The sequence below is a fragment of the Nocardioides daedukensis genome (assembly GCF_013408415.1).
Taxonomy (GTDB): domain Bacteria; phylum Actinomycetota; class Actinomycetes; order Propionibacteriales; family Nocardioidaceae; genus Nocardioides; species Nocardioides daedukensis.
Map to the genome: position 1 here is coordinate 1,351,988 of NZ_JACCAA010000001.1, position 909,507 is coordinate 2,261,494.

Sequence of the window (909,507 nt, forward strand, 5' to 3'; positions counted from 1 at the left end):
GTGGCGCTCGACCTGCTGAAGAACGTCAACATCTCCGCCGGTGGCGTGCTGCCGATGTGCCAGGACACCGGCACCGCAATCGTGATGGGCAAGAAGTCCGAGGGCGTGCTGACCGGTGCCGACGACGGCGAGGCGATCAGCAAGGGTGTCTACGACGCCTACACGAAGCTGAACCTGCGCTACTCGCAGCTGGCGCCGCTGACGACGTACGAGGAGAAGAACACCGGCACCAACCTCCCGGCGCAGATCGAGCTCTACTCGACCGCGCAGGGCGAGCACGGACCGGAGTACAAGTTCCTCTTCATGGCCAAGGGCGGTGGCTCGGCCAACAAGTCGTTCCTGTTCCAGGAAACCAAGGCGATCCTGAACCCGAAGCGGATGCTGGAGTTCCTCGACGAGAAGATCCGCTCGCTCGGCACCGCCGCGTGCCCGCCCTACCACCTGGCTGTGGTCATCGGCGGCACAAGCGCAGAGTTCGCGATGAAGACGGCGAAATATGCCTCCGCGCACTATCTGGACAACCTCCCGACCGAGGGCTCCATGAGTGCGCATGGGTTCAGGGACCTCGAGCTCGAGGACGAGGTGTTCAAGCTGACCCAGTCGTTCGGGATCGGCGCACAGTTCGGTGGGAAGTACTTCTGCCACGACGTGCGCGTGGTCCGGTTGCCCCGCCACGGCGCCTCCTGCCCGGTGGCGATCGCGGTCTCATGCTCGGCCGACCGCCAGGCACTCGGCAAGATCACCCCCGAGGGTGTCTTCCTCGAGCAGCTCGAGACCGACCCCGCGCACTACATGCCCGACGCGGGTGTCGCCGAGGACATCTCCGGCGGCGAGGTCGTCAAGATCGACCTGACCCAGCCGATGCCGGAGATCCTGGCCGAGCTGCGCAAGCACCCGGTCAAGACCCGCCTGTCGCTGACCGGTCCACTGGTCGTGGCCCGCGACATCGCGCACGCCAAGATCAAGGAGCGCCTCGACGCCGGCGAGGAGATGCCGGACTACCTGAAGAACCACCCGGTCTACTACGCCGGCCCGGCCAAGACTCCCGAGGGAATGGCGTCCGGTTCGTTCGGTCCGACCACGGCCGGACGGATGGACTCCTACGTCGAGCAGTTCCAGGCCGCAGGTGGCTCGATGGTGATGCTGGCGAAGGGCAACCGTTCCAAGGTCGTCACCGAGGCCTGCGACACCCACGGGGGCTTCTACCTCGGCTCCATCGGCGGTCCCGCCGCGCGGCTGGCCCAAGACTGCATCAAGTCCCAGGAGGTCATCGAATATCCCGAGCTCGGGATGGAGGCGATCTGGAAGATCGAGGTCGAGGACTTCCCGGCCTTCATCGTGGTCGACGACAAGGGCAACGACTTCTTCACCGATCCCTCCGGCGCAGTCACCGTGCCGCTGAGCTCGATCGGCGTTCCCGGCGTGAGGGTCCGCTCGCAGGAGAAGTAACCCCTGACGAAGGCAATCGGCACGGCCACCCAGTGCTGGGTGACCGGGCCGATCCAGGTGGTTGTGACGGGCGCGTCCACAACGGGTAGCGCCCGCGGCGTCAGCCGCGCAGCTTGCCGGAGAGCGCGATCACGGCGTCGAGGACGCCGGCGAGCTCGCCAGTGCGTCGCTCGAGGGGCGCGAGGCCGCTCTCGGCGAAGTCGGTGAACAGCCCCAGGGAGACCTGCGGGCGAACGGCGATCAGGTGCGCGTTGGCGGCGATGGTGCGCCAGTGCTCAACGGCTCGGACCCCACCGTCGGCGCCATAGGCGACCAGGCCGAGCGCCTTGCTGCCCCACTCGGGGTAGATCGAGTCGAAGGCGTTCTTCATCGCCGCCGGAACCGAGTGGTTGTACTCCGGGGTGACGAAGACGAACCCGTCGAGTTCGTCGATCTTCTGGCCCCAGGTGCGCACCTTCGGGTCGGCATACTCGCGGTTGGCGGCACCGGGAACCGTCGGGTCATTGAGGAGCTCGAGGTCGTAGTCGGCGAGCTCGATCAGCTCGAACTCGGCGCCGCCGTGTGCGAGAGCCTCGTCCAGGACCCACTTGCCGACGCTGCTGCCGAGACGGCCGGGACGGGTGCTGCCGATGATGATGCCGATCTTCACGTGTTCTCCTGTCGTTGGGTGCGTTCTCGGGGTGAACAAGTTGAAAGGTGTAGCGATTCCCCACCGGGGAACTGTTCACCCGCCCGATACGTTGACACGACAGGCAACGAGAGGAACTCCCCATGCAGTGCCCCACCGACGGCGCAGTCCTGGTCATGAGCGAACGCTCCGGCATCGAGATCGACTACTGCCCCACCTGCCGCGGCGTGTGGCTCGATCGCGGGGAGCTCGACAAGATCATCGAGCGCTCCCTGGGACAGCCGGGCCCCGCACCGGCCGCGCCGGCCGCTCCGCAGGCGCCCGCGCCCCAGAACGCCGCACCCCAGCAGCAGCGTCATGTCGACCGGTCCTACGACTCGGACGACCGGGGCCGGTCCTTCGACCGAGGCTCCTACCAGCCCGGCTTCGGCCAGCCCTATCGCAAGAAGCGCAAGGAGAGCTGGCTCAGCGAGCTCTTCGACTGAGGAGACTCGCTTGGTCGGTGCGCGATGATTCAGTCGTGCCCCTGACCCTGCCCTTCCCGCGCACCACTGGCGCCCAGCCCCGTGCCGGCGCGTTCCCCGATTCGCCGCAGTTCCGCGACGGCGTCTTCCACAACCGTCGGGAAGGGACCCGGGTGACTCCGGAGTCCGGGCGCGCCTCGATCGCTCGCGACTTCGCCCGCAAGGGCAACAGCGGCCGGCCCGGCAGATCGATCCCACTGGGTACGCCGTCCCTGCCGCCGGTTGCGGCGACCTGCGCGGCGACCTGGCTCGGCCACGCCACCGTGCTGCTGGAGGTCGGCGGACACTTCGTGCTGGCCGACCCGGTCTGGAGTGAGCGAGTCTCCCCGGCCACACGCGTCGGCCCCCGTCGCCACCACCCGGTCCCGTTGGCCCTGCGTGACCTGCCAACGCTCAGTGCCGTGCTGATCTCGCACGACCACTACGACCACCTCGACACCCGCACCATCGAGTGGCTCACCGCGAACCAGTCCGTCCCGTTCGTCGTCCCGCTCGGGATCGGCGCCCACCTGCGCCGCTGGGGCGTGCCCGAGCACCGGATCGTGGAGCTGGACTGGGGCCAGGAACACCTGATCGACGACCTGCACCTGGTCTGTGCCGAGGCCCAGCACTTCTCCGGTCGGCTGTTCACCAACAACACCACGCTCTGGTCGTCCTGGATCCTGTCGGCCGGCGAATCGAACATCTTCTTCGGTGGTGACACCGGCTATCACCCCGGTTTCAGCGCGCTCGGTGAGCAGCACGGACCGTTCGACCTGACCGTCCTGCCGATCGGCGCCTACGACAACCGCTGGCGCGACGTACACATGGACCCTGCCGAGGCGCTGCGCGCCCACGCCGAGCTGGGCGGCGAGGCGCTCCTGCCGATCCACTGGGCCACCTTCGACCTGGCCTTCCATGCCTGGGCCGACCCGATCGAGTGGTTGGTGCGCGATGCCCCGGCCGATCTCCGCCTGGCCACCCCGCGCCCGGGTGACAGATTCACCACGGACGGCGAGGTGCCCCGAAGCCCCTGGTGGAGATGAGCCTCAGGAATAGAGGCGTTCGATCTCGGCGGCATACTTCTTGTCGATCGGCTTGCGGCGCAGCTTCAGCGTCGGCGTGAGCACCTCGCTGCCCGGCAGCCAGAACTCCGGGAGCACCTCGAACCGCTTCACCTGCTCGACCCTGGACAGCTTCGCGTTGCCGGCATCGATGCCGGCCTGGATCGCGGCCACCAGGCCCGGGTCCTTGGCCAGGGTCGCCGGGTCGGCCGAGAGTCCGGCCTTGTCCGCGAAGGCGGCCGCACCGTCCGGGTCGAGGGTGACCAGGGCGACGTTGTAGGGCCGCCCGTCGCCGATCACCGTGATCGTCGCGGCCAGCGGCGTGGTCACCTTGAGCGTGTTCTCGATGTTGGACGGCGACATGTTCTTGCCGCCCGAGCTGATGATCAGCTCCTTCTTGCGATCCACGATCGTGAGGTAGCCGTCCCGGTCGATCGTGCCCACGTCACCGGTGTGCAGCCACCCGTCGGCGTCGATCGCCTCCGCGGTCTTCTCGGGGTCGAGGCGATAGCCGGGCATCACGCCGGGACCGCGGAAGAGCAGCTCCCCGTCCTCGGCGAGCTTGATCTCGGTGCCGGGGATCGGCAGTCCCACCGTGCCGACGCGCGCCTTGCCGGGTGGGTTGATCGTGCCCGCGCCGGAGAGCTCGGACATGCCCCACAGCTCGCAGACCTCCAGGCCCAGTCCCATGAAGAACTTGAGTGTCTCCGGGGCGATCGCGGCGGCGCCGGACCAGGCCCACTTGAGCTCGTCCAGGCCGAGCGCGGCCCGCACCTTGGCCAGCACCAGCTTGTCGGCGAGCTTGAACTGGAGGGCGTCCAGGCCGGCCAGCGGCTTGCCGGCCAGTGCGGCGTCGCCGTTCTTCTCGGCCATCGCCAGGCCCCAGGACATCAGGCGCTTCTTGACCGGTGACTCCTCGGCAGCCACCTTGGCCTCGACGCCGGCCTTGATCTTCTCCCAGACCCGCGGCACCGCGAACCAGATCGTGGGGCGGGCGTCGGGCAGCGCAGCCGCGATCGCCCGGGGGTCGGCCACATAGGTGACCTGGACGCCCTTGATCGCGGCGAAGTATTGCGCCGACGCGCGGTCGGCGATGTGGGCGGCCGGGAGGAACGAGGTGATCCGGTCGCCGAACTCGACGGCCACCACCTGCTCGGCTCCACGCACCGTCTCCATGATGTTCGCGTGGGTCAGCTGCACGCCCTTGGGCGGGCCGGTGGTTCCCGAGGTGTAGATCAGGGTGAGCAGGTCGGTGGGCTGTACGGCGCGCCAGGTGGCCTCGAAGTCGAAGTCCGGGGCGGCGAGGCCCTCGAGCTCGGCCAGTGTGTGCGTCGCGCCGTCGGGCTTCCCGTCGACGACCACGACGTGATCGAGGTCGACGCCCGAGGCCAGGATGCCGGGCAGCAGGGCAGCCTCGGTGACGACGATCCGGTTGCCGGCGTTGCCGAAGAGATAGTCGATCTGCTCGGGTGAGGAGGTGTTGTAGATCGAGAAGGCCGCCATGCCCAGGTGCATCGCCCCGGCGTCGACCCAGGCGAACTCCGGTCGGTTGGTGAGCAGGATGGCGAGCGTGTCGCCGCGCCGGTAGCCGAGTGCGGCCAGGCCGCCGGCGACCTGTTCGACATGACGGGCATAGTCGCGCCAGGTCACCGAGACCGCGTCTGCGGGGGTGCGCAGCGCTACGGCGTCGGGCTGGATGCGGGCGGTTTCTTGGAAGGCTTCGCAGACTGTCGTGGCGGTGGTCATCACTTGCTTCCTGCTCGGTGGCGGTGGTGGCGAATGTAAGCCACGTCACATGTCCGGGCAAGGAGTAGTTTCGAGGCATGACTGATTACCGCATCGAGCACGACTCCATGGGCGAGGTCAAGGTGCCTGCCGACGCACTCTGGCGCGCCCAGACGCAGCGCGCGATCGAGAACTTCCCGATCAGCGGATCGACCCTCGAACCTCGCCACATCAAGGCCCTTGCCCTGGTGAAGCGGGCCGCCGCCCGGGTCAACGCCGACCTCGACGTGATCACCGGCGACCAGGCCGAGGCGATCATCGCGGCCGCGGACGAGGTCGCCTCGGGTGCGCACGACGCGCAATTCCCCATCGACGTCTTCCAGACCGGTTCGGGCACGAGCTCGAACATGAACACCAACGAGGTCCTGGCCTCCCTGGCGAGCGCGGCAGGAGTCGACGTACACCCCAACGACCACGTCAACGCCAGCCAGTCCAGCAATGACACGTTCCCCACCTCGATCCACGTCGCCGCCGCAATGGCCGTGGTCGAGGACCTCTTCCCCGCCCTCGACACTCTCGCCACCTCCCTGGAGGCCAAGGCCGAGGAGTTCCGCGACCACGTGAAGTCCGGGCGGACGCACCTGATGGACGCCACCCCGGTGATGCTGGGCCAGGAGTTCGGCGGGTACGCCGCCACCGTGCGCTATGCCCGCGAGCGCCTGGACGCCGTGCTCCCCCGGGTGCGTGAGCTGCCGCTCGGCGGCACCGCGGTCGGCACCGGCATCAACACCCCTCTCGGCTTCTCAGCCACCGTCATCGGGGTGCTCAGCGACCTCACCGGGCAGGAGTTCATCGAGGCTCGCAACCACTTCGAGGCACAGTCGGCACGCGACTCCCTGGTCGAGCTCAGCGGTGTGCTGCGCACCTATGCCGTCGGGCTGACCAAGATCTGCAACGACCTGCGCTGGATGTCCAGCGGCCCGACCACCGGGCTGGCCGAGATCCACCTGCCCGACCTCCAGCCCGGCTCGAGCATCATGCCGGGCAAGGTGAACCCGGTGCTGCCCGAGGCGACGCTGCAGGTGTGCGCGCAGGTTGTCGGCAACGACGCGGCCATCGCCACCGGTGGAGCAGCCGGCAACTTCGAGCTCAACGTGATGCTGCCGATGATCGCGCGGAACCTGCTCGAGTCGATCCGGATCCTGGCCACCAGCTCGACCCTGCTCGCGCAGCGTTGTGTCGACGGGATCACGGCGGACGTGGAGCGGATGCGGAAGTATGCCGAGTCCTCGCCCTCGGTGGTCACGCCACTGAACAAGTACATCGGCTATGAGAACGCGGCGAAGGTGGCCAAGAAGGCGCTGGCCGAGCAGAAGACGATCCGCGAGACCGTGGTGGAGATGGGCTTCGTGGACGGCACCCGGTTGACCGAGGAGCAGCTCGACGAGGCACTCGATGTCGCCTCGATGACGCGCCCCTAGTCTGGGGCCATGCGCATCGCCGAGGGCCACCATCCGATCACCGTGGACAGCACCACCCTGACCCGCAGCGACCTGGTGGCCGCGGCCGGAGCGGTCAGTGGCGCGCTCGACAGCATCTCGCGGGTCGCCGTGCTCGCCACCCCCACGATGGAGACGGTCCTGGCCGTCGCTGGCGCGCTGCGGGCCGGCGTCGAGGTGGTGCCGGTGCCCTCCGACGCGGGCTCTGCCGAGCTCGCCCACATCTTGGCTGACGCCCAACCGCAGGCGTGGCTCGGTGCTGCCCCCGCGGACTCGCACGGACGGCCGGTGCTGCCGGTTGACGTGGACGCCCGGTCCGCGGCAGTCGAGGTGGACGTGCCGGCCGAGCAGGTGGCGTTCGTGCTCTACACGTCAGGAACGACCGGCGCCCCCAAGGGCGTGCTGCTCTCCCATGGCGCCATCATTGCCGGACTGGATGCGCTGGCCGAGGCATGGGCGTGGACCTCGCACGACGTACTGGCCCATGGTCTGCCGCTGTTCCACGTCCACGGCCTGATCCTCGGCGTGCTCGGGCCGCTGCGCACCGGTTCCGGACTGATCCACACCGGCAAGCCGACCCCCGAGGCCTATGCCCGAGCGTCGGCCTCGGGCGCAACCATGTTCTTCGGCGTGCCGACGGTCTGGTCGCGGATCGCCGCCGCTCCCGAGCAGGCTGCTGCCCTGCGTTCCGCGCGGCTCCTGGTCTCGGGGTCGGCCGGGCTCCCGGTGCCGGTCTTCGAGCGGATCCTGCAGTTGACCGGGCACGAGGTGGCCGAGCGCTACGGGATGAGCGAAACCTTGATCACGGTCGCGACCCGTGCCGACGGGGTACGCCGCGCCGGCTGGGTCGGAGTGCCCGTCAACGGGGTCGAGACCCGGTTGCGCGACGAGGCCGGGGCAGAGGTGCCGCACGACGGCGAGAGCATCGGTCGGCTCGAGGTGCGCGGCGACACCCTGTTCAGCGGCTATCTGAACCGACCCGAGGCCACCTCGGAGACCCGGACTTCTGACGGCTGGTTCCGCACCGGCGACGTCGCGGTGATCGATGCCGACGGGCTGCACCGGATCGTGGGCCGGGAATCAGTCGACCTGATCAAGTCGGGCGGATACCGGGTCGGTGCCGGCGAGATCGAGGCGAGCCTGCTGGGGCATCCTGCCGTCCTCGAGGTGGCCGTGGTCGGCGTGCCTGACGAGGACCTCGGCCAGCGCATCGTCGCCTTCGTGGTGCCTGCCACAGGTGTCTCCGGAAGCGACGAGCTCGCGGATAAGCTCACGGCGTACGTCGGCGACGAGCTCTCGGCGCACAAGCGCCCCCGCGCGATCGTCTTCACCGACGCGCTGCCGCGCAACGAGATGGGCAAGGTGCAGAAGAAGCGCCTGACTCGATAGTCCGGCGCTTTCTGTGGGGGGCGTAACTGATGGGTTGGCCGGTTCGGGGGGCGTAACTGATGGGTCCGTCGCCCAGAAGAGCCCGATCTGCTCCCCAACGCATCAGTTACTGGCCTGGCCGCTCCCAAGGCAGTAACTGATGGGCTGGTCGATCCGGGCTCGCCTAACTGATGGGTTGGTAATTCCCGAATGCGTAACTGATGGGTTCGTCGCCGAGAAGAGCCCGATCTGCTCCCCAACACATCAGTTACTGGCCTGGCCGCTCTCGAGGCAGTAACTGATGGGCTGGTCGGTCCGGGCTCGCCTAACTGATGGGCTGGTCGGTCCGGGCTCGCCTAACTGATGGGTTTGTCGCCGAGAAGAGCCCGATCTGCTCCCCAGGGCATCAGTTACTGGCCTGGGCGCCCCCAAGACATCAGTTGGTGTGCGCGGGGACCGCGGTGGAGCCGCTCAGTACCAGTTGTTGCCCTGTTTGAAGGACCACGCGTTGCACGGGGTGCCGTAGCGATCCTCGATGTAGCCCAGGCCCCAACGGATCTGGGTCACCGGGTTGGTCTCCCAGTCAGCTCCGGCGGAGGCCATCTTGTTGCCGGGCAGGGCCTGCGGGATGCCGTAGGCCGACGAGCTCGGGTTGTCGGCGTTGATCCGCCAGTCGCTCTCGGAGACATAGAGCTTGTCGAGGCAGCTGAACTGCTCGGGGCCGAAGCCGAACTCGGGCAGGAGGGACTTGGCGATCTCACGGGGGTCGTCATCCGTGGCGTCCTCGGTGCGGGCGACGCCGTTGGAGGTGGCCGTGGGTGCGGCGAGCTCAGCAGCCTTGACCGGGTCCGAGGACGAGCGACGGTCGGCGGAGCGCGAGACCTGGGGCGCGCGCTTCTCGGTGGCGGTCGACTCTGCTGCTGCGGGCGTGGTGTCGGCGGTCTTCGGGATGACTGCACTCAGGTCGGTGGCCACCGTGGCGAAGTTGGCGCCGTTCTCGGCGCTGCTCGAGGTGGCCACGCCGGACCCGACTGCGATGCCGGTGGCGGCCACTGCGACGGACGAGAAGACGACCGAGGTGCGGATGCCGGACTTGGCCACCTGACTGACAGATGCACCGGGTGACTTGCGGGCAGTGCGGTGCTTGGGCGTGTACTTCTTGTGCTTCGACAAAGGTCAACTCACGGCTAGACAACGTGGCAGTGTTCACGACCGGCGCTCCCCCGAGCGGTGCCGCCCCGATGCGGCAAGGTCACGAAACAATCTCAGCAACCATGCATCACACGAGCGGCACAGGCAAACCGACATCCCAGTGCGGGCGGACGAGTCCAGTCACATCACGCACACTGGCCCCGCCCGCCACACTGGTCGCCGTCGGCCCGCCTGCGCGGGCCTCAGGTGCACCCCGTCACATGGTGACGTTCTCGAGCATCTCGGTCACCAGGGCTGCGATCGGCGAGCGCTCGGAGCGGGTCAGGGTCACGTGCGCGAACAGCGGGTGGCCCTTCAGCTTCTCCACCACCGCCACCACGCCGTCGTGACGGCCGACGCGGAGGTTGTCACGCTGCGCCACGTCGTGGGTGAGCACGACCTTGGAGTTGGCGCCGATGCGGGAGAGCACGGTGAGCAGCACGTTGCGCTCCAGCGACTGCGCCTCGTCGACGATCACGAACGAGTCGTGCAACGAGCGCCCACGGATGTGGGTCAACGGCATCACCTCGAGCATGCCGCGATCCAGCACCTCCTCGATGACGTCACGCGAGGTGATCGCTCCCAGGGTGTCGAAGACGGCCTGGGCCCAGGGCGACATCTTCTCGTTCTCCGAGCCGGGCAGGTAGCCGAGCTCCTGGCCGCCGACGGCGAAGAGCGGACGGAAGATCACGACCTTCTTGTGCTGGCCGCGTTCGAGCACCGCCTCAAGGCCGGCGCACAGCGCCATCGCGGACTTGCCGGTGCCCGCACGGCCACCGAGGGAGACGATGCCGACCTCGGGGTCGAGCAGCATCTCCAGGGCGATCCGCTGTTCGGCGGAGCGACCGTGGACGCCGAACGCCTCGCGATCGCCGCGCACCAGGTGGACCTGCTTGTCCGCCCCGACCCGTCCCAGGGCGGTGCCCCGCTCGGAGAGCAGGACCAGACCGGTGTGGCAGGGCAGCTGCCGGGCGCTGTCCAAGTCGAGGACACCGTCGTCATAGAGCTCGTCGAGGTGCTCACTGCTCACCTCGAGCTCGGTCATCCCGGTCCAGCCCGCCTCGGACTCGGCGACGCCCTCGGCGCGATATTCCTGTGCGTCGAGGCCGACAGCGGATGCCTTGATCCGCAGCGGGAGGTCCTTGGAGACCAGGGTGACCACCGCGCCCTCGTTGGCGAGGTTCTTGGCCACCGCCAGGATGCGGGTGTCGTTGTCCCCCAGCCGGAACCCGCTGGGCAGCGAGGCGGGGTCGGTGTGGTTGAGCTCCACCCGGATCGAGCCGCCGGCGTCCCCGACCGGGATCGGGGTGTCGAGACGACCGTGGCTGACGCGCAGCTCGTCGAGCATGCGCAGGGCCGAGCGGGCGAAGTAGCCGAGCTCGGGATGGTGCCGCTTGCCCTCCAGCTCGGTGATCACTACGACCGGCAGCACGACTTCGTGCTCGTCGAAGCGGTTGATGGCACCCGGGTCGGCCAGCAGGACGCTGGTGTCGAGCACATAGGTGCGAACTGAGGACGCGGGCTGGGCGGTGCGCTCACTCTTGGGCTTGGTGGCCACGGTGTACCCCTCACGGGCCGGCACGCGCACTCGACGCCCCGGCCCTAGTTCATCAATACGGACCGGGAAGGATCCCGAAGACCGGAGTGCCGGCCTCCTCGCGCAGCAGTCACCTCGATGACTGTGCTTCGGTCGTGAGCTCTCACGGACGGGCCTCTCGATGCAGCGAGCTTCCCCACTCGCCGGTGATCCGAAATTACGCCTCGGCCCGTCGGGTTCTGCCAAAGACACGCCCGAACGCAGGGTGAAGGTTGAGTGACTCCCCGGGTCAGGGGTCAGGGCCAGCGGTCAGGCGCCGAAGCGTCGCTCACGCTCGGCGTACGCCCGGATCGCGCGCAGGAAGTCGACCTTGCGGAACTCCGGCCACAGGGCCTCACAGAAGTAGAACTCGCTCTTCGCGCTCTGCCACAACAAGAACCCGCCCAGGCGCTGCTCACCGGAGGTGCGGATCACCAGGTCCGGGTCGGGCTGGCCCTTGGTGTAGAGGTGCTCCCCGATCAGGTCGACGTCGATTGCCTGGGCGAGCTCCTCGGCACTGACACCGTCAGCCGCGGCCTGGAGGAGCAGGGAGCGTACGGCGTCCGCGATCTCCTGGCGGCCGCCATACCCGACGGCGATGTTGACCAGCATCCCGTCGACCTCGCGGGTGTCCTCGGCGGCCCGCTTGAGCTTCTCGGCGGTCTCCTGCGGGAGCAGGTCGAGCGCACCCACCGGGTGCAGTCGCCAGCGCTTCTGATCGGCAAGGGAGGCCACCGCCTCCTCGATGATCGGCAGCAGCGCGGCCAGCTCCTCGGGCGGCCGGTTGAGGTTGTCGGTCGACAGGAGCCACAAGGTGACCACCTCGATGCCGACCTCCTCGCACCAGCCGAGCAAGGGCTCGATGTTCGCGGCGCCGGCCCGGTGGCCGTGCACGGTGTCCCGCCCGACGGCCTTGGCCCAGCGGCGGTTGCCGTCGAGCATCACGCCGACATGCTTGGGCAGCTTGTCCTGCGGGAGGAACCTGGTGACGCGTGCCTCGTAGGCCGGGTAGAGCACCCGCCGGATCGCTCGCTTCAGATCTGCCACGCCTTCGATGTTAGGGCATGGCGGGCGCCGGTGACTTCTGCCTCATTCACCCGGAGCACTACCTACGGTGCCGTAGGTTTGAGTCATGAACGAAACGATCCACGACCGCTTCGACGACGCCGTCGACCGCGCCCACGAGAAGCTGTCGGAGATCAAGCCGAAGCTTCGGGGCTGGTTGCACCTCGCGACCGCGCCGCTCGCCCTGGCCGCCGGGATCGTGCTGATCGCGCTCTCCCCGACGCGCGACACCCGGATCGCCTCGAGTGTGTTCGCAGCCAGCGCGCTGATCCTCTTCACGGTCTCGGCCGTCTATCACCGTGGCACCTGGTCGCCGAAGGTCTGGGCCTTCCTGCGCAGGTTCGACCACGCCAACATCTTCGTGCTGATCGCCGGCACCTACACCCCGATGGCGGTGCTGTTCCTGCACGGCGGAGCCCGGATCACCCTGCTCACCGTGGTCTGGGTCGCCGCCCTCGCAGGGGTCTTCTTCCGGGTCTTCTGGACCGATGCGCCCCGCTGGCTCTACACCCCGATGTACATCGCGCTCGGTTGGGCCGCGGTGTTCTTCATCCCGCAGTTCATCGACGGCGCCGCACCGTTCCCGGACGGCATCGCGGTCAGCTCACTGGTCCTGGTGGCTGCGGGCGGAGTCCTCTACACCCTCGGCGGGGTGGTCTACGGCCTCAAGTGGCCTGACCCCGCGCCGTCGTGGTTCGGGTTCCACGAGATCTTCCACTCGTTCACGATCCTGGCCTTCGCCTGCCACTACGTCGCAGTCTCGCTCGCGACGTACTCCCTGCGCTGAGGATCGGCCAGCGCAGCACGCTCGGCCACCGTCGCGACGCCCATCCCGGCCAGCACGAAGATCCCTGCCAGCAGCAGCCAGCCCGGACCCTCCCACGCGATGGCGGTCGAGGTGATCACCAGGGGCGCCAGCATGTTGGCGATCGAATAGCCGGTGGAGCTCATCCCCTGGTAGGCGCCCGCGTTGGCCTGGTCGGCCAGCTCGAAGGCAAGCCCCCAGCCGCCCGCCTCGGTCGAGATCTCGGCGAAGGTCGAGAAGAGCTCGGCGACCACCAGCAGCACGATCGCCAGCGTCGCTCCGGTCTCACCTGAGGCGGCATAGACCACGCAGGCGACGGCAAGGAGCAGGCTGCCGCGACGCACCACCCGACCGGCCGCGCGTACGTCGTGCGTCCCCCGGGCGGCGCGCACCTGCAGCAGTGAGACCAGCACCGTGTTGGTCACCATCAACACCGAGACCATCACCAACGGGGCTTGCGTGTGGTGGGCGATCCACAGCGGGATGCCGACGTTCTGGATGCCGAACTGCATGGCCAGCACCGAGTTGAGTGCGACGGACGAGAGATAGGTGCGGTCGCGCCACGGCGAGCGCAGCCGCACCGGGTTCACCGCCCGGCGACCACGAGTCGGCGCCAGACCCTCGGCCAGCCCCGGGACCCGGGCTCGCAGCCCGAGCAGGGGCCAGACAGCCAGCAGGTTCACCAACCCCACCAGCACCATCGTGAGGCGGTAGGCATCGGCCGTCCCGATGACCAGGGCCACGGCGGCCAGGCAGGTGCCGATCCCGATGAAGACGTTGGTGACCACCCGGAGCCGCGCGCGGATGTCGACTCGCTCGGGACCGGTGAACCAGCGCGCCTGCAGGGTCGACTTGGCGGTGCCCTGCATGGAGCGCGCTCCCACCACGACGCAGGCGATCAGGACGAAGCTGAGCATGTCGTCAGCGGTGACGTAGGCGAGCAGCGCCAGGCCCTGGACGCCGGTGGTCCAGACCTGGAGGCGATCGGGGCCGAACGTGTCCGCGAGCGGGCCACCGGCATAGGAGGCGAGCACGCCGACTCCCCCGGCGATGGTGAGTCCGAGGCCGACGCTGGTGGCAGAAAGGCCGATCACGAAGGTGAAGTAGAGCGCGCTGACGCTGATGAACAGGCCGTTGGCCAGGGCCCCGGCCATGGTCGCGGCGGTGAGTGCACGACGTACGGCGTCGGCGGGGAAGAGGGTGTCTCGCACGAGGGCAGTAGTTCACGTCCTCCGGTGACGCGCATCAGATGTAGCGTATTGCTTCATGATCGAGTATCAGCTGGTCGGCATGGATCTGGGTGAGGTGAGGTTCGCGATCTCGCCGATCAACGAGGTTTCCCTTTCTTTACGGACATTTCGCGACCCCGGTCGCTATCCGTTGCACCTTCCGTGGCTCCAGATGACGGCGGAGCCGCGTGACGCACTCCACATCGAGCTGCTGACCGCGCTGACCAACACCGACCTGTGGACGCCGGACTTCCTGCACCCTCGGCCGCACTCACCGATGACCACCTTCCACGACGAGCTCGACCTGATCGCCTCCACGCCGGGAGCGATCGTGCGCAGCAAGCTCGCCGAGGTCCACGGCGACGACCTGCCACCTGTCCTGGCCGGCCGGCCTGACCGCGTGCTGAAGCGGATCGTGCGCGCCCTCGACGCCTACTGGAACAGTTGCTGGGAGCCCTGGTGGCCACGGATGCGAAGCGTGCTCGAGGCCGACATCACCTATCGCGGCCGCGTGGTGGCCCAACGCGGGATGGCCGCGATGTTCGCCGACCTGAGCCCCCGGGTGAGCCTGGTGGACGACGTGGTGCGCGTGCGGACCAAGACCCACGGCGGCTACCGTCGGACCACCCGGGGTGCTGGGCTCGCGCTGATCCCGTCGATGTTCTCGCGCGGCGGCTCGACGCCGATCACCGCGGAACAGGAACCCCAGATCATGTACGCCGCCCGCGGCGTCGGCACCTTGTGGGAGACCGACCGGGGCACACCACCGGACGCGGTGGCGAACCTGATCGGCGAGGTGCGGGCCAGTCTGCTCGACCTGCTCGCCTCCCCCTCCTCGACGACCGAGCTGGCACATCGGCTCAGGGTCACTCCGACAGCGGTCAACCAGCACCTGCGAGCGATGCGGGACGCCGGGTTGCTCACCTCGTCGAGGCACGGGCGCTCGGTTCTCTATCTCCGCTCCGAGCTCGGTGACCGGCTGATCAGCTCCGCCGGGTGACCAACCCGGCCACCTTCTCCGCGGCCAAGTAGAGGCCAGTCACGAGAAGCACCCCCGCGGTCACGTGCAACAGCACGGCAAGCCCGATCGCCATCACGAATCCTGCGCTCCGGAACCTGCCCCACAACAAGGCCAGGCACGCCGGGATCACGACTGCGCCCGCCAGGCCTCCGAGCAGCTCGGCCCACCACGGCCTGTCCCCCATCCACGGCAACGCGATCCCGGCCAGGTCGAACAGGTCGAGGGTGGCCAGGACACCGAGCGTCGCAACCAGCAGCAGAGTGACCACGACGGCGATCCGGTGCCGCCAGGTGGTGAAGCGGGAGAAGCCGGTGTCGACTCCCTTGACCATCGTGGCTGTCGTCACCGCCGACCAAACCAGCCAGCGCCGGACCAGGCCGGTGCCGGTGTCGGCCATCGCGTCGCGGAAGACGCGGTCGGCCTGCACCCTGTTGATCGGCCGGTCGGCGAGATAGGTGGGCGCTTCGGCGGGGTCATGCAGCAACCCGTCGTGGAGCAGGGCGGCCGGCAGGTGCGCGCCGGTGCGGGGCACCAGCCAGGTGAAGATCGTCGGGACCGAGGTGAGGTCGGTGCGGAAGGTCTCGATGTCCGCGGGGACGAGGATCTCCCCGAAGACGCGGTCGAGATAGCCGATCCGCCTGAGCAGGGCGAACTGCTCCTCGCCCTCGACGCTCAGCCGCTCGAGGACGATGCGTGGGTCGCGATCGGGATCGGGCGGAATCGCCTCGAAGTCGCCCAGCGCAGGCAGCCCGCCGTCATGGAACCGGCGAGGCTGCTTCTCCAGTGGTGCGTCCACACGCCCATCGTGGCAGATCGATGCCGGTTCAGGGCCGGCCCAGGACTCCAGGATCGGTGACCGGTCGCTCGCACACGAAGCCTCGACAGACGTAGGCGGCCGCCCGGCCGTCGACCTCGTCGCGCCCGACCAGCAGCGGGATGTCCTCGCGTCCCGGCTCGACGACCAGGACCACGGCGCCGTGGCGCCGCCGGGCAGCGAGTTCGAGATCGTCGCGCTGGGGGCCCGGTCGGCCGACGACCACGATCTCTTCGGGTCCCTCGAGCATCGCCTCGGCAGCCGAGAGCGCCCAGCCGGCGAACCGCGGTGCCCGTTCGGCAACACCGGCGAGCACGGCCAGGGTCGCCTCCGCCGCGTCGCGGTGGGTCCCGGAGCCGGCGACGGCGGCATAGGTGGCGAGGGCGTGCACCATCGCCGACTGGCCGGACGGGCTGGCGCTGTCGGAGAGCTCGCGTGGCCGGCTGATCAGGACCTCGGCGTCTGCGGCAGTGTCGTGGAAGCCGCCGTCGTCTGCCCGGAAGCGGGACAGCGCATCGTCGAGGAGTGCCTCGGCGCGGTCCAGCCAGACTTTGTCCCCGGTGGCCTGGAGCAGTGAGAGGAAGCCGCTGGCCACGCAGCCGTAGTCCTCGAGCACGGCGTCGTGTCGACCGACGACTCCGTCACGGGAGGCGCGGCGCAGCCTGCCCTCGACCAGGTGCACACCGACCAGCAGCTCGCCCGCTCGCGCCGCGGCGTCGACGTACTCCGGCCTGCGCAGCAGCGTGCCGGCCTCGCAGAGACCAGTGATGGCGAGCCCGTTCCAAGCTGCGATCACCTTGTCGTCGCGCTCGGGACGCACCCGGCTCGCCCGCGACTCGAAGAGACGGGTCTTGACCTGCTCGAGACGTTCAAGATCCTCGGGATCCGTCAGCAGCTGGAGGGTCGAGGAGCCGTGCTCGAAGGTGCCGGCCGCGGTCACCTCGAACGTCTGCGCCGCCCAGGCACCGTCGTCGGGGCCCAACGCCTCGACCAGCTCCTCAGGGGTCCAGGCATAGAACTTGCCCTCCACACCCTCGCTGTCCGCGTCGAGTGCGGAGGCGAAGCCACCCTGCTCGGTGCGGAGCTCGCGGAGAAGGAAGTCGGCAGTCTCCTCGGCTATCCGGTTGCCACCCCACCGGGCATAGAGACCGAGCAGCTGCGCATTGTCATAGAGCATCTTCTCGAAGTGCGGCACCACCCAGCCGGCATCGACGCTGTAGCGGGCGAAACCCCCACCGATCTGGTCATAGAGACCACCACGCGCCATCGCGGTGCAGGTCGAGTCGACCATTCGCTTCGCCGTCGGGTCGTCAGTGCGGGCGTGGTGACGGAGCAGGAAGTCGAGCACCATGCCCGGCGGGAACTTGGGCGCTCCCCCGAATCCGGCGTTCTGGCCGTCGAACTCCATCGTCAGCGACTTGACGCACTGGGCCAGCAGGTCGGCACTGATCGTCCCGGTCGCAAGGTCCCCGGTCACCTGCAGGTGCTCGCGAATCTGGCTGGCTGCATCGCGTACGTCGTCTGCCCGGTTGGTCCACACATCGACCAAGGCTTCGAGGACCTGCCGGAAGCTTGCGCTGCCGTGCCGGGGCTGGTCGGGGAAGTAGGTGCCGGCGAAGAACGGGCTGCCGTCGTGGTCGAGCACGCAGGTCATCGGCCAGCCGCCGTGGCCGGTCATCGCCTGGGTGGCACTCATGTAGACCGCGTCCACGTCCGGACGTTCCTCACGGTCGACCTTGATGTTCACGAAGTACTCGTTCATGTAGCCGGCGGTCGCCTCGTCTTCGAACGACTCGTGCGCCATCACATGGCACCAGTGACAGGCTGCATAGCCGACAGAGAGCAGCACCGGAACGTTGCGGCGCTTCGCCTCGGCAAAGGCGTCCGGTCCCCACTCCCACCAATCCACCGGATTGTCCGCGTGCTGCAGCAAGTACGGGCTCGTTGCCGAGGCGAGTCGATTGGCCATGGCCTCAGACTGTCACGTCGGTCGGTCGGGCCGCTCGATCGCGTCGGAGAGATGCCGTGGCGCCTGCAGGCAGTAGGAGTCGATGACCAGCTCCGCCACCTCGTCCCAGTCGGTCTGCTCCTCGAGGATCATCCCGACCGTGTTGGCGCCCCACTCCGTGCGGAAATAGGGATGACCGAGGTGCTCGAAGGCCATCACTTCGTCGGGCTCGGCACGCAGGACCACGCGGAACTTCTGGTCCTCACCGCCGAAGACATGGACCACCGACGCCGTGTGGACCTGCCAGCGAACCCCCACCCAGGCGTCCTGTTCGACGCACTCGGGCAGGGACTCACAGATGGCACGCAGGCGGGCGATCATCTCCTGCGGGACTTCTGGTCGCTTTGCCACGCGGACAGTCTGCCGCGTGACACCGACATCGGCTCACACAGGCGTGATCGGGATCGAGCGCCTCGGCTCGAAGACGAACGACGACCCCGTGCTGAACCTGGTCACCGCGACCTCGTCCGCCTCGGGCGCGGCATCGGTCCCACGCTGCACGGTCAGGCTCCACGCATCATCGAGGCCCGTCACCAAGACCGAGAGCGTCGGATCGACGGCGCGCACGATCGCATCGAGGGGCGCCACGCTGTCGGGACCACACAGAGTGATCCAACCGCCATCCTGGTGCGCCGGCGATGCAGCGACCGTGAGGGACTCACCGCTCATCGAGGAGACGACGTACGCCGTGGGGTTGAGCAGCGGGTGCAATCGCAACGTCTCCAGGGCGTCGACGCCCAGCGCCCGGTGGATCCGCTCGGCAGCGATCCCCGCGATGCCGGTCAGCTGCTTCAGCGCGATCTCCTGGACCTTCGGCTCATCGGTGCGCTTGCGCAGCGCGATCAGGAAGGCGAGGTTGAGCAGGTGCATCTGCACGCACACCTCGTCGGCGATCCGCACCAGTGCCGAGTGTGAGAAGTCCGCGAAGTCGAGGTCCGCCAGGAGCGGACCGGAGTAGTCGCCCAGTCCCTCGTCGTCAGGATCGATCGGATCCAGGTGCAGGCCCGCAGCGAGAGAGCGCGCGTTCTGGTGACACTCGGGGATCGCCTCGACCTCGGGGTGGGCGTCGTCGATGATCACTGTCCACGCGCAATGCGGGTTGCGGTCGACGGGCATCCGCGGCGGCCTGTGGATCGGGCGCACCTGCGCCTTCGGGTTGGTGGCGACGGCGGTCGCGTCGAAGGTGGGGTCCTCGATGTCGTGGCACATGGACCGGACGTACGCCGCTCCCATCGGCTCCACGTCCATGAGTGCGCCGCAGTGGTCGAGGTGGAACTCGCCGGCCCACCGGTCGTGGACCGTGTAGCGGAAGTCCATGAACTGCGGCGGAGCGCCGATGTCGAGCTGGAGGCCCTTGAAGATCGTGACCACGTCGCCCGTGCCCGGCTCCTCGGGTGCGAAGCCCAGGGCCTGCTGCATCCGGGGGGTGTAGATCGGGCTGGACGCAGCCCACTCCTCGATCGCGACCTGGGCCATCCCCTCACGCCCGAAGGCAGAGATGCACCACGCCATTCCGGAACGGTCGATGAGCTGTCCGATCAGCAACAACTCCGGGACCAGGACGGCGAGCTCCTCGCGCGACAGGTCGGCATATGCGCTACGCACCTCAGGCGGCCGCCGGCTTGCAGACGCGGCACACCGACAGGTGCAGGTTCTGCTCCCCCACCGGCACGAGGTCGTCGCGGTGCGTGATCAACGCGCAGTCGCGACGGTGCATGGTCTGTCCGTCCCGGGTGGTGACCGGGATGGCGCCCACGTCCACGCCACGGTCGTCGACCGCCGCGGCACGCGACGTCACGTCGGCCAGCACGAGCAGGGTGTCGGCCAGTCGCTTGGAGGACTCGCGCCCGTCCGCTGCGATCCGGGCCAGCCAGGCGCCGAAGTAGAGGAACCCACCGACGAAGGTCAGGCCCAGGCCGAGCAGACCACCCGAGACCAGGTAGGACAGCTGGTCATATTGATAGGGCGTGTTGGCGGCGCCGTACCACCCGAGCACGATCACGACCAGGCCGAGCGGCAGCAGGATGGCTCCGGCCCAGAACAGCACGATCTGGAGCAGGGCGTAGTGGTTGTCCCTCAGTGGCGCGGCGCCGGAACGCTCGCCGACCCGGGGCAGGCTGGTTGCAGTCATGTCACATCTTCCTCAGGTCGGGCAGGCCACTGTCGAGGCCGTGGGGGCAGGGAGCGCCGGCGCCGAGCGCCAGTGCCCCGATCTTGCGGAACCAGCTGCCGGCTGCGGCAGCCAGGGCGATGCCGCCGAAGAGCAGCATGCCGGGGATCGAACCGAGCGGCGGCAGACCGGGGCTCGCACTGACTGCGGCGGCATCGTCGAGAGTGCCGTCAGAGGCACCGGCACCGGCATCGGCGCCGCCGGCGTCAGGTGCGCTCGCGTCCGGCGCGCCAGCACCTGCGACGTCACCCGACGAGCCCGAGTCTCCGGACGGCGCCGCATCGCCGGTGTCGGCCGGCGGCGCAGTGTCGGTGTCCAGGTCACCAGCAGGTGCGTCCATCGAGATCTCCGGCACCGTGTCGACCTGGGTCTGGGAGAGGCCCAGGGTGACCACCACGCGCGGAGCCAGCTGGGACAGCGCCCCGACCAGGCCCTTGAGCGGCCCAGCCTCTTCAGGGATCAACTCGGCGAGCGCACCGGACGGGATCGCCGAGATCACCGGTCGCAGGAGCTTGGTGTCGATCTCGACGCGCAGACCCTCGATGGTGCTGCTCGCCTTGTCCCCCTCGACCTCGCGCTTGGGCTTGGGCACCTCGATCTTGAGTCCGAGCTGCTCCAGCGCCTTGGCCGGGTTGTCGTTGAGGCCGGGGATGGGCGTGGTCTTGCCGGTGGCCTCCACGCCGTGGGGGCCGATCGCGAACTTCTGTCCCGCGATGCTCAGCGTTCCGTAGGTTGCCTTGGACTTGTTGGTTCCGGTCTTGCCGTCGGAGGTGCTCGTCGAGGTCGTCTCCACACCGGAGATCGTGATGATTCCCGCGAGCAGCTTGACCTCACCCAGGTTGGACCGGGCGGTCGACGTCACCACGCCCTCCGCGGAGGAGGACTTGCTGGTGGAGACCAACCCGTCAACGTCCACGAGTGCGGCGAGCTCCTTGGGAAGCCCCGGCACCTGGGGTTCCGCCTTCGCCGTCGGCTTGGTGGTGGTGGCCTTCTCGAGTCCGCCGAGCAGCGGCGCGAGCAGGTCCTTGAGCGGTCCGAGGTTGTCCAGACCGCTGAGCTCACCGCCCTTCTGGGCGTCCACGTCGCTGTCCGAGGAGAACCCGGCCGACGCGCTCGACTTGCCGTCGCCCGCACTCGTGCGCATCACCATGCCCGGGAAGGGCTCGTCGGTCGCCTTCGGCTCGCCACTGGGGAAGCCCGAGTTGACCTGGACCGGATAACCACCGGCGACCAGGTCGCTGGGCAGGCCCAACTGCTCGAAGAAGACCTTGATGCCCTCGCCGATGGCGTCACCGGGCCAGAGGTATGACGCCCTGCCCTTTCCGCCGCCTGTCTCGGCCTCGGCCTTGGTGTAGGCCAGGCGGACCTCGAGCTGGGGCTCGGACGGGATCGGGATCGCCGGCTCGAAGATCTCGACACGCACCGGGGTGGCGTCGGCACTGGCACTGAACCCGCCGTAGGCAGCGGACTCTTCGGCGTGGGCGGGGGCCTGTGCAGCCAACGGCAGCACCGCTGCCACCAGGCCGGAGGCCGCCACGGCGATGAGGGGACGGATGGGACGACCGCTCATGCGGCACCTCCAAGGATGACGTCGGTCATGGCTTCGGTGATCTCGCCCGGCTCGCCGCTGGCTACGATCCGACCACCGGTCATCACCGCGGCATAGTCGGAGACCCGGAGCGCGGTGCGGGCGAACTGTTCGATGCACAGGATGGAGACACCGCTCTCGGCGATCTGCCGGACGGTGTCGTAGAGCTCGTCGACGATCAGCGGCGCCAGGCCCATCGAGAGCTCATCGAGCAGCAGCAGGGCAGGGTCGGCGGTCAACGCACGGGCCATGGCCAGCATCTGCTGCTCACCGCCGGACATCGTGCCGGCGAACTGGTTGCGGCGCTCGTGCAGTCGCGGGAAGTAGGAGTAGGCGGTGTCGAGGATCGCCGAGGCCGAGACACCGGCGTACGACATCAGTCGGAGGTTCTCGGCGACCGTGAGGTTCGGGAAGACCGAGCGGCCCTCGGGGATCGTGCACAACCCGGAGCGAGCGAGCTCCTCCGAGGCGGCCCCCTTCAGGTGCACCCCACCGAGGTGGATGTCACCCGACGTGGCCTTCTTCTGGCCGCTGATCACCTTGACCAAGGTCGACTTCCCGGCACCGTTGGGTCCGAGCAGCGCAACGACTGCGCCCTTGGGGATGGTCAGGTCGACCCCGCGGAGAACCTCGATCCGACCGTAGGCCGCGTGCAGGTCGATGACCTCGAGGATGGGGATGCTCATGATGCCTCCACTGCTGGGATGACCGTGGTGTCGCCGATCGCGTCGAGGTCGCTCCGGGTGCCCTCGACGTCGTCGGAATAGCCGAGGTACGCCTTCTGCACCGTCGCGTCCGCCCTGATCTCGGCCGGGGTCCCCGACGCGATCACGGAGCCGAAGTCGAGCACGTGGATCGTGTCGCAGACACTCATCACCAGGTCCATGTCGTGCTCGACCATCAGGATCGCGGTGCCCTCGGAGGCCAGGGACGCGAGGAGCTCTCCGAACGCATCAGTCTCCCGGTCGTCGAGGCCCGAGGACGGCTCGTCGAGCAGCAGCAGCCGGGGCTCACTGGCCAGGCAGCGAGCCAGCTCCAGCAGCCGCGCGGTGCCGGTGGGAATCGAGTCTGCGCGCTCCTGGGCGTAGTCACTGATGCCGACCCGCTCCAGCAGGGCATCGACGTCCGCGCCGGCAGGACGGATCACTCCGCGGAACCCAGCAGCGATGTCGTGGGCCACCCGCACGTTGTCGCGCACGGTCAGCGACCCGAACGCCTCCAGCCGCTGGAACGTCCGCGCCATACCGCGACGCGCCCGTCGGTGCACCGGCGTGGAGGTGATGTTGCGGCCGTCGAAGTGGACCGTGCCCGAGGTGGGCTTCTGCAGGCCGGTGATCACGTTGAAGCACGTGGTCTTGCCGGCACCGTTGGGGCCGATCAGCCCCGTGATCCGGCCGGCTTCTGCGGTGAAGTTCGCTTCGTTGACAGCCACGACGCCGCCGAAGCGGACAACCGCGTCCTGGACCTCAAGGAGTGGCATGGGCGGGTTCCTCCCCCGGCAGCGCCTCGCTGTCACGGGCATCCGGACCGGCGGCCAGGAGCTCGTCACGCGACGCGAGCGCCGGCAGTTTCAGATGTGGTGCGGCCATCGCTTTGAGCCGATGCCCGAGCTTGAACAGGTGGTTGGCCAGTCCGTTGGGATCGCGTCCCAGCAGGACCGCGCCGAAGCCGAGCACGACGAAGAAGAGCCCGGCGAGTCCGGGCTGCTCGCTCTGCAGCACCGGCAGCAGCATCAGGCCGACACCGCCGAGCGTCGCCCCGGTAACCGACGTCATGCCGAACACGACGAGCAGGAGCAACAACGGCAGACTGTTGAAGAACTGGAAGTCGGTGGCACCGATGGTGCCGCGCAACCCGGCGAAGAGCGCGCCCGCGATCCCCGCCATCCCCGCCGACATCGCGAAGAGCCCGACCCGGAACCAGCGCATGTCCAGGCCCAGCGTGCTGCACGCCGACGGGCTGTCGCGCATCGCGATGAGCACCCGGCCCAGAGTGCCTCGACGCAGGGTGAGCAACGCGATCGCCATCAGCACCAACGCCACGATCATCAGCATCACGTGGCCCCCGATGGAGGAGAAGGTGAAGCCGAAGATGGAGAGCCGGCCGGCCTCGAGCGTGCCGTTGTAGCCGAAGGCACGAGCGTCCTGGAACGCCATCTTGTCCATCAGCACGCCGAAGGCGAGGGTGGCCAGGGCGAGGTAGAGCCCGGTCAATCGCAGCACCGGGAGTGCCACCAGGCCCCCAACCAGTGCCGCGATCAGGCCGGACAGGACCAGACCGGTGATGTTGGGTTCGTCGAGCTTCGCGTAGGCCAGGGCACCGACCCCGGCGAAGGTGAACTGGGCCAGGGAGACGTGGCCCCCATAGCCGGTGAGGAGCACCAGCGACAGCATCACCATGGCGTAGGTCGCGGCGGTGCCGACCAGGAGCAGCTTGGAGTCGGGCATGACCATCGTCAGGACGCCGACGAAGAGGAACAGGACCAGTGCCCACGCCCCCGACTGCGGGAGCTTCGGCACCGGCGCCGAGACGATGCCCTTGACCTGGCCGATCCGCAGCTGTGCCTGTGGCATCGCGACCAGCACGACGAAGAGGAAGATGGCCGGGATGACCGGCCGGATGCCGGCCCAGAAGCCCTCGGTCGGAAGATAGGCCACGGCATAGGACTCGAGGATGCCCAGTCCCATCGCGCCGGCGAAGGTGAGCGGAAGGCTCTTCAGCCTTCCCAGCATCGCCGCCGCGTAGGCGTTGATCACCAGGAGAGTGAGCTGGTAGTAGTCCAGCCCGACGACCGGGGCAAGCAGGATCCCGGCCAACGCCGCCAGCGACATCCCGATCGCCCAGGAGAGGGCAGCCACGGTCTCGGGCTTGCCCCCGAAGAGCTTGAGCAGCTCGGGGTTGTCAACTGCCGCCCGCATGGCGGTGCCGATCCGGGTCCGGTTGAGGAGCACGAAGAGGAACACCGCGACCACACCGGAGAGCAGGATCGTGATCACCTGGTGCCCGGTGACGAAGGTGTCACCCACCGCCCAGCCCTGCTCGGGCAGGAACGGCTCGAGGGTCCTCGGCTCGGGGGGCCAGATGTATTGCGCCGCGCCGATCAGACCGACGAGCAGCCCGACCGTGACGACCAGTGCGACCGACACCGGCCCCTCGCCCAGGCCCTTGGTCACGAACCTGGAGATGAACCACCCGATCGCCGGTGCCACCACCAGGAGGACCAGGACCATCGAGAGCCAGACAGGCAGTCCTTGGCGCACCGAGAAGTCCCAGAAGGTGAAGGCCAGGATCATCCCGAAGGCACCGTGGGCGATGTTGAAGACCCTCGTGGTGGTGTAGGTCAGGACCAGGCCACTGGCGGCGATGGCATAGGCCGCACCAGTGAAGAGGCCGATGACGGTGAAGGCGAAGAGTGAGCCCATCCGGTCAGCCCCTGACCATGCTGCCGCACATGTAGTCGCCCGGGGAGACCTGCTTCCACTTGCCGCCCTTGAGCTGGATCACCTTCTGGCAGGTGGCGCCCTTGCCCTGTCCGACACCGAACGGCGCGTGCAGACCGTTGGAGGTCCACTTGTCGACCTTCTTCATGGCGTCGATCAGGCTGGATCGGTTGAGCTTGCCGCCCAGGGCCAGGGCCTCCTCGACGAAGAGGCGGGTGGCCGACCAGGCGAAGAGGCCGTAGAAGTTCGGGATCGCTCCCGGCTTCACCTGCTGCAGCCAGGAGAGGTAGAGCTGGACCTCCTTGTTCGAGGAGTTCTCGAACATCGCGTTGCTCATGAAGATGTAGGTGTTCTCGCCCAGGTCACCGGCCTGCTTGACATATTTCGCGTCATAACTGGTGGCGTCGAAGAACGTCACTGCCGGCTTGAAGTTCTGCTGCTGCATGGCCTTCTGCAGCTTCACACTGTTCTCGAGCGGGCCCATGTAGTGGACCATCTTGATGCCCTTGTTCTTCATCTGTTGCACATAGGTGGCGAAGTTGAACTCATCGACCTTGATGCCTTGCAGGTAGTCGACCTTCCAGCCCATCTTGCCCCAGGCCGCGGCCTGGGACTTCGCGTTGGGCGGGGAGGCGCCGGCCTCGATGTAGAGGACGGCGACGTGCTGCGTGGCGTCCTTGTGGTTCTTGAGGAACCACTTGGCCATCGCGTCCGGCACCATGCCCGTCTCGACGGCCTGGGCCGCGAAGCAGGTGGTGCACTTCTGCCGCTCGGGGTTGACGATCGTGGAACGGATGTCCGGGATGCCGCACTTCTGGGCGGTGCCGGCACCGCCGGAGTCGAAGCCCGACATCGAACCGACCGCCGCGAACGACGACTCGCAGGCCTTGGCGTAGGCCTGCTGGTCCGCGCCCGCATCGGTGCGGCTGTCCAGCGCCATCACCTCGAGCTTGCGTCCACAGATGTCGTTGGTCTTGTTGAAGTAGGCCGCGTAGGCCCGAGTCGCCTGCTGGGCCGCCTCGAAGATCCCGGGCACGGGACCCGAGATGTCGGAGACGTTCGCGATGGTGATCTTGTCCTTGGTGATGCCGGTCTGGTTCTTAAAACCGGCACAGCTGACCTTCGGCCCCGAACCCGCTGCCGAGTTGGCGCCGGTCTTCGGCGAGTCGGCGACATCGCCACCACCTCCGCCGTCGCCCCCGGCGCCACCGCCGGTGTCTCCTGAGGCCCCGGTGTCACCGCCGGTGCCACCCGTGTCCGTGCCCGGGTCGGCGCCTGCGTCGACGCCCGGCTCAGCACCGGTGGCGCCCGGCTCGCCGTTCGTGCCGACTTGGCCGCCGTTCGCGTCGGTGCCGCTGACCGAGGCCACGGTGTCGGGATCCAGCTGCGAGCCACAGGCGGCCATGGTCAGGGCGAGACCGATCGCAGCCACGATCCTGACCGGGGATCTGGTGCTCGACGGGTTGCTGTTCTGGAACATGAGACCTCACTGATATGGAATGCGCCACTGACTCAAACGAGTCACTGTGGCAAAGGTCACTGGAACGTGTTCTTATTTATTGCCTCTTCCACCACGGAGTTCAGCCGCGATCCGACCGGCCACCCGGCGTAGTGGCACAGGAAGATCACGATCTCGCGCAGGGCCTCTGCATCCAGTTCGCCGTTCTTCAGTGCCGCGGGAACCTGGATGCCCAGGACATCAGTGGCACCTTGGGCCGCCAACATCCCGATCAGGAGCAGGCGCCGGTCCCGGGTCGAGAGGCCCGGCCGGCACCAGATGTCGGCGAAGAGATGGTCGGCGGTGTAGCCGAAGAAGTCACCGGGGCCGTCGGCGAAGTCCCAGCCATAGACCTCCTCCATCTTCTCCAGCCCCTTGCGCCTGGTCTCGGGGAGTCCTGCGAACTTGTCACTGGTCGGGTCGGTCATGCGTGCTCCTTGGTCGTGGCGGGCAGGCCGAGGCCGGCGCCCAGTCGCTGGCTGGCGAGGCGTGCCAGGGGCACGTCCACATCGAGCTGGTCGGCCAGCTCTATCGCGAACGCCAAGTCCTTCTCCCCCAGCGCCCGGACATGCGAGAAGACCCCGAACCAGAAGTCGTCCGGGTCGATCGGAGCCGCGGTGTCGCGGTGCATGATCGCCCCGGGGCCACCGGTGATCGCGTCGGTGTGACGGACCACCTCGCCGAGCACCTTGAGGTCGAGCCCGGCCGACTCCGCGAGCCGCTGCGCCTCGGTTGCCGCCGTGAAGGAGATGAAGTGGAGCAGGTTGCGAGCCAGCTTCATCCGGGTCCCTGCTCCGGCCTCGCCGGCATGGACCACCTTGGTCCCGAGCAGCGCGAACGGAGCGGCACAGGCCGCGAAGCCCTCGTCGGTGCCGCCGACCATGATCGCCAGCGTGCCCTCGGCGGCTCCCATCGGTCCGCCGCTGACCGGTGCGTCGACGACGTGTACGCCGTGCTCCCGGGCCAGGTCGGCCAATCGCGCCGGTGTGCCCGGTGCGACCGTCGAGTGGATCGCCACGGTGAGGCCGGGGCGAGCCGTGTTGAGCGCCTGGTCCAGCACGTCGCGGACCTGGTCGTCGTCGCGGACCATCACGCAGAGCAGGTCGACCGCCCCGGCCAGCTCACCGACGCTGCCGGCGACACTCGCCCCGGCCGCGGCGAGCTCGTCGAGCGGACCCTGCGCCACGTCGTACGCGTGCAGGCCGTCGGGCCAGGCCAGCAGCCGGGTCGCCATCGGCTTGCCGATGTTACCCAGGCCAACGAACCCCACCGCACCCATCAGCGGAACACCTGACCGCCGTCGACCGCCAGCACCTGACCGGTGACCCACGCCGACTCACCCGAGAGCAGGTAGAGGCAGGCACCGACCATGTCCTCGGGCTGACCCATCCGCTTGAGCGCGAGGCCCTTGACCAGGTCCTTGGCCGCGTCGCCGGCCTGGGTCCGGGTCGCCGCAGTGTCGGTGGGTCCGGGGGCGATCGCGTTGACCCGGATCCCCATTCCGCCGAGCTCGTGCGCCAGCTGCTGGGTGAGGCCGTTGACGCCGACCTTGGCCAGGCCGTAGAAGCCGGAGTAGAGCCACGCGGCCGTGGAGCTCTGGTTGACGATCGCTCCCCCGCCGGCTGCCTGCATGTGCGAGAAGACCGCGCGGGTCATCACCAGGGCGCCGTCGAAGTTCACCGACATGAACTTCTTGTAGTAGTCCCAGTCGACGGTGATCAGCAGGTCGAAGGCCATCTCGCCATAGATCGCGGCATTGTTGACCAATCCGTGGATGGCGCCGAACTCCGCGACCGCGGCCTCCGCACAGGCTTGCGCCGAGGCGGCGTCCGAGACGTCGGTGCGCACGAAGATCGCCCGGCCGCCGTCGGCCTCGATCTGCTTTGCCACCTGGTTGCCGGAGTCCTCGTTGAGGTCGGCGACCACGACGTTCGCGCCCTCCATGCCCAGTGCCTTCGCATAGGCCTCGCCGATGCCTTGGGCGGCGCCGGTGACGATCACGGTGCGGTCGCCGAAGCGCTTGTCCATCAGTTGACTCCCTCTGCGATCGTCTTGGTCTCGAGGTATTCCTCAAAACCGGCCACACCCATCTCCCGGCCGAGGCCGGACTGCTTGTAGCCACCGAACGGCGCGTCGGCGCCGAACCACTGGCCGCCGTTGACGCCGATGGTCCCGGTACGGATCCGCCTTGCCACCGCCCTGGCCCGCGCCGGGTCTTTGGAGTCGACCGAGCCGGAGAGGCCGTACGGCGAGTCGTTGGCGATCCGGACCGCGTCGTCGTCCCCGTCGTGCGGGATCACGACGAGCACCGGGCCGAAGATCTCCTCGCGGGCAACCCGGGCGGTGTTGTCCAGGCCGGCGATGACGGTGGGCTCGATCCAGAAGCCCCCCTCAAGTTCACCTTCATGCGTGGCCACCCCACCGCCGGTGGCGAACCGACCGCCCTCCTCGAGCGCCAGGTCCAGATAGCCGAGGATGCGGTCCCGCTGCACCTCGGAGATCACCGGGCCGCAGATGGTGCCGCCATCGGCTGGGTCCTTGGCGCCCAGGGAGGCCATCGTCGCTGCGGCCACTTCGACGGCTTCGTCGTACTTCGCCCGCGGCACCAGGAGCCTGGTGGTCAGCGCACATCCCTGCCCGGCATGCACCGAGACCGCGAAGGCCGCGCCGCCGGCCGCGGAGGCCACGTCGGCATCGTCGAGGACGATCGCGGCCGACTTGCCGCCCAACTCCAGGAAGACCCGCTTCAGGGTCGGCGCTGCGGCCGCGGCGATGGCCCGGCCCGTGGCCGTCGACCCGGTGAAGGAGACCAGGTCGACCCTCGGGTCGCTGGCCAACTGGGCGGCGACCTGGTTGTCCCGCGGGGTGACCACGTTGAACACCCCGGCCGGCAGGTCGGTGTGCTCGGCAGCCAGTCGGCCCAGCTCGGCGGCCAGCCACGGCGTGTCCGGGGCCGGCTTGAGCACCACGGTGTTCCCGGCGGCCAGGGCGGGGCCGATCTTGGCCAGGTTGATCTGGTTGGGGAAGTTCCACGGAGTGATCGCGGCAACCACGCCGACGGCCTCGCGGCGGACGGTCCGGCGGCTCTGCAGGCCCATCACCTCACCGATACCGAGATCGGTCTCCCACAGATAGGACTCGGCCAGGTCGATGTTCCACTTGAACGTCTCCACCGGGATGTCGAACTGCGGACCGGCCACGAAGAACGCCGGCGCGCCCACCTCGGCGGTGGTCAGCTCACGCAGCACCTCGGCGTTGTCGACCAGGGCCTGGTGCAGCTGGCGCAGGCAGCGGATCCGCAGTGCCAGGTCGGTCGACCAGTCCGTCTCGTCGAAGGCGCGTCGAGCCGCGGCGATGGCGGCGTCCATGTCCTCCGCGGTGCTGTCGGGGGCCACCCCGATCTGCTGGCCGGTGGCGGGGTTGAGGATCGGGTAGGTGGCTGAGTCACTGGCACCGGAGAGCTTGCCGTCGACGTACTGCTGGGCCGGAGGGTTCTGCGGCAGGCGGGCGTTCACTGCGACACCTCCACCGGTGCCTGGGCCAGGTGGTCGCCACGCTCGACCGGCGGCGGCCACAGCGTCGAGGGCATCTCGTCGTAGTGGTAGTGCCCGGGAACGCCGTGCCCGGTGACCTCGAGCCGCTTCATCAGGGTGTCCGGCGCCTTGCCGGACTTCAGGATCTCCATGAACGTGTGACCCGTCGAGGGCAGGTCGAACCAGTCGCGCTGCCAGTCGATCTTCACGAGGCCGCTGTCTTCGCCCTCGGTGACCCGCTTCAGGCCGAACCAGGATCCGCCGATGCCGAGGATCTCGAACTCCTTGCCGGTCTTGTCGTCGATGATCCCGGCGCGCTGCTTCCAGAAGCCGAGCACCATCGACTTCGTCTCGTCGATCATCGTGCAGACGTAGTCGTAGTGCCAGCCGTCCAGGCCGTCCATCTCGATGCCGATCGCCCAGTCCCGGATCTGCTCGCGCCCGACCGCCATGAAGTGCTCGTCGGGGTGATACATCCAGCCGTACGTCGCGTCCTCGGCATAGAACTCGGCCAGCGGGCGCCAGTCGCCAGAGGCCTCGACGTCGCGGTTGCCCTGGAGCCAACCGGACCAGAACTCCTCGATCTCGGCCCTGCTCAACGATGTGCTCAGTGGTTCGGTCATCTCAATCCTCTTCCAGTGACAGTGCGAAGGCGGGGCAGTAGTGCACGGCCTGGGTCACTGCATGGCGCAGGGACTCGGCCGGGTGGGAATCAAGGACGACGACCACGTCGGCGGCCTCGTCGAAGCCGAAGACGTCGGGTGCCTCGCCCTGGCAGAGCTGGTGGCCCTGGCACACCGAGGTGTCAGCGCGAACCGTGAGGGCGCGCGCGTCCGGCTCGCTCATCGGGTGCGCCTGCGATAGCGGACCCGGCACGGCTGCTCGAGCTGGATCACCATCTTCGAGCAGTCGTCGCGGTAGGAGTCCAGGGGTTGGGCCGGCTCGAACTCGAAGTCACGCAGGATGACGGAGAAGATCGCCTTCATCTGCATCATCGCGAAGGCGTTGCCCACGCAGCGGTGCTTGCCGGCCCCGAACGGGATCCAGGTCCACCGGTTCTGCAGGTCGTCCTGGCGGGGGTCGATGTAGCGGGCCGGGTCGAAGGCCTCGGGCTCAGGGAAGTCCTCGCCGATCCGGTTGGACACCTTGGGCGAGGCGGCGATCAGCGACCCCGCGGGGATGGTGCGGCCCATCAGCTCGAAGTCCTCTCGGACCAGTCGCATCAGGATGATCAGCGGAGGATGCAGCCGCAGCGTCTCCTTCAGGGCGGCCTCCAGCACCGGGATCGAGCGGAGCGCCTGGAAGGAGACCTCGGCAGCGGTGCCGTCGGCGTCCGGGGCATAGAGCTCGTCGAGCTCGTCGACGACCCCGTTCATCACCTCCCTATTGCGCAGCAGCTCGATCATCGCCCAGGACGCCGTGCCGGACGACGTGTGGTGGCCCGCGAACATCAGCGAGATGAAGATCCCGGTCACCATCTCGGCGTCATAGCCCACCGCGATCAGCACGTCGAGCAGGTCGCGGTCCTCCTTGGGGATCGACCCACCCAGGGACTCGGCCTTGGCCACCCGTGCGGAGATGATCGCCTGCACCTTCTCGACCAGCTCCTCACGAGCCGTGTCCCGGGTCCGGAAGCTGTCGATGTCGGCGTGTGCGTCGACGTAGGCGATCGCATCGGTCCCGTGCTCGAGGCGGTGATAGATCTCGGCGAAGGAGGCGTCGAGCTGGTCGCGGAACGGCTTGCCGATCAGGCAGGAGGAGGTGGTGTAGATGGTCAGCTCGGCGAAGAAGTCGAGCAGGTCGACCTCGCCCTCGTCGCCCCAGTCGGCAACCATCCGGCGGATCTCGGCCTCGATCGTGCGCGCATGGCCGCGCATCATGTCGCCACGCAGTGCCTGGTTCTTCAGCATCTGTTGCCGTTCCTCCGGGGAGGCGTCGAAGACGACGCCCTTGCCGAAGATCGGGGTCATGAACGGATAGGCCGCGGCTTGGTCCAGCACGTCCTCGGGTGCGCGGAAGAACGCCTCGTTTGCCTCCGCACCGCTGACCAGGACGACGTCCTTGTCGGCGAGCCGGAAGCGGCCCACCTCACCACACTCCCGCCGCACACGATCAAAGAGCTCGATCGGGTCCACCCGCATCTCGGGCAGGTGGCCGGTCCCGTGCAGGAGCGTGGGCAGCTCCGGCGACTGGTCGTCCAGCACGGTGGACACCTCGGGGATCTGGGCCAACGCCGCCGCTCGGGTCGAGTCGAGGTCCTGCAGGGTCATGGTCGCTCCTCCACGGGGGCTTCTGGATTCACATCGATGACTGAGAGGTGTACGCCGCGGGGCGCGGACACGATGGTGGCGATCGCGTCGGCGTGGGCCCGGGCGTGCAGGAAGTTGCCGTGCCGGGCCTGGCCGAACTTGATCCACTGCTCGAGGACGAAGCCGCCGAGCTCCGCGTCCCAGTCGGAGCCCATCCCGCTCGCGGTCGGGCCGGGACGCACGATCGAGGCCCGCACCCCGGAGCCCTCGAGCTCCATCTGCAGCGCACCGACCATGCCTTCGAGGCCCCACTTGCCGGCCGAGTAGGCGGCCATGAACGGGCGGGGGCGCAGCGCCACGTCGGAGGAGACGAAGACCAGGTCACCGCGTTGGCGCTGGACCATCCCCGGCCCGAAGGTCGCGACCAGTCGGTGCGCCCCGACCAGGTTGAGGTTCAGCTCGTCGGCGAAGCGCTGCGCGGAGATGCCGACCAGTGCCCCGGGTGCCACCTTGCCGGCGTTGCTGATCACGACCTCGACCTCGCCGAGATCGGCGGCGACCTTCTCGGCGAAGGCGGCGACCGAGTCGTCGCTGGTCATGTCGAGCGGATGGGCGACGGCCTCTCCGCCGGCGGCCCGGATCGCCGTGGCGATCTGCTCACAGGCATCGGCCCGTCGCGCGCCGAGCGCCACGGGGTGTCCGGCCTCCGCGAGTGCGCGCGCGGTCTCCGCGCCGATTCCGGAGGACGCGCCGGTGATGACGGCGGGGCGACGTGTGGGATGTTCCATCACTGGTCTCCTGTGCGCTCGATGAAGGTGGTCGGCAGGCTGGCGAACCCGCGGACGCTGGTGGAGTGGACGCGTTGTGCCCGCTCGGTGTGGACCGTGAACCCACAGGTACGTCGTACGAGCTCGGCCAGCACGACTCGTGCCTCCAACCGGGCCAGGTTCGCGCCCAGGCAGAAGTGCCGCCCGGTGCCGAAGCTGAGGCTCTTGCTGAGCTCGCGCGGGTCGCGGTGGATGGAGAAGGTGTCCGGGTCGGTGAAGACCGCGGCGTCGCGGTTCGCCGAGCCGATCAGGACCAGCAGCTTGGCGCCGGCCGGGATCCTCTGCCCGTGCATCTCGACGTCGGTGGTGACATGGCGGGCGAGCATCTGCGACGAGGTGTCGAAGCGGAGCGTCTCCTCGACCCAGGCGGCCACCAGATCGGTCGGGTCCTGGTGATCGGCGAAGACCTCGGTCATCTGTTCCGGGTGCGCGGAGAGGTGCATGAGCGCGTTGCCGAGCAGCTTGGTGGTGGTCTCGTTGCCGGCCACCACCATCAGGATCAGGAAGGCGACGATCTCGGAGGTGGTCAGCCGGTCCCCGTCGATCTCGGCCAGGGTGAGCGCCGTGGTCAGGTCGGTGCGATCCGGGTTGCCACGGCACCGAGCGACCATCTCGCCGAGGTAGGTGTAGAGCTCGATCGCGGCCTCCATCCCGGAGGGAGGCACGTCGCGAACGCCGTCCTCGCGGTGCACCAGCAGGTCGGCCAGGCGGCGTACCTCGTCGCGGTCCGCCTCGGGGACGCCCATCATCTCGGAGATGACATCCATCGGGAGCTTGCCGGCAAGCATCGTGATCCAGTCGGCCTCGCCGTGCTGGGCGTTCTCCGCCAGGAGCTCGTCGAAGTAGCGCCCTGCCATACGCTGCACCTCGGGCTCGAGCTCGAGCACCCGACGTGGCGTGAAGCCCTTGGAGACGAGCTTGCGGAGCCTGGTCTGCTCGTGGCCGTCGAGGGCCAGGAAGCTCATCACCCGGTGCGCATCGAGGTTCCAGGCGCTGGCGTCCAGCGAGACGCCCATCCGATTGGAGAAGCTCGCGTCGTCGCGAAGCACGGCGAAGACGTCCTCGTGCCGGGAGACCACCCACAGGTCGTCGGCCTGCGCGTGGAAGACCGGGGCCCGGGCGCGCAGGTGCGCGTAGGTGGGGTAGGGATCCTCGTGGAAGTCGTAGTCGTAGGGATCGAAGGTGAGCTCGAGAGTGGTCACTGGTTGCCCTTCATGATCACGGCGATGACGCCGTCGAGGAGTCCGTCGAGCCGATCGGCGTCGACCAGGCCCATGCCGGACTGGAGGAGGGCCCCGGAGAAGGCCAACAGGATGGTGTCCAGGACACGCGGGTCGACCACGTCACCGTCGGGACCGGCCAGCGCCGATTCGAAACGGCGTACGAACTCCGCTCCGATGCGACGCCGCGGCCCCTCCACCTCGGGCTCTGGACCGAGGAGTGCGGGGGTCACCGCGGCAGCGACGGAAGGGCTTTCCCGGACCAGCTCGATCAGGGTGCCAAGTGTCGAGCGCAGACGCTCCTCAGCAGTCGTGCCCACGGCCACGTGGTCGGCGCTCTCCTGCAGTGCGCGCCAGTAGAGCTCGACGAAGAGGTGGCTCTTGGAGGCGAGATAGGTGTACGCCGTGGCCGGCGAGACGTGGGCGCGCTGGGCGACATGGCGGATCGTCAGGGCCTCGTGACCGACCTCGTCGAGCTCGACGCGACCGGCAACGAGCAACTTCTCGAAGGTCCCCTGTTGGCGGGTGTTGAGGGCTCGGCGGGCGGGGAGACTGGACACCTGACTGGACACGTGTCCAGTTATAGAACATGTTCCAGTTCTCTGGCAAGGGTCCAGTGGTGACGAATCGAGAGTGGAGGCACAATCAGGCCATGGACCCCATCGCCCAAGCCCGCCAGCACTCCCTCGGCGACCTCCCCCGCCGTACCGCGCAGCGCGTGCCCGGCAAGCTCGCCCTCGTCGACGGTGAGATCCGCTACACGCACCTCGAGTTCGCCGACCTGGTCGACCGGACCGCCGCCGGCATGTCGGCCGACGGGATCGCCAAGGGCGACCGGGTCGCCCTGCTCTCGCACAACTCCTGGCAGTTCGCCGCCGTCGCCTTCGCCGCGGCCCGCATCGGGGCGGTCCTGGTGCCGGTGAACTTCATGCTCGGCTCGGACGAGATCGCCTTCATCCTCGACCACTCCGGCGCCACCACGTTCGTGGTCGAGCCCGGCCTGGTCACCACCGCAGAGGCGGCCATCGAGGCGTGCGGGACCGACATCGCTCGCCGGGTGGCGCTCACCGGAACGGAGTCGCGCCCGGGCGATGGCCCGGCCGGCTGGACGCCGGCCGGGACCTGGTTCGAGAGCGCCGCCGAGGTCCCCTCGGTGAGTGTCGCCGACGACGACCCGCTGCGGTTGATGTACACCTCGGGCACCGAGTCCCGGCCCAAGGGTGCGCTGCTGTCGAGCCGGTCGCTGATGTGGCAGTACGTCTCCTGCATCATCGACGGGTCGATGTCGGCCGACGACGTCGAGCTGCACACCCTGCCGCTCTACCACTGCGCGCAGATGGACTGCTTCCTCGGACCCGACATCTATCTGGGCGCGACGAGCATCATCCTGCCGGGCCCCGACGCCGGAACCATCCTGGCCACGATCGCCGCGGAGAAGGTCACGAAGTTCTTCGCCCCGCCGACCATCTGGATCGCCCTGCTGCGCCACCCCGACTTCGACACCACCGACCTCTCCTCGCTGCGCAAGGGCTACTACGGCGCCTCGGCGATGCCGGTCGAGGTGCTGAAGGAGATCCGCGAACGACTCCCCGAGGTCGACCTGTGGAACTTCTACGGCCAGACCGAGATGGCGCCGCTCGCCACGATCCTCGGGCCGGACCAGCAGCTGACCAAGGCCGGCTCGGCCGGCCGACAGTCACTCAACGTCGAGACCCGCATCGTCGACGACGAGGACGTGGCCGTCCCGCAGGGCACGGTCGGCGAGATCGTGCACCGCTCCCCGCACGCCACGCTCGGCTACTACAACGACCCCGACAAGACTGCCGAGGCCTTCCGCAACGGGTGGTTCCACTCCGGCGACCTCGGTTATGTCGACGCCGACGGCATCCTGTTCGTGGTGGACCGCAAGAAGGACATGATCAAGACCGGCGGTGAGAACGTCGCGAGCCGCGAGGTCGAGGAGGCGATCTACACCCACGAGGACGTCGCCGAGGTGGCCGTGTTCGGTGTCAACCACCCGACCTGGGTCGAAGCCGTCACCGCCGTGGTCGTGCCGAAGCCCGGTGCCTCGCTGACCGCCGAGGTGGTGATCGAGCACGCGCGTAGGGTGCTGGCCGGCTACAAGACGCCGAAGTACGTCGTCATCGCCGACGCGCTGCCGAAGAACCCGAGCGGCAAGATCCTCAAGCGGCAGCTCCGCGACGACCACGCAGGCATCGCTCAAGAATGAGTCAGGAGTGATCAGGGACTGACCCCGGCGCTCCTCAGCCCGCCAGCGCCGCCGCGATCGGCACGTCACCGTCGTTGAACTCGATGGTGCGCCCGATCGTGGCGGGGTTGGTCAGGGTCTCGGCGACGACCAGCGCGACGTTCTCGCGGGAGACCTGGCCCGTGCCCTTCTCGGGCCCGAGCGCGATCTGTCCGGTCGCCGGCTCCAAGGTCAGGGCACTGGGCCCGAGCACGGTCCAGTCGAGGCTGCTGGCCCGCAGGTGCTCGTCGGCGGCGGCCTTCGCCTCGGCGTAGTGGAAGAACGGCTCGCTCTCAGGGATCCCGTGGTCCTTGCCGGCGCCGAAGTAGGACACGATCACGAACCGACGTACGCCCGACTTGCCTGCGGCATCGATGGCACGGATGGCGGCGTCGCGGTCCACGGCATAGGTGCGCTCCGGGCTGCCCCCTCCGGCACCGGCGGTGAAGACCACCGCGTCGTGGTCGGCCAGAAGCTCACCGATCTCGTCGGTGCTCAGGTGCTCGACGTCGGCGACCACTGCTTCGGCTCCGGTCGCGGCCACCTCGCCGGCGTGGTCGGGGTTGCGGAAGATCGAACTCACCCGGTCACCGCGGTCGGAGAGGATCCTGGTCAGGTGCAGGGCGACCTTGCCGTGGCCACCGATGACAGCTATTCGAGACATGTCTCGACCGTACGACGGTGGGTCAAGCCCTTGATCGGCCCGGATGCGTGCTCAGCCCGGTAACGTCTGAGGCATGGGGCGCAGGTCTGATCGTCGCAAGGTCGTGCGGGTGCACGGTGCCGAGGCGACCACCCGCCCGGACACCCTGGCGGTGGAGGAGCCCCTCGAGGTCCGGGTCGACGGAACTCAGCTCGCCATCACCATGCGCACTCCCGGTGACGACTTCGAGCTCGCCGTGGGCTTCCTCGTCTCCGAGGGCGTGCTGACCGCGCCATCGCAGGTGCGCACCGTCCGCTACTGCGAGGACGGCCGGCCGGACCCGACGTACAACGTCGTCGACGTGGTGCTCTCCCCCGGTGTCGCCGGACCACTCCACCACCGGCACACCTACGTCTCGAGTTCGTGCGGGATCTGCGGCAAGGAGAGCCTCGACGCCGTGCGTGGCCAGGCCCGCTGGACGCTGGACGAGGACACGCTGGAGGTCGACGCCGCGTTGATCAGCAGCCTTCCCGAGTTGTTGCGCCAGGGACAGGCCGTCTTCGAGCGCACCGGTGGGCTGCACGCCGCCGGCCTCTTCACGCCCGACGGCGAGCTGGTCTGCCTGCGTGAGGACGTCGGGCGGCACAACGCCGTCGACAAGGTCATCGGCTGGGCGCTGATGAACGACCGGCTGCCGCTGCGCGGCCACCTCCTCCAGCTGAGTGGTCGCGCCTCGTTCGAGCTGGTGCAGAAGGCGTGGCTGGCGGGGCTGCCCGTGCTCAGCGCGGTCTCTGCCCCGTCAACCCTGGCAGTCGACCTGGCCACCGAGGCCGGCATGACGTTGGCCGGCTTCGTGCGCGGCGAGTCGATGAACGTGTACGCCGGATCCCACCGGGTCCGGATCGGACCGGGCGCCTGAGCCGATCAGTGATCGGTGGGCTGGTCCTTGGCCTCGCGCACGTCACCGGGGCCGGCTCCGTAGACGCCGGCCTCCTTGGCCAGCTTGGCCTTGCGGATCTGGCGGGTGAAGCTCCAGCACAGCAGCGCAGTCGCGACGATCAGCCCCAGGAAGACCGCGAAGCCGGTCCAGCCCGCGACGACGTCCGCAGCCTCGGGAGTCTTCTTCTCCTCGGCAAGGACGGTGAGCAGGAACAACGTCTTCATGAGGACAACTCTCTCACTCGGTCCCGCGCGGGGCATCTGCGCCCCGGATGCCGGCGAACAGGTCGTCCTCGGGCTGGGTGGTCTCGACCAGGCTCTCCACCAGCTCGAACTCCTCGGTCGGCCAGATCTCCTGCTGCAGAGCCAGCGGCACCGCGAACCAGTGCCCGTCCGGATCGATCTGGGTGGCGTGGGCGAGCAGGGCTTGGTCCCGGGTCGCGAAGAACTCGCCGCACGGCACCTTGGTGGTGATCCGGGCGTCGTGCTCGGGGTTCGGCTTCCACTGCTCGAGGCGCTCGGCCCACGGCGACTCCAGCCCGGCAGCGACCAGGGCCTCGTGGATGGCCACGGTCCGGGGACGGTTGAACCCGTGCTGGTAGTAGAGCTTCAGCGGCTGCCAGGCCGGACCGGCCTCGGGATATTGCTCCGGATCGGAGGCGGCCCGGAACGCGTGCATCGAGATGTTGTGGCACTGGATGTGGTCGGGGTGCGGATAGCCACCGTTCTCGTCGTACGTCGTGACGACGTGCGGCTTGAACTCGCGGATCAGCTTCACCAAGGGGGCAGCGGCCTCCTCGACGGGGACCAGCGCGAAGCACCCCTCGGGAAGCGGCGGCTTCGGGTCGCCCTCGGGCCAACCGGAGTCGATGAAGCCGAGCCAGTCCTGGGTGACGCCGAGGATGTCGCGGGCCCGCTCCATCTCGACGCGGCGGATCTCGGCGATGTTCTCCAGCACGTCGGGGCGATCCATGCGGGGGTTGAGGACCGAGCCGCGCTCGCCACCGGTGCACGTGACGACGTGGACGTCGACGCCCTCGGCGACGTACTTCGCAGTGGTCGCGGCGCCCTTGCTGGACTCGTCATCCGGGTGGGCATGGACGTGCATGAGCCGGAGGCGCTCCGGCGGCTGGTTCTGCATGCTGAGGATTCTAGGTGCCGGTGGGTGGCATGGGATCATGGCCGGGTGAGTCTCGACCTGTCCGACCGTTATGGCACGCGCCGATCCGGCCAACGCGTCGTCCTGATCGCGGCCTCGGCCGTGCTCACCGTCGTCTTCCTGGTCTGGCTCGGTTGGGTCGCCTGGTTCCACGCCAGCCCTGAGGTGCAGTCGGAGATGATGGGCTTCACGATCCAGGGCGAGCACACCGCGACAGCCGTGGTCAGCGTGGAACTGAGCGATGTCGACGACGCGAACTGCAAGTTGCGCGCGCTGGCCCAGGACCATGTCGTCGTGGGTGAGCACAACTTCAGTCCTGTCGACGGCCGCAATGAGGTCGAGATCCGGACCGACCGCAAGGCAGATTCGATCGACTTGGTCGGCTGTACGTCGCCCGACCAGCCCCGCCCCCGCTGACCTGATCGGCAACAACGTGTCCCGATCGCGGGATTTTGGTAAAGTCTTCCATTCCACGCCTCGAGCAGGGCATGCTGTGCCGCCGACTGGAGCCGCACACGAGTAGCCCTCTGTGCGGAACGGTGAATACACCGACAGACCGTCGGAAAGACCGCCCGAGACGTCCCAACCGCACGCCTAGCAGGAGTTGACCCATGACCGAGCAGGGAACGATCTGGCTTACCCAGGACGCTTACAACAAGCTCCAGGGCGAACTCGAGGACCTCAAGGGACCGCTGCGCCAGGAGATCATCGAGAAGATCGCCGCTGCGCGCGACGAGGGCGACCTGAAGGAGAACAGCGGCTACCACGCCGCCAAGGACCAGCAGGGCCAGCAGGAGGCGCGGATCCGCCAGCTCGAGGACATCCTTCGTCGTGCCGAGGTCGGCGAGACCCCGCCCGACGACGGTGTCGTCGAGCCCGGCATGGTCGTCGACGTCAAGCTGCTGGACTTCGACGAGACCGAGAAGTTCCTCCTCGGCGCCCGGGAGAACCTGCGCGAGGGCGACAGCCTGACCGTCTACTCCCCCGAGTCCGCCATGGGTGCGGCCATCAACGGTCGTAAGAAGGGCGAGACCGTCGCCTACAACGCGCCCAACGGCAAGGAGCTCAAGGTCGAGATCCTCGACGCCGAGCCCTACCGCAGCTGACCCTTCGGGTCATCCGGGCCACCAGACCCGACTTCCGAGTGCCGCGCTTCCTCCGGGGAGCGCGGCACTCGGCCATTTCGCGCGAAGGCGACCGGACGACTGGGTCTGGTCCGTGTACCAGCGGGGCTCAGAACGTCAACTGGCGACGGGTCGGCGAACCTCGCAGCGTCAATTGGCGACGGGTCGGCGAACCTCGCAGCGTCAATTCGCGACGGGTCAGCGGGGGTCAGGATGGGTGAATTCACGACGGGTGGGCGGGTTACTCGTGGACGGTGTAGCCGCGTTCACGTAGCCGGGTGAGCAGGGTGCTCGCGTGGTCGGGGCCACGGGTCTCGAGCTGGACCTGGACCTCCACCTCGTCGAGCAGCAGCGTCGGGGAGATCCGCTCGTGCACCACCTCGAGCACGTTCGCCTGCAGCTCGGCGAGCTCGGTCAGCAGGGTGGCCAGGCCACCGGGTGCGTCCGGGATCAGCACCTGCAGGTTCAGGTAGCGCCCGGCCGAGGCCATTCCGTGCCGGATCACCTTGCCCAGCAGCAACGGGTCGATGTTGCCCCCGGAGAGCACCGCCACGGCGGGGGTCTCGAAGCGCTTCGGGTCGTCGAGCATCGCTGCCACTGCGGCCGCGCCAGCCGGCTCGACGACCATCTTCGCCCGCTCCAGCAAGGACAGCAGCGCGCGGGAGAGCGACTCCTCCGAGACGGTGAGCACCTCGTCGACTGCACCACGGATCGCCGCGAACGGGACCTCGCCCGGGCAGCCGACCGCGATGCCGTCGGCCATCGTGGACATCTGCTCCAGGGGTACGGGCTCGCCGGCCAGCAGCGATGCCGGCAGCGCCGCGGCGCCCTCGGCCTGGACCCCGATCACGCGTACGTCGGGGCGCAGCGCCTTGATCGCCACCGCCATCCCCGCGATCAGTCCGCCACCCCCGGTGGGGACCAGCACGGTGCGTACGTCCGGGACCTGCTCGAGGACCTCGAGGCCGGTCGTACCCTGCCCGGCGACGATGTCCTCGTGGTCGAACGGGTGGATCAGCACGGCGCCGGTCTCGTCGGCGAACTTCCGTGCTGCGACGAGCGCCTGATCGATGTACTTCCCGTGAAAGACCACGTCAGCGCCGTAGGCGCGAGTCGCCTTCTCCTTGGGGATGGGTGCCCCCTCGGGCATGAAGACCGTCGAACGAATGCCGAGCAGGCTTGCCGCGAGGGCCACGCCCTGGGCATGGTTGCCGGCCGAGGCAGCCACCACACCGCGCGCCCGCTCCTCCTCGCTGAGCCGCGAGATCCGCAGGTAGGCCCCGCGGATCTTGAACGAACCGGTGCGCTGGAGGTTCTCGCACTTGAGCGAGACCGAGCCACCGGCCAGCTGGGACAGCCAGCGTGACTCCTCCATCGGGGTCCGCACGGCGACCCCGGCAAGCACCTCTCGGGCAGCTTCGATGTCGGCCAGCCGGACGATGGGGACCTCACTCATGCTCGCTCCTGTCCGCGTCGTGTCTGTCCGCCATCGACTCGCGATCGTCCGGTCTGTCCGGCACCTCGTCCTCGAGCGCGTCCGAGGACTCCTCCCCCACCTCGGTGAAGGAGGCGAGGTGCTGGCCGACCGCGTTGACCACCGCCGCCAGCGGCACCGCGATCAGCGCGCCACCGATGCCGGCGACCAGGACGCCGCAACCGATCGCGACGATCACCCCGAGCGGGTGCACCGAGACGAATCGGCCCATCAGGAACGGCTGCAGGATGTGGCCCTCGACCTGCTGGACCAGGATCACGCCGCCGAGCATCAGCAACGCGTCCAACGGCCCCTCGGCCACCAGTGCGACCAGCACGGCGACGGAGCCGGCCACGGTCGCGCCGACCATCGGGATGAACGAGCCCAGGAAGACCAGCACACCCAGCGGCAGCACCAGCGGGACACCCAGCAGGTAGGCGACGATCATGATCCCGACCGCGTCGACCAGGGCCACGATCACGGTGGCGCGCACGAACTGGGTAAGCGACACCCACGCGACCTGCCCCGACGAGTCGACCCGCTCGCGGGCAGCACGGGGGAACATCCGCACGATCCAGGCCCAGATCCGGTGACCGTCGGCGAGGAAGAAGTAGGTCGCGAACAGCACGATGAAGATCCCGGCCAGGACGTGGCCCAGGGCGGTGCCGAGCTCGGTGACCTGACTGAGCACCTCACCGTCCTTGGTGCGCGAGGTGATGGTGTCCTGCGCCTGCTCGATCCAGCCGTTGATCTGTGAGTCACTGGCGTTGAGCGGTCCGTCGCGCAGCCAGGTGCGGATCTCCTCCAGCCCGGTGACCACCTGGTCTGCCAGCTGGGTTCCGCCCTTGATCACCTCGCGACCCACGAAGGTGAGCAGCGCGCCGAGCATGCCGAGGCCGGTCAGGGTCACCAGGCCGGCAGAGACCGACTGCGGGATGCCGATCCGCTTCAGGGCCCGGACTCCCGGGTTGGCCAGGGCAGCGATGAGCAGGGCGATGATCAACGGCAGCGTGATCACGGCGAAGTAGCGGAGCGCCCACAGGACGGCCAACAACGCAGCCGCGATGGTCAGGAACCGCCAGGCCCACGACGCGGCCAGGTCCAGTGCCCACGGCACCTGTGCCGGACGGAAGTTGGAGGGGCCGGTCTCGATCGGACGGACCTCGGTGCGACGCTCGGCACGCAACAGCGCCCACTGGTGGGCCAGCTGCTGGGTGAGCCGCTCAGAGAGGCGGTCCTCCTCGGCACCGTCCCGGTCACCGTGACGATCACTGCCCCGGTCAGCGCCTCTGCGGCTGCCCAGGATGCGGGGACGTCGCCGGTGCTCCTCCTCGCGCTGGGTCATCTCCGGGTCGAGTGCGGGATCGCCGCCGGTCTCGCCGGAGCCTGTCGTGTCGTCGGGCTCGTTGGTCACGCTCGACAGGCTATGTCAACGAATCAGGCGTTCGGGCGCGACAGGCTGCGCGCCAGTGCCCGCGCTGCGTGGGGATGGTCGGTGACCAGCAAACCGATCGCCGCGAGGACGTAGTCGCGGTCGACGACGACCCGCGGTGACTCCGGGAACTGCCAGCCACCGTCGGCATCCGCGGCCAGGATCCGTCGGGCGGTCGGCTCGTCCGCGGCGCGGAGCACCCCGCCCGAGCCGACCAGCAGGTCGACCTCGCGCAGGTCCGTTCCGGTGCGCTCCACCACCCGCCCGTCCGGGCCGAGCACGACGCGGGAACGACCGGCGTGGCGACGCAGGGCGATCGAGGTCGCCGTGGCGGCCAGGATGACGTCGTACTCGCGCTCGCGCTCGTCGAGCGGCAGCAGCCCCGGGTCCGCCAACCGGCGCCGCGCGGCGTCCTCAAGCCCGGACAGGTCACCCAGCACTCCGCCTGCGACCCCCTCCTCGACGGTGGAGACCGCTGACCAGCGCATCCCCAGGTCACCCTCGACCGTTCGCGTGACCGGGGTGGGTGCCACGACGTCGCGGGCCAACCCGTCGTCGGTGCGGGCGGTGTCGGGATCCACCTCGATCACCGAGTGGACGTCGGTGGTGGCGCCGCCGATGTCGACGACGGCGACGTCGCCCACCAGGGCGGCGACGACCTCGACGCCGGAGAGTACGACGTCCGGTGTCGCGCCCCGGACCATCGCCGGGAAGTCAGCCCGACGGCTCAGGCCCTTGCCGCCGATGACATGCGCCAGGAACATCTCGCGCACCGCCGACCGCGCCGGTGCCGGGTGGAGGACGCCGATCTGCGGAACCATGTTGTCGGCCAGGACGTGCGGCTGACCCGCAAGGATCTTCGCCACCCGATCCTGGGCCTCGATGTTGCCGGCGACCACGACGGGACCGCTCCACGCCGAGTCGGCGATCACCTGCGCGGCCGAGCAGATCGGCTCGGGGTTGCCCCCGTCCGTGCCGCCGGTCAGCAGCACCACATCAGGCCGCGACTCGAGCAGGACGTCGCTGAACCCGGGTGTCTGCGCCACCGCGACCACTGCGACCACCTTGCCGCCGCTGCTCAACGCGACCCGTCGGCCCGCTTCCGCGGTGACGAGCTCCTCGTTGCCGACCACCGCGATCCGCAGGCCCCCACCGGCCGAGGAGCAGGCCAGCACCTGCGCCGTACCTGCCCGGTCGTCCACCGCGGCCAGCTGCTCACGACAGTCGTCGAAGCCGTCCAGCACATCGGTCGTCAGGGTGGTCGGATGCGCGGCGGAGCCGACCACGGCGCCGTCCTCCAGGTCGACCAGGAGCGCCTTGGTGAACGTGGACCCGAAGTCCACGCAGATCGCGAGTGCCAAGGCAGTCGGTCATCCCAGGGCCCGGTCGAGGTCGGCGATCAGGTCGTCCGCGGTCTCGATGCCGACACTGAGCCGGACCAGGTCGGCGGGCACCTCGAGCTCGGTGCCCGCGACGGAAGCATGGGTCATCCGGCCCGGGTGCTCGATCAGCGACTCGACGCCGCCGAGCGACTCGCCCAGGGTGAAGACCTCGGCCCGGGCACAGGCGTCCAGCGCGGCTTGCTCTCCCTGGGCGACCCGGAACGACACGATGCCGCCGTACCGCTTCATCTGCCTGCTGGCGACGGCGTGGCCGGGGTGCTCCTCGAGGCCGGGGTAGATCACCTGGGCGACCTTCGGGTGTCCGGTGAGGAACTCGACGACCTTCTCGGCGTTGTCACAGTGCCTGTCCATCCGCACGCCGAGGGTCTTGAGCCCGCGGTGCACCAGGAAGGAGTCGAAGGGGCCGGCCACGGCGCCGATGGAGTTCTGGTGGAAGCCGATCGTGTCGGCGACGTCGAGGTCGCGGACCACGAGTGCGCCGCCGACCACGTCGGAGTGGCCGCCGGCATATTTCGTCGTGGAGTGCACGACGACGTCGGCGCCGAGGGTCAGCGGCTGCTGGAGGTAGGAGGAGGCGAAGGTGTTGTCCACGACGAGCAGGGCGCCGGCCTCGTGCGCGACTCCGGCCAGCGCCTCGATGTCACCGACGTTGAGCAGCGGGTTGGTGGGAGTCTCGAGCCAGACCAGCTTGGTCTGTCCCGGGCGGATCGCGGCCCGGACCGCGTCGACGTCGGAGACTGCGGCCGGGCTGTTCTCCAGGCCCCAGGCACGCTCGACCTTCTCAAACAGGCGATAGGTGCCGCCATAGGCGTCGTCGGGGACGACCACGTGGTCGCCGGGGCGGCACAGGGAACGGACCAGGGTGTCCTCGGCGGCCAGGCCGGAGGCGAACGCGAATCCGCGCTCCCCCTCCTCGAGTGCGGCCAGCACACCCTCGAGCGCAGTGCGCGTGGGGTTCGCCGAGCGACTGTATTCGTAGCCGCCGCGCAGGCCACCGACACCGTCCTGCTTGTAGGTGCTGGTGGCATAGATCGGCGGGATCACCGCGCCGGTCGCCTCGTCCGGCTCGTAGCCGGCGTGGATCGCACGCGTCTCGAATCCTGACTTGTTCCTGTGCTCCTGAGTGCTCACCCTCGCACCCTACTCACTCCGGGCCGATGACGAGCAGGGCGTGTCCCGGGGCCGCCGGTCTCGTTGGAGGCTCATGGGTCGCATTCGAGGTCGCACCAGGATCGTCGCCGCAGCAACCACCGCCGCACTGGCCGGAATCCTGCACGGTCCCGTGCCGGTGGCGGCCGAGCCGTCACCGCTCGTGGTCGGACTCGGCACCCTGCTCGACTCGACGATCGCCCTGCTCCCGCCCGCCCCGGCCGAGCACACGCCGTACGCCGGTCAGACCTGTCCCGACGGGTCCTCCACCTGCATCGACGCGACCATCGCGCGGATGCAGGAGCGCCTCGCCGGGCTGGCCGAGAGTTGCGAGCACTCGGTGATCTTCTCCCTGGCCTACCTGCGGGTCACCGAGGACGTGCGCGAGGCGGTCCGCGAGGGTGACTACGTCGACCCGGTGTGGCTGGGCCAGGTCGACGCCGTCTTCGCCGAGGACTACTTCGAGACCGTGGCGAACTGGGAGGCTGGCCGCAAGGACCTGGTCCCCAGGGCGTGGCAGATCGCATTGGCGGCCGAGGACGACCGGTCGATGAGCGCCTTGGGCAACTTCATGCTCGCGATGAACGCACACATCAACCGCGACTTCCCGCACGTCACCGCGGAGGTGGGGCTGACCGGCGCCGACGGGACCTCGCACAAGCGCGACCACGACATGTACAACAAGCGGCTCGACGCACTGCTGGACCCGGTCTTCACCGAGATGGCTGCGCGGTTCGACCCGACCTTCGACGACCTGGACATCTCGGTCCCGGCGGCGGTGATCATGCGCGGGTGGCGCGAGATGGTCTGGCGCCATGCAGAAGCCCTGGTGCTGGCCCCGACGCCGGCCGCGAAGCGACTGGTCGTCCAGGAGATCGAGGCGTACGCCGCCGCGCAGGCACTGATGATCCGCACGATGTTCGCCATCCCCGACTCCGCGAAGCGCGACGCCTGGTGCGCGCAGCACGGCCGCGGATGATCTGGCCCGCTTGGGTTGTTGTGGACACTGGAAGCATCACCGACCGACGAGGAGCCATGCGCATGTTCGGACGCAGCAAGACCGAGATCCCCACCCCCGACAAGGCACTGCCCGGTCGCACCGAGGCGTGGTTCCCGGTGCCCGAGCGGCACGAGGTCCTCAACGCACCCGTGCGCACCGACGAGGTCCCCGACGGCCTGGAGGTCGCGGTCTTCGGTCTCGGCTGCTTCTGGGGCGCGGAGGAGATCTACTGGGGCAAGCCGGGCGTCTGGTCCACCTCCGTGGGATATGCGGGCGGCTCGACGCCGAACCCCTCCTACGAGGAGGTCTGCAGCGGCCAGACCGGGCACACCGAAGCGGTCCGCGTCGTCTTCGACCCGGCCGTGATCTCCTACGCCGACCTGGTCAAGACGTTCTTCGAGGTGCACGACCCGACCCAGGGCATGCGCCAGGGCAACGACGTGGGCACCCAGTACCGCTCCGCGCTCTACACCTTGAGCGAGGCACAGCGCGCGACTGCGATCGAGCTGACCAAGGTCTATGGCGACGAGCTCGAGCGTCGCGGCCTGGGCACCATCACCACCGAGATCCGGCCCGCCGACATCTACTACTACGCCGAGCCGGTGCACCAGCAGTACCTCGCCAAGAACCCGAACGGCTATCGCTGCCACGCGAACACGGGTGTCGGATTTCCTGCATGATCGTGTCGATTCCTGCCGTTCCCGTTCGTCACTGAGGTGAGGGCGGGCACCCGGCCCGCGCGAGACGAGGAGCAGTCATGGCCGAATATCTCATCTACTTCAACCAGCAGTGGGTCGGCGACCACGACGAGGAATGGTTCCGCGGCCGGGTCGCGCCGTCGATGGCGGCCGTGCGCGAGATGGAGGCCGCCGGCGTCCTCGTCTTCGCGGGCGGTCTCGAGGAGAACGCCCCGGATGTGTTCAGCGTCGACCCGACCAGCGGAACGCCGGTGGTCAGCGACGGTCCGTTCGTGGAGACCACCGAGTTCCTGGGCGGCCTGACCATCGTCGACGTGCCGGACCACGAGACAGCGCAGAAGTGGGCCAGCCGGATCGCCGAGGGGTGTGGGTGGCCGATGGAAGTACGCCGCTTCGCCCCCAGCCCCCAGCTCTGACTCGAGTCGAGGTCTGACCCGGCCCCATCGGGCATGCTGGGACCCATGAGCACTCCCGCCGCACTGGGCCTGCCCCGCTGGCACGCCCTGGCCAAGTCCCGTGACACCAGTGCCTTGGGCGAGATGATCGCCCAGGACGCCGTCTTCCGCTCGCCCGCGGTGCACACCCCGCAGGCGGGCCACGACGTGGTCGCCCTCTACCTGACCGGCGCGGTCAACGTGCTCGGCGAGCACCTGGAATATCTCGACGAGTGGGTCCGCGAGCGAGACGCGATCCTGGAGTTCCGGACCCGCATCGGCGACGTGGAGATCTCCGGCATCGACCGGATCACCTGGGACGAGGCGGGCAGGATCGTCGACTTCACCGTGCTGATCAGGCCGCTCAAGGCGCTCAACACCGTGATCGAGAAGATGGGCGAGGAGCTGACCCGGCTGGTCGCCGAGGTCACGCCCGACTGATCGCGAAGGCCGTCACGAAGCCGAGAGTGGCGATCAGCCCAGCGTAGAGGTGCGTCCTCTCGAAGGCCTCGGGAATCATCGTGTCCGCCACCATCGCCAGGATCGCTCCGGCCGCGACGGCGGTGATCACCGCGATCAGCGACCCGGGAGCGCCGTCGAGCAGGAGCACCCCGAGCATCCCGGCCAGGCCGCTGGCCACAGCGATCGCGGTCCAGACCCCGAAGACATAACGGGCACTGCGCCCGTTGGCCTTCATCCCCGCAGAGCTGGAGAGACCCTCAGGCACGTTGGAGATGAAGATCGCGGCCAGCACCGGCACACCGATGCCTCCGCCGCCGAGCAGTGAGAGACCGAGCACCACCGATTCGGGCACCCCGTCGAGCAGCGCCCCGACGGCGATCGCCGTCCCGCTCCCGCCCTGCTCCTGCTCGCTCGGCTGCTGCTCGCCAGAACGCTTGCGGTGCCGGGCACCCCGGCGAGCCAGGGCGACGTTGGCCACGACATAGACTGCGGCACCGCCGAGGAAGCCACCGACCGTGGGCCACAGACCGCCGATTCTCTCGGCCTCGTCGACCAGGTCGAAGGAGAGCGCGGAGATCAGCACACCTGCACCGAAGGCCATGATCCCGGCCACCAGGTGACGCGGCACCCGGACGAACCAGGCGACCAGGGCGCCGAGCACCAGCGCTCCACCGGCCAGCAGGCCCCACAGGCCCGCCTGTGCCCAGACCGGCATCAGCGCATCCTCACTCAGACACCCAGGAGCCGCGGCCGCCGCCCCAACCACCGAAGTCGCGATAGCTGGCCCGGGGGCCACGCGAGCCGAGGTAGGAGCCGACCACGGCCGCACCGAGGTCGTCCAGCTCGGGCGCCACCACGTTGCCGTCCACGCGCTTGGCCATCGAGTCGATGAACCGGGCCAGTCCGGGATCGTCACCCAGCCGGAAGAACGTGGTCTGGGCGCCGAGCCGTCCGGCGTTGTCGAGCTCGCGGATGCTGTGCGCGATGGTCAGCGGGTGCGGCGGATATTCGAACCACACCTCGCCACTGGACTCCAGGTGCGCGGTCGGTTCCCCGTCGGTGACGATCAGTAGCACCGGCTGGGCGTTGGGGTGCTTGCGGAAGTGCCGGTTGGCCAGGAGCAGTCCGTGGTGCAGGTTGGTCCCCTTGTCCCAGAACGCGTCCTTGGCGGTCAGCTCCTCGATCTCCATCACCTGGGCGTGCCTACCGAAGCCGATCAGCTCCAGGTGGTCACCACGGAACCGGCTCTTGATCAAGGTGTGCAGCGCCAGGGCCGTCCGCTTCATCGGGACCCAGCGGCCGTCCATCGCCATCGAGAACGACGTGTCGACCAGCAGTGCCACGGCTGCCTGGGTGCGCGCCTCGGTCTCGGTGACCTCGACGTCGCGGATGTCGAGGCGTACGCCGGTGCGAGGGTCACCACCCTCCTCGACCGTGCGGAGTACGGCGTTGTTCACCGTGCGCGGGATGTCCCACGGCTCGGTGTCCCCGAAGGCCCACTCCCGGGTCGAGCCGCTGCGCTCGCCGGCAGCGCCTGACTGGCGCACGTCGCGCGCGCCCTGGCGACCCGACATCCGGTTGGCGACGTCCTTGAGCAATGCCTTGCCGAGCTGCCGCATCGCCTTGGGTGAGAGTCGGTAGTTGCCGGTCGAGTCCTTCTTCAGGTAGCCGGTCTCGCGCAGCGCCTTCTCCAGCTCGGCCAGCTTGCGGGCATCGACCGCCGCATCGTCGCCCAGCTGGCGGGCCAGCTTGTCGAGATCGAGATCATCCATCCGCGCTCCGGCATAGCTCTGCGACAGCTGGTCGAAGAGCTCGTCGAGCTCGGCCAGGTCCTGGAGGGCTCCGGTGCCGTCGCCCAGGCCCATCCCCTGCTCGCCCTCGAACCGCTCCGACCCGCTCCAGTCCTCGCCGGGCCGCGCGGCCTGCAGGTTGGCGTCGAGCCGGGAGAGCTGCTCGGCCAGCTGTGGCGAGCCGAACGCCTGGGCGGAGAGCTGCATCAGCTCCTCGCGCTGCTCGGGGCTCATCGAGTTGAGCATCCGCTGGGCTGCGGCGGAGCGCTTGGCCAGGGCGTCGAGCAGCTCGTCGATGTCGCGCGGGTTCTCCGGGAAGAACTCACCGTGCTTGTCCATGAACGCGGAGAAGGCCCTGTCAACTGCCTGGGTGTCCTCCTGTGTTCTTGCTTGGGCGTGCTTCTCCAGCAGGCCGTTGAGGTCCTCGAGCATCTCGTTGATGGCCTCGCGGTCCTCGTCGGTCGCGTTCTCCATCGCCTGCTTCATCCCGGCGAAGCGCTGGTCCAGCAGCTCGCGTCCGAGCAGGTCCTTGATCTGCTCGTAGGACTCACGCGCCGCGTCGCTCTGCCAGTCATAGCCGGACAGGTCGGAGACCGCAGCCGCGGTCGAGGCGGGCAGGTTCTCCAGCTGCATCTCCCTGAACGACCTGTCGTCGTCATCCAGGTGGATGTCGCGGGCCAGCTGCTTGCGCTCCTCCAGGACGGCCTTGTCGAGGAGCTCCTTGACCTCGTTCATCGTGCCGTCGAGGTTGTTGCGCTGGAGCAGGTCGCGCCTCTTCTCCGCGATCTTGCGGGCCAGGGCGTCCAGGCCGCGCTGGTCCTTGCTGCCGCGGCGCAGGAACTCGCTCATCGCTCGCTCCGGCGAGTAGCCGGCCATCACGTCCTCGCCGATGGCGTCCAGCGCCTCGGACAGGTCGACCGGGGGCGCCAGCGGATCTGGGCCGCCCGCATAGCGGCCATAGCGTGACGAGGCGGGACGCGAGGTCATTGGGCGTACGTCGTCTCGCCCGTGTCGGTGGACTCCTTGCTGACCTTGCGGGCCAGGAAGAGCCCTTCCAGTCCGAGCTCGATCGCGCTGGCCCGCTCACCGGCGTTGGTCGCCCCGAACCGCTCCATGATCACCTCATAGAGGTCCGACTCCCCCAGCACCGGCAGGGCGTCGAGCACCTCGAGTGCGGTGACCTGCTCACCGGTGGTGATCGCGGCACCGTCCTCGATGGCGTTGATCAGCAGCGCGAAGTCGATCCCGCGGAACTTGCCGCGGACGGTCTCGGCGATCGACGTACGCAGCAGGTGCTCGAGGATCTGCCGCTCCCGGCCCTCCTCGCCGGACTCGAACTCGATCTTGCCGCCGAGCACGTCGACCGCGGTCTCCAGGTCGACCACCCGCGCCACGGCGTTCTCCTCACCGCGGACGGTTGCCCGGCGCAGTGCGGCCGCAGCGATCGTCTCGGCACCTGCGATCGCGAACCGCGCGCTGACACCGGAGCGCTGGTCGACCGCGCTGGACTCCCGCAGGGCACGGGTGAACCGGGCCAGCACCTCGATCAGGTGGTCGGGCACGTTGGCACTCAGGTGCGCCTCCTGGCGGATCACCGACACCTCGGCGTCGAGTGCCGCCGGATAGTGGGTGCGGATCTCAGCACCGAAGCGGTCCTTGAGCGGGGTGATGATCCGCCCACGGTTGGTGTAGTCCTCGGGGTTGGCGCTGGCCACGACGAGCACGTCCAGGGGCAGGCGCAGCACATAGCCGCGCACCTGGATGTCGCGCTCCTCCATCACGTTGAGCATCGCCACCTGGATCCGCTCGGCCAGGTCGGGCAGTTCGTTGATCGCCACGATTCCCCGGTGGCTGCGCGGGATCAGGCCGAAGTGGATGGTCTCCGGGTCACCCAGCGAGCGTCCCTCGGCGACCTTCATCGGGTCGACGTCGCCGATCAGGTCGGCCACCGAGGTGTCCGGGGTGGCCAGCTTCTCGGCGTACCGCTCGTCGCGGTGACGCCACGCCACGGGCAGGTCGTCCCCCAGCTCGGCCGCGCGACGGATCGAGGCCGGGGTGATCGGATCGAAGGGGTGCTCGCCGAGCTCGCTGCCCTCGATGACGGGGCTCCACTCGTCGAGCAGGCCGACCATGGTGCGCAGCAGCCGGGTCTTGCCCTGGCCGCGCTCGCCGAGCAGCACGATGTCGTGGCCGGCAATGATGGCGCGCTCGACCTGCGGGATCACCGTCGACTCGAAGCCGTGCAGGCCGGGCCACGGGTCCTCGCCCTTGGCCAACAGGGCCAGCAGGTTGTCGCGGAGTTCACTGCGGAGGTCTTTGAGCTCGTGGCCGGAGGCGCGGAGCTCGCCGAGGGTCTTGATGTCGGGAGAAGTCACGGGCCCCACGCTAGCCCGCTCGTTCAACGGGCGCTGTCGGACGTGAGATCGCAGAACATCACGTGCAGGCCGACGAAGCCGTGCGCGGTGGAACGGAACGCTCCGGGCACCGTGCCGACGATCTCGAAGCCCAACGACTGCCACAGCCGCACTGCCGCCGTGTTCGTCTCGACCACGGCGTTGAACTGGATGCCGCGAAAACCGTTCTCGCGGTGCCACGCGACGACGTGCTCCCCCAGCCGGCGACCGACGCCCCGGCCACGCGCGGCCGGGGAGACGATGAAGCTCGCAGTGCCGATGTGGTCACCGAACGAGGGGCGGTTCGGGCCCATCTTGGCCGTGCCCAGGACGACCCCGTCCTCCTCGAGCACAACGGTGGCACCCGGTGGTTGTTCCACCCACAGTGCCTGCGCCTGCTCGCTGGTCAGCTCGATCGGATAGGCATAGGTCTCACCCGCCAGCACGGTCTCGATCCAGAACGGCCAGATCTGCGCCCAGTCCGCGTCGGTGACAGGGCGGATGGTCATTCGCCGGTCTGCCCGTCGATCGCCTCGCGGATCAGGTCGGCGTGGCCGTTGTGCCGGGCATATTCCTCGATCATGTGCAGGATGATCCAGCGCAGGCTGAACTTCCCCTCTCCGGTGCGCCGGCTGGTCTGCACCGAGGGCGTCTCCAGGGGGTCGCCCAGGTCGAGGATCGCGTCGCTGGCCGCCACCGACTCGTCGAAGAGGCGACGAAGGTCCTCGGGGCTGTCGTGCTTGGCGGAATGCCAGTCCCAGTCGGCATCGGCGTCCCAGTCGACGCTGTCCCACGGCGCCACGTCTGGGTTGCCCTTGAACACGTGGGAGAACCAGTTGGACTCGACCAGGGCGAGGTGCTTCATCATTCCGCCCAGGGTCATCTCGCTCGGCGCCAGCGCCGAGTCGAGCTGCTCGGCGTCGAGGCCGGCGCACTTGGAGCGAAAAGTGTCGCGGTGATAGTCGAGGAAGGCACGCATCATGGTGGCTTCGTCCCCGTACAGTGGCGGATCGATCCGTTCGGCGCTCATCCGGTTACGGTACCCACATGTCTGGCCTCCCCTTCGGCTCGCGCGGCGCTGCTGAGTGCCCGTGCGGCAGCGGAACGACGTACGACGCCTGCTGCGGGCGATTCCACCGCGGCGCCGAGGCTGCGCCCACCGCGCAGGCGTTGATGCGTTCGCGCTATGCGGCCTATGCGGTCGATGACCTCGACTACGTGTTCCGCACCTGGCATCCGCGGACCCGTCCCGAGCTCCCGAAGCAGCAGCCCGGCACGACCTGGCTCGCGCTGGAGATCCTCGACGTCGTCGACGGCGGCCGCAGCGACGAGACCGGCGTGGTCGAGTTCCGCGCGCACTATCGCGACGCCTCGGGCACCGACGCCCTGCATGAGCGGAGCACCTTCGCCCGCCGGGCCGGGCGCTGGTTCTACGTCACGGCCGAGTGATCAGGCGTCGACCCACCGAGAGCCGACCTCGAGCGGCTCTGCCACTCCGGCGGTGAGCTCGGCGAGCAGTCCGTCGAGGTCCGTCCCACCGTCTGCCGGCACGCCGAGCAACAGCGTGACGCTGGCGGCGTACGTCGTCTCCAGCACGGCCACTCCGCGCTGACGCAGCTCCGTCTCGAGGCGCCCTGCCTCGGCGTGCGAGACCTCGACCAGGTGCTCGATCACCAAGCGACGCTGGAGCGTTCCGGCCTGCTCCAGGCCGGCACGGACGGCGTCGCCATAGGCACGGACCAGGCCGCCGGCACCCAGCAACACGCCGCCGAACCAGCGGGTGACCACGGCGACGACGTCGCAGACCTCGTGGCCGCGGAGCACCTCGAGCATCGGCGCACCTGCCGTGCCGGCCGGCTCACCGTCGTCGTTGGAGCGCTGGAGGGCACCGTCGGGACCGAGCACGAAGGCCGAGCAGGTGTGCCGCGCATCCCAGTGCTCCTTGCGCAGCCGATCGATCACCGCACGGGCGGCGCCCTCGTCCTCGACACGGGCCAGAGTGCACAGGAATCGCGATCGCTTGACCTCGATCTCGACCGACGCGTCGCGGGCGAGGGTCAGATATCCGCTCACCACAGGCCCGCCACGTCGCCGCCGATCCGGACGATGAACGCGGACACCACCACGATGAAGAACACCCGCACGAACGTCGCACCCTTGGCGATCGCGCTCCGGGCTCCGATGTAGCCGCCGGCCAGGTTGGCCAGGCCCATCAACAGGCCGATCTTCCACATCACTGCACCCTGCGGGATGAAGACGACGAGCGAGGCCAGGTTGGTGGCCCAGTTGGCCAGCTTGGCCTTCGCGGAGGCCTCGAGGAAGTTGTAGCCGAGCAGGCCGACCAACGTGAAGACGAAGAAGGAGCCGGTTCCCGGTCCGAGCGCTCCGTCATAGAACCCGATCACCAGACCGGTGATCATCGCCCCGAACGTGTGGTGGCGACCTTCGAACCGGAGCTCGGTCAGCTGGCCCACATCCGGCTTGAACAGCACGTAGGCGCCGACCACCACCAGGACGGCGAGGATGATCGGGTTGAACGCCGATTCCGGGATCAGCGAGGCCACCGCCGCACCCGCTGCCGCGCCGAGGAAGGCGAACGCCATCAGCGGCAGGAACGTCTTCGGGTCCGGCTTGATCCGTCGATAGAAGGTCGCCGAGCTGACCGTCGTGCCGCAGAAGCTCGCCAGCTTGTTGGTCGCCAGCAGCTGCACCGGTGACGCGCCGGGCAGGCCGATGACCAGGGCCGGCAACTGGATCAGGCCACCGCCACCCACGACCGCGTCCACGAAGCCCGCAGCCACTGCGGCCAGCACCAGGAGCAGGACGACGGTCAAGGACGGCTCGGGCACCCACCGAGACTAACGGCGGGTGTCCGAGCGGTCAGACCGGCGGTCAGGTCGGTCGTCAGTCAGATCGTGCTGCACTCACATCCGGCGACACTGGCCCTCCTTGTTGCCCTGGACCTTGTTCCCCCAGCCCGTCGGAGCGGGGTAGTTGGACTTGCACTGCAGGTTTCCGTCGACCACGTTGCGGCTCACCGAGAACCGGCCACGGTTGCTGAACAGCTGGATGTCACCGTCCACGCGAGCCTGGTTGATGACTCCACCGCGATAACCGCTCGACCTGAGCTGGATGTTTCCCTCGATCGTCGAGTGCCGGGTCGAGCTCGACTTCACGTCGACGCGGCGAGTCTTCCAACCCTGGATGTCACCGTCCACCCGCACTCCGCGAGCGTTCAGGGTGGAGCTGCTGGAGAGTTTGATGTTGCCCTTCACGTTCGTGTGGACCAACGTGCACGTCGCGCCTGTGGGGACGTGGATGTTGCCGTCGACAGTGGTCCTTCCGATGGTGCCGCGGCAGGTCCGGTCGTCCGCGTTCGCGGGAGCCGCGACGCCGAGCGAGCCCAGGGCGGCGAGGATCGGCAGGGCGGCAATCAGGGCCAGGATGCGTTTCATCGTGGTCAGCCTTTCGTGGGGGGATGTGTGACCACCCTGATCAGTTCTGGTGAGGCATGCGTGAGGTGACGATGAGGCCGCTCTCATCGAGTGAACGCGCGGTGAACGGCCGCACCCGTGCGTTCTTGCGGATCTCTTGAGGATTCCCTGCGGAATCGCGAGCCGTTGGCTTGAGATGGCCCCGGCAGAGTTCTGTTTGTCAGAGAAACCGACCAGCGGGGCTGGTCTCACCGAAGGACTCACACCATGCGCACCAACACCAAGTCCGGCCGCAAGAACTCCGTCAAGATCCTCGCCTCCGCCGCCCTCGTGGTTGCCGCGGCCGGTGTCGCCGGGCTGGGCACCTACGGCTCGTTCACCTCCACCACCGCCGCCGACACCAGCGTCGGCACCGGCGTCGTCACGATGAACATGAGCTCGCAGGCCACCCGCGGCCTCGACGTGGCCGTCACCAACATGGTCCCGACCGACACCGCCCAGCGCGCAGTCCAGCTGACTCGCTCTGCCACCTCCGAGTCGTTCGGTGGCGTCACGCTCACCACGACGATGGCCACCGACAACCTGCTCAAGAGCGGCACGAACGGCATCAAGCTGGCCGTCGACGCCTGCTCGGTGGCGTGGGTCAAGAGCGCCACCACGAACGACCTCACCTGCTCCGGCACCACCACCTCGGTGATTCCCCAGGGAAGCCCGCTGCTGGCCAACGTCGCGATGCCGAAGGCGCTCACCGACCTGAACAGCTCCGCCAAGGCCGCCAACCTGCGGGTGACCCTGGCGTTGCCCGAGGCCGCCGACAACACCTACCAGGGCCTCAACAACTCGGTGAACTTCAGCTTCACCGCCACACAGCGTGCCGGCGAGGCTCGCTGACACACGGCCTGACTGATTGACCAGCCCCCGACAGACCCGACCAGCACCGGTGAAGGAGAAGACCATGAAGCAACTGCGCGACATCCTCGTCCGTCTTGCGAACGTCCTCTTCACCCTGGTGCTGGTCGGGTGTCTGTTGAGCTTCGGGCTGCTGGCCGTCGGACCTCACGTCTTCGGCTATCGCACGGCCACCATGCTCACCGGCAGCATGGAACCCGGGATCACCCCCGGCGACGTCGTCGTCTCGGTCCCGCGACCTGCGCAGGACGTCAAGGTCGGCGACGTGATCAGCTATCACATCCCGGTCGAGGACCACCGCGTCGAGACGCACCGGGTCATCGAAGTCATCAACAACGAGGACGGCACCATCGCCGTCCGCACCCAGGGCGACGCAAACGCCGAGCCGGACCCGTGGACCGCCACGCTGGAGGGTGACACGGTCTGGGAGATGCAGGCAGTCGTCCCGTGGATCGGCAACGGCATCCGGGCACTGCGCACACCATTCGTCCAGGACAACGTCTTCTGGGCCGCCATCGGCCTGGCCCTCATGCTCGGACTCAGCATGATCTGGAGCCGCAACGAGGACGAGGAAGAACTCATGCCCACCCCCGCACCCGCTCGTCTGCCCGTCTCGGTACCGGCAGCCACGGAGGCCTCCCATGCGTCGTACGTCGCAGCGCTCACCACCCTCGCAGAGGATCTCGACCCGGACTACGCCGTGTTCTATGCCGGTCAGTGGCGCGAGATGCTCCCGTCCCGTCTCGAGCGGGTCAGCGCGGCCGTCGACACGCGGGACTTCGATGCCGCAATGGACTCGGTGCTGAGTTTGAAGGTCTCCTCGGCCAGCGTCGGCGCGAGCGACCTCTCCGACGCCGCTGCCTTCATCGAAGCTGCCGTGCGTGAACGCAGCTGGGAGACGGCCGACAGTCTCGTCGCCATGCTTCCCCAGGTCGCCGAGCGCTCGCAGCAGGAACTCGTCAGCTGCCTCGCGGCCTGAGGCCTCAGCCGATCGGCTCCATCCGATAGCCGACGCCGCGGACGGTGCGGATCAGCACCTGACCCCCATGGTCCCCCAACTTCTTGCGGAGGTTGCCGACATGGACCTCGACCAGATGCGTGTCGGTGCTCCACTCGTTGCCCCAGACGGTCCGGAGCAGCGACTCACGGCTCCAGACCCGATTGGGTCGACGGATCAGCTCGACCAGCAGGTCGAACTCGATGCGGGTCAGATCTCGCTCCGCGTCGTTGACCCAGACCTGTCGGGCATCGACGTCGACCGCGACCGGGCCGTGTCGCAGCACTTCGTTGCTGTCCACCTCAGCAGCAACTGCCACCGGAGCGGTCGGCTGGTGGCGTGGTCGCCGGAACAGTGCCGTCACCCGGGCCTTGAGCTCGCGCGGACTGAACGGCTTGACCAGATAGTCATCTGCTCCGGTCTCCAAACCGATCAGCTTGTCGATCTCGTCCTGACGCGCCGAGACCATCACGATGTACGCGTCGGTGAACTCGCGCAGCCGGCGACAGACCTCGATCCCGTCGAAGCCGGGCAGGCCCAGGTCCAGGGTGACCAGGTCCGGACCAACCTCCCGGACCTTCTCCACCCCCGACGGGCCGTCCGCCGCGGTGCTCACCGCGAACCCCTGGCTGGCCAGGGTGTGCTCGATCAGGCCTCGAATGTCTGCATCGTCCTCGATGACCACTGCGCTGCGCTCCATGGTGCTGATCATGCCAGCGTCCTTGAGGAAACCTTGAGACGCGGCACCGCCACACTTGAACCTGAACCGGGAGACTGGATCCATGACCCGCTCTGATCTGCTCCGACGCACGCTCGCCGTGCTCGGAGCCGTGCTGTGCCTGCTGGCCGTCGCCGGCGTGGCGCAGGCACGGTTCAGTGCGCCGACGTCCGCCGGGATCCAGGTGGGAACCGCCAAGATGGTCGCTCCGACCGATGTCACAGGCACCTACACCTGTCGAACCGGTTTCTTCACCGAAGGGGTCAGGTTCGCCATCCAGTCGTTCACCGACGGCGGCCCCACGGGTGCGTCCTACCGGTTCCAGGTCACCAAGAACACCAGCAACACCAGCCAGGGGTTCAGCACGTCCGCGACCCGATCCGGAAGCGTGGAGTCGTCAATGTCGGGGATCGACATCGGCGCAACGAACTGGACGCTGACCGTCAGGAGCGAACTGTCCAACTGGACCAGCGAGGTGTGGACAAAGACCATCACCTGCGCGGCCCTGAGCACCGCCACCGGAAACCTCTGACCACGCGGTCAGCCCAGCTGGCTGAGCAGGTCCTGCCGCGTGATCACGCCGACCGGCTTGCCGTCCTCCTGCACCAGCAGGGCGTCAGCATCGTGCAGCAGCTGCACCGCTGCCGAGGCCGGCTCCGTCGAACCGATCGTCGGCAACGAGGGCGACATGTGCTGCTCGACGGAGTCACTCAACTTCGCGTCCCCGGCGAACAGTGCCTCGAGCAGGGTGCGCTCGGAGACCGATCCGGCGACCTCCGCGGCGACGATCGGGGGCTCCGCACGGACCACCGGCATCTGCGAGACGCCGTACTCCTGGAGGATGTGCACCGCGTCGGCGATCGTCTCGGCGGGGTGCGTGTGGACCAGGTCGGGCAGTCGACCGTCCTTGCCGCGCAGCACCTCGCCCACCGTGCGACCCGACGCGTCGTCGGTGCCGGTGGAGAAGCCATAGGTGGAGAGCCACTCGTCGTTGAACACCTTCGTCAGATAGCCGCGACCGGAGTCCGGCAGCAACACCACGATCACCGCGTCGGTGCGGCCTTCCGCGGCGAGCTCGGCGGCCAACTGCTTCGCGGCGTACGCCGCCATCCCCGACGATCCACCGACCAGCAGGGCCTCTTCGCGTGCCAGGCGCCGGGTGAAGGCGAAGGAGTCCGCATCGGAGACCTCGATGATCCGGTCGGCGACGGTGCGGTCATAGGTCTCGGGCCAGAAGTCCTCACCGACCCCCTCGACCAGGTAGGGACGACCGCTGCCGCCGGAATAGACCGAGCCTGCCGGGTCCGCGCCGATGACCTGGACCTCGGGGTTCTTCTCCTTGAGGTAGCGCCCGATCCCGCTGATCGTGCCGCCCGTGCCCACACCCGCGACGAAGTGGGTGATCTTCCCGTCGGTCTGCTCCCAGACCTCCGGCCCGGTTGTCTCGTAGTGCGAGCGCGGGTTGTTCGGGTTGGAGTACTGGTCCGGCTTCCAGGCGCCCGGCTGCGAGGCGAGCCGGTCCGAGACGTTGTAGTAGGAGTCGGGGTGCTCCGGCGCGACCGCGGTCGGGCACACCACGACCTCGGCGCCATAGGCCTTGAGCACGTTGCGCTTGTCCTCGCTGACCTTGTCGGGGCACACGAAGATGCACTTGTAGCCCTTGGCCTGGGCGACCATCGCCAGGCCGACGCCGGTGTTGCCGGACGTGGGCTCCACGATCGTGCCGCCCGGCTGCAGCGCACCGGAGGCCTCGGCGGCCTCGATCATCCGGGTCGCGATCCGGTCCTTAACCGAGCCGCCCGGGTTGAGATATTCCACCTTCGCCAGGAGCAGGGGTCCGTCCTCTGCCTCGTTCCCGGTGAGGTCGAGGGAGCGCTGGAGCCTCAGCAGCGGAGTGTTGCCGATGAGTTCGAGGAGAGAGTTCACGTAGTCCACGCCCTCAGGCTAGCCGCCCCTGTGCGCTTTGGCCCGCCCGCCCGGCGGACATCCCGGCGGACATCCTGGCGGACATGCTGGCGCGCATCCGGTGCGCACCCGCGCTGACCCGTAGCATTGCCGCCGTGGGGAAGGCCGAAGCAGCACGCAAGGTTGCCGCTGCCGCGATGTATGGCGGCGGCGGCCTCTCAGTCGTGGGCGCAAGCCTGTTCGGCGTGCTCAAGGCCGAGGCCAAACTGGCCCGCAAGGCGATCGGGCCGGCCGAGGGCGATCCGCCCAACGCCACCGGTTGGTACGGCCGCGGTCGTGGCGGGCCGGCCCTGAAGGTGGCCCTGCTCGGCGACTCGAGTGCCGCCGGTTATGGGGTGCACCACGTCGTGGACACCCCCGGTGCCGCCCTCGCCTCCGGGCTGTCCGAACGCTCCGATCGCCGCGTCTACCTGCGCTCGTTCGCCGTCGTCGGCGCTCAGACCAAGGACCTGGCCGCGCAGGTCGAGGCCGCACTGCCCGGCGAGCCGGACATCGCGGTGATCCTGATCGGCGCCAATGACGTCACCCACACCGTTCCTCCCTCGCAGTCCGTGGGTCGCCTGGCCGATGCCGTACGTCGTCTGCGCGGTGCCGGCGTCGAGGTACTGGTCGGCACCTGCCCGGACCTCGGCACCATCCAGCCGATCAACCCGCCGCTCAAGCAGGTCGCGCGAGCCTGGTCCCGACGACTCGCCGCTGCCCAGGCGATCGCCGTCGTCGAGGCCGGTGGCCGGACGGTGTCGCTCGGCTCGATCCTGGGACCCGAGTTCGCCGCCGCGCCGGCCCTGCTGTTCGGCCCCGACCAGTTCCACCCCTCGGCCGACGGTTATGCCTCGCTTGCCGCAGTGATGCTTCCTTCGGCGATGGCTGCCCTCGGGCTGATCCCCGAGGAGGACGCCAGCCCCGAGGCCCTGCGCGGGGAGGGCGTCCTGCCGATCGCCCGGGCGGCTGTCGAGGCCGCCCGTACGCCAGGTACCGAGCTCGACGGCACCGAGGTCGGTGGCCAGCGCCGAGGAGTGCGTGGGCTCTGGGTCGAGCTGCGGCACCGTCGCCGGCACCCCCGCACCGAGACCCATGCCCCCGAGGAGTCGGAGCCCGCGGAGGTCGTCGACCCGACTGCGGCCGACGGCAGTTGATCGGCTCGTGCACGGGACGAATGCAATCGGCGCCCGCCACCCGGAGGTGACGGACGCCGATCGGAGATGGCCAGGGATCAGTCCTGGCTGAAGAACGCCAGGATCCGCAGCAGGTTGGTGTAGATCCAGACCAGCGAGACAGTCATCGCGAAGGCCGCGCGCCACGACTCACGCTCCTCAAGCCCGGCAGCGATGCCGCGCTCGACGAAGTCGAAGTCCATGATCAGCATGAAGACACCGAGGATCAGGCCGGCGAAGGCCGTGACCATGCCGAGGCCGCTGACACCGAAGAGACCGATCTGGGCACCGAACAGGCTCAGCACCATCTCGAGGACGGCCAGGCCGATCATGCCGAAGACCGCGGCGGTGACGAACATCCGGAACTTGCCGCTGACCTTGATATTGAAGAACTTGTAGGCAGCGAGCGTGCCGGCGAAGGCGGCGAAGGTGCCGATCACGGCGCCCATCACCACGTTGCCCTCGTAGAAGACGTTGAAGTACTTGCTCAGCGCACCCAGGGCGACACCCTCGAGAGCCGCGAACGCCAGCACCAGCGGCGGGCTGATCACGCGCTTGAAGGAGTTCACCATCGACAGCGCGAAGGCGCCCAGGCTTCCGATCGTCATCGCCGCGATCAGCGGCGACAGGTCGGCCTGCGCGGTGACCTCGGGGGTCAGGATCCAGGTGGCCATCGCGACGACGATCACCACCCCGAGCGAGATGCCGGTCTTCTGCACGACGGAGTCGATGGTCATCCGGTCGGTGTGCTGCTGATAACCGGGAGCGCCGGTCCCCCACTGCGAGGGGTCGGTCATGGTCTGGCCGTAGCCGGCCTGACCGTTGAACTCGGCAGATCGGTTGAACACCGGGTTGTTGCTCTTCATGGTCTCTCCTTGGAGGCCTGGTGGGGTGGCCGTCTCGGGGTTGGTCCACCGCTTGCTGGTGCAAGTGTAGGCGGGCTACATGAAATGAACGTACGGGATGGGCTCCGTGTTCCCACGTGGTGCCCCCGGTGGGGTTCGAACCCACACTGAAAGGTTTTTAAGACCTCTTCCTCTGCCAGTTGGGACACGGGGGCGCGAGAGCGCACACCCTACAAGTAGGTCTTCCGGGCGTGGATCGCGTGGGCGCCGGCCACCCGGTCGAGGAAGAGCAGGCCCTCGCAGTGGTCGATCTCGTGCTGCAGCGCCCGCGCCTCGAAGGCGTTGGCCCGCAGGTAGACCTCCTCACCGGTGCCGGGCAGCTGGGCGCGCACGACCAGGCGCGTCGCGCGCTTCACGTCACCGGTGAAGTCGGGCACGCTCATGCAGCCCTCGCGGGCCTTCTCGTTGCGCGAGGAGTCGACGACCTCGGCGTTGCACAGCACATAGGTGCCGTGGTGGTCCCTGGTCTTGGGGTGTTCGGAGACATCGACGGAGAAGACCTTCACCGACTCCCCCACCTGCGGCGCGGCCAGGCCGACGCAACCGGGCGAGACCCGCATCGTGGCGACCAGGTCGGCGGCGAGCTGGACGATCTCGGGTGAGGTGGGGTCGACCTTCTCGCCGACGGTGGACAGCACCGATGCCGGCGCGGTGACGACCTCCAGCTCCCGGCCCTGGGCGTCGAGCTCATCGACCGACCAGGTCGCGACGCGCTCGTTCACGCCGTCCGGGATCTCAGCATCGCTCACAGCTCGTCGGCCTCGACCTCGTGCATGCTGACCCCGACGCCCAGCTCGCGCGCGGTCGCCTGGAGCGCGCCACGTAGGGCCTCGACGTCGCAACCGAGGGGCAGGTCGACCTCGGCGGTCAGGACATAGAGGTCTCCGGCCAGTCGCGTGGTCAGGTCGGTGACGTTGCCGTCGGCCTGCGCGACCTGGGCCACCACGGAGGAGACGATGCCGGACCGGTCGCCGCCGTGGACGCTGAGCACCCAGGAGGTGCCGCGGCTGGCGCTCGGCTCCTCGGCGGGCACCTCGTGCACCGCCACGGTGAGGTCGCCGGCGCTCGTCATCGGCGCGAGGGCCGACTCGATCGCGTCCGCGGACGCATCGCCCGCACTGATCAGGGTCATCGCGAAGTGTCCGCGCAGCAGGGTCATCGTGGAGTCCTCGATGTTGAGGCCCAGTGAAGCCAGGATGCTGGTTGTCTCTGCGATGATCCCGGGGCGGTCGTGGCCGAGGACGGTGATGGCGTGGAAGGTCACGCGGGCAATGATGCCAGTGTCCGTGCGCGAGCCAGCAGCTCGTCTGTCATCGACTCGGTGAGCCGGCCCGTGAAGGTGTTGTGCTGACTGGGGTGGTAGCAGCCGAGCAGGGTGACCCGATCGCTTCCGCCGGGTCGGGTCAGCACCACCTCGGCGCCGTGCCCGAACTTCGGCTTCGGCCGAGGGATCTCCCAGCCGGCCGCGCGAAGGCTGCGCAGGGTCGCGTCCCAGCCGTAGCCCCCGAGGGCGACGACCACTCTTATGCCGTGCGCGACCAGCTCGATCTCGCGCTGGATCCACGGCGCGCAGGTGTCCCGCTCGATGACGGTGGGCTTGTTGTCCGGTGGGGCGCACCGGACGCTGGCGACCATCCGGGCATCGATCAGCGCCAGACCGTCGCCGGCATGCCTGGAGGTGGGCTGGTTGGCGAGCCCGACCCGGTGCAGGGCAGCGAACAGCCAGTCGCCTGACTGGTCGCCGGTGAAGATCCGGCCGGTCCGGTTGCCGCCATGTGCGGCGGGGGCGAGGCCGACGATCAACACCGACGGGGTCGACGTACCCCACCCGGAGATGGGTCGACCCCAGTAGGGCTGGTCGGCGAAGCTCGCACGCTTGTCGGCGGCCACGTCCTCGCGCCAGGTGACCAGGCGCGGGCAGGCACTGCAGACCGAGACCCGCGCGTCGAGCTCGGCCAGGTCTGCGTCATCGGCAAGACGGCGTACGTCGTCCGCGGTGCGCGCCACCGGGGTCTGCGGCGTGGCCGGGTCGTCCGGCCAGCCGGTCCCGGGAGGGACCGGCGAGCCGAACGACTGGCCGGTGATCGGGTGCGGCAGCAATCAGGAACCGGTCCCGTTGAGGCCGGCCTCCGGAGCAACATGCTTGCCGGTCTCGCCGCCCCCGTGGCCGGGCAGCTTGTCCGTGGCCGCGTGGGCCGCGGTCGTTGCCTTCTCCTTGACGGCTTCGGCGACGACGGGCGCCTTCTCGGCGGCCTTGGCCACGCCACTCTGGACGGGGCCGCTGTTCTTCACCTTCTGTGCCGCCGCTGCGATCTGCTCATAGCGAGCCCGACCGGCCTGGGCGCCGAGCACATAGCCGAGCGCGATCCAGGGCAGGACCTTGAGGAGCTTGAAAATCATGGTGACCCTCCGAGATGTGTCGTTTGCGTTGAACGGATCGACCGTATCCCAAACGACTCAGAGCAATGACCACGCGATGCCGTCGAGGATGTCCGCCTCGGAGACGACGATCTCCTCGACGCTGGTACGACGCAGCACCCGGTCCAGGATCAGTGCTCCCGCCCCGATCACGTCTGCCCGACCCGGATGCATGTAGGGCAGCGCCAGGCGCTCCTGGACCGTCATCGCCAGCAGACGCTCGGTCGTCGCGTGGATGGCCGGGACCGGCAGGACCGACTGGTCGATGGCCTCGCGGTCATAGGCCGGGAGGTCGAGCACGCCGGCAGCCACGGTCAGGATGGTGCCCGCGACACCGACCACCGTGGCAGCCTCGGCGGCCGGGACCGGGCAGGAATCGAGGTGCGCGTCGATGTCCGCGATCGCAGCGGCGATCTGTGCGGCCGTCGGCGGCTCGGAGTGCAGGTGTCGCTCGTGCATCCGCACCGAGCCGATGTCCATCGAGTGCTCGCGCTGCGGTGTGTCCGTGCCGAGGATCAGCTCGGTCGACCCGCCCCCGATGTCGAGCACCAACACCGGCTTCTCGGGCGTGGCGCGCAGGTTGCGGATCGCGCCGGCGAATGCCAGCCGTGCCTCCTCGTGCCCGGCGACGACCTCGGGCTCGATGCCGAGCCGGTCACGCACGCCGGCCACGAAGACGTCGCTGTTGCTCGCGTCCCGGGTCGCGGAGGTGGCGCAGAACCGGATCCTCTCGACCGCGTGCTCGGCGATCAGGGCGGCGTAGTCGTCGATCGCCGCGAACGTGCGCTCCAGCGCCTCGTCACCCAGCCGTCCGGTGCGGTCGACGTCCTGCCCGAGGCGCACCATCCGCGACTCGCGGACCGCCACGTCGGGGAGATCACCGATCAGCAGCTTGATCGTGTTCGTGCCGCAGTCGATCGCGGCGACGATGCTCATTGATCGGCGGCGACGCAGGGACCGCTCGCCCACCACTCACCCAGGAGATCGAGGACCTCGTCCCCGAACGGGTTCACGCCGCGACCCTGCGCCAAGGCGTGCCCGGCGTGCACGTGCAGGCACTTGACCCGCTTCGGCATGCCCCCGGCAGAGATGCCCTCGATCTCGTCGACGTGGCCGATCTCCTCACGAGCGGAGAGGTAGGCCTCGTGCGCAGCGAGGTAGCGCTCGGCGAGCTCCGGATCGGAGGCCAGGCGCTGCTCCATCTCCTTCATCACGCCCTCCTGCTCGAGCGTACCGATCCTCTTCGCGGCGCGCGGGCAGGTGAGGTAGAAGGTCGTCGGGAACGGAGTGCCGTTCTCCAGGCGGGGCTTGGTGGTGACCACGTCGGGATTGCCGCACGGGCACCGGTGGCCGATGTCCTCGATAGATCGGGGCTCGCGCCCGAGCTGCGCCTGGATCGCGTCGATGTCCGGCTGCGTGATGTGGGGTGAGTTGGAAGAGTTCACTGTTCGGGCTCGATCTTCTGTGCGGGGGTGTTCGCCCGGCGTGTCTTCTCGGGGTTGCCGGCAGCCTCGATCGATCCCCAGGCGGTGTCCCACCAGGCATCGGGGATCTCGACCGGAGGCGCCTCGGGGTCGGCCAGCTCGTCGGGAGAGTCGAGCGGGTCGCCGTTCTCGTCGATCACCATGTAGGACGTCTCGCCGGGCATCACGTAGCCGAAGCGCTTGCGCGCCTGGGCCTCGATGAATGCCTCGTCCTTCCAGCGCCGCTTCTCGCGCTCGAGGGCCTTGATGTCCTTGCTGGTCTCGGCGATCTGGCTGCGCAGGTCGGCCTCGTGCTGCTGCTGCTGGAGATAGGCGCGCATGCTCGAGGCGTAGGACACCGCGAGCACCGCCACGACGACGATCAAGATCGCGGCCCGGCCGGTCAGCTTGGGTCGCTGGGCGCCGGCGCGGGAGCGGGGATCAGTCGGGCGTACGCCGCCCGGCCGGGGCGTGCGCGACCGTGCGGCGCTCCGGGGACCGGCGGGTCCCCGGGTGCCGCGGGGGCCGCTGCCCCGGCTCGGACGACGTTCGGCCATGGACGATCAGCCTCGCGTGAAGCGCGGGAAGGCCCCGGCGCCGGCATAGCGGGCGGCTTCGGCCAGCTCGTCCTCGATGCGCAGGAGCTGGTTGTACTTCGCAACGCGCTCCGAGCGTGCCGGGGCACCGGTCTTGATCTGGCCACAGTTGGTGGCGACGGCCAGGTCGGCGATCGTGGTGTCCTCGGTCTCGCCGGAGCGGTGGCTCATCATGTTGCGGAAGCCGGCGCGGTGGGCGAGGTCGACTGCGTCGAGGGTCTCGGTGAGCGAGCCGATCTGGTTGACCTTCACCAGCATGGCGTTGCCCTGTCCACCGTCGATGCCGCGCTGGAGGCGCTCCACGTTGGTGACGAACAGGTCGTCGCCGACCAGCTGGGTGCGGGTGCCGAGCTCGTCGGTGATCGTCTTCCAACCGTCCCAGTCCTCCTCGTCGAGGGGGTCCTCGATGGAGACGATCGGATAGTTGGCCACGAGGTCGGCGTAGTAGGCCGTCATCTCGGCGGCGGACTTGGCCACACCCTCGAACTGGTAGGCGCCGTCGGTGAAGAACTCCGAGGCAGCGACGTCGAGTGCCAGGGCGATGTCCTTGCCCAGCTCGAGGCCGGTGCTGCCGATCGCCTCGCTGATCAGGTCGAGCGCGGCGCGGTTGGAGTCGAGGTTGGGGGCGAAGCCACCCTCGTCGCCGAGGCCGGTGGCCAGGCCCTTCTTCTTCAGCACGGCCTTGAGTGCGTGGTAGACCTCGGTGCCCTGACGCAGCGCCTCACGGAAGGTGGTCGCACCGATCGGGGCGATCATGAACTCCTGGATGTCCACGTTGGAGTCCGCGTGCGACCCACCGTTGAGGATGTTCATCATCGGCACCGGGAGCACGTGGGCGTTGGGCCCACCGACATAGCGATAGAGCGGCAGCCGCGCGGAGTCTGCGGCGGCGCGGGCGACGGCCAGCGAGACGCCGAGGATCGCGTTCGCGCCGAGCTCGGCCTTGTTCGGGGTGCCGTCGAGGTCGAGCATGGTCTGGTCGACCAGGCGCTGGTCGTCGGCCTCGAGGCCCTCGATCGCCGGGCCGATCCGGTCGATCACGGCGTTGACGGCCTTCTCGACGCCCTTGCCGAGGTAGCGGTCCCCGCCGTCGCGGAGCTCCACCGCCTCGAAGGCGCCGGTGGAGGCGCCACTGGGCACGGCGGCCCGGGAGAAGGTCCCGTCGTCGAGCTGCAACTCGACCTCGACGGTCGGGTTGCCTCGGGAGTCGAGGATTTCGCGGGCGCCGACGGCAGCGATGGAAGCCACTAGGGATGCTCCTGGAAGGGTGATGGGATCGAGCCCGATCAGCCTAACCGGGTCGGTGCCCTCATCCCGGCAGCACCCGCGCGTGTGAGAAGCCCCGGCAGCCGCGGCGTACCGGCCCCGGATGATTCGTCACCGGGTGCGCCCCGTGCGTTCACCGCCCTGACACGACCCCGACGGAGGGCGGCGCCAGCATGCGTTCGATCCGTCTCGGGACCATCCGTCGAAAGGCACACCATGCTCGTACGCCGTGGAGCGGCCGCTGCCGCCCTCGCTGCGCTGCCCCTGTCAGTCCTGGCCCTCACCGACTCGTCGATCGCCGACAACTCGACCCCCGTCGGGTCGGATGAGGCCTTCCACCGGGTGTCGACATACCCGGTCTTCTCCAACGTCCCGGCTGGCGCCGACCCGGCGGACGCGACGGTCGCGGAGATCTCCTCGGTCTCCCGGGACGGAAGGACGGTGGCCTACACCGACGCCCTGGGCGGCCGGATCGGGTTCCTCGACATCACGGACCCGTCCGCGCCCAAGGGCATCGGCGCTCACGACGTCTCCGGCAGCACCAAGGGTGGCCAGCCGACGTCGGTCTCGATCACCGACTCCGGCGTCGGCGAGGTCGCGCTGGTCGTCGTCGACGAGAGCACCTACCCCGGCCTCGAGGACACCAAGTGGGAGGACCAGGCGCCGTCCGTCGGCGTGCGCGCCGGACGCCTCGACATCGTGAAGCTCGCGGGCGACCACGAGGAGGTCGCCTCCATCGATCTCGGTGGCCAGCCCGACTCCATCGCCATCTCCCCCGACGGCCGCTATGCCGCCATCGCGATGGAGAACCAGCGCAACGAGGCAGTCACCCCCGAGGGCGGCGACGAGGGCGATCTCCCCCAGGCACCCTCCGGCTTCGTCCAGGTGATCGACCTGACGAATCCTGACCCCACCACGTGGACCCCGGCCCCGGTCGAACTGCCCGCCGAGGCCCTGGCCGGGATGGACACCCCCGAGGACGCCGAGCCGGAATATGTAGACATCAACGACGACAACAAGCTCGCGTTGACCCTGCAGGAGAACAACGGCGTGGTCATCATCGACCTGCCGACCAAGGCGATCGACAAGGCGTTCTCCGCCGGCAACGCCAAGGTCGAAGGCGTGGACACCAAGAAGGACGGCCTCTTCGACCCCAGCGGCAGCATCAATGCACCCCGCGAGCCCGACTCGATCCAGTGGGTCGGCCCCAACCTGGTCGCGACCGCCAACGAGGGCGACTGGAAGGGTGGCACCCGCGGGTGGTCGGTCTTCGACACCACCACCGGTGAGGTGGCCTGGGATGCGGGCAACTCCTTCGAGCAGATCGCCATCCGCCACGGGCTGCACAACAACGGTCGCGCCGCGAAGAAGGGCGCCGAGCCCGAGGGCCTGGCCTTCGAGGTCATCGACGGCACGCCCTATGCCTTCGTAGGCTCGGAGCGCAGCAACTTCGTCGCGGTCTATGACATGACCGAGCCGACCGCACCCGCGTTCCGCCAGGCGCTGGCCACCACCAACGGCCCCGAGGGCCTGCTCCCGATCCCGTCGCGCGACCTGCTCGTCGTCTCCTCGGAGGAGGACGACGCATCGGCCAACGTGCGCGCCACGGTCGGCATCTACGAGCTCGGCAAGGGGCGCCCTGAGTTCCCGAGCGTGATCTCCGCCGACGTCGACGGCCAGCCGATCGGGTGGGGCGCGCTGGGCGCACTCAGCGGTGACCCGAGGGACAAGGACCGGCTCTGGGCCGCCAGCGACGCGGCCTATGCGACCGGTCGGATCCACGGCGTGGACGTGAGCAGGAAGCCGGCCGTGATCGACTCGGTCGTCGAGGTCACCGACGCCCAGGGCCAGCGCCCCAAGATTGACATCGAAGGACTGCACAAGCGCGCCTCGGGTGGCTTCTGGCTCGGCGTCGAGGGAGCGACGGGTCCGGAGAACAAGGTCCTCAAAGTCTCCAGCACCGGCAGGATCGTCGAAACCATCGCCTTGCCGGCCGAGGTCACCGCGAACCTCTCCAAGTGGGGCATCGAAGGCGTCTCGGCCTGGGGAAGCGGTCGCAACGAGCAGGTGTACGTCGCGTTGCAGCGCGCCATCGCCGGCGAGACCCGGGCCCGGATCGGTCGCTACAACGTGGCGGACAAGACCTGGGACTGGTTCGGCTACGCACTGGATGAGACCACTGCCGAGAACGACTGGATCGGCCTGTCCGAGATCACCGTCCTGGACAAGAACTCGGTCGCTGTCATCGAGCGCGACAAGCTCAACGGCCCAGATGCGCAGCTCAAGCGGGTCCGGGTGGTCAACGTGTCGACCAAGCCCACCAAGGACGTCGTACCGGTCACCAAGGCGGAGGCGATCGACGTCCTGCCGGAACTGCGCAAGTTCAACGGCTGGACGCAGGAGAAGCTCGAGGGCCTCGCCATCACCCGCGACGGACGGGTGTTCAGCGTGACCGACAACGACGGTCTCGACGACGCGACCGGCGAGACCCAGCTGGTGGAGCTGGGCACCCGCAACCGGCTGTTCCGCTCGGCCCTGGCCACCACGGCGAAGCTGTCGGCCGGCCCGCGGGCTGCTCGTGCGGGCCAGCGGGTGAAGCTCTACGCCTCGACCTCGCCCTCGTTCGCGACCGGGAAGGTCCAGTTCCTCGACGGCTCCGAGGTCGTCCGGACCGGCTGGCTGAGGAACGGCAAGGTCAGCGTGAGCCTTCGCCCCCGTGCCGGCGTGCACGAGTTCACCGTGAAGTACGTCGGCAACCGCGAGGCGCTCGCCTCGACGTCCGGCGCCGTCAGGGTGAAGGTGTCCGCCCGGCGCTGACCCCAAGCGTTGATCCACGCCTGGTGTTGTCCATCGCACACGGAGCCCCGGATTACTCCGGGGCTCCGTGTCGTTCCACCGAGGTCCAGGGCTGGGTGCGTGTCGGGGAACACGTGTCCGCATTCTTGGACACTGGAATGTCGATCAACTCAATGCACTTAGCATTGTCGACACCCCCCTGAAACCCGAGACCAGCAGCAAACCTGCGGTCGATCGCACGAAGAAGGAAGTCGATGTCGAACGACGCGCCTCTGATCGAGGCCCCGAAGAAGAACCCCCTCCCGCTGGTCATCGCCGGCGTGGTCGTCCTGGCCCTGATCGCCGGTCTGGTCTATGCCCTCTTCCTGCGGGGCGACGACGACAAGGAGACGGTCCGCATCGGCGTCGTCGGCGCCAGCGACCCCTACTGGGACATCTATGTGAAGGCAGCCAAGGACGAAGGCATCGACGTCGAGATCGTCGACTTCACCGAGTACAGCCAGCCCAACCCGGCCGTGACCAACGAGGACCTGGACCTCAACCAGTTCCAGCACATCGTCTACCTTGCCGACTACAACGTCTCCAACGACCAGGACCTGACCCCGGTCGGCGCCACCGCGATCTACCCCCTGGCGCTCTTCTCCGAGAGGTATGACTCGGTCGAGGACATCAAGGCCGGCGAGACCGTCGCCGTGCCCAACGACCCCAGCAACCAGGCCCGTGGCCTGCTGGTCCTGCAGTCGGCCGGCCTGATCAAGCTCAAGTCCGGCGGCTCGATCTTCTCCGACCTCGCCGACGTCGACGAGGACGCCTCGAAGGTCAAGGTCAAGGCACTCAGTGCCGAGCTCACCGTCACCTCGCTGAAGGACCTGGCCGCCGCGATCGTCAACAACGACTTCGTCGACAAGGCGGGCCTGAAGTTCGAGGACGCGATCGCGACCGACGACCCGTCAGACCCCAACGCGCTCCCCTACGTCAACATCTTCGCCGCGCGTGCCGAGGACAAGGACAACGCGACGTACAAGAAGCTCGTCGAGATCTACCAGGACACCAAGGCCGTCACCGACTCGGTCCAGGAGGTCTCCGGTGGCACCGCGATCCTGCTGAAGACCCCGGTGGAGGACCTCGAGGCCTCGCTGGCCAAGGTCGAGGCCGACACCAAGGCCCAGAAGAAGTAGCAGTGGCTCTCATCGAGATCAGCGCCGTGTCCCGGGAGTTCCCGGGGCGCGGTGCTGCCGCGCAACCAGTCCTCGCTCTCGATGAGGTCGACCTGCGGGTCGAGGAGGGCGACATCCTCGGCATCGTCGGCTATTCGGGTGCCGGGAAGTCGACCCTGCTGCGGCTGATCAACGCCCTCGACAAGCCCACCGCAGGCACGGTCACCGTCGACGGCCGCGAGGTCAGCTCGCTCAACGAGCGCAAGCTGCTGCCGGTCCGCGCGGACATCGGGATGATCTTCCAGCAGTTCAACCTGCTCTCGAACCGCACCGTGTGGGGCAACGTGCTCTATCCGCTGCAGGTCGCGAAGGTCCCCAAGGCGGAGCACCAGGCCCGGATCTCCGAGCTGCTGCACTTCGTCGGCCTGGCCGACAAGGCGCACGCCTATCCCAACGAGCTCTCGGGCGGCCAGAAGCAGCGCGTCGGCATCGCCCGCGCCCTGGCCACCAACCCCAAGATCCTGCTGGCAGACGAACCCACCAGCGCCCTCGACCCGCAGACCACCGACGAGGTGCTCGCGCTGCTGCGCCGGGTCAACGAGGAGTTCGGCATCACCATCGTGCTGATCACCCACGAGATGGAAGTGGTCCGCGTCCTGGCCCACAACGTCGCCGTGATGGAGAAGGGCAGGATCGTCGAGCAGGGGCCCGTCTACGACCTCTTCTCCAACCCCGCCCACCCAGCCACCAAGCGCTTCGTCAGCACCCTGGTCGAGGAAGGCCCACCCGAGCGGACCAGGGCGCGACTGCGGGACAAGCACGAGGGCCGGTTCATCACCCTCTCGTTCCGCGACGAGTCGGTGACCCCCTCGGACGTCTTCGCGCAGTTCATCGAGCGCGGCGTCCGCTTCGAGCTCATCCACGGCGGCATCGAGGACGTGCACGGCCGAACCTTCGGCCACCTGACCCTGGCCCTCACCGGTGAGGACGCCGCCGTCGCCGAGGCCGTGAGCGCAGTCAGCGCCATGGTCGAGACGAAGGAGGTGCCCTGATGGAACGGCTCAACGAGCTCCAGGACATCTACTGGCAGTCGACCTTCGAGACCCTCTACATGGTGGCCGGGGCGCTGATCCTCGGCGGCATCGCCGGCCTCGCCCTCGGCGTCGCCCTCTATGTCTCCCGTGCGGGTGGCATCAAGCCGGGACGGGTGGTCTCGTTCCTGCTCAACCTGGTGGTCAACACCTTCCGCCCGATCCCGTTCGTCATCCTGATCGCGGCCGCCCAGCCGTTGGCCCGGGTCGTCACCGGCACCGGTATCGGCAACAAGCCGGCGATCTTCGTGATGGCGCTGGCTGCCACGTTCGGCATCGCCCGCATCGTCGAGCAGAACCTGCTCTCCGTCGACCCCGGCGTCCTCGAGGCGGCGCGGGCGATGGGCGCCTCGCGCACCCGGGTGGTCTTCACCGTGCTGCTCCCCGAGGCGCTCGGGCCGCTGATCCTCGGCTACACGTTCGCCCTGGTGGCGCTGGTCGACATGTCCGCGATCGCGGGCGTCGTGGGCGGTGGCGGCCTCGGGAACTTCGCGATCGTCTATGGCTATCGGCAGTTCGACCAGTGGGTCACCTGGGCGGCGGTGCTGATGATCATCGTGATCGTGCAGTCGGTGCAGTTCCTCGGCAACGCCCTGGCCCGCAAGGTGCTCCGCCGCTGACCTGACCCGCGGCCCACGCGGGCTGCGGTGGATGGGACGTGCCGTGCGCGCTCGGGTGCGCGCCGGGTCGGCGATCGCTCAACCGAGACGGCGTACCACGGTGCGCAGGGCCCGCTCCGGGTCCACTCCCGCGCGACGGGCGTCCTCCACGACGCCGAGCAGTCGGCGCCCGATCTCGTCCTCTGCTCCGTCGCCTTGTGCGGACGCTGACGAGGTGGCGGACTCCGCGGGGGTCCCGGCCCGCTCGAGGCGCTCGAGGACCTTGTAGGCCAGCAACAGCGCAGGCAGGGTCGGCGGGATCCCGTCGAACACGGAGGTACGCCGCTTCTCCTCGGCCTTCATCTGCTGCCAGAGCTCGTCGATGGCGGCCGGATCCGTGGGGCGATCGCCGCCATCGGTGAAGATGTGCGGGTTGCGGCGGATCATCTTCTCGCTCAGGCCCGCCACGACGTCGTCGATGGTGAACTCTCCCGCTTCGCGGGCGATCTCGGAGTGGAAGTAGACCTGCAGCAGCAGGTCGCCGAGCTCCTCGCGCAGGTGCACCGGATCACCGGAGTCGATCGCCTCCAGGGTCTCGTGGGCCTCCTCGAGCAGGAACCGGGCCAGCGACCCGTGGGTCTGCCCCGCCTTCCAGGCGCACTCGGCTCGCATCCGCGCCATCAGCGCGATGAACTCGACCAGCGGCTCACCGTCGGCCACCGGAAGGGACCGGCGCGACTGCTCAGGCATCCGGCGTGGTGCCGCACTTCTGGGACTCGGGCAGGGAGGCCACGTAGGCGTCGTACTCCTGCTGGCTCTCGGCCGAGACCGCTGCTCGGGCCAGGTCGCTGACCGGCACCGACAGCTCGTTGGCCGTGGTGACCATGCCCTGTTCGTCGAGGGCCGGGAACCGCGGATCGCGTTGCACGTCGACCTCGGCCGCCCACTTCTTGTAGTCCTCGCCGCCGAGTCCCTGGACGATCTCGATGTAGCTCGACTTCGAGGCCATGTCCTCGAAGATCGGGCGCAGCGTCGACGGAACCTGCTCGAGCTGGGCCTCCATCCCCGATCGGGCCTCCTTGACCTGTGCGAGCAGGGTGGGGTCGTTCGCGGCGTCGATGTGCTCGACATATTGCTCGGCGAGCTGGTGGTCGACGTAGGCCTGGACGTAGGAGCTGCGCACCGAGGCCATCGGCACGGCCCCCTCGAGCTGGCCGGTCTCGACGCCGAACCGGCACAGCTGCTCGGACTTGTCGTCGACGGTGCTGATCGAGATGGACGAGTCCCCCACCGCCGCGGCCGTTCCCGGGTGCAGCTCGGGTCCGAGGTCGCCCCCGCACGCCGTCAGCCCGAACAGGGTCACGGCGCTCACGGCGGTGACGCTGGCAAGACGCCGCTGGATCCTCACGATGGTTCTCCTCGAGTCCGGTTGGTCAGCGTGCCCCATTCAAGCAGGCAGCGTGACCGTGCTCACGTCTGGCCCGTCGACTCACTCGACCTTCTTGGCCGGCGGGTCCAGGACCGCATCGATCACGTGCCTGGCCCAGGTCAGCAGCTCCTCGTCCCGGATGTGTCCGCCCGGCACCGTCGGGCGGGGCACCAGGACAGTGTCGGTGGCCGACTTGTAGAGGCTCTTCGGATAGATCATCCCGAGCCGGACCTGCCGCGACTCCGGCAGGGCCACCGGCGAGAACCTGATGTTCTTGCCGGCCAGGGTGACCTCGGCGATCCCGGCCTGGCGGGCACGCGCACGGAAGCTGGCCACCTCGAGCAGGCTGGAGACGCTCTTGGGCGGATTGCCGTAGCGATCCAGCATCTCCTCGCGGATCCGCGCCACGTCCTCGTCCGAGCGGACCTCGGAGAGGGCCTTGTACATCTCGAGGCGCAACCGCTCCGAGGGGATGTAGTCGTGTGGCAGGTGCGCGTCGATGGGCACCTCGATGCGAACCTCTGCCAGCTCCGGCTCGGCATCGCCACGGAACTCAGTGACGGCCTCCCCGACCAGGCGCACATAGAGGTCGAAGCCGACGTCGGCGATGTGCCCGGACTGCTCGCCACCGAGCAGGTTGCCGGCGCCGCGGATCTCGAGGTCCTTCATCGCGATCGCCATGCCCCCGCCGAGATCGGAGTGCTGGGCCAGGGTGGCCAGCCGCTCGTGCGCGGTCTCGGTGAGCGGCTTCTCGGTGGGATAGAGGAAGTAGGCATAGGCGCGCTCGCGTGAGCGGCCCACGCGGCCCCGCAGCTGGTGCAGCTGGGAGAGCCCGAGCGTGTCCGAGCGCTCGATGATCATCGTGTTGGCGTTGGAGACGTCGAGCCCCGACTCCACCAGCGTGGTGCAGACGAGCACGTCGAAGCGCTTCTCCCAGAAGTCGAGCATCACCTGCTCCAGCTGGCGCTCGTTCATCTGTCCGTGCGCGGTGGCGACACGGGCCTCGGGGACGAGCTCGGTCAGCTTCTGCGCGGCCTTCTCGATCGACTGGACTCGGTTGTGGATGTAGAAGACCTGGCCCTCGCGCAGCAGCTCGCGCCGGATCGCGGCCACGACCTGTCGGTCCTCGTAGCCACCGACATAGGTCAGCACCGGGTGCCGTTCCTCGGGCGGGGTGGCGATCGTCGACATCTCCCGGATGCCGGTGATCGCCATCTCCAGGGTGCGTGGGATCGGCGTCGCGGACATCGCCAGGACGTCGACGCTGGTCCGCAGCTGCTTCATCTTCTCCTTGTGCTCGACCCCGAAGCGCTGCTCCTCGTCGACGATGATCAGCCCGAGGTCCTTGAACCGGATGTCGGAGTTGAGCAGTCGGTGGGTGCCGATGACGATGTCGATGCTGCCGTCGGCCAGGCCCTCCAGGACGGCCTTGGCCTCCTTGTCGGTCTGGAACCGCGAGAGCGGCTTGAGGTTGACCGGGAACCCACTCATCCGCTCCTCGAAGGTGGACAGGTGCTGGGTGACCAGGAGCGTGGTGGGGACGAGGACGGCGACCTGCTTGCCGTCCTGGACCGCCTTGAAGGCCGCACGCACCGCGATCTCGGTCTTGCCGTAGCCGACGTCACCGCAGACCAGCCGGTCCATCGGGACCTGCTGCATCATGTCGGACTTCACCTCGTCGACGGTGCTGAGCTGGTCGGCGGTCTCCTGGAACGGGAACGCGTCCTCGAGCTCGCGCTGCCACGGGGTGTCGGGTCCGAAGGCGTAGCCCTTGGTGGCCTGGCGGGCGGCGTACAGCTTGATCAGCTCGGCTGCGATCTGCCGGACCGCCTTGCGTGCCTTGCTCTTGCGCTTGGTCCAGTCCGCGCCGCCGAGCCGGTCCAGGCTCGGCGCCTCGCCGCCGACGTAGCGGGTGACCTGGTCCAGCGCGTCGGCCGGCACGTAGAGTCTGTCGCCGGCGGCGCGCTGTCCGGACTTGGGCTTGGAGGCGCCATATTCGAGCACGAGGTATTCGCGGGTCGCGCCCTGCACCTCGCGCTGCTTCATCTCGACATAGCGGCCCACCCCGTGCTGCTCGTGCACCACGTAGTCGCCCGGCTTCAGCTCGAGTGGGTCGATCTGCTTCTTGCGGCGCGCGGGCAGCTTGCGCATGTCGCGCGTCGAGGACTTCTGGCCGGAGATGTCCTCGCCGGTGAGAACTGCGAAGTCGGGGCCGACCAGGCCCTGGATCAGCTGGGCGTGGACGACGGTCACGACGCCCGGGTCGGTGACGGTGCCGTCCTCGACCAGGCGGGCGGCGATCTCGTTCTCACCGAGGACCTCGACGGTGCGCTCGGCCGGGCCGAGACCCTCGCGGACCACGAAGACGCGCTTGCCCCGGTCCAGCCAGTCCTTCACGTCGCGCACCGCTGCCGCGACGTCGCCGCGATAGGCCTCGGCCGGGTTCACCTCGACCGTGCGTACGTCGGGGGCGTCCGGGTCGATGTTCCCGGGCACGGCCTCACCGGAGTCGTCGAGCCCGAACGGGCTGATCGACCACCAGGCCAGGCCGCGGCCGATGGTGTGCTCGCGCACCTCGCCGAGCGACTTGTAGGACGCCGCCCCGAGGTCGATCGGCGCCACGCCGCCGCTTGCCGCGGCCGCCCAGGAGGCGCCGAGGAACTCCTCGGACGTCGCGACCAGGTCGTGGGCCCGGGCCCGGACCCGCTCGGGGTCCAGGACGAGCACGCTGGTGTTGTCGGGCAGCAGGTCGACCAGGAGCTCCATCTCGTCGACCAGCACCGGGGCCAGCGACTCCATGCCCTCGACTGCGATCCCGTTGGCGATTTTCTCGGTCAGCTCCTTGAGCTGCGGGTGCGCCTCACCGAGCTCGGCCGCGCGTCGGCGTACGTCCTCGGTCATCAGGAGCTCGCGACACGGCGGCGCCCAGAGCCTCTCGTGGGGCTCGAGCGTGCGCTGGTCGGCGACGGAGAAGCTGCGGATCTCCTCGACGTCGTCGCCCCAGAACTCGATCCGGAGCGGATGCTCCTCGGTCGGCGGGAAGATGTCGACGATGCCACCGCGGACGGCATATTCGCCGCGCCGCTCGACCAGGTCGACACGGGAGTAGGCGGCGTCGCTGAGTCGTCTGGCGATGTCGTCGATCTCGACGGTGTCGCCCTTGCGGACCTCCACCGGCGCGAGGTCCCCGAGGCCCTTGACCTGCGGCTGGAGCACGCTGCGCACCGGCGCCACGACGACCTGGATCTCACCCTCGGCGGGGTGCGTGATCCGACGGAGCACGGCGAGCCGCTGGCCGATGGTGTCGCTGCGCGGGCTGAGCCGCTCGTGCGGGAGGGTCTCCCAGCTGGGGAAGTAGGCCACCTTGTCGGCGTCGACCAGCTCGTTGAGCGAGGCGACCAGGTCCTCGGCCTCGCGCTGAGTCGCGGTGACGGCCAGGACCGACCGGCCCTCGCGGACCAGCCCGGCCACCATGAACGGCCGGATGCCGGCGGGCCCGGTCAGGTCGAGGGCATTGACGCTGCGGGCATCTGCCAGTGCGCCGGAGAGCGCCTTGTTCGCGAGGACGACATCGGCCAAGCCTTGGAGACGCACGGTGGAACCTTCCGACAACACGGCAGCCCCCGGTCAGGCTGACAGGGGGTGGACGCAGGCCATCCTACGTCGCTGCTGGGACAGCCTCTTCGAGCGCGCCGACGACCGTCTGCACGGCCAACCGCTCGGCGCGGTCGGGGCGCATCACCGCGAAGATGTGCCGCGCGGTGGAGATCCCGCGCAATGGCCGCAGGACGACATCCTTGCCCTGGGGTGAGGTGAACCGGGGCAGGATCGCGACCTTGTCGCTGGCCACGACGAGCGCCTCGATCAGCCTGTTGTCGCGCATCCGCTGCACCACCCGGACCTGCTGTCCCGTTGCCTCCTCTACGGCGAGGCGGACCACGTCGAAGGGGAAGCCGATCGGCACGCCGATCCACTCCTGGTCCACCAGGTCCTCGGGACGTACGTCGTCGCGCGCGGCGAGCGCGTGGTTGGCGGCCATCGCCACGTCGAGGGGCTCACGGACCAGCTCGACGGTGACCAGGCCCTCGGTGCCGGCGGGTGCGTGCGAGGTGAGGCTGTGGGCGATCACGATGTCGTGCTCGGTGACCAGGTCGGCAAAGGCCCGCTCGGCGACGTCCACGTCGGTGAAGACCAGGTCGATCCCGGTCTCGTCGAGCGCACCGAGGGCCTTCGGGAGCAGGTAGGTCGCGGCACTGGGCAGGCCGGCGACCGAGACGGTGCCGGAGGGTTGGCCGCGGAAGGCGTCCCACCGGGCCTGCACCTGGGCCACCACCCGTGCGACGTCGTGTCCGCACTGGGCCAGCAGTTCCCCGGCCGGCGTGAGCCGGAGTCCGCGCCCGGCCGGCTCGACGAGCTGAGTCCCGAATTCGCGCTGCGCGGTGCGCAACTGCTGACTCACCGCAGACGGGGTGCGGTGGGTGGCCCGGGCCACCGCGGTGACGCTGCCACGCACCGAGAGATCACGGAGCAGCTCGAGGTGCCGAACATCCATGCAGGCAGCCTACAGAGTTCTTGAAGGACTATTCGCTTGTTCTTCACTGGCGACCCGGGAACCATGGTCGGCGTGCCCGTCAACCACCGTCTGCTCGCCTGCTCCGTCGCCGTCATGTGGGGGCTCAACTTCATCGCCATCCATGCATCGCTGGAGCACTTCCCGCCGCTGTTCCTGGCGGCGCTGCGATTCGCCTTGATCGCCGTGCCCACCGTGCTCCTGGTGCCCAGGCCGGCCGTGGAGCTGCGCTGGCTGATCGGCTATGGCCTCGGCTTCGGGACCCTGCAGTTCCTCTTCCTCTATTGGGGAATGGCCGCCGGCATGCCGGCTGGACTCGCCTCCCTGGTCCTCCAGGCATCGGCCCCGTTCACCGTGCTGCTGGGGGCCACCGTGGCGCGCGACCGGGTCAGCGGAAGTCGGGTGCTGGGGATCCTGGTGGCCGTCGCCGGCCTGGCCGTGGTCGGCTGGCAGCGCACCGAGGCCGCCTCGGTGCTGCCCTTCCTGCTGGTGCTGGCTGGCGCGTTCGGCTGGGCGATCGGCAACATCTGCAACGCCCGGGCCAAGGCGCCGGACCCGTTGGTCTTCACGCTCTGGATGTCCGTGGTGCCGGTGGCGCCGATGCTGGTCCTGGCCCTGGTCTTCGAGGGACCGGGCCGGATCACCGAGTCGATGACCACCCTGGACCAGCCCGGGGCGACACCCGCCCTGCTGGGCCTGGCCTACACGGTGCTGATCGGGACGATCGCCGGCTCGGGCGTCTGGTCCTGGCTGATGAGCCGTCACCCGGCCGGTGTCGTGGCGCCGTTCTCGATGCTGGTGCCGGTCGTCGGCATGAGCGCCGCCTGGCTCATGCTCGGCGAGACCACGAGCCCCGGCGAGCTCGCCGGGGCCGTGCTGGTGGTGAGCGGAGTCCTCCTGGGCAGTCGGCTGCCGACGACCCGGGCGGAGACCCCGCCCGCGGAAGTCAGCGAGCCACGATCACCGAGGAGCCGTGACCGAAGAGTCCCTGGTTTGCGGTGATCCCGACGCGCGCGCCCTCCACCTGCCGACCCTCTGCCTGGCCACGCAGCTGCCAGGTGAGCTCGCAGACCTGTGCCAGCGCCTGAGCGGGGACGGCCTCGCCGAAGCAGGCCAGCCCACCGGACGGGTTGACCGGGATCCGGCCACCGATGGTGGTGTCGCCGGCACGCAGCAGGGCTTCCGCCTCGCCGCGCTTGGCCAGGCCGAGGTCCTCGATCCAGTCCAGCTCGAGCGCGGTGGAGAGGTCATAGACCTCGGCCACGTCCACGTCGTCGGGGCCGATACCGGCTTCCTCGTAGGCAGCGTCGGCGAGCGACTCCTTGAAGGTCCGCTCGCCCGCGCCGACCACGTTGGTGGCCTCGGTCGAGAAGAGCGGCATGTCGATGACGGTCTGCGGGAACGTCGGGGTGACCGTCGAGATCGCCTTGATCCGCACCGGGTCGGTGAGGCCGTGCTTCGCGGCGTACTCCTCGGAGACCAGGACCACTGCCGCTCCCCCGTCGGAGGTGGCACAGATGTCGAGCAGGTGCAGCGGGTCGGAGACGATCGCGGAGTTCACCACGTCCTCGACGCTGACCTCCTTGCGATAGCGCGCGTTCGGGTTGGCCAGGCCGTGGCGGGAGTTCTTCGCCTTGACCGCGGCGAAGTCCTCGCTGGTGGCCCCGTAGAGGTCCATCCGGCGGCGGGCGTAGAGCCCGAAGTAGCCGGGGTTGGTCATCCCCATCAGCCGGAAGCGCAGCCAGTCCGGGTCGTCCCAGCGCTCACCGGCGTTGGGAGCCAGGAAGCCCTTGGGGGTGGTGTCGGCGCCGACCACGAGGGCGACGTCGCACTGGCCGGCGAGGATGCGGGAGCGAGCGGTGTCGAGGGCCTGCGAACCGGTCGCGCAGGCGGCGTACGACGTGGCAATGCGGGCCCCGTTCCAACCCAGCGCCTGGGCGAACGTGGAGCCGGCGACATAGCCGGCGTACCCGTTGCGAACGGTCTCGCCGCCGACCACCAGGCCGACGTCGCGCCAGTCGATCCCGGCGTCTGCGAGCGCGGTGCGGGCCGCGGCGACGCCGTACTTCACGAACGAGTGACCCCACTTGCCCCAGGGGTGCATGCCGACTCCGGCAACGACGACGTCCTTGGTCACTTGACCGACTCCTGCTCTGCTTCGTTGTCCGATCGGGTCGGCAGCCACTTCCACATCGTCTTCTCGCCGTCCTCGTCGGTCCAGGCGGTCTCCACGACCAGCTCGACCGGCGAGCCGACCTTGACGTCGTTCACGCCGAAGCCGTTGGCCAACTGGCCCAGGATGACCAGGCCCTCGGGGAGCTCGACCGCGGCAAGCGCGAACGGGACGTAGGGGTCCGCGGCGGGGATGTATGGGGCCGGCGGCTGGTACTGGGCGTCGGTGTAGGACCACACCGTGCCGCGGCGGGAGAGCTCGCGGGTCTCGAAGGACTCCCCCGAGCAGGCCGGGTTCTTGCAGAACTCACGCTCGGCGGGGAATGCGAGGTTGCCGCACTCCGTGCACGCCGACGCCAACAGCGCCGGCTCCGGGCCGGTGGTGAACCAGCCTTCGATGGCAGGTGTGCTCATCTCTCCCCTTCGGGCATGCGACGACAAAACTAGAACAGGTTCCTATTGTGCCATCGATCCACGTTCGTTGCCCGCGACGGTCCCACCCACCGGGCCGATCCCTCGTTGATGCCGGCCCCTGGACCGAGACCTGCACAGAACCTTCACGAGTCATCCGCACATCCTGACCACTCGCACTCCTAGGCTCGCTCACATGGCAGACGGCGCACCCAACACCACTACGGCCAGGATCCTCGTCGTCGAGGACGAGCCGGTCATCAATCAGGCCGTCACCGACCGGCTCCGCGGCACCGGCTATGACGTGGTCCAGGCCTTCGACGGGCCGGACGCGGTGGCCCGCTTCGAGGAGACTGCCCCCGATCTGGTCCTGCTCGACGTGATGCTGCCCGGCTTCGACGGACACGAGGTGTGCCGCCGCATCCAGGCCTCGCGTCCGGTGCCGGTGCTGATGCTGACTGCCCGCGACGACGAGGCCGACATCCTGGTCGGGCTCGGCGTCGGCGCCGACGACTACATGACCAAGCCGTTCCGGATGCGGGAGATGGTTGCCCGGGTCGCGGCCCTGCTCCGCCGGGTCGAACGGGCCGAGGAGCTTGCCTCGCGGACCGCGCCGAAGCCCGACCTCGGCGACCTGGACATCGACTCCGCGAGCCGCCGGGTGCGGGTTGCCGGCGAGGAGATCCACCTGACTCCGACCGAGTTCGACCTGCTGCTCTGCCTGGCCGCGGCACCGGGGACGGTGTTGGCCCGCGAGAGGCTGTACGCCGAGGTGTGGGGCTGGTCGGGCGCCACCGGGACCCGGACCGTGGACAGTCACGTGAAGGCACTCCGGGCCAAGATCGGTGCCCAACGGGTCCGCACCGTGCACGGCGTCGGCTATGCGCTCGAGCCGGTGGCCCAGCCATGAGCGGAACCAACAGGCAGCCGCTGCTGGACGGCGTACGGTCGGTCAAGATCAAGCTCGGTGTCCTCGTCGCGGCCAGCGTCGTGGTTGCGGCTTTGGTCGGCGCCCTCGGAGAACGAGCCGGGGTCCCGCTCTGGCTCGGGCTGCCGGTGACCGTCGGCCTCGCACTCGCCGTCACACAGCTGCTCGCCAGCGGCATGACCTCCCCCCTGCGTGAGATGACCGTCGCTTCCCGGCGGATGGCGCGCGGCGACTACTCCGTGCGGGTCACTGCCTCCTCCAGTGATGAGATCGGCGAGCTGGGCAGGGCCTTCAACCGGATGGCCGAGGACCTGGCCGGCGTCGACCGGCAGCGTCGTGAGCTGGTCGCCAACGTGAGCCACGAGATCCGCACCCCCCTCGCTGCGCTCTGTGCGGTGCTGGAGAACCTCGCGGACGGCGTCGCCGAGCCCGACCCGGAGACGCTGGGCACCGCACTCGAGCAGGCCGAACGACTCTCCGCCCTGGCCACCGACCTGCTCGACCTTGCTCGGGTGGATGCCGGGAAGGCCGCCCTGTCCACCGAGCCGGTTCCCCTGCGCGACCTCCTCGAGCGTGCCGTCGCCGAGGCTGGGTTCTCGAGTCGCGACGTGACCTACGCCGTGCAGGTCGAGCCCCGCGACCTGACTGCGTCCGCAGACCCGGCGCGACTGCGTCAGCTCGTTGCCAACCTGCTGGACAATGCGTCGCGGCACAGTCCTTCGGCCGGCCAGGTCAGGCTCACCGCAGCCGCCACTCCTGACGGCTGGGCGCTCGAGGTCACCGATCAGGGACCCGGCATTCCGGCCGCCGACCGCGAACGGGTCTTCGAGCGCTTCGGCACCCTCGGCGACAACCTCTCCGAGACCGGCGGAGGCGGCGGTACCGGCCTCGGGCTGGCCATCGCTCGCTGGGTCACCGACCTGCACGGCGGATCCATCGCCTTCGTCGACCCGGAGACCTCCGGGGCCCGCGTCCGGGCCACCTTCCCGCGCGAGCCGCACCGTCCCGGCACCGCCCGGGCACCCGCTCCGCTTGCGCTGCCCCCGACCGACCAGGAGGCCATCGTGCCCAGCCCCAGCAAACCGTCGTACCCGCCCGCCCCGCCGGCCCACCCCGGTGCGCCCGGCACGCGACCGGAACCCTTCCTGGACGACCTCTTCGGCAGGTTCTGGCCCGAGCGATCGATGCCCGCCAACGTGCCCGCGGTCCTTGCCTGCCTGGCCGTCGGCCTGCTCGCGGCTGCCATCCTGCCCTTCCGCGATCTCGGCCTCGGCACGGCGATCGTGCTGGTCGCGTCCGGCGGCGTCATCCTCGGCTTCAGCCGCAACCGCCGCTCGCCGTTCACCCTCACCTGCGCGGCACTGTGCCTGCTGCTGGCCAGCACGGCCGCCCTGCGGGACGCCGAGTGGATCGTCATCCTGTGCCTGCTGGCCGGTGGCGCGCTCTGCATGGCCGGACTCGCGAACGGGCGCACCCTGCCCGGTTTCATCATCTCCGGGATCGCGTGGCCGCTGGCCGGACTCCGCGGGCTGCCCTGGCTGGGTCGTTCGCTGCGCGCGCTCACCGGTGGCGGGGCGAGTGCCGCCGCCATCCGCACCGCACTCATCTCGCTGCTCGGAGTCAGTGTCTTCGCGCTGCTGTTCGCCTCTGCCGATGCCCTGTTCGCCGAGTGGGTCGACGCGCTCGTCCCCGACTTGACCATCGACACGTTCGTGCTGCGCGCCTTCATCACCGTCGCCGTCGGTGGCGTCGTACTGGCCGCGACCTACCTCGGGCTCAACCCGCCACAGGTCGAGGCCGCCACCGGCCGGGTGCGCCCGGTGGCAAGTCGATATGAGTGGCTGGTACCGGTGCTGCTGGTCGACGCGGTGTTCGTCGCGTTCCTGATCGTCCAGGCCACCGTGATCTTCGGCGGGCACGGCTACCTCGAGCAGACCACCGGGCTCACCTATGCCGAATACGTCCACCAAGGATTCGGCCAGCTGACGGTCGCCACGATCCTGACCCTGCTGGTGGTCTGGGCAGCTGCTCGCAAGGCGCCGGTGGCAACGAGTGCCGATCGCACCTGGCTGCGCGGATCCCTCGGCCTGCTGTGCGTGCTGACCCTGGTCGTGGTGGCCTCCGCGCTCTACCGGATGCACGTCTATCAGGAGGCCTACGGCTTCACCCAGCTGCGCCTGCTCGTCGACGTCTTCGAGGGTTGGCTGGGGCTGGTGGTGATCGCGGTGATGGTCGCCGGCACCACCCTGCGGGGTGCGTGGCTGCCTCGTGCGGCCCTGCTGAGCGGAGCCGGACTGCTGCTCGGGTTGGCCGTTCTCAATCCGGACGCCTGGGTCGCCCAGCAGAACATCGACCGCTATGCCGAGACCGGCAAGGTCGACTGGCTCTATCTGCAGGATCTCTCCGACGACGCGGTCCCGGTGCTGGCCACGCTCGACGACGACGTGGTCGAGTGCGCCCTGGACGGACGCTCCATCTCCGACGACGACTGGCTCGAGTGGAACCTCGGTCGGGCCCGAGCACAGAGTGAACTCAGCGGCGAACCCGCGTCACTGTCACCGACGTGCATCTCCACGGACACGACGAGACGGCCCTGAACGAGTGATCCGACTGGGTGATCCGAACAGCTCACCTGAACACTGACCCGGGCGGGTCAACCGATCGCGGCGACCTCCTCCTCGGAGCGCAGGATGCAGAACTCGTTGCCCTCCGGATCGGCCAGCACCACCCACCCCGAACCGGGACCGTACTTTCCGCGCTGGTCGTCGATCTGGGTCGCGCCGAGCGCCAGGACTCGCTCGACCTCCTCGTCGCGAGAGACGGCAGCTGGCCGCAGGTCGAAGTGGAGCCGGTTCTTCACCGATTTGGCATCGGGCACCTCGATGAACAGGATCCGGTGCTCACCGTCCGGACTCTGGATCATGCACTCCTCGTGCCCGGGCTCGTTGGGCTCGTCCTCCTCGTCGACATAGCCCAGCAGCGTCTTCCACCACTCGGAGAGCTCATAGGCATTACGGCAGTCGACGGACGTGTGCGACACGAAACAGGTCATGGCGCCACGCTGCCGTCCCGGACCCGAGAGGGCAAGGGCTCAATCGACCCCGTTGCGCTTGACGAAGTCCACGATCTTCTCGGCCAGCTCCGGTCGGCACACGATCAGGTCGGGCAAAGACACATCGTCCTTGTTGTAGACCAGCTCGGAGCCGTCCACACGTGAGCAGAACAGTCCGGCCGCGCGGGCCACCGCGACCGGTGCGGCGTTGTCCCACTCATATTGCCCACCGGCGTGCACATAGGCGTCGGCCACGTCCCGGACCACCGAGATCACCTTCACACCGGCCGAGCCCATCGGCACCAGCTCGGCATCGAGCTCGGCGGCCAGGGCTTCCACGAAGGCCGGTGGGCGCGAGCGGGAGACCGCGATCCGGGGGCGGTACGACGTACGCTCCGGTACTGCTGTCGGTGCGGCGGTGCTGAAGGTCTCCCCCAGCGCCGGCTGCGCGACGGCGCCGACCGTGAGCTCGCCGCGCTCCCACAGCGCGACGTGGACAGCCCAGTCGTCACGGGGCGGCTCGGAGAACTCGCGAGTGCCGTCGAGCGGATCGATGATCCAGACCCGGTCGGCGCCCAGGCGGTCCTTGTCATCGGTCGCCTCCTCGGACAGCACCGCGTCGTCGGGCCGGTGCTCGGCGAGCAGCTGCGCGATCAGCAGCTGTGCGGCGGTATCGCCGGCGTCCTTGAGTGCTCGGCCCTCGAGGCCCTCCTGGCGCACGGAGAGGAGCCGGACGCCGGCCTGCTCGGCCAGCCAGGCTGCGAAGTGGTGGTCGTCGGCGGGTACGTCGTTCACCCGACCACCCTAGTCAGGATCGGACCCGCCACACGGTCGTGTCAGGAGTTGAACCGGGACTGGGTCTTGGCCAGGCCCTCGCTGATCAGCATCTCGATCGCGTCGGCGGCATCGCCGATCTGGAAGGGCAGTTCCTTCTTCTCGGTCGTGGAGTAGTTGGAGAGCACGAAGTCGGCGACCGGCTGTCGACCCGGCGGGCGGCCGATCCCGGCCCGCACCCGGAAGAAGTCACCGGTGCCAAGCGACGAGCGCATCGAGCGCAGGCCGTTGTGGCCGTTGTCGCCGCCACCGAACTTGAGTCGCAGCGTGCCGAAGTCGATGTCCAGCTCGTCGTGGATCGCGATGATCCGCTCGGCCGGGACGCCGTAGAACTTGGCCACCGTCGAGACCGGACCACCGGACTCGTTCATGTAGCCGCGGCCGCGCATCAGCACCACTCGCGGGCCCGGTACGCCGGGTGGGGTCAGCCGACCCTCGACCACGTCGGCCCGGCCGGACTTGTGCGCGCGGAAGGGCGAACCCATCCGGGAGGCCAGCTCGTCGGTGACGAGATAGCCGATGTTGTGTCGGTGCCCGGCATAGGAAGGGCCGGGATTCCCCAGTCCGACCACGAGCCACACGTCCGTCTGCTCGGTCATGAACGAAGTATCCCGGCCTCTCCCGGTGATGCGTGACAGGGCCCTGCCCCAGGCGCGGCCCGGGGCAGTCCCTGCGAAGATCACGCCTCGGAGTCGCCCTCGGCGGCCTCTTCGCCGACCTCGGGAACCTCGGACTCGTCCTTCTCGATGCCGGCCTCGGCCTCGGCCTCTTCGAGCTCGGCCTCGATCTGCTCCGTGGTGGGCGCGTCGGTGATGTTGACGATCAGGAGCTCCTCGTCGGAGAGCAGCGTGGTGCCCTTGGGCAGCTCGACCTGGCTGGCCAAGATCTGGGTGCCCGACTCGAGGCCCTCGATGGAGACCTCGAAGGACTCGGGGATGTGGGTGGCCTCGGCCTCGACGGAGATCGACGGGTTCTCGAGGACGACCAGGGTCTCCTTGGCCGCGTCACCGACGAGCAGGATCTGGACGTCGACGGTGACCTTCTCGCCCTTGCGGACGGCCACGAAGTCGATGTGCTCGATCAGGCGCTTGATCGGGTCGACCTGGATGGCCTTGGTCAGCGCGAGCTGGGTGGTGCCCTCGATGTCGAGCTCGAGCAGGGCGTTGGCGCCACCGTGGCGCAGCGCCATCGTGGTCGCGTGGGTCGGCAGCACGATGTGCATCGGGTCGTTGCCGTGGCCGTAGATCACGGCGGGGATGGTGTTGGCACGACGCGCGCGGCGGGCGGCGCCCTTGCCGAACTCGGTACGGGTGGTGGCAGAGATCTTCTCGGCAGACATTTCTTCTCCTGATGGTGGTGAGAACGGTGGGCCCCGGCGTGATCGGGCCGTGGAACGACGAACGCCGCGCATCCGGATCGGAGCGCGGCGCAGTTCAACACACCCGCCCTGTCGATCACGGAGTCCCTGCGCAGTGCAGCGCTCCCTCGCCGAGGCAACCCCAGAAGTCTAGGCGAGAAGGGGTCCGCGTCGCGAATCGCTGCGCAGGTAGGTTCGGTGCCATGCCTTCGCTGACCCTTACCGAGTCCCGCACCCGTGCCGCAGACCTGGCGGTGACGGCGTACGACGTGCACCTCGACCTCACCTCCCCCGAGGCCTTCACCTCCTCCACGACTGTGCACTTCACCAGCCGCACCGCGCAGACGTTCATCGAGCTGGCCGACGCTGAGTCCGTGCAGGCCACGCTGAACGGCGTGACGCTGCCGGCACAGGCGTATGCCGATGGCCGGCTCGCGCTGTCGGACCTGCAGGAGCGCAACGAGCTCGTCGTGACCGCTCGGCTCCCCTATGTCACCAACGGCGACGGGATGCACACGTTCACTGATCCCGCCGACGGTGAACGCTACGTGTCGGCCTACTGCGGGATGGACATCGCCTCCACTGTCTTCGCCTGCTTCGACCAGCCCGACCTCAAGGCCCCGATCACCCTGACCGTGGACGCCGAGGAGCACTGGACCGTGCTGGCCAACGGTGCGGCCACCTCCTCGGAGGCCGGGCGCTGGAGCTTCACCAGCACCCCGCCGATCTCGACGTACCTCTTCGTGGTCTGTGCCGGGCCGTGGCACTCGGTGACCTCGACCCACAGGGGTCTGCCGTTCGGCTGGCACGCCCGTCGTTCGCTCGCCGACGACCTCGACCGTCAGGCGCCGGAGCTGGAGGCGATCACCCGCGACTGCTTCGACCACTACACCCAAGCGTTCACCGAGCCCTATCCGTTCGACTCCTACGAGCAGGTCTTCGTGCCCGGCCAAAACTGGGGCGCCCTGGAGACACCGGGGTGCGTCACCTTCCGCGACGAGTTCCTGTTCCGGGGCGAGCCGAGCGCGATGCAGCGACAGGCCCGCGCGATGGTGATCGCGCACGAGATGGCGCACATGTGGTTCGGCGACCTGGTGACCATGAAGTGGTGGGAGGACAGCTGGCTCAACGAGTCGTTCGCCGACTACATGGGCTATCAGGTCGCGGCGACCGCGGCGGGCTATGTCGACAGCTGGATCGCCTGTGCCCAGACCCGCAAGCCCCAGGGCCTGCGCGCCGACGCACTGCGCTCCACGCACCCGATCGCCGAGGACGCAGAGGCGATGGTCGACGTGGACACCGCCTTCGGCAATTTCGACATGATCACCTATGCCAAGGGCAACGCAGTGCTGCGCCAGCTGGTGGCCTGGCTGGGCGAGGAGCCCTTCCTGGCCGGGGTGAACGCCTATCTGGGCCGGCACCGATTCGGCAACGCCGATCTCGCCGACTTCCTGGACGCCCTTGACGCGGCCACCGACCGTGACGTCCGGGCCTGGGCCGAGTCCTGGCTGCGCAGCACCGGCTTCGACACGATCCGCATCGAGCGACGCGACGGCGTCCCGATCCTGCACCGCGACGGGTCACGGCCGCACCGTTTCACCGTCAACGGCTATGCCGCCGACGGCCAGCTGGTCGGCACCGAGCTGGTCGACCTGGCCGGCGAGCCGGTCGCCCTGCCCGCCTTCCGTGGCCTGGCCGTCGTCCCCAACGCCGGTGACGAGACGTTCGCGCAGGTCCAGCTGGACGTGGTCTCCAAGGAGTTCGTCGAGCAGCACCTGGGCCGGATCGCGGATCCGTTGGTCCGCGCGGTGCTCTGGCGCGGACTGGTCGAGATGACCCGGAGCGGTCGCACCTCGGTGGAGGACTTCCTCAAGCTGGTCGCACGGCACCTGCCGATCGAGGAGCACGCGATGGTGTTCGAGGGCGCGATCAACGCGGCCCAGGTCTTCGTGGTGAACGAGCTGCTCGACCCGGCCCGGCTCGATGAGGCGCACGAGGTGCTCGCCGCGACCTGCACCCTGGCCCGCCACCGGCACCCGGTGGTGGCCACCCGCGTGCTGACCTCGACGACCACCGACACCGAGCTGCTGCACGGCTGGCTCGAGGACGACGCCACCGACCTCGGTGCTGCGCTCGACCAGGAGCAGCGCTGGGCCGTCGTACGCCGGCTGGTCGAGCTCGGCGGGGATCCCGCGATGATCGCGACCGAGGAGGAGCGTGACCAGTCCGCTGCCGGGCGCCTTGCCGGGCTGCGGTGCCGCGCCGCGGTCCCCACCGCCGAGGCGAAGCAGGAGGCTTGGAGCCAGATGTTCGACGGTGAGCCGGCGAACCGTGACTTCACCGCCCTCAGTGACGGCTTCTGGACCCCCGGCCAGCACGACCTGGTTGCCGACTACCTGGCCCGGTTGGTCGCCGAGGCTCCCGGTCTGGCTGAGCGACGCGGTCAGGCCTTCTCCAAGGTGGTCGGGCACGCGTTCCCGCACATCGCCTGGCCGCTGGAGGTGGCCCGCGCGTTCCGCGAGGACCTGACCCGAGCCCTTGGCTCAGGCGAGCTGCCGACGGTGCTCGCCCGCGAGTGGAACGACCACCTCGACGAGCTGGACGTCACCCTCGCCGCCCGATCCCGCAACTCTTGATGCGCGAGCCTGCAGTTGTTGCGCGTCGAACCGGCAGTTGTTGCGGCTCGAACCTGCACTTCCTGCGCGTCGAACCGTCAGTTGTTGTGGCGCGAACCTGCAGTTGTTGCGGCCCCGACCGGAATCGGCCGCGTTCGCAACAGCAGGGTGGATCAGGCGTGACCGTCGAACATCGAGGTCACTGAGCCGTCCTCGAACACGGCGCGGATCGCGCTGCCCAGCAGCGGTGCGATCGAGAGGATCGTGAGCTTGTCGAAGCGCTGCTCCTCGGTGAGCGGCAGCGTGTCGGTCACGATGACCTCGGTGGCCGAGGAGTTCTTCAGCCGGTCCACCGCGGGGCCGGAGAGGATCGGGTGCGTGGCCGCGATGATCACACCGGCGGCGCCCTCCTCCATCAGCGCCTCGGCGGCCTTCACGATGGTGCCGCCGGTGTCGATGATGTCGTCGGTCAGCACGCAGTAGCGACCCTTGACCTCACCCACGACGCGGTTGGCGACGGTCTCGTTGGGGCGGTCGGTGCGACGGGTCTTGTGGATGAACGCCAGCGGCACGCCACCGAGACGGGCGGACCAGCGCTCGGCGACCTTGATCCGGCCGGCGTCGGGCGAGACCACGGCGAGCGGCTGGTCGCCGTACTTCTCCTTGACGTAGTCCGCCAGGATCGGCAGCGCCATCAGGTGGTCCACCGGGCCGTCGAAGAAGCCTTGGAGCTGGTCGGCGTGCAGGTCGACGGTGATCAGCCGATCGGCGCCGGCGCACTTGAACAGGTCGGCGATCAGGCGGGCCGAGATCGGCTCGCGGCCGCGGTGCTTCTTGTCCTGGCGCGAGTAGCCGTAGAACGGCATGACCACGGTGATCCGCTTGGCCGACGCACGCTTGAGGGCGTCGACCATGATCAGGTGCTCCATGATCCATTCGTTGATCGGAGCGGTGTGGCTCTGGATCACGAAGGCGTCGCAGCCGCGGACGGACTCCTCGTAGCGGACATAGATCTCGGAGTTGGCGAACTCATAGGCCGACGTGGGGACCAGACCGGTGCCGAGCTTCTCGGCGACGGCCGTGGCCAGTTCGGGGTGTGCTCGGCCGGTGAAGACCATCAGGTTCTTCTCGGTCGTCTTCTTCATTCCGCTCACGCCGGATTCTCCTCAGACTCGACTGGCCGCAGCTGACCCGCGCCACTGATTCTGCACCCAGTGTTCACCGATCAGCCAACCCGCACCCGCGCAGCGTGAGACGGGTCACTGCCCCTTGCGGTTCTTCCAGTCCTCGAGGTTCCGCTGGGGGCCGCTGGAGACGGCCAGTGCACCGTTGGGTACGTCGCGCCGCACGGTGGTCCCGCCGCCCGTCATCGCGTCGTCGCCGATCTGGACCGGCGCGATGAAGGTGTTGTTCGAGCCGGTCTTGGTGCGGTCGCCGATCTTGGTGCGGTGCTTGTTGACCCCGTCGTAGTTGGCGAAGATCGTGCCGGCCCCGATGTTGGTCTCCTCGCCGATCTCGGCGTCGCCCACGTAGGACAGGTGCGGCACCTTGGAGCCGTTGCCGATCTGGGCGTTCTTGGTCTCGACGAACGCACCGATCTTGCCCCGGGAGCCGAGGTTGGTGCCGGGACGCAGGTAGGAGAACGGGCCGACGTTGGCCTCGTCGCCGATCACCGCGAGCTCGCCGTGCGAGCGGACGACACGGGCGCCCTGGCCGATCTCACAGTCCTTGAGCGTGGTGTCCGGACCGACCACGGCGTCCTCGCCGACGACGGTCGCGCCGAGCAGCTGTACGCCGGGGAGGATGGTGACGTCGCGGTTCAGCACCACGTCCGCGTCGATCCAGGTGGTCTCCGGGTCCATCACCGTCACGCCGTCCTTCATCCACTGCGTGACGATGCGACGGTTGAGCTCACGCCCCAGCGCGGCGAGCTGTGCACGGTCGTTAGCGCCCTCGGTCTGGCTGACGTCGTCGATCGCGTAGGCGCCGACGGTGAGGCCGGCCTCGCGGGCGATGCCGACGGTGTCGGTGAGGTAGTACTCCGCGTTGGCGTTGTTGTTACTGATCCGGCCCAGCGCGTCGGTGAGGAACCCGGCGTCGAAGGCGAGGATGCCGGAGTTGATCTCGGCGATGTCGCGCTGGAGCGGGGTCGCGTCCTTCTCCTCGACGATCGCCTCCACGTCACCCTCCGCCGTACGCACGATCCGGCCGTAGCCGAACGGGTTGGGCACGATGCCGGACAGGATGCTGACCGCGCGCTCGGCGGCCTCGTGCTCCTCGGCGAAGGCGCGCAGGCTCTCGCCGCGCAGCAGCGGGGTGTCACCGGTGACCACGACGACGGTGCCGCTGATCGGCTCCGCGATGGACTCGAGAGCGACGCGTACGGCGTGCCCGGTGCCGTCCTGTGACTCCTGGACGGCCAGCACGACCTCGGGCATCTGCTCACTGATGTGTGGGCCGACCTGCTCACGCTGGGTGCCGATCACGGCGATGACGCGCTCGGGCTCCATCGCGCGCACGGCGTTGAGGACGTGGCCGATCATGCTTCGCCCGCCGACCTCGTGCAGCACCTTCATGGTCTTGGACTTCATCCGGGTGCCGCCACCTGCGGCGAGGACGACCACGGTGAGATTGCTCGGCATGCACACTCCTTGATTGGGCCCGATCATCGGTTCGGTTCCACCCCATGGGTGTGAACCGGACCACGATAACGTCGCCGGCCCGATGAGCGGTGGTCGGTGGCCACCGACCACCGCACTCAGGCAGTGCCGCCGACCGCTCCCGGGACGCTGTCCACCATGTCGTGGCCCATCCCCTGCTCGGCCTTCATCCGCACCAGTGCCTCGTCGCGGGCCGCATAGCCCGCTGCGGTCAGACGCTCCGCGCCGAGGAGTCCGTGCCTGGCCCGGTCGAGCAGGCGCAGGCCGGGCCGGGCGACGCGGAGCACGTGCTTTGCGGGGCCGTCGGGGACCGAGAGCTGGTCTGCCACCCGATCACCCAGGAAGACCCGGGACATGCCATAGACCAGGCTTCGCGACAACGCCGTCCGGAACCCCAGCGGGCCGAGCAGCAGCCCAGCGAACTGAGGCGCCAGGTAGTCCTCGGTGAGCGCGCGGGTGAAGTCCCGGGCGAAGTCGTCGGGACCCGGCGAGGTGATCCGGTAGAGGTCCTCGATCCGGATGTGATCGGCCTCGGACACCGGCGCCAGGGCCGGGTCGACACCGATCAGGTGGCCGACATAGCGCCACAGGTGATAGATCGAGTCGAGCTCGTCGCGACGCAGGTCGACGCCGAGCTTCTCCATCGCAGCAAGGGAGATGTGGCCGAACTCGGCGAGGGTGAACGCCATGTAGGGCTGCGGGATCGGGACGCCCCAGGCGGCCTCGTCCCACTCGTCGCCACGTCCGATGAAGCGGCGCACGTGGGCATGGATCATCCGCACCCGCACGGTGTGGGTGAAGCCCGGCGCGTCGATCTCCATGCCGCCGCGACGGACGACCGCGGAGAGCCACTCGCCGACCTCGATGGAGCGTACGGCGGGCTGGTTGCCATAGCGGCCGGTGAGCAGCAGCGGCTTGGCGGCGATCCAGTTCTCGGCGCCGGCGAGCAGTGAGGCGGCGCCGAGCACCAGGCCCCACTGCGCCGAATAGCGCACCAGTACGTCGGCTGCGTGGTCGAGGCGTTCGCGATCCAGCCAGACGGGATCGGTGGTGACCTGGTCGATCAGCGCGGTGACCGAGGCGGGCCTGTCCTCGAGTGCGCCGAGCCCTTCGGTCATCAGGGTGCGCACGGCCTTGCTGGCTGCGGGGTCGGCGGCGACCGCGTCGCCGAGTGGGTCGGCCTGCCACATCCCGTCGAGCCATGCCTGGCCGAAGGCGCCATAGCGGGCGACTGCCTGCTCCGCGCCGGGCAGCGCGGTGGGTGCCGGGCGGCTCATCGCTTCACCCCTGCCGCGAAGGTGTCCAGCTGCGGGCGGGCATAGAGGCTGCGCAGCTTCTCGTAGCGATAGCGGTTGAACGCGAGCGGCTCCAGCAGCAACCAGGCCGGGAGCCAGCGCCGCGCTGCCCGGATCGTCGCGGCATAGAAGGCGAACTCGCGCTTCTTTGCCGCGGTCCACTCGACTCCGAGGAGCTCGCGCATCCGCGGGTGTGCGGCGGCCTCGGCGCAGATCCGGGCGGGCCTGATCAGCGCCGGGGTGGCTGCGCGCCACAGCGGGGTGATCAGCAGGTGCAGCCAGCGCGGGCCGATCAGGGTGGGCACGGGAAGGGCGTCGAACGTCTTGTTGGCCCAGCGCAGGAAGTCGTTGTCGTGCAGGTCGTTGGCGGCCACCTGGTCGTAGTAGGCCTCCATCTCGGCGACGGTGCGCGGGACCTGGGACTGGTCGCTGTTCAGGTCGTAGTCACTGAGGGAGAGGACGGTCTGATAGACGACCTCGCGCTGCTCGTCGGTGAGGTCGCGGCCATAGGTGGTGACGTAGCCGGTGTAGAAGACCAGCATGCTGCTGGTGCCGACCCACTTCCACACCGCCGGCTTGAGCGCGCTGTAGCGCTCGTCGGCGAACTCGCCCTTGCCGCGTCCCTTGACCTGGCCGTGCATGGTCTTGAGCCGCTCGGCGGTGGCCCTGCGGTCGGCGTCGTCTCCGAAGAGCAAGAGTGGGCCCCACAGATAGCTGCGGATGCCGCGGTTGGTGAAGTTCTCGGCGAACCGTCCGGTGGCATCAACCGCCGCGGCCACCTCGCGATAGGCGACCTGGTCCAGGGCGAGCCGCCCATAGAGGCCGAAGGCCACCGGCATGCCCATCCACCAGCGCACGTCGGCGGCGAGCTCGTGGTGCGGCTGGCTCGGATGCCACGGAGGGACCCGCGCTCCATCCACCGATGGGGGTGCCGGGTGCTTGGCAGTGACCGTCATGCGGTCCTCCTTGGAGAGGCAATGAGACAACACCTGTTGACAGATGGAACTGTCACATCAGTCAACGCGTGTGTCAAGATGCATTCCATGACTTCGGGTGCGCGCCGCTATGGCGGGGCAAGTGCAGAGGAACGCGCCGCCGAGCGTCGCTCCCGGCTGCTTGCGGCCGGCCTCGAGCTGATGGGCACCCGTGGCCTGGTCGGGGCGACCGTCCGCGGCGTCGCGGAGGAGGCAGGGGTGGCCGCCCGCTACTTCTATGAGAGCTTCCCGACCGTCGACGACCTGCACCTGGCCGTGTTCGACGAGATCGCACAGGAGGCCTTGGTGCGCTCCTTGGCCGCACTCGAGCGCACCTCCGGGGACCCCGAGGCACGCCGCGAGCGCACCCGGGTCGTCCTGGCCGAGATGGTCGACCTGATGCTGGAGGACCCCCGCAAGGGACGGATCGTGCTGCTGGAGTCGACGGCCTCGGCCACCCTCGGTGCCCGAGCCCTGGCCGAGAGCCGACGGTTCGCCGGACTGCTCGCAGCCACCGCCTCGGGCAGCGATCCGGGGGCCGACACCGCACACGTCTCGGTGGAGCTCCGGCTCGTGGCCCAGTTCCTCATCGGCGGCGTCGCCCATGCCCTGGGCGCCGTCCTCCAGGGCGAGGTGGAGGCCTCGCGGGAGATGCTGGTCGACACCCTGACCATGCTCTTCACCACGGTCGACGCCACCTTGCAGGTGGGTGCACCTGAGCTGTGAGCACTCGGCGCCATCGCGAACAGCTGAGTGTGGAGCTCCCCGGGTAGGAGTCGAACCTACGTCGCTAATCCTGATTCAAAGTCAGGCGGGCCCTGCCGGCAGACCAACCGGGGAATGTCGTGCAGGCACACGATATCGGTCCGGCTTCGCGCGCGAGAATCCGCTCACCGCTTTGAGCAGGGGCAGCGCAGTGCCTCCCGAGCGCCGGTGGTTCCCACTAGCCTCAGGGACATGGACCTGCCCGTGATGCCGCCCGTCCGACCGATGCTGGCCAAGCCGGTCAAGACCATCCCCGATCCGGCCAAGCACGGCGGGCTCTCCTTCGAGCCCAAGTGGGACGGGTTCCGCTGCATCGTCTTCAAGGACGGGGACGAGGTCGAGCTGGCCTCGCGCAACACCAAGCCGCTGACCCGCTACTTCCCCGAGGTCGTGGCCGCCGCACGCGAGCAACTGCCCGAGCGTTGCGTCCTCGACGGCGAGCTCTTCGTCGCACTCACCCGCCCCGGGTCGGACCCCAGGCTCGAGTTCGAGGTGCTGCAGGAGCGGATTCATCCGGCGGCCTCACGCATCGAGATGCTCGCCGAGAAGACGCCCGCCAGCTTCGTCGCGTTCGACCTGCTGGCCCTGGGCGACACGTCGTACGTCGACCGCCCTTTCGCCGAGCGGCGCGCCGCCCTGGAGCAGGCGCTGGCCGGACTGGACGGGCCCTGCCACCTGACCCGCACCACCACCGACCCGGTCGAGGCCGAGCGGTGGTTCGAGCAGTTCGAAGGCGCCGGCCTGGACGGTGTGATCGCCAAGCCGCTGGAGGCGACCTACCAGCCGAACGCCCGCACCATGATGAAGATCAAGCACTCGCGAACCGCCGACGTGGTGCTGGCCGGCTATCGCGAGCACAAGACCTCGACGCCCGAGAACCCCTTGCTGGGCTCACTCCTGCTCGGTCTCTATGCCGATGGCGAGCTGCAGCACGTGGGTGTCTCGGCCTCCTTCACCGCCGTCCGGCGTGCCGAGCTGATGGCCGAACTGCAACCGCTGGTCTGCGACATCGCCGAGCATCCGTGGGGCCGGTGGAACGAGTTCCTCACCGCGAACCCCGATCGCATCCCGGGCACCCAGTCGCGGTGGAGCGCCGGCAAGGACCTCTCCTTCACGCCGCTACGTCCCGAGCGCGTCCTGGAGGTCGGCTACGACCACATGGAGGGGCGACGGTTCCGGCACACCGCACAGTTCAAGCGCTGGCGCCCGGACCGGGAGCCGACCTCGTGCGGCTATGACCAACTCGAGGAGCCGGTGGGCTATGACCTGAGTAGGATCTTGAGCACCACTCCTGGAGGTGAGTCATGACCGAACGCAATGACCGCATTGACGACGGGATCGGCACCTATGACGTCGTCCTGCTGGCGGAGCAGGCAATGTCCGACGAGGGCGCGGCCGAGGTCGTCGCCCTGCACGACGAGATCGCGGACCAGGTCGTCTACCACGTCCTGATCCCGGTCGAGGATGCTGCGGCACGGATCGAGGCAGCGATGGGGTCGCTGGCCACCGGCGAGGTGATGACCGCTCCCGCTGTCACTCTCAGCGAGACCGATCTGGCCGAGGTGCGCCGCGAGTGCCTCGAGCACTCGCAGCACCAACTGGACCTGGCCGTTGCCCGGCTGCAGGCAGCGGGCGTGGAGGCCAGGGGCACGGTGATCCACGAGCACCCGATCGACGCCCTGGCCACCGCCGTGGCGGCCCACGACGGTCGCGAGGCGATCATCCTGACCCGCCCGCACGTGGTCGCCGAGTTCTTCCACGTCGACTGGACGTCACGAGCGCGCCGCAAGATCGGGGTTCCGGTGCTGCACCTGCTCGAGCACGAGCAGGCCGACGACACTCCGTAGACCTCCTCGCGGTGCATGAAATAGGCCGGATCCGGCTACCTTCGAGTGAAAGCCGCTCCCTGTGGCTCCCCCGTAGGAGGAAACATGTTCAACATCCTGGGCCTCATCGTCGTCGGACTCGTGATCGGCGTGATCGCACGCCTGATCAAGCCCGGCCGGCAGAACCTGTCACTTCTCTGGACGTTCCTGCTCGGTCTGGCCGGCGCTCTCATCGGCGGCATCATCGCCAGCTGGCTCGGCACGGGCGACGTGTTCGAGTTGAACATCCTCGGCTTCATCGTCGCGGTGATCGCGGCGATCGTGTTGATCGGCGCAGCCGAGGGCTTCGCCGGCTCCAAGAAGCGCTGAGTCCGCACAGCAGCCAACACAACTGAAGCCCCTCCGGCACCCGGTGCCGGAGGGGCTTCAGTGATTTCACTCGATCCGGTTGCCGGAGGCATCCCAGTGCTCGGCGACCTTCTTGCTCGGCTGCACCCGCGGTGGCTCGCCGGGCATCTTCGGATAGTCGGGCGGATAGTTGAGCTCGGTCGGGTCGGCCTCCCACAGCTGCAGCAACGGTTCGAGGGAGTGCTGTACGTCGTCGATCGCCGCCCACGGGTCGCCGTCGGCCATCCGGTCCGGAGCGCTGAACAGGTTGAAGACCCGCGGGTCCTTCAGGTCGGCGAGCTCCTCCCAGGTCACCGGTGTGGAGACCGGCGCACCCGGCAGCGGCCGCAGCGAATAGGCCGAGGCGATGGTCCGGTCCCGTGAGTTCTGGTTGTAGTCCACGAAGATCCGCTCGCCCCGCTCCTCCTTCCACCACGCCGTGGTGACCCCCTCGTCACGCTTCTCCAGCTCACGCCCGAAGCCGATCGCGGCGTGCCGCACGTCGACGAAGTCCCAGCGCGGCTCGATCCGCACGAAGATGTGCACGCCCCGGTTCCCCGAGGTCTTCACGAACCCCCGGATCCCCTTCTCCTCGAGCAGCTCACGGGCCACGCCGGCCACCCGGACTGCGTCGCTGAACGACGTACCCGGTTGGGGGTCGAGATCGATCCGCAGCTCGTCGGGGTGGTCGACGTCTGCGCGACGGACCGGCCAGGGGTGGAAGGTCAGCGTGCCCATCTGCGCGCACCACACCGGCACCGCGATCTCGGTCGGGCAGATCTCATCCGCGGTGCGGCCGGACGGGAAGGTGATCGTGGCGGTCTCGAGATAGTCGGGCGCGCCCTTCGGCACCCGCTTCTGGTAGAACGCCTCGGCGTTCTTGTCCTGCGGGCCGGTGGCCAGTCGCATTCCCTCGCGTACGCCGCTGGGCCACCGCTCGAGCGCCGTGGGACGTTCCCGCAGCCCACGCATGAGTCCGTCACCCACGGAGACGAAGTATTCCGCCACCATCAGCTTGGTCACCTCGGCCGTGTCGCGAGTGGCCTCGAAAATGATCCGGTCCGGACTCGAGACGCGCACTGCGCGACCCCCTGCGTCGACCTCCGCGGCCGCTGCCTTCGCCATGGACGGCACGCTACCGGCATATGCTGCTGCGATGCAGCCCCGACGCCGCCGGTCGCGACTCCTTTGTTCTCGCGTCCTCCTGCTGGCCGCCACGGCCGCGAGCACCGCCCTCCTGGCCGGTTGCTCCGACGACGCACCCGGTGACCAGCGGGTGCTGCCCGACGACGTCGTGGCGATGCAGGAACGGGTCGACGACCTGGCCAACGACCTGGTCCCCAGCCTGCTCGAGACGAACGACGCCAGCATCAAGCACGCGGCCGGTCAGTACGCCCCCTGCCCGGCGGCGGGGCACTGGCGCTACTTCGCCACCTTCACCCTCGATCTGCCCCAAGGTGACGCCGGGTCCGTCCTTGCCACCGCTCGGACGAGCATGGAGGCGAACGGCCTCACCGGGATCGTCGAGAACGCCGACGGTCGCGGTGGTTGGACCACCACGGTCGATGGACTGCGAGTGTGGGTCGGCGGCCGCGACGCCGGTGACATCCAGGGCCTGCGGGTGGAGAGTGCCCAGTGCGTCAAGGTGGCCGACGAGGACGTCGCGGCCGTCGAGGCCGAGCCGAGGCACGACTACGACGACCTGCGCTGAGGCCAGCGCCCCTTGTGCCCGGCGTAGGCTTGGCACATGGGTTATCAGGTCGAGAAGAGTGACGCCGAGTGGCGTGAGCAGCTGTCCCCCGAGGAGTACGCCGTGCTGCGCAAGGCAGGCACCGAGAGGCCCTTCGTCGGTGAGTACACCGACACCGAGACAACCGGTGTCTACCGCTGCAAGGCCTGCCAGGCCGAGCTGTTCACCAGCGACACCAAGTTCCACTCCGGTTGCGGTTGGCCGTCGTTCTACCAGCCGATGACCTCCGAGCAGGGTGAGGCCACCGTCGAGTACATCGAGGACAACACGCTGGGGATGCAGCGGACCGAGGTGCGATGCATCAACTGCGGATCACACCTCGGCCACGTCTTCCCGGACGGTTTCGGCACCCCGACCGGCGACCGTTACTGCATCAACTCGATCTCGATGACCCTGGAGCCTCGCACCAGCGACTCTTGATCCGCGAACCTGCAGTTGTTGCGCACCGAACCGGCACTTGTTGCGCACCGAACCGGCACTTGTTGCGCGCCGAACCGTCACTTGTTGCGGCGCCGAGCCGTCAGTTGTTGACGGTCGGCATCCCCGCCTCGCGCCACGCGGCATAACCACCGATCACATCGGTGGCCCGCGAGACGCCGAGCTGTCGCAGGGCGGCCGCCGCCAGCGATGACGTGTAGCCCTCCTGGCACAGCACGATCACGCGGGCGTCGTACGCCGCCTGCTCGATCCGCGACGAGCTGCGCGGGTCGAGGCGCCACTCGAGCACGTTGCGCTCGATCACCAGCGGGCTGAGCAGCGGGTGCACCTCGCCCTCCTCGACGCGCTGCGCGGCGGGCCGGATGTCGACGAGGATCGCCCGCTGGGTCAGCGCCTCCTGGAACGCAGCCCGGGGGCTGGTCCGCACCAGGTTCTCGCGGGCATGGGCGAGCATGTCGTCGACGCCGTCGAAGTAGACCTCCTCGAAGCGCTGAGCCGTCATCGCGCTCACCACTGGACCCCAGCCTGCTCGACGCCGATCGCCTCGATGCGGCTGCCACTGAGCTGATAGCGCGTCATTGTGGTCAGCCGCGGCGAATAGGCGTGCACCGAGATCGCCGGTACGGCGCCCAGGTTGCGCACGTTGTGGATGTGCCCGGGCGCGAACGACCAGGCGTCGCCGGTGCCGATGCTGCGGATGTGCTCGGCACCGTCCCAGCTGTGCTCGGTCAGGCGACCGGCGATGGTGGTGAAGGCCCCGCCGGCAGTGCCGTGGTCGTGCCAGCCGGTCTCGGCCTCGGTGGGCCAGGAGATCAGCCAGATCTGGAGGTCATCGGTCGTGATGAGCTCGGTCCACTGCCGTTCGGTCGCAGTGGGGTCGTGCAGGTGGAGCAGATCGGGGTCGCGTGCGAACTCACGCAGGGTCTGCAGCAGTGGCAGGACAGTCAGGGTGGTCATTGGAGCTCCTGTGCTGGGAGTGGATGTCTGGGCTGGGCGACATCCACGGACACAGGTCACTGGCCGTGCGGAGCAGGTCGACGTGGCGACGTCGAATGGCTGCGAAGGTCATGCGTCTCGGACTTCCTCGGTGCGTCCCGACGGGGACGGTTTCGGCTGATGCAGATGCAGGTCAGGCGAAACGACAACACGCGCAGGACGCGGCGAGGCGCGTCGTACGAATGTCTAGTGCCGAGGTCATGATTCAAGTGTGCGCGAAGACGCCCCGCCACACAAGGCCATCTCAGCGAGTGATCAGGGCAGGCGCTCGAGGAGCTCGGCCGGGGTGGCCGCGGTGCCGGTGTAGAACGGCACCTCCTCGCGCACGTGCCTGCGGGTCTCGGATCCGCGCAGGTGCCGCATCAGGTCGACGATGCGATACATCTCGTCGGCCTCGAACGCCAGGATCCACTCATAGTCGCCCAGCGCGAACGACGGCACCGTGTTGGCGCGCACGTCGGGATAGTCGCGCGCCATGCCACCGTGCTCGGCGAGCAGCCGGCGGCGCTCGGCGTCCTCGAGGAGATACCACTCATAGGAACGCACGAAGGGATAGACGGCCACGTGCTTCTTCGGGTCCTCGGAGAGGAAGGCCGGCAGGTGGCTGCGGTTGAACTCGGCTGGGCGGTGCAGGGCCATCTGCGACCAGACCGGCGCCAAGCGGCGACCGAACGACGTACGTCGCAACCCGCTGTAGGCGGCCTGCAGCTGCTCGGAGGTCGAGGCGTGCCACCAGATCATCACGTCGGCGTCGGCGCGGAAGCCAGCGACGTCATAGGTGCCACGCACGACCACGTCGTCGGCGGCGAGCTTCTGGTAGAAGGCGTCCAGCTCTGCGGCCTCGGCCGCACGGTCTGCGTCGCCGAGAACGGTGTCGAGTCGGAAGACCGACCACATCGTGTAGCGGATGGTGTCGTTGAGCTCGCGAATCCTCGCGGCGTTGGTCTGCTCCGGGGCCTGGTCAGGGTTCGACATGACCCCATTGTGCCGCGTGCACCTCAGGGCTGGGCAGTGAGGTCGGCCACTGCACGCATCGCCGAGGCGATCACGGCAGGGATGCCGATCCCGTCGTACGCCGCACCGCACACGGCCAGCCCGGGCACGCTCGCCACACTGGCCCGGATCCGGGCTACCCGATCGAGGTGACCGACCGCATATTGCGGCAGTCCCCCACCCCAACGTTGGACGTGCCAGTCGACCGGACGAGCCGCAATCCCGGTGGCCGTGTGCAGGTCGGCCAGGGACTGCTCCACCAGCTCCTCATCGGGGAATTGCAGCGCGGCCTCCTCGCGGTGCCGGCCCAGCGAGGTCCGCAGGAGCCGCAGGTCCTCCCCCGCCTCCCGGACCCAGCCCCACTTGTTGAAGGAGAACGTCGCGGCCTTGATCCGGCGACCGTCGAGCGGCGGGACTAGGAAGCCGGTGCCCTCGAGGTGGTCCACGTCCTGCACGCGGAAGGCCATCGTGACGATCGCCATCGAGGCATGCTCGATGCCGGACAGCTCGTGCGCGGCGACCGGCGTCAGGTCGCCCAGCAGCCGTGAGGCCGGGCTCGCGGGAAGCGCCAGCACGACCCGGTCGGCACTGATCACCTCCGGGGCTGCGGTCGGGCCGACGACCAGCTCGAAGCCGGCAGTCGACGTACGCCGCAGCTCACGCACCATCGCGCCGGTGCGGATGGCGAAGCTCGCCTGGTCTGCGAGGACCTGCGGCAGCTGTCCGACGCCGCTGACCAGGCCGGCGAAGACCGGCACGTCGCTCGGCGCCGGAACCGCACTGGCTGCTTCGAGCAGGGAAGGCGAACGGTCCAGCAGGGCGACGACCTGCGGGATGGTGGCGCGGGTGGAGAGCTCGGTCGCATGGCCGGCGTACACCCCTCCCAGCAGTGGTTCGACGAGCCGGTCGACGACCTCGCGACCCAGCCGCTCGCCCACGAAGTCGGCGACGGAGACGTCCTCGTCGGGCGCGGGCAGAACCTTCTCCTCGCGCAGCCGGGCGATGCCGGCGTCACTCAGGACACCGGTCTGGACGAGCTGTTCGAGGTCGGCGGGGATGCCCATCACCGAGCGCGGCAGCGGCCGAAGTGCATCGCGGGTCCACAGCCGTGAGGAGAGCGTGCCGGGGTGGATCAGGTCCAGGCCCAGGTCGCGGGCCAGGCCGATCGCCTCGGGTCGCCGGTTGAGCATCGCCTCGGCACCGACGTCGACGGTGATGCCACCGACATCTTCCAGTCGCAGCTTGCCGCCGACCCGGTCGGAACCCTCAAGGAGCAGTACGTCGTGCCCTGAACCCGCCAGCTCGCGAGCCGCGGTCAGTCCCGCGATGCCGCCTCCGATGACCACGATGTTGACCACGACCCCAGATTGCCAGACCGACTGTCGCTGCCGGACCGCGGCATACGTGACGTGCTCGAATCCGAGCAAAACCCCTCCGGGGTGCACCGATCCGACATATCTTCTGGGTCGACCCAAGGAGGTGCGCGTCGGATGCGCGTTGGCCTGTTCCGTGCGCTCGCGCTCACACTCTTCGTCTCGACCGTCCTGGTCTCCGTCGGGCAGGCCCAAGCGGCGCCGGTCCGGGCACCGAGCACCTCACCCAGCAAGCCCTACGTCGGCGCCGTGGTGACCATCTCGGGGCGGGTGAGCACGAAGTTCCGGCGGACCGTGCGGCTGCAACGCTGGAGCAGCAAGGGTTACGTGACGCGCAAGACAACCACCACGGACTCCATGGGGCGCTATCGCTTCACCCAGACTGCGGCCGCGAGCAGCCAGGCCTTCCGGGTCCACGCACCGGCGTTGACTCGCAGCAAGAAGCGGTATGCCTCGATCGTCACCTCCTCGACGCGGGTCAAGGGCAGGGCTCATTCGGCGTCGCTCACCATCCCAGCGGTGGTCCGTCCCGGCACCACCTTCACTGCCAAGATCTCGATCACCCGCGCCCTCGCCGGACGCACGGTCCGGCTGCAGAAGCGCAGCGGATCGTCCTGGACCAGCGTGGCCACGGGGAAGACCAGCACCCGCGGCGGGGTCTGGCTGCGGACCAGCGCCGGGTCCCTGGGGTCGGCGTCCTACCGGGCCGTGGTCTCCAGCGCCGGCTCCCGACCCTCGATCACCTCGCCGACGCGAACCCACCAGGTCGAGCGCATCCCGGTCGCGACCCTCCGCATCACCACGAACGACGGCTCCCCGATCGATTCCCGCGAGGACTACGACCGGGCGCGGATGGTCCTCGACCCGATGGACAGCGGCCTGCCCGCCTTTGACGTGCCCACCCGGATCCGCCTGCGCGGCAACAGCACCTCCTGGATCTCGGTCAAGCCGCCATTCAAGATCAAGCTCGACACCAAGACCGCACTGGCAGGCATGCCGGCCAACAAGGACTGGGGGCTGCTGGCCAACTTCTATGACCGGTCCCTGCTCCGCAACACCGCCGGATTCGAGGTGGCCCGTCGCATCGGCATGCCGTGGTCGGCCCGGATGCAACCGGTGGAGGTGACGGTGAACGGGAAGTTCTACGGCCTCTATGACCTCGCCGAGACCGTGGCGGAGGGCAGCGAGCGGGTGGACCTGCCCAAGGGTGGAGTGCTCCTCGAGGCGGACTCCTGGGCCGACGATGACCCGCACTTCCGCACGGACCAGGGGCTGCAGGTCTTCCTCAAGGATCCCGACGACGAAGACCAGGCGTTCACCGACGATGTCGCAGCACAGGTGCAGGTGGCCGAGGACTCCCTCTATGCCGAGGACTTCCTCGACCCGGAGACCGGCTATCGCGCCCACTTCGACGTGGACTCCTTCATCGACTGGTATCTCACCAATGAGCTGATGAAGAACCTCGACTCGAACTTCAACAACAGTCTCTGGATGTCACTGGTCGACGGACGGGTGGCGATGGCTGCTCCGTGGGACTTCGACCAGTCCTCGGGGAACCGCAGGGGCGTCGACGTGGAGAAACCGACGGATTGGTTCCTCGGACGCAACTGGATCACCGAGGGCTTCGACCTCAGCCAGATCGACGACCCGCGTGGCCACTGGCTGATCCGGATGCTGGCCGACCCGTGGTTCCAGGAGAAGGTCGCCGCACGCTGGCGCGAGGTCTCCCCCGCCGTGCGCGGGGTCCCGGCGTACGTCGCTGCCCGGGCGGAGGTGATCAGCGGAGCGGCGGATCGCAACTTCGCACCGGTCGCGAGTGGCGGTGCGGGGCAGCCGCTCACGCTGACCTTCATCGAGCAGGCCGACTCCACGGTGCTCCAGGGATCCTGGGTCGCCGAGGTCGCACACCTTGAGGGGTGGCTCACGGCTCGCATCGCCTGGCTCGACCAGCAGTACGCCGCCTCGCAGCCGTAGGGGCCATCCTCAGTCGAGCGTGGTGGCCTGCCGATTCAAGGGTGAGCGTCGGCGGGTGGTCCCCCCATCCGATTGGGGTGTGACCGGAGTGCGTTCCCGAAGTGGGCGCCAAGAGGTATCCACTCACGTGCGGGTCAGGCCGAAGCTGGCCTCCCGCGCCAGGCCAGCAGTTGACGGGCAGCCAAAGCCAGAGCCTGCCACGCCAGGTGGCACGGGGTCGCGACGACCAAGCCGACCCACGCGGTGAGAACCCAGGTCGACGTCCCGCCATCGATGCCGCCGAGGACCCGCGCCCACAGCGCGACTGCCGCCAGCCACGGTGCCACCCACGCCGCAGCCTCCAGCCGCCTGGTGAGAGCCGGCCTCGCGTAGACCCAGCCGAGGAACAAGCTCGCCGCGGCGACGTAGCAGCCACCCACGACCGCCAGCAGCTAGGCCAGGAAGGCAGCGGGCACGAGAAACAAGCCGCCGGCAACGACGTTGCTGACAAGGACGGGGCCATCGACGCTGACGGGGGTCTGCTGCGGCGTGCTCGTGGCGTCGGTGCGGCTCATACGCGCCATTGTGCCCGCGAGGAGGGCCCACGAACCCCCTCTTCCGCACTTCGCCCCGCCGTGAAGACCCGCAGCGAATGGCGCGTGCTATCACGTCATTCGCATCGGGGGCACCAAACCATCTCTCTTCGCCACCACCGACTTTGTCCACGTATACGACGATTCTTGCCGCGAGCGGCGATCACGACATGTTTCGGGGCAAGGCGACCAAGAAGACGTAGAGCACCCGTACCAAGCCGGCGACCCCGCTACGAACTACGGCAGTTCAGTGCGCCGACCGCACTCGCCACGCTCAGAGGCGGACGCCTCGGTGCGAACTGCCGTAGTTGGACACAACCCGTTCTGGAACCGGGTCCGTCGCAGCAACGTCGTACTTCCATGAAGACGACCCGCAAGCATGCCGTAGCCCTCGCCGCCGCCGCACTCCTCGCCGTCGGCGGGTGCTCCGCGAGCGACGGGGCAGGCGAGACCAGCGAGCACAGTGAACCCGCCGCAACAGCCCAGGGCACCTCCGATGCGCACGTGGCCGAGTTGGCGCAGGGCACCGAGCCGAAACGCGCCGCCGGAGGCGCCGCCAAGGCGGAACGGGACACCACCGGCCCCGCCATCATCAGCACCGGCACCGTCTCCTTGCGCAGCAAGGACGTCGACCGCACCCGCTTCGACGTCCAGGAGCAGGTCGACACCCTGGGCGGCAGCATCGGAGAGGAGGAGACCACCACCGACGACGAGGGCAAGGCGGCGACGAGTCGTCTGGTCGTGCGGGTCCCCCAGAAGCACTTCGACAAGGCGATGAAGGAGATCAGCGACCTGGCCCAGCTCGCCCGCGCCACCCGCAGCGAGGAGGACGTCACCACCCAGGTGATCGACAACGAGGTGCGGATCCGCGCCCAGGAGAAGAGCCTGAAGCGGATCGAGGTGCTGCTCGCGCAGGCCGACGACATCGCCCAGATCGTGCGGATCGAGTCCGAGCTCTCCACCCGTCAGGCCAACCTCGACTCCCTCAAGCAGCAACAGACCTGGCTCAAGGACCAGACCTCGATGTCGACCATCACGGTCAACATCGCGCACACCTCCACCCCTGAGGAGAAGGAGGACGAGGAGCACAGCGCCTTCGTCGGAGGACTGATCGGAGGCTGGGACGCCCTGTCCACGCTGGGCAGAGCAATGGCCGGCACCGTCGGTGCGCTACTCCCCTTCGCCGTGCTGGCCCTCCTTCTCGGATGGCCGTCCCGGCTGCTGTGGCGCCGGTTCAGGCGAGCGGGTAGGCCTGCACGAACTCCGTCAGCCGCTTGAGCTGGTCCGGGTCGGTGGTCGGGATGACACCGTGTCCGAGGTTGAAGATGTGGCCCTTGGCCGCCCGACCGGCCTCGATGATCTCGCCGGCCCGGGCCAGCATCACGTCAGTCGGAGCGAAGACCAGCGTCGGGTCCAGGTTGCCCTGCACGCCGCGATCCCCCACCCGCGCGATGCCGTCGGCCAACGGCGTACGCCAGTCGACGCCGACCACGTCGGCCCCGGCCTCGCCCATCAGCGTGAGCAGGTTGGAGGTGCCCACACCGAAGTGGATGCGGGGTACGCCGAGCGTCCCGGCCGCCTCGAGCACCCGGGTGGAGTGCGGCATCACGTGCTCGGTGTAGTCGGCCGGGGTCAGCGCGCCGGCCCAGGAGTCGAAGAGCTGGACGGCCGAGGCGCCAGCCGCGACCTGGACCTCGAGGTAGGCGGTCGCGATGCCGGCGATCTTGCGCATCAAGGCCTCCCACACCTCAGGTGCGCCGAACATCATCGCCTTGGTCTTCGCGTGCTCCTTGGACGGACCGCCCTCGACCAGGTAGGACGCCACGGTGAACGGGGCACCGGCGAAACCGATCAGCGGGGTGGCGCCGAGCTCGGCGACCAGGTTGCCCACGGCCTGGGTGATGTAGGGAACGTGCTCCGGGGTCAGGTCGGGGATGCGCTGCACGTCCTCGAGCGTGCGCACCGGCTCGGCCACGACGGGACCGACGCCCGGCTTGATCTCGAGGTCGACGCCGACGGCCTTGAGGGGCAGCACGATGTCGGAGAAGAAGATGGCCGCGTCCACGCCATAGCGGCGCACGGGCTGCAGGGTGATCTCGGTGATCAGGTCGGCGTTCATGCAGGACTCGAGCATCCCGATGCCCTCACGCACCTTGAGGTATTCCGGGAGCGAGCGTCCGGCCTGGCGCATGAACCAGACCGGCGTGTGCGGCACTGCCTCGCCGCGGGCGGCCTTGAGGAAGGCGGAGTCGTCGAGTCCGGGATTGCGCTGCATCGTGGTCACAAACCGAATCTTCGCAGGTCAGGCGGCGTGGCACACATCGGCGAGGGTCTCGAGCGCCGTACGCTGGCTGGCATGGTGGTCCGTCAAGAGACGCACCCCGGTTCTGGTGCGGGCTCACTGCCCGAGGGATTCCGGGTGGCAGTCGAGAGCATGAAGTCCGCCCGGTTGCGACCGGAGGTCTTCTGCGAGTCCATGCCGGCACCGCAGCGGATCGCCCCCCATGCCAGCGCCCTGAGTGCTGACGTCACTGTCGACGGCGAGGACGTCGGCACCGGCCGGATCATCCTGCTCCACGACCCTGCCGGCAACGACGCCTGGGCAGGCACCTTCCGGTTCGTCGTCTACGCCCGCGCCGAGATCGACCCCGAACTGATCACCGACCCCCTGCTCGGCGGCGTCGGCTGGTCCTGGCTGACCGAGGCCCTCGACGCGCACGGCGCCCAGTGCGTGGCACCTTCGGGCACCGTCACCTCGGTCTCCACCGAGAACTTCGGCTCCATGGAGGACGAGGCCGCCTCGGCCCAGATCGAGATCCGGGCCTCCTGGACGCCGGTCGGCCCCGACGACGGGAATTTCGACGTCTCGGCCCACGTGGAAGCGTGGGGAGAGCTGCTGTGCACCACGGTCGGCCTCGAGCCCGTGCCTGAGGGCGTGGCAGTGATGCCGAGCCGACGCGGTCAGCGCCAGTGACCGACCACGAGCCGCAGGACGCCCCGGAGACGGAGCCAGCCCCGGTCGAGCTGCTGACCCTCCGCGACGGTCTCACCCCGGTCGTGGAGACCGAGGCCGATCTCGCGAAGGTTGCCGAGCGCTTCGCCGCGGGCACCGGCCCGGTGGCGATCGACGCCGAGCGCGCCTCCGGCTATCGCTACTCCTCGCGCGCCTATCTGATCCAGCTCCGGCGCGAAGGCTCCGGCACGGCCCTGATCGACCCGATCCCCTTCGACAACCTGGACCCGCTCGCCGAGGCCCTCGAGGGCGTCGAGTGGATCCTGCATGCCGCGACCCAGGACCTGGCCTGCCTGGCCGAGGTCGGACTGCGCCCGGCCTCACTCTTCGACACCGAGCTGGCCGGTCGTCTGCTCGGCTATCCCCGAGTCGGACTCGCCACCCTGGTCGAGACCACCCTCGAACGTCGCCTCCGCAAGGAGCACTCGGCCGCGGATTGGTCCACGCGCCCGCTGCCGGAGTCCTGGCTGGAATATGCCGCCCTCGATGTCGAACCGCTGGTCGAGCTGCGCGAAGTGATGGCTGCCGAACTGGAAGAGGCAGGCAAGGCCGAATGGGCCCGGCAGGAGTTCGAGCACCTCCTCGACTTCACCCCGACCAAGCGCGCCGAGCCATGGCGACGTACCTCCCAGATGCACAAGGTCCGCAGCCGTCGTTCCCTGGCCGCCGTTCGCGAGCTGTGGCTGACCCGCGACCGGATCGCTCAGGAACGAGACGTGGCCGGCGGACGCCTGCTCCCGGACTCGGCGATCATCGAGGCCGCCTCCGCCATGCCGGAGAACCGCCGCACACTGTTGGCCCTCAAGGGCTTCAACGGGCGGGGTGCCTCGCGCCACTCCTCGGAGTGGATGCGGGCGATCGACCTCGCGCGCGAGGTTCCCGAGGCCGACCTGCCGGTGCGCACCCAGCGCGGCGACGGACCGCCCCCGCCGCGCGCGTGGGCGGAGAAGGACCCCGAGGCCGGCCGTCGACTGGCCCACTCGAAGGAGGCGATGGCCGCACTCTCCGAGAAGGTCAACGTCCCGGTCGAGAACCTGATGACCCCCGACCTGCTGCGTCGCGCACTGTGGGCGCCCCCGCACACCCGCGAGCCCGAAGCCCTGTTGGCCGCGATCGGCGAACAGCTGACCGCTGCCGGGGCTCGACCCTGGCAGGTCGAGCTGGTCGCCCCAGTGGTGACCGAGGCGGTGCTGGTCGGTGCGGTTGAGCCCGACGAGTCCACCGAAGAGGACGCACCCGTCACCTCTGAGGACTGAGGCCGGTCACGGGGTGGGAGAGGGAGTGACCTTCTCCTCGTCGCGGATGACCAGCTCTGCCACCACGGGCGCCGAGAGCTCGTCGATGCGCTGGGTCAGCGTCTCAAGGTCGAGAACGGGCGCATAGAACAGCCGTTTGATGGAGGGCTCGACCGCTGCCTCGAGCTCCTGCATCGACTCCAGGAGCGGCGGCATCACGATGTCGCGGATCGAGGCGTTGAAGACCTCAGCGTTGGCGGGCTGCTGCGTGGGCTGCAGGAAAGCCTCACCCTCAGCGACCTCGTTGTTCGCCGGCACCAGATAACCGGCCTTGGCCACCTCGGCAACAGAGTCTGCGGAGACCGCGTGCGCGATCAGGTCGGCAGCGGCTGACTCGCTGACCGGGTCGACTCCCATGCACAGCCCGCTCACGTCACCGACGCTGGTCTCGGTGTCGAGGGTCGGCATCGGCATCACGTCGAAGTTGAGTCCCTCGGTGTTGCGCAGCGACGGCACCAGGTTGCGGTAGCCGGCGATCATCGCGAGCTTGCCCTCCTTGAACATCTCAAGGGCGGGCTGCTTCTCCACGTCGGCCTGGCTGGGGCTGAGCTGGTCGGTGCGCAGGACGTCGAGGGTGCGGGTAAGCGCGTCCTGGCTCTCGTCGCTGGAGAGCGCCAGGGTGGTCGGCTTCACCGAGTCGTCGAAGAGCTTCCCGCCACCGGAATAGATGAACGGGGCCAGACCCTCGAGCGACGGCTCGATGTAGACGCCCTTGACACCCTGGGTGGTCGAGGCCCAGGTGGCTGCGGCGGCGAACTGGTCGAGCGTCCACTCCGAGGCGTGCTCCAGGCCGTCGGGGATCTCGGGTACGTCGAGGTCCTCGGCGGCCATCGCGTCGAAGTCGATCAGGTCGGTGTTGTAGTAGATGACCATCGGCGAGACGCCGTAGGGCATGCACTGCAGGTGGTTGTCGAAGGAGAACGCCTGGATCGCGTCGCGCTTGTAGAGGTCGCTGAAGTCGACACCGCGGGAGTCGAGGAGCTCGTCGAGCGGCTGGTTCTTCGCATCGGCGGCGACCTGGGCGATGTCGCGCTGGGAGAGCAGGTAGACGTCCGGCGGGTCGTCGCCGGTGATGGCGGTGAGCACGTCCTCGCTGTCGGTGGCGGCCTCGAGGGTGACCTTGACGGTCTTGTTCTCCTCGTTGAAGGTGTCGACCATCGACTGCATGCCGGCGACCTCTTCCTTGGGGCCGTAGGCCAGGAAGGTCAGCGCGACCGGGTTGTTCACCGAACCGGTGGGATCGATCTTGGGTGGCTTCGCGTCGGTGTCACACGCACCGGCCAGCAACGCCACCATGGCCATGCCGCACGCCAGAGTTGCGCGTTTCCTCACGATCGAATGCCCTTCTTAGCCGGTCTGGTTGCGGACACGATATCGGTTGGTCGTGAGCCACCCGCCGTTGCCGGTCCCGGTGGCGCGGCGTGGGACGCACCTCGCGGTCCGCGTGCGCCCATAGTCTTGGGCCATGTCTTCGCCGCTTGCGACTCGTCGTGCTCACCCGCTGCCCCTCGCCCTGGCCGGTCTCGGCCTCGCCGCACTCCTCACCGGGTGTGGTGAATACACCGGCGAGGAGCCCTCCAACGTGGCCAGCGACCCCTCTGCGACCGCGTCGCCCTCCGAGTCGCCCTCTGAGTCCCCCACCGCGAGCGAGTCCCCCTCCCAGTCGCCCACTGCCTCCGAGTCCGCCACCGCCTCGGGTCCGGAGGGGATGCTGCTCACCGCCGAGGAGATGCCCGGGCTCAGCGACGCGACCACGTGGACGGAAGAGTCCACCGAACCCCAGGGCCTCGAGGCCGACGGCTCCAGTGCCGTCGGCGCCTGCCAGCTGACCCCGCTGCACGACATCGGCGCGACCGAGGCGATCCAGCGCACGTTCAGTGGTCCCGAGGGCGCCACCGCGACCCAGGTCATCGCCACCCTCGCCGACGACAAGTCGGTGCGCCAGACCCACCAGGTGCTGGTCAGCTGGCACGACAAGTGCGAGTCCACGATCGAGGGATCCTCGGTCACCGAGCTCGAGGAAGTCACCGTGCCCACCGGCACGGCCGAGTCCTATGTCGTCTCCTACGGCTCCGACGCCGAAGCGTCCACCTGGGAGAGCGTCGCGATCAACGTGAGCGGCACCCACATCTCGCTGGTCGTGATCGAGAACCAGGGAATGGACTACAACTACGAGAAGGACAAGACTCCGGCAGTCCTGGCCGCGAAGGCCGTCGCCGACAAGCTCTCCTAGCCGACATCGCGGTCCCTGCGGCGCAAGTGCGCATGGCTGCGGTCGTAGGCTGAGGCGATGACCAAGCGTTCCCACCACCGGCCGTCCCCACAGGGCGGTGAGTTCTTCGACGCGCTGATCGGTGCACAGGACCCCGCGCTCGTGGCCGAGGCCGCGGACCGGGCTGCGACGCTGCTGGTCCGGGGCGCCTCGAGCAGCGACGACGCACGGGTCGCCGAGCGCCTGCTCACCCTCGCCGACGACGAAGGCCTCGAGACCCTGGCCGAGCTGTGGTCCGGGGCCTCGCCGGACTCCCTGGCCGGGTGCCTGTGGCGCCTCTACGTGCTGCGGTCCTGGGTGTACGCCGATCCCGAGCTCGCCGCTCGCCAGTTCGAGGCAGGTCGCGGCAACGCCGAGGTCGCCCGCGTGGTGGCCGGTGTGGCCGACCCGCCCGGACCCGACCAGGTGCGGGCGATGATCGACGCCGTCCTGCGCGGCGTCGCCGACGGCGACTTTGCCGACGTCGTGCTCAGGGCGGCCGCGTTCAGCCGCGTGGTGGCCGTCGGACGCGCCCACCTCGGCGCCACCGACGCCAAGGCGATGCTGGTGCTGTCCGAGCAGTTCGAGGTCGCCGCGCACCTCGAGCTCGACCACGCACTGGCCTGATCGCGACACTGTCCCCGTGCGCTTGTCCGGGCGATCTGTCGGACTACACTTGCTCGCGTACGCCGGACCGCGGCAGCCCCGGGTCCCAAAATTAGCCGCTACGAGCGGCCACGCGCCGTGAGGCGCTCCCGGTCCGGCGTGCATCATCTTCGGCTTAGTGTGGGTCCCATGGACCACGCCCCAGTGCCGCAGCACGCGCCCGAAGTCGACGGAGAGCCGGATCCCGGTGAGGTCGTGTGGGGGTGGGTCCCCTATGAGGACGACCCGGCCCAGGGCAAGGACCGGCCGGTGCTGCTGCTGGCGCGCGACGGCGATCACTGGCTCGCCCTCCAGCTCACCTCGAAGGACCACGACTTCGACGAGAGCCAAGAAGCCCGGGCAGGGCGGTTCTGGATGGACATCGGCAGCGGCGCCTGGGACTCCAAGGGGCGTCCCAGCGAGGTGCGCCTCAACCGGCTGCTCCGCCTTCCCGACAGCGGACTGAGGCGCGAGGGCGGTCCGGTGTCGCGGGAGATCTTCGACGCGGTGCTGGTCGCGGCGCGCGAACACCTCGACCTGGGGTGAGGCTCAGGCCAGCGCCTTGCGGATCCGGGCGTCGCTGACCGTCTGCGCGGTGCCGAGCTGCTGGGCCCACAGCGAGACCCTGAACTCCTCCAGCATCCAGCGCACCTGCCGCAGGGACTCACCGGGCGGCCGGCCCTCCGGAAGCGCTGCGAGCCGGTGCAGGAAGGCCTCCTGCAGGTCACCGATCTGGTCCATCAGCTGGCGGTCCCGGCCCAGCTGCGACTCGAGCTGCGCGCGTCGACGATCGATCGCCGCGAGATAGCGCGGGAACTCACGCAGCTGCCGCGGTCCTGCCTCGGAGACGAACCCGCGCCGCACCAGGCGGTCGAGCTGTCCTCGCATGTCGCTCAGCGCCGAGAGCGTGGACATGTCCGTGCGTCCGCTGAGCACCTTGTCGGTGCCTCGCCAGGCCTGGAGCACCTTGAACACGTCGGTGAGCACGCCGCGGACCCTGGGCGCCAGGTCGACCCGGACGGCGGCGACGAGCGCGTCGAAGGCCGCCTCGTCGCGCACCGGTGGGCGGTTGTCCACGGCCTCCCCCAGCACGGCGAGCAGGCAGTCCTCGAGCAGCTCGGCCACCGTCGGATAGGGAGACCCTGCCAGCGAGAGCTTGTCGGTGTTGCTCAGCTGGTCGAGCAGCTCCTTGACCACGTCGCGCCGCTCGGACAGTGCCAACAGCAGCAGACGGCGTACGCCGAGACGGTGCCGGGCCGCCTGCTCGTCGGCCGAGCCGAAGACCTGCAGGCCCACGGTCTCGCCCTCGTCGACCAGCGCCGGGAAGCCCCGCACCTCGTGGCCGGCGCGGACCTGGGTGAAGGAGGACTCGATCACCCCGAACGTCCACCGGGTCTGCCCGGTGACGGTGATCCCGGATTCGGCCGCGGCCTCGGCCATCGCGGCGGCGAACTTCGGCCTCAGCGGTGCCTTGAGCGCCTCCAGGTCCTTGCCCCTGCCCTGCTCGCGACCGGTCTCGTCAACGACCCGGAAGGTCGGCTGCAGGTGCGAGGGCACCTTGGACCAGTCCCAGGCCTCTCTGGGTACGACGACGCCGGTCGTGGAGCGCAGCCACCGCTCCAGGGCGTCGAGCAGGGACTCGTCACCGGGCGGGACGGCCGCCAGGAACTCACGGGCCTTGTTTGGGGCGGGCACGAAGTTGACCCGCAGGTTCTTCGGCAGGCTCCGGATCAGGTTGGTGACCAGCTCCTCGCGCAGGCCCGGCACGTTCCAGGAGAACTGGTCGCTCTCGACCCGGTTCAGCGTCGAGACCGGCACGTCGATGGTGAGCCCGTCGTCGGCCGCACCCGGATCGAAGTTGTAGCCGATGGTGAAGGTCAGGCCCTCGCCCTGCCACAGCTCGGGATAGTCGGTGGCCCGCACCTCCTCGGCGGTGTCGTGGGTGAGCATCTCCGGGTCGAAGGTGAGGAGGTTGCCGTTCTTGCGGCGCTGCTCCTTCCACCACGAGTTGAAGTGCGCACCACTGACCACCTCGGCGCCGACGCGGGCGTCATAGAAGTCGAAGAGCGTGTGCTCGTCGACCACGATGTCGCGGCGCCGGGCCCGGTGCTCCAGCTCCTCGGCCTCGGCCAGCAGCTGCTGGTTCTTGATGTGGAACTTGTGCCGGCCCGACTCCAGCTCCGGCCACTCCCCGTGCACCAGCGCGTGCCGGATGAACAGCTCGCGGCACAGCTCCGGGTCGACGCGCGCATAGTTCACCAGGCGGTCGGCGACCAGTGGCACGCCATAGAGCAGCACCTTCTCGTGTGCCATCACCGCACCACGCTTGGCCGACCAGTGCGGCTCGGACCAGTTGCGCTTGACCAGGTGTGCACCGAGTCGTTCGGCCCACTCGGGGTTGATCGCCGCGTTCTGGCGCGCCCAGAGCCGGCCGGTCTCGACCAGCTCGGCGCTCATCAGGAACTCGGGGTTCTTGCGGGCCAGGCCGGAGCCGGGGAAGATCGCGAAGCGCGCGCCCCTGGCCCCGAGATATTCGCGGGGGCCACGACGCTCGGGCTTCTTCCCCTTCGCCGCCGGCTCGCGCTCCTCGAGTGCCCCGATGTGCGAGAGCAGGCCGGACAACAACGCCTGGTGGATGCCGTCGGCGTCGGGCTGGTCGGCAGGGTGACCGATCTCGAGCTTCATCTCCTTGCAGACCTGCCGCAGCTGTGACTCGAAGTCCTGCCACTCGCGCACTCGCAGGTAGTTGAGGAACTCGGCCTTGCACATCCTGCGGAACGCGCTCGAGGAGCGTTCCTTCTGCTCCTTCTTCAGGTGCCGCCACAGGTTCAGCAGCGTCATGAAGTCGGAGGTCGGGTCCTTGAAGCGGGCATGCAGCTGATCGGCCTGGGCGCGGAACTCCTCGGGCCGCTCACGCGGGTCCTGCAGTGAAAGGGCAGCCGCGACGACGATCACCTCGCGGACACAGCCCAGCCGCTCTGCCTCCAGCACCATCCGGCCCAGACGGGGGTCGATCGGCATCCGTGCCAAGCGCCGGCCGAGTCGGGTCAGGCCCGGACGCGCGGGTCCCTTGCGGGGACCCGGACGCCCGGGGTCATTCGAGGCCCCGAACGCGCCCAGCTCCTCGAGCAGCTGGGTGCCTGCGGAGATGTTGCGCTTGTCGGGCGGTTCCACGAACCCGAACCGCGCCACGTCCCCCAGCCCGAGCGAGGCCATCTGCAAGATCACCGAGGCCAGGTTGGTGCGCAGGATCTCCGGCTCGGTGAACTCGGGGCGCGACTCGAAGTCCTCTTCCGAGTAGAGCCGGATCGCGATGCCGGCCTCGACCCGCCCGCACCGTCCGGAGCGCTGGTTGGCGGACGCCTGGGAGATCGGCTCGATCGGGAGCCGCTGCACCTTGGTGCGTGCCGAGTAGCGGGAGATGCGCGCCAGACCGGAGTCCACGACGTACCTGATCCCGGGGACGGTCAGCGAGGTCTCGGCGACGTTGGTGGCCAGGACGACGCGTCGGCCGCGTCCGGCCTTCGGGGACTCGAAGACCCGGTGCTGCTCCGCGGCCGAGAGCCGCGAGTAGAGCGGGACCACGTCGAGCTTGTTGCGCAGGTTGAGGTCGTTGAGGGCATCGGCGGTGTCTCGGATCTCGCGCTCGCCGGGCAGGAAGACCAGGATGTCGCCGGGGCCCTCGCCGGAGAGCTCGCGCACCGCGTCGGCGATGGCCTCGGTCTGGTCGCGGGTGACGACCTCGCCGTCCTCGTCGCTGTCGGGCAGCTCCACCAGCGGGCGGTAGCGGACCTCGACCGGATAGGTGCGCCCGGAGACCTCGATGATGGGTGCGGGCTTGCCGCGGCTGTCGGCGAAGTGCGCGGCGAACCGCTCGGGATCGATCGTCGCGGAGGTGATGATCAGCTTCAGGTCCGGGCGCTTGGGCAAGAGCTGCTTGAGGTAGCCGAGGATGAAGTCGATGTTGAGGCTGCGTTCGTGGGCCTCGTCGATGATCAGGGTGTCGTACTTCTTCAGCAGCCGGTCGCGCTGCAGCTCGGCGAGCAGGATGCCGTCGGTCATCAGCTTGACCCGGGAGCTGCGCGAGGTGCGGTCGGTGAACCGGACCTGGTAGCCGATCACGTCGCCCAGCTCGGTCTCGAGCTCCTCTGCGATCCGTTCGGCGACCGAGCGGGCGGCGATCCGCCGGGGCTGGGTGTGGCCGATCAGCTTGCCGTCGCGCCCACCCTGTCCCCCTCCCTGTCCCCGTCCGAGCTCCAGGCAGATCTTGGGCAGCTGGGTGGTCTTTCCGGAGCCCGTCTCGCCGGCGACGATGACGACCTGGTGGTCGCGGATGGCGTCGGCGATGTCGTCTCGCCGGGCGCTGACCGGGAGGTCGGGATAGCTGATCTTCAAGGATGCGTTCACAACGTGGCCATTCTTCCCCACGCACCAACCCCTTTTCCGTCCGAGGGGTAGGTCGGCGGTGAGCCTCAGCCGACCGCAGCGACCAGAGCCGGCAGCGAGGAACTCATTGCCCGGACCACTTCCTCGCGCGTGACGCCGGCGGGTTCGCGCGCCCAGCCCAGCGCCAGGTCCTCGGCATAGGCGGACCACGCGTGCACGATCAATCGGGTCCCGGCGGTGTCCGGAAGGAGCATGTCGTCGTCCTCGATGAAGAGCCGCTCGGTGAGAGCTGAGCGGGCCTCCTCATAGATCTCGCGCAGCTGGGCGTTGCCACCGGCGGCACCCCGGACGAGCGAGAGATAGCCCTCGTAGTTCGCCACCACGTAGTCGAGGTAGGACTCCATCGAGACCAGCAGCCTGGTCAGCGAATCCCCTTCGGCGGGCGGCGCAGTCATCGCGATCAGGTCGTCGGCGGCACGGCGTACGACGGCCACGTGGAAGTCCTGCTTGTTGCCGAAGTAGTGGTAGAGCAACCCTCGGGAGATCCCGGCCTCCTCGGCGAGCATCTCGATGGAGATCTCGTCGAGCGAGCGGGTGGCCAGCAGGGAGACCCCCAGCTCGAGCAGCTGCTCGCGACGGCTTTCCGGGCTCATGCGGACGCGAGGGGAGCTGGCCATGTCGGCCATCCTAGTGAATTTCTGTCAACAGACTATTGACGCTGATTCAATAGCCCCCTAGCGTGAGTCCATGGCCCACGCGCTCGGCTCATGCCGACGTCGGGCCGCTCGGGTCACGACGACCACGCACCGACTCCAGGAGGTCCACGGATGAAGACGCTCAACGACAAGGTCGTGGTGATCACCGGCGCCGGATCCGGCATCGGCCGGGCCCTCGCCCTCAACGCCGCCGGCAAGGGCGCACTGCTCGCACTCTCCGACGTCGACGAGTCCGGTCTTGCCGAGACCGTGGACCTGGTCAAGAACGCCGGCGCCCGTGAAGTGCGCTCGGACCGCGTCGACGTGGCCGACCGCGCTGCGATGACGGCGTACGCCGCCTCGGTGGCCGACCAGTTCGGCCGCGTCAACGTGGTGGTCAACAACGCCGGAGTTGCCCTGGCCGGCAACTTCGAGGAGATGGACTATGCCGACATGGAGTGGATCGTCGGCATCAACTTCTGGGGCGTCATCCACGGCACCAAGGAGTTCCTGCCCCACCTGATCGCCTCGGGTGACGGCCACATCGTGAACCTGTCGAGCCTCTTCGGCCTGCTCTCCATCCCCGGGCAGAGCGCCTACAACGCGACGAAGTACGCCGTCCGCGGCTTCAGCGAGGCCGTCCGCGAGGAGTTGCTGATCGCCGGACACCCGGTGGGCGTGACCGTCGTGCACCCCGGCGGCATCAAGACCGCCATCGCCCGCAACGCCCGGGTCACCAGCAGCGAGGACCAGGCCGAGACCGCCAAGGTCTTCGACAAGAAGCTCGCCCGGATGACCCCGGACAAGGCGGCCGCGATCATCGTCGACGGCATGCTCGCCGGCAAGCCGCGTGTGCTGGTCGGGATCGACGCCCACCTGCTGCACAACTGGGCAAAGTTCACCGGTGCCCGCTATCAGGACATCGTCGCCAAGCTGGCCGGACGAATGCTACCGAAGAAGCGCGCCTGACTCTGGCACTGTGGCTCCCATGCAGCTCGGGACGCCGGTGATCATCGCGATGACCAAGTGGGGCGATCGGCCGCACTGGACCTACTCCGCCCGCTATCTCGGTAGCGACGAGCACGGTGACTGGGTCGGCGTCACAGCCGGCACCCTGATGTCGCGCCCGGGTGCCGAGCTGCTCGCACCGCTCCCCCAGGTCTGCCTGGCGCCGACGCTCGGCGCACCGGAGGTGAGTGGATGGTTCGCGACCTTCCACACCCGCTCGGCCCCCGGCGCCGGTGCCGGTGCTGATGCCGGGAGGGAGCCCTCCTTCCCGGTCGAGGTCTATGTCGACATCGCGACGCAGCCGGTCTGGGACGGCACCACGATCCGCGCGATCGACCTCGACCTGGACGTGATCCGTGGCTTCAGCCGCCGAGTGTGGATCGACGACGAGGACGAGTTCGCCGAGCATCGCGTCGCCTTCGACTATCCGTCAGCGACCATCGACCTGGCCCTGGCCAACTGCGAGGCGGTGCACCGCGCGGTGTCTGACCACGCCGCCCCCTATGACGAGGCGACGCCGGCACGGTGGGCCGAGGTGCTGGCCGCACTGGACTGAGTCAGCCGGTCGCGGTTGGGGCTCCCCGCCGGTCGCGTGGATGGGGTCAGAGACTGTCGCGCAACTCGCCGACCACGGAGTCGACGACAGCGACCAGGTCACCACCGGTCTCGGCGGCGACGGCGCGCTGGCGTTGGTAGGACGCCCCGCGCCGCGGGATCTCGGCGACCGAGCGGAGCTCCTCGACGCAGTCGAGCCGGCGCGCCACCGGCTCCAGGCGCTCAAGCAGGTCGTCGAGGTCGTCGGTGATCAGTCGCTCGTTCGACGCGGAGTCGAGGATGATGATCGCGTCGAGGCCATAGCGGGCCGCACGCCACTTGTTCTCCTGGACGTGCCACGGCGGCATCGAGGGCAGCGTTTCGCCGGCGCTGAGCCGGGTGTCGAGGTCGACGACCAGGCAGTGCATCAGCGCGACCAGGGCACTCATCTCGTGCAGGGTCGAGACCCCGTCGGCGACGCGGTTCTCGATGGTGCCCAGCTTCGCGGCAGGACGGATGTCCCACCGGATCTCCGACAGCTCGTCGACCACACCGGTGGTCAGCTGGTCGTGCGCGAACGCCTCGAACTCCGACCACTTCTCGAACTGGAAGGGCAGCCCGGCGGTCGGCAGCTGCTGGAACATCAACGCCCGGTTCGACGCATAGCCGGTGTCCGTGCCGGCCCAGACCGGGGACGAGGCCGAGAGCGCCTGGATGTGCGGATATTGGTTGAGCAGTGAGGAGATGATCGGCATCACCCGTGACTGCTCGGGGACCCCGACGTGCACGTGCACGCCCCAGATCAACATCTGGCGCCCCCACCACTGGGTGCGGTTGATCAGCTCCTGATAGCGGTGTCCCTCGGTCAGCTGCTGGGCCGACCAGTTCGCGAACGGGTGAGTTCCCGCTCCGAACAGGTCGACGCCGAGCGCGTCCGCGGCGGGCAGCACCACGTCCAGGGTCCCGCGCAGGTCGGCCATCGCCTCGCCGACGGAACCGCAGACCCCGGTCACCACCTCGACGGTGTTGCGCAGCAGCTCCTTGTGCAGCTTGTCCTGATGGGGCAGGTCCGGGCCCACCGCGGCGAACAGGTCCGCTGCGGAGTTGGTCAGGTCCCGCGTCTTCTTGTCCACGAGCGCGAACTCCCACTCGACCCCGAGGGTCGGACGAGGAGAGCCGCGGAAGTCGATGCGCACGGGACCAGCGTTCCACATCGAAGAGGACATGGGACCATTCACACATGGCAGATTCACCCGAGGTTGCTCACGTCGTCGACCTCAGCCTGAGGATCGGCGAGATGCTGCTCTCCTCGGGGGCAGGAGCAGCGGACGTCACGGCCACCATGCACTCGGTCGCCTTCCACATGGGTCTGCGCAACCCGATCGTGGACGTGACCTTCACCAGCATGTCGATGAGCTATCAGTCCGACGAGGACGTGCCGCTCGTGATGATCCGCCAGGTCAAGGAACGCGACATCGACTATGAGGACCTCTCCCGGGTCGACCAGCTGGTCCGCGACATCCTGGCCGACCGCGTCAGCCTCGCCGAGGCCCGCACCGTGGTCGCCCGGCTCAGCTCCTCGGGGCACCACCGCAATCGTTGGCTGGTCACCGCCGCCCTCGGTCTGATGGCGGGCGGGGTGGCCCTGATGCTCGGTGGGAACCCGCAGGTGTGCGGCATCGCGTTCCTGGCCGCGGCCAGCATCGACCGGCTGCAGAAATACATGGCGACCTTCCGGTTGCCGATGTTCTACCTGCAGGTCGCCGGTGGCGCGTTGGCCACCAGCTTCGCGGTCGCTGCTGCCGCCGCCGACATCGACGTGGATCCCTCCAAGGTGGTCACCGCCAACATCATCCTGCTGCTCTCCGGCATCGGCTTCATGGGTGGACTGCAGGACGCGCTGACCGGCTTCTACGTCACCGCCGGGGCCCGGATGACCGAAGCCTTCCTCTCGACGGCCGGCATCATCGCCGGTGTCAGTGGTGGCCTGACCCTGGGCACCGTGCTGGGCGTGAGCGTCGGGCAGTTCGAGCCCGGCGCCTCCGACCTGGCCACGGTGGCGGTCACCGGCCTCGGCGCAGCGATCTGTGCAGCGGCCTTCGCCTTCGCCTCCTACTCCCCCAAGCGCGTCCTGGTCCCGATCGGGCTGGTCGCCTGGTTCGCCATCGTGATCGCGACCTACATCGAGCAGGCGGGCTTCGGCCGCACCTGGGCGGTCGCCAGCGCGGCGTTCTTCATCGGGCTGGTCGCCTATGGCGTCAGTGGGCGGGTCCGGGTGCCGCCGCTGGTCATCGTCGTGTCGACGATGGTGCCCCTGCTCCCCGGCCTGTCCATCTATCGCGGACTGTCCCTGCTCTCCGAGGGCGAGCACGTCGGCCAAGGTCTGCTGGCCGTCATGACCGCCGCGTCCGTGGCGATCGCTCTGGCCAGTGGGGTGATCCTGGGCGAGTACGTCGCGCAGCCGGTGCGACGTGAAGCGCGCAAGATGGAGAAGCGGTTGGCAGGACCGCGGTTGGTCGGCCCGCTCCGCGCCCGCGCCAAGCGCTGATCCACCCCTGCCGACCTCCCCCGCCCGATCGGTCGCCGTCTCAGTCGTGCTGAGCGGCGATGTAGGCGTAGCGCAGTGCGGTCTTCATCCGCCTGAGCTCGCGGTACCAGACCCGGACCTCGGCATTGCAGCGAACCCGTTGGACCTTGGTGTCGTGTTCGGCGCACTCCGCCTTCGCCTCCGAGTCCGTCGGCGGGAAGATCGAGCTCCCGTCGTAGTAGTAGATGCCGAAGCCGTTGGCCGCGTCCCCCTCCACCGCGATGATCGTCTTGGCCGGCGGCGTCCACTGCGCCGGCTCGTCGGCGTTCGATCCGCTCATCGACACCATGAATGCTGCTCCCACCAGAAGGCCGATCACCAAGGACAGGCCGTGCTTGATCCGAGACATGCTCTTCTCCCGACTCCGGGGCCGGTTGATCCGGCCATACGGCAGGAAACGTAGGTGGGCGGGACCGGGGCTCGCCGGCGCCAGGGCACCACCTGTGGAGAACCCGCCCGCCGAAGCGCCCTGTGCACGAAATCCGGCCCTCCCGGCGCCGTAACCGGTGGTGATGCCGGACGTTCACCGTCTGTGGAGCCTCTCGACATCGAGACGCTGCCGCGCAAGGATCAACAGCGGCACGTCGAACATCGACGTACGCAGGGACACCCGGAGGGGGCAGCACGAGTGGCAACGCCGATCGACCCGACATCAACCGCGTTCCTGGTGGCAGAGAACCGGAGCATGCCGATGCATGTCGGGGGGCTGCAGCTCTTCGAACGTCCCGAGGGGGCGGGAACGCACTACGCCGCACAGCTCTATGAGCAGTTGAGCGCCCCGCAGGAGATCGCCCCGCTCTTCCTCAAGCACCCACGTCGCACCCTGGCCGGGCTCGGCAACTACGTGTGGGCCGAGGACGAGCTCTTCGACATCGAGCACCACGTCCGGCACAGCGCACTCCCCGAACCCGGTCGGATCCGGGAGCTCCTCGATCTCTGCTCGCGCCTGCACGGCACCCGGATGGCGCGTGAGCGGCCGCTGTGGGAGGCCCACGTCATCGAGGGCCTCAACGACGGCAGGATCGCGCTCTACACCAAGGTGCACCACTCCCTCGTCGACGGTGTCTCCTCGATGCGGCTGCTGCAGAGCGTCCTGAGCAGCGACCCCGACGAACGCGACATGCCGGCACCCTGGGCAGCCCGTCCGAGGCCCGCCTCGACCGCACTCCAGACCCAGGCAGAGGCCAACCGCAACCTGGCCGACCTGCCGGCCAAGGCGTACCGCACGGCACTCGGCCTCAGCTTCGAGGCCGCCGGGATGCCGTCGGCGCTGCTGCGCACCATCAACGCCGGCGTGCGCAACGAGACCAGCGCGCTCTCGCTGCACGCACCGCGGATGCTGTTCAACCAGTCCATCACCGGCTCCCGACGGTTCGCGGCGCAGGACTGGCCCGTCGAGCGGATGCGTGCCATCGGCAAGGCCACCGGCACCACCATCAACGACGTGGTCCTGGCCATGTGCAGTGGGGCGATGCGCAGCTATCTCGAGGAGATGGGCGAGCTGCCGGACACGTCGATGGTCTCCATGGTCCCGGTCGGCCTCAACGCCAAGCAGGCCCAGACCGCCTCGGCGGAGGGCGGCAACGCGATCGGGGTGGTGATGGTCAAGCTCGGCACCGACCTGCCCGACCCGGCGGATCGGCTCAAGAGCATCCACCGGTCGATGCTCGAGGGCAAGCGCGCCCTCAGCGCGATGACCTCCACCCAGATCCTGGCGATGAGCGCGATCGGGATGGCACCGGCCCTGCTGACGCCGATGCTGAGGATGCAGGGCATCGTGCGGCCGCCGTTCAACCTGATCATTTCCAACGTCCCTGGCCCGCGTAGCACGCAATACTTCAACGGCGCCAAGCTCGTCGGGATGTATCCCCTCTCGATCCCGATCCACGGGATGGCACTCAACATCACCTGCACGTCCTACAACGGCCAGATGGGCTTCGGCCTCACCGGCTGCCGGCGCACGGTCCCCCACCTGCAGCGCCTGCTCACCCACCTCGATGACGAACTCGCCGCACTGGAGAAGGCCGCGGGGGTCTGAGTCCCCTCAGAACCCCTGGGTGTTGTTGCCGGGGTTCGGGTCGACGTGACCGACAGCAGTCACGGCGGCGGTGCCAGTCATCGTGATTCCGAAGACGTCAAGTGACAGCGCCGGCGCCGGCGCATCCGCTGTGTACTCATAGCTGCAGGTGATCGTGGTTCCTGCCGGGAAGAAGTACGGCGTGCCGGCACCCACTGTGCCACCACCGGGCTCGCGGCAGGCCCAGCCCTGCCCGGACGCCGAGTTCAGGCCGAACTCATCATCGAAGGTGAACGCAAGGTCCACCACCACCCCGACCAGGCTCGAGCCAGACGTCACGTTGATGCCGGTAACCAGGTTCCATTCAGCCAGCAGGCCACCCCCTGTCTTGGTCACCCCGGACACGCCGAAGTCGTAGACAGGTTCGGGCTCGGGTTCCCACCCCGGCCCCGGCGCCGGTTCGGGCTCGGGCTCGGGCTCGGGCTCGGGTTCAACCACCGGCATCGGTTCGGGCTCAGGCGTCGGTGTCGGCGCGGGGGTCGGTGTCGGTGTCGGTGTCGGCGCGGGCGAAGGTCCGAGGTCAGCAGCCACGGGCTCGACATCCCGAACGGTCACGAGCGGCGGGAGCTCTTCCTCCTCGTCCTCGGCAGGCTGGGGCGACACGTCGGGCACACCACGTAGTGGCGGAAGGATCGACGCGGGAATCTTCTCGGCCAGTGGGGCGACGGACTCGTCGCGCACCACGAAGTAGCCCGGCACGGCAGCGGTCAGGACCAGGACGACCCCGAGGCCCAGCTTGACCTGCATGCTGAGGCGCCCCAACCAGCCTCCCAACTGACCCGCGAACCCGCCCATCAGGCCACCCGGAGCACCGGCCCCACCAGGAGCCGAGGTTGCCCCCCGATCGACCGCTCCGTGCGACGGCTGACCAGCCGTGGTTCCGTCTCGCGCCGCCGCAGCCGCGAACCCGAGCGCAGCCAGCCCACCAGCCGCCACGGTCCCGCCGACCGCACCGGCGGACAGCGAAGAGCCATGGGCGATGGGGCCGGAGCCGTCTGGTGACCCGCCGTCGCCTGAGGTCGCCGTACCGGAAAACTTCGCACCGCCGACCAATACGAGCGGCCAGAACAGGATGCCGATCTTGCGGTTGACCTGCTCCAGTTCATTGCAGGCACGCTGACAGTCCGGGCATCCGCCCAGATGCAGGCGGACCTTCCCGCTGCTACGCGGCGAGAGCTCCTCGCGGACATACTGGCTGAGCCTGTCCAGGGTCCACGTGCAGCCACTAGCACCGGTGGCAGGCAGGTGCTGGTCGAGATAGGCCTGACGCAGTCCCTCCCGTGCACGGTAGGCGAGCGAGGAGACAGCGGCCGCGGTCATTCCCGTCCCTGCCGCGACCTCGGCCGGCTTGCGCCCCTCGATCTCGAGTTGCCACAACACCTGTTGCCACTGTGCCGACAGGGTCGCGAAGGCACTGCTCGCCCGTTCCCCGTCGACACCGGAAATTGCCTGCTCGTCCTCGACGACCTCGCTCTCGAGCACCCACGGCTGGTTCGAGGCCGCCCGCTCGATGCTCTGACGTCGCGCGTTGGATCGGTGCACATTGCGCAGGCAGGCGAAGAGGTAGGACCGGAAGTCACTGCTCGGGCCACCACCGGCAGCGGTCTGGGTCAGGACACGGGCGAACGCATCGGCGACGAGTTCATCGGCATCGCCGTCCTGGGCCAGGGCACGAGCCATCCCTCGCGCGGAGGAGAGGTGACGTTCATAGAGCTGGGTGTACGCCGCATGGTCACCGGCGCGAACGCGCTCGACCAGGTCGTGGTCCGCGGGTGAGCCCTGCGGATCCGTGGCGGATATGGACATCTCTCGAGGCTCCTGGAGTCAGTCGACGTGCCTGCGTCGCGACGTCACGCCTCGCGCCCAGACAGGAACGACCGCTGCTCCCCACCGCAACCGTTGCCAGCGTCAAGTATGTGCGTTCGTTGTACATGCCACCGGCAAACACTCTGTGATCTGAGTCACAAATGTGTTTTCACCGTCAGATCCGTACGGCTCCCGGCTCTTGTTCTCCGACTTGGTCCACAACTCGGGAGGACGCACACCGCGTCCCCACCAGATGACAGGAGCAGAACGTGCACATGTCCACCGACCCGGCGGTCGCCTCGACCCCGAGCCGACCCACCACGTGTCCGGCCAGCGGAGGCAGCCGATGAACGCCGCACCGAACGCATCAGCATCGATCCTGCGGGCTCGCAGTCATGGCAGCCAGAGCAGTCCGGGCATCGGGACCCGTACGGCCGGAGGAAGCACAGTCATCAAGCGCGGTCCCGCGCCTCTCCAAGGGCACCAGGTCCGAGCACCCGAACCCCCGCGCCAGCTGCCGCCGTCGCAGGACAACGTCGTCCCGATCGGGCTGCACGCCCGGTCCCGGATGCTCGCCGCCCCGACAGACGCAGAACTGCTCGCCCGTTGCCGGCAGGCCGACTCGGATGCCTGGGACCTGCTCGTCTCCCGATACGAGCGGCTCATCTATTCAGTCGCCATGCGCAACGGGGTGACACCCGAAGACGCTGCAGACATCACGCAGACCACTTTCGTGGCTCTGATCGACTCTCTCGACCGGATCCAGGACGAGACCCGTCTCGCCTCGTGGTTGATGACCGTCGCCCGTCGCCAGGCCTGGCGGCTTCGCTCCAGTTCGCGGCGCACGATCGTCTCCGACTCGGTCCCCGACCGGGTCGAGGACCCGATCGCCGACTGGGCACTGCAGACCGCAGTCCACGATGCCCTCGGCCAACTGGGGGGCACCTGCCGTGACCTTCTCCTGGCCCTCTTCTTCGATCCCGAAGAACCCAGCTATGCCGAGATCGCCCGCCGCTTCGGCAGGTCCATCGGCGGTATCGGCCCACTGCGCGGCAGGTGCCTCGAGCGCCTCCGCAACCTCATGTCCGAAGGGGAGGACCAATGAACAACGACCATCCCAGCTCTCGCCGGTCACTCGACATGGCCAGCCTCGTCGACTGGGTCGAGGGACGCTCGGGTCGGCCAGCCGACGAGCGGGTCCACAAGGCCACAGCAGAGGACGCGGAGACCGGCGCGAAGGTGCTCTGGATCCGGGACTTCCTCCGAGCCGGCCGCTCCATGCCCCTGCTCACGCCTCCGCAAGAGTTGCGCAACGAACTCCGACTCGCCTTCCGGCGCTACGTGAGTCCCGGCCTGCCGGGCGATGCTCTTGAGGCCGCCCTGACCTTCGACAGCAGGGACTACGCCATGGCGTCGGGGATGAGATCACGCGGCGATGACGACGTACGCCACCTGGTCATGGAGCACGAGACTGCGCGCCTCTCCTTGACCGTAGTCAACAACGGCGCCGATGCCCCGGACATCCAGGGTCTGTTGACCTGGAGCGAGCCCGGCCCCGGCTACAGCGAACTCGTGTTCACTCGGGGCGACGCGTTCGAACGTGCCGTCCGACCGGGTGCCGACGGGCACTTCCAGATCGCCGGAATCTCCCGCGACGTTGACGAAGTCTGGATCTCGCGCGGTCCCCACCTCCTCCGTCTCGGGATCGATCTCACGAACCGAGAGTGACATGACCGAACGACAGAAGAGGGCCGACGCCCGGGCTGACGACGCGTCCTCCGTGCCGGAGGTGGAGCAAGGCATCAACGAGGCTGCCCGTCTGGCCAGTCGCGATCCCGGTCAGGCCCTGGTCCTCCTGGGGACGATCCTCACCCCCGCGCTGCGGCTGACGAACCCCGGGGCGAGCGGACGGGCGTGGCTGGTCCGCGCCGAGGCCCTGCTCGAGTCCGGCGCCCATCAGGCGGCAATGGCCGCAGCCCGGAGTGCGCACCGCGACCTGCTGGTCGCGGGTCTGACCAACGAGGTCCCCCGTACCTACCTGCTGCGGGCCACCGTTCTTCATCATCTGGGGGACCATCGAGGGGCACTCCATCTGGCCAACGGACTGGTCGACCCCGCTGCCACGCTGGACGGGATGCTGGGCCCGGTGTCCCCCAACCCGGAGACCCGGGCCGGGGCGCACCTCCTCGTCGCCAACTCCCTGACGCGACTCGGCGACAGCACCGGTGCGCTCCAGCACCACGACCTGGCCTGGGACCGATTCAGTGCCCTGGACAACGAGGAGATGCAGGCGCGCACCGAGCGCGATCGCGGTACGACGTACCTGCGTCTCGGCATGTCCCGGAGGGCTCTGGCCGACCTGACCCACGCCACGGGTCGGCTGCGCGAACTTGGGGCAGACCTCCACGCGTATCGGTCCGCGGTGCCCAAGTCGGAGGCGCTGCTCCAGCTCGGGCGACCCGCGCTGGCGATCCAGGTGCTGCTCGAGGCCGATGACTACTTCTCCGGCCTCGAGACCCGAGTCGACCTGGCCAGGGTCAAGCTCGCCCTGGGCAATGCGCTGCTCCACGCAGGCTTCTGCCACGACGCGCGCAGCGAAGCGCGACAAGCCGTGGAGTTGCTCTTCGAGGAGGACCTGGTCGACCTGCTGGGCCAGGCCCACCTGGTTGCCGGACTCAGCTCCCTCCCGCTGAAGGATCTGGCCGGAGCCCGCCAGGAACTCGCGTCGGCAGAACGGATGTTGCACGACAGCCAGGGCCAACACGACCGCGCGATGGTGTGGCTGGCCCAGGGTTGGCTGGCATTGCGCGAGCAGGACCTGCCGCGAGCCGCCCGACTGGCCGACGCTGTTCTGGGAATGCCGGGCTTGACCTCCGGGCAACTCCTCGCCTCCGCTCACCTCATCGGCGCCTGTGCCAGTGGCAGATGGGTCCCCTCGGCGCAGGCTCACATGACCGAGGTGGACCGACTGATTTCGGAGACTCCCGATCACTCCCTGCAGGTCTCGCGCCAACTCGTGGCTGCCGCTCTACACCTCGGCTCCGGCACCCTGGACGAGGCCCATTCGATTCTCCGCGAAGTTCTCGACGCGGGACCTGACTCCCTCGGCAACGGCACCCGGATGGCCCCACTCATCCGGACTTCCGACGTCATCGACCTGATGATCCAGGTGCTCCTTGCCGACGGAACCCACGCCTCGGTCTCCGAGGCGTGGCAGTGGGCGGCCGTCGGCCGGGTGATGTCGCTCGACACCCTGGACGCGGAGACCATCGATCCGCGCGAGCGAGAGAAGGTCCTGACAGAACTCTCCATCGCCTTGGACGGACTTGACCACCCGCACGACGACTTCGACCCCAACAGCGTGGAGACCGCCCAACGAGTGGCGCGCCGTACGCTGCGGAAGCGTCTGGTCCGCAGCGGCCACGGGCCCTGGGCCGCCGGCCAACCCCTCCCGGGAGTGCCGGAAGGTCCACTGGTCCATTTCCACATGCTCCAGGGCGACGTGATCGCCTTCGTCATCCGGGAAGGCCAGGTCCACGCACGCCGCCTCGCCGGAGCGGTCGCCCTCAGTTGCCGGGCACTCCGCCAGTGGAGTGTGGAGTGCTCACGCATGGCACACGTGGGCAGGCACGCGGGTGAGAGCCTCACCGGCGGCCCGGGGCTGGAGGCCCTGCACCAACTCAGCGAGTACCTGATCCATCCGATCGATGAACTCCTCCAGGACCTCGACAGCAGGCCGGTCGTCCTGGTCGGGGACGGCCATCTGAGCAGCGTCCCGTTCGAGGCTCTCGAAGTGGACGGGGAGCCGCTCGCTCGCCGCTATCGCCTGGCCTTCACCCACGACCCCACGCAGCCGGACCCCGGGCCTCCCTCGCTCGATCCGGTGCTGGTGCTCGCTGTGCCCGACGACGAGGCGCCCCGGATCGAAGCGGAGGCAGCCGCTGTGGCCGGCGTACACCCCGACGCGACCGCGGTGGTGGGACCTGGCGCGACAACCGAGGTCCTGGCCTCCCTCGGCGGATCGCACGGCCTCATCCACATCGCCTGCCACGGGATGTCAGCACCGGACCATCCCTTTCGCTCCGCGTTGCGACTGGCCGATCGCTGGCTCACTTCCACCGAGGTCTTCGAGCTGCAGCTCTCCGACAGCGTGGTGGTGCTCAACGCCTGTGCCTCCGGACGTGGCTGGGAGACCGCGACCGAGGCCGGCGGCCTCGTCTGGGCGTTCCTTGCCGCCGGATGCCGGGGCGTGGTTGCCACGCTGTGGCCCGTCGATGACGACACGGCCCTCGAATTTGCCCGGCTCTTCCACGGTCATGTTGCTGCTGGCTCGTCGCCGGCCGCCGCAGTGGAAGCGGCCTGCCTCTCGATCGCTCACGATCGTCCCCATCCGTGGCACTGGGCCGCGTTCCGCTACGTGGCCGGCTCCTGAAGCGACGTCTCAGTAGGCTCCCCGGGCCAGGAGCACGGCCGGCACAGTGCGGACCAGGATGCGCAGGTCGAGCCACAGGCTCCAGTGCTCCACGTAGTAGAGGTCCAGTGCGACTGCCTGGCGCCAACTCAGATCGCTCCGTCCGCTGACCTGCCACAAGCCGGTCAGGCCGGGCAGGACGCTCAGTCGAACCAGCCCCTCGGCGGGATAGCCCGCCACTTCGTCCGGCAGCGCAGGGCGGGGTCCGACGAGGGACATCGTGCCGAACAGGACATTGACCAGTTGCGGCAGCTCGTCCAGGGAGAACTTGCGCAGCCAGTGCCCGACGGGCGTGACGCGTGGGTCCCGGCGGATCTTGAAGAGCTGGCCGCCCTCGACCTCGTTCATCTCCTGCAGCAGGTCACGTTCGTGTTCCGCCCCGACCCGCATGGAGCGGAACTTGCGGACCAGGATCTCGCGGCCGTCCTTGCCGACCCGGACCTGCCGGTAGAGCGCCGGACCGCGGCTCGTGCACCGGACCAGAAGGGCCAGCGTCACCAGGAGCGGGACCAGCAGAAGCAGGAGCACGAAAGCGACCACGAGATCCACGGCGCGCTTGACCCACCGGTGCACCGTTTTCGACTCCGCCGCGACGCGCACGTGCCGGGTGGCCACGCTGACCCCCGGGAGTTCCGGGACTTCCGAAAGCTCCGGGAAGGCGTACGCCGAGCCGAAGGTCGATGAGTCACCCGGCAGCGGCGCCTGACTCGGTTGGGCGCTCATGGCGTGGGCTCGTCATCGTCATAGTCGTCGGCATCGGTGTCGGCATCGTCGGGGACGCCGAAGAGTCCGGTGTAGTCGGGCGAACCACGTGTCGAACCGAGTGCGGCCCTGCCCTCGGTGAGGAACGCACGGCGCATTGCCACCATCAGGTCGTCGGCCTCCTCGAGCCTGCTGCCGAGGGCCTCCAGGGAGAGCTGCCGTACGACGCTGACCCGTTCGTGGGCTGCGCTCAGGATCAGCTCGGCCTCACACTCGGCCTCCCGGATCCGCGCCACCGACAGGCGAACCACGGCCGTTCGCAACCGTTGGGCCTCCTTGGCGATGAGCTGCAGCAACTGACCGGCGTCCTCGGGTCTGGCCGACGCGACATCGTGCAGGTCGTCGATCAGTCGGTCGATCTCGGAGTGCGGGAAGTGCGGTGGCCAGGTCCCGTCCTGGCCGGCGGCCTGACTCGCAGCCTGTGCGGCAGGGCCGGTGCGGGTTTCGTTCTTGCTCACATGCGTCGCCTCATCAGTCGGTTTCACTTCTCACCCACTGGTGCGTCCAGAGGGTCACTTGATCCCGGCTGATGCCGGAATTTCGCAGAGATTTCTCAAGCCACAGGGCCGATCAGCGTCGGCGTGTGCCGAGCAGGACCGCGCCCAGGGTGCGGATCGGCACCACTCGCAGATCCGCGACCGCCTTGACCAGGACGTCGCGCTTGACCCGGCCTGCGGGGATCGTGATCAGCACGGCTCCGTCGATGCCGATGATGCGGGCGTCGTCGGACTCGGTGACCGGAGGCGCGTGGACGAGGATCACGTCGTACTGCGGGTCGATCTCCTCCATGAGTCGCCGAATCCGCATCTCGAGCAGGCTGGGGGCGGCCAGGTCCGGGTTGCCCAGCGGCACCACGGCAACGCCGTCGACGGGACCCGGCAGGGCGACCTCACCCACCGGTACGCCGGTGGCCAGCATGTCGTAGAGACCGGGCTTCCCCGGAGCATCAAGGGCTGGGTGTCGTCGCCGGTCGCCACGGTGGGCATCGATCACCAGCACCCGGTGGCCGACCTCGGCGAGGGAGACCGCCAGGTTGACCTCGAGCCAACCGCTCCAGGGGCCCGCCACCGCCGGTGCCACCACCAGAGTCCGCGTGGGCTGGTCACTGCTGGCGAACTCCAGCGCCACCCGGAGGGCCCGCAGCGCGGCGAACTCGGCGCTGTCCGGGTCCGTGGCGCTGACTCCCCCAGCATCCACGGGCCGTGGCAGGACTCCGAGGACACCCAGTCCCTGGGTCGCTTCCGCGACTTCCTCGGGGGTGTCCACCGTGCGGGAGACCCGGTCGCGCACGACTGCTGCGGCGACACCGAGAGCGAGCGCGAGAAGTGCGCCGGCCAGGACCGAGATCTTGATGTTCGGTGACGTGAAGTCGGTCGGGGTCGCCGCAGGATCGATCACGGTGAACACGAATTGCCCGTTGTCCAGAGCGAACGCCGGCAGCGCCGCCACCACGGCGTTCGCCACCTGGGCGGCGACCTGAGGATCCGGATCGGTGACGGAGACCTGGACCACCACGGTCCCCGTGACCACGGCGCTCTGGACCCGGTCCTGCAACTGCACCAGGGATCGGGTGCCGATCGCCGCGCTCACCTGGCTCAGCAGGGGACGGTTGACGGCGACGTCGGCCATGGTGCTGAGCAGGGTGTCGTATTCCACCAGCGTCTGCGACAGCTCCGGTGACGGAGTGACTGCCACGCGCGCGGTCGCGGTGAACTGGCGCTCAGCCAGGGCCAGACCGATGGCGATCACGGCAGCCACCAGGGCCACGACCAGCGCCATCACCAGACGGCGGCGCCAGAGCAGGGCCCCGAAGACCCGGAGATTCGTCCCGGTGGCGGCCACCGAGGGCTCGCGCAGGACCGGCATTCTCGACATGTTCGTTTCTCCTGTGTTCACGGGCATGCGTGACGGATGCCGATCGGCGTCCCGTCGGCGATGGGTAGGGCAAGAACCTTCGATATGCGGGTGCCGCTCGGCACCGGTCCCTTGAGTTGCATGCGGACCGTGCGCGGTCTGTCCCGGGTGAAGCAGTAGAAGCGCCCGGAGATCACGCCGACCAGACGGTCCCGACTGTCGACCAGGAACGCCTGACCGGCCACGAAAGCCCCCACGTCACCGTGCGCCTCCAGACGCACCGTGACCACGGCGTCATCCGCGCTTCGGGTCAGACGTGGCGCGGAGACCTCCACCCAGGCGGCGTCGTCAGGCCCCGCTGGCACGGTCTCCAGGTCGAGGTAGCGGACCACCACGTCCTCCACGTCCGCGACCGGCCCGGGCAGATCTATGAAGATGCCGAACTCCGCTCCGGGACGGAGGCTGACCACGGTGCAACAGGTCGTGTCCTCCGAACCGGTCGTGGTGGCGATCGGGACTCGGTTGGCTCCGAGCGCGGTGATCAGCAGCCGGGCGGAACGGATCTCGCGGTCGCCGGAGTTCTTGATCACCAGGGCGAGCTGGTCGCCGTACCCGCCCCAGGTGACGATCTCCGGTTCGACCGGCAGCGCTGCACCGGGTCGGGCCGGGGGCGTCGGAAGTGCGCTGGGCACCTCCGTGCCACGGTCCGCCTTCCCGCCGGGCATGTCGCCTCCCAGCATGGGGCGCTGGATCGCCAGCACGCAGATCATGAGTGCGCCGAGGCCGAGCCACAGCCACAGCCACAGCCTGCCGACCGGCCGCCCATCCCGTGGCCTGTCGCCGATCATCGGCTGCTCACCGGTCGTGCCGCCGTAGTGATGCGTCGGTGCAGGTCGTCGTAGGCATCGAGCATGGTTGTCGGACCGAAGCGGGCGTTGACCAGTGCGCGTCCACGGAGCCCGATGCCTGAGCGCAGTGCACGATCCCCGATTAGCTCGTCGAGAGCCCGGACCAGGGACTCCACGGAACCAGGTTCGACCAGCCGGACCGCCTCGCCCAAGGTCTCCACGACGCCGCCGACGCGGGTGACCACCACCGGCAGGCCGAGGCCCATCGCCTCGAGCATGCTGATCGGCATTCCCTCCCAGTCGGTGGAGAGCACGGAAAGGTCCGCGGCCGCCAGCAGCCGGTCGACATCGGTGCGCTCGCCGAGGAACAGGACTCGGTCGGTGATGCCCAGCTCTGCGGCGAGGGCTTCGAGCCCGGGTCGGTTGGGGCCGTCGCCCGCGAGCAGGAGCAGCGGCTCCCCGGCCACTCGGGCCCACGCTCGCAGGAGGATGTCGTGTCGCTTCTGAGGCACCAGCCTGGCCAGACACACCGCGACCGGACGCTCAGGTGCCAACCCCAGCTCGTCCCTGGCTGTGGCTCGGTCGTGGACCGGCGGCGGAACAACGGCGTTCTCGATCGTCGAGATCCGTTCCGCCGGGAAACCCTGTCCGGCCAGTTGGCCGGCCACGTGCGGCGAGACTGCCACCACGTGGTCGGCGGTGTGCCGCAGGATCCGGGCGGCTGCGGGAAGCTGCTCCGGGGGTACGCCGTGCAGCGTGGTCACCACGGGAACTCGTCGGCCCACCCCGATCCGGGCGACCAGGGTCGCCTTCACGTTGTGGCAGGTGACCAGGTCCGGACCGAGGCGGCCGGCCGCACCACGCAACCTGCGCACCGCCCCGGTCAGTTCGCGGGGACTTCGTCCGGTCATGGGTACGTCGACCAGCTCGACGCCGTGCGCTGCTGCACCGTCGGCCCGGAAGCCGCCGCTGCTGGCGAGCTGCACCCGGTGCCCTCGTTCGACCATGTCGCGGGCCAGGGTCGCCGCCACCACCTCTGCTCCTCCGGTACCCATGGTGGGAATCACCGACAGCACCTTCATGGCGCCACCTCCTCGTAGACCGACATCAAGTTCTGTGTGCAGCGGGTCAGGCTGAATTGCCCAGCCGCCCGCAGCCGTGCGCTCTCCCCCATCGCCCGGCGCATCGCCGGGTCGTCGTGCAGCGTGCGGAGTGCAGCGGCAAGGGCGCCGTCGTCACCGGTGGGGACGAGCAGCCCGTCGATGCCGTCGCGGACGACCTCCGGGATCCCCCCGGCACGCGAGGCCACCACCGGCAGGCCGCAGCTCATCGCCTGGAGGATCGCCATAGGGCAGGCCTCCGCGGCCGAAGGCAGCGCCAGCAGGTCCGCACCACGCAGGCGTCCGGCGGGGTCGGGGTCGAAGCCGACCAACTCGACCCGGTCATCGGACCCGGCGGCTGCCATCGTCTCCTCGACCCGACCGCGCTCCGGGCCGTCCCCGATCAGCAACAGACGGACCCCGGGCACACTCGCCGCGGCCCGCACGAGGGCTGGCACCCGCTTGACGGGAGCCATCACTCCCAGCCAGGCCACCGTGGTCGTCCGCTGGTCCGCGGGCGGCCGGGGGTACGACGTACCCTCGGCGCCCCAGGCTTCGTCGATGCCGTTGTGCACCGTGACCACCCGTTCGGGAGCGACCCCGACGTGGTCACGTGCGTAGCGGGAGATCGCCTCGCACGGAGTGACGACCCGGGAGCGAGGGATTCGCGAGAGCCAGCGTTCGGCGGTGAAGTTGGTGCTCCGCAGGGTGCGACTGGCGGCAACCAGGCGCAGGTTCCCCGGCACCAGGTCGGCCAGCGGATCAGGAACGCCGTGCAGGGTGTAGACCGTTCCGATCTCGTGTCGGAGGGCCAGCAGCCGACCGACCAGACCGGCACGGCGGTCCTGGCAGTGCAGGACGTCGGGACGGATCGAACTGATCGTGCGGGACACCGCCCGGGCTCCGGCAACGTCGAACTTGTCGCGAATCGCGGCCACGTGGACCCGCACCGTGGTGCCGGCCAAGGCCGACTCCAGGTCCGGGTCGGGCGTGACCAGGTGACTCTCATGGCCCAACCGGGCCAACTCGCGCGCGACGTCGACGGCGTGGTCGACAGGCCCTCCGCGTTCCTGGGTGACGAACTGGACTACGCGCATCGTGGACCTCCTGTCCGGCCACCCGGGTCCAGAGCCGCACCGAGCGCGGCCAACATCCAGATCGGGAGGTAGTACTGCTCACTGAGGAACGTCGCGGCACCCACCGTGCCGAACAGGGAGACACAGGTCGCGGCGGCGAGGAGCCGGTGCTGATCAGGCCCGGACCGGACGGCCCGGACCGCACCGCCACCACCCGCCGCAAGGAGCGCGAGGAAGGCGGCCAGCCCCAGCAGGCCCAGCTCGGCCGACACGTCGAGGAACATCTGGTGGACCACGTCATAGTGGGTGGGGTTGCTGCTGTCATTGGCCTGATAGGCAACGAAGTTGGTGCGGAAGCCCCCCGGCCCGGTGCCCAGCACCGGATGGTCGGCCGTCATCTCGGCGGCCATGCTCCAGGTGGCGAACCGGGAGGCGACGTTGGCATCGGCAACGTGCTGCTTCTCGTCCAGGCTTCGCTGCACCGTGGCCCCGACCGCCAGGAACCCGATGCCGACCAGGAGTGCCAGCACCCCGAGCGCGGCGACCAGATGACGAGGTCGCACCAGGCGCATGACCAGCGCCACCGGCACCATCCCGATCACTCCGAGGATCGCGCCGCGCGAGAACGTGGCAAGGATGGCGACCATGATGATGGCCGCCGCGACGGCAAAGACTGGCCGCCACCGCAGCGAGTCCCGCCACAGCAGGATCGCGAACGGCAGCGCGCAGGCCAGGTAGAACGCGAAGTCGTTTGCGTCCTCCATCGGGCCCGCTGCCCGTCCCCCGCCGGACTGGGCGAACGCGATGATCCCAACGACTGCTGCCGCGGTGCAGGAGATCACGAACGCAGTCACGACCCGGCGGGGCGGCAGTGAGTTGCGCATGGTGTCGACCAGCACCACCAGGACCGCCATGTAGGACAGGTAGCGCGAGGCAACTTCCATCCCCGCGGAGCCGTTCGGGTTCCAGGTCAGGGAGGCGAGCAGGACCACGAACAGGAAGCCCGTGGCCACGACCACGGGATGACGCACGGCCACCGGCCGCTGGTCCAACGCCAGCCGGACCAGCCAGGCACCGAAGAGCACCGCCCCGATGAGTTTCACCGAGGGACTGGCCAGTGCGGACAGGTAGTCGCCGAAGGGCTCGACGGCCACATAGGCGAGCACCGCCCATTCGACCCGGAGCACCATGGCGGCAAGCACACAGAGCCCGACCACCACGACGGTGACCTCCAGTGGATGCCACACCGCCGCGAGCCCGCCGGCAACGATCGCAAGCATGAGCAGGGCTGCGGCACTTCCTCGCGTTGCGAACCGGCCGACCAGCGTCGACCGGTTCGCGCGACTCCGCCGTGCCAGCGTCGGGGGAACGGCGGCACGGGAAGCAGTGGGGGGCGTTGTGGTCACGGGACCATCACCACCGGGGCGGCTTGCGGCTGCGCGACCGTTCGCGCAGGCGCATCCAAGTGAAGCCACCGTCGAGCTGGCGGCGGACGTCCTCGGGGCGGTCGAAGGCAAACGCGCGACGCAGCGCCAGCGGATCGTGTCCGACGGGGTTGCGGCCGCGGTCGACGGTGATCGCGACCTCATAGCCAGCGGCCTCGACCTGGTCGCGGATCGACGGGGTCCACCCACCCATGGGGTAGGCGAAGGAGAGCACCTCGCGGCCAAGCAGGTCCTCGAGCTGTGCTCGGGAGCGTGTGACCTCCTCGGCGACCTGGTCCGGTGAGAGTCCGGGCAGCCAACGGTGCGTGACCGTGTGAGATCCGATGTCGAAGCCGTCGTCGGCCACATCGCAGAGTTCCTGTCGGGTCGCCAACCGGGTCAGATGGCGGTCCTGCCCGGTGTCCCAAGGGAATGTCTTGTCACGACACAGGTAGCCACTGACGGCGAAGAGGGTGCCCGGCATGCCCCGGCGCTTCAGTTCGGGCCAGGCCACCTCCAGGACGCTGGCGTAGCCGTCGTCGAAGGTGAGCACGACCGCGCGCTCGGGCAGCTCACCACGCGCCAGCAGGCGCTGGGCCTCGAGCAGGGGCAGTACGGTTCCGCCCCACTCCTCGATCACGTCGAGCTGGCCACAGAAGTCGGACCGGCTCGTGGTGAGCCCGTCGGGCGCGTCTCCGACCCGGTGCCAACCGATCACGGTGAGGGTGGACGCACCCGAGACCGCGTGGGCGATCCGTGCCCCCGGTGTGGCGACGATTCCTAGCGCCCTGGTCATCGTCCTCATGGCCGACCTCCCGGGAGTTCGCCGGCGAGCAGGCCGGAGCGACGGCCCAGCAGCACGAGCGGCGACAGGTAGACCAGGACCATCAAGGCACCCACGAGCAGCAACCCGACCACCGAGATCACGCTGCCGGGGAAGAAGTGGTGCGCCACGAGTGCGGCCACCGTCATCAGCACCGCACCCACTCCGACCGGGGCCAGTCGGACCGCGATCGACCTCCAGCCGAAGCCGGTGATCTGCTTCCGACAGACCAGCACGGCCGCAACCAGCATGGCTGCGCCGGCGACGAGCTGAGCCATGGCCACCATCTCGATCCCCCGAGCCGACCACCAGAACAACAGGGCCGCCAACAGGACAAGGTGGAGCAGATTGAGCAGGAACCCGTCACGGGTACGGTCGACCGAGTTCAGGGCGACCACGGCGAGGTGGACGAGACTGAGCACCAGGCCGTAGACCGCCAGCACGCGGAGTGCCGGCACCCCCGGGCCCCACTGATGGCCGAGCAGTTCGAGTTGGGGCGCGAGCAGGATCATCCCGAGATACAAGGGAAGGGTGAGTGTCACGAGCACTGTGACCACCTGGGCGAGCGCACGTCCGACGGCATCCCCCTCCAGACGGCACAGATGCGCGAACGCCGCGCCACAGAGCACCACCGAGACGAGGAGGTAAGGCATGTAGGCGAGCCGGAAGGCCATCGAGTAGATGCCCAACGGTTCCGGACCCAGGACCCTCGCCACGATCAGATAGTCGAGATTGAGCATCAGCAGCTGCAGGATGTTTGCGCCCGCGAGGTGGCCGCCGTACGAGACCAGCCCCGTCACGTCCGAGCCACGCCACCCCGGCCGGACCGGGGGCCGCATCGCCCAGCACAGCACCATGATCAACGCGGCCTGCGCCAGTTGTCCGATGACCAGTGAGTAGACGCCGCGGCCGGACAGGGCGAGGAGGACTGCGAGCACCGAGCCCACCAGGGCGCCGATGATGTCCGGCACGACGCGCCGTTTGAAGGCCAGCTCACGACGGAGGAGTTCCTGGCTCACTCCCGCCACGCTGTAGAACGGCAGGCAGAGCATCAGCCCACGGATCACGTCGGCACCCAGGTCACCGGACCGGAGCGCGGAACTGAGCCACGGTGCCAGCACCCAGGCCAGTGCGGTCAGGCCGAGGCCGAGGCCGAGGGCCAGGGTCAGCGCGCTGCGCGCGGCCCGTTCGACATTGCCCCGCCAGTAGACCAGGGCAGTGCTGCTGCCCAGATCGGTCACCGCCGAGGTCACGTTGAGAACCAGCGCACCGATGGCCAGGACGCCCAGGGCCGAGGGGGCAAGGATCGCGGCCAGGATCAGCAGGACCACGGTCTGGGACAGTTTGACGACGCCTGCGCCGAGGCCCAGCCATCCGGCACCGCGGACGCTCTGCCCCAGGGCTCCCAGCGGGCTGACGGGTTCGTCGGGTACGTCGGTCACGTCGGGGTCGGCGGACGCGATCCGCACGGATCGGCTCTCCTCGATCACGGCCGAGCACCCGCCTTCTGGGGACGGGTGTGTCGAAGGACAGCGACGTCGTCCGGTCCGCCGACAAGATCGGCCGTCGTGCGCGCCACCGAGGACAGGGAGGTCGCGGTGACTGATGTCCTCGGGAGCTCCCCTCCGCAGGCTCGGGCATAGGCATCGCGGAGGTGCTCGCCCTGACGTTCGATCGAGTGCCGTTCGGCGACGGCGTACGACTCTCCCTGGGCCTTCAGCCATGCCTCTCGGTTGGTGAGGGAGACGAGTCGGGTGGCCATGGTGTCGACGTCGGCGGCCCGACCGGGCAGCGCAAGGCTGTCCAGCGCAGGAATGCTGCGCAGCACCAGCGGTACGCCGAGACCGGCAGCCTCGAGGATGCTGATCGGAGCGGCCTCCCAGGCCGCCGTGTGCACGTAGGCCTGAGCGTCGGCGAGACGGTCCAGCAGGGTGTCCCGGTCGATCCATCCCGTCACCCGGACCCCCGCTGCGGCGAGCTCACGCTCGCCCTCGGGGTCACCGCCTCCGAGCCACTCCCACTCGAGATCGGGGGCGACGTGCTGGTCGACGTACCGCTTGAGGTGCAGGAAGTAGCGCCAGTCCTTCTGATGACTGATCCGACCCACGGTCACCACTCGCAAGGGCTCACGGTGGACCGCCCGGGCATGCAGGTCGAGCGTGGTGCGGTTCGGAACGTAGGCGATCTCGTGGTGGCCGAGCTCCGCGGCAAGGTCCAGCTCGTTGGGGGCCACGGCCACGAGCAGGTCGGTGCGCGGGCTGAGCGCCCGCTCTACGGCAGTGAACAGGACGCGTTGCAGGGCAGAGATGTCACGTCGTTCGAAGGCGAAACAGTGTGGGCTGTAGACGATGCGCGTGCGATCGAGGCCAGCAGTGCGGACCAGCAGTCCGCCGACCGACGAGTGTGCGTGCACCACGTCCGGAAACAGCCGCCTCTGGAGGCGTCGCAGTTCTCGGATCGCCGTGACCGGATTGGTCGCCATCATGTGGACCGAGCTGAACCCGGTGGCCAGGTCAGCTCCCGTGTCGTGCTGGGAGCGTGGTCGGGCGTAGAGGTGGTGATCGACGTCGGGCGTCGACTCCACCATGGCCAGCACCGACGAGGTGACCCCGCCGCCCATGGCTTCGGTGACGTGCAGCACGCGCATGAGGTTCAGCGCCCCCGGACCGGCGAGTTGGCGTCACTGGGGCCACGGAAGAGCGAGCCCAGCGGGCGGCCCTCAGGTCCGGGTGCTGCCGCGGGAGCCGTTACGGAGTTGGTGTCTGAGGCAGCCTCGGGCGCGGGCTCTGCTTCGGGCTGGGGCACCGGCTGGGGCACCGGCTGGGGCACCGGCTGGGGTTCCGGCTTCGTGACCGGTTCCCAGTCCGCGGCACCGAGCTCGATCGCCTCGTCGGCGTGAGACGTCGCGGACCGGGCAGCCGCGTCAGTGGCGATGCTCCCGAGGTCATCGAGGTGACCGTCCATCGTGGTCAACAGGGTGGTCAGTTGATCGGTGAACGCCTGCATCGTTGCCTGGGCATCGGCAATCGACTTGGCCGACCGGTCGAGCACCTCACGAGCTTCCGCCCGGTGCTGCTCGGCGTCACGTGTCGCGATGGCGGCCGCACGGGCGACGTACGACCGAGCGGCAACTCTGGCCTGGGTCATCGCGTCCCGCTCGGCGTTCGAGCGGACCGCCTCCGCCTCCTGTGCGGCGGAATCGCGGATCTCGGTCACCACCTGGTCAATGGAGGCACGCTGCTCGGCGGCCCACGCCGACAGCTCTTCGCGGGCCTGCTCGGCATGCGCCTCGGCCTCTTCCTGAAGGCGGGCGGCGGCCGCACGGGCATCGTCCAGAAGCTTTGCGGACCGCTTGGCCGCGCGATCACTCTCCTGCGCGGCGGCGTTGAGGATCCGCTGAGCCTCCTTCCGCGCAGTGGCCGTGGCCGACACAGCTTCGGCCTGCTCGGAGGCATCCGAGGCGATCCGGCGCAGGGGCGAGGCACTGTCCTCGACCTCAGCGGTACGGACCACCTCGTCGTCGAGCCTGCGGAACAGAGACTCGATGTCCTTTCCGGTCAGCCCTGGGGGGACATCGGTGTTGCCACTCGGCTTGGCTTCGCCTGCCGGAGCGCATGGGGGCGGTTCGTTGTGTGACGCGGTGGCGTCACCTCGGTCTCTTCCACGATTGAACATGCCCCACTAGTGCGCGCAGAGATCCCGATGATCCATCCGACCCCGAACTTTTTTTCTGGACCATGCGACGCCACTGCCGGCCGACCGCGCTGCGCAGCGACGTACCTCCGACCAGGACAGCCAGAGCCATCCGCCCGCGGACCCCGTGGCCGGAGCGGAACCGCAACAGATCGCGTTCCGACGCGGCGAAGGAGCGCTTGAACGGCTCGGCTCCTCGCAGGAAATCGACCTCCACCAGGGCCGCACTGCACGCGTCCTCGATGGCGAGCGTGTCGATCACACTCCCGACGTGGTTGAAGATCGGGTCGAAGGAGCGGGCCGTCTGATAGACGTTGAGTCGTCCGCCCACGACGAAGTTCATCAGCACCGCTCCCCACACACCTTCGTGCTCCGCAACGTAGAACTCCACCTCACCGACGGCGGCGCCCGCCTCGGCAGCACGTCTGATCCGGGACATCTCCTGCAGCAGCTCGGCCCTGTCCTCGCGCACCGCGTGCAGCTCCGTGAACCTGTCCAGGGCCGGCCCCACTTCCTCGGGAGAGACCCGACGACACCGCACTCCGGAGGCCTCGAGACGCCGCTGCTGTTTGCGGACCCGCTTGAGGAAGGTCTTGGACCGTCGCGCGAAGTAGTCCTGGGCGGTTCCGGACAGGACTTCGTGGATCGCCACGTCCGAGGTGCTGACCCGCACTCCCGGGAGGGCATCAAGGAGCCAGGCATCCTCCCGGATCCCATCCAGGTCGAAGATTCGAGCGCCCGGTGAGGTGGCCCAGTCACGGAGGGCTGCGATCACCTCCGGAACGTGGTCCGGATCGGCAAGCAGGTCGAGATGATCCGGGCAGAGCTTGCCGCCTCCGAGGACCTCGAACCTGTCCACCCCCAGCCAGCGTCGACGCTCCAGGGCCAGTCCGCCCAGCAGGCGGTCGCCCTCGAGAACGAGGACGAAGTGCGCACCGGGGCCGGCCACGCCGGAGAGCCACCAGGAGCGCGAGAAGGGAGTGGGTAGCGCCGCACTCAGCACCAGCCGGTCCCAGTCGCTGCTCCACGCCCCGAGTTCCGAGGCCTCAACGATCCGTGTTCCCACGCCTGCTCACCCGTTTCCTGACCAGCCTTCGAGTGGTGCACACGATGCCCACCACCACCGCGCCGAGTGCCCATCCGGACAACACGTCGCCGACCCAGTGCACGTTGATCTGCACTCGGCTCCACCCGATCAAGAGCCACCAGAGGGTGCTCGTGATCCATGCCAACCCGACATTTCGGGGGTGACCGGACTCGGTCAGAAGGATCGCCAGCAAGCAGGCGATCACCAGGGCTGCCGCCGAATGACCGGACGGGAAGGCGCCACCCCACCCAAGATCAGCGTGTGGATCGACCGGGCCGGTGCGTCCGATCAGTGTCTTGGTTCCGAAGCCCAGCACCGCCAGCAGCACCAGCCCTCCACTGATCACGGCCACTGGCTCGATTGATCGGCGGACCAGGGTCAGGGCCACAGCGACACCCAGCGCCAGCGCTCCGGAGACCTCCCAGGCACCAGCCCGGGACAGCCATTGGGCAACGGTGGTGGCCGGCGATGCCGTGACCGGACTGACGAGATCGGCGGTCCAGCGGTCGACTCGGGTGATCGGTCCGTCGAGGACCAGGTCGACCCAGAGCAGACCGAAGACAACCAGGCCAATCACAGTCGGGCCGGTTGTGGTCGGGCCGATCGCAGTCGGGCGGACCCCATTCAGACGGGCCGGGACCATCAGACGCCGTACGAGGGCGGGGACACGGTCAGGGATAGCCGAGCACCTCGTGGCGTCGCTCGCCCCAGGCGAGCGCTGCGGCAATGGCGTCGGCGACCGTCAGCTCGGCACGCCAGCCCAGCACCTCAGTAGCCCGGTCCACGTTGGCGTAGGCACCCACAGCGTCCCCCGGCCGGGGACCCGACTCACGCACGGGAACCCGACTGCCGAAGACCTCCTCGAAGGCGGCCACCAACTCACGCACGGTGATCCCCGAGCCGGTGCCGAGATTGATCACGGTGCTCGGCCTCCCGGTCCCCACGACCTCGTCGAACCGTTCCACCGCAGCGACATGGGCGCGGGCCAGGTCCCACACATGGATGTAGTCGCGAATGCCCGTGCCGTCGCGCGTGGGGTGGTCGACGCCGGTGATGGTGAACGCGTCGATCTCGCCGCGGGCCGCAAGCACCAGCTGGCCCAGCACGTGGGAGGGCTCGCGCACGTAGATGCCGCTCTGCAGGTCCGGGTCGGAGCCGATCGGATTGAAGTAGCGCAGATTGATCGCGCGCAGATCCGTGGCTGCGGCCATGTCCTCGAGGACCTGCTCCATCATCCGCTTGGTGCGTGCATAGGGCGAGGCCGGCGCGAGCGGACTCTCCTCGTCGACCTCGAACTCCTCCGTGCGGTCATAGAGCGAGGCCGAGGAGGAGAAGACGATCCGGTGGATGCCGAGTGTCTCCAGTTCGTCGAAGAGCTCCAACGACTTGGCCGCGTTGTCCCGGTAGTAGGCATACGGCTGCGCCATCGACTCAGGCACCACGATCCGCGCTGCCATGTGGATCACCGCATCGATGTCAGGGTGCTCCGCAACGATGCGCCGGACCAGGGCGCGGTCGGCGATGTCGCCCTCATAGAAGATCCGGTCACGCACGAAGGCGCGCGGACCGCTGATCAGGGAGTCGAGGATGACCGGAGTGTGGCCCGCTTCGAGCAGCGCCTTCGCTGTCGTCGAACCGATGTAGCCGGCGCCACCGGTGACCAGAACCTTGTGCATGTCCCACCAGTGCGCGGTAGGACGGTTTTGATCCATCCGGATCAAAGTTTTTTCGTTGTCGCCGCCGTGGAACCCCTCAGCTCATCACCGCTGGTCGACGGTGAGACCGCCGCCGACCGTCTCTGCCACTTTCTCGAGGCGAGCAACGGTGATCGCAGAGACCGTCTCCAGCCCGGCAAGGGCGGCGTTCGATCCCGGTCGGGTCGGCTCCGCGGAATTGATCGAGATACAGGTACGTCGTCCTGCATCCGCAACGTTGGCGAGCGCAGTGGCGTGACCGGTGGTGCCGCTTCCGGCGAAGAAGTCCAGCACCGTCACGTCGTCGGGGAAACAGTCCAGGATCCGCCGGATCAGACCGGTCGGCTTCGGTGACTCGAACACGTGCCCGACGATCGCCTTGAGTTCGGCGACGGCAGTGTCGGTCGAGCCGACCTCGTCTGCCAACCAGATCGTCTTCAACTTCTTGCGCCTGCCGTCGTGCAGCCAGTCATGTTGGAAGATGTCGGCTCGCTCCCCCAGCCGCCCCTTGATCACCCGACAGCACAGGTCGTCGGGGCGTTCCTCCACCAACCGCGCCGACCAGCGCCACACCGCCGGAGCTCCGTCACCGAAGACCGGCAGGATCTCGATCGCGTCCTCGAACGGTGCCGTCGCGACCGAACCAGTGGTGGGCGAGCCCCACAGCGGATAGTGCAAAGTGCGCGAGGTGACCGGGTTGAACTTCTTGTTCGTGTTGCGCAAAGGGAGGTGACGGAACCGGCGACCGTCCGACGCAACCCGCGGGAAGTCCGTCTCCACCACCGTGTGGGGTGAACTCGCATCGAGCACGCAGTGGGAGAGGTCGCGGGCATAGACGAGAAGATATTCGTGCGAGGTCGCGAAGAACGGGCCCAACTGTCGGCCCTTGGGGTTGAGGTTCACCACCACCTGGGCAATGAAGTTCCGCTCGTCGAAGACCTCGTCCATCAGCAGTCGGAGATGGGCCACCTCGTTGTCGTCGATCGAGACGAAGATCGCTCCGCTCTCGGCCATCACCTCCCGAGCCAACTCCAACCGCGGCCGGATGAACTCTGTCCAGGCCCGATGCCGGTCCCGACCGATGCCCTGCTTGTCGCGATAGGCGAACTCGTTGCCGGTGTTGTACGGCGGATCGATGTAGACCACGTCGACACTGCCCGGGGCCAGGGTCGGCAGCACCTCGAGGTTGTCTCCCTCGATGAAGATGTTCCAGACCGACTCAGCCACGAGTGCGTCGCCCCAGATCGCAGAAGCTCATCGTCACCGCGCCTGCCCGGATCATGCCTTGGGCCTACCCAGCCTCTTCCTGGCTGACCCAATCAGACGGGACGAAGTGTTGGCAGGCGCCGGCTCGGGACGGACCCGGCGGGACAGGTCGGCATGGGCGAGCAGGACGACGTACGGCTGCTCTGCTGGCGGGTAGGTGGCGACCGGCTCCTCACCGGAGAAGACGACATAGGCCGTGGTCCCCTCGGGAGCGACCTTGAGCACCGAGCCGTCGACGACCGTCTCCGCGTGCCTCATCGCCTTGCGCCGTGCGGTCAGGCTGCGGGCCCCTCGGGTGGCTGCCTCGGCGGCCTGCTTGCCGCCCTTGTCCCAGGCGATCTTCGCCTGCGGGCCGTATTTCACCGCGAGCTTCGCACCGGTGCCGATCACGACCGCTGCCGTGCCGAGCTTCGTCTTGCCTGTCGACTTGGCCATCTCAGCCCAGCAGTTCCCGGTAGGTGGCGTCGACGATCTCGACGACGTTGTTCCAGTCTCGCTCGGCGAGCACCCACTCGCGGGCCCGCGCACCCATCTCGGTGCGCAGCTGCGGGGACTCGATGTAGCGCTCGATCGTCGCGGCCAGTGACTCGGCGTTGCCCTTCTCGAAGACCAGGCCGGTCACCTCGTCCTGGACGATCTCGGTCAGGGCGGCCACCGAGGAGGTGATCACCGCCTTGCCCATCGCCATCGACTCGAACGGCTTGATCGGCGAGATCGCCTCGCACACCGGAAGCGGCAGGCGCGGGAACGGGGTGATGTCGAAGAGCGAGAGATAGGAGGCGACCTCCTCGTGCGGCACCCGACCGGTGAAGGTCACCACGTCGGCGAGCTCGAGCCGGTCGACCATGGCGTGCAGCTTCGCCTGGAAGTGGCCGTCGCCCACGACGACGAGGTGGAAGTCGGCCTCACCGGCTGTGGAGCGGCGCGCCTTGAGCAGGGCCACGGACTCCAGCAGCAGGTCGAGCCCCTCGTAGTCGACCAGTCCGCCGGCATAGCCGATCACGGTCTTGCCGGTCAGGCCGAGGGAGGCGGCGAACTCCTCGTCCCGCTCACGGGGGGTGAACTTCGAGGTGTGTACGCCGTTGGGCAGCACGACCAGCTTCTCTGCCGGGATCCCGCGCTCGATCATCAGCTGTTTGAGCGCGTGGGTGATCACGAAGACCCGGTCCGCCGCGTGGCAAATCGTGTTCTCCAGCTCGGAGGTGAACCGATAACGGTCCGAGGTCTCGAAGCGTGGGTCACGCGAGACCTTCATCAGCTCCTCGAGGCCACGCATCTCGTAGACGAACGGGATGCCGAGGCGAGCCGCTGCCTTCTGCGTGGCGAGCCCGTTGACGTGGAACGACGAGGCGTGCAGCAGCGAGGCCCGGTGCTCGCGCGCCCGCTTCTCCACCTCGGCGGCATATTTGTCGATGTAGTCGCGGAGCGGATATTGCGGATAGACGCGGGCGTTGGTGAGGACGCGGTGATAGCGGATGCCGTCGACCTCGTCGAACTCGGCAACCTCCCTGGTGTCCTTCTTGGGCCAGCGGTCATATGGGAACCCGCGGCGGGTGATGCCCTCCATGTCCCAGCCCAGTCGGGCCAGACCGGCCATCACGCCGTGCGTGCGGGTGGCGTAGCCACCGGTCATGATCGGCAACGACTGCGCCAGCACGGACAGGACCGCGCGCGGCTCGGTCTCGTGCCGCAGCGGCACCCGCTCGGTCAGCTCCCAGCCCTCGCGGATCACGGCGAGCTGGTCGGAGGCGTTGAGGTAGGTCTCGCGAGCGAAGTTGTCATCCGGTCGCAGGGCCAGCGAGTGGTTGACCAAGGTCTCGGCCGCACTCGTGTAGCCGGCGGTCAACGCGCGCGACGCGGCGCGGCGCAGCTCCAGGGCGACCTCGCGGCGGTGGGGGTCGCTCTCGACCTCGACGGGGTTGGCGTCGACCCACGCCGCGAGACGGTCCCACTCGCGGATCCGGTCCAGGCCGCGGGTCAGGGCGGCGTGCGGGCGCTGCAGCTCGCCGGCCCACTTCTCCACGACGGCTCGCAGTGCGGCGTCGTCCTCGTTGCCGGTGTCGACGATGTCGATCTCCGCTTCGGTGGCGTCGAGCTCGTGCTCGAAGCCGGAGTAGTCCCACTCCAGGGTGTTGCGTCGGAACGCCTGGACCATCTCGCGGTCGCTGAGCCGGAGCGCGGCAACGATCTCCTCGGCCTGCGCCCGGTGGCGGGGACGGCGCGCGATGAGAGCCTGCAGGCTCACCCGGGCCTCGTCGGGAGCCGACACTGAGGCGATCCGGTGGTGGACCAGGAACGTCTCGGGCTCCGGGTCGAGCTCGATGGCCTGGCGGGCCTCCTCGAGCGCGACGGGCTGCTTGCCACCCTTGGCGTGGATCTCGGCGAGGAGCGCGAGCGCCCGGCCGCGGACCGCGGGAATCGCGTCGGCGGCGAGCAACGGCCCCAGCAGTGCCTCGGCCCCGGCAGGGTCACCGCCGTTGAAGGCAGCGCGAGCCTCGGCGATCCGGGCTCGGCCGGTGATCTCCTGGGCGCCTGCCGGACCGCGGTCGACGGGGAGCTTGCCCAGCACGGCACTGCCCTTGCGGCGGATCAGGCGCTTGGCACGGTTCTTGATGGACATCCTCAGACCTCCACGTGTTGGCGGGGGTCCCCATAGAACGCGAGACGGCCCGAAGCGGTCATGAAGGACGCGTCGTCGACGGTCCAGGTGTGGGCGTGCCGATCGACACCGCGCACGGATACATAGTTGAACCGGTCGGCAGACCAGATCTTCACCCCGGCCAGCATCGAGCGGTCGAGGATGTCGCTGTCGACGGCACGCGGGATGTCGGAGAAGCGGATCTCGCGCACGAGGTCCCCGACGAAGAGCATCGAGCCGCCTTGGATGCGGCGTACATAGGTGTTCTCCGCCTCCGGATAGCGCAGCACGACGGCCCCGTTGGACTGCAGCCACACGTAGTGCGCCCACTTGCCGACGATGCCGGCACCGCTGCTCTCGACCGAGTCGAGCAGGTCGGTGAGGAAGTGCGAGCCGTAGTAGTTGTCGTCGTCCATCTTGGCCACGAACGCGCCCTCGGCGACGTCGACGCCAAGGTTCATGCAGGTGCCCAGGGTGGCGGTGCGAGGGGCGTGCACCACCTTGAGGCGCGGGACCCCGGCCTCCTTCGCGCGGACCTCGAGGTCGGCGGCGTCCACGTCGATGCCGTGCAGCACCAGGACCAGCTCGAAGTCGCGGTGGGCCTGGCGACCGAGGTTGCTCAGCACGTTGTCGAGCTCGTGCGTGCGGTTGGTCGGCACGATCGCGCTCACCGAGCGGTCCGCGACACTGGCGGGACGGACGCCGGAGCGATCCAGCAGTTGGTCCACCCGTGAGCCCAGGGTGTGTCCGGCGTGGATGGCGCGGTGCAGCATGAGGGCCTCGCGGTCGCGGAGCTCGACCTGCTGGATCCGGGCGATGATCTCGCTGCGCAGGCCGCGAGCGTCGGCGGCGCTGTGCACCAGCGGCTCGATGTCGGCCGGGACCGGCAACCGGCCCAGCGTGATCGCGGCAGTGCGCAGCGCGCCCGCCTCGAGGATCGCGGTGGTGTCGTGCAGGTTGCGACGAGGGCCGTCGACGAGAACGGCCGCCTGGGCGATCGGGACCGGATCCCCGGTGCGCCTGCGCATCGGCAGGCTCAGCGGCACCTCCGGGTCCTCCTGGATGACGCTGATGTCCTCCAGGGGACGGATCGCCCTGGACAGGTGGGTGGCCACCATCCCGGCGACCTCGGGGGCGACCGGGCCGTCGACACGGATAGTGGCACCGTTGCGGATCGGGCCCATGTGCCCGTGGCGGCGTACGGACGTCCCCCGCGGCAGCACCAGCACGTCGGGAGCAACCGCTCGCCACGCCTCGACCTGGTGCTCGTCGGCCACGTGCACGAAGGGGGTGGCCGCGGCCAGCGCCTCGGCGCGCACGGGCGGACCACCTGCGGTCGCCCACACCACGACGGGCACGCCCGCGTTGGTCGCCTGGCGCAGCAGGATCGCGGCGTCTGACTCCTCACGGCCGACCAGCTCGCCGTCGACATATTCGAGGAGCATCACGTCGATGCCGGTGAACGCCTGGGCAGCGGTGACGCCGATCGGGTTGGCCGGGACCGTCTGGGTCCACTCGCGGGCCAGGCCCTGGGTCAGCAGCGGCCCGGCGAGCACCAAGGCGTGTACGTCGGGACGTGCGGCACCGCGCTCGGGCGGCGTGGCCCATTCCTCGACCACTGGTGCCGGAGCCGGGGTCAAGCCGTCGCGAAGGCGACGCAGCTGCCGGCGTCCTGTGGTCTTCAGGTCCTGGAGTGTCATTCGATTCCTGCCTTGGCCAGCGACTTCTCGAAGAAGGGAGCCAGCGTCTCGACATAGGTCTTGGTGATGTGCGATCCCTGACGGTAGACCAGAGCGTTGCCGATCACCGCAGCGCACCGCTCGGTCGGGCAGATCTGTTTCGTCATGTCGATCACGTAGTAGGGCCCGGTCGGGTCGGTCACGGTGCGCCCCGGGGAGATGTCGGTTGCCCCGACCTCCTTCGCGGCGGCCAGCTGCGACCGAATTCCGCTCATCTTGATCCCGCGCTCACGGTCGAAGGAGCACTTGGTCAGCTTCTTCGGGTTCTCCGCGACGCATTCATAGACCTTGCCCACACCGGCCGGATAGGGGTTGTCACCCATCGCGACGACCTTCACGCCGGCATCCGCGAGCCGCTTCCAGTAGTCGACCAGGCCGTCGACGCCTGCCTCGGGAGTGGCCTTCTGCTCGTCGTTGAAGGCACTGCCGCGGAAGTTCGAGGTGAACACCACGTCGGGCTTCTCGTCCCCGGTCAACCGGTCGATGACGTCCTTGCCCCAGGTGTGGCAGTTGTCGTAGGGCTTGCCGTCCAGCGAGATCTTGCGCGAGGAGAACGTGCACGCCGACATCGTGTAGGTCTTGACCTGCCAGTCGTGGGTCTCGGCCAGGACCTGGAAGGCAGGAGTCCACTGGCCGGCCTTGGAGTCGCCCACGATCGCGATCGTGGTCTCGGCATCGTCCGGTCCATAGGTGCAGGTCCGGACCTCGGTCTGGTCCTCGAGCACCTGGCAGTCCTCGGCATAGAGGTCGGGGACGTCCTCGGTGGCCAGCAACGGGTCCGGCGAGATCGCGCCGTCCACCACGTCGACGGGCGCTCCCGGCGGCGGGGCGTCGGGGTCAGGGGTCGCGGAGGGCGACGGCGAGGCTTCGTCCTTCGGGGTCGCGCTGGCGTTGTTCAGCACGGCCGCGCCCTTCACGTCGGCCGCACCCGAGGTGGTGGCCTGGTGGAAGCCGACGATCAGGAGCAGTCCGGCGATGACACCGGCCATCGTCACGCTCAGGCCGATCAGGCCTGCGGCGCGCAGGTTCTTCTTGACGAAGGTCGAGTAGCGGATCGGGTTCTCCACCAGGTGATAGGTCAGCCAGGCGGGAACGATCGAGAGGACCACGATGATCAGCCCGGTCGTCACCGAGATGCTGCCGCGGTGCTCGCGCGCGACGATCAGCATCGGCCAGTGCCACAGGTAGAGCGAGTAGGTCAGCGCTCCGAAGAACATCATCACCCGGTTGCCCAGGATCCGGATCGGTCCGGCCCTGCCGGCCGCGACTCCGCCAGCGATCAGCATGCCCGCGCCCACCGTCGGCAGCAGCGCGTTGTAGCTCGGCCAGGTGATCTCGGCGGTGAAGAACCGCCCGGCGAGCAGGATCATCACCAGCCCGACCCACGCCATCGAGGCGCCCAGCCACTGCGGCATCCGATCCAACCGGGTGGCCGCGATCGCTACCAGCGCACCGATGGCGAACTCGAACATCCGGGTGAACGTGTCGAAGTAGGCGAACTCGGGGTTGGCGGTGGCTTGGTGCAGTGCCCAGCCGAACGACGGGAGCGCGACCAGGAGGAGTCCGACCAGCATCCCGATCCGGGCTCGGACACCGAACTTCGTCGCGATCAGCACCGCGAGCAGCAGCACGATCGGCCAGACGAAATAGTATTGCTCCTCGACCGAGAGCGACCAGTAGTGCTGCACCGGGGAGGGAGTGACGTCCTCGGCGAGGTAGTCGACCGAGCGCTCGGCGAGTCGCCAGTTCACGAAGTAGAGCGACGAGGCGAAGATGTCGCCGCCGATCGTCTCCCACCGGATCTTCGGCACCCACAGCCACACCGCCACCGCAGTGCCGATCAGCACCACCGCGGACGCCGGCAGCAACCGCTTGGCACGCCGGGCATAGAACCCGATCAGGCCAATGCTGCCGGTACGGCGTACCTCTGAGATCAATCCGGCGGTGATCACGAAGCCGGAGATCACGAAGAAGACATCCACCCCGACGAATCCGCCGGGGAAGAGCATCAAGCCTGCGTGGTAGGGCAGCACCAGGAAGGTGGCGACTGCGCGGAGTCCCTCGATGTCACGGCGGATCTTCCCCTGCCGTGCGATCTGGGTTTCTTCAATTTCCTCGGCGGCGGTAGCTGCCATGGACATCAGGCCTCTGCGTGTGGGTATGGATTTCCGTAGAAGAGGAGCCGCGATGAACGTGCCATCAGCTGCTTCTCGGTGATCGGCCAGGTGTGACTGCCCGGGTCGACGCGACGCACCGACACAAAATTGAAACGGTCTGCGGAGTAGGTCTTCATGCCTCGAGCCTTGACCTTCTCCAGGAACGTGGTGTCGACGCGGCGCGGCAGGTCCTCGAACCTGACCTCACGGGCCAGGTCGCGCGACGTCAGCAGCGTGCCGCCCTGCACCAGGTCGACGAAGCGGTGCTCGGCGTGCTCGAACCGCAACAGGGTGGCGTCACTGGACTCCAGGTGGACGTAGTGCGCCCACTTTCCGGTGACGTCGGCTCCCGAGTAGTCCAGTGCCCGGACCAGGTCGGTGAGGTAGTGCTGGCCGTAGAAGTTGTCGTCGTCGACCTTGGCGACCAGGTCCCCGTCGGCGGCGTCGACACCCAGGTTCATCAGCGCGCCCAGGTTCAGCGACGAGTCGGCGTACTGGACGACCACGTCCTCGACGCCCTTCTCGGCGGCGCGGGCGACCAGGTCGGCCGGCGCCTCGAAGCCGTGGGTGACCAGCACCAGCTGGACCGGGCCGTGGCTCTGGCGGGCCATCGTGTCGATGACGTGGTCGAGCTGCTCGGGGCGCATCGTGGGCACCACGCAGCTGACCGACTTCACCGCGCCACGTGAGCCGGCCTCCGGCGACTGCGGAGCGGCCAGGCCGACCGAGCGCAGCACGGAGTCGACGCGGTGCGTGTAGAGGTGCTCGTCGAAGACCCGCCGGTGGGCGCGCAGGGCCTGACGGTCGCGATACTCGTCCTGGCCCAGCAGTACGTCGAGCGCGGCCCGGGCCTCCTCCTCGTTGGAGACGACCTCGATGTCGTCACCGAAGAACGGCTTGATGCTGGCCGCGGGGGCACTGAGCACGGCGGTCTGGCAGGCGGAGAGCTCGAAGAGTCGGCGCGAGCCCATCGAGGGCGAGCCGGTCACCGAGTTCACGTTCAGGAAGACCTTGTACGCCGTGTAGGCGCTGAGCATCTTCTCGTAGGGAAGCGAGCCGACCACGTGCTTCTTGTAGGGCTTGGGGAAGCGGTAGCGCTTGTCGCCCTTCTGCATCCGCGACCAGATGTGCAGGTCGCGCTCGAGCGCCGGCTTGAGCAGGTATTCCATCTGCTCGCGCCGCTCGGGGTGCTTCTCGGCGAACCAGGTGCCGGCGAAGGCGACCTCGTGCATCGGGCCCTTCATCCGGCGTACCGGGTTGTGCAGTCGCGGTTGGGCCGCGAACGGGAGCAGCGCGACGCGGTCGTGGCCGAGGTCCTGGTGATAGACCGGGATCCGGTCGGCGTCGACGGTGAAGACCTGGTCGAAGAGCTTCGCGGTCTCGATGAACACGTCGTAGTTGGGCGGGTCCTCCTTGTTCCAGAAGACCGTCGGGATGCCTTCTGCCCGGCACCACTCGACCAGGGCGCGCAGCTCGGCCGAGGGGCGCTTCTCCTTGGTCATGTGCAGGCGCCAGGCGCCGTTGTTGCCGTTCCAGGCGGACTCGACGAAGAGCATCGCGGGGCGTCGCGCGCCCAGCACGGTGCGCCAGTTCTCCGGGCCGAAGGTGATCTGCTGCCACTCGTAGCGCAACGCCATCTCCGAGAACGGATCGAGGATCACCGCCACCTCGAGCGAGCGGGTCGGCGCGGGCTCCGGCACTGGATAGGCGGGGGGCCTGGGTCGACGCAACCTCAAGGGGGGACTCCTGGTCTCGACGGTGGTGCAGTGGCGGTGCTCAGAGGCACGTCACGGAGTGATTCGTCCGCTGCGCCTCGCGGTAAGTTACCGTATTTGACGGTCCGGGACAGAAGCGGCGACGGTCAGGACCGGTCCCCAGGAGAGGAAGGAACGCCGCATGCCCCGCTCGCACGACCTGTTCGTGAAGGCCCGCAATGTGCCCGTTGCCGCCTCCGTCGTATGGCGTCATCTGGCCCGTGGACGCGGTCACGCAGCGACCATCGGCGCCCGCGCCGTCCCCCGGTTGGCGCCGGTCGCAGACAAGCTCGCCGCAGGGCAGTCGCCGTACGTCGTGTCGGCGAGCGCAGCACTGGCCGCCGGCGACCTGGGCGAGGCCCGTGAGCGTGCCGCGAAGGCTGGCTGGCGTGGTCGCCGGCTGCGCGGATTCATCGAGGGCGAGATCGCGCTGCTCTCCCCCAGCGGCCGAGCCCGGAGCGCTCCCAGCTCGGTCACCGAGCTCGGTGATGGGCCGGTCCTGCACCTGGTCACCAACTCGTTGCCGCACATCGTCGCCGGCTACACCACCCGCACCCAGGGCATCCTGGCCGGGCAGCGACAGGCCGGCCTCGACTCCCACGTCGTCACCCGGATAGGTTTCCCGGTCACCAAGGGCAACCTGGCCGCCGAGCCGGTCGACGTCGTCGACGGCGTGCCCTACCACCGACTCCTGGCCCCGCTGGCCGTGCGCAACGACCGGGCCCTGGCCCGGGACGTCGCCGAGACCGCCCGGTTGGTCGAGCAGCTGCGTCCCCGGGTGCTGCACGCGCACAGCAACCACCTCAACGGGCAGGTCGCGCTCGCCCTGCGCGATCGTTTCGGCATCCCGGTCGTCTACGAGGTGCGCGGCTTCCTGGAGGAGACGCGCAGCTCTCGCGAGGGCCAGAGCGAGACCTCCGAGGTGCACACGCTGACCCGTGCGGCCGAGACCTGGTGCATGGAACAGGCCGACGCAGTGGTGACGATCAGCGCGATCATGAGGGACGCGATCATCGCCCGCGGGATCGACGCCGAGAAGGTGCACATCGTCCCGAACGGGGTCGGACGGCAGTTCGTCGAGGCAGAAGCGGTCTTCCCCGCCCACGACGGCGGCCCGGGCGACAAGGTCACCGTCGGAGCCGTCGGCACGCTGAACTCCTACGAGGGCCTTGACGTCTTGATCGAGGCGATCGCCCAGGCGCCCGGCACCAGGCTCCTCCTGGTCGGGGACGGTCCTGCCCGCGGCGAGCTCGAGGCCCTGGCACGCGCACTGGGCATCGACGCCGAGTTCACCGGGCGAGTGGCGCCGGAGCAGGTGGTGGCCCAGCACCAGCGCATCGACATCTATGCCACGCCGCGCCGCGACCTGCCGGTGACCCGGCTCGTGCCGCCGATCAAGCCGGTCGAGGCGATGGCGCTGGGCCGCCCGGTTGTCGCGAGCGACCTGCCTCCGTTGCGCGAGATCGTGGGCGACGACCGCGGCCTCCTGGTCCCGGCCGACGACCCCACCGCACTGGCAGCGGTCATCCGCGAGCTCGCTGCCGACCCCGCCACCCGCCGTACGCTGGGTGAGGCAGGTCGCGCCGAAGTCATCGCGCGCCGCACGTGGTCGGGCGCCGCAGCGACGTACGCTCGGATCTACGCTTCCGTGATCGGCGTCTCCCCAGACGCGTCCGGAGTTGCCTCAACCGGCCCCACCCCCCACGATTCATCCAGCAGAAGTCCACAGTCTGAGGAGAACCCCACGTGAGCACCACCCCGGAGAACGCCGCCGTCGACCTCGTCGTCCTGGGTCAGGGCTACGTCGGCCTCCCGCTGGCCCAGGCTGCCACCGCGGCGGGCCTCACGGTCGTCGGCTTCGACGTCAACCAGAAGGCCGTGGACGGCCTCAACGCCGGCCGCTCCCACGTGGACGACCTCAGCGACGACGACGTCGCCGAGATGGTCGCCAAGGGTTATCGCGCCACCACGGACTCGGCTGTCTTCGCCGACTCCGCCGTGGCGATCATCTGCGTGCCGACCCCGCTCAGCGAGGACGGCGGACCCGACATGGGCCCGGTCACCGCTGCGTCGAGGAGCCTCGCCGAGCACGTGCACAAGGGACAGCTGATCGTCCTCGAGTCGACCACCTACCCGGGCACCACCGACGAGCTGCTCCGCCCCATCCTCGAGGAGTCCGGGCTGACGGCAGGCGTCGACTTCCACCTCGCCTTCTCCCCCGAGCGCATCGACCCGGGCAACCCGACGTACGGGCTGGTCAACACCCCCAAGGTCGTCGGTGGCCTCACCCCGGAGAGCACGAAGGCCGCCTCCGACTTCTACGGCCGCTTCGTCGAGACCGTGGTCGAGGCCAAGGGCACCCGCGAGGCCGAGACCGCCAAGCTGCTCGAGAACACCTACCGCCACATCAACATCGCGCTGGTCAACGAGATGGCGCGGTTCTGCCACGAGCTCGACATCGACCTGTGGGACGTGATCCGGGCGGCCTCGACGAAGCCGTTCGGCTTCCAGGCCTTCTACCCCGGCCCCGGCGTGGGTGGGCACTGCATCCCGATCGACCCGAACTACCTCTCGCACAACGTGCGCACCAAGCTCGGCTACCCGTTCCGCTTCGTGGAGCTCGCCCAGGAGATCAACTCCACGATGCCGACCTATGTCGCGCACCGGGCGCAGAACCTGCTCAACGACGCCGGCAAGGCGATCAACGGCTCCCGGGTGCTCATCCTCGGTGTCACCTACAAGCCGAACATCGCCGACCAGCGTGAGTCGCCGGCGGTGCCCCTGGCCCAGGCGCTCGGCCAGCTCGGCGCGATCATCACCTATCACGACCCGCGCGTGGAGAACTGGAACGCCGGCGTGGAGACCACCAGGGTCACCGACCTCGACTCCGGCATCGCCGAGGCCGACCTGGTCATGCTGGTCCAGAACCACACCGAGTACGACGCACCGGCGCTCGCCGAGAAGTCCACGATCTTCTTCGACACCCGTGGTGTGACCACCGGCCCGGGGGCGAATCGCCTGTGAGTGTGACCGCCTCCGACGCCACGTCGGGGTCGGCAGCCAACTCAATGACCTCCGAGGAGTTGGCCGCCCTCGCCCGCGAGTATGACCTGACCGCGGTCGGCGTACGGCCGCCGCTGAAGGACTACATCCGCACCCTGTGGGAGCGGCGCCACTTCGCGGTCAAGCTCGCCTCCTCGAAGTCCTACGCACGCAACCAGGGCAGCTATCTCGGCCAGGTCTGGGCCGTGCTCAACCCGGTGATGTGGGCGGCGGTCTACTTCCTGGTCTTCGGCATCATGCTGAACACCAGCCGGGGCGTCGACAACTTCATCGGCTTCCTGGTCACCGGTGTCTTCATCTTCCACTTCATGTCGGCCTGCATCAGCGCCGGCTCCAAGTCGATCACCAGCAACCAGGGCGTGATCACCTCGTTGCAGTTCCCGCGGGCGCTGCTGCCGATCGCGACCGTGCTCTCGGAGCTGTTCACGCTCCTGCCGGCGCTGCTGGTGCTGTTGGTGATCGTCCCGTTCACCGGCGAGCCGATCACCGCGACCATGCTGTTGATGCCGCTGGCCGTCCTGTTCGCCTGGCTCTTCGGCACCGGGATCGCGTTCATCTGCGCCCGGCTCGTCGTGCAGTTCCGCGACATCAAGCAACTGATCCCGTTCGTGCTCCGCGCCTTGATGTACACCTCGGGCGTCTTCTTCTCGATCGACCACTACGTCGGCACCGGCACTGCTGCCTCGGTGGTCTCCCACCAGCCGATCGCGGTCTACCTCGAGCTGGTGCGCTGCAGCCTGCTGGAGGAGATGGACGCCTCGATGTCACTGTGGCTGTGGGGCGCCGGCTGGGCGATCGGGGCCGTGATCATCGGGTTCATCTACTTCTGGCGGGCGGAGGAGAGCTATGGCCGAGGCTGACGACGACTTCACCACCGATGGCGACACACCTGCCACCGACTACGCCGACTCCGAGGAGGGGGCACCGGCACCCTCGCTGATCGTCGACGACGTACACGTCCACTACAAGACCTATGGCGGCAAGCGGCTGTCCAACACCCAGCAGCGCACCTGGCGTGCGATGGGCCGCCACGTCGGCGCCGTCGACTCGGTGCACGCCGTCAAGGGGATCTCGTTCGTGGCCCATCATGGCCAGTCGATCGGGATCATCGGCCACAACGGCTCGGGCAAGTCCACGCTGCTGCGGGCGATCGCCGGCGTGATGCCGACCTCCGGTGGACGGATCTGGGCCGACGGCACCGCCTCCCTGCTGGGCGTCAACGCCGCCCTGATGAGCGAACTGTCCGGTGAGCGCAACATCGTGCTCGGTGGCCTGGCGCTGGGCCTCAGCCCGCGCCAGGTCGAGGAGCGCTTCGACGAGGTCGTCGAGTTCGCCAACATCGGTGACTTCCTGCAGCTGCCGATGAAGGCCTACTCCTCGGGGATGGGTTCGCGGCTGCGGTTCGCGATCTCCTCTGCTGCTCGCCCCGACATCCTGCTCATCGACGAGGCGCTGTCCACCGGTGATGCCGAGTTCCGTGCGCGTTCTCGCGACCGGGTCGACGAGATCCGGGCCGAGGCCGGCACGGTGATGCTGGTCAGCCACTCGATGTCGACGATCCGGCAGATGTGCGACCGGGCGTTGTGGATCGATCACGGTCGGCTCTACATGGACGGCACCACCGACGAGGTCCTCGACGCCTATGCGGAGAAGACCGGCAAGCCGACCGCGCGCAACCTGTCCCGGCGCAAGCCGCTCGGGCACAAGCCGAACAAGGCCGCCGCTGCCGGGCCCGCCCAGGCGAGTGAGCCCAAGGCTGCTGATCCCAAGGCTGAGCCTGCCAAGGCGACCGGGACCGCACCGGCTGCCGACCCGAAGCCCGCCGGGGATGTCACCTCCTGATGTCCTCCACTGCCACGGGCACTGCCCTCGTCGTCACGGTCGTCCACCACCCGGAGGACGCCCGGATCCGACACCGGCAGATCGCTGCTCTGCTCGAGGCCGGCTGGCAGGTCACCTATGCGGCACCGTTCTCGGGCTATGGGCTGGAGTTGCCGTCGCTTCCCGGGTTGGACGTCATCGACCTGCCACGTGCCGTGGGGCGTCGCCGCCTGCGTGCCCTGCGGGCCGCGCGCCGGCTCCTGTCGGCCCGGGGCGGCGCACAGGACGTCATACTGCTGCACGATCCGGAGCTCCTGGTCGCAGTGCGTGGGCTGGGGCTCGACAACGTCGTGTGGGACGTCCACGAGGACCTGCCCGCGTCGCTCGCGATGAAGCCGTGGCTGCCGACCTGGCTGGCGCGGCCTGCCGCCGGCGCGGTACGCCGGGTCGAGCTGGGGGCGGAGAAGCGTCACGAGCTGTTGCTGGCCGAGCACGACTACCAGGCACGGTTCCGCCAGCCCCACCTGGTCGTGCCGAACACCACCCGGGTCCCCGCCGCACGCCCCGCCGGCGGTGGGCGACACGTGGTCTACGTCGGCCACAACTCGCGAGCCCGTGGCGTGCACGACCTGATCGCGCTGGGTGCCGCCCTGGCCGGGGACGACATCGCGGTGAAGGTGATCGGGCATGCCGACGGCGAGGCGACCTCCGCGCTCGAGGCCGCCACCGCGTCCGGGACGAACTCGATCGAGTGGCTGGGCTTCATGAGCCACGGCGAGGCGATGGCGCAGGTCGACGGGGCGCTGGCCGGCCTGTCCCTGCTCCACGACGAGCCCAACTATCGGCACTCCCAGCCGACCAAGGTCATCGAATACATGGCGCACGGGGTTCCGGTGCTCACCACTCCCCTGCCCAAGGCGGTCGAGGTGGTCGAGGCCGCCGACGCCGGGATCGTGGTGCCGTTCGGGGACACGATGGCCGCCGCGGACGCCGTACGCTCCCTGGCCGCCAACCCGGACAAGCGCGAGCAGTTCGCGATCAACGGCCATGCCCACGCTGCGGAGCACTATGACTGGACCTCCAAGGCCGCCGACTTCACCCGCGAACTGGCATCTCTTGCGCGCCGAACCGGCAGTTGTTGAGCGTCCAACCTGCACTTGTTGCGCGTCCAACCTGCACTTGTTGATGCGCGAACCTGCAGTTCTTGCGCGTTGAGCCTGCACTTGTTGTTGCGCGAACCTGCAGTTCTTGCGCGTTGAGCCTGCAGTTGTTGCGTTGCAAAGACGTCACCTGATGATTCGCTAACCGGCCCGGCAGACCCTCTGCTTGAGCACTGAGTGTCATCAGTAGCGCCGCACGACCAGCTTGACCACAGATCCATCCGACGCCTCGCCTTGGTCGCCGGCTCCCGTGACTCAGGCCCGGTCGGAGAACGACGGCAGGTCGCTGCTTGTCAGGGGTGCAGTACGTCGACCCGCAGCGCGACCGCACCAACTGTCCCCGGCCCGTGTTCAGCGTCGACAGCCCGAGGGCGCGCGTTGCGCCTCGTCGTGCCAGAGCTGATCTCGCTCGGACCGCAACAACTGCCGGTTCGACGCACAAGAACGGTCAAGTCCGAGGTAGTGGTGTAGTGCTGCGTTCTCCTTCTTGATGGTTCAGGCGGTGAGTGCGGGTAGGTCGTGGGCTCCGATCTCGGGTTCGGTGTTGGGGACGAGGTTCATGCGGCAGCGGGCGAGGACGTCGAGTCCGAGGTAGCGGCGGCCTTCGGCCCATTCGTCGGTCTGCTCGGCGAGGACGGCGCCGACGAGTCGGACGATCGCGGTGCGGTTGGGGAAGATCCCCACGCTGTCGGTTCTTCTCCGGATCTCGCGATTCAACCGCTCGGCGGGGTTGTTGGACCAGATCTGAGTCCACACGTCCTTCGGAGATCCGGTGAACGCGAGGATGTCCGCGCGGGCGCCGTCGAGGTGCTCATGGACCTCGGGGAGCTTCTCTTCGACGTAGTCCAAGAGCCGGTCGAACTGGGCGTTCACTGCCGGGGCGTCGGGCTGGTCGTAGACCGAGTGCAGCATCGCTTTGACCGCGGGCCACATCGACTTCGGGGTCACCGACATCAAGTTCGCCGCGTAGTGGGTGCGGCAGCGTTGCCAGGTCGCGCCGGCCAGGTTGGCCGCGATCGCGTCCTTGAGCCCGGCGTGAGCATCTGAGGTGACCAGCCGGACCCCGGTCAGGCCGCGGGCCACGAGGTCGGCGAAGAACTCGTTCCACGCCGGTCCGGTTTCGGAGGTGGCCACGCGCATGCCGAGGACTTCGCGGTGTCCGTCGCCGTTGACGCCGGTCGCGAGCAGCACGACGGCGTTGATCACGCGGCCGCCTTCGCGGACCTTCATCGTGAGCGCGTCGGCGGCCACGAACGTGAACGGTCCAGCAGCATCGAGGGGTCGGTGGCGGAAGTCCTCGACGATGCTGTCCAGGTCGCCTGCCATCCGCGAGACCTGGGACTTCGACAACGAGTCGATGCCCAACTGCTTGACCAACTTGTCCATCCGCCGGGTGGACACGCCGGCGAGGTAGCAGTCGGCCACGACGGTGATCAGCGCGGACTCGGCACGCTTGCGGCGCTCCAGGAGCCATTCGGGGAAGTAGGTGCCGGTGCGCAGCTTGGGGATCGCGACGTCGACGGTCCCGACGCGTGTGTCCAGGTCGCGGTGGCGGTAGCCGTTGCGCTGCGCCGTCCGGGACGCGGAAGGGCGGCCGTACTCGGCGCCGACGACCGCGTCGGCGTCCGCGCAGAGCAGCGCGTTGATGATCGTTTGCAGCAGCGAGCGCATCAGATCGGGGCTGGCTTCGGCGAGGGCTTCGCCAAGAAGGCCAGCAGGGTCGACAATGTGTGGAGCGGTCATCGTGTGGTCCTCGAGGATTCGGTAGAAGGTTGACTCGAAGGATCGCGCGGTGGCCGCGTCTGCGTCCGACGTACACGCCGGTAACGAACTCAGCGACCGCGCTACACCACTATCGGGGACTCAACTACAAGAACTGCCGGCTCGCGCAACAACAACTGCCGGTTCGACGCACAAGAAGTGCAGGCTCGCGCAACAACAAGTGCAGGTTGGACGCGCAACAAGTGCAGGTTCGTCAGCGGCGGAGGGACTTGGGGATGCCGCGCAGGAAGCCCCAGCCCCAGGCCAGGTGCATCGTGGCGATGACCCCGGGCAGGACGCGCCGGGCCTGCGGGGACAGGTTGTCCTGGCGGGCCAGTACGGCTGAGGCGGCAACCACGCCGGCGCCGTAGCCAGCAGGGACCACGAAGCCGAGCAGGCCCACACGGGCGCCGCGGACACCCGCAACGGAGCCGAGCACGCCCATGGCGCCGGCAGCAACACCGCCGGCCACCAGGGCGGTGACCACGGGCGGGGCGAGATAGCGGAACGAGGCCGTGTCGGGGTGCTCGGCGACGATCTGGCGCCGCCACTGCCCGGAGCCGAAGAACTGCCGGGCCAGGGCCTTGAAGTCGCGGCGCGGGCGATAGGTGACCGCAAGCGTCGGGTCGAACCACACCTCGTGGCCGGCCTTGCGGATGCGGTAGTTGAGCTGCCAGTCCTGTGCCCTGCGGTAGTGCTCGTCGAAGCCACCGACCTCTTCGAGCACGGAACGGCGGAACGAGCCGAGGTAGACCGTCAGCGCCGGACCCGGCTCACCACCGGTGTGGAACTTGGCGCCACCGATGCCCAGGGGCGAGGACATCGCCGAGGCGACCGCCTCACCGAACGGGGTGTCACCCTCGACGGCCATCAGGCCACCCACGTTGGCAGCCCCGGTCTCGTCGAGCAGTGCGACCACGCGCTCGACGTACCGCTCGGGCAGAAAGCCGTGGGCATCCACCCGCACGATGTAGTCGTGGCGGGCCACCGCCAGCGCGGCGTTGAGGGCGTTCGGCGTGAATCCGGTCGGGTTGGCGACCAGGGTGATCCGCGAGTCCTCCGCGGCGAGCCGGTCGGCGATCTCCTGGGTGCGGTCCTTTGAGGGACCGATCGCCAGGATCAACTCCCACTGCCCCGGATAGTCCTGGTCGAGGACGCGGCGTACCGACTCCTCGAGATAGAGCTCCTCATTGAGGACCGGCATCACCACCGACACCGGGGTAGCAGTGGCAGAACTGCTGGGCGAGCTGCTGGTCACGAAACTCCCAGGCCGCGGTAGGTCCAACCAGCGGCCTTCCACGCCTCACGGTCCAGGCAGTTGCGCGCATCGATCACGTTGGGCGCCGCGACGACCTTGGCCAGCTCGGCCGCGTCGATCTCGCGGAACTCGGGCCACTCGGTCAGGTGCAGCACCAGCTCGGCATCGGTGGCCGCCTCCACCGCGGAGTCCACGAACGTCAGCTCGGGCCGCGAGCGCTTGCCCGGAACAGCCGCAACCGGGTCATAGATCCGCACCTCGGCACCCGCCTCGTGCATCCGACGGGCCACGTCGAGAGCCGGCGAGTCGCGTACGTCGTCCGACTTCGGCTTGAACGAAGCCCCGAACACCGCAACCTTGCGACCGGTCAGGTCACCCAACAGCCCCTCGGCCATCGAGACGACCTTGGCACGGCGCGACAGGTTGATCTTGTCGATCTCGCCGAGGAACTCGAACGACTCACCCGCGCCCAGCTCGATCGCACGCGCCCGGAAGGCCCGAATGTCCTTGGGCAGGCAACCGCCACCGAACCCGATGCCGGCGTTGAGGAACTTGCGCCCGATCCGCTCGTCGAACCCGATCGCGTCCGCCAGCACGGTGACGTCGCCACCGGCCAGGTCACATACCTCGGACATCGCGTTGATGAAGGAGATCTTGGTGGCCAGGAACGCATTCGCGCTCACCTTGACCAGCTCGGCGGTCGCATAGTCGCTGACCACCACAGGGGTGCCCGTGGAGATGGTCTGCGCATAGACCTCACGCAGCTTCGTCTCGGCAGCCTCGGAGGCCACACCGAAGACGAGACGGTCCGGACGCAGGGTGTCCTCGACCGCGAAGCCCTCGCGCAGGAACTCCGGGTTCCAGGCCAGCTCCACGCCGGGTCCGGCGATCTCGTGCAGCATCTCCTGCAGCCGCGCCGCGGTGCCCACCGGCACCGTCGACTTGCCGGCCACCAGGGTCGTCCTGCCCTTCAGCTGCTCACCCAGGGCGCGCACCGCCGACTCGACATAGGTCAGGTCGGCCGCGTCAGAACCGGGTGTCTGCGGGGTCCCGATGCACAAGAAGTGCACCTCCGCGTCAGCCGCGGCGGAGAAGTCGGTGGTGAACCGCAACCGGCCACCCTCACCGATGTGCTTGCCCAGCAACGGCTCCAGTCCCGGCTCGAAGAAGGGCGCCTTGCCCTCCGACAACAGGGCAACCTTCGCCTCGTCGACGTCGATCCCGACCGTCTCGAACCCGAGCTCAGCCATCCCGGCAGCGTGGACAGCTCCGAGATAACCGGTGCCGATGACAGAGACACGCATGTGTGTACCCCTTGATGCAGGCAGTTGGCGGACACCTGTTCGGCGCCCACAGTCCGACCACTACCCGCAATCGGACACAGCAGGAGTTTAGGACGGAGCGGGTCGTTTGGCGCAACAGGGCGCGGCGGGGCGTGGCCCGGGTGGCGCGCGTCTCAGCCACTGAGCGTCCGGTGCAGAAGTCCACTTGGTTCCTAGACTTTCAACAACAGCCCGATCGTGCGCAACGAGGCGACACGAGTCCGAGAGGAACCATTGTGACCCACCGTCCCGAAACGATTGCCGTCCACGCAGGCCAGGAGGAGCCCGACTCCGCCACCAACGCCCGCGCGGTGCCGATCTACCAGACCACGTCCTATGTCTTCAACGACACCGAGCACGCCGCGAACCTCTTCTCGCTGGCCGAGCCGGGCAACATCTACACCCGGATCATGAACCCGACCCAGTCGGTCTTCGAGGAGCGCGTCGCCCAGCTCGAGGGCGGCGTCGGCGCCCTGGCCACGGCCAGCGGGTCGGCTGCGACGACGTACGCCGTCCTCAACCTCACCTACGCCGGCGACAACATCGTCGCGCTCTCCACGCTGTACGGCGGCACCTACGCCCTGTTCGCGCACACGCTGCCGCAGTTCGGCATCGAGGTCCGCTTCGTCGACCCCGAGAAGCCCGAGGAGCTCGCGGCTGCCGTCGACGAGAAGACCAGGCTGGTCTTCGCCGAGACCGTCGGCAACCCGAAGATCAACGTCGTCGACATCAAGGCCTGGGCCGACGCAGCCCACGCCCAGGGCCTGCCCCTGATCGTCGACAACACCGCACCCACCCCGTTGCTGTGCAAGCCGTTCGAGCTCGGCGCCGACGTCATCGTGCACGCCGCCACGAAGTACATCGGCGGCCAGGGCTCCTCCATCGGTGGCGTCATCGTCGACTCCGGCAACTTCGACTGGGCCGCCCACTCCGAGCGCTTCCCCGGCCTGACCCAGCCCGACGGCGCCTACCACGGCGTGGTCTGGACCGAGGCCGTCGGCAACCTGGCCTACATCATCCGGGCGCGCACCGTCCTGCTCCGCAACACCGGTGCAGCCATCGCCCCGCTCAACTCGTTCCTGTTCATCCAGGGCCTCGAGACCCTCCCGTTGCGCATCGAGCGACACAGCGAGAACGCGCTCAAGGTCGCCGAGTTCCTGCAGGGCCACGACTCCGTGTCCTGGGTGAGCTACCCCGGCCTGCCTGACTCGCCCTACAAGGAGATCGCCGACCGCACCTTCACCGGCCGCGGCTATGGCGGCCTGGTCAGCTTCGGCCTGAAGTCGGGTCGCGAAGGTGGCAAGACCTTCATCGAGGCACTCGAGCTGTTCAGCCACCTGGCCAACATCGGTGACACCAAGTCGCTGGCCATCCACAACGCCACCACCACCCACTCGCAGCTCACCCCCGAGGAGCTCGAGGCGGCCGGCGTTCCGGAGGAGGCCGTGCGCCTCTCGGTCGGCATCGAGCACATCGACGACATCATCGCCGACCTCGACCAGGCACTCGCTCAGGCCAAGTGAGGGTGATACTGGCGCCGTGACGTCACCATCTACACCCCAGCGGGTCCTGCTCTTCACCGAGCAGGACCCGCTGGTTCTTGCCAACGGCGAGCAGCTGACCGAGGTCGAGATCGCCTACCAGACCTGGGGCACCCTCAACGAGGACGCCTCGAACGCGGTGTTCATCGCGCACGCCCTCACCGGTGACGCCAACGCCGCAGGCTGGTGGTCGAGCCTGGTCGGCCCCGGGCGCCCGGTCGACACCGACCGGTTCTTCGTGATCTGTCCCAACCTGCTCGGCGGGTGCAGTGGCAGCACCGGCCCGCGCTCGACGAACCCCGCGACCGGTACGCCGTACGGCCTCGACTTCCCGCTGCTGGCGATGACCGATCTGGTCGCCGCGCACCGCCGACTGATCGCCCACCTGGGCATCACCCGGCTCCACGCCGCCGTCGGCGGATCACTGGGCGGCATGCAGCTGCTGCAGTGGTCGATCGAGGCGTCCGAGGAGATCGGGCGGGCGGTGCTTGTCGCGGCCACCAGCCGGCTCACGGCCGAGAACATCGCGTTCTCCGCCGTCGCTCGGGCCGCGATCACCGGCGATCCGGGCTTCGAGAACGGCCAGTACGCCGTGGGTGCGGGCCCCCGGCACGGGATGGCGATCGCACGGATGATGGCCCACATCACCTATGTCTCGCCGCAATCCCTGGAGACCAAGTTCGGCCGCAGGCTGCAGGGCGGCCAGTCGACGCCCGGGTTCGGTGTCGACTTCGAGGTGGAGTCCTACCTCGACCACCAGGGTCGCTCGTTCCTGGAGCGCTTCGACGCGCTCACCTATCTCTACTTCACCCGGGTGATGGACTACTTCGACCCGTTCGCCGACCCGGCAGCCGCCTCCGCGATCACCGACACCACGTTCCTGGTGCTCTCCTTCGACTCCGACTGGCGTTTCGGCACCCAGCACTCGGTGCGCATCGAGGAGGAGCTCGCGGCTGCCGGCGTCGAGGTCACCCGCCACGAGCTGCCCGCGCCGCACGGCCACGACTCGTTCCTCTTCACCGTGCCCGGCTACCAGGAGACGGTGCGCGACTTCCTGGCCTGAGCCAGCAAGTCACCCACGCTCAGCCGACAGGCACGTCCTTGTGCCAGGACTCGGTGACATATTTCGTCTTCCAGCCCATCCCGACATAGAGCTGGTCGGCCCCGGTCGAGGAGTCGGCATCCACCTCGAGGCCGACCCGGTCCCGGTCGCGGGCGGCAGCGTCCGCGATGATCGTCCTGAGCAGCCCGGTGGCCACACCGCGGCCACGGGCCGACTCGAGCACACCGAGGTAGGAGACATAGGACCCGTCCGGGCCGGTCGAGGACTCGGACACCGTGCCGACGAGCACGCCGGCCGCCTCGGGGGCACCCTCGCCGTCGACGATCTCGGCGATCCACCAGTGGTCCCAGCGGTGGCCGGGGTCCTCGCGGAGCCGGTGCACGAACTCCTGGAAGGTCTCCTCGGAGGAGTTGAAGTGGTCGGTGAAGGAGCTCTCCAGCACGTCGTGGACCGCGCGCAGGTCATCGATGTCGGGGAGGCCATCGCCCTCGCGACGAACCTGGCGGAATACCACGCCCTTGCGCTCCCAGTGCTCCGGGTCGGGGACCAGTGACGCCTCGTCAGCGGTGACCGGGCGGCTCATCTGCCACCAGGTGCGGACCCGGTTGAAGCCGGCGTCCTCGAGCATCTTGTGCTGGCGCTCGTCGTCGGCGAAGGCGCCGGTGTCGATCTGCTGGGTCTTCAGGCCCCTGGCGGCGCCGACCTCGCAGGCCTGCGCCTCGGCCCAGGCGAACATCACCTGCGAGCAGCGCTCGGCGGCGGCCTCGGAGAGGTCGCGCTCGATGATGTGGACATAGAGCATCCGGTTCACCGAGCGGTCGTGCACCGAGGCCCACGCACGGATCCGGTTGTTGCGGTCGCGGACCACCAGGTTCTCGCGCATCTTCAGCCCGTGCTCGGAGACCTCCACGAGCACGTCGTCCTGCGAGGCACCTGCCCAGCCGCGCCCGGCGTCCTCGTGGGCCCGCAGCAGCTCGGTCAGACGCCTGACGTCCATGATCGATCCGGGGTCCGGGGCGCTTGCCGTCCAACCGACCGGGAGCCCGGGGTCATCGGGCAGCACAACGCCGGGATCGCTCTCGAAACGGTTGTCGTCGTAGGGCAGGAGCACCTCTTCAGGCGTCCCCTCTGTCGGCTGGTTCTCAGGCGTCATCGGGCGCCATTATTCCGTACGTCGCCCCGACCCGCCCGGGTCGGGCCGAACCGCGGCCACATGGAGCAGCGACTCAGATGCCCAGGCGGGTCGCGACCTGGTCGCCGCCACAGGCACGAATGACACCCGGATCACCGACCACGACGAGCAGGTCCGTGGCGCGCGACATCCCGACGTACAGCCGCTCGCGCGAGCGATCGCGGGCCCGGTCCTCGTTGACGCAGAGCACCACCACGCGACGCTCGAGCCCCTTGCAGCCCAGGACGTGGCCGTAGAAGACGTCGTCGGTGTCCCACCAGGTCTCCCAATAGCCGTCCTGGGTGTGGTGGGTGGTCCGCTCGACCTGGACCGGGTGCCGCTTGCCGGTGGTCAGCAGCGCGACGTGCTCGGGGCGCCAGTTCTCCTCGAGCAAGCCCTCGATCGCGTCGTCGGCCGCCGCCAGGGCGTCCTCGGGGTTGGCGGCGATGAAGCGGACAGCCGGGCCGTCGCCGCCGCGTGAATACATCCTCGACGGGGCGAGCGGCCCGAAGGCCTCGTGGATCTGCTTGGTGTTGCGCAGGTTGTGGTCGAGCACGAGTGGCACCAGGGGCACCGGCGGGCGCCCGAATCGCGCGAAGATCCGCTGGTTCTCGTCCGAGTAGACATAGAGCCCGCCCTCCTCGTCGTCGCGCAGCGCCTTCATCACCGGCGACCACCACGAGTCCGCGAAGTCCTGCGCCTCGTCGACGATGATCGCGTCATACTTCTCGCGCTCCCCCAGCCCTGCGGCCAGGTCGTCCATCAGTGCGGGCAGCTCGTCCTCCCAGAAGGCCCCGTTGATCCGGTCGCCGTCGGGCGCGCCCCACTGCTTGCCGAAGTCGTGGAAGGTGCCGACGAACGCCGGGCGGTGCTTGCGGTGCCACGTCGCCACCTCGCGCCGGAGCCAGGAGGCGAGGCCGAGTGAGTAGCAGAGCACCGCCACCCGCTGCGGTGCGCGGCCCTGGCTGCCCCGGGTCAGCTCGCGAGCCTGGGCCAGTGCGAGCACGGTCTTGCCGGAGCCCGCTCCCCCACGCACCTCGACGCGGCGCAGCAGCCTGGTCACCTGCAGGATCATCAGCTGGTCCTGGGTCAGTCGCTCCGCCTCGGCCGCACGTGCCTCGCTCTCCGCGTTGACGTCGTACGACGTGTGCTTGCGGCCCTGCAGGATCGTGACGATCTCCTCGACGTCGTCGTGCGTGGGCGGCACCTTGCCCTGCTGCAGACCCCAGGTGTGCTCGCGCAGCCGGGCGGCGAGCGTGTCCATCTCGGTGCGGTCGTGCAGTGCCCAGCGCGGCAGTTCGGGCAACGAGAAGTCGTCCTCGAACTCCGAGTGCGGGAAGACCACCCCGTGTCCCCAGGCAACGTGGTTGCGGTTTCCCCAGCGGCCGTCGCGGGCGACGTAGCCGCGGATCGCATATTTCGTGGTGCGGACCTGCTCCACCGGGTCGATGCGGACCTCGCGACCACCGCGGGTCTGCTTCCACCCGTCGTCGTCGAACCACACCGAGCCGCCCTTGACCTCGAGCACCGCGATCCCGATGTCGGGCATCAGCACCACGAGGTCGGCCTCATGGTCCTTCTTCTCGTCGGTGAGACGCAGGTTGGCGATCACGACATCGTCGTCACCCAGTCCATCGCGCAGCGCCTCGAAGACCTCACGCTCCGCACCGTTGACAAAGCGGGGTTCCTCGGGAAACGTCCGGGCTGGCATACCCGCACGCTAGTCGAGCTCGGAGGCCTTCACGGCCACAATCGCGACAGTCGTGACTGCGGCGAAGCACTGCTTGTCCGGCTTGGCCGGCAGCCCGACGGGGTTGATGGTGACGCCGTTCTCCTTGTTGACCGTCACGCCGGTCGGCTCGTCGCAGCCGAGGGCGACCACGGTGCCGAGCAGCACCTCGTCGTCGGCGAGCTTGGCTCCGGAGACCGCGTCGGCGACCTGCTGGCCGATGGTGCGCCCCTTGAACTGGGCGGTGAAGTCGGCGACGGCCTGGTCGGAGTCGAGGATGACCGGAATCTGGGCGACCTCGCCTCCGGCGGCGGTCTCGGAGATCAGGGCCACCTCGGTGAAGTCGACCTCGGGACCGATCGACTCGCTCGGATAGACCAAGTCGCTGGGCTCCGGGGAGCGCGGTGACTCCTCGGTGCCCTCGCTCTCGCCGGCAGAGCCGGAGTCGTCCGGGGATTGCGAGCTCTGTTCCTTCGCGTCGTTCTCCTCGCCGTCGTCGGAGCAGCCGAGGAGGGTGAGGGCGAGGATGCTGGCCAGGAGGGGTCCGAGAAGTCGCTTCATGAGGACTATGACGATAGCCAGCGCGGCTCGGTTCCCGAAAGCCCTCGCCCGGGGCGGTGGATCAGAAGACGAACGGGATACCGATCAGGGTCGGGACCAGGCCGAGCAGCAGCCACGGGCTCAGCGGGTGTCGCTGGTGGATGGCCATCCCGGCCGCCACGGCGAGCATGCCGAAGATCGTCGCGATGACCATCAGCCCGACCTGGGCGTCGGTGTGCCCCTCGCCGATCGCCATCGCGCCGAGAATCAGCCCCACCTGCATGTGAACGATGGTGGTGACGGCGAGCACCGACATCACCCACTTCTGCACGTTGCCCAGGGATCGGTCCCCGGTGGAGACCGCGCGCTGGGGGTTGTTCGGGTCCATCAGGTGACGCGGCCGCTTCACTGCCTTCTGCTCGGACATGCCCCCATTGTCCCACCTGATCCGGTGCCGTGCGGGCGAGGTCCTTGCCGCTGGGTGACTTCTCGGTCACACCCGGCACGATGGAGGCATGCTGCACTGGCCACTCCCCGGCGGACACGACCTTCGCGACCGGCTGCTGTCCGCGTGGTCGACCGGTCGTGGCTATCACGACGTCCAGCACCTGGCCGAGGTGCTCGCCCGGCTCGACGAGCTGGGCGCGGGCGACAACGTCGAGGTGGTGCTGGCCGCCTGGTTCCACGACGCCGTGCATGACACCGCCGGCGACACTGCCGCGGACAACGAGGAGCGCTCGGCCCGGATGGCCGCGGACGAGCTGTCTGCGCTGTCCGCGCAACATGGGGCGGACGTCGATGTCGACCTCGACGTTGACATCGACGAGGTCGTCCGCCTGGTCCGGCTCACCGAGCACCATCGACCCGAGCCCGGCGACAGCAACGGCGAGCTGCTCTCCGATGCGGACCTGGCCATCCTCGCCGCCGGTCCGGTGCGCTACGCCGAATACGTCGCCGGCGTGCGAGCGGAGTACGCCGACATCCGCGACGCAGACTTCGCCCGGGGCCGGCTCGCGATCCTGCGTGACCTCGCCGCGAAACCGGCCCTCTTCCACACCGCGCATGCGCGCGAGCACTGGGAGGCCGCGGCCCGGGCCAACCTGGCCGCGGAGATCAAGAGCCTGTCGAACGACCCTGCTGTGGGGACTCCCGGCGATCCTGGCGACGACCCTTCCGGCGGCGCAGGCCCGCAGCCGTGAGTCGACGTACCAGCTCCCGGCTGCGCACCGGCTCCGCTCCGGCCGCCACCGCGGCGTCATAGTGCTCGGCCGGGATGTCGTAGTGGTCGCCGTCGAAGCCCCGCGCCGGCACGCCCAGGGCCGAGGCGAAGGCGTGCAGCTCCTCGAACGACTCGTCCGAGGCGAGGTGCGACCACAGTCGTCCCCGCCAGGGAACGTTGGGTGGATCGAGCATCAGGGCCATGCGGTGCATCTTAGATTCCGGGGACCAGGTGGCGGCCCAACCACAGTGTGGACATGATGTAGCCAGCCGACTGGAAGGTTCATCGATGCACCTGAAGCTGTCCCCGGAGGACGCCGCGTTCCGCGAAGAGCTCCGCACCTACTTCACCACCGAGATCCCGCAGGAGATCCGCGACGCGGTTGCGCAGCGACGTGAGCTCACCAAGGAGCAGATCGTCACCGCACACAAGATCCTGAACAAGGGCGGCTACGCCGTCCCGCACTGGCCCACCGAATGGGGCGGTCGCGGCTGGACCGACCTCCAGCGCCACATCTGGCACGAGGAGCTCCAGCGCGCCAACGTGCCGCTCCCGCTGGTCTTCAACTCCTCGATGGTCGGCCCGGTGATCGCCGCCTTCGGCTCGCAGGAGCAGAAGGAGAAGTTCCTGCCCGCCACCGCGAACCTCGACATCTGGTGGTCGCAGGGGTTCTCGGAGCCCGACGCCGGCTCCGACCTTGCTTCGCTGCGCACCACGGCGGAGTACGTCGAGGACGAGTCCGGCGCACGCTTCGTCGTGAACGGCCAGAAGACCTGGACCACGTTGGGACAATATGGCGACTGGATCTTCTGCCTGGTCCGCACCGACCCCGACGTGAAGAAGCAGGCCGGCATCTCCTTCCTGCTCATCGACATGACCACCCCCGGCGTCACCGTCCGCCCGATCGAGCTGATCGACGGCGGCCACGAGGTCAACGAGGTCTGGTTCGAGGACGTGCAGGTCCCTGCCGAGAACCTCGTCGGCGAGCTCAACCGGGGCTGGGACTACGCCAAGTTCCTGCTCGGCAACGAGCGCGTCGGCGTCGCCCCGGTCGGCGCCACCAAGCGGGTGCTGGCCAGCGCCAAGGAGTGGGCCGGTGACCTGGTCGCCGAGGACCCGTTCCTCGCCGCGCGCTTCGTGGAGCTGGAGAACGAGCTGCTCGCCCTGGAGCTCACCGCCCTGCGGGTGTCGGCCAACTCCGCGGATGGCAAGCCGCACCCGGCCTCCTCGGTGCTCAAGCTCAAGGGCACCGAGCTCCAGCAGGCCGTCAGCGAGCTGGTCGTCGACATTGCCGGACCGGGTGCGATCGCGTCCGGGGCCGGCGAGGGCAGCGACCTCGAACATTGGCAGGCCCGTTCGACACCGGCCTACCTCAACCTGCGCAAGGCATCGATCTATGGCGGATCCAACGAGGTCCAGCGCCAGATCATCGCCCGCACGATCCTGGGACTGTGAGGAGACGACATGGACTTCACCTATGACGACGAGCAGCAGGCGCTCCGCGACGCGGTCCGTGGGCTGATCGGCAAGAAGTACTCAGACTTCGAGACCCGCCGCCAGACCGTGGCTGCGGACCCCGGGTTCGACGAGACCACCTGGTCGCGCCTGGCTGAGCTCGGTGCCCTCGGGCTGCCGTTCAGCGAGGATGACGGCGGCGCCGGGGCAGGCCCGATCGAGGTCGCGATCGTGGCCCAGGAGCTGGGCCGGGTGATCGCACCGGAGCCCTACCTCACCTCGGTGGTGCTGGCCGGCGGACTGGTCGCCGACGCAGGTTCGGACACCCAGCGCGCCGAGATCCTCGGTGCGCTCTCTGCCGGGGAGTCGATCCTGGCCTTCGCCCACGACGAGCCCGGCTCCCGCTGGGCTCCGACCGCGTCGAAGGTCACCGCCTCAGGCTCCGGCGACGCGTGGACCCTCACCGGCGTCAAGGAGCCGGTCCTGGCCGGCGCCCGCGCCGACACGCTGATCGTCTCCGCGGCCCTGCCCGAGGGCGGCACCGGCCTGTTCGTGGTTGATCCCGCGAACACCGACCGCACCGGCTATCCGACCAACGACGGCGGCCGTGCGGCCCGGATCGGGTTCAACGGCACCGCCGCCGTTCCGCTCGGCGTCGGCGGGGACGCCACGTCGGTGATCGCGACCGGGCTCGACCGCGCACGCATCATCGCGGCCAACCAGGCCGTCGGCGCGATGGAGGTCTCGTTGCACGCGACCGCGTCCTACCTGACCAGCCGCAAGCAGTTCGGGGTCACGCTGAACACGTTCCAGGCACTCAACTTCCGTGCCGCGGACATGTACATCTCCCTCGAGCTGACCCGCAGCATCGTGGACTGGGCGACGATGGTGCTGGTCGAGGGCACCAGCGAAGAGATCGCGGATGCGGCCTCGCGGGCGGCACTCCAGACCAGCCGGGCCTCGCGCCACATCGGCCAGGAGGCGATCCAGCTGCACGGCGGCATCGGGATGACGGCCGAATACTCCATCGGCTCCTACACCAGCCACCTGACCGCACTGGACCACCTGTTCGGCGACGGCAACCACCACCTGCGGGTGCTGGCGGGGAAGGTCGGCGACCACGCGGACGTCGACCCACTGGGTTGATCCGTCGGGGTGAACCTGTCGGCCACGTCTCACCCGTGACACGTTTGCGCAGCCCCACCGGGGGGCCACAATGAACGCCATGGCTACCTCGGTGGGGAAATCGCGCGCGACCCGATTGACCGCGACCTACCTCACCGACCGCCCCTGGCTGTGGGTCGCCGCGGTGATCGGGCTGGGAGTCGTCCTCGAGTCGGTGCTGCGGGTGACCCGGTTCGCCCTTCCGGTTGCCCCTGCCTTCGTGGCGTTCGGGTTGATCGCACTGGTCCTCGCCGGGGTCCGTCCCCGGCACGTGCGCACTCCGGTCGACCTCGCGATCGGTGCCAGCGTCCTGGCCGGGATCATCGCCTTCGTCATCAACAGCCACGGCGGGCGCCGGCTGATTGCGTGCGTGATCATGGCCGGCGTCTTCTGGCTCCTGATCGGGGTGCAGCGGGCGTGGCGCAACGGTCGGATGGCCTTGGCGCTGACTGCCGCGCTCGCCGTCACGATCACCGCCGGCTATGCGGTGATCCAAGCCGTGTTCAGCATCGAGACCGGATATTGCCGGGCCAAGGTGGCCGGCGGCGCCGACGGCTGCTGGCGCGAGGACACCGCCATCCGGGTGATCGGCACGTCCTCGAACCCGAACCTGCTGGCGCCGGTGCTGGTGCTGCTGATCCCGATCGGTTGTGTCGCGCTGCGGATGACCTTCGGGAAGAAGTGGGGCCGGATCCTCTCCGCCTCCCTGGGCGTGCTGGGCGCGAGCGCACTCATGCTTACCCTGTCCCGCGGCGGAGCGGTGAGCATGGTCGTGCTCCTGGTCGCGGCACTCGCCCTGCGCAACCCGTCGCGACGTACCCTCGTCGGCACCGGGCTGGCTGTCGCGGCCGGCATCATCGTCGCCCTGGGCGCCCTGCTCGCGAAGTTCTCGCTCGGGCCGCGCAGCGACGTCTATCGCGAGTCCCTCGAGGTCTGGTGGGAGAACCCGTGGGGCGTCGGACTGGGCCGGTCCGGGCCCTTCATCGACCAACGCATCGAGGGCGACCAGCGGTTCTACCACTCGCACAACCTCTGGCTGACCTGGCTGGTGGAGACTGGGTTCATCGGACTCTTCGCTGCCCTGTGGCTCACCGTCGCCGTCACCGTGGCCGTCGTCCGGGGAGCTCGCCGGCACGACGCCATGATCGTCGCCGCCGGTTCCGGCCTGGCCGGCTTCGGCGTGATCAGCCTCTTCGACAACCCGTCCTTCAACGCCTACGTCTCGATGGCGATGTGGACCGTGGTGGCGATCGCGGTGAGTGTCCAGCACGAGAAGAGACCCAGACAGGCCTCGGGCCCCACCGAGGCCACCCCCTAGGCTCTGGGACATGACCAGCAGCGTCTACATCGCTTCGGCCGAGGGATTCACCGGCAAGTCGACCGTCGCCCTGGGGGTGCTGGAGCAGCTCTCCCGCGCCGTCGAGCGCGTCGGTGTCTTCCGCCCGATCATCCGCGCGGGTGCCAGTGGCGACGGCGAGAAGCGTGACTACGTGCTCGACCTGCTCACCGCGCACGATGCCGTGGAGCTCTCCTACGAGGAGTGCGCAGGCGTGTCCTACGAGGAGGTGCACGCGGACCCCGAGGCGGCGATGGACCGGATCGTGGAACGGTTCCACCAGGTCGCCGACCGGTGTGACGCGGTGCTGGTGATCGGCAGCGACTACACCGACGTCGCCACCCCCACCGAGTTCTCCTACAACGCCCGTGTCGCGGCCAACATCGGCGCCCCGGTGCTGCTCGTGGTCAACGGCTTCGGTCGCACCGCTGCCGAGTTGGCCACGATCACCTCAGTGATGACCTCCGACCTGCGCGCCCACCACGCGAAACTCTTCTCGGTAATCGCCAACCGCGTCGACGATCCCGACGTGCTCGCCGGGATCTCCGAGCTCGGCGGCGTCCCGGCGTTCGGCATCCCCGAGGAGCCGCTGCTCAACGCGCCGTCGGTCGGCGAGCTGATGGCTGCCTGCGGCGGCACCCTGGTCTCCGGTTCCGAGGAGCTGCTCTCGCACGAGGTGCCGGCGTTGATGGTCGCGGCGATGACTCTGCCGCACGTGCTCGGCCGGCTCACCGAGGGGATGGCCGTGATCACCCCCGGTGACCGTAGCGAGATCGTGATCGGCGTGCTCGCCGCCCACCAGTCGGCGAGCTTCCCGCAGGTCTCCGCGATCTTCCTCAACGGCGGCATCCCGCTGCCCGGCGAGGTCCGCAGCCTGGTCGACGGTCTCGGCACCACCACGCCGATCATCTCCACCGAACTCGGCACCCACGCCGCCTCGACGGCGTTGACCAACCGCCGCGGCCGGCTGACCAAGGACTCCGCGCGCAAGATCACCACCGCGCTGCGCCTCTTCGGCGAGTACGTCGACGGCCCCGGGCTGGTGGACCGCCTCGAGGTGGCCCGCACCGACGCGGTCACGCCGCTGATGTTCGAGCACCAGCTGATCGATGACGCGGTCGCCGCGGGTCGCCACATCGTGCTGCCCGAGGGTGAGGAGGCGCGGATCCTCAAGGCTGCCGACATCCTGCTCCGGCGCGGGGTCGCGCGCCTGACCCTGCTCGGCGACCCGGTGACGATCAACGCCAAGGCCGCCCAGCTTGGCGTGGACGTCAGCGGGGCGACGCTGCTCTCCCCGCGCGACGAGGAGCTCGTCGAGAAGTTCGCTGCCGAATATCACCAGCGGCGCAAGCACAAGGGCATCGACCTCGAGGAGGCCCGCGAGCGGGTCCAGGACGTGTCCTACTTCGGCACGATGATGGTCGAGCTCGGTCTGGCCGACGGGATGGTCTCCGGCGCGATCCACACCACCGCGCACACCATCCGTCCTGCGCTCGAGGTGGTGAAGACGGTAGAGGGCGTCTCCGTGGTCAGCTCGGTCTTCTTCATGTGCCTGGCCAACCAGGTGCTGGTCTACGGCGACTGCGCGGTGAACCCGGATCCGACCTCGGACCAGCTCGCCGACATCGCCATCTCCTCGGCCGCTACGGCCGCAGCGTTCGGGATCGACCCGCGGATCGCGATGCTCTCCTATTCCACCGGGTCCTCGGGTTCGGGCACCGACGTGGAGAAGGTGACCGCGGCGACCGCCCGGGTCCGCGAGCTGGCACCGGAGCTCCTGGTCGAGGGTCCGATCCAGTACGACGCCGCGATCGACGACGCAGTCGCAGCCACCAAGCTGCCGGACTCGCCGGTCGCGGGTGACGCGACGGTCTTCATCTTCCCCGACCTGAACACCGGCAACAACACCTACAAGGCCGTCCAGCGCTCCGCGAACGCGGTCGCGATCGGGCCGGTCCTGCAGGGCCTGCGCAAGCCGGTCAACGACCTCTCCCGCGGCGCGACAGTGCGCGACATCGTGAACACGGTGGCGATCACCGTCCTGCAGGCGGCCCGATGAGCACGCCGCACGTGCTGGTCGTCAACGCCGGCTCGTCGTCGTTGAAGTACAGCCTCGTCGACGCCACCACTGGTGAGAGTCCCGGCAGCGGCCTGGTCGAGCGGATCGGCGAGTCCTCGAGCACGGTGGTCCACCAGGGTCCCGAGGGTGAGAGCCGGATCGACGGTGCGGTGGCCGACCACGAGGAGGCATTCCGCCTCGCGCTGCACGCGTTCGAGGAGCACGGTCCCTCCCTGTCCGACTTCGACGTGGTCGCCGTCGGGCACCGCGCCGTCCACGGCGGCGAGCTGTTCTCCGCGCCGGTGCTGGTCACCGACGAGGTCACCGATGCGATCCGCGACCTGATCCCGCTGGCCCCGCTGCACAACCCCGCCAACCTGGAGGGGATCGCGGGCGCCCGCACGCTCTTCCCGGACCTGCCGCACGTCGCCGTCTTCGACACCGCGTTCCACCAGACCCTCGAACCGCACGCCTGGTCCTATGCCGTGCCCCGCTCCTGGGCCACCGAGCACGGGATCCGCCGCTACGGCTTCCACGGGACCTCGTTCTCCTTCGTCTCCCGGGCGAGCGCCGAGCTGTTGGGCACCCCGCTCGAGGAGACGAACCTGATCGTCGCCCACCTCGGCAACGGCGCCTCGGTCGCCGCCATCCACGGCGGGCGCTCGGTGGAGACGTCGATGGGCCTGACCCCGCTCGAGGGGCTGGTGATGGGGACCCGCTCGGGAGACGTCGATCCCGCGCTCCATGCCCACCTGCACCGCGAGCTCGGCTGGTCCCTGGACGAGATCGACCGCGAGTTGAACCGCGAGTCCGGCCTCAAGGGACTCGCAGGCGAGAACGACTTCCGCGAGGTGCTCCGACTCCGCGAGGAGGGCGACGAGGGGGCGGGCCTGGCCTTCGACGTCTATGTGCACCGGCTGCGCAAGTATGTCGGCGCCTACTACGCGGTCCTCGGCCGCGTGGACGCGATCGTCTTCACCGGCGGCGTCGGCGAGAACGCAGCTCTGGTCCGCAGCGCCGCCCTGTCCGGGCTGGAGCCGCTCGGGATCCAGGTCGACGCCGAGCTCAACGACGTACGCTCCGAGACGGCTCGCCTGGTCTCCTCCGAGCGTTCCCGAGTGGCGGTGGCCGTGGTGCCGACCGACGAGGAGTGGGAGATCGCGCGCCAGGCCGTCGACCTGATCGGCTGACGTCGCCGGGTGTCGATCGACCCGTGGTGAACCGCAGGACTCAGGGCGAGATGCGCAGTGAGTCGCGGACGTCGCCCAGCTTGTCGTCCCACTCCCCCTCGGCGGCGAAGAACCGCACCGTGGTGGTGGTGCCGTCCTGCAGGTCGATGTAGAGGCTCATCTCCTCCACGTCGCGCTTCTGACCGGCATAGGTGACGCTGCGGGTGAAGTGCACGAAGGCCGCCCGGTAGGCGCCCGGCACCTTGGCACTGCCTTCGTCGATCAGCGCGAAGTCGGTGCTGTCGCGTGCCTCCTCCAGGCCGAGGTCGCGGACCTCCTCGAAGCCGGCGGACTTGCCGGGTACGCCGGCATAGAACGACACGTAGGCAGGGACCGCGGTGCCGTCCTCGGGCTCGCCGATCGCCCAGTCCCAGGTGGTGCCGGACAGGGCGAGCCCCTCGGGGTCATAGATGTGCCAGCCCGGGTCGCTCTCCATCACCAGGCGGTGGCCGACCACCCACGACTTCTGGTCCCGCTCGATCACCTCGAACGGGTCCTCCACCGACGACTGCAGGGCTCGGGGAACGGGCGTCGTCGCCGGTTCCTCGTCGTCGGCGAACACCACTCGTCCCAGCACCGCAGCGATCAGGGCGAGCAGGACGATGGCGGAGCCGACGAGCAGGCGCCGGCGGCTCACTGCTCGGCCTTCCTCGTCCGGCCAGACGCCTCGGGCCGGCCGATCACGTCCTCGAGGAACCTGGCCAGCACCGATCCGGGCACGTCCAGGTCGGGTGGGAGTCCGAGGGCACCCCCGTCGACCAGGTCGAGGACCACGAACTCATAGGAGTCGCGGCCGCCGGTGCGCTCCAGGCGGACCCGCTCGACCGCGCTGAACGGCGTACGACGTCCGCGTGCGAGCAGCCCGTCGCGGTCCACGACCAGTCGCTCGTGCTGGAACAGGAGGCGGATCCCGAAGGCGGCGATCGCGGCGGAGAGCAGCACGGCCAGGGCGAGCCCACTCACCACCCGGGCGTCCCACTCCTCATCAGGGGTGGTGATCACCGATGCGACGGCGAGGGCGAGGAAGGCCAGGCCAACCACCGTCGAGGTGATCGACACCCAGCGGTTCGCTCCGATCCGCACCACGCCGTCGGCAACGTAGCCGGCCATCAGTTCCTCGGCCCGCTTGCGGACCCGTTCGTGGATCACTGGGCAGTCTCCTGCATCAGGCCCCGGCCCTCTCCTCGAGGGCCTCGGTGAGGATCGAGACCAGGGCCTCGAGCTGGACGTCGACCGAGGAGAACTCCTCCTCGGACCCGTCGAGCGCACGGGCGGCGAGCCCGGCCTTGGAGTCGATCAGCTCGGCGATGCGGGCATCGACCGTCTGTGCCGCGATGACCCGCCAGGCTGTCACCGGCATGTCCTGACCGATCCGGTGCACCCGGTCGATCGCCTGGGTCTGTTCGGCGTCGGTCCACGACAGCTCGGCGAGCACGACGTTGCTGGCGACCTGGAGGTTCAGGCCGACACCTGCCGCGGTCAGCGAGCAGACGATGATCTGCACGTCGGGGTCGTTGACGAAGGCGTCGATGTTCTTCTGGCGTGTCGTCGAGGACTGCTCGCCTCGGACCGCGGCCCAACCGATGCCGCGTGAGGTGAAGAGCTCCTGCGCCGCGTCCATCACGTCGACGTGCTTGGCGAAGAAGACCACCTTGCCGGCGCTGCGGGAGAGCTGCGCGGCATAGTCGGCGGCCAGCTGCGCCTTGGCCGACCCGATCCGGCGCACCATCGAGAAGACGTTCTCGCCGGTGGAGGTGTTGGTCTCGTCGGTGAGCTCGGCCTTGGCCACTCGGCGGATGAGCTCCGCGTCGATGCCCCGGGTCTCCTCCCCGCGGTTGCGACGGGCCTCGACGGCCGCGTCGTACCGGCCGGCCAGACGCTTGGCCAGGTGCCTCTCCGCCTCGCGGATGGAGCGGCCCTCGGCGCCGTCGAGCTCGACCGGCATGTCGGCGATACGACGGGCGGGGATGTCGGAGGCGACGTCGACCTTGCGCCGACGCACGATGCCCATGTCCACCACCGCCTGGCGCGCGGCCGGATAGAACCCGTGGTCGACCGGGGTCATCCCGGTCTCCTCCAGCTTGCCCATCAGCACCGGGCCGGGCTTCTTGGCGTCGATCCAGCCGAGGAACTCCCAGATCGCAACGAAGTCCTCGATGTCGTTGATCAGCGGGGTCCCGGTGAGCGCCATCAGCAGCGGCCGCGCGACACGGTGCTGGATGTGGTCGGAAATGTCGAGGACGTGCTGGGAGCGCTGCGACTTCTTGTTCTTGATGAAGTGCGCCTCGTCGACGACCATGCCGCGGAAGCCGTGCTCGCTCATCCAGCGGGCGTGCCGGTCGAGGATCTCGTAGTTGACGATGATGATGTCGGCGAAGCCGTCCACGGTGTCGCCGTCGCCGTGCACGACGCTGACCGAACGCTCCGGCGTCCAGCGCTCTGCCTCACGTGCCCAGTTGGTCTTGACGACGTTCGGCACCACGCAGAGCAGCGGATAGGCATCGGCGGCCTGGGCCGCGAGCAGCGCCTGGGCGGTCTTGCCCAGACCGGGCTCGTCGGCGAGCAGGAAGGTGCGGTGCCCCTTGGCGACCGCGGCGAGCAGGCGCGACTGGTGGTCCATCAGGTCCTGGCCGCGATAGGAGAGCGAGGTCTTCGGCTCCGGTAGTGCCATGCACGCGGGCGCACCGTTGGGAGCCTGCTCGAAGGAGTTCAGCAGCGGGGTGATCAGCTCCCAGCCGACCAGGCGGCGCTCGGTGAGCTTGCGCTTCTCGGCGTCGGTGAAGTCGGGGACCATGAACGGGTTCGCCAGCTGGGCGGCGCGGACGCTGGGCGGCACGACCTTGCGCTCGGCGCGCATCGTCTCGACCTCGGACAGGACGACCGGCTCGGGGTCCGGCTCAGGCTCGAGGCCACCCTCGATCTGCATCTCCTTCTTCACCCGACGGGCGGCGTCACTGATCTCGGCGTCCATGTCGAGCAGGTGGAAGAGCGAGGGCTCACGCGCGGCGGTCTGGGCGAGGATGGTGGCGATGCCGTCGAGACGCTTGAGCTGGCCCTCGCGTTGGGCGTCGCTGACCTCGGTGTCGGCCTTGACCCGGGCCCGCTCCTCGCGGGCCAGCAGGGCGCAGACCTGAAACCTGGTCCGGTGGCTGCTGGTGAGCTGGTTGCGTTGGGCACCGTGCTCGATGTCGCGCACTGCCTTGGCCAGCACCGGAATGATGCCGTCGTTGTCGCGCGGACGTCGCTGGTTGCTGCGACCGCGCTGGGCCGTCCCCCCGGACCGTCCGTTCCGGTTGCCTCCGGATCGCCGCTGACGTCCTGTGGCCACTCACATCTCCTCTGTTGCCCTTGCGTGACGACTGCCTTGCCGCCCGCTCCGGAACCGTGTCCCCACCGCGGCTGAGCCAGCACCGGCCGACAGGGCCGGGCGACGGCGTCGAGCCACGTCGTACGCCGTCTGGTTGCGCTTCATGCCGCACGGTTCCGCTGCACCGATCGTGTCCAACCGTCTCGATGAGACCGTGCAGACAGAACTGGGCGGTCCGACCGCCCTACATTGGGTCATCGGCGGCAGTCGCCGCCTGGAACACCCCGGTGCGCCACCCACTGTAGCCCGAAACCGTCCCGCACTCCCACATTCCGGACGCCTGTCCCGGATGCGTGGGTGACTCAGGAACGACTCAGCCGCGCAGTGCCCGGTTCACGCCCATCGCCAGGCCAATCAGTGCCAGCAGCACCACCAGGGCGCCGGCACCGGTGCCAGCCAGGACCATGGCTTGGGAGTCGTCGGCCGCGCTGGCGGACTCGTCCTCGTCCGTCCCGTCCCCGTCTGTCCCACCGTCTGCCCCGCCGCCACCGTTGGGGCCGACCGCTCCGCCGCTGTCCTTCGCGATCGCGGTCATCGGCTCCTGGGTGGTCGCGGTGAGGTCGCGGGTCCAGGTCACGTTGGTGCCGTCGACCTCACCGTTGGTCTCGGTGACCTCACCCGGGAACGTCAGCGAGACCTTCATCTCCGGTTTTCCGTAGACGGCGAAGAAGCCCTTCATCTCCGCGTCGCTCACCCCGCCCGCTCCAGCCTGGCCGGACAGGTCGAAGGATCCCTTGAAGACATAGGTGTCGTACTGGTGGGTGATGGTGAAGGCCCCGGACTCGCCGGAGTCCAGCACGCCACCCACTTCCTCGACGGGTACGGCGTCGAAGGTGATCCTGTCCCCGATGAAGTCGCCCTCCTCATAGGGCTCGACGGTGGCACCTTCGGGGAGGTCGTCATAGGAGTCCTCCTGCATCGCCTCCCAGACCGCTCGGGGGTCGTCGCCGGACGCGCCGCTGATCGGACCCATCGTGGTGATGGCGTCCTTGTTCATCGCCGTGATCATGGTGCCCGAGACGGTGCCGTCCGAGCCGATCTTGAGCTCCATCTCGACCTTGAGGCACCCGGTGAGGAGCATGAGCAGGCCGAGGACCGCCAGCACGGAGGCGATTCGGCGCAGCATCGGGTTTCCTTCTTCGTCGGTGGGGTTCGTCAGGGATCTTCCCAGACCCGGCTTCACCCAACCATCGCCCGGTGGCGACCCGGGGGCGTTTGGTGGCGGCCCGAGGGGCGTCTGGAGGTTTCGGGTGTGGGTCTTGCGTTGATCTGCAAGGCTGCTCCCCGTGGCATGGGGAGCGCAGGCGGCGAAGCGGATCGCACTCGAGATCATCGGCTGGACGTTGGTCCTCGCCGGGATCGCAGCCCTGGTGTTGCCCGGTCCCGGGTTGTTGATGCTGTTCGGCGGGATGGTGGTGCTCTCCCAGCAGTACGAATGGGCCGAACGGCGACTTGAGCCGATCGAGCGCCAGGCGTTGCAGACCGCTGCCGAGGGGGTCCGCACCTGGCCGCGAATCATCGGCTCCGGTCTCGGCGCGACCTGGCTCGTGGGTCTCGGCATCTTCTGGACGATCGGTCCGGACGCGCCGTCGTGGTGGCCACTGCGGGACTCGTGGTGGCTCCTCGGCGGCCCCGCCACCGGGATCACCTTGATCGCCTCCGGCTTCCTCGCCTGGGGACTGTTGGTCTACAGCTACAAGCGGTTCCGCCCACAGATCCTCGCCGGCGCCTCGAACGAAGAGGTCGTGGCGAACACCGGCGACGACGCCGACGAGGATTCGTTGTAGCGTCTGGCCCATGAAGAAGTCCGCGTGGATCGTTGCCGCAGCCTTGCCGTTGCTTCTTGCCGGATGCGGCGACGAGGGCTCAGAGGACCTCGGCGCAGTGAGCGGCAAGGCGGTCACCGAGGGTCCGACGGACCTGGCGACCGAGACGCCGAGCGCCCCCGCCCCGGCCCCCGCACCGTCGCTCTCGGCCCCGCCCTCGCCCTCGGCGCCGACGGACCCGAACGACGCGGAGAACACCGAGATCAAGCGCGTGGACCCACCGACCGACATCGACTGCCCCAAGGTCGTGGCCGCCGACGCGGCGCCCCTGAGCGGCGCAGCGACGTCCGGCACCGAGGTGCAGTTCGGCAAGGCCTACTCCTGGCCGAACCAGGTCACCGTGTCCATCTCGACCCCCAAGGCATACGACCCCACGCCGCAGGCCGCCGGCGTCGAGGGCCCCGGCCAGGTGGCGATGCGGATGACGGTCACGGTGCGCAACGACTCCTCGAAGGCCTATGCGATGAGCACCCCCTATGAGGTGGTCAACTCGGGTGGCGTGGAGTCCTCGCAGATCTTCGACCTGGGCCAGTGCATGGAAGGCAGCCCCAGCACCTCCCTGGCCAAGGGAAAGCAGGCTTCCTACATGGTCGCGTGGGTGATCAAGGACCCGAAGTCGATCAAGCTCACCTTCGAGCCCGGCAACGACCTCGACCCGATCACGTTCACCAACTGATGCGCGTGCGACGCGGGTTGGCCCGCGGACTGATCAGGCTCGCCGGCTGGAAGTCGGTCGGCACCGTGCCGCCGAGCGGCATCATGGTGGGCGCCCCGCACACCTCGAACTGGGACTGGGTCGCCACGGTCCTGCTGCTCTGGTCGCACGACGTCTCACCGCGGGTGCTGATCAAGCAAGACCTGTTCAAGGGACCGCTCGCGATCATCCTCCGAGCGACTGGTGGCATCCCGATCGACCGCTCCAACGCGGTGACGGTGGTCTCCGACCTGGCTGCGCGTGCGGCCGAGGACGAGAGCTTCGTGATCGTCCTCGCCGCGGAAGGCACTCGGTCGCACGGTGAGCACTGGAAGTCCGGTTTCCACCGCCTCGCCCGACAGACCGGTCTGCCGGTCTCGTTCGGCTACATCGACGGTCCGAGCAAGACCGTGGGCATGGGCCCGACGCTCGAGATGACCGACGACATCCAGGCCGACATGGACAAGATCCGCGCCATCTATGCGGACAAGCGCGGGATCAGGCCCGAGTACCGGATCGAGCCGCGACTGCGCGAAGAGGACCGCCCGAGCTGATCTGCCTGGCTGACCCGGCCGAACTGACCCGGCCTAGCTGATCAACTTGGCTGATCCGGCCTAGCTGATCCGCCTGGCCGATCCGCCTGGCTCAGGCGAGGGTCCAGGTCCCCGGCTTCGACTTGACCATGCGGCCGTCGGCAATCAGGCTCTGGCGCGCCTTGCGCGCGGCCAGGTGCCAACGCAGCTCACCGGTCGGCGACTTCTCGCGGTCACCCTCGGTGAGCCGATCGCCCAGCATCTCCTCGAGCGCCGCGAGGGCGTCGGCGTTGCTGAGCTCCCCACCGGCCTCGGTGAGCACCACGACGACGGCCACCGCCAGCTCCTCCGGCGGCGTCCAGCGACGCGGCGCGGTGCGGGTGGCCACGACCGGGGTCGTGGCTGCGCTCGCGCGCCGGGTTGTCGAGGACGTCGACTTGCGCGGCTTCGACTTGGGCGCGGGCTCCGGCTCAACTACGCGTTGAGGCCTGGGCTGCCCGTGCGGGCAGTAGGCCAGAGAGAGGTCACACAGATCGCAATGCGCACCGGTAGTCATCGTGGACCAGTCTAAAGGGTGTCCACAGGGCCGGTTGTCCTGGTCGGTGAACAGGTGAGCCGCGCCACGGCGCCTGATGATCACGTCACGGACGCTGTGCCCTCAGAGCTCGCCCGACTGGGGGTCGTCCCACACCACGTGCAGAGCACGAGGCAGCCCCCAAAGGCCGAGCTCACTCAGCCGACCCTGCTCGTCCAGGGCACCGAGGGCCTGCCAGCGCGGCATCATCATGCTCACCAACGACGAGAAGTGGGACTCGAGGGCATCCAGGTCCTCGACCTCTCCCTCGAGCTCGTCCATCGCCAGGAGATCGGCCACCGCCCGGGTGCCGGTCAGCTCGGCACCGACACCACGGCGTACGACGCCCAGCACGAGCGCGAGCCAGTCGGCATGGACCGTGCTGGCCAACAACGCCGACTCCTCGACGTCGAGCCCGCGCTCCTCGGAAGGATCGTCGAGCGGCGAGATGGTGCTGGCCGCGCAGTCGATCCACACTTCCCGGGCATCAGCGTGGGGCGGGAGTCCTTCGGCGAACTCGGGAGCGAAGTAGTCTCCGGGCCAGCTCCCGATGCCGACCCGGATCCGCTCGGCGACGGTCTCGATGACCGCGGGCGGCGCCTGGTCACTGAGGAGGTCGGGCCAGGCCTGCGCCAGGAGCGACGCGGCCTGCGCGTCGATCGCCGCACGTTGCTCCTCGAGCATGTCCGTGTCGGCGTCGTCGAGCAGGAAGTCGCTGGGGATCTCGTCAGTCATGGGGCCAACGTAGTCAGGCGCGGGCCCGGGCCAACAGGTCGCCCCACGCCGGGAAGCGGGTCCGCACGGTCGGCCCGCTCGGCACGCCGTCGCGTCCCTTGGCCCACTCCCGATAGCCGCCATAGCTCGCGCGCGACTCGGGGTCGGCGAGGTAGCGGCGTACGGCCTCGACAATGACCTCATCGGAGAACGCCGACTTCTTCGTCGTCGTGACCACTGTGTCCAGTCCAGCGCCCCGGCAGGCATCGGACCACTTGCCGAAGCGTCGGATGATCCCGATCCCCGACGGGCCACCGTGCGTCGCGCGCCAGGCGTCGTACGCCGTGACGGTGAGGGCACCGTCGTGTCCCGCAGCGGCTGCACGGATCGCGTCCAGCATCTCGATCTCGGACCAGCGACGGGCAGCCATGCTCGGCATCATCGCATCAGGCGTCGGCCTTGAGTCGGTAGGTCAGGAAGATGTTGCCGCGCGAGGATGCCCCGGAATCGACCAGGTCGAGGCGGGTCAGCGGCGTGGACTCGTCGAAGAGGCGGCGCCCGGTGCCGGTGATGGCGGGGTGCATGGTCAGGGTGAGCAGGTCGATGGCGCCGCCGAGGAAAAGGGAGCGGACCGTCTCCACTCCCCCGACGACTGCGATGTCACCGCCGTCGCCGTCCTTGAGCCGGTTGACGTAGTCGATCGCGTCACCGTCGACCAGCGTCGAGTTCCAGTCCAGGTCACCGGTGAGAGTGCTGCTGACGACGTGCTTGGGGATCGGGTTGATGAAGTCACCGAACGGGTCGTCGGCGGCGGCGGAGGTCCAGTAGTCGCGCCACTCGGACCAGAGCTTGCGGCCGATCACGACGTCGGAGACGGTCGAGATCGACGCACCCATCCGCTCGCCCTCCTCCTGGCCGAAGGCGTCGAACTGCCACTGGTCGGGTGCCTCGCTGACGCCGTTGAGCGAATAGAACAGGTGCGCGGTGGTCGTGCGGGTCATGGCTGTGGCCTTCCGGGTTGGCGGGACTGTCGGTGTGTTGACCATCGAGTACGCCGGAACTCATCGCTGTCGGCACGACTTTCGCCACCGGCACTGGATGCCGGAAATCGCTTGACGCGCAGTGCCGGTCCAGCGCTAGCGTCGACCCATGTTCGCTGCGCTGGGTCGCTTCATCTCCCGTCATCCTTGGTATGTCATCGCCACCTGGATCGTCCTGGCCGTCGTGGTGGTCGCCACCGCACCGGCCCTGACGTCCACCACGGACGAGTCGGAGTTCCTGCCCGACCACTACGAGTCCATCAAGGCCGCCGAGCTGCAGGAGAAGGCGTTCCCGAACGCCACCACCCCTGCCGCGATCCTCGTCTTCGAGCGCGAGGACGGGGAGAAGCTGACCGATGCCGACGTCAAGGACGTCCTGGCGATCAGCAAGGAGCTCGGCCCCAATCTCGGCAAGGACACCTTCGTCCCCCAGGTCACCGCGACCGGTCCGGACGGGAAGCCGTCGGTGTCCGAGGACGGCCAGATCGCGATCGGTTTCGTGGGCCTGGCGGATGGCGCCACGGGCTATGACACCCGGGCGATGGACGACGCCAAGGACATGCGGGCGCAGATCAAGCCACTGGTCGAAGGCACCGACCTCACCGTGCAGACCACGGGGGCCGCGGCGCAGGGGCTCGACTCGCAGGAGTCGACGGAGGCGACGATGGCGATCGTCGGCATCGCGACGGTCGTGCTGATCGTGGTGCTGCTTGCGATCATCTTCCGCAGCGTGATCATCTGCCTGATGCCGATCGTGGTGGTGACGATCGTGTCGATGATCGCCACCGGCCTGATCGGTGCCGCCAACGAGGCCTTCGACCTCAAGGCCGACTCCTCGATCCAGGTGATCCTGATCGTGGTGCTCTATGGCATCGGGACCGACTACATCTTGTTCTTCCTCTTCCGTTATCGAGAGCGACTCCGCCAGGGCGACGAGACCCGTTCCTCGGTGGTCCATGCGCTCGAGCGCGCCGGGGAGGCGATCGCGTCAGCCGGTGGTGCGGTGATCGTCGCGTTCCTCGCCCTGCTGCTCAGCTCGTTGAGCATCTTCCGTTCGATCGGACCGGCACTGGCCATTGCCGTGGCGGTCACCCTCCTCGCCGCGCTGACGCTGGTCCCGGCCGTCGTCACGGTCCTGGGCAAGGCCCTGTTCTGGCCCTCGAAGGGATGGAAGCGGGAGCCCGAGGCCGCCCGATTCGCCAAGGTGGGCCGCTCCCTGGGCCACCGGCCGGGTCTCTTCGCCGCTGCCTCGGGGCTGGTGCTGGCTGCTCTGGCCGTGTTCGGGCTGCAGTTCAACCCCAGCTTCGACTTCAACTCGAGCCTGCCCGACGGGGTCGAGTCCACCGAAGCGATCACCACCTTCCAGGAGCACTTCGCAGCCGGCGCGAGCGATCCCGTCCCGGTCCTGCTCACCTCCCAGGACGGCGTACCGCTCGAGGAGTCGGCGACCGAGGCGATGACCGCGGCCCTGGGTGAGGCCGAGGGTGTCGCCCAGGTGCAGGGTCCTCAGTTGTCGCAGGACAAGGCCACCGCGATGTTCTCCGCGGTGCTGGACAACGATCCGACCTCCGACGCGGCGCTCGACGACGTGAAGGGACCGATCCGTACGGCGGTGCACGACGCGGCACCCGCCGGGACCGAGGCCTATGTGGGTGGCACGCCCTCGGTCTTCGCCGACTTGCAGAAGGCGATGGCGCGGGACTACTCGGTGGTCTTCCCTGCGGCCGCGCTGGTGATCATGCTGATCCTCGCGCTGCTGCTGCGCAGCCTGGTCGCTCCTTGGTATCTGATGGCCGCGGTGGGTCTGGGCTTCGGTGCGACCCTGGGCGCGACGGTGATCGTGTTCCAGCACATCCAGGGAGAGCCCGGCCTGATCTTCATGCTGCCGATCTACATCTACCTGTTCGTCACCGCACTCGGCACCGACTACAACATCTTGATGGTGGCGCGACTCAGGGAGGAGGCCCGTGAGGGCCGAAGCCCACGCGACGCCGCCGCCGAGGCGGTCAAGCACGCCGGCCCGACCATCGCGGCCGCCGGCGTCATCCTGGCCGGCACGTTCGCCTCGTTGATGCTGGGCGGGAACGCCCTGATCGAGTCGATGGGCTTCGCCCTGTCGTTCGGCATCTTCGTGGCGGCGTTCGTGATGGCGATGTTCTTCACGCCGGCGCTGACGGCGTTGGTCGGCCACGCCGCCTGGTGGCCGGGACACAGTGATGAGCGGAAGGGCCAGCGCAGGGACGACACCGGAGCCGACGACTAGGCTGCGCGCCCTCAGCTCAGGGCTTGCCCTTGCCGGACGACTTGCCCTTCCCCGACGAGTTGCCCTTCCCCGACGACTTCGGGTTCTGCGACTTCTTCGGTTTGCCCTTCGTGTCCGATGGACCCGCGTCGTTCGAGGGGCCCTGATCGGCGGAGATCTGCGGCTCCGGGCTGATGGTGACCGGCTTGGCCGCCACCGTGAGCACCACGGTGGCCCCGTCCGTGACTCGTCCGGTCGGGGTGACGGCCATGACCCGTCCGGGGCGGTGCTCGTCCGTCGTCTGGGTGGCCTTGGACGCACGCAAACCGACCGCGGAGAGCTTCTTGGAGGCGCTGGCGAAGGACTCACCCTTCAGTCCGCGGGGCACCGTCACCTGGCCGGAAACGACCGTCAGGGAGACCCGGGTGCCGGGGTCCACCTCCGTGGAGGCCTTGGGGTCCTGGGCATCGACCGAGCCCGCCTCCTCCCCGGGCATGTCCCGGCTACGCACCTGCGCGGTGAGCCCCGCGTCGCTCAGCATCGCCCTGGCCTCGGCCTCGGACTTGCCGACCAGGTTGGGCACGCGCACGGAGTCTGAGGCGGCGCTCTGCAAGAACACCGCGCTGAGGACCAGGAGCCCGACCGCGATGGCTCCCGCGATGGTGCCGCGGCGTCGATCCCATGGGCGCAAGAAGGAAATCCTTACGCCGCGTCGACCGGAGCCGGACCGTGAGCTCGTCTCCGACGTGCGGCTGCCGAGTGCCATGAAAGCCGTCGGGAGGGGGTCGGCGCCCGACGGGTCCCTGCGCAGGGCGCTGGCCGTCCGGGAGACCTCGGCCGCGGAGGCCGGTCGGTCGGCTGGGTCCTTGGCGAGCAGGGCAAGCACCAGGGCCGCCACGTTCGGGTGTACGTCGTCCGGAAGCGCCGGTGGCTCCACCTGGATGTGCGCCATGGCGGTGCTTATCTCGTTGCCCGCATCGGCGAACGGGGCCCGTCCGGCCAGGCACGCGTAGGCAACCACGCCCAACGAGTAGAGGTCCGAGGCCGGTGTCGCCGTGTGGCCCTGTGCCTGCTCGGGGCTGATGTATTGCGGAGTGCCGACGATGGTTCCGGTACGGGTCAGCGGGGTCGCATCCATCGCCCGCGCGATGCCGAAGTCCGTGACCCGCACGGAGCCCGACTCATCGATGAGCAGGTTGCCGGGCTTGATGTCGCGGTGCACCAGTCCGGTGCGATGAGCAGCCTCCAGGGCCGCTGCGGTCTCGGCAACGATCTCCAGGGTGCGCTCGTCGCCCAGACGACCGGCACCTCGCAGCACCTCGGCCAGCGAGTCCCCCGCGACGTGCTCCATCACCAGATAAGCGATGCACCCGCCGGATTCGTCGTCTTCCTCACCGAAGTCGAAGACCGGGACGACGTTGGGGTGACTGACCGAGGCGGCAGCCTTGGCCTCGGCACGGAACCGCAACCGGGTCACCTCGTCCTGCGCGTGACCAGCCAGCAGCACCTTCAAGGCGACCCTGCGACCAAGTGCCAGGTCCGTGCTGGACCAGACCTCCCCCATGCCGCCGACCGCAATGCGATGGGTCAGTTGATAACGGCCGTCGATGATCGATCCGGCCTGCACAGTGCGTGCATCGGCCATGAGCCCTCCGCATGTCGCTTCTTGTCTGCCCGAAGGCCTCCCACCAAGGGTGTCGGTACCCCTCGTGGCCCAATTTAGCCCCGTGAGGGAGAACTCGGACAAAAACGCCAAGGTTCGTTTTCGGGCCAGTCTCCGCGTCGTGGGGACGCATGTAGCCGATCAGTGTGGATGGCGCCGAGATCATCCGCGCGGGACTCGTGTTGTGTGCCCAGCGCGGCGTCCTAGGCGCCCTTCCCGGGATGTGGGAGTTTCCTGGCGGGATGATCGAGCCCGGTGAGACCCCTCGCTCCGCGCTGGAGCGCGAGATCACCAAGGAGTTCCTCTGCAGCGTACGGATCGGTCGCTCAAGCCCGAAGGCAGCCAGCGGTGTCGCGAGGATCGTGGTCGGCCGAGGCCATGGCGACGCCGCCGACCGTCAGGCCCACCACTGCGATCGCGCCGGCGAGTCCCATAGGTTTCTGGGACTGTCGATCCTCGGAGGCCGATGACGTGGAGACTCAACCGAGCAGAGCGCTCGGCACCACTGTCACGGCGTACGGCGATGCTGCCGTCCAGGACTCATCGCCCTCCACGTCGGCAACCCGTTCGTAGACACCGGACTGCAGCAGCCACGCGATCAGACGTGGCTCCACCGGGTCGACAACCCAATAGGACGGAACGCCGGCCCGCTCATAGGCAGCCTTCTTCAGGTTGAGGTCCACGAGTCGCGTGCTGGGCGACAGGATCTCTATGGCGAGCAGGGGCGCTGTCGGCAGATTATTCTCCGTGAAGGCCCCGCGTCCGGCCACCAGCAGATCCGGCTGCACTCCCGTCTGATCGTCCAAGACCACGTCGAATGGTGCGGCGAGAACCTTCAGGTGCGGTGGGCACGCCTGACTGAGCAAGACGGACAACTCCATGCTGACCGTCTGATGGCGCAGGCTCGGGCCGGGCGTCACGAGGAGCGTCCCGTCGATGAGCTCGTAGCGATGCCCGTCATCGGGCATCGACTCGAGGTCGGCGACGGTCAACGCGCGCCCACGCGGCAAGGTGGTCACGGCTTCCATGGTGCCCCACTTTCACGCGCTCTGCGAGAGCACGATCGGCTCATTGAGTGCCTCCGCGAGGCCGGTTGGGTTGCCCGAGACGCGGACGAAGGCGTCGATCTGCTCGGGGGTGAAGTCACTGCGGTGTGTCAGCACGGTGGTCACCACCAGGCCCCAACCCTGAGCCAAGATCAGCGGCTCAGGGTGCAGCAGCTGCTTGACCATGAGGGCGGTGGAGAACGACATCCACTCCTGCGGGATCGGTGGGAAGCAAGCGCTGGTGACTGAGCGGGCATCGACACGGCTACGCAAGGAGGCGCAATGCTCATCGCCGTCTCGGGCCTTGTCCCATCCCAGGCTGGCCACAGCCAGACCATCAACGCCCAGCGGTGCGGCGACAGAGCGCAGTACGGCGACGACCTCAGGGGCAGCCAACCACTCCGGACTCGGCGCGACCGCCGGTCCGGTCAGGCCGCACAGGATCGGCCCGATGCCGTGGCTCATCACCCGCACGTCGAGGGCGTCAGCAACGGCCGTGGTGCACAGGAACCCGTGCAGGGCCTCGTCCAACACTCCACGGACATTTCGCAGTGTCCGGTCGCGGTCGTGGGAGTCCACCTTCATCCAGGTCATCAGGGCAGCACTCGCTTCCTTGCCCCAGCTCTTGCCGAACTCATGGACGGTCCCGTGGATGGCCTTCTGCAATCTCCGCATGCCGTCGGCGCGCCCGAGAGGCCTGGCTTTCGAGGCCGCGATGGAGCTCGGCCAGCTCAGGGAACCTTCCATGTCAACGCACAGGAGGTTGTAGAAGATGTCGACCATCTCTGTCGGATCGGCAGTCCACACAAGCGCTGCGCGAGCGAGCACCAGCGGCGTACACGCTCCGAACCTTGCCGTGGGCGACCAGTCCGGCGATGCAGGCAGCTCCCAACCAGCGGGGAGCGGCCCACGATCAGCGAGTACGTCGCACAGGTGTGCGTATTCAGACTGAGCCGCGGTCAGGGCGGCTGCCGCCATTGGGTGAGGCTCTCCGACCGGCTCCCGCTCGAGCGACCATCGGACGGGAAGGACCTTGGCTCCATCGGCGACTTGGAAGGCGTCGAGGTCCTCGGCGTCCTGTGCCGGGTCGAGCTGGAAGTGTGCGGTGACCTGGTCGTCGTCGTACGTCCTGCTCCAGGTGTCGCCGACCTTGAGTTCGCCGTCGAGAAGCTGCCAGGCCAGCTCGTTCAGGATCCTGGTGTTGTCGCGCATGCTGAACATCCAGTCGTCGCCGGGGTCACTGCCCAGGCACGGACGACTCCACATGTGCAGCTCGGGGAATCCACGCTCGGCGAGTCCAGCGGTGTAGGCGAAGTCGCTGCCCTCCCCGTCGGGATCGAAGATCGTGTAAACCGTCCAGAACGGGTGCTGCTCGTCGCCGTGCTGTCTGCTCATCGGGACCTCCTGGAGTCGTTCCCAAGAAGTTAGGTGAGATCACCGACAGGCCGCGGGCGTTATCCACAGGCTCGGTTCACCGTGCTCAGGCGTCCACATCCACGCTGGCATTGGGAATGCTCACCGACGCGCCGACCTCGCCCTCTTCAGGCTCAAAGCCACTGATGAAGATGTCGGTCAGTGCAGATCCAATCTGGCTGGCGTAGTGGTTCAGGACCCAGATCGCAGCGAGACACAAGGCAATCATCAGAAGGGCCCGGATCAGCTGCCTTGAAGCGCTCGCACGCCGTACGGGCCTGCGCTTCGCGGGTCCTGGACGCTTCGCTGAAGAACGGCTCGCAGCAGCAGGCTTGGTCGAGAATTGTCCACTACGTGGCTCGGTGGCGGGAGGCAGCGCGACCGCGGCTCGGCGTGCGAACCTGACGACGGCCTCTGCGTGCAGCGTCGGCGGTCGCGATAAGAGCATGTCGACGAGATTCGCTGTCGAGCAGACCATGACGTCGCGGGCCCAGCCCTCGATCGCATCGTCTCGCACGAAACACATGGCACCGGTAACAGGCAGTCCACCCATGGCCACGGAGACCGCAAGGGCAGCCTCTGCCGCTCCCACCACGGCCATCTCCCGGCTGCGGCCGTTCTGCCTGAGGACCTGATCACGTACGGCGATTGCGCCCGACCAGTTCTTGCTGTCGATGACGAAGGCACCACCAGGACCGATCACCACGTGGTCGATGTTCGCGCGGGGACGTCCCGGCCAAGCAACGTCGTGAAGCACCACCCAGCCTTGGTCGAGTAGCGGCTGAAGCACCGCTGCCGTTGCGTTTTCACCTTCTGCGCCGCGCTCGAAGCGTTCGGCCGCACGGGCATGACGATCAGCCTTCTCACGCTGCCTGCGCGCGTACTCGCGCGATGACTCCCCCGCCATTCAGTGCCTCCCAACACTCCTGATCAGGAGGGTAGGACAGCTTGCAGGCTCGCGGACCAGAATGCGCAGAGTGGGCTTACTGCTTCCGATTCATTTCCGACCCTGCCCCGTCACTCTCTGAAGGCGCTTACTGCATCCCACAATGCGCCGCGCCCGCGAGTGCTGGGCAGGGCCTTCCGCACAGCTTCGCGCGCCGTGGCCGGGTCCTCGTCGAGCAGCACCGAGAGGGTGACGGCGATGGAGGGCGTGCGTTGTTCGGCCGCGACACAGTGCAGGAAGACCGTGTGCCCCTCGGCTCGCAGTCCGCGCACCGCATCGGCGGCGTCGTACAAGGCGAAGTGCAGGTTGGGGTTGTCGGCCGGGTCGTCACGATCCATCAGCCGCGACTCGACGATGACAGCAGCACCCTCGTGGCAGGACTGGTCGCGGCCGACTCGACAGGCGGCGACGACGGCGGTGGCGCCGTGCCCGCGGGAACGATGGGTGCCGAGCAGCACGCCGGGGTCAACCGGGTGGGGTACGACGTCGCGCGATGCGCTCTCGGTGTAGCTCACGTCGGCGACACCGGGCCACCCCGCAGAATCGGGCTTCCCGCCACGCACGGTCAGGGTGCCCAGCTCGGTCAGGTCATGACCGTCTCGACCGGGCCAGCCGTGCACAGCACGGCGCCAGCGCCACGGGACCGCACTGGCGCCCCACCGCGCACCGAGCAGGCCGCCGGCGATGGCAGCAACGGTGTCGGTGTCGTTCCCGACGCGAACCGCCGCGTGCAGCGCGTCCTGGAGGTGCAGGCACGGGAATCGATGTGCAGCCGGGTCCAATTCGGGAACCGGCGTCGCGTGAATGGCGGCGACTGCGGCTTGCAAGGCGGTCACAGTGAAACCGTTGGGCGTGAACCGAGCAGCCGGACCTGCGATCGCCTCGTCGAGCCAGTCCTGCCACTGCTGGCGACGCTCGGGAGGAAGCAGGTCAAGGCCCGCACAGAAGTCGATGCGGCCTTCCAGCACGGCAACCCGGATCGCTTCTCCCCAGAGGATGCAGGACTCGGTGGCCAGCGGGTCGCCATGGGTCAGTGACGCGATCAGCTGGGCCGCGCGTGCTGCCTGCTCGCGGTCCTCGAGGTGGGCCAGCGCCACGGGCGCGGTGCGCATCAGTGCACCGTTGCCGGCGGAGCGTGGGTTGCGACGGGCGTGGTCCGCGGCGACCGCCGTCATCACGGTCGCCGTACCGCTCTCACCCGAGTCGAGACGTCGACGCGTGGCCCCGAGCACCGCGCTGGTCTGGATGCCGATGTCGGCAGGGCCGTCGTCGTACCAGCGCAGGAAGCCATCGGCGATAGCGTCGAGCGCCTCGACCGAGGCGAGGTCTGCACCGGTGGCAGCAACTTCGGCGATGCAGAGCGTCATCGATGTGTCGTCACTCCACTCCCCCGCCGCGAAGTTGCCCAGGCCGCCGCCCTTCATCTCGGCGAACTCATCGGCGGCCGGCGGCCGAGCGAACTCGTAGGGCACCCCGAGGGCGTCGCCCGACGCGAGGCCGAGGAGTACGCCGACGGCGCGGTCGGTCTGGGCAGTGGTGAGGTTCATGATCATCCCTTCCTACCCTGGGTGCGGAGCACCAGGTCGTCGATGACTTCGTCGCGCGTGGTGACGAAGTGTGGCAGCAGAGCTGCGAGGTGGTGGTGCGCGAACGGCACCGCCGGGATGGAGAGGACCAGCAGCACAGAGCGGCCCTGGAGCAGGAACTTGACCATCGAGTGGGTGCTGTTGAGCACGCTGACTTCGAGGGCGGCCTGCCGGCGGCTGCGGACGTCATGGGCCAGGCGGGTGAGGATCTCCACCATGGGCATCCCGTGACTGACGCGCACATAGATCGGCGTGCCGTCGTGGGTGATGACGAAGTCCCCATCCTCATCCTGCGGCGGCACCTCATCGAAGAGGTAGCCGAGGGATTCGCGGACCAGCTCGATGAGCTCTTCCCGCGAGTCGGAGCGCTGGGCCCATTCCGTCGGGGGCCCGATCGGTGGGCCGTCGTCGAGGTCCACGACGTCTGTCGGCACTTCACGGGAGGCGATGAGCCCGATCGCCGCGATGTCCTGGGCAGCTGGTCCCCAGCCGTTCACGGTGAGGAACTCGGGGAACGGCACCTGGAACTGACCGGACAGCGCCGCGCACGCCATCCGCGCCAGCGTTGCCGGGTCGTCGCCGTGAACCCAGAGGTTGGGGCACTTGTCGTCGTCCTCGGGCAGGTTCCACCCGAGGAGCATGAGCGCCTCGAGCGCCGCCGCTGACAGTTGGAACTGCTCAGCCAGCACCCGATTGCCGGAGACCTCCATGCGCCAGCCGTCGTCGCCGATGCAGCAGAACTGGACATAGGGAGTCACCTCCCCCGAGATGGTGGGAGTTTCGATGATCAGGTGGTCCTCGTCGCCACTCATGGTGGCGATGTATCCGGCCAACTGCTGGCCCAGCGTGACCCAGCCCAAGGTGACCTCAGGCAGTTCGTGATTGGTGTCGTTCATGGCCATACCCCCTTCGCGCACATTTGCGCCTTCTGTGAAGAGATTAGCACGCCGCTGCCATTCGGGCAGATGTGCACTAACCTTGTTCGTATGTCGCCGCCGAGCTCGTTGAGCAGCTACCCCCAACCAAGTGTCGCCGTCGATGTCGCACTTCTGACTGTAGACACGACCACCGACAGAAACGTCGGAAACCGACTCAAGGTGCTGGTCCAGCAGCGCTCCCGCAGTCCGCGCGGCCTGGTCCTGCCCGGCAGATTCGTGCGCAAGGGTGAGACTTTCGCCGACGCCGTACGAGCCACCCTGTCGGAGAAGGTCGGCATCGAGGACGCCGTCGCCGAGCCCCGCCTGCTCAAGATGTACGACGACCCGCGCCGCGACCAGCGCGGCTGGGTCATGTCCGCACTCCACGTGCTCGCGCTGCCGGTCCAGGCCCTCGCTGACGCAAGCGGAGACCTGCTCGCTGTTGACGAGGCGGGGCGCTTGGCCGACCGGCGACACCTGGTCTTCGACCACGACGACATGCTCGCCGCTGCGGTTCAGCGGATGCGCTCGCACTATGAGGCAACGCCCGATCCCTATCGCCTGCTTGGCAACTCGTTCACCCTCGGCCAACTGCGCGACCTGCACGAGTCCGTCCTGGGTGAGCCGCTGTTGAAGGACACCTTCAACCGGCGAATGAAGGGTTATCTGACCGAGAAGATGGTCAAGGGTGAGCCGGTCCGTGAGCAGGAGACGGGTGGGCGCCCGGCCCTCGTCTACGTGCGTTCCAAAGACACCGAACTCAGCCAGCGAGAGCGGCGGAGATTGCTGCTTCCGCGGCGCTGAGCGAATCAAGCCCCGCGCGGGACCGCAGAAAAATTGATCGGCGTAAGGGCCGACGATCTCTCAAGCGCGCCAGGCAGCTCGAAGAAGCCACCGCGACTGCGGCCGAATCCAAACAGGCAGATGAGCACAAACGAGTCAGATTCTTCGGCGGAGAACTCCACTTCGTTGCGGGACACTAGATAGGGCATTCGATCCGACCACCGCGTGGTCTTCACTTCAATGCAGCGTTCCCTCCCCTCGGGTGTATAGCTAAGGACGGCGAATCCAAGCCCATCACCTTCGTCCACCGATACATGCCTGACCGACTCCGCGAACCGATCCTGCCCAGCAACCCGCAGAGTTGCGCGCTCCAGCGCAACGACGGCTTCCTCGCCGGCAAGCCCGAGCCCTCGCCCACTCGCTGATCGTGTGGGTTCTGACGTGTCCCATACGTCAAAAGCCACACAATGATGCGGCCAGACCACCGATATCGAGAACGGGCCCGACACCCGAAGGTGTCGAGCCCGTTCAAGGGTTCAGCGGTTGATCAGCACCGATCAGCTGCAGCCGGAGGTGCTTCCGCAGCCCTCGCACACGTAGCACGAGCCTGCCGGACGCATCTTGGTGCCACAGGTGAAGCAGAGCGGGCTGTCGATCGCGGTGCCGCTGATCTTCTCGAGGAGCTCAGCCGTGGTGTGCGCCCCCTGGGTGTCGGTCTTGACCGCCGACTCGCTGACGCTCGCTTCGCGAGCAGCCGGGGCCTCGGTGGCCTCGACGACCAGCTCGGCCGCGTTGCCAGTCTCTTCGACGAGCTCATAGGAGCCGGTCTCGAGCTGGCGCTGGCGCTCCTCGGCGGAGTAGATGCCGAGCGCCGAGCGGTCCTCGAAGGACATGTAGTCCAAGGCAAGACGACGGAAGATGTAGTCCATGATCGACTGCGACATCCGCACGTCCGGGTCGTCGGTCATGCCGGCGGGCTCGAAGCGCAGGTTGGTGAACTTCGAGACGTAGGTCTCCAACGGCACGCCGTACTGCAGGCCGATCGAGACCGCGATCGAGAAGGCGTCCATCACGCCGGCCAGGGTCGAGCCCTGCTTGCCGAGCTTGAGGAAGACCTCACCGAGCTCACCGTCGTTGTGGGCACCCGAGGTCATGTAGCCCTCGGCGCCACCCACGGTGAACGACGTGGTCCGCGAGACGCGCGACTTCGGCAGGCGCTTGCGGGTCGGGGCGTAGACGACCTTCTCCACGACCTTCTCGACGACGTCCGCCGCGGCTGCGGCGTTCGAGTCGGCTCCCTTGTTCTCGCCCTTGCCGGACGAGAGCGGCTGGCCAACCTTGCAGTTGTCGCGGTAGACGGCGAGAGCCTTGATGCCGAGCTTCCAACCCTGCAGGTAGACGTCCTCGATCTCTTCGACAGTCGCCTCCTCGGGGAGGTTGACGGTCTTGCTCACGGCGCCACTCAGGAACGGCTGAGCAGCCGCCATCATCCGCACGTGACCCATCGGCTTGAGCGCCCGGGCACCCATCGCGCAGTCGAAGATCTCGTAGTGCTCCTGGCGCAGGCCGGGTGCGTCGATGACGTGACCGTTCTCGGCGATGTAGGCAACGATCGCCTCGATCTGCTCGGGCTGGTAACCCAGCTTCTTCAGCGCACGCGGGATCGTCTGGTTGACGATCTGCATCGAGCCGCCGCCGACGAGCTTCTTGAACTTCACCAGCGAGAAGTCGGGCTCGATGCCGGTGGTGTCGCAGTCCATCATGAAGCCGATGGTGCCGGTCGGTGCGAGCACCGAGGCCTGCGCGTTGCGGAAGCCGTTCTTCTCACCGATCTCGAGCACCTTCGCCCACTCGGCGGTGGCCAGCTTGTGCACGGCCAGGTCCTCGGTGTGCAGGGTGCGCACCGTGTCGTTGGCAGCCTGGTGCTTGCGCATCACGCGCTTGTGGGCGTCCGCGTTGCGGGCGTAGCCGTTGTAGGGACCGACGATCCCGGCCAGCTCGGCCGAGCGGCGGTACGACGTACCGGTCATCAGGCTGGTGATCGAGGCAGCCATCGAGCGGCCGCCGTCGGAGTCATAGCCCAGGCCCATCGCCATCAGCAGCGCGCCGAGGTTGGCGTAGCCGATGCCGAGCTGGCGGTAGTTGCGGGTGGTCTCACCGATCGGCTCGGTCGGGAAGTCCGCGAAGCAGATCGAGATGTCCATCGCGGTGATGATGAACTCCACGGCCTTCGCGAAGAGCTCACCGTCGAAGGTGTCGTCGTCGCGGAGGAACTTGAGGAGGTTCAGCGACGCCAGGTTGCACGACGAGTTGTCCAGCGACATGTACTCCGAGCACGGGTTGGATGCGGTGATCCGGCCGGTCTCGGGGTTGGTGTGCCAGTCGTTGATGGTGTCGTCGTACTGCAGGCCCGGGTCGGCACATGCCCACGCGGCCTCGGAGATCTTGCGGAACAGGCCACGCGCGTCGACGGTCTCGATGACCTCGCCGGTGCCGCGAGCCTTCAGGCCGAACTCGGTGCCGTCCTCGACCGCACGCATGAACTCGTCGGTGACGCGCACCGAGTTGTTGGCGTTCTGGTACTGCACGGAGGTGATGTCCTTGCCGCCCAGGTCCATGTCGAACCCGGCGTCGCGCAGCGCGCGGATCTTGTCCTCCTCGCGCATCTTCGTCTCGACGAACTCCTCGATGTCCGGGTGGTCGACGTCGAGGACGACCATCTTGGCCGCACGACGCGTGGCGCCGCCCGACTTGATGGTGCCCGCGGACGCGTCCGCGCCGCGCATGAAGGAGACCGGGCCGGACGCCGTACCACCGGAGGAGAGGAGCTCCTTGGAGGAACGGATGCGCGACAGGTTGAGGCCGGCGCCGGAGCCGCCCTTGAAGATGAAGCCCTCTTCCTTGTACCAGTTCAGGATCGAGTCCATCGAGTCATCCACGGAGAGGATGAAGCAGGCCGAGACCTGCTGCGGGGACGGGGTGCCGACGTTGAACCAGACCGGGGAGTTGAAGGAGAAGTACTGGTGCACGAGCAGCCAGGTCAGCTCGTGCTCGAAGAGCTCGGCGTCGGCGGTGGAGGCGAAGTAGCCGTGCTCGCGACCGGCGGCGGTGTAGGTCTTCACGACCCGGTCGATGAGCTGCTTGAGGCTCCACTCGCGGGTGTCGGTGCCGACGGCGCCGCGGAAGTACTTCGTGGTGACGATCGTCGAGGCGTTGACGCTCCAGAAGTCGGGATATTCCACACCGCGCTGCTCGAAGACGGTGTCACCGGTCTTCCAGTTCGTCTGTACGACGTCGCGGCGCTCCCAGTTGATCTCGTCGTAGGGGTGCACGCCCTTGGTGCTGAAGACCCGCTCGATCTTCATGCCCTTGCCCTTGGCCTTGGACTGCGCCTTTGCAGATCCGCCGCTGACCGTCTCCGTCATGTCTCCTCTTTCCTCGAACTCCGGCTGTTCCCTGGTCCTGCTGTGTGTCGTGCTGGTGCTGCTGATGTCTGTCGCTCCCCGTTGCGGGGGTCGCAGTGCTGCATCGGGGAGTGATGATGAGGGGTGCCCGGCACGCAGCTTCCCCACTACGTGCCGGGCAGTCTGTGTCAGCCCGTGGGCTGGGGTTGGTTGCGGGGCGAGCGCTCGAGGCTCTCCTCACCAACCTGGATGCGCTCCGCGCGCAACATGGCGATCTCGGCCTCGAAGTCATCCGCGGACTCGAACGCGCGGTAGACGCTGGCGAAGCGGAGATAGGCAACTTCATCGAGCTCGCGCAGCGGTCCGAGGATGGCCAGGCCGACCTCGTTGGCGGGGGCCTCGGCCCATCCGTCGCTGCGGAGCGTGTCCTCGACCGTCTGGCCCAAGCAGGCCAGCTGGTCCTCGGTCACGGGACGACCCTTGCACGCCTTGCGGGCGCCGTTGATCGCCTTGTCACGGTTGAACGGCTCGGTCGCGCCGGAGCGCTTGAGCACCATCAACTGCATCTGCTCCACGGTCGAGAAACGCTTGCCACACTGCGGGCACGAGCGCCGGCGACGGATCGAGCCGCCGTCGTCGCCGACCCGCGAGTCGAGGACCTTGGTGTCGGTGCTGCGGCAGAACGGACAGTGCATGTCTGGGCAACTCCCTTCCCTTGGTCAACGTCTGCGGATCAGGCGCCATTCCTCACTCGGGCACACCGAACAGAGCCCCTGTGCGGGGCCCGCTGGAGTGTCACCGATCTGTGGAGAACTACGCCTTGTTTGTGGACAAGTAGTGGCCAACCTGTGCGTTCAGCAGCCAATCCTGTGGACCGAATGACCCGGTTCTGTGGACTAGATGTGGAAAACCACAACGGTGTAACTACTAGATGTAGTGGTAACCGTACGTCGGAACCACGAGCGGATGCAAGCGGGTCCCAGGAGATTTTCGAGCTTGGTCCCCACCCGTTCCAAAACCGCAGGTCAGGGACGTGCGGCTGCCGAAATTGGTCTGCGGCATGCGTGTCGGCGACCGGTCACGAGTTCACTCGATCGGTTAGTGCGCCAACCGATTGCCTGACACAATGGGGGTGTGGCAGGGCAAGGGGCAGGGAAACGTGCGGGATCGCGTCGAGCGACGGCGAAGAAGTCCCGGATCGACCCTGTTTTCCTGCTGCTCTCCTTTGCCGTCACCGTCCTGGTGGTGGCGTGGGGCTATCTGGTGAAGGCCGCGATCGACTTCGGTTCAGAGGGCCGCGGTGGCGAGTCCTCGGCCTGGCTCTTCCTCGCCTTGGCCTGCGTAGGCGCGGCCGGGTGCTTGTTCATCGGCCTGATCCTGGTCGCCAAGCTGCTCGCCCTGGTCGGGGTCCTCCCCGAGACCGCAACCGGTCCCGCCGGCGTCGAGCTCGGCCAGCAGAGCGCCCGCTCCACTCCCTCGACCTACGTCCCGAACACGGGCACGTATGGCGACCGGATCGGCGACATCAGCTCCGAGCGTTCCCGGCGGCTCTTCCCTCTCCCGCCCGAGGACGCCGGGGAGACCCGGGAGACCGAGGCAGTGACTGACTCAGCCAAGGGGGCCAGCCAGAGCTTCGCACCCCCGACCCAGCGTCAGCCCGGAGCCACCCAGAACACCGACACCAACGAGACCACCGGCTCCCACGCCGCGATCGGCACCGACGAGAACGACACGAAGCGGGTGCCGAACCCGCGTTATCCCGGCGGCAAGCGCGCGGCTCGCTGAGCCCGGCCACAGGACGGGCCAGCGAGACAAGTTAGGCGACACTAACCAGCACGTGATAGCCATTGCCCGTGAGTGATTCGGCAGCCGCGCCTGCTTCTGCGTGGGCCCTGCTGCTGCGGGGACTGCGACGCAACAAGGCAAAACTCCTCGGCTCCTATGCCCTGCTCAGCCTGTGGCAGGCCTGCGAGACCCTCGTCCCGGTCTTCATCGGCCTGACCATCGACCGTGCCGTGTCCACCGGCGAGGTCGACCAGATGGTGATCTGGGGCCTCGCGCTGTGCGTGCTGTTCGGCTTCTTGTCCTACGGCTACCGGTACGGCGCCTGGATCGGCTTCCACGTCGTGTCGATGGAGATGCACCGGATCCGGGTCGAGATCGCCGCCCACTCACTGCACCCACGGGGTGCCAAGACAGCACTCCGTCCGGGCGAGACACTCTCGCTGGCCACGGCCGACGCCGAGCTGGTGGGGCAGTTCATCCGCTCCACCGGCTTCACCATCGCCGCGGTCATCTCGATCGTCGGGGCCTCCTGGTTCCTCCTCGCGATGGACCTCGTCCTCGGCCTCGTCGTGGTGATCGGCGTACCGACCGTGCTGCTGCTGACCCAGGTCATCACCCCGCGCATCTCGCGCCACACCGAGCACCAACAGGCCACCGTCGCCGAGGCGACCGGCGTGGCCACCGACCTGGTCCGCGGCCTGCGCGTGCTCAAGGGCATCGGCGCGGAACCGGTCGCAGGCGCCCGCTATCGGGTGCTCAGCGGACGGGCGCGTGACGCGTCGGTGCGGAGTACGTCGACCTATGGCGCAATGGCCGGCCTCACCGAGGGCCTGGCCGGACTGTTCCTCGCAGCCGTCGCGCTCGTCGCCGGGCACCGAGCCCTCTCCGGCGACATCACCATCGGCGAGCTGGTCGCGGTCGTCGGCCTGACCCAGTTCCTCGCCGAACCGCTCGGGATGCTGGGCGACATCTCCGCGCACACGGCGCGCGCCCACGCCTCCGCGCGACGCATCGTCGACTTCCTCGCCTCACCGCGACTGGTCGAGGAGGGCGAGTCCAGCCCGGTCTTCACCCCCGCAGAGCTGCGCCTGAGCGGTGTCAGCGCGCCCGGGCTCGACGCGGTCGACCTGGCGTCTCGGCCCGGGGAGATCCTCGGCATCGCCGTCACCGACCCGACCGCGGCCGCCACCCTGATGGGCCTGGTCAACGGGTCGATCACACCGACCTCGGGCACGATCTCGCTCGGCGGGCTCCCCCTGCGCGACCTGAGCAGCTCCGCACGCGAGGCGCACCTGCTGGTCAACCCGCACCACGTCGACCTCTTCGAGGGCACCCTGCGAAGCAACGTCGACCCGACCGGGCGCCTCAACGAGCGGGCCCTGGGCCTGCTGCTCGATGCGTCGGCCTGCGCCGACGTGGTGTCCCTGGTCCCCGAAGGACTCGACCAGCCGGTCACCCCGGACGGTGCCACCTTCTCCGGCGGCCAGCGCCAGCGGATCGCGCTTGCCCGGGCCCTGGCGATGGATGCCCCCATCTTGGTGCTCCACGACCCGACCACCGCGGTCGACGCAGTCACCGAGCACCGCATCGCGCAGGGCATCCGCAGGCTGCGCACGGCCGGCGCGTCACGACGTACGACCTGGTTGATCACCTCCTCCCCCGCCCTGCTGGCCCAGTGCCACCGCGTGGTGCTGGTGGCCGAGGGCCGTGTGCAGTCCGAGGGCACCCACCACGACCTTGCGTCGGAGTCGACCTATGCGGAGGTGGTGCTGCGATGAGCCGCAACATCCTCCCGATCGCCTCGCGCCAGGAGACCGCCCGGCTGGCGTGGCGACTGGTGGCCAGCCGTCGTCTCCCGCTGCTGCTGACCATCGCCTCGTTCATCCTGGCCGGGCTGTGCGCCCTGGTCGCACCGTGGATGCTCGGCACGATCGTCGACCTGGTCATCGACGGCGCACCCGAACGCGAGATCACCCGGGCCGCACTCGTGATCGCGGCGGCAGCCGTCGCCGGCGGGCTCTTCACCTGGGCCTCGGTCGCCTTCCTCGCCCGCGCCGGTGAGCCTGCTCTTGCCACGTTGCGCGAGGACGTGCTCGACAAGGCACTGGCCCTCGACTCGGCGCGCGTGGAGGAGGCCGGCACCGGTGACCTGCTCTCCCGGGTGGGTGACGACGCCCGGACGGTGGCCAACTCGCTGACCGAGATCGTGCCGACCCTGGTGAACTCGCTGGTCCTGGTCACGTTCACGGCTGTCGGCCTCTTCGCCCTCGACTGGCGACTCGGACTGGCCGGTCTGGGTGCGGCGCCGTTCTATGCGATGGCGCTGCGGTGGTACCTGCCGAAGTCCGGACCGTTCTATGCCCGCGAGCGAGTCGCCCAGGGCGAGCGGGCGCAGGTGATGGTCAGCGGGCTCCAGGGCGCCGCGACCGTGCGCGCGTTCGGGATGTCCTCGGGCCAGGTCGCCACGATCGAGAACCGATCCGCCCAGGCGCGTGACATCTCGATGACGGTGTTCCGGCTGCTCACCCGCTTCGGCGCCCGGTCCAACCGGGCCGAGCTGATCGGTCTGCTGCTGGTGCTGACCACCGGCTTCTGGCTGGTCCGCGCCGACTCGACCTCGGTCGGCGCGGTCACCGCGGCGGCGCTCTACTTCCACCGGTTGTTCAACCCGATCAACGCGCTGCTCTACATCTTCGACGCGGTGCAGTCGACGGGCGCCTCGCTCTCCCGACTGGCCGGCGTCTCCCTGCTGCCGGATGCTCCCGAGCGCCCGGGGTCACTGCCCGAAGCGCCCGGACCACTGGTGCTTACCGGCATCGACCACTCCTATGTGCCAGGACGTCCGGTGCTGTCGGGTGTCTCTCTCAGCATCGCTCCCGGCGAGCGGGTCGCACTGGTCGGCGCGACCGGTGCTGGCAAGACCACGCTGGGTGCCATCGCCGCCGGCGTACTGCCTCCCTCGTCGGGCTCGGTCACCCTGGCCGGCACCGCCATCGGCGACCTGTCCACGTCCCTGCTCCGCTCGCGGGTGGCGTTGATCAGCCAGGACTTCCACGTCTTCGCCGGCACCGTGCGCGAGGCGGTGACCCTGGTCGACGCCTCGGCCACGGACGCCCAGGTCCTCGCCGCCCTCGACCTGGTCCACGCGTCCCGCTGGGTCTCGTTGCTGCCCGAGGGCCTGGACACCGTGATCGGCACCGGTTCGCACCCGGTGACACCTGCCCAGGCGCAGCAGCTGGCGCTGGCACGGATCGCACTGGCCGATCCCTGGTACGTCGTCCTGGACGAGGCCACTGCCGAGGCAGGCTCGGCCGGCGCGCGCGAGCTCGAGGAGGCCGCACTCGCGGTCACCTCGGGACGTGGCGCCCTGGTCGTCGCCCACCGCCTGACCCAGTCGGCAACCGCGGACCGGGTGCTGGTGTTGCACGAGGGCGTGGTCGTCGAGGAGGGCTCGCACGACGAGCTGCTCGCGGCCGACGGTCGTTATGCCGAGCTCTGGGCCGCCTGGTCCAGCTGAGGCTCCGCCGTCCCCGCTTCGCCGCTCCCTGCCCTTTGTCGCCGACCCGTCGTGAATTCGCATTCTGTCCGCGACACGCATCGAACATTTGTTCGCCCGGGGCTTGATTTGTTCGAACAGGTGCTCTAACTTCGTACATGTGTTCGATCGAACGTCTGATCGAGCGGCACCCGTTGTCGGTGGTCGCCATTAGACATAGCTCGACACCGACCAACCCCCTTCCCCGGAGGTCTTCTGATGAGCACCATGACCCTCACCCCCAGCATTCCGAGCTTCCGCACGTCGCAGGTTCGCCTGACCCGTCGCGGCCGCCTCGTGGTCTTCGTCGCCGCACTGCTCTTCGTGCTGGCCGGCGCGGTGTTCCTCGGAACCTCCTCGGTGGCAAGCAACAACGAGTCGGGCTCCGAGCAGCAGACCGAGGTGATCATGGTCGGCTATGGCGAGACCCTCTGGGGCATCTCGTCCGACCTCGCCGAGGACGGCAGCGTGCGCGACATGATGGCCACGATCAAGGACCTCAACGCCCTGGACTCGTCGATGCTCGTCGCCGGCCAGGAGATCCACGTCCCGGTCACCGACTGACCGGACACCACAGTTTTCTGCAGGTCGCCTCGACCCCGGCCTGCAGATGGGGAAGACAAGGGGCGGGATCCGGGCGATCCCGCCCCTTGGCGCATTTCACGACGGCGCATTTCACCGCCCAGAACACCGCGACATGACGCCGCGACACGTTCGAACAGGTGTTTGAACATGCCGCCTCCGACGGCTAGCGTGAGACCCAACACGGCGCAGCACCCCTCTTGCAGGACGACCAGCACAGCGGAAGGCAGATCCATGGCACCGAAGGACCCGAAGGCAAAGGTCACCTCCCTACCCGACGGGCCCCCGGACGCCACCGGCCTGACCCCGCGCCAACAGCGGATCCTGACCACGCTGCGCGAGTCGATCGAGACCCGCGGCTATCCCCCGAGCATGCGCGAGATCGGCGAGACGGTGGGACTGACCAGCTCCTCCTCGGTCTCCCACCAGCTCAAGGTGCTCGAGGCCAAGGGCTTCATCAAGCGCGACCCCAACCGCCCCCGCGCCATCCAGGTCTTCATGCCCGAGACCGCTGCCGCATCCCGCGCCGTGGGCAGCGCCGACGAGGTCGACTACGACGAGACCGGCATCGGCGACGCCATGCCGGCTGCGACCTACGTCCCGATCGTCGGCCGGATCGCTGCCGGTGGCCCGATCCTCGCCGAGGAGCGCGTCGAGGAGATCTTCCCGCTGCCCAAGTCCCTGGTCGGCGACGGCACCCTGTTCCTGCTCGAGGTCTCCGGTGACTCGATGATCGACGCGGCCATCTGCAACGGCGACTACGTCGTCATCCGCCAGGAGCAGACCGCCCGCAACGGCGAGATCGTCGCCGCCCTGATCGATGGCGAAGCCACCGTCAAGACGTTGCAGCGCAAGGACGGCCAGGTCTGGTTGATGCCGCACAACGACGCCTACGACCCGATCGACGGCAACAACGCCTCCATTCTCGGTGTCGTCACCGCGGTGCTGCGCAAGGTGTGAACCAAAGGTGTGAACCAATCGGCGACGTCCTGGTGAACGATTGGTTCTCACATCCGTCGGGCGTCACCTTGAGGCCTTGGCCGTCGTTCAATGAGGCGTGACCACCGCATCCGTTGATCGTCGTACCGTCATCAAGGGCTCCGCAGCCGCCGCCGGCACCGCCACCATCGTGGCCGCAAGCGGGTCCACCGCCTCGGGCGCTTCTGCCTACTTCGCCCACGGCGTGGCCTCGGGCGACCCGATGCCGGACCGGGTGGTGATCTGGACCCGCGTCACGCCGACGTCGACCTCCACGCCCGGCTCGGGCAAGGGCCCGCGGGTCTGGGTCGACTACGAGGTCGCCACCGACCAGGCCTTCCGGCGGATCGTGAAGAAGGGCCGGATCGCCACCGGTGCGAGCGACGACCACACCGTCAAGCTCGACGTCACCGGGCTCCAGCCGGCCCGGTGGTACTTCTACCGGTTCTCCTACAAGGGCCGCTTCAGCCGCGTCGGCCGCACCCGCACCGCCCCCGCGCACTCCTCCACCCCGAGCCGCGTGCGCCTGGGCATGGTCTCGTGCTCGAACCTGCAGGCCGGTTGGTTCAGCGCCTACCGCCACCTGGCCAAGCGCAACGACCTGCACGCGATCGTCCACCTCGGCGACTACATCTACGAATACGGCCCCGGCCAGTACGGCTACGGCAACGACAACGTCGACATCCGCAAGCACGCGCCGGCGCGCGAGATGGTCAGCCTGGCCGACTACCGCCAGCGCCACGCGCAGTACAAGCGCGACGCCGACCTGCAGGAGCTGCACGCCCGCTATCCGTTCATCGTCACCTGGGACGACCACGAGGTGACCAACGACGCCAACAAGGAGGGTGCCGAGAACCACGACGCCAGCGAAGGCAGCTGGCTCACCCGTCGTGCACGCAGCCACCGGGCGTACGACGAGTGGATGCCGGTGCGGATGAGTGGCACTGCCGCACTCGGGGACGGCACCCGCCTGTTCCGCACCCTGCGCTTCGGCCAGCTGGCCGAGCTGAGCATGCTCGACCTGCGCACCTATCGCAGCACACCGGTGGAGTCACCTGCCTCCGGTGAGGCCAGCTCCTCGGAACGCAGCATCGCCGGCGCACAACAGCTCGCCTGGCTCAAGAAGAACCTCACCAGCGAGCGGGCCCAGTGGAAGCTGGTCGGCAACCCGGTGATGATCGCCCCGGTCACCTTCGGCACCGTCCCCGACGCGCTGATCGATCCGATCAACGACGTCACCAAGCTGTTGCCCGAGGACGGCGTGGCCTACAACATCGACCAGTGGGACGGCTACACCCACGATCGCCGCGTGCTCTTCGAGCACATCCGCGACCAGGGGATCACCGACACGGTCTTCCTCACCGGCGACATCCACTCCGCCTGGGCGTGCGAGCTCCCCTTCGACCCGGGCAGCTATCCCGTGGTCCGCGAGAATGCCGGCGTGGAGTTCGTCTGCACCTCGGTCACCAGCAACAACCTCAAGGACATCCTCGGCGTCCAGCGCCGGACCGCATCGGTCGCGGTCGAGACCATCCTGACCGCCGCCAACCCACACATCCGCCACCTCAACTTCGACGACCACGGCTACTCGGTCCTCGACGTCACCTCGGCCCGGGTGCAGTGCGACTACTACGCAATCGGAGACAGAGCAGTGAAGAGCACCGGACTCACCTGGCAGGCCTCGTGGCAGACGCTCGCGGGCACCCAGCAGCTGCGCCGCGTCCACACCCCGGTGGGTGGTGCGTGATGTGTGAGGACAACGGCTCCGGGTTCGCCGCGATCCCCGACCTCGCCACCGGCGAGGAAGCGGTGACCGCGGATCGTCGTACCCTGCTCAAGGTCGCCGGTGCCGGGGGTGCCGGACTCGTCTTCTCCAGCGCCCTGGGTGCGGCGCCTGCCACGGCCGCGCCGTTCAACCGCAAGCGCTGCTACGTGCTGGTGATCGACGGTTGCCGTCCCGACGAGATCGGCGGTGGCCTGATGCCCAACACCAAGCGGCTGCGCGACTCGGGGATGAACTTCCCCCGGGCCCGGTCCCTGCCGATCATGGAGACCATCCCCAACCACGTGATGATGATGACCGGGATGCGGCCGGACAAGACCGGAGTGCCGGCCAACTCGATCTATGACCGCAACGCCAAGGTCGTGCGCGACATGGACCGGCCCAGCGACCTGCGTGCCGACACGATCATCTCCCAGATCAACCGCAGCGGCCGAACCACCGCGACGGTGCTCAGCAAGGACTACCTCTATGGCATCTTCGGCACCCGGGCCACCCGCCGCTGGGAGCCCGCGCCGCTGATCCCGATCACCAACCACGCCCCCGACGTGTTCACCATCGAGGCCGCCAAGAAGATGGTGACCACCCACGACCCTGAGTTCATGTTCGTCAACCTCGGCGACGTGGACCGGGTGGGCCATGCCGACCTGACCGGTACGACGCTGCAGCTCGCGCGCCGCGCAGCCCTGGTCAACACAGACGTGCAGCTGAAGTCCTTCATCGACCTGCTCAAGCAGACTAGCCGCTGGCAGAACACGATGGTGATCGTGCTCGCCGACCACTCGATGGACTGGTCGTTGCCGCACAACGTGATCTCGCTGACCGACAAGCTCGAGGCCGACCCCGAGCTCAGCCAGAAGGTGCAGATCGCCCAGAACGGTGGCGCCGACCTGCTCTACTGGACCGGGCCCGCCGAACTGAGGCAGACCGCGGTGGACCGCATGATCCGCATCGCCCGCGCACAGCCCGGTGTCCTCTCCGCGCACGACCGGCTCAAGGAACGCCCCACCCTCCGCCTCGGGGGCCACGCCGGCGATGTCGTCGTCTACTGCAAGTCCGGTTGGCGGTTCAGCGACCCCTCGGTGGTCTCCAACCCGATCCCGGGCAATCACGGCCACCCGGCCACCGCGTCCATCCCGTTCTTCATCGCCGGAGGATGGCAGGGGCTGCCCCGGGGGAGCTCCAGCTCGATCGCGCACACCCAGGACGTCGCACCGACGGTGTCGAAGTTCTTCGGGCTGCAGGCGCCCACGGGGTCGAAGACGTGGGACGGCCGGCACCGCATCTGAGTCGGCACCGCTCGCCGTAAGCCGTCACTGATTGCCGCGCGCGGCGTTGAGCAGGCAGGCAGCCAGCCCTTCGTTGACGTAGTCAGGATCGTGATCGCACCGTGAGGACCAACCGAGGAAGCGCGAGAACGCGCCTGCTGCTCGCCGCCACCCTGGTCGCGGCCACCCTGGCTGCGACGGGGAGCCCGTCGCAGGCCGACCAGGACATCCGCACCGCCGCCGGACAGAGCGTCACGGTGGACAAGGTCAAGGAGATTGCGGGCGAGACCGGCGAGAGCCTCGCCCAGGTCACGCAGCTGCTGCGCGAGGACGCCAGCATGCGACTGGACGCCAAGGGTCGGCTCTACCACGCCGACCGGGTGGCCAAGGCGTCCGCGACGAGCAGCGCCCCGGTGGTGGCCGCGAGTCCGGACCACCCGTTGGCGGACACGTTCAAGCTGCACAGCCGCAGGGGCAGCAAGAAGGTGATCTATCTCGACTTCACCGGTGAGCGGGTCTGTGACACCGAGTGGAACCGCGGCGGGCTGCTCGGCCTCGGGGCGCTGCCCTGCGGCACCTATGCGGGCTATGACGTCGACGGCCGGGCCGGGTTCAGCAACGCCGAGCGCGCACTGGTCCAGGAGGTCTGGGCCCGTGTCGCGGAGGACTACGCGCCCTTCGACGTCGACGTGACCACCGAGCGACCGGCCGCATGGCGGATCAACCGCAGCAGCGCGAGCGACACCTACTTCGGCGTGCACGGTGTCGTCAGCAGCAGTACGACGGCGCGCGATCGCACCTGCGGCGGTCCCGGGTGTGCGGGAGTCGCCTATGTCGGCATCTTCGACGAGCCGAGAACGGACGGGCAGCGGATCTTCTGGGCCTTCCCCGAGGAGCTCGGCAACCAGCCCCGACGCCTGGCAGACGTGCTCTCGCACGAGGCGGGCCACACCTTGAACCTGCTCCACGACGGGAACACGACGGCCGAATATGACCAGGGCCATGGCATCTGGGCACCGCTGATGGGCGCCTCGGATCGGGCGCTGACCCAGTGGAGCCGGGGTGAGTACCAGGGTGCGAACAACCGGCAGGACGACCTGAGCGTGATCGCGACCAACGGTGCCCGCTACAAGGCGGACGACCACTCGAGCCGGCTCTCCTCGGGCACCAGGCTGAACCCGTCGTCGACCCGATCGGGTGTCATCGGACGGAGCGCCGACGTGGACGTCTTCCGGCTGCGCACCCGTTGTCGAGGCACGGTGAACGTCGCTGTCCGCAACGTCCGCTTCGGACCCAACCTCGACATCCGACTGCGGATCTACAACAGCCGCGGCCGGTTGGTCACCACCCGCAACCCCACCTCGTCCTCGTCCGGGATGGCAGGTGGACTGGATGCCAGCTTCCGCGGGATCCGCCCGGTCGGCACGACGTACCTGGTGATCGACGGCGTCGGGGCGCGGGATCCGCGCACTACCGGCTACAGCGGCTATGGCAGCCTCGGCCGCTATGGGGTGCGCTACACGTCGTCGTGTGGCCGGCGCTGGTGAGCCTCAGCCCGACGCAAGCCGCTTGAGAGCACTGCGGGCGACGTTGGGATCGGTGGTGGTCCACATCGGCGGCAGGCTCGCCTTGAGGAACGACCCGTAGCGCGCCGTGGCCAGTCGCGCGTCGAGAACGGCCACCACGCCGCGGTCCGAATGGGTGCGGATCAACCGGCCTGCGCCCTGGGCCAGCAACAGCGCAGCGTGGGTGGCCGCGACCTGCATGAACCCGTTGCCGCCCGCCTGGTCGGCGGCCTTCTGGCGCGCGGACATCAACGGGTCGTCGGGCCGCGGGAACGGGATCCGGTCGATCAGCACCAGCTGGCAGGTGTCGCCCGGCACGTCGAGGCCCTGCCAGAGGCTGAGCGTGCCGAACAGGATCGTGTGCGGGTCCTCGACGAACTGCTTCTGCAGCTCGGCCAGCTGTGCCTCGCCCTGGACCAGGGTGGTCAGGTGAGGCAGACGACGACGGGTCTCCTCGGCAGCGGCCTCCGCGGCGCGCTTGCTCGAGAACAGGCCCAGGGTGCGGCCCTCGGCCGCGTCGACGAGCTCGACGATCTCGTCCAGGTGCTTGGTGCCCAGCCCCTCGCGTCCGGGCGGGGGCAGGTGCTTGGCGACGTAGAGGATCGCCTGCTGCGGATAGTTGAAGGGTGACCCCACATCGATGCCCCGCCAGGGCTGTACGCCGTCCCCGGGGCGTTCCTCTCCCCCGGCCAGCACCCGCTCGGTGGGCTTGAGGCCCACGGAGGTGGCGATGTTGTTGAAGTCGCCGCCCAGCATCAGCGTCGCGGACGTGAAGACCACGGTCTTGTCGGCGAGCAGCTTGTCGCGCATCTGGCCCCAGACCTGGAGGGGCGCCACGCAGAGCTGGGGTCCTCCGTGGCGGGGGTCGCGGTCGTTGAGCCACAGCACGTCGCTGTTCAGGTCGGCGGCCATCCGATCGGCGGTGGCGAACACCTCCTGCACCCCGGCCTTGGCCTGGTTGCGACCCGGATCGGCCTCGCCGTCCTTCTCCTTGGGGATCGCGCCGAGCGCGGCGCGGGCGCCGTCGCGGACCAGGATCAGGGCATCGGCGAGCTGCGGATCCATCTTGTCGATCCGCCCGGCCTCGGTGCGCTCGATGGCGTCCTTGAGCGCACCGGCGGCGTCGTCGAGGTCGTCGGCCTCGCTCTCCTCGACATAGCGGGCAGCGCGGCGGGCGGCGCGCTCGACGTCGCTGACCGCGAGCTCGTCGGTGGCGGCCTGGGTGACCCGGGCGACGACCTCGTGGGCCTCGTCGATCACGACGGTGTCGTAGTCCGGGATCATCGGGACGCCCTCGATGGCGTCGATGGCGAGCAGGCTGTGGTTGGTGATGATCAGGCTGCTGGCGGCGGCCTTCTCCTTGGCCCGCTCAGCGAAGCACTCCTCACCGAACTGGCACCGCGCCTTGCCCAGGCACTCGCGGGCGCTGACCGAGACCTGACGCCAGACCCGATCGGTGTGCCGGGGTGCGTTGTCGCGCTCACCGGTGCCGTTCTTCTCCGCCTCCTGCTCGGCCCACTCGCGGAGTTTGACGACCTCGGCACCCATCGAGCCGGTGGGCAGCTCGACCAGCGCACCCTGGTCGTCGGGCGCGCCCTCGCGGACCCGGTGCAGGCAGGCGTAGTTGGACCGGCCCTTGAGGACGGCGTAGGACGTGTCGACGCCGGGCTTGGCCTTCAGCGCGTCGACCAGGCGCGGGATGTCACGCTCCACCAGCTGGTGCTGCAGGGCCAGGGTCGCGGTGGCGACCACGACCCGCTCGTCGTGGAGCAGGCTCGGGATCAGGTAGGCCAGCGACTTCCCGGTGCCGGTCCCGGCCTGGACGAGCAGGTGCTGGCCGGACTCCATCGACTCGGCGACCGCCTGCGCCATCTGCACCTGGCCGGCCCGCTCCTGGCCACCGAGGGCCTGGACCGCCTCCGCCAGCAGGCTGGTCACGGGCGCCTGGGCCGGGTCGGTCGCGGTCTCGGGAGTGGTGGTCAGGTCGTCGGGCACCCGGAAACCCTAACCTTGCCCACCGACGCCGCGGACCGTCGTACACACCCGCACGCCGACCCGTCGTGAATTCACCTTCCAGCCCACCGCGAAATGCGAACGACCCGCCACCAGCAAGAGGCTGGACGACGGGTCGCCGCACGGAACGGGCGTGGCTCAGACCACGGCACCCGAGTCGCTGGGATCGCGTTCCTTGCGTTCCTTCTTCTCCCGCGAGAACGGCTGGACCTGCTGCAGATAGCTCGCCAACGGGGTGGCGACGAAGACCGTCGAATAGGTGCCGATGATCAACCCGAGCAGCAGCGCGAGCGCGAAGTCCTCCAGCGAGTCACCGCTCATGAACGTCAGCGCCCCGAGGATGAACATGGCGCCGAGACCGGTGTTCACCGTGCGCGGCATCGTCTCGATCATCGCCTTGTTGGCCACCTCGTCGAAGGTGCCGGTCTTGGTTCCCTGCCAACGTTCTCGGATGCGGTCGAAGACGACCACGGTGTCGTTGACGGACAGGCCCACGATGGTCAGCGCCGCGGCCAGGAAGATGCCGTCGATCGGCTTGCCGAACCAGGCGAAGATGCCGGTCACCAGCAGTACGTCGTGTGCCATCGACGCCACGGCCGAGAGCGCGAAGGTCCAGTGGAACCGGATCGCCAGATAGAGCATCTGGGCCGCAAGGGCGATCAGGAAGGCGATCAGCGCCTTCTCCTTCAGCTCCTGACCGAGACTGGCCGCGACGGTGTCGTCGGTGACCTGCTCGACCTTGCCGGCCTGCTTCTCGAGCCCTTCGGCGATCTGGTCGCGCTGCTCGTTGGTGATCTCCCCGGCGCGGATCGAGACCCGCTCGGTGCCGTCGCTGGCCTTGACCTTCTGCACCACGGCCTCGGGAAGACCGGCGTCGACGACGGACTCGCGTGCTTCGTCGGCGGAGATGTCCTTGGCGGTGGAGTATTCGATCGTGCGTCCACCGGTGAACTCGAGCCCGAGGTTGAGGCCCTGACTGGCGATGCCGCCGATCGCGAACAGGGTGGCCAGGACCGAGACGACCATCCACGTCTTGCGACGCTTCATGATCTGCGGGTCCTTCTTGGTCAACCAGGTGCGGACCCGCCCGACGTTGCTGAGACCCGTGATGTGCGGACGGCGAGCGACCGGACGGCTGGAGACTGCGATCTCGGTGAGCACCCGGGCGATGACGAGCGCCGAGATCATCGAGGCGATGACACCGATGGAGAGGGTGACACCGAAGCCCTTGACCGAGCCGGACGCGAAGATGAAGAGCAGCAACGCGGCCAGCAGGGTCGTCACGTTGGAGTCGATGATGGCGGTCCAGGCCTTGTTGAAGCCGACCTGGAGCGCACGTCTCATCCCGGCCTTGGGATTCTCTGCATATTCCTCCCGTGCTCGCTCGAAGACCAGCACGTTCGCGTCGATCGCCAATCCGATGGCGAGCACGAATCCGGCAAGACCGGGCAGGGTCAGGGTCGCGCCGACGGCGAGCGTCATCGCATAGGCCAGCAGGGCGTAGGACGCGAGCGCCATCGTGGCCAGGAACCCGACCAGGCGATAGACGATGATGATGAAGAGGCCGGTCAGGATCAGGCCGATGATGCCGGCCTCGATCGAGGCCTTGATCGCGGCGTCACCGAGCGTGGGGCCGACGACCGAGTCCTGCATCGGGACGCCGGTGAGGAACTTGCCGTTCTCGTCGACCGAGCCCAGGGCCAGCGGGAGGGCACCGCCCTCGATCAGGACGGAGAGGTCGCGGGCGTCCTTCTCGGTGAAGTTTCCGTTGATCTCGGTCTTGCCGCCGCTGATGCCGTTGTTGCAGGAGAGGGACTCGTCGACCTGCGGCGAGGAGATGACCTTGTTGTCCAGGACGATGGCGATACGGCGGGCGGGGTCGTTGACCGGCGCGCACGCCTGCTCGCCGGTGAGCTTCTTGTATGCCTTGCCGCCGTCACCATCGAAGTCGATGTTGACGACCCACTTCACCTGGTTCTGCGGCACGCCCGCTTCGGCACTCTTGATCTGGTCACCGGTGATCCGGGTCTTCCCGATCTCGATCGGCTGGCCGTCCTCGTCCGCGATGACCCTGTTGCCCGCCTTGGAGGGCTTCGCCTGCGTGCTCTGCGCAGCACTGACGACCGGGTGCATGGTCAGTCGGGCCGTCTTGCCGATGACCTCCTTGGCCGCCTCCGGGTCCTGCACGTCGGGCAGCTCGACCAGGATCCGGTCGTCGCCGACACGGACCAGGGTGGGCTCGGAGACACCGAGGGAGTCGACGCGACCACGGAGCACCTCGAGGGTGCGGTCGACCTCACTGGCGGTGACCTCGTCGTCCGGATTCTCCGGGTCCTGCGCCTGATACATGAGTTGGGACCCACCGCGAAGGTCGATCCCGAGGCGGGGCTCCTTCTCTACGGAGAGCCAGAAGCATCCACCCAGCAGTCCGATGACCAGCAGAAGGCGTAGGAAAGCACCACGTGACATGAGCGCAATCTTCCACCACGACGCCAACTCGACGTGAATCGGGCCACAGATGGCCGCTCAGCCCACGCCCAACCGTTCCTGCACCACGCTGCCGAACATCGCATGCCCCGCGTCAGTGAGGTGCAGCTGGTCGTCGAGATAGTCGAGCTCGAGGTCGATGACCGACACATAGGCGATGTCGCGGCGCTCGGCGAGATCGGACAGCAGCCGGTCCACCCGGATCGCTCCCCCTGCACGCGACGGGGCGCGCGCGGGTCCGATCACCCGGATCTCCTCGGGTTCGACGCCTCGGGCGATCATCTGGTCGATCACGGCGTTGAATCCCACGGTGATCTCCGAGGCTGGCCGGTCGAAGTCGTTCAGCCCGCCTTCGATGACCACCAGCGCGGCCTCGTCGAAGGGCGCCGACGCCGCGCGTGCGGCGTACGAGAAGGCCTCACCGCACCCGCTCGCCGTCCTGCTGAAGCCGGACCCGGCGAACGCGTGCACGGTGACCCGTCCCGGGAGCTGGTCGGTCCAGGTCCGTCCGATGTCACGCGACTCCAGCCCGGCCGCCCATGAGTCGCCGATGACGACGGTGCGCGGACCGCTCCCGACCACCGCGTCGAGACGCAGCTCGGCCTGGGCCTCGAAGCGCGCGCACGCCGAGGACTGCTCACTGACCGCCTGCTCCCGCTGCGCGGCGATGCCGCCGATCACGAGGGCACAGATCAGCACGGCGCCTGCGCGCCAGAGCCAACGACGGTCCAGAATCCCCACCGATTCAGTGTGCGCTCAGACGGCGTACGCCGCCAACTCGTCCGCAAGCCTCTCGTCGGCGCGGCCCTTGATCAGGGTCCCGTCGGCGGTGTGCTCCATCGACTCGATCTCCCCGCGCTGGTGCAGCCGGTTGATCAGGTCACCGCGCTCATAGGGAACGAGCGCGGAGAACTCCACGGCTGGACGCGGCAGCTCGGCCTCGACCAGGGCGAGGACCTCGGCGATCCCCTCCCCCGTCTTCGCGCTGACCACGACCGAGTGCGGCTCGCGGGCGCGCAACCTGGCCAGCACCATCGGGTCGGCGGCGTCGGCCTTGTTGATCACGATCAGCTCGGGGACCTTGCTGGCCTCGATGTCGGCGAAGACCTCGCGGACAGCCGCGATCTGGCTCTCGGGGTCCGGGTGCGAGCCGTCGACCACGTGCAGGATCAGGTCGGCGTCGGCGACCTCCTCCAGCGTCGAGCGGAACGCCTCGATCAGCTGGTGCGGCAGGTGGCGTACGAACCCGACGGTGTCGGACATCGTGTAGATCCGGCCGTCCGAGGTCGTGGTCTTGCGGGTGGTCGGGTCGAGCGTCGCGAAGAGCGCGTCCTCGACCAGCACACCGGCATCGGTGAGCCGGTTCAGCAGCGAGGACTTGCCCGCGTTCGTGTAGCCCGCGATCGCCACCGAGGGGATCTCGTTGCGCTTGCGGTCGAGGCGCTTGGTGTCGCGGGTCCCCTTCATCGCCTTGAGCTCGCGACGGAGCTTGGCGATCTTGGTGTTGATGCGTCGACGATCGGTCTCGATCTTCGTCTCACCGGGACCACGACCACCGATGCCCTCGCCGCCAGCGGCACGGCCACCGGCCTGGCGGGACAGGTTGCCACCCCAACCGCGCAGGCGCTGTTTCATGTATTGCAGCTGGGCCAGCTCGACCTGGGCCTGGCCCTCCTTCGACTTCGCGTGCTGGGCGAAGATGTCGAGGATCAGTGCGGTCCGGTCGACGGCCTTGACCTTGAGCTTGTCCTCGAGGTTCCTCAGCTGGCTCGGGGCGAGGTCACCGTCGAGCACGACGGTGTCGGCGCCGGTGGCCTCGACGATCTCGCGCAGTCCCTCCACCTTTCCGCGACCGATGTATGTCGCGGGGTCGGGCTTCTGGCGCCGCTGATAGATGGCCTCGAGCACTTCGGAGCCGGCCGTCTCGGCGAGCAGCGCGAGCTCGGCCATCGAGTTCTCGGCGTCCTCGATGGTCCCCTCGGTCCAGACCCCGACGAGCACCACGCGCTCGAGTCGGAGCTGGCGGTATTCGACCTCGGTGATGTCCTCGAGCTCGGTGCGCAGACCTGCGACCCGGCGCAGGGCGTGCCGCTCGGCGAGGTCCTGCGCGCCGGTGGTCAGCTCTTCGGGGTCCGGGCCATCGGTCGAGACCGATTCATAGCCGGACTCCCAGTCCTCATCGCCGGAGTCGTCGTCCGAGTCGTCCCCCTGGTCATCCCCGGGGTTGTCACCGAAGTCGTCGTCGTCCCAAGCGTCGGTCTCGTCGAGCTCGGCGGCGAGTGAGAAGGGTTCGTGTGCGTTCGTCATATGCCTTCAAGAGTATGTCGCCGACCTGCAACCGGCCAACGAGTTTCGCGGTGCGATAGAACTGTGCGCATGTCCGACTCGCCCAGCGCGCCCGCCACGGTCTCCTGGCCGATCGCAACCATGATGGCGTTGCTGGTCCCGGCGCTCGTCTTCTGGACCTTCCTGCTCTTCGCGCTCGGGCTCTCCGACACGCTCAGCCTGGCGATGGCCTGCATCGGGTGGCTGGCCGTGGGCGGACTGCTCTTCCGGATCGGTCAGCGCCGCGCACGCAGCTGGGGCCTGGGGTTGCTCGCCGGTGCCTTGGCCTGCCTGCCGTGGGCACTGGTTCCCGGGCTGGTGACCTGATGAGCCAGGACGTCCTCGACACCCGGCCCGGTTTCGGTCGGAGCTTCTTCGGCCCGCTCAGCGTCGTCGCGATGGCGATCGGGCTCAGCCTGTCGGCGTTCCCGTGGTTCACCGATGTCCCCGGCGCCTCGATGTTCGCGTTCCTGCCACCGCTGCTCGGGGCGGCGATGCTCGGGCTGCGGGGCCAGGTGCGTCACTTCGGCACCGGCCTGGCGCTGTCGATCCTCGGCGCACCCGTCTTCTACCTGGTTTTCCTGCTCGCGGTGAACGTCGCCGGCCTCGTCGGCTGACCGCAGGCCCAGGAGTGCGAACGGCCCGCGCCCCGGGTGGGGGCGCGGGCCGGTTTGGCTGGTCAGTGGGTCACTTGGGTGGCATCCGGATGCCGCCGTCGACGCGAATGACCTCGGCGTTCATGTAGGAGTTGGTGATGCACTCGACCACCATCGAGGCCAGTTCGTCGGGGGTGCCCAGGCGCTTGGGGAACAGCACGCTCTCGCCGAGCTTCGCCTTGAACGCCTCGGCCTGCTCGCCCTCGCCGTAGATCGGGGTGTCGATCAGGCCCGGGGCCACGGTGTTGAGGCGGATGCCTGCCGAGGAGAGGTCGCGCGCCACCGGGAGGGTCATCCCGACCACGCCTCCCTTGGACGCCGAGTAGGCGGCTTGGCCGATCTGGCCGTCGAAGGCGGCGACCGAGGCGAGGTTGACGATGGCGCCACGCTGGCCGTCCGCGTCGGGCTCGTTCTGGCTCATCTTGGTGGCCGCGAGGCGGACCATGTCGAACGTACCGATCAGGTTGATGCCGATCACCTTGGTGAAGGCGGCCAGGTCGAAGGCGGAGTCGAACTCGCCGTCACGACCGATCGTGCGCTGGGCCCAACCGATGCCGGCCGAGTTGACCACGGCGCGCAGGGGGGCCAGCTCGACGGCCTCGTTCACCGCGTTCTTGTTCTGCTCGTTGTCGGTGACATCGACGCTGACGAAGATCCCGCCGATCTCCTTGGCCAACGCCTGGCCCTTCTCGGCGTTCAGGTCGGCGACGACGACCTTCGCGCCCTTGGCTGCCAGTTGGCGGGCGGCGGCGGCACCGATTCCGGAGGCGCCGCCGGTGACGATTGCACTTGCTCGGGTGATGTCCATGACAGGGATGCTATTGGGTGCGGGCGAACCTCGCCCGGCCGTCCGGCAAGCGGCCGCCCGACGGCTCCCGCCGCCGACCAGTGCGCCTCAGAGAGTGGTCATGCCCTCGGCAACGATCCGCGCCGGGCCGGTCATCAGGATCCGGTCGTCCTCGGTCCACTCGATGAACAGCGTCCCGCCGGGGACGTCGACGCGGTACGGCGTACCGCGTTCGGCCCCGTCCACCAACGCTGTGGCAACCATCGCTGCGCAGGCACCCGTGCCGCACGAGCGGGTCTCGCCCGAACCGCGCTCGTGCACGCGCATCGCCACGTGCCGCTCGCCGACCCGGCTGACGAACTCGACGTTGACGCCGTGCGGATAGACCTGCTCGTCGTGGGTCGGGGCGGTGAGGAGGTCGCCCGCCTGCTCGAGCTCGTCGACGAAGACGACCGCGTGGGGGTTGCCCATGCCGACGTTGACGCTCGGCCAGGTGCGCTCACCGACGCCGACCTTCGACTCCGGGCCGAACGTCGGGGTGCCCATGTCGACGGTGATCGCGATGCCGCCCTCGATCTCGTCGGAGACGGCGAAGGTGACGGTCCTGATCCCGGCGCGGGTGGCCACCTTGAGCGGCTCGCGCGGGTCGATGGTCGAGTGCGTGGCGAGATAGAGCGCGAAGACGCGGATGCCGTTGCCGCACATCTCCGAGAGTGAGCCGTCGGAGTTGCGGTAGTCCATGAACCAGCGGGCCTCACCGCGGGCCGCGACCGCCGCGGGATCGTCGGTGGCGTCGGTGCGCACCACTCGGATCACGCCATCGGCGCCGATGCCGGCGCGACGGTCGCACAGCCGGGCGACCTGCGCTGCGGTCAGCTCGTGCTTTCCGTTTGCGTCGGGGACCAGGACGAAGTCGTTCTCTGTCCCGTGGCCCTTGACGAAGTCATATTCACTCACCCGGCCATCCTCCCATGCTCGCCACGGCGGGCTGAGGAGGTCGCGGTGGCGACGGCCAGTCCCTCAGTAGAGCTGCTTGCCGTAGTCGGACCCGTAGTAGGCGTCGAGCTCCTCCTGCGACTTCTCGGGCACGTCCAGCTGCTTGGCCACCGACGCGCGCCGCGGTACGACGCCCTCGGGGTCCCAGGTCGTCGGGTCCCACAGCTTCGAGCGCAGGAATGCCTTCGAGCAGTGGTGGAACAGCTCGTCGATCTCAACGACCACGGCGAGCAGCGGCCGCTTGCCCTTGACGACCAGGTCATCGAAGAAGTCGGCGTCACTGACCAGCGTGGCCCGCCCATTGATCCGCAGGGTGTCGCCGCGACCGGGGATGAAGAAGTTCAGCCCGACGTGTGGGTTGCGGAGCAGGTTCTTGTAGCCGTCGGCCCGGCGGTTCCCGGGTCGCTCCGCGATCGCGATCGTGGTCCGGTCGAGCACGTGGACCAGCTCCCCGGGCGGGTCTCCCTTGGGTGAGGCGTCGCAGCGCCCGTGCTCGTCAGCGGTCGCCATCACGCAGAACGGCGAGGCTCGCAGCCAGTCGACGTCGAGGTCGTGCAGCTCATGGCGTGCCTTGTCCCGCACCCTCGGCAAGGGCTCGCCGATCAGCTCGACCAGGGCCACCTCGTCGGTGATCGCATGCAATCGCCCTGTCACCGGACGACCGCATATCGCCCGCACATGAAGTCCCGGTTCCGGGCGACCTCGATCAGCTCCAGGTCGATCGCCCGGGGAAGCAGCGGCGATCCGGAGCCGAGGGTGACCGGCGCGAACTGCACCCAGACCTCGTCCAGCAGGCCGGCGTCGTGGAACTGCCCGACCAGGTCACCGCCGCCAACGATCCAGATGTCCTTGCCCTGCGCGGCCTCGGCCATCTGCGCGTGCACCTCGCGTACGTCGGCCTGGGTGAAGGTGACCTCTCCACCACCGGTCTTGTCTGGCAGCTGGCGGTGCGTGAAGACCCAGGTCGGGCTGGTGTAGTCCCACTTCCCGTTCTCCTGGGCGACGATCCACTCATAGGTCGTGGAGCCCATCGCCAACGCGCCCTTCTTCGCACCGAACGCCGGATAGGCCATCGGCCCGTCCAGGTCGATGTCCTGGCGGAACAACCACTCGAGTGAGTTGTCCTCGGTGGCAATGAAGCCGTCGAGGCTCGACGCGGTGTAGTAGTGGGTCGCCATGCCCTTCAGTATCGCGGCTGCTCGGCGAGGACCGCCACCGCTTTGTCGACCAGGTCCGGGTCGTCCCAGGCCAGCCAGGTGATCCGCGGGTCCTTGCGGAACCACCCGTCCTGCTTGCGGGCGAACCTGCGGGTCGCGGTCTTGGTCTTCTCACGCGCCTCGGCCTCGGTGATCTCGCCGGCCAGCAGGCTCATCACCTCCGGATAGCCGATTGCCCTCGACGCGGTGACCGCAGCGGGCAGGCCCTGGTCCACCAGGGTGCGGACCTCGTCGACGAAGCCCTGGTCGAACATCAGGTCCACCCGGCGCGCGATGCGCTCGTGCAGCGTTGCCCGGTCGATGTCGACACCGATCTGGTGGGCACCCTCGAGCTGATACTCCAGCACCGGCAGCGTCGAGCTGTACCGCTGGCCGGTGACCTCGATGACCTCGAGGGCACGCACCACCCGACGGGCGTTCGTGGCCGGGATCCCCTGTGCAGCAGGCGGGTCGAGCTGCGCCAGTCGGGCGTGGAGTGCATCCGGGCCGATCCGGTCGAGCTCGTCGGTGAGCTGACGACGTACGGCGGGATCGACGCCGGGGAACTCGAAGCGGTCGAGCACGGCGCGGGTGTAGAGCGCCGAACCGCCCACCAGCACCGGCACCCGACCGCGTGCCCGCAGGTCGGCGATGGTCGCGCGCGCCAGCACCTGGAAGTCCGCCACCGAGGCCGCCTGGTCGATGTCGAGCAGGTCGAGCAGGTGATGGGGGATGCCGCGACGCAGCTCGACGGGCTGCTTCGCCGTGCCGATGTCCATGCCGCGATAGACCTGCATCGCGTCGGTGTTGACCACCTCCCCACCCAGGCGCTGGGCCAGTGAGAGGGAGAGGTCCGTCTTGCCCGCAGCCGTCGCACCGACCACCGCAACCACGGGAGGGACGGCAGGCCGCACAGCAGGCGGAACGGGGGAGGCGGGCATGCGGTTAGTGTTTCAGAGTCATTTCTCGGGTCGCGACACGTGCGACCGACAACCCTAAGGAGCACAGCATGGGTTTCCTGGACAAGCTCAAGGGCAAGAGCGGCGACATCAAGGAGAAGGCGGCTGACGCCGTCGACAAGCACGGCGACAAGATCGGCGACGGCCTCGACAAGACCAAGGACTTCGTCGACGACAAGACCGGCGGCAAGCTGGGCTCGAAGGGCGACGCGGCGGTCGACAAGGCCAAGGACGCGCTCGACAAGCTCGACGGAAAGAACGACGACATCAGGTGACACCCTGACCCGGGTGATCGAACGCGACTGTGCGACCGATCAGGCGGGTCCATTCACTGGTTGATTCGTTCGACGCATCACCACCACTCCGTCGTCCAAGTGGGCCGGCTCCCCCTCGGGGCCGGTCGCTTGGCGCGGCCGGGTCTCGACGATCCGCACCTGCCACTGCTCGGGGTGCAGGTCGAGCTCGGTCAGCTCTTCCTCAGGGGTGAGGAACTTCGCCTCCGGGTGATGTCCGTGCGCCTCGTGGTGCTTCGACCACGGCGGCGGGGCCGCGTGGGTCACCAGCAGCAGGTGCCCTCCGGGGGCCACCCGCTCGGCTGCCCGGCGCAGGATCTCGGTGCGCGGGAGTTCCACGAAAGAGTGGAAGAACGCGGCGGTGACCAGGTCGAACCGGTCATCGGTGGTCCAGGTCGACAGGTCGGTCGCGATGAAGGAGGCGTCCACTCCGCGCGCCCGGGCCTCCGCGCTCGCCCGCGCCACGGCGCTGGGCGAGATGTCGAGCCCGGTCACCTGCCAGCCCTGTTCGGCCAACCAGAGCGCGTCGCCGCCTTCGCCGCAGCCGAGGTCGAGCGCCGTGCCGGGTGTGAGTGCCTGCACGACGTCGGCGACGGTGGCATTCACCCGTCCGGACCAGATCCGATCCTTGCCGCTCTCGGTGTAGCGGGCCTCCCAGTGCGCAGCCGGGGTTGCATGTTCTTCAGTCACGACACAGAGCATGCAACTTCATCCCAAGGTGAAGTCAAGTGCCCGGTGAGCCCCCGCTTGCCGGTGCCCCTAGGCTCGGATCATGGTCGACCGCTTCCGGGTAGTTCCCGCCTCCTACGTCTTCCTGCTCCGCGACACCGAGCAGGGCACCGAGGTGCTCCTCCAGCTGAGGAAGAACACCGGATACATGGACGAGCACTGGGCTGCGGCCGCGGCCGGACATGTGGAGCAGGGCGAGACGGCGTACGCCGCTGCGCAGCGCGAGGCGACCGAGGAGCTCGGCATCAGCGACGTCGAGCTGTCCTTCCTCACCTCCATGCAGCGCACGCGGGGTGGCGAGCCGATCGACGAGCGGATCGACTTCTTCTTCACTGCGCGCACCTGGACCGGCGAACCGCGGATCACCGAGCCGGACAAGTGCGCCGGGCTGGAGTGGTTCCCGCTCACCGGGTTGCCCGACCCCGTCGTGCCGCACGAACTGGTGACGCTGACCGCTCTGCGCAGCGGCGAGGTCGCGGCCTACACCACGCATGGCTTCTGAACACCACCACAACCAGGGAAGAGGAACACGATGAGTGAGAACCGGCCCGAACCCGTCGCCGAGGAGCCCCAGCTGCACCCGGGCGGTGTCGACTCGACCGACGACCCGAAATATGGCGAGACCCCCGGCGAGCCGGTCCCGCGCGACCTGGACCCGGACGACAACCCGGCCGTTGAGGACGTGGCTCCGGACGAGATCACCGAGCCGGACGACAAGCAGCAGGAGCCGGACAACGGCGAGGCCGACCTCGATGCCGGTGAGACCGGCGAGTCCGAGCCTCCGGCCTGATCCCGGAGAGTTGTCCACAGGCGCCGCAGTAGGCAGTGGCAGCGCGCGCGAACCTCACCCATCCTCGTGGGATGGAAAGGCTCACTGCACTGCTCGCCCAGCAGGCCGGCGTGATCAGCCGGCGACAGGCGATCGAGCTCGGGCTCGATGACCTCGAGCTGAGCGCGCTGGTGCGCGCCGACCGGCTGCACACCGTGCACCCCGGCGTCCATGTGGACCACCCCGGGCCCCTCACCTGGCACCAGCGCGCCTGGGCGGCGGTGCTCCATGCCTGGCCAGCCGCGCTCTCGCACGGCTCTGCGTTGCGCGCCGCGAATGGGCCGGGACGACGCCTCGCGCTCGGGCACCAGGGCGACCCCGGACCGATCCATGTCGCCGTGGGCACCCGACGCAAGGTCGCCGTGCAGCCGGGAATCGTGGTCCACCGTCTGGGTGGGCTCTCGTCCCGGGTGGAGTGGAACCGCTCCCCTCCCCGTCTCCGCATCGAGGAGGCCGGGGTCGAGCTGGCCGCCGCGAGCAGCAGCGACTACGACGCGGTGAGTGTGCTCGCGGATCTGGTCTCGTCGCGCCAGACCACCCCAGGGCGCCTGCTCGACGCGCTGGCGGGTCGGCCCACCCTCGCCCGGCGTGACTTCCTCACCGAGGTGCTCGACGACGTCACCCAACAGACGTGCACGGTCCTCGCGCAGGGCTACCTGCTCCGGGTCGTGCGGCCCCATGGGCTGCCCATGGCCGTGCCGCAGCCGATCGACCCGCGCCGTGGGTTGCTGCGCGCCGAGGTGCTGCACGGGGAGTTCGGGCAGGTGGTCGGGCTCGACGGGCGGATCTTTGCCTCGGGCTCCCGGCGAGGCGCGTGCGAACGCGAACACGATTGGCAGCACGGTCGGGAGCACGACTGGCCAGAGGATTGGCCGGACGACTCGGGTGCCGAGTTGGCTGCCCCCGAGCCCAGCAGCATCCGGCTGGGCTGGCGGCAGGTGTTCGAACGGCCGTGCGCCACCGCCGTACAGATGGTCGCGCTCCTGCGCGCCAGGGGCTGGCACGGGACTCCACACCTGTGTCCGGAGTGCTCCGTCGAGGCGACGCGTCTGCTTCTGCCGGGCGCCTAGCGGGTGATCAGCCGATCGAGCAGGACGGTGCCTCGGGCAGCGGTGCGGGCTTGCCCAGGCTCGGCATGCCGAGGCCGACACCCTTGGGCGCCGCCGACCGGCCCTCCCACGCGTCACCCGAGCGGGTACGACGTACGGCAAGGACCGGGCCGTCCGCGATCAGGTGGTGCGGAGCCGCCTGGGTGATGGTGACCGTGACCATGTCGCCGGGGCGGATCGGAGCGTCTGGCCGGGCATCCCCTGCATCCTCGCCGGTCGACCGGTCGGGAGTGAAGTGCACCAGCCGGTTGTCGGGGCCACGACCCGAGAGTCGTTGGGTGGCGTTGTCCTTGCGACCCTCGCCCTCGGAGACCAGCAGCTCAACGGTGCGACCCACCAGCAGCTTGTTCTCCTCCCAGGCAATGTCGTTCACGAGCGCGACCAGGCGCTGGTAGCGGTCCCTGACCACCTCGGGCGCGATCTGGTCGGGCAGCGTGGCGGCCGGGGTGCCGGGGCGGATCGAGTACTGGAAGGTGAACGCTCCCGCGAAGCGCGCCTCACGCACCACGTGCATCGTCTCGAGGAAGTCCTCCTCGGTCTCGCCGGGGAAGCCGACGATGATGTCGGTGGTGATGGCGGCCTGGGGCATCGCGGCACGGACCCGCTCGATGATCCCGAGGAACTTCTTCTGCCGATAGGACCGGCGCATCTCCTTCAGCACGCGGTCCGAGCCGGACTGCAGCGGCATGTGCAGCTGCGGCATCACGTTCGGCGTCTCGGCCATCGCCTCGATGACGTCGTCGGTGAACTCCGCCGGGTGCGGCGAGGTGAACCGGACTCGTTCGAGCCCCTCGATCGCACCGCAGGCACGTAGCAGCTTTGAGAACGCCTGCCGATCGCCGAACTCCACGCCGTAGGCGTTGACGTTCTGGCCGAGCAGGGTGATCTCGGAGACGCCGTCGGCGACCAGGGCCTCGATCTCGGCGAGGATCTCGCCGGGGCGCCGGTCCTTCTCCTTGCCCCGCAGCGAGGGCACGATGCAGAACGTGCAGGTGTTGTTGCAGCCGACCGAGATCGACACCCAGGCGGCGTACGCCGAGTCCCGCTTGGTCGGCAGCGTCGAGGGGAACACCTCGAGCGACTCGAGGATCTCCACCTGCGCCTCGTTGTTGGCCCGGGCCCGGTCGAGCAGCACCGGCAGCGAGCCGATGTTGTGGGTGCCGAAGACGACGTCGACGAACGGCGCCTTCTCGGTGATCGTGGCCCGGTCCTTCTGGGCCAGGCAGCCCCCGACCGCGATCTGGAGATCAGGGTTCTTCGCCTTGATCGGGGCCAGGTGGGAGAGGTTGCCGTAGAGCTTGTTGTCGGCGTTCTCGCGAACCGCGCACGTGTTGAAGACGACGACGTCGGCATGCTCGGCCTGGCCCTGGCCCGCCTCGAAGGCGACATAGCCGGCACCCTCCAGCAGGCCGGTGAGCCGCTCGGAGTCGTGAACGTTCATCTGGCACCCGTAGGTGCGGACCTCATACGTGCGCGTCATAACGGTCCAAGCCTACGGCGAGGCCGGGTTGCGCGCCCAAAGCTCGGGCTTGGCAACGATTCGGTCTCAGGTCCGCACCATCCGCCCATTGTGTGGCGCGGGTTACGGCGATCTGGGTAGGTTGCCGCAATGACCTTGGTGCAAGAGGAGTCCGCCGCCGCTGCGCCCGGTGAGGCGCTCGTGGTGCTCGAGGGCGTCAACAAGTGGTACGGCAACCTGCATGTCCTCCAGGACATCAACCTGACCGTCAAGCGCGGCGAGGTCGTCGTGGTGATCGGCCCGTCCGGCTCCGGCAAGTCGACGCTGTGCCGCACGATCAACCGCCTCGAGACCATCGACGAGGGCACGATCACCCTCGACGGACAGCCCCTGCCCGAGGAGGGCAAGGCCCTGGCCAACCTGCGCGCCGACGTCGGGATGGTCTTCCAGAGCTTCAACCTGTTCGCCCACAAGACGATCCTGCAGAACGTCACCCTCGGTCCCACCAAGGTGCGCAAGCAGTCGAAGACCGCGGCCGACGACCAGGCCCGCGGTCTGCTCGAGCGGGTCGGGATCGCCCAGCAGGCCGCGAAATATCCGGCCCAGCTCTCCGGTGGCCAGCAGCAGCGCGTGGCCATCGCGCGTGCGCTGGCGATGGAACCGAAGGTGATGCTCTTCGACGAGCCGACCTCGGCACTCGACCCGGAGATGATCAAGGAAGTCCTCGACGTCATGGTCGACCTTGCCAAGCAGGGCATGACGATGATCGTGGTCACCCACGAGATGGGCTTCGCGCGCACCGCGGCTGACCGGGTGATCTTCATGTCCGAGGGCGCGATCGTCGAGGAGAACACCCCCGAGGAGTTCTTCACCAACCCGCAGTCCGAGCGCGCCAAGGACTTCCTCGGCAAGATCCTCAAGCACTGACCGTCCAGCCGAACTGGCCTGTCGACCCCGAGTGGCACCACCGATAAGGAGAAACGCAGATGCGGATCAGGAACAAGGGAATCGCAGTCGCGGCGGGGCTCGTCCTCGGCCTCGGCGTGCTGAGCGCCTGTGGCGACGCCGGCAGTGACGACGAAGGCCGGGACGTCGAGGCCAAGTCGGACTGTGAAGACAAGTTCGAAGCCGGCTCGAAGATGGAGGAGCTCTCCAAGGCCGGCAAGATCACGGTTGGTGTGAAGTACGACCAGCCCGGTCTCGGTTACAAGGACGCCGCAGCAGAGCGCCCCACCGGCTTCGACATCGAGGTGGCGAAGATCCTCGTCGCCGACCTGTGCATCGACCCTGCCTCGGACAACGTCACGTGGGAGGAGACCATCTCCGACAACCGCGAGCCGTTCCTCCAGGAGGGTCGCGTGGACCTGGTGCTCGCGTCGTACTCGATCACCGATGACCGTCGCAAGCTGGTCGGCCAGACCGGCCCCTACATGGTCACCGGTCAGCAGATCCTCGTCGCAGAGGACAGCAAGATCACCGGCATCGACGACCTGAAGGGCAAGAAGGTCTGCTCGGTGCGTGGCTCGACGTCGCTGAAGAACGTCGAGGCCGCCGGTGCCATCGGCGTCCCGGCCGACGCGTACGGCGCATGCGCCGAGGACGTCATCAACGGCACCGTCGAGGCAATGTCGACCGACGGCTCGATCCTGATGGGCCTCGCTGCCCAGCACGAGGGTGAGCTCAAGGTCGTCGGCGACGAGTTCTCCGAGGAGAACATCGGTGTCGGCTACTCCAAGAAGAGCCCCGAGATGTGCCAGTGGATCAACGACACGTTGACCACGGCGTTCGAGGACGGTTCGTGGGCCGACGCGTTCGAGCTGACCCTGGGCAAGTCCGGGTCGGAGACCCCCGAGCCGCCGAAGCTCGACGACTGCGCCTGATCTTGGCAACACGCTGTCGGGGACGGTGAGAACCGTCCCCGACAGTGCTGAGAACGACTGACATCACCGACCAGGAAGGACGTCACCAGAGTGGAAGTGGTCTGGGATAACCGCGGCGACGTCGCGACGGCATTCAGCTACACGCTGGTGCTATTCGTGACGTCCGGGATCCTGTCGTTGGTGATGGGCACGATCCTTGCCGCCATGCGGGTGGGCCCGGTGGCCGTGATGCGGTGGGCCGCGTCGACCTACGTCACCCTGGTCCGCAACACGCCCCTGCTGATCATCTACATGTTCTTCCGCATCGGCGGCCCCAAGATCGACCTCAAGTTCACCTGGGTCGACTGGACCATCGGCAACGTGGACCTCGACACCTACGTCGCCTCCGGCATCGTGGCGCTGACGGTCTACACCTCCACCTTCGTCTGCGAGGCGCTCCGCTCGGGCGTCAACGCCGTGCCGATCGGCCAGGCCGAGGCGGCCCGCGCGATCGGGATGCCGTTCGCCGGCACGATGCGGCACGTGATCATCCCGCAGGCATTCCGCGCCTCGGTGCCCCCGCTGGCCAGCGTCCAGATCGCCCTGCTGAAGAACACCACCGTCATCGGTGCGCTCGGCGTGGTCGAGGCCTTCACCTACATGTATGAGCTGACCAACGACAACGCCGCGGCACGGATCGGCATCTTCCTCAGCTTCGCGGCGATCTTCGTTGTCCTGGTCGAGCTGCTGTCCTTCGCAGCGAACCGCCTCGAACGACGTTGGAGCGTGGCCCGATGAGTGCAAGCGTCCTGTTTGACAGCCCCGGCCCACGCACCCGCGCCCGGCACCGTGGCTACACCGTGCTCACGATCCTGGTCATCGCGGCGATCATCGCCTACGCCGCGATCCGGCTCGGTCAGCACGGCCAGTTCGAATACTCCAAGTGGGAACCGTTCGTCACCCCGAAGTACATCAAGGCGATCATCTTCAAGGGCATCCTGGTCACCCTCCAGCTCGCCCTGTTCTCGGTGCTGTTCGCGGTCGTGTTCGGTGTCGTCTTCGGCATCGGCAAGCTGTCGGAGCATGCCTGGGTCCGCTGGCCCTGTTGGGCAGTCGTGGAGTTCTTCCGCGCCGTGCCGGTCCTGCTGCTGATGGTGCTGATCTTCTTCATGTGGGGCATCTCGCGCGGCGACTTCGGCGAGTTCTGGACCGTCGTCGCAGCCCTGACCCTCTACAACGGCGCGGTCCTGGCCGAGGTGTTCCGCGCCGGCATCCTGGCCGTGCCCAAGGGCCAGGGGGAGGCGGCGTACGCCATCGGCATGCGCAAGTCGCAGGTGATGTCGATCGTGCTGCTGCCGCAGGCGGCCAAGATCATGCTGCCCGCCATCCTCAGCCAGTGCGTGGTGGCACTTAAGGACACCAGCCTCGGCTATGTGGTGACCGCCGGTGGTCTGAGCACCGTCGCCAAGGAGATCTACAACGGGCGGTTCTCGAACCACGTGCCGACCATCCTGGTGATCGGCGCGATCTATGTGCTGCTCAACCTGATCCTCACCATGCTGGCCACGTTGGCGCAGAAGAAGCTGGTCGGCGAGAAGAAGGTGCTCGACGTGCCGATGGTCGGCGCGGCGGAAGCGAAGGCCTGACTAGGCCTTCGCCGGCTTCGGGGTCACCCAGAGCTTGATCACGCCGTCGAAGCACTCCACGCCACTCTTGGTCAGGGCGCGGACCCGCACGTGCAGGTCGGGGTCGTCACCGGCCCACTGCTCGGGGTCGGTCTCGGCGATGATGGTGATGTCGGAGTCGGCCTTCGCGGTGTAGTTGATGTCCATCCCCTTGGGGATCCACCGCTTGTCCTTGGGGATCGTCACCTCTGCGAGCGCCCCCATCGCGGCCTCGGCACCGTTGCACAGCGCGATCGCGTGCACCGTGCCGATGTGGTTGTGCACCGCGCGGCGCTTCGGGAATGTCAGCTCGACGTGGTTCGGCTCGATGACCCGGAAGGTCGGTCGGATCGTCGCGAAGTACGGGGCCTTCTGGGCGAAGGCGAGCGAGAACGCCTTGTTCCCCATCGGCACGGCCGACATCTTCTTCCACAGGTCCAGGAGTGCAGGCATGGCACTAGGTTACCCACAAGTAACTCCATCTGGATGTTGCCTGTGCCACAGGACGTTCCCTGACCTACGGTTGCGTAAGTTACGGTGACCTCGAAACTGACGACATCTGTGGGGAGCAGCACGTGACCACCACCGCGTCCAATCGGGACACGGACCTTCCGGAGCGCGCGACCCTGGGTGGCGACGAGCAGTCGATGCTCGAGCAGATCACCCTCGCGCTGTTCATCCTGGTCCCGTTCATCGCCATCGTTGCCGCCGTCCCGGTCGCCTGGGGCGGTTGGTTGGGCTGGAGCGACGTGATCATCGCGGTCACGATGTACTCGATCGGTCTGTTCGGGATCACGGTCGGCTACCACCGCCTGTTCACGCACAAGTCGTTCAAGCCGAACCGTCCACTGAAGGTGGCGCTGGCTATCGCCGGGTCGATGGCGATCCAGGGCCCGGTGGTCCGCTGGGTCGCCGATCACCGCAAGCACCACAAGTTCTCCGACCGCGACGGCGACCCGCACTCGCCCTGGAAATATGGCACCTCGATCGGCGCCGTGGCCAAGGGCATGTTCCACGCACACATGATGTGGCTCTTCGACGAGGAGCAGACGCCGCAGCGCAAATATGCTCCCGACCTGATGAAGGACCCCGACATCGTCCGGGTGAGCCGACTGTTCTGGCTGTGGACGCTGATCAGCCTGCTCGTACCGCCCGTCCTGGGTGGCCTGGTCACCTGGTCCTGGCAGGGCGCTGCGACTGCCTTCTTCTGGGGGACCCTGGTTCGCGTCGGTCTGCTGCACCACGTGACCTGGTCGATCAACTCGATCTGCCACACGATCGGCGAACGCCCGTTCCTCTCGCGCGACAAGTCCTCCAACGTGTGGTGGCTGGCGATCCCGTCCGGCGGCGAGTCCTGGCACAACCTGCACCACGCCGACCCGACCTGCGCGCGCCACGGCGTACTCCGCGGCCAGCTCGACTCCTCGGCCCGCCTGATCTGGGTCTTCGAGAAGCTGGGCTGGGTCAAGGACGTGCGCTGGCCGGTCGCCGAGCGCCTCGACGCGAAGCTGAAGGCCAACCAGCCCGCCTGACGCCGACCCGGCACTTGTTGACGCGCCTCAACGCCGACCCGGCAGTTGTTGACGCTGTTTGGCGCTCCGGCACTTTTTGACGCCGCGGTTGTTGGCAGCACTGGCAGGATGGAGCGGTGAGCACCTCCCGCAAGTCCGCGCCGCGCAGCAGGATGACCGCGGCGGAGCGTCGCGAACAGCTCATCGCCACGGCCCGAGAACTCTTCGCCGCACGCGGCTTCGACGGTACGTCGATCGAAGAGGTCGCAGCCCGCTCCGAGGTGTCCAAGCCGGTCGTCTATGAGCACTTCGGCGGCAAGGAGGGGCTCTATGCGGTGGTTGTCGATCGTGAGGTCACCCTGCTCCTGGCGATGATGCGCGCCTCGTTGACGTCAGGGACATCCCGGGCTCTGCTCGAACAGGCCGCGCTCACACTGCTGGACTACATCGAGGCCCAGCCGGACGGGTTCCGGATCCTGGTGCGCGACTCTCCGATGGCCTCGCAAGGAGCCAGCTTCCAGTCGATCATCGGCGACACCGCCTCGCGGGTCGAGGGAATCCTGGTCGATCAGTTCACGAAGGCCGGGCTGGAAGCGCGGACCGCGCCGATGTATGCGCAGATGCTGGTCGGGATGGTCGGAACCACCGGACAGTGGTGGCTGGAGACCGGACGGAAGCCGGCCAAGGACGTGGTCGCGGCGCACATCGTGAACCTCGCGTGGAACGGGCTCTCGGGACTCGAGAAGAAGCCACTGCTGGAGGCCGGGCGGACGACCCCCTCATCTCCCCTCCCCCGCATCCACCCAACAGCGGGTTAGGCCCTGTCGGCGTCGCTAGCGCTGATCGACCCGTCGTGAATTCACCTTTCGACCCAGCCAGAATGCGAATTGGCGACGGGTCGGCGAAAAGGGCACTCATCGAGCCGTCGTGAGTTCACGTCCTGAGGCCGCCGGAATGTGAATTCACGACGGGTCGGCGGAGGGGCGGGGTCTAGGTGGGGTCGTAGGGGCCGACGAGGTCGTTGGCCACCTCGGAGGACACCCGCACGCAGATGCCGGTGACCGACCAGGTGAGTACGCCGCGCTGCAGCTTCAGGGTGAGCCGGAGGTCGTCGCGGCGCAGGTTGCGCACCTCGACCGTGGTGTTGCTCGGCGGGTCGAGGGTCCAGCCCTCGGCCTCCACGGCCGCCCTGGCCTGGTCGAGGGCTGCGGTGTCCGCCTCGTCGCTCCAGTCGACGAACTCGTGATAGATCAGGCCCTCGGTCGGGGACGTGCCACACGTGCCGTAGTTGGCCGTCGCTGGCTTCGCGGTGCCGCCGAGCTCAGCCAGTACGGTCGCGGTCACGCCCTTGACCGCTGCCGTCGTCGTGTCGCGGGCGGCGCGAAGGTCATCCATCTCGTCCTCCTCGTTCGACCCCGACTCCCCGCAGGCCACCATCACCAGGCCGAGCAGGAGGATGAGGGCACTGACCGTGAATCGCTTGATCACTTGTAGGTCACCTCGCCGGTGTCCGGCGTCTCGACGGGATCCCGATCGATCTCGGGATCCTCCGGACCACCAAACCACGGGTCGTGCACATGATCGGCGTGGACCACGTATTCATCGGCCCCATCCACGATCCGGCCGATGTTGTAGAGCGACTCACTGTCCTCGTTGAAGTAGTTGCCGTGCGCCTCGATGCCCCGGTGCCAGCCGTTGCGGTCAGGGTCCTCGGCGGTGAACCGCTGGCCGCCGAACTTGTCCTCGGCCGGATCACGCCCCAGCCCCGCACCGATCCGGCCGGGCGACACGTCGCCGTGATCCCCCAACGCCCCGACGAGGTCGCGGCTGTTGCGGCCCGCCCACACGTTGTCGCCGTCCATGTCATAGGCGCCGACGTCGGAATAGCCGCCACCGGGGCTGCCGACCAGGACCAGGTCATCGATGTCGATGTCGTGATCGCCCGCAGCATGTCCAGCGGTGGTCGAGCCATAGCTGTGCCCGATCAGGGTCAGATGGGCTGGGTTGTCCGCCCGTGAGGCGCGGAGTCCGTCGATGTCGTTGGCCAGGGTCGCGCCGCCGTCCTCGGCGCGGTGCTCGGTCAGCGTCGCCGGGTCGGTGATCCCGGAGGGGGCGTCGTAGCCGAGCCAGATCATCGAGGCGACCGAGTTCTCCCCGTTGCCGTTGAACCGTGCCGCCTCATAGACATTGGTCGCGTCGCGGGTCATTGCCGAGATCCCGTCGATGTCACTGGTGATCCCGGGGACACGGACTGCCAAGTTGTCGGCCGTGTCGAGGTCTCCGATCGAGATCGCCACAGAGCCGCTGTCGGTGCCGTACTTCTCCGGGTCGTACATCCAGAGCTGGATCGGCGGATGCTCCCCGGTGAGCGGATCGACGTACTTCTCAACCTGTCGCACGGCATCGTCGACGTGCTGCGCGTTGTCGAGCACGGAGGCCTCGTGCGGGCTGATGGTGCCGTCCTCCTGCTTCTCGGTGAGGCCGGCGATCTGTTCGTCCAACAGGATCCGGTTGGCCTCGTCCCGCACGTCGGCGGGGAGCCCGTCCATCCTGCCGATCACCTCGGGAGACTCCACCAGCAGTGCGTGTCGCTCCTCGGCACTGAGGCCTTCCCACCATTCGCGGGCAGCTTCGGGCGACCTGAACAGGAGGCCCATCGGCCCACCGTTCTTCAGCAGGGCATTGCCGGCGAGCGCGGCACTGGCGTCGTTGGCCGCCGCGATGTCGGCCAGGGTCTGGTTCGTGGTGAACGCCTTGTTCATCGTGCGGTCGTTCGCCCGGAGCTCGCGCTTGAGCTTGGCGTGGTCACTCACCAACTCGCCGTAATCGTCGCGCAGCGTCTGAGCGGCATTCTCATAACCGGACCTGGTGATGGGGTGCAGGGGCTCCTCCATCGCCCGGAGCTCGCCGATCAATGACGTGCGCCAGGAGTTTGCGGCGGCGCGGCGTTCGACCAACTGGTCCCGCAACGTCCGCAGCTCCTCGAGGACCTGAGCGTGGATCGTCACCGCGCGCGCGACCCGTCGCATCCCCGTCTGGAGCGTGTTCGCGTCGGTCTGCACGGACTCGGCCGAGGTGGCGTAGGCGTCAGCGTCGTCGCCGATCCAGGGACGCGCACCGGGCCTGCTCGCCGTCCAGGCGAAGTCGGCGAGCTCTTCGAAGTCGGAGGCGATGCCATAGAGCGTCTCGGCGAACGCGTCGACCGGCACCGGGTCGCCCTCGACCTCGACGATGGTCTCCGGGCGTGGGTCGGGGAACGAGATCCCGTGGACGGTGACCATCAGTCGTCCCTCTGCGTGTAGCCCTCGCCGACACCGTCGTCGGTGGCCCGCCAGGTCCGCCCCGCGTCACCGAGCCCGTCGGAGATCGTCTCCACCCGGTCACGCATCGTGGTGGTCAGGTCCACCCAGGAGGCCAGGAAGGCGCGTGCCTGTGGTGCCACGTCCGGGCTGAAGCCGGTCGCCTTCTGCTCGTTGGTCTCCGAGCGGGTCGAGGTCATCAGCTCGACCCAGTCGGACCACGAGCGGGACTCGGCCGAGAGTGCGCTCGGGTCGACATCGATCCCGAGGCCGCCTCCGCCGGTCATCCGCGTGCCTCGCCCTCGAGCAGTACGTCGCGGAAGTCGGGCTCGAGTGGGTAGGGGCCCGCGGTGGTGACGATTGCAAGCCGGCCGGTGGACACGACGTACATCAGCTTCACCGTCACGGTGTCGCGGCGGGCGCGGAAGCGGGGCATCCCGTCCTGCTCCTCGACCACCTGCCAACCCTGTGCGGTCAGTGTCTCGATCCCGGTCTGGAGGATCGCCGACGCATCCGAGAGCGACAGGTCGCTGACGGAGAACAGCCGGCGGCGGCTGACCGCGTCCGGCGCGACCGGGGCCCAGCCCTCGTCGCTCTCCTGCGCCACCTCGCGCCCCGCCAGCACGCTGCCCAGCCACTCGTCCACGGCAGCCAGGTCCGCGGCCGAACGCGCGCGGAAGTCGGGCTCGGTGAGCAGTTCGGAGCTCGCGTCCTCATCGGCCGACTCGGCCGCCTCGGGTGGAAGCAGGACGATCGTCGCGTCGGGGTGGCGTCGCGCCACCACGCCGAAGAATGGGTCTGCAAGGACTCTGGGATCTGCCGCCATGGGAACAGGCTTCCGCATTGGCCCCGAGGACAAACCTCGTGCCTGCCCATCTGTGGATGAGCGGGATCAGGCCAGCAGCTCGACCCGGTTCCCGTGGGCGTCACGGGTGTGGCACCGCTGATGTCCCTCGAAGGTGTACCGCTCGGACCAGTCGACCTCGAACCCCAGTCGCTGCAGGCGATCGGCCACGTCCTCGAGGTCGGCGACCGAGTCCAGCACGAGCGCAGGGTGCGCCTTGAGCGCCGGCGCGAACGGCTCCTCGACACCGATGTGCAGCTCTGCGACAACCTGTCCCGACGCGTCGTACGAGCGCCACCAGCACCCGCCTCGCCCGGACAGTGCAGCCGGCTTCGGGACCTCGACCAGGCCCAGGCCGGTGCCATAGAACCGGCGGGCATCCTCCTCGCCGCCACGCGGGCAGGCGACCTGCACATGGTGGAGGCGCATCAGGACTCCACCCGTCGGGCGACGACGAAGATCCGGCGGAACGGCAGCAGCACGCCGGCCTCCCCCTCCGGATAGGCCTCCCGCAGACGCGCCCTGAACTCGTCGACGAACTCCTCGCGCAGCCCGGCCGGTAGGGCCTGGATGGTGGGACGGGCGCCGGTCGAGCTGACCCAGTCGAAGACCGCGTCGGGTCCGTGCAGGACGTGGAGGTACGTCGTCTCCCAGGCGTCCACCTCGAAGCCGAGCGGCGCCAGCGCGCGGTGGTAGTCGGCCGGGTCGTGCGAGCTGGGCACGGCAACATCATTGAGGTGTACGGCGTACTCCGGCCGGCTCGCGAGCTCGGTACGGATCGTGTGGCTCGGCTCATCGAAGTTGCCGGGGACCTGGAAGGCGAGCCACTGGCCGGCCTTCGCGGCCAGCTGCGGAAGGAGGTCGAGGTGACCGTCGACCCACTGCAGGGTCGCGTTGGAGACGACGACGTCCACCGGGTCGGCGTGGGCGATCCAGCTGCGCAGGTCACGGACCTCGAAGTCGACTCCGCGTCCGCTCGGCGCTGCCTCGATCATCTCGGGGCTGGAGTCGAGGCCCACGATCCGCGCGCCGGGCCAGCGCTCGGCGAGGGTGAGGGTCAGGTTGCCGGGTCCGCAGCCCAGGTCGGTCACGGTGTTCGGCCGGTCGGCGCCGACCCGCGCCAGCAGGTCGAAGAACGGACGGCCGCGCTCGTCGGCATAGGTGAGGTAGTGCGTCGGGTCCCACGTCATCGGGGCACTCCATTTCTCTTGACGTCAAGATACTTCTACCCTGCGCCAGTCCTATCTCGATGTCAAGATTCTTGATCAGTTAAGATCAAAAGCATGCGGGATGAAGTGGACGACCTCGTCGATGCGTGGGCGCGCGAGCGCGCCGACCTGGACCTGTCCCCCGTCGAGGTGTTCAGCCGGATCAGCCGACTCTCCAAGCTGCTCGACCTGGCCCGGCGCCAGGCCTTCACCACCCACAAGATCGAGCCGTGGGAGTTCGACGTGCTGGCCGCGCTGCGACGTGCCGGTGAGCCCTACGAGCTCTCCCCCGGGCGACTGATCCGCGAAACCCTGGTCACCAGCGGAACGATGACCAACCGGGTCGACCGGCTCACCTCGCGCGGGTTCGTCGAGCGGCTCCCCGACCCCAACGACCGACGTGGGGTGCTGGTCCACCTCACGCCCCAAGGCAAGGACTCCGTGGACAGCGCGTTCGAGGAGCTGCTGGACAGCGAACGCGAACTCCTCGCAGGACTACCGCCCGAGGACCGCACCCAGCTCGCCACCCTGCTGCGGGCCCTGATGGCCCCGCTCTCCTGACCCGTCCGGGCAAGAATCACTCGAGGGCTTCGGCAGCCTCGAGCCACTCCATCTCGAGCTCTTCCTTCTCCGCACGCAGCACGTCGAGCTCCGCCGACAGCTCGGCGAGCTTGCCGTAGTCCGCGGCGTGCTCGGCGATCTGCGCGTTCAGCTTGGCCTCGAGCTCGGCGACCTTGGCCAGCCGCCGGTCGATCCGCTCGATCACCTTCTTCGCGGCCCGCTCCTCCGCGCTGCCCGCCTTCACCTTCGGCGTCCCGGCAGGCGCCGCGGCGTCGGCGGAGGCACTCCCGGAGGCCGGTGCTGAGTCCGACGAGGTGGGCGCGGCGAGGGCCGCCTCACGGCGCTCGAGATATTCGTCCACCCCGCGCGGCAGCATCGAGATCTTGCCGTCGCCGAGCAGCGCCCAGACCGAATCGGTGACCCGCTCGAGGAAGTAACGGTCGTGGGAGACCACGATCAACGTTCCGGGCCAGCTGTCGAGGAAGTCCTCGAGGACGTTGAGGGTGTCGATGTCCAGGTCGTTGGTGGGCTCATCGAGCAGCAGCACGTTGGGCTCGAGCAGCAACAGCCGCAGCAGCTGGAACCGCCGACGCTCGCCACCGGAGAGGTCCCCGATCCGTGCGGTCAGCCGGTCGCCGGTGAAGCCGAACCGCTCCAGCATCGAGGTCGCGGTGATCTCGCCGTCGGCGGTCTTGGTAACCCGCCGGATCGACTCCACCGAGGGCAGCACGCGCTCGGCCGGGTCGAGGTCGTCGAGTGCCTGGGTCAGGTGCTGCATGGCGATCGTGCGACCGTGCTTCACCTTCCCGGCCGAGGGAGCCAGGGTGCCGGCCAGCAGGGAGAGCACCGAGGTCTTGCCGGCGCCGTTCACCCCCACGATCCCGACCCGGTCGCCGGGACCGATCCGCCAGGTCGCGTGCGAGAGCAGCTTGCGCTCGCCGCGCACCAGGTCGACGTCTTCTACGTCGAGGACGTCCTTGCCGAGCCGCTGGGTGGCGAACTTCTGCAGCTCCAGGCGGTCGCGCGGCGGCGGTACGTCCTCGATCAGCTGGTTGGCCGCGTCGATCCGGAACTTCGGCTTCGAGGTCCGTGCCGGAGCACCACGGCGCAGCCAGGCAAGCTCCTTGCGGACCAGGTTCTGTCGCCGGGACTCCGAGGCGGACGCCTGGCGCTGCCGCTCCGCCTTGGCCAGCACGAAGGCCGCGTAGCCACCCTCGTAGGAGTCCACGACGCCGTCGTGCACCTCCCAGGTGTAGTGGCAGATCGCATCCAGGAACCACCGGTCGTGGGTGACCACGACCAGCGCGGACGGGAGCGAGATCAGGTGGGTGGCCAGCCAGGCCACCGCCTCGACGTCGAGGTGGTTGGTCGGCTCGTCGAGGATGACCAGGTCGTGCTCGTCGAGCAGCAGCTGGGCCAGGGCACAGCGACGGCGCTCGCCACCGGAGAGTCCCAGCACGGCGCGGTCCAGGGAGACCCCGGCCAACAGGACCTCGATCACCTCGCGGGTCGTCGAGTCTGCGGCCCACTCGTGGTCGCTCTTGCCGCCCAGCACCGCCTCGCGCACGGTGTGGGTGTCGACCAGCTCATCTCCCTGGTGGAGGTAGCCGATCTGCAGCCCGCGGGACTTCGAGACCCGGCCCTCGTCCGGCTCCTCCAGTCCGCTCATCACCTCGAGCAGCGTGGTCTTGCCGTCGCCGTTGCGACCGACGATGCCGATCCGCTCGCCGCGCGAGATCCCCAGCGAGACCTCCGAGAGCAGCGGGCGTACGCCGTACGACTTGGAGACCTTCTCGAGGTTGACCAGGTTGGCCATCAGGACTCCACCACCATTGCGCCGGCGACGGGTCCGTGGGCAGTGAGGACTTCGCCGTACGACGTCAGCTCGGCCGCCAGACTCGCTGCATGGTCCGCGTCGCGGGCCAGGAACAGGCACGTCGGTCCCGAGCCGGAGACCAGTGCGGCCAACGCACCCGCATCGATGCCTGCCCGCAGCGGGCTCGCCAGGGCCGGGCGCAGCGAGAGCGAGGCCTCCTGGAGGTCGTTGGAGAGGGCGGCCGCGAGGTCGGTCACCGAGCCCGCGGCAAGCGCGTCGATGAGTGCGTCGGGCAGGTCAGGCTCGGGGCGCGCCAGGCCGTCGTAGATCGCGTCGTGCTCGCCATAGACCTCCGGCGTGGAGAGTCCCTCACCGAAGGTGAGCAGCACCCAGTCATATCGCCCGGGATCCGGGAGCGGGCTGACGATCTCTCCCCTGCCCAGGCCTCTGGCGGTGCCACCGACGAGGCAGAACGGGACGTCGGAGCCGAGCTCGGCGGCCAGCTCTGCCAAGTCCGGGCGGTCCAGTCCCCACAGTGCGTCGCAGGCCACCAGGGCGGCCGCGGCGTCGGCGGAGCCGCCGGCCAGTCCACCGGCCACCGGAATCCCCTTGGCGATGTGGATGTTCACCGGGTGCGTCACGCCGGCGCGCTCGGCCAAGAGCTTGGCGGCGCGCAGGGCCAGGTTGGTCTCGTCGAGGGGCACCTGGTCCACCGCGATGCCGGGCGCGGCCTGACAGGTCACCGACCAGTCGTCCGCCGGGGTCACGGTGATCGTCGAGAACAGCGAGATCGCCTGGTAGACGGTGGCCAGCGGGTGGAACCCGTCGGGGCCAGGTGCGCCGACGCCGAGGTGCAGGTTGATCTTGGCGGCGGCGCGCGCGGACACCGCTCGCAGTGTGGGCTCAGGCATCGTCGGTCTCATTGGCGTCGGGGGTGCAGAACAGGCCCTCGGCGACACGGGCGAACTGCTCGACACCGAGCACCTCTCCGCGCGCCATCGGGTCGACGCCCGCGTGGGCGAGTGCCTGCTCAGCGGCCTGGGAGGAACCGGCCAGGTTCTTGAGGGTCGCGCGCAGCGTCTTGCGGCGCTGCGCGAAGGCAGCGTCGACGACCGCGAAGACCTGCTCCCGGGTGGCGCTGGTGGCCGGCGGTTCGCGGCGGGTCCAGGCGACCAGCCCGGAGTCGACGTTGGGTGCCGGCCAGAACACGTTGCGCCCGATCGCACCGGCACGGCGTACGTCGGCGAACCAGGCGGCCTTGACCGAGGGCACGCCATAGACCTTCGAGCCCGGCGGGGCCGCGAGCCGGTCGGCGACCTCGGACTGCACCATCACCAGGCCGCGCTCGAGAGTCGGCAGCAGGGTCATCATGTGCAGCAGCACGGGCACGGAGACGTTGTAGGGCAGGTTGGCCACCAAAGCGGTGGGCTGCGGGTCGGGCAGCGAGTCGATCCGCAGGGCGTCGGCATGTATGACGTGGAACGAGGCGGCCTGCTGCGGCGCGTATTCCTGGATCGTCGTCGGCAACGCAGCCGCAAGCTTGTCGTCGATCTCCACGGCGACGACCTGGCGGGCGGTCTCGAGCATAGCGAGGGTCAGCGAGCCGAGGCCGGGACCGATCTCGAGCACGACGTCTTCGGGGCCGATGCCGGACTCGCGGACGATGCGCCGACAGGTGTTGGCGTCGATGACGAAGTTCTGGCCCTTCTGCTTGGTGGGCCTGATGTCGAGCTCGGCGGCCAGTGAACGCACTTCCGCCGGGCCGAGGAGTCTCGGCCCGGCGGAGGAGTTGGCGTCAGGCATGCCCGAAGCCTAGTGCCTCGGCGATGGTCCGCAGACCACCACCGGTGTCACTGGGGCAGGCCGAGCTTCTGCGAGCAGTGGGGCCAGGCGCCGTAGCCGCCGTTGGCGTCACGGAGCTTGGTGGCCACGCGGATCTGCTCCTCGCGGCTGTTCTCGTGCGGGAGGCCCGAGCCGCCGTAGGCGTGCCAGGTCTGGGCGTTGAACTGGAGGCCGCCGTAGTAGCCGTTGCCGGTGTTGATCGACCAGTTGCCGCCGGACTCGCACTTGGCGAGCTGGTCCCAGACGGTGCTGCCGGTGGAGAAGTTGGGCGCAACCTTCTTGGGCGCGGCCTTCTCCTTGGTGCCGACCAGGATGACCTCGCTGACCGGCTTCTTGACGACCTCGGAGCGAACCACGGTGGTCTTGTAGACCTTGCCGTTGCGGTACTCGTACTTGTAGGTCACGTCGCGGACACCGTCGACACCAGGCTTCTCGACCTTGGTCTGGCCCTCGTAGAGCGAGCTGTCGTTCTTCTTCACGGTGCCGTGAGCGATGGCCTCGCTCGAGTCGCGCTTGTTCTTGAACTTGACCTTGGTGACCTTGATCTTCGTCCCGTCCCGGACCTCGCTGGAGCGGCTCGGGGAGACCAGGTCATTGCTGTCGACGAAGAGCTCGAGGCGCTCGAGGATCTCGGCGACGGTGGTGCCGGGGACGGCCTTGCGGATGGCCTTCTGGCCGGCGACCTTGACGATGACGCTCTTGGGCGTGGTCACCTCGAGGTCGAGTCCGCCGCGGTCGATCTCGGCGCCGCGGCTGGCGGAGAGGTCCGCGCCGCGATAGCCCAGGCCGAGATCGGCGAGGGCCTGCTCGACGGTGTCGGCGGTGACCCAGTAGGTCTTCGCCTTGCCGTCGACGTTGAGGGTGAGCTGTCGGCCGAACTTGACCGAGATCCGGGTGCCGTCGTCCACCTTCTCGTCCAGACCGGGCGCGACGACGTCGTGCTCACCGATCTTGATGTCCTCTTCGGACAGGACCTCGCCCACCGTGTCCCCGGAGGACTTGATGGTCTTGGCCTCGCCGTCGAGCGAGAGGGTGACTTCCTTGCCGAGCTGGGCATAACCGTAGGTGGTTCCGACCAGCGCGAGGGCTACGGCAGCGACGAGGGCCACGAGCACGCCCTTGCTCTTGCCGAGGAGTGCGATTCGGTTGCGCACAATTCTCCAGACTTCGAACGTTCCGGTTCTCGGATGACCTGCGCAACCGCATGCCGCACACCGCTTCGTGGGCGGCGCTCAAGCATCGGGGAAGATGTGCGGCCACCGTCGTACGGCGGCCAGTGCGCGGGTCGCGATCTGTCCGATCCCGGCCAACAGTGATCGACCATAAGCGCCGCATTTGGCCTCGGCCAAGTCCCCGATGACCGTTTCGGGACAATTGTGACGGGTCTCTCCCGCTGCCAAGGTGGGGCGCAACAGCCCTCCAGGACCCCGTTTTCGCAGGTCAGGTGGGGCGTCGGGCGCCGATTCGACCGAAAGTGTGACTACCCGGTGATCCGGTTGAAAATTTTGCCAATCCGTCTCACCACGAGCCGTAGACCGCGGTGGTGTTGGCGTCGATGGCGGCACACAACTCGCCGAGGTCGGCGCCGCGCACCTGGGCCATCGTGCGCACGGTGTGCGGGATCAGGTAGGACGCATTGGGCCGCCCGCGCCACGGCGTGGGGGTCAGGAACGGCGCGTCGGTCTCGACCAGGATCCGGTCGGCCGGGGCGAGTGCCAGGGCCTCGCGCAGCGGATCCGCGTTCTTGAACGTGACCGTCCCCGCGAATGAGAGGTGTGCACCGCGGTCCAGGCACTGTCGGGCGAAGTCGGCGTCGCCGGAGAAGCAGTGCATCACCCACCGCTGCGGAGTGCCCTCCTCGTCGAGGATGCGGATCACGTCGTCGTGTGCGTCGCGGTCGTGGATCATCAGCGTCTTGTCGAGGCGCTTGGCGAGGTCGATGTGGCGCCGGAACGAGTCGTGCTGTGCGGCGATCCCGTCGGGTCCGGTGCGGAAGTAGTCCAGCCCGGTCTCGCCGATCGCGCGCACCCGCTCGTGGCCGGCCAGCTCCTCGATCTCGGCGATCGCGGCATCGAGGGTCCCGGCCGCCGCCAACCGTGGCGCCTCGTTGGGGTGCAGCGCGATCGCCGCAAGCAGTACGTCGTACTCCTGCGCGGCCTGCACCGCCCACCGCGCACCGGGGAGGTCGCACCCGACCTGGACGATGCGGGTGACGTTCACTTCCGCCGCGGCGCGGATCGCGTCACTGGTGGAGAACGCGCCGTCCCCGTCGCCGATGTCGAGGTGGCAGTGGTTGTCGGCCACCGGGTGCGGCAGTGGCTCGGGCACCGGCGGGCGGGTGGTGTCGCGGCGACTGCCGCTCTTCTCCTCGGTCGCGGCGCGCTGGCGGATCGGCTGCTCGGTCACCGGACCAGCCTACGGATCCGCAGCGTGAGCACCAGCAGCGCCAAGGAGATCACCTGGAGGCCGGCAACGATGCCGACCAACAGCGGCAGGTTCGAGGAATACAGACCACCCGCGAGCACGCCACCTGCCAGCGCCGCGACGCCCTGGAAACTGGCGAAGACGCCGTAGGCCGTGCCCAGCGAACGTGCCGGGACCAGGTCGGCCACCAGCGCCTTGACCGTGGAGTCCTGGATGCCGGTGGCCAGGCCCCAGATCGCGACACCGACCAGGACCAGCCACAGCGATCCACCGAAGGCCAGCACGGGCACGAAGGCGATCAGCACCGGAAGGACATAGAGGACCTTGGCGTGCCACGCGTCGTAGGCGACGCCGGTGAGCAGCGCGGCCACGGCCTCGATGGCCATCGCCATCGCATAGACGACCGGCACCCAGGCCAACGTGACCAGGTCGGCCTCGACCAGGTGGAAGGAGATGACGCCGAAGGTCATCAGGCCCAGGGTCCCGAGCGCACACGAGGTGGCGAAGGCGTGGAAGGCGCGGGGCAGCGGTGGGCGGGGTTCGCGCACGTCGGGCACCCCAGAGCCGGCAGCCCCCGAGTCGGCGACCCCAGAACTGGCGACCTCCTGGACTGCCACCTCCTCGACGGCCTCGCCCAACGTCGTACGCCGCTTCAGCTGCCCCAGAACGAGCAGCGAGATGACCCCGGGGATCGCGAGCACCGCGAAGGCGAGCCACAGCCGGCCGGTGAGCGCCGCGACGCCGGCCATGAGCAGTGGCCCGGCGAAGGCGCCGATCTGGTCCATTGCCTTGTGTACGGCGAATCCGCGGCCTCGTCCGACCTTCTTCGCCACCCCCGCGAGCAGGGCCGACTTGGAAGGTGAGCGGACTGCCTTGCCGGTGCGCTCGAGCAGGATCAGCGTGCTCGCCGTGGCCAGGCCGGCAACCCCGAGGAACGGAGTGATCGCCAACAGAGGCACGCAGATCGCGGTCAGCGCATAGCCCCAGAAGGTGAGGCTCCAATAGCGACCCGAGCGGTCGGCCATCGGTCCGGTGACCAGCCGCAGGACCAACGCGATCGCCTCACCGGCGCCGGTGATGATGCCGACGGTGAGCGCGGAGGCGCCGAGGGTGCCGAGGAACGGCCCGGCCATCGAGCGCATGCCCTCATAGACCATGTCGGCGGCCAGGCTGACCACACCGAACGCCATCACCGTGCGCCACGGAGTCCAGGGCGCCCCGTTGGTCGGGGTGGCCGTCGGGGTGGCGCTCGATGAGGCCGAGGAGTCCGGGGAGATCGGGGTCACGGGCGAAACCTGGCGGGCCCGGTCAGGGCTTGTGCACGGCGTCGTAGACCTCGCGCTTGGGCACACCGGCACGCTTGGCGATCTCGAGGATCGCGTCCTTGCGACTGGCGCCGCTCGCCTCGAGACCGGCCACCAGCTCACGCCATGCGTTCGGGTCGTTGGGGACCGAGGGGCCGTCGTCGGCGCCCTGGACCACGATCGTCACCTCGCCGCGAACGCCCTCGCCGGCCCAGGCCGCGAGCTCGCGGAGGCCACCGCGGCGTACTTCCTCATGGGTCTTGGTCAGCTCCCGGCACACCGCGCCGGGACGGTCATCACCGAACGCGTCGGCCATCGCACCGAGCGCGAGCGCGGTCCGGTGCGGGGCCTCGAAGAAGACCATCGTGCGCTGCTCGGCAGCGAGTGCGGCGAGTCGTCGCGACCGTTCCCCCGCCTTGCGCGGCAGGAAGCCCTCGAAGCAGAACCGGTCCACCGGCAGACCGGAGACCGCCAACGCGGTGAGCACGGCGCTGGGCCCGGGCACGGCGGTGACTCGTACGTCGTGCTCCACGGCCGCCGCGACCAGGCGATAGCCAGGATCGGAGACCGAAGGCATCCCGGCGTCGGTGACCAGCAGGACGCGCTCCCCGGCGAGCAGGGCCTCGAGCAGCACCGGCGTACGCGCGCCCTCGTTGCCCTCGAAGTAGGAGACCACCCTCCCGGACAGGGTCACGCCGAGGTCCGTGGTGAGTCGCTTGAGCCGGCGGGTGTCCTCGGCGGCGATCACGTCGGCGGTGGACAACTCGGCCACCAGCCGCGGCGGCGCGTCGTCGACCTGGCCGATCGGGGTGGCGGCGAGGACGAGCACGCCGGGCGCTGAAGAGGTCACCGGTCGATCATGTCAGTTGGCCTGAACCCGCCACGTAGCATGGCCGCTTGTGACCACCCGAGCCGCCGATCGCGACGACGACGAACGGGCGGTGACGCTCGGCAGCACGGTCGACCACCAGCCACTGCCCCGGGTCCGGGAACGGATGGCACCGCTGGGCCGGCTCGAGGACCCGGTGATCGGTTGGATCGCGACCGCGATGGTCGGTGCGCTGGCCCTGTTCCTGCGGCTGTGGCGCCTGGGCTCCCCCAAGGAGTTCGAGTTCGACGAGACCTACTACGCCAAGGACGCCTGGTCGATGCTGCAGCACGGCTATGTCCGCGACTACGTGGACAAGGCCGATGACGCGATCATCGCCGGCAACCTCGGCAGCCTCTGGGACGGCGACAAGCCCTCGATGGTCGTGCACCCCGAGGTCGGCAAGTGGATGATCGCGGCCGGCGAGCAGGTCTTCGGGATGGACCCGTTGGGCTGGCGGATCAGCGCGGCGATCGTCGGGACGCTGATGTGCGTGATGATGGTCCGACTCGTCAGACGGATCACCGGCTCGATGATGCTGGGCGTCATCGGCGGCCTGCTGCTCTGCCTGGACGGAATGCACCTGGTGCTCTCCCGGTTGGCCCTGCTCGACATCTTCCTGGCCTTCTGGCTGCTCGCCGCGGTCACCGCGCTGGTCATCGACCGGGACTGGACGCGCGAGCGGATGACCCGGCTGGCCACCGCGGAGAACATCGCCACGTGGGGTCCGCTGAAGGGCCTGTGGTTCCGGCCCTGGCGCCTGGTCGCCGGGATCTGCTTCGGCCTGGCAGCGGGCACCAAGTGGAGCGGCCTCTATGCCCTCGCCGTGTTCGGCATCCTCGTCTGGCTCTGGGACTCCGGCGCACGTCGCGCGATCGGCGTACGCCTGCCGGTGCTCCGCTCCGCCCTGGTCGACGCCGTGCCGGCATTCGTGCACCTGGTGGTCGTCGCGTTCGTCGTCTATGTGGCGTCCTGGACCGGTTGGCTGATGAACGCCGACAAGTATGAGGACCAGCTCTCCCAGACGCAGTACACCCAGTTCGTCTCGATGAAACCGGGCTGCGAGGCGGTCACCGACGAGTCGAAGCAGTGGCCGACCGCGAAGGAGAAGGACGCCAGCGGGATCGGCGAGGCGTGGCAGTCCCTGCGCTCACTGGCCAGCTATCACCACGACCTGTTCATCTTCCACACGAACTTCCTCGACTGCAGCGAGCACACCTATCAGTCACAGCCCGAGGGCTGGCTCGTCCTGAACCGCCCCGTCGGCGTCAACGTCGAGAACGACATCAAGCCAGGCGCCCAGGGCTGCGAGGCAGCCGCGGACAGTCACTGCCTGCGCGAGGTGCTGCTGATCGGCACCCCGGTGCTGTGGTGGGGAGGCGCGCTCGCACTGCTCTATGGCGCCGTGGTGTGGATCGGTCGCAGGGACTGGCGCTTCGGCCTCGCCACGATGGGCGCGCTGGCGATGTGGGTGCCCTGGGAGTTCAGCGACACCCGCCCGATCTTCAGCTTCTATGCCTCCGCGGTCACACCGTTCATGATCATCGCGATCTGTCTGGCGATGGGCCACATCCTCGGCCGCGACACCGGACCGACGCTGAGACGGACCGTCGGCACGGTGGTCTGCGGGTCGTTCTTCGTGCTGGTGCTGCTCAACTTCGCGTGGTTCTGGCCGATCTGGACCAACGAGCTGCTCACCCACTCGGAGTGGATGGACCGGATGTGGTTCCAGCGCTGGATCTAATCGGTGCTCGCCTCGCGACGAGGACTAATCTGGATCCATGAGCTCTGCGTTTGCCGTCGCCACTGCGTTCACGTTCGTCTGGCTGGGCATGGTCCTGGCGATCTCCTTCATCGAGGCACCGCTGAAGTTCCGCGCACCGGGCGTGACGATCCCGCTCGGCCTGGGCATCGGCCGGTTGGTGTTCCGGGCACTGAACGCGGTCGAGCTGTTGCTCGCGGCCGGCATCGTGGTCTGTCTCGTCGTGGCCGAGGCCCGGACGTCCGTGTGGATCGCCGCCGCGGTGGCGATCGTGATGCTCCTCGCCCAGGTGGGCCTGGTCCGCCCGGGCCTGACCCGGCGCACCAACGCGGTCCTGGCCGGCGAGGATGCTCCGCGCTCCAAGGCGCACCTCGTCTATGTCGCACTCGAGCTGGCCAAGGTGGCTGCCCTGGTCGTCACCGGGGTGCTGCTCCTCAGCTGAGCAGCACCTGACCGGCCGGTCGCCTCAGGCCACGTGTGAGGCGGCGCTGCTGGCCTCGGCGACGGTCTCCGCGATCAGCGCGATGATCCGCTCCGGAGCGTCGATCATCGGCACGTGCCCGGCGCCGACCAGCGGCACGTGATGTGCGTTGGGCAGCCTGAGTCGCGCAATGCTCGCCTGCGCATAGGGCAGCAACCGGTCCTTGGTGCCCCACGCGATCGTCGTCGGCACCTCGACCGGGGAGTCGAACGAGTAGGTGATGCCGGCCCGGGCCGCCGCCTCGAAGCCACGGGCACGCTTGAGTGCGAGGGCATCGCCGTAGGTCGCCTCGGCGTTCATCCGACCCGGGTTGCCATAGAGCAGGCCGCCGATCAGCAGTCGTCCGAAGGCCCGCTCGGAGAGCGCGCGCAGCACGACGTCGGGCGCTTGCGAGAAGGCGCGCATGATGGCGAGCGGAGCCAGCGCCTGGAACCTGTTGATCGGTCCGAAGAAGCCGGCGGGACTGAGCGCGGTGACCGAGGAGACCAGCCCGCGGGCACCGAGCTCGAGGGCGAGCGCACCGCCGAGCGAGTTGCCCACGACGTGCGGGCGCTCCACTCCCCAACGCTCGAAGTTGGCCACCAGGTCCCGGCACGCGTTCTCCATGTCGTACGTCGTGCCGCGCGGGTAGGGCGCGGAGTCGCCGAAGCCGGCGAGGTCGAGCGCGATCACGTCGAAGCGCTCCGCGAGCCGGTCAAAGACCGGGGCCCACGCCTCGCGCCGGTGGCCGATCCCGTGGATCAGGACGACGGGCTCGCCAGAGCCGGCGCGGTCGTGGACGAGGTGCGAGAGAGGCTGGGGCACGCGAGAGCTCCTGTTGGATTGGTGTTACCCGGAGTTTCACACACATCTGGTCGGCTGGGAACGGGGGCCAGCCACGATCCCGCCATTCGAGGCGCCACCGGTTAGGCTCTTCCGGTGCATGAGGCCTACACCGTGACCCGGTATTCCACGCCGAGCGCGGTCCGCGTCCTCGACATCTCGGCCAAGTTCTTGATGATCGTGATGCTCTTCGCGACGCTGTTGAACCCCGAGATCGGCAACATGGCGGACAAGGGCGCCGAGGCCCGCGCGATCGGTTATCCGCTGGCGTCATTCGCCGTCCCGGCGATCTGGCTGCTGTTCTGGCGGGACCGGGCATCGTTCCCGTGGTTGGCAGACCTGTTCGTGACGATCACCTGCTTCACCGACATCCTGGGCAACCGGATGGACCTCTATGACAGGATCGTCTGGTTCGACGACTGGATGCACTTCATGAACACCGGCCTCCTCACTGCCGCCGTGGTCCTGCTGACCCTGCCCCGGTCCGCGTCGTTCGGGGCGACCCTCGAGCGGGCGCTGGCCTTCGGCGTCCCGGCCGCCGTGTTCTGGGAGTTCGCGGAGTTCTTCGCGTTCCTGAGCAAGTCGACCGAGCGGGTCAGCGCCTACCCCGACACCCTCGGCGACCTGGCCCTCGGCTCGTTCGGCGCGGTCCTGGCTGCCGTCATCATCCATTCGCTGTGGCAGTCCGGCCGATTGCAGAACACTGCCCCGCAGCTGGACAGCCTGCTTCGCTGAGCCAGTTCTTCACTGACCCATCGCTGCCCCACCTCAGCGCTTGGCTGGGCTGAAGCTGCGCAGCCGAAGGCTGTTGGTCACCACGAAGACCGAGGAGAAGGCCATCGCTGCGCCAGCGAGCATGGGATTGAGCAAGCCTGTTGCAGCGACCGGGATCAGCGCCACGTTGTAGGCGAACGCCCAGAACAGGTTGCCCTTGATCGTGCTCAGGGTGCGGCGGGAGAGCCGGATCGCGTCGACGGCAGCCCGCAGGTCACCGCGGACCAGGGTGAGGTCGGAGGCCTCGATGGCGACATCCGTTCCGGTCCCCATGGACAGGCCCAGGTCGGCCTGGGCCAGGGCGGCCGCGTCATTCACACCGTCACCGACCATGGCCACCCGCTTGCCCTGCTCCTGCAGGCGCTTGATCTCGTCGACCTTGTCCGAGGGCATCACCTCGGCGATCACGTCGGTGGGCGCGATGCCCACCTCGGCGGCCACCGTCGCCGCAACGGTCCGGTTGTCGCCGGTGAGCAGGATCGGGGTCAGGCCCAGACCCTTCAGCTGCGCGATGGCTTCTGCCGAGGTCGGCTTGATCGCGTCGGCAACCACCAGCACGCCGCGAGCCCGGCCGTCCCAGCCGACGGCCACCGCGGTGCGACCCTTCCGGGCGGCGTCGTCCATCGCGGTCTCGAGCTCGACCGGAAGGTGCTGGGACCACTGCGCCAGCAGTCGTGGCCGGCCGACGAGGACGGCGTGGCTGGTCTCGCCCACGTTGACGACACCTTGGACGCCGAGGCCCACGACATTCGCGAAGTCCGCCACGTCGGGCAGGTCGCCGACCCGGTCGGTGGCTCCCTTGGCGATGGCCTGGGCGATCGGGTGCTCCGAGGCGTCCTCCAGGGCGCCAGCGAGCCGCAGGACCTGGTCGGGGTCCTCGCCGTCGGCAGCGATGACGTCGAGCAGTGTCATCTGGCCGGTGGTGACGGTGCCGGTCTTGTCCAGCACGATCGTGTCGATCCGGCGGGTCGTCTCGAGGACCTCGGGGCCCTTGATCAGGATGCCCATCTGTGCGCCGCGGCCGGTGCCGACCATCAGCGCCGTCGGCGTGGCCAGGCCCAGGGCGCACGGGCAGGCGACGATCAGCACTGCGACCGCGGCAGTGAACGCGGCTGCCACCGAGTCCCCGGCTCCGGCCCAGAAGCCGAAGGTCGCGAACGCCAGCACGATGACGATCGGCACGAAGATGCCGGAGATCCTGTCAGCCAAGCGTTGCGCCTGTGCCTTTCCGGTCTGGGCGTCCTCGACCAGCTTGGCCATCTGTGCCAGCTGGGTGTCCGCCCCGACGCGGGTCGCCTCAACCACCAGACGTCCGCCGGCGTTGAGGGTTGCCCCGACCAGGTCGTCGCCGGGCGCCACCTCCACCGGCACTGATTCGCCGGTCACCATCGAGGCGTCGATGGCTGAGGTGCCGTCGACGACCCTGCCGTCGGTGGCCACCTTCTCACCGGGACGCACCACGAAGTGGTCACCCACCGCGAGCTCGTCCACGCTGATCCGCACCTCGCGGCCCTCGCGCAGGACCGAGACCTCCTTGGCGCCGAGCTCCAGCAGTGCCCGCAGGGCAGCGCCCGACGTGCGCTTGGCCTTCGCCTCGAAGTAGCGGCCGAGCAGGATGAAGGTGATCACCCCGGCGGCGACCTCGAGGTAGATGTTTCCGGTCCCGTCGGTGCGGGAGATGGTGAGCTCGAAGGGGTGCTTCATCCCGGGTTCGCCCGCGGTGCCGAGGAAGAGGGCATAGAGCGACCACAGAAACGCGGCTACGGTGCCCATCGACACCAGCGTGTCCATGGTGGCGGTGCCCTGCTTGAGGTTCTTCCAGGTGGCCTGGTGGAACCCGAAGCCGGCCCACACGATCACGGGCGAGGCCAGGGTCAGCGAGAGCCACTGCCAGTTGGTGAACTGCAACGCCGGCACCATCGCCATCGCGATCACCGGGATGGACAGCACCGCCGAGATGATCACCCGGTTGCGCAGGGCGCGGACCGGGGCCTCCTCGTCAGCGGTCGTGTCCGGGTCACCGGCGCCGGGCGAGCCCTTCGGGGTGGGCAGCGCCGCTGTGTAGCCCGCCTTCTCGACGGCGTCGACCAGGGCCGTGGTCTCGATGCCGGGCTCGAAGGTGACCTTCGCCTTCTCGGTCGCATAGTTGACGGTGGCGACGACACCGTCGATCTTGTTCAGCTTGCGCTCGATCCGGTTCGCGCAGGACGCGCACGTCATACCGCCGATGGCCAGTTCGACCTCACCGCCGGTGGCGGCGGCAGTCACGTCGTGTGTCGCGCTCATTGCGTGTCCTTCCTCAGGGTGAGCTCCGCACTGTGCGATCTGCGGGCCGGGGCCGTGCGGTTCAGTGCTCGTGGTCCGCGCCGTCGTCGTGGGCGGTCGTGTCGGTTTCCGCGTGGACGGTGAACGCGGCGGTGCGTACGACGCCGTCGTGCTTGAAGTCCAGGAACAGCCGGTAGGCGCCGGCCGAGGGTGCACTCGTCCCGAAAGCGATCCTCGGGCCGGGCTCGGTGGCGTCGTCCTCGGGCGTGCCCCGGGGGTGCACGTGGAGGTAGGCCAGGTCGCCCTCACGCAGCGCCACCAGGTGCCCGTAGGCGCCGAGGTAGGGCTCGAGGTCGGTGACCGGCCGGCCGGCGTTCGAGATGCTCATCGAGAGCTCACTGCTCTCACCGGCTCGGAGGTCACCGGAGAGGGTGACGGAGTAGCCGTCGACCTCGACGGTCTGCTCTGCCGCGGGCAGCGGGCGTGGCTCGAAGTCACCGGGCACGAATCCGTCGCGGCCCAGGGTCAACGATCCCGCTCCGGTGGGCCGGAAGTCGGCCAAGAACCGCCAGGTGCCGGGGGTCAGGTCGACCTCGATCTGCCAGGTGCCGGAGTCGTCCATGGTGGGGTGCAGGTGGGCGAAGCCGGACAGGTCGCGGCGTACGGCGAAGAAGTGCAGCTCGGCCTCGTGGGTGACGTCGTACGCCGTGACTGGTTCGCCGGTGGCGTCGAGGATGTGGAAGCGCAGCGTCTGGGTGCCCGGCTTCATGATCGGGGTGAGCAGGTGCAGGGTGTAGCCCTGCGCGGAGGACTGCAGTCCGCCGGGAAGTGTCTCGACGGGGTCCTGCTGGCCGTTGGCCACTTCCCCATCGGTCTCGTGGTGGGTGTCCTGAGCGACGCCGCCGATCGGGCCGACGGCGTTCCCGATGCCATAGGCGCCGAGCAGCGCGACCACGAGGATCGCGACACATCCGGCGAGTCGAATTGGCGTGCTCATCTGGACACCGTCTCCGCTCAGCCGGCGTCGGCCACGTGGTAGCCGGCCTCTTCGACGGCTGCCCGGATGCTGTCTGCGTCGACCGGCGACTCGCTGGTGACCCGCAACTCGCCGGAGGCGAGGTCGACCGCGACGTCGTTCACGCCGGGAACCTCGCTGACCTCCTCGGTCACTGACATCACGCAGTGATTGCAGGTCATTCCGGTGACGGTGTAGGTGCTGGTGTTCATGGCAGGCTCCTGATCAGTGTGGGTGGAACGGGGTTCAAGACCGGACGAGCCGGGCGATGGCTTCAGAGGCTTCCTTGACCTTGGCCTCCGCCTCGGCGCCGCCCACAGCGGCAGCCCCGACGACGCAGTGGCCCAGATGCTCCTCGAGCAGGCCGAGGGAGACCGCGCGCAGTGCCTTGGTCATCGCGGAGACCTGGGTGAGGATGTCGATGCAATATTGCTCCTCCTCAACCATCCGCTGAAGGCCTCGCGCCTGCCCCTCGATCCGGCGCAGTCGCTTGAGGTAGTCCTCCTTGTGCCCGATGTAGCCGTGGCCCGCGGGCTGGTCCTCGTCGCTCATGCGTGCTTCCCTTCTTCGGAACGGTCCATTGACCGATCGGTCTTCTACACCATACCCCCCTAGGGTATTCCAGACAAGAGCGCGTTCCCCGCCTCTCGCGGAGGTGCCGGCGCAGACTCCGGAAAGCAGAAAGGCCGGACCCAGTGGGTCCGGCCTTGCTGTTGTCTTGCGAAGAGATCAGATGGTGGAGCTGAGGGGATTCGAACCCCTGACCTTCTCATTGCGAGAGTGCCACTCCACACTTCGCCGGATCTGGAAGCATCTCGGCGAAACCTGCTCTGACCTGGGCTGATGACCGCCATCGATGTAGTGATTGGGCGTGACTATACGCTCACGGCACGTAGGATCTCGGAGTTTCTCTGGCCCATTTTGCGGAGTAAGCGCGGACGCATGTGCCGTGGATTGGGAGACGGTCTCCCTGATTCAAGCAACCTGGCCGACGAAATAGGGGTCTCCTCCACCACGGCCCGAATCCAAAGTAGCTCCACGTGCGGGAGCCTCGTTGTCGGCGCGCGCGGTAACTGCTTCCGTCTTCCGTTCAGAGCGGCGCAGGGCATCCTCACCATTGGTTCGCAGACCACGAGGCCTCCCAAGGGTGATGCGTCGCCGCACGCCCCTCCGTTCGGCGGCCGTCAACTCGTGGTCCGCAGTACGACGCTCAGACGGATGGCGGAGGTCAGGAAGAAGATCCCGCCGAGGATGGCATAGCCACCGACACCGGCGATGTTGTCGGCGTCCTGAAGTCCCTGCCCCAGGAAGGCACCACCAGCCAGCACCGAGATGCCCCCGGAGAGAGTCTGGGCCACTTGGCCTCCGGAGCGCCGGTTGCGGATCGCGATTGAACGTGTATCGATCTTCGCGCGCACGCGCCAGGGTGTCCCGAAGATCCTCGATTGACGGAAGCGATGATCGCGCGCGACGCGCGCCCTCAAGTTCCTTGAGTGACTCCTCGATTAAGTCACTCGGCATGAAGGCAAGCATCACTCGGCCTCCGGCCGTCGCGTACAACGGATACGTGGTGCCGATCTCGAGTTGCACGCGAACCGGGTGGGCGGTGTCTACCCGGTCGATCAACACCGCCCGATCTCCCCTGGCCAGTGCAAGGTGGATGGTCTCGCCGGTTCTCTCCCGCAGCCGTTCCATCTTGGGCAACGCCACCGAGCGCAGGTCCCGACCGGCTCCGCCTCCGCGTACGAGCGTGTTGAACGCCGGGGCCGGAACCCACTTCGTATTGGGGGCGCCTCGAGGCTCGATCCATCCAGCAAGTTCGAGCGTGCGCACAACTCGTTGAATCGATGACTTGTGCATCGACAACCGGCGCGAGAGCTCGCCTACCCCGATTGGTTCGACCGACCGAGCAATCTCTTCGAGCACGCGCAAACCACGCAAGAGGCTCTGCGTGCCAGATGCCGAAGCGGGCATGCGGTTGGACTCGACCACGACGTCTCTTTCATGCTCACTGCTGTTGAACTCGCACCCGAGTCGTGCAGCTCTGGACTCAGGCTTGCCCGGAACTGTACAGCCCCCTGCGGTCCTCTCCTCGGGGCAACCGCCATGGATTCACCTCCCAGCGCTGACCTCGCCGCCGAGGAAGGCAACCCAAGCGGGTGACCTGGGCGGCCAGCGCTACCCGCCTCAATGAGCCGCGAGTACCCGGGCCCCGGCACGACGCAGGGCGCTTCCCATGGGCTTCTGACGCGGGCAAAGGCGCCTGAGTCCTCAGCTCGGCCAAGCAACTCCCCTCCAGACCGGAAGGCCGTTCACATAGACGCGCTGTCACCGGGCATAAAACTAGCCGACACAGCTACGAACGATGAGGGATTCGCTCCAGGCCCAAGGCGTCGCTGATGTGATCGTCGAGCCACCGATAGCTCATGAGGGCCTACTCACCTGCGGGATGGCGCTCGCGTGTCCAGACGGCCCCATTGCGATCGACGAATCGCCCCGAGCCGCGTCCCAGAAGTTGGCGTCTGCTAGCCCGCTGCTAGCCCGCGCCCTCGTCACCGGCAAGTCGCTCGTTGAGTTGGTCTGCGATCTTCTCTAGGCGCGTGACCTGTCCCCATGAGGCCACCATGTGGTCGAAGACCACTTCGCCGGCACTGGTCGTGGCCACCAGGACAGCGGCGGTGAGCCCCTGGCGTTGTCGGGCCACGTGGAGCGAGCTGACCTCGCTCAACGCGAGCGCCATCTCACTCCCAGCCGTCTCGCGTACTGACGTGTTGTCGATGATGACGGCCGCGCCGCGGAGCCAGGACACGAGGTAGACGAGGCTGGTGCTGTCCACACCATCGGTATCAGGACACTGGATGTGGCATCGAGAATCTAAGATGCTTGGTCGCGGATCATCAGTCTTATCCGTTCAGTCCCTGCCCGGAAGATTTGCTGCATCTTGCGCAATTCTGGCTTGGTCCATGCTGGTTCGTAGGGCGGACCATCTCGGTGGAATGGATCGATGTTCATTGAAGCGTATAGCTTCGTGTAGGCGCGATCCGCTACCTGGCCATCGAAATGCAATCGATATTTTGTATTCCGAAGAATATCTTCAAGGAGATTCCAAGCTTCCAAAACTTGTTGACAAGAGTCAGCAAAGGCACCGGAGAGTATCGATGCGTAAGCGCGATCCAGGTCTACAACGTTGTGACTGCCGTCGGAGTAGGTCGTTTCTAGGCGAGATATACCTAGTGAGTGCACGGCAGTCTCAATGTCAACTGATGTTGAGCAAATTAGGGGACGCCCGGGTTCTTGAAGAAGAATCCAGTCAGGAAGATCGGATTCCTCGTCGTCGCTCATGATTTCGGCAACGAACCAGTTGTTCGCGTCAAGAGCGAACTCGACCAATTTTGCCCCGACGCTAGAAGGAGGGGCGAGCAGGTACATGTCCATCATCTCCTGCGGTTGAGGTACTTTTTGACCTTGCTGTAGGTCTCGCTTACGTGTCTAGCCTTGGGAGTCTTTGGGTAGCGAGAGCCCATTACTCGACGTACTGCTTGTTCCAGGGTCTCACCTGGGCGTACTCGCTCGCCCTTGGCGAAACTGGGCACATCCGAAGATGCTTCTTTGCCCGACTTGCGAGTGGTCTTCTTCTTTTTCTTCCCCTTCGCCTTGTTATAGAGTCGCGTAACCTCTCTCTTGACCCAAGCTTTTCCTTTCCAAGCCTGTAGTCCGATGTAGACCAAGGCAGTGACACCAACGATGCGGATAACGGTAGTGGCTGACACTCCAACAACGAGACCAGCCACAGCCGCCGCGCCCATTAGACCCGTGAGGTCGGTGGTGTTGATGGGGTCGGTGGGGTAGGTGTATGCGTTGTCGTTCCCGCCACGGATGGGGTCCGTCGACAGGAAGCGTCCGGTGGCTGGGTTGTAGAGGCGGGCGCCCATGAGGGTGAGTCCGCCGGTGATGCCGTTGTTTTCGCGGGCGTGGGTGCCGAGCCAGCCGTACCTGCCGATGCCGGTGACTGCCGGGTCACGGGGTTGGCCGTATTCGGTGTGTCCAGCCCCGAGAAGTTGGTCCACATGATGTGAGAGAACTCGGTCTGGATCTGGTCGGGGTTCATGGTCGCGACTGGTCCACACTCGGTGGTGGTAGGCACTCTCATTCACCCCTCTCACAAGGCGCCGTCGACAACGACGGCTGGGTCGCAATATACGCGGCGTAGCCGATCGGTGTGCGCATCTGAAGGCCTGAGTGAGGCCGCTCGTGGTTGTAGTGCTCGACCCATTGCCCGATCACGACCCGCGCCTCGGCCAGGGAGTGGAAGACCTCGCGATTCAAGAGCTCATCGCGCATCGAGCCGTTGAAGCGTTCGATGAACCCGTTCTGCTGCGGGCTCGCCTTCGCGACCTGGACCGGCGCGACGCCCTGGTCGTCCTTGAGCCAGTTCAGCAAGCTGGCGGCGATGAACTCGCGGCCGTTGTCCGAGCGGATCATCTGCGGCCGGCCGTGATCCTCAAAGATCCGTTCCAGAACGTGGCGGACCTCGGTCGCACCAATCGAGTACCCGACATGAGCACCCACGCAGATGCGGGTGAACTCATCGATCACGTTCAACACCCGCAGCCCGGCCCCCTTTGCGGTGCGCAGGCTCATGAAGTCGTAGGACCACACATGGCCCTGGCTGGTTGCCGGGAGCATCCACAACGAATGGGCGTCAGTGCCCAGTGCCTTCTGCCCTGACGCCTTGGACCGCGGCGGCGGGACCCGAAGCCCCTCTCGGCGCCACAACCGCTCCACGCGTTTGACGTTGACCTCCCAGCCGTCCGCGACGAGCAGTGCGTGGACCCGGCGATACCCGAACCGCGGGTACCGATCAGCGATCTTGTTCATCGCCGCAACCAACCGCTGCTCGAAGTCGGACGGGACCGGGACGTACCGGTTGGACGAGCGATGCTGACCAGTGACTTTGCAGGCGCGACGCTCGGAGACCTTGAACTTACGGACCAAGTGCGTGGTGGCAGCCCGGCGCCGAGCCGGGCTCACCAGTTTCCCTTTTGCAGGTCCTTCAACATCGAGATGTCCAAGGCCTGCTCGGCCACAATCCGCTTCAGACGGGCGTTCTCGGCCTCGAGCGCCTTCAACCGGTGCGCCTCGTCCTCCTTCAACGCCCCGTACTTGGACCGCCACCGATAGAACGTCTGCTCACTGACCTGTAACCGCTTGACCACCTGCGGGATCGTCGACCCCTGCGCCTGAAGCTTCTCCGCCTCGCGCAACTTCGCCACGATCTGCTCAGTAGTGAACCGCTTCGCTGCCGCCATCAAACACCTCCACAAGGACTCTCATAGTTCCGAGCCCTCACACACAAGATGGACCGAAAAACGGGGGGCAGGACAGTAGCCATATCACCCAGGTGTCCGAAGACTCCCGAAGGCACACGAGGTACCCCGTGAAGCCACTGTTGGTGCGTCAGCGCTGCACCCATTTCGCGGAGTAAGCGCGGAGTGGTCATGGTGTCTCCCTTATTCGGGATGACTGACACCGGCCCTGACCTGCGGGTTTGGTGGAGCTGAGGGGATTCGAACCCCTGACCTTCTCATTGCGAACGAGACGCGCTACCAACTGCGCCACAGCCCCATTGCGTCGACTTACTCACGCGAAGAGAAAAGATAGCACCCTCCCGGCGACGGTTCCGAATCCGGGCGGGACCGCAACAACTGCAGGTTCACGGCGCAAGAACTGCCAGTTCGCACAACAACAACTGCAGGCTCGCGCAGCAACAACTGCAGGCTCGTCAGCCGTTGGCGATCTTGCGCTCGTCGACCTCGTCGTGTCGGGCGGCGGCGGCCGCCGAAGCCGCGGCGTCGGCCTCGCGTGCGATGGTGGCGGACTCCTCGGTGCGCCCGGAGGTCCAGACCTTGTCGTCGCCCAGGTTGATGGTGCGCACCGAGCGGCGTACGGCGGCCGGCTTGGTGACATAGGTCGGCAGGGTGACCGGGACCGGGTCCCAGAGCTCGGCGTCGACGACCGCGAAGGTGGCGGTCTCGGCGTCGTCTGCAACCTCGTCGAAGCCCTGTTCGTTGCGGGCCACGTCGTAGGACTCGGGAACGTCCTCGTCGACACTCTCGGCCACCACCGGAGCGGCGAGCAGCATGCTGTCGGCGGCGATCTCCTGCTTCACCATCAGACGGCAGGCGATCAGCCAGACCACCATCAGGCCACCAGGAGCGCTCATCCAGGCCCAGCCGATGACACCCGCGGCGGCGACCGCGGCGACGACGACGTTGAGCAGGGTGATCACGCCCAGGACACGACGACGGCGCGCGGTCGCGACGCGCGCGGCCTCACGACGTACGGCGAGCTGCTGACGGGTGGACGCGGTTCGGGCGGCGGAGCCCTTGACCGTCACCGAGGCAGGGGTGTGTCCGCGACCGGGCTGCATCACCAGTCGCGATGCGCTGGTGCCGACCGGCTCTCGCCGTGCCAGCACCCGCATCGTGTTGGAGAACCGGTCCACGGACCGACTCCTGGCCACTTCGTCGTGATGCCGAAGCGCCTTGGGGATCAGGTAAACGGCCCACGCGACGGCGAGGGCGACGAAGATGATTCCGGACAGGTCCACGCCTCAGAGGTTATGAGCGATAGCGCAGGTTGAGGCGGATGTCCACAGGTGTGTCGCAAAACAACTGGTGTGACTCATGTGATTTGGCGGTTCCGGTCCGCCTCGACAGCAGTTTCAGGACTCCGAGGGCTCCAACCGGGCCACCAGCCCGCCGGGACACTCCTCGCGAGTGATCGCGAACTGCCGGTGATCGCGCCAGGCACCGTCGATGTGCAGGTAGCGCGGGGCATAGCCGACCTCGCGGATCCCGAGCTTCTCCACCACCCGCAGGGAGTTGGTGTTCTCCGGGCGGACCGAGATCTCCATCCGGTGCAGCCCGGCCACCCCGAAGCAGTAGTCGATGACCAGTGCCACCGACAGCGGGATCACCCCGCGCCCAGCGAAGCGTCTGTCGAGCCAATAACCCAAGGAGGCGAACTGCGCCGAGCCGCGCACGATGTTGCTCACCGTCACCTGCCCGGCGAACTCACCGTCGACGAGCACCACGAACGGCATCGCCTGGTCCTCACGAGCCAACTTCGAGAGCCGCTTGACCATCCCCCGGAAGGTCGCCGGCCGTCCCGCCGCATCCGGCGGCATCGTCGCGTCCCACGGCTTGAGCCACTCGGCATTGCGGGTCCGCGCGTCACGCCAGTCGCGGGAGTCGGAATATTCGATCGCCCGCAGGGTCACCGACCCGTGCTGCAACGTCACCGGCCAGTGGCTCAATGGTCACCGCCGGTGATCTGCTCCAGGGCGTGGCGCACGATCGGCTCGAGCACCGCCAACCCGTCCTTGACTCCCCCGCGCGAGCCGGGCAGGTTCACCACGAGTGCGCGCCCCGCGACCCCGGCCAGGCCCCGCGACAGCGCGGCAGTCGCGATGCCGTTGGCGACGCCGTACGCCCGGATCGCCTCGGCGATGCCCGGCACCTCGCGGTCCAGCAGCGGTCGCACCGCCTCGGGGGTGCGGTCGGTCGGCGTCAGGCCGGTTCCGCCGGTGGTCAGCACCAGTCGGGCACCGTCGGCCAGCGCGGCAGCGACGGCGTCGCGCACCGGATCCCCGTCGGGTACGACGGCAACCGGCGTCGGCGCGAAGCCCCACCGCTCCAGCGCCGCGTGGATGAGCGGTCCGGTGTTGTCCTCATAGACCCCGGCCGCGGCCCGGTTGGAGGCAACCACGACCGCCGCGACCAACGGCGAACTCAGATGCTCCATGTGCCGGACTTCCCACCCGACTTCGCGGTGATCCGTACGTCGCTGATCACCGCGGCCTTGTCCACCGCCTTGACCATGTCGATCACGGTGAGGGCGGCAACGGCCACTGCCGTGAGCGCCTCCATCTCGACGCCGGTGCGGTCGGTGGTGCGGACGGTGGCAGAGATGTCCACCGAGTCGTCGGTGACGGTGAGGTCCACCTCGACCCCGGAGATCGACAGCGGGTGGCACAACGGGATCAACGACGGCGTCTGCTTGGCGCCCATGATCCCGGCCAGGCGAGCCACCGCGAGCGCGTCACCCTTGGGCACGCCCTCGCCCCGCAGCAGCGCGATCACCTCGGACGAGACGAGCACCCGTCCGGCGGCGGTCGCCTCACGAGCGGTGACCGGCTTGGCCGAGACGTCGACCATCCGGGCGGCGCCACTCTCGTCGACGTGGGTGAGCCGACCAGTCCCGTGGGAACCCGTGGCGGCCATCGCCTAGAACTCCTCGTCGAGCAGCATGACCTCGACCGACGATCCGGGAGCCAATGAGGTCTGCTCCGGGGGTACGACGATGAGGGCGTTCGAGTCAGCCAGGTCGCCGATCAGGTGCGAGCCGTTGCCACCGACCGGGGTTGCGGTCCGCGAGTCATAGCTGGCCCGGACGAACTGAGTCTTGCCCTCCGGCGAGGACAGCCCGTGGGTGAGCCGCGCCGTGTGGGTCGGGCGCTCCAGCACCCGGCAACCCATCAGCTTGCGGATCGCGGGAAGCACGAAGACCTGGAAGGAGACATAGGAGGAGACCGGGTTGCCCGGCAACGTGAAGATCGGGGTGCGCTCGTCACCGATCAGCCCGAAGCCCTGCGGCTTGCCGGGCTGCATCGCGACGCCGCCGAACCAGACGTGGCCCACCGACTTCAACGACTCCTTGACCACGTCGTAGTCGCCCTCGCTCACCCCACCACTGGTGACCACCAGGTCGGCGCGGACCAGCTGGTCGCGCAGTGCCTCGGTGAAGACCTTGCGCTCGTCGGGCACGGGCCCCACCCGATAGGGGATCCCGCCAACCGCGCGCACGGCGGCGGCGAGCATGTAGGAGTTGGAGTCATAGATCGAGTCGTGCCCCAGCGGCGTTCCCGGGTCGCGCAACTCGGTGCCGGTCGACATGATCACGACGCGGGGCTTGGGGCGGGCCGAGATGGTGGCGCGCCCGACCGCGGCCAGGAGACCGACGTGACGCGGCCCGAGCACCGAGCCGGCGGAGATCAGCACGTCACCCTTCTCGATGTCCTCGCCCGCCCGACGGATGTGCTGGCCGGGCTTGGGCGCCTTGCTGATCTGGACCTGCGCGACACCGCGGTCGGTCCACTCATAGGGCACCACGGCAGTCGCGCCGCTCGGCACCGGTGCACCGGTCATGATCTTCACCGCGGTCCCCGGGGAGAGCGCGAGGATCCGGCTCTGTCCGGCACCCAGTTCCCCGACCACGGGCAGGTGGATCGGGTGGTCCGGCGAGGCGTCGACGACGTCGAGTTGGTTGACGGCATAGCCGTCCATCGCCGAGTTGTCGAAGGCCGGCAGCGGCATCGGCGCCACCACGTCCTCCGCGGTCGGCAGCCCGCAGGCGTCGAGCAGGGTCTGCTCATAGATGCCCAGGGGCCTGATCGTGTCGAGGACACGATCGAGGTGGTCGCGGACGGAGATCAGTTCAGTCACCCAGGACACTTCCAGACGAGACTCGTTTGGCGGAGGACGGCTTCTCGAGCGCGACCGCTCCCTTGACCCGGACCCCGTGCTCGAAGGTCCAGTCCCCCTCGACCGTCAGCGACGACGCATCCCGCAGGGAGGGAGCACCCTCGGGGAACCTCTGGTCGAACTCGCGGACCAGTCGGTAGACCTTCGGGTCGAGCGCGACGTAGGGAAGACCCTCCGCGACCTGCTCCAGCACGAAGTCGGACCCGAGGTCATAGACGTCCGAGCGCAGCACGAGCAGGTCGTCGGTGGTCTTCACCGGGACGAACCTGTCGCGGCCCACCTCGATCGTGCGCGCGCCCTCGAAGACCTCGATCGCCGCGCCCATCGCGGTCTCGACCTGGATCACCTCAGGCGAGGTCGGGTCGGCCGGGTCGACGTGCTTGACGTTGCGGATCAGCGGCAGGCCGACCACGCCGTGGCGCTCGTCGAGGAGGCGCTTCAGCGCCACCAGGTCGACCCACAGGTTGTTGGTGCTCATGTAACGGTGCCGGTCCAGGTCGGCCAGCGCCGCGCGGTCCTCGTCGCGGGTCTGGCCCGACTCGCGCAGGATGATCCGGCCGTCGCTGCGGCGGCGGGCGAAGTGGCCGCCCTTGCGGTCCGAGGCCGTACGCCGTGCCGCTTCGATGGCGAACGGTGCACCGCTCTGCGCGAACCAGCCGGCCACCCGCGGGTCGGCGACTGCTCCGAGGTTGTCGGAGTTGGAGACGAAGATCCGCTCCATGCCGGCCTCGAGCAGCTGGTCCAGCAGGCCGCTGCCGACCAGCGCGGTGTAGATGTCACCGTGACCGGGGGGACACCACTCCAGGGTGGGGTCGGCCGGCCAGCTCACCGGCGAGAGGTCATCGACGAGCAGCTTGGGCACCTTGTTCTGCAGGAACTCCAGCGGCAGGCCCTCGACGGCCAGGTCGGCGTAGCGCTCGAGTGCCTCCATCGTGTCGGCAGAGGTCCGGAAGCTGTTCATGAAGATCAGCGGCAGCGGGGCGCCGTACGCCTTGCGCAGCGCGAGCGTCTGCCGCGCGATGATGTCGAGGAAGGACAGCCCGCGGCGCACGCACAGCAGGGACTTGGCCCGGTCCATCCCCATCGAGGTGCCGAGGCCGCCGTTCAGCTTGATCACCGCGGTGGTGGCGATCGCCGCGGCCGCGGTCTCCTCGTCTACCTGGACATCGGCGAGGGACTCCATCTCCAACGGCTCGATCGCCGACTCCGGGATCAGCCCGGTCTCGCCGGCCTCCAGGAGTCGGAAGTAGTGTGCAAAGACGTCCTGTGCGGAGTCGTCGATGCCCGCCTCGGCCATCTTGCCGAGTGCCCGGTTCAGCGCTGAACTGCCCATGCCCCCGATCGTAGGCTGAAGCGGTGCCGGACACACATTGCCCCTCACTGGACGGTCATGATGGGCCCATGCGCCCCTCCGGACCGATGGCCAAGCGTGACCTGCGCCGACGACTCCTCGCTGCCCGCGCCGGACTCGGCCCCACCGAGCTGGCGCAGGCCGCGGCCGAGATCACCCAGCATCTGCTCGCCGACCAGCAGGTATGTCGTGCCCGCACCGTGGCTGCCTATGTCCCGGTCGGTCGCGAACCCGGCTCCGCTCGACTCCTGGATGCCCTGGTCGCCCGGGGTACGCAGGTGCTGTTGCCGGTGCTGCTGCCCGACGACGACCTGGACTGGGCGCCCTACTCCGGCTCCTTGGTGGAGGCGTCGGGCGGGCTCCTCGAGCCGGACGGTGCCCGGCTGGGACCGCAGGCGATCGCCGAGGCCGACGTGGTGCTGGTGCCCGGGCTGGCCGTCGACGCGCACGGCATCAGGATGGGCCGAGGTGGCGGTTCCTATGACCGCGCGCTGGCGGGGGTGCCGGCCGGCGTGCTCACCATCGTCGTCCTGCACGACGGCGAGGTCCTCGACCAAGTCCCCTGCGAGCCACACGACTGCCCGGTCGGTGCGGTGGTCACCCCCTCAGGGCTGCACCGCTTCTGAACTGTCGGCTCAGGAACCGGGCCGCAGCAGCAGGGTGTCGCGCCCTGACTCCTTGACGGCCTTCCTGGAGAATCGCCACGGCAACATCCGGCCCTCGACGAAGAGGTCGCGTTGGTCGGTGTAGTTGCGGTGGAAGGCGTGGCCCGAGGCTCCGGTGAGGTTGATCCAGCGCGAGTCGTCGAAGTCGGCCATCGAGACGACCATCCGCATCGACGGGGCCGAGGTGACGGTGAACCCCTCGTTCGCGTCCCAGTTCGTGGCGTTCACGATCGAGCCGCCCCCGCCGATCCGCGCGCCGAGTCGGTTGAACAGCGCCTCGACCGGGGCAATCCCGGACTCGCCGAGCGTCTGGTGGCGCAGGTCGAGGCGGTGCAGCCGGCCCCACTCCCAGTCGGCCGGGTTGCGGGCCAGGAGGCGCACGATGTCGTCGCTGGCCTCGATCATCGCGTCGCGCAGGATCTCGTCGCGCCGCTCCACGTGCTGGGTGTCCTTGTTGTCCCACCAGGAGTTGCGTGGGTCATCGAGCAGGTTCGTCATCACCAGCCACCAGCGGCTGCCGCCGTCGGGGTGCAGGGACTCGCGCATCTCGTCGTGGAAGGTGAGCTCGAGGACGTTGCGCCACACGATGTTGAAGTAGGCCGCACCCGCGGAGTCCGCGGACTGATGGTAGTCCCAGTCGGCCAGCTCCTCCTGGCCGTCGCGCCGATAGCCACCGGGCAGCTCGATGTCGAGCAATCGGGGCACCAGCACGCTGGCGAACGAGTTGAAGTCGTCGACCTGGATGTCGGCCATCTCCGAGACCGAGACGTCGCCCTCTCCCTCGAGGAGCTCGCGGATGCGTTGCGAGCGATAGCCGTAGTCCCAGTCGTCGGTCAGGTGAGGCCCGTACGACTCCCCCACCGCGGCCTGGTTGGCCGTGACGATGAAGCCTTCCTCCGGGTCGAAGGCCTTGGGCAACGAGTCGAAGGGGATGTCCTTGCCGCTCCAGTCGTTCTCCGGGAGCCAACCCGCGGCCGGGCGGGTGCCGTCGTTGCCGGACTTGCGGATCGGGATCCGTCCCGGCGCTTGGTAGCCGATGTGTCCCTCGCGGTCGGCATAGACCAGGTTCTGTGCAGGCACCGAGAACGACGCGGCGGCCGCCCTGAACTCGTCCCAGTTGGACGCGCGGTTGAGACCGAGGATGGCGTCCGCGGTCGGTGCGGGATCGAGTGCGGTCCAGCGCAGTGCGACCGCATGGTTGGTCCGATCCTCGCCCGCGATCTGGGCGTTGGCACCGACCGTGCTGAGCTCGCTCGACACGTCTGAGACCAAAGGACCGTGGTCGGTCTCACGGATCGTGAGCTCGAAGTCCTCGCCGTCACGGACCTTGATGGTCTCCTGGCGGATCTGCAGCGGCCGCAGCTCACCGTCGTACTCCCACTGCTTGCCGGTGACCCGCTCGAGGTAGAGGTCGGTGACGTCGGGGCCCAGGTTCGTGAAGCCCCACGCAATGTCGTCGTTGTGGCCGATCACGACGCCGGGGACCCCCGAGAAGCTGAAGCCGGACACGTTGAACGGGCAGTCCGAGGAGATCTTGCGGCAGTGCAGGCCGACCTGGTACCAGATGCCGGGGATGCTGGTGGACAGGTGCGGGTCGTTGGCCAGCAGCGGCTCACCGGTGGCGGAGTGCTCGCCGTCGACGACCCAGCTGTTGGAGCCGATGCCGGGGCCTTGTCCGACGAGCTCGGGGACAGAACCGAGCGCCTTGCGGGTCTCGTCGAGTACGTCGAGCTGGTCGGCGGTATAGCCCGGGCGGGCGGGGTCGCGTGATCCCGGCTCGGTGGCCCGGGGCTCATAGCGCCCGTCGACCAGTGCGCCCTGGGTGACGATCGGCTCGTGCTCGGCATAGGGATAGGACGGATAGAGGTCGGCGACCTCGCTTTCCGTGTGGGAGACCGAGAGCATCGCCCGGGCGATCTCGTCCTCCATGTTGCCGCGCAGGTCCCACGCCATCGCCTTGAGCCAGGCCAGCGAGTCGACCGGGGTCCACTTCTCCGGGGTGTAGTCGAGCCCACCCAGGCCCAGGACCGTGTATTCAAGGGCGATCCGGGAGTTGGAGCGGTTGTCGAGGTACTGGTTGACGCCGTCGGCGTAGGACTGCAACGCAGCGCGGGTCTCGGGCTCGAGCATAGGCAGCTCGCGCTCGGCGACCCGGCGCCACCCCATCGTGCGCACCATCTTGTCGGTCTCGAGCGTGCTCTCGCCGAACAGCTCAGAGAGGCGACCGGCGGTGATGTGACGGCGTACGTCCATCTCGAAGAAGCGGTCCTGGGCGTGCACGAAACCCTGGGCCAGCATCAGGTCCGAGGTGGTGTCGGCATAGATCTGCGGGATGCCGTTGTCGTCACGGATCACCTGGACGTTGCCCTTGAGCCCGGCCAGCTCGATCTCGCCGTCGACCAGAGGGAACGGTCGACGGACCAGGACCGTCCCGGTCAGCAGCGTGGCGATCAGGGTGAGTACCAGGGCGGCCGTGACATAGCTCGCCCAGCGCACGCCCCAGGGCCACGAGCGGAAGGTTTGCCAGCGCTGCTTGAGATCCACGGTCGTCATTGTCCCTGCAGCGACTCGCGATCCGTGCTCAGGTGGTGCTCGGCGCGTCAGAGGAGGACGAGCTGGAGCTGGCGGAGGCTGACGAGGAACTGCTGCTCGAGGAGCTGGAGGAGTCGGAGGAGCTCGACGACTTGGCGGACGAGGAGCTGCCGGAGTCCGAGGCGGGCAGGGTGGAGCTGCTGCCCGAACCGCGAGAGTCGGTGCGATAGAAGCCGGAGCCCTTGAAGACCACACCCACTGCGTTGAACACCTTGCGCAGCCGGCCCTCGCACTCGGGGCACACGGTGAGGGCGTCGTCGCTGAAGCTCTGGAACTGCTCGAAGGCGTGTCCGCATTCGGTGCAGGCGTACTGGTAGGTCGGCACGGCTGGTCTTCCTCTGCTGAATGTCCTACGGATGTTCGGGACGGCGGCTCGGTGGCTGGCACTCAAAGCTGCCGACTGCCAATCATAGGTCACCTGTGGAGAACTCCCGGAACCGTCTTCGCTCCCACCTAGCGTTGCCGCATGCAACTGCCGAACCTGGACGAGTCCCGCCGCGCACTCCGGCGCCTGGTGCTGCGCCGGCGCCGTCTGCTCTCTGCATTGTTGCTGGGCCTGGCTGTCCTGGCGGGCCTCCGCGCCGTGGCTCCCCCACCGGCGTCCACGACAACCGTCGTTGTCGCGGCCCACGACCTGCCTGCCGGCGCCGTGGTCACCGAGGCGGACCTGACCACGGTCGCCCTGCCCGACGCTGCAGTGCCCACCGGCCTCGCCTCCACGACCTATGCCATCGGTCGCTCCACGACCGGTCCGGTACGTCGTGGCGAGCCGATCACCACCGTGCGCCTGGTCGGTGAGTCGTTGCTCAAGGGCTATTCCGGCCTGGTGGCCGTGCCGGTGCGTCTCCCGGATTCCGAGGTCGTCGGCCTGGTGCGCGTCGGTGATCGGATCGACCTGCTGGCGACCGATCCCGGGACGGGCGACACGCGCGAGGTCGGCCATCACCTTCTCGTGATCGCATTACCCCAGAACCGGCCTCCTGCGCAGCAGAATCAGTCACAAGGGCGTCTGATCGTGGTGGGCGCCACGTCCGCGATGTCCCGAGATATCACCTCTGCGGGGGTCACTATGTATCTGACGGCAGTTTTTTCACGCTAGCGTGTGGCGCTGTCCAAGTCTGCAAGGCAGTCGGGCGTCCTCGGGCGCCCACTCAAAAGGAGTAAACATGCAGGGATTCAAGGAATTCGTTCTCAGAGGAAATCTGGTCGAGCTCGCTGTCGCCTTCATCATGGGCACCGCGTTTGCCAAGGTGGTCGAGGCGTTCACCGGCGTACTGATGGGCTTCATCGGCAAAGTCGGCGGCGAGCCGAACTTCGACGGTGTCGAGCTGCTCGACGTCAACGTCGGCGTCTTCCTGACCCAACTGGTCAGCTTCTTGATCATCGCCGCGGTCGTCTACTTCTTCGTGGTGACGCCCTACAACAAGGCCAAGGAGCACTTCTTCGCCGACGAGCCCGAGGCCTCGGCGCCGGAGATCGTCCTGCTCCAGGAGATCCGTGACTCGCTGCAGACCCGCGGCGGCCAGATCTGATCGCAGGTCCGCCAGCTCCACGACTAACGACCCCGTAGCCAAGGCTGCGGGGTCGTTCCGTGTTCAGCCGTGTGCTCAGCCGTGTGTTCAGCCGTGGTGCGGGGGGACCTGGCTGCGGAACCAGTCGTCCGGGGTGCCCTTGCGGTCGCCGCCCTCACGGGCCCGCTCTTCTCGCGAGACCTCGGGCAGCGCCTCACCGAAGACCTCGGCCAGGCGCTTGCGACGCTTCCAGTCCGGCTCCACCGACGTCGGCTCCCCCGGGTTCGACTCTGCCGTGGGCTCCACCGAAGTCGACTCCGCGTCGGCTGCCCCTGCTCCAGTGGGCCCGGGCGCCTGCGCTGCGGCTTCCTCTACCTCGCCGTCGCCGGCGGGCGTGCGTGGATCATTCATCGTGATCAGCCTAGCTCCGGGATACCCAGTGGCTGGAAACCACCGGCAGAACAGCCAATCAGTATCCGGGAGCGCGAAGTGGCGCTCAGCGAACCGGCGCTCAGCGAACTGTGCTCAGCAGAGACCGTTCTCGCGAGCCACCCGCTCGGGGTCGGGGGTGAACTCGTCCTCGGGCTCGGCCTCTTCGGTCGAGTCGCTCGGCGACTCGCTCTCCTCCGGGCTGGCATCCGGGCTCGCGCTCGCGGTCTCGTCGGGCTTGCGCGATCCGGGCTTGTCGCTGGCCGAGAAGGCATCGACGCTCAGGCGACGGCTCAGCGGCTGGTCGGTGCGGATCAGCTCCCAGAGCTCCTCGGCGTCCTCGGTCCAGATCACCCGGTTCGGGTCCGGCTGGTAGGTCTCGAGCGGCACGGTGATGAACTTGATGTTGCCCAACCCGATGTCCTGGAACTGGGCCCCGAGGTCGGCGATCTTCTTCACCGAGTCGAGCTTCTGGTCCAGGGTCAGCGACTGGGTCGCGGCGTTGAGGAACCGGATCAACCGATCGGGGCGGGCCAGCATGCCCTTGCTCATCACCTTGTTGGCCATCGCGGCGATGAACGCCTGCTGGCGCTTCATCCGGCCGAGGTCGCCGTTCTCCCGCTCACCGATGCCGTGACGGACCCGGACATAGTCCAGGGCCTCGTCACCCTTGACGGTGCGGGTGCCAGCCTTGAGGTCGATGTTGCCAGCGGTGTCGTTGACGTCCTCGGGGATGCAGACCTTGACGCCGTCCAGCGCGTCGACCATGCCCTTGAAGCCGTTGAAGTCGACCACGACGAAGTGGTCGACATAGATCCCGGTCAGCTGCTCGACCTGACGGATCGTGCAGGCGGGTCCGCCGAGGTTGAACGCCTCGTTCCACATCCCGAAACCGCCGGCGATCTCGTCCATGTCCTCGTCGTAACAGACCGGACGCTCGACCATCGAGTCTCGCGGGATGCTCACGCCATAGGCGAAGGACCGATCACCCGAGACGTGCATCAGGATCGTCGTGTCCGAGCGTTGTCCGTCGATCTCACCGCCGACGGCGTCGTTCCCCTCGCCGGCGCGGGTGTCGGAACCCATCACCAGGACGTTGAGCGGACGGCCGTCACCCTTGGGAATCTCGATCTCGGGCCGGTCATCGCCGAGCTGCTCGCGCAGGTCGAGGTTGGTGAGGTTCTCGTTCAGGTGCCGGTAGGTGTAGGCGCCGAAAAGGCCCAGGCCGAGAGTGAGGGTGAGGATGCCATAGCCCAGCACCCGCAGGATGTGGTGCCGGCGCCCCGCGTTGCCGCGATGGCGTCCTGTGGAAACGTCGCTCACTCGAAGATCTCAATCGGTCCGGGGAAAAGTTCGGGCCGCGCCGTTCGCGACGCCCGATGAACGGTAATGCACTGCCCCAAATTGTGCGGCCAGATCCGAGATGCTCCAAAACATACCCGACGCGACCCCGCCCGCAACCGATGCACCGCCGGGTCGCCGGGCGTGGCAAACTACGCGCTGATGCCTCGCATCACGCCCCAGTAGCTCAGTGGATAGAGCAGCCGCCTCCTAAGCGAAAGGTCGCAAGTTCGACTCTTGCCTGGGGCACATCGGGAGCGGGAGGGTCTGGCTAGAGTCACTTGCCGTGGCCAAGAAGCGCAAGACCCTGCCCGCTGACTTCCGCGACCTCCTCGAGACCGGTGATCTGGCCGCGCTGCAGGCGGTCTTCGACAAGTGCGAGCTCGATGCTCGCGGGGGCTACAGCAAGACCACCGCTCTCGGCTTCGCCGATTGCCCCGATGACTTGGCTCGGTGGCTTGTCGGACAGGGCCTCGACGTGGACACGTCCAGCCTGCGCGATCAGCGCACGCCCTTGCACGAGCGGGCGTCAGGCTGGCGCTCGATCGCTGTCCTGATCGAGCTGGGTGCTGACGTCAACGTGCGCGACTCGCAGGGAAGTACGCCGATGCACGCGGCCGCCATGGTGCCCCACAACCTGGAGGCTCTGATCTCAGGCGGCGCCGAGGTTGACCCGGTGGCCCGTCGTTCCACGCCGTTGCGGTCCGCATTGATCTCCTGCGAGAACGCCCAGATCGCAATGGTGGCGGAATCGGCGGCAGTGCTGATCGCCGCCGGAGCGGCGATCCCCGACGATGCCAGTGAGCTCGTGACGCAGATCGGGACCAGGCTGGAGTTCGCCCGGTCGAAGTTCAACCCGGACTTCATCGAGGAGACCGATGCCGGGTTGCGGCGGCTGTATGAGCTCTTCGACGTCGAACCGGTCCCGCGCCGCCTGACACACGACGGCACCTCGCGCATCGAGGTCGACGCCACCGATACCAAGGGCCAGTACGCCGAGTTGTGGGCGCTCCTGGTTCCGGTGTCGGGACCCGCGACCATCGTGCAGGGCGAGGTGCTTCGCCTCGCGGGCAAGCTCTCCCGCGAGATCGACGGCAACGGCTCGATCAACTGGAACAACGACTTCAGGTCGATGACAGACGCGCTGGGTGTCCACCTCGCGTCCGGCAAGCCAGTGGACAACCTGGACGAGCTCGCACCGATGCTCGGACGGATCAGGACCGGCAATGCCCCACAGGCGGATCTGGCCTGCGTGCGGGAGTCGGCGGTGGCCTGGGTCCTGGGCAATCCCGACCCGACTCCGCTGCCCACCCCGTCGTACGCGCACTGAGGCCCCGCACAAGATCAGCCCAGTCGGCGCCGCACCACCCGCCGCCGCAGGGTGGGAGACGCCGCCAACTCGTAGCCGGCCTCGAGAAACACCTGAAGCAGCCCGACCGACGCCTCGTCCCAGATCACCGTCTTTCCCCGCGGTGGCTCGATCGGGTAGCCCTCCAGGACGCTGGCGCCGACCTGTGCGCCGTACTCGACGGTGGCGTTGGCGAGCTCATAGGTCAGCCCCGACTTGCGCATCGGCTTGCGTACGACGAAGCAAGTGACCGCCCAGACGTCCTCGAGCTCGGGGTCCATCCGCATCCATGCCTGCTTCCGGCTCCACAGTCGCGGGTAGTTCTCCCGGGGCTCGACGGCAACCCATCCGGCCGCTTCGCCGTCGACATAGCCGATGAGTCCAGACGTCGGGCCAGCCGTCCCGCAGGCGGTCTGCTCCAGCAGCGCGACGTCGCGCTCCTCCTGGGTGGTGTCGCGCCAGATCCACCCGGGCACCTTCATCGCCTGGCAGCGGCACTTGCGGGCGCCACTCGTGGCAAACACGGCTTCGACGTCCTCGGTCGTTGCCTGGTTGGCCGGTCGCCACGTGAACTCGGGCATGCTCGACGGTAACTGGCAGGATCGCCCCATGTCACTGACTCTCGTCACCGGCGGCACCCGCGGCATCGGTGCGGCGATCGCGACCCGCCTCGCCGACGACGGACACGACCTCGTGCTCGGCTACCTCAGCGATTCGCAGGCCGCCGAGGAGACGGCCACCCGTATTCGCGCGCTCGGCCGCACCTGCGTGAGCGTGCAGGCCGACCTGACCGATGCGGATGAGGTGGAGCGCCTCTTCGCTGCCGCAGCCGAAGTCGGCCCCCTCACCGCCGTGGTCAACAACGCCGGAGCGACGTACCGCTTCGCCTCCTTGGCCGACACCCCGCCCGAGGAGGTACGCCGTGTGGTCGAGGTGAACCTGCTCGCTCCGCTCTTCGTGGCACGTGCCGCGGTGCTCGCGATGCGGGAGAGCGGCGGAGTACTGGTCAACATCACCTCGGGCGCCGCGACCATCGGCTCACCCGGTGAATACGTGCACTACGCCGCCTCCAAGGCCGGGCTCGACACCCTCACCCGTGGCCTCGGCCTCGAGGTGGCCGCTCAGGGAATCCGCGTGGTGGCGGTGGCCCCCGGACTGATCGCCACCGACCTGCACGCCACCACCGGCGATGCTGGTCGCGTCGAACGGATGGCGCCCCAGATCCCGCTCGGCCGTGCGGGCCAGCCGACGGAGATCGCGGAGGCCGTCGCCTGGTTGATGAGCGACGCGGCCTCCTACATCACCGCGACGACGCTGCGGGTGGCCGGCGGACGGTGAGGGGGATCGAGGGCGCCTGAGTCCGACTGGTTCAGGACTCCTCGAGCCACTTCTTGAGCATGCCCAGGTTCGCCAACGCGGTGTACGCGCGAATCTGCGGGTAGTCGATCGTCACCCCGAAGGCGCCGGTCTGGGCGAACGCCGCGACATAGTTGATGGCCATCGGCACGGGCATGGCATAGAGCGGCACGCCTTCGGCTCCGGGTTCGACCAGGCCGGAGAGGCGGGCAGCCTCTTGCGCACGGGCAGCACTGCTGTAGATGCAGATCATCATCCCCGGTTCTGCCGCGAGGGAATAGGGGCTGGGATTCTCGGCAGATCCACGCGCAATGAAGAACCAATTCTCCAGCTTGGCGACGTGCTGCCACAGCGCGCGATCAGCGTTCACGTCGCCGCCGGGCGCGGAGTTGAGGACCGCATTGAGGCGATCGAGCTCGGCGACCTGCGCCGCTTGGTCGTCCATGTCGTTCGTGGGCTGGTCCACGATGCTCCCTGGGCCGTCGGTTTGAGCGTGTGCAGTGAAGTGCATCATGGGGGCGTGAGCAACGGGAGCCCGGAACACGAGGACGAGATCCTCGACGCCAGTCCGAAGCAGATCATAGCCGTCATCGAGAAGATGCCGGACCTGCCCTGGCCCCAAGGCGAGGAGTGGCTCGAGTGGAAGATCGCGGGGATCGAGGGGCACACCAACTTCCTGTGCCACATCGTTCCTCTGGCCGCCACCACTGACGGGAGGGGCGTCGAGGACTTCCTCCGCCCGCTGCGCAAACGGGCAGACAAGCGCTGGCGCCTGCGACACCACTTCGACGCCGCCCGATTCACCGATGACAAGGACACCGACCCTCGCCTCTACGACCGGCGCAGCGCCCCTGCCGGGATGATTCGCTCCCTCGGCGCCAAGGAGGCGACCTGGTGGGCACTGGGAACCGACGCCGTCGTCCTCTTCAACGGCTTCGACCCGACCGACCGGTTGCACAAGGCGGCAGTGATGGTCATCGCCCAGGACTGGCTCACCGTCGGGCGCGGCCCCGAGGAAGAAGCACTCGAAGCGGCTCGGTCAGCCGAGGGAGATGGGAGCCTCCTGAGCGACTTCCTCTCCGGTGACCAGAGCCGCATCCTCTCCTCGGTGTGGGCCGTGATCGCCACCCGGGACCCCGAGGTCCTGGCTCCGCTCGCGAAGCGACGGCTCGTGATCTACCGCTCCGCCAACAACATCGAGCTCGGCGGAGCGCTTGCCTCCAACGAGAAGAACTTCGAGCACGCACTCCTGCGCCTCGAGCTCTTCGACTCCTCGAAGTGCCTCTGTGCGGCCTATCCCGCATTCCAGTTCTATGAACCGGAGAAGGAGGAGACCCGCGGGCATGCCCGACGGCTGGGGACCCTCCCCAACGACGGCCAGTGGCATCCCGACGAGATCGTGTTGTGCCGTGACTGCGGCACTCTGTTCCGCGTGGAGCGCGGCGAGTACCACTACCCCTGGTGGAAGTGGACCCGGCTCGCGACGGTCCCCGAGAGCCTTCTCCCGGAGTGATCACGGCATCGCGGGATGCGTTCGCCTCAGTCGATGACCTCGAACTCCATCCCCGCGTTCCGCAACCGGGCCAGCAGGTTGGGCCCCATCGCCTGAGCGGTGGTCACCGAGCCGGCCGTCTCCGGGTTGTCGTCGAATGCGAGGCAGAGCGCGGACTCGGCGAGCATCTTCGACGTCTCGCTGTAGCCGGGGTCGCCACCTGAGACTCGCGTGTGCACCTTCTCGTTGCCGGCCTCACCGATGAAGTCGACCGTGAACCAGGACTTGCGTCGCCGCTCCACCGAGGGGCCCTCCCCCTGCTTGACCTTGCCCTTGATCAGGTTGCGCACCGGCTTGACCTGCGCGGCCAGCGCGAGCGTTCCGACGCCGATCGCGCCACCGGCCGCGAACCGCAACGTCTTGGTCCCGGCATAGTGCGAATAGGTGAACTTCGGACCGTAGGACGCCAGTGCAGCGCCGCTGCGCTGGACCACCTGCGGGTCGATCGTCGGCAGCGGCAGCAGCCAGTAGCCGAGGTCCTTGTCGCGGTGCGGCTTGCCGGCCGCGGCGCGGCTGGATCGACCGACCGGCCGCTCCTCCTTCTTGCGGCGTTCGGCGAACGCGGCCTTCATCTCGCGGGCCCGCTCCATCGCACCGAGCGCGGAGTGGAAGGTGCCGCCGGAGAAGGTGGCGTTGGAGCGTACGACGCCACGCAGCGTGATCGGCTGGTCCGGGGAGAGCTGCTGCACGGTGAACCAGGCGCCGAGGTCGTGCGGGATCGAGTCGAAGCCGCAGGCATGGATGATCCGGGCACCCGATGCGACGGCGGTCTCGTGGTGGGCCAGCCACATCCGATCGACGAACTCGGGCTCGCCGGTCAGGTCGACATAGTCGGTGCCACTGGCAGCACAGGCCGCGACCAGGGGCTCCCCGAACTGCAGGTAGGGCCCGACGGTGGTGATCACGACGCTGGTGCGCTCGGCCACGCTGGTCAGTGCGGTCCGGTCGGCGGCGTCGACGACGAGGAGGTCCATCATCTCCAGGCGCGGGTCGATCGCGGCCAGCTCGTCGCGGACCTTCGAGAGCTTCGCCTTGCTGCGCCCCGCGATCGCCCACCGCAACCGCGCCGGGGCGTGCCGAGCCAGATATTGCGCGGTCAGTCCCCCGGTGAATCCGGTCGCGCCGAAGAGGACGATGTCGTAGTCGCGTGCAGCCATGCGCCCACAATGCCATCCCTGTCCTGAACGTCGGGGGCGGTCTCGACGCAGCGCCCCGGACGCCGCACCGGCGTACCGTTGTTGCCATGTGCCGCAACATCCGCCCCCTCAACAACTTCGAGCCGCCGGCCACCAACGACGAGGTGACCGCAGCGGCGCTGCAATATGTCCGCAAGGTCGCCGGGACGACCAAGCCGTCCCAGGCCAACCAGGCCGCCTTCGACGAGGCCGTCTCCGAGATCGCCCACATCACCAGGCACCTGCTCGACAACCTGGTCACCACCGCGCCGCCCAAGGACCGCGAGGTCGAGGCCATCAAGCGGAAGGCGCGGGCCGCGGTCCGCTACGCGCGGTGACTGAGGCCGTCGCGGGGGTCGACGCGGGGATCGACGCGGGCTCGCTTGACCGCTCGTCCCCGGCTGCTCCACCCGAGCTTCCGGACGCGCTGGACCTGCTGGCATCTCGACCGCTCGTCGTGCTGACCGGCGCCGGTCTCTCCACGGACTCTGGTATCCCCGACTACCGCGGGCCCGGAGCGCCGACGCGGAGGCCGATGACCTACGACGAGTTCGTCTCCGGACCGGGTGCACAGCAGCGCTACTGGGCGCGCAGCCACCTCGGCTGGGGGCTGATGGCACGCGCAGAGCCCAACGACGGGCATCGGTCACTCGCGGCGATGGAGGCTCGGGGTCGGGTCCGGTTGTTGATCACCCAGAACGTGGACGGGCTCCACGAGGAGTCGGGCTCGGCCGCGGTCGCCCTGCACGGGCGGGTTGCACAGGTCGTCTGCCTCGGATGCCGCACGACCTCGTCGCGCGCGCTGCTCCAGAACCGGCTGGAAGCACTCAACCCCGGCTACGCCGAGCGGCACCGTGACGCGGCGATCCGACCCGACGGAGACGTGGAGCTCGAGGACACCGCCGGCTTCGTCGTGCCGCCGTGCGAGCTCTGTGGCGGAGTGCTCAAGCCCGACGTCGTCTTCTTCGGCGAGAACGTGCCGGCCGAGCGGGTGCAGCGCTGCTATCACGCCGTCGAGGCTCTCGCCGACGTTGACGGCGCGCTCCTGGTCGCAGGCTCCTCGCTCGCGGTGATGTCCGGGCTCCGGTTCGTGAAGCGCGCGCACGGGCGCGGCACCCCGATCGTGATCGTCAACCGCGGGACGACCCGGGGCGACGAGCTCGCGACGTACAAGCTCGGCGTCGGTTGCAGTGAGTTCCTCACTGCCCTTGCCAGGGAGCCGACCCCCGCACAGGCACCGTTCAGAGGCGCTTGACGAAGATGTGCTCGCCGGCCTCGTTGATGATCTCGGCACTCTCGCCACCGGAGCCGATCAGGATGCCGTCATCGGTGGCCACCACGACGACCGTCTTGTCCGGCAGGGCACCGACGCGGCGCAGTGCCATCATCAGGTCCTCGTCCTTCTGCATCTCTTCCGAGATCCGGCGCACGTGGACGCGCGACTCCTCCGAGGTCGCCACGCTGGACAGCGACTCGACGCCCTCCATGAAGCCCTCGCCCAGGATCTCCTGACCGAGCTCCTCCAGGCCGGGGATCGGGTTGCCGTACGGCGACTCGGTGGGGTGGTCCAGCAACGCGAGCAGGCGACGCTCGACGTTCTCCGACATCACGTGCTCCCAGCGGCACGCCTCGGCGTGCACGAGCTCCCAGTCCAGGCCGATCACGTCGGTGAGCAGGCGCTCGGCAAGGCGGTGCTTGCGCATCACCCGGGTGGCCAGGCGCAAGCCCTCGTCGGTGAGCTCCAGGTGGCGGTCACCCTCGACGGTGAGCAGTCCGTCGCGTTCCATCCGCGCCACGGTCTGGCTCACGGTCGGTCCACTCTGGTGCAGGCGCTCGGCAATCCGGGCCCGCAACGGGACGATCCCCTCCTCCACGAGCTCGAAGATCGTGCGGAGATACATCTCAGTGGTGTCGATCAGGTCGCTCACGGCCCCCATTGTGGCTCATCGCTCCCAGCGTTGTCGCCCGGCCCTTCATGCGGAGGGACAAAGCCGCTACGGTCGATCCCGGCATCGACTGAGAAGACTGGAGCCATGGAGCACTTTCCCGCTACCGAATTCACCATCCCGTCCCGCTTCCGGGGACCCGAGCACTCCGGAAACGGTGGCTGGAGCGCCGGCGCCCTTGCCGCGCTGGTCGAGAACGACTGCCCCGAGAACCGTGCCGAGACCTGGCCGCCGATCGAGGTGACCCTGCTCCAGCCCCCGCCGCTGGACGTCCCACTGACCGTCGACGTGGACGCAGACGGCGCCACGACCGCCTCCTTCGGCGGCTCGCTGATCATGCGGGCCAGGGTCGTCGCCGAGGCCGACCCGGCGCCGGTGGAGCGCGTGCCGGCCGAGGTGGCCCGCTCTGCCGAGGCCGCCTATCCGGGGCTGAGGAACCACCCCTTCCCCACCTGCTTCGCCTGCGGCACCGGGCGCGAGCCCGAGGACGGGCTGCGGATCTTCCCCGGCCCGGTCGAGCCGGTCGAGGGCCAGGCACGGGTCGCCGCGACCTGGACTCCGCACCCGAGCGTCCGCGAGGACTGGCACGAGTACGTCGACGACCAGGGTCGCGCGTCCCTGCCGGCGACCTGGGCGGCACTGGACTGTGCCGGGGCGTGGGCGGCCGACATCGGCGACCGGATGATGGTGCTCGGGCGGATCACGGCCGCCATCGACGCGCTTCCGGTGATCGGCGAGGAGCACGTCGTCCTCGGCCTGCACCGCGGGACCGAGGGTCGCAAGTCGTTCACCTCGACCACGATCCTCGACAGCGACGAACGGGTCGTGGCACGTGCCGAGCACGTCTGGATCGCCATCGAGCCGGGGTCCTTGGGAACCGCCCGATAAATCCCTTGTGACCCCTCGCGGACCGTCGTACCTTGGTGGGACACGGGAAAGGAGGTGGTCCGAGGAATGAATTCTTTTGGGACTCGTGAGGTGGCTGTCCGCTGGCAGCTCCACTGCTGACAGGCCCCATTCCGGGCAGCTGGCGACAGTGTCGAAGCCGCCGGCAATGCACGACAGTCACCCGACCCGCAGGTGCTCCGGACATCAGTCCGCCGGAGACGGTGCGCAGGTCTCCACCAGGAGAAACCGCCACCACACCTGCGGGTCGCTCCCATTTCCGATGGTCGCGTGACCGACTGGAAGGATGGCGACATGACCGCCCAACCGATCCGCGTGTTCCTGCTCGACGACCACGAGATTGTGCGTCGCGGGCTGCGCGGGCTGCTCGAGTCCGAGGGTGACATCGTCATCGTCGGCGAGGCCCGGGCCGCCAAGGGGGCGGCCGAGGCGATCCTCGAGCTGGCCCCGGACGTCGCGGTGCTCGATGCCAGGCTCGGTGACGGCTCGGGAGTCGAGGTGTGCCGCGACGTACGCTCCGCGAACCCCGACATCAAGGCCCTGATCCTGACCAGCCACGACGACGACGAGGCGATGTATGCCGCGATCATGGCCGGTGCGGCAGGCTACGTGCTCAAGCAGATCGAGGGATCCTCGCTGATCAGCGGGATTCGGCTCGTCGCCAGCGGGCACTCGCTGATCGACTCGGCGACGGCGTTGCGGTTGCTGCAGCGGCCTGCGGACCGGGACGTCCCCGACGAGCTGAGCGCCCTGACGCCCAAGGAACAGCAGATCCTGTCCGCGATCGCCGACGGGCTGACCAACCGCCAGATCGGCCTGAAGCTGCACCTGGCCGAGAAGACCGTGAAGAACCACGTCACCAACGTGCTCGCAAAGCTGGGCGTGCAGCGCCGTACACAGGCCGTGCTCGTCGCGTCGCGACTGCGACGTCGCTGACGCGCCGATCGCCCGGCAGCCGGAGAATCGGCTGGCCGGGCGACCTCGGCACCGCTCAGACCGTGAACTGACCGACCAGACCCTTCAGCTCGGCGGCCATCCCGGACAGGTCGGTGGCGGACTGGAGCGTGTTCTGCGCGCCCTGACGGGTGTCGTCGGCGGCGCTGGCCACCTGGGTCACGTCCGAGGCGATGCCGTTGGCGCCGGTGGCGGCCTCGGTCACGCTGCGGGCGATCTCGTTGGTGGTCGCGGTCTGCTCCTCGACCGCAGAGGCGATCGAGGCCTGGATGTCGTTGATCCGCCCGATCACCTCGGAGATCTCGGCGATCGCCGAGACCGCACCCTCGGTGCCGTTCTGGATCGCGACGATCTTCTGACCGATGTCCTCGGTCGCCTTCGCGGTCTCCTTGGCCAGCTCCTTCACCTCGTTGGCGACGACAGCGAAGCCCTTGCCCGCATCACCCGCACGGGCTGCCTCGATGGTGGCGTTGAGGGCGAGCAGGTTGGTCTGCTGGGCGATCGAGGTGATCACCTTGATCACCTGGCCGATCTCGGCGCTGGACTCGCCCAGCGAGGCGACGGTCTCCTGGGCCGAGGAGGCGACCTGCACGGCGCCGGTGGCCACCGTGGCCGCGTCCGTCGCGTTCTTCGCGATCTCGCGGATGCTCGCAGTCATCTCCTCGGCGGCACTGGCCACCGTCTGGATGCTGGCCGAGACCTGGACCGACGCGCTCGACGCGCTCGCGGCGCGGTCCGAGGTGAGCGACGCACCCTGGCCCATCCCCTGCGAGAGGATGGTGAGCTGCTCGGAGGAGACCGCGAGGGTGTCCGCCGTACGCCCGATCTCGCCCATGCTGCCGCGCAGGTTGCCGAGCAGGGAGCCCAGTCCCGCTGCCAGCTGGCCGATGGCGTCCTCACCCTCGACCGGGATCGAGCGGGTCAGGTCGCCCGTCTCGGCAGCGCGGACCACCTCGAGCACCAGGTCGACCTTGCGGGAGAGCTCGGCGGCATTCTCGCGATCCGAGGTCTCCTTCTCGATGCGCGCCAGCGCCTGGGAGACCAGGCGCCCCACGTTGCGCAGCGCGTCGAGGCGCTGCTCGGACGGGTCCAACGTCTCGGTCGAGAAGAAGTCCATCGTGCCGATGACCTCATCGGCCACGGTGATCGGGAAGCAGATCCCCGACTTGACACCGACCCGCTGGGCAACGGGCGCCCGCACGCAGTCCGTCATCTCGCCGATGTCGCGGGTGAAGACGAGGTCGCGCTGTGCCCAGACCCGTCCCGAGAGCCCGATGCCCGGGGCGAAGGACGCCTCCAGCGTGACCTTGCGGAACTCGGGGCCGGCGTCGCCGGACTCCGCCTCGAAGCGCAGGACCTGGCTGGCCGGGTCGATGCGCCAGAAGGAGCCGTAGACCCAGCCGAACTCGTTGCGCACGGTGTCGAGGGCGACCTGGATGGCACCCTCGACCGTGGTGGAGGTGGCCATCTCGATCAGCACCTTGTTGACCGCTGCCGTGTCCGTGGAGGCCGCCAACCGTTCCTTCTGCGCCTGGACCCGGTCGGTGATCGCGATCCACGACACCATCGCGCCGTTGAACACGCCGCCGTCCTGGACCTCGCTGATGGTGAGGTCGATGACCTCGTCCGCGACCTCCAGCTGCGCCGTGTAGGGAAGCTGCGAGGGGTCCTCCCAGAAGGAGGAGAGCTTGTCCGGGTCCTCACCGAGCAGCGCGAAGAACGGCGTCACGTCCGAACCGATGAGGTCGTCGACCGCCACCGGCAAGAAGACCTCCAGCGGGCGCAGCTTCTCCACCGCCTTGTCGTTGGCATAGCGGATCCGCTTGTCCACGTCGACCAGGAAGACCCGGGCCGCGAGGCCGTCGAGGACCGAGCGGACCTGGCCGAACGGGTCGATCTGCTCGACACTGCCGCGATCCCCGTCGCCGGGGCCCTTGGCGTGGTGCCCGTTCAGGCTGGGGGCGATCTCGAGGTCGGTCATGGTGTGCCTCCGGTGGCATCAGGCGCAGTGGGTACGTCGACTGCGCGGTCGGGGTCGAGGACGAGCAGGATGGAGTCGGGCAGGGAGAGCACGCCACGGACGGCACCCTGGATCGTGAGTGGAACGGTGCTGGGGACTGGTTCGAGCCGGTGCTCGCTGGTGTCGATGACGTCGCCGATGTCGTCGACGAGGAGGCTGACCACCTCTCCGCGGTTGCGGACGATGACGTTCATCGGACGTTCGTCTGCCGCCCGGGCCGGGAGCCCGAGGCGCAGCCTGAGGTCGAGAGCGATCACGATCTGGCCGCGCAGGTTGATCAGGCCACGGACCGCCTCGGGTGAGCGCGGCACCGGGGTCATCTCCTGGTGGCGCAACACCTCCTGGACGTCCTCCACGGCGACCCCGAAGTCGAGGCCGGCGACGCGGAAGGTGCAGTGCAGCGAACTGGTGGATGTCGTGCTCATCAGGCCCCCACCCCGATCCGGTTGATCACGGCGGACAGGTCGACCAGATCGGTGACCCGCTCCTGGACGACCGCCGAGCCGAACACGCCGGGGCGTCGCCCGACGTCGCTGCGGGTCACCGTCGTCTCGACGACGTCGAGCACCCGGTCGATCACGATGCCGACACGGTGCGGACTGGCGGGGTCACCGAACTCGTGCACGACCACGTTGAGCCGGCTCGGCTCCCCCGGCGTCTCGGGCAGCCCGATCGTCGAGGCCAGGCGGATCAGGGGCAGGATCCCGTCGCGATACTGCACGACCTCCTCGAGTCCGGAGGGTTCCACCTGTGCGGCGTCGAACTCCTCCAGGCGGGAGACCTCCACGATGGGAACCGCGGCCCGGCGACCGGACGAGATCTCCATGACCAGCAGGGCCGTGGTGTCGTCGGTGGCGGTCTGTGTGGCCACCACTGCGGTGGGTACGGCGGTGAGGTTGCGGTCCCGGGCCAGGCCGGGGACGTCGAGGATCAACGACACCCGGCCGTCGCCCATGATGGTGGCGCCGGCATACATCCCCAGGCTCTTGAGCTGTCGCCCGATCGGCTTGACGACGATCTCCTGGGTGTCGTGCACGTCGTCGACGCAGAGCCCGAAACGGATGTCGTCGGCCTGCACCACGATCACGGTCAGCGCGTCGCTCTGCGCCTGCTCCTCCCCGAGCACCACGCCCAGGGAGACCAGTGGGAGCAGGTGTCCGCGCAGGCGCAGGACCGGTGCACCGGCCAGGTGCTCGATGTCGCGGGTCAGTGCCTCGCCCTCGATCTTCACCAGCTCGACGAGGTTGGCCTGCGGGATCGCATAGCGTTCGTCGGCCTGGGCCACGATCAGTGCGGGGATGATCGCCAGGGTGAGCGGGATCCGCACCCGCACCGTGGTTCCCTCACCCTTGCGGGTGGTGATGTCGACAGTGCCGCCGATGCGCTCGATGTTGGTGCGTACGACGTCCATGCCGACCCCACGCCCGGAGACGTTGGTGACTGCCTCGGCGGTGGAGAAGCCGGCGTGGAAGACCAGGTTCACGATCTCGCGGGGGTCCATCCGGGCGGCGGCCTCATGGGTGATCACCCCACGGCGTACGGCAGCCTCGGCGATCTTCACGGGATCGATGCCGCGGCCGTCGTCGGAGATCTCCACGACCACCTGGCCGCTCTCGTGGCTGGCCTTCAGGTGCAGGTTGCCCTTGGCCGGCTTGCCCTGCGCGATGCGTTCGGCCGGGGTCTGGATGCCGTGGTCGAGGGCATTGCGGACCAGGTGCGTCAGTGGGTCGCGGAGGGCTTCGAGCAGCGAGCGGTCGAGCTCGGTGTCGTGGCCCTGCATGTCGAGGTCGACCTCGCGGCCGAGCTGGTTGGCCAGGTCGCGCACGATCCTCGGCATCTTCGACCAGACCTGCCCGATCGGCTGCATGCGGGTGGCCATGATGCCCTCCTGCAGCTCGCTGGCGACCAGGTCGAGGCGCTGTGCGGCACGCAGCAGCTCGACGTCCTCGCGGCCCTCGGTGCGTTGCAGGATCTGGTTGCGGGTGAGCACGAGTTCGCCCACGAGCTGGACGAGGTCGTCGAGCAGATCGACGTCGACCCGGACCGAGCTGTCGGCGACGCCGCGGCGAGGCTCGTCGTCGGGCGTCTCGTTGGCTGGGGCGGTTGGCTGTACAGGCACCGCGGGCGCGTCGGACTGCGCGGGTTCGGTGAGCACAGCTGGCTCGATGGGCGCAACAGGCGCGGCGACCTGGGCGGGAGCTGCAGACGCGGGGGCCTGAGCCGGCTCGGCTGGTGCTTCCATCGCTGCGGTGAGGGCATCCATCACGCTGACGATGTCGACCGTGGTGTCTGCGTCACCGCCGGTCTCCTCGATCACTGCCAGGAGCGCACGGACGGCGTCGACCATCACCAGCAGGGTGCCGGTCAGCTCCCGGGTCAGCAACATCTCCCCGTCGCGCAACTTGGACAGCAGGTTCTCGCCGACGTGGGTCAGCTGCTCGAGTCGACCGAGCGCGAGGAAGCCGCTGGTTCCCTTGATCGTGTGGATCGTGCGGAAGATGCTCGAGAGCAGGTCCCGCGATCCGGGGTCCTGCTCGAGTGCGACCAGGTCACGGTCGAGCTGGTCGAGGTTCTCGTGGCTCTCCACGAGGAACTCGGCGATGATCTCGGCGTCGTCGTCCATGGTGCTCCCTCCCTTCCCTCAACCGCGTCAATCGGCAGTTGGGGCAGGGAGTTGAGCGATTCTTCAAGGGCTCACGTCGCCCGGGCGATGGGGCGAGCAGGAAGTTCGCTGGTTCAGCGCGACGTGCGCAGGGCCTTCGCCAAGGACGCGACTGCAGCCTCGCTCGGCGAGGCGGCCTCGCGGTTGCTCGACTCGAGCTGGGCGATCAGCTCGGCCCGCTGCACCGCAACGCTCCGTGGCGCGTCGATGCCGACACGGACGACGTCACCGCGGACCTCGAGGATCGTGATCACGACGTCGTCACCGACGAGGACGGACTCCCCCGCCTTGCGACTCAGCACCAGCATGAGCACACGTTAACGGTTCACCCGCCCCGGTGCAGGGAACGGGGTCGCCCCGGCGCTGCGGCGGTGTTCGGTTCAGACGACGAGCGGAGCAGCGAGCGCGTGCCGGGAGTCGTCGAGGATCACCTGTGCCGCGCGGCGGTTGGTGGTGTTCACGACGATGGGTGCGACCAGGTTCGCGGTGGTCGAGGCGAGCGACTCGCCCGGCTTGAGCACCAGCAGGACCAGCGCCTCCTCGGCACTGGTCAGGCCGAGCAGGTTCACGTCCTCGTCGCCGAGGACCGGCTCGTAGTCATCGAAGAACTGGCCCGGCGTGATGACCAGGAAGCGCAGGTCCTCGTGGTCCAGGGACCGCAGCTCGCAGAGCGTCCCATCATCATCGAGACGAACCAGGGCGAAACGTTGGTCACCGTCGAACCCGGGCATCGGGCGAACCAGGTCGATGACGGGGATCTCCTGCACGTCTGCTCCGTTCTTCTGGTGCCACCGATTTCCCACTCGAGGAGCGGCTGGGTGCGTGGCCGTCATCATCGCAGATAGTCCATCAGCGACGTGGACAGGACGCGGGCCGACGAGGCGAGCGATGCCTGATAGGCAACATCGGCCAGTTTGACGTCGATCGCGGTCTTCACCAGGTCGACGTCCTCCAGGTCCGAGAGCCGGGCGGTCAGGGTGAGCTCGGTGTCGACCGAGGAAGCAAGCACGTCGTCGAGTCGTTTCTGACGGATTCCCACGTCGACCTGGGTGTTGGTCAGGTCGGTCATTCGACCGGCCAAGATGTCGATGCCGGCTCTGATCTCGTCACCGTCGCCCGCGCGGAGTGCGCTCGAGAGCGCTGCCAGGTCGTCGAAGAGCGAGTCGCCGGCCGTGCCGAACACCGCGAGCCCGTCGACGTCCACACGCACCGAGACCCCGTCGGCCACGGTCCGGTTCACCGCAGCGGGGGTGCCGATGTAGGTGCCGTCCGCATCGTAGGCCTTCGACCCCGCGGTCACGCCGCCGAAGACCGGGCGACCCAGGTAGTCGGTGTTCGCCTGGGTGATCAGGCTCTCCCGGATCTGGTCGACCTCGACCGCCAGGGCCTCTCGGCTGGCCGGGCTCATCGCCCCCTCGTTGGCGCCGGTCAGGGCCAGCTCGCGGGCACGACGTACCTGCGAGGTCATCGAGGCGAGTGTGGTGTCGAGCTGGCCCAGCCAACCGATGCCGTCCTGGGCGTTGGCAGCGAACTGCTTGTTCGCCGCGGCCTCCGCTCGCACGCGCATCGCTTCGATGGTGTCCGTCGGCGAGTCGGACGGCCGGTTCAGCCTGCGTCCCGACGCGAGCTGCTCCTGCAGCTTCGCAGCGCGCGAGGAGTTCGTCTCGATGGCCGTCAGCGACTGGCGCACCATCATGTTCTGGGTCACGCGTCCCAGGGCCATCAGCGCACCAGTCCTGTCCGGTTGATCAGAGTGTCGAGCACGGAGTCCATCACGGTCATCACCCGCGAGGCGGCCTCATAGGAGCGCTGCGCGCTGACCAGGTTGACCATCTCCTCGTCGATGCTGACGCCCGAGAGGGACTCACGGCTGTTGTCGACCTGCTTGGTGAGGACCTGCTGGTTCGCGGCGAGACGGTGCACGGAGGCGACCTCGGTGCCGAACACCGCGACCAGGCGCTGGTAGGACCCCTCGACGCCCGACGAGGTCGAGAGCAGGTCTGCGTTGCTGCCGTCCAGGCCGCCACCGGCAATCGCGGAGGCGGCGACACCCTTGCCGTCACTCAGCGCGACCTGCAGGCTCGCGACGACGTCGGGCGGGGTGTAGGAGAAGAGCGCCTGCCCGGGATTGCCCTCGAGGTCGAAACCGGCCTGGTGGGCCGCGTTCATCTCGTCGGCGAAGTCCTGGGCGACCGCGTCGAGCCCGGCCCGATAGGACGGCAGGGTCGTGGTCAGCAGCTCCGCGATGGCACCGACCTCGCCGCTGATGCCCGCCGGGAGCATGGTCGTGCCCGACGACGTGGTGATGGCCAGGGCGACTGCTCCCCCGCCTGATCCGTCCGGGTTCACGCCGGCGGTGAGCTCGAGCGTGCCCGCCTTGTTGCCGGCGACGAGGCTGACGCCGTTGAGGGCGACATCCATCCCGCCATCGGCGCGGACCGTGCCGCTGGCGCCGGTCATCTCGGAGAGCTTGAGGGTGAGTGAGTCGCGCTGGTCGAGCAGTGTCCCGGCATCGATGCCGTTGCCCTGCGCCTCGGCGATGCTCTGATTCGTGCGAGCCAGGTCCGCGGCCAGGATGTTGACCTCCCGGACGTTGACGAGGAGTTGGGAGCGGAGTCCCTCCTCCTCGGTGACCACGTTGCGGTGCTGCACCGCGAAGGCGTCGACGAGGGTCTCGGCGGCGACCAAGACCTGGCTGCGCGCTGCCTCGTTGCCAGGGTTGTTCGAGAGGTTCTGCCACGACGAGCGATAGCTGGCCAGTGCAGCCGACACTCCCGCCGTCCCGGGCTCACCGATGCCGGCCTCGACCCGGTCCAGGACGACGCCACGGGTGTCGAGGAAGGCCTGGGTGCCGTGCTCCTTGCGTGCGCGCACGTCGAGGAACTGGTTGGCCAGGCGGTCGATGCCTGCCACGGTGACGCCGTCACCGACACCGTTGCCTCGGGACCAGAGGCCCGCGACGTCCTGGGTGGAGGAGGAAGCGCCGACGACCCGGCGACGTACATAGCCGTCAGTGCCGACGTTGGCCAGGTTGTTGCTGGCCACGTCCATCGCGACCTGGCTGTAGCGCAACCCGCTCAGTGCGGTGTTGAAGGAGGCCATGCTGCCGACCATGGGTCACAGGCTCCTGTCGACGATCGCGCTCCGCTGCGGGGCCGAGACCTTCGAGCCGTCCGGCGTGTAGCCATCTACACCGTCGGCCTCAAGCGCCATCATCGCCTCGCGGGCGGCGCGATAGCCCGAGGTGATCAGCTCGCGGTTCGTCGCCGACAGGGCCGCGATGTCACGGGTGACGGCCGCGAAGGCGTCACGGTGTTCGAGGAAGATCGTGCGCCACGGGTCCTCGACGGCCTCGGCCAGTGCACGAAGGCTGGTGTTGTGCTCAAGGCCGACGCTCGCCGCCACCTCGTCGGAGGCGACCGCGCGCAGCAGCTCGGTCTGCCGGATCGTGATGACGACCTGCTCGACGTCGTTCGCCGCCTGCAGCAGCCAGCGCGTCTTGCCGGAGGCCAGGACCAGTTGCTCGACCTCGAGGCGATAGAGCAAGGACTCGAGCAGGTTGCGCTCGCGCCACAGGATCGCGGACAGGTTCTCCATGCTCATCACTGGCTCCTCTCGCCGCTGGGGATGGTCTGACCCGTTGCTGATCCATCGGCCGGCGGTGGTCTGCCCTGAGAAGTTCGGGTGAACCGGTTGGATCGGGTCATGCCCACTAGGTCCGATCGGCCGACCGGGTGGGTGGTGTCGACCGGGACGAAGGTCCCGACCTCTTCTCCGACCGGCCAGAACCAAACGATTCCTCTTCATTCCGCTGCACGGGCAGGTGATGGTTGTCGCCATGAGCACCACGCCCGCGTCTCGGGTCTTGCCGGACGATCTCATCACCTCGAACATCGCCCTGGTCGGCCACATCGTCCGGGAGACGATGGGCCGTGTGCCCTCGCACGTCGACCGGGACGACCTGACCTCGGCCGGACTCACCGCCCTCGTCCAGGCCGGTCAGGCCTTCGAGGCCGAGCGCGGCGTGCCGTTCGCACGTTATGCCGCCACCCGCATCCGCGGCGCCATCCTCGACGAGCTGCGCAGCGTGGACTGGGCATCCAGGTCCGTACGTCGTCGCGCGCGCACCATCGAGGAGGCCCGGAACCGCTTGGCTGCCGACCTCGGCCGGATCCCCAGCAACGATGAGGTTGCCTCGCTCCTGGGTGTCGACCTGAGCGAGGTCATCGGGAACGACGATGACTTGAACCGGGCCACCGTGCTCTCGTTGCAGGCCGGGTCCGAGTCGGTGCTCGAGGAGCTGATCACGAGCCATGAGCCTGACCCCGCTGCCGAGGTCGAGCACCGTGAGCGGTTGACCTACCTGATCGAGGCCGTCACCGAGCTGCCCGAGCGACTGCGCGTCGTCGTGGAGGACTACTTCCTGGCCGAGCGCCCGATGGCCGAGATCGCCGCCGAGTTGAACGTCTCGGAGTCACGGGTCTCGCAGTTGCGTGCCGAGGCGTTGGTCCTGCTGCGCGACGCCATCAACACGCAGCTCGACCCCGAACTGGTCAGGCCGCACTCCCGTCCCGGCGGTTGCGCGGACCGTCGACGCGAGGTCTATTTCTCCGCCGTCGCGGAGCGCCACGCCGCCTCGATGGGCCGCGCGGCGCCGGCCACGCGGTCCTTCAACGCGACCGCCTGAGCCTGATCCGAAGATTCTTTTCCCGGATCCCTCAAGTCGGATCCGGCTCGGCCGAAGGAAACCTCGCAGAGCCCAAGGATGGGCGAAGCGAAAGCGACTCAATCCAGGAGGGAACCCATCATGAGTCTTCGTATCAACCAGAACATCGACGCCTTCAACTCCTACCGCAACCTGTCGGTCACGCAGGGTCAGATGAGCAAGTCGCTGGAGAAGCTCTCCAGCGGCTTCCGCATCAACCGTGCCGCCGACGACGCTGCCGGTCTGGCCATCTCGGAGGGCCTGCGCTCGCAGGTCGGTGGCCTCAAGGTCGCCAGCCGGAACGCACAGGACGGCATCTCGGTCGTTCAGACCACCGAAGGCGCGCTCACCGAGACCCACGCGATCCTGCAGCGTCTCCGTGACCTGGCCGTTCAGGGCGCCAACGACAGCAACAACACCGACGCCCGCGCCAACATCAAGACCGAGGCGGACAGCCTCGTCTCCGAGCTCGACCGGATCGGCAAGTCGACCAACTTCAACGGCACGAAGCTGCTCGACGGTTCCACCACCACCCTGAACTTCCAGGTCGGCGCGGACGGCGACGAGAACAGCCAGATCTCGGTGAACCTGTCCGGTGCCAACGTCAAGGCGATCAGCCAGACGCTGTCCGGTGGCGACCTGACCACGACGGGTACGTCGTTCGCGATCGCCGATGTCGCGGCTGTTGGCGGAGCGATGAGCTTCACGACGACCAACGGTGGCGTCAGCAAGACCGTCACCACCGGAGACATCGGCGCGGCTGGCAGCTTCGACTCGGTGGAGAAGGTGGCCGACGCACTGCGCAAGGACGCCGCCTTCGCCGACAACTTCACCGTCTCGGTGACGAAGGACGCCAACGGCGCAGGCACCGGCCTCGTGGTGACCGCGCTCGACGGTGGCACCTTGACCACGGCCACCAACGCCACTGCGGGTACCGGGCTCGACGCCGGCGTCGAGGGCACTGCGGTGACCGGTGGCATCAAGTTCGACACCGCGGCAAACGCCCAGGCGTCCATCAAGGTGATCGATGAGCAGATCGGCGCCATCTCCACCGCTCGCGCCGGCCTCGGTGCCATGCAGAACCGGTTCGAGCACACCATCAACAACCTCAACGTGGCCGTCGAGAACCTGTCGGCCTCCGAGAGCCGGATCCGCGACACCGACATGGCGTCCGAGATGATGAACTTCACTCGGGCCCAGATCCTGTCGCAGGCCGGCACCGCCATGCTCGCCCAGGCCAACCAGGCCCCGCAGGGCGTGCTCTCCCTGCTCCGCTGATCCCAGTAGGGCGGGAGGACGGCGCGCCTGATCACCCCTGACGGACGCGCCGTCCGGCTTCGGCCGAACCCACCACCCTTCGACGAGGGGCGAGCCTCTCGCTCCTCGTCGAAGGTCTTTTCACGGACTCGAACAGCACTGCACCGACCGGGAGGTCATGATGGCCACGAGCAGCATCAGCGGCTTGGCGAGCGGTCTCGACACCGCCGGCATCATCGACCAGCTCATGCAGCTGGAGGCGATCAGCCAGAGAAAGCTGGTCAACCGCCTCAACTCCGAGCAGAGCGCGCTCACCAGCCTGCAGTCGCTCAATGGCACCACGGCAAGCCTGGCCACCAAGGCCGCGGCACTGAAGGACCCCAGCAACTGGGCACCGCTCAAGGCCAAGAGCTCGGAGAGCTCGATCACCGTCAGCGCAGGCTCAGGCGCCCAGCAGAGCGCCTTCTCCTTGACGGTCGACCAGGTCGCCACCCGCCACCGGATGCAGTCCACCGCAGCTGGCGCGCTCGATGGCGTCGTGGTCACCGGCGGTACGACGATCAACCTCACCGTCGGCGGTGAGGTCCGCGAGCTCGAGACCGACGACGGCACACTCGCCGGCGTCGTCCGCGCACTCAATGCCTCCGGCACCGGCGTCACCGCCACCACCGTCAAGCTCGACGACGGCACCCACAAGCTCCTCGTCCAGAGCATCGAGACGGGAGTCGCGGAGCAGTTCACCCTGACCAACTCCGACGGCACCGACGTCTTCCCGGGCGCTGTGGTCACCGCGGCCCAGGACGCAGCGATCCGCATCGAGGGCAACACGGTCCACTCCTCGACCAACACGTTCACCGATGTGGTTCCCGGCCTGACGATCTCGGTCTCGGCCGACTCGGTCGGCAAGACCAGCCAGGTCTCGGTCGAGAACGACGGGACCGCTGCCGCTTCGTCGGTGAAGGCGTTGGTCGACCAGCTCAACTCGTTGGTCGGCACGATCAGCTCGGCATCGTCGTACAGCGCCGCGACCAAGACCAACGGACCCCTCGCCGGCATCTCGTCGGTCCGGAGCCTGGCCACGGACCTCCAGCAGTCCGTCTATCCGGCGAGCAACACCTCGATGGCACCCTTCGGTCTCCAGACCGACCGCTACGGGAAGCTGGTCTTCGACGAGGCGAAGTTCAAGGAGGCCCTGGCCGCCGACCCGGCCGCCGTGGCAGCGGCCTTCACCGGACCGACCGGCTTCGCAGCGCGCGTGGAACACGTCGCCAAGACCGCCAGCGACAGCACCACCGGCACCCTCACCTCGGCGATCACCGGTCGCAACAGCTCGATCTCCACCCTCCAAAAGGGCATCGAGGCGTGGGACGCCCGCCTCGAGCTGCGCCGCACGTCCCTGGAACGGCAGTACACCGCGCTCGAGGTCGCTCTCTCCTCCATGAACAGTCAATCGACCTGGCTCGCCGGCCAGATCTCCACACTTCCCAGCTCGAACAGCTGAAGGAGCCTGCCATGAACCCCAACGCCCGCAACGCCTATCTGGCGTCCTCGGTGACCACAGCCAGTCCCGCCCGGCTCCTGGTCATGCTCTGCGAGCGACTCGTGCTCGACATCGAGCGCGGTCTCCAGGCTCAGCAGGCGGCCGACTTCGCCGGCGCGCACACCCAGCTGATCCATGCCCAGGACATCCTCACCGAGCTGACGACCAGCCTGCGCCCCGACGTGTGGGAGGGAGCCGCCAGCCTGACCGCCCTCTATGACCACATGTCCCGCCAGCTGGTGCACGCCAACATCCACCGCGACGCCTCCGCAACCGAGCACTGCCTGGGCCTGGCCCGCCAGCTCTGCAACACCTGGCGCGAGGCAGCACTCGCGGCGGTGGCCAGCTGATGACTGCACAACACGCCCACGCGTCGGGGACCTCCCTGGCGGCCCTTGTTCAGCCTCAGCGACCGCACTCGAACCACGACGTCTGGGCGGCTGCGCTCGATGAGCTCGAGCAGGCCGTGGAGCGGATCGTGGCGTGGCTCGCCAGCGATGATCTCTCCGACGGGATGGAGGCGATCATCCTGGCCACCAGCACCTGGTCGGTACCCGACCTGCCCGGCCAGATCCCCACTGCACTCGTCCCCCGCGCACAGTCGATCGCGGTGCGGCAGGGCGTCGTACGCCGTGAGCTCGCCGAACATGTCAGCACCAACCGGGGGCACGCACGGCTCACCCGTCAGGTCGACGCGGCCACCGCGCGGCCGGTCGCTCCGGCCTATCTGGACCTGCGGGTCTGACCGCCCCCGCCTGGGAATCCTTGGCACCGATCCCGCGCTCCCGTCCGTGAGACTTTCCTGGTTTCCGTGTCCACATTGCGGGGTCTGGGGCCTGTTCCGGGGTCTGGTTGTCAGTGATCCCTGATTGAGTTCTCGGTATGAAGAACACGGCAAGCACTGCGACGTTCGGGGTCGAGGACCTCGACGGTGCTGCGCTGTGTTCAGAGGTCTCCGGGCTCTCGCGAGACGCCCTCGCAATCGCGGCACGGCGCTACGCGGTGGCCCACCAGTGGTGCATCACCCACCCGCTCCTCGATGACGGCGACGCTGCCACGTTCGGTGACGTCAGGCTGCCGGGCCTGTCCGGATGCGACTCCCGCGTCGGCGGCGAAGGAACACCCGGTGTAGCGGTCTTCGCCGTCGAGGCCTACGCCGCCACCGCAGGCCTGTCCACCGGAACCGCGGCACAGATCCTCTCCGACGCCCTCGACCTACAGCACCGCCTGCCACGCACCTGGGCCCGAGTCGTGGCACTGGAGCTGCCGGTCTGGACCGCGGCCCAGATCGCCCGCGACACCACCCGGCTCTCCCACAACTGCGTCAACTGGATCGACCAGCAACTCGACGGGCGGGGTTACCGGCCCAAGGCCGTGGACGAGACCATCCGCCAAGCCATCGCCACCTTCCACCCCGAACTGGTCAAGAAGCCCGAGACCGGCAAGGACGACTGGGACGTGCGCGTGAACCACGACGCCGGCTACGCGCCCGGCACCTCACGACTGGACGCGATCGGGGACAGCCTCGACCTGGAAAAATTCCACCAGCTGATCAACGACGAAGCCACCACCCTCGGTCGCCTGGGTGACCCCGACACCCACGCCCAACGCAAAGCCAAAGCACTCGGCGTCATCGCCGACCGGCACGCCACCTGCCAAGACACCCTCGACCTCACCAGCAGCGACTCGGACGCCCCGGCCGGACGACGATCGGGTCCGATGACTCCCGAGGACTGCCCGGCCGACTACACCAAGGACGCGGTCCTCGACGCGATGGCCACAGCCCGAGCCGCAAGCGAGGCAGGGGCTGGCCCTGGCGACACCAGCGGCCCCACCCTGGCCGACGTGCTCGCTGACGCACGAGCCACCGCAGAAGCCGAGTACGACGCAGCGAACGCAGCCCGCGCCGCCGCAGTCGCGGCCGGGTTCGGCGACCCGATCCACCCCACCACCGGCGAACCGGTCCCCGCGACCCGGTCCTACGTCGCCGCCAAGCTCTACCTGCACTTCACCCTCGCCGACATCATCCGCACCCTGCGCGGCGACCTCGACCCCAACACGAAGGTGGTCGACGCCGGCAGACTCCGAGCCCAGCTCCTGAGCCTGGTCCAGGACTGGCTGTCCCGGCTCGGATCGAACGCCCGGATCACGCCAGTGATCGACCTCAATCAGCACTGGGCCGTCGACCAGCACGACCCACCCGACCCGATGCGCGAACAGGTCCAACTCCGCGACCAGCACTGCGTGTTCCCCTACTGCACCATCCCCGCGACCCGCACCGACCTGGACCACATCAAGGCCTACGACCCCCACGGCCCACCAGGTCAGACCAACCCCGACAACCTCGCCTGCCTGTGCCGAGGCCATCACCGGATGAAAACCTTCACCGGCTGGACCTACCACCGCGAACCCGACGGGTCCTACCTGTGGACCGACCCCTATCAACAGCGATGGCGCGTCACGCCCGGACAAGGCACCACCCCACTCGATCCGCCGGACGAGCACGCCGCCAACCTGGCGGCGTGAACCGCTCCAAGCACCCGCACCCGGCACACCAGCAGCGTGACTCGGCCCCGCGGTGCGCTCAGCATCGAGAGTGACGGGCCTCCGCAGACGCACGCCGATAGTGGAGGACGTGCTCAGGTTCAGGTCACGTGCTCAGGTCACGTGCTCAGGTCACGTGCTGAGCCGGACGAGACGCCGAGCGATCTGATCAAGCGGGACCGTCTCGTGGGCCAGGCCTGCCTCGGCCACTGCGCCCGGCATCCCCCAGACCACCGAGCTCGGCTCATCCTGGACGACGATGGTCGCCCCCCGGCACGCGAGCTCGCCCGCGCCGACGAGCCCGTCCTGGCCCATCCCGGTCAAGACACAGGCGAGCACGTTGCCACCGAAGACCGAGAGCGCGGAACGGAAGAGCGCGTCGACCGCCGGGCGGCAGAAGTTCTCCGGCTCCGACTGGTCGAGGAACACGTCGACGCGCGTGGGTCCGCGGCGCAGCTTCAGGTGGAAGTCCCCCGGCGCCAGGAGCGCGAGGCCGGGTCGCCACTCGTCGCCGTCGACGGCTTCGCGCACTTCCAGGCCGGAGACCTTGTTCAACCGTTCGGCCAGCATCCGGGTGAAGATCGGTGGCATGTGCTGCACCACCGCGATCGGGACCGGGAAGTCGGAATCAAGGTCGGCAAAGATCCTGGCCAGCGCATCCGGACCGCCGGTGGAGCAGCCGATCACGACAGCTTCGATGCCCAGGCTGGGCGCGGCCAGCTCCTGGCTGCGAGCAGCGATTCCGTGACCGGGGGCAACCGGCTCCTGACCCCGAACGTCCGGCGCCTGGATCCGGCTGGCGGGGACTGCCGCAGCGATAAGGCGTACTCCGGCAAGTGCCTTGATCCTCGGAACCAGCTGCTCGCGCACCGTCGCCACTGCCTCACTCACCCCGCCACCGCTCGCCGACGGCTTGGTCAGGTAGTCGGCGGCTCCCAGCGACAACGCCTCGAGAGTCTGGCGCGCACCTCGCTCGGTCAACGTCGAGAACATGATCACGGCCTGGCGTGGATGCCGTTCGCGGATGATCCGCAAGGCACCCAAGCCATCCAGCTCGGGCATCTCGATGTCGAGCGTCACGACGTCGGGCAACAGCTCGTCGGTCTTGGCGATCGCATCGAGACCGTTGACGGCGACGCCGACCACCTCGATGCCGGGATCCCCGGTGAGCGCCGTGGTGACCAACCGGCGCACCAGTGCTGAATCGTCCACCACCAGAACCCTGATCACCTGGTCCTCATCGGCAGCGCCCACCTCACACTGAGGGGGATCTGGGAAAACCTCATGATCCGCGCCCCGCGGACGATGTGTGGATCGTGCCCATCTCCAGCTCGAGCTTCGCCCAGATCGCAGCGTTGACCCGCCGCGAAACGGCGATGCTCTATGAACCCGGCAAGGAATATCTTGTCGAGGCGCGACTCCTCCCGCTCGCCCGCGCGGCGGGCTGCGCCGACGTCGACGCCTATGTCTCCCTGGTGCTCCGCGACCCGGCCCACCAGCAGGACGCCATCGACGCGCTCACCATCAACGAGACGTCGTGGTTCCGCGACAACGCCCCCTACCAGGCCTTCACCGACACGATGTTGCCCGCGCTGCTCGCCGCACGCGCACACACCCGCCACCTGAGGATCTGGTCCGCCGCCTGCTCGAGTGGCCAGGAGGCCTACAGCCTCGCCATGCTGCTGGACCAGCACCTGCCGAGCGGCTGGACGGCGCAGATCACCGCGACCGACATCTCCACCGCAATGCTCGAGCGAGTCCGCACCGGAAGGTACGGCATGGTCGAGATGAACCGCGGCCTGCCCGCCACCCTGCTGGTCAAGCACTTCACCCGGGTCGGCTCCGAGTGGGAGATCGCCGAGAACCTGCGCAACATGGTCGAGGTCAGGCACCTGAACCTCGCCGCGCCGTTCCCCGTCCTGCCGAGCTTCGACATCGTCTTCCTGCGCAACGTGCTGATCTACTTCGACCTCGACAGCAAGCGCGACATCCTGTCCCGGATGCACCAGGTCACCGCCCCGGACGGCTATCTGCTGCTCGGCTCCACGGAGACCACCTTGGACATGGAGACGCACTGGGAGCGCGAGAGCGCCGGTCGGGTTCAGCTGCACCGACCCTCCGGCCACGCGCCAGCCGGCGCATCCACTTACCGTGTGGCTGCTGCACCTCGGCCACAACAGACCGTCCTGACAGGGGCCTGAGCATGCATGCGCTGATCATTGACGACTCCCGCACCATGCGGATCATCCTGAACCGGATCCTCACCGGTCTCGGCTTCAGCACCGCCGAGGCCGGCAACGGCCAGGAGGCGCTCGACGCGATCGCGCATGGGCCGGTGCCCGACCTGTGCCTGATCGACTGGAACATGCCGGTGATGGACGGCTACACGTTCGTCACCCGCGTCCGCGCCAACGCCGAGCATCGCAACATCACCCTGATGATGGTGACCACCGAGAGCTCGCACGGGCACCTGGTCAAGGCTCTCGCGGCAGGCGCCCATGAATATGTGATCAAGCCGTTCACGGCAGAGGCGATCACCGAGAAGCTCGAGCTGCTCGGCCTGGTGCGCAACGGGGCCCTGGCATGACCACCAGCACGAGCGACGGCCCAGCCATGCACCCAGTCATCCACCCGGTCATGCACCCAGCCATGCACCCAGCCATGCACCCAACCACGCACCCGGCCATCCACGTCGCGCCCGGTGCGGGTGACGTGATGGCGATGGTCAACGAGGTCTGGTCGACGTTCGTCGACGCCGCGCCGCTGTTTCCCACCTCACCCATCGAGGCCGACCGGTCCCGGTCCGCCCAGGTGCGGGTCACCGGCGCCTGGTCGGGGATGGTCACCCTCGAGGTCTCCGAGGTCGCCGCCCGGGCGGTCACCCGGCACATGCTGGCGATGAGCGAGATCACCCCCGAGGACGTCACGGACGCGATCGGCGAGCTGGTCAACATGATCGGCGGCAATGTGAAGAGCCTGATGCCCGAGCCGAGCATCCTGTCCCTGCCAATGGTCGCGGCCGGACACATCGCGGTTCCCAGCGAAGCCACCGAGGTCACCCGCCTCGACCTGCTCTGGCACGACGAACCCCTCATCCTGCGCATCCACTCCCTCGAGAACGACACCAGGAGCACCCCGTGAAGATCCTCATCGCCGACGACAGCCGGGTGATGCGGCAGATCGTGATCCGCACCCTGCGCCAGGCCGGCCACGGCGGGCACGAGATCGTCGAGGCCGAGAACGGCGCCGACGCATTCAGCAAGATCGCCGAGACCTCGCCCGACCTCGTCCTGTCGGACTGGAACATGCCAGAGATGAACGGCATCGACCTGCTCGCGCAGCTGCGCGCCTCGGGTTCCCCGGTCCCGTTCGGCTTCGTCACCTCGGAGGGCTCTGCCGAGATGCGCCAACGCGCCGAGTCCGGCGGCGCCCTGTTCCTGATCGCCAAGCCGTTCACGCCCGAGGCCTTCGACGAGGCCCTGCGCAGCACCGGGCTGGTCTGATGAGCACGCACCTGCCCGCACCAATCCAGGTCCGCGAGCTCCTCACGGAGCTGCTCGGCCGCGACGTCGAGCTCTCCCCCGGGGCACCACTGGCCCCCGGCCCGGCGACACCCGCAACGATCGCGTCGTACGTCGACGACTCGCTGCAGCTGGCCGCACTCGTCGTCTGCGACCTGCCCTTGTCGGCCCACGCCGGTGCGGCGATCGGACTGGTCCCGCCGGACCAGGCGCTCGCGGCGATCGCCGACGGCGCCCTGACCGACGCCCTGGCCGAGAACCTCTACGAGGTGCTCAACATCGCCGCAGCGATGTTCAACGTCGACGGCGCACCGCACGTGCGCCTGCACGCCCTGGCTCCCGCCGGTGGACCGATCGATCCACAGCTGATGGCGAGGGCGCTCACCCTCGGGCGTCGCGAGGACGCAGCACTGACGATCAGCGGCTATGGCGCCGGGCGGCTCTCGATCGTCCTGGTGTGACTGGTCCGGCATAGTCCGAACGGACTAGGCCCGGTCGCCAACAGGACGGTATCGGCCGAACCTCCAAAGGTCCGCGACGCCGACGCCGATCAACACCGCGAGCAAGGGACTGCTCGCCCCCGCCGAAGGATCGGCTCTCCAACCGGATCATCCGGAGGTCGAGCATGTCCCTTTCCGTCTCAGACGCGGTCGGCAGCATCCTGCACGCCGCCGTCGAGGGCGTCTCGGTGCGCCAGAACGTCATCGCTGACAACATCGCCAACGTCGACACCCCCGGCTACATCGCGACCAGCGTCGACTTCGAGTCCTCGCTGCGCAACGCGATCGCTGACGGAAACCTCAGCGAGGTCGGCATCGAGCGCACCGCCACCGACACCCCGGTCGGCGCGAACGGCAACAACGTCGACCTGCGCAAGGAGACGCTGGCCGCGGTCCAGTCGCAGTTCCAGTACCAGGTGCTCACCCGCGCGATCACCGACCACCACAACCTCGTGAAGATCGCCGCAGGGGCCATGTGATGGGCGCGTTCGACACCCTGCGCATCGCCGGCTCCTCGCTGGGCATGCACCAGACCTGGCTCGACACGCTCGGCCACAACATCGCCAACGTCAACACCGCCCGCTCGACCGACCAGGACGCCTTCCAGGCTCAGATGCTCATCGCACGCGCCAAGGACGGCGGCGGCGTGGAGGTCGGCGGCGTCGCGGTCAGCGACCCCGAGGGCCGGATGGTCCACGACCCGAACCACGTGCTCGCCGACGAGGACGGCTATGTCCGGATGCCCGAGGTCGACCTGGCCAGCCAGATGAGCCAGCTGATCATGGCCCAGCGCGGCTACCAGGCTTCAGTCCAGGTCACCAAGAACGCCCAGGAGACCTATTCCAGCGCGCTCCAGATCGGGCGTGGCTGATGAGCATCGGCGGCATCGAGGCACTCGGCGGCGCTGGATTCACGCCGTACGTCGCCCCGCAGGTCGGCGCCACCGGCGCCCCGGCGCAGGTCAACGGCAGCACCAATGTCGGCGGCTCGTTCTCCGACATGGTGCTCGACGGGATCGACCGGCTCGAGGGCGTCCAGGACAAGGCCGACGGGCTCGCGGTCCGGGCAGCCTCCGGCGATCTGGACAACATCCACGACTACACGATCGCGGCAAGTGAGGCCCAGGTGGCCACGCAGCTCACCGTCGCCCTGCGCAACAAGGCCGTCGAGGCGTTCACCGAGATCATGCGGATGCAGGTGTGAGCATGAAGCAGAACATGACGGCGGCGCTGAACCGCTGGAAGAACACCTTCGGCGACTTCTCCACCGCCCAGAAGGCGATCGTGCTGATCGGCGCCGGCGCCCTGCTGCTCGGCGGGTTCATGGTCTTCCGTTGGGCCGCCACCCCGAGCTATGCCCCGCTCTACGGCAACCTCGCCTCGGCCGACGCCTCGGCAGTGGTCGACGAGCTCGAGGCCAACGGGGTGAAGTACAAGATCACCAACAACGGCTCGACGATCATGGTCCCGAAGGACGACGTACATGCCACCCGGATCTCCCTGTCCGGCAAGGGCCTGCCGACCTCCAGCGACAAGGGCGGCTATGAGCTGCTCGATGACCAGAGCTTCACCACCGGTGAGTTCAAGGAGCAGACCGACTTCAAGCGGGCGATGGAGGGCGAGCTCTCCAACACCATCGAGGCGATGGACGGCGTGAACACGGCAGTCGTCCACCTGGCCCTGCCCGCCAAGAAGGTCTTCGCCGACGAGCAGGACCCGGCCACCGCCTCGATCCTGGTCAAGACCCGCCCCGGTTCGACCCTCAATCCCGAGCAGGTGCAGGCGATCGTCCACCTGGTCGCCTCCTCCATCGACGGCCTCGACCCGGCCAAGGTGACCGTCGCCGACGCCAGCGGCAAGGTGCTGACCACCCCCGACGGTGTCGACGGAGCCGCCAGCACCCAGATGCAGCAGGTCAACGAGTTCCAGACCCGGATGCGCGACCAGGTCCAGGCCACCCTGGACCGCGTCCTCGGCCCCGGCAAGTCCACCGTCCAGGTCACCGCCGACCTCGACTTCGACAAGGCCCGCAGCGAGACCCGCACCTATACCTCCGACCCCGACCAGGCTCCCCTGGCGGAGTCCACCCAGACCGAGACCTACACCGGCGCCCAGCCCGACGGTGGCGACACCGGCGTGGTCGGTCCCGACGGCCAGATGGACGGCGCCGCCGGTGCCGACGGCGAGTCCAGCTATGACAAGCGCAGCACCACCCGCGACAACGCGGTGAACAGCACGACCGAGTTCCGCGAGACCGCGCCGGGTGGCGTGCAGAAGCTGCACGTCGGCATCATGATCGACAACGGCGGAGCGGTGAAGTTCGACACCAACGAGATCAGTGACTGGGTCGCCGCCGCGACCGGCATCGACGAGCAGCGCGGCGACACCGTCCGGGTCTCCGCGATGCCCTTCGACACCAGCACCCAGGATGCACTGGCCAAGGAGCTCGAGCAGGCCGCCGCGGCCGATGCGGCTGCCAAGCGCAACGCCATGCTCCGCGACGGCGCCCTGATCCTGGCCGTCCTGCTCCTGGTCGGGTTCGCGTTCTGGCGCGAGCGTCGCCGCAGCAAGGAGCGAGCGCTCGCCACGTCATACGTCGTCGAGCAGCTGCGCGGCGATGCCCTCAACGCCCCGGCAGCACCCGAGGTGGAGCCGGCCACGGCACTGCTCGCCCTCGAGGAGTCGAATGAGTCCGAGCGACTCCAGAACGAGTTGATCGACCTGGTCGAGCGGCAGCCCGAGGACGTCGCCGCACTGCTCCGCGGATGGCTGGTGGATCGGCCGTGAACCTCGCCCTCCAGAGCCCCGCAGGCGTCCGCAAGGCTGCGATCCTGCTGATCCAGCTCGGCCGGGACCGCGCCTCCAAGGTGATGTCCCACCTCGACGAGGCCGACGTCGAGCGGATCTCCAGCGAGATCGCCCGCCTGGAATCGGTCAGTGGCTCGGAGACCGAGAAGGTGCTCGCCGAGTTCCGCGACATGGCCGTCGCCCGCGCGCACATCTCGCGTGGCGGTCTCGAGTTCGCCCAGCAGCTGCTCGAGCAGTCCTTGGGCAAGGAGCGCGCGGCCGAGATCATGGAGCGGCTCAACGCCGCGGCCGTGCAGATGCCGTTCCAGTTCCTGCACCGCGCCGACCCGACCCAGCTGCGCGGCTTCATCGTCAACGAGCACCCGCAGGTGATCGCCCTGGTGCTGGCGCACATGACCCCGGAGAAGGCCTCGTTGCTGCTCTCGGGCCTGCCCTCGGACCTGCAGGCCCAGGTCGCCCACCGGATCGCGGTGATGGACCAGACCTCGCCGGAGATCGTGCAGATGGTCGAGTCCCAGCTGGAGCGGAAGTTCTCCTCGATGCTCCAGCCCAGCGAGCTCTCCAGGGTCGGCGGCGTGGACCCGCTGGTCAACATCATCAACCGGTCCGACCGGTCGACCGAACGCCAGATCGTCGAGGGTCTCGAGGCCTTCGACTCAGCCCTCGCCGACGAGGTGAAGAGCCGGATGTTCATGTTCGAGGACATCGTCAGCATCGAGGACCGCTCGGTGCAGCAGGTGCTGCGCCAGGTCGAGACCAGCGAGCTCGCGCTGGCCCTCAAGGGGGTCTCCGACGCGGTTCGTTCCAAGATCACCAGCAACCTCTCCGAGCGTGCCGCGGAGAACCTGGTCGAGGAGATCGAGCTGCTCGGCGCGGTCCGCCTCACCCAGGTCGAAGAGGCCCAGCAGGCGATCATCCGCACCATCCGCCAGCTCGAGGAACAGGGCCAGATCCTGATCCGCCGTGGGAACGACGATGACTTCGTCGAGTGAGGCGCGGGTCCTGCGCGGACCCGTCGACGTGACCGTGCTGCCGGCCCCGGACCTGCGGGCCGGCGAATGGACGCGCTTCGGCTCGGGCAACGCCCGCGGCGACGCCGTCACCGAGAACACCCTTGCCGCACTGGCCGACAGCACCCGCGACGCCGCTCGCGCGCAGGGTTATGCGGTGGGCTGGGCCGAGGGGCGTCGGCGTGCCGAGGAGCAGGCCCGGCTCGGCGCCGAGGCGACCGCTGCCGACGTCGCGGCCGCGGAAGCAGCCCGGCAGCAGGAGCACGCAGCAGCCCTCGAGGCGCTGCACCGTGCCGCGGAATCCCTGCAGCAGCAGGCATCCGTGGTCTGCGCACACATCGAGGACCAGGCCACCGACCTGGCCTGGGCGCTCACCCGTCAGCTCGTCGGCCACGAGCTGCGCTCCGCCTCCGGCGCCGACGTCGTACGCCGTGTGCTTGCGGTGCTCCCCTCCGAGCCGATGGTCTCGGTGCGGCTCTCCCCCGACGAGGCCGCCTCTGTTCCAGTGGGCGACTTGTCCGACCGTGGCGTCGTGATCACCGCGGACCCCACCCTCGCCGCCGGTGATGCCGTCGTTGAGTGCATCGACCGCGTCCTCGACCTGCGGATCTCCGCCGCGATGGACCGCGTCGCCGCCGTACTGGGGCAGGACCGATGAGCGTCCTGACCGCTGCCGTGCGTGAGCAGGCCCTCGCGGTAGCGGCTCCCCTGCACCTGGGTCGAGTGGCGGAGGTGATCGGCCTGCAGCTGCGGGTCACCGGCCTGCGTGCGGCGATCGGCGACCTGGTCGAGATCGACGGCTCGGTGCTGGCCGAGGTCGCTGCCGGCACCCCCGACGGCCTGGTCTGCCTGCCGCTGGCACAGACCGCCGGCCTCCGTGTCGGCGCCACCGTGCGGCACACCGGCGGCCCGTTGACCGTCGGCGTCGGCGAGGAACTCCTCGGCCGGGTGCTCGACGGTCTGGGACGCGTCGCCGACGGAGGCGCGCCCCTCGCCCACCTACCCCGGGTCAGCGTGCAGAACTCCGCACCCGCAGCGATGTCGCGCCCTCGCATCGACACCCAGCTGGGCCTCGGCGTCCGCGCCCTCGACGCCCTGGTTCCGGTCGGTCGTGGCCAGCGCCTCGGCATCATGGCCGGCTCCGGCGTCGGCAAGTCCAGCCTGCTGTCGATGATCGCCCGCGGCACCGACGCGGAGGTCTCGGTGATCGCGCTGGTCGGCGAGCGTGGCCGCGAGGTGCGCGAGTTCATCGAGAACGACCTCGGCCCCGAGGGCCTGGCCCGCTCGGTCGTCGTGGTCGCCACCTCCGACGCCCCGCCGGTCGAACGACTTCGTGCCGCGTTCGTCGCCACCAGGATCGCCGAGTTCTTCCGCGACGCCGGGCGCGAGGTGGTTCTGATGATGGACAGCCTCACCCGGATCGCGATGGCCCAGCGCGAGATCGGCCTCTCGGCCGGGGAGCCGCCGGCCACCCGCGGTTATCCGCCGAGCGTCTTCGCCCTGATGCCGCAGCTTCTGGAACGCGCCGGCACCAGCCCGGAGGGCAGCATCACCGGGCTCTACACCGTGCTGGTCGAGGGCGACGACATGCAGGACCCGATCGGTGACACCGCCCGCTCGATCCTGGACGGCCACATCGTGCTGTCTCGTCGACTCGCCACGTCGGGGCACTTCCCCAGCATCGACGTGCTCGAGTCGATCTCGCGGGTCACCTCGGCGGTCACCTCGCCCGAGCAGCGCGGCGACGCGACCGCACTGCGCCGGATGCTCGCCGCACACCGTGACGTCCGCGAGCTGGTCGAGATCGGTGCCTACGTCAGCGGCGCCGACGCCGACGCCGACCTGGCCCTGGCCCGGATGCCGCAGATCAACGCGTTCCTCCAGCAGACGATGGACGACAGCACCCCCGTCACCGAGACGTGGCAGCGACTCAACGGCTTGGTGGCCCGATGATCCCCGGCGGCACCGAGGCCGGGATGCGGGCCGTGGCACGCGTGCGTGGCGTGCGTGAGAAGGACAGCCGGCTGGGACTCCAGCAGGCCCTCGCCGAGGCGCAGTCGCTGCAGGGCAGGGCGGATGCGGTACGACGCCAGCTCGCCGCGGGCGGGGCCTTCGAGGCCGGCCCGGGCGCCGAGTTCGCGGAGCGCCGGCGGGTGCTGGAGAGCCTCGGGGACGAGCTGCGCTCTGCCGAGGCCGCGGCCGAGTCGGCCCGCAACGTCGCCGTCGCCGCGCGCGCCGCATGGCAACAGGACAAGACCCGGCTCTCCGCAGTCGAGATGCTGCTCGAGCGCCGGGCCGAGACCCGGCGCGCCGAGCGGGCCCGCCGCGAGGCGCACGAGCTGGACGACATCGCCGGGCAGCTGCACCAGCGGCACGCGGTGGTCGCCCGCGCGGCGCGAGCCGAGGTGGCGCCCGCGCGGCCCGGTGGCATCGAGGAGGCGTCATGAGCGTCACCGATGTCACCATGCGGATCCAACAGATCCAGACCCAGCTGACGCAGCTGAACCGGATCGGCACGCCCAGCAACGCGGCTGCCTTCGCCCAGGCGCTGTCCGGGACCGCACCGACCACCGCCGCCACGGCGTTCTCCTCGACCCCGCCGGCCGCGACAGGTGCGACGGGTTCGACCGTCGGCGGCGACCAGGTCGTCGAGGAGGCGAAGAAGTATCTCGGCGTGCCCTACGTGTGGGGTGGCACCGACCCGGCCAAGGGACTGGACTGCTCGGGCCTGGTCCAGCTGGTCTACAAGAACCTCGGCCACGACCTCCCCCGCGTCTCGTGGCAGCAGGCCAAGGCCGGCTGCGCGGTCGAGGGTGGCCTGGCCAACGCGAAGCCCGGCGACATCCTCGCTTTCGGCTCGCCGGTGAACCACGTGGGGATCTACGTCGGCGACAACAAGATGATCGAGGCCCCGCGGCCGGGCAAGAACGTGCAGATCACCGAGGTCTATGCGACCCCGACCGCGGTCCGCCGGATCCTTCCCGACGCTCCCGTCGCCGGCGCCGCGGGCGTGAACCCGGTCGGTGGGCAGGTGCCGGCCTCCACGCCGTACTCGTCCCTGTTCAACACCGCCGGTGCCCGCTTCGGGGTCGACCCGGCGTTGCTGGCCGCCGTCGCGAAGCAGGAGTCGGGCTATGACCCGCGCGCGGTGAGCAGTGCCGGTGCGCAGGGCCTGATGCAGCTGATGCCGGCCACCGCGAAGGGTCTGGGCGTCAGCGACTCGTTCGACCCGACCCAGGCCGTGAACGGCGCCGCGAAGCTGCTCAGTGACTTGCTCGACCGCTTCGACAGCACGCCGCTCGCACTGGCTGCCTACAACGCCGGGCCCGGCGCGGTCCTGCGGCACAACGGGATCCCGCCCTACCGGGAGACACAGAACTACGTCACTTCGGTGATGGGGATGCTCAGGAGTGCCCGATGACGCTGATGCCGATGTTGCCGCCGACCACGTCTCCCGCCGCGCCGCTCTCCGCGGAGGCCGGGATCGGGTCCGGTGAGGCTGCAAACTCGTTCGCCGCGCTGTTGACCGGGTTGCTGGCCCCCGGCGGGTCGATCCCTGTCATCACGTCACCGGTCGGTACGGCGCCCGCTCCCGGACCGGTGCAGATCGGTCTCGGCGCGGTTGGCCCCCCGGCGACGGACGGGCCCGGCGACCTCGTCGTACCGACTGCTCCCGATGCTCTGGAGGCGGGTGTGCCCGACGACTCGGAAATCGTCCCCGGTGCGCCCGGTGCGGTCGCCCCTGGTATGCCGACTGCTCCCGGTACGCCGGGCGTACTGAACGCGGCGGCCGTGGCCGCATCCTTCCTGACCGGTACGTCGAGCCTGCCGGTCGCCGTTGTCCCTGGAGCGGCGGTGCCGGTCGTTCCCGGCTCGGCCACCCTGGCGAGCGCCGGCGCCGGCGAGACCTCGCAGCCCGACCTGACTGCCCCCACGCATGCCGGCCAGGACGACCCGCTGGCCCGCGTCGCCGGGCAGGTCTCGAGCGAGACCACCGCCTCGCCCGCGCCAGGTGCGGGAGACCCGGCCGGCCCTCCGACACTGCTCGCGGCGTCCTCCTCCACGGCAAGCTCCGGCAGCAACGGGACCGTTGCCACTCCGGCCGTCACGGCACCAGCGAACGCGACTGCACCCGCGACCACGAGCCAACCGAACCCGGTCACCACCCAGGTCGTCGACCGGATCGCGGAGATGGTCACCAGCGCAGGCAGCACTGGCGAGGCGCACCGGGTGACCCTGAAGCTCCAGCCGGAGGCACTGGGCGACGTACGCATCGTGCTGACCGTCCGCGACGGTGCCGTGCACGTCCAGCTCAGCGCGCACGAGGCCGCGGCCCGCACCTTGGTCGAGGACTCCCCCGAGCTGCGCCGGATGCTCGACCTGCTCGGCACCCCGGACGCACGGATCACCGTGCGCGAGGTCGGCACGTCGCAGGGCGGCTCGTGGCTGTCCAACCAGGCGGACCAGCAGGCGACCGGCCAGTCGAACAACGAGTCGAACGGTCAGCGTGAGCGCGACGGCGAGCACAACTCCACAGACAGCAACAACGACCAGGCACGGACGCCCGGTCGCAGCACTGCCACGGACGGCACCGACGTTGTGACGAGCTCGTCGCAACGAACCCAGACGGTCGGATCCCACCGGAGCACCGGTGTGGACCTGGCCATGTGAGGAGGGGAACGTGTCCGTCCCGGCAACAGAAGCAGTCACCGCCCAGCCAGCCATGAACGGCATGCTCGGCGCGGGGGCGACGTCGTCCTCGAGCGAGGACAAGCAGATGTTCTTGGAGTTGATGGTGGCGCAGCTGCGCTACCAGGACCCCATGAACCCGACCGATTCCAGCGCGTTCCTGGCCCAGACCGCCCAGTTCAATGCGCTCGAACAGATGACCAAGGTGGCCGAGGCCAGCGCGACCGGGCTGTCCATGCAGATGGCCTTCGGGGCCAGTGGTCTCGTCGGCAAGGACGTCACCTACCTGACCTCGGAGGGCACGAGCGCCACCGGCCAGGTCAGTGGCGTCACCTTCTCCTCCGACGGCCCGCTGCTCGACATCGGTGGCACGTCGATCCCGCTCGCCCAGATCCAGTCGGTCGTCCAGGCCGCCGCCGCGGCGGCGCCGACCGCGCCTGCACCCACCACCCAGGCATCCGCCTCAGACGACTGAGTCCCGCCTCACGGCAGACAAGCCCAACCCAGACAAGGACCACACCATGCTTCGCTCACTCTTCGCCGGCATCTCCGGCCTCCGCACCAACCAGACCATGCTCGACGTCACCGGCAACAACATCGCCAACGCCAACACCACCGGCTTCAAGGCCAGCGGCACCGTCTTCTCCGACACCCTGAGCCAGATGCTGACCGGCGCCTCCGCGCCCAACGCCACCACCGGCGGCACCAACCCGATCCAGGTCGGTCTCGGCGTGCAGCTCGCCGCGACCCGCACAAACTTCCTGCAGGGCTCGGCCCAGATGACCGGCAACACCACCGACCTGATGATCCAGGGCGACGGCATGTTCGTGGTCCGCGAGGGCAACGAGCAGCTCTACACGCGAGCCGGTGCCTTCAACTTCGACGAGACCGGCACCCTGGTCACCACCTCGGGCAAGCGGGTCCAGGGCTACGCGCTCGGCGCCGACCGCCGACCGACCGGCAACTTGGTCGACGTCACGATGAACACCGCCAACCTCACCCCCGCAGTGCCCGCCGGCGTCGAGCTGACGTCGTACAGCATCGGTGGCGACGGCATCATCCGTGGCGTGTTCGACGACGGCATCCAGCGCAGCATGGCGCAGATCGCGATCGCCGACTTCACCAACCCGCTCGGCCTGGAGAAGGTCGGCGACACGGCCTTCCGCGCCTCGGCCAACTCCGGCGCCGCCGAGCTCGGCGTGGCCGGCCAGGGCAGCCGCGGAAACCTGATGTCGGGTGCGGTCGAGATGTCCAACGTCGACCTCGCCGCGGAGTTCACCAACCTGATCCTCGCCCAGCGCGGCTTCCAGGCCAGCTCGCGAGTGATCACCACGTCGGACTCGGTGCTCGAGGAGCTCGTCAACATCAAGCGCTGATCCGTTCCCCGGGAGGGAGCGGTCCCCGGCAGTCCTCGTGGCTGCCGGGGATCGGTGCGTTTCGGGGGGGTGCTGCGTAACTGATGCATTGGTCGCCCAGGTGCTGCATATCTGATGGGTTGGACAGCCCCTGCCGCGAAACTGATGCATTGGTCGCTCAGGTGCTGCCTAACTGATGGGTTAGACAGCCCCTGCCGCGTAACTGATGCATTGGTCGCTCCAAAGGGCCTCTGGGAGCTCCCAGCCCATCAGTTAGTCCGGGGCCCGCTCCCAACCCATCAGTTAGCCACTCGCACCGATGTCTCAGGTCGGGCAGTGACCGGCCGATCAGACATCTCGCAGGGCCATGGACGGCCCGGCATGACACACAGCACAAGGACGGTGCGCCATGATTTCGCTGACCCGACTCTCGGGTTCGAAGTTCGTCTTGAACTCGGACCTGATCGAGCGCGTCGACGCGACCCCCGACTCGGTGGTGACCCTGGTCGACGGCAAGAAGTACGTCGTCTCCGAGCGGCCCGACGAGATCGTCCACCTCGTCCGTGCCCACCGCGCCTGGATCATCGCTCTCAGCGCCGTCGTCCCCGCGGACGAGCGGGACGTCACCACTGCGAGCGCGTACGACGAGCCCCGCCTTGCCCCCGTCTCCACGCTGCCCACGCAGCGCGAGCACCGCAACAGGGAGGCGTGATGGATCCGGCAACCGGGATCGGGATGGCGCTGGCCTTCGCGTTCATCGTGATCGCCAACGTGCTCGAGGGTGGGAACCCGATGCACATGCTGATGCTCCCCCCGATGCTGTTGGTCTTCGGTGGCACCATCGGCGTCACCATCGCCGGCGGCACGATGGCGGACGCCAAGAATGCGGTGAAGTCGATCCAGCGCGCATTCACCGGCAAGGGCGAGACCGGCGGCGACATCGTGCCGACCATAGTCGGCCTGGCCGACACCGCCCGCAAGGAAGGACTGCTGGCCCTCGAGGACAAGCTGCGCACCATCGACGACCCGTTCCTGGTCAAGGGCGTCACGATGGCTGTCGACGGCACCGACCAGGAGGAGCTGCGTGACATCCTCGAGGCCGAGGTGCACGCGAAGCGGGTACGGGACAAGCAGTCCGCAAAGTTCTTCACCGATGCCGGCGGCTATGCCCCGACGATCGGGATCGTCGGGACGGTGCTGAGCCTGGTCCACGTGCTCGGCAACCTGTCCAAGCCCGATGAGCTCGGCCACATGATCGCCGCGGCCTTCCTCGCCACGCTGTGGGGAGTGCTCTCGGCCAACGCCATGTGGCTCCCGATCGCTGCGCGCCTGAAGCGTCTCAGCGAGCTCGAGGTCAGCCGGATGGAGGTCATCATCGAGGGCGTCTGCGCGATCCAGTCGGGCTCGAACCCGAGGATCGTGGCCCAGAAGCTGCGCTCGTTGCTGCCCGACGACGGCGTCGAGGCGGCGTGAGATGGCACGCAAGCGGCGGGTGATCGAGGAGGAGCACGAGAACCACGAACGGTGGCTCGTCTCCTACGCCGACATGATCACCGTGCTGATGGCCCTGTTCATCGTGCTCTTCGCGATGAGCCAGGTCGACGACACGAAGTATCAGGAGCTCAAGGAGTCCCTGCGTTCCGGCTTCGGTCAGAGCGGGGCGATGATGCACGAGAAGGCATCGGTCCTCGACGGGCAGGGCAGCACTGCGCTCGACCCGATCGTCCCCGACGACGACCTGTCCCAGCTCTCCCCCGAGCAGGTGAAGCTGGTCGACAGGGCCGTCACCCGCAAGGAGACCCTGGCCCAACAGCGACGCGCTGCCGACGCGGAGAACGAGGCGGACCGATTCGAGGAGGTGCTCGCGCGCCTTCGGACGGCGCTGGCCGCACACAACCTCGAGGACGACGTACGTGCCACGATCGACGACCGCGGCCTCGTGGTCAGCATGGTCTCGCGGCACGTCGTCTTCCACTCCGACCTGGCCACCCTCACCCGGCGCGGCCAGCTGGTGATCGACACGCTCAGCCCCGTCCTGGCCGACCTGCCCGACGCACTCCAGATCGACGGCCACACCAACCAGGCCCGGGGCAAGCCCAAGCACTACGCCTCGGACTGGGACCTCGCCTCGGCGCGCGCCATCACCGTGCTGCGTCGACTCAGCGAGCAGGGCGGGATCAGCGCTGAGCGCCTCTCGGCCACGTCATACGGCATGGAGCGCCCGCTCATCGACCCCAAGAAGTCCGGATCGCAGCAGGTCAACAAGCGCGTCGACATCGTCGTGCTGACCTCATTGCCGCCGGAGTCACGCGAGTTGCTGTCCGAGCACGGCTTCGGCGCGGCGCAGGCATCAGGAGAGAACGCAGGAGAGAGCTCATGACGATGACCGCACTTCCCACCGACAAGAAATCGGACGGGGAAGCCGACGAGACGCCGAAGTCCAGCAAGAAGAAGACGCTGATCATCGCGCTGGTCGTCCTGCTCGCGCTCGGCGGCGGCGCCTGGCAGTTCTTCCTCAAGCCCGCCCCGAGTGAGCCGGCGCCCGGTGAGGTGCTGCCGCTGACCGCGATCCAGGTGAACCTGGCCGGCGGCCACTACCTGCGTATTGGGCTGGCGTTGCAGCTGGTCGAGGGGGCCGAGGAGGCCGACGGCAGCAAGGCCCTGGATGCCGCGATCGAGATCTTCAGCGGGCAGAAGGTCAGCACCGTGACCGACCCCGAGGAGCGCGACAAGCTCAAGGACGAGCTCACCGAAGCGGTCCGCGAGGCCTATCACGAGGAAGTGCTGGAGGTCTACTACACCGACTTCGTCACCCAGTAGGACGGTCCGTACCACCCGAACGGGTGGGTGACGACCTGGCCCGGATGACCCATGCGGTCACCCGGTGGGTCGGCTTTTCGCGCCTGGGCGGGGATCGCCTCAGGTCGATCGAGGCTGCGCCGATGCATCCTTCGTGAATCCGACCGCCACCGCTGCCGCTCCTGACCAGGGCGCCGGTCGAGCGCGCCGGCGCGCCCGGAGCACGGAGCCGGTCCCCTATGACTTCCGGCGACCCATCCAGCTCTCCCGCGAGCACTCCCGGATCCTGCAGCTCGGGTTCGACTCCTTCGCCCGCCAGGCGACGACCTTGTTCACCTCGTCGCTGCGCACCGTGTGCGAGGTCAGTCTCCGCTCCATCGACCAGCGGACGTACGCCGAATACATCGACTCCCTCGAGCCGACGACGTACATGACGATGCTCTCCGTCGACCCGATGCCCGGTGTCGGCGTGATCGAGCTGTCCCTGCTCGCCTCGATGTCCTGCGTGGACCACATGCTCGGCGGACCCGGCACCGAGCTTCAGCCGGTGCGGCCGCTCTCCGACATCGAGGGCACCATCATCAACGGCCTGGTCGACCGACTCCTCGGCGAGATGCGCTATGCCTTGGCCGGCATCGTCGCGCTCGACCCGAAGGTGATCGGCAAGGAGTACAGCCCGCAGTTCGCCCAGGTCGCCGGTGCCGCCGATGTCATGGTGGTGACCGAGTTCCGCCTGAAGATCGGCGAGCGCTCCCACCGGCTCACCGTCTGCCTGCCCTTCGGCGGCCTGCTCCCGCACCTGAGTCAGGCGGCGGCGCCCTCGCCGGCCTCGGACCGCGAGCGGGCCCAACGCGCCCAGGCTGCCCAGCTGCTGCGCAACCGCTTCGACGAGGTGCCGGTCGAGGTCTCGGTGCGCCTGCGCAGCACCGAGCTGGCTCCCGACCAGCTCACCACTCTCACCGCCGGGGACGTGGTCCGGCTGACCCACCCGTCATCCGCCCCGATCGACGTGACCGTCGACGCAGAAGTCTTCGCCCACGCCACCATCGGCGCCCGCGGCACGCGCATGGCTGCGCTGATCGTCGCCACCCCCCAGGAGGAATCATGATCGGATCCGAACTCGCCCAGCAGGTGGCCGGCGATGTTGCTGCCGTCCTGCCGTCGGCGGTCCCGCTGGCCGCTTCGGTCCCCCAGCCCGGCAACGAGCACGTCGCTGCCGCCTTCGCGGGTGCCGTCGTCGCCGAGGTGAACGGCGCCCAGGCCGGCGTCGTCGCGCTGCTGGTCGGCGCCGACCTGGTCAACGCCCTGGCGAGCTCGCCGCTCGGTGGCCTCGACCTGGCCGCCGCGACCCAACCGGCGCTCGACACCCTGGCCTCCGGCCTCTCACTCACTGCCGGCGCGGGCGCCCAGGCGGAGCCCGCGTCGGTGGTTGCCACCATGGCCGGGCCGTTCACCGTGGTCCCGCTCATCGGCGCCGGGATCGACGCCGCGATCGTGATCCAGGACCGTCTGCTCACCCCGGCCGTCGCGCCTGGCTTCGCGGCCGCGCCCTCCGCTGCCCCATCAGCTGCCCCGTCTGGACCGACTCCCGGGGCGGCCGTCCCGCAGCTGGGTCACGTGGCTCCCGTCGCCAACCGCAACGGCAGTACGTCGTCGCGCGGCATCGAGATGCTGCACGGCGTCGTGATGGAGGTGACCGTCGAGCTGGGCCGGACCCGGATGACGGTGCGCGACCTGCTCGCACTGGCTCCCGGTGCCGTCCTGGAGCTGGACCGGGCCGCAGGCAGCCCCGCGGACCTGCTCGTCAATGGACGTCTGATCGCCCGCGGCGAGGTGGTCGTGGTGGATGAGGACTTCGGTCTGCGGATCACCGAGGTCATCGACGAAGCGGCTGCGAGCTGACCCGTGCTCGAACTCACCGTCCGCCTGGTCTTCTCCCTTGCGGTGGTCATCGGCCTGCTGCTGCTGATCGCCAAGTTCAGCGCGCGCCGGTTCAAGAGCAACGGCGGGGCGACCATCCAGGTCATCCACCGCCAGGCACTGACCCGCAGCTCTGCGGTCTCGGTGGTCTCGGTCGGCGGCCGCGTCCTGGTGCTCGGTAGCACCGAGCAGCAGATCAACCTGCTCGCCGAGCTCGACCCGGACGAGCTCGAGCTCGACGTGGTTGAGCCCGTTCCGGGGGACGGTGATTCCGACGACTACCGTGATGACGGTTCCGGCGACGACTTGGAGCCCAGTGTCGGCCTGACCATCCTGGACAGCCCCCGCACCGTCGCGGTTCCGGACGGATGGTCGCGTGTGTCCGCTCGGTCCGCGCTGGCCCAGCAGGGCACGAGCGAGCAGCGCGTCGTACGCCGTGGCGCACACAAGGCACCCGGTGCCCGCAAGGCACCTCGAGTACCGCAGGACGGCGCACTCGCCGGTTCGATCCTCTCGGTGGGCACGTGGCGCCAGGCCGTCGCCGCTGTCCGGCGGGCTTCATGACCACGTCGTTCCGGTGGCTGGCCAGGGTCCTGGTCCTCGGCGCGCTGGTCGCGGTCGCGTGGCTGGGCTTCGCCTCCCCCGCCGAAGCCGTTCCCGGCGGCCCGATCACCCCAGTCGGCCCGTCCGGCGTACTCCTCGATCCGGTCGGCCCGACCGGTCCCAGCGGCGCTGACGGCGACAGCACCGTGACGGTGAACGTGGACGGCCTGACGGAGAAGCCGAGCAACTCGGTCAGCATCATCCTGACCCTGACGCTGCTCTCGTTGGCCCCCGCGATCCTGCTCACCTGCACCAGCTTCACCAAGATCCTCGTCGTGCTCGGGCTCACCCGCAACGCGCTCGGCCTGCAGCAGACCCCGCCCAACCAGGTGCTCACCGGACTGGCGCTCTTCCTGAGCCTGTTCATCATGGCGCCGGTGCTCGGGCAGATGAACGACGAAGGCATCCAGCCCTACCTGGACGGCGACAAGAGCACCTCGGTCGCCTATCAGGACGGCATCGCGCCGCTGCGCGACTTCATGCTCGACAACACCGGCGACGAGGAGATCCAGCTCCTCACCACCGTCGCCAAGCGAGACCAGCCCGAGACCCGCGCCGACACCCCGATGACCACACTGGTGCCCGCCTTCGTGCTCAGCGAGCTCAAGCAGGCCTTCATCATCGGCTTCATCATCTTCATCCCGTTCCTGGTCATCGACATCGTCGTGAGCGGGGCGCTGATGGCACTCGGCATGATGATGATGCCTCCGGTGATGGTGTCGCTGCCGTTCAAGCTGCTGCTGTTCGTGATGGTCAACGGCTGGGCCCTGGTGATCCAATCCCTCGTCGCGAGTTACGGATAGCTGCCATGACCGACACCGCCGTCATCGAGATCGCCCTGCAGACCATGCTGGTGGCGCTGAAGCTCAGCGCCCCGATCCTGGTCACCTCGCTGGTCATCGGCTTCACGATCTCGCTGTTCCAGTCGATGACCCAGATCCAGGAGTTCACCCTCGCCTTCGTGCCCAAGCTGGTCGGCGTCGGCGTTGCCCTGCTGTTGTGCGGCAACTGGATGCTGCACACCCTGATCACCTTCACCACGCAGCTCTTCGAGCGCCTTCCCGGTCTCCTGGCCTGAGCCATGTCCGGTGCCCTGTCATGACGATCACCATCGCCGGCGAAGCGTTGGTGGCCTATCTCCTCGCCTCGGTGCGCATCGTGGCCTGGTTGGCGGTCGTGCCTCCGTTCTCCTCGCGCGCGATCCCGGCGATGGCCAAGGTGGTGCTCTCGCTCGGACTGGCGTTCGCGATGGCGCCGGCGCTGGCCAAGGACACCATCGAGATGGGTACGCCGGCGCTGGTGATGAACGTGCTGACCCAGGTCCTGATCGGGCTGGGCATGGGGTTCGTGACCTATCTGCTGTTCACCGCCGTGGCGGTGGCCGGCTCGCTGATCGACATGTTCGGTGGCTTCGCGATGGCGCAGGCCTTCGACCCGCTGGCGATGAACATGAACACCGTCTTCGGCAAGTTCCACTCCATGCTCGCCACGGTGCTCCTGTTCGCCAGCGGCGGTCACCTGCTGGTGATCGGCGGCCTGCTGAGCACGTTCCGGTTCCTGCCGATCGGTTCCTCGCCCGACATCAACAACATGACCGACGTGATGATCACCGCGTTCAGCATGTTCTTCACGATCGCCGTGCAGATCGCGCTGCCGATGATCGCGGTGCTCTTCATCGCCGACCTCGGCCTGGCCCTGCTCACCAAGGTCGCACCCCAGCTCAACGCGATCAACGTGATGTTCCCGGCCAAGATCGGTCTGACCCTGCTGCTGGTCGGGCTCAGCTTCCCGGTGCTGCCGCAAGCGATCGACCACTTGGTCGAGCTGGCCAACGAGGCGATGTCCACGATGTCGGGAGCGGGGTGAGCGATGAGCGACTCCGCAGGTGAGAAGACAGAGAAACCGACAGCCAAGAAGAACAAGGAGAACCGCAAGGAGGGACAGGTCCCTCGGACCCAGGAGCTCGGCGGTTGGGCCAGCATGATGGTGGTCGCCCTGGCCCTGCCGCCGCTGCTCGGCCGTGAACTGTCCCTGCTGATCGAGCTCCTCCGCGGTGCCCTGCGCGCGGCCGAGGACCCGACTGTCCCCGTCGCGCTGGCGATCCTGCGCGAGGGGCTGCTGCACACCTTCTTCACCCTGCTCCTCCTGGGCGCCGCCGTGATGGTGATGGGTGTCGGCGCTGCCCTGGCCCAGGGTGGGTTCTTTCTGGCCACCAAGTCGGTCAAGCCGACGTTCGCCAAGCTCAACCCGATCAAGGGCGCGAAGCGGATCTTCGGCACCCAGGCCCTCTGGGAGGGCGGCAAGATGCTGATCAAGAGCTCTCTGGTCGCGATCCTGGTCTATGGCGCGATCCAGTCGATGATGCCGCTGCTCGGAGGGTATGTGCCGATCGAGACCATGCTGAGCATCGTCGGCGACCATGCGCTGGGACTGATCCGCAACATCGCGATCGCCGGCCTGGTGATGGCAGGGGCCGACTATGCGATGGCGCGGCGCCGGATCGGCAAGCAGACCCGGATGAGCAAGGAGGAGGTCAAGCAGGAGAACAAGCAGACCGAGGGCGATCCGATGCTCAAGGGCGCGATCCGTTCGCGTCAGCTCGCTGCCTCCCGCAACCGGATGCTCGCCGACGTGGTCCAGGCCGACGTTGTCCTGGTCAACCCGACCCACGTCGCGGTCGCCCTGGCCTATGACCCGGTCAAGGGCGCTCCCCGCGTCGTCGCCCGTGGTGCCGGGGTGATCGCAGCGAAGATCCGTGAGACGGCCGCGGGCGCCGACGTACCCCTGGTCCGCGACATCGCCCTCGCCCGGGCGCTGCACTCCTCGACCAAGGTCGGCCAGGAGATCCCGCCCGAGCTCTTCGCCGCGGTCGCCCAGATCCTCGCCTTCGTGATCAGCCGTCGCGGTCGCGGCCATGTCGGCGGAACGCATCGCAGCCCGCGCTCCGAGGCGGACCTCCCGGCCGTGCCGGTAGCGGGACGCAGGCGGCGCACCCCCGCCGCGCTTGCCGCTCCTGCCTGAGCAACTGATGGGTTGGGGGGCGGGCTTCCAGCAACTGATGGGTTGGCGGGCCCGGCTCGCGAAACTGATGGGTTGGCGGGCCCGGCTCGCGAAACTGATGGGTTGGGGAGCCCGGCTCGCGAAACTGATGGGTTGGGGAGCCGAAACATCCAATAACGGGGACCAAAGCATCAGTTAACCCGGCCCCTCTTCCCAAAGCATCAGTTAGCGCGGTCCGTCCGACCAATGCATCAGTTAACCCGGCCCCTCTTCCCAAAGCATCAGTTAGCGCGGACCATCCGACCAACGCATCAGTTACCCCCAACCACTCCCCAACACATCAGTTACCCAGCCCCTTCGCAGGATAGAAAACCTCAGGTCCACGCTCACCGAGCCGATCGGACCCGAGACACCAGGAGGGTGTCAGCACCCCACGCCACGGACGGCGCGATTCTCAGCGACCCGTCCGGAAGGCAACACCAGATGCCCGTCAAGCGCCTGACCCAGCTCGCGGTGCCCGTCGGCATCGTGTTCATCGTGGTGATGCTGGTCGTGCCGCTGCCTCCGGTCCTGCTCGACCTGCTGATCGCGCTGAACATCACCGGGGCGCTGCTGATCCTGCTCACCGCGATGTTCGTGAACCGGCCGCTGGAGTTCGCCGCGTTCCCCGCTGTGATCCTGGTGATGACCCTGTTCCGACTGGCCCTCAACGTGAGCGCCACCCGCCTGGTGCTGCTCGACGGTTATGCCGGCAAGGTGATCGACACGTTCGGTCACTTCGTGGTGGGCGGCTCGCTGATCGTGGGCCTGATCATCTTCGTGATCCTCCTGGTGATCCAGTTCGTCGTGATCACCAACGGTGCCGGCCGGGTCGCCGAGGTGGGCGCCCGCTTCACCCTCGACGCGATGCCCGGCAAGCAGATGGCGATCGACGCCGACCTCAACTCCGGCCTGATCGATGAGAACGAGGCCCGCAAGCGTCGTTCCGAGGTGCACGCCGAGGCGGACTTCTACGGCGCGATGGACGGTGCGTCGAAGTTCGTCAAGGGAGACGCGATCGCAGCGATTGTGATCACCCTGATCAACCTGATCGGCGGCTTCGCGGTCGGCGTCGCCCAGCTCGGCATGCCGATGGGGGAGGCGGTCGAGACCTACAGCCTGCTCACCGTCGGCGACGGGCTGGTCTCCCAGATCCCGGCCCTGCTGCTCTCGGTGGCCACCGGCCTGATCGTCACCCGGTCGACGGCCGACGAGGACATGGGCTCCGACATCCTGCGCCAGATCGGCCGACGACGGATGCCCCTGCAGGTGGCCGGTGCCGCGGCGATCTCGCTCTGCCTGATCCCCGGTCTGCCGAAGTTCCCCTTCCTGCTGGCCGGCGGCCTGATGCTGGTTCTCTCCAGCCGCATTCCCAAGGACGAGGAACAGCCCGAGAGCACTCCGGCCTCACTCGAGGCCGCGGCCACTGCACACCCGGACACTCCCGAGCAGTTGGTCGCCGAGATCCAGGTCGACCCCCTCGGTCTCGAGCTCTCCGCGGACATGATCGACCTGGTCGACACCTCCACCGGGGGCGACCTGCTCGACCGGGTCAAGGCCCTGCGCCGCAAGGTCGCCGGTGACATCGGCGTGGTCATCCCCCCGGTGCGCACTCGCGACAACCTGGACCTGCCCACCGCCACCTATGCGATCAAGCTCTTCGGGGTCGAGGTGGCACGGGGTACGGCGCCCTCCGGCACCGTTCTCGCAATCGGCGACCACCTCGGCTCGATGCCCGGTGAGACCACCCGCGAGCCGGTCTTCGGTCTCGATGCCAAGTGGATTCCTGCTGGGCTGCGGCACCAGGCCGAGCTCTCCGGCGCCACGGTGGTGGACCGCGCCTCGGTGATCACCACGCACCTGGCCGAGGTCGTCACTACCCACGCCGCCCGGCTGCTCGGCCGCGAGGACGTCCGGATGCTCACCGACGTGCTCAAGAAGACCCACCCCGTGGTGGTCGAGGAGCTCACCCCGACCCAGCTCAGTCTCGGCGAGGTGCAGCGGGTCCTGCAGGGGCTGCTCGACGAGGGAGTCACGGTGCGCGACCTGGTCCGCATCTTCGAGGCGCTCTCCCTCAAGGCGCAGGCCACCAAGGAGCCGGAGGCGTTGGTGGAGGCGGCCCGCACGGCACTCGGTCCGGCCATCGTGGCGCCGTACGCCGTCAACGGCACCGTCAACGTGATCAGCCTCGATCCGTTGCTCGAGCAGCGGATGCTCGAGGCGTTGCGGATGACCGAGGCAGGCGCGGTGATCGCCCTTGACGCCGCCACCGGGCAGCAAGTGCTCACCGAGATCCTGCGCATCGCCACCGAGGCCGAGAACCAGGACCTGCGCCCGGTGCTCGTGTGCTCGCCGCAGATCCGAGCGGGCGTACGCCGCATGGTCCAGCCCTCCATGGAGCGCCTGCCGGTGCTCTCCTACTCCGAACTCATCTCCACAGCGAATGTCCGTTCCGTCGGCGTGGTCTCTGCCGACCAGACCCTGGCGGTGACCGCATGACCGAGTTGAACCCGGCCTCTCCCCCTGTCCTGTTGGCGGCGGCGTTGATCGTCTCGCCGGCACTGTGGGACGCGCTCGTCGTCGGCTCGATGCCGCTCGACACTGCCCTCACTCGCTTCCTCCTCGCGGTGGTCGCTGCGTGGGTGGTGCTGTCGGTGGCGGCCAACCTGCTGCCCGCGAGAGCGCCGGTGAAGAAGGACGAGCCGGACGTGAACCCGGCGCCCAAGCCTTGACCACGCCTAGTGCGTGAACGGAACCTGCCACTCCAGTCGCGTTCCTTGCACTTCCTCGTCACTGTGGGTCAACGTGCCGCCCAAGTCGATGGCGCGTCGGCGCGCATTGCGCAGACCGCTCTCCACCACGTCCGGCCCGAGGCCGCGACCGTTGTCGATCACTTTCAGCACGACCCGATCCTCGACCACGTCGACCTCGACCATGCAGGCGTCGGCATCGGCGTGTTTGACCACGTTGGACAGGCCCTCACGCAGCACCGCGAGCAGCTGGCCGGCGATGTTCGCCGGCACCAGCGAGTCGACGGGCCCGGTGGTGCGCACCAATGGGGTGAATCCGAGGACCGGGACATACTCCTTGACCAGGGCGCGCACGTCGCCGCGTAGAGAGACCTTGCGGGTGTGTTGCAGCTCGAAGATCGTCGAGCGGATGTCGCGGATCGTGGTGTCGAGGTCGGTGAGGGCGGTGCTGAGCATCGCGGCGACCTCCTCGTCGTGGATCCGCTTGCGCACGCCCTGCAGCTGGAGGCCGGTGGCGAAGATCCGTTGGATCACCACGTCATGCAGGTCGCGCGCGATCCGATCGCGCTCCGCGACCAGCATCAGTTCCTGCCGGTCGGCCAACGCAGTTGAGTGGTCGACTACCAGGGACGCTTGGTCCGCGAACGCCGAGAGCAGGTCGGCGGTCTCGTCATCGAGTGTGTCCTGCCGGGCGGGCAGCGACGCGATCAGCACGCCTTGTTCTGCCAATGCGGCACGCAGCGGAACCAGCACGATCACGGTGCCCGCGCGGCGTACCCACTGCGTCTCCTTCTCCGCGAGCGCCGAGCGCACCTCCGCCGAGACCCCATCGAGGAGGGCAGGCAGTTCGGCCTGGCCGGTGCCGTCCGTGGCGACGATGGACGGTACGCCGTCCCGCACGCGCAGCAGTGCCGCCAGCTCTCCGCCGGCAACCGCTCTGGCCCCCCGCGCGATCTGGTCCACCACTTCCTCAGGACGAGCCGGACCGTGGAGCTTGCCCATCACCTCGGCGGTGGCCTCGAGCCAGACGCGGCGGCGCTCGCTCAGCGCATCGGCGGGGCCGCGCTTCCGATTCATGGAGTCAGGTTAGACGGGTGCTGAGGCCGTCGCGGGTGAACATTGACAAGTCAGTGGAAGTTGGCATGACGAGCGTCTTTCCGACAGGGTGTGACTCACGGATTGCCCAGCCAACTGAGTCCTAGGCAGCAATTGCAGAGGGCATCGCGAAGGACGTCGCCCAGAACACGGCCAAGGCGCCGACCTGAATCCCCCCGGGCGGAGGCCACATGATGCCCAGCCCCTTCCATGGCGAGCGCCTCAAGGCGCTGCGCACCGAGGCCGGGTGGTCCCAAGCCGAACTGGCCGAGAAGCTCGGCTCCGATGCCCGCTATGAGAACTCCAAGGTGGCTCCGGGGCTGGAAGCGGTGATCCGCATGGCCGAGGCCTTCAACGTCTCCGTCGACTACCTGCCCTTCGACAACGCCGAACGACGGCCGCTCAACGCCCCCAGCCGCCACGTCGATGCCCGCCTCGTCGACCTCGACCAACTCTCCGACGAAGAGCGCACCACCATCGCCAACGTCATCGACGCCCTCGTCACCAAGGCCAAGCTCCGCCTCATCACCGGCGGAGCAGGCTGAGCCTCACTCCTCCGAGTCGCGGACCCGACTGCGGGCCGCTTCCAACAGCTCGCGGTAGTCGCTCTTGAACGGTTCGACCAGGTGCTTCTCCAGCGCAGCCTCCAACTCCCACAGCACCCGCTGCTCAGCCTGATCCTCGAAGACCGCCGGCTGCTCACCTGCGCCAGTGCGGGCCAGCCACTCGAACAACACCAACGCTTGGTCGCGCGGCAACCCGATCGAGATCTCCTCGTTCACGCAGCCACCCTCGCGAGGAAGATCCGGCGGACGCCATCGGTCGGCGAAATCGCTCGCTGATCGAGCACCTCATGGAAAGACGCCACCTCGACGTCCTTGCCCACCAGGCTCTCGAGCTCGCTGACGATGTCGTCCATGTCGGCTCTGTCTCCTTCAGTGGCTTCAGAAAGCTGGAACCGAAGCCGCAGGCGCGGCCCTTCCACCTCAACACCGACCGCGAGAGCGTGCTCGGGAATCTGCCCAAGGGACGCCTGGGCAACCTGGGCGACGACATAGTTCTCCCAGACCGGCGTCCGTCCGGGATCCTCGGGTGTTGGCAGGCTCATGGCGTCCACCCCGGGTTGTTGGGAACGACGCTCGGAGGCGACGATCCCTTGATGAGAAACACGTTCGTCGACTGGTTCGGGAAGCCCGCCCCTGGGTTGTGATTGAAGCCAGTAACGTTCGGGGACCGCACCACGATGTCGCCGTTCCGCTTCACGCCCAGGACCTGAGCCGCACCGCTGTGGAAGTCATCGAGCACGCTCTGGGCATCGTCGAGCGAGTTGAAGTACCCCCGGCCTCCATAGTTCGCGTGCCCAGCGACGTGACGACCTTGGGTCTGCGCGACACGAGCAGCCACCGAGGCACGGTCGATCGTCACGCCCGCGCCGGTCGTGATGAACCTCGGCGGTACACCGTTTGCGGCAACACCCGTTCGCTCTACGACGACAGGACCCGCCTCGGCGCCGCCGACTTGTCCCTCGGCATTCCCGCTGCGGGGTGCGCTATGCAAAAGCCGAGCGAGGTCGTCGTAGCCGTAGGTCGCGGGGGTTGTCGGCCCGTCCGGGCACGCCGAACCGCCGAGCGACCACAGGCCGTCGGCGTCGGAAGCGGTTGTGGGGTGGACGTACGTTTCGGGCGGGTCGCGCTCGGTGATGGCGTGCGTCGGGACGGCAGTGTCGTGTTGGTCGCCGAAGGCGTAGACGTGAGTGACCTCGAGGTTGGTTGTTGCCGGCGCCGCAGCCGTCGCCGGCGTAGTGGTCCCCAGCCAGGTCGCAAGGAGCCCGACGATCGCGACCAGTAGGCGTCTCACGTCGAATCCGTCGCGTGCGTCCCGCAGTTTCATCACGAAGACCTTCGAGCCGAGTACGCCTCAGCCATTCGGGAGAGGTAGCTGCGCCAGCGCTGCTCGATACCTGAACCACTGGCGGGTTCGCCGGGCGGGGGAGGCATGAATCTCACAAGGCCTTCGATCTCCGCTGGATAGTCGAAATCGGCGTAGAGCATCTCGATCACCTCAAGCGGCTCAACGAAGTCGGCACGATGTTCGTAGACCCAGTCGAGAGCTAAGTAGAGCCAGAGCCGGGGAGGGTTCTCGCTGGGCAGTGCCGCGCTGCTAGCCGAGAGCTCCTCGGCCGCGGCTCGTATCAGTTCAGCAACCCGGTATCGGTCATCACGAAGCAGCAAGGCCAGTTCCTCGACCGCGTCCGGCAGATTCATACCCATCGACAGAGCAGCCTCGGCAACACGAACGGCACCTTCATCGTCGAGCCATCCGCGCTGGTAGCCGTAGACCAAATCGTGAGGGGTAGGGGCCGCGCGCGAGAGAACGAATTCGGCGGGAAGGACGAACTTGACCAGATCTTCGCTCATGGCTTGATCGGGATTCCGTTGAGCGTGCCACCGCGGACGAACATTTGGTGGGTCAGGCTGCCTCCATCGACGATCCACTCGAAGCGACCGGCGATCCCGTTCACCTCGCCAGGCATCTGGACAAGTAGCCGCTCGACTCCGTCACCGCCGCCGGTACGGAAGACCGTCCCGTTCTTGGCGATGTCATCCGTCGTGAAGGCCGCGGCCCGATGCCACGCATCGGACTTCAAGGCCGACCCAGTTGGCTTCGCACCCTGGATCAGGCGCGCGGCTTCAGACGAGGAAGGTAGCTCCCGCGCTCCGGCTTTTGCGGCAACACCGGCCCGCTCAAAGGCGACAGGGTGGGCCTCGGCGACCCGGGGCTTCTCCTCAGTAGGACTAGCACTACGCGCAGCCGGCACGAGCTCGGCCCCGTGGTCGCAGGCGATGGCGGGATGGACGGAACCAGCATCCGGGCGCGCCAGAGCGCCGTGCGACCAGCAGGCGCCGGCGTCACACGCGGACATGCGCTGACCGCTCGGCTCGGGAGGGTCGCGTCCGCTTGTGGCGTCGGTCGCCGGCGACGCGTAGTCATGGCCGTCGTAGCTGTATGTCGTGGCGGCCGGCGACGACGGCGCATCAAGAGCCGCCGCGCCGGGACAGGCAAGTCCAAACAGGACAGCGAACAGAGCGCCGAGGTGGATGAGCGACGCACGAACGCGGCGATCACCAGAGCGCCTATCCCGTTCCCGGAGCCCGCCTACGATCCACGACACACCGCTCATCCGAGTACCATGTATTCAAAGTTCGCGATCTCAGTTGCTGGTTTCCGGACTACGGAGTCCCCGTCCTCTCGAAACACCTCGACCTCATCCAATCGGCCACCCACAACATGCAGGAGGACGTGCACCATAACCCCATCTGCGTCGGCGTAGATCGCCTCCACAGGGACCCGAAACTTCACATTGGCTCGCGGCCCTGAGGCATGAACTGCGAGCGTTCCGTCCTCATCAACCTCCTCGAACTTGCACTCGGGGACTTGGGCACGAAGCTCAACTACGCCCTCAAACTCCTGGGTTAGCAACGCATCCAGCACGCGCAGTTCGCGCGCGTCAGGTTGATGGGCTGAGTTACGGGACATAGTAGGTCCCCACGTTGATAGTCCCGTCTGGCAATGTGTAAGCGCGGTACTCGATCTGCTGCCCGCGGACCGTCACTCGGCCATAGAAGCTGCCGGTCGACGAAGCGTCGGCCGCGGCCTTCTGAACGTTACGAAGGATCACCGGCTCAACCTCCGATGGCGACAGGTTCGTCCCCTTGAGGTGTCGTGCGCCGTGACCGTCCCCCCTACCGAATCGCACCTTCGGGCACGTGTTGTGAACCAGGATGTCGGCGTTGCCAACGTGGTAGGTGTGGATACCCTCCACTGTCAGGTTGTAGGCAAGCGCCTCCCGGGCAGTTTCGAGCCTCAGTCCGGAAACTGTGATCGCTCGGCCGTCAGCACCGAGAACCTCCTCACCTGGGTCAAGCTCGTCGGCGCGCTCGAAACGCTGACTAGTGACGGACCAGAAGGGGTGGTCCTCGGTCGTGGTGATGGCTTCGCCGTCGACGACCAGGTCGAGGACGGTGTCGTCGTGGACGAAGACGTGTTCGACCCGTCGCGGTTCCTGCTCCCCGGTCTCAGGGTCGGTGGCGACCACTAGATCACCGACTTCGATGTCCTCGATCGGCTTTCGGGTGCCGTCGGCCATGAGTACGACTGTGGCGCCGGTGAATGAGCATGCGCGGGCTGCTGTGTTTGCGGCAACACCGGTAGCCACCACGATTTCCGGCCCCGCGTTGTTGTTTCCTAGCCGCTGGCCTGCGGTGATCTGGTCGAAAGCCCCGACGCGAACCTCGACGCTGGAACTGTGAGCCCCAACGCGAGTTTCGGCGTCAGCGGCCGCTGACGCCGATGCGGTGCTGATGCCGAGAACCGCTGCCAAGGCGGCGATCAGAGCAACCAGGACAGCCGGGCTCCGACGCAGGAGGAGTCCTTGGTCGCCCGCCCTGAACTTCACTGCAGGGCCACCTCGATGGTCGCCGAGACGATCTCCATCCTCCCCCAACCGCCTTCCAGGAGCGCTCCAGCGTCATCCCATTCGAAGCTGTCGATCTGCCCGTAGTCCTCCTCGCCCGACGAATCGACGGCCGGCGGGTTGCCGGAGTTAGACCAGAGGAGTCGGGTAACGCCCTTAAACACCAGCAAACCTCGGCGGAAGCAATACTGCTCGTCCGGCGCCGGCGCCCGGTAATCCGCATGATCGGGCGTGAGCACCAAGTCCAGCTCAAAGGTCACCGCACCGGGAATTGCCGTGATGCCCAGCACGTAGCTCTCTTCCAGCAGAAAGTCGCGCAACTTGGGGACCTCGATATAGGGGCGCATCACGGCAGATCCCATGTGATCGGAGTGTGGTTGCCTGGGCTCTTGCGACTGACCACGTTGCCATACGAGTCGACTCGCTGCCCAGAAGCGTTCCGGATAGCCACGTGAGGGAAGTCGCTCCCTGGCGTGCGAGCACTGCCTCGTTTTATGACCAAGCGTTCGATGCCGTTCGAGTCCACATACTTGAGTGGTCCACCTGACGATTGCGCCGCCTTCCAACCCTGCGACTCAGCGACGTCGACGAGTCCAGAAGCCGTGCCACGACCACCCTTAGTCAACTGACCGATCGCAAAGTCGGCGTCGTACTTGGCGAGCGCTCCGCCGCTCTTTGCGGCAACTCGCGATCGCTCAACGACAGCAGAGGTCACCTCAGTCCTGGCGACTTGCCCCTTGGCCGCGCGGCTCCGAGGTGCGATCGGCACAAACTGAGAGAGGTCGTCATAGTCATAGATCGCGACGGTGGTGAGGTCGTCAGGGCGTGCGACCTCGCCTGACGGCAGCAGGCCGTCGAGGTGATAGTCGATCGAGTTGCCGTCCCCCGCAGGCGGACCACGCTCGCTCCCGATGTGCGTGACAGTTGATGGATTGGCGGCCGTGTCGTACCCGTAGACGGTGCCGGCGGGTGATGACGGTTGAGCGACCGCGGAAGCCGGAGCGGCGAGCCCGAGGCACGCCACCAGAAGCCCAAGGACGACGGCCAACGCACGCTTCACGACGTGCCACCGGAGCGGTCGCCGAACAGCGATTGCGCAATCGCGTCACAGAGCTGCCGATGGTCGGTATAGGGCGTTCCCTCCGAAGGTGCGTAAAGAGCTAGGGCCTCAAGGAGGTCCTCGAACTCGTCTGCGTACGGGTGGTAGGTGTGGAGTGCCTCCTCCAGCGCGGCCGCAGCGAGAGTGGAGTCGTCGCCGTCAAGAATGGGGCGAGCCGCGGCGAGGACCTCCGGCGCGATGATCATCGGACCATCACCGTCACGATGTGGATCGGTCCAGTGTCGCGGACGGCGACCCAGTCCTTGCCCTGGAAGACCCGGATCGTGCCGTTGTCCCTCATCATCGTCCTCGTCGGGTTGTTGAGGATGTCGTCGACCCGGCTCAGAGTGGTCGGCGACCGACCAGGTGCGCCGTAGACGATGCGCTCGGCCGCGTGAGCGCTGACCGTGTAGCCGGACGGTGTTCGTGCGTAGCCCTCTCCGACTTGTCCGAGAAGGTTGCGGGACGCGGCCATCGGGTCGTACCGGACCAGCGCGCCAGCCTCATCCGCAGACTTTGCGGCAAGATGGCTCGGCTCTAACGGCGAAGGAAGTCCCGCCGTGGCCCCGGCCCGCCCCAGGGTCATCGATGTCCCACGCGCAACCTGCACCGGCAGCACGGGGTGGTCGTAGGTGTAGGTCGCGGAAGGCATTGCCCCGGCCGGGCGCGCCGAAGGGCCGTGCGACCAGCGATCGCCGGCGTCATGGGTGGTGTCGGCGAAGCCCGCCGCAGGCGGGCCACGCTCGCTCGCGCTCGCGGTGCCAGGTGCGTTGTAGACCAGCGCGTCGTAGGTGAAGACGGCCACCGGCGCATCCGGCAACGGCGAGGCTTCGGCGGGTGAGCCGAGGCTGAGCCACGCAAGGCTCGCCACCAGGATGCGCAGGAGGACCATCAGTCCCCCACGAACCTGAGCTCGGAGGAGCCATCCTCGAGGCCCTTGGTGCAAAGGTCCGCGAGCTCCCGTGAGATCGCCACAACCGACGCGCGTGACGTTGCCCCCGCGAGCTGTCGAAGTTCCTCCCCGAGCGCCTGAAGCTGAGATTGGGTGAAGGTAGCGTCTCCGTACGGATCGACCTGTGACAGCAACGGATACAACTCCTGGGTCGGATCCAATGAGTACAAGGTGGCTTCGACGTCATCCCACCAGTGCTCGGCGCCGTCGACAAGCCCGTTGCCTGACCAGAGTTCGATGGTGATGGCCATGGATCAACCCTTCGGACTCGTGCCGGGGAACATCGTGACGACCGAGCCGTCGGGACGTCTGATCACGGTGAAGACATCGGTCGGTAAGCCGGTTGTTCGGTCGACGCCTACGCCTCCCGGGTTACGGAGGACGTACCGGGTGTTGCCGTTGGTTTGCAGGAAGCCGTCCATGCCCTTGGTCCTCGACGCCAAGCCACCAAGGTCGACGTTGTCGTAGAACTGGCTCTTGCCCTTGAGGGTGTTCGGGAACTGGTGACGCAGCCCTGCATGACCGATGTCAGCAACCTCGTCTGCCGACTTTGCGGCATCGGCGATGTTGTTGAACTGCTTCGGTACCTTTAACACGTCTCCAAAAGGGATAAAACCGACCATGGCGGCGCCAAAACTCAGCGATATGAGGCCGTCTTTGTCGAGGCTTCGCTTCGCGTCGTAAGCGTCACATCCCGCACCCAGGCCTGGTACCCACGCGCATAGCGCGAGTGAAACCTCCCGCATGAAACCACCGAGGTTGTGTGTCGGGGGTTTGGGAGACTCACCGCGGCCAGATACAAGGCCACAGACGCCGTTCTTACGGGTCTGTCGGAAAGTTTGTGTAAGTGGGCATCGGCTTAGTTGATTCCCAGGCGGTCGCCGTAGGTCATGGACAGGACGTTGAGGATGTTCTTCCAGCCAGCAATCCGGCCGGTGGGGTTCGGTCGGTTCGCTTCGCGTTGACGCACCGCGAGGTAGAGCACCTTGAGGGCTGCCTGCTCGTCGGGGAAGTGCCCACGGCGCCGGGTCGCGGCCCGGAACCTGGCGTTGAGCGACTCGATCGCATTGGTGGTGTAGATGACTTTGCGGACCTCCACGGGGAAGTCCAGGAACGGGATGAACTCCTCCCAGGCATTGCGCCACAGGTTGATCATCGCCGGGTACTTGCCCGCCCACTGCTCGGTGAACTCCTCGAACTCGGCCTCTGCAGCAGCCAGCGTCGGCGCGGTATAGATGCGACGCAGCTGGCCCGTGATCTTCTGCCAGTGCTGGCGCGAGGAGTACCGCAAGGAGTTGCGCACCAGATGCACCACGCAGGTCTGCACGACAGCTTGAGGCCACACGGCGTTGATCGCCTCCGGCAGACCCTTCAGGCCATCGCAACAAACGATGCATGCGTCGAGGATGCCACGATTCTTCAGGTCCGTGAGCATGTTGATCCACTGTTTTGCTCCTTCCCCACCCGAGGGCCCCACCCACATGCCCAACACGTCACGGAACCCGTCGAGGTTCACCCCCATCGCCACATAGACCGGACGGTTGGCCACCGTGCCCTCGCGGACCTTGAGCACGATCGCGTCGATGATGATCACGGGATAGACCGGATCCAACGGCCGCGACTGCCACTGCTTCATCTCCGCGACCACCTGGTTCGTCACCGTGGAGACCAGATCGCGCGAGACGTCAGTGTCGTAGACCTCACCCAAGTGCGCCGCGATGTCACCGGTGGTCATCCCCTTGCCATACAGGCTGATCACCGCCTCATCGAAGCCGGCCAACCGACGCTGATGCTTGGCCACTATTCGTGGCTCGAAGGACCCCTCCCGATCCCTGGGGACATCCACGGTCACCTTGCCAATCTCGGTCGTGACCGTCTTGGGCGTCGACCCGTTACGCGAATTGCCGCGATTGCGCCCTACTGGGTCATGCCGGTCATAACCCAGATGGTGCGACATCTCAGCCTCCAGCGCCGACTGCAGGACCTGCCGAGTCAACGCCGTCAGCAACCCGTCCTCACCGGTCAACGCGATCCCGCGGCCAGACGCCGAAGCCACCAACTCCTCGGCCAACGCCACCATGTCCGGCTCACGAACCGCCGGCACTGTCGTACTCTCAGACTCATGCTCGCTCATAACGTGATGTTCCTTCCAACACGGACCAAGTCCGTGGCATCACGCCGAGCCACTTACACAGAATTCCTGACAGACCCGTTCTTACCGCAGTGAGTGGGCGGTCCAGATCTACCTGATGAGACCGATGCGTCCATGGCTTGGCCCGGGTTAGCCGTGTTCCTGCCTGGTTTCATGGTGCTTCCTGACCCGGGTCTCGGCGTGTTGCTCTGCCCTGCGGGATTGTCCACGCGGTGGATGTTGGTGTTGCCAGTGCGCTCCGGCTCGATCGGGTACAGGCCGCTGGGGTCGGTGAAGGTGTTGGGGTTGTTGTTGGCGTAGGCGTAGCCGAGTAGCTGTGACGGCGAGCCGGTGTCCATCAGGGGGTCGACTGAGATGAATCGGCCGGTGGTGGGGTCGTATTGGCGTGCGCCGACGCTGGTAAGTCCAGTGTCGGTGTCCTCGGGTTTGCCGAGGAACCCCCGGGTGGTGGGCCAGGCGGGGGGTTTGGTTCCCCGTTGTTCGCCGTAAGGGGAGGTGTAGTTGCGCTCGGGGGTCAGGGTGGCGCCGTCGAGTGCGATGGTGCCGGTGCCGGCAGGGTTGGTAAGCAGGAAGTCGAGCTGGGTGTCGCTGGCTCGGACTCCGCTGACGCCGCCAGGCAGGGCGTAGTGGCGTTGGGCGCTGAGGTCCCCGGTGTCGTTGTCGGTGTGGATCTCGGTCTCGGCGGCGAAGAGCACCGTCTCGGTGTCGTTGGATTGCAGCAGCAGTTCACCGTCGGCGCCATAGAGATATGTCGTGGTCGCGCTGGCCCCGTCACGTTCGGTGACGAGCTGGCTGAGCTTGCCCTCCGCGTTCCAGTCCAGGTCCTGGGCCGCCCCGCCGGGGGTGGTGTCGGGTCTGGTGGTGGTGTTGCCGGACTCGTCGTAGGCGTAGTTGCGGGTGCCCGCTGCGGTGCCGGTGGTGGTGATGGTGGTGACCGAGTTGGGGTGGGGGTCCGAGACAGCCGGATAGGTGTAGGTCTCGCTCGACTGCGTGGTGGGCGTCGTGGTGGACTGGGTGGCACGCAGACCGCGGTCGTTGAAGGTCCACCCCTGCCACTGCGGCGCGGGCCCCCCGAGCCCGGCCTGCGAGGGATTCGTCGCGCAGTCGCCCGTGCTGGGAGTCCAGGTCGCAGCGAGACGTTGGTGATCGTCATAGCGATGACAGGTGACGTCGTGATCGCGGACCACGATCTCCTCGATCGGCTTCTTGGTGCCGTCAGCGATGAGTACGACGATGGTGCCCGCAAACGAACAGGCCTTGGCTGTTGTCTTTGCACCAACACCGCCTGCCCTGACGTGAGAACTGTCCTCGTTGACTCGAAAAGCTCGCGCGCGGACGATACGTCCAGTCCTGCGGGCAGGCACGGTCCGCGCAGGGTCGTCGTAGCCGTCGTTCCCGAATGCCAGTCCGGTCAGCGCGTACGCCGAACCACAAGCCCATGGGCGGCCGAAAGCGTCGTCGCCGGTGTGACGGGCACAGGCCCAGGACGACCCTGCTTGGTCCGTCGTGGCGATCCTCCACCCGGGCTGGTGGTTCAGGTCGTGACTGTTGGTCGCCAACCGTGCCACAGACGCGGTCGTCAGCGCTGCAGCCGACGCAGCAACGCCCGTCATGCCGATCAGGATCGCAGCAAGGGCGCAGACCAAGGCTCTGAGAAGAATCATGTCGGTGGCCGGGCGTGGCAAGGGTTCTCGATCACTTCGACACCCGCGTCGAGCGCGATCGAACCAAATCGCTTGTGGGGCCCGTCGGACGTGAGAATGTCCGCAATCTGTCGCACGACCGATCGGGACAGCCCCGGTCGGATGTAGCACCCAGCCCGCGAGACGGTCTCGTAACCCGCCGACATCGCGACACCCAATCGTTCAACCTCAGTCCTGGTACGCCGCAGCGAAACCGCACCAGCATCGACATAGATTCCCATTCTGGGCTGCTGCGGTGATTTCGGACAGCGGATTGATGGGATTCATACGCTGCCGTCTCCGGCTGGGTGTAACCGTAGTGGACCTCATTGGGCCGTTTGTAGCCGAGGGCTGAGTGTCGTCGTCGGGAGTTGTAGAACCCCTCGATGTAGGCGATGACGTCGCGTCTGGCTTGGGCCTTGGTGGCGTAGACGATGCGGTAGACGTGTTCGTTCTTCAGCGCTGAGAAGAACGATTCGGACATCGCGTTGTCCCAGCACACACCGGTCCTGCCCATCGAGGAATGCATCCCCAGATCGGTGACGAGGGTGCGGTATTCGGCCGAGGTGTAGACGCTGCCGCGGTCGGAGTGGAAGACCGCGCCGGGTTCGATCACGCTGGTCGCGGCAGCGTTGCGCAACGCTGTGGTGACGAGCTCGGTACGCATCTGATCTGCGATCGACCAGCCCACCACCTTCTTGGAGTAGCAGTCGATCACCGTGGCCAGGTAGATAAACCCTGCCCAGGTGTGGATGTAGGTGATGTCTCCGACGAACCTGGCTCCAGGCCGCTCGGCGGTGAAGTCACGACCGACCAGATCGGGCATGTCCTTCGCGGCTGCTTCATCGGCTTCGGTGGTGACTCTGAACGGGCGTGGCTGGCAGGCGATCGGGCCCTCAGCGCGCATGATCTGGCAGACCAGTTCCGGTGAGCACTCGGTGCCCTCCTCGAGGAGGTCGGCGTGGATGCGGCGGTAGCCATACGTCTGGTTGGCTCACTTCCCGGCATTGCCTCAGGCTCATTGAGCCCCGTCCGGCCTCAGGAGCTCAACTGGGAGCATCCGCCTAGCGTCGAGGACCTCTATGCCAATCAGGCGACCTTCAGAGTTGAAGTCGAGATTGATCATCCCTCCCACCGCCACCGGATCACACGCGTACATCTGGGCAGAGTCACCGGCGCCGATGTCAGTAAGTTCGATGTAGGCCGCGTTGGCCGACTCGTCATAACTCACTCGGATATCACTCATGGCCTTCGCCTTTGGAGTCGCGAGACGTACGCCTTGTCGACGTTCGTCATGACGGTGTTAACCGTGTCATCGATCGTCTTGGCAACAAAGAGTCCGCTCTTGGGGTCATAGAATCCCGACTTCCACTGGTCGTCGTGCCAATACGAGAACGGCTGGCGTTCCAGCACCCGATCCACCTCGGCTTGGCTGATGCCACGCACATCCATCTGCTTCTGGGCATGTGGCGAGACTGGGCAGTTGTGGACGAGGAGTTGTGCTTCGGTGACGTAGTAGTTGTGGTCGCCGGCTACTTCGAAGTTGTAGACAGTCGTCCTCGCCGGAGCGACCTCGATCGACCTGATCGTGGTCGATGTCCCATCGCGCTGGGCAAGCCGATCGCCGACGCGGAGGTCGCCGGACATCACCCAGCCCTCACCAGTCACGTAGAACGGGTGCTCATCGGTAACGGTGACTTCGGCGCCGTCAGCAACGGTGATGGACATGACCTCATCGGCGTGCTTCTGGAACAGGCCGGTGACGGTCCGTAGGTGACTCTCGCCGGTGTCGAAGTCCTTGGCCCAAACCCGGTCTCCGACGTCAATATCCTCGATCGGCTTCTCGCCGTCGGCGGTTTGGACCTTGGTGCCGGCAACGAAACAGTTGCACGGGAGCCCGTCGACGTTGTCGAGCTTTCGTGTCTTTGCGGCAACATGCCACCGAGGAAACGACGAGAGGCTCCCGTCGACGTCCTCCGCGTGGCCGCTGGCCGTACGTATCGCGGGTGCAACCGGCGCGAGCGCGATTGGTGCGTTGTAGGTCGTCCCGGCGCGGGATGTCGATCCGCCCGAGCGCGCCAAAGCGCCGGCGGACCAACGGTCGACGGCCGTGGGAGCGGGTGTCGCGTTGTAGGTGTACCGCGAGGCTGGTGGCCCACGCTCGGTAGCGCAATCGGTCAACACTGCAGACGCGTGAATGCCGTCACAAGGGTAGACGTGCCCGAACTCGGCGTTCGTTGTCGCTTGAGCGACGCCCGCAGCTGGCACTGTGAAGATGGCCAACAAGACCACCACGACGCCACCCTGGACGGCGCGGACCAGCCGAATCATAGCCTTCGCTCCACGGCCACGGCGCTGGCCCAGTCAGGACTTGTGTCGATCGGAACGCCGAGCGCGGTGAGGTATTCAAAGACCATGTCCGTGGTGAAACGGCTCGCCTTAGCGCGCCTCTCGTACGCAGACTGATTCTCGAAGGGGAAAGCGTGTCCCGAGGTCTCGAACACCCATCGTCCGCCATCGTTGGCCGCAACGATCGAACGCTCCATGGCTAGCGGTGGCTCACCGCTGGGGCCGTAGACCTCCAGCACTCGAGCCGGATATGTCGCGCTGTCTTCGACAGTGACCACTCGCATCGCACGACAGCCGAGTTCCCGCGCGGCGTAGCTCGGCAGTACGCCGACGTCGGTGCCCAGCGGCCCGTTGCTGAGCAACGCCGTCCAATGACCAACGGGCACACAAATGTATCGAGTGACGTCGCCGCCCGGCGTCAGGAGCGCGACGACCTCCTCCATTGACGCAACTCCAGCCGGGCGAGTCGCCCAGCCAGCATCAAAGCCACGGAGGATCCAGTCGGCGAGGGGCGTGGTTCCGACCTCGAAGTAGCCGACCTGTTCGGTGGTAGCGCCACCTGCGGCGGACGGAAGCGTCATGGCACGAGCCTAAGGATAAAGTTGGAACCGGGATCGTTCGCCAAGATGCGTGCTTCGTGAAGTGCACCGCGGGGGTTCGCTAGTCCTTCGTACTCGACGTAGTAGCGCTGGCCGTTGAGTGAGTACTGCAGGTCAGGACGGTTGATGCCCACGCGCTGTCCGAGGGCGTTGACCTGCTGCTGGTTGACCCGGATTCCCGTCGCGCCGCGCGGGAGTGCAGCGATGTCGGCCTGGAGCGCCTGGTTGTGGGATGCGCGTCCAATCGATCTACCAAGGCCCAAGGCGTTCGGTGCGATCGGGCTAACAGCTACGTCCTGTGCAAGTCGGGTGCCTGCGTTTGCGGCAACACCAGATCGCTGAGCGACGACAAGCACCGCCACGGTGCTGTCGACTTGCTCCTCGACACCGGAGCTGCCGCGTGCGGACTGCGCAAACCGAGCGAGGTCGTCGTAGCCGTAGGTCGCGGGGCCAATCGCTACGTTCGGGCGCGCCGAAGCGCCGAACGGCCCAAGTCCGTCGGGGTCGTAGGCGGTGCTGCTGTCGTAGGTCGAAGGCGGGCCGCGCTCGGAGGCGGTGTACGTCGGAGCATCGGTGTGGTGGTGGCCGTTGTACACGTGCACAGAAGGCGGTTGAGCCGGGACATCAGCCAGAGCGCCGGCCGCCGGAACCCAAAGCAGCGCGATCAGGACAGCGATCAGCATCGCCGCCAGGGTGCTGACGCGACTACACATCGGCTGAACCCTCGATGCTCGCGCGCAGTTCGTCCAAGCGGAAGATGGCGGCGGGCACCTGCTCATCGAGCAGGGTAGTGAATTGGATCTCCTCCAGGTCGGCCTCCGCTAGACGAACTGCCGAGGCGATGCCGGAGCCATCGTTCTCGAAGCGAGGTATCGCGCCCTGTAGGACGGCCTGCACCTCGGCGAGCGTGCATGTTCCCGCCTCAAGGTCCGCGATCGCAGTAAGGACTTCACGGGCGACGGTGGCGTTGTACTCGTTCATGGTCATCGCGTGATCACCGTGATGACGATGTTGTTCTCTGTAATGACCTGCACGGTGCCGCTCGTGAATGAGAGGCGTGGCTCGCCGTTCGGCCCCTTGACGGGTACCCCTCGTGAGCCGGTCAGTACGTCCTCGATGTAGTTCGGCGAGATGCTCCGGCCAGGACCAGGTGCCCCCGCCGGCGCACCAAGCCCGCTTGGCTGCATGCGGTCGACGGCATGCCTGGTGTAGAGCCGATCGCCGACCTGGGCGTACTCACGACCTCCTTGTGTGGCCTTGGGGTAGTTCTGCCAAGACGTCCACGGGATCTTCGATCCCCCGTTTGCGGCAACGTCAGATCGCCAAACGAGGACAGAGCCCTGCTCGGCGCTGTCGCTGTGCTCCTCGACCGCGTCGCTACCGCGTGCGGTCTGCACGAACCTGGCGGGGTGGTCGTAGGCGAAGGTGGCAGGCGGGGTTGTTCCGCCCGGGCGCGCCGGATCACCGTTCGACCAACTGTCGACGGCATCGTACGTAGTGCGCTCGTTGTGCGCCGCCGGTGGCCCACGCTCCGAGGTGGTGTCGATGACATGCGCGGGGGTTTCACGAGCGTCATAGCCGATGGCAGTTACCGGATCAGCCGGAGCCGCGGCGGTCGCGGCGGGCGCGCCCGCGAGCCATGCCGCGAGGAGGCTGATCACGAGGGCGAGCAAGCGGTTCACTCGCCACGCTCCCGATCGAGAACGTCGCGGACGACTTGGTCACCGGCAGGGGTGTTTCTCAGCCACACGATCGCACCCGGAGTGGGGACCTCGTCGGGCCACTCGTCGAGCCACTCCCGCCGAATGCGCTCAGCCCACTGGTCAGGCCCTCCCGGCCACGGAACATGGTCGCTGCCGATCACATCGCCGGCGACCATGAGACCGCCTCGAAGCACCTCGGCGATGAGGGCGAGCGTCAGGTCACGGAGTGCGGTCGGATCGTTCTCACCCGAGAGTCGCGCCGATTGGAGCGCCCAGCCGGCGTCAGCCCAATCGTCGAGCCCCCCGACGAGAAGGTCTTCCAACGGTGTTCGCATTGTCATGGCTGGTCCACGTGGAGGCGGATTCGGGAGCCATCCGGCATTCGAATGTCGATTGCGCCTCCGCCGCTGCCCGAGTAGCTGCGCATCCCGACTTGCACGCCGTCGGCGCGCTCAATGACCGTGCCGTCGAAGTTCTTCCACGTCGTCGGGGTTCCCCCTCTGGTTAGGTCATCGAACTTCGTGGTGAGTGCACCTTCGTCGGGAACCATGCGGACCCAAGATTGCTTGCCTCTCGGTAAACCGGCCAGCACGTCGTCCACGCTTCGAAGAGCAGTCGTGCCGGCGTTTGCGGCAACACGAGATCGCTGAAACAACGAGAGCTCCCCGACGTTAGCCAGAGGTGCCCGCTGGTTCGTACTCGCAGCCTCCGCATCCTGTGCGAACCCGGCAGGGGTGTTGTAGGTGGTCGTAGGCCTAGATGAGGTCCCCGCGGGGCGCGCCGAAGTGCCGTGCGACCGAGGGCCAACGGCGGTGTAGGAGGTGCTCGGGTCGAACGCGCTGGGCGGACCGCGCTCGGTCGGGGTCGTCGTCGGAGCAGTATGAGCGTCGCTGTCGTAGGTGTAGGTGGGGACGAGATGGGCTGACGCAGCGCTGGTGGATGGCGCGATGCCGAAACAGCCGAGCATCGCTGCCAGCACGGCGATCGCCAGCCGCAGGGCTAGTTTCCTCACTCCGGCGCAGCTCCAATCGACCTGAGATAGATGCCGCGCGCAAACTCCCATCCACGAGACGCCTCCTCAGTCGAGCGCCAAGCACGGTAGTAGGCGATGAATCCTGGCGGAACTCTGTCCTCGTCCAGAAGGCGCCGATACTCTTCCCCGTGTTCGACGATCCCCCAGACCGAAGGTCGCACCAGATAGATCCCGGGCACCTCGCGGCCGGCTCCATAGTTCCAATTCTGTGCCCGGAGCTCGGCAAGGCTCGGCGATGAGACAACCAAGTCACTGCTCTCGCCCTCAAGCGGGATCACGAGCGCCACGTCGAACTCTTCTGCCCGGTCGAGGATCAGACCACGAATCGACTGGACGCACTCGATGGCTGCCTCGACTGCTCTCGGCGGCGGTTCAGAGGAGAGCTCATCGATGTCGACCTGAGCCGGAATGTCATCGGCGTCGAGGCGCTCTGCCGCCCATCGAGTCGCATGATCACACAGCGAAGTCATAAGTTCCATCCGTTCGCGATCAACCAATCCCGCTGCTTGTTTGTTAGTTCGACGAACCCATGCTTCCAAGTTCCGTCGATGTTGAGCGACGGAGCTCCCTGCCCGCGGCCGAAGACCGCGTGGGGTTGCTCGGCTCCGGGAACTTTCCCACGGTCGATTCGCTCGATTCCCTTTGGTGCCTGGCCTCGCCGGATGGCGCTGTTCATCTGGTTGAAGCTCATGCACGGCCCGGCATTGTGAACGAGGACCGAGTCGCTACCAGCGAAGTAAGCGTGAACACCCTGGACGGTGAGGTTGTACGCGGTCAGATCCTGCTCGGTGATGCCCCGCTTGGTAACGGTAAGCCGGTCGCCGTCAGCGGTGATGACGACGTCGCCGGGCTGCAGGTCGATCGCGTCGACCCATTCACCCCGGGACTCGACCCAGAACGGGTGGTGGTCGGTGGCGTCGATCATCGAGCCGCCCGAGAGCCGTACCGCGACCATGGTGTGCGGCCCGGAGTGACGGATCAGGTCGATCACCTTGCGCGGTCCGGTCTCCCCGGTCTCCGGATCGGTCGCCATCACCTTGTCGCCGACCTTGACGTCCTTGATGGGCTTCTTCGTCCCGTCGGCCATGAGGACGAGCGTCGTACCCGTGAAGGAGTTCAGACAGGTCTCGGCGACTTCCGTTCCTGCCTTTGCGGCACCCGAGGCGATGCGCGAGCGTCCGAGTGTCCCGATCCCCTTCATGAGTTGGATCAGCCTTGGCGCGCCTCTGGTTCCCGAAGCGAACACGCCCCCGGGGATCGGCACCAACAGTGAGACGGCGATGATAAAGGGGTCGCTGGAGGATTCGCCCATCATCCCTAGAATGCCGTCGACATCTACGTAGCCCCCTCCGCCGGTCAGGGCACCCTGGCAATCACCCCCGGTGGGAATGCCAAATTGACCGCATGAAACAGCCACGTTGGCGACCGACGACACCGCCAAAACGGCACCGGCGTACTCCTTCTTCATGATCTTTGCCTGAAGCTTGACTCCCTCCTTGACTGCGGAGCCGCCCTTCTTAAAGACTCCGCCGGCTTTGCTGAGCGCGGACATGACCTTGCCACGTGGCTTGGCGCCACCCTTCGACTTGCTTGGGGAAGCTTTGGGCTGTGGCTGTGCCACCGAGCCCTGCATCATCGACCCGAGGCCCGCGCCCGGTTGAAGGAAGTCGTTCATCAGCCCGGTGGGGTCGGTGAAGGTGTTGGGGTTGTTGTTGGCGTAGGCGTAGCCGAGTAGTTGTGATGGCGAGCTGGGGTCCATGAGGGGGTCGACTGAGATGAATCGGCCGGTGGTGGGGTCGTATTGGCGTGCGCCGACGCTGGTAAGTCCAGTGTCGGTGTCCTCGGGTTTGCCGAGGAACCCCCGGGTGGTGGGCCAGGCGGGGGGTTTGGTTCCCCGTTGTTCGCCGTAAGGGGAGGTGTAGTTGCGCTCGGGGGTCAGGGTGGCGCCGTCGAGTGCGATGGTGCCGGTGCCGGCAGGGTTGGTAAGCAGGAAGTCGAGCTGGGTGTCGCTGGCTCGGACTCCGCTGACGCCGCCAGGCAGGGCGTAGTGGCGTTGGGCGCTGAGGTCCCCGGTGTCGTTGTCGGTGTGGATCTCGGTCTCGGCGGCGAAGAGCACCGTCTCGGTGTCGTTGGATTGCAGCAGCAGTTCACCGTCGGCGCCGTAGAGATATGTCGTGGTCGCGCTGGCCCCGTCACGTTCGGTGACGAGCTGGCTGAGCTTGCCCTCGGCGTTCCAGTCCAGGTCCTGGGCCGCCCCATCGGGGGTGGTGTCGGGTCTGGTGGTGGTGTTGCCGGACTCGTCGTAGGCGTAGTTGCGGGTGCCTGCTGCGGTGCCGGTGGTGGTGATGGTGGTGACCGAGTTGGGGTGGGGGTCCGAGACAGCCGGATAGGTGTAGGTCTCGCTCGACTGCGTCGTGGGCGTCGTGGTGGACTGGGTCGCGCGCAGACCGCGGTCGTTGAAGGTCCACCCCTGCCACTGCGGCGCGGGCCCCCCGAGCCCGGCCTGCGAGGGATTCGTCGCGCAATCGCCCGTGCTGGGAGTCCAGGTCGCAGCGAGACGTTGGTGATCGTCATAGCGATGACAGGTGACGTCATGGTTGGTGCCTTGGGCGACGTCGGCGTCGCGCGTGATGTTGCCGGCGTCGTCGTAGGTGTAGCGGTGGTCGCTGACCACGTCCTGGGACTGGTTGGCCAGGGCCATGTTGCGGGTGAGCCTGCCGGTGCCTTCGTCGCGGGTGGGCAGCACCCAGAACTTGGTCGCCGTGCTCTGGCCCATCGCGGCGATCGTGACGCGGCCGTAGCTGTCGTAGGTGACGTCTTGGACGAGTGCGTCGTAGCCGTTGACGTTGGTCGGCAGGGCGTGATTGTTGTAGGTGTATTCGAGGAACTCGGTCGACAGGGCGGTTCCGCTCGCTCCGGCGACCTTGGGGAGCCGGAGACTGTCCAGGCTCATGTCGACGTTGTGGCTGCGCCTCCACTCCAAAGTGGTGGGCAGTCCCTCAACGAGGTCGGCGCCGGTGGAGCCGGCCGGGCCGGGGGTGATGGTGAGTTCCTGCTCGATGGGCTCACCCCACGAGGTGTAGTCGGTGACCGAGGTGCTGATCGCGGTGCCCGACTCGCCGTCGATGTAGCGGGTGGTGGCGCTGGGCAGTCCCTTGGCGACGCTGTCGTAGGTCCACGAAGTCAGCAGCTTGGAGGCCGACGGGGTGGTGCCCTCATAGAGCTTGCTGGGCCGGTTGAGGGTGTCGTAGGTGGTGTGCGTGGACTTCCCGCGTGCGTCGGTGCTGGTGGCGGGCAGGTCGTTGTCGGTGTAGGCGGTTGTGGTGGTGCCGGTGTCGGGGTCCACCGCGGTGGTCCGTCGCCCGCGCAGGTCGTAGTCCCAGCTCCAGGTTCCGGCGGGGGCCTGGAGGCCGGTGAGGTTGCCGCGCAGGTCGTAGGAGCGAGTGGTGGTCAGGTTCGGGGTGCCGTGCTCGATGCTGGTGGTTACCTGACCGCGGACATCGGTCATCGTGGTCTGGGGCGGCGCGCCAGCGGGTGGGGTGACCTTGGTCTTGTTCATGCCCAGATGGGCGGTGGTGGTCTTCCAGCGGTAGGTGTTGTAGGTGTACAGCGCGGCTTGGGTGACCCGACCGGCACCGTCACGGGTGTAGCGGGTGTTGGCCGCCGACTGTCCCTGTCCGACGTTGAGCAGTGTGGAGGAGGGGCCACCCGCGGCATAGACCTCGCCGAGCTCGGCGCTGAGCAGTCCCCGGGCGTCGTAGACCTGGCTGGTGACGGTCTTGTCGCCGTTGCCGTTCAGCGACGGCACCTGCCTCTGACGTGGCCGCAACAGGGCGTCGAAGTGCTCCACGGAACGCAACACGTGTCCGGAGCCGTGGGTGTTCAGCGTCCGGGTCAACACGGTGGAGGGTGCGGTGTTGCGCACGTTGTACACATAGGTGGTGCTCGGTGTCATGCTCGTGGCCCGGTTGGCTGCCCAGTGGCTGACCAGTCGCCCGAGCGCGTCGTAGTCAGCGTGCTCGGACTTGCCGTTGGCGTCCGTCAGCTTGGTCGGAAGCGCCCAGGCAGGGTCCAGGGTCACGGTGGTGGTGTGGTTCTTGCCGCCGGCATCGGTGGTGCTCGTGGTGCCGGTGGTGGTGCCCTGGGCTGATCTGGTGTAGGCGATGGTGTCGGTGCGTGAGGACCCGGCACCGGTCGGGGACGTCATCGAAGTGGGACGTCCCCAGGCGTCGTAGGCGGTGGTGGCCACGGTCTGGAAGGTGCGTGCCCCCCCGCTGGTGGTGGCGGCGCGGGTCTGCTTGGTGACCAGTCCGCGGGTCGGGGTCGTGTCCAGTCCGTGGCCGTCGTAGAAGGTCTGGGTCTCACCGAGGACCGCCGAGTCGGAGGGCGTCAACGCGTTGGCGCCGCACACCCCGACCGACTCCACGACTCGCTTGGTGAAACCGACACGCCAGGTGCCGGTGGCGGTTGTCTCGTCGGCGTATTCAGTGGCCGCACAGCTCTGATCGTCGTTGACTGCGGTGTCGCCGTGGTCGCTGATGCGGGTGGCGAGGCCCTGGTCGTTGAAGGTGGTGTCCACCCGGCGGGTGCGGGTGCCACCGGTGTTGGTGGCCTCGATGACCTCTGATCGTTCCACCCCCACCAGCCATGCACCCTTCAACCCACTCCCGGCGGTCCGCGTGGACCAGGGCGTGGAGATGGTGCGCGAGAGCACGTCCCCGCCGGCGCCGTTGAGCAGGGTCGTCTCCAGCGCGAAGCCCGCATAGGGACGCGAGTCGGTGTGGGAGGTGCCGCTGGAGTCACTCACCGTCACGGACCTGGTGCCCCCCGAGCCGGTGCGGTCACCGTGCATGCCACGCAGGAACTTCACGGTGCTCTGGCTGCGGACCGAGGTGAGCGCCGGATCTCCCACCGTGGTCGTCACCGAGCCATAGCCGCGGAAGTCCGACCACGTGCGATAGGAGGCGGGGATCAGTGGGTTGTCGTCGTAGGCCCAGGCAGCGGCACCGTGGTAGGTGTAGTAGGTCGTGACCGGGGGCGCGTTGGCGGTGGTGTCGTTCTCGGTGACGTTGGAGACGGTGTATTTCTTGAACCAGTCCGTGCGCGCGGCGAAGTCGCCCTTGGGGGTCCACCTCACCGGGAAACAGCGCGAGGTGTTCGCCGACGGTATCGGCTTTGTGCCGGTGCACGAGTTCGAGACGTAGTTGACGCCGATCTGGCCACCGGTCTCGGTCTCGATGCTCGTCAACCGATAACGCTGCAGCGCCGACAACCCGTCCGTGGAGGAGTCGACCCGGTTCGCATAGGCACCCGGCGCGAACGTCACCTTCGGCAGGTTGATCGTCGCACCCACCAGCCCGGTATGCGTGATCGAAGTGGGCCACAACACCGTGGCGTAGGTGCTGCCCGAGCCGCCCGGCTTCATGAACGCATGCGCCACGCTCCACCGGTCCACGTCCTGATAGCCCGAACTGGTGTTGATCTGCGTGGTGATCGACACAATCCGGGTGCGGGTGAAGAAGGTGGGCGCGGTCTTGGCGCCGCAGTTGGAGGTGGTGCAGATCTGGTCATAGGGGGTGTCGGGCCACCCCACCTTGGTGTAGGCCGAGCACCCCGAGGACGCCAGACACCTGGTGGCGTTGCTCATCGCCACCCGCATCGGCACCGGAGTCGGCGTGGCCTCCCGGGTGCCGTAGTCGATGCGCGCCAACCGACCACCGCGCACATATTCCGCGCTCGAGGAGGTCACCCCGTTCTTGGCATAGCGGTTGGTCTCGTACAGGTACCAGTAGGACATCGTGTTGCCATGCGGGTCGACCACGTAGTCCAGGTTCCAGCGCCATCCCTGGTTGCAGAACGAGGCAGCGAACGTGGAGCCATGACACGCATCGCCGCTGTCGTCGCCAGCCACCGGCACCCACCACACCGAGTTGGTGTTGCCCGAACGGCCCGGGATCTGTGACTGCCCGAACACATAGCGGGTGCCATCAGCGGTGGTGAGCTCCCAGTGCTCCTTGTCGTTGTCGCCATTGGAGCCCGGACCACCGCTCAGGCGACGGATCCGAGACCCGTCATCGTCACGCAGCCGCCACGTGCCGTCGGCAGCCTTGGCCAGCTCCTGGGCGGCACCGTTGAGGACCAGGGTCGCGTTGTCGGTCTTCCAGCACAGGTCACGCTTGCCGGAGATGCCGTCATTGGAGCAGGTGGTGTAGTCACGCTGGACGTAGGACTCGGTGAACCCGAAGCCCTCACCCACATCAGAGGACTGGTTGTTCGTCGATGCCGTGCGCCCATCGACGATCTGGGAGTTGTAGTTGATCGCCAGATTCGGCGCTGGGCCATTGTTCGCCGGCGGCACCCGCATCGGATAGGACCACGTGAACGCGCCACTGGAGCCGCCCGCAGACCACGCGGCACTCGCCGTCATCGGGGTGGCGGAGAAGTCTCCGTGCCCATCGGCCGAACCCGAGGTGCCCTGCAGCGCGACCACCAGGTCCTTCGAGGCCAACCTTGCCGGCACCGTCGCGCTCACCATCGTGCCCTCGTGGGAGGTCTCCAGAGGCACAGCCTTCGCGCAGAGCGGGTCCTTTGGCCGGGTCAGCACACAGTCGGGATAGGCGAAGGCGCCCAGTCGCGACTCCCAGTCCGCGCCATAGGCGTGGGCGAACGTGCTCGTGTCGAGAGCGACCTTCAGCTTCTGCGGCTTGGCGCCGGCAGCATCCACCTCCACCATCACCCCGTGCACGCCAGCCTTGCGAGAGGTCGTCTGGCTCACCACCGAGACCGGCAGCTTCGCGCTCGTCTGCGACGCCGACACACTCACCGCACCGAGGCGGACCTTCGGTGCCTTCCCCGCGCCCAGAGCACTGCTCGCCGCCGCAGGCCACACCACCTTCCGCCTCGCCACCGTCTTCGCCGCCGACGCGCCCTTCGCGCCGTCAGCCGACACCGCGTCCTTGCCCCGCGGGGTCTCCGGCTTCAACGTGACCGCCCGCTGCTTCTTCACCACCGGAGGTGCGGTGGCCCCGCCCGGGTCCGCCGTCACCGTCCCCTGGGCAGAAAGCCCAGCAACGACAACCGCGATCGCGACCAGAATCGAACTGAAACGAACGCTCATCTTCTTCATGATCCGGTCTCCATCGCGCTGATCTGGTCTTCAACTTCGAGAGCCTGAGCAGCCGAAATGGCTCCGGCATATGCATGGATCAAGGCGACGTCGCCCTGCAGCGGCGCCGCTGCTCCTGACACCGTGCCCTCGCCGACGGCGAAGACTCCTCGAGCCGCCGAGGTCATCGGCATCGTCCGGTCCAACCCACCCGTGTCATCAACAACCGGGGCACCGTGAGCATAGAGCTGGATCTTTCCCGCGGCGGAGTCGTAGACCGCGATCAGCGACGTCCACCCAAACTCCGGGTCGCTCTCGCGCGAGGACACACGAGCCTGGGCCGTGCCGTTCGCGTCGAGGTATTCCAAGATCCAACGTCCCTGACCAGGACTCGTCGGTTCATAGCGGACCCGCCACAGCGACCCATCCAGTCCGCGCTGCTCCAGAACCACCGCAGCCGCGTCTCTGGCAATGGGGCCTACACGCGCAAGGATCGAGAACGACCCCGACGTGTCCACCACCGGGCCGCTGCTGCGCACCCGCTGCGTCGACGTGCCCGGCAACCTGAGCACACGCGCGCTCGCGGGCGCCTCCTTGGCCACGAAGGCCGGCAGGGGGACGTTCGTCAGCGCCAGGTCATGGTCGAAGGTCTTGTCCGTCGCCACCTGCGCAGTCGAGGGATCTGCCTCCACCATGTCCCACATCGAGGACAGCGACACGATCGCATCCTCGCCGGCGTCGATGGGATTCGCCAACGCCACCGCCTCATGCCCCGAGAACACCGAGTCGAAGACCGCCACCTCATCGATCAACCCCACCGCACACGCTCCGCCTGCTGCGCCATCGCAGCCCAGGCTCCACGCCGAGCTCTCCAGCAACGACACCGGAGCAGACCCAGCAGCGTGCCCGTTGACGAACAGCCGCAACGTGCCACTCGCCGAGCGCGTGACACCCAGGTGCGTCCACACCCCCGCGATGGCCGGTGCGGTCACCGCAGGACCGCTCGGTCCCCCGGTTCGCCACTGCCCAGAGGGGGAATCGAAGGACAGGCTCCACGTCATCGCGCCCGTCGAGTCCATCGCCGAGATCACCGGACGTGTCGCGCTCAGGTCTCTGTCGATGCGCACCCACGCCGAGACCGAGAAGGCCCCGTCGGTGGAGACCGCACCGTCCCCGGACGTCGCGGATCCGTCCAGTCGCAGACCCGTCTCGACCCGCCCCGCTCCTGCAGTCGCCAAAGAGGAGAGCGACAAGTCACCCCCAGCAGCAGTGCCCGAGCTCTGGGCCAGCGAACCGGCGGGGAAGGCCCACTCCAGTGACGCCCGGCGCTTGGCGACCCGGAAGATGAAGTCCGCATCCGATGACTTGTTCGCACTGTCCACGGCCTTGACCGTCAAGCGGTTGATCTCAGTGTCGGGAACCACCGTCAACGTCCGTGCCGCGCCCGCCACAGTCGCCACACTCGTGACGGGACCGTCATTGAGCCACCACTCATAGCGCACCACGTCCGAGGCAGTCGAGTCGACCGTGAACTGACCCGCCGTGCCCGCGCGACCGACCACCGGACACTGAAGGGGATTGTCGGGTTGCGTCGAATCGCAGGTGGTGAAGACGCTCGTCTGGATCGTCGGCGAAGCGGGCTTGGACGTGTCGACCCGGAAGTAACACCACATGCCCCCCGTCCCCGACAACGTCGAGGCGAATGGGCCGTCCCAGTAGGCACCAGAAGAGGTGCTCGCCGCCACATAGCCGCGGGTCTTGACCCGGAACCGGTAGGTGCGGCCATCGTCCAGGCCATCGAAAGCAACCGTGACGCGGTCCCCTCTCTCAACCGACGTTCCGTTGGCCTTCTCCTCCAGGAACGTCGTGGTGAACGCGTCATAGAGCTGGAACACGCCACGCAGGGTCTTGCCCTTGTCCGGGCTGTTCATCTGAGCCGCAGCCAGCACATAGGTCGATCCCGTCACCCGCGGCGCAGCGGCCGTGCCACACATGGCGCCCCCGGCCACCCGCGCATAGCTGGGCTCATGGGGCTCACTGACATAGTCGACCTGCATGTTCGCGCCCGCATCGTCGAACTGCTTCCACCCGTTGCGCGCAGTCTCACTGGAGCCCTTCACCATGAACGTCCCGTTCGAAGCGCCCGCATTCGCATAGGACTGCGCCCCCGGCTTCACGTCCCAACCGACCATCCCAGGCCCCCACGAGCTCGAACATCCCCGCGTCGACTCGTTGGTGTCCTGCAACGTCTTGCGCGTCGGCTGATTGCTCCACGTCGTCGCCGTCGAAATCGGATTCGTCTGATACATCCGCGTCGGGTGTACCGCGCACTGAGCAGCATGCACCTGACGCACGTTCACCTCAGCCGACACGATGCGCTTGCCGCTCAACACCTTGGTGTCGAAACGGAAGTAGGAACGAACAACCTTGTTCTGCTCCCACCCCTCATAGCCAGCCCCCAGCGAATGCGGCGTCTGCCAGAACGACGAGGACGGGAAATTGCTCCACACAGCCGTCCACCCGTTGCGCAACCGGTTGATCGTGGGATCCACCACCACCGGGAAAACCGTGTCCGGACTCGACATGAGTTCCGCCTCAGGCCTGAGCACCAACGAATCCGCCTCCGGCTCCGCGGCAACCTCGGCCACGACGTCCCCGGTGGCCGGACCACCCTCAACCGCCTCCACCGACGACAGCACCGGCCCCCCGGCCGAGTCCTCAGCCGCATCACTCGAATCCCACACCAAAGGCGCAGGCGACCACAACTGAGTCCCCGCAGCGTCATCGACATAGGCCAGGCCACCAGACTCCTCCACCGCCTCCAAGCCCGTCATCTGCACCGGCAACGACAACTCCAAGACCCGCGGATCCGCAGCCGCCTCAGGGGTCTTGACCACCCAGTTGTGAGAGAACCCCAACGTCTGCGACTCCACCACCAGGTCAACCCCAGGCACGACCTCCGCGAAAGTCGCGAACTCACCACTGACCACCGGCGCCGACAACGCAAAAGGAGAAGACACCGCATAGGAGAAGTCACCATCGGAATACTCAGCAATCACCGAGCCCGCCGGACCTCCCCCCGACACCCTCAGATCACCGATGATCCGGCGCGCAGAGAACGTCCCCTCGACATTGCGCACCAACGTCGGATCCAACGCCAACCACTCGCCATCGACTTCCGTGCGCACCGGACTCACCGACAGATCAGCACGAAACGCACCACTGGGAAGAGCACTGACCTCGACCGTCTCAGACGTCAACGACTCCACCACAACGGGCTCACCACCAGCAACAGCCTTCGACGAAGCCAGAGACTCGACCGAGACCTCGGGAGCCGAGGAAACCTGCGGCTGCGACTGACCAGCCACCACCATTGCCGACCCCACAAGCAGCAGGACCGAGGGCGTCACCGCCCGACGAACCCACCCGAGAAACATCTGGCCAACCCCCGAAAAGTTGTATCCCTCAGATGAGGGTGTCAGCACTCTAGCCACACCCGCCGGGTTGCGGAGCCGAACGACGAAACTCGTTCCTCCTCGTTCGCCTACGCCTCGACCGGTGCCGCGAACTGCGAGCGATACAGCCGCGCATATGCCCCGTCCGCCTCCAGCAGCTCACCGTGATTGCCCTGCTCGACGATCGCACCGTCCTCCATCACCAGGATCAGGTCGGCGTCGCGGATGGTGGAGAGCCGGTGCGCGATGACGAACGACGTACGGTCGCTGCGCAGCGCACTCATCGCCTGCTGCAGCAGGAGCTCGGTGCGGGTGTCCACCGAGGAGGTCGCCTCGTCGAGGATCAGCAGGGCCGGGTTGGACACGAAGGCGCGGGCGATCGTGATCAGTTGCCGCTCACCGGCACTGATGTTGCCGCCGTCCTCGTCGATCACCGTGTCATAGCCGTCGGGCAGCGAGTGGACGAAACGGTCCACGAACGTCGCCCGCGCGGCCTCGAGGATCTCCTCCTCGGTCGCGTCGGGACGGCCATAGGCGATGTTGTCGCGGATCGTCCCCTCGAAGAGCCAGGCGTCCTGGAGAACCATCCCGATCTGGTCGCGCAGCGCGGCGCGGGGCATCGCCGAGATGTCCACGCCGTCGAGGGTGATCCGTCCGCCGTCGACCTCATAGAAGCGCATCACCAGGTTGACCAGCGTGGTCTTGCCGGCACCGGTCGGGCCCACGATGGCGACGGTCTGCCCCGGCCGGGCGACCAGGGAAAGGTGCTCGATCAACGGCTGGTCGGCGTCATAGCTGAACGAGACATCCTCGAAGACGACCTCGCCATGCCGCTCCTCGACAGGCGCCGGCGACTGCGTCCCCTCGACGCGTTGCTCGTCGGCGTCCAGCAGCTCGAAGACTCGCTCCGCCGAGGCGACACCGGACTGCAGCAGGTTCATCATCGAGGCCACCGCGGTCAGGGGCTGGGTGAACTGACGGGTGTACTGGATGAACGCCTGCACCTCACCCAGGCTGAGCGACCCGTTCGCCACCCGGAGCCCACCAACCACGGCGATCACGACGTAGTTGAGGTTCCCGATGAACATCATCACCGGCATGATCAGGCCGCTGATGAACTGCGCCCGGAAGGAGGCGTCGTACAGCTTGTCGTTCTCCTCGGCGAAGACCCGCTCCACCTCGGCCTGACGCCCGAAGACCTTGACCAGGGAATGACCCGAGAAGGTCTCCTCGATGTGCGCGTTGAGCTTGCCCGTACGCCGCCACTGGGCGATGAACTGCGTCTGCGAGCGCTTCATGATCGCCGCTGTGGTGAACATCGAGATCGGCACGCTGACCAACGCAATCAGGGCGAGCAGCGGCGAGATCCAGAACATCATCCCGAGCACCGCGATCACGGTGAGCAGCGAGGTGAGCAGCTGGCTCATCGTCTGCTGCAACGTCTGGCTGATGTTGTCGATGTCGTTGGTGACTCGCGAGAGGAGCTCGCCACGGGGCTGGGTGTCGAAGTATTCGAGCGGCAGCTCATTGACCTTGGTCTCCACGTCCGAGCGCATGTCGCGCACCGTCCCCTGGACCACGTCGTTGAGCAGGAACCCCTGGACGAACGAGAGTACGGAGGCGGCGGCGTACAGCCCGAGCACGACCAGCAGCACCGACGAGACAGCGCTGAAGTCGACACCGACCCCGGGCACGAAGTCCATCGCCTGCAGCATGTCGGCGAGCCGGTCGTCTCCCGAGGCGCGGACCTGCTCGATCACCTGGTCCTTGCTCGAGGTGGCCGGGAACTGGTTGCCGAAGAGCCCCTCGAAGATGAGGTCGGTGGCGTGCCCGAGGATCCGCGGACCGAGCGCGGTCAGCACGACGCTGCCGACCGCCAGGATGAGCACGCCGATCGTCTTCAGCCGATAGGGACGCATTCGGCGGACCAGCCGCTTGGCCGACGGGCCGAAGCTCATCGCCTTCTGACCGACCATGCCGCCCGCGCCGTGCCCGGGGCCGCCGGTGGTGACGACGCGCTCGGTCTCCTTGAGCTTGGGGGTGCCCTTGGGGTTGCCGGGACTGTTCTCGCTCACGCTGCTTCCTCCGCCGTCAGCTGCGACTCCACGATCTCCTGGTATGTCGCACAGTCGGCCAGCAGCTCGTCATGCGTGCCGCGGCCGACCACCTCCCCGTCCTCCAGGACCAGGATCTGGTCGACATCACGGATGGTGGAGACCCGCTGCGCGACGAGCAGCACGATCGCCTCACGGGTCTCCGGCTTGAGCGCGGCCCGCAGCCTGGCATCGGTGGCCAGGTCGAGGGCGGAGAAGGAGTCGTCGAAGAGATAGACGTCGGGCTCCCTCACCACCGCCCGCGCGATGGCCAGGCGTTGGCGCTGACCACCGGAGAAGTTGGTGCCGCCCTGCACGACCGTGCTCTCGAGCCCGTCGGCCATCGCCTCGACGAAGTCGCGCGCCTGGGAGATCTCGAGGGCCCGCCACATCTCCTGCTCAGTGGCGTCCGGCTTGCCATAGCGCAGGTTGTCCGCGATCGTCCCGCTGAACAGGAACGCCTTCTGCGGAACCAGGCCGATGCGGGTCCACATCGTCTCCGCGTCGCGCTCCCGGATGTCGACGCCGTCGATGCGGACCGCTCCCGCGGTGGCGTCGAAGAGACGCGGCACGAGGTTGACCAGGGTCGACTTGCCGGCACCGGTGGAGCCGATGATCGCGACGGTCTCACCGGGCCGCGCGTCGAAGGAGATCTCGCGCAGCACCGGCTGCTCCGCACCCGGATAGGTGAACTCGACGTGGTCGAACTCGAGGTGGTCGATCGTGTCGGTGATCGCTCCGGCCTCGGGGAGGACGACACTGCTCGGGGTGTCGAGGACCTCGGTGATCCGGTCCGCGCAGACCGCTGAGCGGGGCACCATCATCAGCATGAACATGCCCATCATGATCGACATCAGGATCTGCATCAGATAGCTGAGGAAGGCGGTCAGGGCGCCCACCTCCATGTTGCCGTCGTCGACCCGATGACCGCCGAACCAGAGCACGGCGACGCTGGCCACGTTCACCACGAGCATCACCAGCGGGAACATCGTGGCCAGCCAGCGGCCGGCGCGGATCGAGACGTCGGTGAGGTCGTCGTTGGCCTTTGCGAACCGCTTGGTCTCCTCGGGCTCGCGGACGAAGGCACGGACCACGCGGATGCCGGTGATCTGCTCGCGCAGCACCCGGTTGACCCCGTCGATCCGCTCCTGGACCAGCCGGAAGTTGGGCACCATCCGCGAGACCACGATGCCGACGACGAGGAAGAGCGTGGGCACCATCACCGCGAGCAGCCAGGACAGGCCGAGATCCTCGCGCATCGCCATAAGGATCCCGCCGACCATCATGATCGGGACCATCACGCCGATGTTGCAGGCCATCAGCGCCAGCATCTGCACCTGTTGCACGTCGTTGGTGTTGCGGGTGATCAGCGACGGTGCCCCGATGCGGGTCACCTCGCGCCCGGAGAAGCTGCCGACCTTGGCGAAGACCGCCGCGCGGAGGTCGCGCCCGAAGGCCATGGCGGTGCGGGCCGAGAACCAGACCGCCGTGACCGAGCAGGCGATCTGCACGATCGAGACCGCGAGCATGATGCCGCCGGTGCGGATGATGAGTCCGATGTCGCCACGGGCCACGCCGTCATCGATGATGTCGGCGTTGAGGCTGGGCAGATAGAGCATCGCGACAGTGCTGACGAACTGCAGCGCGACGATGATCGCGATCCAGGTCCGGTAGGGCGCGAGGTGGGTGCGCAGGAGACGGAGCAGCATCAGTCGTCCTCCTCTGAATCGGTCGGGGAGAGCATCACGCCGCCGACGATGATGTCGGCGATCTGATCGGAGGTGAGCTCGACGTCGAGGTCCATGCCGGCCGACCCGAAGACGAGCGAGCGCAGCACGACCGCCCCCTGGGCGGGGGGCACGCGCATCCGGTCGGCATAGGGCTCGAAGAGTCCCGCGAGCATCTCGAGGAGGTCCTTGTTGGCCCGGATGAGGAACTCGGGCGGGCCCGCCGACGGCTCGTGCTTCTTGCGGTCGTCCTGCTTCATCAGATAGCGACGGACCCCGAACATCACCATCATGGTCCGGTTGCGCTGGCCGGTGAGCGACTCGGCGGCGAGCCGCACCCGCTCGTGCAGGTCGTCGGTCGCGGCCAGCATCGCGTCGAACTCCTCGCGCCCCTGCGCGGGGTTGATCGCCTCCTCCGCAACCGCCCACATCAGCTCGGTCTTGTCGGCGAAGACGCGGAAGATCGTGCCCTCCGCGACCCCTGCCGCCTCGGCGATCAGTCGGGTGGAGAGATCGGCGCCGTGCTCGATGACGAGTGGAACGACGGCGTCGAGGATCGCCTGACGGCGGTCTTCGGGGGACATGGGTCTGGCGCGTGGGGTCACGCCGGAAAGACTAACTGAGTGAGGACTCACTCACAAACCTTTTTTCCCGCCGACCCGGCACTTGTTGACACCAGAACCCGCCGACCCGGCACTTGTTCACGACAGGTTGTCGTGAACAAGTGCCGGGTCGGCGGTCAGGGGGCGAGGCGTTCGACGAACCACTCCCCCGCGCCTGGCCCGGAGCCCGCACCTGCGCCTGCGTCTGGGCCGGCACCAGCACCTGCATCCAGGCCCTGACCGCTGGCCTCATCGCGGCGGTAGCGCCACCGGTCGTGCATCCGGTTCAGCCGGCCCTGCCAGAACTCGACCCGGTCGGGCACCACGACGTACCCGCCCCAGTGCTCGGGCACGGGAACCTCGCGCTCCCAGTGCCCCGCCGCGTAGGCGAAGTCGCGGGCCAGCTCCTCCGCAGTGGTCACCTGCGACTGGGCCGAGGCCCAGGCTCCGAGCTGGGCGCCGCGCGGCCGCGTGGCGAAGTACGCCGCCACCTCGTCGCGGCTGAGCAGCTCGGCGTGGCCCTCCACGCGCACCTGCCGCTGCAGCGGGTGCCACGGGAAGAGCAGCGCACACCGCGGGTTGGCCGCGAGGTCAGATCCCTTGTGGGACGAGAGATTGGTGAAGAACGAGAACCCGCGTTGGTCAAGGCCCTTGAGCAGGACGGTGCGCGCGGAGGGCTGTCCGTCGGCGGAGACCGTCGCGAGGACCATGGCGTTGGGCTCGGGCAGCACTCGTGCCTGCTCGAACCAGGTCCGGAACATCGAACCCGGGTCAGCGGCCAGGTCCCCCGCCTCGAGGCCGTGGGTGGAATATTCGGTCCGGAGCGCGGCGAAGTCGTCGACCATGGCTCCTAGGTTAGACCTCAGACCACCGGGCCCGTGCGGTGCCGCCGAGTCTCCTCCTCGAGTCTCGCGCAGCGCGTCTCGTCCACGAGCACGAACCCATCCTCAACCCGCTCGAAGACCTGATCGGCGTGCCAGCGATCGCGCCGCAGGCCGGCCTTGTCGGTCTTGCGAGTCGCGGTCACCGGGATCGGGTCGCAGAGCCGGACGAACCGGGGCATCGCCTTGCTGCTCAGGTCCGGGTCCGCGGCAAGAGCACCAGCGAAGCTCTCCAGGGAGAATCCCGGATCAACCTCCAGCGCCGCCATCACCGCATCCCCCGTGTGAGGGTCCGGCACGGGATAGACAGCGGCCGCGCGGACGTCGTACAGCCGCTCCAGGATGATCTCGATCGGCCGGGCCGCAAGGTTCTCCGAGTCGACCCGCAGCCGATCCGCCGTGCGTCCGGCGAAGTAGAAGAAGCCCTCGGCGTCCCGGTAGGCCAGGTCCCCTGTGTAGAAGTGTCCGTCACGCAGCCGCGCGGCGCTCGCCTCAGGATTGCGGTAGTAGCCCTCGAACCGCTGCTCCGCGCCCAGCGCCCTGATCTCGCCGATCGCCTCGGCCGGGTTGAGCACGGTGCCGTTGTCGTCGAGCTCGGCCGGCGGGCACTCGTTGCCCTCCTCGTCCACCACATCAGCGTCATAGCCGATCTGCGGCTTGCCGAGTGCCAGCTCAGGCGTGTCCGGTGTGCGCACGATGTGAATCGCCCCCTCGGACGAACCGTAGGACTCGAAGAGGTGGCAGCCGAACCGGCGGGCGAACTCCGCACGGTCGGCCGCCGAGGCCTCGGTGCCGAACCCGAAACGCAACCTGTTCTCCGCCTCGTCAGGACGCTCTGGCTGGGCCAGCACATAGGCAAGCGAGCGGCCCACGTAGTTGAAGAACGTCGCGCCGAACCGCTGCAGGTCGGGGCGAAAACCCGAGGCGGAGAACTTGCGTCGCATTGCATAAGCAGCGCCGTTCGCGAGCACCGGCCCCCAGGCTGCCATCAGTGCGTTGCCGTGAAACAGCGGCATCGCGTTGTAGGCCACGTCATCAGGGGTGAACTCGATCGGGTTGAGCTGACACAGCGCAGCGAACCGCCCGCTCGAGCAGATCACCGCCTTCGGTGCACCGGTCGACCCCGAGGTGAACAGCAGCAGCATGCGGGCGGTCGGGTCGAGCGCCGCCGGGCGTGGGGACGCCTGCGCCCCGGCGTGCGCGGCGAGCCGGTCGTCGTACGCCGTGGTCCCGACGGTCCAGGTGGGCAGGCCCGAGGGTGCTGCCTGGGCCAACACCTCGCGATCCTGCTCCTCGCAGATGACAACGGTGAGGTCGGTGCCGGCGATGTCGGTGGCCAGCTCGGCGCCGCGGCGGGTGCGGTTCACCCCGACCAGGGTGGCGCCGGACAGGATCGCGGCACCCAGCCAGAACATGTACTCGGGGGTGTTCTCCATCATCACGCCGACGTGGAGCGGCTCCGCATCGGGAAACTCCGCCTCGATCAGAGCGGCCCGCGCCGCGGACTCGGCAACGAACTCGCGCCAGGTCCAGCTGCTCTCCTCGAAGAGGAGCGCAGTGTTGTCATCGTCGGCGCGCGCGAGCAGTAGTTCGATCGTGGTGGCGACCATCGTGGTCGGATCTGGACTCATCCCCACAGGTCATCAGCAGTTGCCCGGGTCGTCCAGCACCGCTCCAGCTCAGTGGGACGTACCCGGCCGAGTGTGCACTCGCTGCGCATGGGGGGCAGAATGCGAGATTGGAAAACATCGCGCAGGAACGTCGAGCAAGAGGAGCTTGTCCATGACTGAGGTTCACCACGGCCTTGAGGGCGTCATCGCATTCGAGTCCGAGATCGCCGAACCCGACAAGGAGGGCTCCGCACTCCGCTACCGCGGCGTCGACATCGAGGACATCGTCGGCCGCGTGCCGTTCGAAAACGTCTGGGGCCTGCTGATCGACGGCTCCTACACCCCCGGCCTTCCTGCTGCCGAGCCCTACAACCTCCCGGTCCACACCGGCGACGTGCGGGTCGACGTTCAAGCTGCTGTGGCGATGCTGGCAAAGTCCTTCGGCTTCGGCCAGACCTACGACATCTCCGACGAGCAGGCCCGCGAGGACCTCGCCCGGGTAGCCGTGATGGTGCTGTCCTACGCCGCCCAGTCGGCCCGCGGCCTGCACCTGCCCGTCGTACCCCAGAAGACCGTCGATGAGGGCGCGACCCTGGCCGAGAAGTTCCTGATCCGCTGGAAGGGTGAAGCCGACCCCGCCCACGTGAAGGCGATCGACGCCTACTGGTCCTCGGCCGCCGAGCACGGCATGAACGCCTCCACCTTCACCGCCCGCGTGATCACCTCCACCGGCGCCGACGTCGCGGCTGCCTTCTCCGGCGCCATCGGCGCGATGTCCGGCCCCCTGCACGGTGGCGCTCCCTCGCGCGTGCTCGGCATGATCGAGGACGTCGAGAAGTCCGGCGACGCCGCTGCCTATGTCAAGGGCCTGCTCGACTCCGGCGAGCGCCTGATGGGCTTCGGCCACCGCGTCTACCGCGCCGAGGACCCCCGCGCCCGCGTGCTGCGTCGCACCGCCCGCGAGCTCAACGCCCCCCGCTACGAGGTCGCCGAGGCGCTCGAGAAGGCCGCCCTGGCCGAGCTTCGCGAGCGTCGTCCCGACCGCGTCCTCGAGACCAACGTCGAGTTCTGGGCCGCGATCGTGCTCGACTTCGCCGAGGTCCCGGCACCGATGTTCACCTCGATGTTCACCTGCGCCCGCACCGGCGGCTGGTCGGCCCACATCCTGGAGCAGAAGCGCACCGGCCGCCTGATCCGCCCCTCGGCGATCTACACCGGCCCCGACCCGCGCCCCGCCAACTCGGTCGAGGGCTGGAACGACGCTTGGGGCAAGTGACCCACTGAACGACCCTTCCGGGATACGGATGGGCTGATTTTCCGAGGAACTTCAGCCAGTCCGTATCCCGGAAGACATTTCAGGCCTGCTCAGACACGGCATCGCGTTGTCGTGCAGTCACGAAGAGGGCCGAGGCCAGCGCACCCGAGTCCACCCGTGCGTCGCGCAGGTCGGCTCCCAGCAGGTCGGCGCCGGTGACGTCGGCACCACGCAGATCGGCAGCGATCAGGAGAGCGCCGCGCAGGTCCGCGTTGCGCAGGTCCTGGCCCCGCAGGTCCGCGCCGATCAGGTCGGCACCCGGCGCCTTGGCGGACAGTGCCACCGCCGACGTCGACTGGCTGCCCCGCGCCTGCGCACTCACCTCGCCCAGGGCGGTGATCACCCGGGAGGCCCAACGGTCCAGGTCAGCCGCGAGTACGACGTCGGGTTGCGCGCCTGAGAGGGCCGCCAGGCTGGTCCACAGCTCGTCTAGCGCCTTCGTCCGCGTCGGTGCCAGGTCGAGCAGCAACAACAGTTCGTGCACCCGACCGGTTGCTCGGAAGACGGCGAACATCTCGTCGGCCAGATCGGGCCGCTCGCGCCAGCTCACGCCTGCATAGGAGCCCTGCGCCACCTGCTGGCCGGCCCCGGCGCAGTCATAGACTGTGCACCCGCGCCACCCCGACGAGGCGAGCCGCTGATGGATCGAGCAGCCGAAGTCGTCGGCCAGATTGCTGCACGGCACACCTGCGGGCTTGGCCTGCGCGAAGTCGCTCGAGGCGGAGAACGGCAACGCGGCGCAGCACAGCGCGAAGCACCTGCTGCAGTCGGCGGTGAGCTCCATCCCCGCAGGCTAGGCCATCGAGGTGTCGCCTCAGTCGGACGGCTCGAGCCCCGACTGCATCGCGAAGACCACCAGCTGTGCGCGGTCCCGGGCGGCCAGCTTCACCATCGCCCTCGACACGTGCGTGCGCACGGTGTCGGGACTGACCACCAACCGGTCGGCGATCTCCTGGTTGGACCGTCCGGTGGCGACCCAGGCCACCATCTCCCGCTCACGCTGGGTGAGCCGGTCCATCCCGGGATGAGGGGCGCGTCGGGAGGCGCCCGCCCCGAAGTGCTCGATCACCCGCCGGGTCACCGAAGGAGCCAACAGCGAGCCACCCTCGGCGACGACTCGGATCGCACCGAGAAGCGCCGTCGGCTCCGCGTCCTTGAGCAGGAAGCCCGAGGCGCCCAGGCGCAGTGCCTCGAAGACGTAGTCGTCCAGCTCGAAGGTGGTCAGCATGACCACACGCACGTCACTGAGCTCCGGATCAGTGCCCACCTGACGGAGCATCTCGAGGCCGTCCATCGCCGGCATCCGGATGTCGCAGAGGACCACGTCGGGCCGTTCGCGCCGGATCGCGATCAGACCGGCGCGACCGTCCTCACCCTCCCCCACCAGCTCGAGGTCCGGCTCGGCAGCGATCAGGGTGCGTAGACCGGTGCGGACGATTGCCTGGTCGTCGACGACCACGACCCGAATCGACGTACGGTTCACCGCGGAGCCGCCCTCAGCACTGCCCGCACCCGGAACCCGTCTCGGTTCGGTCCGGTCTCGAGCGTTCCGCCCAGTGCGGTGACGCGATCACGCATGCCCCGAAGACCCATGCCCTCATCGTGCCCGAGAAGACCTCGTCCGTCATCGGTCACGCTCACCACGAGGGCACCTGCGGCTCCGCTCAGGTCGACGCGCACCGTCTGGGCACCGTCGGCATGCCGCATCACGTTCGTCAGGGCCTCCTGCACCACGGCGTACGCCGTTGTCTCGACGTCGCCGGGCAGCTCGGCGCGTGGCGCATCCACGTCGACCTCCGACCCGGTCACGATCACTTCGAGACCCGTCGCGCGCACCCTGTCCACCAGGGCACCGAGATCAGACAGGCCCCGCAACGGCGCGCGATACGCAGCCTCGCCGGTCAGCTGGGCCACTTCGGTGCGAAGCGCGGCCAGGGACTCACGGCTGGTGTCGCGGATGGCTTCGAGGGCGGTGCGCACCCCGGCCGGGTCCTTCTCCAGCACATGCAGTGCGACCCCGGCCTGCATGGCGATCAGGGCCAGGCCGTGACCCACCCCGTCGTGCAGGTCCTGGGCCATTCGCAGCTGCTCCTCGGTCGCGGCGCGACGTCGCTCGAGCGACGCCGTCTCCCGGAGCGTGCGATCAGTCGTGCCGATCGACGCTGCAGCCGAGACCAGGAGACCGAGACCGATCGCCTGCCACGCGGCCAGGTCCGGCTCCTCCCAGCGCACTGCGCGGATCACCAGTCCGGCCCACACCAGCACCGCTGCGACGACCAGCCACCCGAACCATTCCCGAACCGGCTCGCGGGTGGCGACCAGGAAGGCAGCCACCACGACGGCGAACAGGATCGGTCCGTTCTCGCCGCCGACGGCGAAGTAGCCACCGACCAGCGCACCGACGCCGACCATGGCCGCCGCCGGCCACCGGTCGATCGCCAGGAGTCCGGCCGCTGCGAGCGTCGCCAGCACCACGGCAGCCGCGGCGCCGGCGAGTTCACGCAGGGGGTGGAACGTCTCACCGGAGCCGAGGTTCACCGCGATCGAGCCGGCGACCAGGATCGCCAGGACGGGCAGGAGCCACCAGCGGCGGCGGAGCATCCACGTCATCGATTCCATGCCGATGACGCTAGGTCGTCAGCCGCGCGTTGTCGTACGACCAAGGGAGGTCACGGCCTACGCAATCCTGCGTATGCCAACTCACCGTGGGTCAGAGTCGCTTGCCGAAGCACCGCGACAGCGGCGAGTCCCGGTAGTGACCGAACCCGGCGATGCGCTGGTAACCCGAGGACTCATAGAGCGCGATGGCCTCGGGCTGCTTGATGCCGGTCTCCAGGATCGACACCTCCGCCCCCGCCTCGCTCGCGGTCCGCTCGAGGTGGGCCAGCATCGCCCGCGCCAGGCCGGTACGCCGGGCCCGTGCGGCGACGTACATCCGCTTGATCTCGGCGGTGTTCGTGGTCTCGAAGGCGCTCACGTCCTCGCGCCGTCTCCAGGCTCCGCTCGCGGCTGGCTCGCCGTCGACATAGCCGACGAAGAAGGCGCCCATCGGGGCGTCGAACATCGTCTGGTCGAGCGGGGTGTCGTCGGGGGTGCCGTAGAGACGGGTGTATTCCTGCTGCACCTCCTCGATCAGCCGCACGGCGTCGGGATGGGTGAAGGGCACCCGGTCGATGCGCAGGTGGCCGTTGCGCAGGTCGGGGCGCAGGTCGGGGCGCAGGTGGTCGGCGTCGAGCTGGCCGATCGGAAGGTCGGGCGATGGCACCTGCTCACTCTAGGACCGTGCGTGGCCGGTGCCCGCCGCGGATGCCACAATGGGGGTTCGCTGACAACGTGGTCAGGCACCCTGTTGTTTCGCAGGGCCATTCCGTAGGGCCATGGCGCAGGGTCATTTCGCAGGCCGAACACAGATGAGGTTGTCCCACCGTGACCGACATTCAGATCCCCGCTGAGCTCCTGCCCGCCGATGGTCGTTTCGGCGCCGGCCCCTCCAAGATCCAGACCTCCCACCTCGACGCGCTCGCCGCGACCGGGGACAAGCTGCTGGGCACCTCGCACCGCCAGGCCCCGGTGAAGAACACCGTCGGTCGCGTGCGTGAGGGCCTTGCCGCACTCTTCGACCTGCCCGAGGGCTATGAGGTCGTGCTCGGCAACGGCGGCGCGACCGCGTTCTGGGACATCGCCGCGTTCGGCCTGATCCGCAACAAGAGCCAGCACCTGACCTTCGGTGAGTTCTCCTCGAAGTTCGCCACCTCGACGAAGAAGGCGCCGTGGCTCGCCGAGCCCAGCGTCATCTCCTCCGACCCGGGCTCGCGCCCCGACGCGGTCGCCGAGGAGGGCGTGGATGCCTATGCCTGGGCCCACAACGAGACCTCCACCGCCGTGATGGCTCCGGTGGCCCGCCCGGCCGGTGTCGACGACGACGCCCTGGTGCTCGTCGATGCGACGTCGGGTGCCGGTGGCCTGCCGGTCGACCTGAACGAGGTCGACGCCTACTACTTCGCACCGCAGAAGTGCTTCGCCTCCGACGGTGGCCTGTGGATCTCGATCATGTCGCCGCGCGCGCTTGCCCGGGTCGAGGAGATCGCAGCCACCGACCGCTATGTCCCGCCGTTCTTCGACCTGCCGACCGCGATCGACAACTCGAAGAAGAACCAGACCTACAACACCCCGTCGGTCGCGACGCTCTTCCTGATGGCCGAGCAGCTGGACTGGATGAACGCCCAGGGTGGTCTCAAGGGCATGGTCGAGCGGACCGCTGCGTCCTCGAACGCGCTCTACGGCTGGGCGGAGAAGACCTCCTACACGACGCCCTACGTCACCGACCCCGAGCACCGCTCGCTGGTGATCGGCACCATCGACTTCGACGAGTCGATCGACGCCGCCGCCATCGCGAAGGTGCTGCGCGCCAACGGCGTGGTGGACACCGAGCCCTACCGCAAGCTGGGCCGCAACCAGCTGCGGATCGCGATGTACCCGGCGGTCGACCCCTCCGACATCGAGCAGCTCACCCGCTCGATCGACCACGTGGTCTCGGCTCTCTGAGCTTCGCGTCGCCGCGGTCGCCGCTGCGTTGAGGGGTCAGGCTCAGGCCAACGCGTTGTCGATCAGGTCGTACGTCGTCCTCCCGAACGCGACCATCCTCGCCTCGGTGACCCGGGTCGGGGTGGAACCGAGCGTCTCCACCGCGGCGGCGACGGCGTCCTCGCGCGGCCAGCCGTAGACGCCGGCGCTGATCAGCGGGAAGGCCACGGTCCTCGCGCCGATCTCGTCGGCGACCGCCAGGGCTCGGCGATAGCACGAGGTGAGCAGGGCACGGTCGCGCTGGCCGGCGTTGAAGTTCGGGCCGACCACATGGATCACCCACTTCGCCGACAGCCGGCCGCCGGTGGTCCAGCCGGCATCGCCGGTGCGCAGTCCGTCGGGGAAGCGCTCCTCGCAGTCGCGCAGGATCTCTGGCCCGCCGGCCGCGTGGATCGCTCCGTCGACGCCGCCGCCGCCACGCATGCGCCGGTTGGCCGCGTTGACGACCGCGTCCACGTCCTGGGTGGTGATGTCTCCTTGGACCAGGGTGATCTCCATGGCTCCCAGTGTGCACCTGGGGTAGGACACGACCGCTGTGGTCGAGCTCCTGGCTCCTCCTCGCGACGGACCTCGTCCTCCCCCAGATGAACCCCTCGCAGCGGGGCCCGTCCGGGTCAGCGCGGGCGCAGGGAGCGGATCAGCACCCCGAACGCGATCACTGCGGCCAGGCCGCCGAGCAGCCACGGAAGCACTGCCGGACCGTCGAGGTCCTCGTTGCCTGCGGGATTCTGCTCGGAGGACGGGCCGGGGATCGGTGACTCCGAGTCGCTCGGAGACGACGACGAAGACGGGGACGCGGACGGCACTGGGGTCGGCGCGGCTCCGCGAGCGACGCCGACCGCGGAGGCGATCTCGGCGGGCAGCTCGATCCGCAGGACCTCGCTGTTGACGCCCTCACTGCTCAACCACACCTCGCCCGACGGCGTGACCGCGATGCCCTCTCCCTGGGTCTGCACCGGCAGGTCGATCACGCCGACCTGCTTCATCGACGACGTCTCGAAGACGTAGGCGGCGCCGTAGTTCCTCAGGATGAAGTGCTTGCCGTCGCCGAAGAACGCCCCGTCCGTGATCAACGCGGGTGCCTTGGCGACGGGCGCGAAGACATTGCCCGAGGAGGACAGGGTGGCGGGCCCACGCAGCACCTCGCCGTCGACGACGTCCTTGGTCACGACATACATCTGCCCGGTCACCGGGTGCACCATCAAGGTCTCGGCGTCGGCCGGTCCACCCTTCCACGACACCGGGTGGCGTGAGGCAGCCGAACCGTCGAGGGGCACGTGCACCACGCTCAGGTCGGAGCGCTTGGCCAGGTTGTCGCCGATGTCGCCGACCCACACCGCGCGCTCATCCTTCGCTGCCGGCGCGAGCGCCTCGACATCCACCGCGCTCCCACCGTAGGAGAGTGCTTCGGAGGATCCGTCGTCCGGCGAGACGACGAAGATCCGCGCCGAGTCACCCGAGTCGTTGACCGTCACCGCCACGTCGTCGAGGACGACCAGGCCGCTGGACTCGTTGATCTCCCTGTCCTGGAAGGTGAAGACGCTCTCGCCCTCGGGACCCGGATCGGCGACCGCCACACCCACCACGAAGGGTGCGACGATCACGAGCGCGACCAGGCCCGAACGCATCACACGTCCACGAGCTCGGCCAGCTTGGGCTGGACGGCCCACATCTCGACGAGCTCGTCATATTCCTTGCGCACGCTGCCGCCCTTCACCCGGCCACCGGTGCGCACGGAGCGGAGCAGGGTGTTGCGCGGGGTGTGCTGGCTCTCGACGAACTCCACGACGTCCACCTTGTAGCCCACCAGCCGCAGGATCGAGGCACGCAGCGCGTCGGTCAGCGTGTCCGCGAACCGCTCGCGCAGGATGCCGTGCCGGGTGAGCATCGAGTAGGGCGACGGCGTGGGGTTCTTGCGCAGCTGCACGGAGATGTCGTGGTGGCAGCAGGGCGCGGCCAGGACCAGCGAGGCCTCCCACTCCACCGCGCGGGCCAGGGCCTCGTCGGTGGCGGTGTCGCAGGCATGCAGGGCGAGTACGACGTGCGGTTGCTGCTCCAGGGTGGCTGCGGCGATGGTGCCGACCACGAAGTCGCATTCCTGGTCGATGCCCAGCTGCGCCGCCACGGCGGAGTTGTGGTCTGCCGACTGCTGCTTCACGTCGACACCGGTGACGTGCACCGGCAGCCCGCGCACGTGCGACAGGTAGCGGTGCGCGGCGAAGGTCAGGTAGGCGTTGCCGCAGCCGAGGTCGACGATGCGCAACGGGTCCTCGGCGGTCGGCTTGCGCAGGGCACCCGCGGAGAAGGCGTCGGTGATCGACGAGTCGAGCAGTCGCAGGAACTCCTCGACCTGGCGATACTTCGCCTGCCTGGTCGGCTTGATCCGGCCCTGTGCGTCCGAGATGCCCAGCGCCACCAGCACCGGGTCGTCCTCGGGGAGCAGCCGCTGCTTGGCCTTGTCGTGCTCCCGCTCGACCTCGACCTCGTCGGCGCGGGCGGTGGTGTGCACCATCGCCTCGAGCTTCTTGGTCACCCGGACCTGGTGCTGTTCGGTGGTGGTCTCGACGTGCCAGTTGGCGAACGGGATGTCGAGCAGGTCGTCGACCGCGTCGCGGGCGGCGTCGCCGGCCGCGTGGTTCGAGGTGTGCGCCTGGGTGTCGTCGTAGGCGACGACCTGCAGGTGACGGCCGGCCTTGAGGTCGACGTAGCGCAGCTCGACCCGCTTCCACTTCGGCGTCTCCCCGCGCTGGCGTCCAGAGCCGACCGCGCGCACCAGGGTGGTCTCGTCGAGGATCAGCGCGCGCATCTTCGCGAGCGCCCGGAGCAGAGGTTCGGCAGCCATCAGATCAGCCCGGTCACTTCACGAGAGCTGCGACGACGACCACGACCAGGAGCCCGATCAGTGCCGCAGGGATGATGACGCGTCGGACACGGGGATTCATGCCTCGATCCTATCCGCGGTGCGGGTGGTGGGCCGATTCCCGACGCAGTCAGGCGCTCGCGTGGGCGTCGCCGTGGTCTGCACGGTCGGGTGCTCGTCAGTGCGGCGGCAGGTGTGAGGCCAGCAGCTGTGCCAGGTGCATCGCTGGCACGTCGGCCAGGTCGTCGAGCTGGATCCGGCAGGACATCCCGTCGGCCAGCACCACCGCGCCGGGTGGGGCCTGGCGAACGGCGGGCAGCAAGGCGTGCGAGGCGATCGCGACGGAGACCTCGTAGTGCCCCTTCTCCACCCCGAAGTTCCCGGCCAGGCCACAGCAGCCGCCGACCCTGGTCACCGAGGCACCGGCGCGGCGAAGGAGCGCCTCGTCGGTCTCCCAGCCCAGCACCGAGGAGTGGTGGCAGTGCGGTTGGGCCACGATCGAGACACCGGAGAGGTCGGGCGGGGTCCACGTGGGCAATGAAGCCAGGAACTCGGCCAGGGTCAGCATCCGCGACCCGACCGCGCCCGCCTCCGGGACGAGCTCGGCAGCATCCGAGCGCATGGAGGCCAGGCACGAGGGCTCCAGGCCGATCACCGGCACGCCGGAGTCGACGTACGGCGTCAAGGTGTCCACGGTGCGGCGCACGATCCGTCGCGCCGCACTCAGCTGGCCGGTGGTGATCCAGGTCAGCGCGCAGCAGGCCGACTCGTCGATCACCCGGACCCGCAGGCCGGCCGCCTCGAGCACGGCGATCGCAGCCATCCCGGTCTCCGGGGCGAAGTGGTCGGTGAAGGAGTCGGCCCACAGCCACACGTCCGGTACGTCGTGCGCCGTCGTTGCTGCGCCAGTCGTGGGGCCAGTCGCTGCGCCAGTCGTGGGGCCAGTCGCTGTTCCCGTCGTGGGGCCGGTCACTGCGGCCGCAGCCTGACGGCGCAGGGTCCGCGAGGCGAACTTCGGCAGCCCCCGTCGCTGATCGATCCCCGCCGCCGCCTTGGCCAACCGGGCCAGCGGTCCCGCCCGCAGTGCGAGGTTCGCCGCCGGAGCCATCCGTGCCGTGAGCCGTGCCCACCGGGGCAGCTGGCCCAGCGCATAGTGGGCACGCGGACGCAGCTTGCCGCGATATCGGGCCTGGAGCGCTTCGGACTTGTAGGTCGCCATGTCCACGCCGGTGGGGCAGTCGCGCGAGCAGCCCTTGCAGGACAGACAGAGGTCGAGCGCCTCGCCGACCGCCGGGTCCGACAGGCCGTCGACCAGGGACCCGTCCAGGGCCTCCTGCAGCACCCGCGCGCGGCCACGGGTCGAGTCCTTCTCCTCCCGCGTCGCCAGGTAGGACGGACACATCACCCCACCGGTCCCGGTGTTGTCGGCGATGCACTTGCCCACGCCCGTGCACCGGTGCACCGCGGTGGCCAGCGAGCCGCCGTCGTGTGCCAGCGCCAGCAGCGGTCGCACCCGTGCCACCGGTCGGGCGGCCCGCAGGGAGGCATCCACCGGATCCGGGTCGACGAGCACCCCCGGGTTCAGCAGACCGGGCGGATCACAGATCGCCTTCGCCGCACGGAACAGGGCCAGCGACTGCTCGTCATACATCGTCGGAAGCAGCTCCGAGCGCGCCCGCCCGTCCCCGTGCTCGCCCGACAACGAGCCGCCGTGCGAGGCCAGGGCCGAGGCCGCGTCGGCGAGGAACGCCCGGAAGCGTGCCCCGCCGTCGTCGAACTCGAAGTCGATCCGCACGTGCACGCAGCCGTCCCCGAAGTGGCCGTAGGGCACCCCGTCCAGGCCGTGCTCGACCAGCAGCGCGTCGAAGTCGCGCAGCCAGGCGCCCAGGCGCTCGGGTGGGACCGCGGCGTCCTCCCAGCCGGAGTACGCCGGACGGGTCAGGCTCCGGGCCGCGAGACCAGCACCGTCCTCACGGATCCGCCACAGCGCGGCCTGCTCCCCACGATCGGTGACGATGCGGGACTCGAGCGCACCGGCGGCGGCCGCCACGCGGGTGGCCATCGCCGTGGCCTCGGACGCCGAGGAGGCGCCGACCTCGACGAAGAGCCATCCGGCACCGCGCGGCAGCTCGGGCACCGCGCCACCGGCGGCCCGGACCACGTCGACGATCCGGGCATCGAGCCCCTCGCAGGCGATCAGCGGTCCCGCGGCCAGTACGCCGGGCACGGCATCGGCAGCGTCGACCATCGAGGGATAGCCGAGCGCCACGAGGACGGTCGCAGCAGGGTCCTCGACCAGCTCGACGGTGGCTTCCAGCACCACGGCAAGGGTCCCCTCGGAGCCGACCAGGAACCGATCGAGTCGCCTGCCGTTCTCGGGGAGCAGGTGCTCGAAGGAATAGCCGCTGACCTGACGGGTGAACCGGCCGAACGAGGTGCGCACATGCCCCAGCGAGGCATCGGTCAGCGCGGCCAGCGCATCCCCGGCCACCGAGCGAGCGCCGGTGGAGAGCTCCTCCCCCGTCCCGAGGACCACGTCCAGGCCGGCCACGTTGTCGGCGGTCCGGCCATAGCCCAGTGCCCGCGACCCGCAGGCGTTGTTGCCGATCATCCCGCCGATCGTGCAGCGGGTGTGGGTCGACGGGTCCGGTCCGAACCGCAGCCCGGAACCGGCCAGCTCGCGCTGCAGCACGGCATGCACCACACCCGGCTGGACCACCGCGGTCCTGGCCTCCACGTCGACCGACAGCACCCGGTTGAGGTGGCGTGCGGTGTCGAGCACCAGGCCCGGACCGACCGCGTTGCCCGCGATCGACGTACCGGCTCCGCGCATGGTGACCGGCACCGACAGCGAGCGCGCGACCGAGACCGCGGCGAGCAGCTCCTCGCGGGTGCGCGGCCGGGCGACGGCGGCCGGGACCAGGCGATAGAGGGAGGCATCCGAGGAATACAGGGCCCGGTCGAGCGTGGTCGACGAGGCGTCGGGCACCCCGGCACGGTGCAGGGCCGCAACCAGATCGTCCATCACGTCACGTCCCGTGGGGTGCGATAGCGCCGGGTGGTCAGGTGGACGCAGGCGCCGAGGACGCCGAGGAGATAGATCCCCAGCGCGAGCCAGATCCACGGCGTCATCGACGGTTCCTCATCGCGAGCGACCCCGAGGGTGATCAGCTCCACGACGATCAGCAGCAGCATCGTCGCGGCACCGAACCCGTAGAGGTCGACGCTCAGGCGCCGGCGCAGCTCGACCGTCCGCTCGGGGGTCGCGAGCCACCACTTCTTGTCGCGTTCATTGATGTTGAGCAGGGTCTCCGGCGCGCGCGGGACCCAGGTCGCCAACGCCCAGAAGAGCAGGGCCATGCCGGCCCCGACCAGGGCCATCGTGAGCACCGCCTCGGGGCGCGAACCCCAGCGATCGACCTCGCCGGACCCGGAGAAGTGCAACGGCACCCGCTCGGGCAGCACGAACCAACCGACCGTGCAGACGCTCGCGTGTGCGAGCACGGTCGCCCAGAAAGTCACCCGGGCCATCAGCGCCTGCCTGCAGGGCGATAGCGGGAGGTGAACATCCACACGAGCCAGGTCAGCGTCCCCAGCGCGAAGCCGAGCACGGCCACCACGCCGAGCCGACCCAGACCCCTGCCCGCGTCCTCGCCGGCACGCGCCGCGGCCACCACGAGCAGGGAGAGCAGCGACATCGTGCAGATCCCGAAGAACGCCACGTCCGTGGCGATCATCCGGCGGAACCTGGCTTCGTTCTGCGGCCGGATCCAGTGGTCGCGATAGGGCAGACCGAGCCGATCGCCGCCGCGTGCCGGGACCACCCGGACCAGCACCTCGAACACGACGGCAAGCAGCAGACCGATGATCAGCATGCTGATCATCACGACCGACTTCGCCCGCAACATCGTGGGATCGCCGTCCGCATCGAAACGGACCGGCACCTGGTCGGGCAGCATCGTCGAGCCGACGATCAGGCAGACAAGATAGACCGCCACACTGAGCCGGAAGAGCCAGATCACCAATGCTCCAGCGACCCGCGGAAGACGCTGGCCAGGTCATCGCCGGTCACCTCTCGCGGCGCGGTGGCCAGCAGCCGCTGCTGCTTGAGGGCACCGTCGACCAGGTCGTCGACGTCCCCCTCGCCATAGCCGACCTCGGCCAGGCCGTTGGGGATGCCGATGTCCCGCATGAGTGCGGAGAGTACGTCGGGGAGCAGCGCCGGCGAGTCGGCTGCCGACGAGGTGGGATCGAGCAACCGGGCAGCGCGCAGGTGCCGTTGTGGGGCGGCCTCGAAGGTGAGCCGGAATGCCTCGGGCGCGGTCAGCGAGACGGCCATCCCGTGCGGCACGATCGGTTCGTCCTGGGGATAGCCGTCGGGGCGATAGTCACGGACCCGACCGGCGATCGGATAGGCGCAGGCGTGCGGGATGTGCACGCCGGCATTGCCGAAGCCCATCCCGGCGAAGGTCGCGGCCAGGGCCATCTCCTCGCGGGCGGCCAGGTCGCCGCCGTCACGTACGGCGGCGCGGAAGGAGCCGGCGAGCAGCGACATCGCCTTCTCCGACCACATGTCTGCGATCGGGTTCGCGCCACAATAGGGAACCCGCTCGGCGGCCTGCTTGGCCGGGAAGTCGGCGTACCACTTGGCGGTGTAGCTCTCCAGCGCGTGGCACAGGATGTCCATCCCGGCGGCGGCGGTGACCATCGCCGGCTGGGTGACGGTGAGGGCAGGGTCGATGACGGCCATCGTCGGGCGCAGGCGCGGGTGGCTGATCCCGGTCTTCACCTTGAGCGACAGCACGTCCAGCACGCAGATGGTGGTGCTCTCGCTGCCGGTGCCGGTGGTGGTCGGGACAGCGATCAGCGGCTTGAGCGGGTGCGTCGGCGCCAGCGCTCGACCGACCGGGGCGTTGATGTAGTCCATCAGCTCGCCCTCGTTGGTGCCGAGCAGGTTCACCGCCTTCGCCGTGTCGATCGCGGACCCGCCACCGACCGCGACGTAGGCATCGAAGGGCCCCTCGCTGCGGCCGAACTCCACCGCTCCCGCCAGGCTCTCGTCGGTCGGCTCGACGTGGGCGTCCTCGAAGACGACCACCTCGATGCCGGTGGCCGCGATCTGCTCGGCGATCCGTGCCGGGTGGCCGGTCGCGGCGACGCCGGGATCGGTCACCAGGAGCACGCGACGGGCGTCCAGCTGGCCCAGGTCGTGGCCGATCTCTGCTGAGGCACCGGTGCCGAACTTGAGCCCCGGAGCGCCGTAGGTGAAGACGGTCTCGGTCATGGAGACCAACCTAGTCGCTGCCGACGGGGATCGGGGTGACCCGGGGTGCCGCGCTGGGCCATCGTGGGCAAGGCCCGGGGCCTCAGCGGGTCAGGGCGTGCCGGACGACGTCGAGCACCTCGAGGCGGCCGGCCTCGATGTCCGCGATCGGCACCCACGCGACCTCGTCGGTGGTCCCGTCGACCTCGACCACGCGCGGTACGGCGCCGTCGGCAACGGTGGCGGCGAAGATCAGATGGACCCCGTGGAAGTCCTCGTGCCGCCCGCTCGGGGCGGTGCCGGTGAAGTGGACGTCGTGCACGTCGAGCACCTCCCCGGGCACGCACTCGAGGCCGCACTCCTCGGCGACCTCTCGCACCAGCGCGCGGGCGGGCTTCTCGCCGTGGTCGACGCCGCCGCCGGGCAGAGTCCACGAGCCGGCATGGTGCCCGAGCGCCGAGATCCGGGTGAGCAGCAGCGACTGCTCCCGACGGATCACCGCATAGGCGGCCAACCGTTGCCGCTCGAACGGCCGGTGGTCGGCCAGGGCCTCACGGACCAGGGCGGTGACCGGGATGGACGCGTTGAGCACGTCGGCCAGCGGCAGCCAGGCCGCCTCGACCGTCGAGCCGTCGACCTCGACCACACGCGGTTCGGGGGCATCCTTGGGGACCCAGCCGTCATAGACGATCCGCAGTGCGTGATAGTCCGCCAGCCGCTCGCCGTGGGTGGCCTTGGGGTTGTGCAGCGAATAGACGCGAGCCTGCTCGGAGACCACCGCGTCGAGTCCGGTCTCCTCGTGGATCTCGCGGATCACCGCCTCGCGGGGGTCCTCCCCGTGGTCGAGTCCCCCACCGGGGAGCGTCCAGAGCGGGGTGCGGGAGATGCGCGGGGCCAACCGGGAGAGCAGGATGCGGTCGCCACGAATGATCACGGCGTATGCCGCGACCCGCTGGCGTTTCGGTAGTCGACCCATGTGGCCAGAGTGTATGACGCGTCACCCGAGAGGCGGGGCGGGTGCCGCTCGAGTTGCGATCGATGCTCACTTCGCTACGGTGGATCGAATGCGTCGCGACCCATGGCTCGACAACGCCAAGTTCACTCTGGTCACCCTGGTGGTGATCGGACACTCGTTTGCCATCCTGGGCGCCAGCGCCCTGGAACTTCAGGTCTACGACTTCATCTACTTCTGGCACATCCCGGCGTTCGTGCTGGTCAGCGGCCATCTCTCCAAAGGTTTCGTCTGGGATCGAAAGCACTTCTCGTCCCTGTTCACGACCCTGGTGCTGCCGTTCCTGATCTTCGAACCGGTGCTGCTGGCCTGGCGCGAACATCTCGGTGAGGACACCGAGGGGCCGTTGTGGCTCGAGCCGCACTGGGCGATGTGGTATATCGTCGCGCTGTTCGCGTGGCGCCTGGCCACCCCCGTGCTGCGGCTGCACTGGCTGATGGTTCCGGCCTCGGTGGCGGTCTCGCTGGCGAGTGGCTTCAGCGACGTGCTGACCCTCTCCCTGCCCCGGATCCTGGGATTGTTGCCGTTCTTCGTGATCGGGCTGCACCTGCGCCGCGAGCACCTGTCCGTGCTGACCCGCGCCCGGGTGCGCCCGTTCGCTGCCGCGGCGATGCTGTGGATCTTCGTCGTCGCCGGGAGCACCGACCAGTGGGGACGCACCGCGTTCCTCTACCACGATCGCTCCTACGGGGCTCTGGGCGTGCCCGGGCCCGAGGCGATGGAGGTGCGGCTCCAGGTCCTGCTGATCGGCCTGGTCGGCGCCGCTGCCGCCCTCTCGCTGATCCCGAGCCGCAAGCTGCCGATCACCGCGATGGGCTCGGCGTCGATGGTGGTCTACCTGTTCCACGGGTTCGTGGTGCGCTATGCCGAAGCCGCCGGTTGGTTGGACCCGTGGCGCGGTCACTCCGCGCTGTCGATCCCGCTCGCCGTGGGCGGGTCGGTGCTGCTCGCGCTCTTCCTCTCCTGGGCTCCGGTGGCGAGCCGGCTGACCTGGTTCGTGGACCCGGTGGGATCGCTGCGCCGTCGGCGGGCTGCTGAGGCCGGCGCGGGTGCCACCCCTTCCGGTGGCACCCCTTCCGGTGCGGCACTTCGCGGTGACCTGGTGCTCAACGCTGACGTCGACGGCATCCGGCCCAGCCGTGACCTGACCTCGGTCGGGTCGACGACACGGGACCTCACCTCGGCCGCGGGCCCCAGGTAGGTCGCACCGCAGCCTTCGGCACCAGGTCGAGCTCGGCCGCCTCGGCCAGGTCCGGGGCGTGGCCGCCGAGGTGCGCGGGGTGCCACGGGGCGTGCTCGCCGGGCGCGGGCCGATGGTGCGGCAGCTGCTGCAGTCCCTCCAGCATGCCGGTGAGGGTGTGGCCGAGTTGCTGCGTCGCGGCAGTCAGGTCGCCGCCGGGTACGACGTACTGCGGGAGGCCGAAGGCGACGTCGACCCGCCGCCCGCGGGTCCAGTCCGGGCCCGGCTCCTTGCCGTCGGGGCCGGGCCGACCGACCGAATAGATCCGTTGGGGTCCCCACAGCGCCACCGGGACGATCGGCGCCCCGGTCTCGCGCGCCAACGAGGCGACGCCTCGCATCAGCGGGCGGATCGTGTAGGAGTATGAGATGCCGGCCTCGGGGAAGGCACAGACCCACTCCCGGGCCCCCAGCAGGCTGCGGGCCCGCAGATAGGCGCCGGCCGGAGCCGTCCGGTCCACCGGGATGTGGCCCATGTGGTCCATCGCCCGGGCCAGCAGCCGCCGGTGCCAGACGTCGTGGCGGCACATGAAACGGATGTGCGGCTGAATGGTGAAAGCGGCCTTCTGGACGAAGACGAAGTCCGGGTAGGAGACGTGGTTGGAGGCCAGCAGCACAGGCCCTCGGACCGGAAGATTCTCGGCCCCGTGCACCTCGACGCGGACGTCGAGCGCCCTGAGCAGAGCCCGCCCGAGGAGGTTGACCGCGTTGTGTACCCGGTCAGCCATGGCCGAACTTTGTCACAATGCGTGTGCTGGATAGTAGATTCCTCCGAAAGTTCACCTCGGGAATGGTCTTCGCATGCAACAGTTCAACTCGCTTCGCGTCCTGGCTCTTGCCGTGCTGCCCATGCCGCTCCTCCTCGGACTGGCCCTGTGGTTCGTTCTCCAGGGCGTTGACGGCAGCACGATGGCCCACGTCCCGTCGATCCTGCTCGTCGTAGGCGTTGCCGTGGCGGCCCTCGCGCTGATCCTCGCGATCGGCTATCGCGGCGCCCCCTTCCGGCAGGGCGTCCCCCCTCACGTCGCCGTCGAGCGAGGCGCCCGCGTCTTCCAGTCCACCGCCTTCATGCGGATGGCCCTGAGCGAGCTGCCGATGCTGGTCGGTCTGGCGCTCGCCTTCGTCGCCGGCGAGGGCGGCCTGATCACCTACGCCGTCGGCGCAGCCGCCACCCTCCTCCTGCTGCTCCTGCACTTCCTCCCCAACGCCACCCAGGTCCGCAAGGTCCAGGAGTCCCTGGAGCGCCAAGGCGCCCGCGTCCCGCTCCTCGACGCCTTCCACGGCCAGCCCGTCGCCTGACCGCCCCGGCCCGGTCGAAGTCACCGGGTACCGGGTGACTCCGGCGCTTCCCGGGCGAGATCTTGCCCGGGAAGCGCCAGACTTGCCCGGGAAGTTACCCGCGCGGCACGTCGTACTCTGACCGCATTCTGTCCACAGGCTGACCGCGACCCCGACTTCTCCACAGGTCGCATGCCGGTCCCAGCGGCCGCTCCAGTTGCAGGCGAACCTTGCCGCCATGACCACCGATCTGCTGAGAAGACGCTGCATCAGCCAGGGCTACATCCTTCGCCGCGAGGCGGTGGCCATGGGCTACGACGACAAGTCCCTGACCCGGCTGGTGCGCGCGAAGCAGCTCGTCCGGGTGCGCTACGGCGCCTACACCATCGCCGAACTGTGGCCTGACTCCGTGTCCGACAGGCATCAGATCAGGGCGCGGGCCGTCCTGGGCACCGCGAAGCCCGGAACGGTCCTGTCCCACACGTCGGCGGCGCTCGAGCATGGCGTCTCGACATGGGACGTGCCGTTGTCCGAGATCCACACCACCCGACCCGATGGCCACGCCGGTCGTCGACTTTCCGGAGTGCACCAGCACCAGGGCATCCTGCTGCCCACCGACACTGTCGTGGTCAACGACGTGCCGGTGACTGCACCGGTGCGCACCGCTCTGGACTTGATCACGATTCTGGACGTGGAGCATGCTCTGGTCGCGATCAACTCGATGCTGCACGCGGAGTTGATGACCAAGGACGCGCTGCGTGTTCGTGTCGAGACTGCTGACCAATGGCCGCACACCCTGCACGGTCGCGTCGTGGTCGGCTTGAGCGACCCCCGTCTCGAGTCGGTCGGTGAGTCGCGCACCTTCTATCTGTGTTGGTCGAACGGCATCCCGCTCCCGACGCCCCAGCACCCGATCTTCGACAACGGCAGACTGATTGCACGCCTCGACTTCGCATGGCCCGAGCACAAGGTGTTCCTCGAATTCGACGGACGGGTCAAGTACGTGAAGTTCGTCCCTGATGGCGGGGACATCACGGACGTGGTCCTGGCTGAGAAGCGACGCGAGGAACGCATCTGCGAACTGACCGGGTGGCGTTGCATCCGGATCACGTGGGCGGATCTGGCCCAGCCCGGCCGGACGGCACAACGGATCCGTCAGCTCCTCGAGAACCGGCCACAGAGCGCCGCCTGAGCCCTACTCCCCGGGCAAGTCTGGTGCTTCCCGGGCGAGATCTTGCCCGGGAAGCACCGGAGTCACCCGGTACCCGGTGACTTTGGCGGGGCGGGCCCCGGACGCGCGAACGCCCCCGACCGGAACCCGGTCGGGGGCGCTCATGCGATCAAGCGATCAGTTCTGGTACGTCCCGAAGTCGAAGTCGTCCAGCGCGACGGCCTGGCCGCCGGTGGCTCCGAACTCGTAGTCGTAGGAGTCGTAACCGGACACGGAGTATGCCGCGGCGCGGGCCTCCTCGGTCGGCTCCACCCGGATGTTGCGGTACCGCTCGAGACCGGTACCTGCCGGGATCAGCTTTCCGATGATCACGTTCTCCTTCAGGCCGCGCAGCGAGTCGCTTCGGCCGTTGATCGCGGCGTCGGTGAGCACTCGGGTGGTCTCCTGGAAGGAGGCCGCCGAGAGCCACGACTCCGTGGCCAGCGATGCCTTGGTGATACCCATCAGCTCCGGACGTCCCGATGCCGGCTTGCCACCCTCGGAGAGAACGCGACGGTTCTCCTCCTCGAAGCGGACCCGGTCGACCAGGTCGGACGGGAGCAGGTTGGTGTCACCGGACTCCAGCACCGTGATCCGGCGCAGCATCTGCCGCACGATGATCTCGATGTGCTTGTCGTGGATCGACACGCCCTGGCTGCGGTAGACCTCCTGGACCTCGTCCACGAGGTGCTGCTGCGCACGACGGACACCGAGGATGCGGAGGACCTCCTTGGGGTCCTCGGTTCCCTGGGTGAACCGGTCGCCGACCTCGACGTGGTCGCCATCGGAGACCAGCAGTCGCGAACGACGGCTGACGGGGTATTCCACGATCTCGGAACCGTCGTCGGGGGTGACGACGATCTTGCGGGCCTTGTCGCCATCCTCGATCTCGATCCGACCGGCAACCTCCGAGATCGGCGCAACCCCCTTCGGCGTACGGGCCTCGAAGAGCTCCACGACGCGGGGCAGACCCTGCGTGATGTCGTCAGCCGAAGCCACACCACCGGTGTGGAAGGTACGCATCGTCAGCTGCGTGCCGGGCTCACCGATGGACTGCGCGGCGATGATGCCGACCGCCTCACCGATGTCGACCAGCAGGCCGGTGGCCAGCGAGCGGCCGTAGCACTTCGCGCAGGTACCGGTGCGAGCGTCGCAGGTCAGCACGGAGCGGACCTTGACCTCCACGATGCCGGACTCGATCAGCTCGGCGATCTTGACGTCACCCAGGTCCTCACCGGCGCGGGCGAGGATCTCGCCCGACTCCGGGTGCTCCACGTCGGAAGCAGCGGTCCGGGCGTACGCCGCGGTCTCGGCGTTCTCGTGCTTGATCACCGAACCGTCGGCGAGCTTCTCACCGATCACCTTCGGCAGACCACGCTCGGTGCCACAGTCGTCCTCACGGATGATGACGTCCTGCGACACGTCGACCAGACGACGGGTCAGGTAACCCGAGTCTGCGGTCCGCAGCGCGGTGTCCGCGAGACCCTTGCGGGCACCGTGGGTGGCGATGAAGTACTCGAGAACGGTGAGGCCCTCGCGGAAGTTCGACTTGATCGGGCGCGGGATGATCTCGCCCTTCGGGTTTGCCACCAGACCACGCATGGCCGCAACCTGGCGGATCTGGTTCATGTTTCCCGAGGCACCCGAGTCGACCATCATGTAGATCGGGTTGGCCTTGTCGAAGTTCTTCTCCATGGCCTTACCGATGACGGCAGCAGCCTGGGTCCAGATCTCGATGAGCTCCTGACGACGCTCCTCGTCGGTGACCAGACCACGCTCGAACTGCACCTGGACCTTGGCGGCCTGTGCCTCGTAGCCGGCCAGGATCTCGGCCTTGTCGCCCGGCGTGGTGACGTCGTCGATCGAGACCGTGACACCGGAACGGGTGGCCCAGTGGAAGCCAGCGTCCTTGAGCGCGTCGAGCGAGGCAGCAACCTCGACCTTGGTGTAGCGCTCAGCCAGGTCGTTCACGATCGCACCGAGCTGCTTCTTGCCGACCTCGTAGTTCACGAAGGGGTAGTTGGCAGGCAGGGCGTCGTTGAAGATCGACCGGCCCAGCGAGGTCTGGACGGACTCGCCGTCGACACGCAGCTGGATCGGCGTCTGCAGGCTGATCTCGTGGCGGTCGAACGCCATGATCGCCTCGGCCTGACCGGTGAAGGCACGGCCTTCGCCGGGCTGGTTCGGCCGCTCGGTCGTCAGGAAGAACAGGCCGATGATCATGTCCTGGGTAGGCATGGTCACCGGACGGCCGTCCGACGGCTTGAGGATGTTGTTCGTCGACAGCATCAGGATCCGGGCCTCGGCCTGCGCCTCCGCGGAGAGCGGCAGGTGCACGGCCATCTGGTCACCGTCGAAGTCGGCGTTGAAGGCCGAGCAGACGAGCGGGTGGATCTGGATGGCCTTGCCCTCGATCAGCTGGGGCTCGAACGCCTGGATGCCGAGACGGTGCAGCGTGGGTGCACGGTTGAGCAGCACCGGGTGCTCGGTGATGACCTCTTCGAGGACGTCCCACACGACCGGGCGTGCGCGCTCGACCATCCGCTTGGCGGACTTGATGTTCTGCGCGTGCGACAGGTCCACGAGGCGCTTCATCACGAACGGCTTGAAGAGCTCCAGGGCCATCTGCTTGGGCAGACCACACTGGTGCAGCTTCAGCTGCGGGCCCGAGACGATGACCGAACGACCGGAGTAGTCGACGCGCTTTCCGAGCAGGTTCTGACGGAAACGACCCTGCTTGCCCTTGAGCATGTCGGAGAGCGACTTGAGCGGGCGGTTGCCCGGACCGGTCACCGGACGACCACGACGGCCGTTGTCGAACAGCGAGTCGACGGCCTCCTGGAGCATCCGCTTTTCGTTGTTGACGATGATCTCGGGGGCACCGAGGTCAAGCAGGCGCTTGAGTCGGTTGTTCCGGTTGATCACGCGACGGTAGAGGTCGTTGAGGTCCGAGGTGGCGAAGCGGCCACCGTCGAGCTGGACCATCGGACGCAGGTCCGGCGGGATGACCGGGACGGCGTCGAGGACCATGCCGATCGGCTGGTTGCCGGTCTTGCGGAACGCGTCGACGACCTTGAGCCGCTTGAGTGCGCGGACCTTCTTCTGACCCTTGCCGGTGGCAATGGTCTCGCGAAGGTTCTCGACCTCCTGGGCGATGTCGAAGTCCTGGAGGCGCTTCTGGATCGCCGTGGCGCCCATGTGGCCCTCGAAGTACTTGCCGAACCAGGTCTTCATCTCGCGGTAGAGCAGCTCGTCGCCCATCAGGTCCTGGACCTTCAGGCTCTTGAACGTGCTCCACACCTCGTCGAGGCGGTCGATCTCGCGCTGGGCACGGTCGCGCAGCTGCTTCATCTCGCGCTCGGCACCGTCGCGCACCTTGCGGCGGGCGTCGGCCTTGGCGCCCTCGGCCTCGAGGGTCTCGAGGTCGTCGGCCAGCTTCTTGGTGCGGTCCTCGAGCGAGGTGTCGCGGCGGGTCTCGAGACGCTTGCGCTCGAGGTCGATCTTGCCCTCGAGCGAGGACAGGTCGCGGTGACGCGCGTCCTCGTCGACGGAGGTGATCATGTAGGCCGCGAAGTAGATGACCTTCTCGAGGTCCTTCGGGGCCAGGTCGAGCAGGTAGCCCAAGCGCGACGGAACGCCCTTGAAGTACCAGATGTGGGTCACGGGAGCGGCGAGCTCGATGTGGCCCATCCGCTCACGACGCACCTTGGAACGGGTGACCTCGACGCCACACCGCTCGCAGATGATGCCCTTGAAGCGGACTCGCTTGTACTTGCCGCAGTAGCACTCCCAGTCGCGGGTCGGGCCGAAGATCTTCTCGCAGAAGAGTCCGTCGCGTTCCGGCTTGAGGGTGCGGTAGTTGATGGTTTCCGGCTTCTTGACCTCACCGTGGCTCCATCCGCGGATCTCGTCCGCGGTGGCCAGGCCGATCTTGAGCTGGTCGAAGAAGTTCACGTCGAGCACGTTGGCTTCAATTCCTTCGCTGTGGTTGCCCTGTGTTTCCGGGCGGTGATTGAGAGAGTGATGACGTCGGGAGGGGCGGTACGCCGTGTGGTACGGCGTACCGCCTCACCGTCAGACTTCTTCGACCGAGCTCGGCTCGCGACGCGACAGGTCGATGCCGAGCTCCTCGGCGGCGCGGAAGACGTCCTCCTCCGCGTCACGCAGCTCGATCGCGGAACCGTCCTGGGACAGCACCTCCACGTTCAAGCAGAGCGACTGCATCTCCTTGACGAGAACCTTGAACGATTCCGGGATGCCGGAGTCGGGGATGTTCTCGCCCTTCACGATCGCCTCATAGACCTTGACGCGACCGGGCACGTCGTCGGACTTGATCGTCAGCAGCTCCTGCAGGGCGTAGGCGGCGCCGTACGCCTCCATCGCCCAGACCTCCATCTCGCCGAACCGCTGTCCACCGAACTGGGCCTTACCACCCAGGGGCTGCTGCGTGATCATCGAGTAGGGGCCGGTGCTGCGTGCGTGGATCTTGTCGTCCACCAGGTGGTGGAGCTTCAAGATGTACATGTAGCCGACCGAGACCGGGTCCGGGAACGGCTCGCCGGAGCGGCCGTCGAACAGGGACGCCTTGCCCTTCTCGCCGATCATCCGCACACCGTCACGGGTGGGCAGGGTCGAACCGAGCAGGCCGGTGATCTCGTCCTCGCGCGCACCGTCGAAGACCGGGGTGGCGACCTTGGAGTTGGGCGCACCCTTCTCGGCGTGGATGCTGATCAGACGCTGCTTCCAGTCCGAGTCGGCCGGGTCGTCGTGCAGGTTGAGGTCCCAACCCTGCTTGGCGAGCCAACCGAGGTGGAGCTCGAGGATCTGGCCGATGTTCATCCGTCGCGGCACGCCGAGCGGGTTCAGGATCACGTCGACCGGGGTGCCGTCCTCCATGAACGGCATGTCCTCGATCGGCAGGATCTTGGCGATGACGCCCTTGTTCCCGTGACGACCGGCGAGCTTGTCGCCCACCGAGATCTTGCGCTTCTGGGCGACGTACACCCGGACCAGCTGGTTCACGCCGGGGGGCAGCTCGTCGCCGTCCTCGCGGTCGAAGACCCGGACGCCGATGACGGTTCCGGACTCACCGTGCGGCACCTTCATCGAGGTGTCGCGGACCTCGCGCGCCTTCTCACCGAAGATCGCGCGGAGCAGGCGCTCCTCGGGGGTCAGCTCGGTCTCACCCTTGGGGGTGACCTTGCCGACCAGGATGTCACCGGTGGTGACCTCGGCGCCGATGCGGATGATGCCTCGCTCGTCGAGGTCGGCAAGCATCTCGTCGGAGACGTTCGGGATGTCCCGGGTGATCTCCTCCGGACCGAGCTTGGTGTCGCGGGCGTCGACCTCGTGCTCCTCGATGTGGATCGAGGTGAGGACGTCCTCCTGGACCAGACGCTGGCTCAGGATGATGGCGTCCTCGTAGTTGTGACCCTGCCAAGGCATGAAGGCCACGAGGAGGTTGGTGCCCAGCGCCATCTCGGCGTCGTCGGTGCACGGACCGTCTGCGATCGGCGATCCTGCCCGGCCGGTGACCGGGTCCGGACCCTCGACGCGGTCACCCTCGTTGACCAGCGGGCGCTGGTTGATGCAGGTGCCCTGGTTCGAGCGCTTGAACTTGGCCATCCGGTACGACGAGTAGGTGCCGTCGTCGTTCATGACCTCGATCAGGTCGGCCGAGACGTCCTTGACCACACCACCCTTGGTGGCAGTGACCACGTCGCCGGCGTCGACCGCGGCACGGAGCTCCATGCCGGTGCCCACGATCGGGGAGTCGCTCCGGATCAGCGGAACGGCCTGACGCTGCATGTTGGCGCCCATGAGCGCGCGGTTGGCGTCGTCGTGCTCGAGGAACGGGATCAGCGCGGTCGCGACCGACACCATCTGGCGCGGCGAGACGTCCATGTAGTCGACCTCGTCGGCCAGGATCTCGGAGACCTCGCCGTCACGCTGGCGCACGAGGACGCGCTCCTCGGCGAAGCGCATCTTGTCGTCGAGCTTGGCGTTGGCCTGCGCGATGACGAACTTGTCCTCGTCGTCGGCGGTCAGGTAGTCGACCTTGTCGGTGACCGTGCCCTTCTCCACGCGGCGGTAGGGCGTCTCCACGAAGCCGAACGGGTTGATCCGGGCGAACGATGCGAGCGAACCGATCAGGCCGATGTTCGGGCCTTCCGGGGTCTCGATCGGGCACATCCGGCCGTAGTGCGACGGGTGGACGTCACGGACCTCCATGCCGGCGCGGTCACGGGAGAGACCACCCGGGCCGAGCGCCGAGAGGCGACGCTTGTGCGTCAGACCGGCGATCGGGTTGGTCTGGTCCATGAACTGCGAGAGCTGGGAGGTTCCGAAGAACTCCTTCAGCGCAGCGACCACGGGACGGATGTTGATCAGGGACTGCGGCGTGATGGCCTCGACGTCCTGGGTCGTCATCCGCTCGCGAACCACGCGCTCCATCCGGGCGAGGCCGGTGCGGAGCTGGTTCTGGATCAGCTCGCCGACGGTGCGCATGCGGCGGTTGCCGAAGTGGTCGATGTCGTCGGGCTGGACCTTCATGTCCTTGCCGTCGGCGTCGACGAGCACGGTGCCGTCGCGGTCGGTGAGCAGCTCGTCGCCGTTGTGCAGGCGAACGATGTAGCGGATCGCGGCGACCACGTCGGAGATGGTCAGCGTCTGCTTGTCGAAGGCCTCGTGCTGGCCGAGCTTCTTGTTGATCTTGTAGCGACCGACCTTGGCCAGGTCGTAGCGCTTGGAGTTGAAGTAGTAGTTCTTCAGCAGCGTCAGCGCAGCCTCACGCGTGGGCGGTTCGCCCGGGCGGAGCTTGCGGTAGATGTCGAGCAGGGCGTCGTCCGGGCCCTGGGTGTTGTCCTTCTCCTCGGTCAGCTGGATCGACTCGTACTGGCGCAGCTCGCTCATCACTGCGTCGTAGTCGTATTCCTCGCCGATGTCCTCGGCGACCGCGATCAGGGCCTTGAGCAGGACGGTGACGTTCTGCTTGCGCTTGCGGTCCAGACGAACGCCGACCAGGTCGCGCTTGTCGACCTCGAACTCGAGCCAGGCACCGCGCGAGGGGATGACCTTGGACGAGTAGATGTCCTTGTCAGAGGTCTTGTCCGCGTTGCGCTCGAAGTAGACGCCGGGCGACCGGACGAGCTGCGAGACGACGACGCGCTCGGTGCCGTTGATGACGAAGGTGCCCTTGTCGGTCATCAGGGGGAACTCACCCATGAAGACCGTCTGGCCCTTGATCTCACCGGTGTCGTTGTTGGTGAACTCGGCGGAGACGTAGAGAGGTGCGGAGTAGGTGAAGTCCTTCTCCTTGCACTCGTCGACGGTGTACTTCGGGTCGACGAACTCGGGGTTCTCGAACGAGAGCGACATCGTCTCGGAGAAGTCCTCGATCGGCGAGATCTCCTCGAAGATCTCGGTCAGACCGGACTTTCGCGAGACGTCTTCGCCGGCCGCAATGCGGGCCTCGACGACATTGCGCCACTTCTCGTTGCCGACCAGCCAGTCAAAGCTGTCGGTCTGGAGCGCCAGGAGCTGAGGAACTTCCAGCGGCTCTGAGATCTTTGCGAAGGAGATTCGACGGGGGTTGTTGCTTGCTGCGTTGCTGCGCGCGGCCAAGAGGGTGTCCTTCTACAGGTTCGCTCTGGAGATTGGCGCCGACCCACCACAAACCAGCCACCGGGCAGGCAGGAAGCATTTGAGAGCAGGCGCAAAGATGAAGCCTAGCCCCAAAGGCATGAGTTCACAAGCCGTCACTCCGGCCACAATCGGAACAGCGCCTAGATCATGCGCCGCAGCGAGCCTCAGGTCAAGCGGATCGCCGCAGCATCTCGCACTTGATCGTCATTGCGACGCAGTCGACTACTCCGTCGAGGCGCTTCCCGATGGACTGGGCGAACTGCCCGACGGGCTGGGTGAGCTGCCCGAGGATGCACCGGGCGAGGGGGCACCGGACGACGGGGCGTCGGACGCCTTCTCCTCGGCCTCCTCGGCCAGACCTGCGTCCCAACCGTCGAGCTCCTCGACCAGCCAGGTGCCGTCGTGGTTGACCATCGTGGCGGTCAGCGTGACCACGGCATCCTGCGTGCCCTCGGAGTTCACGGCGTGCACCTGCACCACGGTCAGCACCTGCACCCGGTCTCCCCCACCGGAGGACCGGACCAGTCCGGTCGCGATGGCCTGCGAGGTCAGCGAGGCCTTGCTCTTGGCCAGGTTGGGCTCGACGGTGTCGGTCCAGACGTCGTCGTACTCCGACTTGAGGTCGCCACCCAGGACGCGCATCGCCTGGTCGTGGGAACGCTCGGGGAACTTGTAGTCGTAGGCGATCACCTTGGGTACGGCGCTCTCGGCGGCACGGCGGGCTTCGGCCATCGCCTTCTCGACGTCGTCGGGGTCGTCGTAGGTCACGTGCAGCACGGCTGCAACCGCGGCCACGAGCAGCACCAGCACGGCCAGAGCCGCGAGCAGCTTGGTCGACAGTTCCTTCTTGTCGCCCTCAGCCTTGTCGCCCTCAGCCGATGCCTTCGGGGTCGGCGTGGCCGAGCCCTCGTTGTCCGCGTCGGTGTCGCCAGCGTCGGTGTCGTCCGCGTCGGTGTCGGTCTCGTGGACGTCATCGGCCTCGCCGGCATCGTCAACCTTGTCGGCGGTGTCGGTGGCGCCGGCGGCCTCAGCCTCGTCAGCATCATCGGGAGCGTCCACGACAACGGGGGACGTCTCGTCCGCGACAACGTCGCGACCCTCCCCCGGCCCGTCACCAGCAGGCTCCTCGTCGAGGTCCTCGGGCGCGAGCGCCTCGTCGGACTCCTCGGCGGGGAGCTGGGCGTCGTACGCGCTGCGCTTGCTCGGGTCGAGCAGCACCCCGGCTGCCTCGTTGTAGACCTTGAAGCGGCGGTCGGTCGGTTCGAGATCGGCGATCGACGCCTTCCAGGCGGAGCGGATCTCGTCCGCGCTCGCGTCCCGGTCGAGGCCGAGGACGTCATACCAGGAGGCGCTCACTTGGCACCCCCTGCGACCACGTCGGTCACCGAGTCGACCAGCCAGACGCCGTCGACCTTGACCAGCTTGACCCGCCACTGCCCAGCCATCGTGCCCAGGGACTCTTCCTTGGTGGCCAGGGACTGCTCGAGGTCGACCAGGGCGACTGCGGAGTCCTCGGAGAGCGACTCGACACCGACCCGGTTCACCTTGGTGGTGCTGCGGTAGCCACTCACGGTGATCTGCTCGGACAGGCTGGTCAGGCCCTTCTCGAAGACCGGCTTGCGGGCCGTGGAGATCAGCGGGGTGACCCGCTTCCTGTACGCCGTGAGCTCACCCTTGTCGTCCAGGTCGTCGGGACCGACGGTGGCGGCAGCGAGGACGTATTCCTGGCTGCGCAGCATCACCGCGTCGCGATCACCCTGCGGGCCCTCGTCGCCGCTGACCCTGTTGTAGATGCCCAGGGCCAACCAGGCCAGCAAACCGACGAGCAGCAGGACCAGGACGCCGGCCAACACCAGGCGCAGTGTCCGTTGCCTGTCGGTGGAACTCTCGAGGGTCGGGTCGGTGGTGCGTTCGGCCTGGGTCACTCCGTCGTCTGGAGTGGGCGAAGCAGCAACCACTTCCACGACTCCTCTCCACTGGTGCGAGCCGTCAGCGTATCCGGTGCGGCCAAGGTGTCCGGACCGGCCAGCCAGGTGGCTTCGCCGGTGGCGCGGTCGACCTCTGCGACGATCGGCGATCCGGTGTTGCCCACCGGTGCGCGACGCAGGTTCTGGGCACCACGGGCGTTGGATGCGGCCGCGGAGTCCTTGCAGGTGATGTCGGTCTTCAGGGCACGGTTCCCGGTGTCGAACGGGTTGCGTCGATCGGTGTCCTCATAGCCGTTGTGGCAGAGCTTGTGCGGGGTCAGGATCAGACCGAAGTGGGCGTCGTAGTTGCCCGTCTCGGGGTCCTTGGCGACCACGGTGAAGCCGGCCTCGACGATGTGCGGGTAGAGCGTCAGCAGCTGCTCGACGCCGTCCAGGTTGCGGACCACGACCCGGCTCACGGTCACCAGGTTGTTGAGCAGCGAGGCCAGGTCGACCTGGTTGACCTCGATGAAGGTGCGCAGCTCGTTGACCGCGCCCGAGCCCTTGTCGATGACGCCGCGCAGGTCCTTGTCCGCACCGGCCAGCGTGGTGCTGAACAGGGCGAGGTTCGACGAGAACGTGCGGATCGCCGAGACCTTGTCGAGCTGCCCGGTGAGCACCGTGTTCGCGTCGCGGATGAGGGCGGTGGTGATGTCGAAGTTGTCGTTGGCGGTCTCGATGAAGGCGTTCGAGGTGTCGATGATCTGGGCGAGGTCCTCACCCGTGCCGTCGAAGGCCTTGCCGAGCTCGCTGACGGTCGTGCGCAGGTCGTCCTGGTCGACGCTGGAGACCGTGTTCGAGATGTCCTCGAGCAGCTTGGAGGTGGCGATCGGGATCTTGGTGTCCGCCCGGTCGATCTCGGAGTTCTCGCGCAGGTAGGGTCCGTCGTCCACCTTCGGCTGGAGCTCGACGTACTGCTCGCCGACCGCGGACCGGTTGCCGACCAGGGCGATCGAGTCGGCGGGGATCTTGTCCCAGTCCTTCTCGATGTCGAGGTGTACGTCGACCCCTCCCTCGGTCAGCTCCATCTCGCCAACGCGACCGATGGTCACTCCGCGATAGGACACCTCGGCGCCGGAGAAGATCCCACCGGAGTCCTTGAAGTGCGCGGTCACCGTGTAGGTGTCGTCGTAGAAGAGCCGGTCCAGGCGGGCATAGCGGGCACCGACGAAGGTGACCCCGACAAGGGTGATCACCACGAAGATGACGAGCTGGATCTTGGTGCGCTTGGTGATCATCGGGCCACCCCCGGCACGAGCAGTCGGACCAGGGTCGGGTTGTAGACCTCGGACAGTTCACCGATCGTCGCGGTGCCCTGCACCGACGGACCACCGGGGGTCGAGCGGTTCAGCTTGAGGCCGGGCAGGCTCAGCAGGCCGAGACTGTTGATCAGGTCCTCGACGCCGTTGCTGCTCTTGCTGTCGGCCCGGGCGCCGGAGCTGGTGCCGGTGGGCAGGCCACCGAGGCCGAGGTCGGGAAGGCTGTTGATCACCTTGCAGAGCTCGAGCTTGCTGTTCTCGGACTTCTTGCACAGCTTCTGGAGCTTGAGCAGGTTCGACGGCACGGCCAGCACGTCCGAGCAGGACTTGCTGGTGAGCTTTCCGCTGGTGAGGCACTTGAGCAGGTTGTCCACCAGGACCGTCGGGTCCACCTCGGACGGCAGCAGGGTCGGGATCGGCAGTTTCATCGACCCGTCGAGACGGATGTCGAGCTTCACGTGCAGGTTGACGTAGTCACCCATGTGCAGGTTGCGGGCAACCTGCGGGTCGCGGCCGACGGCCTCGTCGACGAACGGGTAGGTCAGGAACACGTGGAACGCGTCGGCGAAGTTGTCACCCGACTTGGCGAACTCGGTCAGCACCGGCTGGAGCTGGGTCAGGGCGTCGATCGTGACGTCCTTCGAGGCGCTGATCACCCGCACGCCCACGTCACTGAGCTCGGCCAGCGACTTGAGCATCTTGACCAGGTCCTCGCGCTGGGAGTCCAGGGAGGCCACGGCTTCGGGCAGCTTGTCGAGCGCCAGGGTGATGTCGTCCATCTGGCTGTTGGCGGTGATGGAGAGCCTGTTCAGCGATTCGATCGCCTTGACGATGTCGCGCTTGTTGAGGTCGAGCTCGCTCATGAAGTCGTCGAGCTGGGTCAACACCGACTTGACGTTGCCCTCCTTGCCCGTGAGCGCGTTGTTGAGCTCGGAGGAGATCGTCTTGAGCTGCGCCACGCCGCCGCCGTTGAGGACCAGGCTCAGCGCGCCGAGCACCTCCTCGACCTCGGGGTTGCGGTTGCCGGGGGCCAGGGCGACAGAATCGCCGTTCCCGAGCGTCTCGGCGGCCGGCTCCTCGGGCACGTTGAGCGAGACGAACTTCTCGCCCAGCAGGCTGGTCTGGCGGATCTCGGCGGTGGTGTTCGCCGGCAGGTCGGCATCCCTGCGGATCTCGAGGGTGACCTTCGCCTTCTGGCCGTCCAGCTCGACGGAGGTGACCTTGCCGATGGTCACGTCGGCGAGCTTCACCGTGGACTGCGGCACGAGGTCGAGTACGTCGGGGAACGTCGCGGTCAGCTCGATCGGGTCGTCGCCCACGTCGGCGCCACCGGGCAACGGCACCTTGCCGATGTCGAAGCTGCAGGCGGTCAGGGAGAGCATCGCGCCCAGGACGACGAGAACCAGCCAGCGGCGGATCATCGGGCCACCTCCATGAGTGAGCGGAGGGTCGGGTCGGTGACCGTCTGTGCGCCGAACGCGCTGGTGCGCGGGAGGAGTCCTTCGATCACGTCGCACAGCACCCCGGTCGGGTCTGCCTGTCCGACGATCGAGCAGAGCAGGAGGCCGGGATTGTTCTGGACCTCGTGTGCGATGTTCTCGATGTTCGCCGACGTGTCGAGCGTCCCCGATGCGGGGTTGTAGGTCAGCGCAAGGTTGTTCAGGGCGACCGGACCGGCCTTGAGGATCTCGTCGACCTCGCCGCGACGCTTCACGAGCGTCTTGGAGAGGGTGTTGAGTCCCTTGATGTTCTTGCCGAGCAGGGCCTTGTTGTCCTTGACGAAGCTCTGCACGCTGCCCAACGCGGTGCTCAGGTTGCTCAGGGTGCTCGCGAGCTCGTCGCGCTCGCCCTCGAGCAGCGTGGAGACCGAGGCCATCGCGTCGTTGAAGTCGCGCACCACGTCGTCGTTGTCCGCGAGGGTCTTGACGAACTTCTCGAGCTCGGCAGCGCTGCCGAACAGCTCGTCCTTGTTGTTCTCCAGGGTCCCGGTCAACCGCCCCAGGTCCTTGATGGTCTTGTTGAACTGCTCGCCCTGGCCGGCGAAGTTCTCGGCGGTGGTGCTGAGCAGCTCGGTCAGTGCGCCGTCGCTGTTGGCGCCGTCGGGACCGAGGGCGACGGTGATCTGGTCGAGACTCGCGTAGATCTCGTCGAGCTCGAGCGGTGTCGAGGTCTTCTTGAGGCCGAGCTTCGCGTTGTCGGGGAGCTTGGCTCCGCCCTTGTAGACCGGGCTGAGCTGGATGAACCGGTCCCCCACCACGCTCGGCGACACGATCAGCGCGCTGACGTCGGCGGGCAGGTCCACGTCGGCGTCATAGGACATCGTCACCTTCACCGTGGTGCCGTTGGGCTCCACCGAGTCGACCTCGCCGACGGGGATGCCGAGGATGCGCACGTCGGAGCCCTCATAGACCGAGACCGTGCGGGGGAACTCGGCGGTCAGCTGCCTGCGGTCCTCGGAGCGGAACATCGTGAACGCCGCAGCGGCCACCAGGATCAGGATGATGCCGGGAACGATGAACTTCCTCATCAGTTGCCTCCCAGGCTCGGAAGCGGCGGAAGGTTCGTGATCGTGGTGTCGAACCACGGCCCGTTGCCCAGGGTGCTGGCGAAGTAGCGGTAGAACGGTGCCATCAGGCGCAGGCTCTCATCGAGATTGTCCTGGTTCTTCAGCAGCACCTGCACCACCGTGTCGAGGTGCTTCAGCGCCGGGTCGAGATCGGCCTTGCTGTCACGCACCAGCGCGGTCAGCTCCTTGGACATGGTGGACGAGGCGGTCAGCAGATTGTGGATCGCGTCGCGGCGGGTGACCAGCGCCGTGAACAGGACGTTGGCGTCCTTCATCAACGCGATGATGTCGTCGTCGCGGGCGCCCAGGACGCCGGAGACCTTGCGCAGGTTCTTCAACAGCGTGTTGATCTGGTCGTCGCGCGCGGCGAGGTTTTCCGAGAGCGCCGAGACGCTGGTCAGCGCCGAGCGGAACTCCTCGGGGGTGTCCGCGGTGAGCTCGGTCAGCGTGTTCAACGAGGTCTTGAGCTGCTCGACGTCGATGTCCCCGGTGCGCTCGGCCAGACCCTCGAACGCCTCGACGACGTCGTAGGGGGAAGCGGTACGGGTGATCGGGATCGTCGTACCGCCCTTCATCTGGCCCGAACCTGCCGGGACCAGCTCGAGATACATCGCCCCGAGCAGCGTCTTCACCTTGATCTCGGCCTTGGACTCGGGTCCGAAGCCGGCATCCTCCTGCAGCTGGAAGGTGACCTTGACGTGGTCACCGTCGAGCTCGAGCTCCTTGACCTTGCCGACCCGGACGCCCGCGATGCGGACCTCGTCGTTGGCCTTGAGGCCTCCGGCCTCGGAGAAGTTGGCGTGGTAGATCTCGCCACCACCGATGATCGGGAGCGAGTCGGCCCGGAAGGCCATCAGGATCATCGTCGCGATGACGGCGAGGCTGATCGCCCCGATCACCACTGGGTTGCGTTCGCGGAAGGGCTTGCTCATGACAGCGAGCACCTCTTGTTCTTGGTGTCGTAGTCCACCGGAACCTCGGGCAGCAGGCCCACCTTCACCGTGCCGGTGAAGCCGCACAGGTAGAAGTTGAACCAGGAGCCATAGGTCGCGGTGCGGCCGATCTTGTTGAGCTTGATCGGCAGGACCTGCATCGCACGGTCGAGCTCGGTCCGGTTCTTGGCCAGGTTGCCGGCGAACTTGCGGAGCTCCTTGACGTCCTTGACCAGCGGCGGCCGGATGCCCTTGACCAGGCTGGCGGTCTCGACGGCGAGGTCGGAGATCGCGTCGAGCGGCTCGAGCAGCGCGTCCTTGTCCTCGGCCAGTCCGTCGACCAAGGTCTTGAGGTTGATGATCAGGGAGCTCAGTTCCTTGTCGCGATCACCGATGGTGACCAGCACGTCGTTGAGGTTGTCGATCAGGTCGCCGATCACCTGGTCACGATCGGCCAGGGTGCGAGTGACCGAGGCAGTGTGGCCCAGCAGGCTCTCGAGCGTGCCGCCCTCGCCCTGGAAGACCTGGATGATCTCGTAGGACAGCTGGTTGAGGTCCTGCGGCGAGAGCGCCTCGAACAGCGGCTTGAAGCCGTTGAACAGGACGGTCAGGTCGAGGGCAGGGGTGGTCCGAGCGACGGGGATCGTGGTGCCCGCCTCCAGCTTGGTGCCCTGGCCCTCCTGACGGAGGTTGAGGTAGCGCTGGCCCACCAGGTTGCGGTAGCGGATCTGCGCGTGGGTGGTGCTGGTGACCGTGGCCTCGTCAGCGACGGAGAACGTGACCAGGGCGCGGGTGCGGTCCTTGATCTCGATGTCCTTGACGGTGCCGACCTTGACCCCGGCGACGCGTACGTCGTCTCCCTTGACCACGCCGGTGACGTTGACGAAGACGGCCTTGTACTCGCGGCTGGGGGCGAAGGTGATGTTGCCGATCAGCACGGCCAGCAGGCCGGTGGCCAGGGCGGTGATCACGATGAAGATGATCAGCTTCACGGTGTCCGAGGCGGTGCGCGCATCGAGCAGCTTCATCGCAGGTTCACCTCCTTGCCCCTGAGCAGCGGGGCGGTGAGCAGGACACTCAGGTCCGAGGGCGGCTTCCCGGACGCGGCGACCATCAGGCCACGCACCAGCTCTGCCTCGATGGCACTGCCGGGCGTGACACCGAACTCATAGCCACCGGTCGCGGCACGCTTGGTGCCCTTGCCGGTGTCGCGGGTGACGCCATCCTCGAAGTCGGGCACATCGGTGAGCGGCTTCTCCTGGGTGAAGCTGGGGCTGGGCAGGGTGCCGCAGTAGGGACCGTCGTCGGCACCGAACTTGGGCCGGTCGTTCTCGTCGTACTCGCGCGGGAAGTTCGGCAGGATCTCGAGGTTGATGTGCAGCATGTAGCCGCGGAATGCCTCGGCCTGGAGGTCGCCTGCCTTCACGATGCCTTCCAGCAGGCACGGGAACGACGGCGAGTAGCGGGCGAGGACCTTGAGCTGACGAGCACCCAGCTCGCCGACCCGGATCAGGTTCTGCTCGTTGTCGTCGAGGAACGAGCCGGCCACGTCACTGAACTTGGAGACGTCGGTGAAGAGCTTGTTCAGCTTGGCCTCGCGCGAGACCAGGGTCTCGCCGGTGGTCACCGTGTTGCGCAGCGTGGTGGCGATCTCCGGGAGCACGTCGGCATAGGTGTCGGAGACCTCGGCGGTCAGCTTGAGGTCCTCGATCAGTGCGGGGATCTCGGGGTTGATCCGCTTGAGATAGCTGTCCAGGGTGACCAGGTTGTCGCCGATCGCCTCGCCGCGGCCCTCGAGCGCGGTGGCCAGCGCGGTGAGCGTCTTGTTCAGGTCGGCCGGCTGCACGGCGCGCAGCAGCGGGTAGAGGTCGTTCAGGGTCTCCTCGACCTCGGTGGCGAGCACGCTGCGGTCGATGTTGTCCCCCGCGCTGATCGCCTCCGTGGAGGGCTGCTCGGGGACCTGCAGGGCGACGTACTTCTCGCCGAAGAGCGTCTTGGGCTCGATCCTGGCGGTGACGTTGGCCGGGATCGTGCCGACCTTCTCCGGATAGAGACCGAGGGTGACCACGGCACCGTCCTTGTCGGCCTTGGTCTCGAGCACCTCGCCGACCTGGACGCCGCGGATCTTGACGTCGGCGCGGGCGGGCAGCTGGAGGCCGACACTCGAGGCGTCCATGGTGACCCGGTCGTAGTCGACGAACGTCTTGTTGAAGATCGCCGAGGTCAGCCAGACGCCGCTGGCCAGCAGCGCGATGAACACGATGCCGATGAGCTTCTTGTTGCGCAGCACGGAGAACATCAGCCCGCCAACCTGACTGTGGTCGTGGTGCCCCAGATGGCCATCGACAAGAACAGGTCGACGACGTTGATGGCGACGATCGAGGTGCGTACGGCGCGGCCCACGGCCACGCCCACTCCCGCGGGGCCACCGCTCGCGGTGTAGCCGTGGTAGCAGTGGATCAGGATCACGGTGACCGCGAAGACCATCACCTTGCCGAACGACCACAGCACGTCGCCGGGCGGCAGGAAGAGGTTGAAGTAGTGGTCATAGGTGCCGGCGCTCTGCCCGAAGAACTGGGTGAGCGTCAGCCGGGTCGCGAAGTAGGAGGAGAGCAGGCCGACGACGTAGAGCGGGATGACCGCGATCAGTCCGCCGATGATCCGGGTGGTGACCAGGAACGGCAGCGATGGGATCGCCATCACCTCGAGGGCGTCGATCTCCTCCGAGATCCGCATCGCGCCGAGCTGGGCGGTGAAGCCACAGCCGACGGTTGCGGCCAGCGCGATGCCGGCCACCAGGGGGGCGATCTCGCGGGTGTTGAAGTAGGCCGACAGGAAGCCGGAGAACGCGGCCGTGCCGATCTGGTTCAGCGCTGCATAGCCCTGCAGACCGACCTCGGTGCCGGTGAAGAAGCACATGGCCAGGATGACGCCGACGGTGCCGCCGATGACAGCCAGGGACCCCGAGCCGAGGGTGACCTCGGCCAGGATCCGGAGGATCTCCTTCTTGTAGCGGGCCACGGTGCGCGGGGTCCACGCCAGGGCCTTGAGATAGAAGGAGAGCTGCTCGCCCAGGGTGTCGAGCATCTTCGCGGGGCGCTGGTAGGCGCTCTTGAGGTTCGCCATGGTCGTCAACCCGTCTTTGGTGGCACGAGTTGGAGATAGATGGCGCTCATCACGAAGTTGACCACGAACAACAACATGAAGGTGATGACGACGGACTCGTTCACCGCGTCACCCACGCCCTTGGGCCCCCCGCCGGCGTTCATGCCCTTGTAGCAGGCGACGATGGCGGCGATCAGGCCGAAGACCAGGGCCTTGGCCATCCCCTGCCACAGGTCGGGTAGTTGTGCGAGCGCGGTGAAGCTCGCTAAATAAGCCCCTGGCGTGCCGTCTTGGAGAACGACGTTGAAGACGTAGCCGCCGATCACGCCCACAACGGAGACCAATCCGTTCAGGAAGACCGCGACGAGCATGCAGGCGAGCACGCGGGGCACGACGAGGCGCTGGATCGGGTCGATGCCCAGCACCATCATGGCGTCGAGCTCTTCGCGGATCTTGCGGGCGCCGAGGTCGGCCGCGATGGCAGACCCGCCGGCGCCGGCGATCAGCAATGAGGTCGCGATCGGTCCGGCCTCACGCACCACGGCCAGGACCGCTGCGGAACCGGTGAAGGACTGCGCACCGAACTGCTTGATCAACCCACCGACCTGCAGCGCGATCACCGCGCCGAAGGGGATCGCCACCAGGGCGGTGGGGACGATCGTCACCGAAGCGATGAACCACGCCTGCTGCAGGAACTCCCGCAGCTGGAAGGGTCGCCGGAACAGTCCGCGCAGCACATCGAGGGCGAAGGCAAAAAGCTTGCCTGCGGTCCCGATGGGTGCGAAGACCCGGTGACTGGTGAGAGAGGACATGGATCGCCTGTCAGGAACCGGGGGCCAGGCCGGCGTTGGTGGACTGGAACGAACCGGGAGGCGGGGTCACGCCGTTGAGGCGGCACCACTCACCTGCGGGACGCTGGCTGCGGCGCGGGATGCCGTTGGACGGCTCCAGCTGCAGCGGGATCGGGGGCAGCGGCGGCATCTCGAGGCCGACCTCGGCGGCCAGCTCGTCGGCGTCCTTCTCCTCGGACATGCCGATCGGGCCGACCGTCTGGGCGTTGAGGAACTGGCGCACGACCGGCTCCTCGGAGCTGAGCAGCATCTCGCGGGGTCCGAACATGGCCAGGTGCTTGTGGTAGAGCAGGCCGATGTTGTCCGGCACCGTCCGGGTGCTGTTGATGTCGTGGGTCACGATCAGGAACGTCGCGTCGATCTGCGCGTTCAGGTCGATGAAGAGCTGGTTGATGAACGACGTACGGACCGGGTCGAGGCCCGAGTCGGGCTCATCGATCAGCAGGATCTCGGGGTCGAGGACCAGGGCGCGGGCCAGGCCGGCACGCTTGCGCATTCCGCCGGAGATCTCGCCGGGAAGCTTGTCCTCGGCGCCGATCAGACCGACCAGGTCCATCTTCTCCATGACGATGTTGCGGATCTCGGACTCGTTCTTCTTGGTGTGCTCGCGCAACGGGAAGGCCACGTTGTCGAACAGGTTCATCGAGCCGAACATGGCGCCGTCCTGGAAGAGCACGCCGAAGAGCTTCCGGATCTCGTAGAGGTCCTTCTCCGAGCAGCTCGCGATGTCGGTGCCCTCGATGAGGATCGAGCCCTTGTCAGGCTTGAGCAGACCGATCAGTGCCTTGAGGAACACCGACTTGCCGGTTCCGGAGGGGCCGAGCATGACCGAGACCTCGCCTGCAGGAATCGTCAGCGTGACGTCGCCCCAGATCAGCTGCTTGCCGAACGACTTGGACAGGTCGTTGATCTTGATCTCTACACCCATGGCGCTTTGCTACTCCCTCTGTCGCGCGAACGGACGTGCTGCACCGCCCCGGCGCCCCACATCCCTGCGCCAACCTCGCCATCTCAACGCGGCCGACGACGTTAAGTTACGGGGTTTGCCGAAGCAGGTCACGCGTTTGACCACCGCTTGGAACAATTTCTACGAGTCAGTAACTTCTGCGCCGCCAAATGCCAGACGGGCGGCCATCCCGTGAGGGATGACCGCCCGTCCGTGTGGACCGGTCCCGCGCCCGGAGGCGTGGGGTCAGTCCAGCGAGATCACTTGAGCGTGACCGAGGCGCCGGCGCCTTCGAGGCTTTCCTTCGCCTTGTCAGCGGTGGCCTTGTCGACCTTCTCGAGGATGGCCTTGGGAGCCGACTCGACGAGGTCCTTGGCCTCCTTCAGACCGAGGGAGGTCAGCGCGCGGACCTCCTTGATGACGTTGATCTTCTTGTCGCCAGCGGACTCGAGGACCACGTCGAACTCGTCCTGGGCAGCGGCCTCTTCGCCACCGCCAGCGGCGGGGGCACCAGCAGCGGCAACCGCGACCGGGGCAGCGGCGGTGACGCCGAAGGTCTCTTCGAACTGCTTCACGAACTCGGAGAGCTCGATGAGGGTCATTTCCTTGAACGCGTCGAGCAGCTCGTCAGTGCTGAGCTTCGCCATGGTGGCGTTTCCTTTCGGTACTGGTCCGCCTCGACTTGGCGAGAGGGACCGGGTTTCAGGTGGTGTACGTCGGCCTGTTGGGCCCGGCAGGTGCCGGGATCAGGCGTCGGTGGACTCGGCTGCCTCGTCGGCGGCCGGTGCCTCGGCGTCCTCGGAAGCAGGAGCTTCCTCGGCTGCCGGGGCGTCCTGCGCGGCGGCCGGCTCAGGAGCGGACTCCTGGGTGGCACCACCTGCGAGGATCGAGGGGTCCTGCTGTGCCTTGGCCTCGAGGGCGCCGGCGAGCCGGGCAGCCTGCGAGAGCGGGGCGTTGAGCAGGTAGACGGCCTGGGAGAGCGAAGCCAGCATTGCGCCGGCCAGCTTGCCCAGAAGCACCTCACGCGACTCGAGATCGGCCAGCTTGGCGATCTCCGAAGCGCTGAGGAAGTCGCCGTCGAGCACGCCACCCTTGATGATCAGGGCGGGGTTCGCCTTGGCAAAGTCACGCAGGCCCTTGGCAGCTTCGACCACGTCTCCGTTGATGAAGGCGATGGCGGTCGGACCTGCGAGCAGGTCGTCGAAGCCTTCGATGCCAACTTCGTTGGCAGCGATCTTGGCCAGCGTGTTCTTGACCACGGCATAGTTGGCGTTCTCGCCGAGGGAGCGCCGCAGTTCCTGCAGTGCACTCACGGTGAGACCGCGATAATCGGTCAGCACAGCACCGGCGGCGTTGTTGAACGAGTCAACGACCTCCGCGACGGCTGCTGCCTTGTCTGGCCGCGCCATGTGGTCTCCTTCCGAACTACGTCAGCGAGACCACCCGCAAGTTCCTGAAATGACGAACGCCCTGGCACAGGAGCCAGGGCGTGGACCTCTCGGTCGAAGCTCTGTCACCTGCGCTGGCCGTCCGCTGCTTTCGCGGAACCTTCGGTCACGTTGTCCAACTGCTGCTGGGCGCCGTGATCACCGGCGGTCTCTGGTTACGAAACGGGAGTCTAGGCCCACTCCGTCGCGGGCACCAAATCCGCCGCGGTACGACGTACTGCTGCGGCTCTGCGTGGTCCCGGGGCGTCGCTCAGTTGCCGGCGCCCGACCCCTTGAGGGCCTTCGCGAGCTCGGCCGGTGGCTCGGTGGTGACCTCCTGGGACCGGGGCACGTCGATGGTCACCGGCTCACCGTAGAGCCCGTAGTAAAGCCGGGTCGTCAGGCGCTGGCCCTGCGAGGAGACCACGGTCTCGACGCGCACCGGCCGGTCCTGCGCGTCCACCCACATGTCCATCTGCATCGGGGTCCCGGCGCTGGGTGTCTCGCCCGTCGCACCTTCACCCGTTCCCGGGGCCTTCTCGCCGAGGGCCTCGATCTGCATCCGGTAGTGCACCGTCTTGACCTTGGCGGCGGACTCCCCCTCGATGTCGCCACCGGGCTTGGCCTGCAGTGCCTCGATCTCCTCCACGCCGATGATCTCGAACTTCTTCGGACTCGTCATCGAGGAGAGGAACTCGGTGGGGTCCGCATAGGGGGTGAGCGACTGGATCAGGCGGCTGGCGGTGTCGTCGGTGCTGACCTTCCACCACGGCTTCTCCTTGCCGGTGAAGCCCTTGATGTAGAACTGCTCGCCCACGTAGAGCGCCTCGATGGTGCCGAGACCGGAATCGAAGCTGGTCCGGATCGCCGGCTGGTCACCCTCGAGGCTGATCTCCTGCACCGACGGGGCCATCGACTGCCCGTCCTGCTCCGAGGCCGAGATCACGAACCAGGTGCCGGCCGCACGCTGGGCAGCGGTGACCGTCTCGAAGAGCTTGTCGGAGGCGATCGAGGTCATCGAGTCCTCGAGCTCGCGCGCGGGCACCACCGAAGACTCCTGCCCGCTGTCCTGCGTGCTCTCCTGCCGGTTGTGCCCGGCCACCACGAGCAGCAACAGCACTCCGATCACGAGCAGCGCGGCGAGGCCGGCCTGGAGGGCGGAGGAGCGTGGGAGCGATCGAGACATGGCGGTCAGTCAAGCATGCCGAAACAGGAACGGCGCCCGTGGTTCGCATCCCGGAGGGAGCGACCACGGACGCCGTCAACGTCCTGCGGAGCCTGGATCAGGCGTTTGCAGCGCCCTCTTCCTCAGAGGCCACGTTGCGGGTCCGGTTGGGGTCAACCTGGATGCCGGGTCCCATCGTGGTGGAGAAGGTGATCTTCTTGATGTAGCGGCCCTTGGAGCTGGCCGGCTTCAGACGGAGCACCTCTTCGAGCGCGGCGGCGTAGTTCTCCGCCAGCTGGACCTCCGTGAAGGAGGCCTTGCCGATGATGAAGTGCAGGTTCGAGTGGCGGTCCACGCGGAACTCGATCTTGCCGCCCTTGATGTCGGTCACGGCCTTGGCCACGTCCGGCGTCACGGTGCCGGTCTTCGGGTTCGGCATGAGGCCACGGGGGCCGAGCACGCGGCCGAGACGACCGACCTTGCCCATCATGTCCGGGGTCGCCACGACGGCGTCGAAGTCGGTCCAGCCGCCGTTGACCTTCTCGATGAGCTCGTCGCCACCGACGATGTCGGCGCCGGCCTCACGAGCGGCCTCGGCCTTCTCCGCGTTCGCGAAGACCAGGACGCGGGCGGTCTTGCCCGTGCCGTGGGGAAGGTTCACGGTGCCGCGAACCATCTGGTCGGCCTTGCGCGGGTCGACGCTGAGACGCATCACGACGTCGAGGGTCTCGTCGAACTTCTTCTTGCTGCTGGTCTTGGCGATCTTGATCGCTGCGAGCGGGGCGTGGAGCTCGTCCTTGTCGAACTGCTCGGCCGCCGCGCGGTAAGTCTTGCTGCGCTGCATGTGCTTCTCGTTTCTGTGGGCGAAGTTGTGGTGTACGGGCCAGCGCGGCCCTGCCACGTGGAGCTGGGATCAGGTGATGATCAGACCGGTGGTCTGGATCAGTCGGTCGTGACGCCCATCGAGCGGGCGGTGCCTTCGACGATCTTCATCGCGGCTTCGACATCGTTGGCGTTCAGGTCGGGCAGCTTGGTCTGCGCGATCTCACGAACCTGGTCCTTGGTCAGCTTGCCGACCTTCTCCTTGTGCGGAACGCCGGAGCCCTTCTTCAGGCCAGCGGCCTTCTTGATCAGCTCGGCAGCCGGAGGAGTCTTGGTGATGAACGTGAACGAACGGTCCTCGTAGATGGTGATCTCGACGGGGATGACGTTGCCGCGCATCGACTCGGTCTGTGCGTTGTAGGCCTTGCAGAAGTCCATGATGTTCACACCGTGGGGACCGAGAGCGGTACCCACCGGCGGAGCCGGAGTTGCTGCGCCAGCCTGCAGCTGCACCTTGACCAGGGCAGCAATCTTCTTCTTGGGAGGCATCTCTTATCTCTTTCTGTTCGTGGTCATGACGGGGACAGATCCCCTGCCACTTGCCTGCTGGGTGCCCATGACGGGCGGGAGCTTCAGACCTTCTGGATCTGGTTGAAGCTCAACTCGACCGGAGTTTCCCGGCCGAAGATCTCGACGAGGGCCTTGACCCTCTGCGACTCGGCGTTGATCTCGGTGATCGTCGCGTGCAGCGTCGCGAACGGACCGTCGACCACCATGACCGAGTCCTGGACGTCGAAGTCTGCGACCTCGACGGGCTTGCGGGAGGACTGACCGGAGGAGGCGGCGGGAGCGCCGGACTCGCTGGCGGCAGCCTGTGCCTCGGCCTCGGCTGCGGCGACCACGGCGGGCGCCAGCATGTTCTCGACCTCGGTCATGCTCAGCGGCACCGGCTGGTGGCTGTGGCCCACGAACCCGGTCACCGACGGCGTGTGACGCACGGTCGACCAGGACTCGTCGGTCAGGTCCATCCGGACCAGGACATAGCCGGGGAGCACGGTGCGCTTGACCAGCTTGCGCTGGCCGTTCTTGATCTCGGCAACCTCTTCGATGGGGACCACGATCTCGTGGATGTAGTCCTCCATGTTGAGGGAGATGATGCGGTTCTCGAGGTTCGCCTTCACCCGGTTCTCCATGCCGGAGTAGGTGTGCACGACGTACCAGTCACCGGGCTTGGCCCAGAGCGCGCGCCGGAACTCCTCCAGCGGGTCCTCGGGGGCCTGGTCCACGGACTGCTCGTCAGAAACGTCTGCGTCGACGTCCGAGTCGGCGTCGTCCTCGGCATCGTGGGAAGACTCATCGGCGTCGGCGGCTGCGGCCGCCTCGTCGGTGGCCTCGCTCGTCTCGTCGCTCGAGTCGCCCTCGGTGGACTCCTGGTCCTCCGCCAACGACTCCTCAGCGGACTCGTCCACGGGGTCGACGAGGGCGTCGACCTGCTCGGCAGCCTGATCGGCTGCTGCTTCGTCGTACTGCTCCGACACGTGATGCTCCGTCATTTGTAGTGCTTCTGAATCCGTCCGCCCGACTTCTGCGGCGGATCTTTCCGGCGGGCCGTGGGCCCTGCCATGCCGGCCGTTGGTTGCCCGGGGCCGGGTCGTGCGGCTACTGCGTGGTGTTGGTGGCGAAGATCTCGAACACGAGCTTTCCGAAGCCCAGGTCGAGCAGCGACACCAGCGTCATGACCACGATCACGAAGACCATCACCACGATGAAGTAGGTGACGAGCTCGGACTGGGTCGGCCAGACCACCTTGCGCAGCTCGGCGATGACCTGACGGAAGAAGGCCAGGATGCCCGTGCGCTCCTGCTTGTCGCTGGAACCGCGCGCTGCGTCGCTGTCCGACACCGTCTTCACCTTCCGTATTACTGCCTGGTCGTCTTGCAGGGCACGAGGGACTTGAACCCCCAACCTTCGGTTTTGGAGACCGATGCTCTGCCAGTTGAGCTAGTGCCCTCCGGTGGCCCGCGCCCGATCCATGATCCTTGCGAGAAGTCCGCAAGGGCATGACTGAGCATGGGTGGGATCCACCAAACCGGGAGTCTACGTGGAAAGCCAAGGCGACGTCCAAACCGGCCCGGGTGGCTCGTGTCGCAGACCCTTTCGCGACACCCGATCATCAGACCGGAAAGCCAGGCGGCTTCGTACCGTCTCCCGCTGTGGCGCGCTTGCCGCGCAGCCGGCCTGACATGGAAGCATGGGACCCATGACCGAGACGAACTCGAACGTCCAGCCCCTCAACGACCGCTCCGCCGAGGAGCTCGCTGCGTTCCTCACTGAACAGCGTGCTGCCTATGAGGCTCTGAAGGGCAAGGACCTCACCCTCGATCTCACCCGGGGCAAGCCCGCGCCCGCGCAGCTCGACCTGTCCGACGCGCTGCTCGACCTGCCGACCGGCGCCAAGGACGAGGCCGGTGTGGACACCCGCAACTACGGCGGTCTCGAGGGGATCCGAGAGATCCGAGAGATGTTCGCCGAGCTGCTGTGGGTCGAGCCCGAGCAGGTCGTCGCCGGTGGCAACTCCAGCCTGGTGATGATGCGCGAGGTCTTGGTCGACCTGTGGCTCAAGGGCGCCGTGGACGGCGTACGCCCGTGGTCGGCCGAGGAGAAGGTCACCTTCATCTGCCCGGTCCCCGGCTATGACCGGCACTTCACGCTGCTGGACTGGTTCGGCATCGACACGGTGACCGTCGCGATGAACGAGGACGGCCCGGACATGGACGCCGTGGAGACCCTGGTCGCCGACGACCCGAGCATCAAGGGCATCTGGATCGTGCCGACCTATGCCAACCCCAGCGGTTCGATCGTCACCCAGGAAGTTGCCGCGCGCCTGACCGCGATGCCGACTGCCGCGCCTGACTTCAAGATCTTCTGGGACAACGCCTACGCGTTCCACCACCTCACCGAGGAAGAGGCCAAGAGCGCGGACATCCTGACGCTCGCCGCCGCCTCGGGCAACCCGCACCGGCCGATCATGTTTGCCTCCACGTCGAAGATCACCTATGCCGGCGCCGGCGTCGCCTTCCTGGCCGGCTCGGTCGAGACAGTGAAGTGGTACGTCTCCCACCTCGGCAAGGGCGCGATCGGCCCGGACAAGCTCAACCAGCTGCGCCACGCCCAGTTCTTCGGTTCCCCGCAGGGCGTGCGCGACCACATGGTCAAGCACCGCGAGATCATCGCGCCGAAGTTCGCCGAGGTCGAGCGGGTGCTCGACCAGCGCCTGGGCGGTCTCGACGTCGCGACCTGGACCCGGCCCACGGGTGGTTACTTCGTGAGCCTCGACGTGCTTGACGGCACCGCGTCGCGCGTGGTCCAGCTGGCCAAGGAGGCCGGCATCGCGCTCACCCCCGCCGGCGCCTCGTTCCCCGGCGGCAAGGACCCGCGCGACCGCAACATCCGGCTCGCACCCACCTTCCCCGAGCTCCCCGCGGTCTCCGAGGCGATGGATGCCGTCGCGACGTGTGTGCTGCTCGCGGCCGCGGAGTCACTCGCGTCCCGCTGACCCCACCGGTCACGCACCCGGCCGGTCGAAGTCACCGGGTACCGGGTGACTCCGGTGCTTCCCGGGCAAGATCTTGCCCGGGAAGCGCCAGACTTGCCGGGTACCCGGTGACTTCGTCCGCGGCCCCGGTAGTGTCCCGGCATGACCGAGCCGCGCCGCGACCTTGGCCTCTTGCCCAAGGCGCACCTGCACCTGCACTTCACCGGTTCGATGCGTCACGACACGTTGCTCGAGCTCGCTGCTCGGGACGGGATCGTGCTGCCGGAGTCGCTGGTCTCCGAGTGGCCCCCGGAACTGTCCGCGGCCGACGAGAAGGGCTGGTTCCGGTTCCAGCGGCTCTATGACGTGGCCCGATCGGTGCTGCGCACGGAGGGCGACGTACGCCGTCTGGTCCTCGAGGCCGCGGAGGACGACGTACGCGAGGGTGGGCGTTGGCTGGAGATCCAGGTCGACCCGAGTGGGTATGCCGCGAAGTTCGGCGGGATCACTGCCTTCACCGACCTCGTCCTCGACTGCGTCCGCGACGCCTCGGAGCGCACCGGCCTGGGCATCGCGCTGGTGATCGCGGCGAACCGCACCCGGCACCCGATGGATGCCCGCACGCTGGCCCGGCTGGCCGCACAGTACGCCGACCGCGGTGTGGTCGGTTTCGGCCTCTCGAACGACGAGCGACGTGGGTCCACCGCCGATTTCGCGCCGGCCTTCCGGATCGCCGAGCGGGCCGGCCTGCTGATGGTGCCGCACGGCGGCGAGCTGGTCGGGGCTGCCAACATCAGGGCCTGCCTGGACCACCTGCACGCGGGCCGCCTGGGCCACGGCGTACGCGTGGTGGAGGATCCGGCCCTCCTCGAACGCGTCGTCGAGAGCGGTGTCGCCCTGGAAGTCTGCCCGGTCTCCAACGTGGCGCTGGGGGTCTACAGCGACCTCACCTCGGTGCCGTTGACCCAGCTCCTCGATGCCGGTGCGACCGTTGCGCTGGGCGCGGACGACCCGCTGCTGTTCGGGTCCCGCTTGGAAGGGCAGTACGCGACCATGCGCGCCGCCCACGACCTCAGCGACGACACCCTCGCCGAGCTCGCCCGGATGTCGTTCCGGGCCTCCCGCGCTCCCTCGGACGTGAAGGACGCCGGACTTGCCGCGATCGACGCCTGGGCGACGAATGACCCGGCGACTGGTCCGGACGACCGATCCTTTGGATCATCGTGATCGGCCTCGTCATCGCACACCTCACCGAAATGGAACCCACCCATGACCACTGACAACCCCGGCTCACACGACCCCGGACAGGGACCCGAGGGAGGCCAGGAGCCGTACGCCGAGCAGCAGTATGCGCAGCCCTACGGCCAGCAATACGGGCAGCCATATGGCCAGCCCTACGGCCAGCAGTACGGGCAGGGTCAGCCCTACGGATACGGCTACCCGCAGCCCTATCCCCTGCAGCCACCGGCACACCCGAACTCGGGGCTCGCCATGGGCCTGGGCATCACCGGACTGGTGGGCGGCTCCCTGTGCGGGATCCTCATCGTCTGCGCACCGTTCGCCTGGGTACTCGGTTCGAGGACGATTCGGGAGATCGACGCGGATCCCTACCGCTGGTCGGGCCGATCGGCGGCCACCGCCGGGAAGATCACTGGCATCATCGGAACCGTCCTGATGATCCTGGTCCTGCTCGCGATCGGCGCCGTGGTCGCCTGGGCGATCGCGGACCCCGAGTCGTTCGAGTAGCAGTCCCTCAGAGCGCGCAGCCGACCAGCACCGGCTCGTTGACCAGGCGTACGCCGAAGGCCATCTCGACGCCGTCGCGAACCTCCAGGGCCAGGGCGAGCAGATCAGCGGTGCTCGCCTGCCCGCGGTTGGTCAGCGCAAGCGTGTGCTTGGTGGACAGGCTGACCCGGTCGTTGCCGTGGCCCTTGCTGAAACCCGCGTGCTCGATCAACCAGGCAGCACTGGTCTTGACCCGGCCGTCGGGCTGCGGCCAGCGAGGAGCCTCGGCGGGAAGACCTGCTGCCTGCGCGTCGTCGAGGAACGGGTTGGTGAAGAACGACCCGGCGCTCCAGGTGTCGTGGTCGGCCGCGTCGAGGACCATGCCCTTGCCGCGGCGCAGGGCGAGGACCTCACGGCGTACGGCCTCGAGCGGGGCCCGCTGACCCTGCTCGATGCCCAGCGCACGGGCGAGTTCCGCATAGGCCACCGGCTCGCCCTCGCGTCCCCGCTGCAGCCGGAAGGTCACGTCCAGCACGAGGTGGCGCGCCGGGTCCGCCTTGAATCGGCTGTGCCGATAGCCGAACGAGCACTCCGCGGCGGTGAAGACCCGCTCCCCCTTCAGCTCCCGGTCCCAGACCCGGACGCTGTCAATCGTGGCCGCGACCTCCTGGCCATAGGCGCCGACGTTCTGGATGGGTGTGGAGCCGACCGCGCCGGGGATGCCGGAGAGCGCCTCGACGCCCACCCAGCCGGACTCGACGCAGTGGTTGACGAAATCGTCCCAGGACTCGCCGGCCGCGGCGGTGACCAACACGTGGTCGGAGTGGGGCTCGACGCCGATGCCACGGGTGGCGATGCGTACGACGGTGCCGGCGAACCCCGAGTCGCCGACCACGAGGTTGCTTCCCCCGGCGACCAGGAGGACGGACTCCCCCGCAGCGTCCGCGACGCTGACTGCCTCGATCAGGGCGCTCTCGTTGTCGGCCTCGACGTAGCGGGCCGCCGGACCGCCGAGGCGCAGCGTGGTCACGTCGCGCAGCAGCACGGCCTCAGACACGGACGACCGCCTTCGGCATGCCGAGCACCTTGGTGCCGCCGCAGGTCACGGTGAGGGCGATCGTGGCGCGTCCGTCCGCGACCTCGCCGACCTTGCCCGAGATCTCGATCTGGACACCCTGGTCGTCGTCGGGGACCACGACCGGGTTGGTGAACTTGCCGCCGAGCTCGACGGTCCGTCCCGCGCCTGCCCACTCGTCGACCGCGCTGGCGACCAGGGCCATCGTGAACATGCCGTGGGCGATCACGCCGGGCAGGCCGACCATGGTGGCGATCCGGTCGTTCCAGTGGATCGGGTTGAAGTCACCACTGGCGCCTGCATAGCGGACCAGGTCGGCCCGGGTGATCGTGAAGGTGTTGGGGCCGAGCTCGGTCCCAGTGCTGAGCGCGCTCATGCCGGGACCTCCTCTGCCGCGCGGTGGACCAGCGTGGCGCTGGTGGCGCAGACGAGCTCGCCGTCGGCGTCGGTGATCTCGCTGCGGGTGCCGATGATGTCGTTGCCGCCGATCTGGCGCAGGGTGGCCACCGTCAGCGTCGCGCGGAGCACGTCCCCGGCCACGATCGGGCGCTCGTAGGCGAACCGCTGCTCGCCGTGCACGATGCGGTGCAGCTCGACGTCCTCGGCGGCGAGGAAGGCGTTCATCGCCTCGAAGGCCAACACGATCGGGAACGTGGTGGGCGCAGTGCCCCCGTCGTACGACGTTCTGGTGGCAGCGGCGAACTCGCGCAGCTTCTCGTCGGTCACGGTGTAGGGCCGGGTCGGCGGGAACTCGCGACCCACCAGGGACGGATCAACAGGCATGCCGCGAACGCTAGCAGCGCCCCGACCCACCCCTCGCCGAAGCGGCAGTTGTTGACCTGATCCCCGACCCACCCCTCGCCGAGTCGTCAGTTGTTGACGGGCTCCCCGTCAACAACTGACGGGTCGGCGGGGTGAGGCGTCAACAACTGACGGGTCGACGGTCAGGGGTGTCAACAAGTGCCGGGTCGGCGAGGTTGGGCGTCAACAACTGCCGGGTCGGCGAGATTGGGCGTCAACAACTGCCGGGTCGGCGGGATGGGGGAAATGGCGCGAGGGCGGCCTCCCTGATCGGGAGACCGCCCTCGGGCGTGAAGACTGCGTGGAACCTACGCTGGGATCAGCGGGTTTCCTTGTGCTCGGTGTGCGTGCGGCAACGCGGGCAGAACTTCTTCAGTTCCATCCGGTCGGGGTCGTTGCGGCGGTTCTTCTTGGTGATGTAGTTGCGTTCCTTGCATTCGACGCACGCAAGCGTGATCTTCGGGCGAACGTCAGAGCTCTTGCTGGCCACGGCTATGTCCTTCTTTATTGTTGATGCGTCGAACGGTGAGTAGCGGGGGCGGGACTCGATCCCGCGACCTCACGATTATGAGTCGTGCGCTCTAACCAGCTGAGCTACCCCGCCTCGGGAGGGAGTGTCCGCCGGCCGTTTCACGGACCGGCGGACCTCGAACCCAGAGCCCCTTTACGGAATCGAACCGTAGACCTTCTCCTTACCATGGAGACGCTCTGCCGACTGAGCTAAAGGGGCGCAGCGACAAGGAAGAATACACACGACTTCGCACGAACATGAAATCGTCCCTGCGGGTCCTGCGTCACACCCTTGTCAGCGTGTGCGGGAGGACTCTCTCAGGCCTGGTGGATCTTCGCAAATGGACGCGCTTCCTCGAGCTCGAAGGCGAGCTCCAGCAGGGCCGCCTCGCGGCCCCGACCGGCCCCAAACATCATCCCCTGGGGCAGCCCGGAGGCAGTCGTGGCGAGGGGCAGCGAGATCGCCGGATCACCGGTCGCGTTCTGCAGCGGGGTGAAGGCGACCCATGCCATCAGCCGCTCGATGATCTCGTCCATCGAGTTGGTCGGGTCGAGATGGCCGATCCTCGGGGTCTCGTGCGCCACGGTCGGCGTCAGGACGACGTCGTACTTGCGGTGGAAACGCGCGGAGATGTGTCGCGAGGCCGCGATCCGGGCCGTTGCCAGCGGCACCTTGTGCAGGTTGCGCTGGCAGTGCTTGGCCAGGCCCAGGGTGAGGTTGTCCAGCTTGCTCCGGTCCCAGGACCTGCCATAGGTGCGCTTGCCGGTGCGTACGATGAAGAAGCTCAGCAGCGACCAGTAGAGCAGGAAGTCGTCGGCGAAGTAGTCCGGCACGGGCGGCTCGATCTCCTCCACGTGGTGGCCGAGCTCCTCCAGCAGTACGGCGGTCTTGCGGGTCAGCTCGGCCACCTCGGGTGAGGCCGAGCGCCCCACGGAGTCGGTGGTGAAGGCGATCCGCAGCCGCTTCGGGCCGGCATGGGTGATGTCACCGACGGGGGCGAGCTTCAGGTTGCGATAGACCTTCTCGGCCTCGCGGAAGAACGCCGCGGTGTCCCGGACCGAACGCGTCACCACGCCGTCGGCCACGATCCGCACCGGCATGTCGCGCATCATCTTGTCCTGCGCGATCCGGTTCCGGGTCGGCTTGAGTCCGACCAGCCCGCAGGCCGAGGCCGGGATCCGGATCGATCCGCCGCCGTCGTTGGCGTGGGCGATCGGCACTGCGCCGGCGGCGACGAAGGCCGCCGAGCCGGACGACGAGGCGCCGGCAGTGACCGACTGGTCCCACGGGTTGCGCACCGGGCCCAGGCGCGGGTGCTCGGCAGAGGCGCTGAAGCCCCACTCGGAGAGCTGCGACTTGCCGAGCGGAACCAGCCCGGTGGCCTGGTACATCCGTGCGAAGTCGCCGTCGGCCGGCTTGGGCGTGCCGTCGAAGGCGTCGCTGCCGTGCTGGGTCGGTACGCCGGCGAGGTCGGCGTTGTCCTTGACCAGGGTGGGTACGCCGCTGAAGTAGCCGCCCCGGGCCTCGGTGGCGTCGGTGCGGGCCCGCTCGAAGGCGGGATGGGCGAGTCCGTTCAGCTCCGTCGCGACCCGCTCCAGCCGGGCGATCGCAGCCTCGACGGCCTCCGTCGCAGAGATTCGGCCGGACTGGATCTCCTTGGTCAGCCCGACCGCGTCGTGGTCGGCCAGGGCGTCGTCGGTGAAGGCATGCAGGCGCGTCATGTGGAACAAGTTACCGCGGGGGAACCCGTCCGGTGATCAGCCCAACAGGTGGACCGCGAGCGGCACGAGGAGGCTGGTCAACAACGCGGTCAGGCCCATCGCGAGCCCCGCGAAGGCGCCCTCCACCGGGTGCTCGTGCAGGGCGCGCGAGGTGCCGATCCCGTGCGAGGCCGCGCCCATCGCCAGGCCGCGCGCCCTGTGGTCGCGGACCCGGAGCAGGTTGAGCAGGGTCGGCCCGAGCACCGCGCCGATGATCCCGGCGACGATGGTGAACACGGCGACGAGCGCGGTGATCCCGCCGATCTGCTCGGTGATCCCGATCGCGATCGGGGTGGTCGCCGACTTCGGCGCCATCGTGCGCTCCAGCGCCTGGTCACCGCCCAGTCCCCGGACCAGGAGCATCCCGGAGCTGATCGCGACGAACGCGCCGACCGGCAACGCGACCAGCATCGGGACCAGGAGCTCGCGCAGGTGATGGGCCTGGCGATGCAGCGGCACCGCCAGGGCGACCGTGGCCGGGCCCAGGAAGAAGGCGATCACGGACCCGCCGATCAGGTATTCGTCGTAGTCGATGTCGAGCAGCCAGGTGGCGGTGCCGATGAAGACGATCGCGACCAGGACCGGCTGGACCAACGGGTGGTCACCGGAGAGTCGTTTGAGCTCGCGCCCAATCCGATAGCCGAGCAGGGTCAGGAAGACGCCGAGCAGCGGTGAGGAGCGCAGGTAGTCGAGCGTCTCGCTCATCCGGGCTCACCGCCCGCAGCCCTCTGGGCACCCGTGCTGTGGTCGCCCTTGCCCCGCACGAGGAGTACGACGAGCCACCCCACCGTGACCAGTCCCAGCAGCCAGGAGAGGAACAGTCCCCCGACGATGGGGAGCGCGTCGTCGCGCAGCACCGCCAGGTAGGTGACCACGCCGACGCCTGCGGGGATGAAGAGCAGCTGCAGGTGTCGCAACAGCGCGTCCGAGGTGCGCAGGACGTTCGCATCCGCGGGCGGACGGCGTACCTGCAGGACGATGAAGAGCAGCACCATCCCGAGCACGGGACCGGGCACCGGGAGGTCGAGGCCGCGGGAGATCACCTCACCGACCAGCTGGCAGCCGAGCAGCCACATCATCCCATTCAGCACGGCGGTCACCCTACGCGCGAGTGGGTCACCGAGGCCGTTCCTGGCTCGCCGGCGACGTCGGGAGCAACGTCGTCCGGCCTGATGACCGGCCGGGTGTCCGGCTGGTCATCCGACTGATCACCCGATCGGTGGCCACCTTGCCAGATTGGTGGCCACCGATCGGATCCGCTGCACCGTGCCTCAGTCGGGGATGCCGCTCTCCGGTGGCGCGTCGTCGCCGTGCCACCGGACGCCTCCTCGATCGGGGCGTCGCCGATGTCGGTGACCAGGACCCCGGTCAGGGGCTCGGCCGTGCCGTTCTTGAGCTTGACCACCTGCATGCCCGAGACACCCATGTGCGAGTCCGCCGAGTAGCGGAGCGGGGCCAGCGCGGGGCCCTCGAAGTCGCCGCCCTTCTCCTCCAGCGCCTCCACGATGCTCTCCCGGGTGGGGTCGTCGCCCGCGGCCTTCAGTGCCTGGACGAAGGTGTAGGCCTGTGACCACCGACGCCGCCGACAAGACCGCCTCGGCAGGTTGACTCCGATCGAGTTCGAGACGATCATGACCACGCCAGCCACTCAGGCTGCATGACTAACGACTGTCACCAGATCGTGCAGCAGACCCTCTCGCCGTAGGTGAACGGCCGCGGCGGCGCCTCGGCCGTGCCGACCAGGCCGTCGTCGGTGTGCACGCGGATCAGCACGTGACTGGCGACCCGGACCTCGCCGCTGGCGAAGGCCAGAGGCTTGCGATAGGGGATCGCGAACGGGATCGCTTCGACCTTCGTGATCTTCACCGGGACTCCTCCACGCATACAGAACTGACTGCTCTCAGGCTAGGGCCGCACATTGATACAACACAAAGACTTTGTCGTCTCGAACAAGGATGCCTTGGGTCTCAATGGGCAAAGGTGCGCCGCCGGGTGACGGATCCACGACTCCCCCGCCACACCATCCGTGGCACCGCACGGTCCGACCCGGCACACTGGCCGGATGAGCAATCTCGAGCGCGATCCTGACGAACTGGTCTGCACCGAGGGCACCACCGATCTCAACGTCGAGATCCTCGCCCCGCGCGAGGTCCCGCTCGGCGGCCCGCGCGCGATGCTCGTGCGGCGTACGCTCCCGCAGCGACAACGCTCCCTGATCGGCGCCTGGTGCTTCGTGGACCACTACGGTCCCGACGACGTCAGGGACACCGCAGGGATGTCGGTGCCGCCACATCCACACACGGGCCTGTCCACCGTGAGCTGGCTGTTCACCGGGGAGATCCAGCACCGCGACTCGGCCGGCAACGAGGCGATGGTGGTGCCCGGCGAGGTCAACCTGATGACCGCCGGACGCGGGATCAGCCACAGCGAGGTCTCCACCCAGCAGACCGGCGAGCTGCACGGCGTACAGCTCTGGGTCGCCCTGCCCGACGCGACCCGCCACGTGGCGCCCGACTTCCAGCACTTCGCACCCGAACTCCTCGAGGGTCCGGGCTGGAGCGCGCTGGTCTTCATCGGCGACCTGCTCGGCCAGTCCTCACCGGTCGAGACGCACACCCCGATGGTCGGCGCGGAGCTCCGCCTGAGCGCCGGTACGACGTTCCGCTGCGACGTGGACGCGACCTTCGAGCACGGACTGCTCCTCGACACCGGCCCAGTGAGCGTCGCCGGCCAGGAGGTGAACCAGCACGACCTGGCCTACCTGGCTCCGGGCTGCTCCGAGCTCGTGCTCGAGGTGCACCAGGACACCCGCCTGATGCTGATCGGGGGCCCACCCTTCGGAGAGTCGATCGTGATGTGGTGGAACTTCGTCGGCCGCAACCACGAGGAGGTCGTGCAGTTCCGCAGTGAGTGGCAGGACCAGATCACCAGCAACGGCGAGCTCGTCGCGAACGGCCGGCACGTCAGCGACGGACGTTTCGGCGTCGTGTCCAACGAGCCGCTGGCTCCGCTCCCGGCGCCGGCACTGCCGAACGCGAGGTTGCGCGAGCGTCGCTGAGCGTCGGCGAGTGACATGTCACGGCGCGTGACACGCGACATCCACCCGGGCAGCACCCTGCGTTCATCGGGCTCGGAGAGTCTCGTTGCATGCGCATCGCCCAGCTCGCCAACTTCGTCGGTCCGGCCTCGGGCGGCATCAAGACCGCGATCAACGCACTCGGTGCCGGCTATGCCGACGCCGGCGTGCAGCGCCTGCTCCTGGTGCCCGGCCCCGTCGACGCCCGGGAGAGCACTCCCCACGGCGACGTTGTCCAGTTCCGCGCGCCCCGCGTCGGTGGTGGCTATCGCCTCATCGTCGAGCCGTGGCGGGTCGTCGCGGCCCTGGAGCAGTTCGATCCCACCTCGATCGAGGTCAGCGACAAGTCGACACTGCTGCCGGTGACCCGCTGGGCCCGCCGCAATGACGTCGGCTCGGTGCTCTTCTCCCACGAACGCCTCGACCTGATGCTCGGCATGCGCACCGGCTTCGAGGAGACCGCCAAGGTCGCCAGCGCGATCCACAACCGCTTCCTGGTCCGCCAGTTCGACGCGGTTGTGGTGACCTCACGATTCGCTCAGCGTGAGTTCGGTGCAGCCGCTGCGTCGGCCGGGACGCCCCTGCACCGGATCCCGCTCGGCGTCGACCTCGACGACTTCACCCCCGCCCCAGTGGGTGGTCCAGTGGGTGGTCCAGTGAGTTGCTCGACGCTCGAGCTCGGTCGCGACGTGCACGACGGTGTGTTGCGGCTGGTCCATGTCGGTCGACTGTCGCGGGAGAAGAGCCCGCACCTCGCGGTGGCCACGGCCGCCGAGCTGCACCGCCGCGGCGTACGCCTGCGGCTCGACGTCTTCGGCGAGGGCCCGCACCTCGCCGAGCTGCGCGCGATCGCGGGTGGCGCCCCGGTCGTCTTCCACGGGCACATCGCGGGACGCCGCGCGCTCGCCGAGCGGCTCGCTGCCGCGGACATCTCGCTGTCGGTCTGCCCCGGCGAGACCTTCGGTCTGGCCGTCCTGGAGGCCCTTGCCTGCGGGACGCCCGTTGTCACCGCCGATGTCGGCGGCGCCAGCGAGCTGATCGATGCCGAGTCCGGGGAGAAGGGGTGTGCGGACCCGTCGTCGTTGGCGGACGCCGTGCTCCGCCTGGCCGCTCGCTCGGTCAACCGCCGGCGTGCTGCGGCCCGGGCTCGTGCCGAGCAGTTCCCGTGGCAGCACGCGGTGGACCGGATGCTCGACCTGCACGGTTCACTGGATCGCACGCGACCGGTGGAAGTCCGAGCGGGATAGAAATCCATCCTCGTCGACTGACGCTGAGCGGGGGATGAGCACTGGCCCCTGCCTGATCAGTGGCAACTCGTCCTCGATCAGCGATAGCGCGGGACGTTCAGCTCCGAGGTCAACGGCCACGGGTTGAAGCGGCAGCCCTGCAGGTCGATCGACTGCTGGGTCATCACCGGTGCGGCACCGGACGAACAGCCACGGTGGCCCCACCCGAGCCAGTGGCCGGTCTCGTGGTTGACCACCATGTGCCGATAGTCGCGCAGCGATCCGCCCGCGCGGTTCCAGCTGGACGAGGCGTCCTGCCAGCGGTCCTGGTTGATCACGACATACTTGCCGACGCGGCAGCTCCACTGGGCGCTGCACGAGGAGGAGAAGCTCGGCACCTTCCGGGCCTCGGAGAGCACCAGGATCATCGATCCCCCGGTGGCAACGCGACGGAACGCGATGCCGTCGGACCGCCAGCCACGCGGGTGGTTGAGCGTCTCGTTGGACATCTTCTTGAAGTTCTCGACGCCCGCGACGATCCGGCCCCGGGTCTGCACCGAGTAGGTCACCGTGCGCCGCCAGGCCTTCCGGTGGCCGATCGTGCGTGCCGGGGTGTCGAAGACGCGAGTGACATAGCCCGGGCGCGTGGAAACTGTGCGCACCGAGATCCGGTGGCCCAGGTCGCGCCACGAGACCCGGTAGGTCGGCTTCCAGGCACCGGTTATCGGCTTGCCGTCCTTCATCCAGCGATAGGACGTCTTGTCGGGAGCGTGCCGGAACAACGGCTTGGAGACGCTCAGCGTGTGCGCAACGCGTGGGCTGCCGCTCATCTTGGGCGACCTGGTCATCACCAGGTGCTGCTCGTCGTCGGCTTGGGCGCCCGCACTCGGGAGCAGGAGTCCGGCGACCAAGGCCAGCACGAAGAAGGACGCGCGGAGGGTGCCGATCACTAGATTCGCTTTCCTCGAAGGTCTCGTCGTTCCACCATAACCGCGCCCGACACCCGGCCCAACCGACCCAACCGGCAAGGAATGAACCTGGGCCCGGCGCAGTTGTCACCTGCATGGATTCCATGCCCAGCCTGTTCGAGCCGCTCGACCTCGGTGCGGTGCGCACCGCCAACCGTGTCTTCATGGCCCCACTGACCCGGATGCGCGCGAGCCAGCCGGGCAACCTGCCCAACGACCTGATGCGCGTCTACTACGCGCAGCGGGCCGGTGCCGGCCTGGTGATCAGCGAGGGCACGCAGATCTCTGCCGAGGGCATGGGTTATTCCGACACCCCGGGGATCCACAGCCCCGAGCAGCTGGCCGGCTGGAAGCGGGTCACCGACGCCGTACACGCCGAGGGCGGGCTGATTGCGGCGCAGCTGTGGCACACCGGACGGGTCAACCACGAGTCCCTGCACGACGGTGGGCTGCCGGTCTCGGCCAGCGCGATCGAGTTCCGCGGCCGCACCTCGCTGAAGGACGCCGAGGGCCGCATCTTCCGGGCCGACTGCCCGACGCCTCGCGCTCTCGAGACCGAGGAGCTGCCCCGGGTGGTCGAGGACTATCGCCGGGCTGCACGCAACGCGATCGATGCTGGCTTCGACCTGGTCGAGGTGCACGCTGCACACGGCTACCTGCTGCACCAGTTCCTCGCGGAGCCCAGCAACCAGCGCACCGACGGCTACGGCGGCTCGGTGGAGAACCGGGCCCGGCTGCTGCTCGAGGTGATCGATGCGATCGTCGACGAGATCGGCAACGGCCGGGTCGGCGTACGCGTCTCCCCGCAGGGTTCGTTCAACGGTCTCGACGCCGCCGACGGTGGCGCCTCGGTGCTGTACGCCGCGGGCGAGCTGGCCAGCCGCGACCTCGCCTTCCTGCACCTCTCCGAGCCCGACTGGACCGGCGCACCGCCGCTGGACGAGGTCTTCCGCAAGGAGCTGCGTGCGGCGTACGACGGTGTGATCGTCGGCGCTGGTGGCTATGACCTGGCCAAGGCTGAGCAGATGCTGGGTGCCGGGTATGTCGATGCCGTCGCCTTCGGGCGCGCGTTCATCGCCAACCCCGACCTGCCCGTCCGTCTGGCCGAGGGGATCGAGCTCAGCGAGGTCGTCCAGGAGACGGTCTACGGCGGCGGCGCCGAGGGTTACACCGACTATCCGGCGGCCCAGGTCCAGGCATAGCCCTCGTCCTCGCAGGCGATCGCGGCCTCACCGAGCTCGAGTGGGGCGAAGGTGTCGACCATGACCGCGGACTCGTCGAACGCCTCGGCGCCCAGTGAAGCCTCGATCGCGCTGGGCTGGGGCCCGTGCGCGCAGCCCCCGGGGTGCACCGAGACCGACCCGACGCCGATGCCCGATCCCTTGCGGGCCTCGTAGTCGCCGGCGACGTAGAACATCACCTCGTCGGAGTCGACGTTGGAGTGGTAGTAGGGCACCGGCACCGCCAACGGGTGGTAGTCGACCTTGCGGGGCAGGAAGTTGCAGATCACGAAGTTGTGCCCCTCGAAGACCTGGTGCACCGGCGGCGGCTGGTGGATCTTGCCGGTGATCGGCATGAAGTCGTCGATGTTGAACGTGTAGGGATAGAGGCAGCCGTCCCACCCGATGACGTCGAAGGGGTGGGTTGCGCAGGTCATCCGGGTGCCGACGATCCCGCTGGAGACGCGGTGCTTGACCAGTACGTCCACCCCGGCCGGCAGGTCGCCGGTGCTCGGCGTGAAGTCGGGTCCGTGCAGGTCGCGCTCGCAGTAGGGCGCGTGCTCGAGGAGCTGGCCATAGCGCGACAGATAGCGTTTGGGCGGCGCGATGTGGCTGTTCGCCTCGATCGCGATGAGTCGGCTGGCGCCTCCCTGTGGGATCCACCGATGGGTGGTGCTGCGCGGGATCACGACATAGTCGCCGGTGCGAAAGCTCAGCGTGCCGAAGACGGTCTCGACCACGCCTTCACCCGACTCGACGTGGATGCACTCGTCGCCGATCGCGTTGCGATAGAGCGGGGACGGCGCGGAGGCGACGACGTAGGAGATTCGGACGTCGTTGTTGCCCAGGACCAGGCGTCTGCCGGTGACCGCGTCAGCCGACGACTCCGCTGATCCCGCTGTCCCGGCTGAGCCACTGAACTCGAGGTCGTGCAGCTTGAGGTGCCGCGGCTTGAGCGGGTGGTTCGGGGTGCCGCCAAACTCGGGCAGCTCCCACACCGTCGAGTCGAGGATCGCCGACGGCACGCCACGGTGATAGAGCAGGGACGAGTCGGAGGAGAAGCCCTCCTCCCCCATCAGCTCCTCGTAGTAGAGGTTGCCCTCCGGGTCGCGGTGCTGGGTGTGCCGCTTGCCCGGGACCGAGCCCATCTGCCGGTAGTGCATCGCCATCTCCTGTGTCCCCAGATCGTTTCGCGCGTCGTCGCAAGCCTACGCCGAGACGTCCTGATTCCGAACACCTTTGTCCGCTCAGGTGCTGCTGCGCTACCCTCCCAGCGTGTCTGACTCGACGGCAACCCCTGACCGAGACCACTGGGACCAGCCCGCCCAGCCCGCTCCTGCGTGGCTGCGGATGGTCGACGACGCGGCGATCTTCCCGCCCGGCAACGCGGCGCTCGACACGGCGCTCACCGATCACGTCACCCGACGCCGCGAGCCCTGGGCCGAGGTGGTCGACACCTTCGTGATCAGTGACCATCGCTTGGCCGAGCTGCGTGACCTGGTGCCCGGTGACGCAGATCCGGTCGGTCTCAGCATTGTCATCGGTGCCGGCGCTGGCGGCCTCGCCCCGGCAACCAGCACCGCCCAGCGCCTGGACGGCATGAGCCTGAGTGGCCTCGAGGTCGCCCTGCGCGATCCCGCCGACCTGGTCGGCAACGCCCGGCGGGTGATCGCGGCGCTCGATCAGGCCCTCGACCTGGGCGTGCTCGATGAGGACGTCACCCTGTCCGTCGAGCTGCCGCAGGGCCAGCCCAGCAGCGGCTGGCTGGCCGCCGCGGACGAGCTCGCCGCCCGGGAGATCCGGCTCAAGTTCCGCACCGGCGGCGTCGACGCGGAGCTCTTCCCGAGTGCCGACGAGCTCGGCGCCTGGATCACCGCGGCCCTGGACCGCGAGTCCCCGTTCAAGTGCACCGCCGGCCTGCACCACGCCGTTCGGCACCGCGATCGAGAGACCGGTTTCGAGCACCACGGGTTCCTCAACGTCCTGCTCGCGACCCGGGTCTGCCTCGACGGCGGCGACCCGGTCGAGGTGCTGCGCGAGGAGTCCGCCGAGGCACTGGTCACCCTGGCCCGGGAGCTGGGCGACGACACCCTGTCCAGGACCCGGCGCTGGTTCACCGGCTTCGGCTCCTGCAGCATCGATGATCCCGTCGAGGACCTGCACGAGCTGGGCATCTGGACGGGGGTGGCCCGATGACCGCGACCACCTGGGTCCCCGGCGCCGCCGGATCGACCCACGACGTGGACCACCTGCCGTGGGGTGTCTTCACCCGCACCGACTCTGACGATGCGCCGCGAGTCGGCGTACGGATCGGTGACTTCGTGCTCGACCTCGCGCCGGTCGCCGCCGCCGACGTACGCCCGGAGACGCAGCTCTTCGAGGCGGCCACCCTCAATCCCCTGATGGCACAGGGTCGAGCGGTCAACGCCGAGCTCCGCCAGTGGATCACCGACCTGCTCACCGTGCCCAGTGAACGCGGCGACGTCGAGCCACACCTGGTGCCGCTCGACGAGGTCACCATGCACATGCCGGTCGAGGTCGGCGACTACGTCGACTTCTATGCCTCCGAGCACCACGCCTCCAACGTCGGCACGATCTTTCGCCCGGACCAGGAGCCGTTGCTGCCGAACTGGAAGCACCTGCCCGTCGGCTATCACGGCCGCTCGGGGACCGTCGTTCCCAGCGGCACCGAGATCGTGCGACCGCTCGGCCAACGGAAGAACCCCAGCGATCCCGCACCGGTCTTCGGGCCCAGCGGACGACTCGACATCGAGGCCGAGCTGGGCTTCCTGGTCGGCACTCCCACCTCGCTCGGCGAGCGGGTCGCCGTGGCGGACTTCGACGATCACTGCTTCGGGATCGTCGGGCTCAACGACTGGTCCGCGCGCGACATCCAGGGCTGGGAATATGTGCCGCTGGGCCCGTTCCTGGGCAAGTCCTTCGCCACCTCGATCTCGACCTGGGTCACCCCCTTGGCCGCGCTCGACGCTGCCTGGGTCGACCTGCCCGGCCAGGACCCGGAACCGCTGCCCTATCTGTCGCTCGAGGACAGCGACCGTCCGGGCGGCCTCGACATCGCCGTCGAGGTGGTGCTCAACGGCCACGTGGTGAGCCGCCCTCCCTACTCCTCGATGTACTGGTCGCCCGCCCAGATGCTGGCCCACATGACCGTCAACGGCGCCAGCGTCCGCACCGGCGACCTGTGGGCGTCGGGCACGGTCTCCGGCCCGGTCCGCGAGGAGCGCGGCTCGTTCCTCGAGCTCAGCTGGGGCTGGCGCGAGGCGTTCCCGGTCGGTGACGACGAGCGGATCGCGCTGGAGGACGGCGACGAGGTCGTGCTCCGCTACACCGCTCCCAGTGTGAGCGGTGGACGGATCGCGCTCGGCGAGGTCTCCGGTCGGGTCCTCCCGGCGCGGATCGGTTGATTGGCCTGGTCCTTCCGGGTCATTTCCGACCGATTCCCGTCCCGGCACGGCAACGGCTGACGAGACTTCCTGCATGGGAGAGCTCCGGAGCAGGCTGCGCGTCGACGTGTCACGGCGTACGACGTCTCTCGTCGTCGCCGCCCTGGCACTGTCGCTCGCGGGTTGCGCCGAGCCACTGAGCACCTCGGACTCACCCGCGGCACCGGGCACGCCGGCCGCCTCGACCGAGCCGGCCACCCCGACACCCGAGCCCTCGCTCACCTCAACACCGACCCCGACACTGGCCCCGACTCCGTCGGCCTCACCCACGGTCGAACCGGCCAGCGAGCCCGCCCGTGGCACCACCCTGGCCGTGCTCGCAGCCCTCGTGGTCAAGGGCCGCGCGGCGAAGACCGGCTTTGACCGGGCGCAGTTCGGACCGGCCTGGTTGGACGCGGACCGCAACGGTTGCGACACCCGCAACGACATCCTGCGACGCGACCTGGTCGAGATAGTCGTCAAGCCGAACACCAACGGTTGCGTGGTGCTCAGCGGGACACGCGCTGACGACTACACCGGCCAGGCCATCGCGCACCTGCGCGGCAACAGCCAGGTCGACATCGACCACCGGGTCTCACTCTCCAACGCCTGGCAGACCGGCGCCCAGCAGTGGAGCCTCGCCAAGCGAGCAGCGTTCGCCAACGATCCGCTGAACCTGAGCGCCACCGCTGCTTCGGCGAACAGCTCGAAGAGCGATGGGGATGCCGCCACCTGGCTGCCGCCGAACAAGGCCTACCGGTGTGACTTCGTGGCTGCCCAGGTGGCGGTCAAGACGAAGTACGGGCTCTGGGCCACCCGAGCGGAGAAGGACGCCATCGCCCGGATCCTCGCCTCCTGCCCCGGGCACCAGTTGCCGGCCGATCCCACCGATGCTGCGACCGAGGTGGACCACGACCTCAAGCCGGTCCCGGCCAGCAAGCCGAAGCCGAAGCCCAAACCCAGGGCCAAGCCGAAGCCGAAGACCTTCGCCGAGGTGCCGCGCGAGGTCCACTACGAGAACTGCACCGCCGCCCGGGAGGCCGGCGGGGCCCCGGTCAGGACAGGGGAACCGGGCTACGGCCGACACCTCGACCGGGACGGCGACGGCGTCGGTTGCGAATGACGCCGAGCAGCACGCTCCCTCACCGGGCCAGCAGCCACTCGGCCCGGGCGATCCTCTCCAGCCGGTCGCGCGAGCGCCGAGTGAACAGCAGGATCGCGATCAGCACCGCCGCATGGATGCTGCCCAGCACGATCAGCAGATAGGCACCGTGCAGCGAGGAGTCGAGCGGGGCCACGACGCCGGCGATGATCGACAGAGCCATCAGCAGCGTCGTGCCGAGTCGATCCAGCCGGACCGGGGCGAGGAACGGCACCAGCCAGAGGAAGTACCACAGGTGGACGACCGGGCTGAGCAGGAGCAGCGCCGACATCATCACGACGGTCGCGTGCAGAGCCCCGACGCGGTCGCCGGTGCGCCACCCCAATGCGATCCCCAGCACCACGACGCCCGAGGCGACGGTGGCGAGGGCCCGGACCAGGTCGAGGAAGAACGCGTCACCGGTGCCGGCACCGAGGAGCTCGGCGACCTGGTCGAGCGCACCGCCCAGCACAGTTGGGGCCGAGAGCGGAGTGTTCACCGAGCCGGGTACGGCGAGCGCCGCGACCCAGCCGGCGCCCAGACCCCAGGCGGCACCCATGCCGAAGAGCGTGCCGAGCGAGATCGCGCCGACCGCCGCGAGACGGCGTACCCGCTTGACCATCGTCGCGGCGAGCGGCAGCGACACGAGCGCGACCGCGATGCAGATCAGCCCGCCCGGCAGCTTCACGGCAGCGGCGGCACCACCCAGGACCGCGGCCCACTGCCAGCTCCCCTCGGCGGCCACGACCAGGGCGGCGGCCATCAGGCCGACCATGAGCAGGTCGTTGTGCAGGCCGCCGATACCGTTGGCCATCATCAGCGGTGACGCGATCACGATGCCGGTGGAGAGTGCCGGGTTGACGCCGGTCCAGCGAGCCAGCCGTGGGATCGCCCACGCCAGCAGGACCAGGCCGGTCACCGCGATGCAGCGGTGGAACACGACCAGCACCCAGGGGTCGCTGGTCAGCCGGGCAGCGAGGTCGCCGAGGATCAGCGGGAGCGGCCCGTAGGGCGTGGGGGTGTCCATCCAGCGCGGGTCCACCGCGTTGACGATGGGGCCGCGCAGCGCCGCCGGTCCGTGGTCGTAGGGCGAGACTCCGAGAGTGGTGAGCATCCCCTGCGCGGCATAGCTCCACCCGTCGCGGGAGAAGAGCGGCGGGGCGACCATCAGCGGTGCCGACCAGACCAGGGCGGCCCGGCGGACCGTGCCGAGCGCAGCGTCGCGTCCGGTCGCCTGCGTCCCAGCGACCTGGCGGCACAGGGTCAACCATGCGGTGGCGAGCAGGCCGAGTCCGGCCAGCACCAGGGCCAGGCCGAACATCCGGCCTGGCATCGTCTCGCGGACCACGGTGAACACGTCGAGGTGGAGCAGGCGGGCGGTGTCCGGGAGCGGGGAGACGATCAGCCCGCCCACGAACACCAGGCACGATCCGGTCAGTCCGCGAGCGATCACACCGCGAGGCTAGGCACCCTCGACCACGGCATCCGGAGCGCTCGGTGAATGGCGTCCGAACGGCAGGTGGCGCCTCGGTCCTCAGACACCTTCGCGGTCGTTGAAGCCGGGGTGCACGAACGGCTCGCCCTGCTTCAGCGTCTCGACCGCGCCGGGGTGCATCCGCTCGAGATGGGTGATCGCCTTGCGACGGTAGCGCAGGATCTGGACGATGCCGAGCAGCCAGAAGACATATTGCGCGCACATCGCGACCCGGAAGTCGCCGAGGTCGTACGCCGTCGCCCCCGCCGGTTCGAGCAGGTCGAGGATGATGCCGATCAGGGCCATCGTCATCAGGGACGCGACGAACCCGCCGATGTTGACCATCCCGTTCGCGCGGCCGAGCGTCTCCTCGGGACTGAACGTGCGGGCCAGGTCGAAGCCGACCATCGAGGCGGGGCCGCCGGATGCGGTGACGCAGACCAGCACGACGAGCAGCCAGATCGGGGCCTGGCCGGGCCACAGGAGCACGACCGTCCAGGTGACGACGATCGCGATCACGATGCCGACAACGATCCAGGACCGATAGAAGGGCACCACCGAGACCAGTCGGCCCAGCACGATGCCGCTCACCATCACCCAGCCGATCATCACCGTCAGCAGGGTGCCGGCCGCGGTCGGTGTCAGGCCCTGACCGGCGACCAGGAACGGATAGCCCCACAGCAGCACGAAGACCGTCATCGAGAACTGGCTGGTGAAGTGCGACCACATGCCCAGGCGGGTGCCGGGGTTGCCCCACACGGAACGGACCGAGGTGGCCAGGGCGCGCAGCTTGATCCGGACCGGGGCGATCTTCTCGTAGGGCGAGTCCTTGACCAGGCAGGCGGTGGCCACCAGCAGCGGGACGCCGATCATCGAGACCACTGCGAAGGCCTTGGTCCAGCCGTACTCGTGCAGGAGCAGCGACAGCGGACCGGCGGCGACGACCCCACCCAGCTGCCCGATCTGCCCGGTGAGCTGCGCGAGCATCGACCCCTGACGGACCAGGAACCAGGCAGAGACCAGGCGCAGCACGCAGACGAAGACCATCGCATCGCCGGCCCCGACGAATGCCCTGGCCACGACCGCAGCACCGAAGCTGGTGGTGAAGGCGAAGGCGAGCTGGGCCAGGGTCATCGTGACCAGGCCTGAGAGCAGCAGGGCGCGGGACCCGTAGCGGTCGAGCATCACTCCGACCGGCACCTGCATGCCCGCATAGACGACCAGTTGCAGCACCGTGAAGAAGGCCAGCTGGGTGCCGTTGATCTCGAAGCGCTCGGTGGCGATCAACCCGGCAACGCCCAACGAGCTCCGGTGGAAGACGGCCAGCACATAGACGAGGACCGCGACGATCCAGATCATCCACGCCCGGCGCCCACCGATCTCGTGGAGCTGGGCGCGGGTCATGGACCCATCATCTCAGCATCGGTGCGCGGACGCCCCGGGAAATGCGAGAGGGCCCGCGGTGGACGCGGGCCCTCTCATGCTGTTGCGTGGCAGATGAAGGATTCGAACCTTCGAAGCTTTCGCGACGGATTTACAGTCCGCTCCCATTGGCCGCTCGGGCAATCTGCCTCAGCACCACCCCGGCCTTGGCCGGGCGGCAGCAAGACGAAAGAATAGCGCAGCACGCTCACAGACTAAAAATGCCGTCGCCCACACCGGGGTCACGGCGAAGCAGAGGAGAAGTCATGGCCGACTCGTCGTTCGACATCGTCAGCAAGATCGACCGCCAGGAGGTCGACAACGCGCTGGGCCAGGCAGCCCGCGAGATCACCACGCGCTTCGACTTCAAGGGAACGGGCGCCAGCATCGAGTGGCAGGGCGACCAGGCCATCGAGATCAGCGCCTCCGCCGACGACCGGGCCAGCGCGGTGCTCGACGTCTTCCAGGGCAAGCTCGTCAAGCGCAACCAGTCCCTGAAGATCCTCGACGCCAGCGAGCCGCGCCAGTCCGGTCAGGTCTCCAAGATCTCGATCACGCTGAAGGAGGGCATCTCGTCGGAGGACGCCAAGAAGATCTCCAAGCTGATCCGCGACGAGGGCCCCAAGGGTGTCAAGGCGCAGATCCAGGGTGACGAGCTCCGGGTCTCCTCCAAGAAGCGCGACGACCTGCAAGCGGTCCAGCAGCTGGTCAAGTCGCAGGACTATGAGTTCGCGGTGCAGTTCACCAACTACCGCTGAGTCACCCTCAGGACCTGGCAGCGTCCGCACATCGTCCGCAGAATCGGCCGAGCCATTACCTGCCAGGTCATGGAGTCGCGACGAAGATGTACCTAGCCTCGCCGCATGAGCACACCGACGACGACGCCCCTTGACCCACCTCGTCCCGGCTACGCGATCGGTTACCTGACCGACGTCGAGGTCAACGACGAGCTGGTGGAATACATGGTGAGCGTCGAAGAGACCATGCGAGAGTTCGGCGGACGCTGGCTGGTCCACGGCACGACACCCGAGTACCGCGAGGGCGACCTGACCGGTGACATCGTGATCATCGGGTTCCCCGACATCGACAGCACCCGCGGATGGTACGAGTCCGACGCCTACCAGGCCGTCATCGAGTTGCGTACGCGCAACAGCCGCTCCCACATCGCCCTCCTCGAGGGCGTACCACCGACCTACTCCACCCGTGACACCATCGCGGGCCTGACCGGCTGAGGCGTCACGGCTCCCCTTGGGGCATCCACCGTTCACCGACTACCGCTGAACCGGTTGCCGGATGGCCTCGCGCCACTAACATCCAACCCATGCCCCGCAACCCGGAAGCCGCGATCGAGATCGACGCACCACTCGAGACCGTGTGGCAGGTGATGCTCGACGTCGATGCCTATCCCGAGTGGAACCCGTTCGTCGTCAAGGCCGAGTGCAACAACCCGCCGCGAGTCGGCGACCCGATCCTGCTGCACGTGAAGTGGGCCAACGGCAAGGGCGTGAATTCACCCGAGCGGATCAAGGTGCTGGAGGCGCCGGCAGGCGACTCCAGCGGTACGACGACCGCGACGCTCGCCTATGTCTTCGAGGGCTGGCCCGCGAAGCTGGGGCTCGTGAAGGGGATCCGCTACCAACGCCTGCGCCAGGTCGGCGGTGGCCCCACGACGTACTCCACGGTCGAGGAGTTCAGCGGACCGCTGGTGAAGCTTGCCGGGCCCGCTCGGGTGGCCGAGGGCTTCGCCCGCCACGCCCGCGCCCTCAAGGAACGGGCAGAGAGTCGCCCCTGATCGACTCTCTTTTGGCCGATCCCCGCGTCCGGCCCCGCCCCTCACACACGGGCTGGTCATGGGTCGAGTGAGAGGCCGACTCATGGGCGCTGGAGAGCACCCCGGATCCGAATGGCTGAGACGCCGTTCGGCGGTTCGGGACGCGGACTATGGTGGAAGTTCGAGAGGCATCTTTCCGTCCGCATCCGGGCGAAAACTGGAACGTGTTCCATTTCTGCCATACTCTCGGTACGGGCGGAGCGGACAAATCAGTCAGGAAGTAGGTAGGCGCGGTGGCCAAGCAGGTCCAGCAACTCGATCGTGTGATCATCCGATTCGCGGGTGATTCCGGTGACGGCATGCAACTCACCGGAGACCGATTCACCCAGGAATCGGCCGCGTTCGGCAACGACCTGGTCACGCTGCCCAACTTCCCCGCCGAGATCCGGGCGCCTCAGGGCACCATCCCCGGCGTCTCGTCGTTCCAGGTGCACTTCGCCGACCACGACATCCTCACCGCCGGCGACTCCCCCGACGTGCTGGTGGCGATGAACCCGGCCGCGTTGAAGGCCAACCTGAGCGACCTGGCCAAGGGCGCCTCGATCATCGTGGACACCCATGACTTCACCACCCGCAACCTGGCCAAGGCCGGCTATGCCGAGAACCCGCTCGACGACGGCTCGCTGGACGAGTTCGACCTGCACCGCGTCGACCTGACCGGGATGACCGTCGAGGCGGTCAAGGAGTTCGGCCTTTCCCGCAAGGACGCCGCGCGTGCGAAGAACATGTTCGCGCTCGGCCTGCTGTCGTGGATGTACGGCCGCCCCACCGAGAACACGACCGCCTTCCTGTCGAAGAAGTTCGCCAAGGTGCCCGACATCAGGGACGCCAACATCAAGGCGTTCAAGATGGGCTGGAACTTCGGCGAGACCACCGAGACGTTCATCGTCCAATATGAGGTCAAGCCCGCCGCGATGCCGCCGGGCACCTACCGCAACATCTCCGGCAACCTCGCGCTCTCCTACGGCCTGGTCGCGGCCGGCGTGCAGTCCGGTCTCCCGGTCTTCCTCGGCTCCTACCCGATCACTCCGGCCTCCGACATCCTCCACGAGCTCTCCAAGCACAAGTCGTTCGGCGTGACCACGCTGCAGGCCGAGGACGAGATCGCCGGAGTCGGCGCCGCCATCGGCGCCTCGTTCGCCGGTCACCTCGGCGTCACGACCACGTCCGGCCCCGGTGTCGCGCTGAAGGGTGAGGCGATCGGCCTGGCAGTGATGACCGAGCTGCCGCTGCTCGTGATCAACGTGCAGCGCGGTGGCCCCTCCACCGGCCTGCCGACCAAGACCGAGCAGTCCGACCTGCTCCAGGCCATGTTCGGTCGCAACGGCGAGGCGCCGGTCCCGATCGTGGCGCCGCAATCCCCCGGTGACTGCTTCGCGGCCGCCGTGGAGGCCGCCCGGATCGCGATCACCTACCGCACCCCGGTGATGCTGCTCAGTGACGGCTACCTGGCCAACGGGTCCGAGCCCTGGTCGATCCCCTCGATCGATGACCTGCCGGTGATCGAGCCCCGCTTCGCCTCCGCGGACGACCTGGCCGAGGGCGAGGAGTTCGCTCCCTACAGCCGCGACGAGGAGACCCTGGCCCGACCGTGGGCGATCCCCGGCACCCCGGGCCTCGAGCACCGCATCGGCGGGCTCGAGAAGGGCGACGGTCACGGCAACATCTCCTACGACCCGGCCAACCACGACAAGATGGTCCGGCTGCGCCAGGCCAAGGTCGACCGGATCGCCAACTCGCTGCCCCCGCTCGAGGTGGACGACCCCTCGGGTGCCGCAAAGGTCCTCGTGCTCGGCTGGGGATCGACGTACGGCCCGATCGGCGCCGGCATCCGCCGCGTCCGCAAGGCCGGCTACAACGTGGCCCAGGTGCACCTGCGCCACCTCAACCCGTTCCCGAACGATCTCGGCGAGATCCTGAAGCGCTACGACAAGGTCCTGGTCCCGGAGATGAACCTGGGCCAGCTCTCGATGCTGCTGCGCGCCAAATATCTCGTCGACGCGATCGGCTACAACCAGGTCCGCGGATTGCCGCTGAAGGCAGCCGAGCTCGCCGACGCGATCGCCGACCTGGTCTCGCAGGCCGAGGGCATCACCATCGACCTGACCGCAGCGGCCGCACAGGAGGCGATCTGACATGACGACCACCCACAACACCGCCGACCTGCCGTTCCCCGGGCTGGCGAACGGCCTCAAGGGCGTGCCCACCGTGGACGAGGGCGCGAAGCTGACCGGCAAGGACTTCACCTCCGACCAGGAGGTGCGCTGGTGCCCCGGTTGCGGGGACTACGCCGTCCTCAAGGCGGTCCAGTCGTTCCTGCCGACCCTGAACATCCGCCGCGAGAACACCGTGTTCATCTCCGGCATCGGCTGCTCGTCGCGGTTCCCCTACTACCTCGACACCTATGGCATGCACTCGATCCACGGGCGTGCGCCCTCGATCGCGACCGGCCTGGCCACCGCGCGCGAAGACCTCTCGGTCTTCGTGGTCACCGGTGACGGTGACGCGCTGTCCATCGGCGGCAACCACCTGATCCACGCCCTGCGCCGCAACGTGAACCTGACGATCCTGCTGTTCAACAACCGGATCTACGGCCTCACCAAGGGGCAGTACTCCCCCACCTCCGAGGTCGGCAAGGTCACCAAGTCCACGCCGGTCGGGTCGCTGGACCATCCGTTCAACCCGGTCTCGCTCGCCCTGGGCGCCGAGGGATCCTTCGTGGCCCGCACCATCGACTCGGACCGCAAGCACCTCACCTCGGTGCTCGCCGCTGCCGCCGCCCACAACGGCACCAGCTTCGTGGAGATCTACCAGAACTGCCCGATCTTCAACGACGGCGCCTTCGACGCGATCAAGAGCCCCGACACCAAGGCCGACGCGATCATCCCGCTGGTCCACGGTGAGCCGATCACCTTCGGCGCCCGCGACGAGGAGACCGGCCTGGGCAACAAGGGCCTGATCCGCAACGCAGGCGGCGGGGTCGAGGTGGCCGAGTTGGCCGACGTGGGCCTCGAGGCGATCCTGGTCCACGACGCGCACAACCCGGACCCCTCCACGGCGTTCGCGATCAGCCGGCTCACCGACTCGGGCTACCTCAACCAGTCCCCGATCGGCATCTTCCGCCAGGTCGAGCGACCGGCGTACGACGAAGAGGCGCGAAAGCAGATCGCCACCGCGCAGGAGTCCGTCACCGCCACGCCGACCGACCGCCTGGCCGGACTGATCAACGGCGGCGACACCTGGACCGTCGTCTGAGCCTGCGCAGCGAGGAACGAGCGCAGCAGGTGAAGCGACATCCAGCCGGAGTCTGAGCCTGCGCAGCGAGGAACGAGCGCAGCAGGTGAAGCGACGATCCAGCCTCGTCTGAACCTGCACGCACGAAGGGCCTCCCACCGTTGGTGGGAGGCCCTTTTGCGTAGTCGCTGAGTGCTGGCGGCTCAGTAGGACTTGTAGGTGTACCAGGTCGGGCTGGTGGTCTGGACGAAGGCAGGTGCGCTCGCCGAGATGATCACCCGGTAGTAGTAGCGACCGCTACGCGGAGCAGCGACCGAGGCCTTGTAGGCGCCGTACTTGTTGGTCTTGACCCACTTGTAGGTCTTGTAGGTGCCCTTGGAGTAGTTCGAGCGGACGATCTTGACCGACTTGTTGGCCCAGCCCGGGTCGACGTTGCCCTGCATGTAGAGGCGACCGGACGAGGACTTGACGATCTTGGCGCCGGAGTCACGGCGGGCCTTGATCGCGCGCCAGTTGCTGGTCGCCGGGAAGGTCCACGAGTCGGTGCTGCCGCCGGTGTAGACCACCCGGTAGGTGGTGTTGGCGTAGGCAAGGGTGCGGAAGCTGAAGGAGGACTCGGTGCTGTCAGAGGCCACCCACTTCCAGCTGGAGTAGGGGGCGACCTTGCGATAGAGCGCGACCTTGCCGGGGGTCTCGGCGACCGGGCCCCAGCCGTCCTGGGGGTGCTGACCCTGGACCTGTCCCGAGATGGTGATCGCGGTCTTGTAGGTGTAGACCGAGCTGGTCTTGTTGATCACGATCCGGGTGTCCACCGTCGTCGCGGCCTCGGCGGCCGTGGTGGTCATGGCGATCGGGATGGGGGAGAGCATTGCCGCTCCGGCGACGGCGGCAAGGAGACGCTTGGGATTCATGGATTCCTCCGACAGAGTGTGTGGGCGGTGCGAGAGCCATGTACCCCCTCCCCGTACCTCCGAAACCAACGATCGGTGAATCTGCCAACTAGAGTGCTGACCATGTCCCGGCCGCCCCGTTCAGAGTCGCAGAAGGGCTTCATCCTCGGGGTCGCGGCCTATGGCATCTGGGGGGCATTCCCGCTCTACTGGCCGCTGCTCGAACCAGCTGGGGCGGTCGAGATCCTCGCCCACCGGGTGGTCTGGTCGATGCTGACGATGGCGATCCTGATCTTCGTCGTCGGGCGGACCCGGCAGCTGCGTGACATCTGGCATTCGCCGCGCACCAGGCGCCTGCTCACGTTGGGGTCGGTTGTGATCGCGATCAACTGGGGCACCTACATCTGGGGCGTCAACAACGGGCACGTCGTCGAGGCGTCACTGGGCTACTTCATCAACCCACTGGTGACGATGCTGATGGGCGTGCTGGTCTTCCGCGAGCGGCTCCGACCGATGCAGTGGTTCGCGGTCTCGATAGCGACCGCCGCGGTCATCGTGCTCACCCTCGCCTACGGGCGACTGCCCTGGGTCGCCCTGATCCTGGCGTTCTCGTTCGGCACCTACGGCCTGGCCAAGAAGCAGGCGAACACCGGCGCCGTGGAGAGCCTGACCTGGGAGACGATCGTGCTCTCCCCGATCGCCCTGGGCTATGTCATCTTCCTGATCGCCACCGGCAACTCCGAGTTCGGCAGCAACGGAGCTGGCCACGCGGCGATCCTGATGACCGCCGGCCTGATCACCGCGGTGCCGCTGATCTGCTTCGGCGCGGCCGCGACCAGGCTGCCGATGGTGACCCTGGGGCTGCTGCAATACCTCGCCCCGATCCTGCAGTTCGCCCTCGGCGTCCTGCTCTTCCACGAGGACATGCCGCTGGGTCGCTGGATCGGCTTCGGCCTGGTCTGGATCGCCCTGGTCATCTTCACCGTCGAGTCGGTGAACCACCGTCGGCGTCAGCTGCGCATCGCCGCCGACGCCTCAGCCATCTGACGCGACCGGCGTGCGCCGGGCGACCGTGGGTCACCCGGCGACTGGGTTTCGTCTCAGACGTCGGTGATCCGGATGCCGGCGTGCGCCTTGTAGCGACGGTTGGCGCTGATCAGGTTGGCGGTGAGCGCCTCGACCTGGTGGGCGTTGCGGACGCGGCCGCCGTACACGCCACGGACGCCGGGGATCGCCGAGGCGAGGGCCTGCACGGTGTCGGTGGCCTCACGGTCGTCACCGAGGACGAGTACGTCGGTCTCGATCGAGGTGACCTCGGGGTCCTCGAGCAGGACGGCGCTGACGTTGTGGAAAGCGCCGACGACGCGGCTCTCCGGGAGGAGGCCGAATGCCTGCTGGGTGGCCGAGCCCTCCTCGACGTGGAGCGCATAGGCGCCCTGCTTGTCGAAGCCGAGCGGGTTCACGCAGTCGACGACGATCTTGCCAGCGAGCTGCGGGGCGAGGGACTTGAGGAGCTCGCCGTGCCCGTCCCAGGGAACGACGACGAGGACGATGTCGCCCTGCTCGGACGCGCCCGCGTTGTCGGCACCGGCGACACTCTTGCCGATCGCCTCGCTGAGCTCCTTGGCCGCTGCCTCACCCTTCTCGGTGGTGCGGCTGCCGAGCACCACGTTCAGTCCGGCTTGCGCGAAGCGCCGGGCAAGGCCGCGGCCCTGGGGGCCGGTGCCGCCGAGCACAGCGATGGTGAGTCCGGTCAGGTCGATGGTGGATTCGCTCATGCTCGGGATGCTAATGCGTTACCGATGAGTCACTTGCGGGTGTCCACCCCGCCCGTCAACAACCGTCGGCTCAGCGATCCAATCTCGTCGAGCCGGCACTTGTTGATGCCCCACTCCTCGCCCCACCCGTCAATAACTGCCGAGTCGGCGGTTGTTCACGAACGACCGGCAGTCAACAAGTGCCGGGTCGGTGCAGGCCGGGCGGGGCGGGGTGGGGTGGGTCAGGCGGTGCGGGTGGCGACCACGTCGGCGAAGGCCTCGAGTGCGGACCGGACCGGACCCTGGGGCAGGGCACCGAGCAGCGCCTTGGCCTCCCCCGCGCGCTCGACCACGAACGCTCGCGCCTGGTCCATCGCCGGGTGCTTGCGCAGCAGGTCGAGCGCCTCGGCGTGCAGGGCGTCGTCGGAGAGGTCGAGGCCGAGCAGCTCCTTGAGCCGGGCGTCGGCCGGATCGGACGATGCCTGGGCGAGCAGCACCGGCAGGGTCGGCACACCCTCGCGCAGGTCGGTGCCCGGGGTCTTGCCGGACTCCTCGGACTCGGAGGCGATGTCGAGGATGTCGTCGGAGAGCTGGAACGCGGTGCCGACGAGCTCGCCGTACGCCGCCAGCGCGTCCTCGATCTCCTGACCGGCGCCACCGAAGCGGGCGCCGTACAGCGCCGAGGTGGCGATCAGCGAGCCGGTCTTGCCGGCGACGACGCGGAGGTGGTGCTCGATCGGGTCGGTGCCCTCGGGGGCCGGAACCGTCTCCAGGATCTGGCCCTCGACCAGGCGGGTGAACGTGCGTGCCTGGATCCTGACCGCAGACGCACCCAGGTCGGCGGTCAGCTCAGAGGACTTCGAGAACAGGAAGTCACCGGTCAGGATCGCCACGTGGTTGTCCCAGCGGGCGTTGGCCGAGTCGGCCCCACGGCGCAGGTCAGCCTCGTCCATCACGTCATCGTGATAGAGCGAAGCCAGGTGCGTCAGCTCGACCACGCAGGCAGCAGTGATCACGTCGTCGGAGTCGGCCTGGTCGCCGGTCTCCGCGGCCAGCAGCACCAGCAGCGGGCGGAAGCGCTTCCCGCCGGCGTGCATGAGGTGCCGGGCAGCCGTAGTCACATATTCGGTCTCGCTGCGGATGTGGCCAGTGAGAGCTTCCTCCACCTCGACCAACCGCGCCTTCAGGCGGGCGGCGAGTTCCTCGTCGAGGATGGGGAGGGCCAGTGCGGGGCCGGTGTTCGGGTCGGTCACCTGATGAAGTCTCCCGCATGCGCTGCCAGATCGAGAACCGGGCCGGGCAGAACGCCCAGTACGACGGTCACGACGACACCGAGCCCGATCGCCGTGGCGGTCATGAAGCTGGGCAGCGTGACGGCCGGACCAGCACCCTGGGGCTCGGAGAAGTACATGATCACGATCACCCGGATGTAGAAGAACGCGGCCAGTGCGGAGGTCAGCACCGCGATCACCACGATCGGCCAGGCTCCACCCGACATCGCCGAGGCGAAGACCGCCCACTTCCCGCTGAAGCCAGCGGTCAGCGGAATGCCCGCGAACCCGAGCAGGAACAGGGTCATCGCACCGGCGATGACCGGAGACTCCTTGCCCAGGCCTGCCCAACGGGACAGGTGGGTCGCCTCCCCGCCCGCGTCGCGGACCAGCGAGACAATCGCGAAGGCGCCGACGGTCATGAACCCATAGGTGACCAGGTAGAAGAGCACGGACTGGGTGGAGGTGATCTGGTCACCGACCGCGGTCGCCGCGGAGGTGGTCCCGATCAGGCCGGTGAGCAGGAACCCGGTGTGCGTGATCGAGGAGTAGGCCAGCATCCGCTTGATGTCGCTCTGTGCGATGGCCAGCACTGCACCGATCACCATCGAGCCGATCGCAATCACCCACAGCATCGGCTCCCAGGTCCAGCGCTCGGAGCCGAAGGCGACATAGAAGATGCGGAGCATCGCACCGAACGCGGCGATCTTCGTCGCGGCCGCCATGAAGGCGGTGACCTGGGTCGGAGCGCCCTGATAGACGTCCGGGGTCCAGGCCTGGAACGGAACCGCACCGACCTTGAAGAGCAGGCCGACCGAGATCAGCCCGATCCCGATCAGCAGCAGAGTCCGGCTCTCGGTGCTGTTGGCGATCGCCTCGTTGATGCCCGAGTAGGACATCGAGCCGGCATAGCCGTAGACCAGCGCGATCCCATAGATCACGAACCCGGAGGAGAAAGCCCCGAGCAGGAAATATTTCAGTGCCGCTTCCTGGCTGAGCAGGCGGCGACGCCGGGCCAGTCCGGAGAGCAGGTAGAGCGGCAGGGAGAGGACCTCGAGGCCGACGAAGAAGGTCAGCAGGTCGTTGGCCGAGGTGAAGATCATCATCCCGCCGAGGGCGAACATCATCAGCGGGAAGACCTCGGTGTGGTCCAGTCCCTGCGTCGATGCCTCGCGCTCGGCCTCCGTGCCGGGCAGGGCTGCGGCCTGGCCGGCGAACGCCGAGACCCCGCCCTCGAGGCGACGCTCGGCGAAGAGCAGGACACCGGCAACGGAGACCACCAACAGCAGGCCCCACAGGAAGATCGCCGGTCCGTCGACGGCCAGGGCGCCTTCCGCGGCCACCAGGCCGCGGGCGGACCCGTGCTTCTCGAGGTCGATCCCGACCCAGATGACCGCACCCAGGGCGGCCAGGGTGCCGAGGAGACCGAGGCTCACCTGGGCCAGATAACGACCACCACGCGGGACGAACGCCTCGACGAGGACGCCCAGGCAGGCGACGCCGAAGACGATCAGCAACGGCGAGAGCTCGGCGTACTCGATGACGGGCTTCACGAACTCCATCAGTGCTCGCCCCCTTCGGTGTCGACGGTCGGCACGGTGGGCGGTTCATCCGCCGTTCCGACGTAGTCCATGGTTGCCGCGACGGCGGGATTGATCACGTCGAGCAGCGGTTGCGGATAGAAGCCGAAGAGCACCATCGCCAGCACCAGCGGCGCGATCGCGCCGACCTCACGGGGGCTGACGTCGGTGAAGGTCTCCACCTGCGGGTGCGTCGGGCCGGTCATGATCTTCTGGTACATCCAGAGCACGTAGATCGCGGCGAGCACGATCCCGGTCACCGCGAAGGCGCCGACGACCCAGTGGTGGGCGAATCCGCCGACCAGGACCAGGAACTCCGAGACGAACGGCGAGAGGCCGGGCAGCCCCAGCGTGCCGAGGCCACCGATCAGGAAGAGGCCGGCCAGGATCGGGGCCTTCTTCTCCACTCCCCCGTGGTCGCTGATCAGCGTCGATCCGCGACGACGGATCAGGTAGCCGGCGACCAGGAAGAGGATCGCCGTCGCGACGCCGTGGTTGAACATGTAGAACGTCGCGCCGGACATGCCCTGGCTGTTCATCACGAAGATGCCGAGCACGATGAAGCCGAAGTGCGACAGCGAGGTCAGGCCGATCAGGCGGAGCATGTCGTCCTGGCCGATCGCCAGCAGCGCTCCATAGATGATGCTGATCAGGGCCAGCACGATGACCACCGGCGTGGCCCACTGCGAGGCCTCCGGGAACATGCCCAGGCAGAACCGCAGCATGCCGTAGGTGCCGATCTTGTCGAGCACGCAGATCAGCAGCACGGACGTGCCGGGGGTGGCCGCGGCCGTGGTGTCCGGCAGCCAGGTGTGCACCGGGAAGAGCGGCGCCTTGATCGCGAAGGCGATGAAGAAGCCGAGGAACAGCCAGCGACCGGTCTCCTTGTCGATGTCGAGCGAGGCCAGGTCGGAGATCAGGTACGTCGGCTCGCCGGCGTTGGCGGAGACCGCGTAGAGCCCCACGACTGAGGCCAGCATGATCAGTCCGCCGGCCAGCATGTAGAGCAGGAACTTCACTGCCGCCTTGGCCCGCTGGGCCCGGTCGGCGCCACCGAAGTGCCCGATCAGGAAGTACGCCGGGATCAGCGTCGCCTCGAAGGCGACGTAGAACAGGAAGACGTCCTGGGCCATGAAGACCACGAGCGCCATCGCCTGCATGGCCAGCATCCACCCGAAGTAGGAGCCAGCTCGCGAGACGACGGTGCCGTCCGGGGCGATCTCGTCGGCGTCGTACCAGGAGCCGAGGATCACCACGGGGACCAGCAGCGTGGTCAGCAGCACGAGGGTCAGCCCGATGCCGTCGACCCCGAGCGCATAGTGCGCGCCGAAGGCGGGGATCCACTCGTGCGTCTCGGTGAACTGCATGCCGTTGTGGTTGACGAAGCGGAGCGCCACCACGGCGGAGAGCACGAAGGTGATCACCGAGGTGCCGAGTGCGACGTACTTCGGCAGCAGCGAGACGCTCCCACCCACTCCGCCACCAGCAGGCACGAAGCGGGTCGCGAGTGCTCCCAGCAACGGGACCAGCACGATCAGGCTCAGCCAAGGGAAGTCGTTCACAGGCCGTTCACCCCCAGCATCACGAGCACCACGAGGGAGGCGCCGACCAGCACCCAGAGGGCGTAGGAGCGCACGAAGCCGTTCTGCACCGTCCGGGAGACGCGGGCCAGGCCACCCATCCCGGCGGCCTGCCCCTCGACGGCGCCGTCGATGACGCTGTTGTCGAAGGTGGTCAGACCGGCCACGAGGTGGCGACCGGGCGTGACCACCAGGGTGTCGTTGATGGTGTCCCCGTAGAGGTCGGCGCGGGCCGCTCTCGTGAAAACGGAGACGTCCGTGGGTGCGACGCGGGGCACCTGAGTCCTTCCGATCGTGAACCAGGCAAGGGCAACACCGGCAGCGACGGTCGCGACCACGATGAGCGTGAGCACGAGGACCGGCACCGGCAGGTGTCCGTGGTGGACCTCGCCGACGACCGGCGAGAGCCAGTCGACGATCCAGTTGTTGATGAGCAGCGCCCCACCGAGCACCGACAGTGCACCGAGCACGATCAGCGGGATGGTCATCACCTTCGGCGACTCGTGCGGGTGTACGCCGTCCTCCCAACGCCCGTGGCCGTCCGGCTCGGGGGTGAAGAAGGTCAGCAGCATCAGTCGGGTCATGTAGAACGCCGTGACGCCGGCACCGATCAGGGCGGCGATGCCGACCACGATGTTCTCGGCGAACGCGGCCTCGATGATCTTGTCCTTCGACCAGAACCCGGCGAAGCCCGGGAAGCCGATGATCGCGAGATAGCCCATGGCGAAGGTCAGGAAGGTCACTGGGAGCGCCTTCCTCAGCGCGCCGTAGTGCCGCATGTTCACGTCGTCGTCCATCGCGTGCATCACCGAGCCGGCACCGAGGAACATGTTGGCCTTGAAGAAGCCGTGGGTGATCAGGTGGAAGATCGCGAACGCATAGCCGGCCGGGCCGAGACCGGCACCGAGCATCATGTAGCCGATCTGGCTCATCGTGGAGCCGGCCAGCACCTTCTTGATGTCGTCCTTGGCACAACCGATGACCGCACCCCACAGCAGCGTGACCACGGCGACCAGGACCACGGCGGTCTGGGCGGTCGGTGCGAACTCGTAGATGAAGTTGGACCGGACCACGAGATAGACGCCGGCGGTGACCATGGTTGCCGCGTGGATCAGGGCCGAGACCGGGGTCGGGCCCTCCATCGCGTCCAGGAGCCAGGCCTGCAACGGCACCTGGGCGCTCTTGCCGCAGGCTCCGAGCAGGAGCAGCAGCCCGATCGCGGTCATCGTCGACTCACTCGCACCCTCGGCCGCGGCACTGACGCCGGCGAACGAGATGGTGCCGAAGGTGACGAAGATGAGCATGATCGCCAGCGACATCCCGATGTCACCAACGCGGTTGATCACGAACGCCTTCTTGGCCGCGGCCGCGGCACTCGGCTTGTGCTGCCAGAAGCCGATCAGCAGGTACGACGCCAGGCCGACGCCCTCCCAGCCCAGGAAGACGACCAGGTAGTTGCCGGCCAGGACCAGGGTGAGCATGGCCGCGATGAAGAGGTTGAGATAGCCGAAGAAGCGCCGACGCCGCTCGTCGTGCTCCATGTACCCGATGGAGTAGATGTGGATCAGCGAGCCGACACCGGTGATCAGCAGCACGAACAGGATCGAGAGCTGGTCGACGAGGAGGTCCATGCCGACCTCGAAGCCACCGACCTCGATCCAGGTGAACAGGTGGTTGAGCACCTGCCGGTCGTCACCGTCGCGGCCCATCAGGGCGAAGAAGGTGATCAGTCCGAGCACGAAGGCGCCCACTGCGGTGGCCGTGCCGAGCAGGTGGCCCCACGCGTTGGTACGCCGTCCTCCCACCAGCAGGATGGCGGCACCGGCCAGCGGCAGCACGATCAGCAGCCAGGACAGGGAGAAGATCCCGTCGGCCGCCACCGGTGACAGCACGGGCACGTGCACGTCGGTTGCGAGCCCCGTCAGGAGCGGAGCAATCTGGGTCGTCAAGTCAGTCACCTCAGTACTTCAACAGGCTCGCGTCGTCGACCGAGGCCGATCGCCGGGTCCGGAAGATGGTCATGATGATCGCCAGTCCGACCACGACCTCGGCGGCGGCCACGACCATCACGAAGAAGGCCGCCACCTGCCCGTCGAGGTTGCCGTGGGCCTTGGCGAAGGTGACCAGGGCAAGGTTCGAGGCGTTGAGCATCAGCTCCACGCACATGAAGACCACGATGGCGTTGCGCCGGACCAGCACACCGATGGCGCCGATCGTGAAGAGGATCGCCGAGAGCAGGATCCAGGGTTCGGTCTCCATCAGTCATCCTCCCCCGCGACAGGGCCCTGGGCCGGTGCCTGGCGGCCCGGTTGGGCCGTTCCCGACGTCGGAGTTCCGGGCGGCGGCGGCTGTTCCTCGGTCGAGGCCGCAGCCCCGGACCTGCCGGAGACCTCGGGTGCCCGTGCGACCTCGATGCCGAGCTGGCGCTGGACCTCGTCGATGGCCTCGGCCATCGCGGGCGCGGAGCGCACCGTGCCCCGCGCAGCGAGCACGCGGGAGATCGAGTCCTGTGCCGTGGTGCCGTCCGGGAGGAGCGCCGGGGTGTCCACGGAGTTGTGCCGGGCGAAGACCCCCGGGGCCGGGAGCGGGCCCGGGTGGCGTCCGGTCTCGGCGTACTCGCGCATCCGCCGGTCGGCGGCCTGTCCCTGGGTCTCCTTGGGCACCAAGCGCTCGCGGTGGGCGAGCACCATCGCGCCGATGGCTGCGGTGATCAGCAGCGCCGAGGTGGCCTCGAAGGCGAAGACATATTTGCTGAACAGCAGGTTGGCCAGGCCCTGGACGTTGCCTGCGGCGTTCGCCTCGGCCAGGCCACCCATCGCGCCGAAACTGACCTGGGAGATGCCGATGACCAGGGTCAGGCCGAAGAGCAGCCCGAAGATCGTGGCGAGCAGGCGCTGTCCGCGGATCGTCTCGACCACCGAGTCGGAGGCGTCGACGCCGACCAGCATCAGCACGAACAGGAAGAGCATCAGGATCGCGCCGGTGTAGACGATGATCTGCACCGCGAAGAGGAACGGTGCCTCGAGGACGGCGTAGAGCACGGCCAGCGAGATCATCACCACGGCCAGCAGCAGTGCGGCGTGCACGGCCTTGCGGACGAAGAGGATGCCGAGGGCGGCGATCACCATGATCGGCGCCAGGATCCAGAACGCGGTCACTGGCCGCCCTCCTGCTGCTCGGGCGCCTCGGCACGGGCCTTGAACTCGCCGCGGTAGTAGTCGCCGTCGGTCTCGCCGATCAGCATCTCGTGCGGCGGCTGGACCATGCCGGGGAGCAGCGGCGCGAGCAGGTCGGACTTCTCGTAGATGAGGTCCTTGCGGTTGTCGTCGGCCAGCTCGTACTCGTTGGTCATCGTCAGCGCGCGGGTCGGGCAGGCCTCGATGCACAGGCCGCACAGGATGCAGCGCAGGTAGTTGATCTGGTAGACGCGGCCATAGCGCTCGCCGGGCGAGAACCGGCCCGACTCCTCGCCCTCGAGGGGGCCGTCGACGTTGTCGGCGCCCTCGACATAGATCGCGTCGGCCGGGCAGGCCCAGGCGCACAGCTCGCAGCCGATGCACTTCTCCAGGCCGTCGGGCCAGCGGTTGAGCTGGTGCCGGCCGTGGAAGCGCGGGGCGGTGGGTTGCTTCTCGAAGGGGTACTGCTCAGTGACCACCTTCCTGAACATGGTGCGGAAGGTGACCCCGAACCCGGCGACCGGGTCCCACAGGGTCTCCTTGATGCCGCGTGACTCCTCAGCCATCAGATCTCCTCACGAAAAGTCAGTGGCTCCGCGCCGCCGCGCACCGCACCCTGTGCGGGCATCGGCGGAACGGGATAGGCGCCGGAGGGTACGTCGGTCCCGGCACGCTCGGCGGAGAGCTCGGCGTTGGCGTGGCCAGCGTCGGACCCAGCGGCCGTTTTCTTGCGCTCGGGCAGGAACGAGACCACCAGGAATACCGCCAGCACGATGCCGGTGATCACGATCAGCTGGTTGCGGTCCAGCCCACCCTCGTTGTCGATCACGCGCACGGTCGCGACCAGGACGATCCAGACCAGCGAGACCGGGATCAGGACCTTCCAGCCGAACGCCATGAACTGGTCGTAGCGCAGGCGGGGCAGGGAACCGCGCAGCCAGATGAACATGAAGATGAAGCCGAACATCTTGGCGAAAAACCACAGCAGCGGCCAGTAGCCCTCGTTCGAGCCCTCCCAGACCTGGGAGATCGGCCACGGCGCACGCCAGCCGCCGAGGAACAGGGTGGTGGCCAGCGCGGAGACGGTCGCCATGTTGATGTATTCGGCGAGGAAGAACAGCGCGAACTTCAGCGATGAATATTCGGTGTGGAAGCCGCCGACCAGCTCGCCCTCGGCCTCGGGGAGGTCGAACGGCGCGCGGTTGGTCTCGCCGACCATGGCGATCACATAGATCACGAAGGAGGGGACCAGCGCGAAGACGAACCAGCGGTCCTCCTGCGCGGCGACGATCTCGCTGGTGGACAGGGACCCGGCATAGAGGAAGACGGTGACCAGGGCCAGGCCCATCGCGACCTCGTAGGAGATCATCTGGGCGCTGGAGCGCAGTCCACCGAGCAGGGAGTACGTCGATCCGCTCGACCAGCCGCCGAGCACGATGCCGTAGATCCCGATCGAGGCGATCGCCATCACGAACAGCACCGCGACGGGCATGTCGGTGAGCTGCAGCGGGGTGCGCTCGCCGAACATGTTCACCTCGGGCCCGAACGGGATCACCGCGAAGGTGAGGAACGCGGGGATCGCGGCGATCACCGGCGCGATGATGTAGACGGCCTTGTCGGCCGCCTTCGGGATGATGTCCTCCTTCAGCGCCAGCTTCACGCCGTCGGCCAGTGACTGCAGCAGGCCGAAGGGACCGTTCACGTTGGGGCCGATGCGGTGCTGCATCCGCGCCACGACCCGGCGCTCCCACCAGATGTTGAACAGGGTGAGCAGGACCAGGACGACGAAGATCAGGACTGCCTTGACCAGGACCAGCCACCAGGGGTCCTGTCCGAACGCCGACAGGCTGTCGGTGGGCTCGGCCGCCAGGGTGGTGAGTGCGGAGATCATGCCTGCTCCTCCTCTGCCGGCAGCTCGTCAGCCTTGGCTGCGCGCACGGTGACCGCCGAGCCCGGCGAGGCCAGGTCGGCGAGCACACCGTTGCCGTGGTTGTTGGCCGGCATCCACACGGTGTCCTCGGGCAGGTCCGCCGAGGCCGTCACCGGGAGCGTCACCTGGCCGCGGTCACCGGTGAGGGTGACGTGGGTGGCGCCCTTGAGCACGTCGAAGGTCGCCTGCGGCACGCTGATCACGGGTCGCCGGGCGGTCTGGGCGAGCGCGGACTCTCCGTCCTGGAGGCTGCCGTTGTCCAGCATCTGCTTCCAGGTCGCGAGCCAGAACTTGTTGCGCGCCAGGCGGCGTTCCTTGATCTTGGGGGGTGCGGCGGCGGGTGCCCGCTCGCCGTCCCACGGACCCATCTCCTCCATCTGCTGACGGGCCTCGGGCACGGTCCGGAAGCCCAGCGAGACGCCGGACTCCTCGGCGATGCCGGCCAGGATCCGCAGGTCGGGAAGTGAGCCGGGGTTGGCCAGGACGGCCTCGAAGGACCGCGGGCGGCCCTCCCAGGTCACGAACGTGCCGGCCTTGTCGCTGACCGGGGCGACGGGGAAGACCACGTCGGCGTGCCGGGTCACCTCGGTCTCGCGCAGCTCGAGGCTGACCACGAAGCCGGCTCTCTCGATCGCCTGGCGCACGGCGACCGGATCGGCGAAGTCGTCGGGGTCGATGCCGCCCAGCACCAGGCCGGACAGCTCGCCGGCCGCCGCCGCGGCGATGATCGCGTTGCCGTCGCGCCCGGGTGTCTCCGGGAGGCTCTCGACACCCCAGGCGGTGGCGGCGTCGACTCGGGCCGCGGCATCGGCGACCGGGCGGCCACCGGGCAGCAGGTTGGGCAGGCAGCCGGTCTCCACCGCACCGCGGTCGCCGGCACGACGCGGCACCCAGGCGAGTCGGGCGCCGGTGGTCCGGGCCAGGTCCTGGGCTGCGCTGAGGGCGCCGGGCACAGTGGCCAGGCGCTCACCGACGAGGATCACGGCGCCGCCGTCGAGGGCGGCCTCGCCGTCCTCGGCGAGAGCGGCCAGGGCCTTGGCCTCGTCGCCTGCGCTGGTCGCGACCAGGTGAGCGTTGAGCTTGCCCAAACCCCGGGAGGCGAACGGTGCGACGGCCACGACGCGGGTCCCGGCGGCGACTGCCTTGCGCAGGCGCAGGAAGATCGTCCCGGCCTCGTCCTCGGGTTCGAGGCCGGCCAGTACGACGACCGAGGCGCGCTCAAGGTCGGCGTACGTCACCGGCATCCGCAGCACGACCTCGCTGGCCAGGAAGTTCGCCTCCTCGGCGGAGTGCGGCCGGGCGCGGAAGTCGATGTCGTTGGTGCCCAGCACCGTGCGGGCGAACTTCGCATAGCCGTAGGCGTCCTCGGCGATCAGGCGACCACCGGGGATCACGCCGACACCGAGGGCGTCGCGAGCGGCCGCGAGACCGCGCGCGGCGACGGTGAATGCCTCGGGCCAGGATGCGGCACGGAGCTCGCCGCTCTCCTCGTCACGGACCAGCGGGTGGGTGAGCCGGTCGGCCTGTCGCGCATAGTGGAAGGCGAAGCGGTCCTTGTCGGTGATCCACTCCTCATTGACCTCGGGGTCGTTGCCTGCGAGTCGGCGCATCACCTTGCCGCGGCGGTGGTCGACGCGGATCGCGGCACCGCAGGAGTCGTGCTCCGCGATGGCAGGCGTGGAGACCAGGTCGAAGGGGCGTGACCGGAAGCGGTAGTCGGCACTGGTGAGCGCGCCGACCGGGCAGATCTGGATGGTGTTGCCCGAGAAGTAGGACAGGAACGGGGCGTCGGGGGCGATCCCGATCTGCTGCTGCGCCCCGCGCTCGATCAGGGAGATGAACGGGTCACCGGCGATCTCATCAGCGAAACGGGTGCAGCGCTGGCAGACGATGCAGCGCTCGCGGTCGAGCAGGATCTGCGCCGAGATGTTGATCGGCTTGGGGAACGTCCGCTTCACGCCACCGGTGGCGGAGAAACGGGACTCAGCACGCCCGTTGGACATCGCCTGGTTCTGCAGGGGGCACTCGCCGCCCTTGTCGCAGACCGGGCAGTCGAGCGGGTGGTTGATCAGCAGGAACTCCATCATCCCCTGTTGCGCCTTGTCGGCGACCGGGGAGGAGACCTGCGTGTTGACCACCATGCCGTCGGCGACGGCCAGGGTGCAGGAGGCCTGCGGCTTGGGCATCGCGCGGCCGTTGCCGGCGTCGGGGACCTCGACCATGCACTGCCGGCAGGCGCCGACCGGAGCCAGCAGCGGGTGGTCGCAGAACCGCGGGATCTGGGTGCCGATCTGCTCGGCGGCTCGGATCACCAGGGTGTCCTTGGGGACGCTGACCTGGATGCCGTCGATCGTGACGGTGACGAGGTCGGTCTTCTCCGGCGTCGCGGTCATGAGGTCACCTCTTGCTCAGCCCACGCGGTGCTTCGCGCGGGGTCGAAGGGGCAGCCACCGTGGGTGAGGTGGGCCAGGTATTCCTCGCGGAAGTATTGGATCGAGGAGGTGATCGGGCTCGTCGCCCCGTCGCCGAGTGCGCAGAAGGCGCGGCCGAGGATGTTGTCGCACTGGTCGAGGAGCAGCTCCAGGTCGTCCTCGGAGCCGTGGCCGTTCTCCAGGCGGGTGAGCGCCTGGACCAGCCACCACGTGCCCTCGCGGCACGGGGTGCACTTGCCACAGGACTCGTGCTTGTAGAACTCCGTCCAGCGCAGCACGGCGCGCACCACGCAGGTGGTCTGGTCGAAGATCTGCAGCGCGCGGGTGCCGAGCATCGAGCCGGCGGCACCGACTGCCTCGTAGTCGAGCGGCATGTCGAGGTGCTCCGCGGTGAGCAGCGGGGTGCTGGACCCACCGGGGGTCCAGAACTTCAGCTCACTGCCCTCGCGCATCCCGCCACCGAGGTCGAGCAGCTGGCGCAGGGTGATGCCGAGCGGGGCTTCGTACTGTCCCGGCTTCTTGACGTGCCCGGAGAGCGAATAGATCACGAAGCCCTTGGACTTCTCGGTGCCGAGGCTGGAGAACCAGTCGGCTCCGCGGTCGATGATCGAGGGCACGGAGGCGATCGACTCGACGTTGTTGATCACGGTGGGGCTGGCATAGAGGCCGGCCACGGCCGGGAACGGCGGGCGCAACCGCGGCTGGCCGCGACGTCCCTCGAGCGAGTCGAGGAGCGCGGTCTCCTCGCCGCAGATGTAGGCACCGGCGCCGGCGTGGATGACCAGGTCGAGGTCATAGCCGGAGCCGTGGATGTCCTTGCCGAGGTGCCCGGCCAGGTAGGCCTCCTGCACGGCGCGCTGGAGGCGTCGTACGACGTGGATCACCTCGCCCCGGACATAGATGAACGCGTGGTTCGCCCGGATCGCGTAGGAGGAGATGATCACTCCCTCGATCAGCGTGTGCGGGCTGGCCATCATTAGCGGGATGTCCTTGCAGGTGCCCGGCTCCGACTCGTCAGCGTTGACGACCAGGTATTTCGGCTTCGGGTTGTCCTGCGGGATGAAGGACCACTTCATCCCGGTCGGGAAGCCCGCGCCGCCACGACCGCGCAGCCCGGAGTCCTTGACCTGCTCGATGATCGAGTCCTGGCTCTGTGCCAGCGCCTTGTCGAGCGCGCGGTAGCCGCCCTGCTCCTGGTAGGAGTCAAGGGTCCAGCTGCGTTCGGCGTCCCAGTTGTCGGTGAGGACCGGGGTCAGCATGTCGGTCATTCCTTGCCCTCTTCCGCCTTTGTCTCCGACTCCGCGCGCGAGGTGTCGGCCTGCTCGGCAGCACCGACCTTCGTGTCGGCGACCTGGTCGCCCTTGTTCGCCTCGTCATCGGTGGACTGCGCGGACCAGCCGTTCTCGCGGGCGATGCCCAGGCCCGCCAACGACGCCGGGCCAGCGCCCGGGCCCTCGTCGGCCAGGTCGTCGGGGAAGCCGGCGAGCACGCGCTCACCCTCGCGCCAGGTGCGCAGCCTCGGGCCGCGGGTGGAGTGCACCTCCGTGCCGGCTCGCAGGTCGTCGACCAGCTGCGTCGCGGACTCCGGCGTCTGGTTGTCCATGAACTCCCAGTTGACCATCACCACCGGCGCATAGTCACAGGCCGCGTTGCACTCGACGTGCTCGAGGGAGACCGTCGCGGCATCGCCGTCGCGCTTCTCGGCGGTCTCGTCGTTGCCGACGTCGAGGTGGTCCTTGAGCCGTTCCAGGATCAGGTCCCCGCCCATCACCGCGCAGAGCGTGTTGGTGCAGACCCCGACGTGGTAGTCGCCGACCGGGCGACGCTTGTACATCGTGTAGAACGTCGCGACGCCGGACACCTCGGCGGGGCTGATCCCGAGGATCTCCGAGCACGCCTGGATGCCCTCGGGAGTGACCTTGCCCTGGGCGCTCTGCACCAGGTGCAGCATCGGCAGCAGGCCGGAGCGGGCCTGCGGATAACGGGCCGCGATCTGCTTGAGCTCGTCGTACGTCGTGGTGCTCAGCTCGTTCATCGGTCCACGCCTCCCATCACCGGGTCGATGCTGGCGATCGCGACGATGACGTCGGCGACCATGCCGCCCTCGCTCATCACGCTGGTGGCCTGCAGGTTGGTGAACGACGGGTCCCGGAAGTGCGCGCGGAACGGGCGCGTTCCGCCGTCGGAGACCACGTGCGCACCGAGCTCGCCGCGTGGCGACTCGACCGGGACGTAGGCCTGGCCCGGCGGCACCCGGAACCCCTCGGTGACCAGCTTGAAGTGGTGGATCAGCGCCTCCATCGACTCGCCCATGATGTGGCGGATGTGGTCGAGGCTGTTGCCCATGCCGTCGCTGCCGATCGCGAGCTGGCTGGGCCAGGCGATCTTCTTGTCGGCGATCATCACCGGCGCACCCTCGAGTCCGGCAAGGCGCTCGGCGGCCTGCTCGACGATCTTGAGGGACTCGTGCATCTCGTTGAGCCGGATCCGGAAGCGACCGTAGGAGTCGCTGGTGTCCCAGGTCTGGACCTCGAAGTCATAGTCCTCGTAGCCGCTGTAGGGCTCGGACTTGCGCAGGTCCCAGGCGTAGCCGGTCGAGCGCAGCACCGGTCCGGTGATGCCGAGCGCCATGCAGCCCTCGAGGTTGAGGTGACCGACACCCTCGAGACGCCGGCGGAAGATCGGGTTCGCGTTGCACAGGGCGGCGTACTCCGGCAGGCGCTTCTTCATCAGGGCGACGAAGTCGCGGATCTCGTCCAGTGCGCCGGGCGGGAGGTCCTGGGCGACGCCGCCGGGGCGGATGAACGCGTGGTTCATCCGCAGGCCGGTGATCAGCTCGAACAGGTCGAGCACGAGCTCACGCTCGCGGAAGCCGATCGTCATCACGGTCAGTGCGCCGATCTCCATGCCGCCGGTGGCGATCGCGACCAGGTGCGAGGAGATGCGGTTGAGCTCGGAGAGCAGGACCCGCATGACCTGGGCCTTCTCGGGGATCTGGTCCTCGACGTCCAGAAGTCGCTCCACGCCCAGGCAGTAGGTCAGCTCGTTGGCGAACGGCGCGAGGTAGTCCATCCGGGTGCAGAAGGTGACGCCCTGCACCCAGGAGCGGTACTCCATGTTCTTCTCGATGCCGGTGTGGAGATAGCCGATGCCGCAGCGGGCCTCGGTCACCGTCTCGCCCTCGAGCTCGAGGATCAGCCGGAGTACGCCGTGGGTCGAGGGGTGCTGTGGCCCCATGTTGACCACGACGCGCTCGTCGGCGTGCTCGGCGACACCGTCGACGACGGAGTCCCAGTCCTGACCGGTGACGGTGAAGACCCGGCCCTGGCTGGTCTCCGCGGTGCCGGCGTACATGTCTTGTTCGGTCGACATCAGTTGTAGGACCTCCGCTGGTCCGGCGGCGGGATGGTTCCGCCCTTGTATTCCACGGGAATCCCGCCGAGCGGGTAGTCCTTGCGCTGTGGGTGGCCCGGCCAGTCGTCGGGCATCTGGATCCGGGTCAGCGCCGGGTGTCCGTCGAAGATGATCCCGAAGAAGTCCCACGTCTCGCGCTCGTGCCAGTCGAGCGTGGGATAGGTCGCGATCAGGCTGGGGATGTGGGGATCGGCGTCGGGGGCGGTGACCTCGAGGCGGATCCGGCGGTTCCAGGTCATCGACAGCAGGTGGTAGACCGCGTGCAGCTCACGGCCGTGGTCATCGGGATAGTGCACACCGCTGACGCCGGAGGCGAACTCGAAGCGCAGGCTCGGGTCGTCGCGCAGCTTCTTCGCGGCCTCGACGAGGTTCTCGCGCGAGATGTGGAAGGTGATCTCGTTGCGGTGGATGACCACCCGGTCGACGAGTCCACCCAGGCCGTCGGCGACGGTGTCGAACCAGCCGCCATAGGGGCGCTGGGCGGCACCGGGGAAGACCACCGGCTTGACCAGTCCGCCATAGCCGGACGTGTCGCCGCTGCCCTTGACGCCGAACATGCCGGTGCGGGCGCCGACCGACTCCACCGCACCGGGGGGTGTGGGCAGGTTCTCCGGGGACTGCCTCAGTGCGGGCTGATCCGGCTTCTTCTCATCACTCATCTGAAACCCTCCCGCGACGAACGCTGCGGTGCCTCGCTCCGGCAGGACTCGTTCCTCGTCCTACCTCCACTACGACTCCTCGGTTCATCGCAGCTGCCCCCTCATCTGGCTCGTGGGCAGAGCATTGAGCGCTTCGGTCTCCAGGTCGATGATCTGCGCGGCGCGGTTGGCACCGAGCTTGGTGTTCTGGACCTGGTCGTGGAGCTTGAGGATCGCGTCGATGAGCATCTCGGGGCGCGGCGGGCAGCCGGGGAGATACATATCGACGGGCACGACGTGGTCGACGCCCTGGACGATCGCGTAGTTGTTGAACATGCCGCCCGAGCTGGCGCAGACGCCCATCGCGAGGACCCACTTGGGCTCGGCCATCTGGTCATAGATCTGGCGCAGCACCGGGGCCATCTTCTGGCTCACCCGTCCGGCCACGATCATCAGGTCGGCCTGGCGCGGGCTGGCTCGGAAGACCTCCATGCCGAAACGGGCGAGGTCATACTTCGGTCCGCCCGAGGTCATCATCTCGATCGCGCAGCAGGCCAGACCGAAGGTGGCCGGCCAGAACGACGCCTTGCGCATGTAGCCCGCGACGCCTTCGACCGTGGTCAGCAGGACGCCGCTCGGAAGCTTCTCTTCAATGCCCATGTGTCAGTCCCATTCCAGGCCGCCGCGTCGCCACACATACATGTAGGCGACGAAGACCGTTGCGATGAAGATGACCATCTCGACCAACCCGAACAGCGCCATCGCATCGAAGTGCACGGCCCAGGGGTAGAGGAAGATGATCTCGATGTCGAAGACGATGAAGAGCATCGCGGTGATGTAGTACTTCACCGGGAATCGCCCACCGCCCTCCGGTTGCGGGGTCGGCTCGATGCCGCATTCATAGGAGTCGAGCTTGGCTCGGTTGTAGCGGGCCGGGCCGGTCAGCATGCTCACCGCGATCGAGAAGATCGCGAAGCCGGCTGCGAGCGCTCCGAGGAAGAGCACCGGCGTGTAGAGCTCCATCAGTCCATCGCCTCCACCATCGTTCGATCGAGATCACGCATTGGGCGCCACCTTGCTCAGCGCGTTGATGACCCGGTCGTTGAAGTCACCGTCTCGGGGGTCCGTCAGGTTCGCCATCAGCTTGAGCACGAAGCGCATCAGGCCGGCGCGCGGCAGGCCATATTTGGTGGCCTGCTTCATGAACGTCGGGTTGCCGACCATCTGGGCGAAGATGCGACCGAGGGTGAAGTAGCCGCCGTACGCCGCATCCATCGCCGCCGGATAGCTCTCCAGCACCCGTTCGCGGGCCGGGCCGGGCAGACGACCCAGGGCTTGTACGACGATCTCCGCGGCCGTCTTGCCGGCCTCGAGGGCATAGTCGATGCCCTCGCCGTTGAAGGGGTTGACCATGCCGCCGGAGTCCCCGACCAGCAGCATGCCGCGCGTGTAGTGCGGCTTGCGGTTGAAGCCCATCGGCAGTGCGGCCGAGCGGATCGGGGCCGTCAGGTTCTCGTCGCGGAAGCCGAGCTCTTCGGGCGTCTGGGCCAGCCAGCGCCGCATCGACTCCTTGTAGTCCATGTTCTGGAAGGCGGGGCTGGAGTTGAGGATGCCGAGACCGACGTTGGCGGTGCCGTCGCCGAGCGGGAAGATCCAGCCATAGCCGGGGAGCTTGTTGGACTCGCCGGGCTTGCCGTCCCAGAGCTCGAGCCACGACTCCATGAAGTCGTCGTCGTGCATCGGCGTCTCGTAGTAGGCGCGGCAGGCGACCGCCATCGGTCGGTCCTCGCGGCGTTCCAGGCCCAGGGCCATCGCCATCCGCGCAGAAACCCCGTCGCACGCGATCACGACGGGGGCGCGGAACTCGATCTCGTCGCCGGCCTTGCGGCCGCGGTCGTCGACCGGCTTGGCGGTCACACCGACCACGCGGCCGGCACGGTCCAGGATCGGCCCGGTGACCGACGTACGCTCCATCAGCCGTGCGCCGGCCTTCTGCGCGTGCCGGGCGAGCAGCTCGTCCAGGTCCATCCGGGCGCGCGCCATGCCGTAGGGCGGGTAGGTCGTGAGGTCGGGCCAGGGCAGCTCGATGCGGTGCCCGGCGCCGATGATGCGCAGGCCCTTGTTCTTCTGCCAGCCGGGCTCGTCAAGATCGAAGCCCATCGCGAGCAGCTGCTTGACCGCGCGCGGGGTGAGGCCGTCGCCGCAGACCTTGTCGCGCGGGAACGCCGTCTTCTCCAGGAGGAGTACGTCGACCCCGGCGCTGGCCAGGTGATAGGCGGTCGCGGCGCCGGCCGGACCTGCGCCCACGACGATCACCTGTGCGACCCGCTCCGCCCCCGGAACCAGTGCTGCGGCGGTCATCGGCATCCTCACTTCGGCTACGGAACTAGGGGCTGACACCCACGCATGTGTCCTTGTGAACTACTTCACATGGTGGCGTGCGCCACAGTCTAGGACTCCCGGGGAGCCAATGTGAACCGGGGTCGAAAAGCTCAGGCCGTGGCGCGGTGGAGCGCGACGATCCCGCCGGTGAGGTTGCGGACCTCGCAGTTCTTCCACCCGGCCTGATGGATCAGCCGGGCCAGCCCCTGCTGGTCGGGCCAGGCCCGGATCGACTCGGCCAGATAGACGTAGGCGTCGGGCGAGGAGGAGACGGCGCGGGCGATCGAGGGCAGCGCCTTCATCAGATAGTTCATGTAGACCGCGCGGAACGGGCCGTTGGTCGGGTGGCTGAACTCGCAGACCACCAGGCGCCCACCGGGCTTGGTCACTCGCTGCATCTCCGCGAGCCCGGCGACCGTGTCGACGATGTTCCGCAGGCCGAACGAGATGGTCGTCGCGTCGAAGGTGTCGTCGGCGAACGGCAGCCGGGTGCCGTCCCCGGCGGTGAACGGCAGGCGCGGCTTGGCCTGCTTGCCGACCTTCAGCATGCCGATCGAGAAGTCCGTGGGTACGACGGTGGCGCCGGCGTCGGCGAAGGGCTGCGAGGAGGTGCCGGTCCCGGCCGCGAGGTCGAGGATCATCTCGCCCGGCTGCGGGTCGACCGCGCGGATCACGTCCTTGCGCCACCGACGGTCCTGCCCCATGGACAAGACATCGTTGGTGATGTCATAGCGCCGCGCGACCGCGTCGAACATGCGGCGTACGTCGTTGGGGTCCTTGTCCAGCTCGGCTCGAGTCACGGAGCAAACCCTAGCCGCGACCCGGCGTGAGCCGATCGATGGTCACACCAGCGGCTCGAATGGTTGCGGCAAGCGAGCCGGATCACCTGGCTGCCGGTATGCGCTTCCTGTCCAACTGCTGCAGCAGAACGGCGAGGCCGACGACCGTACTTGAGAGTCCGATCCTCCAGTCCCAAAAGACCCCCTCCGTGTCGGGCAGGATGATCGCGCTCGCGAGCAGAATCCCTCCGGCGATCAGGAGCATCGCGCCGACGGACGGAAGGAATCCCCGAGCGGCGCCAGGCGCATCGGCGCCGAAGGCAATTGCCCGTTGAGGGAAATGCACCTTCGGCAGGAGCTCCAGGGCAAACAGCGTCGCCAAGGCCACTCCGAAGCACCCAATCGACAGGTCGGGGTTCTCGAAGATGGCAGCGATTCCGGTCGCCAACAGCATGATCCCGGCGATGACGATGCCGATCGAAGCCACTGTCGGCCGGCTCGTCATGTTCGGCGGCGCGGCAGACGGACGACGCACCGGGCTTCCTTCCCCCAAGCACGTCACCGAGCCGCGCTGCCAACAAGTCGACCCACCGTAAGCCCGAACCAGCCGCGGCGGCCGGGACATGACAAAATCAAGAGTTCTGGTGCAACCGAAATGCACCCTCGAGCGTCCATCATTGTGACGGGAACATCTCGGAGCCTGGAGGCCCAACATGCGTGCGGTGCGAATCATCCTGATGACGGTGCTGACCGTCGCGCTGATGTCGGCGACAGCCTTCGGCGCCGGCGTTGCGGTGAAGCACTTCGACAAGGACGACACCAACGTCGCGGCCGACGCCTCGCCGCAGCCGCAGGCCATCGAGGGTGATGACGCCGTTGTCGAGCCGGTCGAGGACCCCAGCACGGAGCCTGCCGAAGAGCCCGAAGAGACCGAGGCCCCCGAGCCGCAGGCCGTGCTCGAGCCCGGCGACAAGGGCGAGAAGGTCCGCGAGCTGCAGCACCGGCTCTTCCAGACCGCGTGGTTCGCCGAGACCACCACCGGTGTCTATGACACCGCCACCAAGGCAGCCGTCAAGGGCTTCCAGGAGAAGCGTGGCTACCCCGCCACCGGGATCGTCGACGACAAGACGTGGCGCAAGCTGGTCAAGATGACCAAGACACCCACGCACGACCAGAAGCACAACGTCCTCAAGCCCGGCCCCAGGATCCTCGGCTCCGGCGACTCGGGTGACAAGGTCCGTGACGTGCAGGCCCGACTCAAGCAGATCCAGTGGTTCTTCGGCGATGTGACCGGCACCTATGGCACCGCGACTGTCGAGGCGGTCAAGGGCTTCCAGGAGAAGCGGAAGATCCCGGTCACCGGTGAGCTCGACCAGCGCTCGATGGACCGGCTCAACGCGATGACGCGCACCCCCACCCACAACGAGCTGCACAACGTCGTACCCAAGACCGGCAAGAACACCAAGGCGCCGCTCGATGCCCGCTGCAAGACCGGGCGCGCACTCTGCATCGACAAGACCAGCCAGTCCTTGCGCTGGGTGATCAACGGCCAGGTGCAGACCACCTTCGAGGTGCGCTTCGGCAGCGCCGAGCTGCCCACCCGCGAGGGCACCTTCTCGGTGCAGCGGAAGTCCCGCGACCACGTGTCGTCGATCTATCACACGTCGATGCCGTTCGCGATGTTCTTCTCCGGTGGTCAGGCAGTGCACTACTCCCCCGACTTCGCGGCCAACGGCTACAACGGCGCCTCCCACGGATGCGTGAACGTCCGCGACCGCGCCGGAGTCGAAGCCCTGTTCAACCAGGTCAACGTGGGCGACAAGGTCATCGTCTACCGCTCCTGAGCCCGCATCGGACGGCCCGGCGGTGGTCAGCCGGAACACACGAGCTGACCATCGCGGGCGTAGGCTGACCCCTCGTGACGACTGAGAAGACCACCGGCGAGCACCTCGTCGTGCGTACGACACCGCTCGCCCCCGACGCCGTCGACTCGCTCCTCTCCGTCGTGCCCGCCGACAACCCGGTCAGCTGGATCCGCAACGGCGAGGGAATCGTCGGTTGGGGAGTCGCCGCCGCGGTTCGCACCTCCGGCAGCACCCGCTTCTCCGACGCCGCCAAGTGGTGGACCGAGATCGTGGCCCGCAGCGAGGTCACCAACGAGGTCAACGAACCCGGCACCGGCCCGGTCGCCTTCGGCAGCTTCGCCTTCGCCGACGACCCCGGCGACTCGGTCCTGGTGCTGCCCCGCATCATCGTCGGGCGCCGCGGCAACCTTGCCTGGATCACCACCGTCGACAGTGAGATCCCTGACCTGGCTCCCACCGACGCACCGCGTGCGCCGGTGGTCACCTTCGGCGACGGCGCCCGCAACGGCGACGAGTGGATGAGCGTCGTGGCCGATGCCGTCACCCGGATCAACCGGGGTGACCTGGAGAAGGTCGTCCTCGCCCGCGACCTGATCGCCACCTCCGACGAGGACGTGGACGCGCGTTGGCCGCTGCGGCAACTGTCCACCACCTACCCCACCTGCTGGACCTTCCACGTCGATGGTCTGGTCGGCGCCACCCCGGAGATGCTGGTGCGTCGCGAGCGTGGCCTGGTCACCTCGCGGGTGCTGGCCGGCACCATCCGGCGCACCGGTGACGACGAGCGGGACCTCGCCCTGGCCGCCACCCTGGCCAGGTCGTCGAAGGACCTCGAGGAGCACGAGTACGCCGTACGCTCGGTCGCGGAGGCCCTCGAGCCGCACTGCTCCTCGATGAACGTGCCCGAGGCGCCGTTCGTGCTGCACCTGCCCAACGTGATGCACCTGGCCACCGACGTCGCCGGCGTGGTCCACGACGCCGCGAGTGTCTCCTCGCTCGACCTCGCCGCTGCCCTGCACCCCTCGGCGGCCGTCGGTGGTACGCCGACCGAGACGGCCACCGAGCTGATCACCGCGATCGAGGGCATGGACCGGGGTCGCTATGCCGGGCCCGTCGGCTGGCTCGACGCTGCCGGTGACGGCGAGTGGGGCATCGCGCTCCGCTCGGCCCACATCAGTGGCCCCACGGTCCGGCTGTTCGCCGGCTGCGGAATCGTCGGCAGCTCCGACCCCGAGGCCGAGCTCGCCGAGTCGCAGGCCAAGTTCATCCCGGTGCGCGACGCGTTGACCGCTTCCTGACGGGGCCCTGCACACAGTCACCTGCTCGGCCCTGGTGCGCCGTTGGCGCCGTCTGGCACCCTGCCGGCGGGGTGCACAGCAACCAGAACGGCGCGTTACTTCTGGGGTGGGGCGGCGAGGAGCTGCTGGACGCTGGCGACTGCGGCCAGCTGACCGGCAGCGGCCGCGTTGAGCACCGAGGCCATCGGCATCGGGAACGCGGGGCGGTGGGCCAGGTCTCCGGCTGCGAAGACGCCGTCGAGCGACGTACGCCCGAAGTCGTCGATCGCGATGCACCCGCTGTCCAGCAGGTCCAGGCCGAGCTGATCGGCAAACGGTGCGGACTGGACGAACCTGCCCGTGCCGACGAACAGCCCCGCCACGTTCACCGTGCGGTCCGCCAAAGCGATGGCCACCTCGTCCGCCTCCGGGGCATGGGAGACGCCGACCACCGGCTCGGGGCGCAGCACCGCGCCCAGTCGATCCAACATCGCAAGCTGCTCGGCGTCGAGCTCCGCGCCCTGGCTGAAGACGGTGACCGAGCTGCCGATTGGCGCCAGCAGTCCGACGAGGTGCAGCGCCGCAGGTCCGGCCAGGATCCCGATCGGGCGACCGCTCAGCTCGTGGCCGTGACAGAACGGGCAGGCATAGGCGTGCGTGCCCCACAGGTCCTCGAGCCCGGGCACCGCCGGCATCTCATCGCGTACGCCGGTGGCCAGGATGACCAGTCGACTCTCAAGGACCTCCTCACCCAGCGCGACCCGGAAGGTGTCCCCCACCTTCTCGACGGCGCCGACAGCCGCGTCGCGGATCTCGACCGTGGGATAGGCGGCGAGCTCGGCGCGGGCCTCGGAGCGGAACTTCTCCGGAGGGGTGCCGTCGTGGGTGAGGAAGTTGTGCATGTGCGCGACCCGGCCATTGCGATAGGCGCCCGAGTCGAGGAGCAGTGCGTGCTTGTGCATCCGGCCGAGGGTCAGTGCGGCCTGCAGGCCGGCGGGTCCTCCGCCGACGATGATGACGTCATACATCCTGGGTCCTTCCCGGTGGCCTCGACCACCAGCTGTTGACTGTGCGACCCAGCCTGTGACTTCATGTCAACATGAAGTCAAGTGCTCCTGCCCAGTGGACCGTCGGACAGGTCGCGGAGCGGTTCGACCTGCCCACGAATGTGCTGCGGCACTGGGAGAGCGTCGGGCTGATCACGCCCGAACGGGATTCGGCGGACCGACGCCGATATGGCCCCGACGACGTCGTACGGATCGCAGTCATCCAGCGCAGTAAGGCCGCCGGGATGAGCCTCGAGCAGATCGCGACGCTGCTCGACTCGGAGTCGCCCGGTCGGCACAAGGTGCTCGAGGAACACATCGCCGAGATCGACCGCACGATCGAGGAGATGCGGCTGTCCCGGGCGATGACCGAGCACGCCCTGCGTTGCCAGGCCCACGACATTGCCCAGTGCCCGCGGTTCCGCAGTCATCTCGACGACCTGCTGGCCGGCTTCTGATCGCCGAGTCGGCAGTTGTTGACGCCGGGTTGGCGTCAACAACTGCCGGGTCGGCGCGGTGGGGCGTCAACAACTGCCGGCTCGGCGGAGCGGGGTGTCAACAACTGCCGGGTCGGCGGAGCGGGGTGTCAACAACTGCCGGGTCGGCGAGGTGTCAGAGGTCGGACCCGTCGGGGATGCGCACGTAGTCCGCACCCGTGCCGTCGAGGAAGTGCTTCATCTGGTTCGCCAACATCCCGTGCGCGGCCTCGGTGTAGACCCGGTCGTGGATCGCCAGGTTCCGCGGCGCCGCCACCGCCCGTACGAAGTCGATCACCTCGGAGGCCTTGAGCCACGGCGCGCTCGACGGCGCGAGCAGGACGTCGACGTCCTCGCCGGGCACAGTGAGCGCGTCGCCGGGGTGGTAGACCTTCGCGGAGCCGGCGGTGATCACGAAGCCTGAGTTGTCGAGGCGTTGGAGCTCGGGGTGGATCACGGCGTGCAGCTCGCCGACCACGCGCACCGGCAACCCCGCATCAAAGCTCTCTCCCGGCGCAATGACGGTGACCCGCTCGGAGAGATCCGGGGCAGAACTCGCGATCTGCCTGGCCAACGCGTCGATGGTGTAGATCGGCGCATCCGTGGCGCGCAGCCGGTCGGGATCGTAGTGGTCGGGGTGCTCGTGGGTGATCAGCACGGCGCCCGCGCCATCCACCGCCTCGGGGTCGGTGAACATCCCCGGATCGAGCACGATGACGTGTCCTTCGTGCTCCACCCGCACGCAGGCATGACCGAACTTGGTGATCCGCATGCGTTCGAGTCTAGGGAGTCAGCACCGAACTGTGGGACGGCGATGGCTCCGAGCCGGGCGACCGCCCGTCGCCATCGTCGACGGCACTCAGCGCGAACACCGAGAGGAGCGCAATGGCGAGCGGAACCAGGATGGCCACGGCCATCACCCCGATGAAGACGATGACCGCGATCCTGAGCGGACTCGCCGGGCTCTTCCGCAGGGGCGGACGGCCGGGTCGACCGAATCGGGCACCGGGATGCATCTGTTGCCGGGTCGGCAGTCCAGGCCTGTAGTCCGGGGGCGGGACCGTTCGGCCGGGACCCGGCGGCCGGCCCTCCCGTGGCATCCCAGCCGACGACTCCGGTGGGGTCACGGGTGGGGGACCAGCCGGACGTCCGGCGGGAGGCTGGAACCGCGGCGGCGCGGGCGGGGGAACATCACGCAGGTCTCGGGTGTGGATGTCGAGCTCGCCGATGGTGCGCGCGGCCTTGATCTGCTGGATCCGGTGGTCCGCATCGATGCCGCTGATCCGTCCGGCGCGTGCGGCGTCGCGTACCGCCTTCAGACCGTCGTCGCGATCATCTCCGCTGGCCCGCTCGTGGGGTTCCTTCACGGGGGTGAGCCTATCGCCGCTGCCCGCGGACACCGGCAGGAATAGAGAACGCCCCAACCGGGTCTCGGGTCCCGGTTGAGGCGTCACTGACTACTTTAGCCGTCAATCTCTTCAACGGAAGTGGAACGTGAAGAAATAGCCAGGTTTTCAGTGTGATCTGCTGCACACTCGCCGTTCACCTTGAATCCGCCCGCGATCCGACCCCACCAACCACCCGCCGAGCCGTCGTGAATTCGCATTCCAACGCCCTCAGAGTGTGAATTCACGACGGGTCAGGGGGCAGGGCGCGGGTCAGAGTGTGAATTCACGACGGGTCAGCGCGCAGGGGGTTGGCGGTGAGGGCGCGGATCCGCTCATCGAGGGCCCGCCTGTTGTCGCGGCGTACCCGCACCTCGACCACCTCCACCCCTCCGTTCGGGGAGGCCAGCGCCTGCTCGAGCTCGGGCAGCGACTCGACGCGCCAGTGCGGGGTCCGGGTCGCCGCGCAGAGGCTGGCGATGTCGACGTCGTGCGGCGTACCGAAGAGGGTGTCGAAGCTGGTCGCATACCGCTCCGCGCCCTGCTCGAGCATCGTGAAGATCGACCCGCCGTCGTCATTGACCACCACGATCGTCAGGTCCGGTAGTTCCTCGCGCGGCCCGGCGATCAGCGCGTTGGCGTCGTGCAGGAACGTCACGTCCCCCATCAGCGCGAGATTCCTCGACCCCTGCGGTCGGGCCAGAGCCGCGCCGATCGCGGTGGAGATCGTGCCGTCGATCCCGGCCAGCCCCCGGTTCGCGATCACCTTGCGGTGCTGCCCCACCGGGCCGGGGCGCGACATCAGGTCGAGGTCGCGGATCGGGCTGGAGGCCCCGACGACGAGCAGACCCCAGGCAGGTACGCCGCGACTCACCGCGGCCGCGACCTCGTGCGGGGTGAGCTCGGGCTCGGCCGCCACCGTCGCGTCGAGCCGGCGCGAGACGTCCGCGTCGGCGTCGCGCCACTGCTGCACCCACGACTCGTCGCGCTCACCGGTGAAGCGCAACGCCTCCACCTCGAGGTCGACCGGGAAGGGACGCCTGGCCCAGACCCCCCGGGCGGCGATCGAGACGACCTCGACGTCGGAGCGTTCCAGAAGTGCGGTCACCGGCCGGGACAGCGTCGGATGTCCGGCCACCACGACGCGCTCGATCCGGGCGCCGAGCTCACCGGTGAGCAGCAGTCGATAGGTGCCGATCGCGTGGTCGCCGTTGCGGCTGCCACTGCTCGGCTCGGCCAGCAGTGGCCATCCTGCGGCCTCGGCGAGGGTGCGGGCGCGCGGACCGGCGTCGTCGCCGGCGACCACGACGGTGCGTGGACCCGCCGCGATCGGGTGCGCCTGCGGGGCGGGCGTCGCTGCGGCTGGTTCGACGGTCGGCTCGAAGCGGCGTTCCCACGGCAGGTCCGGGACCAGCGGTGGGGTGAACTGGATGTTGAGGTGGAGCGGCCGTCCGCGACTGAGGGAGGCCAGGGCTTCCTGCGCCGCGTCGAAGTCGTCCTCGGTGGCGATGTCGAAGAAGTCGGCCGCCTCACCGAAGATCCGCACCTGGTCGGTGGTCTGGCTTGCTCCGGTCCCCCGCACCGAGGCTGGCCGGTCCGCGGTGACGATGACCAACGACACCCCTGCGTGTGCTGCCTCGAGGACTGCGGGGTGGAGGTTGGCAACCGCGCTCCCCGACGTACACATCACCGCCGCCGGCGGGCCGACCTTCGCCATCCCGAGGGCCAGGAATCCGGCGGTCCGCTCGTCGATGCGGGTGTGCAACCGGAGCCGGTCGGCCTGGGTCGCATCCCAGCAGGCGAAGGCCAGCGGGGCGCTGCGTGAGCCCGGGGCCAGGACGACCTCGCGGACCCCGGCGCCGATCAGGGCGTCGAGGACTCGGCGGGCCAGCCGGGTCGAGGGGTTCGCCGGGGGTGGGTTCATGGACGTGGATCCTGCCGTACGCCGTGCCGCCAGGCATCCACGTCGGCGCGGCGCGCCAGCCAGTGGGCGATCCGGTCCGGGGTGGCCTGCACCCGGTCGAACGCCTCGGCGAGCACCACCGGACGCCCGACGGGAAGCATCCCGTCGACGGGCAGCAGCGGCTGTGCGACCACGTCGTCGGTGAGCATCTGCACGGTGGCCAGGCCGCAGGCGTGCGGCAGCTCGGGAAGGGCAGCCGCCAGGGCCAGACCGGTGGCGATGCCGACCGAGGTCTCGATCGCGCTGGAGACCACGACCGGGAGACCGATGTCCTCGGCGATCCGAAGACAGGCCCGCACGCCGCCGAGCGGCTGCACCTTGAGCACCGCGATGTCCGCGGCCTCGAGGTCCCTGACCCGATAGGGGTCCGCGGCGCGGCGGATGGACTCGTCCGCCGCGATCGGCACGTCGACCGCCCTGCGGACCAGGGCCAGGTCCTCGACCGAGGCGGTCGGCTGCTCGACGTACTCCAGCCCTCCTGCGGCGCGCTCCAGCACCCTGATCGCCGCCACGGCCTCCTCGACCGACCAGCCGCCGTTGGCGTCAATGCGGATCAGTCCTCCGGGCCCGATCGCGTCACGGACCGCCTCGAGCCTGGCGATGTCGTCGTCGATCGTCTGGCCGGTCTCGGCCACCTTGACCTTCGCGGTCCGACAGCCCCCATGGGTGACGATCTCGTGCGCCCGCTCGGGCGTCGTCGCCGGAACCGTCACGTTGACCGGGACCTGGTCGCGGAGCGGCTCCGGCATGGCCTCGTTGGCGGACTCCTCGGCGCAGCGCAGCCACGGCTCGGCGACCTCGGGACCATATTCGAGGAAGGGACTCCACTCGGCCCACCCGGCGTCGCCACGGATCAGCACGCCCTCACGGTGGGTGATGCCGCGAAAGCGGGTGCGCAGCGGGATCGACCAGACCTTCATGACAGCGCCTCGGTGGCCATGGTCCTGAGCCGGGACCGATCGGGCTTTCCGTTGTCCAGCAGGGGAATCTCACCGATCCGCAGCAGCTGCCGCGGCGCCCACGCCCTCGGGTGCTCGGTCGAGACCCAGTCCCGCACCTGGTCCAGGGTGAGGTCGGAGTCGGTGACCACGAAGGCGACCAGGCGCTGGCCCCACTCCTCATCGGGCACCCCGATCACCTCCGCATGCTCGATCGCCAGGTGCTGGCGAAGACGCCCGGCCACACTCGGCCCGGGGATGTTGGTGCCGCCGCTGATCACCACGTCGTCGATGCGGCCGGCGACCCTGAGAACACCGCCCTCGAGGCTGCCGAGGTCGGCGGTGACGAACCAGCCGTCGCGCAGCACCTGCGCGGTGAGCTCGGGGTCGCCCTCATATCCGTCGAACAGCGTCGGGCCGCCGATCAGGATCCGGCCCTCGTCATCGATCTCCAGCCGTACGCCGTCCAGTGGCCGGCCGTCATAGACACAGCCGCCGGAGGTCTCGCTGGCGCCGTAGGTGGCGACCAGTCTGATGCCCTGCCCCTCCGCCGACCCCCGCAGTGCGGGATCGATCGGTCCGCCCCCGAGGAGCACCGCGTCGAGCTCGGCCAGCGCCGCGGTGTCGCTCTCGGACTCGAGCATCCGGTGCAGCTGGGTCGGCACGAGTGAGGCATAGCGTCGCGGTCCCGTCATCGCCGCAACCGCATCGGCGAGACCGGCGTGCTCTGCGACCACGACCGGACGACTTCCACCCACCAGGGAGCGGATGACCACCTGCAACCCCGCGACGTACGACGCCGGCAGCGCGAGGAGCCACTGGCCTTCACCACCGAGCCGTTCGTGGGTCGCGCGCGCCGAAGCCAGCATCGCGGCCCGCGAGAGCAGCACCCGCTTGGGCTGACCGGTCGACCCGGAGGTCTCGACGATCAGTGGTTCGGGTTCCGGCTCGGCCTCCAGCCACGCGCGCACCGCCTCGATGACCTCGGCGGGGCTGCCGTGGACCGGACGCAACTGGCTCGCTGGCTCGAAACTCACATGACGAACGCTAGGCCATGCTGGAAGAATCCCGGCTCGTGCACCTGACCTGGCTCCACCTCCACCACCGCGACATCACCGGCCGACAGATGCACGACCTGCTCAGGCTGCGCCATCAGGTCTTCGTCATCGAGCAGGAGTGCCCCGACTACGCCGACATCGACGGCCTCGACGTGGCCGGCGACACCCACCACGTGCTCGGCCTCGACGGCGATCGACTGGTCGCGGTCTCCCGGGTGCTCTCGCCGGGCCTGCACGGGGAACGGGTCAGGATCGGTCGGGTCGTGGTCGCCCCCGAGGGGCGGGGCACCGGCGTGGGGCACCAGCTGATGGCCGAGACGTTGGCCCTGTGCGAGCAGCAATGGCCCGGGCACCCGATCCTGCTCTCGGCGCAGGCGCACCTGACCGACTACTACGGCCGCTACGGCTTCGTGGCCGTCGGCGAGGTCTACCTCGAGGACGACATTCCCCACCTGGACATGGTGCGGCCGGGCTGATGTCGGTCATCAGCAACCTCAAGCCACCTTCCCCGCTGGCCGGCAGGCTCGCCCTGCAGTCGCTGCTCTTCGCCGTCGGCGACGGCACCTTCATGACCGGCTCGGCGGTCTTCTTCACCCAGGTCGTCGGGCTCTCGGCAGCCCAGGTCGGCCTCGGACTCACCCTCGCCGGCATCGCCGGCTTCCTGGCCGCGCTGCCGATGGGCAAGCTGGTCGACCGGTTCGGGCCGCGACGGATGTGGGCACTCAGCGCCGCAGGACAGGCCGCGGTGTTCTCGGTGTGGCCGTTCATCGACGACTTCCAGGGCTACCTCGCGATGGCGATCGTGATGGAAGTGATCGGCGCCCTCGGCGGAGCCTCCCACGGCGCCTACACGATCGACGTACTGCCTCCCGAGGAGCGGGTCACCTCACGCGCCTACATGTATTCGGCGCTCAACGTCGGGTTCACCCTCGGCTCGCTGCTCGGCGGCATCGCGCTCGCGTTCCACTCCAACCAGGTGATCCAGATGGTGCCCTGGTTCACCACCGTCGTCTTCGCCGTGAACGCGTTCTTCATCCTCAAGCTGCCGCGGGCCCCGCACGACCTGCGCACCGCCGAGGAACGGAAGGTGAAGATCCCCGGACCGGGCGCCCTGCGCAACATCGGCTGGCTGTTCACCACCTTCTTCACCGGCGTGTTGTGGACCAACCAGGTCCTCCTGCACCTGGTCATCCCGCTGTGGCTGATCGAGGAGACCGACGCCCCGCGGGTGCTGCTGGCGTTCCTGTTCGGCACCAACACGGTGATGTGCATCTTCCTGCCGATGCTGGCCGCCCGAGGAGTCAAGGACGTCGGTACGGCGCTGCGCGCGACCCGGATCTCGACCTCGTTCTTCGTGGTCTCCTGCATCATCACCCTGGTCACCCACGACACCGTCGGATGGCAGACGATCGCGCTGGTCTGGCTCGGCCATGTCACCGTGACCGGCGCCGAGCTCTACCTCTCGGCCGCGAGCTGGTCCTTCGAGGCCGACCTGATGGACCCGCGCCGTCGTGGCGAATATCAGGGCGCCTCCGAGCTGACCGGCACGCTGGGGCGGGTCTGGGCGCCGGCGCTCTACACGTTCCTGGCAATGGAGTGGGGCGCCTCGGGCTGGCTGATCATCGCCGGCATCGTGGTGCTGGCGACCGTGGGCCTGATCCCGGCCACCAGAGCGGCGCAGCGGCACCTGGAACGTCACGGCGAGCCCGTCCCTGCTTGAATCAGTCCTCGTGACCACCACCGCCGAATGGATCGCCGGCTCCCGGCCCAGGACCCTGCCCGCCGCCGTCGCGCCCGTGCTCGCCGGCACCGGAGTCGCCGCGTACGTCGACGAGCCGGTCTGGTGGAAGGCCGCCCTCGCCCTGGTCGTCTCGCTCGCACTGCAGGTCGCGGTGAACTACGCCAACGACTACTCCGACGGGATCCGCGGCACCGACGAGGACCGGGTCGGGCCGATGCGACTGGTCGGTTCCGGGGCGGCAACGGCCAAGGCGGTGAAGCTGGCTGCCTTCGCCGCGTTCGGCGTGGCCGGAGTGGCCGGGCTGGTCCTCGCGCTCACCACGAGCTGGTGGTTGGTCGCGATCGGGGCGGTCTGCATCCTCGCGGCCTGGTTCTACACCGGCGGCAAGAACCCCTACGGCTACCTCGGCCTGGGCGAGGTGATGGTCTTCGTCTTCTTCGGCCTGGTTGCGGTGATCGGCACGGCCTACGTCCAGACCGAGACCTTCGAGATCCCCGCGCTCTACGCCGGCATCGCGATCGGCGCACTGGCCTGCGCGATCCTGGTCACCAACAACCTGCGCGACATCCCGACCGACCGAGAGGTCGGCAAGCGCACCCTGGCCGTCAAGCTCGGCGACGAGCGGACCCGCGCGTTCTTCGCCCTGCTGATCGCGGCCGCGGCGATCGCGGTCCTCGGAGTCGCGCTGGAGACGACCTGGTGGGCCCTGCTCGCGCTGGTGTACGTCGTACCCGCGGCGCAGGCGGTGCGCATCGTCGTAGGCGCGCGTGCCGCCGGTCCCGGTCTGATCCCGGTGCTCTCGAAGACCGGTGTGAGTGAACTCCTGTTGGGACTCGGGCTCTTCGTGGGCCTCCTGCTGGGATAGTCGGTCCACACGTTGTTCGCATGATCCAGTCAAGGAGAGTCACATGCCGTTGGCATTCTTCAACCGCGAGGGCGAGGACTTCGTCCCCCGCGACCTGGCCAAGAGCCTGTGGAGCGACAAGCAGATGCACGGCGTTGCCGTGTCCGGCCTGCTCGCCTGGGGTGCCGAGCGGCTCCAGCACGAGCTCGGACGCGAGGGCCTGGTGCCGGCGAAGTTCTCCGTCGACATGTTCCGCCCCGCCGCGATGGCGCTCACCTCGGTCGAGGCCACTGTCGTGCGCAACGGTGGACGAATCCTGCTGATCGACGTCGTGCTGGTCCAGGCGGGCGAGACGGTCGCCCGGGGCGCGGCCACCTTCCTCCAGCCCGGGGGCGTCAGCCACGGTCAAGCCTGGAGCCCAACCGAGCACCCGACCCCGCCGTCGATCGAGATGGCGCCGGTGGCCGAGGAGCCGCACGTGCCGTTCTTCCACAGTGATGCGGGCTGGTCCCAGGACTTCACAGCGCACCAGAACGCGAGCCGCAAGAGCACCTGGCAGACCGGCGTACCCATCATCGATGGTGAGCCGAACAGTCGCTTCACCTCCGTTGCCAGCGTCGCCGACGCGACCAGCATGGTCTGCAACTGGGGCACCAAGGGCGTGGAGTTCATCAACTCCGACATCACGCTCTACCTGTCCCGCCTGCCCGAGAACGTGCAGGTCGGCCTGGCCGCCCAGGACCGGATCGAGCACGACGGCCTGGTCGTGGGCTCGACGATCGTCTTCGACCGCACCGGACCGATCGGCACCACTGTGCTCACCGGTCTGGCGAACGCCAAGCGGACGGTGGACTTCGAGTCGATCGGCTATCTCGACAGCGGCGAGCGCGAGTCCTCCCCCGGCGTCTGAGCACGGCGGGTCAGCAGACGCGGCGCCCGAGTTGCAGGGCCGTGGGAGAGTTGCCGCATGTGGTTCTTCATCCTGCTCGCCGTGATCGCCGCCGGCTTCGTCGCCTACAAGATGCGCGTCCCGCTCCTGGCCAAGATCCTCGGTCAGCCGCAGTCCCGGATCGAGCGTCGGCTCAACGGCCCCAAGTAGTCCTCAGAGCGCGGGCTCGCGCCACTCGCCTGTGGCCGCGAACTCCTCCAGGGTGCGGGTGTACGACGTGATGTCGATGCCCTGGCTCTCCAGCCAGGCGTCGTCGTAGTAGGTGTGCGCATAGCGCTCGCCGCCGTCACACAGCAGTGTCACCACAGATCCGGTCTCGCCGTGCGCGCGCATGTCGGCGACCTGGTGCAGGGCGCCCCACAGCGCGGTGCCCGTCGATCCGCCGACCGTGCGACCGGTCAGCTGGGTGCACCAGCGCGCGGCCGCGATCGAGGCGGCATCGGGAACCGCCATCATCGAGTCGACGACACCGGGCAGGAACGACGGTTCCACCCGCGGCCGGCCGATCCCCTCGATCCGTGAGCCACCGCCGACCACCGAGTCGTCACCCGCGACGAAGGCGGGGAAGAACGCGGAGTTCTCCGGGTCCACGACGCACACCTGGGTCTCCAGGCGCCGATAACGGACATAGCGACCGATCGTGGCCGACGTACCGCCGGTGCCGGCGCCGACGACCACCCATGCCGGCACCGGGTGCCGTTCGAGAGCCATCTGCTCGAAGATCGACTCGGCGATGTTGTTGTTGCCGCGCCAGTCGGTGGCTCGTTCGGCATAGGTGAACTGATCCATGTAGTGCCCGCCGGTCTCGGCGGCCAGTCGACGGGACTCGGCATAGATCGCCGACGGGTCCTCGACCAAGTGGCAACGGCCACCCTGGAACTCGATCAGCGAGATCTTCTCCGGGGAGGTCGAGCGCGGCATCACCGCGACGAACGGCAGGCCGAGCAGTCGCGCGAAGTAGGCCTCCGAGACCGCCGTCGAGCCTGAGGACGCCTCGATGATCGTGCTGTCGGAGTGGATCCAGCCGTTGCACAGGGCATAGAGGAACAGCGAGCGGGCCAGCCGGTGCTTCAGCGAGCCGGTGGGGTGGACCGACTCGTCCTTGAGATAGAGGTCGATGCCCCAGTCGGAGGGCAGCGGAAAGACGTGGAGGTGGGTGTCGGCCGAGCGATTCGCGTCGGCCTCGACCTTGCGGATCGCCTCGTTGAGCCAGCTGCGGTCGTGCGCGTCCGGCCGTGCGCCGACGGTGCAACAGCCCTCACGGTGCGACGGCCGCTGACTCATGCGTCTTTGTCTGCGTCTTCTACGTCTTCGGCGGCCCGCTTCTCCTCGAAGCGTCGGGCAGCGGCCGATGCGCGGTCCTCGACCTTCTGGGCGAAGCGTCGGCGGTAGGGGTCGAGCAGGAAGTAGGAGGCGATCCCGGAGACGGCGAAGGCGATGATCACCGCCCAGACGATCTGGACCGAGCCGTCCTCGGACAGCGAGCTCCAGATGCCGATGGTGATGCCGAAGGCGCCGGCGAGCAGCAGCAGGCGCAACAGGGTGTAGACAGCGAATTCCTTCACCGGATCAACTCTACCCACGCGCCGGTGCCGGCCCACCCAGGGGAGGACTACCCTTGCACCGTGGGCAAGCTCATCCTCCTCCTCGTGGTCATCGCAGTCGTCATCTATGTGGTGGTGCGACTCATCGAGACCAAGGGCGCGCTGTTCCGCCGAGGCGGTGGGGGCGGCTCGAATGCCGTACGCCGTCCGCAGCCCCCGCGGCGTCCGACGGGCCCGCTCGGTCCCGACGACGACCCGGAGTTCCTGCGTGACCTCAACCGGCGCTCACGGCGCAAGGACCAGGGCGGTTCCGCGCCGGACCAGTGACCGGCGCCTGACTTGACCGGCGCCTGTTCCCGAGAGCCCCATCACTTTCATCAAGCAACTTGATCAAGTTGCTGTAGTGTCTCGGGAATGGCCGACCCCACCCCGCGACTCCTCCTCGAGGCCTTGCGCCCGCTGCAGCGCGAGCTGAACGCCCGCCGCACGCTCTCCATCGGGAAGCTCGGCATCCTGCGCCACCTCAGCGTCGACGGCCCCGCGACCACCGGCCAGCTCGCCACCCGGATCCGGGTCAGCCCCCAGGGCATCTCGCTGGCCACCCGCGAGCTCGAGGAGCTCGGCCTGATCGAACGCACCCAGGACGAGGCCGATCGTCGCAAGGTCTGGTTCCGGATCACCGAGCAGGGCCGCGAGCGCCACGACCAGGAGAGCTTTGCCGGACAGGACTGGCTCGAGCAGGCAATCAGGGACAGATTGACCCCGACCGAGGCCACCGCGCTCACTGCCGCGATCCCGGCACTGCTGCGCCTCACCGGGGACACCGATGTCTGAGCCACGCACCGACAGGCACCTGGTCCCGGCGCTCGTCTACGGCGCACTGAGCACCGCCATCGTCAGCTCGCTCGGCATGCTGCTTGTTCCCTCGATCGCCGAGGGTCTCGACGTCACCGTCTCCACCGCCCAGTGGACGTTGACGATCAACCTCCTCGTCGGCGCGATCGCGACCCCGGTGATGGGGCGGATCAGCGACGGCCCGCACAAGAAACGCCTGCTGCTGGTCTCGCTGTTCCTGATCCTGCTCGGCTCCGTGCTGGCCGCGATCGCGACAAACTTCGCGCTCTTCCTGGTCGGCCGGGCACTCCAGGGCCTCACCTACGGCATCGTCTCGGTGACCATCGCGATGGCCAGACGGTACGTCGAGCCCGCGCGCGTCCAGTCCTCGATCTCGACGTTGTCGGTCACCGTCGCCTCCGGCATCGGCATCGGCTACCCGCTGACCGGCGTGATCGCGGGCGAGACGAACTTCCGGATGGCGTTCTGGTTCGCGGCACTGTTCGTGCTCTCGGCGATCCTGGTCGTGGTCCGCTTCGTGCCTGTCGGCCCCGATGAACGCGCACCGCGACACGCCCTGGACTTCCCCGGCGCCACCCTGCTCGGTCTCGGCCTCGGCGCACTGCTCCTGGGCATCAGCGAGGGCGAGAACTGGGGCTGGACCTCGATCGAGACCCTGGCCACCCTCACCCTGGCCGTGGTACTGCTCGTGTTCTGGGTCAGGGTCGAGCTCCGGGCGCCTCACCCGCTGATCAACCTGCGAGTGCTACGCGCCGGTGACGTGGTGCTGGCCAACGGCACCGCGATCGGGCTCGGGATGGCGATGTACATCGGCCTCTCCGTGGGCAGTCTGGTCGCTCAGTCCCCCGAGGACACCGGCTACGGCCTCGGTCTGCCGGTCCTGTGGGCCGGGTTCGTGATGTTCCCGCTCTCGGTCGGCAGCCTCACCGCGAACCGGCTGGTCCGTCGCATCGCGCACCGCATCCAGCTGGCCACCCTGCTGCCGGTCGGCGCCGGGCTGATGACGGTGGCGTCGTTCCTGCTCTGGTTCGCCCACGAGCAGCTGTGGGAGGTGCTGCTCGGGATGCTGCTCTTCGGCCTCGGCATGGGCGCTGCCTATGCCGCGATGCCGGCCCTGATCGAGCGCAACGTCGCCGTCGAGGAGCTGGGCAGCTCGGTCAGCTTCAACCAGGTCCTGCGCACCGTCGGCAGCTCGTTCGGGACTGCGGTCACCGGCGCGCTCCTGGCCGCCAACATGGCGCCCGACGGGCACTCCACCGAGGCAGGCATCGACAACAGCTTCGCACTCGGCGCGCTCCTGTGCACGGCAGTGCTGGTGGCACTGCTGGCGAACTGGGTCCGCAGCTCAGCGGAGAAGCGGGCCCTGCACCGGGCCCGCAGAATCGGCTGACAGCGACTCCCCTGCGACCGCAGGACCGTGCACTGCCTGCTCCGGGGCGGCGTACGAGTGCTGCGAGCTGCCACCGAAGAAGTAGTTGATCCCGATGAAGTTGAACATCAGGGTGCCCAGGCCGACCAGGGCCACGATCGAGGCGTTGCGGCCCTTCCATCCGGCGGTCGCGCGGGCGTGCAGGTAGGCGGCGTAGACGACCCAGGTGATGAACGCCCAGACCTCCTTGGGGTCCCAGCCCCAATAGCGCGACCAGGCCTGGTGGGCCCAGATCGGTCCGGAGATGAGGACCGCGAACGTCCACACCGGGAACGCGAACGCGTGCAGGCGGTAGGCCAGCCGGTCGAGACTGTCGCTGGACGGGATCCGCGCGACGATTCCGCGCTGCGGGGCCGCGGTGGAGCCGGCGTCCGCGTCGGAACCAGCGCCGCCGGTGCCGACCAGCTCGCGGGCGGGTACGGCGACCCGCGCGGCGTCACGTGCCTCCGCGCGCGCCTTGACCAGGAAGAGGATCGAGACCAGACCACCGAGCGAGAAGACGCCGGTGGCGAGGACGGCGGAGACGACGTGGATGACCAGCCACGGGGAGCTGTTCAGCGACTCGGTCAACGGCGCGACCGGCTCGTGCAGCCAGAGCACGTCCATCATCAGGATCACGAAGACGAAGCCCACCAGCCACGGCGACATCCAGGACAGTGAATATTTCCGGTAGAGCAGGAGATAGGCCAGGGCCGCGACGAAGGTGGCGGAGAGGGTGAACTCATACATGTTTCCCCACGGCACCCGGTTCGGGTCCGCGGCCATGCCGCGGGCGACCAGGCCGACACCGTGTGCGGCGACGGCGAGCACCGTGAGCAGCACCCCGAAGCGACCGAAGGTGGCCACCTGGCCGGTCGACGGCGTCTGGTCGGCGGGCAGCTTGCGCAACCCCGCCCACTGCGCCGAGTGCGCCAGCAGCGCCAGGAAGTAGACGATGCCGCACACCGTCACGGCCTGGTTGCTCCACGACTCCCACTGGATGTCGGTCACGTCCGGTCCTCCTCGTCCTCGAGCCCACTGGTGGCGGGCTCAGCACTGCCGCGCAGGGCGGCAACAATCTCCACGATCTCATCCCCGGTCTCGCCGGCGCTGGAGCGGTCCAGGACGGCAACCTCGACGATGCCTTGCTCGGCGCCGTCGATCTCCTCGCGGCGCACCCGCACCCAGACCCGTCGGGGCCGGATGAACAGCGAACCGAGCAGGCCGATCAGGGCGAGGATGACTCCGCCCAGCGCGATCAGCTTGCCGGGGGTCTTGCTGATCTGCACCCGCACCCAGGGCTCGACGCCCTCGAAGGTGACCGAGCCGGCGCCGTCGGGCAGGTCCACGGTCTCGCCGCGATAGAGGTCGACCCGGAACATCGAGCCGTCGTCCTTGGTCAGCTGGGTCATCCGCGACTTGTCGAGCACATAGACCGACTGCGACTCGCCCGCACCCAGACCGAGGTCACCGGTGTAGGCCAGCATCGACAGCCGCGGGTTGCGGTCGTCGCCGAAGATCGAGGCCGGGTTGCCCTCGATCAGCGCGAAGGTCGGATAGAAGTAGCCCTCGAGCCCGATCCCCTCGGGTTCTGCGTTGGGGGCCTTGACCACGCCGAAGGAGCGGAACGTCGCCTGCTCCTCGGGGAGGAAGATCACCGGCCCCTTGTAGGTCACGTTGCCCTCGCCGTCGCGGACGGTGATCGAGGGGGCATAGCCATGGCCGATCAGGAAGATGTCGGTGCCACCGATGGAGAGCGGGTGGTTGACCCGGAGGTCATAGGACTTCTCCTCGCCGCCCGGCTCCTCGGTATAGTCCAGGTGCGCGACGAAGTGTTGCGCCATGCCCTTGCGGGGTCCGGACATCAACCACTCGATGTCGAAGTCCTTGAGCGTGAACGAGAACGGCTCCATGTCCTCGACACCCATCAGGGCCCCGGGGACGAAGTCGTCGTACTGCGAGAGGTTGTTGGAGAAGCCGCTCCCGTTCACCACGATCACGCCGCCCTTGTAGCCGAGCAGCGAGCCCATCGCGAAACCGGCAAGCACGATCAGGATGGAGAGGTGGAAGAGCAGGTTTCCGGCCTCGCGCAGGTAGCCGCGTTCGGCCGAGATCGCGCCGTCGCGCTCGATCACCCGATAGTGCCGCTTGCGCAGCACCCGCTTCGCCTCGGCCAGCACCTCGTCGGCCGGAGCGGTCGTGGAGTACGACGTGCTGTTCGGCATCCGGAGCAGGTTGCTGGGGGCCTTGGGGGGCGCGGCCCGCATCGCCTTCCAGTAGACCTTGCAGCGCGGCAGGATGCAGCCGACCAGGGAGATCGCCAACAGGATGTAGATCGCGGCGAACCAGACCGACTCGAAGACCGAGAACAGCCCGAGCCACTCATAGATCGGGGTCAGCTTGGGGTGCTCGTCCTGCCACTTGCCGACCGCGAAGGCGTCGACGTTCTCCTGGGGGATCACCGAGCCCGGGATCGCCGCCAGGGCAAGCATCAGCAACAGCACCAGGGCGGTGCGCATCGAGCAGAGCTGGCGCCAGGTCCAGCGCGCCAGCTCGCGGAAGTTCAGTTCGGGGGCAGCCATCACACACTCACTTCATAACCGCTGATCAGGTGGACCTGGATCCAGTTCACGGCCCAGTCCCACCAGCCGGTGACCAGGAGCAGACCGATCACGACGAGCATCAACCCGCCGAGCCGGGTGACCCAGGCCTGGTGCCGGCGTACGAACGCGAACGCGCCGAGCGCGCGGCGATAGGCCAGGCCGGCCAGGATGAACGGGATGCCCAGGCCCAGGGCATAGACGCCGGCCAGCACCGCACTGCGCGCGACGGTGGCCTCGTTGATGCCGAGAGTCAGGATCGCGCCGAGGGTGGGGCCGATGCACGGCGTCCAGCCCAGGCCGAACAGGAAGCCGAGGAACGGGGCGGCGCCGAGCCCGACGGCCGGCACCTTGTGCACCCGGATGTCGCGCTGCATGAACGGCAGCAGTCCCGCGAAGGCCAGGCCGAGCACGATCACCAGCGCGCCCATCACGATCGTGATCGTGCGGCGGTGCTCCACCAGCGCCGAGCCGAACGCCCCGGACAGGGCGCCCAGCGCCACGAAGACGGAGGCGAAGCCGAGCACGAAGAGCACGGAGCCCGCCAGCATCCGGCCGCGGTGCGCGTCCTCGAGGTCGGCGCCGGAGAGTCCGGTGGCATAGGAGAGGTAGCCGGGCAGCAGCGGGATCACGCACGGCGAGAAGAACGAGACGAGACCGGCCAGGAGCGCGACGGGCAGCGCGATGGCGAGCGAGCCGGACATTGCCGACTCCCGGAAGAAGTCACCCATCCTCTGCGGCGACCTGTTCGATCAAGGAGGACAGCGTCAGTGCGCTCGGGATGACACCGAGGATCACTGCCGCGACGCGGCCCTTGCGGTCCAGGACGACGGTGCTGGGGGTGGCATAGACGGGCACCTTGCCGTTGAAGGCGAGCCAACTCCTACCGGTCTGGCCATCGTGGAAAGAAGGGAAGGGGACGTCGAACTCACGCTCGTAGCTCTGACCCGTCTCCGGAGAATCCCGGGTGTTGATCCCCAGGAAGACCGCCTCGTCCGGGTCGAGGCCCTTGGCCACCTCGACGATCTCGCGTGCCTCGGCATGGCACTCCGAGCACCAGTCGCCCCAGAAGTTGATCGCCACGACCTTGCCGCGGTGGTCGGCCAGCGAGAGCGGCTGACCCTTGAGGTCCTTGCCGTCGAGCTCGACCGGCTTGCCGCGGTCCTCGGCGCGGACCTCGGTGATCGCGCCGTTGCCGGTGACGTAGCCCTTGTCCGAGGTGCCCTCCAGCGACGAGCACCCGCTCAGGGCGAGCAGGCAGGCGGCAGCAACCGCCGCGGTTGTACGGCGGAGCAGCAGGGCGGCCGGGTGGTTCAGGGTCGCTTCTCCTCTGGCGCGTCGCCCGCCGAGAACGGAGCGGCCTTGTCCTTGACCGGGATCAGGTGGCCGGCCGGCTCGGAATAGGACAGCGAGGTGAGCCGGTCGCCGTCATAGGTGAGCGAGGTCAGCGAGCACAGGGTGCACTGGCGCTTGCGCGGATCATGCAGGAACGAGCGCTTCTCCACGTGCAGCCGGGTGACCCAGATCGGCAGCTGGTGCGAGACGATCACGGCCTCGTGCCCGCGGGCCTCGTCACGCGCGTCCTCGACGGCGGCCATCATCCGGGCCGCCACCTCCTTGAACGGCTCGCCCCAGGAGGGACGGAACGGGTTCCACAGGTGGCGCCAGGTGCGCGGGTCCTTGAGCGCGTTGTCGCCGCCGGCGAAGCGCTTGCCCTGGAACAGGTTGCCGGACTCGATCACCCGGTCGTCGGTGGTGATCGCCAGGTCGCGCGCGTCGGCCAGGGGTCGTGCGGTCTCCTGGGCGCGCTCCAGCGGCGAGACGCGCAGGTGCGTGATGTCGCGGTCCTTGATCGCGTCCGCGACGACCTGCGCCATCTGCTCGCCCAGGTCGGAGAGGTGATAGCCGTCCATCCGGCCATAGAGCACACCCTGGGGGTTGTGCACCTCGCCGTGGCGGAGCAGGTGGACCGTGGTCTTTTCGGACATCAGTTCTCCCGAGATTGGTCGAAGGCCGCGGCCGCAGCCCGTGCTGCGGCCGGGAGTGCGTCCAGAACGGTCTGGATCGCCCGGTCGTCGTGCGCACCGGAGAGGAACCAGGTCTCGTAGGCCGACGGCGGCAGATAGACGCCGGCGTCGAGCATCGAGTGGAAGAAGGCGGTGTAGGCGGGCAGCGACTGGGCGTTGGCGTCGTCGAAGTTGCGCACCTCGCCGTCACGGAAGAAGACCGAGAACATCGTCCCCGTGGCCTGGATCCGGTGAGGCAGCCCGGCGGCGGTGAAGGTCTCCGTCACGGCTGCCTTGATCGTCTCGCCCGCGGCGGTGATGTGGTCATAGACCTCATCGGTGGCCAGGCGCAGCGTGGCCAGTCCAGCGGTGGTGGCGATCGGGTTCCCGCTCAACGTGCCGGCCTGGTAGACCGGCCCCTCGGGAGACAGGCGCGACATCACGTCGGCACGGCCGCCGAACGCAGCTGCCGGGAAGCCGCCGCCCATCACCTTGCCGAAGGTGATCAGGTCGGGGCGCCAGCCCTCGTGTGCGCCGTCGAGGCCCCACTGGCCCTGCCTGCTGGCGCGGAACCCGGTCATCACCTCGTCGGAGATGAACAGGGCGCCGTGCTCGCGGCAGGTGTCGGCGAGCAGCTTGTTGAAGCCGGGCAGGGGTGGGACCACGCCCATGTTTCCCGGCGCGGCCTCGGTGATCAGTGCCGCAATCTTGTGCCCGTGCTCGGCGAAGACCGCTGCCAGGGCCTGGGGGTCGTTGTAGGGGATCACCAGCGTCTCGGCGACGAACGCCTCCGGTACGCCGGGGGTGCTGGTCACCGCGTGGGTGGCCAGGCCGGAGCCGGCCTGGGCCAGCAGGGAGTCGACGTGGCCGTGGTAGCAGCCGGCGAACTTCACGATCGTGTCGCGACCGGTGAATCCGCGGGCCAGCCGGATCGCCGACATGGTGGCCTCGGTCCCCGACGACACGAAGCGGACCTTCTCGATCGGCGTGCGCGTGACGATCTCCTCGGCCAGCTCGACCTCGGGAACCGTCGGGGTGCCATAGGAGGTGCCGCGTGAGACTGCCTCGGTCACCGCCTCCTGCACCTGCGGGTGGGCGTGGCCGAGCAGCATCGGTCCCCACGAGCAGATCAGGTCGACGTAGTCGTTGCCGTCGACGTCGGTGAGCCAGGCGCCACGGGCCGAGCGGATGAACCGCGGGGTCCCGCCGACGGCGTTGAAGGCCCGGACGGGTGAGTTCACTCCCCCCGGAGTCACTCGTTGCGCTCGGGCGAAGAGGTCGGCCGAGCCGGTGGGCGAGACAGGTCCTGCGGAAGTCACCGGGTCATTGTCGCCGACCGGGACAAGCCGCGCACATCGGCGTGCCTCCCGGCGTACTGCCCGCGTGCCGCACGACGTACCCCTGGTGGCCCGGGCGCGCTCGGCGTCGTACCGAAATTTCCTGTCCGAATCGCGTCATGCCCTCCTGAGTGGACCGTTTAATCACCGAGAGCGCAGGGAACAGGCTTCTCAGCAAACGAGATGGGCATCACAGAAATAGTGTGGCGCGTAACTCATCATGAGACACTTCGTTTATTGAGTGCCTGGGCTTGAGGGAGCGGCAGGTTCGCAGAACGACATCCATATGGGGAGATTCACTCAATGAAGACCACACGCTTGTCACGGTTCCAGAAGGGCGCGGCGCTCGTGCCGCTCGGCGTCCTTTCTGCTGCGTGCACTGTGAGCCTGCTTGGCGTCGGCGCCGTCGGCCCCACTCTTGCCTCCGCGTCCGACCAGTCCCGCCTGCCTGACGGCACCTCGGTGCCGAGCCAGGCCATCGAGGACCCGGCCAGCTTCTCGGCCCCGGGCTCGATCGGTCTCGGCGTCCCGCAGGGCTCGGGCGAGCGGATCGTCCAGGCAGCCTCGACCAACGGGATCCCGTCGGCCGCGCTCGCCGCCTACCAGCGCGCAGCGACCGTCATCAACTCCGCCGACGCCAACTGCAACGTCCCGTGGCAGCTGCTCGGCGCCATCGGCCGCGTCGAGTCCGACCACGGTCGCTACGGCGGCAACAGCCTCGGCAAGGACGGCGTCTCGCGTCCCGGCATCTACGGCATCGCCCTGGACGGCACCAACAAGACCCAGAAGATCACCGACACCGACGCCGGCCAGTACGACCGCGACGCGAAGTTCGACCGCGCCGTCGGCCCGCTGCAGTTCATCCCCTCGACCTGGTCGGTCGTGGGCGTGGACGCCGACAGCGACGGCAAGCGCAACCCGCAGGACATCGACGACGCCGCCCTGGCGGCCGCCGTCTACCTCTGCTCAGGCAACGACGACCTGTCGACCGACAGCGGCCAGCGCGAGGCGGTCTACCGCTACAACCACTCGAACGAGTACGTCGACCTGGTGCTCAGCATCATGAAGGCCTACCAGCAGGGTGATTTCACCTCGGTCCCGAACAACACCACGTCGGCCTCCTACATCCCGCCGACCTACAACTTCACCCGCCCGACCAACGGCGCGCTGATCGGCGCCCCGGGCAAGGTCAAGCCTCCCAAGAACGGCAGCTCCAAGCCGGGCAAGGGCAACAGCTCCACCCCGGGTTCGAGTGACCCCGGCACCACCGACCCGGGCACCTCGGGTCCGGGCACCTCCGACCCGGGCACGCCCAGCGTCCCCGGCGGCGACCCGGTCAAGAAGGTCGAGGAGACCATCAAGAAGGTCACCGAGCCGGTCCAGGAGGTCATCGACCCGGTGGTCGAAGGCGTCATCAAGCCGGTCGACAACCTGATCTCGACCGCGCTGGCCCGCACCCTGTGCGTGGTCGCGATCCCGGGCACCCCGACCTACAGCAAGTGCGTGAGCATGCTCGTCGGCCAGGAGCACACCGACGGCATCATCACCCAGGTGCTGCGATCCCTCGGGCTCGCTCGCTGATCCAGTCATTCAGAGGGGCCCGGACTCCACACGGAGTCCGGGCCCTTCTGCGTATCCGGATACCGGCGGCACAAACAAAGTCACCGCATTCCCGCGGACAAAGTCACCGGGTACCGGGTGACTCTGGTGCTTCCCGGGCGAGATCTTGCCCGGGAAGCACCAGAGTTGCCCGGGAAGTCAGGCCAACTGAGCGCTGATCAGGCGCGCAGCAGGCGAGCGGCTTCGGCTGCCCAATAGGTCAACACCACGTCGGCGCCAGCGCGCCTGATCGAGGTGAGCGTCTCCAGGATCGCCGCCTCACGGTCGATCCAGCCGTTGGCGGCGGCGGCCTCGACCATCGAGTACTCCCCCGAGATGTTGTAGGCAGCGACCGGCACGTCGACGGCGTCGCGGACCCGGCGTACGACGTCGAGGAAGCCCATCGCGGGCTTCACCATCACCATGTCGGCGCCTTGGGCGATGTCCAGCAGGGCTTCGCGCACGCCTTCGACTCCGTTGCCGGGGTCCTGCTGATAGGTGCGCCGGTCACCCTCGAGCGAGGAGTCCACGGCCTCACGGAAGGGACCGTAGAAGGCGGAGGCATATTTCGCCGAGTAGGCCAGGATCGAGACGTCGTCGTGCTCCGCAGCATCGAGCGCCTCACGGATCACGGCCACCTGGCCGTCCATCATCCCGCTCGGTCCGACCATGTGTACGCCGGCTGCCGCATGTGCGCGGGCCATCTCGGCGTACGCCTCGAGCGTCGCGTCGTTGTCCACCCGGCCGCGCGCGTCCAGGACGCCGCAGTGACCGTGGTCGGTGAACTCGTCGAGGCACAGATCGCTCATCACCGTGATCGAGTCGCCGACCTCGGCGACCACGTCGCGGATCGCCACGTTGAGGATGCCGGACGGGTCGAGCGCACCGGAGCCCGTGGCGTCCTTGCGCTCGGGGACGCCGAAGAGCATCACGCCGCCCAGGCCCAGCTCAGCAGCCTCGACGGCGGCCGCGACCAGGGAGTCACGACTGTGCTGTACGACGCCGGGCATCGAGGCGATCGGAACCGGCTCGGTGATGCCCTCACGCACGAACATCGGCAGGACCAGCTGTCGCGGCTGGACCGCGGTCTCGCTGACCATCGCACGGACGGCCGGGGTCGCCCGGAGGCGACGGGGACGGACTGTGGGGATCTGCATGTCTCCATCCTCGCCGACCCGTCGCGAATTCACAGCCTGCGGCACCCGCAGATGTGGTTCGCGACCGGTCGGTTCGTGGTGAACCTCAGCTGCTGGTAGCCCGGCGGCGTGCCGACGGCTTGCGGTCCGACGGCTTGGTCACCGGCTGCCCGGCCTCGATCAGCGAGGTACGGCGGGTGGCGCCGAAGTCGGCCAACGCGTCGACGAGCTCCTCGACCGCAGGCTTCGCCGCCATCACGTCGACCCGCAGGCCGTGCTCCTCGGCGGTCTTCGCCGTGGCCGGGCCGATCACCGCGATGATCGTCGAGGCGTGCGGCTTGCCAGCGATGCCGACCAGGTTGCGCACCGTGGAGGACGAGGTGAACACGACCGCGTCGAACTTGCCCGACTTGATCGCGTCGCGCGTCGGCGCCGGAGGCGGAGTGGCCCGCACCGTGCGATAGGCGGTGACGTCGTCGCACTCCCAGCCCAGGTCGATCAGGCCCGCCACCAGGTTCTCGGTGGCGATGTCTGCTCGGGGCAGGAAGACCCGGTTGATCGGGTCGAGTACGTCGTCATAGGGCGGCCAGTCCGCGAGCAGACCCGCAGCCGACTGCTCACCGGAGGGGACCAGGTCTGCGCGCAGACCCCAGGCCGCGATCGCGGCTGCGGTCTTGTCACCGACGGCAGCGATCTTGAGGCCGGAGAAGGCACGCGCGTCGAGGCCGTACTCCTCGAACTTCTCGCGGACCGCCTTGACCGCGTTGACCGAGGTGAAAGCGATCCACTCGTAGCGTCCCTCGACCAGGCCGCGCACGGCCTTGTCCATCTGCTGCGGGTTGCGCGGGGGCTCGACCGAGATGGTCGGCACCTCCTCGGGGACCGCGCCGAAGCTGCGCAGGCCCTGGGTCAGCGAACCGGCCTGCTCCTTGGTGCGCGGCACCAGGACGCGCCAGCCGAACAGCGGCTTGGTCTCGAACCAGGACAGCGTCTCGCGCAGGTTGACGACCTCACCGATCACGGTGATCGCCGGCGGCGCCATCTTCGCCGCGCGGGCGTCGGCAGCAATCCGTTCCAGCGTCGAGGTGACCGTGGTCTGGGTGGTGCTGGTCCCGGACTGGGTCATCGCCACCGGGGTGTTGGCGGCGCGGCCCTCGGTGATCAGCGACTTGGCGATCTCACCGATCGAGCCGACGGCGGAGAGGAGCACCAGCGTCCGGTTGTCGGCGTACCGGCTCCAGTCGACCTTGTCGCCACAGGTGACGACGGAGACCTCGCGGTTGTTCTTCGTGGTCAGCGGCACGCCGGCGTACGCCGCGACCGCGGTGGCCGAGGAGACGCCGGGCACGATCTCGAAGCCGATGCCGGCCTTGGTGCAGGCCTGCGCCTCCTCGGGACCCGAGGCATAGAAGAACGGGTCACCGTTCATCAGGCGTACGACGCGCAGCCCGCGCTTGGCCTGCTTCACGACGACCTTCGACCGGTTCGCGTGGGTCAGCGGCTGCCCGTCCTGGCCGAAGCCACCATCGACGAACTCGGGACCACCGACCTCCTCGAGGGTCTCGTTGCCGTCCTCGTCGGTGACGAGGCGGGGCTCGGGCAGGCCGAGCACCGCCCGGACGAGCTGCTCGTGCTCGGGAAGCTCGGTGATGACGACGTCGGCCTCACGCAGGAGGCTGGCCGCACGCACCGTCAACAGGTCGGGGTCGCCCGGCCCGCTACCGACGAAGGCCACCCAGCCCTTTGCCTGCGAGGGGATGGTCTCGGTCTTGATCTTGGATCCAGTCATGACTGCTGCCTTCTAGCTGGTGAGTCGATCAGTTCTGCCGCGCCCTCTTCGAGCATCCCGGCCGCCAACCGGTTGCCCACTTCTGCCGCTTCGGCGAGCGGGCCGCTCGCCGACCGGCGGATGTCCACCGACCCGTCAGGGGCCAGGGCGACCGCACGCAGCCACACCTCCGGCCCGTCGGCTTCCTCCACGATCTCCGCGAGCGCTCCGACCGGGGCCGAACAGCCCGCCTCGAGCGTCCGCAGGACGGCGCGCTCGGCCTCGACCGCAGCCCGGGTGAACGGGTCGTCCAGGTGCTCGCGCAACTGTGCTTCCAGGGTGGTGTCCTCGGCGCGGCACTCGATCGCCAGCGCGCCCTGGCCGGGAGCCGGGAGCATCTGGATCGGGTCGATGGTCTCGGTGACCACGTCGAGCCGGTTGATCCGGGACAGCCCTGCGCGGGCAAGGACGACGCCGTCGGCCGCGCCGGAGGTGACCTTGCCCAGGCGGGTGTCGATGTTGCCGCGCAGGCCGACGATCTCCAGGCCCAGGCCGAGCGCGTGCAGCTGCGAGGCTCGCCGGGGTGAGCCGGTGGCCACGACGCTGCCGACCGGGAGCTCGCCCAGCGTCAGGCCGTCGCGGGCGACGAGCACGTCGCGCGGGTCCTCCCGGGGCGGCACCGCGGCCAGGGCGATGCCCTCGGCCGCTCCGGTCGGGAGATCCTTGAGCGAGTGCACGGCGACGTCGACGCGGCCGTCGAGCAAGGCGTCGCGCAGGGCGCTGACGAAGACCCCGGTGCCGCCGAGCGTGTGCAGGGGGGCTCGGCTGATGTCGCCCTCGGTGGTGACGTCGACGAGCTCGACCTCGACGCCGAGGCGTTCGGCGATCAGGTCGGCGATCTGCCCGGACTGGGTCCGGGCCAGCAACGAGGCACGGGTGCCGATGCGAAGTGTCTGGGTCATGAGTGGCGCTCCGGGCTGGTGACGGCGTCGACGGCGTCCGGGTGCAGGGCGAAGAGCTCCGCCAGGGCAGTGGCATAGGAGACCGCACCGGTCTCGTTGGCCAGTTCCTTGACCCGGATCGTGGGCTGGTGCAGAAGCTTGTCGGCGACTCGGCGTACGGCCTGCTCCACCTCGGCACGCGAGGCCGGGTCGAGCTCCGGCAGCCGGGTCAGCAGGCGTTCGATCTCGGCGTCCACGACACCGGTGGCCATCGTGCGCAGGGCGACCACGGTCGGGGTGACGCTGGCCTGTCGCCGTGCGTTGACGAACGCCCGGATCTCCTCGGTCACGATCGACCGGACACCCTCGACCTCGCGCGCACCCTCGGTGTGGGAGAGCTCATCGGCGAGGCGGCGCAGGTCGATCACGGTGACGCCGGGCAGTGCGGCCACGCCCTCCTCGATGTCTCGCGGCAGGGCGAGGTCGAGGAACACGATCGGTTCGAGGTTTCCGGCCCGGGCTGCGGCGACCTGGTCGGTGGTGATCACCACGCCGGACGCGCCGGTGCACGAGATCACCACGTCCGCCTGCGCGAGTACGTCGTGCAGCTCGGTGAGCGCGAGCGCGCGGGCGGAGTATTCGCCGGCCAGACGGTCAGCGTTGCTGGCGGTGCGGTTGAGCACCGCGATGTCGGCAGCCCCCAGGCGCGAGACCGTGGCGGTCGCCAGACCGGCCATCGCACCGGCACCGACCACGGCGACCCGCTTGTCGGCCAGGGAGCCGATCTCGACGGTGGCCAGGTCGAGCGCCGCGGTGACCATCGAGGGCGCAGCCCGGTCGATGTCGGTCTCCGCGTGGGAGCGCTTGCCGACTCGCAGTGCCTGCTGGAACAGCGAGTTCAGTGCCGGACCGACGGTGCCGACCTCCTGGCCGTGACGCAGCGCCTCACGCGCCTGGCCGAGGATCTGGCCCTCCCCGACGACCATCGAGTCGAGTCCGGACACGACGTGGAACAGGTGCGAGACCGCGCCGTCGTCATAGTGCACGTAGAGGCTGGAGAGCAGGTTGTCGGCGAGCGAGAACTCGCTGCCGCGCTCGCACAGCAGCCGCGACAGCTCCTCGACACTGCCGTGGAAGCGGTCGACCTCGGCATAGATCTCGAGGCGGTTGCAGGTGGCCAGGACGGCGGCCTCGGTGACGTGCTCACAGGAGGTGACGTCGGCGATCAACTTGTCGACGCCGCTGGGCTCGAGCGAGAGCTGCTCGAGCACCTCGACGGGTGCGGTGCGGTGGGAGATGCCCACGACCAGGATGCTCACGAGGTCTCCTCGGACTTGCGCTGCTCGTGATAGGCGAGGATCTGCAGCTCGATGGACAGGTCGACCTTGCGGACGCCGACACTGTCGGGCACGGTCAGCACGGCGGGGGCGAAGTTGAGCACGCTGGTGATGCCGGCCGCGACCATCCGGTCCGCGACGTCCTGGGCGGCGTGCGCGGGAGTGGCGATCACGCCGATGGCGACGCCCTCCTCGGCGATGATCTTCTCGAGGTCGTCGAAGGGTCGCACTGCGAGGCCGGCAACTTCCTTGTCGGTGAGTTCCTCGGCGGCGTCGAGCAGTCCGACGATGCGGAAGCCGCGCGAGCGGAAGCCGGAGTAGTTGGCCAGGGCGTGGCCCAGGTTGCCGATGCCGACGATGACGACGGGCCAGTCGTGGGTCAGGCCGATCTCGCGGGCGATCTGGTAGTGCAGGTAGGCCACGTCGTAGCCGACCCCGCGCGTGCCGTAGGAGCCGAGGTAGGACAGGTCCTTGCGGAGCTTGGCGCTGTTCACCCCGGTCGCGGTCGCGAGTTCCTCGCTCGAGCACGTCTCGGTGCCCTGCTCGACGAGTCCGGTCAGGGCGCGCAGGTAGATCGGGAGACGGGCGACGCTCGCCTCGGGGATGTGGCGGACCGGAGATTCCTCGACGCCGTCTCGCGCGGCGTCGGCGTCGGCGATCGCAACCCCGTCAGGGCTGCTCGTCGCGGACGTCCGTGAGGTCAATGTTCTCGTCTCCAGTGGCCACAGGGCACTCCTCGAGACCCACTGGAATGTGGGTGCCGATCCCTGCAACGACGATCACTTTAGGAGTTTGTGAACGGAAGGACAAAACGAGTCGATCGGCGGACTACCACAGGTGAGATGACTCACCTCCACGGGGGTCCGGCAAGGTAGGGTCATTCGGCCAGTGCGGAGCGCAGCCTCTCCTCGCTCACCCGCCAGAAATCGTGCTGCTTGCCGTCGACCATGGTCACGGGTACGTCGTCGGTCCAGCGCTCGGCCAGCTCGGGGTCGGAGTCGATGTCGATCTCCACGAACGACTCGCCCAGGTCGCGGCAGACCCGGTCGATCACGAGCCTGGCCTCCTCGCACAGGTGGCACTCGGCGCGCGAGTAGAGCGTGACCCGCGCGGTCATCGGGTGGCCGAGCGGGTCGAGGGGGTGCTCGCGGCGTCCGCCGGGTCGTCGATCAGCGGCGCGGCAAGTCGCCGGGCGGCGGCGCGGAGTCGACCCTTCTGCACCTTGCCGGTGACCGTGTAGGGCAGCTCGGCGACCACGTTGACGGTGGTGGGCTGCTTGAACCGGGCCAGCTTCTCGGTGGCATGCGCACGCACCGCCTCCTCGACCTCGACCGGATCGCCGTCGGAGACGACGTACGCCACGACTGCCTCGCCGGTGGTCTCGTCGGGTACGCCGATCACGGCGGCCGCAGTGACGCCGGGGACCTCGCCCAAGACCTCCTCGACCTCGGAGGGATAGACGTTGAAGCCGGAGACGATGACCAGCTCCTTGCGCCGGTCCACCAACGACAGCGCACCCTCGGGCGAGAGGAAGCCGACGTCACCGGTGGCCCACCAGCCCTCTTCGTCCGGACCTCCCTGGCCGTCGGGCCAGTAGCCGCTGAACAGGTTGGCGCCACGGATCTCGATGTCTCCGGGGTCGGACCCCTCCGGAGCACGCCCGTCCTCGTCCTTGAGCCTGATCTCGATCCCGGGCAGCGCCACGCCGACCGAGCCGATGCCCGATTCGCTGCCGCACAGCGTGGAGGTGACCACGGGCGAGGCCTCGGTCAGGCCATAGCCCTGGTGCACCGCGACGCCGGAGAGCTTCTGGAACTCCTCGATCACCTCCGCGGCGAGCGGCGCCGAACCGGAGAGCACCAGGCGGACCGGACCCAGCCGCTCGGCCAGGTCCTCCATCCCCAGCCAGTGCGGAAAGACGGGAGGAGCCACCGGCACCACGCTGATCGCCTCGTCCTCGATCAGGTCGAGGGTGCCGCTGGGATGGAACCCGGGCGCCAGGACCAGCCGGGTCTGCATCCGAAGGCTGGCGCCGAGCACCGCGTTCAGCCCATAGACGTGGAAGAGCGGGAGCACCCCGAGCAGGACGTCGTCGACCGCGATCATCGCCGGCTCGACCGAGGCGATCTGCTCGATGTTGGCGAGCAGCGCCCGGTGGGTGAGCATCACTCCGCGCGGGCGTCCCGACGTACCGCTGGTGTAGAGCAGCACGGCCAGCGACTCAGGGTCGTTGACCGGCAGCAGCTGTCGGCTGCGGTGCTCGGCGGCGGCCGAGAGCAGGTGGTCATAGCTGCGTTCGGTGGGCTGCAGGGTGCAGCCGACCGCGATCACCCTAGCGGTGGGTACGCCGTCCAGCAGGGCCGGGTCGATCCCCTCGAAGCCGCCGCTGCGTGCGGTCTCGAGCAGGCCGACCGCCTCGCGGACCGGGCCGATCGTGTCGGGGTCGGCCACGATCACCCGCGCACTGCAGTCGGCCATCATCCGGGCGATCTCGTTCGGCGTCGAGCGCGGGTTGACCGGAACGGCGACCAGTTGTGCCCGCAGGGCACCGAGATAGCTGGTGATGAACTCGAGGCGGTTGCCCAGCGACAGCACGACGCGATAACCCGCGACCACTCCCTCGGCGGTGAGGCCGGCTGCGACCCGGTCCACCTCCTCGTCGAGCTCACGCCAGGTGACCCTCCGACCGCTGGCGGAGTCCACGATCGCGGTGTCGTCGGGCCGGTCCGTGGCTGCGTCGGTGAGGAGTTCGGCAACCGAGTTCGTCATGAGCCGATACTTCCACAACCCCGGCCACTAGTCTGGGCTTCGTGACCCACAAGCGCCGCTCCCCGCGACTTGACCTCAAGCTCCGCTCGCAGCTTGCCGGCGAGGCAGCGGCAGCCAGCGCGGAGGTCGAGACGGCTCTCAACGTTCCGGGTGACCCCACCGCTGCGGCTTTCTTCGACGTCGACAACACGGTGATGCAGGGCGCCAGCATCTTCCATCTGGCCAAGGGCCTGTACCGGCGCAAGTTCTTCACCACCCGGGACATCCTCGGCGCCGCCTACAAGCAGGCCTACTTCAGGATCGCCGGCGTGGAGGACCCCGAGCACGTCGCGGAAGCGCGCAACTCCGCGCTGAGCTTCATCGCCGGCCACACGGTCACCGAGCTCGAGGAGTTCGGCGAGGAGATCTTCGACGAGTCGATGGCGCACAAGATCTGGCCGGGCACCCGTGCCCTGGCCCAGCTCCATCTCGACCAGGGCCAGCGAGTGTGGCTGGTCACCGCGGCACCCATCGAGATCGCCAACATCATAGCCCGTCGTCTGGGACTGACCGGTGCGATGGGCACGGTCGCCGAGCACGTGGACGGCGTCTACACCGGACAGCTGGTCGGCGACATGCTGCACGGGCCGGCGAAGGCCGAGGCGATCAAGGCGCTGGCCTCCCGGGAGAACCTCGACCTGAGCCGCTGCTCGGCGTACAGCGACTCCTCCAACGACCTGCCGATGCTGAGCCTGGTCGGCGACCCGGTGGCGATCAACCCCGACTCCAAGCTGCGCGCACATGCCCGGGCGCAGGGCTGGCGGATCCGGGACTACCGCACCGGCCGCAAGGCCGCCCGTGCCGGGCTGGTCGTCGGCGCGGCCGCGGGGGCCGTCAGTGGCGCGGCGGCCGCGGCAGCCGCCCTGCGCAGAAGCCGTTCCTGAGCCTCCGGCCTGACCACTACGTGGTCCCGTCGGTGTCCAGATCATGGCCCGTTCGCATCATCTTCGGCCCGAAGTGTTCCCAGACGCCCGATTCTTCCTTATTCTGGATAGCCGGACGGGGAGAGGTCCGAGTGGGAGAGAGAGTCATTTCAGAGAGCTGGGGAGCCGATCAGCTGACGCGCGGCCTTGAGGTCCTGCGTCAGGCTGTTGTCGACCTCTTGATCGCCGAGCCCGCCCTGGTCCCTGCGACCCCGGCGCCCCGAGGTGAATCCGCCCTTTCTGGTTTCGCACTCTCCGACTCCGTCCTGCACAGCGTCGCGGCCCACACCGGTCCCGGCAACGACGGCGCGAAGTCGTACGGCGATTCCGCCATGGCCGCGTCCTCGGAGGAGAACGAGGCCGACCGTGAGCGGCTCATCGCCCTGGTGGAGTTGGCGCGAGGCGGCGACAAGGACGCTTTCGGTGCCCTCTTCGACCACTATCACCCGGCGGTCTATCGGTTCCTGTTCTATCGGACCCGGTCGCAGACCCTGGCCGAGGACCTCGCCTCCGAGACCTTCTTCCGCGCCCTGCGCTCGATGAACAACTTCCGGTGGCAGGGCAAGGACTTCGGTGCCTGGCTGATGACCATCGCCCGCAACCTCACCACCGATCACTTCAAGGCCGGACGCACCCGCCTCGAGCTGACCACCGAGGACATGGGCCTCCACGACGACGCCACCGAGGGTCCGGAGACCGCGGTGATGGCGGCGCTGAACAACGAACACCTCCTGGCGGCGATGCAGCAGCTGCCCAAGGAGCAGCAGGAATGCCTGGTGATGCGCTTCCTCCAGGGGATGAGCATCGCCGAGACCGCCACCGTGCTGAACCGTTCGGACGGCGCCGTGAAGCAGCTCCAGCTGCGTGGTGTGCGCAACCTGGCCAAGCTGCTGCCCGAGGGGATGAGGGACTGATGAGGCCTGCGTCTCACTGCGTAACCTTCCTGCCCGCCATGTCGTTGCCCATGGTGATGGTTCCTGAGCACCCCGAAGGCAAGAAGGTCGCCCGATGATCTCGCTGACACCAGCGCAGCGACGCGCCGAGGAGTTCGCCGCCCTGGTCGAAGACCCGGACAGCGCAACGAGTGCCAGCACGCGCGATTCCGAGATGCTCGAGCTGGTCGGCGCCATGCGCAGCGTGCCGGCCCCCACTGCGCGTCCGGAGTTCGTCGCGTCCCTGCGCGAGCGCCTGATGATCGAGGCCGAGGTGGCTCTGAGTCCCGACTCCGCCGAGCGCAGGCTCACCATCATCAAGACCCACACGCCTCGCCGGCGCGACCGTCGCGTGGCGATCCTGGCCGGCACGATCGCTGCCATCGGTGCGACGTCCTCGGTCGCGATGGCCTCCCAGGCCGCGCTGCCCGGTGACACGCTCTACCCGATCAAGCGGGCCATCGAGGGCGCGCAGACGAGCCTCACGGTCAGTGACGCGGCCAAGGCCGAGACCTTGCTGAAGAACGCCAACGGTCGACTCTCCGAGGTGGAGGAGCTCGCAGCCCAGCTCGACATCGCGAACTCCACCGCCCTGCCCTCGACGCTCGGAGACTTCTCCGACCAGGCAGCAGAGGCCGCAGCGATCACCTTCGAGCGCTTCGAGAAGGACCGCGACAGTACGCCGATGGTCGAGCTGCGTCAGTTCAGCGCCGACGCGATGGAGCGCCTCGGCGGCCTCGAGTCGCTGTTGCCCTCCGAGGCGGTCGACGCTCTCAACTCCGCGGTCGAGACGTTGCTCTCGATCGACACACGCATCGCCACGCTCTGCCCGGACTGCGAGGGCTCGCTGATCGAGCTGCCCACTCGCTTGCTGCTCAGCCTGCGCGCGGCAGACGCCGGCCCCCAGGTGAGCGCCAGGGCGCTGGCCCCGACTCCGAGCCAGACCCCCGCCGGGGAGACTCCGGAGACACCCTCGGCCGATACACCGGTCCAGGAGGTCGGTGACGACGTGGTCGACATCGACGCACTCGAGAAGCTGCTCGCAGCGGCCAAGCCGACCACCGGCGACACCCCCTCGGTCCCGACCGAGGATGGCACCAAGTCGCCTGCCCGTGAGCGTGCCGAAAAGGCCGCGAAGGAGCTCCAGGACGCCCTCAACGAGGGCGGCGAGGCACTCCTCGGAGAAGAGGGTCTGCTCGGCCCCGTCGTGAGCCCGTTGCGACCCGTCCTCGACCCGCTCCTCAAGCCGCTGATCGGCAAGGGCGGCCTGCTCAACCCCTGACCCGCCCCCGCCGACCCGTCGTGAATTCACATTCCACGGCCGTCGAGCCGTCGTCAGTTCACGTTCCACGGCCGTCGAGCCGTCGTGAGTTCACGTTCTACTGCCATCGACCCGTCGTGAGTTGACGTTCTACGGTCGCCGAGCCGTCGTAAGTTCACGTTCCGCGGTCGTCAAACGGTGAATTCGCGACGGGTCGGCGGATGGGGTGGTCGTCGGGGCGGTCCTCAGACGGTGAATTCGCGACGGGTCGGCGAATGGGGCGTCAGTGGAAGACAGACGTGCGGTTCATCAACAGCCGATAGAGCGCCTGCTGGATGGTCTCGCGCACCTGGTCGGTGACGTTGAAGACCAGCATCGGGTCGTCGGCCGCGTTCGCGTCGTAGTCGTCGGTGCGGATCGGCTCGCCGAACTCGAGGATCCACTTCGACGGGAGGGGAACCAGGCCCAGGGGCCCGAGCAGCGGGAAGAACGGGGTGATCGGGATGTAGGGGATCCCGAGCAGCCGGGCGAGCGAGGGCACGTTGCCGACGAGGGGATAGATCTCCTCGGCGCCGACCACGGACAGCGGGATGATGGGTACGCCGGTCCGGATCGCGGCGCTGACGAAGCCCCCGCGACCGAATCGCTGCAGCTTGTAGCGCTCCGAATAGGGCTTGCCGATGCCCTTGAAGCCCTCGGGCCAGACACCGACGAGCTCGCCCTGGCGCAGCATCCGCTCCGCGTCGGCGTTGCAGGCCAAGGTGGCACCGCCCTTGCGGGCCAGACCGCCGACGATCGGGAGCTGGAAGACCAGGTCGGCGCCGAGGGGCCGCAGGTCGCGCTTCGCGTGCTTGTGGATGCTGAACATGGTCATCAGCCCATCCACCGGGATCGTGCCGGAGTGGTTGGAGACGATGAGCGCGCCGCCGTCGGCCGGGATGTTCTCGAGTCCACGGACCTCGATCCGGAACCACTTCTCGGCGATCGGGCGCAGGACGGCCATGAAGAAGCGTTCGGAGACCTCGGCGTCGAAGCCATATTCGTCGACCGAGTAGTCGCCGGTGACCCGGCGTCGCAGGAATGCCAGGAAGCCGGCGAGCTTCGGCTCCCAGTCGGTGCCGAACACCTCCCGGGCGGCCTGGTTGAGGGCCGCGAGCCAATCGCCCACGGGGATCCCCTCGCGCGCGGCTGCGGTGGTCGGGGGCGCATCGGGCCGGGGTGGCTGCTCGATGACCTGATCGACGCCCGCCGCCGCATCCTCGCGGAGCTCATCGGGACGGTTCGGACCCGCCTTGGCGGATGCCTTGCCTGCGAGGCTGCGCGCGGCTGAGGACGGTCGACTGCTTCCGCTGCCGCGCCCGGGACGTCCGCGCGTGCCGATCGGAATGATCTCTGCGTCACCCACCGGTCGTCCCCCTCGTGAGTTGGTGACCGATCCCCTCAAGGACCGGATTGGCGATCACCTGCGTCGGAGCCGTGACCCGCCTCGGCATCGAGGCAGCGAAATCGGCAAACGCCTGCTCGGTGGTGAAGCGCGGCTCGAAGCCGAGCTCGCTGCGCATCCGAACGGTGTCCACACCCCGACCGTAGGTGAGGAACGCAAGCTGCTCCGGCGAGAAGTCGGCCGCCCCGGCACGACGCAGTGCGGAGCCCAGGGCACCCACCGCGAACGGAGGCAGCGGTACGACGGCCCGGCCCAGCCGGCGCAGGGCCTGGGAAAGCATGATCACGCCGTCACCGGCAACGTTGAACGTCCCCGAGGCATCACCCAGGGTCGTATGGCGCAGCGCGGCGACCAGGTCATCGACGTGCAGGAACTGCAGCCGGGGATCGAAACCGAGCACTGTCGGGATCACCGGGAGCCTGAAGTATTGCGTCATCGGGCTCTGCACGTCCGGCCCGAGGATGTTCGCCGCGCGCAGCGTCGCCACCCGGACGTCGGGTCGACGGCGCGCGAAACCGCGCACATAGCTCTCCACCTCGAAGGCGTCGAGGCTGTAGCCCGTGCGCGGCGTGCGCTTGGGATCCATCTCCTCGGTGAACATCGCAGGATCGCGGCTGCTCGCGCCATAGACGGTGGTCGTTGACTTCACGACGAGGTGCTGCACGCTCTCGGCACGCTGGCAGGCTGCAAGCAGCTGCATCGTGCCGATGACGTTGAGTTCCTTCATCGTGGCGCGACCGCCCACCCCGCCCGGGGTGGCGATCACACTCATGTGGACGACGGTGTCGACGTCCTCCTTGGCGATGACCTTGGCAATGACCGGGTTGCGGATGTCGGCTCGAATGAAGTCGACGTCCGACGTGTCACCACGCGGCGGGACGATGTCCACGCCGATGACCCGGTCGACGGCAGGGTCGGTTGCGATTTCACGCGCAAACCGGAGCCCGAGGTCCCTTGAGACCCCGGTGACCAGAACAACCCTGCCCATGGCCAGCGCCCTGGGGTGCTACTTGCCGAGCTTGCGACGCTGAACGCGCGTCTTCTTCAGCAGCTTGCGGTGCTTCTTCTTCGCCATACGCTTACGGCGCTTCTTGATGACAGAACCCACTGTTTTCCTTCCAGAGCTTCAGGTCAGTCGCGCCATGCGGTCACGACGACCGGGACAGCCTATCGGGCAATGGGCAAGCATCAGAAACTCGCGGTCGATGTGACCACGATGCGGAGCCCCGCCAGGCCTGCCGAGCGGGGCCCGCGAGGGCGTCCGCCGGGCTCTCAGCCAGCGTCGAAGAAGCTGCGCTCGAGATATTCGTTGACGTCCTTCTCGGTCACCCGGAAGGACCGACCGACTCGCACAGCCGGCAGGTCGCCGTTGTGCACGAGGCGATAGACCGTCATCTTGGAGACGCGCATCGTCGACGCGACCTCCGCAATCGTCAGAAACTTGACCTCAGAGATGTCCCCAGCTCCAGCCATGTCGTTGCACCACAACTTTCTTCGGCGCACGCCACCGGCTTCCCCACCGGCTGGCTTCATGCCCGTTTTGGTGAGAATAGAGCCTCAAGTGACCTGTGGGGAAGAGTGGACGGAAAAATAGTCCTGATGTTTCGGCGTGTCGCTTGCATGGACCTGTCGAGCGTCACCAGGTGTCGACCCACGGATCGAGTCCGTGCAGCGGAAACACGGCGTCCCGAACGGCCTTGATCGTCCGGTCCAGCGGGTGTTCCGGGTTGATTCCCTCGGACCAGTCCCGGAAGCCCGGATCGCGTCCGTCGGTCATCCGGAACGGCGCTTGGACACCCAACGACAAACGCACGTGGTCCCGCCACGAGGTCGGGGTCTCGAGGCCGGGATCGAGCGGTCGGCCGCCGACGATGGCCAGCAGGTGGGTCCACGACCGGGGTACGACGTCGACCAGCGCATAACCCCCGCCGCCGGTGGCCACCCACTTGCCGTCGGTCACCTCGTGCGCCACGTCGTGCAGTGCCTGGTGCGCCGCGCGCTGGCCGTCGATGGTGAGCATCATGTGCGAGAGCGGATCGTCCATGTGCGAGTCGCAGCCGTGCTGGGTCACCAGGATGTCGGGCTGGAACGCCCTCAGCACCTGCGGGACGACCGCATGGAAGGCGCGCAACCATCCACCGTCGCCGGTGGTGGCAGGCAGCGGGATGTTGACCGCGCTCCCCCGTGCCTGCGGTCCGCCCAGGTCACTGACCGCACCGGTGCCCGGGAAGAGTGCCTCGCCGGTCTCGTGCAACGAGATCGTCAGCACCCGCGGGTCGTCCCAGAAGATCCGCTCGACACCGTCGCCGTGGTGCACGTCGATGTCGACATAGGCCACGCGTTGCGCGCCGTTGTCCAGCAGCCACCGGACCGCCACCGCGATGTCGTTGTAGACGCAGAAGCCGCTGGCCTTCCCGGCCATCGCGTGGTGCAGCCCGCCCATCAGGTTGGCACTGTGCAGGTCCTGACCGGTCCAGACCCGGCGGGCCGCCTCGATGCTCGCACCGACCACCCGCGCGCCGGCCTCGTGCATCCCGGCGAAGACCGGGGTGTCCTCGCTGCCCAGGCCGTGCTCGAGGTCGGTGCCGCTCGGATCCTCGCCGAGACGGCGTACAGCGTCGATGAGGTGCTGGGCGTGGACCGTCCCGATCAGCTCGTCGGTGGCGGGCTCGGCCCCGACGACCCGCAGCGCGTCCTCGCCGGTGACGCCGAGCGCCTCGGCCAGACGCATGGTCAGGTCGACCCGCACCGGCGCCATCGGGTGGTCGGGCCCGAAGTCATAGGCGGTGAACGCCGGATCGAAGACCACTGAGGTGTTCTGGCACGCGTTGCCTCCCGACATGACCGGCAGGCTAACCCAAGAAGAAGGGGTGCGCCCTATGCTCCTAGTTCGTTCCCTGCAATCCGGAAGGCTGCCGTGGAGCTGATTCGTGGACGGGTCGCCGAGGCAGACCCTGCGCTGGAGATGGCGCTGAGCCATGCGGTGCTGCGCCGGGCCAGTCGTGGCGAGATCACTGCCGCCCTGCGGGTCTTCCGGCCCTCACCGATGGTCGCGTTCGGACGACGCGACGCGAACCGGCCGGGCTTCCCCGACGCCGTACGCGCATGCCGCGAGGCGGGCTTCACGCCGGTCGTGCGGGCGTCGGGAGGCCGAGCCGTCGCGTGTACGCCGTCAGCCCTCGTCGTCGACCACGTCCAGCGCGACCCCGAGTCGTTGGGCGGGATGGATGCCCGCTTCGAGGACTTCGGCGCGATGCTGGCCGGCGTACTGCGCGACTTCGGCGTCGACGCGCGGGTCGGTGAGGTGCCCGGCGAATATTGCCCCGGCGCGCACAGCGTCAACGCGCACGGCACGAAGAAGCTGATCGGGACCGCGCAACGGATGGTCAAGGACGCCTGGTTGTTCAGCTCGATCGTGCAGTACGACGACGCCGCGACGTTGCAGCCTCTGCTCGCCGACGTCTATGCCGCACTGGAGCTGAACTTCGACCCCCGCTCGGTCGGAGCGGTCGCCCACGAGGCACCCGACGTCACCCTGGACGACCTGGAGCAGGCGATCATCGGCGGATATGACGACCGCTTCGGCCTGACCACCTCAACCATCGACGAGGCCACCCTGGCGGCGGCGCGAGGAATGGTCGAGGACCACAGCGTCCAGACCGGGTGAGGCTCAGGAACCGGCAGCAAGCTCCTGGGAACGATCGCGAGCGGCTTCCATGGCGGACAGGAAGGCGGCGCGCACCTTGTGCACCTCGAGCTCCCGGATCGCGGCCGCGGTGGTGCCGGCCGGCGAGGTGACCTGCTCGCGGAGCACGGTCGGGTGGGTGCCCGTCTCGCGCAGCATCTTGGCCGAGCCGAACAGGGTCTGGATGACCAGCTCGGTGGCGGTGGCGCGGGGCAGGCCCAGGTGCACGCCGGACTCCACCATCGACTCCACGACATAGAAGATGTAGGCCGGGCCGGAGCCGGAGATCGCCGTGACGGCGTCCTGGTGCTTCTCCGGGATCTGCAGCACCTTGCCGGTCGAGCTCAGCAGCTGCTCCGCGACGTCGAGCTGGGCCTGGTCGCAGTGCGAGCCGGGAGAGATCGCGAACATGCCCTCGTCGACAAGGGCGGGGGTGTTCGGCATGACCCGGACCACCGAGACACCGTCGGCCAGGTGCGACTCGATGAAGGCGGTAGTGATGCCGGCGGCCAAGGAGACCACCAGCTGTCCGGGGGCGAGGTGGTCGGCCAGCTCCTCGAGCACCGCACCCATGTCCTGGGGCTTCACGATCAACGCGACGGTGTCGGCACCCTTGGCCGCCTCGACGTTCGAGACCACCGTGACGCCGTACTTCTCCTCCAGCTCGCGGGCACGCGCCTCACGCTTCTCGCCCACCAGCAACGAGGCGGGGTCCGCGCCGGCGCGCAACAGGCCCGACAGCAGGGTCTCGCCCATGACGCCGGCACCAATGATGGCGGTGTTCGTCATCGGGCTCTCTCCTACTTCTTGGACACCAGGGACTTGACGAAGAATGACAGGTTCTGCGGTCGCTCCGCGAGACGTCTCATGAGGTAGCCGTACCACTCCTGGCCGTAGGGCAGGTAGACCCGCACCGTCTCGCCGGCAGCTGCCAGGCGCTTCTGCTCGGCGGGCCGGATGCCGAAGAGCATCTGGAACTCATAGGTGCCCTTCTCCCGCCCGGCGTCGGCAGCGATCGACGAGGCGATGGCGATCATCCGCGGGTCGTGGGTGGCGATCATCGGGTAGCCACCGCCCCGCAGCAGCACCTTCAGGCACCGCACGTAGGATTTGTCGACCTCCAGCTTGTCCTGGAAGGCGACCTCCTCCGGCTCGTTGTAGGCGCCCTTGCACAGCCGCACCCGCGAGCCCTGGATGGCCAACCTGCGGCAGTCCTCCTCGGTCCGCTTCAGGTAGGCCTGCACCACCGCGCCGGTCTCGGGGAAGTCCTGGCGCAGCTCGGTCAGGATCGACAGCGTCGAGTCGGTGGTGGTGTGGTCCTCCATGTCGATGGTGACCGTGGTGCCGGCGTTGCGTGCCGCACGGCAGATGGCGCGCGCATTCTCCAGGGCGATCTTCTCGCCGCCACCGTGGCCGGCCGACTCCGGCAGGGCCTGGCCGATCGCGCTGAGCTTCACCGAGACCTCGGCCTTGCGAGCCAGGCCTCGAGCGGCCAGCTGGTCGAGGAGCTCGAGGTATGCCGCCACCGTGGCGTTGGCCTGGTCGATGTCGAGGGTGTCCTCGCCGAGGTGGTCCAGGGTGACCGTGAGCCCGTCGTCGACCAGAGCTGCGGTGGCATCGACTGCCTCCTCGGTGCTCTCTCCGGGGACATAACTGGCCACGACCGCGGACGAGACGGGCATGGTGGTGACGAGCTTCTTGACCTGCTCGCTGCGGGCGAGCAGGAGCAGTGGCTGACGGAGCAAGGACATGGCAACAGGCTAGCGCCGAGGCTGTCGGCCTGCGAAAGGCGCACGGCCGCCCGTTCGCCTTGTCGAGGCTACTCCGTACGTCGTCTCAGGGTGGCCGCTCCCAGCGCCAGCGCGGCCAGCGTGAACCCGAGCACGACCGCCAGGTCGGCCCAGACCTCGCCGGCGGAGGTGCTCCTGGTCAGGTGGTCCATCGCATCGGTGGCGTAGGAAAGCGGCAGCACGTTGCTGATCGCCTCCAGCACGTCGGGCATCTGGGAGCGCGACACGAAGAGCCCGCAGAGCAGGATCTGGGGCACCACGAGTGCCGGCATGAACTGCACGGCCTGGAACTCGGTGTCGGCGAAGGCACTGACGAAGAGGCCGAGCGCCATGCCGAGGACCGCGTCGGCGACGGCGACGAGAGTGAGCAGCCAGACCGACCCGGCCAGCTGGAGGTCGAGCACGCCTACGCACAGGGCGACCGCCAGCACGGATTGGACAGCGGCGATCAGCCCGAATGCGAGGCCGTAGCCGACCAGGAAGTCGAGCTTGCCCATCGGCATCGAGAGCAGCCGCTCCAGCGTGCCGCTGCCGCGCTCGCGCAGGGTGGTGACGCTGGTGACCAGGAACATGATCACGAAGGGAAAGATCGCCAACAGTCCGGGCCCGAGCATGGCGAACCGGTCGCCGGGCAGCTCGGAGAACATCCACCACAGCAGCGTCATCAACAGGCACGGCAGCAGGAGCAACATGGCCAGGGTGCGGTGGTCACGGCGTACCTGGGTCAGCACGCGACCGGCGACCGCAAGGGTGATCCGGGGACTCATCGTCTCCCTCCCCCCTCCACCAGCTGCAGGAACGCGGCCTCGATGTCGGCCACGCCGGCCTGCTCGCAGATCGCGGACGGGGTGTCGTCGGCGATGATGCGCCCCTCGCGCATCAGCAGGAGCCGATCGCACCGCTCGGCCTCGTCCATCACGTGGCTCGAGACCAGGACCGTCGTGCCGGCCGCGGCGAGGCGATGGAACAGCGCCCACAGGTCACGGCGCAGCACGGGATCGAGGCCGACCGTGGGCTCGTCGAGGACCAGGACGTCGGGCTGCTTGAGCAGTGCCACGGCCAGGCTGGCCCGGCTGCGCTGTCCCCCACTGAGGTTGTCGACCACTTGGTCGCCGTGGTCGGCGAGATCGACCGCGTCGAGGCAACGACGTACGTCGTCCTCTCCGGCTCCCAGCACCCGGGCGAAGAACCGGAGGTTCTCGGTGATGCTCAGGTCGTCATAGACGCTGGCGGCCTGCGTGACATAGCCGACGCGGTCGCGCAGCTGACGACTTCCCGCCGGTTCGCCGAGGACCGTGACTGACCCGGAACGGACCCTCTGGACGCCCACGACTGCTCGCATCAGCGTCGACTTCCCGCAGCCTGAGGGACCGAGCAGACCGGTGACCTGCCCGGCGGGAACCGTGAACGAGAGCCCCGGGAGGACCGTCTTCGAGCCGCGGACGACGACCAGGGTGTCCACCTCGACCGCACGATTCACCATGTCTTGGATTATGCCCCCGCTGCGCGGCGACCGACGGCGACCGCGGTTCGGGTTCATCTTCCGGGCAGCGGGTGGTCAGACCGGTTCCACCACGAAATGCTCGCGCACGAACTGCAGCGACTCGACCAGGTCGTTCATCCGGTCCGATGCGCCGCCGGAGCGACGAGTGTTGATCTCCAGGACGATGTGCCCCTCGAAACCGGTCGCCGCGAGGTGCCGCAGCAGTTCGGCCGCCGGCTGCGTGCCCCGCCCGGGCACCAGGTGCTCGTCCTTGGGCGAGCCGGAGCCGTCGGTCAGGTGCAGGTGGCGCAGGCGAGGACCGAGGCGCTTGACCATCTCAAGGGGATCCGAGTGTGCCGTCGCAGCGTGCGAGAGGTCCACGGTGGCATTGGCGTAGTCCTCTTCCGAGGGGTCCCAGCCGGGGGCATAGACGTCCATGCCGCGCTTCTTCGAGGCACGCCACGGATACATGTTCTCCACGGCGAAGGCGATGCCGGTGGTGTCCTCCAACTCGGCGATCCCCTCGACGAAGTCGCGGGCATAGTCCTTCTGCCACCGGAACGGAGGGTGTACGACGACCACGTCCGCGCCGACCTCGTGCGCCATCTCCGCCGAGCGCCGGAGCTTGTCCCAGGGGTCGGTCCCCCACACCCGCTGGGTGACCAGCAAGCAGGGCGCGTGGATCGCGCAGACCGGGATCTCGTGGTGCCGGCTCAACTGCTTGACCGCCGCCACCTGCTGGCTCAGCGCGTCGATGCCGACCATCACCTCGACGGCGTCATAGCCCAGCTTCGAGGCATAGCCGAAGGCATGGGCGGTCGACTCCGGATAGACCGATGCCGTGGACAGCCCGACCAGGGGCGGCACGTCAGATCGACCCTTCGTCGAGGACGCTGATCTGGTCGAACCGCTCCAGGATCACGCCTTCGCGCAGTGCCCAGGGGCAGATCTCAAGAGTCGACAGGTCGAAGATGTCCATCACTGCCTCGGCAACCAGGGCGCCGGGGACGATCTGGTGTGCGCGGCTGGTCGAGACACCGGGCAGCGCGCCGAGCTCGTCGGGGGTCATCGCCATCAGCTTGGGCAGCCACTCGTCGAGCGAGGCGGCGGTCAGTGTCCGTGCCACGAGGGGTCCCTCGGCAGAAGGCGCCGCACCACAGATCCGGGCCAGCGAACGGAAGGTCTTCGAGGTGGCCGCGGCTCGATCGGGCGCTCCCCCGCGCAGCAGATTGCCGGCGTCGCGGGCGATCTCGGCACGGATCCGGCGCCGCAACCGGCGGATGTCGTGCTCGTCGAGCGTGCCGTCGGCAAACCAGTCCTTGGCCATCCGGGCGGCGCCGAGCGGCAGGGACCAGGCCACGTCGGGTGATTCGTCCTGCCCGCCGGCGATCTCCAGCGAGCCGCCGCCGATGTCGAAGACCGCCAGGCGGCCCGCTGACCAGCCGAACCACCGGCGTACGGCGAGGAAGGTCAGGCGGGCCTCGTCCACGCCGGGGAGGACCTCGATGTCGACACCGGTGACTGCGCGGACCTGGTCGAGGACCGCGTCGGTGTTGACCGCGTCGCGCACCGCCGAGGTGGCGAACGCGAGCATCTCCTCACAACCCTTGTCCTCGGCCACCGCGACGGCCTGCCGGGTGAACTCGGTGAGCGCAGCGATGCCAGCCGGCGAGACCGCGCCGTTCTCGTCGAGGTGCTCAGCCAGGCGCAGCGGCTCCTTGTAGGAGTAGGCCGGCAACGGCGCAGCACCACCGTGCGCGTCCACGACGAGCAGGTGGCCGGTGTTGGAACCGATGTCGAGCACTCCCAGCCTCATGGTTCCACGGTAGAGGATCGGCGGAGGCCGCCACCGCGTACGCCGTAGGCTGGCCCGGTGCCTGAAGTAGCCCTCGACTTTCCCCGGGCCTGGATCGAGTTCACCGACCCCGCCGACGCGGAACAGGTCTTCCGTTGCGACCTGACCTGGCTGACGTCCAACTACACCTGCATCTTCGGCGGTGGCTGCTCGGGCATCTACAAGGAGTCCCCCGACGTCGGGTGCTGCACGCTCGGGGCGCACTTCGCCGACAAGGATGACGAGGAGCGGGTGGCGGCCTTCGTCGACCAGCTCGACGAGACCACCTGGCAGTTCCACCCGGGTCGCCCGGTCCGCAAGAAGGACTGGGTCGAGAAGGACGAGGACGGTGAGCGGAAGACCCTGGCGATCGAGGTCGATGGCCAGAGCGCCTGCATCTTCCACAACCGCGCCGACTTCAGGACCGAGAACTGGACGGTCGGGGCCGGCTGCGCGCTGCACGGACTCGCCCTCGGCCAGGGGCGCAACCCGCTGGAGACGAAGCCCGACGTGTGCTGGCAGCTGCCGATCCGGCGCTCCTTTCGCGATGTCGAACGACAGGACGGCTCGTCGTACACCGAGGTCACGATCGCGGAATATGACCGACGTGGTTGGGGCCCCGGTGGCCACGACCTGGATTGGTACTGCACCGGCAACACCGAGGCGCACGTGGCGATGGTGCCGTTCTACGAGACCAACGCAGCCGAGCTGGTCGAGCTGATGGGCCAGCCGGCGTACGACGCGCTGGTGCAGCACTGCGAGGCCCATCTGCGCTCGCGTTCGGCCCTCGCGATCCATCCGGCCGATCCTCGCTGAGACGATCGAGCCGTCTCCGCGCCCTCATTCGGCGCGTTGCCATAACCCGGTTATGTCTCGACGTCAAGAGACCACACCCCCGATGTGACTGATCCATCATCGTCAGCCCACAATGGCTGACATGCGCCTGGACCATCTTTCGTTCGCAGCCGGCCCCGACGGCTTGGCCGCCACCGCACAGCGACTCGGTGAACTGCTCGGCAAGGAATTCACCGATGGCGGGATCCACCCGCGATTCGGCACCCGCAACCGCACGCTCGCGCTTGCCGACAACACCTACCTCGAGGTCGTCGAAGTCCTCGACCACCCCGCCTCCGACAAGGCTCCCTTCGGCCAGGCCGTCCGTGCCCGGTCAAGCCTGGGTGGCGGGTGGCTCGGCTGGGTCGTCGCAGTCGACGACATCGCACCGGTCGAGGAGCGCCTCGGTCGCCAGGCGGTCGACGGCAACCGGCACCGCCCCGATGGTCACAACCTGACCTGGAAGCAGATCGGCGTCAACGGCCTGATCGCCGACCCGCAGCTGCCGTTCTTCGTGCAGTGGCTCTCGGATGCCGCAGACCACCCCAGCGCCGGCACCGACGGCCAGATCTCCCTTGCCTGCTTGGAGATCGCCGGCGACCCGCACCGGGTCAGCGAGTGGTTGGGCGAGACCGTGGAGTCCCCGCTCGAGGACGTCAAGGTCGAATGGGTCGCGCCGCACGGCACGCCCGGCATCATCGCCGCACAGTTCCAGACCCCGAACGGTCTCGTCCGGCTCTGACCTCGTTCCCGACCCTGACCGCGACTCGATGGTGAGCCGTGGGGCGGTTCCCAGCCCCAACATCTGGAAGCATCCCGCGACCTACGAGATCGAGAACCATGCGGTCGACCGTGGCCGGCTGATCGAGTCGACGATGCGCTCGATCGCCAACTGGGCCGATCGCGACCTGCTCGACCTCGGCTGTGGCACCGGTTTCCACCTGCCCCGCTGGGCATCCGCGCCTGGTGGTGCCCGCACGGTGACCGGCGTCGAGCCGCACCCCGACCTGGTGCGGCTGGCCACTCGGCGTACCCGCTCGTTGCCGCAGGTCCGGGTGCTGCAGGGAGCTGCCCAGGACCTGCCGCTGCCGGACGGGTCGATCGACGTCGTGCAGGTCCGGTGGGCCTACTTCTTCGGGCCCGGGTGTGAACCCGGCCTGACCGAGCTCGATCGGGTCGTACGACGTGGGGGCACCGCGTTCGTGATCGACAACGACCCGAGGCGCTCGACGTTCGGCGGTTGGTTCCGGGACGGCTACCCCAACATCGACCCCGACGCGGTCGAGCGGTTCTGGACCCAGCGCGGCTGGCAACGTCGCCAGCTCGACATCGCCTGGGAGTTCGACCAGCGCTCCGACTTCGAGTCCGTGGTGCGGATCGAGTTCCCTGCACCCACCGCCGAGCGGATCATCGCCATGCATGAAGGCACCTCGGTCGACTATGCGGTGAACCTGTGGTTCCGGCACTTCTGAGGCGACCACTCCCCGGGATGCGGCGGTCGGTCCGTGGTGGCGTGTCGTAGTCTGGGGCCATGACTCGTTGGTATGCGTATTTTGCGTTGGCTCTGGAGGGGCCCACGTCGATCTAGTCGCGCACCAACACCTTCAGAGCCAACAGGGCGGAGAGCGATCTCCGTCCTTTCGCCATTTCTACGGCGGGTTCTGACCGGAGTCCCGCCCCGACAGATGAGGATCTCCCGCCATGACCACCGATCAGCAGACCCAGGCGCTCACCACCGACCTGCGGGTGCGGGCCTTCGAGCCACTACCCACGCCGGCCGAGCTGACCGCGCAGGTGCCGATCGGCGCCGAGCGCGCGGCGACCGTCGCCCGCGCCCGTGACGAGGTGCGCGCCGTGCTCGACGGTGTGGACGATCGTCTGCTGGTGGTCGTCGGCCCGTGCTCGATCCATGACACCGAGGCCGGCCTGGAGTACGCCGCCCGGCTGGCTGACGAGGCCGCCCGGCACCGCGACGACCTGCTGATCATGATGCGGACCTACTTCGAGAAGCCGCGCACCACCGTCGGCTGGAAGGGCCTGATCAACGACCCGCACCTCAACGGCTCCCACGACATCGCGACCGGGTTGCGGGTGGCCCGCCGGTTCCTCGCCGACGTCACCGACCTCGGCCTGCCCACCGCGACCGAGTTCCTCGAGCCGATCAGCCCGCAGTACGTCGCCGACCTGGTCAGCTGGGGAGCTATCGGCGCGCGCACCACCGAGAGCCAGATCCACCGCCAGATGGTCTCGGGGCTGTCCATGCCGGTGGGGTTCAAGAACGCCACCAACGGTGACCTGCAGGTCGCTCTCGACGCCTGCCGGGCGGCGTCGGCGGCGCAGGCTTTCCTGGGCATCGACACCGACGGGCGCGCCTCGCTGGTGATGACCGAGGGCAACCCGGACACGCACCTGATCCTGCGCGGCGGCTCGGAAGGTCCCAACTACTCCCCCGAGCATGTTGCCGCGTCGGTCGAGCGGCTGACGGCTGCCGGGGTGAACCCACGACTGATCGTGGACGCCAGCCACGCCAACTCCGGCAAGTCCCACGTGCGCCAGGCCGAGGTGGTCGCCGAGCTCGCCGAGCAGGTCCACGCCGGTGCGCCGATCGCGGGCGTGATGTTGGAGAGCTTCCTGGTGGCCGGGGCCCAGAAGCACGACCCGTCGGCCAACCCGGACGGCCTGGCCGGGTTGGTTCACGGCCAGAGCATCACCGATGCGTGCATGGGTTGGGACGTCACGGTGGAGGCGCTGGAGACGCTCGCCGGTGCCGTTGCCCGTCGTACCTCCTGATCCGGGGCACTGTCAGTCCCCTCACCTAGGTTGAGCACATGAGTTCTGCGAAGAAGGCCCGGGCCACCTACCGCTGCAGTGAGTGCGGCTGGGAGACGGCCAAGTGGGTCGGGCGATGTGGTGAGTGCCAGGCCTGGGGAGCAGTCGCCGAGGCCGGGGCCGTCCCGGGCCGCACCTCCAAGGCGGGTCCAGTGACCACGCCTGCGGTGCCGATCGGCAAGGTGTCGGTCGAGGAGTCCAGGAGCCGTTCCTCGGGCGTGCCCGAGCTCGATCGCGTCCTCGGTGGCGGGCTGGTGCCCGGTGCCGCGATCCTGCTGGCCGGGGAACCGGGGGTCGGCAAGTCGACATTGTTGCTCGAGGTTGCCGCGCAGACCGCCCGCACCCGGCGACGGACGCTCTACATCACCGGTGAGGAGTCGGCCTCCCAGGTGCGGATGCGCGCCGACCGCACGAATGCGGTGCATGACGAGCTCTACCTGGCCGCGGAGACGGACCTCGGGGCGCTGCTCACCCACATCGAGGAGGTCCGGCCCGAGCTGCTGGTGATCGACTCGGTGCAGACGATCAGTGCGCCCGACGTCGACGGCGTCCCCGGTGGGGTCAGCCAGGTAAAGGAGGTCGCCGCGGCGCTGATCCGGGTGGCCAAGACCCGCAACATCTCGACCGTCCTGGTAGGTCACGTCACCAAGGACGGCTCGATCGCCGGTCCCCGGGTGCTCGAGCACGTGGTCGACGTGGTGCTCCACTTCGAGGGCGACCGCAACTCCCGGTTCCGGATGCTCCGCGCGATGAAGAACCGGTTCGGTCCGGTCGACGAGGTCGGTTGCTTCGACCTCGGCTCCGAGGGCATCACCGCCGTCACCGATCCGACCGGGCTCTTCGTGGAGAACCACGCCCAACAGGTTGCCGGCACCTGCGTCGCCGTGACGATGGAGGGGCGCCGACCGCTGCTCGCGGAGGTCCAGTCGCTGGTCACGATGTCGGCGGCCGAGAAGCCGCGGCGGACCACCTCAGGGGTGGACAGCTCCAGGGTGGCGATGGTGCTGGCGGTGCTGCAGCAGCACGCCGCCATCCGCACCCACAACAAGGACGTCTTCGTCTCGACCGTGGGCGGCGCCAAGATCAACGAGCCAGCCAGCGACCTGGCCGTCGCGATCAGCATCGCCTCCGCGCTCTATGAGCGTCCCGCGCCGATGGGCACCGTGGCGATGGGTGAGATCGGGCTGGCCGGCGAGCTGCGCCGGGTCCGCGACCTGCCCCAGCGACTCGCGGAGGCAGCCCGTCTCGGGTTCGCCTATGCCCTGGTCCCCAGCGACCGCACCGGCGGGGCTCCCACAGGTCCCCCGTCCGGTCGCAAGCGGATGGTCGACGGGATGCAGGTGATCGAGGTGCCCAACATCGGCACCGCGATGTCGATGCTCGGCTTCTCCGGACGAGTCGACACCGGCCACGTCTCCGGCGACATCTGAAAGTGCGGTGAACTCATCACCGGGGTGTGTCTAGACTGAGCGCCACTGTCGCAATGCTTGGTTGAGATCGGGGAAACGTGGCCACCATCGAACGATCCGAGGACACGCTGCGCCTCCGGGCGACACTTGCCTCGATCGCGCCGGGGACCGCACTGAGGGACGGGCTCGAGCGCATCCTGCGCGGCCGCACCGGTGCACTCATCGTGCTCGGCTATGACAAGACCGTCGAGTCGATCGCCACCGGCGGCTTCACGCTGGACGTGCCGTTCACGGCGACCGGGCTGCGCGAGCTGGCGAAGATGGACGGCGCGATCATCGTCGACTCCGACCTGAACCGCATCCACCGTGCCGCGGTGCACCTGATGCCCGACCACACCATCCACTCCGACGAGACCGGCACCCGGCACCGCACCGCGGACCGGGCTGCTCGGCAGACCGGGTTCCCGGTGATCTCGGTGTCGCAGTCGATGCAGATCATTGCCGCCTATGTCGGCGAGACCCGCCACGTCCTGGAGGATTCGGCGCAGATCCTGTCCCGCGCCAACCAGGCGCTGGCCACGTTGGAGCGCTACAAGCTGCGCCTCGACGAGGTCTCCAGCACCCTGTCCGCCCTCGAGATCGAGGACCTCGTCACCGTGCGCGACGTGACGATCGTTGCCCAGCGACTCGAGATGGTCACCCGGATCGCCCGTGAGATCGAGGACTACGTGCTCGAGCTCGGCACCGACGGTCGGCTGCTCTCACTGCAGCTGGAGGAGCTGATCACCGGCGTCGACACCGAGCGCGAGCTGGTCATCCGTGACTACCTCCCTGCCGGACGCCGCGCGAAGAAGCCCGAGGAGCACCTCTCCCGCCTCGAGCACCTCTCCTCCACCGAGCTGGTCGATCCGGCCTCCGTCGCCAAGGCCCTCGGTCTGGGCAGCAGTGAGCACCTCGACGGGGCGGTGGCACCACGCGGCTATCGCCTGCTGGCCAAGGTCCCGCGCCTGCCCGCGCCGGTGGTGGACCGCTTGGTCGAGCACTTCGGCACCTTGCAGAAGCTGCTCTCCGCCGGGATCGACGATCTGCAGGCAGTCGACGGTGTCGGCGAGCTTCGGGCCCGCTCGGTGCGTGAGGGCCTGTCCCGCCTGGCCGAGTCGAGCATCCTCGAGCGTTACGTCTGACCTCGGCTGTCGCCCGGGCTCACGGCGCCGGGCGAATCAGTCGTTCGGCTCAACCGCTCCGGACGGGCTGTGCGAGGCCGACGGCTTCGTGGTGGCCTTCGACTTCTTCTTGCTCGGCTTGGGCTTCTCGGTCTTGTAGATCTTCTTGGGGCTGGGCGCGGTCAGCTCGAACTGCTTGTCCTCGGGCTCGCCCCCGAAGGCCGCGGCCGTGACGTGGTAGAAACCGGGCAACGCCCACTTGGCGGTGCGGGTGCAGTCCTCGCCGGAGCGTCGACCGTTCCAGACGAAGACGATCTCGGCCGGCTTCGCGGCACGGATGACGACGTCCTTGCTGGGGATCTTCGCGCACTCCTGGCTCGACCAGATCTGGTCCTTGCCGGAACTGATCCGGATCACGAGCGACTTGTCCGACACCGTCCAGCTGCAGGCAGCGACCTTGGTGCGGAGCTCGAAGGGGATCTCGATCCGGCCGTCGGCCGCCTGGCGCTTCACGGTCGGGGCGACCACGATGTCGGCGGGGTTGCACGGGCCGCTGGGCTGGGCCAGGGGCTGCTTGGTCTTCTTCTTCGCGGGCTTCCTCGTCGCCTTGGCGGTGGGCGACGGCTTCGCGGACGCACTCGCCGAGGGCTTCGCTGCGCCACTCTGGGCACCGCTCACGATGCTGGCGGTCCCGTCCGTCCCGGTCTCCTGGGCGTCGCTTCCCCCGCTGAGGAGTCGGGCGAGACCGAAGACCAGCAGGAAGGCAGTGCCGAAGACGACCACACGGCGTACCCAGTAGACGCGCGCGGGCAGGCGTCGCTGCGGGCGGGTCGTGGGAGCCATGGGCCAACGCTATCCAGCGCGGGGCGCCAATCCCGGCAGCAACACACGTCACGGCACTCACCCAACCGGTCGGTGCTCCCTCTCCGTGCGCACCACTCCCACCGGTGCACCTACCCTGTGCGGGTGAACGATCTGCACCGGCCCGTGCTCGAGTGGTACGACGAGCACGCGCGCGAGCTCCCCTGGCGCGGGCTCGAGGCAACCCCGTGGTCGGTGATGGTCTCGGAGTTCATGCTCCAGCAGACCCCGGTCGCGCGAGTGATCCCGGTGCACGCGGCGTGGCTGGAACGGTGGCCGGCACCCGCCGACCTGGCCGCAGAGGAGCCCGGCGAGGCCGTACGGATGTGGGGCCGGCTGGGCTATCCGCGGCGCGCGCTGCGACTGCATGCTGCGGCGGTGGCGATCACCGAGTCGCACGGTGGCGAGGTCCCCTCGGACCATGCCGAGCTGCTCGCCCTGCCCGGCGTCGGCGACTACACGGCGGCTGCGATCGCCTCGTTTGCCTTCGGCCAGCGCCATGTCGTGCTCGACACGAACGTACGACGGGTCTTCGCCCGGGCGGCCTCCGGCGTGGAGTTCCCGGCCAACTCGGTGAACCGGGCCGAACGTGACCTGGCGGCCGGTCTGTTGCCCGAGGACGAGGCGACCGCGGCCACCTGGTCGGTGGCGGTGATGGAGCTCGGCGCCCTTGTCTGCACGGCGAAGGCCCCTCGCTGTCACTCCTGCCCCATCGAGGACCGGTGCGCGTGGGTGGCCGAGGGCAGGCCGGCACACGCCGGACCGCCTCGCAAGGTCCAGGGCTTCGCCGGCACCGACCGGCAGGTGCGCGGCCGACTGTTGTCCGTGGTCCGCGAGGCCGACCACGCGGTGGCCAAGCCCCGACTCGACGTGGTCTGGGACGAGCCGGTCCAGCGCGAGCGGGCGTTGGCCAGCCTGCTCGCTGATGGGCTGCTGGTCCAGGTCGTCGCGACTGGCCCGGACGGGCTGCCGGACGGGGACCACCCGCACTACGCCCTGCCCTGATCCACGACGCGCGAGCGCGGCGCGGGCTCACTCGAGAGGTCAGAGCGTGAATTCGCGACGGGTTGACGGAGTTGAGAAATGCGCCGAGCCGGCACGAGTCATCTTCAACTCGTGCCGGCTCGTCGACTGAGGGTCAGTCCTCGGACTTGGGAATGTCCTTCGGTCCCTCGCTGTCATCGGGCCCTTCGGTGCTCTCGCCGATCACGTCACCGGGGACCACGTCAGCGGTCTCCAGCGGCGGAGCGTCCGGGAGCGCACCGACCGTCTGGCCCTTGAAGGTGAAGGTCGCGGTCGGACCCTCGCCCTCGACGTCCACGAGCACGATCTGGCCGGGGCCGACCTCGCCGTAGAGCATCTTCTCGGCCAGCACGTCCTCGATCTCGCGCTGGATCGTGCGACGCAACGGGCGCGCACCCAGCACCGGGTCGAACCCGCGCTCGGCGAGCACGGCCTTGGCCGCCGTGGTGAGCTCGAGGGACATGTCGCGGTCCTTCATCCTCAGCTCGACCGAGGCGACCATGTTGTCGACCATCGCCACGATCTGGTCCTGCGAGAGCGGCGGGAAGACGATGACCTCGTCGACACGGTTGAGGAACTCGGGACGGAAGTGCTGCTTGAGCTCCTCCTGAACCTTGCCCTTCATCTTCTCGTAGGCACCCTGCGAGTCGGACGCGTTGCCGAAGCCGAGGCTGACGCCCTTGCTGATGTCACGCGACCCAAGGTTGGTGGTCATGATGATCACCGTGTTCTTGAAGTCCACGACGCGGCCCTGCGAGTCGGTCAGGCGACCTTCCTCGAGGATCTGCAGCAGCGAGTTGAAGATGTCCGGGTGGGCCTTCTCGACCTCGTCGAAGAGAACCACGGAGAACGGCTTGCGCCGCACCTTCTCGGTCAGCTGGCCACCCTCCTCGTAGCCGACGTAGCCGGGGGGCGAACCGAACAGCCGCGATGCGGTGTGCTTCTCGCCGAACTCGGACATGTCGAGCTGGATGAGTGCGTCCTCGTCACCGAAGAGGAACTCTGCGAGCGACTTGGACAGCCAGGTCTTACCGACACCCGAGGGGCCGGCGAAGATGAACGAGCCACCGGGACGCTTCGGGTCCTTGAGCCCGGCGCGCGTACGACGGATGGCGCGGGAGAGTGCCTTGACGGCCTCCTCCTGACCGATGACGCGCTTGTGCAGCTCGTCCTCCATCTTGAGCAGGCGCGAGGACTCCTCCTCGCTCAGCTTCACGATCGGAATGCCGGTCGCGACGGCGAGGACCTCGGCGATGAGCTCCTCATCGACCTCGGCGACGACGTCCATGTCACCGGCCCGCCACTGCTTCTCGCGCTCGGCCTTCTTCAGCGTGAGCTGCTTCTCCTCGTCACGCAGGGACGCAGCGGCCTCGAAGTCCTGGCCGTCGATGGCGGCCTCCTTGCGCTGGCGCACCTCGGCGATCTTCTCGTCGAACTGGCGCAGGTCCGGCGGAGCGGTCATCCGGCGGATCCGCAGGCGGGAGCCCGCCTCGTCGATCAGGTCGATCGCCTTGTCCGGCAGGAACCTGTCGGAGATGTAGCGGTCGGCGAGCGTCGCGGCCGAGACCAGCGCCTCATCGGTGATGGTCACCCGGTGGTGCGCCTCATAGCGGTCGCGCAGGCCCTTGAGCATCTCGATGGTGTGCGCGATCGAGGGCTCGTTGACCTGGATCGGCTGGAAGCGGCGCTCGAGCGCGGCGTCCTTCTCGAGGTACTTGCGGTATTCGTCGAGCGTGGTGGCACCGATGGTCTGGAGCTCACCGCGCGCAAGCATCGGCTTCAGGATCGAGGCTGCGTCGATGGCACCCTCTGCCGCACCGGCACCGACGAGGGTGTGGATCTCGTCGATGAACAGCACGATGTCACCGCGGGTGCGGATCTCCTTGAGCACCTTCTTGAGGCGCTCTTCGAAGTCACCGCGGTAGCGGGAGCCCGCGACCAGCGCGCCGAGGTCAAGCGTGTAGATGTGCTTGTCCTTGAGCGTCTCGGGGACGTTGCCCTTGACGATGTCCTGGGCCAGGCCCTCGACGATCGTGGTCTTTCCGACGCCGGGCTCACCGATCAGGACCGGGTTGTTCTTCGTGCGACGCGAGAGGATCTGCATGACCCGCTCGATCTCCATCTCACGGCCGACCACCGGGTCCAGCTTGCCCTCGCGGGCCTGCTGGGTGAGGTTGCGGCCGAACTGGTCGAGCACCAGCGAGGAGGACGGGGCCTCGGCGCCGCTGCCCGACGGTGCACCGGCCGCTGCGCTCTCCTTGCCCTGGAAGCCCGAGAGCAGCTGGATGACCTGCTGGCGGACCCGGTTCAGGTCGGCGCCGAGCTTCTGCAGCACCTGGGCTGCGACGCCCTCGCCCTCGCGGATCAGGCCGAGCAGGATGTGCTCGGTCCCGATGTAGGAGTGACCGAGCTGCAGCGCCTCGCGCAGGGACAGCTCGAGCACCTTCTTGGCGCGCGGCGTGAAGGGGATGTGGCCACTGGGGGCCTGCTGGCCCTGGCCGATGATCTCCTCGACCTGTGCACGCACTGCCTCGAGCGAGATGTCCAAGGACTCGAGCGCCTTCGCGGCGACTCCCTCGCCCTCGTGGATCAGGCCGAGGAGGATGTGCTCGGTTCCGATGTAGTTGTGGGAGAGCATGCGTGCCTCTTCCTGGGCAAGCACGACCACCCGGCGGGCTCGGTCGGTGAACCGTTCGAACATGTTCAGCACTCCTCAACTAAAGGCACCAGCGCCCCGGACAGGTGGGACGCGGACATTGGTACCAACGTCTGGTTCCACCCTACGTGTTCCCGCCCAAGCGCAGATCCGCTCTCAGCGAACAGGCCTCCGCCGACCCGTCGTGAATTCACGCTCTGCGGGCGCGCAGGATGCGAATTCACGACGGGTCGGCGGGGGCGTGGGTGGCTTACTGACTGCCTGACTGGCAGACCTGCCTCAGTTGGCGGCGGCGTACGCCGAACGCACGTCGGCGGGGATCCGGCCGCGGTCGGGGACCTCGAAGTTGTTCTCGCGCGCCCAGGTGCGGATCTCGGCCGCGCTGGGGCCGTTGGCCGTGGTCGTGGCACCGCCGGAGCGACGACGACCCGAGACCCGGCGTCCGTGACCGACATAGGTGGCCAGCGCGTCGCGCAGCTCGCCCGCGTGGGTCGCGTTCAGGTCGATCTCGTAGTTCACGCCGTCCAGACCGAAGGTCACGGTCTCCTCGGCCTCGCTCTCGTCGATGTCGTCGACAAGAATAATGTTGACCTTCTGAGCCATCGTGCGGACCTCCTGGCATTGGGCATTGAATTGACGACACCGAACATATCGGTTCGCGCATCAATTCTGGAATCCGCCGCTATTTGCCTGTGGGTGAATTCCTCTGGAAGACCAATTCGAGCCCGATCAACGTCAACCACGCCGAATGCATGGTGAAACAGCGGCATTCATCGAGCACCGCTTGGGTGAGGTGACCCGTGGCGACGACATTGACCTTCTGGTCGGGTTCGTTGAGTTCTGCAATCATTCGCTCGGCCAGGCCGTCAACCATGCTGGCATAGCCGAACAGCATTCCCGATTGCAGTGCCTCGACGGTGTTCTTGGCGATCACGCCGCGCGGGCGCAGCAGCTCGACCTTGCGCAGCTGCGCACCACGACGCCCCAGCGCTTCCAGCGATATCTCCAAACCGGGAGCAATCGCACCGCCGACATATTCTCCGCGGCCGCTGATCACGTCAAAGGTCGTCGCCGTGCCGAAATCGACAACGATGCTCGGGCCTTCGAACAAGGTGGCAGCAGCAAGCGCGTTGATGATCCGGTCCGCGCCGACTTCGCGTGGATTGTCCATCAGGACCGGGACCCCGGTACGAATTCCCGGCTCGACGACCACTGAATGCAGATCGGCGAAATGGCCCGAAAGCATTTCACGCCATTCATGCAGCACTGCCGGAACGGTCGAGCAGACGGCGATCCCCGACAATCCCTCTTCGGCGATCACCTGGGAGAACAGTCCACGCACCAGCACCGCCCATTCGTCGGCAGTACGTCGCTCATCGGTGGAGACCCGCCAGTGCTGGCTGACCTCGCCGTCACTCACCAGCCCGAGAACGGTGTGACTGTTGCCGATGTCGGCGGCCAGCAAGGTCATGAGCGCAGGTCCATGCCGATGTCGAAGACCTTCGCCGAGTGGGTCAGCGCCCCGACGGCCAGGAAGTCCACCCCGGTCGCGCCATATTCCGCGGCGACGTCGAGGGTCAGCCCACCCGACGCCTCCAGGGTGGCCCGACCGGCGGTGATCGCGACGGCCTCACGCAGCGTGGTTGGCTCCATGTTGTCGAGCAGGATCGACTCGACGCCGATCTCCAGCAGTTCGCGCAGCTGCTCCAGCGAGTCGACCTCGACCTGAACCGGCACCGACGGGAACCGGGACCGGATCAGCTCATAGGCCGGCACCACGCCTCCGGCGGCGATCACGTGGTTGTCCTTGACCAGTGCCATGTCGGAGAGCGAGTGGCGGTGGTTCACGCCCCCGCCGCAGCGCACGGCGTACTTCTCTAGGTCGCGCCAGCCCGGGATCGTCTTGCGGGTGTCCCGCACCCGCGCACCGGTGCCCTCCAGCGCGGTCACCCAGGCCGCCGTGGCGGTGGCGACCCCGGAGAGGTGACAGGCGAAGTTGAGGGCGGTCCGCTCCGCGCTGAGCAGGAGCGCGGTGGGTCCGGTGACGCTGAGGAGTACGTCGCCCTGCTGCACCGTCTGCCCGTCGGCGATGGGGCGCCGGACGTCGATGTCGTTGCCGAGCACATAGCGGAAGACCAGCTCGGCGACGCCGAGTCCGGCCACCGTGCCGGGCTCACGGGCCACGAAGTCGGCGGTCTCGACCTGTTCGGCCGGGATCGTCGCCCAGCTCGTCACGTCGGCCTCGGGGAGGTCCTCGGCGAGGGCTGCGGCGACCGCCTTGTGCAGCGCCTTGGCGTCGAGCTCGGCCTCGCCGAACTCGGCGGCCAGGCCCGCAGGTACCTCGTCATAGGAGAGTGCGGCAATGCGGTCGATGGTGCTCATCGGGCGGCTCCCAGGACGGACGGGTCGGTGGCAGGGGATGCATCGAAGGAGACCTCGACGGTGCCGTCGACCAGGACGGCGTCGAAGTGGCCGGCCATCTCCTGGTCGTCGCGGTCCGGGAAGTCCTCGCGCCAGTGCGAGCCGCGGGTCTCCCGCCGGCCCACTGCGGCACGGGCCAGGGCGATGGCGATGGTGACCAGGTTGGTGGTCTCCCACGCCTCGACACCTGCCCCGACCGCTGCCTTGGCATCCATCTCGGCATCAGCCTCCCCCGCGTTCGCGACGAGCAGCTCGGGGAGCTGGGCGAGCGCGGTGAGCAGGCCCTCCTCGGTCCGCAGCACGCCCACGAAGTCGGTCATCAGCGTCTGCATCGCGGTCCGCACGTCGGCGCGGGCCAGGGCTGCCGGCCGTTGATCGGTGACCGGGTCGGCCCAGGGCCGCAGCTCTTCGGGAAGCACCTCGGCGATCCGGCGCGAGAAGACCAGGCCCTCGAGCAGCGAGTTGGAGGCGAGCCGGTTGGCGCCGTGCACCCCGGAGCAGGCCACCTCGCCGGTGGCATAGAGGCCGGGCACGTCGCAGCGACCGGAGAGGTCGGTGGCCACGCCACCGGAAGCGAAGTGGTGGGCCGGCGCAACCGGGATCAGGTCATTGACCGGGTCCACGCCGTGCGAGCGGCAGACCGAGAGGATGGTCGGGAACCGCTTGGCCCAGAACTCCGCGCCGAGGTGGCGGGCGTCGAGCCACATGTGCGGCTTGCCGGTCTCGTGCATGCGGCGGGTGATCGCCTTGGCGACCACGTCGCGCGGTGCCAGGTCGGCGAGCTCGTGCTGGCCCTGCATGAAGCGGACGCCGTCGAAGTCGACCAGGAACGCTCCTTCGCCACGCACCGCCTCGGAGATCAGCGGCTGCTGGCCCCGGCGGTCCTGGCCCAGGTACATCACGGTCGGGTGGAACTGGACGAACTCCAGGTCACGCAGGGTGGCACCGGCGCGAATCGCCAGCGCCATCCCGTCACCGGTGGAGACGGCCGGGTTGGTCGACTGGGCGAAGACCTGGCCGATGCCGCCGCTGGCGAGCACCACGGCCCGGCAGTGCACCGCGCCGACGCCGTCGCGCTGGCCCTCGCCGATCACGTGCAGGGTCAGGCCCGCGACACCGCCGTCGGCGGCGAGCAGCAGGTCGATGGCCAGTGCGTGCTGGATGACCTCGATGCCCGCAGCGGCCTCGACGGCCGCGATCAGGGCGCGCTGGATCTCCGCTCCGGTGGCGTCGCCGCCGGCGTGCGCGATCCGGTCCCGGTGGTGCCCACCCTCCCGGGTCAGCGAGAGCTGACCGTCGTGGTGGTCGAAGTTGGTGCCGAGCGCGATCAGCTCACGTACGGCGTCCGGGCCCTCGGTGACGAGCTGCCGCACAGCGGCCAGGTCACAGGCGCCCGCGCCGGCGACGAGGGTGTCGCGCTCGTGCTGCTCGGGGGTGTCCCCCTCACCGAGGGCGGCAGCGATGCCGCCCTGCGCCCATTGCGTCGAGCCGGCGCTGAGCACGTCCTTGGTCACCAGCAGGACGGTCGAGCCGTCGTCCTCGGAGCGGGCGCGCAGGTTGGCGTGGATCCGGAGGGCGGCGGTGAGGCCGGCGATCCCGGATCCGACGACCACGACGTCCGAGCGGGTGGTCCAGCCGGGCTCGGGAGCGGTCAACCGCGCTGGGATCCCGTCCGGGCAGGAGGAGTTCATCGGTGCAGACTAGTGGGTGCGCCGAGAAGGTTCCCGGAGGTGGCCCGGGCTCGAGCGGCCTGCATCGCAGCGTGGGATCCGACGAGCATCGCGGTGTCCACTCAGCGATTCGCGGTCACGTCACCGCGCAGCAGCCCCGAACCCTCGGGCGCCTCGGCCGGGTCGAAGCCGGTGGCCAGGACCTTGTTGTCGCCGTCGACGAAGACCACCGCCGGCTTGTACTCCTTGGCCTCGGCGGTGTCCATCTGGCCATAGCCGATCAGGATCACCATGTCACCGGGGTGGACCAGTCGGGCCGCGGCACCGTTGATGCCGATGACGCCCGAGCCGCGCTCGCCGGCAATCGTGTAGGTCTCGAGCCGGGCGCCGTTGGTGACGTCCACGATGTGCACGAGCTCACCGGAGAGAAGGTCGGCTGCGTCGAGGAGGTCCTCATCGACCGTCACCGATCCCACGTAGTGGAGGTCCGCCTGCGTCACGGTGGCGCGGTGGATCTTGGACTTCATCATGGTGCGCAGCATCAGCTGTCTCCCTTTGTTGTCGCCGACGAGTCGACGTTCTCTGAGGTGGAGTTCGTGGGTGAGGCGACGGTCGTCGCCGGGACGGGGCCCAGGTGGATGGGCATGTTGTCGATCAACCGGGTGTCCCCGAGCCGGCCGGCGATCAGGATCCGGCCCTCGCCCTCGGCGGGCGCAGGACCGAGGTCGACGTCGGTGATGACCAGGTAGTCGAGGTCGATGCCGTCGGAGGCACGCAGCTCGGCACGGGCGGCCGCCAGCGCCGAGTCGACGCCGTACGGCGCGTCCTCGATCGCCCGGCACAGCGTGCGCGACAGCGCGATCGCCTGGTGTCGCTGCAGGGGGTCGAGGAAGCGGTTGCGCGAGCTCATCGCGAGCCCGTCGGACTCACGGACGGTCTCGGCTCCGACCACGTCGACGCCCAGGCAGAGGTCCGCGACCATCTGTCGGATCACGACGAGCTGCTGGTAGTCCTTCTGGCCGAAGACCGCCACGTCGGGTCGCACCAGGCCGAAGAGCTTGGCCACCACGATGGCGACGCCGGCGAAGTGGGTCGGTCGCGCCTCCCCCTCGAGGATCGTGGCCACCGGACCCGGGTCCACGGTGACCCGGGGCAGCGCAACCGCGCTGCCGGGGGTCGGCGTACCGGGATAGACCTCGTCGGCGGCCGGTGCGAAGACGATGTCCACACCGTGCGCGGCGCACACCTCCATGTCCGCATCCAAGGTGCGCGGATAGCGGTCGAGGTCCTCCCCCGGCGCGAACTGGAGCGGGTTGACGAAGATGGACACCACCACCGGGCCGTCGCCGACCTCGGTACGGGCGCGGTCCATCAGCGAGGCGTGGCCGTCGTGCAGGGCGCCCATCGTGGGCACGAAGCCGACCTTGCGACCCTCGCGCCGAGGACCGGCGAGCAGCTCCGTGAGTTCGGCACGGGTGCTGGCCAGGACAGGGGTACCCATCAGTGGTCGACCTCGGTGTCGCTCGGGGCAGGGATCACGTAGGGAGCCGGCTCGGCGTCCTCGAGCAGGCGAGCGATCTTGAGCGCGCGGATCGGCAGCAGGCGCCCGTCGGACGTGGCGCGCGACAGCGTGGCCCGGGCCATCGCGATGTAGGAGGCCAGGGTCTGCGGGGCGTTGGCGGTGAGGTCGTCCAGGTGGGCGGCGACCGTCTGCGCGTCACCGCGCACGATCGGGCCGGTCAGCGCGGCATCGCCCTGGGCCAGGGCGTTGTCGAGGGCGGCCTCGAGCAGCGGCCGCAACGTGTCGGCAGGGTTGTCCCCACCGGCAGCCGAGAGCATCTCCATCGCCTCGGTGACCAGGGTGACCAAGTGGTTCGCGCCGTGCGCGAGGCCTGCGTGGTAGAGCGTGCGCCGGTCCTCGGGCACCCACATCGGGCGACCACCCAGGTCGGCGACCAGCCCTTCGGTGAAGGCGCGGTCCGGCTCGGTGGCGGTGACGCCGAAGACGATGCCAGCCAGGCGCGGCAGGTCGAGGTCGGTGCCGGTGAAGGTCATCGCGGGGTGCATCGCGACCGGTCGGGCACCGGCGGCAGCGGCCGCGGCGAGCACCTCGAGGCCGTGCCGGCCGGAGGTGTGCACGACGTACTGGCCCTCGTGCAGGGAACCGCTGGCGGCGAGAACGCCGACCACGTTGGCCAGCATGTCGTCGGGAACGGTCAGCAGGAGTACGTCGCACGCGCGGGCGACGGCGCTCGGCTTGGCGATGTTGACGTTCGGCAAGAGCGCTTCGATGCGATCGCGGGATGCGTCCGACTCACCGGCGACGGCGACGATCTCGTGGCCGGCACTGCGGAGCGCCGAGGCCAGGACGGCGCCGACGCGGCCGGCACCGACGACGCCGATGCGCGCGCGGTTCAGGGGTCCAGTCATGCTGCAAGCCTTTCGTTCCAGTCCCGCCGATGTCCGACTCGATGTCGAGTCGGCCGGTGTGGGTACCAGACGGTGTGCCTTCAGGTTCGCGTCAACGGTACGCCTGCCCCGCCGGGCAGGGAACCGGGGTGCTCGGTGGCCTCGGTCACAGGGCCGCCGAGCCGGCGGCGTACTCTCCCGGGCATGGGTTCGACCAGTCTCGGCATGCCGGCGTTGCCGCCGCGCACTGCCCAGCCCACGTGGAAGCAGGCGTGGGACTCAGCGCTCTACGGCCAGTCCGGCTATCTGCGGCACCACCCGGTCTCGCTGATCAGGGATCGTGACGAGCTCGTCGACTTCCTGGTGCCGAGGCTGTCCGGTCACGAGCACGCGGTGCTGCTGGGCGCTGCCGGGGTGCTGGCTCCGCAGCTGAGCAACCTGCTGCCCGGGGTCTCCCTGCGCCCCGACGTGCCGACCGGCTTCACTGGCATCGTCGTCGCCGTCGACTGGCTCTCCCACGTCCCGGCACATGTCGTCCAGGCCGATGACGACGACCGGGCCCGGGTCGTGCACGTCGACCCGATCTCCGGTCAGGAGTCCCTCGGGCTGGTGCTCGACGACCCCGGCGTCCCGCCCACGCTCAAGGAATGGCTCGACCGGCACTGGCCGCTGGCCGGCGACTTCGCGCGTGCCGAGGTGGGCACCACCCGCGAGGCGGCCTGGCGCGACGTGCTGCGTTGCCTGGCCTCGGGTGAGGCGATCGCGATCGAGCACAACCACCTGGCCTCGGCCCGTCCCCTCACCGGCACCCTGCGCGCCGCCGGTGGCCCGACGATTCCCGACGGCACCCGCGACCTGTTCGCCGACGTTGCCCTCGACGCGCTCGCCGACGCCTGCGAGGCGACGCTCTTCGTGGAGGACGGACCGGCCCGCATCGAGAGCCGCAAGTGAGGACCGTTGCCGTGCTGCTCGCGGGCGGCGTCGGCTCACGGGTCGGTGCCGGTCTGCCCAAGCAGCTCCTCGAGGTCGCCGGAAAGCCGCTGCTGGCCCACTGCCTGGCCACCTTCGACGCGCACCCGGGGATCGACGAGATCGTCGTGATGATGGTGCCGACGCACCTCGAGGCCGCCCGAGAGCTGGCCGCACCGCACGCCAAGGTCACCGCGGTGCTGCCCGGCGCGGAGTCCCGGGACGCGACCACCCGAGCGGCACTGGCCGCGCTGGGTGACGACGTACTCGTCCTCCTGCACGATGCCGCCCGACCGCTCCTCGACGCCGCGACGATCACCGCCTGCCTCAGCGCCCTGGCGGACCACGACGCGGTCACCGTTGCCATCGCCTCGGCCGACACCGTGATCACCACCGCCGCCGACGGGTCGATGGACCAGACCCCGGATCGCGCCGGCCTTCGCCGGTTGCAGACGCCGCAGGGCTTCCGGGCGCCGGTGATCCGTCGGGCGCACGAGCTGGCCCTCGCCGACCCGCGGTTCGTGCCCACCGACGACGCCACCGTCGTACGCCGCTACCTGCCCGAGGTCACGGTCGCGGTCGTCGAGGGCAGTGAGCGCAACCTCAAGGTCACCACTGCGCTCGACCTGGTGATCGCCGAGCAGCTGCTGCGCTGACCGCGCGGAGCCCTGCGTTGGGGCCCTGCGCGAATCCCGGTGCGGAGCCCTGCGTCGGGGCTCAGAGCAGGTCGTTGTCCTCGAGATAGTTGCGCGCCACGTCGGCCGCCTTGACCCGCTCGACCGAGACCTGGCGGTTCAGTTCGACGAGGTCCTCGGTGGTGAGCACCTCCATCAGCGCGTTGAGGATGTCGGCGACGTCGGGGTGGTCGGCGAGGAACTTCTTGCTGACGGCGGGGACCAGGTTCTGCACCGGCTGGATCGCGAGGTCGTCCTCGAGCAGGACCAGGCCCTGCTCCTCGAGGGTGCCGTCGCTGGTGCTGGTCAGGCCGAGCTGGGACTCACCGTCGAGGACCGACTTGTACGTCGCGTCCGTGGCGAACCCGGTGGTGAGCACCTTGGAGATCTTGATGCCGTAGTCGTCCTCGAGGCCCTTGGCGCAGTCGGCACGAGGTGCGCAGTCGGGGTGCGCGGCCAGCACGACGGACTTGCCCTTGAGGTCGGAGAGCTTCTCTAGCTCGAGCTTGTCCGCATAGTCCTTGCTGACGAAGAACGCGTTCGCGTCGGTGGCCTGCGCCGGCTCGAGCAGGCTGACTCCGGCCTTGTCCAGCAGCGGCTCGGCGGCCTTCAGCGTCTCGTCGAGGTCGGCCGTGGTGACCCGCTCCGCGTCCGCACCGTTCTGCGTGGTGTTGAGGAAGTCGACCAGTCCGCCGACATATTCGGGGACGACGTCGACGTCGTCGGGCATCTGCTGCATGTAGAGGTCCCGGGTCGCGACCAGCTTGGTGTCGACCTCGTAGTCGCCCTTCTCGAGCAGCATCCGATAGAGGTTCGACAGGACCGTCGCGCTGTCGAAGTTCTGCCCGGAGAGCACGATCGTGCCCTTGGAGCCGTCGCCGCTCGAGTCGTCGTTGCCGAGGTCGTCACCGGCGCAGGCCGTGACCCCCGCCAGGGAGAGCGTCAGTGTTGCCGCCGTCAGGATCCGTCGTAGTCGCATCGATGCCGCCTTCTGTGTCCCGCGGCGCAGTGCCACGCGTGTCCGGTCGTTCGGTGGTGCTCACAGCACGCTGCAGCATAGCGGCACCGACTTCGAGGATCAGAGCGACGACAGCCACCACGATCGCCCCGCCGAGCCCCTTGGGATAGTTGCCGTTGAAGAACCCGCTGGCGATCACGTTGCCCAACCCGGGGCCCGAGACCAGGGCCGCGATCGTGGCGGTCGCCCAGATCTGCACCAACGAGAGCCGGACGCCGGCCGCCACCAGTGGCAGCGCGAGCGGGAGCTCGACCGAGCGGAACTTCTGCCAGCCGCTCATCCCCATCCCGTCGGCGGCGTCGCGCACGTCGGCGGGCACCTGGCTGACCCCGACGTGGGCATTGGTGACCAGCGGCGGCAGCCCGAACAGGGCCAGGGCGATCAGGGTGGCCAGCCCGGCGCGGCCATAGGGACCGAGGGTGTCGGTGCCGATCGGGTCGAACATCACCAGCAGCGCGAGTACGGCGAAGGTGGGCACGGCCCGGCCGACACCGGCGACGTTGATCGCCAGGAACCCGGCCCGGCCGAGGTGTCCGAGCCACAGGGCCACCGGCAGGGCGATCACCATGGCGATGCCGAGGGCGGTGAAGGTGAGCAGCAGCTGCTGGACCAGCAGGTGCCACAGGCCTTCGGGGCCGCTCCAGTTCGCGCCGTCGGAGAGCCAGGCGAAGGTGTCGGCGAAGAGCTTCATCCGCGTGCTCCTGCCGTGCGGGTCCACGGAGTCGACAGGCGCTGGGCGAGCAGGAGCACCAGGTCGAGCAGCAGTGCCATCACCACGCAGATCAGGCTCACTGCCAGCACCTGCGCGCGGAAGTTAGAGTTCACCCCGTTGAGGAGCAGGATGCCCAGGCCGCCGTCATAGACGATCGCCCCGACGGTGGCCAGCGCGACCGTGGAGACGGTGGCGATGCGCAGGCCGGCGATGATCACCGGCAGCGCCATCGGCAGCTCGACGCGCCACAGCAGGCGGCCGCGGGAGTAGCCCATCCCGGTCGCGGACTCGATCACCTCGGGCGGAACCGCGCGCAGGCCCTCGATCATGTTGCGGACCAGGATGGTGAGCGAGTAGATCGCCAGGCCAACCACGACCGTGGTCCGCGACAGGCCGGTGAACGGCACGATCAGCGGGAAGAGTGCCAGCGACGGCAGCGTGTATAGACCGGTGCAGAAGCCGAGGATGAGCGACTCGAGGCGCTCGAACCTGCGCGCTGCCAGGGCCAGCGGCAGGGCGAGGGCCAGGCCCAGCAGGACTGCTGCGGCGGTGATCGTGAGGTGATCGAGGGTGGCGCTGATCAGCTCGTCGCCACGATCCTCGAAGTAGCCCATGCACATCCACTCGTTGACCGTCCGGCTGTAACAGGACGGCGCCGGGGCGGCCGCGTTCAGTAGGGTCACCGCATGGACGCTACCGAAGACCCGATGATCCGTCTCGAGGGCGTGGGCAAGACCTATCAGGACGGGACGGTGGCCGTCCACGAGCTCGACCTCGACGTCGGGCGCGGCGAGATGGTCACCCTGGTCGGCCCCTCAGGATGCGGGAAGTCCACCACGCTCAAGATGATCAACCGGCTGATCGAGCCGACGACGGGCACGATCAGCATCGACGGCAGCGACGTGACCGACGCCGACCCGGTGAAGCTGCGCCGCAACATCGGCTACGTGATCCAGCAGGTCGGCCTCTTCCCGCACCAGCGGATCGTGAACAACGTGATGACGGTCCCGCTGCTGCACGGCGAGAGCAAGGCGTTCGCGCGGGAACGGGCAATGGAGCTGCTCGAGCTGGTCGGTCTCGACCCCGCCCTGCACGCGGAGCGCTATCCGCACCAGCTCTCCGGCGGTCAGCGCCAACGCGTCGGCGTGGCTCGTGCACTCGCCGCCGATCCCCCGGTGCTGTTGATGGACGAGCCCTTCGGCGCAGTCGACCCCGTCGTGCGTGGTCGCCTGCAGGAGGAGTTCCGCAGGCTCCAGCGCGAGCTGGGCAAGACCGTCGTGATGGTCACCCACGACATCGACGAGGCAGTGCGGATGGGCGACCGGGTCGCGGTCTTCGCCGAGGGCGGACGCCTGGCGCAGTACGACGTACCCGCGGCGGTCCTGGGTTCCCCGGCCGACGACTTCGTGGCCGACTTCGTGGGCAGCTCGCGAGGAATCCGTCGTCTGGCGGTGACCCCGATCGACGAGGCGTTGCTCGAGCCCCTCGAGGGTGTCAGTGCCGGCGACCTGGCCGCGGCGATCGACATCGACGCCACGCTCGAGGAGGCACTCGCGGTGCTGATGCGCGAGGACAAGGCCGTGCTGGGTGTACGTCGCGGCCCGCGGTTCCTCGGGGTGCTGACGCCGAACGGCATCCACCGGGCGCTGCGGGAGTCGGTGCGCTCGGCGCGGTGACGCCGAGCCGTCAGTGGATCAGGCCCGCTTGCGGACCTGGACCTGCTCCCACGCGGCCAGCTCTGCCTTGAGGTCGACGACCTCCTGCTCGAGCTCGGCAACGGAGACGATCGCGTCCGCGGCACGGCTCTCGGCCTCTTCGAGGCGGGTGCTCTCCTCACCGAGACGACGCTCGGCCTGGTCGGCACGGCGCGACTCCGAGCCCAGCTTCAGCCTGGTCTCGGCCACCTGGCGCTGCGCGCCGGCCAGCTCGCCCTCCAGCTCGTGGATGAGCTTCTGGCGAGCCGCGATCCGCTCTGTCATCGTGCGGGCGAACTCGGCGTTCTCCTCGCTGCGGGTCTCGTCGAGCTTGCGGTAGGCCTGGGCCTGCTCGGCGCGGTCACGGGCTGCGTCACGGCGCGACTGGAGCAGTTCGGAGTGGGTGATCTTGGTGGCCACGGCACCGAGGATGACCGCGGTCACGGCAGAGACTGCGACCAGGACCGAGGATCCGCCGACCAGTGCGCCGAGGACGGCGAGGGTGGCGATCATGATGAGGACGACGGCAACCGTCACGCGAGTGGTGCGCTGGCGGCGGCGCATGACGGGTCGAGCATTCGGGGAAGCCATGAACTCACACTAGGCTTCCTCGCCGTCGTCCCGGACCCGACACGCGCGTTCCAGCAGAAGTGCTGCGACACACATCGCCAGGCCGGCCACTGCGGCCAGTCCCGAGCGGATCATCCGCTGCTCGGCCAGCTCGGCGGGTTCGCCGATCCAGGCGATCGCATATCCGGCATATCCGCCGGCCACCAGCGCGCCGACCAGCGCGCACGCCTTGGCCAGCACCAGCAGGTTGACCGCCTTGTGCGGGTCGATCCAGCTCCGCCTCGAGATCGTCCGGTGGGTCACCCACGCCGTACCGGCCAGGAACGCGGCCACGAAGACCAGTGCGGCGACCTGGAGCCAGGTGACCACCGGGGACGAGTCGGCATAGTTCTGGGTGAGCGGACGCAGTGCCCAGCCGCCGACAAGTCCTACGACGCCCCACGCTGCCAGTGCCGCGAACGGCGTCGGGGTGACGTGTGGTTCGGGCGACTGGTCCCGGGTCACTGCACGTTGAGGGTGAGGTCCTCGCGGAGCTTGATCCCGCTCTCGTCGAGGCCCTCGAGGAGCTCGACGATCGGGCCGCTGTCGAGCAGGACCGCGTCGGACTCGAGCTCGGCCCACGGGCGCAGCACGAAGGCGCGCTCCTTGGCCCGCGGGTGCGGCAGGGTCAGGAAGTCGTCGTCGGCACGGCGGTCGCCGACCACGATCAGGTCGACGTCGAGGGTCCGCGGCGCATTGCGCTCGACCGGGCGGACCCGGTGGAAGGCGTCCTCGATGGCCAGGGCACGGTCCAGGAGCGTCGGCGCGGAGAGGGTGGTGTCGATCAGCACGACGGCGTTGAGGAACTTCTCCGAATCGGCCGGGCTGGCGACCGGCTCGGTCTCGTAGACGCTGGAAACACCGGTGACCCAGACCTCCGGGGTGTCGGCAAGGGAGTCGACGGCCCCCTGGAGGGCGGTCAGACGTTCGCCGAGGTTGGAGCCCAACGCCAGGACCGCACGGCGGATGGGGTGCATCTCGCCGGTGAGGGTGTCGGCGTCGATGATGTTCGGGTTGGGGGTTTCAGTCACGGCTGCAACGTCCTCTTCCGGGTGATCGTCAGCGCGACATCCGAGAAAGTCGCGTCAATGGGGGCGTCCGGCTTGTGCACCGTCACCCGGCACCATTCAACACGATGCTCCAAGAGGCAGACATCCGCCACCCGTTGCGCAAGTGTTTCGATGAGGTCCACCGGATCACGCTCCACGGCGGCCTTCACCGCCTCCACGAGGGTCCCGTAGTGAGCCGTGTCACGCAAGTCGTCGGAGGCCGCTGCGGGACGGGTGTCGATGCCGAGGACGAGGTCGATCACGAAGACCTGGCCGTCTCGTCGCTCGAAGTCGAAGACCCCGTGATGGCCGAAGCACTCGACCCCGGTGATGGCGAGTTCGTCGATGTTCTGGTCGTTCATTCACGCTCCACGTCGGTCAGGATCGGTCCGGACATGTGACTCCACAGGCGCCAGCCGACCTCGGTGCGGACCAGCGTGCTGCTGACCGCCAGCCGCGACAGCGGCGCCTCGGCGACCTCCTCGAAGGACCGGTCGCCGGGCATCAGGACGTGTTCGATGCAGGTCAGCCGGGCCACGTCGCCCTGGACGGCGAAACGCAGGTCCTCGAAGAGGAACTGGATGCCACGGGTGAAGTCCATCGCTTCGGCGAGCTGCTCGAGCACGGCCTCGCGGCCCCACGTCGGCGACCCACCGGGGAAGGCGATCGAGATGTCCTCGGAGTCGAGCCACAGCTGTGCGGCGGCGGCGATGTCGGCGGCCTCCCAGGCGGCATAGAAAGCCCGGTGGGTGGTCTCCACGTCCCGGATGGGCTCGCGATCCTGCGGAGCGTCGTCCTCGACCATCCGGGTCACTGCGCGCCTCCGGGGTCCGCACTACCCCCGGGGTTCGACCGGAGCTGGGCCACCACGCGCAAGGCGTCCGATGCTGCGCCCACGTCGTGCACCCGCACGCCCCAGACGCCGTGCAGGGCGACGAGGGTGGTGAGGGCCGTGTTGGCGGCCTCTCGTCCGTCGACTGGCCGGGAGGATCCCTGGTCGTCGGCCAGGAGTGCGCCCAGGAAGGACTTGCGGCTGGCGCCGATGAGGACCGGCAGGCCGAGCTCGTCGAGGGCGGGCAGGGCTCGGAGCAGGTCCCAGTTGTGGGTGCCTCGCTTGGCGAAGCCCAGGCCGGGGTCGACGATGACCCGGTCGCGTCGGACACCGGCGGCCTCGGCGTCGGCGATCCGTGCGGCGAGCTCCTCGCACACCGCCGCGACCACGCCGCCGGGTCCGTCGTACACGGCAAGGTCCTGCATGTGCGTGCTGTGTGCGCGCCAGTGCATGGCGATGTAGTCCACGTCGTGCGCGGCCACCACCCGCAGGATCTCGGGATCGGCGAGCCCACCGGAGACGTCGTTGATGATCGCGGCGCCGGCGCGGACCGAGGCCTCGGCCACCTCGGAGCGCATGGTGTCGACCGAGAGGACCGCACCCTCGGCGCTGAGCGCCTCGATCACCGGGATCACCCGGTCCAGCTCCTCGCTGACCAACGGGCGCGTGGCACCCGGGCGGGTGGACTCCCCGCCGATGTCGAGGATGTCGGCACCCTGGGCGAGCAGGTGCCGGCCGTGCGCGATCGCCGCCTCGGTGGTGGCCCAGCGGCCACCGTCGGAGAACGAGTCGGGGGTGACGTTGACGATCCCCATGATCCGGGGCAGGTCCGCTGCCGTCACCATGTCATCACCGGATCATCACTGGGTCGTCACCGAGTCATCACCGCGTCGTCACCGGGCGCTGTGGATGAGCGCCATCGCCTCGGAACGGGTGGCGGCGTTGTGCATCATGCCGCGCACCGCGGACGTGATCGTGCGGGCGCCGGCCTTGCGGACACCTCGCATGGTCATGCACAGGTGCTCGGCCTCGATCACCACGATCACGCCGCGGGCCTCGAGGATCTCGACCAGCGCATCGGCGACCTGGGTGGTCAGTCGTTCCTGGACCTGGGGCCGCTTGGCATAGACGTCGACCAGCCGGGCCAGCTTGGACAGGCCGGTGATCTTGCCGCTCTCTGCCGGGATGTAGCCGACGTGGGCGACACCGGTGAACGGGACCAGGTGGTGCTCGCACATCGACCAGAGCTCGATGTCACGGACCAGGACCATCTCGTCGTGGCCGATGTCGAAGGTCGTGGTCAGGACGTCCTCGGGAGCCTGGCGCAGGCCCGCGGTCACCTCGGCATACGCACGCGCGACCCGGGCCGGGGTCTCGCGCAGGCCCTCACGCTCGGGGTCCTCGCCCATTGCGTGGAGGAGCTCACGGACCGCGGCCTCGGCGCGGGCGTGGTCGAAGTCCGGGATGCTGGCAGGGTCCCGGTCGGCGGCACCGATCGGCGAGATCATGCCTGCGGCCCGGGAGTCGTGCCCGGAGCTCCGGGGGTGTCGGGGTGACCGGGGTCGGCCAGGCCGCCCGCGGGTGGCCCGGCGTGGTGCGGTGTGGCCAGGTCGGGGTCGCCCATCGGCTCCTCGACCTCACCCTCGACGACGTCCTTCTTGGGCACCGCCACCGGGGGCAGGCTCGAGGGTTGACGGTTCGGCGAACCGGTCCAGGCCGGACGGGCGGGACGACGGTTGAGCGTCTCGAAGACCTCGGCGACCTCCGCCTTGTCGAGGGTCTCGCGGTCGAGCAGCGCGAGGACCAGGGCATCGAGGGTCTCGCGGTTCTCGTCGAGGATCTCGAAGGCCTCCTGGTGGGCGGTGGCCAGCAACTTCTTGACCTCCTCGTCGACCGCTGCTGCGGTCTGCTCGGAGTAGTCGCGGGTGTGGCCCATGTCGCGGCCCAGGAACGGCTCGGAGTTGCTCTCCCCCAACTTGACCGCCCCGAGGCGCTCGGTCATCCCGTACTGGGTGACCATCGCGCGGGCCAGACCGGTCGCCTTCTCGATGTCGTTGCCGGCACCCGAGGTGACGTCGTGGAAGATCAGCGCCTCGGCAGCCATCCCGCCGAGCATGTAGGCCAGCTTGTCCAGCATCTCGCTGCGGGTCTGCGAATACTTGTCCGTGTCGGGCAGGACCATCGTGTAGCCCAGGGCCCGACCGCGAGGCAGGATCGTCACCTTGTGCACGGGGTCGGTGCCCGGCAGCGCAGCGGCGACCAGGGCGTGGCCGCCCTCGTGGTAGGCGGTGATCAGCTTCTCGTTCTCGCTCATCAGACGGGTGCGGCGCTGCGGACCCGCGATCACGCGGTCGATCGCCTCGTCCAGCGAGGAGTCGGTGATCGTCTTCTGGTTGAGCCGTGCGGTGAGCAGGGCCGCCTCGTTGAGGACGTTGGCCAGGTCAGCACCGGTGAACCCGGGGGTACGCCGTGCCACGCTGAGCAGGTCGACCTCGGGGGCCATCGGCTTGCCGCGGGAGTGGACCTTGAGGATCTGGTGTCGGCCCGAGAGGTCGGGGGCGTCCACGCCGATCTGCCGGTCGAAACGACCGGGACGCAGCAAGGCGGGGTCGAGGACGTCGGGTCGGTTCGTGGCCGCGATCAGGATGACCCCGCCGCGGACGTCGAAGCCGTCCATCTCGACCAGGAGCTGGTTGAGGGTCTGCTCGCGCTCGTCGTGCCCGCCGCCCATGCCGGCTCCACGGTGACGCCCGACGGCGTCGATCTCGTCGATGAAGACGATCGCGGGAGCGTTCTCCTTGGCCTGCTCGAACAGGTCGCGCACACGGGAGGCACCAACACCGACGAACATCTCGACGAAGTCGGATCCGGAGATCGAGTAGAAGGCCACGCCGGCCTCGCCGGCGACGGCGCGCGCGAGGAGGGTCTTGCCCGTTCCGGGCGGGCCGTAGAGCAGGACGCCCTTGGGGATCTTGGCGCCGACGGCCTGGAACTTGGCCGGCTCCTTGAGGAACTCCTTGATCTCGCCGAGTTCCTCGATCGCCTCTTCACAGCCGGCGACGTCGGAGAAGGTGGTCTTGGGCATGTCCTTGGTGATCAGCTTCGCCTTGGACTTGCCGAACTGCATGACCCGGCCGCCGCCACCCTGGACGCTGTTCATCAAGAAGATGAACAGCAGGATGATCAGCGCGAACGGGAGCAGCGTGGCCAGGAGCTGGCCGAAGAAGCTGGGCTGCGGGTTCTCGGAGTTCGACTTCTCGATCGTGCCCTTCTCGACCTGGGTGCGAGCGAGCTTGATGAGGTCGTTCTGCTGTCCGGTGACCCAGTGCGTGGTGACCTTCTTGCCACCCTTGCGACTCACGTCGTCGTCCAGGGTCGCGCGGATCTCCTGGTCGTTGTCGAGGAAGGTGATCTCCTTGACCTGACCGGTCGAGATGTACTTCTCCATCTCGGAGGTCTGGACCTCGTCATACCCCCCGTCGGGCGCGAGGAATTGCAGGCCGAGCAGCACCGCGGCGACGGCCAGGACGATCCAGAGCCAGGGACCCTTGAATATACGCTTCACAGACTTCTCTCGGGACAGCTCAACACGTCGTGCGAGCGGTGACCATGTGAGGTTTGACGGTACATGGTCCCAGAAACCCTCCGGGTGTCAGGAGTCCAGGCCCTGAGTCCATGGGGCCGGTCAGGAGTAGACGTGCGGAGCGAGCGTCCCGATGTCGCGCAGGTTGCGGTAGCGCTCCTTGAAGTCGAGCCCGTAGCCGACCACGAACTCGTTCGGGATGTCCCAGCCGACGTACTTCGGCTCGACGGGCATTGCCAGCGCCTCCGGCTTGCGCAGCAGGGTGGCAATCTCGACGCTGGCCGGGTTGCGGCTGCTCAGGTTGGAGATCAGCCAGCTCAGGGTCAGCCCGGTGTCGATGATCTCGTCGACCACGAGGACGTGGCGCCCGGAGATGTCGGTGTCGAGGTCCTTGAGAATCCGCACCACACCGCTGGACTTGGTGCCCGAGCCGTAGGAGCTCACCGCCATCCAGTCCATCTCGACGTGACCGTGCAGCGAGCGGGCCAGATCGGCCATCACCATCACCGCACCGCGCAGGACTCCCACCATCAGGAGCTCCTTGCCGGCGTAGTCGGCCTCGATCTGGGTGGCCATTTCCTTCAGCTTTGCCTGGATCTGCTCCTCGGTGAAGAGGATGTTGACCAGATCGCTCTCGACGTCGGAGGCATCCATGGGCGCCAGCCTGCCACACCGGCTCGGACGGAGTCACCGGGTACCCGGTGACTCTGGTGCTTCCCGGGCAAGATCTTGCCCGGGAAGTGGTGGAGTCACCCGGTACCCGGTGACTTCTGACTACTCCTGGGACGAGCGGAACTCGATCACGCCGCCGGTGCGGAAGGCCCGCAGGTGGCCCGGGAGGTCGATCCACTTCTGGCCGTGCCAGTCGGTGACGAGGCGGTCGACGGCGATCACGTGCTCGTGGAAGAGCTCGGCGCCGGGAGCGCCCGCGGCCAGGGCGGCAAGGCGCAGGACGCGGGTACGGATCGGGGCCGGCAGAGCTGCCAGCGAGTCGACGGTGAGGGCGTCGGCAGCGGCGTACGCCGTGTGGGTGAGGTCGTCGAGCAGCTCCATGTCGGGGCGGAGCAGGTCGGCGGTGCGGGCGAGCGCGACGGCCACGCCCGGGCCGAGCTCGGTCTCGAGCACCGGCAGCACCTTGTGCCGCACCCGGACCCTGGTGAACTTCGGGTCCTCGTTGTGCGGGTCCGCCCACACGCTCAGCCCTTCGGCCTCGCAGGACTCCTTCGTGTCTGCGCGCGAGACGTCGAGCAGCGGTCGACGGAAGCGATCGAACTCGCGGCGCATCCCGGCCACGGCCCGGCCGCCGGATCCGCGCGCCAGACCGAGCAGCACGGTCTCGGCCTGGTCGTCACGGGTGTGGCCCAGGAGCACGAGCGCGGCACCGAAGTGATCGGCCATCTGCTCCAGCACCGCATAGCGGGCCTCGCGTGCCGCTGCCTCGGGTCCGCCGGCACCGTCCACGGACACCCGCGCGGAGACGGTCTCGTCGCAGCCCATCGCCGCCATCTGCGTGACAAGTGATGAGGCGCGCGTGTCCGATCCGTCCTGGAGCCCGTGGTCCACGGTCGCGCCGATCACCCGCAGGGCCATCCGCCGTCCCTCGAAGATCGTCGCGGCGAGCAACGCCAACGAGTCGGCTCCGCCTGAGCAGGCCACCACGACCGCCTCGCCGGGCGCGAGGGGGGCGAGCACTCGGCGTACCCCGATCCGCACCGCGGCCGTGGCCGGGTGGAGGGTCATGCGTGGACCCGGGCCACCCAGGCCTCGTGGTCGCCGATCTCGGCCTTCGAGGGAAGGTTCTCCGGCGACTCCCAGACCGCGTTGAAGCCGTCCATGCCGACCTTGGCGATCACACCGCGCACGAAGATCGCGCCGTCTCGATATTGCGCCATCTTGGCCTCGAGGCCGAGCACCCGGCGAAGCACCCGGTCCAGGGGCCCGATGCCCTTGCGCCGGACGTTGAACTTGCGACGAATCGCGTTCACCGACGGAATCACTTCCGGGCCGACCCCGTCCATCACCACGTCGGCGTGCCCTTCGAGCAGCGACATCACGCCGGTCACGCCGTCGATCAGCTCGCGCTGCTCGGGGGTGGACATCAGGTCCACCAGGCTGCCGCTTCCGCCACGCAGTGACTCACCGATCCGCTTGATGCCGTTCTCGAGCGACTCGCCGACCTCGACGGAGTCGGCGAGGGCGTTCATCTGGGCGTGGAGGTGGTCGCGCATCCACGGCACGGCTGTGAACTGCACCCGGTGGGTCTCCTCGTGCAGGGTGACCCAGAGCCGGAAGTCGGTCGGGTCCACCTCGAGCTCACGCTCGATGTGCACGACGTTGGGCGCGACGAGCAGGAGGCGTCCGTGCGGGTCGTGGAACGGGTCGAACTGGCCCAGCACCTTGGACCCCATGAAGCCGAGCACGACGCCGACCTCGGCGCCGGTGATCCGGGACCCGATCGCCGCGCTGATCCCGCTCGGCGTCCCCTTCTTGGCCGTGAGGCGGCCCACGATCGGGGTGAGGATCTTCTCGAACGTCTCGGCATTGGCCTTGATCCAGCCCGCGCGATCCACCACCAGGACCGGGGCGGTGTGCTCGGCGGCGCTCAGTGAGGTGAACTCACGGACCAGGCCGGTGGAGCGCTCGGCGCCGGCGCGCAGCTCACGCACGGCCTCGTCGGCCGCGGCGGCACTGACGTCCGGACCCTCCCCTGCAAATCGGGAGCCCAGGCGGACCGCGAGGTCCCAGTCGATCATCGACGGCGCATCAGTCATGGGTCGAACCCTACGTCGCTGCCCTATCCGTCGACCCGTCGCTTGTTGACGTTCCACCCGCCGGCCGAGCGTCAACAACTGCCGGGTCGGCGAGGGGTCACGACGAGCAGTGGCAGGAGGCCAGCGCCGCGGTCAGGTCCACCAGCGCCGCCCGCGCGTCCAGGGTCTTCTCCACCTTCACCCGGTCGGCGACGAAGACGAACGTGAACACGTTGCCGTCCAGGTCGGTGGTGACGCCGGCCAGGCCGTGCACGCCGGTCAGCGTCCCGGTCTTGGCGCGGACCCGGCCGGCACCGGCCTGGGGCGCCTCGGCATACCGGTTGGCCAACGACCCGGTGAACCCGGCGACCGGCAGCCCGGTGATCACCGGGCGCAGCTCGGGGTGCTCGGGCGAGGCAGCCACGGAGAGTACGTCGAGCAGCGTCGAGGCGGTCAGCACGTTGCCGCGCGAGAGCCCGCTGGCGTCGAGGATCGTGTCGCCGGTGATGTCGACGCCAAGTTGTTGCAGGGTCGTCTCGACGGCGATCGCGCCGCCTTCGAAGCTCGGCTCGGCGCCGAGCTCGATCGCCACGTGGTGTGCGAGCAGCTCCGCGCCCTCGTTGTCGCTGATCGCGAGCACCCGCTCCACGATCTGCCAGACCGGTGCGCTGTGCACGACGGCGAGCTCGCTGCCCGGGGTGAGGGCCTGGGTCGAGTCGACGTCCTCGTCGGCCGGCGCCACCTCGGTCGAGGATGGTGCCACGGTCCGACGCGCTCCGCCGGTGACGGTGATCCCGCGCTTGCCCAGCTCCTGCTTGAACGCGTCGGCGGCAGCCTTGGCCGGGTCGGTCTCGAACCCCCAGCCCCCTTCCTTGGCTCCCTGGTCGATGAAGAGCGCAGAGATCGGGGAGACCACGGCGTCGGTGACGTAGTCGGCCGGCCAGTCCTCGCTGACGCGTGGACCGGAGAAGAGCGAGTCGTCGAAGCCGAGCTTGACCGTCGTGGTGCCTGCCTCCTTCAGCGAGGCAGCGGTCCGGGCCGCGAGCGTGACCAGGTCTGCCTGGGCGGGATAGGCATCCTTCTCGGCCTTGCGCATCAGGTAGGGGTCTCCGCCGCCGACCAGGACGATCTCGTCCGCGCTCGCTCCCACCCGCACCGTGGTGTCGAACGTCCGCGCGGAGCCGAGTGCCTCCAGGGCGGCCGCACCGGTGAGGATCTTCATCGTGGAGGCCGGGATGGTCTCGGCGTGCCTGCTCTCGTAGTGGACCGTGCCGTCCACCCCGCCGATGGCCAGCGTGCGGCGGGGGCCGAACGCCGACGCGGTGGTGTACTTCGAGATGGCGCTGCGCACCTTCGCTGCGCTCACCGTGCCGCTCGCACCGGCCGGGGCAGCGACCGCGTCCGGGTCCGAGAGCTCCGGGAGGTCCAGTCCCTCGGGCGGTTCGATGGAGGCGGGGCTGGCCGTTCCCGGCTCGGCCCAACCGAGCTCGACGGCCAGGTCATATTCGAACGAGGCGAACGCGGCGGCGAGCACGACGAGGACGACGCCCACCGGCAGCCATGCTGCGGAGCGGCTCGGAGGCGGGCGTTTGCGACCGTCCCTGCGTGATCCAGCCACCGAGAATTCCTTCCCCACTTCCACGTTTGCGACCATTGTGCGCGAAGATGTCGCCAGCCCGAACTTCGGGCCTTGATCTTTCGCGGCCCGAAGCCGGGCCCGCGAGTGTGCCGATGATGCGGAGGAATGAAGTGCTCGAGTTCGATGTCCTGGTGGAGATTCCCAAGGGTGAGCGCAACAAGTACGAGGTCGACCACGAGTCGGGGCGCCTGCGCCTGGACCGTCTGCTGTTCACCTCGACGCAGTATCCCGCCGACTACGGCTACATCGAGAACACCCTGGGCCAGGACGGCGACCCGCTCGACGCTCTCGTCCTGCTCCAGGCGCCGACGTTCCCGGGCTGCCTGATCAAGTGCCGCGCGATCGGCATGTTCCGGATGACCGACGAGGCCGGCGGCGACGACAAGGTCCTCTGCGTCCCCTCGGGTGACCCGCGCCAGGAGCACCTGCGCGACATCAACCACGTCTCGAAGTTCGACCGCCTCGAGATCCAGCACTTCTTCGAGGTCTACAAGGACCTCGAGCCCGGCAAGTCCGTCGAAGGCGCTGACTGGGTGGGCCGCGCCGAGGCCGAGGCCGAGGTGCACGCCTCCTTCGCCCGCTTCAAGGACAACGGCGGCCACTGAGCCACCTCGCTCCGCAACAAGAGCGGCCGTACGACGAAAGTCGTGCGGCCGCTCCTGCATTTCGGCCGGGCCCCGGAGCGGGGCCCAGCACTCAGCTCAGGCGTCGCCCCAGGTGAGCAGCTCCTCGGCGCGGATGACCTCCGGCGGGATGCCGAAGGCGTCGACCAGATCGCCGGCGAGCGGGCGCAGCTTGCGGCACAGCGAGTTGATCTCGCGCGAGATCGCCTTGGAGCGCGGGCTGGTCAGCCGGCCGTGCTCCATGAACCAGGCGCGGTTCTCCTCGATGGTGGTCAACGCGAAGAGGTCGAGGAGGAGGCCCAGCGCGACCTTGTTGTCCGAGTCGGGCAGTGACTGGACCTTGTCGACGAAGGCGTCCAGGACGAGCCGCTCGACGTGCGCGTGACCGATCGCGATGACGTGGTCCTGCACCCGGGAGAAGACCTCCGCGGGCTCCATGCCCTGGTCCACGCCGCGCTTGAGACGACGAGCCGCCCCGCTGACCAGGTGCTCCTCGCGGAAGCGGAACATCGCCTCGTGGAAGTTCGGGTCGAGCAGGCCTGCCTCCTGGTCCCACTCGTCGTCGCCGGGCAGCAGGTCGCGGACCCGCTCCAGCAGCTTGTGGACGTTGGTGCGCTCGACGACCGTCTCGACGGCCATCCCTGCCACGAACCGCACCATGCCCAGCTGGTCCATGTCGGAGAAGTCCGAGGCATAGCCTGTCAACAGGCCCTTGGCCACCAGCTGCATCAGGACGGTGTTGTCGCCCTCGAAGGTGGTGAACACGTCCGTGTCGGCCTTGAGCGCGGCGAACCTGTTGCGCGACATGTAGCCGGCACCACCGCAGGCCTCACGGCTCTCCTGGATCGTGCGCGTGCTGTGCCAGGTCGCCAGCGCCTTGGTGCCGGCAGCGCGGGACTCGAGGGCGCGACGGTAGTCCTCGTCGTCGTTCTCGCCGGAGAACGCCTTGTGGGTCTGGTCGGTCAGCACCTCTTGGGCGAAGTGCAGGGCATAGGTCTTCGCGAGCAGCGGGAGGAGTCGGCGCTGGTGCTGACCGTAGTCGAGCAGCAGTTGCTCGGGCTCGCCGTCTGCTGACTCGAACTGGCGGCGGCGGTCGGCGTACTTGATGGCGATGGTGAGGGCCATCTTGGCTGCGCTGTTGCCCGCTGCGCCGATGCAGACCCGGCCCAGGACCAGGGTGCCGAGCATCGTGAAGAACCGTCGGCCCGGGCTCTCGATCGGCGACTCGTAGACGCCTTCGGGCGTGACGTCGGCGAACCTGTTGAGCAACGCGGTGCGCGGGATCCGGACTCCGTCGAACCACAGGCGGCCGTTGTCGACGCCGTTGAGGCCCATCTTGAGCCCGGAGTCCTCGATGCGTACGCCGGGGGCGGGCTTGTTGTCGATGCGGATCGGGACCACGAAGGCGTGCACGCCCTCGGACTTGCCGTCGATCTCAAGCTGGGCGAAGACCACGGCCATCTCGCCGTGCCGGGCGGCGTTGCCGATGTAGTCCTTGTAGGCGGACTCGGTCGGCGTATTGATCACGAACTCCTGCGAGTCGGCGTCGTAGGTCGCCACCGTCTCGAGGGCCTGCACGTTGGAGCCGTGACCGCCCTCGGTCATCGCGAAGCAGCCGAGAAGCTTGCCGGAGATGACGTCGGGGAGATATTTCGCGTGGTGCTCCTCGTTGCCGAGGTTCTGGATCGCGCCACCGAAGAGGCCGAACTGGACCCCCATCTTGACCAGCACCGAGAGGTCTCCGAAGCCCATGGTCTCGAAGGCGGCGATGGCTCCACCGGTGCTGTTGGAGCCGCCCTGGGCCTTCGGGAAGCCGAGCGCGGTCTGGCCGGTCCCTGCCACGCTGACCACGACGTCGCGGACGCGGTCGCGGAACTCGTCGTGACCGAGGGTCTCGGCCTCCTCCAGCACGTCGGCGTTCTCGACGAGGTTCTTGCGGACCAGCTCGCGCACCTCGGCATAGTCGCCGTCGAGGAGGGAGCGCAGCGCTGCAAGGTCGATCTCGGGTTGCAGGTAGCCGGTTTCGTGGTCGTCGGGAGTGGTGGCTGGGTCCTTGCCGGACTCGGTCGTCGCGGGCGTCTCAGTGGCCATGCCCACACGCTACCGGCCGGGGTGTGCCGTGGGTCAGGGTCGACCGTAGAAGTTCGGCGGGATCCAGTAGTACAGCGACTCCTCGGTCACCGGGCGGCCGGTGCGCGGGGCGTGGATGATCCGCCCGTTCCCGGCATAGAGCGCCACGTGATAGATCGACGAGGGATCGCTGGAGGATCCCCAGAAGACGAGGTCGCCGGCCTTCAGCGAGCCCGCCGAGATCGGCGTGGTGGCGGAGTACTGGCCGACCGAGTAGTGCGGCAACGACTTGCCGCCCTGTCGCCAGGCCATCATCGTCAGGCCCGAGCAGTCCCAGGAGCTGGGTCCGGCGGCCGCCCACACGTAGGGCTCGCCGATCTGAGCGCGGGCGAAGCTGATCGCGGCCGACGCGCCGCCGCTCGACGGCGGGGGTGTCGGGTCCGGTCGCGGCTTGGGCTTGGGCGTCGGGGCCGGCGCGGGCTCGGGCTCGGGAGCCGGTGCCGACGGGGTGTTGTCGCCGCCGTTGTCCGAGGAGCTGTCCCCCCCGGTCGACCCGCCGGTCGACCCACCGGTCGATCCACCGGCGCCGGAGCTGGAGTTGCTGGCAGGGCGCGTGGGCTGCGTCTGCTCGCTCTCACGCTCCTGCTCGGCCGCTGCGGCGGCGGCACGACGACGCTGTACTGCCTCCTCGAGCGAGGCCTGACGACGCGTGGCCAGGTCGACCGAGATGCCCTGCAGCTCGGCGAGCTCGGCGAGGAGCTCGTCCTTCTGCTTCGCCACGGAGGTGGACGCAGCCATTGCTGCCTGGGCCTCGCCCTCGGCGGTGAGTCGGGCCTGTGCGGCGCCCTTCTCGAGGCGGGCTGCGGCATCACGGGCGTCCTGGGCCTGGCCGGTGGCCAGGTCGGCAACCGTGCGCGCGGCCTCATAGGCGGAAGTGATGTCGCCCATCGAGGAGTTCACGTTGTAGACGGTGTTGGAGTTCTCCAGGACACCTTCGATGCCCTGCTCGCTCGCGATCGCGTTGAGGCTGGTCAGGCCCGGGGACATCTCATAGGTGCTGGCGAGGAGCGCGAAGTAGGACTCCTCCTGCTCTGCCAGCTTCTTGCCTGCCGTGGCGGACCTGCGGTCGGCCGCCCGGACCCGTCCCGCGGCCTGGTCGAGCTCCCACTTGGCGGCGCTGTAGGCCTCACCGGCCTGGGCCGCCTTGATGCTCGCGGCCTCCAGTCGCTGGTTGGCCAGGACCAGGTCGGTCTGGACCTCGGCGACGGTGCGCTCGGCGGCCTGCGCGTCCTGCTTGGCCCGGTCGACCTCCTCCTGGGAGGGCGTCTGAGGGTCAGCGATGGCGGCCGGCACGGTCAGTGACAAGGCAAGCACGCCGGCCAGCGCAGCCAGCAGCGGGCGTCCGGAGGTTGTCCGTCGCACGAGAGTCCCCTTTGCGTTTGAAGACCTCAGGCGGCTTCCCCACCGCCCGAGGCACTCTGAGCACGCTAGTACTCAGGAGTCACAAAGGAAACACTTTTCACAGGTTTTCTTGCACTTGTCGGCGTGTCGGCTTGCTAATTACATCAATGTAGTTCTCACATTTCGGCCGAAAGGCGCATTTCAGCGCCGAGGAATCACCCCGCGTGGGGTCGTCGGAAGGCACGTTCGGCGCTGGCGCGCACCACCCGCAGGGGTACGCCGACCCCGCGGCGTACGACGTACCGCCTCAGCAGGGCAGCACCCAGCCACCCCGCGGGCGTACGACGAACCGCCTGAGCAGGCAGCACCCAGCGACCCGACGCCGAGGCGTCGGCAGAGCCCGCAGGCTCAGTCCCGCTCGACCGGGACCTTGGAGGTGGTGGTCGTCGGGTGCGACGACAGCCCATGTCTGTCGAACTTCTGCCCTGAGGCCAGACCGCCCAGGTAGAAGGCGAGCACGGCGATGACGATGCCGGCGATGTCGTCGGCGACGTAGTGCCAACCGAAGTAGAGGGTCGCGATCACGGTGAGCCCGAAGTTGACCCAGAGCACCCAGTGCACCCATCGGACGCGGATCGTGTACTGCGCCATCAGCGCCACGAGCAGCGTGATTGCCGTGTGCAGGCTGGCGAAGGCAGCCACCGACTGCACGCCGTCGACACCGCCCCACATCACCGCGACGCGGCCATACGAGAGGCTCTCCATCAGGTCGGTGGTCGGGGTGTGCGCGAGCTCGGTGTAGCGCCATGGATAGGCGAAGCCCGGCCCGGTGGCGGGAAGTGCGTAGTAGGACGCCGTGCCCAGGCTCCAGGCGATCGCCTGCGAGGTGGCGAACCAGTAGCCGTAGGAGATGTTCTTCGACCAGATCAGCCAGCCGGTCAGCAGCAGCGGCACCATCGGCAGGAACCACAGATAGATCAGCGAGAGCGCGAAGGCCATCACGCTGGTGCCGAAGACCGTGTGCAGGACGACCGCCGGCTCGTTGCCGAAGAAGATCGCCTGGTCGAGCAGGTCCAGCGGCCGGTCGAACTTGGCGTCATAGACCTGCGGCAGGAACGACTTCAGGTTTCGGTAGCACACGTAGGTGATGTAGAAGCAGACGATTCCCATCACCACGAGGGTGATCCGCTCCCGGTTCCAGTGCGACTTCCAGCGGTCGATGACCACCTGCTTCATCATCGGGAACTTGCCCTTGCCCTGCCACAGGGCGCGGGGCAGCATGTCGAGCAGGAGGGCGCCGAAGACCAGCATCGGCAGCCGCACCCAGGCCGGGCCGAGGAAGCCCTCGGGGTCCCGCAGGCCTTCTCCCACGCTGATTGCCGTGCCGATCGCGAGCACACCCATGACGGTGGCGACTCCGACGAGGAGCACGTAGGCGCGGCGATACACGCAGGGCAGTCTAGGGGAGACCAGGTGACCTTGATCAGTCGGTGATCACGGCGATTCGGTCCGGGGCCACCATCAGGTGCACCTTTTGTCCGGGACCGGGCGGTTGTACGCCGTCCCGGGTCACCGCAGCCACCGCTCCGACGCCTGTGACATCCACCTCGACCCGCACCGCTTCTGGTGTCAGCCGCGAGGAGAGCACGACCCCCTCGAGCGGTCCCTGCTCGACGATCTGCAGTGCCGAGCGACGCAACGCCACCCGATGGCCGGTCTCACTGCCTGCCGCGGCGAGCACCACATCGGCAGCAGCTCCCTCCAGCACGGTCGAGTAGCCCAGGAACGAGGCCGCCTCCGGATCGGCCGGGTGCTCCCAGACCTCGGAGAGGGTCCCCTCCTGGACCAGCCGGCCACCACGCATCAGCGCCATCCGGTCGGCGACTGCGAACGCCTCCTCGTGGTCATGGGTGACCAGCAACGCGGTGGTGCTGGCGGCCACCAGGATCTCGCGCAGGTCTGACGCGAGCCGTTCGCGCAATGACTTGTCCAGGGCACTCAGCGGCTCGTCGAGCAGCAGCAGCTTGGGTTCGACGGCCAGCGCGCGGGCCAGCGCGACCCGCTGCCGCTCCCCTCCCGAGAGGGTGGCCGGGGCGCGATCCCCATGTCCGCCGAGCCCGACGAGCTCCAACAGCTCGGCGACCCGGGCTGCCACCTCGCGGCGCGGGCGGTGTCGCAGCCGCAGCGGATAGCCCACGTTTGCGGCAACGCTCTGGTGGGCGAAGAGCTGGCCGTCCTGGAACATCAGCGCGAATCCCCGTTTGTGGGTCGGGATCTGGTCCTGGTCGCGGCCGTCGTACGAGATCGTCCCGGAGCGCACCGGCTCGAGGCCGGCGACCGCGCGCAGCAGTGTGGACTTCCCGCAACCCGAGGGGCCGAGCACGGCGAGCACCTGGCCGGTCGGCAGGTCGAGGGTGACGTCCTGCACTGCCGGGACACCCGCATAGGAGACGCTCAGTCCCCGGATCGACAACATGTTCAGAACCCTCCCACTCCGGGCACCCGGAGTCGTTCGACGACCAGCATCACCAGTGCCGTGGTGAGGGCGAGGATCACCGAGGCGGCCAGCGCCATCCCGTAGTTGTCGGCACCCTGCTCACCGAGCAACCGGAAGATGATCACCGGGAGCGTCGGGTGGTCCACCCGGGAGAGGAAGGAGGTCGCACCGAACTCGCCCAGCGAGATCGCGAAGGCGAAGCCGCCGGCGGCCAGCAGTGGCTTCCAGACCACGGCCAGGTCGATGGTGAGCAGCGCGCGCAACGGCGAGGCACCCAGCGAGTTCGCGGCCTGTCGTTGCCGGTCGTCGATGCCGGCCAGCACCGGCACCAGGGTCCGGACCACCAGTGGCAGCGCCACCAGTGCCTGCGCGATCGGCACCAGCAGGGCCGAGTCGCGGAAGTTCACCGGTGGCTCGTCGAGGGTGATCAGGAAGCCGAAGCCCAGGGTCACCGCGGACACACCCAGCGGCAGCATGAAGAAACCGTCGAGCACACCGCGCATTCGGCGCTCGGCCGTCGAGTGCGAGCGACGGGTGACGATCACCGAGACCAGCAGGCCCAGCAGCAACGCCATCCAGGTCGCGTCGACCGCGGTGCGCAGCGAGTTGAGCAGCGCGTCGAGGACAGATGCTTCGACCAGGCTGCCCTCCCCCACCGTGCCCAGCGAGCGATAGTTCCCCAGTCCCCATCCCCCCTGCACCCGGAACGAGCCGGCCACCAGGTCGAGGACCGGTGCGGTCACCAGGAGCATTCCCAGCCCCATGATCCCCAGCGCCGGGAGGTCGCGACGACGGATCGCCACGGGTGCGACCGCTCGACGCTCCACCGACGTGCCACTGCCCGAACGCGCGCGGTGTGCGGCGTACAACAGGAGGGTGACGACCACGAGCTGAAGCAGGCACAGCGCCGCGGCCGCCGGCAGGTCGAAGAGGGTCGTGGTGAGCAGGTAGACCTCGGTCTCGATCGTCGCGTAGCGCAACCCGCCGAGGATCAGCACGACGCCGAACGCCGTCGCGCAGAAGAGGAAGACCACGCTGGCCGCCGAGATGATCGAGCCGCGCAGTGCGGGCAGGGTCGCGGTCCGGAAGACCTGCCACGGCGTCGCGCCGAGGGCGGCGGCCGCCTCACCGGATCGCGGGTCGAGTCCCTCCCAGGCGGTACCGACGGTGCGCACCACCACGGCCAGGTTGAAGAAGACCATCGCGGCGATGATCGCTACCGGGGTGCCCTCCAGGTCGAGGGCCGCGAGCGGGCCACCCAGCAGGTGCTTGAAGGCGATGCCGACCACGACGGTGGGCAGCACGAACGGCACCAGGAAGAGCGCACGCAACACGGTGCGACCCGGGAAGCGGAGCCGGTGCAGGACGTATGCCGTGGGGATGCCGAGGGCGAGCGTGGCCAGGGTGGCGACGCTCGCCGACCAGACGGTGAACCACAGGACGCGTCCGACCCGGGGCCGGCCCAGCACCTCGAGCACCGCAAAGGGCGAGAAGTCGCCGTCGGGCCACAGGCCCAGGGCGAGCATCCCGCTGACGGGGAGCACGAAGAAGACGCCCATCACCAGGACCGGCACGAGTGCCAGCCCGGCAAGGGCGCTCAGTCTTCTCAACGGCTGGTGATGTCCGTCCACTCGGAGAGCCAGGCGGACCTGTTCTCGGCGATCTCTGCGGGCGGCACCGTGTAGGGATCGCTCGGCTGCTCGGCGAACTTCTCCCACGCCTCGGGCAGGGCGACGCTGTCGTCGACCGGGAAGACGTACATGCTGTCCGGCAGGGCCTTCTGCACGTCCTCGCTGAGCAGGAAGTCGATCAACGCGCGCGCACCCTCGGGGTTGTCCGCGTTGGCCAGGACGCCGGCATATTCGACCTGCTCGAAGCAGGTGTCGAGCAGGGCTGCGGTCGTCGTCGTGCCGTCATCGGTGACGGTGAAGGCCGGCGAGGTGTCGTAGGAGACCACGATCGGGCGCTTGCCCTTGTCGCTGGCTCCGGTGAAGTCACCCTCGTAGGCGTCGCTCCAGCCCTGGGTCAGCTTGGCCCCGTTGGCCATCAGCTTCTTCCAGTACGCCGGCCACTGGTCGCCGTACTCCGCGATCGTGGCGAGCAGGAACGCCATCCCCGGTGTGCTGGTCGACGCGCCGGGGATGACGAAGAGGTCCTTGTACGCCGGCTCGGTGAGGTCGGCGAGCCGCTTGGGCGCCTTCAGGTCCTTCTCGGCGAACCAGTCGAGGTCGACGTTCACGCAGACCGATCCGTGGTCGACCGGGACCATCATCTCGGCGCCCTCGCCCTGGATCCGCAGGCTCTCCGCGCCAGCCGGCAGCTCGGGCTCGTAGGCCTCGAAGACCTTCTCCTCGATCGCCCGGGAGGCGAAGGTGTTGTCCACACCGAAGGCGACGTCGCCGGTGGGGTTGTTCCGGTTCAGCGCGAGCTCGTTGGTGAGCGTCCCGCCGTCGCCGGCCGCCTTCACCTTGAGCTGGTGGCCGGAGTCCTCCTCGAACTGCTCGATGAGCTCCTTGGGCAGGTTGAAGGACGAGTGGGTGACCAGGGTGACGGTGCTGCCGCCCTCGTCGTCGTCTCCGCCCCCGACGAGCGAACAGGACGACAGCGTCGCAGTCGCCAGGAGGGTGGCTGTGGCCGTGGACAGTGCAGTGCGCAGCGCGCGGTTCATCGTTTCTCCGACTCCCTTCGCCGGTGCTAACCGGATCAGGTCCTGAGGGTCTGCGGCGGTTCCGCACTCTCAGCCCTCCGTCGGAGGGCTCCCCTGTCTGTGCTTGGCAATCTACCCGGTCGGCGACTCCGCGTTTGCGACACCCCGCGACGTGGGGCAGTGTGTGATGAACCGGCACCGCGGCCGGGCCACCTGGGGAGGGGCCAGACAGATGAACAGAAAAATGAACGGTCAGCTGAACGGGTACTGCGCACAATGACTCGCACCGCTCGGGCCTACGCCGTGGCAGCCGTGATCGCCCTCGCCCTGCTGATCGGACTGGCCGTGGCCGTCAACCCGTTCGGGGACGACTCCGCGTCGCCGCCCGGCTCCGTCGCACCCACCGCGTCCGCGACCCCGAGCCTGGCCCCCACCCCGAGTGTGCGGCCGCGCACCGCCACCGGGCCCGGCAGACCCGATCGCATCCTGATCCCGGCCCTCGAGGTCGACTCGCCCGTGGTCCCGATCCGGTCCAAGAACCGGGTGCTCGACCCGCCGGCCGATGCCAACGTGATCGGGTGGTGGAGCGAGGGCGCCAGGCCCGGCGCGAAGCGCGGCTCCGCGCTGGTCACCGGGCACACCATCCACACCGGCGCCGGCGCCCTCAAGGACCTGGAGAACCTCAAGGACGGTGACGCGGTCAGCGTGCACACCGACAAGGGCAACATCGACTACGTCGTCGAGGACGTCCGAGTGCTCACCAAGGAGGAGCTCGCCGCCCAGGCGGAGACCCTCTTCGACCAGACCAGCGAGGCGCGCCTGGTGGTGATCACCTGCGAGGACTGGGACGGCTCGTCCTGGCAGAGCAACGTCGTGGTCACCGCACTGCCCAGCTGAGCCTCACCGCCCGGCGAGCACCGGGCAGTGCGTCCCACCGATCGCATAGATGGTCGGCATGCACCGGTTGCAGTGGATGCACGCGCCGGCTCCGCCGACCTCCCCGGCCAGCCTGTTGACCAGTCCCGGCTCGAAGAGGAGCGCGCGTCCCATCGCGACGTAGTCGAAGCCGAGCTCCATCGCCTTCTCGATCGTGGCGCGCTCGTTGATCCCACCGAGCAGCATCAGCGGCATCTGGACCGCCTCGCGGAACTGGAGCGCCTTCTCGAGGAAGTAGGCCTCCTCGAAGGGATATTCCTTGAGGAAGCCCTTGCCGACGGTCCGCATCCCCCATCGCACCGGGAGCGGCATCGACGCGGCGAACTCCTTGAGCGGGACGCCGCCACGGAAGAGGTACATCGGGTTCATCAGGGAGCTGCCGCCGGTGAGCTGCAGCGCGTCGAGGGTCCCGTCGGACTCCAGCATCTGCGCGAGCTCGATGCCCTCGGGGGTGGTCAGGCCGCCCTTGAACCCGTCGCTGAGGCTGCTCTTGGCGATCACCGCGACCTCGTCGCCGACCTCGTCACGGACCGCCTGGGCGACTTGGCGTGCCAGGCGGGCACGGTTCTCCAGCGAACCGCCCCAACGGTCCTTGCGCCGGTTGAGGGCGGGGGCGAGGAAGGAGGAGATCAGATAGCTGTGGCTCATGTGCACCTCGAGCACGTCGAACCCGGCGTCGACCAGGATGCGCGCGGAGGCGGCGTACTGCTTGGTGATCCTGGCCAGGTCGGCCTCGCTGGCGGTGCGGATCATCTGCATCGACAGCGGGCTGGGCATCCGGCTGGCGGCAAGGGCGTGTACGCCGTTGGAGCGGCCGTTGGCGACCGGCCCGGCGTGGCCGAGTTGGGCGGAGATCGCCCCGCCTTCGGCGTGCACCGCGTCGGCCAGGCGGGCCAGGCCGGGCGCGGTGCGTGGACCGATCACCAGCTGCTCGGCGTGGGTGCGGCCCTCCGGAGCGACGGCGCAGTAGGCGACCGTGGTCAGTCCGACTCCGCCGGCGGCCATGGTGCGGTGGAAGTCGATGAGCGCATCGGAGACGACCCCGTCGGGGGTGCGCCCCTCGAAGGTCGCGGCCTTCACGACCCGGTTGCGGAGGCGGACCGGGCCGAGGGTGGCGGGGGCGAACGGGTCGGGGATCATGGGGACTATGCTAGAACAGGTTTCAGTTCTGGTCTTCTACTACTGTCGTTCCCGACAGCAACGCAGATGATCGGGAGACAGAGATGACCGAAGAGCACGAAGACGTCGAGGCCAGCTTGAGCGTGGCCGCACGGTCGCTGGGAGAGGACGCACTGCACGTCGCCCCCCTCAGCGTCGAGAAGCCCGGACTGCACCTGCAGCTGGTCGACTTCAGCAACCCGCAGTCCGCCGAGGACGACGAGGACTGGGACCTGGACCCGAGCTCCGACCTGGGCCTCAAGATCACCCTGGCCGGGCTCGACCCCGAGGTTGCCGTGCAGCTGCTCACCGTGGCCGCGGAGTTCCTCAGCCAGGCCGAGTTCGAAGAAGGCTGAGCTCGAAGGCTGAGCGACGCACCACTGCGTCCTCTCCGGCCTCTCCCTCCAGGAGCTCCCTGCCCTTGCCGCAAGGCCGTGGTGGGAGCACACTGGAGGGAAGGCACAGGAGATGACTGCCATGCACGACCCCCTCGAGATCAGCATCACCGCAACCCACGACGTCCTCGACACCCGGCTGTCCACGGCCGAGTTCAGCCGGCCCGACGCCCGCAACCCTCGCGCCCGCTTTCCCACGACGGACACGTTCCTGGCCAGCGCCAGCCGTCACGTCGCTGCCGCCAACGAGGTCCTGGTCGACGCGTGTCGCCGGCACCTCTCGGACGGCGAGGCCAAGGCGCGCCAGCTCACCGCGCGCAGCCGGCACCTGGAACAGGCGATGGCCCAGGCGAAGGCCAAGCTCTATGGCGGATCCCAGGCGGTACGCCGTCCGTGGTCGGAGATCTGGGTCGACCTGCACCGTGAGTTCGACGCGTTCATGGAGCTCGAGGAGAAGCTCGCCGGCGAGCTGGTGAACGCAACGGCCCCCGAGTTCCACGACCGGCTGGCCGAGCGCATCCACCGCGCCGAGCTCAAGGCACCGACCCGTCCACATCCCTATGTCCCGCACCGGGGGCTCACCGGACGCGTGGCGCGCCGCCTGGCGTTGCGGGTCGACCTGTTCTGGGACACGACCGAGGCACGGATGATCCCGGCGCCGGTGCGTCCGCACGACCGTTCCAAGGACGGCCCGCTGCGGCAGTACCTGCTCGCCGACCCGCACCTCGACGGGCCCACGAAATAACGTCGTACGGATCAGGCGGTGGCGTAGATCCAGGCGCCGTCGACCAGGGTGCGAGTCATCTCGCCCCGGGCCACCAGCAGCTCCACGTGGGCGCGGGTCTCGAGGGTGGCCAAGGCCGAGTTGAAGAGATCGAGCTCGGCGAACGCGCGGCCCCGCTTGGTCCACGGCAGCTGGTTGGCCACGTCGTGGGAGGTGCCGGGGTTCTTCGCGATCACCGCCCGGCACAGGTCCAGGCGCTGGTCGTGGAACGCGATCAGTTCGTCGACGCGGGCGTGGCTCGACTCGGTCACCGCACCGTGCGCGGGCAGCAGTCGCAGGTCCGGCATCGCCCGGACCTTGGCCAGTGAGTCGAGGAAGTCGATCAGCGGCTGGTCGGCCAGCACCGGCTCGAACCCGATCGACGGGGTGATCGTCGGCAGCACGTGGTCACCGGCGAACAGCAGCTGGTCGGCGAGGTCGGCGAAGACGAAGTGGCCCTGGGTGTGGCCCGGTGTCGAGACCGCATCGATCGTCCGCTCCCCCACGGCGACCTGGTGGTCACCCTCGAGCCAGGTGTCCGGGTAGTCCCACAGGGACAGGTCCGGCGTCGCGTCCTTGGTGTAGTCACCCCACTCACGTGCCAGCTGCGCGGCACCGGCCAGCCGCAGCATCGGGATGTGCGGGTCCTCCGCGGTGTGCGGATCGTGGATCAGGTCGAGGGTCGGCTTGTCGCCGATGCCGAGGGACACGTGCGAGCCGAACTCCCGGCTGATCACCGCCGCCTGCGTGTAGTGGTCCCGGTGCACGTGCGTGACCAGGAAGCTTGTGATGTCCGAGACCTTCTTCTCGATCGACGCGAGCGACGTCTCCAGCAGGGTCCGGGCCTCCTCGATCGCCCAGCCACCGTCGATCAGGGTCAGGCCCTCGTCGGTCTCGATCGCATAGACGTTGACTGCGCGGAGCCCGTCCATCGGCAGTGGAAGCGGAATGCGGTGCACGCCGGGGGCGACCTCGAAGGTGCCGGGCTCGGTCCAGTCGTTCATTCCTTGATCAGATCACACCAGATCTGGGAGGTTGAGGTCGAGGTTCGGCGCCTGGATCCCGCCGTCGATCTCGAGGAGCTTCCCGGTGACGTACTTCCCGGCCGGTGACGCGAGGTAGAGCACGCCGGCGGCGATGTCCTCGGCCTCTCCGACCCGGCCCAGGGGTGTCTTGGTCTCGAGCTGGTCCATCATCTCCGGGACCCCGGCGACGAACTCGAGCGCGCTGGTCATCACCGAGCCGACATAGATGCCGTTGACCCGGATCCTGGGCGCCAGGTCGGTCGCGGCGAGCCTCGACCAGTGCGCCAGCGCCGCCTTCGCGGTGCCGTAGGCGAGGTAGCCGCGACCGGCGCTGCGGCCGATCATCGAGCTGATCGAGGTGATCGACTTCTGGCCCTCCTCGCCCTTGAGCATCAGCGGTACGGCGGCCAGCGAGAGCGCGTGCGCGGTGCTGACGTTGAAGTGGAAGGACTCTTCGAGATAGGCCACGTCGGTGTCCAGGAACGCGTTCGGGATGGTGCCGCCCACGTTGTTGACGATGATGTCGAGGCGCCCGAACTCGTCGTACGCCGCCTGGGCGAGCCCGGCTGCTGCGTCGGTGTCCGACAGGTCGGCCGGCACCACGAGGGCTCGCCGTCCGGCCTCTCGGACCTTGCTCGCCACTGCCTCGAGCTGGTTGACGTGGCGGGCCGAGATGAGCACGTCGGCGCCGGCCTCGGCCAGCGCGATCGCGGTGGCGGCGCCGATGCCACGTCCGGCGCCGGTGACGACGGCGACGTGGTCGGTGAGGGAGAAGCGGTCCAGGATGCTCATCAGTTCGTCTCCTTGCTCGAGACCAGGCCGCGCCCGGTGACGTGGAACAGGTCGAGTGCGGTGACGATGCCGGACTCGGCCGCGACCACGGAGGAGACCGAGTTGACCAGGCGCTGTGCCGTGGTGATCATCCCGGAGTCGTTGTGGTCACCGTTCTCGCCGCAGTGGGTGAAGTCGACCTTCATGTTCGGCTCGCCGGTGATCTCGACGCGATAGCAACCGCCGCCGTCCGGAGGTGTGGGCCACTCGGGCACCTGGTCCTCGGCGGTGCGGGTGACGTGCTCGAGGACGACCCGGTCCACGCCGTCGACGCGGCCGATCACCTGGAACTTCACGGCACCCATCGCGCCGGCCTCGATGTCGACGCTGACGGTCTTGGTGTCCACGGGCGCGGGGCGCCGGTCGACGGACTCCACGAGTGGCTCGTCGAGGGTGAGGCCGAGGCCGGCAGCGATCTGTCGGACCACCGATCCCCAACCCATGCTGAGGATCCCGGGCTTCCAGAGCATCGGCTCCTCGTCGTCGACGGCCTTGCCGAAGCCGAAGATGTCGCGCATCACCACGGGTTGGTAGTAGGTCGAGTAGTCGGCGATCTCGCTGACCTTCACCTGGTCGATCCGCTGGGAGAGCGAGGTCATCACCAGCGGGAGCACGTCGTTGGCGAAGCCGGGGTCGATCCCGTTGACGTGGATGCTGGCGTTGCCGCGGGTGCAGGCCTCCTCGACCTCGCGCAGGCCGTCCTCCCACAGGACGCCGTAGGGGTACTGCAGGAGCACGGGTCCGCTGGAGACCACGTTGACGCCGGCGTTGAGGAACGACTTGAGGTCCTCGATCGACTCGAAGATCCGGTCGTCGGTCATCGCTGTGTGGATGATCGCGTCCGGCTTGAGTGCGAGGAGCGCGTCACGGTCGTTGGTGGCGGTGACGCCGAGCTCGCGGCCGAGGCCGGCCAGCTCGCCGGCGTCCTTGCCGGCCTTGTCCGGGTTCGAGACCCAGAGGCCGACCAGCTCGAGGTCGGGGTGCCGGTCGACGCCGACGATCACGTGGCGACCGACGGTGCCGGTGGACCAGCCGACGACACGGAGCTTGCGGGGGTCTCCGGTGGCGTCGTTCTGGGACGACGCAGCAGTGGCGTGAGTGCTCATTGCAACAATCTAGAACACGTTTCACTTTTGCGACAGACCCCAGATCAGGGTCGTTCGCCCGGCCGTGCCGTGTGCCGCGCGCGGGCGGGCGGCGTGCTGCCCGCGTTGGGACGGCCGGGCTCAGAGCAGGAAGGTGAAGACCGGCGACCCGGGCGGGACCAGCTCGATCGTGAGCGGGCTCATCTCCATCCGGTCCAGCAACGGCTGCAGGTCGCCAGCGGTGTCGAGCTCGATGCCGACCAGCGCCGGGCCGGTCTCGCGGTTGTTCTTCTTCACATATTCGAACAGGACGATGTCCGCGCCCTCGATCAGGACGTCCTCGAGGAAGTGGCGAAGCGCGCCGGGCTCCTGGGGGAAGGTGACCAGGAAGTAGTGGCGCAGCCCCTCGTGCAGCAGGGATCGCTCGACGATCTCGGCATAGCGGGAGACGTCGTTGTTCCCGCCGGACACGATCGCGACCACCGGTCCCTCGCCCACGTCGATCAGCTTCGCGGCCGCGCTGGCCAACGCTCCTGCGGGCTCGGCGATGACGCCCTCGACCTGGTAGAGCTCGAGCATCTCGGTGCTGACGGCCCCTTCGGAGACGGTGACCACCTCGTCGACCAGGTCGCGCACGATCGGGTAGGTCAGGCGACCGGCCAGGCCGACCGCGGCGCCGTCGACGAAGGTGTCCACCTCCTCGAGTGCGACCGGTCCGCCGGCCGCGAGCGCTGCGGTCATGCTGGCCGCGCCGGCGGGCTCGGCGCCGATGATGCGGATGTGCGGGTGGCGTTCCTTGAGCCAGACGGCCAGCCCGGAGATCAGTCCGCCGCCGCCGATCGGCACGATCACCGTCTTCACGTCGGGTGCCTGCTCGAGCAGCTCCAGCGCGACGGTGCCCTGCCCGACGATCGTGCGCGGGTCGTCGAAGGGGTGGACATAGACCGCACCCGAGGCCTCGGCGAGCTCATGGGCGGCCGCGGATGCCTCGTCATACGAGCTGCCCGTGGTGACCAGGTCCACCAGCCCGTTGCCGAGGGTGATGATGCGGCGCCGCTTCTGGCGCGGCGTGTTCTGCGGCACCACGACGGTTCCGCGGATGCCGAGCGCGGCGCAGGCATAGGCGACGCCCTGGCCGTGGTTCCCGGCGCTGGCGCAGACCACTCCCCGCTCACGTTCCGCGGCCGAGAGCCCGGAGATCAGGTGATAGGCGCCGCGCACCTTGTAGGAGCGGGCCAGCTGCTGGTCCTCGCACTTGAGCAGCACCGGGACCCCGACGTCCTCGGTGAGGCGCGGTGACTGGAAGAGGGGGGTACGACGTACCACCGGCCGCAGCACGTCGGCTGCGCGTTCGACGGACGCGGCGTTGAGCTCCGGAAGGTCCACCCGTTCACCTTAAGTGCCCCACGCCGTCGCCGAACGGGCGGCGGCTCGATCGGCGACTCAGCGCAGCGGGTCGAAGGCACCGAGCAGCTCGTGCTCCGCGGCGCCCGCGATCTGATCGGCCAGGATCCGCCCGGTGAGCGGGCCCAGCGCGATGCCCCACATCCCGTGGCCGCCGGCGACGTGGACGCGACTCGACCTCGTGCGCCCGACCAGCGGCAGGCCGTCGGTGGTGCAGGGCCGCGAGCCCACCCACTCGTCCGTACGCCGGGTCCAGTCGACGCCACCGAGCATCGGCGTCGCGGCATCGACGATCGCCTTGATCCGCCGGGGGTCCAGCGGCGCGTCGGGGCTGCGGAACTCCATCATCCCGGCCACGCGCAGACCCTCCTCGGGCTTGCCCAACGGGGTGCAGGCCACCCGCTGGGTCGGGAAGTAGACCGGTCCGGCCGGGACGTGGTCCGGGTGCACCGTGAAGCTGTAGCCGCGGCCGGCCTGGACCACGCGGCGTACGCCGTGCGGGCGGACCAGCCGGTCGAGCCAACTGCCGCTGGCGATCACCGCGGCGTCCGCGATGAGCTCCTGGGTCCCGCTGACCCGCACCTGGTTGCCGCGCTGCTCGACCGCGGTGACCTCGTGATCGTCGAGCACCCGTCCACCGCGGGCGAGGACGGCATCGGCGAGCGCGTGCACGAACCGACCGGGGTTGAGGAAGCGTTGGTCGTGCAGGCGTACGCCGCACTGCACCGCCGACCCGAGGCCGGGTTCGAGCGCGTGCACCGCCTCGCGGTCCAGGAGCTCATAGGAGGTCGTTCCGCCGGTCTCGGCGACGTGGGCGAACTCCTTGACGAGGACGTCGCGATCAGCTTCGCTCGCGAAGGCTGCCAGGAACGGCTCCGCCGGCGTCGTCGGCGCCTCGACCCGGCCCGGGCCAGAGTGCTCGGTGAGCAGGTCATAAGCGTCCAGAGCACCGGCGTTGGCGCGGTTGAATACCGCGATCGCCTCGTCCCACTTCTTCGGCGTGCAGTGCCGCGCGAAGCCGATCAGGAACCTGATCAGGCGCGGATCGGGCCGGAACGGGACATAGACCGGGGAGTCCGGCTTGAGGGTGGCGAGGATCCCGGACTTCAGGATCGCCGGGTCGGGCAGCGGCAGGGTCAGGGCCGGCGCGAGCCAGCCGGCGTTGCCCCACGAGGACCCGGCGGCAACTCCGTCCCGGTCGACGACGGTGACCCGGACGCCGTGCTCCTGGAGGAACCAGGCGGTGGAGAGCCCGACCATGCCGGCACCTACGACGACCACGTGCTGAGGTTGCTGCCCATTCATGGCTCCATGATCGCGCGGACACCCACGTCCGGTCAGTGCTCTTTCGGCCACGGATCGACGATGGCCCATGTGCAATCGGCCAAGGCCTGTGGATTCACGATCACCAGAGCGGCGTCGAGGTTCGCGACCGGCGGGTCGTCACCGGCGCGCCACCCGCAGCTCGATCATCAGTGCGAGACGGGTGCCCGGATCAGAGAGGTCGACTCCGCACTGCTCGCGAGCGCGGCGCAGTCGGTTGCGCACGGTGTTGGGGTGCACCAGGAGGAGCTCGGCCGCCGCGGAGATCTCTCCTGAGTCGAGGAATGCCCGCACCGCGTCGACCAGGCCGGCGTCCTTGTGCTGGCGGTCGTGCTGGACGAGGCGGGCCAGCGGGCTGGCGTCCGTGTGCTGGTGGAGAAACCCCTCGAGCCGGTCGACGAGAACGTCCGCGAAGACGTCCTCCAACGTGGCGATCACGCCCAGCCGGCCACGCTTGTGCAGGGCATCGGCGACGTGGTCGGCGACCTGGCGCGACTCCGCGAGGTCGGCTGCCTGGACGACCGGCGTGCCGATCCCGACAGCGAGCTCGGCTCCACCGCCGAATCGGTTGAGGAAGTCGTCCAGGATCCGCGGCGCCGACGCCGGGAGTACGCCGTACAGGCCACGCGGCAGCGGAGCACTCAATGCAGTCGGCGCCACCGCAGAGAGGTGGAGGTTGAGCGGTCCGGCCGCCCGGTGGGCAAGCTCTTCGCTGCTCCCTCGCACCGTGACCACGACGAACGGCCCGGTCATGTCGCGATCCACGGCAATTGCCCCTGCTGCCTCCCCGCCGCTGATCAGGGTGGACACGAGGTCGATCCGCTCCCGACGGCCGCGATCTGCCCGGTCCCGCTCCGCCCCCAGGCGGGCCGCAACCACAGGTGCCGCAGCCCGCAGGATCTCTTCCTGCGCCGGGCTCGGACCACCGGGGATGGCTGCCCAGATCGAACCGGTCAGACGGTCGTCGTTGCGGACCGCGATGACGGCGCGGGCCACCATGTGTTCCTCCGGCAGGTCTAGAACGATCACCTCGTCGGAGGTCCTCAACTTCTCGAAGACACCGGTGGCCGCGATCGCGTCCCGGTAGTGCACCGGGACCTGCCTCCCCAGAATGGTCCCTATCCGAGCCTCATCGACGTCCTGCTGTCCGCCAGAGTAGGCAAGGACGATGGTGTCGCGATCCTCGATGGTGATCGGCGCGCCCATCAGCCCGGCCAACGAGTTGGCGAGGTCGAAGAGGTCGCCGTCGAGGTTGAGGGACATTATCCGAGCCTACGGAAGCGAGCCGACAAGTGGTGGGGGCGCCACGTCGTCGTGCGGACTCGCTGGGTTCCACACGACAACTACACCTTGACGCGAGCCTGGGCGGACAGCCGCGGGGCCACCTTCCGCGCGGCCGGCAGGAAGGAGCCGGTGCCGAATGTGGTGCCGAGGCCGGATGCCATCTCACCGTCCTCGAAGACCACGCGACCGGAGATGATGGTGGCGGTCACTGCGTCGTCGTTGCGGTTCACCATCCGGCTGATTCCGCCGAGCTCCTCCAACTTCGCCTCGTGGTAGTCGTCCACTGAACCGTTGAGGCCGGCCGGGTCGATGACCACGAGGTCCGCTCGGTCGCCCTCCCGGATCCGCCCCGCGTCGAGACGATAGAACTCCGCGAGCTCACCGGTCAGCTTGTGCACTGCCTGCTCCAGGCTGATGAAGGGCTCGCCCTTCTGCTCGGCGGTGTGCACCCGGTCGAGGAGGCAGACCGCGTAGTTGTAGAACGCCATGTTGCGCAGGTGCGCCCCAGCGTCGGAGAAGCCGATGGTGACACCGGGCGTGTTGACCAGGCGGTTGGCCACCTTGGCGCGGTCGTTGGCGATCACCGTCGTCCAGCGGAACGCCCGGCCGTGCTCGACGACCATGTCGAGGAAGCAGTCGACCGGGTGGATGCCGCGGCTCCGGGCGACGTCGCCGACGGACTTGCCCACCAGGGAAGCGTCCGGGCACTCGGTGATCCGGGCGTCGTCGAAGTCGCGGTGCCAGACCCGCGGCGAGAAGCGCTTCTCGAAGTCGGCGCGGAACCAGCGCCGGTAGGCCTCGTCCTGCAGCAGGGTGTTGCGGCCCATCTCCTCGTTGAGGTGCAGGGCTTCGCGGCCGGACCCGAACTCCTCGAAGACCACGAGGTCGATGCCGTCCGCCCACACCTGGAAGGTGGTGGGCAGGTGCTGCCAGACGAACTTGCCCCGGCCCAGACGGTTGGCCAGGTAGGCGATCGGGGCGAAGATCCGGTTGACCCAAGGCTCGGCCCGGGTGTCGGCGGCGGCGAGCAGGGACACCCGCAGCGGCTTGCGGAACAGGCCCACCGAGGTTGCCGCGAAGAAGGCGACGTCGACCTTGGTGTTGAGGTTCGGCACACCCTGCATGACGCCGTCGCGTCGGCGCAGGATCCGGCTGATCGCGCGACGTTCCTTCCAGGTGGCGTGCGTCGAGGGCAGGGTCCGGGACCGGTAGCGGTCGCCGTCCATCTTGTCCCACGGGTTCGTCATCGTGGAGACACCGAGGAACCCGGCGTCCATCGCCTCTTCGATCCGCCGGGCGATCTCGCGCTGCTCGCGGCGACTCGCCCGGTGGGCCGGGTCGGTCGAGCGGCCCAGTCCCATCACCGATGCACGGACGTCGGAGTGGCCCAGGAAGGAGGCCACGTTCGGGCCCAGTGCGAGGCGGTTCAGGGCCTCGACCCATTCCTGCGGCTTCTGCCAGGTCTTCTTCTCCTGCATGGCTGCCACCACGGCGTCGCGGGGCAGCGCTTCGACCCGGCTGAACAGGTCGGCGACGTCGATCGGGTCGCTGTAGACGGCGGAGATCGAGCAGTTGCCCACCAGCACCGTGGTCACCCCGTGACGCACCGACTCGCTCAGGGACGGTGCCACCAGGACTTCGGCGTCGTAGTGGGTGTGCACGTCGACGAAGCCCGGCATCACCCAGCGCCCCTCGGCCTCCACCACGCGTACGCCGTCCTCGACGGGCAGCGGGGTCTCGCTCACCGACACGACCACACCGTCGCGGATGCCGACATCGGCCCGGCGGCCCGGGGCCCCGGTTCCGTCCAGATAGAGGCCGCCACGAATCACCAGGTCGAACATGCAGGACTCCTCATTCACCGAACGCCGTAGACGTGACGCAACGTAACCCAGTTCACATTGCCGCGCCAGACTTCTGATGTCTTACGCTGGGCCACCCAACACGTTCCGTTCCCGGGCCACCGTCGGGAGGTTCGTCAAAGAAGCACACTCAGGGACGAGCGTCAGAAATCTGTGACAGTCGAAACGTGGGACCGCAAGGCCGAGATTCCCCTGCTCCTTCTCGCCGTGGCCTTTCTCGCCGCCTACGCCTGGCCCATTCTCGACACCGACCTGCCCTCATGGGTCGGCCAAGCGTGTCGTACCACGGTCTGGGTGACCTGGCTCCTGTTCGCCCTCGACTATCTCGTCCGCCTCTGGCTGGTGGACAACAAGCTCCGGTTCGTGCGCTCGAACCTGATCGCCCTGGCCGTCATCGCGCTCCCACTCCTGCGGCCGTTGCGTCTGCTGCGCCTGGTCACCCTCATCAATGTCCTGAACCGTCAGGCCTCGACCACGCTGCGGGGCAAGGTCGCCGTCTACGTGTTCGGCGGATCGTCACTCCTCGCGTTCCTCGGCGCACTGGCCGTGCTCGACGCCGAACGCCATGCGCCCGACTCCCCGATCCAAAGTTTTGGCGACGCGATCTGGTGGGCGATCACCACCATGACCACAGTCGGCTACGGCGACACCTTTCCGATCACCACGACAGGCCGCTTCGTTGCCGCCGGGTTGATGATCTCCGGGATCGCGCTGCTCGGAATGGTGACGGCCACTCTCGCCTCGTGGCTGGTCGACAGGGTCGCCGACGAGGCCGGCGAGGCCGGCGAGCTGCGCGGTGAGATCAGAGCCCTGAACGAGCAGGTCGCCCGGCTGACCGAGGCTCTCGCCCGCGGCGACGAGGCTGAACGGTCAGGGACATCGGACGCGGACGGACCGCAGCAGGCGAAATGAGAACAGCCCCCACCCGTCTTCGGGTGAGGGACTGTTTCGCGTGGAGCCGCCTATCGGAATCGAACCGATGACCTAATCATTACGAGTGATTCGCTCTACCGACTGAGCTAAGGCGGCGTGCTGTCCGGCCCGCCGGACAACCCGGGGAAGTATACGGTCCCGGCTGCACAGCGTCGAAATCACGTCGACCCGGCAGTTGTTGACGCGAGATGGTGTCAACAACTGCCGGGTCGGCGGGATCGAGTGTCAGCAAGTGCCGGGTCGGCGAGATGCGGGGTCAGGCAGACGCGGACGCGGACGCGGTGGCGGTGACGGTCGGGGCCTGGGCGTTCTTCATGCCCTCGTGCCACAGCTGCTCCGCGCCGCACCAGCAGGTGTAGGTCATCGCGACGACGCCGTCGACCTTGGCCATGCCGGTGACCTGGCTCGGGAAGATCAGCATCTTCTTGTCGCAGTGCGTGCAGTGGTTGACGAACATGGTGACCTCCTCGGTCGAACAGACGTGTGGCGCTTCTGCACCAATTGTCCGTCATTCCAACCAATAGGAGTAGCCTGTCTTTCCGATACAAACCATAGGGAGTTCCTATGCTTTCCCTGCACCAGCTCCGCTGCTTCCTGGCCGTCTTCGAGCTCGGCTCGCTGACCGCCGCCGCCGAGGAGCTGGGCTACGCCCAGCCGTCCATCTCCGAGCAGATCCGGTCGTTGGAGAAGTCCCTCGGCATCGAGCTCTTCGCCAGGATCGGTCGGGGCGTGACGCCGACCGAGGCCGCCCATGAGCTCCGCCCGCACGCCGAGCGGACCCTCGAAGCAGCCGCCGAGGCGCGCCGCGCAGTGATGTCGGTCAGCGCGATCGAGACCGGCACCATCCGCTTCGGCATGTTCGGCACCGCCCGCCTCTATGCCGGCGCCGCGCTCATCGCCGACGTTCTCGAGCGCCACCCCGGCGTACGGGTCGAGCTGGTCGGCCAGAACTCCTCCGACGTATTCGACGACCTGCGCCGCGGTCGGTTGGAGGCGGCGATGATCGCCGTACCCGGCGTGATCAGCGAGGGGATGACCGTGGTGCCGGTCGCCCACGACGAGCTGGTCTACATCAGCGCCGACCTCGACCGCATCCGGCAACCGATCACCGCGGCCAAGCTCGCGACCGCCAACCTGGTCATGCCCGACTCCACCTTTCGCGCCGAGGACTCCACCCGGATCGTCCTGCGCAAGCTGCTCCACGAGACCGGCCACAACCCCCAGACCCGGATCGAGGTCGAGGACGTCGAGACCGCTGTCGAGCTGGTCGGCATGGGCCTGGTCGACACCGTCATCCCCAAGGGTGCTGCCGAGCAGCTGCTCCCCCGCCTGGCGCCGAACGCGGGCTACGTCGGGTTGCGTCCCAAGCAGGTCGACACGATCGCGATCGTGCACCGCGCCAACGCACGGCTCTCACCGGCTGCCCGACTGATGATCGAGCTGGCGACCCGTCGGATCCAGGCCATCGCAGACCCGATCGCCGGCGTGCCGGACTATGCGCCGCAGTCGACGAAGTCCTCGTCCGGCACCTCGCCGTCGACCAGATAGGACTCGATCGTCTCGTCGATGCAGTCATCGCCGGAGTTGTACGCCGTGTGCCCGTCGCCGTCTCGGCGCACCAGGATCGCCGACTCGAGCTGTTCGGCCATCGACTCCGCACCGGCATAGGGGGTCGCGGGATCGCGTGAGGTGCCGACCACCAGCAGCGGATCCGCGCCGGCGCCGGTGATCGGCGCTCGCTGCTCGGGCGGATCCACCTTGAGCCCCGCGCACGAGTGCTCGCCCCAAGCGAAGAACTCGCCGAACGTGGGCGAGACCTGCTGATAGGTCTTGATCCGCCCCGGGATCTTGCTGAGCGGCGTGGACGACGGGTCGTCGAGGCAGTTGATCGCCCAGATCGCCTCCATGCTGTTGTCCTCATAGCCGTTCGCTCCGCGCGAGGAGTAGTAGTCGGCGAGCTGCAGCAGCTTCGTGCCGTCGCCCGCGAGCGCCTTCTCGAGGGCGTCATCGAGGAGGATCCAGTAGTCCTTGCTGTAGAGCGGGAGCGCGATCCCATAGAACGCGGTGCCCTCGGTGAGCTGGCGCGCACCCACCGTGATCGGCTTCCGGTCCAGCCCGGTCAGGAAGGACTGGATGGTCTTCTGGCCCTCGGCGGCGGTCTTGCCGAGATAACAGTCGCCCTTCTCGACGCAATCCTCGACGTACGCCGTCAGCGCGGTCTCGAAGCCACCGGCCTGCTCGAGGTTGGACTCGGCATAGTCCAGGGAGAGGTCGACCGCACCGTCGAGGACAAGGCGTCCGGACGTCTCGGGGAACAAGTCGGCATAGGTCGCGCCCAGCTTGGTGCCGTAGGAATAGCCGAAGTAGTCCAGCTTGTCCCGGCGCATCGCGCCGCGCAGCACATCCATGTCGCGGGCCACCTCGACCGTGGAGATGTGGGCGGAGACCTCGGGACTCTTCGTCGCGCAACCGGCGCCGAAGGCGGAGACGTCAGAGGCCAGTGACTTCCGCTCGTCAGCGGTGTCCGGTGTGGGGTCGGCGGCGACGAAGGTGTCGAGCTCGGTGTCGCTGAGGCAGTCGACCGGGGCGGACTCGCCGGTGCCCCGCGGGTCGAACCCGACGACGTCGAAGCTCTCGAGCAGCGGCTCGCCGAACGAAAGATCGGCCTGCTCGGCCAAGCTCGTGCCGCCCTGCCCGGGGCCGCCGGGGTTGACCACCAGCGGTCCGACCTTGGACCCCTGGTCATCGGCGGGCCGCATCAGCAGGTTGAGCTCGATCGTCTTGCCGGTCGGGTCGGCGTAGTCCAGCGGCACCGCAAGCGTGCCGCACTGGAACTTGGACTTGCACGACTCCCAGTCGATCCGCTGGTCGTAGAACTCCTGCAACGCCGGGTCGGGGGCCGTCTGGTCCCCCTGCTCGGTGTCCGCACCGGACCCGGCCGCATCGCCCACCTGTCCTCGTGAGTCGGTCGACCCACCGGAGGTGATCGCCAGGACGGCGCCGCCAAGGCCGAGCAGGACCAGGGCAAGGATCGCCACGATGGCCACGACACGCTTCATCAAGTCGCCTTCCGAAGGCCTCAGGGACGCTGCCCCTCGGGCAGTCGCAGTCCCACCATCATGGACTCCAGTGCCAACTGCGCCGGCACGTTGAACTCCAGCATCTGCTCGCGTGCGGTGAAGACCGCGGTGATCCGCGCCAGGTTGGACTCCGGTGTCGTCACCCGGACCAGACGCTCGAGGTCCTGGCGCATCTCCGCGTTGACCAGCTCGGTGCCGGAGCCGGCAGGAACCGTGGCCAGCACGATCGCATCGCGATAGACCGAGACCAGGTCCATCAGCCCACGGTCCACGACGTCGAGGATGCGGCGCTTGGCCCGGGTCTTCTGACCCTTCTCCAGGGCCGAGAGTGCGGGCGCATATTCCCTCGGACGCCGACCCCGCTCGACCACACCGAAGGCCGAGTCCAGGTCGGCCTTCTCGCGGGCGTCGAGGGCCGAGGTGATCGCCTCGGCCTCCTCCTTGGCGACATCGAAGAGGTTGGTCGCGGCCGTCATGCACGATCCGAGCGAGGTGAGCCGGATCGGCAGGGAGACGATCTCCTGCCGGCGGATCCGGGTGGCCTCGTCCTTGGCCAGTGCCTTGGCCCGCCCGATGTGGCCCTGGCTGGCGCGGGCGGCGTGCGCGGCCAGCTCGGGCGCTACGGCTTCCACCCGGACCAGGAAGTCGGCCACGTCGGCGGAGGATGGTGTGGACAGGGTGACCAGGCGGCACCGCGAACGGATCGTCGGCAGCACGTCCTCGACGGTGGGCGCACAGAGCACCCACACGGTGCGGTCGGTCGGCTCCTCGATCGCCTTGAGCAGCGCATTGCAGGCCTGCTCGGTGAGCCTGTCGGCGTCCTCCACGATCAGCACCTGCCAGCGCCTGCCCACCGGGGCGAGCGCGGAGCGGCGTACCAGGTCTCGGACCTCATCGACCCCGATCGAGAGCTTCTCGGTGCGGATCAACGACACGTCGGCGTGCGATCCGGCGAGCACCGTGTGGCAGGACTGGCACGTCCCACAACCGGCCTGCTCGCACTGGAGCGCGGCCGCGAATGCGACGGCAGCATTCGACCGGCCCGACCCGGGAGGCCCGGTGAAGAGGAACGCCTGGCTCATCCCGCGCCCGGAGGCGGCGTCGCTGAGCGCGGTGATCACCGGGCGCTGCCCGACCAGGGCGTCCCAGACGGTCATGCCTGCTCCTCGGAGGCCTTCCGGGCCTGCGCCAGCATCGGCGAGACCCGCGAGCGGATCGCCTCGGCGATCTCCTCGATCGGCTTGCGCGCGTCGAGGACCAGGTAGTGCTCGGGCGCCGCTGAGGCCATCGTCAGGAAGGAGTCGCGGACCCGGATGTGGAAGTCGACCGGCTGGCCCTCGATCCGGTCGCGCTCCTCGAAGCGGCCCAGGCCCTCGGCCGGGGCCAGGTCCAGCAGGACAGTGAGGTGCGGGCGCAGGTCACGGGTGGCCCACCTGGCGATCGCCTCGAGCTCGCGGCCGTCCACCTGCCGGCCGGCGCCCTGATAGGCCAGCGTGGAGTCGACGTAGCGGTCGGTGATCACCACCGCGCCCCGCTCCAGGGCCGGCTCCACCACGGTGTCGACGTGCTCGGCCTTGTCGGCGGCATAGAGCAACACCTCGGTGCGGTTGGACAGGTCGCCCGTGGCGGGGTCCAGCACGATCTCGCGCAGGCGCTTGCCGACGGCCGTGTCGCCGGGCTCGAAGGTGCGGGTCACCGAGTAGCCCTCGCCCTCCAGCCAGTCAGCCAACAGCCGCGACTGGGTCGACTTGCCGGCACCTTCACCGCCCTCGAAGCAGACGAAGACCCCGGTGGTCGCATAGCGGCCACCGTGCTCGAACAGGTTGCGCAGGTCCTCGCTCAACAGGGTCCCTTCCGATCGTCCATGGCACGGTAGGCGGCGAGACCGACAACGCTCGGCACCACCCCCGAGATCAGGACGGTAGCGGGTGCACGCCCCCACGTCACCGCCCGCTCCCCCGCGGCCGGTCGCACTCGGTCAAGACTTCTTGGCTGCGCTCTTCTTCGTCGCCGACTTCTTGGCCGCAGTCTTCTTCGCCGTGGTCTTCTTCGCAGCCTTCTTGGCGGGAGCCTTCTTCGCGCCCTTCTTGGCAGCCTTCTTCGCCGGGCCCTTGGCCCGACGCTCGGCCAGCAGCTCGGCGGCGCGCTCGATGGTGATCTCCTCGACCGTGTCGTCCTTGCGGAGCGTGGCGTTGTACTCGCCGTCGGTCACGTAGTCACCGAAACGACCGGACTTCACCACGACCGGCTGGCCCGAGACCGGGTCCGGGCCGAGCTCCTTGAGCGGAGGGGTCGCGGCACCACGGCCACGCTGCTTGGGCTGGGCGTAGATCGCCAGCGCCTCGTCGAGCGTGATCGACAGCAGCTGCTCCTCGGACGCGATCGTCCGCGAGTCCGTGCCCTTCTTGAGGTAGGGCCCGTAGCGACCGTTCTGTGCGGTGATCTCGACGCCATCGGCATCGGTGCCGACCACGCGGGGCAGCGACAGCAGCTTGACCGCGTCGTCGAGGGTGACCGTGTCCAGGGACATCGACTTGAAGAGCGAGCCGGTGCGGGGCTTCTCCTTCTTCGGCGCGTCCTCGGGCAGCACCTCGGTGACGTAGGGGCCGTAGCGGCCGTTCTTCGCCACCACGGTCAGGCCGGACTCCGGGTGCTCGCCGAGGACGGTCTCCTCGCCGGCCGGGTTGGCCATCAGCTCGCGGGCCTTCTCCAGGGTGAGCTCGTCGGGAGGCAGGTCGTCGGGCACGTTGGCCCGCTTGGGCGCCTCGGTGCCGTCATCGTCCGGGCCGGGCACCTGCTCGATGTAGGGGCCGTAGCGACCGACCCGCAGCTGGATCCCGGACTCCTTGCCACCGATCGGGAAGGTGGCCAGCTCCTTGGCGTCGATGTCGCCGAGCTCGGTGACCAGCGTCTTGAGCCCCTCGACGTCCCCGGTGCCGTAGTAGAACTCCCCGAGCTCGGTCTGGCGGTCCTTGCGACCGGCCGCGATCTCGTCGAGGACGTCCTCCATCTCGGCGGTGAACTCGTAGGAGATCTGGCGCGGGAAGTGCTCGACCAGCAGCCGGGTCACCGAGAACGCCAGCCATGCCGGCACCAGCGCGGTGCCCTTCTTGTAGACGTAGCCGCGGTTGAGGATCGTGCCGATGATCGAGGCGTACGTCGAGGGTCGGCCGATCTCGCGGTCCTCGAGCTCCTTGATCAGCGTGGCCTCGGTGAAGCGCGACGGCGGCTTCGTCTCGTGGCCCTGCGCCTGGAGCGAGGCCGAGGTGACCCGGTTGCCCTCCTCCAGCTTGGGCAGGCGGGTCTCCTGGTCGTCGCGGGCAGCGGCCTTGTCGTCGGTGCCCTCGACATATGCCTTGAGGAAGCCGTGGAAGGTGATCACGCGACCGCTCGAGGAGAACACGACGTCCTCGCCCGAGGTTGCCGCGCCGCCATAGCGGATCGAGACCGATTGACCGACGGCATCCTTCATCTGCGAGGCGACCGTGCGCATCCAGATCAGCTCGTAGAGCCGGAACTGCTCGCCCTTGAGGCCGGTCTGGGCCGGCGTACGGAACTGCTCGCCGGCCGGACGGATCGCCTCGTGCGCCTCCTGGGCGTTCTTCACCTTGGAGGTGTAGGAGCGGGGCGTGTCCGGGAGGTATTCGGAACCGTAGAGCTCACGGACCTGGTCGCGAGCGGCACCGATCGCGGCGCCCGAGAGCGTCGTGGAGTCTGTCCGCATGTAGGTGATGAAGCCGTTCTCATAGAGACGCTGCGCCACCGACATCGTGACCGAGGCGCTCATCCCGAGCTTGCGGCTTGCTTCCTGCTGCAACGTGGTCGTGCGGAACGGCGCGTAGGGCGAGCGCTTGTAGGGCTTCGACTCGACCGAGCGGACGTCGTACGTCGTGTCCTGCAGCGCGGCAGCCAGGGCCTCGGCGCGGTTGCGGTCGAGGTGGACGACCTTGCCCTCGGCGGATGCCTTGAGCTGGCCGTCGTCGTTGAAGTCCGATCCACGCGCCACGCGGGACCCGTCGACGGTGTGCAGCTTTCCGGGGAAGATCCTCGGGTCGTGGCCGGTGCCGGCGTCGAACGAGCCGTCCAGGTCCCAGTAGGACGCCGTACGGAAGGCCATCCGCTCGCGCTCGCGGTCGACGACCAGGCGGGTCGCCACGGACTGCACGCGGCCGGCGGACAGGCCGCTCATCACCTTGCGCCACAGCACCGGGGAGACCTCGTAGCCGTAGAGGCGGTCGAGTATGCGCCGGGTCTCCTGGGCCTCGACGAGATCCATCGCGATCTCGCGCGGGTTCTCGACGGCCTCGAGGATGGCCGGCTTGGTGATCTCGTGGAAGACCATCCGCTTGACGGGGATGTTCTTCGGCTTCAGCTCGTCGAGAAGGTGCCAGGCGATCGCCTCACCCTCGCGGTCCTCATCGGTGGCGAGGAAGAGCTCGTCGGCGCCCTTGAGCAGGCCCTTGAGCTTGGTGATGTGGCTCTTCTTGTCGCGGGGGACGACGTAGTAGGGCTCGAAGCCGTTCTCGACGTCGACGGCCAAGCGGCCCCAGGACTTGTCCTTGATCTTCGCCGGGGTGTCGGCGGCGTTGTTCGGGAGGTCGCGGATGTGGCCGATCGATGACTCGACGACATAGCCGTCCCCGAGGTATCCCCCAATGGTCCGGGCCTTTGCCGGGGACTCGACGATGACCAGCTTGTGTGCCACTTGAACTCGACGCTCCTCTTCTGCTGCGGGAGCTCATGCACGGACGTGGCCGAGCCCCTCGGCGGCTTTACGGTAGCGCGTGTTCGGCCAGTCCCCACTCCGGACGGCTGTTCGGACCACTGGGCGGAGCCTCTAGGAGACCTTCATCCCCGCGATCATCGTGTCCATCGCCTTCTCCAGCTGGGCGTCGCCGATCGGGGTGACGCCGATGAACATGGCGAAGTTCTCGCCGTCGCCCAGGTCCACCACGGTGACCTCCGAGAGATCGCCCTCTGCCTTGACCCGCTCGTCGTTGACCCGGATCTCGGTGCGATAGCTCCACCCGTCCTTGCCGTCGACCGTGACGGCCTTGTCGTGGACGTCGGTGGTGCCGCTGAACCCGCTGTAGAGCGTGTCCTGGCGCGTCATGCACTCCTGGATCGCGTGGGCCGCCTGCTGGGGCGTGGTGAAGCCGCTGGCGCGCTCGATCCGACCGACGATCAGGGTCGAGATCCAGAACTCCTCGATGCTGCGATAGGCCACGTCGGTGTCAAAGGCCCAAGCGAACGCCTCGCCATAGCGCGGTTCGCGGGTGTAGCCGGGCGGGATGGTGGCGCTCAGTCCGCCACCGACGAGCTGCTTCGGCTTGGCCGTCGACTCGCGCTCCATCGGCTTGCCGCTCTCGCAGTTGACGAAGTCGGCACCCGGCGGCTTCGTGCTGGGCGTGCCCGAGGGGCCGCCGCTGCCCTGGGAGTCCGACGGACTCGGCGTGGCGGCGGTGGACTTGTCGTCGCTGACGTTCTTCTTGTCTTCGTCATCGCCACCGGTGACCAGCACCGCGGTCAGGATGCCGCCGGCGACCAGCAGCACCGCGAGCGCCGCGATCAGCGGGATCAGCCACTTCGGCCGGCCATATGCCTGGTTGTCGGGGCCTTGGTTGCCCGTTCCTTGGTTGCCGGGACCCTGGGGGCCACCGAACTGGCCGCTGCCGGCGCCGTACGCCGTCTGTCCGTAGGCCCCTTGGCCGCCTTCTCCATAACCCTGGCCCTGTCCCTGGCCGTAGGAGGTCGCACCATAGGGAGCCTGGCCATAGCCCTGTCCCTGACCGGTCTGGGGCTGGCCGGACTGGGGTTGGCCGGACTGGGGGTAGCCACCCTGCGTCTGGCCATAGCCGCCGGACTCATACGGGTTCGGGCCCGAGCCCGGGGCGGGGCTGGTCGGGTCGCCGGTCGTCTCGTTGCTCCAGGCGCTGCCGTCCCAGTAGCGGAAACGGTTCGGCTCACCCGACGGATCTGGATACCAACCTGTGGAAGACACGTCTGCTCCTTTACCCTTCGGCGCCCGAGAAGAAACCCTCGGCGAGTAGTTCGGTGACGACCGGAAGATAGCTCGCGAGCGCGGTCGACTCCTCGACGTCCAGCAACTGGGCCAGCGCCGCGATGATCTGGCCGACGGTCAGCTCCCCGTCGCAGGCGCCCAGCAGCGCCGCCTCCATCGTGTCGGCCGTGCGGGCGCGGCGCAGGCCACGCTGCTGGCGCAGCACGACGGTGTGCGGATCCGCCGCACCCGGCGCCCCGAAGGTCTCCTGCTGGATGTCGTCGCGTGCGCGCAGCCGGGTCCCCAGCAACGCGGCATCATCGAGGCCGGCCAGCCGGTCGACGGCCACACCCCAGTCGTGGACTGTCGAGGCGATCGGTTGCTCGACCTCCCACGGCCACTCCTCGAAGCGCAGCGTCGGGGTCGCGTCGGTGCGGCGCAGGTTGATCCAGCCGAAGCCGACGGCCTCGATCCCCTGCTCCTCGAACCAGCGCAACCAGGTGTCATAACGGCGTACGTAGTCGGGCGTGGCCTGCAGCCCGGCGTCCTTGAGCCAGAGCTCGACGTACGACGCGGGGTCGAGGACCTCGCGCTGGACGACCCAGGCGTCGGCGTCCTGGACCCATTCGGAGAGCCGGTCGTCCCAGCTGCGCCCTTCGGCGATCACCCAGTTGGCCAGGATCTGGCACCAGCCGCCGGGGGTGAGGTGGGCGGGGGCGGCGCGGACGATGTCCTCCACCACGCGGTCGCCGGGCAGCCCGGAGTCGCGGTAGACCAAGCGCTCCCCGGTCGCCGGCGAGATGACGAACGGCGGGTTGGTGGCGATCAGGTCGAACTGCTCACCCCGGACCGGCTCGAAGAACGAGCCGTCGCGGACGTCGATGTTGCTGAACCCGTTGAGGGCGGCGTTGAGCTTGGTGATCCGCAAGGCGCGCTGGTTCACGTCGGTGGCGACGACCTGCGCGCTGTGCTCGGCGAGGTGCAGCGCCTGTACGCCGCAGCCGGTGCCCAGGTCGAGGGAGCGGGTGACTTCCTCGCGAATCGTCAACTGGGCAAGGGATGTGGAGGCGCTGCTGATGCCGAGGACGTGATCGGCGCCGACCTTGTTCGGCACGCCGTCGAGGCCGGGAGTGAGGTCGCTGATCACCCACAGGTCCTTGTCCTCGTCCGCATAGGGCCGGACGTCGAGGCGAGCCGCGACCTCGCTGAGGCTCTGCTCGACGATGCCCTCGTTGGCGAGCTGGTCGACCAAGCCGGGGAGCGCCCTCTCGGCACTCTCCAGCGAGACCGGTGCCTGCAGCAGGAAGAGCCGGGTCAGCGTCTCGAGGGGGCTGCCGCCGGTGGTGCGCTGGAGGCCAGGAACGGTCTCGTTGCGTGAGAGCGCCTGGTGGGCGGTCGGCCCGAGCAACTCGGCCACGCCGTCATAGGTGAAGTCGGCGCTGGTCAGGGCGTCGCGGAGACGGGCAGCGAGGTCACTTGAGGTCACCCGCAGAGCCTACGTCCCCGATGAGGTGCGACCAGGTGCGCCCGCCGTCAGTATCGGCCCTTGACCGGGAGGTCCAGGGCGTTCGGGAGGCCGAGCCTGTAGAGCGCGGCGTCGGTCTGCTTGAGGAGCGCGAAAGCAGGGTTCTCGTACATCTCGAAGATCTCTGCCGGTTCGGCCTTGGAACCCACCCGATCCAGGATCGCGTTGGCAGCCATCCGCCCGGACTCGTTCGCGCCCTCCATCGTGGCCAAATCGATGTTGGTCTGCACGAAGTCACCACCGAGGAACAGGTTGGGGATCCTTGTGGTCGCAAGGGGCCGATTGTCCCACGAGCCGGCAGTGTTGATCAGCAGTGGCGTCTCGTTGGTGTTCTTCTTGGTCCGGGCATTCCACTGCACTCCCGGGTCGAGGAACCACGAGTGGATGATGCTGTCGGGGAGCACATCACCGACGGTGTGGTGATAACGGATCTGAGCCAGCACCTCGGCCGCGATCTCGTCCGGAGTGCACTGCTTGGCCGGCTTGTCGTAGAGCATCCCGGGCTTGTCCCAGTTGGAGATGTCGATGCTGAGACAGTCGGCGACCGACCCGTCACCGTAGTCGCGGGTGAACTCGCGCGACGGCCAGAACTGGGCCTGGGTCAGCGCCGTCAACGACCAGGGCGAGTCGATGAAGGTGATGTGCCCCTTGGTGACGTTGATCTTCTCCTTGAGGAAGAACTGGATGCCGACCATCCAGTCGGTCTTCAGGGCGTCCATCCGGGCCAGCTGCGGATCCTGGCGACGCATGCCTGCGGTCCAGAAGGTGCGCGCCTTCTCCACCGGCATGGCGCTGACGAACCAGTCCGACTCGTGGCGGGTCACGTTGCCCCGGGCGTCGACGATACGGACCGCGTCGATCTGACCGTTGCGCATCTCGTAGCCGGCCAGGCCGTGGTTGGCCACGAACGTCACCCCGAGGGTGCGCAGGTGGTCGATCCAGGGATTGATCCAGGCTTCGTTGGTGGGCAGGTTCAGCACCCGGTCGAGGGCACCGTCGTTCCCCTGTCCGAAGATGTTGTAGATGAACGCCTCGCCCATGTTGCCGATGGTGCGGGTGCTGGCAACCGTCTCCTTGGCCGCGACGAGGTTGCGGGTCAGCCCCGCCGCCAGGACGTGCTGATAGTCGGCCGAACGGGTCTCGGCACCGACGAAGTCCCACCAGGACGTCTTCTCCCACTGCCCCATCCGGCGCTCGTTCGAGCTGGTCACATAGACCATCAGCCGGCTGACGAAATAGGACAGCTCGTCGGGCGGGACGTTCTGCCCCTTCAGGGTCTCGGTGAGATAGCGACGCAGCCCGTCGACGGTGAGCAGCGCCTGCGGGTCCGGCCCGATGCCGAACACGAAGGCGTCGGCACGGTCGCCGCCGCGGAGGAACTTCGCACCCGAAGCAGCGGCAAGGTTGTCACCGACTCCGTTGGGGTTGTCCCCGAACGGGATCCGCCGCATCGTGTCGGGGGTGTGGTGGTAGAAGCCCGGGAAGAACCGGAAGCCGTGCTCGCCGGGGAGGTTGCGGCGAGGGCCGACCTTCGTGCCCGCGACCGGGATGCTGCGCGCCTTGCCACCCCAGGCGGTCGGTTCGAAGACCGTCACCTGGAAGCCTCGCTCGGCGAGCTCGTGGGCTGCGGTGAGCCCGGCCATCCCGCCCCCGAGGACGGTGACTCGCCTCCCGGGAGCCCTGGCGAACGCTGGTGCGTTCATGCCGAGCACGGCTGCTCCGCCCAAGGCTCCGGCGACGGCGGAACCCTTCAGGACGGTACGACGGTCAGTGGTCGGCAGGACAGGTCGGTCCACGAGCACTCCCGAGTTCGAAGGTTTGCTCATGCAACGAGGTGATGTGATCCGGGTTACGTTGCGGCCGCAGCCGGACGGCAGTGGAATGCTCGCCTCGGGCGAGCGATCCACTGCCGTCCCGACTGGTCTCAGGCCTCGATCGCGACCGGGCGCCGCTTCGAGATCCAGACCGCGACCACGATGATCGCCGTGGCCACCAGGGCGATCGCGATCGAGATCGGCCGGTTCGCGTTCTCACCCATGTTGAGCGAGATGATCGCCCCGACGATCAGCAACGAGACCAGGTTCATCACCTTGATCAGCGGGTTGATCGCGGGACCCGCGGTGTCCTTGAACGGGTCGCCGACGGTGTCACCGATGATCGTGGCCTCGTGGGCCGGCGATCCCTTGCCACCGTGGTTGCCGTCCTCGACCAGCTTCTTGGCGTTGTCCCAGGCACCACCGGCGTTGGCGAGGAAGACCGCCATCAGGGTGCCGGAGCCGATCGCGCCGGCGAGGAAGCCGGCCAGGGGTCCGACGCCGAGTCCGAACCCGACCGCGATCGGCGCCAAGATCGCCAGAATGCCGGGTGTGGCCAGCTCGCGCAGGGAGTCCTTGGTGACGATGTCGACGACCTTGCCATATTCGGGTCGACCCGTTCCCTCCATGATTCCGGGGATCTCGCGGAACTGACGACGTACCTCGTAGACCACCGCCCCGGCAGCCCGGCCGACGGCGTTGATCGCGAGGCCGGAGAAGAGGAAGACCACCGCGACGCCGATCAGCAGCCCGACCAGGACGTCGGGGCTGAAGACGAAGAACGAGGTGAACAGGTCCGTCGACTCCTCCTGGCTGAGCTTGGAGTCCTTGACCGCGTCGATCGCCGACCCGATGTAGGAGCCGAACAGGGCGCTCGCCGCGAGCACCGCCGTGGCGATGGCGATGCCCTTGGTGATCGCCTTGGTCGTGTTGCCGACCGCGTCGAGCTCGGTGAGGATCTGCGCGCCTTCCTCGCTGACGTCGCCCGACATCTCGGCGATGCCCTGGGCGTTGTCGGAGACCGGGCCGAAGGTGTCCATCGCGACGATCACGCCGACGGTGGTGAGCAGGCCGCATCCGGCCAGGGCGACCGCGAACAGCGCGATCGAGAGCGAGCCGGAGCCGAGCAGGAACGCCCCGAAGACGGCCGCGCCGATCACCAGCGTGGTGTAGACCGCGGACTCGAACCCGACCGAGAGCCCGGAGAGGATCACCGTTGCCGCACCGGTGAGGGAGGTGGTCCCGACGTCCTTGACCGGCTTGTGCTCGGTGCCGGTGAAGTAGCCGGTGAGGGCGAGGATCACGGCGGCCAGGACGATCCCGATCAGCACCGCGGCTGCGGCGATCAGGGCGGGGTTTCCGTCGGGCGCGGAGGTGGCGCCGGCCAGAGTGTCGAGGGCTGCGACCTCGTCGCTGACGCCGAGCTCGCCGAACGAGGTCGGCAGATAGGCGAAGGACAGGATCGTGCATCCCACCGCGGCGATCGCGGCGGAGATGTAGAAGGCCCGGTTGATCGTGGTGAGTCCGTTCTCGCCCGGGCGCGGCTTGCACAGATAGATCCCGGCGACGGCGGTGAGTGCCCCGACGGCCGGGATCAACAGCGGGAAGACCAGGCCCTTGTCGCCGAATGCCGCGGCGCCGAGGATCAGCGCGGCGACCAGGGTCACGGCGTACGACTCGAAGAGGTCGGCGGCCATTCCGGCGCAGTCACCCACGTTGTCGCCCACGTTGTCCGCGATGGTCGCGGCGTTGCGCGGGTCGTCCTCGGGGATGTTGTTCTCCACCTTTCCGACCAGGTCGGCGCCGACGTCGGCGGCCTTGGTGAAGATGCCGCCACCGACGCGCATGAACATCGCCAGCAGCGCGGCGCCGAAGCCGAAGCCCTCGAGCACGTGCGGTGCCTCGTCGCGATAGAGGAGCACGACGACGCTGGCGCCGAGCAGGCCCAGGCCGACGGTCAGCATGCCGACCATCGCGCCGGTACGGAAGCCGATCTTCATCGCCGGGTCACGGCCCTCGGCGTTGGCTGCGGCGGCGACGCGGAGGTTGGACTGGACGGCCAGGGACATGCCCAGGTAGCCGACCGCGGCCGAGAAGCCCGCCCCGACCAGGAAGAAGAGCGACCTGCCGATCCTCACGGCCATGTCATCGGCCGGCAGGGCCAGGAGCAGGAAGAAGGCAACCGCGGCGAAGATGCCGAGGGTGCGGAACTGTCGGGTCAGGTAGGCGTTGGCGCCTTCCTGGACTGCTAGGGCGATCCGCTTCATGTTGTCGGTGCCTTCACCGGCGGCCAGCACCTCGGACCGGAACATCGCGGCGAGGCCGAGCGCAACGAGCGCAATCACGGCGACGACGATGACCAGGACGAGATTGCCTCCGGAGACATCCACAGCTGCGGGGTGAATCCCGGGCATGGGCTCTCCTTCGAGTGTGACGCGCGTTACATCCGTGGTCGGGAGTGTACGCACACTCAGAGCTCATAAATGTGATCCGCGCCACACCAATCCCCCACGCCGACCCGGCAGTTGTTGACGCTGCACCACGCCGGATCACGCCGAGTCGGCAGTTGTTGACGCCCCCACCTCGCCGGATCACGACGAGTCGGCAGTTGTTGACGCTGCGAAGGCGTCAACAAGTGCCGGGTCGACGAAACGCGCGGTCAACAAGTGCCGGGTCGGCGAAGCATCCGGTCAACAGCTGCCGGGTCGGCGAAACGAGATCAGGAAGTGGTGGCGGCTTCTGCGGTCTCGTGGATCGTGAAGACCTTCGCCAGTCCGGTGATCCGGAAGATCTTGAGGAGGCGCTCCTGGTTGCAGACCAGCTGGAGCGAACCGTCGTGGGCGCGCACCTTCTTCAGTCCGCCGACCAGAACGCCGAGGCCGGTGGAGTCGAGGAACTCGACCGCGGCCATGTCGATGATGATGTGGTAGACGCCGTCACCGACGAGCTCGGTGATCTTGTCCCGCAGTTTGGGCGCGGTGTAGACGTCGATCTCGCCCTCGACCGCGACGATGGTGGCGCCATCGGTATCGCGCGTCACAAGCGTCAGGTCCACGTGTCTCCTCCGGCTACCGAGAGCCCCCAGTCAATCGAGGCACCCCAAGTCACCCCGATATTGCTCCGACTATCAAACCATGCGGCGACACATGCACGCATGCAGGTCGCCACATTTTACGCAGAACGTGTCATGTCAGGGCTGTCGGAGCCGTCGACTACCTTGGCCGCATGCCTGCCCAGACGACTCCGATCCGGGAGCTCGTCACCTCACTCGCGACGCCCTCCCGCGCCGATCGGCTGCGCCATCTCGAGGTGCTGCCACCCCGTGCCGCAACCCACACCGCCTGGCCCGAGTGGGTGGCCCCGGCGGTCCGCGAGGCCTTCGAGCAGCGAGGCATCGAACGTCCGTGGCAGCACCAGGTCGAGGCCGCGCAGTCGGCGTACGACGGTCAGCACACGGTGATCGCCACCGGCACCGCGTCTGGGAAGTCGCTGTCCTACCAACTGCCTGCCCTCACCGCGAGCCTCACCCAGCGCGGACCTCGCGGTGAGCGGGGTGCCACTGCCCTCTACATCGCACCGACTAAGGCCCTGGCCCAGGACCAGCTCGCCTCGATCCGCGACCTCGGCCTCGACATCCGGGTCAGCACCCATGACGGTGACAGCTCACGCGAGCTGCGCGACTGGTCACGCGACCACGGCGAATACCTGCTCACCAACCCCGACATGCTGCACCGCTCGATGCTTCCGGGCCATGCCCGGTGGGCCCGGTTCTGGAAGTCGTTGCGCTATGTGGTGATCGATGAGTGCCACCACTATCGCGGCGTCTTCGGGGCCCACGTCTCGCACGTGCTGCGCCGGCTGCGCCGGATCTGTGCGCTCTATGGCGCGAACCCCACCTTCGTGCTCGCCTCCGCCACGGTGGCCGAGCCTGCAGACCTCGGCGAGCGCCTCGTCGGCGCCGCCGTCACCGCGATCACCCACGACACCTCCCCTCGCGGCCAGGTGGGACTGGTCCTGTGGGAGCCGCCGTTCACCTCGCACCTCGGTGAGAACGGCGCGCCCGTACGCCGTGCCGCGACGTCGGAGGTCGCCGACCTGATGACCGACCTCGTCGTCGCCGGGGTGCGCACCCTGGCCTTCGTCCGGTCCCGGCGAGGGGCCGAGGCGGTCGCGGCGACGTCGCGAGATCTGCTCACCGAGGTCGCACCCGAGCTGGCCGGGCGGGTGGCGCCCTATCGGGGTGGCTACCTGCCCGAGGAGCGTCGCGCCATCGAGCAACGGCTCCGCTCCGGAGAGCTGGTCGGGCTGGCCGCGACCAACGCGCTCGAGCTGGGCATCGACATCAGCGGACTCGATGCCATCCTGCTCGCGGGATTCCCCGGCACCCGCGCCGCCCTGTGGCAGCAGGTCGGCCGTGCCGGTCGCGACGGCCAGGACGCGCTCGGCGTGATGGTGGCCAGGGACGATCCGCTCGACACCTATCTGGTCAACCACCCTTCGGCGCTGCTCGACCGACCGGTCGAAGCCTGCGTCTTCGATCCCACCAACCACTACGTCCTCGGCCCCCACCTGTGCGCGGCGGCCGAGGAGTCCCCGCTCGTCCCGGACGACCTGGTCCTCTTCGGTCCGACCGCGCCCGCCGCGGTCGAGGCCCTGACCGACGCCGGGCTGCTGCGCCGTCGCGGGCAACGCTGGTTCTGGACCGACCGACGACGGGCCAGCGACCTGGCTGACATCCGCTCCACCGGAGGCTCGCCGGTGCAGCTCGTGGAGGGCAGCACCGGCCGGGTCGTGGGCACTGTCGATGCCGGCGCGGCGCACGGCACGGCGCACACCGGAGCCGTCTACGTCCACCTGGGCGAGACCTGGCTGGTGACCGACTTCGACATCGAGGAGAACGTCTCGATGATCGAGCGCGCGGATCCGCCCTGGTCCACGTCCGCGCGCGAGATCACCGACATCCGCGTCGCCGCCGAACGGCTGCACGAGACCTGGGGTCGGTGCCGCCTCTCCTTCGGTGAGGTCGACGTCTCGCACCAGGTCGTCTCCTACCTGAAGCGGCGGATCCCCTCCGGTGAGGTGATGTCGGAGGAGCCCCTCGACCTGCCGGTCCGGACCCTGCACACCTCGGCGGTCTGGTGGACGGTGCCACCCGGCGTGCTCTCCGATGCCGGGCTCGAAGAGGCCGACCTTCCCGGCGCCGCGCACGCCGCGGAGCATGCGTCGATCGGGCTGCTGCCGCTCTTCGCCACCTGCGACAGGTGGGACATCGGTGGCGTCTCCACGGCGCTGCATCCCGACACCGGCCAGCTGACGGTCTTCGTCTATGACGGCCACCCGGGCGGTGCCGGCTTCTCCGAGCGTGGGTTCGCGGTGGCCCGCGAGTGGCTCACCGCCACCCGCGAGGCGATTGTCGACTGTGCCTGCCGCGAGGGTTGCCCGTCGTGCATCCAGTCCCCCAAGTGCGGCAACCAGAACAACCCACTCGACAAGGCAGGTGCCGTGCGCCTGCTCGACGTACTGCTTGCCGAACGCTGACCCGTCGATTCCAGCCCGATCTGCTGCCGCAGGTCGGCGTGAAACCACCGGCAAGCAACCAGGACGGTCCTCAGCGCAGGAACTGCAGGACAGCAAGCACCCGGCGGTGGGCGGAGTCGTCGGGCAGCAGACCGAGCTTGGCGAAGATCCGTTGGGTGTGCTTCTCCACGCCGCCCAGGGTCACGGTGAGCTGCTCGGCGATCGAGCCATTCGACAGGCCCTGCGCCATCAGGCCGAGGACCTCGCGCTCTCGCGGGGTGAGGGACTCGAGCGGATCCCGACGGCGCCGCATGAGCGTGCTGATCACCATCGGGTCCATCGCGGTGCCACCGTCGGCTACCCGTTCCAGTGCCTCGAGGAAGTCGTCGATGTCGCTGACCCGGTCCTTGAGCAGGTAACCGATCGCGCCCTGTCCGCCGGCCAGCAGCTCGTCGGCGTAGGACGCCTCCACATATTGCGAGAGCACCATCACCGGCGCCGCAGGCCAGGAGCGGCGCACTTCGACCGCCGCACGTAGGCCCTCGTCGGTGTGTGAGGGCGGCATCCGAACGTCCACGATGCTGATGTCGGGGCGGTGCTCCAGCGCCGTCTTGACCAGGGACGGCCCGTCGCCCACCGAGGCGACCACGTCGTGGCCGGCCTCGGTGAGCAGGAGCTGGAGTCCCTCGCGCAGGAGCAGCGAGTCGTCCGCGATGACTATCCGCATGCAATCTCCGCTCGCACCGTTGTCGGTCCGCCGACCGGGGAATCGATCCACAGCGTGCCGTCGGCCGCACGGACCCGCTGGTCGAGGCCGGCCAGTCCGTGGCCCTTGGCGACGGCCGCACCGCCGGTGCCGTTGTCGACGACCTCGATGAGCAGTACGCCGTTCTCCCGGCGCGCGGTGAGCTCGATCCGGTCGGCGCCACTGTGCTTGGCGACGTTGGTCAGCGCCTCGGAGGCAACGTAGTAGGCGGCCGTCTCGACGTGCGGGGGCAGTTCCCCGTCGACAGCGAGATGGGTGGTGACCGGAATGGTGGACCGGGACGCGAGCTCGTCGAGCGCAGGCAGCAGACCGCGGTCGACCAGGATCGGCGGCGCGATGCCTCGGGAGAGCTGGCGCAGCTCTTCGACCGTCTCCCGGGCACCTCTCAGCGCCTGCTCGATGGTGGCGCGGGCGAGCTCGGGGTCGGTGTCCATCTGCTTGCGGGCCCGCCCGAGGTCCATGGTCAGGCGGACGAGTCCCTGCTGCGGACCGTCGTGGATGTCGCGCTCCAACCGGCGCAGCGATCCGGCCTCGGCGGCGCGGGCGGCATCGCGGGTGTCGTTCAGGTGAACCATCTCCTGCTGCAGCTCGGCGCGGCTGGAGAGCATGACCCGGCCGATGCTCGACTGGACCAGGGCGGTGAGGCGCATCGCGAGCGGCAGGGTGAGGGCCGCGACGACGCCGATCGCGAGGTTCAGCAGGCTCTCGGTGATTCGTCCGTCACCGAGACCGATCAACTCGGCGAGCGTCTCGTTCTGCTCGGGGTCATTGGGGAGCCACTGCTGCCAGAACCAGTAGGTCAGCCCAACCAGGGCCACGGACCACCACACCACCGTGACGACGAAGGTGACGATCGCGGTGACGAAGCTGACGATCGACCAGACGACGTCGAGCCAGGACTGCGGGTCGGTCAGTGGGGCCATCGCCCGGCGCAACCAACCGGCATCCGAAGGCCCCCGGTGGTAGCGCGGCGTCGGGGCGTCGGTGAACAGCAATCGCCGGATGCGTACCCGTTCCACGTGTGCGAAACCCCTGGCGACGAACGTGGTGAGAGCCAGGACCGGAAACCCGAACAGGGTGATTGCCAGCGCGCCCCCGATCGAGAGACCGGCGATCATCAGCACGAACGCGGGGATAGCGAGCACCAGCGCGGTCAGGTTGTAGGCCGTGTCGGGCAGGACTCGCCGCCGCCACGGGACCCCTGCCGATTTCGCCCGGTCCGCCGGCGCAGGCGGGGGCACAGATGGGGGCTCGGAAGCCCGCCCAAGGGGGCTGCTCTGCTCGAACTGGGTGGGCATGTCGTCGGTGACCTGCAGGATCTCGGTGGGTTGGTCGGCAAGTGAATGGCTCATGTCCTCAACGCTAGGAACTCCGAGCCGCTGCCACGATCCTGCCAGCACCACACCTGGTGTCGGGCTAACCCGACACCACCGAGTCCGACAACCGCGGTCCGATGCTCGTTCACACCGACTCACGCTGGCCACGCGCAGGCCGCGCCAAGCACCGCGGGCGCCCCGAGCTCCACCGTGCCCCGGGGTGCTCTCGCAAGGCTCACCCGGGTCCGGCGCGCGCATTGCCCCGGGTGGTGAAGGAATGGCCCAGGAACTCCGGACCCGCGACCTCCACCCGGACCAGCACGTCCTCGCCCTCGACGAGGCACCCGACCAGGACGACTCCGTTGGCACCGGCATTCGCTGCCGCCGCGGCGCAGGGGTCTCCGCCGGACTGGAGCGTGGCTGCACCGGCCAGGGCGGCCAGGTCGGCGCCGGACTGCGCCGCGCGGTGCGCCGATGCGGTGGCCGTGATGAACACCGATGCCATGCCCAGCAACAGGATCACGCACACCAGCGAGATCGCGACCACGGATGCGGCGCCGTGCTCGGACGCGCTGCGGTGCTCACGGCGCCGGCGCATCGACGCGTCCTGTGTCACTCTCCTCGACCAGGGCGACCGCCTCACCACGGGTGGAGCCACCCAGCGAGAACGGCCCGACGGGCGAGGCCACCTCGGCCACGACCACGACTGTGATCCTCCCGGCCGACTCGCTGACCGAGACCTCGGCGCGCGGCACCACCCGGCGGGCCAGCTCGGTGGCGTCCTCGGAGGACTCCCCTCGCGCCATCGCCCGGGCCGCCTCGCGAGCCGCATCGGTCGCCTTCATCTGCTGCACCCCGAAGGCGACCATCCAGACCATCGCCAGGGTGACTGCGACCAGGAGCGGGAGGGCGAGCGCCGTCTCCGCCGTCACCGCTCCCCTCTCCCGCTCTTGGTGTCTCATCCGATGCCGAGCATCCCGAGTGCGTGATTGAACATCTGCTGCAGCATCTGGTCACCGAACCCACCGGTGACCAGCTGGTAGAGCACACCGCCCAGGCCGGCGCCTGCGGCTGTGCCGACGGCGTACTCCGCTGTCGTGATGCCCTGTTCGGACGTCCTGCGATCGATCATCGACTCTCCTCCGTTCCGACCACCGGGCGTGGCCACGAGCACCACGATCCGCCGATCTGCCGACGGCCGCGCCGGGTCAGGGACGAGCTGTGGATGACCGGGTCGGCACCCGGTCCTGTGGACGGAAACCGGGTCACCAGGCCACCGCCTGCATCGAGGCCACCACCACAGGCACGATCCCGACGAGCAGGAAGGCCGGCAACAAGCACAGCCCCAGCGGCAGGGCCGCCCTGACCCCGACGGTGCGGGCCCGATCCTCCGCGTCGGCGCGCGCCTCACGGGCCAGATCGACCCCGAGACGGCGTACGACCTCTGCCACCGGCACCCCGGAACCGTGCGCACGGGCGAGCGCCCTGCCGACACGCTCGAAGCCCGGCTGCCGGGCCAGCTCGGACCAGACCAGCTCGGGCGCGACACCGACGGAGAGCCGCGCCTCGCTGCGGCGCAGGGCGGCAGTGGCCGGGCCCGGCAGCGCCCGCGTCACCTGGCGTACGGCGTCGGGAAGGGCAGCACCCGAGGCCAGCACCATCGCCAACAGCTGAATGACGTGCGGCAGCTCCCGCGCGGCCTGCGCCCTGTCCTCGCGGACCCCGGCCGGCTCCATCCGGCCGATCGTGGTCCAGACCCCGGCGCTGACAGCTGCTGCCACCACCCAGCCGACCACCCCGCCGACGAGGGTGACTCCCGCCAACCCAGACACCAGGGCGAGCACCATCCGGTGCCGCACCAGCACCGACTCACCCGGCCGAGCAGTCGGAGCCGCACGCGCATCGAGTGGCGGGGACGACCGCCCCGGCCAGACCACCGCCGCAGCCAGCGCGATCAGGACGGCACAGAGCACGGCACTCATGCGGCCGCCTCGACCGAGCCGGCGATCGTCTCGATCCACCACAGACCGAGCAGCGTCAGCAACACCCCAGCGGCCAGGCACGCCAGGCCCACCGGCGAGGTGAGCAGGAACCCGATCGGGTCGCCGCCCGTGCCCGAGCCCAGGAGCAGGGTCAGCACCGGCAGTGCCGCGATCAGCCGCGCCGTCGACCGCGCGGAGGAGAGCTCGGAACGGACCAGCCTGCGGGTCGCCCGTCGCTCGCGAAGCGTCCCGGCCACCTCGGCGAGCGAGTCGGCCAGGCCACCGCCCGAGCGCTGGGTGACCTGCCAGGCCGCGGCCACCAGAGTCAGGTCACCGGCACCCGGCCGCCCCGCGAGAACACGCAGGGCATCCGGCACCGGGGCACCGAGTCGGTGCGTCATCGCGACCGATGACATCGGCTCCCACAGCTCCACCGCGTCCTCGAGACACCGCCCGACCGGTCTCCCACTCGCCAACTCGGCGGCGAGCACCTCACAGACCTCCTGGATCCGGGTCGCGGTCTGCGCTGCATCCGTGCCAGCACGGTGGCGTCGGCGCAGCAGCAACCCACCGACCAGGAGCATCGCGAGCACCGCTGCAGGGGCAATGAACCGGGCGGCCCCAACCAACACACCGACCCCGACCACGGCGACCAGCGCCGGCCCGGCCACGAGTGCCAGCATCCAGCCGGGCCATCTGCCGCCGCGCGGCACCGGTCTGGCCAGGAACAGTGCGGCGACCAGGCAACCGGCTGCGACGAGTGCGCTGGTCATCGCTCGAGCCGCTCGGCAAGATCCTCGAGCGCGACTCCCTCGACGACACCGCCGGCGGAGGTGAAGGACACCGCAGGTGCCATCGACACCAGGCCATCGGGTCCTCGCCGCGGTACGGCGACCTGGGTCAGCCGCCGGGGACCGCTGCCCTCGCGGGCCAGGTGCAGCACGACATCGATGGCCGAGGCGAACTGGCTGTGGGCGGCGTCGCGGGCCAGTCCGGCGGGCAACGCCAAGGCCTCCACTCGCGCGGGTACGTCGAGTGCCGAGTTGGCGTGGATCGTGCCGCAGCCGCCCTCATGGCCGGTGTTCAACGCCGCCAGCAGGTCGACCACCTCGGTGCCGCGGACCTCGCCGACGACCAGCCGGTCGGGACGCATCCGCAGCGCCTGTCGGACCAGTGTCCGCATCGGGATCTCACCGGCGCCCTCGATGTTGGCCGTGCGTGACTCGAGTCCCACGACGTGCGGGTGGTCCGGGCGCAGCTCGCTGGAGTCCTCCACCAGCACGAGCCGATGCGCCGGATCGACCTCGGCGAGCAGGGCCGCCAGCAGGGTGGTCTTTCCGGTGCCGGTCCCTCCGGAGACCAGGAACGAGAGCCGGCTGCCGACGATCCGGCGCAGCAGCTGGGCACCGCGCCGTCCCACCGCCCCGTGCGCGGCCAGCTCGTCCAGCGACCAGCCGGCCGGGCGTGGCACCCGAAGCGAGATCGCGGTTCCGGGTCTGGCCAGCGGCGACAGCACGGCGTGGCAGCGGGTGCCGTCGGCGAGCCGCACGTCCACATAGGGGGTGGCGTCATCGAGACGGCGACCACCACCGGCCGCCAACCGCTGCGCGAGACGGCGTACGGCCGCATCGTCGGCGAACCGGACGCCGGTGGGTTCCAGCCCGGCCCCTCGGTCGACCCAGACCTGGTCGGGACCGTTGACCAGCACGTCGGTGACGCCCGGCTCCCGCAGGAGGGGGTCGAGCGGACCCGCCCCGAGCACGTCCGAGCGCAGGGCCTCATGCACCGCGAGCACCGTCTCGTCCCCGACCGGTCGACCCGACGCCCGCAACGCCTCGGCCACGCGCTGCGGCGTGAGCTGCTCACCGGTGCTGGCCAGCCTGTCGCGAATGACGTCGACCAACCCGGGCGCGAGGGGCACCGGAGCACTCACGCCGCTGCACTGTCCGAACGGACCGCCTCCGGGCCGCAGGACGCCAACACGTCCAGGGCGGCGCGCGCCAGCACGCAGCGCTTCGACTTCAGTGGCCCCTTGCCCAGGTCGATCGACTCATCGAGTCCGCGCTGGTCCGGCATCGCCGTCAGCACCGGGGCGCCGACCGCGCGCGCAGCCTCGGAGGCCTCCACGCCGGACCCGCGGACCACCTGCCACAGCGGCCCGGACTGCAGGGCGCGAGCCACGAACCGGGCCGACGACGCCAGTCCCGGCACGGTGGCCCGGGTGAGGACGACCAGGGTCTGGCAGCGCGCCATCAGCTCCTCGGTGAGCGCGTCGGGGGTGCGGGGCAAGTCGAGCACGACGAGCCGGTGCCCACGCACAGCGGCGGCCAGGGCCGAGCGCACGGCGAAGGGTTGTGCCCCTCCGGTGGTCCCGGGGCCCCAGGCGAGCACCCGCAGATCGCCCAGCGCCGGCAACGAGTCCCGGAAGGCGCGTGCGCCGAGTCGCCCGGTCGACTGCTGCAGGGCGTCCCACCGGATCCCGTCGATCCTCTCGAGCCCGAGCACCGCGTCCGCTCCGGGCCCCATCGGGTCCACGTCCATCAGGCAGCTCGGCCACCGCCATGACGCCACCTGGGCCAGGGCACAGGCGAACGTCGTCGCGCCGGCGCCACCCGAACCGCCCACCACGCCGATGGTGATGGCGTCGTCGGCGATCCGCTCGTCCGACTCGGCGAGCACCTCGAGCACCCACGAGTCGGACCGCGGCAGCTCGGCGACGTTGTCGATGCCCAAGGACATCGCCACCCGGAAGATGTCGTCGGGCAGCCGCCCCCACCCGACCAGGTGCAGCCCTTGTCGTCGTCCCGGTTCGATGGCGGCCAGCTCGCCGGCCAGGTCGGCGCCCACCAGCACGACCGGAGCGGAGCTCCACGACCGGAGCGCCTGGGCCGGCTCGGTGACGACGTCCGGCGCCACACCGGCTGCCGCGGCCAGCCGCGCCAGCTCGTCGAGGAGAGTCTGGTCCCGAGTGATGATCAATGGATTCGTCATGCAGCCAAGGGTTCCCGCAACGTACGGCGTCGTACCCGAAGATTCCGCGACCTGTGGACAACCTCGCCGCGCCGAATACCTGTGGACGAAAAGCGGCCCTCGCGACCCAGGACGCGGGGAGGAGGTCACCGTCCAAGATCTGCGCACCCGCCCGGCTAGGCTTCACACATGCCCGCACCGGCCCGGAAGCAAGCGGCCTTCTTCGATCTCGACAAGACGATCATCGCCAAGTCGAGCGCGCTCGCCTTCTCCCGTCCGTTCCAGGCAGGTGGGCTGATCACCCGCCGCGCGGCCCTGCGCACGGCGTACGCGCAGTTCGTCTATCTGGTCGGCGGCGCCGACCACGACCAGATGGAGAAGATCCGTCACTTCATGTCGCAGCTTGTGGAGGGCTGGGACGTGGCCACGGTGCAGGACATCGTCGCCGAGACCCTCCACAACGTCGTCGATCCGCTCGTCTATGACGAAGCGGTCAGCCTGATCGAGGAGCACCGCCTGGCCGGGCGCGAGGTGATCATCGTGTCCACCTCGGGCTCCGAGGTGGTCGGGCCGATCGGGGAGATGCTCGGCGCGGACCGGGTGATCGCCACCCGCCTGGAGATCGCGGACGGCAAGTACACCGGCGAGATCGACTACTACGCCTATGCCGAGACCAAGGCCGAGGCGATCCGCGGGCTCGCACAGTCCGAGGGCTACGACCTCGCTCACTGCTATGCCTACAGCGACTCGATCACCGATGCCCCGATGCTCGGCGCCGTGGGGCACCCCTTCGCGGTCAATCCCGACAAGGACCTGCGCAAGCTTGCGGTCGAGAACGAGTGGCCGATACTGGTCTTCACCAAGCCGGTCGCTCTGGGGAGCCGGATGAGGTTCCCACCGGCCAGCCCGACGCTCGCGGCACTGGCCGTGGGCGGTCTCGTGGCGATCGGTGGAGCGATCGCGATCAATGCCCGCAAGCGCAACCAGACGGCCTGAGCGGGCCCTGGGCGCCTGCACCAAAGGTGTTGGAAGTCAACCCTTGAAGTGGCCGCGGAAGCGGCGTAGACATGGACTCAACAACTCCAGAGTTTGCACATGGATCCGGTACCCACGCGGCGATCTACCCTTCTTCAGGGCGCGTGCCGATTCGGGATACTCCCGGGGCAGCAGTTAGACAACGCACGCTTGTTATCCGGTCTTCATGTGTCAGCGGCGGCACCCGAATCCTTGCGAAGCGGGTGCCGCTCGCATTTGTCCTTCAGTCCCTGACCGGGCTCTTCTCGGCTGCCACCGCATAGGCCTCGGTCGCATACAGCAGCCAGGCATGTACGCCGTTGCTGCCGCCGGCGTGGGCATAGGCGCGCAGGTTCGACTCGTATTCCGCACGCAGCTCCAGGTGGCCGGCCTCCGGGACCAACAGGGACTTCTCGTCCACGCCCCGGGCGACCAGCACGAGTCGTTCGGCGGCCCGCGCCACGATCCCGTTGTGGGAGGCGAACGGTGCCGCCGTGATCAGGTCGGCGTGCACGATCGCCGCCACCAGCATGGCCGGCGCAGCGGTGGGCGCGAGCAGGGTCGTCGACAGCGCGCGGAGGCGCTCGGCGGCCTCACCGTCGCGAGGTCGGCCGAGCTGGTCGTCGGAGACACTCCCCTTACCGGCAAGGGCGTGCAGCCTCGCGAACGCCTGCAGCGGCGACCGGGCCAGCAGCGGCACCAGGGAGAGCACCTCGGTCGAGACCCGGACCGCGGCCTGGACAGTCTCGTCCCCACTTCCCGCACGGACCTCTTCGATGGGTGAGCCCGAACCCTCGAGCACGGCACTGGCGCAGGCGCCCCTCAGCAGTGACTCGGTGGTCAGCTGGGGCGGGGTCTTGCGCAACCCCCGGTCGCGCAGAAGCGCATCGACGCCGTCGCGGGTCGCCGCGAACCCGGACGGCACGCCCTCGAGCGAGGTGAGGGAGCCAAGGGGATCGTTGGTGACACTGCTCATGGAGGCAACGTTAGGACATGCCCTGTGCCGCGGAACCCTCAGCCGGAGCAGGTAGCCTCGATCCAATGGACCAGCAGCCGCACCGCAATGCGTTCCCCGAGGATGCCGTCACCTGGCTCCTCGGCACGTCGCCGCGCACCGTGGCCGTGCTCGGCGACGCCGGCGTCGCCGAGGCCTGCGCCGCCCTGGGCCACGACGTGACCGACGTCGAGGGCTCGACTCGGGGCCAGGCGCTTCCCTTCACGGACCGGTCCGTGGACGCGGTGGTGGCCATTCGGACCGTTCCCCGCGACCTCGAGGACGTTGCCAGGGTGTTGCGCCCGGGCGGCCAGCTGGCACTGGTCCAGAACCAGCGGGACCGACGGATCCCGTGGGCACGCAAGCTCGATGACGTCCTCAGGTTGGCGGCACGCGGTGAGGAGTCGGCGGAGCGGATCATCTCCTCGCCCCTCTTCGGCTTCGTCTCCGACGCGGAGTTCCGGCACTGGCAGATGGTGAACAACGAGACCCTGCCCCTGGTCCTGGCCCACGAGCTGACCCACCTCGACGAGAGCGCCCGCCGTCAGCGCCTGGACGCTGCGCTCGAGCTGTACGCCGACTACGGCCGCGGCGCGGACGGGATGCAGCTGCCCTGGCTCAGCCGTTGCCATCGCGCAACGGTCGTGGAGAGCGCCTGGGCTCCGCCGCATGCCTATGACGAGCGCCCCACCGACGGCACCGCCCGCGAGGGCGAGACCGACCAGACCTCCCCCAGCGGGTCGTCATCGGACGAGCCCGGCTCGGCACCCGGCTCAGCACCCGCCGCCCCGCAGGACGGCTCCGACTCAGACCTGCTGCTGATCGACTTCCGCTGAGCCGGACAGCCCGATCAGGCCTGCTTCTTGAGGTTCTCGGTCAGCTGGTCCACCGCCTTGGCATATTGCGGCCCGGTCACCTGGATGGACTTGTAGCCCGAGCTGGATGAGTAGCTCTCGATCGAGATGCGCACGTTGATGACGTAGGCACCCGAGCGGAAGTAGACGTTGCTGTAGTCGCGGTCGCGGGTCAGCATCGCCTGGTCGGCCTTGGTCTTGAGCGGCTTCGCGCCGGCTCCGGTGAAGTAGCTGAAGTGCTTCTTGGCCTCGGCTTCGCTCTCGCCGTGGTTGATGGTGACGCGGAAGCGGATGGTGCCCTCGTCGCCATACTTCTTCTCGAACTTGGTCTTCGTGTAGGTGTCGCTCAGTGCACTCGCCGAATAGCCCCGCGAGCAACCGTTGCGCACAGTCTCGATGGCCGCACCCCGCTGGGCCTTGTAGGCGCCGTAGCGCGGCGGCAGGTGGTCCCGGTTGACCTCGCCATTGGGATCCAACCCGAAGGTGGCCTTGAAGGCCGCCTTGTCCAGCACGGCGCAGGGCTCGACGATCGGTGTGCTGCCGACCTTCGGCTCCTCGTCATAGGTCGGTGCCGGGGACTGGCTGAGGTTCGGGTCGGCCAGGTTGGTGCGGATCGTCGCGATCGCCACCGCAGCCTTCTCGAGGAAGTCCGCGTCATCGACGGAGTTGTCGTTGTCGTAGCTCATCACGACCTTCTTGTTGCCCTCGAGGATGATGAACTTCCGGCTCCCCTCGGAGTAGTCCTCCCACTCCGGGAGCACCATCGACTTCAGGTCGTCCAGCGTCGAACCACGACCACCGGCCTGATAGATCGCGAAGTTGTCCTCCAGCTCGGCGAGCAGGCCCGTGGCGGCAGGCTTGTCGCTCAGGTCGGCGGCCCGATAGGCGGTCATCATCTTCTCGACGTCGGAGGTCTCGTAGGGGAGCTCCGAGATGAGCTCGCGGACGTCCGCGTAGGGCTCCAGCCGCTGCTCGAGCCGGATGCTGAGGTACCAGGGCGAGCCGTAGGCGTCGCAGCTCGTGCGTGCCGATCCGTAGCCACGGCTGCGCTTGTCGGGCAGCGAGGCGTCGTAGTACTCCTCGTAGACCTGTGACCTCGGAGGCAGGTTGCCGAAGATCTGCTCGATCTTCCCCCGGGGCAACAGCCGGCAGACACTGACATAGCGCTCGCCGGCGACCTTGAGCTCCTGCTTGGGAGCGAGCAGGTCGGGACTGGCGTCCTTGATCTGGGTCAGACCGGTCGGGGGCTTGCCGCTCCCCGCGCCGAGCTTGGGCTCCTTGGGGTCGCCCTTGGTCAGCCCGATCACACCGATCACCGCAGCAGCGATGACGGTCAGGGCCACGACCGGGATCAACACGAACTTCACGAAGCGATTCACGACCGTGTCCTGCCCCGAGCGGAACCGGGTCAAACGTCCCCTATCGTGACCAACATGGCGTTCGGATGGCGGCGTACCCACCTCGGCACGGAGGCTGACCGTGCCACCTTCCGGACCCTGCACACCGCGTCGTTGGCCTCGCCCGCCCTCCGCGAGGGCCTGACCACCGCCAGCGCCGAGCGCAGCGTGCGCCACCTGCGCGCCCTCCTCGGCGCTCCGGCACTCGCCGTCACCGACACCGTCGGCCTGCTCGCCTGGGACGGCACCGGTGAGCACCACGCCCACCAGTGCCCCGACGTGATCGCCCGCGCGCTCGAGCACGGGGGCACCCGGGTCGCCGACCATCGCGAGCTGCCCTGTGACCAGCCCGGGTGTCAGATCCGATATGCGATCGTCTCTCCCCTGGTCGTCGAGGAGACGATCGTGGGGACGCTCCAGGTGCTCACCGCCAACGCCACCGCCGGGCTGGTGAAGGCAGCCGACGAGGTCGCCACCTGGGTCTCCGGGCAGCTGGAGCTGGCTGAGCTGGACGCGTCGCGCAACCGGTTGATGGAGGCGGAGGTGCGGGCGCTGCGGGCCCAGATCTCCCCGCACTTCATCTACAACTCGCTGGGCGCCATCGCGTCGTTCGTGCGCACCGATCCGGACCGGGCACGCGAGCTGCTGCTCGAGTTCGCCGACTTCACCCGCTACTCCTTCCGCCGGCACGGCGAGTTCACCACCCTGGCCGAGGAGCTCCGCTCGGTCGAGCGCTATCTCCTGCTCGAGCAGGCCCGCTTCGGCGACCGCTTGGCGGTCACGTTGCGGATCGCGCCCGAGGTGCTCCCGGTCGCGGTGCCGTTCCTGTGCATCCAGCCGCTGGTGGAGAACGCCGTACGCCACGGGCTTGCCGACAAGGGCGACGGCCAGATCACGATCATCGCGCGCGATGCCGGCGCCGAGTGCCTGATCACCGTGGAGGACAACGGCGCCGGCGAGGAACCCGAGCGGGTACGTCGTGCCCTGGCCGGTGACGCGGAGCTCGACTCGGTCGGCCTGGGCAACGTCGACGTGCGGTTGCGCGACACCTTCGGCGACGACTACGGCCTGGTGGTCGAGACTGCTCCGGGCGCCGGCACGAAGGTCTTCGTCCGGGTGCCGAAGTTCGCCCCTGGGGTGCAGACATGATGGGAGTGCGGACATGGCGTTGAAGGTCCTGGTCATCGACGACGAGCGGCCCGCGCTCGACGAGCTCACCTGGCTGCTCGGCCGCCAACCCGACATCGGCGAGATCCTCGCCGTCGACTCCGCCACCGATGCCCTGCGCCTGCTCCAGGGCACCCGGGTCGACGCGGTCTTCCTCGACATCCAGATGCCCGGCCTGACCGGGCTCGAGCTGGGCCAGGTGCTCTCCCGGTTCCGGTCCCCGCCACCGATCGTCTTCGTGACCGCGCACGAGCAGCACGCCGTCGACGCCTTCGAGCTGCGCGCGGTCGACTACGTGCTCAAGCCGGTGCGCGAGGAACGCCTTGCCGAAGCCGTACGTCGTGTGGTCGCCGGCACCACGTCACCGCAAGCCGGTGAGGACGAGCAGATCGCCGTCGAGCGCGGCGGAGTCACCCGCTTCATCAACCGGTCCGCGATCACCCACGTCGAGGCGCAGGGCGACTATGCCCGCCTGCACACCGAGAGTGACTCGCACCTGGTCCGCACTCCGCTCACGGTCCTGGAGGAGCAGTGGGGGCCGGCCGGGTTCGTCCGGATCCACCGCTCGCTGCTGGTTGCGCTGGCCCACATCAGCGAGGTGCGGATGGAGGGTGGCCGCTGCACGGTCCGGGTGGGTCCGCCGGAGCGGTCGGTGGACCTGGGCGTGAGCCGCCGGCACACCCCGGCGCTGCGCGAGCTGCTGGGCAGGAGCCGACCGTGACCACGAGCCCGCCCGAACGGGTCCGGGTCACCGGGCCCCCACGGCGTACGACCAGGCACCGCGCACGCGCCCGCGACATCGACGACCAGACGATGCTGGGCACGGTGCTGATGGTCTCGTTGCTGCGCACCCAGCTGCGCCTGGCCCTGATGACGCTGACGCCGTTGGTGCTGATCGCGGTGGGGCTGCCGCTGGCCTTCCACCTGGTGCCGTCGTTCTCGGACGTGAGCGTGCTCGGGATGCCGATCGCCCTGCTGTTGCTGGGGATCTTGATCTATCCGCTGCTGTTCTTGCTGGGCTGGAACCATGTCCGGCTCGCCGAGCGTCACGAGCGGGACTTTGCCGAGCTGGTCGAGACGGTCGAGTCACCCCTGGCATCGCCCACGGAGACGCCGTGACCGCGGAGGCACTCAGCATCACAGCGGTCGTGCTGGTCGCCCTGACCACGCTGGCGATCGGCACCTGGGGACTCCGGTTCTCCCGGACGACGAGCGACTTCTTCGTTGCCTCGCGCACGGTGCGCCCGGGCTTGAACGCGTCGGCGATCGGCGGTGAATACCTCTCCGCAGCCTCGTTCCTGGGCGTCGCCGGCCTGGTCCTGGTCTTCGGGGCCGACATGCTCTGGTATCCCGTCGGCTGGACGGCGGGCTACCTGGTGCTCCTCGTCTTCGTCGCCGCTCCGTTGCGCCGCTCCGGCGCCTACACGCTGCCCGACTTCGCCGAGGCCCGCCTCGCCTCCACCCGGGTCCGGTCCCTGTGCTCGCTGCTGGTCGTGGCGATCGGGTGGCTCTATCTCGTGCCGCAGTTCCAGGGTGCGGGCATCACGCTCTCCTCGACCACCGGCGCACCGTCGTGGCTGGGTGCGGTCGTGGTCGCCGCCGTGGTCCTGGTCAACGTGCTCTCCGGTGGCATGCGGTCGATCACCTTCGTGCAGGCCTTCCAGTACTGGTTGAAGCTGACCGCGCTGCTGGTCCCCGCGATCGTGCTGGTCGGTGTCTGGCTCGACGACGGACGCCCAGGCCCCTCGGTGAGCGACGCAGCCTGGTCCCTGCCGCTCGGGGAGGGCGGCGGCCAGGGGCTCTATCTCACCTGGTCGCTGATCATCGCGACCTTCCTCGGCACGATGGGGCTGCCGCACGTGGTGGTCCGCTACTACACCAACCCGGACGGGCGAGCCGCGCGTCGTACGACGGTCGCGGTGCTCGGGCTACTCGGGCTGTTCTACCTGCTCCCACCGATCTATTCCGCCCTGGGCCGGGTCTACTCCGACGGCACCGCCCCCGACGTGCTGGTGCTCGAGCTGCCCATGCTGATAGTCCCCGGGATCGGCGGCGAGCTGCTCTCGGCGCTGGTCACCGCCGGTGCCTTCGCGGCGTTCCTGTCGACCTCGTCGGGACTCTCGGTGGCCGTGGCCGGCGTGGTCACCCAGGACGTCTTCCGCGGCACCCGGATCACCGGCGTGCGCGCGTTCCGGGTGGCCGGGGCGATCGCGGTGATCACCCCGTGCACCGCCGCCGTGCTTGCCCCCGACCTGGGCATCGCCAAGGCGGTCGGGTTGGCCTTCGCCGTCGCTGCCTCGACGTTCTGTCCGCTGCTGCTGCTCGGCATCTGGTGGCGGGGCCTGACCGACGTCGGTGCGATCGCCGGCCTGCTGACCGGGTTCATCGCCTCGGGCATCGGGGTGACCTATTCCCTCAGCAGCTGGACGGCCTCGGGCTGGGTCGACGTACTGCTCTCCCAGCCCGCGGCGTGGGCGGTGCCCCTAGCCTTCACCACGATGTACGCCGTCTCCAAGGCCACCGCGTCACGGGTCCCGGGGCACGTGCGGCGGTTCATGGTGAGGCTGCACACCCCCGAAGCGGTCGCGCTCGACCGCGGCTGAACCGTTCGTCGTCCCCCATCGACCGTTCACCGATTCGCGAGCGCCATTCGGCGCGCAGGCCCCGCGCACTCCTGATGGAGCGACCCGTGACGCTTCTAGCGTGATGGTGATCACAACTTCGAGAAGGGACCCCGCCGTGCCCCCGAATGCACATGACCAAGCCGATCGGCACCATCCGATCTATGACGAGCTGCACGCGACACCCGAGTTCACCGAGCTGCGCCGCGCCTATCGCGGGTTCGTGTTCCCTGCGACCGTCGCCTTCCTGGTCTGGTACCTGCTCTACGTCGTGCTCTCCATGTGGGCCTCCGACCTGATGGGCCAGAAGGTCGTCGGCAACATCAACGTGGCGCTGGTCTTCGGGCTGCTCCAGTTCCTGACCACCTTCCTGCTGGCGTGGTGGTACTCCTCCTACAGCACCAAGAAGCTGGACCCGCTGGCCCGCAAGCTCAACGACGACTTCAACGCGCACATGGACGGCCCTGCCGCCGGTGCCGCCGGAACGGAGGCCTGACATGGATGGCGACCAGATCCTCACCTCGGGCCTCTTCCTCTCGGTCGTGGCCCTGACCGTCTACATCACCTTCCGCGCCAGCCGGGGCAGCAGCGGCACCACCGACTTCTATGCCGGCGGACGCGGGTTCTCCGGTTTCCAGAACGGTCTGGCGATCGGCGGCGACTACATGTCGGCGGCGTCGTTCCTCGGCATCTCCGGCGCGATCGCGCTCTCCGGCTATGACGGCTTCCTCTACTCGATCGGCTTCCTCGTCGCCTGGCTGGTGGCGCTGCTGCTCGTCGCAGAGGTGCTGCGCAACTCCGGGCGCTACACGATGGCCGACCAGCTCGCCTACCGGATGAAGCAGCGCCCGGTCCGCACCGCGGCCGCCACCTCGACCGTGGTCGTGTCGATCTTCTACCTGCTCGCGCAGATGGTCGGCGCCGGCGCCCTGGTCACCCTGCTGCTGGGCGTCGAGTCCGACTGGCTCAAGAACCTGACCATCTTCTTCGTCGGCGGCCTGATGATCTTCTACGTCACCGTCGGCGGGATGAAGGGCACCACCTGGGTGCAGATCATCAAGGCAGTGCTGCTGATGATCGGCTCCCTGCTGATCGTCGTGCTCGTGCTCGCGCACTTCGGGTTCAACCTCTCCGAGCTGCTCGGCACCGCCGCCTCCAACACCGGCCAGGGCAATGCGTTCCTCGAGCCGGGACTGAAATATGGCACCGACATGACCTCCAAGCTGGACTTCGTCTCGCTCGGGATCGCCCTGGTGCTGGGCACCGCAGGCCTGCCGCACATCCTGATCCGCTTCTACACGGTGCCGACCTCGCGCGACGCCCGGAAGTCGGTGCTGTGGGCGATCGGCCTGATCGGCGCGTTCTACCTGATGACCCTGGTCCTCGGCTTCGGCGCTGCGGCGATGCTCGACACCGAGGCCTACGCCAAGGTCAAGGAGTCCAGCGGAAACTTGGCCTCCCCGCTGCTCGCCGAAGAGGTCGGAGGAGGCGCTGGCACGACCGGCGGCGCGATCCTGCTGGCTCTGATCGCCGCGGTGGCCTTCGCCACGATCCTGGCAGTGGTTGCCGGCCTGACGCTGACCTCGTCGGCCAGTGTGGCCCACGACCTCTACAACAGCGTGGGCAAGAAGGGGAAGGCGACCGAGAAGGAGGAGCTGAAGGTGGCTCGCATCGCGGCCGGCTGCATCGGCCTGGTGGCGATCATCCTGGCCATCCCCGCCCAGAACCTGAACATCGCCTTCCTGGTGGCCCTGGCCTTCGCCATCGCTGCCTCGGCCAACCTGCCGGCGATCATCTACAACATGTTCTGGCGCCGCTTCAACACCCGCGGTGCGGTGTGGAGCATCTATGGCGGGCTGATCTCGGCAGTGGGCCTGGTGGTCTTTTCGCCGGTGATGTCCGGCAAGGGCGTCGACGCTGAAGGCAACAACCTCTCGCTGCTGCCGACCAGCATCGACATCTCCTGGTTCCCCCTGGAGAACCCGGGCATCGTGTCGATCCCGCTGGGCTTCCTGCTCGGCTTCATCGGCTCGATCACCTCGAAGGAGAACTCCGCAGCGGAGCGTTACACCGAGCTCGAGGTGCGCGCCCTGTCCGGAGCGGGCGCAGAAAAGGCGATCCAGCACTGATCGTGCCGGATCGCCTCCTCGGACCGCCGGTGGTTCAGACCACCGGCGGTTCGCGCCGGTCGTCCACGACGTGCGTGGTGCGAGAGCGCTGCGCGTTCATGACCAGGGCGAGCACGATGGCGAGCACGCCCAGCAACGCCAGGATCCAACCCAGCGTGTCGGAGGCAATCACGTCGTCGACGCTCGCTGGCAGGTCGACCGCCCCCAACCCGAGGATCAGGCCGATGGCAAGCAGCACGATTCCTAGACCGATTCCCATGATGAGCTCCTTGACTGTAGTGAATTGTCCCGTTATCCACAGTCGGTCAACCCAACCCCCAAGTCAACGACCGAAGCGGGTCGCCGCGCCGCGGATGCACCTTTTGCACCGCATCCCCATCGACACATCCACCCTCGTGCCCACCCGTTCTTGGCCCTAGGCTGGCCAGACGCCGGTCGTTCAATGAAACCGAATCAGGAGACACCGTGACTGAGCAGTCCGAGACCCTTTCCAACCTGATGCACGAGGAGCGCCGCTTTGCTCCTCCCGCCGATCTGGCTGCGTCCGCGAACGTGAAGGAGGACGCCTATGCCAGCGCCTCCAACGACTTCGAGGGCTTCTGGGCCGAGCAGGCCGAACGCCTCACCTGGGGGACCAAGTGGGACCGGGTTCTCGACTGGGACAACCCGCCCTTCGCTAAGTGGTACACCGGCGGCACTATCAACGCCGCGGTCAACTGCGTGGACCGGCACGTCGATGCCGGCAACGGCGACAAGGTCGCCATCCACTGGGTCGGCGAGCCCGAGGACGACGCCCGCGACATCACCTACTCAGACCTGCGCGACGAGGTCAACAAGGCCACGAACGCGCTGATCTCCCTCGGGGTGAAGAAGGGCGACCGGGTGGCGATCTATCTGCCGATGATCCCCGAGTGCGTCTTCACGATGCTCGCCTGCGCCCGCCTCGGCGCCCCGCACACGGTCGTGTTCGGTGGCTTCTCCGCCGACGCCCTTGCCTCCCGGGTCGAGGACTGCGGCGCCAAGGTGATCGTCACCTCCGACGGTGGCTACCGTCGCGGTGCCCCGTCCGGGCTCAAGCCGGCCGTGGACGGTGCCGTCGCCAAGCTCGCGGGCGGCGACGCTGCCGTGGAGCATGTCCTGGTGGTACGTCGTACCGGCCAGGAAGTGGACTGGAACGAGTCCGTCGACAAGTGGTGGCACGACGTCGTGGACGGCCAGTCCGTCGAGCACGAGGCCGAGATGCATGACTCGGAGCACCCGCTCTACGTCATGTACACCTCCGGCACGACGGGCAAGCCCAAGGGCATCCTGCACACCACGGCCGGCTACCTGGTGGGTACGTCGTACACGCACTGGGCGGTCTTCGACCTCAAGCCCGAGACGGACGTCTACTGGTGCACCGCCGACGTCGGCTGGGTGACCGGCCACTCCTACATGGTCTACGGCCCGCTCGCCAACGGCGCGACGCAGGTGATGTACGAGGGCACCCCGGACAGCCCGCGCAAGGGCCGCTGGTGGGAGATCGTGGAGAAGTACGGCGTGACGATCTTCTACACCGCCCCCACCGCGATCCGCACCTTCATGAAGCAGGGACGCGAGATCCCCGACCAGCACGATCTCTCCTCGATCCGGCTGCTCGGCTCGGTCGGTGAGCCGATCAACCCGGAGGCCTACATGTGGTACCGGGAGGTCATCGGTGGCGCCGACGGTCCGGATTCGGGTGTGCCCGTGGTGGACACCTGGTGGCAGACCGAGACCGGGCAGATCATGATCTCGCCGCTCCCCGGCGTGACCCACGGCAAGCCCGGCTCGGCGATGAAGGCACTGCCCGGCATCGAGGCCGACGTGGTCAACGACCAGGGTGAGTCGGTGCCCAACGGTTCCGGTGGCTACCTGATCCTGCGCAAGCCGTGGCCGGCGATGCTGCGCACCATCTGGGGCGACGACCAGCGGTTCAAGGACACCTACTGGTCGCGCTGGCCGGACGTCTACTTCGCCGGTGACGGCGCCAAGAAGGACGAGGACGGCGACATCTGGGTGCTCGGCCGCGTCGATGACGTGATGAACGTGTCCGGCCACCGGCTCTCGACCACCGAGATCGAGTCCGCACTGGTCTCGCACCCGAAGGTCGCCGAGGCCGCCGTCGTCGGCGCCACCGACGAGACCACCGGGCAGGCAGTGTGTGCCTTCGTGATCCTGCGGGAGAGCGCGGTCACCGAGGCGGACGAGAACGGCGAGGGCTCGGACCTGGTCCAGGAGCTGCGCAACCACGTGGCCAAGGAGATCGGTGCGATCGCCAAGCCACGGCAGATCATGATCGTTCCCGAGCTGCCGAAGACGCGCTCGGGCAAGATCATGCGCCGCCTCCTGCGCGATGTGGCCGAGAACCGCGAGATCGGTGACGTCACCACGCTCGCCGACTCGTCGGTGATGCAGATGATCCAGTCGGGCCTGTCCGGCTCCTCCGACGCCTGACCCTCCCGCCGACCCGGCAGTTGTTGACGCCCCCCACCGTCAACAACTGCCGGGTCGACGCACGTCAGGCCCCGGCTCAGCGCACCTCACCGCCGAGCCGGCAGTTGTTGACGCCCCCCACCGTCAACAACTGCCGGGTCGATGCAAAATGCAGCGCGGCCGCCGTTCCCCCGAGGGGAGCGGCGGCCGCGTGCTACGTCGTACGACGTGTGGCGTTGGTGATCAGCGGGCGCGGCGCGAGAGGCGCTCGATGTCCATGATCACGACCGAGCGCGGCTCGAGGCGGAGCCAACCGCGCGAGGCGAAGTCGGCGAGGGCCTTGTTGACCGTCTCGCGGGAGGCACCGACCAGCTGGGCCAGCTCCTCCTGGGTGAGGTCGTGGTGGACGTGTACGCCGTCGTCGGCGGTGCGGCCGAAGCGGTCTGCCAGCTCGAGCAGCGCCTTGGCGACACGGCCGGGCACGTCGGAGAAGACCAGGTCGGCGTTGACGTCGTTGGCCTTGCGCAGGCGGCTGGCGATCTGGGAGAGCAGGCCGTGCGCGACCGCAGGACGTCCCTCCAGCCAGCGCAGCAGGTCCTCGTGGGAGAGCGAGGCGAACGCGGCGTCGGTGACGGTGGTGACCGTGGCGGAACGCGGGCCCGGGTCGAAGAGCGAGAGCTCACCGAACATGGCGCCGGGGCCGAGGATGGCCAAGAGGTTCTCGCGACCGTCCGAAGAGGTGCGGCCGAGCTTCACCTTGCCCTCGAGGACGACGTAGAGCTTGTCGCCGGAGTCACCTTCGTGGAAGAGGACCTCGCCCCTGCGCAGTCGGGTCTCGCCCATCGACGACCGCAACGCCGTGGCGGCCTCGTCGTCGAGCGCGCTGAAGAGCGGAGCCTGACGCAGCACGTCGTTGTCCACAAGTTCCTCCCAAGTGGTTGAGGTTTGGCCATCAAGCGGGTCCGGGGTTGCCGGGGCGGGCACGATCCTAGCCGTGGTCCACATCACATCATGGACCATCGACGAGCCAAACCGCGAAGCGGGGACCAGATTCGCATCGGTGTCGGTCCGTCCACGTAGGCTGTCGATCGTGTCGACCACTCCTGCGAAGCCCGCGCAATCACACACCGCGCTGGTCCGCAGGGCCCGGAAGGTCAACCGTGTCCTCGGAGAAACCTATCCCGACGCCCGCTGTGAACTCGATTTCGCCAACCCCTTCGAGCTTCTGGTCGTCACCGTGCTCAGCGCGCAGACCACCGATCGCCGGGTCAACGCCACCCGCCCGGCGATCTTCGCCCGCTGGCCGGACGCCTCGACGATGGCCGCGGCCGACCGCGCCGAGATGGAGCAGGTGATCGGTCCACTCGGCTTCTTCCGCGCCAAGACCGAATCCCTGCTCAAGCTCAGCGCCGCACTCGTCACCGACCACGGCGGCGAGGTCCCCGGACGCCTCGAGGATCTGGTCAAGCTTCCCGGGGTCGGACGCAAGACCGCCAACGTCGTGCTCGGCAACGCCTTCGACGTCCCGGGGATAACCGTCGACACCCACTTCGGCAGGTTGGTCCGGCGCCTCGGCTGGACGCAGGAGACAGATCCGGTCAAGGTCGAGCACGCCATCGGTGCGCTCTTCCCCAAGCAGGACTGGACGATGCTCTCCCACCACCTCATCTGGCACGGTCGTCGTCGTTGCCACGCCAAGAAGCCGGCCTGCGGCGCCTGCCCGGTCGCGACCTGGTGCCCGTCCTTCGGCGAGGGCCCGGTCGACCCCGAGGCGGCCGCCGCCCTGGTCAAGACCCAGGGGCCTGCATGAAGAACCTCCTCGCCGGGGCAGCGGTGGCGCTGCTCCTGGCCACTGGCTGTACGGCGCCCTCGGGCGAGGGCCCCGGCAAGGCCAAGGTGGACGTCGACACCGCTGAGCTGCGTGCCATGAAGGCCGACAGCGAGATCGCCGAATGCGAGCCCGGCACCGACGAGCACGTGGACGGGGGGCTGCCCGAGGTCACGCTCCCTTGCCTGGGCGGCGGCGAGTCGGTCGACCTGTCCACCCTGCGCGGACCGATGGTGGTCAACCTCTGGGCCGCGTGGTGCGGTCCCTGTCGACGAGAGATGCCGATGCTCGAGGAGTTCCATGCGAAGTGGAACGGCAAGGTCGCGGTGCTTGGCATCGACTACAACGACACCCAGACCAGCAACGCGATGCAGCTCGCGATCGACTCCGGCGTGACCTATCCACTGCTCGCCGATCCTCAGACCGAGCTGGCCCTCAAGGATCCGCTGCCCAACATCCGAGGACTTCCGTTCACCGTCCTCGTCGATGCCAACGGCAAGGTCGTCCACCAGGAATATGCCGAGATCAAGAGCCTGGGCCAGCTCGAGGACATGGTGGAGAAGCACTTGGGAGTGACCGAATGATCCCCGACTGGCTCGAACCGATCCGGCAGGGCGCGGAGTCGATCACCGTCCACGACCTGACCCGATTCATGCCTCCCGAGGGCAGCGACCCGCGCCGCGGCGCCGTACTGATGCTCTTCGGCGAGGACGAGCACGGACCCGAGCTGCTGCTCACCGAGCGCTCACACACGATGCGCTCCCACCCCGGCCAGGTGTCGTTCCCGGGCGGGGGCATCGACCCGGGCGAGACGGCGTACGACGCTGCCCTGCGCGAGGCGTGGGAGGAGACCGGCCTGAACCCCGACGGTGTCGAGCTGTTCGCCGAGCTGCCCGAGCTGTGGCTGCCGCCGAGCAACTATGCCGTCACGCCGATCCTCGGCTGGTGGGCCGAGCCCTCGCCGGTGACCACGCACTCGATCGAGGAGGTGCACGCCATCCACCGGGTGCCGATCAGCGACCTCGTCGAACCGACGCACCGGATCAACGTCCGCCACCCCGGCAGCGGCTGGCTTGGTCCGGGCTTCCTGATCGGCGAGAACCGCGACGTCATCCTGTGGGGATTCACCGCCGGCATCATCTCCCGGCTCTTCGACCACGTCGGGTGGACCAAGGAATGGGACACCGACCGGGTGCACGACATCCCTGACTACATGCTTGTGGGCCAGCCCCAGCCGACGACTCCCCCGCCCAACACACGCTTCCAAGAAGGACCAGGCCGTTGAACGGACTCGACCTGATCGTCATCCTCCTGGTCCTCGCCTATGCCATCTCGGGCTACTGGCAGGGCTTCGTCACCGGCGCGTTCGCCACGGCAGGTCTTCTGCTCGGCGGCCTGTTCGGCATCTGGCTCGCGCCGTTGGTGCTCGAGGGGATCGAGCCATCGGTCTGGGTCTCGCTGGGTGCGCTGTTCATCGTGATCCTCTCCGCGACCCTGGGCCAGGCGCTGCTGCAATACGGCGGCGCCAAGGTGCGCGACCAGATCACCTGGCAGCCGGCGCGAGCCCTGGACGCGATCGGTGGGTCGCTGCTCAGCGCCGTGGCGGTGCTGGTCGTGGCCTGGGCGCTGGGTGTCGCGGTGGCCGGCTCCAAGATCGGCCCGATCACGCCGATGGTGCGCGAGTCGGTGGTCCTGGCCAAGGTGGACCGGGTGCTGCCCGACCGGGCCAGCGAGGCGCTCAACGCGTTCAACAACGTGGTCGGCAACAGCTTCTTCCCGCGCTACCTGGAGCCCTTCGCACCCGAGCGCATCGTCGAGGTCGAGCCGCCCCCCCCGGGGATCGGTCGTGACCCCGACGTCGATCAGGCCGCCAGGAGCGTGCTGAAGATCCACGGCGCCAACAACTGTGGCCGCGGCGTGGAGGGGACCGGCTTCGTCTATGGCCCCGAGCGGATCATGACCAACGCGCACGTGGTGGCCGGCGTGAACGACCCCGAGGTGCTCGTCGGTGACTCGAAGCTCGGCGCGGACGTCGTCTACTACAACAAGGACCTCGACGTCGCCGTGCTGAAGGTGCCGGGCCTCGAGCGTCCGCGACTCGCCTTCGACGAGGGCGGGAAGCCAGGCCAGGGCGTCGCCTTCCTCGGCTATCCGCAGGACGGCCCCTACAACGTCCAGCCCGGTCGCATCCGGGCCGAGCAGCGCCTCCGCTCCCCCAACATCTATGGCACCGGCACGGTGATCCGTGAGGTCTTCTCGCTGCGCGGGCTGATCCGCCCCGGCAACTCGGGCGGACCGGTGGTCAGCTCGGCCGGCGACGTGGTGGGCGTGATCTTCGCAGCCTCCGTCACCGACTCCGACACCGGATATGCGCTCACTGCCGAGGCGGTCAAGCAAGCCGCCGCCGAGGGCCTGGCCCGCAGCGAAGGGGTCAGCACCGGCGACTGCGCCGGCTGAGGCGGACGTTCGCCGCGCCAGCGGTGCGCCAAGGACTCCCCGCGGGTACGACGTACCGCGCCGTCGGCGTCTGCCGTCGACCAGTGAAATCTAGGGCCAAGAACCGAGCGTCGGGGGACTCAGGAGCGCTTGAGCGCTGCCTTGGTCTCCTGCGCGTGGTGGATCGCCTTCTCGGGGCCCTTGACCTGCTTGACCTTCTTGAGCCCGATGAAAGCCAGCAGGCCGGCCAGGAGCAGGTAGAAGACGAAGACGATCAGGTAGGCCCAGTGCAGGTCGAGGCCGTCACCGTTCCAGTGGATCAGGTGAGCCAGGAAGATCGAGAAGATGATGATCGCCAGCACCAGCAGGAACCCGGCGGCGGCGAACAGCCCGATCCCGGTGCCACCAGCCTTGACGCTGACCTTGAGTTCAGACTTCGCGAGCTTGATCTCGTTGGAGATGATGCTCGAGATGTCGCGCTGGGCGTCTGCGACGAGTCGGCCGATGGTCGGCTCTTCGCTCTTCACCTCGTCGAGGGACATGCGGGTCTCTCCCTGGGTTTCGGCTTGCTGATCAGTCCGATCGCGACTCTACACGGCCGGGCGGGCGGGGTGGCTCCGCCTCAGAGCTGTTCGTCCTCGGGGGACGGGTCGGCATAGGGCCCCGAGACGGATCCGACCCGCTGGTGCACCCGGTTGCGCCAGACCAGGATCGCGGCACCGATCAGCGCTGCGACCAGTGAGCCGAAGAGGACCGCCGTCTTGGCCGCCTCTCGCTCGGTGCCGGTGAAGGAGAGGTCGGAGACCAGCAGCGAGACGGTGAACCCGATGCCGGCCAGGACCGCGATCCCGAAGACGTCGATCCACTTCACGTCGGGATCGATCTCGGCGCGGGTCAGCTTGGTGAGCAGCCACGAACCGCAGAAGATGCCGAGCGGCTTTCCGATCACCAGTCCGGCCACGACCCCGATCACCACCGGGTCCTTGACCAGGTCGGCACCGCCGGCGATGACCACCCCTGCGGACATCAACGCGAAGAACGGCACGGCCAGTCCCGACGACCACGGCCCGAGGACATGCTCGAGCTGTTCGGCGGGGCTGTCCTCCTCGCCGTCGTCGGTGCGCACGCGGGTGAGCAGGCCGAGTACGACGCCCGCGATCGTCGCGTGGATGCCGCTCTCGTGGGTGAACCACCAGGCCCCGATCGCCAGCGGCACGTAGGGCAGCCACATCGAGACCCGGAAGTGCTGCAGGGCCCACCACGCGGCGCAGCAGGCGATCGCGATCAGCAGCGAGACGAGGTCGAAGCCGGCGGCGTAGAAGACCGCGATGATGACGATCACGATCAGGTCGTCGACCACAGCAAGGGTGAGCAGGAAGATCCGCAGCTGGCTGGGCAGCGACGAACCGACCACGGCCAGGACGGCGACGGCGAAAGCGATGTCGGTCGCTGCCGGGATCGCCCAGCCGCCCAGGTGGCCGTCGCCGAAGACGTTGATCAACGCATAGATCAGCGCAGGTGTGGCCACCCCACAGGCGGCGGCGACGATCGGCAGCATGGCGTCGGAGACCTTCGACAGCGACCCGACGACGAACTCTCGCTTGAGCTCCAGACCGGTGACGAAGAAGAAGAGGGTGAGCGCGCCGTCGGCTGCCCAGTGCTCGATGTTGAGCGGCCCGAGCTCGAACTCGCGCAGGTGCTCATAGGTGTCACCGAACGACGAGTTCGCCCACACCACGGCGGCGACAGCCGCCGCGAGGGCGAGGATGCCGCCGACGGTGTCGCGGCGCAGCATGTCGCCGATCCGCGCCGCCTCGCGGGCGGTCGGGTCGGGCAGGAAACGGAAGGGCAGACGGGACATGAGCCTCATTCGGGTAGCAGTCAGCGGATCCGCCGCGCCAGCACCAAGGCCTCTCGCGACGAGCCGACCAGTCTTCCCGGCACACCGGGGGCCACTCTACTCGTGCGGTGGACGCGTGCGGATGAGCACGTGCCGGGTCAGCCGGATCGACGCGCCAAGAACGCCAGCTGCGCTCGTACGCTCATCTCGGCGGCGCCCCACAGCACCGGATCCACGTCGGCATAGACGATCTCGACGACCTTGCGGGGGAACTCGTCCTCCGCGATCCCCTCGGGGTGCGGCGCGGCACGCAGCGTCGCGACCGCGGCCTCGACCTGCGCCAACCGCTGGTGCCGGTGCGAGATGTAGTGGTCCAACGCCCCGAGCGCATCGTTGATCACCGGGCCGTGGCCGGGCCAGATGGCGGCCAGCTCGTGCTCTGCGGCCAACCGGTGCAGGCGGTCCAACGAGTCCAGGTAGGCGCCGAGCTCTCCGTCGGGATGCGCCACGACCGTCGTACCCCGGCCCAGCACGGTGTCGCCTGTCAGCACGGCACCGTCGGCGGGGACGTGGAACGAGAGTGAGTCACTGGTGTGCCCTGGGGTGCCGATCACGTGCACCTCGAGACCATCGACAGCGATCACATCACCGTCGGCGAGACCTTCGGAGCCCAGCTGGTGCGCAGGATCCAGGGCGCGTACGCCGCAGCCCATCCGCTCCGCGAACTCCCGGGCGGCCTCGGAGTGGTCGTGGTGGTGATGGGTGAGCAGGACGGCCGCCACCGGGCCGGAGGCGGCCTCGATGGCGTCGAGGTGGCTGGCGATCGACGGCCCCGGGTCGATCACGATCGAGCGCGCGGCGCCGGGCTCGCGGAGCACCCAGGTGTTGGTGCCGTCGAGCGTCATCATGTTGGCGTTGGGCGCGAGCACGCACTGCGCGCGCTCGCCGAACGTGCCACCGGACCAGCCCTGGGTCGAGGTCATGACGCGTGCACGGCCTTGCCGACCCGGATGCCGAGCTCGACGATCCGGTCGTTGCTCTCGAGCCGGCCGGTCTCGGGGTTGAACGTCGGCTCGATCATCTCGAACGGGACGGCGCTGACCAGTTCGAGCGCCTCGGCCGGCGTACGGGCGTCGAAGAGCTCGCACAAGGTGGCGTACGTCGGAGGAAGCAGCAGCATCTCCTTCGCGTCACCGGCCTTGATCGCGTCGCGCACCGCCATCCACTCGACCTTGTCGGTCTCGGACGAGACGTCGCGGGTCACCTGTCCCTCGGGCAGGGCCGCCACGAAGAACCAGGTCAGGTAGCGCTTGGGCTCGAAGATCGGGGTCAACCAGCCGCCGAGGACGGCGAGTAGGTCGGTGCGGAGCACGAGCCCACGCCTGGTGAGGAAGTCGGAGAAGACCAGCTCACGGGCCTCGAGGGCTGCTCGATCAGCCTCCCAGGCGTCTCCGGTGGTGTCCGCGACGACCGAGTCCGTCGTACCGGCGAGCAGCACGCCGGACTCCTCGAAGGTCTCGCGCACCGCGGCGCAGATCAGCTCCTTGGCCTCGTCGGCGTTGCAGCCCATCCGCTCGGCCCATTCCTCGGGGCTCGGGCCGGCCCACAGCGCCGGGTCGAGCTCGGAGTCGCGATCGTCCACACCGCCCCCGGGGAAGACGCTCATCCCGGCTGCGAACTCCATCCCGACGTGGCGACGAAGCATGTAGGACTGGAGACCGCCCGGCTGGGCGTCGCCCTCGCGCAACAGCACGACGGTGGAGGCCGAGCGTGGCTTCGCGGGCTCCTTGGAGCCGTCGAGGAACTTCTTGGCCTGCTCGATCAGGTGCGGGGGCAGGGTGAGTGTCGGGTCCACCTCAGACCTCGACGGTGATCTCGACCTCGACCGGGGCGTTCAGCGGGAGCACCGGTACGCCGACTGCGGAGCGGGCGTGCACGCCGGCCTCGCCGAAGGCCTTGCCGAGCAGCTCCGAGACGCCGTTGGCGACCTGGGGCTGCCCAGTGAAGTCGGGGGTGGAGGCGATGAAGGCGACCACCTTGACCACGCGCTTGACCTGGTCGAGGTCACCGACCAGCGCCTTCACGGCAGCGATGGCGTTGAGGCCACACTGCTGGGCGCAGGCGACGGCCTCCTCCTCGGAGACCTCACCGCCGACCTTGCCGGTGGTGATGAGCTCACCGGACCGCATCGGCAGCTGGCCCGAGGTCATCACCAGGTTGCCGGTGCGGACGGCCGGGACATAGACGGCGACCGGCTTGGCGACCTCCGGGACGCTCAGGCCGAGCTCGGCCAGGCGGTCCTCGACTGCGCTCATTCGATCGGCCGCTTGAAGAAGGCGACCATTCCGCCCTGGGCGTTCGTGGTGAGCTGCACGAGCTCCCACCCGTCCTGCCCGAAGTTGTTGAGCATGAGGCCCTCGTTGTGGAGCGGAATCGGCGCGACTTGGTATTCCCACTTGGTCATGCTCGGCACCATACCGCCCCGATGCAGCGGCCATCAGGGCGCTCCGGGGCGCGGAGTCGGTGGTCGTCGCTAGCGTGCTCGACATGACCGCACCCGCCGAGCTCGCCGCCCTGGTCCGGCGCCGTATCGCCGCGGTGGCCGACCCGGCCAAGGCCCCGGGGATGCAGGCCTACATGAAGTCGGCAATGCCCTACCGCGGAGTGACCTCGGTGCCGTTGCGACGGGTCCTGCGCGAGACCTTCGACGAGCACCGGCTCGACGACGAGGGGTCGTGGCACGACACGGTCCGGTTGCTGTGGGACGGGGCGGCGTTCCGTGAGGAGCGCTATGCCGCCACCACCCTGGCCGGTCATCGCCTCTATCGCGAGCACCAGCAACCGCACACCCTGGACCTCCACCGCGATCTCATCGTCGACGGTGCGTGGTGGGACCACGTCGACGACATCGCGACCCATCTGGTGCGCGGCATCCTGCTCGGTCATCGCGAAGCGGTCACGCCGGTGCTGGCGGCATGGGCGTGCGAGGACGACATGTGGCTCAGGCGTGCCTCGATCATCTGCCAGGTGAGCCTGCGCGGCGACCTGGACCGCCGACTGCTCGTCCATGCGATCGACGCCAACCTCGACGGATCCACCCGGAGCGCGCCCGCGGAGTCGACGTACGGGCGGGAGTTCTTCATCCGCAAGGCGATCGGCTGGGCACTGCGCGACCACTTCCGCACCGATCCGGACTGGGTGCGTGAGTTCGTGGCCGAGCGCGGCCCGCGGCTCTCGGGGCTCTCACGGCGCGAAGCCCTCAAGCACGACCGCTAGCTGTTGCGGGGCCACACGCTATTGACGCCTGGCACCGAGGTTGACCTTCGAGTTGGTTGAGGCCCGACTATGTTCAGGTGACTGACCCAGGGTTGATGTCGATCGGCGCGTTCGCCAAGCTCGCCGGACTGACTGCGAGCGCGTTGCGGTTCTATGACGATGCCGGTCTACTTCGTCCCGAGCGCGTCGACCCCCTGAGCGGGTACCGGTTCTACAGCGAGGCGCAACTGGTGCGTGCCTTGCAGTTGCGTCAGTTGCGCGAGATCGGAATGCCGCTACCCACGATCGGCCGGTTCTTCACGGCCAGCGCCGCGGACGCCCTACGGCTCATCGACGACCAGGTAGCCAGGGCCACTGCAGAGGCCGAGGGGATTCAGCAGACCGCAGCGGCACTCAAGGCCTTCCTCGGCGAGGGCGCCTACCTCACCCTGTGTGTTCTGCCGGGCCCGGTCCTCGCGGCGGCTGTCGATCAGGTCCTGGCCACCACGACTCACGACCCCGAGATTCCGGTCTTGGGCGGCGTGCGCCTGGAAGCAGACCCCGACGCTCTCTCGCTGACCGCGACCGATCGCTACCGCCTCGCCACGCGGACGCTGGTACCAGCCAGCCTTCTGCCGCTTCCTGGGCGGGGACGCTGGCCGGAGACGACCTCCAGGCCGCCACGTCGCGGCTCCGGCGGAGCCTCACCGTGACGCTGGAAGCGGGCGAGCGGACCCTGGACCTCCGCACGGCCGACGGTGCCGTGGCCCACTGCCGCGTGCTGACAGAGGTCTTCCCTGACTACGGGCTCCTGATTGGGTCCCTCCCCGCGGTGACGCATCGCGTCACGGTCGAGACGCAGCAGATCCTCAAGGCGCTAGAACAAGCGCCGGCGAAGGTCGGTCTGCGGGTCGCTGACAGTCAGCCGAGTCTCCTGCTGCCCAAGGGTGCCGTCGTGGATCTGAACGGCACCGCCACGGGTCCCGATCTGACCCTCTGGTTCGAGCTGATCACGTTGTACCCCGCGTTGAGCCACGCGCTCGGCAACGACTTGATGCTCGACCTCCGCGGCACCGACCAGCCAGCCACTGTCCGGTCAGCCGACGAAGGCGACCTCACCATGCTCGTCATGCCCTGCCGCACCGGTCCGTCCTGACCGGACGACCCCACCTGAACGACTGCTCGACGACCTTATCCGCCCACCAAGATGACAGGGACTGGACCAATCCCATGACCGAAGCTTCAGCCGCGCCCGATCCGACGATGGAGGCCATCGGGAACGCCGTGGTCCTCGGACGCGAGGGCGATCCCGAGTCAGCCAGGCGCGACCTGCTGGCCATCTGGCACCAGATCGGGTTGCGAGCGACCCGTTCCACCGCTGCACGCTTGCTCACTACTTGGCCGATCCCTACGAGGATCCCGCAGAGGCGCTCATCTGGGACGTCCGCGCCCTCGATGCCGCCGAGGCCATCACTGATGAACGTGCCCAGCAGCACCACGCCAGCCTCCACGTCGCCGGGTTCTATCCGAGCCTCTACCTCAACATCGCCGACAACCTCCGCCGCCTGAGCTCCTTCGACGCGGCCGCTGAGCACATCCGCCACGCCGAGCAGCACGCCGCCGCGCTATCCGACGACGCGTATGGCAACACCATCCGCACGGCGATCGACGAAGTTCACGAGGCCATCGACAACCGCGACACCGCACGCCGTGCGTCCGCGCCCGGCGCGGCCCGGTGACGCACAAGAATGCGCCGCTCACCGTTGAAGGGCGCCGTCGACTCATTGAGCGATGCAGGACCAGGCCCATAGCCCATGTCGCAGCCGAGATGGGCATATCCCGCGCCTGCGCGAGCAAGTGGGTCAACAGATGGCGTCGTCACGGCGACCTCGGCCTGCTCGACCCAGCGTCAACACCGCCATAGCCCCACCGCGACTCCAGCAGACGTAGTCGCGCTGATCGAGGTCTGGCGGCGGGAGCAACTACCACCGCCCCCACAGCACCGCCGGAGGTCGACCGCCAGCGGCCCGCCTCCGGGGCAGCGTCACGAACGTCCTGCCCTCCTACAGCTAGTCCTCGAGCGCCTGCGCGATCCGGGTCCGGAGGTCTCCGGTGAGTGGATGGTCTGCCTCGATGAACGCCGCCGGCATGCCGAGTGGGGCGTCGACGGTGTGGGTCCGGTCGCCGGCATAGGTCTTCCCGGTGATGAGGTGCACCCACCGGCCCGGCGGGAGAGTCACCTCGACGGTGTCCGCGTCGTGCTCCAGCACCGGCGCGACGAGGATCGAGTCACCGAGGAAGAACTGGGTGTCCACCTCAGCAGCGCGGGTGCCGGGGTGGACCAGCCAGCCGTGCCGGATCACCGGTACGCCGGTGGTGAGCGCCTGCTCGATGAAGGGCCGGCGGTATGACGCCAGCTCGGCGAAGACGCGCGTCATCCGGGCGAACGCCTCCTCGCTCGCCGCGGAGTCATAGACCTGCGCGTTCTCGGCGGGCCGATTGCCCTCGTGGGTGCGCATCACGACACCGAACGCGGCATATTCGGTCCAGCGCTCGAGCAGGTCCTCGGGTCTGGTGTAGTTCCGGATCACGGCGTTGATCGAGGTGTAGCCGCCGATGTCGGAGTGGACCAGGGGCCAACCCGAGACGCCGGCGGAGAACGTGCCCAGCAGCGCCGAGGCGAGACCGTCCTCGGCGCCGAAGTCGACGAGCTGGTCACCGTTCCAGAACAACGATGCGTGCTCGTCCATGCCGCTCGATCCGGCGCGGAACCAGGTCACGCAGTCGGGCTTGTCCGCCAGCTCACAGGCCGCGCGCACCGTCTTGGCCCAGAGCAACGGCCACTGGTTGTGGGCGGTCGCCGCGTCACCTTCGGCGACCCGTGCGTCGAAGGGCAGGCCCTCACCGAAGTCGGCCATGAACCCGTCAACGCCGTCGGCCAGGACTTCGTCAGCGATCACGCGGGCGAACCAGTCGCGGGCCGCCGGATCGGTCAGGTCGACCAGGGCCGCGTCGAACCCGCCCTGGTCGAGCAGGTAGGGAGAGCCGTCCTCCTTCTCCACCAGGTGGCCGGCCGCCTTGGCCTCGGCGAACAGGTTGCGGATGTCGGGATCGTCCTTGGGCGCAGCGTCGACCAGGAACGTGTTGACGTAGGTCGTCGTACGGATTCCTTGCTCGGCCAGGTCCGCGACCAGCTCGGCCCAGTCTGGGTAGCGCTCCCGGTCCAGCTGCCAGGTCCACCAGAGCCGGTCTCCGAACGACGTGGTGCGCTGGCCGGTCCAGTCCTGCAGCCACACCGCCGAGATGCGGGTGCCTGCCTCGCGCAGCTCGGCCACCTCACGACGTACCTTCTCGGTCCCGCCCTGGAGTCCGATCACCGCGCCCTGCTGGGTCCACTCGGCCAGTGGAGGCGAGGCGACCTGGTCGGTGCGGGCGACCACCTCGGTGGGGCTGGCTCCGGCGGAGAGCTCGGCTCGCAGCCTGGGCGCCCAGACCTCCAACCCCACCCGCTCGGGGTCGCGGGTGTCGGCCACCGCGAAGGCGTGCGACTCCTCGACCTCGGGATCGAGGCGCACCTTGCGCAGGTCGTCGGTCACGAACGTCGACCACGCGGCATACGTCATCTGCTCGGTCCCGCCGGCGGCCTTGTTGGTGAGGTCGGCGAGGAAGGTCAGCGGCTGGGTTCCACGCCCGACCCCCTGCTCGCGGTCCACGATCGGCAGCAACCGACCGTCGAGGTCGAAGTCGGTGAACTGCTCGCCGAAACCGTGCACGCCGGCGTCCTTCGTGCGTCCGCTGACCAGGCCGACCGCGTCCAGCTCACCGTCGGTGACCAGGTCGGCCACCACCGCGTCGCCCTTGCGCGACAGGGTCAGGGAGTATGCCGCCCGCTCACCGTCCCCGCCGAGCTCACCGTTGAGCACCACCTCGTCGCCCCACTCCGAGACCTCGTCGATGCTCTGCTTGCCGAGCCGGTCGGCCAGCTCGACGTCGGCCCAGAAATAGCCGCGGTGCTCCTGCCAAGTCACCTCTCCGCGGGCGCCGGTGACGAAGGACGTGCCGGCGAGCGAGGCGAACACCGTGGCGTCGTCCCGCTCGATGACGAGCTGGTCGTCGGTGACCCGGATGGTGACCGGCCCCATCTCCCACGTGCCTCGGGCGCCCTCGGCGACCTCGAGACGACCGGGATCCACGACGTCCAAGTGGTCCTCGGGGAGCGTGGACATGAAGACCAGCATTCCGGCCGCGGCGACGGCCAGGACCAGCACGAGCGCGATGACGGTGCGGCGCAACCAGACCAGGCCCCGGCGCTTCCTCGGCTCGCTCACGCCCACCACCCAAGCATGCTGGGATGCTCACGCGCGCGATCTCTCGCCAAGCCGGGTCATCCCGGAGTCGCAGGGATCATCCGCCCACAGCCTGACGCCGGCGCATCTGGTGCGCACTAGGGTCACTGGCATGCGGCAGCCGTGGAGACTGGGTGAGCGGGGCGAGCGCTGGCTCGACCGTGCGCTCGCCGGCTTCCTGGTCGCACCGGTGCTGCTGGCGACTCCGTTCGGCGTCTTCGAGCCCGTTGTCGCTTTCATCGTGCTCATCCAGACGCTGCCGCTGTTCTGGCGACGCTCCCACCCGGTCCCGGTCGCCGCGATCGTGATGCTGGGTCACCTGTTCCAGTTGGTGGTCTCCGACCTGCCGGCCTGGGGGCAGCTCAGTGCACCGGTGGTGATCTACTCCGTGGCCAGGTTCTCCACGGCCCGCTGGGGTGGTGTGGTCCTGGCCGCGGGTCTGGCCGGGGCCGTGCTCGGGCCGCTGGACTGGCTCGGGCCCTTCGAGGTCGGGGCCACCGCGTTCGTCTCCTACTTCCTCACCGTGGCCGCGATCGTCGTGGCCAGCTGGGCGCTCGGCACCATGGGCCGGACCCGGGCGGCGTACGTCGACTCACTCATCGAGCGCGGTGAGCGACTGGAGCGCGAGGCCGAGCAGCAGGCCCTGCTGGCCGTTCAGGACGAGCGGGCCCGGATCGCCCGGGAGATGCACGACGTGGTCGCGCACGGGTTGTCGGTGATCGTGGTGCAGGCCGACGGTGCGCGCTATGCCGCGGCCAAGGACCCGAGTCGGGCCACCGCCTCACTGGAGACGATCTCCGAGACCGGGCGTGAGGCGTTGACAGAGATGCGCCGGATGCTCGGCCTGCTGCGTTCCGAGGAGTCGGGCACCGCTCCGCAGCCGGGACTGCCGGACCTCCCCCGTCTGGTCGAGGAGGCCAGAGCAGGTGGGATGCGACTCGATGCCGACCTGCCCGATCCGTGGCCCCGGGTGGCCGACGGGGTGGCGCTGACGGCCTACCGGATCGTCCAGGAGGCGTTGACCAACGTGCGCAAGCACGCGGGCGCAGACGTCCACGCGGCACTGAGGCTGGGCTGGGACGGGCGCACGATGACGATCGACATCGTCGATGACGGACGAGGTGCGGCCGCGCTCAGCGACGGCCGCGGACTCGGGCTGGTGGGAATGCGGGAACGAGCCCTCGTGCACGGCGGCTCAGTGATCTCCGGACCTCGGCCAGGCGGAGGATTCTCCGTGTCTGCGAGACTTCCGACATGAGGATCGTCGTCACCGGCGGGGCCGGGGCCCTGGGCAGTCTCGTCGTCGCCGAAGGCCGGTCCCGAGGCCATGACACGGCATCGATCAGCCGGCGCAACGGGGTCGATCTGGCCACTGGGCGCGGCCTGAGCGAAGCGCTCGCTGGTGCGGACGTGGTGATCAACTGCGCCAGCAATCCGCGCAAACCCGCACCGGTCGACATCGAGGGCACCCGGCACCTGGTGCAGGCGATCGAGCCGGGCACGCACATCGTTCAGATCTCGATCGTCGGGTGCGACCGCAACCCGTTCGGCTACTACCGGGCCAAGACGCAGGCAGAGCAGATCCTGGCCGAGTCGGACCGGCCGGTGACGATCGTGCGGGCCACGCAGTTCCATGACTTCGCCGCGACCATGGCCCGCAGCCTGACTCTGGGACCCGTCGCGCTGGGCGTGCGCGGCCTGGCGTGCCAGCCGGTCGAGACCCGCTGGGTGGCTTCGCGGCTCCTCGATCATGCCGAGGAGGCCCGGCCACAGGGGTGCCGGCGCGCAACCGACCTGGCCGGACCCGCCGTGTTCACCCTTCCCGAGATCGCCTCCCGGCTCCGCACCCACGCGGGTCGCGGCGTACCCCGCGTGCTCACCCTGCCTCCGGTCGGGGGCGTGCTGCGATCGTTCGCAAATCGCACCAACCTTCCTTCCGGTGAGGTCGAGATCGGCGGCGCGAGCTTCGACGACTGGCTGGCCGGCCAATGAGTCTGTCGGGCTCGGCCGGAGCGATCCGGGTGTTCCTGGTCGACGACCAGTCGATGGTGCGGGCCGGCTTCCGGATGCTCGTCGACTCCCAGGACGACATGGAGGTCGTCGGCGAGGCCGGGGACGGTGCGGGCGCGCTCGAGGCCTTGGCCGTCACCGCCGCCGACGTGGTGCTGATGGACGTACGGATGCCTCGCGTGGACGGCGTCGAGGCGACCCGCCAGCTGGCCGAGCGGGGTGAGCTTCCCCGCGTGATCGTGCTGACCACCTTCGACCTGGACGAGTATGCGTTCGCGGCCCTGCGGGCGGGCGCCGCCGCGTTCCTGCTCAAGGACGCCCGGCCCGGTGACCTCCTCGACGCCATCCGCTCGGTCCACTCCGGCGACTCGGTGGTCGCACCGAGCACGACGCGGCGGCTGCTGGACCACTTCGCGGCGTCGCTGCCGCTGCCCGGTGCGAACGTCGCCGCCGATGCGCGCCTGAGCACCCTGACCGAGCGTGAGCGCGAGGTGCTCGTCCTGGTCGGGCGTGGGCGCTCCAACTCCGAGATCGCCGCTGACCTGGTGGTGGCCGAGGCCACCGTGAAGACCCACATCGGCCGGGTGCTCGCCAAGACCGGCTCACGCGATCGGGTGCAGCTCGTCGTGCTCGCCTACGAGACCAACCTCGTCGGCTGACGCCCCACCCCGCCGACCCGGCAGTTGCTGACGCCCCACCGCGCCGACCCGGCAGTTGTTGACCGCCCAAAGTGTCAACAACTGCCGGGTCGGCGATCTAAGACGTCATACCGGGGTCGTACGCCGCCCGCCGACATCGGCCCCACGACGTACCCACGGTTCAACCGCCGGCGTGACGACTCGGGCGCTCGATCCGAGAAGCATGGTTGCCATGATCGAGACGACCACACACTCCAGCGTCCAGGACGCCGCTACCGCCCGAGGCCTCACCAAGACCTACGGTCGCGCCGGCACCGAGGTGCACGCCCTGCGCGGCATCGACGTCGACCTCCCCGCAGGCCGCTTCACCGCCATCATGGGGCCCTCCGGCTCCGGCAAGTCCACCCTGATGCACTGCCTGGCAGGACTCGACCAGGCCACGTCCGGGCAGGTCACCGTCGACGGCACCCGCCTGGCTGACCTCGACGACACCGCCCTGACGAAGTTCCGTCGCGACAGGGTCGGCTTCGTCTTCCAGTCCTTCAACCTGTTGCCGATGCTGACCGCCGGCCAGAACATCCTGCTCCCCCTCGAGCTCGCCGGCCGCAGGGTCGGTCGGCCCGAACGCGAACGCCACAACCAGATCGCGACCGTCCTCGGCATCACCGACCGACTCGGCCACCTGCCCAGTCAGCTCTCGGGCGGTCAGCAGCAACGCGTGGCGATCGCCCGCGCGCTGATCAGCAACCCGGCCATCGTCTTCGCCGACGAGCCGACCGGAAATCTCGACAGCACCACCTCGGCCGAGGTGCTCGGCTTCCTGCGCACCTCCGTGCGCGAACTGGGCCAGACCGTGGTGATGGTGACCCACGAGCTGGACGCAGCGGCGTACGCCGACGACGTCATCGTCATCGCCGACGGCCGGGTCCGCAGCCACCTCACGAACCCGACGCGTGAGCGCCTCGTCAGCGCACTGACCGGCGAAGCCCTGAGCGGCGGGACCGTCTGATGCGTACGGTTCTGCTCGCTTCGCTGCGCACCCACACCAGGAGGTATGCCGCCGCGACTCTCGCCGTGATCATCGGGGTCGCGTTCATCGTCACCACCAACGCACTGGCCTCCGGTGCCCGGGCCGGCATGGTCTCGGGCATCGACGCGCCCTACCGGGGCGCCGAGGTCGTGGTCTCCGAGATCGGGGGAGACACCGCAAAGAAGATCCTGCGCCAAGCGGACCGTCAGGGTGCCGACGCCTCCGTCCTCGGTTGGGCCTGGCTCCCGGTCAGCAAGGACGGCAAGCAGATCACCGACGGCACCGACGTCGGTGCCCTGGCCGACGAGGCGTCCCTGCAGTGGCAGGAACTGACCGCCGGGCGACTCCCGAAGACCGACGACGAAGCCGTCGTCGACACCAACGCTGCCAAGGGCAACGGCGTCCGCATCGGGGACGTCCTCACGATCGGCAGTGGCCGCAACACCCACGACGTCACCGTGGTCGGCACCGTCGACAGCCCGTCGGCGCTGGTGTGGTGCAGCATCTATGTCACCGAGGCCGCCCTGGTCGAGCACTGGCTCGACGAGGCCATGGTGGACTCGGTCGCGTGGGCCGGCAAGGGCTCTGTCGACGAGCAGATCGCCGCGCTCGCCGCGAGCCATCCGGATGCGGTGGTGCAGACTCCCGATGACTACGTGGATGAGCAGCACCAGAGGGCCACCCAGGGCGTCGACGTGATCGCCCTCGTCCTGCTGCTCTTCGCCGGGATCGCCCTGCTCACCTCCGTCCTGGTCATCGCCAACACCTTCTCGATCCTGTTCGCGCAACGGACCAAGGACTTCGCCCTGCTCCGTTGCGTCGGCGCGACCCGACGCCAGGTGCTCGGCTCGATCCGGATGGAGGCCCTCGTCCTGGGCGTCGTCGCCTCGCTGCTCGGTCTGCTGGCCGGCACCGGCATCGGATTCGGGCTGGTCGAGCTGATCCAGGCCGTCGCTCCGGGCGCACGGATGGGCGGGGCAGAGATGTCGCCGGTTTGGTATGCCGCAGCCTTCCTGACCGGCGTCCTGATCACCCTCGCCGCCTCGTGGCTGCCCACCCGCAAGGCCACCCGGGTCAGCCCGCTGGCGGCGCTGCGACCCGACACGGGCATCGATGCGCGCACCGCTTCGGGTCGACTCCAGCTCCTCCTCGGCATCGCACTGGTCGCGAGCGGGATCGCAGGCTTGGCGGCCGCGATGGCGGGTTCCAGCGTGCCGCTGATGTTGCTCGGTGGGGCGGCCACGTCGGTCGGCGTACTCGTCCTCGGTCCGCGGATCGTGCCGGCGCTGATCAGCCTCATCGGCGGCCTCGCTGGGCGCGTGATGGGTGCCCCGGCCCGACTCGCCGCACAGAACGCGGTGCGCAACCCACGGCGTACCGCTGCCACCACCGCGTCACTGCTGATCGGCGTCACCCTCACCACCGCGGTGCTCACCGGCCTGGCGACTGCGCGGTCCGAGGTGGACCGGGAGATGGACGTCGACCACCCCGTCGACGCGACGATCACCGCGGTGGGCGGAAACGGGATCGATGCGGAGATGGCCAGCAGGGCGGGCGATCTGGACGATGTCGACGAGGTCCTGAAGGTCCCCGGGACCGTCGGTGAGGTCGAAGGCATCGCTGACCTCACGGTGCTGGCGCCGAGCCCCAGCGCGACCCTGCTCCGCAGCCGACCCATGTTCGCGACACCCGATCCCGACGCGATCTTCCTGCCCTACAACCTCATCGAGGGCGTCGAGCTGACGGAGCGGGTCACCCTCACCGTGGGCGACCGGAGTCGGACCCTGACCCTCAACACGGGTGACGACTGGGGCGATGCCGCGCTGGTCGCGCCGGAGACACTCGCGGCGCTGACCGATCGCCCGAGCACCCAGGCCCTCTGGCTGCGTACCGATGCTTCCGCGGACGCCAAGGACCTTGGGGGTGACCTCGAGGCCATCGCTGGCGGGGCGGAGGTGTTCAGCACCCTGGAGAAGCGGGCGTACGTCGACCTGCAGCTCAACGTCCTCGCCGGGGCGATCGTGGGCCTGCTCGGCATCGCGATCGTGATCGCACTGGTCGGTATCGCCAACACCCTGGGGCTGTCCGTGCTGGAACGGGCGCGGGAGAACGCGCTGCTCCGGGCACTGGGTCTGACCCGACGCCAGCTGCGGGCCACGCTCGCAGTCGAGGCCGTGCTGCTCTCGGTGGTGGCCACGGTCATGGGGGTCACCCTGGGCGTGGCGTTCGCCTGGGTGGGGGTGGAGACGATGCTCAGCCAGTTCGTCGATGACCTGTCGATGACGCTGCCGTGGGGACAGCTCGCGCTGGTGATCGTGGTCTCCGCCGTGGCCGGGCTGCTGGCCTGCGTGCTGCCGGCCCGGCGGGCCGCTCGGGTCACCCCCGCGGCCGGCCTCACCATGGACTGACCCGGGCTCACCCCGGGCAGATCACCCCGGGCCCACCCCGCCGACCCGTCGCTTGTTCACATTCCACGGTGATCAGGATGTGAACAAGCGACGGGTCAGCGCAGGGGTGGCTCGGTCTTCTCGCGAATCTCGTCCTCGGTGACGCCGGGGGCGAGCTCGACCAGCTTCAGTCCCATGTCCTGCGCCCCACCGTCTGCACCATCGCCAGCTCGAATCACGTCGATGACTCCGAGGTCGGTGATGATCCGCTGTACGACGCCCAGGCCGGTGTAGGGCAGCGAGCACTCGTTGACGATCTTGAACGACCCGTCACGGGCGACGTGCTCCATCAGCACGATCACCTTCCTGGCGCCGTGGACCAGGTCCATCGCGCCGCCCATGCCCTTGACCATCTTGCCGGGGATCATCCAGTTCGCGATGTCGCCCGCCGCCGAGACCTGCATGGCGCCGAGGATCGCGGCGTCGATCTTGCCGCCACGGATCATCCCGAACGAGGTGGCCGAGTCGAAGAAGGAGGCCCCACGGTTCAGGGTGACGGTCTCCTTGCCGGCATTGATCAGGTCCGGGTCGACCGCGTCCTCGCTCGGATAGGGGCCGACGCCGAGGATGCCGTTCTCTGACTGGAGGACCAGCTCGACGCCCTCGGGGACATAGTTGGGAACCAGGGTCGGCAGCCCGATGCCGAGGTTCACATAGGAGCCGTCGCTCAGCTCGGAGGCGGCGCGGGCGGCCATCTGTTCACGTGTCCATGCCATCAGGAACGCACCGTCCTCTTCTCGATCCGCTTGTCGGCGGCCTGCTCGGGGGTGAGCGCCACCACGCGTTGCACGTAGACGCCCGGAGTGTGGATCTGGTTGGGGTCCAACTCGCCGGGCTCGACCAGCTCCTCGACCTCGGCGATGGTGACCCGCCCGCACATCGCGGCGAGCGGGTTGAAGTTGCGGGCCGAGTCCTTGAAGACCAGGTTGCCGTGGCGGTCGCCCTTCCAGGCCCGCACGAGTCCGAAGTCGGCGACGATCGCCTCCTCGAGCACGAACTGCTTGGCACCCTCGGCGGTGGCGAAGGTGCGCACCTCCTTGGCCGGTGAGGCGAGTACGACGTTGCCGGACTCGTCGTACCTCCACGGCAGTCCACCCTCGGCGACCTGGGTGCCGACACCGGTGGCGGTGAAGAAGGCCGGGATGCCCGAGCCGCCTGCCCGCATCCGCTCGGCCAGCGTGCCCTGCGGGGTCAGCTCGACCTCCAGCTCACCGGAGAGGAACTGCCGGGCGAACTCCTTGTTCTCCCCGACGTACGACGAGATCATCCGACGCAGGCGGCGGGCCTGGAGCAGTCGACCCAGACCCCAGTCATCCACGCCGCAGTTGTTCGAGACGGCTTCGAGATCTTCCGCGCCCTGGGCGAGCAGCGCGTCGATGAGCACCGACGGAATGCCGCACAGTCCGAATCCGCCGACCGCGAGGGTCGAGCCCGACTCGATGTCGGCGACCGCTGACGCGGCGTCCTCCATCACCTTGTCCACTGGTCCTCCTGCTGGTCACTGCCCTGTCCGGGCACGCTCCTGGGCGGGCACGCTCGCGCGAGGTGGGCGCGGGCACCCCCATTGCGTCACCACGGACCCGGCCGCGTCAACGGTCCGGGGCGAACCGCTCGCACCGTGCACGACAATGGACACCGGCGTTCACTCAGTGAACGCTAGGCTTCCGGTGTGGATCACCAGCTCGTCGGACGCATCGGACGAATCCTGCGCGCCGCGGCCCAGGGCGAGCCGGGCGGCCTGAGCACCACCGAGCTCGCCTCGAAGGCCGACTTGGCCCGGCCCACCGCGCACCGGCTGCTCACCGCACTCCAGGCCGAAGGCCTGATCGACCGCGACGGCGCGGGTCACTGGACCCTCGGCCCGGAGATGTTTCTGCTCGGCACCACGGCCGCCAAGCGGTACGACGTCACCGACCTGGCGCGCGCCAGCGTGCGCCGACTGAGCGAGGACACCGGGGAGAGTGCGTTCTTCTCCGCGCGGCGAGGTGATGAGACCGTCTGCCTGCTCCGCGAGGACGGAAGCTTCCCGATCCGCTCCCACGTGCTCCACGAGGGCATCCGGTTCCCCCTCGGCGTCGCCTCGGCCGGGATCGCCATCCTGTCCTACCTCCCCGCGCGCGAGGCCAAAGAGCACCTGGTCGCCCACGAGCTCACCGAACGATTCGGCCGGACCCACTCGCGGGCGGCGATCGAGCGCAGGATGGCCGAGACCCGACGTACCGGCTGGGCGGTGAACCCGGGGCTGCTCGTCGAGGGCAGCTGGGGCATGGCCGCAGCCGTCTTCGGCGCCGACACCCAACCGCACTGGGCGCTGAGCCTGACCGGGATCGAGCGCCGTTTCGAGGCCGACCGGCAACCAGAGCTGGGCCGCCTGCTGCTCCAGGAGGCGCACGATCTGACCGTCCGGATCCAGCGGTCTCGGCCTGGATGACCCACCGCATGACTACGATCACGACGTGAGCACACCCACCATCAGGGACACAACCAGGGACTGGCCGAAGGTCGAGCTGCACGTCGTGACGGGCAAGGGCGGCACCGGCAAGTCCACCGTCGCTGCCGCGCTCGCGCTCAGCTTGGCCAGTCGCGGCAAGGAAGTCCTCCTCTGCGAGGTCGAGGGACGCCAGGGCATTGCCCAGATGTTCGACGTCTCTCCCCTGCCCTACGAGGAGCGCCGCATCGCCGCCGGACTGCCCGACGAGGACGGCAACCGTGGCAACGTCCACGCGCTGCACATCGACGCGGAGTCGGCGCTGCTGGAATATCTCGCGATGTACTACAAGCTCGGCCGCGCCGGGAAGGCACTCGACCGGTTCGGGGTGATCGACTTCGCCACCACCATCGCCCCCGGCGTGCGGGACGTGCTGCTGACCGGCAAGGTCTTCGAAGCCGCCCGCGACGGCCGCAAGAAGGGCACGTCGAGCAAGGGCGGGCAGCACTACGACGCGATCGTGCTGGATGCTCCCCCCACCGGACGCATCGCCCAGTTCCTCAACGTAAACGGCGAGCTCGCCGGGCTCGCCAAGGCCGGGCCGATCAAGAAGCAGGCCGACACCGTGATGACCCTGTTCCGGTCCCCGCGCACGGCCATCCACCTGGTCACCGTGCTGGAGGAGATGCCTGTGCAGGAGACCGCCGACGGCATCGCCGAGCTGCACGCCGCACAGCTGCCCGTCGGCGGCGTGATCGTCAACCTGGTCCGCCCGCGCGACCTGAACGCCGACCAGCTCAAGGCGGTCCGCGAGGGCACCGTGGACCGGCAAGGCCTTGCCGACGACCTCACCGGAGTCGGTCTCGAGGTCGACGACGCCCTGATCGACGGGCTCCTCGAGGAGGGCCGGCACCACGCCGAACGCCGACAGCTCGAGGACCGGCAGCGGGCCCTGATCGAGGAGATGGGCGTGCCCACCCTCGAGCTGCCCCGGCTGCCGTCGGGAGTGGACATGGGCGGGCTCTACGAGCTCGCCGGCACGCTGCGCGAACAGGGGATGGCATGAGCACGAGGAGTCGCAGCGGAGGTACGCCGAGGAACGAGGCGTGCCGGAGCAAGGCACCGCAGGGATCATGCAATGGAGGGACCGTATGAGCACGAAGAACACCCGCGTCGGCCCACTGGCCTCGTCGTCGCAGGCGTCCACCGGGCCGAAGCTCGACATCGACGCGCTCCTCGACAACCCCGCCACCGGGATCATCGTCTGCTGCGGTTCCGGCGGGGTCGGCAAGACCACGACCTCGGCAGCACTGGCCCTGAGGGCCGCCGAGCGCGGCCGCAAGGTCGTCGTGCTCACCATCGATCCGGCCCGTCGACTGGCCCAGTCGATGGGCATCGAGGCGCTGGACAACACTCCGCGACCGGTCGTCGGGATCACGTCCGGGACCGGATCCCTCGACGCGATGATGCTGGACATGAAGCGGACCTTCGACGAGGTCGTGGAGGGCCAGGCCAGCCCGGAGAAGGCGAAGCAGATCCTGGAGAACCCCTTCTACATCGCCCTGTCGAGCTCGTTCGCGGGCACGCAGGAATACATGGCGATGGAGAAGCTGGGCCAGATCCACGGCGATGCCCAGAAGACCGGTGACTACGACCTGATCGTCGTGGACACCCCGCCGAGCAGGTCGGCGCTGGACTTCCTCGATGCGCCCGAGCGACTGAGCAGCTTCCTCGACGGGAAGTTCATCCGCCTGCTGCTGGCCCCGGCCCGCGGCCCGGCCAAGCTGATGACCGCCGGCTTCTCGATGATGACCAAGGCCCTGACGAAGATCGTGGGCGCCTCGGTCCTCCAGGACCTGCAGACCTTCGTGACCGCCTTCGACACCCTTTTCGGTGGGTTCCGGGCGCGTGCCCAGAAGACCTTCGAGCTGCTCCAGGCCGACGGTACGGCGTTCCTCGTCGTCGCCGCGCCCGAACCGGACGCCCTGCGCGAGGCGGCGTACTTCGTCGAGCGGCTCAACGGTGAGGACATGCCCCTGGCCGGTCTCGTCGTGAACCGGGCCAGCGCGGCCCCGAACACCACGTTGAGCGCCGACGAGGCGATGGCTGCCGCGGAGCGACTGCGCCGCCAGGACTCGGATGCCGAGCTCCCGGCGGGCCTGCTGCGGCTGCACGCGGACCGGGTCCGGATCGTGGCCAGGGAGAAGCTGCTGCGGGAGCGGTTCAGCGCGGCGCACCCTGCGGTGGCCACGGCGGTGGTGCCGGCACTCTCCACCGACGTGCACGACCTTGCGGGCCTGCGCACGGTGGGCGAGCTGCTCAGCGTGAACTGAGCCAGCGGGCGTCAGAGTTGCGTGCACCCAGAACGGTGGACGCAGCTCAATGATCCGCGGTCAGGGACCTAATCCCAGGCTGTCGAGCCCGGGCCGTCAAGCCCAGGCCGTCGGGCTCAGACCAGGGCCCCGTCCTTGTGACCGGCCTTGGCTGCCTCGAGCACCGAACGCCACGAGGCGGCCGGCTTGCGACGCAGGAGTGCGCGACGCTCGCGCTCGGTCATGCCACCCCAGACACCCCACTCGATCTGGTTGTCCAGCGCTTCGGCGAGGCACTCGGTGCGCACCGGGCAGGTCCCGCACACGGCCTTGGCCTTGTTCTGCTCGGCTCCACGCACGAACAGCTCATCAGGAGCAGCCTGACGGCAAGCAGCGGCCGATGCCCAGTCTTCAACCCACACGATGTCCCCACATCCATCCGAGATGGCAGGCCCTTGCGGACCTCCAACTTGGGTCTGAACCCCCCACGGGCCAATCCCCAAGTCATAAGTTAGGCAATGCATGCGCAATCCAACAGACTCAGTTCGGCCAAACCTCCTAGTCAGAAAGGACTAGTGCCCAACCCCTCGGATGCGTCCAGAAGTCGGGCCCTCGAAGGGCGCTCACGTAGTCTTTGCCCCATGTCTGCCCCTGAAGGAGATGGCTCGCGGGTCACTTCCGTGCTCGCGCACCTTGGATCCATGGTCGCCGTGGCCGCCATCCTCGGCGTCGTCACGGCAGGCCTGGCGATCCCGTTCGCCACCGTGGTCGGGATGACCGCACAGGACGTGGCCGACTCCGTCAACGATCTCCCCGACGAGCTCGAGACCAAGGCCCTCCCGCAGCGGACCCGCATCCTGGCCAAGGACGGCAGCACGCTGGCCACTCTCTATGACGAGAACCGCGTCAACGTCCCGCTGACGCAGGTCTCCAAGACCATGCGCCAGGCGATCGTCGCCATCGAGGACTACCGCTTCTACCAGCACGGTGCCCTCGACCTGAAGGGCACGCTGCGCGCCTTCGTCACCAATCAGGCCTCGGGCTCGACCCGCCAAGGTGGCTCCTCGATCACCCAGCAGATGGTGAAGCTGACCCTGCTCAACCAGGCGAAGACCGAGGCCGAGCGCAAGGCCGCGATGGAGGACACCTTCGCGCGCAAGATCCGCGAGCTCCAATATGCGATCGGGTTCGAGAAGAACTACTCCAAGGACTGGATCCTCGAGCGCTACCTGAACATCGCCTACTTCGGTGACGGCGTCTACGGCATCCAGGCCGCCGCCCGCCACTACTTCAGCAAGGACGCGCGCAAGCTCAACCTGCGCGAGTCGGCCACCCTCGCCGGGCTCGTGAAGAACCCGGTCGGCTATGACCCCACGTCCTTCCCCGACAAGGCCCTGGCCCGGCGCAACCTGGTCCTCGACCGGATGGCCCAGCTCAACGTGGTCGCCACCAAGACCGCGGAGTCCACCAAGAACCAGGACCTCAACCTCAAGATCACGCCGAACCGCAACGGCTGTCTCTTCTCCGAGGCTCCGTTCTTCTGCGACTACGTCGTGAACTATCTCAAGGCCGACCCGGCACTGGGCAAGACCCGCGAGGAGCGGGCCGACCTGCTCACCTCGGGAGGCCTGACCATCAAGACCACCATTGATCCGCGGTTCCAGAAGGCCGCCGACAAGTCGGTCCAGTCCCACGTCTATGCCCCCGAGCAGGCCGTCGGCGCACTCGCCCTGCTGGAGCCCAAGACCGGCAACGTGCGGGCCCTGTCCCAGTCGCGTCCGATGGGCTCGAAGAAGGGCAAGGGCGAGACCTACATCAACTACACCGTGCCCAAGGAGGTCGGCGGTGCCCGCGGCTTCCAGGCCGGCTCGACGTTCAAGGTCTTCGTCCTGGCCCAGGCGATCAACCAGAAGATCCCGCTGACCACGACGATCGACTCGCCCGAGCGCAAGACCTTCCAGGAGGAGGCCTACGAGAACTGCGGCGGCGTGCCCTACGGCAACGGCGAGTTCTCGGTGCCCAACTCCACCCAGTCCGGCCCGATGAACCTCTACACCGGCACCCGGCTCTCGGTGAACACCTTCTTCATGGCCCTCGAGCAGATGACCGGACTGTGCAAGCCCTACAGCCTGGCTCGCAAGATGGGGGTCAACCTGACCAATCCCAACGGCGGTGCGGAGGGTGCGGCAGAGCGCGTTCCCAACTTCCCGCTCGGCGTGGCCGACGCCACCCCGCTGGAGATGGCCGAGGCGTATGCGACCTTCGCCGCCCGTGGCGTCCACTGCGATGCTCGTCCGGTGGCCGTGATCCAGGATGCCAACGGCACCACGGTGAAGAAGTACTCCAAGAAGTGCGACCGGGTGATGCCCGCTGCCTCCGCCGACGCCGTCAACGACATCCTGCGGGGCGTCAACGAGGCCGGAGGCTTCGGCTACCAGAACAACATCCAGCCGAACCAGCCCTCGGCCGGCAAGACCGGTACGACCAACTCGGCCAACTCGGTGTGGTTCGTGGGTTACACCCCGACCCTGGCCGGCGCATCGATGATCGCCGGCGCCAACGCCGACGGCAGCCCGTCCTCGCTGATCGGCAAGAGCGTCGGTGGCACCAGGCTCTTCAATGCCTCGGGCTCCGGCACGGCCGGCCCGATGTGGGGCGACACGTTCAAGGCGATCCAGCAGTGGTTGCCCGACGAGAACTTCGTCAAGCCTGATGCCAGCGCCATCGCCGGAGTCCCCAAGATGGTCCCCTCGACCGGCGGGATGTCCCCGAGCCAGGCCACGGACCTCCTCGAGCAGGCTGGCTTCCAGGTCGCCGACGGCGGTATGCGCGACACCGGCTATCCCCGCGGCACCGTCGCCTACACGAACCCCTCGGGTGGCTCCCAGGCACCGAGCGGGAGCGTCGTCACGCTCTACATCTCGACCGGTCAGCGCAACGTCGCCCCGAAGCCCGACCCCAAGCCGAGCACGACCAGCAAGCCCGAGGATCGCTCGAGCCCACGGGACCGGGACGATGACGACGACCGCGGCCGGGGGCGCGGTCGCGGCCGAGGCTGATCAACCAGGCTGATCAACGGGTTGATCAATCGGGTTGATCGACCGGTTGGCCAGCCGGCTCAACCGGATCAACCAGCAAGCTGGCGGCGTACCTCCGCGGCCACCACGTTGCCGTCCGCCTTGCCCTTCACCTGGGGCTGGACGACGCCCATCACCTTGCCCATGGCCTTCATGCCCTGACCGGCGGATCCGGTCTGCTCGACGGCGGCGGTGACGATGCCGACGATCTCGTCGACGCTGAGCTGCGTGGGCAGGTAGTCCTCGATCACGACGAGCTCGGCGCGCTCCTTGGCCGCCATCTCCGCGCGACCACCGTCGGCGAAGGCGGTCGCGGCCTCGCGACGCTTCTTGGCCTCGGTGGACAGCACCGCGATGATGTCCTCGTCGCTCAGCTGGACTGCGGTCTTGCCGGCGACCTCGGCGTTGGTGATCGCCGAGAGCAGCATCCGCACCGTCGAGGAGCGGATCTCGTCCCGGCTCTTGATGGCGGTGGTCAGGTCAGCGCGGAGACGGTCCTTGAGAGCACTCATGTGCACCATTGTGGCAGCCTTGGGCCATGCTCCTCACCCGGATTCTCGCGGCCGGCACCCTGGCCGGTCTCGCAGTCACCGGGTATGCCGCCGCGGAGGCTCGTGCCTACACCCTGCGCAGGGTCGACCTGCCCGTCCTGCCCGAGGGCAGCGAGCCGATCCGGGTGCTGCACCTCAGCGACATCCACATGACTCCCGGCCAGCGCAAGAAGCAGCTCTGGCTGCGCAGCCTGGCCGATCTGAAGCCCGACCTGGTGATCAACACCGGCGACAACCTGTCGCACCGCGAGTCCGTGCCCGTCGTGCTCTCCTCGCTCGGCGGACTGCTCGACGTGCCCGGCGCCTATGTGTTCGGTTCCAACGACTACTTCGAGCCGACACCACGCAATCCCTTCAAATATCTCCTCCCAGACGACGGGAAGCGCTTCGTCGACCAACCGCAGCTGCCGTGGTCCGATCTGCGCGCAGGCTTCGACCGGGCCGGCTGGCTGAACCTGACCAACCGTCCCGGCGCGCTGAGCGTCAACGGCACGTCGATCTCGTTCGTGGGGGTCGACGATCCGCACCTGGGGTATGACGACCTCCCCGCCGTCGCGGGCCCCGCTCCCCTCGCGAGCGACGTTCGGCTCGCGGTCGCGCACGCGCCCTACCTCCGCGTCCTGGACCAGTTCGCCCAGGACGGCTGGGATGCGATCATCGCCGGCCACACCCACGGCGGCCAGGTCTGCCTGCCGTTCCACGGCGCCCTCGCCACCAACTGCGACCTCGAGTCGGCGCGCGCCAAGGGGTTGCACCGCCACCCGGCCGACTCCTCCCCCGGCGATCCCGGCTCAGCGTGGCTGCACGTCTCGGCCGGTCTGGGCACCAGCCCGTACGTCCGTCTGCGTGTCGCCTGCCGCCCGGAGGCGACCCTGCTCCGCCTCGTCCCGCGAACCGGCAGTTCTTGAGCCGCGAACCTGCAGTTGTTGCGGCTTGAACCTGCAGTTGTTGTTGTCCGGCTGCCAGCTGCCGGGCCGATTTCGGGGCACCGGACGCCCTCGGGTATGCTCGCCGTGCTCGTGGGCCCATGGCCCGCGATCGGGCTGTGGCGCAGCTTGGTAGCGCGCTTCGTTCGGGACGAAGAGGCCGCAGGTTCAAATCCTGTCAGCCCGACCCATGTGATGTCGCAGGACATCGGAGACACCCGAACCCACGGAAACGTGGGTTCGGGTGTTTGTCATTTCGGGGTTCGTGGCTGGTAGTCGCGGGTGATGTCGATGGTGAGCTCGCGGAGTAGTTCGCCGGTGATGGCGTGGACGACTCTGACATCGAGGTCATGGATGAGCAGGATGACGTGGGTTCGGCTGTGGGTTCGTCCGATGCCGATGTGGCGGAGTTTGCCTGCGACGCGGAGTGTGACGGTGCCGGATTTGTCGCCTCGGCAGGTGTCTGTTTCTCGGTGAACAGGGCAGTGATGACCAGGCGTGCCTTCGACATGGTCGAGCATCGGCCTCAAGGTGCTGTCTACGATGACGTGAGACAGCGTGTCTCCTATGTCTTGAGACATCTGTCTCCGATGTCCTGATCCAGCACACTGTCAGCCCGACCCACCTGACTGCCGGATCCCTTGGGGTCCGGCAGTCTGCATTTCTCGCCGACTCGCACTCCGGGCGCCACCAGGTCGCCCTTGGGGTGCACCCGAGTTGTACGACGTGGGGCGCGGGGCGAGCACTCCCCGTCAGGTGGCCACGGATCTGGCAGACTGCCCGCCATGGCAGACAAGGACCTGGGGGACGGCCCTTCGCTGGAGATGCCCTCATTGGGCAGCATCTTCAAGCGCAAGAAGAAGGACAAGGGCCCCGCTCCCGACGAGAACACCGTGACCACGGAGGACTTCGACGCCCTTGTGCGCGGCGAGACCACCGAGAAGGCGGCCGACAAGGCCGCCGCCGCCCCCGAAGCGGATGACGAACCCACCGTGATCGTCCCGGCACTCGAGGACCCGGTCGCCGTCGAGGAGTCCCCGGCACCGGTCGTCGTGGATGAACAGGCCGACTCGGCGACGCCCGCCGACGCCGAGGAGACCGTCGTACTCGACGAGACTCCGAGCCCAGCCCCCGGGGCGAGCACCGTCAACACTGGGACTTCCACCGACGACCCCGACATGGCTCCGGAAGCCGCCGAGGACGACCCCGTCACCATCCTCGACGAGGAGCCCGAGACAACGGTGGAGTCCGCCGCGGCGACCGCGCCCGTCGCTGCGAGCCCCATCGACCCCAGCCCCGTCGATGTCCCGGAGGACGTGGATCCCGACGAGCACCAGGCAGACGAGGACGAGGAGGAAGTGGATCAGGCAGACGAGGAGAGCGAACCGCGACCCAAGCGCCAGTTCACCCTCCCCCCGCTCGCGGCGCGCACAGCCTCAGCGATCACCGGCCTGGTGATCGGGCTCGTGGCCGTGGGGCTCACCTACGGCTCGCTGCGCGGCTGCGAGGCGATCCAGGGCACGAGCAGCTGCGGCTCCCCCGGCTTCTTCCTGCTCGCGGCGATCATGATCATCCTCATCGCCCTCGGCAGCTCGCTGCTCGGCGCCTGGAAGGTCGTCGACCCGACCAGCACCAGCTTCCTGGCCGTGGGCCTGCTGGCCGTGATCGCCCTGCTCTTCCTGGTCCGCGTCATCTTCAGCCCGTGGATGATCGTCGTCATCCCGCTGGTCGCGGTGGTCACCTACACCGCCTCGCACTGGCTCACGTCGCTGTTCGAGGACGAGGACGTCGTCACCAGCTAGACCGAAGACGAACAACGCCCCCGCACCGAGCGCGGGGGCGTTGTCGTTCGCCGGGGACGGCGAGGTCGATCAGGTCTGCGCTGCGATGAGCTCTGCCAGCTGCACGGTGTTGAGCGCGGCACCCTTGCGCAGGTTGTCGCTGCTGATGAACAGCGCCAGGCCACGGTTGTCGTCGACGCCCGGGTCCTGACGGACGCGCCCGACGTAGGACGGGTCCTTGCCGGCCGCCAGCAGCGGCGTGGGTACGTCGACGACCTCGACGCCCGGAGCCTGCGCGAGCAGCTCGAGGGCACGCGCCGCCGGCAGCGAGCGGTCGAACTCTGCGTTCACGGCGAGCGAGTGCCCGGTGAAGACCGGGACCCGCACGCAGATGCCGGACACCTTGAGCTCGGGGATGCCGAGGATCTTGCGTGACTCGTTGCGGAGCTTCTGCTCCTCGTCGGTCTCGTTCAGACCGTCGTCAACGATCGATCCGGCCATCGGCAGCGCGTTGTAGGCGATCGTGCGGACATAGGTCGACGGCTCCGGGAAGGCCACCGCCTCGCCGTCATAGGCCAGCTCACGGGCCTTGTCGCCGGCCGCGGCCACCCCGGTGGCCAACTCCTCGACCCCGGCCACGCCGGAGCCGGAGACGGCCTGATAGGTCGACACGATGAGCCGGTTGAGCCCGGCCTCCTCGTGCAGCGGCTGCAGCACCGGCATCGCGGCCATCGTGGTGCAGTTCGGGTTGGCGATGATGCCGCGTCCCGCCTCGATCACCGAGGCCATGTCGTGCGGGTTCACCTCGGAGACCACGAGCGGGATCTCCGGGTCCTTGCGGAACGCACTGGAGTTGTCGATGACGATCACGCCGGCATCGACGAAGCGCTGGGCCTGGGCCCTCGACGTGGTGGCGCCGGCCGAGAACAGGGCAATGTCGAGGCCGGTGGGATCGGCGGTGGCGGCGTCCTCGACCGTCACCTCCCGGTCACCGAAGGCGAGCACCTTGCCGGCCGAGCGGGCCGAGGCGAAGAAGCGGACCTGGTCGGCCGGGAAGCCGCGCTCGAGCAGGATCTGGCGCATCGCGACGCCGACCTGACCGGTGGCGCCGACGACGCCGATGTTGACTCGACGGGTGCTCATCGTCCGGTACCTCCGTAGACGACCGCCTCGATCTCGTCGGAACCGAGGTCGAAGACGGCGTGGGCTGCGTTGACGGCCTGCACGACCTGCGCCTCGGTCACCACGACCGAGACCCGGATCTCCGAGGTGGAGATCATCTGGATGTTCACGCCGGCCTCGGAGAGCGCCTCGAAGAAGCGCGCCGAGATGCCGGGAGAGGTGCTCATCCCGGCGCCGACGACGGAGACCTTGCCGACCGAGTCGTCGTACTGCAGCGACTCGTAGCCGACCTGGTCCTGCATGCCGGCCAGGGCTGCCATCGCGGTCTGGCCCTCGCCGCGGGGCAGGGTGAAGGAGATGTCGGTGCGGCCCGTGGCGGCAGCCGAGATGTTCTGCACGATCATGTCGATGTTGATCTGCGCGTCGGCGACGGTGCGGAAGATCGCCGCGGCCTCGCCCGGCTTGTCCGGTACGCCGACGATGGTGATCTTGGCCTGGCTGCTGTCGTGCGCCACGCCGGTGATGATGGCTGCTTCCATGGTGCTTCCTGCCTCTTCGGTTCCCTGGGCCCCGCCTGCCGAGACGTCCTCGGCGCGGACCACCCAGGTGCCCTCCTTCTGCGAGAAGGAGGAACGGACGTGGATCGGCATGTCATAGCGGCGTGCATATTCCACGCAGCGCAGGTGGAGGATCTTGGCGCCCTGGGCCGCCATCTCCAAGGTCTCCTCGTAGGAGATGCGGGGCACCTTGCGGGCGCGCGGCTCGACTCGCGGGTCGGCGGTGAAGATGCCGTCCACGTCGGAGTAGATCTCGCACACCTCGGCGTCGATCGCCACGGCCAGTGCGACGGCCGTGGTGTCGGAGCCGCCGCGACCCAGCGTGGTGATGTCCTTGGTGGTCTGCGAGACACCCTGGAAGCCGGCCACGATGGCCACTGCCCCGTCGGCCAGGGCTGCCTGGATCCGACCCGGCGTGACGTCGATGATCTTCGCGCGGCCGTGCTCGGCGTCGGTGATCACACCTGCTTGGGACCCGGTGAACGAGCGCGCCTCCTGGCCCAGGTTCTGGATCGCCATCGCCAGGACTGCCATCGAGATCCGCTCGCCGGCGGTGAGCAGCATGTCCAGCTCGCGGGCCGGCGGCAACGGGGAGACCTCGTTGGCCAGGTCGATCAGCTCGTCCGTGGTGTCGCCCATGGCGGAAACGACCACGACGACGTCGTTGCCGGCCTTCTTGGTGGCCACGATGCGCTGGGCGACTCGCTTGATGCCGGCCGCGTCAGCCACCGAGGAGCCGCCGTACTTCTGCACGACAATGCCCACTTGAATTCCTCACACGTTGAAACGCCGCACCCGTGAGTACGACGTCAGCTCCGGCCGCCAGCGACGCTGCTGCAGGCCAACTCAGGCCAAATCCTACCGGGGATCGCTCGCCGCGCCGTCCAGCATCTCATCGGCGGCAGCGACCTGCTCCTGCTCGATCTCGAAGTCGGCGTCGAGTCGATCGTGGGTGACGATCGATTGCAGCGCGCGGAGCACGCCGGAGGCCTCGCTGCCCCATGAGGAGACATAGGAGAACTGCCACCACCACAGCGCTTCGTCGACCCGGCCAGCCTTGTGGTGACGCAGGCCGTGCGCGAGAGCGGTGGCGATGCTGGTCAGGTCGTCGGAGAGCATCGAGGTGACGATCTCCGGCTCGCCGTAGGTGTCGAACACCTCGGCATAGATGTCGACGCCGTCGAGCATCCGCGCCAGGCGCAGGCGCATCTCGTCGAGGTCGGGATCGGGGCCGGCGTCGGGCTGGAACTCCTCCGCGGTGGAGAAGTCGGCCTGTACGCCGAGTCGCGCGCCGGCCAGCAGCACCTGGGAGACCTCGAGCAGCAGCAGGGAGATCCCGCGACCACCGTCGGCATCGTGGGCGATCGCCTGCAGCGCGACCAGGAAACTCTCGACCTGGTCGGCGATCTGTTGCGCGAACTCTTCGAGCTCAGGGTCCACCACTGTCTCAGTCATCGGCTGATCTCCTCCCGGCGAATGCTCGGCCCAGCGTGACCTCGTCTGCATATTCGAGGTCGCCGCCCACGGGCAGTCCACTAGCCAAACGCGTCACGCGCAACCCCATCGGCTTGAGATTGCGAGTGAGGAACGTCGCGGTGGCCTCGCCCTCGAGGTTGGGATCGGTGGCCAGGATGATCTCGGTGACGGCGCCGTCGGCCAGGCGCACCATCAGCTCGCGGATCCGCAGCTGCTCCGGTCCGATGCCGTCGATCGGCGAGATCGCGCCGCCCAGCACGTGGTAGCGACCACGGAACTCCCGGGTCCGCTCGATCGCGACGACGTCCTTGTATTCCTCGACCACACAGATCACCGACGGGTCGCGGCGCGGGTCACGGCAGATCCGGCACTGCTCCTCCTCGGAGACGTTGAAGCAGACCGAGCAGAACTTCACCCGGTCCTTCACCTTGATCAGCACGTCGGCCAGCCGGCGTACGTCGGTCGGTTCGGCCTGCAGCAGGTGGAAGGCGATCCGCTGCGCGCTCTTGGGACCCACGCCGGGCAGCTGGCCCAGCTCGTCGATCAGGTCCTGGACGATGCCTTCGTACAAGTCAGAACCCCAGACCGGGCAGCGAGTCGCCGCCACCGGGCGCGCCGCCGAGGCCGCCGCCGGCCAGCGGACCGAGCTTCTCCGAAGCCAGCGCGTCGGCGCGAGCCTTCGCGTCGCGCCACGCGGCCACGACCATGTCGCCGAGGTCGGAGAGGTCATCGGCGTTGCTGCCGTCGAAGCCTCCGGCCTTGATGTTGACGTCGAGCAGGTCGCCGGTGCCGGACAGCTTCACGGTGACAGAACCGCCGGCGACGGTGCCCTCCACCTCCGTCTGGGCGAGCTCGTTCTGCGCGTTGACGAGCTGCTCCTGCATCTGCTGCGCCTGCTGGAGCAGGGCGTTCATGTCGAAGCCACCCATGCCGGAGTCAGATGAGTCGCCGCCGAAGGGGTTCTGGGTCATGGTCGTGCCTCTCACGTCAGTCGTGCTTGATTTCTTCGATGATCTGGGCGCCCAGCGTGCGCTGGAGCAGCTCGGTGCCCGACATGCCGGAGTCCTCGATGGCCGGATCGTTCCGGTCGACCTCGTCGTCGGCTGAGCCGCCCGAATTGCGCGCGGTCTCGATCGGTCCGGTCCGCGTCGAGCTGATCGCCTCGCGCGCGGCGCTCATGGCCGAGAGCGAGACAGTCTCGTTGGTCCGCACCACCGGCTGGTCGGGCGGGGACTGCCCTGGTGCTGACTGGGCCGGCGGGGACTGCGCTGGGGCGGCCTCGTCCGTGGCCCAGGGCGGTGGCTCGTTGGGAGCGGACTGGGCCGATTCCTGGGCCGGTTCCGCACCCCACGGTGCCGGGCCCTGCGACTCGGCCATGCCTCCTGCTCCGGGGCCGCCGTCCTGCGGCCGTGCGGCCGAGGGGTCCGGCTGTTGCTGTCCCTCGGCGGACCGCTGCACCTGAGGGACCTGCTCGACGGGTCGGCTCGCGGTGGGGGCGGCTGCCCCTGCCCCCGGGGCGGCGCCCGGGTCGACGATGGCGTCGACCTTCCAGTCGGTGCCGACCACGTCGATCGCGGCCTGGCGGACGATCTCCGCGCTGCCACCGTTGGCGAAGGACTCCCGGGCACCGGCGTTCTGGAAACCCAGGGTCAGCGTCTTGGCGTCCACCGCGACGACCTGGGCGTTCTGGGTCAGGTGGATCCAGGTCACCCGGCGCTTCATCTTGGTGGCCTCGACGATGTCGGGCCACAGGCGGCGTACGTCGGCCAGGCTCAGGCCACCTGTCGGGGCCTGGTTGCCCTGGCTCACCGGTTGGCCGTGCGGTGCCCGCGGCGGCACATCGGCTGCCCGCTGGTCGCGCGGCTGGTTCCATGAGCCGGGTGCGCCGGCCTGATCCGCGGCGCTGGGCGAGCCACCGTCCGCCCCGCTGGTGCGAGTGGGCTCGGACGGACTCGAGGACTCGGCCGGGTCAACCGCAGCCGAGCCTGGCTGGGAGTCGACGGGCCGGGGCTCGGGTGTCGGCCGGTCCTCTGTGGGCGGGCGCGTGTCGGTGGACGCGGCAGGCGCGGTCGCCGGAGAGGCGGGCGCAGCCGCTTGGGACGGCGCCGCGGGCGAAGGCGCCGGAGAGGCGGGCGCAGCAACCGGCGGCGAGGCAGGCGCAGCAGCCTGCGGCGAGGCGGGCGCAGCAGCCGGGGCCGTCGATCCCGCCAGGGCCGAAGGGGACTCGGCGAGGTGTCCTCCGGATCGCGCCGGTCCCGGCGCCGGGGCGCCGCCGGTCACGTCCAGGCGCCGCTCAAGACGGTCCAGGCGGGCCATCAGGCCCTCCTTGGAGTCATCGGCACCGGGCAGCAGCACCCGCGCGCAGATCAGCTCGAGGAGCAGCCTGGGCGCGGTTGCGCCGCGCATCTCGGTCAGACCGGTCGCGAACAGGTCCGCGGCCCGGCTCAGGCCGGGCACGCCATAGCGGGCGGCCTGCGCGGTGAGCCGCTCGGCCATGTCCTCGGGCACATCGATCAGACCGGTCGCAGAGGCATCCGGCACCGCGCCGATGATGACCAGGTCGCGCAGCCGACGCAGGAGGTCCTCGGTGAAGCGACGTGGGTCCTGCCCCGTCTCGATCACCTTGTCCACCACGCCGAAGACCGAACCGCCGTCACCGGCAGCGAACGCGTCGACGACCTCGTCGAGCAACGAGTCCGGGGTGTAGCCGAGCAGACCGGTGGCCAGCTGGTGGGTCACGCCCGCGGGCCCGGCGCCGCCGAGGAGCTGGTCGAGCACCGACATCGTGTCCCGGGCCGAGCCACCGCCGGCCCGCACCACGAGGGGAAGGGCGGCCGGCTCGATCGAGACGCCCTCCTTCTCGCACAGCTCACCCAGATAGCTCGAGAGCAGCCGCGGCGGGATCAACCGGAAAGGGTAGTGGTGGGTGCGCGAGCGGATGGTCGGGATGACCTTCTCCGGCTCGGTGGTCGCGAAGATGAAGCGCAGGTGCGGGGGCGGTTCCTCGACCAGCTTCAGCAGGGCGTTGAAGCCCTGCGGAGAGACCATGTGGGCCTCGTCGATGATGTAGACCTTGTAACGGCTCTTCACCGGGGCGAAGAACGCCTTCTCGCGCAGGTCACGCGCATCGTCGACACCACCGTGCGAAGCGGCGTCGATCTCGATCACGTCGATCGACCCGGGACCTCCGCGGGCCAGGTCGCGACACGAGTCGCACTCGCCGCACGGGTCCGCGATCGGGGCGCGTTCGCAGTTCAGCGCGCGAGCCAGGATCCGGGCCGAGGTGGTCTTGCCACAACCGCGGGGCCCGGAGAACAGGTAGGCGTGGTTGACCCTGTTGTTGGCCAAGGCTGCGCGCAGGGGCTCGGTGACGTGATCCTGGCCGATGACCTCGGCGAACGTCTCGGGCCGGTAGCGGCGATAGAGGGCGAGGGGTGCATCCACGCCCTGAACACTAACCACCACCGCCGACAGCCGGTAGCGCGGCGGTCCAGCCGGTGCACATGAGCGTCGAACACGCCCCTGGAGGCCTGGAACGAAAGGCCGGGAACGAAAGGCCGGGAACGAAAGGCTCAGGAAATGAAAAGGCCCCCCATGCACCCGACAGAGCTCACCTGCCCTTGCTGCCTTCCGGCCCTGGGGGAGTTCAGCGAGATGCCGCCACACGGGGGGTTGGCAGGGAGTCTAGGTCAGGGCGGTCCGGCAGGCCAAAGTGAGCATCGATTTCCTGCCTCACCGACCCAACGGGTAGCCTCCTCCGCGGAGGTATCGCCTAGTGGCCTATGGCGCTCGCTTGGAAAGCGGGTTGGGTTAACGCCCTCGGGGGTTCGAATCCCCCTACCTCCGCAGATCGAACGCCCCGGTGAGAACCGGGGCGTTCGTCATTTCACGCCCCGTCACATTCCGGGGTACGCCGTGACTCACCCGCGGCGGCGGGCGAGGAGTGGGCGGAGCACCAGGGCGAGCACCAGCAGTCCGCCGGCGCCCATCCCCCACCAGAGCAGTGAGCGTCGACGCTCGGCGGCTCGGTCCTCGAGCGGAGCCGGCTTCGCCGCGACGTAGTCCTCGGCGCTGCGCGCCCGCTCGGTGCGCAGCTCACCGGTCGCCGAGATCGCCAGCTTCCGGGTCAGCGCCTCATAGGGCTGGACCATCCCGTGCCCGTCCATCGCGTTCTCGTTGCCGCCACCCTGGGCGGTCACCTCGATCCGGGTCTTCACCTGGGCCGGGGTGAGCCGCTGGTCCTCGAGCAGCAGCGCCGCGACGCCGCTGACCACTGCCGTGGCCCAGCTGGAGGCCGGGTCCGAGATCGTGCAGACCAGGTTGCGCAGCATCACCGTGCGCAGTCCCACGACCGGGGCGGAGACGTCGATCTCGGGACCGACCAGGACCGCCTCGGAGGTCATGCTCATGTCGGCGGACCGGCTGGTCACCGCGATGACGCCGTCCATGCTCGCCGGGAACAGCACCTCGTCGGGCGCAGCGGGCGGCTCGTCCTGGCCGTCGGCATCCTCGGACTCCTCGTCCTCGGTCTCGGCGTCCGGGTCACGGTTGCCCGCGGCAGCGACCACGACGATGCCCTTGGCGATGGCCGCGTCGATCGCGGCCGCCAGGGCCTTGTTCGGCTTCTCGAACCCGATTGAGATGTTGATGACGCCGATCTTGTCGCGGTTCGCACTCGCCCACTTCACCGCTGCCGTCACGTCACCGGCCTGCACCTTGCTGGGTCCCGTGGTCTCGCCCTCGACGGCCCCGGCAGCCACTCGCAGGTCATAGATCTCAGCGCCCGGTGCGATGCCCGTCGCGTCGCCCTTGCCGGCGATCACGCCCGCGACGATCGTGCCGTGCCCGTCCTCGACCTTCCCCTGGGCGAACGCCTTGCCCGGGCGGGCCGAGAGGATCTTCGACGTCGAGACCCCGGAGTCGATGACGGCGACTCCGACGCCCTTGCCGGTCGCGATCCGGTGCACCTCGTCGAGGCGCAGCGAGTTGAGGGTGTCGTTCTCCTCGTCGGCGTCCCGGTCGACCTCGGTGCCGGTCGCGGCGTCGCCGGGGACACCGCGCATGCACGGGGTCTCGTCGGCATGTGCCGGGGTGGCGCCGATCAGGACCAGGCTCCCCGCGAGGATCGACGACGCAAGCGCGGAGGTCAGCCGCATGTCTTCATCGCCTTGGCCGTCGGTTGACGACGCGCTGCCTCCTGGGAGAGCTCGGGGCCGCACTCGAAGCTCTCGGTCCACGCGTCCGGCACGGTCGGCGCCTTCACCGATCCGAACCCGAGGAGACGAGCAGTCTCCCCCTTGGGTCCGCCCAGTCGATAGCGCTTGCCGTCCATGTCGATCACCACGGGAGTGCCTGCGGTGGCCGCTCCGTGCTGGCCGACGTTGACGTAGGCGCCGTACCCCGGCTGTACGGCGACATCGAGGACGTTCGCCCTGAGCTTGCTCGCGCTCTCGTCCTCCGAGGGGTCGACCGCGAGGCTGACCGTGGCCGGCCCTCCGGGCGTCGCGTTGAGCACGCCGCACGCCTCCGGGGCGTCGATCGACTGCGGCTTGGTGCTGGGCCAGTCGGCCACCGCTTCGATCTCCTGGCCGGGCTTCCCGGTGATCTGCGGGATCTCGCCCTTCGCCTTGGCCACGACCTCATAGACGACTTGGCTGAACTCGCCGAGGTTCAACGGCCCGTCGGGACCCAGGACGTAGACCTGGCCGGTGCGCTCGTTCTGGGCCAGGTCGCCGACCTCGAACTTGCCGTCGCCGACCTCGTAGTCGAGCGGCTTGCCACGGTCGGCGATGTCGAAGCTGGCCAGGCTCAGGTCCGGCCCCTTGGGGAACAGGTCGAGCCACGCGTCGCTGACCTGGTAGCGCTCGCCCGAGTCCAGGCCGAGGTCGGCGATCAGGGCGTCCGCGTTCACGACGGGCAGCAGGTAGCGGTAGTAGCCGTGGCCCGGCTCGGCCGAGCGCGCGATCAGGAACTGCTGGCCGGCCTTGCCCTTGGTCCGGACCACCATGGCGCCCTCGACGGGCCGCGCGACCGTCTTCTCGCCGATGAAGATCTTGGTGGCTGCCTCGGTGGTGGTGCAGGCGGTCCAGCCCGAGTTCCGCATCATGCTGGGCACCGGGATGCTGTTGGGCGCGTCATAGATGCCGATCCGGACACCCAGCTTCTTGGCGCTGATGTCCTCCTGCTTGACCGACTTCGGCTCGACCTGACCCATCAGCAGCTGCGCCGAGACCGGGTTCACCACCGGCTGGACCGGCTGGTCCTCGGCGAGCACGACGTAGTGGTTCCCGTTCTCCTTGGAGATGATGATCCCCGGATCGGTCCAGTCGGCCGGCGAGCGGCCGGCGAACATGCTGGCCAGGGCGGCACCGGCGAGCATCAGCACACCGAGAGCGATGCCACCGATGATGGCGCGGGCCGGACGGGCCGGCTCCACCTCGCGCCCACCGGGGGCGCCGCTGACGAATGCGGTGACCAGTCGGCGCCGGCTGTAGGCGTGGGCATCGACGAGATCACGCTTGGTCGACATCAGTGATCACCCACGGATCTGGCTGAAGAGGCCGACCGCGACCACGAGCAGGGGCACCAGGGAGATCAGCGCGATCACCTCGATCACGTCGCCCAGGCGGCCGCTGCGCACCGACGGGGTGGACGGCACCAGGCTCGAGGTGAGGACGAGGGCCCCCGCCGCGGCCAGCACGACGGCGATGGATGCGCGCCAGTCCGGGTGCAGGACGAGCGCGGCGGCGGCGGTGGAGATCAGCCCCAGGACACCGGCGGTGAGGCCGGCGAGCACCTCGGAGCCGGAACGATATTGGCGCGTACGCAGCATCACCACGAAGCTGGCGGCGATCGCGATCAGCGCACCGGACAGGCCCAGGGAGACCGCCATCGGCGCGGTCAGCACCAGCAGGACACCGACTGTCGCGGTGACGGCCAGCAGGATCTCGTGCCCGACCAGGGCGTCCTCACGGACGAGGTCGGGGTCGATCGGCGCCGGGTCGTTGGTGATGTCCTCCTGGGCATAGATCTGCTCCACGCGGGTGCGGGTGGCACCCAGGGCCAGCCAGGGCAGCACGCTCCCGGCCACGACGACCAGGGTCAGCACGATGGTGAAGACGCTGGCCACGTTGAAGTCGCTGGAGCGCATCACCACTCCGACCGCGGTGAAGATCGCGCCGACCACCACGGCGGGGATGATCAGGGCCCGTCCGTCGGTGAGGCCCACCAGGGCAACGCCGCCGGCAATCAGGGCTCCGGCGCCGGCCGCTGCCATCACAGTGCCGGCGTTGGGCGCGTCGTGGGTGAGCATCAGGCCGGCGATCGCGCCGTATCCGGCTCCCATCCAGGCCAGGCACAGGGCGGCCTCGCGCTCGCGCTGGGTGTGGCTGAGCACCACCGCGCCGACGACCAGCAGCGCCGAGATGATGCAGGCGGCCGTCATCCCGAGCGTGGAGCCTCGCTGCATCAGCAGCGCGACGCCGCCGAGGCCGAGGAAGAGCCCCGCCGCAGTCAACGCCGTACGCCGTCCGGCGGCCGGCTCCCACGGCTTGAGGTCCCGCTCCACGGCGTCGGCCATCGCCTCGACCACGTCGTCATAGACGCGCGGGGCCTCCTGGTCGACACCTGCGGCGACCGTGAGCAGCGCGCCGTCCTCGACGCCCTGCATGGTCAACCCGGCGTCGCCGACGAGGCGGCGTCCGTCGCCGGTGATCACCTGATAGCCGGCATAGACGGTGGCGGCATCCAGCAGCCCGACGCTGCGGGCCAGCTCGGGGACCAGTTCGGCAACCGGGATCGATCCCGGCAGCACCAGGTCAACCCGACGGATCCCGGACGCGACCGTGACCCGGACCAACCCCGAGGTGGTGGCTGGTGTCGCGGCTTGGGACATGCTCTCCCCGTTCCGTGCTCAGTGATGCTTCACGACAAGGACGCGACGAGTCTCCTCGTCGCGTCCTGAAGCCTACATTCGGTCAGTGCCCGATCGGCACGGTCGGTCAGGCGGACGGGGTGTCGTCGCGCAGGACGACCTCACCCAGGCCGTTGACCGTGAGGTTCTCGCGCTGTGCCGCCTCGCGGCTGCTGTCAGCGTTGTAGCCGGAGTAGGTGATGTCGCCGATCTGGGCGAGCTGGCTCTGGCTGAGCTCATCGGCTGCTTCGGCGTCCTTGACTGCAAGGAGCAGCGCTGCACTGAAGCCGGTAAGGTCGGTGCGCACACCCGAGAAGGTGCCCATCACCACCGAGTGCGCCATCCGGTGCGACTGGGCGAGCTCGTCGCCAACCTCGAAGCCGACCAGGTCGGTGGGGCTGACCTCGGCCTTCTTGAACTCGTTGTCGAGCTTGGAGGCGATCCGGTTGGTCTCGTTGGCGAGCTCCTGGACCTCTTCGGGATTGACCCGGTAGACGCCGGCGATCCCGTCGCTGAGCTGCCTGGTGGAAAAGACTGGAGGTGCCATCAGCTGGTTCTCCTGAAGATCTCGTGCGGTCGGGGGTCACCGCTCGGTGACCCCCGCCGGACTGGTGCTGGGTCGGTCAGAGTCCCTTGACCGAGGCGCCGCTGGCACCGTCGGCTGCGGGGAAACGTCCCTTGTTGCGGCCTTCGGCGGCTGCGTATTCCTCACGGGACAGACCGACACCGAGACCGATGTCGTGGAGGATCGACTTCATGTCCTTCATCGCCCGGTCCCACTCGTGGCGCGACGACTCGAACGCAAGCGACGCCTCACCGGTCCACTCGCTCTGACGACCGCGCATGCGGCGCTCGAGCTCGTCGAGCTTGTTCTCGATGCCGACGGCACCGTTCTTCAGGTCTGCGGCCGCTTGGTCAAGCGCCTCGTAGCCCACCTTCATGTCGCCAAGTCCCATTGTCCTGCTCCTTCCGAGAAAAAGTTGTGTCTAGCTGGTTGCCGCGGGCTCAGCCCAGGCCGGATTCGTACTTCCCGTAGCCCTGCTTCTGGACCGCGTCGACCTCTTCATAGGTGACGTCCGAGCCGAGCAGGCCCTGCTCGAAGTCGTCCATCGCTCGCATCACGCGGGTGACGGTGCCCTCCCACTTGGTGATGGCACCCTGGAAGGCGGTGCCGCCCTGGCCGACCCAGGCCGAGTTGAGGTTGCTGAGCTTCTGGCGCAGGGTGGCGATGTCGCCCACCAGGTCTTCCTGCGTCTGGGCCATGTCCTTGGCTGCTGCGTTGAGGACGCCACCTGTCAGGCCGTAGCCCGATCCGCTGTTTCCCATCGGATTCCTTCCTTCTCCGCCAGAGCCTCATTCGCCCGAGCGACGTTGTGGACCGTTCCTTGATGTCTGATGACAACTCCCTGACCGGTGCTGCCGCAACAGTTCGTACCCGGGCCACGACCACATAAACATGAACAATCGCTTGTCCACAGAGATTCGGCTCAGCCGCCGAAGGGAAGCTCCCAGATCGTGCGGAAGAGTCCGCTCGACACGACCACCGCAGCGACCGTGAACGCGCCGGCCAACATCTCGCCGATCTCTGCGCGTCGCGCCCATTTCACCGAGCGCCAGCCGCGGCCGGTTGCGACGGCGGCCACGACGAGCAGGGCGCCCATCAGCAACGCCACTGCCAGCGCCTGGACCAAGGTGCGTTCGGAGGCATTGACCAACAGGTCCTGGACCAGCACCCCCCAGATGAGCACACCGGCGCTGCGCAGGAGCACGCGAGCGGTGACGTGCCGATAGCTGCGCGCCGCCAGCAGGATCGCCGCACCCGCGAAGAACGCGAGCACCCGGGCGCCGACATGGTCGATGTGGAAGGGCGTGGCCGCGAACAGGTTCACCACCGAGACTACGGCGACCACGAAGATCGCCACGCCCGCGGCATTGACCACGTGGCTGCCCCGCGCCAGCAGGGCACTGATGTCGCTGGGACGGATGATCGTGCGCCCCCGGCGCCCGCGCGGCACGTCGCGGGCAGACCATGCGGTCACCGCGAGACGCTCGAGGTCGAGCAGCATCTGGTCGGGTACGTCGACTGCCAGCCCCGGCACGGAGCGTGCCCCGAGGACCGCCATCAGCAGGAGCAGCGACCAGGCCACCCGCGGGTCGAAGCCGACCAGCAGGCAGAAGCCGGTGATCAGGAAGACACCGGACCCGGTGATCATCCAGACGGTGTGCACGATCGACGACCCGGTGCCCAGGGCGCGGGCCATTCCGGCGGCCACGGCTGCCGCGAGGCCGGCCACGCCGAAGGTCAGCGGCAGCATCTCCGGCGACGGATCCCAGACCAGGGCGAAGGCGGCCGCGAACGCGAACGCCGGCGCGACCGCGCCACGCTGGTCGGCGTGGCGACCGAAGGGGAGGACGCCGATCAGCGCCGCCACCCCGAGGAGCGCGACGGTGGCGTCGAAGAGGCGGGGCGACTCGATGCCTGCGGCCAACCAGCCGGCAAGCACCGCAGCGAGCCCGGCGAGCACGAAGGGCAGGCGGGCAGTGCGCTGCTGCGCCGCGGCGTCCTCGTCGCGGACCCGTTCAGCAGACGCCGGTCGTGGTGGCGCGGCACCGAAGGCCGCGATCAGCACCGCACCCGAGCGGAGGCCGGCGCCGTGGACCGACGTACGCGCACGCAGCTCCTGGCCGTTGACCTTGAGCAGGCGCGGCGGCGCACCCAGGCCCACCTGACGGGCATATTCACCGGAGACGTCCGCGAGGCGCGCAGCAGCCGGGACCAACAGGTCGATGGAGCCCGAGGGCCCGTGCACGGTGAGCGCGACGGTCTCGGTGCTCGTCGTTCCCGACACGACGGACTCCCTTCGGCTGATGCGGGAAGGGTAGTACGACCCGGCGCGGATGCGAGTTCACCCACTAGGATCGCTGCGGACTCTCGGACCAGGAACAGCCTGCGTCAACCAGCGTCAACCCATCGGAGGGGGAAGCGTGACCACGCTCCGCAGCGGACACCGGCTCGAAGCACCGGAGATGCCCACCGGCAAGGTCGCGGTGCAGGCGCCCCCCGAGCTCCAGCCCCACGAGGGCGCAGGCAACGCCATGATGATGGCGATCCCGATGCTGGGCAGTGTCGGCTCGATCCTCGTGGTCGCGAGCATGAGCGGCAGTGGCGGCGGTCGCCGGATGATCGCGGGAGGCATGTTCCTCTTCGCCACCCTCGGCTTCATCGCGGTCCAGATCGACCGGCAGCGCAAGCAGCGCCAGCAGCAGATGACCGGCTCGCGCACCGAGTACCTGCGCTATCTCGCCACCATCCGCGACGTGGCCCGCAGGGCTGCGGCCAAGCAGCGTGCCGCGCTCAACTGGTTCCACCCCGATCCGTCGGCCCTGCCCTCACTCGCCGAGGACCGGCTCCGGCTGTGGGAGAGATCGGCCGTCGACGACAACTACCTCCACGTCAGATATGGGCTCTCCGCGCAACCGCTCTCGCTCGAGCTGGTTCCTCCCGAGACCACTCCGATCGAACAGGTCGACCCCGCGGCCGCCTCGGCACTGCATCGACTCCTCGTCGTGCACCGCGTCCAACCGAACCTGCCCGCATCGATCGACCTGCGTGCCTTCGACCGGATCGAGCTGACCGGCCCCGAGGAGCCGGCTCGTGCGCTGGCCCGGGCGATGATCTGCTCCGCGGCCGCCTTCCACAGCCCCGACAACGTGGTCGTCGCCGTGCTCTGCAACGACGAGAACCTGGCCCGCTGGGACTGGCTGAAGTGGATGCCGCACACGCTGAGCACCCGAGAGGGCGACGCCGTCGGCCCGCGCCGGATGGTGACCACCTCCCTGGATGACCTGGGCGCGATGCTGCCCGAGGACCTGAGCGAGCGGCCCCGCTTCGGCGCCGACGAGGGCCCGGCCGTCCCGCACATCCTGCTGATCATCGACGGGGGCCACCTGCCTCCGGGCAACCACGTCATCCCGCCGGACGGCCTCCACGGAGTGACCCTGATCGACCTGCCGGAGCGCTGGGACGAGCTCGAGGACCCGACCCGCCTGCGTCTCGACTTCGAGAACCTCCCCGCAGAGGGCGGCCGCTGCCCGGTGACCGCGCTGCGGATGCGCGCCGAGCCGCTCAAGGGCCTGGCCGACCAGATGGACCTGGCCACCGCCGAGGCGTTCGCCCGGCGCCTGGCCCCGCTCAACACGGTCTCCCTCGGCTCCGAGGCCGGCAGCGAGAACGTCGGCCCCACCGACTTCATGGACCTGATGGGCCTGGGCGACGTGTTCTCCTTCGAGACCCGCAACGCGTGGCGCTCCCGACCGGCCCGCGACCGGCTGCGGGTCCCCATCGGCACCGCCGACAACGGCTCCGCGATCCACCTCGACATCAAGGAGTCCGCCCAGCAGGGGATGGGGCCGCACGGCCTGGTCATCGGCGCCACCGGCTCGGGAAAGTCCGAGTTCCTGCGCACCCTGGTGCTCGGGCTGGCGATGACCCACTCCCCTGACCAGCTCAACATGGTGCTGGTCGACTTCAAGGGTGGAGCCACCTTCGCCGGGATGTCGTCGATGCCGCACGTCTCGGCCGTAATCACCAACCTGTCCGAGGAGCTCACCCTCGTCGACCGGATGCAGGACGCCCTCTCCGGGGAGATGGTGCGTCGCCAGGAGATGCTCCGCGCGGCCGGCAACTATGCCTCGATCCGCGACTACGAGAAGGCGCGTGCCGCCGGCGAGGACCTCCCGCCGATGCCGTCGCTGTTCATCGTGGTCGACGAGTTCTCCGAGATGCTGACCGCCAAGCCCGAGTTCATCGACCTCTTCGTCGCGATCGGCCGGCTGGGCCGGTCCCTGGGCCTGCACCTGCTGCTGGCCTCGCAGCGCCTCGAGGAGGGCCGACTGCGCGGGCTGGAGTCCCACCTGTCCTACCGGGTCGGCCTGCGCACGTTCTCGGCCGCGGAGTCGCGCAGCGTGCTCGGTGTGCCCGACGCCTATGAGCTGCCCGCCGTGCCCGGCCTGGGCTATCTCAAGCCCGACCAGTCCACGCTGCTGCGGTTCAAGGCCGCCTATGTCTCCGGCCCGCCCTCGGGTCGCTCCCGCGTCCAGCGCGACGAAGGTGGCAACCTGCGCGGCATCCTGCCGTTCACCATCGCCGAGGTGCAGACCCTCCAAGCGATCGAGGAGGAGCAGCCCACCCCCGCACCGCAGACCCAGCAGGGCGAGCAGGACTCGTTGCTCGACATCGCGGTGCAGCGGATGATCGGCCAGGGCAACCCGGCCCACCAGGTGTGGCTGCCGCCGCTCGACGTACCCGACACGCTCGACCTGCTGATGCCCGACCTGGTCGTCGACCCCCGCCTGGGCCTGCACTCGCCGCAGTGGCGTGGTCTGGGCAACCTGACCGTGCCGATCGGAATCGTGGACCGGCCGCGCGAGCAGCGCCGCGACACGATGACCGTCTCGCTGAGCGGTGCCTCGGGGCACGCCGCCGTCGTCGGCGGACCGCGCACCGGCAAGAGCACGCTGCTGCGCACGATGCTGACCAGCCTGGCCCTGACCACGACTCCGCTGGAGTCGCAGTTCTTCGTCCTCGACTTCGGTGGCGGAACGTTCACCCCGCTGACGAAGCTGCCGCACGTCGCGGGGGTGGCAACCCGCTCCGAGCCGGACGTCGTACGCCGCATCGTGGCCGAGGTCAAGGGTGTCGTCGACCGCCGCGAGGCCTACTTCCGTGCGAACGGGATCGACTCGATCGAGACCTATCGGTCGCGTCGCGCCGAGGGCCGGGTCGACGACGGGTATGGGGACGTGTTCCTCGTCGTGGACGGCTGGAGCACCCTGCGCGCGGACTTCGACGACATCGAGATGGAGCTGCAGGTGCTGGCCCAGCGCGGCCTCACCTTCGGCGTACACCTGATCGTCGCTGCCGGGCGCTGGGCCGACTTCCGCGCCGCGCTGCGTGACATCTTCGGCACCCGCCTCGAGCTGCGCCTGGGGGACCCGCTCGACTCCGAGATCGACCGCAAGTTCGCACAGCTGGTGCCCGCCGGACGCCCCGGGCGGGGAATCTTGCCCGGCAAGTACCACTTCCTCGCGGCCACGCCGCGCATCGACGCGAACACCGACCCGCGCAGCCTCGGCGACGGAGTCGACGACCTGATCGCCAAGGTCAGCGCGGCCTGGCAGGGGCCGGCCGGTCCCAAGGTCCGCCTGCTTCCCACCCAGATCACCCTGGAGGACGTCCGCAGCCAGGCGATCGCCTCAGGCATGGACACCAACCGTTTCCTGCTCGGCATCAACGAGCGCGAGCTCGCCCCGGTCGGGGTCAACCTCGACGCCGAGCCGCACCTGCTGGTCTTCGGTGACGGTCAGTCCGGCAAGAGCTCCCTGCTGCGTTCGATCATCTCCGAGCTGGTCCGGACCAAGACGCCCAAGGAGGCGCAGATCATCTGCGTCGACTACCGGCGGTCCCTGCTCGGTGAGATCCCCGAGGAGTACAACCTCGACTACCTCACCAGCGCCACCCAGGCCACGCCCGGGATCAAGCAGCTCTCCGACTACCTCACCAGTCGCCTGCCCGGTCCCGACGTGACACCGGACCAGCTGCGCAACCGGTCGTGGTGGACCGGCGCCGATGCCTACATCCTGGTCGACGACTACGACCTGGTCGCGACCCAGCAGGGCTCACCGATCCACGCCCTGGTGCCGTTGCTGGCCCAGGCCAAGGACACCGGCATGCACCTGATCATGACCCGCCGCGCCGGCGGTGCCGGGCGAGCGCTCTACGACCCGGCGATCCAGACGCTGCGCGACCTGGCCATGCCCGGCATCGTGCTGTCCGGAAACCCGGAGGAGGGCGCGCTGCTCGGGAAGGTGCGACCGATCCCGATGCCTGCGGGCCGCGGCCGCCTGGTCACTCGCGACAACGGTGTGGAGACGATCCAGCTGGCGTGGACCGAACCGCAGGACTGACGAGCGGTCGTGCCCGGCGCGTCATCCCTCGGGCTCGGCGCCCTGTCTCAGTGGCGCGGCTTGATCTTCAGCTTCCATGAGGGCAGGTCCGCGGTTGACGACGTCGTCTCGTAGGTCCGCTCGTAGCCCGTGTGCGCGATCCGCCAGCCGTCCTCGGTGCGGACGTAGCGGTCGGCGTAGAACGCGGCGCCCTCGAGGATGAAGGCGTATTCCTCGACGATCACCTTGTCCTGGAGGTACCAGCGCCCGGTCGCCTCGTCTCCGTCGACGTCGATCTCGGGGTGGTGCACCTGGTGCAGGGTGACCATCTTCTCGGTCATGTTCTTGCGCATGTAGGCGACCAGCGCCTCGCGGTCCGAGAACTCCAACCCGGCATAGGCTCCGGTCGCATCGGGCACGAAGCAGGCCTCGAAGCCTGCCCAGTCCTTGCCGTCCAGGCAGCGCAGGTAGCGGTACTTGAGCTTCTTGATCTCCTCGGTGGCCTCGAGCCGGGCCAGGAAGTCATTGCCTGTGGCGCTCATCGACGGCGCCCCGTTCCGAACATGCCGCGCAGGATCTCGCGGGTCGCGGTGCGCAGCACCTGCTTGACGGCGGTGTTCTCCAGGACCTTCTCCACGTTGCTCTTCTCCTGTTTCTTGGAGGTACGGCGGCCACGGGACTCCTTGGCCAGCCGGTCTGCTTCCTTCTGCAGGGCGGTCTGTTCCTTCGCCTCGGTCTGGGCGGCCTGCTCCGCCTCGGCCTGTGCCGCACCTGCCTCGAGCTTGGCGGTGAGGATCTCGTGCGCCGACTCGCGGTCGACGGCCTCGGCGTACTTCGGGTGCAGCGGCGAGGCCTGCACGCTCGCCTCCATCGCGGCCGCATCCGCCATCGCCATCAACGACTCGGGGGCGCGCAGTCGGGTCCAGGCCACCGGCGTGGGTGCGCCGCGCTCGTCCATCACCGTGATCACTGCCTCGCCAATGCCCAGGGAGGTGATCACCTCGCCGAGGTCGTCGTACGCCGACTTGGGATAGGTGTTGACGGTCGCCTTCAGCGCCTTCGCGTCGTTGGGGGTGTGCGCGCGGAGCTGGTGCTGGACCCGCGAACCGAGCTGGGCCAGGACGTCGTCGGGGACGTCGGTCGGGCTCTGGGTCACGAAGAAGACGCCGACGCCCTTGGAGCGGATCAGCCGGACGGTCTGGGTGATCTGGTCGAGGAAGTCCTTCGAGGCATCCTTGAACAGCAGGTGTGCCTCGTCGAAGAAGAAGACCAGCTTGGGCTTGGCGATGTCGCCGACCTCGGGGAGCTCGTGGAAGAGGTCGGCGAGCAACCACATCAGGAAGGTCGAGAAGACCGCCGGACGATCCTGGAGGTCGGGGAGCTCGACCAGGGAGATCAAGCCCTTGCCCTCGGGCGTGGTGCGGAGCAGGTCTGCGGTCTCGAACTCGGGCTCGCCGAAGAACTCGTCGGCGCCCTGGTCGGCGAAGTTGATCAGCTCGCGCAGGATCACGCCGGCGGTGGCCGAGGAGAGACCACCGAGCTCCTTGAGGTCGGCCTTGCCCTCGTCACTGGTGAGGTGCTGCACGACCGCGCGCAGGTCGGCCAGGTCGAGCAGCGGGAGGCCGGCCTTGTCCGCGTAGTGGAAGACCAGGCCGAGCGAGGACTCCTGGGTGTCGTTGAGGCCGAGCACCTTGGCGAGCAGCACCGGCCCGAAGGCGCTCATCGTGGCCCGCAGCGGGATGCCCGTGCCCTTGCCTCCGAGTGCGAAGAACTCGACCGGGAAGCCGGTTGCCTGCCACTCCTGACCCACGCTGGCTGCGCGGCTACTGATCTTCTCTCCGCCCTCGCCCGGGACGCTGAGGCCGGAGAGGTCGCCCTTGATGTCGGCGGCGAAGACCGGTACGCCGTTGGCGCTGAGCTGTTCGGCGAGCAGCTGGAGGGTCTTGGTCTTGCCCGTGCCGGTGGCGCCGGCCACCAGGCCGTGGCGGTTCACCATGGCGAGCGGGATCCGGATCCGGACGTCGGCCAGGTCCTTGGCGTTGAGCATCAGTCCGCCGAGCTCGAGCGCGGCGCCCTCGAACTCGTAGCCGGGACGGACGGCCTCGCTGATCGGATCTGCCGGGGTGGACTCGACTGCGGGCGTCTCGGTCATGGGCTGCACCCTAGCCAGAGCCGGGCCGCCGTGTCGCGCACTCGTCCGCCCCGCTGCGCCGCCCGCAGCCGGGGCGGGTCCCGGGCCACACGACGTACGCCGCTGGGCGCTGCTTCGCACCGCCGGGAAGCGGCGGGGGTGGGCCGGGGTCGGTCGGAACAGGTTCGGCAACCACGGCCATGGATATAGTCAAGCGCGTGATCTTCAAGCGCGTGGGCGACGGTCGGCCCTATCCCGACCACGGCCTCGACCCCAAGGGGTGGGCCGCAGTGGCGCCCCGGCAGGTGCGCCTGGACGAGCTGATCACGATCAAGGACACCCTGCATCTGAGTTCTCTGCTCGACGAGGACGGCACGTTCTACGGGGACCTGTTCGCTCACGTCGTCTACTGGCGCCGCGAGCTCTATCTCGAGGACGGCCTGCACCGCGCACTGCGGGCCGCATTGCAACAACGCACGATGCTGCACGCACGCGTGCTGGTCCTGGAGGACTGATGGAGACCCGCAAGACGGCAGGCGCCACGATCGGCGTGCTCAGTGTCGTCACCCTGCTGATGCTCGTGCTTGGATTCGTCTGGGCGACCGAGCCGTTCCCCGATGACGCGTTGGGTGGTGGCGAGGCCGCCCTGTGCGAGAGCCGTGCGATCGCCAAGGGCGCCAGGGTCCGTCCGACCGATGTCACCGTCAGCGTCTACAACGCGAGCCGGCGAAGCGGGCTGGCCAGCGGCACCATGGCCGACCTGATGGAGCGTGGCTTCGGCAAGGGCAAGAGCGGCAACATGCCGGAGTCGAAGGTCTCCCGCGTCGAGGTGCGGGCGACGTCGAAGTCGGATCCGGCGGCGCGTCTGGTGGCCAGCCAGTTCGGGCGTGGCACCACCATCACCACCGACTATCCCTCGACCGGTGAGGGCATCGTCGTGGTGGTCGGGGAGAAGTTCCGCAAGCTCTCCGGCCGGGCTGCCAAGCATGCGACCGCCACCACCAGCACGGAGATCTGCAGCCCGCTCCTCGACTAGTCCGGAGGGCTCTCGCGTCTGCGCGGGCCAGCCGGGCTGCGCGTCTGCGCGGACCTGGGCTGCCCGTCCGCGCGGCCGAGCCACTGGGCCAGGCGGCCGCCGCGCGAGACCTCCTGGAGCCGGGCGTCCGTACGTGCGCGCAGCTTGCGCGGCGTGACCACGAGGAGCTCGTCGCCGCGGCGCAGGACCGTACGTCGTTCGGGCACCCGGGACTCCCCGTCGCGGATGATCAGGGCGACCGAGACCCCCTGCGGCAGGCGCAGCTCGCCGACCTCGCAGCCGTGCATCCGGGAGGCGGGGCTGATCTTGACCTGGAGCAGGTCGGCGGCGATCCGGTCCAGTGGCGCGGCTTCGACCTCCAGCTCACGCGGCTCGACCTGCTTGGCGACGCCGAGGACCTTGGCCACGAACGGCAGGGTCGGCCCGGTGAAGAGGGTGTAGACGACGACCATGACGAAGACGATGTCGAAGATCTGCTCCGCGTCCTCGACACCTGCCGCCAGCGGGATGGTGGTGAGCACGATCGGCACCGCCCCGCGCAGTCCTGCCCAGGAGATGAAGGTCAGGTCGCGCCAGCCCATCGGGCGCACCACCGCGCTGATCATCACCGAGACCGGTCGGGCGACGAAGGTGAGGACCAGTCCGGCGACGAGTGCGAACCACACCGTCTCGGCCGTGATCCGGTCCGGCGAGAGCAACAGGCCGAGCATCACGAAAAGCCCGATCTGGGCCATCCAGCCGATGCCCTCGGTGAAGGACTTCGTCGCCGCGCGGTGCGGAAGCTCGGCATTGCCCAGGACCAGCGCGGCCACATAGATCGCCGCGAAACCCGAGGCGTGGACGGCCGCTCCGGCGCCGTACGACGCGAGCGCGAGGGCGAGGATCGCCAGCGGGTAGAGGCCGGAGGAGGGAAGCGCTGCGCGACGCATCACCCAGGCTCCGCCGAAGCCGACGGCCAGGCCGATCGCGACGCCGACGACGAGCTCGAAGGCGATCACGCCGAGGATCGCGATGGGCGAGTCCTCGGCCAGGGCTCCGCTGGAGACCAGGACGACCAGGACGACCGTCGGGGCATCGTTGAGACCGGACTCCGCCTCGAGGGTGCCGGTGATCCGGCGTGGCAGGGGCACGATCCGCAGCACCGAGAAGACCGCGGCCGCGTCGGTCGGCGAGCAGACCGCGCCGAGCAGGATCGCCAGCTCCCAGGGCAGTCCGAGGAGGAAGTGCGCAGCGCACGCCATCACCACGACGCTGACCGTGACGCCGATGGTGGCCAGTGAGGCTCCGAGGCCGATCACCGGCCTGATCTCGGACCACTTCGTGCTGATCCCGCCCTCGGCCAGGATCAGCGCCAGGGCACCGAACCCGATCGCGTGCGCGGTCGCGGCGTCCTCGAAGACGATGCCGACGCCGGCCTCGCCGAGAGCGACGCCCATCAGGAGATAGATCATCAGCGACGGCAACCCCGCGCGGGTGGAGACCCGGACCGCGAGGATCGCCAGAAGAGTGACGCACGAACCCAGCAGCAGGAAGTTGTCGAGCTGGTGGACGTCGAACCCCACGTGCACCTCACTGGCTGGTCTTGGGCGGCGTGCGTCATCCTATCGGCCGAGAAATATGGAACTTGTTCTAGTTTTGCCCTACCCTTCCGGCATGGACGGAACCAGCCTGCCCGACGTCATCAGCGCCGCCTCGCAGCCAGAGTGGACCCAGGACGTCGAGCAGTTCGACGTCGTCGTCGTCGGCTTCGGCATCTCGGGTGGCTGCGCCGCCCTGGAAGCAGCCCGGACCGGCGGCCGCGTCGTACTCCTCGAGCGCGCCGCGGTCCCCGGCGGCACCTCGGCGATGAGCGGCGGGGCGTTCTATCTCGGCGGCGGTACGCCGGTGCAGACCGCGACCGGGCACGAGGACTCGGTCGAGGCGATGGTCGACTACCTCACCGCGGTCTCCCAGGATCCCGACGTCGACAAGATCCGCGCCTACTGCGAGGACAGCGTCGAGCACTTCACCTGGCTGGAGGCCCTCGGCTTCGAGTTCGAGCGGTCCTACCTGGACAAGAAGGCGGTGATCCAGCCCGGAACCGAGGGGCTGATGTACACCGGCAACGAGAAGGTGCACCCGTTCAAGACCATGGCCACCCCGGCGCCACGCGGTCACAAGGTGCCGGTGGCGGGAGACACCGAGGGCACCAAGCTGGTCATGGACCTGCTCCGCGATCGCCTGGCCGACGCCGGGGTCGAGGTCCGCTACGAGACCGGCGCCAACGCCCTGGTCACCGACGAGTCCGGCGACGTCGTCGGCATCCAGTGGCGCAAGTTCAAGGAGTCCGGCCTGATCCGTGCCCACTCGGTGGTGCTGGCCGCCGGCGGCTTCGTGATGAACAAGGACATGGTCGCCAAGTTCACCCCGAACCTGGCCGAGAAGCCGTTCGTGCTCGGCTCGACCTATGACGACGGGCTCGGGATCCGGCTCGGCGAGTCGGTCGGCGGTGCCACCGCGTTCATGGAGGAAGCGTTCATCACCGCGCCGTTCTACCCGCCTTCGCAGCTGGTCAAGGGCCTGGTCGTGAACAAGCAGGGCAAGCGGTTCGTGGCCGAGGACTCCTACCACGCCCGGACCTCCGGATTCGTGATGGAGCAGCCCGACCACGCGGCCTACCTGATCGTGGACAGCGAGCACATCGAGCACCCGGTCTTCCCCCTGGCGCCGTTCATCGACGGCTGGGAGACGGTCGAGGAGATGGAGGCGGGCCTCGGTCTGCCCTCGGGCTCCCTGGCGGCCACCTTGGCGGCGTACAACGAGAACGCGGCCCGGGGCGAGGACCCCGACTTCCACAAGCAGCCGGAGTGGCTCGCCCCGCAGGACAAGGGTCCCTGGGGTGCCTACGACCTGACCCTGGGCAAGGCGCTCTATGCCGGCTTCACGATGGGCGGCCTGGTCACCGACGTCGACGGACGCGTCCGCCGACCCGACGGCAGCGCGATCAACGGCCTCTACGCAGCCGGAGCGTGCGCCTCGAACATCGCCCAGGACGCCAAGGGCTACTCGACCGGGACCCAGCTCGGGGAGGGTTCCTACTTCGGTCGGCGTGCCGGGCGGCACGCCTCGACGCGTGCGGCAAAGTCACCGGGTACCCGGTGAGTCTGCCGCTTCCCGGGCAAGATCTTGCCCGGGAAGCACCGGAGTCACCCGGTACCCGGTGACTCCTTCTGGTGACTCCGCCCGGAGCACCAGCCACACTGGCCCCATGACCACCGCCAACCGCCTCGCCGTCGCGTCCCGGGCCAACGTTCCCCCGTTCCACGTCATGGACCTGCTCGCGGCAGCCGGGGAACGTCAGCGCACACACGGGGACCTGGTGAACTTCGTCGCCGGACAGCCGAGCACCGGTGCGCCCGGGCCGGTGAACCGGGAGGCGATCAGGCTGCTCGAGTCCGGTGACCCGTTGGGATACACGGTGGCGACCGGGCTGCCGGAGCTGCGCGAGCAGATCGCACGCCACCACGAACGCATGCACGGCATCGCCGTCGACGCCGACGACGTCGTGGTCACCACCGGCTCCAGCGGCGGGTTCCTGCTCGCCTTTCTGGCCGCGTTCGAGGCGGGCGACCGCGTGGCGATGGCCCGGCCCGGCTATCCCTGCTACCGCAACGTGCTGAGCGCCCTGGGTTGCGAGGTCGTCGAGATCGACTGCGGTCCCGAGACCAGGTTTCAGCCCACCGTCGAGCAGCTCGAGGCACTCCAGGCCGACGGTGCCGGCATCAAGGGGCTCGTGGTGGCCTCCCCCGCCAACCCGACCGGCACGATGCTCCTCCCCGAGGAGCTGGCGGCGCTGGCCGCGTGGTGCGAGTCGAACGGGGTACAGCTGATCAGCGACGAGATCTACCACGGGATCAGTTATCTCCCCGGTGGCAGCCACAGCGCCTGGGAGACCTCGCGCGAGGCGGTCGTGTTCTCGTCGTTCTCGAAGTACTTCTCGATGACCGGCTGGCGAATCGGCTGGATGCTGGTCCCCCAGCGCCTGCGCCGCGCGGTCGACGTACTGACCGGCAACTTCACCATCTGCCCACCCGTCATCGCGCAACGCGCCGCGATCGCCGCCTTCGGTGAGGACTCGTATGCCGAGCTCGACGGCCACGTGGCGCGTTATGCGGCCAACCGGACCCTCCTGCTCGACGGGCTGCGCAGCATGGGCGTGGACAAGCTGGCACCGGCCGACGGCGCCTTCTACGTCTATGCCGACATCGAGCACCTCACCGACGACTCGATGCGCTTCGCCCTCGACCTGCTCGCGCAGACCGGCGTGGCGCTCGCCCCGGGCGTCGACTTCGACACCCACCGCGGGAACCACACGGTGCGATTCAGCTTCGCCGGGGCCGAGGCCGAGATCCTCACCGGCCTGGAAAGAATCCGGAAGATGATTCATGTTTGAACGTTCGCAGGCGGGGGAAGAGGACGGTGCTTGCCCGGTTTGAGCCCGAACACGCGGGGTAGGCGCACGCAGACGAAGAGGTGATTCATGTACGGCGAGTCCGCCACAATGCGCAAGCGCGCTGACCAGTTGCGCGATCAGGCCACCGACATCCGGTCCATGGCGGACCGCCTGGTCGGACAGATCGAGGCGATCAACTGGGAGGGCCGTGCAGCCGCCGACATGCGCGCACGCATCCACGACCGCGCCGCCCACCTGCGCGACTGTGCCGACCTGCACGAGACCGCATCCGAGTCGCTGACCAAGCACGTGGTCGAGGTCGAGCGACTCAAGGACTCCATCGAGGGAGTCCAGCGCAGAGCCACTTCACTGGTCGCCGATGCCCGCACCCGCATCGCCCAGCTCCAGGCCGAGGACACCCCCGCCGGGGTCACCATCGACCCGACCGACTCCGACCGCATCCTCTCCCAGTTCGTGCCGCCCGCGAAGGGCCACAAGGACTGGCTGACCGTTGAACTTCCGGGACTGTGATCATGCCGACTATTGACCTCTCCGCCCCCGCACCGGCACCCGAAGGCACCCTCGAAGGGCTCCCCCGTCGCGTGGCGCTGACCCTTCCCGAGCTGCAGCTCCTCGCCGAGAAGGCCGGCGGCGCCCCGCTGCCGTTCGAGCTCACCGAGGACAAGGGCGAGCAGAACAGCCTCGAGAGCCGCCTGGGCCAGACCCGCAGCTCGACCGAGGACGCGGCGTACGTCGAGGGGCTGGGCACCCTGCGTGACCCCGCCGAGACCCTCGCCCGCCGTGGCCTCCTCGACGGCGACACCACCGACTCCGGCGTCTCCGGCGCGCTGGGCCTGCTGGCCACCCCGGCTGCTGCGGTCGACATCGACCTGAACGTCGCCGGCGCCCGTGCCCGCGCCTGGCACCGCCAGCGCGACGGCGCCGTGGCCACCCTGGCCACTGCCGACGGCCTGGTCTTCGAGCTGGCCTGGTTCCAGGCCCCGCACTGGACCGATGAGCTGGCCCGGGTGCCGGTGCTGCCCGAGGACGTGGCCCTGGGCGACTCCAAGGTCCCCGCCGTCGTCGACCTGCCCTACGAGCTCCTCGACGCCGGCGGTGAAGCAGTCCGCAGCGGGCGCAACGACCTGCTCGGCACGATCGTCGCCCACCATGCCGGCTCCGTCCGGGACGAGAACGGCGAAGCGGCCCTCGACAGCACCGTGCACAACCTGATCACTGCCCTCGTCGGTGAGACCAGGGGCCGTCTGCGCGCCATGGTCGCCGACATCGAATCCGGTGGCACCGTCGTCGGTGTCGTCTCCTGGGTGCTCCTGGCCGATGGGTGGCACAGCCTGCACACCCGCCAGGAGGACGGCGTGACCCGGGTCGCGATCCACCGCGTCAGCGCCACCGACCTGGCCGCCGACCTCGGTCCGGTCCTCGCGGAGGTGTCGGCATGAGCACGGACAACCACGACGAGCAGAACGAGCAGGGCACCGGGCTGGGTGCACGGAAGGGCGACGCCATCACCGAGCAGCAGCAGAAGGCCCTGGACCACCAGGCGAAGTACGACCAGATGATGCGCCTGGCCGACCTCTTCGACGCCTCCGGCGACGAGATGCGGACCCGGGCCGCGCTGGGCAACCAGGTGCTCAACGACGAAGCCGTCTCCGCCTCCGCCGAGCTGTCACCCAAGACGTTCAGCCAGGCAGAGCAGGACATCGTCGCCGCCACCACCGGCAAGTCGGGCCTGATGGTTCGCTCGGTCGAGCTGGACGCGGACGCCCTCATCGTCCGGGCCACCGTGCTCACCTATCAGTGGATCGACGACCTGCAGGACGTGGCGTACAAGACGCTCGGCTCGATCGCCGCCCGCGCGGTCGGCTACCTGGCGCCCGAGGTGGCGCTGGGCGGGGCGATCTTCTCGGCTGGCCTGATCGAGACCGACGCGCTCGATCGCGACGGCCTGGCCTCCTATCTCAACGAGCTCGCCGACGCGAACCCCGAGCTGATGGACCACTTCGTCAGCGGTGGCGGCGGCCTGATCGAGGGCCTGCAGATGCGGGCGATGCTGACCGCCGCCGTGCTCGGCTCCGAGCAGGGCCCGGCCGTCACCCAGGGCGGCCTGCGCGCGGTGGGTGCGCCCGAGTTCGGCGACGACTTCTCCAGCGCCCTGCGTGACATGGCCGGCGGCGTGATCGATGCGAGCGAGTCCGCGACGGAGTCCGCCACGAACGACGGTGCCGCTGCGCCCCGCTCGATCGAGGACCTGATGACCTCGCTGAGCCAGGTCGACGGTGACCTGCTGGTCCAGAAGCTGCCGGGCGGGCGCTACATCGCCTACCTGCCCAGCCACGGTCGTCGCGGCCGTGCCACCTTGCAGCTGGTCGGCAGCGACGTCTCGGGCCGGGTCTCCTCGGTGCTGGAGGCGATCGAGGCCGCGGTCGGCGACGACTCCGGTGCCCGAGTGATGGTCGTCGGACACGCCCAGGGCGGTGTGGCCGCAGCAGAGATCGCCGCGGCTGCCGCCTCGGACAAGTTCGTCATCGACCAGGTGATCACTGCCGGTGCTCCGGCCGCCCAGGTCACCCGCGTCCCAGAGGGCACCACGGTGCTCGCCCTCGAGGACCGCGCCGACCCGGTCGCACTGCTCGGCTCACTGATCAACGCGGGCGTGGCCAACCGGCTCACCGTGGTCTTCGACGGCGGGCAGCTGACCGGCACCGCGGCGTACGTCGAGGGCGGCCGCGCCGCGGACACCGCGACGCACCCGGAGCTCCGGGCCGCGATCGCGCGCATCCACGAACTGGGCTACCTCGCCGGCTGAGCCGCCGCGCGCACACGTCCAACGCGCCGTTCCTGTCGCTCTGCACCCCGCCAGCAGGGCGGGAAGCGACCGGAACGGCGCGTTACATTTCGGCGTCGGACGTCAGGGGGAGCGAGTCAGCCCGCCAGGTCGTGGACGAACTCCCCGAGCTGGGTCAGGTTGCGGCACTCCACCATCGGCGCGATCTCGGCGTACGTCGGTGCCGCACTGTCGCCACTGCCCCAGTTGCGGGCGTGCTCGGGGTTGAGCCACCAGGTGTTGCGGCACTGGTCCACCATCGTGCGGAACGACTCCAGCTGCAGGTCGCTGTAGTTCGAGCGCGCATCACCCAGCACCAGCAGGGAGGTCTTCGGGCCGAGCGCATCACTGTGGTTCTCGAGGAACTTGTCGAACGCCCGGCCATAGTTGGTCCGCCCCCACAGCGCGGCGTGCGAGGTCGAGGCGGCCAGGTCGGCCATCACCTCGACCACGTCGGCGCCGGGCTTGAAGTAGTGGGTGACCTCGTGGACGTGGTCGATGAACGTGAAAGCGCGGACCTTGGTGAACTGGTCGCGCAGCGCGAAGACCAGCAGCAGCGTGAACTGGGCGAAGTTGGCCACCGACCCGCTGACGTCGCAGAGCACGACCAGCTCGGTGCGGTGCGGCCGCTTGGGCTTGTGGTGGGTGGTGATCGGGACGCCTCCGGTGGAGATGGAGGCCCGGACCGTACGCCGGAAGTCCAGCGGTCCGCGTCGTTTGGCGTGGTGCTCCTGGGTCAGCCGGGTCGCCAGGCGTCGGGCCAGCGGCTGGATCTCGCGGCGCATCGCGTCCAGGTCCTCGCGGCGCGCGGAGAGGAAGTTGAGGTTGTCGATGGTCGGGCGGACGGTGGTCCGTGAGACCTGGGTGGCGCCCTTCTGCTCGGCGATCCGGCGCAGGGCCTCGCCCTCGACGACCTTGGTGAACCGGTCGACCGCGGCGATCGCCCTCCGGCGCGCGGAGGCCTGGTCCATCCCCTGTCCGAGCAGCGCGGCGACGATCCGCTCGACCAGCTCCTCGGCAGAGACCCGCTTGAGCGCCTGGTAGGCGCTGAACGACGACAGCCCCGGTGCCCGTCCGGGCATGGAGCCGAAGGTGCCCACCGCTTCGATCGCCAGCTCGTTGAGCTGGGCGTCGTCGCCGGACTCCATCGCCTCGGCGAGACGGTCGCGGAACTCCTGGAGGGCGGGCCCGGTGTCCTTCGGCAGCGCCCCGGTGCCGTCACTGCCCCCGTCGCCGTCGTCACCCGACGCGGCGTGCCCGGCACCGACCAGGGCCGGGAAGAAGAGGTCGAAGATCGAGTCGAACTGCGGGCGGTGGGCAGAGCGCTTGACCAGCGTGGCGGCGTACGCCGTGCGCACCTGCTCGCGGTCGTGCCAGCCGAGGCTGGTCACGGCCTTTGCCGCGTCGATGTCCTCGGACAGCGAGACCGGGAGGCCCGCCGAGCGCAGGGCCTCGACGAACTCGATGTGTCGAGGAAGGAGTCCGCTCATGAGCGCAGTCGCAGTTCCTTGACGGCCCGGTCGTGGTCGGAGACGTGCTTGAGCACGGCGCCGAGCGTGGTGCTGATCGCGGCGTTGTCGAGGTCGTTGATCTGGAGGGCGATCAGGGTGCGGGCCCAGTCGATCGACTCGGAGATCGACGGGGCCTTCTTGAGCTCGAGCTCGCGCAGGCGGGTGATCACCTCGACCACCTGGCCGGCCAGCTTCTCGGGCAGCTCGGGGACCCGGGAGAGCAGGATCTCCTGCTCGCGCTCGGCGTCCGGGTAGTCGAGGTGCAGGTAGAGGCAGCGACGCTTCACCGCCTCGGACAGCTCGCGGGTGGCGTTGGAGGTGAGCACCACGAACGGCCTGCGGGTCGCGGTGACGGTGCCGAGCTCGGGGATCGTGACCTGGAAGTCGGAGAGCACCTCGAGGAGCAGGCCCTCGACCTCGACGTCGGTCTTGTCGACCTCGTCGATCAGCAGCACGGTCGGCTCGTCGCGGCGGATCGCGGTCAGCAGCGGCCGGCTGAGCAGGAACTCGTCGGTGAAGATGTCGTCGTGCGTCTCCTCCCACGACTGTTCCGGGCCGGTGGCCTGGATGCGCAGCAGCTGCTTCTTGTAGTTCCACTCATAGAGCGCACGCGCCTCATCGAGGCCCTCGTAGCACTGCAGACGGATCAGCTCGGAGGTCGTCGCCGCGGTGACGGCCTTGGCCAGCTCGGTCTTGCCGACGCCGGCCGGCCCCTCGATCAGGAGCGGCTTGCCCAGGGCACCGGCCAGATAGGCGGTGGTCGCGGTGGCGGTGTCCGCGAGATAGCCGGTGGCCCCCAGCCGGGCGAGAGCGTCGTCGGGCGAGCTGAACCAGTTCGAGTCAGGAGTCACCGCTCGAGCATAGGTCGCGGCATCCGGGCACTCTCCAGCACTGCTCGCGCCGTGACCCTCGTCACAGACAATCGTTGGGTCATGCATGCGACGTCGCGAGCAGTCCCGCCGCCTCCGCCGGTACGCCGTACTCCCGGCGCTGGCCCTCCTCCTCAGCGTGGGTCTGACCTCGCCGCCGGCGCAGTCCGACCCGGGCTCGCCCCAGCCCCCGGCGGCACCCGAATCACCGGCACCCAAATCACCGGCACCGGCCAACGATCCCGGCAAGGCGTCGGCCTACGCCGAGACCCGGCCGGAGCAGTTCGACATCGTGATCGAGCGCGACGTGCCGATCACGATGCGCGACGGCCGGGTGCTGCGCGCCGACATCCACCGCCCGGCGGTGCGGGGCACCCAGACCCCCGCCGACGGCGAGTTCCCCGTGATCCTCGTGCAGACGCCGTACGGCAAGAGCGTCGGCAACTCCGGGCTCGGAGAGATGAGTCCCTACCTGGTCAGGCGTGGCTACGTCGGCGTGATCGTCGACGTCGCCGGCACCGGTGGCAGCGAGGGCCAGTCGCAGCTCTTCGGCACCTCCGAGGCACTCGACGGCGCCGAGATGGTGGAGTGGTCGGCGGCCCTCGACGGCAGCAACGGCACGGTCGGCCTCCTCGGTGGCTCCTACCTCGGCATCGACCAGGTCTTCACCGCCGCCGCCGTGGGGCCGGACTCGCCACTCAAGGCGATCTTCCCGATCGCGACGGCCTCCGACCCCTATCGCGACCTCTTCGTCGCCGGCGGGATCGTCAACCTGGTCTCGAGCGTGGGCCTGATCGGGGGCTACTTCGGGTTGCGCACCTTCACCCCGTTCGCGGAGCGGATGAGCGATCCGGCCGATGCGCTGCGACTCTCCCTCGAGCACGGCCTGGCCGGGATCCCGTTCGAGCTGACCACCGGCATCCATGCGCTGACCGACACCGGCCGGGTCCATGACTCCGCCTACTGGCAGGAGCGTGCACCGCAGAACGTGCTCGACAAGGTCGTCGCCAACGACGTCGCCGCCTATCTCGTCGGCGGACAGTACGACGTCTTCCAGCGCGGCGAGCCGTTGCTCTACAGCGGGCTGCAGAACGCCTGGTCCGGTCGTTCGGTGTGGGCGCCGATGGAGCCGGGGCAACAGGTGACCAGCCGCTACCAGCTGCTCACCGGCCCCTGGGACCACGGCAACCAGGGCAGCACCGTCGACCTGGATGCGATCGAGCTGGCCTGGTTCGACCACTGGCTCAAGGGCGTCGACACCGGGATCACCGACACCACGACTCCCTTCCACGTCCAGGAGCCGGGCGGTGCGTCCTACAGCATCCGCAACTATCCCGCCGAGACCGCGCCGCACCAGCGGATCGACCTCCACCCGGGCACACAGCTTGCGCCGGGGGCACCGACCGCGACGACCGGACAGCAGAAGGTGCACTACCGGCCGATCGCGCTGTCGTGCCAGCGGGCCCTGGTGCAGTGGAGTGCCGGGCTGACGCGCGACCTCTACGAGGGCTGCAAGGGCACTGGTCTCACCAAGCCGCAGGCCGGCGACGTCGCCTATGACTCCGGCGTGCTCACCGAGGACGTCCGGCTCGCTGGGCCGGTTGGCCTGACCATCCAGGCCAGGTCCAACGTCGCCCAGACCGTCTTCGTCACGACCCTCCAGTCGATCGCCCCCGATGGCACGATCACCGACATCTCCTCCGGCGCACTGCTCGGGTCCGCCCGTGCCATCGACCCGACTCGCAGCTGGACGGTCAACGGGGACGGCCTGGCGCTGCCCTATCACCCGCACACCAAGGCGGCTGAGAAGCCTGTCCAGGTCAACCAGATGACCCGCTATGACATCGAGATCCGGCCGGTCTTCGAGACCGTCCCGGCAGGGCACCGGCTGCGGCTGCTGATCCAGACCGGCGACACCCCGCACCTGCTCACCTCGCCCCTGCGGTTGCTGGGATCGCTGCTGGGGACCTACACGGTGCAGAACAACGCGGTGCACAGGTCGTGGCTGGAGCTGCCGATCGCGTCCGGCTCACTGCCGGCCGCAGCCGGCGCTCCCGAGAGCTCCGACCCGCTGGTTGCGGCCCTCGGGGCGTTGTTGGGGTCGCTGAGCTGAGGCGATCAACCGACGGGGCGGTACGGCGTACCGCCCCGTCGTGATCTCACCTGTAGAGCTTGATCCGTGCGTTGATCGGGCGGTGGTCGGACTGCAGCCCGCCATAGACCCGGTGGCTGACGAACATCGCGTCCTTCGCGGTGCCGTTGACATCGCGTGCACCGAGATAGACGTAGTCGATGAAGTTGGTGCCCTTGGTGCCGAGCGTCGGGTTCTTGAGCCGGGCATAGCTGGGCACCAGAACGCCGGCGAACTTCCGGTAGGGGAAGGACTGCGGACCGCGCGCCCTGTCACACGCATAGCGCACGTTGAGGTCGCCGGTGAGCACGGTGTGCGTGGACCTCTGCCGGGCCGCGATGTCACGGATCTCCTGGAAGTGGACCTTGGCCAGCCGCGCGTTGATGTTGCTCCGCGCCTCTCCGCAGTGCCCTGGGTCGTGACGCTGGATGTCGGAGTTGGCGTGGGCGTTGAGCACCGTGATCGTCTTGCCGCTCCGTCGGTGCTTGAGGACGACGCGCGTGGTGAAGCGGGCGGGGAACTTCCCGGCGACGCCGCCGTGAGCGACGTACGCCTTGTTGGAGCCCTTCACCAGCGCATAGACGTTGTTGTTCCACGAGATAGGCACCTCGCGAGCGGTGCGCGAGCCCCTGGCGTTGAAGAACTTCGCGGTCCTCCAACCTCCGGGGAGCTGCCGGTCATAGACGGACAGGAAGCGCTCGGCCTCCTGCCAGCCGATGATGTCGACGTCCGCTGCACTGATCAGCTTGTGCGCGTCCGACCTGGCTTGCGCGGCGGTCAGGTTGTGGAAGGCGTTGAAGCTGGTCACGCCGATCGTGTCGTACGCCGTGCCGGTCGGAGGTGCGGCGGTGGCGGGGGCCGTGGTCGTCGCGGGCACGAGGGCGGCGCCGAGCAGCAGGGCGAGGGCCGGGGCTGTCTTCTTCAGCATGGGTGTCCATTCCTTTCGGTCCGAGAAACATGAACGACCTGTTCCCTCCCCCGGGCGCCGCTGCTGAACCCTCACCGGCGATGAACACTCAGGTGAGGACCACCAGGCGCTGGGTGGCCCGCGTCATCGCGACATAGCGGTCGACCGCGCCCTCGATGCCCTCGCCGAACCGGTCCGGCCCGACCAGCACGACGAGGTCGAACTCGAGACCCTTGACCAGAGTGGGGCTCAGCGACCGGATCCGCCCGGTCTCCTCGAACGTCGGGTCCCCGATGACGCAGGCGATCCCCTCCCCCTGGGCGTTCCCGGCGAGCCACTCCTCCAGGATCCGGTCGCGCTCTGCTGTGCTGGCGTGGAGGACGGGGATGCCGCTGCTGCGGATCGAGGTCGGCACGTTGGCGTCGGGCAGCTTGGCCCGGATCACCGGCTCGGCCTCGGCCATCACCTCCTCCGGGGTGCGGTAGTTGATGCTCAGCCCGGCCATCGTCACCTGGTCGATCCCGACCCGCTCGAGCCGCTCGGCCCAGGTCTCGGTGAACCCGTGGCGGGCCTGGGCGCGGTCGCCGACGATGGTGAAGCTGCGGGAGGGGCACCTCAGGATCAACATCTGCCACTCGGCGTCGGTGAGCTCCTGGGCCTCGTCGACGACGACGTGTGCGAACGGGCCGGCCAGCCGGTCGGTGCTGCTCGGGTCGATGGCGGCCTCGTCGATGATCACGCTCTGCGCGTCGGCGACCTTGAGCATCGACATCAGCTTGAGATCCGAGTCGTCGTTGGCGATCAGGTGGTCGACGACCTTGGCCATCTCCGCACGCTCAGCAGCCACCGCACGCTTGTGCCGGCGGTTGCGGCGCTCGGTCTCCGGGTCGCCGAGCCGTTGGACGGCGGCGTCGAGGAGGGGCAGGTCGGAGGTCGTCCAGGCGCGCGCGTCCCGGCGCTGGAGCAGCCGGACCTCGTCCTCGGTGAGCCAGGGTGCGCACATCCGCAGATAGGCCTTCACCTCCCACAGGTCGCCGACGAGATCGCGTGCATCGAGCAACGGCCACGCCTTGGTGAAGGCCTCCCGCAGGCCGGCGTGGCGGGCCAGGGAGCGGCGTACCAGCTCGTCCGTGACGTCCTCGTCGGCCTCGTGCTTGTCTACGAGGATGTCGAGCAGTGCCTCCCAGACCACCTCGCGCGCCTCGTTGTGCGGGGTGCCCGGGTCCGGTGCGCCGAACGCCTCGGCCCAGTCGGCCGTGCTGACCCAGACATCGGCCCACTGGGTCTCGACCTCCATGCCCTCGGTGGGAGGCTCCTCATAGAGGCGTACGCCGGGCTCGATCGCGGCGACCATGCGCGCGTCCGCCTTGATCCGTGCCACCTCGGCATCGGTCTCGTCGGGCGCCTTGGCGCCCTCCGGGACGAGGTCGCGCAGCGTGCAGACCTGCACTCCCTCCTCGCCGAGGCTGGGCAGGACGTCGGCGACATAGTTGAGGTAGGGCTGGTGCGGCCCCACGAAGAGGATGCCGCCGCGGCGCTGCTCGAGGCGGGGGTCGGCATACATGAGGTAGGCCGCACGGTGCAGCGCCACGACCGTCTTGCCGGTCCCCGGACCACCGTCGACCACCAACGCACCGCGGGACCCGGCCCGGATGATCGCGTCCTGGTCGGACTGGATCGTGCCCAGCACGTCGCGCATCTGCTCGGAGCGGTTGCCGCCGAGGGTGGCGATTAAGGCGGACTGGTCGTCGAGCGCCGCGTGGCCCTCGAGGCCGTCGGCGGTGAAGACCTCGTCCCAGTAGTCGGTGACCTGGCCGCGGGTCCAGCGATAGCGGCGCCTGCTGGCCAGGCCCATCGGCTGGGCGTGGGTGGCGGCGAAGAACGGCTCGGCCGCGGGTGATCGCCAGTCGACCAGCAGGCGCTTGCCGGTGCGGTCGGTCAGCCCGAGACGTCCGACGTAGGTGGGCTCCGCTTGATCGTCGCTGACGATCCGGCCCAGGCAGAGGTCGAGGGTGAACCTCCTCAACACCTTGAGTCGCGCGTTGATGCGATGGATCTCCTGGTCGCGGTCCATCGCGGCCTGCCCGTGGCCTCCGGGCCTGCGGCGCTCCTGGTCGAGCCGCTCGGTCAGCTCGGCGATCGAGTCGGTGAGGCTCTGCTCGATGGCGGCGAAGTGCTGCTGGTCGGTGGCGACGAGCTGTGGGTCTGCCTTGGCGGTGAGTGCTTCGGGCAGGTTGAACGCATGCATGCAGATGTCCCCAGATGTGTGAGCCGGCGCGCGCACGCTGCGGTGGGAGCGGCGCGAGATGGTGATTGTGGAGCATCACCGGGGCCTTGCCGCAAGCCCCCCTGTGCGCTATACATTGGATTATGGAGAGGCCGTTGGCCTCTCTATTCTTCGTTCCTGGGATCGCGCGAGCCTTTGATTCGATCAGTGTTCGAGGAGCAGGCTTCGCCGCCGGGAAATCACCCGCCGGAGCTTGCGCACGACGCCGGCATCGAAGGGGAGCTCATCGAGCTCATCGATCCAACCGTCCACGGCAAGCGCCGTCTCGCGGACCGCCCGGCGAGCGGCCCGATCCGGCAGCCCGAGCGCCTGGCCGAGTTCGACGTACCTCGCTCCGGTGATGTTGCCGTCGTTCTTGCCTGCGACGCGCAGGGCGAGGGTGTTGTCGCCGTACGGCTGAGAGGTGGGTAGGTCATAGGCCGGGGAGGGAGCCCAGCGACCGGAGCCGTCGGCGAGCACGGAGAAGTTCTTGGCGTGAGCGTCGCCGTTGCCCGTGAGATAGGCGAAAATGGCCTGGCGCAGGAACTCGAGGGCCGCGGGCCGAGGTGCCGCGCAGACGCGGACCAGCGCCCCGAGCACCTCCTCGGTCGAGGAGCGGTATTTCGCCTCGGGGTGGAGGCCACGCACCTGACAGCCGTCCTCGACGGCACGAGCGCGTATGTCGTCGCCGTGTCCGACTCGGTCGAACCGGGTCACGAGGAGGCCGGGTCTACCTTTGTGGTCGTGGACGACTCGGGCATCAGCCGCGTCGATCCGGCTGCGTCTGGCGGCCTGCAGGAAGAATGCCTCGTTCTCGACAAGGTGCGGAAACTCGGGTGGATCCAGCTTCACGAGGTAGGAGCGTCCAGCGGCCGACAAGGGCATGTTGACCATGGCGAGGCTGGCCTTCTCCTGCACTCCGGGAAGACCGACCCGGTCGATGTGGATGTCGAGGTCGGCCAGCATGGCTGCGAAGTCCACGGCCTCGAAGTCGGTGACCTCCATCGCGGGAGCTGCGCGACGTGCCGTGGCGCCTTCGGCGACGACCTGCACATCGCCGATCGGATCGGAGCCAACACCGAGCAGGAGGCTGAGCTCATCATCTGCCGACGTCTTGATCGATCGGCGCAGGGCCGAAAGCCGACGCCCTTCAGGCAGCAAACCTGCAAAGAACGCCGGCACTGCGCCTCCCACGCTGATGACGGGCGGCGCGGTCACCGGGAGCGTGGTCGCGACCGGGGCGCCCGCATTGGCAATCCAGTCCGCGGTGTAGGCGAACTCGACCCCGCGGACTGTCCGAGTGAGGTGAGCTGCCAACAGCCCGCTCTTGTAGACGTCGGCGCGATCGACCTGAGTGAAGTCGAGCCCGGGCCGAGCAGCCGATCCCGCTGGGGACTCAGTCATCGGACCCTGCCGGCCCAAGCGCCAGACTCTGCCGGAGCCGCGAACCGGCCGCGATCTCGGCTGCTGCACCGTCGACGATCTCCAGATGGAGACCCAAGGCGTCCAGGACGTCGAGGAGCTTGTCGAGCTGGATGCTGCGCTTGCCGTTCTCGACGGCATGAATGAAGCGAGGGGAGCATCCGGCCAGATCGGCGAGTTCCTCCTGCCGTAGACCGAGCTCCTCACGCCGGCCGAGGACGGAGGCGGCCAACTCCCCATCGGTGGATGCACGATCGTGCAGAACAGTTCTAGATCGACGCTGCTTTGCCATAACCACTCCCTTGATCTGCACTTGCATGCAGATTAACACCTGCGAAGGGGTTATTTGCGAGGCGCCGCGTCCTGTTATGTACGAACGCGCATGCCGGTGTGACCGAAGGCCGAGATGCTCACACCGGGGAAGCGCGAAATCGCGCGCAGATCGACGTCGGGGCGGGATTTTCACCTGGCGGGGCGGTGACGTATTCGGATCATTGCCGATCTGTTCGCGCGCACCCGCAACACCCGGTGGTGCGCATTCACGTCCTCAACCCGAACGGCTCGGGGCAACTGCCGGAGCACACGGTGTCGAGATCGTCAGCTCTCGAATTGACCCCATGGAACCAATCGCCCGCAGGTGCCGTCCAACTTCCCGGACACGCCAGTCCCAAGAAGTCCTCAACTTTAAGGAGAGCCGTGAATACACACGTCAAGTCCATGGCCTGCGTGGGGGGTAGCGGCAACATCAGTGTTGCTGGCCGTCCTTCTGGGTCCGAACGCCAACGCGGACAACTTCAACTACGGGAATGACTCACTCACCTGCACCAACCAGCCCTGCCCACAGACGAACAAGAACTTCTACCGGTACCACGACGCAAATCTTCCAGCCATGTGGGAGGACGCGGTCAACGACACACATTGGAACACGTACACCGTCGTTCCAGGTTGGAACTCATACAACACCGTCGTGCACAACGACGCTGATGTTCACTACTTGATCGACACCACTCTGGACTATGACACGGCCGGAACTTACGTCTGCTCCACGCAGTCCAGCGGCGGTCAGACGTGCGATCACGGGCACATCAGATTCAACGGGATCGCACCCTACAACTCGTGGGGAGCGGTAAGAAAAGAAGCCCTCGCCTGCCACGAGAGCGCACACTCCGTCGGTCTGAAACATCCCACATCCAACGTTGCCGGAGCAGAAGCTACGTACGGGTGCGTCGCAACTCCGCATCTGTTCTCCGGACCACCCGAACCTGACCTCAAGTCCCACAACAGATCCCACATGCAAGTCAGCAACCCCTACTGAATCGAGGAGTCGTGATGAAGGACGCAAACCGCCTGGCCTGCGCCGCAGTTCTGACGCTGGCATTGAGCGCATGCAGCAACACCGGGATCGATGTAGCAACACCGGCAACCGATCCCACAACTGGCCAGTCGCAGCCTACGAGCACGTCGGCACCAGTCGAGCAGCCGCATGACCCGATCATTGTCGAAGGGGCTTTTGGGATTGGTCTCAGCACCCTGAGCGAGCTCGCCGAATTCGGCACGGTCTTCATCGGCACGGTCACGTCCGAAGAGGACGGCGACGATGGCTCAGTCACCGATCCATATGTCCATGACCGACAATTGCGCAGATTGGTCACGATTCGAGTTGATCGGGTCCTGGCGGGCGACGACGCCTTGCGAGTGGTAACCACGCGGACTTTGGGATGGCATATCGAAACGGATGGCGAGCGCCAAGAAATGGTGCAGGACGGAAAGCCGTGGCTGTCAGTGGGAGACAAGGTCCTGTTCGCGGCCGCGCCAGAACCCGGCACGAGTTATCACTACACCGCTGGGGCCGACGGAGCGTTTGTGTTCCGTGATGGCACTCTCCAGGCGCCTCCAGGGGGCCACATCTCCCCCATCCTGAAGCGCCTGCAGGGTCTGTCAGAGGAAGAAATCGCGAGGGCAATCGAGGAGGCCGCCAAGTAAAGCCAGGTGGCAGGCACCGGACATCGGGGTCAGGACGAACGAAATCCCGCCCAGGACAACGCCTGGGCGGGATTCCGTCACATCACGGGCCCCGATTGTGTCAGGACCCCATGGCGGTGGCGGTGGGATTTGAACCCACGGTGGGTTTGACCCCACACATCATTTCGAGTGATGCACCTTCGGCCGCTCGGACACGCCACCGCCGGAGAGATTACCGGAAGTCGCCCGTGGGGCCGAAATCGCGTCAGGTCATCACGACCTGGGTCTGGGTGGTCAGGGAGATCAGCCGGCCCTCCAGGTCGCGCACCTCGGTCTGTACGACGATCTGCGTCCGCCCCCGCTGGAGGGCACGGGCGGTGGCGGTCGCCGTACCGGCCAGCAACGGCCGCATCAGTTGTGTGCTGGACGTGGTGGTCGAGGTCCGCGCACCGTCGGGCAGGCCGAGGAACGCACACGCCGCGCCGATGCTGTCGGCCAACGTCATCAGCGCTCCCCCGTGCATCGCACCGCCCGCGGTGCACAGGTGCGGTGCCCAGTCGAGGTGGCCGGTGGCGGTGTCGGGCGAGGCCTTGTCGATCACGATGCCGACCCCGGCCGCGAACGGCATCAGGCTGATCAGGTCGTTCATCGCGCCGCCATCCTGAGCTGCAGCACCGCGAAGCCGGAGACGACCGCGGCCTGCATCAGGCACCAGACGACACCGACGGTCGTCAGGTCGAGCAGGAAGATCGCGGCGATCGACGCGGCCACCCACACCAGGTTGGCGATCGCGACCTCACGGACGAGCGGGGTGGGGATCGGCTTGCGGGTCGCGACCCACTCGAGCACCCCTGCCCACACCAGCAGGAAGGCGCCGAGGACGAGCAGGACAGTGGCGGACGGCCCGAGCAGGTCGTCGAGGACGGCGGCGCCAGCCAGGTAGGCGATGCCGTTCAGGCCCGAGATCCCGGCATCGAGCAGCAACACGGTGCGCAGGGTCAGACGGGTCGTGGTCAGGGACGGGTTCTGGGTTCGAGTGGTCATGGCACCACCGTCGGCCCGACCAGGTCACCGTGTCGATGACCTCAAAGGTAATGGCGAGCACGACCCGCGGCGTACAGACTGAGGTCCATGAGCAGCGCCGTCCTCGACTCCGCCCCATCCATTGGCCAGCCGATCGGGCCGCTGATCCGGGAGTGGCGCAACCGCCGGCGCCGGAGCCAGCTCGAGCTCTCCAACGAGTCCGGGATCAGCACCCGGCACCTCAGCTTCGTCGAGACCGGGCGTTCAAGGCCCAGCCGCGACATGGTGCTGCGCATCGCCGACCAGCTGGAGGTGCCGCTGCGGGAGCGGAACACCCTGCTGCTCGCCGCGGGCTATGCGCCGGCCTACGACGAGCGCACCCTGGAGGCCGACGACATGTCTGCGATCCGCGAGGCGCTCGACCTGATCCTCACCGGCTATCAGCCCTTCCCGGCGCTAGTGGTCGACCGCGACTGGAACCTCATCCAGGCCAACGACGCTGTGACGCCGCTGCTCGCCGACGTGGCGCCCGAGCTTCTCGAGGGACCGGTGAACGTGCTGCGGCTCAGCCTCCACCCGGACGGGATGAGCAGCCGGATCATCAACCTCGCCGAGTGGCGCGGTCACCTGCTCGACCGGCTGGCCCGCGAGCACGCCGTCACCGGGTCGGCACGGACCAAGGCGTTGCACGACGAGCTGCTCGGCTATCCGGGCGGCATCACCCACGCGCCGCCGGACGGGCGGATCGCCGTACCCATGCGGCTGCGCACCGAGGCCGGTGAGCTGTCGTTCATCAGCACGGTGACCACGTTCGGCACGGCGGTCGACATCTCGGTCGCGGAGCTCACCGTGGAGGCGTTCCTGCCTGCGGATGCGGCGACCGCGGCGGCGCTGCGCAGCTGACGGTTCGGGCCTCGACTCGGCTCGCGGTTCAGCGGTGCTGGTCGAAGAACTCCTGGAGCAGCGCCGCGGACTCCTCGGCCAACACCCCGGAGACCACCTCGGGGCGGTGGTTGAGCCGACGGTCACGGACCACGTCCCACAGCGAGCCGACCGCGCCTGCCTTCTCGTCGAAGGCACCGAAGACCACTCGGTCCACGCGCGAGAGCACGATCGCCCCGGCACACATCGTGCACGGCTCGAGGGTGACCACGAGAGTGCAGCCACTCAGTCGCCACTCGCCGATCGCCTGCGCTGCCTGGCGGATCGCGATCACCTCGGCGTGCCCGGTCGGGTCGCCGTCGGCCTCGCGAACGTTGTGCCCGCGGCCGATGATCTGGCCGTCGGGCGCCAGCACGACAGCACCGATGGGTACGTCGCCTGTCGCAACCGCCGCCGACGCCTCGGCCAGCGCCGACCGCATCGGGTCGGCGTACGGACTCGTGCTCACGCCGAGGTGAGGCCGACCGCGTCGTCGAACGCCGGCCCGAAGCCGATCCGGGTCGCGATGTCGGAGAGCATCTCGTCGGGGTAGAGATCGAAGTCGTCGATCAGCACGCCCATGTCGATGGCGTGCATGCCGAGGTCGCCGAGGATGTCGAGGTCACCGGCCGGCGCCGAGTCGTCGTCCTCCTCGGGGAAGGGCAGGTTCAGGTGTTCCACCGCGGTGCGGGCGAGGTCCCACTCGTCGGCGGCGGTGATGTCGGAGAGCAGGATCCGCACCTGCGGACCGAGCACCCTCACGATCAGGAAGACGTCCTCGTCGAAGCCGATCAGCGCGATCGCTCCGCTGTCGCTGGGGAACCGACGCAGGCCCGTGGCGAGAGTCTCGACGGACTGCAACGCCGGGTCGGCGATCTCCTGCACGTCCCATTCACCGTCCTCGCGGAAGGCAGCGAACGCGAAGTCCACGTCAAGCAGGTCGACCATGGCAGTCTCCTTGGGCCCCTACAGCTGCGGAACGAGTGTGTTCTGGACCAGAGTGACAGAGGTTGAGCGCCTGAACCAACCCGTTCGGCCAAACGTTGCCGGGACTGGACTAGGTTTTCTCCCATGCGTACCCATGTCGTCGACCACCCGCTCGTTGCCCACAAGCTGACCACGCTGCGGAACAAGGAGACGGACAGTCCCACGTTCCGACGGCTGACCGACGAGCTGGTCACCCTGCTCGCCTATGAGGCGACCCGCGACGTCCGTGTCGAGGACGTCACCATCTCCTCGCCCGTCTCGCCCGCCAACGGCGTGAAGCTGGCCTCCCCCAAGCCCCTGGTCGTGCCGATCCTGCGTGCCGGACTCGGAATGCTCGACGGCATGGTGCGGCTGCTCCCGACCGCCGAGGTCGGCTTCCTCGGGATGATCCGCAACGAGGAGACCCTCGAGGCCTCGACGTATGCCGAGCGCCTGCCCGAGGACCTGTCCGGGCGCCAGTGCTATGTCCTCGACCCGATGCTGGCCACCGGCGGAACGCTGGCCGCAGCGATTCGGTTCCTGGTCGACCGCGGCGCCAACGACATCACCGCGATCTGCCTGCTGGTGGCGCCCGAGGGGTGTGAGCGCCTCGCCGAGGAGCTCGCCGACCTCGACGTCCCGGTCACGATCGTGACCGCGGCGATGGACGAGAAGCTCAATGAGTTGGGCTACATCGTGCCTGGGCTCGGGGATGCCGGGGACCGGTTGTACGGGGTTGCGCACTGACGGAGTCACCGGGTACCCGGTGACTCCGGTGCTTCCCGGGCAAGATCTTGCCCGGGAAGCGGCAAAGTCACCGGGTACCCGGTGACTTTTCCCGGTCAGCTCAGGATCGACAGCAACTGCGTGGCGCGGGTGAGCACGACGTAGAGCACCGCACGCCCCGTCTGCGACTCGTCCTCGATCTCTTGGGGGCGGACCACCACGATGCCGTCGAACTCCAGGCCCTTGGTGTCGAGGCCGGTGAGGACGACGATCCGGTCCGCGCCGCTGGGGGTCTCGCCGGGGTTGGCGGCCGAGGGGGCGTCGGCGGCGAACTCGGGCCATGAGGCCAGCCAGGCATTGACCTCGGCACGACGGGCGACGGGTACGACGATCCCGACGGTTCCGGCCACCTCGCCGGAGAGGCGGGCGACCTCGGCTCGCACGGAGGCCTCCAGGTCGTCGACCGGGCCCTCCATCTTGGGCGGGATTCCGGTCGAGCGGACTGCGGTCGGCAGGTCGGCGTTCAGGCCGACCCGTGCGGCATAGGCGGCTGCGAACTCGTAGATCTCCGAGGAGTTGCGATAGTTCGTCGACAGGTGGAAGGCGTGCATCTGCTTGCCCTCCAACGCCTCCGCGCGGGCGGCCTCGGACTCTGCCGGCACCGGCCACGAGGACTGGGCGGCGTCGCCGACGATCGTCCAGGACGCGGCGCGGCCACGCCTGCCGACCATTCGCCACTGCATCGGTGTGAGGTCCTGCGCCTCGTCGATGAGGACGTGCGCGAACGGGTCGTCCTCGATCCGGTTGGTCGGCGGGCGCCATCCGGGACCGGTGGCGAACTCACGGTCCGCAGCCGTGGAGAGCTCCTGCAGGTCGCCGCCGAGGTGGTCGGTGAAGTCGTTCTGCGGGCCGTGCTTCTCGGGTACGTCGTCGAGCGCGTAGCGCAGCTCGTCGAGCAGCGGGATGTCCTCGATGCTCAAGGCACCGTCCCAGCTCTTCATCAAGGTCGCCTGCTCGTGCTGGCTCAGGATGCCGTCGGCAACGCGGGCCAGGAAGTCGCCGTCGGCCAACCACTCGAAGACCTGGGTCGCGGCCAACGGCGGCCACCACCGCAGCGCGAACTCGAGGAAGTCGTCGTTGCTGAGCATGTCCTCGTTGAACTCGTCGCGTCCGCGCTCGCGTCCACGCTCGCTGCGGACCTGGCGCCACATCGCGTCGAGCAACGTCGTCGCGATCCGCGGGAGCACCCGGTTGCGGCGACCCTGGCTGAGCAGCTGACGCCGCAGCCGGCCGAGCAGCTGACGGTCCAGTCGGATCACGTCGTCGCGATAGAAGATCCGGAACTCGCTCGGCGCACCGGGAACGGCCTGGCGCGCGGCCCTGCGCAGCACCTCCGCCATCCGCGGCGAACCCTTGATGTCGGCCACGGCCGGGTCGTCATGGCGCATCGCGCGGACCCCGTCGACGACCTCACCCAGCGAGCGCAACGCGACCGCGGTCTCGCCCAGCGAGGGCAGCACCCGCTCGATGTAGCGCATGAAGACGCCGGACGGGCCGACGATCAGCACGCCACCGGACTCATAACGACGGCGGTCCGTGTAGAGCAGGTATGCCGCGCGGTGCAGCGCCACCACTGTCTTGCCGGTGCCCGGACCACCCGAGATGGTCACGACGCCCTTGGAGGGTGCGCGGATCGCCTTGTCCTGCTCGGCCTGGATCGTCGCCACGATCGAGTGCATCGACCGGTCGCGCGCTCGCGAGAGCTGCGCCATCAGTGCGCCCTCGCCGACGATCGGCAGCGACGAGGCAGCCGGGTTGTCCGCGTCGAGCAGCTCGTCCTCGACACCGACGACCTGGGGGCCGGCGCAGCGCAGCACCCGACGGCGTACGACGTGGTGCGGCTCGGCGGCCGTTGCCTGGTAGAAGACCGCGGCCGCGGGCGCGCGCCAGTCGATCAGAAGTGAGTCACGGTTCTCGTCGCGCAGACCGATCCGGCCCACGTAGCGCGGCGCCGCGTCCAGCTCGGGGTCGAGGTCGAGGCGCCCGAACACCAGACCCTCGTGGGCGGCGTCGAGCTGCGCGATCCGCTTGGCGGCCTGGAAGACCATCGCGTCGCGTTCGACCAATCCCCCTTCGTGGCCGAGCCGACCACGATCGTGGCCCTCCCGGGCCAGTTCCTGCGCGGCAGCGGTGGAGGTCTCCAGCTGCACATAGACGCGATCGACGAACGCCTGCTCGGCTTCGACTTCGCGCCGGGCCATGTCTTCGGACAACCCAGGATCCCCTATCCAGAACCGCATCACGTGAGTCGTCCAGCCTACCTGTGCGAGCTGGTCGGCCGAAAACGCGTTTCGAGCGACCGATGAATCCCGCATCCGGCGAGGGTCCGACCCATATCAACCCCATGCCAACACCCCACGCCTCGAGGAGATTCCCATGAGCACCACACACCCATCGCGAACCGCGACGACCGGCAGCGCGCGGCACATTGCCGGCCTCGTCGTCACCGGTCTGGTCACGCTCTTCCTGGCCTTCGACGCCGTCACCCACCTGCTCGACGTACAGGCGGTGCAGGACTGGAATGCGGAGCACGGCGCCCCGGACTGGTTCGGCCCGGTCTGTGGCACGGCGCTCGCGATCAGCCTCGTGGTGCACCTCATCCCGCGCACTGCGGTGCTGGGCGCGACCCTGCTGACCGGTTATCTCGGCGGCGCGATCGCGGTGAACCTGTTCCTCGAGCAGCCGGTGTTCAACTCCGTCTTCGCGTTCGCCGTCGCGGTGCTGGCGTGGGGCGGGCTGTGGTTGCGCGATGACCGGGTGCGGGCGCTCTACACCGCCTGATCCACCTCGGTACGTCGTCCCGGATACAGATTGGCTGTTCTGAACGCCCAGAACAGCCAATCCGTATCCCGGAAGCGCTACCTCCGCTCGCTGTCGCGGTCGACCAGGAGCCAGGCGGCGATCACGCCACCGACCGCGCCGAACAGGTGCCCCTGCCAGGAGATCCCCTCCTGGCCTGGCAGGACGCCCCAGAGCAGGCCGCCGTACATCACCAGGATCACCACGCCGAGCAAGATCTGGCCGACCTTGCGGGAGAAGATCCCGCGCACGATCAGATAGGTCAGCCAACCGAAGATCAGCCCCGACGCCCCGATGTGCACCGAGTTGTCGCCACCGGTCAGCCAGATGCCGACGCCGCCGATGATCCAGACCACGGCGCTCACGCCGGCCCAGGTGCGCAATCCGGAGAGCAGGATCAGGAAGCCGAGCACCAGCGCCGGGAACGTGTTGGCGATCAGGTGTCCCCAGCCGCCGTGCAGCAGCGGCGCGAAGACGATCCCGAGCAGGCCGCCGGTCTCCCGGGGCTCGATGCCCTGCTGGTCGAGCCGGTTGGCCATCAGCATGTCGACGAACTCGATGACATAGAGCAGCGCGACGAAGCTGCCGATCGTGACGGCGGCGCTCACTGCCCGTGGCGTCTGGGTCTCCGGGCGCTGCTCGAGGCTCATGCGCACAACCCTAGCCAGCGCCCCGTCCCCAGCCCGTACGTCGCCGACTCGCCCCCGGCTTGCACGTCGTCGCCCGTACGTCGTCGGCCTGGCCGACTCGGCGCGGGCCCGCGGAAAACCCGAGCGGCTACTTCTTCTTGCGGGACAGGAACGCCAGCATCGCCTCGCGCGCCGCGTCCGACCCGAAGAGCCGAGCACTCAGCTTGGACAGGTCGGCGCCGTTGGCCTCGATGTTCTCGACCAGGTGCCGACCGAGCAACGCCTTGGTCTCGCGCAGGCCCTGCGGGTGGCCGGTGACGAGCTGGGCACAGATCGCCGCCACGGTGTCGTCCAGGTCCGCCTCGGGGACAGCCTTGGTGACCAGGCCCATCTGGGCAGCCGTGTCGCCGGTGAAGGTCTCGCCGGTCAGGAAGGTGAGCGCAGCAGCGCGATCCGTCATCCGGGGCAGCACGGTGAGCGAGATCGCCGCCGGCGTCAGGGCGAGCTTGACCTCGGTGAAGGCGTACGTCGCGTCCTCGGCGCTGATCGCGATGTCGGAGGCCGCCACGATCCCGATGCCGCCGGCACGCACCGCCCCGTGCAGTCGGGTGAGGACCGGCTTGGGGAACTCGACGATGCGTCGCTGCAGCGCCACGATCGCCAGCGCACCTTCTTCCATGCTGCCGTCCGCCGCCTCGGAAAGGTCGGCGCCGGAGCAGAAAGTGCGTCCCTCGGCCCGGACCACGACCACCTTCACCGAGTCGTCGGCGCCAGCCTGGTCCAGGCCCGCATAGAACTCGGAGACCAGCTTTCGCGACAACGCGTTGCGGTTGTGCGGCGAGTCGAGGGTCAGGGTGGCGATGCCGTCGGCAGCGGCGTAGTGCACGAGTTCGGTCATGGAGCCATCCTGCACGATTCATCGGATCAGCTCCCATCCGATCGGGGCGTCGCTCCGAACAGTGAACAACGCATCCGCGTGACGTGCCTCACTGCTTCGGAAGGTCAACCATGAAACGCCTGACTCCCTCGCTCGCGATCTCGGTCCTCGCACTCGTCGTCGCCACCGGTGGTGCCTCCTATGCCGCCGTGTCGGTGGGCTCCGACGACGTCCGCGACAACTCGTTGACCACCTTCGACATCGCGGACAACACGATCCACTCCTTCGACATCAAGAACAGCACCGTTCGCTCGGCAGACATCCGCGACGGGTCATTGCTGGCCAAGGACTTCAAGGCGGGCTCGCTGCCGGCCGGCCCGAAGGGGGCGACGGGCGCCCGGGGCGCCACCGGTCCGGCCGGGGCGGACGGGTCCGACGGGGCTCCGGGTGTTGCCGGCCCGGCAGGCACCGACGGCGCTCCGGCTCGTTGGGTCCTGGTCGACGCGAACGGTCAGATCGAGGCACAGTCGGGTGGATTCACCGTGATCGCCGGCTATCCGGAGACGCCGGCGGCAGCCAACGGCAACGTCTACATCGACTCCGGTGAGGACCTCTCGGACAACGGCGTGGTGGCCACGCTGGCGATGACCAACCAGATCGACCAGAACGCCGACGAGATCAAGAACGGCCGCGCCCCCGGCGCCGACGCGAACCCGGAGTTCTCCGGAGAGGTGACCGCATCGGTGTGCGGCATCGCCACGGTTGTCGCCTGCGCGCCGACCGGGACCAACAACAGCTCCCACTTCGTGGTCAGCCCGCGGATGAGCGACGGCAGCGTCACCGGTCCCGACACCCGCAAGCGGTTCTATGTGGTGATCGCGGGCCAGTGACCGCGGGCCAGTGACCGACCAACCAGTGATCGGCTGACGTCGAGGAACGGCGGGCAACCACGAGGATGCTCGCCGTTCCCGGCTCAGCTCTTGCGCAGGCGGGAGAAGAGACCGGGCTTGCTGCGCGCGGGCGCCCCAGCGGTCTCACCTGCGGTCTCGTCAGTCGTCTCGGCAGTCGTGTCGTCGTCGACCTCCAGCGCAGCACCTTCGCCGGTGGAGATCTCGATCCGTTGGTCCGGCGACGAAGGGCTGCCGACCGCCACCGATGCCTGCTCGTTGAGGTAGCGCAGCACCACGGCGGTCACGGCCACCACCGGAACGGCCAGGAAGGCCCCGATGATGCCGAAGAGCGTCGAGCCCAGGGCCACGGAGAGCAGCACGACCGCCGCATGCAGGTTCATGCTCTTGGACTGCAGCCACGGAGACAGCACGTTGCCCTCGAGCTGCTGCACGGCGAGGATCACCAGCAGGACGATCAGGGCACCGTTCCAGCCGACCGAGACCAGTGCCACCAGGACCGCGACGGCACCGACCACGAAGGCACCCACGATCGGGATGAAGCCACCGAAGAAGGTGAGCACGGCCAGGGGGATGGCCAACGGGACGCCGACCAGGACCAGGCCGATGCCAATGAAGACGGCGTCGATGAAGCTGACCAGTGCCTGGGTGCGGATGAAGCCGCCCAGCGTGGCCCAGGCCCGGCTGAGGACCTCGGTCAGGTGCCTGCCGACCCGGTCGCCGGCGATGCCGCTGGCCCAGGGGATGAACTTCCGGCCGTCCTTGAGGAACAGGAAGGTGAGGATCAGCGAGACGATCAGGGTGATCACGGCCGAGGTCACCGCGCCGGTGGCGACCAGGACCCCGTTCGCGATGTCGCCCGACGAGGACGCAAGCCGGTCCTGGATCGCCTGCAGGGCGGTGTCGATCTGGGCCTTGGAGACGATGTCGCTCTCCTGGACCCACTTCTGGACCCGCTCGATCCCCTTGAGCGTGTCGGAGGCGATGTCACTGGTCTGCCCGCCGATCGAGGGTGCCAGCGCGAAGGCGGTGCCGACGATCGCACCGATCGCGGTGAGCAGCGCCGCGCCTGCGGAGAGAGCCGTGGGGAAGCGCAGCCGGCGCTCGAAGAAACCGGCGAGCGGGGCGAGCACGCTGGTGATGATCAGGGCCAGGGCCACCGGCAGGATGATGCTCCAGGCGAACTTGACGATCAGCCCGACGAGCACCGCGCCGAGCGCGATGCCGACCCAGCGGAAGCTCCACCGCGAGACCCATTCGATGCCGTCCCCGATCACCGCTGCACGGGACCTGCCCTCATCCGGATTGCTCATGGGCGCATCCTTCCACGCGGACACACGCGACGCGTTCGCCACGTCGGAGGTGCGGTCGGAGGAAATTTTGTCGTTCCGCGTCATGACAGCCGGTGAGCTGCGTCACCTAGAAACACGCCAAATCCCGCCCAAAACGCGGACACGCGGCGTGAAGGTGCGCAAGAGTGGCAGAGAATAGGCTGCGACCTGAGAAGTTTCGAAGAATTCGTGTCACTTTTTTTCATGCGTGTCGTTGAGCCGTCATACCCGCGAACCCATTTGCAATAAGGACACCCCCTGTGAAGAGAACTGCTGTGCGACTCGGCGCCGCCTCGGCCGCGACCGCGCTCGTGATGCTTTCCATTGCCCCCGCGCACGCCGCGACCGTCTCCCAGGCCGAGGCACAGGCGATCAGCCTGAGCATCGGCGGCCAGGCCATCGAGATCGAGTCCGTGCTCAACGAGCCGTCGCGCGCTGTCAACGACGGCTCCACGGACGTCGTCACCGCGGCCCCCAAGCCCCTGCTCGCCGCCCTTGACGGTCAGCGCCTCGCCATCACCGGCGCGCTCGGCCAGGGTGCGGTCGCCAAGCGCATCGAGGACACCGCCAACAAGCAGTACACCGGCAACTCCTTCGCCTGCGCCGGCACCGTCAGCAACGCGAGCGGTTCGCCCGTCACCGTCGGCGACAACTCCTGCAACTTCAGTGACGACCCGGTCTCGATCAACTTCGACAACCTGCTGCTCGACAGCGGCCTCGAGGTCATCCCGGTCGAGGGCAACGTCATCGGCGAGGCACTCGAGCCGATCCTCGGCCCGCTGAACGCCGCGCTGGCCCCCCTCCTCGAGCAGCTCACCGGCGCACTCGTGCCGGCGCTCCAGCAGGCCCTCGCACCGCTCGCCGACCTTGACCTCGCCGTCACCCTCGGCGCCATCGAGAGCCGCTGCGTGGCCAACACCGGCGAGCAGGCAATCGGCGAGTCCTCCATCGCCAACGCCAGCATCGCCCTGACCCTGGCCGGCACCGACCTCGGTGTGATCGACCTCGACACCAACGTCCCGCCGTCGCCGACCGGCACCCCGCTGCTCAGCTCGACTGCTCTGCTCGACCACATCCTGCCGAGCATCACCGACTCGCTGACCGACACCCTGCTCGACGGCGCCCTGCGCCCGGTCCTCGAGCCGCTCCTGCTCGACGGCCTGCTCGGCCAGCTGATCGACGCCATCCGCGAGCCGCTCCTGGTCCCGATCCTCGACGGCCTGCTCACCGACGCCCTCACCGACGCCGGCATCCTCTCGATCGTGGTCAACAAGCACGTCCCGAGCGCCAACGGCGAGGCCATCACGGTCACCACCCTCGACATCGAGGCCCTCAAGGCGATCGAGCCCCTGGCCATCGACCTCGAGCTCGGCAAGGTTGCCTGTGGCCCGAACGGCACCGCCCCGATCGCTGACCCGGAGCCCACTCCGGAGGAGCCGAAGAAGGACCTGCCTGACGTGCCCACCAAGGTCACCGCCGGTGTCGACTCCGAGTCCGGTGCGGCCAACAGCGGAGCCGGTCTCCTGGCTGCACTGCTCGCCCTGGGAACCGCCGCTGGTGTGGTCGGATTCCGGAGGAGCCTCAAGTCGTGACCCGACGCCAGCGCCTGGGTGAACAGCTTCGTGGTGTTCACTCAGGCCTCCTGGCCTTCTGCCTGGTCCTGGTCCTGGCAGGGGTCGTGCTGCCCTCGGCGAAGTCCGAGAACGCATTCGAGGCAGCAAGGGTCACCCCCTCGCAACCGATCCAGCTGATCGTTCCGTCGATCAAGCTCCGGTCAAAGATCATTCCGATCGAGGTCGACCAGAACGGCACGCTCGACCCGCCGGAGGACGTCGACCTCGTGGGCTGGTGGAAGCGCAGCGCCAAGCCAGGCGCTGCCAAGGGCCAGACCGTCCTCACCGGACACACCGTGCACACCGGCGGTGGCGTGATGGACAAGCTGGGCAAGCTCGACAAGGGCGCAAAGGTCCAGGTCAAGACCGGCAAGGCGACCTTGAACTACAAGGTCACCAAGGTGAAGACCTACACCACCGCCCAGGTCGCGAAATATGCACAGACCCTCTTCGCCCAGGACCGTGAACGGGGCCGGTTGGTCCTGGTCACCTGCACTGACTGGGAGAACGGGGTCTACCAGAGCAACGTCATCGTCTTCGCCGATCCAGACGGCGTCGACAAGTCTTCGGAGATGAAGGACCAGCAGGACAAGCCGGTCCAGGCCAAGGCTGCCTGACAGCACATCCCATCCATGCCGGGGGTTCGCTACGAACTCCCGGCATGGTGCATTTAATCTCGCGTGATCGAATCGTCCCCGCCCTCCTGTTCGGAGGCGCCGGAGTCCTGGCCACGCTGTGCGGCATGGCCGCAGGGCACCTCACCGCGGCGCTGCTGACGCCGTCCTCCTCCCCCGTGCTCGCGGTCGGCTCGACGGTGATCGACCTGACGCCCACTCCGCTCAAGGAGTACGCCGTGCGCGAGTTCGGCACCCGCGACAAGCCGATCCTGCTCGCCACCGTGATCGCGGTGACCCTGCTGCTGGCCGCGATCGCCGGTTGGCTCAGCCGCAAGCACTTCGCTGTCGGGGTCGTCTTCCTGCTCGTCCTGGTGGCCCTGGCCGGCGCCGCTGCGCTGACCCGCCCCCTCGCCACGCTCGAGGACCTCATCCCCGCCGTGGTGACCGCGATCATGGGCCTGGCCGTGCTCTTCCTGCTCGTGCGCCACCCGTCGCCGAAGCGGATGCGCCACCCCATGCGCCAGGCCGAGCTGGCCGAGCAGCCGATGTCACGCCGGATGGTCCTGATCGCCTCCGGAGTCGTCGCCTCGATGACCGGCCTGATGGCGTGGGGCGGCGAACGCATCATCGCCCGACGCACCAACCCCGGCAGCATCACCCTGCCGCCGCCCGCCGACCCGGCTCCGCCGCTCCCGCGCGGCATCGAGCAGTCCTATCGCGGGATCAGTCGGTTGCAGACCCCGACCGACACCTTCTACCGGGTGGACACCAACCTGACCCTGCCCGTGGTCTCCGTGGACGACTGGACACTCACCATCGACGGCGACGTGGAGAACGAGTTCACCCTCACCTTCGACGAGCTCGCCGCCATGCCCCTGGTGGAGCGCGACATCACGATGACCTGTGTCTCCAACGAGGTCGGCGGTCGCTACGTCGGCGCAGCCCGCTGGCTCGGAGTGCCGCTGACTGCCCTGTTCGAACGCGCCGGCGTCGGCACCAAGGCCGACCAGATCCTCAGCACCGCGGTCGACGGCTTCACCATCAGCACCCCGTTGGACGTCGCGACCGACGGTCGTGACGCGATGGTCGCGATCGGGATGAACGGCAAGTCACTGAAGGCCGAGCACGGCTTCCCGGCCCGCCTGATCACCCCCGGCATCTATGGCTTCGTCGGGGCGACCAAGTGGCTCACCAAGCTGACGCTGACCACCTACGCCAAGGAGACGGCGTACTGGACCGATCGCAAGTGGGCCACCGACGCCCCGATCAAGATCGCCTCCCGGATCGACACACCCCGACCGTTGAGCACCATCGACGCCGGTCGCGTCGTCATCGGAGGCGTGGCGTGGGCGCAGACTCGCGGCATCGAGCGCGTCGAGATCCGCATCGACGGCGGCCCCTGGCAGCCGACGCGCCTGGGACCGGACGTCGGCGTGGACTACTGGCGCCAGTGGTACCAGTTCTGGGACGCCGAGCCGGGCCGTCACATGCTCGCCGTGCGCGCCATCGGCGCCGACGGCGAGGTCCAGACCCCTGTCCGGGCGACCCCGTTCCCCGCCGGATCCAGCGGCATCCAAGAAATTGTCATTTCAGTGCGTTGATGACCAATCCGCCCCGACACCAGCTCCGAATCACTACCGACAAGCAACCACCACCGAAAGGCCGGACCATGAAGCACACCACCACCATCCGTCGCACCGGAGTCGCCGCAGCAGCCCTCGCCCTGAGCTTCGGCCTCGCAGCCTGTGGCTCGGACGACGACTCCAGCGCCGACGCCAACAACGACACCACCACCAGCCAGAGCCCCGCCGGTGACTCGGGCGACACCGACGACATGGCCACGAACGCCGGCGCAGAGACCTTCGGCCCCGGCTGCTCGGCAATCCCCAAGGACGGTGCCGGCTCGTTCAACGGCATGGCCACCGAGCCCGTCGCCACCGCCGCCAGCGCCAACCCGCTGCTGGAGACCCTCGTCACCGCGGTCGGTGCTGCCGACCTGGGCGACACCCTCAACGCGGCCGAGGCGATCACCGTCTTCGCGCCCACCAATGACGCCTTCTCCAAGATCCCGAAGGCCGACCTCGAGGGCGTCCTGGCCGACAAGGACCTGCTCACCAAGATCCTGACCCACCACGTGGTTGCCGGTCAGCTCGGCCCGGACGAGGTCGCCGGCGAGCACGAGACGCTCGCAGGTGACAAGATCGAGGTCAAGGGCTCCGACGAGGAGTTCACGGTGGGCAAGGAGAACGCTGCAGTGCTCTGCGGCAACATCCCCACCGCCAACGCGACGGTCTACGTCATCGACACCGTGTTGATGCCCTGATCGTCACCAGACGAGATCGAGGATCACCACTGTGAGAGGCATTGCAGCCGTTCCCTCGGGCGACACGTCGCCCGAGGGTCCGGTTGACCTCGCGGCCCTGTTCCGTCGGGCATCCAGGGGCGACGAATCCGCCTTCGGACAGCTCTACGACGCAACCGCAGCTCGAGTCCACGGGCTGGTGCTGCGCGTGGTGCGCGACCCGGCCCAGGCCGAGGAGGTCACCCAGGAGGCCTATCTCGAGGTGTGGCGCACCGCGTCCCGCTTCGACCCCGAGCGCGGCAGTCCGCTGTCGTGGCTGATGACCATCGCCCACCGTCGTGCCGTGGACCGGGTCCGATCTGCAGAGGCCTCGAGCCGCCGCGACTCGACCTGGCACAACCAGTCGGCAGTGGTGGACCACGACGAGACCGCCGAGGCGGCCACCGCGGCACTCGAGGCGACTCGGGTGCGAGCAGCGCTGCACACGCTGACCGACGTACAACGCGAAGCCCTGGAGCTGGCCTACTTCGGCGGCTACACCCACGTAGAGGTGGCGACCATGCTCGATCTGCCGGTCGGCACCGCAAAAACCAGAATCCGAGACGGGTTGATCCGTCTCCGCGACACCTTGGGGCCCAGGGAAGAAGGGAGCATCCGATGAGTGACATCCACGCCCTCGTGGGCGCATATGCCGTCGATGCGCTCGACGACATCGAACGCCAGCAGTTCGAGCGTCACCTCGCCACCTGTGCAGACTGCCGCGACGAGGTCGCCAGCCTGCGCGATGCCTCCTCGATGCTCTCGGGCATCACCCTCAGCCCCCCGCCCCCCTCGCTGCGCGACCGGGTGATGGCCGACATCAGCACAGTCCGCCCGCTTCCTCCCGAGGTGCCGGTGCGCAAGGAGGCACCGAGGCGACGTCGGTTTCCGGCGTTGGTCGCCGCGGCTGCCGCAGTTGCGGTGATCGGTGGTGGCGCAGTCGCCATCACCCAGCCCTGGCAGGACGAGTCCAGCCAGCAGCTCACGGCCGCCGGCCGGGTGCTCGCGGCGAGCGACGCGAAGACTGTCGGCGTCGAGCTCGACGGCGGCACGAAGGCCGAGCTGGTCCGCTCCAAGTCGCAGGGACAGGCCGTCCTGGTCACCCACGACATGCCGGCCGCACCTGCCGGCAAGGTCTACCAGCTCTGGTTGCAGTCCGATGAGGGCGAGATGGTCCCTGCCGGCCTGATGTCCGGCGGCTCGGACGCCGAGGTCCTCCTCGACGGTGACGCCGCCTCGGCCACCGCGGCCGGGATCACCGTTGAACCGGCGGGCGGATCGACGAGCCCGACCAGTGACCCGATCGTGCTCTTCGACTTCGCGCAGGCGACATGAGCACCGGCGGCCCCGCGGTGCGCCGGGTGGCTGTCGTCGGAAGCGGCGTGGCCGGCCTCACCGCCGCCCACGTCGCTTCGTCGACGGCTTCGGTGACCCTGTTCGAGGCCGACGACCGGCTCGGCGGCCACGCCGACACGCACATCGTCGAGCGGCCGGGACGTGAGCCCCTGGCCATCGACACCGGCTTCATCGTCCACAACGAGCGCACCTATCCGGTGCTCCTGCGACTGTTCGCCGAGCTCGGCGTGGCGACCCAGGAGTCGGACATGTCGATGTCGATCAGCGACCTCGGCACCGGCGTCGAGTGGGCCGGGGCGATGGGTCGGCGCGGACTCTTCCCCACCCGCGCCAACCTCACGGCACCGGCATACCTGCGGATGCTCACCGAGATCCCCCGCTTCCACCGCCGGGCCCGGCAACTGCTGGCCGACGGCGCGAACGGTGACCAGACGCTGCGCGCGTTCCTGGCCGACGGTGGGTTCACCGACTACTTCGCCCGGCACTTCATGGAGCCGTTGGTCGCGGCCGTCTGGTCGTGCGACCCCGAGCTCTCCCTGGACTACCCGGCGCGCTACCTGTTCTCGTTCCTCGAGCACCACGGCATGCTCGGCATCTTCGGCTCGCCGACCTGGCGCACGGTCACCGGCGGATCGCGGGAGTATGTCGCGAAGCTCGCCGACCGGCTCCGCACCGGCGGCCACGAGATCCGCACCGGCACCAAGGTCACCTCGATCGCCGAGACCGACCAGGGGGTCGAGGTCACCGACGGCAACGGCCACACCGAGCGCTTCGACGCCGTCGTGGTCGCCACCCACCCCGCCCAGGCGCTGGCCATGCTCGCAGAGCCGAGCCGGGCCCAGGCCGAGGTGCTCTCCGCGATGCCCTACTCGCGCAACACCGCCCGCCTGCACACCGACACCAGCCTGATGCCCGACGCGCGCAACGCCTGGGCGTCGTGGAACTTCCAGCGCCCGATGACCCCGGCTGCCGGCGTCACGGTGACCTACGACCTGACCCGGTTGCAGCGACTCGACACCGATGAGCACTACCTGGTCACCCTCGGCGGCGACGTCGATCCGGCAAAGGTCATCGACACGATGGAGTATGAGCACCCGCTCTACACTCCCGAGTCGGTCGCGGCGCAGCGACGCCTGCCCGATATCGACACCGACCGGATCGCCTTCGCCGGCGCCTGGCACGGCTGGGGCTTCCACGAGGACGGCGCGGCCTCGGGTCTGCGCGCGGCCGAGCGACTGGGCTTCAGCTGGTCGGCTCCGACCCCGGTGCGCACGCCGCGCGTCTATCGCACCGACATCCGCCACACCCGGCGTACGCCGTGGAAGAACGCGTTCGACAACCGGTCCTGGACCTCGTTGGTCGACCTCGACGACCTTCCTCGCCCTTCGTGGCGGGCCTCCTTCGAGGCGCGCGACCACCTCGGCTCCTCGCCCTCAATCCGCGCCAACGTGGACGCCCTCCTGGCCAGCCACGAGATCGAGCTCGGCGACGGCGGCCGGGTGCTGATGCTGGCCAACCCGCGCTCGCTGGGGCACTGCTTCAATCCGCTCTCCGTGTTCTGGTGCCACCGAGCCGACGGATCGCTGGCCGGCGTGGTGCTCGAGGTGCACAACACCTATGGCGATCGGCACGCCTATCTGGTCCACCCGGACGCGAACGGGCACGCGTCGACCCCGAAGGCGATGTATGTGTCGCCGTTCCACGACGTCTCCGGTCGCTATGAGATCTCGGTGACCGCGCCCGGCGAGAACCTCGCCGTGTCGATCACCCTGCACCGCGACGGGGCCCGACCGTTCACCGCCTCGCTGAGCGGAACCGCGGTCCCCCAGGGCAGCCGCCCAATTCGATCCGTGTTTGCACCAATCCTCACCACCCTTCTGATCCGAATACAGGGTGTGGGCCTCTGGATGCGCCGACTGAAGGTGCGTCCACGCCCCGTCCACCCACGACAGAAGGGGGTCTGATGACCATCGCCGACTCCACCCGCCCGAGTGCCACCGACGGCTGGCCTGGCCTGTACGACGTACCGTCCGGGCCCCGGGCCAGGATCGCTGCCGGCGTCTCCCGCCGGTTGCTCCGCACCATCGCCGACCGCCTCGGCGTCGTGGTGGCACAGCCCGGAGAACCGCACGCGCCCGGCGTACCGACCCTGGTGCTGCGCCGTCCCGAGGAGTTCTTCCGGCGCGTCGGCGACGACGGCCTGATCGGGTTCGGCGAGGCGTGGATGACCCAGGCGTGGGACTCCCCCGACCTGCACCTGCTGCTGGACACGATGGCCCGCGAGATGGCCACCCTGGTCCCCGAGCCGCTGCAACGGCTCCGTCGGTTCTGGGCCGCCCAGATGCCGCACCTGCACCGCAACAGCGCCGACCAGACCCGGGACAACATCTCGGCGCACTACGACCTGTCCAACGACCTCTTCGCCGAGTTCCTCGACCCCACGATGAGCTATTCCTCGGGGCTCTTCACCTGCGACGTGGACGCCCACAGCGACCACTGGACCGCTGGGGTGCCCACCTCCGACGACCTCGAGCAGGCACAGATCCGCAAGATCGACCGCCTGCTCGACCAGGCCGGCGTCACCGCCGGCTCCCGCGTCCTCGAGATCGGCACCGGGTGGGGCGAGCTCGCCATCCGGGCAGCCGCCCGTGGAGCGACCGTGCACTCGGTCACCCTCTCCTCCGAGCAGCTCGCCCTGGCCAACGAGCGGATCGCGCTGGCCGGCTTCTCCGAGGCCGTCGAGGTCTCCCTGCTCGACTATCGCGCCGTGAGCGGCAGCTATGACGCTGTGGTCTCCGTCGAGATGATCGAGGCGGTGGGCGAGGAGTTCTGGCCGACCTACTTCGAGAAGATCGACTCCCTGCTCGCCCCCGGCGGACGGGTGGCGATCCAGGCGATCACCATGCCGCACGACCGGATGCTGGCGACCCGCGGCGGGTTCACCTGGATCAACAAGTACATCTTCCCCGGCGGCTTCCTCCCCTCGGTCGAGGCGATCGAGCAGGTGACCAGCGAGCACACCTCGCTGCGGGTCGTGGACCGGCTCGCCTTCGGGCAGCACTACGCCGAGACGCTGCGGCAGTGGGACCACGCGTTCCAAGCCGCCTCGGAGCGGACCCGCGAGCTGGGCTTCGACGAGGTCTTCGAGCGGATGTGGCACTTCTACCTGGTCTACTCGCAGGCCGGGTTCTCCTCGGGCTACCTCGACGTCCAGCAGGTCACCCTGGCCCGATCCGACGAGCCCACCAGTGGCGCGGGCCGATGAGCGGCGTCGCGACACGCATCGCCGACGGGCTGCGGCCACTGGTCCGTGGCGACCTCCCGGTGCGACTGGTGGCCTGGGACGGTTCCACCGCCGGGCCCGCCGATGCTCCCCTGGTCGTGCTCAACTCCCCCCGTGCGCTGTCGCGGGTCTTCTGGCGCCCCGGCGAGCTGGGTGCCGCCCAGGCCTACGTCAGCGGTGAGATCGACGTCGAGGGTGACCTCGATGCGGCCCTGACCCACGTGTGGGACGTGGCCCATGAGCGCGGGCTCGACTCCATGGGTGCTACGCCGGCGATGGCAGCTGCGCTGCTCAAGGTCGTTCGCGACGTCCGGCTTCCCCCCTCGGCGCCCGACTCCCAGGCGAGAGTGCGCGGACGCCTGCACTCCAAGCTGCGCGACAGCCGCGCGATCAGTCACCACTACGACCTGTCCAACGAGTTCTACTCGCTGATCCTGGACGAGTCGATGGCCTACTCCTCGGCCTATTGGCGCTCCGACGACCCGGCGTACACGCTGGCCGACGCCCAGCGCGACAAGCTGCAGCTGATCCTCGACAAGCTGGGCCTGCAGCCCGGCATGAGCATGCTCGACGTCGGCTGCGGCTGGGGCTCGCTGTCGCTGTATGCCGCCGAGCGCGGCATCCGGGTGACCGGTGTGACCATCGCCGCGGAGCAGAAGAAGTTCATCGACGAACGGATCCGCGACCGCGGTCTCGAGGACCACGTCGAGATCCACCTGCGCGACTATCGCGAGGTCACCGGCGAGTTCGACGCGGTGGCGAGTGTCGAGATGGGCGAGCACGTCGGGAAGCGCAACTATCCGACGTACGCCGCGGTCCTGCGCCGTGCCGTGCGGCCCGGCGGACGGGTCCTGGTCCAGCAGATGTCGCGCCGGGGCAGGCATCCCGGTGGCGGCCCGTTCATCGAGTCGTTCATCGCGCCCGACATGCACATGCGCCCCGTCGGCGAGACCGTCGCGTTCTTCGAGGACGCCGGGCTCGAGGTGCGTGACGTGCACGCGATGCGCGAGCACTACGTCCGCACGGTCGCTGCGTGGATCGACGTCTTCGAGTCGAACTTCGACCGGGTCGTCGAGCTGGTCGGCGAGGAGGTCGCCCGGGTGTGGCGGCTCTATCTCGTCGGTGGCCAGATGGCCTTCCGCGACGGCCGGATGGGGGTCGACCAGATCCTCGCCGTGCGCCCCGGTCCGCACACCGTGCCCCCAGTGCGGACGTGGTGACCTCCTTCCTGCTCGTCTCCGGCGCATCGCTGCTCGCGGTCGTCGTGTTGATGGCAGTCACCGCATGGATCGCCCACCGGATCGGCAAGGTCTCGGTGGTGGACACGTCGTGGGGGCTCGGCTTCGTGCTGATCGCCCTCGTGGCCGCGTTGCTGGGTGGGCCCATAGCGGGTGGCGACGCGGCGCGCCGATGGGTGTTGCTGGGTCTGGTCGGGTCTTGGGGACTTCGACTGGCCTGGCACATGCATCGGCGCAACCGCGGCCAGGCCGAGGACAAGCGCTATGCCGCGATGCTCGGCGACGCGCCGTTCTCGGTCGCGATCCGCAAGGTCTTCGCGACCCAGGCGATCGCGTTGTGGTTCGTCTCCCTCCCGATCCAGGTCTCGGCCGTGGCCGGTGACGGCGTGGCGTGGGTGCTGGTCGCGGGCATTTCACTGTGGCTGGTCGGCGCGCTCTTCGAGACGATCGGCGACGCCCAGCTGGCGGCATACAAGCGCGATCCGGAGCGTGGTCCGGTGATGGATCGCGGGCTGTGGGCGTGGACCCGGCACCCGAACTACTTCGGCGACGCCTGCGTGTGGTGGGGCATCTTCGTGGTCTCCGCGTCGGCGTGGCCGGGCGTGCTGACCATCGCGTCGCCTGTGGTGATGACCTATTTCCTGGTCTTCGCCACCGGTGCCCGGCTGCTGGAGAAGCAGATGGCCGGGCGTCCCGGGTGGGAGGACTATGCCGCGCGGACCTCGATGTTCGTGCCCAGGCCCCCGCGTCGTGTGCAGCCGTCGCACCGCACCGTCAGCCGGCTGCCCTGGCGACGCCGACCCGCTGCGCGGTGAGCTCAGCGCACGGCGGTGACCATCCGGCGTACCGCTTCCTCGATGACCGCAGGTGACGTGCCCAGATTGAACCGCGCCCACCCGGCTCCGTGCTGCGGGTCATAACGGCTGCCGCTGGCCAGTGCCACCCGGCCGCGCTCGAGGAAGACCGCGGCCGGATCGTCGTGGCCGAGCGCACGGCAGTCGAGCCATCCGAGGTACGTCGCCTCGGCGGGCGTCATGCGGAGCTCGGGTAGGTCGCGGGCGAGTAGGTCGGTGAGCAGCTCCCGGTTCTCGACGATCTCGACGTTGAGCTGGTCGAGCCACGCATTGCCCTCGTTGTAGGCCGCGGTCTGGGCCAGGACCGAGAGGTGGTTCGCCCCGTGGGTGATCACCTCGTGCAGCTCCTTGACGATGACGCAGTCGGCGCCGGGTACGGCGAGGGCGACCTTCAGCCCAGCCAGGTTGAACGCCTTCGACGCCGAGACGATCGCGACTCCGCTCTGTGCACCGGGCACCTCGAGGTAGGGCGTGAACCGGACGCCCGGCGCAACCAGCGGTGCGTGGATCTCGTCGGAGATGACCAGGATGCCGTACTCGTTGGCCAGCGCCGCGAGGGTGCCGAGCTCCTCGGCGGTGTGCACGGTCCCGGTCGGGTTCTGCGGGTTGCAGAGCAGGTAGGCCGAGCCCCGGCCGGCGTCCTCGAACGCGCGGGCGAGCGCAGCGGGATCGAGGCGATGGTTGCTGTCGAGGGGCGCGAGGACGGGGCGCTTGCGGGCGGCCTCGACGAAGCCGTGGAAGCTGTCGTAGCAGGGTGTGCTGACCACCACCGCGTCACCGCTGATGACGCGAATGATCTCCTCGACGCCGATCATCACGTCCGGGACGATGAGCGTCGAGTCGGCGTCCACGGTCCACGACCAACGGCGTTGCGCGAACCCCGCGAACGCCTCGGCGAACGGGGCGGCGAAGGCATAGCCGGTGTCGCCGGCGCCGAGGGCCGCGGTGACCGCGTCGACGACCGGCGCACAGGGCCGGGCGTCCATCTCGGCCACCCAGACCGGCACCACGTCGGGGTCATAGCCGCGCCACTTCACTGAGGTGCGGGTGGCACGGAGCTCTTCGAGTGATTCTCCGAGGATCCTCATGCGGCCATCATGCCTGCTGCCCGTTGATCAGGCCCCTAGCCCAGGATCGAGGCGCCCTCGACCACGCCGAGCGGTTCGGCGGCGATGTCCGAGCGACGCTGCATCCCGTCGAACCGGATCAGCTCGGCTGCGCGATAGACACGGGCCCGGGCATCGGCGACGTCAGCACCCACGGCACGCACGGCGAGCACGCGTCCGCCTGCGGTCACCAGCGAGCCGTCCGCGATCGCCGTACCGGCATGGATCACGTCGACGTCCTCGACGGCCTCCGCGTCCTCGACCCCGGAGATGACGTCGCCCTTGGACGAGGACTCCGGATAGCCGGCGGACGCCAGCACCACCGTCACCGAGGCCTGGTCACGGAAGCGTGGCGCGTCGATCTCGGCGAGGCGACCGTTAGCCGCAGCCAGCAACAGCTCACCCAGACCGGAGTCGAGGGCGGCCAGCACCGGCTGGATGTCGGGGTCGCCGAACCGCACGTTGAACTCGATCACCCGCGGCCCCGTCTCGGTGAGCGCGAGACCGACGTAGAGGCAGCCGCGGAACGGCGTGCCACGCTGTGCCATCTCATCCAGGGTGGGCCCGACGACGGTGACCATCACCTGCTCCGCCAGGTCGGCCGGCGCCCAGGTCAACGGCGAGTAGGACCCCATCCCACCGGTGTTCGCGCCGCGGCCGCCGTCGAATATGCGCTTGAAGTCCTGTGCCGGACGCAGCGGGTGTGCCGTGGCGCCGTCGCAGACCGCGAAGAGCGATACCTCCGGGCCGTCGAGGAACTCCTCGATGACGACGGTGCCGCAGGTCGCGGCGTGGGCCAGGGCCTCGGCGCGATCGGCGGTGACCACGACGCCCTTGCCCGCTGCCAGGGAGTCGTCCTTGACGACGTAGGGCGCACCGAACTCGTCGAGTGCCGCAGCCACCTGCTCAGGCGTCGTGCAGGTGAACGAGCGCGCCGTCGGCACACCGGCGGCGGCCATCACGTCCTTGCTGAACGCCTTGGATCCTTCGAGCTGCGCAGCCGCGGCGGTGGGCCCGAAGACGGCGATGCCGCGACCGGTCACGGCATCGGCGACGCCAGCCACCAGGGGCGCCTCGGGACCGACCACGACGAGGTCCACGCCGAGACGCTCGGCCAGGTCGGCCACCGCCGCACCGTCCATCGGGTCGACCTCGTGCAGCGTGGCCACCGCGGCGATGCCGGGGTTGCCCGGAGCAGCGTGCACCTGCGTGACGGACGGGTCCTGGGCGAGTGCCTTGGCGAGCGCGTGCTCGCGGCCACCGGTTCCGATCACGAGAGTCTTCACGGGCGTCGATCCTAACGGCCTCGGCGTGGATCAGGTGTACGGCGTTCACCTGTGCGGCAAGATGACCCCTGACATGGCCATCCCACATTCCTCCGGCACTCATCTGCCACCGTCGTCAGGCACACCCTCAGGTGGGCCCGACCCGCGTGGGGCACAGTCGATCCTGCTCAGGGTGCTGGGCGCCCTGACCGTGCTCATGCTGGTGACAGCCGTGGCCGTGGCGGTGATCGTCCAGCTCAACGAGAAGGATTTCGAGCCCAAGGGCGCGGACCCGTTGGAGACGGCGAAGCGTCAGGCGTCCGTCCTCCAGGGCGCTGCAGGCGACGCGTTCCCGAACAACACCCGGATCCGACCGGCGGCGGCGACTTCGTGGAGCGTTCAGCCGGAGAACTTGGTCGACGGCAAGCCCAGGTTCCTGCCCCAGGAGAAATGGGTGGAGTCGGCGACCGCCTGGTCGGTGCGCGCCTTCGAGGGTGACCGCGAGTTCACGATCCACGTCTCCCAGCAACCACCGGACGACAACGGCGCGTTCGCCTGGGACTGTGGCGAGTTCACCGAGCCCGGAATGGCGGAGTGTGAGGAGTTCAGCGCCCGCACCGATGGGCGCCGTGGTGTCGCGGTCTGGTTCTTCAACGGTGACCGCGACCTGATGACGCATCGCGTGGTCGTGCTGGCAGACCCTGATGCCGGCAAGCCGGAGGTGGTGGCCTCGGAGACCATCGCCAATCTGCCGCCCGGCACCGACTACGAGGAGATCAAGGGACAGTTCCGGCTCAGCCTGGTCGAGATGAAGGCGATCGTGGAGGACCCCGATCTGGCCTTCCCCCCGGCGGCCGAGGAGCCCGCACTTCCGAGCTATTCGACCTGCACGCACGGGTTCGGCACCCCGCCGCCGACCTGCCCCGAGGGGCTCAAGTGAGCCAGTCCCCCACTCCTGGCGGACGGTTCGGCACCCGTCTGACCGAGGACCGGATCGGGAGGGTCGGCGTGGGCTTCGACGTTCGCACCCAGGGCGTCGAGCGGAGCGGACTCCCATGAAGACCGGGGATGTGGTCGCTGGCCACCGACTCGAGCAACGGCTCATGCCGGCGACGGCCGGAGTGGAGACCTGGGGTGCCACGGAGCTGCGGCTGCAGCGTCGCGTCGACCTGGTGCTGACAGTGGCCGGGGCCGGTCCTGACGAGGAGGCCGCCTTCACTGCCCTGGCCAACGCTGTGGCCCGGGTCGACTCGCCCCACGTCCCCTCGGTGCTGGCGAGTGGACGCGCCGGGGACCGGCTGTTTCTCTCCACCCGTCATGTCGACGGGGACCCGATCGGCGACCTGATCGCGGCCCGGGGCCCGCTGCCTCACGAATCGGCCGCTGCGGTCGTGGCTCAGGTCGCCCTGGCCCTGGCCGCGCTCCACGAGGCCGGGGTGGTCCACGGTCGTGTGGAGCCGGGGTCGGTGCTGGTGCGCGACCCCGACGTTGTTCCCCCGTTCGTGCTGTTGTCGGCGACCGCAGCCCTGGTCGAACCCGAGGCCCGCACCGCGGCAGACCCGCTGGGATTCCTCGCACCCGAGCGACTCAACGGCGCGGCCCCGTCCGCTGCCACCGACCTCTATGCACTCGGGTGTGTGTTCTGGGCCTGCCTGACCGGTCGTCCGCCGTGGCAGGGCAGCGATCTGTCGGTCGCGCAAGCACATTTGAACGCACCGATCCCGCGCCTCGTGGGCGACTCGGCAGACGTACGTCGTGCGAACGCCGTTCTGTCGGGCTGCCTGGCCAAGGACCCGGCCGAACGCTTCGCGAGCGCGCGCGAGGTGGCCATGCTTCTGCAGCGCAACGGCCAGCTCCACGCGCAGCCGACGGCCGCAGCGCAGCCCAGGACCCCCGCGCCGCCCACGGCCCCCGCGCCGCCCACGGCCCCCGCGCAGCCCACGCCCCCCGCGATGGGGCCGGCACCGTATGCCGCGTCGGCCCCCACCCGTGAGCCGAGGCCGGATGGCGCGCCGCACCCACCGCCGGCCCAGCGCCGGCGCGGGACCCGGGTAGGGCTCGTCATCGCCGCAGCCGTCGTGCTGATCGGCGGGCTGATCGGCGCAGTGGTGACCGCGGTGGTCGTGTGGGGCCCCCGCGATGGCACTCCTGGACCAGCCACCGAGGGGGACGTCTATGACAACCCGACCGCGCAACTGCTGAAGGAGGTCGCACAGGAGGCCTTCCCCGAAAAGACCGTGCTGGGGGACGCCTACTCACGCTCCTGGAGCACCGAACCCGGCAACATCGTCGACGGATTGCCCCGCAAACTGGAGGCGGACGAGTGGGACACCGGGAACTGGTGGTCGCAGCCGGGCAGTCTCGAGGGGACCGATCACGAGTTCAACCTGACCGTCGCCCATGCCCCGCCGGACGTGGCGCCGTTGGAGTGCCGAAACAGCACGATCGACAAGGATCACACCTGCGAGGAGTTCACCTCCGAGTCCGGCACCGTGCTGACCGACACGTGGACCCGGATCAATCCCAGCGGGACGGTCGTGCACATGGTCACCCTCCCGCCCGACCCGACGACGGGCAGACCGGAGGTGACCTTCACCGAGGTGATCAACGACCTCCCAGTGGCACTCACCCTGGCGGAGGCGAAGCAGGAGGCGATCGTGGACCGCGAGGCAATGGCAACCGTCGTCGACCGCGACGACCTCCAACTCCCCCTCCCCAATCCTCCGCCCCTGCCGAGCTATGACGCCTGTACCTTCACACCCGACACCACAGCGGGCTGCCCGAAGGGTCTGCTATGAGCGACGTCTTCCCCCAGCCCGGTGAGCAGTTCGGCCGCTACCGCATCGATCGCCAGATCGGCTTCGGCGGGATGGGCGTGGTCTACGCCGCCACCGACACGACCTTCGGCCGGGACGTCGCGCTCAAGGTGATCTCCGCGCGACTGGCCGGCTCCGACGAGTTCCGGAGACGTTTCCACCGCGAGGCGGCAATCCTGGCCAGGCTCGACTCACCACATGTGATCACCATCTTCGACCACGCCGAGCAGGACGGCACCCCCTACATCTCGACCCAGTTCATCGGCGGTGGAGACGTCGGCGAACTCCTCCGTCGCGGCGGACCACTGCCGGCGACCGTCGCCTGCCGGATCGCTGCTCAGGTCGCGGACGCGCTCCACGACGCTCACCGCGCAGGCGTCGTGCACCGCGACGTGAAGCCCGGCAATGTGCTGCTGCGTGACGGGGATCTGGCCAACCCACACGCCTACCTGTGCGACTTCGGGATCGCTCAGGCCGACAGTGAGGGTTTCACCTTGACCGGTTCGGTCTCCGGCACCTGGGCCTATCTCGCCCCCGAACGCGGACACGGCGGCCCGGGCACCCCGAGCAGCGACATCTATGCCTTGGGTTGCCTGCTGTGGGCGATGCTGGTCGGGACCACGCCGTACGTCGGCTCCGATCTCGAGGTCGCCCTCGCCCACCAACAGGCACCGGTGCCTCAACTGGCCGGTCACGACTCGTTCACCGCCGGCCTGAACACCGTCCTGGCCCGGTCGATGGCCAAGGACCCCAGCCAGCGCTACCCGAACGCCGCCGCGATGCGGGACGGCCTGGCCCGCCTGGGGCCACCCAGCGCACAGGTCTCCCCCGCCACCGCCGTCACGACCGCGGGCGGCCTGTCGGCCCTACCCGCAAACCGGCCGCAGAAGAGAATCGGCGCCGGCACGTCACCGTCCACCGGCGCCGCCCGCCGCAACCGCAGGCGGGGCGCCGCGGTGGCCGGCGTCCTCGCCCTGATCATCGCCGCGAGTGGTGTCACGTGGGCGCTGTCGACCACGCCGTGGCGGGACCAGGGCCGGACGACCGACCAGAGCGCGCGAGACGTCGACGCTCCCTCGCGCACTTCGGGCGGGGCACCAGTGACCTCCGACTTCGACGGCGACGGGTACGGCGACGTGTTGGCCAGTTATTGGACTCCGACCGACGAGACCGGTGTCGATCCCACGACACAACTGTTCCTGCACCACTCCGACGGCACGAAGCTGGACATGGAGCCCGCCCGGGCCGGAGCGTCCGACTCCGGGTCGCGGCTTCCCACGCTCGACCCCGGGGGCCAGCTGCTGGTCGCGAACTTCGACGACGATCCGCAGGCCGAGCCCTACTTGGTCCGGGAATCGGTCGAGCGCAAGGGCATCATCGAATTCATCCCGGCCGACGGCAGCGGGGTCGAGTTCGCGTTGCGGCTGCCCGCGGACACCTTCTTCCTCGGCGCCCATGCCGGCGACTTCACCGGGGACGGGGCCACGGACATCGCGTTGGCCTACGGCGGCACAAGCGGCGACTTCCGACGGCACGACGGAGCCGGGAAGATCGCGGTCTGGACCAACCTGGACCTCGATCGCGAGGACGGCGCCCCACGCTTCATGCCAGCCGAGGACGGCTCCGAGGCACCCGACGTCTGGCTGTCCGCGGAGGCCTGGGCTTCCGGGACACTGTCCGGGTCGGGCGGCGAGAACTTCATCGTCGGTGACTATGACGGAGACGGACGCGACGACCTGGCCCGCGTGACCCCCGGCGACTGGGACGAGTCGAAGAAGGGCACCAAGACCGACTCGACCGCGCAGCTGCTCATCTCCGACGCGGCAACTTTCCGGGTGGTCGGGAAGCCGCGCAAGGTCGCCGACGCCGGCGTCGGCCTGGCTCGGTCCGGTGACTTCGACGGGGACGGTCAGGACGAGCTCGCCTTTGCTCCCGGCGAGACCGACGGGCCGGTCATCCGGGTGCTGAGGGCGAGCGACACGGGGTGGAGCGCCGCGAAGGCCTGGGGACAGAGCCCGGGCAACCGCGAAGACCAGCTGGGCTTCAAGTATCCCGGGGTGAACGGGGCCTCCGTGACTGACGTCAACGGGGACGGCAAGGACGACGTCGCCGTGCTCTATGCGTTGTTCGGAGCGACGGCCGGGCCTGATGCAGTCACCGCTGCGATCTATGTCTGGATCTCCGAGGGCGAGCGCTTCGCCGCGCCCACCTCCTGGCTCGACGTCGAGGGCCTCAACCCCGGCGACATCGGCACCAGGCAGAGCGTGCAGGAGTAGCCCGCACCGTCAGGTCGACCCGGGGCCCCGGCCGGTGCACTCCTCGGCTCAGCCGTTGACGACGATCGTCTGCTCGCGGCCCGGGCCCACGCCGACACCCCAGAACGGGGCGCCGCTGAGCTCCTCGAGCGCCTTGACGTAGGCCTGCGCCTGCGTCGGCAGCTCCTCGAAGGTGCGGCATCCGGAGATGTCGGACTTCCAGCCCTCGAAGGTCTCGAAGATCGGCTTGGCGTGGTGGAACTCGGTCTGCGTCATCGGCATCTCGTCGACCCGCTTGCCGTCGATCTCATAGGCGACACAGACCGGGATCTCGTCCCAGTCGCCGAGGATGTCGAGCTTGGTCAGGAAGAACTCGGTCAGGCCGTTGATGCGAGCCGCATAACGCGCGATCACCGAGTCGTACCAGCCGCAGCGCCGGGTGCGACCGGTGGAGACACCGATCTCCCCGCCGAGGGTCTGCAGCCGGGTGCCGTTCTCGTCGAAGAGCTCGGTCGGGAACGGACCCGAGCCGACGCGGGTGGTGTAGGCCTTGATCACGCCGATCACCCGGTCGATGCGGGTCGGACCGACCCCGGCACCGGTGCAGACGCCGCCGGCGACCGGGCTCGAGCTGGTCACGAACGGGTAGGTGCCGTTGTCGACGTCGAGCATCGTGGCCTGGGCGCCCTCGAACAGGACGGTCTTGCCCTCGTCGAGCGCCCGGTTGAGCATCAGCGACGTGTCGGCGACCATCGGCCGCAGGCGGTCGGCGTACTGCAGGAGCTCCTCGAGCACCGCGTCCACCTCGACCGCGCGCCGGTTGTAGACCTTGGTGAGCAGCTGGTTGCGGATCTCGAGGGCTCCCTCGATCTTCGCGGTGAGGATCTTCTCGTCGAAGAGGTCGGCGACGCGGATGCCGAGGCGGTTCACCTTGTCGGCGTACGCCGGCCCGATGCCGCGGCCGGTCGTGCCGATGTTGTTCTTGCCCAGGAAGCGCTCGGTGACCTTGTCGATGGTGGTGTGGTAGCTCGCGATGACGTGGGCGTTCGCGCTGACCACCAGCCGGTCCTCGACCCCCTCGACACCGCGCTCGATCAGGCCGTCGAGCTCGCGGAAGAGTGCCTCCGGCGAGACCACGACGCCGTTGGCGATCACGCTCTTCGCGCCGGGCGTCAGGATGCCGCTGGGCAGCAGGTGGGTGGCGAACTTCTCGCCGTTGACCACGATGGTGTGGCCGGCGTTGTGGCCGCCGCTGGTGCGCACCACGAAGTCGATTGCGGTGTCCTGGGTGGCGAGCAGGTCGGTCGCCTTGCCCTTGCCTTCATCGCCCCACTGGGCTCCGAGAACAACGATTGCGGGCATGGGTCACGCTCCATCCAGATCGGGCCCCGGGGATCCGTGTGGGGCTTCGGTCGTCCGTCGCGGCTCATCAGGAGCCGAAACATGACAACAGCCCGTCAGCGACGCAAGTGCTGATCGGGCTCTTGCAACCACACGCTACCAAACAAGGGGGTACTGTCGCGGATCGTGGATCCACTTCTGGTCATCACCAACTCCGATGCAGGCAGCGCCGACGAGGCGAGCCTCGAGGCGGCCCTCGACGTCCTTCGCGACTCGACGTCCGTCGAGGTGGCGGCCACCAGCAACCCCGGTGAGCTCGACGGCGTGCTGCACCGCGCAGCGTCGCGTCGCATCGTCGTGGCCGGTGGTGACGGGAGCATCCACGCAGTCGTCGCGGCCCTGCACCGGCGGCACGAGCTCGAGGGCCGGGTGCTCGGCCTCATCCCCCTCGGCACCGGCAACGACTTCGCCCGCGGGAACGACATCCCGATGGATCCGGCCGAGGCCGCGAAGGTCGTCCTGCACGGGACCCCGACCCCGACCGACCTGCTGGTCGACGAGTTCGGCGACATCGTCGTCAACAACGTGCACGTGGGCGCCTCCGCCCAGGCCGGTCGACTCGGCGCCGGCGTGAAGTCGGTGCTGGGCAAGGTGCGGATCGGCCCGATCGGGCTGGGCAAGCTCGGCTACCCGATCGGTGCCGCGATGGCGGCGCTGCGCCCGCACGTCGTACGCCTCAAGGTCGAGGTCGACGGCGAGGTCATCAACGACTTCGACTCCCGGGTGCTGATGGTCGCCGTCGGCAACTCCTCCGACGTCGGGGGCGGGACCACGCTCAACCCGGACGCCGACCCGACCGACGGCCAGATCGACGTGATGGTCTCGCGCGCGGTCGGGCAGCTCTCCCGGCTCAGCTTCGCGGCGCTGTTGTCCCGCGGGGAGCACGAGGACCACGAGGACGTGGTCAGCGTGCGCGGCACCACCGTGACGATCACCGGCGAGCCGTTCTGGGCCAGCGCCGACGGCGAGATCTCCGGCCCGGAGACCCGCCGGACGTGGCACGTGGAGCCCGGGGCCTACCGACTCACCCGCTGAGCCGGCCCAACCGTCAGCCCAGCCGTCAGCCCAGACGCCAACACAGCCCTCAGCCCAGGCCGAGCTCGCGCGAGGTGACCTCGCGCATCTCCACCTTGCGGACCTTGCCGGTCACGGTCATCGGGAACTCGTCGACGACCAGCACGTAGCGCGGGATCTTGAAGTGGGCGAGCTTGCCGGTGGCGAAGGCGCGCACCGCGGCGGCATCGAGCGGATCGGCGCCGGCACGCAGGCGGACCCAGGCGCAGAGCTCCTCGCCATACTTCGCGTCCGGCACCCCGATCACCTGCACGTCCTCGATGTCGGGATGGGTGTAGAGGAACTCCTCGATCTCGCGGGGATAGACGTTCTCGCCACCGCGGATCACCATGTCCTTGATCCGCCCGACGATGTTGCAGTAGCCGTCCTCGCGCATCTCGGCCAGGTCTCCGGTGTGCATCCAGCCGTCCGCGTCGATCGCCTCGGCCGTCCTCTCCGGGTCCTGCCAGTAACCGAGCATCACCGAGTAGCCACGGGTGCACAGCTCGCCGGGCATGCCGCGGGGCACCGTGTCACCGGTGACCGGGTCGACCACCTTCAACTCCACGTGCGGATGCACCCGACCGATCGTGGCCGTACGACGGTCCAGGTCGTCGTCGGCGCGGGTCTGGCAGGAGACCGGGCTGGTCTCGGTCATCCCGTAGGCGATCGACACCTGCTCCATGTGCATGTCGTTGATGCAGTGCTTCATCACCTCCACCGGACAGATCGAACCCGCCATGATCCCGGTGCGCAGGGTGGACAGGTCGCGCTCGGCGAAGCTCGGGTCGTTCTGCATCGCGATGAACATCGTGGGCACGCCGTAGACGGCACTGGCCTTCTCGTCCTCGATGGTTGCGAGCGTCACCGCCGGGTCGAAGGCAGGGGCGGGGATGATCATCGTCGCGCCGTGACTGACGCAGCCGAGGTTGGCCATCACCATCCCGAAGCAGTGGTAGAAGGGCACCGGGATGACCAGTCGGTCCTCGTGGGTGAAGTTGATCAGCTCGGTGGTGAAGTAGCCGTTGTTGAGGATGTTGCGGTGGCTGAGCGTGGCGCCCTTGGGGCGGCCGGTGGTGCCGGAGGTGTACTGGATGTTGATCGCATCATCCGGGGTCAGCGAGCCAGCGCGCTCGATCAGCTGCTCCTGGCTGACCTGGTCGGCCTCGGCCAGCAGCGCATCCCAGTCGTCGGTCCCGATGAACACGGTGCGGGCCAGGGTCGGGGTCTCGGGTGCGGACTCGGAGACCATCGCCCGATAGTCGGCCGTCTTGTGCTCGACGGCCGAGATCAGCAGGCACACGCCGCTCTGGTTGATCGCATAGGCGAACTCATGGGTGCGATAGGCCGGGTTGATGTTGACCAGGATCGCGCCGATCCGCGCCGCCGCGAACTGGGTCAGGGTCCACTGCGCACAGTTGGGCGCCCAGATCCCGACCCGGTCACCCACGTCCACACCCGCTGCCATCAACGCTCTCGCCAGTCGGTCCACGTCCGTGTCGAACTCGCGCCAGGTCCACCGTGTTCCGCTGGCCACCTCGACCAGGGCCTCGCGATCCGGGTGGGCGGCGACCGTGCGGGCCAAGGTGGCACCGATGGTCTCGTCGAGCAGGGGGACGTCGGTCTCACCACGAGCAAGGGACTCCATGCACCGAGATTGCCAGAGACTCAGATCACACACCAGCCACCCGCGATAGCGTGGCCGCATGGCACGAGGACAGCAGCAGACCCCCGCGGACTGGGTGACCAGGGCCGCCGACGACGCGATTCGCCATGCAGGTGAAGGCGCCACCAAGATCACCGTCGCCTCCGGCGCCAGTCCCTCGGGCCCGATCCACCTGGGCAACCTGCGCGAGTTCCTGACCGTCCACTTCGTCGCCGAGGAGCTGCGCGGCCGCGGGCTCGACGTACGCCACCTGCACTCGTGGGACGACTATGACCGCTTCCGCAAGGTGCCGGCCGGTGTCGACGAGTCGTGGAGCGAGCACATCGGCCGCCCGCTCTCCGCGGTCCCGGATCCGTGGGAGTGCCACGACTCGTGGGCCACGCACTTCAAGGAGCCGCTGCAGGCCGCGCTGGCGGAGATGGGCGTCGAGATGGAGGAGATCTCGCAGACCGCGATGTACCAGTCCGGCGCCTATCGCAAGCAGATCCTCACCGCGATCCGCAACCGCGAGCTGATCGAGAAGGTGCTCGCTCGCTATCGCACCAAGGCCGCTCCCCCGGTGGCCGAGTCCGAGCAGGAGGCAGCCGCGCTCGAGGACTCGGTGACCGCCGACGACGAGCCGACCGGCGACGACCTGCTGGCCAGGTTCCCCTACAAGCCCTGGTGCCGTGCCTGTGGTCGGGACACCACCACGGTCACCGGCTACGACGACGAGTCCACCGACCTCGCCTACGTCTGCCAGGCCTGCTCCTTCGAGGGCATCACCAACGTGGCCACCCAGGACGAGGGCAAGCTGGTCTGGAAGATCGACTGGCCGATGCGCTGGGCCTTCGAGGGCGTCAACTTCGAGCCCGGCGGCGTCGACCACGCCTCGCCCGGCTCCTCCTACACGGTGGGCAAGGAACTGGTGAAGGCCGTGTACGGCGGCCGCGCGCCCTCGTTCGTCGGCTATTCGTTCGTCGGTGTCGCGGGGATGGCGAAGATGTCCTCCTCCAAGGGCGGCGTGCCCACCGCGGCCGACGCGCTCAAGGTGCTCGAGGCCCCGATCCTGCGCTGGCTCTACGTCCGCCGGCAGCCCAAGCAGGCCTTCAACGTCGAGTTCGGACCCGACGTGGTCCGGCTCTACGACGAGTGGGACGCGCTGGCCCGCAAGGCGGCCAACCCCGACAAGCGCGACGCCCAGGTGCTGGCCTTCGAGCGCGCCAGCGCGACGGTCTCCGCCGGCACCCTGCCCACGCCGAAGGTCGTCGTACCGTTCCGGACGCTGGCCTCCGTCGCCGACGTCACCGCCGGCTCGGCGGACCTGATCAGCCAGGTCATCTCGCGCGTCGGCAATCCCCACGACTCGGTCGACGACCTGCAGCCGCGCCTGGACCGGGCGATGCAGTGGACCGCGGAGTTCGTCCCGGTCGAGGACCGTACGACGGTCCGCACCGCCCCGGACGCCGCGCGGTTGGCCGCGCTCAGCGAGAACGAGGCCGAGTGGATCCGGTTGCTGCTGGACAACCTGCCGGGCTCGCTCGAGCTCGACGAGGTCACCGCGGTGGTCTACGGCGTGCCGAAGCTGGCTCGCGGGCTGGCCATCGAGGATGCGCCGACCGGCGAGGTGAAGGCCGACCAGAAGGCGTTCTTCACGCTGCTCTACAACCTGCTCGTCGACAAGGACAAGGGCCCGCGGCTGCCCACGCTGATCGTGGCGCTCGGCGCGGAGAAGGTGCGTTCCCTGCTGGGTGGCTGAGTCCGGGTCCGGTTTGATCTGCCGGACCGGCGTCATGGATGCCGGTCTCGGCCGTTCCACCACCATGAGCGCGAACAATGCCGGACACCGGGCCGACTGCCGACCCGCACTCAACCCGTTCGTGGCCGGTGCCGCGGATCGGCGGGGTGAGGGCCGTCACCGAGCGTGGTGGGCGCCCGTGGGCACGCCCGCACTCGCCCTGGGAATCGCCGCACTGGTGCTGGCGATCGTGCTGGCCCTGCTCACCCGCTGATCCGCAGCCGACGACTCAGCCGAGCAGCTCGTCGTACGCCGTCTGGCTGGAGTCCTTGAGGAACGTCGAGCAGCGCTCCCACTCGGGCTCCTCGCCGATCGCCTTGGCGCTGGAGGCGAGCAGGGCGAGGGCGCGCAGGAAGCCGCGGTTCGGCTCGTGCTCCCACGGCACCGGTCCGTGACCCTTCCAACCGTTGCGGCGGAGCATGTCCAGCGAGCGGTGGTAGCCGACCCGGGCGTAGGCATATACCGAGACGTCGTCGGCGCCCTGCTCCTTGGCCTCGGCGGCAAGTGCGGCCCAGGCGGCCGGCGACTCGGGGTGACGACGTACGACGTCACTCGGCGCGGTGCCGGCCTCGAGCTCGGCGGCGGCGGGGTCAACGGGCAGGTGCGTGGGCGGGGGTCCCGCCATCAGGTCGATGTGGCTCATGGGCCCAGCCTGCCATGCGACGCCTGGTGCGGTCGCGGGGTGTCGTCCCCTGCGCGACACTCGGCAGACCGCCCAGGCGTTGGAACCAACGCTAGTCAGCGCTGGTGGCGATTTTTGCCGTTCGGGCGGAGTCCGAACAACTCCGAACAGCCCGTCACGCTCAGTCCGGACGGATTTCTCGCCCAGTTCTCGCCCGGGTCCGGGCCGGTCTTCGCTCAGTCCTGGCTCAGTCCTGCGTCGGGCCGCCCCCGGAGGCGAGGCGCTGGAGCTCGAGGACGTGCCCGGCGAAGGCGTCACGTCCCGCCTTCGTCAGGCGCGCCCAGGTCCTCACCCTGCCCTCGCCGGTGGGCTTGGTGATCGTCACGTAGCCCGCGTCGGCCAGCACCTTGAGGTGCTTGCTCGCCACCGAGTCAGCGACCCGCAGCGAGTCCCGGATGGTTGCGAACTCGGCTCGGTCTACCGTGTTCAGCAGTGCGCAGATCTGGAGGCGGTTGGGGGCGTGGATCAGTTCGTCGAACCTGGGTCCGGGGGGCGTCTCAGTCATGGGTGCCCGCGCCTGGGGTGCCCGCTCCTGGGGTGCCCGCTCCTGGGGTGCCCGCCCGGAGGTCGGCACGCAGGGCAGCGTCGTAGCCCCGGCCGATGACCACCGTGAAGCAGAAGATGACGAGCGCGGTACCGAAGACCCAAGGATCGCCAGGCTGGGTGATCAGGAGCCAGAGCAGCGGGGCGACCAGGCCGACCATCATCACCACCATCATCGCCTTGCTTCGACGGCCCAGGGGCTTGGTCACGGCGATGCCGGTGCGATGCGCATAGTAGGTCGTCAGGCCGAGGCTGCCCAGGATGACGCCGAGCGCAGCCAGGATGCGCAGGGGTGAGCCGTGGAAGCGCTCGAGGCCGTAGAACAGAACCATCACGGCCATCAGCAGGCCGAGCACCGGGTGGTAGTACCACGGCGTCACCAGCCGGTCAGCCAGTCCGGCGCGGGCCGCGCCGATCGACGCGAGTGCCGCCCTGGCCTGCTCTTCGTGGACCGGTGGCCGACTTTCGTTTTCCATGTCGGAAACTCAATCACTTTCCAACACGGAAAGCAAGAGCCGCACACATTCTGGGGAATGGTTAGTCAGTGCAAGGGTGTTGACTGTCTTCGTGACAACGACACCACCCGGACCGGGCACGCAGACGACTTCCGCTGCGACAGTGGAGGGCGAGGGCACCAGCCCCTGGCCGGCACTCTTCGCGCTCTGCATGGGCTTCTTCATGATCCTCGTCGACATGACGATCGTGACCGTCGCGACGCCCGACATCATGCGTGAGCTGGACGCCGAGGTGAACTCGGTCGTCTGGGTGACCAGCGCCTACCTGTTGGCCTATGCGGTGCCGGTGCTGATCACCGGCCGGCTCGGCGACCGGTTCGGGCCCAAGCGGCTCTACCTCACCGGGCTGACCGTGTTCACCCTCGCCTCCCTGTGGTGCGGGCTGACCGGCACTGTTGAGGACCTGATCGCGGCGCGCACCTTCCAGGGCTTCGGCGCCGCGATGATGGCTCCGCAGACGATGGCGATCATCACCCGGATCTTCCCGGCCGCCCGCCGCGGCCAAGCGATGTCCCTGTGGGGCGCGACTGCCGGAGTGGCGACGCTGGTCGGCCCGATCCTCGGTGGCGTCCTGGTCGGTTCTCTCGGCTGGGAGTGGGTCTTCTTCGTCAACATCCCGTTCGGGATCGTCGCCTTCTTCCTGGCGATGAAGCTCGTCCCCTCCCTGCCGACCCACCAGCACTCCTTCGACTGGCTGGGCGTGGCGCTCTCCGGGGTCGGCATGTTCTGCCTGGTCTTCGGCATCCAGGAGGGCCACCAGTACGACTGGGGCACGATCACCGGCGTGATCACCGTGTGGCGGCTGATCATCCTCGGTCTGGTCGTGCTGGCGATCTTCCTGTTCTGGCAGTCGCGCAACCGGAAGGAGCCGCTGGTGCCGCTGCGACTCTTCCGGGACCGCAACTTCTCGGTCTCCAACGTGGCGATCTCCACGATGTCGTTCGCGATCACCGCGATCGGCTTCCCGTTCATGCTCTATGCCCAACTGGTGCTCGGGATGAGCCCGACCGAGGCTGCGATGCTGCTGGTCCCGATGGCGATCATGAGCATCGTGCTGGCCCCGCCGGTGGGCAAGCTGATCGACCGGGTGCACCCGCGCAACATCACCACGATCGGCTTCCTGGCCGCCGCCGGAGGACTCCTGTGGACCTCGCTCATGATGGAGCCCGGCGCCTCCGCCTGGGACTTCGTCCTGCCGATGGCGCTGCTCGGCGCGGGCAGTGCGGCTGTCTGGGCACCTCTGACCGCCACCGCGACCCGCAACCTGCCGCTGAACCTCGCCGGCGCCGGTGCCGGTGTCTACAACACCACGCGCCAGGTCGGCGCGGTGCTCGGTTCTGCAGCCATCGCGGTGCTGATGGATGCCCGTCTGGCCAAGCACCTTCCCGGAGTCTCGGCCAGCCCCGAGGCCTCGATGGGCCAGGCACTGCCGTCGGCGGTGCACGATCCCTTCAGCCTGGCGATGTCCGACGCGATGCTCCTGCCCCCGGCAATGCTCCTGGTCGGACTCGTGGCGGTGCTGTTCTTCACCGCGCCCACGCACGACCGCACCTGAGGCAGCACCCACCCACGCGCCGGACGCCTGGCACGCGCCACCAAGCCCATGTAACGCGCGGGCGCGGCGGGACCCCGAAACACCTCGACCCGGCAGTGTTGACGCAGTGACATCAGCCCGGAGGCCGTCCGGGTTCGATGCGCGGCGCCGGGGGCGCGTACGGGGATGGGTCAGGCGGAGAGCGAGGTGCCAGCCGAGCTCAGGTTCTCGCACGCCTCGACGATGCGGGCGGCCATCCCGGCCTCGGCGGCCTTGCCCCAGGCACGCGGGTCATAGGCCTTCTTGTTGCCGACCTCCCCGTCGATCTTCAGCACACCGTCGTAGTTGGCGAACATGTGGGCAGCGGCCGGGCGGGTGAAGGCATATTGCGTGTCGGTGTCCACGTTCATCTTGACCACACCGAAGTCGACCGCCGCGGCGATCTCCTCGGCGCTCGATCCGGAGCCCCCGTGGAAGACCAGGTCGAACGGCTTGGAGCCGGCCGGGAGTCCGAGCTGCGAGGCGACCGCGTCCTGGGCAGTACGCAGGATCTCGGGACGCAGCTTCACGTTGCCGGGCTTGTAGACGCCGTGGACGTTGCCGAAGGTCAGCGCGGTCATGTAGCGGCCCTTCTCGCCGGCACCGAGCGCGGCAACGGTCGCGAGCGCGTCCTCGGGGGTCGTGTAGAGCTGGTCGTTGATCTCGTTGGCGACACCGTCCTCCTCGCCACCGACGACACCGATCTCCACCTCGAGGATGATCTTCGCGGCGGCGCAGGCGGCCAGCAGCTCCTCGGCGATCTGGAGGTTCTCCTCCAGCGGCACGGCCGAGCCGTCCCACATGTGCGACTGGAACAGCGGTGCCTCGCCGCGGGCCACGCGCTCGGCAGAGATCGCGAGCAGCGGGCGGACGAAGCCGTCCAGCTTGTCCTTGGGGCAGTGGTCGGTGTGCAGTGCGATGTTGACCGGGTAGTTCTTCGCGACCTCGGCCGCGTAGGCGGCAAAGGCGACCGAGCCGGTGATCATGTCCTTCACGGACGGGCCGGAGAGATACTCGGCGCCACCGGTCGAGACCTGGATGATCCCGTCCGAGCCGGCGTCGGCGAAGCCCTTGAGTGCCGCGTTCAGGGTCTGCGACGACGAGACGTTGATCGCCGGGTAGGCGAAGGACTTGGCCTTGGCCGCATCCAACATCTCGGCGTAGACCTCGGGGGTGGCGATGGGCATCGAATTGTCTCCTCAAGTCACAGCACAGGTCGGGCGCCAGCCTAGCCTGCGCCGAGGTCGCACTTCAGGACCGGCTCGGACTGCTGCGATGCGCGCACCGTCCGCACCGTCACGCACGCCTCGCCGTCGCTCGGCAGCACGATCTTCGTCGTCTTGCTCTCGACCGCGCCCTTCGGCGACAGGTCGAGGGCGGCCGGGTCCTGCTGCAGGTGCAGCAGATAGGTGTCGCCGTCCTGGGGGTCCGGGTTGGTCCAGCTCACCGTCAACGAAGACGCCTCCCGCTGGACCACGACGTCGGTGGGCTCCAGGGGCCCGGCAGGACCGATCGGGTCGACCGGGTCGGCCTTCCGCTCCGGTGCCGTCGGTTGATCGGTGGCATCCGGTGAGCGGGTACCGAACCAGATCGCCACGCCCGCGACGATGGCGATCACGACCAGCCCGACGAGGATCGCGAGCACCCGGCTGCGCGGCGCCGGCGCGCCGGGCACACCAGATGCATCGTGGGCGCCGGGTGAACCGTGTGCCCCTTGGACCCCGCGCGAGCCAAAGCCCCCGGGTGCCGAAGCAGCAGGCGGTACGTCGTAACGCGGCGTACCCGGTCCCGTGCCGGCCCCGGTCGGTTCCTGGGTGGGCCGCGCGCGCAGCCGCGTTGCGTCGTTCTCCGGCAACGGAAGGGAGGACTCGGACGCGTCCCATCCCGGCTCGGGCGGTGGCATTGCCGGAGCGGCCGGGAGCGGCGTACCCCAACCGGGTCGAGCCGCGGCCGGCGCCTCAGGATCGATGGAGACGAACCCACTGACCCGGGTGCCGCTCGGCGCGTCCTCCTCCAGCGCCTCGACCTGCTGGTCGAGGACGTCGATCGTGGTCACCGACTGGTGCAGCTCGGCCTGGATGCCCTGCAGCGCCCGGGCGAAGGACAGCGCCGTGTCATAGCGCTCGTGCGGCGACTTGGCCATCGCGGTGCGCAGTGCCCGCTCGAGCGATTCCGGTACGTCGTGGCGACGGCTCGGCGCGAGCGGCATGCTCCGGACCCGCGCACTCATCGACACCGAGTCGTTGGCGCCCCCGGCGACGTGGAACGGGGAGTGCCCGACCAAGGAGGCCCACAGCGTCGCGGCGATCGCGTAGACGTCGCTGCTCGGCCCCATCGGCACACCGGCGCTCAACTGCTCCGGTGGGGCCCACGGCACCGAGACGCCGATGCCCTCGCCGGCGCCGGCACGTCCGGTGGTGACCGAGATGCCGAAGTCGGTCAGCGCGGGCCGACCGAACTCGGTGAACAGGATGTTGGCCGGCTTGATGTCGCGGTGCAGGATCCCCAGCCGGTGCGCGGTCTCGACCGCGCCGCAGAGCTGGATGGTCACGTCCAGCGCCTTGCCCACCGAGAGCGGCTTCTGCCGCATCCGGGCAGCCAGGTGCGGGGGTGGGCAGTGCTCCATCACCAGGAACGGCCGGCCGTCCAGGGTGGTCCCGGCCTGGTAGACGCTGACGATCGCCGGATGGTTCGACAGCTGCGCCATCACGTTGGCCTCGACGGCGAAGGAGGCCTGGACGTCATCGTGGATGTCGGTCAACAGCACCTTGACCGCGACCTTGCGGCCGAGGCCGAGCTGTTCGTACTGATAGACGTCGGAGAACCCTCCGCTGCCCAGCATCTTCACGAACTCGAAGCCGGGCAGGATCGGCGGCGGACCGCTCGGTCGGCTCACGGCAGCTCCTCGAATCTCAGGTGCACCCCGTGGCCGAGGTCGAGCACGTCCCCGGGCACCAGCAGGTGCGATGTGTCGGACAGCCGGAAGGGCGGTCGCCCGTTGCGGCGCAGGAACGTCCCGTTCGTCGACCCCAGGTCGACCGCCAGCACGTTCCAGTCCTCGATCCGCAGCGCCACGTGGCTCGAGGAGATGTGCGGGTGCGGGAGCTTCATTAGCCGCGGTGCCTCGGTGCCGGTGAACCTGGCGGCCTGCGGGGCGCGCCCGATCACCACCGGTCCGGTCAGCGGCAAGGACTCACCGGACACCGCGATCACCGTGCCCAGCGCTGGCCTGGGCACTCGGGTCGGGGCTGCGCCCAGCGCGACACCGCAGACCCGGCAGGTGGGACGTTGCGGCGGGTTGGCGTGGCCGGAGCTGCAGAGTACGGCGAGCAGCTGCCCGGCTCCCGGTGCTCCCGGTGGCGTAGTCGCAACTGGTCCGGGCGCCGGACGAGCCGGTGCACCCGAGCCTTCGGCACCCGACGCGGCCCGTTCCCCGGGCGGACGGGCGATGGTCTCGCCGTCGTGGTCGCCGGACCACTGGGTCTCCAGCTCGAGCGATGGCGAGTGGGCCGAGGCGGGGTCGAATGGCGGAGGCGGTGGAGTCGATGCGGCCGGGGGCATCGACGAGACCGGCGTGGCCGATGAGGTCGATGAGGTCGATGAGGTCGACAACGGGACGGAGCGGGACGAGGCAGGCCCCGTCGACGAGCTGGACGGGCCGGTCCGCACGAAGCCGGGCACCTCGGAGATGAAGTCCGGACGGACAGGCGGCTGGGGATCCGGCGCGGAGCCGGGCGCAGCACCAGCCGGGCCAACACGAGCTGAGCCGGCACCGGGCACACCGGAACCTGACGGGACACCCACCGAACCAGCACCAGCCGAGCCACCCACCGCGCCCAGCGCGATGGTCCCAGCCGGGACCACGCCCGAGGCAAGCACCAGACCCGCAGCGTTTCCCGCCTCACGCACCCCGACTGGTCCCGCCGCGGGGCCAGCTACGGGGCCAGCCACCGACAGCACCACGCCGGTCGCCCGGCGTACCCGCTTCTCGGCCCAGGTGGTCACGCCCTCCCCGGAGACTTCGACCTGTTCGCCCTGCGCGCGGGCATGCACCCGGAACCGGCCGCGGGCCGCGAGCTGGGCGTCCGCGCCGAGGGTGCCGGCAGCGGGTCCGGAGGAGACCGCCACCGCGAAGTCCGGTAGCCCGAGCAGGCCGTTGCCGACCACCTCGGCCAACAGGGTCAGGAAGTCGCCGAGCTGCTCGACTCCCGCAGGCCCTGCTCCCGCGGCCCGCTCCCAGAGCAGGTTCACGGTGGCCGCCTCGATCCGTGCGTCGAGCAGCGCGATCCCCGACGGCCAGGCCAGGCCGTGGTGCTCGCCGAGGGTCCAGGTCGAGGTCACGCGTCCACCCCGAGTCCCGGAGCCGGAACGTTCGGCCGGGTGTGACCGCCGAGCGGGTCGGTCCAGTCGGCCAGCTCCGGCGAGGCGGCCGCGACGGTGACGGCGTCGATCACGACGGCCGTGACATTGTCCCGCCCACCCGAGCGGACGGCTGCGGCGACGAGCTCCTCGGCCGCCGCACCGGCGTCCTCGTAGGCCATCAGCAGAGCGGTGATCAGCGGATCGCTGAGCTCCCCGGTCAGTCCGTCCGAGCAGATCAGGATCCGATCCCCCACCCGCGCCGGGACCAGCCACTGGTCCGGGTCGGGGGTGGAGTGCAGACCGGCCCCGATGGCCTTGGTGATGGCGTGCGCGTCACCGTGCAGCTCGGCCTCGGCAGTGCTGAGTCCCTGCTCGATCAGTCCCTGCAGCTCGGAGTGGTCCACGCTGACCTGGCTGAGCGTCTCGCCACGCAAGAGGTAGGTCCGTGAGTCGCCGATGTTGAAGACCAGCCACGAGGGCACGCCGTCGTGGTCGGCCAAGGCAACGCCGGACACGGTGGCACCGGGGGCTCCCACACCAGCAGCACGTCCGTCACCGGGTGCCAGCGCACGCACCTCCTGGCCGGCCGCCGCGACGGCGGCTCCGAGCACCTGCGGCGTGGCCCACCTGGACCACGGCGCGTCGCGGAAAGCTGCCACCACCAGGTCGGCGGCGAGCCGGCCGTCGCGATGACCACCCATCCCGTCGGCGACCAGGAAGACCGGATCGCGCACCAGGTACGCGTCCTGGTTCTCCTCCCGGACCGCGCCGACATCACTGGCGGCCCCGGAGCACACGTCGAGGATCACCGCGCTCACCGACCCACTGTCTGGTGCCATCCCTACCGCCTCGCTGCCTGTTCCTGGCGCCGCGCCCTGCGCCCGGCCACCAGGGAGCGCAGCGAGAACCGCGCGCGCAGCCGCTGCCACATGCTCGCATTCTCGTGGAACTCACCGCGCAGGCTGTCGACCGCGGTCCAGACCGCCTCCACCTCCACGTCGGTCGGCTCGGGCACTCCGAAGACGTGCGAGTCGACCCGGTTGGCCATGGTGAGTCCCGAACCGGTCGGGATCCGGTCACCGAGGGTCATCGCGGCCTCGACTCGGGTGGCCTGCGGGGGTACGTCGTGCCCGAGGTCGGTGGCCAGGTCGACCACCTCGGACCAGCCACCGCTGATCCGGTCGGCCGGCCTGGGCGCCGTACGGCGTCGTTTGCGCCGGCGCATCTTGAGCCAGGCGATCAACACGAACGGCAGGAGCAGCAGGGCCAACACCCCGACGCCGAGCAGCACCCACTTCACGATCGTCGCGACGGCACCGGCGTCGTCCTTGTGATCGACCTCGGACTCGGCGCGCGGCGGCTCGCGTGGGTCACGCTCCTCTGGGATGTCCGGGGGCGGCAGCACCTGCGGCTCGTTGCGCGGGTTCGGCTCCGGGGTGTTCACCTCGGGGGTCTGGTCCTCGGGCGGGGTGGGGTCGAAGGTCACCCAACCGACGTCCTCGAAGCGCACCTCGACCCAGGCGTGCGCGTCGTCACCGGTGATCGCCACCGGGACATTGCCGGCATCCGAGCCCTTGTCCGGGTAGAACCCCATCACCACCCGTGCGGGCAGGTCGAGCTCGCGGGCCATCAGCGCGAAGGCGACGGCATATTGCTCGTCGTCGCCGATCATCTGCTTCGACTTCCCCTCGAGCAGCTGGGCGATGCGGGTGATCGTGTGACCGGCGTACGACGGGATGCCCTCGTCGGTGCCGTTGGCGAAGAAGCCGTCCTGCCGGAAGGTGCTCTCGATCTGGCGCAGCTGCTCCAGCGGGGTGACCGCGTCCGCCACGAAGTCGGCCAGCGTGTTGCCGACCGCGTCCACCCGGGCCGGGCTGCGCGGGATCCGGAACGAGCTGTCGGGCACGAGGTCGAGCGGCAGGTCCTTGCCGAGTGCGGCGTCCTGCACCGGCGTGCGCGCCAGGTCGACGGCGTACGTCGTCCCCTCCTCGACGCCGGCCGTGGTCAGGGCCGTGCCCGTCGCGGGGTTGTGGAACAGTCCCGCCTCCAAGCGCTCGGCCCCGTCGCTCGTGAAGTCGACGCCGCGCAGGTCACCGCCACCCGGCAGCCAGACGCCGGAGTAGTTCTCGATGCTGAACGTGACCCGGTCGATGGCGGCCTGCTCGTCGGAGAACTCGCCGGGCAGGATCGTCTCGCCGGCGTGGGAGAACGCAGCCGAAGACTCGCTCACGCTGTAGACGTCACCGTCATAGACGTCCATCGCCGCCAGCCGGACCCGGGCACCGTCGGGCAGCCCCTGCACGGTGAAGAGGGTCTCCTCCTCGAGCGTTGCGGAGAGGTGGCGGAACAGGGTCAGCGGACTGGGATGCTCGCGCAGGTCGAGCGGCGGGACGATGTGGTCGCGCAGGACGTTGCGGTCCGGGTGCGGAGCCAGCCAGGCCAACGAGCCAACGACGACTGCCGAGGCAGCCAGCAGGGCAGCTCCGGCGAGGGCCGCTTGCCGGAGTCGCGGCACCCGGGTGTGGCGGGCGGACCGGCCGAAGATCGCGTGCGCGCGCGGGTCACCGAGCTGGGAGCGCCACGAGGTCCACACCAGCGCGACCGCCGCGAACAACACCCCTTGCAGCGTGGCAAGCGGGGCGGAGTGGGAGCCCCACAGGATGCCGACCAGGAGCAGCACGCTCGGCGCGGCCAGGCCGACGAGCAGCACCCAGCGCAGCGTGACGAGGCGCAGTACGGCGCTCGTGGCGATGGTGGCCGTCACGAGCGCGCTGAGGAACGGGACCACCGCGGGGCCGTCGAACTGTCCTGCAGGCAGGGCGACGGTGAGCAGGTCACGCCAGCCCTGCCACGACAACAAGGTGAGCCGTTGGACGGTCTCGATGGTGGGCACGAAGCCGGCGATCGTCGTCGACGGCAGGGCCAGCGCACCACCAAGCAGGAGATAGCCGACCATCGCAACGAGCAGGGTGCCCAGCCGGCTCCACTTCCGCCACGCCGCCAGCACCCCGATCGTGATCCCGAGGAGCACTCCGCCGAGGGCGGCCAGGTGGCCGTGATGGCCGCCGAACACCGGCCCGAACCCGATCGCACCGAGGCTGAGGAGCACCGCGACGGCGGCCACGTCGACCGCGCCACGGCGTACGGTCGGGGACTGCCACGGCGCCGCCCGGCGGGTGGTTCCGCCGGTGAACGCGGAGCGGGAGTGGTCGACGTGTGCGTGGGTCCCGGTGCTCATCGCAGGCTCCGCACAGCGCGGGGCAGGGCGCGGACGTCGGGCACGTCGAGGACGGTGAGGTCACCGATTCGGCGATGTGCCAGCGGTGAGCCGGCGTCGCAGCGCACCGCGAAGCTGGACACCGACGGCGGTAGGGCCTTGTCGGCGCCGCGCAGGTCGCGCAGGTCGCAGCGGGCTCCGGCAAGAAGCGCGACCACCGAGGCGTGCGGTACAGCGCCGATCGCCCGGGCGGCCAGGTCGCGCAGGGTCATCTGGTGGGAGGCGGGCTCGAGCTCGGCCAGGCGGTCCAGCATCAAGGGGCCCGTCGAGGAGACGAGCAGGCCCGAGGACGTGTAGATGCTGACCTGCCGCTCGAGGGAGAACGCATGCCGGCCCAGGGAGGCGGCCACCGAGATGGCTGACTCGAAGTCGGCCTCGTCGGCGTGGTCGTCCAGGTGTGTCGGCAGCACCACCAGCAGGTGGGCGCGCCGGGTCTCCTCGAACTGGCGCACCATCAGGCGACCGACCCGGGCCGTGGTGCGCCAGTGGATCGCGCGCCGGTCGTCGCCGGGCTGATATTCGCGCAGCGCGTGGAAGGACACGTCGCTCGAGGAGAGCTCCTGGGTGGTCACGCCCTCGATGTCGCGGATGAACCCGGTGCTGTCGTTGGCCAGCGGGACCGTCACCGGGTGCACGTGGAGCTCGACGGAGTCGGCCCATCGCTGGGTGCGACGCAGCAGTCCCAGCGGGTCGCTGCGCACGGAGGCGACCGGGCCGATGGTGATCACGCCGCGGCGACGGGTGGGCACGTCGAAGAGCTGCTCGTGCTCCTCGTCGCGGGCCAGGCTGGGCAGCATGAAGTGGGCCCGGCCCTTGCCGACGTTGAGCTCGATCCGGGTCGGGAAGAGCGCTCGCCGTCCGCGGTTGCGGATCACGACCCGACCGCTGGCCGTCTCACCGGCCACGACGCGTTGGCGGTGCAGGTCGAAGTCGACCTCGTAGCTGGTCCGGCCCAGCACCCACACCAGGGCGAGCAGCAGCAGGACCAGGCAGACCAGGCCGAGGACGCGCAGCTCGGTCCAGCCCTGGCTGAAACCGAGAACGATGCCCAGCACGGCAGCCACGATCGCCACCCAGCCGGCGGGCGCGACCCACTCGTTGGCACGCCCCGTCACGCCAGCGACCCGGGCGCGCGCGGGCGCCAGGTCGGGGCGCGGGATCCGGTCGAGGATGCTCGCGCGGGCGCTCTGGGCGATGCTCATCGGTGTATGTCGACTCAGGCGTCGGCCCCGCGCAGCTGCGGCGCGGGCACGGTGGCGACGATCCGGGCGATGACCGACTCGGACGTGGTGCCGGAGAACTCGGCCTCCGCGGAGAGGACCAGTCGGTGGCACCAGACCGGGACGATCAGCGCCTTCACGTCGTCGGGGGTGACGTAGTTGCGGCCCTGGGCGGCCGCGAACACGCGCACCGCCCGGACCAGCGCGATCGCGCCCCGGGTGGAGACGCCCAGGGAGGTCTCGGGGTCGGTGCGGGTCGCCTCGGTCAGCGAGTGCACGTAGTCGATGACGCCGGGGTCCACGTGGTTGTCGCGGACCAGGTCGATCATCTGGGTCACCGCCTCGGCGGAGATCACCGGGGACAGGTCCTGGGTGCGGTCGGGGCGTGCGGAACCGCTGAGGATCTCGCGGGCGGCATCGCGGTTCGGGTAGCCGACCGAGGCCTTCATCAGGAAGCGGTCGAGCTGGGCCTCGGGCAGCTTGTAGGTGCCGGCCTGCTCCACCGGGTTCTGGGTGGCGACCACCATGAACGGACGACCGACGTCGTGGCGGACGCCGTCGACGGTGATCCGGGACTCCTCCATCACCTCCAGCAGCGCGGACTGGGTCTTGGGCGAGGCGCGGTTGATCTCGTCGGCCAGCACGATCGAGGCGAAGACGGGGCCCTTGTGGAACTCCCACGTGCTGGTCCCCTGGTCATACATCGTGACGCCGGTGATGTCCGAGGGCAGCAGGTCGGGGGTGAACTGGATGCGGCTGTTCGTGCCCTGCACGGTGGCGGCCATCGCCCGGGCCAGGGCGGTCTTGCCGGTCCCGGGTGCGTCCTCGAGGAGCAGGTGCCCCTCGGCGAGCATGGTGACCAGGGCCAGCCGGATCACATCGGTCTTGCCCAGCAGGGCCTGTCCGATGTTGTCGGTGAGCTTGGCGAAGGTCTGCTCGAACCAGGCCGCGTTCTCCTCGGTCATCGGCATGTGGCGCTCCTTGCTGGCGGGTCGGGTGGGGTGGTGGACGGACTCAGGGCTTGTTCTGGCGACAGATGTTGGCCGGCTGCCCGCCGGGTGCGGCGCCCACTCGGCTGGCCGGCGCGCCGTCGATGCCGCGGCGGCCCTTGAGCTTGCTCTTGAGGTGACCGCTGGCATCGGCCTTGGCCGCGCTCTCGTGCCAGTGCGTGACACCGTCGTCCACGCTGCCCGAATAGGTGATCGGGCACCAGATAGTGGAGCCGGGCTCGGCCTCCCAGGCCTCCACGCCGATCCAGTAGCAGTCGGCCCAGCAGTTGCCTGAGGGCACCGGAGCGTCGCCTGCGTCATAGATGTTGGAGCGGAGCTTGAAGCTGGTGCCGCTGGCCGAGTCCGAGCGGCTCGCGACCGACGGGTCGCCCGAGCCGGTGGAGGTGGTCACGGTCACCTTCAGGGTGACCGACTGGTCGTCGCCGCTGGTGGTCACCTTGTGCGAGCCGGATTTGCTGCCACCGGACCCGCTCGGGAAGCCGCCGTTGCCGCTCCAGGAGCAGTTGCGGCCGTTCGAGTTCACTCGCCAGTCGAAGGTGACGCTGCGATAGCCCGGGCGCGGGTTGGAGACGTCGACGGTGCACGGGCCGAAGGTGTTGACCGAGACCTGGCGCCGGGCGCTGTCGGCCGAGCCGCCCCCGACTGAGGAGTTGGCGTAGGTCTTCGCCCAGACCTCGACCGTGTTGCCGGTCCCGTTGCTCAGCCCCGACACGGTGAACTCGTGGTGCCCGGTGCCGGACTTGATCGCCGAGGGCCCAGTGCGGTTGGTGTAGAACTCGACCGAGTCGGCGTTGTTCATGTTCTGGCTCGAGTAGTCGAAGGCGACCTTGGCCTGACCCGAGACCCCGGTCGGGGTCACCTTCAGGTTCTGCACCGGGTCCGGGGTGGTGGCACCGGTGACCTTCGCGGTCGAGGTCGACCACGGTCCCCAGCCGTCGATGCCCCGCTTCTTGTCCGGGTTGGCCCGGTTGAGCAGACGCACCTGGAACTGCTGGTCCCGGCCTCCCCCGGCCAGGCTGAGCCGGCACGAGGTTCCGGTGGCGGGGCCCGAGCAGGCCACGACCGCGCCGCCGGTACGACGTACCTGGAAGTCGGCGACCTGATGACCGCCCGCCTCGGGTGTCCACGACAACTGGGCCGAGGGATCCGCGTCGGGCGCATCGGCGACGATCGCCACCGCGGTGACGGTCGGCTCGGCGTTGGGGTGCTCGGAGACCACCGGCGACCAGGCGCTCGCGCCGGCGGTGCCATGGGGATCGGCCTCGGCGGCGTTCACCGCACGGACCTTGATCTTGTACGTCGTGCCGTTGGTCAGGCTGGCCAGCGTCTCGCGCAGGTCGGTCCCGGCGTCGATGATCCGGCCGTTGGAGGAGACCTCGAAGCGCTCGACCGGGGAGCCGTCATAGTCCGGCATCGACCAGGTGACGTGCAGCGAGGAGTCGTCGAAGGAGACGGCGACGTCCGTGGGCGTGGCGGGCACGTAGTCCGGCACCACGTCGCGCGACCAGGGCGATGCTGCCTCCGACTCGCCGACCTCGTTGATCGCGAAGACCCGGAATCGGTAGGAGTCGCCGTTGGTCAGCCCGGTCACTGTGTGCGTGGTGCGCGCGCCCTGGATGGTGGTCTCGCCGGAGTCGCCGCCGGAGCTGGTCCAGGTCAGGCGGTAGCCGGTGATCGGGGCACCGTTCGGCTCGGCGCCGCTCCAGTCGACCTCGACCTGGGCGTTGCTGGCGTCGGCGCTGATCGAGGTCGGCGCGGCGGGGCGACCCCGGACGTTGAGGCTGATCTGGCCCTGCACCTCACGCTCGGCCAGGCCGGTCGCGTCGGCGAGCACGTAGGTCATCCGGACAGTGCCGTTGAAGTCCTTGCCCGGGGTCGCGGTGACCACTCGGTCGTTCAGCTCGACGGTGGCGTCGCCCGCGACCACGTCGGGCCCCTTGACCACCGTCACCGGCTCGCCGTCGGACTCGAACGGGTTGCTGGTGACGTAGTCGTCGAGGTCGATCTCGATCGGCTCGCCCGACTCCGCCGTGAGCTGGGCGTCGCGTACGGCGATCAGGTCGCGGGTGGACTCGACCACGGTGACGTTGGCAGTACGACGTACCGGCGCGGTCTTCTGGTCGCTCACCGAGAGGTCGAACTGGTATTGACCCGGGCCGGTGCCGCTCGAGGGCTGCACGGTGATCTCGCCGCCCCCGTCGGAGATCTCGACGTCGAGGCCCGACTCGACCTCGTCCACGGTGAAGGTGAGCTTGTCCTGGTCCCCCGGATCGGGGTCGCTGGCCAGCAGGTCGAGATCCCCGGTCCACGGCTCGCCGGTCGCAACGGAGATCGCAGGCACCCGCAGGTCGGGCTGGGTGTTGCCGTTGGCATTGACGAAGATCGGCAGGGTCACCGTGCTGGTCAGCGCGTCCGCGTCGTCGGAGTCGGCGCCGTCGGAGACCACGGCCGAGACCGAGGTGGGGCCGTGGAAGTCGCTGGCCGCGCCGAAGGTGATCACGTCGTCCGCGGTCTTCAGCTTCGACCCGTCGTGGCCGGGCCCGGGGATGATCGCCTCCGAGAACGGCAGCGTGGGCGTGCGTCCTTCGCGGACCACGACGTAGTCGTTCAGGTCGATCTCGCGGCTGGTGCCCGCGTCGATCTCGATCGGGAGCTCCGCGCCTGGCTTGATCGCCGGGCGGCGGGCGGCCTCGGTGTCGGAGCCGGGCACGACCACGATCGCGGTGCCGACCTCGCCGTCGGGGTCGGTGAGCCGGTAGGTGACCAGCTGGCGTTCGGGCAGCACCGGGATGTCGAGCTGGCCGTCGCTGGTCACCTCGATGCCGGCGTCCAGCAGCTCGGGAGCAAGCTCCGGGGTGAGCTCGCCGATCGCACCGTCGGGGTCCTCGTCGTTGGCCAGCACCTCGGCGGTGATCCGGGTCTTGGAGATGATGTCCGCGACCGGGATCCGGTCGTCGCGCGCGATCGGGGGCTGTGCGGGCGCGTCCTTGCGGACCTTCACGACCAGGTCGGCGGTGCTCTCGGCGCCGAGGTCGTCGCGGATCGTGTAGCGGTAGGTGAGCGTCGACTCCTCGCGCGGTGTGCGCAGCTTGATCCGCCCGTCCTCGACCTCGGCGGGGGCCGAGGGACCCTCGACCTGCTCGATCCCGTCGATGATCGCCAGCGCACCGCCCTCGGGGTCGATGTCGTTGGCGGTGACCGGGACTGCGAGCACCCGGCCGGGGCGTACGTCGCGCTCGTCGGTGATCGCGATCGGCGGCAGGTTGTTGCTCGGTGGTGCGGCGATGCCGATCCGGACCTCGCCGGTGCCCTGGCGGCCGAACTCGTCCTCGACGACATAGCTGAGGGTGTCGGTGCCGCGGTTCTGCTCACCGGAGGCCGCGGTGTAGACGATCGAGCTGCCGTCGAAGGTGATGCTGCCCTTGCGGGGCGCGTTCTCGATGTCCAGTCCCACCAGGGAGACCGAGTCACCGTCGGGGTCGACGCCCTCGAGCGGCACCGGCATGATCACCTCGCCGCCCTGGACGAGGCGACCGGTGAGCGGCTCGGGGCGCGGTGCGGCGTTGGAGCCGCTGGTCGGGGTGATCGAGAGCTCGACCGTGGCGCTGTGGGTGCGCTGCTCGGTGTCACGCACGGTGTACTGCACCCGGGCCAGCCCCGAGTCACCGGTGGCCCGGAACCGGACCTTGTTCTCCGAGACCCAGGCCTCGCCCAGGTTGGCGCCGCTGCTGACCGCACCTTCGTCGAGGGGCATCACGGTCAGCGGGAGGTCGGTGGGCGAGAGGTCGTTGTCGAGCACGTCCACGGTGACCACGTCACCGCTGCGGACCACGGCGGCGTCGTCGGCAGCCACCGGGGCGTCGGGGGTGCGCGACGGGTCGAGGACCACGGTCACGTTGCCGGTGCCGGTCAGCGAGCCGTTGCCGACGTCATAGGTGATCGTGACCGACTGGCCTTCCTCCATGCTGACGTCGGAGAGCTTGATCGACTCGTGGTCGACGACCTCGGCGGTGATCTGGCTGTTCTGGCCGACGTTGACCGACTCCACCACCAGCACGCCGCCGAGCGGGTCGGTGTCGTTGGTGAGTACGTCGACCAGCACCTCGCCGCTGGGCGGGAGCACGGCCAGGTCGTTGTCCGGGATCGGCTGCGCGTCCCGCGGTGCGATGGTGTCGACGCGGACCACGCTGGTCGCGCTGGCACTGCCGTCGGTGACGGTGTACTCGATGTAGTCGGTGCTGCCCGGCTTCGTGCCGGTGATGGTCAGGCTGTCGTCCGCGTTCTGCTCGACCTCGAGGCCCTCGGGGGTCCGGCCGGCCAGGGAGAAGTAGAGCTCGTCGCCATTGGGATCGAGGTCGTTGTCGACCGGCCGCACGGTGACCGAGTGATCGCCCCCGTCGTCGCGGGCCAGGGTGGTGACGTAGTCGGCGTTGGCCACCGGCTTGGCCTTGCCGTTGACCGGCAGGACCGTGGTGGTCAGGTCGACGGTGTGGCTGCCGTTGAGCTTGCCGTCGGTCAGGGTCACCTTGATCTTGCGGTCGCGCGGCAGCCCGGAGCGGCCGTCGTCGCGGACCTGGATCAGCCCGTCGGGGCGATAGGTCCCTGAGAGCCCCTCGGGGAACTCGACCTTCGAGACCCAGAACGGGTCGCCGTCGGGGTCGACCCATTCGGAGATGATGTGGTGCTCGCCGGTGCCTCGGGACCGGATCGTCATCGCGCTGTCCCGCTCGGGGACGAGCTGCTCGACGTGGCCATTCTGCTGCTCGCCGCGGACGGTGAGCGAGACCGTCGCCTCGGCGGTGCCGTTCTCACGACCGTCGTCGGCGGTGTAGGTGAAGCTGGCCTTGCGTCCGGCACGCGCATCGGAGTCGACGCTGATCCGCACCGCGCGACCGTCCCGGACCGGCTCGAGGCGGCCGAGCCCCTTGACCTCGCGGTCCTTGACCGAGGCGACCAGGATGTCGCCGTCCGCGTCGAGGTCGTTGGCCAGCACGGGCAGGGTGATCGACTCGCCGGGCCGGACGCCGAAGTCGTCGTCGCGCGGCTCGGGGGTGGTGTTGTGCTCCGAGCGCTCGGCGACCGCGACGGTCTTGTCCTTCTTGTCGTTCTCGTCCTGGTTGAGGTTGGCCAGGACGGTCTCCCAGTCGGAGATCTCCTGCATGTTCTCGTTAACCAGGAAGATGTCGCCGTTGGTCGGGTCGTTGAGCACGACCACGTCGCGGTTGGTGCGGAAGACGAGCTCCTGGCTGGTCTTCAGCTGCGGGTACGCCGTCACCGCGACGTCGTCCGCGTCGTCGGCGCAGTCGCGCAGATAGGCACCCGTGCCAGCCCACGCGGCGTACACGCAGTCGCCGACGCTCACCGGGGCGACCGGGGTGCCACCGGCGGGAGCCTCGAGGGTCGTGGTCCCCTCGCCGTCGAGCTGGACCTGGACCAGGCCGGAGGGTCCGGCGAGCGCGACCACACCGGTGTCCGCACCGGGCTGCTGCACCTGCAGCGCGCCCGCATCCGAGAGGTCTTCCTCGTGGTCGGGCCAGGCGATCCAGCCGCCGTCCGGGTTGAAGACGACGCCGGTGCCGCCGACCGCGGTCATCTGCAGGTCCTGGAGCTCGAGGTCGGAGATGTCCGGCGTCGAGCCGACCTTCTCGACCAGCCACTCGCCGTCCTCGCGGCGCAGGTCGCGCAACGTGCCGTTCGGGGCGACGGTGTGGATCACGTCGTCCTTGCCGGTGACGGCGCGAACCCCGACGGTGCCCTTGAGTACCGGCACCGCGGACTCCGCGTCGAAGCTGGCGACCTCACCTGCGGGGACGGCCCAGACCTTGCCGGCGTTGGGGTCCGAGATCGCCACCACGTCGCTGCCCTGGCTGGCGTGCGCGCTGTCGGGGAGGTTGGCCGGGGTGGCATCGGTCGCCCAGGTGGCGGTGTCGACGGCGCTGAGCCTGGTGCCGCCGGTGGACAGGACCACCGCGTTGGCCTCCTGGGACAGGTCGAAACCGGCGCCGGGGATCGACGCGGTGTTCGCGTCGAGCTGCCGCGAGGGGTAGTTCAGGTGCGCCGCGACCTGCAGGCCGTTGAGGTCCTCGTTGGTGACCCAGACGCCGCCGTCGTGGAGCTGGAGGTCGGCGACCTCGGTGCCGTCATGGAGGATCGCCAGCGTGGCCAGGGTGACACTGAGCGCGGAGAACGCGACCACCGTGCGGTGGCGGGCTGACGGAAGGAAGCGGGCTGAGGGACGGAGCCGGCGCAACGAGCCCATCACGCCCGAGACCTGCCCGCCATCGTCAATCCCCCCGATTGCTACCCACCCGTGGTATTCGCTCCGGGGTCAGGTTAGTTCAGATGTCGGCCCGGGCGAAACGCCAGCAGTCCGCTGCGTCTCGCCATCGGCCGTACGGCGGATCACCCGCGCCAGGCGGCGTCGCCGGACAGGTCGGCGTACTCCCTGATCCAGGTGTGCATCGCGATCGCCGCGGCAGCCGAGGCGTTGATCGAGCGGGTCGAGCCGAACTGCGCAATCGAGAAGGTCCCGTCGACCACCTCGCGGGCCCCTTCGGAGAGTCCCGGGCCCTCCTGGCCGAAGAGGAAGCAGACCTCGCGCGGCAGGGTCATCGTCTCCAGGTGCGCGGAGCCCGGCAGGTTGTCGATCCCCAGCAGGCGCACGCCCTTGGTGTGCAGGTGGGCAGCCAGCTCCGCGGCCGACTCGTGGTGGCGCACGTGCTGATAGCGATCCGTCACCATCGCCCCGCGCCGGTTCCACCGCTTGCGTCCGACGATGTGCACCTCGGCGGCCAGGAACGCGTTCGCGGTGCGCACGATGGTGCCGATGTTGAAGTCGTGCTGCCAGTTCTCGATGGCGACGTGGAAGCCGTGCCGACGAGTGTCCAGGTCGGCGACGATCGCCTCCATCGTCCAGTAGCGATAGCGATCCACGACGTTGCGCCGGTCGCCCGCCGCGAGCAGCTCGGCGTCATAGACCTCGCTGCCCGGACCCGTCGGCCACTCGCCGGGCCAGGGACCGACGCCGACCTCGTCGGGCCCGTGCGGCATCGGGTCATAGGGCGCGCGCTGCTCCTGGTCGTCCACGGGCAGAGGGTACGTCGATCCTTCTGTCCCGCGATTGGTGCGGGGCAGATAACGTTCACCGGGTGACCGTGGACCCCTTGATGTTCGGCATCGACTGGATGGACTTCGAGTGGTGGCTCGAGATCTTCGGTCCCGCCCTGTTCTGGGTCTGTCTGGGCATCGTCTTCGTCGAGTGCGGCCTGCTCTTCCCGTTCCTTCCCGGTGACACCCTGCTGTTCAGCGTCGGGCTCTTCCTGGCGACCGGGAAGATCGAGATCTTCGACGCCGATCCCCTTGCCCAGCTGGTCGTCGCCTGCCTGCTGCTGACCGCTTCGGCGTTCGCCGGCAACGTGGTCGGCTACGAGATCGGGCGCAAGATCGGCACGCCGCTCTATCAGCGCGACGGACGATTCATCAAGCGCAAGCACTTCGACCAGACCAGGGACTTCTTCGACCGGCACGGCAGCAGCGCCCTGGTGATCGGACGCTTCGTGGCGTTCGTGCGGACCTTCATCACGGTGGTCGCGGGCGCCACGCAGATGAACCGACGCCGGTTCTGGCTCTGGAGCTTCATCGGCGCCGTGGCCTGGGTGGTCAGCGTGACGGCCCTGGGCTACTTCCTGGGCAAGCGGTTCCCCGCGCTCGGCGACAACATCGACCTCGCACTGCTGCTGATCATGGCGATCTTCGCGGTGCCGCTGATCGTGGAGTGGCGCAAGTCCCGCAAGGCGTGAGCAGGACGCTGAGCTTTCACCGGCTCCCGCTACCCTTCGTCGGGTGAACCCGGACCTGTTCGAGCCCCTGCTCCTCGGCATCAAGTGGATGGACCCCGAATGGCTCCTGGCGGAGTTCGGGCAGGAGATGTTCTGGGTCTCCATCGCGATCGTCTTCATCGAGTGCGGGCTGCTGTTCCCGATCCTCCCGGGCGACTCGCTGCTGTTCAGCGTGGGCCTGTTCATCCACCGCGCAGGTGCCGGCGAGGCCGGCATCGACGTCAACATCTTCGTCGCCTGCCTGGCGCTCTCGATCGCGGCGTTCCTGGGCAACGTGACCGGCTATGAGATCGGCCGGGCGATAGGACCGAAGATCTATGAGAAGCGCGGCAGGTTCCTGAAGCCTGAATATTTCACCAAGACCGAGGTCTTCTTCGACAAGCACGGCGCCAAAGCCCTGGTCCTGGGTCGCTTCGTGCCCATCGTCCGCACGTTCATCACCCTGGTCGCCGGTGTCGGCAAGATGAACCGCAAGCACTTCTTCGTCTGGTCCGCGGTCGGCGCGGTGCTGTGGGCCACCGGGATCACCCTGCTCGGCTACTTCCTCGGTGGGATCGAGTTCCTGCAGCACAACATCGAGGCCGCGATCCTGGTCATCGTCTTCATCTCGGTCCTGCCGATGCTCTTCGAGTGGTGGAAGCACCGTCGCGAGGCCATCGAGCTGATCGACGACGTGACCGACGACCTCTGATCCACTCGAGCTGAGGCTCGCGCCTGGGCCCACGTCTGGGATGTCGGCCTAGAGTCGGGACATGGCACGCCACGCAGATCGACTCGACGGGATCCCGCCCACGATCTTCACCGAGATGTCAGCGCTCGCGATGCGCACCGGCTCGGTCAACCTGGGCCAGGGCTTCCCGGACCAGGACGGACCGGCCTCGGTGGTGGAGCGCGCAGTACGAGCGCTGCGCGACGGGGACAACCAATATGCGCCCGGCTCGGGTGTCCTGGCGCTGCGTGAGGCGATCGCCGCCCACCAGCACCGGCACTACGGCATCGAGCTCGACCCCGGCCACGAGGTGGTCGTCACCACCGGGGCCACCGAGGGGATCGCAGCTGCGCTGCTGGGGTTGGTCAATCCCGGCGACGAGGTGGTCGTGCTGGAGCCCTACTACGACTCCTACCTGGCGATGATCGCCTTCGCCGGAGGGGTACGCCGTCCGGTCACCCTGCGCGGGCCCGACTACCGACTCGACGTCGAGGCGTTGCGGGCGGCGGTGAACGAGCGCACCCGGGTGATGCTGATCAACACCCCACACAATCCCACCGGCACCGTGCTGACCCGCGCGGAGCTGCAGTCGATCGCCGAGGTGGCCATCGAGCACGACCTGGTGGTAATCACCGACGAGGTCTATGAGCACCTCACCTTCGAGGACCACGAGCACATCCCGTTGGCCACGCTGCCGGGGATGGCCGAGCGGACCCTGACCCTCTCCAGTGCGGGGAAGATGTTCTCCTTCACCGGTTGGAAGATCGGTTGGGCAACCGGCCCACGCGAGCTGACCGGCGCGCTGCTCGGCGCGAAGCAGTGGCTCTCGTTCTCCAGCGGCAGCGCCCTCCAGCCGGCCGTCGCGCACGCGCTGGACAACGAGTCAGGGTTCTACGAGTCGCTGCGGGTCGACCTGCAGGGACGTCGTGACCAGCTCTGCGCCGGGCTGTCCGCCCTGGAGATGGAGGTGCGGGTGCCCGAGGGCACCTACTTCGCCTGCACCGACGTGGCGGCGTACGGCTGGAAGGACGCGCACGAGTTCTGCCTGGCCCTGCCCGAGCGGGCCGGGGTGGTGGCGATTCCGGCGCAGGCGTTCTATGACGACCAGGACGAGGGGCGGCACAAGGTGCGTTGGGCGTTCTGCAAGGAGGCCGACGTGATCGCCGACGGGCTCGCTCGGCTCAGCGCCGCCGACCTTCACGCCTGAGACGCGTCTGGTCGCGGAACCAGTCGCTGGCCGAGCGCCGGGTCAACGCATAGACCACGTAGACGCAGGCGGCCGCCACCAGGAGCAGGAACGGTGAGGCGAAGGCCATCAGCAGGCCGAGCAGTCCCGCGCAGGCGGCGGAGATGACCAGCAGCACACGAGCCCAGTCCTGACCCCGGATCACGAAGATGGCGAGTGCGGCAGCACCGAGCGCCCAGGCGACGAAGATCCCCGCCATCGCGATCGTTGCCGCCTTGACCTGCTCGAGGGTGAGGCCGGAGTCCTCGAAGCGCGACTCCTGCTCATACATCTCCTTGAGCAGGTCCGGCGAGCCCAACATCGCGATACCAGCCAACAGCGCGCCGACGGCGACAGTGCCGGCGCAGATCCAGGTGGCCAGGCAGGCGCGGAGCACGTCGGTGGGTCGGGAGACGGGGGTGTGCTGTCCCCACTGCTGCTGCCACTGCTGCTGAGCCGCCTGGTGCTGCTCCCACTGCTGCTGACCCGGCTGGGTCAAGGTCTGGCCCGGCTCGCCGCCGTGTGCACCGGAGACCGGCTCGTCGGGCTGCTGGCCGGTTGCGGACGACGTACCGAAGCCCGACCAGGTGCGCGGGCCGTCGCCGGAGTCGCCGGGTGCGATCGGGCCGGGCGGCACCTGGTTCGGCCCGAAGGACTGCTGGTCCCCCTGCTCGTTGCCGTGGCCGTTGCCCTGGCCCGATCCGCCCTGGCCCCAGACGTTCTGGGGCTTCTGCGGAGTACGACGCTCGACCGGTGCGGCGGCGATCCCGTTGAACCAGTCGCGAGACGGCTTGGTCCACAGCATCACGGCGCAGACCGCGACCAAGGAGGAGAGGAAGCCGCCGGTGACCAGGCCGGCAAGGAAGAGCGGGACCGCGGCGACCGAGAGCCCGATCCGCGCCGGCTTGTCACGCTGGAGGACGAAGATGCCAAGGATTGCCGCGGCGGCGGCGCTGGCTCCGGCCACCATGGCTGCGATGTTGATGAACTCGAGGGCCTGCTCGAGCGAGACGTCCATGCCCTTGAACGGTTCCTGGGACAGGGTCTCGGTGACCCGCTCGCGGTGGTCGATGGTGCGCAGGTTGCCGACGACCTCGAAGGCGTCGAAGACGACGAAGACGGATCCGACGATGGCCACCCAACCCGACAGGGTCACCTGTGGCGGGCGGGGCAGCTTCTTGGCATCGCTCATGGTTCAAGTCTCTCAGGCGACCATGACGCGGCAGGCACCGCGCGCCCCCCGGGGATCCGAAAAGATCCGAGGGGGACGCACGGCGCCATGCTGGAAGTCGAACCGCGACAGACGATCAGCGGGTCTGCGACAGCCTGATCAGCTGGTCTGCAGCACCAGGTCGTCGCCGTCCTCGGCGACCGAGATGGTGACCTGGCCGCCGTCGGTGACGGTTCCGGCGATGAGCAGCCTGGCCAACCGGTCACCGATCGCGGTCTGGATCAACCGGCGCAGCGGACGCGCACCGTAGGCCGGGTCATAGCCCTTGTCGGCCAGCCAGGTCTTCGCCTCGTCGGTGACACCGATCGTGATCCGTCGGACCGCGAGCCGCTTCTCGAGCTGGGCGAGCTGCAGGTCGACGATGTGGGTCAGCGCCTGCTTGGTCAGCGCCTCGAACATCACGATCTCGTCGAGCCGGTTGAGGAACTCGGGCTTGAAGTGTCCCCGGACGACGCTCATCACCGAGGCGTGCTTGGCCTCCGGCTCCAGCAACGGGTCGACCAGGAAGTTCGAGCCCAGGTTGCTGGTCAGGATCAGCAGGGTGTTGCGGAAGTCGACCGTGCGACCCTGTCCGTCGGTCAGCCGACCGTCGTCGAGCACCTGCAACAGGATGTCGAAGACCTCCGGGTGTGCCTTCTCCACCTCGTCGAGGAGAACCACGCTGTACGGGCGACGGCGTACGGCCTCAGTCAGCTGGCCACCCTCGTCGTAGCCGACATAGCCGGGAGGCGCACCGACCAGGCGGGAGACCGAGTGCTTCTCGGAATATTCGCTCATGTCGATGCGGACCATCGCCCGCTCGTCGTCGAAGAGGAAGTCTGCCAGCGACTTGGCCAGCTCGGTCTTCCCGGTGCCGGTGGGGCCGAGGAAGAGGAACGAGCCGGTGGGCCGGTTCGGGTCGGAGACTCCCGCGCGCGAACGGCGTACGGCGTCGCTCACCGCGTTGACGGCTGCCTCCTGCCCGATCAGGCGCTGGCCGATCTCGGCCTCCATCTCGAGCAGCTTGGCGGTCTCGCCCTGCAGCATCCGACCGGTGGGGATGCCGGTCCAGGCCTCGACGACGTCGGCGATCTGCTCGGCGCCGACCTCTTCGCCGACCAGCTTCTCGGTGGTGGCGGCCGACTCGGCGCTCTCGGACTCGCGGAGCTTGCGCTCCAGGTCCGGGATCTGGCCGTAGAGCATCTCGCTGGCCTCGTCGAGCTTGCCCTCGCGGGTCAGCTTCTCGGCCTGGATCTTGACCGCGTCGAGCCGGCGGCGGAGCTCACCCTCGCCCTCGAGCGAGGACTTCTCCCGCTCCCAGCGCGCCTCGAGCCCACGCAGCTCCTCCTCCTGGTCGGCGAGGTCGCCGCGCAGCTTCGCCAGCCGCTCGACGGATGCGTCGTCGGACTCCTTGGCGAGCGCGAACTCCTCCATCTTGAGCCGGTCGACCGAGCGCCGCAGCTTGTCGATCTCCTCGGGCGAGGACTCGCGCTCCATCCGCAGCCGGCTGGACGCCTCGTCGATGAGGTCGATCGCCTTGTCCGGCAGCTGTCGGCCGGTGATGTAGCGGTCGCTCAGGGTCGCGGCGGCAACCAGCGCGGCGTCGGTGATCCGGACGCCGTGGTGGGCCTCGTACTTCTCCTGGATCCCGCGCAGGATCGCAATCGTGTCCTCGACACTGGGCTCACCGACGAAGACCTGCTGGAAGCGCCGCTCCAGAGCCGGGTCCTTCTCGATGTTCTCGCGATACTCGTCGAGCGTGGTGGCGCCGATCATGTGCAGCTCGCCGCGGGCCAGCATCGGCTTGAGCATGTTGCCTGCGTCCATCGAGCCGTCCCCGGTGCCGCCGGCACCGACCACCGTGTGCAGCTCGTCGATGAAGGTGACCACCTGGCCACCGGCGTCCTTGATCTCCTCGAGGACCGCCTTGAGCCGCTCCTCGAACTCGCCGCGATATTTCGCGCCGGCCACCATCGCGGCCAGGTCGAGGCTGAGCACCCGTCGTCCCTTGAGGGAGTCGGGCACGTCACCGGCCACGACCCGTTGGGCGAGCCCCTCGACGACGGCCGTCTTGCCGACGCCGGGCTCACCGATCAGGACGGGATTGTTCTTCGTACGACGGCTGAGCACCTGCACGACGCGGCGGATCTCGGCGTCACGGCCGATCACCGGGTCGAGGCGGCCTTCCTCGGCAGCCTTGGTGAGGTCGACGGAATACTTCTCGAGCGACTCGCACGTCGACTCGGCCTCCTGGCTGGTGACCCGTCGGTTCCCGCGGACCGCGGTGAGTCCCTCGCGCAGACCGGTCTCGGTGAGCCCGGCGTCGGTGAGGACCGTGCGGGCAGAGCTCTCGACGGTGGCCAGGCTGATCAGCAGGTGCTCGGTGGCGACGAAGTCGTCCTTCATGCTGGTGGCCAGGTCCATCGCGCCGGCCAGGACGCGGGTCAGTGCCGCGGAGGCTCCGGGCTGCTGCACGGTGGCCCCGCTGGCGGTGGGCAGCCGGCTCAACGTGGCTTCGGCCTTCCCGGTCAGGGCGTCGGCGTCGACGCCTGCCTTGGTGACCAGGTTGCGCGCGGTGCCTTCCTGCTCACGGAGCAGGGCGACGAGCAGGTGGATCGGCTCGGTCTGGGTGTGGCCACCGGTGGTGGCGGAGAGCTGGGCCGCTTCGATTGCCTCGCGGCTGCGGGTGGTGAACTTGTCTGCACCGAACGTGCTCATTGGGCGTTGCCCCCTCATGCGTGACGATGACGGCACCCAGTGTGTCCGTCATCGATGTCAACGCGCGAGAAGTTGAGTCCATTCCACTCAACTTTGACTTTTTTCCGGCGAGGTAGAGCCCGGTCGAATCAACGAGTCACGGCATCTCGGTTGCCGAGTCCTCGAGGAGCTCAGACCGGCTGGTCGACCGTCACTCGGGCGTAGGCGGTCGACGGAGGCGGAGGCGGCGTGAAGTCGGGGACGTCGAGGGCGTCGAGCCCCTCGAGCTCCCGCAGCCGCTGCTGGATGATTGACTCGGTGTCGACGTACTCCTGGGCGATCTCGATCAGGACGTCACCCACGTCGGCCAGCTCTGTCCGGGTCACGGTGCTGACCTCGACGAACTCGTCGAGCAGTGCCTTCCACTGCCGATAAGGACCGTGTGCGCCCAGGCCGATGGTGTCCGGCCGCTCCCAGGGAGCCTGGATCTCGGCCCCGGCGGCCTCGGCCCGAGCCACCGCAAGGTTGTCGCAGATGAACGGGGCGATCACACCGCCAAGAAAGGAGAGCGTCTCCGCATTGACCTCGAGACCCTGGGTGGAGGCATCGAGGAGCCCGGGCTTGCGGAGCAGGAAGGCGTCAGCGTTCTGACCCGTGACCTCGCTCAGGGCGCTGGTCAGGCTGGTCCGGACGCTCGACTCCTCGCCGCGCACGGTCGTCTTGAGCTCGTCGAGGTAGGTGCGCACGTTCTCGTAGACGCCCATGGCCGTGTCCGCGCCGTATTGTTTCTGCGCGGGTGACGGAGCCTCGTCCGCCGGTGTCATGCCGGAGAGCGCGGCGACGATGGTCCGGCCGTTCGCGATGATCAGGCTGCTCGTGCCACCGGTGATGAAGAGGCTGGCCCCGGCCAGCACCGCGCCGATGATCTTCAGGTCCGCGGCGGAGCTGCTGGACTTGCGCTCGCGCATCACCTCGAGCACGTCGTCGGCGATCACGGGCAGGTCCTGGCGGAGCGCGCGGAAGAGGTTCTGCTCGCCGGCGAGGTTCATCCCGAGGATGCCCAGGATGGCCAGTTGTCCGCGGACGACGCCCGGGAGCTTGTTGCTGTAGGCCAGCGAGAAGCTGTCCATCACGCCCTGCATCGGCAGGATCTCTCCGCAGAACGAGGTGAGTGCGCCGTCGAGGTCGTCGTTGGAGGTCTCGAGGCTCGGGTCGGCCGATGCGCCGGTCGTGCTGACGTGGGTGCTCACGTTGATGACGGAGATGGCGTTGCGGATCTTGCCCAGCGGCGCCTCGAAATCGAGCGGGTGCGGCAGGCCCTTCCACTCGAGGAAGAGGTCGAAGATGCGCTCGTACCAGTCCGCCCACACCGCCCTGAAGTCGGTTTCGGCCGTTCCGGCGAACTCGTCGGACTTGAGCCAACCGTCCTCCCCCACGATCTGCACACGCAACCCGTCGTGGCTCAACACGTACGTCGAGACCGGCGCGACGGACATGTCGGAGATCCAACCCTCGTCCGACTTGTGCCAGCCCCTGTCAGCCATGTCCCATTCGATCGCCGCGTCGGCGATGCGGGCGGCGGTCCCGGTGAGCTCGTCATAGGTGGACATGGCGTTCACACTTCCGTCTGCGGCCGGGCCAACCCCGGCGTCCACCTATAAGTGCCCGGTGACATACGCCCGAAACCCAGCATTGGTTCTGGGCAGGTTCGAGTCTCGCGCCAGGGTCCCTCGGGCGTCGGCGCCACGTCAGGGGCGATCCAGTCAGGGTCGAGAGCAGCAGACCGCCCATGCGGCGATCGTGCCGGTGGTCCCGGCACACTCCAGGCAGGGTCGCACTCAAGGAAAGGTCACTCGGAGCAGGCTCGGTCACCGCCCCGGGAGGTCTCAGCATCTCCTGTGGAAGGTGACTTGCCCGTCGGGGCGCAGGGTGTGGTCATAAGCGGGATCGTGGACGCGTTGGTGGTGATGCGTGCACAGGCATCCGCCGTTGGCGATGGTGGTGGGCCGCCCTGGGACCACGGCCTCCAATGGTGGACGTCGCACCATTCGGCCGGGACCGAGCAGCCCGTGGCTCGACACCACTTGTCGCGCAGGCGGATCATCTTGCGGGCCATCGGGGGATGCAGCCTGGTCGATCGGCCGGCGTCGAGCACCTGCCCGGCGCCACCCAGGACGCGGGAATCAGGTTGGCCTGGCAGGCCAGCCGGCGGGCATCGGCTGCGGTGATGGGGGTGGAGTCGTCGAAGCCGAGCCCGGCAGCTCCGAGCGTGCCCAGCAGCTGCTCCAGGGTCAGGGTGACGATCACCGTGGTCGCGTCCCCGCCATGATGGGGCAACCGGTCGGGATCGATGCGTTCCAACAAGTCGCCCAACGCCAGGGCCAGCAACCGATGCCTCGGGGCGCGCAGTCCGTCGGCGTCTGCGGCCTGCTTGCGGGGTTGGGCGAAGGCGTCGAGATTCTTCTCCAGGCGGTGCGCCACGGCGTCGGGCAGGATGCCGGACAGCCGGGTGGTGCCGTCACCCATCGGCCGCAGCGAGAGGCGGGCACGTTCACGGGCGCGGCGCTCCTGATCGGCAAGGCGTTGGGCCTCGCGCTCCTGGGCGCTTGCAGGGTCGACCACATCGGCAAGGTGGCGCCCCATCGCCCGCAACCGGGCAGGGTCCAGGTCGGCGGCGTGGGTGATCATCAGCTCTTCGGCGACCTGCAGCTGCTCACGGTCCAGCTCGTCGTCGACCTCGGCCAGGGCGTCGACGATCGCCTCGGTCTGCGCCAGCGTGAGTGATCCAGCGGCCAGGGCCGCGGCTGTGCGGGTCCAGCGAGACTCCAGCGCCTGGGCCAGTCGCAGCTGTCCGTGCGCCGCGCGGGCGTCGGTGTTCGTGTATGCCGCCAACCAGGCACCGGCGTTGCGGGCGCCGTCACGCTCCGCGACATCGTCCGCACCAGCCAGCACCCGCAGCTTCAACGCAGCCACTCGCGACTCGGCTCGGACCAGGTCGACCAGCAGGCCGGCCTTCGCGTCGGTGGAGGCGAAGGTGGGCTGCGCATCAGCCAACGAGTCCAACAATCCGTGCATGTTTGCGACACCAGACACGAAGACCGAGCGACCCGAGTCGATCGGGAATTCGGTCATCGGGATGCCTCCGTCCGCATCTTCTGCGAAGTAGATCGACCTCTTCAGATCGATCTCCGGTCGATTCCGGATGCGCTCTCAACGCCCTCCGAAACCTTCATCCGAGCATCCCACCCACCACCGACACTGATGATGGTTCGGCCCCAGGGTCAGTCGAGGTCCTGCGGCGCCATGTGCTCAGGCAGCACGGCCGTCGACTCCGTCTCGTCCAGAAGACAGGTGCGACAGAAGTCCTCGCCGAACGGTGTCAGGTGGACCGATCGGCGTACGACCTTGGCGAACCGCACCGAGTGCATCGCCTCGAGCACGTCGGGCTGCGCCTCGACCACCTGGTATTCCATCGGGTCCTTCAGCTGTTCCTTCGAATACCAGATCAGCCCCAGCCGGAAGAGGTTGTTCAGGTAGGACGGCACCTGGTCCACATAACGCGTCCCGGCACGCGGGCCGATCATGTTCAGCCCCGCGGCCACGAGGTCGGAGCTGACCATCCCGACCGGCCCACCCGTGCGTACGTCGACCGTCGCCTGCGGGCCGCTGCGCATGAGGAGGAGCAGGATCCGGCCCTCGTCGGGAGCCAGCTCGGAGAGGATCCGCTCATAGGCGGGGTGCCCGGTCGAGTCGTCCCAGACGTTGCGACTCTTCTCGAGCAGCTCACGCCCGGCCTTGCGGAGGTCGACCGGGCTCGCGACGTCGCGCCGGCTGCTGTGCGTCAGCGGGTTGGAGGTGCGCAGCGGCGGCACCGTCGGCTCACTCGACGACGATGAGTCGTCGGAAGGCTTGAGCGCTCCCCCGGCCACCTCGGCCACGCCGTTGACGAGGACCTTTGCGGCAGTGGCCACGTCGGAGGCGAAGTCGATCGCCTCCGTGGGCGAGGAGGCCGCGCGGAACAGGCGACGCCCGATGCCGAAACCGGTCGCCACCGCCCACTCCGTGGTGTGCCAGGCCGCGCCTGCGGCCAGACGCGCCACCGAGGACTCGTCCGGTTGCTGCTGTCGGTCAAGACTCATCTGTCCTCATCTCAGTGCACTCCTGCCGCCGCGAAGATCGCCCAGTGCAGGAATCCTCCCGCAAACCCCATGATCGCGCCGTGGGCATAGAGCATCCACTCGTCCTCCTTGATCGCGGCTCGCATCATCTCGACGAAGTCGCGGGGAGGGAGCTCCTTGGTACGTGCGCCGATCAGCTGGCGGATCTTCTCCGACTGCTGCCTGCTGAACTCCGGGTCCTTGAACGGGGTGATCGTGCGGCCGACGGCCTCCGTGGCGAAGGCGCCGGTCACCGCGGCGTACTCCTTCTTGCCCATCGCGACCCGGACCGCACCGCGCAACGGCCCGGCCGCCTGGTCGATGGCGGGGGCCATCGCGGTGGCCAGCATCTGCCGGGTGCGGTCGCCGCGCGGGCCGTCGAGCAGGAAGTCACCGATGTTCTCGAGGGTGATCACCTCGTCGGCGATGATCTGCGCGTAGACCTCGGCGGCCTCGGGCTGACGGCGCGGGAAGAGGCCCTGGAACGTGATCCCGAACCGCTTCTGCTTCTCCGGCGGCTCGAAGATCAACCACATGCCCAGGGCGTTGGTGACCCAGCCGACCAGAATCCCCAGGAAGGGCAGCGTCCACCACGGGCTGTGCAGGGCGTGGTCGATGAACGCGACCGGGACGCCGAGCAGGAACCCGAAGATGAAACCGAAGTTGACCATCATCCGCAGCTCCTTCCTTCCGAAGTCGCGGAAGATGCGGACCACGAGCGAGGGGTCCTTGGAGAACTGGTCGATCACCATGATCTTGGGATCGAGCAGCTGGTCGATGTGTATGCCGATCTCGGTGGTGATCCGGCGCACGATCCCGGGCAGCTGGGCTTGCACGCGGTCATAGACCGCCTGCTTGCCGAACGACGGTACGTCGCGCCACATCGCCGGGTGCTCGCGCTGCATGACTTCGTTGACCAGCTCGGGGATGTCCGGCTCGAAGACGGCCACGATGTGCTCGGCGATCTTCTCGGGCTCCAGCTGTTGATAGAACTCAGCCGGCGTGCCCAGCTTGGCGATCGCCTTGTCGACGGCGATCGATCCCATCTTCGCGGCGCGGGCAGGAACAATGCCCTGCCAGCCGAGGCCGCCTTGGAGGACGCCGGGGATCTCCTGGATCTTGCGCGGAGCAAGCCGGGAGAGCTGAGCCATCCCGGGGACCTTGATCCCGTGGAAGTGGACCGGGTTGAAGAGCATGATCAGCCCGGTCCAGTTGATCAACCAGCCGACCACGGCCGTGAAGATCGGGATGGTGAGGAACGCGAGCCAGTTGACGTCGCTGAAGTAGGCCTCGAGCCCACTCTGGATCGATTCGAGCGACGCACCCACCACCTTTCGTGTCCAAGCCCGCCCCTGAGCGCAGAGACTATCGACTCCAGCCCCCGGCGGAAGGCGATCCCAAAGCGCTGACGAATCGGGCGATCACCGCCGCGCGGCAGCCACGTCCATCCCGACGGCCATTCCGACCAGTGCCTCGACCATCGCGCCCGTGTCCAGGTCGGTGGGGGTGACGACCAGACCGAGGACGAATCTGACGTAGAGATCGGCGACGACCTCGGTGGCGGCGTCGTCCGCTTCGGGCCAGCGACCCTTGATGATCGCGGCCAGGCGGGTCCGAACCGGAACGATGATGAGGTCCGAACGCAACGTCAGGATCGGGATCAGGCCGTCGGTCGAGCCGTTCCTGGCGTCGGCCAGCATGCGCCCGACCATCTTGTGGCCGGCGGTCTCGTCGAGCATCCAGGTGAGCCCCTGGCGAACTGCGTCGCTGAAGCGGTCCGCGGCCTGGATCTGGGCCTCGAGCTCGACCAGGAACCGCTCGAGCTCGCGATGGAAGATCGCCAACGAGAGCTGGTCCTTGGTTCCGAACTCGTTGTAGATCGTCTGCCGACTGACGCCCACGTCTCGAGCGATGTCCGCGATCCGCACCTGCCCCCAGGTGGACTCGTTCGCCCGGGCCCAGGCGGCGTCGAGGATCGAGGCGCGAAGGAGGCCGTGCACCTTGTTGCGGAAGGTCTCGCCGCCGGCCCCTTCGGCTTCCTGGTTCATGGGACGAACTTTACGTCATCGAGGATTCGTCAACCGAGTGATCATCCGCGACCCGCTGTTCCGCAGGAGACCGTCAGCGGCCGCGGCGCCATACGACCATCTGCGAGCCGGAACGCTCGCGCAGCACGGGCACGCGGTTGGACACGCTGGGCGGGGTCACGGCCAGCAGCTCCCGCATCGCCTCGCGGGTCGCGGCCACCTCTGCGAGCAGCTCCTCGTTGCGGGCCTGCAGCGCGTCGATCCTGTTCTCCAGCTCGAGGATGCGGCGCACTCCCTCGATGCCAATGCCATGGGCGGTGAGATCCGCGATCACGCGCAACATCTCGATGTCACGCGATGAATAGCGCCGACCGCCCCCGCCGGTGCGATTGGGGGTGATCAGGCCCATCCGCTCGTAGGTCCGCAGCGTCTGCGGGTGCAGCCCGGCCAGCTCCGCGGCCACGCTGATCACATAGACGCCGACGGCGGGATCGGGGGCCACCATGCTCAGGCCTCCTCGAACAGCTTGCTGCGCAACGGCTTCCCGCTGGTGGCCTGGCGATAGGCCTCGACCGCCTCACGGGCGGCCTGGTCCAGCATCGCTGGGACGTGCACCTCGAGGGTGACCAGCAGGTCGGCGTTGGTGCCGTCCTTCTTCTTCGCGCCGCGACCTCGGACCCGGAAGGTGCGCCCGTTGGGTGTGCCGGCCGGGATCTTCAGCGTCACCGGTGCGCCACCGAGGGTGGGCACCTTGATCTCCGCGCCGAGCGCGGCCTCGTCGAAGGAGACCGGGACCTCGAGGGTCAGGTTGTCGCCCTTGCGCCCGAAGAGTCGGTGGGGAGTGACCTTCACAGTGACGAAGAGGTCGCCGTTGGGGCCGCCGTTCTCGCCGGTGCCGCCCTTGCCGCGCAGCCGGATCCGCTGGCCGTCCTTGACGCCGGCGGGGATCCGGGCCTGGATCGAGCGTGCCGAGGTGCCGCGACCAGAGCCGAGGCAGGTCGGGCAGGGCTCGTCATAGACCAGTTGCCGTCCACCGCATGCGGGGCAGGTCTCGTTGAGGGTGAATGCTCCGCCCGAGGTCGAGGCGACCATGCCGGCGCCCTCGCAGACCTGGCAGATGTGTGGCTTGGTGCCCGGCTTGCCGCCGGTGCCCGAGCAGGTGGCGCAGGGGGACTCAGAGGTCAGCCGCAGGCTGATCGTCACGCCGTCCATCGCGTCGACGAAGCTGATCGTGGCGTTGCTCTCCACGTCGGGGCCACGTTGGGGTCGGGGGGCGCGACGGCCGCCTGCGCGGGTGCCCCCGAAGAGGTCGCCGAACATGTCACCGAAGCCGCCGCCACCGGCAGCCCGGTCACGGAGCAGGTCGTTGATGTCGAACCCGCCGCCGCCACCGCCACCGAAGCCGCCACCGAACCCACCCATCGGGGCGCTGCGGATGGCGTCGTACTCCGGGCGCTTCTCGGCGTCCCCGACCACGTCGTAGGCCTCGGCGACAGCCTTGAACTTCTCGTGCTTCTTCTCGTCGCCGGGGTTGGAGTCCGGGTGGTTGGCGCGCGCAAGACGGCGATAGGCCTTCTTGATCTCGTCGGCGCTGGCGTCCTTCGAGACCCCGAGCTCTGCGTAGTAGTCCTTGCTCGCCCAGTCGGCCTTGCCGCTCATGCGCGCGCCTCCCTTCCGTCGTCGTTTCCGGTGATGCTCTGGTGGGTCCTGATCACTCTGCAGCGGGAGCGTCGGCCGGTGCCGATGCCGCGCCCGGTGCAGCGGGGTCGACCACGAGGACCTGGGCCGCGCGTACGACGCGTTCCCCGATCTTGTAGCCGCCCTTGGCCACGATCTTCACCGTGGTGACCTCGACCTCGGCATCCTCGCCCAGGTGGGAGAGGGCGTCGTGGATCGTCGGATCGAACACGTCGCCGGGCGCGCCGTAGCGCACCAGGCCCTGCCCTGCGACGACCCGCTCCAGCTGGTCGGCGACCGCGCGGAACCCGTCATCGAGCGGACCGTGCTCCTTGGCCCGGTCGATGTTGTCGAGAACCTCGGTGATCGGGGCGAGCGCCGAGAAGGTGGCGTTCTCCTTGATCAGCTCGCGGTCCCGGTCGACCCGGCGCTTGTAGTTGAGGAACTCGGCCTGCAGGCGCTGCAGGTCGAGGGTCCGCTCCTCGAGCTCCATCTTGGTGACGGTGAGCTCGTCGGTGGCCGACTCGGAGGGATCCTCGCCCGCTACGTCACCGGGTTCACCCGGCGACCCCGGGGAGGGTGCGGCCTCAGCGGCCGCACCCTCCTCCACGGTCTCACCGGCGTCTGCCGGGTCGGGGAGGTCCTGGCTCGGGTCCTGGGGGGACTCGTCGGGGCCTTGGGTCACTTGGACTCACCCTCGGCGCCCTCGGCAGGCTCCTCGTCCACGATCTCGGCGTCGACGACGTCCTCGTCCGCCTCGCCGGTGGCGCCGGTGGCGCCGCCCGCAGCAGCGGAGTCGGCCTCGGCGGCGGCGTACATCGCGGCGCCCATCTTCTGGCTGGACTCACCGAGCTTGGTGACGCCGGCCTGGAGCTCCTCGGCAGAGGCCTCCTCGTTCTCCAGCGTGGCCTTGAGGGCCTCGACGTCCGCGGTGACCTCGGTCTTGACGTCGTCGGGGACCTTGTCGCCGTTGTCGGCCAGGAACTTCTCGGTGGTGTAGACGAGACCGTCGGCCTGGTTGCGCGCCTCGACGGCTTCCTTGCGCTGGCGGTCCTCGTCGGCGTACTGCTCGGCTTCCTTGACCATCCGGTCGATGTCGTCCTTGCTCAGCGCCGACCCACCCGAGATCGTCATCGACTGCTCGCGGCCGGACGCGTGGTCCTTGGCGGAGACGTGGACGATGCCGTTGGCGTCGATGTCGAAGGTGACCTCGATCTTCGGCACGCCGCGCGGGGCCGGCGGGAGGCCGGTCAGCTCGAAGTTGCCGAGGGGCTGGTTCTGCGCCCACATCTGACGCTCACCCTGGGCGACCTTGATCTCGACCGACGGCTGGTTGTCGTCGGCGGTGGTGAAGATCTCCGAGCGCTTGGTCGGGATGGTGGTGTTGCGCTCGATCAGCGGCGTCATCACACCACCCTTGGTCTCGATGCCGAGCGAGAGCGGGGTGACGTCGAGGAGCAGGACGTCCTTGACCTCGCCCTTGAGGACACCGGCCTGGAGGGCAGCACCGACGGCGACGACCTCGTCCGGGTTGACGCCCTTGTTGGGCTCCTTGCCGCCGAGCAGGTCCTTGACCACCTCGGTCACGGCAGGCATCCGGGTCGAGCCACCGACGAGGACCACGTGGTCGATGCCGGAGACCGGCACGCCACCGTCCTTGAGCACGGCCTGGAACGGCGCCTTGGTGCGCTCGAGCAGGTCCGCGGTCAGCTTCTGGAACTCGCTGCGGGTCAGCTTCTCCTCGAAGTGGAGCGGGCCGGACTCGCCGTGGGTGATGTAGGGCAGGTGGATCTGGGTCTCGCTCGAGCTGGAGAGCTCGATCTTCGCCTTCTCCGCGGCCTCCTGGAGGCGCTGCTTGGCGATCTTGTCGGCGCCGAGGTCGACACCGTTGTTCGCCTTGAACTTCGAGATCATCCACTCGACGACCTTGTTGTCCCAGTCGTCTCCACCGAGGTGGTTGTCACCGGAGGTGGCCTTCACCTCGACGACGCCCTCACCGATCTCGAGCAGGGACACGTCGAACGTGCCGCCACCGAGGTCGAAGACGAGGATGGTCTGGTCGTCGCCCTTGTCGAGGCCGTAGGCCAGCGCGGCCGCGGTCGGCTCGTTGACGATGCGGCTGACGTTGAGGCCGGCGATCTCGCCGGCTTCCTTGGTCGCCTGGCGCTGGGCGTCGGAGAAGTAGGCCGGGACGGTGATGACCGCGTCGGTGACGGGCTCGCCGAGGTAGGCCTCTGCGTCGCGCTTCAGCTTCTGCAGGATGAACGCCGAGATCTGCTGGGGGTTGAAGGTCTTGTCGTCGATCTGCGTTGTCCAGCCCTCACCCATGTGGCGCTTGACCGAGCGGATGGTGCGGTCGACGTTGGTGACTGCCTGGCGCTTGGCGACCTCGCCGACCAGGACCTCGCCGGACTTGGCGAATGCGACGACCGAGGGCGTCGTACGCGCGCCTTCGGCGTTGGCGATGACAGTGGGTTCGCCACCTTCAAGGACGGCGACGACGGAGTTGGTCGTGCCGAGGTCGATTCCGACCGCTCGTGCCATGGGAGTGCCTCCATTGTGTGTTTCGTGTTCCCGGGTGTCCCCGGGGAGTCTGTTCGGCGACCGTGGTGGCCCGCCTTCGGGTCCATCCTGCGTCGCGATGTCGAGTGTTGCAAACAAGTTGAGTCGAATCAACTCAACTTCTGTCACTGGGCACAACTCATGATGGGCGGGATCCATTCCCGTCCCGAATGGGAAAGTTGTCTTGCGGGTACCGCCCTGTTGAACCGAAGGCCGCAGGTGCCGCAACCCGGCACCGGGTCGCCACACCGACCGAAGGAGAACGATGAGCCAGATCGAGAAGTCCATCGACGTCAACGTGCCGGTGAGCACGGCCTACAACCAGTGGACCCAGTTCGAGTCCTTCCCGCAGTTCATGAGCGGGGTGGAATCCATCACCCAGGTGGACGAGAAGCGCAACCACTGGGTCACCAACATCGCCGGGGTCGAGCGTGAGTTCGACACCGAGATCACCGAGCAGCACCCCGACGAGCGCGTTGCGTGGACGAGCGTCGGTGGCGAGGCCCAGCACGCGGGCGTCGTCACCTTCCACCGGATCGACGACAACCAGACCCGGGTGATGGTCCAGATCGACTGGAAGCCCACCGGGATCGCCGAGAAGGTCGGGTCGGCCATCAACGTCGACGACCACCAGGTCAAGCGCGACCTGGACCGGTTCAAGGAGTTCATCGAGACCCGCGGCCAGGCGTCCGGCGCATGGCGGGGAGACGTCGACGCGGGCTGACCCGCCCAGCGTCACCGTCGTACACGTCAACGGCGCACCTCCCAGGTGGGAGGTGCGCCGTTGTGCGTCGTACGACTTCAGTCGTCGCGGTTGCTGGAGAGGACCTTGTGGTTCGCGTCGAGCCGGACGCTCCACTCGGTGCCGTCGGTCTTCGTCACCTCGACCTCATAACCCCCGCTGCCGCCTCCGTCGTCGTCCCGGTCGACGTCGGTGACGGTTCCGCCACCGATCTCGGCAAGTGCCGCCTTCTTGGCCGCCGCGGTCTCGGCTGCGGTGAGCGGCGCCTCGTTGTCGTCCCTGTCGTCCCCGTCCGTGCTGTCGTCCCGGTCGTCCCTGCCCTCACCGTCGTCACTGTCGTCCCCGTCGTCGTCGGGTCCTTCGGTCTCGGTGCTGACGACCTTGCGGTCCTTGTCCAGGCGTACGTCGACCTGGGTGCCGTCCTCGCGGGTGACCTCGACCTCGTAGAAGCCGTCGTCCTCCTCCGCCTCGGTGACCTGGCCGCCGCCGGCGGCCTTCACTGCGACGCCGGAGAGCTTGTCGCGCTCGGCGTCACCGAGGTCGTCGTCCGCTACGCCTGCCCAGACCGCTCCGCCGATGCCGAGCACCGCGATCGCGGCGACGGCCGGGATCAGCACCCGGCGGGTACGCCGTCCGCGGCCGCCGGCAGCTGCCTGGGCCTGGTTGTCCTCGTGGGTTCCGTTGTGTGACTCGTTCATGGGGCTGCTTCCTCTCGTGTGGCTGATGCGATGGAGGAAGCGTGTCGCTTGGCGGCTGAACCCAGCCTGAACCTGCCTGAACGTCCGTTCAGGCTGGCGGAAGACAGACCCGGAAGCGGGCGCCACCGTCCGTGGATTCGACCACCGAGGCCTCACCGCCGTGTGCCCGGGCGATCTCGCTGACGATCGCCAGTCCGAGTCCGGAGCCGCCGTCGTCCCTGGCCCGGGCCTCGTCGAGGCGGACGAACCGTTCGAAGATGCGCTCGCGTTCTTCCGGGGGAACTCCGGTGCCGTCATCGTCGACGATCAGCCACACCCCTGCGTCGTCCACGCCGACCGACACTGCGACCCGGGAACGGGCGTGGCGCAATGCGTTGTCGACCAGGTTGCGGGCCACCTGACCGAGCGTCGCCGGGTCGCCCAGGACCCGGCCGGGCTCGATGCCACTGCCGTCGACGGTGATGCCGCGCGCTGCACCGAGGCGTCGAGCCCGGTCAACCTCGCTGAGGGCCAGGTCGTCCAGATCGACCTCGGCTGCGCCCTGACCTGCACCGCCCTCGTCCGCGCGGGTCAGGAGCAGCATCGCCTCGACCAGGCGCTGCATCCGCACCGACTCCTCGAGGACGGCCTCGGCGAGCTCCCCTTCGGGAAGGGCGCCGGGATGCGCCTGCGCCACTTCTGCGGTCTGTCGGATCCCGGCCAGCGGCGAACGGAGCTCGTGGCTGGCGTCGGAGACGAAGCGCCGCTGGCGCTGGCGAGAGGTCTCGAGCCGATCCAGCATCGCGTTCATCGTCAGCGCCAGGCGGTGGATCTCGTCGCGCGAGGCTGGTGGCTCCACCCGCGAGCCGAGGTCGTCCCCGCTGATCAGGTCGACCTGACGGCGCATCCGCTCCACCGGAGCCAGTGCTCTCCCGACCACGACCCAGGTGGTGGCGCCCACCACGAGAAGCACGATCGGCAGGCCGACCGCCAGCAGTGGGAGCAGGGCAGCGGTGGACTCGTCTGCATCCTCCTGCGACACGGCAACACTGATCACGTGGTCACCGGCGTCGGTCTCGGCCTCCTCGGTCACGACCACGTAGTCGTGGTCGGCGCCGGGCAGCTGGACGGTGTCGTCCTCGTCCGACAGGAGCCTCGCGACCGGTTGCGAGGAGAGGACCACGGCCCCATCGGGGCCACGAACCACGATGACCACATCCTCGGGGTCCTCGTCCTCGTCGGGATCCGAGTCCTCATCGCTGTCGCCGTCGTCCCCGCCGCCCCCATCTCTGTCGCCGTCGCCGTCGCCGATCGATGCTGGCAGGCCGTCCTGCTCGATCTGCGCCGCGAGTGCTGCGGCCCGCTGCTCCGCGGAGGTCTCCAAGCCGTCCACGAGGGACTGCCTCAGCAGGAGGACGAGGACGGCACATCCGGCGACCATCGCCACAGCCACCACCAGGAGGGCGCCCACAGTGGCCCGCAGGCGGACAGAGGACCGTGCCCGGCCCGGCGCGCGCCTAGCCACCGTTGCTCGCCAACCGATAACCGGCGCCACGCAGGGTCTCGATCGCCTGGCGTCCGAACGGCCGGTCGACCTTGTTGCGCAGGTGCCGGATGTAGACCTCGACGATGTTGGGATCCCCGTCGAAAGCCATGTCCCACACCGCGTCCAGGATCTGCTGCTTCGAGACCACGTCACCACGGTGCCGCATCAGGAACGCCAGCAGTGCGTGCTCTCGTGCAGTCAGCCGCACCTCTGTCTCGCCGCGCCAGACCCGACGCGCGGCAGGGTCGAGGCGCAGGTCTCCCGACTCGAGCACGGTCGGGCGCTCGCCGGATCCGCGCCGGATCACCGCCCTGAGCCGGGCCACCAGCACCGGGAACGAGAACGGCTTGGTGAGGTAGTCGTCGGCCCCGGTGTCGAGCCCTTCGACCTGGTCCCATTCGCCGTCCTTCGCGGTCAGCATCAGGATCGGGGTCCAGTTCTCCTCCGCGCGCAGCGTCTCGCAGACCTTGTAGCCGTTGATCCCCGGCAACATCAGGTCCAGGACGATGGCGTCATAAGGATTCTCCCGCGCCAACCACAGTCCGTCGGTGCCATCACGGGCCACGTCGACGGCGAACCCCTCGGCCTCCAGGCCGATCTTCAGGGAACGGGCAAGTCGCGCCTCGTCGTCCACCACCAGAACCCGCATGGACTCGATTGTGCCGCGTGCTCGCTGAACGCAGGCTGAAGGCGCCCGTCACCGCCGCCCAGCGGTTCATCCGTCCGGTTCGTCCGGGCGGCTAGTTCGGCGTTTCCGGCCCCCTCCGCACGGGTAGGTTCACCTCGTGGAGAACCCCCTCATCGCCAGCCTGACCACCGCCGTACAAGCCGCACCCGACGACGTACCCCTGCGCCTGCACCTGGCCGGACTGCTCATCGACGCCGAGCGCGGCACCGAGGCCGTCGTACATCTCGGTGTGGTGCTCGGCCAACAGCCCGACTCCACGCAGGCCCGGGAGCTGATGGCCAAGGCACTCGGAGGCGGTACGCCGACCGCACCCGCGGCGCCCCGCGACGAACCGGCGCCCCCTGCCCACGAGACGGAACGTCCGGCCAAGCCCGAAGAGGGATCCCGAGGCGCCTCCGAGTTCGACTGGTCGCATGCCGAGCAGCAGCTCGGCGACGCGGTCCCGCCGATGTTCGTCGACGGCTCGGAGGACAGCACTGCGCCGCCCCCACCGGCGTACGACGTGGAGCGCCAGGACCTGCGACTCTCCGACGTCGGCGGCCTGACCGAGGTGAAGAAGCGGCTCAACGCCAGCTTCCTGGCGCCGTTGAGGAACGAGGAGCTCCGCAAGCTCTATGGCAAGTCCCTGCGCGGCGGACTGCTGCTCTACGGCCCGCCCGGTTGTGGCAAGACCTTCCTGGCCAAGGCGATCGCCGGTGAGCTCGGCGCCGCCTTCCTGCACGTGTCGCTGGCCGACGTGCTCGACATGTACATCGGCAAGAGCGAGCAGAACGTCAAGGAGCTCTTCGAGATCGCCCGCTCGTCCGCGCCGTGCGTGCTCTTCTTCGACGAGCTCGATGCGATCGGCATGCGCCGCTCCCAGATGCGGGGCAGCTCCCAGCGCGGCACGGTCAACCAGCTCCTCGAGGAGCTCGACGGGGTCGGTTCCGAGAACGAGGGCGTCTATGTCCTCGGCGCCACCAACCACCCCTGGGACGTCGATCCCGCGCTGCGTCGGCCCGGCCGGCTCGATCGCACCCTCCTCGTGCTGCCCCCGGACCAGGCCGCCCGCGAGGCGATCCTGACGACCCACCTGCGCAGCCGTCCGGTCGAGCGGATCGATGTGCGCAGGATGGCCAAGCTCACCGACGGTTACAGCGGCGCCGACCTGGCCCACATCTGCGAGTCGGCCGCCGAGATCGCGCTGATGGACTCGGTCGAGACCGGCAACGTCCGGATGATCACGATGGCCGACATGGAGGCCGCACTGCGCGACGTACGCCCCTCGATCGGCCCGTGGATGGAGACCGCCCGCAACGTGGCTCTCTATGCCAACGAGTCCGGGGAATATGACGACCTGGCCAAGTTCCTGCGCAAGAGGGGGCGTGGCTGAGCATGATCGACCTGGATGAGGGGCTCGACCGCGCCGACGCGATGTTGACCGCACGCCGACCTGAGCAGGCCGCACGACTCGCGCGCACCCTGATCGGACAGCACCCCGACTCGGCACGTGCCCACGACGTCCTCGCCGACGCCCTGCGCAAGCAAGGCCTCGATCGCGAGGCCGTGGCGCCTGCTCGTGAAGCCCTTCGGCTCGCCCCGCACGCCCCCGGCATGCACATCGGTCTCAGCCTCGCGCTGCTGGAGGTCCACGAGGCCGAGGAGGCCAGGGAGCACGCGCGGCGTGTCATCGAGTTGCTGCCGAACGAGTCCGGCAGCCATGACCTGTTCGCCTGGACGATCCTCAAGCCCGAGCGCGCCGACCTGCTGCCGGAGGCGCTTGCGGCGCTGCGGGAGTCGATCCGACTCGACCCGAATGTGGCTCCCGCCCACTCCATGCTCGGTGTGGCGCTGCGCCGATCCGGTGATCGCGGGGCCGCCCGGGCGGCCTTCGAGCAGGCACTGGCGCTGGACCCGACCGACACGACGGCGCTGACCAACCTGGGTGCGATGGACATGGCGACGGGGCGGCTCGCGCAGGGCGCCGACGGCATGCTCTCGGCACTCTCGATGGACCCGACCGATCAAGCGATGCAGGCGAACATGCGGATCCTGCTTGCCAGGTTCGGGCTCGTGTTCACCGTGTTGTGGGTGCTCACCGGGATCACGCTGGGCACCATGCTGGCCCTCGGCGCGAGCCCGGGCACCCGGCTGGTGACGGGTGCCGTGTGGCTGCTCGCCACCGCCGTGGACGCCTGGTTGGCGCTACGCATGATGCCTCGATCCGTACGCCGCAGCCCGCGCCGGGTGAACGACCTGGTGACGTCGAACGAGAGGCTGCTGCTCGCATTCCAGGTGGTTCCGGCGTTGGGGGTGGCCGTGATGACGTTCGCCCCGGGGCTCATCGCCGCGATCGCTGGCGCCGTCATCGTCGTCTATCTGGTCGTCGTCATCGCGGGGATGCTCCTGGCCGGCGATGACGAGGAGGACGAGGACGTGGCTGAGCATGTTCGACCTGGATGAAGCCCTGAGCCGCGTGGACGCGATGCTGGCTGCCGGACGACCCGAGCAGGCCGAGCAGCTCGCGCGCACCGTGATCGCCCAACACCCGGACGTCGCGCGGGCGCACGCGAGCTTGGCCGACGCGTTGGATCGCCAGCGTCGCCACGAGGAAGCCGTCGCGCCCGCTCGCGAAGCGTTGCGACTCCGGCCGGAACAGCCCGGCCCACACCTCGCAATGGCCCTCACCAATGTCGGCGAGAGCGAGGAAGCGATCGAGCATGCTCGACGTGGGGTCGCCCTACTGCCACACGACCCCGAAGCCCATGATGTCCTCGCACTGGCGATCCTCGAGTCCGGCGACAAGACGCTCGTCAGTCAGGCCCTCGCGGCCTCTGCGGAATCGATCCGCATCGACCCGAATGTCGGAAGGGCACACTCCATTCTCGGCCTGGGCCACAAGCGGGCCGGAGACCACGCAGCTGCTCGCGAGGCCTTCCACCGGGCGCTCGCGATCGACCCGAGTGACACGACCGCTCTCAACAACCTCGCGACGATGGACCTCGGAGTCGGTCGGTGGCTTCGAGGCACGGACACGATGCAGTCAGCGCTGTCCATCGCTCCCAACGCCCCAGGGCTGCACGAGAACATCCGCATCCTCCTGTGGAGGTGCGGCGTGGCATTCACTGCACTCTGGGCGCTCGCCGGGCTCGCGCTCACCACGATGCTGGTCCTGGACGCGAGCCACGGCACCCGCGTGATCACCGGCTGCGTGTGGTTGGCCGGCACAGGTCTGGCCGCCGCAGCCGCCCAACAACTGCTACCCCGGACCATCCGGCTCAGCCCACGCGGGATCATTGACTTCCTGGTGACGAACGAGAAATACCTGCTCGGTGTCCAGGTCATCCCGGTCCTCGGGGTGGCCGTGATGGCGTTCGCACCCGGGCTGGTCGCGGCCATCGGGGGCGGCACCGTCCTTGCCTACCTGCTCCTGTTCATCATGGCGATCGTGCTCCGGATCCGGGAGCGCAATGAGGAAAAGGGCACCTCCGGCGATTCGGCCGATTCGGTCGAGGCCCGTGACTGACCTCGATCGCGCCGAGCACCTGCTGGACCTGCGCCGGCACGACGAGGCCGCGAACCTCGCCCGGCAGGCGTTGGCCGAGGATCCCGGGTCGGGACAGGCCTTGCACGTGCTGGGCCGTGCCTTCCACGGGATGGGCGACCACGTCGAGGCCGAGCAGGTGCTGCGCGCAGCACTGGCGAGTCGACCTGCGCACGCCGGCACCGCCCTGTCGCTGAGCGAGGTCCTCGCCGCACAGAACCGGCCGGGCGAGGCAGCAAGCATCGCGCGCGAGGTGGTCGCTCACGAGCCGCACTGGTGGGTGGCGCACTATCAATTGTCGGCCGCGCTGTTGCGAGGGCCCCGGGCGATGCGGCGAGAGTCACTCCCGGTCGCCCGGCAGGTGGTTGAGATGGCTCCGAACAACGCCGCTGCGCACAACATCCTTGGTCTCTCGCTGGAGCGGAACGGGAAACGCCGTGCGGCCCGGGCGGCCTATGCCAAGGCGCTCGAGCTGGACCCGAACCACGCCAACTCGCTGAACAACCTGGCCTCGATGAACATGTCGCTGTTCTCGCTTGGCCGCGGCTCGGACCAGTTGCGTCGCGCCCTCGCCCTGGATCCCTCCGACCCGATCTTCCAGCGCAACCTCAGCCTGCTCATGGTCCGGATGTGTGGACGGCTGTTCCTTGCCCTGCTCGTCTGCGGTGCACTGATCGCCGGACTGGTCGCGGCCCAGGCGCCGCCGATCCTGCGCGCCCTCGGCGGCGCGCTGCTGATCGCGCTCGTTGGGCTGATCGCCCGGTCCTCGATCAGGTCGTTGCCCGCCGGAGTACGTCGTCCGCTCGCGCTGATCAGGCAGGTGAGAGCCGGAAGCACGATGATCCTCCTCGTCCTGCTCGTCGCGGCCGGTTGCGTGTGCGTGATGGCCTTTGCACCGGCCGGGACTGCACTTGCTGCCGGTGGCGTCCTGCTCATCCTGATCCGGGTGCTGGCCATCAGTGTCGTGGTCGGCTGGATAATCAGCCTGATTAGTAGCCGGTCGAAGAATCGCGTGGGGTATTGATGAGCGTCCGGAACGACCTCGCCCGCGCCGAGCAGCTTCTGGAGCTGGGCAGGTATGTCGAGGCGGAGACCCTCCTCCGTGCCCTGTTGGCCGATCATCCCGGCAGCATCGAGGTGCTGCATGTGATGGCGACCGTGCTGTTGTTCGCGGAGAGGAACGAGGAGAGTCTCGAGGTCGCCTGGCAGGCACTCGCTCTTGCGCCCGAGGATCCCGACTGCCGACTCGCGGTCTGCGATGCGTTGATGCAACTTGACCGCGGCCCGGAGGCGCTCGAGCTCGCCGAGGTCGCGATCGTCTCCGACCCGGACGACTGGCGTTCGTGGTTCGCCCACGCCCGCGCCCTCAGCTCGTTGCCGATGCCACGCGTGCGCGATGCGCTCGACTCGATCAACCGCGCCATCGGGCTCAACCCGCACTCCGCCGACCTGCATGCCTTTGCCGGAGTCCTCCTGGAAGTCCTCGGGCTGCGCGACCTGGCACGGTCAGCATTCACCGAGGCACTGCGGTTGGATCCCCAGCACACGGCCGCACTGACCTCGTTGGCCGACCTGGACGCGGGCCTGTTCCGGCTGGGCCGCTCGGCAGCCAACGTCAGGGCCGCCGTCGGCGCCGACGCACAGGACAGCTTTGCCCACGGCGGGGTCAGCACGCTCGCCGGACGCCTTGCCCGACGCCTCCTGCTGGCGCTCATCCTCGCCGGGATCGTGGTCGGCCTGGAGGTGTACGGCGGAGCGTCGTTCCTCGTCCGCGGCGCCACCGGGGTCGCTGCGTTGGCCCTGTGCGGCCTGCTGGTCAGGTCGTCGTTGCACCACCTGCCGCGAGGAATGACCCGGTCTGCCGGCGCACTCTGGGGAGGAGTCGGCGCAGGGACCAAGGTGCTCCTGGGCGTCTGCGTCGTGATCACGATCTGCCTGTGCGTGATGGCGTTCGCGCCGACCGCCATCGGCAGCAACGCGGGCCTGGTCTTCCTGCGCGTGGTCCGGATCCTGCTGATGCTCACGATCTTCGTCTGCGTGTTCCAGGCCGTCGCGCTGCTCTTCATCCGCAAGAAGTGAGTCCCGACCCGGGCTCTGCTCGGGTTGGGGCGGCGGCCCCACGTGTCACAAAGGTCGGCGCGGGCTCAGGTCGCCGCAACGGTGCGCGGAGTTGTTGTCGCACTGTGCGCGACAACAACTCCACACTGATTCGCGCTCCCCTCCACAGGCACGGCTGATGGCCGTGGCAGAGACACACGGGTCGAGCGAGTCTCTCCGGCATGAACGGACCAGCCACACCTGATGCCGACTGGGGAGCGGCCACCCGACTCCTCGCCGAGCAGGACGGTGTCATCTCGCGGCGTCAGGCGCACACCTTGGGACTCCAGCCGCATGATCTGGAGCGCCTCGTCCGTCGCAGAGTGTGGGCACGAGTGATTCCGGGGATCTTCGTGAACCACACCGGACCACCGTCGTGGCAACAGCGTGCGTGGGCGGGAGTCCTGCACTTCGAGCCGGCGGCACTCGCGGGGGCCTCAGCGCTTCAGGTCGTCGACGGTGCCGGCTGGCAGCCAGGTCCCAGCCGACAGCGTGCGCCGCGCGGCCGAACCAGCCTGGGAGATGCGCCGATCGAGATCGCCGTCCACTCTTCCCGTCGAGTGGCTCAGCTCGACGGTTATCGGGTGGTCCGCACGGGCGCGTTCTCCGACGTGGTGCAACACAGCGCCCGGCCTCCGCGCGTGCGCTTTGACGAGGCAGTGCTGGACCTCGCTGCCCAGGCACCCACGGATCTCGCCGCGATCGGCGTACTGGCTGACGCTTGCGGGTCCCGCCGCACCACCGCACAGCGACTGTTGGCCACGATCGCCCGGCGGAGTCGGCTCAGCCGCAGGAGGTGGCTGGTCGGCGTCCTCGGCGACGTCGCCGCGGGCACCTGTTCAACCCTTGAACATGTCTACCTGGACCGGGTGCAGCGCCCACATGGTCTGCCACGCGGGAACCGGCAGGCGTCCGAGCAGACTGCGGGCGGGCGTCTCTTCCGTGACGTCGACCTTCCCGAGTTCGACCTGATCATCGAACTCGACGGGCGGCTGTTCCATGACAGCACCGAGCAGCGCGACCGTGACATGGACCGAGATCTCGACGCGGCAGTCGACGGTCGCACGAGCATTCGGCTCGGTTGGGGCCAGTGCACCGAACGAGCCTGCCGAACCGCCGGCCGACTCGCACGTGTGCTCGCGTCGCGGGGATGGGTGGGCGAGCCGGTGCGCTGCGGTCCGGACTGCGCCCTCGACTGACGATCATGGAGATCTTGTTCCACCCGGTGCGACAAGATCTCCACAAAGATGTGGGCACTACCGGCACCCGGCAGGTGGCACGCTGGGCTCATGCAGATCAAGGTCGTCTCCCTGCGCCGCTATCCGGTCAAGTCGATGGGTGGCGAGGCGCTCGACTCGGTCGCCCTGGACCCACGCGGGCTCGCGGGCGACCGTTGGTTCGCCGTCGAGGACGAGGACGGCCACTTCGCCTCGGGCAAGAACAGTCGTCGCTTCCGTCGCCGGGACCCGGTCTTCTCCTATTCCGCCGGCACGGCGACTTCCGGCGAGGTCACCGTGACGGGTCCGGGTGGCGAGTGGCAGGCGATGGATCCGGCTCTCGATGACGAGCTGACCGCGGTGATGGGGGTCGGCGTACGGGTCAGGCCGGAGGCAGACGTGTCGCACCAGGACTCGGGATCGGTGTCGTTGGTGGGCACCGCAACGCTCGCCTGGTGTGCTGAGCGCTGGAACATCGATCCGGATCCGCGTCGTCTGCGGGTGAACATCCTGCTGGCCACCGACGAACCGTTCATCGAGGAGCAGTGGGTCGGCCAGGAGATCACCATCGGCGACATCGTGCTGCGCGGCGTACGGCGGATCCCTCGTTGCCGGATGGTCGACATCGACCAGGACGGTGCCCGCGTCGAAGGGCGGCTGCTCAAGCCGCTGACCCAGGAGCGGGACATGTGCCTGGCGGTCTATGCCGACGTGGTGAGGACCGGTGTGCTCCGGGTCGGCGACGAAGTGAGCGTCTCCGCATAGACGGTTGACCCGAGCACGAGTTCGGCGAGCATCAGGCGCCGAGCTCCGTCAGCGCCGCGTTCGCCGCGTTGTGCCCGCCCATCCCGTGCACTCCGGCCCCCGGCGGCGTCGCGGAGGAGCAGAGATAGACGCCGGGGATCCCGGTGGCATAGGGGTCGACGGAGATTCGCGGGCGCATCACGATCTGCTTCGCAGTGTTCGCGCCCGCGGCGATGTCGCCGCCGACGTAGTTGGCGTTGTGCGCCTCGAGCCCCCGGGTGTCGCGCACGTGGACCTGCCGGATCCGCTCGCGGAAGCCCGGCGCGAATCGTTCGATCTGCGCCGTGATCGCGTCGGTCGCATCCCCCGGCCAGGCATGCGGAACGTGGGCATAGGCATAGATCGGGTTGAGCCCGGAGGCGCCGGCACTGCGCGTCGGGTCGGCGACGTACTGCTGACCGAGCAGCACGAACGGCCGCTCCGGCATCTCTCCGCGAGCCACCATCGCGCCGGCGCTGACCAGCTCCTCCATGGTCCCGCCCACGTGCACGGTGCCGGCCTTGCCCACGTGGGGGTTCTGCCAGGGGATGTCACCCTCGATCGCGTAGTCGACCTTGAACGCACCCGGCCCGAACGTGTAGCGCCGGTAGGCCCTGCGGGTCCGACCGGGCAGCTCGTCGCCGAGGATCCGGGCCGCCGCGTCGGGTGCCGTGTCCAGCAGCAGTACGTCGTGCGCCGCCAGGTCGGCGCGCGAGGTCACCCGGACGCCGGTCTCGATCCGGCCACCGAGCTGCTCCAGCTTGGCGACCAGGGCCCGGGTGATCGACTCGGTGCCGCCCTCGGCGACCGGCCAGCCATAGGCGTGCGCGGCGGCGGCCAGCATGACACCGACCGAGGAGGCGAGCGGTCCGGTCAGGGTGCCGAACTTGTGCGCTGCCACTCCGGTGAAGAGCGCCCGCGCCTCCTCGGTGCTGAACCGCTTCGCCGCCCACGGGGCAGGCAGCAGCGAGTTCAGGCCGAAGTGGGCCAGCTTGAAGGGGTGCCTGGGCACGTGCAGGATCGGGCGGAACACGTCCTGGGCCAGGGCATCGAAGTTGCGCGCAGACCGTCCGATCAGCCTGTCCCAGGCCGGGCCGTCCACACCGAGCCCGTGCGCGGTGCGCGCCACGTCGCGCCACATCAGCGCCGCCCGCCCACCGTCGAGCGGATGCGCGAGCTGGACCTCGGGCCAGATCCAGCGCAGGCCGAACTCCTCGAGGCCCAGGGACTGGAAGAACGGGGAGGCCACGCCGGTCGGGTGGAAGGCCGCACACTCGTCGTGGAGCAGCCCGGGCACGGTCACCTCGGAGGTGAGCGTGCCTCCGCCGACCCGGTCGGAGGCCTCGAGGACCAGCACCTCGACGCCACGCTGGGCCAGCGTGATGGCTGCGGCGAGACCGTTGGGTCCACTGCCGACCACGACTGCTCTGCTCATGCATCCACCATGCCAGACCGATCGTGACCGGCGGGTGGCGTGTGGAGCGGCGTGGTTGGCTGGGGCCATGACTGTTCCCTCCCTCTCCCTCAACGACGGCACGTCCATCCCGCAGCTCGGCTTCGGCGTCTTCCAGGTCCCGCCGGACCAGACGACCGCCACCGTCGGCAAGGCGCTCGAGGTCGGCTACCGGCACATCGACACCGCACAGATGTATGGCAACGAGAAGGGCGTCGGCGAGGCCATCGCCGCCTCCGGGCTCGCGCGTGACGAGATCTATGTGACCACCAAGCTGAACAACTCCAACCACGCGCCGGACGACGTACGTCGTTCCTTCGCCCAGTCGTTGACCGAGCTGGGTCTCGACCATGTCGACCTGTTCCTGATCCACTGGCCGATGCCGGAGGCCTACGGCGGCGATTTCGTCTCCACCTGGCGCGCGATGGCCGAGCTGACCACCGATGGCCGCGCCACCTCCGTCGGGGTCTCCAACTTCGAGCCCGCGCACCTGGAGCGGATCATCGACGAGACCGGCGTGATCCCGGCGGTGAACCAGATCGAGGTGCACCCGCGCTTCGGCAACGAGGCGGCCCGGAAGGCATCGGCCGAGCGCGGCGTGCTGGTCGAGGCGTGGTCGCCGACGGGACGCACCTCGTTGCGCGACAACCCGGTGATCGCGGAGATCGCCGAGCGGGTGGGCCGGACTCCGGTCCAGGTGACGCTGCGCTGGCACATCGAGCGCGGCGACGTGATCTTCCCCAAGACCATGCACGAGGAGCGGATGCGGGAGAACTTCGGTCTCTTCGACTTCAGCCTCTCCCCCGACGACGTGCTGGCGATCTCGGCTCTCGACCAGGGCGCCGAGGGCCGGATGGGACCGCACCCGAACGACCTGAACTAGTCAGGCCAGGGCCGCAGCCCACTCGCGCAGGATCCGGATCATCCGGGTCCTGTCGATCTCGCCCAGGCCGGCAACCAGCCGCGCCTCGTTGGCGTAGTGCGCCTCGATCGCTGCATCGATCAGCTCCCGACCGGCCGGGCTCAGGGCAATCGCCCGGGCCCGGCCGTCGGCATCACCGACCCGTCGGGTGACCAGGCCGCGCGCCTCGAGGCGGTCGACCCGCTTGGAGATCGCTCCCGAGGTGACCATCGTTGCCGCGGCCAGCTCACCGGGGCCGAGCTCGTACGGCGTACCGCTGCGGCGCAACGTGGCGAGCAGATCGAACTCACCCTCGCTGAGCCCGAACTCCGCATAGACCTCGACGAGCCGCTGGCGCAGGGTGTCCGCCAACCGGTGCAGCCGGCCGATCAGCGCCATCGGTGAGGTGTCCAGGTCCGGGCGCTCGGTTGCCCACTGGTCGATGATCTGGTCGACGTGATCGGGAGCGTGGTTCATGATGGGGAATATACCTTCCACGGAAGTCATTCTAGTTTCCATGGAAAGCAATTCCTCCGTTGCGTCGTGGCGCACGCCCGCACTCACCGTGATCGCGCCGGTGGCGTGGGGCTCGACGTACTACGTCACCGACGCGTTCCTGCCCAGCGACCGACCACTCTTCGCCGCCCTGCTCCGGGCCCTGCCCGTCGGCCTGTTGCTCCTCGCCCTGCGCCCGGCGCTGCCGTCCGGAGCGTGGTGGTGGAAGTCGGTGGTGCTCGGCACGCTGAACATCGGCGCGTTCTTCGTGCTGATCTTCATCGCCGCCTATCGCCTCCCCAGCGGGATGGCAGCCACGCTCACCGCGACGGCTCCGATCGCGATGATGGCCGTGGCCTGGCTGCTGATCGGCGAGCGGCCACGGCTGGCCTCGATCAGCGCCGCCGTGCTCGGGGTCTCCGGGGTGGCGCTGCTGGTGCTCCGGGCCGGCTTCGCGGTCGACCCGATCGGGGTTGCCGCATCCTTGGGCGCCGTGGTGATGTCGTCGTTCGGCTATGTCCTGCTGAAGCGGTGGCAGGCCCCGGTCGACCTGCTGACCCTGACCGCCTGGCAGCTCGTCGCCGGTGGGTTGCTGCTGCTTCCCGTCGCGCTTCTGGTCGAGGGGGCACCGCCGGCCATCGACGCGGGTGCCGGGTTCGGCTTCCTCTACATCGGCCTGATCGGCACCGGGCTGGCCAACTATGTGTGGTTCCGTGGCCTGCAACGGATGCCCGCTGCCTCGGTGTCACTGATCGGCCTGCTCAACCCGGTCACCGGCACGATCCTCGGGGTCTTCCTCGCCCACGAGGTGTTCGGTCCGACCCAGCTGCTCGGCATGGCGCTGGTGCTGCTCGGCGTACTCCTCGGGCAGACGGGCGTACGTCGCGCGGCTCGGCCGCTCCTGCTGACCATCCTGCAACCAGTGCTGCGGCGAGTCGGCACGACAACAACTGCCTGTTCGGACCGCAACAACTGCAGGCTCGCGGCGCAACAACTGCCTGTTCGTGGAGAATGGGTGGGTCATGAAAGCAACGCAGCCGAACCCGCCCACCCCGGGCCAGTTCGCGCTCCGTAGCGTCGCCTTCGAGGCCTTCGGCCCGACGATCGTGAACTCGATCGGGCACGGCGCCGTGCTTCCGGTGCTCGCCCTGCACGCCGGCGATCTCGGAGCCGGCGTCGAACTGGCCGCCCTCATCGTCGCCCTGCTCGGGGTCGGACAGCTCGTCACCAGCCTGCCGGCCGGTGCCCTGGTGGCCAGGATCGGCGAGCGTCGGATGCTCGTCGGCTGTGGCCTCGTCGATGTGGTGGCGATGCTCATCGCCTGGCAGGCCCCTTCGACCACGCTGCTGGCCCTGGCGGTGCTGCTCAGCGGAGCCACCTGGACCGGATTCATGCTGGCGAGACAAGGCTTCCTGATCGAAGCGGTGCCGCCCACCCATCGCGCCCGGGCGATGTCGACGCTGGGGGCCAGCCACCGGGTCGGCCTCTTCATCGGCCCGCTGATCGGCGCCGGGGTGATCCACCTCTGGGGCATCCCAGCGGTCTTCGTGCTCGCCGCGGCCACCTCTCTGATCGCGGCAGTGATGGCCTCGATGATGCGCGACCTCGGCCATGAGTCGCGTCAGGAGCAGCGGGCCGAGGGGCACGCCAGCGTCCGGAAGGTCCTGCTCGCGCACCGCCGCACCCTGCTCACCCTGGGGGTCGCGGTGATCGTGATCGGCGCCTCCCGCTCGGTGCGCGGCACGCTCCTGCCGCTCTGGTCCGACCACATCGGACTGAACGGCACCGAGACCTCGCTGATCTTCGCGGTCGCCGCGGCGGTCGACATCGTCTTCTTCGTCCCCGGCGGCTGGCTGATGGACAAGAGGGGCCGCGCGATCGTCGCCGTACCAGTCGTCCTCGCTGTCGCGATCGGCGCGATCCTCCTCCCGCTGGCCACGAACGAGCTCGCCGTGCTCGGGGTCGCCGTCCTGATCGCCGCCGGCAACGGGTTGGGCTCGGGGATCGTGATGACGATCGGGGCGGACACCGCCCCCGTCCTGGGCCGCTCGCAGTTCCTCGGCGGATGGCGCCTGTGTGGCGACATCGGGAACACCGGTGGCCCCCTGGTGATCAGCGCCGTCGCCGCATTCGCCCCACTGGCCGCCGCATCGGTGACCTTCGGGGTGCTCGCGCTCGTCGGCGCAGCGTGGGTCGGGTTCTGGACCCGACGTCTCGACGCTGATCGGGCGTCAAGCGGCTGAGATTCAGCCGTGCTTCACCTTGACCACGTTGGAGGTCACCTTGCGCGACTTGTCCACCATCCGCCACTGGATGTCGCCGGTGGCCGAGGTGTTGACATAGACCGAGAAGGTCCCGCCGGAGACGTTCACGTCGACCGGGAACTCCTCCCAGGCGCCGGTGCCGACGCGCTGCTCGATGTCGAGCACGGCGCCCTCACCGGTCGGATAGACGCCGGAGAGATAGAGCTGACCCCCGGCCTCGACCTCGAAGGCGCCCTGGCTCAGAGTGATCTCCGGCTTCTCCGACTCAGACTCGCTGGCCGAGGGCGACGACTTCTTGCTTGACTTGGACGACTTCTTCGACGGCGAGGGCGAGAGCAGGGTGACCAGCGGGCCACCGTTGCTGGTGGTCTCGACCGGCTCCGGCATGAACAGCGTCTCGCCGCCGGTGCCCTCAGCGCTTGACCCGCTGGAGTCGCCGACGCCGAGCAGGTTCGTCGCGAACAGGACCGCGATCCCGGCCAGCAGCCCGACCACGATGGCCACCGTGACCAGCGCGACCAGTCCGTTGGTGACGGGATTCTCTTCCTGGTCGGTCACGGTGCTCCTGCTCAGTCGGGGAGAGTCGGTCCCGGAGGGGCCGGTCCCCATTGTGACAGGCGATCAGGCAGGCTCACAGATCACGACAGGGATCTCCCGCTCGGTCCACGACTGATAGCTGTCGAAGTCGGCGTACAGCCCGGTCAATCGGGGCCACAGCACGGCGCGTTCCGGGAGTGTCGCGGTGCGCGCAACCATCCGGCGTACGTCGCTCCGCACCTGCACCGTGCACTCCGGGGTGGCCACCAGGTTGTGGTACCACTGCGGATTCTTCGGGAGCCCGCCCTGGGAGGCCACGAAGACGACGTTCTCGCCGTCGCGCAGGAAGAGCAACGGCGCGGTGAACTCCTTGCCGCTCTTGCGCCCGGTGTGGGTGAGCAGCGCCAGCTTGACCGGCTTGCGGAACGCGGCGCCGACCCGCCAGGTGCCGCCCACGCGTCCGTTGGTGCGGCGATAGACCCACACGTTGATCCGGGACATGTGCTTGATCAGCTTCGGCACCCAAGGGGCGTCCATGCCGGGAGGCTTGTTCTGCATCTCAGAATCCCCTCGTCCACACGTTGTCGTCGACCAGGCTCGTCGAGCGCCAGCCGTCAGCGGTCCGCACCAGCTGGTGGTGGTAGTAGCCGCCGACCTCCCACAGCGTCTCGGTGCCATCGGGCGCCTTGGCCACCATCGGGTTGGTGAAGTAGGCGGTCGCGCTGGCATTGTCCGGTCCGTCGAAGGTGATCGCGACCTGACCGATGATGTGCTGGTAGCGGTCGAAGCCGCGCAGGCCCTTCTCGACCCACTCCACGACCTCGGACGGCGGGCCCACCGGGCCGCCCACCGCTGAGTAGTCCAGGACGGCGTCGGGGGTGAACACCTCGGTGTGCAGCCGGTCGAACGCGCGGGTGTCGATGGCGCGGGTGTAGCGGGTGATCACGTCGGTTATCTCGAGGCGATCGGCAACCTCATTCGAGTCCATGGGATGACTCTGGCACAACATTGAAACACGTTCTAGTGTGTCGACCATGCGATTCACCTACGCCGAGGCGATGACCCAAGCCGCCTACTACGCCCCGCTCGCCCAGGCCGCCGAAGCCGCTGGATACACCAGCATGACGATCGCCGACTCCCTGATCTATCCGCGTGAGTCGAACTCGAAGTACCCCTACACCGACACCGGCGACCGGGAGTTCCTCGAGGACAAGGAGTTCATCGAGACGATGATTCTCTGCGCCCACCTCTTTGCCGTCACCAAGACGCTGCGACTCACCCCGTTCGTGCTCAAGCTGCCGGTCCGGCCCCCGGTGCTGACCGCCAAGCAGGCCTCGTCGATCGCCTTCCTCTCCGGCAACCGCCTCGGCCTGGGCGTGGGGTTGTCGCCGTGGCCCGAGGACTTCGAGGCGATGGGCGTCCCGTGGGCCAGGCGCGGCAAGCGGATGGACGAGTGCATCGACATCATCCGCGGCCTGACCTCAGGGGAGTTCTTCGGCTACGAGGGCGAGTTCTACTCGATCGAGCCCCTGAAACAGTCCCCCGCACCCACCGAGAAGATCCCGCTCCTGGTCGGCGGCCACAGCGATGCCGCCCTGCGCCGCGCGGTCCGCAAGGGCGACGGCTGGATGCACGCCGGCGGCGACGGCGAGGAGCTGGACCGCCTGCTCACCCGGCTGGGCGAGATCCGCAAGGAGGAGGGGGACACTCGTGACTCCTCGGAGTTCGAGGTGCACGCGATCTCCTACGACGCCTACTCCGTCGACGGCGTGAAGCGCCTCGAGGACAAGGGCGTCACCGACGCGATCGTCGGCTTCCGGGTGCCCTACATCATGGGCCCGGACACCGAGCCGCTCGAGAAGAAGGTCGAGGGCTTGGAGAGGTTCGCCGAGTCGATCATCAGCAAGGTCTCCTGATGAGCGCACCCGAGGCAGCGGCAAGCACCAGTGAGGCTGCTGCAAGCACCACCGTGGCAGCGGCCAGCACCACCGCCTCACTCCAGGAGGCCATCGCCGAGGCCGAGCAGCTGATCGCGAACCCGCCGTTCGAGGTGAACGCCCAGGAGCTGGCCGAGGGTTACGACTATCTCGCCGGCTCCATCCGGTCCTCGCTGCAGATGGCCTTCGACTACGACCTCGAGCACCCGGTGCTGATCAACCCGACGCACCAATATGCGCGCCAGGGACTCGACAACCCGGACGCGATCTACTTCAACGCCTACCTGGCCGACGGGGCGTCGTACGTCGTCTCGGGTCGGCGCGGCACCACCACCGACCTCTCCTTCCAGGTGATGGACGGGGGCTACACCGAGACCGGGCACCCGAAGACCCTCGCCGCCTTCGACGACCGCGAGCTCGAGGTCGCCGAGGACGGCACCTTCGAGTGGCGCTTCGGCCCCGAGCTCGGGATCCGCAAGGGCTCCACGCTGATCATCCGCGAGGTCTATGACGACTGGAACACCGAGGAGCGCGGCACGATCCGGATCCAGCGCCTCGACACCGCCGGTCAGCCGCGTGGCGCGTTCAGCCAGGACCGGGTCGCCAAGCGGTACGGCGTGGCCGCGAAGATGCTGGTCGGCCGGGTGAAGACCTGGTTCGCGTTCCCGGAGTGGTTCACCTACAAGGAGCCGGTCAACACCCTGACCGTGCCGAAGTCGACGCCCGGCGGGCTGGCCTCGCAGTTCTCCTCGATCGGCCACTACTCGCTCGGCGAGGACGAGGCGATGGTCGTGCGGGTCCCGGTCTGTGCGGATGCGCCCTACCAGGCGATCCAGGTCGGCTCGAAGTGGTATGTCTCCACCGACTACGAGCACCACCAGACCTCACTGACCGCGGCCCAGTCCGTTGCCGACCGGGGCTTCTTCACCTACGTCATCTCCGAGCGCGACCCGGGCCTGGCCAACTGGCTGGAGACCACCGGTCACGACAAGGGCGTGATGATGCTGCGCTGGCAGCGACTGGCCCGCGACCTCACTGCCGAGGACGGCCCGCAGGTCGAGGTGGTGTCGTTCGACTCCTTGGCCCAGCGTGCCGATCTCGATCACCAGCGGGTGACGCCGCAGGAGTACGCCGACCGGATCGAGGCCCGCCAGGTCGGGATCGCTCGCCGGATGATCAGCTGAGACACCCTTTCGCACGAGAACGCCATGACCCGTCGTACGCACGGGTCATGGCGTTTCGCGTTGCAGGAGAGTCTTCAGCGGCGGTGGACCTGGACCACGCCGGGGCGCGGCTGGCCGTCGCCGAGGTAGGGGAACCGGCTGACCGGGTTCTCCGGTGACGCACCGGAGACCTCGCCCGGGTGCTGCACCGCGATCAGCACCGTGCGCTCATCTGCGGTGATCCAGGGGCCGCAGCACTCGGCACCGACCGGCACGGAGAGGAACTGTTGCAGCCTGCCCTTCTCCGGGCCCTCGAGCGGCATCATGTACAGCGCATCGCAGTTGCCCAGGGTCCCGGGCTGGCCGTCGGTGGAGATCCACAGGTTGCCCTGCTTGTCGAAGGCCACGTTGTCCGGGCAGCTGATCGGGCTGACCTCGGACTTGTCATAACCGTTGAAGAAGGTCGACGGGTCGCCCGGGTCGCCGGCCAGCAGCACGATCTTCCAGGTGAAGCTCACGGCCGCGGCGTCGTTGCGACGCTCGGTGAGCTCGAGGACGTGACCGTGCTTGTTCGGCGTGCGCGGGTTCGCCTCGTCCTGCTGGCCCGGCTTGCGGCTGGTGTTGTTCGTCAGCGCCGCGTAGACCCGCCCGTTGACCGGGTTCGGCTCGACGTCCTCGGGACGGTCCATCTTGGTGGGCCCGACCAGGTCGGCGGCCTGACGGGTCCAGATCAGTACGTCGGCGACCGGCCAGCCGGGGACGTGCGAGCGACCGTCGACCACCAGCGGGAGCCACTCACCGGTACCGTCGTAATCGCCGTCGGCGGCGCCGTCGCCGTTGAACTTCGCGACATAGAGGTCGCCCTCGGAGAGCAGCTTCATGTTGTGCCGGCGGTTGCCCGGACGGTGGCGGCGCTTCGAGACGAACTTGTAGATGTAGTCGAACCGCTCGTCGTCACCCATGTAGGCCACCGCACGCCCGTCGTCGGCGAGACGCACGTTGGCACCCTCGTGCTTGAAGCGGCCCATGGCGGTGTGCTTGACCGGGGTGGAGCTCGGGTCGTCGGGGTCGACCTCGACCACCCAGCCGAAACGGTTCACCTCGTTGGGCTCCTCGGCCACCTTGAAGCGGCGGTCCACCCGCTCCCAACCTCGACCCGCGGAGGTGATGCCATAGCGCGCCAGCCGCTTGTCGGGGTCAGGAGCGTCCGTGGCGTCGAAGTACTGGTTGAAGTTCTCCTCCCCGGACAGGACCGTCCCCCACGGGGTGACCCCGCCGGCGCAGTTGTTCAGTGTGCCCAGGACCGTCCTGCCGGACCGGTCAGCCGAGGTGCGCAGCGCCGCGTTGCCGGCCGCGGGCCCATCCAGGGCGAACTCGGTGTGGGCGTGCAGGCGCCGGTTGCGACGACCCCGGCGGTTATATTCCCACGGGGTGCCCGGGCGCTGACGGCGTACGTCGACGATGGTCATCCCATGCGCGGCCTGGACGATCTCGAGTTGGGTGTCGGTGAGGTCCGCCGAGCCGGTGACACCGCGGAACATCAGCTCGTCGTTGGTGTACTCGTTGTTGAAGACCAGCACGCCCCTCCTGCCCTGCGACCCCTGCCCACCGCGGCCACGACCGTCGATCAGGAGGGCGGCGAAGTCGGCGTTGTAGCCGGCCTGGCCCCGCTGCGCCTCGGGCGTCTGGTTGTCGAAGTCGAAGGCCGGCGCGCCCTTGGTGACCGGGTCACCCCAGGAGATCAGCGGCGCCCACTCGAAGCCGGTCGGCACGATCAGCTCGTCGGTGGCGGCGGGGGCGGGCGCGATGGCTTCGAAGTCGGAGGGTGGCTTGATCCGCCCCGGACCCCTGCTCCGGTCACTGCCCCGTCCCCCGCCCCGGCCGGGCGTCGCCGCGACGGGCGCTGCCACGCCCCACGAGATGGCGCCGACCGCAGCGGTGGCGGCTCCGGAGCGCACCACCGCGCGCCGCGAGACGGAGCGGGCGACGACGTCGGCGAAGTATTCATTGCCCGACTCGTTCGGGACCGGCTGGGCGCACGCGTCCCCGCAGCGGTAGCGGCAGGTCATCGCGCTGCGGCCACCCGGGTGGGAGGGCGCGCCGAGGAGGGGCAGGAGCTTGGGTGGGGTCACGAGGGACTGCCTTTCCGAGAACGGTTGACCCAGCGGCACGCGGGGTCGCCTGGCGAACCTAGGAGGGCTTGGGCACCACCGGATGACGAGCAGGTGACCGTTTCGAGAACTTCGCCGTGCCATTGGCCGGAACCAATCCCTCGACGGAAACTGAAACAGGTTCTACTGTGTGGCCATGACTCTTCTGCAGGACAAGGTGATCGTCCTCTCCGGCGTCGGCCCCGGCCTCGGCCGCGCACTCGGTGAGGAAGCGGCCCGGATGGGTGCCGACCTGGTGCTGGTCTCCCGCACCGAGAAGCGGCTCGAGAAGATGGCCGAGGCCGTCCGCTCCCAAGGACGTCGCGCGCTCGTCGTACCGACCGACATCACCGACGAGGCGCAGCGGGTCGCGCTCGTCGAGGCAGCGGTGGCCGAGTTCGGCCGGGTCGACTGCCTGGTCCACAACGCCTTCGGGATCCCGCCGATGGACCCGATCAGCACACTGTCGCTGGACTCCCTGCGCACCGCGCAGGAGACCAACGTGTTCGCGCCGCTGCGACTCACGGCACTCTTCGCCGACGCGCTTGCCGCGAGCGAGCAGAAGCCCGGCGGCTCGGTGATCATGATCAACTCCTGCGTCGTGCACTCCTCCCAGCCGGAGTTCAGTGGCTACAAGCTCTCCAAGGGCACCCTCGAGCACCTGGCTTCCTCCCTGGCCACCGAGCTCGGACCGCGCGGCATCCGGGTGAACAGCGTGGCCCCGTCCTACATCTATGAGGACGTCAACAAGGCCTACTTCGACTGGCTGGCCTCGGAGTCGGGACGCACCCACGAGGACGTCTATCGCGAGAAGGCCGAGCCGACCGACCTGAAGCGGCTGGCCACTCCCGACGAGGTCGCCAAGGCCGCGCTCTTCTTCGCCAGCGACCTGGCCAGCGCGGTCACCGGCCAGATGCTCAACGTCGACTGCGGCGAGTTCCACGCATGAGCCCGCGGGTGAGGGAGGACGTCGGGTCCTACGAGGACATCGCGGCCGCTGCGGTGCGCACGACCGGGCTCTCGGACTTCGGTGGCAACGACCACGAGGAGGGCCTGCGACTCCTGATCGAGGACCTCAACGCCCCCACCGCCGGCCTGACCGGCGAGGGCAACTACATCCAGCGGTCGATGGTGAAGAGCGCGTTCGTGGGCAGGCTGCTCTCCCAGCACGGGTTCGGCGAGCACCCGTCGTACTCCGCCGTGCCCATCGAGCGGCCACTCTTCGTGGTCGGTCTGCCGCGCACCGGCACCACCGCGATCCACCGCCTGCTCACCGCCGACGAGCGGCACCAGGGCCTGGAGCTGTGGCTCAGTGAATATCCCCAGCCCCGGCCCCCGCGCGAGACCTGGGAGCAGAACCCGGTCTTCAACGGCATCAATGCCGCCTACGCCCAGCACCACGTCGCGAACCCCGAGTTCATGGGCATCCACTACATGGATGCCACCACCGTCGAGGAGTGCTGGCGCCTGCTGCGCCAGACCGGGCTGTCGATCAGCTTCGAGTCACTGGCCAACGTGCCCAACTATTCGGCGTGGTTGGCCAAGCAGGACTGGACTCCTGCCTATGAGCGGCACCGGGCCAACCTGCAGCTGATCGGGCTCAACGACACCGACAAGCGGTGGGTGCTGAAGAACCCGTCGCACCTGGCGGCGCTCGACGCGATCATGACGGTCTATCCCGATGCGCTGATCGTGCAGATGCACCGCGACCCGGTGGTCTCCATCGCGTCGGCCTGCTCGCTCTCGGCCGAGGCCACCGCCGGCCAGTCGACGGTCTTCGTGGGTGACACGATCGGGAGCACCCAGCTCGAGATGCTGTCGCGGTGCTACCGCTCGTTCGGACAGGCCCGGGAGAAGTACGACGCGGCGCAGTTCTTCGACGTCGACTACTCGGCGTTCGTCGCGGATCCGGTGTCCACCTCACGGGAGATCTATGAGGCGTTCGGGCTGGACTGGAGCCCCGAGGTCGCCGGCCGGGTGAAGGCGATCGACGACGAGTCGCGCTCGGGTGGCAAGCGACCGAAGCACACCTACTCGCTGGCCGACTACGGCCTGACCGAGGACCAGGTGCGCGCGGCCTTCTGATCCGTCTGGCCGGGCGCGTACAACAAGGAACACCGATTCCACGCTCCCGTCCACAGGCAGCACGTGATCCCGTTGGCAGGGGGTTGCCGGATTCCTAGCGTCTTGCCATGAGTCATTTCGCGATCGAACCCGACACCGTGGCCCCCGTGGCCGACTCGCTGCACACCGTGCGTGCCGACATCGAGGCGGCGTGCACCCTTTCGGCACCCGACACCGGACCGACCACAGAGCTCACCGCCGAAGCCATCGCCAACCTTGCGGTCGCATGTGCCGCGATGGCTGGGGGCCTGGACGGTCTGGGCGACCGGGTCACCGCCGCCATGGCCGCCTATCGCGAGAGCGACGGCGACGTCACCTGGATCGTCGACCAGACCCTGGTCGGACTGTCATGAGCATCAACACCCGGCTCGACGGCAGCGCCGCGATGTGCCGGGCGGTGGCCGTCGAGCTGCGAGTTCTGCGCGACGAGGTGTCCCACGGGTGCAACGTGCTGGCGCACGCGCGCACCGTTGCGGCGGGGGCGTGGAGCGGTCTTGCCGCGGAGGCCTTCGACACGGAGGCGCGGACCACGGCCGAGCGTGCCGACCAGCTGTTCGGACTCATCGGTGGCCTGGCTGCAGATCTTGATGGCCTCGGCGATGTGTTCGAGGCGATCGAGGCCGAGATGGCACGCGCTCGCGCGGTGGCCTCGGCAGCCGGGATTCCGATCAACGGGTTCCTGATCGCAGACCACGGCGAGTTCACCGTGTCCGCGGAACAGGAGGCGCCCCTCGACAACGCGCGCGGCATCGTCGAGCGCGCTCGCGCACGGACGGCCGAGGTGCACAGGCAGTGGGAGTCGACGCTGGCACCCGCGATCGCCTACGAATGGGAGCCCGACATCCGCGGCATGCTGCAGGGGATGCCCCAAGTGGCGTCGGGACCCTCCACGCTGCTTCGCGAAGTGGGGGGCCTGAAGGACGTGCTGACACCGTCGCGCGAACAGGCGGTCTCGCTGGCCCTCCTTCCCGCCAGGCTCCCGAAGCTCCCCGGGGGCATCCGTTATGCCGGCTTTGTCGGCAATGCGAACATCATTGCCGACGCCGTCGTGAGGCAGTCGGGTCTCGACGCCGGACGCACCGACCTCAATCGCCACGAACGGGGGCTGCGAGGTGTGCTGCGCGGCGTGACCAACATCGCCGGTGGCGCCCATGGGGCCGTGAAGGCGGCCAGAAAGACGCCCCTGGATCTGAAGGCCATCCTGAAGGGCGAGGTCAGCGGCCGCAAGCAGGGCGACAAGGTGGCCGACAAGGTCATGGAGGTGCTCGATGCCGTCATGTGAGCCAACCTCGGGCGCGGGTCGGATGAGGATCACCCTCCCCGAGGGGTGGCTCTATGTGGAGGAGCCGGAGCCCGACGTCATCCTGCGGGCGCAGGCCGCCCACCCCGCAGCGAGTGGGTTCTCCGCGACCCTGTGCATCCCGGTCGGCGAGGCCACCGCCCAGGACCTCATCGACGAGCAACGCGAGGTCGGTGAGGCGCTGCTGGATTCCTTGGTCCGCCCGGACCTGGAGGACCTCGACATCCACGACGTGTCCGGTCGTGACGCCGGCTATCTGCGCGTGGCCCACCAGGCCGAGGGGCGTGAGCTGATCACCGAGTCCTGGTGCTGGGTGATCGACGGCGCGCGGTGGGTGGTCCTCGCAACGGTCGACTGCTCCGACTACGCCGACTATTGCGACCTGATCGAGGACATCGTGCACTCCTTCGAGCCGCCCGGGCTCGCCATGGCTCGATGACCACGGCCGGATGACCGGTGCCGGTCAGCGGCTGTCGGGATCTTGGGGTGCGACCAGCACCGCCCGGTAGGTCGTCGTCGCCTTGGCGGCCTGATCCGTGCAGCTGGCGCGGAGCGACGTGCCCGGTTCGACGAAGACATCGACCGTGGTGGTCGTCGAGCCGTGGCGGAAGATCACCCGGGTGGCGCCGGTCTCGACGCCGGCATCGGCGTTGGGCACGACCTCCACCAGCGACAGCGCATCCACCTCTTCGACACCACGGGCGGTCAGCACCGCGATCTCCGCGGCCTGGACGGCAGCGGGATAGGCCGATCGTCCGCGCAGGTGCTCGGCGGCGAGCCGTCCGGAAACGCTCAGCTTGCCGATCCGGACCGCGGATGCGGGGTCGAGGCGTCCGTAGGAGAGAGCCTCGGGCAGGGTCAGCATGGCTGCGGCGAAGCGGTGACCGCCCAGGTGCGACGTCTCCCAGGTCTCCTCGGGGTACGCAGCCGCCAGGGCGGCGGCGACCGGCCGGCCGAACTCGGCACAGCACGCGTCGCGACGCCCGTTCGTGCAGACCAGGAGCAGCCGCCCGGAGTGCTGCTCCAGGCCGGGGCGACGCCCCTCGGCCAGGCCGTCGAGGTCGAGGTCGAGCAGGTCGTCGGCCACGTCGAGCAGGGTGGTCTCCAGCCACGGCCCGCCCTCCACCCGGGGATCCGCGTTGCCCAGGAAGACGCGGAACGAGGACGGCTGGGGAGCGGTGGCCCGTCCGTGGCGACGGATCAGCTGGATGCGTACGCCGGCCTCGGCCGCGGCGTCGGCGAGTCCGCTCCGCACGTGCTCGGGCAGCCGCGACTCGGCCAGGGCCTTGTGCCCCCAGGAGCCGGGGTGCTCGATCAGGAGGTAGGCGGTGTCGTGGGCAGCGGTCCCGGCCAGCGGCTCGTCGAGGGCTCCGCGGGCACACCGGAACCGCGCGCCGGCCAGCTCGGCCGGTGTCAGCTCGGCCGGTGTCAGCTCGGCCGGTGTCAGCTCGGCCGGTGTCAGCTCACTCATGGACGCCCTCGACACCGACCACACTCAGCCACTGCTTGGCGATCAGGTCGTGCCCGGCCGTGGCGGGGTGCACGCCGTCGATGACCAGCTCGGCGGGGTCCCGTTCTTGTGCAGCAGTCGTGAAGGCATCGTGCAGCGGCACGAACAGCGCGTCGTACTCATCAGCCAGCCGGCGGACGATGCGCATCTTCTCCTCGAGGTCCGCAAGCATCCGCACCTGGCCGTCGTCGACCGGGACCAGGAACGGCTCGAGCAGGACCAGGCGGTTGATCCCAGCTGCGCGCGTCCGGTCGAGGATCTCGCGATATCCCGCCTCATAGGCCTCGTGGGTGGTGCCAGCGGTGCCCCCTCCCGAGAGTCGGGCGAGTCCGTTGACCAGCCGGCGACCGAGCCCGCCGAAATGGGCATGCCAGGTGTCGTTGATGCCGATCATCACCGAGAGCAGGTCGGGGCGGTGCGCGAGCACGTCGCGCTGCCACCGCTCCTGGAGGTCAGGCACCTTGTGACCGTTGAGGCCGGTGTTGAGCACCTCATGACCGGGCAGGGCCTCGGCGACGCGGGCGACGTACCCGTCCCCGAGGTCGCTCGGGTCACCCGGGTCGCGGAGAGCGGCGGTGATCGAGTCGCCGGTGAGCAGGATCTTCACCCCGCCGACCCTACGCGGCACCGCACGACGCCGTCCGGTCAGTCGACCAACCCGTCACGCCGGGCAATTGCCGCAGCCTCGGTCCTGCTCGATGCGTCCAACTTTCCCAGCATGTTGGAGACATGGACACTGACCGTCTTCGTCGAGATGAAGAGCTGCTTGCCGATGGCGCCGTTGGTCCGGCCCTGCGCGACCAGGGCAAGCACCTCGAGCTCGCGTGGGGTGAGCGCGGCGGCAGCGGATGTCTCGACGCGGACGGGCGCGTTGCCCAAGGAGCCGAGCACGTCGAGCAGCGGCGCGGCGCCCAGCTCCTCGGCGGCGCGCCGGGCCAGGTCCCCGACCGGGCGGGCCTCCTGCAGCTGGCCGGCTGCCCGGAGCACCGCGGCCAGGTGGGCCCGGCACCAGGCCAGCTCATGGACATGACCGAACTCCTCGAAGAGGGTGACTGTCTCGGTCCAGGCGGTGATCAGGCTGGACAGGTCAGGGGCCTCGACGCCGGCCAGCCAGCGCAGGCGCAGCATCTCGGCGTCCAACCGCGCCGCCCAGGCCCATCCCTCGGGACCCCAATAGACACCGGACTCGACCTGACCGTGGTGGATCCGGTGCCCGACCTCGACGAGTCGCTCGGCCGCGGCGACCAGACGGATCCGCTCCTCCTGGCTCGCTGAACCGGCGGCGTTGGCGAACGCCGAGACGGTGACCGCACTGAGCCGCAACCGCGCCTGGAAGTTGTCGGGCCAGCTCGGGGTGAGCGTGTCGATCACCAGGTCATGGACAGCGAGCGCCTGGTCGGGCTTGGCGCTGCGGCCGAACGCCTCGATCTCCACCGGTGCCGACAAGATGGCCAGCACGCCGTCGTCGGACCAGTGCTTGCGCAGTCGCTTCAGCTGGCGACCGACGGAGTTTCCCCGACCGGACTCGACGGCGAGCCGCAACGAGAGCAGCACCGCCTCGGCCAGCGGCGGCGGTGACTGGCCGCCCATCTCGGTCAGGGACAGGACCGTCTCCCACTTCCCGGCCCAATAGGCGATCTGGGCGTGGTGCAGCCGCGCGTCGAAGGCATAGGGCGCCCACTGCATGCCCACCGCGCGCGCCCGCTCGGTGGCTCGGGCGAACGCCTCGCAGGCCTGGGTGAACTCGGCGCGGTCCTGATAGGCGCGTCCCAGGAAGTAGAGCGCACGCAGCTCTGCGCCGACGGCACCGGTCTGGGCGGCGCGGGCCACCGCCTCCTCCAGGGCTGCGGAGAACTCCTCGATCGGGCGGCCCTTGTCCAGCCCGACCAGCGTGGTGGTCACCTCGGAGGCGGTCTTGGGCAGGCCGTGGGTCTCGGTCAGGGCCAGGGCCTCCATCGCCGCCTCACGGGCGCGTTCCTTGTCGCTGTGCGCCACCACGCGGGCATAGAGGGCGAGCATCTTGGCCCGCTCCCGGGTCGGTTCGGACGGGATCAACCCGAAACCGGTCTCGGCATGCCCCTGCGGGTCGGAGTCGATGTCGAAGAGGCTCCCGACGTAGGCCGCGACCAGGTGGAGCATCGCGGCGGCTCCGGGGTCCTCGTCCGCCGGAAGTGTGGCCAGGTGCCGTTCGAGCAGGGCCAGCGAGCGCAGCGGCTCGCCGCGCGCCAGGAGGGCATCGCTGGTCTTGATCACGAGGTCGGTCACCGCGACGCCCTCGGCCAGCTTGGGCTCGGCGACCAGCTCGAGGGCGTGCTCGTAGTGGATGGCGGCCTCGTCCGGGCCGCCCACGGCCATTGCCTCGTCACCCGCGTCGATGCTGGCCCTCAGCGCCGTCGGCAGGTCCATCGCGGCGCGGGCATGGCGAGCGAGCTCGGCCGCGGTGCCGCGCGCTCGGCCTTCACGAAGGGCGGCGGCATAGGCGGCGTGGAGCCGCACCCGCTCGCCGGGCAACAGGTCGTCGTGGACCGCCTCGGCGAGCAGCGCGTGCCGGAAGGCATAGGAGTCGCCGCTCTCGGTGATCAACACGTGGTTGTCGACGGCCGAGCGGAGTGCCGCGTCGAGCTCGCTCTCGGGCACCCCGCTGGCCTCGGCGAGCAGCTCGTGGGAGACGCGGCGGCCGGCGGCGGAGATCGCGCGTACGACTTGGCGGGCGGCCTCGTCGAGCCCGTCAAGGCGGACCAGGAGCAGGTCGGCCAGGTCCTCGGGGACCTGCGAGGCCCAGGTGGCCCCGACCAGCTCCTCCACGAAGAAGGCGTTGCCCTCGGCCCGGTCGATGATGTCGGCGAGCCCGGCCTCGGTGATCTCGTCGGGGTGGAGGGCGCGGATCATCTCCCGGACCGCGGCGGGCGCGAGTGGCGGCAGCTGGAGGCGTTCGACTCCGCGGACGCGGGACCACTCGGCGACCTGGCGGCGCAACGGGTGCCGGCGGTGCAGGTCCTCGCCGCGATAGCTGAGCACGCCTGCCACGCGATTGGTGAATGGCCTCGAGATCAGGAAGCTGATCAAGTCACGGGTGGACTGGTCGGCCCAGTGCACGTCCTCGATGACGAGCAGGAGCGGCGCCTTCACGGCGGCCGACTCGAGGAGTGCGACGACAGCCTCGAAGATGTGCTGGCGATCCACCGTGCCCTCACCGGAGTCGCCGCTGATCATCCGGCGGCCGGGCTGGAGTCGCGCCAGGCCGGGATGCACCGCGGCGACGTCGTCCACGACACCGGGTAGGTCGGCGGCCAGGCGCCCCATCACTTCGGAGAACGGCAGATAGGGAAGCGCACTGTCCCCGAAGTCGAGGCAGTGCCCGGCGACCACCTGCCAGCCCTCGGCGAAGGCGATGTCGCGCAACTCGGTCAGCAGACGGGTCTTGCCGACCCCGGCGTCACCGGAGAGGAGCACGACGTCCGGCTGTCCCACGGGTCGGGACAGGTCGGCGCCGCGGATGGCCAGGAGCTCGGCGAGTTCGGCGAGCTCCGCCTCGCGCCCGACGAGCCTGTGTTGGAGTCCGGATGTCGCCACGTCACCCATGATGCCGGGTGGAGGGAGGTTGACGCTCGTGGATATCTCCTGGATTGCCGTTGCGTTCACTCGTCCTGTCCGGTCTCAGGCGACGTCGTCGTCGTGGAGCGGACGACGTACGGACGGGAGGTCCGGAAGCCTGTGCCGCTTGCGGCGGACCGGCTTCCACTCGTCCCTGACCCGGGACTGGCGGTAGGCGAGCTCCGCGTCGGTGAAGTAGTTTCCGCTGTTCATGGTGGTGCTCCTCAGGATTCGATTCGATGACCCGACAGTGCGCCCCTGAGGTAGTCGCGCACATGGGGAGAGTGACCTAGGTCGAGGTCTGAGTGCCTCAGATTGAGTACGTCGACTCATGACCGCGCGTGCGGTGCTGGGAGAGTCTGGGGTCATGAAGCCCACCGCCTTCCTCGTCTCGCTTGCCGCGCTGTCCGTCCCGTTGCTTGCGGCGTGCGCCAACCCCAGCCACAAGGACGACGCCGAGGACCTGCGCGACACGTTGTCCCGGCTGCCGGGCGTCTCGGAGGTGACTCTCGACTACACCGAACCGTTGACCCTGGACTCCGGCAAGCTCGCACTCCGGGTCACCATGACCGCCGATGCCGAGCCGGATGCGATCGCCGACGTCGTCCTCACGACGTACGACGCCTTCGCCGACGTGCACCACGGCGAGGAGGGCGACCTGGACGTCCTGGTCGGCGACGACACCATCCACCTGCGCAGCTTCGAGCCGGACGCGAAGGGGGAGGCTGTCCGGAACGCCACCGCGAATGCGATTCCCGTCCTCGGCAGCGGGGCGGTGCTCGCTGACATCAACACCCAGGACGTCTCCAAGAAGCCGCACGTGTTCACCGCCTACACCGTCGAGGTCGAGGAGCCCGGTCGGGACAGCGTGCTGCAGAAGCTGGCCGATCTCGAAGAGGCCCACGTGGACATCCCCGACGCCAGCTGGCGGGTGCAGGCCGGCGGCGAGACCGGTTGGCTGATCAGCGCCGAGGAGGGTTTCCCCGGCCCCGCTGAGCTCGCTCTGTTCGACGAGCTCAGCGAAGACCTGCCCGAGGGCAGCGCGATCGGTCTGTACGACGACTACGCGACGGTTCAGCTGCCCACCGGCATCCCGAGCGACCAGGTGTCGGCGATGGTCGATCGACACCTGCAACTGCTCGGCGGAGCCGAGGAGGCGTTCTACATGGTCCAGGACGACGACACGCTGTTCGCGTCGATCACCGACGGGGAGTGCCTCTTCGACACCGGCATCGTGGGTGCGCGACTGGAACGGGAGCACGAGGCGAGTTGCTCGAAGATCGCCCATCCCGAGGAGTGACGGGCCTGGTCATTCCCTCAGGTCCGCGGTTGCGAGCCCAGGGAGGTTCCCGGCGAATTTGCGAATTTTTTTGGTTCCGCTGCGCAGCGGTCCCACGGCACCTACCTTTGGTGACGCAAATCATAAGAACCATTCGGGAGCACACACATCATGGAGAAGCCCTCCAAGCGCACGCAGAAGTTCCTGGCGGCCGCGACCACACCCATTGCCATCGTCGCCGCGGGCGCCCTCGTCTATCAGGCGTCGTACGCCGCATTCACAGGCCAGACCCGAAACTCGGGCAACGAATGGTCCACCGGATCGGTCAACCTCACCGACGACGACTCGGGAGCAGCTCGGTTCCAGGTTGCCAACATGCTGCCCGCCCAGACCGACACGAAGTGCATCAAGGTGACCGCGGACGCCTCGGTGCCGAGCACCGTCAAGGGGTATGCCGTCAACCCGGTCACCTCCGTACAGGGTCTCGAGAACCGGGTCAAGATCAGCATCTCTTCCGGCGACGGCGGCTCTTTCGCCAACTGTGCGGGTTTCGTCGCTGACGGTCCTGCCCTGGTCACCAACGCCTCCCTGGCCCAACTCGCCCTGGCGAACACCTATGAGGCCGGGATCGGCGGCTGGAAGGTCAGCGGTGGCGGAGCGGAGTCCAAGACCTACCAGATCACCTGGAAGTTCGACACCACCGGAATGACGCAGCAGCAGATCGACCAGCTGCAGGGCGCCAAGACCGGCATCGACATCCAATGGGAGATGCGCACCGACGAGTCATGAGTGGCCAACCGGACAAGTTGCCGGTCGTGGCTGCGTGGTCCCGCGTCCTGGTCGTCCTGGGCGCACGCACCTATCGCTCACTCCTGCTCGCCCTCGTCGTGATCGCGGTGGCCCCGCTCGCGGTGGGGTGGGGCGCCTATGTGGTCAAGTCGGGTTCCATGGAGCCCTCGATCGCCGTGGGCGACGTGACTCTGGCACGCCCGCTGGAAGCTGGTGACAAGGTGCGCGTGGGGCGAGTGTTCGTCTTCGACGACCCTTCCTCGCGCACCGAGCGGACGCTCGTGCACCGGATCGTGGAGCTGCGCGACGACGGCGACTACACGACTGCGGGTGACGCCAACAACCTCACCGACGTGACGCCGTTGCCGCGTGGGGCCGTCGACTCCCAAGCGGTTCTTCTGGTCCCGTGGGTCGGGCTGCCCGTGGTCTGGATGCAGACCGACCAGTGGCTCAAGCTGCTGCTGGCGCTGCTGTTCACCATTGCGGCCTTCGTGGTGGCCACACGCAACCTCGACGGCGAGCCACCGAAGTGGACGATGCTCCGTGTGGTCCGTGACCCCGGGGACCGGCAGAGTCAACGCCGCCGGCCTCGGCGCAGGGCGAGCGGCGTTGGTCGATCTGTCATCCCCGCTGTGGCGGCGACGACCGCGCTGATCTTCGTCGGGGCCTCCGCCACCACGGCCGGGGCAGCGTTCACCGATCGGACTCTCAACGGGGCAAGCAACTGGCGTGCCGGGCAGGGCCACCAGCCCTACGTCGCAGCGGTGTTGGCCGACTCGCCCTTCGGGTTCTGGCTGCTGGACGAACCCGGCGGCACGTGGGCAGACGACCGGTCCGTTCATGACCGGACGGGTCGCTACTACGATCCCGCGTCCTACCAGCGTCCTGGAGGGCTGCCGAACAATCCCGGGAGTGCGATCGCGACCGATGGTGGCCGGGTGATCCTGGGGCCGGACCAGGTGACCTCTCCGTCGTCGTACTCGATAGAACTCTGGTTCCGGACCACCTCCCGCTCGATGGGCTACCTTGCCGGCTTCGAGTCCAGCACCTTCTCGTTATCCGGACGCGCGGACCGGACCCTGCTCATGGAGGACGGCCGGCTGGTCTTCGGGAGCTGGCCCTCGTGGATCACGCGTTCGATCACCTCTCCGAAGGCCTACAACGACGGGCGGTGGCACCATGTCGTCCTCACCAGCACCAATCAGCAGAGCACTCTCTATGTCGACGGGGCCCAGGTCACGGCCGGTTCCACCACGGCTGTCGACTCCTACTTCGGCTACTGGCGCATCGGGTCCGGCAGCATCGGATTCTTCTCCGGGCTGATCGGCTCCTTCAACGGCGAGCTGGACAATGTCGCCATCTACACAACAGCCCTCAGCGCACAGCGGGTAGCTGCCCACTGGGCCGCACGCTGAGCCGGGCGCTGTCGACCCCGCTGGACTGATGTCAGATCCTTCGGCCTCCGACCCAGATCTCGCTCACCAGCGGCACGCCCGGCCGATAGGCCAGGTGCAGGTGACTCGGGGCGTCGAGCACCGCGAAGTCCGCACGGGAACCGACGGTGAGCCGCCCGATGTCATCGCGCCGCAGGGCCGCCGCACCGGTCTCGGTCACGGCACGGAGCGCCTGGGTCGGCGTCATCCCCATCTCGCGGACCGCCAGCGCGATGCAGAACGGGATCGATGAGGTGAAGCAGGAGCCGGGGTTGCAGTCCGAGGCCAGCGCCACCCGCACGCCGGCGTCCAGCAGCCGTCGGGCATCCGGATAGGGCTGCTTGGTGGAGAACTCCACCCCGGGCAGGAGGGTGGCGATGGTGCCGGCGTCCCGGAGGGCATCTACGTCGGCATCGCTCAGATAGGTGCAGTGGTCGACCGCGACCAGGCCGAGCTCGGCCGCCAGCTGCACTCCCGGGCCGTGACCGAGCTGGTTGGCGTGCATCCGCGGCTCGAGGCCGTGGGCCCTGCCTGCATTGAGGATCGTCCGTGCCTGGTCGACGTCGAAGGCGCCGGTCTCGCAGAAGACGTCGATCCAACGGGCGTGCTCGGCGGCCCGCACGAGCATGGGGCCGGTGACCAGGTCGACGTACTCCTCGGGCGTGCTGGACTCGGGGACGACGTGGGCGCCGAGGAACGTGGTCTCCTCGGTGAACTGGCGCGCGACGGCCAGGGAGCGGACCTCGTCGAGCGTGGTCAAGCCATAGCCGCTCTTGATCTCGACTGTCGTCGTTCCCTGGCGCTGCATCTCACGGACCAGGTGCCCCACGTGCGCGGTGAGCTGCTCATCCGTGGCGGCCCGGGTGGCGCGCACCGTGGTCCGGATCCCGCCCGCGGCATACGGCTCGCCCGCCATCCTCGCCGTGAACTCCTCGGCCCGGTCGCCGGCGAAGACGAGGTGGGAGTGGCTGTCGACGAAGCCGGGGATGACGGCGCGCCCGCCCACGTCGTACGCCGTGTCCGCGGCAGGCGCCTCTGTTGCGGGCCCGACCCACGCGACGCGGCCCCGGTCGACGACCATGGCGGCCGCCTCGAGGATCGGCTGGCCGCTCTGGTCACCCTGGTCGTCGTCGGTCCAGGTGACGAGTTCGGCGATGTTGGTGATCAGTGTGCTCACAGGCGCTCGATCGCCTTCCGTAGTCGGTGACCGAGACCGTCGCGGCGCTCGGTGATGTTGTGCAGGGTGCCGTCGACCATCACGTGGGTGACGTCGGCGCCCGTGGCTGCGAAGACGACGCTCTCCGCGCCGTCGCCGGTGCCCGCCGTACGCGAAGAGCCCAGGTCGATGACGACGAGGTCGGCACGCTGACCGGCCTCGATGCGGCCCGCGTCGTCGAAGCCGATGCTGGCCTGCCCGTGGGCGGTGGCGGCGGTGAGCAGCTCGGTCGCCGACCAGTGCCCCCGGATCTGGCTGGCCAGGCGCTCGTTGAGCTCGATCGCGCGCATCTCCTCGAACGGGTCGATGATCGCGTGGCTGTCGCTGCCCAGGGTGAGCGGGGAGCCGTGGTCGTGCAGCGCGCGCGAGGGCCCGATGCCGTCGGCCAGGTCGCGCTCGGTGGTCGGGCAGAAGCAGGAGTGGGTGCGGCTGGCACCGAGCAGCGCGATGTCGTGATCGCTCAGATGAGTTGCATGGACGGCGCTGGTTTCCGGGCCTAGTGCGCCGAGCTCGTCGAGCAGCTCGGTGGGGGTGCGGCCGTGCGCGGCCAGGCACTGCTCGTTCTCGGCGACCTGCTCGGAGAGGTGGACGTGGAGCGGCTTGCCCTTGTTGGCCTGGACGACGGTAGAGATCTGGTTGCGCGGAACCGCCCGGACCGAGTGGATCGCGGCGCCCAGCACCAACGATCCATCCCGGCCACCGCGAGTCGGCAGTTGTTGACCGAGCGTCGCCACCCGTTCCGCCCAGGCGTCGGCCGTCCCGTCGGAGAACCTGGCCTGGACACCTTCGGGTGGCCGGTGCGTGCCATCGGGGTTGATCCCGGCGCTGAGGTAGCAGGTGTCCAGGAGCGCGATCCGGATCCCGGCGTCCTGGGCCGCGCGGATCAGCGCCTCGCCCATCTCGTTCGGGTTCGCATAGGGGGTGCCGTCGGCCTGGTGGTGCAGGTAGTGGAACTCGCCCACGCTGGTGATCCCGGCACAGAGCATCTCGGTGTACGTCGCCAACGCCAGGTCGTAGTAGGTCTCCGGGGTGAGCCGCTGCGCCACGGCATACATCCGCTCGCGCCAGCTCCAGAAGCTGCCTCGCTCGGCCTGGGTGTGCCCGCGCAGGGCCCGGTGGAAGGCGTGCGAGTGGCAGTTCGCGATGCCGGGGATCGCCAGCCCGCGAATCCGGGTCGGCGCCTCGACGGAGTCACCGGGTACCGGGTGACTCTGGTGCTTCCCGGGCAAGATCTTGCCCGGGAAGCGCCAGTCTTGCCGGGTACCCGGTGACTTTGCCCGGGCGAAACGGCCGTTCACGACGGAGATCAGCACGTCGCGCTCGACCCGATCACCGATCAGGGCATGCTCCAGCAGGTACGTCGTCATCGCGGCGCGCCGGGACCGGCGAGGCGTTCCAGGGAGTCGGCCAATGCATCGACGCCGACCAGGCAGTCGGCGGTCTCGGCGAACTCTGCCGGGGAGTGCGAGACGCCGGTCGGGTTGCGCACGAAGAGCATCGCGGTGAGGATCCCGGCGGCGGAGAGAATGCCGGCGTCGTGGCCGGCCTGGGTCGCCAGGACCGGCCAGTCGGCGCCGGCATGGTCAGCGGCGAGTCGCTGCGCCAGCGCGGGGTCGAAGGCAACCGAGCCGGAGACCGACTCGGCGGACACGGCCAGCGACGTGCCGTCGCGCTCGGCGCGCTGGCTGCCCTGGCGTTCGATCTCGGCGACCAACGCGGCCAGGGTCGCCTCGTCAGAGCAGCGGGCGTCGAGCCAGGCGCTGACCTTGGCCGGAACGGCGTTGGTGCCGTTCGGCTCGACCTGCACCCGCCCGAAGGTGGCCCGCTGTCCCCCGAGACGAGCCTGCTTGTTCGCCGCCAGTGCGGTCATCGCGAAGGTCAGCATCGGGTCGTGCCGGTCCTCCATCCGGGTGGTGCCGGCGTGGTTCGCCTGCCCGGTGAAGTCGAACCGATAGCGACCGTGTGGCCAGATCCCGCTGGCCACGCCGACTGCTGCGCCGCGGTCAACCAGGTCGCGGCCCTGCTCGACGTGCAGTTCGACGAAGCATCCGACGCCGTCGAGGAGTGCGGAGTCGCCGAGGTCGGGCTCGAGCCCGACGGCGTTCATCGCGTCGAGGAGTGGCGTGCCGTCGCGGTCGCGCAACTCCTTCGCGCGCTCCGAACTCACGGCGCCGGTCATCAGCTGGGAGCCGAGGCAGGCCAGCCCGAAGCGGGAGCCCTCCTCCTCGACAAAGGCCCCGACACCGATCGGCCGGTCCGGGACGAAGCCTCGCTCGCGCAGCCGGTCGATCGCCGCCAGGGACGAGACCACGCCGAGCGGGCCGTCGTACGCCCCGCCGTCGAGCACCGAGTCCAGGTGCGACCCGGTCAGGACTGATGGACCCGAGCCCGAGCGCCACCAGCCCACCGTGTTGCCGTTGCCGTCGGTCTCGACGTCCAGGCCACGCGCCGCGCACTGCTCGAGGAACCAGGCGTGGCACTCCCGCTCGGCCGAGCCGAAGGGCTGGCGGAAGTAGCCGCCGCTCGAGGCCGCGCGACCGATCGGCGCCAGGTCTGACCACATCTGCTCGAAGCTCACCCGAGACAGTCCACCGGTCCGGACGAGCGGGGTCAACGTCGCCCCGCCGCGAGACGTCTCGGATGCGAGACATCACGAATGGGGCGCCACGACGAACCGCGACCGAATGGCAGGATCACGGCATGGAGTTCGCAGAGGTCGTACGCCGTCGCCGCATGGTCCGCCGCTATGCCGAGACCCCGGTGGCACCGGAGATCATCGACCGGATGCTCGAGCACGCCACCCGCGCCCCGAGCGCCGGCTTCAGCCAGGGCTGGGCCTTCCTGCGTCTCGACACCGACGAGGCGGTGGCGCGGTTCTGGCGCTCGACCAGCCCCGACCCCGAGGCCAGCAACACCTGGCTCGACGGGATGCGCACCGCACCGGTGGTGCTGGTCCCGCTCTCCAACAAGGACGCCTATCTCGAGCGCTACGCCGAGCAGGACAAGACCGCCTCCGACCAACGCTGGCCGGTCCCCTACTGGCACATCGACACCGGCATGGCGGCGTTGTTGATCCTGCAAACAGCCGTCGACGAAGGCCTCGGCGCCTGCTTCTTCGGCATCCCCGGCCAGCAGCACGATGCGTTCCGGGCCGAGTTCGACATCCCGGACGACTACAAGCCGATCGGCGCGATCACCGTCGGTCACCGCCTGCCCGACACCGGGTCCGCCGGGTCCAGCACGCGCCGCGAGCGCAAACCGATCGAGGATGTGGTGCATCACAACGGCTGGTGAGCCGAAACCACGCCCAACGCCGCGCATCGGGCATAGGGTCGCGGCCATGGGAGGGCCCACCACACACGCGAGCGCCATCGAGCGCCTCCAAGCACTGATCCGCATCCCGACGGTGTCCTACGCCGATCGCGACCTGATCGATCCGAAGCCGTTCGAGGAGTTCGCCGAGCAGCTCGAGCGCAACTATCCGCTCCTGCACCAGCACCTCGAGAAGACCATCGTCCGTGACCACGGGATGCTGTTCCACTGGAAGGGAACCGCAGCGACCAGGCCCGTCGTACTGATGGCGCACATCGACGTCGTCCCGGTCGAGGAGACCGACACCTGGCAGCACCCCGCCTTTGGCGCCGAGATCCACGACGGAGTCCTCTGGGGCCGCGGCACCCTCGACGACAAGGGCTGCCTGGCCGGCATCTGCGAAGCCGTCGAACGCCTGCTCGGCCAGGGCTTCACCCCCGAGCAGGACATCTGGCTCAGCTTCGGCTGCGACGAGGAAGTGATGGGCCAGGCCGCCCCAGCCGCCGTCGAGATCCTCCGCGAGCGCGGCGTCAGCCCATGGTTCGTCCTCGACGAGGGCGGAGCGGTGGCGTACGACGCCTTCCCCGGCGTGAAGCCTCCGCTCGCGGTCATCGGGGTCACCGAGAAGGGCATCACCAACGTCCAGCTCAGCGTCGAGGGACGCGGCGGGCACGCCAGCATGCCGACCAGGATGGACACCACGGCCCGCCTGGCGCGAGCGATCCTGCGCCTGGACTCCAACCCCTTCCCGAGCAGCGTTCCGCCGCCGACGATCGAGATGTTCCGCCGGATCGCGGACCATCTGCCCGGCCCGCTGCGCCCCATCCTCGGCCCCGTTCTGAAGAACACCGACAAGCTCAAGCCCGTGCTGGCCAGGGCGCTCGTCGCCGCCGGCAACGAGTCCGCGGCGATGACCCGCACCACCACCGTCGTCACCACGCTGAGCGGCTCGCCGGCCAACAACGTGATCGCCTCCAAGGCAACCGCGGGCGTCAACGTCCGGATCATGACCGGGGACACCGTGGCCGGCGTGGTCGAGCGGATCGCCTCGGTGATCAACGACGACCAGGTCCACGTCGACGTGGTCGAGAGCAACGAGCCCAGCCCGCTCTCACCCACCGACGACGACGCGTTCCGGCTGATCGAGGCCACCATCAACCAGACACATCCCGACGCCGTCCCCACGCCCTACGTGATGATGGGCGCCACCGACTCGCGGTTCTTCACCGCGATCTGCGCCCGCGTCTATCGCTTCGCGCCGTTCCGGATGTCCAAGGCACAGCGCGAGTCGATCCACAGCTTCGACGAGCGGATCGGCGTCGATGACTGGCTCGAGGGTGTCGACTTCTACCAGCGCCTGATCGAGGGGATCGCATGAGCAGCACCGCACAGAAGCCGGCTCCGCTCGTCCCCGGGCTCTGGGCGATCGTCGGCTTCCTGGTCTGTGTCGAGCTGGCCAGCGGGGTGCTGCAGGGCTACTACACGCCGATCTTCACCGACATCGCCGACCACCTCGGGATCCAGGACGCGGACGTCAACTGGTTCGAGGCGGCACAGCTGATCGTCTCTGCACTGGTGGTGCCGCTGTTGGCCCGGCTCGGCGACATCATCGGGCACCGCAACGTGCTGCTGATCTCCACCGCCGTCACCGCCTTCGGCTCCTGGATCCTCGCCTTCTCCCCGTCGTTCACGACCTTCCTGATCGGCTGGGCGCTGCAGGGCGCGTACGTCGTGTGGCTGCCGCTCGAGGTCGCGATCATCCATCGCCGTACCGCCGACTCCGGCGCCCAGACCCGGCTCACCCGCAAGGCCGCGGCGTTCTTGGTCGCCGCCCTCGAGCTCGGGGTCATCGTCGGCGCGCTGACCAGTGGCGCGCTCGTCGAGAGCACCTCGATGACCTTCCTCCTGGCGCTGCCCGCGATCGTGGTCACCGCCTGCTTCTTCGTGATCTGGTTCGGCATCGAGGACGTCCGCGGCGAGTCCACCGGCGGCATCGACTATGCCGGCCTGGCTGCGATCACGGCGGTCCTGGGCCTGGTGATGGGTGGCCTGATCGCCATCCGGCTCCAAGGCGCCGACAGCCTGCTGGCCTGGGGCCTGATCATCGCCGGCCTGGTCGCACTCGTCCCGTTCGGGCGCCTCGAGGCAGCCCAGGCCGAGCCGCTGGTCGACGTACGTCTCCTCGGACAACCCGCGCAGTGGCCGATCCAGTTCACTGCCTTCCTGTTCGGCATGTCCGTGCTCGGCGCGCAGATCCCGCTGTCCACCTTCGCGCGCACCGACCCGGAGGTCGGCTATGGCCTCGGCGCGGACGCCGGCTTCGTCTCCACCCTGATCGGGCTGTACGTCGTCTCGCTCGTCGTCGGCGCGCTCACCCTGCCGCTGCTCGCCAGACTCGCCGGAGCGCGTGGGGCCTTGATCATCGGGTGCCTATTCGTCGCCCTGGGCTATGCGCTGTGGCTGCCGCTGCACGACACCACTGGGCAGGCACTGATCAACATGGCCGTCGCCGGTCTCGGCTCCGGCGTGCTGGTCGCGGCACTCCCCGCCGCCGCCGCGGCCGCCGCTCCGTCGGACCGGACCGGTTTCGCCACCGGGATGACGAACGCCACCAAGACGGTGGGCGGAGCGATCGCCAGCGCGGTCTTCGCGATCGCCCTGGCCGCCACCGGCTCGATCGACGGACCGGCCGAGGGACACGCACCGCTCTCGGGCTATCTCACCGTCTGGGGCGTGTGTGCGGGTGCCGCACTGGTGGCAGCAATCGCGCTGCTGCTGCTCCCGAAGGACGCCCTCGACGACACCGCTGTGTCCGATGACCCGGTCGCCGACGGGCTCGTGCCGGAGGACGGGACCCAAGGAGTGCTCCCCCGGTAACTCCCGGGATGCCACCGGGGGTCGAGCACTCCGAGAGAGTCTCTGCCCAGCCCGCAGAGGGTTGAAACATCGAATTTCCGTGACGTCCTCGCCCGGCTGCCATCGCAAGGCCCGCTCGGCCAACCCCTCCCCGAATAGACTCGTCGCACCTGGCACTATCCGAGGGGAGCGACTCATGCCGGAGCGCGAGAACTGGTCCGAGGACCAGCCGAAGCGCGGGATCGAACCGGTCCCGAAGGGCAAGGACGGCGCAGCGGCCGCGCGGATCAGGCAGCAGCACCTGTGGGTCGACCTCCAGGTCCAGGAGGCGATGGCCCGCGGCGAGTTCGACGACCTGCCCGGTGCGGGCAAGCCGATCAAGGACCTCGGTGAGCACCACGATCCCGACTGGTGGCTCAAGAAGCTCGTGGAACGCGAGAAGATCAGCGTCCTGCCGTCGGCACTGGCGTTGCGCAAGGAGGATCTCGAGCTCGACGCCCAGCTGGACAAGGAGAACATCGAGGGCCGGGTGGTGAAGGCCCTCGAGGACTTCAACCGCCGAATCATCAACGCCCGCAGGCAGCTCGAGGGCGGCCCGCCGGTGATCACCCCGCTGCGCGACATCGATGCGGAGGTCGCCGCGTGGCGCGAGCGGCGCGCGGCGCGGCGAGCTGCGGGAGAGGCTGCCGGACGGGCTGGAAATCAGGCCCGGAAAGACGTGTCCGAAAAGAGATCTTTGCGAAGGCTGTGGCGAAGGCGCTGAGGGCCACTCTCGTGGTAGACAACACTGTCCATCACAGAGGGAGGAAACGAAAATGATTGTCCTTGGTTTGATCTTGTTGATCATTGGCCTTGTGGCCAGCATTCCCGTGCTCACCACGATCGGCGCGATTCTTCTCGTCGTCGGGTTGATCCTCAACATCGTGCCGATCGGGGGAACTCGACGGCGCGTGTTCTGACTGGGCAAAACCAGCGACCCCGGAACCCTTGGGTTCCGGGGTCGTTGTGCTTCACGTGGCCCCTAGACTCGCTGCCATGCGTCGCCTCCGCCCTGCCGTAGCCGCTCTCTGCCTCGCGACGATGGGGCTCACCGCCTGCGGCCAGGAGACCCCCGAGGCCACACCCGAGCCGACGATCACCTCCGCCACACCCTCGGCCACGCCGACGGCGAAGAAGTCCCGGGACCCGCTCGCGGACGCCGTCGAGGACCTGGCCAAGGACATGACGCCCTCGGCCGAGTCGACCACGGACGCGCCGGATCCCGAGGTGAGCACCAAGGACGTCGAGACGAACTACGGCCTCAAGGACCCGACGTACGGCTCGGACATCAGCTGGCCGCAGTGCCCCAAGGGCGCCGGGTCGGTGAAGGGCCGCGAGGGGCTCGGCATGCCGATGCCGAAGAAGGAGTGGAAGTTCGTCGTGATCGGCCTGACCAACGGCCCCGCGATGACCCAGAACCCCTGCCTGGCCGATCAGCTGGCCTGGGCGAAGAAGAACAAGGTGCTGGTCTCGGCCTATGCGGTCGCGACCTACCCCTCCGACGACCAGCTCGCGCAGTTCGGCACCACCGGCCCTTATGACGCCTCGACGACCGAGGGCAAGCTGTCGAACTGGGGTTATGCGCAGGGCGTGTTCAACATCAAGACGCTCCAGGACGTCAACCTGCCGGTGCCCGCGCTGTGGATCGACGTGGAGCCGGTCCCCTCCCCGCCGCTGGTGGCGTGGAGCAAGGACACGGCGGCCAATGCGCTCGTGGTGCAGGGGATCTCGCGCGCCTACCGCGAGGCCGACTACCGCATCGGGATCTATTCCACGCCCAACCTGTGGCGCACCGTGGTGGGCAAGCTGCGGCTGGGCTACCCGGAGTGGCGCGCTGCCGGCCCGACGTCGGAGAAGGAAGCCGTACGTCGTTGCCGCGGCGAGTCCATCCAGGGTGGGCAGGCGGTGCTCGGCCAGTGGGTCGAGGACCGGCGCGACCGCAACGTGACCTGCCCCTACCAGGTGGGTCAGCTGGCGAACTGGTTCATCCTGCTCTAGTCGACCAGGCGGTCGATCGCCGCTGCCCGATCGGTCGCGTCGGCGGGCAGACGCACCGTGCGGACGATCTCGTCGCCCTGCCGGCGCCACGCTCCGCCGTGTGGGAGCGGCCTGATCGCCGGCTGCTGCCAGTCCGCGTTGTCGACCACGACATCTGCGGCACCGAGGGGATCACAGGTCGTGCGGTAGTGCTCCTGGGCCAGCAGATAGCGCCGCTGGTCCGGGTGCGCCGGGTCCTCCGGTGTCCCGTCCCGCCTGGCCATCCTGGCCACCGTCACCTCGGGCGGAACGTCGAGATAGACCGTCAGGTCCCACCGATCGATCAGCTCTGGGCGCTGCAGGAAGACCCCGTCCACGACCAGGATCCCGCGCTCGGGAACGGTCTGAGCGGCGGTGAGGGGTTGGTCGCTGTCGAGGTCGTGCCAGGTCGGGGAGTACGGCGTACCGCTACCGCGTCGCCAGGGATCCAGGAGCTCGCGACAGATCGCGCGATAGTCATAGCTCCGTGTCCAGACCGTCTCGGGGGTCCGGCCCAGTGCGTGCCGGTGCGCCCGCGGATGGTGGAAGTCATCGACGCTCGCATCCTGCACCGCGCGGCCGCGGCCGGCCAGCTCATGGGCCAGGGCCCGCGCGAAATGCGACTTGCCCGCACCGTCGGGCCCGTCGACGCCGACCAGCAGCGGACGGCCCACTTCGACGAGGAGGTCCGCGATGGCCAGGACGACGCTGCTCACCTGACCATCCTGTCAGCCCGGTGGGCTCACCCCTCCTGCATCGGGACGCGTACGCCGCGCTCGGCAGCCACGTCGGCGGCCAGCTCATAGCCCGCGTCCACGTGCCTGATCACGCCCATCGCCGGGTCGTTGGTGAGCACCCGCTCGATCTTGGCCGCCGCCAGCTCGGTGCCGTCGGCGACGCAGACCTGGCCGGCGTGGATCGAGCGGCCCATGCCGACGCCGCCGCCGTGGTGGATGCTCACCCAGCTGGCGCCGGAGGCGGTGTTGACCAGGGCGTTGAGCAGGGCCCAGTCGGCGATCGCATCCGAGCCATCCAGCATGCTCTCGGTCTCGCGGTAGGGCGAGGCGACCGATCCGCAGTCGAGGTGGTCGCGACCGATCACGACCGGGGCGCTGAGCTCGCCGGTGGCCACCATCTCGTTGAACTTCAGACCGGCCCGGTGGCGCTCGCCGTACCCGAGCCAGCAGATCCGTGCCGGGAGACCCTGGAACGCGACCCGTTCGCCGGCCATGTCGATCCACTTGTGCAGCCGGGCATATTCGGCCTTCTCCTCGGCCGGGAAGAGCTCCTTGATCGCCCGGTCGGTGGCCACGATGTCGGCCGGGTCGCCGGAGAGCGCGGCCCACCGGAACGGCCCCTTGCCCTCGCAGAACAGCGGGCGGATGTAGGCCGGCACGAACCCGGGGAACTCGAACGCCCGGTCATAGCCACCCTTGCGGGCCTCGTCGCGAATCGAGTTGCCATAGTCGAAGACCTCGGCGCCGGCATCCCGGAACCCGACCATGGCCCGCACGTGCGCTGCCATCGAGGCCTGCGCCTTCTTGGTGAAACCGGCAGGGTCGGCCTCGCGGCGGGCCTGCCACTCCTCGAACGGAGCGTCCGCCGGGAGGTAGAAGAGCGGGTCGTGTGCCGAGGTCTGGTCGGTGACGATGTCGATCGGCGCCTTCTGCTCCAGCAGCGCCGGCACCATCTCGGCGGCGTTTCCAAGCACGCCGATGGAAAGTGGCCTCTTGGCGTCACGCGCGGCGATCGCGAGCTCCAGGGCGTGCTCGAGGCTGTCGGCCCGGACGTCGAGGTAGCGGTGCTCGATGCGGCGGGCGATCCGGGACTCGTCGCACTCGATGCAGATCACGACGCCGTCGTTCATCGTGACCGCGAGTGGCTGCGCACCGCCCATCCCGCCGAGGCCGGCGGTCAGGGTGATGGTGCCCGCCAGGGTCCCACCGCTGTGCTCATAGCGGCCGGAGGCCGCGAGTTTGTCGGCCACCGCCGCGAACGTCTCGAACGTCCCCTGCAGGATCCCCTGGGTGCCGATGTAGATCCACGATCCGGCCGTCATCTGGCCATACATGGTGAGACCGAGGTCCTCGAGTCGGCGGAACTCCTCCCAGTTGGCCCAGTCCCCGACCAGGTTGGAGTTGGCGATCAGCACGCGCGGGGCCCACTCGTGGGTGCGCATCACACCGACCGGCTTCCCGGACTGGACCAGCATGGTCTCGTCGTCCTCGAGGGTGCGCAGGGTGCGAACCAGGGCGTCGTACGCCTCCCAGTTGCGTGCCGCCTTCCCGGTGCCGCCATAGACGACGAGGTCCTCGGGGCGTTCGGCGTTGGCTGGGTCGAGGTTGTTCATCAGCATCCGCAGGGGCGCCTCGGTCTGCCAGCTCTTGGCGCTCAGCTCGGTGCCTGTCGCGGCGTGGATGGGCAGGCGCGGGTTGCTGGTCATCGTTCCTCCGAGGGGTTGGGGAGACCGTCGGTCCACACCTCGACGATCTCGCTGACGAGGCCATCGGTGACGGTCAGGAAGCTGGCGACGTGGAAGGTCATGCTGGAGTCCTGGGTGCGGGCGCGCACGACCACGCGCCCGGCGTCAGCCACGAGGTCGTCCAGGGTGAAGGTCCAGACCCCGGGGTAGTCGGCGTTGAACGCGACCCATGCGTCGGGGCCGAACACCTTGCCGTCGTGGCAGTACTCCACCCGGCAGTCGTCCGCGAGCAACGAGCGCAGTGCCGCCCAGTCGCGGGCGTCGATCGCCGAGCAGAGTTGGCGACCCACGTCGGCCGGGTTCACGCCAGCTCCCCGATCACGGACACGGCCGCGTCGAGCACCGCGCCGGACGCGACGAGCTGGACGGCGGTCTCGATCTCGGGCGAGAGGTGACGATCGGGACCGGGTCCTTCGATACCGGCCTCGCGCAGACGGCGTACGACGGCACTCGTCGCCGGTGACGGCTCGAGAGGCCGGCGCATGTCGAGGGCGCGGGCAGCGGTGAGGACCTCGATCGCGACCACGCGGGTCAGGCCGTCGACGGACTTCCTGAGCTTGCGCGCAGCCGACCAACCCATCGAGACGTGGTCCTCCTGCATCGCGCTCGACGGGATCGAGTCCACGGAGGCCGGGTTGGCCAGTCGCTTGAGCTCGGAGACGATCGCGGCCTGGGTGTACTGCGCGATCATGTGCCCGGAGTCGACGCCGGGGTCGTGGGCGAGGAACGGGTTGAGGCCGTGGCTGCGGGCCTTGTCCAGGAAGCGGTCGGTACGGCGCTCGCTGATGCTGGCGACGTCCGCGGCGACGATGGCGAGGAAGTCGAGCACGTAGGCGACCGGGGCGCCGTGGAAGTTGCCGTTGGACTCAACGCGTCCCTCCTCGGCGAGCACCACCGGGTTGTCGACGGCGCTGGCGAGCTCGCGGCCCGCAACGCTCGCGGCGTACTCGACGGTGTCCCTGGCGCCGCCGTGCACCTGGGGCGAGCAGCGCAGCGAGTAGGCGTCCTGGACCCGGTTGCAGTCGTCGCCCCGGTGGGAGGCGACGACGCCGGAGTCGTGGAGCAGCGCGGTGAGGTTGGCGGCGGAGGCGGCCTGGCCCGGATGCGGCCGGATCGCCTGGAGCTCGGCGGCGAAGACGCGGTCGGTGCCGAGCTGGCCCTCCACCGACATCGCCGCGGCGATGTCAGCGGTCTTGAGCAGCATCCGCAGGTCGCTGATCGCCATCACCAGCATCGAGAGCATGCCATCGGTGCCGTTGATCAGCGCGAGGCCCTCCTTCGCCTCGAACTCGACGGGGGTGAGTCCGGCGTCGGCAAGTGCCTCGGCGGCGGGCATCAGGGTGCCGGACTTGTCGCGTACATCGCCCTCCCCCATCAGCGCGAGCGCGCAGTGGCTCAGTGGTGCCAGGTCGCCGGAGCAACCGAGCGAGCCGAACTCGTGCACCACGGGGGTGATCTGGTGGGTGAGCAGGTCGGCCAGCAGCTGTGCGGTCTCGAGGCGGATGCCGGTGTGGCCGGTGGCCAGGGTGGAGAGCCGCAGCAGCATCAGCCCGCGGGTGACCTCTCGCTCGACCTCCGGCCCGGAACCCGCGGCGTGCGAGCGGACCAGCGACTTCTGCAGCTGGGCGCGCATGTCGGTGGGGATGTGCCGGGTGGCCAGGGCGCCGAACCCGGTGGAGATGCCATAGGCCGGGGTGGGGGCGAGGGCCAGCTGCTCGACGACCGCGCGGGCCTTGTCGATCGCGGTGCGGGCTTCGTCGGTGAGGGTGACGCCGGCGCCGTGGCGGGTGACTGCGATCAGCTCGTCGAACGAGACCGGGCCGGTGCCGATCGCGACCGTGCTGGCGGGCGCGGGGGTGGGGTGCTCCATGGCGTCCATACAACTCCCAGGCCCGGCCGGTGAACAGGTGCTCGGCGCGTTTGAAGTCTCGGATATGAGACTCGCTCTCGGTTTTCGGGACCGGATTTGGCATTGTGGCAAGAAGGCGGACCACCGTCCGCCCGGCTCCACAACCCCGCACAACCACAGACATAGGGCCGACCGACCCGCGAAAGAGGTTGATCCACGTGGAAACCAAAACAATCGTGTTGATCGTCGTCATTGCCGTCGTAGTCCTGTTGGTGCTGGCCCTGCTGGGCTGGCTCGCCAGCCGCAAGAAGGCCGAGAATCGACGCGCCGAGGCGGCCGGGATGCGCTCCGAGGCCGCTGGCCGCGCGCAGTCGGTCCAGAGCAGCGACCAGGAGGCTCGCGCCGCGCAGGCCGAGGCCGAGCGCAAGCGCGTCGAGGCCGAGCGAGCCGAGGCCGAAGCCGAGGAGAAGCGCCGCGCCCTGGCCCAGGAGAACGCGGCCGTCGAGGACCAGGTCCGCGAGGCCGACCGTCTCGATCCCGACGTGAAGCACCGGGCCAAGGACTACGAGCCGCAGGTGCCGCAGGCCGGATCACATGCTGCTACTGGGTCGGCCACGCCGAATCAGCCGGCCTCCGGAGGCGAATACGGGGCGATGCCCGCCGCCGGACATGAGGCGACGCCCGCCGCCGGACACGAGGCGATGCCCGCCGCCGGACACGAGCCGAACCCGGCTGCTGGCGGGGCGGGTACGCACGCTGCTCCCCGTGCGATCCAGCACCCCGAGGGCACGGTGGTCAACGCGGACGGGACGCTGACCTATCCCGACGGCAGCCTGCGTAGCGCCGACGGCAGCCCGATCAACGTCAGTGGCCCCCACCCCTGATCCACCCCCGCTGACCCGTCGCGAATTCACATCCTGACCCTCGCCGGCCCGTCGTGAATTCACATTCTGATCCGCTTGGAATGTGAACAAGCGACGGGTCGGCGCATGTTCAAACGTCAACAAGCGACGGGTCGGCGCAGGGTGAAACGTCAACAAGTGACAGCTCGGCGAAGGGGTCAGACGGGGGCGAGTACGTCGGACCCGGCGGCCTCGGCGGCGGCTGCGGCGCGCTCCTGGCGTACGGCCCAGGTGATGCCGGCGATCCAGGCGACGAAGAGCGCCCCGACGATCCACCAGGTCAGCGACGAGGGGGAACCGGCGGCCTCGAGGATGGTGCGCGCATTGGTGACCACGATCAGTCCGCCGGCCGCGACACCCAGGACGCGGGCGGGGAGGATGCGGACCAGCCACGCGGCGATCGGTGCGGCGACAACGCCTCCGGCGAGCAGGGCGAGGGCATAGCCCCACTCGATGCCGGACGATCCCAGGGCGAGGATGAAGCCGAGGGATCCGCCGACGGCGACGACGAACTCCGAGGTGTCGATCGAGCCGACCACCTTGCGCGGCTCGAGTCGCCCCGAGGAGAGCAGTGAGGTGGTGCCGACGGGGCCCCAGCCTCCGCCACCGATCGCGTCGAGGGCGCCCCCGAAGAGGCCCATCGGCGCGAGGAACCGGACCGACGGCCGCTCCTTGAAGGTCGGTCGCTGCCCACCCAGGACCAGGAACCGATAGATCACGTAGACACCGAGGCCGAGCAGCAACGCACCGACCCACGGCTTGGCGGTGTCACCGTCGATGCTGACCAGGAAGGTCGCGCCGACGAAGGCGCCGACGAAGCCCGGGATCGCGAGGATCCCCACGGTGCGCCAGTCGACGTTGCCGAACTTAGCGTGCGAGAAACCGGAGACCAACGAGGTCCCGATCTCGGAGAAGTGCACCGCGGCCGACGCAGCGGCGGGCGCGAGACCGGCAGCCAGCAGCAGGGTCGAGGAGGTCACTCCATAGGCCATGCCCAGGGAGCCGTCGATGAGCTGGGCGAGGAGGCCGACGAAGCCCAGCACGAGCAGTTTCCGCATGGTGGCCCCATTCCGGTGGACATCGACAAAGTCGATAGGAGTGATAGGAATTGTTTGAATAGTAAGTTGGTAGGACTAATCACTCCAGCGGTCGTCCACGAAATGGACGCCGATTCCCCCACAATTGGGGACGGTTCAGAGTTGCAGCCGCCCGCTGATCACCGTCCGCGACGTACCGCCGACCCACAGCTCACCCTCGGCATTGCTGGAGATCCGTACGTCGCCCCGCCGGCCCAGCGCGGTCCCCTGCCGCACCGAGTAGGAGGCCGGGAGGACGCCCGCGCCCACCAGCCACACCGCTAGCCCCGCGTTGAGGCTTCCGGTCACCGGGTCCTCGGCCACCGAGAGCGACGGCACGAACGCCCGCACCTCGTAGTCCGCAGGCCCGCCCGGTCCGTGCGGCCCGATCACGCCGACCCGCAGGTCGCCCATCACCCCGAGATCCGGGTCGATCGCGAGCACGTCGTCAGCACTGCGGAGCAGCACGCCCAGCCAGCCGGGACCATTGTCGACCCAGTTGGCATCCACCACCCGATCGGGCGCGACACCCAGGGCGTCGACGGCCTGGGCGAGGGTCGCGTCGTCCACCGGCCCCGAGCGGAGCAGGTCGGGCGCCCGGAACGCCAGCCCCGACGGCGTACGCCGCAGGGTCACCAGCCCCAGGCCGCACTCCTGCACGATCACGTCCTCGGACGCCGGCACGCCACCCTGCTCGAGCCAGGCATGCGCACTGCCCAGCGTCGGGTGCCCGGCGAAGGGCAGCTCACGCGCGGGCGTGAAGATCCGCAGTCGATAGTCGGCGCGCGGATCGCTCGCCGGGAGCAGGAACGTCGTCTCGGACAGGTTGGTCCAGTTGGCGAAGGCGGCCATCTGCTCCTCGCTCATCCCGGTCGCGTCGTGGACCACGGCAACCGGGTTTCCGGTCAGCGGCTCGGGAGCGAACACATCGACCTGGGAGAAGGCGCGAGAGGGGCCCTGCGAGGAGGCATCGGCAGTCATCAGACCAGCCTAGAGGTCACCGCGAGACATCAAGCGCCGCTTTATGAGACGATTGAGTCCAGATGACGAACACCGCCACCAGCGAGATCACCGTCTCCAGCGCCCGACGCTGGGCGATGCTGGCTGCCAGCACGCTCGCCCAAGCCGCCGCGGCGGTGACGATCCACGGTCCTGCCTTCCTGATCCCTGTGCTCCACGAGCGGCGCGGCCTGAGCCTGGCCGAATCCGGCACCGTCGCCGCGGCCCCGACCCTGGGCGTGATGCTCACCCTGGTCGTCTGGGGTGCGGTCGTCGACCGGCGCGGGGAGCGGTTCGTCCTGATCGTCGGCCTGGCCGCAACTGCCGTGGCCGGCGTCCTCAGCGCGATGGCCGACAGCACCGCACTCCTGGCCCTCACCCTCTTCCTCGCCGGCGCGGCCGCAGCCAGCACCGCCTCTGCCAGCGGCCGCGTCGTGGTCGGCTGGTTCCCGCCCGAGCGACGCGGCCTGGCGATGGGCATCCGGCAGATGGCACAACCGGTCGGCGTGGGCGTGGGCGCCATCTCCATCGCCGTGATCGCAGACCGGCACGGCATCTCGACCGCCCTGTGGGTGCCGACGCTGGCAGCCCTTGTGGCCTTGGCCATCACCGCAGCGGTGGTCCTCGACCCGCCTCGGCCTGCCCGCACCGATGCCGAGCACGTCGCCAATCCCTACCGCACCGACGGATTCCTGGCCCGGATCCACGGCGTCTCGGTGCTCCTGGTCGTCCCCCAGTTCCTGGTCTGGACCTTCGCGCTGGTCTGGCTCACCGACGACCGCGACTGGTCCCCGGCTGCCGCCGGGGCGCTGGTCGGGGCCTCACAGGTCGTCGGCGCCCTCGGCCGGATCGCGGCCGGTCAGCTCTCCGACATGGTCCGGAGCCGCCTGCGCCCACTGCGCTGGGTCGCCATCGCGGCCGCACTCAGCATGGGTGCGCTCGGCCTGACCGCCCACCTGGACTGGGGCATCGCCGTCGCGCTGATGGTGCTGGCCACCACCGTCACGGTCGCCGACAACGGCCTCGCCTTCACCGCGGTCGCAGAGCGAGCCGGCCCGTTCTGGTCCGGCCGCGCGCTCGGCGCCCAGAACACCGCGCAATATCTCGCGGCCTCGGCCGTTCCGCCGATCGCCGGTCTGGTCGTGACCCAGTGGGGCTATGCCGCCACCTTCGCCGTCGCGGCACTCTTCCCTCTGATCGCCGTGGCGCTGGTGCCGGTCCGCGATGAGCGCGCCCTGACCTGACACGATCAGGCCATGAGCCAGGTCCCGGCAGCCTCCCGCGCGCTGCGCGTGCTGCGCTTCCTGGCCGAGCAACCGGGCCCGGTGCCGCTGGACCGGATCCAGCAGGCGCTCGGCCTGCCGCGCAGCACGGCGTACCACCTGATCAACACGATGATCGACGAGGGCTTCGTGACCCACCTGGTCGACGAGAAGCGCTACGGCCTGGGCGTCGCGGCGTTCGAGGTCGGCAGCGGCTACACGCGCCAGGCACCGTTGCAGCGGATCTCGCGCCGACCCCTCGCCGAGCTTGTCGACCGCACCGGCCAGAGCGCCCACCTCGCCGTCCTGCACGGCCGCGACGTGCTCTACGTGATCGAGGAACGCGCCCCCGGCCGGCCGCCGCTGGTCACCGACGTCGGCGTCCGCCTCCCCGCACACCTGACCGCCAGCGGTCGGGCGATCCTCGCTGCGCTGCCGGCGGCCCAGGTCCGGGCGACCTACCCGGACAAGTCGGCCTTCGTCGACCGGCACGGCAAGGGCCCCAGCGGTCCGCGCGAGCTCGCCACCCTGCTCCAGGAGACCCGCCAACGCGGTCACGCCACCGAGGACGGCGAGGTCACCCCCGGCTTCGCGAGCGTCGCCGCCGCGGTCCTCGACCACAACGGCTACCCCGCTGCCGGGGTAGCGATCACGCACGCCAGCGAGACTCCCGATCCCAGCCACGCCGAGGCGGTACGTCGTACCGCGGCCGAGCTGACCCGGCGCCTGGGCGGGCGACCACGATGATGCGCAGCCTGTGGCTCGAGGACACCGGCTTCGTCGCCGTGCACCCGCGGTTCGGGCTGCGGCCCAAGGATTACCAGGAAGCGGTGCACGCGCGCAGACTGAGTCTTCAGGGCCCGGGGCCGGAACCTTCCCCACCTCTGCGCCTGTCACTGGGGGCAAGGCCCCTGACCGCGATCACGATCGGGGCTGCGGCGGGAGCCGTGGCCAGCTCGGGGACGTTCGCGGTCGGGCTCCCGACGTGGACCATGCCCTTCTGGGTGGCCGGCACCTGGATGGCTGCCAGGGCGACGCAGATCGCGTCGAGGGAGAGCGACGGACAACCGGTGACCCGTGACGACGTCGTGCAGGGTGACCGAGCGCGCGCCGCGCTGGGCGACCTGACCATGTCGGACGTGATCAGCATGCGGCAGATCCCTGACGAGTGCGTCAACGAGTTCAAGCGGCTGATCACCCTGGCCAACTTCGCGACACCCGAGGAGCTCGATGAGGCCCTGGCTCGGCTCCACCGCGAAGCCACTCGGATGGTCGCCGGCACCTGGCGCGACCCGGTGGCCGGGGTGATCGAGCCCGAACCCCCGCGGCGCCCGGCGCTCCCCCGCGACACCCGGCAGCGCAACGACTGGGCCAAGGCACTGATCGACCACGACGCGGTCGAGCAGGAGTGGGCGGCGATCGTGCTCGACCGGTTCGCCGTGCTCGAGGTCCCGCTCCTGCTCGACGTGAAGCAGCCGGAGACCGCCGCGTTCATCGATGCCTATGCCCGGGCCCAGGACTTCCGAGCCGTGCACGGCCGGTTCTTCGACCCCGCTCTCGAGCCGGAGTACGTCGACCTCGTGCGCGCCGCTGTCGAGACCTGGACGACCGCGCAGCGCACCGCACGCGAGGTCGGGCTGCAGTTCCTGCCCAAGGCCGAGCAGAGCCTGGTTCGCAAGGCGATCAAGATGCTGGCCCAGGCCGAGGACCCGACGCGACCCGTCGCGGCGCGAGTCCACGCTGCCCGCCGGGCGGCACGCCTATTGGCAAAGGTGCACACAGTCGTCCTGCCCAAATGACTCCTCGGCCTTGGTGGTCACGGGTGACCTGGGCCACGCTGGGTCGTTGGTGCATTCATGAAGTCGACGCACACTCCCGAGAAGCTGAGGCTGTTGATCGCCTCGGCTCTGGGCACGGTCCTCGTTGCGACGGTCGCCGTCGTGCCCTCCTTCCGGTTCGAGGACACCACCTCGCTGGCCGACACCTATGAGGCGTCGCGCCCGGTCCAGGCCGACGACGGGCACTGGCACGAGCACGACCCGGCGCGCAAGAACGACCTGAGCCAGTCCGACGAGATGCAGGCCGACGTTCAGGCCGACGTTCAGGCCGGGGCGACCAGTGCCTCCACCACGGACCCGACGACGGCGTCCGAGGCGCGGGAGAACGCGGCGTACGTCGCCAGGAGTCGCACCAGCAAGGACCCCGAGCTGCTCCCGGCTTCCTTCACGTCCCCGCGTCGCACCGTGCCCGAGAGCCGCTATGCCGTCGCAGGTGGCTGCTATGCGCTGAACGGCCAGAAGATCACCTTCCGGGCCACCGACCTGGGCGTGCACCTGCTCTACACGACCAGGCGCACATTCGTGACCGGCAACCTCGGCACCCAGGTCATCCTCGCCAAGAAGCCCACGCGCCTTGCCGAGTGGACCACCCAGCGCACCAGCAAGGGCTTCACCTTCCGCCTCCACGACGGCCGCTACCTGGCGACTCGTGGCAAGACCCTGGTCGCGACGAAGGCTCCGGGCTACTTCCAGCTCCGCAGGACGACCGGCTGTACGTCGTACCCCGAGGTCCAGGTCAACGTGCAGGGCGCCCCGCACAAGGGCACGACGTCCTACCAGGAGGTGCGCGGCTATGTGGACGCGCACGTGCACGGGATGGCCTTCGAGTTCCTCGGCGGCAGCGTGCACTGCGGTCGGCCGTGGCACAAGTATGGTCCCGAGTTCGCGCTCAAGGACTGCCTCGACCACGAGATGACCGGCGGCAAGGGCGCGCTGCTGGAGAGCGTCCTGTCCGGCGAGCCGGCCCACGACCCGGTCGGCTGGCCGACGTTCAAGGACTGGCCGGCGCCCAAGTCGCTGACCCACGAGGGCACCTACTACAAGTGGACCGAGCGTTCCTGGCGTGGTGGCCAGCGCCTGCTGGTCAACCTGCTCGTGGAGAACGGCAAGCTGTGCCAGATCTATCCGCTGAAGCGGAACTCCTGCGACGACATGAAGTCCGCCAAGCTGCAGGCCAAGGACATGCGCCTGCTCGAGCGCTACATCGACGCGCAGTACGGCGGCCCCGGCAAGGGTTGGTACCGCATCGTCACCAGCCCCTGGCAGGCCCGCAAGGTGATCAACGAGGGCAAACTCGCCGTGGTGATGGGGGTCGAGGTCTCCATCCCGTTCGGCTGCACGATGAAGCTCGACGTCGCGCAGTGCGACAAGGCATCGATCACCCGACAGCTCGACGAGCTCTATGACCTCGGCGTGCGGCAGATGGAGCTGGTCAACAAGTTCGACAACGCCCTGGCCGGCGTGGCCGGCGACGAGGGCGCGATCGGCCCGCTGGTGAACGCCGCCAACTTCCTCGAGACCGGCACCTTCTGGAACATGGCGCACTGCGAGCCGGAGGACGGCGAGTCGGCCGACAAGGCCCAGCTCGCCCTGCCCGATCTCAGCGGCGGGGCGCAGGACGCCCTGTTCGGGGCGTTGGTCAAGGTCGCCGGTCTCGGGCTGCCCGCGCTGCCCCTGTATGGCACACCCCTGCACTGCAACCAGCGCGGCCTGACCGACCTGGGCAGCTATGCCGTCGACCTGATGATGTCGAGGAAGATGCTGATCGACCCCGACCACATGAGCGTGAAGGCCCGCCAGGCGACGTTGACCCAGCTGGAGCAGGCGAACTACTCCGGCGTCGTCTCCAGCCACTCCTGGTCCACGCCGGACGCCTACCCGCGGATCTACAAGCTGGGTGGCTTCGTGGCCCCGATGGCCGGCGACTCGACCGGGTTCTACGAGAAGTGGCAGCGCCACCTCGGCTGGGCCGATTCGCGCTACTACTTCGGCTTCGGGTTCGGTGCCGACATCAACGGCCTCGCCGAGCAGGCGGAGCCGCGTGGCGCCGCGGTGAAGAACAAGGTCAACTACCCCTTCACCGGGATCAACGGGATCAGGATCGACAAGCAGGTCAGCGGCAAGAGGACCTATGACATCAACGTCGACGGCGTCTCGCACTACGGGCTCTACCCGGACTGGGTCGAGGACCTGCGCAGGATCGGCGGCTCCGAGAACGGTGCCGCGATCGTCGAGGACATGAGCCGCGGCGCCGAGGCCTACCTGCAGACCTGGGAGCGCGCGCAGGGCGTCAAGGCCGACTCGTGCCGCAACCCCGACCTGCGTCGGGCGACCAGCACCTGGAAGAGGTCGGTGACCAGGGGGATGACCAGCACCCAGCTGATCAAGGCCCTGGGCCAGCCCTACACCCGCCTCGGTACGACGTACACCTTCTGCGCCAAGACCTCGACGCGCAGCAGGGTGCCGGTGAGCGTCTCGCTGAGCCCGGGAGGACGTGTGCTGAGCACCCGGTTCGGTTGAGACACGGGTGAGGCTCGGCCCAGAACTCATCAGTGACTACCCCGCAGTAGGATTCGGCTCACACACCTGAGCCACTGACAGTTCCGCCACACCGCAATAGGCTCAGGCCTTGCGTCCTGGACACAGGACGCGTTTGACGACGAGGAGCCGTTCTTCCATGCAGATCTTCGCCATTGTGGTGTCGCTGGCCGTGTCGGTCGTGGCCGTCGTGATGACCGTCCGGGCGGTGCGCTCGATGCTGGCCACCATCAGGATCGGCCAACCGGCCCTGAACCGCAGCGACCAGCCACTGAGCCGCACCCTGACCATGCTCAAGGAGACGGTCCTCCACACGAGGATGCTCCAGTGGACGTGGGTGGGCATCCTGCACTGGTTCGCCTTCGCCGCCTTCATCGTCCTCTCGACCGCGGTGGCCCAGGCGTTCTTCCAGCTCTTCGACGCCGAGTTCGCATGGCCGCTCATCGGTCACTGGATCGTCTATGAGTGGATCAGCGAGATCATCGGTCTCCTCGGCGCGCTCGCGATCCTCCCGCTCTTCGTCTACCGCGTGATCAAGCGCCCCTCGACCAACGGTCGCCAGAGCCGCTTCTTCGGCTCGACGATGTGGCAGGCCTACTTCGTCGAGGCGATGGTCTTCCTGGAGAGTTCGGCGATCATCTTCATCCGCGCCGCGGAGTACAAGCACGTCGACGGTGCAGAAGCCTCGCACTTCCCGATCAGCCACCTGATCAGCGGTCTCTACCCCGACTCGCACTCCTCGCTCGAGAACATCATCTACTTCATCGCGATGGTCAAGATCGTCTCCGCGATGGCCTGGCTGATGGTGATCGCCTCCAACCTGACGATGGGTGTCGCCTGGCACCGCTTCACCGCGTGGTTCAACATCTGGTTCAAGCGGGAGTCCTCGGGTGGCACCGCGCTGGGCGCCCTGAAGCCGCTGACCAGCAACGGCAAGGCGATCACGCTCGACGACATCGACGACCTCGACGAGGACTCCACCCTCGGCGTCGGCTCCATCGAGGACTTCTCCTGGAAGGGCATCCTCGACTTCACCACCTGCACCGAGTGTGGCCGCTGCCAGTCGCAGTGCCCGGCCTGGAACACCGAGAAGCCGCTGTCGCCCAAGCTGTTGATGATGGGCCTGCGCGAGCACGCCTATGCCAAGGCTGGTGCGCCGGCTGCCGACTCCGAGGGTCAGTCCGAGGCCGAGCAGCGCACGCTGATCGGCAAGACCGACCACGACAGCGACGGCAGCGGCACCGACGTCACGGACTGGTTCTACAACCCCGAGGGTGGCGACTTCGTCATCGACGAGGACGTGCTCTGGAGCTGTACGTCGTGTGGTGCCTGTGTCCAGCAGTGCCCGGTGGACATCGAGCACGTCGACCACATCGTCGACATGCGTCGCTACCAGGTGCTGGTGGAGTCCAACTTCCCCGCCGAGCTCAACCAGCTCTTCAAGGGCCTGGAGAACAAGGGCAACCCGTGGAACATGTCCGCCTCTGCGCGGATGGACTGGGCCAGGGACCTGCCGTTCGACGTCAAGGAGGTCGGCAAGGACATCGAGGACCTCGAGTCCGTCGACTGGCTGTTCTGGGTCGGCTGCGCCGGCGCCTACGAGGACCGCGCCAAGAAGACCACCCGCGCTGTCGCGGAGCTGCTCGACATGGCCGGCGTGAGCTTCGGTGTGCTCGGCAACGGTGAGACCTGCACCGGCGACCCGGCCCGTCGTGCCGGCAACGAGTTCGTCTTCCAGGGCCTTGCCGCCCAGAACGTCGAGACGTTCAAGGAGTTCAAGGTCAAGAAGGTCGTCTCGACCTGTGCGCACTGCTTCAACACCTTGAAGAACGAGTACAAGGACTTCGGCATCGAGCTCGAGGTCGTGCACCACACCCAGCTGCTCAACCGCCTCGTGCGCGAGGGCAAGTTGACTCCGGTCAAGGAGGGTGCCGGCGCCGAGAAGCGCTCGATCACCTACCACGACCCGTGCTTCCTGGGCCGTCACAACCAAGTCTACTCGCCGCCGCGCGAGCTGCTGCAGATCCTGCCCGGCGCAGAGGTCAAGGAGATGCCCCGCAACTCCGAGAAGTCCTTCTGCTGTGGTGCCGGTGGTGCCCGCATGTGGATGGAAGAGACCATCGGCGAGCGGATCAACGTCAACCGGACCAAGGAAGCCGTCGCCACCGGCGCCGACCAGATCGCGGTCGGCTGCCCGTTCTGCCGCGTGATGCTGTCCGACGGCCTGACCTCCGAGCAGGCCAACGGTGGCGCTCGCGAAGAGGTCGAGGTCCTCGACGTCGCACAGATGCTGCTGGCATCGGTGAAGGGCGAGGTCGCCACGCGCGTCCGCAAGCCCGAGGCGAAGAAATCGGTCGCGACCAAGGCCGAGCCCGCGGCCGGTGACGTCACCCAGAGCGAGTCGACGGTGACCAAGACCGAGGACGTCGGCGCAGCAGCCGAGGCTTCGGGTGGCTCGTCGCTCTTCGACGCTCCTGCCGACTCGGCTCCGGCCAAGTCCTCGGGTGGCTCGCTCTTCGACACCCCGGCAGACTCCGCCCCCGCGGAGAAGCCCGCCGAGGAACCGGCCCAGAAGCCTGCCGCCTCCGGTGGCTCGCTGTTCGACCTCGAGGCGGACGCCCCGGCGGAGAAGCCTGAAGCGAAGGCTGAGGCGAAGCCTGCCTCCGAGTCTGCTCCGAAGTCCGAGTCGAAGCCTGCTGCAGGTGGCACCGACCTGGGTGGCGGCGGATCGCTCTTCGACATTGCCGAGGAGAAGCCCGCGGCCAAGGCCGAGCCGAAGACCGAAGCCGCGGCGAAGCCTGCAGCGGAGGAGGCGAAGGCCCCGGCCCCCGCCCCTGCCCAGGACGTGGACCTCGGCTCGGGTGGCTCGCTCTTCGACATCGAGGCGAGCGAGCCGGCACCGGCAGCGAAGTCGGAGCCCGCAGCTGCGGAGGACGCGCCCGCAGAGGCAGAGGTTGCCGACGCAGATGTCGCGCAGGCCCCGGCCGAAGAAGCACCCGTCAAGGAAGCACCGGCCCAGACTGCTGGCGCCACCGGCTCTGCCTCCACTCCGAAGACCGATGTCGACCTGAACTCGGGTGGTTCGCTCTTCGACATCGAGGCGCCTGCTGAGACGCCCGCGGCCAAGGCAGCTCCTGCCCCCGCCCCGGACGCTGAGAAGTCGGACGCCGGAACCCCGGCCGCAGCGGAGAGCCCGAAGGCTGATGCGCCGCAGTCGAGCGGAGCGAGCTCCACTCCGGCCACGGACGTGGACATCTCCAGCATGGGCTCGCTCTTCGACATCGAGGCGCCCGCGGCCACCGCCGCACCTGCTCCGGCTGCTGCTGCACCTGCCGCAGCGCCCGAGCCGGCTGCTGCGGAGGCTGAGGAGACGACCGAGGCCAAGGCCGAGGTTGCGCCAGAGCCCGAAGCAGAGGCAGCGCCCGCAGCAGAGGCTGAGACTGAGTCCGAAGCTGGGTCCGAAGAGGCTGGGTCCGAAGAGGCCGCAGCACCCGCCCCGACCGGTGCCGAGGTCTCGCAGGCCGCCAGCCAGGCGTCCCCCGAGCCCGAGTCGGCGCCCAAGGACCAGGAAGAGCCCGAGCCCGCCACGCCTGAAGCACAAGCCGACGCAGACACCGAGTCGGAGCCTGAGCCCGAAGCCGAGTCCGAAGCAGGGCCGGCAGCCGAGGAGGTCCCCGCGGCTCCCAAGGCCTCTGGCGAGGCCAACACGCCCAAGCAGGCGAACATCAACGAGGCCGGATCACTCTTCGACCTCTGAGACACCCGCACAGCGCAAGAACGCCCGGCCCCGGAACTTCGGGGCCGGGCGTTCTGCTTCCTCCGCCGATGCCTCCGGACAGTGACGCAAGTCGCTGCTGCCGAACCCGTGACGCAACCCCGCCCGCCTCGTTGACTCATCGAATCCAACTACGGGGCAAAGGGGAACTGGCATGGAGCTGATCGCGATCGAGATGGCCGAACTGACCCGGCGCTCACGCTCGATCCTCCTCAACCACTCCGACCTCGCCCTCGACCGCGGCCTCGACCCGGACGAGCGCGTGGTGCTGTGGGACTCGATCTCGGGTGACTACCACTCCGGACAGGTCCTCGACGTCGACTTCACCCTGAACGACACGACGTACCGCTTCGACATCGGCATCCGGCTCCCCGACGAGCTCGCCCTGGCCCGGCTGACCGGCGTCACCTCGGCGGGTCACCAGATCACCACCCAGCAGGTCATCGAGCTCCTCGACAGCCTCCGTGCCGACACTCCCGTCGCGTCCTCCTCGGGTGCCCTGCGAGGGCTTGCCCAGAACTGAATCCGGAGCTCAGCCCGACATGCTCATCCGGCGTACGACGTCCTCGCTCATTGCTGCTCTCTCGGCCTGTGCCCTGCTCGTTGCCGGGACGCTGACACCGGCCGAAGCCGGCCCCATCACCAGCACAACCGGTCAAACAACCGGCAACTGGGTGGCTGCCGCCGTGCCGACCAAGGAGCCGGGCGGCAACACCTCCTGGGCGCCTCGCGGCGAGGACTACCCGAGCACCAAGACGTTGACCGACCTGGCGATCCCGATGTCGGACGGCACCGTCCTGCGCGGCGACCTGGTCGTTCCTGCGGATGCGGACGGCAACGCGATCGACGAGAAGTTCCCCGTCATCGTCACCATCACCGCCTACAACAAGAGCGCCCAGCAGTACGCCGGCGGCCTGGCTGGTGGCGACTCGTCCTACCTGGTCAAGCGGGGTTATCTCCAGCTGACCGTCGACGCCCGCGGCACCGGCAGCTCCGAGGGCACCTGGGAGGCGTTCGCTGCTCGCGAGAACCAGGACGCCGGCGAGATCATGACCTGGGCCCACGAGCAGGAGTGGTCCAACGGCAACACGGCCATGGCCGGTCCTTCCTACATGGGCATCAGCCAGCTGTGGGCGGCATCGGCACAGCCCCCGGGCCTCAAGGCGCTCTTCCCGCAGGTTCCCGGTGCGGACGTCTATCGCGATGTCGTGATGTCCGGTGGCCAGATCGACGTCGGCTTCATCCCGCTGTGGATGGGCCTGGTCACCACGACCGGCCTCATCCCTCCGGCGGTGACCGCGAGCGACCCGTCGTCCGGCCTGACTGCGCTGCTCTCCCACATCGGCGGCGCCCTGACCTTCACCGCCCCGACCTTGGTCGAGGCGCTGCTCGGCGGCGACCTCACCTATGACGAGGAGTTCTACGACGAGCGCAGCGTGATCGACGTGATCGACAAGGTGAAGGCGCCGACGTTCTTCATCGCCGGCGAATATGACCTGTTCCAGCGCGGCACCCCACTGCTCTTCGAGAACCTGAACAAGCGCGGCATCCCGACCAAGATGATCGTTGGGCCGTGGGACCACCTCGAGGGATCCTCCGGCGAGCACGTCGGCGACGCCGGCGAGGGCACGCTGGCCGAGCTCCAGCTGCGGTGGTTCGACCACTACGTCAAGGGTGTCGAGGACCCAGCCCTCGACACGGACATCGCGCCCCTGACCTACTACGAACAGGGCACCGGCAAGTGGCGCACCAGCGACAAGTGGATCGGCGACCAGCTCAAGGCAACGACGTACCGTCTCTCCGGCTCTGCCACCACCGGCAACAAGAAGGGCGGCCTGACCACCGGCACCCCCGCCGATGGCACCGCCGATGTGCTGCCGATCCCGGTCGCCGGACTCTGCTCGCGCTCGATGAGCCAGTGGACGGCCGGGCTGCCCAACGCCACCGGGCTGTTCAGCGCCTGCCTGGAGAACAACAAGGTCAACGATTCCGCTGGGGTGGTCTTCGAGACCGCTCCGGTCACCACGCCCGTCGAGATGCAGGGCCCGATCAACGCCCGGCTCTACGTCGAGTCCACCAGCGGTGACGGCATGCTCGCGGTGGCCGTCGAGGACGTGGCTCCCGACGGCAAGGTCAGCCGGCTGACCGGAGGCTGGCAGGTGATCTCGTTCCGCGAGCTCGACAAGGCGAAGTCGCGTTATCTCAACGGCCAGTTGATCCAGGCCCATCACCCGTTCACGCGGGCCTCGAAGAAGAAGCTCGCCAGGGGCGAGATCGCCCCGGTCGACGTGGAGGTCTTCCCGACCGGTGCGGCGATCCAGAAGGGCCACCGGTTGCGACTCTCGGTCCAGGCCTTCGACGTGCCGCACCTGCTGGCTCCGATCGGGGACCTGCTGAGCACGCTGACGGTGATCAAGATCCACAACTCCGCCACGCACCCCTCCGCGCTGACCCTGCCGACGCTGCGCACCAAGGTCTCCTCGAGGACGACCATCTCGCTGACGAAGTCGACCACCACGCGGAGCCAGTCCAACCAGGTCCGGGTGTCGGTCAGCGCGACCGGCGAGAAGCCGACGGGCAAGGTCCAGGTGCGTCTCGACGGCAAGTTGATCCGCACCGCGTCACTCGTCTGGGGCAGGACCACGATCACCCTGCCGAAGCAGAAGAGGACCGGCAGGCACACGGTCAAGGTGACCTACACCGGGTCGACGTACACCGGCTCTTCCAGTTCTTCCAAGACTTGGACCGTACGACGCTGACACCACCCCACGTGCATGTGACATCACAATAGGGTTGTCATGACGTCACAGTGATGTCATAGTGGTGCACATGGACATCACGCCGTACGTCGACAGCCTCCGCCGGGACCTCGTGGCCGCGGCCGAGGCCGGCGACGCCGACATCAAGGCCGCCGCGGAGCGGTTGGTCATGGCGCTCGACCCGTCAGCCCGACTGGCGCTGATGGAGGCCATCTCCCACGCCGCCAGCGAGATCACCGCCGAGATGCCGACCGGCTCGGTCGACGTCCGGCTCAACGGACGCGAGCTGGACTTCGTCGTGCAGGGCGCGATCCCCGTGCCGCCGGCCGCACCGGCCCCACCTCCGGCACCCGCGCTCGACGAGGACGCCGGGGACGGCGCGCTGGCCCGGGTCACGCTCCGCATCCCCGAGTCGGTCAAGACCCGCGCAGAGGAGCGCGCCGCCAAGGCCGGCATCTCGCTCAACACCTGGCTGGTCAACGTGGTCCGCTCCGCCACCACGAGCGAAGACGCGATCAACGTCAACATCGACCTCTCGAGCCTGCCGTTCCTCGGCAGGGACCAGTTCGACGACCCCTTCGGCCGCGGCCCCAACCGGGGCAACCGCCGGATGTCCGGCTGGGTCTGACCAGCAGCTGACCCCCACCCACACACCATGGACCGGCCACGAGCCGGCCCAGTCCTCGAGCACACCCAAAAACACACCCACAACACACCCAAACGCACCGCACCAGAGGGAGACCCCCATGGAACGCACCTTCGACACCCCAGAGCCCGTGCACCTCTACGTCGAGATCGCCAGCGGCACCTTGACCATCGAGGCCACCGACACCACCACCACGCACGTACAGGTCACCGGCGAGGAGGCCGACGACGTCACCGTGGCCCAGGACGGTGGCCAGATCAGCATCATCGCCCAGCGGCGCAGCGGCTTCCTGGGCCGCCGTGACGGCCACCTCCACGTGAGCGTGGCCCTGCCCACCAGCTCGGCGCTGGCCACCAAGACCGGGTCGGCCGACCAGACCGCGACCGGCATCTTCGGCGTGGTCCGGGCCAAGTCGGGCTCGGGCGAGATCCGGATCGACGTGGCCGGGGGCACCACCGCCATCGACACCGGCTCGGGTGACGTCACCGTCGCCGAAGCGCGCGGCGACCTGCGGTGCAAGTGCGGGTCGGGCGACGTCAGGATCGGCCTCGCGCAGGGGATGACAGCGATCTCCACCGGCAGCGGCGACATCGAGGTCGCCCGGGCCGAAGCCAACCTGGCCACCAAGACCGGCTCCGGCAACATCCGGGTCGGCCGCACGGGCGCCGACCTGGCCACCAGCACGGCCAGTGGCGACGTCGCGATCGACCTGTTCGAGGCCGGCGGCCTGGTCACGCGCACCGCCAGCGGTGACGTGCGGGTCGGCGTACCCTCCGGAATCCCGGTGTGGACGGACGTCTCGACCGTCAGCGGTCGCGTGCGCTCGAATCTCGAGGGCGCCGGCCAGCCCAAGGACGGGGAGCCCTATCTGGAGCTCCGCGTCACCACCGTCTCCGGGGACATCGTCCTCGACCAACGTTGAGCAGAGAGGAGATCGTCATGGAGAACTTCGACAACGCCTCCGCCGCACTCGCCCGCGCCCAGCGAGCGGAGCGGCTGCGGATCGCACGACAGCCGCGACTCCCGCGCCCGCGTCGGCGGGGCATGGGGCATCGCTCGCGCTACAACGACCAGCTGGAGAACTGACTCAGGAGCGCATCGCGACGCCATGGCGCCAGTAGCCCATGAAGCAGACCTGGCTGCGGTCCACCTCGAGCTCCTTGACCAGGGCCCGCCGCAGCGTGGTGACCACGCGTGACTCACCGGCGATCCAGGCATAAATGCCGGCCAGGTCGTGGCCGACGACCTGGGTCGATGCGATCTGCTCACCCGAGGAGGAGTGGGTCGGGGTCTCCCACAGGTCCGGGTCCACGGCGTCCTCGGGGGCCAGCTCGACGGTGGCCTCGAGGCCGAAGTGCTCACGCACCGCGACAATCGTGGGTACGCCGTGCGCCTGGCCGTTGCGCGGCAGCCAGACGACCCTGACACCCTCGGGGCCCTTGAGGTCCTGGATGTCGGCGGTCACGGGGACCTCGAGGAAGACCGTTCCTCGCATCGAGGGCGCCAGGTGCTCGAGGATGCTGGCCACGGCCGGGACCGCGGTCTCGTCGCCGACCAGGAGCAGGTTGGTGCAGGTGCCGGGGTCGAACTCGATCCCACCGAAGAACTGGCCGCGGCGCGGGGCCAGGATGACCAGCCGGTCGCCGACCTTCGCCTGCGAGGCCCACGTCGAGCCCGGGCCGGTGGCACCCTCGGCGAGGTGCAGCACGAAGTCGACCACCAGGCGGGTGTCGGCGCCGGTGCCGCGCAGCTCGCGGATCGTGTAGGTGCGCATGGTGCCGCGCTCGTCCTCGGGGATGTCCATCCAGGTGGTGAACCAGGACTCGTCGGCGCCCTCGAACGAGGCCAGCTCGCCGGCAGCGTTCGGGAAGATCACCTTGATCCGCTGGTCATAGAGCTTGCCGTCCACGCCCAGGTCCGCCAGCTCGTCGGCGGCGAAGACGACGCGGACGAAGTTCGGGCTGAGCCGCTGCGCCTCGACGACCTCGATCTCGGTGAGGATCATCGGGAGCTTGTGGGTGGCAGTGCTGGTCACGGCGGCGCGCCTTTCGTTGGTAACGAAAGGTAAGGCTAGCCTAACTGTGAGTCACGGCCAAGCGCGAGGCTCAGATCTGGGTGCGGTGGAAGTTCGCATAGGACTTCGACGGCGTCGGCCCGCGCTGGCCCTGGTAGCGGGAGCCGTACTTCGCCGAGCCGTAGGGGTGCAGCGCGGCCGAGGTCAGCCGGAAGAAGCAGAGCTGGCCGATCTTCATCCCCGGGTAGAGCTTGATCGGCAGCGTCGCCACGTTGGCCAGCTCGAGCGTGACGTGCCCGCTGAAACCGGGGTCGACGAAGCCGGCGGTGGCGTGGGTGAGCAGCCCCAGGCGACCCAGCGACGACTTGCCCTCGACGCGCGCGGCGATGTCGTCGGGGAGGGTGACGACCTCATAGGTGGAGCCGAGCACGAACTCACCCGGGTGCAGGATGAACGGCTCGTCGCCCTCGGGCTCGACCGTCCGGGTCAGGTCGCTCTGGTCCGCCGCCGGGTCGATGTGCGGATAGCGGTGGTTCTCGAAGACGCGGAAGAAGCGGTCGAGCCGGAAGTCGATGCTCGACGGCTGGACCATGTCGGGGTCGTAGGGCTCGAGGGCGATCCGCTCGGCGTCGATCTCGGCAAGGATGTCGCGGTCTGAAAGCAGCACGGGGGCCAACCTACAGCCAGTGGGCGGGGGCGTGGAACGCTCTCATAACCTGTGTCCATGGCCTTCTCGCGATATGTGGCACTCGGCGACTCCTTCACCGAAGGTGTCGGTGATCCCGACCCGACCCGTCCCAACGGCCTGCGCGGCTGGGCGGACCTGGTCGCCGAGCAGCTGGCCAGGCACAGCGACGACTTCGGCTATGCCAACCTGGCGATCCGCGGGCGCAAGCTCGACCCGATCCTGGCCGAGCAGCTGGAGCCCGCCATGGCGATGCGGCCCGACCTGGTCACCATCTATGCCGGCGGCAACGACCTGCTCCGCCCCAAGGTCAACATCGACGCCCTGATGGAGCGATACGACGCCGCGCTCGGCAAGTTGGTCGCGAGCGGAGCCCATCTGGTGATCTGGACGGCCCACGACCCCAAGGCCTCGCGGATGTACCAGCCGCTGCGGGGACGCTTCGCGATCTACAACGAGCTGGCTCGCGAGCTGGCCGAGAAGCACGACGCGACGCTGATCGACTTCTGGCGACTGCGCGACTATCACGGTTGGGCACTGTGGGCCGATGACCGGCTGCACATGAATTCGTTCGGCCACCAACGGATGGCGATCGAGGTGCTGGATCGCCTCGGCGTCGAGCACGACCTGGCCAAGCCGGTGGTCACCGAGAAGCCCGCGGCGCCGCGCAACGAGGCGATCCGCACCAATCTGTTCTGGATCCGCACCGAGGCCGCTCCGTGGGTGCACCGACGAGTCACCGGACGCTCGTCCGGCGACACGGTGAGCCCTCGTCGCCCGCACCTCGCCCCGGTCGAGTAACATCGCCTCATCCGACCGCTTGGCCGGACATGCGGACGTAGCTCAGTTGGTAGAGCGCGACCTTCCCAAGGTCGATGTCGCGAGTTCGAATCTCGTCGTCCGCTCCACGAAGTGCCCCTCGTTGCGTCCCATCGCGACGCGCGAGATGCCGTTCGATGCCGCCACCTAGACTTGGCTGGTGACTTTCGAAGGCTTCCCCGTCGCCGCACTGGACTTCTACGACGACCTCGAGGTCGACAACACGAAGTCCTTCTGGGAAGCGCACAAGCACATCCACGCCGAGTCGGTGAAGGCGCCGATGACGGCGCTCACCACGGCACTGGCCGACGAGTTCGGGGCCGCGAAGGTCTTCCGGCCCTATCGCGACGTGCGCTTCGCGAAGGACAAGACTCCCTACAAGACGCACCAGGGCGCGTTCGTCGGCGTGGCGCCCGCGACGGGCTGGTACGTCGAGATCTCGGCGCGCGGCATCCGGACCGGCGGCGGCTTCTATGAGGCAAGCACGGCCAGACTGGCCGCCGTACGAGCAGCGATCGACGACGAGCGCACCGGGCGCGAGCTGGAGAAGATCTTGGCCACGCTGCGCAAGAAGGGGTGGTCGGTGGGCGGCAACCGGCTGAAGACCAAGCCGCGCGGGTACGTCGTGGACCACCCGCGCATCGACCTGTTGCGGCACCGCTCGATCATCCTGGGCAGGGACCACGGTTTCGAACCGGTGATCCACACGGCGGAGTTCGCCGACGTCGTGCGTGCCGACTGGCGTCAGCTGCGACCCCTGGTCGAGTGGGTCGCGGAGCGCACCGACACTCTGGAGTGAGCTGCTACTCCTTGCGCAGGGTGGCCATCGTCCGGTCGACCTCCCAGTGCGCGTTCATCGACACGATCAGGCCCTCGTCGTTGGCCCGGTAGACGGCGATCAGGTCGGTGTCGGCCAGGGTGCCGTCGGCCATCCGGGTGGAGAAGGTGCCGATGTTGGCGCAGGCGTTGCCGTTGGCGAACGAGTCGCGGATGGTGAACTGGAAGCGCTCCACCGGCGCGATCGCCATCTCCCAGAACGCGGAGATCGCCTCCTTGCCCTGGTGGCCGTTGCCGGTCTCGTCGAAGAACGAGGGCCCGACCGGGTCGGACAGGACGGCGTCGTCGGCGAAGAGCGCGAGCCACTCCTCCTTCGCCTTGCGGGACACGGCGTCATAGGAACGCTGGGAGAGGAGACGGACGGGGTGGTCGCCGTCGGGCGCCTCCCAGGTGATGAACTCGGACTCGATCATTTCCCCATGCTAGACCGAAACTGGAACACGTTCTAGTGGTAGCGCAGGTCATGTCGCCGCAGGTGCATCCATCCGGAAGGCGTCGTTCGCACTGAGTTCATCGCCCGGACCGGGAGCGATGTGAGCCTGGAGCCATGGCACGCAAGAACCGCGCTTTCCTGCACATCGGACCGAACCCCTCCCACCTCGAGGCGCTGCACGACGAGCTGGCTGCCCACGCCGACCTGCTGGACACGGTCGGCCTGGCACTGCCGCCGGTCGACGCCGCCCTGATCGAGCTCGCCGGCCACGAGATGCTGCGCGACCACAAGGCCGCCGGCCTCAAGCGCAAGGACGTCGAGGGAGCCTGGGCGAAGGTTGCCCGCAAGGCCGCCAAGACCGGCTCCGACGTGGTCATCTCACAGCCCCGTTTCCACACGGCGAGCGACGAGCAGGCCGAGCTGATCCTGCACGCGCTGGGCGGGTTCGACGTACACGTCGTGATCACGCCCGACGACGCCGAGCTGGATGACGGGGCGAACGATTGGGCGAACGATTGGGCGAACGATTGGGCCGCCACCCTCGCCCCCGCCTGGAACCGAGACCTCAAGGCTGGTCGACTGCTGGTCTCGCCGCTCAGCGACGACGCGTCCGGCGTGGACCTGGCCGAGAACCTGATCGGGCTGGCACTCTGCGCGCAGAAGCGGCACCTGGACAACCGGATCGCCACGCTGAAACGGCGTCGCAAGGACGTACGCCGGCGGCTCGAGCTGCTCGACGCGTCCTGAGCCGCCCCGAGATCCAGGACCGGGATCCAGGACCGAGTCCCGGCGTCAGTGCGAGCGCCAGGCGTCCTCGTCCGCGGTCCGCGAGGTGACCGCTTCCGGCAGGGTGCCGGAGGCCAGCTGGGCGATGGTGACCGTCTCGAAGACGTCGCGCAGCGAGTGCCTCGCCGCGATCCAGACGTGCTGGAGCACGTCGGCGCGCTCGTTGTAGGTCACCGACTCGGGCCGCAGGCCATAGACCGAGACCAGGGGGCCGTCCACGGCCCTGATCACGTCGGCGACGGTGATCTCGCTGGCCTCGCCGCTCAGTCGCCAACCGCCGGACTGGCCACGCTGGGAGACCACGATGCTGGAGCGTCGCAGGTCCGCCAGGATCGCCTGCAGGAAGCCGTGCGGGATCTCCTGGAGCCGTCCGAGCTCCTCCGCACTGACCGGCGTGTGGTCGGTTCGGATCGCCATTTCGATGAGTGCTCGCAAGGCGTAGTCGGACTTGGCGGAGACGCGCATGAGCACATCTTGACAGATGACCTGCCCCACTTCGGCAGCGAGCACTCGGGTCGCGGGCGGGGGTAGTGGGCACCGTCATCTTGCGTGGACGGTAAAAGCGATTCATAATTAAGTTACTGACGAGTAGCACGCAGGGTCCGGCAGTGGGCTCGTGCAGTCCGATCACACGGACATCAATTCTCAAGGAAAAGGGTGGGTCAGTGAGCCACTACAAGAGCAACCTCCGCGACATCGAGTTCAACCTCTTCGAGGTCCTCGGCCGTGACGAGATCCTGGGCCAGGGCCCGTTCGCCGATGTCGACACCGACACCGCGAAGACGATCCTTGCCGAGGTGGACCGCCTCGCCCGCGAGGAGCTGGCCGAGTCCTACGTCGACTCCGACCGCAACCCGCCGGTCTTCGACCCCGCGACGAACTCCGCGCCGCTGCCCGAGTCGTTCAAGAAGTCCTACAAGGCCTGGATGGACGCCGAGTACTGGCGTCTCCAGATCCGCGAGGAGCTCGGTGGCACCCCCGCCCCGTCCAGCCTGAACTGGGCGATCGGCGAGATGGTGCTCGGCTCCAACGCACCCCTGCACATGTACGCCGCGGGCGCGCCGTTCGCCGGAGTCGTCTACAACAACGGCAACGAGCGTGACCGCAAGGTCGCCCAGTTCATGGTCGAGCGCCAGTGGGGCTGCACTATGGTCCTCACCGAGCCCGACGCCGGTTCCGACGTCGGCGCCGGCCGCGCCAAGGCAGTCCCCAACGAGGACGGCTCCTGGAACATCACCGGCGTGAAGCGCTTCATCACCTCGGCCACCAACGACATGACCGAGAACGTCATGCACCTGGTCCTCGCCCGCCCCGAGGGCGTCGAGGGTGCCGGCGGTCCGGGCACCAAGGGCCTCTCGCTCTTCTGGATGCCCGAGCACCACTTCGACCACGAGACCGGTGAGCTGACCGGCGAGCGCAACGGCGTCTACGTCACCAACGTCGAGCACAAGATGGGCATCAAGGTCTCCAACACCTGCGAGGTCACCTTCGGCGACCCGCAGGTCGGCGGCGGCGAGGCTGCCCAGGGTTGGCTGCTCGGCGAGGTGCACAACGGCATCGCCCAGATGTTCGACGTCATCGAGAACGCCCGGATGATGGTCGGCACCAAGGCCATCGCAACCCTCTCGACCGGCTACCTCAACGCCCTCGAATATGCCAAGGAGCGCGTCCAGGGCGCCGACCTCACCCAGTCGGCCGACAAGACCGCCCCGCGCGTCACGATCACGCACCACCCCGACGTACGCCGCTCGCTGATGACCCAGAAGGCGTTCGCCGAGGGCATGCGCGCGCTGGTCCTCTACACCGCCTCCTGGCAGGACAAGGTGATGATCGCCGAGGCCAACGGCGAGAGCGACACCAAGGACGCCAAGCTGGCCGCCGCGGTCAACGACCTGCTGCTCCCGATCGTCAAGGGCTACGGCTCGGAGCGCTCGTGGGTGCTGCTTGGCACCGAGTCGCTGCAGACCTTCGGCGGTTCGGGCTTCCTGCAGGAATACCCGATCGAGCAGTACGTCCGCGACGCCAAGATCGACACCCTCTACGAGGGCACCACCGCGATCCAGGGCCAGGACTTCTTCTTCCGCAAGATCGTCAAGGACCAGGGCCGCGCCCTGGGCCACCTGGCCGCCGAGATCGAGTCCTTCATCGCCGGTGACGACTCCGCCGACAACGGCGGTTGTCTCAAGGTCGAGCGCGAGCTGCTCGCCAAGGGCCTCGAGGACGCGAACGCGATGGTCGGCACGATGATCAACGACCTGATGTCCGCGGATGCCTCCTCCGAGGGCGGCGACCTGCGCAACATCTACAAGGTCGGCCTGAACACCAGCCGCCTGCTGATGGCGCTGGGCGACGTGGTCTGCGGTTGGCTGCTCCTCAAGGGTGCCGAGGTTGCCCTGGGCAAGCTGGCCGGCGAGGTCAGCGAGAAGGACCGCAACTTCTACGAGGGCAAGGTCGCCGCGGCCCAGTTCTTCGCGCAGAACAACCTGCCGAAGCTCTCCGCCGAGCGCGTCCTGACCGAGAACGTCGACCTGTCCATCATGGACCTCGACGAGGCCGCGTTCTGATCGGCTGATCCACCAGCTCCACACACGAGGGGCCGCAGCGGTTGATCCGCTGCGGCCCCTCGTGGCGTCTGTGCCCGCCTCAGAAGACAGGCCCCAGAAGACAGGCCTCAGAAGTCGGGCCTGGAACTGCGGGAACTCAGGAGTGGTGCCGGCCCATCGGCACCACCAGCGGCGTGTGCGAGACAGGGTCGGGGATCACCCGACACTCGAGGCCGAACACGTCGTGGATGGTCTCCTCGGTGATCACCTCCACCGGCTTGCCCTGGGCCAGGATCTTGCCGTCAGACATCGCGATCAGGTGGTCGGCATAGCGCGCCGCCAGGTTCAGCTCGTGCAGCACCATCACGATCGTCGTACCCGAACGGCGGTTGAGGTCGGTGAGCAGGTCGAGCATCTCGATCTGGTGGGCGACGTCGAGATAGGTCGTCGGTTCGTCGAGCAGAAGCAGGTCCGTGCCCTGGGCCAGCGCCATCGCGACCCACACCCGCTGCCGCTGTCCCCCCGAGAGCTCGTCGACGCCGCGCTCGGCCAGCTCCGTGGTCCCGGTGACGGCCAGGGCCTCGGCGACGACGCGCTCATCCTCGGCGCTCCACCGCCGGAGCATGCCCTGGTGCGGGTGGCGACCCCGACCGACCAGGTCCACGACCGTCACGCCGTCCGGTGCGACCGGGCTCTGCGGCAGCAACCCGAGCGTCCTGGCCACCTGACGGGTGGACTGCCGGTGGATCGCCTCCCCGTCGAGGAGCACCGCGCCGGAGCGCGGGCGCAACAACCTGCCCATGCCTCGCAGCAGGGTCGACTTGCCACAGGCGTTGGGTCCCACGATCACGGTCACCTGCGCGTCGGGGATCCGCACGCTCAGGTCGTCGACGACCACGCGGTCGCCATAGGCCAGCGTCACTTGGTCGGCGACGAGTCGTTCGGTGCCTTCGGTCATCCCGGTCTCCCCCCGGTTGCGCCCCTGGCCAGCAGCCAGAGGAGGAAGGGCGCCCCGAGGGCGCCGGTGATGACACCCACGGGCATGTGGACGTCACCGATCAGATTGTTCCCGGCGAAGTCGGCCGAGAGCACGAGCAGGGCCCCGACCAGAGCGGCACCGAGGATCGTGCTGCGTCCGCCGTTGAGGGCTCGCGCGGTGGGCCCGGCCATGAACGCGACGAAGGCGACCGGTCCTGCCGCGGCCGTGGCGAAGGCGACCAGGAGCACCGCGATCACCAGCAGCTGGTCGACGCGGCGACCGGACTCTCCCAGGCCGACGGCGGTGTCGTCGCCGAGCTCGGTGGCGCGCAGGCCCTTGGTGCCGATGATCAGCAACGGCATCAGCACGAGCATCGCCAGGGCCAGCATCCGCACGGTCGGCCAGTCGGTGTTGCTGACGCTGCCCGAGAGCCATTGCAGGGCGACCTGGGCCTGGTGGATCGCGGCCCGGGCCAGGACATGTTGTACGACGGACATCAGTGCCGCGGCCACGCCGACCCCGACCAGGATCAGCCTGAAGCCTCCGGCCCGGCCGCCGACCAGGCGCACGAGTGCCGAGGTGGCGAGCGCGCCGACCACGGCGCACGCGGCCACGGCGGGCCCCTGGAGGCCGAGGACCAGGACCCCGATCACGCCGAACGCACTGGCCCCCGCGGTCACGCCGATCACGTCCGGGCTGGCCAGCGGGTTGCGCAAGGTGGTCTGGAAGATCGCGCCGGCCGAGCCGAGGCTGAGCCCGATCAGCAGGGCGAGCAGGGCCCGCGGCAGCTTGGACTCCATGAGCAGGAAGGTCGCCACCGGCACCTGCTTGCCGAACAGGATCGCGAAGAAGTCGGGGACGGTGTAGGTGTAGTCGCCCAGCAGCAGGTTCACCGCGAGCGCGACGAGAGTCAGGACGCCGAGGCCGAGCACCACGAGGCGGTGGCGGCGACGCGGACCGCGGCGGGCACGTCGTACGGCGTCGACGTCCGCGTGGACTGCGCCGACGACGTGGTCGAGGGGTGCCGTCATCACAGGCCACCCATCCGGCGACGTGCGACCAGCCAGAGGAAGACGGGAACCCCGATCACCGTGGCCATCACGCCGACCGGGACCTCACCCGGGGGGAGCACGACCCGACCGACGGTGTCCGAGGCCACCACCAGCACCGCGCCGTAGCCCAGGCTGAACGGCAGCACCCGCGAATAGTCAGGTCCGACCAGGGCCCGCACCAGGTGCGGGACGATCAGGCCGATGAAGGCGATCGGGCCGGCCACGGCCGTGCCGGCACCGGCGAGCAGCACGATGGCGGCGCCGACCAGGAGACGATCCCGGGCGGTACGTCGTCCCAGTCCGCGCGCCAGGTCCTCACCGAGCGCCAGGGCGTTGAGGATCCGGATCGAGGCCAGGGCGATCAGCCCGCCGACGGCCAGGAACGGCAGGCACGTCATCAGCACCTCGTCCGGGCGCCCGGCCACCGAGCCGACCTGCCAGCGTCGGATCTGGTCGAAGGTGCCCTGGTCGGTGAGCAGGACGGCGGTGGTCCAGCTGCCGACGCCGGCGCTGAGCGCGGCCCCGGCCACGGCCAGCTTGGCGGGTGTGGCGCCGAGGCGGCCGAAGCTCGCCACGAGGTGGACCACGACGGTGGCCACGGCGGCACCGAGGAGGCCGAACCAGAGATAGGAGAGCGCGCTGGATGCACCGAGCCAGGCGATCGCCGTCACGATCCCGAAGCTGGCACCGGCGTTGACGCCGAGGAGGCCGGGATCTGCCAGGGGGTTGCGGGTGAGTCCCTGCATGCAGGCGCCGGCGAGCGCGAAGGCGGCGCCGACCAGGAGGCCGAGCAGGGTGCGGTCCCACCGCTTGATGATCACGGCCCGGTCAGCGTGGTCGGGATCCAGGAGTGCGGCGGGTGAGACCGACGTCGAGCCGATCAGCAGTGAGCCGATGCAGACGGTGACCAGGGCGAGGAGCAGGACCAGGACGCCGACCCCGAGATTGCGCGACGCACCGGCGTCCGCGGAGACTCGCTCCACGGACGCCGGTGCTGGCACCTCAGCGTGAACCGTCACCGTCGGCCGCGGCCGCGACACTGGGGATGTAGTGCTTCATCGAGTAGGGCAGGGACAACGGCGAGGGCGAGGAGAGGCCCAGCGAGTCCATGTCCTTGGTGGAGGCGAACCACTGGTTGGCCTTGATCGCGGGCACCGAGCCCACCAGCGGGTCGGAGCCGATCGTCTCGATGTCCTTCTCGCTGGTGGCATAGGTCAGGAACACGTCGGCGTCGACGTCAGCCGCACGCTCGGCGGAGATGTCGAAGTAGAACTCGCCCTTCTTGCTGTTCTTGGTCACGAACGCCGCGTCGACCATGCCCAGCTCGCGCAGGATGCGGGGGCGGTTGTCCTCGGGTGAGTAGAACGAGATCGTCGACAGGTCGGTCGGGTCGACCATCCCGAAGGTGAACGACTTGCCCTCGAGCTGGGGGAACTTCGCGGCGGTGTCCTCGAGGGTCTTCGTGGTCTCCGCGGCGACCTCCTTGGCCAGCGTCGGACGCCCCAGGGCCTTGCCGGCCAGCTCGAGCGACTCCTGCCAGGTGGTGGTCCACATGGCGTTCGGGTAGACCACGACGGGGATGCCCGCGTCGGTCAGCTTGTCGAAGTCGGCCTGATCGATACCTGAGTTGGTGCCCAGGACCAGGTCGGGCGAGAGCTTGATGATGTCGTTGACCGGGATGTCCTCGGTGGTGTCGAGGCGCTTCGGCTTCTCGGCACCCTCGATCTCTGCCAGGGCGTCGTCGAACCAGGGGGTCGAGCCCTCCGCGGTGCCGCCCCAGCTGATCTTCTCCGCTGCGACCGGCACGACGCCGAGCGAGATCGCGACGTCGGCGTCGGAATAGCCCATCGTGACCACGCGCTTCGGCTCGGACTCGATGGTGGCTTCACCGAGGGCGGTCTTGACCGTCACTGGGAACGCGCCCTTCTCGGCCTTGGTGCTCGTGCTTCCTGTCTTGGCCTCGCCGTCGGCGGAGCCGGTGCTGCATCCGGCGAGTGCGCCGAGGACCAGGAGGGCGGCCGCGGGCAGGGCTGCGAGCCGAGGGATGCGAATCATCACGGGTGTCCTTTCTCGAAGACACTCGGACTCTACTAAGGTAAGCCTGACCTAAGCAAAATCAAGTCCCACCGCTCACCCGGTGGGACGCCCCTTGAGGTATTCCGGTCGCCGCGTCCCACCGACCTTCTTGATGCCGTTGGATCGTGCGTCGGTGGAGCTCGCGTCGACCGAGACCGTCCACGGGAGCGCGGAGTACATCTTCACGTTTGTGTAGCGGACGTTGCCGCTTGCCTTCCGCCGGCCCATGAACCGCGAGCCCCTGGTGACGCCGTCGACCGTCCAGGCCTCGCGGTGGTAGTTGATGGTGATGTAGTTGCGGTAGTAGGAGACCGCCCGGTCCCGGTTGTGCCAACGGGCCACCGTGATGTGATTGGACTTGCCATAGGGGCACCGCCAGGCCTCGGCCGCGTTCCCGAACGAGACCTTGCGGCAGGTCATCCGGCCCAGGACCGGGAAGATCCAGGTCGCACCCTTCCTGCCGGTGGGTCGGGGGCAGTCCGCGATCCGATAGGCCTTCACGCCGTTCCAGCAGGTGATCGGCTTGGGGGGAGGCGCGGTCGTCGCAGGCGCGCGGCTGGCCGACGAGCTGGTGCGGGGCTTCGGCGCGGAGCTCCGCGTGGTCCCGGCACTCTTCTTCGTCCCCGGCCTGAGCGTGGTCGTCGGCTCGCCGGGAGCCCCGCCCTCACCGCCCTGCACGGTGTCCCCGACATCTCCGCCCGGCGCCGCACCCTCGTTGCGCGAGCCACCCGGCTCGTCCTGGGTCGGATCCTCGCGCAGCTTGACGTCGTCGGAGCCGAGCACATCGCCCCCGGTGCCGGAGGCACCCGTCGGCAGGCTGAGCGCACCGGAGCGGGTGGGGTCCTCGCTCGGGCCACCGATGGCCCCACCGACGAGCAGGGTGCTGACCAGCACGCCCGCGGTGGCCAGGGCGGCGACCGCGGCAGGCAGGTAGCGGCGTCGACGGGAGACGCCCAGGTTGAGCTCTTGGCGCAGCGAGGTGTTGCCGGGCAGGGCCACGGCATCCGGGGCGAGGGCACCCACCTTGAGCAGGTCGGTCAGCATCGCCATGGCGCTGGGGTAGCGCTTGCGAGGGTCCTTGGCCATCGCGACCCGGAGCACCTCGTTCATCGCGGAGCTGAACTTGTCCTTGCCGGGCAGCTGCCGGATCGGGGCCTGCAGGTGGGCCATCGCCATCTCGACATCGGTGCCGGCATAGGGCGCCGCACCGGTGAGCGCGAACCAGAGCAGGCAGCCGGCGGCATAGACGTCTCCGCCCGCGCCCGCCTCGACTCCCTGGTGTCGCTCCGGGGCCATGTAGGGAAGGCTGCCGGCCAGGGTGCCGGTGCGGGAGAGCTCCGCACCCGGAACCGTGGCGATGCCGAAGTCACACAGGAACGCCTCGAGGTCGGAGCCACTGCCACGGAGCAGGACGTTGGCGGGCTTCACGTCGCGGTGCACGACGTTGACCGCGTGCGCGTCCACCAGTCCCTCGAGGACCTGGACCACGACGCCGACGGCTTGGCCCGGCGAGAGCGGGCCGGTACGCCGGATCAGCGCGGACAGGTCTCCGCCCTCGACCAGCTGGGTGACCAGGAAGAGCACGCCGTCCTGCTCGCCGTAGTCATAGATGCGAACGATGTGCGGGGACTCGAGCCTGGCCAGGGTCGCGGCCTCGTGGCTGAACCGGAGCCGGAAGCCCTCGTCGGAGGCGTGCTGCGGGGCGACCAACTTCAACGCGACGTCACGGCCGAGCGAGGTGTCGCGAGCCGCATAGACGACTCCCATGCCACCCTGCCCGAGCTTGCTGACGAGCTGGTAGCGACCGAAGCGCTCGCCGGCGCCTGGCAGCCTGATCACAACGGTCACCCCCGATGCTGTTCCGAGAAGGGTCACATGCCCAACCGAGTGTAGGCGTCAGATGCTGCCCACTAGAATCTTGTTCAACCCGGACCCCACGCATTGAGGCCCTTCGCTTGATCGCCTTCGTCATTGCCCATTTCGCGATCGCAACGCTTTCGCCTGCCCTGACCCGGGTCCTGGGCCGCCGTGTCTTCCTGGCCCTGGCCACCGTCCCGTTGGCGACGCTGGTCTGGGCGCTGGCCCAGACCTCGAAGATCCGCGACGGCGGATCAGTGACCTCGGTGATCGAGTGGCTGCCCAGCCTGAAGTTCGAGATCGCCCTCCAGATGGACGTGCTGCAGTGGTTGATGGTGCTGATCGTCAGCGGCATCGGCGTGCTGGTGATGGCCTACTGCGCGTGGTACTTCACCGACGACGACCCCTCGCTGGCTCGGTTCAGCGGCGTCTTCGTCGCGTTCGCCGGTGCGATGCTCGGCCTGGTCCTCTCCGACGACCTGCTGCTGGTCTATGTCTTCTGGGAGCTGACCACCGTCTTCTCCTACCTGCTGATCGGGAACGACCCGGCCAAGCGGGCCAGCCGACTCGCCGCGACCCAGGCGCTGGTGGTCACCACACTGGGTGGACTGGCGATGCTGGTCGGCATCCTGATCCTCGGGGCCCTCAGCGGCACCCACCGGGCCAGCGAGCTGATCGCGGACCCGCCCTCGGGCACCGCCACCACGGTGGCGGTGATCCTGATCCTGGTCGGCGCACTGAGCAAGTCGGCACTGATCCCGTTCCACTTCTGGCTGCCCGGCGCGATGGCCGCCCCGACCCCGGTCAGCGCCTACCTCCACGCCGCATCGATGGTGAAGGCAGGCGTCTTCCTGGTCGCGCTGCTCGCACCCGGCTTCTCCGGCGTCGCCGGCTGGCACGAGACCATCCTCGTCCTCGGCGTGCTGACCATGCTGCTCGGCGGCTGGCGGGCCCTGCGGCAATATGACATCAAGCTCCTGCTCGCCTATGGCACCGTGAGCCAGCTCGGCTTCCTGCTGGTGGTGTTCAGCATCGGCACCCGGTCCGCCGCGCTGGCCGGCCTCGGGATGCTGCTGGCGCACGCTCTGTTCAAGGCGACCCTGTTCCTCTCGGTCGGCATCATCGACAAGTCCACCGGCACCCGCGACCTGCGTGAGCTGTCCGGCCTGGCCCGCAAGATGCCGGTCGTCTTCACCGCAGCCGCCATCGCGGCGGCCTCGATGGCCGGGCTCCCCCCGATGCTGGGCTTCATCGGCAAGGAGAGCGTCTTCGCGGCGCTGCTCGACGTCGCCCGCACCGAGGGCGGCGACGGGACCGGGCTCGCGCCGTACGCCGGCTGGCTCGTCGTGGTCGGCATCGTGCTCGGCTCGGTGCTCACCATGGCCTACACCCTGCGCTTCATCTGGGGAGGCTTCGGCAACAAGACCACCTGCGGACCGACCGCCGCTCGACCGGTGCCCGCCGGGTTCGCGGCCGCACCCGTGGTGCTCGCCGCGCTCACCCTGGTCCTCGGCTTCGCCGGGCCCTGGTTGACCCACCTCTTCGAACCGCACCTCGAGCAATATCCCGAGGGCGCCCACCACGCCGAGCTCTCCCTGTGGCACGGCCTGGGCCTGCCGCTCGCCTTCTCCGGCCTCATCGTGGCGCTGGGGCTGCTCCTGTTCGCCAAGCGCAGGGCCTTCGCCCTGGGACAGGCCAAGGTGGCGTGGACGTGGAGCGCCGAGCGGGTCTATCGGGGCGGGATGCGGGCGATCGACCGGGCCGCGGTCGAGGTCACCGGAATGACGCAGCGCGGCTCGGTCGCGGCATACCTGACCTTCATCCTGCTCGTGGTCCTCGCCCTGCCCGGCGCGGTGATGGTGGCTCACCTGTCCGGCTCGCCCGACGTCGTGCTGTGGGACAGCCCGGCGCAGGCCGTGGTCGGCGCCGTCGTGGTGGCCGCGGCATTCCTGACCACGCGGTCGCGTCGACGCCTCCGCGCGGTGCTGCTCGTGGGCGTCACCGGCTATGGCACCGCGATGCTCTTCCTGCTGCACGGCGCACCGGACCTGGCGCTGACCCAGGTGCTGGTCGAGACCACCAGCCTGGTCGTCTTCGTGCTGGTGATGCGCCGGCTGCCCGAATACTTCACCGACCGCCCCCTGAGCGGGCGGCGCTGGTTCCGGATGGCACTGGGCCTGGCCGTGGGACTGGCCGTGGCCGGGTTCATGCTGATGGCGACCAACGCTCGCACCAAGGAGCCGGTCTCCGCAGGCTTCCCCGAGCCGGCCCTGGAATATGGCGGTGGGCACAACATCGTCAGCGTGATCCTGCTCGACATCCGGGCCTGGGACACGATGGGCGAGATCTCGGTGCTGGTCGCCGCGGCGACCGGTGTGGCGAGCCTGATCTTCCTCGACACCCGGCTCTCGGGGATCAGGCGGGTGCGCGAGATCCCCTATCCCGAGACCGTCGAGAAGCTCCCGACCTCTCCCGGTCGCCGGACCTGGCTGGCCGGTCCACGGACGCTGAGCCCGGACCGTCGCTCGATCATCTTCGAGGTGATCACCCGGATGATGTTCCACTCGATGGTGGTGCTGTCGATCTACCTGCTCTTCGCCGGCCACAACCACGTCGGCGGCGGGTTCGCCGCCGGCATGGTCACCGGCCTGGCACTGGTGGTGCGCTACCTGGCCGGTGGGCGCTACGAGCTCGACGAGGCTGCCCCGGTCGACGCCGGGGTCCTGATGGGAACCGGCCTGTTCGCCGCGACCGTCGCGGCGCTGGCACCGCTCGCCTTCGGCGGAACCGTCCTGCAGAGCGCCCAGATCGACTTCCACCTCGGCGTGCTGGGCGAGCCGCACCTGGTCACCTCGATGTTCTTCGACCTCGGCGTCTACCTCGTGGTGGTCGGGCTGCTGCTCGATCTGCTCCGGACGTTCGGCACCCGGCTCGACCGACAGATCCTCCGCGAAGAGCGCGAGGCCAGCACCGCTGCCGCTGGAGGAGCCCGACTGTGAACGCCAATCTCACCCTCATCCTCGTCGCCTCGACGTTGATCGGTTGCGGGGTCTACCTGATCCTCGAACGCAGCCTGTCGCGAGTCCTGATCGGCCTGCTGATGATGGGCAACGGGGTCAACCTGCTCTTCATGGTCGCCGCCGGTCCTGCAGGGAAACCGCCGATCATCGGCTCGGTCCCGACCGAGGACATGGCCGACCCACTGCCCCAGGCGCTGGTCCTCACCGCGATCGTGATCGCGCTGGGCACCACTGCCTTCCTGCTGGCGATGGCCCACCGGAGCTGGCAGCTCAACGGCAACGACGACGTGCAGGACGACGTCGAGGACGCCATGATCCGCCGGCTGGCCGCCACCGACGACGTCTCCGACAGCCACGAGCTGTCCGAGTCCGTCGTGGCCGACGTCGCCGAAGAGGTCTATGAGGAAGAGGGGTCCTCCTCGTGAACATGACCACCCTGGTCCCACTGCCGGTCGTGCTCCCCCTGTTGGGTGCCGGCGCGGCCCTGATGCTCTCGCGCCGCCCGCGCGCGCAGCGCTACGTCACCATCTCGATCCTCTCCGCCGTTGTCGTGATCGCCACGGTGCTGATGGTCGAGACGGACCGCAACGGTCCCCAGGTGCTGTGGGTCGGCGGCTGGGCCTCGCCGCTCGGGATCGCGCTGGTCGCCGACCGGCTCTCGGTGCTGATGCTGCTGGTCTCCGCAGTGGTCACCCTGCTGGTCCTGATCTACTCCCTCGGTCAGGGCATGACCGGGGACTCGCGCGAGGCACCCGTCTCGATCTATCACCCGACCTTCCTGGTGCTCGTCGCCGGCGTCTCCAACGCCTTCCTTGCCGGCGACCTGTTCAACCTGTTCGTCAGCTTCGAGATGCTGCTCTTCGCCTCCTACGTCCTGCTGACCCTGGGCGGCACCGCGGCCCGGGTCCGCGCGGGAACGATCTATGTCGTGGTCAACATGCTCTCCTCGAGCCTGTTCCTGATCGCGCTGGCCGCGGTCTATGCCGCCACCGGCAGCCTGAACTTCGCACAGCTCGCGCTGCGGCTCGACGACGTGGAGCCCGGGACCGCGCTGATGCTGCAGCTGCTGTTGCTGACCACCTTCGCGATCAAGGCGGCCGTGTTCCCGCTGTCGTTCTGGCTCCCGGACAGCTATCCGACCGCGCCGGCACCGGTGACCGCGGTGTTCGCCGGCTTGCTGACCAAGGTCGGCGTCTACGCGATCCTGCGGGTGCAGGTGCTGCTCTTCCCCGACTCGCCGCTGTCCAACCTGTTGCTGTGGGCGGCACTGCTGACGATGGTGATCGGCATCCTCGGCGCGATCGCGCAGAGTGACATCAAGCGAATGCTCTCCTTCACCCTGGTCAGCCACATCGGCTACATGATCTTCGGGATCGGGTTGGCCAGCGAAGCCGGCGTCTCCGGTGCGATCTTCTACGTCGCACACCACATCACCATCCAGACCGCGCTCTTCCTGGTGGTGGGACTGATCGAACGCCGCACCGGGTCAACGGGCCTGATCCGGATCGGCGGCCTCGCGGCGCTCTCGCCGCTGCTGGCAGTGCTGTTCTTCGTGCCGGCGATGAACCTGGCCGGCATCCCGCCGATGTCCGGCTTCATCGGCAAGGTCGGACTGCTCCAGGCAGGCATCGACGACGGCAGCGTGATGGCCTACGTGCTCGTCGCCGGCGGCGTCGTGACCAGCCTGCTCACCCTCTATGCGATCGCCAAGACCTGGAGCCTCGCGTTCTGGCGCACGCCCGAGCAGGCACACGAGATGATGCGCACCCTGCCCGGGCTCGAGGACGACCTCGAGGACCAGCACCACGCGCAGGGAATGGTGATCCACCGCCAGCACGTGCACGTCGGTGGCACCGCCTTCGGCACCCGCGAGCTCGAGGAGGCCAAACGGGTGATCGACACCGATGCGCCGGACCGCGACCTGTTCCAGCGCCTGGCGGACAACAGCCTGCCCTCGCGCCTGCCGATGTCGATGGTGCTGCCGACGGCGGCGCTGATCGTCTTCAGCCTGGCCCTCACCCTGGTGGCCGGGCCGCTGTACGGGTTCACCGATCGCGCAGCAGACGACCTGATGGAGCGTACGCCGTACCTCACCGCGGTCCTGGGCACCGACGGTGTGGCCGACGAGCTGGCGCCCGAGATGTCCACGCCGGAGAGTGTGCGATGAGCCCGGTCCAGCCGCGCCACAAGCTGCTCCAGCTGCCGGTCCTGATCTGGCTGACGCTGGTCTGGCTGATGCTCTGGCGCGACTTCACCCTCGGCAACGCCGTCGTCGGGTTCCTGGTCGCGCTCGTGGTCTGCCTGGTCTTCCCGCTGCCGAGGCTGGGCATGCAGCTGCGGATCCGCCCGATCCCGTTGCTGTGGCTGGTGGTGCGGTTCGTCGCCGACGTCGTGGTGTCCAGCGTCCAGGTCTCGATCGCCACCCTGCGGCCCACCCGGCACCTGCGCAACGCCGTGATCGAGGTGAACCTGCGCACGCCGTCCGACTTCGTGCTGACCGTGGTCGCGGAGATGATCTGCCTGATCCCCGGTTCCCTTGCCGTCGAGGCCCGACGCTCCACGCACACCCTGTTCTTCCATGCCTTCGACGTGAAGGACATGGCCGGCGTCGAGCAGTTCCGGCAGCGGGTGCTGGACCAGGAACGCCGCGTGGTCAGGGCGTTCGGCGCCGACCTGAGCCTGCTGGACGCCGGCGCCGCACCGACGAAGGGAGCCTGAGATGAACGTCGTGATCTGGATCTGTGCCGGGATGCTCGGCCTGGCCGCCCTGCTCCTTCTGGTGCGGATCACCATCGGCCCGACGATGCTGGACCGCACCGTCGCGGTCGACGTCCTGATCGCAGTCGGCATCTCCTCGGTGGCCCTCGAGGCGGCGATCAACCAGCACACCTCGACCCTGCCGCTGCTGCTGGTGCTGACCCTGCTCGGGTTCGTCGGATCGGTCAGCATCGCCCGGTTCACCAAGGGCAGCGACGTGATCGACAACGGTGATCACCGATGAGCTGGACCCTTGTCGCCGACGTGATCGCTGGCGTCTGCTTCCTCACCGGCGGGCTGCTCGCCCTCATCGCCGCGATCGGCGTGCTCCGCCTGCCCGACCTGCTCTCCCGGATGCACGCGGCCACCAAGCCACAGGTGCTCGGCCTGATGCTGGTGCTGATCGGCGTCGCGTTCCGGCTCCGCGAGCCCGAGGCGGTGGGCATCCTGGGCCTGGTCGTGCTCTTCCAGCTCACCACCTCCCCGGTCGCCAACCACATGGTCGGACGGGCCTCGTTCCGCGCCGGCCAGGTCGAGGCGGACCGGCTGATCGTGGACGAGCTGACCGAGGTGCTCTCCGAGAACGAGGAACCCCGCGGCGCTCCCTGACCAGTTGTGTCCTGACCGGTTGTCGCGTCAGCGCTAGGTCGTCGGACCGGCCAGCGGCAGCACCAGGCTGGCGGCACCGTCGGGGATGATCCGGATCGGGACGCCCCAGTCCTGCTGGTGCATCCGGCACGCGGCGCCCTCTCCCCCGTCGATGTCGCAGGAAGCGGCGCGGGCAGCGACGTGGAGCACGCCGTTCCCGACGGCCGGGTCCAGCTCGAGGGTGCGGGTGAGCTCGGTTGATCGCCCCTCGCCGCTGCGGATCAGCGACGGCGGAGTCGCCGTCACCACCAGCTGCGCGCTGGGGCCGAAGCGGTCGTCGACCTTCTGTCCCGGCGGCGGGCTGAACGGGGTCTCCAGCAGCACCGTCGCACCCACCTCGGTGACCGGTCGCTGGGTCCGGGTCTCCATCCCCGAGTCGGCCGCGCTCGAGCTCAGGTCGAGTGGGGCGAGGACATGGGCGGCAGACTCCACGACGTACGCCGCCTCGCCCGCCAGCACCAGGCCGCTCGGCTCGGCCAGCCCGCTGGCAATGGTGGAGAGCAGACCGGTCGCCGGATCGAAGCGGCGTACGGCCCCGTTGTAGGTGTCGGCGATTCCGAGCGTGCCGTCGGGAAGGACACTCACGCCGAGCGGGTGCTGCAGGCGAGCCGTCGCGCGCTCACCGTCGACGAAGCCGAAGTCGAAGAGTCCCTCGCCGACCATCGTCTCCACGGCGCCGTTGCGGATCCGGCGCAGCGAGCTGGTCTCGGAGTCGGCCAGCCACAACGTGTCCCCGTCGGCGGCGAGCCCGCTGGTCTGCGCGAACCAGGCCTCTTCGAGCGGACCGTCGAGCAGCCCCTCGTTGGTGGTGCCGGCGGCCACCTCCACCGATCCGGTGAGCGGATCGAAGGTCCAGAGCTGGTGGATGCCGGCCATCGCGATCCAGACCCGGTCCTGCCACCAGGCCACGTCCCACGGGCTGGAGAGGCGATCGGTCCCGTCACCCTGCATCCACTGGCGACCGTCACCGGCCAGCGCGCGCGTCGAGCCGTCCGCGAGGGTGAGCCCCACGAGCCGGTGCGCGACGGTGTCGGCGGCCACGACGTCATACCCGACCTCCTCCGCGACCTCGGACGGCAGCAGGCACAGCCCGTTCGGCTCACGGAAGCCGTCGAAGCGGGCGGTCACCTCCATCGTCGCCGAGAGCCTGACCACGGCGTCGTGTCCGGCATCGGCGACCAGGAAGTCACCGTCCGGCAGGGCGACCGCCTTGGCCGGGAAGCGCAGGTCGGTCCCCTCCGGCTCCGGCGGGAGGTAGGGCGAGTCGCCCGGCTGGAGGGTGCCGCGAGAGCGGTGCTCCTGGACCAGCTCTCGAAGCAGCGCGCGGATCGCGTGCGCGTGGCCCTCACCGGCGTAGTGCGCGACGACGTACCCCTCCGGGTCGATCAGCACCAGGGTCGGCCAGGCGCGGGCGGCATAGGCCTGCCAGGTGATCAGCTCCGGGTCGTCGAGGACCGGGTGGTGCACCGAGTAGCGCTCGACCGCAGCCCGCAGCGCATCCGGATCGGCCTCGTGCACGAACTTCGGCGAGTGCGCCCCGATCACGACGAGCTCGTCGGCGAACTCCTCCTCCACCGGGCGCAGCTCGTCGAGGACGTGCAGGCAGTTGATGCAGCAGAACGTCCAGAAGTCGAGGAGCACGAAGCGACCGCGGAGCTCGCGCAGGGTCAGCGGTCCGGCGGTGTTGAGCCAGCCGCGACCGCGGAGCTCGGGAGCGCGCACGCGTGGAGTCGTCGTCACGAAAACCATTGTCCCTGTTGGTGAAAGCGCACCTAGGGTGGAGTGATGGAACCGTTGACCGAGCCGGAGATCCGGGCGTCCTTCGTCAACTGCACCAAGGGGGAGGCGAAGCGGGCCGGCCTGCCCGATCTCGACGAGGTCCCGTGGCAGGACCTGGACTTCCTCGGCTGGCCCGACCCGTCCGGCTCGAACCGCGCCTATCTCGTGCTCCGACGGGCCGAGGGCCCGGTGGGCCTGTTGCTGCGGCAGTCCTCGCCGTCGGATCGGACCGTACGACGCACCAAGCTGTGCCAGGTCTGCGTCACCCAGCACAGTGGTGACGCGGTCTGCCTTGCCGTCGCCCCGAAGACCGGGCCAGCGGGCAAGAAGGGCGACACGACCGGTGTCTACATGTGCCGCGACCTGGCCTGCTCGCTCTATGCGCGAGGCAAGAGGGTGCCGTCGGCGGCGACGATCCGCGAGACCCTGACGCTGGAGGCACGGGTGGAGCGGGTGCGCGAGCAGCTCGACGTGTTCGTGAACCGGGTGCTGGCCGGCTGACCCGGTGAGGCCCGGCCGCTAGGCTTTCCCGCATGAGCGACGCGCAGCGATTGACCGGCTGGATCGAGACCTGGTGGGAGTCGATCAACGACTTCACGCTCCTGCTGGAGGACCTCGGTCCCGACGACTGGGCGCTGCCCACCGACCTGCCCGGATGGACGGTCCACGACGTGGCGGCGCACACCGCGCACCTCGAGGCGGTCCTGGCTGGCGGCCCCGAGGAGACCGTCGAGGTCGGCGACGTCGCGCACGCAACCAGCGTCATGGGCCTCTACACCGAGCAGGGGGTGGCGGCCCGCCGTGACCGCACCCCCGACGAGCTGATCAACGAGATCCGCGAGTCGACCACCAAGCGTCGCACCGAGCTCCTCGACGACCCGCCGAGCGACGGCTCCGCGAAGCCGGACCGGATCTTCGGCGGCGTCCCGTGGGACTGGAACACCTTGCTGCGCAACCGTCCGCTGGACGTGTGGATGCACGAGCAGGACATCCGCCGTGCCGTCGGCCGGCCGGGGAACCTCGACACCGCCGGCGCCAAGCACACTGCCGACTACATGCTGGACGCACTTCCGGTGATCGTCGGCAAGCGGGTCGCGCCCGCCACCGGGACCACCGTCGTCGTGGCGGTCGCGGGCAGCGACGAGCGGGCCGTGGCCATCGGTGAGGACGGCCGGGCGGCACCGGTCGAGGTCCCGTGGAACCCCACGGTGCGGATCAGCATGGGCCGCGAGGCATTCACCGTGATGGCCGGCGGACGCCGGGCACCCGAGGGCATCGAGTTCCAGGGCGACGCCACGCTCGGCCAGGCCGTGGTCGACGCGTTCCGGACCACTCCGTGAGCGCCGCAGCATGGTCGCTGACTGACCTGGGCGACCAGAGCGGCAAGACCTTCCTGGTCACTGGCGTGACCAGCGGGCTGGGCCAGATCACCGCGACCGAGCTGGCCCGCAGGGGCGCACGCGTGGTGCTGGCCGCGCGGTCCGTCGACAAGCTCTCCACGCTCACATCCCAGCTGCGCAAGGAGATTCCGTCCGCAGACCTCGAAGAGCTCGTCGTCGACCTGTCGGATCTCTCCTCGGTTCGCGCCGCAGCGCAAGCCGCCGCAGGGCTCGGGCCCATCGACGTACTGATCAACAACGCTGGGGTGATGGCCACCCCGCAGCGGACCACGGTCGACGGTCTCGACCTGCAGATGGCCACCAACCACTTCGGACCGTTCCTTCTCACCGGCCTGTTGCTGCCCCAGCTCGTCGCCTCGGGGGACGGTCGCGTGGTCAGCGTGGCGTCGAGCGCCCACCGCTGGGCACCGTCGGCTCCCCTGCACGAGCCGAAGGTCCCGCTGAAGAAATATCGCCGTTGGCAGGTCTACGGCCAGTCCAAGCTGGCGAACCTGCTCTTCACCTATGAGCTCGACCGTCGCGCCCGGCAGGCCGGGTTGCCGCTCACGGCACTGGCCGCACACCCGGGCTATTCGGCCACGCACCTGCTCGCACACGGCCAGACCCTCAAGGGCTCGGGACCGGTCAGCAGCATCCTCGACGCGGCGATGAAGTTCGGCGCCCAGCGTCCCGAGATGGGCGCTCTGCCGAGCCTGATGGCAGCGACAGCGGATCTTCCCGGCGGGACGTACGTCGGTCCCAACGGTCCCGGCGAGTTCCGCGGGTTCCCGCACGTGGTCACCCCGCGCCGGATGGCGTTGGACGAGTCGGCGCAGAAGCGGCTGTGGGAGATCAGCGAGGAGACCGTCGGCCTGACCTGGCCGGGCGAGGTGTGACCTGATGAGGATCCGGCGCTTCTTCTCCCGCCCTCAACGAGCCCTGTTGGGTCCGGCGCCTGACTACTACGCGTGCTGGATGGAGAGTCTGCGAGACCGGGTCGACACGGTGATAGACACCTATCCGCAGACCGGGCGAATGATGTTCCACGAGTTGGAGGGGAGCTCATTGGCTCCCCCCGTGCTCATCACCATCACACCGGAGGCGTTGAACCAGTACGTCGCCAACATGATCCGCAGCGACGGCACGGTTTATGGACGCGCCCCCAAGAACGAAGCGCCCGAGACGGACACACACCAGGAGGCGCTCACCCTGTTTCGCATCCATCTCGACGAGTTTCTCTTCACCAACGATGGCCCGGGACCCGGGCCGTGGCGACTGGACCCGGCCCGCTTCATGGTCCCTGCATAGCTCCACCTGCTGCCCGGTGGATCGGATGCAACCGACCACATCCACCACCCTCAGTCACCTGGACGAGGTCGGCCGCTCAGGGGGCCCGGTAGGCCTCGGAGCGATGCGCGACGCGGACGATGCCGACGACCCGAACCTCGTCGTCGATCTCGTAGATGATCCGATAGTCGCCGCGGCGGGCACTCCACAGGCCGGCGAACTCAGCCACGAGTCGCTTGCCGCGGCGTTGTGGGTTGTCCGCCAAAGCGACGAAGGCGAAGGTCACCAGTGCCTCGGCGATCCGAGGTGGGACCTTGTGGAGGGACCGGACTGCCGCGGAGCTGAGGACCACTCGATAGGGACCGGACGTGCGTGACTCGCTCACTCGCGAGGCGCCAGGCCAAGGGCTTCTCGTGCCTGCGACTCGTTGAAGCCCGCGCCCTCGGCCAGCTCACGCCTCGCTTCGGCAATGTCGTCGTGGATGCCGGGGACGGCCTGCCAGTGGAGGGTCTCCTGAAGTGAGTCCCAGTCTTCGACGGAGATCAACATCGCGGCCGGTCGCCCGCGGCGGGTGATCGTGATCCGCTCATGCATGGTCACTGCCTCGTCGACCAGCTCGTTGAGCTTGGCCTTGGCCTCGGTGAGCGGGATTGTCGTCATGGTGCAATGCTAGCCGACAGACCCGAAAACAGGTCTGCTGTCGGTTTCAGCTTCGGGGTTGCAACCACGGGAGTCGGGCAGACTTGCCCGTGTGAAGCCGAAACTCATCGGGTCCCTCGCCAGCCTGGTCGCACTCGTCGTGGTCGCGGCCGCGATCGTCTTCGTCCTCAACCTGGTCAGCGACCCCGGGGACGTCGGCTCACCCGTCGGCAAGGCAGCCACCCCGCGCGAGCCGACCACGAGGAAGCAGGCCGACCCCAACGACACGGCGTACGACCCGGCCCTGAGCACGCCCGTCGAGGACAGCGTCTATCCCGACGTCGGTGACCCCGGCGTGGACGCGTTGCACTACGACCTCGACCTGTCCTGGGACCCGGTCAAGCGCGTCCTCACGGGCACCGCTGAGATCGCCTTCCGTTCCACGAAGGACCAGGCGGCGATCAAGCTCGACTTCGACGATCACCTGCAGGTCACCCAGACCACGCTGGACGGCGACGAGGTCGAGGTCGTCCATCGGGGCAAGGACCTGACGGTCAAGGCCGCGGTGCAGAAGGACGGACGCCACCTCCTCACGATCACCTACACCGGCACGCCCGAGCCCTGGCCCGCACCGACCGATCGCGGCGACTTCTCCACCACCGGTTTCACGATCACCGAGACCGGCGACGTCTGGACGATGCAGGAGCCGCACGGCGCGTTCACCTGGTATCCCGTCAACGACCAGCCCGCCGACAAGGCCTTCTATGACTTCACCATCACCACGAACGCGCCGCGCGTCGGTGTGGCCAACGGCCAGCTGGTCGAGCGCACGGAGGTCGACGGCAAGTCGATCGCCCAGTGGCACCTGGACAGTGCGGCGTCGTCCTACCTGATCACCATTGCCATCGCCGACTACGAGATGACCGAGGACAAGACGCCCAGCGGGGTGCCGCTGACCTACTGGACCGAGCCCGGCAACGCCGCACAGGCCGAGGCGATGGCCTATACGCCCGAGGCGATCGAGTTCCTCGAGGGCTATCTCGGCCCGTTCCCGTTCTCGTCCATGGGCTCGGTCGTCGTCGCCTCGCAGAGCGCGATGGAGACGCAGCAGATGATCACCTACGGCAACACGGCATACACGCTGTCCAACGACGTCGTCGTCCACGAGGTCGCGCACCAGTGGTACGGCGACATCGTGTCACCCTCGGACTGGCGCGACGTGTGGATGAACGAGGGAATGGCGATGTATCTCCAGCTGATCCACGAAGCGGAGGTCACCGGCCGGTCGCTCGACCAGTTGATGGACGCCTATGCCGACCCGGAGGCGAGCGAGCGCAAGGAGGCCGGCCCTCCCGGTGACTACGACCCGACGAAGTTCGGGCGCAGCAACATCTACTACGGCCCCGCGCTGATGTGGCACGAGCTGCGCAAGCAGCTCGGCGACGAGAAGTTCTGGGCGATGGTCAAGAAGTGGCCGACCGTGGACCCGATGGGCAACCCGACCCGCAAGGAATACCTCGACTGGGTGGAGAAGGAGACCGGTGAGGAGCTCAGTGACTTCTTCGACGGCTGGCTCAACTCACCGACCACACCCAAGCGTTCCTGATCTCTTCCACGAGGAACGCTGGGTCGAGGTGGCCACGCCGCGGTGGATTAGCCTTCGAGCGTGAGCACCGAACGCCTGACCGCGCACCAGCTGATCGATCTCGTCCTCGACACCGACTCCTGGACCTCGTGGGACGCCCCGCCTGCCCGGGCCGGGATCAGCGGTGACTATGCCGAGCAGCTGGTGCGCGCCGAGGAGAAGTCCGGCGTCGACGAGTCGGTGATCACCGGCGAGGGTCTGATCCGCGGACGACGGGTCGGCGTGCTCGTCGGGGAGTTCACCTTCCTGGCCGGCTCGATCGGCCGCGACGCTGCCGACCGCCTGGTCGCCGGCATCGAGCGGGCCACGGCCGCCGGCCTGCCGCTGCTCGCCGCGCCGATCAGTGGCGGCACCCGGATGCAGGAGGGCACACCGGCCTTCGTGCAGATGGTGCGGATCAGTGCGGCCGTGGCGCAGCACAAGGCGGCGGGCCTGCCCTACCTGGTCTATCTGCGCAACCCCACCACCGGCGGCGTGATGGCCTCGTGGGGGTCGCTCGGCCATGTCACCGTTGCCGAGCCCGGCGCACTGACCGGGTTCCTGGGGCCGCGCGTCTATGAGGCGCTCTACGGCAAGCCGTTCCCCGAGGGCGTGCAGACCGCGGAGAACCTCTATCTCCACGGCATCATCGACGCCGTGCTGCCGCCGGACGCACTGGCCGACATCGTCGACCGGGCCCTGGCCATCCTGCTCGCGCCGCGGGCCGGGATCGCCTCCGTCGCCGCGCCACCGACCGACGAGATCCCCGACGTCGACACCTGGGATGCGGTGACCCGTTCCCGCCGACCGGACCGTCCCGGCGTACGCCGTCTGCTCAAGTTCGCCGCCACCGACGTGGTCCCCCTCAACGGCACCGGCCAGGGAGAGGCCGACCCGGGCCTGCTGATCGCACTGGCTCGGTTCGGTGACGCCCCGTGCGTCTTCCTCGGCCAGGACCGCCGCGGGCAGACCACCGACCACCCGATGGGCCCCGAGGCGCTGCGCGAGGCCCGCCGCGGGATGCGCCTGGCCGTCGAGCTCGGCCTGCCGCTGGTGACCGTGATCGACACCCAGGGCGCGGCCCTGTCCAAGGAGGCCGAGGAGGGCGGGCTGGCCGGCGAGATCGCACGTTGCCTGGCCGACCTGGTCACCCTCGAGGCGCCGACGTTGTGCCTGATGCTCGGCGAGGGCAACGGCGGTGGGGCGCTGGCGTTCCTGCCTGCCGACACCGTGATCGCGGCCCAGCACGCCTGGCTCTCCCCGCTGCCCCCCGAGGGTGCGAGCGCGATCGTGCACCGCGACCTCGACCACGCCCCCGAGATGGCCAGGTCCCAGCAGGTGCGGGCGATCGAGATGCACTCCCGCGGGATCGTGGACCGGATCGTGGCCGAGAAGCCGGACGCCGCCGACGAGCCGGAGGAGTTCTGCCGACGGGTCGGCGCGGTGCTGGAGTTCGAGCTGGCCGAGCTGTTGGCAGCCGGCCCCGGGTCGGTGGAGGCCCGCAGCGCGCGCTACCTGTGACCCGGGCTGTGCGAGGCGTGGAACGGTTCGGCTCACGCCTGCCCGGAGCCGCTAGGTTCGGCGCATGAAGACCTACACCGTCACCGGCGCAGCCTCCGGCATCGGCGCAGCCACCACCGCACTGCTGCGCGAGCAGGGCCACCGAGTGATCACCATCGACCGACGCGACGCCGACGTCGTCGCGGACCTCTCGACCGCAGCCGGTCGCGCCGACGCCGTGGCCGCAGTACGCGAACAGACCGACGAGCTGCACGGCGTCGTCGCCTGCGCTGGCCTGGCCGGCATCAGCGGCAGCGACTCCCAGCTCCTGGTCTCGGTCAACTACTTCGGTGCCGTCGAGGTGGTCGCCGGTCTGCGCGACCTGATGGCGGCCACCGAGGGGGGCGCCGCGGTCGTCTTCCTCTCCTCCAACTCGACCACCTGCCAGCCCGGTTGGTCGGCGCCGTTGGCCAAGGCCTGCCTCAAGGGCGACGAGCAGGCTGCCCGCGCGCTCGCCGCGAAGGTGCCCGCCGTGATGGCCTATCCCGCGACCAAGGCAGCCGTTGCCTGGTGGGCGCGTCGCGAGGGAGTACGTCGTGACTGGGCCGGGTCGGGCATCCGCATCAACGCCATCGCACCGGGTCTGATCGCCACCCCGATGACCGACGAGGTCCGCGGCGACCCGGTCTTCGGCAAGTTCGCCGACACCTATCCGACCGCCCTGCGCCGGCCCGGACGCCCCGACGAGGTCGCCTCGCTGATCGCCTTCCTGCTCTCGGACGCTGCCTCCCTGATCGTCGGCGCGGTGGTCACCATCGACGGCGGCACCGACGCGATCAAGAACCCCCGGCGACCGCGTGGCCTGGCCACCGGCCGGGTGGCGAGCAAGGTCGCAGGTGTCGCGCTGGGCTCGGTGGCGACGGCTTACTCAAAGTTCGGCAAGCGCACGCCGGCCAGCTGAACCGGCTCGCTCACCAGCGGTTGCGGGCTTCCTCGGCCCAGCCGACGAGCCCGTCGAGATCGACTCGCTCGCCCTCGTCGGTGCTCGCCCAGCCGGAGAAGTGGCCGAAGCACTGGTGGGTCTCGCCGGCGAGCACCAGCAGGTTGGTGGTCGCGACGCGCTCGTGGAACGGCGTGAACTCGACCTGCACCCGCTCACCGTCGATCCGCCACGGCTTCAGCCATTCGCTGCGGTCGTAGGTCCAGCGCAGGTCCTCGTGGATCTTGTGCAGCCAGCCGTCGACGAAGAGGCCGTTCTCGCTCTGCCCGGTCCGATCGGTCCACTTGCCACCGAGGTTGATCGCCAGGTCGCCGCCGGGTCGGCTGCCCGCGGCCCAGTTCCAGGTCATCGAGTAGGGCCACTTCCCGCGGCCGTGGTCGAGCACCGCGAACGAGTCCGCACTGCTCACCGGGTGCTCGACTCCCTCGATCGTGAGCGTCCCGTCAACGGGGCGCCCGACGTCCTTGAGGGTGTACTGGAAGCGGCGTTCACTCCACGGCACCAGCACCCCGAGCGCGTCATTGCCCGCCCCGATCCGCAGGTCGAGCGCGACGTCCTCGGCCTGCGCGGTCAGCCGGACCGATCCGTCGCCGGGTTGCGCGATCCGGATCTCGAAGTCCTTGCCGCGGGCGTACGCCGTACCGACACCGCTCGTGGGCGGCAGCACGGTTCCGCGCGCCAACGGCACGACCGCCTCCGGACTCAGCTCACGACCGGTCGCCCGGTCGAGAACGTAAAGGCTGTGCACCCCGGCATAGTCCAGCGACGACACGACGACCCCGACGATGTGGGTGGGGGTGACGATCCCCCAGTATTCCCAGCGCTTGTTCCGGCCCCAGCCACGCAGGTTGGCGGTGTGCAGGGGCGTGCGGGACCAACCGATCGCCTCGGGGTTGAGCCGGCCGTGGGGCAGGCAGAGGTCGGCGGGTTCGGTGAGCTCGCGGGGCATGGGCAGATTGTGCCCGACCATGCCCCGCGACTGCTCAGAAGAGGAGCGCGCTCGCCGGGTCCTCGAGGATCGAGGCCACGTCGGCCAGGAACCGCGAGCCCTTCTCACCATCCACGTGCCGGTGGTCGAAGGACAGCGCCAGCGTGGTGACGTCGCGGACGCAGAGCTCGCCGTCCTCGTCGACCCACGGCTTCTTCTTGATCGAGCCGAAGCAGAGGATCGCGGACTCGCCCGGGTTGATGATCGGCGTACCGGCATCGACCCCGAAGACCCCCACGTTGGTGATCGTGAAGGTGCCACCGCTCATCTCGGCGGGCTGGGTCTTGCCGTCGCGCGCGGTGCGGGCCAGCGCGGACAGGGCCTCGGCGAGCTCGAGCAGCGAGAGCTGGTCGGCGTCCTTGACGTTCGGCACGACCAGGCCCCGCGGGGTGGCCGCGGCGATGCCGAGGTTGACATAGTTCTTGAAGACCACCTCACCCGCGGCGCCGTCCCAGAACGAGTTGATCTCGGGGGTACGTCGCATCGCCAGCATCACCGCACGCGAGAGCACCAGCAGCGGTGAGACCTTGACGTCCTTGAACTCGCGCCGCTTCTTGAGCCGCTCGACGAACGCCATCGTGGCCGTGACGTCGATGGTGATCCACTCGGTGACGTGCGGGATCGTGAACGCGGAGTCCACCATCGCCTGGCCCATCATCTTGCGGACACCCTTGATCGGCTCGCGGTGCTCGCGCTGGGACTGGTCCCGGTCGGCGGTTCGTCCGCTGGGCGCGCCACCCGCAGATTCGGTGACGCCAGAGGCACCGCCGGCGGCAGCCTGGACGTCGTCACGGGTCACGGTGCCGTCGGGACCGGTGGCGCGCACCGATCCCAGGTCCACGCCGAGGTCCTTGGCCAGCTTGCGCACCGGTGGCTTGGCCAGCGCGCGGACGCTACCGGTCGCTGCCGGGGGAACCATCGCCTCCCGGTGCGGCTCGCTCGCCGGGACCGCGGGAACTGCCGGCTCGTCGGCCTCGATCACCGGCTCGGACTGTGCACCGCCGGGCGCGAAGGCACCCTGGACCTGCATCTGGGTGGCGGCGGCCGACTCGCTGGCCGGCGATGCCGACCCGCGGCGAGGACGGCGTACCGGACCTCGCTCGGCCTTCATCCGACCGACCAGGGACTCGCCCTCACCGCCACCGGAGGCCGCCGGGTTGGACAGGTCGATCTCCATCGTCGACCCGTCAGTTGTTGACGCCGGAGCGGCGCCGGAGGGGTCAACAACTGCCGACTCGGGGTCTCCGACGGAGATGATCGGCGTCCCAACCTCCACCATCTGGCCCTCGTCGACCATCAGGGCCAGCACCGTGCCGGCATAGGGCGAAGGGAGCTCGACCAGGGACTTGGCGGTCTCGATCTCGACGATCACGTCGTTGATCTCGATGACGTCGCCGACCTTCACCTTCCAGGACACGATCTCGGCCTCGGTGAGACCCTCGCCGACATCGGGCAGCTTGAACTCAGCCATCGGTCAGCCTCCTCAGAACTCGAACGAGCGGTCGACGGCGTCCAGGACCCGGTCGAGGTCGGGGAGGTAGTCCTCCTCGATCCGCGACGGCGGATAGGGGGTGTCGAAGCCCCCGACGCGCAGCACCGGAGCCTCGAGGGAGAAGAAGCACTGCTCGGTGATCCGCGAGGCGATCTCCGAGCCCATCCCCAGGTTGACGTGCGCCTCGTGCACGACGACGGCGCGGCCGGTACGGCGTACCGACTCCAGCACCGGGCCCATGTCCAGCGGCGAGAGGGTGCGCAGGTCGATCACCTCCAGCGAGCGGCCCTCGGAGGCAGCGGCGTCGGCTGCCTTCAGGCAGGTCTTCACGGTCGGGCCGTAGGAGAGCAGGGTGAGGTCGGTGCCGCTCTTGACCACGCGTGAGGTGAACAGCGGCGCGGGCAGCACCGACTCGTCGAGCTCGGCCTTGTCGGCGTGATATTGCCGCTTGGGCTCGAGGAAGATCACCGGGTCGTCGGAGGCGATTGCCTGCTGGAGCATCCAGTAGCCGTCGACCGGGTTGGAGCAGGCGACCACCTTGAGGCCCGGGGTGTGCGCGAACTGCGCCTCCGGCGACTCCGAGTGGTGCTCGACCGCACCGATGCCGCCACCGAAGGGGATCCGGATGACCATCGGCATCTTGGTCTTGCCCTTGGAGCGGAAGTGGATCTTGGCGACCTGGCAGACGATCTGGTCGTAGGCGGGATAGACGAAGCCGTCGAACTGGATCTCGACGACCGGGCGATAGCCGCGCATCGCCATCCCGACCGCGGTGCCGACGATGCCGGACTCGGCCAGTGGCGAGTCGATGACCCGGTCCTCGCCGAAGTCCTTCTGCAGTCCGTCGGTGATCCGGAAGACGCCACCGAGGGTGCCGACGTCCTCACCCATGATCAGGACCTTGGGGTCGTCCTCCATGGCCTTGCGCAGCCCCATGTTGAGGCCCTTGGCGAGTGTGATCTTCATGCCGACGCCCCTTCCTCGGAGAAGGAGGCGTGATAGGCGATGAACTCGTCCCGCTGCTGGGTGAGCTCCTCGGGCATCTCGTCATAGACGAGGTCGAAGATGCCGCGCGGATCCGGGTCCGGGAGCGACTTGCAGCCCTCCCGCAGGTGGTGACCGAGCTCGTTGGCCTCCTGCTGGACGGACTCGAGGAAACCACCCTCGACCAGCCCGTTGCGCTTGAGGTAGGCCTCGACGCGGGCGATCGGATCCTTCAGCTTCCAGTGCTCCACGTCGGCCGAGAGCCGGTAGCGGGTCGGGTCGTCGGTGGTGGTGTGGGCACCCATCCGATAGGTGTAGGCCTCGATCAGGGTCGGGCCCTGCCCCTCGCGCGCGCGCTGCAGTGCGGCCTGGGTGACGGCGTACGTCGCGAGCACGTCGTTGCCGTCGACCCGCACGCCGGGGAAGCCGAAGCCGAGGGCGCGCTGGTAGAGCGGGATCCGCGTCTGGCGCTCGATCGGCTCGGAGATCGCCCACTGGTTGTTCTGGCAGAAGAAGACCACCGGGGCGTTGTAGGAGGCGGCGAAGATGAAGCCCTCGTTGACGTCGCCCTGCGAGGAGGCGCCGTCACCGAAGTGCGCGATCACGGCCGCGTCGCGGTCCGGCTCGCCGGTGCCCACGACGCCGTCGCGCTGCATGCCCATCGCATAGCCGGTGGCGTGCAGGACCTGTGCGCCGATGACGATCGTGTACTGGCCGAAGTTCTTCTCGGCCGGGTCCCAGCGACCGTGGTCGACGCCGCGGAAGAGGCCGAGCAGGTCGAGCGGGTCGATCCCGCGGCACCACGCGACGCCGTGCTCGCGATAGGTCGGGAAGACGTAGTCCTGGGGGCGCAGGGCGCGGCCGGCGCCGATCTGGGCGGCTTCCTGACCGAGCAACTGGGCCCAGATGCCGAGCTCGCCGTGGCGCTGCAGGGCGGTGGCCTCGGTGTCGATGCGCCGGGTCAGCACCATGTCGCGGTAGAAGCCGCGCAGCTGCTCGGCGCTGAAGTCCATGTCGAAGTCGGGGTGGTGGACTCGCTCGCCCTCGGGGGTGAGCAGCTGGACCAGGTCTGGTCCGCCGTCCTGCTGCGAGGGGCCGAACACCTCGACGAGGTCTGGCCCGAACTGATCCGTGCGGACCTGATCCGTGCTGGTGGGATCCGGGGACATCGCGTCCACTCCTTCTCTTCGCCGGACTGCGGGGTCGCCGCGCCGGGTGTGGGAACAGGTGCCCGGGTCCCGGCGTCATGGGTGGTACGCCGTGGGTCCCGGACGGTGTGCTGGTCGTGCGTCAATGGCGCGGATCCGCACCTTGTGACGGGCACCACACCATTGAACTTCAAGGTACCGGTCGGCCCCGGCCATCGCCAATCTGGCGGCGGCGTCGTGACCAGATGGTTGTGAACCGGTCTCAGGCCCGCGATCGCCAGAGCAGCCAGACGAAGTATGGCGTCCCGATCAGCGCGGTCACCATGCCTGCGGGGACCTGATCGGGCGCGATCACGTTGCGGCCGAGGGTGTCGGCCACGCTGACCAGGATCGCCCCGAGCAGCATCGCCACCGGCAGCACCCGGATGTGTCGTGAGCCGACGATCGCGCGGGCCGCGTGCGGCGCGACCAGGCCGGTGAAGACGACCAGGCCGATCGCTGCCGCGGAGGCGGCGGTGAGCACGACCGCGGTGACCAGGAGCAGCAGCCGGGTCCTCTCCAGCGACAGGCCGAGGACGCGCGGGGTGTCGTCGTCCAGGGCCATCACGTCGAGGTCGTTGCGGTGGCGCAGCAGGATCGGCAGGCCGAGGAGCACCACGATGATCAGCGGGACCACCTGCTCATAGGTCCGGCCATAGGTCGAGCCGTTCAGCCAGGTCAGCGCGAGCTGGGTGTCATAGGGGCTGGAGCTGATCAGGATGAACGAGATCAGCGCCTGGCCCACGGCGGCGACACCGACCCCGACGAGCACCAGCCGGATCGAGTCCAGGCCACCGCGCCAGGAGACGGCGTACACGATGGCGAACGCGACGGCCGCGCCGATCAAGGCCGAGATGTTGATCAGCCACAGGGCGGAGATGCCGGCGAACGCGATGCAGGTGATCGCGCCGACCCCGGCGCCGGCGGTGACGCCCAGCAGGCCGGGCTCGGCGAGCGGGTTGCGGCAGACCGCCTGGGTGGCGCAGCCGGCCAGGGCCAGGGCAGCGCCGGCGAACGTGGCGGCGAGGAGCCGCGGGACGCGTTCCTCGAGGGTGTAGGTCACGTAGTTGCCGGAGTTGCCGCCAAGCCAGTTGACGACGTCGCCCATCAGCAGCCGGTCGTCGCCCATCAGGGACCAGCCGTGGCCCGCGAGCAGGCCCAGGACGGTGGCGCCGGCGAGCAGCACCACCAGGCCGGTGACCAGCGGGACGGTGAACTTGAAGGGGGAGCCGGTGCGGCTGCGGGCCGACGGCGCTTCGGGGACGGTGCCGCCCTGGCGGAACGTGCGGGCGACCCCGACCAGGACCATCGCGCCGAAGAAGGTGGTGGCGACACCGGTGGGTACGCCGGGTGCGAACGGTCCGCGCGGCACCAACCGCATCAGCACGTCGGCCAGGACGACCAGGACGATGCCGATCATCCCGGAGAGCGGCAATAGGACCCGGTGCTTGTGGACGTCGTTGATCCAGCGGCCGGACAGCCGTGCCATCACCGGGGCGCAGAGGCCGATGAAGCCCATCGGGCCGGCGACGGTGACGGCGAGTGCCGCGAGCAGCACGGAGAGCAGCACGGCGACCAGCTGGATCAGTCGCACGTTGACGCCGAGGCTGGTGGCCGCGTCGTCGCCGAGGGCGATCAGGTCGAGACGGCGCGAGAGCAGCAGCGAGACCAGTACGACGACGCCGACCACGACCGCGCCCTTCACCGGGGCGTCCATGCTGATCTGGACGAGGTTGCCGTTGCCCCAGGCGAAGAGGCTCTGGGTCTCCTCCTCGAAGAGGAGCAGCAGCATCCCGGTCATCGAGCCGAGGGCGAGCGCGAGCGCCGAGCCGGCCAGGACCAGACGGGCCGGTCCCGAGGCGCCGCCGGAGAGGGCGAGCACCACCGCGGCACCGACGAGTCCGCCGGCGAACGCGACGCTGCCCTGGCCGATCAGCGGGAGCGAGAGGCCGAACGCCGCCACCAGGGTGGCGGCGAACCAGGCGCCGCCGTTGATCGCCAGGGTGTCCGGCGAGGCGAGCGGGTTGCGGGTGACCGACTGCAGGAGCGCGCCGGAGACCCCGACGGCCAAGCCGACGACGACGCCGGCAAGCAGGCGCGGGAGCCGCGAACCCATGAACACGTCACGGGTCAGCTGGTCCCCGCGCCCGATGGCGAGGTCGAGCAGGTCGGCAAGGCCGATCTCGGAGGTGCCCTGCGTCAGGTGCACGGCGCTGGCGGCGAGCGCCACCAGGGCGAGTCCGAGGAATCCGGAGAGACTGCGCAGGGTCACGAGCGTTGGATCACTCGGGTCACTTGGTCAGGTCGGCGACGACCTGGTCCACGAACTCCTGCGCTGAGACCGGACCACCGAAGGTCCAGACGCCCTTCTCGAGCGGGTAGAGGTGGTCGCTGGTGACGAACTCGAGCTTGTTCCAGATCGGGTTCTTGGCGAGCTCGTCACCGAACACGTCCTCGGCCTCGACCGGGCTGTTGTAGAAGAAGCGGACGTCGTCGCCGAGCTTGGTCAGGCCCTCGGGGTCGGTGGTGCCCAGGCCCCACTCCTTGTCGACCTCGCCAGTCCAGGCGTTCTTCAGGCCCAGGCCCTCGGCCAGGTCGGACATCAGCGAACCCTCACCGAACAGGCGGATGGTGACGGTGGCGCCCTCGGCCCAGCCGTCCGCCATCGCGAACTTCGCGCCGGCGGCGTCGCTCTCGGCGATTGCCTTCTTGCCCGCGTCCAGCGAGGCGTCGAGGTCGCCGATGATCTTGTCGGCCTTGTCGGTCTTGCCGACGGCCTCGGCGATCGTCTTGACGTTCTCCTTCATCAGGTCGAGCTGGCGGGTGCCGTCGGCTGTGTCCAGGACCAGGACGGGCACGTCCTTGTCCTCGAGCTGCTTGACGATCGCCTCGGGGCTGGTGGAGTCGGCGATGACGAGCTCGGGGTCGGCCTTCATGATCTCGGTGAAGCTGGGCTCGGCGCGCTTGCCGACGTCCTTGACCGAGTCGTCGACCTGGGCGTTGGCGACCCAGGTGTTGTAGGCGTCACCGTCGGCGTGCGCCACCGGCATCACACCGAGGCTGACCAGGGCTTCGGTCTGCATCCACTCCAGCGACACAACGCGGGTGGCGGGGCTGTCGAGCTCGATCTTCTCGCCGCGCGAGTCGGTGATCGAGACCGGGCCGCCGGCATTGTCGCCGGACTTCGCGTCGTCGGTCGTCTCGGAGGTGCCGCAGGCGGACAGGGCGAGGGCCAAGGGGAGGCCGATCAGGGCAAGGCTGTGCAACTTCTTCACGGGGACGGTGTCCTTCTTGGTGGCGGAGTGGTGAGGTGGGACCGGCTGGTGGTTCAGGCCAGCTGCTGGAGACGACGTACGGTGCGATGCACCGGCTGTACGCCGACCTGCGAGGTGACCGGGTCGCGGGTGATCGCGACCGGGAGGCCATAGACCGCGGAGACGCGGTCGGCGGTCAGGACATGGGCGGGTGAGCCGGTCGCCTGGATCACGCCCTTGTGGAGCATGGTGATGTCGTCGGCGACGTCCGCGGCCTGGTTGAGGTCGTGCAGGACCACGCCGACCGCGACGCCGTGTTCGTCGGCGAGGTCGCGGACCAGGTCGAGGATGTCGACCTGATAGCGCATGTCGAGGTGGTTCGTGGGCTCGTCGAGGAGGAGTACGTCGGTCTGCTGGGCCAGACAGCAGGCCAGCCAGACCCGCTGCAGCTCGCCACCGGAGAGCTCGTCGACGCCGCGCTCGGCCATCTCACTGACGCCAGTGACCTTCATCGCCCAGGCGATGGCCGAGGCACCTTCGGGGTCCTTGGCGCGCCACTTGCCGCGGTAGGGGTGACGGCCGAACTCGACCACCTCGGCAACCGGGACCCCCGATGGCACCGGTCGGTTCTGGGAGAGCAGGGTGATCACCCGGGCGAACTCGCGCTTGCTCAGGGTGGAGACAGCCTGGTCGCCGAGGGAGAGCGTGCCGGCATCGGCCTTGTGCAGCCGGGCCATCGCGCGCAGCAGGGTGGACTTGCCGCTGCCGTTGGGGCCGACCAGAGCGTGCACCCGGCCGGGCTCGACGCTCAATGAGGCGGCGTGCACGACGGTGCGGTCGTGGTAGGAAAGCTCCAGACCCTCACCACGGAACACGTTCTCTTCACTCATGCAGGCAAGGCTAACCTAAGTTGGCCGTTCGGGTACAGGCGACCGTCATTTGAACGCGCTCGCGTCTGCACGCTGCAGTCCTGGTCAGTCGCACTCCGCGGCGCCGAGGTCCTCGTGCTGTCGGTGGCTGACCGGCTCGACCTGGAAGGTCGAGTGGTGCAGCTCGAAGTGGCCGGCCGCGCACTCCTGCAGCTGGTCGAGCACTCCCCCGACGCCGATCCGGGCCAACATCTCGTCGGTGACGGTGACGTGCGCGGAGAGGCTGGAGAGTCCGCTGGTGATCGTCCAGGCGTGCAGGTCGTGCACGTCGGTGACACCGGGCACGGCCGCAAGGTGCTCGCGCACCTCGGCGAGGTCGAGGTCGGCGGGCGCGATCTCGAGGAGCACCCGCACCGAGTCGCGCAGCAGGATGAAGGAGCGCGGCAGGATCATCACCGCGATCACCAGGGAGGCAATCGAGTCCGCGCGATGGAAGCCGGTGGCCACGATGACCACCCCGGCGATGACCGCGACCACCGAGCCGAGGAGGTCGGCGAAGACCTCGTTGGCCGCACCCTTGAGGTTGAGCGACCCGGTGTCGGAACGGTTCAGGATCATCATCGAGACCGCATTGGCAGCCAGGCCGACGAGGGCGAACGCGATCATCGCACCGGCCTCGACCTCGGTGGGATCGGCCAACCGGGTGATCCCGGCATAGGCCAGGTAGCCGCAGACGCCCAACAGGACAAGGGCGTTGAGCAACGCGGCCAGGATCTCGGCACGGTGATAGCCGAACGTCGAGCCAGGCCCGGGGCGCAGCGTGGCGACGTACGACGCCCCCAGTGCAAGGAGGACTGCGGCCGCGTCGGTCGCCATGTGTCCCGCGTCGGCGAGCAGGGCCAACGAGCCGGTGACGAACGCGCCGATCACCTCGACCACCATCACCGTGGCAGTGACGACGAGGACGATCTGGAGCCGCTTGCGGTCCTCCGCCCGGCCGGTGGCGTGCGTGTGCGCGTGCCCGTGACCCATCAGCGCGCCCAATCCGAGTGCCGGACCACGGCGTCGACCGCGTGCTCGGCCTGGTTGAAGGCGACCTCGACGAGCTCGAGCGCGTGCTGGTTGGCCAGGCTGTAGAAGACCCGGTTGCCGCCCTGGCGTGTGCTCACCACGCGACTCATCCGCAGCTTGGCGAGGTGCTGCGAGACGGCGGCCTGGGACTTCCCGACCTCCTCGGCGAGCACGCCCACCGACTGCTCACCGTCGCGCAGGGCGAGCACGATCCGCACCCGGGTGGCGTCGGCGAGCAGGGAGAAGATCTCGACCGCCACGGGCAGGTGCGCGTCCAGCTCTTCATCGGTATATGCATGCATGCGCATATAGTGACGTAGGCGCGCGCCTCCCCGCAAGGGGTTGGACACCTAACTGATGGGTGGGCGGTGTGCTCGAGGGCTCGCACAACCAACTGATGCCTTGGGCGAACTGCTGGAGGGGTCGCTCACCTAACTGATGCTTTGGGCCCCGTCAGAGGCACTTTCGGGCCCCAAATGCATCAGTTAGCTCGACTCCGGCTGCCAACGCATCAGTTAGGAACACGCCGTCCGACGAACCCATCAGTTGGTGCCGACCGAGCAGCCAACCCATCACTTAGCGCCAGCGCAGGCACCAACCCATCAGTTACCGATCAGACTCGACCACGCAGGATCCGCGCCGCACCGAGAGCCACTGCGAAGCAGAGCACGCTCGCAATGGCTGCGGTGAGGGTCACCCCGGAGTCGAAGGCGTGGCCCGCGGAGGCGAGCAGGGCATCGGCCGAGGCGGTGGGCAGGTCGGCGGCGACCTCGACGGCACCGCCCATGGTGGCGCGTGCCTGCTCGGCTGCGCTCTCACCGACGGTCACCGGCACCGAGATGCCCTGGCGGTAGGCGAGGTTGAGCAGGCTTCCCAGCACGGCGGTCCCGAGCACGGCGCCGACCTCATAGGCAGTCTCGGAGACTGCGGAGGCGGCCCCCGCCTTGGCGGGAGGAACCGCGCTGAGCGCGAGGTCGTTGGAGACGGTCTCGGCCATTCCGACGCCCGCGCACACGACCACGAAGCCGACGAGCAGGGCGAGGCCCGAGCCGGTGTGGCCCAGGGCTGAGACCACCAGATAGCCGATGGCGTTGAGCAGCACCCCGACGACCATCACCGGCAGCGCGCCGAAGCGGCGTACGAACGGCACGGCGGCCAGTCCCAGCACGACCGTGACGACCAGTCCGGGCACCATCATCAGCGCCGCCTCGAGGGGCGAGTGGCCGGCGATCAGCTGCAGGTGCTGGGCGAGGAAGTAGATGAAGCCGACCAGCGCGAAAATGCTGACCAGGTTGACCATCAGCGCGACCGAGAAGATCGGGTTCGCGAACAGGCGTACGTCGAGCATCGGGTTGCGGCGCACCAGCATCCGGCGCACGAACGCGATGCCGCAGGCGAGACCGAACGCGGCGATCAGCATCGTGGTGCCGGTCGGGCCGTGGGTGGCCAGCTCCTTGATCGCATAGACCAGCGCGCCCAGCGCGCCCGTGACCAGGGCGATGCCGGCCGGGTCGATCGGGCCGGGCTCGGGGTCGCGGGACTCCGGGACCAGCCGCGGCGCCAGGACGAGCAGCGGGATCAGCACCGGCACCGCGATCAGGAAGATCGAGCCCCACCAGAAGTGCTGGAGCAGCCAGCCGCCGACGATCGGGCCGAGCGCCGCCCCGGCGGAGAAGCCGGACATCCAGATCGCGATGGCGGTACGCCGCTCCGTGGCGTCGGTGAAGATGTTGCGGATCAGGGAGATCGTCGCCGGCATCAGCATGGCGCCGAAGATGCCGAGCAGGGCACGGGCCACGATCAGCCATCCGGCGGAGGGGGCGAAGGCGGCCAGGGCGGAGACGGCGGCGAAGCCGATGCCGCCGGTGAGCAGGATCCGGCGGCGACCGAACCGGTCACCCAGGGAGCCCATCGTCACCAGCAGGGCGGCCAGCACGAGCGGGTAGATGTCGATGATCCAGAGGATCTGGTTGCCGCTCGGAGCCAGGGATCGCGACAGCGAGGGGACCGCGAAGCTGAGCGCGGTGTTGTCGATCGAGACCAGCAGCACCGGCAGCATGAGCACGCCAAGAGCGGCCCACCGCGCGCGGCGGGTGAGCTGCTCGGGAGCGAATTCGAGCTGGTGGATGGTCACCCGATTACTATACCGTCCGGCCGGTACAGTTACGAACGAATCTGCGGTGACCTCCGCCACTGGATAGGGTCGCCCCATGAGCCGCCCGCCGAAGGCCCGCAACAAGGCGCTGCTCGCCTATTGCGAGCTTCTCCGACGCGACGGTGAGCGCGCCACCACGATCGATGCGGTGGCGGCTCGCGCGGAGCTGTCCAAGGGCGGAGTGCTCTACCACTTCCCCAGCAAGGAAGCGCTCGCCGAGGCCGCCCTCGAGGAGTTCCGCCTCAGCTGCGAGCAGGACCTGGCCAGCATGGCCGAGGCAGCAGAGGGGCCGGCTCGGCACTACGTGCGGACCTCGTGGACCAGCGGTTCCGACCTCGACACCTACTACATCGCGATGCTCCGACTGGCGCAGTCGTCGTGGCAGCCTGCGGTGGAGGCTCTCGAGTGGGTGCACCAGGCCTGGCTCGAGCTCATCCAGGAAGAGGTCGGCGACCGCTACGCCGCCGAGGCGATCATGCTGATCGGCGAAGGCCTCTACCACCACTCCTCCATGCCCGGCGAATGGTCTCGTGGCACCTTCGCCCGCTCGGTCGAGCACCTGCTGGAGCTCGTCGATCACCTCAAGCGCTCCTGACTTCCAGGAGCTGAGCGGCACTCGCGGAGCGAGGCCTTCCCACAAGGAGCACTGAATTGGGTTCGCAACGCTTTGATGCCGATGTGCTCGTCATCGGCAGCGGGTTCGGTGGTGCAGTCACCTCGCTGCGGCTCGCCGAGGCCGGGCACCGGGTGGTCTTGCTCGAGAAGGGGTCCCGGCACACCGACGAGGACCTGCTCCGCGCCCGCAAGGACCCGCGGGCCTACCTGTGGCAACCCAGCCTCGGCATGCGCGGCTTCTTCTGGCAGCGGATCCTCCGCCACGTCGCGGTGATCGGCGGCACCGGAGTCGGCGGCGGATCGATCGTCTGGGCCGGCGTGCTCCTCGAGCCGCCGCGCGCGTTCTATCGCGACGGCGCCTGGGCCGACCTGCACGACGACTGGGAGAGCGAGCTGGCGCCCCACCTCGCCACCGCGTCAGCGATGCTCGGGCGGGCGCGCACGCCGTTCGTCGGCACGATGGACCACCACCTCGAGGACACGGCGCGGGCGATGGGCGCCCACTCGACGTACGGCCCGGTCCCGGTGGCGATCCACTTCGGTCGCGAGGGCGTCACCGAGCCCGACCCTTTCTTCGACGGCGCCGGCCCGGAGCGCACCGGCTGCCGCCTGTGCGGCGAGTGCCTGCTCGGTTGCCCCTACGGCGCGAAGAACCAGCTCACCCGCAACTACCTCTGGCTCGCCGAGCGCGCCGGCGCCCGGATCGAGCCGGAGTCGCAGGTCACCGAGATCGCGCCCCTGGCCGAGGAGGGGTACGTCGTCACCGTGCGGCACCCGTGGCGCAAGGAGCCGACGCGGACCCTGCGCGCGCGACGCGTGGTGGTCTCGGCAGGCGTGCTCGACACCGTCGAGCTGCTGCTGCGTTGCCGCGACGAGCTGGGAACCCTGCCGAACCTCTCGGCGCGACTGGGCGAGTCGGTGCGGACGAACTCGGAGGCGATCACCGCGGTCCTGCACGAACCGGGCACCGACCTGTCCCGCGGGCCGACCATCTCAAGCGACTTCCACCCCGACGACGTCACGCACGTGACCCAGAACCGCTACATGGGTGGGTGGCACATGCGCTTCCAGCTCGGTCCGCTAGTCGATGGCCACCGGCCGCTGCGCCGGGCCCTGGCCACGTTGGCCGCCATCCTCTTCGGACCGCTGCGCCAGGCGCGCACGCTGGCCGGGCGCAAGCTGCTCGAGCGGCTCACGGTGCTGACCGTCATGCAGAGCACCGACAACGCGCTGCGGCTGCGGTTGAAGCGCGGCCGGTTCCTGAGATGGCGCAGCCACCTCAGCTCCGAGCTGCCCCACGGCGCGGCCGTGCCCAGCTATCTGCCGATCGCCAACGCCACCGCACGCACGATGGCCGAGGTCACCGGGGGCCGAGCGATGAACCTGCTCGGCGAGTCCGTCGGCGGCCTGTCGGTGACCGCGCACGTGCTCGGCGGTGCCGTGATGGGTGCCGACGCCGAGACCGGCGTGGTCGACACCAACCACGAGGTCTTCGGGCACCCGGGCCTCTATGTCGTCGACGGCAGCGTCATCCCCGCCAACCTGGGCGTGAACCCGTCGCTCACCATCACCGCGATGGCCGAACGAGCGGCCCGGCTGGTGCCGCCGCCTCCCAACGCCGAGCCCGCAATCCACATTTCCGCCCGACCCGTCCCGGAGACCCGATGACCACCGCACCCACCACCGTCCTGCAGGCCCGCCGTGCCTGGTCGAGCCTGCCCACGCCGGACCTTGCGAGCCTCGAGGGCCGCTGGGAAGCGTCCTTCCTGGCCCCGTTGCGCACCGTGGCTCCGCGCGGCCTCGGCCTGATCGGGCTGCCGCGGTGGTTCGGCAAGCAGTTCACCGGCGACACCGGGATCAACCTCCTCCACACCACCGGCGGTGGCCTCGAAGAGACGCTGCCGATGCGACTCGGCGAGGATGCCTCCTGGGCCGACCGGCGCCCGGTCGCGGTCGTCTCCTATGCCGCCGACGCCCCGCGCCCGTGGCGCTGGATCCGCGACGAGGTGCGGATCCTGGACACTGACACCCTGCTGGGCATGACGTTCACCGACGGGCCCGGCGTACGCCGCCTGGGTCTGCCGTTCCTGCTGCGTCGGAGCTGAGCCTCAGCGAGTCACGAGCGGCCGTGCGCCGAGTGCCACTCCTCCAGCGAGGGCCCCTTCGGGATGATCCCTGAGGGGTTCACGTCTGTGTGCACGACGTAGTAGTGCGCCTTGATCTGGTCGAAGTCGATCGTCTCGCCGAACCCGGGCGTCTGGAACAGGTCACGCGCATAGCCCCACAGGGCCGGCATCTCGGTGAGCTTGTTCCGGTTGCACTTGAAGTGCCCGTGATAGACCGGATCGAACCTGGCCAGCGTGGTGAACAGGCGTACGTCGGCCTCGGTGATCGCGTCGCCCATCAGGTAACGACGGTCGGTGAGCCGCTCCTCCAGCCAGTCCATCGCCGTCCAGAGCCGGTCGTACCCCGCCTCGTAGGCCTCCTGCGAACCGGCGAAACCGCACCGGTAGACACCGTTGTTCACCTCGGTGAAGATCCGCTGCATCACCGACTCCATCTCCTCGCGGAGATCGTCGGGCCACAGGTCCGGGGCATCGGGCCGGTGGTGGTCGCGCCACTCGAAGAAGAGGTCGTGGGTGATCTGCGGGAAGTCGTTGGTGACCACGCCCTTGGTCGGTACGTCGACCATCGCCGGCACCGTGATCCCGCGCGGATAGTCGGGGAACCGGGCGAAGTAGGCCTGCTGCAGGCGCTCGAAGCCGAGCACCGGGTCGACACCACCGGGGTCGAGGTCGAAGGTCCAGCTGCGCTTGTCGTGCGTGGGCCCGGGCAAACCGATCGAGATCACGTCCTCGAGGCCGAGCAGGTTGCGCACGATGATCGCGCGGTTCGCCCAGGGGCAGGCCTTCGCCGCGACCAGCCGATACCGGCCGGGCTCGACGGGCCACACCTGCACGTCGCGAGGACTGTCCTTCGACCCGCTCGGGAAGCGGTCGTCGAGTGGGTCGAGCGAGGACCCCGACGCCAGGATCCGGTCCGGGATGTAGTTCATGTCCCGGGCGAACTCCTGCCCCTTGCTGACATAGGTCGGGGTGTTGTCCTCGGTCATGAGCAGCGCGCTCCCTCGACCAGCCAGGTGCCCGACTCCTGGATCACCGAGTAGGTGCAGTTGCCGGTCTTCGGGGTGCTGCCGTCGATCGTGAACGACTCGGTGGTGTCCACCTCGGCCTTCTCGCCGACCATCCGGGAGCCGGTGATCTCGTATTCGGCCGAGTAGCCGGGGTTCGGGGTGAAGCCGTCGCAGTCAGGGATTGCGGCCTCGGCCGCACCGGTGACGTGGCTCTTCATCGTCGGGCAGTCCTGCCGGGTGACCGCGTCGAGATAGCCGGTGACCGCAGTGACCGCCGGTCCGGCGTCGCCACCGGGCGCGGGGCTGGTCTGGGGGTCGATCGGCGACGTCGTGGGGTCGTCCGAGGTGGGCCCGTCGGTCGGCTCGTCGGTCGGCTCGCTGGACTGCGACGACTCGGGGTCGTCGGCCGACTTGTCGTCATCGTCGCCGCCGGCGATCAGGAAGGCGGCCACTGCGCCAGCGATGACCAGCAGGAGCACGGCCACGATGGCGCCGATGATCAGCGGGGTCTTGGACTTCTGGGGAGTGCCCTGACCCGACTGCCAGGGCTCCTGCCCCTGGGCACCGGCCGGTCCGCCCTGCCAGGACTGCTGCTGTCCGCCCTGCCAAGGCTGCTGGGCACCCTGTTGTTGGGCACGCTGCCAGGACTGCTGCTGGCCGTACGCCGATTGCTGCTGCGCGCCGCCCTGCCAGGCCTGCTGACCCTGCTCGGGCTGGGCCTGCTCCGGCTCAGCCGGCTGGGCGGGCTGGCTGGACTCGGCGGACTGGCTGGGCTGGGCCGGGTCGACTGCCTCGCCCGAAGGCTGGGTCTGCTCGGTCCAGGCGTTGCCGTCCCAATAGCGGGAGTCACCATTGGCGTCCGGGTACCACCCGGCAGGCGGATTGCTCATGGGGACATGCTTTCACGTCACCGCGAACATTGGCGCCAACCTCAGCCGTTGGTCCACCCTGGCTTCACCGATCGAAGGCCGCGGCCACCGCGATCAGCCTGTCATTGGCCTCCACCTCACCGATGCTGGCGCGCACGCCCTCACCGGCAAACGGGCGTACGACGATTCCGGCGGCGTCGGCCGCCTCGGCGAAGGCGGTCGTCCGCTCACCCAGCTCGAACCAGACGAAGTTGCCCTGCGCATCGGGCACGTCCCAACCCACCTCGCTCAGCCCGGCCACGACGCGGGCACGCTCGGCCACCAGCTCCTCGACCCGCTCGAGGAGCTCCGCCTCGGCATCGAGGGAGGCGATCGCGGCGGCCTGGGCGACACCCGAGACACCGAAGGGCAGCGAGACCGCCCGCAGCGCGGTGGCCGTCGGCTCCTGGGCGACGGCGTACCCGACCCGGAAGTTGGCCAGGCCGTAGGCCTTGGAGAAGGTGCGGGTGAGCACCACGTTGGGATAGGTGCGATAGAGCGCGATCCCGTCCACGGCGTCGTCCATGCGGACGAACTCGACATACGCCTCGTCCACGACCACCAGCACGTGGGAGGGCACCCGGTCCAGGAACGCGACCAGCGCGGAGTGGGAGACGGCCGGCCCGGTCGGGTTGTTCGGGGTGCAGACCATCACCACCTTGGTGCGCTCCGTGATCGCGGCGAGCATCGCCTCGAGGTCGTGCTCGCCGGTCGCCGTCACCGGCACCCGGACCGAGGTGGCCGCCGCCGCGGTGACCGCGATCGGGTAGGCCTCGAAGGAACGCCAAGCGTGGACCACCTCGTCGGCGGGGTCGCAGAACGCCTGCAGCACCTGATAGATCAGACCGACCGAGCCGGTGGCCAGGGTGAGGTCCTCGACCGGCACGTCGAGCCGCGTGGCCAGGGCCGCGAACAGGTCGACGTTGCCCATGTCCGGATAGCGATTCATCCGCGACACCACCTCGGAGACCGCCTCGACCACGCCCGGGAGCGGCGGGTAGGGGTTCTCGTTGGAGCTCAGCTTGTAGGTCGTCAGTCCCTCGCGGGCGACGGGCGGCTTGCCGGGGACATAGGCAGGGATGGCGCCGATGTTGGCCCTGGGCTGGGGGATGCGGGAGGACTGTCCGGTCATGCGGTCAGGTTAGGACACCGCGGTCCTGCCGCTTGCGGTGCTTGTGCCGCCACGGTCGGAACACGACGATCAGCAGCAGTCCGATCACGACCCCGATCGCCGCGCCGGTCACGTTGTCCACGAAGTCGGTGACGTCGCAGGCCCGGTCGATCCGGGCGAGCTCGAGCTGTGCCCTCTCGATCCCGGCGGAGTACGCCGCCAGCAGCGCGAACCCGATCGGGGTCAGCATCCACCCGGCCCGCCAGCGCGCGACGGAGAGCACCAGAAGTGCCCCGGCCGGAACGAAGAGCACGGTGTTCAGGGTGCGTTGCCCGGACTGGAAGATCCAGAACCCGTCCGGCGCCGGGCCCCCAACGTCCCACGAGCAGGTGGCCATCCGGGTCTCCGCCGGGACATAGCCGGTGTGGGCGGCGACCGGGACCAGGGTGAGCAGCGCGATCCCGGTGATCGCCCACAGGAAGCCGGCGATCGAGAACGCCGAGACCCAGCCGAGCGGCTTGAGCAGGACCAGGGCGAGCAGCAGGAACACGACGCCCGACGCGAAGGCGCCGAGCACCATCACCCCGGCGCCTCCGAACTCGACCATGGTGGATGAGATTAGCGACTCCGCCCCCAGCAACCGCCGCTTGAGTACCCTGAAGCCGTGAAGTTCATCGTCTGGGTCATCTCGAACGCTGCCGCACTCGCCGTCGCGGTGTGGCTGCTGGACGGCATCACCCTCGAGGGCGACACCTGGCAGGACCAACTTCTTCCGCTCGCCCTGGTCGCGCTGATCATGTGTGTGGTGAGCTCGTTCGTCGCTCCGGTGGTCAAGTTCTTGTCGTTGCCGGTGATCATCGTGACCATCGGCCTCTTCCTGCTCGTGGTCAACGCCCTGATGCTCATGCTCACCGGCTGGATCGCGGGCGAGCTCGAGATCGGCTTCGAGGTCGACGGCTTCTGGAACGCCCTGTTCGGCTCGATCATCATCTCGATCGTGGGCAGCCTCGTCCGCGCAGTGCTGGACGACGACTGATGACCACCACACCTGCGATCCGACGCATCGCCATCGTCTGCCTCGGCAACATCTGCCGCTCGCCGATCGCCGATGTGGTCCTCACCGAGCGCCTGCGCGACGCCGGTCTCGACGTGGTGGTGGACAGCTTCGGCACCGGCGACATGCACGTCGGGAAGCCGATGGACTCCCGCGCTGCCTCGACCCTGACCACCGCGGGGTACGACGCCACGCGGCACCGGGCGAGCCACTTCACCGACGCCCAGGCGACGGCGTACGACCTGGTCCTGGCGATGGACTCGACCAACCATGCCGACCTGCTGGCGCTCGGGGTGCCCGAGGAACGGCTGAAGCGGTTCCGGGACTTCGATCCGGCGCCCGGCGAGGGTGATGTGCCGGACCCCTACTACGGCGGGGACGAGGGCTTCCGTGACGTGCTCGCCACGGTCGAGCGCACGGCCGAGGCGATCACCGCCCATGTGTCCGCGCAAGGTTCCGCCCACTCGGGAGGGCGTCGATGACCCGCAACGTCTCCGTGGCCCGCAAGGCCGAGGAGCTGCTCTCCTCGCCCGTCGTCGCGACCGCCCCGGTCGCCGGCGGCGACATCTGCACGGCCACCCGGCTCAAGCTCTCCGACGGCACGTCGGCGCTGATGAAGACCCACCTGCACCCGCCGCCCGGCTTCTTCACCGCAGAGGCGCGCGGCCTGCGTTGGCTCGCGGAGGTCGACGGCGTGTCCGCGCCCGCGGTGCTCGCCGTCGACGAGGACTGCCTGATCATCCCCTGGATCGAGACCGGCAAGCAGGTCCCCGACGCCGCTGCCGAGTTCGGCCGGGCACTCGCCCGGACCCACACCAGCGAGGTCCAGGTGCAGGGCAGCACGCAGTTCGGCTTCGAGCACGACGGCTACATCGGCCGCCTGCCGATGCGCAACACCCCCTCGACGAGCTGGCCCGAGTTCTATGCCACCCAGCGGGTGCTCCCCTATCTCAAGGTGGCCCGCGACCGCGGTGCGATCAGTCCCCAGGACAGCGCCGTGGTCGAGCAGATCATCGGCCGGCTCTCCGACCTCGTGCCCGACGAGGACCCTGCGCGCCTGCACGGTGACCTGTGGAACGGCAACGTGCTGTGGGGCAGCGACGGTGTCGTGTACGTCGTCGACCCGGCGGCCTATGCCGGCCATCGCGAGGTCGACATCGCGATGCTCACGCTCTTCGGTATGCCGCACCTGCAGCGCGCCCTAGATGCCTATGACGAGGCCGCTCCCCTGGTCGAGGGCTGGGAGGACCGCCTCGGCATCCACCAGCTCTTCCCGTTGCTGGTGCACGCCTGCATGTTCGGCGGGGGCTACGGCGCCCGCGCAGCCAGCATCGCGGGTCGCTACTGAGCGGTGCCGGCGTACACCGTCGCGGTGCGCTCCAGCCGACCGGCGATCGCGATGATCTCCGCGACGTCGCCCTTCCTCACCACGACCAGCGGATAGTCGTCGGACTCCTCGTCGAGATGGACCACACCGAGCCCGTGCTCGGCCAGCACCTCGTTGGCCCGCGCGATCGCGGGCTCGAGGGTGTCGACGTCCTGGAGGGGATCCAGCCGGATGCCACTCTCACGCAGGAGCGGCAGGCCACCGAGGGCGTCGTACAGCTCCCAGCCACTGTCGCTCTGGTCCAGGTAGGCCAGCGCCCCGGACTGGTCGAGCTCGTCGATCAGCACCAGCCAAGGATCAACATCCCCGGCCACTGATTCGAGGGCGCGGTCGACGCCGCCCTGCAGCTCGGCATCGTCATGCAGCAGCGCACACAGACGCATCCAGTCTTCCCTCATGGCGCGCCATTCTGCCGCCCCGCCCGAGGCCGGCTGAACCCACCCGGGGCGATTCTCAGCAGCGACTCAGGACTCTTTGGCACAGTGGTCCCGTGAACACCGCTGCCGGCAAGCCCCACGTCCTGATCGTCGACGACGACCGGGCCGTGCGTGAGTCGCTGCGACGCTCGCTCGAGTTCAACGGGTTCCAGGTCTCGATGGCCTCCGACGGCGCCGAGGCGCTGGCCGGCATCGGCAGTGTCCGCCCCGACGCCGTGGTGATGGACGTGATGATGCCGCGCCTGGACGGGATCGAAACGACGAAGGCGCTGAGGGCCGCCGGCAACGACGTACCCATCCTCGTGCTCACCGCCCGCGACGCCGTCGGCGACCGGGTCGACGGGCTGGACGCGGGCGCCGACGACTACCTGACCAAGCCGTTCGCCTTGCAGGAGCTGCTCGCCCGGCTGCGGGCACTGCTGCGCCGGGTGGTGCCGCACGAGGACGCCGGCGACGAGGTGCTCTCGTTCTCCGACCTGAGCCTGGACCTGGCCAGCCGCGAGGTGGTCCGCGGGAAGCGGAAGATCGAGCTGACCCGGACCGAGTTCTCCCTGCTGGAGATGTTCCTGCGGCGTCCGCGCCGGGTGCTCGAGCGCTCGTTCATCCTCGAGGAAGTGTGGGGCTACGACTTCCCCACCAGCGCAAACTCACTCGAGGTCTACGTCGGCTACCTGCGCCGCAAGACCGAGGCCGAGGGCGAGCCCCGCCTGCTGCACACCGTGCGCGGCGTCGGCTATGTCCTCAAGGACTCCACGACGTGAGGACGGCGCGATGAAGGACGAGGCTCCGGGCTGGCACTATCGCCGGAGCCTGGCCAGCCGGGTCGCCCTGCTGACCACGATCGCGGTCGCGCTGACCGTCGGGATGGTGGCGCTCGGTGCCTACATCACCGTGCGCGTGCAGATGCAGCAGACGCTCGACGCCTCGCTGCTCGAACGCGCCGAGCGGGCGGCCGACGGAGCACTCGTCGAGCTGACCGCCGAATATCAATATCCGTCCTGGACGTTCGGTGCCGCGGACGTGCGGATCGCCTTCCTCAACAAGGACGGGCTGACCCGGAGCATGGACGACGGCCCCCGGATCCAGCTCGGCGAGCCCGAGCTCGAGGTGGCCCAGGGCGAGCGGAAGCACTCGATCCGGACCATCGAGGCGGAGGGCGTGAAGTTCCGCGTCGTCACCGTGCCCACTCGCGACCCCGGGGTGGCGCTGCTGATCGCCCAGTCCCTCGACGGACAGGAGCGGGTGCTGGGCCGACTCGGTCTGGCGATGTTCCTCTTCGGTGCGGCCGGCGTCATCCTGGCCGGGGCGTTCGGCTGGGGGGTCGCCCGCAACGGCCTGCGACCGGTACGCCGGCTCTCGCGGCGGGTGGAGGAGATCGCCCGCACCGAGGACCTGCGCCCGATCCAGGTCGAGGGCAACGACGAGATCGCCCGGCTCGGGTCCGCCTTCAACGTGATGCTTGCGGCCCTAGAGGCCTCCCGCGACCGGCAGCGCCAGCTGGTCGGCGACGCCGGGCACGAGCTGCGTACGCCGTTGACGTCGCTGCGCACCAACCTCGATCTGCTGCTCCAGGCCGACGCCAGTGGCGGGATGCCCGCGCAGGCACGGGCCGAGCTGCTCGAGGACGTCGACGCCCAGATCAACGAGATGACCCAGCTGATCGGGGACCTGGTCGAGCTCGGCCGCGACGAGAACGCGCCGCACCTGATCGAGCTGGTCGACATGCGCGAGGTGCTCGACCGAGCGGTCTCGCGGGCCCGGCGCCGCGCGCCTGCGGTCACCTTCGACGTACATGCCGACGACTGGTGGGTCACCGGTGAGTCGGCGGCGCTCGAGCGCGCGGTGATGAACCTGCTCGACAACGCTGCCAAGTGGAGCCCCGCGGGGGGCACGGTCCATGTGGGGTTGCACAACGGCCGGCTCACCGTGCGTGACGAGGGACCGGGCATCGCCGAGGAGGACCTGCCCAAGGTCTTCGACCGGTTCTATCGCTCGAAGGAGTCCCGGGCGATGCCCGGCTCGGGCCTGGGCCTGGCCATCGTGTGGCAGACCGCGCAACGGCACTCGGGCAGCGTGGCCGCGGCCAACTCGCCGAAGGGTGGCGCGGTGATGACGCTGCAGCTGCCCGGTCGGGTGATCCAGCAGGCGTGAACGACTATCTTCCGGCGCTGCTGGCGCTCGCCTTGGTCGTCGTGCCCACCACCTGGCACTGGACCCGCCACCTGGTCACCGTGGTGCACGAGGCGGGCCACGCCTTCGTGGCGCTCCTGGTCGGCCGGCGGCTGAGCGGGATCCGGCTGCACTCCGACACCTCGGGGCTCACCGTGTCGCGCGGCAAGCCCCGCGGGCCGGGCATGGTGGCGATGCTCGCGGCCGGTTATCTGGCTCCGGCAGCGACCGGGATCGTGGCTGCGCTCCTGCTGGCCGCCGACCGTCCGCTCGCGCTGCTGTGGGGGCTGGTCGGCGCACTCGTGCTGATGCTGGCGCAGATCAGGAACTTCTACGGCGCCCTCGTGCTGCTGGTGATCGGCGGATCGATCGGCGTCGTCTGCTGGTATCTCCCCGCCACCACGGTCACGTTCGTCGCCGAGGTGGTCACCTGGCTGTTGCTCCTGGCTGCACCCAAGCCGGTGCTGGAGCTGGCCCGGACCTCGCGTCGTCAGCGGCGCGGCTCGGATGCGGATCAGCTGGCCCGGTTGACGGGGCTGCCGGCCTGGGTGTGGATCGGGTTCTTCCTGCTGGTCACCCTGGCCGGGCTGGTCCTGGGCGTGACGGTGCTGTTGCCGGTGGAGATTTCCCTGCCCGCGTGAGGTTTCCGCTGGTGCCACTCACGGCATGATGAGCGACATGAGCGACCAGCACCCGGCGGAGAAGCCGAACCCATCCACGAACGTGCGCGGCAACCCGGGCAACCCTGGTGGGCAACCGGGGGGCCAGCCGTGGGGTCCTCCGCCGAGCCCGCAGCAGGCCCCACAGCAGTGGGGCCATCAGGCCCCACAGCAAGCCCCGCACAACCCGGCTCAGCAGTGGGGACCACCCGCACAGCAGCCACCGCAGCAGCAGTGGGCCGCACCGACCCCCGGCGGACCCGACCGTCCGGCGTCGGCAAAGCGGAAGGGCGGCAAGCGCGGTCCCGGCGGACTCGGCTTCGGCATCGGCCTGCTCGTCGGCGCGCTGGTCCTCGGGCTCGGCGGCGGCTTCCTGGGTGGGAAGCTCTCGGACGAGGGCGGCGGTGGCGGCAAGGTCGACGCCGGGCAGGTCGACATCTCCGGGCTCAACCTGCAGGACCTGGTCTCGGTGCAGTCGGTTGCCGACCGGGCCCTGCCCGCGGTGGTCAAGATCGAGGCGATCAACGCCCGGACCGGCTCCACCGGCTCCGGGGTGGTGCTGTCGAAGGACGGCGAGATCCTCACCAACTATCACGTCATCCACGCCGCCGCGCAGGGCGGGAACCTCGAGGTCTACTTCAACGACGGCACGACCCGCAAGGCCACCATCATCGGTGCCGACCCGTCCACCGACATCGCGTTGATCAAGGCCGAGAACGTGGATGACCTCGCGACACTGAAGTTCGGTTCGGCCAAGGACATCAAGGTCGGTCAGGCAGTCGTGGCCGTGGGGTCGCCGTACGGCCTCGACTCGACGGTGACCGCAGGGATCATCTCGACGCTGAACCGTCCGGTCGCCGTGCCCGGCATGGACGACCCCAACAAACCGATGATCTATCCCGCGGTGCAGACCGACGCGGCGATCAACCCCGGCAACTCCGGTGGCGCACTGATCAACATCAAGGGCGAGCTGGTGGGGATGAACTCGGCCAACAAGCTGGCAGCCTCCTCCGACGAGTACTCCCGCGCCGACCTCGGCTCCATCGGCATCGGCTGGGCGATCCCGGTCGACGTGATCGAGCCGATCGTGGAGCAGCTCCGCAAGGGCGGCGAGGCCAAGCACGCCTGGCTGGGCATCGTCCCCGACGACGCGAAGAGGGCCGGCGTCGCGCAGGGCGCACTCGTGGACGACTTCACCACCGGCAGCCCGTCGGAGGCTGCCGGCGTGCAGAAGGGTGACGTGGTGGTCGGCATCGACGACCGCCCGGTCGCCGAGGGCCTGGCCCTGATCACCACGGTGCTGCACTACCAGCCGGGTGACGAGGTCACCCTCAAGATTCTTCGCTCCGGCGAGAGCAAGGAGATCAAGGTCAAGCTCGGTGAGCAGGGCAACCTGATCGAGGGGCTGAGCTGACCCGGGCCGGGACGAGTACGAGGGCCGGAACCGGCGACACCGAGACAAACGCCTGGACCACTGTCGCACCCAATGCAAAAATCGGCCACATCGCGACCATCAAGGACCTCAAAAGCCCGATCAGACCACCCCATGCAATCTCGAGGCTAATTCGACCCCCGATTGCACAACGCCACATTCAACTGGCTCTTGAATTCTTCCACCTGCTTATCAGTCTTCAACAGCAATTCCAGTTCTTTTCCTGGAAGGGTCATCACAGCGTAGGACTGAAAGGCCGGTGCGAACCATTCGAATAGCCGGCCAGAGGTTTCAAGGGTCACCGCCACGGGATAACGCGGAGATATAGGGAAGCGGCCAACCTCATGGCGCCACGGCCAAGAAAGCCAGACGATCTCGTCTTGTGTGACGATCACTCGATTGCACCCAATTTGCACCATGGTCCAAGCCACATCAACTAAGCCGAAAACTACTGCCAGGCCAAGAATAATAGGCAAAGCTACCGGATCGCTGAACGATATTACAATCCCGACAGGTAGAGCTAGACTTACCCATGGCCTTAGCGCAAACAGGGACGCCGACGGCGAGACGGGTATTTCCTGTCCGACTGAACCTGCAGTCACGCTTCTATCACCCGGGGTAGGTCTTGAAGATGGATCCCAAATTGTATGCGATTCGTGCTACATATCGCTTGGTGTGCCGGGTTCTCGCAACGCGGTGCGTGAACGTGCCCCAATTCTTCTTCCTTCCCTACTGGGCCTCGGTCCAGTGCAGGTCCCGGTCCTCGATGTTCACCGGGGCGACCGACCCGATCCAGATGACCGTGCCGCTCCAGGTCGGCCGCGACGCGTCCGCGTCGGCTCCGTGACGCACGATCATCGTGGTGTGGCGTTGCTTGCTGGCCAGGGCGTCGACGAGGCGAACGGCCTTGTCGAGACGCACCTTGATCATCCCTCGGACCTGGAAATGGGTGCGCGATCGCGGGTTCGCCAGCCGCCGGTCCAGGGCAGCGTCGAGTCGGTTGACAGCCTTGGCCATCTCAGCGACCCACCGAGTGGACCTGGACCAGGGTGCCGTCGGCGCCGATGTCGAACAGACCCCGCACCTGCGCGCTGCCCTTGTACCTGGCGGTGACCCGGGGCTGCTCCCAGCACGACTTGATGAAGTTCGCCATCGTCGCGGTCTCGAAGGTGCCGCGCACCGTGCCGTGGCCCTTGCCCCGCATCACGTAGTGGGTTGATCCAGCGATGTTCAGGACGCTGTGGTGATCGCTCCAGAACTGTGATCCGTGGTCCGCACGTACGACGGTGGTGTCCGCGTCACCGACCACGACCAGGACCTTGCGGCCCTGCCATAGCTGGGGGTCCTGTCGCGCCGGGTCGAGCGCCTGGGTCGCCGCCATGAAGCCGTCCCGGTCCAGGCCGGAGCGGAAGGTGCTGTGCAGCGAGAACTTCCCGCTGTCGAAGCAGTTGATCAGCGAATAGATCGCGGCGTTGTCGATGTGGCCGTCCAGCTTGGGAGCGACCAGGTCGTCGCGGGTGGCGAAATATTTGCCGTTCACGCCGCCCATCGACCTCGACAGCGTGATCCAGGAACGGACCGCAAAGCGCTCCTCGGCGATCTCGGCGGCCGCCCGATAGGCGTCGCGGGACCATTCGCGGCCCCAGTTGCGCGTTCCCGTCTCGTCGCCGACGTCGGAGAAGCCGTTGCCGCGGCACTCGACGAGGATCCCGCCCGCGTCGATGACCGCATCGCGGGTCAGCCGCCACTTCGACTTCACCCCGATGTCGAGATGGTTCGATCCCGCGCCGTGGAAGAAGAGCAGCCCCCGGGTCGAGTCACCGCTGGCGAGGGTGGCCGGTTGGGTGATCACGGCCTCGTCGTTGCCGAACGGCGTACGGGTGACCATGTAGGGCCGCCCGGTCGCGGTCGTTCCGGTCGCTTCGAGCAGGACTCGACGCGCCACCTCAGGCCTCCCACATGAAGACGTCTCCGGAGCGACGGTTCTTCGGGACGACGCTGCCGACCCAGATCACCGATCCCGCCCATGCCGGGCGGGCAGTGGTGGACTTGTTGCCGTGGCGAACCACCCTGGCCGCCTTGTTGGTGCGTGCGTGCAGGACGTTCACCCGCGTGGTGACGACATTGACGCGACTGTCGATCATCCGCACGAGCGTCTTGCGCGAGCTCGACCGAGCGTTGCGGAGCAGGGCCAGCACGCCCGAATCGGACGCGGCCGGTGCGGCTGAGGCCGGATTGGCCTGACTGACCACGGCCACCCCCGCGGCCGCGGATGCTCCGGCTGCCACCCTCCAGAGCAGGCGGCGGCTGTGCATGGACTCACTCATGATGTTGTTGTTCCCCCAGAAACGGCCGGCTCGATATCGCCGACCTCATAAACTTGCATGATCCTAAGACCCCGTCGTCATGCTCTTCGCCAGAATGGAGGGTTCGGGACGAAGATGACCCGAATGGACCATGGCAATGTGGCCGAGGGGTCAGTGGCCGGGGTCAGTGGCCGGGTCGCACCGCGAGCAGCCGTTCCGCCTTCCAACGCGACTCGGCATACTCCTCGGCCACCTCGGAAGCCACCGTGATCGCGCCGCCGGTGCCGATCCGCCAGCCGCCCTTGCGTGACCCGGCGAGGCTGCGGATCACCACGCCCAGGTCGGCACGCCCGTCGCCGGAGATCCACCCGAAGGCACCCGAGTAGGCACCCCGCGCGGTCTGTTCGACCTCTTCGATGATCTGCATCGTGCGCAGCTTCGGCGCACCAGTCATCGAGCCGGCCGGGAAGAGTGCACGCAACGCGCCGACCGTGCTGATCTCGTCGCGGAGCTGACCGCGAACGCTGGAGACCAGCTGGTGCACGCTCTGGTAGGACTCGACGTCCATCAGCACGGGCACCTCGACCGTGCCGGGCTCGCAGACCATGGCCAGGTCGTTGCGGAGCAGGTCGACGATCATCAGGTTCTCTGCGCGGAACTTCGGGTCGCTGGACAGGTGGCGGCGGTTCGCCTCGTCCTGCGCCGGCGTCTCACCGCGCGGCGTGGTGCCCTTGATCGGCTTGGTCTCGATCGTGCGATTCCGGTCGATGGTGGCATAGCGCTCGGGCGATGAGCTGAGCAGCCAGGTCCCGCGGTGCTGGAGGAATCCGGCGTACGGCGCGGGGTTGATCGCCCTGAGCCGCAGATAGGCCCTCACCGGATCGAGGTCGTGCGCCAACCCCAGGCGATAGGTCAGGTTCACCTCATAGGAGTTGCCCGCGTGCAGGTGCTCCTGGACCCGGGCGAACGCGGCCGCATAGTCGTCGGGGACCGCCTCGTCACCCGCGGTCGGCGGCGCAGGGCTGTCCGGGGCGCGGGTCGGTGACGGCTCGGGGTGGATGAAGGTCTCGACGTTCTGGGTGCGCATCCACACCGCTGTCGGCATCGGGTCGTCGGGGTCGACCCGGGCCGGCAGGTCACCGCGGCTGGCATAGCCGAAGTAGCCGACCCAGTGCACCGACTCGTCGTCGCCGGCCATCTCGGCCTCGAGCACCTCGAAGATGTCGCTCCCGGCGACCTCGCTGGCGCCGTCCCGGTGTCGGGTCACCGTGCGCGAGGTGGCGTCGTGGACCAGTGACGTGTCGTTGTCATCGAGCCAGCCGAGGATCGAGCGACGCCCCGACCACGGACGGGCGCCGCCGCCGTCGAGCCAGAAGCAGCGCTCGTGCTCGGCCGCGATCTGCTCGAAGCGGGCCACCGGGTCAGTCATTGGGTCAGTCATCGGGACGCTCCAGGAAATTCTCGACCAGGCGCTGACCGTGCTGGGACAGGATCGACTCGGGGTGGAACTGGACGCCGTGCAGCGGCAGTGTCCGGTGCCGCACGCCCATCACGACTTCACCACCCGAGCCCGCGCACACCGCTGTCACCCTGAGGTCGCCGGGCACCTCGAGCGCCGCGAGCGAGTGGTACCGCACCGCCTGCAGCGGACTGGCGAGCCCCGCGAACACCGAGGACCCGTCGTGCTCGACAGTCGCGACCTCACCGTGCGCGGGTGCGATCCGGTCGACCACCCCGCCATACGCCGTGACCAGGCCCTGCATGCCCAGGCACACCCCGAGGACCGGCGTGGTGCCGGCCAGCAGGACCTCGTTGCCGACGGCGAAGTCGCCCGGGTTCGCCGGATGGCCCGGCCCCGGGGAGAGGACGATCCGCTCGAAGTCGAGGAGGTACGTCGCCTCCACCTCGTCGTGCTGGACCACCACCGGCAGCTCGCTAGTCACCGCGGCCACCAGGTGCACCAGGTTCCAGACGTAGGAGTCGTGGTGATCGACCACGACGACCCTGCCCGGGGTGGGCGCCATCAGACCAGCAGGTCCCGGACGAGCCCGTGGATCAGGTCATAGCCGTTCTCGGTGAGGATCGACTCGGCGTGGAACTGGATGCCGCGGAACGTCTCCCCGGCGACCAGGTGCACGTCACCGCTGGCCCGGTCCGTCTCGACCAGCACCCCGTCCGGCAGCACGGTGTCACGGGTGACCCGGCCGACGAAGGTGTTGTAGAACCCGACCCGTTCGGTGCGCCCGTCGATCTCGACCGGGGACTGGGTGCCCTGGAAGACGATGTCCTTGTAGGCAAGGGGGATCCCCAGCCGCTGGCACAGCGTCTGGTGGCCCAGGCAGACCGCGAGGAACGGCTGGCGCGCCTCGAGCAGGCCGTCGACCGCGGCGCGGAAGGTGGCGATCTTCGGGTGGTCGCCGTCGCGCGGGTCGCCGGGCCCGGGACCGACGATGACCAGGTCGTGCCCGGCCAGCGCCTCGGGCGAGTAGTCCTCGTGGCGGACCACGCTCGAGCTCATCCCGATCACCCGCAGCACGTGCTGGAGCATGTTCACGAAGTCGTCCTCACCGTCGAGGATGACTGCGCTCATTCCCTTCAGCCGCGGATCGGGCTCCGCCCCGCCCTGGTCGGTCAGCCAGAACTTGCTGAGCCGTTGGTTGCGGGCGTTGAGCGCGATCAGCACGTCCTCGTCACGGGTGAGCTCGCCGATGCTGCCGGGCGGTGCCGCAGCCGGCGGGACCAGGCCGAAGGCGGACAAGATGCCGCCGGCCTTCGCGTGGGTCTCGCGGACCTCGGTGGCCGGGTCGGAGTCGCGGACCAGGGTCGCCCCGGCCACGACCTTGAGGTCTCCGGCGACGCTGACGTCGGCGCTGCGGATGACGATCGGGCTGTCCAGGGTGGGCTGGCCGTCGCCGTCGCGACCGAAGAGGGCGAGCGCGGCGCCGTAGTAGCCGCGCCCCTCGGGCTCGTACTCCGCGATCAGCCGGCAGGCGTTCTCGACCGGCGAGCCGGTCAAAGTGGCGGCGTACATCGTGTCCCGGAGGACCTCCCGGACGTCGCGGTTGGTGCGCCCGGCGAGGAGATATTCGGTGTGCACCAGGTGGGTCATCGGCTTGAGGAACGGCCCCAGCACCTGGCCGCCCTCGGTGCAGATGTCGCACATCATCTTCAACTCTTCGTCGACGACCATGAAGAGCTCATAGATCTCCTTCTCGTCCTTGAGGAAGTCGAGGAGCTGAGCCTTGGTCTGCTCCGGCGCTTGGGCCACCTTGGGCAGGTGATAGGTGCCGGAGATCGGGTTCATCCGGACGTCGCCGCCGGCCACCGACACGTGCCGCTCGGGGCTCGCCCCGACCAGGTAGCGCTCACCGGTCCAGAACGCGTAGGTCCAGTAGGCACCTCGTTCGCGCTCGAGCAGGCGGCCCAGCACGGTGAGCACCTCGTCGGCGCCCCAGCTGGCCAGGGTGGCGCGATAGTTGCGACCGACCACGATGTTGGCGCCCTCGCCGTTGCCGATCTCCTCGGCGATCACCTTCTCGACGACCTTGACGTAGTCGTCGTCGCTGACCTCGAAGCCACCACGGTCGGTGAACTCGATCGGTACGGCGGGGAGCGCTGCGACCAGGTCCGCGACCGGGACGTGGTGCTCGACGTCGATGTCCACCACGACCAGTGGCGTACCGTCGTCGATCGCGTCGAAGCCACGCTCGGCGACCTGACGGAAGGGCACCGCGACCAGCCGGTCGAACTGTCGCCCCTCGGGCGGTACGCCGTCCTCCAGCGGGATGTCGAGCAGGTGTGCGACCTCGCCGCGACGCCCGCCGATCAAGGAGACCGTCGGTGAGTCCTTCTGCCGGACGACCGCCCAGGCCTCAAGGCTCCGCAACTCCTCGAGGAGGGCCCGGACCGGGCTGGCGGAGGCAGGGGCGTTCGTCATGGCGGCAGCCTATCCGCGCCGCGCCCCCGCCGACCCGGCAGTTGTTGACGCTGAGATGTCGCGACCCGGCACTTGTTGACGCGGGGATCTCGCGACCCGCCAGTTGTTGACGCAAAACACGCCGAGCCGGCAGTTGTTGACTAACAGATGTTCGTCAACAAGTGCCGGCTCGGCGTGGTCAGGAGTCAACAAGTGCCGACTCGAGGTTTGATCAGAGTGCGCGGAGAATGTCCTCCACGCGGTCCTTGGCGTCACCGAAGAGCATCGCCGAGTTCTCGCGGAAGAACAGCGGGTTCTGCACACCGGCATAACCCGAGGCCATCGACCGCTTGAAGACGACCACGTTCTTGGCCTCCCAGACGGTGAGCACCGGCATGCCGGCGATCGGGCTGGTCGGGTCCTCCGAGGCGGCCGGGTTCACGGTGTCGTTCGCGCCGATCACCAGGACCACGTCGGTCTCCGCGAAGTCGTCGTTGATCTCGTCCATCTCGAGCACGACGTCGTAGGGGACCTTCGCCTCGGCCAGGAGCACGTTCATGTGACCGGGCAGGCGACCGGCGACGGGGTGGATGCCGAAGCGGACGTCGACGCCCTTGTCGCGAAGCTTGCTGGTCAGCTGGGCCACGCCGTACTGCGCCTGGGCGACGGCCATGCCGTAGCCCGGGGTGATGATGACCGACTTGGCGTCGCCCAGCATCTCGGCAACGGCCTCCGCGTTGGTCTCGCGGTGCTCGCCGTAGTCCTTGTCCGCGGACGGACCGGCCTCGATGCCGAAGCCACCGGCGATGACGGAGATGAACGAGCGGTTCATCGCCTTGCACATCACGTAGGACAGGAAGGCACCCGAGGAGCCGACCAGGGCGCCGGTGATGATCAGCAGCGGGTTGTTGAGCAGGAAGCCCGATGCCGCAGCGGCCCAGCCGGAGTAGGAGTTGAGCATCGACACGACGACCGGCATGTCGCCGCCGCCGATCGAGGCGACCAGGTGCCAACCGAGCGCGAGCGCAAGGATCGTGACCAGGATCAGCAGCCACAGTTGCGGGTCGATGACGAACCAGACGGTCAGCGCCACGAAGAGCACGAGCGCACCGAGGTTGATGAAGTTCTTGCCCGGCAGCACCAGCGGCGCGGACTTCATCTTCGCCGAGAGCTTCAGGTAGGCCACGATCGAACCGGTCAGGGTGACGCCACCGACGAAGACGCCGATAAAGACCTCGGCCGAGTGGATGCCGAGCATGTCCTGGAACTCGAGCAGCTGGACAGCCTCGCTGCCCGGACCCTCGTGCTCGGCGTGCAGGTAGGCGTTCCAGCCGACCAGCACGGCAGCGGCACCCACGAAGGAGTGCAGCAGCGCGATCAGCTCGGGCATGCCGGTCATCTCGACGACCTTGGCCCGCTGGAGGCCGATCGCGGCGCCGACGACGATCGCAACGATCATCAGGCCGATGCCCAGGCCCGAGGGCTCCCGGTCGAAGGCCAGCGCGATCGTCGCGACCAGCGCAACCACCATGCCGGCGATGCCGAAGGAGTTGCCCAGGCCGGCGGACTCATGCTTGGAGAGGCCGGCCAGGGCGAGGATGAACAGGAGGCCTGCTACGAGGTAGGCCGCAAAGGATGCAGATTCGATATCCATGGGTCAGCTCGTTTCAGGATCGGGTGAACATGGCGAGCATGCGGCGAGTCACCGCGAAGCCACCAAAGATGTTGATGGAGGCCAGCAGGATCGCGGCGGCCGCGAGGATGGTGATCAGGGTGCCGTCGTGGCCGATCTGCAGCAGTGCGCCGACCACGATGATTCCGGAGATCGCGTTGGTCACCGACATCAACGGGGTGTGCAGCGCGTGGTGCACACCGGTGATCACGTAGTAGCCGATGATGATCGACAGCGCGAAGATCACCAGCTGGCCCTGGAGCACGGCCGGCGAGGCAGCGACCAGCAGGACGAGCAGCAGGCCGGCACCCAGCACGGCGCCGAGCTTGGCCGTCGGGGTGAGCGGCTTGCGCTCCTTCTTGACGACCTCCTCCTTGGCCTCCACGGGCGCGGCTGCCGGAGCGGCCGAGACCTGGACGGGCGGCGGCGGCCAGGTCGACTCACCGTCGCGCACGACGGTGATCGAGCGCTGTACGACGTCGTCGAAGTCGAGGACGAGCATGCCGTCCTTCTCCGGCGTCATCAGCTTGAGCAGGTTGACCAGGTTCGTGCCGTAGAGCTGCGAGGCCTGGGCAGGCAGGCGACCGGCGAGGTCGGTGTAGCCGATGATCGTGACGCCGTTGGCGGTCTCGACGACCTGGCCGGCGACCGATCCCTCGACGTTGCCGCCGGAGCCGGCAGCCATGTCCACGATGACGCTTCCGGCCTTCATCGAGGCAACCATCTCCGCGGTGAGCAGAGTCGGCGCGGGACGGCCCGGGATCAGCGCGGTGGTGATCACGATGTCGATGTCCGGCACGGTCTGCGCATAGAGCGCGGCCGCACGGGTGTTGTAGTCGTCCGACATCTCCTTGGCATAGCCGGTGGCGGAGACCTCGACGTCGGCCGACTCGACCGAGAGGTAGGACCCGCCCAGCGATGCGACCTGGTCGGCAACCTCGGGACGCGGGTCGGTGGCCTTGACCACGGCACCCATCGAACCGGCAGCACCGATCGCGGCAAGACCGGCGACACCGGCGCCTGCGACCAGGACCTGGGCCGGCGGAACCTTGCCCGCGGCGGTGACCTGGCCGGTGAAGAACCGGCCGAAGACGTGTGCGGCCTCGACCACGGCGCGGTAGCCCGCGATGTTGGCCATCGAGGAGAGCACGTCGAGGGACTGGGCGCGCGAGATGCGCGGCACGGCGTCCATCGACAGTGCCGTGATCGGGCGCGAGGTCAGATCGGCAACGACCGACTCGTCCAGGCGCGCGTTCAGGATGCCGATCAGCGTCGCGTTCTGGCGCAGCTGGTCGAGCTGTTGCGCGGCAGGCTGGTTGACGCCGAGGACGATGTCCGCGTCGAACGGATCGCCGATCGATGCTCCGGCCTCCACATAGGCCTCGTCAGCGAAACTCGACGCGTCACCCGCGCCGGTCTCGACGACCACCTCATAGCCGAGCTTGAGCAGTTGGACTACGGTGGCCGGGGTCGCAGCGACTCGGGTTTCCCCGGTCTGTGCCTCCCGCAGGACGCCGATGATCATGTGATCACTCCGATTCAGTGCTGGTATCGGGTGCAATCTAGGCGCCAACTGCCCACTATCCGGGCATTCGTCCCATCATCCGGATGGTGAGCCGTGCCTCATGCCCAACCCTCAGGCCTGCTCGACCTTGCTCATGTCCAGCTCACGGACCGCCGTGATCAGCTGGTCCAGAGCGTCGGCGGGCAGCGCGCCGGCCTGGTTGAAGACCAACTTCCCGCCCTTGAAGGCCATCAGCGTGGGGATGGAGGAGACCTTTGCGGCGGCGGCGAGCTGCTGCTCCTCCTCGGTGTTGATCGAGCCGAATACGATGTCGTCGTTCGCCTCTGCTGCGGCCTCATAGATCGGTGCGAACTGGCGGCACGGGCCACACCAGGAGGCCCAGAAGTCGACGAGCACGATGTCGTTCTCGGAGATCGTGGACTCAAAGTTCGCTGCACCAAGGTCGATGGAAGACATGCATCGAGCGTACGTCGCGACCGGGCGAGCGCGGCTCAGAGCGCGATCCGGAGCCCCTGGGCCCACGCCCACGCCTCGTCGGTCAGCGTCCCGTGCTCAGCACACAACCTCAGCCAACGGGGTGTCGGCCAGGAAGTTGGTCGGGTTGTAGCCCGAGGACCCGGCGCGGCATGGTGGGCGATGTTCACGACCCCCAAGCATCGGAGGAATCGATGACCGAGCACACCGTCGGCTACCTGATCGGCAGCCTCTCCAAGGACTCCATCAACCGTCGCCTCGCCACCGCGCTGATCTCCCTGGCACCGGACAACCTCATCTTCACCGAGATCGAGACCGGCGACCTGCCGCTCTACAACCGTGACCTGGATGCGGACTATCCCGAGCCGGCCCAGCGGCTCAAGGAGCACCTCGGCTCGGTCGATGCCTTTCTGTTCGTCACGCCGGAGTTCAACCGCGCGATTCCCGGGACGCTGAAGAACGCGATCGACTGGGGCAGCAGGCCGTGGGGCTCGAACTCGTTCTCCCGCAAGCCGTCCGCGGTGATCGGTGCCTCGCCCGGGAAGATCGGCACCGCCGTCGCCCAGCAGCACCTGCGCAGCGTGCTCGGCTTCTGCGACTCGCCGCAGATGGGGGCGCCCGAGGCCTACATCCACTACACCGAGGGACTGGTCGCGGACGACGGGTCCGTCACCGTGCCCGAGGTGGAGGAGTTCCTCAGTGACTGGATGGCCCGGTTCTCCGAGTTCGTCGGTCGGGTCCGCGCGGTGATTCCTCCGGAGGAGTGACCCCCTGCCGGTGGCGAAGCTCCGGCGAGCTCAGCGAACTTCCCAGTCGGCCACCGGCCCGGGAACCACCTCGAACAGCGGGTGCACCCGCGGCGACGCGGCGCGGAGCATGTCGTGTCGCTGCGGGTCGCGCAGCGCGAGCTTGGCCAGCAGGTGCTGCCACTCGTGATCGACCTGGCCGTCGGTCACCTCGATCCGCAGATCGGGGTCCGGCGCCGCCACCAGCAGCGCACGGTTGAAGGAATAGGCGCGCGCGTCCGCCTCGTCCGCGACCGCGTGCAGGTAGGTCGCGATCGCCTGCACCGGGTCGTCGGTCGCGCGGAAGCGCACCAGTTGCGGGTGGCGGGTGTAGCCCTTGGTCAGTCCCTGCAGCACCTTCTGCGCGAGCAGGGTCTCGCGCCAGCATGCGACCAGGCCCCTCACGTCCAGCTGTTCGGGGTGGATGGACCAGATCCTCACGACTTCTCCTCTGCCGGTTCGTCCGGCTTGGCCAGCCGATAGCGCACGAACGCCGGTGCCGCCAGGGCAGCGACGACGGTGAGCACCACGACAAGGAAACCACCACCGGCGGCGGCACTCGCCGTACCGGCCAGCGCAGCGGCACCGCCATGGGCCACGTCGGCGATCCGCGGACCACCGGCGACGACCACGATGAAGACGCCCTGCAACCGGCCGCGTACGTCGTCACTCGCCGCCGTCATCAGCATGCTCTGCCGGAACGCGGCCGAGACCATGTCCGCGGCGCCGCCGACCATCAGCATCGCCACCGCGCAGCCGAGCATGACCCCGCCGGAGCCGTTCGCGAAGCCGACGAAGATGCCGAAGAAGGCCATCGCCAGGCCCCAGACCAGGATCGCGATCACCACGGCCAGACCTTGGCGTGAGATCCGGGAGACCCACCCGGAGAAGATCCCGCCGAGCACTGCCCCCGCCGGGATCGCCGCGAAGAGCAGCGCGAAGGCGAGGCCGCCCTCGTCCGGACCGCCGAAGTCGGTGTGCGCCATCTCGGGGAACAGCGCTCGTGGCATCCCGAAGATCATCGCGATCAGGTCGACGACGAAGGACATCATCAGCACCGGGTGCCCACGCAGATAGCGCAGTCCCTCGATCACCGAGCGCAGCCCCGGCGTCGAGGCGAGCCCCTCGACCGGGAGTGCCGGGAGAGCGGTGACGGCGAAGAGGGTGGCGAACAGGCACACGGTGTCGACCAGGTAGAGCCAGGAGTAGCCGAGCACCGGGATCAAGGATCCGCCGACCAGCGGGCCGGCAATGGCGCCGGCCATCATCACGGTCATGTTCAGCGAGTTGGCTGCCGGCAGCAGGTGCGCTGGCAGGAGCTTGGGCAGCACCGCGGAGCGGGTCGGCTGGTTGATCGCGAAGAACGCCTGCTGCACGGAGAACAGGCCGAGCAGCAGCCAGACGTTCTCGTTGCCTGCGGCGGCCTGGGCCCAGAACAGTCCACTGGTGACGATCAGCCCGACCGTGGTGATCAGCAGCAGCTTGCGCCGGTCCATCGCGTCCGCGAGCGCGCCGCCCCACAGCCCGAAGACGATCAGCGGGACGAGACCGAAGACGCCGGTGAGGCCGACGTATGCCGAGGAGCCGGTGATCGCATAGATCTGCGCGGGGACGACGACCACCGTCAGCTGGGCGCCGACGACGGTGACGATGTTGGCCAGCCAGAGGCGCCGGAAATGCTCGTTGCGCAGTGGTCGCGTGTCTGCGACGAGGCCCCTGATCACGAGGGATGAGGCTACTCCTGTCGGTGGGATCTAGAATCTGCCGGTGACCAAGCCCGCCGAGGATGCCTCCCCCACGCTCGATCGGATCGACCCGGATGAGTTGGCGACCGCGGTGAAGGTGCTCGGCCAACTGCACGAGCTGCCCTCCGACCACCCTGACGTCACCACGGTCAAGCACGCGGCCTCGCACATGTACAAGGCGCTCAAGCAGGCCCGGCGACTCCGCAAGCGCGCGGCCGAGGCCGCCGCGGACCGGGCAGTCATCGAGGCGACCGCCACCGGCTCGGCGATGCGGATCGACGACGAGACCCAGGGCATCCCGCTGGTCTCGGGCGCGAGCGGTGCCTTCGCCGGAGAGCTGCTCAAGCCGCGCGGCTGCTACATCTGCAAGCAGGATTACACGCTCGTCGATGCGTTCTATCACTGGCTCTGTCCGGAGTGCGCGGCGTTCTCGCACACCAAGCGCGACCAACGCACCGACCTGAGCGGCAAGCGCGCGCTGCTCACCGGCGGGCGGGCCAAGATCGGGATGTACATCGCGCTGCGCCTGCTGCGCGACGGGGCGCACACGACGATCACCACCCGGTTCCCCAAGGACGCCGTACGCCGCTTCTCCTCGCTCGAGGACAGCGACGAGTGGATGCACCGACTCAAGGTCGTCGGCATCGACCTGCGCGACCCCACCCAGGTGATCGCGCTCGCCGAGGACGTGGCCGCGTCGGGACCGCTGGACATCCTGATCAACAACGCCTGCCAGACCGTACGCCGCTCCCCCGGCGCCTATTCGCAGCTCGTCGAGATGGAGTCAGCGCCTCTTCCCGAGGGCCGCGAGCTGCCCGAGATGGTCCGCTTCGACCGGATCTCCGAGGCGCACCCGGCTGCGATCGCGGGCGCGCTCGGCAACGACGCCATCGCCCAGCACGAGGGCGAGACTATCGAGCATGCCCGGGCCGCGCACACCGCCGCGTCGCTGACCGCGCTGGCGTTGAAGGCCGGCCATGCCTCCCTCGAGAAGCACCTCGAGGGCACCGCTGTCGACGCCGGCGGCCTACTCCCCGACACCCAGGTCAACAACTCGTGGACCCAGGTCGTCGAGGAGGTCGACGCGCTCGAGCTGCTCGAGGTGCAGTTCTGCAACTCGATCGCGCCGTTCCTGCTGGTCTCCAAGCTCCGCCCGGCCATGCGTGCTGCCCTCGCAGCGGGTGCCCGCCGCGCCTACGTCGTGAACGTGAGCGCGATGGAGGGTCAGTTCTCCCGTCGCTACAAGGGCCCCGGCCACCCGCACACGAACATGGCCAAGGCCGCGCTGAACATGATGACCCGGACCAGCGCCGGTGAGATGTTCGAGACCGACCAGATCCTGATGACCGCGGTGGACACCGGCTGGATCACCGACGAGCGCCCGCACCAGGACAAGCTGCGAATCGCGGCCGAGGGCTGGCACGCGCCACTCGACCTGGTCGACGGCGCGGCCCGCGTCTATGACCCGATCGTGATGGGCGAGGCCGGCGAGGACATCTACGGCTGCTTCGTGAAGGACTTCAAACCGAGCCCCTGGTGAGCTCGATTTCGGCCCCAGCGGCCGCAGATCTTGTCTAGTGTGCAGCAATGAAGCACTTCCGGTCGGCCGTTGCCGCTCTCGCCTGCCTGACAGCCCTGGCAACCCCCGCGTTGGCCATTCCCACCCTGGCGGCACCCGCCACCGCAGCTGCGGCATCCGCGGCAGCGGGCCGCACCCTGACCCTGACCGGGACGGGCACGACGATGTGGCCCGCGTTCTCCGAGGACGTCCCGCGCTATGGCATCAGCACGACCGGCTCCGCCACCGGCACGGTGAAGATCACCGCCACCCCGGCGGGGCCCGGCGGCCGGGTGCTCGTCAACGGCGCCCCCACCACCGGCTCGCGCACGATCACCGGTCTCGAGCCCGGGGACGAGATCTCGGTGATCTTCGACGATGACAGCGGACGCTCGGCCTACTCCCTGATCTATCTCCCCACCCGCTTCCCCATCCTCGAGCGCACCACGCCGGCGAGCAGCGCGGTCGCCCCCGGACACGTGCTGCTGAGCCTGAGCGACTTCGGCGTCGGCTCGCCGTTCTTCGAGACGGCGGTGGACCGCAACGGCGTGCCCGTCCACGTGCACACGGAGTGGTCCAGCGCCATCGACTTCAAGCAGCAGCCGAACGGGGCCTTCACCAGCTCGCGGCAGTCTGCTGCCACCACTGGTCGGAGCGGCGGCGCACTGGTCGAGCTGGGCGAGGACCTCGAGCCCGCATCGGTGCACCAGACCGTCGGCAGGAACAACACCGACGGCCATGACTCGATCCGGACCACGGACGGCCGGACCATCCTGCTCGGCTATGAGCCCAACAGCGCGACCGGCAAGCTCGACGCCGTGGTGCAGGAGCTGGACTCCGCCGGCAACGTGACTCTCGACTGGAACAGCGCCGACCACGTCGACATCGCCAGCGAGAGCGTCGTCCCTGCCACCAACAACGACTATGCCCACATCAACTCCGTGGTCGAGACCGCCGACGGCAACCTGCTGCTCTCCTTCCGGCACCTCAGCGCCGTGTTCAAGATCGCGCGTCGCAGCGAGGACGGGCACCAGGCCGGCGACGTGCTCTGGCGCCTCGGCGGCCGGACGAGTGACTTCACCTTCCCCGACGACGCGCTCGGCGGGCCGTGTGCGCAGCACACCGCCAGCGAGTTGCCCAACGGAAACATCCTGATCTTCGACAACGGGTCGGCGGACGCCACCCGGGACATGTGTGTGGATCCCCAGGACCGGGCGAACGGCACCCAGCGTCGCGCCTCGACCCGGATCACCGAATATGCCCTCGACGAGGAGACGGGTGCGGCGTCGCTGATCTCGTCGTACGACGAGGGCGGCTTCGCGCTCTTCGCCGGTGGCGTGGTCCAGTTGCCCAACGGCAACCGCCTGATCGGGTGGGCCGCCGCACGGGAGTCAGTCGCCTCCGAGGTCAACGGGCAGGGCCAGAGGATCTGGTCGATCCGGGACACCAACACCGATCTCACCAAGAGGCTCTTCACCTATCGCGCTGCCTCTGGCGTCCTCCCCGACAACGTGGACCCGGTCGTCAGCCTCACCCTGCCGGCCTCGGTCGCCCAGGGCTCCTCGACGACGCCGGCCTTCTCGTGCCGCGACAACGGCGGCTCGGGGTTGGCGGACTGCGCGACCACGGGGCTCAACGGTGACCGGCTCGACACCCGGACGCCGGGCACGCACGAGGTCGCGGTGACCGCCACCGACGCCGCAGGCAACACCGACACCGCGACCGCGTCGTACGTCGTCACCAAGGCGGCGACCATCGGCCGCCCGGACGCGATGGCCAAGGCCTCGGGCCAGCGCTACTACACCGGCAACAACGTCTATGGCGGGGCGAGCAAGCAGACCGTCCGGGCGACGCTCGGGCGGATGTGGAGCAAGCAGCGGGCCACCCTGCGGATCACCAACGACGCGTCGGCGACCGATCGCTACAGCCTGCGCGCGAGCGCTTCGAACAGCCGGTTCCGGGTGCGCTATCTCGCGGGCACCCGCGACGTGACGGCCCAGATCGAGGCGGGCACCCTCATGTCGCCCTACATGCGGAAGGGGCAGCAGTGGACCCTGACCGTCGAGGTGACCCGGCGAGCGGGGGCCCGACGAGGCGACTACCGCACGTTCATCGTCGCGGTGACGTCACGGCACGAGGCCCGCACCAGGGACTCGGCCGGGTTCAGGGTCTCTGCGCGCTGAACCGGATCGGGAACCGCAGCGCGCCGGTGTTTCCAGAAACCGGCAACCACTGACCCGGCCCGTCCGGGACAGCGTCCGGCATCCGTCGGGCGAGCAGCGGCAGGGCGACGGCCATGTCGGTGCGCGCCACGAAGTGACCCAGACAGTGGTGCATGCCCGCGCCGAAACCCAGGTGCGGTGGCCGCTGCTCGGTGATGTCGAAGGTCGGGTCGGGGTAGGCCCTCGGGTCGGTGCCCGCCGAGTGGGAGAGCACCTGCACGACCCCGCCGGTCGGGATGTGCAGCCCGTTGAGGTCGACGTCCTCGACGGCCTCACGGGTCACCCAGGTGACCGTCGGGTTGACCCGCATGACCTCCTCCACGGCGTTGCCGCCCAGCTCGGGCCGCTGTGCCAGCAGCGCCCACTGGTCGGGGTGCTTGAGCAGGGTCTGCAGTGCGAGGCCGAGCTGGTTGCGGGTGGTCTCCATGCCAGCGAAGGCGAGGAAGGCCAGCGCGACGTCGAGTTCGTGGCGGGTGAGTCGGTCGCCGTCCACGCTGGCTTGGACCAACGTGGAGACCAGGTCATCGCGGGGGTTGGCCTGCCGGTCGGCCACGACCTTGTCGAGGTGGGCAGTCAGCTCGCTCAGCGCCGCCTCGATGCGGGGCACCTGGTTGCCGACATCGATGGAGAAGGAGAAGCCGAGCTCATCGGCCCAGTGCGCGACCTGCTTCCAGTCGTCGTCGGGCAGGCCGAGCAGCTGGCAGATGATGCGGGCCGCGTAGGGCTCAGCGAACTCACTGATGAACTCCACCTCACCGCGCGGGGCGAAACCGTCGATCAGTTCGTTGGCCAGCGCCTGGAACTGCGGCCGCATTGCAGCGATCACCTTGTTGCGGAAGGCCGGCATCAGCAACCGCCGGATGCGGGCATGGTCATCGCCCTCGAGGCTGAGCAGGGTCTCCTTCCACCAGTCGGAGAAGAGCCCGGAATGCACGCCGTTCTGCTCGGGCCACTTGCCGTTGCCCTGCTGGAAGCGCCGGTCCCGCAGCAGCGCCGCTCCCTCCTCATGGCGCAGCACCGCCCAGCCGTACGACGTCTCGACGTACCACTGCTCCTCGCGCACGGCATGGACCACGGGCGAGGTCACGTCGAATGCCGGATCGGCGAGGTCGAAGAAGGTCATGACGGCATCGTAGGCGCGTCCGACTGGGCGCGGAGCTTCTCCAACCGCTTCTCGAGCAGCTCTGTCCGGTGCGAGTTGCCGTGCAGATCGACATAGCGGTGGCCGAAGACCGCGAGCAGGGCATCGTCGAGGCGGCGTACGGCCCCGGGTGGATATTTGTAGCCCATCCGGTCGTTGATCGCGTCGTTGTCGAGCGTGGAGAGCAGTCCGCTCAGCTCGTCGAAGGAGACGATCCCGAGCTCGAGCAGGAGACCGGAGATCCAGCCGTAGTGGTCCGGGCGGGACCAGTCGCTCTCGGGATAGATGCCGGCCAGGAAGCTGGCCAGCTCCTTGGTGTCCAGGCGCGGGTCGAGGTCGTCGGCCGGTCCACGCTCCTCGACCACGCTCGAACGGAGCCGGTCGCGGATCTTGGAGAACTCCTTGTCCGCAAGCTCGATCAGCCCCGCGGCCAAGGTGAAGCGGCGATCCAGGTCCTTCACGTGCTCGTCCGGCACGGTGCCCTTGTAGCGCACGTCGTGCTCGAACTCGGCCCACGCGTGCTGCAGGACCGTGCGCAACTGGACACTGGCACGCAGCCCGAGCAACGGATGATCGGCTGGTACGTCGTTGGCGTTCGGCGTGACCAGCAGGTGACGGCTCGAATAACCGAAGCGTCCCTCGCTCGCGGTCTCCACGCCCAGGTCACGGTCGTCGAGGACGGTCAGCTCACCGGCAAGCAGGTCGGCCACCGCGGCCACGTCACTGTGCACATAGGTGATCACCCGGATCCCGATCTGGTCGGTGACCTCGTTGATCGGGTCGGGGTAGAGCGGCTCACCGTCCTCGAGACGCGCCGCCTTGTCCGCGAAGGAGGCGACGCTCTTGGTCCGGCCGGTCACCGAGAGGTAGTTGATGCCGGCGTCGTCGAGCAACCCGGTGATCAGCTCGAGGAACGCGTCGGTGGCGCCACGGAGCGAGGGTTGCATCGCGGCGTACTGCTGGACCGCCTTCGTGGTCGGGTCTGGTGCGACCCGCTTGGTCTTCGGCATGTGCCCAGCCTGCCCTAGCCGCCCGGCTCAGGCGAGCGCAGCGCGGATGTCGGTCTGGGAGAAGTCATCGCCCTTGAAGAGCAGGGGTTCGTCGGTGGACCTGGCCAGCGCATAGGCGAAGCAGTCACCGAAGTTGAGGGCAGCGGGGTGGCGTCCCTTCCCGAACCGGCGCCAGGCTTCCATGGCCTCGCGTGCTTGAGTGGCATCGAGGGGGACCACCTCCACGCCACAGCGCTCGATCAACAACTCCAGGTCACGGGTGGCGTCCGGACCCTGCCTGGCTTCCAGGACGATGCTCGCCTCCACCAGGGTGGCGCTCGAGATGGCCACCCGCGTGGCGCCGAGGATGGCCTGCGCATGCGACTCGGCGTCCGGCTCCCCGAGCACGATGCACACGAGCGACGAGGTGTCGGCGATCATCCGGGCAGCCCGTCGTCGTCATAGCCGAGGAGCTCATCGGCGTCGCGCGCGTCGTACGTCGCGCGTGCCCGTCCGCGCTCGATGATGCGACGCAACTCGGTCTCCGCCACCGACGGTCTGTTCGTGCCGCGGATCCGGGCCAGCCTCTCCTCGAGCGCGATGCGCGTGGCGACCGTGATCGACTCATGGGCCTCACGCGCCAGCTCTCGGGCGAGACGGTCGGTCTCCTCGTCCTTGATGTTCAGCGCCATACAGGGAGACTATCAGGAAGAATTCCTCATCCCCAGGAAGAATCAGCGTCCATAGAGCAGCTTGAGCACCTTGGCGAAACGCGCGTCCGCCGTGGCGTCGCGGCTGAACGAGGTCAGGTTCATCACCGGCTTCATCCGCTGCTTGGTCACCGACTTGGCATAGGTGAACTCCTTGAGCCCGTCCGCGCCGTGGATCCGGCCGAAGCCCGACTCGCCCACGCCGCCGAACGGCAGCGACGGCACCCCGGCAAAGGCGATCACGGCGTTGACCGCGGTCATCCCGGACCGGATCCGCCAGGCGAGGTCCTCACCGTTCTTCTTCGAGAACACGGTGCTGCCGAGGGCATAACGGGTGTTGTTGGCCAGCTCGATCGCCTCGTCCATGTCCTTGACCTTGCGGACGGTCACCGTCGGGCCGAAGGTCTCCTCGGTGACGGCGATCGAGTCCTCGGGTACGTCGACCAACAGCGTCGGCTGCACGAACCGGTCGCCGACCGCGCCCGCTCCGCCGACGAGCGCGCGTCCGCCGCGGGCGAGGGCGTCGTCGATGTGCGAGCGCACGATGTCGAGCTGCTTGGGCATCGTCATCGGACCGACCTGGGCGTCGGCGTTGGCGTGCACGGTCTTGGTGATCGCGGTCAGCTTGGTCACGAACTCGTCGTAGACCCGCTCGTGGACATAGACCCGCTCGACACCGGCACAGGTCTGGCCGGCGTTGGAGAAGGCACCCCAGGCGGCGGCGTCCGCGGCTGCGGCGATGTCAGCGTCCTCGTCGACGATCAGCGGGTCCTTGCCGCCGGCCTCGATCACGACCGGGATCAGCTTCTCCGCGCAGGTCGCCATCACCTTCTTCCCGGTCGGCCCGGAGCCGGTGAACGCCAGCTTGTTGATGTCCGCACGGCACAGGGCGGTGCCGGTCTCGCCGAAGCCGGTGACCACGGAGAGGATCGACTGGTCGCGGAGCACCTCGTTGAGGCTGTCGGCGAGCCACACCCCGACACCGGGGGTGAACTCGCTGGGCTTGAAGACCACCGGGTTGCCGGCGGCGAGCGCATAGGAGATGGAGCCCATCGGGGTGAACACCGGATAGTTCCACGGCCCGATCACGCCAACGACCCCGAGCGGGCGATATTCCAGCTGCGAGGCCTGGTTGGCCATCAGCAGCCCGGAGCTCATCCGGCGGCGGCCGAGCACCTTCTTGGCGTTCGCGGCCGCCCACGCCAGGTGGTCGAGCGCCAGGCCGGCCTCGATCATCGCGTCGGGCCGGGGCTTGCCGGTCTCGAGGTGGACCACCTCCACCAGCTCGTCGAGCCGGTTGGTGATCACCTTGCGCCAGCGGTCCAGGACGTCCTTGCGCCCGTCGAAGCCGATCTCGCTCCACCACGGCGCCATCGCGCGGGCGCGTGCGACGACTGCGTCGACGCTCGCCGCATCGTCGATCGGGTGGACACCGACGACCTCGCCGGTGGTCGGGTTCAACGATTCGAACGTGCCGCTCATGAACATCTCCTCGGTTGGGCTCGGTGCTGAGGTTATTGCGGTGATGGGCACTCCACAACGACGCGTCCACGGTCACGACCCGCGTAGCGTGGAGGACATGACTCCAGCAAAGCTCCTGACCGACTCGTTCGACCGGATCCTCGAGGGTGGACTGGCTGCCGTCGACGGACTGAGCGAGGACCAGCTGGCCCATCGGCTCTCACCCGAGGCGAACTCGATCGCCTGGCTGATCTGGCACCTGACCCGGGTGCAGGACGACCACATCGCCGACGCGGCCGGGCTGCAACAGGTGTGGGCGGCCGATGGCTTCGAGGAGGACTTCGCCCTCGACCTGCCCGCCGATGACACCGGCTTCGGGCACAGCGCCGAACAGGTCGGCCTGGTCCGGGCCAGCAGTGAGCAGCTGGCTGCCTATCTCACCCGGACCCATCGGCAGAGTGTTGCCTGGGTCGGTGGCCTCGCTGAGGAGGACCTGGACCGGGTGGTGGACACCAACTGGGACCCGCCGGTGACCCTCGGCGTACGCCTGGTCAGCGTGATCAATGACGACACCCAGCACCTCGGGCAGGCCGCCTACCTGCGGGGACTCCTCGGCTGAGTCGACCGGGTTGCGGTGACCACCGAGCCGTCGACCTCGGCGTGGAGACCGCACGCGACGGCGTGGTCCACAAGGGTCGGCGCCTGGTCGTCACTGGCCTCGATGTGCACCGCGCCCCCGGGTGCGAGCCAGTCGTTCGCCTCCGCCAGCACGCGCCGCGCCAGGTCCAGACCATCGGCGCCGCCGTCCAGCGCACTCGTCGGCTCGTGCAGCCGGGCCTCGGGCGGCAGCAGGCCGAGGGCAGAGGTGGGCACGTATGGCGTGTTGGCCAGGAGTACGTCGATCCGCCCGCGCAGGTGATCGGGCAGCGCTGCGTAGAGGTCACCGCGATGCACTTCCCCGCGGCCCTCGAGGTTGTCCCGTGCGCAGTCGACCGCCTCGGCGGTGAGGTCGGCGGCGTGCAGCTCGATCGACTTCTCCACGCCCACCAGGAAGGCCAGGCCGAGCGCGCCTGAGCCGCAGCAGAGATCGACGACGACCTCGGGTCGCGGATGGTGCGCGAGGGCGACCTCGACGAGGCGCTCGGTGCGCACCCGCGGCACGAAGACACCGGGGCGGACCTTCACCCGCAGGCCGGCGAACCGCGCCCAACCAACGACCTGCTCGAGTGGCTCGCCGGCGACCCGGCGGGCGAGGAGCCCCTCGAGGTCGTCACCGGTGGCCGACTCGAGCAGGATCTCGGCCTCCTCCTCGGCGAAGACGCAGCCCGCGGCGCGCAGACGGCGTACGAGCTCGGCCTGGTCGGTCACCGGGTCAGTCAACCAGCGCTCAACGCAGCATCTGCTCGAGCAGCGGTCCGGCCGTCTGCGAGCCGGACTCGCCGATCTCGACGAAGACCGCGACCGCGAACTTGTCAGTGGTGCCGAGCATCCAGGTGTGGGTGGGCAGCTTGCCGCCCTTGGCGGTGCCATATTCGGCGGTGCCGGTCTTGGCGCCGACCTCGCCGGGGATGTCGGCCAGGAAGCGGCCCGAACCCTCGGTGACCACGCTACGCATCAGCGCACGGAGCTGGGTGGCCTCGTCGTTCGTCAGCGGCTTCTTCGGCGCCTCCTGGCTGACCTTGTGCCCGGTGATCAGGCTCGGCAGCACGGTGCGACCGGAGCGGACCGAGGCGGCGACGGCAGCCATCGCCAGCGGGGAGGCCAGGACCTTGCCCTGGCCGATCTGGTCCGCGGCCTTCTCGGTCTCGCCGCTCGCGGGCGGCACCTGACCGAAGTAGGCCGGGAACCCGAGGTCGTGGTCGACGCCCAGGCCCAGGGCGGCCGCCGCCTCGGTGAGGTCATCGGTGCCGAGCTTGTCGCGCTCGTCGATCAGGGCGGTGTTGCAGGACTGCGCGAACGCCTCACCGAGCGTCACCTTGCCGAGCGAGCTCGAGGGATAGTCGTCGTAGTTCTTGAACGTCTTGCCGTCCACCACCACGGTCGCCGAGCAGTCCACCATCGACTGCGGGGTCAGGCCGTTGCGCAGCAGCGCCAGTGCGGTGACGACCTTGAACGTCGAGCCGGGCGCATAGCGGGCGGCAGTCGCGGTGTTCTGGCCATTGCCGCCGGGGCCACTGGCAGCGGCGAGGACCCTGCCGGTCTGCGGATCGAGGACCACGATCGCGCTGGCCGGCTTGGTGTCTGCCAGGACCTGCTCGGCCTTGGTCTGCAGGTCGATGTCGAGGGTCAGCTCGAGCGGCTCGCCGTCCTCGGGGTCCTGGCTGAAGAGCTCACGCTCCTCACCGGTGGCATTGACGGCTTCGACCTGGATGCCGTGCTGCCCGGCCAGCTTCTCGTCATACCGTGCCTGGAGCCCCGAGAGCCCGGCCGTGTCGCCGGGTGCGAGTCGTCCCTTGGACTTCTTCACGATCTCGGCGGTCACCGGTCCCACGGTGCCGAGCAGTGGTGCGGCGAACGTCCGGGTCGGCGCGAGCGGCATCTGGGAGCCCAGGGAGACCGCGCCCGGGATCTCCTCGTAGGAGGCGTCGAGCTGGGTCCGGGCGTCCTCGGCCCGCATCACCAGTGCCTCCACGAACGCCTTGTCGCCTGCTGCCTCGGCCCTCTTCACATAGGCGGCCTGGTCGATGTCGAGGGCGTTGGCGATGGCCTTGGCGCTGCTGGCAACCTGGCTCTTCTTGATCTTGGTCTTGTCGAGGCCGAGCTTGAGCACGTCGCGGTCGGTGACGATCGGCTCCTTGTCACCGGCCAGGATCTCGCCGCGCTTGGCCTGGAGGGTGTCGAGTGAGAGCTCCTCGCCGTCCTTCAGGGAGGGCTCGACCAGGCTGGGTGCCCAGACCACCTTCCACTCGTCGTCGACACGGGTCAGGTGCGCGGTGGCGTCGTACTTCCACTGGGCCCCACCCAGGTCCCAGGTCCAGGTCAGGCTCGCGGTGGTGTTGTCGTCCTCGACGTCGCCGACGTCGGCGTCCACCTTCGCCCCTGAATCGCCGAGACCGTCGACGACGGCCGTGAACTCCTCGTCCGGACGAGCACCGGTGAACGGCACGTCCGCCAGATCCTTCGCCGAGAGAGCCGCGGCCAACATGTCGGCCGTCGCCTGTGGATCACCGTCGTCGCCGAGCAGGCTGCAGGAGGCGGTGGGCAGGGCCAGCAGGAGAGATGCTCCGAGAACCACTGGTGTGCGCATGGAAAAGATCATGACAGCCGCCACCCACAAGGAGCATGATCGCTCCGTCAGCACCCTCTCGGATCTCGACTGGGTGCGAACCCTCCTGGCGACTGATGGAGCGCGTGGGGAAGCGCCGCGAGGCCCACAACGTGAAGGACTCGCTGCACCGCACCAAGGGCTGGCTCGACAACTTCACCTATGCGCTGCTCGCCGAGGAGTGGAGCGGTTAGTCCACCCGCGGCGCATACATGATCACCGCGACCCCGACGAGGCAGATCAACGCCCCGGCGACGTCATACCGATCTGGCTTGAAGCCGTCGACCACCATCCCCCAGGCGAGCGAACCGGCCACGAAGACACCGCCGTACGCCGCGAGGATGCGCCCGAAGTTCGCGTCCGGCTGCAGAGTCGCGACGAATCCGTACGCACCGAGCGCCAGCACGCCGGCACCGATCCAGACCCAACCACGGTGCTCGCGCACCCCCTGCCAGATCAACCAGGCTCCGCCGATCTCGGCCACCGCCGCGAGCGCGAAGAGCAGCAGCGACCTCGTGATCGTCACGCCTGGTCCTTGGCCGCGCCGTGCAGCCGCTCCATCTGTGCGTCCAGGCTGGCCGCGGTCTCGGCCGCGTCCTTGAGCTCGCGCAACAGCTCGGTGGGAACCGCGGTGCGATATTTGTAGTAGATCTTGTGCTCGAGGCTGGCCCAGAAGTCCATCGCGACCGTGCGGATCTGCAGCTCGACGGTCACCTGCACCACCCGGTCCGAGAGGTGCACCGGGATCTCGACCAGCGCATGCAGGCTGCGATAGCCGTTCGGCTTCGGGTCGACGATGTAGTCCTCGACCTGGACCACCTTCAGGTCGGGCTGCCCCGAGAGCAGGTCGAAGACCCGATAGACGTCCGAGGTGAAGCTGCAGGTGACCCGGACGCCGGCAATGTCGGTTATCTGCTCGCGGATGTCCTCAAGCGTGCTCGGCACGCCACGACGCTGCATCTTGTCGAAGATGCTCTCCGGCGACTTCACCCTCGAGAGCACGTGCTCGATCGGGTTGTAGTCGTGCAGGTGGGCGAACTCCTCCTGCAGGATCGAGATCTTGGTGGTGACCTCGTCGATGCCGAACTTGTACTCCATCAGGAATCGGGTCAGCTGTCCGCTGAGGGCGTGGAACTCCTCGAGACTGCTGATCTCGCCGAGCGGGCTGCTGATGGTCACCCCTCGATGATAGGGACTGGGGCAACGCCCCGCGTGCGGCAGACTGGTGGCATGCGAATGGGGCTGCGATGACTCGCTCGATGAAGGACAAGATGCTCGCCGGTGAGCACTACCTCGCCGACGATCCCGAGCTGATCGAGATGCTCACGACCAGCCAGGGCCACATGGACCGCTACAACGCGACGGCGTCCTCGGACCATGAGGGGCAGCGCGCGATCCTGGTCGAGTGGCTCGGGTCGGTGGGCGAGGGCGTCAGCATCCGGCCGCCGTTCCGGGTGGACTACGGCACCAACATCCACGTCGGCGACCGGGTCTTCGCCAACTATGGCCTGGTCGCGCTGGACTGCTGCGAGATCACCATCGGCGACGACTGCCAGTTCGGGCCCAACGTGCAGATCCTGACGCCGCTGCACCCGTTGGAGGCCGGGCCGCGGCGCGACAGGTGGGAGTACGCCGCCCCGATCAGCATCGGCGCGAACGTCTGGGTCGGCGGTGGAGCGATGATCCTGCCTGGCGTCACCATCGGCGACAACGCCGTGATCGGGTCCGGGTCGGTGGTCACCCGAGACATCCCGGACAACGCCCTGGCGGTCGGAAACCCGGCCCGGGTGGTCAGGGATCTGGCCGAGTCCTGAAGTCGCGCACGGCAGACTGGACCCCATGAAGTTCACCGAACGAGAAATGACGGTGGCCGTCGACGTGGTCGGCAAGACGCTCCATGCCGCGAAGAGGCCGCCGTGGCGGCGGGGCGACGCCGACGCCGAGTGGGAGCAGTTGAAGCCGATCGAGAAGTATCACCACCGCGCGGCCGCCGGGGAGATGATCCTCGGTCCGCTGGTCGCCCTACCGGAACGACCGACGATCGGAGCCCGGCCCGAGTTCACCGATCAGGAGCTGGCCTCCGCCGCCGAGGAGAGCACCCGCAACCTGATGGAGCACCGCAAGCCGGGCGCCTGGGAGCGGCTCTCGGCCAAGAAGCGCAAGGTGCTCGTCGACTCGACGGTTGCGTTCGTGCGGATCGGCATCAACGCGATGCCGATCCGCCAGGACCCGGACGCACTGATCGTCCCGGACCACCTCTGAGCTCAGGTCAGATCGGCTTGCTGAGCGTCGCCGTGTCGATCACGAACCGATACCGGACGTCGCCGGCAACGACGCGCTCATAGGCACCGTCCACCTCGGCAGCCGAGATCGTCTCGATGCTGGCACCGATCCCGTTCGCGGCACAGAACTCGAGCATCTCCTGGGTCTCGGGGATGCCACCGATGTTCGATCCGGCCACCACCCGGGACCCGCCGACCACCGATGACGGCCGCAGGGCCCACGGCGAGGGCGGCATGCCCACGTTGACGAAGACACCGAGTGGCTTGAGTGCCGAGACGTAGCGGTTCACGTCGACATCAGCACTCACCGTGTTCAGGATGACGTCGAAGGTGCCGCGCAGTGACTTCAGCGCGGCCGGGTCGGCGGTGGCGACGTGTGCCTTGGCGCCAAGGGCCTTGGAGTCCCCGGCCTTGGCATCCGAGCGGGACAGGACCGTGACGTCGGCACCGAGGGCGACCGCGAACTTCACGCCCATGTGGCCGAGCCCGCCGAGGCCGACGACGGCGACCTTCGAGCCGGGCCCGACTCCCCAGCGCTTCAGCGGCGACCAGGTGGTGATCCCGGCGCAGAGCAGGGGTGCTGCCTCGTCGAGGCCGACGCCCTCGGGGATGCTGCACACGAAGCGCTCCGAGACCGGCACCTGCTGGGCATAGCCGCCGCGGGTGGCCTCACCGTCATAGCCGCGACCGTTGTAGGTCATCACCGCGCCCTTGAGGCAGAACTGCTCCTGGCCGTCCTTGCAGAACTCGCACTCGCCGCAGGAGTCGACCATGCAGCCGACGCCGACCCGGTCGCCGACCTTGTGCTTGGTCACGCCCGCTCCGACGGCCGAGACCACGCCGGCGATCTCGTGGCCGGGGGTCATCGGGAAGATCGCCTTGCCCCACTCCTCGCGGACCTGGTGGATGTCGGAGTGGCAGATGCCGGCGAACTTGATGTCGATGAGCACATCGTCGTCGCGCAGCTCGCGCAGCGGGATCTCCGCCACTTCGAACGGGGCTCCGGCGGTGGTGGCCTGCAGGGCAGTTGTGGTCGTCATGATTCCGACCATAGACCCGAAGGCCAATGGGCCTCGAACCGTTCAGCCGCGGACCAGCAACAGCACGCCGAGGGTCAGCATCACCAGGGCCACCAGCCCGTCGAGGATCCGCCACGACGAGGGGCGTGACATGAATCCGGCCAGCAGCCGCGCCCCGTAGCCCAGGATCGTGAACCAGAGCAGGCTGGCCAGGACTGCGCCGCCCGCGAACCACCATCGCCCGGACGGCCCCTCGCCGTTCCCGATCGATCCGAGCAGCACCACGGTGTCGAGATAGACGTGCGGGTTCAGCCAGGTCAGCGCCAGCGCGGTCGAGACCGCAGCGGCGACGCTCGTCGTCGTCGCTGCCCGTTCCGCCTCGAGCCCGGCACTCGGCCGCAGCGCACGGCGTACGGCCAGGAGCCCGTAGCCGATCAGGAAGGCCGCACCGAACCAGGTCAGCCAACGCAGTACGCCGTCCGCCTGCTCGACGACCGCGCCCAGCCCGGCGATGCCGGCGGTGATCAACACCGCGTCGGAGACCGCACAGACCGCGACCACCGCACCGACGTGTTCCTGGCGGATGCCCTGGCGCAGCACGAAGGCGTTCTGGACGCCGATGGCGACGATCAGCGAGAGGCCGGCGGCGAGACCGAGGCCGCCGGAGCTGAGCATCTGGGAGCTGAACGAGGAGGGCACGAGAAGAAGGTAGGCGCACCCACATCATTAGTGCCAGCGACTAAAACTGAAGGATCATTAGCATTGCTTCATGGACGTCGACGCTCTCCATCTCAAGACGCTCGCCGCGATCGTGGACGAGGGGTCGCTCGAGCGCGCTGCCGTCGCGCTGGTGATCACACCTTCCGCAGTCAGCCAACGTCTCAAGGCGATGGAACGCCAGGTCGGTCGCATCCTCTTGCAGCGGACCCGACCCCCGCAGCCGACCGCCTCCGGCGAGATCTTGTTGCGGATGGCCCGGCAGATCGCCGCGCTCGAGCGTGACGCGATCGACCAGCTGGGGCTGGGCACCGGACCGTCCGAGATCCCACTGGTCATCAACGCCGACTCGCTCGCCACCTGGGCGATGTCGGCACTCGCGCCGCTCGCCACCGACGGCCGGATCATCCTCGACATCCACCGCGAGGACGAGGCGCACTCGACCACGTTGCTGCGCTCCGGCACGGTGATGGCGGCGGTCACCTCCACTCCCGACCCGGTGCAGGGCTGCGTCGTCGATCGACTCGGCGCGATGCGCTACCGGGCGGTGGCGACGCCGGACTTCGTCGCGCGCTGGTTCCCCGAGGGCGCCAACGCCGCATCTGTCGCGACTGCCCCGACGATGGACTTCGACCGCAACGACGACCTGCAGAACAAGTTCATCGCACGTCTCACCCGACGCCCCGTCTCGCCGCCGCGCCACCATGTGCCCGGCTCGGATCAGTTCGCAGAGGCAGTACGTCGTGGCATGGGGTGGGCGATGTTGCCCGACCTCCAGACCGTCGAGGACCGCGCCACCGGCACCCTGGTCGAGATCGGAGCGCGACCGGTCATCGACGTACCGCTGTTCTGGCAGCGGTGGCGCCTGGACTCACCCGTCCTGGCCGAGGTGACCGCCGCGATCCGGGAGGGCGCGGCATCCGCACTGCGGTGAGTCAGACCGTCGGATCCTCGACCTGCAGCGGCGCGGAGGTCGGCACCCGCACCGGCTCGGCACGCGGCCCGACGCCGTTGACCTCCGGGGAGATCCTGCGCTCGAGACCGATCGCCACCACTGCCAGCCCCGCACAACCGGCGACGAGCAGTCCGATGAAGGCGGAGTTCAGCTCGTGGCGCAGCATGAACCCGGCCACCAGGGGCGCGAGCACCGCACCGAGCTGGAACGAGCCGGACGACAGCGCGTTGTAGCGACCCCGCAGGTGCGCCGGGGCCAGGTCGTTGGTGATCGCCGGCAGGGTGGGCTGGAGCAGGGTCTCCCCGCTGGCGAAGAGCGCGTGGAAGACCAGCACCATCGCGGCCGCGGTGATGGTGCCGGAGAAGGCGCCCGTGGCGCCGAGGATCAGCCAGGAGGCGGCCCAGATCGCCGCCATCAGCACGACCACCCGGGTGCGCCGGCGACCGTGGATCTTGCGCAGCACGAAGAACTGGAAGGCGACGATCACCACCGTGTTGACCGCGAACGCCCACCCGATCACTCGCGTGGAGACCTCACTGACCTCGCGCGCGAAGGCCGGGAAGCCCGCCTCCATCTGCCCGTAGCCGATGAACGCGAAGATGAGCCCGATCGCGAACAGGTGCGGCACGCCGGGACGGCGCAGGATCGAGAGATAGCTGACCTTGACGCCGATCTCCTCCTCCGGGGTCTCGCTGCGGCCGTGCACGTGGCGGAGTGGGCCGAGCATCAGCGCGATCGGGATCAGCATGCAGACCGCGTCGATGAGGAAGATCGTCGTGAACGTCTTGGGACGCGACACGTCGATGAAGATGCCGCCCACCACGCCGCCGAGCCCGATGCCCAGGTTCACCAGGGCGAAGTTGATCCCGAAATATTGCACCCGCACCGGCCCGTCGACCAGCGACGAGATCAGCACGTTGAACGCGCCCCAGCCGCCGGCGTTGCAGATGCCGATGAAGAACATCGCCGCGATCACGGTCGGCACATCCTCGGCGAAGGCCAGGATCGCCACCCCGATCGACTGCGCGCCACTGCCGATGATCACCATGATCCGCGCGCCGAGGCGGTCGGTGAGGTTGCCGGCCACCGGGGTGAGGAGCAGCGCGATCGCGAAGGCGAGGGCCATCAGCGACCCCGCCACGTCCAGGGTCAGCCCGCGCACCTCGTGCAGGTAGATCACCGTGAACGGCAGGGTGAGCCCGCGGCCGAGCACCTGGAAGACCGTCGAGCAGAGCAGCCAGCGGGCCGGCCTCGGCAGCGCCGCCCAGAACGAGGAGATGGTCATGGCATGCGGGTCCGAGGTCACCGGCACATTCTGCTCGGTGTGACTGACACCAGCGAATGGTTATCGATTACGCATCAGATTGAGGTCGACCGGGCCGTCGATCCCGTCGACCGTGCCGCGGTCGTTGCGCTGCCAGATGTGCCACTCGCCCGGCGGCGGCACCGTGCCCACCCGGCGCACCCACAGCGGGCGGTCGAACTCCGCCACCATCGAGTAGAACGCCTCGAAGCCGGGGTGGAAGTAGACGACGACCCGCTCCTCGCTCGCCTCCTCCACCAGGGCGATGAACCTCTGCACCTGCTTCTGCAGGAGCACCGGGTCCGGGGGCGGGTCGCAGTTGCCGATCAGCTCCAGGTCGACCACCGGCGCCAAGTCAGTGGCACCGGTGATCGTGGAGACGAAGTGCGCGGCCTGCGGCTCGGGCGCCGCACAGAGCGTGTAGTAGTGATAGGCCCCGACCTCGATCCCGGCCGCCTTCGCGGCGCGCGCGTTGCTCACGAAGCGTGGGTCGCTGAACCCGCTGCCCTCGGTCGCCTTGAGATAGGCGAACTCGACCCCGTCCGCGGCCACCCGCTCCCAGTCGATGTCGCCCTGGTGCTGCGAGACGTCGATGCCCTTCCGGTCCCGCGAGCCGGTGGGGGAACTGGTGGGAGAGGCACTCGGCCGCACCGTCGGCGTGGCGCTCACCGTGGGTGTCGCCCGCTCACCCGGCTGCACCGCGACCGGCGCATCCTGGCCACCACACCCGGCGAGAACCAGGCCAGAAGACAGGGCAGCCGCCAGCAGTACGGCGTACCTCATCGCGCGTCGAGCTCGGCGATCATCCGCTTCGGCGCCGTCAACCGATAGGAGGCATCCACCAGCTCGCCCACCTCGTCCCAATCGGTCTCGGGATCGGCCAGGTCGAGTGCGCGCCATCCGAACGGCCCGTAGTACATCGGCGAGAAGAACCGCGGGTCCTGGTCCAGGGCCTCGCGCTCGGACTCCTCGACCTTCACCAGCAACGCGGAATCCACCCGGCGGTGGCCACCGTCGATCTTCTCCCCGCCGCCGAAGACCGCGAAGTTCTTCTTCACCCGGAAGTTCGGCCGGCCGTGGGAGACATATTCCTCCGCCCCGGGGAAGCCGAGCACCACACCTCGGAGCCGGATCAACAGCGGGTCGTCGTCATCGAACATCACCGGGTGGGTCATGACACTCAGTTCCTCCATCTGGTGCGACTGCTGGGCGCGCGACCGGACGACTCCGCACCCACCTGGACCTCACTGCCATACGACCACCCGGACCGCAGCGGCAGATATGCCCCACTCCAGAACGTGCCGGGGTCGAACCATGCCGCCTTCCGGACGTCCGCGAGGACACCCATCTCCTGCAGGGTGAGCGCCACCGTCTCGGCACAGAAGGCCTCCTCGGGCCGCACCCGCTCGCCACGCTTGCGGCGCGGGACATAGGCGTCCCGGCTGCGCAGCCACCGACCGGCCAGCTTCAGCGTGCTCGGGAAGGAGACCCCGTCCAACCGCGCGATGGTGCCGAGCACCGAGTCCTCCTCGGCGTGGCCCACCTCCGGGTGCAGCTGACGCAGATAGGCGGTCTGACCGTAGGTCTCGCGCCACCGGCCCACTGCCTCGGACAGGTCGTGCAGTTGTACGCCGCGGTGGTGGCCACCGCTCCAGTGGTCCAGGAGCGTCTTGCCCAGCTCGGCATGCCAGAGCAGCGGCGGCAGGTCGTCGATCACCACCGACATCGCGACATGGTTCACCGGCGCGTTGGAGACGACCCGGATCGCGCGGTCGGCCGCCGTACGTCCCCGGAAGAGCCACAGGTCGCCGGTGCGGGTGACGCGGATGGCGTCGTCGATGTCGAGCACGCTCCGAGGCTAACCTGCTTCCATGGCGAAGAACTGGTGGAAGTGGGTGGGTCTGGCCGGCGTGGCCGGGGTCGCGGCGACCGGCGCGGTGATCGCGCGCAACGAACGCGAGCGCCGCTCCTACACCCCCGACGAGATCCGCACCCGGCTGCACCAGCGGCACGCGGAGGCCCAGTCCCGGTGAGCTGATCCGTACGGTGGAGCCATGCGCTCCCCCATCCCGGACTATCTGCAGGAGGTCCTTGCCGCCTGTGCCCCCGCCACCGGAGCGGTGGCGGACTACATTCCCGAGCTCGCCGCGGCCGACCCGGACCGGCTGGCGATCTGCATCGCGACGCCCGACGGCGCGGTCTACACGGCCGGTGACACCGACGTGGAGTTCACCATCCAGTCGATGTCCAAGCCGTTCGTCTATGCCCTGGCGATCGCCGACCTCGGCCTGAAGGGCGTGCTGGCGAAGGTCGACGTGGAGCCCTCCGGCGAGGCGTTCAACGTGATCTCGCTGGAGGAGGAGTCCGGTCGTCCGGAGAACCCGATGATCAACGCCGGCGCGATCCTGACCCACTCACTGGTCCGTGGCGCCGACGACGAGGAGCGCTTCGAGCGGATCCTCGAGATGTTCAGCAAGCTGGCCGGGCGCGAGCTCAGTGTGGACGAGGAGGTCTTCGCCTCCGAGTGGTCGACCACGCACCGCAACCTGGCGATGGGTCACATGCTCAAGGCGGTCGGGGTGATGGAGGCCGATCCGGTCCGCGTGGTGCGCGGCTACGTCCGGCAGTGCGCGATCAAGGTGACCTGCCGCGACCTGGCGGTGATGGCGGCGACGCTGGCGGGTGGCGGCGTACACCCGGTCAGCGGCGAGCGACTGCTCTCCCGCGAGGTGACCCGGCAGGCGCTGAGCGTGATGACCACGTGCGGGATGTATGACGCCGCCGGCGACTGGGTGACCACGGTCGGGATCCCGGCCAAGAGCGGGGTCAGCGGCGGCATCCTCGGCGCGTTGCCCGGCCAGGTCGGGCTCGCGGTCTTCTCGCCCCGCCTGGACGTGCACGGGCACAGCGTGCGCGGCGTCGAGGTCTTCGGGCGGCTCTCGGCCGACATGGGCCTGCACATGATGGACGTGGCCCCGCAGCCGACGGCCGCGCTCCGCCAGCAGTATGCCGATGACTCCCGCACGGTCTATCGGTTGCAGGGCAACCTGCGCTTCGCCGGCACCGAGACGGTGGTCCGCGCAGTCAGCGAGGCCGATGTCGAGACCGAGCGGGTGGTCCTGGACCTGACCCGGGTGAACAGCGTCGACGACGTCTCCCGGCGGATGCTCGACGAGGTGGTACGCCGGCTCGCGATCGACGGTGTCCGGGTCGAGCTGATCGACCCCGAAGGCGTGCTTCCTCAGCAGTGACATCCGGCCCGGAGGATGGAAGGCTCCCTCACATGCAGATCATCCTGGTTCCCGGACTCTGGCTCAACGGTTCCACGTGGAACGACGTCGTCCCGCTGCTCGAGGCCGCCGGGCACCATCCGGTGGCGTTGACCCTGCCCGGCATGGAGTCGAAGGACGCCGACCGGGCCTCGATCACCCTGGCCGACCACGTCGCCAGCGTCGTCGCAGCGCTCGATGCAGCCGACGAGCCGGTGCTCCTGGTCGGTCACTCGATCGGCTGCGGCATCGCCCATGCCGCTCTCGACGCGCGAGTTGGCAAGGTCGCGCGCATCCTCCACGTCGGCGGGTTCCCCGCCGCCGAGGGCGAGTCCCTCCTGGCCGGCCTGGCCGGTGGCGGTGACGAGGTGCCGATGCCGGACTGGGTCGAGATGGGCGAGGAGGCCAACATCGTTGACTTCGACCCGGACCGGCTGGAGGCGTTCTATGCGGCCGCGATCCCTGCCCCCACCAGGGTGCTGACCGATCCGGTGCATCTCGGCGATGCCGCCCGGCACGAGGTCCCGGCGACCTTGGTCTGCCCGGAGTACTCCGCGGCGCAACTGCAGGAATGGGTCGACAGCGGGGACCTCCCCGAGATCACGGCGAACCGGCACACGACGTACGTCGACCTCCCCGGCACCGGCGAGACCTGCGGGCACTGGCCCCAGGTCACCCAGCCCGAGGCGCTGGCCGGCGTCATCCTGTCGGCTGCCCACTGACCCGCTCGAGCGTCAGCGCAGGTCCCGGCGCATCACCACGCGGGGAAAGCCCCCGGAGACCGCATCCGTCGCCGCGGCCCAGGTGAAGCCGGCGGCCTCGAACAGCGCGCGGGTGCCGACGTACGCCATCGTCAGGTCCACCTTCGCGCCGTCGTTGTCCACGGGATAGCCCTCCACGGCCGGCGCTCCCTGCGAGGCCGCATAGGCAACGGCACCGGGGATCAGCGTCCGCGCGATCCCCTGCTTGCGGAACCCGGCGCGCACCCGGATGCACCAGATCGACCACACCGGCAGGTCGTCGACGTGCGGGATCTTCGTCGATCGGGCGAACGGTAGCTCCGAGCGTGGCGCGACGGCAGCCCAACCGACCGGCTCCCCGTCACGGCGGGCAACCACGCCGGGTGCGACCGCGCGGGAGCACAGCCCGCGGACGTAGTCGGCGCGCTCGGGGCCCTTGAGGGACGTGTTCAGCTTCGCCGGGATGCGGTGGCTCAGGCAGAAGCAGACCGAGGAGTCCGGGTTCTTCGGCCCGAGCAGTGTGGCCACCTCATCGAAGTCATGGCCGGGCACGATCTCGATCGTCATGTCAGTGAGGCTAGTCGTCGGCACCGACGAGCAGCCTGCTCCGGAACAGCTCGAGCACGTCGTCCAACGCCTGGCGGGTGCGCGAGCCCGGCTCGTCGATGAGGTGCTCGGTGACCACCGAGTGCGGCGCGATCAGGGCATCGGGGTTGGCGTCCTCGTCGTCGAGCTCGACCGCCACGAACGCATCGCCCAGCTGCTCGCGCAACCACCCGAACCGCTCGTCGGGGACCAGCTTGTCGCTGCGGAAACGAAGCCCCAGCACCTTCAGCTCACCGGCGACGCATCGCTGCCTGACCACGGCCAGGTCCGCCTCCGAGATGTCGGTACCGGCCTTGCGACCCGGAAGGGCGGCCAGCGGGAGCGAGGGCTGGGAGAGCACCGGCGCCAGCACACGCGCGTCGGTGGCCATCGCGAGCGCGAAGCCGCCGGTCAGGCACATCCCGATCGCACCGACCCCCGGCCCACCGCAGCGCTCGTGCTCGTGGGCGGCAAGGTCGCGCAGCCACGGGATCACCGGCGAGGTCTTGCCGGTGGCGAAGAGGCTGAACTCCCTGCTCACGCAGACCCTGCCCAGCGACCGGGCCATGGTGGCCGCGGTGCCGGCCCGCCCGTGCGCCGACGGGTCCGGGTCCCGGCCGGGGGCCCCGAACAGGTGCGGCAGCACGACGGTGAAGCCTTCGTCACGCACGGTCCGGGCGAACTGGGCCACCTTCGGCGTGATCCCCGGGAACTCGGCCAGCACGATCACCGCCGGCCCGACACCGGATCGATAGACCTGGTGCTCCTTGCCCTGCGAGGAGAACGTCTCCAGCTCGAAGTCCGCGAGCGCGTCATCTGTCATGCGCCGACTCTAGTCAGCCGCGGGCGCTGACCTCGGGGAGCGAACGGCCCAGGGCCGCCCCGATCAAGCCGAGCACGGCCAGCAGGACCAACGCCGGGACGTTGCCCCAGATCGACAGCACCCCGGTCACGGCGCCGGCGGCCAGCAGCAGCACGCCCATCGCGGTGTTGGCGACCGCGACATATTCGGTGCGCTGGTCGCCCTCGGCCATGTCCACGACATAGGTCTTGCGGGCCAGTCGCGTGCCCAGGTGGACGATCGCCAGCAGGAGGTACGTCGTGGGGTGCAGCCAGGCCGACTCGCGCAGCGTCGCGGAGGTCAACGCCAGCAGGTAGCCGCCGATCACTGCCGATGCCCCCACCGCACACCACACCATCAGCTGGCGCGAGGAACGGTCCGCCAACCGGCCGAAGAGCCGGCCACCGACCAGGTTCGCCACTCCTTGGGCCATCACGAACAACCCGAGACCCGAGAGCGCTCCACCGTTGCTGGACGCGCCGATGGCGACCACGAACGGCGGGCTGAGGGCGGAGACGAGCAGGAGTGAGCGGACCAGGACGAAGCGGCGCAACGTCGCGTCGTCGCGGAGCAGGTGCCAGGCCTGCGCGGCCCAGCCCGGCCCCTCGGCCGGGTCGTCGGGCTCGGTCTCCGGCTCCCGGATGCCGACATAGATGGCCAGCCCGATCACCCAGGTCGCCGCCGCGGCGAAGAGCAGCAGGGCGAGCAGGCCCGCGTCCACGTCTCCGCCCCACACCTCCAGCGCCAGGCCGAGGGTGAGTGCCACCGCGCCGGAGAGCACCGTGACCACCCCGTTGATCTGACCGCGCTGACCCTTGGGGATGGTCCTGCCGAGCACGTCCTTGCTGGCCAGCGAGCAGAGCGCGCGCCCCAGTGCGAAGACGGCCAACGCGACCAGGATGGCGATGCCGGCAACCCATCCCTGCCAGGCGAGGGCGGCCAGCGCCATCGACGCGGTCGCCACTGCCTGGGCACCGGCCCCGGCGACCCAGGCCCACTTGCGGGCGCGGAGTCGACGTACCCACGAGGTGAGCGGGGCCTGGGGAAGCATCGAGCCGGACTCGCGGATCGGCACGAGCAGCGCGAGCATCCCGCCCGGCGCACCCACCGCGCCGAGCAACCACGGCAGGACCGTCTTGGCGTTGACCACCTGGTCGCCGATGCCCTGCATCGCCTGGCCACCCATTTGGCGCAGGCCGTTGCGCTCCACGTGCCCGACGGCGTCCTCGGCAAGGTCTGGTGCTTGGTCGCTCTCGGTGCGGACCAGGCGTGAGTACATCGAAGTCACGGCTGCATCATGCTCTGTGCCTCCTCACGGTGACCAGCACGGTGGCTAGGCTGGCTCAATGAGCAGGGAACAGTGGGACAGCGAAGCCGCGACCTATGACGAGGAACCCGACCACGGCCTCACCGACCCGACCATCCGGGAGGCGTGGCGCCAGCTCCTGGCCGGCGTGCTCCCCTCGCCGCCTGCACACATCGCCGACCTGGGCTGCGGCACCGGGACCCTGGCCAGGCTCCTGGTCGACGAGGGCTACAGCGTCGACGGTCTCGACTTCTCCCCCGAGATGCTGGCCCGGGCGCGGGTGAAGGTCCCGGAGGCGACGTTCGTGGCCGGCGATGCCTCCACCCCGGCGCTCAAGGAAGGCACCTATGACGTGGTGCTGAGTCGACACGTGCTCTGGGCGCTGCCGGACCCCAAGACGTCGTTCGCCAAGTGGGTCAAGCTCCTGCGCCCCGGTGGGATCGTCGTCCTGGTCGAGGGCGACTGGAGCACCGGAGCAGGGCTCAGTGCAGCCGAGGCCGAGGAGATCGTGCGCAGCGTGCGCCAGGACGTCAGCGTGCAGCGGCTCTCCGAGGAGATCTATTGGGGCAAGGTCATCGACGACGAGCGCTACCTGTTGATCAGCCGGAGCTGACCACTCGCTCGGCCAGGCGCACCGCGGCGTGAGCCGCCAGGGCGGCCTCGTCCGGGTCGGCCGCCGCCTCGTGCGGCACCAGTCCGCCGAGCAGCGCGACCGGCTGGGTGAGCCATGCCCAGGCGTGCCACGGGTCCATCCCCGCCGAGAGCAGCGGCAACAGCAACGGCAGCATCTCCACCCGGGGCTCACCGGCGGCGGTGAGCTGGAACGCCGGGATCAGCTGGTCGCGGTGGTGCGGTACGACGAGCAGGGCATGCGCCGCAGAGGCCTTGTGCACGGCGAACCGGGTGGCGTTGACCGACTCCCCGCGCAGCTCGGCCAGCGAGCCATAGCTGTGCACGGGGCTGGCCAGCAGGGTCTTGCGGACCCGCGCCTGCCGGGCGAGCTGCACCAGCGCCAGGGGTACGGCGTACTCGCGCTCGCTCCCGTCGCTGTGCAGGACCGTGTCGAGCTGGTCGAGCTGCTCGGCCGTCAGCGGATCGCCGGTGTGCGGGTCGACCCACTGCGCCAGCCCGGAGGCGTCGCGGGTGAAGGACGGGAGGCCGGCCTCCGCCAGGTGCGACTCGAGACCGAGGTCCTCGAGCCAGGCCGCCAGCCGCTCGGCCAGGTCGTCTGTCATGCGCACCATTCTCGCGCACGCAGGTGACGGGAAGTTCCCGACCACCCCTGTTGTTGTCGCTGTCATGAAGAACATCGGCTTCCTGAACTTCGGCCACTGGTCCGCCGCCCCGCAGTCGCAGGTCCAGACCGCCTCCGACGCGCTGCTGCAGTCGATCGACCTCGCAGTGGCTGCCGAGGAGGTCGGGGCGGACGGTGCCTACTTCCGGGTGCACCACTTCGCGCAACAGCTCGCCTCGCCCTTCCCGCTGCTCGCCGCGATCGGCGCGAAGACCAGCCGGATCGAGATCGGCACCGGCGTGATCGACATGCGCTACGAGAACCCGCTCTACATGACCGAGGACGCGGGTGCGGCCGACCTGATCGCCGGTGGCCGGCTGCAGCTCGGCATCAGCCGGGGATCACCGGAGCAGGTCATCGACGGGTTCCGCTACTTCGGCTATGAGCCGCCGGAGGGCGACCACGCCGAGATGGCGCGCCAGCACACGGCGATCTTCCTGCAGCAGCTGGAGGGCAAGGGCTTCGCGCAGCCCAACCCGCGTCCGATGTTCCCCAACCCGCCTGGCCTGTTGCGTCTTGAGCCGCATTCCCCCGGCCTCCGCGACCGGATCTGGTGGGGTGCGGGCTCCCGCGCCACCGCGGTGTGGACTGCGGAGCAGGGGATGAACCTGATGAGCTCGACGCTGCTCACCGAGGACACGGGTGTGCCGTTCCACCAGCTCCAGGCCGAGCAGATCCAGATGTTCCGCGACGCCTGGACGGCCGCCGGTCACCAGCGGGAGCCGCGGGTCTCGGTGTCGCGCAGCATCTTCCCGATCGTGAGCTCGATGGATCGGGCCTACTTCGGTGACGAGTCGCGCAGCCAGGACCAGGTCGGGAACCTGGAGGGCGGCCGGGCCCGTTTCGGCAAGACCTATGCCGGTGAGATCGACCAGCTGGTCAAGGACCTGGCCGAGGACGAGGCGATCGCCGCGGCCGACACCGTCCTGATCGCGGTGCCGAACCAGCTGGGTGTCGACTACAACACCCAGATCATCGAGAACATCGTGCGCTACGTCGCTCCCGAGCTGGGCTGGCGCTGAGCCCTCACTCGATGGTGAGCTCCAGGTCCACGCCCGCGTCCATCGTCGGCGTGGCCAGCCGGGTCACCGTGCCCTCGGTGACGGTGAACTCGTCGACCAGGTCGTTGAGGTTCGTTCCCCCGCTGGGGGTGGCGGGGGCGAGCCTCTGACTGCTGTGCAGTCGGATCTCGCCGTCGCCGACCTCGGTCACCTCGAAGGTCACCGGCCCCATCGCCTCGATGGTGACCTCGCTGCCGAGGTGCACCTCCTCGGTGGTCACCTCAGGCACAGCCGGTGAGGGGCTCTCCGCCCAACCGTTCCAGCTGGTGGCCTCGATCGTCAGCGTGACCGGCTCTGCGGGCGTGCCGACGGTGCCGGTGTCCCCTGAGCCAGCGCAGGCCCCGAGCCCGGCAATCAGGACGAGGCAGGCCGCGAGAGTCATCTTCATGACCCTGTGACGGGGTGGTCGTCAGTTCGGTTCCAACGCACCCTGCAGCCAGCCCCACGCCTGGCTGATCTCGTCGGCGGTGGCCCGGGTGCCGGGAACCAGGTGCGTGGGTCGCGGGCGGCGGTCGTGCCAGAACCGCCCGTTGGGCAGCTCCTGCTCGGTCGCCGCCAGCCAGACGCTCGTGTCCGCGCCTTCCTCGTCGTCGCGCAGGGCGCCGCGGGTGAGCTTGCGGAAGGCGGGCAGTGACTCCTGTACGCCGGGGGTGTCGGCCCAGCCCGGATGCATCGCAGCCGTCGTTATCCGGTCCAGCGACCACCGGTCGGCGAGCAACGGGAGCATCTCGACCTGCATCCGCTTGGAACGTGCATAGGCGGTCGCGGGGGCATAGTCCCCGTCGCGGAACTCGGGATCGGCCGCGGGCAGGCGCTGGGCATACATCCCACCGCTGCTGACCAGGATCACCCGGCCGTCGCGCAGGCGTTCGTGCAGGAGCTCGGTCATCAGCACCGGGCTCAGGACGTGCACGGCCATGCTCAGCTCGTGGCCCTGCGGCGACTCGGTCCGCTCGGGGGGCATCACGCCGGCGTTGTGGATCACGGCGTGCACCTCGGACACCGACAGCTCGCGGGCGAAGCGGCGTACGTCGTCAAGGTCTGCCAGGTCGCAGCGCTCGATGTGCAGGTCCGCGTCCGGGGTCCGCTCGAGGATCCGCTCGCGCACCCGGTTGCCCTTGTCCTCGTCGCGGACCACCATGTGCACGGTCGCGCCGAGCTCGGCCAGCGCCTCCACGCAGCCGATGCCGAGCCCCGAGCTGGCGCCGGTGACCAGCACGTGCCGACCGGCGATCGCTCCGGGCGCGGGGTCCGCCGGCCAGCCCGGCAGGCGTCGACGCAGGTCGAACCCGAAGCGGGTGTAGCCGCCGACCATGGTGCGGTCGAGGAAGGTGTCCAGGGCCCGGGCGGGCAGAGGCATGGTCATCGTCCCGCCTCCAGTGCGTCGAGGCTGGCGCGCAGCTGCCGGATGGTCTTGCGGGCGAGGAAGGGGAGATAGGCGGCCACCAGCGGGGAGATCGCCTTCGCTCCTCCGGAGAACGAGAACTCCGCGTGATAGCTCACCTCGGAGCCGTCGGCGCTGGCCCGGATGCCGAGCACGTCGTGGCCCTCGAACTGCTCGTTGCGCCCGACCATGTGCACCCGGGTCGGCCGCTCGAGCTCGACGGTGGTGTAGCTGACCTCGGTCTCGCGGCCCATGAAGACCGAGACGTTGCGATAGGTGCTGCCGACTCCGCCGTCACCCTCGATCAGCTCGCAGGTCTTGGTGCCGGGGTCCCACGCCTCCGCGTTGCGGAAGTCCGCCAGATAGCGGAAGACGCGCTCCGGCGGTGCCGTGGTGAACAGCGTGCGGCTGACGGACGGCCTCATCGGATTCACGAAGAACAGCTCCTCTTGATCGGAAGGTCGGGCCTTCCTCCGATCATCCATGGTCACTCCAACTCGAGCCGGCCGAGACGACTAGGCTGACCGGGCGTCACCGCCGAACACGAGGAGCCGTCTGATGGGTCAGGTCACCGCAACCGCCGAGGCAACCGTTGCCGCACCGCCCGCCGACGTCGTCGCGGCTCTCGCCGACTACGAGGTGACCCGCCCCGGGATCCTCTCCGCGCACTACAGCGACTACGCCGTCGAGCAGGGCGGCCAGGGCGACGGGACCGTGGTCACCTGGCGGCTGCAGGCAACCGAGAAGCGGGTACGCCACGTGGTCGCCGACATCACCACCACCTCCGACTCGGTCACCGAGACCGACCGCAACTCCTCGATGGTGACCACCTGGCGGGTGCTGCCCCGCGACAGCGGCAGCAAGGTCCTGGTGGTCACGACGTGGCAGGGCGCAGGCGGCATCGGTGGCTTCTTCGAGCGAACCTTCGCACCCAAGGGTCTTCGGGCGATCCACGAGGAAGTGCTCGCCAACCTCGCCGCACGCCTGCGCTGAGCCTCGGTCCGCAGAGCGTCAATTCACGACGGCTCGGCGAGGGAGAGGGTCAGGGGCTCAGCCGGTCCACAGCAGCCGCCCCCATCGGCGGTCCCATCGACTTCGGCCGGGGCATCGAACACGCCCGAGCCTCCGCAGACACCCGACTCGGGAAGGGTGAGCTCGACCCGCTCGGCGGCCTCGTGGTCGCCAGCGATGGCCGCCACCACACTGCGGGTCTGCTCGAAACCGGTCAGGGCGAGGAATGACGGTGCTCGTCCGTAGGACTTCATCCCGACCAAGTGGAGACCCGACTCGGGCTGGGCGAGCTCACGAGCGCCGTGCGGATAGACCGTTCCGCAGGAGTGCACGTTGGGATCGATGAGCGGCGCGAGCTGGGTGGGCGCGGACAGGACCGGGTCGAGGTCGAGGCGCACTTCGGACAGGAAGGACAGGTCGGGGCGGAACCCGGTGACCACGATGACCTCGTCGACCCCGTTCAGCACGGCACCGTCGGTGCTGGTGAGGACCAGCGGGCCCTCGCCCTCGCGTTCCGGGGAAACCTCTGCGGTGCGGAACGAGGTGACGACCTCGACGGGCCCGGACTCGACGGCATCGTGGGCGCGCTGGCCCAGCGTGCCCCGCGCCTCGAGCTGATCGTTGTCGCCGCCGCCGAATGCGTCCCCGGTGCCCGAGCGGCGTACCAGCCATGAGACCCGGGTCTCGGGGTGCTCCGCAGCCAGCGCTGCGAGTCCGACGAGGGTGTTCTGCGCCGAGGCGCCGGTGCCGGCAACCGCCACGTGCCTGCCGGCATAGCGAGCCAGGGTGCTCGGGTCGGTGAAGTCCGGGATGCCGTAGCGGATCCGCTGGGCGTGGGCGTGCTCGCCGATCGCCGGCAGTCCGTCACCGCCCAGTGGGCTGGGGCCGCTCCAGGTGCCGGATGCATCGATGAGTGCCGCGGCGGGCATCCGGACCTGCACCCGGTCCGTCTCGACGTGGACGGTGAAGGGAGTGCTGTCGCGCTCCGCGTCGACCATCCGGTCACGGCCGTGCCGGGCGACACCGACGACCCTGTGCCCGAAGCGGATGTCGACCTCCTCGGTGGCGGCGAGTGCCGCCGCGAGCGGGACGAGGTAGCGCTCGACCCAGTCGTGGCCCGTCGGGTAGGCGCTTGACTCGGGAGCGACCCATCCCTTGGCTGCGAGGAGCTCACCCGCGGCGGGGTCGATCAGCTCGGACCAGGGCGAGAAGAGTCGGACATGGCCCCATTCGCGGACCGCGGCGCCGGCGGATTCACCCGCCTCCAGGACGACGGTCGGCAGGCCTCGCGCCTGGGCGTGTGCGGCTGCGGCCAGTCCGATCGGTCCCGCGCCGATGACGACGACAGGAGTGTTGGTCGAGGGAATGAGGCTCATCAGGTCTTCCTTTTCATCGATAATGGTCGATGAAGGGACTCTATCGACGAACTTCGATGAACGCAACCATCGATGACGATCGATGTAGGGTGGTCGCGTGGAGACAACGACAGAACGCGCCGGCCTCAGCAACGCCTCGGCGGAGACCTATGCCGAGTGGTTCGCCACCCTCGCCGACGCCACCAGGGTCCGGCTCCTGCACACGGTCTCGTCCTCGGCCACCGGCGCCCTCAGCGTGGGCGACCTGGCGGCGGCGCTCGGGATCAGCCAGTCCACCTGCTCGCACCATGTCCGCAAGCTCGCCGAGGTCGGGTTCGTGGCCGTCGACAAGGTCGGCACCTCCTCGATCGTCTCGGTCAACCCGGCGTGCTGCACCGGGCTGCCCCACGCCGCCGACGTGGTGATGGGCACCCTGTCGTCCCCGCCGTGCTGTCCCGAAGACCTCCCCGCAGACGTCACCACCCGCGCCATGACCGATGCCGATCTCCCCGCGGTGCGTGACATCTATGCCGAGAGCCTCGCCACCCGCAACGCCACCTTCGAGACCCGGGTCCCCGATCTCGAGACGCTGGCGAGCCGATGGCTGTCCGGGCACCGCTGGGTCGCCGAGGGCGACCTCGACGGCAGCCGGACCATCCTCGGTTGGACCGCGATCAGCCCTGTCTCCGCGCGGGAGTGCTATGCCGGGGTTGGTGAGACCACGGTCCATGTCACCGAAGGAGCACGCGGTCGAGGAGTGGGCAAGAGCCTGCTGTGGCGGCAGGTGAACGAGGCGGATGCGGGAGGCCTGTGGACCCTGCAGGCCTCGGTCTTTCCGGAGAACCGGGCCTCGATCGCCCTCCACCACTCGGCCGGTTACCGGACCCTCGCGGTGCGATCCCGGATCGCCCAGCTCGACGGGGTCTGGCGGGACACGGTCCTGCTCGAGCGTCGCCGCGAGGACGACTGACCCCGATTCGGCGCAAGACATAGACCGATGTAAGTATTGACGCATGTCGATATCTGCCTCCCCGGAGTGCTGCACCCAGCTGGCGCGCGAGCCAATGACCGCAGAACAGGCCGACCAGGTGGTGCCCGTGCTCCGCGCCCTCGCGGACCCGGTCCGGCTGCGGCTGATGTCGATGGTCCTCTCCCACGAGAACGCCGAGGCCTGCGCGTGCGACCTGCTGCCGGCCTTCGACCTGTCCCAGCCGACGATCAGCCACCACCTCAAGGTGCTGCACGAGTCCGGTCTGCTGGATCGCGAGAAGCGCGGGGTCTGGGTCTACTACCGGGCCCGGCCCGCGGCGATCGAGTCGATCGCAGCCCTCTTCACCACCGAGATGGCACTGCGATGAAGCGGCTCGGACTGCTCGACCGGCTCCTGCCCGTCTGGATCATGGCTGCAATGGCACTCGGACTGGTCCTGGGCCGATCCGTCACCGGTCTGGACGAGGCTCTCTCGGAGATCGAGGTCGGGTCCGTCTCCCTCCCGATCGCCATCGGCCTGCTGCTGATGATGTACCCGGTCCTGGCCAAGGTCCGCTACGACGAGCTCGGCCACGTCACCGGCGACCGCAGGCTCCTGGTCTCCTCGATTGTGCTGAACTGGGTCCTCGGCCCGGCGTTGATGTTCGCGCTGGCCTGGCTACTCCTTCCCGACCTGCCCGAATATCGCACCGGCCTGATCATCGTCGGCCTGGCCCGCTGCATCGCGATGGTGCTCATCTGGAACGACCTCGCCTGCGGGGACGGCGAGGCCGCGGCGATCTTGGTCGCGCTCAACGCGGTCTTCCAGATCCTCGCCTTCGCCGGGCTCGGCTACTTCTACCTCGAGCTGCTCCCCGGCTGGCTCGGCCTGGACCAGACCGGCCTCGACGTCTCGGTCTGGAGCATCGCCAAGTCCGTGCTGGTCTTCCTCGGCATCCCGCTGGCTGCCGGGTTCCTGACCCGCACGCTGGCTGAGCGCGCGAAGGGCCGCGAGTGGTACGAGGCCAGGTTCCTGCCCAAGATCGGACCGTTGGCCCTCTATGGCCTGCTGTTCACCATCGTCATCCTGTTCGCCCTCCAGGGCGACACCATCACCGGCAACCCCCTCGACGTCGCCCGGATCGCCCTGCCACTGCTCGCCTACTTCACGCTGATGTGGGCCGGGTCCTTCCTGATGGGCTACCGGCTGGGGATGAGCTATGAACGCACCACGGCACTGGCGTTCACCGCCGCCGGCAACAACTTCGAGCTCGCCATCGCCGTCGCCATCGGCGTCTTCGGCGTCACCTCCGGCGAGGCACTCGCCGGCGTCGTCGGCCCTCTGATCGAGGTCCCGGTGCTGGTCGGGCTGGTCTACGTCGCGCTCTGGGCGAGACGCCGCTGCTACCCGAGCGACCACTCACCGTCCGCGCACGACGTACCCCGGAGGACCTCCGCATGAACGCCACGCCCGAAGTGCTCTTCGTCTGCGTCCACAACCAGGGCCGCTCGCAGATGGCCGCCGCGCTCCTCGACCACCACGGGGCCGGTCGCGTCCAGGTGCGCTCGGCCGGGTCTGCACCCGCGGACTCCGTGAACCCGGCAGTCGTCGAGGTGATGGCCGAGCTGGGGATCGACATCTCCCGCGAGCTCCCCAAGAAGTTGCTCACTGCCGACGTCGAGGCCTCCGACGTCGTGATCACCATGGGCTGCGGGGACGCCTGCCCGATCTTCCCCGGCAAGCGCTACGAGGACTGGGCCCTGAGCGACCCGTCGGGCCAGGGTCCAGATGCCGTGCGCGAGATCCGCGACGAGATCGATGCCCGGGTCCGCCAGCTGCTCAGCGAGCTGGTCGGGCCGCCTGGCTGAGCCTGCGGCGCGGCTCGTCGGAGCTCAACAGCACCTGCTGCTCACGCGACTCGGCCAGCAGCACTTCGCCGGCCGGCGCCAGCTGTTCGCTCGAGAGCGCGAAGATCCGCTTGGCGGCGGCGAGTGCGGCTGCACTGCTCTCGCTGATCTCCTTGGCGACTCGCATCGCCTCGGCACGCGGATCCTCATGGGTCCGGGTGACCAGGCCGATCTGTGCAGCCTCGGATCCGTCGACCTGTCGCCCGGTGTAGACCAGCTCGCGAGCCACGTCGCCGCGCAGGTTCTCGCGCAGCAGCGGATAGCCGGCCATGTCCGGCACCAGGCCCCACTTCGCCTCCATCACGGCCAGCTTCGCCGACGGATGCGCGATCCGGATGTCCGCCCCGAGCGCGATCTGCAGACCGCCGCCGAAGACAACGCCGTGCAGGGCTGCCACCACGGGCACCTCGAGCGTGCGCCAGCCCCAGGCCACCTGCTGGAACCGGTTCGCCTCGCCGTGGGTGCGCTCGCTCAGGTCGCCGAGGTTGTTCGGGTCACCGAGGTAGGCCAGGTCGATGCCGGCGCAGAACGCTCGCCCGGCGCCCGAGAGCACCACCACGCGTACGTCGTCCCGCCCAGCGATCTCCTCGATCGCGGCGTTGATCTGGTCGATCATCGCCCCGTCGAGGGCGTTCATCTTGTCCGGCCGGTTGAGGACCACGTCGGCGATGCCGTCGGCAACCTCGATCGTGACTCGCTGCTCGCTCTGCGTCATGGGCCCAAGCCTGCCAGACCCAGCCGGTCAGATCAGGAGGAGAGGGCCTTGTCCGCGGTCTCGGGAGCCTTCCAGCCCGCGATGATCGTGATCAGGCCGAGACCCATCACATAGAGCGCGACCGGCCACCATGCGCCGCCGGCGGCCTTGGACAGCGCCACCGCGATGAACGGCCCGAAGCCACCGAAGACGACGGCTGCGACCTCGCGGCTGATCGCCGCGCCGCTGTAGCGGGACTGGGTGCTGAAGAGCTCGGCGAGGAGCACTCCCTGGACTCCGAAGGCGATGCCCACCGAGCCACCCTGGGCGATGGCGAGCGCGGCCATGGCCCACACCGGCTGGTCGGCGGCCTGGTCGCAGCGCCATAGAGGAAGTAGTCGTACCACTCCAGGGCAGAGCCCATCAGTACGGCGCCGGCCACCCGGACCAAGGTCTTGCGGTCGGGGGTGTTGGGCGTGGCGCCCGAGGGCGCGCGGTCATCGGTCACGGCGGTCATTTCTGCTCCATGGGGGTGGAAGGGTTCAGGGGGTGATGCGACGCTCGAGCGTGCGCGGATCGGCGGCCGCGCGGGCCGCCTCGTGGTCGAATCGGCCGCTTGCCCAGCCCTTGTCCAGGGGCGACCAGAAGAAGAAGCTCACCTTGCGCTCGACGAAGCGCCAGCGGCCGTCGTCGCAGCGGCGGATGATGTCCGCGTAGCGGCCGGCGGCGATGTGCGCGACGCCGTCAACGACGCAGGGCTGGTCGAGCCAGGTCTGCCCGGTGGCCAGGGTCGCCGTCGAGCTCGATGGTCTCGTTGCTGCTGAAGTGCCACCACGCCTCCAGGGAGCCTTCCTGGAGGGCGGGGAAGAAGGTGCGCAGCTCGTCGCGGCCGCGGGCGGTGGACAGGCCGACGAAGGCGCCGTCCTCGGTGAACAGCTCGGCGAGCTCGTCCCAGTGCCCGTCGTCGAGGAGCTGGCAGTAGCGGGCGCGGAGCTGGCCGATCTCGTGGAGATCTTCGAGCCGGGCAACCCTGGCTTCAAGATCCATCGTCGCCTCCTCACCTGGTCGTGTCACGTCCTGTCCGCCCTGCTTGTGTGGGCGGTCACATGTCTGGTCTACGACGGTACGAGTGACGGGAGCCATAGCGGAAGTATCTATTTGCTGCATCACCTAGAGGCTGGGAATATAGGTGGATGGAACTGCGTCACCTGCGCTACTTCGTGGCCGTCGCCGAGGAGCTCAACTTCAGTCGGGCTGCCGAGCGGTTGCACATGGCCCAGCCGCCCCTGTCGCAACAGATCAAGCAGCTCGAGGACGAGCTCGGCTTTCCGCTCCTCACCCGCACCACGCGCAGGGTGGAGCTGACGCCCGCGGGCGCGTCGTACCTGGAGAAGGTTCGCGAGATCCTGGCTGCGATCTCCGCGGCCGGCGAGCACGCCGGTCGGGTGGCGTCGGGCCAGGTCGGCCGGATGATCGTCGGCTGTGTCGGCTCGGCGACCTACACCCTGCTGCCCCAGCTGGCCCGCCGGATGCGAGCCGACCTGCCCGACGTCGAGTTCGGCTTCCGCGGCGAGATGCTCTCCCCCGACCAGGTGCGGGCGCTGCGCCAGGACCGGCTCGATCTCGGCCTGATGCGGCTGCCACCGGACACGGCAGGTCTCGACATCCACCCGATCCGCAGCGAGCCGCTGTGTGCGGCGATCCCCCGCGACCACCCGCTGGCCGAGCGGGCCGAGCTGCAGGTCACCGACCTGCGTGAGCAGGAGCTCGTGGTCCACGCCGGCGGGGGCCGCTCGGTGATGAGCGGGATCGTGCAGCAGATGTGCCACGACGCAGGCTTCACCGCGCAGGTGGCCCACGAGGTCGCCGAGACCTCGACGATCATGACCTTCGTCGCGGCCGGGCTGGGCATCGCGGTGATCCCCGAGCCGACCTCGACCTACGGCGCCCCGGGCATCGCCTACGTGCCGATCGTCGATGCGCCGTACGTCGACCTGGTTGCGGTGACCAGGTCGGACGAGACCAGCCCGGTGGTCGCGCACGCACTCGAGATGTTGCGCGAGCTCGACTAGGCGAGATCCGACTCCATCGCGGCGGCGACCGCCTGCTCGCGAGCGCCACCCTCGCGCAGGCCGGCGATGACGGTACGCCGGTCCTCGTCGCTGCGGTTCTGGCTGCGCTTGGCCTTCGCGGAGATCTCCTCGATGGCGAGCTCGATGCCGACGATTGCCTTCAGCTGTTGGGCGATGAAGGACTCGGGCGCATCGCTGACCGCCCACGGTTCCGCCCTCAGTGACTCCTGCACGTCAGTCAGCACACTGACCGCGTCGAGCAGCCAGGCGGCGTCACGATGGACCGTGACCCGGCCACGGAACTGCACCGCGGAGTAGTTCCAGGTCGGGACCACCAGGCCGCCGTCGCGCTTGCCGGCATACCAGCTCGGCGTGATGTAGGCCTCCGGGCCGGTGACCACGCCCAGCGCCGGTGATCCGTCGGTGATCGAACGCCAGTGTGGGTTGGCGATCGCCATGTGCAGGATCAGCCGGTTGTCGCGCCAGATCAGTGGCAACCGGGTTGCCAGCGGGAAGCCGTCCTGGCCGACAGTGACCAGCTCCAGGGCCCCGATGGCCTCGACGAACCCCCTGACCTCGGCCTCGTCCATCACGTTGAACGGTTGCATCCACATGCAGCCAACCTATCCGCGTGATCGGCGTTGGTGCTCGGGTCAACGGCTGACCCCTGCCTCCTCGAGGAATCGGGTGAGCTTCTCGGGGTTGCGGACGGTGTAGATGCCGGTGACCAGGCCGTCCTCGACCCGCATTGTCACCACGCTGTCCAGCTCGCCGTCGAGTCGCACCAGGAGCGCCGGCCAACCGTTGGCCTGGATCTGCTCGAGACTCATCAGCGTCGCCCACGGCGTGCTGAAGCCGACCTCCAACAACTTGGCCACCTTCGCAGCCCCGTGGATCGGCCGCGGCAGCGCCTGCTTCACGCCTCCGCCGTCACCGAGCATCACCACGTCGGGAGCGAGCAGGTCGGCCAGTGGCTGGATCTCTCCCGTGGCGAGCGCATGCTGGAAGGCGTTCAGGGCGTGCCGGGTGCTCTCGGCCGACACCTCGCCGCGAGGCTTGCGCGACGCGAGGTGCTCCCGGGCCCGATGGGCGATCTGGCGTACGGCGGCGGGGGTCTTCCCGACCGCCTCGGCCAGCTCCTCGTAGTCGAACCCGAACACCTCATGGAGCACGAAGACCGCGCGCTGGGTCGGGGTGAGCGTCTCGAGCACCAGCAGCATCGCCGTGGAGAGGCTGTCGGCGAGCGCCACGTCGTCCGCGACGTCCGGGCTGGTCAGGATCGGCTCGGGCAGCCACGGACCGACGTACTCCTCCCGGCGCCGCGAGGTCGCGCGCACCTGGTCCAGCGCCGCACGGGTGACGATCCGGACCAGGTAGGCGCGCGGGTCCCGCACCTCGGCCTGGTCGACCCCGCGCCACTTCAGCCAGGTCTCCTGGACCACGTCCTCGGCGTCGGCGGCCGAGCCGAGCATCTCGTAAGCGACGGTGAACAGCAGCCGGCGATGGGTGAGGAACGGGTCTCCGCTCATGCGCCCGACGGTACGCCGTCACCCGAGGTCGCGAGCGGGGCCAGGCCGCAGGATTCGGCGTACTCCTCCGACGGGATGCCCAGGGACACGTTGGTGCGGGCGCTGAAGTTCATGAAGGCGACCCGCGCGGTCAACTCCACCAGCCCGTCCGCCCCCAGGTCCTCCAACAGGGCGGCGGACTGCTCGTCGGTGACGGTCGGTGGGGTCTGGGACATCGCCACCGCATAACCCATCACCCGGCGCTCGAGGGGCGTGAACACCGTCGACTCACGCCAACGCGGCACCTCACGAGCCTTGGCCTCGTCCAGCCCCTTGTTGTGCGCCACGAAGTAGTTGAAGTCGAGGCAGAAGTTGCAGCCGATCTCGGCGGCCGATGCCATTGCGGCGAAGGCCGCGAGGTTGCGGTCGAGGCGGTCCCACTTCTCGGTGAACCGGCCGATCCTCATCGAGTCCTTGAACATCCGGGGGTGGTTCCACATCACCTCGGCGCCCTGCGGCACGCCCCCGACCATCTTGCGCATCGCGACCTTCAGGATCGCGCCGAGTGCGCCGTCGAGCTCCTTGCGCGGAACCCGGGTCTGGCCAGTCATCTCTGTCTCCGTTCGTCGGTTTGGTCTGACGAACATGGAGACGCCGGCCGCCCGCGATCTGTGACAGCCGTGGTTCAGCCGGCCCGGCCGACCACCGTCTTGGCAGCGGCCCCGAACAGCCGCAGGAACGCCGGGAGCGATCGCCCGATCGAATGTCCAGACAGGGCGATCGAGTTCACGGTGCTCGTGCCGACCGGAGCCTGCTCCCCGTCGAAGCGCCGCTCCAGCCAGTCCAACATCGCTGGCAGGCCGAGGATCATCAGGCTGATGTGCTCGCTGAACCTGTCGCGCAGGTAGAGCACCTCGGCGCCGCCGTCGACATACTTCTCCACCTGGATGTCGACGTCGTCGACGTCGATGATCTGGTCGTTGGTCGACTGCACCACCAGCAGGGGGCAGGTGGGGATCCGCACACCGAGCCGGAGGTCGTCGAAGACGTGCAGCACCTCGGGCAGGGCCAGCATGTCGGCCAGCGGGATGTCGAGGTAGTCGTCGAAGTCGTTGAAGGCGTGCGTGATCACCGCAGTGACGGTGCTGTGCTCCCGCAGCTTGTCCAGCCGGCGCTGGCCTGCCACGTTCGCGTGCTGCCGGATCACCCGCGCCAGACCGGGGTAGGCGTGGCGCAGGCCGGAGACGACGAGCGCCGGGAGGCCCGCGTTCAGTCCACGGTTCAGCTTGAGGAACGCCTCCCCCGGGTCGCCCACCGGCGAGCCGAGGACCGCGCCGACGATCGACAGCTCGGGCGCATGGGTCGGTGCCATCTCGGCGGCCCAGGCCGAGGCCATCCCGCCCCCGGAATAGCCGAAGAGCCCTACCGGGGTTGACGATTCGAGGCCGAGCGGTGCGAACGAGAGCGTGGCGCGGATCCCGTCGAGCACCCGGTGACCGGGCTCGCGAGGGGCACCGAAGTGACCGTGACGGCCCTCGTGGTCGGCGAGGGTGAGCACGTGGCCGCGCTCCAGCAGCGCGGCCATGATCATCAGTTCGAACTGCGGCAGCGCACCCCAGGCCCGGGCACCGCGACGCAGCGCGTAGGAGGGGAAGCACCGGTCCGAGACCGCGTCGATCGCGCACTGGTAGGCGATCAGTCGCTGCGGCTCGCCGGGTTCGAAGCCGTCGGGTACGACGAGGGTGGTCACCGCGACCTCGGGCGTTCCGTCCAGGTCGGTGCTGCGAAAGGCGAGCTGCCAGGCCTGGGTCCGTTGCGGGATGAGCCCGAGGAACGCCAGCTGCACCTGCCTGGTGCGGATGATCGCCCCGGGCGCGAGCGCGTGCAGGTCCGCCGGCGGCTCGTGGAACGGGTCCTCGTGCGGCCGGATCGGTCTCTGCGCGCGCTCGTCGCTGTGGTTCACCTGTGCGAGGTTAGACGGTTGCGCGCTCGTAGTCGTCCGAGTCGAACTTTGCGCCCTTGCGATATTGCCCGCTCAGGCCGGGCCAGTTCGTCGGGATCCGACCGTCGGCCTGTCGGTACCAGGACGTGCACTGGCTCCACACCGAGCCCGAGAGCGACGCCTGCACCTCACGGTCGTGGGCCTCCTCGACCTCACGGCGTACGACGTGGGGCTGGCCGGTCCGGGCGACGTGCGCGACGTAGTCGGCGACGTGCTTGGCCTGCGCCTCGAGGAAGAAGATCACCGAGCCGCCACCGGTGTTGGTGTTCGGGCCATACATGATCTGCAGGTTCGGGAAACCCGGGACAGCCAACCCGTAGTAGGCGTGCGGCCCCGCCTTCCACTCGTCCGCGAGCCGGTGGCCGTCGCTGCGGGCGATCTCCATCGGGGCGAGGATCTCGGTCGCCTTGAAGCCGGTGCCCCAGATGATCACGTCCGCGGGGTGCTCGACACCGTCCGTGGTCACGACGCCGGTGGCGGTGATCTCGGCGATCCGGTCGGTGACGACGTCGACGTTCTCCCGGGCCAGAGCGGGCAGGTAGTTGTTGGAGAAGAGGATCCGCTTGCAACCGATCGGATAGTCGGGCCAGACCTTCTCGAACAGTCCCGGCTTCGACTTCGTCTGCAGCTTCATGTGCAGCATCGAGGCGCCGCGCAGGGTGCGGGCGTAGGCCTGCGAATAGATCCACGCCACGCTCAGGCTCTCCACGGCCGAGGCCCAGGTGTAGCGCTCGGCGAGCTGGGTCACCGGGAGCTTCTCGAAGACCTTGCCGTGCAGCGAGGAGAACTTCCGGTCCGGCCTCGGCATGATGTACGGCGCGCTGCGCTGGAACAGGTCCAGGTGGCCGGCCACCTGGGCGACCTCGGGGACGAACTGGACCGAGCTCGCACCGGTGCCGATCACCGCGACCCGTTTGCCGGTCAGGTCGACGTCGTGGTCCCACTCGGCGGAGTGGAAGCTGGGGCCGGCGAAGGACTCACGTCCCGGGATCGGCGCGTATGCCGGTCGGGAGAGCTGTCCGACGGCGGGCACCAGGACGTCGACGACGAGGGGCTCGGCGCCGGCGATGTCGACGGTCCACTTGCCGGAGTCCTGGTCGTACGTCGCGCCCTCGACCTCGCTGCCGAAGCGGATGTGGCGGTTCAGGTCGTACTTGTCGGCGACACCTCGGATGTAGTCCAGGATCGCCGGCTGCCGCGAGAACCGGTGCGGCCAGCGCGGGTTCGGCTCGAACGAGTAGGAGTAGAACGGCGACGGGACGTCGCAGGCGGCGCCGGGATAGGTGTTCTCGCGCCACACGCCACCGACGTCGTCGGCCTTCTCGAGGATGACGATGTCGTCGAAGCCACGCTTGCGCAGCTCGATGGCGGCAGCGAGGCCACCGAAGCCGGTGCCGATGATGGCGATGCTCGGGTTCATGCGGATACTCCCTGGTCCTGCAGTGTCTTTCGGGACAGTTTCTTCTGGGTACGGCGCCCTTGGGCCACCACCAGCGGTGCGGCGAACAGGCCCACCGGTGGCAGCAGGTCACCCAGGCGGGACACCAGGCCCCGCCAGGCGGGCAGGGTGGTGACCAGCTTCGGGCGATCGAGGACCTTGGCCACGGCGGCGACGACCTCCTCGGGCTGCAGCAGCTTGCCGGAGAACGACAGTGCCGCGGCCGGGTCGTCGAGCTTGTCGTGCAGCATCGGGGTCCAGATGCCGTCGGGGCAGATACACGAGATGTCGATGTCGGTGATGCCGGCCAGCTTCAGGTCGGCCACGGTGCTCAGGCTGAAGCCGATCGCGGCGTGCTTGGAGGCGGCATAGACCGCTTCGCCCGGGACGGCGGTCAGGCCGGCCAGGGAGACGATGTTGACCACGTGGCCGCCGCCGTTGCCGCGCATGTGGTCCAGCGCGGAGACGGTGCCGTTGATGGTGCCGAGCGCGTTGACCTCGAGCATCAGCCGGTGGGCGTCGGTGTCCTGTTCCCAGGCCGGTCCGGTGAAGAGCACGCCGGCGTTGTTGACCCACACCGAGAGGTTGCCGGCGGTCTGGACGATGTAGTCGCGGGCGGCGTCGACCTGGTTGCGGTCCCGGACGTCGACGGCCATCGAGGTGGCGCCGTGGCCGATCTCCTCGGCCGCCGCCTGTGCGGTCGCCGCGTCAATGTCGGTGACCAGCACCTGGTGGCCACGCTCGGCGAGCAGTCGGGCGATCTGCTTGCCCAGGCCGCGACCGGCGCCGGTCACGACCGCTCCCTGCTGGGACATCTTCACTCCTCGTGGATCATGGGTCACGCAATTGTGCGACCTGGGGTCGCAAAAAACTTGTTCCAACACGACACTGTTGGGTCACACCCACGAAGGCGGCGATGACTGTGCCTGATCCTGTGCCTGATTCTGTGCCTGATCCTGTGCCTGATCCTGGGATGCCCAGCCTGGTGGTCATGGGCGTCTCCGGCACCGGCAAGTCCAGCGTCGGCCGGGGATTGGCCACCGCGCTGCACCTCGACTTCGTGGAGGGCGACGACCACCACCCGCGCGCCAACATCGAGAAGATGACCGCGGGCATTCCCCTCGACGACGATGACCGCCGGCCCTGGCTCGAAGAGCTGGCAGGCGTGCTCGCCGCGGCCGCGAGTGCCTCCAAACCCGTGGTGCTGACCTGCTCGGCGCTCAAGCGCTCCTATCGGGACCAGTTGCGCCGGGGCGCACCCGAGCTGGTCTTCGTGCACCTGTCGGGCACCCGCGAGGTGCTGCTGCCCCGGATGGCCGGACGCGAGCGGCACTTCATGCCGACCGAGCTGCTGGACAGCCAGCTGGCCACGCTCGAGCCGTTGGACCCGGACGAGCGCGGCGTCGTGGTCGATGTGGCCCCGCCGCTCGAGGACGTGATCGCTGCGGCACTCGACGGCATCCGGCGCGAGACCGGTCAGTCAGGCTGAGCCTTGGCGCAGGGCCCTGGGCGTGGCCCCGAACCAGCGCCGGCAGGCGTGGCTGAGCGAGGACTGCTCGCTGAAGGCGACCAGCGCCGCGACCTGACCCAGGGGCAGGTCGGTCGTGGTCAGATAGCGCCGCGCCTCCTCCCGGCGTACGCCGTCTAGCACCTCCTCGAACGTCGTACCCTCGGCGGCCAGCTGTCGCTGCAGGGTGCGCGGGTGGACCGAGAACAGGTGCGCCACCCCGGCCAGCGAGGGCACCGCGATCCCCAATGAGCCGGCCAGTGCCCGGCGTACCTGGCTGGAGATCCGGTGGCGCGGGTCGTCATAGCTGGTCGACAGGTGCTCCAGGGCGAGCAGGCGGATCGACTCGTTCGCGGTCTCGAAGGCCTTGTCGAGGATCCGTCGTTCGACCCGGATCGCGGTGAACGGCATCCCGAACCGGACGTCGGCGCCGAAGTGGTCGACGTAGCGCTGCACCGGCGAGAGCGGCTGGTGGACCAGGCAGAACGACCGCAGACCGGGGACCTCGCCGACCAGGGCCACGGCGATCCGGTGGATCAACGCGATCCCGAGCTCCATCGCCTGGGCCGAGTACGTCGAGGAGGTCGGGTCCTTGCGCCAGCTCACCGCGATCACGCCCCGGGCCCCGCTCGGGTCCGGCTCGACGCCGATGCTCAGCGCCGGGCTGTGCACGAACAGGAACCTCGAGGCGACCTCCAGTGCCTGCGCGACGGTGGAGCATGCCTGGATCGCGATGGCGAGGGGTCCCAGGATGCTCAGGTCCTGGAACTGGGCCATCCGGATGCCGAAGTCGGGACAGTCGAGCTCGGCAGCGGCGGCGTCGAGCATCAGGTCGTGCGCGGCCAGCGGGAGCAGGCTGTCGTCGGAGTCGAGCGCGCCGGCCGGGATGCCGAACCGGTCCAGGAGGGCACCCGGGTTGCCGCCGAGCTCCTCGACCAGCGGCACGAACCCGCGCAGGCTCGCAGCGCGGATCATCGGGCCCATCGGAGGAGGTCAGCTTCCGCCGGCAGGCAGTGCCTCGAGCATGATGTCGGGGTTGTCCCGGGCCGTCACGCCGGCACGCCACTGGTCGGTGAAGAGCGCCAGGTAGGTGCCGTCCGAACGCTGCAGGACCTCGCAGCCGCGGGCGCCCTTGAGAGCCTCGGCACCGTCGGCGTCGGTCACCCGGGCGACCTGGAAGTCCAGTCGGGAGAGCCGGATCGGGGAGTTGAACTCGTTGGTCATCCGTTCCTGGACGACCTCGAACTGCATCGGTCCGACGGCTGCGAGCACCGGGCTCTGGTCGCCGCGCAGGTCGGAACGGAGCACCTGTACGACGCCTTCCTGGTCCAGCTGCTCGATGCCACGGCGGAACTGCTTGTAGCGACCGATGTCGGCCGCCGAGGCGGTCATGAAGTGCTCGGGCGCGAAGGTCGGCACCGGCGGGAACTCGATCTTGTCGCCGACATAGACCGTGTCCCCCACGCGCAGCGACTGGGCGTTGACGAAGCCGACGATGTCGCCGGGATAGGCGTGCTCGATGGAGGAGACGTCGCGACCGAAGACGGCCTGGGCATATTTGGTGGCGAAGGGCTTGCCGGTCGAGGCGTGGGTGACGACCATGCCTCGGTCGAACTCGCCCGAGACGATGCGGGCATAGGCGAGGCGGTCGCGGTGCGCGGCGTTCATCCCGGACTGGACCTTGAAGACGAAGGCGCTGAAGTCATCCTCGGGCTCGCGGGTGGTGCCGTCGACACCCTCGGTCGGGCCGGGGGCCGGGGCCAGGTCGAGCAGCAGGTCGAGCAGCTGCGCGACGCCGAAGTTCTGCAGGGCGCTGGCGAACATCACCGGGGTGGTCTTGCCGGCGAGGAACTTCGCCTGGTCGTGGTCGGCGTCGTCGACTGAGAGCAGTTCGTGCTCCTCGACCGCGTCCGACCACACGTCGAGGTCGACCTCCTCGACCTCGCTGGCCGGCATCCGCCGCTCGGGGGCACGGGTCGCGCCGCCTGCGGTGCGGGTGTACTTCACGAACTCACCGGTGCGCCGGTCCAGCACGCCGCGGAAGTCGCCAGCCTCCCCGACCGGCCAGGTCAGGGGGGTGGGGCGCAGCTTGATCTTCTGCTCGATCAGGTCCATCAGCTCGAGCGCCGCCAGGCCGGGACGGTCCCACTTGTTGATCACGGTGACCACGGGGATGCCGCGCAGGGCGCACACCTGGAAGAGCTTGAGGGTCTGCGGCTCGAGGCCCTTTCCGGCGTCGACCAGCATCACTGCCGAGTCGACCGCGGAGAGCACTCGGTAGGTGTCCTCGGAGAAGTCACTGTGCCCGGGGGTGTCGACCAGGTTGATCACGTGGTCGCGATAGACGAACTGGAGCGCGGCCGAGGTGATGGAGATGCCTCGGGCCTTCTCCATCTCCATCCAGTCCGAGACCGTCGCGCGCCGGTTCCCCTTGCCGTGCACCGCGCCCGCCTCGGTGATCACCCGGGCATGCAGGGCGAGGGCCTCGGTGAGGGTGGACTTGCCGGCGTCGGGGTGGCTGATGACGGCGAAGGTACGGCGGGGACGCTTGTCGGACACTCCCAGAAGATACCCGCAGGGCCGCTCCGGGGCCGAAGCGACGGCGTACCCCCTCCCACCGCCCCTTCGCCGACCCGTCGCGAATTCACACCCTGACCCCCGCCCACCCGTCGCGAGTTCACGTTCTGATCTCCGCTGACCCGTCGCCAATTGACGCTCTGGGATCGGGGCGAGAATTTCTCTGAGTCCTTGTCCAAATTGTGGGATCTGGGTGGGTTTTCGAGGTCGTTTTGTCGGTGGTGCCTGATTGGCTCTGGGTATGGGAAAACTGGCCGACTTCGATGCGAACGCGGTGCTCGCGTTTGCGGAGTCGACGGTGGTCAAACGGCGCCAGCTGGAGGTCGACGACCTTGCCGCGGGGGCACAGTGGGCCGTGCTGCACGCGGCCGATCCCACAGCCGAGCCGGCGGGTCGTGCCTGTGCCCGACGAGGCGGGCCCAGGCTGGTGCAGGTCGGAGGAGACGGTACGCCGTGGGTGCAGGACCTGTGCCTGGCCGAGCTGGCGATCTCGCGACAGACCCATGTCCATGCCACGCGTTTCCTGGTGGCCGACGCGCTGGACCTGATCCACCGCCTGCCGGGCTGCTGGGCGGTGGTGCAGGGGTTGGCGTGTGAGGTGTGGGTGGCCCGCAAGCTGGCCCGCGCCACCCGTCATCTGTCGGTCAGCGAGACTGCGCAGGTCGACGCCGGGGTCGCGACCGCGTTGGCCGGTGAGCAACCGGGACGGTTCTTCACGATCCTGGAGGCCAAGATCATCGAGGCCAACCCGGAGGCTTGGGCCGCGCGCATCGACGCCGATCGCGCCCGGAGATATGTCTCGGTCGGTCGGGTCGACGAGACGGGGCTGCGGCACGTGATCGCCCGCGTGGAGCACGGGGACGCGGTGTGGGTGGATGCCTTGCTCAACCGGATCGCCGACATCCTCGCGCTCCAGGACGAGACCGCTGGAGCGCCGGCGCGCGGCAGGGACCTGCTGCGCTCGGAGGCTTTCGGTTGGCTCGCCCGACCCGCGGAGCTGCTCGCCCTGTTGCTCGAGCACGCCGGCGACCCCGACCAGAGCCCGTACGGCGCGGATCGAGACGCCGGTTCCCAGGGTGACGCGGGCACAGGACACACCGGCGACCCCGACCAGAGCCCGTACCGCGTGGATCGTGACCGCGACTCCCAGGAAGACGGGGACACCGGGCACACCGGCGACCGATCATGCGATCGATCAGACGGGCAACCGAACGGGAGGCCAGAGGGACAACCTGATGGCCGACGGGACGGGGAACCAGACGGACAGCCGGACAGGAATCCCGAAGAGTCACCAGACAGCGGTTGGCTGCGGAGATTCCCCGCCCGCCTCCTGGACACCCTCAAATCGATCGACCCCGCCAAGCTGCGCCCACAGGCCGTTGTCTATGCCCACCTACACGAGTCCGCTCTGACCACGGGCACCGGCGTCGTCCGCGTCGAGGACGGTGGCGGCCCTCGCCTCGTCGAGCACCTCGCCGACCTCCTGGGCCACGCCCAGATCACCGTGAAACCGGTCATCGACCTCAACGACCGGATCAGCAGCAACGCCTACGAACACCCCGAATGGCTACGCGAGCGCATCCACCTGACCACGCCCGCCGACCCGTTCCCGCACGCCACCCGGATCAGCCGGCACGGCGACATCGACCACTGCGTGCCCTACCGGCACGACATACCCGGTCGACCCGCACCACCAGGACAGAGCGGCACCCACAATGCTGCCCCTCTGGGCAGATATC

General features: G+C 68.7%; 878 protein-coding genes, 13 tRNA genes, 1 other RNA gene, 3 pseudogenes and 1 riboswitch (2 of these 896 only partly in view). Of the genes and pseudogenes, 344 read left to right on the plus strand and 551 right to left on the minus strand.

Features of this window, described 5'->3' with window-relative positions; translation table 11 throughout:
* On the plus strand, positions 1-1,449 hold the 3' portion of the coding sequence (locus tag BJ980_RS06750) for a FumA C-terminus/TtdB family hydratase beta subunit (protein ID WP_179501585.1). It extends 273 nt beyond the left edge of the window; the window shows 1,449 of its 1,722 coding nt (coding positions 274-1,722); its start codon lies off the left edge, out of view; its stop codon occupies positions 1,447-1,449.
* A gap of 100 nt (positions 1,450-1,549) precedes the next feature.
* Here the strand turns inward: BJ980_RS06750 and BJ980_RS06755 are convergent, their stop codons facing one another.
* The gene (locus BJ980_RS06755; protein ID WP_179501586.1) at positions 1,550-2,098 is read right to left on the minus strand and encodes an NAD(P)H-dependent oxidoreductase; all 549 of its coding nucleotides are present in this window, start codon (positions 2,096-2,098) and stop codon (positions 1,550-1,552) included.
* Between the two features lie 122 nt (positions 2,099-2,220).
* On the opposite strand from BJ980_RS06755, the gene BJ980_RS06760 reads away from it, so the two are divergent.
* Positions 2,221-2,562 (plus strand): TFIIB-type zinc ribbon-containing protein, encoded by a 342-nt coding sequence (locus BJ980_RS06760; protein WP_179501587.1) that lies wholly within the window; start codon positions 2,221-2,223, stop codon positions 2,560-2,562.
* 35 nt (positions 2,563-2,597) lie between these two features.
* Positions 2,598-3,626 (plus strand): MBL fold metallo-hydrolase, encoded by a 1,029-nt coding sequence (locus BJ980_RS06765; protein WP_218855432.1) that lies wholly within the window; start codon positions 2,598-2,600, stop codon positions 3,624-3,626.
* A gap of 3 nt (positions 3,627-3,629) precedes the next feature.
* Here BJ980_RS06765 and BJ980_RS06770 read toward each other — a convergent pair whose 3' ends face one another.
* The gene (locus BJ980_RS06770) at positions 3,630-5,390 is read right to left on the minus strand and encodes an AMP-binding protein (RefSeq protein WP_179501588.1); all 1,761 of its coding nucleotides are present in this window, start codon (positions 5,388-5,390) and stop codon (positions 3,630-3,632) included.
* Positions 5,391-5,467: 77 nt separating this feature from the next.
* Between BJ980_RS06770 and BJ980_RS06775 the strand changes: the two genes are divergently transcribed.
* Positions 5,468-6,850 (plus strand): class II fumarate hydratase, encoded by a 1,383-nt coding sequence (locus BJ980_RS06775; RefSeq protein WP_179501589.1) that lies wholly within the window; start codon positions 5,468-5,470, stop codon positions 6,848-6,850.
* A gap of 9 nt (positions 6,851-6,859) precedes the next feature.
* Positions 6,860-8,257, plus strand: a complete 1,398-nt coding sequence (locus BJ980_RS06780) for an acyl-CoA synthetase (protein WP_179501590.1) — start codon at positions 6,860-6,862, stop codon at positions 8,255-8,257.
* 450 nt (positions 8,258-8,707) lie between these two features.
* On the opposite strand, the gene BJ980_RS06785 is transcribed toward BJ980_RS06780, so the two are convergent.
* The 3 genes from BJ980_RS06785 to BJ980_RS06795 form a co-directional block, all read right to left on the minus strand.
* A complete protein-coding gene (locus BJ980_RS06785; protein ID WP_179501591.1) occupies positions 8,708-9,409 on the minus strand; it encodes an aggregation-promoting factor C-terminal-like domain-containing protein in 702 nt (233 codons plus the stop codon).
* 235 nt (positions 9,410-9,644) lie between these two features.
* On the minus strand, positions 9,645-10,985 hold the full coding sequence (phoH2, locus tag BJ980_RS06790) for an RNA 5'-3' helicase PhoH2 (RefSeq protein WP_343047723.1): 1,341 nt from the start codon (positions 10,983-10,985) through the stop codon (positions 9,645-9,647).
* 288 nt (positions 10,986-11,273) lie between these two features.
* On the minus strand, positions 11,274-12,050 hold the full coding sequence (locus tag BJ980_RS06795) for an isoprenyl transferase (RefSeq protein ID WP_179501593.1): 777 nt from the start codon (positions 12,048-12,050) through the stop codon (positions 11,274-11,276).
* Between the two features lie 85 nt (positions 12,051-12,135).
* Between BJ980_RS06795 and trhA the strand changes: the two genes are divergently transcribed.
* Positions 12,136-12,855: a PAQR family membrane homeostasis protein TrhA gene (gene trhA, locus BJ980_RS06800; protein WP_179501594.1), complete on the plus strand. Its 720-nt coding sequence runs from the start codon at positions 12,136-12,138 to the stop codon at positions 12,853-12,855.
* Here the strand turns inward: trhA and BJ980_RS06805 are convergent.
* The gene (locus BJ980_RS06805; protein WP_218855433.1) at positions 12,816-14,084 is read right to left on the minus strand and encodes an MFS transporter; all 1,269 of its coding nucleotides are present in this window, start codon (positions 14,082-14,084) and stop codon (positions 12,816-12,818) included. The genes trhA and BJ980_RS06805 overlap by 40 nt on opposite strands.
* Positions 14,085-14,139: 55 nt before the next feature.
* On the opposite strand from BJ980_RS06805, the gene BJ980_RS06810 reads away from it, so the two are divergent.
* The gene (locus BJ980_RS06810) at positions 14,140-15,102 is read left to right on the plus strand and encodes an ArsR/SmtB family transcription factor (RefSeq protein WP_179501595.1); all 963 of its coding nucleotides are present in this window, start codon (positions 14,140-14,142) and stop codon (positions 15,100-15,102) included.
* Here BJ980_RS06810 and BJ980_RS06815 read toward each other — a convergent pair.
* From BJ980_RS06815 to BJ980_RS06910, 20 genes are read right to left on the minus strand one after another with little or no spacing between them, the layout of a single operon-like run.
* The gene (locus tag BJ980_RS06815) at positions 15,086-15,919 is read right to left on the minus strand and encodes a DUF1353 domain-containing protein (protein WP_179501596.1); all 834 of its coding nucleotides are present in this window, start codon (positions 15,917-15,919) and stop codon (positions 15,086-15,088) included. The genes BJ980_RS06810 and BJ980_RS06815 overlap by 17 nt on opposite strands.
* 28 nt (positions 15,920-15,947) lie before the next feature.
* The gene (locus tag BJ980_RS06820; RefSeq protein ID WP_179501597.1) at positions 15,948-17,906 is read right to left on the minus strand and encodes a thioredoxin domain-containing protein; all 1,959 of its coding nucleotides are present in this window, start codon (positions 17,904-17,906) and stop codon (positions 15,948-15,950) included.
* Positions 17,907-17,918: 12 nt separating this feature from the next.
* Positions 17,919-18,296 carry an MmcQ/YjbR family DNA-binding protein gene (locus BJ980_RS06825; RefSeq protein WP_179501598.1) on the minus strand — a complete coding sequence of 126 codons (378 nt, stop codon included), beginning with the start codon at positions 18,294-18,296 and terminating at the stop codon, positions 17,919-17,921.
* Positions 18,297-18,329: 33 nt separating this feature from the next.
* Positions 18,330-19,550: a hypothetical protein gene (locus BJ980_RS06830; protein WP_179501599.1), complete on the minus strand. Its 1,221-nt coding sequence runs from the start codon at positions 19,548-19,550 to the stop codon at positions 18,330-18,332.
* 1 nt (position 19,551) lies between these two features.
* Complete coding sequence (locus BJ980_RS06835) at positions 19,552-20,076, minus strand: hypothetical protein (protein WP_179501600.1); 525 nt, start codon at positions 20,074-20,076, stop codon at positions 19,552-19,554.
* 1 nt (position 20,077) lies between these two features.
* A complete protein-coding gene (locus BJ980_RS06840; protein WP_179501601.1) occupies positions 20,078-21,685 on the minus strand; it encodes a choice-of-anchor P family protein in 1,608 nt (535 codons plus the stop codon).
* Entirely contained in the window at positions 21,682-22,389 is a 708-nt protein-coding gene (locus BJ980_RS06845) for an ABC transporter ATP-binding protein (protein ID WP_179501602.1), read from the minus strand. The genes BJ980_RS06840 and BJ980_RS06845 overlap by 4 nt, the downstream gene beginning before the upstream one ends.
* Positions 22,386-23,183: an ABC transporter ATP-binding protein gene (locus BJ980_RS06850; RefSeq protein ID WP_179501603.1), complete on the minus strand. Its 798-nt coding sequence runs from the start codon at positions 23,181-23,183 to the stop codon at positions 22,386-22,388. Before BJ980_RS06850 ends, BJ980_RS06845 begins: the two co-directional genes overlap by 4 nt.
* Positions 23,170-25,125, minus strand: a complete 1,956-nt coding sequence (locus tag BJ980_RS06855) for an ABC transporter permease (RefSeq protein WP_179501604.1) — start codon at positions 25,123-25,125, stop codon at positions 23,170-23,172. The genes BJ980_RS06850 and BJ980_RS06855 overlap by 14 nt, the downstream gene beginning before the upstream one ends.
* Positions 25,126-25,129: 4 nt before the next feature.
* Positions 25,130-26,623 carry an ABC transporter substrate-binding protein gene (locus tag BJ980_RS06860; RefSeq protein ID WP_179501605.1) on the minus strand — a complete coding sequence of 498 codons (1,494 nt, stop codon included), beginning with the start codon at positions 26,621-26,623 and terminating at the stop codon, positions 25,130-25,132.
* 56 nt (positions 26,624-26,679) lie between these two features.
* Entirely contained in the window at positions 26,680-27,069 is a 390-nt protein-coding gene (locus BJ980_RS06865; RefSeq protein WP_179501606.1) for a carboxymuconolactone decarboxylase family protein, read from the minus strand.
* Positions 27,066-27,920: an NAD(P)-dependent oxidoreductase gene (locus BJ980_RS06870; RefSeq protein WP_179501607.1), complete on the minus strand. Its 855-nt coding sequence runs from the start codon at positions 27,918-27,920 to the stop codon at positions 27,066-27,068. The genes BJ980_RS06865 and BJ980_RS06870 overlap by 4 nt, the downstream gene beginning before the upstream one ends.
* Positions 27,920-28,669 (minus strand): SDR family oxidoreductase, encoded by a 750-nt coding sequence (locus BJ980_RS06875; RefSeq protein ID WP_179501608.1) that lies wholly within the window; start codon positions 28,667-28,669, stop codon positions 27,920-27,922. The genes BJ980_RS06870 and BJ980_RS06875 overlap by 1 nt, the downstream gene beginning before the upstream one ends.
* Positions 28,669-30,156, minus strand: coding sequence for an aldehyde dehydrogenase (locus BJ980_RS06880; RefSeq protein ID WP_179501609.1), 1,488 nt, complete (start codon positions 30,154-30,156; stop codon positions 28,669-28,671). The genes BJ980_RS06875 and BJ980_RS06880 overlap by 1 nt, the downstream gene beginning before the upstream one ends.
* Positions 30,153-30,797 carry a nuclear transport factor 2-like protein gene (locus BJ980_RS06885; protein ID WP_179501610.1) on the minus strand — a complete coding sequence of 215 codons (645 nt, stop codon included), beginning with the start codon at positions 30,795-30,797 and terminating at the stop codon, positions 30,153-30,155. Before BJ980_RS06885 ends, BJ980_RS06880 begins: the two co-directional genes overlap by 4 nt.
* A gap of 1 nt (position 30,798) precedes the next feature.
* Positions 30,799-31,020 carry a ferredoxin gene (locus BJ980_RS06890; protein ID WP_179501611.1) on the minus strand — a complete coding sequence of 74 codons (222 nt, stop codon included), beginning with the start codon at positions 31,018-31,020 and terminating at the stop codon, positions 30,799-30,801.
* Complete coding sequence (locus BJ980_RS06895; protein ID WP_179501612.1) at positions 31,017-32,444, minus strand: cytochrome P450; 1,428 nt, start codon at positions 32,442-32,444, stop codon at positions 31,017-31,019. Before BJ980_RS06895 ends, BJ980_RS06890 begins: the two co-directional genes overlap by 4 nt.
* Positions 32,441-33,211, minus strand: a complete 771-nt coding sequence (locus BJ980_RS06900; RefSeq protein WP_179501613.1) for an SDR family oxidoreductase — start codon at positions 33,209-33,211, stop codon at positions 32,441-32,443. The genes BJ980_RS06895 and BJ980_RS06900 overlap by 4 nt, the downstream gene beginning before the upstream one ends.
* Entirely contained in the window at positions 33,211-34,452 is a 1,242-nt protein-coding gene (locus BJ980_RS19425; protein WP_179501614.1) for a cytochrome P450, read from the minus strand. Before BJ980_RS19425 ends, BJ980_RS06900 begins: the two co-directional genes overlap by 1 nt.
* Entirely contained in the window at positions 34,449-35,042 is a 594-nt protein-coding gene (locus BJ980_RS06910) for a TetR family transcriptional regulator (RefSeq protein WP_179501615.1), read from the minus strand. Before BJ980_RS06910 ends, BJ980_RS19425 begins: the two co-directional genes overlap by 4 nt.
* Before the next feature lie 80 nt (positions 35,043-35,122).
* Here BJ980_RS06910 and BJ980_RS06915 point away from each other — a divergent pair, with 80 nt between their 5' ends.
* The gene (locus BJ980_RS06915; RefSeq protein WP_179501616.1) at positions 35,123-36,700 is read left to right on the plus strand and encodes an acyl-CoA synthetase; all 1,578 of its coding nucleotides are present in this window, start codon (positions 35,123-35,125) and stop codon (positions 36,698-36,700) included.
* A 34-nt stretch (positions 36,701-36,734) separates the two neighbouring features.
* Here BJ980_RS06915 and BJ980_RS06920 read toward each other — a convergent pair whose 3' ends face one another.
* A complete protein-coding gene (locus BJ980_RS06920; protein ID WP_179501617.1) occupies positions 36,735-37,382 on the minus strand; it encodes an SDR family oxidoreductase in 648 nt (215 codons plus the stop codon).
* Positions 37,383-37,455: 73 nt separating this feature from the next.
* Here BJ980_RS06920 and fdhD point away from each other — a divergent pair, with 73 nt between their 5' ends.
* The gene (gene fdhD / locus BJ980_RS06925) at positions 37,456-38,280 is read left to right on the plus strand and encodes a formate dehydrogenase accessory sulfurtransferase FdhD (protein WP_179501618.1); all 825 of its coding nucleotides are present in this window, start codon (positions 37,456-37,458) and stop codon (positions 38,278-38,280) included.
* Between the two features lie 5 nt (positions 38,281-38,285).
* Here fdhD and BJ980_RS06930 read toward each other — a convergent pair whose 3' ends face one another.
* On the minus strand, positions 38,286-38,525 hold the full coding sequence (locus BJ980_RS06930; protein WP_179501619.1) for a hypothetical protein: 240 nt from the start codon (positions 38,523-38,525) through the stop codon (positions 38,286-38,288).
* Positions 38,526-38,538: 13 nt separating this feature from the next.
* Positions 38,539-39,441, minus strand: coding sequence for a mycothiol conjugate amidase Mca (gene mca, locus BJ980_RS06935; protein WP_179501620.1), 903 nt, complete (start codon positions 39,439-39,441; stop codon positions 38,539-38,541).
* Positions 39,442-39,486: 45 nt separating this feature from the next.
* Here mca and BJ980_RS06940 point away from each other — a divergent pair, with 45 nt between their 5' ends.
* Complete coding sequence (locus BJ980_RS06940) at positions 39,487-39,876, plus strand: DUF4307 domain-containing protein (protein ID WP_179501621.1); 390 nt, start codon at positions 39,487-39,489, stop codon at positions 39,874-39,876.
* A 194-nt stretch (positions 39,877-40,070) separates the two neighbouring features.
* Positions 40,071-40,565 carry a transcription elongation factor GreA gene (gene greA / locus BJ980_RS06945; protein WP_179501622.1) on the plus strand — a complete coding sequence of 165 codons (495 nt, stop codon included), beginning with the start codon at positions 40,071-40,073 and terminating at the stop codon, positions 40,563-40,565.
* Between the two features lie 259 nt (positions 40,566-40,824).
* Here the strand turns inward: greA and ilvA (BJ980_RS06950) are convergent, their stop codons facing one another.
* Genes ilvA (BJ980_RS06950) through BJ980_RS06965 form a run of 4 tightly spaced genes read right to left on the minus strand, consistent with a single transcriptional unit; the run spans position 40,825 to position 46,023 of the window.
* Positions 40,825-42,039: a threonine ammonia-lyase gene (gene ilvA / locus BJ980_RS06950; protein ID WP_179501623.1), complete on the minus strand. Its 1,215-nt coding sequence runs from the start codon at positions 42,037-42,039 to the stop codon at positions 40,825-40,827.
* Positions 42,032-43,471 (minus strand): AI-2E family transporter, encoded by a 1,440-nt coding sequence (locus BJ980_RS06955; RefSeq protein WP_343047724.1) that lies wholly within the window; start codon positions 43,469-43,471, stop codon positions 42,032-42,034. Before BJ980_RS06955 ends, ilvA (BJ980_RS06950) begins: the two co-directional genes overlap by 8 nt.
* A gap of 23 nt (positions 43,472-43,494) precedes the next feature.
* Positions 43,495-44,850 (minus strand): glutamate mutase L, encoded by a 1,356-nt coding sequence (locus tag BJ980_RS06960; RefSeq protein WP_179501624.1) that lies wholly within the window; start codon positions 44,848-44,850, stop codon positions 43,495-43,497.
* A gap of 9 nt (positions 44,851-44,859) precedes the next feature.
* Complete coding sequence (locus tag BJ980_RS06965; protein WP_179501625.1) at positions 44,860-46,023, minus strand: cystathionine gamma-synthase; 1,164 nt, start codon at positions 46,021-46,023, stop codon at positions 44,860-44,862.
* A gap of 73 nt (positions 46,024-46,096) precedes the next feature.
* On the opposite strand from BJ980_RS06965, the gene BJ980_RS06970 reads away from it, so the two are divergent.
* The 4 genes from BJ980_RS06970 to BJ980_RS06985 all read left to right on the plus strand — a co-directional run bounded on the left by BJ980_RS06970 (position 46,097) and on the right by BJ980_RS06985 (position 48,614).
* Positions 46,097-47,020, plus strand: coding sequence for a DUF5995 family protein (locus BJ980_RS06970; protein WP_179501626.1), 924 nt, complete (start codon positions 46,097-46,099; stop codon positions 47,018-47,020).
* Positions 47,021-47,082: 62 nt separating this feature from the next.
* Positions 47,083-47,721, plus strand: a complete 639-nt coding sequence (gene msrA, locus BJ980_RS06975; RefSeq protein ID WP_179501627.1) for a peptide-methionine (S)-S-oxide reductase MsrA — start codon at positions 47,083-47,085, stop codon at positions 47,719-47,721.
* A 77-nt stretch (positions 47,722-47,798) separates the two neighbouring features.
* On the plus strand, positions 47,799-48,155 hold the full coding sequence (locus tag BJ980_RS06980; RefSeq protein WP_179501628.1) for a YciI family protein: 357 nt from the start codon (positions 47,799-47,801) through the stop codon (positions 48,153-48,155).
* A gap of 45 nt (positions 48,156-48,200) precedes the next feature.
* Positions 48,201-48,614, plus strand: a complete 414-nt coding sequence (locus BJ980_RS06985; protein ID WP_179501629.1) for a nuclear transport factor 2 family protein — start codon at positions 48,201-48,203, stop codon at positions 48,612-48,614.
* Here the strand turns inward: BJ980_RS06985 and BJ980_RS06990 are convergent.
* Genes BJ980_RS06990 through BJ980_RS07010 form a run of 5 tightly spaced genes read right to left on the minus strand, consistent with a single transcriptional unit; the run spans position 48,601 to position 53,848 of the window.
* The gene (locus tag BJ980_RS06990; protein ID WP_179501630.1) at positions 48,601-49,350 is read right to left on the minus strand and encodes a ZIP family metal transporter; all 750 of its coding nucleotides are present in this window, start codon (positions 49,348-49,350) and stop codon (positions 48,601-48,603) included. The genes BJ980_RS06985 and BJ980_RS06990 overlap by 14 nt on opposite strands.
* 10 nt (positions 49,351-49,360) lie before the next feature.
* Positions 49,361-51,412 (minus strand): vWA domain-containing protein, encoded by a 2,052-nt coding sequence (locus tag BJ980_RS06995; RefSeq protein WP_179501631.1) that lies wholly within the window; start codon positions 51,410-51,412, stop codon positions 49,361-49,363.
* Positions 51,409-52,800 (minus strand): sigma 54-interacting transcriptional regulator, encoded by a 1,392-nt coding sequence (locus BJ980_RS07000; RefSeq protein ID WP_179501632.1) that lies wholly within the window; start codon positions 52,798-52,800, stop codon positions 51,409-51,411. Before BJ980_RS07000 ends, BJ980_RS06995 begins: the two co-directional genes overlap by 4 nt.
* A 23-nt stretch (positions 52,801-52,823) precedes the next feature.
* Entirely contained in the window at positions 52,824-53,327 is a 504-nt protein-coding gene (locus BJ980_RS07005) for a GNAT family N-acetyltransferase (RefSeq protein WP_179501633.1), read from the minus strand.
* A complete protein-coding gene (locus BJ980_RS07010; protein ID WP_179501634.1) occupies positions 53,324-53,848 on the minus strand; it encodes a DinB family protein in 525 nt (174 codons plus the stop codon). The genes BJ980_RS07005 and BJ980_RS07010 overlap by 4 nt, the downstream gene beginning before the upstream one ends.
* A 17-nt stretch (positions 53,849-53,865) precedes the next feature.
* On the opposite strand from BJ980_RS07010, the gene BJ980_RS07015 reads away from it, so the two are divergent.
* Positions 53,866-54,267, plus strand: a complete 402-nt coding sequence (locus BJ980_RS07015) for a YchJ family protein (RefSeq protein WP_179501635.1) — start codon at positions 53,866-53,868, stop codon at positions 54,265-54,267.
* Here the strand turns inward: BJ980_RS07015 and BJ980_RS07020 are convergent, their stop codons facing one another.
* From BJ980_RS07020 to BJ980_RS07030, 3 genes are all read right to left on the minus strand, one after another.
* The gene (locus BJ980_RS07020; protein ID WP_179501636.1) at positions 54,268-54,891 is read right to left on the minus strand and encodes a YigZ family protein; all 624 of its coding nucleotides are present in this window, start codon (positions 54,889-54,891) and stop codon (positions 54,268-54,270) included.
* On the minus strand, positions 54,888-55,667 hold the full coding sequence (locus tag BJ980_RS07025; protein ID WP_179501637.1) for a TSUP family transporter: 780 nt from the start codon (positions 55,665-55,667) through the stop codon (positions 54,888-54,890). The genes BJ980_RS07020 and BJ980_RS07025 overlap by 4 nt, the downstream gene beginning before the upstream one ends.
* 75 nt (positions 55,668-55,742) lie before the next feature.
* Positions 55,743-56,273: a hypothetical protein gene (locus BJ980_RS07030; protein WP_179501638.1), complete on the minus strand. Its 531-nt coding sequence runs from the start codon at positions 56,271-56,273 to the stop codon at positions 55,743-55,745.
* Positions 56,274-56,519: 246 nt separating this feature from the next.
* Between BJ980_RS07030 and BJ980_RS07035 the strand changes: the two genes are divergently transcribed.
* Positions 56,520-57,143, plus strand: a complete 624-nt coding sequence (locus BJ980_RS07035; protein WP_179501639.1) for a TasA family protein — start codon at positions 56,520-56,522, stop codon at positions 57,141-57,143.
* 64 nt (positions 57,144-57,207) lie between these two features.
* Positions 57,208-58,140 carry a signal peptidase I gene (locus BJ980_RS07040; protein WP_179501640.1) on the plus strand — a complete coding sequence of 311 codons (933 nt, stop codon included), beginning with the start codon at positions 57,208-57,210 and terminating at the stop codon, positions 58,138-58,140.
* A 4-nt stretch (positions 58,141-58,144) separates the two neighbouring features.
* Here the strand turns inward: BJ980_RS07040 and BJ980_RS07045 are convergent, their stop codons facing one another.
* A complete protein-coding gene (locus BJ980_RS07045; RefSeq protein WP_218855435.1) occupies positions 58,145-58,870 on the minus strand; it encodes a response regulator transcription factor in 726 nt (241 codons plus the stop codon).
* A gap of 70 nt (positions 58,871-58,940) precedes the next feature.
* On the opposite strand from BJ980_RS07045, the gene BJ980_RS07050 reads away from it, so the two are divergent.
* A complete protein-coding gene (locus BJ980_RS07050; RefSeq protein WP_179501641.1) occupies positions 58,941-59,408 on the plus strand; it encodes a hypothetical protein in 468 nt (155 codons plus the stop codon).
* A gap of 8 nt (positions 59,409-59,416) precedes the next feature.
* On the opposite strand, the gene BJ980_RS07055 is transcribed toward BJ980_RS07050, so the two are convergent.
* Positions 59,417-60,811: a cystathionine beta-synthase gene (locus tag BJ980_RS07055; protein ID WP_179501642.1), complete on the minus strand. Its 1,395-nt coding sequence runs from the start codon at positions 60,809-60,811 to the stop codon at positions 59,417-59,419.
* A 125-nt stretch (positions 60,812-60,936) separates the two neighbouring features.
* On the opposite strand from BJ980_RS07055, the gene BJ980_RS07060 reads away from it, so the two are divergent.
* Positions 60,937-61,977 carry a GDSL-type esterase/lipase family protein gene (locus BJ980_RS07060; protein ID WP_179501643.1) on the plus strand — a complete coding sequence of 347 codons (1,041 nt, stop codon included), beginning with the start codon at positions 60,937-60,939 and terminating at the stop codon, positions 61,975-61,977.
* A gap of 77 nt (positions 61,978-62,054) precedes the next feature.
* On the opposite strand, the gene BJ980_RS07065 is transcribed toward BJ980_RS07060, so the two are convergent.
* From BJ980_RS07065 to eno, 10 genes are all read right to left on the minus strand, one after another.
* On the minus strand, positions 62,055-62,861 hold the full coding sequence (locus BJ980_RS07065; RefSeq protein ID WP_179501644.1) for a Bax inhibitor-1/YccA family protein: 807 nt from the start codon (positions 62,859-62,861) through the stop codon (positions 62,055-62,057).
* A 117-nt stretch (positions 62,862-62,978) separates the two neighbouring features.
* Positions 62,979-63,055, minus strand: a tRNA-Leu gene (locus tag BJ980_RS07070).
* 15 nt (positions 63,056-63,070) lie between these two features.
* Entirely contained in the window at positions 63,071-63,649 is a 579-nt protein-coding gene (gene def / locus BJ980_RS07075) for a peptide deformylase (protein WP_343047725.1), read from the minus strand.
* Positions 63,646-64,164, minus strand: a complete 519-nt coding sequence (locus BJ980_RS07080; RefSeq protein WP_179501645.1) for an ACT domain-containing protein — start codon at positions 64,162-64,164, stop codon at positions 63,646-63,648. The genes def and BJ980_RS07080 overlap by 4 nt, the downstream gene beginning before the upstream one ends.
* On the minus strand, positions 64,161-65,000 hold the full coding sequence (locus tag BJ980_RS07085; RefSeq protein ID WP_179501646.1) for a uracil-DNA glycosylase: 840 nt from the start codon (positions 64,998-65,000) through the stop codon (positions 64,161-64,163). Before BJ980_RS07085 ends, BJ980_RS07080 begins: the two co-directional genes overlap by 4 nt.
* The gene (locus BJ980_RS07090; RefSeq protein WP_179501647.1) at positions 65,001-65,300 is read right to left on the minus strand and encodes a hypothetical protein; all 300 of its coding nucleotides are present in this window, start codon (positions 65,298-65,300) and stop codon (positions 65,001-65,003) included.
* 57 nt (positions 65,301-65,357) lie between these two features.
* Complete coding sequence (locus BJ980_RS07095) at positions 65,358-66,254, minus strand: Ppx/GppA phosphatase family protein (protein ID WP_179501648.1); 897 nt, start codon at positions 66,252-66,254, stop codon at positions 65,358-65,360.
* Entirely contained in the window at positions 66,251-66,763 is a 513-nt protein-coding gene (locus BJ980_RS07100) for a DUF501 domain-containing protein (protein ID WP_179501649.1), read from the minus strand. Before BJ980_RS07100 ends, BJ980_RS07095 begins: the two co-directional genes overlap by 4 nt.
* Positions 66,760-67,338 carry an FtsB family cell division protein gene (locus BJ980_RS07105; RefSeq protein WP_179501650.1) on the minus strand — a complete coding sequence of 193 codons (579 nt, stop codon included), beginning with the start codon at positions 67,336-67,338 and terminating at the stop codon, positions 66,760-66,762. The genes BJ980_RS07100 and BJ980_RS07105 overlap by 4 nt, the downstream gene beginning before the upstream one ends.
* Positions 67,339-67,344: 6 nt before the next feature.
* Entirely contained in the window at positions 67,345-68,625 is a 1,281-nt protein-coding gene (gene eno / locus BJ980_RS07110; protein ID WP_179501651.1) for a phosphopyruvate hydratase, read from the minus strand.
* 234 nt (positions 68,626-68,859) lie between these two features.
* On the opposite strand from eno, the gene BJ980_RS07115 reads away from it, so the two are divergent.
* The 4 genes from BJ980_RS07115 (at position 68,860) to BJ980_RS07130 (ending at position 74,307) form a co-directional block, all read left to right on the plus strand.
* Complete coding sequence (locus tag BJ980_RS07115; RefSeq protein WP_179501652.1) at positions 68,860-71,460, plus strand: esterase-like activity of phytase family protein; 2,601 nt, start codon at positions 68,860-68,862, stop codon at positions 71,458-71,460.
* Between the two features lie 233 nt (positions 71,461-71,693).
* A complete protein-coding gene (locus BJ980_RS07120; protein WP_179501653.1) occupies positions 71,694-72,617 on the plus strand; it encodes a MetQ/NlpA family ABC transporter substrate-binding protein in 924 nt (307 codons plus the stop codon).
* A 2-nt stretch (positions 72,618-72,619) separates the two neighbouring features.
* Complete coding sequence (locus tag BJ980_RS19430; RefSeq protein ID WP_179501654.1) at positions 72,620-73,648, plus strand: ATP-binding cassette domain-containing protein; 1,029 nt, start codon at positions 72,620-72,622, stop codon at positions 73,646-73,648.
* Positions 73,648-74,307, plus strand: coding sequence for a methionine ABC transporter permease (locus tag BJ980_RS07130; protein WP_179501655.1), 660 nt, complete (start codon positions 73,648-73,650; stop codon positions 74,305-74,307). The genes BJ980_RS19430 and BJ980_RS07130 overlap by 1 nt, the downstream gene beginning before the upstream one ends.
* A 78-nt stretch (positions 74,308-74,385) precedes the next feature.
* Here the strand turns inward: BJ980_RS07130 and BJ980_RS07135 are convergent, their stop codons facing one another.
* The 4 genes from BJ980_RS07135 to BJ980_RS07150 form a co-directional block, all read right to left on the minus strand.
* Positions 74,386-75,036, minus strand: a complete 651-nt coding sequence (locus BJ980_RS07135; RefSeq protein WP_179501656.1) for a nucleoside triphosphate pyrophosphohydrolase — start codon at positions 75,034-75,036, stop codon at positions 74,386-74,388.
* A complete protein-coding gene (locus BJ980_RS07140) occupies positions 75,029-75,694 on the minus strand; it encodes a hypothetical protein (protein ID WP_179501657.1) in 666 nt (221 codons plus the stop codon). The genes BJ980_RS07135 and BJ980_RS07140 overlap by 8 nt, the downstream gene beginning before the upstream one ends.
* Before the next feature lie 81 nt (positions 75,695-75,775).
* Positions 75,776-79,330 (minus strand): transcription-repair coupling factor, encoded by a 3,555-nt coding sequence (gene mfd, locus BJ980_RS07145; protein WP_425490291.1) that lies wholly within the window; start codon positions 79,328-79,330, stop codon positions 75,776-75,778.
* Between the two features lie 43 nt (positions 79,331-79,373).
* A complete protein-coding gene (locus BJ980_RS07150; protein ID WP_179501659.1) occupies positions 79,374-80,267 on the minus strand; it encodes a LysR family transcriptional regulator in 894 nt (297 codons plus the stop codon).
* Positions 80,268-80,303: 36 nt separating this feature from the next.
* On the opposite strand from BJ980_RS07150, the gene BJ980_RS07155 reads away from it, so the two are divergent.
* Positions 80,304-81,287, plus strand: coding sequence for an EamA family transporter (locus BJ980_RS07155; protein WP_218855437.1), 984 nt, complete (start codon positions 80,304-80,306; stop codon positions 81,285-81,287).
* Here the strand turns inward: BJ980_RS07155 and BJ980_RS07160 are convergent.
* Together BJ980_RS07160 and BJ980_RS07165 are read right to left on the minus strand one after the other, a co-directional pair.
* Complete coding sequence (locus tag BJ980_RS07160) at positions 81,232-82,422, minus strand: lipid-transfer protein (protein WP_179501660.1); 1,191 nt, start codon at positions 82,420-82,422, stop codon at positions 81,232-81,234. The genes BJ980_RS07155 and BJ980_RS07160 overlap by 56 nt on opposite strands.
* Positions 82,419-82,871, minus strand: a complete 453-nt coding sequence (locus BJ980_RS07165; protein WP_179501661.1) for a Zn-ribbon domain-containing OB-fold protein — start codon at positions 82,869-82,871, stop codon at positions 82,419-82,421. The genes BJ980_RS07160 and BJ980_RS07165 overlap by 4 nt, the downstream gene beginning before the upstream one ends.
* Before the next feature lie 193 nt (positions 82,872-83,064).
* Here BJ980_RS07165 and BJ980_RS07170 point away from each other — a divergent pair, with 193 nt between their 5' ends.
* Complete coding sequence (locus BJ980_RS07170) at positions 83,065-83,778, plus strand: response regulator transcription factor (RefSeq protein WP_179501662.1); 714 nt, start codon at positions 83,065-83,067, stop codon at positions 83,776-83,778.
* Positions 83,775-86,393 (plus strand): DUF4153 domain-containing protein, encoded by a 2,619-nt coding sequence (locus BJ980_RS07175; protein WP_179501663.1) that lies wholly within the window; start codon positions 83,775-83,777, stop codon positions 86,391-86,393. Before BJ980_RS07170 ends, BJ980_RS07175 begins: the two co-directional genes overlap by 4 nt.
* Positions 86,394-86,449: 56 nt before the next feature.
* On the opposite strand, the gene BJ980_RS07180 is transcribed toward BJ980_RS07175, so the two are convergent.
* The 4 genes from BJ980_RS07180 to BJ980_RS07195 all read right to left on the minus strand — a co-directional run bounded on the left by BJ980_RS07180 (position 86,450) and on the right by BJ980_RS07195 (position 89,021).
* Complete coding sequence (locus tag BJ980_RS07180) at positions 86,450-86,848, minus strand: VOC family protein (protein ID WP_179501664.1); 399 nt, start codon at positions 86,846-86,848, stop codon at positions 86,450-86,452.
* Between the two features lie 39 nt (positions 86,849-86,887).
* Complete coding sequence (locus BJ980_RS07185) at positions 86,888-87,643, minus strand: inositol monophosphatase family protein (protein WP_179501665.1); 756 nt, start codon at positions 87,641-87,643, stop codon at positions 86,888-86,890.
* 41 nt (positions 87,644-87,684) lie between these two features.
* Positions 87,685-88,281 (minus strand): aminoacyl-tRNA hydrolase, encoded by a 597-nt coding sequence (gene pth / locus BJ980_RS07190; protein ID WP_179501666.1) that lies wholly within the window; start codon positions 88,279-88,281, stop codon positions 87,685-87,687.
* Positions 88,282-88,361: 80 nt separating this feature from the next.
* A complete protein-coding gene (locus BJ980_RS07195; RefSeq protein WP_179501667.1) occupies positions 88,362-89,021 on the minus strand; it encodes a 50S ribosomal protein L25/general stress protein Ctc in 660 nt (219 codons plus the stop codon).
* Between the two features lie 221 nt (positions 89,022-89,242).
* On the opposite strand from BJ980_RS07195, the gene pepN reads away from it, so the two are divergent.
* Positions 89,243-91,675: an aminopeptidase N gene (gene pepN / locus BJ980_RS07200; RefSeq protein WP_179501668.1), complete on the plus strand. Its 2,433-nt coding sequence runs from the start codon at positions 89,243-89,245 to the stop codon at positions 91,673-91,675.
* A 152-nt stretch (positions 91,676-91,827) separates the two neighbouring features.
* Here the strand turns inward: pepN and BJ980_RS07205 are convergent, their stop codons facing one another.
* The 4 genes from BJ980_RS07205 to BJ980_RS07220 form a co-directional block, all read right to left on the minus strand.
* Positions 91,828-92,799, minus strand: coding sequence for a ribose-phosphate diphosphokinase (locus BJ980_RS07205; RefSeq protein ID WP_179503795.1), 972 nt, complete (start codon positions 92,797-92,799; stop codon positions 91,828-91,830).
* Between the two features lie 114 nt (positions 92,800-92,913).
* Positions 92,914-94,296, minus strand: coding sequence for a bifunctional UDP-N-acetylglucosamine diphosphorylase/glucosamine-1-phosphate N-acetyltransferase GlmU (gene glmU, locus BJ980_RS07210; RefSeq protein WP_179501669.1), 1,383 nt, complete (start codon positions 94,294-94,296; stop codon positions 92,914-92,916).
* A gap of 116 nt (positions 94,297-94,412) precedes the next feature.
* Positions 94,413-95,591: an oxygenase MpaB family protein gene (locus tag BJ980_RS07215; protein ID WP_179501670.1), complete on the minus strand. Its 1,179-nt coding sequence runs from the start codon at positions 95,589-95,591 to the stop codon at positions 94,413-94,415.
* Positions 95,588-96,565 carry an oxygenase MpaB family protein gene (locus BJ980_RS07220; protein ID WP_218855438.1) on the minus strand — a complete coding sequence of 326 codons (978 nt, stop codon included), beginning with the start codon at positions 96,563-96,565 and terminating at the stop codon, positions 95,588-95,590. Before BJ980_RS07220 ends, BJ980_RS07215 begins: the two co-directional genes overlap by 4 nt.
* An 87-nt stretch (positions 96,566-96,652) precedes the next feature.
* On the opposite strand from BJ980_RS07220, the gene BJ980_RS07225 reads away from it, so the two are divergent.
* Positions 96,653-97,309, plus strand: coding sequence for a TetR/AcrR family transcriptional regulator (locus BJ980_RS07225; protein WP_179501671.1), 657 nt, complete (start codon positions 96,653-96,655; stop codon positions 97,307-97,309).
* 35 nt (positions 97,310-97,344) lie between these two features.
* Here the strand turns inward: BJ980_RS07225 and BJ980_RS07230 are convergent.
* Positions 97,345-97,423, minus strand: a tRNA-Gln gene (locus BJ980_RS07230).
* A 117-nt stretch (positions 97,424-97,540) separates the two neighbouring features.
* Between BJ980_RS07230 and BJ980_RS07235 the strand changes: the two genes are divergently transcribed.
* From BJ980_RS07235 to BJ980_RS07245, 3 genes are all read left to right on the plus strand, one after another.
* Entirely contained in the window at positions 97,541-98,656 is a 1,116-nt protein-coding gene (locus BJ980_RS07235; RefSeq protein WP_179501672.1) for an ATP-dependent DNA ligase, read from the plus strand.
* Positions 98,653-99,195, plus strand: a complete 543-nt coding sequence (locus tag BJ980_RS07240) for a hypothetical protein (protein WP_179501673.1) — start codon at positions 98,653-98,655, stop codon at positions 99,193-99,195. The genes BJ980_RS07235 and BJ980_RS07240 overlap by 4 nt, the downstream gene beginning before the upstream one ends.
* Positions 99,196-99,279: 84 nt before the next feature.
* Entirely contained in the window at positions 99,280-99,543 is a 264-nt protein-coding gene (locus BJ980_RS07245; RefSeq protein WP_218855439.1) for a GlsB/YeaQ/YmgE family stress response membrane protein, read from the plus strand.
* A 66-nt stretch (positions 99,544-99,609) separates the two neighbouring features.
* Here the strand turns inward: BJ980_RS07245 and BJ980_RS07250 are convergent, their stop codons facing one another.
* Complete coding sequence (locus tag BJ980_RS07250) at positions 99,610-100,686, minus strand: DNA polymerase domain-containing protein (RefSeq protein ID WP_179501674.1); 1,077 nt, start codon at positions 100,684-100,686, stop codon at positions 99,610-99,612.
* A 31-nt stretch (positions 100,687-100,717) separates the two neighbouring features.
* Here BJ980_RS07250 and BJ980_RS07255 point away from each other — a divergent pair, with 31 nt between their 5' ends.
* The gene (locus tag BJ980_RS07255) at positions 100,718-101,272 is read left to right on the plus strand and encodes a hypothetical protein (protein ID WP_179501675.1); all 555 of its coding nucleotides are present in this window, start codon (positions 100,718-100,720) and stop codon (positions 101,270-101,272) included.
* A 36-nt stretch (positions 101,273-101,308) separates the two neighbouring features.
* Positions 101,309-101,731 carry a peptide-methionine (R)-S-oxide reductase MsrB gene (gene msrB / locus BJ980_RS07260; RefSeq protein ID WP_179501676.1) on the plus strand — a complete coding sequence of 141 codons (423 nt, stop codon included), beginning with the start codon at positions 101,309-101,311 and terminating at the stop codon, positions 101,729-101,731.
* Between the two features lie 100 nt (positions 101,732-101,831).
* Here msrB and BJ980_RS07265 read toward each other — a convergent pair whose 3' ends face one another.
* From BJ980_RS07265 to hemG, 4 genes are all read right to left on the minus strand, one after another.
* Positions 101,832-102,251 carry a rhodanese-like domain-containing protein gene (locus BJ980_RS07265; protein WP_179503798.1) on the minus strand — a complete coding sequence of 140 codons (420 nt, stop codon included), beginning with the start codon at positions 102,249-102,251 and terminating at the stop codon, positions 101,832-101,834.
* 5 nt (positions 102,252-102,256) lie between these two features.
* Entirely contained in the window at positions 102,257-102,706 is a 450-nt protein-coding gene (locus BJ980_RS07270; RefSeq protein ID WP_179501677.1) for a cysteine dioxygenase, read from the minus strand.
* Between the two features lie 294 nt (positions 102,707-103,000).
* Positions 103,001-103,720, minus strand: coding sequence for a hydrogen peroxide-dependent heme synthase (gene hemQ, locus BJ980_RS07275; protein ID WP_179501678.1), 720 nt, complete (start codon positions 103,718-103,720; stop codon positions 103,001-103,003).
* A 23-nt stretch (positions 103,721-103,743) separates the two neighbouring features.
* Entirely contained in the window at positions 103,744-105,096 is a 1,353-nt protein-coding gene (hemG, locus tag BJ980_RS07280; protein WP_179501679.1) for a protoporphyrinogen oxidase, read from the minus strand.
* A 132-nt stretch (positions 105,097-105,228) separates the two neighbouring features.
* Between hemG and BJ980_RS07285 the strand changes: the two genes are divergently transcribed.
* The gene (locus BJ980_RS07285; RefSeq protein ID WP_179501680.1) at positions 105,229-107,085 is read left to right on the plus strand and encodes a CotH kinase family protein; all 1,857 of its coding nucleotides are present in this window, start codon (positions 105,229-105,231) and stop codon (positions 107,083-107,085) included.
* Between the two features lie 431 nt (positions 107,086-107,516).
* Here the strand turns inward: BJ980_RS07285 and BJ980_RS19230 are convergent, their stop codons facing one another.
* Positions 107,517-107,639, minus strand: a complete 123-nt coding sequence (locus BJ980_RS19230) for a hypothetical protein (RefSeq protein WP_281363717.1) — start codon at positions 107,637-107,639, stop codon at positions 107,517-107,519.
* A 378-nt stretch (positions 107,640-108,017) separates the two neighbouring features.
* On the opposite strand from BJ980_RS19230, the gene BJ980_RS07290 reads away from it, so the two are divergent.
* Positions 108,018-108,935, plus strand: coding sequence for a DUF4349 domain-containing protein (locus BJ980_RS07290; protein ID WP_179501681.1), 918 nt, complete (start codon positions 108,018-108,020; stop codon positions 108,933-108,935).
* On the opposite strand, the gene hemE is transcribed toward BJ980_RS07290, so the two are convergent.
* Positions 108,892-109,932, minus strand: coding sequence for a uroporphyrinogen decarboxylase (hemE, locus tag BJ980_RS07295; protein ID WP_179503799.1), 1,041 nt, complete (start codon positions 109,930-109,932; stop codon positions 108,892-108,894). The genes BJ980_RS07290 and hemE overlap by 44 nt on opposite strands.
* Positions 109,933-110,013: 81 nt before the next feature.
* Between hemE and BJ980_RS07300 the strand changes: the two genes are divergently transcribed.
* On the plus strand, positions 110,014-110,631 hold the full coding sequence (locus BJ980_RS07300; protein WP_179503800.1) for a DUF3000 domain-containing protein: 618 nt from the start codon (positions 110,014-110,016) through the stop codon (positions 110,629-110,631).
* Positions 110,628-111,926: an HRDC domain-containing protein gene (locus BJ980_RS07305; RefSeq protein WP_179501682.1), complete on the plus strand. Its 1,299-nt coding sequence runs from the start codon at positions 110,628-110,630 to the stop codon at positions 111,924-111,926. Before BJ980_RS07300 ends, BJ980_RS07305 begins: the two co-directional genes overlap by 4 nt.
* Before the next feature lie 6 nt (positions 111,927-111,932).
* Here the strand turns inward: BJ980_RS07305 and BJ980_RS07310 are convergent, their stop codons facing one another.
* Positions 111,933-113,297: an extracellular solute-binding protein gene (locus BJ980_RS07310; protein WP_179501683.1), complete on the minus strand. Its 1,365-nt coding sequence runs from the start codon at positions 113,295-113,297 to the stop codon at positions 111,933-111,935.
* Between the two features lie 133 nt (positions 113,298-113,430).
* Between BJ980_RS07310 and BJ980_RS07315 the strand changes: the two genes are divergently transcribed.
* From BJ980_RS07315 to BJ980_RS07325, 3 genes are all read left to right on the plus strand, one after another.
* Positions 113,431-114,198, plus strand: coding sequence for a hypothetical protein (locus tag BJ980_RS07315; RefSeq protein ID WP_179501684.1), 768 nt, complete (start codon positions 113,431-113,433; stop codon positions 114,196-114,198).
* Positions 114,199-114,255: 57 nt separating this feature from the next.
* Entirely contained in the window at positions 114,256-114,843 is a 588-nt protein-coding gene (locus tag BJ980_RS07320) for a hypothetical protein (protein WP_179501685.1), read from the plus strand.
* Between the two features lie 168 nt (positions 114,844-115,011).
* Positions 115,012-115,407: a type II toxin-antitoxin system PemK/MazF family toxin gene (locus BJ980_RS07325; RefSeq protein ID WP_179501686.1), complete on the plus strand. Its 396-nt coding sequence runs from the start codon at positions 115,012-115,014 to the stop codon at positions 115,405-115,407.
* Positions 115,408-115,410: 3 nt separating this feature from the next.
* Here BJ980_RS07325 and hrpA read toward each other — a convergent pair whose 3' ends face one another.
* Positions 115,411-119,268 carry an ATP-dependent RNA helicase HrpA gene (gene hrpA / locus BJ980_RS07330; RefSeq protein WP_179501687.1) on the minus strand — a complete coding sequence of 1,286 codons (3,858 nt, stop codon included), beginning with the start codon at positions 119,266-119,268 and terminating at the stop codon, positions 115,411-115,413.
* Between the two features lie 65 nt (positions 119,269-119,333).
* Positions 119,334-119,924: a TetR/AcrR family transcriptional regulator gene (locus tag BJ980_RS07335; protein ID WP_179501688.1), complete on the minus strand. Its 591-nt coding sequence runs from the start codon at positions 119,922-119,924 to the stop codon at positions 119,334-119,336.
* A 150-nt stretch (positions 119,925-120,074) separates the two neighbouring features.
* Between BJ980_RS07335 and BJ980_RS07340 the strand changes: the two genes are divergently transcribed.
* Together BJ980_RS07340 and BJ980_RS07345 are read left to right on the plus strand one after the other, a co-directional pair.
* On the plus strand, positions 120,075-120,911 hold the full coding sequence (locus tag BJ980_RS07340; protein ID WP_179501689.1) for an SDR family NAD(P)-dependent oxidoreductase: 837 nt from the start codon (positions 120,075-120,077) through the stop codon (positions 120,909-120,911).
* A gap of 19 nt (positions 120,912-120,930) precedes the next feature.
* A complete protein-coding gene (locus BJ980_RS07345) occupies positions 120,931-121,506 on the plus strand; it encodes a DUF402 domain-containing protein (protein ID WP_179501690.1) in 576 nt (191 codons plus the stop codon).
* A gap of 46 nt (positions 121,507-121,552) precedes the next feature.
* Here BJ980_RS07345 and BJ980_RS07350 read toward each other — a convergent pair whose 3' ends face one another.
* A complete protein-coding gene (locus tag BJ980_RS07350) occupies positions 121,553-122,680 on the minus strand; it encodes a glutamate--cysteine ligase (RefSeq protein ID WP_343047727.1) in 1,128 nt (375 codons plus the stop codon).
* 44 nt (positions 122,681-122,724) lie between these two features.
* Between BJ980_RS07350 and BJ980_RS07355 the strand changes: the two genes are divergently transcribed.
* Entirely contained in the window at positions 122,725-124,032 is a 1,308-nt protein-coding gene (locus BJ980_RS07355) for a threonine/serine exporter family protein (protein WP_179501692.1), read from the plus strand.
* Positions 124,033-124,072: 40 nt separating this feature from the next.
* On the opposite strand, the gene BJ980_RS07360 is transcribed toward BJ980_RS07355, so the two are convergent.
* Entirely contained in the window at positions 124,073-124,420 is a 348-nt protein-coding gene (locus BJ980_RS07360) for a hypothetical protein (RefSeq protein WP_179501693.1), read from the minus strand.
* Positions 124,421-124,603: 183 nt separating this feature from the next.
* Between BJ980_RS07360 and BJ980_RS07365 the strand changes: the two genes are divergently transcribed.
* The gene (locus BJ980_RS07365) at positions 124,604-126,109 is read left to right on the plus strand and encodes a WS/DGAT/MGAT family O-acyltransferase (protein WP_343047728.1); all 1,506 of its coding nucleotides are present in this window, start codon (positions 124,604-124,606) and stop codon (positions 126,107-126,109) included.
* A 6-nt stretch (positions 126,110-126,115) separates the two neighbouring features.
* On the opposite strand, the gene BJ980_RS07370 is transcribed toward BJ980_RS07365, so the two are convergent.
* Positions 126,116-127,954 carry a sigma-70 family RNA polymerase sigma factor gene (locus BJ980_RS07370; protein WP_179501694.1) on the minus strand — a complete coding sequence of 613 codons (1,839 nt, stop codon included), beginning with the start codon at positions 127,952-127,954 and terminating at the stop codon, positions 126,116-126,118.
* A gap of 346 nt (positions 127,955-128,300) precedes the next feature.
* On the opposite strand from BJ980_RS07370, the gene BJ980_RS07375 reads away from it, so the two are divergent.
* Genes BJ980_RS07375 through BJ980_RS07385 form a run of 3 tightly spaced genes read left to right on the plus strand, consistent with a single transcriptional unit; the run spans position 128,301 to position 132,386 of the window.
* Positions 128,301-129,059: an RNA polymerase sigma factor gene (locus BJ980_RS07375; RefSeq protein ID WP_179501695.1), complete on the plus strand. Its 759-nt coding sequence runs from the start codon at positions 128,301-128,303 to the stop codon at positions 129,057-129,059.
* Complete coding sequence (locus tag BJ980_RS07380) at positions 129,056-129,682, plus strand: hypothetical protein (protein WP_179501696.1); 627 nt, start codon at positions 129,056-129,058, stop codon at positions 129,680-129,682. The genes BJ980_RS07375 and BJ980_RS07380 overlap by 4 nt, the downstream gene beginning before the upstream one ends.
* Before the next feature lies 1 nt (position 129,683).
* On the plus strand, positions 129,684-132,386 hold the full coding sequence (locus tag BJ980_RS07385; RefSeq protein ID WP_179501697.1) for a CHAT domain-containing protein: 2,703 nt from the start codon (positions 129,684-129,686) through the stop codon (positions 132,384-132,386).
* Positions 132,387-132,395: 9 nt separating this feature from the next.
* Here BJ980_RS07385 and BJ980_RS07390 read toward each other — a convergent pair whose 3' ends face one another.
* The 20 genes from BJ980_RS07390 to BJ980_RS07485 form a co-directional block, all read right to left on the minus strand.
* The gene (locus BJ980_RS07390; RefSeq protein ID WP_179501698.1) at positions 132,396-133,148 is read right to left on the minus strand and encodes a sugar transferase; all 753 of its coding nucleotides are present in this window, start codon (positions 133,146-133,148) and stop codon (positions 132,396-132,398) included.
* On the minus strand, positions 133,145-133,645 hold the full coding sequence (locus tag BJ980_RS07395; RefSeq protein ID WP_179501699.1) for a hypothetical protein: 501 nt from the start codon (positions 133,643-133,645) through the stop codon (positions 133,145-133,147). Before BJ980_RS07395 ends, BJ980_RS07390 begins: the two co-directional genes overlap by 4 nt.
* Positions 133,646-133,757: 112 nt before the next feature.
* Positions 133,758-135,062, minus strand: a complete 1,305-nt coding sequence (locus BJ980_RS07400; RefSeq protein WP_179501700.1) for a P-loop NTPase family protein — start codon at positions 135,060-135,062, stop codon at positions 133,758-133,760.
* Between the two features lie 17 nt (positions 135,063-135,079).
* Complete coding sequence (locus tag BJ980_RS07405; RefSeq protein WP_179501701.1) at positions 135,080-135,889, minus strand: hypothetical protein; 810 nt, start codon at positions 135,887-135,889, stop codon at positions 135,080-135,082.
* Positions 135,886-136,971 (minus strand): glycosyltransferase, encoded by a 1,086-nt coding sequence (locus BJ980_RS07410; RefSeq protein WP_179501702.1) that lies wholly within the window; start codon positions 136,969-136,971, stop codon positions 135,886-135,888. Before BJ980_RS07410 ends, BJ980_RS07405 begins: the two co-directional genes overlap by 4 nt.
* Entirely contained in the window at positions 136,968-138,086 is a 1,119-nt protein-coding gene (locus BJ980_RS07415; protein ID WP_179501703.1) for a glycosyltransferase family 4 protein, read from the minus strand. The genes BJ980_RS07410 and BJ980_RS07415 overlap by 4 nt, the downstream gene beginning before the upstream one ends.
* A complete protein-coding gene (locus BJ980_RS19435) occupies positions 138,077-139,471 on the minus strand; it encodes an O-antigen ligase family protein (RefSeq protein WP_179501704.1) in 1,395 nt (464 codons plus the stop codon). The genes BJ980_RS07415 and BJ980_RS19435 overlap by 10 nt, the downstream gene beginning before the upstream one ends.
* Before the next feature lie 7 nt (positions 139,472-139,478).
* A complete protein-coding gene (locus tag BJ980_RS07425) occupies positions 139,479-140,294 on the minus strand; it encodes a polysaccharide deacetylase family protein (protein WP_179501705.1) in 816 nt (271 codons plus the stop codon).
* Positions 140,291-141,802, minus strand: a complete 1,512-nt coding sequence (locus BJ980_RS07430; protein WP_179501706.1) for an oligosaccharide flippase family protein — start codon at positions 141,800-141,802, stop codon at positions 140,291-140,293. The genes BJ980_RS07425 and BJ980_RS07430 overlap by 4 nt, the downstream gene beginning before the upstream one ends.
* A complete protein-coding gene (locus tag BJ980_RS07435) occupies positions 141,799-142,953 on the minus strand; it encodes a glycosyltransferase (RefSeq protein ID WP_179501707.1) in 1,155 nt (384 codons plus the stop codon). The genes BJ980_RS07430 and BJ980_RS07435 overlap by 4 nt, the downstream gene beginning before the upstream one ends.
* 11 nt (positions 142,954-142,964) lie before the next feature.
* A complete protein-coding gene (locus BJ980_RS07440) occupies positions 142,965-143,825 on the minus strand; it encodes a hypothetical protein (RefSeq protein WP_179501708.1) in 861 nt (286 codons plus the stop codon).
* 133 nt (positions 143,826-143,958) lie between these two features.
* Entirely contained in the window at positions 143,959-145,071 is a 1,113-nt protein-coding gene (locus BJ980_RS19440; RefSeq protein ID WP_179501709.1) for a GNAT family N-acetyltransferase, read from the minus strand.
* Positions 145,052-145,669, minus strand: coding sequence for a phosphatase PAP2 family protein (locus tag BJ980_RS07450; protein ID WP_179501710.1), 618 nt, complete (start codon positions 145,667-145,669; stop codon positions 145,052-145,054). Before BJ980_RS07450 ends, BJ980_RS19440 begins: the two co-directional genes overlap by 20 nt.
* 94 nt (positions 145,670-145,763) lie before the next feature.
* Positions 145,764-146,768 carry a UDP-glucose 4-epimerase GalE gene (galE, locus tag BJ980_RS07455; protein WP_179501711.1) on the minus strand — a complete coding sequence of 335 codons (1,005 nt, stop codon included), beginning with the start codon at positions 146,766-146,768 and terminating at the stop codon, positions 145,764-145,766.
* Positions 146,769-146,852: 84 nt separating this feature from the next.
* On the minus strand, positions 146,853-148,013 hold the full coding sequence (locus BJ980_RS07460; RefSeq protein ID WP_179501712.1) for a DNA methyltransferase: 1,161 nt from the start codon (positions 148,011-148,013) through the stop codon (positions 146,853-146,855).
* A 51-nt stretch (positions 148,014-148,064) separates the two neighbouring features.
* Positions 148,065-148,487 (minus strand): hypothetical protein, encoded by a 423-nt coding sequence (locus tag BJ980_RS07465; protein WP_179501713.1) that lies wholly within the window; start codon positions 148,485-148,487, stop codon positions 148,065-148,067.
* 1 nt (position 148,488) lies between these two features.
* Complete coding sequence (locus tag BJ980_RS07470) at positions 148,489-150,672, minus strand: glycosyltransferase family 4 protein (RefSeq protein WP_179501714.1); 2,184 nt, start codon at positions 150,670-150,672, stop codon at positions 148,489-148,491.
* Positions 150,673-150,674: 2 nt separating this feature from the next.
* The gene (locus tag BJ980_RS07475) at positions 150,675-152,390 is read right to left on the minus strand and encodes a glycosyltransferase family 2 protein (RefSeq protein WP_179501715.1); all 1,716 of its coding nucleotides are present in this window, start codon (positions 152,388-152,390) and stop codon (positions 150,675-150,677) included.
* A complete protein-coding gene (locus BJ980_RS07480; RefSeq protein ID WP_179501716.1) occupies positions 152,387-154,564 on the minus strand; it encodes an acyltransferase family protein in 2,178 nt (725 codons plus the stop codon). The genes BJ980_RS07475 and BJ980_RS07480 overlap by 4 nt, the downstream gene beginning before the upstream one ends.
* Before the next feature lie 5 nt (positions 154,565-154,569).
* On the minus strand, positions 154,570-156,321 hold the full coding sequence (locus tag BJ980_RS07485) for a glycosyltransferase family protein (RefSeq protein ID WP_218855441.1): 1,752 nt from the start codon (positions 156,319-156,321) through the stop codon (positions 154,570-154,572).
* A 160-nt stretch (positions 156,322-156,481) separates the two neighbouring features.
* Between BJ980_RS07485 and BJ980_RS07490 the strand changes: the two genes are divergently transcribed.
* The 5 genes from BJ980_RS07490 to BJ980_RS07510 are packed head-to-tail and all read left to right on the plus strand — an operon-like array spanning position 156,482 to position 162,365.
* Entirely contained in the window at positions 156,482-158,089 is a 1,608-nt protein-coding gene (locus tag BJ980_RS07490) for a glycosyltransferase family 4 protein (RefSeq protein ID WP_179501717.1), read from the plus strand.
* The gene (locus BJ980_RS07495; RefSeq protein WP_179501718.1) at positions 158,086-159,363 is read left to right on the plus strand and encodes a nucleotide sugar dehydrogenase; all 1,278 of its coding nucleotides are present in this window, start codon (positions 158,086-158,088) and stop codon (positions 159,361-159,363) included. Before BJ980_RS07490 ends, BJ980_RS07495 begins: the two co-directional genes overlap by 4 nt.
* A gap of 2 nt (positions 159,364-159,365) precedes the next feature.
* Positions 159,366-160,262 carry an ABC transporter permease gene (locus BJ980_RS07500; RefSeq protein ID WP_179501719.1) on the plus strand — a complete coding sequence of 299 codons (897 nt, stop codon included), beginning with the start codon at positions 159,366-159,368 and terminating at the stop codon, positions 160,260-160,262.
* Entirely contained in the window at positions 160,249-161,244 is a 996-nt protein-coding gene (locus tag BJ980_RS07505) for an ABC transporter ATP-binding protein (RefSeq protein WP_179501720.1), read from the plus strand. Before BJ980_RS07500 ends, BJ980_RS07505 begins: the two co-directional genes overlap by 14 nt.
* Positions 161,244-162,365, plus strand: a complete 1,122-nt coding sequence (locus BJ980_RS07510) for a glycosyltransferase family 4 protein (RefSeq protein ID WP_179501721.1) — start codon at positions 161,244-161,246, stop codon at positions 162,363-162,365. Before BJ980_RS07505 ends, BJ980_RS07510 begins: the two co-directional genes overlap by 1 nt.
* A 513-nt stretch (positions 162,366-162,878) precedes the next feature.
* Here the strand turns inward: BJ980_RS07510 and BJ980_RS07515 are convergent.
* The 3 genes from BJ980_RS07515 to BJ980_RS07525 form a co-directional block, all read right to left on the minus strand.
* Positions 162,879-164,126, minus strand: coding sequence for an IS256 family transposase (locus BJ980_RS07515; protein WP_179501722.1), 1,248 nt, complete (start codon positions 164,124-164,126; stop codon positions 162,879-162,881).
* A gap of 232 nt (positions 164,127-164,358) precedes the next feature.
* Entirely contained in the window at positions 164,359-165,402 is a 1,044-nt protein-coding gene (locus BJ980_RS07520) for a glycosyltransferase family 2 protein (protein WP_425490294.1), read from the minus strand.
* On the minus strand, positions 165,399-166,706 hold the full coding sequence (locus BJ980_RS07525; RefSeq protein ID WP_179501723.1) for a UDP-glucose dehydrogenase family protein: 1,308 nt from the start codon (positions 166,704-166,706) through the stop codon (positions 165,399-165,401). Before BJ980_RS07525 ends, BJ980_RS07520 begins: the two co-directional genes overlap by 4 nt.
* A gap of 254 nt (positions 166,707-166,960) precedes the next feature.
* On the opposite strand from BJ980_RS07525, the gene BJ980_RS07530 reads away from it, so the two are divergent.
* Together BJ980_RS07530 and metX are read left to right on the plus strand one after the other, a co-directional pair.
* Positions 166,961-168,247 (plus strand): PLP-dependent transferase, encoded by a 1,287-nt coding sequence (locus tag BJ980_RS07530; protein ID WP_179501724.1) that lies wholly within the window; start codon positions 166,961-166,963, stop codon positions 168,245-168,247.
* Positions 168,248-168,263: 16 nt separating this feature from the next.
* Complete coding sequence (gene metX, locus BJ980_RS07535) at positions 168,264-169,328, plus strand: homoserine O-acetyltransferase MetX (RefSeq protein WP_179501725.1); 1,065 nt, start codon at positions 168,264-168,266, stop codon at positions 169,326-169,328.
* A gap of 19 nt (positions 169,329-169,347) precedes the next feature.
* Here metX and BJ980_RS07540 read toward each other — a convergent pair whose 3' ends face one another.
* The 4 genes from BJ980_RS07540 to BJ980_RS07555 form a co-directional block, all read right to left on the minus strand.
* Entirely contained in the window at positions 169,348-170,481 is a 1,134-nt protein-coding gene (locus BJ980_RS07540; RefSeq protein WP_179501726.1) for a GNAT family N-acetyltransferase, read from the minus strand.
* Between the two features lie 73 nt (positions 170,482-170,554).
* Positions 170,555-172,210: a nuclease-related domain-containing DEAD/DEAH box helicase gene (locus BJ980_RS07545; protein ID WP_179501727.1), complete on the minus strand. Its 1,656-nt coding sequence runs from the start codon at positions 172,208-172,210 to the stop codon at positions 170,555-170,557.
* 9 nt (positions 172,211-172,219) lie between these two features.
* Positions 172,220-172,789: a hypothetical protein gene (locus BJ980_RS07550; protein WP_179501728.1), complete on the minus strand. Its 570-nt coding sequence runs from the start codon at positions 172,787-172,789 to the stop codon at positions 172,220-172,222.
* A 61-nt stretch (positions 172,790-172,850) separates the two neighbouring features.
* The gene (locus BJ980_RS07555) at positions 172,851-173,195 is read right to left on the minus strand and encodes a hypothetical protein (RefSeq protein WP_179501729.1); all 345 of its coding nucleotides are present in this window, start codon (positions 173,193-173,195) and stop codon (positions 172,851-172,853) included.
* 88 nt (positions 173,196-173,283) lie between these two features.
* Between BJ980_RS07555 and BJ980_RS07560 the strand changes: the two genes are divergently transcribed.
* A complete protein-coding gene (locus BJ980_RS07560) occupies positions 173,284-173,967 on the plus strand; it encodes an HD domain-containing protein (RefSeq protein ID WP_179501730.1) in 684 nt (227 codons plus the stop codon).
* Here the strand turns inward: BJ980_RS07560 and BJ980_RS07565 are convergent.
* Positions 173,882-174,190 carry a DUF4031 domain-containing protein gene (locus BJ980_RS07565; protein ID WP_179501731.1) on the minus strand — a complete coding sequence of 103 codons (309 nt, stop codon included), beginning with the start codon at positions 174,188-174,190 and terminating at the stop codon, positions 173,882-173,884. The two genes, BJ980_RS07560 and BJ980_RS07565, sit on opposite strands and share 86 nt — an antisense overlap.
* A gap of 85 nt (positions 174,191-174,275) precedes the next feature.
* Here BJ980_RS07565 and BJ980_RS07570 point away from each other — a divergent pair, with 85 nt between their 5' ends.
* From BJ980_RS07570 to BJ980_RS07590, 5 genes are all read left to right on the plus strand, one after another.
* Complete coding sequence (locus BJ980_RS07570) at positions 174,276-175,442, plus strand: acyl-CoA dehydrogenase family protein (RefSeq protein WP_179501732.1); 1,167 nt, start codon at positions 174,276-174,278, stop codon at positions 175,440-175,442.
* A gap of 9 nt (positions 175,443-175,451) precedes the next feature.
* Positions 175,452-176,588: an acyl-CoA dehydrogenase family protein gene (locus BJ980_RS07575; protein WP_179501733.1), complete on the plus strand. Its 1,137-nt coding sequence runs from the start codon at positions 175,452-175,454 to the stop codon at positions 176,586-176,588.
* A gap of 79 nt (positions 176,589-176,667) precedes the next feature.
* Positions 176,668-177,924: an O-antigen ligase family protein gene (locus tag BJ980_RS07580; protein ID WP_179501734.1), complete on the plus strand. Its 1,257-nt coding sequence runs from the start codon at positions 176,668-176,670 to the stop codon at positions 177,922-177,924.
* A gap of 10 nt (positions 177,925-177,934) precedes the next feature.
* Complete coding sequence (pta, locus tag BJ980_RS07585; RefSeq protein ID WP_179501735.1) at positions 177,935-180,001, plus strand: phosphate acetyltransferase; 2,067 nt, start codon at positions 177,935-177,937, stop codon at positions 179,999-180,001.
* Positions 179,998-181,191, plus strand: coding sequence for an acetate/propionate family kinase (locus BJ980_RS07590; protein ID WP_179501736.1), 1,194 nt, complete (start codon positions 179,998-180,000; stop codon positions 181,189-181,191). The genes pta and BJ980_RS07590 overlap by 4 nt, the downstream gene beginning before the upstream one ends.
* A 40-nt stretch (positions 181,192-181,231) precedes the next feature.
* Here BJ980_RS07590 and BJ980_RS07595 read toward each other — a convergent pair whose 3' ends face one another.
* From BJ980_RS07595 to BJ980_RS07610, 4 genes are all read right to left on the minus strand, one after another.
* The gene (locus BJ980_RS07595) at positions 181,232-181,867 is read right to left on the minus strand and encodes a hypothetical protein (protein ID WP_179501737.1); all 636 of its coding nucleotides are present in this window, start codon (positions 181,865-181,867) and stop codon (positions 181,232-181,234) included.
* Entirely contained in the window at positions 181,864-182,379 is a 516-nt protein-coding gene (locus tag BJ980_RS07600; protein ID WP_179501738.1) for a hypothetical protein, read from the minus strand. Before BJ980_RS07600 ends, BJ980_RS07595 begins: the two co-directional genes overlap by 4 nt.
* A gap of 16 nt (positions 182,380-182,395) precedes the next feature.
* The gene (locus tag BJ980_RS07605) at positions 182,396-184,558 is read right to left on the minus strand and encodes a DEAD/DEAH box helicase (protein WP_343047729.1); all 2,163 of its coding nucleotides are present in this window, start codon (positions 184,556-184,558) and stop codon (positions 182,396-182,398) included.
* Positions 184,559-184,910: 352 nt separating this feature from the next.
* Complete coding sequence (locus BJ980_RS07610; protein ID WP_179501739.1) at positions 184,911-185,723, minus strand: LppM family (lipo)protein; 813 nt, start codon at positions 185,721-185,723, stop codon at positions 184,911-184,913.
* A gap of 160 nt (positions 185,724-185,883) precedes the next feature.
* Here BJ980_RS07610 and BJ980_RS07615 point away from each other — a divergent pair, with 160 nt between their 5' ends.
* The 3 genes from BJ980_RS07615 to BJ980_RS07625 are packed head-to-tail and all read left to right on the plus strand — an operon-like array spanning position 185,884 to position 187,671.
* Entirely contained in the window at positions 185,884-186,384 is a 501-nt protein-coding gene (locus tag BJ980_RS07615) for a PGPGW domain-containing protein (RefSeq protein WP_179501740.1), read from the plus strand.
* A 10-nt stretch (positions 186,385-186,394) separates the two neighbouring features.
* Positions 186,395-187,099 carry a hypothetical protein gene (locus tag BJ980_RS07620; RefSeq protein WP_179501741.1) on the plus strand — a complete coding sequence of 235 codons (705 nt, stop codon included), beginning with the start codon at positions 186,395-186,397 and terminating at the stop codon, positions 187,097-187,099.
* Positions 187,099-187,671, plus strand: coding sequence for a 1-acyl-sn-glycerol-3-phosphate acyltransferase (locus BJ980_RS07625; RefSeq protein ID WP_179501742.1), 573 nt, complete (start codon positions 187,099-187,101; stop codon positions 187,669-187,671). Before BJ980_RS07620 ends, BJ980_RS07625 begins: the two co-directional genes overlap by 1 nt.
* A 91-nt stretch (positions 187,672-187,762) precedes the next feature.
* Here BJ980_RS07625 and BJ980_RS07630 read toward each other — a convergent pair whose 3' ends face one another.
* From BJ980_RS07630 to BJ980_RS07645, 4 genes are all read right to left on the minus strand, one after another.
* Positions 187,763-188,038 carry a hypothetical protein gene (locus BJ980_RS07630; protein WP_179501743.1) on the minus strand — a complete coding sequence of 92 codons (276 nt, stop codon included), beginning with the start codon at positions 188,036-188,038 and terminating at the stop codon, positions 187,763-187,765.
* A gap of 270 nt (positions 188,039-188,308) precedes the next feature.
* Complete coding sequence (locus BJ980_RS07635) at positions 188,309-188,959, minus strand: hypothetical protein (RefSeq protein ID WP_179501744.1); 651 nt, start codon at positions 188,957-188,959, stop codon at positions 188,309-188,311.
* A gap of 13 nt (positions 188,960-188,972) precedes the next feature.
* Positions 188,973-189,368 carry a homing endonuclease associated repeat-containing protein gene (locus tag BJ980_RS07640; protein ID WP_179501745.1) on the minus strand — a complete coding sequence of 132 codons (396 nt, stop codon included), beginning with the start codon at positions 189,366-189,368 and terminating at the stop codon, positions 188,973-188,975.
* 16 nt (positions 189,369-189,384) lie between these two features.
* Positions 189,385-189,939: a dihydrofolate reductase family protein gene (locus BJ980_RS07645; RefSeq protein WP_179501746.1), complete on the minus strand. Its 555-nt coding sequence runs from the start codon at positions 189,937-189,939 to the stop codon at positions 189,385-189,387.
* Between the two features lie 148 nt (positions 189,940-190,087).
* On the opposite strand from BJ980_RS07645, the gene BJ980_RS07650 reads away from it, so the two are divergent.
* Positions 190,088-192,241, plus strand: coding sequence for an MMPL family transporter (locus BJ980_RS07650; protein ID WP_179501747.1), 2,154 nt, complete (start codon positions 190,088-190,090; stop codon positions 192,239-192,241).
* A gap of 16 nt (positions 192,242-192,257) precedes the next feature.
* On the opposite strand, the gene BJ980_RS07655 is transcribed toward BJ980_RS07650, so the two are convergent.
* Positions 192,258-193,865: a protein kinase domain-containing protein gene (locus tag BJ980_RS07655; protein WP_179501748.1), complete on the minus strand. Its 1,608-nt coding sequence runs from the start codon at positions 193,863-193,865 to the stop codon at positions 192,258-192,260.
* 197 nt (positions 193,866-194,062) lie between these two features.
* Here BJ980_RS07655 and BJ980_RS19570 point away from each other — a divergent pair, with 197 nt between their 5' ends.
* Positions 194,063-194,353 carry an NUDIX domain-containing protein gene (locus BJ980_RS19570; protein ID WP_425490357.1) on the plus strand — a complete coding sequence of 97 codons (291 nt, stop codon included), beginning with the start codon at positions 194,063-194,065 and terminating at the stop codon, positions 194,351-194,353.
* A 9-nt stretch (positions 194,354-194,362) separates the two neighbouring features.
* Here BJ980_RS19570 and BJ980_RS07665 read toward each other — a convergent pair whose 3' ends face one another.
* The 5 genes from BJ980_RS07665 to BJ980_RS07685 all read right to left on the minus strand — a co-directional run bounded on the left by BJ980_RS07665 (position 194,363) and on the right by BJ980_RS07685 (position 199,770).
* Positions 194,363-194,911 carry a Uma2 family endonuclease gene (locus BJ980_RS07665; protein WP_179501749.1) on the minus strand — a complete coding sequence of 183 codons (549 nt, stop codon included), beginning with the start codon at positions 194,909-194,911 and terminating at the stop codon, positions 194,363-194,365.
* Positions 194,912-194,923: 12 nt separating this feature from the next.
* Positions 194,924-196,324 carry a hypothetical protein gene (locus BJ980_RS07670; protein WP_179501750.1) on the minus strand — a complete coding sequence of 467 codons (1,401 nt, stop codon included), beginning with the start codon at positions 196,322-196,324 and terminating at the stop codon, positions 194,924-194,926.
* Between the two features lie 85 nt (positions 196,325-196,409).
* Complete coding sequence (locus BJ980_RS07675) at positions 196,410-197,249, minus strand: nuclease-related domain-containing protein (protein ID WP_179501751.1); 840 nt, start codon at positions 197,247-197,249, stop codon at positions 196,410-196,412.
* Positions 197,250-197,359: 110 nt separating this feature from the next.
* Positions 197,360-198,835 carry an ADP-ribosylglycohydrolase family protein gene (locus BJ980_RS07680; RefSeq protein WP_179501752.1) on the minus strand — a complete coding sequence of 492 codons (1,476 nt, stop codon included), beginning with the start codon at positions 198,833-198,835 and terminating at the stop codon, positions 197,360-197,362.
* 2 nt (positions 198,836-198,837) lie between these two features.
* Positions 198,838-199,770 (minus strand): T3SS (YopN, CesT) and YbjN peptide-binding chaperone 1, encoded by a 933-nt coding sequence (locus tag BJ980_RS07685; RefSeq protein WP_179501753.1) that lies wholly within the window; start codon positions 199,768-199,770, stop codon positions 198,838-198,840.
* A 201-nt stretch (positions 199,771-199,971) separates the two neighbouring features.
* On the opposite strand from BJ980_RS07685, the gene BJ980_RS07690 reads away from it, so the two are divergent.
* Positions 199,972-200,595, plus strand: coding sequence for an NrtR DNA-binding winged helix domain-containing protein (locus BJ980_RS07690; protein WP_179501754.1), 624 nt, complete (start codon positions 199,972-199,974; stop codon positions 200,593-200,595).
* Between the two features lie 5 nt (positions 200,596-200,600).
* Here the strand turns inward: BJ980_RS07690 and BJ980_RS19575 are convergent, their stop codons facing one another.
* The 3 genes from BJ980_RS19575 to nrdR all read right to left on the minus strand — a co-directional run bounded on the left by BJ980_RS19575 (position 200,601) and on the right by nrdR (position 204,673).
* Positions 200,601-200,933 (minus strand): protein NO VEIN domain-containing protein, encoded by a 333-nt coding sequence (locus tag BJ980_RS19575; RefSeq protein ID WP_425490358.1) that lies wholly within the window; start codon positions 200,931-200,933, stop codon positions 200,601-200,603.
* A gap of 198 nt (positions 200,934-201,131) precedes the next feature.
* On the minus strand, positions 201,132-203,999 hold the full coding sequence (locus BJ980_RS07700) for a vitamin B12-dependent ribonucleotide reductase (RefSeq protein WP_179501756.1): 2,868 nt from the start codon (positions 203,997-203,999) through the stop codon (positions 201,132-201,134).
* A 167-nt stretch (positions 204,000-204,166) separates the two neighbouring features.
* Complete coding sequence (nrdR, locus tag BJ980_RS07705; RefSeq protein ID WP_179501757.1) at positions 204,167-204,673, minus strand: transcriptional regulator NrdR; 507 nt, start codon at positions 204,671-204,673, stop codon at positions 204,167-204,169.
* A gap of 439 nt (positions 204,674-205,112) precedes the next feature.
* Between nrdR and BJ980_RS07710 the strand changes: the two genes are divergently transcribed.
* From BJ980_RS07710 to BJ980_RS07745, 8 genes are all read left to right on the plus strand, one after another.
* Positions 205,113-205,763, plus strand: coding sequence for a hypothetical protein (locus BJ980_RS07710; protein ID WP_179501758.1), 651 nt, complete (start codon positions 205,113-205,115; stop codon positions 205,761-205,763).
* Between the two features lie 68 nt (positions 205,764-205,831).
* Positions 205,832-207,541, plus strand: a complete 1,710-nt coding sequence (locus tag BJ980_RS07715) for an ABC transporter transmembrane domain-containing protein (RefSeq protein WP_179501759.1) — start codon at positions 205,832-205,834, stop codon at positions 207,539-207,541.
* Positions 207,538-209,280, plus strand: a complete 1,743-nt coding sequence (locus BJ980_RS07720; protein ID WP_179501760.1) for an ABC transporter ATP-binding protein — start codon at positions 207,538-207,540, stop codon at positions 209,278-209,280. Before BJ980_RS07715 ends, BJ980_RS07720 begins: the two co-directional genes overlap by 4 nt.
* 237 nt (positions 209,281-209,517) lie before the next feature.
* Positions 209,518-209,862 carry a LysM peptidoglycan-binding domain-containing protein gene (locus BJ980_RS07725; protein WP_179501761.1) on the plus strand — a complete coding sequence of 115 codons (345 nt, stop codon included), beginning with the start codon at positions 209,518-209,520 and terminating at the stop codon, positions 209,860-209,862.
* 252 nt (positions 209,863-210,114) lie between these two features.
* Complete coding sequence (gene lexA, locus BJ980_RS07730) at positions 210,115-210,840, plus strand: transcriptional repressor LexA (protein ID WP_179501762.1); 726 nt, start codon at positions 210,115-210,117, stop codon at positions 210,838-210,840.
* A gap of 97 nt (positions 210,841-210,937) precedes the next feature.
* Complete coding sequence (locus tag BJ980_RS07735; protein ID WP_179501763.1) at positions 210,938-212,605, plus strand: alkaline phosphatase D family protein; 1,668 nt, start codon at positions 210,938-210,940, stop codon at positions 212,603-212,605.
* Positions 212,605-213,927 carry an alkaline phosphatase family protein gene (locus BJ980_RS07740; protein WP_179501764.1) on the plus strand — a complete coding sequence of 441 codons (1,323 nt, stop codon included), beginning with the start codon at positions 212,605-212,607 and terminating at the stop codon, positions 213,925-213,927. The genes BJ980_RS07735 and BJ980_RS07740 overlap by 1 nt, the downstream gene beginning before the upstream one ends.
* A gap of 101 nt (positions 213,928-214,028) precedes the next feature.
* Positions 214,029-215,453: a zinc metalloprotease gene (locus tag BJ980_RS07745; protein ID WP_179501765.1), complete on the plus strand. Its 1,425-nt coding sequence runs from the start codon at positions 214,029-214,031 to the stop codon at positions 215,451-215,453.
* A gap of 3 nt (positions 215,454-215,456) precedes the next feature.
* On the opposite strand, the gene BJ980_RS07750 is transcribed toward BJ980_RS07745, so the two are convergent.
* From BJ980_RS07750 to hflX, 4 genes are all read right to left on the minus strand, one after another.
* Positions 215,457-217,343, minus strand: a complete 1,887-nt coding sequence (locus tag BJ980_RS07750; protein WP_179503806.1) for an ATP-dependent DNA helicase — start codon at positions 217,341-217,343, stop codon at positions 215,457-215,459.
* A 279-nt stretch (positions 217,344-217,622) separates the two neighbouring features.
* Positions 217,623-219,953, minus strand: coding sequence for a protein translocase subunit SecD (secD, locus tag BJ980_RS07755; protein ID WP_179501766.1), 2,331 nt, complete (start codon positions 219,951-219,953; stop codon positions 217,623-217,625).
* Between the two features lie 57 nt (positions 219,954-220,010).
* The gene (locus BJ980_RS07760; protein ID WP_179501767.1) at positions 220,011-220,712 is read right to left on the minus strand and encodes a GDSL-type esterase/lipase family protein; all 702 of its coding nucleotides are present in this window, start codon (positions 220,710-220,712) and stop codon (positions 220,011-220,013) included.
* A gap of 15 nt (positions 220,713-220,727) precedes the next feature.
* Complete coding sequence (gene hflX / locus BJ980_RS07765) at positions 220,728-222,278, minus strand: GTPase HflX (RefSeq protein WP_179501768.1); 1,551 nt, start codon at positions 222,276-222,278, stop codon at positions 220,728-220,730.
* 69 nt (positions 222,279-222,347) lie between these two features.
* On the opposite strand from hflX, the gene BJ980_RS07770 reads away from it, so the two are divergent.
* Both BJ980_RS07770 and BJ980_RS07775 read left to right on the plus strand, forming a co-directional pair.
* Positions 222,348-222,623 (plus strand): hypothetical protein, encoded by a 276-nt coding sequence (locus BJ980_RS07770; protein WP_179501769.1) that lies wholly within the window; start codon positions 222,348-222,350, stop codon positions 222,621-222,623.
* Positions 222,623-222,913 (plus strand): hypothetical protein, encoded by a 291-nt coding sequence (locus BJ980_RS07775; protein WP_179501770.1) that lies wholly within the window; start codon positions 222,623-222,625, stop codon positions 222,911-222,913. The genes BJ980_RS07770 and BJ980_RS07775 overlap by 1 nt, the downstream gene beginning before the upstream one ends.
* 70 nt (positions 222,914-222,983) lie before the next feature.
* On the opposite strand, the gene BJ980_RS07780 is transcribed toward BJ980_RS07775, so the two are convergent.
* The 5 genes from BJ980_RS07780 to miaA all read right to left on the minus strand — a co-directional run bounded on the left by BJ980_RS07780 (position 222,984) and on the right by miaA (position 226,872).
* Positions 222,984-223,760 carry an SDR family NAD(P)-dependent oxidoreductase gene (locus BJ980_RS07780; RefSeq protein WP_179501771.1) on the minus strand — a complete coding sequence of 259 codons (777 nt, stop codon included), beginning with the start codon at positions 223,758-223,760 and terminating at the stop codon, positions 222,984-222,986.
* Positions 223,761-223,847: 87 nt separating this feature from the next.
* Positions 223,848-224,696, minus strand: a complete 849-nt coding sequence (gene dapF / locus BJ980_RS07785; RefSeq protein ID WP_179501772.1) for a diaminopimelate epimerase — start codon at positions 224,694-224,696, stop codon at positions 223,848-223,850.
* 63 nt (positions 224,697-224,759) lie between these two features.
* On the minus strand, positions 224,760-225,389 hold the full coding sequence (locus BJ980_RS07790) for an MSMEG_1061 family FMN-dependent PPOX-type flavoprotein (protein ID WP_343047730.1): 630 nt from the start codon (positions 225,387-225,389) through the stop codon (positions 224,760-224,762).
* Positions 225,386-225,913, minus strand: a complete 528-nt coding sequence (locus BJ980_RS07795; RefSeq protein WP_179501773.1) for a dihydrofolate reductase family protein — start codon at positions 225,911-225,913, stop codon at positions 225,386-225,388. Before BJ980_RS07795 ends, BJ980_RS07790 begins: the two co-directional genes overlap by 4 nt.
* Positions 225,914-225,918: 5 nt before the next feature.
* Positions 225,919-226,872 (minus strand): tRNA (adenosine(37)-N6)-dimethylallyltransferase MiaA, encoded by a 954-nt coding sequence (miaA, locus tag BJ980_RS07800; protein ID WP_179501774.1) that lies wholly within the window; start codon positions 226,870-226,872, stop codon positions 225,919-225,921.
* A 68-nt stretch (positions 226,873-226,940) separates the two neighbouring features.
* Between miaA and BJ980_RS07805 the strand changes: the two genes are divergently transcribed.
* Entirely contained in the window at positions 226,941-227,165 is a 225-nt protein-coding gene (locus BJ980_RS07805; protein ID WP_179501775.1) for an antitoxin, read from the plus strand.
* A gap of 39 nt (positions 227,166-227,204) precedes the next feature.
* On the opposite strand, the gene BJ980_RS07810 is transcribed toward BJ980_RS07805, so the two are convergent.
* Positions 227,205-227,873, minus strand: coding sequence for a methyltransferase domain-containing protein (locus BJ980_RS07810; protein ID WP_218855442.1), 669 nt, complete (start codon positions 227,871-227,873; stop codon positions 227,205-227,207).
* Positions 227,874-227,955: 82 nt separating this feature from the next.
* On the opposite strand from BJ980_RS07810, the gene BJ980_RS07815 reads away from it, so the two are divergent.
* From BJ980_RS07815 to BJ980_RS07825, 3 genes are all read left to right on the plus strand, one after another.
* Positions 227,956-228,414, plus strand: coding sequence for an NUDIX hydrolase (locus BJ980_RS07815; RefSeq protein ID WP_179501777.1), 459 nt, complete (start codon positions 227,956-227,958; stop codon positions 228,412-228,414).
* A 30-nt stretch (positions 228,415-228,444) separates the two neighbouring features.
* The gene (locus BJ980_RS07820) at positions 228,445-228,702 is read left to right on the plus strand and encodes a hypothetical protein (RefSeq protein ID WP_179501778.1); all 258 of its coding nucleotides are present in this window, start codon (positions 228,445-228,447) and stop codon (positions 228,700-228,702) included.
* Between the two features lie 71 nt (positions 228,703-228,773).
* Positions 228,774-229,811 (plus strand): type IV toxin-antitoxin system AbiEi family antitoxin domain-containing protein, encoded by a 1,038-nt coding sequence (locus BJ980_RS07825; protein WP_179501779.1) that lies wholly within the window; start codon positions 228,774-228,776, stop codon positions 229,809-229,811.
* A 7-nt stretch (positions 229,812-229,818) separates the two neighbouring features.
* Here BJ980_RS07825 and miaB read toward each other — a convergent pair whose 3' ends face one another.
* Positions 229,819-231,330 (minus strand): tRNA (N6-isopentenyl adenosine(37)-C2)-methylthiotransferase MiaB, encoded by a 1,512-nt coding sequence (gene miaB, locus BJ980_RS07830; RefSeq protein WP_179501780.1) that lies wholly within the window; start codon positions 231,328-231,330, stop codon positions 229,819-229,821.
* A gap of 129 nt (positions 231,331-231,459) precedes the next feature.
* Between miaB and BJ980_RS07835 the strand changes: the two genes are divergently transcribed.
* The 4 genes from BJ980_RS07835 (at position 231,460) to BJ980_RS07850 (ending at position 234,814) form a co-directional block, all read left to right on the plus strand.
* Entirely contained in the window at positions 231,460-232,236 is a 777-nt protein-coding gene (locus tag BJ980_RS07835; RefSeq protein ID WP_179501781.1) for an amino acid ABC transporter ATP-binding protein, read from the plus strand.
* 59 nt (positions 232,237-232,295) lie between these two features.
* Positions 232,296-233,189 carry a glutamate ABC transporter substrate-binding protein gene (locus BJ980_RS07840; RefSeq protein WP_179501782.1) on the plus strand — a complete coding sequence of 298 codons (894 nt, stop codon included), beginning with the start codon at positions 232,296-232,298 and terminating at the stop codon, positions 233,187-233,189.
* 96 nt (positions 233,190-233,285) lie between these two features.
* Positions 233,286-233,966, plus strand: coding sequence for an amino acid ABC transporter permease (locus BJ980_RS07845; protein WP_343047731.1), 681 nt, complete (start codon positions 233,286-233,288; stop codon positions 233,964-233,966).
* A complete protein-coding gene (locus BJ980_RS07850) occupies positions 233,963-234,814 on the plus strand; it encodes an amino acid ABC transporter permease (RefSeq protein ID WP_179501784.1) in 852 nt (283 codons plus the stop codon). Before BJ980_RS07845 ends, BJ980_RS07850 begins: the two co-directional genes overlap by 4 nt.
* Here BJ980_RS07850 and BJ980_RS07855 read toward each other — a convergent pair whose 3' ends face one another.
* Positions 234,815-235,285: a hotdog fold domain-containing protein gene (locus BJ980_RS07855; protein ID WP_179501785.1), complete on the minus strand. Its 471-nt coding sequence runs from the start codon at positions 235,283-235,285 to the stop codon at positions 234,815-234,817. It lies immediately after the preceding gene.
* Positions 235,286-235,407: 122 nt separating this feature from the next.
* On the opposite strand from BJ980_RS07855, the gene BJ980_RS07860 reads away from it, so the two are divergent.
* The gene (locus BJ980_RS07860) at positions 235,408-236,364 is read left to right on the plus strand and encodes an acyl-CoA desaturase (RefSeq protein ID WP_343047732.1); all 957 of its coding nucleotides are present in this window, start codon (positions 235,408-235,410) and stop codon (positions 236,362-236,364) included.
* A 152-nt stretch (positions 236,365-236,516) separates the two neighbouring features.
* Entirely contained in the window at positions 236,517-237,161 is a 645-nt protein-coding gene (locus BJ980_RS07865; protein ID WP_179503809.1) for a TetR/AcrR family transcriptional regulator, read from the plus strand.
* A gap of 172 nt (positions 237,162-237,333) precedes the next feature.
* Here BJ980_RS07865 and BJ980_RS07870 read toward each other — a convergent pair whose 3' ends face one another.
* From BJ980_RS07870 to BJ980_RS07895, 6 genes are all read right to left on the minus strand, one after another.
* Positions 237,334-237,831, minus strand: coding sequence for a hypothetical protein (locus BJ980_RS07870; protein WP_179501786.1), 498 nt, complete (start codon positions 237,829-237,831; stop codon positions 237,334-237,336).
* Complete coding sequence (locus tag BJ980_RS07875; RefSeq protein WP_179501787.1) at positions 237,828-239,624, minus strand: alpha/beta hydrolase; 1,797 nt, start codon at positions 239,622-239,624, stop codon at positions 237,828-237,830. The genes BJ980_RS07870 and BJ980_RS07875 overlap by 4 nt, the downstream gene beginning before the upstream one ends.
* Positions 239,624-239,929 carry a hypothetical protein gene (locus tag BJ980_RS07880; RefSeq protein WP_179501788.1) on the minus strand — a complete coding sequence of 102 codons (306 nt, stop codon included), beginning with the start codon at positions 239,927-239,929 and terminating at the stop codon, positions 239,624-239,626. Before BJ980_RS07880 ends, BJ980_RS07875 begins: the two co-directional genes overlap by 1 nt.
* Complete coding sequence (locus tag BJ980_RS07885) at positions 239,926-240,468, minus strand: hypothetical protein (protein ID WP_179501789.1); 543 nt, start codon at positions 240,466-240,468, stop codon at positions 239,926-239,928. Before BJ980_RS07885 ends, BJ980_RS07880 begins: the two co-directional genes overlap by 4 nt.
* A 66-nt stretch (positions 240,469-240,534) precedes the next feature.
* Positions 240,535-240,915 carry a VOC family protein gene (locus BJ980_RS07890; protein ID WP_179501790.1) on the minus strand — a complete coding sequence of 127 codons (381 nt, stop codon included), beginning with the start codon at positions 240,913-240,915 and terminating at the stop codon, positions 240,535-240,537.
* Positions 240,915-241,676 carry a methyltransferase domain-containing protein gene (locus tag BJ980_RS07895; protein ID WP_179501791.1) on the minus strand — a complete coding sequence of 254 codons (762 nt, stop codon included), beginning with the start codon at positions 241,674-241,676 and terminating at the stop codon, positions 240,915-240,917. Before BJ980_RS07895 ends, BJ980_RS07890 begins: the two co-directional genes overlap by 1 nt.
* Positions 241,677-241,769: 93 nt before the next feature.
* Between BJ980_RS07895 and BJ980_RS07900 the strand changes: the two genes are divergently transcribed.
* A complete protein-coding gene (locus BJ980_RS07900) occupies positions 241,770-242,255 on the plus strand; it encodes a MarR family winged helix-turn-helix transcriptional regulator (protein ID WP_179501792.1) in 486 nt (161 codons plus the stop codon).
* 16 nt (positions 242,256-242,271) lie between these two features.
* Here BJ980_RS07900 and BJ980_RS07905 read toward each other — a convergent pair whose 3' ends face one another.
* From BJ980_RS07905 to rsmI, 7 genes are all read right to left on the minus strand, one after another.
* Positions 242,272-244,071 carry an ABC-F family ATP-binding cassette domain-containing protein gene (locus tag BJ980_RS07905; protein ID WP_179501793.1) on the minus strand — a complete coding sequence of 600 codons (1,800 nt, stop codon included), beginning with the start codon at positions 244,069-244,071 and terminating at the stop codon, positions 242,272-242,274.
* Positions 244,071-244,982, minus strand: coding sequence for a 4-(cytidine 5'-diphospho)-2-C-methyl-D-erythritol kinase (locus BJ980_RS07910; RefSeq protein ID WP_179501794.1), 912 nt, complete (start codon positions 244,980-244,982; stop codon positions 244,071-244,073). Before BJ980_RS07910 ends, BJ980_RS07905 begins: the two co-directional genes overlap by 1 nt.
* Positions 244,975-245,874: a 16S rRNA (adenine(1518)-N(6)/adenine(1519)-N(6))-dimethyltransferase RsmA gene (gene rsmA, locus BJ980_RS07915; protein ID WP_179501795.1), complete on the minus strand. Its 900-nt coding sequence runs from the start codon at positions 245,872-245,874 to the stop codon at positions 244,975-244,977. The genes BJ980_RS07910 and rsmA overlap by 8 nt, the downstream gene beginning before the upstream one ends.
* A gap of 47 nt (positions 245,875-245,921) precedes the next feature.
* Positions 245,922-247,067: a resuscitation-promoting factor gene (locus BJ980_RS19240; protein WP_343047734.1), complete on the minus strand. Its 1,146-nt coding sequence runs from the start codon at positions 247,065-247,067 to the stop codon at positions 245,922-245,924.
* A 364-nt stretch (positions 247,068-247,431) separates the two neighbouring features.
* The gene (locus tag BJ980_RS07925) at positions 247,432-248,319 is read right to left on the minus strand and encodes a TatD family hydrolase (protein WP_179501796.1); all 888 of its coding nucleotides are present in this window, start codon (positions 248,317-248,319) and stop codon (positions 247,432-247,434) included.
* A complete protein-coding gene (locus tag BJ980_RS07930) occupies positions 248,316-249,623 on the minus strand; it encodes an MFS transporter (RefSeq protein WP_343047735.1) in 1,308 nt (435 codons plus the stop codon). Before BJ980_RS07930 ends, BJ980_RS07925 begins: the two co-directional genes overlap by 4 nt.
* A 22-nt stretch (positions 249,624-249,645) precedes the next feature.
* Positions 249,646-250,491 (minus strand): 16S rRNA (cytidine(1402)-2'-O)-methyltransferase, encoded by an 846-nt coding sequence (gene rsmI / locus BJ980_RS07935; protein ID WP_343047736.1) that lies wholly within the window; start codon positions 250,489-250,491, stop codon positions 249,646-249,648.
* A 49-nt stretch (positions 250,492-250,540) separates the two neighbouring features.
* Between rsmI and BJ980_RS07940 the strand changes: the two genes are divergently transcribed.
* Both BJ980_RS07940 and BJ980_RS07945 read left to right on the plus strand, forming a co-directional pair.
* Positions 250,541-252,253 (plus strand): dolichyl-phosphate-mannose--protein mannosyltransferase, encoded by a 1,713-nt coding sequence (locus BJ980_RS07940; RefSeq protein ID WP_343047737.1) that lies wholly within the window; start codon positions 250,541-250,543, stop codon positions 252,251-252,253.
* 37 nt (positions 252,254-252,290) lie between these two features.
* Positions 252,291-252,713, plus strand: coding sequence for a hypothetical protein (locus BJ980_RS07945; protein ID WP_179501797.1), 423 nt, complete (start codon positions 252,291-252,293; stop codon positions 252,711-252,713).
* A gap of 24 nt (positions 252,714-252,737) precedes the next feature.
* On the opposite strand, the gene BJ980_RS07950 is transcribed toward BJ980_RS07945, so the two are convergent.
* Entirely contained in the window at positions 252,738-253,556 is an 819-nt protein-coding gene (locus BJ980_RS07950; RefSeq protein WP_179501798.1) for an alpha/beta fold hydrolase, read from the minus strand.
* A gap of 114 nt (positions 253,557-253,670) precedes the next feature.
* Here BJ980_RS07950 and BJ980_RS07955 point away from each other — a divergent pair, with 114 nt between their 5' ends.
* Positions 253,671-254,309: a DUF2238 domain-containing protein gene (locus BJ980_RS07955; RefSeq protein WP_179501799.1), complete on the plus strand. Its 639-nt coding sequence runs from the start codon at positions 253,671-253,673 to the stop codon at positions 254,307-254,309.
* Positions 254,310-254,342: 33 nt separating this feature from the next.
* Here the strand turns inward: BJ980_RS07955 and BJ980_RS07960 are convergent, their stop codons facing one another.
* From BJ980_RS07960 to BJ980_RS08040, 18 genes and pseudogenes are all read right to left on the minus strand, one after another.
* Positions 254,343-256,634: a heavy metal translocating P-type ATPase gene (locus BJ980_RS07960; RefSeq protein ID WP_179501800.1), complete on the minus strand. Its 2,292-nt coding sequence runs from the start codon at positions 256,632-256,634 to the stop codon at positions 254,343-254,345.
* 61 nt (positions 256,635-256,695) lie between these two features.
* Positions 256,696-257,610, minus strand: coding sequence for a hypothetical protein (locus BJ980_RS07965; protein WP_179501801.1), 915 nt, complete (start codon positions 257,608-257,610; stop codon positions 256,696-256,698).
* 17 nt (positions 257,611-257,627) lie between these two features.
* Positions 257,628-257,840 carry a heavy-metal-associated domain-containing protein gene (locus BJ980_RS07970; protein WP_179501802.1) on the minus strand — a complete coding sequence of 71 codons (213 nt, stop codon included), beginning with the start codon at positions 257,838-257,840 and terminating at the stop codon, positions 257,628-257,630.
* A gap of 34 nt (positions 257,841-257,874) precedes the next feature.
* Entirely contained in the window at positions 257,875-258,180 is a 306-nt protein-coding gene (locus tag BJ980_RS07975) for a metal-sensitive transcriptional regulator (RefSeq protein WP_179501803.1), read from the minus strand.
* Between the two features lie 632 nt (positions 258,181-258,812).
* A complete protein-coding gene (locus BJ980_RS18925) occupies positions 258,813-258,986 on the minus strand; it encodes a hypothetical protein (RefSeq protein ID WP_246279943.1) in 174 nt (57 codons plus the stop codon).
* A 37-nt stretch (positions 258,987-259,023) separates the two neighbouring features.
* A pseudogene (locus BJ980_RS19580) lies at positions 259,024-259,602 on the minus strand (IclR family transcriptional regulator); the annotation flags it as partial.
* A 562-nt stretch (positions 259,603-260,164) separates the two neighbouring features.
* On the minus strand, positions 260,165-260,464 hold the full coding sequence (locus tag BJ980_RS07985; RefSeq protein ID WP_179501805.1) for a hypothetical protein: 300 nt from the start codon (positions 260,462-260,464) through the stop codon (positions 260,165-260,167).
* A gap of 38 nt (positions 260,465-260,502) precedes the next feature.
* Complete coding sequence (locus tag BJ980_RS07990; RefSeq protein ID WP_179501806.1) at positions 260,503-261,057, minus strand: hypothetical protein; 555 nt, start codon at positions 261,055-261,057, stop codon at positions 260,503-260,505.
* 5 nt (positions 261,058-261,062) lie between these two features.
* Positions 261,063-261,695, minus strand: a complete 633-nt coding sequence (locus BJ980_RS07995) for an RHS repeat-associated core domain-containing protein (protein ID WP_218855443.1) — start codon at positions 261,693-261,695, stop codon at positions 261,063-261,065.
* A 79-nt stretch (positions 261,696-261,774) separates the two neighbouring features.
* Positions 261,775-262,659: an IS3 family transposase gene (locus BJ980_RS08000; RefSeq protein WP_179501807.1), complete on the minus strand. Its 885-nt coding sequence runs from the start codon at positions 262,657-262,659 to the stop codon at positions 261,775-261,777.
* Complete coding sequence (locus BJ980_RS08005; protein ID WP_179500766.1) at positions 262,656-262,937, minus strand: transposase; 282 nt, start codon at positions 262,935-262,937, stop codon at positions 262,656-262,658. The genes BJ980_RS08000 and BJ980_RS08005 overlap by 4 nt, the downstream gene beginning before the upstream one ends.
* A 240-nt stretch (positions 262,938-263,177) precedes the next feature.
* A tRNA-Ala gene (locus tag BJ980_RS08010) sits at positions 263,178-263,253 on the minus strand.
* Between the two features lie 157 nt (positions 263,254-263,410).
* A complete protein-coding gene (gene sepX / locus BJ980_RS08015) occupies positions 263,411-264,238 on the minus strand; it encodes a divisome protein SepX/GlpR (protein WP_179501808.1) in 828 nt (275 codons plus the stop codon).
* 114 nt (positions 264,239-264,352) lie between these two features.
* The gene (locus tag BJ980_RS08020; protein ID WP_343047738.1) at positions 264,353-264,931 is read right to left on the minus strand and encodes a GNAT family N-acetyltransferase; all 579 of its coding nucleotides are present in this window, start codon (positions 264,929-264,931) and stop codon (positions 264,353-264,355) included.
* An 11-nt stretch (positions 264,932-264,942) separates the two neighbouring features.
* Entirely contained in the window at positions 264,943-265,434 is a 492-nt protein-coding gene (locus tag BJ980_RS08025) for a MogA/MoaB family molybdenum cofactor biosynthesis protein (RefSeq protein WP_179501810.1), read from the minus strand.
* Entirely contained in the window at positions 265,422-265,913 is a 492-nt protein-coding gene (moaC, locus tag BJ980_RS08030) for a cyclic pyranopterin monophosphate synthase MoaC (protein WP_179501811.1), read from the minus strand. Before moaC ends, BJ980_RS08025 begins: the two co-directional genes overlap by 13 nt.
* Before the next feature lie 3 nt (positions 265,914-265,916).
* Positions 265,917-267,134, minus strand: coding sequence for a molybdotransferase-like divisome protein Glp (gene glp, locus BJ980_RS08035; RefSeq protein WP_343047739.1), 1,218 nt, complete (start codon positions 267,132-267,134; stop codon positions 265,917-265,919).
* Positions 267,127-268,506, minus strand: coding sequence for a UTP--glucose-1-phosphate uridylyltransferase (locus tag BJ980_RS08040; RefSeq protein WP_179501812.1), 1,380 nt, complete (start codon positions 268,504-268,506; stop codon positions 267,127-267,129). Before BJ980_RS08040 ends, glp begins: the two co-directional genes overlap by 8 nt.
* 68 nt (positions 268,507-268,574) lie before the next feature.
* Here BJ980_RS08040 and BJ980_RS08045 point away from each other — a divergent pair, with 68 nt between their 5' ends.
* Positions 268,575-269,150: a 5-formyltetrahydrofolate cyclo-ligase gene (locus BJ980_RS08045; protein WP_179501813.1), complete on the plus strand. Its 576-nt coding sequence runs from the start codon at positions 268,575-268,577 to the stop codon at positions 269,148-269,150.
* 9 nt (positions 269,151-269,159) lie between these two features.
* Here the strand turns inward: BJ980_RS08045 and BJ980_RS08050 are convergent, their stop codons facing one another.
* Positions 269,160-271,733 carry a penicillin acylase family protein gene (locus BJ980_RS08050; protein WP_343047740.1) on the minus strand — a complete coding sequence of 858 codons (2,574 nt, stop codon included), beginning with the start codon at positions 271,731-271,733 and terminating at the stop codon, positions 269,160-269,162.
* 37 nt (positions 271,734-271,770) lie between these two features.
* Positions 271,771-272,106 (minus strand): FmdB family zinc ribbon protein, encoded by a 336-nt coding sequence (locus BJ980_RS08055; protein WP_179501815.1) that lies wholly within the window; start codon positions 272,104-272,106, stop codon positions 271,771-271,773.
* A 141-nt stretch (positions 272,107-272,247) separates the two neighbouring features.
* Between BJ980_RS08055 and BJ980_RS08060 the strand changes: the two genes are divergently transcribed.
* Complete coding sequence (locus tag BJ980_RS08060; RefSeq protein WP_179501816.1) at positions 272,248-272,880, plus strand: SAF domain-containing protein; 633 nt, start codon at positions 272,248-272,250, stop codon at positions 272,878-272,880.
* A 67-nt stretch (positions 272,881-272,947) separates the two neighbouring features.
* Entirely contained in the window at positions 272,948-273,313 is a 366-nt protein-coding gene (locus BJ980_RS08065; protein ID WP_179501817.1) for an MscL family protein, read from the plus strand.
* An 87-nt stretch (positions 273,314-273,400) separates the two neighbouring features.
* Here the strand turns inward: BJ980_RS08065 and BJ980_RS08070 are convergent, their stop codons facing one another.
* Both BJ980_RS08070 and BJ980_RS08075 read right to left on the minus strand, forming a co-directional pair.
* Positions 273,401-273,703: a hypothetical protein gene (locus BJ980_RS08070; RefSeq protein ID WP_179500397.1), complete on the minus strand. Its 303-nt coding sequence runs from the start codon at positions 273,701-273,703 to the stop codon at positions 273,401-273,403.
* 114 nt (positions 273,704-273,817) lie between these two features.
* Positions 273,818-275,044: an LCP family glycopolymer transferase gene (locus BJ980_RS08075; RefSeq protein ID WP_179501818.1), complete on the minus strand. Its 1,227-nt coding sequence runs from the start codon at positions 275,042-275,044 to the stop codon at positions 273,818-273,820.
* 194 nt (positions 275,045-275,238) lie between these two features.
* On the opposite strand from BJ980_RS08075, the gene BJ980_RS08080 reads away from it, so the two are divergent.
* Positions 275,239-275,311 (plus strand) — tRNA-Arg (locus BJ980_RS08080).
* Positions 275,312-275,348: 37 nt separating this feature from the next.
* A complete protein-coding gene (locus tag BJ980_RS08085) occupies positions 275,349-276,392 on the plus strand; it encodes an ankyrin repeat domain-containing protein (RefSeq protein ID WP_179501819.1) in 1,044 nt (347 codons plus the stop codon).
* Between the two features lie 14 nt (positions 276,393-276,406).
* Here BJ980_RS08085 and BJ980_RS08090 read toward each other — a convergent pair whose 3' ends face one another.
* Positions 276,407-276,991 (minus strand): GNAT family N-acetyltransferase, encoded by a 585-nt coding sequence (locus tag BJ980_RS08090; RefSeq protein WP_179501820.1) that lies wholly within the window; start codon positions 276,989-276,991, stop codon positions 276,407-276,409.
* A 28-nt stretch (positions 276,992-277,019) separates the two neighbouring features.
* On the opposite strand from BJ980_RS08090, the gene BJ980_RS08095 reads away from it, so the two are divergent.
* Positions 277,020-277,748 (plus strand): SDR family NAD(P)-dependent oxidoreductase, encoded by a 729-nt coding sequence (locus BJ980_RS08095; protein ID WP_179501821.1) that lies wholly within the window; start codon positions 277,020-277,022, stop codon positions 277,746-277,748.
* A 31-nt stretch (positions 277,749-277,779) separates the two neighbouring features.
* Here the strand turns inward: BJ980_RS08095 and BJ980_RS08100 are convergent, their stop codons facing one another.
* A complete protein-coding gene (locus tag BJ980_RS08100) occupies positions 277,780-278,232 on the minus strand; it encodes a hypothetical protein (protein WP_218855445.1) in 453 nt (150 codons plus the stop codon).
* Between the two features lie 54 nt (positions 278,233-278,286).
* Between BJ980_RS08100 and BJ980_RS08105 the strand changes: the two genes are divergently transcribed.
* Complete coding sequence (locus BJ980_RS08105; protein WP_179501822.1) at positions 278,287-279,279, plus strand: hypothetical protein; 993 nt, start codon at positions 278,287-278,289, stop codon at positions 279,277-279,279.
* Between the two features lie 26 nt (positions 279,280-279,305).
* Here BJ980_RS08105 and BJ980_RS08110 read toward each other — a convergent pair whose 3' ends face one another.
* On the minus strand, positions 279,306-280,475 hold the full coding sequence (locus tag BJ980_RS08110) for a saccharopine dehydrogenase family protein (RefSeq protein WP_179501823.1): 1,170 nt from the start codon (positions 280,473-280,475) through the stop codon (positions 279,306-279,308).
* An 86-nt stretch (positions 280,476-280,561) separates the two neighbouring features.
* On the opposite strand from BJ980_RS08110, the gene BJ980_RS08115 reads away from it, so the two are divergent.
* Complete coding sequence (locus BJ980_RS08115) at positions 280,562-280,831, plus strand: DUF2277 domain-containing protein (protein ID WP_179501824.1); 270 nt, start codon at positions 280,562-280,564, stop codon at positions 280,829-280,831.
* Positions 280,828-281,748, plus strand: a complete 921-nt coding sequence (locus BJ980_RS08120) for a Sir2 family NAD-dependent protein deacetylase (RefSeq protein ID WP_343047741.1) — start codon at positions 280,828-280,830, stop codon at positions 281,746-281,748. Before BJ980_RS08115 ends, BJ980_RS08120 begins: the two co-directional genes overlap by 4 nt.
* On the opposite strand, the gene BJ980_RS08125 is transcribed toward BJ980_RS08120, so the two are convergent.
* Entirely contained in the window at positions 281,735-282,421 is a 687-nt protein-coding gene (locus BJ980_RS08125; protein ID WP_179501825.1) for an iron-dependent transcriptional repressor DtxR, read from the minus strand. The two genes, BJ980_RS08120 and BJ980_RS08125, sit on opposite strands and share 14 nt — an antisense overlap.
* A gap of 105 nt (positions 282,422-282,526) precedes the next feature.
* Between BJ980_RS08125 and BJ980_RS08130 the strand changes: the two genes are divergently transcribed.
* Together BJ980_RS08130 and BJ980_RS08135 are read left to right on the plus strand one after the other, a co-directional pair.
* The gene (locus BJ980_RS08130) at positions 282,527-283,327 is read left to right on the plus strand and encodes a hypothetical protein (protein ID WP_179501826.1); all 801 of its coding nucleotides are present in this window, start codon (positions 282,527-282,529) and stop codon (positions 283,325-283,327) included.
* A gap of 312 nt (positions 283,328-283,639) precedes the next feature.
* Positions 283,640-284,281, plus strand: a complete 642-nt coding sequence (locus BJ980_RS08135) for a response regulator (RefSeq protein WP_179501827.1) — start codon at positions 283,640-283,642, stop codon at positions 284,279-284,281.
* 55 nt (positions 284,282-284,336) lie between these two features.
* On the opposite strand, the gene BJ980_RS08140 is transcribed toward BJ980_RS08135, so the two are convergent.
* From BJ980_RS08140 to BJ980_RS08175, 8 genes are all read right to left on the minus strand, one after another.
* The gene (locus tag BJ980_RS08140; RefSeq protein ID WP_179501828.1) at positions 284,337-286,280 is read right to left on the minus strand and encodes a methyl-accepting chemotaxis protein; all 1,944 of its coding nucleotides are present in this window, start codon (positions 286,278-286,280) and stop codon (positions 284,337-284,339) included.
* Positions 286,277-286,744, minus strand: coding sequence for a chemotaxis protein CheW (locus BJ980_RS08145; protein WP_179501829.1), 468 nt, complete (start codon positions 286,742-286,744; stop codon positions 286,277-286,279). The genes BJ980_RS08140 and BJ980_RS08145 overlap by 4 nt, the downstream gene beginning before the upstream one ends.
* Positions 286,744-288,942: a chemotaxis protein CheA gene (locus tag BJ980_RS08150; protein ID WP_179501830.1), complete on the minus strand. Its 2,199-nt coding sequence runs from the start codon at positions 288,940-288,942 to the stop codon at positions 286,744-286,746. Before BJ980_RS08150 ends, BJ980_RS08145 begins: the two co-directional genes overlap by 1 nt.
* Positions 288,943-289,055: 113 nt before the next feature.
* Positions 289,056-289,289, minus strand: coding sequence for a carbon storage regulator CsrA (gene csrA / locus BJ980_RS08155; protein ID WP_179501831.1), 234 nt, complete (start codon positions 289,287-289,289; stop codon positions 289,056-289,058).
* A 72-nt stretch (positions 289,290-289,361) separates the two neighbouring features.
* Complete coding sequence (fliW, locus tag BJ980_RS08160; protein WP_343047742.1) at positions 289,362-289,748, minus strand: flagellar assembly protein FliW; 387 nt, start codon at positions 289,746-289,748, stop codon at positions 289,362-289,364.
* Positions 289,749-289,813: 65 nt separating this feature from the next.
* The gene (gene flgL / locus BJ980_RS08165) at positions 289,814-290,704 is read right to left on the minus strand and encodes a flagellar hook-associated protein FlgL (RefSeq protein ID WP_179501833.1); all 891 of its coding nucleotides are present in this window, start codon (positions 290,702-290,704) and stop codon (positions 289,814-289,816) included.
* Positions 290,704-292,083 carry a flagellar hook-associated protein FlgK gene (gene flgK, locus BJ980_RS08170; RefSeq protein ID WP_179501834.1) on the minus strand — a complete coding sequence of 460 codons (1,380 nt, stop codon included), beginning with the start codon at positions 292,081-292,083 and terminating at the stop codon, positions 290,704-290,706. Before flgK ends, flgL begins: the two co-directional genes overlap by 1 nt.
* A 15-nt stretch (positions 292,084-292,098) precedes the next feature.
* Positions 292,099-292,584 carry a flagellar protein FlgN gene (locus tag BJ980_RS08175; RefSeq protein ID WP_179501835.1) on the minus strand — a complete coding sequence of 162 codons (486 nt, stop codon included), beginning with the start codon at positions 292,582-292,584 and terminating at the stop codon, positions 292,099-292,101.
* Between the two features lie 235 nt (positions 292,585-292,819).
* Here BJ980_RS08175 and BJ980_RS08180 point away from each other — a divergent pair, with 235 nt between their 5' ends.
* The 6 genes from BJ980_RS08180 to BJ980_RS08205 all read left to right on the plus strand — a co-directional run bounded on the left by BJ980_RS08180 (position 292,820) and on the right by BJ980_RS08205 (position 299,009).
* The gene (locus BJ980_RS08180) at positions 292,820-293,668 is read left to right on the plus strand and encodes a sigma-70 family RNA polymerase sigma factor (protein ID WP_179501836.1); all 849 of its coding nucleotides are present in this window, start codon (positions 292,820-292,822) and stop codon (positions 293,666-293,668) included.
* Positions 293,669-293,788: 120 nt separating this feature from the next.
* Entirely contained in the window at positions 293,789-294,964 is a 1,176-nt protein-coding gene (locus tag BJ980_RS19245) for a flagellin N-terminal helical domain-containing protein (protein ID WP_179501837.1), read from the plus strand.
* Between the two features lie 160 nt (positions 294,965-295,124).
* On the plus strand, positions 295,125-296,444 hold the full coding sequence (gene fliD, locus BJ980_RS08190; protein WP_179501838.1) for a flagellar filament capping protein FliD: 1,320 nt from the start codon (positions 295,125-295,127) through the stop codon (positions 296,442-296,444).
* Between the two features lie 11 nt (positions 296,445-296,455).
* Positions 296,456-296,833 carry a flagellar export chaperone FliS gene (gene fliS, locus BJ980_RS08195; protein ID WP_179501839.1) on the plus strand — a complete coding sequence of 126 codons (378 nt, stop codon included), beginning with the start codon at positions 296,456-296,458 and terminating at the stop codon, positions 296,831-296,833.
* Positions 296,833-297,228 (plus strand): hypothetical protein, encoded by a 396-nt coding sequence (locus tag BJ980_RS08200; RefSeq protein WP_179501840.1) that lies wholly within the window; start codon positions 296,833-296,835, stop codon positions 297,226-297,228. The genes fliS and BJ980_RS08200 overlap by 1 nt, the downstream gene beginning before the upstream one ends.
* Positions 297,229-297,365: 137 nt before the next feature.
* Complete coding sequence (locus BJ980_RS08205) at positions 297,366-299,009, plus strand: HNH endonuclease signature motif containing protein (protein ID WP_179501841.1); 1,644 nt, start codon at positions 297,366-297,368, stop codon at positions 299,007-299,009.
* A 150-nt stretch (positions 299,010-299,159) separates the two neighbouring features.
* On the opposite strand, the gene BJ980_RS08210 is transcribed toward BJ980_RS08205, so the two are convergent.
* On the minus strand, positions 299,160-300,281 hold the full coding sequence (locus BJ980_RS08210) for a protein-glutamate methylesterase/protein-glutamine glutaminase (protein WP_343047743.1): 1,122 nt from the start codon (positions 300,279-300,281) through the stop codon (positions 299,160-299,162).
* A 62-nt stretch (positions 300,282-300,343) separates the two neighbouring features.
* Here BJ980_RS08210 and BJ980_RS08215 point away from each other — a divergent pair, with 62 nt between their 5' ends.
* From BJ980_RS08215 to BJ980_RS08360, 30 genes are all read left to right on the plus strand, one after another.
* A complete protein-coding gene (locus BJ980_RS08215; protein WP_179501843.1) occupies positions 300,344-301,228 on the plus strand; it encodes a CheR family methyltransferase in 885 nt (294 codons plus the stop codon).
* Positions 301,229-301,230: 2 nt separating this feature from the next.
* On the plus strand, positions 301,231-301,614 hold the full coding sequence (locus tag BJ980_RS08220; RefSeq protein WP_179501844.1) for a response regulator: 384 nt from the start codon (positions 301,231-301,233) through the stop codon (positions 301,612-301,614).
* 74 nt (positions 301,615-301,688) lie between these two features.
* Positions 301,689-302,168, plus strand: a complete 480-nt coding sequence (locus BJ980_RS08225) for a chemotaxis protein CheX (protein ID WP_179501845.1) — start codon at positions 301,689-301,691, stop codon at positions 302,166-302,168.
* Entirely contained in the window at positions 302,165-302,530 is a 366-nt protein-coding gene (locus tag BJ980_RS08230) for a response regulator (RefSeq protein ID WP_179501846.1), read from the plus strand. The genes BJ980_RS08225 and BJ980_RS08230 overlap by 4 nt, the downstream gene beginning before the upstream one ends.
* Positions 302,530-303,009 carry a hypothetical protein gene (locus BJ980_RS08235; RefSeq protein WP_179501847.1) on the plus strand — a complete coding sequence of 160 codons (480 nt, stop codon included), beginning with the start codon at positions 302,530-302,532 and terminating at the stop codon, positions 303,007-303,009. The genes BJ980_RS08230 and BJ980_RS08235 overlap by 1 nt, the downstream gene beginning before the upstream one ends.
* 164 nt (positions 303,010-303,173) lie before the next feature.
* A complete protein-coding gene (locus tag BJ980_RS08240) occupies positions 303,174-303,527 on the plus strand; it encodes a flagellar basal body rod protein FlgB (RefSeq protein WP_179501848.1) in 354 nt (117 codons plus the stop codon).
* Positions 303,527-303,919 carry a flagellar basal body rod protein FlgC gene (locus BJ980_RS08245; protein ID WP_179501849.1) on the plus strand — a complete coding sequence of 131 codons (393 nt, stop codon included), beginning with the start codon at positions 303,527-303,529 and terminating at the stop codon, positions 303,917-303,919. The genes BJ980_RS08240 and BJ980_RS08245 overlap by 1 nt, the downstream gene beginning before the upstream one ends.
* Positions 303,919-304,251, plus strand: a complete 333-nt coding sequence (gene fliE, locus BJ980_RS08250) for a flagellar hook-basal body complex protein FliE (RefSeq protein WP_179501850.1) — start codon at positions 303,919-303,921, stop codon at positions 304,249-304,251. Before BJ980_RS08245 ends, fliE begins: the two co-directional genes overlap by 1 nt.
* A 2-nt stretch (positions 304,252-304,253) precedes the next feature.
* On the plus strand, positions 304,254-305,834 hold the full coding sequence (fliF, locus tag BJ980_RS08255; RefSeq protein WP_179501851.1) for a flagellar basal-body MS-ring/collar protein FliF: 1,581 nt from the start codon (positions 304,254-304,256) through the stop codon (positions 305,832-305,834).
* Positions 305,831-306,847, plus strand: coding sequence for a flagellar motor switch protein FliG (gene fliG / locus BJ980_RS08260; RefSeq protein ID WP_343047744.1), 1,017 nt, complete (start codon positions 305,831-305,833; stop codon positions 306,845-306,847). The genes fliF and fliG overlap by 4 nt, the downstream gene beginning before the upstream one ends.
* Positions 306,831-307,523 (plus strand): FliH/SctL family protein, encoded by a 693-nt coding sequence (locus BJ980_RS08265; RefSeq protein WP_179501853.1) that lies wholly within the window; start codon positions 306,831-306,833, stop codon positions 307,521-307,523. Before fliG ends, BJ980_RS08265 begins: the two co-directional genes overlap by 17 nt.
* The gene (locus BJ980_RS08270; protein ID WP_179501854.1) at positions 307,520-308,818 is read left to right on the plus strand and encodes a FliI/YscN family ATPase; all 1,299 of its coding nucleotides are present in this window, start codon (positions 307,520-307,522) and stop codon (positions 308,816-308,818) included. Before BJ980_RS08265 ends, BJ980_RS08270 begins: the two co-directional genes overlap by 4 nt.
* Entirely contained in the window at positions 308,815-309,312 is a 498-nt protein-coding gene (locus BJ980_RS08275; protein WP_179501855.1) for a flagellar FliJ family protein, read from the plus strand. The genes BJ980_RS08270 and BJ980_RS08275 overlap by 4 nt, the downstream gene beginning before the upstream one ends.
* The gene (locus tag BJ980_RS19250) at positions 309,309-310,286 is read left to right on the plus strand and encodes a transglycosylase SLT domain-containing protein (protein ID WP_281363718.1); all 978 of its coding nucleotides are present in this window, start codon (positions 309,309-309,311) and stop codon (positions 310,284-310,286) included. Before BJ980_RS08275 ends, BJ980_RS19250 begins: the two co-directional genes overlap by 4 nt.
* Positions 310,283-311,536 carry a flagellar hook-length control protein FliK gene (locus BJ980_RS08285; protein ID WP_179501856.1) on the plus strand — a complete coding sequence of 418 codons (1,254 nt, stop codon included), beginning with the start codon at positions 310,283-310,285 and terminating at the stop codon, positions 311,534-311,536. The genes BJ980_RS19250 and BJ980_RS08285 overlap by 4 nt, the downstream gene beginning before the upstream one ends.
* A gap of 10 nt (positions 311,537-311,546) precedes the next feature.
* The gene (locus BJ980_RS08290; protein WP_179501857.1) at positions 311,547-312,029 is read left to right on the plus strand and encodes a flagellar hook capping FlgD N-terminal domain-containing protein; all 483 of its coding nucleotides are present in this window, start codon (positions 311,547-311,549) and stop codon (positions 312,027-312,029) included.
* A 46-nt stretch (positions 312,030-312,075) separates the two neighbouring features.
* Positions 312,076-312,930, plus strand: coding sequence for a flagellar hook-basal body complex protein (locus BJ980_RS08295; RefSeq protein WP_179501858.1), 855 nt, complete (start codon positions 312,076-312,078; stop codon positions 312,928-312,930).
* Between the two features lie 388 nt (positions 312,931-313,318).
* Positions 313,319-313,621 carry a flagellar FlbD family protein gene (locus BJ980_RS08300; protein ID WP_179501859.1) on the plus strand — a complete coding sequence of 101 codons (303 nt, stop codon included), beginning with the start codon at positions 313,319-313,321 and terminating at the stop codon, positions 313,619-313,621.
* On the plus strand, positions 313,621-314,382 hold the full coding sequence (locus BJ980_RS08305; protein WP_179501860.1) for a motility protein A: 762 nt from the start codon (positions 313,621-313,623) through the stop codon (positions 314,380-314,382). Before BJ980_RS08300 ends, BJ980_RS08305 begins: the two co-directional genes overlap by 1 nt.
* 1 nt (position 314,383) lies before the next feature.
* Positions 314,384-315,289 carry a flagellar motor protein MotB gene (locus tag BJ980_RS08310; RefSeq protein ID WP_179501861.1) on the plus strand — a complete coding sequence of 302 codons (906 nt, stop codon included), beginning with the start codon at positions 314,384-314,386 and terminating at the stop codon, positions 315,287-315,289.
* On the plus strand, positions 315,286-315,729 hold the full coding sequence (locus BJ980_RS08315) for a flagellar basal body-associated FliL family protein (RefSeq protein WP_179501862.1): 444 nt from the start codon (positions 315,286-315,288) through the stop codon (positions 315,727-315,729). The genes BJ980_RS08310 and BJ980_RS08315 overlap by 4 nt, the downstream gene beginning before the upstream one ends.
* A gap of 133 nt (positions 315,730-315,862) precedes the next feature.
* Positions 315,863-316,816, plus strand: coding sequence for a FliM/FliN family flagellar motor switch protein (locus BJ980_RS19445; RefSeq protein WP_179501863.1), 954 nt, complete (start codon positions 315,863-315,865; stop codon positions 316,814-316,816).
* Positions 316,813-317,610: a flagellar motor switch protein FliN gene (fliN, locus tag BJ980_RS08325; RefSeq protein ID WP_179501864.1), complete on the plus strand. Its 798-nt coding sequence runs from the start codon at positions 316,813-316,815 to the stop codon at positions 317,608-317,610. The genes BJ980_RS19445 and fliN overlap by 4 nt, the downstream gene beginning before the upstream one ends.
* A 3-nt stretch (positions 317,611-317,613) precedes the next feature.
* Positions 317,614-318,192, plus strand: a complete 579-nt coding sequence (locus BJ980_RS08330; RefSeq protein WP_179501865.1) for a flagellar biosynthetic protein FliO — start codon at positions 317,614-317,616, stop codon at positions 318,190-318,192.
* Complete coding sequence (fliP, locus tag BJ980_RS08335) at positions 318,189-319,034, plus strand: flagellar type III secretion system pore protein FliP (RefSeq protein WP_179501866.1); 846 nt, start codon at positions 318,189-318,191, stop codon at positions 319,032-319,034. The genes BJ980_RS08330 and fliP overlap by 4 nt, the downstream gene beginning before the upstream one ends.
* Positions 319,035-319,039: 5 nt before the next feature.
* On the plus strand, positions 319,040-319,309 hold the full coding sequence (gene fliQ, locus BJ980_RS08340; protein WP_179501867.1) for a flagellar biosynthesis protein FliQ: 270 nt from the start codon (positions 319,040-319,042) through the stop codon (positions 319,307-319,309).
* 20 nt (positions 319,310-319,329) lie between these two features.
* Positions 319,330-320,097 (plus strand): flagellar biosynthetic protein FliR, encoded by a 768-nt coding sequence (locus BJ980_RS08345; protein WP_179501868.1) that lies wholly within the window; start codon positions 319,330-319,332, stop codon positions 320,095-320,097.
* Positions 320,098-320,100: 3 nt separating this feature from the next.
* Positions 320,101-321,252, plus strand: coding sequence for an EscU/YscU/HrcU family type III secretion system export apparatus switch protein (locus BJ980_RS08350; RefSeq protein WP_179501869.1), 1,152 nt, complete (start codon positions 320,101-320,103; stop codon positions 321,250-321,252).
* Positions 321,253-321,714: 462 nt separating this feature from the next.
* Positions 321,715-323,769, plus strand: a complete 2,055-nt coding sequence (gene flhA, locus BJ980_RS08355) for a flagellar biosynthesis protein FlhA (protein WP_179501870.1) — start codon at positions 321,715-321,717, stop codon at positions 323,767-323,769.
* On the plus strand, positions 323,766-324,002 hold the full coding sequence (locus BJ980_RS08360) for a hypothetical protein (RefSeq protein ID WP_179501871.1): 237 nt from the start codon (positions 323,766-323,768) through the stop codon (positions 324,000-324,002). Before flhA ends, BJ980_RS08360 begins: the two co-directional genes overlap by 4 nt.
* A gap of 6 nt (positions 324,003-324,008) precedes the next feature.
* Here BJ980_RS08360 and BJ980_RS08365 read toward each other — a convergent pair whose 3' ends face one another.
* Positions 324,009-325,097 carry a sensor histidine kinase gene (locus BJ980_RS08365; protein ID WP_179501872.1) on the minus strand — a complete coding sequence of 363 codons (1,089 nt, stop codon included), beginning with the start codon at positions 325,095-325,097 and terminating at the stop codon, positions 324,009-324,011.
* 209 nt (positions 325,098-325,306) lie between these two features.
* Here BJ980_RS08365 and BJ980_RS08370 point away from each other — a divergent pair, with 209 nt between their 5' ends.
* Positions 325,307-325,660, plus strand: a complete 354-nt coding sequence (locus BJ980_RS08370) for a helix-turn-helix domain-containing protein (protein ID WP_179501873.1) — start codon at positions 325,307-325,309, stop codon at positions 325,658-325,660.
* A 3-nt stretch (positions 325,661-325,663) separates the two neighbouring features.
* On the opposite strand, the gene BJ980_RS08375 is transcribed toward BJ980_RS08370, so the two are convergent.
* From BJ980_RS08375 to BJ980_RS08530, 32 genes and pseudogenes are all read right to left on the minus strand, one after another.
* A complete protein-coding gene (locus BJ980_RS08375) occupies positions 325,664-325,897 on the minus strand; it encodes a hypothetical protein (protein WP_179501874.1) in 234 nt (77 codons plus the stop codon).
* Positions 325,894-326,223, minus strand: a complete 330-nt coding sequence (locus BJ980_RS08380; RefSeq protein ID WP_179501875.1) for a hypothetical protein — start codon at positions 326,221-326,223, stop codon at positions 325,894-325,896. The genes BJ980_RS08375 and BJ980_RS08380 overlap by 4 nt, the downstream gene beginning before the upstream one ends.
* Positions 326,220-327,005 carry a polymorphic toxin type 50 domain-containing protein gene (locus tag BJ980_RS08385; protein ID WP_179501876.1) on the minus strand — a complete coding sequence of 262 codons (786 nt, stop codon included), beginning with the start codon at positions 327,003-327,005 and terminating at the stop codon, positions 326,220-326,222. The genes BJ980_RS08380 and BJ980_RS08385 overlap by 4 nt, the downstream gene beginning before the upstream one ends.
* Positions 327,005-327,532 (minus strand): DUF2247 family protein, encoded by a 528-nt coding sequence (locus BJ980_RS08390; RefSeq protein WP_179501877.1) that lies wholly within the window; start codon positions 327,530-327,532, stop codon positions 327,005-327,007. The genes BJ980_RS08385 and BJ980_RS08390 overlap by 1 nt, the downstream gene beginning before the upstream one ends.
* Positions 327,529-328,296, minus strand: a complete 768-nt coding sequence (locus tag BJ980_RS08395; protein ID WP_179501878.1) for an NADH-quinone oxidoreductase subunit E — start codon at positions 328,294-328,296, stop codon at positions 327,529-327,531. Before BJ980_RS08395 ends, BJ980_RS08390 begins: the two co-directional genes overlap by 4 nt.
* Positions 328,293-328,652: a DUF6984 family protein gene (locus BJ980_RS08400; protein ID WP_425490299.1), complete on the minus strand. Its 360-nt coding sequence runs from the start codon at positions 328,650-328,652 to the stop codon at positions 328,293-328,295. The genes BJ980_RS08395 and BJ980_RS08400 overlap by 4 nt, the downstream gene beginning before the upstream one ends.
* Positions 328,642-329,571 carry a polymorphic toxin-type HINT domain-containing protein gene (locus BJ980_RS08405; RefSeq protein WP_343047746.1) on the minus strand — a complete coding sequence of 310 codons (930 nt, stop codon included), beginning with the start codon at positions 329,569-329,571 and terminating at the stop codon, positions 328,642-328,644. The genes BJ980_RS08400 and BJ980_RS08405 overlap by 11 nt, the downstream gene beginning before the upstream one ends.
* Complete coding sequence (locus BJ980_RS08410; protein ID WP_179501880.1) at positions 329,568-329,939, minus strand: hypothetical protein; 372 nt, start codon at positions 329,937-329,939, stop codon at positions 329,568-329,570. Before BJ980_RS08410 ends, BJ980_RS08405 begins: the two co-directional genes overlap by 4 nt.
* Positions 329,936-330,649 carry a hypothetical protein gene (locus BJ980_RS08415; RefSeq protein ID WP_179501881.1) on the minus strand — a complete coding sequence of 238 codons (714 nt, stop codon included), beginning with the start codon at positions 330,647-330,649 and terminating at the stop codon, positions 329,936-329,938. Before BJ980_RS08415 ends, BJ980_RS08410 begins: the two co-directional genes overlap by 4 nt.
* Positions 330,646-330,894: a hypothetical protein gene (locus BJ980_RS08420; protein WP_179501882.1), complete on the minus strand. Its 249-nt coding sequence runs from the start codon at positions 330,892-330,894 to the stop codon at positions 330,646-330,648. Before BJ980_RS08420 ends, BJ980_RS08415 begins: the two co-directional genes overlap by 4 nt.
* Entirely contained in the window at positions 330,891-331,580 is a 690-nt protein-coding gene (locus BJ980_RS08425; RefSeq protein ID WP_179501883.1) for a hypothetical protein, read from the minus strand. Before BJ980_RS08425 ends, BJ980_RS08420 begins: the two co-directional genes overlap by 4 nt.
* The gene (locus tag BJ980_RS08430) at positions 331,580-331,891 is read right to left on the minus strand and encodes a hypothetical protein (protein ID WP_179501884.1); all 312 of its coding nucleotides are present in this window, start codon (positions 331,889-331,891) and stop codon (positions 331,580-331,582) included. The genes BJ980_RS08425 and BJ980_RS08430 overlap by 1 nt, the downstream gene beginning before the upstream one ends.
* Before the next feature lie 3 nt (positions 331,892-331,894).
* The gene (locus BJ980_RS08435) at positions 331,895-332,386 is read right to left on the minus strand and encodes a hypothetical protein (protein ID WP_179501885.1); all 492 of its coding nucleotides are present in this window, start codon (positions 332,384-332,386) and stop codon (positions 331,895-331,897) included.
* A gap of 113 nt (positions 332,387-332,499) precedes the next feature.
* A complete protein-coding gene (locus BJ980_RS08440) occupies positions 332,500-333,774 on the minus strand; it encodes an IS256 family transposase (RefSeq protein ID WP_343047748.1) in 1,275 nt (424 codons plus the stop codon).
* Between the two features lie 53 nt (positions 333,775-333,827).
* On the minus strand, positions 333,828-335,405 hold the full coding sequence (locus BJ980_RS08445; protein ID WP_179501886.1) for an RHS repeat-associated core domain-containing protein: 1,578 nt from the start codon (positions 335,403-335,405) through the stop codon (positions 333,828-333,830).
* 358 nt (positions 335,406-335,763) lie between these two features.
* A pseudogene (locus BJ980_RS08450) lies at positions 335,764-336,459 on the minus strand (IS3 family transposase); the annotation flags it as partial.
* Positions 336,460-336,492: 33 nt separating this feature from the next.
* Positions 336,493-336,720, minus strand: coding sequence for a DUF2283 domain-containing protein (locus BJ980_RS08455; RefSeq protein ID WP_179501887.1), 228 nt, complete (start codon positions 336,718-336,720; stop codon positions 336,493-336,495).
* Positions 336,717-337,805, minus strand: a complete 1,089-nt coding sequence (locus BJ980_RS08460; RefSeq protein WP_179501888.1) for a polymorphic toxin-type HINT domain-containing protein — start codon at positions 337,803-337,805, stop codon at positions 336,717-336,719. Before BJ980_RS08460 ends, BJ980_RS08455 begins: the two co-directional genes overlap by 4 nt.
* Positions 337,802-338,404 carry a hypothetical protein gene (locus BJ980_RS08465; RefSeq protein WP_179501889.1) on the minus strand — a complete coding sequence of 201 codons (603 nt, stop codon included), beginning with the start codon at positions 338,402-338,404 and terminating at the stop codon, positions 337,802-337,804. The genes BJ980_RS08460 and BJ980_RS08465 overlap by 4 nt, the downstream gene beginning before the upstream one ends.
* Entirely contained in the window at positions 338,401-339,105 is a 705-nt protein-coding gene (locus BJ980_RS08470; protein ID WP_179500398.1) for a hypothetical protein, read from the minus strand. The genes BJ980_RS08465 and BJ980_RS08470 overlap by 4 nt, the downstream gene beginning before the upstream one ends.
* Positions 339,106-339,127: 22 nt before the next feature.
* Positions 339,128-339,409, minus strand: coding sequence for a hypothetical protein (locus BJ980_RS08475; RefSeq protein ID WP_179501890.1), 282 nt, complete (start codon positions 339,407-339,409; stop codon positions 339,128-339,130).
* Positions 339,406-340,104, minus strand: coding sequence for a hypothetical protein (locus BJ980_RS08480; protein ID WP_179501891.1), 699 nt, complete (start codon positions 340,102-340,104; stop codon positions 339,406-339,408). The genes BJ980_RS08475 and BJ980_RS08480 overlap by 4 nt, the downstream gene beginning before the upstream one ends.
* Positions 340,101-340,448 carry a hypothetical protein gene (locus BJ980_RS08485; protein WP_179501892.1) on the minus strand — a complete coding sequence of 116 codons (348 nt, stop codon included), beginning with the start codon at positions 340,446-340,448 and terminating at the stop codon, positions 340,101-340,103. Before BJ980_RS08485 ends, BJ980_RS08480 begins: the two co-directional genes overlap by 4 nt.
* A gap of 14 nt (positions 340,449-340,462) precedes the next feature.
* Positions 340,463-340,726, minus strand: a complete 264-nt coding sequence (locus BJ980_RS08490; protein ID WP_179501893.1) for a hypothetical protein — start codon at positions 340,724-340,726, stop codon at positions 340,463-340,465.
* A 407-nt stretch (positions 340,727-341,133) separates the two neighbouring features.
* Entirely contained in the window at positions 341,134-341,655 is a 522-nt protein-coding gene (locus tag BJ980_RS08495) for a hypothetical protein (protein WP_179501894.1), read from the minus strand.
* Positions 341,625-348,275 (minus strand): polymorphic toxin-type HINT domain-containing protein, encoded by a 6,651-nt coding sequence (locus BJ980_RS19265; protein WP_179501895.1) that lies wholly within the window; start codon positions 348,273-348,275, stop codon positions 341,625-341,627. Before BJ980_RS19265 ends, BJ980_RS08495 begins: the two co-directional genes overlap by 31 nt.
* A gap of 5 nt (positions 348,276-348,280) precedes the next feature.
* Entirely contained in the window at positions 348,281-351,748 is a 3,468-nt protein-coding gene (locus BJ980_RS08505; RefSeq protein ID WP_179501896.1) for a LamG-like jellyroll fold domain-containing protein, read from the minus strand.
* Positions 351,749-351,807: 59 nt separating this feature from the next.
* A complete protein-coding gene (locus BJ980_RS08510; protein ID WP_179503821.1) occupies positions 351,808-353,694 on the minus strand; it encodes an ABC transporter ATP-binding protein in 1,887 nt (628 codons plus the stop codon).
* 95 nt (positions 353,695-353,789) lie between these two features.
* Positions 353,790-355,520 carry an ABC transporter ATP-binding protein gene (locus tag BJ980_RS08515; RefSeq protein ID WP_179501897.1) on the minus strand — a complete coding sequence of 577 codons (1,731 nt, stop codon included), beginning with the start codon at positions 355,518-355,520 and terminating at the stop codon, positions 353,790-353,792.
* Complete coding sequence (locus tag BJ980_RS08520; RefSeq protein ID WP_179501898.1) at positions 355,520-356,143, minus strand: TetR family transcriptional regulator; 624 nt, start codon at positions 356,141-356,143, stop codon at positions 355,520-355,522. The genes BJ980_RS08515 and BJ980_RS08520 overlap by 1 nt, the downstream gene beginning before the upstream one ends.
* 134 nt (positions 356,144-356,277) lie before the next feature.
* Positions 356,278-356,985 carry a pyridoxamine 5'-phosphate oxidase gene (gene pdxH / locus BJ980_RS08525; RefSeq protein WP_179501899.1) on the minus strand — a complete coding sequence of 236 codons (708 nt, stop codon included), beginning with the start codon at positions 356,983-356,985 and terminating at the stop codon, positions 356,278-356,280.
* A 17-nt stretch (positions 356,986-357,002) separates the two neighbouring features.
* Entirely contained in the window at positions 357,003-358,652 is a 1,650-nt protein-coding gene (locus BJ980_RS08530; protein ID WP_218855448.1) for an AMP-binding protein, read from the minus strand.
* A gap of 151 nt (positions 358,653-358,803) precedes the next feature.
* On the opposite strand from BJ980_RS08530, the gene BJ980_RS08535 reads away from it, so the two are divergent.
* Positions 358,804-359,907 (plus strand): citrate synthase 2, encoded by a 1,104-nt coding sequence (locus BJ980_RS08535; RefSeq protein ID WP_179501900.1) that lies wholly within the window; start codon positions 358,804-358,806, stop codon positions 359,905-359,907.
* 79 nt (positions 359,908-359,986) lie between these two features.
* On the opposite strand, the gene BJ980_RS08540 is transcribed toward BJ980_RS08535, so the two are convergent.
* The 4 genes from BJ980_RS08540 to BJ980_RS08555 all read right to left on the minus strand — a co-directional run bounded on the left by BJ980_RS08540 (position 359,987) and on the right by BJ980_RS08555 (position 363,211).
* On the minus strand, positions 359,987-360,730 hold the full coding sequence (locus BJ980_RS08540; RefSeq protein WP_179501901.1) for a pentapeptide repeat-containing protein: 744 nt from the start codon (positions 360,728-360,730) through the stop codon (positions 359,987-359,989).
* A 30-nt stretch (positions 360,731-360,760) separates the two neighbouring features.
* Positions 360,761-361,429 (minus strand): response regulator, encoded by a 669-nt coding sequence (locus BJ980_RS08545; protein WP_179501902.1) that lies wholly within the window; start codon positions 361,427-361,429, stop codon positions 360,761-360,763.
* Entirely contained in the window at positions 361,426-362,565 is a 1,140-nt protein-coding gene (locus tag BJ980_RS08550; protein WP_179501903.1) for a sensor histidine kinase, read from the minus strand. The genes BJ980_RS08545 and BJ980_RS08550 overlap by 4 nt, the downstream gene beginning before the upstream one ends.
* 91 nt (positions 362,566-362,656) lie before the next feature.
* Positions 362,657-363,211, minus strand: coding sequence for a GNAT family N-acetyltransferase (locus tag BJ980_RS08555; protein ID WP_343047750.1), 555 nt, complete (start codon positions 363,209-363,211; stop codon positions 362,657-362,659).
* A 161-nt stretch (positions 363,212-363,372) separates the two neighbouring features.
* Here BJ980_RS08555 and serC point away from each other — a divergent pair, with 161 nt between their 5' ends.
* Entirely contained in the window at positions 363,373-364,491 is a 1,119-nt protein-coding gene (serC, locus tag BJ980_RS08560) for a phosphoserine transaminase (protein ID WP_179501904.1), read from the plus strand.
* A gap of 42 nt (positions 364,492-364,533) precedes the next feature.
* On the opposite strand, the gene BJ980_RS08565 is transcribed toward serC, so the two are convergent.
* From BJ980_RS08565 to BJ980_RS19270, 8 genes are all read right to left on the minus strand, one after another.
* Positions 364,534-365,028, minus strand: coding sequence for an O-acetyl-ADP-ribose deacetylase (locus BJ980_RS08565; protein WP_179501905.1), 495 nt, complete (start codon positions 365,026-365,028; stop codon positions 364,534-364,536).
* Between the two features lie 116 nt (positions 365,029-365,144).
* A complete protein-coding gene (locus BJ980_RS08570) occupies positions 365,145-366,158 on the minus strand; it encodes a hypothetical protein (RefSeq protein ID WP_179501906.1) in 1,014 nt (337 codons plus the stop codon).
* A complete protein-coding gene (locus tag BJ980_RS08575) occupies positions 366,158-367,372 on the minus strand; it encodes a class I SAM-dependent methyltransferase (protein ID WP_179501907.1) in 1,215 nt (404 codons plus the stop codon). Before BJ980_RS08575 ends, BJ980_RS08570 begins: the two co-directional genes overlap by 1 nt.
* A gap of 196 nt (positions 367,373-367,568) precedes the next feature.
* Positions 367,569-370,415: an FAD-binding and (Fe-S)-binding domain-containing protein gene (locus BJ980_RS08580; RefSeq protein WP_179501908.1), complete on the minus strand. Its 2,847-nt coding sequence runs from the start codon at positions 370,413-370,415 to the stop codon at positions 367,569-367,571.
* Entirely contained in the window at positions 370,415-370,921 is a 507-nt protein-coding gene (locus BJ980_RS08585; RefSeq protein ID WP_179501909.1) for a DUF1648 domain-containing protein, read from the minus strand. Before BJ980_RS08585 ends, BJ980_RS08580 begins: the two co-directional genes overlap by 1 nt.
* Entirely contained in the window at positions 370,921-371,412 is a 492-nt protein-coding gene (locus BJ980_RS08590) for a hypothetical protein (protein ID WP_179501910.1), read from the minus strand. Before BJ980_RS08590 ends, BJ980_RS08585 begins: the two co-directional genes overlap by 1 nt.
* Positions 371,409-372,674: a hydroxyacid-oxoacid transhydrogenase gene (locus tag BJ980_RS08595; RefSeq protein ID WP_179501911.1), complete on the minus strand. Its 1,266-nt coding sequence runs from the start codon at positions 372,672-372,674 to the stop codon at positions 371,409-371,411. Before BJ980_RS08595 ends, BJ980_RS08590 begins: the two co-directional genes overlap by 4 nt.
* A gap of 82 nt (positions 372,675-372,756) precedes the next feature.
* Positions 372,757-373,629, minus strand: a complete 873-nt coding sequence (locus tag BJ980_RS19270; RefSeq protein ID WP_179501912.1) for an NUDIX domain-containing protein — start codon at positions 373,627-373,629, stop codon at positions 372,757-372,759.
* An 88-nt stretch (positions 373,630-373,717) separates the two neighbouring features.
* Here BJ980_RS19270 and BJ980_RS08605 point away from each other — a divergent pair, with 88 nt between their 5' ends.
* The gene (locus tag BJ980_RS08605) at positions 373,718-374,866 is read left to right on the plus strand and encodes an acyltransferase family protein (RefSeq protein WP_179501913.1); all 1,149 of its coding nucleotides are present in this window, start codon (positions 373,718-373,720) and stop codon (positions 374,864-374,866) included.
* Here the strand turns inward: BJ980_RS08605 and BJ980_RS08610 are convergent.
* Positions 374,841-375,632, minus strand: a complete 792-nt coding sequence (locus tag BJ980_RS08610) for a lysophospholipid acyltransferase family protein (protein ID WP_179501914.1) — start codon at positions 375,630-375,632, stop codon at positions 374,841-374,843. The genes BJ980_RS08605 and BJ980_RS08610 overlap by 26 nt on opposite strands.
* Before the next feature lie 73 nt (positions 375,633-375,705).
* On the opposite strand from BJ980_RS08610, the gene BJ980_RS08615 reads away from it, so the two are divergent.
* Both BJ980_RS08615 and BJ980_RS08620 read left to right on the plus strand, forming a co-directional pair.
* On the plus strand, positions 375,706-376,203 hold the full coding sequence (locus BJ980_RS08615) for a hypothetical protein (RefSeq protein WP_179501915.1): 498 nt from the start codon (positions 375,706-375,708) through the stop codon (positions 376,201-376,203).
* 217 nt (positions 376,204-376,420) lie between these two features.
* The gene (locus tag BJ980_RS08620; RefSeq protein ID WP_179501916.1) at positions 376,421-377,374 is read left to right on the plus strand and encodes a type IV toxin-antitoxin system AbiEi family antitoxin domain-containing protein; all 954 of its coding nucleotides are present in this window, start codon (positions 376,421-376,423) and stop codon (positions 377,372-377,374) included.
* Positions 377,375-377,530: 156 nt separating this feature from the next.
* Here BJ980_RS08620 and BJ980_RS08625 read toward each other — a convergent pair whose 3' ends face one another.
* The 21 genes from BJ980_RS08625 to BJ980_RS08725 all read right to left on the minus strand — a co-directional run bounded on the left by BJ980_RS08625 (position 377,531) and on the right by BJ980_RS08725 (position 402,087).
* On the minus strand, positions 377,531-381,355 hold the full coding sequence (locus BJ980_RS08625) for a DNA-directed RNA polymerase subunit beta' (protein ID WP_179501917.1): 3,825 nt from the start codon (positions 381,353-381,355) through the stop codon (positions 377,531-377,533).
* A gap of 111 nt (positions 381,356-381,466) precedes the next feature.
* Positions 381,467-385,015 carry a DNA-directed RNA polymerase subunit beta gene (gene rpoB / locus BJ980_RS08630; RefSeq protein ID WP_179501918.1) on the minus strand — a complete coding sequence of 1,183 codons (3,549 nt, stop codon included), beginning with the start codon at positions 385,013-385,015 and terminating at the stop codon, positions 381,467-381,469.
* 243 nt (positions 385,016-385,258) lie between these two features.
* Positions 385,259-386,392 carry a DnaJ domain-containing protein gene (locus tag BJ980_RS08635; RefSeq protein WP_179501919.1) on the minus strand — a complete coding sequence of 378 codons (1,134 nt, stop codon included), beginning with the start codon at positions 386,390-386,392 and terminating at the stop codon, positions 385,259-385,261.
* A complete protein-coding gene (locus BJ980_RS08640) occupies positions 386,389-386,961 on the minus strand; it encodes a hypothetical protein (protein WP_179501920.1) in 573 nt (190 codons plus the stop codon). Before BJ980_RS08640 ends, BJ980_RS08635 begins: the two co-directional genes overlap by 4 nt.
* A complete protein-coding gene (locus BJ980_RS08645) occupies positions 386,958-388,241 on the minus strand; it encodes an MCE family protein (RefSeq protein ID WP_179501921.1) in 1,284 nt (427 codons plus the stop codon). Before BJ980_RS08645 ends, BJ980_RS08640 begins: the two co-directional genes overlap by 4 nt.
* The gene (locus tag BJ980_RS08650; protein ID WP_179501922.1) at positions 388,238-389,683 is read right to left on the minus strand and encodes an MCE family protein; all 1,446 of its coding nucleotides are present in this window, start codon (positions 389,681-389,683) and stop codon (positions 388,238-388,240) included. The genes BJ980_RS08645 and BJ980_RS08650 overlap by 4 nt, the downstream gene beginning before the upstream one ends.
* Positions 389,680-390,789 (minus strand): MCE family protein, encoded by a 1,110-nt coding sequence (locus BJ980_RS08655; RefSeq protein ID WP_179501923.1) that lies wholly within the window; start codon positions 390,787-390,789, stop codon positions 389,680-389,682. The genes BJ980_RS08650 and BJ980_RS08655 overlap by 4 nt, the downstream gene beginning before the upstream one ends.
* Positions 390,789-391,760 carry an MCE family protein gene (locus BJ980_RS08660; protein ID WP_179501924.1) on the minus strand — a complete coding sequence of 324 codons (972 nt, stop codon included), beginning with the start codon at positions 391,758-391,760 and terminating at the stop codon, positions 390,789-390,791. Before BJ980_RS08660 ends, BJ980_RS08655 begins: the two co-directional genes overlap by 1 nt.
* Positions 391,757-392,788, minus strand: coding sequence for an MCE family protein (locus tag BJ980_RS08665; protein WP_179501925.1), 1,032 nt, complete (start codon positions 392,786-392,788; stop codon positions 391,757-391,759). Before BJ980_RS08665 ends, BJ980_RS08660 begins: the two co-directional genes overlap by 4 nt.
* Positions 392,785-394,059: an MCE family protein gene (locus tag BJ980_RS08670; RefSeq protein ID WP_179501926.1), complete on the minus strand. Its 1,275-nt coding sequence runs from the start codon at positions 394,057-394,059 to the stop codon at positions 392,785-392,787. The genes BJ980_RS08665 and BJ980_RS08670 overlap by 4 nt, the downstream gene beginning before the upstream one ends.
* Positions 394,059-394,886: an MlaE family ABC transporter permease gene (locus BJ980_RS08675; protein WP_179501927.1), complete on the minus strand. Its 828-nt coding sequence runs from the start codon at positions 394,884-394,886 to the stop codon at positions 394,059-394,061. The genes BJ980_RS08670 and BJ980_RS08675 overlap by 1 nt, the downstream gene beginning before the upstream one ends.
* Positions 394,887-394,891: 5 nt before the next feature.
* A complete protein-coding gene (locus BJ980_RS08680; RefSeq protein ID WP_179501928.1) occupies positions 394,892-395,677 on the minus strand; it encodes an MlaE family ABC transporter permease in 786 nt (261 codons plus the stop codon).
* 10 nt (positions 395,678-395,687) lie between these two features.
* Entirely contained in the window at positions 395,688-396,644 is a 957-nt protein-coding gene (locus tag BJ980_RS08685; RefSeq protein ID WP_179501929.1) for an ABC transporter ATP-binding protein, read from the minus strand.
* 278 nt (positions 396,645-396,922) lie between these two features.
* Entirely contained in the window at positions 396,923-397,309 is a 387-nt protein-coding gene (rplL, locus tag BJ980_RS08690) for a 50S ribosomal protein L7/L12 (RefSeq protein WP_179501930.1), read from the minus strand.
* A 99-nt stretch (positions 397,310-397,408) separates the two neighbouring features.
* Positions 397,409-398,071: a 50S ribosomal protein L10 gene (gene rplJ, locus BJ980_RS08695; protein ID WP_179501931.1), complete on the minus strand. Its 663-nt coding sequence runs from the start codon at positions 398,069-398,071 to the stop codon at positions 397,409-397,411.
* A gap of 289 nt (positions 398,072-398,360) precedes the next feature.
* Positions 398,361-399,275 carry a hypothetical protein gene (locus BJ980_RS08700; protein WP_179501932.1) on the minus strand — a complete coding sequence of 305 codons (915 nt, stop codon included), beginning with the start codon at positions 399,273-399,275 and terminating at the stop codon, positions 398,361-398,363.
* Between the two features lie 97 nt (positions 399,276-399,372).
* On the minus strand, positions 399,373-400,098 hold the full coding sequence (gene rplA / locus BJ980_RS08705; protein ID WP_179501933.1) for a 50S ribosomal protein L1: 726 nt from the start codon (positions 400,096-400,098) through the stop codon (positions 399,373-399,375).
* A gap of 98 nt (positions 400,099-400,196) precedes the next feature.
* The gene (gene rplK / locus BJ980_RS08710; protein WP_179501934.1) at positions 400,197-400,625 is read right to left on the minus strand and encodes a 50S ribosomal protein L11; all 429 of its coding nucleotides are present in this window, start codon (positions 400,623-400,625) and stop codon (positions 400,197-400,199) included.
* An 83-nt stretch (positions 400,626-400,708) separates the two neighbouring features.
* The gene (gene nusG / locus BJ980_RS08715; protein WP_179501935.1) at positions 400,709-401,629 is read right to left on the minus strand and encodes a transcription termination/antitermination protein NusG; all 921 of its coding nucleotides are present in this window, start codon (positions 401,627-401,629) and stop codon (positions 400,709-400,711) included.
* Between the two features lie 106 nt (positions 401,630-401,735).
* Positions 401,736-401,978, minus strand: coding sequence for a preprotein translocase subunit SecE (secE, locus tag BJ980_RS08720; protein WP_343047753.1), 243 nt, complete (start codon positions 401,976-401,978; stop codon positions 401,736-401,738).
* Between the two features lie 36 nt (positions 401,979-402,014).
* Positions 402,015-402,087 (minus strand) — tRNA-Trp (locus tag BJ980_RS08725).
* Between the two features lie 249 nt (positions 402,088-402,336).
* Here BJ980_RS08725 and BJ980_RS08730 point away from each other — a divergent pair.
* The 3 genes from BJ980_RS08730 to BJ980_RS08740 all read left to right on the plus strand — a co-directional run bounded on the left by BJ980_RS08730 (position 402,337) and on the right by BJ980_RS08740 (position 405,357).
* The gene (locus tag BJ980_RS08730; protein WP_179501937.1) at positions 402,337-403,632 is read left to right on the plus strand and encodes an aspartate aminotransferase type Ic; all 1,296 of its coding nucleotides are present in this window, start codon (positions 402,337-402,339) and stop codon (positions 403,630-403,632) included.
* Positions 403,633-403,773: 141 nt separating this feature from the next.
* Complete coding sequence (locus BJ980_RS08735; protein ID WP_179501938.1) at positions 403,774-404,838, plus strand: adenosine deaminase; 1,065 nt, start codon at positions 403,774-403,776, stop codon at positions 404,836-404,838.
* A gap of 42 nt (positions 404,839-404,880) precedes the next feature.
* Positions 404,881-405,357, plus strand: a complete 477-nt coding sequence (locus tag BJ980_RS08740) for a DUF4190 domain-containing protein (RefSeq protein WP_179501939.1) — start codon at positions 404,881-404,883, stop codon at positions 405,355-405,357.
* Positions 405,358-405,364: 7 nt separating this feature from the next.
* On the opposite strand, the gene BJ980_RS08745 is transcribed toward BJ980_RS08740, so the two are convergent.
* The 11 genes from BJ980_RS08745 to BJ980_RS08795 form a co-directional block, all read right to left on the minus strand.
* On the minus strand, positions 405,365-406,393 hold the full coding sequence (locus BJ980_RS08745; RefSeq protein WP_179501940.1) for a UDP-N-acetylmuramate dehydrogenase: 1,029 nt from the start codon (positions 406,391-406,393) through the stop codon (positions 405,365-405,367).
* On the minus strand, positions 406,386-406,787 hold the full coding sequence (locus BJ980_RS08750) for a MaoC/PaaZ C-terminal domain-containing protein (RefSeq protein WP_179501941.1): 402 nt from the start codon (positions 406,785-406,787) through the stop codon (positions 406,386-406,388). Before BJ980_RS08750 ends, BJ980_RS08745 begins: the two co-directional genes overlap by 8 nt.
* Positions 406,784-407,194, minus strand: a complete 411-nt coding sequence (locus BJ980_RS08755) for an FAS1-like dehydratase domain-containing protein (protein WP_179501942.1) — start codon at positions 407,192-407,194, stop codon at positions 406,784-406,786. Before BJ980_RS08755 ends, BJ980_RS08750 begins: the two co-directional genes overlap by 4 nt.
* 337 nt (positions 407,195-407,531) lie before the next feature.
* A complete protein-coding gene (gene rpmG, locus BJ980_RS08760) occupies positions 407,532-407,702 on the minus strand; it encodes a 50S ribosomal protein L33 (protein ID WP_179501943.1) in 171 nt (56 codons plus the stop codon).
* A 40-nt stretch (positions 407,703-407,742) separates the two neighbouring features.
* Positions 407,743-407,816: transfer RNA gene (locus BJ980_RS08765), tRNA-Met, on the minus strand.
* 53 nt (positions 407,817-407,869) lie between these two features.
* A tRNA-Thr gene (locus tag BJ980_RS08770) sits at positions 407,870-407,942 on the minus strand.
* Positions 407,943-408,040: 98 nt separating this feature from the next.
* Positions 408,041-409,444, minus strand: coding sequence for an amidase (locus tag BJ980_RS08775; protein WP_179501944.1), 1,404 nt, complete (start codon positions 409,442-409,444; stop codon positions 408,041-408,043).
* Between the two features lie 36 nt (positions 409,445-409,480).
* Entirely contained in the window at positions 409,481-410,188 is a 708-nt protein-coding gene (locus BJ980_RS08780; RefSeq protein ID WP_179501945.1) for an LrgB family protein, read from the minus strand.
* Positions 410,185-410,574, minus strand: coding sequence for a CidA/LrgA family protein (locus BJ980_RS08785; RefSeq protein WP_179501946.1), 390 nt, complete (start codon positions 410,572-410,574; stop codon positions 410,185-410,187). The genes BJ980_RS08780 and BJ980_RS08785 overlap by 4 nt, the downstream gene beginning before the upstream one ends.
* A gap of 5 nt (positions 410,575-410,579) precedes the next feature.
* Positions 410,580-411,131 carry an ABC transporter substrate-binding protein gene (locus BJ980_RS08790; RefSeq protein ID WP_218855449.1) on the minus strand — a complete coding sequence of 184 codons (552 nt, stop codon included), beginning with the start codon at positions 411,129-411,131 and terminating at the stop codon, positions 410,580-410,582.
* A 23-nt stretch (positions 411,132-411,154) separates the two neighbouring features.
* Positions 411,155-411,349 (minus strand): hypothetical protein, encoded by a 195-nt coding sequence (locus BJ980_RS08795; protein ID WP_343047754.1) that lies wholly within the window; start codon positions 411,347-411,349, stop codon positions 411,155-411,157.
* Between the two features lie 196 nt (positions 411,350-411,545).
* Between BJ980_RS08795 and BJ980_RS08800 the strand changes: the two genes are divergently transcribed.
* Together BJ980_RS08800 and BJ980_RS08805 are read left to right on the plus strand one after the other, a co-directional pair.
* Positions 411,546-412,541: a pirin family protein gene (locus tag BJ980_RS08800; RefSeq protein ID WP_179501947.1), complete on the plus strand. Its 996-nt coding sequence runs from the start codon at positions 411,546-411,548 to the stop codon at positions 412,539-412,541.
* 89 nt (positions 412,542-412,630) lie between these two features.
* Positions 412,631-413,806, plus strand: coding sequence for a glycosyltransferase (locus BJ980_RS08805; RefSeq protein ID WP_179501948.1), 1,176 nt, complete (start codon positions 412,631-412,633; stop codon positions 413,804-413,806).
* 77 nt (positions 413,807-413,883) lie between these two features.
* Here BJ980_RS08805 and BJ980_RS08810 read toward each other — a convergent pair whose 3' ends face one another.
* Positions 413,884-414,735 carry a DUF3152 domain-containing protein gene (locus BJ980_RS08810; protein ID WP_179501949.1) on the minus strand — a complete coding sequence of 284 codons (852 nt, stop codon included), beginning with the start codon at positions 414,733-414,735 and terminating at the stop codon, positions 413,884-413,886.
* 122 nt (positions 414,736-414,857) lie between these two features.
* Between BJ980_RS08810 and nemA the strand changes: the two genes are divergently transcribed.
* On the plus strand, positions 414,858-415,955 hold the full coding sequence (nemA, locus tag BJ980_RS08815) for an N-ethylmaleimide reductase (protein ID WP_246279946.1): 1,098 nt from the start codon (positions 414,858-414,860) through the stop codon (positions 415,953-415,955).
* Here the strand turns inward: nemA and BJ980_RS08820 are convergent.
* Positions 415,928-417,136, minus strand: a complete 1,209-nt coding sequence (locus tag BJ980_RS08820; RefSeq protein ID WP_425490301.1) for a homogentisate 1,2-dioxygenase — start codon at positions 417,134-417,136, stop codon at positions 415,928-415,930. The genes nemA and BJ980_RS08820 overlap by 28 nt on opposite strands.
* 112 nt (positions 417,137-417,248) lie before the next feature.
* Here BJ980_RS08820 and BJ980_RS08825 point away from each other — a divergent pair, with 112 nt between their 5' ends.
* From BJ980_RS08825 to BJ980_RS08835, 3 genes are all read left to right on the plus strand, one after another.
* The gene (locus BJ980_RS08825) at positions 417,249-418,169 is read left to right on the plus strand and encodes a hypothetical protein (RefSeq protein WP_179501952.1); all 921 of its coding nucleotides are present in this window, start codon (positions 417,249-417,251) and stop codon (positions 418,167-418,169) included.
* Positions 418,166-419,398 carry a fumarylacetoacetase gene (gene fahA / locus BJ980_RS08830; RefSeq protein WP_179501953.1) on the plus strand — a complete coding sequence of 411 codons (1,233 nt, stop codon included), beginning with the start codon at positions 418,166-418,168 and terminating at the stop codon, positions 419,396-419,398. Before BJ980_RS08825 ends, fahA begins: the two co-directional genes overlap by 4 nt.
* Before the next feature lie 73 nt (positions 419,399-419,471).
* The gene (locus tag BJ980_RS08835; protein WP_179501954.1) at positions 419,472-420,539 is read left to right on the plus strand and encodes a GmrSD restriction endonuclease domain-containing protein; all 1,068 of its coding nucleotides are present in this window, start codon (positions 419,472-419,474) and stop codon (positions 420,537-420,539) included.
* Positions 420,540-420,558: 19 nt separating this feature from the next.
* Here the strand turns inward: BJ980_RS08835 and mptB are convergent, their stop codons facing one another.
* From mptB to BJ980_RS08850, 3 genes are all read right to left on the minus strand, one after another.
* On the minus strand, positions 420,559-422,010 hold the full coding sequence (gene mptB, locus BJ980_RS08840) for a polyprenol phosphomannose-dependent alpha 1,6 mannosyltransferase MptB (protein WP_179501955.1): 1,452 nt from the start codon (positions 422,008-422,010) through the stop codon (positions 420,559-420,561).
* Between the two features lie 81 nt (positions 422,011-422,091).
* Positions 422,092-423,435 carry an MFS transporter gene (locus BJ980_RS08845; RefSeq protein WP_179501956.1) on the minus strand — a complete coding sequence of 448 codons (1,344 nt, stop codon included), beginning with the start codon at positions 423,433-423,435 and terminating at the stop codon, positions 422,092-422,094.
* A gap of 87 nt (positions 423,436-423,522) precedes the next feature.
* Positions 423,523-423,603, minus strand: a tRNA-Tyr gene (locus BJ980_RS08850).
* A 116-nt stretch (positions 423,604-423,719) separates the two neighbouring features.
* Between BJ980_RS08850 and BJ980_RS08855 the strand changes: the two genes are divergently transcribed.
* From BJ980_RS08855 to BJ980_RS08875, 5 genes are all read left to right on the plus strand, one after another.
* A complete protein-coding gene (locus BJ980_RS08855; RefSeq protein ID WP_179501957.1) occupies positions 423,720-424,211 on the plus strand; it encodes a YajQ family cyclic di-GMP-binding protein in 492 nt (163 codons plus the stop codon).
* Positions 424,212-424,316: 105 nt separating this feature from the next.
* Positions 424,317-424,685, plus strand: a complete 369-nt coding sequence (locus BJ980_RS08860; RefSeq protein WP_218855450.1) for a DUF1330 domain-containing protein — start codon at positions 424,317-424,319, stop codon at positions 424,683-424,685.
* A gap of 89 nt (positions 424,686-424,774) precedes the next feature.
* Positions 424,775-425,245, plus strand: a complete 471-nt coding sequence (locus BJ980_RS08865; protein ID WP_179501958.1) for an SRPBCC domain-containing protein — start codon at positions 424,775-424,777, stop codon at positions 425,243-425,245.
* 272 nt (positions 425,246-425,517) lie between these two features.
* Positions 425,518-427,419 (plus strand): 2-oxoacid:acceptor oxidoreductase subunit alpha, encoded by a 1,902-nt coding sequence (locus BJ980_RS08870; RefSeq protein ID WP_179501959.1) that lies wholly within the window; start codon positions 425,518-425,520, stop codon positions 427,417-427,419.
* Position 427,420: 1 nt separating this feature from the next.
* Positions 427,421-428,539 carry a 2-oxoacid:ferredoxin oxidoreductase subunit beta gene (locus BJ980_RS08875; RefSeq protein ID WP_179501960.1) on the plus strand — a complete coding sequence of 373 codons (1,119 nt, stop codon included), beginning with the start codon at positions 427,421-427,423 and terminating at the stop codon, positions 428,537-428,539.
* Between the two features lie 182 nt (positions 428,540-428,721).
* Here BJ980_RS08875 and BJ980_RS08880 read toward each other — a convergent pair whose 3' ends face one another.
* A complete protein-coding gene (locus BJ980_RS08880) occupies positions 428,722-429,429 on the minus strand; it encodes a hypothetical protein (protein WP_179501961.1) in 708 nt (235 codons plus the stop codon).
* 102 nt (positions 429,430-429,531) lie between these two features.
* Here BJ980_RS08880 and rarD point away from each other — a divergent pair, with 102 nt between their 5' ends.
* The gene (gene rarD / locus BJ980_RS08885) at positions 429,532-430,455 is read left to right on the plus strand and encodes an EamA family transporter RarD (RefSeq protein ID WP_179501962.1); all 924 of its coding nucleotides are present in this window, start codon (positions 429,532-429,534) and stop codon (positions 430,453-430,455) included.
* Positions 430,456-430,508: 53 nt separating this feature from the next.
* Here rarD and npdG read toward each other — a convergent pair whose 3' ends face one another.
* From npdG to BJ980_RS08980, 19 genes are all read right to left on the minus strand, one after another.
* Entirely contained in the window at positions 430,509-431,186 is a 678-nt protein-coding gene (gene npdG, locus BJ980_RS08890; protein WP_179501963.1) for an NADPH-dependent F420 reductase, read from the minus strand.
* 221 nt (positions 431,187-431,407) lie between these two features.
* Positions 431,408-432,418, minus strand: coding sequence for a polyprenyl synthetase family protein (locus tag BJ980_RS08895; RefSeq protein WP_179501964.1), 1,011 nt, complete (start codon positions 432,416-432,418; stop codon positions 431,408-431,410).
* Entirely contained in the window at positions 432,415-433,998 is a 1,584-nt protein-coding gene (gene nuoN, locus BJ980_RS08900) for an NADH-quinone oxidoreductase subunit NuoN (RefSeq protein ID WP_179501965.1), read from the minus strand. Before nuoN ends, BJ980_RS08895 begins: the two co-directional genes overlap by 4 nt.
* Positions 433,998-435,578, minus strand: a complete 1,581-nt coding sequence (locus tag BJ980_RS08905) for an NADH-quinone oxidoreductase subunit M (RefSeq protein WP_179501966.1) — start codon at positions 435,576-435,578, stop codon at positions 433,998-434,000. The genes nuoN and BJ980_RS08905 overlap by 1 nt, the downstream gene beginning before the upstream one ends.
* Positions 435,575-437,488 carry an NADH-quinone oxidoreductase subunit L gene (gene nuoL / locus BJ980_RS08910; protein ID WP_343047910.1) on the minus strand — a complete coding sequence of 638 codons (1,914 nt, stop codon included), beginning with the start codon at positions 437,486-437,488 and terminating at the stop codon, positions 435,575-435,577. The genes BJ980_RS08905 and nuoL overlap by 4 nt, the downstream gene beginning before the upstream one ends.
* A gap of 67 nt (positions 437,489-437,555) precedes the next feature.
* Entirely contained in the window at positions 437,556-437,855 is a 300-nt protein-coding gene (gene nuoK / locus BJ980_RS08915) for an NADH-quinone oxidoreductase subunit NuoK (protein WP_179501967.1), read from the minus strand.
* Complete coding sequence (locus tag BJ980_RS08920) at positions 437,855-438,754, minus strand: NADH-quinone oxidoreductase subunit J (protein ID WP_179501968.1); 900 nt, start codon at positions 438,752-438,754, stop codon at positions 437,855-437,857. Before BJ980_RS08920 ends, nuoK begins: the two co-directional genes overlap by 1 nt.
* The gene (gene nuoI / locus BJ980_RS08925; protein ID WP_179501969.1) at positions 438,751-439,338 is read right to left on the minus strand and encodes an NADH-quinone oxidoreductase subunit NuoI; all 588 of its coding nucleotides are present in this window, start codon (positions 439,336-439,338) and stop codon (positions 438,751-438,753) included. Before nuoI ends, BJ980_RS08920 begins: the two co-directional genes overlap by 4 nt.
* On the minus strand, positions 439,338-440,663 hold the full coding sequence (gene nuoH / locus BJ980_RS08930) for an NADH-quinone oxidoreductase subunit NuoH (protein WP_179501970.1): 1,326 nt from the start codon (positions 440,661-440,663) through the stop codon (positions 439,338-439,340). Before nuoH ends, nuoI begins: the two co-directional genes overlap by 1 nt.
* On the minus strand, positions 440,660-443,095 hold the full coding sequence (locus tag BJ980_RS08935) for an NADH-quinone oxidoreductase subunit G (RefSeq protein ID WP_179501971.1): 2,436 nt from the start codon (positions 443,093-443,095) through the stop codon (positions 440,660-440,662). Before BJ980_RS08935 ends, nuoH begins: the two co-directional genes overlap by 4 nt.
* The gene (gene nuoF / locus BJ980_RS08940; RefSeq protein ID WP_179501972.1) at positions 443,092-444,402 is read right to left on the minus strand and encodes an NADH-quinone oxidoreductase subunit NuoF; all 1,311 of its coding nucleotides are present in this window, start codon (positions 444,400-444,402) and stop codon (positions 443,092-443,094) included. Before nuoF ends, BJ980_RS08935 begins: the two co-directional genes overlap by 4 nt.
* Positions 444,399-445,169: an NADH-quinone oxidoreductase subunit NuoE gene (gene nuoE, locus BJ980_RS08945; protein WP_179501973.1), complete on the minus strand. Its 771-nt coding sequence runs from the start codon at positions 445,167-445,169 to the stop codon at positions 444,399-444,401. Before nuoE ends, nuoF begins: the two co-directional genes overlap by 4 nt.
* Entirely contained in the window at positions 445,166-446,506 is a 1,341-nt protein-coding gene (locus BJ980_RS08950) for an NADH-quinone oxidoreductase subunit D (RefSeq protein WP_179501974.1), read from the minus strand. Before BJ980_RS08950 ends, nuoE begins: the two co-directional genes overlap by 4 nt.
* The gene (locus BJ980_RS08955) at positions 446,506-447,252 is read right to left on the minus strand and encodes an NADH-quinone oxidoreductase subunit C (RefSeq protein WP_425490359.1); all 747 of its coding nucleotides are present in this window, start codon (positions 447,250-447,252) and stop codon (positions 446,506-446,508) included. The genes BJ980_RS08950 and BJ980_RS08955 overlap by 1 nt, the downstream gene beginning before the upstream one ends.
* A gap of 39 nt (positions 447,253-447,291) precedes the next feature.
* Positions 447,292-447,846: a NuoB/complex I 20 kDa subunit family protein gene (locus BJ980_RS08960; RefSeq protein WP_179501976.1), complete on the minus strand. Its 555-nt coding sequence runs from the start codon at positions 447,844-447,846 to the stop codon at positions 447,292-447,294.
* Positions 447,847-447,849: 3 nt separating this feature from the next.
* Positions 447,850-448,209: an NADH-quinone oxidoreductase subunit A gene (locus BJ980_RS08965; RefSeq protein WP_179501977.1), complete on the minus strand. Its 360-nt coding sequence runs from the start codon at positions 448,207-448,209 to the stop codon at positions 447,850-447,852.
* Between the two features lie 33 nt (positions 448,210-448,242).
* Complete coding sequence (locus tag BJ980_RS08970) at positions 448,243-449,547, minus strand: geranylgeranyl reductase family protein (protein WP_179501978.1); 1,305 nt, start codon at positions 449,545-449,547, stop codon at positions 448,243-448,245.
* 131 nt (positions 449,548-449,678) lie between these two features.
* Entirely contained in the window at positions 449,679-450,368 is a 690-nt protein-coding gene (locus tag BJ980_RS08975) for a demethylmenaquinone methyltransferase (RefSeq protein WP_179501979.1), read from the minus strand.
* Between the two features lie 82 nt (positions 450,369-450,450).
* On the minus strand, positions 450,451-450,882 hold the full coding sequence (locus BJ980_RS08980; protein ID WP_179501980.1) for a hypothetical protein: 432 nt from the start codon (positions 450,880-450,882) through the stop codon (positions 450,451-450,453).
* A gap of 178 nt (positions 450,883-451,060) precedes the next feature.
* On the opposite strand from BJ980_RS08980, the gene BJ980_RS08985 reads away from it, so the two are divergent.
* Positions 451,061-452,191, plus strand: a complete 1,131-nt coding sequence (locus BJ980_RS08985; RefSeq protein ID WP_179501981.1) for a L,D-transpeptidase family protein — start codon at positions 451,061-451,063, stop codon at positions 452,189-452,191.
* Between the two features lie 74 nt (positions 452,192-452,265).
* Positions 452,266-453,510, plus strand: coding sequence for an isochorismate synthase (locus BJ980_RS08990; protein ID WP_179501982.1), 1,245 nt, complete (start codon positions 452,266-452,268; stop codon positions 453,508-453,510).
* Positions 453,511-453,605: 95 nt separating this feature from the next.
* Here BJ980_RS08990 and BJ980_RS08995 read toward each other — a convergent pair whose 3' ends face one another.
* On the minus strand, positions 453,606-454,517 hold the full coding sequence (locus BJ980_RS08995) for an NAD(P)/FAD-dependent oxidoreductase (RefSeq protein ID WP_179501983.1): 912 nt from the start codon (positions 454,515-454,517) through the stop codon (positions 453,606-453,608).
* 71 nt (positions 454,518-454,588) lie between these two features.
* Here BJ980_RS08995 and BJ980_RS09000 point away from each other — a divergent pair, with 71 nt between their 5' ends.
* On the plus strand, positions 454,589-454,993 hold the full coding sequence (locus BJ980_RS09000; RefSeq protein ID WP_179501984.1) for a MerR family transcriptional regulator: 405 nt from the start codon (positions 454,589-454,591) through the stop codon (positions 454,991-454,993).
* Between the two features lie 154 nt (positions 454,994-455,147).
* Here BJ980_RS09000 and BJ980_RS09005 read toward each other — a convergent pair whose 3' ends face one another.
* From BJ980_RS09005 to BJ980_RS09025, 5 genes are all read right to left on the minus strand, one after another.
* Positions 455,148-455,783, minus strand: coding sequence for an MBL fold metallo-hydrolase (locus tag BJ980_RS09005; protein WP_179501985.1), 636 nt, complete (start codon positions 455,781-455,783; stop codon positions 455,148-455,150).
* A gap of 10 nt (positions 455,784-455,793) precedes the next feature.
* Positions 455,794-456,378: a DUF1707 domain-containing protein gene (locus BJ980_RS09010; RefSeq protein ID WP_179501986.1), complete on the minus strand. Its 585-nt coding sequence runs from the start codon at positions 456,376-456,378 to the stop codon at positions 455,794-455,796.
* Between the two features lie 304 nt (positions 456,379-456,682).
* Positions 456,683-458,320, minus strand: coding sequence for a 2-succinyl-5-enolpyruvyl-6-hydroxy-3-cyclohexene-1-carboxylic-acid synthase (menD, locus tag BJ980_RS09015; RefSeq protein WP_179501987.1), 1,638 nt, complete (start codon positions 458,318-458,320; stop codon positions 456,683-456,685).
* Complete coding sequence (locus tag BJ980_RS09020; protein WP_179501988.1) at positions 458,317-459,279, minus strand: o-succinylbenzoate synthase; 963 nt, start codon at positions 459,277-459,279, stop codon at positions 458,317-458,319. The genes menD and BJ980_RS09020 overlap by 4 nt, the downstream gene beginning before the upstream one ends.
* Entirely contained in the window at positions 459,276-460,334 is a 1,059-nt protein-coding gene (locus BJ980_RS09025) for an AMP-binding protein (RefSeq protein WP_343047755.1), read from the minus strand. The genes BJ980_RS09020 and BJ980_RS09025 overlap by 4 nt, the downstream gene beginning before the upstream one ends.
* Positions 460,335-460,351: 17 nt before the next feature.
* On the opposite strand from BJ980_RS09025, the gene BJ980_RS09030 reads away from it, so the two are divergent.
* Genes BJ980_RS09030 through BJ980_RS19275 form a run of 5 tightly spaced genes read left to right on the plus strand, consistent with a single transcriptional unit; the run spans position 460,352 to position 464,039 of the window.
* Entirely contained in the window at positions 460,352-460,831 is a 480-nt protein-coding gene (locus BJ980_RS09030) for a GNAT family N-acetyltransferase (RefSeq protein WP_218855452.1), read from the plus strand.
* A complete protein-coding gene (locus BJ980_RS09035; RefSeq protein WP_179501989.1) occupies positions 460,831-462,075 on the plus strand; it encodes an MFS transporter in 1,245 nt (414 codons plus the stop codon). The genes BJ980_RS09030 and BJ980_RS09035 overlap by 1 nt, the downstream gene beginning before the upstream one ends.
* A 10-nt stretch (positions 462,076-462,085) precedes the next feature.
* Positions 462,086-462,961 (plus strand): 1,4-dihydroxy-2-naphthoate polyprenyltransferase, encoded by an 876-nt coding sequence (locus tag BJ980_RS09040; protein WP_179501990.1) that lies wholly within the window; start codon positions 462,086-462,088, stop codon positions 462,959-462,961.
* A gap of 43 nt (positions 462,962-463,004) precedes the next feature.
* Entirely contained in the window at positions 463,005-463,850 is an 846-nt protein-coding gene (locus tag BJ980_RS09045) for an acyl-CoA thioesterase domain-containing protein (RefSeq protein WP_179501991.1), read from the plus strand.
* Between the two features lie 57 nt (positions 463,851-463,907).
* Positions 463,908-464,039: a hypothetical protein gene (locus BJ980_RS19275; RefSeq protein WP_281363719.1), complete on the plus strand. Its 132-nt coding sequence runs from the start codon at positions 463,908-463,910 to the stop codon at positions 464,037-464,039.
* A gap of 3 nt (positions 464,040-464,042) precedes the next feature.
* Here BJ980_RS19275 and cds1 read toward each other — a convergent pair whose 3' ends face one another.
* Both cds1 and BJ980_RS09055 read right to left on the minus strand, forming a co-directional pair.
* On the minus strand, positions 464,043-465,173 hold the full coding sequence (gene cds1 / locus BJ980_RS09050; protein ID WP_179501992.1) for an L-cysteine desulfhydrase Cds1: 1,131 nt from the start codon (positions 465,171-465,173) through the stop codon (positions 464,043-464,045).
* On the minus strand, positions 465,170-465,454 hold the full coding sequence (locus BJ980_RS09055; RefSeq protein ID WP_179501993.1) for a DUF4229 domain-containing protein: 285 nt from the start codon (positions 465,452-465,454) through the stop codon (positions 465,170-465,172). The genes cds1 and BJ980_RS09055 overlap by 4 nt, the downstream gene beginning before the upstream one ends.
* A gap of 60 nt (positions 465,455-465,514) precedes the next feature.
* Between BJ980_RS09055 and BJ980_RS09060 the strand changes: the two genes are divergently transcribed.
* From BJ980_RS09060 to BJ980_RS09070, 3 genes are all read left to right on the plus strand, one after another.
* Positions 465,515-465,760 carry a hypothetical protein gene (locus tag BJ980_RS09060; protein ID WP_218855453.1) on the plus strand — a complete coding sequence of 82 codons (246 nt, stop codon included), beginning with the start codon at positions 465,515-465,517 and terminating at the stop codon, positions 465,758-465,760.
* Between the two features lie 87 nt (positions 465,761-465,847).
* Entirely contained in the window at positions 465,848-466,267 is a 420-nt protein-coding gene (locus tag BJ980_RS09065; RefSeq protein ID WP_179501994.1) for a MarR family winged helix-turn-helix transcriptional regulator, read from the plus strand.
* Positions 466,260-467,678 carry an MFS transporter gene (locus BJ980_RS09070; RefSeq protein WP_179501995.1) on the plus strand — a complete coding sequence of 473 codons (1,419 nt, stop codon included), beginning with the start codon at positions 466,260-466,262 and terminating at the stop codon, positions 467,676-467,678. The genes BJ980_RS09065 and BJ980_RS09070 overlap by 8 nt, the downstream gene beginning before the upstream one ends.
* On the opposite strand, the gene ccsB is transcribed toward BJ980_RS09070, so the two are convergent.
* From ccsB to hemL, 6 genes are read right to left on the minus strand one after another with little or no spacing between them, the layout of a single operon-like run.
* Positions 467,634-468,707, minus strand: a complete 1,074-nt coding sequence (ccsB, locus tag BJ980_RS09075; RefSeq protein ID WP_179501996.1) for a c-type cytochrome biogenesis protein CcsB — start codon at positions 468,705-468,707, stop codon at positions 467,634-467,636. The genes BJ980_RS09070 and ccsB overlap by 45 nt on opposite strands.
* Positions 468,704-470,278, minus strand: coding sequence for a cytochrome c biogenesis protein ResB (gene resB / locus BJ980_RS09080; protein ID WP_179501997.1), 1,575 nt, complete (start codon positions 470,276-470,278; stop codon positions 468,704-468,706). The genes ccsB and resB overlap by 4 nt, the downstream gene beginning before the upstream one ends.
* Positions 470,278-471,027, minus strand: coding sequence for a cytochrome c biogenesis CcdA family protein (locus BJ980_RS09085; RefSeq protein WP_179501998.1), 750 nt, complete (start codon positions 471,025-471,027; stop codon positions 470,278-470,280). Before BJ980_RS09085 ends, resB begins: the two co-directional genes overlap by 1 nt.
* Positions 471,020-471,613 (minus strand): redoxin domain-containing protein, encoded by a 594-nt coding sequence (locus tag BJ980_RS18970; RefSeq protein WP_179503829.1) that lies wholly within the window; start codon positions 471,611-471,613, stop codon positions 471,020-471,022. Before BJ980_RS18970 ends, BJ980_RS09085 begins: the two co-directional genes overlap by 8 nt.
* Entirely contained in the window at positions 471,610-472,284 is a 675-nt protein-coding gene (locus BJ980_RS09095) for a histidine phosphatase family protein (protein WP_179501999.1), read from the minus strand. Before BJ980_RS09095 ends, BJ980_RS18970 begins: the two co-directional genes overlap by 4 nt.
* Positions 472,284-473,621: a glutamate-1-semialdehyde 2,1-aminomutase gene (gene hemL / locus BJ980_RS09100; protein ID WP_179502000.1), complete on the minus strand. Its 1,338-nt coding sequence runs from the start codon at positions 473,619-473,621 to the stop codon at positions 472,284-472,286. Before hemL ends, BJ980_RS09095 begins: the two co-directional genes overlap by 1 nt.
* Positions 473,622-473,942: 321 nt before the next feature.
* Between hemL and BJ980_RS09105 the strand changes: the two genes are divergently transcribed.
* Positions 473,943-475,220, plus strand: coding sequence for a lytic transglycosylase domain-containing protein (locus BJ980_RS09105; protein ID WP_179502001.1), 1,278 nt, complete (start codon positions 473,943-473,945; stop codon positions 475,218-475,220).
* Positions 475,221-475,417: 197 nt separating this feature from the next.
* Here the strand turns inward: BJ980_RS09105 and hemB are convergent, their stop codons facing one another.
* From hemB to BJ980_RS09140, 7 genes are all read right to left on the minus strand, one after another.
* Positions 475,418-476,395 (minus strand): porphobilinogen synthase, encoded by a 978-nt coding sequence (hemB, locus tag BJ980_RS09110; protein ID WP_179502002.1) that lies wholly within the window; start codon positions 476,393-476,395, stop codon positions 475,418-475,420.
* 85 nt (positions 476,396-476,480) lie between these two features.
* The gene (locus BJ980_RS09115; RefSeq protein ID WP_179502003.1) at positions 476,481-478,163 is read right to left on the minus strand and encodes a bifunctional uroporphyrinogen-III C-methyltransferase/uroporphyrinogen-III synthase; all 1,683 of its coding nucleotides are present in this window, start codon (positions 478,161-478,163) and stop codon (positions 476,481-476,483) included.
* Positions 478,160-479,104: a hydroxymethylbilane synthase gene (gene hemC / locus BJ980_RS09120; protein WP_179502004.1), complete on the minus strand. Its 945-nt coding sequence runs from the start codon at positions 479,102-479,104 to the stop codon at positions 478,160-478,162. The genes BJ980_RS09115 and hemC overlap by 4 nt, the downstream gene beginning before the upstream one ends.
* On the minus strand, positions 479,101-480,402 hold the full coding sequence (locus BJ980_RS09125) for a glutamyl-tRNA reductase (protein ID WP_179502005.1): 1,302 nt from the start codon (positions 480,400-480,402) through the stop codon (positions 479,101-479,103). Before BJ980_RS09125 ends, hemC begins: the two co-directional genes overlap by 4 nt.
* The gene (locus BJ980_RS09130) at positions 480,399-481,079 is read right to left on the minus strand and encodes a redox-sensing transcriptional repressor Rex (protein ID WP_179503830.1); all 681 of its coding nucleotides are present in this window, start codon (positions 481,077-481,079) and stop codon (positions 480,399-480,401) included. Before BJ980_RS09130 ends, BJ980_RS09125 begins: the two co-directional genes overlap by 4 nt.
* A 218-nt stretch (positions 481,080-481,297) precedes the next feature.
* The gene (locus BJ980_RS09135; protein WP_179502006.1) at positions 481,298-481,537 is read right to left on the minus strand and encodes a glutaredoxin family protein; all 240 of its coding nucleotides are present in this window, start codon (positions 481,535-481,537) and stop codon (positions 481,298-481,300) included.
* Positions 481,534-483,189, minus strand: coding sequence for a class I adenylate-forming enzyme family protein (locus BJ980_RS09140; RefSeq protein ID WP_179502007.1), 1,656 nt, complete (start codon positions 483,187-483,189; stop codon positions 481,534-481,536). Before BJ980_RS09140 ends, BJ980_RS09135 begins: the two co-directional genes overlap by 4 nt.
* Before the next feature lie 41 nt (positions 483,190-483,230).
* Between BJ980_RS09140 and BJ980_RS09145 the strand changes: the two genes are divergently transcribed.
* From BJ980_RS09145 to BJ980_RS09155, 3 genes are all read left to right on the plus strand, one after another.
* A complete protein-coding gene (locus BJ980_RS09145) occupies positions 483,231-484,112 on the plus strand; it encodes an HAD family hydrolase (protein WP_425490302.1) in 882 nt (293 codons plus the stop codon).
* 218 nt (positions 484,113-484,330) lie between these two features.
* A complete protein-coding gene (locus BJ980_RS09150; protein WP_246279947.1) occupies positions 484,331-485,065 on the plus strand; it encodes a sigma-70 family RNA polymerase sigma factor in 735 nt (244 codons plus the stop codon).
* A 94-nt stretch (positions 485,066-485,159) separates the two neighbouring features.
* Complete coding sequence (locus BJ980_RS09155; protein ID WP_179502008.1) at positions 485,160-486,365, plus strand: DUF5667 domain-containing protein; 1,206 nt, start codon at positions 485,160-485,162, stop codon at positions 486,363-486,365.
* Between the two features lie 262 nt (positions 486,366-486,627).
* Here BJ980_RS09155 and BJ980_RS09160 read toward each other — a convergent pair whose 3' ends face one another.
* From BJ980_RS09160 to BJ980_RS09180, 5 genes are all read right to left on the minus strand, one after another.
* Positions 486,628-487,749, minus strand: coding sequence for a 1-acyl-sn-glycerol-3-phosphate acyltransferase (locus BJ980_RS09160; protein ID WP_179502009.1), 1,122 nt, complete (start codon positions 487,747-487,749; stop codon positions 486,628-486,630).
* A complete protein-coding gene (locus BJ980_RS09165; RefSeq protein ID WP_179502010.1) occupies positions 487,742-488,776 on the minus strand; it encodes an NAD-dependent epimerase/dehydratase family protein in 1,035 nt (344 codons plus the stop codon). The genes BJ980_RS09160 and BJ980_RS09165 overlap by 8 nt, the downstream gene beginning before the upstream one ends.
* Positions 488,777-488,794: 18 nt before the next feature.
* Positions 488,795-488,896, minus strand: a complete 102-nt coding sequence (locus tag BJ980_RS09170) for a 30S ribosomal protein bS22 (RefSeq protein ID WP_008356322.1) — start codon at positions 488,894-488,896, stop codon at positions 488,795-488,797.
* Between the two features lie 164 nt (positions 488,897-489,060).
* Complete coding sequence (locus BJ980_RS09175) at positions 489,061-489,261, minus strand: helix-turn-helix domain-containing protein (RefSeq protein WP_218855456.1); 201 nt, start codon at positions 489,259-489,261, stop codon at positions 489,061-489,063.
* Between the two features lie 163 nt (positions 489,262-489,424).
* Positions 489,425-490,630, minus strand: coding sequence for an acetoin utilization protein AcuC (locus BJ980_RS09180; protein WP_179502012.1), 1,206 nt, complete (start codon positions 490,628-490,630; stop codon positions 489,425-489,427).
* Between the two features lie 75 nt (positions 490,631-490,705).
* Between BJ980_RS09180 and BJ980_RS09185 the strand changes: the two genes are divergently transcribed.
* A complete protein-coding gene (locus BJ980_RS09185) occupies positions 490,706-491,455 on the plus strand; it encodes a lipoate--protein ligase family protein (protein WP_179502013.1) in 750 nt (249 codons plus the stop codon).
* 3 nt (positions 491,456-491,458) lie between these two features.
* Here BJ980_RS09185 and proC read toward each other — a convergent pair whose 3' ends face one another.
* From proC to BJ980_RS09215, 6 genes are all read right to left on the minus strand, one after another.
* On the minus strand, positions 491,459-492,262 hold the full coding sequence (proC, locus tag BJ980_RS09190; protein ID WP_179502014.1) for a pyrroline-5-carboxylate reductase: 804 nt from the start codon (positions 492,260-492,262) through the stop codon (positions 491,459-491,461).
* An 11-nt stretch (positions 492,263-492,273) separates the two neighbouring features.
* The gene (locus BJ980_RS09195; RefSeq protein ID WP_218855457.1) at positions 492,274-493,224 is read right to left on the minus strand and encodes a proline dehydrogenase family protein; all 951 of its coding nucleotides are present in this window, start codon (positions 493,222-493,224) and stop codon (positions 492,274-492,276) included.
* A gap of 68 nt (positions 493,225-493,292) precedes the next feature.
* Positions 493,293-494,030, minus strand: a complete 738-nt coding sequence (locus BJ980_RS09200; protein ID WP_179502015.1) for an ABC transporter permease — start codon at positions 494,028-494,030, stop codon at positions 493,293-493,295.
* Complete coding sequence (locus BJ980_RS09205; protein WP_179502016.1) at positions 494,027-494,746, minus strand: ABC transporter ATP-binding protein; 720 nt, start codon at positions 494,744-494,746, stop codon at positions 494,027-494,029. The genes BJ980_RS09200 and BJ980_RS09205 overlap by 4 nt, the downstream gene beginning before the upstream one ends.
* A 75-nt stretch (positions 494,747-494,821) precedes the next feature.
* Positions 494,822-495,613 carry a TIM barrel protein gene (locus BJ980_RS09210; RefSeq protein WP_179502017.1) on the minus strand — a complete coding sequence of 264 codons (792 nt, stop codon included), beginning with the start codon at positions 495,611-495,613 and terminating at the stop codon, positions 494,822-494,824.
* A gap of 1 nt (position 495,614) precedes the next feature.
* Positions 495,615-496,562: a Ppx/GppA family phosphatase gene (locus BJ980_RS09215; protein WP_179502018.1), complete on the minus strand. Its 948-nt coding sequence runs from the start codon at positions 496,560-496,562 to the stop codon at positions 495,615-495,617.
* 57 nt (positions 496,563-496,619) lie between these two features.
* Here BJ980_RS09215 and BJ980_RS09220 point away from each other — a divergent pair, with 57 nt between their 5' ends.
* The 6 genes from BJ980_RS09220 to disA all read left to right on the plus strand — a co-directional run bounded on the left by BJ980_RS09220 (position 496,620) and on the right by disA (position 502,836).
* On the plus strand, positions 496,620-497,396 hold the full coding sequence (locus tag BJ980_RS09220; protein ID WP_179502019.1) for a DUF3109 family protein: 777 nt from the start codon (positions 496,620-496,622) through the stop codon (positions 497,394-497,396).
* Positions 497,397-497,517: 121 nt separating this feature from the next.
* Positions 497,518-498,156: a VOC family protein gene (locus tag BJ980_RS09225; RefSeq protein WP_179502020.1), complete on the plus strand. Its 639-nt coding sequence runs from the start codon at positions 497,518-497,520 to the stop codon at positions 498,154-498,156.
* Positions 498,157-498,184: 28 nt separating this feature from the next.
* Positions 498,185-498,886, plus strand: coding sequence for a class I SAM-dependent methyltransferase (locus BJ980_RS09230; RefSeq protein WP_179502021.1), 702 nt, complete (start codon positions 498,185-498,187; stop codon positions 498,884-498,886).
* A gap of 229 nt (positions 498,887-499,115) precedes the next feature.
* The gene (locus BJ980_RS09235; RefSeq protein ID WP_179502022.1) at positions 499,116-500,204 is read left to right on the plus strand and encodes a 3-deoxy-7-phosphoheptulonate synthase; all 1,089 of its coding nucleotides are present in this window, start codon (positions 499,116-499,118) and stop codon (positions 500,202-500,204) included.
* A 38-nt stretch (positions 500,205-500,242) separates the two neighbouring features.
* Positions 500,243-501,673, plus strand: a complete 1,431-nt coding sequence (gene radA / locus BJ980_RS09240; RefSeq protein WP_179502023.1) for a DNA repair protein RadA — start codon at positions 500,243-500,245, stop codon at positions 501,671-501,673.
* 77 nt (positions 501,674-501,750) lie between these two features.
* The gene (gene disA / locus BJ980_RS09245; RefSeq protein ID WP_179502024.1) at positions 501,751-502,836 is read left to right on the plus strand and encodes a DNA integrity scanning diadenylate cyclase DisA; all 1,086 of its coding nucleotides are present in this window, start codon (positions 501,751-501,753) and stop codon (positions 502,834-502,836) included.
* Positions 502,837-502,872: 36 nt separating this feature from the next.
* On the opposite strand, the gene BJ980_RS09250 is transcribed toward disA, so the two are convergent.
* Positions 502,873-503,658 (minus strand): hypothetical protein, encoded by a 786-nt coding sequence (locus BJ980_RS09250; RefSeq protein ID WP_179502025.1) that lies wholly within the window; start codon positions 503,656-503,658, stop codon positions 502,873-502,875.
* A 123-nt stretch (positions 503,659-503,781) separates the two neighbouring features.
* Here BJ980_RS09250 and BJ980_RS09255 point away from each other — a divergent pair, with 123 nt between their 5' ends.
* Positions 503,782-504,681: an HhH-GPD family protein gene (locus BJ980_RS09255; protein ID WP_343047756.1), complete on the plus strand. Its 900-nt coding sequence runs from the start codon at positions 503,782-503,784 to the stop codon at positions 504,679-504,681.
* Positions 504,682-504,814: 133 nt separating this feature from the next.
* Here BJ980_RS09255 and BJ980_RS09260 read toward each other — a convergent pair whose 3' ends face one another.
* From BJ980_RS09260 to BJ980_RS09295, 8 genes are all read right to left on the minus strand, one after another.
* Entirely contained in the window at positions 504,815-507,400 is a 2,586-nt protein-coding gene (locus BJ980_RS09260) for an ATP-dependent Clp protease ATP-binding subunit (RefSeq protein ID WP_179502026.1), read from the minus strand.
* A gap of 234 nt (positions 507,401-507,634) precedes the next feature.
* Positions 507,635-507,958 (minus strand): histone-like nucleoid-structuring protein Lsr2, encoded by a 324-nt coding sequence (locus BJ980_RS09265; RefSeq protein ID WP_179502027.1) that lies wholly within the window; start codon positions 507,956-507,958, stop codon positions 507,635-507,637.
* 79 nt (positions 507,959-508,037) lie between these two features.
* Positions 508,038-508,826, minus strand: coding sequence for a type III pantothenate kinase (locus BJ980_RS09270; RefSeq protein ID WP_179502028.1), 789 nt, complete (start codon positions 508,824-508,826; stop codon positions 508,038-508,040).
* Positions 508,823-509,737 carry a carboxylating nicotinate-nucleotide diphosphorylase gene (gene nadC / locus BJ980_RS09275; protein ID WP_179502029.1) on the minus strand — a complete coding sequence of 305 codons (915 nt, stop codon included), beginning with the start codon at positions 509,735-509,737 and terminating at the stop codon, positions 508,823-508,825. Before nadC ends, BJ980_RS09270 begins: the two co-directional genes overlap by 4 nt.
* Positions 509,734-511,467: an L-aspartate oxidase gene (locus BJ980_RS09280; RefSeq protein WP_179502030.1), complete on the minus strand. Its 1,734-nt coding sequence runs from the start codon at positions 511,465-511,467 to the stop codon at positions 509,734-509,736. The genes nadC and BJ980_RS09280 overlap by 4 nt, the downstream gene beginning before the upstream one ends.
* Positions 511,468-511,568: 101 nt before the next feature.
* On the minus strand, positions 511,569-511,988 hold the full coding sequence (gene panD, locus BJ980_RS09285; RefSeq protein WP_179502031.1) for an aspartate 1-decarboxylase: 420 nt from the start codon (positions 511,986-511,988) through the stop codon (positions 511,569-511,571).
* Complete coding sequence (panC, locus tag BJ980_RS09290; RefSeq protein WP_179502032.1) at positions 511,988-512,947, minus strand: pantoate--beta-alanine ligase; 960 nt, start codon at positions 512,945-512,947, stop codon at positions 511,988-511,990. Before panC ends, panD begins: the two co-directional genes overlap by 1 nt.
* The gene (locus BJ980_RS09295; RefSeq protein WP_179502033.1) at positions 512,947-513,876 is read right to left on the minus strand and encodes a Rossmann-like and DUF2520 domain-containing protein; all 930 of its coding nucleotides are present in this window, start codon (positions 513,874-513,876) and stop codon (positions 512,947-512,949) included. Before BJ980_RS09295 ends, panC begins: the two co-directional genes overlap by 1 nt.
* A 183-nt stretch (positions 513,877-514,059) precedes the next feature.
* On the opposite strand from BJ980_RS09295, the gene BJ980_RS09300 reads away from it, so the two are divergent.
* Together BJ980_RS09300 and ispD are read left to right on the plus strand one after the other, a co-directional pair.
* Entirely contained in the window at positions 514,060-514,806 is a 747-nt protein-coding gene (locus BJ980_RS09300) for an SAM-dependent methyltransferase (protein ID WP_179502034.1), read from the plus strand.
* Complete coding sequence (ispD, locus tag BJ980_RS09305; protein ID WP_179502035.1) at positions 514,803-515,480, plus strand: 2-C-methyl-D-erythritol 4-phosphate cytidylyltransferase; 678 nt, start codon at positions 514,803-514,805, stop codon at positions 515,478-515,480. Before BJ980_RS09300 ends, ispD begins: the two co-directional genes overlap by 4 nt.
* 61 nt (positions 515,481-515,541) lie before the next feature.
* On the opposite strand, the gene BJ980_RS09310 is transcribed toward ispD, so the two are convergent.
* Genes BJ980_RS09310 through BJ980_RS09320 form a run of 3 tightly spaced genes read right to left on the minus strand, consistent with a single transcriptional unit; the run spans position 515,542 to position 517,911 of the window.
* Positions 515,542-516,477 carry an ABC transporter substrate-binding protein gene (locus BJ980_RS09310; RefSeq protein ID WP_179502036.1) on the minus strand — a complete coding sequence of 312 codons (936 nt, stop codon included), beginning with the start codon at positions 516,475-516,477 and terminating at the stop codon, positions 515,542-515,544.
* Entirely contained in the window at positions 516,404-517,207 is an 804-nt protein-coding gene (locus tag BJ980_RS09315; RefSeq protein ID WP_179502037.1) for an ABC transporter permease, read from the minus strand. Before BJ980_RS09315 ends, BJ980_RS09310 begins: the two co-directional genes overlap by 74 nt.
* Positions 517,204-517,911 carry an ABC transporter permease gene (locus BJ980_RS09320; protein WP_343047758.1) on the minus strand — a complete coding sequence of 236 codons (708 nt, stop codon included), beginning with the start codon at positions 517,909-517,911 and terminating at the stop codon, positions 517,204-517,206. The genes BJ980_RS09315 and BJ980_RS09320 overlap by 4 nt, the downstream gene beginning before the upstream one ends.
* A 3-nt stretch (positions 517,912-517,914) precedes the next feature.
* Between BJ980_RS09320 and BJ980_RS09325 the strand changes: the two genes are divergently transcribed.
* Positions 517,915-518,904 carry an ABC transporter ATP-binding protein gene (locus tag BJ980_RS09325; RefSeq protein ID WP_425490304.1) on the plus strand — a complete coding sequence of 330 codons (990 nt, stop codon included), beginning with the start codon at positions 517,915-517,917 and terminating at the stop codon, positions 518,902-518,904.
* An 18-nt stretch (positions 518,905-518,922) separates the two neighbouring features.
* Here BJ980_RS09325 and BJ980_RS09330 read toward each other — a convergent pair whose 3' ends face one another.
* The 12 genes from BJ980_RS09330 to dacB all read right to left on the minus strand — a co-directional run bounded on the left by BJ980_RS09330 (position 518,923) and on the right by dacB (position 529,363).
* Positions 518,923-519,513, minus strand: a complete 591-nt coding sequence (locus BJ980_RS09330) for a hypothetical protein (protein ID WP_179502038.1) — start codon at positions 519,511-519,513, stop codon at positions 518,923-518,925.
* Positions 519,514-519,522: 9 nt separating this feature from the next.
* On the minus strand, positions 519,523-519,996 hold the full coding sequence (locus tag BJ980_RS09335; protein WP_179502039.1) for a DUF3180 family protein: 474 nt from the start codon (positions 519,994-519,996) through the stop codon (positions 519,523-519,525).
* Positions 519,993-520,562 (minus strand): 2-amino-4-hydroxy-6-hydroxymethyldihydropteridine diphosphokinase, encoded by a 570-nt coding sequence (gene folK / locus BJ980_RS09340; RefSeq protein ID WP_179502040.1) that lies wholly within the window; start codon positions 520,560-520,562, stop codon positions 519,993-519,995. The genes BJ980_RS09335 and folK overlap by 4 nt, the downstream gene beginning before the upstream one ends.
* Entirely contained in the window at positions 520,559-520,942 is a 384-nt protein-coding gene (gene folB / locus BJ980_RS09345; RefSeq protein ID WP_179502041.1) for a dihydroneopterin aldolase, read from the minus strand. The genes folK and folB overlap by 4 nt, the downstream gene beginning before the upstream one ends.
* Positions 520,939-521,385 (minus strand): nuclear transport factor 2 family protein, encoded by a 447-nt coding sequence (locus tag BJ980_RS09350; RefSeq protein ID WP_246280218.1) that lies wholly within the window; start codon positions 521,383-521,385, stop codon positions 520,939-520,941. Before BJ980_RS09350 ends, folB begins: the two co-directional genes overlap by 4 nt.
* A gap of 5 nt (positions 521,386-521,390) precedes the next feature.
* Positions 521,391-522,257: a dihydropteroate synthase gene (folP, locus tag BJ980_RS09355; protein WP_246279948.1), complete on the minus strand. Its 867-nt coding sequence runs from the start codon at positions 522,255-522,257 to the stop codon at positions 521,391-521,393.
* Positions 522,258-522,305: 48 nt separating this feature from the next.
* Positions 522,306-522,920, minus strand: coding sequence for a GTP cyclohydrolase I FolE (folE, locus tag BJ980_RS09360; RefSeq protein WP_179502043.1), 615 nt, complete (start codon positions 522,918-522,920; stop codon positions 522,306-522,308).
* On the minus strand, positions 522,917-524,977 hold the full coding sequence (gene ftsH / locus BJ980_RS09365) for an ATP-dependent zinc metalloprotease FtsH (RefSeq protein ID WP_179502044.1): 2,061 nt from the start codon (positions 524,975-524,977) through the stop codon (positions 522,917-522,919). Before ftsH ends, folE begins: the two co-directional genes overlap by 4 nt.
* Before the next feature lie 120 nt (positions 524,978-525,097).
* Positions 525,098-525,649 (minus strand): hypoxanthine phosphoribosyltransferase, encoded by a 552-nt coding sequence (gene hpt, locus BJ980_RS09370; RefSeq protein ID WP_179502045.1) that lies wholly within the window; start codon positions 525,647-525,649, stop codon positions 525,098-525,100.
* Between the two features lie 120 nt (positions 525,650-525,769).
* Positions 525,770-526,735 (minus strand): tRNA lysidine(34) synthetase TilS, encoded by a 966-nt coding sequence (tilS, locus tag BJ980_RS09375; protein WP_179502046.1) that lies wholly within the window; start codon positions 526,733-526,735, stop codon positions 525,770-525,772.
* Positions 526,732-527,766 (minus strand): zinc-dependent metalloprotease, encoded by a 1,035-nt coding sequence (locus BJ980_RS09380; protein WP_246279949.1) that lies wholly within the window; start codon positions 527,764-527,766, stop codon positions 526,732-526,734. Before BJ980_RS09380 ends, tilS begins: the two co-directional genes overlap by 4 nt.
* A gap of 97 nt (positions 527,767-527,863) precedes the next feature.
* Positions 527,864-529,363 carry a D-alanyl-D-alanine carboxypeptidase/D-alanyl-D-alanine endopeptidase gene (gene dacB, locus BJ980_RS09385; protein WP_179502047.1) on the minus strand — a complete coding sequence of 500 codons (1,500 nt, stop codon included), beginning with the start codon at positions 529,361-529,363 and terminating at the stop codon, positions 527,864-527,866.
* Between the two features lie 116 nt (positions 529,364-529,479).
* On the opposite strand from dacB, the gene BJ980_RS09390 reads away from it, so the two are divergent.
* The gene (locus tag BJ980_RS09390; protein WP_179502048.1) at positions 529,480-529,989 is read left to right on the plus strand and encodes an inorganic diphosphatase; all 510 of its coding nucleotides are present in this window, start codon (positions 529,480-529,482) and stop codon (positions 529,987-529,989) included.
* 96 nt (positions 529,990-530,085) lie between these two features.
* Here BJ980_RS09390 and BJ980_RS09395 read toward each other — a convergent pair whose 3' ends face one another.
* The 7 genes from BJ980_RS09395 to BJ980_RS09425 all read right to left on the minus strand — a co-directional run bounded on the left by BJ980_RS09395 (position 530,086) and on the right by BJ980_RS09425 (position 538,643).
* Positions 530,086-532,098 (minus strand): acyl-CoA dehydrogenase family protein, encoded by a 2,013-nt coding sequence (locus tag BJ980_RS09395; protein WP_179502049.1) that lies wholly within the window; start codon positions 532,096-532,098, stop codon positions 530,086-530,088.
* A 33-nt stretch (positions 532,099-532,131) separates the two neighbouring features.
* Positions 532,132-533,499, minus strand: a complete 1,368-nt coding sequence (locus tag BJ980_RS09400; RefSeq protein ID WP_179502050.1) for an NlpC/P60 family protein — start codon at positions 533,497-533,499, stop codon at positions 532,132-532,134.
* 194 nt (positions 533,500-533,693) lie between these two features.
* The gene (locus BJ980_RS09405) at positions 533,694-533,846 is read right to left on the minus strand and encodes a hypothetical protein (protein ID WP_179502051.1); all 153 of its coding nucleotides are present in this window, start codon (positions 533,844-533,846) and stop codon (positions 533,694-533,696) included.
* 40 nt (positions 533,847-533,886) lie between these two features.
* On the minus strand, positions 533,887-534,927 hold the full coding sequence (locus tag BJ980_RS09410; protein WP_343047759.1) for a phosphatase PAP2 family protein: 1,041 nt from the start codon (positions 534,925-534,927) through the stop codon (positions 533,887-533,889).
* A 34-nt stretch (positions 534,928-534,961) separates the two neighbouring features.
* Positions 534,962-535,954, minus strand: a complete 993-nt coding sequence (locus tag BJ980_RS09415; RefSeq protein WP_179502052.1) for an ABC transporter ATP-binding protein — start codon at positions 535,952-535,954, stop codon at positions 534,962-534,964.
* A gap of 2 nt (positions 535,955-535,956) precedes the next feature.
* On the minus strand, positions 535,957-537,606 hold the full coding sequence (locus tag BJ980_RS19280; RefSeq protein WP_343047760.1) for an ABC transporter permease: 1,650 nt from the start codon (positions 537,604-537,606) through the stop codon (positions 535,957-535,959).
* Positions 537,582-538,643 carry a thiamine ABC transporter substrate-binding protein gene (locus BJ980_RS09425; protein WP_179502053.1) on the minus strand — a complete coding sequence of 354 codons (1,062 nt, stop codon included), beginning with the start codon at positions 538,641-538,643 and terminating at the stop codon, positions 537,582-537,584. Before BJ980_RS09425 ends, BJ980_RS19280 begins: the two co-directional genes overlap by 25 nt.
* Positions 538,639-538,748: riboswitch (TPP riboswitch) on the minus strand. Its footprint overlaps the gene before it by 5 nt.
* Positions 538,749-538,898: 150 nt before the next feature.
* On the opposite strand from BJ980_RS09425, the gene BJ980_RS09430 reads away from it, so the two are divergent.
* A complete protein-coding gene (locus BJ980_RS09430; protein WP_179502054.1) occupies positions 538,899-539,519 on the plus strand; it encodes a class F sortase in 621 nt (206 codons plus the stop codon).
* Positions 539,520-539,522: 3 nt separating this feature from the next.
* On the opposite strand, the gene BJ980_RS09435 is transcribed toward BJ980_RS09430, so the two are convergent.
* Positions 539,523-540,698: an oxidoreductase gene (locus tag BJ980_RS09435; RefSeq protein ID WP_179502055.1), complete on the minus strand. Its 1,176-nt coding sequence runs from the start codon at positions 540,696-540,698 to the stop codon at positions 539,523-539,525.
* 83 nt (positions 540,699-540,781) lie between these two features.
* Here BJ980_RS09435 and BJ980_RS09440 point away from each other — a divergent pair, with 83 nt between their 5' ends.
* Both BJ980_RS09440 and BJ980_RS09445 read left to right on the plus strand, forming a co-directional pair.
* Positions 540,782-541,072 carry a hypothetical protein gene (locus BJ980_RS09440; protein ID WP_179502056.1) on the plus strand — a complete coding sequence of 97 codons (291 nt, stop codon included), beginning with the start codon at positions 540,782-540,784 and terminating at the stop codon, positions 541,070-541,072.
* A gap of 112 nt (positions 541,073-541,184) precedes the next feature.
* Positions 541,185-541,856, plus strand: a complete 672-nt coding sequence (locus tag BJ980_RS09445) for a hypothetical protein (protein ID WP_179502057.1) — start codon at positions 541,185-541,187, stop codon at positions 541,854-541,856.
* An 11-nt stretch (positions 541,857-541,867) separates the two neighbouring features.
* Here the strand turns inward: BJ980_RS09445 and BJ980_RS09450 are convergent, their stop codons facing one another.
* The 7 genes from BJ980_RS09450 to BJ980_RS09480 all read right to left on the minus strand — a co-directional run bounded on the left by BJ980_RS09450 (position 541,868) and on the right by BJ980_RS09480 (position 550,670).
* Positions 541,868-542,878 carry an MBL fold metallo-hydrolase gene (locus BJ980_RS09450; protein ID WP_179502058.1) on the minus strand — a complete coding sequence of 337 codons (1,011 nt, stop codon included), beginning with the start codon at positions 542,876-542,878 and terminating at the stop codon, positions 541,868-541,870.
* Between the two features lie 12 nt (positions 542,879-542,890).
* Positions 542,891-543,691 (minus strand): SDR family oxidoreductase, encoded by an 801-nt coding sequence (locus tag BJ980_RS09455; RefSeq protein WP_179502059.1) that lies wholly within the window; start codon positions 543,689-543,691, stop codon positions 542,891-542,893.
* Complete coding sequence (locus tag BJ980_RS09460) at positions 543,691-544,836, minus strand: NAD(P)H-dependent amine dehydrogenase family protein (RefSeq protein WP_179502060.1); 1,146 nt, start codon at positions 544,834-544,836, stop codon at positions 543,691-543,693. Before BJ980_RS09460 ends, BJ980_RS09455 begins: the two co-directional genes overlap by 1 nt.
* A 120-nt stretch (positions 544,837-544,956) precedes the next feature.
* Entirely contained in the window at positions 544,957-546,201 is a 1,245-nt protein-coding gene (gene ilvA, locus BJ980_RS09465) for a threonine ammonia-lyase IlvA (protein ID WP_179502061.1), read from the minus strand.
* A gap of 57 nt (positions 546,202-546,258) precedes the next feature.
* Positions 546,259-547,593 carry an NAD(P)/FAD-dependent oxidoreductase gene (locus BJ980_RS09470; RefSeq protein WP_343047761.1) on the minus strand — a complete coding sequence of 445 codons (1,335 nt, stop codon included), beginning with the start codon at positions 547,591-547,593 and terminating at the stop codon, positions 546,259-546,261.
* Positions 547,594-547,662: 69 nt separating this feature from the next.
* Complete coding sequence (locus BJ980_RS09475) at positions 547,663-548,805, minus strand: PucR family transcriptional regulator (RefSeq protein ID WP_179502063.1); 1,143 nt, start codon at positions 548,803-548,805, stop codon at positions 547,663-547,665.
* A gap of 80 nt (positions 548,806-548,885) precedes the next feature.
* Positions 548,886-550,670, minus strand: a complete 1,785-nt coding sequence (locus BJ980_RS09480; RefSeq protein ID WP_179502064.1) for an N-acyl-D-amino-acid deacylase family protein — start codon at positions 550,668-550,670, stop codon at positions 548,886-548,888.
* A 171-nt stretch (positions 550,671-550,841) separates the two neighbouring features.
* Here BJ980_RS09480 and BJ980_RS09485 point away from each other — a divergent pair, with 171 nt between their 5' ends.
* Complete coding sequence (locus tag BJ980_RS09485; protein ID WP_179502065.1) at positions 550,842-551,600, plus strand: ion channel; 759 nt, start codon at positions 550,842-550,844, stop codon at positions 551,598-551,600.
* A gap of 41 nt (positions 551,601-551,641) precedes the next feature.
* On the opposite strand, the gene BJ980_RS09490 is transcribed toward BJ980_RS09485, so the two are convergent.
* A tRNA-Thr gene (locus tag BJ980_RS09490) sits at positions 551,642-551,717 on the minus strand.
* A gap of 160 nt (positions 551,718-551,877) precedes the next feature.
* Positions 551,878-552,078 carry a hypothetical protein gene (locus tag BJ980_RS09495; protein WP_179502066.1) on the minus strand — a complete coding sequence of 67 codons (201 nt, stop codon included), beginning with the start codon at positions 552,076-552,078 and terminating at the stop codon, positions 551,878-551,880.
* Positions 552,079-552,185: 107 nt separating this feature from the next.
* Here BJ980_RS09495 and BJ980_RS09500 point away from each other — a divergent pair, with 107 nt between their 5' ends.
* Positions 552,186-553,169, plus strand: coding sequence for a LysR family transcriptional regulator (locus BJ980_RS09500; RefSeq protein ID WP_179502067.1), 984 nt, complete (start codon positions 552,186-552,188; stop codon positions 553,167-553,169).
* Here BJ980_RS09500 and BJ980_RS09505 read toward each other — a convergent pair.
* The 9 genes from BJ980_RS09505 to BJ980_RS09545 all read right to left on the minus strand — a co-directional run bounded on the left by BJ980_RS09505 (position 553,115) and on the right by BJ980_RS09545 (position 567,096).
* A complete protein-coding gene (locus BJ980_RS09505; RefSeq protein ID WP_179502068.1) occupies positions 553,115-554,680 on the minus strand; it encodes an alpha/beta hydrolase in 1,566 nt (521 codons plus the stop codon). The two genes, BJ980_RS09500 and BJ980_RS09505, sit on opposite strands and share 55 nt — an antisense overlap.
* Before the next feature lie 20 nt (positions 554,681-554,700).
* Complete coding sequence (locus tag BJ980_RS09510) at positions 554,701-555,858, minus strand: DNA polymerase III subunit delta' (RefSeq protein WP_179502069.1); 1,158 nt, start codon at positions 555,856-555,858, stop codon at positions 554,701-554,703.
* A complete protein-coding gene (gene tmk / locus BJ980_RS09515) occupies positions 555,855-556,544 on the minus strand; it encodes a dTMP kinase (protein WP_246279950.1) in 690 nt (229 codons plus the stop codon). Before tmk ends, BJ980_RS09510 begins: the two co-directional genes overlap by 4 nt.
* A 135-nt stretch (positions 556,545-556,679) precedes the next feature.
* On the minus strand, positions 556,680-559,406 hold the full coding sequence (gene topA / locus BJ980_RS09520) for a type I DNA topoisomerase (protein WP_179502070.1): 2,727 nt from the start codon (positions 559,404-559,406) through the stop codon (positions 556,680-556,682).
* A 132-nt stretch (positions 559,407-559,538) separates the two neighbouring features.
* Entirely contained in the window at positions 559,539-560,702 is a 1,164-nt protein-coding gene (locus BJ980_RS18695; protein ID WP_218855459.1) for a DUF2510 domain-containing protein, read from the minus strand.
* A gap of 10 nt (positions 560,703-560,712) precedes the next feature.
* Entirely contained in the window at positions 560,713-562,188 is a 1,476-nt protein-coding gene (locus BJ980_RS09530; RefSeq protein WP_343047762.1) for a DUF7059 domain-containing protein, read from the minus strand.
* A gap of 47 nt (positions 562,189-562,235) precedes the next feature.
* The gene (locus tag BJ980_RS09535) at positions 562,236-564,053 is read right to left on the minus strand and encodes a hydroxysqualene dehydroxylase (RefSeq protein WP_179502071.1); all 1,818 of its coding nucleotides are present in this window, start codon (positions 564,051-564,053) and stop codon (positions 562,236-562,238) included.
* A 98-nt stretch (positions 564,054-564,151) separates the two neighbouring features.
* Positions 564,152-566,455, minus strand: coding sequence for a sodium-translocating pyrophosphatase (locus BJ980_RS09540; RefSeq protein WP_179502072.1), 2,304 nt, complete (start codon positions 566,453-566,455; stop codon positions 564,152-564,154).
* A gap of 305 nt (positions 566,456-566,760) precedes the next feature.
* Positions 566,761-567,096, minus strand: coding sequence for an anti-sigma factor antagonist (locus tag BJ980_RS09545; protein WP_179502073.1), 336 nt, complete (start codon positions 567,094-567,096; stop codon positions 566,761-566,763).
* Positions 567,097-567,266: 170 nt separating this feature from the next.
* Between BJ980_RS09545 and BJ980_RS09550 the strand changes: the two genes are divergently transcribed.
* Entirely contained in the window at positions 567,267-569,579 is a 2,313-nt protein-coding gene (locus BJ980_RS09550; protein ID WP_179502074.1) for a DEAD/DEAH box helicase, read from the plus strand.
* A gap of 70 nt (positions 569,580-569,649) precedes the next feature.
* Here the strand turns inward: BJ980_RS09550 and BJ980_RS09555 are convergent, their stop codons facing one another.
* The 9 genes from BJ980_RS09555 to ssd form a co-directional block, all read right to left on the minus strand.
* Complete coding sequence (locus BJ980_RS09555; RefSeq protein ID WP_179502075.1) at positions 569,650-570,285, minus strand: response regulator; 636 nt, start codon at positions 570,283-570,285, stop codon at positions 569,650-569,652.
* Positions 570,276-571,676 carry a sensor histidine kinase gene (locus BJ980_RS09560; protein ID WP_218855460.1) on the minus strand — a complete coding sequence of 467 codons (1,401 nt, stop codon included), beginning with the start codon at positions 571,674-571,676 and terminating at the stop codon, positions 570,276-570,278. Before BJ980_RS09560 ends, BJ980_RS09555 begins: the two co-directional genes overlap by 10 nt.
* Positions 571,677-571,875: 199 nt before the next feature.
* Entirely contained in the window at positions 571,876-572,238 is a 363-nt protein-coding gene (locus tag BJ980_RS09565) for an Rv3654c family TadE-like protein (RefSeq protein ID WP_179502076.1), read from the minus strand.
* Positions 572,222-572,572, minus strand: coding sequence for a TadE family type IV pilus minor pilin (locus tag BJ980_RS09570; protein WP_179502077.1), 351 nt, complete (start codon positions 572,570-572,572; stop codon positions 572,222-572,224). The genes BJ980_RS09565 and BJ980_RS09570 overlap by 17 nt, the downstream gene beginning before the upstream one ends.
* Before the next feature lie 26 nt (positions 572,573-572,598).
* Positions 572,599-572,772: a DUF4244 domain-containing protein gene (locus tag BJ980_RS09575; protein ID WP_179502078.1), complete on the minus strand. Its 174-nt coding sequence runs from the start codon at positions 572,770-572,772 to the stop codon at positions 572,599-572,601.
* Positions 572,773-572,905: 133 nt separating this feature from the next.
* Positions 572,906-573,622 carry a type II secretion system F family protein gene (locus BJ980_RS09580; RefSeq protein ID WP_179502079.1) on the minus strand — a complete coding sequence of 239 codons (717 nt, stop codon included), beginning with the start codon at positions 573,620-573,622 and terminating at the stop codon, positions 572,906-572,908.
* A complete protein-coding gene (locus tag BJ980_RS09585) occupies positions 573,619-574,395 on the minus strand; it encodes a type II secretion system F family protein (protein WP_179502080.1) in 777 nt (258 codons plus the stop codon). The genes BJ980_RS09580 and BJ980_RS09585 overlap by 4 nt, the downstream gene beginning before the upstream one ends.
* On the minus strand, positions 574,392-575,555 hold the full coding sequence (locus tag BJ980_RS09590) for a TadA family conjugal transfer-associated ATPase (protein WP_343047763.1): 1,164 nt from the start codon (positions 575,553-575,555) through the stop codon (positions 574,392-574,394). The genes BJ980_RS09585 and BJ980_RS09590 overlap by 4 nt, the downstream gene beginning before the upstream one ends.
* On the minus strand, positions 575,552-576,613 hold the full coding sequence (gene ssd, locus BJ980_RS09595; RefSeq protein ID WP_179502081.1) for a septum site-determining protein Ssd: 1,062 nt from the start codon (positions 576,611-576,613) through the stop codon (positions 575,552-575,554). The genes BJ980_RS09590 and ssd overlap by 4 nt, the downstream gene beginning before the upstream one ends.
* Positions 576,614-576,781: 168 nt before the next feature.
* On the opposite strand from ssd, the gene BJ980_RS09600 reads away from it, so the two are divergent.
* Complete coding sequence (locus tag BJ980_RS09600) at positions 576,782-577,588, plus strand: HAD family hydrolase (RefSeq protein WP_179502082.1); 807 nt, start codon at positions 576,782-576,784, stop codon at positions 577,586-577,588.
* A gap of 262 nt (positions 577,589-577,850) precedes the next feature.
* On the opposite strand, the gene BJ980_RS09605 is transcribed toward BJ980_RS09600, so the two are convergent.
* Positions 577,851-578,582 carry a Fic family protein gene (locus BJ980_RS09605; RefSeq protein WP_179502083.1) on the minus strand — a complete coding sequence of 244 codons (732 nt, stop codon included), beginning with the start codon at positions 578,580-578,582 and terminating at the stop codon, positions 577,851-577,853.
* A 65-nt stretch (positions 578,583-578,647) separates the two neighbouring features.
* On the opposite strand from BJ980_RS09605, the gene BJ980_RS09610 reads away from it, so the two are divergent.
* Positions 578,648-579,436, plus strand: coding sequence for a class I SAM-dependent methyltransferase (locus BJ980_RS09610; RefSeq protein ID WP_179502084.1), 789 nt, complete (start codon positions 578,648-578,650; stop codon positions 579,434-579,436).
* A gap of 14 nt (positions 579,437-579,450) precedes the next feature.
* Here BJ980_RS09610 and BJ980_RS09615 read toward each other — a convergent pair whose 3' ends face one another.
* Complete coding sequence (locus tag BJ980_RS09615; RefSeq protein WP_179502085.1) at positions 579,451-580,833, minus strand: hypothetical protein; 1,383 nt, start codon at positions 580,831-580,833, stop codon at positions 579,451-579,453.
* Between the two features lie 54 nt (positions 580,834-580,887).
* On the opposite strand from BJ980_RS09615, the gene BJ980_RS09620 reads away from it, so the two are divergent.
* From BJ980_RS09620 to BJ980_RS09645, 6 genes are all read left to right on the plus strand, one after another.
* Complete coding sequence (locus BJ980_RS09620; protein ID WP_179502086.1) at positions 580,888-582,000, plus strand: sensor histidine kinase; 1,113 nt, start codon at positions 580,888-580,890, stop codon at positions 581,998-582,000.
* Positions 582,001-582,013: 13 nt separating this feature from the next.
* Entirely contained in the window at positions 582,014-582,739 is a 726-nt protein-coding gene (locus BJ980_RS09625) for a LytR/AlgR family response regulator transcription factor (RefSeq protein WP_179502087.1), read from the plus strand.
* Positions 582,736-583,137, plus strand: a complete 402-nt coding sequence (locus BJ980_RS09630) for a hypothetical protein (RefSeq protein WP_179502088.1) — start codon at positions 582,736-582,738, stop codon at positions 583,135-583,137. Before BJ980_RS09625 ends, BJ980_RS09630 begins: the two co-directional genes overlap by 4 nt.
* Positions 583,134-584,621 carry a sodium:solute symporter family transporter gene (locus tag BJ980_RS09635; protein ID WP_179502089.1) on the plus strand — a complete coding sequence of 496 codons (1,488 nt, stop codon included), beginning with the start codon at positions 583,134-583,136 and terminating at the stop codon, positions 584,619-584,621. The genes BJ980_RS09630 and BJ980_RS09635 overlap by 4 nt, the downstream gene beginning before the upstream one ends.
* Before the next feature lie 136 nt (positions 584,622-584,757).
* On the plus strand, positions 584,758-585,135 hold the full coding sequence (locus BJ980_RS09640) for a DUF485 domain-containing protein (RefSeq protein WP_343047764.1): 378 nt from the start codon (positions 584,758-584,760) through the stop codon (positions 585,133-585,135).
* Between the two features lies 1 nt (position 585,136).
* Positions 585,137-586,768: a solute symporter family protein gene (locus BJ980_RS09645; RefSeq protein ID WP_179502091.1), complete on the plus strand. Its 1,632-nt coding sequence runs from the start codon at positions 585,137-585,139 to the stop codon at positions 586,766-586,768.
* Positions 586,769-586,802: 34 nt separating this feature from the next.
* Here the strand turns inward: BJ980_RS09645 and BJ980_RS09650 are convergent, their stop codons facing one another.
* Positions 586,803-587,027 (minus strand): DUF6458 family protein, encoded by a 225-nt coding sequence (locus tag BJ980_RS09650; RefSeq protein ID WP_179502092.1) that lies wholly within the window; start codon positions 587,025-587,027, stop codon positions 586,803-586,805.
* 239 nt (positions 587,028-587,266) lie between these two features.
* On the opposite strand from BJ980_RS09650, the gene acs reads away from it, so the two are divergent.
* The gene (acs, locus tag BJ980_RS09655) at positions 587,267-589,243 is read left to right on the plus strand and encodes an acetate--CoA ligase (RefSeq protein ID WP_179503845.1); all 1,977 of its coding nucleotides are present in this window, start codon (positions 587,267-587,269) and stop codon (positions 589,241-589,243) included.
* A gap of 222 nt (positions 589,244-589,465) precedes the next feature.
* On the opposite strand, the gene BJ980_RS09660 is transcribed toward acs, so the two are convergent.
* Positions 589,466-590,143, minus strand: coding sequence for a Crp/Fnr family transcriptional regulator (locus tag BJ980_RS09660; RefSeq protein ID WP_343047765.1), 678 nt, complete (start codon positions 590,141-590,143; stop codon positions 589,466-589,468).
* A 169-nt stretch (positions 590,144-590,312) separates the two neighbouring features.
* On the opposite strand from BJ980_RS09660, the gene nth reads away from it, so the two are divergent.
* Genes nth through BJ980_RS09680 form a run of 4 tightly spaced genes read left to right on the plus strand, consistent with a single transcriptional unit; the run spans position 590,313 to position 593,507 of the window.
* Positions 590,313-591,032 carry an endonuclease III gene (gene nth / locus BJ980_RS09665; RefSeq protein WP_343047766.1) on the plus strand — a complete coding sequence of 240 codons (720 nt, stop codon included), beginning with the start codon at positions 590,313-590,315 and terminating at the stop codon, positions 591,030-591,032.
* A complete protein-coding gene (locus tag BJ980_RS09670) occupies positions 591,029-591,634 on the plus strand; it encodes a TlpA family protein disulfide reductase (RefSeq protein WP_179502095.1) in 606 nt (201 codons plus the stop codon). The genes nth and BJ980_RS09670 overlap by 4 nt, the downstream gene beginning before the upstream one ends.
* Entirely contained in the window at positions 591,631-592,335 is a 705-nt protein-coding gene (locus tag BJ980_RS09675) for an NUDIX hydrolase (RefSeq protein ID WP_179502096.1), read from the plus strand. Before BJ980_RS09670 ends, BJ980_RS09675 begins: the two co-directional genes overlap by 4 nt.
* Entirely contained in the window at positions 592,332-593,507 is a 1,176-nt protein-coding gene (locus tag BJ980_RS09680; protein WP_179502097.1) for a MarP family serine protease, read from the plus strand. Before BJ980_RS09675 ends, BJ980_RS09680 begins: the two co-directional genes overlap by 4 nt.
* 119 nt (positions 593,508-593,626) lie before the next feature.
* Here the strand turns inward: BJ980_RS09680 and BJ980_RS09685 are convergent, their stop codons facing one another.
* From BJ980_RS09685 to sp36, 6 genes are all read right to left on the minus strand, one after another.
* Entirely contained in the window at positions 593,627-594,028 is a 402-nt protein-coding gene (locus BJ980_RS09685) for a phage holin family protein (protein WP_179502098.1), read from the minus strand.
* 80 nt (positions 594,029-594,108) lie between these two features.
* Positions 594,109-595,347 (minus strand): Na+/H+ antiporter NhaA, encoded by a 1,239-nt coding sequence (gene nhaA, locus BJ980_RS09690; RefSeq protein ID WP_179502099.1) that lies wholly within the window; start codon positions 595,345-595,347, stop codon positions 594,109-594,111.
* Between the two features lie 137 nt (positions 595,348-595,484).
* On the minus strand, positions 595,485-596,309 hold the full coding sequence (locus BJ980_RS09695; protein ID WP_179502100.1) for an MBL fold metallo-hydrolase: 825 nt from the start codon (positions 596,307-596,309) through the stop codon (positions 595,485-595,487).
* Positions 596,306-597,181, minus strand: coding sequence for an NUDIX hydrolase (locus BJ980_RS09700; protein ID WP_179502101.1), 876 nt, complete (start codon positions 597,179-597,181; stop codon positions 596,306-596,308). Before BJ980_RS09700 ends, BJ980_RS09695 begins: the two co-directional genes overlap by 4 nt.
* 1 nt (position 597,182) lies before the next feature.
* Entirely contained in the window at positions 597,183-597,641 is a 459-nt protein-coding gene (locus BJ980_RS09705) for a RidA family protein (RefSeq protein WP_179502102.1), read from the minus strand.
* Positions 597,638-597,790, minus strand: a complete 153-nt coding sequence (gene sp36 / locus BJ980_RS09710; RefSeq protein ID WP_179502103.1) for a Sp36 family protein — start codon at positions 597,788-597,790, stop codon at positions 597,638-597,640. Before sp36 ends, BJ980_RS09705 begins: the two co-directional genes overlap by 4 nt.
* Before the next feature lie 83 nt (positions 597,791-597,873).
* Here sp36 and BJ980_RS09715 point away from each other — a divergent pair, with 83 nt between their 5' ends.
* The 5 genes and pseudogenes from BJ980_RS09715 to BJ980_RS09730 form a co-directional block, all read left to right on the plus strand.
* Positions 597,874-598,602, plus strand: a complete 729-nt coding sequence (locus tag BJ980_RS09715) for a DNA alkylation repair protein (protein ID WP_179502104.1) — start codon at positions 597,874-597,876, stop codon at positions 598,600-598,602.
* Positions 598,603-598,679: 77 nt separating this feature from the next.
* The gene (locus tag BJ980_RS18700) at positions 598,680-599,294 is read left to right on the plus strand and encodes a DNA polymerase III subunit beta family protein (protein ID WP_218855461.1); all 615 of its coding nucleotides are present in this window, start codon (positions 598,680-598,682) and stop codon (positions 599,292-599,294) included.
* On the plus strand, positions 599,291-599,737 hold the full coding sequence (locus BJ980_RS18705; protein WP_218855462.1) for a hypothetical protein: 447 nt from the start codon (positions 599,291-599,293) through the stop codon (positions 599,735-599,737). The genes BJ980_RS18700 and BJ980_RS18705 overlap by 4 nt, the downstream gene beginning before the upstream one ends.
* A gap of 241 nt (positions 599,738-599,978) precedes the next feature.
* Complete coding sequence (locus BJ980_RS09725) at positions 599,979-600,320, plus strand: hypothetical protein (protein ID WP_246279951.1); 342 nt, start codon at positions 599,979-599,981, stop codon at positions 600,318-600,320.
* Positions 600,317-600,558: pseudogene (locus tag BJ980_RS09730) on the plus strand (helix-turn-helix domain-containing protein); the annotation flags it as partial. The gene BJ980_RS09725 and the pseudogene BJ980_RS09730, both read left to right, overlap by 4 nt.
* 92 nt (positions 600,559-600,650) lie before the next feature.
* On the opposite strand, the gene BJ980_RS09735 reads toward BJ980_RS09730, so the two are convergent.
* Complete coding sequence (locus tag BJ980_RS09735) at positions 600,651-602,909, minus strand: alpha-glucosidase (RefSeq protein ID WP_179502105.1); 2,259 nt, start codon at positions 602,907-602,909, stop codon at positions 600,651-600,653.
* A gap of 130 nt (positions 602,910-603,039) precedes the next feature.
* Here BJ980_RS09735 and BJ980_RS09740 point away from each other — a divergent pair, with 130 nt between their 5' ends.
* The 5 genes from BJ980_RS09740 to BJ980_RS09760 all read left to right on the plus strand — a co-directional run bounded on the left by BJ980_RS09740 (position 603,040) and on the right by BJ980_RS09760 (position 609,013).
* Positions 603,040-604,185: a sensor histidine kinase gene (locus BJ980_RS09740; RefSeq protein WP_179502106.1), complete on the plus strand. Its 1,146-nt coding sequence runs from the start codon at positions 603,040-603,042 to the stop codon at positions 604,183-604,185.
* Positions 604,182-604,919 (plus strand): SDR family oxidoreductase, encoded by a 738-nt coding sequence (locus tag BJ980_RS09745; protein ID WP_179502107.1) that lies wholly within the window; start codon positions 604,182-604,184, stop codon positions 604,917-604,919. Before BJ980_RS09740 ends, BJ980_RS09745 begins: the two co-directional genes overlap by 4 nt.
* Positions 604,916-605,596, plus strand: a complete 681-nt coding sequence (locus BJ980_RS09750; RefSeq protein WP_179502108.1) for a response regulator transcription factor — start codon at positions 604,916-604,918, stop codon at positions 605,594-605,596. The genes BJ980_RS09745 and BJ980_RS09750 overlap by 4 nt, the downstream gene beginning before the upstream one ends.
* Before the next feature lie 211 nt (positions 605,597-605,807).
* Positions 605,808-606,584 (plus strand): ABC transporter ATP-binding protein, encoded by a 777-nt coding sequence (locus BJ980_RS09755; protein ID WP_246279952.1) that lies wholly within the window; start codon positions 605,808-605,810, stop codon positions 606,582-606,584.
* Complete coding sequence (locus tag BJ980_RS09760) at positions 606,584-609,013, plus strand: ABC transporter permease (RefSeq protein WP_179502110.1); 2,430 nt, start codon at positions 606,584-606,586, stop codon at positions 609,011-609,013. Before BJ980_RS09755 ends, BJ980_RS09760 begins: the two co-directional genes overlap by 1 nt.
* 95 nt (positions 609,014-609,108) lie before the next feature.
* Here the strand turns inward: BJ980_RS09760 and BJ980_RS09765 are convergent, their stop codons facing one another.
* Positions 609,109-609,768, minus strand: a complete 660-nt coding sequence (locus tag BJ980_RS09765; protein ID WP_179502111.1) for a 3-oxoacid CoA-transferase subunit B — start codon at positions 609,766-609,768, stop codon at positions 609,109-609,111.
* Positions 609,768-610,535, minus strand: a complete 768-nt coding sequence (locus tag BJ980_RS09770; protein WP_179502112.1) for a CoA transferase subunit A — start codon at positions 610,533-610,535, stop codon at positions 609,768-609,770. Before BJ980_RS09770 ends, BJ980_RS09765 begins: the two co-directional genes overlap by 1 nt.
* A 186-nt stretch (positions 610,536-610,721) precedes the next feature.
* Between BJ980_RS09770 and BJ980_RS09775 the strand changes: the two genes are divergently transcribed.
* From BJ980_RS09775 to bagB, 3 genes are all read left to right on the plus strand, one after another.
* The gene (locus BJ980_RS09775) at positions 610,722-611,483 is read left to right on the plus strand and encodes an IclR family transcriptional regulator domain-containing protein (RefSeq protein ID WP_179502113.1); all 762 of its coding nucleotides are present in this window, start codon (positions 610,722-610,724) and stop codon (positions 611,481-611,483) included.
* 25 nt (positions 611,484-611,508) lie between these two features.
* Entirely contained in the window at positions 611,509-612,546 is a 1,038-nt protein-coding gene (gene bagA / locus BJ980_RS09780; RefSeq protein ID WP_179502114.1) for an ATPase BagA, read from the plus strand.
* A gap of 85 nt (positions 612,547-612,631) precedes the next feature.
* The gene (bagB, locus tag BJ980_RS09785) at positions 612,632-613,813 is read left to right on the plus strand and encodes an ArsA family ATPase (protein WP_179502115.1); all 1,182 of its coding nucleotides are present in this window, start codon (positions 612,632-612,634) and stop codon (positions 613,811-613,813) included.
* A 116-nt stretch (positions 613,814-613,929) separates the two neighbouring features.
* Here the strand turns inward: bagB and BJ980_RS18980 are convergent, their stop codons facing one another.
* Complete coding sequence (locus BJ980_RS18980) at positions 613,930-614,214, minus strand: WhiB family transcriptional regulator (RefSeq protein WP_425490308.1); 285 nt, start codon at positions 614,212-614,214, stop codon at positions 613,930-613,932.
* A 219-nt stretch (positions 614,215-614,433) separates the two neighbouring features.
* Between BJ980_RS18980 and BJ980_RS09795 the strand changes: the two genes are divergently transcribed.
* On the plus strand, positions 614,434-616,851 hold the full coding sequence (locus BJ980_RS09795) for a penicillin-binding protein (RefSeq protein WP_179502116.1): 2,418 nt from the start codon (positions 614,434-614,436) through the stop codon (positions 616,849-616,851).
* Positions 616,852-616,919: 68 nt separating this feature from the next.
* On the opposite strand, the gene BJ980_RS09800 is transcribed toward BJ980_RS09795, so the two are convergent.
* On the minus strand, positions 616,920-617,381 hold the full coding sequence (locus BJ980_RS09800; protein WP_179502117.1) for a GatB/YqeY domain-containing protein: 462 nt from the start codon (positions 617,379-617,381) through the stop codon (positions 616,920-616,922).
* Between the two features lie 26 nt (positions 617,382-617,407).
* Between BJ980_RS09800 and BJ980_RS09805 the strand changes: the two genes are divergently transcribed.
* Both BJ980_RS09805 and BJ980_RS09810 read left to right on the plus strand, forming a co-directional pair.
* Entirely contained in the window at positions 617,408-618,328 is a 921-nt protein-coding gene (locus tag BJ980_RS09805; RefSeq protein ID WP_179502118.1) for a metallophosphoesterase, read from the plus strand.
* 131 nt (positions 618,329-618,459) lie between these two features.
* Positions 618,460-618,533 (plus strand) — tRNA-Pro (locus BJ980_RS09810).
* Positions 618,534-618,597: 64 nt separating this feature from the next.
* Here the strand turns inward: BJ980_RS09810 and BJ980_RS09815 are convergent.
* On the minus strand, positions 618,598-618,867 hold the full coding sequence (locus tag BJ980_RS09815; RefSeq protein ID WP_218855464.1) for a hypothetical protein: 270 nt from the start codon (positions 618,865-618,867) through the stop codon (positions 618,598-618,600).
* A gap of 264 nt (positions 618,868-619,131) precedes the next feature.
* Between BJ980_RS09815 and BJ980_RS09820 the strand changes: the two genes are divergently transcribed.
* Positions 619,132-620,148 carry a hypothetical protein gene (locus tag BJ980_RS09820; protein ID WP_179502119.1) on the plus strand — a complete coding sequence of 339 codons (1,017 nt, stop codon included), beginning with the start codon at positions 619,132-619,134 and terminating at the stop codon, positions 620,146-620,148.
* Positions 620,149-620,217: 69 nt separating this feature from the next.
* Here BJ980_RS09820 and BJ980_RS09825 read toward each other — a convergent pair whose 3' ends face one another.
* The 7 genes from BJ980_RS09825 to ffs form a co-directional block, all read right to left on the minus strand.
* Positions 620,218-621,270 carry an aspartate-semialdehyde dehydrogenase gene (locus BJ980_RS09825; RefSeq protein ID WP_179502120.1) on the minus strand — a complete coding sequence of 351 codons (1,053 nt, stop codon included), beginning with the start codon at positions 621,268-621,270 and terminating at the stop codon, positions 620,218-620,220.
* The gene (locus tag BJ980_RS09830) at positions 621,267-622,571 is read right to left on the minus strand and encodes an aspartate kinase (RefSeq protein ID WP_179502121.1); all 1,305 of its coding nucleotides are present in this window, start codon (positions 622,569-622,571) and stop codon (positions 621,267-621,269) included. The genes BJ980_RS09825 and BJ980_RS09830 overlap by 4 nt, the downstream gene beginning before the upstream one ends.
* A 93-nt stretch (positions 622,572-622,664) precedes the next feature.
* Positions 622,665-623,261, minus strand: a complete 597-nt coding sequence (locus BJ980_RS09835; RefSeq protein WP_179502122.1) for a DUF5063 domain-containing protein — start codon at positions 623,259-623,261, stop codon at positions 622,665-622,667.
* Positions 623,254-623,853, minus strand: a complete 600-nt coding sequence (gene recR / locus BJ980_RS09840; protein WP_179502123.1) for a recombination mediator RecR — start codon at positions 623,851-623,853, stop codon at positions 623,254-623,256. Before recR ends, BJ980_RS09835 begins: the two co-directional genes overlap by 8 nt.
* 1 nt (position 623,854) lies before the next feature.
* Positions 623,855-624,253 (minus strand): YbaB/EbfC family nucleoid-associated protein, encoded by a 399-nt coding sequence (locus BJ980_RS09845; RefSeq protein ID WP_179502124.1) that lies wholly within the window; start codon positions 624,251-624,253, stop codon positions 623,855-623,857.
* Between the two features lie 16 nt (positions 624,254-624,269).
* Positions 624,270-626,726, minus strand: a complete 2,457-nt coding sequence (locus BJ980_RS09850) for a DNA polymerase III subunit gamma and tau (RefSeq protein ID WP_179502125.1) — start codon at positions 626,724-626,726, stop codon at positions 624,270-624,272.
* A gap of 139 nt (positions 626,727-626,865) precedes the next feature.
* Positions 626,866-626,956, minus strand: an RNA gene (ffs, locus tag BJ980_RS09855) — signal recognition particle sRNA small type.
* A gap of 87 nt (positions 626,957-627,043) precedes the next feature.
* Between ffs and BJ980_RS09860 the strand changes: the two genes are divergently transcribed.
* Positions 627,044-627,128 (plus strand) — tRNA-Ser (locus tag BJ980_RS09860).
* 74 nt (positions 627,129-627,202) lie between these two features.
* Here BJ980_RS09860 and BJ980_RS09865 read toward each other — a convergent pair.
* The 7 genes from BJ980_RS09865 to BJ980_RS09895 form a co-directional block, all read right to left on the minus strand.
* Positions 627,203-628,438 carry a S8 family serine peptidase gene (locus BJ980_RS09865; protein WP_179502126.1) on the minus strand — a complete coding sequence of 412 codons (1,236 nt, stop codon included), beginning with the start codon at positions 628,436-628,438 and terminating at the stop codon, positions 627,203-627,205.
* Complete coding sequence (gene eccB, locus BJ980_RS09870; RefSeq protein ID WP_179502127.1) at positions 628,429-629,811, minus strand: type VII secretion protein EccB; 1,383 nt, start codon at positions 629,809-629,811, stop codon at positions 628,429-628,431. Before eccB ends, BJ980_RS09865 begins: the two co-directional genes overlap by 10 nt.
* A 6-nt stretch (positions 629,812-629,817) precedes the next feature.
* Positions 629,818-631,176 carry a type VII secretion integral membrane protein EccD gene (gene eccD / locus BJ980_RS09875; RefSeq protein ID WP_179502128.1) on the minus strand — a complete coding sequence of 453 codons (1,359 nt, stop codon included), beginning with the start codon at positions 631,174-631,176 and terminating at the stop codon, positions 629,818-629,820.
* A gap of 106 nt (positions 631,177-631,282) precedes the next feature.
* Positions 631,283-631,741 (minus strand): hypothetical protein, encoded by a 459-nt coding sequence (locus BJ980_RS09880; RefSeq protein ID WP_179502129.1) that lies wholly within the window; start codon positions 631,739-631,741, stop codon positions 631,283-631,285.
* Positions 631,742-631,817: 76 nt separating this feature from the next.
* Positions 631,818-632,150 carry a WXG100 family type VII secretion target gene (locus BJ980_RS09885; RefSeq protein WP_179502130.1) on the minus strand — a complete coding sequence of 111 codons (333 nt, stop codon included), beginning with the start codon at positions 632,148-632,150 and terminating at the stop codon, positions 631,818-631,820.
* A gap of 49 nt (positions 632,151-632,199) precedes the next feature.
* Positions 632,200-632,520, minus strand: coding sequence for a WXG100 family type VII secretion target (locus BJ980_RS09890; protein ID WP_179502131.1), 321 nt, complete (start codon positions 632,518-632,520; stop codon positions 632,200-632,202).
* Between the two features lie 161 nt (positions 632,521-632,681).
* Entirely contained in the window at positions 632,682-634,043 is a 1,362-nt protein-coding gene (locus BJ980_RS09895) for a hypothetical protein (protein WP_179502132.1), read from the minus strand.
* A gap of 136 nt (positions 634,044-634,179) precedes the next feature.
* On the opposite strand from BJ980_RS09895, the gene eccCa reads away from it, so the two are divergent.
* A complete protein-coding gene (gene eccCa / locus BJ980_RS09900; RefSeq protein ID WP_343047767.1) occupies positions 634,180-638,160 on the plus strand; it encodes a type VII secretion protein EccCa in 3,981 nt (1,326 codons plus the stop codon).
* Between the two features lie 47 nt (positions 638,161-638,207).
* Here eccCa and BJ980_RS09905 read toward each other — a convergent pair whose 3' ends face one another.
* Complete coding sequence (locus BJ980_RS09905; RefSeq protein WP_179502134.1) at positions 638,208-638,681, minus strand: nuclear transport factor 2 family protein; 474 nt, start codon at positions 638,679-638,681, stop codon at positions 638,208-638,210.
* Positions 638,678-640,291 (minus strand): helicase HerA-like domain-containing protein, encoded by a 1,614-nt coding sequence (locus BJ980_RS09910; RefSeq protein WP_179502135.1) that lies wholly within the window; start codon positions 640,289-640,291, stop codon positions 638,678-638,680. Before BJ980_RS09910 ends, BJ980_RS09905 begins: the two co-directional genes overlap by 4 nt.
* A gap of 197 nt (positions 640,292-640,488) precedes the next feature.
* Between BJ980_RS09910 and BJ980_RS09915 the strand changes: the two genes are divergently transcribed.
* Together BJ980_RS09915 and BJ980_RS09920 are read left to right on the plus strand one after the other, a co-directional pair.
* Positions 640,489-640,785 (plus strand): type II toxin-antitoxin system VapB family antitoxin, encoded by a 297-nt coding sequence (locus BJ980_RS09915; RefSeq protein ID WP_179502136.1) that lies wholly within the window; start codon positions 640,489-640,491, stop codon positions 640,783-640,785.
* Complete coding sequence (locus BJ980_RS09920) at positions 640,785-641,306, plus strand: LytR C-terminal domain-containing protein (protein WP_179502137.1); 522 nt, start codon at positions 640,785-640,787, stop codon at positions 641,304-641,306. The genes BJ980_RS09915 and BJ980_RS09920 overlap by 1 nt, the downstream gene beginning before the upstream one ends.
* Here BJ980_RS09920 and BJ980_RS09925 read toward each other — a convergent pair.
* A complete protein-coding gene (locus BJ980_RS09925; RefSeq protein ID WP_179502138.1) occupies positions 641,303-642,868 on the minus strand; it encodes a potassium/proton antiporter in 1,566 nt (521 codons plus the stop codon). The two genes, BJ980_RS09920 and BJ980_RS09925, sit on opposite strands and share 4 nt — an antisense overlap.
* A 91-nt stretch (positions 642,869-642,959) precedes the next feature.
* Here BJ980_RS09925 and BJ980_RS09930 point away from each other — a divergent pair, with 91 nt between their 5' ends.
* From BJ980_RS09930 to BJ980_RS09950, 5 genes are all read left to right on the plus strand, one after another.
* Positions 642,960-644,447: an FAD-binding protein gene (locus tag BJ980_RS09930; RefSeq protein WP_179502139.1), complete on the plus strand. Its 1,488-nt coding sequence runs from the start codon at positions 642,960-642,962 to the stop codon at positions 644,445-644,447.
* Positions 644,448-644,553: 106 nt separating this feature from the next.
* Complete coding sequence (locus BJ980_RS09935) at positions 644,554-645,738, plus strand: pyridoxal phosphate-dependent aminotransferase (RefSeq protein WP_179502140.1); 1,185 nt, start codon at positions 644,554-644,556, stop codon at positions 645,736-645,738.
* Positions 645,739-645,825: 87 nt separating this feature from the next.
* Complete coding sequence (locus BJ980_RS09940) at positions 645,826-646,269, plus strand: hypothetical protein (RefSeq protein ID WP_179502141.1); 444 nt, start codon at positions 645,826-645,828, stop codon at positions 646,267-646,269.
* Between the two features lie 2 nt (positions 646,270-646,271).
* Positions 646,272-647,198, plus strand: coding sequence for a hypothetical protein (locus tag BJ980_RS09945; protein WP_179502142.1), 927 nt, complete (start codon positions 646,272-646,274; stop codon positions 647,196-647,198).
* Positions 647,195-648,565: a hypothetical protein gene (locus BJ980_RS09950; protein WP_179502143.1), complete on the plus strand. Its 1,371-nt coding sequence runs from the start codon at positions 647,195-647,197 to the stop codon at positions 648,563-648,565. Before BJ980_RS09945 ends, BJ980_RS09950 begins: the two co-directional genes overlap by 4 nt.
* 116 nt (positions 648,566-648,681) lie before the next feature.
* Here BJ980_RS09950 and BJ980_RS09955 read toward each other — a convergent pair whose 3' ends face one another.
* Complete coding sequence (locus BJ980_RS09955; RefSeq protein ID WP_179502144.1) at positions 648,682-650,073, minus strand: vWA domain-containing protein; 1,392 nt, start codon at positions 650,071-650,073, stop codon at positions 648,682-648,684.
* Positions 650,070-650,945, minus strand: coding sequence for an AAA family ATPase (locus BJ980_RS09960; RefSeq protein ID WP_343047768.1), 876 nt, complete (start codon positions 650,943-650,945; stop codon positions 650,070-650,072). The genes BJ980_RS09955 and BJ980_RS09960 overlap by 4 nt, the downstream gene beginning before the upstream one ends.
* An 85-nt stretch (positions 650,946-651,030) precedes the next feature.
* Between BJ980_RS09960 and BJ980_RS09965 the strand changes: the two genes are divergently transcribed.
* Positions 651,031-653,076, plus strand: coding sequence for a CocE/NonD family hydrolase (locus tag BJ980_RS09965; RefSeq protein ID WP_179502146.1), 2,046 nt, complete (start codon positions 651,031-651,033; stop codon positions 653,074-653,076).
* A gap of 46 nt (positions 653,077-653,122) precedes the next feature.
* Here the strand turns inward: BJ980_RS09965 and BJ980_RS09970 are convergent, their stop codons facing one another.
* From BJ980_RS09970 to BJ980_RS09985, 4 genes are all read right to left on the minus strand, one after another.
* Positions 653,123-654,022, minus strand: a complete 900-nt coding sequence (locus BJ980_RS09970; RefSeq protein ID WP_179502147.1) for an exonuclease/endonuclease/phosphatase family protein — start codon at positions 654,020-654,022, stop codon at positions 653,123-653,125.
* A gap of 88 nt (positions 654,023-654,110) precedes the next feature.
* Positions 654,111-656,249, minus strand: coding sequence for an RNA polymerase recycling motor ATPase HelR (gene helR / locus BJ980_RS09975; protein WP_179502148.1), 2,139 nt, complete (start codon positions 656,247-656,249; stop codon positions 654,111-654,113).
* Between the two features lie 183 nt (positions 656,250-656,432).
* A complete protein-coding gene (locus BJ980_RS09980) occupies positions 656,433-657,671 on the minus strand; it encodes a type II toxin-antitoxin system HipA family toxin (RefSeq protein WP_179502149.1) in 1,239 nt (412 codons plus the stop codon).
* A complete protein-coding gene (locus BJ980_RS09985; protein WP_218855466.1) occupies positions 657,664-658,002 on the minus strand; it encodes a type II toxin-antitoxin system Y4mF family antitoxin in 339 nt (112 codons plus the stop codon). The genes BJ980_RS09980 and BJ980_RS09985 overlap by 8 nt, the downstream gene beginning before the upstream one ends.
* A gap of 435 nt (positions 658,003-658,437) precedes the next feature.
* Between BJ980_RS09985 and BJ980_RS09990 the strand changes: the two genes are divergently transcribed.
* Positions 658,438-659,004, plus strand: coding sequence for a hypothetical protein (locus tag BJ980_RS09990; protein WP_179502150.1), 567 nt, complete (start codon positions 658,438-658,440; stop codon positions 659,002-659,004).
* 14 nt (positions 659,005-659,018) lie between these two features.
* Positions 659,019-659,672 (plus strand): hypothetical protein, encoded by a 654-nt coding sequence (locus tag BJ980_RS09995; RefSeq protein ID WP_179502151.1) that lies wholly within the window; start codon positions 659,019-659,021, stop codon positions 659,670-659,672.
* A 111-nt stretch (positions 659,673-659,783) separates the two neighbouring features.
* Here BJ980_RS09995 and BJ980_RS10000 read toward each other — a convergent pair.
* From BJ980_RS10000 to BJ980_RS10010, 3 genes are all read right to left on the minus strand, one after another.
* Positions 659,784-659,873 (minus strand) — tRNA-Ser (locus tag BJ980_RS10000).
* Between the two features lie 43 nt (positions 659,874-659,916).
* On the minus strand, positions 659,917-660,300 hold the full coding sequence (locus tag BJ980_RS10005; protein ID WP_179502152.1) for a PaaI family thioesterase: 384 nt from the start codon (positions 660,298-660,300) through the stop codon (positions 659,917-659,919).
* On the minus strand, positions 660,297-660,695 hold the full coding sequence (locus tag BJ980_RS10010) for a hypothetical protein (RefSeq protein WP_179502153.1): 399 nt from the start codon (positions 660,693-660,695) through the stop codon (positions 660,297-660,299). Before BJ980_RS10010 ends, BJ980_RS10005 begins: the two co-directional genes overlap by 4 nt.
* Before the next feature lie 87 nt (positions 660,696-660,782).
* Between BJ980_RS10010 and BJ980_RS10015 the strand changes: the two genes are divergently transcribed.
* On the plus strand, positions 660,783-661,577 hold the full coding sequence (locus BJ980_RS10015) for a helix-turn-helix domain-containing protein (protein WP_179502154.1): 795 nt from the start codon (positions 660,783-660,785) through the stop codon (positions 661,575-661,577).
* A 28-nt stretch (positions 661,578-661,605) separates the two neighbouring features.
* On the opposite strand, the gene tadA is transcribed toward BJ980_RS10015, so the two are convergent.
* The gene (gene tadA / locus BJ980_RS10020) at positions 661,606-662,037 is read right to left on the minus strand and encodes a tRNA adenosine(34) deaminase TadA (RefSeq protein WP_179503848.1); all 432 of its coding nucleotides are present in this window, start codon (positions 662,035-662,037) and stop codon (positions 661,606-661,608) included.
* A 23-nt stretch (positions 662,038-662,060) separates the two neighbouring features.
* The gene (locus BJ980_RS10025) at positions 662,061-662,543 is read right to left on the minus strand and encodes a tRNA adenosine deaminase-associated protein (protein ID WP_179502155.1); all 483 of its coding nucleotides are present in this window, start codon (positions 662,541-662,543) and stop codon (positions 662,061-662,063) included.
* A gap of 123 nt (positions 662,544-662,666) precedes the next feature.
* Here BJ980_RS10025 and upp point away from each other — a divergent pair, with 123 nt between their 5' ends.
* Positions 662,667-663,308: a uracil phosphoribosyltransferase gene (upp, locus tag BJ980_RS10030; RefSeq protein WP_179502156.1), complete on the plus strand. Its 642-nt coding sequence runs from the start codon at positions 662,667-662,669 to the stop codon at positions 663,306-663,308.
* 95 nt (positions 663,309-663,403) lie between these two features.
* Here the strand turns inward: upp and BJ980_RS10035 are convergent, their stop codons facing one another.
* Positions 663,404-665,548 (minus strand): HelD family protein, encoded by a 2,145-nt coding sequence (locus tag BJ980_RS10035; protein ID WP_246279953.1) that lies wholly within the window; start codon positions 665,546-665,548, stop codon positions 663,404-663,406.
* A gap of 175 nt (positions 665,549-665,723) precedes the next feature.
* On the opposite strand from BJ980_RS10035, the gene BJ980_RS10040 reads away from it, so the two are divergent.
* Entirely contained in the window at positions 665,724-666,128 is a 405-nt protein-coding gene (locus BJ980_RS10040) for a DoxX family protein (RefSeq protein ID WP_179502158.1), read from the plus strand.
* 77 nt (positions 666,129-666,205) lie between these two features.
* Here BJ980_RS10040 and BJ980_RS10045 read toward each other — a convergent pair whose 3' ends face one another.
* The gene (locus BJ980_RS10045; RefSeq protein WP_179502159.1) at positions 666,206-666,796 is read right to left on the minus strand and encodes a rhomboid family intramembrane serine protease; all 591 of its coding nucleotides are present in this window, start codon (positions 666,794-666,796) and stop codon (positions 666,206-666,208) included.
* A gap of 127 nt (positions 666,797-666,923) precedes the next feature.
* The gene (locus tag BJ980_RS10050) at positions 666,924-667,673 is read right to left on the minus strand and encodes an enoyl-CoA hydratase family protein (protein ID WP_179502160.1); all 750 of its coding nucleotides are present in this window, start codon (positions 667,671-667,673) and stop codon (positions 666,924-666,926) included.
* Positions 667,674-667,783: 110 nt separating this feature from the next.
* Here BJ980_RS10050 and BJ980_RS10055 point away from each other — a divergent pair, with 110 nt between their 5' ends.
* Positions 667,784-668,542 (plus strand): collagen-like triple helix repeat-containing protein, encoded by a 759-nt coding sequence (locus tag BJ980_RS10055; protein ID WP_179500399.1) that lies wholly within the window; start codon positions 667,784-667,786, stop codon positions 668,540-668,542.
* Positions 668,543-668,625: 83 nt separating this feature from the next.
* Here BJ980_RS10055 and BJ980_RS10060 read toward each other — a convergent pair whose 3' ends face one another.
* Entirely contained in the window at positions 668,626-669,873 is a 1,248-nt protein-coding gene (locus BJ980_RS10060; RefSeq protein WP_179502161.1) for an AI-2E family transporter, read from the minus strand.
* A 278-nt stretch (positions 669,874-670,151) separates the two neighbouring features.
* Between BJ980_RS10060 and BJ980_RS10065 the strand changes: the two genes are divergently transcribed.
* From BJ980_RS10065 to BJ980_RS10110, 10 genes are all read left to right on the plus strand, one after another.
* Complete coding sequence (locus BJ980_RS10065) at positions 670,152-671,483, plus strand: hypothetical protein (protein ID WP_179502162.1); 1,332 nt, start codon at positions 670,152-670,154, stop codon at positions 671,481-671,483.
* Positions 671,480-672,121: a sortase domain-containing protein gene (locus tag BJ980_RS10070; protein ID WP_179502163.1), complete on the plus strand. Its 642-nt coding sequence runs from the start codon at positions 671,480-671,482 to the stop codon at positions 672,119-672,121. Before BJ980_RS10065 ends, BJ980_RS10070 begins: the two co-directional genes overlap by 4 nt.
* Positions 672,122-672,246: 125 nt before the next feature.
* Positions 672,247-673,722: a molybdopterin-dependent oxidoreductase gene (locus tag BJ980_RS10075; RefSeq protein ID WP_246279954.1), complete on the plus strand. Its 1,476-nt coding sequence runs from the start codon at positions 672,247-672,249 to the stop codon at positions 673,720-673,722.
* A 68-nt stretch (positions 673,723-673,790) separates the two neighbouring features.
* Entirely contained in the window at positions 673,791-674,444 is a 654-nt protein-coding gene (locus tag BJ980_RS10080; RefSeq protein ID WP_179502165.1) for a fasciclin domain-containing protein, read from the plus strand.
* A gap of 31 nt (positions 674,445-674,475) precedes the next feature.
* Complete coding sequence (sigK, locus tag BJ980_RS10085) at positions 674,476-675,084, plus strand: ECF RNA polymerase sigma factor SigK (protein ID WP_179502166.1); 609 nt, start codon at positions 674,476-674,478, stop codon at positions 675,082-675,084.
* The gene (locus BJ980_RS10090; protein ID WP_179502167.1) at positions 675,081-675,797 is read left to right on the plus strand and encodes an anti-sigma factor; all 717 of its coding nucleotides are present in this window, start codon (positions 675,081-675,083) and stop codon (positions 675,795-675,797) included. The genes sigK and BJ980_RS10090 overlap by 4 nt, the downstream gene beginning before the upstream one ends.
* Positions 675,794-677,782, plus strand: coding sequence for an FAD-dependent oxidoreductase (locus BJ980_RS10095; protein WP_179502168.1), 1,989 nt, complete (start codon positions 675,794-675,796; stop codon positions 677,780-677,782). Before BJ980_RS10090 ends, BJ980_RS10095 begins: the two co-directional genes overlap by 4 nt.
* Positions 677,782-679,083: an SAM-dependent methyltransferase gene (locus BJ980_RS10100; RefSeq protein ID WP_179502169.1), complete on the plus strand. Its 1,302-nt coding sequence runs from the start codon at positions 677,782-677,784 to the stop codon at positions 679,081-679,083. The genes BJ980_RS10095 and BJ980_RS10100 overlap by 1 nt, the downstream gene beginning before the upstream one ends.
* Positions 679,080-680,321, plus strand: a complete 1,242-nt coding sequence (locus tag BJ980_RS10105; RefSeq protein WP_179502170.1) for an SAM-dependent methyltransferase — start codon at positions 679,080-679,082, stop codon at positions 680,319-680,321. Before BJ980_RS10100 ends, BJ980_RS10105 begins: the two co-directional genes overlap by 4 nt.
* Entirely contained in the window at positions 680,315-681,154 is an 840-nt protein-coding gene (locus BJ980_RS10110) for a DUF1295 domain-containing protein (protein WP_343047770.1), read from the plus strand. Before BJ980_RS10105 ends, BJ980_RS10110 begins: the two co-directional genes overlap by 7 nt.
* Before the next feature lie 2 nt (positions 681,155-681,156).
* Here the strand turns inward: BJ980_RS10110 and BJ980_RS10115 are convergent, their stop codons facing one another.
* Together BJ980_RS10115 and purD are read right to left on the minus strand one after the other, a co-directional pair.
* Entirely contained in the window at positions 681,157-682,281 is a 1,125-nt protein-coding gene (locus BJ980_RS10115; protein WP_179502171.1) for a MalY/PatB family protein, read from the minus strand.
* Positions 682,282-682,316: 35 nt separating this feature from the next.
* On the minus strand, positions 682,317-683,585 hold the full coding sequence (gene purD, locus BJ980_RS10120) for a phosphoribosylamine--glycine ligase (RefSeq protein ID WP_179502172.1): 1,269 nt from the start codon (positions 683,583-683,585) through the stop codon (positions 682,317-682,319).
* Between the two features lie 73 nt (positions 683,586-683,658).
* Between purD and BJ980_RS10125 the strand changes: the two genes are divergently transcribed.
* Genes BJ980_RS10125 through BJ980_RS10135 form a run of 4 tightly spaced genes read left to right on the plus strand, consistent with a single transcriptional unit; the run spans position 683,659 to position 688,656 of the window.
* A complete protein-coding gene (locus BJ980_RS10125) occupies positions 683,659-684,504 on the plus strand; it encodes a hypothetical protein (protein WP_179502173.1) in 846 nt (281 codons plus the stop codon).
* Complete coding sequence (locus BJ980_RS19285) at positions 684,501-684,623, plus strand: hypothetical protein (protein WP_281363722.1); 123 nt, start codon at positions 684,501-684,503, stop codon at positions 684,621-684,623. Before BJ980_RS10125 ends, BJ980_RS19285 begins: the two co-directional genes overlap by 4 nt.
* Complete coding sequence (locus BJ980_RS10130; protein WP_179502174.1) at positions 684,620-686,362, plus strand: serine/threonine protein kinase; 1,743 nt, start codon at positions 684,620-684,622, stop codon at positions 686,360-686,362. Before BJ980_RS19285 ends, BJ980_RS10130 begins: the two co-directional genes overlap by 4 nt.
* Positions 686,359-688,656, plus strand: a complete 2,298-nt coding sequence (locus BJ980_RS10135) for a serine/threonine-protein kinase (RefSeq protein WP_179502175.1) — start codon at positions 686,359-686,361, stop codon at positions 688,654-688,656. Before BJ980_RS10130 ends, BJ980_RS10135 begins: the two co-directional genes overlap by 4 nt.
* Before the next feature lie 48 nt (positions 688,657-688,704).
* Here BJ980_RS10135 and BJ980_RS10140 read toward each other — a convergent pair whose 3' ends face one another.
* The gene (locus BJ980_RS10140) at positions 688,705-689,997 is read right to left on the minus strand and encodes an adenylosuccinate synthase (RefSeq protein WP_179502176.1); all 1,293 of its coding nucleotides are present in this window, start codon (positions 689,995-689,997) and stop codon (positions 688,705-688,707) included.
* A 165-nt stretch (positions 689,998-690,162) separates the two neighbouring features.
* Here BJ980_RS10140 and BJ980_RS10145 point away from each other — a divergent pair, with 165 nt between their 5' ends.
* On the plus strand, positions 690,163-691,071 hold the full coding sequence (locus BJ980_RS10145) for a diacylglycerol/lipid kinase family protein (protein ID WP_343047771.1): 909 nt from the start codon (positions 690,163-690,165) through the stop codon (positions 691,069-691,071).
* A gap of 49 nt (positions 691,072-691,120) precedes the next feature.
* On the opposite strand, the gene BJ980_RS10150 is transcribed toward BJ980_RS10145, so the two are convergent.
* Positions 691,121-692,737, minus strand: coding sequence for an AMP-binding protein (locus BJ980_RS10150; protein WP_179502177.1), 1,617 nt, complete (start codon positions 692,735-692,737; stop codon positions 691,121-691,123).
* Between the two features lie 58 nt (positions 692,738-692,795).
* Here BJ980_RS10150 and lysS point away from each other — a divergent pair, with 58 nt between their 5' ends.
* Together lysS and BJ980_RS10160 are read left to right on the plus strand one after the other, a co-directional pair.
* A complete protein-coding gene (gene lysS, locus BJ980_RS10155; RefSeq protein ID WP_179502178.1) occupies positions 692,796-694,493 on the plus strand; it encodes a lysine--tRNA ligase in 1,698 nt (565 codons plus the stop codon).
* A 34-nt stretch (positions 694,494-694,527) separates the two neighbouring features.
* Positions 694,528-694,746 carry a hypothetical protein gene (locus BJ980_RS10160; RefSeq protein ID WP_179502179.1) on the plus strand — a complete coding sequence of 73 codons (219 nt, stop codon included), beginning with the start codon at positions 694,528-694,530 and terminating at the stop codon, positions 694,744-694,746.
* A gap of 15 nt (positions 694,747-694,761) precedes the next feature.
* On the opposite strand, the gene BJ980_RS10165 is transcribed toward BJ980_RS10160, so the two are convergent.
* The 3 genes from BJ980_RS10165 to BJ980_RS10175 form a co-directional block, all read right to left on the minus strand.
* Positions 694,762-695,175 (minus strand): DUF3151 domain-containing protein, encoded by a 414-nt coding sequence (locus tag BJ980_RS10165; RefSeq protein WP_179502180.1) that lies wholly within the window; start codon positions 695,173-695,175, stop codon positions 694,762-694,764.
* Between the two features lie 226 nt (positions 695,176-695,401).
* A complete protein-coding gene (locus BJ980_RS10170; RefSeq protein WP_179502181.1) occupies positions 695,402-695,719 on the minus strand; it encodes a winged helix-turn-helix domain-containing protein in 318 nt (105 codons plus the stop codon).
* Positions 695,712-696,233 (minus strand): hypothetical protein, encoded by a 522-nt coding sequence (locus BJ980_RS10175; RefSeq protein ID WP_179502182.1) that lies wholly within the window; start codon positions 696,231-696,233, stop codon positions 695,712-695,714. The genes BJ980_RS10170 and BJ980_RS10175 overlap by 8 nt, the downstream gene beginning before the upstream one ends.
* 91 nt (positions 696,234-696,324) lie before the next feature.
* On the opposite strand from BJ980_RS10175, the gene BJ980_RS10180 reads away from it, so the two are divergent.
* The gene (locus BJ980_RS10180) at positions 696,325-697,827 is read left to right on the plus strand and encodes a DHA2 family efflux MFS transporter permease subunit (protein WP_343047772.1); all 1,503 of its coding nucleotides are present in this window, start codon (positions 696,325-696,327) and stop codon (positions 697,825-697,827) included.
* A gap of 170 nt (positions 697,828-697,997) precedes the next feature.
* Here the strand turns inward: BJ980_RS10180 and fbaA are convergent, their stop codons facing one another.
* The 9 genes from fbaA to BJ980_RS10225 form a co-directional block, all read right to left on the minus strand.
* Positions 697,998-699,032 (minus strand): class II fructose-bisphosphate aldolase, encoded by a 1,035-nt coding sequence (gene fbaA, locus BJ980_RS10185; protein WP_179502184.1) that lies wholly within the window; start codon positions 699,030-699,032, stop codon positions 697,998-698,000.
* A gap of 41 nt (positions 699,033-699,073) precedes the next feature.
* A complete protein-coding gene (locus tag BJ980_RS10190) occupies positions 699,074-700,741 on the minus strand; it encodes a protein kinase domain-containing protein (RefSeq protein WP_179502185.1) in 1,668 nt (555 codons plus the stop codon).
* Entirely contained in the window at positions 700,738-702,186 is a 1,449-nt protein-coding gene (locus tag BJ980_RS19450) for an FHA domain-containing protein (RefSeq protein WP_179502186.1), read from the minus strand. Before BJ980_RS19450 ends, BJ980_RS10190 begins: the two co-directional genes overlap by 4 nt.
* On the minus strand, positions 702,183-703,046 hold the full coding sequence (locus BJ980_RS10200; RefSeq protein ID WP_179502187.1) for a PP2C family protein-serine/threonine phosphatase: 864 nt from the start codon (positions 703,044-703,046) through the stop codon (positions 702,183-702,185). The genes BJ980_RS19450 and BJ980_RS10200 overlap by 4 nt, the downstream gene beginning before the upstream one ends.
* Positions 703,047-703,048: 2 nt before the next feature.
* The gene (locus BJ980_RS10205) at positions 703,049-705,445 is read right to left on the minus strand and encodes a transglutaminase-like domain-containing protein (protein WP_179502188.1); all 2,397 of its coding nucleotides are present in this window, start codon (positions 705,443-705,445) and stop codon (positions 703,049-703,051) included.
* Positions 705,442-706,686 (minus strand): DUF58 domain-containing protein, encoded by a 1,245-nt coding sequence (locus tag BJ980_RS10210; RefSeq protein WP_179502189.1) that lies wholly within the window; start codon positions 706,684-706,686, stop codon positions 705,442-705,444. The genes BJ980_RS10205 and BJ980_RS10210 overlap by 4 nt, the downstream gene beginning before the upstream one ends.
* Positions 706,687-706,700: 14 nt before the next feature.
* Positions 706,701-707,675, minus strand: coding sequence for an AAA family ATPase (locus BJ980_RS10215; protein ID WP_179502190.1), 975 nt, complete (start codon positions 707,673-707,675; stop codon positions 706,701-706,703).
* Positions 707,676-707,718: 43 nt separating this feature from the next.
* Positions 707,719-713,973, minus strand: coding sequence for an Ig-like domain-containing protein (locus BJ980_RS10220; protein ID WP_246280236.1), 6,255 nt, complete (start codon positions 713,971-713,973; stop codon positions 707,719-707,721).
* A gap of 143 nt (positions 713,974-714,116) precedes the next feature.
* The gene (locus tag BJ980_RS10225; RefSeq protein WP_179503851.1) at positions 714,117-714,764 is read right to left on the minus strand and encodes a TrmH family RNA methyltransferase; all 648 of its coding nucleotides are present in this window, start codon (positions 714,762-714,764) and stop codon (positions 714,117-714,119) included.
* A gap of 98 nt (positions 714,765-714,862) precedes the next feature.
* Between BJ980_RS10225 and BJ980_RS10230 the strand changes: the two genes are divergently transcribed.
* From BJ980_RS10230 to BJ980_RS10240, 3 genes are all read left to right on the plus strand, one after another.
* Positions 714,863-715,513 (plus strand): DedA family protein, encoded by a 651-nt coding sequence (locus BJ980_RS10230; protein WP_343047773.1) that lies wholly within the window; start codon positions 714,863-714,865, stop codon positions 715,511-715,513.
* 43 nt (positions 715,514-715,556) lie between these two features.
* The gene (locus BJ980_RS10235) at positions 715,557-716,243 is read left to right on the plus strand and encodes a DedA family protein (RefSeq protein WP_343047774.1); all 687 of its coding nucleotides are present in this window, start codon (positions 715,557-715,559) and stop codon (positions 716,241-716,243) included.
* A 61-nt stretch (positions 716,244-716,304) separates the two neighbouring features.
* Entirely contained in the window at positions 716,305-717,468 is a 1,164-nt protein-coding gene (locus BJ980_RS10240) for a pyridoxal phosphate-dependent aminotransferase (RefSeq protein ID WP_179502192.1), read from the plus strand.
* Here the strand turns inward: BJ980_RS10240 and BJ980_RS10245 are convergent.
* The 11 genes from BJ980_RS10245 to dnaK all read right to left on the minus strand — a co-directional run bounded on the left by BJ980_RS10245 (position 717,443) and on the right by dnaK (position 731,798).
* Complete coding sequence (locus tag BJ980_RS10245; RefSeq protein WP_179502193.1) at positions 717,443-718,678, minus strand: hypothetical protein; 1,236 nt, start codon at positions 718,676-718,678, stop codon at positions 717,443-717,445. The two genes, BJ980_RS10240 and BJ980_RS10245, sit on opposite strands and share 26 nt — an antisense overlap.
* Positions 718,679-718,816: 138 nt before the next feature.
* Entirely contained in the window at positions 718,817-721,414 is a 2,598-nt protein-coding gene (gene clpB, locus BJ980_RS10250) for an ATP-dependent chaperone ClpB (RefSeq protein WP_179502194.1), read from the minus strand.
* 170 nt (positions 721,415-721,584) lie between these two features.
* Positions 721,585-723,003 carry a hypothetical protein gene (locus BJ980_RS10255; protein ID WP_179502195.1) on the minus strand — a complete coding sequence of 473 codons (1,419 nt, stop codon included), beginning with the start codon at positions 723,001-723,003 and terminating at the stop codon, positions 721,585-721,587.
* A gap of 490 nt (positions 723,004-723,493) precedes the next feature.
* A complete protein-coding gene (locus BJ980_RS10260; protein WP_179502196.1) occupies positions 723,494-724,525 on the minus strand; it encodes a DUF222 domain-containing protein in 1,032 nt (343 codons plus the stop codon).
* A gap of 149 nt (positions 724,526-724,674) precedes the next feature.
* Positions 724,675-725,532, minus strand: a complete 858-nt coding sequence (locus BJ980_RS10265; RefSeq protein ID WP_179502197.1) for an Abi-alpha family protein — start codon at positions 725,530-725,532, stop codon at positions 724,675-724,677.
* 11 nt (positions 725,533-725,543) lie between these two features.
* Positions 725,544-726,878, minus strand: coding sequence for a DUF445 domain-containing protein (locus BJ980_RS10270; protein ID WP_218855468.1), 1,335 nt, complete (start codon positions 726,876-726,878; stop codon positions 725,544-725,546).
* Positions 726,879-726,971: 93 nt separating this feature from the next.
* Positions 726,972-727,598 carry a TetR/AcrR family transcriptional regulator gene (locus tag BJ980_RS10275; protein ID WP_179502198.1) on the minus strand — a complete coding sequence of 209 codons (627 nt, stop codon included), beginning with the start codon at positions 727,596-727,598 and terminating at the stop codon, positions 726,972-726,974.
* Between the two features lie 73 nt (positions 727,599-727,671).
* Positions 727,672-728,082 (minus strand): heat shock protein transcriptional repressor HspR, encoded by a 411-nt coding sequence (locus BJ980_RS10280; RefSeq protein WP_179502199.1) that lies wholly within the window; start codon positions 728,080-728,082, stop codon positions 727,672-727,674.
* Positions 728,083-728,084: 2 nt separating this feature from the next.
* Positions 728,085-729,236: a molecular chaperone DnaJ gene (gene dnaJ / locus BJ980_RS10285; RefSeq protein WP_179502200.1), complete on the minus strand. Its 1,152-nt coding sequence runs from the start codon at positions 729,234-729,236 to the stop codon at positions 728,085-728,087.
* A 52-nt stretch (positions 729,237-729,288) separates the two neighbouring features.
* Positions 729,289-729,939 carry a nucleotide exchange factor GrpE gene (gene grpE, locus BJ980_RS10290; protein WP_179502201.1) on the minus strand — a complete coding sequence of 217 codons (651 nt, stop codon included), beginning with the start codon at positions 729,937-729,939 and terminating at the stop codon, positions 729,289-729,291.
* Positions 729,936-731,798: a molecular chaperone DnaK gene (gene dnaK / locus BJ980_RS10295; RefSeq protein WP_179502202.1), complete on the minus strand. Its 1,863-nt coding sequence runs from the start codon at positions 731,796-731,798 to the stop codon at positions 729,936-729,938. The genes grpE and dnaK overlap by 4 nt, the downstream gene beginning before the upstream one ends.
* A 283-nt stretch (positions 731,799-732,081) precedes the next feature.
* Between dnaK and BJ980_RS10300 the strand changes: the two genes are divergently transcribed.
* Positions 732,082-732,540, plus strand: a complete 459-nt coding sequence (locus tag BJ980_RS10300; RefSeq protein WP_179502203.1) for an SRPBCC family protein — start codon at positions 732,082-732,084, stop codon at positions 732,538-732,540.
* Between the two features lie 77 nt (positions 732,541-732,617).
* Here BJ980_RS10300 and BJ980_RS10305 read toward each other — a convergent pair whose 3' ends face one another.
* The 3 genes from BJ980_RS10305 to BJ980_RS10315 form a co-directional block, all read right to left on the minus strand.
* On the minus strand, positions 732,618-733,256 hold the full coding sequence (locus BJ980_RS10305) for a PepSY domain-containing protein (protein ID WP_179502204.1): 639 nt from the start codon (positions 733,254-733,256) through the stop codon (positions 732,618-732,620).
* Positions 733,257-733,344: 88 nt separating this feature from the next.
* Positions 733,345-734,706: an ATP-binding protein gene (locus tag BJ980_RS19295; protein ID WP_218855469.1), complete on the minus strand. Its 1,362-nt coding sequence runs from the start codon at positions 734,704-734,706 to the stop codon at positions 733,345-733,347.
* A gap of 46 nt (positions 734,707-734,752) precedes the next feature.
* A complete protein-coding gene (locus BJ980_RS10315; RefSeq protein WP_179502205.1) occupies positions 734,753-735,430 on the minus strand; it encodes a response regulator transcription factor in 678 nt (225 codons plus the stop codon).
* A 136-nt stretch (positions 735,431-735,566) separates the two neighbouring features.
* Here BJ980_RS10315 and BJ980_RS10320 point away from each other — a divergent pair, with 136 nt between their 5' ends.
* The 7 genes from BJ980_RS10320 (at position 735,567) to BJ980_RS10350 (ending at position 743,071) form a co-directional block, all read left to right on the plus strand.
* Positions 735,567-736,841, plus strand: a complete 1,275-nt coding sequence (locus BJ980_RS10320) for an AAA family ATPase (RefSeq protein WP_179502206.1) — start codon at positions 735,567-735,569, stop codon at positions 736,839-736,841.
* A gap of 2 nt (positions 736,842-736,843) precedes the next feature.
* Positions 736,844-737,911, plus strand: coding sequence for a tetratricopeptide repeat protein (locus BJ980_RS10325; protein WP_179502207.1), 1,068 nt, complete (start codon positions 736,844-736,846; stop codon positions 737,909-737,911).
* Positions 737,895-738,974: a tetratricopeptide repeat protein gene (locus BJ980_RS10330; RefSeq protein WP_179502208.1), complete on the plus strand. Its 1,080-nt coding sequence runs from the start codon at positions 737,895-737,897 to the stop codon at positions 738,972-738,974. The genes BJ980_RS10325 and BJ980_RS10330 overlap by 17 nt, the downstream gene beginning before the upstream one ends.
* Positions 738,967-740,016, plus strand: coding sequence for a tetratricopeptide repeat protein (locus BJ980_RS10335; RefSeq protein ID WP_179502209.1), 1,050 nt, complete (start codon positions 738,967-738,969; stop codon positions 740,014-740,016). Before BJ980_RS10330 ends, BJ980_RS10335 begins: the two co-directional genes overlap by 8 nt.
* Positions 740,016-741,071 carry a tetratricopeptide repeat protein gene (locus BJ980_RS10340; RefSeq protein ID WP_179502210.1) on the plus strand — a complete coding sequence of 352 codons (1,056 nt, stop codon included), beginning with the start codon at positions 740,016-740,018 and terminating at the stop codon, positions 741,069-741,071. The genes BJ980_RS10335 and BJ980_RS10340 overlap by 1 nt, the downstream gene beginning before the upstream one ends.
* Before the next feature lie 200 nt (positions 741,072-741,271).
* The gene (locus BJ980_RS10345) at positions 741,272-742,288 is read left to right on the plus strand and encodes a type IV toxin-antitoxin system AbiEi family antitoxin domain-containing protein (protein WP_179502211.1); all 1,017 of its coding nucleotides are present in this window, start codon (positions 741,272-741,274) and stop codon (positions 742,286-742,288) included.
* A gap of 90 nt (positions 742,289-742,378) precedes the next feature.
* A complete protein-coding gene (locus tag BJ980_RS10350) occupies positions 742,379-743,071 on the plus strand; it encodes an MOSC domain-containing protein (RefSeq protein WP_179502212.1) in 693 nt (230 codons plus the stop codon).
* A 31-nt stretch (positions 743,072-743,102) separates the two neighbouring features.
* Here BJ980_RS10350 and BJ980_RS10355 read toward each other — a convergent pair whose 3' ends face one another.
* Positions 743,103-744,524 (minus strand): phytoene desaturase family protein, encoded by a 1,422-nt coding sequence (locus tag BJ980_RS10355; RefSeq protein WP_179502213.1) that lies wholly within the window; start codon positions 744,522-744,524, stop codon positions 743,103-743,105.
* A gap of 67 nt (positions 744,525-744,591) precedes the next feature.
* Here BJ980_RS10355 and BJ980_RS10360 point away from each other — a divergent pair, with 67 nt between their 5' ends.
* Entirely contained in the window at positions 744,592-745,425 is an 834-nt protein-coding gene (locus BJ980_RS10360; protein WP_179502214.1) for an aldo/keto reductase, read from the plus strand.
* On the opposite strand, the gene BJ980_RS10365 is transcribed toward BJ980_RS10360, so the two are convergent.
* The gene (locus BJ980_RS10365) at positions 745,426-745,920 is read right to left on the minus strand and encodes a MarR family winged helix-turn-helix transcriptional regulator (RefSeq protein WP_179502215.1); all 495 of its coding nucleotides are present in this window, start codon (positions 745,918-745,920) and stop codon (positions 745,426-745,428) included.
* 40 nt (positions 745,921-745,960) lie between these two features.
* On the opposite strand from BJ980_RS10365, the gene BJ980_RS10370 reads away from it, so the two are divergent.
* The gene (locus BJ980_RS10370) at positions 745,961-747,013 is read left to right on the plus strand and encodes a DMT family transporter (RefSeq protein WP_179502216.1); all 1,053 of its coding nucleotides are present in this window, start codon (positions 745,961-745,963) and stop codon (positions 747,011-747,013) included.
* Positions 746,961-748,181: an MFS transporter gene (locus BJ980_RS10375; protein ID WP_179502217.1), complete on the plus strand. Its 1,221-nt coding sequence runs from the start codon at positions 746,961-746,963 to the stop codon at positions 748,179-748,181. Before BJ980_RS10370 ends, BJ980_RS10375 begins: the two co-directional genes overlap by 53 nt.
* A gap of 3 nt (positions 748,182-748,184) precedes the next feature.
* On the opposite strand, the gene BJ980_RS10380 is transcribed toward BJ980_RS10375, so the two are convergent.
* The 3 genes from BJ980_RS10380 to BJ980_RS10390 form a co-directional block, all read right to left on the minus strand.
* On the minus strand, positions 748,185-748,760 hold the full coding sequence (locus tag BJ980_RS10380) for a hypothetical protein (protein WP_179502218.1): 576 nt from the start codon (positions 748,758-748,760) through the stop codon (positions 748,185-748,187).
* Between the two features lie 63 nt (positions 748,761-748,823).
* The gene (locus BJ980_RS10385) at positions 748,824-749,297 is read right to left on the minus strand and encodes a nitroreductase family deazaflavin-dependent oxidoreductase (RefSeq protein ID WP_179502219.1); all 474 of its coding nucleotides are present in this window, start codon (positions 749,295-749,297) and stop codon (positions 748,824-748,826) included.
* 1 nt (position 749,298) lies between these two features.
* A complete protein-coding gene (locus BJ980_RS10390) occupies positions 749,299-749,727 on the minus strand; it encodes a nuclear transport factor 2 family protein (protein WP_179502220.1) in 429 nt (142 codons plus the stop codon).
* Positions 749,728-749,773: 46 nt separating this feature from the next.
* Between BJ980_RS10390 and BJ980_RS10395 the strand changes: the two genes are divergently transcribed.
* Together BJ980_RS10395 and BJ980_RS10400 are read left to right on the plus strand one after the other, a co-directional pair.
* Complete coding sequence (locus tag BJ980_RS10395; protein ID WP_179502221.1) at positions 749,774-750,655, plus strand: TIGR03619 family F420-dependent LLM class oxidoreductase; 882 nt, start codon at positions 749,774-749,776, stop codon at positions 750,653-750,655.
* Positions 750,655-751,860 (plus strand): hypothetical protein, encoded by a 1,206-nt coding sequence (locus tag BJ980_RS10400; RefSeq protein WP_246279956.1) that lies wholly within the window; start codon positions 750,655-750,657, stop codon positions 751,858-751,860. Before BJ980_RS10395 ends, BJ980_RS10400 begins: the two co-directional genes overlap by 1 nt.
* A gap of 74 nt (positions 751,861-751,934) precedes the next feature.
* Here the strand turns inward: BJ980_RS10400 and BJ980_RS10405 are convergent, their stop codons facing one another.
* Positions 751,935-753,971, minus strand: a complete 2,037-nt coding sequence (locus BJ980_RS10405) for a PhoX family protein (RefSeq protein WP_343047775.1) — start codon at positions 753,969-753,971, stop codon at positions 751,935-751,937.
* A 175-nt stretch (positions 753,972-754,146) separates the two neighbouring features.
* On the opposite strand from BJ980_RS10405, the gene BJ980_RS10410 reads away from it, so the two are divergent.
* From BJ980_RS10410 to BJ980_RS10430, 5 genes are all read left to right on the plus strand, one after another.
* The gene (locus tag BJ980_RS10410; protein WP_179502222.1) at positions 754,147-754,938 is read left to right on the plus strand and encodes an SDR family oxidoreductase; all 792 of its coding nucleotides are present in this window, start codon (positions 754,147-754,149) and stop codon (positions 754,936-754,938) included.
* Between the two features lie 8 nt (positions 754,939-754,946).
* Entirely contained in the window at positions 754,947-756,074 is a 1,128-nt protein-coding gene (locus BJ980_RS10415) for a sulfotransferase family protein (RefSeq protein WP_343047776.1), read from the plus strand.
* Positions 756,075-756,181: 107 nt separating this feature from the next.
* Positions 756,182-756,466: a hypothetical protein gene (locus BJ980_RS10420; RefSeq protein WP_179502224.1), complete on the plus strand. Its 285-nt coding sequence runs from the start codon at positions 756,182-756,184 to the stop codon at positions 756,464-756,466.
* Positions 756,463-757,395 carry a hypothetical protein gene (locus BJ980_RS10425; protein ID WP_179502225.1) on the plus strand — a complete coding sequence of 311 codons (933 nt, stop codon included), beginning with the start codon at positions 756,463-756,465 and terminating at the stop codon, positions 757,393-757,395. Before BJ980_RS10420 ends, BJ980_RS10425 begins: the two co-directional genes overlap by 4 nt.
* Before the next feature lie 22 nt (positions 757,396-757,417).
* Positions 757,418-757,852 (plus strand): hypothetical protein, encoded by a 435-nt coding sequence (locus BJ980_RS10430; protein WP_179502226.1) that lies wholly within the window; start codon positions 757,418-757,420, stop codon positions 757,850-757,852.
* A gap of 24 nt (positions 757,853-757,876) precedes the next feature.
* Here the strand turns inward: BJ980_RS10430 and BJ980_RS10435 are convergent, their stop codons facing one another.
* The 4 genes from BJ980_RS10435 to BJ980_RS10450 all read right to left on the minus strand — a co-directional run bounded on the left by BJ980_RS10435 (position 757,877) and on the right by BJ980_RS10450 (position 762,730).
* The gene (locus BJ980_RS10435; RefSeq protein WP_179502227.1) at positions 757,877-758,884 is read right to left on the minus strand and encodes a ferredoxin family protein; all 1,008 of its coding nucleotides are present in this window, start codon (positions 758,882-758,884) and stop codon (positions 757,877-757,879) included.
* Positions 758,877-759,530 (minus strand): GDSL-type esterase/lipase family protein, encoded by a 654-nt coding sequence (locus BJ980_RS10440; RefSeq protein WP_179502228.1) that lies wholly within the window; start codon positions 759,528-759,530, stop codon positions 758,877-758,879. The genes BJ980_RS10435 and BJ980_RS10440 overlap by 8 nt, the downstream gene beginning before the upstream one ends.
* Positions 759,531-759,568: 38 nt before the next feature.
* The gene (locus tag BJ980_RS19300; RefSeq protein WP_179502229.1) at positions 759,569-762,496 is read right to left on the minus strand and encodes an AAA family ATPase; all 2,928 of its coding nucleotides are present in this window, start codon (positions 762,494-762,496) and stop codon (positions 759,569-759,571) included.
* Positions 762,497-762,580: 84 nt separating this feature from the next.
* Positions 762,581-762,730, minus strand: a complete 150-nt coding sequence (locus BJ980_RS10450) for a hypothetical protein (protein ID WP_179502230.1) — start codon at positions 762,728-762,730, stop codon at positions 762,581-762,583.
* A gap of 154 nt (positions 762,731-762,884) precedes the next feature.
* Between BJ980_RS10450 and BJ980_RS10455 the strand changes: the two genes are divergently transcribed.
* The 3 genes from BJ980_RS10455 to BJ980_RS10465 all read left to right on the plus strand — a co-directional run bounded on the left by BJ980_RS10455 (position 762,885) and on the right by BJ980_RS10465 (position 766,000).
* Complete coding sequence (locus tag BJ980_RS10455) at positions 762,885-763,817, plus strand: hypothetical protein (protein ID WP_179502231.1); 933 nt, start codon at positions 762,885-762,887, stop codon at positions 763,815-763,817.
* 150 nt (positions 763,818-763,967) lie between these two features.
* Complete coding sequence (locus BJ980_RS10460; protein ID WP_179502232.1) at positions 763,968-764,585, plus strand: hypothetical protein; 618 nt, start codon at positions 763,968-763,970, stop codon at positions 764,583-764,585.
* Positions 764,582-766,000, plus strand: coding sequence for a signal peptidase I (locus BJ980_RS10465; protein ID WP_179502233.1), 1,419 nt, complete (start codon positions 764,582-764,584; stop codon positions 765,998-766,000). Before BJ980_RS10460 ends, BJ980_RS10465 begins: the two co-directional genes overlap by 4 nt.
* A 31-nt stretch (positions 766,001-766,031) precedes the next feature.
* Here BJ980_RS10465 and hutI read toward each other — a convergent pair whose 3' ends face one another.
* From hutI to BJ980_RS10480, 3 genes are read right to left on the minus strand one after another with little or no spacing between them, the layout of a single operon-like run.
* The gene (gene hutI, locus BJ980_RS10470) at positions 766,032-767,195 is read right to left on the minus strand and encodes an imidazolonepropionase (protein ID WP_179502234.1); all 1,164 of its coding nucleotides are present in this window, start codon (positions 767,193-767,195) and stop codon (positions 766,032-766,034) included.
* The gene (locus tag BJ980_RS10475; RefSeq protein ID WP_179502235.1) at positions 767,192-768,601 is read right to left on the minus strand and encodes a formimidoylglutamate deiminase; all 1,410 of its coding nucleotides are present in this window, start codon (positions 768,599-768,601) and stop codon (positions 767,192-767,194) included. Before BJ980_RS10475 ends, hutI begins: the two co-directional genes overlap by 4 nt.
* Positions 768,598-769,812, minus strand: a complete 1,215-nt coding sequence (locus BJ980_RS10480) for an allantoate amidohydrolase (RefSeq protein ID WP_343047777.1) — start codon at positions 769,810-769,812, stop codon at positions 768,598-768,600. Before BJ980_RS10480 ends, BJ980_RS10475 begins: the two co-directional genes overlap by 4 nt.
* 122 nt (positions 769,813-769,934) lie before the next feature.
* On the opposite strand from BJ980_RS10480, the gene BJ980_RS10485 reads away from it, so the two are divergent.
* The 5 genes from BJ980_RS10485 to BJ980_RS10505 all read left to right on the plus strand — a co-directional run bounded on the left by BJ980_RS10485 (position 769,935) and on the right by BJ980_RS10505 (position 775,439).
* Positions 769,935-770,528, plus strand: coding sequence for a nitroreductase family protein (locus tag BJ980_RS10485; protein WP_179502236.1), 594 nt, complete (start codon positions 769,935-769,937; stop codon positions 770,526-770,528).
* Positions 770,529-770,574: 46 nt separating this feature from the next.
* On the plus strand, positions 770,575-771,924 hold the full coding sequence (locus tag BJ980_RS10490; protein ID WP_179502237.1) for a M20/M25/M40 family metallo-hydrolase: 1,350 nt from the start codon (positions 770,575-770,577) through the stop codon (positions 771,922-771,924).
* A complete protein-coding gene (locus BJ980_RS10495) occupies positions 771,921-773,423 on the plus strand; it encodes an MFS transporter (RefSeq protein WP_179502238.1) in 1,503 nt (500 codons plus the stop codon). The genes BJ980_RS10490 and BJ980_RS10495 overlap by 4 nt, the downstream gene beginning before the upstream one ends.
* 175 nt (positions 773,424-773,598) lie before the next feature.
* Positions 773,599-774,165, plus strand: a complete 567-nt coding sequence (locus BJ980_RS10500; RefSeq protein WP_179502239.1) for a DnaJ family domain-containing protein — start codon at positions 773,599-773,601, stop codon at positions 774,163-774,165.
* A 272-nt stretch (positions 774,166-774,437) separates the two neighbouring features.
* Complete coding sequence (locus BJ980_RS10505; RefSeq protein ID WP_179502240.1) at positions 774,438-775,439, plus strand: glycoside hydrolase family 25 domain-containing protein; 1,002 nt, start codon at positions 774,438-774,440, stop codon at positions 775,437-775,439.
* Here BJ980_RS10505 and BJ980_RS10510 read toward each other — a convergent pair.
* Genes BJ980_RS10510 through hutH form a run of 4 tightly spaced genes read right to left on the minus strand, consistent with a single transcriptional unit; the run spans position 775,436 to position 779,809 of the window.
* The gene (locus tag BJ980_RS10510) at positions 775,436-776,173 is read right to left on the minus strand and encodes a nucleoside/nucleotide kinase family protein (protein WP_179502241.1); all 738 of its coding nucleotides are present in this window, start codon (positions 776,171-776,173) and stop codon (positions 775,436-775,438) included. The two genes, BJ980_RS10505 and BJ980_RS10510, sit on opposite strands and share 4 nt — an antisense overlap.
* A gap of 26 nt (positions 776,174-776,199) precedes the next feature.
* Positions 776,200-777,900 (minus strand): urocanate hydratase, encoded by a 1,701-nt coding sequence (gene hutU, locus BJ980_RS10515; RefSeq protein WP_179502242.1) that lies wholly within the window; start codon positions 777,898-777,900, stop codon positions 776,200-776,202.
* Positions 777,897-778,244 carry a nuclear transport factor 2 family protein gene (locus tag BJ980_RS10520; protein WP_179502243.1) on the minus strand — a complete coding sequence of 116 codons (348 nt, stop codon included), beginning with the start codon at positions 778,242-778,244 and terminating at the stop codon, positions 777,897-777,899. Before BJ980_RS10520 ends, hutU begins: the two co-directional genes overlap by 4 nt.
* Entirely contained in the window at positions 778,241-779,809 is a 1,569-nt protein-coding gene (gene hutH, locus BJ980_RS10525) for a histidine ammonia-lyase (protein ID WP_179502244.1), read from the minus strand. Before hutH ends, BJ980_RS10520 begins: the two co-directional genes overlap by 4 nt.
* Positions 779,810-780,006: 197 nt before the next feature.
* Here hutH and BJ980_RS10530 point away from each other — a divergent pair, with 197 nt between their 5' ends.
* Complete coding sequence (locus tag BJ980_RS10530; RefSeq protein ID WP_179502245.1) at positions 780,007-780,672, plus strand: hypothetical protein; 666 nt, start codon at positions 780,007-780,009, stop codon at positions 780,670-780,672.
* A 176-nt stretch (positions 780,673-780,848) separates the two neighbouring features.
* Here BJ980_RS10530 and BJ980_RS10535 read toward each other — a convergent pair whose 3' ends face one another.
* On the minus strand, positions 780,849-781,748 hold the full coding sequence (locus BJ980_RS10535; protein WP_179502246.1) for a sulfite exporter TauE/SafE family protein: 900 nt from the start codon (positions 781,746-781,748) through the stop codon (positions 780,849-780,851).
* A 135-nt stretch (positions 781,749-781,883) separates the two neighbouring features.
* Entirely contained in the window at positions 781,884-782,747 is an 864-nt protein-coding gene (locus BJ980_RS10540) for a PhzF family phenazine biosynthesis protein (protein ID WP_179502247.1), read from the minus strand.
* A 62-nt stretch (positions 782,748-782,809) separates the two neighbouring features.
* Here BJ980_RS10540 and BJ980_RS10545 point away from each other — a divergent pair, with 62 nt between their 5' ends.
* The 10 genes from BJ980_RS10545 to BJ980_RS10590 all read left to right on the plus strand — a co-directional run bounded on the left by BJ980_RS10545 (position 782,810) and on the right by BJ980_RS10590 (position 796,669).
* Positions 782,810-784,009 carry an MFS transporter gene (locus BJ980_RS10545; protein ID WP_218855471.1) on the plus strand — a complete coding sequence of 400 codons (1,200 nt, stop codon included), beginning with the start codon at positions 782,810-782,812 and terminating at the stop codon, positions 784,007-784,009.
* A gap of 12 nt (positions 784,010-784,021) precedes the next feature.
* Positions 784,022-784,774, plus strand: a complete 753-nt coding sequence (locus BJ980_RS10550; protein ID WP_179502248.1) for an IclR family transcriptional regulator — start codon at positions 784,022-784,024, stop codon at positions 784,772-784,774.
* Positions 784,771-785,826: a hypothetical protein gene (locus BJ980_RS10555; RefSeq protein ID WP_179502249.1), complete on the plus strand. Its 1,056-nt coding sequence runs from the start codon at positions 784,771-784,773 to the stop codon at positions 785,824-785,826. Before BJ980_RS10550 ends, BJ980_RS10555 begins: the two co-directional genes overlap by 4 nt.
* 57 nt (positions 785,827-785,883) lie before the next feature.
* Entirely contained in the window at positions 785,884-788,385 is a 2,502-nt protein-coding gene (locus BJ980_RS10560) for an amidohydrolase family protein (RefSeq protein WP_179502250.1), read from the plus strand.
* A 157-nt stretch (positions 788,386-788,542) separates the two neighbouring features.
* Entirely contained in the window at positions 788,543-792,160 is a 3,618-nt protein-coding gene (locus BJ980_RS10565; RefSeq protein ID WP_179502251.1) for a heterodisulfide reductase-related iron-sulfur binding cluster, read from the plus strand.
* 172 nt (positions 792,161-792,332) lie between these two features.
* Entirely contained in the window at positions 792,333-792,701 is a 369-nt protein-coding gene (locus tag BJ980_RS10570) for a hypothetical protein (RefSeq protein WP_179502252.1), read from the plus strand.
* A gap of 19 nt (positions 792,702-792,720) precedes the next feature.
* Positions 792,721-794,937: a CocE/NonD family hydrolase gene (locus tag BJ980_RS10575; RefSeq protein WP_179502253.1), complete on the plus strand. Its 2,217-nt coding sequence runs from the start codon at positions 792,721-792,723 to the stop codon at positions 794,935-794,937.
* A gap of 70 nt (positions 794,938-795,007) precedes the next feature.
* Complete coding sequence (locus BJ980_RS10580) at positions 795,008-795,565, plus strand: toxin-antitoxin system HicB family antitoxin (RefSeq protein ID WP_179502254.1); 558 nt, start codon at positions 795,008-795,010, stop codon at positions 795,563-795,565.
* Positions 795,566-795,683: 118 nt separating this feature from the next.
* Positions 795,684-796,505, plus strand: a complete 822-nt coding sequence (locus BJ980_RS10585) for a DUF4097 family beta strand repeat-containing protein (protein WP_179502255.1) — start codon at positions 795,684-795,686, stop codon at positions 796,503-796,505.
* Positions 796,506-796,522: 17 nt separating this feature from the next.
* Complete coding sequence (locus tag BJ980_RS10590) at positions 796,523-796,669, plus strand: hypothetical protein (protein WP_179502256.1); 147 nt, start codon at positions 796,523-796,525, stop codon at positions 796,667-796,669.
* A gap of 1 nt (position 796,670) precedes the next feature.
* On the opposite strand, the gene BJ980_RS10595 is transcribed toward BJ980_RS10590, so the two are convergent.
* A complete protein-coding gene (locus BJ980_RS10595) occupies positions 796,671-797,618 on the minus strand; it encodes a siderophore-interacting protein (protein ID WP_343047778.1) in 948 nt (315 codons plus the stop codon).
* A 70-nt stretch (positions 797,619-797,688) separates the two neighbouring features.
* Positions 797,689-798,264, minus strand: a complete 576-nt coding sequence (gene dcd, locus BJ980_RS10600; RefSeq protein WP_179502257.1) for a dCTP deaminase — start codon at positions 798,262-798,264, stop codon at positions 797,689-797,691.
* A 57-nt stretch (positions 798,265-798,321) separates the two neighbouring features.
* Here dcd and BJ980_RS10605 point away from each other — a divergent pair, with 57 nt between their 5' ends.
* From BJ980_RS10605 to BJ980_RS10615, 3 genes are all read left to right on the plus strand, one after another.
* Entirely contained in the window at positions 798,322-799,083 is a 762-nt protein-coding gene (locus BJ980_RS10605; RefSeq protein ID WP_179502258.1) for an SGNH/GDSL hydrolase family protein, read from the plus strand.
* Positions 799,084-799,114: 31 nt separating this feature from the next.
* Positions 799,115-799,190: transfer RNA gene (locus BJ980_RS10610), tRNA-Gly, on the plus strand.
* Between the two features lie 71 nt (positions 799,191-799,261).
* The gene (locus BJ980_RS10615) at positions 799,262-799,900 is read left to right on the plus strand and encodes a TIGR02453 family protein (RefSeq protein WP_179502259.1); all 639 of its coding nucleotides are present in this window, start codon (positions 799,262-799,264) and stop codon (positions 799,898-799,900) included.
* Positions 799,901-799,904: 4 nt separating this feature from the next.
* On the opposite strand, the gene BJ980_RS10620 is transcribed toward BJ980_RS10615, so the two are convergent.
* Positions 799,905-800,351: a nuclear transport factor 2 family protein gene (locus BJ980_RS10620; protein WP_179502260.1), complete on the minus strand. Its 447-nt coding sequence runs from the start codon at positions 800,349-800,351 to the stop codon at positions 799,905-799,907.
* Between the two features lie 134 nt (positions 800,352-800,485).
* Between BJ980_RS10620 and BJ980_RS10625 the strand changes: the two genes are divergently transcribed.
* Complete coding sequence (locus BJ980_RS10625) at positions 800,486-801,118, plus strand: hypothetical protein (protein ID WP_179502261.1); 633 nt, start codon at positions 800,486-800,488, stop codon at positions 801,116-801,118.
* A gap of 45 nt (positions 801,119-801,163) precedes the next feature.
* Here the strand turns inward: BJ980_RS10625 and BJ980_RS10630 are convergent, their stop codons facing one another.
* Entirely contained in the window at positions 801,164-801,622 is a 459-nt protein-coding gene (locus tag BJ980_RS10630) for an RrF2 family transcriptional regulator (RefSeq protein WP_179502262.1), read from the minus strand.
* Between the two features lie 200 nt (positions 801,623-801,822).
* Between BJ980_RS10630 and BJ980_RS10635 the strand changes: the two genes are divergently transcribed.
* Positions 801,823-803,721: an acyl-CoA dehydrogenase C-terminal domain-containing protein gene (locus tag BJ980_RS10635; protein WP_179502263.1), complete on the plus strand. Its 1,899-nt coding sequence runs from the start codon at positions 801,823-801,825 to the stop codon at positions 803,719-803,721.
* Between the two features lie 136 nt (positions 803,722-803,857).
* Here the strand turns inward: BJ980_RS10635 and BJ980_RS10640 are convergent, their stop codons facing one another.
* The 5 genes from BJ980_RS10640 to BJ980_RS10660 all read right to left on the minus strand — a co-directional run bounded on the left by BJ980_RS10640 (position 803,858) and on the right by BJ980_RS10660 (position 809,655).
* On the minus strand, positions 803,858-804,658 hold the full coding sequence (locus BJ980_RS10640) for an ABC transporter ATP-binding protein (RefSeq protein WP_179502264.1): 801 nt from the start codon (positions 804,656-804,658) through the stop codon (positions 803,858-803,860).
* A complete protein-coding gene (locus BJ980_RS10645; protein ID WP_179502265.1) occupies positions 804,655-805,710 on the minus strand; it encodes a FecCD family ABC transporter permease in 1,056 nt (351 codons plus the stop codon). Before BJ980_RS10645 ends, BJ980_RS10640 begins: the two co-directional genes overlap by 4 nt.
* Entirely contained in the window at positions 805,710-806,714 is a 1,005-nt protein-coding gene (locus BJ980_RS10650) for a FecCD family ABC transporter permease (RefSeq protein WP_343047780.1), read from the minus strand. Before BJ980_RS10650 ends, BJ980_RS10645 begins: the two co-directional genes overlap by 1 nt.
* A 19-nt stretch (positions 806,715-806,733) precedes the next feature.
* On the minus strand, positions 806,734-807,786 hold the full coding sequence (locus BJ980_RS10655) for an ABC transporter substrate-binding protein (RefSeq protein WP_179502266.1): 1,053 nt from the start codon (positions 807,784-807,786) through the stop codon (positions 806,734-806,736).
* 75 nt (positions 807,787-807,861) lie between these two features.
* Positions 807,862-809,655: a protein kinase domain-containing protein gene (locus tag BJ980_RS10660; protein WP_179502267.1), complete on the minus strand. Its 1,794-nt coding sequence runs from the start codon at positions 809,653-809,655 to the stop codon at positions 807,862-807,864.
* Between the two features lie 107 nt (positions 809,656-809,762).
* Between BJ980_RS10660 and BJ980_RS10665 the strand changes: the two genes are divergently transcribed.
* Genes BJ980_RS10665 through mnhG form a run of 6 tightly spaced genes read left to right on the plus strand, consistent with a single transcriptional unit; the run spans position 809,763 to position 816,050 of the window.
* Complete coding sequence (locus tag BJ980_RS10665) at positions 809,763-812,663, plus strand: Na+/H+ antiporter subunit A (protein ID WP_218855473.1); 2,901 nt, start codon at positions 809,763-809,765, stop codon at positions 812,661-812,663.
* Positions 812,660-813,109, plus strand: coding sequence for a Na(+)/H(+) antiporter subunit C (locus BJ980_RS10670; protein ID WP_179502269.1), 450 nt, complete (start codon positions 812,660-812,662; stop codon positions 813,107-813,109). The genes BJ980_RS10665 and BJ980_RS10670 overlap by 4 nt, the downstream gene beginning before the upstream one ends.
* Before the next feature lie 2 nt (positions 813,110-813,111).
* Positions 813,112-814,851, plus strand: a complete 1,740-nt coding sequence (locus tag BJ980_RS10675; RefSeq protein WP_179502270.1) for a Na+/H+ antiporter subunit D — start codon at positions 813,112-813,114, stop codon at positions 814,849-814,851.
* On the plus strand, positions 814,848-815,402 hold the full coding sequence (locus tag BJ980_RS10680) for a Na+/H+ antiporter subunit E (RefSeq protein ID WP_179502271.1): 555 nt from the start codon (positions 814,848-814,850) through the stop codon (positions 815,400-815,402). Before BJ980_RS10675 ends, BJ980_RS10680 begins: the two co-directional genes overlap by 4 nt.
* Position 815,403: 1 nt before the next feature.
* Positions 815,404-815,685 carry an MrpF/PhaF family protein gene (locus tag BJ980_RS10685; RefSeq protein WP_179502272.1) on the plus strand — a complete coding sequence of 94 codons (282 nt, stop codon included), beginning with the start codon at positions 815,404-815,406 and terminating at the stop codon, positions 815,683-815,685.
* Complete coding sequence (gene mnhG / locus BJ980_RS10690) at positions 815,682-816,050, plus strand: monovalent cation/H(+) antiporter subunit G (RefSeq protein WP_179502273.1); 369 nt, start codon at positions 815,682-815,684, stop codon at positions 816,048-816,050. Before BJ980_RS10685 ends, mnhG begins: the two co-directional genes overlap by 4 nt.
* Before the next feature lie 33 nt (positions 816,051-816,083).
* Here the strand turns inward: mnhG and BJ980_RS10695 are convergent, their stop codons facing one another.
* Positions 816,084-817,829: a thioredoxin-like domain-containing protein gene (locus tag BJ980_RS10695; protein WP_343047781.1), complete on the minus strand. Its 1,746-nt coding sequence runs from the start codon at positions 817,827-817,829 to the stop codon at positions 816,084-816,086.
* Positions 817,830-817,874: 45 nt separating this feature from the next.
* Between BJ980_RS10695 and BJ980_RS10700 the strand changes: the two genes are divergently transcribed.
* The 4 genes from BJ980_RS10700 to BJ980_RS10715 are packed head-to-tail and all read left to right on the plus strand — an operon-like array spanning position 817,875 to position 820,555.
* Positions 817,875-818,369 (plus strand): FBP domain-containing protein, encoded by a 495-nt coding sequence (locus tag BJ980_RS10700; RefSeq protein ID WP_179502275.1) that lies wholly within the window; start codon positions 817,875-817,877, stop codon positions 818,367-818,369.
* A 32-nt stretch (positions 818,370-818,401) separates the two neighbouring features.
* Entirely contained in the window at positions 818,402-819,208 is an 807-nt protein-coding gene (locus BJ980_RS10705) for a maleylpyruvate isomerase family mycothiol-dependent enzyme (RefSeq protein WP_179502276.1), read from the plus strand.
* Positions 819,205-820,143, plus strand: a complete 939-nt coding sequence (locus BJ980_RS10710) for an oxidoreductase (protein WP_179502277.1) — start codon at positions 819,205-819,207, stop codon at positions 820,141-820,143. The genes BJ980_RS10705 and BJ980_RS10710 overlap by 4 nt, the downstream gene beginning before the upstream one ends.
* 4 nt (positions 820,144-820,147) lie before the next feature.
* Complete coding sequence (locus BJ980_RS10715) at positions 820,148-820,555, plus strand: hypothetical protein (RefSeq protein ID WP_179502278.1); 408 nt, start codon at positions 820,148-820,150, stop codon at positions 820,553-820,555.
* 76 nt (positions 820,556-820,631) lie between these two features.
* Here BJ980_RS10715 and BJ980_RS10720 read toward each other — a convergent pair whose 3' ends face one another.
* Both BJ980_RS10720 and BJ980_RS10725 read right to left on the minus strand, forming a co-directional pair.
* Positions 820,632-820,919 carry a type II toxin-antitoxin system RelE/ParE family toxin gene (locus BJ980_RS10720; RefSeq protein WP_218855474.1) on the minus strand — a complete coding sequence of 96 codons (288 nt, stop codon included), beginning with the start codon at positions 820,917-820,919 and terminating at the stop codon, positions 820,632-820,634.
* Entirely contained in the window at positions 820,916-821,194 is a 279-nt protein-coding gene (locus BJ980_RS10725; RefSeq protein ID WP_179502279.1) for a type II toxin-antitoxin system Phd/YefM family antitoxin, read from the minus strand. Before BJ980_RS10725 ends, BJ980_RS10720 begins: the two co-directional genes overlap by 4 nt.
* Before the next feature lie 91 nt (positions 821,195-821,285).
* On the opposite strand from BJ980_RS10725, the gene BJ980_RS10730 reads away from it, so the two are divergent.
* From BJ980_RS10730 to BJ980_RS10740, 3 genes are all read left to right on the plus strand, one after another.
* Positions 821,286-822,779, plus strand: coding sequence for a M1 family aminopeptidase (locus BJ980_RS10730; RefSeq protein ID WP_179502280.1), 1,494 nt, complete (start codon positions 821,286-821,288; stop codon positions 822,777-822,779).
* Positions 822,780-822,839: 60 nt separating this feature from the next.
* Positions 822,840-824,318: a carboxyl transferase domain-containing protein gene (locus tag BJ980_RS10735; protein ID WP_179502281.1), complete on the plus strand. Its 1,479-nt coding sequence runs from the start codon at positions 822,840-822,842 to the stop codon at positions 824,316-824,318.
* A 64-nt stretch (positions 824,319-824,382) separates the two neighbouring features.
* Positions 824,383-825,258, plus strand: a complete 876-nt coding sequence (locus tag BJ980_RS10740; RefSeq protein WP_179502282.1) for an SDR family oxidoreductase — start codon at positions 824,383-824,385, stop codon at positions 825,256-825,258.
* A 10-nt stretch (positions 825,259-825,268) separates the two neighbouring features.
* Here BJ980_RS10740 and BJ980_RS10745 read toward each other — a convergent pair whose 3' ends face one another.
* From BJ980_RS10745 to BJ980_RS10790, 10 genes are all read right to left on the minus strand, one after another.
* Entirely contained in the window at positions 825,269-826,246 is a 978-nt protein-coding gene (locus BJ980_RS10745) for a DUF2804 domain-containing protein (RefSeq protein ID WP_218855475.1), read from the minus strand.
* Between the two features lie 34 nt (positions 826,247-826,280).
* On the minus strand, positions 826,281-827,756 hold the full coding sequence (locus tag BJ980_RS10750) for a dihydrolipoamide acetyltransferase family protein (RefSeq protein WP_179502283.1): 1,476 nt from the start codon (positions 827,754-827,756) through the stop codon (positions 826,281-826,283).
* A 12-nt stretch (positions 827,757-827,768) separates the two neighbouring features.
* Positions 827,769-828,743, minus strand: coding sequence for an alpha-ketoacid dehydrogenase subunit beta (locus BJ980_RS10755; RefSeq protein WP_179502284.1), 975 nt, complete (start codon positions 828,741-828,743; stop codon positions 827,769-827,771).
* A complete protein-coding gene (gene pdhA / locus BJ980_RS10760) occupies positions 828,740-829,930 on the minus strand; it encodes a pyruvate dehydrogenase (acetyl-transferring) E1 component subunit alpha (protein WP_179502285.1) in 1,191 nt (396 codons plus the stop codon). Before pdhA ends, BJ980_RS10755 begins: the two co-directional genes overlap by 4 nt.
* Positions 829,931-830,171: 241 nt before the next feature.
* Positions 830,172-832,220 carry a Fe(3+)-hydroxamate ABC transporter permease FhuB gene (locus tag BJ980_RS10765; RefSeq protein ID WP_179502286.1) on the minus strand — a complete coding sequence of 683 codons (2,049 nt, stop codon included), beginning with the start codon at positions 832,218-832,220 and terminating at the stop codon, positions 830,172-830,174.
* 19 nt (positions 832,221-832,239) lie between these two features.
* On the minus strand, positions 832,240-833,223 hold the full coding sequence (locus BJ980_RS10770; protein ID WP_218855476.1) for an ABC transporter substrate-binding protein: 984 nt from the start codon (positions 833,221-833,223) through the stop codon (positions 832,240-832,242).
* Positions 833,224-833,276: 53 nt separating this feature from the next.
* On the minus strand, positions 833,277-834,092 hold the full coding sequence (locus BJ980_RS10775) for an ABC transporter ATP-binding protein (protein ID WP_179502287.1): 816 nt from the start codon (positions 834,090-834,092) through the stop codon (positions 833,277-833,279).
* Between the two features lie 84 nt (positions 834,093-834,176).
* The gene (locus tag BJ980_RS10780; RefSeq protein WP_218855477.1) at positions 834,177-835,103 is read right to left on the minus strand and encodes a cation diffusion facilitator family transporter; all 927 of its coding nucleotides are present in this window, start codon (positions 835,101-835,103) and stop codon (positions 834,177-834,179) included.
* Positions 835,103-835,444 carry an ArsR/SmtB family transcription factor gene (locus BJ980_RS10785; protein ID WP_246279957.1) on the minus strand — a complete coding sequence of 114 codons (342 nt, stop codon included), beginning with the start codon at positions 835,442-835,444 and terminating at the stop codon, positions 835,103-835,105. The genes BJ980_RS10780 and BJ980_RS10785 overlap by 1 nt, the downstream gene beginning before the upstream one ends.
* Before the next feature lie 311 nt (positions 835,445-835,755).
* Complete coding sequence (locus BJ980_RS10790) at positions 835,756-837,276, minus strand: MFS transporter (RefSeq protein WP_343047782.1); 1,521 nt, start codon at positions 837,274-837,276, stop codon at positions 835,756-835,758.
* Between the two features lie 76 nt (positions 837,277-837,352).
* Here BJ980_RS10790 and BJ980_RS10795 point away from each other — a divergent pair, with 76 nt between their 5' ends.
* From BJ980_RS10795 to BJ980_RS10805, 3 genes are read left to right on the plus strand one after another with little or no spacing between them, the layout of a single operon-like run.
* Positions 837,353-837,892, plus strand: a complete 540-nt coding sequence (locus tag BJ980_RS10795) for a TetR/AcrR family transcriptional regulator (RefSeq protein WP_179502291.1) — start codon at positions 837,353-837,355, stop codon at positions 837,890-837,892.
* 56 nt (positions 837,893-837,948) lie between these two features.
* Entirely contained in the window at positions 837,949-839,580 is a 1,632-nt protein-coding gene (locus tag BJ980_RS10800) for a GMC oxidoreductase (protein WP_179502292.1), read from the plus strand.
* Complete coding sequence (locus BJ980_RS10805; RefSeq protein ID WP_179502293.1) at positions 839,577-840,017, plus strand: hypothetical protein; 441 nt, start codon at positions 839,577-839,579, stop codon at positions 840,015-840,017. The genes BJ980_RS10800 and BJ980_RS10805 overlap by 4 nt, the downstream gene beginning before the upstream one ends.
* A gap of 11 nt (positions 840,018-840,028) precedes the next feature.
* Here BJ980_RS10805 and BJ980_RS10810 read toward each other — a convergent pair whose 3' ends face one another.
* From BJ980_RS10810 to BJ980_RS10825, 4 genes are all read right to left on the minus strand, one after another.
* Positions 840,029-841,024, minus strand: a complete 996-nt coding sequence (locus BJ980_RS10810; protein WP_179502294.1) for a glutathione S-transferase family protein — start codon at positions 841,022-841,024, stop codon at positions 840,029-840,031.
* Complete coding sequence (locus tag BJ980_RS10815) at positions 841,021-841,935, minus strand: DUF2510 domain-containing protein (RefSeq protein WP_179502295.1); 915 nt, start codon at positions 841,933-841,935, stop codon at positions 841,021-841,023. The genes BJ980_RS10810 and BJ980_RS10815 overlap by 4 nt, the downstream gene beginning before the upstream one ends.
* Positions 841,936-841,999: 64 nt before the next feature.
* Positions 842,000-843,085 (minus strand): histidinol-phosphate transaminase, encoded by a 1,086-nt coding sequence (gene hisC, locus BJ980_RS10820; RefSeq protein WP_179502296.1) that lies wholly within the window; start codon positions 843,083-843,085, stop codon positions 842,000-842,002.
* Positions 843,086-843,089: 4 nt separating this feature from the next.
* The gene (locus BJ980_RS10825; RefSeq protein ID WP_179502297.1) at positions 843,090-843,671 is read right to left on the minus strand and encodes a VanZ family protein; all 582 of its coding nucleotides are present in this window, start codon (positions 843,669-843,671) and stop codon (positions 843,090-843,092) included.
* Between the two features lie 57 nt (positions 843,672-843,728).
* On the opposite strand from BJ980_RS10825, the gene BJ980_RS10830 reads away from it, so the two are divergent.
* Genes BJ980_RS10830 through BJ980_RS10840 form a run of 3 tightly spaced genes read left to right on the plus strand, consistent with a single transcriptional unit; the run spans position 843,729 to position 845,466 of the window.
* Positions 843,729-844,100, plus strand: coding sequence for a phage holin family protein (locus BJ980_RS10830; RefSeq protein ID WP_179502298.1), 372 nt, complete (start codon positions 843,729-843,731; stop codon positions 844,098-844,100).
* Positions 844,100-844,600 (plus strand): low molecular weight protein-tyrosine-phosphatase, encoded by a 501-nt coding sequence (locus tag BJ980_RS10835; RefSeq protein ID WP_179502299.1) that lies wholly within the window; start codon positions 844,100-844,102, stop codon positions 844,598-844,600. Before BJ980_RS10830 ends, BJ980_RS10835 begins: the two co-directional genes overlap by 1 nt.
* On the plus strand, positions 844,597-845,466 hold the full coding sequence (locus tag BJ980_RS10840; protein WP_179502300.1) for a fructosamine kinase family protein: 870 nt from the start codon (positions 844,597-844,599) through the stop codon (positions 845,464-845,466). Before BJ980_RS10835 ends, BJ980_RS10840 begins: the two co-directional genes overlap by 4 nt.
* On the opposite strand, the gene BJ980_RS10845 is transcribed toward BJ980_RS10840, so the two are convergent.
* Entirely contained in the window at positions 845,460-845,903 is a 444-nt protein-coding gene (locus BJ980_RS10845; RefSeq protein WP_179502301.1) for a DUF6630 family protein, read from the minus strand. The genes BJ980_RS10840 and BJ980_RS10845 overlap by 7 nt on opposite strands.
* Positions 845,904-845,995: 92 nt before the next feature.
* Here BJ980_RS10845 and BJ980_RS10850 point away from each other — a divergent pair, with 92 nt between their 5' ends.
* From BJ980_RS10850 to BJ980_RS10865, 4 genes are read left to right on the plus strand one after another with little or no spacing between them, the layout of a single operon-like run.
* A complete protein-coding gene (locus BJ980_RS10850) occupies positions 845,996-846,703 on the plus strand; it encodes a response regulator (protein WP_179502302.1) in 708 nt (235 codons plus the stop codon).
* A 10-nt stretch (positions 846,704-846,713) separates the two neighbouring features.
* Entirely contained in the window at positions 846,714-848,093 is a 1,380-nt protein-coding gene (locus BJ980_RS10855) for a sensor histidine kinase (RefSeq protein ID WP_179502303.1), read from the plus strand.
* Positions 848,090-848,752, plus strand: coding sequence for a M50 family metallopeptidase (locus tag BJ980_RS10860; protein WP_179502304.1), 663 nt, complete (start codon positions 848,090-848,092; stop codon positions 848,750-848,752). Before BJ980_RS10855 ends, BJ980_RS10860 begins: the two co-directional genes overlap by 4 nt.
* Before the next feature lie 37 nt (positions 848,753-848,789).
* Entirely contained in the window at positions 848,790-850,184 is a 1,395-nt protein-coding gene (locus BJ980_RS10865) for a S1C family serine protease (RefSeq protein ID WP_179502305.1), read from the plus strand.
* 146 nt (positions 850,185-850,330) lie between these two features.
* On the opposite strand, the gene BJ980_RS10870 is transcribed toward BJ980_RS10865, so the two are convergent.
* From BJ980_RS10870 to trxA, 10 genes are all read right to left on the minus strand, one after another.
* The gene (locus BJ980_RS10870) at positions 850,331-850,804 is read right to left on the minus strand and encodes a hypothetical protein (RefSeq protein WP_179502306.1); all 474 of its coding nucleotides are present in this window, start codon (positions 850,802-850,804) and stop codon (positions 850,331-850,333) included.
* Positions 850,805-850,931: 127 nt separating this feature from the next.
* Positions 850,932-851,219 carry a hypothetical protein gene (locus tag BJ980_RS10875; protein ID WP_179502307.1) on the minus strand — a complete coding sequence of 96 codons (288 nt, stop codon included), beginning with the start codon at positions 851,217-851,219 and terminating at the stop codon, positions 850,932-850,934.
* A 1-nt stretch (position 851,220) separates the two neighbouring features.
* A complete protein-coding gene (locus BJ980_RS10880; RefSeq protein WP_179502308.1) occupies positions 851,221-852,147 on the minus strand; it encodes a hypothetical protein in 927 nt (308 codons plus the stop codon).
* 1 nt (position 852,148) lies between these two features.
* Entirely contained in the window at positions 852,149-852,529 is a 381-nt protein-coding gene (locus BJ980_RS10885) for a hypothetical protein (RefSeq protein WP_218855478.1), read from the minus strand.
* Between the two features lie 163 nt (positions 852,530-852,692).
* On the minus strand, positions 852,693-853,949 hold the full coding sequence (locus BJ980_RS10890) for an anthranilate synthase component I family protein (RefSeq protein ID WP_179502310.1): 1,257 nt from the start codon (positions 853,947-853,949) through the stop codon (positions 852,693-852,695).
* Positions 853,942-854,532 (minus strand): anthranilate synthase component II, encoded by a 591-nt coding sequence (locus BJ980_RS10895; protein WP_179502311.1) that lies wholly within the window; start codon positions 854,530-854,532, stop codon positions 853,942-853,944. Before BJ980_RS10895 ends, BJ980_RS10890 begins: the two co-directional genes overlap by 8 nt.
* On the minus strand, positions 854,532-856,445 hold the full coding sequence (locus BJ980_RS10900; protein ID WP_179502312.1) for an anthranilate synthase family protein: 1,914 nt from the start codon (positions 856,443-856,445) through the stop codon (positions 854,532-854,534). Before BJ980_RS10900 ends, BJ980_RS10895 begins: the two co-directional genes overlap by 1 nt.
* 211 nt (positions 856,446-856,656) lie before the next feature.
* Positions 856,657-858,078, minus strand: coding sequence for a Re/Si-specific NAD(P)(+) transhydrogenase subunit beta (pntB, locus tag BJ980_RS10905; RefSeq protein WP_179502313.1), 1,422 nt, complete (start codon positions 858,076-858,078; stop codon positions 856,657-856,659).
* Between the two features lie 13 nt (positions 858,079-858,091).
* Positions 858,092-859,621, minus strand: a complete 1,530-nt coding sequence (locus BJ980_RS10910) for a Re/Si-specific NAD(P)(+) transhydrogenase subunit alpha (protein WP_179502314.1) — start codon at positions 859,619-859,621, stop codon at positions 858,092-858,094.
* Positions 859,622-859,732: 111 nt separating this feature from the next.
* On the minus strand, positions 859,733-860,077 hold the full coding sequence (gene trxA / locus BJ980_RS10915) for a thioredoxin (protein ID WP_179502315.1): 345 nt from the start codon (positions 860,075-860,077) through the stop codon (positions 859,733-859,735).
* A gap of 212 nt (positions 860,078-860,289) precedes the next feature.
* On the opposite strand from trxA, the gene BJ980_RS10920 reads away from it, so the two are divergent.
* Positions 860,290-860,862, plus strand: coding sequence for an NADPH-dependent FMN reductase (locus tag BJ980_RS10920; protein ID WP_179502316.1), 573 nt, complete (start codon positions 860,290-860,292; stop codon positions 860,860-860,862).
* 30 nt (positions 860,863-860,892) lie between these two features.
* Here the strand turns inward: BJ980_RS10920 and BJ980_RS10925 are convergent, their stop codons facing one another.
* Both BJ980_RS10925 and BJ980_RS10930 read right to left on the minus strand, forming a co-directional pair.
* The gene (locus BJ980_RS10925) at positions 860,893-861,321 is read right to left on the minus strand and encodes a pyrimidine dimer DNA glycosylase/endonuclease V (protein WP_179502317.1); all 429 of its coding nucleotides are present in this window, start codon (positions 861,319-861,321) and stop codon (positions 860,893-860,895) included.
* Complete coding sequence (locus BJ980_RS10930) at positions 861,318-862,604, minus strand: MFS transporter (RefSeq protein ID WP_343047783.1); 1,287 nt, start codon at positions 862,602-862,604, stop codon at positions 861,318-861,320. Before BJ980_RS10930 ends, BJ980_RS10925 begins: the two co-directional genes overlap by 4 nt.
* Before the next feature lie 43 nt (positions 862,605-862,647).
* On the opposite strand from BJ980_RS10930, the gene BJ980_RS10935 reads away from it, so the two are divergent.
* Positions 862,648-864,165 (plus strand): SDR family NAD(P)-dependent oxidoreductase, encoded by a 1,518-nt coding sequence (locus BJ980_RS10935; protein WP_179502318.1) that lies wholly within the window; start codon positions 862,648-862,650, stop codon positions 864,163-864,165.
* Positions 864,166-864,212: 47 nt separating this feature from the next.
* On the plus strand, positions 864,213-866,366 hold the full coding sequence (locus BJ980_RS10940) for an aryl-sulfate sulfotransferase (RefSeq protein ID WP_179502319.1): 2,154 nt from the start codon (positions 864,213-864,215) through the stop codon (positions 866,364-866,366).
* On the opposite strand, the gene BJ980_RS10945 is transcribed toward BJ980_RS10940, so the two are convergent.
* From BJ980_RS10945 to BJ980_RS10965, 5 genes are read right to left on the minus strand one after another with little or no spacing between them, the layout of a single operon-like run.
* Entirely contained in the window at positions 866,347-867,528 is a 1,182-nt protein-coding gene (locus tag BJ980_RS10945; protein ID WP_179502320.1) for a cytochrome P450, read from the minus strand. The two genes, BJ980_RS10940 and BJ980_RS10945, sit on opposite strands and share 20 nt — an antisense overlap.
* Positions 867,525-868,556, minus strand: a complete 1,032-nt coding sequence (locus tag BJ980_RS10950) for a GTP pyrophosphokinase (RefSeq protein WP_179502321.1) — start codon at positions 868,554-868,556, stop codon at positions 867,525-867,527. Before BJ980_RS10950 ends, BJ980_RS10945 begins: the two co-directional genes overlap by 4 nt.
* 27 nt (positions 868,557-868,583) lie before the next feature.
* Positions 868,584-868,976 (minus strand): type II toxin-antitoxin system VapC family toxin, encoded by a 393-nt coding sequence (locus BJ980_RS10955; RefSeq protein WP_179502322.1) that lies wholly within the window; start codon positions 868,974-868,976, stop codon positions 868,584-868,586.
* Positions 868,973-869,227 carry a type II toxin-antitoxin system VapB family antitoxin gene (locus tag BJ980_RS10960; protein WP_179502323.1) on the minus strand — a complete coding sequence of 85 codons (255 nt, stop codon included), beginning with the start codon at positions 869,225-869,227 and terminating at the stop codon, positions 868,973-868,975. The genes BJ980_RS10955 and BJ980_RS10960 overlap by 4 nt, the downstream gene beginning before the upstream one ends.
* Before the next feature lie 42 nt (positions 869,228-869,269).
* A complete protein-coding gene (locus tag BJ980_RS10965) occupies positions 869,270-870,727 on the minus strand; it encodes an aldehyde dehydrogenase family protein (RefSeq protein ID WP_246279958.1) in 1,458 nt (485 codons plus the stop codon).
* A 97-nt stretch (positions 870,728-870,824) separates the two neighbouring features.
* On the opposite strand from BJ980_RS10965, the gene BJ980_RS10970 reads away from it, so the two are divergent.
* Positions 870,825-871,325, plus strand: a complete 501-nt coding sequence (locus BJ980_RS10970; protein ID WP_179502325.1) for a mycothiol transferase — start codon at positions 870,825-870,827, stop codon at positions 871,323-871,325.
* Here BJ980_RS10970 and BJ980_RS10975 read toward each other — a convergent pair.
* From BJ980_RS10975 to BJ980_RS10995, 4 genes are all read right to left on the minus strand, one after another.
* Positions 871,301-872,074, minus strand: coding sequence for a putative protein N(5)-glutamine methyltransferase (locus tag BJ980_RS10975; RefSeq protein ID WP_179502326.1), 774 nt, complete (start codon positions 872,072-872,074; stop codon positions 871,301-871,303). The genes BJ980_RS10970 and BJ980_RS10975 overlap by 25 nt on opposite strands.
* 19 nt (positions 872,075-872,093) lie before the next feature.
* The gene (locus BJ980_RS10980; protein ID WP_179502327.1) at positions 872,094-873,953 is read right to left on the minus strand and encodes a penicillin-binding transpeptidase domain-containing protein; all 1,860 of its coding nucleotides are present in this window, start codon (positions 873,951-873,953) and stop codon (positions 872,094-872,096) included.
* Positions 873,954-874,161: 208 nt separating this feature from the next.
* The gene (locus tag BJ980_RS10990) at positions 874,162-874,497 is read right to left on the minus strand and encodes a YnfA family protein (RefSeq protein ID WP_179502328.1); all 336 of its coding nucleotides are present in this window, start codon (positions 874,495-874,497) and stop codon (positions 874,162-874,164) included.
* Entirely contained in the window at positions 874,494-875,150 is a 657-nt protein-coding gene (locus BJ980_RS10995; protein WP_343047784.1) for a GTP pyrophosphokinase, read from the minus strand. Before BJ980_RS10995 ends, BJ980_RS10990 begins: the two co-directional genes overlap by 4 nt.
* A 68-nt stretch (positions 875,151-875,218) precedes the next feature.
* Here BJ980_RS10995 and BJ980_RS11000 point away from each other — a divergent pair, with 68 nt between their 5' ends.
* Both BJ980_RS11000 and BJ980_RS11005 read left to right on the plus strand, forming a co-directional pair.
* The gene (locus BJ980_RS11000) at positions 875,219-875,785 is read left to right on the plus strand and encodes a sugar O-acetyltransferase (protein ID WP_179502329.1); all 567 of its coding nucleotides are present in this window, start codon (positions 875,219-875,221) and stop codon (positions 875,783-875,785) included.
* 25 nt (positions 875,786-875,810) lie between these two features.
* Positions 875,811-876,233, plus strand: coding sequence for a hypothetical protein (locus tag BJ980_RS11005; RefSeq protein WP_179502330.1), 423 nt, complete (start codon positions 875,811-875,813; stop codon positions 876,231-876,233).
* A 7-nt stretch (positions 876,234-876,240) separates the two neighbouring features.
* On the opposite strand, the gene BJ980_RS11010 is transcribed toward BJ980_RS11005, so the two are convergent.
* Both BJ980_RS11010 and BJ980_RS11015 read right to left on the minus strand, forming a co-directional pair.
* Entirely contained in the window at positions 876,241-877,293 is a 1,053-nt protein-coding gene (locus BJ980_RS11010) for an NAD(P)-dependent alcohol dehydrogenase (protein WP_179502331.1), read from the minus strand.
* A 42-nt stretch (positions 877,294-877,335) separates the two neighbouring features.
* Positions 877,336-877,971 (minus strand): LysE/ArgO family amino acid transporter, encoded by a 636-nt coding sequence (locus tag BJ980_RS11015; protein WP_343047785.1) that lies wholly within the window; start codon positions 877,969-877,971, stop codon positions 877,336-877,338.
* Between the two features lie 70 nt (positions 877,972-878,041).
* Here BJ980_RS11015 and BJ980_RS11020 point away from each other — a divergent pair, with 70 nt between their 5' ends.
* Positions 878,042-878,923, plus strand: coding sequence for a LysR family transcriptional regulator ArgP (locus BJ980_RS11020; protein ID WP_179502332.1), 882 nt, complete (start codon positions 878,042-878,044; stop codon positions 878,921-878,923).
* A gap of 1 nt (position 878,924) precedes the next feature.
* Here BJ980_RS11020 and BJ980_RS11025 read toward each other — a convergent pair whose 3' ends face one another.
* Genes BJ980_RS11025 through BJ980_RS11040 form a run of 4 tightly spaced genes read right to left on the minus strand, consistent with a single transcriptional unit; the run spans position 878,925 to position 882,096 of the window.
* Positions 878,925-880,250, minus strand: a complete 1,326-nt coding sequence (locus tag BJ980_RS11025; RefSeq protein WP_343047786.1) for an MFS transporter — start codon at positions 880,248-880,250, stop codon at positions 878,925-878,927.
* A 39-nt stretch (positions 880,251-880,289) separates the two neighbouring features.
* Positions 880,290-881,030: a glycoside hydrolase family 25 protein gene (locus BJ980_RS11030; protein ID WP_179502333.1), complete on the minus strand. Its 741-nt coding sequence runs from the start codon at positions 881,028-881,030 to the stop codon at positions 880,290-880,292.
* Positions 881,027-881,422, minus strand: a complete 396-nt coding sequence (locus BJ980_RS11035) for an MmcQ/YjbR family DNA-binding protein (RefSeq protein WP_179502334.1) — start codon at positions 881,420-881,422, stop codon at positions 881,027-881,029. The genes BJ980_RS11030 and BJ980_RS11035 overlap by 4 nt, the downstream gene beginning before the upstream one ends.
* A 5-nt stretch (positions 881,423-881,427) precedes the next feature.
* Positions 881,428-882,096 (minus strand): hypothetical protein, encoded by a 669-nt coding sequence (locus tag BJ980_RS11040; protein WP_179502335.1) that lies wholly within the window; start codon positions 882,094-882,096, stop codon positions 881,428-881,430.
* Between the two features lie 22 nt (positions 882,097-882,118).
* Here BJ980_RS11040 and BJ980_RS11045 point away from each other — a divergent pair, with 22 nt between their 5' ends.
* The 3 genes from BJ980_RS11045 to BJ980_RS11055 are packed head-to-tail and all read left to right on the plus strand — an operon-like array spanning position 882,119 to position 884,238.
* Positions 882,119-882,280 (plus strand): hypothetical protein, encoded by a 162-nt coding sequence (locus tag BJ980_RS11045; RefSeq protein ID WP_179502336.1) that lies wholly within the window; start codon positions 882,119-882,121, stop codon positions 882,278-882,280.
* 21 nt (positions 882,281-882,301) lie between these two features.
* Positions 882,302-883,498 (plus strand): glutaminase, encoded by a 1,197-nt coding sequence (locus tag BJ980_RS11050; protein ID WP_179502337.1) that lies wholly within the window; start codon positions 882,302-882,304, stop codon positions 883,496-883,498.
* A gap of 32 nt (positions 883,499-883,530) precedes the next feature.
* The gene (locus BJ980_RS11055) at positions 883,531-884,238 is read left to right on the plus strand and encodes an alpha/beta fold hydrolase (RefSeq protein WP_179502338.1); all 708 of its coding nucleotides are present in this window, start codon (positions 883,531-883,533) and stop codon (positions 884,236-884,238) included.
* 12 nt (positions 884,239-884,250) lie between these two features.
* Here BJ980_RS11055 and BJ980_RS11060 read toward each other — a convergent pair whose 3' ends face one another.
* The 3 genes from BJ980_RS11060 to BJ980_RS11070 are packed head-to-tail and all read right to left on the minus strand — an operon-like array spanning position 884,251 to position 886,961.
* Complete coding sequence (locus tag BJ980_RS11060; RefSeq protein WP_179502339.1) at positions 884,251-884,823, minus strand: GNAT family N-acetyltransferase; 573 nt, start codon at positions 884,821-884,823, stop codon at positions 884,251-884,253.
* A 10-nt stretch (positions 884,824-884,833) separates the two neighbouring features.
* Positions 884,834-885,664, minus strand: a complete 831-nt coding sequence (locus tag BJ980_RS11065; RefSeq protein ID WP_179502340.1) for a dienelactone hydrolase family protein — start codon at positions 885,662-885,664, stop codon at positions 884,834-884,836.
* Positions 885,665-885,677: 13 nt separating this feature from the next.
* Positions 885,678-886,961 (minus strand): MFS transporter, encoded by a 1,284-nt coding sequence (locus BJ980_RS11070; protein ID WP_179503869.1) that lies wholly within the window; start codon positions 886,959-886,961, stop codon positions 885,678-885,680.
* 67 nt (positions 886,962-887,028) lie between these two features.
* On the opposite strand from BJ980_RS11070, the gene BJ980_RS11075 reads away from it, so the two are divergent.
* Positions 887,029-887,601: a class I SAM-dependent methyltransferase gene (locus BJ980_RS11075; RefSeq protein ID WP_179502341.1), complete on the plus strand. Its 573-nt coding sequence runs from the start codon at positions 887,029-887,031 to the stop codon at positions 887,599-887,601.
* Here BJ980_RS11075 and BJ980_RS11080 read toward each other — a convergent pair.
* Positions 887,588-888,223, minus strand: coding sequence for a hypothetical protein (locus BJ980_RS11080; protein ID WP_179502342.1), 636 nt, complete (start codon positions 888,221-888,223; stop codon positions 887,588-887,590). The genes BJ980_RS11075 and BJ980_RS11080 overlap by 14 nt on opposite strands.
* On the opposite strand from BJ980_RS11080, the gene BJ980_RS11085 reads away from it, so the two are divergent.
* Complete coding sequence (locus tag BJ980_RS11085; RefSeq protein WP_246279959.1) at positions 888,222-889,304, plus strand: LLM class flavin-dependent oxidoreductase; 1,083 nt, start codon at positions 888,222-888,224, stop codon at positions 889,302-889,304. The genes BJ980_RS11080 and BJ980_RS11085 overlap by 2 nt on opposite strands.
* A 4-nt stretch (positions 889,305-889,308) precedes the next feature.
* On the opposite strand, the gene BJ980_RS11090 is transcribed toward BJ980_RS11085, so the two are convergent.
* From BJ980_RS11090 to BJ980_RS11100, 3 genes are read right to left on the minus strand one after another with little or no spacing between them, the layout of a single operon-like run.
* The gene (locus tag BJ980_RS11090; RefSeq protein WP_179502343.1) at positions 889,309-889,725 is read right to left on the minus strand and encodes a hypothetical protein; all 417 of its coding nucleotides are present in this window, start codon (positions 889,723-889,725) and stop codon (positions 889,309-889,311) included.
* 27 nt (positions 889,726-889,752) lie between these two features.
* Positions 889,753-890,709, minus strand: coding sequence for an SDR family NAD(P)-dependent oxidoreductase (locus BJ980_RS11095; protein WP_179502344.1), 957 nt, complete (start codon positions 890,707-890,709; stop codon positions 889,753-889,755).
* On the minus strand, positions 890,706-891,152 hold the full coding sequence (locus BJ980_RS11100; RefSeq protein ID WP_246280254.1) for an SRPBCC family protein: 447 nt from the start codon (positions 891,150-891,152) through the stop codon (positions 890,706-890,708). The genes BJ980_RS11095 and BJ980_RS11100 overlap by 4 nt, the downstream gene beginning before the upstream one ends.
* 133 nt (positions 891,153-891,285) lie before the next feature.
* On the opposite strand from BJ980_RS11100, the gene BJ980_RS11105 reads away from it, so the two are divergent.
* Positions 891,286-891,720 carry an SRPBCC family protein gene (locus tag BJ980_RS11105; RefSeq protein ID WP_179502346.1) on the plus strand — a complete coding sequence of 145 codons (435 nt, stop codon included), beginning with the start codon at positions 891,286-891,288 and terminating at the stop codon, positions 891,718-891,720.
* A 23-nt stretch (positions 891,721-891,743) separates the two neighbouring features.
* Here BJ980_RS11105 and BJ980_RS11110 read toward each other — a convergent pair whose 3' ends face one another.
* A complete protein-coding gene (locus BJ980_RS11110) occupies positions 891,744-893,114 on the minus strand; it encodes an FAD-dependent oxidoreductase (RefSeq protein WP_179502347.1) in 1,371 nt (456 codons plus the stop codon).
* A 97-nt stretch (positions 893,115-893,211) separates the two neighbouring features.
* Between BJ980_RS11110 and BJ980_RS19455 the strand changes: the two genes are divergently transcribed.
* Genes BJ980_RS19455 through BJ980_RS11130 form a run of 4 tightly spaced genes read left to right on the plus strand, consistent with a single transcriptional unit; the run spans position 893,212 to position 895,931 of the window.
* Positions 893,212-894,063 carry a metalloregulator ArsR/SmtB family transcription factor gene (locus BJ980_RS19455; protein ID WP_179502348.1) on the plus strand — a complete coding sequence of 284 codons (852 nt, stop codon included), beginning with the start codon at positions 893,212-893,214 and terminating at the stop codon, positions 894,061-894,063.
* A 43-nt stretch (positions 894,064-894,106) separates the two neighbouring features.
* Positions 894,107-894,451, plus strand: a complete 345-nt coding sequence (locus BJ980_RS11120) for an ArsR/SmtB family transcription factor (RefSeq protein WP_179502349.1) — start codon at positions 894,107-894,109, stop codon at positions 894,449-894,451.
* Positions 894,448-895,524 carry an ACR3 family arsenite efflux transporter gene (gene arsB, locus BJ980_RS11125; RefSeq protein ID WP_179502350.1) on the plus strand — a complete coding sequence of 359 codons (1,077 nt, stop codon included), beginning with the start codon at positions 894,448-894,450 and terminating at the stop codon, positions 895,522-895,524. The genes BJ980_RS11120 and arsB overlap by 4 nt, the downstream gene beginning before the upstream one ends.
* Positions 895,521-895,931: an arsenate reductase ArsC gene (locus tag BJ980_RS11130; protein ID WP_179502351.1), complete on the plus strand. Its 411-nt coding sequence runs from the start codon at positions 895,521-895,523 to the stop codon at positions 895,929-895,931. Before arsB ends, BJ980_RS11130 begins: the two co-directional genes overlap by 4 nt.
* Here BJ980_RS11130 and BJ980_RS11135 read toward each other — a convergent pair.
* The 3 genes from BJ980_RS11135 to BJ980_RS18710 form a co-directional block, all read right to left on the minus strand.
* Positions 895,903-896,685 carry a crotonase/enoyl-CoA hydratase family protein gene (locus tag BJ980_RS11135; protein WP_179502352.1) on the minus strand — a complete coding sequence of 261 codons (783 nt, stop codon included), beginning with the start codon at positions 896,683-896,685 and terminating at the stop codon, positions 895,903-895,905. The genes BJ980_RS11130 and BJ980_RS11135 overlap by 29 nt on opposite strands.
* A gap of 32 nt (positions 896,686-896,717) precedes the next feature.
* Positions 896,718-897,011 (minus strand): MFS transporter, encoded by a 294-nt coding sequence (locus tag BJ980_RS11140; protein WP_179502353.1) that lies wholly within the window; start codon positions 897,009-897,011, stop codon positions 896,718-896,720.
* 397 nt (positions 897,012-897,408) lie between these two features.
* Positions 897,409-897,711: a nuclear transport factor 2 family protein gene (locus tag BJ980_RS18710; RefSeq protein ID WP_218855481.1), complete on the minus strand. Its 303-nt coding sequence runs from the start codon at positions 897,709-897,711 to the stop codon at positions 897,409-897,411.
* A 146-nt stretch (positions 897,712-897,857) separates the two neighbouring features.
* Here BJ980_RS18710 and BJ980_RS11150 point away from each other — a divergent pair, with 146 nt between their 5' ends.
* Complete coding sequence (locus BJ980_RS11150; RefSeq protein WP_179502354.1) at positions 897,858-898,736, plus strand: LysR substrate-binding domain-containing protein; 879 nt, start codon at positions 897,858-897,860, stop codon at positions 898,734-898,736.
* On the opposite strand, the gene BJ980_RS11155 is transcribed toward BJ980_RS11150, so the two are convergent.
* The 6 genes from BJ980_RS11155 to BJ980_RS11180 form a co-directional block, all read right to left on the minus strand.
* Positions 898,733-899,350, minus strand: a complete 618-nt coding sequence (locus tag BJ980_RS11155) for an FMN-binding negative transcriptional regulator (RefSeq protein ID WP_179502355.1) — start codon at positions 899,348-899,350, stop codon at positions 898,733-898,735. The genes BJ980_RS11150 and BJ980_RS11155 overlap by 4 nt on opposite strands.
* 39 nt (positions 899,351-899,389) lie before the next feature.
* A complete protein-coding gene (locus BJ980_RS11160) occupies positions 899,390-900,265 on the minus strand; it encodes an RNA polymerase sigma-70 factor (RefSeq protein ID WP_179502356.1) in 876 nt (291 codons plus the stop codon).
* Positions 900,262-900,855 carry a carboxymuconolactone decarboxylase family protein gene (locus tag BJ980_RS11165; protein WP_179502357.1) on the minus strand — a complete coding sequence of 198 codons (594 nt, stop codon included), beginning with the start codon at positions 900,853-900,855 and terminating at the stop codon, positions 900,262-900,264. Before BJ980_RS11165 ends, BJ980_RS11160 begins: the two co-directional genes overlap by 4 nt.
* A 74-nt stretch (positions 900,856-900,929) precedes the next feature.
* Positions 900,930-902,207 carry a lipase family protein gene (locus BJ980_RS11170; protein ID WP_179502358.1) on the minus strand — a complete coding sequence of 426 codons (1,278 nt, stop codon included), beginning with the start codon at positions 902,205-902,207 and terminating at the stop codon, positions 900,930-900,932.
* Positions 902,208-902,217: 10 nt separating this feature from the next.
* On the minus strand, positions 902,218-903,666 hold the full coding sequence (locus BJ980_RS11175; RefSeq protein ID WP_179502359.1) for a flavin-containing monooxygenase: 1,449 nt from the start codon (positions 903,664-903,666) through the stop codon (positions 902,218-902,220).
* Entirely contained in the window at positions 903,663-904,499 is an 837-nt protein-coding gene (locus BJ980_RS11180; RefSeq protein ID WP_179502360.1) for an SDR family oxidoreductase, read from the minus strand. The genes BJ980_RS11175 and BJ980_RS11180 overlap by 4 nt, the downstream gene beginning before the upstream one ends.
* Positions 904,500-904,657: 158 nt before the next feature.
* Here BJ980_RS11180 and BJ980_RS11185 point away from each other — a divergent pair, with 158 nt between their 5' ends.
* Complete coding sequence (locus BJ980_RS11185) at positions 904,658-905,173, plus strand: gluconokinase (protein WP_179502361.1); 516 nt, start codon at positions 904,658-904,660, stop codon at positions 905,171-905,173.
* Here BJ980_RS11185 and BJ980_RS11190 read toward each other — a convergent pair.
* The gene (locus BJ980_RS11190; RefSeq protein WP_218855482.1) at positions 905,165-906,166 is read right to left on the minus strand and encodes an AraC family transcriptional regulator; all 1,002 of its coding nucleotides are present in this window, start codon (positions 906,164-906,166) and stop codon (positions 905,165-905,167) included. The two genes, BJ980_RS11185 and BJ980_RS11190, sit on opposite strands and share 9 nt — an antisense overlap.
* 18 nt (positions 906,167-906,184) lie before the next feature.
* Positions 906,185-907,750, minus strand: a complete 1,566-nt coding sequence (locus BJ980_RS11195) for a peptide chain release factor 3 (protein WP_179502363.1) — start codon at positions 907,748-907,750, stop codon at positions 906,185-906,187.
* 259 nt (positions 907,751-908,009) lie between these two features.
* Between BJ980_RS11195 and BJ980_RS11200 the strand changes: the two genes are divergently transcribed.
* A protein-coding gene (locus tag BJ980_RS11200) for a hypothetical protein (RefSeq protein WP_179502364.1) crosses the window boundary here: on the plus strand, positions 908,010-909,507 show its 5' portion. Its footprint extends 266 nt past the window's final position; only the first 1,498 of its 1,764 coding nucleotides appear in the window; the start codon lies at positions 908,010-908,012; the stop codon falls past the right edge of the window.

Bases quoted from the DNA above. Each gene is read 5' to 3' on its own strand.
- BJ980_RS06760 (WP_179501587.1), top strand. From the start codon at position 2,221: ATGCAGTGCCCCACCGACGGCGCAGTCCTGGTCATGAGCGAACGCTCC.
- BJ980_RS06770 (WP_179501588.1), bottom strand. From the start codon at position 5,390: ATGACCACCGCCACGACAGTCTGCGAAGCCTTCCAAGAAACCGCCCGC.
- BJ980_RS06775 (WP_179501589.1), top strand. From the start codon at position 5,468: ATGACTGATTACCGCATCGAGCACGACTCCATGGGCGAGGTCAAGGTG.
- BJ980_RS06780 (WP_179501590.1), top strand. From the start codon at position 6,860: ATGCGCATCGCCGAGGGCCACCATCCGATCACCGTGGACAGCACCACC.
- trhA (WP_179501594.1), top strand. From the start codon at position 12,136: ATGAACGAAACGATCCACGACCGCTTCGACGACGCCGTCGACCGCGCC.
- BJ980_RS06810 (WP_179501595.1), top strand. From the start codon at position 14,140: ATGATCGAGTATCAGCTGGTCGGCATGGATCTGGGTGAGGTGAGGTTC.
- BJ980_RS06820 (WP_179501597.1), bottom strand. From the start codon at position 17,906: ATGGCCAATCGACTCGCCTCGGCAACGAGCCCGTACTTGCTGCAGCAC.
- BJ980_RS06835 (WP_179501600.1), bottom strand. From the start codon at position 20,076: ATGACTGCAACCAGCCTGCCCCGGGTCGGCGAGCGTTCCGGCGCCGCG.
- BJ980_RS06840 (WP_179501601.1), bottom strand. From the start codon at position 21,685: ATGAGCGGTCGTCCCATCCGTCCCCTCATCGCCGTGGCGGCCTCCGGC.
- BJ980_RS06845 (WP_179501602.1), bottom strand. From the start codon at position 22,389: ATGAGCATCCCCATCCTCGAGGTCATCGACCTGCACGCGGCCTACGGT.
- BJ980_RS06850 (WP_179501603.1), bottom strand. From the start codon at position 23,183: ATGCCACTCCTTGAGGTCCAGGACGCGGTTGTCCGCTTCGGCGGCGTC.
- BJ980_RS06855 (WP_179501604.1), bottom strand. From the start codon at position 25,125: ATGGGCTCACTCTTCGCCTTCACCGTCATCGGCCTCTTCACTGGTGCG.
- BJ980_RS06860 (WP_179501605.1), bottom strand. From the start codon at position 26,623: ATGTTCCAGAACAGCAACCCGTCGAGCACCAGATCCCCGGTCAGGATC.
- BJ980_RS06865 (WP_179501606.1), bottom strand. From the start codon at position 27,069: ATGACCGACCCGACCAGTGACAAGTTCGCAGGACTCCCCGAGACCAGG.
- BJ980_RS06870 (WP_179501607.1), bottom strand. From the start codon at position 27,920: ATGGGTGCGGTGGGGTTCGTTGGCCTGGGTAACATCGGCAAGCCGATG.
- BJ980_RS06875 (WP_179501608.1), bottom strand. From the start codon at position 28,669: ATGGACAAGCGCTTCGGCGACCGCACCGTGATCGTCACCGGCGCCGCC.
- BJ980_RS06885 (WP_179501610.1), bottom strand. From the start codon at position 30,797: ATGACCGAACCACTGAGCACATCGTTGAGCAGGGCCGAGATCGAGGAG.
- BJ980_RS06890 (WP_179501611.1), bottom strand. From the start codon at position 31,020: ATGAGCGAGCCGGACGCGCGCGCCCTCACGGTTCGCGCTGACACCTCG.
- BJ980_RS06895 (WP_179501612.1), bottom strand. From the start codon at position 32,444: ATGACCCTGCAGGACCTCGACTCGACCCGAGCGGCGGCGTTGGCCCAG.
- BJ980_RS06900 (WP_179501613.1), bottom strand. From the start codon at position 33,211: ATGGAACATCCCACACGTCGCCCCGCCGTCATCACCGGCGCGTCCTCC.
- BJ980_RS06915 (WP_179501616.1), top strand. From the start codon at position 35,123: ATGGACCCCATCGCCCAAGCCCGCCAGCACTCCCTCGGCGACCTCCCC.
- BJ980_RS06920 (WP_179501617.1), bottom strand. From the start codon at position 37,382: ATGTCTCGAATAGCTGTCATCGGTGGCCACGGCAAGGTCGCCCTGCAC.
- fdhD (WP_179501618.1), top strand. From the start codon at position 37,456: ATGGGGCGCAGGTCTGATCGTCGCAAGGTCGTGCGGGTGCACGGTGCC.
- BJ980_RS06930 (WP_179501619.1), bottom strand. From the start codon at position 38,525: ATGAAGACGTTGTTCCTGCTCACCGTCCTTGCCGAGGAGAAGAAGACT.
- mca (WP_179501620.1), bottom strand. From the start codon at position 39,441: ATGCAGAACCAGCCGCCGGAGCGCCTCCGGCTCATGCACGTCCATGCC.
- greA (WP_179501622.1), top strand. From the start codon at position 40,071: ATGACCGAGCAGGGAACGATCTGGCTTACCCAGGACGCTTACAACAAG.
- ilvA (WP_179501623.1), bottom strand. From the start codon at position 42,039: ATGAGTGAGGTCCCCATCGTCCGGCTGGCCGACATCGAAGCTGCCCGA.
- BJ980_RS06970 (WP_179501626.1), top strand. From the start codon at position 46,097: ATGGGTCGCATTCGAGGTCGCACCAGGATCGTCGCCGCAGCAACCACC.
- msrA (WP_179501627.1), top strand. From the start codon at position 47,083: ATGTTCGGACGCAGCAAGACCGAGATCCCCACCCCCGACAAGGCACTG.
- BJ980_RS06980 (WP_179501628.1), top strand. From the start codon at position 47,799: ATGGCCGAATATCTCATCTACTTCAACCAGCAGTGGGTCGGCGACCAC.
- BJ980_RS06985 (WP_179501629.1), top strand. From the start codon at position 48,201: ATGAGCACTCCCGCCGCACTGGGCCTGCCCCGCTGGCACGCCCTGGCC.
- BJ980_RS06990 (WP_179501630.1), bottom strand. From the start codon at position 49,350: ATGCCGGTCTGGGCACAGGCGGGCCTGTGGGGCCTGCTGGCCGGTGGA.
- BJ980_RS06995 (WP_179501631.1), bottom strand. From the start codon at position 51,412: ATGACCTCGCGTCCCGCCTCGTCACGCTATGGCCGCTATGCGGGCGGC.
- BJ980_RS07005 (WP_179501633.1), bottom strand. From the start codon at position 53,327: ATGACCATCCGCCCTGTCACCGACGCGGACTGGGCGCAGATCTGGCCG.
- BJ980_RS07010 (WP_179501634.1), bottom strand. From the start codon at position 53,848: ATGAGCGCCGAACGGATCGATCCGCCACTGTACGGGGACGAAGCCACC.
- BJ980_RS07015 (WP_179501635.1), top strand. From the start codon at position 53,866: ATGTCTGGCCTCCCCTTCGGCTCGCGCGGCGCTGCTGAGTGCCCGTGC.
- BJ980_RS07030 (WP_179501638.1), bottom strand. From the start codon at position 56,273: ATGAAACGCATCCTGGCCCTGATTGCCGCCCTGCCGATCCTCGCCGCC.
- BJ980_RS07035 (WP_179501639.1), top strand. From the start codon at position 56,520: ATGCGCACCAACACCAAGTCCGGCCGCAAGAACTCCGTCAAGATCCTC.
- BJ980_RS07040 (WP_179501640.1), top strand. From the start codon at position 57,208: ATGAAGCAACTGCGCGACATCCTCGTCCGTCTTGCGAACGTCCTCTTC.
- BJ980_RS07045 (WP_218855435.1), bottom strand. From the start codon at position 58,870: ATGATCAGCACCATGGAGCGCAGCGCAGTGGTCATCGAGGACGATGCA.
- BJ980_RS07050 (WP_179501641.1), top strand. From the start codon at position 58,941: ATGACCCGCTCTGATCTGCTCCGACGCACGCTCGCCGTGCTCGGAGCC.
- BJ980_RS07065 (WP_179501644.1), bottom strand. From the start codon at position 62,861: ATGAAGAGCAACAACCCGGTGTTCAACCGATCTGCCGAGTTCAACGGT.
- BJ980_RS07090 (WP_179501647.1), bottom strand. From the start codon at position 65,300: ATGATTTTCAAGCTCCTCAAGGTCCTGCCCTGGATCGCGCTCGGCTAT.
- BJ980_RS07095 (WP_179501648.1), bottom strand. From the start codon at position 66,254: ATGAGCATCGTCGCCGCGATCGACTGCGGCACGAACACGATCAAGCTG.
- BJ980_RS07105 (WP_179501650.1), bottom strand. From the start codon at position 67,338: ATGGCCGAACGTCGTCCGAGCCGGGGCAGCGGCCCCCGCGGCACCCGG.
- BJ980_RS07115 (WP_179501652.1), top strand. From the start codon at position 68,860: ATGCTCGTACGCCGTGGAGCGGCCGCTGCCGCCCTCGCTGCGCTGCCC.
- BJ980_RS07120 (WP_179501653.1), top strand. From the start codon at position 71,694: ATGTCGAACGACGCGCCTCTGATCGAGGCCCCGAAGAAGAACCCCCTC.
- BJ980_RS07130 (WP_179501655.1), top strand. From the start codon at position 73,648: ATGGAACGGCTCAACGAGCTCCAGGACATCTACTGGCAGTCGACCTTC.
- BJ980_RS07135 (WP_179501656.1), bottom strand. From the start codon at position 75,036: ATGCCTGAGCAGTCGCGCCGGTCCCTTCCGGTGGCCGACGGTGAGCCG.
- BJ980_RS07150 (WP_179501659.1), bottom strand. From the start codon at position 80,267: ATGGATGTTCGGCACCTCGAGCTGCTCCGTGATCTCTCGGTGCGTGGC.
- BJ980_RS07165 (WP_179501661.1), bottom strand. From the start codon at position 82,871: ATGAGCACACCTGCCATCGAAGGCTGGTTCACCACCGGCCCGGAGCCG.
- BJ980_RS07170 (WP_179501662.1), top strand. From the start codon at position 83,065: ATGGCAGACGGCGCACCCAACACCACTACGGCCAGGATCCTCGTCGTC.
- BJ980_RS07175 (WP_179501663.1), top strand. From the start codon at position 83,775: ATGAGCGGAACCAACAGGCAGCCGCTGCTGGACGGCGTACGGTCGGTC.
- BJ980_RS07180 (WP_179501664.1), bottom strand. From the start codon at position 86,848: ATGACCTGTTTCGTGTCGCACACGTCCGTCGACTGCCGTAATGCCTAT.
- pth (WP_179501666.1), bottom strand. From the start codon at position 88,281: ATGACCGAGCAGACGGACGTGTGGCTCGTGGTCGGACTGGGGAATCCC.
- BJ980_RS07195 (WP_179501667.1), bottom strand. From the start codon at position 89,021: ATGTCTGCCGAGAAGATCTCTGCCACCACCCGTACCGAGTTCGGCAAG.
- pepN (WP_179501668.1), top strand. From the start codon at position 89,243: ATGCCTTCGCTGACCCTTACCGAGTCCCGCACCCGTGCCGCAGACCTG.
- BJ980_RS07205 (WP_179503795.1), bottom strand. From the start codon at position 92,799: ATGAAGAAGACGACCGAGAAGAACCTGATGGTCTTCACCGGCCGAGCA.
- glmU (WP_179501669.1), bottom strand. From the start codon at position 94,296: ATGCCGAGCAATCTCACCGTGGTCGTCCTCGCCGCAGGTGGCGGCACC.
- BJ980_RS07215 (WP_179501670.1), bottom strand. From the start codon at position 95,591: ATGAGCCGCCCGGCACCCACCGCGCTGCCCGGCGCGGAGCAGGCAGTC.
- BJ980_RS07220 (WP_218855438.1), bottom strand. From the start codon at position 96,565: ATGACGGTCACTGCCAAGCACCCGGCACCCCCATCGGTGGATGGAGCG.
- BJ980_RS07225 (WP_179501671.1), top strand. From the start codon at position 96,653: ATGACTTCGGGTGCGCGCCGCTATGGCGGGGCAAGTGCAGAGGAACGC.
- BJ980_RS07235 (WP_179501672.1), top strand. From the start codon at position 97,541: ATGGACCTGCCCGTGATGCCGCCCGTCCGACCGATGCTGGCCAAGCCG.
- BJ980_RS07240 (WP_179501673.1), top strand. From the start codon at position 98,653: ATGACCGAACGCAATGACCGCATTGACGACGGGATCGGCACCTATGAC.
- BJ980_RS07245 (WP_218855439.1), top strand. From the start codon at position 99,280: ATGTTCAACATCCTGGGCCTCATCGTCGTCGGACTCGTGATCGGCGTG.
- BJ980_RS07250 (WP_179501674.1), bottom strand. From the start codon at position 100,686: ATGGCGAAGGCAGCGGCCGCGGAGGTCGACGCAGGGGGTCGCGCAGTG.
- BJ980_RS07255 (WP_179501675.1), top strand. From the start codon at position 100,718: ATGCAGCCCCGACGCCGCCGGTCGCGACTCCTTTGTTCTCGCGTCCTC.
- msrB (WP_179501676.1), top strand. From the start codon at position 101,309: ATGGGTTATCAGGTCGAGAAGAGTGACGCCGAGTGGCGTGAGCAGCTG.
- BJ980_RS07265 (WP_179503798.1), bottom strand. From the start codon at position 102,251: ATGACGGCTCAGCGCTTCGAGGAGGTCTACTTCGACGGCGTCGACGAC.
- BJ980_RS07270 (WP_179501677.1), bottom strand. From the start codon at position 102,706: ATGACCACCCTGACTGTCCTGCCACTGCTGCAGACCCTGCGTGAGTTC.
- hemQ (WP_179501678.1), bottom strand. From the start codon at position 103,720: ATGTCGAACCCTGACCAGGCCCCGGAGCAGACCAACGCCGCGAGGATT.
- BJ980_RS07285 (WP_179501680.1), top strand. From the start codon at position 105,229: ATGCGCGTTGGCCTGTTCCGTGCGCTCGCGCTCACACTCTTCGTCTCG.
- BJ980_RS19230 (WP_281363717.1), bottom strand. From the start codon at position 107,639: ATGAGCCGCACCGACGCCACGAGCACGCCGCAGCAGACCCCCGTCAGC.
- BJ980_RS07290 (WP_179501681.1), top strand. From the start codon at position 108,018: ATGAAGACGACCCGCAAGCATGCCGTAGCCCTCGCCGCCGCCGCACTC.
- hemE (WP_179503799.1), bottom strand. From the start codon at position 109,932: ATGCAGCGCAATCCCGGACTCGACGACTCCGCCTTCCTCAAGGCCGCC.
- BJ980_RS07300 (WP_179503800.1), top strand. From the start codon at position 110,014: ATGGTGGTCCGTCAAGAGACGCACCCCGGTTCTGGTGCGGGCTCACTG.
- BJ980_RS07315 (WP_179501684.1), top strand. From the start codon at position 113,431: ATGTCTTCGCCGCTTGCGACTCGTCGTGCTCACCCGCTGCCCCTCGCC.
- BJ980_RS07320 (WP_179501685.1), top strand. From the start codon at position 114,256: ATGACCAAGCGTTCCCACCACCGGCCGTCCCCACAGGGCGGTGAGTTC.
- BJ980_RS07325 (WP_179501686.1), top strand. From the start codon at position 115,012: ATGGACCACGCCCCAGTGCCGCAGCACGCGCCCGAAGTCGACGGAGAG.
- BJ980_RS07335 (WP_179501688.1), bottom strand. From the start codon at position 119,924: ATGGCCAGCTCCCCTCGCGTCCGCATGAGCCCGGAAAGCCGTCGCGAG.
- BJ980_RS07340 (WP_179501689.1), top strand. From the start codon at position 120,075: ATGAAGACGCTCAACGACAAGGTCGTGGTGATCACCGGCGCCGGATCC.
- BJ980_RS07345 (WP_179501690.1), top strand. From the start codon at position 120,931: ATGCAGCTCGGGACGCCGGTGATCATCGCGATGACCAAGTGGGGCGAT.
- BJ980_RS07355 (WP_179501692.1), top strand. From the start codon at position 122,725: ATGGCAGATTCACCCGAGGTTGCTCACGTCGTCGACCTCAGCCTGAGG.
- BJ980_RS07360 (WP_179501693.1), bottom strand. From the start codon at position 124,420: ATGTCTCGGATCAAGCACGGCCTGTCCTTGGTGATCGGCCTTCTGGTG.
- BJ980_RS07370 (WP_179501694.1), bottom strand. From the start codon at position 127,954: ATGTCCATATCCGCCACGGATCCGCAGGGCTCACCCGCGGACCACGAC.
- BJ980_RS07375 (WP_179501695.1), top strand. From the start codon at position 128,301: ATGAACGCCGCACCGAACGCATCAGCATCGATCCTGCGGGCTCGCAGT.
- BJ980_RS07380 (WP_179501696.1), top strand. From the start codon at position 129,056: ATGAACAACGACCATCCCAGCTCTCGCCGGTCACTCGACATGGCCAGC.
- BJ980_RS07385 (WP_179501697.1), top strand. From the start codon at position 129,684: ATGACCGAACGACAGAAGAGGGCCGACGCCCGGGCTGACGACGCGTCC.
- BJ980_RS07390 (WP_179501698.1), bottom strand. From the start codon at position 133,148: ATGAGCGCCCAACCGAGTCAGGCGCCGCTGCCGGGTGACTCATCGACC.
- BJ980_RS07400 (WP_179501700.1), bottom strand. From the start codon at position 135,062: ATGTCGAGAATGCCGGTCCTGCGCGAGCCCTCGGTGGCCGCCACCGGG.
- BJ980_RS07405 (WP_179501701.1), bottom strand. From the start codon at position 135,889: ATGATCGGCGACAGGCCACGGGATGGGCGGCCGGTCGGCAGGCTGTGG.
- BJ980_RS07410 (WP_179501702.1), bottom strand. From the start codon at position 136,971: ATGAAGGTGCTGTCGGTGATTCCCACCATGGGTACCGGAGGAGCAGAG.
- BJ980_RS07415 (WP_179501703.1), bottom strand. From the start codon at position 138,086: ATGCGCGTAGTCCAGTTCGTCACCCAGGAACGCGGAGGGCCTGTCGAC.
- BJ980_RS07425 (WP_179501705.1), bottom strand. From the start codon at position 140,294: ATGAGGACGATGACCAGGGCGCTAGGAATCGTCGCCACACCGGGGGCA.
- galE (WP_179501711.1), bottom strand. From the start codon at position 146,768: ATGCACAAGGTTCTGGTCACCGGTGGCGCCGGCTACATCGGTTCGACG.
- BJ980_RS07465 (WP_179501713.1), bottom strand. From the start codon at position 148,487: ATGGCCAAGTCGACAGGCAAGACGAAGCTCGGCACGGCAGCGGTCGTG.
- BJ980_RS07470 (WP_179501714.1), bottom strand. From the start codon at position 150,672: ATGTCCATCAAGAACCGTGCCAAGCGCCTGATCCGCCGCAAGGGCAGT.
- BJ980_RS07475 (WP_179501715.1), bottom strand. From the start codon at position 152,390: ATGACACTCCAGGACCTGAAGACCACAGGACGCCGGCAGCTGCGTCGC.
- BJ980_RS07480 (WP_179501716.1), bottom strand. From the start codon at position 154,564: ATGGCAGCTACCGCCGCCGAGGAAATTGAAGAAACCCAGATCGCACGG.
- BJ980_RS07490 (WP_179501717.1), top strand. From the start codon at position 156,482: ATGCCCCGCTCGCACGACCTGTTCGTGAAGGCCCGCAATGTGCCCGTT.
- BJ980_RS07505 (WP_179501720.1), top strand. From the start codon at position 160,249: ATGGCCGAGGCTGACGACGACTTCACCACCGATGGCGACACACCTGCC.
- BJ980_RS07510 (WP_179501721.1), top strand. From the start codon at position 161,244: ATGTCCTCCACTGCCACGGGCACTGCCCTCGTCGTCACGGTCGTCCAC.
- BJ980_RS07515 (WP_179501722.1), bottom strand. From the start codon at position 164,126: ATGACCGCTCCACACATTGTCGACCCTGCTGGCCTTCTTGGCGAAGCC.
- BJ980_RS07525 (WP_179501723.1), bottom strand. From the start codon at position 166,706: ATGCGTGTCTCTGTCATCGGCACCGGTTATCTCGGAGCTGTCCACGCT.
- BJ980_RS07540 (WP_179501726.1), bottom strand. From the start codon at position 170,481: ATGACGCCTGAGAACCAGCCGACAGAGGGGACGCCTGAAGAGGTGCTC.
- BJ980_RS07545 (WP_179501727.1), bottom strand. From the start codon at position 172,210: ATGCCAGCCCGGACGTTTCCCGAGGAACCCCGCTTTGTCAACGGTGCG.
- BJ980_RS07550 (WP_179501728.1), bottom strand. From the start codon at position 172,789: ATGAAGCGACTTCTCGGACCCCTCCTGGCCAGCATCCTCGCCCTCACC.
- BJ980_RS07555 (WP_179501729.1), bottom strand. From the start codon at position 173,195: ATGTCCGAGCAGAAGGCAGTGAAGCGGCCGCGTCACCTGATGGACCCG.
- BJ980_RS07560 (WP_179501730.1), top strand. From the start codon at position 173,284: ATGCTGCACTGGCCACTCCCCGGCGGACACGACCTTCGCGACCGGCTG.
- BJ980_RS07565 (WP_179501731.1), bottom strand. From the start codon at position 174,190: ATGGCCCTGATGCTCGATCCACCCAACGTTCCCTGGCGGGGACGACTG.
- BJ980_RS07570 (WP_179501732.1), top strand. From the start codon at position 174,276: ATGCACCTGAAGCTGTCCCCGGAGGACGCCGCGTTCCGCGAAGAGCTC.
- BJ980_RS07575 (WP_179501733.1), top strand. From the start codon at position 175,452: ATGGACTTCACCTATGACGACGAGCAGCAGGCGCTCCGCGACGCGGTC.
- BJ980_RS07580 (WP_179501734.1), top strand. From the start codon at position 176,668: ATGGCTACCTCGGTGGGGAAATCGCGCGCGACCCGATTGACCGCGACC.
- pta (WP_179501735.1), top strand. From the start codon at position 177,935: ATGACCAGCAGCGTCTACATCGCTTCGGCCGAGGGATTCACCGGCAAG.
- BJ980_RS07590 (WP_179501736.1), top strand. From the start codon at position 179,998: ATGAGCACGCCGCACGTGCTGGTCGTCAACGCCGGCTCGTCGTCGTTG.
- BJ980_RS07610 (WP_179501739.1), bottom strand. From the start codon at position 185,723: ATGCTGCGCCGAATCGCCTCCGTGCTGGCGGTCCTCGGCCTGCTCATG.
- BJ980_RS07620 (WP_179501741.1), top strand. From the start codon at position 186,395: ATGAAGAAGTCCGCGTGGATCGTTGCCGCAGCCTTGCCGTTGCTTCTT.
- BJ980_RS07625 (WP_179501742.1), top strand. From the start codon at position 187,099: ATGCGCGTGCGACGCGGGTTGGCCCGCGGACTGATCAGGCTCGCCGGC.
- BJ980_RS07635 (WP_179501744.1), bottom strand. From the start codon at position 188,959: ATGACTGACGAGATCCCCAGCGACTTCCTGCTCGACGACGCCGACACG.
- BJ980_RS07640 (WP_179501745.1), bottom strand. From the start codon at position 189,368: ATGGCTGCCCGTCGCTGGTCCGAGATCGAGATGCTGGACGCGATCCGT.
- BJ980_RS07645 (WP_179501746.1), bottom strand. From the start codon at position 189,939: ATGACCCGCACGACCACCGCGCACCTGTTCTATTCGCTCAACGGCGTC.
- BJ980_RS07650 (WP_179501747.1), top strand. From the start codon at position 190,088: ATGTTCGCTGCGCTGGGTCGCTTCATCTCCCGTCATCCTTGGTATGTC.
- BJ980_RS07655 (WP_179501748.1), bottom strand. From the start codon at position 193,865: ATGGCCGATGCACGCACTGTGCAGGCCGGATCGATCATCGACGGCCGT.
- BJ980_RS07665 (WP_179501749.1), bottom strand. From the start codon at position 194,911: ATGGAAGCCGTGACCACCTTGCCGCGTGGGCGCGCGTTGACCGTCGCC.
- BJ980_RS07670 (WP_179501750.1), bottom strand. From the start codon at position 196,324: ATGAGCAGACAGCACGGCGACGAGCAGCACCCGTTCTGGACGGTTTAC.
- BJ980_RS07675 (WP_179501751.1), bottom strand. From the start codon at position 197,249: ATGGCGGGGGAGTCATCGCGCGAGTACGCGCGCAGGCAGCGTGAGAAG.
- BJ980_RS07680 (WP_179501752.1), bottom strand. From the start codon at position 198,835: ATGAACCTCACCACTGCCCAGACCGACCGCGCCGTCGGCGTACTCCTC.
- BJ980_RS07685 (WP_179501753.1), bottom strand. From the start codon at position 199,770: ATGAACGACACCAATCACGAACTGCCTGAGGTCACCTTGGGCTGGGTC.
- BJ980_RS07700 (WP_179501756.1), bottom strand. From the start codon at position 203,999: ATGACGGAGACGGTCAGCGGCGGATCTGCAAAGGCGCAGTCCAAGGCC.
- nrdR (WP_179501757.1), bottom strand. From the start codon at position 204,673: ATGCACTGTCCGTTCTGCCGCAGCACCGACACCAAGGTCCTCGACTCG.
- BJ980_RS07720 (WP_179501760.1), top strand. From the start codon at position 207,538: ATGAGCCGCAACATCCTCCCGATCGCCTCGCGCCAGGAGACCGCCCGG.
- BJ980_RS07725 (WP_179501761.1), top strand. From the start codon at position 209,518: ATGAGCACCATGACCCTCACCCCCAGCATTCCGAGCTTCCGCACGTCG.
- lexA (WP_179501762.1), top strand. From the start codon at position 210,115: ATGGCACCGAAGGACCCGAAGGCAAAGGTCACCTCCCTACCCGACGGG.
- BJ980_RS07740 (WP_179501764.1), top strand. From the start codon at position 212,605: ATGTGTGAGGACAACGGCTCCGGGTTCGCCGCGATCCCCGACCTCGCC.
- BJ980_RS07750 (WP_179503806.1), bottom strand. From the start codon at position 217,343: ATGGCGCAGGCGGTCGCCGAGTCGATGGAGTCCGGCCAGCACCTGCTC.
- secD (WP_179501766.1), bottom strand. From the start codon at position 219,953: ATGTCACGTGGTGCTTTCCTACGCCTTCTGCTGGTCATCGGACTGCTG.
- hflX (WP_179501768.1), bottom strand. From the start codon at position 222,278: ATGACGAACGCACACGAACCCTTCTCACTCGCCGCCGAGCTCGACGAG.
- BJ980_RS07770 (WP_179501769.1), top strand. From the start codon at position 222,348: ATGTCCGACTCGCCCAGCGCGCCCGCCACGGTCTCCTGGCCGATCGCA.
- BJ980_RS07775 (WP_179501770.1), top strand. From the start codon at position 222,623: ATGAGCCAGGACGTCCTCGACACCCGGCCCGGTTTCGGTCGGAGCTTC.
- BJ980_RS07780 (WP_179501771.1), bottom strand. From the start codon at position 223,760: ATGGACATCACCCGAGCAAGTGCAATCGTCACCGGCGGCGCCTCCGGA.
- BJ980_RS07795 (WP_179501773.1), bottom strand. From the start codon at position 225,913: ATGGCGACCCACTACTACACCGCGTCGAGCCTCGACGGCTTCATTGCC.
- miaA (WP_179501774.1), bottom strand. From the start codon at position 226,872: ATGCCCGCCTCCCCCGTTCCGCCTGCTGTGCGGCCTGCCGTCCCTCCC.
- BJ980_RS07805 (WP_179501775.1), top strand. From the start codon at position 226,941: ATGGGTTTCCTGGACAAGCTCAAGGGCAAGAGCGGCGACATCAAGGAG.
- BJ980_RS07815 (WP_179501777.1), top strand. From the start codon at position 227,956: ATGGTCGACCGCTTCCGGGTAGTTCCCGCCTCCTACGTCTTCCTGCTC.
- BJ980_RS07820 (WP_179501778.1), top strand. From the start codon at position 228,445: ATGAGTGAGAACCGGCCCGAACCCGTCGCCGAGGAGCCCCAGCTGCAC.
- BJ980_RS07825 (WP_179501779.1), top strand. From the start codon at position 228,774: ATGGAAAGGCTCACTGCACTGCTCGCCCAGCAGGCCGGCGTGATCAGC.
- miaB (WP_179501780.1), bottom strand. From the start codon at position 231,330: ATGACGCGCACGTATGAGGTCCGCACCTACGGGTGCCAGATGAACGTT.
- BJ980_RS07835 (WP_179501781.1), top strand. From the start codon at position 231,460: ATGACCTTGGTGCAAGAGGAGTCCGCCGCCGCTGCGCCCGGTGAGGCG.
- BJ980_RS07840 (WP_179501782.1), top strand. From the start codon at position 232,296: ATGCGGATCAGGAACAAGGGAATCGCAGTCGCGGCGGGGCTCGTCCTC.
- BJ980_RS07850 (WP_179501784.1), top strand. From the start codon at position 233,963: ATGAGTGCAAGCGTCCTGTTTGACAGCCCCGGCCCACGCACCCGCGCC.
- BJ980_RS07855 (WP_179501785.1), bottom strand. From the start codon at position 235,285: ATGCCTGCACTCCTGGACCTGTGGAAGAAGATGTCGGCCGTGCCGATG.
- BJ980_RS07865 (WP_179503809.1), top strand. From the start codon at position 236,517: ATGACCGCGGCGGAGCGTCGCGAACAGCTCATCGCCACGGCCCGAGAA.
- BJ980_RS07875 (WP_179501787.1), bottom strand. From the start codon at position 239,624: ATGGTCACCGTCCACGGGATCTCGTTCCCCGACCCACGCCCGGAGACC.
- BJ980_RS07880 (WP_179501788.1), bottom strand. From the start codon at position 239,929: ATGACCGGCGGAGGCGGCCTCGGGATCGATGTCGACCCGAGCGCACTC.
- BJ980_RS07885 (WP_179501789.1), bottom strand. From the start codon at position 240,468: ATGGCGGCAGATCCCAGAGTCCTTGCAGACCCATTCTTCGGCGTGGTG.
- BJ980_RS07890 (WP_179501790.1), bottom strand. From the start codon at position 240,915: ATGCGCCTCCACCATGTGCAGGTCGCCTGCCCGCGTGGCGGCGAGGAG.
- BJ980_RS07895 (WP_179501791.1), bottom strand. From the start codon at position 241,676: ATGACGTGGGACCCGACGCACTACCTCACCTATGCCGACGAGCGCGGC.
- BJ980_RS07900 (WP_179501792.1), top strand. From the start codon at position 241,770: ATGCGGGATGAAGTGGACGACCTCGTCGATGCGTGGGCGCGCGAGCGC.
- BJ980_RS07905 (WP_179501793.1), bottom strand. From the start codon at position 244,071: ATGGCCAACCTGGTCAACCTCGAGAAGGTCTCCAAGTCGTACGGCGTA.
- BJ980_RS07910 (WP_179501794.1), bottom strand. From the start codon at position 244,982: ATGCCTGAGCCCACACTGCGAGCGGTGTCCGCGCGCGCCGCCGCCAAG.
- rsmA (WP_179501795.1), bottom strand. From the start codon at position 245,874: ATGCCTGACGCCAACTCCTCCGCCGGGCCGAGACTCCTCGGCCCGGCG.
- BJ980_RS07945 (WP_179501797.1), top strand. From the start codon at position 252,291: ATGAGCTCTGCGTTTGCCGTCGCCACTGCGTTCACGTTCGTCTGGCTG.
- BJ980_RS07960 (WP_179501800.1), bottom strand. From the start codon at position 256,634: ATGAGCGCGACACACGACGTGACTGCCGCCGCCACCGGCGGTGAGGTC.
- BJ980_RS07965 (WP_179501801.1), bottom strand. From the start codon at position 257,610: ATGAGCACGCCAATTCGACTCGCCGGATGTGTCGCGATCCTCGTGGTC.
- BJ980_RS07970 (WP_179501802.1), bottom strand. From the start codon at position 257,840: ATGAACACCAGCACCTACACCGTCACCGGAATGACCTGCAATCACTGC.
- BJ980_RS07975 (WP_179501803.1), bottom strand. From the start codon at position 258,180: ATGAGCGACGAGGACCAGCCCGCGGGCCACGGCTACATCGGGCACAAG.
- BJ980_RS07990 (WP_179501806.1), bottom strand. From the start codon at position 261,057: ATGTACCTGCTCGCCCCTCCTTCTAGCGTCGGGGCAAAATTGGTCGAG.
- BJ980_RS08005 (WP_179500766.1), bottom strand. From the start codon at position 262,937: ATGGCGGCAGCGAAGCGGTTCACTACTGAGCAGATCGTGGCGAAGTTG.
- BJ980_RS08025 (WP_179501810.1), bottom strand. From the start codon at position 265,434: ATGGAGCATCTGAGTTCGCCGTTGGTCGCGGCGGTCGTGGTTGCCTCC.
- moaC (WP_179501811.1), bottom strand. From the start codon at position 265,913: ATGGCCGCCACGGGTTCCCACGGGACTGGTCGGCTCACCCACGTCGAC.
- BJ980_RS08040 (WP_179501812.1), bottom strand. From the start codon at position 268,506: ATGGGCAGTTCAGCGCTGAACCGGGCACTCGGCAAGATGGCCGAGGCG.
- BJ980_RS08045 (WP_179501813.1), top strand. From the start codon at position 268,575: ATGCGCCCCTCCGGACCGATGGCCAAGCGTGACCTGCGCCGACGACTC.
- BJ980_RS08060 (WP_179501816.1), top strand. From the start codon at position 272,248: ATGCAACTGCCGAACCTGGACGAGTCCCGCCGCGCACTCCGGCGCCTG.
- BJ980_RS08065 (WP_179501817.1), top strand. From the start codon at position 272,948: ATGCAGGGATTCAAGGAATTCGTTCTCAGAGGAAATCTGGTCGAGCTC.
- BJ980_RS08070 (WP_179500397.1), bottom strand. From the start codon at position 273,703: ATGAATGATCCACGCACGCCCGCCGGCGACGGCGAGGTAGAGGAAGCC.
- BJ980_RS08090 (WP_179501820.1), bottom strand. From the start codon at position 276,991: ATGCCCGAGTTCACGTGGCGACCGGCCAACCAGGCAACGACCGAGGAC.
- BJ980_RS08095 (WP_179501821.1), top strand. From the start codon at position 277,020: ATGTCACTGACTCTCGTCACCGGCGGCACCCGCGGCATCGGTGCGGCG.
- BJ980_RS08110 (WP_179501823.1), bottom strand. From the start codon at position 280,475: ATGGCTGCACGCGACTACGACATCGTCCTCTTCGGCGCGACCGGATTC.
- BJ980_RS08115 (WP_179501824.1), top strand. From the start codon at position 280,562: ATGTGCCGCAACATCCGCCCCCTCAACAACTTCGAGCCGCCGGCCACC.
- BJ980_RS08130 (WP_179501826.1), top strand. From the start codon at position 282,527: ATGGAGCACTTTCCCGCTACCGAATTCACCATCCCGTCCCGCTTCCGG.
- BJ980_RS08135 (WP_179501827.1), top strand. From the start codon at position 283,640: ATGACCGCCCAACCGATCCGCGTGTTCCTGCTCGACGACCACGAGATT.
- BJ980_RS08140 (WP_179501828.1), bottom strand. From the start codon at position 286,280: ATGACCGACCTCGAGATCGCCCCCAGCCTGAACGGGCACCACGCCAAG.
- BJ980_RS08145 (WP_179501829.1), bottom strand. From the start codon at position 286,744: ATGAGCACGACATCCACCAGTTCGCTGCACTGCACCTTCCGCGTCGCC.
- BJ980_RS08150 (WP_179501830.1), bottom strand. From the start codon at position 288,942: ATGGACGACGACGCCGAGATCATCGCCGAGTTCCTCGTGGAGAGCCAC.
- csrA (WP_179501831.1), bottom strand. From the start codon at position 289,289: ATGCTGGTGCTGAGTCGCAAGGCGGGGGAGTCCGTCCTCGTCGGTGAC.
- flgL (WP_179501833.1), bottom strand. From the start codon at position 290,704: ATGGCCCTGGGACGCGTGACCCAGAACATGATGGTGCGCCAGTCGCTG.
- flgK (WP_179501834.1), bottom strand. From the start codon at position 292,083: ATGGCCTCCTTCAACACCGCACTGAGCGGGTTGCGCTACAGCCAGGTC.
- BJ980_RS08175 (WP_179501835.1), bottom strand. From the start codon at position 292,584: ATGAGCATGGAGAACCTGTCCGCGATCCTGTGGCGCGAGCGCAACCTG.
- BJ980_RS08180 (WP_179501836.1), top strand. From the start codon at position 292,820: ATGAGCACCACGCCCGCGTCTCGGGTCTTGCCGGACGATCTCATCACC.
- BJ980_RS19245 (WP_179501837.1), top strand. From the start codon at position 293,789: ATGAGTCTTCGTATCAACCAGAACATCGACGCCTTCAACTCCTACCGC.
- fliD (WP_179501838.1), top strand. From the start codon at position 295,125: ATGGCCACGAGCAGCATCAGCGGCTTGGCGAGCGGTCTCGACACCGCC.
- fliS (WP_179501839.1), top strand. From the start codon at position 296,456: ATGAACCCCAACGCCCGCAACGCCTATCTGGCGTCCTCGGTGACCACA.
- BJ980_RS08200 (WP_179501840.1), top strand. From the start codon at position 296,833: ATGACTGCACAACACGCCCACGCGTCGGGGACCTCCCTGGCGGCCCTT.
- BJ980_RS08205 (WP_179501841.1), top strand. From the start codon at position 297,366: ATGAAGAACACGGCAAGCACTGCGACGTTCGGGGTCGAGGACCTCGAC.
- BJ980_RS08220 (WP_179501844.1), top strand. From the start codon at position 301,231: ATGCATGCGCTGATCATTGACGACTCCCGCACCATGCGGATCATCCTG.
- BJ980_RS08225 (WP_179501845.1), top strand. From the start codon at position 301,689: ATGCACCCAACCACGCACCCGGCCATCCACGTCGCGCCCGGTGCGGGT.
- BJ980_RS08235 (WP_179501847.1), top strand. From the start codon at position 302,530: ATGAGCACGCACCTGCCCGCACCAATCCAGGTCCGCGAGCTCCTCACG.
- BJ980_RS08240 (WP_179501848.1), top strand. From the start codon at position 303,174: ATGTCCCTTTCCGTCTCAGACGCGGTCGGCAGCATCCTGCACGCCGCC.
- BJ980_RS08245 (WP_179501849.1), top strand. From the start codon at position 303,527: ATGGGCGCGTTCGACACCCTGCGCATCGCCGGCTCCTCGCTGGGCATG.
- fliE (WP_179501850.1), top strand. From the start codon at position 303,919: ATGAGCATCGGCGGCATCGAGGCACTCGGCGGCGCTGGATTCACGCCG.
- fliF (WP_179501851.1), top strand. From the start codon at position 304,254: ATGAAGCAGAACATGACGGCGGCGCTGAACCGCTGGAAGAACACCTTC.
- BJ980_RS08265 (WP_179501853.1), top strand. From the start codon at position 306,831: ATGACTTCGTCGAGTGAGGCGCGGGTCCTGCGCGGACCCGTCGACGTG.
- BJ980_RS08270 (WP_179501854.1), top strand. From the start codon at position 307,520: ATGAGCGTCCTGACCGCTGCCGTGCGTGAGCAGGCCCTCGCGGTAGCG.
- BJ980_RS08275 (WP_179501855.1), top strand. From the start codon at position 308,815: ATGATCCCCGGCGGCACCGAGGCCGGGATGCGGGCCGTGGCACGCGTG.
- BJ980_RS19250 (WP_281363718.1), top strand. From the start codon at position 309,309: ATGAGCGTCACCGATGTCACCATGCGGATCCAACAGATCCAGACCCAG.
- BJ980_RS08285 (WP_179501856.1), top strand. From the start codon at position 310,283: ATGACGCTGATGCCGATGTTGCCGCCGACCACGTCTCCCGCCGCGCCG.
- BJ980_RS08295 (WP_179501858.1), top strand. From the start codon at position 312,076: ATGCTTCGCTCACTCTTCGCCGGCATCTCCGGCCTCCGCACCAACCAG.
- BJ980_RS08300 (WP_179501859.1), top strand. From the start codon at position 313,319: ATGATTTCGCTGACCCGACTCTCGGGTTCGAAGTTCGTCTTGAACTCG.
- BJ980_RS08305 (WP_179501860.1), top strand. From the start codon at position 313,621: ATGGATCCGGCAACCGGGATCGGGATGGCGCTGGCCTTCGCGTTCATC.
- BJ980_RS08310 (WP_179501861.1), top strand. From the start codon at position 314,384: ATGGCACGCAAGCGGCGGGTGATCGAGGAGGAGCACGAGAACCACGAA.
- BJ980_RS08315 (WP_179501862.1), top strand. From the start codon at position 315,286: ATGACGATGACCGCACTTCCCACCGACAAGAAATCGGACGGGGAAGCC.
- fliN (WP_179501864.1), top strand. From the start codon at position 316,813: ATGATCGGATCCGAACTCGCCCAGCAGGTGGCCGGCGATGTTGCTGCC.
- fliP (WP_179501866.1), top strand. From the start codon at position 318,189: ATGACCACGTCGTTCCGGTGGCTGGCCAGGGTCCTGGTCCTCGGCGCG.
- fliQ (WP_179501867.1), top strand. From the start codon at position 319,040: ATGACCGACACCGCCGTCATCGAGATCGCCCTGCAGACCATGCTGGTG.
- BJ980_RS08345 (WP_179501868.1), top strand. From the start codon at position 319,330: ATGACGATCACCATCGCCGGCGAAGCGTTGGTGGCCTATCTCCTCGCC.
- BJ980_RS08350 (WP_179501869.1), top strand. From the start codon at position 320,101: ATGAGCGACTCCGCAGGTGAGAAGACAGAGAAACCGACAGCCAAGAAG.
- flhA (WP_179501870.1), top strand. From the start codon at position 321,715: ATGCCCGTCAAGCGCCTGACCCAGCTCGCGGTGCCCGTCGGCATCGTG.
- BJ980_RS08360 (WP_179501871.1), top strand. From the start codon at position 323,766: ATGACCGAGTTGAACCCGGCCTCTCCCCCTGTCCTGTTGGCGGCGGCG.
- BJ980_RS08365 (WP_179501872.1), bottom strand. From the start codon at position 325,097: ATGAATCGGAAGCGCGGCCCCGCCGATGCGCTGAGCGAGCGCCGCCGC.
- BJ980_RS08370 (WP_179501873.1), top strand. From the start codon at position 325,307: ATGATGCCCAGCCCCTTCCATGGCGAGCGCCTCAAGGCGCTGCGCACC.
- BJ980_RS08380 (WP_179501875.1), bottom strand. From the start codon at position 326,223: ATGAGCCTGCCAACACCCGAGGATCCCGGACGGACGCCGGTCTGGGAG.
- BJ980_RS08385 (WP_179501876.1), bottom strand. From the start codon at position 327,005: ATGAAACTGCGGGACGCACGCGACGGATTCGACGTGAGACGCCTACTG.
- BJ980_RS08390 (WP_179501877.1), bottom strand. From the start codon at position 327,532: ATGAGCGAAGATCTGGTCAAGTTCGTCCTTCCCGCCGAATTCGTTCTC.
- BJ980_RS08395 (WP_179501878.1), bottom strand. From the start codon at position 328,296: ATGAGCGGTGTGTCGTGGATCGTAGGCGGGCTCCGGGAACGGGATAGG.
- BJ980_RS08400 (WP_425490299.1), bottom strand. From the start codon at position 328,652: ATGTCCCGTAACTCAGCCCATCAACCTGACGCGCGCGAACTGCGCGTG.
- BJ980_RS08420 (WP_179501882.1), bottom strand. From the start codon at position 330,894: ATGATCATCGCGCCGGAGGTCCTCGCCGCGGCTCGCCCCATTCTTGAC.
- BJ980_RS08425 (WP_179501883.1), bottom strand. From the start codon at position 331,580: ATGGTCCTCCTGCGCATCCTGGTGGCGAGCCTTGCGTGGCTCAGCCTC.
- BJ980_RS08430 (WP_179501884.1), bottom strand. From the start codon at position 331,891: ATGGCCATCACCATCGAACTCTGGTCAGGCAACGGGCTTGTCGACGGC.
- BJ980_RS08435 (WP_179501885.1), bottom strand. From the start codon at position 332,386: ATGCGGGAGGTTTCACTCGCGCTATGCGCGTGGGTACCAGGCCTGGGT.
- BJ980_RS08440 (WP_343047748.1), bottom strand. From the start codon at position 333,774: ATGAGCGAGCATGAGTCTGAGAGTACGACAGTGCCGGCGGTTCGTGAG.
- BJ980_RS08445 (WP_179501886.1), bottom strand. From the start codon at position 335,405: ATGACGGGCGTTGCTGCGTCGGCTGCAGCGCTGACGACCGCGTCTGTG.
- BJ980_RS08455 (WP_179501887.1), bottom strand. From the start codon at position 336,720: ATGAGTGATATCCGAGTGAGTTATGACGAGTCGGCCAACGCGGCCTAC.
- BJ980_RS08460 (WP_179501888.1), bottom strand. From the start codon at position 337,805: ATGATTCGGCTGGTCCGCGCCGTCCAGGGTGGCGTCGTGGTGGTCTTG.
- BJ980_RS08465 (WP_179501889.1), bottom strand. From the start codon at position 338,404: ATGACGCTTCCGTCCGCCGCAGGTGGCGCTACCACCGAACAGGTCGGC.
- BJ980_RS08470 (WP_179500398.1), bottom strand. From the start codon at position 339,105: ATGCTGATCGCTGTCCTGATCGCGCTGCTTTGGGTTCCGGCGGCCGGC.
- BJ980_RS08475 (WP_179501890.1), bottom strand. From the start codon at position 339,409: ATGACCATGAACGAGTACAACGCCACCGTCGCCCGTGAAGTCCTTACT.
- BJ980_RS19265 (WP_179501895.1), bottom strand. From the start codon at position 348,275: ATGAGCGTTCGTTTCAGTTCGATTCTGGTCGCGATCGCGGTTGTCGTT.
- BJ980_RS08510 (WP_179503821.1), bottom strand. From the start codon at position 353,694: ATGGTCGGTCAGAAGGCGATGAGCTTCGGCCCGTCGGCCAAGCGGCTG.
- BJ980_RS08515 (WP_179501897.1), bottom strand. From the start codon at position 355,520: ATGCTGCTCCGTCTCCTGCGCACCCACCTCGCGCCCTACCGGACCTGG.
- pdxH (WP_179501899.1), bottom strand. From the start codon at position 356,985: ATGGTCGACGACTTCGCCGCGCTCCGGACCGAATATTCCACCCACGGC.
- BJ980_RS08530 (WP_218855448.1), bottom strand. From the start codon at position 358,652: ATGAGTCCAGATCCGACCACGATGGTCGCCACCACGATCGAACTACTG.
- BJ980_RS08535 (WP_179501900.1), top strand. From the start codon at position 358,804: ATGACTGAGGTTCACCACGGCCTTGAGGGCGTCATCGCATTCGAGTCC.
- BJ980_RS08540 (WP_179501901.1), bottom strand. From the start codon at position 360,730: ATGGAGCTCACCGCCGACTGCAGCAGGTGCTTCGCGCTGTGCTGCGCC.
- BJ980_RS08550 (WP_179501903.1), bottom strand. From the start codon at position 362,565: ATGGAATCGATGACGTGGATGCTCCGCCGCCGCTGGTGGCTCCTGCCC.
- BJ980_RS08565 (WP_179501905.1), bottom strand. From the start codon at position 365,028: ATGGAGATCACCCTGGTCCAAGGAGACATCACCACCCAGGACGTGGAC.
- BJ980_RS08570 (WP_179501906.1), bottom strand. From the start codon at position 366,158: ATGCGTTCGGGCCTGGTCGCGCTCGTGATCGTCGCACCCTTCGTGGTG.
- BJ980_RS08575 (WP_179501907.1), bottom strand. From the start codon at position 367,372: ATGGCTGCCGAACCTCTGCTCCGGGCGCTCGCGAAGATGCGCGCGCTG.
- BJ980_RS08580 (WP_179501908.1), bottom strand. From the start codon at position 370,415: ATGGACGATCTGGTTGCGGCCCTGCACCGTGCCGGGGTGCCCGACGCC.
- BJ980_RS08585 (WP_179501909.1), bottom strand. From the start codon at position 370,921: ATGGCCCGGGTGACTTTCTGGGCGACCGTGCTCGCACACGCGAGCGTC.
- BJ980_RS08595 (WP_179501911.1), bottom strand. From the start codon at position 372,674: ATGACCGAGACCGTCTTCACCTACGGCGCTCCGGGGCTCAAGTTCGGC.
- BJ980_RS19270 (WP_179501912.1), bottom strand. From the start codon at position 373,629: ATGGGTCGACTACCGAAACGCCAGCGGGTCGCGGCATACGCCGTGATC.
- BJ980_RS08605 (WP_179501913.1), top strand. From the start codon at position 373,718: ATGCGTCGCGACCCATGGCTCGACAACGCCAAGTTCACTCTGGTCACC.
- BJ980_RS08610 (WP_179501914.1), bottom strand. From the start codon at position 375,632: ATGGCTGACCGGGTACACAACGCGGTCAACCTCCTCGGGCGGGCTCTG.
- BJ980_RS08615 (WP_179501915.1), top strand. From the start codon at position 375,706: ATGCAACAGTTCAACTCGCTTCGCGTCCTGGCTCTTGCCGTGCTGCCC.
- BJ980_RS08620 (WP_179501916.1), top strand. From the start codon at position 376,421: ATGACCACCGATCTGCTGAGAAGACGCTGCATCAGCCAGGGCTACATC.
- BJ980_RS08645 (WP_179501921.1), bottom strand. From the start codon at position 388,241: ATGATCACCAAGCGCACCAAGATCCAGCTCGTCATCTTCGTGGTGATC.
- BJ980_RS08650 (WP_179501922.1), bottom strand. From the start codon at position 389,683: ATGATCCGCCGCTGGCTGGTTCTCGTCGTCCTGGGCGCGATGCTCTCC.
- BJ980_RS08655 (WP_179501923.1), bottom strand. From the start codon at position 390,789: ATGAGGAAGTTCATCGTTCCCGGCATCATCCTGATCCTGGTGGCCGCT.
- BJ980_RS08660 (WP_179501924.1), bottom strand. From the start codon at position 391,760: ATGAGCAAGCCCTTCCGCGAACGCAACCCAGTGGTGATCGGGGCGATC.
- BJ980_RS08665 (WP_179501925.1), bottom strand. From the start codon at position 392,788: ATGAAGCTGCTCGATGCGCGCACCGCCTCGGACACCGTGAAGCTGATC.
- BJ980_RS08670 (WP_179501926.1), bottom strand. From the start codon at position 394,059: ATGTTCTCCGTGCTGCGCAACAAGAAGCTCATCGGCATCGTGTTCATC.
- BJ980_RS08675 (WP_179501927.1), bottom strand. From the start codon at position 394,886: ATGGCGAACCTCAAGAGCGCCTACCAGCGCCCCGCGAAGATGCTCGAC.
- BJ980_RS08680 (WP_179501928.1), bottom strand. From the start codon at position 395,677: ATGTCCTCTCTCACCAGTCACCGGGTCTTCGCACCCATCGGGACCGCA.
- BJ980_RS08685 (WP_179501929.1), bottom strand. From the start codon at position 396,644: ATGGGTGTAGAGATCAAGATCAACGACCTGTCCAAGTCGTTCGGCAAG.
- rplL (WP_179501930.1), bottom strand. From the start codon at position 397,309: ATGGCGAAGCTCAGCACTGACGAGCTGCTCGACGCGTTCAAGGAAATG.
- rplJ (WP_179501931.1), bottom strand. From the start codon at position 398,071: ATGGCGCGGCCAGACAAGGCAGCAGCCGTCGCGGAGGTCGTTGACTCG.
- BJ980_RS08700 (WP_179501932.1), bottom strand. From the start codon at position 399,275: ATGTCTCGATCGCTCCCACGCTCCTCCGCCCTCCAGGCCGGCCTCGCC.
- rplA (WP_179501933.1), bottom strand. From the start codon at position 400,098: ATGCAGCGCAGCAAGACTTACCGCGCGGCGGCCGAGCAGTTCGACAAG.
- rplK (WP_179501934.1), bottom strand. From the start codon at position 400,625: ATGCCTCCCAAGAAGAAGATTGCTGCCCTGGTCAAGGTGCAGCTGCAG.
- nusG (WP_179501935.1), bottom strand. From the start codon at position 401,629: ATGACGGAGCATCACGTGTCGGAGCAGTACGACGAAGCAGCAGCCGAT.
- BJ980_RS08730 (WP_179501937.1), top strand. From the start codon at position 402,337: ATGACCGAGACGAACTCGAACGTCCAGCCCCTCAACGACCGCTCCGCC.
- BJ980_RS08735 (WP_179501938.1), top strand. From the start codon at position 403,774: ATGACCGAGCCGCGCCGCGACCTTGGCCTCTTGCCCAAGGCGCACCTG.
- BJ980_RS08740 (WP_179501939.1), top strand. From the start codon at position 404,881: ATGACCACTGACAACCCCGGCTCACACGACCCCGGACAGGGACCCGAG.
- BJ980_RS08750 (WP_179501941.1), bottom strand. From the start codon at position 406,787: ATGAGCGCGCTCAGCACTGGGACCGAGCTCGGCCCCAACACCTTCACG.
- BJ980_RS08755 (WP_179501942.1), bottom strand. From the start codon at position 407,194: ATGCCTGTTGATCCGTCCCTGGTGGGTCGCGAGTTCCCGCCGACCCGG.
- BJ980_RS08775 (WP_179501944.1), bottom strand. From the start codon at position 409,444: ATGACGCGCCTGCATGCCTTCACCGACGACGCCCTGGCCGACCACGAC.
- BJ980_RS08780 (WP_179501945.1), bottom strand. From the start codon at position 410,188: ATGAGCGAGACGCTCGACTACCTGCGCTCCTCACCGCTGCTCGGCGTC.
- BJ980_RS08800 (WP_179501947.1), top strand. From the start codon at position 411,546: ATGAGCAATCTCGAGCGCGATCCTGACGAACTGGTCTGCACCGAGGGC.
- BJ980_RS08805 (WP_179501948.1), top strand. From the start codon at position 412,631: ATGCGCATCGCCCAGCTCGCCAACTTCGTCGGTCCGGCCTCGGGCGGC.
- nemA (WP_246279946.1), top strand. From the start codon at position 414,858: ATGCCCAGCCTGTTCGAGCCGCTCGACCTCGGTGCGGTGCGCACCGCC.
- BJ980_RS08820 (WP_425490301.1), bottom strand. From the start codon at position 417,136: ATGCACTACCGGCAGATGGGCTCGGTCCCGGGCAAGCGGCACACCCAG.
- fahA (WP_179501953.1), top strand. From the start codon at position 418,166: ATGACCGCGACCACCTGGGTCCCCGGCGCCGCCGGATCGACCCACGAC.
- BJ980_RS08835 (WP_179501954.1), top strand. From the start codon at position 419,472: ATGGGAGAGCTCCGGAGCAGGCTGCGCGTCGACGTGTCACGGCGTACG.
- BJ980_RS08845 (WP_179501956.1), bottom strand. From the start codon at position 423,435: ATGACCCGCGCCCAGCTCCACGAGATCGGTGGGCGCCGGGCGTGGATG.
- BJ980_RS08855 (WP_179501957.1), top strand. From the start codon at position 423,720: ATGGCCGACTCGTCGTTCGACATCGTCAGCAAGATCGACCGCCAGGAG.
- BJ980_RS08860 (WP_218855450.1), top strand. From the start codon at position 424,317: ATGAGCACACCGACGACGACGCCCCTTGACCCACCTCGTCCCGGCTAC.
- BJ980_RS08865 (WP_179501958.1), top strand. From the start codon at position 424,775: ATGCCCCGCAACCCGGAAGCCGCGATCGAGATCGACGCACCACTCGAG.
- BJ980_RS08875 (WP_179501960.1), top strand. From the start codon at position 427,421: ATGACGACCACCCACAACACCGCCGACCTGCCGTTCCCCGGGCTGGCG.
- BJ980_RS08880 (WP_179501961.1), bottom strand. From the start codon at position 429,429: ATGAATCCCAAGCGTCTCCTTGCCGCCGTCGCCGGAGCGGCAATGCTC.
- rarD (WP_179501962.1), top strand. From the start codon at position 429,532: ATGTCCCGGCCGCCCCGTTCAGAGTCGCAGAAGGGCTTCATCCTCGGG.
- npdG (WP_179501963.1), bottom strand. From the start codon at position 431,186: ATGAGCGAATCCACCATCGACCTGACCGGACTCACCATCGCTGTGCTC.
- nuoN (WP_179501965.1), bottom strand. From the start codon at position 433,998: ATGGAGTTCGTGAAGCCCGTCATCGAGTACGCCGAGCTCTCGCCGTTG.
- nuoK (WP_179501967.1), bottom strand. From the start codon at position 437,855: ATGGAGACCGAACCCTGGATCCTGCTCTCGGCGATCCTCTTCACGATC.
- nuoI (WP_179501969.1), bottom strand. From the start codon at position 439,338: ATGGCTGAGGAGTCACGCGGCATCAAGGAGACCCTGTGGGACCCGGTC.
- nuoH (WP_179501970.1), bottom strand. From the start codon at position 440,663: ATGATCTCCGCACTCACCACCCTGGCGGCCGAGCCCACCGACAGCCTG.
- BJ980_RS08935 (WP_179501971.1), bottom strand. From the start codon at position 443,095: ATGACCGCGACGCCGGAGAAGACCGACCTCGTCACCGTCACGATCGAC.
- nuoF (WP_179501972.1), bottom strand. From the start codon at position 444,402: ATGACCGACATGCTGACCCCGGTCCTCACCGACAACTGGGACGCCGAA.
- nuoE (WP_179501973.1), bottom strand. From the start codon at position 445,169: ATGAACGAGCTGAGCACCACGACGTACGACGAGCTCAAGCAGATCGCG.
- BJ980_RS08950 (WP_179501974.1), bottom strand. From the start codon at position 446,506: ATGTCGACCGAACAAGACATGTACGCCGGCACCGCGGAGACCAGCCAG.
- BJ980_RS08960 (WP_179501976.1), bottom strand. From the start codon at position 447,846: ATGGGCATTGAAGAGAAGCTTCCGAGCGGCGTCCTGCTGACCACGGTC.
- BJ980_RS08965 (WP_179501977.1), bottom strand. From the start codon at position 448,209: ATGGAGCTCTACACGCCGGTGCTCTTCCTCGGAGCGCTCGCAGCCGGC.
- BJ980_RS08970 (WP_179501978.1), bottom strand. From the start codon at position 449,547: ATGACCGCCGCAGCACTGGTTCCGGGGGCGGAGCGGGTCGCACAGGTG.
- BJ980_RS08985 (WP_179501981.1), top strand. From the start codon at position 451,061: ATGCGTGCGGTGCGAATCATCCTGATGACGGTGCTGACCGTCGCGCTG.
- BJ980_RS08995 (WP_179501983.1), bottom strand. From the start codon at position 454,517: ATGTATGACGTCATCATCGTCGGCGGAGGACCCGCCGGCCTGCAGGCC.
- BJ980_RS09000 (WP_179501984.1), top strand. From the start codon at position 454,589: ATGAAGTCAAGTGCTCCTGCCCAGTGGACCGTCGGACAGGTCGCGGAG.
- BJ980_RS09005 (WP_179501985.1), bottom strand. From the start codon at position 455,783: ATGCGGATCACCAAGTTCGGTCATGCCTGCGTGCGGGTGGAGCACGAA.
- menD (WP_179501987.1), bottom strand. From the start codon at position 458,320: ATGAACCCACCCCCGGCGAACCCCTCGACCCGGCTGGCCCGCCGAGTC.
- BJ980_RS09020 (WP_179501988.1), bottom strand. From the start codon at position 459,279: ATGAAGGTCTGGTCGATCCCGCTGCGCACCCGCTTTCGCGGCATCACC.
- BJ980_RS09030 (WP_218855452.1), top strand. From the start codon at position 460,352: ATGCTGGAAGAATCCCGGCTCGTGCACCTGACCTGGCTCCACCTCCAC.
- BJ980_RS09035 (WP_179501989.1), top strand. From the start codon at position 460,831: ATGTCGGTCATCAGCAACCTCAAGCCACCTTCCCCGCTGGCCGGCAGG.
- BJ980_RS09045 (WP_179501991.1), top strand. From the start codon at position 463,005: ATGCCGTTGGCATTCTTCAACCGCGAGGGCGAGGACTTCGTCCCCCGC.
- BJ980_RS19275 (WP_281363719.1), top strand. From the start codon at position 463,908: ATGTGGTTCTTCATCCTGCTCGCCGTGATCGCCGCCGGCTTCGTCGCC.
- cds1 (WP_179501992.1), bottom strand. From the start codon at position 465,173: ATGAGTCAGCGGCCGTCGCACCGTGAGGGCTGTTGCACCGTCGGCGCA.
- BJ980_RS09065 (WP_179501994.1), top strand. From the start codon at position 465,848: ATGGCCGACCCCACCCCGCGACTCCTCCTCGAGGCCTTGCGCCCGCTG.
- BJ980_RS09070 (WP_179501995.1), top strand. From the start codon at position 466,260: ATGTCTGAGCCACGCACCGACAGGCACCTGGTCCCGGCGCTCGTCTAC.
- resB (WP_179501997.1), bottom strand. From the start codon at position 470,278: ATGGCTGCCCCCGAACTGAACTTCCGCGAGCTGGCGCGCTGGACCTGG.
- BJ980_RS09085 (WP_179501998.1), bottom strand. From the start codon at position 471,027: ATGGGTGACTTCTTCCGGGAGTCGGCAATGTCCGGCTCGCTCGCCATC.
- BJ980_RS09095 (WP_179501999.1), bottom strand. From the start codon at position 472,284: ATGTCCGAAAAGACCACGGTCCACCTGCTCCGCCACGGCGAGGTGCAC.
- BJ980_RS09105 (WP_179502001.1), top strand. From the start codon at position 473,943: ATGAAGACCACACGCTTGTCACGGTTCCAGAAGGGCGCGGCGCTCGTG.
- hemB (WP_179502002.1), bottom strand. From the start codon at position 476,395: ATGCAGATCCCCACAGTCCGTCCCCGTCGCCTCCGGGCGACCCCGGCC.
- BJ980_RS09115 (WP_179502003.1), bottom strand. From the start codon at position 478,163: ATGACTGGATCCAAGATCAAGACCGAGACCATCCCCTCGCAGGCAAAG.
- hemC (WP_179502004.1), bottom strand. From the start codon at position 479,104: ATGACCCAGACACTTCGCATCGGCACCCGTGCCTCGTTGCTGGCCCGG.
- BJ980_RS09135 (WP_179502006.1), bottom strand. From the start codon at position 481,537: ATGACCGCGCGGGTCACGCTCTACTCGCGCGCCGAGTGCCACCTGTGC.
- BJ980_RS09140 (WP_179502007.1), bottom strand. From the start codon at position 483,189: ATGACGAACTCGGTTGCCGAACTCCTCACCGACGCAGCCACGGACCGG.
- BJ980_RS09155 (WP_179502008.1), top strand. From the start codon at position 485,160: ATGATCTCGCTGACACCAGCGCAGCGACGCGCCGAGGAGTTCGCCGCC.
- BJ980_RS09165 (WP_179502010.1), bottom strand. From the start codon at position 488,776: ATGGGCAGGGTTGTTCTGGTCACCGGGGTCTCAAGGGACCTCGGGCTC.
- BJ980_RS09175 (WP_218855456.1), bottom strand. From the start codon at position 489,261: ATGGCTGGAGCTGGGGACATCTCTGAGGTCAAGTTTCTGACGATTGCG.
- BJ980_RS09180 (WP_179502012.1), bottom strand. From the start codon at position 490,630: ATGTCGGGAGGCAACGCGTGCCAGAACACCTCAGTGGTCTTCGATCCG.
- proC (WP_179502014.1), bottom strand. From the start codon at position 492,262: ATGACGAACACCGCCATCATTGGTGCCGGCGTCATGGGCGAGACCCTG.
- BJ980_RS09195 (WP_218855457.1), bottom strand. From the start codon at position 493,224: ATGTCCTTGCTCCGTCAGCCACTGCTCCTGCTCGCCCGCAGCGAGCAG.
- BJ980_RS09200 (WP_179502015.1), bottom strand. From the start codon at position 494,030: ATGAGTCCCCGGATCACCCTTGCGGTCGCCGGTCGCGTGCTGACCCAG.
- BJ980_RS09205 (WP_179502016.1), bottom strand. From the start codon at position 494,746: ATGGTGAATCGTGCGGTCGAGGTGGACACCCTGGTCGTCGTCCGCGGC.
- BJ980_RS09215 (WP_179502018.1), bottom strand. From the start codon at position 496,562: ATGAGGCTGGGAGTGCTCGACATCGGTTCCAACACCGGCCACCTGCTC.
- BJ980_RS09225 (WP_179502020.1), top strand. From the start codon at position 497,518: ATGCGCCTGGACCATCTTTCGTTCGCAGCCGGCCCCGACGGCTTGGCC.
- BJ980_RS09230 (WP_179502021.1), top strand. From the start codon at position 498,185: ATGGTGAGCCGTGGGGCGGTTCCCAGCCCCAACATCTGGAAGCATCCC.
- BJ980_RS09235 (WP_179502022.1), top strand. From the start codon at position 499,116: ATGACCACCGATCAGCAGACCCAGGCGCTCACCACCGACCTGCGGGTG.
- radA (WP_179502023.1), top strand. From the start codon at position 500,243: ATGAGTTCTGCGAAGAAGGCCCGGGCCACCTACCGCTGCAGTGAGTGC.
- BJ980_RS09250 (WP_179502025.1), bottom strand. From the start codon at position 503,658: ATGGCTCCCACGACCCGCCCGCAGCGACGCCTGCCCGCGCGCGTCTAC.
- BJ980_RS09260 (WP_179502026.1), bottom strand. From the start codon at position 507,400: ATGTTCGAACGGTTCACCGACCGAGCCCGCCGGGTGGTCGTGCTTGCC.
- BJ980_RS09265 (WP_179502027.1), bottom strand. From the start codon at position 507,958: ATGGCTCAGAAGGTCAACATTATTCTTGTCGACGACATCGACGAGAGC.
- BJ980_RS09270 (WP_179502028.1), bottom strand. From the start codon at position 508,826: ATGACCTTGCTGGCCGCCGACATCGGCAACAGTCACACCGTTCTCGGG.
- nadC (WP_179502029.1), bottom strand. From the start codon at position 509,737: ATGAGCACCATCGACCGCATTGCCGCACTCTCCTATGACGAGGTACCT.
- BJ980_RS09280 (WP_179502030.1), bottom strand. From the start codon at position 511,467: ATGAACTCCTCCTGCCCGGACGGGATCCCAGCGCGGTTGACCGCTCCC.
- panD (WP_179502031.1), bottom strand. From the start codon at position 511,988: ATGCTGCGCACCATGATGAAGTCCAAGATCCACCGCGCCACCGTGACG.
- panC (WP_179502032.1), bottom strand. From the start codon at position 512,947: ATGGGTACCCCTGTCCTGGCCAGCACCCGTGCCGAACTCACGGAGCTG.
- BJ980_RS09295 (WP_179502033.1), bottom strand. From the start codon at position 513,876: ATGACTGGACCCCTGAACCGCGCGCGCATCGGCGTCGTCGGTGCCGGC.
- BJ980_RS09300 (WP_179502034.1), top strand. From the start codon at position 514,060: ATGGGTTCGACCAGTCTCGGCATGCCGGCGTTGCCGCCGCGCACTGCC.
- BJ980_RS09310 (WP_179502036.1), bottom strand. From the start codon at position 516,477: ATGCGACTACGACGGATCCTGACGGCGGCAACACTGACGCTCTCCCTG.
- BJ980_RS09315 (WP_179502037.1), bottom strand. From the start codon at position 517,207: ATGAAGCTCTTCGCCGACACCTTCGCCTGGCTCTCCGACGGCGCGAAC.
- BJ980_RS09325 (WP_425490304.1), top strand. From the start codon at position 517,915: ATGGACGCTACCGAAGACCCGATGATCCGTCTCGAGGGCGTGGGCAAG.
- BJ980_RS09330 (WP_179502038.1), bottom strand. From the start codon at position 519,513: ATGGCTTCCCCGAATGCTCGACCCGTCATGCGCCGCCGCCAGCGCACC.
- folB (WP_179502041.1), bottom strand. From the start codon at position 520,942: ATGAACGACCAGAACATCGACGAACTCGCCATCACCGGGGTCGAGTGC.
- BJ980_RS09350 (WP_246280218.1), bottom strand. From the start codon at position 521,385: ATGGTCGAGGACGACGCTCCGCAGGATCGCGAGCCCATCCGGGACGTG.
- folP (WP_246279948.1), bottom strand. From the start codon at position 522,257: ATGGTGACGGCAGCGGACCTGCCCCGGATCATGGGGATCGTCAACGTC.
- folE (WP_179502043.1), bottom strand. From the start codon at position 522,920: ATGATCTCGCCGATCGGTGCCGCCGACCGGGACCCTGCCAGCATCCCG.
- hpt (WP_179502045.1), bottom strand. From the start codon at position 525,649: ATGGATGCCTCCGACGTCGAGAGCGATCTGGTCAACATCCTCTTCACC.
- tilS (WP_179502046.1), bottom strand. From the start codon at position 526,735: ATGACCCTCCACCCGGCCACGGCCGCGGTGCGGATCGGGGTACGCCGA.
- BJ980_RS09380 (WP_246279949.1), bottom strand. From the start codon at position 527,766: ATGACTGATGCGCCGTCGATGATCGACTGGGACCTCGCGGTCCGCCTG.
- BJ980_RS09390 (WP_179502048.1), top strand. From the start codon at position 529,480: ATGCGGAGGAATGAAGTGCTCGAGTTCGATGTCCTGGTGGAGATTCCC.
- BJ980_RS09395 (WP_179502049.1), bottom strand. From the start codon at position 532,098: ATGGCCACTGAGACGCCCGCGACGACCGAGTCCGGCAAGGACCCAGCC.
- BJ980_RS09415 (WP_179502052.1), bottom strand. From the start codon at position 535,954: ATGTTGTCGATCCGGGGACTGAGCGTCTCCTATGCGGGTGTCCCGGCA.
- BJ980_RS09425 (WP_179502053.1), bottom strand. From the start codon at position 538,643: ATGAACCGCGCGCTGCGCACTGCACTGTCCACGGCCACAGCCACCCTC.
- BJ980_RS09430 (WP_179502054.1), top strand. From the start codon at position 538,899: ATGACTCGCACCGCTCGGGCCTACGCCGTGGCAGCCGTGATCGCCCTC.
- BJ980_RS09435 (WP_179502055.1), bottom strand. From the start codon at position 540,698: ATGATCCCCGACCCGTTCGCCCCCGCCACCCTCGGCCCGGTCCGCCTC.
- BJ980_RS09440 (WP_179502056.1), top strand. From the start codon at position 540,782: ATGACCGAAGAGCACGAAGACGTCGAGGCCAGCTTGAGCGTGGCCGCA.
- BJ980_RS09445 (WP_179502057.1), top strand. From the start codon at position 541,185: ATGACTGCCATGCACGACCCCCTCGAGATCAGCATCACCGCAACCCAC.
- BJ980_RS09450 (WP_179502058.1), bottom strand. From the start codon at position 542,878: ATGAACGACTGGACCGAGCCCGGCACCTTCGAGGTCGCCCCCGGCGTG.
- BJ980_RS09455 (WP_179502059.1), bottom strand. From the start codon at position 543,691: ATGAGCATCCTGGACCGCTTCTCCCTCACCGACCACGTCGCCGTCGTC.
- BJ980_RS09460 (WP_179502060.1), bottom strand. From the start codon at position 544,836: ATGAGCACTCACGCCACTGCTGCGTCGTCCCAGAACGACGCCACCGGA.
- BJ980_RS09470 (WP_343047761.1), bottom strand. From the start codon at position 547,593: ATGGGCCATCGTCGATCCGTGGCCGAAAGAGCACTGACCGGACGTGGG.
- BJ980_RS09475 (WP_179502063.1), bottom strand. From the start codon at position 548,805: ATGTCCCTCAACCTCGACGGCGACCTCTTCGACCTCGCCAACTCGTTG.
- BJ980_RS09480 (WP_179502064.1), bottom strand. From the start codon at position 550,670: ATGTTCGACCTGGTGATTCGTGGCGGCCTCTATCTGGACGGAACCGGG.
- BJ980_RS09495 (WP_179502066.1), bottom strand. From the start codon at position 552,078: ATGTTCGTCAACCACTGCACGCACTGCGACAAGAAGATGCTGATCTTC.
- BJ980_RS09500 (WP_179502067.1), top strand. From the start codon at position 552,186: ATGCTTTCCCTGCACCAGCTCCGCTGCTTCCTGGCCGTCTTCGAGCTC.
- BJ980_RS09505 (WP_179502068.1), bottom strand. From the start codon at position 554,680: ATGAAGCGTGTCGTGGCCATCGTGGCGATCCTTGCCCTGGTCCTGCTC.
- BJ980_RS09510 (WP_179502069.1), bottom strand. From the start codon at position 555,858: ATGACCGTCTGGGACGCCCTGGTCGGGCAGCGCCCGGTGATCACCGCG.
- BJ980_RS09535 (WP_179502071.1), bottom strand. From the start codon at position 564,053: ATGAGCAAACCTTCGAACTCGGGAGTGCTCGTGGACCGACCTGTCCTG.
- BJ980_RS09540 (WP_179502072.1), bottom strand. From the start codon at position 566,455: ATGCCCGGGATTCACCCCGCAGCTGTGGATGTCTCCGGAGGCAATCTC.
- BJ980_RS09550 (WP_179502074.1), top strand. From the start codon at position 567,267: ATGCCTGCCCAGACGACTCCGATCCGGGAGCTCGTCACCTCACTCGCG.
- BJ980_RS09555 (WP_179502075.1), bottom strand. From the start codon at position 570,285: ATGCGGATAGTCATCGCGGACGACTCGCTGCTCCTGCGCGAGGGACTC.
- BJ980_RS09560 (WP_218855460.1), bottom strand. From the start codon at position 571,676: ATGAGCCATTCACTTGCCGACCAACCCACCGAGATCCTGCAGGTCACC.
- BJ980_RS09565 (WP_179502076.1), bottom strand. From the start codon at position 572,238: ATGCGCCGGCGCCGTGAGCACCGCAGCGCGTCCGAGCACGGCGCCGCA.
- BJ980_RS09575 (WP_179502078.1), bottom strand. From the start codon at position 572,772: ATGATCGATCGCAGGACGTCCGAACAGGGCATCACGACAGCGGAGTAC.
- BJ980_RS09580 (WP_179502079.1), bottom strand. From the start codon at position 573,622: ATGAGTGCCGTGCTCTGTGCCGTCCTGATCGCGCTGGCTGCGGCGGTG.
- BJ980_RS09585 (WP_179502080.1), bottom strand. From the start codon at position 574,395: ATGACCAGCGCACTCGTCGCAGCCGGTTGCCTGGTCGCCGCACTGTTC.
- ssd (WP_179502081.1), bottom strand. From the start codon at position 576,613: ATGACGAATCCATTGATCATCACTCGGGACCAGACTCTCCTCGACGAG.
- BJ980_RS09600 (WP_179502082.1), top strand. From the start codon at position 576,782: ATGCCCGCACCGGCCCGGAAGCAAGCGGCCTTCTTCGATCTCGACAAG.
- BJ980_RS09605 (WP_179502083.1), bottom strand. From the start codon at position 578,582: ATGAGCAGTGTCACCAACGATCCCCTTGGCTCCCTCACCTCGCTCGAG.
- BJ980_RS09610 (WP_179502084.1), top strand. From the start codon at position 578,648: ATGGACCAGCAGCCGCACCGCAATGCGTTCCCCGAGGATGCCGTCACC.
- BJ980_RS09620 (WP_179502086.1), top strand. From the start codon at position 580,888: ATGGCGTTCGGATGGCGGCGTACCCACCTCGGCACGGAGGCTGACCGT.
- BJ980_RS09625 (WP_179502087.1), top strand. From the start codon at position 582,014: ATGGCGTTGAAGGTCCTGGTCATCGACGACGAGCGGCCCGCGCTCGAC.
- BJ980_RS09645 (WP_179502091.1), top strand. From the start codon at position 585,137: ATGGATGGCGACCAGATCCTCACCTCGGGCCTCTTCCTCTCGGTCGTG.
- BJ980_RS09650 (WP_179502092.1), bottom strand. From the start codon at position 587,027: ATGGGAATCGGTCTAGGAATCGTGCTGCTTGCCATCGGCCTGATCCTC.
- acs (WP_179503845.1), top strand. From the start codon at position 587,267: ATGCACGAGGAGCGCCGCTTTGCTCCTCCCGCCGATCTGGCTGCGTCC.
- BJ980_RS09670 (WP_179502095.1), top strand. From the start codon at position 591,029: ATGAAGAACCTCCTCGCCGGGGCAGCGGTGGCGCTGCTCCTGGCCACT.
- BJ980_RS09675 (WP_179502096.1), top strand. From the start codon at position 591,631: ATGATCCCCGACTGGCTCGAACCGATCCGGCAGGGCGCGGAGTCGATC.
- BJ980_RS09685 (WP_179502098.1), bottom strand. From the start codon at position 594,028: ATGTCCCTCGACGAGGTGAAGAGCGAAGAGCCGACCATCGGCCGACTC.
- nhaA (WP_179502099.1), bottom strand. From the start codon at position 595,347: ATGTCCCGTCTGCCCTTCCGTTTCCTGCCCGACCCGACCGCCCGCGAG.
- BJ980_RS09695 (WP_179502100.1), bottom strand. From the start codon at position 596,309: ATGACCTCGACCCAGGGCTGGTCCGGTGGCACGTTCGGCGAGCGCGCG.
- BJ980_RS09705 (WP_179502102.1), bottom strand. From the start codon at position 597,641: ATGAGCGCAGTCGAGGACCGCCTGGCCGAGCTCGGCCTGAGCGTCCCG.
- sp36 (WP_179502103.1), bottom strand. From the start codon at position 597,790: ATGACCAAGTGGGAATACCAAGTCGCGCCGATTCCGCTCCACAACGAG.
- BJ980_RS09715 (WP_179502104.1), top strand. From the start codon at position 597,874: ATGACCGCACCCGCCGAGCTCGCCGCCCTGGTCCGGCGCCGTATCGCC.
- BJ980_RS09740 (WP_179502106.1), top strand. From the start codon at position 603,040: ATGCGGCAGCCGTGGAGACTGGGTGAGCGGGGCGAGCGCTGGCTCGAC.
- BJ980_RS09745 (WP_179502107.1), top strand. From the start codon at position 604,182: ATGAGGATCGTCGTCACCGGCGGGGCCGGGGCCCTGGGCAGTCTCGTC.
- BJ980_RS09750 (WP_179502108.1), top strand. From the start codon at position 604,916: ATGAGTCTGTCGGGCTCGGCCGGAGCGATCCGGGTGTTCCTGGTCGAC.
- BJ980_RS09755 (WP_246279952.1), top strand. From the start codon at position 605,808: ATGATCGAGACGACCACACACTCCAGCGTCCAGGACGCCGCTACCGCC.
- BJ980_RS09760 (WP_179502110.1), top strand. From the start codon at position 606,584: ATGCGTACGGTTCTGCTCGCTTCGCTGCGCACCCACACCAGGAGGTAT.
- BJ980_RS09765 (WP_179502111.1), bottom strand. From the start codon at position 609,768: ATGGCATGGACACGTGAACAGATGGCCGCCCGCGCCGCCTCCGAGCTG.
- bagB (WP_179502115.1), top strand. From the start codon at position 612,632: ATGAGCACGAAGAACACCCGCGTCGGCCCACTGGCCTCGTCGTCGCAG.
- BJ980_RS09795 (WP_179502116.1), top strand. From the start codon at position 614,434: ATGTCTGCCCCTGAAGGAGATGGCTCGCGGGTCACTTCCGTGCTCGCG.
- BJ980_RS09800 (WP_179502117.1), bottom strand. From the start codon at position 617,381: ATGAGTGCTCTCAAGGACCGTCTCCGCGCTGACCTGACCACCGCCATC.
- BJ980_RS09805 (WP_179502118.1), top strand. From the start codon at position 617,408: ATGCTCCTCACCCGGATTCTCGCGGCCGGCACCCTGGCCGGTCTCGCA.
- BJ980_RS09815 (WP_218855464.1), bottom strand. From the start codon at position 618,867: ATGCTCGACCATGTCGAAGGCACGCCTGGTCATCACTGCCCTGTTCAC.
- BJ980_RS09820 (WP_179502119.1), top strand. From the start codon at position 619,132: ATGGCAGACAAGGACCTGGGGGACGGCCCTTCGCTGGAGATGCCCTCA.
- BJ980_RS09825 (WP_179502120.1), bottom strand. From the start codon at position 621,270: ATGAGCACCCGTCGAGTCAACATCGGCGTCGTCGGCGCCACCGGTCAG.
- BJ980_RS09835 (WP_179502122.1), bottom strand. From the start codon at position 623,261: ATGACTGAGACAGTGGTGGACCCTGAGCTCGAAGAGTTCGCGCAACAG.
- BJ980_RS09845 (WP_179502124.1), bottom strand. From the start codon at position 624,253: ATGACCCAGAACCCCTTCGGCGGCGACTCATCTGACTCCGGCATGGGT.
- BJ980_RS09865 (WP_179502126.1), bottom strand. From the start codon at position 628,438: ATGCGGCTGACCTCCGCGCTTGCGTCGTCGATCCTCGCGGGGAGCCTG.
- eccB (WP_179502127.1), bottom strand. From the start codon at position 629,811: ATGTCGACCAAGCGTGATCTCGTCGATGCCCACGCCTACAGCCGGCGC.
- eccD (WP_179502128.1), bottom strand. From the start codon at position 631,176: ATGTCCCAAGCCGCGACACCAGCCACCACCTCGGGGTTGGTCCGGGTC.
- BJ980_RS09880 (WP_179502129.1), bottom strand. From the start codon at position 631,741: ATGGCACCTCCAGTCTTTTCCACCAGGCAGCTCAGCGACGGGATCGCC.
- BJ980_RS09885 (WP_179502130.1), bottom strand. From the start codon at position 632,150: ATGGGACTTGGCGACATGAAGGTGGGCTACGAGGCGCTTGACCAAGCG.
- BJ980_RS09890 (WP_179502131.1), bottom strand. From the start codon at position 632,520: ATGGGAAACAGCGGATCGGGCTACGGCCTGACAGGTGGCGTCCTCAAC.
- BJ980_RS09905 (WP_179502134.1), bottom strand. From the start codon at position 638,681: ATGAGCGCCACAGGCAATGACTTCCTGGCCCGGCTCGAGGCCACCGAG.
- BJ980_RS09910 (WP_179502135.1), bottom strand. From the start codon at position 640,291: ATGACCGAGACGCCCGCAGTCGAGTCCACCCCGGCAGATCCGATCAGC.
- BJ980_RS09920 (WP_179502137.1), top strand. From the start codon at position 640,785: ATGGAGACCCGCAAGACGGCAGGCGCCACGATCGGCGTGCTCAGTGTC.
- BJ980_RS09930 (WP_179502139.1), top strand. From the start codon at position 642,960: ATGGACGGAACCAGCCTGCCCGACGTCATCAGCGCCGCCTCGCAGCCA.
- BJ980_RS09935 (WP_179502140.1), top strand. From the start codon at position 644,554: ATGACCACCGCCAACCGCCTCGCCGTCGCGTCCCGGGCCAACGTTCCC.
- BJ980_RS09940 (WP_179502141.1), top strand. From the start codon at position 645,826: ATGTACGGCGAGTCCGCCACAATGCGCAAGCGCGCTGACCAGTTGCGC.
- BJ980_RS09945 (WP_179502142.1), top strand. From the start codon at position 646,272: ATGCCGACTATTGACCTCTCCGCCCCCGCACCGGCACCCGAAGGCACC.
- BJ980_RS09950 (WP_179502143.1), top strand. From the start codon at position 647,195: ATGAGCACGGACAACCACGACGAGCAGAACGAGCAGGGCACCGGGCTG.
- BJ980_RS09955 (WP_179502144.1), bottom strand. From the start codon at position 650,073: ATGAGCGGACTCCTTCCTCGACACATCGAGTTCGTCGAGGCCCTGCGC.
- BJ980_RS09965 (WP_179502146.1), top strand. From the start codon at position 651,031: ATGCGACGTCGCGAGCAGTCCCGCCGCCTCCGCCGGTACGCCGTACTC.
- BJ980_RS09970 (WP_179502147.1), bottom strand. From the start codon at position 654,022: ATGCTGAAGAAGACAGCCCCGGCCCTCGCCCTGCTGCTCGGCGCCGCC.
- helR (WP_179502148.1), bottom strand. From the start codon at position 656,249: ATGCATGCGTTCAACCTGCCCGAAGCACTCACCGCCAAGGCAGACCCA.
- BJ980_RS09980 (WP_179502149.1), bottom strand. From the start codon at position 657,671: ATGACTGAGTCCCCAGCGGGATCGGCTGCTCGGCCCGGGCTCGACTTC.
- BJ980_RS09995 (WP_179502151.1), top strand. From the start codon at position 659,019: ATGAAGGACGCAAACCGCCTGGCCTGCGCCGCAGTTCTGACGCTGGCA.
- BJ980_RS10005 (WP_179502152.1), bottom strand. From the start codon at position 660,300: ATGAACGACCTGATCAGCCTGATGCCGTTCGCGGCCGGGGTCGGCATC.
- BJ980_RS10010 (WP_179502153.1), bottom strand. From the start codon at position 660,695: ATGACCACTCGAACCCAGAACCCGTCCCTGACCACGACCCGTCTGACC.
- BJ980_RS10015 (WP_179502154.1), top strand. From the start codon at position 660,783: ATGAGCAGCGCCGTCCTCGACTCCGCCCCATCCATTGGCCAGCCGATC.
- tadA (WP_179503848.1), bottom strand. From the start codon at position 662,037: ATGCGGTCGGCGCTGGCCGAGGCGTCGGCGGCGGTTGCGACAGGCGAC.
- BJ980_RS10025 (WP_179502155.1), bottom strand. From the start codon at position 662,543: ATGGTCGACCTGCTTGACGTGGACTTCGCGTTCGCTGCCTTCCGCGAG.
- upp (WP_179502156.1), top strand. From the start codon at position 662,667: ATGCGTACCCATGTCGTCGACCACCCGCTCGTTGCCCACAAGCTGACC.
- BJ980_RS10035 (WP_246279953.1), bottom strand. From the start codon at position 665,548: ATGGCCCGGCGCGAAGTCGAAGCCGAGCAGGCGTTCGTCGATCGCGTC.
- BJ980_RS10040 (WP_179502158.1), top strand. From the start codon at position 665,724: ATGAGCACCACACACCCATCGCGAACCGCGACGACCGGCAGCGCGCGG.
- BJ980_RS10045 (WP_179502159.1), bottom strand. From the start codon at position 666,796: ATGAGCCTCGAGCAGCGCCCGGAGACCCAGACGCCACGGGCAGTGAGC.
- BJ980_RS10050 (WP_179502160.1), bottom strand. From the start codon at position 667,673: ATGACCGAACTCGTGCACTACGCCGCTGCCGACGGCATCGCCACCCTG.
- BJ980_RS10055 (WP_179500399.1), top strand. From the start codon at position 667,784: ATGAAACGCCTGACTCCCTCGCTCGCGATCTCGGTCCTCGCACTCGTC.
- BJ980_RS10060 (WP_179502161.1), bottom strand. From the start codon at position 669,873: ATGAGCAATCCGGATGAGGGCAGGTCCCGTGCAGCGGTGATCGGGGAC.
- BJ980_RS10075 (WP_246279954.1), top strand. From the start codon at position 672,247: ATGGCCGCAGGGCACCTCACCGCGGCGCTGCTGACGCCGTCCTCCTCC.
- BJ980_RS10080 (WP_179502165.1), top strand. From the start codon at position 673,791: ATGAAGCACACCACCACCATCCGTCGCACCGGAGTCGCCGCAGCAGCC.
- BJ980_RS10090 (WP_179502167.1), top strand. From the start codon at position 675,081: ATGAGTGACATCCACGCCCTCGTGGGCGCATATGCCGTCGATGCGCTC.
- BJ980_RS10095 (WP_179502168.1), top strand. From the start codon at position 675,794: ATGAGCACCGGCGGCCCCGCGGTGCGCCGGGTGGCTGTCGTCGGAAGC.
- BJ980_RS10100 (WP_179502169.1), top strand. From the start codon at position 677,782: ATGACCATCGCCGACTCCACCCGCCCGAGTGCCACCGACGGCTGGCCT.
- BJ980_RS10105 (WP_179502170.1), top strand. From the start codon at position 679,080: ATGAGCGGCGTCGCGACACGCATCGCCGACGGGCTGCGGCCACTGGTC.
- BJ980_RS10115 (WP_179502171.1), bottom strand. From the start codon at position 682,281: ATGAGGATCCTCGGAGAATCACTCGAAGAGCTCCGTGCCACCCGCACC.
- BJ980_RS10125 (WP_179502173.1), top strand. From the start codon at position 683,659: ATGGCCATCCCACATTCCTCCGGCACTCATCTGCCACCGTCGTCAGGC.
- BJ980_RS10130 (WP_179502174.1), top strand. From the start codon at position 684,620: ATGAAGACCGGGGATGTGGTCGCTGGCCACCGACTCGAGCAACGGCTC.
- BJ980_RS10135 (WP_179502175.1), top strand. From the start codon at position 686,359: ATGAGCGACGTCTTCCCCCAGCCCGGTGAGCAGTTCGGCCGCTACCGC.
- BJ980_RS10140 (WP_179502176.1), bottom strand. From the start codon at position 689,997: ATGCCCGCAATCGTTGTTCTCGGAGCCCAGTGGGGCGATGAAGGCAAG.
- BJ980_RS10150 (WP_179502177.1), bottom strand. From the start codon at position 692,737: ATGGAGTCCCTTGCTCGTGGTGAGACCGACGTCCCCCTGCTCGACGAG.
- lysS (WP_179502178.1), top strand. From the start codon at position 692,796: ATGGCACGAGGACAGCAGCAGACCCCCGCGGACTGGGTGACCAGGGCC.
- BJ980_RS10160 (WP_179502179.1), top strand. From the start codon at position 694,528: ATGGATGCCGGTCTCGGCCGTTCCACCACCATGAGCGCGAACAATGCC.
- BJ980_RS10165 (WP_179502180.1), bottom strand. From the start codon at position 695,175: ATGAGCCACATCGACCTGATGGCGGGACCCCCGCCCACGCACCTGCCC.
- BJ980_RS10170 (WP_179502181.1), bottom strand. From the start codon at position 695,719: ATGACTGAGACGCCCCCCGGACCCAGGTTCGACGAACTGATCCACGCC.
- BJ980_RS10175 (WP_179502182.1), bottom strand. From the start codon at position 696,233: ATGGAAAACGAAAGTCGGCCACCGGTCCACGAAGAGCAGGCCAGGGCG.
- fbaA (WP_179502184.1), bottom strand. From the start codon at position 699,032: ATGCCCATCGCCACCCCCGAGGTCTACGCCGAGATGTTGGATGCGGCC.
- BJ980_RS10200 (WP_179502187.1), bottom strand. From the start codon at position 703,046: ATGGCACCAGACAGTGGGTCGGTGAGCGCGGTGATCCTCGACGTGTGC.
- BJ980_RS10205 (WP_179502188.1), bottom strand. From the start codon at position 705,445: ATGAGCACCGGGACCCACGCACACGTCGACCACTCCCGCTCCGCGTTC.
- BJ980_RS10210 (WP_179502189.1), bottom strand. From the start codon at position 706,686: ATGAGCATCGCCCAGAGCGCCCGCGCGAGCATCCTCGACCGGATCCCG.
- BJ980_RS10215 (WP_179502190.1), bottom strand. From the start codon at position 707,675: ATGCCGATGACCGAGGAGAACGCGGCCTGGTTCGAGCAGACCTTCGCC.
- BJ980_RS10220 (WP_246280236.1), bottom strand. From the start codon at position 713,973: ATGGGCTCGTTGCGCCGGCTCCGTCCCTCAGCCCGCTTCCTTCCGTCA.
- BJ980_RS10225 (WP_179503851.1), bottom strand. From the start codon at position 714,764: ATGCCGCACGGGCCCGACGAGGTCGGCGTCGGTCCCTGGCCCGGCGAG.
- BJ980_RS10240 (WP_179502192.1), top strand. From the start codon at position 716,305: ATGGCACGCCACGCAGATCGACTCGACGGGATCCCGCCCACGATCTTC.
- BJ980_RS10245 (WP_179502193.1), bottom strand. From the start codon at position 718,678: ATGAGCGATGCCAAGAAGCTGCCCCGCCCGCCACAGGTGACCCTGTCG.
- clpB (WP_179502194.1), bottom strand. From the start codon at position 721,414: ATGAGCACGTTCGGTGCAGACAAGTTCACCACCCGCAGCCGCGAGGCA.
- BJ980_RS10255 (WP_179502195.1), bottom strand. From the start codon at position 723,003: ATGTCCACCTATGACGAGCTCACCGGGACCGCCGCCCGCATCGCCGAC.
- BJ980_RS10260 (WP_179502196.1), bottom strand. From the start codon at position 724,525: ATGACCGAATTCCCGATCGACTCGGGTCGCTCGGTCTTCGTGTCTGGT.
- BJ980_RS10265 (WP_179502197.1), bottom strand. From the start codon at position 725,532: ATGAGTCTTGACCGACAGCAGCAACCGGACGAGTCCTCGGTGGCGCGT.
- BJ980_RS10275 (WP_179502198.1), bottom strand. From the start codon at position 727,598: ATGAACCAGGAAGCCGAAGGGGCCGGCGGCGAGACCTTCCGCAACAAG.
- BJ980_RS10280 (WP_179502199.1), bottom strand. From the start codon at position 728,082: ATGGTGGCCCCCGATCCCGCCGTCGGCGTCTATGTGATCAGCGTGGCC.
- dnaJ (WP_179502200.1), bottom strand. From the start codon at position 729,236: ATGAGCGGCAAGGCCGACTGGGCGAGCAAGGACTACTACGCAGAGCTC.
- dnaK (WP_179502202.1), bottom strand. From the start codon at position 731,798: ATGGCACGAGCGGTCGGAATCGACCTCGGCACGACCAACTCCGTCGTC.
- BJ980_RS10300 (WP_179502203.1), top strand. From the start codon at position 732,082: ATGAGCCAGATCGAGAAGTCCATCGACGTCAACGTGCCGGTGAGCACG.
- BJ980_RS10305 (WP_179502204.1), bottom strand. From the start codon at position 733,256: ATGAACGAGTCACACAACGGAACCCACGAGGACAACCAGGCCCAGGCA.
- BJ980_RS10315 (WP_179502205.1), bottom strand. From the start codon at position 735,430: ATGCGGGTTCTGGTGGTGGACGACGAGGCGCGACTTGCCCGTTCCCTG.
- BJ980_RS10325 (WP_179502207.1), top strand. From the start codon at position 736,844: ATGATCGACCTGGATGAGGGGCTCGACCGCGCCGACGCGATGTTGACC.
- BJ980_RS10330 (WP_179502208.1), top strand. From the start codon at position 737,895: ATGTTCGACCTGGATGAAGCCCTGAGCCGCGTGGACGCGATGCTGGCT.
- BJ980_RS10340 (WP_179502210.1), top strand. From the start codon at position 740,016: ATGAGCGTCCGGAACGACCTCGCCCGCGCCGAGCAGCTTCTGGAGCTG.
- BJ980_RS10345 (WP_179502211.1), top strand. From the start codon at position 741,272: ATGAACGGACCAGCCACACCTGATGCCGACTGGGGAGCGGCCACCCGA.
- BJ980_RS10350 (WP_179502212.1), top strand. From the start codon at position 742,379: ATGCAGATCAAGGTCGTCTCCCTGCGCCGCTATCCGGTCAAGTCGATG.
- BJ980_RS10355 (WP_179502213.1), bottom strand. From the start codon at position 744,524: ATGAGCAGAGCAGTCGTGGTCGGCAGTGGACCCAACGGTCTCGCCGCA.
- BJ980_RS10360 (WP_179502214.1), top strand. From the start codon at position 744,592: ATGACTGTTCCCTCCCTCTCCCTCAACGACGGCACGTCCATCCCGCAG.
- BJ980_RS10365 (WP_179502215.1), bottom strand. From the start codon at position 745,920: ATGAACCACGCTCCCGATCACGTCGACCAGATCATCGACCAGTGGGCA.
- BJ980_RS10370 (WP_179502216.1), top strand. From the start codon at position 745,961: ATGGAAAGCAATTCCTCCGTTGCGTCGTGGCGCACGCCCGCACTCACC.
- BJ980_RS10375 (WP_179502217.1), top strand. From the start codon at position 746,961: ATGAAAGCAACGCAGCCGAACCCGCCCACCCCGGGCCAGTTCGCGCTC.
- BJ980_RS10385 (WP_179502219.1), bottom strand. From the start codon at position 749,297: ATGCAGAACAAGCCTCCCGGCATGGACGCCCCTTGGGTGCCGAAGCTG.
- BJ980_RS10390 (WP_179502220.1), bottom strand. From the start codon at position 749,727: ATGGACTCGAATGAGGTTGCCGATCGCCTCGAGATAACCGACGTGATC.
- BJ980_RS10395 (WP_179502221.1), top strand. From the start codon at position 749,774: ATGCGATTCACCTACGCCGAGGCGATGACCCAAGCCGCCTACTACGCC.
- BJ980_RS10400 (WP_246279956.1), top strand. From the start codon at position 750,655: ATGAGCGCACCCGAGGCAGCGGCAAGCACCAGTGAGGCTGCTGCAAGC.
- BJ980_RS10410 (WP_179502222.1), top strand. From the start codon at position 754,147: ATGACTCTTCTGCAGGACAAGGTGATCGTCCTCTCCGGCGTCGGCCCC.
- BJ980_RS10420 (WP_179502224.1), top strand. From the start codon at position 756,182: ATGAGTCATTTCGCGATCGAACCCGACACCGTGGCCCCCGTGGCCGAC.
- BJ980_RS10425 (WP_179502225.1), top strand. From the start codon at position 756,463: ATGAGCATCAACACCCGGCTCGACGGCAGCGCCGCGATGTGCCGGGCG.
- BJ980_RS10430 (WP_179502226.1), top strand. From the start codon at position 757,418: ATGAGGATCACCCTCCCCGAGGGGTGGCTCTATGTGGAGGAGCCGGAG.
- BJ980_RS10435 (WP_179502227.1), bottom strand. From the start codon at position 758,884: ATGAGTGAGCTGACACCGGCCGAGCTGACACCGGCCGAGCTGACACCG.
- BJ980_RS10450 (WP_179502230.1), bottom strand. From the start codon at position 762,730: ATGAACAGCGGAAACTACTTCACCGACGCGGAGCTCGCCTACCGCCAG.
- BJ980_RS10455 (WP_179502231.1), top strand. From the start codon at position 762,885: ATGAAGCCCACCGCCTTCCTCGTCTCGCTTGCCGCGCTGTCCGTCCCG.
- BJ980_RS10460 (WP_179502232.1), top strand. From the start codon at position 763,968: ATGGAGAAGCCCTCCAAGCGCACGCAGAAGTTCCTGGCGGCCGCGACC.
- BJ980_RS10465 (WP_179502233.1), top strand. From the start codon at position 764,582: ATGAGTGGCCAACCGGACAAGTTGCCGGTCGTGGCTGCGTGGTCCCGC.
- BJ980_RS10475 (WP_179502235.1), bottom strand. From the start codon at position 768,601: ATGACGACGTACCTGCTGGAGCATGCCCTGATCGGTGATCGGGTCGAG.
- BJ980_RS10485 (WP_179502236.1), top strand. From the start codon at position 769,935: ATGGAGTTCGCAGAGGTCGTACGCCGTCGCCGCATGGTCCGCCGCTAT.
- BJ980_RS10490 (WP_179502237.1), top strand. From the start codon at position 770,575: ATGGGAGGGCCCACCACACACGCGAGCGCCATCGAGCGCCTCCAAGCA.
- BJ980_RS10495 (WP_179502238.1), top strand. From the start codon at position 771,921: ATGAGCAGCACCGCACAGAAGCCGGCTCCGCTCGTCCCCGGGCTCTGG.
- BJ980_RS10500 (WP_179502239.1), top strand. From the start codon at position 773,599: ATGCCGGAGCGCGAGAACTGGTCCGAGGACCAGCCGAAGCGCGGGATC.
- BJ980_RS10505 (WP_179502240.1), top strand. From the start codon at position 774,438: ATGCGTCGCCTCCGCCCTGCCGTAGCCGCTCTCTGCCTCGCGACGATG.
- hutU (WP_179502242.1), bottom strand. From the start codon at position 777,900: ATGACCAGCAACCCGCGCCTGCCCATCCACGCCGCGACAGGCACCGAG.
- hutH (WP_179502244.1), bottom strand. From the start codon at position 779,809: ATGGAGCACCCCACCCCCGCGCCCGCCAGCACGGTCGCGATCGGCACC.
- BJ980_RS10535 (WP_179502246.1), bottom strand. From the start codon at position 781,748: ATGCGGAAACTGCTCGTGCTGGGCTTCGTCGGCCTCCTCGCCCAGCTC.
- BJ980_RS10540 (WP_179502247.1), bottom strand. From the start codon at position 782,747: ATGACTGCCGATGCCTCCTCGCAGGGCCCCTCTCGCGCCTTCTCCCAG.
- BJ980_RS10545 (WP_218855471.1), top strand. From the start codon at position 782,810: ATGACGAACACCGCCACCAGCGAGATCACCGTCTCCAGCGCCCGACGC.
- BJ980_RS10550 (WP_179502248.1), top strand. From the start codon at position 784,022: ATGAGCCAGGTCCCGGCAGCCTCCCGCGCGCTGCGCGTGCTGCGCTTC.
- BJ980_RS10555 (WP_179502249.1), top strand. From the start codon at position 784,771: ATGATGCGCAGCCTGTGGCTCGAGGACACCGGCTTCGTCGCCGTGCAC.
- BJ980_RS10560 (WP_179502250.1), top strand. From the start codon at position 785,884: ATGAAGTCGACGCACACTCCCGAGAAGCTGAGGCTGTTGATCGCCTCG.
- BJ980_RS10565 (WP_179502251.1), top strand. From the start codon at position 788,543: ATGCAGATCTTCGCCATTGTGGTGTCGCTGGCCGTGTCGGTCGTGGCC.
- BJ980_RS10570 (WP_179502252.1), top strand. From the start codon at position 792,333: ATGGAGCTGATCGCGATCGAGATGGCCGAACTGACCCGGCGCTCACGC.
- BJ980_RS10575 (WP_179502253.1), top strand. From the start codon at position 792,721: ATGCTCATCCGGCGTACGACGTCCTCGCTCATTGCTGCTCTCTCGGCC.
- BJ980_RS10580 (WP_179502254.1), top strand. From the start codon at position 795,008: ATGGACATCACGCCGTACGTCGACAGCCTCCGCCGGGACCTCGTGGCC.
- BJ980_RS10585 (WP_179502255.1), top strand. From the start codon at position 795,684: ATGGAACGCACCTTCGACACCCCAGAGCCCGTGCACCTCTACGTCGAG.
- BJ980_RS10590 (WP_179502256.1), top strand. From the start codon at position 796,523: ATGGAGAACTTCGACAACGCCTCCGCCGCACTCGCCCGCGCCCAGCGA.
- BJ980_RS10605 (WP_179502258.1), top strand. From the start codon at position 798,322: ATGGCCTTCTCGCGATATGTGGCACTCGGCGACTCCTTCACCGAAGGT.
- BJ980_RS10620 (WP_179502260.1), bottom strand. From the start codon at position 800,351: ATGATCGAGTCCGAGTTCATCACCTGGGAGGCGCCCGACGGCGACCAC.
- BJ980_RS10625 (WP_179502261.1), top strand. From the start codon at position 800,486: ATGGCACGCAAGAACCGCGCTTTCCTGCACATCGGACCGAACCCCTCC.
- BJ980_RS10630 (WP_179502262.1), bottom strand. From the start codon at position 801,622: ATGCGCGTCTCCGCCAAGTCCGACTACGCCTTGCGAGCACTCATCGAA.
- BJ980_RS10640 (WP_179502264.1), bottom strand. From the start codon at position 804,658: ATGACCGAAGGCACCGAACGACTCGTCGCCGACCAAGTGACGCTGGCC.
- BJ980_RS10645 (WP_179502265.1), bottom strand. From the start codon at position 805,710: ATGACGGCACCCCTCGACCACGTCGTCGGCGCAGTCCACGCGGACGTC.
- BJ980_RS10655 (WP_179502266.1), bottom strand. From the start codon at position 807,786: ATGATTCGCATCCCTCGGCTCGCAGCCCTGCCCGCGGCCGCCCTCCTG.
- BJ980_RS10675 (WP_179502270.1), top strand. From the start codon at position 813,112: ATGACCACCCTGGTCCCACTGCCGGTCGTGCTCCCCCTGTTGGGTGCC.
- BJ980_RS10680 (WP_179502271.1), top strand. From the start codon at position 814,848: ATGAGCCCGGTCCAGCCGCGCCACAAGCTGCTCCAGCTGCCGGTCCTG.
- BJ980_RS10685 (WP_179502272.1), top strand. From the start codon at position 815,404: ATGAACGTCGTGATCTGGATCTGTGCCGGGATGCTCGGCCTGGCCGCC.
- mnhG (WP_179502273.1), top strand. From the start codon at position 815,682: ATGAGCTGGACCCTTGTCGCCGACGTGATCGCTGGCGTCTGCTTCCTC.
- BJ980_RS10700 (WP_179502275.1), top strand. From the start codon at position 817,875: ATGGAACCGTTGACCGAGCCGGAGATCCGGGCGTCCTTCGTCAACTGC.
- BJ980_RS10705 (WP_179502276.1), top strand. From the start codon at position 818,402: ATGAGCGACGCGCAGCGATTGACCGGCTGGATCGAGACCTGGTGGGAG.
- BJ980_RS10715 (WP_179502278.1), top strand. From the start codon at position 820,148: ATGAGGATCCGGCGCTTCTTCTCCCGCCCTCAACGAGCCCTGTTGGGT.
- BJ980_RS10725 (WP_179502279.1), bottom strand. From the start codon at position 821,194: ATGACGACAATCCCGCTCACCGAGGCCAAGGCCAAGCTCAACGAGCTG.
- BJ980_RS10740 (WP_179502282.1), top strand. From the start codon at position 824,383: ATGAAGACCTACACCGTCACCGGCGCAGCCTCCGGCATCGGCGCAGCC.
- BJ980_RS10745 (WP_218855475.1), bottom strand. From the start codon at position 826,246: ATGCCCCGCGAGCTCACCGAACCCGCCGACCTCTGCCTGCCCCACGGC.
- BJ980_RS10750 (WP_179502283.1), bottom strand. From the start codon at position 827,756: ATGGCTGAGTTCAAGCTGCCCGATGTCGGCGAGGGTCTCACCGAGGCC.
- BJ980_RS10755 (WP_179502284.1), bottom strand. From the start codon at position 828,743: ATGAAGATCACACTCGCCAAGGGCCTCAACATGGGGCTGCGCAAGGCC.
- pdhA (WP_179502285.1), bottom strand. From the start codon at position 829,930: ATGTCCCCGGATCCCACCAGCACGGATCAGGTCCGCACGGATCAGTTC.
- BJ980_RS10775 (WP_179502287.1), bottom strand. From the start codon at position 834,092: ATGAGTGAAGAGAACGTGTTCCGTGGTGAGGGTCTGGAGCTTTCCTAC.
- BJ980_RS10780 (WP_218855477.1), bottom strand. From the start codon at position 835,103: ATGGGTCACGGGCACGCGCACACGCACGCCACCGGCCGGGCGGAGGAC.
- BJ980_RS10785 (WP_246279957.1), bottom strand. From the start codon at position 835,444: ATGCATGCATATACCGATGAAGAGCTGGACGCGCACCTGCCCGTGGCG.
- BJ980_RS10795 (WP_179502291.1), top strand. From the start codon at position 837,353: ATGAGCCGCCCGCCGAAGGCCCGCAACAAGGCGCTGCTCGCCTATTGC.
- BJ980_RS10805 (WP_179502293.1), top strand. From the start codon at position 839,577: ATGACCACCGCACCCACCACCGTCCTGCAGGCCCGCCGTGCCTGGTCG.
- BJ980_RS10810 (WP_179502294.1), bottom strand. From the start codon at position 841,024: ATGACCGAGGACAACACCCCGACCTATGTCAGCAAGGGGCAGGAGTTC.
- BJ980_RS10815 (WP_179502295.1), bottom strand. From the start codon at position 841,935: ATGAGCAATCCGCCTGCCGGGTGGTACCCGGACGCCAATGGTGACTCC.
- hisC (WP_179502296.1), bottom strand. From the start codon at position 843,085: ATGACCGGACAGTCCTCCCGCATCCCCCAGCCCAGGGCCAACATCGGC.
- BJ980_RS10825 (WP_179502297.1), bottom strand. From the start codon at position 843,671: ATGGTCGAGTTCGGAGGCGCCGGGGTGATGGTGCTCGGCGCCTTCGCG.
- BJ980_RS10835 (WP_179502299.1), top strand. From the start codon at position 844,100: ATGACCACCACACCTGCGATCCGACGCATCGCCATCGTCTGCCTCGGC.
- BJ980_RS10840 (WP_179502300.1), top strand. From the start codon at position 844,597: ATGACCCGCAACGTCTCCGTGGCCCGCAAGGCCGAGGAGCTGCTCTCC.
- BJ980_RS10845 (WP_179502301.1), bottom strand. From the start codon at position 845,903: ATGAGGGAAGACTGGATGCGTCTGTGTGCGCTGCTGCATGACGATGCC.
- BJ980_RS10855 (WP_179502303.1), top strand. From the start codon at position 846,714: ATGAAGGACGAGGCTCCGGGCTGGCACTATCGCCGGAGCCTGGCCAGC.
- BJ980_RS10865 (WP_179502305.1), top strand. From the start codon at position 848,790: ATGAGCGACCAGCACCCGGCGGAGAAGCCGAACCCATCCACGAACGTG.
- BJ980_RS10875 (WP_179502307.1), bottom strand. From the start codon at position 851,219: ATGGCCAAGGCTGTCAACCGACTCGACGCTGCCCTGGACCGGCGGCTG.
- BJ980_RS10885 (WP_218855478.1), bottom strand. From the start codon at position 852,529: ATGAGTGAGTCCATGCACAGCCGCCGCCTGCTCTGGAGGGTGGCAGCC.
- BJ980_RS10890 (WP_179502310.1), bottom strand. From the start codon at position 853,949: ATGACTGACCCAATGACTGACCCGGTGGCCCGCTTCGAGCAGATCGCG.
- BJ980_RS10895 (WP_179502311.1), bottom strand. From the start codon at position 854,532: ATGGCGCCCACCCCGGGCAGGGTCGTCGTGGTCGATCACCACGACTCC.
- BJ980_RS10900 (WP_179502312.1), bottom strand. From the start codon at position 856,445: ATGACGAACGCCCCTGCCTCCGCCAGCCCGGTCCGGGCCCTCCTCGAG.
- pntB (WP_179502313.1), bottom strand. From the start codon at position 858,078: ATGGATATCGAATCTGCATCCTTTGCGGCCTACCTCGTAGCAGGCCTC.
- BJ980_RS10910 (WP_179502314.1), bottom strand. From the start codon at position 859,621: ATGATCATCGGCGTCCTGCGGGAGGCACAGACCGGGGAAACCCGAGTC.
- trxA (WP_179502315.1), bottom strand. From the start codon at position 860,077: ATGTCTTCCATCGACCTTGGTGCAGCGAACTTTGAGTCCACGATCTCC.
- BJ980_RS10920 (WP_179502316.1), top strand. From the start codon at position 860,290: ATGACCGAGCACACCGTCGGCTACCTGATCGGCAGCCTCTCCAAGGAC.
- BJ980_RS10940 (WP_179502319.1), top strand. From the start codon at position 864,213: ATGAAGCACTTCCGGTCGGCCGTTGCCGCTCTCGCCTGCCTGACAGCC.
- BJ980_RS10945 (WP_179502320.1), bottom strand. From the start codon at position 867,528: ATGACCTTCTTCGACCTCGCCGATCCGGCATTCGACGTGACCTCGCCC.
- BJ980_RS10950 (WP_179502321.1), bottom strand. From the start codon at position 868,556: ATGCCGAAGACCAAGCGGGTCGCACCAGACCCGACCACGAAGGCGGTC.
- BJ980_RS10955 (WP_179502322.1), bottom strand. From the start codon at position 868,976: ATGATCGCCGACACCTCGTCGCTCGTGTGCATCGTGCTCGGGGAGCCG.
- BJ980_RS10960 (WP_179502323.1), bottom strand. From the start codon at position 869,227: ATGGCGCTGAACATCAAGGACGAGGAGACCGACCGTCTCGCCCGAGAG.
- BJ980_RS10965 (WP_246279958.1), bottom strand. From the start codon at position 870,727: ATGAGCGGCACGTTCGAATCGTTGAACCCGACCACCGGCGAGGTCGTC.
- BJ980_RS10970 (WP_179502325.1), top strand. From the start codon at position 870,825: ATGACTCCAGCAAAGCTCCTGACCGACTCGTTCGACCGGATCCTCGAG.
- BJ980_RS10980 (WP_179502327.1), bottom strand. From the start codon at position 873,953: ATGCGCACACCAGTGGTTCTCGGAGCATCTCTCCTGCTGGCCCTGCCC.
- BJ980_RS11000 (WP_179502329.1), top strand. From the start codon at position 875,219: ATGACTCGCTCGATGAAGGACAAGATGCTCGCCGGTGAGCACTACCTC.
- BJ980_RS11005 (WP_179502330.1), top strand. From the start codon at position 875,811: ATGAAGTTCACCGAACGAGAAATGACGGTGGCCGTCGACGTGGTCGGC.
- BJ980_RS11010 (WP_179502331.1), bottom strand. From the start codon at position 877,293: ATGACGACCACAACTGCCCTGCAGGCCACCACCGCCGGAGCCCCGTTC.
- BJ980_RS11020 (WP_179502332.1), top strand. From the start codon at position 878,042: ATGGACGTCGACGCTCTCCATCTCAAGACGCTCGCCGCGATCGTGGAC.
- BJ980_RS11030 (WP_179502333.1), bottom strand. From the start codon at position 881,030: ATGAGGTACGCCGTACTGCTGGCGGCTGCCCTGTCTTCTGGCCTGGTT.
- BJ980_RS11035 (WP_179502334.1), bottom strand. From the start codon at position 881,422: ATGACCCACCCGGTGATGTTCGATGACGACGACCCGCTGTTGATCCGG.
- BJ980_RS11045 (WP_179502336.1), top strand. From the start codon at position 882,119: ATGGCGAAGAACTGGTGGAAGTGGGTGGGTCTGGCCGGCGTGGCCGGG.
- BJ980_RS11050 (WP_179502337.1), top strand. From the start codon at position 882,302: ATGCGCTCCCCCATCCCGGACTATCTGCAGGAGGTCCTTGCCGCCTGT.
- BJ980_RS11055 (WP_179502338.1), top strand. From the start codon at position 883,531: ATGCAGATCATCCTGGTTCCCGGACTCTGGCTCAACGGTTCCACGTGG.
- BJ980_RS11060 (WP_179502339.1), bottom strand. From the start codon at position 884,823: ATGACGATCGAGATCGTGCCCGGCCATGACTTCGATGAGGTGGCCACA.
- BJ980_RS11065 (WP_179502340.1), bottom strand. From the start codon at position 885,664: ATGACAGATGACGCGCTCGCGGACTTCGAGCTGGAGACGTTCTCCTCG.
- BJ980_RS11070 (WP_179503869.1), bottom strand. From the start codon at position 886,961: ATGTACTCACGCCTGGTCCGCACCGAGAGCGACCAAGCACCAGACCTT.
- BJ980_RS11075 (WP_179502341.1), top strand. From the start codon at position 887,029: ATGAGCAGGGAACAGTGGGACAGCGAAGCCGCGACCTATGACGAGGAA.
- BJ980_RS11085 (WP_246279959.1), top strand. From the start codon at position 888,222: ATGCGCACCATTCTCGCGCACGCAGGTGACGGGAAGTTCCCGACCACC.
- BJ980_RS11080 (WP_179502342.1), bottom strand. From the start codon at position 888,223: ATGACAGACGACCTGGCCGAGCGGCTGGCGGCCTGGCTCGAGGACCTC.
- BJ980_RS11090 (WP_179502343.1), bottom strand. From the start codon at position 889,725: ATGACTCTCGCGGCCTGCCTCGTCCTGATTGCCGGGCTCGGGGCCTGC.
- BJ980_RS11095 (WP_179502344.1), bottom strand. From the start codon at position 890,709: ATGACCATGCCTCTGCCCGCCCGGGCCCTGGACACCTTCCTCGACCGC.
- BJ980_RS11100 (WP_246280254.1), bottom strand. From the start codon at position 891,152: ATGAGGCCGTCCGTCAGCCGCACGCTGTTCACCACGGCACCGCCGGAG.
- BJ980_RS11105 (WP_179502346.1), top strand. From the start codon at position 891,286: ATGGGTCAGGTCACCGCAACCGCCGAGGCAACCGTTGCCGCACCGCCC.
- BJ980_RS11110 (WP_179502347.1), bottom strand. From the start codon at position 893,114: ATGAGCCTCATTCCCTCGACCAACACTCCTGTCGTCGTCATCGGCGCG.
- BJ980_RS11120 (WP_179502349.1), top strand. From the start codon at position 894,107: ATGTCGATATCTGCCTCCCCGGAGTGCTGCACCCAGCTGGCGCGCGAG.
- arsB (WP_179502350.1), top strand. From the start codon at position 894,448: ATGAAGCGGCTCGGACTGCTCGACCGGCTCCTGCCCGTCTGGATCATG.
- BJ980_RS11130 (WP_179502351.1), top strand. From the start codon at position 895,521: ATGAACGCCACGCCCGAAGTGCTCTTCGTCTGCGTCCACAACCAGGGC.
- BJ980_RS11135 (WP_179502352.1), bottom strand. From the start codon at position 896,685: ATGACGCAGAGCGAGCAGCGAGTCACGATCGAGGTTGCCGACGGCATC.
- BJ980_RS11140 (WP_179502353.1), bottom strand. From the start codon at position 897,011: ATGGCCGCGCTCGCCATCGCCCAGGGTGGCTCGGTGGGCATCGCCTTC.
- BJ980_RS18710 (WP_218855481.1), bottom strand. From the start codon at position 897,711: ATGGATCTTGAAGCCAGGGTTGCCCGGCTCGAAGATCTCCACGAGATC.
- BJ980_RS11150 (WP_179502354.1), top strand. From the start codon at position 897,858: ATGGAACTGCGTCACCTGCGCTACTTCGTGGCCGTCGCCGAGGAGCTC.
- BJ980_RS11155 (WP_179502355.1), bottom strand. From the start codon at position 899,350: ATGTGGATGCAACCGTTCAACGTGATGGACGAGGCCGAGGTCAGGGGG.
- BJ980_RS11160 (WP_179502356.1), bottom strand. From the start codon at position 900,265: ATGAGCGGAGACCCGTTCCTCACCCATCGCCGGCTGCTGTTCACCGTC.
- BJ980_RS11165 (WP_179502357.1), bottom strand. From the start codon at position 900,855: ATGACTGGCCAGACCCGGGTTCCGCGCAAGGAGCTCGACGGCGCACTC.
- BJ980_RS11175 (WP_179502359.1), bottom strand. From the start codon at position 903,666: ATGAACCCGAGCATCGCCATCATCGGCACCGGCTTCGGTGGCCTCGCT.
- BJ980_RS11180 (WP_179502360.1), bottom strand. From the start codon at position 904,499: ATGTCCCAGCAGGGAGCGGTCGTGACCGGCGCCGGTCGCGGCCTGGGC.
- BJ980_RS11185 (WP_179502361.1), top strand. From the start codon at position 904,658: ATGCCCAGCCTGGTGGTCATGGGCGTCTCCGGCACCGGCAAGTCCAGC.
- BJ980_RS11190 (WP_218855482.1), bottom strand. From the start codon at position 906,166: ATGATCCGCGCTGCGAGCCTGCGCGGGTTCGTGCCGCTGGTCGAGGAG.